At 39.2% G+C, this 922746-nt stretch carries 815 protein-coding genes, 31 tRNA genes, 3 rRNA genes, 4 other RNA genes, 18 pseudogenes and 1 riboswitch (1 of these 872 only partly in view); of the genes and pseudogenes, 459 read left to right on the top strand and 412 right to left on the bottom strand.

Annotation, left to right across the window (positions count from 1 at the left end):
* The first annotated feature begins 73 nt into the window (after window positions 1-73).
* From dnaA to DMP02_RS00020, 4 genes are read left to right on the top strand one after another with little or no spacing between them, the layout of a single operon-like run.
* Window positions 74-1423 (top strand): chromosomal replication initiator protein DnaA, encoded by a 1350-nt coding sequence (dnaA, locus tag DMP02_RS00005; RefSeq protein WP_126322078.1) that lies wholly within the window; start codon window positions 74-76, stop codon window positions 1421-1423.
* A gap of 9 nt (window positions 1424-1432) precedes the next feature.
* Complete coding sequence (gene dnaN / locus DMP02_RS00010; protein WP_126322079.1) at window positions 1433-2581, top strand: DNA polymerase III subunit beta; 1149 nt, start codon at window positions 1433-1435, stop codon at window positions 2579-2581.
* 6 nt (window positions 2582-2587) lie between these two features.
* On the top strand, window positions 2588-3673 hold the full coding sequence (recF, locus tag DMP02_RS00015) for a DNA replication/repair protein RecF (RefSeq protein WP_126322080.1): 1086 nt from the start codon (window positions 2588-2590) through the stop codon (window positions 3671-3673).
* A 9-nt stretch (window positions 3674-3682) separates the two neighbouring features.
* Complete coding sequence (locus DMP02_RS00020; protein WP_126322081.1) at window positions 3683-4000, top strand: DMT family transporter; 318 nt, start codon at window positions 3683-3685, stop codon at window positions 3998-4000.
* Window positions 4001-4039: 39 nt separating this feature from the next.
* On the opposite strand, the gene DMP02_RS00025 is transcribed toward DMP02_RS00020, so the two are convergent.
* Window positions 4040-4318 (bottom strand): putative periplasmic lipoprotein, encoded by a 279-nt coding sequence (locus tag DMP02_RS00025; protein ID WP_126322082.1) that lies wholly within the window; start codon window positions 4316-4318, stop codon window positions 4040-4042.
* A 47-nt stretch (window positions 4319-4365) separates the two neighbouring features.
* A complete protein-coding gene (gene trhO, locus DMP02_RS00030) occupies window positions 4366-5106 on the bottom strand; it encodes an oxygen-dependent tRNA uridine(34) hydroxylase TrhO (RefSeq protein ID WP_126322083.1) in 741 nt (246 codons plus the stop codon).
* Window positions 5107-5311: 205 nt separating this feature from the next.
* Here trhO and DMP02_RS00035 point away from each other — a divergent pair, with 205 nt between their 5' ends.
* Entirely contained in the window at window positions 5312-6685 is a 1374-nt protein-coding gene (locus DMP02_RS00035) for a glycine--tRNA ligase (RefSeq protein ID WP_126322084.1), read from the top strand.
* Window positions 6686-6706: 21 nt separating this feature from the next.
* Here the strand turns inward: DMP02_RS00035 and DMP02_RS00040 are convergent, their stop codons facing one another.
* Window positions 6707-7402, bottom strand: coding sequence for a YggS family pyridoxal phosphate-dependent enzyme (locus DMP02_RS00040; protein WP_126322085.1), 696 nt, complete (start codon window positions 7400-7402; stop codon window positions 6707-6709).
* An 82-nt stretch (window positions 7403-7484) separates the two neighbouring features.
* Here DMP02_RS00040 and acnB point away from each other — a divergent pair, with 82 nt between their 5' ends.
* The 3 genes and pseudogenes from acnB to DMP02_RS00055 all read left to right on the top strand — a co-directional run bounded on the left by acnB (window position 7485) and on the right by DMP02_RS00055 (window position 10781).
* Window positions 7485-10067 carry a bifunctional aconitate hydratase 2/2-methylisocitrate dehydratase gene (gene acnB, locus DMP02_RS00045; RefSeq protein WP_126322086.1) on the top strand — a complete coding sequence of 861 codons (2583 nt, stop codon included), beginning with the start codon at window positions 7485-7487 and terminating at the stop codon, window positions 10065-10067.
* A 46-nt stretch (window positions 10068-10113) separates the two neighbouring features.
* A pseudogene (locus DMP02_RS00050) lies at window positions 10114-10479 on the top strand (fluoride efflux transporter FluC).
* Complete coding sequence (locus DMP02_RS00055) at window positions 10476-10781, top strand: DUF190 domain-containing protein (protein ID WP_172593939.1); 306 nt, start codon at window positions 10476-10478, stop codon at window positions 10779-10781. Before DMP02_RS00050 ends, DMP02_RS00055 begins: the two are co-directional and overlap by 4 nt.
* Before the next feature lie 15 nt (window positions 10782-10796).
* Here the strand turns inward: DMP02_RS00055 and DMP02_RS00060 are convergent, their stop codons facing one another.
* Both DMP02_RS00060 and DMP02_RS00065 read right to left on the bottom strand, forming a co-directional pair.
* Window positions 10797-11516 carry an SDR family NAD(P)-dependent oxidoreductase gene (locus DMP02_RS00060; RefSeq protein WP_197720780.1) on the bottom strand — a complete coding sequence of 240 codons (720 nt, stop codon included), beginning with the start codon at window positions 11514-11516 and terminating at the stop codon, window positions 10797-10799.
* A 121-nt stretch (window positions 11517-11637) separates the two neighbouring features.
* Window positions 11638-12510 (bottom strand): LysR substrate-binding domain-containing protein, encoded by an 873-nt coding sequence (locus DMP02_RS00065; protein WP_126322089.1) that lies wholly within the window; start codon window positions 12508-12510, stop codon window positions 11638-11640.
* Window positions 12511-12797: 287 nt separating this feature from the next.
* Between DMP02_RS00065 and DMP02_RS00070 the strand changes: the two genes are divergently transcribed.
* Window positions 12798-13295: a hypothetical protein gene (locus tag DMP02_RS00070; protein WP_126322090.1), complete on the top strand. Its 498-nt coding sequence runs from the start codon at window positions 12798-12800 to the stop codon at window positions 13293-13295.
* Between the two features lie 133 nt (window positions 13296-13428).
* On the opposite strand, the gene DMP02_RS00075 is transcribed toward DMP02_RS00070, so the two are convergent.
* From DMP02_RS00075 to DMP02_RS00100, 6 genes and pseudogenes are all read right to left on the bottom strand, one after another.
* Window positions 13429-13504: transfer RNA gene (locus DMP02_RS00075), tRNA-Thr, on the bottom strand.
* Between the two features lie 42 nt (window positions 13505-13546).
* Complete coding sequence (locus tag DMP02_RS00080; RefSeq protein WP_126322091.1) at window positions 13547-14536, bottom strand: biotin--[acetyl-CoA-carboxylase] ligase; 990 nt, start codon at window positions 14534-14536, stop codon at window positions 13547-13549.
* A 19-nt stretch (window positions 14537-14555) separates the two neighbouring features.
* Window positions 14556-15371 (bottom strand): annotated as a pseudogene (locus DMP02_RS00085) (Kdo hydroxylase family protein); the annotation flags it as partial.
* A 283-nt stretch (window positions 15372-15654) separates the two neighbouring features.
* Window positions 15655-17163, bottom strand: a complete 1509-nt coding sequence (locus DMP02_RS00090; RefSeq protein ID WP_126322093.1) for a YifB family Mg chelatase-like AAA ATPase — start codon at window positions 17161-17163, stop codon at window positions 15655-15657.
* Window positions 17164-17238: 75 nt separating this feature from the next.
* Entirely contained in the window at window positions 17239-17511 is a 273-nt protein-coding gene (gene ubiK, locus DMP02_RS00095) for a ubiquinone biosynthesis accessory factor UbiK (protein ID WP_126322094.1), read from the bottom strand.
* A 23-nt stretch (window positions 17512-17534) separates the two neighbouring features.
* A complete protein-coding gene (locus tag DMP02_RS00100) occupies window positions 17535-19112 on the bottom strand; it encodes a bifunctional aminoglycoside phosphotransferase/ATP-binding protein (RefSeq protein ID WP_126322095.1) in 1578 nt (525 codons plus the stop codon).
* A gap of 117 nt (window positions 19113-19229) precedes the next feature.
* Here DMP02_RS00100 and cfa point away from each other — a divergent pair, with 117 nt between their 5' ends.
* The 4 genes from cfa (at window position 19230) to DMP02_RS00120 (ending at window position 24902) form a co-directional block, all read left to right on the top strand.
* Entirely contained in the window at window positions 19230-20372 is a 1143-nt protein-coding gene (gene cfa / locus DMP02_RS00105) for a cyclopropane fatty acyl phospholipid synthase (RefSeq protein ID WP_126322096.1), read from the top strand.
* Between the two features lie 181 nt (window positions 20373-20553).
* Window positions 20554-21093: an RNA pyrophosphohydrolase gene (locus DMP02_RS00110; RefSeq protein WP_126322097.1), complete on the top strand. Its 540-nt coding sequence runs from the start codon at window positions 20554-20556 to the stop codon at window positions 21091-21093.
* 178 nt (window positions 21094-21271) lie between these two features.
* On the top strand, window positions 21272-23545 hold the full coding sequence (ptsP, locus tag DMP02_RS00115) for a phosphoenolpyruvate--protein phosphotransferase (protein WP_126322098.1): 2274 nt from the start codon (window positions 21272-21274) through the stop codon (window positions 23543-23545).
* Window positions 23546-23555: 10 nt separating this feature from the next.
* Window positions 23556-24902 carry an FAD-binding oxidoreductase gene (locus DMP02_RS00120; protein ID WP_126322099.1) on the top strand — a complete coding sequence of 449 codons (1347 nt, stop codon included), beginning with the start codon at window positions 23556-23558 and terminating at the stop codon, window positions 24900-24902.
* 74 nt (window positions 24903-24976) lie between these two features.
* On the opposite strand, the gene DMP02_RS00125 is transcribed toward DMP02_RS00120, so the two are convergent.
* From DMP02_RS00125 to recA, 4 genes are all read right to left on the bottom strand, one after another.
* The gene (locus DMP02_RS00125) at window positions 24977-25342 is read right to left on the bottom strand and encodes a hypothetical protein (protein WP_126322100.1); all 366 of its coding nucleotides are present in this window, start codon (window positions 25340-25342) and stop codon (window positions 24977-24979) included.
* Window positions 25343-25400: 58 nt separating this feature from the next.
* Window positions 25401-27476, bottom strand: coding sequence for a M3 family metallopeptidase (locus DMP02_RS00130; RefSeq protein WP_172593940.1), 2076 nt, complete (start codon window positions 27474-27476; stop codon window positions 25401-25403).
* 82 nt (window positions 27477-27558) lie between these two features.
* Window positions 27559-28038 (bottom strand): regulatory protein RecX, encoded by a 480-nt coding sequence (locus DMP02_RS00135; RefSeq protein WP_126322101.1) that lies wholly within the window; start codon window positions 28036-28038, stop codon window positions 27559-27561.
* A 124-nt stretch (window positions 28039-28162) separates the two neighbouring features.
* The gene (gene recA, locus DMP02_RS00140; protein WP_126322102.1) at window positions 28163-29203 is read right to left on the bottom strand and encodes a recombinase RecA; all 1041 of its coding nucleotides are present in this window, start codon (window positions 29201-29203) and stop codon (window positions 28163-28165) included.
* Window positions 29204-29295: 92 nt separating this feature from the next.
* Between recA and hldE the strand changes: the two genes are divergently transcribed.
* From hldE to DMP02_RS00155, 3 genes are all read left to right on the top strand, one after another.
* Window positions 29296-30732 carry a bifunctional D-glycero-beta-D-manno-heptose-7-phosphate kinase/D-glycero-beta-D-manno-heptose 1-phosphate adenylyltransferase HldE gene (gene hldE / locus DMP02_RS00145; protein ID WP_126322103.1) on the top strand — a complete coding sequence of 479 codons (1437 nt, stop codon included), beginning with the start codon at window positions 29296-29298 and terminating at the stop codon, window positions 30730-30732.
* Window positions 30729-31682: an ADP-glyceromanno-heptose 6-epimerase gene (gene rfaD, locus DMP02_RS00150; protein WP_126322104.1), complete on the top strand. Its 954-nt coding sequence runs from the start codon at window positions 30729-30731 to the stop codon at window positions 31680-31682. Before hldE ends, rfaD begins: the two co-directional genes overlap by 4 nt.
* A 71-nt stretch (window positions 31683-31753) precedes the next feature.
* Window positions 31754-32095, top strand: coding sequence for a ComEA family DNA-binding protein (locus DMP02_RS00155; protein ID WP_126322105.1), 342 nt, complete (start codon window positions 31754-31756; stop codon window positions 32093-32095).
* A gap of 59 nt (window positions 32096-32154) precedes the next feature.
* Here DMP02_RS00155 and DMP02_RS00160 read toward each other — a convergent pair whose 3' ends face one another.
* Complete coding sequence (locus DMP02_RS00160) at window positions 32155-33198, bottom strand: class I fructose-bisphosphate aldolase (RefSeq protein ID WP_126322106.1); 1044 nt, start codon at window positions 33196-33198, stop codon at window positions 32155-32157.
* Window positions 33199-33506: 308 nt separating this feature from the next.
* On the opposite strand from DMP02_RS00160, the gene DMP02_RS00165 reads away from it, so the two are divergent.
* The 11 genes from DMP02_RS00165 (at window position 33507) to glmU (ending at window position 44061) form a co-directional block, all read left to right on the top strand.
* Window positions 33507-35402: a hypothetical protein gene (locus DMP02_RS00165; RefSeq protein WP_126322107.1), complete on the top strand. Its 1896-nt coding sequence runs from the start codon at window positions 33507-33509 to the stop codon at window positions 35400-35402.
* A 177-nt stretch (window positions 35403-35579) separates the two neighbouring features.
* Complete coding sequence (locus tag DMP02_RS00170; protein ID WP_126322108.1) at window positions 35580-35969, top strand: ATP synthase subunit I; 390 nt, start codon at window positions 35580-35582, stop codon at window positions 35967-35969.
* Window positions 35966-36766 carry a F0F1 ATP synthase subunit A gene (atpB, locus tag DMP02_RS00175; protein WP_126322109.1) on the top strand — a complete coding sequence of 267 codons (801 nt, stop codon included), beginning with the start codon at window positions 35966-35968 and terminating at the stop codon, window positions 36764-36766. Before DMP02_RS00170 ends, atpB begins: the two co-directional genes overlap by 4 nt.
* Before the next feature lie 34 nt (window positions 36767-36800).
* The gene (atpE, locus tag DMP02_RS00180) at window positions 36801-37103 is read left to right on the top strand and encodes a F0F1 ATP synthase subunit C (protein WP_126323455.1); all 303 of its coding nucleotides are present in this window, start codon (window positions 36801-36803) and stop codon (window positions 37101-37103) included.
* A gap of 27 nt (window positions 37104-37130) precedes the next feature.
* Entirely contained in the window at window positions 37131-37604 is a 474-nt protein-coding gene (locus tag DMP02_RS00185; RefSeq protein ID WP_126322110.1) for a F0F1 ATP synthase subunit B, read from the top strand.
* A 78-nt stretch (window positions 37605-37682) separates the two neighbouring features.
* A complete protein-coding gene (locus tag DMP02_RS00190; protein WP_126322111.1) occupies window positions 37683-38267 on the top strand; it encodes a F0F1 ATP synthase subunit delta in 585 nt (194 codons plus the stop codon).
* A 16-nt stretch (window positions 38268-38283) separates the two neighbouring features.
* Window positions 38284-39828, top strand: a complete 1545-nt coding sequence (gene atpA / locus DMP02_RS00195; protein WP_126322112.1) for a F0F1 ATP synthase subunit alpha — start codon at window positions 38284-38286, stop codon at window positions 39826-39828.
* A gap of 6 nt (window positions 39829-39834) precedes the next feature.
* Window positions 39835-40695 carry a F0F1 ATP synthase subunit gamma gene (atpG, locus tag DMP02_RS00200; protein WP_126322113.1) on the top strand — a complete coding sequence of 287 codons (861 nt, stop codon included), beginning with the start codon at window positions 39835-39837 and terminating at the stop codon, window positions 40693-40695.
* Window positions 40696-40757: 62 nt separating this feature from the next.
* A complete protein-coding gene (atpD, locus tag DMP02_RS00205; protein WP_126322114.1) occupies window positions 40758-42146 on the top strand; it encodes a F0F1 ATP synthase subunit beta in 1389 nt (462 codons plus the stop codon).
* A 13-nt stretch (window positions 42147-42159) separates the two neighbouring features.
* Window positions 42160-42591, top strand: coding sequence for a F0F1 ATP synthase subunit epsilon (locus DMP02_RS00210; protein ID WP_126322115.1), 432 nt, complete (start codon window positions 42160-42162; stop codon window positions 42589-42591).
* 78 nt (window positions 42592-42669) lie between these two features.
* Window positions 42670-44061 (top strand): bifunctional UDP-N-acetylglucosamine diphosphorylase/glucosamine-1-phosphate N-acetyltransferase GlmU, encoded by a 1392-nt coding sequence (gene glmU, locus DMP02_RS00215; RefSeq protein WP_126322116.1) that lies wholly within the window; start codon window positions 42670-42672, stop codon window positions 44059-44061.
* A 34-nt stretch (window positions 44062-44095) separates the two neighbouring features.
* Here the strand turns inward: glmU and DMP02_RS00220 are convergent, their stop codons facing one another.
* The 5 genes from DMP02_RS00220 to DMP02_RS00240 all read right to left on the bottom strand — a co-directional run bounded on the left by DMP02_RS00220 (window position 44096) and on the right by DMP02_RS00240 (window position 46844).
* On the bottom strand, window positions 44096-44488 hold the full coding sequence (locus DMP02_RS00220) for a hypothetical protein (RefSeq protein WP_126322117.1): 393 nt from the start codon (window positions 44486-44488) through the stop codon (window positions 44096-44098).
* Window positions 44489-44572: 84 nt separating this feature from the next.
* Window positions 44573-45340 carry an N-acetylmuramoyl-L-alanine amidase gene (locus DMP02_RS00225; RefSeq protein ID WP_126322118.1) on the bottom strand — a complete coding sequence of 256 codons (768 nt, stop codon included), beginning with the start codon at window positions 45338-45340 and terminating at the stop codon, window positions 44573-44575.
* Between the two features lie 8 nt (window positions 45341-45348).
* Window positions 45349-45804, bottom strand: a complete 456-nt coding sequence (locus tag DMP02_RS00230; RefSeq protein ID WP_126322119.1) for a host attachment protein — start codon at window positions 45802-45804, stop codon at window positions 45349-45351.
* Window positions 45805-45852: 48 nt separating this feature from the next.
* Entirely contained in the window at window positions 45853-46515 is a 663-nt protein-coding gene (gene rpiA / locus DMP02_RS00235) for a ribose-5-phosphate isomerase RpiA (RefSeq protein ID WP_126323456.1), read from the bottom strand.
* Window positions 46516-46634: 119 nt separating this feature from the next.
* A complete protein-coding gene (locus DMP02_RS00240) occupies window positions 46635-46844 on the bottom strand; it encodes a hypothetical protein (protein ID WP_126322120.1) in 210 nt (69 codons plus the stop codon).
* Between the two features lie 798 nt (window positions 46845-47642).
* Between DMP02_RS00240 and DMP02_RS00245 the strand changes: the two genes are divergently transcribed.
* Genes DMP02_RS00245 through murA form a run of 7 tightly spaced genes read left to right on the top strand, consistent with a single transcriptional unit; the run spans window position 47643 to window position 52572 of the window.
* A complete protein-coding gene (locus tag DMP02_RS00245) occupies window positions 47643-48320 on the top strand; it encodes a thiol:disulfide interchange protein DsbA/DsbL (protein ID WP_172593941.1) in 678 nt (225 codons plus the stop codon).
* On the top strand, window positions 48321-49112 hold the full coding sequence (locus DMP02_RS00250) for an ATP-binding cassette domain-containing protein (RefSeq protein WP_126322122.1): 792 nt from the start codon (window positions 48321-48323) through the stop codon (window positions 49110-49112).
* Window positions 49113-49121: 9 nt separating this feature from the next.
* Window positions 49122-49904: a lipid asymmetry maintenance ABC transporter permease subunit MlaE gene (gene mlaE, locus DMP02_RS00255; RefSeq protein WP_269471428.1), complete on the top strand. Its 783-nt coding sequence runs from the start codon at window positions 49122-49124 to the stop codon at window positions 49902-49904.
* Complete coding sequence (gene mlaD, locus DMP02_RS00260; RefSeq protein ID WP_126322124.1) at window positions 49905-50375, top strand: outer membrane lipid asymmetry maintenance protein MlaD; 471 nt, start codon at window positions 49905-49907, stop codon at window positions 50373-50375.
* Window positions 50372-50974: an MlaC/ttg2D family ABC transporter substrate-binding protein gene (locus DMP02_RS00265; RefSeq protein ID WP_126322125.1), complete on the top strand. Its 603-nt coding sequence runs from the start codon at window positions 50372-50374 to the stop codon at window positions 50972-50974. The genes mlaD and DMP02_RS00265 overlap by 4 nt, the downstream gene beginning before the upstream one ends.
* Window positions 50974-51282, top strand: a complete 309-nt coding sequence (locus DMP02_RS00270; RefSeq protein ID WP_126322126.1) for an STAS domain-containing protein — start codon at window positions 50974-50976, stop codon at window positions 51280-51282. Before DMP02_RS00265 ends, DMP02_RS00270 begins: the two co-directional genes overlap by 1 nt.
* A 15-nt stretch (window positions 51283-51297) precedes the next feature.
* A complete protein-coding gene (gene murA, locus DMP02_RS00275) occupies window positions 51298-52572 on the top strand; it encodes a UDP-N-acetylglucosamine 1-carboxyvinyltransferase (protein ID WP_172594005.1) in 1275 nt (424 codons plus the stop codon).
* Window positions 52573-52736: 164 nt separating this feature from the next.
* Here the strand turns inward: murA and DMP02_RS00280 are convergent, their stop codons facing one another.
* Window positions 52737-53471 (bottom strand): CADD family putative folate metabolism protein, encoded by a 735-nt coding sequence (locus tag DMP02_RS00280; protein ID WP_197720782.1) that lies wholly within the window; start codon window positions 53469-53471, stop codon window positions 52737-52739.
* A 286-nt stretch (window positions 53472-53757) separates the two neighbouring features.
* Here DMP02_RS00280 and DMP02_RS00285 point away from each other — a divergent pair, with 286 nt between their 5' ends.
* Complete coding sequence (locus DMP02_RS00285; protein WP_126322128.1) at window positions 53758-54276, top strand: hypothetical protein; 519 nt, start codon at window positions 53758-53760, stop codon at window positions 54274-54276.
* A gap of 68 nt (window positions 54277-54344) precedes the next feature.
* Here the strand turns inward: DMP02_RS00285 and DMP02_RS00290 are convergent, their stop codons facing one another.
* Together DMP02_RS00290 and eda are read right to left on the bottom strand one after the other, a co-directional pair.
* Window positions 54345-56123: a ShlB/FhaC/HecB family hemolysin secretion/activation protein gene (locus tag DMP02_RS00290; RefSeq protein WP_126322129.1), complete on the bottom strand. Its 1779-nt coding sequence runs from the start codon at window positions 56121-56123 to the stop codon at window positions 54345-54347.
* A 90-nt stretch (window positions 56124-56213) separates the two neighbouring features.
* Window positions 56214-56849 carry a bifunctional 4-hydroxy-2-oxoglutarate aldolase/2-dehydro-3-deoxy-phosphogluconate aldolase gene (eda, locus tag DMP02_RS00295; RefSeq protein ID WP_126322130.1) on the bottom strand — a complete coding sequence of 212 codons (636 nt, stop codon included), beginning with the start codon at window positions 56847-56849 and terminating at the stop codon, window positions 56214-56216.
* A gap of 241 nt (window positions 56850-57090) precedes the next feature.
* Here eda and DMP02_RS00300 point away from each other — a divergent pair, with 241 nt between their 5' ends.
* The 6 genes from DMP02_RS00300 (at window position 57091) to manD (ending at window position 63652) form a co-directional block, all read left to right on the top strand.
* Window positions 57091-58029: a sugar kinase gene (locus tag DMP02_RS00300; RefSeq protein WP_126322131.1), complete on the top strand. Its 939-nt coding sequence runs from the start codon at window positions 57091-57093 to the stop codon at window positions 58027-58029.
* Window positions 58022-59074, top strand: a complete 1053-nt coding sequence (locus DMP02_RS00305) for an aldose epimerase family protein (RefSeq protein ID WP_126322132.1) — start codon at window positions 58022-58024, stop codon at window positions 59072-59074. The genes DMP02_RS00300 and DMP02_RS00305 overlap by 8 nt, the downstream gene beginning before the upstream one ends.
* 4 nt (window positions 59075-59078) lie before the next feature.
* Window positions 59079-59951 (top strand): SMP-30/gluconolactonase/LRE family protein, encoded by an 873-nt coding sequence (locus DMP02_RS00310; protein WP_126322133.1) that lies wholly within the window; start codon window positions 59079-59081, stop codon window positions 59949-59951.
* Window positions 59952-60156: 205 nt separating this feature from the next.
* Complete coding sequence (locus DMP02_RS00315; RefSeq protein WP_126322134.1) at window positions 60157-61551, top strand: sugar porter family MFS transporter; 1395 nt, start codon at window positions 60157-60159, stop codon at window positions 61549-61551.
* A 49-nt stretch (window positions 61552-61600) separates the two neighbouring features.
* Entirely contained in the window at window positions 61601-62389 is a 789-nt protein-coding gene (locus DMP02_RS00320; protein WP_126322135.1) for an oxidoreductase, read from the top strand.
* Between the two features lie 54 nt (window positions 62390-62443).
* Window positions 62444-63652: a D-mannonate dehydratase ManD gene (gene manD, locus DMP02_RS00325; protein WP_126322136.1), complete on the top strand. Its 1209-nt coding sequence runs from the start codon at window positions 62444-62446 to the stop codon at window positions 63650-63652.
* Window positions 63653-63697: 45 nt separating this feature from the next.
* Here manD and htpG read toward each other — a convergent pair whose 3' ends face one another.
* The 5 genes from htpG to DMP02_RS00350 form a co-directional block, all read right to left on the bottom strand.
* Window positions 63698-65599, bottom strand: coding sequence for a molecular chaperone HtpG (htpG, locus tag DMP02_RS00330; protein WP_126323458.1), 1902 nt, complete (start codon window positions 65597-65599; stop codon window positions 63698-63700).
* 258 nt (window positions 65600-65857) lie between these two features.
* On the bottom strand, window positions 65858-66391 hold the full coding sequence (locus DMP02_RS00335) for a hypothetical protein (protein WP_126322137.1): 534 nt from the start codon (window positions 66389-66391) through the stop codon (window positions 65858-65860).
* A 31-nt stretch (window positions 66392-66422) separates the two neighbouring features.
* A complete protein-coding gene (locus DMP02_RS00340; protein WP_126322138.1) occupies window positions 66423-67184 on the bottom strand; it encodes a cupin domain-containing protein in 762 nt (253 codons plus the stop codon).
* 26 nt (window positions 67185-67210) lie between these two features.
* On the bottom strand, window positions 67211-67912 hold the full coding sequence (locus tag DMP02_RS00345) for a queuosine precursor transporter (RefSeq protein WP_126322139.1): 702 nt from the start codon (window positions 67910-67912) through the stop codon (window positions 67211-67213).
* A complete protein-coding gene (locus DMP02_RS00350; RefSeq protein WP_126322140.1) occupies window positions 67863-68540 on the bottom strand; it encodes a helix-turn-helix domain-containing protein in 678 nt (225 codons plus the stop codon). Before DMP02_RS00350 ends, DMP02_RS00345 begins: the two co-directional genes overlap by 50 nt.
* A gap of 254 nt (window positions 68541-68794) precedes the next feature.
* On the opposite strand from DMP02_RS00350, the gene DMP02_RS00355 reads away from it, so the two are divergent.
* Entirely contained in the window at window positions 68795-69202 is a 408-nt protein-coding gene (locus tag DMP02_RS00355) for a response regulator (RefSeq protein ID WP_126322141.1), read from the top strand.
* A 244-nt stretch (window positions 69203-69446) separates the two neighbouring features.
* Here DMP02_RS00355 and DMP02_RS07175 read toward each other — a convergent pair whose 3' ends face one another.
* Window positions 69447-69617, bottom strand: coding sequence for a hypothetical protein (locus DMP02_RS07175; RefSeq protein WP_172593942.1), 171 nt, complete (start codon window positions 69615-69617; stop codon window positions 69447-69449).
* A 254-nt stretch (window positions 69618-69871) separates the two neighbouring features.
* Entirely contained in the window at window positions 69872-71080 is a 1209-nt protein-coding gene (locus DMP02_RS00360; RefSeq protein ID WP_126322142.1) for an amino acid permease, read from the bottom strand.
* 430 nt (window positions 71081-71510) lie between these two features.
* Between DMP02_RS00360 and DMP02_RS00365 the strand changes: the two genes are divergently transcribed.
* The 3 genes from DMP02_RS00365 to DMP02_RS00375 are packed head-to-tail and all read left to right on the top strand — an operon-like array spanning window position 71511 to window position 73100.
* Entirely contained in the window at window positions 71511-71903 is a 393-nt protein-coding gene (locus DMP02_RS00365; protein ID WP_126322143.1) for a HesB/IscA family protein, read from the top strand.
* A 12-nt stretch (window positions 71904-71915) separates the two neighbouring features.
* Window positions 71916-72185, top strand: coding sequence for an HPr family phosphocarrier protein (locus DMP02_RS00370; RefSeq protein ID WP_126322144.1), 270 nt, complete (start codon window positions 71916-71918; stop codon window positions 72183-72185).
* A 3-nt stretch (window positions 72186-72188) separates the two neighbouring features.
* A complete protein-coding gene (locus DMP02_RS00375; protein ID WP_126322145.1) occupies window positions 72189-73100 on the top strand; it encodes an N-acetylmuramoyl-L-alanine amidase-like domain-containing protein in 912 nt (303 codons plus the stop codon).
* Between the two features lie 126 nt (window positions 73101-73226).
* Here the strand turns inward: DMP02_RS00375 and pmbA are convergent, their stop codons facing one another.
* Window positions 73227-74588, bottom strand: a complete 1362-nt coding sequence (gene pmbA, locus DMP02_RS00380; protein ID WP_197720783.1) for a metalloprotease PmbA — start codon at window positions 74586-74588, stop codon at window positions 73227-73229.
* Between the two features lie 111 nt (window positions 74589-74699).
* Between pmbA and DMP02_RS00385 the strand changes: the two genes are divergently transcribed.
* The 5 genes from DMP02_RS00385 (at window position 74700) to DMP02_RS00405 (ending at window position 78989) form a co-directional block, all read left to right on the top strand.
* The gene (locus tag DMP02_RS00385; protein WP_126322146.1) at window positions 74700-75125 is read left to right on the top strand and encodes a rhodanese-like domain-containing protein; all 426 of its coding nucleotides are present in this window, start codon (window positions 74700-74702) and stop codon (window positions 75123-75125) included.
* A gap of 23 nt (window positions 75126-75148) precedes the next feature.
* A complete protein-coding gene (grxC, locus tag DMP02_RS00390; RefSeq protein ID WP_126322147.1) occupies window positions 75149-75415 on the top strand; it encodes a glutaredoxin 3 in 267 nt (88 codons plus the stop codon).
* Complete coding sequence (secB, locus tag DMP02_RS00395; protein WP_126322148.1) at window positions 75412-75921, top strand: protein-export chaperone SecB; 510 nt, start codon at window positions 75412-75414, stop codon at window positions 75919-75921. The genes grxC and secB overlap by 4 nt, the downstream gene beginning before the upstream one ends.
* Window positions 75922-75927: 6 nt before the next feature.
* On the top strand, window positions 75928-76611 hold the full coding sequence (gene coaE / locus DMP02_RS00400) for a dephospho-CoA kinase (protein ID WP_126322149.1): 684 nt from the start codon (window positions 75928-75930) through the stop codon (window positions 76609-76611).
* 128 nt (window positions 76612-76739) lie between these two features.
* Complete coding sequence (locus tag DMP02_RS00405; protein ID WP_126322150.1) at window positions 76740-78989, top strand: hypothetical protein; 2250 nt, start codon at window positions 76740-76742, stop codon at window positions 78987-78989.
* 105 nt (window positions 78990-79094) lie between these two features.
* On the opposite strand, the gene DMP02_RS00410 is transcribed toward DMP02_RS00405, so the two are convergent.
* Both DMP02_RS00410 and DMP02_RS00415 read right to left on the bottom strand, forming a co-directional pair.
* Window positions 79095-79922, bottom strand: a complete 828-nt coding sequence (locus tag DMP02_RS00410) for a hypothetical protein (RefSeq protein WP_126322151.1) — start codon at window positions 79920-79922, stop codon at window positions 79095-79097.
* A 351-nt stretch (window positions 79923-80273) separates the two neighbouring features.
* On the bottom strand, window positions 80274-81638 hold the full coding sequence (locus tag DMP02_RS00415; protein ID WP_126322152.1) for a TolC family outer membrane protein: 1365 nt from the start codon (window positions 81636-81638) through the stop codon (window positions 80274-80276).
* Window positions 81639-81730: 92 nt separating this feature from the next.
* On the opposite strand from DMP02_RS00415, the gene DMP02_RS00420 reads away from it, so the two are divergent.
* Both DMP02_RS00420 and parE read left to right on the top strand, forming a co-directional pair.
* Window positions 81731-82354 carry an NUDIX domain-containing protein gene (locus tag DMP02_RS00420; RefSeq protein WP_126322153.1) on the top strand — a complete coding sequence of 208 codons (624 nt, stop codon included), beginning with the start codon at window positions 81731-81733 and terminating at the stop codon, window positions 82352-82354.
* Window positions 82355-82356: 2 nt separating this feature from the next.
* Window positions 82357-84258, top strand: a complete 1902-nt coding sequence (gene parE / locus DMP02_RS00425) for a DNA topoisomerase IV subunit B (protein WP_126322154.1) — start codon at window positions 82357-82359, stop codon at window positions 84256-84258.
* Window positions 84259-84312: 54 nt separating this feature from the next.
* On the opposite strand, the gene DMP02_RS00430 is transcribed toward parE, so the two are convergent.
* Window positions 84313-85179, bottom strand: coding sequence for a hypothetical protein (locus DMP02_RS00430; protein WP_126322155.1), 867 nt, complete (start codon window positions 85177-85179; stop codon window positions 84313-84315).
* Window positions 85180-85411: 232 nt separating this feature from the next.
* On the opposite strand from DMP02_RS00430, the gene DMP02_RS00435 reads away from it, so the two are divergent.
* On the top strand, window positions 85412-86188 hold the full coding sequence (locus tag DMP02_RS00435; RefSeq protein WP_126322156.1) for a hypothetical protein: 777 nt from the start codon (window positions 85412-85414) through the stop codon (window positions 86186-86188).
* Here DMP02_RS00435 and DMP02_RS00440 read toward each other — a convergent pair.
* A complete protein-coding gene (locus DMP02_RS00440; RefSeq protein WP_126322157.1) occupies window positions 86166-86828 on the bottom strand; it encodes a class I SAM-dependent methyltransferase in 663 nt (220 codons plus the stop codon). The two genes, DMP02_RS00435 and DMP02_RS00440, sit on opposite strands and share 23 nt — an antisense overlap.
* A 122-nt stretch (window positions 86829-86950) precedes the next feature.
* Here DMP02_RS00440 and DMP02_RS00445 point away from each other — a divergent pair.
* Window positions 86951-87026, top strand: a tRNA-Glu gene (locus tag DMP02_RS00445).
* A gap of 203 nt (window positions 87027-87229) precedes the next feature.
* On the top strand, window positions 87230-87847 hold the full coding sequence (locus DMP02_RS00450) for a carbonic anhydrase (RefSeq protein WP_126322158.1): 618 nt from the start codon (window positions 87230-87232) through the stop codon (window positions 87845-87847).
* Between the two features lie 26 nt (window positions 87848-87873).
* Here DMP02_RS00450 and DMP02_RS00455 read toward each other — a convergent pair whose 3' ends face one another.
* The 3 genes from DMP02_RS00455 to metG are packed head-to-tail and all read right to left on the bottom strand — an operon-like array spanning window position 87874 to window position 90954.
* Window positions 87874-88608, bottom strand: a complete 735-nt coding sequence (locus DMP02_RS00455) for a class I SAM-dependent methyltransferase (RefSeq protein WP_126322159.1) — start codon at window positions 88606-88608, stop codon at window positions 87874-87876.
* 43 nt (window positions 88609-88651) lie between these two features.
* Window positions 88652-89242, bottom strand: coding sequence for an electron transport complex subunit RsxB (gene rsxB, locus DMP02_RS00460; RefSeq protein ID WP_126322160.1), 591 nt, complete (start codon window positions 89240-89242; stop codon window positions 88652-88654).
* Window positions 89239-90954 carry a methionine--tRNA ligase gene (gene metG / locus DMP02_RS00465; RefSeq protein ID WP_126322161.1) on the bottom strand — a complete coding sequence of 572 codons (1716 nt, stop codon included), beginning with the start codon at window positions 90952-90954 and terminating at the stop codon, window positions 89239-89241. The genes rsxB and metG overlap by 4 nt, the downstream gene beginning before the upstream one ends.
* Window positions 90955-91242: 288 nt before the next feature.
* Here metG and apbC point away from each other — a divergent pair, with 288 nt between their 5' ends.
* Together apbC and dcd are read left to right on the top strand one after the other, a co-directional pair.
* Window positions 91243-92064, top strand: coding sequence for an iron-sulfur cluster carrier protein ApbC (gene apbC, locus DMP02_RS00470; protein ID WP_126322162.1), 822 nt, complete (start codon window positions 91243-91245; stop codon window positions 92062-92064).
* A gap of 74 nt (window positions 92065-92138) precedes the next feature.
* Window positions 92139-92705, top strand: coding sequence for a dCTP deaminase (gene dcd, locus DMP02_RS00475; protein ID WP_126322163.1), 567 nt, complete (start codon window positions 92139-92141; stop codon window positions 92703-92705).
* An 11-nt stretch (window positions 92706-92716) separates the two neighbouring features.
* Here the strand turns inward: dcd and DMP02_RS00480 are convergent, their stop codons facing one another.
* From DMP02_RS00480 to DMP02_RS07420, 11 genes and pseudogenes are all read right to left on the bottom strand, one after another.
* Entirely contained in the window at window positions 92717-94657 is a 1941-nt protein-coding gene (locus tag DMP02_RS00480; RefSeq protein ID WP_126322164.1) for a right-handed parallel beta-helix repeat-containing protein, read from the bottom strand.
* A gap of 152 nt (window positions 94658-94809) precedes the next feature.
* Complete coding sequence (gene rsmA, locus DMP02_RS00485; protein ID WP_126322165.1) at window positions 94810-95601, bottom strand: 16S rRNA (adenine(1518)-N(6)/adenine(1519)-N(6))-dimethyltransferase RsmA; 792 nt, start codon at window positions 95599-95601, stop codon at window positions 94810-94812.
* Between the two features lie 16 nt (window positions 95602-95617).
* Window positions 95618-96766, bottom strand: coding sequence for a dihydrolipoamide acetyltransferase family protein (locus DMP02_RS00490; RefSeq protein ID WP_126322166.1), 1149 nt, complete (start codon window positions 96764-96766; stop codon window positions 95618-95620).
* Window positions 96763-97743 carry an alpha-ketoacid dehydrogenase subunit beta gene (locus DMP02_RS00495; protein WP_126322167.1) on the bottom strand — a complete coding sequence of 327 codons (981 nt, stop codon included), beginning with the start codon at window positions 97741-97743 and terminating at the stop codon, window positions 96763-96765. The genes DMP02_RS00490 and DMP02_RS00495 overlap by 4 nt, the downstream gene beginning before the upstream one ends.
* Complete coding sequence (gene pdhA / locus DMP02_RS00500; RefSeq protein WP_126322168.1) at window positions 97740-98825, bottom strand: pyruvate dehydrogenase (acetyl-transferring) E1 component subunit alpha; 1086 nt, start codon at window positions 98823-98825, stop codon at window positions 97740-97742. Before pdhA ends, DMP02_RS00495 begins: the two co-directional genes overlap by 4 nt.
* Before the next feature lie 5 nt (window positions 98826-98830).
* The gene (locus tag DMP02_RS00505) at window positions 98831-99898 is read right to left on the bottom strand and encodes a Glu/Leu/Phe/Val dehydrogenase family protein (protein WP_126322169.1); all 1068 of its coding nucleotides are present in this window, start codon (window positions 99896-99898) and stop codon (window positions 98831-98833) included.
* Between the two features lie 204 nt (window positions 99899-100102).
* Window positions 100103-101278, bottom strand: coding sequence for a multifunctional CCA addition/repair protein (locus DMP02_RS00510; RefSeq protein ID WP_126322170.1), 1176 nt, complete (start codon window positions 101276-101278; stop codon window positions 100103-100105).
* A 176-nt stretch (window positions 101279-101454) separates the two neighbouring features.
* Window positions 101455-103635, bottom strand: a complete 2181-nt coding sequence (locus DMP02_RS00515; RefSeq protein ID WP_126322171.1) for a hypothetical protein — start codon at window positions 103633-103635, stop codon at window positions 101455-101457.
* A gap of 107 nt (window positions 103636-103742) precedes the next feature.
* Entirely contained in the window at window positions 103743-105665 is a 1923-nt protein-coding gene (locus DMP02_RS00520) for a glycoside hydrolase (RefSeq protein ID WP_126322172.1), read from the bottom strand.
* A gap of 95 nt (window positions 105666-105760) precedes the next feature.
* Window positions 105761-107224, bottom strand: a pseudogene (locus DMP02_RS07285) (FAD-dependent monooxygenase).
* Window positions 107115-107402, bottom strand: coding sequence for an FAD-dependent monooxygenase (locus DMP02_RS07420; RefSeq protein ID WP_126322175.1), 288 nt, complete (start codon window positions 107400-107402; stop codon window positions 107115-107117). The pseudogene DMP02_RS07285 and the gene DMP02_RS07420 overlap by 110 nt, the downstream one beginning before the upstream one ends.
* A 158-nt stretch (window positions 107403-107560) precedes the next feature.
* Here DMP02_RS07420 and asd point away from each other — a divergent pair, with 158 nt between their 5' ends.
* From asd to pssA, 9 genes are all read left to right on the top strand, one after another.
* Window positions 107561-108403 (top strand): archaetidylserine decarboxylase, encoded by an 843-nt coding sequence (gene asd, locus DMP02_RS00540; protein ID WP_126322176.1) that lies wholly within the window; start codon window positions 107561-107563, stop codon window positions 108401-108403.
* 72 nt (window positions 108404-108475) lie between these two features.
* Window positions 108476-108691 (top strand): hypothetical protein, encoded by a 216-nt coding sequence (locus DMP02_RS00545; protein WP_126322177.1) that lies wholly within the window; start codon window positions 108476-108478, stop codon window positions 108689-108691.
* 90 nt (window positions 108692-108781) lie between these two features.
* The gene (locus DMP02_RS00550) at window positions 108782-110113 is read left to right on the top strand and encodes a tetratricopeptide repeat protein (RefSeq protein ID WP_126322178.1); all 1332 of its coding nucleotides are present in this window, start codon (window positions 108782-108784) and stop codon (window positions 110111-110113) included.
* A gap of 188 nt (window positions 110114-110301) precedes the next feature.
* Window positions 110302-110796 carry an acyl-CoA thioesterase gene (locus tag DMP02_RS00555; RefSeq protein ID WP_126322179.1) on the top strand — a complete coding sequence of 165 codons (495 nt, stop codon included), beginning with the start codon at window positions 110302-110304 and terminating at the stop codon, window positions 110794-110796.
* Between the two features lie 217 nt (window positions 110797-111013).
* The gene (gene gloB / locus DMP02_RS00560) at window positions 111014-111790 is read left to right on the top strand and encodes a hydroxyacylglutathione hydrolase (protein WP_126322180.1); all 777 of its coding nucleotides are present in this window, start codon (window positions 111014-111016) and stop codon (window positions 111788-111790) included.
* A gap of 291 nt (window positions 111791-112081) precedes the next feature.
* Window positions 112082-113242: a putative adhesin gene (locus tag DMP02_RS00565; RefSeq protein WP_126322181.1), complete on the top strand. Its 1161-nt coding sequence runs from the start codon at window positions 112082-112084 to the stop codon at window positions 113240-113242.
* A 140-nt stretch (window positions 113243-113382) separates the two neighbouring features.
* Complete coding sequence (locus tag DMP02_RS00570) at window positions 113383-113748, top strand: dihydroneopterin aldolase (RefSeq protein WP_126322182.1); 366 nt, start codon at window positions 113383-113385, stop codon at window positions 113746-113748.
* 96 nt (window positions 113749-113844) lie between these two features.
* Window positions 113845-116433, top strand: coding sequence for a DNA mismatch repair protein MutS (mutS, locus tag DMP02_RS00575; protein WP_126322183.1), 2589 nt, complete (start codon window positions 113845-113847; stop codon window positions 116431-116433).
* Complete coding sequence (pssA, locus tag DMP02_RS00580) at window positions 116430-117287, top strand: CDP-diacylglycerol--serine O-phosphatidyltransferase (protein WP_126322184.1); 858 nt, start codon at window positions 116430-116432, stop codon at window positions 117285-117287. Before mutS ends, pssA begins: the two co-directional genes overlap by 4 nt.
* 81 nt (window positions 117288-117368) lie before the next feature.
* On the opposite strand, the gene trpS is transcribed toward pssA, so the two are convergent.
* Window positions 117369-118466, bottom strand: a complete 1098-nt coding sequence (gene trpS / locus DMP02_RS00585) for a tryptophan--tRNA ligase (RefSeq protein WP_126322185.1) — start codon at window positions 118464-118466, stop codon at window positions 117369-117371.
* Between the two features lie 129 nt (window positions 118467-118595).
* Here trpS and DMP02_RS00590 point away from each other — a divergent pair, with 129 nt between their 5' ends.
* Together DMP02_RS00590 and DMP02_RS00595 are read left to right on the top strand one after the other, a co-directional pair.
* On the top strand, window positions 118596-119540 hold the full coding sequence (locus DMP02_RS00590; protein WP_126322186.1) for a hypothetical protein: 945 nt from the start codon (window positions 118596-118598) through the stop codon (window positions 119538-119540).
* 73 nt (window positions 119541-119613) lie between these two features.
* The gene (locus DMP02_RS00595; RefSeq protein WP_126322187.1) at window positions 119614-121185 is read left to right on the top strand and encodes a phosphoenolpyruvate carboxykinase; all 1572 of its coding nucleotides are present in this window, start codon (window positions 119614-119616) and stop codon (window positions 121183-121185) included.
* 58 nt (window positions 121186-121243) lie between these two features.
* Here the strand turns inward: DMP02_RS00595 and proC are convergent, their stop codons facing one another.
* From proC to DMP02_RS00610, 3 genes are read right to left on the bottom strand one after another with little or no spacing between them, the layout of a single operon-like run.
* Window positions 121244-122101, bottom strand: coding sequence for a pyrroline-5-carboxylate reductase (proC, locus tag DMP02_RS00600; RefSeq protein WP_232019577.1), 858 nt, complete (start codon window positions 122099-122101; stop codon window positions 121244-121246).
* 15 nt (window positions 122102-122116) lie between these two features.
* Window positions 122117-122794, bottom strand: a complete 678-nt coding sequence (gene murU, locus DMP02_RS00605; protein ID WP_126322188.1) for an N-acetylmuramate alpha-1-phosphate uridylyltransferase MurU — start codon at window positions 122792-122794, stop codon at window positions 122117-122119.
* Window positions 122795-122798: 4 nt separating this feature from the next.
* Window positions 122799-123797 (bottom strand): aminoglycoside phosphotransferase family protein, encoded by a 999-nt coding sequence (locus DMP02_RS00610; protein WP_126322189.1) that lies wholly within the window; start codon window positions 123795-123797, stop codon window positions 122799-122801.
* A 207-nt stretch (window positions 123798-124004) separates the two neighbouring features.
* On the opposite strand from DMP02_RS00610, the gene dapA reads away from it, so the two are divergent.
* Entirely contained in the window at window positions 124005-124880 is an 876-nt protein-coding gene (dapA, locus tag DMP02_RS00615; RefSeq protein WP_126322190.1) for a 4-hydroxy-tetrahydrodipicolinate synthase, read from the top strand.
* A gap of 400 nt (window positions 124881-125280) precedes the next feature.
* Window positions 125281-125371 (top strand) — tRNA-Ser (locus DMP02_RS00620).
* Between the two features lie 14 nt (window positions 125372-125385).
* Here the strand turns inward: DMP02_RS00620 and DMP02_RS07290 are convergent.
* Both DMP02_RS07290 and DMP02_RS07295 read right to left on the bottom strand, forming a co-directional pair.
* Entirely contained in the window at window positions 125386-125727 is a 342-nt protein-coding gene (locus tag DMP02_RS07290) for a 2'-5' RNA ligase family protein (protein ID WP_232019648.1), read from the bottom strand.
* Complete coding sequence (locus tag DMP02_RS07295) at window positions 125622-125966, bottom strand: 2'-5' RNA ligase family protein (RefSeq protein WP_232019578.1); 345 nt, start codon at window positions 125964-125966, stop codon at window positions 125622-125624. Before DMP02_RS07295 ends, DMP02_RS07290 begins: the two co-directional genes overlap by 106 nt.
* Before the next feature lie 300 nt (window positions 125967-126266).
* Here DMP02_RS07295 and DMP02_RS00630 point away from each other — a divergent pair, with 300 nt between their 5' ends.
* Both DMP02_RS00630 and cydB read left to right on the top strand, forming a co-directional pair.
* Complete coding sequence (locus tag DMP02_RS00630; protein ID WP_126322191.1) at window positions 126267-127646, top strand: cytochrome ubiquinol oxidase subunit I; 1380 nt, start codon at window positions 126267-126269, stop codon at window positions 127644-127646.
* Window positions 127647-128642 carry a cytochrome d ubiquinol oxidase subunit II gene (gene cydB, locus DMP02_RS00635; RefSeq protein ID WP_126322192.1) on the top strand — a complete coding sequence of 332 codons (996 nt, stop codon included), beginning with the start codon at window positions 127647-127649 and terminating at the stop codon, window positions 128640-128642. It begins immediately after the preceding gene.
* 190 nt (window positions 128643-128832) lie between these two features.
* On the opposite strand, the gene DMP02_RS00640 is transcribed toward cydB, so the two are convergent.
* Window positions 128833-129909, bottom strand: coding sequence for a hypothetical protein (locus tag DMP02_RS00640; RefSeq protein ID WP_126322193.1), 1077 nt, complete (start codon window positions 129907-129909; stop codon window positions 128833-128835).
* Window positions 129910-130124: 215 nt separating this feature from the next.
* Between DMP02_RS00640 and def the strand changes: the two genes are divergently transcribed.
* The 4 genes from def to DMP02_RS00660 are packed head-to-tail and all read left to right on the top strand — an operon-like array spanning window position 130125 to window position 133438.
* Entirely contained in the window at window positions 130125-130634 is a 510-nt protein-coding gene (gene def, locus DMP02_RS00645) for a peptide deformylase (RefSeq protein WP_126322194.1), read from the top strand.
* Window positions 130631-131578: a methionyl-tRNA formyltransferase gene (gene fmt / locus DMP02_RS00650; RefSeq protein WP_126322195.1), complete on the top strand. Its 948-nt coding sequence runs from the start codon at window positions 130631-130633 to the stop codon at window positions 131576-131578. Before def ends, fmt begins: the two co-directional genes overlap by 4 nt.
* On the top strand, window positions 131571-132872 hold the full coding sequence (gene rsmB / locus DMP02_RS00655) for a 16S rRNA (cytosine(967)-C(5))-methyltransferase RsmB (protein WP_126322196.1): 1302 nt from the start codon (window positions 131571-131573) through the stop codon (window positions 132870-132872). The genes fmt and rsmB overlap by 8 nt, the downstream gene beginning before the upstream one ends.
* Before the next feature lie 32 nt (window positions 132873-132904).
* Window positions 132905-133438 (top strand): OmpA family protein, encoded by a 534-nt coding sequence (locus DMP02_RS00660; protein WP_172593945.1) that lies wholly within the window; start codon window positions 132905-132907, stop codon window positions 133436-133438.
* A 91-nt stretch (window positions 133439-133529) separates the two neighbouring features.
* Here the strand turns inward: DMP02_RS00660 and DMP02_RS00665 are convergent, their stop codons facing one another.
* Window positions 133530-134429 (bottom strand): GIN domain-containing protein, encoded by a 900-nt coding sequence (locus DMP02_RS00665; RefSeq protein WP_126322198.1) that lies wholly within the window; start codon window positions 134427-134429, stop codon window positions 133530-133532.
* Window positions 134430-134599: 170 nt separating this feature from the next.
* On the opposite strand from DMP02_RS00665, the gene argS reads away from it, so the two are divergent.
* From argS to DMP02_RS00690, 5 genes are all read left to right on the top strand, one after another.
* Complete coding sequence (gene argS / locus DMP02_RS00670) at window positions 134600-136360, top strand: arginine--tRNA ligase (protein ID WP_126322199.1); 1761 nt, start codon at window positions 134600-134602, stop codon at window positions 136358-136360.
* Entirely contained in the window at window positions 136360-137013 is a 654-nt protein-coding gene (locus tag DMP02_RS00675) for an SPOR domain-containing protein (protein WP_126322200.1), read from the top strand. Before argS ends, DMP02_RS00675 begins: the two co-directional genes overlap by 1 nt.
* A gap of 112 nt (window positions 137014-137125) precedes the next feature.
* Entirely contained in the window at window positions 137126-137683 is a 558-nt protein-coding gene (gene hslV / locus DMP02_RS00680) for an ATP-dependent protease subunit HslV (protein WP_126322201.1), read from the top strand.
* A 186-nt stretch (window positions 137684-137869) separates the two neighbouring features.
* Window positions 137870-139204: an ATP-dependent protease ATPase subunit HslU gene (hslU, locus tag DMP02_RS00685; RefSeq protein WP_126323461.1), complete on the top strand. Its 1335-nt coding sequence runs from the start codon at window positions 137870-137872 to the stop codon at window positions 139202-139204.
* Between the two features lie 3 nt (window positions 139205-139207).
* Complete coding sequence (locus DMP02_RS00690) at window positions 139208-139570, top strand: gamma-butyrobetaine hydroxylase-like domain-containing protein (RefSeq protein WP_126322202.1); 363 nt, start codon at window positions 139208-139210, stop codon at window positions 139568-139570.
* A 29-nt stretch (window positions 139571-139599) separates the two neighbouring features.
* Here DMP02_RS00690 and DMP02_RS00695 read toward each other — a convergent pair whose 3' ends face one another.
* Genes DMP02_RS00695 through rsmI form a run of 3 tightly spaced genes read right to left on the bottom strand, consistent with a single transcriptional unit; the run spans window position 139600 to window position 142010 of the window.
* Complete coding sequence (locus tag DMP02_RS00695) at window positions 139600-139887, bottom strand: hypothetical protein (RefSeq protein ID WP_126322203.1); 288 nt, start codon at window positions 139885-139887, stop codon at window positions 139600-139602.
* 58 nt (window positions 139888-139945) lie between these two features.
* Window positions 139946-141163: a tyrosine--tRNA ligase gene (gene tyrS, locus DMP02_RS00700; RefSeq protein WP_126322204.1), complete on the bottom strand. Its 1218-nt coding sequence runs from the start codon at window positions 141161-141163 to the stop codon at window positions 139946-139948.
* Window positions 141153-142010 (bottom strand): 16S rRNA (cytidine(1402)-2'-O)-methyltransferase, encoded by an 858-nt coding sequence (gene rsmI, locus DMP02_RS00705; protein ID WP_126322205.1) that lies wholly within the window; start codon window positions 142008-142010, stop codon window positions 141153-141155. Before rsmI ends, tyrS begins: the two co-directional genes overlap by 11 nt.
* A gap of 80 nt (window positions 142011-142090) precedes the next feature.
* Between rsmI and DMP02_RS00710 the strand changes: the two genes are divergently transcribed.
* The 3 genes from DMP02_RS00710 (at window position 142091) to DMP02_RS00720 (ending at window position 147661) form a co-directional block, all read left to right on the top strand.
* On the top strand, window positions 142091-143452 hold the full coding sequence (locus DMP02_RS00710) for an amino acid permease (protein ID WP_172593946.1): 1362 nt from the start codon (window positions 142091-142093) through the stop codon (window positions 143450-143452).
* A 9-nt stretch (window positions 143453-143461) separates the two neighbouring features.
* Entirely contained in the window at window positions 143462-146461 is a 3000-nt protein-coding gene (locus DMP02_RS00715) for a mechanosensitive ion channel domain-containing protein (RefSeq protein WP_126322206.1), read from the top strand.
* A gap of 81 nt (window positions 146462-146542) precedes the next feature.
* Complete coding sequence (locus tag DMP02_RS00720) at window positions 146543-147661, top strand: undecaprenyldiphospho-muramoylpentapeptide beta-N-acetylglucosaminyltransferase (protein ID WP_126322207.1); 1119 nt, start codon at window positions 146543-146545, stop codon at window positions 147659-147661.
* Window positions 147662-147678: 17 nt separating this feature from the next.
* Here the strand turns inward: DMP02_RS00720 and DMP02_RS00725 are convergent, their stop codons facing one another.
* From DMP02_RS00725 to DMP02_RS00740, 4 genes are all read right to left on the bottom strand, one after another.
* Window positions 147679-148353: a hypothetical protein gene (locus tag DMP02_RS00725; protein ID WP_126322208.1), complete on the bottom strand. Its 675-nt coding sequence runs from the start codon at window positions 148351-148353 to the stop codon at window positions 147679-147681.
* A 43-nt stretch (window positions 148354-148396) separates the two neighbouring features.
* Entirely contained in the window at window positions 148397-150820 is a 2424-nt protein-coding gene (locus tag DMP02_RS00730) for a translocation/assembly module TamB domain-containing protein (RefSeq protein ID WP_126322209.1), read from the bottom strand.
* Complete coding sequence (locus DMP02_RS00735; protein WP_126322210.1) at window positions 150817-152553, bottom strand: autotransporter assembly complex protein TamA; 1737 nt, start codon at window positions 152551-152553, stop codon at window positions 150817-150819. Before DMP02_RS00735 ends, DMP02_RS00730 begins: the two co-directional genes overlap by 4 nt.
* Window positions 152554-152713: 160 nt before the next feature.
* Window positions 152714-153850: a hypothetical protein gene (locus DMP02_RS00740; RefSeq protein ID WP_126322211.1), complete on the bottom strand. Its 1137-nt coding sequence runs from the start codon at window positions 153848-153850 to the stop codon at window positions 152714-152716.
* 205 nt (window positions 153851-154055) lie between these two features.
* Here DMP02_RS00740 and DMP02_RS00745 point away from each other — a divergent pair, with 205 nt between their 5' ends.
* From DMP02_RS00745 to hemC, 3 genes are all read left to right on the top strand, one after another.
* Entirely contained in the window at window positions 154056-155270 is a 1215-nt protein-coding gene (locus tag DMP02_RS00745) for a D-alanyl-D-alanine carboxypeptidase family protein (protein ID WP_126322212.1), read from the top strand.
* Between the two features lie 205 nt (window positions 155271-155475).
* The gene (locus DMP02_RS00750; protein ID WP_126322213.1) at window positions 155476-156366 is read left to right on the top strand and encodes an acyltransferase; all 891 of its coding nucleotides are present in this window, start codon (window positions 155476-155478) and stop codon (window positions 156364-156366) included.
* A gap of 69 nt (window positions 156367-156435) precedes the next feature.
* On the top strand, window positions 156436-157374 hold the full coding sequence (gene hemC / locus DMP02_RS00755; RefSeq protein ID WP_126322214.1) for a hydroxymethylbilane synthase: 939 nt from the start codon (window positions 156436-156438) through the stop codon (window positions 157372-157374).
* Here hemC and DMP02_RS00760 read toward each other — a convergent pair.
* The 3 genes from DMP02_RS00760 to DMP02_RS00770 all read right to left on the bottom strand — a co-directional run bounded on the left by DMP02_RS00760 (window position 157360) and on the right by DMP02_RS00770 (window position 160865).
* Window positions 157360-159312: a hypothetical protein gene (locus DMP02_RS00760; RefSeq protein WP_126322215.1), complete on the bottom strand. Its 1953-nt coding sequence runs from the start codon at window positions 159310-159312 to the stop codon at window positions 157360-157362. The genes hemC and DMP02_RS00760 overlap by 15 nt on opposite strands.
* Window positions 159313-159574: 262 nt before the next feature.
* Window positions 159575-160216 (bottom strand): endonuclease III, encoded by a 642-nt coding sequence (gene nth / locus DMP02_RS00765; RefSeq protein ID WP_126322216.1) that lies wholly within the window; start codon window positions 160214-160216, stop codon window positions 159575-159577.
* 1 nt (window position 160217) lies between these two features.
* A complete protein-coding gene (locus DMP02_RS00770) occupies window positions 160218-160865 on the bottom strand; it encodes a S24 family peptidase (protein WP_126322217.1) in 648 nt (215 codons plus the stop codon).
* Window positions 160866-161076: 211 nt separating this feature from the next.
* Here DMP02_RS00770 and rpsO point away from each other — a divergent pair, with 211 nt between their 5' ends.
* From rpsO to pyrB, 9 genes are all read left to right on the top strand, one after another.
* A complete protein-coding gene (gene rpsO, locus DMP02_RS00775) occupies window positions 161077-161334 on the top strand; it encodes a 30S ribosomal protein S15 (RefSeq protein ID WP_126322218.1) in 258 nt (85 codons plus the stop codon).
* A gap of 98 nt (window positions 161335-161432) precedes the next feature.
* The gene (gene pnp, locus DMP02_RS00780; RefSeq protein ID WP_197720786.1) at window positions 161433-163568 is read left to right on the top strand and encodes a polyribonucleotide nucleotidyltransferase; all 2136 of its coding nucleotides are present in this window, start codon (window positions 161433-161435) and stop codon (window positions 163566-163568) included.
* 127 nt (window positions 163569-163695) lie between these two features.
* Complete coding sequence (locus DMP02_RS00785) at window positions 163696-164061, top strand: rhodanese-like domain-containing protein (RefSeq protein WP_126323464.1); 366 nt, start codon at window positions 163696-163698, stop codon at window positions 164059-164061.
* 37 nt (window positions 164062-164098) lie between these two features.
* Window positions 164099-164185 (top strand) — tRNA-Leu (locus DMP02_RS00790).
* Between the two features lie 429 nt (window positions 164186-164614).
* Window positions 164615-165769, top strand: coding sequence for a hypothetical protein (locus tag DMP02_RS00795; RefSeq protein WP_126322219.1), 1155 nt, complete (start codon window positions 164615-164617; stop codon window positions 165767-165769).
* 175 nt (window positions 165770-165944) lie between these two features.
* Entirely contained in the window at window positions 165945-167021 is a 1077-nt protein-coding gene (locus tag DMP02_RS00800; RefSeq protein ID WP_126322220.1) for a beta/alpha barrel domain-containing protein, read from the top strand.
* Window positions 167021-168073 (top strand): glutamine-hydrolyzing carbamoyl-phosphate synthase small subunit, encoded by a 1053-nt coding sequence (gene carA, locus DMP02_RS00805; RefSeq protein WP_126322221.1) that lies wholly within the window; start codon window positions 167021-167023, stop codon window positions 168071-168073. Before DMP02_RS00800 ends, carA begins: the two co-directional genes overlap by 1 nt.
* Before the next feature lie 7 nt (window positions 168074-168080).
* The gene (carB, locus tag DMP02_RS00810) at window positions 168081-171272 is read left to right on the top strand and encodes a carbamoyl-phosphate synthase (glutamine-hydrolyzing) large subunit (RefSeq protein ID WP_126322222.1); all 3192 of its coding nucleotides are present in this window, start codon (window positions 168081-168083) and stop codon (window positions 171270-171272) included.
* A gap of 18 nt (window positions 171273-171290) precedes the next feature.
* Complete coding sequence (pyrB, locus tag DMP02_RS00815; RefSeq protein ID WP_126322223.1) at window positions 171291-172214, top strand: aspartate carbamoyltransferase; 924 nt, start codon at window positions 171291-171293, stop codon at window positions 172212-172214.
* 211 nt (window positions 172215-172425) lie between these two features.
* Here pyrB and DMP02_RS00820 read toward each other — a convergent pair whose 3' ends face one another.
* Entirely contained in the window at window positions 172426-174609 is a 2184-nt protein-coding gene (locus DMP02_RS00820; RefSeq protein ID WP_126322224.1) for a hypothetical protein, read from the bottom strand.
* A 416-nt stretch (window positions 174610-175025) separates the two neighbouring features.
* On the opposite strand from DMP02_RS00820, the gene DMP02_RS00825 reads away from it, so the two are divergent.
* Window positions 175026-176252 carry a dihydroorotase gene (locus DMP02_RS00825; protein ID WP_126322225.1) on the top strand — a complete coding sequence of 409 codons (1227 nt, stop codon included), beginning with the start codon at window positions 175026-175028 and terminating at the stop codon, window positions 176250-176252.
* A gap of 117 nt (window positions 176253-176369) precedes the next feature.
* On the opposite strand, the gene DMP02_RS00830 is transcribed toward DMP02_RS00825, so the two are convergent.
* Genes DMP02_RS00830 through DMP02_RS00840 form a run of 3 tightly spaced genes read right to left on the bottom strand, consistent with a single transcriptional unit; the run spans window position 176370 to window position 179043 of the window.
* Complete coding sequence (locus DMP02_RS00830) at window positions 176370-177281, bottom strand: tetratricopeptide repeat protein (protein ID WP_126322226.1); 912 nt, start codon at window positions 177279-177281, stop codon at window positions 176370-176372.
* Complete coding sequence (locus DMP02_RS00835) at window positions 177278-178279, bottom strand: uroporphyrinogen-III C-methyltransferase (protein WP_172593947.1); 1002 nt, start codon at window positions 178277-178279, stop codon at window positions 177278-177280. The genes DMP02_RS00830 and DMP02_RS00835 overlap by 4 nt, the downstream gene beginning before the upstream one ends.
* Window positions 178240-179043, bottom strand: coding sequence for a uroporphyrinogen-III synthase (locus tag DMP02_RS00840; protein WP_126322228.1), 804 nt, complete (start codon window positions 179041-179043; stop codon window positions 178240-178242). Before DMP02_RS00840 ends, DMP02_RS00835 begins: the two co-directional genes overlap by 40 nt.
* Before the next feature lie 110 nt (window positions 179044-179153).
* Here DMP02_RS00840 and DMP02_RS00845 point away from each other — a divergent pair, with 110 nt between their 5' ends.
* Both DMP02_RS00845 and pyk read left to right on the top strand, forming a co-directional pair.
* Window positions 179154-180335, top strand: a complete 1182-nt coding sequence (locus DMP02_RS00845; RefSeq protein WP_126322229.1) for a phosphoglycerate kinase — start codon at window positions 179154-179156, stop codon at window positions 180333-180335.
* 10 nt (window positions 180336-180345) lie between these two features.
* On the top strand, window positions 180346-181776 hold the full coding sequence (gene pyk, locus DMP02_RS00850; protein ID WP_126322230.1) for a pyruvate kinase: 1431 nt from the start codon (window positions 180346-180348) through the stop codon (window positions 181774-181776).
* A 9-nt stretch (window positions 181777-181785) separates the two neighbouring features.
* Here the strand turns inward: pyk and fur are convergent, their stop codons facing one another.
* Window positions 181786-182211, bottom strand: a complete 426-nt coding sequence (gene fur / locus DMP02_RS00855) for a ferric iron uptake transcriptional regulator (protein ID WP_126322231.1) — start codon at window positions 182209-182211, stop codon at window positions 181786-181788.
* Window positions 182212-182299: 88 nt separating this feature from the next.
* On the opposite strand from fur, the gene DMP02_RS00860 reads away from it, so the two are divergent.
* Window positions 182300-182596 carry an outer membrane protein assembly factor BamE gene (locus DMP02_RS00860; RefSeq protein WP_126322232.1) on the top strand — a complete coding sequence of 99 codons (297 nt, stop codon included), beginning with the start codon at window positions 182300-182302 and terminating at the stop codon, window positions 182594-182596.
* A gap of 16 nt (window positions 182597-182612) precedes the next feature.
* Here the strand turns inward: DMP02_RS00860 and DMP02_RS00865 are convergent, their stop codons facing one another.
* Entirely contained in the window at window positions 182613-182900 is a 288-nt protein-coding gene (locus DMP02_RS00865) for an RnfH family protein (protein WP_126322233.1), read from the bottom strand.
* A gap of 9 nt (window positions 182901-182909) precedes the next feature.
* On the bottom strand, window positions 182910-183344 hold the full coding sequence (locus tag DMP02_RS00870; protein WP_126322234.1) for a type II toxin-antitoxin system RatA family toxin: 435 nt from the start codon (window positions 183342-183344) through the stop codon (window positions 182910-182912).
* Between the two features lie 84 nt (window positions 183345-183428).
* Here DMP02_RS00870 and smpB point away from each other — a divergent pair, with 84 nt between their 5' ends.
* The 11 genes from smpB (at window position 183429) to DMP02_RS00925 (ending at window position 193324) form a co-directional block, all read left to right on the top strand.
* The gene (gene smpB, locus DMP02_RS00875; RefSeq protein WP_126322235.1) at window positions 183429-183905 is read left to right on the top strand and encodes an SsrA-binding protein SmpB; all 477 of its coding nucleotides are present in this window, start codon (window positions 183429-183431) and stop codon (window positions 183903-183905) included.
* A gap of 88 nt (window positions 183906-183993) precedes the next feature.
* Window positions 183994-184397: a transfer-messenger RNA gene (ssrA, locus tag DMP02_RS00880) on the top strand.
* Window positions 184398-184541: 144 nt separating this feature from the next.
* The gene (locus DMP02_RS00885) at window positions 184542-185786 is read left to right on the top strand and encodes a tyrosine-type recombinase/integrase (RefSeq protein WP_232019579.1); all 1245 of its coding nucleotides are present in this window, start codon (window positions 184542-184544) and stop codon (window positions 185784-185786) included.
* 101 nt (window positions 185787-185887) lie between these two features.
* Window positions 185888-186772: an aminoglycoside phosphotransferase family protein gene (locus DMP02_RS00890; RefSeq protein ID WP_126322236.1), complete on the top strand. Its 885-nt coding sequence runs from the start codon at window positions 185888-185890 to the stop codon at window positions 186770-186772.
* A 107-nt stretch (window positions 186773-186879) separates the two neighbouring features.
* A complete protein-coding gene (locus tag DMP02_RS00895; protein ID WP_126322237.1) occupies window positions 186880-187467 on the top strand; it encodes an LOG family protein in 588 nt (195 codons plus the stop codon).
* A gap of 44 nt (window positions 187468-187511) precedes the next feature.
* The gene (locus DMP02_RS00900) at window positions 187512-188378 is read left to right on the top strand and encodes a helix-turn-helix transcriptional regulator (protein ID WP_126322238.1); all 867 of its coding nucleotides are present in this window, start codon (window positions 187512-187514) and stop codon (window positions 188376-188378) included.
* Window positions 188365-189624, top strand: coding sequence for an MFS transporter (locus DMP02_RS00905; protein WP_172593948.1), 1260 nt, complete (start codon window positions 188365-188367; stop codon window positions 189622-189624). The genes DMP02_RS00900 and DMP02_RS00905 overlap by 14 nt, the downstream gene beginning before the upstream one ends.
* Before the next feature lie 259 nt (window positions 189625-189883).
* Entirely contained in the window at window positions 189884-190807 is a 924-nt protein-coding gene (locus tag DMP02_RS00910; RefSeq protein WP_145985122.1) for a hypothetical protein, read from the top strand.
* A gap of 30 nt (window positions 190808-190837) precedes the next feature.
* Window positions 190838-191884 carry a sensor histidine kinase gene (locus DMP02_RS00915; RefSeq protein WP_126322241.1) on the top strand — a complete coding sequence of 349 codons (1047 nt, stop codon included), beginning with the start codon at window positions 190838-190840 and terminating at the stop codon, window positions 191882-191884.
* 197 nt (window positions 191885-192081) lie between these two features.
* On the top strand, window positions 192082-192723 hold the full coding sequence (locus DMP02_RS00920; RefSeq protein WP_126322242.1) for a hypothetical protein: 642 nt from the start codon (window positions 192082-192084) through the stop codon (window positions 192721-192723).
* 115 nt (window positions 192724-192838) lie between these two features.
* The gene (locus tag DMP02_RS00925; RefSeq protein ID WP_232019580.1) at window positions 192839-193324 is read left to right on the top strand and encodes a terminase small subunit; all 486 of its coding nucleotides are present in this window, start codon (window positions 192839-192841) and stop codon (window positions 193322-193324) included.
* A 374-nt stretch (window positions 193325-193698) separates the two neighbouring features.
* Here the strand turns inward: DMP02_RS00925 and DMP02_RS00930 are convergent, their stop codons facing one another.
* Entirely contained in the window at window positions 193699-194226 is a 528-nt protein-coding gene (locus DMP02_RS00930; protein WP_126322243.1) for a hypothetical protein, read from the bottom strand.
* Window positions 194227-194758: 532 nt separating this feature from the next.
* Here DMP02_RS00930 and DMP02_RS00935 point away from each other — a divergent pair.
* The 5 genes from DMP02_RS00935 (at window position 194759) to DMP02_RS00955 (ending at window position 197670) form a co-directional block, all read left to right on the top strand.
* The gene (locus DMP02_RS00935) at window positions 194759-194965 is read left to right on the top strand and encodes a hypothetical protein (protein WP_126322244.1); all 207 of its coding nucleotides are present in this window, start codon (window positions 194759-194761) and stop codon (window positions 194963-194965) included.
* A gap of 150 nt (window positions 194966-195115) precedes the next feature.
* Window positions 195116-196039, top strand: a complete 924-nt coding sequence (locus tag DMP02_RS00940; protein WP_126322245.1) for a reverse transcriptase family protein — start codon at window positions 195116-195118, stop codon at window positions 196037-196039.
* A 144-nt stretch (window positions 196040-196183) separates the two neighbouring features.
* Entirely contained in the window at window positions 196184-196426 is a 243-nt protein-coding gene (locus DMP02_RS00945) for a hypothetical protein (protein WP_145985123.1), read from the top strand.
* Between the two features lie 227 nt (window positions 196427-196653).
* Entirely contained in the window at window positions 196654-197172 is a 519-nt protein-coding gene (locus tag DMP02_RS00950; protein WP_126322247.1) for a glycine cleavage system protein R, read from the top strand.
* 36 nt (window positions 197173-197208) lie between these two features.
* Window positions 197209-197670: a peroxiredoxin gene (locus tag DMP02_RS00955; protein WP_126322248.1), complete on the top strand. Its 462-nt coding sequence runs from the start codon at window positions 197209-197211 to the stop codon at window positions 197668-197670.
* Between the two features lie 45 nt (window positions 197671-197715).
* Here the strand turns inward: DMP02_RS00955 and DMP02_RS00960 are convergent, their stop codons facing one another.
* From DMP02_RS00960 to guaB, 3 genes are all read right to left on the bottom strand, one after another.
* On the bottom strand, window positions 197716-198792 hold the full coding sequence (locus DMP02_RS00960; RefSeq protein ID WP_126322249.1) for an AI-2E family transporter: 1077 nt from the start codon (window positions 198790-198792) through the stop codon (window positions 197716-197718).
* Window positions 198793-199052: 260 nt separating this feature from the next.
* Entirely contained in the window at window positions 199053-200615 is a 1563-nt protein-coding gene (guaA, locus tag DMP02_RS00965; protein WP_126322250.1) for a glutamine-hydrolyzing GMP synthase, read from the bottom strand.
* Window positions 200616-200697: 82 nt separating this feature from the next.
* Window positions 200698-202161, bottom strand: a complete 1464-nt coding sequence (guaB, locus tag DMP02_RS00970; RefSeq protein WP_126322251.1) for an IMP dehydrogenase — start codon at window positions 202159-202161, stop codon at window positions 200698-200700.
* Between the two features lie 365 nt (window positions 202162-202526).
* Here guaB and DMP02_RS00975 point away from each other — a divergent pair, with 365 nt between their 5' ends.
* The 8 genes from DMP02_RS00975 (at window position 202527) to der (ending at window position 210636) form a co-directional block, all read left to right on the top strand.
* Window positions 202527-203327 carry a glycerophosphodiester phosphodiesterase gene (locus DMP02_RS00975; RefSeq protein WP_126322252.1) on the top strand — a complete coding sequence of 267 codons (801 nt, stop codon included), beginning with the start codon at window positions 202527-202529 and terminating at the stop codon, window positions 203325-203327.
* Between the two features lie 315 nt (window positions 203328-203642).
* Window positions 203643-204071 (top strand): nucleoside-diphosphate kinase, encoded by a 429-nt coding sequence (gene ndk, locus DMP02_RS00980; protein ID WP_126322253.1) that lies wholly within the window; start codon window positions 203643-203645, stop codon window positions 204069-204071.
* A gap of 3 nt (window positions 204072-204074) precedes the next feature.
* The gene (rlmN, locus tag DMP02_RS00985) at window positions 204075-205190 is read left to right on the top strand and encodes a 23S rRNA (adenine(2503)-C(2))-methyltransferase RlmN (RefSeq protein WP_126322254.1); all 1116 of its coding nucleotides are present in this window, start codon (window positions 204075-204077) and stop codon (window positions 205188-205190) included.
* Window positions 205191-205321: 131 nt separating this feature from the next.
* On the top strand, window positions 205322-206080 hold the full coding sequence (gene pilW / locus DMP02_RS00990; protein ID WP_172593949.1) for a type IV pilus biogenesis/stability protein PilW: 759 nt from the start codon (window positions 205322-205324) through the stop codon (window positions 206078-206080).
* A gap of 2 nt (window positions 206081-206082) precedes the next feature.
* Complete coding sequence (gene hisS, locus DMP02_RS00995) at window positions 206083-207360, top strand: histidine--tRNA ligase (RefSeq protein ID WP_126322256.1); 1278 nt, start codon at window positions 206083-206085, stop codon at window positions 207358-207360.
* Window positions 207357-207992 (top strand): YfgM family protein, encoded by a 636-nt coding sequence (locus tag DMP02_RS01000; RefSeq protein WP_126322257.1) that lies wholly within the window; start codon window positions 207357-207359, stop codon window positions 207990-207992. Before hisS ends, DMP02_RS01000 begins: the two co-directional genes overlap by 4 nt.
* 24 nt (window positions 207993-208016) lie before the next feature.
* Window positions 208017-209174, top strand: a complete 1158-nt coding sequence (gene bamB / locus DMP02_RS01005) for an outer membrane protein assembly factor BamB (protein ID WP_172593950.1) — start codon at window positions 208017-208019, stop codon at window positions 209172-209174.
* A 124-nt stretch (window positions 209175-209298) separates the two neighbouring features.
* Window positions 209299-210636, top strand: a complete 1338-nt coding sequence (der, locus tag DMP02_RS01010) for a ribosome biogenesis GTPase Der (protein ID WP_126323467.1) — start codon at window positions 209299-209301, stop codon at window positions 210634-210636.
* Between the two features lie 22 nt (window positions 210637-210658).
* Here der and DMP02_RS01015 read toward each other — a convergent pair whose 3' ends face one another.
* A complete protein-coding gene (locus tag DMP02_RS01015; RefSeq protein ID WP_126322259.1) occupies window positions 210659-211459 on the bottom strand; it encodes a Dam family site-specific DNA-(adenine-N6)-methyltransferase in 801 nt (266 codons plus the stop codon).
* A gap of 204 nt (window positions 211460-211663) precedes the next feature.
* Between DMP02_RS01015 and DMP02_RS01020 the strand changes: the two genes are divergently transcribed.
* Window positions 211664-213868 carry a hypothetical protein gene (locus tag DMP02_RS01020; RefSeq protein ID WP_126322260.1) on the top strand — a complete coding sequence of 735 codons (2205 nt, stop codon included), beginning with the start codon at window positions 211664-211666 and terminating at the stop codon, window positions 213866-213868.
* Here the strand turns inward: DMP02_RS01020 and DMP02_RS01025 are convergent.
* From DMP02_RS01025 to hisC, 3 genes are all read right to left on the bottom strand, one after another.
* Window positions 213833-214633, bottom strand: coding sequence for a class I SAM-dependent methyltransferase (locus DMP02_RS01025; protein ID WP_126322261.1), 801 nt, complete (start codon window positions 214631-214633; stop codon window positions 213833-213835). The genes DMP02_RS01020 and DMP02_RS01025 overlap by 36 nt on opposite strands.
* The gene (locus DMP02_RS01030) at window positions 214630-215187 is read right to left on the bottom strand and encodes a class I SAM-dependent methyltransferase (RefSeq protein WP_126322262.1); all 558 of its coding nucleotides are present in this window, start codon (window positions 215185-215187) and stop codon (window positions 214630-214632) included. Before DMP02_RS01030 ends, DMP02_RS01025 begins: the two co-directional genes overlap by 4 nt.
* A 159-nt stretch (window positions 215188-215346) precedes the next feature.
* The gene (gene hisC / locus DMP02_RS01035) at window positions 215347-216399 is read right to left on the bottom strand and encodes a histidinol-phosphate transaminase (RefSeq protein ID WP_126322263.1); all 1053 of its coding nucleotides are present in this window, start codon (window positions 216397-216399) and stop codon (window positions 215347-215349) included.
* Window positions 216400-216640: 241 nt separating this feature from the next.
* Between hisC and DMP02_RS01040 the strand changes: the two genes are divergently transcribed.
* Window positions 216641-217432 carry a type III pantothenate kinase gene (locus DMP02_RS01040; protein ID WP_126322264.1) on the top strand — a complete coding sequence of 264 codons (792 nt, stop codon included), beginning with the start codon at window positions 216641-216643 and terminating at the stop codon, window positions 217430-217432.
* 19 nt (window positions 217433-217451) lie between these two features.
* Here DMP02_RS01040 and DMP02_RS01045 read toward each other — a convergent pair whose 3' ends face one another.
* Window positions 217452-218300 (bottom strand): YdcF family protein, encoded by an 849-nt coding sequence (locus DMP02_RS01045; RefSeq protein ID WP_126322265.1) that lies wholly within the window; start codon window positions 218298-218300, stop codon window positions 217452-217454.
* Window positions 218301-218394: 94 nt separating this feature from the next.
* Between DMP02_RS01045 and DMP02_RS01050 the strand changes: the two genes are divergently transcribed.
* The 8 genes and pseudogenes from DMP02_RS01050 (at window position 218395) to DMP02_RS01090 (ending at window position 227153) form a co-directional block, all read left to right on the top strand.
* A complete protein-coding gene (locus DMP02_RS01050; RefSeq protein WP_126322266.1) occupies window positions 218395-220275 on the top strand; it encodes an IucA/IucC family protein in 1881 nt (626 codons plus the stop codon).
* Between the two features lie 3 nt (window positions 220276-220278).
* A complete protein-coding gene (locus DMP02_RS01055; RefSeq protein ID WP_126322267.1) occupies window positions 220279-221460 on the top strand; it encodes an MFS transporter in 1182 nt (393 codons plus the stop codon).
* Between the two features lie 10 nt (window positions 221461-221470).
* The gene (locus DMP02_RS01060) at window positions 221471-221860 is read left to right on the top strand and encodes a GtrA family protein (protein WP_126322268.1); all 390 of its coding nucleotides are present in this window, start codon (window positions 221471-221473) and stop codon (window positions 221858-221860) included.
* Between the two features lie 390 nt (window positions 221861-222250).
* On the top strand, window positions 222251-222949 hold the full coding sequence (locus DMP02_RS01065) for a hypothetical protein (RefSeq protein ID WP_126322269.1): 699 nt from the start codon (window positions 222251-222253) through the stop codon (window positions 222947-222949).
* 280 nt (window positions 222950-223229) lie between these two features.
* Window positions 223230-223997, top strand: a pseudogene (locus DMP02_RS07490) (sensor histidine kinase).
* A 413-nt stretch (window positions 223998-224410) separates the two neighbouring features.
* Window positions 224411-225304 carry a hypothetical protein gene (locus DMP02_RS01080; protein ID WP_126322271.1) on the top strand — a complete coding sequence of 298 codons (894 nt, stop codon included), beginning with the start codon at window positions 224411-224413 and terminating at the stop codon, window positions 225302-225304.
* A gap of 1 nt (window position 225305) precedes the next feature.
* Entirely contained in the window at window positions 225306-226154 is an 849-nt protein-coding gene (locus DMP02_RS01085; protein ID WP_126322272.1) for a hypothetical protein, read from the top strand.
* A 12-nt stretch (window positions 226155-226166) separates the two neighbouring features.
* On the top strand, window positions 226167-227153 hold the full coding sequence (locus DMP02_RS01090) for a tyrosine-type recombinase/integrase (RefSeq protein WP_126322273.1): 987 nt from the start codon (window positions 226167-226169) through the stop codon (window positions 227151-227153).
* Between the two features lie 257 nt (window positions 227154-227410).
* On the opposite strand, the gene DMP02_RS01095 is transcribed toward DMP02_RS01090, so the two are convergent.
* On the bottom strand, window positions 227411-229918 hold the full coding sequence (locus DMP02_RS01095) for a hypothetical protein (RefSeq protein WP_126322274.1): 2508 nt from the start codon (window positions 229916-229918) through the stop codon (window positions 227411-227413).
* Window positions 229908-232892: a hypothetical protein gene (locus DMP02_RS01100; protein ID WP_126322275.1), complete on the bottom strand. Its 2985-nt coding sequence runs from the start codon at window positions 232890-232892 to the stop codon at window positions 229908-229910. The genes DMP02_RS01095 and DMP02_RS01100 overlap by 11 nt, the downstream gene beginning before the upstream one ends.
* Before the next feature lie 326 nt (window positions 232893-233218).
* Between DMP02_RS01100 and DMP02_RS01105 the strand changes: the two genes are divergently transcribed.
* Window positions 233219-234058, top strand: a complete 840-nt coding sequence (locus tag DMP02_RS01105) for a PhzF family phenazine biosynthesis protein (protein ID WP_126322276.1) — start codon at window positions 233219-233221, stop codon at window positions 234056-234058.
* Window positions 234059-234088: 30 nt separating this feature from the next.
* Here DMP02_RS01105 and DMP02_RS07170 read toward each other — a convergent pair whose 3' ends face one another.
* Both DMP02_RS07170 and DMP02_RS01110 read right to left on the bottom strand, forming a co-directional pair.
* Window positions 234089-234325, bottom strand: coding sequence for an RpnC/YadD family protein (locus DMP02_RS07170; protein WP_145985124.1), 237 nt, complete (start codon window positions 234323-234325; stop codon window positions 234089-234091).
* Window positions 234326-234338: 13 nt separating this feature from the next.
* Window positions 234339-234935, bottom strand: a complete 597-nt coding sequence (locus DMP02_RS01110) for a hypothetical protein (RefSeq protein WP_126322277.1) — start codon at window positions 234933-234935, stop codon at window positions 234339-234341.
* Window positions 234936-234993: 58 nt separating this feature from the next.
* On the opposite strand from DMP02_RS01110, the gene DMP02_RS01115 reads away from it, so the two are divergent.
* Window positions 234994-235839, top strand: coding sequence for a tyrosine-type recombinase/integrase (locus DMP02_RS01115; RefSeq protein ID WP_232019582.1), 846 nt, complete (start codon window positions 234994-234996; stop codon window positions 235837-235839).
* Window positions 235840-236216: 377 nt separating this feature from the next.
* On the opposite strand, the gene DMP02_RS01120 is transcribed toward DMP02_RS01115, so the two are convergent.
* From DMP02_RS01120 to DMP02_RS07180, 4 genes are all read right to left on the bottom strand, one after another.
* The gene (locus DMP02_RS01120) at window positions 236217-236735 is read right to left on the bottom strand and encodes a P-loop NTPase family protein (protein WP_126322278.1); all 519 of its coding nucleotides are present in this window, start codon (window positions 236733-236735) and stop codon (window positions 236217-236219) included.
* Window positions 236736-236790: 55 nt separating this feature from the next.
* A complete protein-coding gene (locus DMP02_RS01125; protein WP_126322279.1) occupies window positions 236791-238101 on the bottom strand; it encodes a hypothetical protein in 1311 nt (436 codons plus the stop codon).
* 15 nt (window positions 238102-238116) lie between these two features.
* A complete protein-coding gene (locus DMP02_RS01130) occupies window positions 238117-238374 on the bottom strand; it encodes a hypothetical protein (protein ID WP_126322280.1) in 258 nt (85 codons plus the stop codon).
* 415 nt (window positions 238375-238789) lie between these two features.
* Complete coding sequence (locus DMP02_RS07180) at window positions 238790-238960, bottom strand: hypothetical protein (protein ID WP_172593951.1); 171 nt, start codon at window positions 238958-238960, stop codon at window positions 238790-238792.
* 321 nt (window positions 238961-239281) lie between these two features.
* Here DMP02_RS07180 and DMP02_RS01135 point away from each other — a divergent pair, with 321 nt between their 5' ends.
* Window positions 239282-239488 carry a hypothetical protein gene (locus DMP02_RS01135; RefSeq protein WP_126322281.1) on the top strand — a complete coding sequence of 69 codons (207 nt, stop codon included), beginning with the start codon at window positions 239282-239284 and terminating at the stop codon, window positions 239486-239488.
* The gene (locus DMP02_RS01140; protein ID WP_126322282.1) at window positions 239481-239687 is read left to right on the top strand and encodes a hypothetical protein; all 207 of its coding nucleotides are present in this window, start codon (window positions 239481-239483) and stop codon (window positions 239685-239687) included. The genes DMP02_RS01135 and DMP02_RS01140 overlap by 8 nt, the downstream gene beginning before the upstream one ends.
* A 47-nt stretch (window positions 239688-239734) precedes the next feature.
* Here DMP02_RS01140 and DMP02_RS01145 read toward each other — a convergent pair whose 3' ends face one another.
* From DMP02_RS01145 to DMP02_RS01160, 5 genes and pseudogenes are all read right to left on the bottom strand, one after another.
* Window positions 239735-240133, bottom strand: coding sequence for a hypothetical protein (locus DMP02_RS01145; protein WP_126322283.1), 399 nt, complete (start codon window positions 240131-240133; stop codon window positions 239735-239737).
* 137 nt (window positions 240134-240270) lie between these two features.
* Window positions 240271-240414: pseudogene (locus DMP02_RS07505) on the bottom strand (hypothetical protein); the annotation flags it as partial.
* A gap of 319 nt (window positions 240415-240733) precedes the next feature.
* Window positions 240734-240836: transfer RNA gene (locus DMP02_RS07185), tRNA-OTHER, on the bottom strand.
* 79 nt (window positions 240837-240915) lie between these two features.
* On the bottom strand, window positions 240916-252564 hold the full coding sequence (locus DMP02_RS01155; protein WP_126322284.1) for an RHS repeat-associated core domain-containing protein: 11649 nt from the start codon (window positions 252562-252564) through the stop codon (window positions 240916-240918).
* An 84-nt stretch (window positions 252565-252648) separates the two neighbouring features.
* Window positions 252649-255003, bottom strand: coding sequence for a hypothetical protein (locus DMP02_RS01160; RefSeq protein WP_126322285.1), 2355 nt, complete (start codon window positions 255001-255003; stop codon window positions 252649-252651).
* Window positions 255004-255611: 608 nt separating this feature from the next.
* Here DMP02_RS01160 and DMP02_RS01165 point away from each other — a divergent pair.
* From DMP02_RS01165 to virB11, 15 genes are all read left to right on the top strand, one after another.
* On the top strand, window positions 255612-256256 hold the full coding sequence (locus DMP02_RS01165; protein ID WP_126322286.1) for a hypothetical protein: 645 nt from the start codon (window positions 255612-255614) through the stop codon (window positions 256254-256256).
* Window positions 256240-257931 (top strand): type IV secretion system DNA-binding domain-containing protein, encoded by a 1692-nt coding sequence (locus DMP02_RS01170; protein WP_126322287.1) that lies wholly within the window; start codon window positions 256240-256242, stop codon window positions 257929-257931. Before DMP02_RS01165 ends, DMP02_RS01170 begins: the two co-directional genes overlap by 17 nt.
* A gap of 576 nt (window positions 257932-258507) precedes the next feature.
* Window positions 258508-259242 (top strand): hypothetical protein, encoded by a 735-nt coding sequence (locus DMP02_RS01175; RefSeq protein ID WP_126322288.1) that lies wholly within the window; start codon window positions 258508-258510, stop codon window positions 259240-259242.
* Window positions 259243-259546: 304 nt separating this feature from the next.
* On the top strand, window positions 259547-259870 hold the full coding sequence (locus DMP02_RS01180; RefSeq protein WP_126322289.1) for a TrbC/VirB2 family protein: 324 nt from the start codon (window positions 259547-259549) through the stop codon (window positions 259868-259870).
* Between the two features lie 24 nt (window positions 259871-259894).
* A complete protein-coding gene (locus tag DMP02_RS01185; RefSeq protein ID WP_126322290.1) occupies window positions 259895-260194 on the top strand; it encodes a type IV secretion system protein VirB3 in 300 nt (99 codons plus the stop codon).
* A gap of 18 nt (window positions 260195-260212) precedes the next feature.
* Complete coding sequence (locus DMP02_RS01190) at window positions 260213-262636, top strand: VirB4 family type IV secretion/conjugal transfer ATPase (RefSeq protein ID WP_126322291.1); 2424 nt, start codon at window positions 260213-260215, stop codon at window positions 262634-262636.
* Complete coding sequence (locus DMP02_RS01195) at window positions 262630-263331, top strand: type IV secretion system protein (protein WP_126322292.1); 702 nt, start codon at window positions 262630-262632, stop codon at window positions 263329-263331. The genes DMP02_RS01190 and DMP02_RS01195 overlap by 7 nt, the downstream gene beginning before the upstream one ends.
* Window positions 263332-263362: 31 nt before the next feature.
* Window positions 263363-263494 (top strand): hypothetical protein, encoded by a 132-nt coding sequence (locus DMP02_RS07425; protein ID WP_269471418.1) that lies wholly within the window; start codon window positions 263363-263365, stop codon window positions 263492-263494.
* A gap of 21 nt (window positions 263495-263515) precedes the next feature.
* On the top strand, window positions 263516-263875 hold the full coding sequence (locus DMP02_RS01200) for a hypothetical protein (protein ID WP_126322293.1): 360 nt from the start codon (window positions 263516-263518) through the stop codon (window positions 263873-263875).
* The gene (locus tag DMP02_RS01205) at window positions 263872-264882 is read left to right on the top strand and encodes a type IV secretion system protein (protein WP_126322294.1); all 1011 of its coding nucleotides are present in this window, start codon (window positions 263872-263874) and stop codon (window positions 264880-264882) included. The genes DMP02_RS01200 and DMP02_RS01205 overlap by 4 nt, the downstream gene beginning before the upstream one ends.
* Complete coding sequence (locus DMP02_RS01210) at window positions 264883-265626, top strand: virB8 family protein (RefSeq protein ID WP_126322295.1); 744 nt, start codon at window positions 264883-264885, stop codon at window positions 265624-265626. It begins immediately after the preceding gene.
* Window positions 265619-266071: a TrbG/VirB9 family P-type conjugative transfer protein gene (locus tag DMP02_RS07430; protein WP_172593952.1), complete on the top strand. Its 453-nt coding sequence runs from the start codon at window positions 265619-265621 to the stop codon at window positions 266069-266071. The genes DMP02_RS01210 and DMP02_RS07430 overlap by 8 nt, the downstream gene beginning before the upstream one ends.
* Window positions 266037-266342 (top strand): TrbG/VirB9 family P-type conjugative transfer protein, encoded by a 306-nt coding sequence (locus DMP02_RS07435; RefSeq protein ID WP_126322297.1) that lies wholly within the window; start codon window positions 266037-266039, stop codon window positions 266340-266342. Before DMP02_RS07430 ends, DMP02_RS07435 begins: the two co-directional genes overlap by 35 nt.
* Window positions 266343-266347: 5 nt before the next feature.
* Window positions 266348-267433: a TrbI/VirB10 family protein gene (locus DMP02_RS01225; RefSeq protein WP_126322298.1), complete on the top strand. Its 1086-nt coding sequence runs from the start codon at window positions 266348-266350 to the stop codon at window positions 267431-267433.
* A gap of 6 nt (window positions 267434-267439) precedes the next feature.
* Window positions 267440-268411, top strand: coding sequence for a P-type DNA transfer ATPase VirB11 (gene virB11 / locus DMP02_RS01230; protein ID WP_126322299.1), 972 nt, complete (start codon window positions 267440-267442; stop codon window positions 268409-268411).
* A 22-nt stretch (window positions 268412-268433) separates the two neighbouring features.
* On the opposite strand, the gene DMP02_RS01235 is transcribed toward virB11, so the two are convergent.
* The 8 genes from DMP02_RS01235 to DMP02_RS01270 form a co-directional block, all read right to left on the bottom strand.
* Window positions 268434-269393, bottom strand: a complete 960-nt coding sequence (locus tag DMP02_RS01235; protein ID WP_197720787.1) for an Rpn family recombination-promoting nuclease/putative transposase — start codon at window positions 269391-269393, stop codon at window positions 268434-268436.
* 168 nt (window positions 269394-269561) lie between these two features.
* Window positions 269562-269966 (bottom strand): response regulator, encoded by a 405-nt coding sequence (locus tag DMP02_RS01240; RefSeq protein WP_126322300.1) that lies wholly within the window; start codon window positions 269964-269966, stop codon window positions 269562-269564.
* A gap of 115 nt (window positions 269967-270081) precedes the next feature.
* Complete coding sequence (locus DMP02_RS01245; protein WP_126322301.1) at window positions 270082-270528, bottom strand: helix-turn-helix domain-containing protein; 447 nt, start codon at window positions 270526-270528, stop codon at window positions 270082-270084.
* A 480-nt stretch (window positions 270529-271008) separates the two neighbouring features.
* Window positions 271009-273081 (bottom strand): hypothetical protein, encoded by a 2073-nt coding sequence (locus DMP02_RS01250; RefSeq protein WP_126322302.1) that lies wholly within the window; start codon window positions 273079-273081, stop codon window positions 271009-271011.
* A 17-nt stretch (window positions 273082-273098) separates the two neighbouring features.
* Window positions 273099-273965, bottom strand: a complete 867-nt coding sequence (locus DMP02_RS01255) for a DNA-methyltransferase (protein WP_126322303.1) — start codon at window positions 273963-273965, stop codon at window positions 273099-273101.
* Between the two features lie 13 nt (window positions 273966-273978).
* Window positions 273979-274644 carry a DUF6475 domain-containing protein gene (locus DMP02_RS01260; RefSeq protein WP_126322304.1) on the bottom strand — a complete coding sequence of 222 codons (666 nt, stop codon included), beginning with the start codon at window positions 274642-274644 and terminating at the stop codon, window positions 273979-273981.
* Entirely contained in the window at window positions 274638-275690 is a 1053-nt protein-coding gene (locus DMP02_RS01265; protein ID WP_126322305.1) for a hypothetical protein, read from the bottom strand. Before DMP02_RS01265 ends, DMP02_RS01260 begins: the two co-directional genes overlap by 7 nt.
* A 3-nt stretch (window positions 275691-275693) precedes the next feature.
* Window positions 275694-276611, bottom strand: coding sequence for a YdaS family helix-turn-helix protein (locus DMP02_RS01270; protein ID WP_126322306.1), 918 nt, complete (start codon window positions 276609-276611; stop codon window positions 275694-275696).
* A 198-nt stretch (window positions 276612-276809) separates the two neighbouring features.
* On the opposite strand from DMP02_RS01270, the gene DMP02_RS01275 reads away from it, so the two are divergent.
* Window positions 276810-277148: a hypothetical protein gene (locus DMP02_RS01275; RefSeq protein WP_232019583.1), complete on the top strand. Its 339-nt coding sequence runs from the start codon at window positions 276810-276812 to the stop codon at window positions 277146-277148.
* Window positions 277034-278149 carry a tyrosine-type recombinase/integrase gene (locus DMP02_RS01280; RefSeq protein WP_232019585.1) on the top strand — a complete coding sequence of 372 codons (1116 nt, stop codon included), beginning with the start codon at window positions 277034-277036 and terminating at the stop codon, window positions 278147-278149. Before DMP02_RS01275 ends, DMP02_RS01280 begins: the two co-directional genes overlap by 115 nt.
* A gap of 24 nt (window positions 278150-278173) precedes the next feature.
* Here the strand turns inward: DMP02_RS01280 and DMP02_RS01285 are convergent.
* From DMP02_RS01285 to DMP02_RS01300, 4 genes are all read right to left on the bottom strand, one after another.
* Window positions 278174-278249 (bottom strand) — tRNA-Lys (locus tag DMP02_RS01285).
* Between the two features lie 4 nt (window positions 278250-278253).
* Window positions 278254-278329 (bottom strand) — tRNA-His (locus DMP02_RS01290).
* 20 nt (window positions 278330-278349) lie between these two features.
* Window positions 278350-278426 (bottom strand) — tRNA-Arg (locus DMP02_RS01295).
* Between the two features lie 100 nt (window positions 278427-278526).
* Window positions 278527-278603 (bottom strand) — tRNA-Pro (locus DMP02_RS01300).
* Between the two features lie 245 nt (window positions 278604-278848).
* On the opposite strand from DMP02_RS01300, the gene DMP02_RS01305 reads away from it, so the two are divergent.
* A complete protein-coding gene (locus tag DMP02_RS01305; RefSeq protein WP_232019586.1) occupies window positions 278849-282289 on the top strand; it encodes an acyl-[ACP]--phospholipid O-acyltransferase in 3441 nt (1146 codons plus the stop codon).
* A 15-nt stretch (window positions 282290-282304) separates the two neighbouring features.
* Here the strand turns inward: DMP02_RS01305 and DMP02_RS01310 are convergent, their stop codons facing one another.
* The 7 genes from DMP02_RS01310 to rplM all read right to left on the bottom strand — a co-directional run bounded on the left by DMP02_RS01310 (window position 282305) and on the right by rplM (window position 287576).
* On the bottom strand, window positions 282305-283600 hold the full coding sequence (locus DMP02_RS01310; RefSeq protein WP_126322309.1) for a replication-associated recombination protein A: 1296 nt from the start codon (window positions 283598-283600) through the stop codon (window positions 282305-282307).
* Between the two features lie 59 nt (window positions 283601-283659).
* Entirely contained in the window at window positions 283660-284550 is an 891-nt protein-coding gene (gene rimK, locus DMP02_RS01315; RefSeq protein ID WP_126322310.1) for a 30S ribosomal protein S6--L-glutamate ligase, read from the bottom strand.
* A 9-nt stretch (window positions 284551-284559) separates the two neighbouring features.
* Window positions 284560-284988, bottom strand: coding sequence for an ATP-dependent zinc protease family protein (locus DMP02_RS01320; protein WP_126322311.1), 429 nt, complete (start codon window positions 284986-284988; stop codon window positions 284560-284562).
* 1 nt (window position 284989) lies between these two features.
* Window positions 284990-285385, bottom strand: a complete 396-nt coding sequence (locus DMP02_RS01325; protein WP_197720788.1) for a ClpXP protease specificity-enhancing factor — start codon at window positions 285383-285385, stop codon at window positions 284990-284992.
* 1 nt (window position 285386) lies between these two features.
* On the bottom strand, window positions 285387-286043 hold the full coding sequence (locus DMP02_RS01330) for a glutathione S-transferase N-terminal domain-containing protein (RefSeq protein WP_126322312.1): 657 nt from the start codon (window positions 286041-286043) through the stop codon (window positions 285387-285389).
* Window positions 286044-286685: 642 nt separating this feature from the next.
* Complete coding sequence (gene rpsI / locus DMP02_RS01335) at window positions 286686-287120, bottom strand: 30S ribosomal protein S9 (RefSeq protein WP_126323472.1); 435 nt, start codon at window positions 287118-287120, stop codon at window positions 286686-286688.
* 21 nt (window positions 287121-287141) lie between these two features.
* Window positions 287142-287576 (bottom strand): 50S ribosomal protein L13, encoded by a 435-nt coding sequence (gene rplM / locus DMP02_RS01340; RefSeq protein WP_126322313.1) that lies wholly within the window; start codon window positions 287574-287576, stop codon window positions 287142-287144.
* A gap of 344 nt (window positions 287577-287920) precedes the next feature.
* On the opposite strand from rplM, the gene hemB reads away from it, so the two are divergent.
* The 10 genes from hemB to DMP02_RS01390 all read left to right on the top strand — a co-directional run bounded on the left by hemB (window position 287921) and on the right by DMP02_RS01390 (window position 297390).
* A complete protein-coding gene (gene hemB, locus DMP02_RS01345; RefSeq protein WP_126323473.1) occupies window positions 287921-288922 on the top strand; it encodes a porphobilinogen synthase in 1002 nt (333 codons plus the stop codon).
* A gap of 39 nt (window positions 288923-288961) precedes the next feature.
* Window positions 288962-289046, top strand: a tRNA-Leu gene (locus DMP02_RS01350).
* Window positions 289047-289137: 91 nt separating this feature from the next.
* Window positions 289138-290475, top strand: coding sequence for a trigger factor (gene tig / locus DMP02_RS01355; RefSeq protein ID WP_172593953.1), 1338 nt, complete (start codon window positions 289138-289140; stop codon window positions 290473-290475).
* Between the two features lie 85 nt (window positions 290476-290560).
* The gene (gene clpP, locus DMP02_RS01360; RefSeq protein WP_126322315.1) at window positions 290561-291226 is read left to right on the top strand and encodes an ATP-dependent Clp endopeptidase proteolytic subunit ClpP; all 666 of its coding nucleotides are present in this window, start codon (window positions 290561-290563) and stop codon (window positions 291224-291226) included.
* Between the two features lie 93 nt (window positions 291227-291319).
* Window positions 291320-292651, top strand: coding sequence for an ATP-dependent Clp protease ATP-binding subunit ClpX (clpX, locus tag DMP02_RS01365; RefSeq protein ID WP_126322316.1), 1332 nt, complete (start codon window positions 291320-291322; stop codon window positions 292649-292651).
* Window positions 292652-292816: 165 nt separating this feature from the next.
* The gene (gene lon, locus DMP02_RS01370; RefSeq protein ID WP_126322317.1) at window positions 292817-295282 is read left to right on the top strand and encodes an endopeptidase La; all 2466 of its coding nucleotides are present in this window, start codon (window positions 292817-292819) and stop codon (window positions 295280-295282) included.
* Between the two features lie 126 nt (window positions 295283-295408).
* Window positions 295409-295699 carry an HU family DNA-binding protein gene (locus DMP02_RS01375; protein ID WP_126322318.1) on the top strand — a complete coding sequence of 97 codons (291 nt, stop codon included), beginning with the start codon at window positions 295409-295411 and terminating at the stop codon, window positions 295697-295699.
* Window positions 295700-295741: 42 nt separating this feature from the next.
* A tRNA-Val gene (locus DMP02_RS01380) sits at window positions 295742-295817 on the top strand.
* 9 nt (window positions 295818-295826) lie between these two features.
* A tRNA-Asp gene (locus DMP02_RS01385) sits at window positions 295827-295903 on the top strand.
* 38 nt (window positions 295904-295941) lie between these two features.
* The gene (locus tag DMP02_RS01390; protein ID WP_126322319.1) at window positions 295942-297390 is read left to right on the top strand and encodes a SurA N-terminal domain-containing protein; all 1449 of its coding nucleotides are present in this window, start codon (window positions 295942-295944) and stop codon (window positions 297388-297390) included.
* Here DMP02_RS01390 and DMP02_RS01395 read toward each other — a convergent pair.
* Window positions 297385-299601: a protein kinase domain-containing protein gene (locus tag DMP02_RS01395; protein ID WP_172593954.1), complete on the bottom strand. Its 2217-nt coding sequence runs from the start codon at window positions 299599-299601 to the stop codon at window positions 297385-297387. The two genes, DMP02_RS01390 and DMP02_RS01395, sit on opposite strands and share 6 nt — an antisense overlap.
* A gap of 52 nt (window positions 299602-299653) precedes the next feature.
* Window positions 299654-300349: a 2-C-methyl-D-erythritol 4-phosphate cytidylyltransferase gene (gene ispD, locus DMP02_RS01400; RefSeq protein WP_126322321.1), complete on the bottom strand. Its 696-nt coding sequence runs from the start codon at window positions 300347-300349 to the stop codon at window positions 299654-299656.
* 26 nt (window positions 300350-300375) lie between these two features.
* Between ispD and cysQ the strand changes: the two genes are divergently transcribed.
* A complete protein-coding gene (cysQ, locus tag DMP02_RS01405) occupies window positions 300376-301182 on the top strand; it encodes a 3'(2'),5'-bisphosphate nucleotidase CysQ (RefSeq protein ID WP_126322322.1) in 807 nt (268 codons plus the stop codon).
* Window positions 301183-301317: 135 nt separating this feature from the next.
* Entirely contained in the window at window positions 301318-302331 is a 1014-nt protein-coding gene (locus tag DMP02_RS01410) for a malate dehydrogenase (protein ID WP_126322323.1), read from the top strand.
* A 142-nt stretch (window positions 302332-302473) separates the two neighbouring features.
* Here DMP02_RS01410 and DMP02_RS07510 read toward each other — a convergent pair.
* Window positions 302474-303964 (bottom strand): annotated as a pseudogene (locus DMP02_RS07510) (DNA translocase FtsK); the annotation flags it as partial.
* Between the two features lie 288 nt (window positions 303965-304252).
* Window positions 304253-304735 (bottom strand): annotated as a pseudogene (locus DMP02_RS07515) (DNA translocase FtsK 4TM domain-containing protein); the annotation flags it as partial.
* Between the two features lie 191 nt (window positions 304736-304926).
* Here DMP02_RS07515 and trxB point away from each other — a divergent pair.
* The 4 genes from trxB to DMP02_RS01435 all read left to right on the top strand — a co-directional run bounded on the left by trxB (window position 304927) and on the right by DMP02_RS01435 (window position 307824).
* Window positions 304927-305883 (top strand): thioredoxin-disulfide reductase, encoded by a 957-nt coding sequence (trxB, locus tag DMP02_RS01420; RefSeq protein ID WP_126322324.1) that lies wholly within the window; start codon window positions 304927-304929, stop codon window positions 305881-305883.
* Window positions 305884-305914: 31 nt separating this feature from the next.
* Window positions 305915-306649 (top strand): MlaA family lipoprotein, encoded by a 735-nt coding sequence (locus DMP02_RS01425; RefSeq protein ID WP_126322325.1) that lies wholly within the window; start codon window positions 305915-305917, stop codon window positions 306647-306649.
* Between the two features lie 45 nt (window positions 306650-306694).
* Window positions 306695-307174 (top strand): Dps family protein, encoded by a 480-nt coding sequence (locus DMP02_RS01430; RefSeq protein ID WP_126322326.1) that lies wholly within the window; start codon window positions 306695-306697, stop codon window positions 307172-307174.
* 248 nt (window positions 307175-307422) lie between these two features.
* Entirely contained in the window at window positions 307423-307824 is a 402-nt protein-coding gene (locus tag DMP02_RS01435) for an RNA recognition motif domain-containing protein (protein ID WP_126322327.1), read from the top strand.
* 38 nt (window positions 307825-307862) lie between these two features.
* Here DMP02_RS01435 and DMP02_RS01440 read toward each other — a convergent pair whose 3' ends face one another.
* Window positions 307863-308603, bottom strand: a complete 741-nt coding sequence (locus tag DMP02_RS01440) for a ComF family protein (protein ID WP_126322328.1) — start codon at window positions 308601-308603, stop codon at window positions 307863-307865.
* Window positions 308604-308735: 132 nt separating this feature from the next.
* Between DMP02_RS01440 and glmS the strand changes: the two genes are divergently transcribed.
* Window positions 308736-310571 carry a glutamine--fructose-6-phosphate transaminase (isomerizing) gene (gene glmS, locus DMP02_RS01445; protein ID WP_126322329.1) on the top strand — a complete coding sequence of 612 codons (1836 nt, stop codon included), beginning with the start codon at window positions 308736-308738 and terminating at the stop codon, window positions 310569-310571.
* A gap of 16 nt (window positions 310572-310587) precedes the next feature.
* Here the strand turns inward: glmS and glmM are convergent, their stop codons facing one another.
* From glmM to DMP02_RS01470, 5 genes are all read right to left on the bottom strand, one after another.
* On the bottom strand, window positions 310588-311925 hold the full coding sequence (gene glmM / locus DMP02_RS01450; RefSeq protein ID WP_126322330.1) for a phosphoglucosamine mutase: 1338 nt from the start codon (window positions 311923-311925) through the stop codon (window positions 310588-310590).
* 18 nt (window positions 311926-311943) lie between these two features.
* Complete coding sequence (ftsH, locus tag DMP02_RS01455; RefSeq protein WP_269471419.1) at window positions 311944-313860, bottom strand: ATP-dependent zinc metalloprotease FtsH; 1917 nt, start codon at window positions 313858-313860, stop codon at window positions 311944-311946.
* 268 nt (window positions 313861-314128) lie between these two features.
* Window positions 314129-314770 carry a 23S rRNA (uridine(2552)-2'-O)-methyltransferase RlmE gene (rlmE, locus tag DMP02_RS01460; RefSeq protein WP_126322332.1) on the bottom strand — a complete coding sequence of 214 codons (642 nt, stop codon included), beginning with the start codon at window positions 314768-314770 and terminating at the stop codon, window positions 314129-314131.
* On the bottom strand, window positions 314760-316052 hold the full coding sequence (locus tag DMP02_RS01465; RefSeq protein WP_126322333.1) for an MFS transporter: 1293 nt from the start codon (window positions 316050-316052) through the stop codon (window positions 314760-314762). The genes rlmE and DMP02_RS01465 overlap by 11 nt, the downstream gene beginning before the upstream one ends.
* A gap of 57 nt (window positions 316053-316109) precedes the next feature.
* On the bottom strand, window positions 316110-317447 hold the full coding sequence (locus DMP02_RS01470) for an MFS transporter (RefSeq protein WP_126322334.1): 1338 nt from the start codon (window positions 317445-317447) through the stop codon (window positions 316110-316112).
* 296 nt (window positions 317448-317743) lie between these two features.
* Here DMP02_RS01470 and DMP02_RS01475 point away from each other — a divergent pair.
* Window positions 317744-317829 (top strand) — tRNA-Leu (locus DMP02_RS01475).
* Between the two features lie 3 nt (window positions 317830-317832).
* Here DMP02_RS01475 and ispF read toward each other — a convergent pair.
* A complete protein-coding gene (gene ispF, locus DMP02_RS01480) occupies window positions 317833-318333 on the bottom strand; it encodes a 2-C-methyl-D-erythritol 2,4-cyclodiphosphate synthase (RefSeq protein ID WP_126322335.1) in 501 nt (166 codons plus the stop codon).
* A gap of 204 nt (window positions 318334-318537) precedes the next feature.
* On the opposite strand from ispF, the gene DMP02_RS01485 reads away from it, so the two are divergent.
* The 7 genes from DMP02_RS01485 (at window position 318538) to DMP02_RS01515 (ending at window position 326130) form a co-directional block, all read left to right on the top strand.
* A complete protein-coding gene (locus DMP02_RS01485; RefSeq protein ID WP_126322336.1) occupies window positions 318538-319116 on the top strand; it encodes a YqgE/AlgH family protein in 579 nt (192 codons plus the stop codon).
* A complete protein-coding gene (ruvX, locus tag DMP02_RS01490; RefSeq protein WP_126322337.1) occupies window positions 319113-319535 on the top strand; it encodes a Holliday junction resolvase RuvX in 423 nt (140 codons plus the stop codon). The genes DMP02_RS01485 and ruvX overlap by 4 nt, the downstream gene beginning before the upstream one ends.
* Window positions 319528-321060 carry a murein biosynthesis integral membrane protein MurJ gene (gene murJ / locus DMP02_RS01495; RefSeq protein WP_126322338.1) on the top strand — a complete coding sequence of 511 codons (1533 nt, stop codon included), beginning with the start codon at window positions 319528-319530 and terminating at the stop codon, window positions 321058-321060. Before ruvX ends, murJ begins: the two co-directional genes overlap by 8 nt.
* The gene (gene ribF / locus DMP02_RS01500; protein WP_232019587.1) at window positions 321057-322118 is read left to right on the top strand and encodes a bifunctional riboflavin kinase/FAD synthetase; all 1062 of its coding nucleotides are present in this window, start codon (window positions 321057-321059) and stop codon (window positions 322116-322118) included. Before murJ ends, ribF begins: the two co-directional genes overlap by 4 nt.
* 98 nt (window positions 322119-322216) lie before the next feature.
* Window positions 322217-323065: an outer membrane protein gene (locus DMP02_RS01505; protein WP_126322339.1), complete on the top strand. Its 849-nt coding sequence runs from the start codon at window positions 322217-322219 to the stop codon at window positions 323063-323065.
* Window positions 323066-323316: 251 nt separating this feature from the next.
* Window positions 323317-325344, top strand: coding sequence for an SGNH/GDSL hydrolase family protein (locus DMP02_RS01510; protein ID WP_126322340.1), 2028 nt, complete (start codon window positions 323317-323319; stop codon window positions 325342-325344).
* A 42-nt stretch (window positions 325345-325386) separates the two neighbouring features.
* Window positions 325387-326130, top strand: coding sequence for a ferredoxin--NADP reductase (locus DMP02_RS01515; protein WP_126322341.1), 744 nt, complete (start codon window positions 325387-325389; stop codon window positions 326128-326130).
* Window positions 326131-326165: 35 nt separating this feature from the next.
* On the opposite strand, the gene ribH is transcribed toward DMP02_RS01515, so the two are convergent.
* From ribH to mpl, 4 genes are all read right to left on the bottom strand, one after another.
* The gene (ribH, locus tag DMP02_RS01520; protein WP_126322342.1) at window positions 326166-326654 is read right to left on the bottom strand and encodes a 6,7-dimethyl-8-ribityllumazine synthase; all 489 of its coding nucleotides are present in this window, start codon (window positions 326652-326654) and stop codon (window positions 326166-326168) included.
* Between the two features lie 20 nt (window positions 326655-326674).
* Window positions 326675-327886: a 3,4-dihydroxy-2-butanone-4-phosphate synthase gene (gene ribB, locus DMP02_RS01525; protein ID WP_126322343.1), complete on the bottom strand. Its 1212-nt coding sequence runs from the start codon at window positions 327884-327886 to the stop codon at window positions 326675-326677.
* A gap of 44 nt (window positions 327887-327930) precedes the next feature.
* A complete protein-coding gene (gene ribD, locus DMP02_RS01530; RefSeq protein WP_126322344.1) occupies window positions 327931-329061 on the bottom strand; it encodes a bifunctional diaminohydroxyphosphoribosylaminopyrimidine deaminase/5-amino-6-(5-phosphoribosylamino)uracil reductase RibD in 1131 nt (376 codons plus the stop codon).
* A gap of 62 nt (window positions 329062-329123) precedes the next feature.
* Complete coding sequence (mpl, locus tag DMP02_RS01535; RefSeq protein WP_126322345.1) at window positions 329124-330473, bottom strand: UDP-N-acetylmuramate:L-alanyl-gamma-D-glutamyl-meso-diaminopimelate ligase; 1350 nt, start codon at window positions 330471-330473, stop codon at window positions 329124-329126.
* Window positions 330474-330586: 113 nt separating this feature from the next.
* Here mpl and DMP02_RS01540 point away from each other — a divergent pair, with 113 nt between their 5' ends.
* Together DMP02_RS01540 and DMP02_RS01545 are read left to right on the top strand one after the other, a co-directional pair.
* Window positions 330587-331852 (top strand): 6-phosphofructokinase, encoded by a 1266-nt coding sequence (locus DMP02_RS01540; protein WP_126322346.1) that lies wholly within the window; start codon window positions 330587-330589, stop codon window positions 331850-331852.
* A 134-nt stretch (window positions 331853-331986) separates the two neighbouring features.
* On the top strand, window positions 331987-332658 hold the full coding sequence (locus DMP02_RS01545) for a LexA family protein (RefSeq protein WP_126322347.1): 672 nt from the start codon (window positions 331987-331989) through the stop codon (window positions 332656-332658).
* A gap of 30 nt (window positions 332659-332688) precedes the next feature.
* Here DMP02_RS01545 and DMP02_RS07520 read toward each other — a convergent pair whose 3' ends face one another.
* Window positions 332689-333375 (bottom strand): 4'-phosphopantetheinyl transferase family protein, encoded by a 687-nt coding sequence (locus tag DMP02_RS07520; protein WP_126323476.1) that lies wholly within the window; start codon window positions 333373-333375, stop codon window positions 332689-332691.
* Between the two features lie 149 nt (window positions 333376-333524).
* Here DMP02_RS07520 and DMP02_RS01555 point away from each other — a divergent pair, with 149 nt between their 5' ends.
* The 4 genes and pseudogenes from DMP02_RS01555 to DMP02_RS07310 all read left to right on the top strand — a co-directional run bounded on the left by DMP02_RS01555 (window position 333525) and on the right by DMP02_RS07310 (window position 337189).
* Window positions 333525-335171, top strand: coding sequence for a GspE/PulE family protein (locus tag DMP02_RS01555; protein ID WP_126322348.1), 1647 nt, complete (start codon window positions 333525-333527; stop codon window positions 335169-335171).
* A gap of 14 nt (window positions 335172-335185) precedes the next feature.
* Entirely contained in the window at window positions 335186-336388 is a 1203-nt protein-coding gene (locus tag DMP02_RS01560) for a type II secretion system F family protein (RefSeq protein ID WP_126322349.1), read from the top strand.
* Window positions 336389-336400: 12 nt separating this feature from the next.
* Window positions 336401-336724 (top strand): annotated as a pseudogene (locus DMP02_RS07525) (prepilin peptidase); the annotation flags it as partial.
* Window positions 336725-336751: 27 nt separating this feature from the next.
* Complete coding sequence (locus tag DMP02_RS07310) at window positions 336752-337189, top strand: prepilin peptidase (protein WP_232019588.1); 438 nt, start codon at window positions 336752-336754, stop codon at window positions 337187-337189.
* 93 nt (window positions 337190-337282) lie between these two features.
* Here DMP02_RS07310 and DMP02_RS01570 read toward each other — a convergent pair whose 3' ends face one another.
* Both DMP02_RS01570 and DMP02_RS01575 read right to left on the bottom strand, forming a co-directional pair.
* On the bottom strand, window positions 337283-337588 hold the full coding sequence (locus DMP02_RS01570) for a helix-turn-helix domain-containing protein (RefSeq protein WP_126322351.1): 306 nt from the start codon (window positions 337586-337588) through the stop codon (window positions 337283-337285).
* Window positions 337585-337953, bottom strand: a complete 369-nt coding sequence (locus DMP02_RS01575) for a type II toxin-antitoxin system RelE/ParE family toxin (protein WP_126322352.1) — start codon at window positions 337951-337953, stop codon at window positions 337585-337587. Before DMP02_RS01575 ends, DMP02_RS01570 begins: the two co-directional genes overlap by 4 nt.
* A gap of 330 nt (window positions 337954-338283) precedes the next feature.
* Here DMP02_RS01575 and DMP02_RS01580 point away from each other — a divergent pair, with 330 nt between their 5' ends.
* Window positions 338284-339276, top strand: a complete 993-nt coding sequence (locus tag DMP02_RS01580; protein WP_126322353.1) for an NAD(P)H-dependent glycerol-3-phosphate dehydrogenase — start codon at window positions 338284-338286, stop codon at window positions 339274-339276.
* A 58-nt stretch (window positions 339277-339334) separates the two neighbouring features.
* Here DMP02_RS01580 and DMP02_RS01585 read toward each other — a convergent pair whose 3' ends face one another.
* Window positions 339335-341269, bottom strand: a complete 1935-nt coding sequence (locus tag DMP02_RS01585) for an aconitate hydratase (protein WP_126322354.1) — start codon at window positions 341267-341269, stop codon at window positions 339335-339337.
* 263 nt (window positions 341270-341532) lie between these two features.
* On the opposite strand from DMP02_RS01585, the gene DMP02_RS01590 reads away from it, so the two are divergent.
* Together DMP02_RS01590 and DMP02_RS01595 are read left to right on the top strand one after the other, a co-directional pair.
* Window positions 341533-342051 (top strand): disulfide bond formation protein B, encoded by a 519-nt coding sequence (locus DMP02_RS01590; RefSeq protein WP_126322355.1) that lies wholly within the window; start codon window positions 341533-341535, stop codon window positions 342049-342051.
* Window positions 342052-342115: 64 nt separating this feature from the next.
* On the top strand, window positions 342116-342424 hold the full coding sequence (locus tag DMP02_RS01595; RefSeq protein ID WP_126322356.1) for a hypothetical protein: 309 nt from the start codon (window positions 342116-342118) through the stop codon (window positions 342422-342424).
* Between the two features lie 141 nt (window positions 342425-342565).
* Here DMP02_RS01595 and DMP02_RS01600 read toward each other — a convergent pair whose 3' ends face one another.
* Genes DMP02_RS01600 through DMP02_RS07190 form a run of 5 tightly spaced genes read right to left on the bottom strand, consistent with a single transcriptional unit; the run spans window position 342566 to window position 347461 of the window.
* Window positions 342566-343159 carry a YggT family protein gene (locus DMP02_RS01600; protein ID WP_126322357.1) on the bottom strand — a complete coding sequence of 198 codons (594 nt, stop codon included), beginning with the start codon at window positions 343157-343159 and terminating at the stop codon, window positions 342566-342568.
* Window positions 343143-344078, bottom strand: coding sequence for a S66 peptidase family protein (locus DMP02_RS01605; RefSeq protein ID WP_126322358.1), 936 nt, complete (start codon window positions 344076-344078; stop codon window positions 343143-343145). The genes DMP02_RS01600 and DMP02_RS01605 overlap by 17 nt, the downstream gene beginning before the upstream one ends.
* A gap of 11 nt (window positions 344079-344089) precedes the next feature.
* Window positions 344090-344881 carry an SDR family oxidoreductase gene (locus tag DMP02_RS01610; protein WP_126322359.1) on the bottom strand — a complete coding sequence of 264 codons (792 nt, stop codon included), beginning with the start codon at window positions 344879-344881 and terminating at the stop codon, window positions 344090-344092.
* A gap of 20 nt (window positions 344882-344901) precedes the next feature.
* The gene (gyrB, locus tag DMP02_RS01615) at window positions 344902-347322 is read right to left on the bottom strand and encodes a DNA topoisomerase (ATP-hydrolyzing) subunit B (protein WP_126322360.1); all 2421 of its coding nucleotides are present in this window, start codon (window positions 347320-347322) and stop codon (window positions 344902-344904) included.
* A complete protein-coding gene (locus tag DMP02_RS07190; RefSeq protein WP_172593956.1) occupies window positions 347309-347461 on the bottom strand; it encodes a hypothetical protein in 153 nt (50 codons plus the stop codon). The genes gyrB and DMP02_RS07190 overlap by 14 nt, the downstream gene beginning before the upstream one ends.
* Before the next feature lie 196 nt (window positions 347462-347657).
* On the opposite strand from DMP02_RS07190, the gene alaS reads away from it, so the two are divergent.
* The 5 genes from alaS (at window position 347658) to DMP02_RS01640 (ending at window position 352261) form a co-directional block, all read left to right on the top strand.
* Window positions 347658-350273 carry an alanine--tRNA ligase gene (gene alaS, locus DMP02_RS01620; protein WP_126322361.1) on the top strand — a complete coding sequence of 872 codons (2616 nt, stop codon included), beginning with the start codon at window positions 347658-347660 and terminating at the stop codon, window positions 350271-350273.
* Between the two features lie 30 nt (window positions 350274-350303).
* Window positions 350304-351527, top strand: coding sequence for an aspartate kinase (locus tag DMP02_RS01625; RefSeq protein ID WP_126322362.1), 1224 nt, complete (start codon window positions 350304-350306; stop codon window positions 351525-351527).
* 263 nt (window positions 351528-351790) lie between these two features.
* A complete protein-coding gene (gene csrA, locus DMP02_RS01630) occupies window positions 351791-352021 on the top strand; it encodes a carbon storage regulator CsrA (protein ID WP_126322363.1) in 231 nt (76 codons plus the stop codon).
* A gap of 63 nt (window positions 352022-352084) precedes the next feature.
* A tRNA-Ser gene (locus DMP02_RS01635) sits at window positions 352085-352176 on the top strand.
* 8 nt (window positions 352177-352184) lie between these two features.
* Window positions 352185-352261 (top strand) — tRNA-Arg (locus tag DMP02_RS01640).
* Between the two features lie 687 nt (window positions 352262-352948).
* On the opposite strand, the gene DMP02_RS01645 is transcribed toward DMP02_RS01640, so the two are convergent.
* Window positions 352949-353854 carry a DUF5662 family protein gene (locus tag DMP02_RS01645; protein WP_126322364.1) on the bottom strand — a complete coding sequence of 302 codons (906 nt, stop codon included), beginning with the start codon at window positions 353852-353854 and terminating at the stop codon, window positions 352949-352951.
* A 377-nt stretch (window positions 353855-354231) separates the two neighbouring features.
* On the opposite strand from DMP02_RS01645, the gene DMP02_RS01650 reads away from it, so the two are divergent.
* The 4 genes from DMP02_RS01650 to DMP02_RS01665 all read left to right on the top strand — a co-directional run bounded on the left by DMP02_RS01650 (window position 354232) and on the right by DMP02_RS01665 (window position 355464).
* On the top strand, window positions 354232-354567 hold the full coding sequence (locus DMP02_RS01650) for a hypothetical protein (protein ID WP_126322365.1): 336 nt from the start codon (window positions 354232-354234) through the stop codon (window positions 354565-354567).
* A gap of 42 nt (window positions 354568-354609) precedes the next feature.
* Window positions 354610-354669, top strand: a complete 60-nt coding sequence (locus DMP02_RS07530; protein WP_456297832.1) for a hypothetical protein — start codon at window positions 354610-354612, stop codon at window positions 354667-354669.
* 47 nt (window positions 354670-354716) lie between these two features.
* Complete coding sequence (locus DMP02_RS07440) at window positions 354717-354887, top strand: transposase (protein WP_126322366.1); 171 nt, start codon at window positions 354717-354719, stop codon at window positions 354885-354887.
* 193 nt (window positions 354888-355080) lie between these two features.
* Window positions 355081-355464, top strand: a complete 384-nt coding sequence (locus DMP02_RS01665; RefSeq protein WP_126322367.1) for a hypothetical protein — start codon at window positions 355081-355083, stop codon at window positions 355462-355464.
* Here DMP02_RS01665 and DMP02_RS01670 read toward each other — a convergent pair.
* Together DMP02_RS01670 and DMP02_RS01675 are read right to left on the bottom strand one after the other, a co-directional pair.
* Entirely contained in the window at window positions 355461-356312 is an 852-nt protein-coding gene (locus DMP02_RS01670; RefSeq protein WP_126322368.1) for a hypothetical protein, read from the bottom strand. The genes DMP02_RS01665 and DMP02_RS01670 overlap by 4 nt on opposite strands.
* Before the next feature lie 149 nt (window positions 356313-356461).
* Complete coding sequence (locus DMP02_RS01675; protein WP_126322369.1) at window positions 356462-357031, bottom strand: glycoside hydrolase family 19 protein; 570 nt, start codon at window positions 357029-357031, stop codon at window positions 356462-356464.
* Window positions 357032-357128: 97 nt separating this feature from the next.
* Between DMP02_RS01675 and DMP02_RS01680 the strand changes: the two genes are divergently transcribed.
* Window positions 357129-357887 (top strand): class I SAM-dependent methyltransferase, encoded by a 759-nt coding sequence (locus tag DMP02_RS01680; protein ID WP_126322370.1) that lies wholly within the window; start codon window positions 357129-357131, stop codon window positions 357885-357887.
* A gap of 47 nt (window positions 357888-357934) precedes the next feature.
* Window positions 357935-359080 (top strand): radical SAM family heme chaperone HemW, encoded by a 1146-nt coding sequence (hemW, locus tag DMP02_RS01685; protein ID WP_126322371.1) that lies wholly within the window; start codon window positions 357935-357937, stop codon window positions 359078-359080.
* Between the two features lie 4 nt (window positions 359081-359084).
* Here hemW and trmB read toward each other — a convergent pair whose 3' ends face one another.
* Window positions 359085-359801 (bottom strand): tRNA (guanosine(46)-N7)-methyltransferase TrmB, encoded by a 717-nt coding sequence (trmB, locus tag DMP02_RS01690; protein ID WP_126322372.1) that lies wholly within the window; start codon window positions 359799-359801, stop codon window positions 359085-359087.
* Window positions 359798-360463 carry an isoprenoid biosynthesis glyoxalase ElbB gene (gene elbB, locus DMP02_RS01695; RefSeq protein WP_126322373.1) on the bottom strand — a complete coding sequence of 222 codons (666 nt, stop codon included), beginning with the start codon at window positions 360461-360463 and terminating at the stop codon, window positions 359798-359800. The genes trmB and elbB overlap by 4 nt, the downstream gene beginning before the upstream one ends.
* Window positions 360464-360591: 128 nt before the next feature.
* Here elbB and DMP02_RS01700 point away from each other — a divergent pair, with 128 nt between their 5' ends.
* The 3 genes from DMP02_RS01700 to DMP02_RS01710 all read left to right on the top strand — a co-directional run bounded on the left by DMP02_RS01700 (window position 360592) and on the right by DMP02_RS01710 (window position 364357).
* Complete coding sequence (locus DMP02_RS01700) at window positions 360592-362343, top strand: phospholipid carrier-dependent glycosyltransferase (protein WP_126322374.1); 1752 nt, start codon at window positions 360592-360594, stop codon at window positions 362341-362343.
* Complete coding sequence (locus tag DMP02_RS01705; RefSeq protein ID WP_126322375.1) at window positions 362340-363290, top strand: glycosyltransferase; 951 nt, start codon at window positions 362340-362342, stop codon at window positions 363288-363290. Before DMP02_RS01700 ends, DMP02_RS01705 begins: the two co-directional genes overlap by 4 nt.
* Window positions 363291-363370: 80 nt before the next feature.
* Window positions 363371-364357: a polysaccharide deacetylase family protein gene (locus DMP02_RS01710; protein WP_126322376.1), complete on the top strand. Its 987-nt coding sequence runs from the start codon at window positions 363371-363373 to the stop codon at window positions 364355-364357.
* Here DMP02_RS01710 and DMP02_RS01715 read toward each other — a convergent pair.
* On the bottom strand, window positions 364342-365058 hold the full coding sequence (locus tag DMP02_RS01715) for a GNAT family N-acetyltransferase (protein ID WP_126322377.1): 717 nt from the start codon (window positions 365056-365058) through the stop codon (window positions 364342-364344). The genes DMP02_RS01710 and DMP02_RS01715 overlap by 16 nt on opposite strands.
* Before the next feature lie 55 nt (window positions 365059-365113).
* On the opposite strand from DMP02_RS01715, the gene DMP02_RS01720 reads away from it, so the two are divergent.
* A complete protein-coding gene (locus tag DMP02_RS01720) occupies window positions 365114-366136 on the top strand; it encodes a bifunctional UDP-4-keto-pentose/UDP-xylose synthase (protein ID WP_126322378.1) in 1023 nt (340 codons plus the stop codon).
* On the opposite strand, the gene lpxK is transcribed toward DMP02_RS01720, so the two are convergent.
* From lpxK to DMP02_RS01735, 3 genes are all read right to left on the bottom strand, one after another.
* Window positions 366096-367208, bottom strand: coding sequence for a tetraacyldisaccharide 4'-kinase (gene lpxK / locus DMP02_RS01725; RefSeq protein ID WP_126322379.1), 1113 nt, complete (start codon window positions 367206-367208; stop codon window positions 366096-366098). The two genes, DMP02_RS01720 and lpxK, sit on opposite strands and share 41 nt — an antisense overlap.
* Before the next feature lie 79 nt (window positions 367209-367287).
* Entirely contained in the window at window positions 367288-368148 is an 861-nt protein-coding gene (gene pdxY, locus DMP02_RS01730) for a pyridoxal kinase (RefSeq protein ID WP_126322380.1), read from the bottom strand.
* Window positions 368149-368285: 137 nt separating this feature from the next.
* Window positions 368286-368362: transfer RNA gene (locus DMP02_RS01735), tRNA-Arg, on the bottom strand.
* 337 nt (window positions 368363-368699) lie between these two features.
* On the opposite strand from DMP02_RS01735, the gene DMP02_RS01740 reads away from it, so the two are divergent.
* Complete coding sequence (locus tag DMP02_RS01740) at window positions 368700-369983, top strand: MFS transporter (RefSeq protein WP_126322381.1); 1284 nt, start codon at window positions 368700-368702, stop codon at window positions 369981-369983.
* Between the two features lie 199 nt (window positions 369984-370182).
* Here DMP02_RS01740 and DMP02_RS01745 read toward each other — a convergent pair whose 3' ends face one another.
* Both DMP02_RS01745 and ygfZ read right to left on the bottom strand, forming a co-directional pair.
* Window positions 370183-370587: a hypothetical protein gene (locus DMP02_RS01745; protein WP_126322382.1), complete on the bottom strand. Its 405-nt coding sequence runs from the start codon at window positions 370585-370587 to the stop codon at window positions 370183-370185.
* A 20-nt stretch (window positions 370588-370607) separates the two neighbouring features.
* Window positions 370608-371534: a CAF17-like 4Fe-4S cluster assembly/insertion protein YgfZ gene (gene ygfZ / locus DMP02_RS01750; protein WP_126322383.1), complete on the bottom strand. Its 927-nt coding sequence runs from the start codon at window positions 371532-371534 to the stop codon at window positions 370608-370610.
* A 172-nt stretch (window positions 371535-371706) separates the two neighbouring features.
* Here ygfZ and DMP02_RS01755 point away from each other — a divergent pair, with 172 nt between their 5' ends.
* The 8 genes from DMP02_RS01755 (at window position 371707) to DMP02_RS01790 (ending at window position 385625) form a co-directional block, all read left to right on the top strand.
* Window positions 371707-372234, top strand: a complete 528-nt coding sequence (locus DMP02_RS01755; protein ID WP_126322384.1) for a Csu type fimbrial protein — start codon at window positions 371707-371709, stop codon at window positions 372232-372234.
* 155 nt (window positions 372235-372389) lie between these two features.
* Window positions 372390-372887: a Csu type fimbrial protein gene (locus DMP02_RS01760; RefSeq protein WP_126322385.1), complete on the top strand. Its 498-nt coding sequence runs from the start codon at window positions 372390-372392 to the stop codon at window positions 372885-372887.
* A 226-nt stretch (window positions 372888-373113) separates the two neighbouring features.
* Entirely contained in the window at window positions 373114-373614 is a 501-nt protein-coding gene (locus DMP02_RS01765) for a Csu type fimbrial protein (RefSeq protein ID WP_197720789.1), read from the top strand.
* Between the two features lie 33 nt (window positions 373615-373647).
* Window positions 373648-374361 (top strand): fimbrial biogenesis chaperone, encoded by a 714-nt coding sequence (locus DMP02_RS01770; RefSeq protein ID WP_126322386.1) that lies wholly within the window; start codon window positions 373648-373650, stop codon window positions 374359-374361.
* A complete protein-coding gene (locus DMP02_RS01775; protein WP_126322387.1) occupies window positions 374324-376765 on the top strand; it encodes a fimbria/pilus outer membrane usher protein in 2442 nt (813 codons plus the stop codon). Before DMP02_RS01770 ends, DMP02_RS01775 begins: the two co-directional genes overlap by 38 nt.
* Window positions 376756-377262, top strand: a complete 507-nt coding sequence (locus tag DMP02_RS01780) for a Csu type fimbrial protein (RefSeq protein ID WP_126322388.1) — start codon at window positions 376756-376758, stop codon at window positions 377260-377262. Before DMP02_RS01775 ends, DMP02_RS01780 begins: the two co-directional genes overlap by 10 nt.
* Window positions 377263-377426: 164 nt before the next feature.
* Window positions 377427-377921, top strand: coding sequence for a Csu type fimbrial protein (locus tag DMP02_RS01785; RefSeq protein WP_126322389.1), 495 nt, complete (start codon window positions 377427-377429; stop codon window positions 377919-377921).
* A 366-nt stretch (window positions 377922-378287) separates the two neighbouring features.
* The gene (locus DMP02_RS01790) at window positions 378288-385625 is read left to right on the top strand and encodes a YDG domain-containing protein (protein WP_172593957.1); all 7338 of its coding nucleotides are present in this window, start codon (window positions 378288-378290) and stop codon (window positions 385623-385625) included.
* A gap of 76 nt (window positions 385626-385701) precedes the next feature.
* Here the strand turns inward: DMP02_RS01790 and DMP02_RS07535 are convergent, their stop codons facing one another.
* The 4 genes and pseudogenes from DMP02_RS07535 to rpoD form a co-directional block, all read right to left on the bottom strand.
* Window positions 385702-386001 (bottom strand): transposase, encoded by a 300-nt coding sequence (locus tag DMP02_RS07535; protein ID WP_126322391.1) that lies wholly within the window; start codon window positions 385999-386001, stop codon window positions 385702-385704.
* Between the two features lie 254 nt (window positions 386002-386255).
* Window positions 386256-387971, bottom strand: a pseudogene (locus tag DMP02_RS07320) (ShlB/FhaC/HecB family hemolysin secretion/activation protein).
* Window positions 387972-387997: 26 nt separating this feature from the next.
* A tRNA-Ile gene (locus tag DMP02_RS01810) sits at window positions 387998-388074 on the bottom strand.
* A gap of 223 nt (window positions 388075-388297) precedes the next feature.
* Window positions 388298-390313 carry an RNA polymerase sigma factor RpoD gene (rpoD, locus tag DMP02_RS01815; RefSeq protein WP_126322394.1) on the bottom strand — a complete coding sequence of 672 codons (2016 nt, stop codon included), beginning with the start codon at window positions 390311-390313 and terminating at the stop codon, window positions 388298-388300.
* 104 nt (window positions 390314-390417) lie between these two features.
* Here rpoD and folP point away from each other — a divergent pair, with 104 nt between their 5' ends.
* Window positions 390418-391749 (top strand): dihydropteroate synthase, encoded by a 1332-nt coding sequence (folP, locus tag DMP02_RS01820; protein ID WP_126322395.1) that lies wholly within the window; start codon window positions 390418-390420, stop codon window positions 391747-391749.
* On the opposite strand, the pseudogene gcvPB reads toward folP, so the two are convergent.
* From gcvPB to DMP02_RS01860, 8 genes and pseudogenes are all read right to left on the bottom strand, one after another.
* Window positions 391746-393230: pseudogene (gcvPB, locus tag DMP02_RS01825) on the bottom strand (aminomethyl-transferring glycine dehydrogenase subunit GcvPB). The gene folP and the pseudogene gcvPB sit on opposite strands and share 4 nt — an antisense overlap.
* Window positions 393231-393235: 5 nt before the next feature.
* Window positions 393236-394600 carry an aminomethyl-transferring glycine dehydrogenase subunit GcvPA gene (gene gcvPA, locus DMP02_RS01830; RefSeq protein ID WP_126322396.1) on the bottom strand — a complete coding sequence of 455 codons (1365 nt, stop codon included), beginning with the start codon at window positions 394598-394600 and terminating at the stop codon, window positions 393236-393238.
* A 1-nt stretch (window position 394601) separates the two neighbouring features.
* Complete coding sequence (gcvH, locus tag DMP02_RS01835) at window positions 394602-394997, bottom strand: glycine cleavage system protein GcvH (protein ID WP_126322397.1); 396 nt, start codon at window positions 394995-394997, stop codon at window positions 394602-394604.
* A 32-nt stretch (window positions 394998-395029) separates the two neighbouring features.
* Complete coding sequence (gcvT, locus tag DMP02_RS01840; protein ID WP_126322398.1) at window positions 395030-396115, bottom strand: glycine cleavage system aminomethyltransferase GcvT; 1086 nt, start codon at window positions 396113-396115, stop codon at window positions 395030-395032.
* A gap of 141 nt (window positions 396116-396256) precedes the next feature.
* Window positions 396257-397195, bottom strand: coding sequence for a glycosyltransferase family 2 protein (locus tag DMP02_RS01845; RefSeq protein ID WP_126322399.1), 939 nt, complete (start codon window positions 397193-397195; stop codon window positions 396257-396259).
* 2 nt (window positions 397196-397197) lie between these two features.
* A complete protein-coding gene (locus DMP02_RS01850; RefSeq protein ID WP_126322400.1) occupies window positions 397198-398085 on the bottom strand; it encodes a glycosyltransferase family 2 protein in 888 nt (295 codons plus the stop codon).
* Between the two features lie 2 nt (window positions 398086-398087).
* Complete coding sequence (locus tag DMP02_RS01855) at window positions 398088-398954, bottom strand: ParB/RepB/Spo0J family partition protein (protein WP_126322401.1); 867 nt, start codon at window positions 398952-398954, stop codon at window positions 398088-398090.
* Window positions 398951-399817 carry a ParA family protein gene (locus tag DMP02_RS01860; RefSeq protein WP_126322402.1) on the bottom strand — a complete coding sequence of 289 codons (867 nt, stop codon included), beginning with the start codon at window positions 399815-399817 and terminating at the stop codon, window positions 398951-398953. The genes DMP02_RS01855 and DMP02_RS01860 overlap by 4 nt, the downstream gene beginning before the upstream one ends.
* Window positions 399818-399889: 72 nt before the next feature.
* Here DMP02_RS01860 and DMP02_RS01865 point away from each other — a divergent pair, with 72 nt between their 5' ends.
* The 3 genes from DMP02_RS01865 to DMP02_RS01875 are packed head-to-tail and all read left to right on the top strand — an operon-like array spanning window position 399890 to window position 402429.
* On the top strand, window positions 399890-400861 hold the full coding sequence (locus DMP02_RS01865) for a metal ABC transporter solute-binding protein, Zn/Mn family (protein ID WP_232019589.1): 972 nt from the start codon (window positions 399890-399892) through the stop codon (window positions 400859-400861).
* Window positions 400842-401654 (top strand): metal ABC transporter ATP-binding protein, encoded by an 813-nt coding sequence (locus DMP02_RS01870; protein WP_126322403.1) that lies wholly within the window; start codon window positions 400842-400844, stop codon window positions 401652-401654. The genes DMP02_RS01865 and DMP02_RS01870 overlap by 20 nt, the downstream gene beginning before the upstream one ends.
* Window positions 401611-402429, top strand: a complete 819-nt coding sequence (locus DMP02_RS01875) for a metal ABC transporter permease (protein WP_126322404.1) — start codon at window positions 401611-401613, stop codon at window positions 402427-402429. Before DMP02_RS01870 ends, DMP02_RS01875 begins: the two co-directional genes overlap by 44 nt.
* Before the next feature lie 39 nt (window positions 402430-402468).
* On the opposite strand, the gene DMP02_RS01880 is transcribed toward DMP02_RS01875, so the two are convergent.
* From DMP02_RS01880 to DMP02_RS01890, 3 genes are all read right to left on the bottom strand, one after another.
* Complete coding sequence (locus DMP02_RS01880) at window positions 402469-403098, bottom strand: hypothetical protein (RefSeq protein WP_126322405.1); 630 nt, start codon at window positions 403096-403098, stop codon at window positions 402469-402471.
* A 192-nt stretch (window positions 403099-403290) separates the two neighbouring features.
* Entirely contained in the window at window positions 403291-404382 is a 1092-nt protein-coding gene (locus tag DMP02_RS01885) for a ribonucleotide-diphosphate reductase subunit beta (protein ID WP_126322406.1), read from the bottom strand.
* Between the two features lie 43 nt (window positions 404383-404425).
* The gene (locus DMP02_RS01890; protein WP_126323480.1) at window positions 404426-407248 is read right to left on the bottom strand and encodes a ribonucleoside-diphosphate reductase subunit alpha; all 2823 of its coding nucleotides are present in this window, start codon (window positions 407246-407248) and stop codon (window positions 404426-404428) included.
* Window positions 407249-408006: 758 nt separating this feature from the next.
* Here DMP02_RS01890 and DMP02_RS01895 point away from each other — a divergent pair.
* Entirely contained in the window at window positions 408007-409398 is a 1392-nt protein-coding gene (locus DMP02_RS01895; protein WP_126322407.1) for a phosphomannomutase/phosphoglucomutase, read from the top strand.
* A 150-nt stretch (window positions 409399-409548) separates the two neighbouring features.
* Window positions 409549-410319, top strand: a complete 771-nt coding sequence (locus DMP02_RS01900; RefSeq protein ID WP_126322408.1) for an exodeoxyribonuclease III — start codon at window positions 409549-409551, stop codon at window positions 410317-410319.
* Here the strand turns inward: DMP02_RS01900 and DMP02_RS01905 are convergent.
* Both DMP02_RS01905 and DMP02_RS01910 read right to left on the bottom strand, forming a co-directional pair.
* Complete coding sequence (locus DMP02_RS01905; RefSeq protein ID WP_126322409.1) at window positions 410240-411646, bottom strand: OTU domain-containing protein; 1407 nt, start codon at window positions 411644-411646, stop codon at window positions 410240-410242. The genes DMP02_RS01900 and DMP02_RS01905 overlap by 80 nt on opposite strands.
* A 59-nt stretch (window positions 411647-411705) precedes the next feature.
* Window positions 411706-412211: pseudogene (locus tag DMP02_RS01910) on the bottom strand (CinA family protein).
* Window positions 412212-412333: 122 nt separating this feature from the next.
* On the opposite strand from DMP02_RS01910, the gene infA reads away from it, so the two are divergent.
* On the top strand, window positions 412334-412585 hold the full coding sequence (gene infA, locus DMP02_RS01915; protein WP_126322410.1) for a translation initiation factor IF-1: 252 nt from the start codon (window positions 412334-412336) through the stop codon (window positions 412583-412585).
* Here infA and clpA read toward each other — a convergent pair.
* Both clpA and icd read right to left on the bottom strand, forming a co-directional pair.
* Window positions 412569-414884 (bottom strand): ATP-dependent Clp protease ATP-binding subunit ClpA, encoded by a 2316-nt coding sequence (gene clpA, locus DMP02_RS01920; protein ID WP_126322411.1) that lies wholly within the window; start codon window positions 414882-414884, stop codon window positions 412569-412571. The genes infA and clpA overlap by 17 nt on opposite strands.
* A gap of 266 nt (window positions 414885-415150) precedes the next feature.
* The gene (icd, locus tag DMP02_RS01925; protein WP_126322412.1) at window positions 415151-416437 is read right to left on the bottom strand and encodes an NADP-dependent isocitrate dehydrogenase; all 1287 of its coding nucleotides are present in this window, start codon (window positions 416435-416437) and stop codon (window positions 415151-415153) included.
* 117 nt (window positions 416438-416554) lie between these two features.
* Here icd and DMP02_RS01930 point away from each other — a divergent pair, with 117 nt between their 5' ends.
* From DMP02_RS01930 to DMP02_RS01950, 5 genes are all read left to right on the top strand, one after another.
* On the top strand, window positions 416555-417073 hold the full coding sequence (locus tag DMP02_RS01930; RefSeq protein WP_126322413.1) for a hypothetical protein: 519 nt from the start codon (window positions 416555-416557) through the stop codon (window positions 417071-417073).
* A 67-nt stretch (window positions 417074-417140) separates the two neighbouring features.
* Entirely contained in the window at window positions 417141-417776 is a 636-nt protein-coding gene (locus tag DMP02_RS01935) for a site-2 protease family protein (RefSeq protein ID WP_126322414.1), read from the top strand.
* A gap of 17 nt (window positions 417777-417793) precedes the next feature.
* Window positions 417794-418609 (top strand): segregation and condensation protein A, encoded by an 816-nt coding sequence (locus DMP02_RS01940; RefSeq protein WP_126322415.1) that lies wholly within the window; start codon window positions 417794-417796, stop codon window positions 418607-418609.
* On the top strand, window positions 418606-419358 hold the full coding sequence (locus tag DMP02_RS01945; protein ID WP_126322416.1) for an SDR family NAD(P)-dependent oxidoreductase: 753 nt from the start codon (window positions 418606-418608) through the stop codon (window positions 419356-419358). The genes DMP02_RS01940 and DMP02_RS01945 overlap by 4 nt, the downstream gene beginning before the upstream one ends.
* A gap of 140 nt (window positions 419359-419498) precedes the next feature.
* Complete coding sequence (locus DMP02_RS01950; protein ID WP_126322417.1) at window positions 419499-421049, top strand: protein kinase family protein; 1551 nt, start codon at window positions 419499-419501, stop codon at window positions 421047-421049.
* Here DMP02_RS01950 and DMP02_RS01955 read toward each other — a convergent pair.
* The 5 genes from DMP02_RS01955 to DMP02_RS01975 form a co-directional block, all read right to left on the bottom strand.
* The gene (locus DMP02_RS01955; protein ID WP_126322418.1) at window positions 421046-421867 is read right to left on the bottom strand and encodes a purine-nucleoside phosphorylase; all 822 of its coding nucleotides are present in this window, start codon (window positions 421865-421867) and stop codon (window positions 421046-421048) included. The genes DMP02_RS01950 and DMP02_RS01955 overlap by 4 nt on opposite strands.
* A 6-nt stretch (window positions 421868-421873) precedes the next feature.
* Window positions 421874-422152, bottom strand: a complete 279-nt coding sequence (locus DMP02_RS01960) for an oxidative damage protection protein (protein WP_126322419.1) — start codon at window positions 422150-422152, stop codon at window positions 421874-421876.
* A gap of 84 nt (window positions 422153-422236) precedes the next feature.
* Complete coding sequence (gene mutY / locus DMP02_RS01965; protein WP_126322420.1) at window positions 422237-423346, bottom strand: A/G-specific adenine glycosylase; 1110 nt, start codon at window positions 423344-423346, stop codon at window positions 422237-422239.
* A 44-nt stretch (window positions 423347-423390) separates the two neighbouring features.
* Window positions 423391-425064 (bottom strand): AsmA family protein, encoded by a 1674-nt coding sequence (locus tag DMP02_RS01970; RefSeq protein WP_126322421.1) that lies wholly within the window; start codon window positions 425062-425064, stop codon window positions 423391-423393.
* Between the two features lie 28 nt (window positions 425065-425092).
* On the bottom strand, window positions 425093-425413 hold the full coding sequence (locus DMP02_RS01975; RefSeq protein WP_126322422.1) for an NGG1p interacting factor NIF3: 321 nt from the start codon (window positions 425411-425413) through the stop codon (window positions 425093-425095).
* Between the two features lie 38 nt (window positions 425414-425451).
* Here DMP02_RS01975 and DMP02_RS01980 point away from each other — a divergent pair, with 38 nt between their 5' ends.
* The 4 genes from DMP02_RS01980 (at window position 425452) to DMP02_RS01995 (ending at window position 429505) form a co-directional block, all read left to right on the top strand.
* Window positions 425452-426378 (top strand): 2-oxoadipate dioxygenase/decarboxylase family protein, encoded by a 927-nt coding sequence (locus tag DMP02_RS01980; protein WP_126322423.1) that lies wholly within the window; start codon window positions 425452-425454, stop codon window positions 426376-426378.
* 145 nt (window positions 426379-426523) lie between these two features.
* Window positions 426524-427192 carry a DUF807 family protein gene (locus DMP02_RS01985; RefSeq protein WP_126322424.1) on the top strand — a complete coding sequence of 223 codons (669 nt, stop codon included), beginning with the start codon at window positions 426524-426526 and terminating at the stop codon, window positions 427190-427192.
* Window positions 427193-427509: 317 nt separating this feature from the next.
* Window positions 427510-428085 carry a non-canonical purine NTP pyrophosphatase gene (locus DMP02_RS01990; protein WP_126322425.1) on the top strand — a complete coding sequence of 192 codons (576 nt, stop codon included), beginning with the start codon at window positions 427510-427512 and terminating at the stop codon, window positions 428083-428085.
* Between the two features lie 106 nt (window positions 428086-428191).
* Window positions 428192-429505 carry an MFS transporter gene (locus tag DMP02_RS01995; protein WP_126322426.1) on the top strand — a complete coding sequence of 438 codons (1314 nt, stop codon included), beginning with the start codon at window positions 428192-428194 and terminating at the stop codon, window positions 429503-429505.
* On the opposite strand, the gene miaA is transcribed toward DMP02_RS01995, so the two are convergent.
* From miaA to ettA, 6 genes are all read right to left on the bottom strand, one after another.
* Entirely contained in the window at window positions 429483-430388 is a 906-nt protein-coding gene (gene miaA / locus DMP02_RS02000) for a tRNA (adenosine(37)-N6)-dimethylallyltransferase MiaA (protein WP_331855845.1), read from the bottom strand. The genes DMP02_RS01995 and miaA overlap by 23 nt on opposite strands.
* A gap of 16 nt (window positions 430389-430404) precedes the next feature.
* Window positions 430405-432261, bottom strand: coding sequence for a DNA mismatch repair endonuclease MutL (mutL, locus tag DMP02_RS02005; protein ID WP_126322428.1), 1857 nt, complete (start codon window positions 432259-432261; stop codon window positions 430405-430407).
* Between the two features lie 489 nt (window positions 432262-432750).
* Window positions 432751-432996 carry a hypothetical protein gene (locus tag DMP02_RS02010; protein ID WP_126322429.1) on the bottom strand — a complete coding sequence of 82 codons (246 nt, stop codon included), beginning with the start codon at window positions 432994-432996 and terminating at the stop codon, window positions 432751-432753.
* 90 nt (window positions 432997-433086) lie between these two features.
* On the bottom strand, window positions 433087-434130 hold the full coding sequence (locus DMP02_RS02015; protein ID WP_126322430.1) for a bifunctional glycosyltransferase family 2/GtrA family protein: 1044 nt from the start codon (window positions 434128-434130) through the stop codon (window positions 433087-433089).
* Between the two features lie 193 nt (window positions 434131-434323).
* Window positions 434324-434794 (bottom strand): tRNA (adenosine(37)-N6)-threonylcarbamoyltransferase complex ATPase subunit type 1 TsaE, encoded by a 471-nt coding sequence (tsaE, locus tag DMP02_RS02020; RefSeq protein WP_126322431.1) that lies wholly within the window; start codon window positions 434792-434794, stop codon window positions 434324-434326.
* Between the two features lie 13 nt (window positions 434795-434807).
* Window positions 434808-436487 carry an energy-dependent translational throttle protein EttA gene (ettA, locus tag DMP02_RS02025; protein WP_126322432.1) on the bottom strand — a complete coding sequence of 560 codons (1680 nt, stop codon included), beginning with the start codon at window positions 436485-436487 and terminating at the stop codon, window positions 434808-434810.
* A 212-nt stretch (window positions 436488-436699) separates the two neighbouring features.
* Here ettA and glyA point away from each other — a divergent pair, with 212 nt between their 5' ends.
* From glyA to DMP02_RS02055, 6 genes are all read left to right on the top strand, one after another.
* The gene (gene glyA, locus DMP02_RS02030; protein WP_126322433.1) at window positions 436700-438037 is read left to right on the top strand and encodes a serine hydroxymethyltransferase; all 1338 of its coding nucleotides are present in this window, start codon (window positions 436700-436702) and stop codon (window positions 438035-438037) included.
* 55 nt (window positions 438038-438092) lie between these two features.
* A complete protein-coding gene (gene nrdR, locus DMP02_RS02035) occupies window positions 438093-438593 on the top strand; it encodes a transcriptional regulator NrdR (protein ID WP_126322434.1) in 501 nt (166 codons plus the stop codon).
* A complete protein-coding gene (gene nusB, locus DMP02_RS02040) occupies window positions 438568-439011 on the top strand; it encodes a transcription antitermination factor NusB (RefSeq protein ID WP_126322435.1) in 444 nt (147 codons plus the stop codon). The genes nrdR and nusB overlap by 26 nt, the downstream gene beginning before the upstream one ends.
* Before the next feature lie 4 nt (window positions 439012-439015).
* The gene (gene thiL, locus DMP02_RS02045; RefSeq protein ID WP_126322436.1) at window positions 439016-439984 is read left to right on the top strand and encodes a thiamine-phosphate kinase; all 969 of its coding nucleotides are present in this window, start codon (window positions 439016-439018) and stop codon (window positions 439982-439984) included.
* A gap of 42 nt (window positions 439985-440026) precedes the next feature.
* The gene (locus DMP02_RS02050; protein WP_126322437.1) at window positions 440027-440509 is read left to right on the top strand and encodes a phosphatidylglycerophosphatase A family protein; all 483 of its coding nucleotides are present in this window, start codon (window positions 440027-440029) and stop codon (window positions 440507-440509) included.
* A 357-nt stretch (window positions 440510-440866) separates the two neighbouring features.
* Entirely contained in the window at window positions 440867-441127 is a 261-nt protein-coding gene (locus DMP02_RS02055; protein ID WP_126322438.1) for a hypothetical protein, read from the top strand.
* A 380-nt stretch (window positions 441128-441507) separates the two neighbouring features.
* Here the strand turns inward: DMP02_RS02055 and DMP02_RS02060 are convergent, their stop codons facing one another.
* The 9 genes from DMP02_RS02060 to sohB all read right to left on the bottom strand — a co-directional run bounded on the left by DMP02_RS02060 (window position 441508) and on the right by sohB (window position 450233).
* Window positions 441508-441708: a P-loop NTPase family protein gene (locus tag DMP02_RS02060; protein WP_126322439.1), complete on the bottom strand. Its 201-nt coding sequence runs from the start codon at window positions 441706-441708 to the stop codon at window positions 441508-441510.
* A 127-nt stretch (window positions 441709-441835) separates the two neighbouring features.
* Window positions 441836-442306 carry a 23S rRNA (pseudouridine(1915)-N(3))-methyltransferase RlmH gene (gene rlmH, locus DMP02_RS02065; RefSeq protein WP_126322440.1) on the bottom strand — a complete coding sequence of 157 codons (471 nt, stop codon included), beginning with the start codon at window positions 442304-442306 and terminating at the stop codon, window positions 441836-441838.
* The gene (gene rsfS, locus DMP02_RS02070; RefSeq protein ID WP_126322441.1) at window positions 442306-442647 is read right to left on the bottom strand and encodes a ribosome silencing factor; all 342 of its coding nucleotides are present in this window, start codon (window positions 442645-442647) and stop codon (window positions 442306-442308) included. The genes rlmH and rsfS overlap by 1 nt, the downstream gene beginning before the upstream one ends.
* A gap of 111 nt (window positions 442648-442758) precedes the next feature.
* Entirely contained in the window at window positions 442759-443430 is a 672-nt protein-coding gene (gene nadD / locus DMP02_RS02075) for a nicotinate-nucleotide adenylyltransferase (protein ID WP_172593959.1), read from the bottom strand.
* A gap of 84 nt (window positions 443431-443514) precedes the next feature.
* Window positions 443515-444537, bottom strand: a complete 1023-nt coding sequence (holA, locus tag DMP02_RS02080) for a DNA polymerase III subunit delta (RefSeq protein WP_126322443.1) — start codon at window positions 444535-444537, stop codon at window positions 443515-443517.
* Between the two features lie 6 nt (window positions 444538-444543).
* Complete coding sequence (locus DMP02_RS02085; protein ID WP_172593960.1) at window positions 444544-445074, bottom strand: LPS-assembly lipoprotein LptE; 531 nt, start codon at window positions 445072-445074, stop codon at window positions 444544-444546.
* Window positions 445075-445084: 10 nt separating this feature from the next.
* Window positions 445085-447586, bottom strand: a complete 2502-nt coding sequence (gene leuS / locus DMP02_RS02090; protein ID WP_126323481.1) for a leucine--tRNA ligase — start codon at window positions 447584-447586, stop codon at window positions 445085-445087.
* A gap of 161 nt (window positions 447587-447747) precedes the next feature.
* Entirely contained in the window at window positions 447748-449232 is a 1485-nt protein-coding gene (lnt, locus tag DMP02_RS02095) for an apolipoprotein N-acyltransferase (protein WP_126322445.1), read from the bottom strand.
* An 8-nt stretch (window positions 449233-449240) separates the two neighbouring features.
* Window positions 449241-450233: a protease SohB gene (sohB, locus tag DMP02_RS02100; RefSeq protein WP_126322446.1), complete on the bottom strand. Its 993-nt coding sequence runs from the start codon at window positions 450231-450233 to the stop codon at window positions 449241-449243.
* Window positions 450234-451083: 850 nt separating this feature from the next.
* Here sohB and kdsA point away from each other — a divergent pair.
* Genes kdsA through ftsB form a run of 3 tightly spaced genes read left to right on the top strand, consistent with a single transcriptional unit; the run spans window position 451084 to window position 453540 of the window.
* Complete coding sequence (kdsA, locus tag DMP02_RS02105; protein ID WP_126322447.1) at window positions 451084-451917, top strand: 3-deoxy-8-phosphooctulonate synthase; 834 nt, start codon at window positions 451084-451086, stop codon at window positions 451915-451917.
* A 32-nt stretch (window positions 451918-451949) separates the two neighbouring features.
* Window positions 451950-453251 carry a phosphopyruvate hydratase gene (gene eno, locus DMP02_RS02110; RefSeq protein ID WP_126322448.1) on the top strand — a complete coding sequence of 434 codons (1302 nt, stop codon included), beginning with the start codon at window positions 451950-451952 and terminating at the stop codon, window positions 453249-453251.
* A gap of 4 nt (window positions 453252-453255) precedes the next feature.
* Window positions 453256-453540, top strand: a complete 285-nt coding sequence (gene ftsB, locus DMP02_RS02115) for a cell division protein FtsB (protein WP_126322449.1) — start codon at window positions 453256-453258, stop codon at window positions 453538-453540.
* A 208-nt stretch (window positions 453541-453748) separates the two neighbouring features.
* Here the strand turns inward: ftsB and DMP02_RS02120 are convergent, their stop codons facing one another.
* Window positions 453749-454474, bottom strand: coding sequence for an XRE family transcriptional regulator (locus tag DMP02_RS02120; RefSeq protein WP_126322450.1), 726 nt, complete (start codon window positions 454472-454474; stop codon window positions 453749-453751).
* Window positions 454475-455224: 750 nt separating this feature from the next.
* On the opposite strand from DMP02_RS02120, the gene DMP02_RS02125 reads away from it, so the two are divergent.
* Genes DMP02_RS02125 through DMP02_RS02140 form a run of 4 tightly spaced genes read left to right on the top strand, consistent with a single transcriptional unit; the run spans window position 455225 to window position 458587 of the window.
* Window positions 455225-455668: a helix-turn-helix transcriptional regulator gene (locus DMP02_RS02125; RefSeq protein WP_126322451.1), complete on the top strand. Its 444-nt coding sequence runs from the start codon at window positions 455225-455227 to the stop codon at window positions 455666-455668.
* Window positions 455669-455721: 53 nt separating this feature from the next.
* Window positions 455722-456600: a hypothetical protein gene (locus tag DMP02_RS02130; RefSeq protein ID WP_126322452.1), complete on the top strand. Its 879-nt coding sequence runs from the start codon at window positions 455722-455724 to the stop codon at window positions 456598-456600.
* On the top strand, window positions 456581-457621 hold the full coding sequence (locus DMP02_RS02135; protein ID WP_126322453.1) for a PAS domain-containing sensor histidine kinase: 1041 nt from the start codon (window positions 456581-456583) through the stop codon (window positions 457619-457621). Before DMP02_RS02130 ends, DMP02_RS02135 begins: the two co-directional genes overlap by 20 nt.
* Window positions 457622-457663: 42 nt before the next feature.
* Window positions 457664-458587, top strand: coding sequence for an Rpn family recombination-promoting nuclease/putative transposase (locus tag DMP02_RS02140; protein WP_126322454.1), 924 nt, complete (start codon window positions 457664-457666; stop codon window positions 458585-458587).
* Window positions 458588-458611: 24 nt separating this feature from the next.
* Here the strand turns inward: DMP02_RS02140 and lolD are convergent, their stop codons facing one another.
* The 7 genes from lolD to DMP02_RS02175 all read right to left on the bottom strand — a co-directional run bounded on the left by lolD (window position 458612) and on the right by DMP02_RS02175 (window position 464661).
* Window positions 458612-459307: a lipoprotein-releasing ABC transporter ATP-binding protein LolD gene (lolD, locus tag DMP02_RS02145; RefSeq protein ID WP_126322455.1), complete on the bottom strand. Its 696-nt coding sequence runs from the start codon at window positions 459305-459307 to the stop codon at window positions 458612-458614.
* Window positions 459300-460556, bottom strand: coding sequence for a lipoprotein-releasing ABC transporter permease subunit (locus DMP02_RS02150; protein WP_126322456.1), 1257 nt, complete (start codon window positions 460554-460556; stop codon window positions 459300-459302). The genes lolD and DMP02_RS02150 overlap by 8 nt, the downstream gene beginning before the upstream one ends.
* A 32-nt stretch (window positions 460557-460588) precedes the next feature.
* Entirely contained in the window at window positions 460589-461392 is an 804-nt protein-coding gene (locus DMP02_RS02155) for an enoyl-ACP reductase FabI (protein WP_126322457.1), read from the bottom strand.
* 11 nt (window positions 461393-461403) lie between these two features.
* Complete coding sequence (gene udk, locus DMP02_RS02160; RefSeq protein WP_126322458.1) at window positions 461404-462042, bottom strand: uridine kinase; 639 nt, start codon at window positions 462040-462042, stop codon at window positions 461404-461406.
* Window positions 462043-462271: 229 nt separating this feature from the next.
* Window positions 462272-463006, bottom strand: a complete 735-nt coding sequence (locus DMP02_RS02165; RefSeq protein ID WP_126322459.1) for a hypothetical protein — start codon at window positions 463004-463006, stop codon at window positions 462272-462274.
* A 44-nt stretch (window positions 463007-463050) separates the two neighbouring features.
* The gene (locus DMP02_RS02170; protein WP_126322460.1) at window positions 463051-464388 is read right to left on the bottom strand and encodes a hypothetical protein; all 1338 of its coding nucleotides are present in this window, start codon (window positions 464386-464388) and stop codon (window positions 463051-463053) included.
* Between the two features lie 196 nt (window positions 464389-464584).
* Window positions 464585-464661 (bottom strand) — tRNA-Pro (locus DMP02_RS02175).
* A gap of 163 nt (window positions 464662-464824) precedes the next feature.
* Between DMP02_RS02175 and DMP02_RS02180 the strand changes: the two genes are divergently transcribed.
* Window positions 464825-466594 carry a hypothetical protein gene (locus tag DMP02_RS02180; RefSeq protein ID WP_126322461.1) on the top strand — a complete coding sequence of 590 codons (1770 nt, stop codon included), beginning with the start codon at window positions 464825-464827 and terminating at the stop codon, window positions 466592-466594.
* Between the two features lie 43 nt (window positions 466595-466637).
* On the opposite strand, the gene DMP02_RS02185 is transcribed toward DMP02_RS02180, so the two are convergent.
* The gene (locus tag DMP02_RS02185; protein ID WP_126323482.1) at window positions 466638-467606 is read right to left on the bottom strand and encodes a polyprenyl synthetase family protein; all 969 of its coding nucleotides are present in this window, start codon (window positions 467604-467606) and stop codon (window positions 466638-466640) included.
* 184 nt (window positions 467607-467790) lie between these two features.
* On the opposite strand from DMP02_RS02185, the gene rpsF reads away from it, so the two are divergent.
* From rpsF to dacB, 8 genes are all read left to right on the top strand, one after another.
* On the top strand, window positions 467791-468192 hold the full coding sequence (gene rpsF, locus DMP02_RS02190) for a 30S ribosomal protein S6 (protein WP_126322462.1): 402 nt from the start codon (window positions 467791-467793) through the stop codon (window positions 468190-468192).
* 30 nt (window positions 468193-468222) lie between these two features.
* Complete coding sequence (rpsR, locus tag DMP02_RS02195) at window positions 468223-468462, top strand: 30S ribosomal protein S18 (protein ID WP_126322463.1); 240 nt, start codon at window positions 468223-468225, stop codon at window positions 468460-468462.
* Between the two features lie 19 nt (window positions 468463-468481).
* Window positions 468482-469366, top strand: coding sequence for a hypothetical protein (locus tag DMP02_RS02200; RefSeq protein WP_126322464.1), 885 nt, complete (start codon window positions 468482-468484; stop codon window positions 469364-469366).
* 53 nt (window positions 469367-469419) lie between these two features.
* Window positions 469420-469872 carry a 50S ribosomal protein L9 gene (rplI, locus tag DMP02_RS02205; RefSeq protein ID WP_126322465.1) on the top strand — a complete coding sequence of 151 codons (453 nt, stop codon included), beginning with the start codon at window positions 469420-469422 and terminating at the stop codon, window positions 469870-469872.
* A 144-nt stretch (window positions 469873-470016) separates the two neighbouring features.
* Window positions 470017-471390 (top strand): replicative DNA helicase, encoded by a 1374-nt coding sequence (gene dnaB, locus DMP02_RS02210; RefSeq protein WP_126322466.1) that lies wholly within the window; start codon window positions 470017-470019, stop codon window positions 471388-471390.
* Window positions 471387-472490: an alanine racemase gene (gene alr, locus DMP02_RS02215; RefSeq protein WP_126322467.1), complete on the top strand. Its 1104-nt coding sequence runs from the start codon at window positions 471387-471389 to the stop codon at window positions 472488-472490. Before dnaB ends, alr begins: the two co-directional genes overlap by 4 nt.
* Window positions 472477-472884: an RT0821/Lpp0805 family surface protein gene (locus tag DMP02_RS02220; protein ID WP_126322468.1), complete on the top strand. Its 408-nt coding sequence runs from the start codon at window positions 472477-472479 to the stop codon at window positions 472882-472884. The genes alr and DMP02_RS02220 overlap by 14 nt, the downstream gene beginning before the upstream one ends.
* Window positions 472885-472909: 25 nt before the next feature.
* Window positions 472910-474349 (top strand): D-alanyl-D-alanine carboxypeptidase/D-alanyl-D-alanine endopeptidase, encoded by a 1440-nt coding sequence (dacB, locus tag DMP02_RS02225; RefSeq protein ID WP_172593961.1) that lies wholly within the window; start codon window positions 472910-472912, stop codon window positions 474347-474349.
* 309 nt (window positions 474350-474658) lie between these two features.
* Here dacB and DMP02_RS02230 read toward each other — a convergent pair whose 3' ends face one another.
* Together DMP02_RS02230 and ssrS are read right to left on the bottom strand one after the other, a co-directional pair.
* Window positions 474659-475246, bottom strand: coding sequence for a 5-formyltetrahydrofolate cyclo-ligase (locus tag DMP02_RS02230; protein ID WP_126322470.1), 588 nt, complete (start codon window positions 475244-475246; stop codon window positions 474659-474661).
* A 35-nt stretch (window positions 475247-475281) separates the two neighbouring features.
* Window positions 475282-475456, bottom strand: a non-coding RNA gene (gene ssrS, locus DMP02_RS02235) — 6S RNA.
* 180 nt (window positions 475457-475636) lie between these two features.
* Here ssrS and DMP02_RS02240 point away from each other — a divergent pair.
* From DMP02_RS02240 to DMP02_RS02260, 5 genes are read left to right on the top strand one after another with little or no spacing between them, the layout of a single operon-like run.
* Window positions 475637-476206 carry a UPF0149 family protein gene (locus DMP02_RS02240; protein ID WP_126322471.1) on the top strand — a complete coding sequence of 190 codons (570 nt, stop codon included), beginning with the start codon at window positions 475637-475639 and terminating at the stop codon, window positions 476204-476206.
* A gap of 33 nt (window positions 476207-476239) precedes the next feature.
* Window positions 476240-477538, top strand: coding sequence for an aminopeptidase P N-terminal domain-containing protein (locus DMP02_RS02245; protein ID WP_126322472.1), 1299 nt, complete (start codon window positions 476240-476242; stop codon window positions 477536-477538).
* On the top strand, window positions 477535-478818 hold the full coding sequence (locus DMP02_RS02250) for an FAD-dependent monooxygenase (protein ID WP_126322473.1): 1284 nt from the start codon (window positions 477535-477537) through the stop codon (window positions 478816-478818). Before DMP02_RS02245 ends, DMP02_RS02250 begins: the two co-directional genes overlap by 4 nt.
* On the top strand, window positions 478805-480493 hold the full coding sequence (locus tag DMP02_RS02255; protein ID WP_126322474.1) for an NAD-dependent malic enzyme: 1689 nt from the start codon (window positions 478805-478807) through the stop codon (window positions 480491-480493). The genes DMP02_RS02250 and DMP02_RS02255 overlap by 14 nt, the downstream gene beginning before the upstream one ends.
* The gene (locus tag DMP02_RS02260; RefSeq protein ID WP_126322475.1) at window positions 480465-481709 is read left to right on the top strand and encodes an FAD-dependent monooxygenase; all 1245 of its coding nucleotides are present in this window, start codon (window positions 480465-480467) and stop codon (window positions 481707-481709) included. The genes DMP02_RS02255 and DMP02_RS02260 overlap by 29 nt, the downstream gene beginning before the upstream one ends.
* On the opposite strand, the gene DMP02_RS07195 is transcribed toward DMP02_RS02260, so the two are convergent.
* The gene (locus tag DMP02_RS07195) at window positions 481698-481868 is read right to left on the bottom strand and encodes a hypothetical protein (protein ID WP_172593962.1); all 171 of its coding nucleotides are present in this window, start codon (window positions 481866-481868) and stop codon (window positions 481698-481700) included. The two genes, DMP02_RS02260 and DMP02_RS07195, sit on opposite strands and share 12 nt — an antisense overlap.
* Before the next feature lie 368 nt (window positions 481869-482236).
* Here DMP02_RS07195 and gmhB point away from each other — a divergent pair, with 368 nt between their 5' ends.
* The 4 genes and pseudogenes from gmhB to DMP02_RS02280 all read left to right on the top strand — a co-directional run bounded on the left by gmhB (window position 482237) and on the right by DMP02_RS02280 (window position 485494).
* Window positions 482237-482800, top strand: a complete 564-nt coding sequence (gene gmhB / locus DMP02_RS02265) for a D-glycero-beta-D-manno-heptose 1,7-bisphosphate 7-phosphatase (RefSeq protein WP_126322476.1) — start codon at window positions 482237-482239, stop codon at window positions 482798-482800.
* A complete protein-coding gene (radA, locus tag DMP02_RS02270) occupies window positions 482793-484187 on the top strand; it encodes a DNA repair protein RadA (protein WP_126322477.1) in 1395 nt (464 codons plus the stop codon). The genes gmhB and radA overlap by 8 nt, the downstream gene beginning before the upstream one ends.
* 5 nt (window positions 484188-484192) lie before the next feature.
* Window positions 484193-485061: pseudogene (locus tag DMP02_RS02275) on the top strand (bifunctional methionine sulfoxide reductase B/A protein).
* A gap of 64 nt (window positions 485062-485125) precedes the next feature.
* Window positions 485126-485494, top strand: coding sequence for an Hpt domain-containing protein (locus DMP02_RS02280; protein ID WP_126322478.1), 369 nt, complete (start codon window positions 485126-485128; stop codon window positions 485492-485494).
* Between the two features lie 130 nt (window positions 485495-485624).
* On the opposite strand, the gene DMP02_RS02285 is transcribed toward DMP02_RS02280, so the two are convergent.
* Together DMP02_RS02285 and DMP02_RS02290 are read right to left on the bottom strand one after the other, a co-directional pair.
* Complete coding sequence (locus tag DMP02_RS02285; RefSeq protein ID WP_126322479.1) at window positions 485625-486578, bottom strand: alpha/beta hydrolase; 954 nt, start codon at window positions 486576-486578, stop codon at window positions 485625-485627.
* Entirely contained in the window at window positions 486578-487384 is an 807-nt protein-coding gene (locus tag DMP02_RS02290) for a class I SAM-dependent methyltransferase (RefSeq protein ID WP_126322480.1), read from the bottom strand. The genes DMP02_RS02285 and DMP02_RS02290 overlap by 1 nt, the downstream gene beginning before the upstream one ends.
* An 84-nt stretch (window positions 487385-487468) precedes the next feature.
* Between DMP02_RS02290 and DMP02_RS02295 the strand changes: the two genes are divergently transcribed.
* Together DMP02_RS02295 and DMP02_RS02300 are read left to right on the top strand one after the other, a co-directional pair.
* Window positions 487469-487867, top strand: coding sequence for a cytidine deaminase (locus tag DMP02_RS02295; RefSeq protein ID WP_126322481.1), 399 nt, complete (start codon window positions 487469-487471; stop codon window positions 487865-487867).
* 58 nt (window positions 487868-487925) lie between these two features.
* The gene (locus DMP02_RS02300; RefSeq protein ID WP_126322482.1) at window positions 487926-490001 is read left to right on the top strand and encodes an ATP-binding protein; all 2076 of its coding nucleotides are present in this window, start codon (window positions 487926-487928) and stop codon (window positions 489999-490001) included.
* Window positions 490002-490059: 58 nt separating this feature from the next.
* Here DMP02_RS02300 and DMP02_RS02305 read toward each other — a convergent pair whose 3' ends face one another.
* The 6 genes and pseudogenes from DMP02_RS02305 to fis form a co-directional block, all read right to left on the bottom strand.
* Window positions 490060-490506 (bottom strand): Dabb family protein, encoded by a 447-nt coding sequence (locus tag DMP02_RS02305; RefSeq protein WP_172593963.1) that lies wholly within the window; start codon window positions 490504-490506, stop codon window positions 490060-490062.
* A gap of 328 nt (window positions 490507-490834) precedes the next feature.
* Entirely contained in the window at window positions 490835-491509 is a 675-nt protein-coding gene (locus DMP02_RS02310; RefSeq protein WP_126322484.1) for a hypothetical protein, read from the bottom strand.
* Between the two features lie 154 nt (window positions 491510-491663).
* Window positions 491664-492395 (bottom strand): hypothetical protein, encoded by a 732-nt coding sequence (locus DMP02_RS02315; RefSeq protein WP_126322485.1) that lies wholly within the window; start codon window positions 492393-492395, stop codon window positions 491664-491666.
* A gap of 99 nt (window positions 492396-492494) precedes the next feature.
* Window positions 492495-492571, bottom strand: a tRNA-Met gene (locus DMP02_RS02320).
* Window positions 492572-493081: 510 nt separating this feature from the next.
* Window positions 493082-494947, bottom strand: a pseudogene (locus DMP02_RS02325) (sulfatase-like hydrolase/transferase).
* Between the two features lie 67 nt (window positions 494948-495014).
* Window positions 495015-495329 carry a DNA-binding transcriptional regulator Fis gene (gene fis, locus DMP02_RS02330; RefSeq protein WP_126322487.1) on the bottom strand — a complete coding sequence of 105 codons (315 nt, stop codon included), beginning with the start codon at window positions 495327-495329 and terminating at the stop codon, window positions 495015-495017.
* A gap of 338 nt (window positions 495330-495667) precedes the next feature.
* On the opposite strand from fis, the gene dsbD reads away from it, so the two are divergent.
* Complete coding sequence (dsbD, locus tag DMP02_RS02335) at window positions 495668-497245, top strand: protein-disulfide reductase DsbD (protein ID WP_232019595.1); 1578 nt, start codon at window positions 495668-495670, stop codon at window positions 497243-497245.
* A gap of 122 nt (window positions 497246-497367) precedes the next feature.
* Here the strand turns inward: dsbD and DMP02_RS07330 are convergent, their stop codons facing one another.
* The 4 genes from DMP02_RS07330 to DMP02_RS02350 form a co-directional block, all read right to left on the bottom strand.
* On the bottom strand, window positions 497368-497820 hold the full coding sequence (locus tag DMP02_RS07330) for a DMT family transporter (protein ID WP_232019596.1): 453 nt from the start codon (window positions 497818-497820) through the stop codon (window positions 497368-497370).
* Window positions 497821-497865: 45 nt separating this feature from the next.
* Window positions 497866-498288 (bottom strand): DMT family transporter, encoded by a 423-nt coding sequence (locus tag DMP02_RS07335; protein WP_232019597.1) that lies wholly within the window; start codon window positions 498286-498288, stop codon window positions 497866-497868.
* 4 nt (window positions 498289-498292) lie between these two features.
* Window positions 498293-500551: a DNA topoisomerase IV subunit A gene (gene parC / locus DMP02_RS02345; protein ID WP_126322488.1), complete on the bottom strand. Its 2259-nt coding sequence runs from the start codon at window positions 500549-500551 to the stop codon at window positions 498293-498295.
* A 211-nt stretch (window positions 500552-500762) separates the two neighbouring features.
* Window positions 500763-501356, bottom strand: a complete 594-nt coding sequence (locus tag DMP02_RS02350) for an acyloxyacyl hydrolase (protein WP_172593964.1) — start codon at window positions 501354-501356, stop codon at window positions 500763-500765.
* Between the two features lie 227 nt (window positions 501357-501583).
* Between DMP02_RS02350 and rpmE the strand changes: the two genes are divergently transcribed.
* Together rpmE and DMP02_RS02360 are read left to right on the top strand one after the other, a co-directional pair.
* Window positions 501584-501838 carry a 50S ribosomal protein L31 gene (gene rpmE, locus DMP02_RS02355; RefSeq protein ID WP_126322490.1) on the top strand — a complete coding sequence of 85 codons (255 nt, stop codon included), beginning with the start codon at window positions 501584-501586 and terminating at the stop codon, window positions 501836-501838.
* Between the two features lie 115 nt (window positions 501839-501953).
* The gene (locus DMP02_RS02360) at window positions 501954-503243 is read left to right on the top strand and encodes an MFS transporter (RefSeq protein WP_126322491.1); all 1290 of its coding nucleotides are present in this window, start codon (window positions 501954-501956) and stop codon (window positions 503241-503243) included.
* 90 nt (window positions 503244-503333) lie between these two features.
* Here DMP02_RS02360 and DMP02_RS02365 read toward each other — a convergent pair whose 3' ends face one another.
* On the bottom strand, window positions 503334-504527 hold the full coding sequence (locus DMP02_RS02365) for a pyridoxal phosphate-dependent aminotransferase (protein ID WP_126322492.1): 1194 nt from the start codon (window positions 504525-504527) through the stop codon (window positions 503334-503336).
* A gap of 188 nt (window positions 504528-504715) precedes the next feature.
* Here DMP02_RS02365 and uvrB point away from each other — a divergent pair.
* The 6 genes and pseudogenes from uvrB to rplT all read left to right on the top strand — a co-directional run bounded on the left by uvrB (window position 504716) and on the right by rplT (window position 510389).
* Window positions 504716-506700, top strand: a pseudogene (gene uvrB / locus DMP02_RS02370) (excinuclease ABC subunit UvrB).
* Window positions 506701-507127: 427 nt separating this feature from the next.
* A tRNA-Val gene (locus DMP02_RS02375) sits at window positions 507128-507202 on the top strand.
* A 15-nt stretch (window positions 507203-507217) separates the two neighbouring features.
* Window positions 507218-509173 carry a threonine--tRNA ligase gene (gene thrS / locus DMP02_RS02380; RefSeq protein WP_126322493.1) on the top strand — a complete coding sequence of 652 codons (1956 nt, stop codon included), beginning with the start codon at window positions 507218-507220 and terminating at the stop codon, window positions 509171-509173.
* A gap of 32 nt (window positions 509174-509205) precedes the next feature.
* On the top strand, window positions 509206-509769 hold the full coding sequence (gene infC / locus DMP02_RS02385) for a translation initiation factor IF-3 (RefSeq protein WP_126323483.1): 564 nt from the start codon (window positions 509206-509208) through the stop codon (window positions 509767-509769).
* Between the two features lie 37 nt (window positions 509770-509806).
* Complete coding sequence (gene rpmI, locus DMP02_RS02390; RefSeq protein WP_126322494.1) at window positions 509807-510001, top strand: 50S ribosomal protein L35; 195 nt, start codon at window positions 509807-509809, stop codon at window positions 509999-510001.
* 31 nt (window positions 510002-510032) lie between these two features.
* On the top strand, window positions 510033-510389 hold the full coding sequence (gene rplT, locus DMP02_RS02395; RefSeq protein WP_126322495.1) for a 50S ribosomal protein L20: 357 nt from the start codon (window positions 510033-510035) through the stop codon (window positions 510387-510389).
* A gap of 75 nt (window positions 510390-510464) precedes the next feature.
* On the opposite strand, the gene DMP02_RS02400 is transcribed toward rplT, so the two are convergent.
* The 6 genes from DMP02_RS02400 to DMP02_RS02425 form a co-directional block, all read right to left on the bottom strand.
* Window positions 510465-511184, bottom strand: coding sequence for a hypothetical protein (locus tag DMP02_RS02400; protein WP_126322496.1), 720 nt, complete (start codon window positions 511182-511184; stop codon window positions 510465-510467).
* Between the two features lie 111 nt (window positions 511185-511295).
* Complete coding sequence (gene recR, locus DMP02_RS02405) at window positions 511296-511904, bottom strand: recombination mediator RecR (protein ID WP_126322497.1); 609 nt, start codon at window positions 511902-511904, stop codon at window positions 511296-511298.
* 32 nt (window positions 511905-511936) lie between these two features.
* Window positions 511937-512296, bottom strand: a complete 360-nt coding sequence (locus DMP02_RS02410; RefSeq protein WP_232019600.1) for a YbaB/EbfC family nucleoid-associated protein — start codon at window positions 512294-512296, stop codon at window positions 511937-511939.
* Window positions 512297-512376: 80 nt separating this feature from the next.
* A complete protein-coding gene (gene dnaX / locus DMP02_RS02415) occupies window positions 512377-513954 on the bottom strand; it encodes a DNA polymerase III subunit gamma/tau (RefSeq protein ID WP_126322498.1) in 1578 nt (525 codons plus the stop codon).
* A 28-nt stretch (window positions 513955-513982) separates the two neighbouring features.
* Window positions 513983-514079: signal recognition particle sRNA small type (gene ffs, locus DMP02_RS02420), an RNA gene on the bottom strand.
* 10 nt (window positions 514080-514089) lie between these two features.
* Window positions 514090-514179 (bottom strand) — tRNA-Ser (locus DMP02_RS02425).
* Window positions 514180-514473: 294 nt separating this feature from the next.
* Between DMP02_RS02425 and DMP02_RS02430 the strand changes: the two genes are divergently transcribed.
* Complete coding sequence (locus tag DMP02_RS02430) at window positions 514474-516048, top strand: peptide chain release factor 3 (protein ID WP_126322499.1); 1575 nt, start codon at window positions 514474-514476, stop codon at window positions 516046-516048.
* A gap of 45 nt (window positions 516049-516093) precedes the next feature.
* Entirely contained in the window at window positions 516094-517308 is a 1215-nt protein-coding gene (locus DMP02_RS02435; RefSeq protein ID WP_126322500.1) for a response regulator, read from the top strand.
* On the opposite strand, the gene minC is transcribed toward DMP02_RS02435, so the two are convergent.
* Window positions 517305-518027 (bottom strand): septum site-determining protein MinC, encoded by a 723-nt coding sequence (gene minC / locus DMP02_RS02440; protein ID WP_126322501.1) that lies wholly within the window; start codon window positions 518025-518027, stop codon window positions 517305-517307. The two genes, DMP02_RS02435 and minC, sit on opposite strands and share 4 nt — an antisense overlap.
* A 183-nt stretch (window positions 518028-518210) precedes the next feature.
* Between minC and DMP02_RS02445 the strand changes: the two genes are divergently transcribed.
* Window positions 518211-519872, top strand: coding sequence for an AMP-binding protein (locus DMP02_RS02445; protein WP_126322502.1), 1662 nt, complete (start codon window positions 518211-518213; stop codon window positions 519870-519872).
* A gap of 221 nt (window positions 519873-520093) precedes the next feature.
* Here the strand turns inward: DMP02_RS02445 and DMP02_RS02450 are convergent, their stop codons facing one another.
* The 6 genes from DMP02_RS02450 to DMP02_RS02475 all read right to left on the bottom strand — a co-directional run bounded on the left by DMP02_RS02450 (window position 520094) and on the right by DMP02_RS02475 (window position 529274).
* Entirely contained in the window at window positions 520094-521512 is a 1419-nt protein-coding gene (locus DMP02_RS02450; protein ID WP_126322503.1) for an ATP-binding protein, read from the bottom strand.
* Window positions 521512-522183 carry a response regulator gene (locus DMP02_RS02455; protein WP_126322504.1) on the bottom strand — a complete coding sequence of 224 codons (672 nt, stop codon included), beginning with the start codon at window positions 522181-522183 and terminating at the stop codon, window positions 521512-521514. Before DMP02_RS02455 ends, DMP02_RS02450 begins: the two co-directional genes overlap by 1 nt.
* A 277-nt stretch (window positions 522184-522460) precedes the next feature.
* Entirely contained in the window at window positions 522461-524482 is a 2022-nt protein-coding gene (gene ligA / locus DMP02_RS02460) for an NAD-dependent DNA ligase LigA (protein ID WP_126322505.1), read from the bottom strand.
* Window positions 524475-525137, bottom strand: a complete 663-nt coding sequence (gene zipA, locus DMP02_RS02465) for a cell division protein ZipA (protein ID WP_126322506.1) — start codon at window positions 525135-525137, stop codon at window positions 524475-524477. Before zipA ends, ligA begins: the two co-directional genes overlap by 8 nt.
* Before the next feature lie 159 nt (window positions 525138-525296).
* Window positions 525297-528827 (bottom strand): chromosome segregation protein SMC, encoded by a 3531-nt coding sequence (gene smc, locus DMP02_RS02470; protein ID WP_126322507.1) that lies wholly within the window; start codon window positions 528825-528827, stop codon window positions 525297-525299.
* A gap of 153 nt (window positions 528828-528980) precedes the next feature.
* Window positions 528981-529274 (bottom strand): glycine zipper 2TM domain-containing protein, encoded by a 294-nt coding sequence (locus DMP02_RS02475; protein WP_126322508.1) that lies wholly within the window; start codon window positions 529272-529274, stop codon window positions 528981-528983.
* 160 nt (window positions 529275-529434) lie between these two features.
* Here DMP02_RS02475 and dut point away from each other — a divergent pair, with 160 nt between their 5' ends.
* A complete protein-coding gene (gene dut, locus DMP02_RS02480; RefSeq protein ID WP_126322509.1) occupies window positions 529435-529890 on the top strand; it encodes a dUTP diphosphatase in 456 nt (151 codons plus the stop codon).
* A 37-nt stretch (window positions 529891-529927) separates the two neighbouring features.
* Here the strand turns inward: dut and DMP02_RS02485 are convergent, their stop codons facing one another.
* Window positions 529928-530845 carry a hypothetical protein gene (locus tag DMP02_RS02485; RefSeq protein ID WP_126322510.1) on the bottom strand — a complete coding sequence of 306 codons (918 nt, stop codon included), beginning with the start codon at window positions 530843-530845 and terminating at the stop codon, window positions 529928-529930.
* 255 nt (window positions 530846-531100) lie between these two features.
* Between DMP02_RS02485 and DMP02_RS02490 the strand changes: the two genes are divergently transcribed.
* Window positions 531101-531892, top strand: coding sequence for a hypothetical protein (locus DMP02_RS02490; protein WP_126322511.1), 792 nt, complete (start codon window positions 531101-531103; stop codon window positions 531890-531892).
* On the opposite strand, the gene DMP02_RS02495 is transcribed toward DMP02_RS02490, so the two are convergent.
* The 7 genes from DMP02_RS02495 to gatC form a co-directional block, all read right to left on the bottom strand.
* The gene (locus DMP02_RS02495) at window positions 531873-532856 is read right to left on the bottom strand and encodes an HlyC/CorC family transporter (RefSeq protein WP_232019601.1); all 984 of its coding nucleotides are present in this window, start codon (window positions 532854-532856) and stop codon (window positions 531873-531875) included. The genes DMP02_RS02490 and DMP02_RS02495 overlap by 20 nt on opposite strands.
* The gene (gene ybeY, locus DMP02_RS02500; protein ID WP_126322512.1) at window positions 532837-533310 is read right to left on the bottom strand and encodes an rRNA maturation RNase YbeY; all 474 of its coding nucleotides are present in this window, start codon (window positions 533308-533310) and stop codon (window positions 532837-532839) included. The genes DMP02_RS02495 and ybeY overlap by 20 nt, the downstream gene beginning before the upstream one ends.
* Entirely contained in the window at window positions 533276-534247 is a 972-nt protein-coding gene (locus DMP02_RS02505) for a PhoH family protein (RefSeq protein ID WP_126322513.1), read from the bottom strand. Before DMP02_RS02505 ends, ybeY begins: the two co-directional genes overlap by 35 nt.
* A complete protein-coding gene (miaB, locus tag DMP02_RS02510) occupies window positions 534244-535572 on the bottom strand; it encodes a tRNA (N6-isopentenyl adenosine(37)-C2)-methylthiotransferase MiaB (RefSeq protein WP_126322514.1) in 1329 nt (442 codons plus the stop codon). The genes DMP02_RS02505 and miaB overlap by 4 nt, the downstream gene beginning before the upstream one ends.
* 223 nt (window positions 535573-535795) lie before the next feature.
* The gene (gatB, locus tag DMP02_RS02515) at window positions 535796-537247 is read right to left on the bottom strand and encodes an Asp-tRNA(Asn)/Glu-tRNA(Gln) amidotransferase subunit GatB (protein WP_126323486.1); all 1452 of its coding nucleotides are present in this window, start codon (window positions 537245-537247) and stop codon (window positions 535796-535798) included.
* Between the two features lie 164 nt (window positions 537248-537411).
* On the bottom strand, window positions 537412-538866 hold the full coding sequence (gene gatA, locus DMP02_RS02520) for an Asp-tRNA(Asn)/Glu-tRNA(Gln) amidotransferase subunit GatA (protein WP_126322515.1): 1455 nt from the start codon (window positions 538864-538866) through the stop codon (window positions 537412-537414).
* A gap of 16 nt (window positions 538867-538882) precedes the next feature.
* Entirely contained in the window at window positions 538883-539170 is a 288-nt protein-coding gene (gene gatC / locus DMP02_RS02525) for an Asp-tRNA(Asn)/Glu-tRNA(Gln) amidotransferase subunit GatC (protein ID WP_126322516.1), read from the bottom strand.
* A gap of 131 nt (window positions 539171-539301) precedes the next feature.
* Between gatC and DMP02_RS02530 the strand changes: the two genes are divergently transcribed.
* From DMP02_RS02530 to DMP02_RS02625, 21 genes are all read left to right on the top strand, one after another.
* The gene (locus DMP02_RS02530; RefSeq protein ID WP_126322517.1) at window positions 539302-540342 is read left to right on the top strand and encodes a rod shape-determining protein; all 1041 of its coding nucleotides are present in this window, start codon (window positions 539302-539304) and stop codon (window positions 540340-540342) included.
* An 18-nt stretch (window positions 540343-540360) separates the two neighbouring features.
* Window positions 540361-541224 (top strand): rod shape-determining protein MreC, encoded by an 864-nt coding sequence (mreC, locus tag DMP02_RS02535; protein ID WP_126322518.1) that lies wholly within the window; start codon window positions 540361-540363, stop codon window positions 541222-541224.
* A 130-nt stretch (window positions 541225-541354) separates the two neighbouring features.
* The gene (mreD, locus tag DMP02_RS02540; RefSeq protein ID WP_126322519.1) at window positions 541355-541840 is read left to right on the top strand and encodes a rod shape-determining protein MreD; all 486 of its coding nucleotides are present in this window, start codon (window positions 541355-541357) and stop codon (window positions 541838-541840) included.
* Window positions 541841-542343: 503 nt separating this feature from the next.
* Window positions 542344-542589, top strand: coding sequence for a hypothetical protein (locus DMP02_RS02545; RefSeq protein WP_126322520.1), 246 nt, complete (start codon window positions 542344-542346; stop codon window positions 542587-542589).
* A 1-nt stretch (window position 542590) separates the two neighbouring features.
* Entirely contained in the window at window positions 542591-542797 is a 207-nt protein-coding gene (locus tag DMP02_RS02550) for a hypothetical protein (protein WP_126322521.1), read from the top strand.
* A 155-nt stretch (window positions 542798-542952) separates the two neighbouring features.
* A complete protein-coding gene (locus DMP02_RS02555) occupies window positions 542953-544065 on the top strand; it encodes a glycosyltransferase family 9 protein (RefSeq protein ID WP_126322522.1) in 1113 nt (370 codons plus the stop codon).
* Between the two features lie 78 nt (window positions 544066-544143).
* On the top strand, window positions 544144-544908 hold the full coding sequence (locus DMP02_RS02560) for a glycosyltransferase family 2 protein (protein WP_126322523.1): 765 nt from the start codon (window positions 544144-544146) through the stop codon (window positions 544906-544908).
* 9 nt (window positions 544909-544917) lie between these two features.
* Window positions 544918-546144 carry an O-antigen ligase family protein gene (locus tag DMP02_RS02565; protein WP_126322524.1) on the top strand — a complete coding sequence of 409 codons (1227 nt, stop codon included), beginning with the start codon at window positions 544918-544920 and terminating at the stop codon, window positions 546142-546144.
* Between the two features lie 157 nt (window positions 546145-546301).
* Complete coding sequence (locus tag DMP02_RS02570; protein WP_126322525.1) at window positions 546302-549310, top strand: YhdP family phospholipid transporter; 3009 nt, start codon at window positions 546302-546304, stop codon at window positions 549308-549310.
* 242 nt (window positions 549311-549552) lie between these two features.
* Window positions 549553-551001, top strand: a complete 1449-nt coding sequence (gene tldD, locus DMP02_RS02575) for a metalloprotease TldD (RefSeq protein WP_126322526.1) — start codon at window positions 549553-549555, stop codon at window positions 550999-551001.
* An 81-nt stretch (window positions 551002-551082) separates the two neighbouring features.
* On the top strand, window positions 551083-552816 hold the full coding sequence (msbA, locus tag DMP02_RS02580) for a lipid A export permease/ATP-binding protein MsbA (protein ID WP_126322527.1): 1734 nt from the start codon (window positions 551083-551085) through the stop codon (window positions 552814-552816).
* A gap of 118 nt (window positions 552817-552934) precedes the next feature.
* Window positions 552935-554011: an MraY family glycosyltransferase gene (locus tag DMP02_RS02585; protein ID WP_126322528.1), complete on the top strand. Its 1077-nt coding sequence runs from the start codon at window positions 552935-552937 to the stop codon at window positions 554009-554011.
* A gap of 144 nt (window positions 554012-554155) precedes the next feature.
* Window positions 554156-554398, top strand: a complete 243-nt coding sequence (locus tag DMP02_RS02590) for a hypothetical protein (protein WP_126322529.1) — start codon at window positions 554156-554158, stop codon at window positions 554396-554398.
* Between the two features lie 134 nt (window positions 554399-554532).
* Entirely contained in the window at window positions 554533-555375 is an 843-nt protein-coding gene (gene bufB, locus DMP02_RS02595) for an MNIO family bufferin maturase (protein WP_126322530.1), read from the top strand.
* Complete coding sequence (locus DMP02_RS02600; protein ID WP_126322531.1) at window positions 555359-556135, top strand: HvfC/BufC N-terminal domain-containing protein; 777 nt, start codon at window positions 555359-555361, stop codon at window positions 556133-556135. The genes bufB and DMP02_RS02600 overlap by 17 nt, the downstream gene beginning before the upstream one ends.
* On the top strand, window positions 556135-557787 hold the full coding sequence (locus DMP02_RS02605; protein WP_126322532.1) for a CTP synthase: 1653 nt from the start codon (window positions 556135-556137) through the stop codon (window positions 557785-557787). The genes DMP02_RS02600 and DMP02_RS02605 overlap by 1 nt, the downstream gene beginning before the upstream one ends.
* A gap of 49 nt (window positions 557788-557836) precedes the next feature.
* Window positions 557837-558709, top strand: a complete 873-nt coding sequence (locus DMP02_RS02610; protein ID WP_126322533.1) for an ABC transporter permease — start codon at window positions 557837-557839, stop codon at window positions 558707-558709.
* A gap of 12 nt (window positions 558710-558721) precedes the next feature.
* A complete protein-coding gene (locus DMP02_RS02615) occupies window positions 558722-559471 on the top strand; it encodes an ABC transporter ATP-binding protein (protein WP_126322534.1) in 750 nt (249 codons plus the stop codon).
* A gap of 108 nt (window positions 559472-559579) precedes the next feature.
* Window positions 559580-560359, top strand: coding sequence for a hypothetical protein (locus DMP02_RS02620; RefSeq protein ID WP_126322535.1), 780 nt, complete (start codon window positions 559580-559582; stop codon window positions 560357-560359).
* A 638-nt stretch (window positions 560360-560997) separates the two neighbouring features.
* Window positions 560998-561129, top strand: a complete 132-nt coding sequence (locus DMP02_RS07445) for a hypothetical protein (RefSeq protein ID WP_269471420.1) — start codon at window positions 560998-561000, stop codon at window positions 561127-561129.
* A gap of 240 nt (window positions 561130-561369) precedes the next feature.
* Window positions 561370-562761, top strand: a complete 1392-nt coding sequence (locus DMP02_RS02625; protein ID WP_126322536.1) for a methyltransferase domain-containing protein — start codon at window positions 561370-561372, stop codon at window positions 562759-562761.
* Between the two features lie 19 nt (window positions 562762-562780).
* Here the strand turns inward: DMP02_RS02625 and DMP02_RS02630 are convergent, their stop codons facing one another.
* From DMP02_RS02630 to DMP02_RS02640, 3 genes are read right to left on the bottom strand one after another with little or no spacing between them, the layout of a single operon-like run.
* Window positions 562781-564016 carry a class I SAM-dependent methyltransferase gene (locus tag DMP02_RS02630; RefSeq protein WP_126322537.1) on the bottom strand — a complete coding sequence of 412 codons (1236 nt, stop codon included), beginning with the start codon at window positions 564014-564016 and terminating at the stop codon, window positions 562781-562783.
* A gap of 21 nt (window positions 564017-564037) precedes the next feature.
* Complete coding sequence (locus DMP02_RS02635; protein WP_145985125.1) at window positions 564038-566485, bottom strand: glycosyltransferase; 2448 nt, start codon at window positions 566483-566485, stop codon at window positions 564038-564040.
* An 11-nt stretch (window positions 566486-566496) separates the two neighbouring features.
* Window positions 566497-567471 (bottom strand): GDP-mannose 4,6-dehydratase, encoded by a 975-nt coding sequence (locus tag DMP02_RS02640; protein WP_126322539.1) that lies wholly within the window; start codon window positions 567469-567471, stop codon window positions 566497-566499.
* A 134-nt stretch (window positions 567472-567605) separates the two neighbouring features.
* On the opposite strand from DMP02_RS02640, the gene DMP02_RS02645 reads away from it, so the two are divergent.
* A complete protein-coding gene (locus DMP02_RS02645; protein ID WP_126322540.1) occupies window positions 567606-568748 on the top strand; it encodes a glycosyltransferase family 4 protein in 1143 nt (380 codons plus the stop codon).
* On the opposite strand, the gene DMP02_RS02650 is transcribed toward DMP02_RS02645, so the two are convergent.
* Window positions 568724-570214, bottom strand: a complete 1491-nt coding sequence (locus tag DMP02_RS02650; RefSeq protein WP_172593965.1) for a mannose-1-phosphate guanylyltransferase/mannose-6-phosphate isomerase — start codon at window positions 570212-570214, stop codon at window positions 568724-568726. The two genes, DMP02_RS02645 and DMP02_RS02650, sit on opposite strands and share 25 nt — an antisense overlap.
* Window positions 570215-570470: 256 nt before the next feature.
* Between DMP02_RS02650 and DMP02_RS02655 the strand changes: the two genes are divergently transcribed.
* On the top strand, window positions 570471-571601 hold the full coding sequence (locus DMP02_RS02655) for a glycosyltransferase (protein WP_126322542.1): 1131 nt from the start codon (window positions 570471-570473) through the stop codon (window positions 571599-571601).
* Here the strand turns inward: DMP02_RS02655 and DMP02_RS02660 are convergent.
* The 8 genes from DMP02_RS02660 to polA form a co-directional block, all read right to left on the bottom strand.
* A complete protein-coding gene (locus tag DMP02_RS02660; RefSeq protein WP_126322543.1) occupies window positions 571598-572530 on the bottom strand; it encodes a DUF6492 family protein in 933 nt (310 codons plus the stop codon). The genes DMP02_RS02655 and DMP02_RS02660 overlap by 4 nt on opposite strands.
* Window positions 572531-572595: 65 nt before the next feature.
* A complete protein-coding gene (locus DMP02_RS02665) occupies window positions 572596-573882 on the bottom strand; it encodes an adenylosuccinate synthase (protein WP_126322544.1) in 1287 nt (428 codons plus the stop codon).
* Entirely contained in the window at window positions 573879-574763 is an 885-nt protein-coding gene (gene hflC / locus DMP02_RS02670) for a protease modulator HflC (protein WP_126322545.1), read from the bottom strand. Before hflC ends, DMP02_RS02665 begins: the two co-directional genes overlap by 4 nt.
* Window positions 574760-575938, bottom strand: a complete 1179-nt coding sequence (gene hflK, locus DMP02_RS02675; RefSeq protein ID WP_126322546.1) for an FtsH protease activity modulator HflK — start codon at window positions 575936-575938, stop codon at window positions 574760-574762. Before hflK ends, hflC begins: the two co-directional genes overlap by 4 nt.
* Window positions 575939-576238: 300 nt before the next feature.
* Window positions 576239-577408, bottom strand: coding sequence for a ribosome rescue GTPase HflX (hflX, locus tag DMP02_RS02680; RefSeq protein ID WP_126322547.1), 1170 nt, complete (start codon window positions 577406-577408; stop codon window positions 576239-576241).
* Window positions 577401-577664 (bottom strand): RNA chaperone Hfq, encoded by a 264-nt coding sequence (gene hfq, locus DMP02_RS02685; protein ID WP_126322548.1) that lies wholly within the window; start codon window positions 577662-577664, stop codon window positions 577401-577403. The genes hflX and hfq overlap by 8 nt, the downstream gene beginning before the upstream one ends.
* A gap of 216 nt (window positions 577665-577880) precedes the next feature.
* Window positions 577881-581027, bottom strand: a complete 3147-nt coding sequence (locus DMP02_RS02690) for an ankyrin repeat domain-containing protein (protein ID WP_126322549.1) — start codon at window positions 581025-581027, stop codon at window positions 577881-577883.
* Window positions 581028-581182: 155 nt separating this feature from the next.
* Window positions 581183-583972: a DNA polymerase I gene (gene polA / locus DMP02_RS02695; protein WP_126322550.1), complete on the bottom strand. Its 2790-nt coding sequence runs from the start codon at window positions 583970-583972 to the stop codon at window positions 581183-581185.
* A 121-nt stretch (window positions 583973-584093) separates the two neighbouring features.
* Between polA and DMP02_RS02700 the strand changes: the two genes are divergently transcribed.
* The 6 genes from DMP02_RS02700 (at window position 584094) to erpA (ending at window position 587570) form a co-directional block, all read left to right on the top strand.
* Entirely contained in the window at window positions 584094-585158 is a 1065-nt protein-coding gene (locus DMP02_RS02700) for a GMP reductase (RefSeq protein ID WP_126322551.1), read from the top strand.
* Window positions 585159-585229: 71 nt separating this feature from the next.
* Entirely contained in the window at window positions 585230-585604 is a 375-nt protein-coding gene (locus DMP02_RS02705) for a cytochrome c maturation protein CcmE (protein WP_126322552.1), read from the top strand.
* Between the two features lie 172 nt (window positions 585605-585776).
* Complete coding sequence (locus DMP02_RS02710) at window positions 585777-586313, top strand: hypothetical protein (protein ID WP_126322553.1); 537 nt, start codon at window positions 585777-585779, stop codon at window positions 586311-586313.
* Between the two features lie 97 nt (window positions 586314-586410).
* Entirely contained in the window at window positions 586411-586698 is a 288-nt protein-coding gene (locus tag DMP02_RS02715) for an FAD assembly factor SdhE (protein ID WP_126322554.1), read from the top strand.
* Entirely contained in the window at window positions 586688-587119 is a 432-nt protein-coding gene (locus DMP02_RS02720) for a protein YgfX (protein ID WP_126322555.1), read from the top strand. Before DMP02_RS02715 ends, DMP02_RS02720 begins: the two co-directional genes overlap by 11 nt.
* A gap of 58 nt (window positions 587120-587177) precedes the next feature.
* Window positions 587178-587570: an iron-sulfur cluster insertion protein ErpA gene (gene erpA, locus DMP02_RS02725; protein ID WP_126323487.1), complete on the top strand. Its 393-nt coding sequence runs from the start codon at window positions 587178-587180 to the stop codon at window positions 587568-587570.
* Here the strand turns inward: erpA and DMP02_RS02730 are convergent.
* Entirely contained in the window at window positions 587512-588279 is a 768-nt protein-coding gene (locus tag DMP02_RS02730) for an oxidative stress defense protein (RefSeq protein ID WP_126322556.1), read from the bottom strand. The two genes, erpA and DMP02_RS02730, sit on opposite strands and share 59 nt — an antisense overlap.
* Window positions 588280-588319: 40 nt before the next feature.
* Window positions 588320-589435 carry an anhydro-N-acetylmuramic acid kinase gene (locus tag DMP02_RS02735; RefSeq protein WP_126322557.1) on the bottom strand — a complete coding sequence of 372 codons (1116 nt, stop codon included), beginning with the start codon at window positions 589433-589435 and terminating at the stop codon, window positions 588320-588322.
* 329 nt (window positions 589436-589764) lie between these two features.
* On the opposite strand from DMP02_RS02735, the gene rnpB reads away from it, so the two are divergent.
* The 10 genes from rnpB to fumC all read left to right on the top strand — a co-directional run bounded on the left by rnpB (window position 589765) and on the right by fumC (window position 600367).
* Window positions 589765-590305, top strand: an RNA gene (gene rnpB / locus DMP02_RS02740) — RNase P RNA component class A.
* 287 nt (window positions 590306-590592) lie between these two features.
* A complete protein-coding gene (locus tag DMP02_RS02745) occupies window positions 590593-591282 on the top strand; it encodes a hypothetical protein (protein ID WP_145985126.1) in 690 nt (229 codons plus the stop codon).
* Between the two features lie 36 nt (window positions 591283-591318).
* Window positions 591319-592503, top strand: a complete 1185-nt coding sequence (locus DMP02_RS02750) for a hypothetical protein (RefSeq protein WP_126322559.1) — start codon at window positions 591319-591321, stop codon at window positions 592501-592503.
* Window positions 592504-592838: 335 nt separating this feature from the next.
* A complete protein-coding gene (gene mraZ / locus DMP02_RS02755; RefSeq protein ID WP_126322560.1) occupies window positions 592839-593294 on the top strand; it encodes a division/cell wall cluster transcriptional repressor MraZ in 456 nt (151 codons plus the stop codon).
* Between the two features lie 30 nt (window positions 593295-593324).
* Window positions 593325-594260, top strand: coding sequence for a 16S rRNA (cytosine(1402)-N(4))-methyltransferase RsmH (rsmH, locus tag DMP02_RS02760; protein ID WP_126322561.1), 936 nt, complete (start codon window positions 593325-593327; stop codon window positions 594258-594260).
* Complete coding sequence (gene ftsL, locus DMP02_RS02765; RefSeq protein ID WP_126322562.1) at window positions 594257-594604, top strand: cell division protein FtsL; 348 nt, start codon at window positions 594257-594259, stop codon at window positions 594602-594604. Before rsmH ends, ftsL begins: the two co-directional genes overlap by 4 nt.
* Before the next feature lie 15 nt (window positions 594605-594619).
* Window positions 594620-596368 carry a peptidoglycan D,D-transpeptidase FtsI family protein gene (locus DMP02_RS02770; RefSeq protein ID WP_126322563.1) on the top strand — a complete coding sequence of 583 codons (1749 nt, stop codon included), beginning with the start codon at window positions 594620-594622 and terminating at the stop codon, window positions 596366-596368.
* Window positions 596369-596510: 142 nt separating this feature from the next.
* Window positions 596511-597737 (top strand): hypothetical protein, encoded by a 1227-nt coding sequence (locus tag DMP02_RS02775; RefSeq protein ID WP_126322564.1) that lies wholly within the window; start codon window positions 596511-596513, stop codon window positions 597735-597737.
* Window positions 597738-597866: 129 nt separating this feature from the next.
* Window positions 597867-598847 carry an EF-P beta-lysylation protein EpmB gene (gene epmB / locus DMP02_RS02780; RefSeq protein ID WP_126322565.1) on the top strand — a complete coding sequence of 327 codons (981 nt, stop codon included), beginning with the start codon at window positions 597867-597869 and terminating at the stop codon, window positions 598845-598847.
* Window positions 598848-598984: 137 nt separating this feature from the next.
* Window positions 598985-600367 carry a class II fumarate hydratase gene (gene fumC, locus DMP02_RS02785; protein ID WP_408608710.1) on the top strand — a complete coding sequence of 461 codons (1383 nt, stop codon included), beginning with the start codon at window positions 598985-598987 and terminating at the stop codon, window positions 600365-600367.
* A 9-nt stretch (window positions 600368-600376) separates the two neighbouring features.
* On the opposite strand, the gene DMP02_RS02790 is transcribed toward fumC, so the two are convergent.
* From DMP02_RS02790 to DMP02_RS02805, 4 genes are all read right to left on the bottom strand, one after another.
* Window positions 600377-600727, bottom strand: a complete 351-nt coding sequence (locus DMP02_RS02790; protein ID WP_126322567.1) for a hypothetical protein — start codon at window positions 600725-600727, stop codon at window positions 600377-600379.
* A 41-nt stretch (window positions 600728-600768) separates the two neighbouring features.
* Entirely contained in the window at window positions 600769-601143 is a 375-nt protein-coding gene (locus DMP02_RS02795; protein WP_126322568.1) for a hypothetical protein, read from the bottom strand.
* The gene (locus DMP02_RS02800; RefSeq protein ID WP_126322569.1) at window positions 601118-601333 is read right to left on the bottom strand and encodes a hypothetical protein; all 216 of its coding nucleotides are present in this window, start codon (window positions 601331-601333) and stop codon (window positions 601118-601120) included. Before DMP02_RS02800 ends, DMP02_RS02795 begins: the two co-directional genes overlap by 26 nt.
* Before the next feature lie 62 nt (window positions 601334-601395).
* On the bottom strand, window positions 601396-601608 hold the full coding sequence (locus tag DMP02_RS02805) for a hypothetical protein (RefSeq protein ID WP_126322570.1): 213 nt from the start codon (window positions 601606-601608) through the stop codon (window positions 601396-601398).
* 385 nt (window positions 601609-601993) lie between these two features.
* On the opposite strand from DMP02_RS02805, the gene DMP02_RS02810 reads away from it, so the two are divergent.
* Entirely contained in the window at window positions 601994-603064 is a 1071-nt protein-coding gene (locus tag DMP02_RS02810) for a protein kinase domain-containing protein (RefSeq protein WP_126322571.1), read from the top strand.
* 33 nt (window positions 603065-603097) lie between these two features.
* Here DMP02_RS02810 and dapF read toward each other — a convergent pair whose 3' ends face one another.
* The 3 genes from dapF to lptM all read right to left on the bottom strand — a co-directional run bounded on the left by dapF (window position 603098) and on the right by lptM (window position 605460).
* Window positions 603098-603934: a diaminopimelate epimerase gene (gene dapF, locus DMP02_RS02815; RefSeq protein ID WP_126322572.1), complete on the bottom strand. Its 837-nt coding sequence runs from the start codon at window positions 603932-603934 to the stop codon at window positions 603098-603100.
* A gap of 117 nt (window positions 603935-604051) precedes the next feature.
* A complete protein-coding gene (gene lysA / locus DMP02_RS02820; protein WP_126322573.1) occupies window positions 604052-605317 on the bottom strand; it encodes a diaminopimelate decarboxylase in 1266 nt (421 codons plus the stop codon).
* A 2-nt stretch (window positions 605318-605319) separates the two neighbouring features.
* Window positions 605320-605460, bottom strand: a complete 141-nt coding sequence (gene lptM / locus DMP02_RS02825; RefSeq protein ID WP_126322574.1) for an LPS translocon maturation chaperone LptM — start codon at window positions 605458-605460, stop codon at window positions 605320-605322.
* Between the two features lie 97 nt (window positions 605461-605557).
* Here lptM and DMP02_RS02830 point away from each other — a divergent pair, with 97 nt between their 5' ends.
* From DMP02_RS02830 to DMP02_RS02855, 6 genes are all read left to right on the top strand, one after another.
* Window positions 605558-606232 (top strand): alpha/beta fold hydrolase, encoded by a 675-nt coding sequence (locus tag DMP02_RS02830; RefSeq protein ID WP_126322575.1) that lies wholly within the window; start codon window positions 605558-605560, stop codon window positions 606230-606232.
* A gap of 48 nt (window positions 606233-606280) precedes the next feature.
* Complete coding sequence (gene lepA / locus DMP02_RS02835; protein WP_126323488.1) at window positions 606281-608074, top strand: translation elongation factor 4; 1794 nt, start codon at window positions 606281-606283, stop codon at window positions 608072-608074.
* A 23-nt stretch (window positions 608075-608097) separates the two neighbouring features.
* Window positions 608098-608874, top strand: a complete 777-nt coding sequence (gene lepB / locus DMP02_RS02840; RefSeq protein WP_126322576.1) for a signal peptidase I — start codon at window positions 608098-608100, stop codon at window positions 608872-608874.
* 168 nt (window positions 608875-609042) lie between these two features.
* Window positions 609043-609735, top strand: a complete 693-nt coding sequence (gene rnc, locus DMP02_RS02845) for a ribonuclease III (RefSeq protein WP_126322577.1) — start codon at window positions 609043-609045, stop codon at window positions 609733-609735.
* Between the two features lie 86 nt (window positions 609736-609821).
* Entirely contained in the window at window positions 609822-610742 is a 921-nt protein-coding gene (gene era / locus DMP02_RS02850) for a GTPase Era (protein WP_126322578.1), read from the top strand.
* A 149-nt stretch (window positions 610743-610891) separates the two neighbouring features.
* The gene (locus tag DMP02_RS02855) at window positions 610892-611716 is read left to right on the top strand and encodes a hypothetical protein (RefSeq protein ID WP_126322579.1); all 825 of its coding nucleotides are present in this window, start codon (window positions 610892-610894) and stop codon (window positions 611714-611716) included.
* Between the two features lie 160 nt (window positions 611717-611876).
* Here the strand turns inward: DMP02_RS02855 and DMP02_RS02860 are convergent, their stop codons facing one another.
* Both DMP02_RS02860 and DMP02_RS02865 read right to left on the bottom strand, forming a co-directional pair.
* A complete protein-coding gene (locus DMP02_RS02860) occupies window positions 611877-612323 on the bottom strand; it encodes a DUF721 domain-containing protein (RefSeq protein ID WP_126322580.1) in 447 nt (148 codons plus the stop codon).
* A 2-nt stretch (window positions 612324-612325) separates the two neighbouring features.
* Entirely contained in the window at window positions 612326-614284 is a 1959-nt protein-coding gene (locus DMP02_RS02865; RefSeq protein WP_126322581.1) for an APC family permease, read from the bottom strand.
* A 345-nt stretch (window positions 614285-614629) separates the two neighbouring features.
* On the opposite strand from DMP02_RS02865, the pseudogene gshA reads away from it, so the two are divergent.
* A pseudogene (gshA, locus tag DMP02_RS02870) lies at window positions 614630-615941 on the top strand (glutamate--cysteine ligase).
* Window position 615942: 1 nt separating this feature from the next.
* The gene (gshB, locus tag DMP02_RS02875; protein WP_126322582.1) at window positions 615943-616908 is read left to right on the top strand and encodes a glutathione synthase; all 966 of its coding nucleotides are present in this window, start codon (window positions 615943-615945) and stop codon (window positions 616906-616908) included.
* A 74-nt stretch (window positions 616909-616982) separates the two neighbouring features.
* Here the strand turns inward: gshB and DMP02_RS02880 are convergent, their stop codons facing one another.
* The 7 genes and pseudogenes from DMP02_RS02880 to DMP02_RS02905 all read right to left on the bottom strand — a co-directional run bounded on the left by DMP02_RS02880 (window position 616983) and on the right by DMP02_RS02905 (window position 623198).
* Window positions 616983-617324: an SUF system Fe-S cluster assembly protein gene (locus DMP02_RS02880; RefSeq protein ID WP_126322583.1), complete on the bottom strand. Its 342-nt coding sequence runs from the start codon at window positions 617322-617324 to the stop codon at window positions 616983-616985.
* A 5-nt stretch (window positions 617325-617329) separates the two neighbouring features.
* Entirely contained in the window at window positions 617330-617815 is a 486-nt protein-coding gene (gene sufU, locus DMP02_RS02885; protein WP_408608706.1) for a Fe-S cluster assembly sulfur transfer protein SufU, read from the bottom strand.
* Window positions 617778-619037: a cysteine desulfurase gene (locus DMP02_RS07340; protein ID WP_232019650.1), complete on the bottom strand. Its 1260-nt coding sequence runs from the start codon at window positions 619035-619037 to the stop codon at window positions 617778-617780. Before DMP02_RS07340 ends, sufU begins: the two co-directional genes overlap by 38 nt.
* Window positions 619038-619124: 87 nt before the next feature.
* Window positions 619125-620375 (bottom strand): annotated as a pseudogene (gene sufD / locus DMP02_RS07345) (Fe-S cluster assembly protein SufD); the annotation flags it as partial.
* Between the two features lie 5 nt (window positions 620376-620380).
* Entirely contained in the window at window positions 620381-621136 is a 756-nt protein-coding gene (sufC, locus tag DMP02_RS02895) for a Fe-S cluster assembly ATPase SufC (RefSeq protein ID WP_126322584.1), read from the bottom strand.
* 167 nt (window positions 621137-621303) lie between these two features.
* Window positions 621304-622746 carry a Fe-S cluster assembly protein SufB gene (gene sufB, locus DMP02_RS02900; protein WP_126322585.1) on the bottom strand — a complete coding sequence of 481 codons (1443 nt, stop codon included), beginning with the start codon at window positions 622744-622746 and terminating at the stop codon, window positions 621304-621306.
* Window positions 622743-623198 (bottom strand): SUF system Fe-S cluster assembly regulator, encoded by a 456-nt coding sequence (locus tag DMP02_RS02905; protein ID WP_126322586.1) that lies wholly within the window; start codon window positions 623196-623198, stop codon window positions 622743-622745. Before DMP02_RS02905 ends, sufB begins: the two co-directional genes overlap by 4 nt.
* Window positions 623199-623597: 399 nt before the next feature.
* Here DMP02_RS02905 and DMP02_RS02910 point away from each other — a divergent pair, with 399 nt between their 5' ends.
* Together DMP02_RS02910 and DMP02_RS02915 are read left to right on the top strand one after the other, a co-directional pair.
* A complete protein-coding gene (locus tag DMP02_RS02910; RefSeq protein ID WP_172593967.1) occupies window positions 623598-631805 on the top strand; it encodes a hypothetical protein in 8208 nt (2735 codons plus the stop codon).
* On the top strand, window positions 631781-635350 hold the full coding sequence (locus DMP02_RS02915; RefSeq protein WP_126322588.1) for a hypothetical protein: 3570 nt from the start codon (window positions 631781-631783) through the stop codon (window positions 635348-635350). The genes DMP02_RS02910 and DMP02_RS02915 overlap by 25 nt, the downstream gene beginning before the upstream one ends.
* 271 nt (window positions 635351-635621) lie before the next feature.
* Here the strand turns inward: DMP02_RS02915 and DMP02_RS02920 are convergent, their stop codons facing one another.
* Together DMP02_RS02920 and DMP02_RS02925 are read right to left on the bottom strand one after the other, a co-directional pair.
* Window positions 635622-636245 carry a hypothetical protein gene (locus DMP02_RS02920; RefSeq protein WP_126322589.1) on the bottom strand — a complete coding sequence of 208 codons (624 nt, stop codon included), beginning with the start codon at window positions 636243-636245 and terminating at the stop codon, window positions 635622-635624.
* A 42-nt stretch (window positions 636246-636287) separates the two neighbouring features.
* Window positions 636288-637043: a pteridine reductase gene (locus DMP02_RS02925; RefSeq protein ID WP_126322590.1), complete on the bottom strand. Its 756-nt coding sequence runs from the start codon at window positions 637041-637043 to the stop codon at window positions 636288-636290.
* 25 nt (window positions 637044-637068) lie between these two features.
* Here DMP02_RS02925 and DMP02_RS02930 point away from each other — a divergent pair, with 25 nt between their 5' ends.
* From DMP02_RS02930 to DMP02_RS03015, 17 genes are all read left to right on the top strand, one after another.
* Entirely contained in the window at window positions 637069-638253 is a 1185-nt protein-coding gene (locus DMP02_RS02930) for a class I SAM-dependent methyltransferase (protein WP_126322591.1), read from the top strand.
* Between the two features lie 65 nt (window positions 638254-638318).
* A complete protein-coding gene (locus tag DMP02_RS02935; RefSeq protein ID WP_126322592.1) occupies window positions 638319-638597 on the top strand; it encodes a hypothetical protein in 279 nt (92 codons plus the stop codon).
* Window positions 638598-638604: 7 nt separating this feature from the next.
* The gene (icmQ, locus tag DMP02_RS02940) at window positions 638605-639180 is read left to right on the top strand and encodes a Dot/Icm secretion system protein IcmQ (RefSeq protein ID WP_126322593.1); all 576 of its coding nucleotides are present in this window, start codon (window positions 638605-638607) and stop codon (window positions 639178-639180) included.
* 143 nt (window positions 639181-639323) lie between these two features.
* Window positions 639324-640445, top strand: coding sequence for a type IVB secretion system coupling complex protein DotM/IcmP (icmP, locus tag DMP02_RS02945; RefSeq protein ID WP_126322594.1), 1122 nt, complete (start codon window positions 639324-639326; stop codon window positions 640443-640445).
* Window positions 640445-642805 carry a TraM recognition domain-containing protein gene (locus DMP02_RS02950; RefSeq protein WP_126322595.1) on the top strand — a complete coding sequence of 787 codons (2361 nt, stop codon included), beginning with the start codon at window positions 640445-640447 and terminating at the stop codon, window positions 642803-642805. The genes icmP and DMP02_RS02950 overlap by 1 nt, the downstream gene beginning before the upstream one ends.
* Window positions 642806-642997: 192 nt before the next feature.
* Entirely contained in the window at window positions 642998-643552 is a 555-nt protein-coding gene (locus DMP02_RS02955) for an OmpA family protein (RefSeq protein ID WP_126322596.1), read from the top strand.
* A gap of 393 nt (window positions 643553-643945) precedes the next feature.
* Window positions 643946-644584: a type IVB secretion system apparatus protein IcmL/DotI gene (locus DMP02_RS02965; RefSeq protein WP_126322598.1), complete on the top strand. Its 639-nt coding sequence runs from the start codon at window positions 643946-643948 to the stop codon at window positions 644582-644584.
* Window positions 644585-644657: 73 nt separating this feature from the next.
* Window positions 644658-645578, top strand: coding sequence for a DotH/IcmK family type IV secretion protein (locus tag DMP02_RS02970; RefSeq protein WP_126322599.1), 921 nt, complete (start codon window positions 644658-644660; stop codon window positions 645576-645578).
* 8 nt (window positions 645579-645586) lie between these two features.
* Window positions 645587-648106, top strand: coding sequence for a 5-fold beta-flower protein (locus tag DMP02_RS02975; protein WP_126322600.1), 2520 nt, complete (start codon window positions 645587-645589; stop codon window positions 648104-648106).
* A 34-nt stretch (window positions 648107-648140) separates the two neighbouring features.
* Window positions 648141-648848: a hypothetical protein gene (locus DMP02_RS02980; RefSeq protein WP_126322601.1), complete on the top strand. Its 708-nt coding sequence runs from the start codon at window positions 648141-648143 to the stop codon at window positions 648846-648848.
* A 5-nt stretch (window positions 648849-648853) separates the two neighbouring features.
* Window positions 648854-649468: a hypothetical protein gene (locus DMP02_RS02985; protein WP_126322602.1), complete on the top strand. Its 615-nt coding sequence runs from the start codon at window positions 648854-648856 to the stop codon at window positions 649466-649468.
* A 64-nt stretch (window positions 649469-649532) separates the two neighbouring features.
* Window positions 649533-649949 (top strand): type IV secretion protein IcmD, encoded by a 417-nt coding sequence (locus tag DMP02_RS02990; RefSeq protein ID WP_126322603.1) that lies wholly within the window; start codon window positions 649533-649535, stop codon window positions 649947-649949.
* 204 nt (window positions 649950-650153) lie between these two features.
* Window positions 650154-650570: a type IV secretion protein IcmD gene (locus DMP02_RS02995; protein ID WP_126322604.1), complete on the top strand. Its 417-nt coding sequence runs from the start codon at window positions 650154-650156 to the stop codon at window positions 650568-650570.
* Between the two features lie 10 nt (window positions 650571-650580).
* Window positions 650581-651177, top strand: coding sequence for a type IVB secretion system protein IcmJDotN (icmJ, locus tag DMP02_RS03000; protein ID WP_126322605.1), 597 nt, complete (start codon window positions 650581-650583; stop codon window positions 651175-651177).
* An 11-nt stretch (window positions 651178-651188) separates the two neighbouring features.
* The gene (locus DMP02_RS03005; protein ID WP_126322606.1) at window positions 651189-654209 is read left to right on the top strand and encodes a type IV secretion protein IcmB; all 3021 of its coding nucleotides are present in this window, start codon (window positions 651189-651191) and stop codon (window positions 654207-654209) included.
* Window positions 654210-654445: 236 nt separating this feature from the next.
* A complete protein-coding gene (locus tag DMP02_RS03010) occupies window positions 654446-656365 on the top strand; it encodes a hypothetical protein (RefSeq protein WP_126322607.1) in 1920 nt (639 codons plus the stop codon).
* A 73-nt stretch (window positions 656366-656438) separates the two neighbouring features.
* Window positions 656439-657191, top strand: coding sequence for a hypothetical protein (locus DMP02_RS03015; protein ID WP_126322608.1), 753 nt, complete (start codon window positions 656439-656441; stop codon window positions 657189-657191).
* A 6-nt stretch (window positions 657192-657197) separates the two neighbouring features.
* On the opposite strand, the gene DMP02_RS03020 is transcribed toward DMP02_RS03015, so the two are convergent.
* Both DMP02_RS03020 and DMP02_RS03025 read right to left on the bottom strand, forming a co-directional pair.
* Complete coding sequence (locus tag DMP02_RS03020) at window positions 657198-657470, bottom strand: BolA family protein (RefSeq protein ID WP_126322609.1); 273 nt, start codon at window positions 657468-657470, stop codon at window positions 657198-657200.
* Entirely contained in the window at window positions 657467-658006 is a 540-nt protein-coding gene (locus DMP02_RS03025; protein ID WP_126322610.1) for a septation protein A, read from the bottom strand. The genes DMP02_RS03020 and DMP02_RS03025 overlap by 4 nt, the downstream gene beginning before the upstream one ends.
* Window positions 658007-658078: 72 nt before the next feature.
* Here DMP02_RS03025 and DMP02_RS03030 point away from each other — a divergent pair, with 72 nt between their 5' ends.
* Together DMP02_RS03030 and gltX (DMP02_RS03035) are read left to right on the top strand one after the other, a co-directional pair.
* Window positions 658079-658738, top strand: a complete 660-nt coding sequence (locus tag DMP02_RS03030; protein ID WP_126322611.1) for an L-threonylcarbamoyladenylate synthase — start codon at window positions 658079-658081, stop codon at window positions 658736-658738.
* Window positions 658739-658851: 113 nt separating this feature from the next.
* Window positions 658852-660228, top strand: coding sequence for a glutamate--tRNA ligase (gltX, locus tag DMP02_RS03035; protein WP_126322612.1), 1377 nt, complete (start codon window positions 658852-658854; stop codon window positions 660226-660228).
* 110 nt (window positions 660229-660338) lie between these two features.
* Here gltX (DMP02_RS03035) and DMP02_RS03040 read toward each other — a convergent pair whose 3' ends face one another.
* On the bottom strand, window positions 660339-660644 hold the full coding sequence (locus DMP02_RS03040) for a hypothetical protein (protein WP_126322613.1): 306 nt from the start codon (window positions 660642-660644) through the stop codon (window positions 660339-660341).
* 177 nt (window positions 660645-660821) lie between these two features.
* On the opposite strand from DMP02_RS03040, the gene DMP02_RS07205 reads away from it, so the two are divergent.
* A complete protein-coding gene (locus DMP02_RS07205; RefSeq protein WP_172593968.1) occupies window positions 660822-660998 on the top strand; it encodes a hypothetical protein in 177 nt (58 codons plus the stop codon).
* A 235-nt stretch (window positions 660999-661233) separates the two neighbouring features.
* Here the strand turns inward: DMP02_RS07205 and DMP02_RS03045 are convergent, their stop codons facing one another.
* The 5 genes from DMP02_RS03045 to DMP02_RS03060 all read right to left on the bottom strand — a co-directional run bounded on the left by DMP02_RS03045 (window position 661234) and on the right by DMP02_RS03060 (window position 663391).
* A complete protein-coding gene (locus DMP02_RS03045; RefSeq protein WP_126322614.1) occupies window positions 661234-661692 on the bottom strand; it encodes a hypothetical protein in 459 nt (152 codons plus the stop codon).
* Window positions 661693-661957: 265 nt separating this feature from the next.
* Window positions 661958-662033, bottom strand: a tRNA-Ala gene (locus DMP02_RS03050).
* Window positions 662034-662119: 86 nt separating this feature from the next.
* Window positions 662120-662464, bottom strand: a complete 345-nt coding sequence (locus DMP02_RS07350) for a tyrosine-type recombinase/integrase (RefSeq protein ID WP_232019606.1) — start codon at window positions 662462-662464, stop codon at window positions 662120-662122.
* Between the two features lie 25 nt (window positions 662465-662489).
* A complete protein-coding gene (locus tag DMP02_RS07355) occupies window positions 662490-663056 on the bottom strand; it encodes a site-specific integrase (RefSeq protein ID WP_232019607.1) in 567 nt (188 codons plus the stop codon).
* Between the two features lie 2 nt (window positions 663057-663058).
* Entirely contained in the window at window positions 663059-663391 is a 333-nt protein-coding gene (locus DMP02_RS03060) for a hypothetical protein (protein ID WP_232019608.1), read from the bottom strand.
* 152 nt (window positions 663392-663543) lie between these two features.
* Between DMP02_RS03060 and DMP02_RS03065 the strand changes: the two genes are divergently transcribed.
* The 6 genes from DMP02_RS03065 (at window position 663544) to DMP02_RS03090 (ending at window position 667386) form a co-directional block, all read left to right on the top strand.
* Entirely contained in the window at window positions 663544-664503 is a 960-nt protein-coding gene (locus DMP02_RS03065) for a Cro/CI family transcriptional regulator (protein ID WP_172593969.1), read from the top strand.
* Window positions 664504-664638: 135 nt separating this feature from the next.
* Window positions 664639-664971, top strand: a complete 333-nt coding sequence (locus DMP02_RS03070) for a hypothetical protein (protein WP_126322616.1) — start codon at window positions 664639-664641, stop codon at window positions 664969-664971.
* A 377-nt stretch (window positions 664972-665348) separates the two neighbouring features.
* Window positions 665349-665792 (top strand): hypothetical protein, encoded by a 444-nt coding sequence (locus DMP02_RS03075; protein WP_126322617.1) that lies wholly within the window; start codon window positions 665349-665351, stop codon window positions 665790-665792.
* Window positions 665793-665929: 137 nt separating this feature from the next.
* Window positions 665930-666382 carry a PAS domain-containing protein gene (locus tag DMP02_RS03080; RefSeq protein ID WP_126322618.1) on the top strand — a complete coding sequence of 151 codons (453 nt, stop codon included), beginning with the start codon at window positions 665930-665932 and terminating at the stop codon, window positions 666380-666382.
* A 32-nt stretch (window positions 666383-666414) separates the two neighbouring features.
* Window positions 666415-666516 (top strand): hypothetical protein, encoded by a 102-nt coding sequence (locus DMP02_RS07540; RefSeq protein WP_408608711.1) that lies wholly within the window; start codon window positions 666415-666417, stop codon window positions 666514-666516.
* Window positions 666517-666753: 237 nt separating this feature from the next.
* The gene (locus DMP02_RS03090) at window positions 666754-667386 is read left to right on the top strand and encodes a response regulator transcription factor (protein ID WP_126322619.1); all 633 of its coding nucleotides are present in this window, start codon (window positions 666754-666756) and stop codon (window positions 667384-667386) included.
* Window positions 667387-667514: 128 nt separating this feature from the next.
* Here the strand turns inward: DMP02_RS03090 and DMP02_RS03095 are convergent, their stop codons facing one another.
* A complete protein-coding gene (locus tag DMP02_RS03095) occupies window positions 667515-670094 on the bottom strand; it encodes an amino acid adenylation domain-containing protein (RefSeq protein WP_126322620.1) in 2580 nt (859 codons plus the stop codon).
* Window positions 670095-670117: 23 nt separating this feature from the next.
* Window positions 670118-671086 (bottom strand): GNAT family N-acetyltransferase, encoded by a 969-nt coding sequence (locus DMP02_RS03100; protein WP_172593970.1) that lies wholly within the window; start codon window positions 671084-671086, stop codon window positions 670118-670120.
* Window positions 671087-671328: 242 nt separating this feature from the next.
* Here DMP02_RS03100 and DMP02_RS03105 point away from each other — a divergent pair, with 242 nt between their 5' ends.
* The 5 genes from DMP02_RS03105 to DMP02_RS07210 all read left to right on the top strand — a co-directional run bounded on the left by DMP02_RS03105 (window position 671329) and on the right by DMP02_RS07210 (window position 674552).
* A complete protein-coding gene (locus DMP02_RS03105) occupies window positions 671329-672927 on the top strand; it encodes an ATP-binding response regulator (protein WP_126322622.1) in 1599 nt (532 codons plus the stop codon).
* Window positions 672928-672945: 18 nt separating this feature from the next.
* Window positions 672946-673419, top strand: coding sequence for an Hpt domain-containing protein (locus tag DMP02_RS03110; protein WP_126322623.1), 474 nt, complete (start codon window positions 672946-672948; stop codon window positions 673417-673419).
* 8 nt (window positions 673420-673427) lie between these two features.
* On the top strand, window positions 673428-673898 hold the full coding sequence (locus tag DMP02_RS03115; protein ID WP_126322624.1) for a hypothetical protein: 471 nt from the start codon (window positions 673428-673430) through the stop codon (window positions 673896-673898).
* Between the two features lie 33 nt (window positions 673899-673931).
* Window positions 673932-674210: a hypothetical protein gene (locus DMP02_RS03120; protein ID WP_145985127.1), complete on the top strand. Its 279-nt coding sequence runs from the start codon at window positions 673932-673934 to the stop codon at window positions 674208-674210.
* Between the two features lie 192 nt (window positions 674211-674402).
* Window positions 674403-674552, top strand: coding sequence for a hypothetical protein (locus tag DMP02_RS07210; RefSeq protein WP_172593971.1), 150 nt, complete (start codon window positions 674403-674405; stop codon window positions 674550-674552).
* Window positions 674553-674568: 16 nt separating this feature from the next.
* Here the strand turns inward: DMP02_RS07210 and DMP02_RS03125 are convergent, their stop codons facing one another.
* Window positions 674569-676098 (bottom strand): hypothetical protein, encoded by a 1530-nt coding sequence (locus tag DMP02_RS03125; RefSeq protein WP_126322626.1) that lies wholly within the window; start codon window positions 676096-676098, stop codon window positions 674569-674571.
* 122 nt (window positions 676099-676220) lie between these two features.
* Window positions 676221-678503: an Rne/Rng family ribonuclease gene (locus DMP02_RS03130; protein ID WP_126322627.1), complete on the bottom strand. Its 2283-nt coding sequence runs from the start codon at window positions 678501-678503 to the stop codon at window positions 676221-676223.
* Window positions 678504-679378: 875 nt separating this feature from the next.
* Between DMP02_RS03130 and DMP02_RS03135 the strand changes: the two genes are divergently transcribed.
* From DMP02_RS03135 to DMP02_RS03150, 4 genes are all read left to right on the top strand, one after another.
* Window positions 679379-679726, top strand: coding sequence for a RodZ family helix-turn-helix domain-containing protein (locus tag DMP02_RS03135; RefSeq protein WP_126322628.1), 348 nt, complete (start codon window positions 679379-679381; stop codon window positions 679724-679726).
* Window positions 679727-679935: 209 nt separating this feature from the next.
* Window positions 679936-682503, top strand: a complete 2568-nt coding sequence (gene gyrA, locus DMP02_RS03140) for a DNA gyrase subunit A (protein WP_126322629.1) — start codon at window positions 679936-679938, stop codon at window positions 682501-682503.
* A 266-nt stretch (window positions 682504-682769) separates the two neighbouring features.
* Window positions 682770-683306: an orotate phosphoribosyltransferase gene (locus tag DMP02_RS03145; protein WP_126322630.1), complete on the top strand. Its 537-nt coding sequence runs from the start codon at window positions 682770-682772 to the stop codon at window positions 683304-683306.
* A 128-nt stretch (window positions 683307-683434) separates the two neighbouring features.
* Complete coding sequence (locus DMP02_RS03150) at window positions 683435-683947, top strand: CvpA family protein (protein ID WP_126322631.1); 513 nt, start codon at window positions 683435-683437, stop codon at window positions 683945-683947.
* On the opposite strand, the gene DMP02_RS03155 is transcribed toward DMP02_RS03150, so the two are convergent.
* Window positions 683942-684679 carry a UDP-2,3-diacylglucosamine diphosphatase gene (locus DMP02_RS03155; RefSeq protein WP_126322632.1) on the bottom strand — a complete coding sequence of 246 codons (738 nt, stop codon included), beginning with the start codon at window positions 684677-684679 and terminating at the stop codon, window positions 683942-683944. The two genes, DMP02_RS03150 and DMP02_RS03155, sit on opposite strands and share 6 nt — an antisense overlap.
* 212 nt (window positions 684680-684891) lie before the next feature.
* Between DMP02_RS03155 and gltX (DMP02_RS03160) the strand changes: the two genes are divergently transcribed.
* Both gltX (DMP02_RS03160) and cysS read left to right on the top strand, forming a co-directional pair.
* A complete protein-coding gene (gltX, locus tag DMP02_RS03160) occupies window positions 684892-686286 on the top strand; it encodes a glutamate--tRNA ligase (RefSeq protein WP_172593972.1) in 1395 nt (464 codons plus the stop codon).
* Window positions 686270-687667 (top strand): cysteine--tRNA ligase, encoded by a 1398-nt coding sequence (gene cysS / locus DMP02_RS03165; RefSeq protein WP_126322633.1) that lies wholly within the window; start codon window positions 686270-686272, stop codon window positions 687665-687667. The genes gltX (DMP02_RS03160) and cysS overlap by 17 nt, the downstream gene beginning before the upstream one ends.
* A gap of 47 nt (window positions 687668-687714) precedes the next feature.
* Here cysS and DMP02_RS03170 read toward each other — a convergent pair whose 3' ends face one another.
* Window positions 687715-688146, bottom strand: coding sequence for a hypothetical protein (locus DMP02_RS03170; protein ID WP_126322634.1), 432 nt, complete (start codon window positions 688144-688146; stop codon window positions 687715-687717).
* 421 nt (window positions 688147-688567) lie between these two features.
* Between DMP02_RS03170 and DMP02_RS03175 the strand changes: the two genes are divergently transcribed.
* The gene (locus tag DMP02_RS03175) at window positions 688568-689926 is read left to right on the top strand and encodes a hypothetical protein (protein WP_126322635.1); all 1359 of its coding nucleotides are present in this window, start codon (window positions 688568-688570) and stop codon (window positions 689924-689926) included.
* A 298-nt stretch (window positions 689927-690224) separates the two neighbouring features.
* Here DMP02_RS03175 and DMP02_RS03180 read toward each other — a convergent pair whose 3' ends face one another.
* A complete protein-coding gene (locus DMP02_RS03180; RefSeq protein WP_126322636.1) occupies window positions 690225-691748 on the bottom strand; it encodes an MFS transporter in 1524 nt (507 codons plus the stop codon).
* Between the two features lie 98 nt (window positions 691749-691846).
* Between DMP02_RS03180 and DMP02_RS03185 the strand changes: the two genes are divergently transcribed.
* Both DMP02_RS03185 and DMP02_RS03190 read left to right on the top strand, forming a co-directional pair.
* Window positions 691847-692668, top strand: coding sequence for a L,D-transpeptidase (locus tag DMP02_RS03185; RefSeq protein ID WP_126322637.1), 822 nt, complete (start codon window positions 691847-691849; stop codon window positions 692666-692668).
* Window positions 692669-692802: 134 nt separating this feature from the next.
* Window positions 692803-693354, top strand: coding sequence for a DedA family protein (locus tag DMP02_RS03190; protein ID WP_126322638.1), 552 nt, complete (start codon window positions 692803-692805; stop codon window positions 693352-693354).
* Window positions 693355-693472: 118 nt separating this feature from the next.
* Here DMP02_RS03190 and DMP02_RS03195 read toward each other — a convergent pair whose 3' ends face one another.
* Window positions 693473-696847, bottom strand: coding sequence for a UvrD-helicase domain-containing protein (locus DMP02_RS03195; protein ID WP_172593973.1), 3375 nt, complete (start codon window positions 696845-696847; stop codon window positions 693473-693475).
* Window positions 696831-699467 (bottom strand): PD-(D/E)XK nuclease family protein, encoded by a 2637-nt coding sequence (locus tag DMP02_RS03200; protein ID WP_126322640.1) that lies wholly within the window; start codon window positions 699465-699467, stop codon window positions 696831-696833. Before DMP02_RS03200 ends, DMP02_RS03195 begins: the two co-directional genes overlap by 17 nt.
* A 452-nt stretch (window positions 699468-699919) precedes the next feature.
* On the opposite strand from DMP02_RS03200, the gene DMP02_RS03205 reads away from it, so the two are divergent.
* On the top strand, window positions 699920-700291 hold the full coding sequence (locus DMP02_RS03205) for a DUF4383 domain-containing protein (protein WP_126322641.1): 372 nt from the start codon (window positions 699920-699922) through the stop codon (window positions 700289-700291).
* 91 nt (window positions 700292-700382) lie between these two features.
* Here DMP02_RS03205 and DMP02_RS03210 read toward each other — a convergent pair whose 3' ends face one another.
* From DMP02_RS03210 to thiM, 5 genes are all read right to left on the bottom strand, one after another.
* Entirely contained in the window at window positions 700383-702497 is a 2115-nt protein-coding gene (locus DMP02_RS03210) for an SGNH/GDSL hydrolase family protein (protein ID WP_126322642.1), read from the bottom strand.
* Window positions 702498-702859: 362 nt separating this feature from the next.
* Window positions 702860-703519: a TenA family protein gene (locus DMP02_RS03215; protein WP_126322643.1), complete on the bottom strand. Its 660-nt coding sequence runs from the start codon at window positions 703517-703519 to the stop codon at window positions 702860-702862.
* Window positions 703509-704339 carry a bifunctional hydroxymethylpyrimidine kinase/phosphomethylpyrimidine kinase gene (gene thiD, locus DMP02_RS03220; RefSeq protein ID WP_126322644.1) on the bottom strand — a complete coding sequence of 277 codons (831 nt, stop codon included), beginning with the start codon at window positions 704337-704339 and terminating at the stop codon, window positions 703509-703511. Before thiD ends, DMP02_RS03215 begins: the two co-directional genes overlap by 11 nt.
* On the bottom strand, window positions 704323-704988 hold the full coding sequence (gene thiE, locus DMP02_RS03225) for a thiamine phosphate synthase (protein ID WP_126322645.1): 666 nt from the start codon (window positions 704986-704988) through the stop codon (window positions 704323-704325). Before thiE ends, thiD begins: the two co-directional genes overlap by 17 nt.
* Before the next feature lie 39 nt (window positions 704989-705027).
* Window positions 705028-705882 (bottom strand): hydroxyethylthiazole kinase, encoded by an 855-nt coding sequence (gene thiM, locus DMP02_RS03230; protein ID WP_126322646.1) that lies wholly within the window; start codon window positions 705880-705882, stop codon window positions 705028-705030.
* A riboswitch (TPP riboswitch) is annotated at window positions 705874-705969 on the bottom strand. It overlaps the preceding gene by 9 nt.
* 131 nt (window positions 705970-706100) lie before the next feature.
* Here thiM and DMP02_RS03235 point away from each other — a divergent pair.
* The 3 genes from DMP02_RS03235 (at window position 706101) to rluB (ending at window position 708470) form a co-directional block, all read left to right on the top strand.
* The gene (locus tag DMP02_RS03235) at window positions 706101-707030 is read left to right on the top strand and encodes an Rpn family recombination-promoting nuclease/putative transposase (protein ID WP_126322647.1); all 930 of its coding nucleotides are present in this window, start codon (window positions 706101-706103) and stop codon (window positions 707028-707030) included.
* Between the two features lie 127 nt (window positions 707031-707157).
* Complete coding sequence (scpB, locus tag DMP02_RS03240) at window positions 707158-707709, top strand: SMC-Scp complex subunit ScpB (RefSeq protein ID WP_126322648.1); 552 nt, start codon at window positions 707158-707160, stop codon at window positions 707707-707709.
* Window positions 707710-707729: 20 nt separating this feature from the next.
* Window positions 707730-708470: a 23S rRNA pseudouridine(2605) synthase RluB gene (gene rluB / locus DMP02_RS03245; RefSeq protein WP_126322649.1), complete on the top strand. Its 741-nt coding sequence runs from the start codon at window positions 707730-707732 to the stop codon at window positions 708468-708470.
* A gap of 64 nt (window positions 708471-708534) precedes the next feature.
* On the opposite strand, the gene DMP02_RS03250 is transcribed toward rluB, so the two are convergent.
* Complete coding sequence (locus tag DMP02_RS03250) at window positions 708535-709308, bottom strand: hypothetical protein (RefSeq protein ID WP_126322650.1); 774 nt, start codon at window positions 709306-709308, stop codon at window positions 708535-708537.
* A gap of 148 nt (window positions 709309-709456) precedes the next feature.
* Between DMP02_RS03250 and DMP02_RS03255 the strand changes: the two genes are divergently transcribed.
* The 8 genes from DMP02_RS03255 to odhB all read left to right on the top strand — a co-directional run bounded on the left by DMP02_RS03255 (window position 709457) and on the right by odhB (window position 720441).
* Complete coding sequence (locus DMP02_RS03255) at window positions 709457-710533, top strand: hypothetical protein (protein WP_126322651.1); 1077 nt, start codon at window positions 709457-709459, stop codon at window positions 710531-710533.
* 178 nt (window positions 710534-710711) lie between these two features.
* Window positions 710712-711833: a hypothetical protein gene (locus tag DMP02_RS03260; protein ID WP_126322652.1), complete on the top strand. Its 1122-nt coding sequence runs from the start codon at window positions 710712-710714 to the stop codon at window positions 711831-711833.
* Window positions 711834-712258: 425 nt separating this feature from the next.
* On the top strand, window positions 712259-713098 hold the full coding sequence (gene sdhC / locus DMP02_RS07360; protein ID WP_232019609.1) for a succinate dehydrogenase, cytochrome b556 subunit: 840 nt from the start codon (window positions 712259-712261) through the stop codon (window positions 713096-713098).
* A complete protein-coding gene (sdhD, locus tag DMP02_RS03270) occupies window positions 713092-713448 on the top strand; it encodes a succinate dehydrogenase, hydrophobic membrane anchor protein (RefSeq protein WP_126322653.1) in 357 nt (118 codons plus the stop codon). Before sdhC ends, sdhD begins: the two co-directional genes overlap by 7 nt.
* A gap of 3 nt (window positions 713449-713451) precedes the next feature.
* Window positions 713452-715218 (top strand): succinate dehydrogenase flavoprotein subunit, encoded by a 1767-nt coding sequence (gene sdhA / locus DMP02_RS03275; RefSeq protein WP_126322654.1) that lies wholly within the window; start codon window positions 713452-713454, stop codon window positions 715216-715218.
* Between the two features lie 220 nt (window positions 715219-715438).
* On the top strand, window positions 715439-716137 hold the full coding sequence (locus DMP02_RS03280) for a succinate dehydrogenase iron-sulfur subunit (RefSeq protein ID WP_126322655.1): 699 nt from the start codon (window positions 715439-715441) through the stop codon (window positions 716135-716137).
* 242 nt (window positions 716138-716379) lie between these two features.
* Window positions 716380-719178, top strand: coding sequence for a 2-oxoglutarate dehydrogenase E1 component (locus DMP02_RS03285; RefSeq protein WP_126322656.1), 2799 nt, complete (start codon window positions 716380-716382; stop codon window positions 719176-719178).
* Window positions 719179-719229: 51 nt separating this feature from the next.
* Window positions 719230-720441 (top strand): 2-oxoglutarate dehydrogenase complex dihydrolipoyllysine-residue succinyltransferase, encoded by a 1212-nt coding sequence (gene odhB / locus DMP02_RS03290; protein ID WP_126322657.1) that lies wholly within the window; start codon window positions 719230-719232, stop codon window positions 720439-720441.
* Window positions 720442-720557: 116 nt separating this feature from the next.
* Here the strand turns inward: odhB and DMP02_RS03295 are convergent, their stop codons facing one another.
* Complete coding sequence (locus DMP02_RS03295; protein ID WP_126322658.1) at window positions 720558-721568, bottom strand: ankyrin repeat domain-containing protein; 1011 nt, start codon at window positions 721566-721568, stop codon at window positions 720558-720560.
* A 630-nt stretch (window positions 721569-722198) separates the two neighbouring features.
* Here DMP02_RS03295 and sucC point away from each other — a divergent pair.
* The 3 genes from sucC to DMP02_RS03310 are packed head-to-tail and all read left to right on the top strand — an operon-like array spanning window position 722199 to window position 725238.
* A complete protein-coding gene (gene sucC, locus DMP02_RS03300) occupies window positions 722199-723374 on the top strand; it encodes an ADP-forming succinate--CoA ligase subunit beta (protein ID WP_126322659.1) in 1176 nt (391 codons plus the stop codon).
* A gap of 23 nt (window positions 723375-723397) precedes the next feature.
* Window positions 723398-724267 carry a succinate--CoA ligase subunit alpha gene (gene sucD / locus DMP02_RS03305; RefSeq protein WP_126322660.1) on the top strand — a complete coding sequence of 290 codons (870 nt, stop codon included), beginning with the start codon at window positions 723398-723400 and terminating at the stop codon, window positions 724265-724267.
* Complete coding sequence (locus tag DMP02_RS03310) at window positions 724264-725238, top strand: PLP-dependent cysteine synthase family protein (RefSeq protein ID WP_126322661.1); 975 nt, start codon at window positions 724264-724266, stop codon at window positions 725236-725238. The genes sucD and DMP02_RS03310 overlap by 4 nt, the downstream gene beginning before the upstream one ends.
* 115 nt (window positions 725239-725353) lie before the next feature.
* Here the strand turns inward: DMP02_RS03310 and DMP02_RS03315 are convergent, their stop codons facing one another.
* The 5 genes from DMP02_RS03315 to DMP02_RS03335 all read right to left on the bottom strand — a co-directional run bounded on the left by DMP02_RS03315 (window position 725354) and on the right by DMP02_RS03335 (window position 731446).
* Window positions 725354-727015, bottom strand: a complete 1662-nt coding sequence (locus DMP02_RS03315; protein ID WP_126322662.1) for a hypothetical protein — start codon at window positions 727013-727015, stop codon at window positions 725354-725356.
* A gap of 168 nt (window positions 727016-727183) precedes the next feature.
* On the bottom strand, window positions 727184-728764 hold the full coding sequence (locus tag DMP02_RS03320; RefSeq protein ID WP_126322663.1) for an ABC-F family ATP-binding cassette domain-containing protein: 1581 nt from the start codon (window positions 728762-728764) through the stop codon (window positions 727184-727186).
* Between the two features lie 172 nt (window positions 728765-728936).
* Window positions 728937-730019, bottom strand: a complete 1083-nt coding sequence (ychF, locus tag DMP02_RS03325) for a redox-regulated ATPase YchF (RefSeq protein WP_126322664.1) — start codon at window positions 730017-730019, stop codon at window positions 728937-728939.
* An 11-nt stretch (window positions 730020-730030) separates the two neighbouring features.
* On the bottom strand, window positions 730031-730639 hold the full coding sequence (gene pth, locus DMP02_RS03330) for an aminoacyl-tRNA hydrolase (protein ID WP_126322665.1): 609 nt from the start codon (window positions 730637-730639) through the stop codon (window positions 730031-730033).
* A 126-nt stretch (window positions 730640-730765) separates the two neighbouring features.
* Entirely contained in the window at window positions 730766-731446 is a 681-nt protein-coding gene (locus DMP02_RS03335) for a 50S ribosomal protein L25/general stress protein Ctc (protein WP_126322666.1), read from the bottom strand.
* 360 nt (window positions 731447-731806) lie between these two features.
* Here DMP02_RS03335 and DMP02_RS03340 point away from each other — a divergent pair, with 360 nt between their 5' ends.
* Window positions 731807-732406, top strand: a complete 600-nt coding sequence (locus DMP02_RS03340) for a hypothetical protein (protein WP_126322667.1) — start codon at window positions 731807-731809, stop codon at window positions 732404-732406.
* 34 nt (window positions 732407-732440) lie between these two features.
* Window positions 732441-735887 (top strand): hypothetical protein, encoded by a 3447-nt coding sequence (locus DMP02_RS03345; RefSeq protein ID WP_126322668.1) that lies wholly within the window; start codon window positions 732441-732443, stop codon window positions 735885-735887.
* A gap of 131 nt (window positions 735888-736018) precedes the next feature.
* Here DMP02_RS03345 and DMP02_RS03350 read toward each other — a convergent pair whose 3' ends face one another.
* The 4 genes from DMP02_RS03350 to lolB form a co-directional block, all read right to left on the bottom strand.
* Complete coding sequence (locus tag DMP02_RS03350) at window positions 736019-736969, bottom strand: ribose-phosphate pyrophosphokinase (protein ID WP_232019651.1); 951 nt, start codon at window positions 736967-736969, stop codon at window positions 736019-736021.
* A 74-nt stretch (window positions 736970-737043) separates the two neighbouring features.
* Window positions 737044-737118 (bottom strand) — tRNA-Gln (locus tag DMP02_RS03355).
* A gap of 54 nt (window positions 737119-737172) precedes the next feature.
* Complete coding sequence (ispE, locus tag DMP02_RS03360; RefSeq protein ID WP_126322670.1) at window positions 737173-738051, bottom strand: 4-(cytidine 5'-diphospho)-2-C-methyl-D-erythritol kinase; 879 nt, start codon at window positions 738049-738051, stop codon at window positions 737173-737175.
* 8 nt (window positions 738052-738059) lie between these two features.
* Window positions 738060-738788: a lipoprotein insertase outer membrane protein LolB gene (gene lolB / locus DMP02_RS03365; RefSeq protein ID WP_126322671.1), complete on the bottom strand. Its 729-nt coding sequence runs from the start codon at window positions 738786-738788 to the stop codon at window positions 738060-738062.
* 96 nt (window positions 738789-738884) lie between these two features.
* Here lolB and DMP02_RS03370 point away from each other — a divergent pair, with 96 nt between their 5' ends.
* From DMP02_RS03370 to DMP02_RS03445, 17 genes and pseudogenes are all read left to right on the top strand, one after another.
* Entirely contained in the window at window positions 738885-739754 is an 870-nt protein-coding gene (locus tag DMP02_RS03370) for a 16S rRNA (uracil(1498)-N(3))-methyltransferase (protein WP_126322672.1), read from the top strand.
* A 36-nt stretch (window positions 739755-739790) separates the two neighbouring features.
* Window positions 739791-742040, top strand: coding sequence for a ribonuclease R (gene rnr, locus DMP02_RS03375; protein ID WP_126322673.1), 2250 nt, complete (start codon window positions 739791-739793; stop codon window positions 742038-742040).
* 3 nt (window positions 742041-742043) lie between these two features.
* Window positions 742044-742790 carry a 23S rRNA (guanosine(2251)-2'-O)-methyltransferase RlmB gene (gene rlmB / locus DMP02_RS03380; protein ID WP_126322674.1) on the top strand — a complete coding sequence of 249 codons (747 nt, stop codon included), beginning with the start codon at window positions 742044-742046 and terminating at the stop codon, window positions 742788-742790.
* A 135-nt stretch (window positions 742791-742925) separates the two neighbouring features.
* The gene (locus tag DMP02_RS03385) at window positions 742926-743654 is read left to right on the top strand and encodes a hypothetical protein (RefSeq protein ID WP_126322675.1); all 729 of its coding nucleotides are present in this window, start codon (window positions 742926-742928) and stop codon (window positions 743652-743654) included.
* A gap of 25 nt (window positions 743655-743679) precedes the next feature.
* On the top strand, window positions 743680-744504 hold the full coding sequence (locus DMP02_RS03390; RefSeq protein ID WP_126322676.1) for a hypothetical protein: 825 nt from the start codon (window positions 743680-743682) through the stop codon (window positions 744502-744504).
* A 248-nt stretch (window positions 744505-744752) separates the two neighbouring features.
* A complete protein-coding gene (locus DMP02_RS03395) occupies window positions 744753-745415 on the top strand; it encodes a hypothetical protein (RefSeq protein WP_126322677.1) in 663 nt (220 codons plus the stop codon).
* Window positions 745416-745489: 74 nt separating this feature from the next.
* Window positions 745490-745723, top strand: a complete 234-nt coding sequence (locus DMP02_RS03400) for a hypothetical protein (protein ID WP_126322678.1) — start codon at window positions 745490-745492, stop codon at window positions 745721-745723.
* 119 nt (window positions 745724-745842) lie between these two features.
* Window positions 745843-746310: a tRNA adenosine(34) deaminase TadA gene (gene tadA, locus DMP02_RS03405; RefSeq protein ID WP_269471421.1), complete on the top strand. Its 468-nt coding sequence runs from the start codon at window positions 745843-745845 to the stop codon at window positions 746308-746310.
* Between the two features lie 144 nt (window positions 746311-746454).
* Window positions 746455-746544 (top strand) — tRNA-Ser (locus DMP02_RS03410).
* 32 nt (window positions 746545-746576) lie between these two features.
* The gene (gene uvrY, locus DMP02_RS03415) at window positions 746577-747278 is read left to right on the top strand and encodes a UvrY/SirA/GacA family response regulator transcription factor (protein ID WP_126322679.1); all 702 of its coding nucleotides are present in this window, start codon (window positions 746577-746579) and stop codon (window positions 747276-747278) included.
* 109 nt (window positions 747279-747387) lie between these two features.
* Complete coding sequence (locus DMP02_RS03420) at window positions 747388-747687, top strand: hypothetical protein (RefSeq protein ID WP_126322680.1); 300 nt, start codon at window positions 747388-747390, stop codon at window positions 747685-747687.
* A 117-nt stretch (window positions 747688-747804) separates the two neighbouring features.
* Window positions 747805-748893, top strand: a pseudogene (uvrC, locus tag DMP02_RS07365) (excinuclease ABC subunit UvrC); the annotation flags it as partial.
* A 3-nt stretch (window positions 748894-748896) separates the two neighbouring features.
* Window positions 748897-749631 (top strand): helix-hairpin-helix domain-containing protein, encoded by a 735-nt coding sequence (locus DMP02_RS07370; RefSeq protein WP_232019611.1) that lies wholly within the window; start codon window positions 748897-748899, stop codon window positions 749629-749631.
* A gap of 183 nt (window positions 749632-749814) precedes the next feature.
* Entirely contained in the window at window positions 749815-750363 is a 549-nt protein-coding gene (pgsA, locus tag DMP02_RS03430; protein WP_126322681.1) for a CDP-diacylglycerol--glycerol-3-phosphate 3-phosphatidyltransferase, read from the top strand.
* 64 nt (window positions 750364-750427) lie between these two features.
* A tRNA-Gly gene (locus tag DMP02_RS03435) sits at window positions 750428-750503 on the top strand.
* A gap of 155 nt (window positions 750504-750658) precedes the next feature.
* Window positions 750659-750732 (top strand) — tRNA-Cys (locus tag DMP02_RS03440).
* A gap of 47 nt (window positions 750733-750779) precedes the next feature.
* Window positions 750780-750865, top strand: a tRNA-Leu gene (locus DMP02_RS03445).
* Window positions 750866-750887: 22 nt separating this feature from the next.
* Here DMP02_RS03445 and DMP02_RS03450 read toward each other — a convergent pair.
* Window positions 750888-751040 (bottom strand): Txe/YoeB family addiction module toxin, encoded by a 153-nt coding sequence (locus DMP02_RS03450; protein WP_126323495.1) that lies wholly within the window; start codon window positions 751038-751040, stop codon window positions 750888-750890.
* A gap of 20 nt (window positions 751041-751060) precedes the next feature.
* Between DMP02_RS03450 and fdxA the strand changes: the two genes are divergently transcribed.
* From fdxA to DMP02_RS03505, 11 genes are all read left to right on the top strand, one after another.
* Window positions 751061-751384, top strand: a complete 324-nt coding sequence (fdxA, locus tag DMP02_RS03455; protein WP_126322682.1) for a ferredoxin FdxA — start codon at window positions 751061-751063, stop codon at window positions 751382-751384.
* Window positions 751384-752076 carry a tRNA (adenosine(37)-N6)-threonylcarbamoyltransferase complex dimerization subunit type 1 TsaB gene (gene tsaB, locus DMP02_RS03460; protein WP_126322683.1) on the top strand — a complete coding sequence of 231 codons (693 nt, stop codon included), beginning with the start codon at window positions 751384-751386 and terminating at the stop codon, window positions 752074-752076. The genes fdxA and tsaB overlap by 1 nt, the downstream gene beginning before the upstream one ends.
* Window positions 752077-752192: 116 nt before the next feature.
* Window positions 752193-752381, top strand: coding sequence for a Trm112 family protein (locus DMP02_RS03465; protein ID WP_126323496.1), 189 nt, complete (start codon window positions 752193-752195; stop codon window positions 752379-752381).
* 10 nt (window positions 752382-752391) lie between these two features.
* Window positions 752392-753411, top strand: coding sequence for a phenylalanine--tRNA ligase subunit alpha (gene pheS / locus DMP02_RS03470; RefSeq protein WP_126322684.1), 1020 nt, complete (start codon window positions 752392-752394; stop codon window positions 753409-753411).
* A gap of 1 nt (window position 753412) precedes the next feature.
* Window positions 753413-755800 carry a phenylalanine--tRNA ligase subunit beta gene (gene pheT, locus DMP02_RS03475; protein ID WP_126322685.1) on the top strand — a complete coding sequence of 796 codons (2388 nt, stop codon included), beginning with the start codon at window positions 753413-753415 and terminating at the stop codon, window positions 755798-755800.
* A gap of 128 nt (window positions 755801-755928) precedes the next feature.
* On the top strand, window positions 755929-756228 hold the full coding sequence (locus DMP02_RS03480) for an integration host factor subunit alpha (protein WP_126322686.1): 300 nt from the start codon (window positions 755929-755931) through the stop codon (window positions 756226-756228).
* A 151-nt stretch (window positions 756229-756379) separates the two neighbouring features.
* The gene (locus DMP02_RS03485) at window positions 756380-758122 is read left to right on the top strand and encodes a hypothetical protein (protein WP_126322687.1); all 1743 of its coding nucleotides are present in this window, start codon (window positions 756380-756382) and stop codon (window positions 758120-758122) included.
* A 72-nt stretch (window positions 758123-758194) separates the two neighbouring features.
* Window positions 758195-758271, top strand: a tRNA-Pro gene (locus tag DMP02_RS03490).
* Between the two features lie 590 nt (window positions 758272-758861).
* Window positions 758862-759233 (top strand): RCC1 domain-containing protein, encoded by a 372-nt coding sequence (locus DMP02_RS03495; protein WP_126322688.1) that lies wholly within the window; start codon window positions 758862-758864, stop codon window positions 759231-759233.
* A gap of 27 nt (window positions 759234-759260) precedes the next feature.
* A complete protein-coding gene (locus DMP02_RS03500) occupies window positions 759261-759710 on the top strand; it encodes a universal stress protein (protein ID WP_126322689.1) in 450 nt (149 codons plus the stop codon).
* Between the two features lie 248 nt (window positions 759711-759958).
* Window positions 759959-760183, top strand: a complete 225-nt coding sequence (locus tag DMP02_RS03505; protein ID WP_126322690.1) for a DUF378 domain-containing protein — start codon at window positions 759959-759961, stop codon at window positions 760181-760183.
* A 165-nt stretch (window positions 760184-760348) separates the two neighbouring features.
* Here the strand turns inward: DMP02_RS03505 and DMP02_RS03510 are convergent, their stop codons facing one another.
* Window positions 760349-761548, bottom strand: coding sequence for a DNA recombination protein RmuC (locus DMP02_RS03510; RefSeq protein WP_126322691.1), 1200 nt, complete (start codon window positions 761546-761548; stop codon window positions 760349-760351).
* Between the two features lie 29 nt (window positions 761549-761577).
* On the opposite strand from DMP02_RS03510, the gene DMP02_RS03515 reads away from it, so the two are divergent.
* The 3 genes from DMP02_RS03515 to DMP02_RS03525 all read left to right on the top strand — a co-directional run bounded on the left by DMP02_RS03515 (window position 761578) and on the right by DMP02_RS03525 (window position 775238).
* The gene (locus DMP02_RS03515; RefSeq protein ID WP_126322692.1) at window positions 761578-763425 is read left to right on the top strand and encodes a transglycosylase SLT domain-containing protein; all 1848 of its coding nucleotides are present in this window, start codon (window positions 761578-761580) and stop codon (window positions 763423-763425) included.
* Between the two features lie 148 nt (window positions 763426-763573).
* Window positions 763574-772318, top strand: a complete 8745-nt coding sequence (locus DMP02_RS03520; RefSeq protein WP_126322693.1) for a hypothetical protein — start codon at window positions 763574-763576, stop codon at window positions 772316-772318.
* The gene (locus DMP02_RS03525) at window positions 772296-775238 is read left to right on the top strand and encodes a hypothetical protein (protein ID WP_126322694.1); all 2943 of its coding nucleotides are present in this window, start codon (window positions 772296-772298) and stop codon (window positions 775236-775238) included. Before DMP02_RS03520 ends, DMP02_RS03525 begins: the two co-directional genes overlap by 23 nt.
* 174 nt (window positions 775239-775412) lie before the next feature.
* Here DMP02_RS03525 and DMP02_RS03530 read toward each other — a convergent pair whose 3' ends face one another.
* Both DMP02_RS03530 and ssb read right to left on the bottom strand, forming a co-directional pair.
* Window positions 775413-775742: a BON domain-containing protein gene (locus DMP02_RS03530; RefSeq protein WP_126322695.1), complete on the bottom strand. Its 330-nt coding sequence runs from the start codon at window positions 775740-775742 to the stop codon at window positions 775413-775415.
* Window positions 775743-776137: 395 nt separating this feature from the next.
* Window positions 776138-776608, bottom strand: a complete 471-nt coding sequence (gene ssb, locus DMP02_RS03535; protein ID WP_126322696.1) for a single-stranded DNA-binding protein — start codon at window positions 776606-776608, stop codon at window positions 776138-776140.
* 173 nt (window positions 776609-776781) lie between these two features.
* On the opposite strand from ssb, the gene uvrA reads away from it, so the two are divergent.
* On the top strand, window positions 776782-779661 hold the full coding sequence (gene uvrA, locus DMP02_RS03540; protein WP_126322697.1) for an excinuclease ABC subunit UvrA: 2880 nt from the start codon (window positions 776782-776784) through the stop codon (window positions 779659-779661).
* A 185-nt stretch (window positions 779662-779846) separates the two neighbouring features.
* Here uvrA and DMP02_RS03545 read toward each other — a convergent pair whose 3' ends face one another.
* The 6 genes from DMP02_RS03545 to DMP02_RS03570 form a co-directional block, all read right to left on the bottom strand.
* Window positions 779847-780134, bottom strand: coding sequence for a GIY-YIG nuclease family protein (locus DMP02_RS03545; RefSeq protein WP_126322698.1), 288 nt, complete (start codon window positions 780132-780134; stop codon window positions 779847-779849).
* Between the two features lie 61 nt (window positions 780135-780195).
* The gene (locus tag DMP02_RS03550) at window positions 780196-780873 is read right to left on the bottom strand and encodes an outer membrane beta-barrel protein (protein WP_126322699.1); all 678 of its coding nucleotides are present in this window, start codon (window positions 780871-780873) and stop codon (window positions 780196-780198) included.
* A gap of 286 nt (window positions 780874-781159) precedes the next feature.
* Entirely contained in the window at window positions 781160-781813 is a 654-nt protein-coding gene (locus tag DMP02_RS03555) for an outer membrane beta-barrel protein (protein WP_126322700.1), read from the bottom strand.
* Between the two features lie 377 nt (window positions 781814-782190).
* On the bottom strand, window positions 782191-782934 hold the full coding sequence (locus tag DMP02_RS03560; protein ID WP_126322701.1) for a porin family protein: 744 nt from the start codon (window positions 782932-782934) through the stop codon (window positions 782191-782193).
* A gap of 129 nt (window positions 782935-783063) precedes the next feature.
* Entirely contained in the window at window positions 783064-783717 is a 654-nt protein-coding gene (locus tag DMP02_RS03565; protein WP_126322702.1) for an outer membrane beta-barrel protein, read from the bottom strand.
* A gap of 187 nt (window positions 783718-783904) precedes the next feature.
* Window positions 783905-784498 carry an outer membrane beta-barrel protein gene (locus DMP02_RS03570; protein ID WP_126322703.1) on the bottom strand — a complete coding sequence of 198 codons (594 nt, stop codon included), beginning with the start codon at window positions 784496-784498 and terminating at the stop codon, window positions 783905-783907.
* A gap of 89 nt (window positions 784499-784587) precedes the next feature.
* On the opposite strand from DMP02_RS03570, the gene ubiA reads away from it, so the two are divergent.
* The 17 genes from ubiA to DMP02_RS03655 all read left to right on the top strand — a co-directional run bounded on the left by ubiA (window position 784588) and on the right by DMP02_RS03655 (window position 802317).
* Entirely contained in the window at window positions 784588-785454 is an 867-nt protein-coding gene (gene ubiA, locus DMP02_RS03575; protein WP_126322704.1) for a 4-hydroxybenzoate octaprenyltransferase, read from the top strand.
* Window positions 785451-785942, top strand: coding sequence for a pantetheine-phosphate adenylyltransferase (gene coaD, locus DMP02_RS03580; RefSeq protein ID WP_126322705.1), 492 nt, complete (start codon window positions 785451-785453; stop codon window positions 785940-785942). Before ubiA ends, coaD begins: the two co-directional genes overlap by 4 nt.
* Before the next feature lie 7 nt (window positions 785943-785949).
* Window positions 785950-786201 (top strand): YfhL family 4Fe-4S dicluster ferredoxin, encoded by a 252-nt coding sequence (locus DMP02_RS03585; protein ID WP_126322706.1) that lies wholly within the window; start codon window positions 785950-785952, stop codon window positions 786199-786201.
* 189 nt (window positions 786202-786390) lie between these two features.
* On the top strand, window positions 786391-786567 hold the full coding sequence (rpmF, locus tag DMP02_RS03590) for a 50S ribosomal protein L32 (protein WP_126322707.1): 177 nt from the start codon (window positions 786391-786393) through the stop codon (window positions 786565-786567).
* Window positions 786568-786574: 7 nt separating this feature from the next.
* On the top strand, window positions 786575-787609 hold the full coding sequence (plsX, locus tag DMP02_RS03595; RefSeq protein WP_126322708.1) for a phosphate acyltransferase PlsX: 1035 nt from the start codon (window positions 786575-786577) through the stop codon (window positions 787607-787609).
* Window positions 787606-788556 (top strand): beta-ketoacyl-ACP synthase III, encoded by a 951-nt coding sequence (locus tag DMP02_RS03600; protein WP_126322709.1) that lies wholly within the window; start codon window positions 787606-787608, stop codon window positions 788554-788556. Before plsX ends, DMP02_RS03600 begins: the two co-directional genes overlap by 4 nt.
* A 257-nt stretch (window positions 788557-788813) precedes the next feature.
* On the top strand, window positions 788814-791507 hold the full coding sequence (locus tag DMP02_RS03605) for a pentapeptide repeat-containing protein (protein ID WP_126322710.1): 2694 nt from the start codon (window positions 788814-788816) through the stop codon (window positions 791505-791507).
* Between the two features lie 65 nt (window positions 791508-791572).
* Complete coding sequence (locus tag DMP02_RS03610; protein ID WP_126322711.1) at window positions 791573-793633, top strand: hypothetical protein; 2061 nt, start codon at window positions 791573-791575, stop codon at window positions 793631-793633.
* A 130-nt stretch (window positions 793634-793763) separates the two neighbouring features.
* On the top strand, window positions 793764-794693 hold the full coding sequence (gene fabD / locus DMP02_RS03615; protein ID WP_126322712.1) for an ACP S-malonyltransferase: 930 nt from the start codon (window positions 793764-793766) through the stop codon (window positions 794691-794693).
* A gap of 8 nt (window positions 794694-794701) precedes the next feature.
* Window positions 794702-795442: a 3-oxoacyl-ACP reductase FabG gene (fabG, locus tag DMP02_RS03620; RefSeq protein WP_126322713.1), complete on the top strand. Its 741-nt coding sequence runs from the start codon at window positions 794702-794704 to the stop codon at window positions 795440-795442.
* A gap of 130 nt (window positions 795443-795572) precedes the next feature.
* Complete coding sequence (gene acpP, locus DMP02_RS03625) at window positions 795573-795818, top strand: acyl carrier protein (RefSeq protein WP_126322714.1); 246 nt, start codon at window positions 795573-795575, stop codon at window positions 795816-795818.
* Between the two features lie 42 nt (window positions 795819-795860).
* Entirely contained in the window at window positions 795861-797168 is a 1308-nt protein-coding gene (gene fabF, locus DMP02_RS03630) for a beta-ketoacyl-ACP synthase II (protein ID WP_126322715.1), read from the top strand.
* 18 nt (window positions 797169-797186) lie between these two features.
* Window positions 797187-798293, top strand: coding sequence for an endolytic transglycosylase MltG (gene mltG / locus DMP02_RS03635; RefSeq protein ID WP_126322716.1), 1107 nt, complete (start codon window positions 797187-797189; stop codon window positions 798291-798293).
* Window positions 798294-798312: 19 nt separating this feature from the next.
* A complete protein-coding gene (gene tmk, locus DMP02_RS03640; RefSeq protein ID WP_269471430.1) occupies window positions 798313-798921 on the top strand; it encodes a dTMP kinase in 609 nt (202 codons plus the stop codon).
* A 131-nt stretch (window positions 798922-799052) separates the two neighbouring features.
* Window positions 799053-800045, top strand: coding sequence for a DNA polymerase III subunit delta' (locus DMP02_RS03645; protein ID WP_126322718.1), 993 nt, complete (start codon window positions 799053-799055; stop codon window positions 800043-800045).
* Entirely contained in the window at window positions 800033-800824 is a 792-nt protein-coding gene (locus DMP02_RS03650; RefSeq protein WP_126322719.1) for a TatD family hydrolase, read from the top strand. Before DMP02_RS03645 ends, DMP02_RS03650 begins: the two co-directional genes overlap by 13 nt.
* Window positions 800824-802317 (top strand): adenosine deaminase family protein, encoded by a 1494-nt coding sequence (locus tag DMP02_RS03655; RefSeq protein WP_232019612.1) that lies wholly within the window; start codon window positions 800824-800826, stop codon window positions 802315-802317. The genes DMP02_RS03650 and DMP02_RS03655 overlap by 1 nt, the downstream gene beginning before the upstream one ends.
* Here DMP02_RS03655 and folE read toward each other — a convergent pair.
* The 4 genes from folE to DMP02_RS03675 form a co-directional block, all read right to left on the bottom strand.
* Window positions 802311-802862: a GTP cyclohydrolase I FolE gene (folE, locus tag DMP02_RS03660; protein WP_126322721.1), complete on the bottom strand. Its 552-nt coding sequence runs from the start codon at window positions 802860-802862 to the stop codon at window positions 802311-802313. The two genes, DMP02_RS03655 and folE, sit on opposite strands and share 7 nt — an antisense overlap.
* 67 nt (window positions 802863-802929) lie before the next feature.
* A complete protein-coding gene (locus DMP02_RS03665) occupies window positions 802930-803733 on the bottom strand; it encodes a MetQ/NlpA family ABC transporter substrate-binding protein (protein ID WP_126322722.1) in 804 nt (267 codons plus the stop codon).
* 29 nt (window positions 803734-803762) lie between these two features.
* Window positions 803763-804413 (bottom strand): methionine ABC transporter permease, encoded by a 651-nt coding sequence (locus DMP02_RS03670; protein WP_126322723.1) that lies wholly within the window; start codon window positions 804411-804413, stop codon window positions 803763-803765.
* Entirely contained in the window at window positions 804391-805437 is a 1047-nt protein-coding gene (locus DMP02_RS03675) for a methionine ABC transporter ATP-binding protein (RefSeq protein WP_126322724.1), read from the bottom strand. Before DMP02_RS03675 ends, DMP02_RS03670 begins: the two co-directional genes overlap by 23 nt.
* 281 nt (window positions 805438-805718) lie before the next feature.
* Here DMP02_RS03675 and DMP02_RS03680 point away from each other — a divergent pair, with 281 nt between their 5' ends.
* Window positions 805719-805976: an ankyrin repeat domain-containing protein gene (locus DMP02_RS03680; protein WP_331855841.1), complete on the top strand. Its 258-nt coding sequence runs from the start codon at window positions 805719-805721 to the stop codon at window positions 805974-805976.
* Window positions 805977-806027: 51 nt separating this feature from the next.
* On the opposite strand, the gene DMP02_RS07215 is transcribed toward DMP02_RS03680, so the two are convergent.
* The 3 genes from DMP02_RS07215 to DMP02_RS07560 all read right to left on the bottom strand — a co-directional run bounded on the left by DMP02_RS07215 (window position 806028) and on the right by DMP02_RS07560 (window position 807389).
* A complete protein-coding gene (locus DMP02_RS07215) occupies window positions 806028-806201 on the bottom strand; it encodes a hypothetical protein (protein WP_172593974.1) in 174 nt (57 codons plus the stop codon).
* 68 nt (window positions 806202-806269) lie between these two features.
* A complete protein-coding gene (gene gstA, locus DMP02_RS03685; RefSeq protein ID WP_126322726.1) occupies window positions 806270-806878 on the bottom strand; it encodes a glutathione transferase GstA in 609 nt (202 codons plus the stop codon).
* 211 nt (window positions 806879-807089) lie between these two features.
* The gene (locus DMP02_RS07560; RefSeq protein WP_456297830.1) at window positions 807090-807389 is read right to left on the bottom strand and encodes an NrdR family transcriptional regulator; all 300 of its coding nucleotides are present in this window, start codon (window positions 807387-807389) and stop codon (window positions 807090-807092) included.
* A gap of 113 nt (window positions 807390-807502) precedes the next feature.
* Between DMP02_RS07560 and DMP02_RS03690 the strand changes: the two genes are divergently transcribed.
* Window positions 807503-808147 (top strand): LexA family transcriptional regulator, encoded by a 645-nt coding sequence (locus tag DMP02_RS03690; protein WP_126322727.1) that lies wholly within the window; start codon window positions 807503-807505, stop codon window positions 808145-808147.
* On the opposite strand, the gene DMP02_RS03695 is transcribed toward DMP02_RS03690, so the two are convergent.
* A complete protein-coding gene (locus DMP02_RS03695) occupies window positions 808122-808385 on the bottom strand; it encodes an NrdR family transcriptional regulator (protein ID WP_126322728.1) in 264 nt (87 codons plus the stop codon). The two genes, DMP02_RS03690 and DMP02_RS03695, sit on opposite strands and share 26 nt — an antisense overlap.
* A gap of 704 nt (window positions 808386-809089) precedes the next feature.
* On the opposite strand from DMP02_RS03695, the gene DMP02_RS03700 reads away from it, so the two are divergent.
* Window positions 809090-809470: a response regulator gene (locus DMP02_RS03700; RefSeq protein ID WP_126322729.1), complete on the top strand. Its 381-nt coding sequence runs from the start codon at window positions 809090-809092 to the stop codon at window positions 809468-809470.
* Window positions 809471-809489: 19 nt separating this feature from the next.
* Here DMP02_RS03700 and DMP02_RS03705 read toward each other — a convergent pair whose 3' ends face one another.
* A complete protein-coding gene (locus DMP02_RS03705; protein ID WP_126322730.1) occupies window positions 809490-810218 on the bottom strand; it encodes a helix-turn-helix transcriptional regulator in 729 nt (242 codons plus the stop codon).
* 207 nt (window positions 810219-810425) lie between these two features.
* Between DMP02_RS03705 and DMP02_RS03710 the strand changes: the two genes are divergently transcribed.
* Window positions 810426-810698, top strand: a complete 273-nt coding sequence (locus tag DMP02_RS03710; RefSeq protein ID WP_126322731.1) for an NrdR family transcriptional regulator — start codon at window positions 810426-810428, stop codon at window positions 810696-810698.
* Window positions 810699-810730: 32 nt separating this feature from the next.
* On the opposite strand, the gene lapB is transcribed toward DMP02_RS03710, so the two are convergent.
* From lapB to DMP02_RS03740, 6 genes are all read right to left on the bottom strand, one after another.
* Entirely contained in the window at window positions 810731-811921 is a 1191-nt protein-coding gene (gene lapB / locus DMP02_RS03715) for a lipopolysaccharide assembly protein LapB (protein ID WP_126322732.1), read from the bottom strand.
* Between the two features lies 1 nt (window position 811922).
* Window positions 811923-812216 carry a LapA family protein gene (locus tag DMP02_RS03720; RefSeq protein WP_126322733.1) on the bottom strand — a complete coding sequence of 98 codons (294 nt, stop codon included), beginning with the start codon at window positions 812214-812216 and terminating at the stop codon, window positions 811923-811925.
* Between the two features lie 71 nt (window positions 812217-812287).
* Window positions 812288-813868: a 30S ribosomal protein S1 gene (gene rpsA / locus DMP02_RS03725; RefSeq protein ID WP_126322734.1), complete on the bottom strand. Its 1581-nt coding sequence runs from the start codon at window positions 813866-813868 to the stop codon at window positions 812288-812290.
* Window positions 813869-813969: 101 nt separating this feature from the next.
* Window positions 813970-814653, bottom strand: a complete 684-nt coding sequence (gene cmk / locus DMP02_RS03730) for a (d)CMP kinase (RefSeq protein WP_126322735.1) — start codon at window positions 814651-814653, stop codon at window positions 813970-813972.
* The gene (pyrF, locus tag DMP02_RS03735) at window positions 814644-815426 is read right to left on the bottom strand and encodes an orotidine-5'-phosphate decarboxylase (protein WP_126322736.1); all 783 of its coding nucleotides are present in this window, start codon (window positions 815424-815426) and stop codon (window positions 814644-814646) included. Before pyrF ends, cmk begins: the two co-directional genes overlap by 10 nt.
* Window positions 815427-815432: 6 nt before the next feature.
* Window positions 815433-815873, bottom strand: a complete 441-nt coding sequence (locus tag DMP02_RS03740; RefSeq protein ID WP_126322737.1) for an SPOR domain-containing protein — start codon at window positions 815871-815873, stop codon at window positions 815433-815435.
* Between the two features lie 275 nt (window positions 815874-816148).
* Here DMP02_RS03740 and DMP02_RS03745 point away from each other — a divergent pair, with 275 nt between their 5' ends.
* Entirely contained in the window at window positions 816149-818230 is a 2082-nt protein-coding gene (locus tag DMP02_RS03745; protein ID WP_126322738.1) for a hypothetical protein, read from the top strand.
* Here DMP02_RS03745 and folC read toward each other — a convergent pair.
* On the bottom strand, window positions 818195-819520 hold the full coding sequence (gene folC / locus DMP02_RS03750) for a bifunctional tetrahydrofolate synthase/dihydrofolate synthase (protein WP_126322739.1): 1326 nt from the start codon (window positions 819518-819520) through the stop codon (window positions 818195-818197). The two genes, DMP02_RS03745 and folC, sit on opposite strands and share 36 nt — an antisense overlap.
* Window positions 819521-819643: 123 nt before the next feature.
* A complete protein-coding gene (accD, locus tag DMP02_RS03755) occupies window positions 819644-820531 on the bottom strand; it encodes an acetyl-CoA carboxylase, carboxyltransferase subunit beta (protein WP_126322740.1) in 888 nt (295 codons plus the stop codon).
* Window positions 820532-820851: 320 nt separating this feature from the next.
* Here accD and DMP02_RS03760 point away from each other — a divergent pair, with 320 nt between their 5' ends.
* Window positions 820852-821685 (top strand): papain-like cysteine protease family protein, encoded by an 834-nt coding sequence (locus DMP02_RS03760; protein ID WP_126322741.1) that lies wholly within the window; start codon window positions 820852-820854, stop codon window positions 821683-821685.
* 25 nt (window positions 821686-821710) lie between these two features.
* Here DMP02_RS03760 and DMP02_RS03765 read toward each other — a convergent pair whose 3' ends face one another.
* The 23 genes from DMP02_RS03765 to DMP02_RS03875 form a co-directional block, all read right to left on the bottom strand.
* A complete protein-coding gene (locus DMP02_RS03765) occupies window positions 821711-822799 on the bottom strand; it encodes an ABC transporter substrate-binding protein (protein ID WP_126322742.1) in 1089 nt (362 codons plus the stop codon).
* Complete coding sequence (gene potC, locus DMP02_RS03770; RefSeq protein WP_126322743.1) at window positions 822748-823521, bottom strand: spermidine/putrescine ABC transporter permease PotC; 774 nt, start codon at window positions 823519-823521, stop codon at window positions 822748-822750. Before potC ends, DMP02_RS03765 begins: the two co-directional genes overlap by 52 nt.
* Window positions 823499-824362 (bottom strand): spermidine/putrescine ABC transporter permease PotB, encoded by an 864-nt coding sequence (gene potB / locus DMP02_RS03775; RefSeq protein ID WP_126322744.1) that lies wholly within the window; start codon window positions 824360-824362, stop codon window positions 823499-823501. Before potB ends, potC begins: the two co-directional genes overlap by 23 nt.
* Complete coding sequence (gene potA / locus DMP02_RS03780) at window positions 824352-825449, bottom strand: spermidine/putrescine ABC transporter ATP-binding protein PotA (protein ID WP_126322745.1); 1098 nt, start codon at window positions 825447-825449, stop codon at window positions 824352-824354. Before potA ends, potB begins: the two co-directional genes overlap by 11 nt.
* A gap of 149 nt (window positions 825450-825598) precedes the next feature.
* Window positions 825599-826336 carry a hypothetical protein gene (locus DMP02_RS03785; protein ID WP_126322746.1) on the bottom strand — a complete coding sequence of 246 codons (738 nt, stop codon included), beginning with the start codon at window positions 826334-826336 and terminating at the stop codon, window positions 825599-825601.
* Between the two features lie 83 nt (window positions 826337-826419).
* Window positions 826420-827364 carry a hypothetical protein gene (locus tag DMP02_RS03790; protein WP_126322747.1) on the bottom strand — a complete coding sequence of 315 codons (945 nt, stop codon included), beginning with the start codon at window positions 827362-827364 and terminating at the stop codon, window positions 826420-826422.
* A gap of 289 nt (window positions 827365-827653) precedes the next feature.
* Complete coding sequence (locus DMP02_RS03795) at window positions 827654-828832, bottom strand: anthrax toxin-like adenylyl cyclase domain-containing protein (protein ID WP_126322748.1); 1179 nt, start codon at window positions 828830-828832, stop codon at window positions 827654-827656.
* A 154-nt stretch (window positions 828833-828986) separates the two neighbouring features.
* A complete protein-coding gene (gene truA / locus DMP02_RS03800; RefSeq protein WP_126323497.1) occupies window positions 828987-829763 on the bottom strand; it encodes a tRNA pseudouridine(38-40) synthase TruA in 777 nt (258 codons plus the stop codon).
* 124 nt (window positions 829764-829887) lie between these two features.
* A complete protein-coding gene (gene ybgF / locus DMP02_RS03805; protein ID WP_126322749.1) occupies window positions 829888-830826 on the bottom strand; it encodes a tol-pal system protein YbgF in 939 nt (312 codons plus the stop codon).
* A gap of 48 nt (window positions 830827-830874) precedes the next feature.
* Window positions 830875-831423, bottom strand: coding sequence for a peptidoglycan-associated lipoprotein Pal (gene pal, locus DMP02_RS03810; protein WP_126322750.1), 549 nt, complete (start codon window positions 831421-831423; stop codon window positions 830875-830877).
* Window positions 831424-831446: 23 nt separating this feature from the next.
* Window positions 831447-832745 carry a Tol-Pal system beta propeller repeat protein TolB gene (gene tolB, locus DMP02_RS03815; RefSeq protein ID WP_232019655.1) on the bottom strand — a complete coding sequence of 433 codons (1299 nt, stop codon included), beginning with the start codon at window positions 832743-832745 and terminating at the stop codon, window positions 831447-831449.
* Between the two features lie 15 nt (window positions 832746-832760).
* The gene (locus DMP02_RS03820; protein WP_126322752.1) at window positions 832761-834086 is read right to left on the bottom strand and encodes an MFS transporter; all 1326 of its coding nucleotides are present in this window, start codon (window positions 834084-834086) and stop codon (window positions 832761-832763) included.
* 176 nt (window positions 834087-834262) lie between these two features.
* Window positions 834263-834598: a hypothetical protein gene (locus DMP02_RS03825; RefSeq protein WP_126322753.1), complete on the bottom strand. Its 336-nt coding sequence runs from the start codon at window positions 834596-834598 to the stop codon at window positions 834263-834265.
* Window positions 834571-837087: a pentapeptide repeat-containing protein gene (locus tag DMP02_RS03830; protein ID WP_126322754.1), complete on the bottom strand. Its 2517-nt coding sequence runs from the start codon at window positions 837085-837087 to the stop codon at window positions 834571-834573. Before DMP02_RS03830 ends, DMP02_RS03825 begins: the two co-directional genes overlap by 28 nt.
* 71 nt (window positions 837088-837158) lie before the next feature.
* Window positions 837159-837995, bottom strand: a complete 837-nt coding sequence (tolA, locus tag DMP02_RS03835) for a cell envelope integrity protein TolA (RefSeq protein ID WP_126322755.1) — start codon at window positions 837993-837995, stop codon at window positions 837159-837161.
* A gap of 3 nt (window positions 837996-837998) precedes the next feature.
* A complete protein-coding gene (gene tolR / locus DMP02_RS03840; RefSeq protein WP_126322756.1) occupies window positions 837999-838454 on the bottom strand; it encodes a protein TolR in 456 nt (151 codons plus the stop codon).
* Window positions 838444-839139: a protein TolQ gene (gene tolQ / locus DMP02_RS03845; RefSeq protein WP_126322757.1), complete on the bottom strand. Its 696-nt coding sequence runs from the start codon at window positions 839137-839139 to the stop codon at window positions 838444-838446. Before tolQ ends, tolR begins: the two co-directional genes overlap by 11 nt.
* Window positions 839140-839279: 140 nt before the next feature.
* Entirely contained in the window at window positions 839280-840335 is a 1056-nt protein-coding gene (ruvB, locus tag DMP02_RS03850) for a Holliday junction branch migration DNA helicase RuvB (RefSeq protein ID WP_126322758.1), read from the bottom strand.
* Between the two features lie 199 nt (window positions 840336-840534).
* The gene (locus DMP02_RS03855; protein WP_126322759.1) at window positions 840535-841326 is read right to left on the bottom strand and encodes an ankyrin repeat domain-containing protein; all 792 of its coding nucleotides are present in this window, start codon (window positions 841324-841326) and stop codon (window positions 840535-840537) included.
* Between the two features lie 16 nt (window positions 841327-841342).
* On the bottom strand, window positions 841343-841720 hold the full coding sequence (locus DMP02_RS03860) for an ankyrin repeat domain-containing protein (protein ID WP_126322760.1): 378 nt from the start codon (window positions 841718-841720) through the stop codon (window positions 841343-841345).
* A gap of 140 nt (window positions 841721-841860) precedes the next feature.
* Entirely contained in the window at window positions 841861-842475 is a 615-nt protein-coding gene (gene ruvA, locus DMP02_RS03865; RefSeq protein WP_126322761.1) for a Holliday junction branch migration protein RuvA, read from the bottom strand.
* Window positions 842472-843002, bottom strand: coding sequence for a crossover junction endodeoxyribonuclease RuvC (ruvC, locus tag DMP02_RS03870; RefSeq protein WP_126322762.1), 531 nt, complete (start codon window positions 843000-843002; stop codon window positions 842472-842474). Before ruvC ends, ruvA begins: the two co-directional genes overlap by 4 nt.
* Before the next feature lie 140 nt (window positions 843003-843142).
* Window positions 843143-843859, bottom strand: coding sequence for a YebC/PmpR family DNA-binding transcriptional regulator (locus tag DMP02_RS03875; protein WP_126322763.1), 717 nt, complete (start codon window positions 843857-843859; stop codon window positions 843143-843145).
* 211 nt (window positions 843860-844070) lie between these two features.
* Here DMP02_RS03875 and DMP02_RS03880 point away from each other — a divergent pair, with 211 nt between their 5' ends.
* Window positions 844071-845240, top strand: coding sequence for a hypothetical protein (locus DMP02_RS03880; protein ID WP_126322764.1), 1170 nt, complete (start codon window positions 844071-844073; stop codon window positions 845238-845240).
* A gap of 119 nt (window positions 845241-845359) precedes the next feature.
* Here DMP02_RS03880 and DMP02_RS03885 read toward each other — a convergent pair whose 3' ends face one another.
* The 5 genes from DMP02_RS03885 to DMP02_RS03905 form a co-directional block, all read right to left on the bottom strand.
* A complete protein-coding gene (locus tag DMP02_RS03885; RefSeq protein WP_126322765.1) occupies window positions 845360-846139 on the bottom strand; it encodes a hypothetical protein in 780 nt (259 codons plus the stop codon).
* An 11-nt stretch (window positions 846140-846150) separates the two neighbouring features.
* Window positions 846151-847926, bottom strand: a complete 1776-nt coding sequence (aspS, locus tag DMP02_RS03890) for an aspartate--tRNA ligase (protein ID WP_126322766.1) — start codon at window positions 847924-847926, stop codon at window positions 846151-846153.
* An 18-nt stretch (window positions 847927-847944) separates the two neighbouring features.
* The gene (locus tag DMP02_RS03895; RefSeq protein ID WP_126322767.1) at window positions 847945-848277 is read right to left on the bottom strand and encodes an FmdB family zinc ribbon protein; all 333 of its coding nucleotides are present in this window, start codon (window positions 848275-848277) and stop codon (window positions 847945-847947) included.
* 381 nt (window positions 848278-848658) lie between these two features.
* The gene (locus DMP02_RS03900) at window positions 848659-849666 is read right to left on the bottom strand and encodes an ankyrin repeat domain-containing protein (RefSeq protein WP_126322768.1); all 1008 of its coding nucleotides are present in this window, start codon (window positions 849664-849666) and stop codon (window positions 848659-848661) included.
* Between the two features lie 6 nt (window positions 849667-849672).
* Window positions 849673-850167 carry a hypothetical protein gene (locus DMP02_RS03905; RefSeq protein ID WP_172593975.1) on the bottom strand — a complete coding sequence of 165 codons (495 nt, stop codon included), beginning with the start codon at window positions 850165-850167 and terminating at the stop codon, window positions 849673-849675.
* A gap of 225 nt (window positions 850168-850392) precedes the next feature.
* On the opposite strand from DMP02_RS03905, the gene DMP02_RS03910 reads away from it, so the two are divergent.
* The 6 genes from DMP02_RS03910 (at window position 850393) to DMP02_RS03935 (ending at window position 855342) form a co-directional block, all read left to right on the top strand.
* The gene (locus DMP02_RS03910; RefSeq protein ID WP_126322770.1) at window positions 850393-852123 is read left to right on the top strand and encodes a proline--tRNA ligase; all 1731 of its coding nucleotides are present in this window, start codon (window positions 850393-850395) and stop codon (window positions 852121-852123) included.
* A 1-nt stretch (window position 852124) separates the two neighbouring features.
* Window positions 852125-852598, top strand: coding sequence for an EVE domain-containing protein (locus DMP02_RS03915; RefSeq protein ID WP_126322771.1), 474 nt, complete (start codon window positions 852125-852127; stop codon window positions 852596-852598).
* 88 nt (window positions 852599-852686) lie between these two features.
* Window positions 852687-853352 (top strand): RadC family protein, encoded by a 666-nt coding sequence (gene radC / locus DMP02_RS03920; RefSeq protein ID WP_232019613.1) that lies wholly within the window; start codon window positions 852687-852689, stop codon window positions 853350-853352.
* A 93-nt stretch (window positions 853353-853445) separates the two neighbouring features.
* Window positions 853446-853682 (top strand): 50S ribosomal protein L28, encoded by a 237-nt coding sequence (rpmB, locus tag DMP02_RS03925; protein WP_126322773.1) that lies wholly within the window; start codon window positions 853446-853448, stop codon window positions 853680-853682.
* Window positions 853683-853701: 19 nt separating this feature from the next.
* On the top strand, window positions 853702-853854 hold the full coding sequence (rpmG, locus tag DMP02_RS03930) for a 50S ribosomal protein L33 (protein WP_126322774.1): 153 nt from the start codon (window positions 853702-853704) through the stop codon (window positions 853852-853854).
* Window positions 853855-854004: 150 nt separating this feature from the next.
* Complete coding sequence (locus DMP02_RS03935; protein ID WP_126322775.1) at window positions 854005-855342, top strand: NCS2 family permease; 1338 nt, start codon at window positions 854005-854007, stop codon at window positions 855340-855342.
* Between the two features lie 84 nt (window positions 855343-855426).
* Here the strand turns inward: DMP02_RS03935 and lysS are convergent, their stop codons facing one another.
* The 19 genes from lysS to DMP02_RS04030 all read right to left on the bottom strand — a co-directional run bounded on the left by lysS (window position 855427) and on the right by DMP02_RS04030 (window position 876682).
* Window positions 855427-856932 (bottom strand): lysine--tRNA ligase, encoded by a 1506-nt coding sequence (lysS, locus tag DMP02_RS03940; RefSeq protein WP_126322776.1) that lies wholly within the window; start codon window positions 856930-856932, stop codon window positions 855427-855429.
* Between the two features lie 187 nt (window positions 856933-857119).
* A protein-coding gene (gene prfB / locus DMP02_RS03945) for a peptide chain release factor 2 (protein ID WP_126322777.1) occupies window positions 857120-858218 on the bottom strand; the annotation gives its coding sequence in 2 pieces (ribosomal slippage) (window positions 857120-858142 and window positions 858144-858218; 1098 coding nt in all).
* A 144-nt stretch (window positions 858219-858362) separates the two neighbouring features.
* On the bottom strand, window positions 858363-859547 hold the full coding sequence (locus DMP02_RS03950; protein WP_126322778.1) for a DesA family fatty acid desaturase: 1185 nt from the start codon (window positions 859545-859547) through the stop codon (window positions 858363-858365).
* Window positions 859548-859707: 160 nt separating this feature from the next.
* The gene (locus DMP02_RS03955) at window positions 859708-860280 is read right to left on the bottom strand and encodes a BON domain-containing protein (protein ID WP_126322779.1); all 573 of its coding nucleotides are present in this window, start codon (window positions 860278-860280) and stop codon (window positions 859708-859710) included.
* Between the two features lie 28 nt (window positions 860281-860308).
* Complete coding sequence (gene nuoN, locus DMP02_RS03960; RefSeq protein WP_232019614.1) at window positions 860309-861778, bottom strand: NADH-quinone oxidoreductase subunit NuoN; 1470 nt, start codon at window positions 861776-861778, stop codon at window positions 860309-860311.
* The gene (locus DMP02_RS03965) at window positions 861775-863328 is read right to left on the bottom strand and encodes a complex I subunit 4 family protein (RefSeq protein WP_126322780.1); all 1554 of its coding nucleotides are present in this window, start codon (window positions 863326-863328) and stop codon (window positions 861775-861777) included. Before DMP02_RS03965 ends, nuoN begins: the two co-directional genes overlap by 4 nt.
* A 21-nt stretch (window positions 863329-863349) precedes the next feature.
* Window positions 863350-865290: an NADH-quinone oxidoreductase subunit L gene (nuoL, locus tag DMP02_RS03970; protein WP_126322781.1), complete on the bottom strand. Its 1941-nt coding sequence runs from the start codon at window positions 865288-865290 to the stop codon at window positions 863350-863352.
* 6 nt (window positions 865291-865296) lie between these two features.
* Window positions 865297-865602 (bottom strand): NADH-quinone oxidoreductase subunit NuoK, encoded by a 306-nt coding sequence (gene nuoK / locus DMP02_RS03975; protein ID WP_126322782.1) that lies wholly within the window; start codon window positions 865600-865602, stop codon window positions 865297-865299.
* On the bottom strand, window positions 865599-866195 hold the full coding sequence (locus tag DMP02_RS03980) for an NADH-quinone oxidoreductase subunit J (protein ID WP_126323499.1): 597 nt from the start codon (window positions 866193-866195) through the stop codon (window positions 865599-865601). Before DMP02_RS03980 ends, nuoK begins: the two co-directional genes overlap by 4 nt.
* A 187-nt stretch (window positions 866196-866382) precedes the next feature.
* Window positions 866383-866880, bottom strand: coding sequence for an NADH-quinone oxidoreductase subunit NuoI (gene nuoI / locus DMP02_RS03985; protein ID WP_197720791.1), 498 nt, complete (start codon window positions 866878-866880; stop codon window positions 866383-866385).
* Window positions 866877-867905, bottom strand: a complete 1029-nt coding sequence (nuoH, locus tag DMP02_RS03990; protein WP_126322784.1) for an NADH-quinone oxidoreductase subunit NuoH — start codon at window positions 867903-867905, stop codon at window positions 866877-866879. Before nuoH ends, nuoI begins: the two co-directional genes overlap by 4 nt.
* Window positions 867895-870315 carry an NADH-quinone oxidoreductase subunit NuoG gene (nuoG, locus tag DMP02_RS03995; protein ID WP_126322785.1) on the bottom strand — a complete coding sequence of 807 codons (2421 nt, stop codon included), beginning with the start codon at window positions 870313-870315 and terminating at the stop codon, window positions 867895-867897. The genes nuoH and nuoG overlap by 11 nt, the downstream gene beginning before the upstream one ends.
* A 191-nt stretch (window positions 870316-870506) precedes the next feature.
* Window positions 870507-871805: an NADH-quinone oxidoreductase subunit NuoF gene (gene nuoF / locus DMP02_RS04000; RefSeq protein ID WP_232019616.1), complete on the bottom strand. Its 1299-nt coding sequence runs from the start codon at window positions 871803-871805 to the stop codon at window positions 870507-870509.
* Window positions 871774-872313, bottom strand: a complete 540-nt coding sequence (nuoE, locus tag DMP02_RS04005; RefSeq protein WP_126322787.1) for an NADH-quinone oxidoreductase subunit NuoE — start codon at window positions 872311-872313, stop codon at window positions 871774-871776. Before nuoE ends, nuoF begins: the two co-directional genes overlap by 32 nt.
* An 85-nt stretch (window positions 872314-872398) precedes the next feature.
* Window positions 872399-873652, bottom strand: coding sequence for an NADH-quinone oxidoreductase subunit D (locus DMP02_RS04010; RefSeq protein ID WP_126322788.1), 1254 nt, complete (start codon window positions 873650-873652; stop codon window positions 872399-872401).
* Complete coding sequence (locus DMP02_RS04015; RefSeq protein ID WP_126322789.1) at window positions 873645-874334, bottom strand: NADH-quinone oxidoreductase subunit C; 690 nt, start codon at window positions 874332-874334, stop codon at window positions 873645-873647. Before DMP02_RS04015 ends, DMP02_RS04010 begins: the two co-directional genes overlap by 8 nt.
* A complete protein-coding gene (locus DMP02_RS04020; RefSeq protein WP_197720806.1) occupies window positions 874334-874810 on the bottom strand; it encodes a NuoB/complex I 20 kDa subunit family protein in 477 nt (158 codons plus the stop codon). Before DMP02_RS04020 ends, DMP02_RS04015 begins: the two co-directional genes overlap by 1 nt.
* Window positions 874807-875163 (bottom strand): NADH-quinone oxidoreductase subunit A, encoded by a 357-nt coding sequence (locus tag DMP02_RS04025; RefSeq protein WP_126322791.1) that lies wholly within the window; start codon window positions 875161-875163, stop codon window positions 874807-874809. The genes DMP02_RS04020 and DMP02_RS04025 overlap by 4 nt, the downstream gene beginning before the upstream one ends.
* Window positions 875164-875506: 343 nt before the next feature.
* Complete coding sequence (locus DMP02_RS04030) at window positions 875507-876682, bottom strand: hypothetical protein (RefSeq protein WP_145985128.1); 1176 nt, start codon at window positions 876680-876682, stop codon at window positions 875507-875509.
* A 187-nt stretch (window positions 876683-876869) separates the two neighbouring features.
* Between DMP02_RS04030 and DMP02_RS04035 the strand changes: the two genes are divergently transcribed.
* Window positions 876870-877598 carry a gamma-glutamylcyclotransferase family protein gene (locus DMP02_RS04035; protein WP_126322793.1) on the top strand — a complete coding sequence of 243 codons (729 nt, stop codon included), beginning with the start codon at window positions 876870-876872 and terminating at the stop codon, window positions 877596-877598.
* A gap of 181 nt (window positions 877599-877779) precedes the next feature.
* On the opposite strand, the gene DMP02_RS04040 is transcribed toward DMP02_RS04035, so the two are convergent.
* Window positions 877780-878310 carry a carboxymuconolactone decarboxylase family protein gene (locus DMP02_RS04040; RefSeq protein ID WP_232019617.1) on the bottom strand — a complete coding sequence of 177 codons (531 nt, stop codon included), beginning with the start codon at window positions 878308-878310 and terminating at the stop codon, window positions 877780-877782.
* A gap of 87 nt (window positions 878311-878397) precedes the next feature.
* Complete coding sequence (locus tag DMP02_RS04045) at window positions 878398-878937, bottom strand: peroxiredoxin (protein ID WP_126322794.1); 540 nt, start codon at window positions 878935-878937, stop codon at window positions 878398-878400.
* A gap of 110 nt (window positions 878938-879047) precedes the next feature.
* Here DMP02_RS04045 and DMP02_RS04050 point away from each other — a divergent pair, with 110 nt between their 5' ends.
* Window positions 879048-879932: a LysR substrate-binding domain-containing protein gene (locus DMP02_RS04050; protein WP_126322795.1), complete on the top strand. Its 885-nt coding sequence runs from the start codon at window positions 879048-879050 to the stop codon at window positions 879930-879932.
* A gap of 9 nt (window positions 879933-879941) precedes the next feature.
* Here DMP02_RS04050 and DMP02_RS04055 read toward each other — a convergent pair whose 3' ends face one another.
* Both DMP02_RS04055 and DMP02_RS04060 read right to left on the bottom strand, forming a co-directional pair.
* Window positions 879942-880862 carry a hypothetical protein gene (locus tag DMP02_RS04055; protein ID WP_126322796.1) on the bottom strand — a complete coding sequence of 307 codons (921 nt, stop codon included), beginning with the start codon at window positions 880860-880862 and terminating at the stop codon, window positions 879942-879944.
* A 114-nt stretch (window positions 880863-880976) separates the two neighbouring features.
* Window positions 880977-882101: a D-alanine--D-alanine ligase family protein gene (locus DMP02_RS04060; protein ID WP_232019618.1), complete on the bottom strand. Its 1125-nt coding sequence runs from the start codon at window positions 882099-882101 to the stop codon at window positions 880977-880979.
* A 76-nt stretch (window positions 882102-882177) separates the two neighbouring features.
* Between DMP02_RS04060 and DMP02_RS04065 the strand changes: the two genes are divergently transcribed.
* Window positions 882178-882402: a hypothetical protein gene (locus DMP02_RS04065; RefSeq protein ID WP_126322797.1), complete on the top strand. Its 225-nt coding sequence runs from the start codon at window positions 882178-882180 to the stop codon at window positions 882400-882402.
* A gap of 77 nt (window positions 882403-882479) precedes the next feature.
* Here the strand turns inward: DMP02_RS04065 and DMP02_RS07495 are convergent.
* Window positions 882480-882821 (bottom strand): annotated as a pseudogene (locus DMP02_RS07495) (hypothetical protein); the annotation flags it as partial.
* A gap of 291 nt (window positions 882822-883112) precedes the next feature.
* Here DMP02_RS07495 and DMP02_RS04075 point away from each other — a divergent pair.
* The gene (locus tag DMP02_RS04075) at window positions 883113-883676 is read left to right on the top strand and encodes a hypothetical protein (protein ID WP_126322798.1); all 564 of its coding nucleotides are present in this window, start codon (window positions 883113-883115) and stop codon (window positions 883674-883676) included.
* A 91-nt stretch (window positions 883677-883767) separates the two neighbouring features.
* On the opposite strand, the gene rrf is transcribed toward DMP02_RS04075, so the two are convergent.
* From rrf to DMP02_RS04100, 5 genes are all read right to left on the bottom strand, one after another.
* A 5S ribosomal RNA gene (gene rrf, locus DMP02_RS04080) occupies window positions 883768-883884 on the bottom strand.
* Window positions 883885-884137: 253 nt separating this feature from the next.
* A 23S ribosomal RNA gene (locus DMP02_RS04085) occupies window positions 884138-887417 on the bottom strand.
* Window positions 887418-887924: 507 nt separating this feature from the next.
* Window positions 887925-888001 (bottom strand) — tRNA-Ala (locus DMP02_RS04090).
* Window positions 888002-888015: 14 nt separating this feature from the next.
* A tRNA-Ile gene (locus DMP02_RS04095) sits at window positions 888016-888092 on the bottom strand.
* 140 nt (window positions 888093-888232) lie between these two features.
* Window positions 888233-889874 (bottom strand): 16S ribosomal RNA (locus DMP02_RS04100).
* Together the 16S, 23S and 5S rRNA genes with 2 tRNA genes alongside form the textbook arrangement of a ribosomal RNA operon.
* A gap of 445 nt (window positions 889875-890319) precedes the next feature.
* On the opposite strand from DMP02_RS04100, the gene DMP02_RS04105 reads away from it, so the two are divergent.
* Window positions 890320-891423: a hypothetical protein gene (locus DMP02_RS04105; protein ID WP_126322799.1), complete on the top strand. Its 1104-nt coding sequence runs from the start codon at window positions 890320-890322 to the stop codon at window positions 891421-891423.
* Between the two features lie 57 nt (window positions 891424-891480).
* Here DMP02_RS04105 and rnhB read toward each other — a convergent pair whose 3' ends face one another.
* From rnhB to rpsB, 14 genes are all read right to left on the bottom strand, one after another.
* Complete coding sequence (gene rnhB, locus DMP02_RS04110) at window positions 891481-892071, bottom strand: ribonuclease HII (protein WP_126322800.1); 591 nt, start codon at window positions 892069-892071, stop codon at window positions 891481-891483.
* A gap of 77 nt (window positions 892072-892148) precedes the next feature.
* Complete coding sequence (gene lpxB, locus DMP02_RS04115) at window positions 892149-893342, bottom strand: lipid-A-disaccharide synthase (RefSeq protein WP_126322801.1); 1194 nt, start codon at window positions 893340-893342, stop codon at window positions 892149-892151.
* Window positions 893343-893411: 69 nt separating this feature from the next.
* Window positions 893412-894185, bottom strand: a complete 774-nt coding sequence (lpxA, locus tag DMP02_RS04120; protein ID WP_126322802.1) for an acyl-ACP--UDP-N-acetylglucosamine O-acyltransferase — start codon at window positions 894183-894185, stop codon at window positions 893412-893414.
* A gap of 2 nt (window positions 894186-894187) precedes the next feature.
* Window positions 894188-894637 carry a 3-hydroxyacyl-ACP dehydratase FabZ gene (gene fabZ, locus DMP02_RS04125; protein ID WP_126322803.1) on the bottom strand — a complete coding sequence of 150 codons (450 nt, stop codon included), beginning with the start codon at window positions 894635-894637 and terminating at the stop codon, window positions 894188-894190.
* 211 nt (window positions 894638-894848) lie between these two features.
* Complete coding sequence (gene lpxD, locus DMP02_RS04130) at window positions 894849-895889, bottom strand: UDP-3-O-(3-hydroxymyristoyl)glucosamine N-acyltransferase (protein ID WP_126322804.1); 1041 nt, start codon at window positions 895887-895889, stop codon at window positions 894849-894851.
* A 173-nt stretch (window positions 895890-896062) separates the two neighbouring features.
* On the bottom strand, window positions 896063-896566 hold the full coding sequence (locus DMP02_RS04135) for an OmpH family outer membrane protein (protein ID WP_126322805.1): 504 nt from the start codon (window positions 896564-896566) through the stop codon (window positions 896063-896065).
* A 147-nt stretch (window positions 896567-896713) separates the two neighbouring features.
* Window positions 896714-899056, bottom strand: a complete 2343-nt coding sequence (gene bamA / locus DMP02_RS04140) for an outer membrane protein assembly factor BamA (protein WP_126322806.1) — start codon at window positions 899054-899056, stop codon at window positions 896714-896716.
* A gap of 88 nt (window positions 899057-899144) precedes the next feature.
* On the bottom strand, window positions 899145-900401 hold the full coding sequence (gene ispC, locus DMP02_RS04145) for a 1-deoxy-D-xylulose-5-phosphate reductoisomerase (RefSeq protein ID WP_126322807.1): 1257 nt from the start codon (window positions 900399-900401) through the stop codon (window positions 899145-899147).
* Window positions 900398-901210, bottom strand: coding sequence for a phosphatidate cytidylyltransferase (locus tag DMP02_RS04150; RefSeq protein ID WP_126322808.1), 813 nt, complete (start codon window positions 901208-901210; stop codon window positions 900398-900400). The genes ispC and DMP02_RS04150 overlap by 4 nt, the downstream gene beginning before the upstream one ends.
* Window positions 901203-901958: an isoprenyl transferase gene (locus tag DMP02_RS04155; protein WP_126322809.1), complete on the bottom strand. Its 756-nt coding sequence runs from the start codon at window positions 901956-901958 to the stop codon at window positions 901203-901205. Before DMP02_RS04155 ends, DMP02_RS04150 begins: the two co-directional genes overlap by 8 nt.
* 10 nt (window positions 901959-901968) lie before the next feature.
* Complete coding sequence (gene frr / locus DMP02_RS04160; protein ID WP_126322810.1) at window positions 901969-902529, bottom strand: ribosome recycling factor; 561 nt, start codon at window positions 902527-902529, stop codon at window positions 901969-901971.
* Window positions 902530-902535: 6 nt separating this feature from the next.
* Complete coding sequence (gene pyrH, locus DMP02_RS04165) at window positions 902536-903264, bottom strand: UMP kinase (RefSeq protein WP_126322811.1); 729 nt, start codon at window positions 903262-903264, stop codon at window positions 902536-902538.
* Between the two features lie 240 nt (window positions 903265-903504).
* Window positions 903505-904392, bottom strand: a complete 888-nt coding sequence (tsf, locus tag DMP02_RS04170; protein WP_126322812.1) for a translation elongation factor Ts — start codon at window positions 904390-904392, stop codon at window positions 903505-903507.
* Between the two features lie 4 nt (window positions 904393-904396).
* Window positions 904397-905185: a 30S ribosomal protein S2 gene (rpsB, locus tag DMP02_RS04175; protein ID WP_126322813.1), complete on the bottom strand. Its 789-nt coding sequence runs from the start codon at window positions 905183-905185 to the stop codon at window positions 904397-904399.
* Window positions 905186-905735: 550 nt separating this feature from the next.
* Here rpsB and DMP02_RS04180 point away from each other — a divergent pair.
* From DMP02_RS04180 to DMP02_RS04195, 4 genes are all read left to right on the top strand, one after another.
* Window positions 905736-906551: a TauD/TfdA family dioxygenase gene (locus DMP02_RS04180; protein ID WP_172593976.1), complete on the top strand. Its 816-nt coding sequence runs from the start codon at window positions 905736-905738 to the stop codon at window positions 906549-906551.
* Window positions 906552-906566: 15 nt separating this feature from the next.
* Complete coding sequence (locus DMP02_RS04185; protein ID WP_126322815.1) at window positions 906567-907802, top strand: hypothetical protein; 1236 nt, start codon at window positions 906567-906569, stop codon at window positions 907800-907802.
* Between the two features lie 179 nt (window positions 907803-907981).
* Window positions 907982-908350 (top strand): hypothetical protein, encoded by a 369-nt coding sequence (locus DMP02_RS04190; protein ID WP_126322816.1) that lies wholly within the window; start codon window positions 907982-907984, stop codon window positions 908348-908350.
* A gap of 5 nt (window positions 908351-908355) precedes the next feature.
* Complete coding sequence (locus DMP02_RS04195; protein ID WP_126322817.1) at window positions 908356-909696, top strand: hypothetical protein; 1341 nt, start codon at window positions 908356-908358, stop codon at window positions 909694-909696.
* A 64-nt stretch (window positions 909697-909760) separates the two neighbouring features.
* Here DMP02_RS04195 and DMP02_RS04200 read toward each other — a convergent pair whose 3' ends face one another.
* The gene (locus DMP02_RS04200; RefSeq protein WP_126322818.1) at window positions 909761-910414 is read right to left on the bottom strand and encodes a hypothetical protein; all 654 of its coding nucleotides are present in this window, start codon (window positions 910412-910414) and stop codon (window positions 909761-909763) included.
* Between the two features lie 114 nt (window positions 910415-910528).
* On the opposite strand from DMP02_RS04200, the gene wrbA reads away from it, so the two are divergent.
* On the top strand, window positions 910529-911134 hold the full coding sequence (gene wrbA / locus DMP02_RS04205) for an NAD(P)H:quinone oxidoreductase (RefSeq protein WP_126322819.1): 606 nt from the start codon (window positions 910529-910531) through the stop codon (window positions 911132-911134).
* A gap of 104 nt (window positions 911135-911238) precedes the next feature.
* On the opposite strand, the gene DMP02_RS04210 is transcribed toward wrbA, so the two are convergent.
* The 3 genes from DMP02_RS04210 to DMP02_RS04220 form a co-directional block, all read right to left on the bottom strand.
* Window positions 911239-912144 carry an Rpn family recombination-promoting nuclease/putative transposase gene (locus tag DMP02_RS04210; protein WP_126322820.1) on the bottom strand — a complete coding sequence of 302 codons (906 nt, stop codon included), beginning with the start codon at window positions 912142-912144 and terminating at the stop codon, window positions 911239-911241.
* A 354-nt stretch (window positions 912145-912498) separates the two neighbouring features.
* The gene (gene hda / locus DMP02_RS04215) at window positions 912499-913197 is read right to left on the bottom strand and encodes a DnaA regulatory inactivator Hda (protein WP_126322821.1); all 699 of its coding nucleotides are present in this window, start codon (window positions 913195-913197) and stop codon (window positions 912499-912501) included.
* Window positions 913198-913200: 3 nt separating this feature from the next.
* Entirely contained in the window at window positions 913201-913791 is a 591-nt protein-coding gene (locus DMP02_RS04220) for a CDP-alcohol phosphatidyltransferase family protein (RefSeq protein WP_126322822.1), read from the bottom strand.
* 42 nt (window positions 913792-913833) lie between these two features.
* Here DMP02_RS04220 and DMP02_RS04225 point away from each other — a divergent pair, with 42 nt between their 5' ends.
* Window positions 913834-914130, top strand: a complete 297-nt coding sequence (locus DMP02_RS04225; RefSeq protein ID WP_126322823.1) for an HU family DNA-binding protein — start codon at window positions 913834-913836, stop codon at window positions 914128-914130.
* A gap of 16 nt (window positions 914131-914146) precedes the next feature.
* Here the strand turns inward: DMP02_RS04225 and cgtA are convergent, their stop codons facing one another.
* From cgtA to rplU, 3 genes are read right to left on the bottom strand one after another with little or no spacing between them, the layout of a single operon-like run.
* The gene (gene cgtA / locus DMP02_RS04230) at window positions 914147-915166 is read right to left on the bottom strand and encodes an Obg family GTPase CgtA (RefSeq protein WP_126322824.1); all 1020 of its coding nucleotides are present in this window, start codon (window positions 915164-915166) and stop codon (window positions 914147-914149) included.
* Between the two features lie 42 nt (window positions 915167-915208).
* Entirely contained in the window at window positions 915209-915499 is a 291-nt protein-coding gene (rpmA, locus tag DMP02_RS04235; RefSeq protein WP_126322825.1) for a 50S ribosomal protein L27, read from the bottom strand.
* A 12-nt stretch (window positions 915500-915511) separates the two neighbouring features.
* Complete coding sequence (rplU, locus tag DMP02_RS04240) at window positions 915512-915820, bottom strand: 50S ribosomal protein L21 (RefSeq protein WP_126322826.1); 309 nt, start codon at window positions 915818-915820, stop codon at window positions 915512-915514.
* 254 nt (window positions 915821-916074) lie between these two features.
* Here rplU and DMP02_RS04245 point away from each other — a divergent pair.
* Window positions 916075-916150: transfer RNA gene (locus DMP02_RS04245), tRNA-Asn, on the top strand.
* A gap of 221 nt (window positions 916151-916371) precedes the next feature.
* On the top strand, window positions 916372-917331 hold the full coding sequence (locus DMP02_RS04250) for an Rpn family recombination-promoting nuclease/putative transposase (protein ID WP_126322827.1): 960 nt from the start codon (window positions 916372-916374) through the stop codon (window positions 917329-917331).
* Window positions 917332-917864: 533 nt separating this feature from the next.
* On the opposite strand, the gene DMP02_RS07220 is transcribed toward DMP02_RS04250, so the two are convergent.
* The 6 genes in view from DMP02_RS07220 to DMP02_RS04280 are tightly spaced (at most 35 nt apart) and all read right to left on the bottom strand, a layout consistent with a single transcriptional unit that may run on beyond the window.
* Window positions 917865-918137 (bottom strand): hypothetical protein, encoded by a 273-nt coding sequence (locus DMP02_RS07220; protein ID WP_172593977.1) that lies wholly within the window; start codon window positions 918135-918137, stop codon window positions 917865-917867.
* Window positions 918113-918370 (bottom strand): FAD-dependent oxidoreductase, encoded by a 258-nt coding sequence (locus DMP02_RS04260; RefSeq protein WP_126322829.1) that lies wholly within the window; start codon window positions 918368-918370, stop codon window positions 918113-918115. The genes DMP02_RS07220 and DMP02_RS04260 overlap by 25 nt, the downstream gene beginning before the upstream one ends.
* 26 nt (window positions 918371-918396) lie before the next feature.
* Window positions 918397-919278, bottom strand: coding sequence for an aminoglycoside phosphotransferase family protein (locus DMP02_RS04265; RefSeq protein WP_126322830.1), 882 nt, complete (start codon window positions 919276-919278; stop codon window positions 918397-918399).
* A 35-nt stretch (window positions 919279-919313) separates the two neighbouring features.
* Window positions 919314-920084 carry a 4'-phosphopantetheinyl transferase family protein gene (locus DMP02_RS04270; RefSeq protein WP_126322831.1) on the bottom strand — a complete coding sequence of 257 codons (771 nt, stop codon included), beginning with the start codon at window positions 920082-920084 and terminating at the stop codon, window positions 919314-919316.
* Window positions 920085-920101: 17 nt separating this feature from the next.
* Window positions 920102-922177, bottom strand: coding sequence for an ATP-binding protein (locus DMP02_RS04275; protein WP_126322832.1), 2076 nt, complete (start codon window positions 922175-922177; stop codon window positions 920102-920104).
* A protein-coding gene (locus DMP02_RS04280) for an amino acid adenylation domain-containing protein (RefSeq protein ID WP_126322833.1) crosses the window boundary here: on the bottom strand, window positions 922174-922746 show its 3' portion. It continues 2448 nt past the right edge of the window; only the last 573 of its 3021 coding nucleotides appear in the window; the start codon falls outside the window, past its right edge; it ends in the stop codon at window positions 922174-922176. The genes DMP02_RS04275 and DMP02_RS04280 overlap by 4 nt, the downstream gene beginning before the upstream one ends.

Below are 922746 nucleotides of genomic sequence, written 5' to 3' on the forward strand. Positions count from 1 at the left end.
GGTAGATAAGCGGTTAGAATTATGCTATGAACTTAGGCCGGTTAAACATTTTATTTAATCTAGAGGAATTATTGTGGTAAGTGTTTTAGCAACAGCAACTTTCGTTTGGCAAAAATGTTTGGATCGATTGCAAAACCATATTTCTCTCCAAGATTTTAATACGTGGATTCGTCCATTACAGGCTGAACACAAAGAAGATCAGCTTGTATTATGGGCGCCTAATCAATTTGTATTGCATTGTGTCAATGAGCGTTTTTTGGTGCACATTAAACAAATTTTGACACAATTGGATGATGTTCCTCCCGAAGTGATTTTAAAAGTAGGTAGTCGTGCGAATCAAGGAGCTCCTACATTACGACATACACAAGAAGTAAAAGCACCTGTTAAATCGACCCGATTGTCGGCTACCCATATTAATACCAATTTTACTTTTGTAAATTTTGTTGAAGGAAAATCTAATCAATTAGCGCGTGCTGCAAGTGTGCAAGTCGCTGAAAATCCTGGTGGGGCCTATAACCCATTGTTACTTTATGGGGGCGTAGGTTTAGGCAAAACCCATTTAATGCATGCCATCGGCAATTCTATTCTGCATAAAAACCCAAATGCAAAAGTATTATATTTGCATTCTGAACGTTTTGTCGCCGATATGATTAAAGCGCTGCAAACCAACACTATCAATGATTTTAAAACGTATTATCGTTCTTTAGATGCATTATTGATTGATGATATTCAATTTTTTGCTGGAAAAGATCGGTCACAAGAAGAGTTTTTTCATACGTTTAATACTTTACTCGAGAGCCAGCAACAGATTGTTTTAACTTGTGATCGTTATCCTAAAGAAATGTCCGGAGTAGAAGAAAGATTAAAGTCAAGGTTGGGTTGGGGACTTACCGTTGCTATTGAACCGCCTGACCTTGAAACACGAGTTGCTATTTTAATTAGTAAAGCAGAACAAACAAAAGTTAGTTTACCTCAAGAAGTTGCTTTCTTCATCGGTAAACGTATTCATTCAAATGTAAGAGAATTGGAAGGGGTTTTGAAACGCGTGATTGCCTATGCACAATTTACTGGCTGCCAAATTACTTTAGAATTAGTAAGAGAAGCTATAAAAGATGTGCTTGCTTTGCAGGATAAATTAGTAACGGTAGATAATATTATTAAAACAGTGGCTGAATATTATAAAATTAAAGTATCTGATTTAATTTCTAAACGTCGTACTTCCTCTTTAGCGAGGGCTAGGCAAATTGCAATGGCGCTTGCTAAAGAATTAACAAATCATAGTTTACCTGAATTGGGGCGAGCATTTGGAGGACGTGATCACACGACGGTGCTACATGCGTTCCGAAAAATACAAGAATTAAAGAAAACCAATACGGGTGTCGCTGAGGACTTTATAAATTTATTGCGTACGCTATCAAATTGAGGAAGAAAAATGCAGTTTACAATTAATCGTAAAGCCTTATTAAAACCATTACAACTTGTGACTGCGGTTATTGAACGTCGCCAGACAGTACCTATATTGGCTAATGTCTTCTTAAATTTAAAAGATAAGGCTTTATCTTTATTAGGAACAGATATGGAAGTAGAACTATCAGGACGAATCGTATTAGAAGAAGCCGGTAAAGAAGGTAAGACCACGGCACCAGCACGTAAACTGGTAGATATTTGTAAAAGTTTACCTGAAGAAAGTCTGTTAAAGTTTCAACAAAAAGGCGATAAACTTATTCTACAATGTGGTCGTAGTCGTTTCAATTTAGCGACATTGCCAGCAACTGATTTTCCTATTTCTGAAGAATCCTTTAGTATAAATAATAAACAACTCACCTTCACGCTATCTCAAAAGCGATTACGTTCTCTCATCGAAGCGACTAATTTTGCGATGGCACAACAGGATGTACGTTATTATCTAAACGGGATGTTGTGGGAATTAGGCCAGGGAAGCTTACGTGCAGTAGCAACAGATGGACATCGTTTGGCAACGAGTATTAAAAATTTAATTTCCCATGTTATGGCAGATTCGCAGCAGGATGATAGATCATTAAGTGATAATCAATTTATTATCCCACGAAAAGCGGTTTATGAGCTTTCGCGATTATTGAGTGATGATGAGGAAAATGAGGTCACTATTTTATTAAATAATAATCAATTACGCGTCACTATGCAGGATTATACCTTTACCTCTAAGCTTATTGATGGAAAATTTCCGGGTTATGATCGCGTTATTCCACAAAGCGGTGATAAAACGTTAACCGTTGATCGTGATTTACTGAAATCTTCTTTAATGCGAGTGGGTATTTTATCAAATGATAAGCATAGAAGTATCTGTTTAGAAATGAAAGCCAAAGAATTGCGTATATTTGCTAATAACCTTGATCAGGAAGATGCAGAAGATGTACTTGAAGTTGATTATTCGGGCGAAGCAATTACAGTCGCGTTTAATATTAACTATTTAATAGATGTATTAAATAGTTTGCCAACAGGATTGGTAAGAATGACCTTAACCTCAACAGAAGCAAGTGTAAGATTAGAATCTGTTGAGGAAAGCACAAGTATTTACGTTATTATGCCGATGCGTTTATAAGACCTCATGCAGGTATCTCGTCTAAAAATAAACCAGTTTCGGAATCTTATTGATCTAGATCTGGAGTTCTCCCCCCGGTTTAATTTTATTTATGGGCCTAATGGCAGTGGAAAATCTAGTTTATTAGAAGCTATCCATTTTTTAAGTTTAGGTCGTTCTTTCCGAAGCGCATTAGCAAGTCGCGCTATTCACTATGAGGCAAGTCAATTTAATCTATTTTCTGTCGTTTTAGGAGAAGCATTTACAACTACCCTAGGATTGAAAAAAACACGACAAGGAAAAACTAAAATTAAAATTGGTAATAATACCGAATCTATTGGTGAGCTAGCTAAATTACTTCCTACACAATTTGTTAACCCAAATAGCTATCATTTATTGAGTGGGGGGCCTAAAGCACGGCGTCAATTTATAGATTGGGGAGTGTTTCACGTGGAACCTCATTTTTTTTCAGTATGGCAACAATTCCAACAAACTTTAAAACAACGAAATGCAACATTGCAAAGACAAATGCTAGCGGATCAAATTAAGGTATGGAATTGTAAATTAATAGAGCTTTCTGTTGAAATAACGCGCATGCGAGAAAAATACTTACAACAATTAACGCCATTGATTACAGAGTTAATAAGCGAATTGGTTGATTTGAAAGAATTAAAGATCGATTTTTATCAGGGTTGGGATAAGCAATTTAATTTAGAAGATGTTTTAAATCGCTCTTTTTTTCGTGATTCGAGCCAAGGGTATACTCAGTATGGCCCACAGCGAGCAGATTTATTGATTAAATTACGTGGTAATCCGGTTCATGAGGTATTATCACGCGGAGAGCAAAAGTTATTAGCCTATGCGTTACAGTTAGCGCAAGGATTATTATTAAAAAAAATAACTAATAAATCATGTATTTATTTATTTGATGATTTGTTTGCAGAGCTTGATGCTGTTAAGCAAGGGTATCTTCTTGCATTGTTAAATAGATTAGAATCCCAGGTTTTTGTTACGGTAATCGAGGGAAATTTGATTAAGGTGTTAAATAACAGTGTAAATAGAAAAACATTTCAAGTAGAAAATGGCGAAATCCTAGAAGAATGTCTTGAATAAGGGGGTAATATGAATGCTTGGTTCGTTTTAATTATAGCGGGATTGTTTGAGGTGGGGTTTACAACCTGTATGAAGCTGTCAGAAGGATTTACACAAATATCTTATACCGTAGGGTTTATAATTTTTTCTTGTTTAAGTTTATTTTTTTTAAATAAAGCATTGGTTCAAATCCCATTAGGGACAGCTTATGCTGTCTGGACAGGGATTGGTGCTTTTGGTACCGCTTTAATCGGCATGCTCTTTTTTAAAGATCCTATCAGTTATTTAAGGGTATTTTTCCTAATGTTGTTGATTGGTTCAATTTTAGGATTAAAATTCGTGCGATAGGCTAATAAAAGGCTATTGTTTCACGTGAAACATAACCCTCTAGAAAGGAAAGTCGTAAAATCCATAATTTCGATGATAGGGATAGTAATAGGGGTAGTTATAATATCGATAGTTTCTATAAGAAAGAGCGTTGACTGCTTGTGTAAGAGGAGCCATCTGGGCTTCGGCCACTTTTTGCTTATTATAGCCCGCAATAACCTGACTACGCTGTTGTTGGTTTAGTTGATCCCACTGTTGCTGAGGTATACCAAAGACCAGCGGAGGACCACAAGCGGTTAATAAAAAGGGTGCTATAAGAAGAAAAAGGAATTTTTTCATAGATAAGATTAATCAATTAAACTGATATCTATTATAGCTTATTTATATTAAGGGTTCTTGGTGCTGTCGAAGACTTCTAGAGAAGGAGTCAGTGTTTTTCTGTCATCGAAGACAAAGCAAAGACCATCATAATGGTCGCCACCACATTTTTCAAAATAGTTGAGTATTCCACCTTCAAGTTGATAAACCTCATCAAAACCCGCTTCTAAAAGGAAGGCAGAGGCTTTTTCACAGCGTATTCCTCCGGTACAAAATGTAACCACAGGGGCTTTTTTGACCGTATCGGGTAATTTTTGAACTGCTGTGGGGAAGTCTCTAAAATGTTTAAGTTCTAGATGTAAGCTATTTTCAAAACTTCCAAACTCAACTTCAAAGCTATTCCGTGTATCTAATAAGACGAGATTAGGTCGTTCTTTAAACCAGCTTTTTAGAGTTTCTGGTGCTATGGAAGTGGCGGTACGGATTTCAGGACGGATAGCATCAATGCCAAAAGGGATGATCTCCTTTTTTAATTTAACAAACATTTTCTTAAAAGGCTGGAAGTCAGACAGGCTTTCTTTAAAGGTAAGATTTTTTAAAGCCGGAACGCGATTGAGTTGTTCTTGGAATTCGGTAATGGCCTCCCTTTGCCCCGCCAGGAACAGATTGATACCTTCTTCACTTAATAAAATAGTCCCTTTTAGCCCTAGCTGTTGGGTTTCCTTTTTTAACTTAATTTGCAGTTCTGCAAGCAAATCATGCGACAAACGCACAAATCGGTAGGCTGAAATATTAATAATCGATAACATAATGTCAGAAAATAATCTTAATACCAGAAAATATTGCTTATTTTACACGCTTAGGGGCTATTTTGGACAGTTATTTTATCAAAAGTGTTTGATATAGATTTTTTGTTTTAGAAAAAAGATAGCGCTTAACAGGGGTAGCGAAACCTGCTATAAATTCTCATTAAGTTAATAAATTGGCAATGAATACACATTTCGGAAATTTACTATGGCGGCAAAAAATTTAGAAGAAATCGTTTCTTTATGTAAACGTAAAGGATTTATTTTCCAAAGTGGAGAAATCTATGGTGGGTTACAAGGTGTTTATGATTATGGTCCCTTAGGCGTTGAATTAAAAAATAATTTGAAAGCGGCGTGGTGGAAATCTAATGTGTATGAGCGTGACGATGTTTACGGTTTAGATGCGGCTATTTTGACGCAGAAAAAGATTTTTTTCTATTCAGGTCACGAAAATACCTTTGCAGATTTAATGGTGGACTGTAGAAAGTGTAAGAAACGTTGGCGTTTGGATCATCTTGTTGAAGGAAAATGTGAAAATTGTGGTTCAAAGGATTTAACTGATCCAAGATCCTTTAACATGATGTTTAAAACTAATATAGGACCCGTGGCAGATAAAGATTCGTATGCTTATCTACGTCCGGAAACAGCGCAAGGAATTTTTACTAATTTTAAAAACGTAATGGATTCTATGGCACCTAAATTACCTTTTGGTATTGCTCAAATAGGTAAAGCGTTTCGTAATGAAATAACGCCGCGTAATTTTATTTTTCGGGTACGAGAATTTGAGCAAATGGAAATTGAGTTTTTTGTTAAGCCAGGCGAAGATGAAAAATGGCAAGAATATTGGGTAGAACAACGCTTGGAGTGGTGGAAAGCGCAAGGGTTATCGCCTGAATGTTTAAAATTATTTAAACAACCCCAAGAAGAATTAGCACATTATGCAAAGGCGACTTCAGATATCTTGTATCAATTTCCACATGGTTTTGAAGAGTTAGAAGGGATTGCCAATAGAACCGATTATGATTTGGGATCCCATACACAAGGGCAATCGGATTTAAAAATAAGTGCAAATGTTGCTGCTAATAAAGATAGTGTTGCCAAGTTGAGTGTTCAAGATCCACCAGGACAGTATTTTTTACCTTATGTTATTGAACCTTCTGCCGGTTTAGATAGAGGCGTATTAGCTGTGCTAACAGATGCTTATACAGAAGAAAAATTAGCCGGTAATAAAGAGCGTATTGTTTTAAAAATAAAACCACATCTTTCTCCGGTTAAGGTAGCTATTATTCCCTTAAAACGTAACGAAAGTGCCATTGTAGAAAAAGCACAAGCGATTAAAAAATCCATTCAGTCTTTAGGTTTAGGGCGAATTGCCTATGAAGATACAGGTAATATTGGTAAAAGCTATCGAAGACACGATGAAATTGGAACACCACTTTGTATGACGGTTGACTTTGATACGGTGGGTAAAAGTGATAATACTGCGAATCATGATACTGTCACAGTGCGTGATAGGGATTCTATGCAGCAAACGCGAGTTAATATATCTAGTCTGATAGACTATATAAAAGAACATTTTTAGTCAGAGTTTTCTAGTAAAGATTTAGCGTGATGACGGCCTGCGTCCAAAAATAGCCGTGCCTATTCGGACACAGGTCGATTCTTCTGCAATAGCGGCTACAAAATCATCTGACATTCCCATCGATAAGGTATCTATTTTAAAACCTAATTGTTGTAGTTTTATAAAGGCAAGACGTAACTTTTTAAAACTATTGCGTTGTGCTGAAAATTTAGTTCTTTTTTTAGGGATAGTCATTAAGCCACGTAACTTTAAATAGGGAAGTTTTTCTAAAGATTGTGCAAATGCCGTAAGATCTTCCAAATAGATGCCCGCTTTATTAGGTTCTTGGTCAAGATTAATTTGAATGCAGACATTAAGTGGTTGTAAGTTGACTGCCCTATATTTGTTTAAACGCGCGGCAGTTTTTACGGCACAGAGGCTATGTACCCAGTGAAAATTTTCGGCAATAAGCTTAGTTTTATTGCTTTGAATGCCTCCAAGGAAATGCCATTCTAAATCATTGCCTTGTAATTGCTTTATTTTTTCTACTGCTTCTTGAGCATAATTTTCTCCAAACACGAATTGCCCTGCATCAATGGCTTCTTTAATCGCCTGTATAGGCTGTGATTTGCTAACAGCGATGAGTTTGACCGAGTGGTTAAGACGCTGAAAACGGTGCTCAGCCTCAATTATCTGGGTTTTTACTTGTAAGAGATGCTTATGAATTAGGTTGGGCATAATTAACTCTAGATTTTGGCTTACTTATACTATTTCAAGAGAGTATAATCGGCCTTATTTAAAAGAATAAGTGGGGTTTATTGTGTCTTCTACAACTCAATTTTTAAAGGCTTATGAGCAACATGTACAGCTGCGTGTCAGAGAAGGGATCGCACCATTACCTCTGAGCGCTGAGCAGGTAGTAGAATTAGTTGAGCTCCTTAAAAACCCGCCACAGGATGCTCAAGGCTCTTTTTTAGTTGAATTATTGAGCCAGCGTATAGCCCCTGGGGTTGATCCAGCTGCTTATGTTAAAGCAGCTTTCCTTGCAGCTTTGGCTAAAGGAGAAACAAAATCCCCTTTTATAGACCCTATTCAGGCAGTTGAATTATTGGGGACCATGTTAGGTGGTTATAATGTCCCTATTCTTATCGAATTACTTGATCATCCTAGCTTAGCAGATACGGCAGCGAAACAGCTGTCGCATACCTTATTGATGTTTGACGCCTGCTACGATGTGATAGAAAAAGCCAATGCCGGCAATTTATTTGCTAAGCAGGTTATAGAGGCTTGGGCAACCGCCGCATGGTTTACTTCTAAGGTTGAAGTCTCTCATAAAATAACCGTATCGGTCTTTAAAGTGCCAGGCGAAATTAATACCGATGACCTATCTCTAGCTACTGAAGCTTGGAGCCGGCCTGATATTCCACTACATAGTTTAGAAATGTTGCGTAACCGCATGCCAGAAGCGCTAGAAACAATCAACGATTTAAAATCCAAGGGTTACCCTGTTGCTTTTGTAGGCGACGTTGTGGGAACTGGTTCATCCCGTAAATCAGCGATTAATTCGGTATTATGGCATATGGGAGAACCGATTCCCTTTGTACCTAACAAACATCGTGGCGGTATCATTCTAGGTGGAAAAATTGCCCCAATTTTTCGTACAACCGCTGAAGATTCTGGCGCTTTTCCTATAGAAGTAGATGTTAGTCAATTAAATACGGGCGATGTTATCCAGATTTATCCTTACGAGGGCCGGATAACCGATGAGCAAGGGTTAGAAATAGCACAATTTGAAGTCAACCCCTCGTTACTTGATGCAGTACGTGCCGGCGGCCGAATTCCTTTAATTATTGGACGATCCTTGACAGATAAAGTCTGTGAAGCAATGGGATTGCCTTTTTCGAATGCTTTTTATAGGCCAAAAATTGCCCAAGAAAGTGCAAAAGGATTTACTTTAGCGCAGAAAATGGTGGGTAAAGCCTGTGGTTTAGTTGGTATACGTCCAGGTACTTATTGCGAACCTAAGATATCTGCCGTCGGTTCCCAAGATACAACGGGTCCGATGACGCGCGATGAGCTTAAAGAACTGGCTTGTTTAGGATTTTCAGCCGATTTGGTTATGCAAAGTTTTTGTCATACAGCGGCTTACCCCAAACCGGTTGATATTGAAACACAACATAGCTTACCGGATTTCTTTTCTTCACGTGGTGGTATTGTTTTGCGTCCTGGTGATGGCATTATCCATTCCTGGCTTAACCGGATGTTGTTACCCGATACCGTAGGTACAGGTGGCGATTCACATACGCGTTTTCCAATTGGGATTAGTTTTCCTGGTGGTTCAGGTGTTGTTGCTTTTGCGGCAGCGATGGGTGTGATGCCTTTGACAATGCCAGAATCCGTATTGGTGAGATTTACAGGTCAAATACAACCTGGAATTACTTTACGAGATCTGGTGAATGCTATTCCCTATGTTGCGTTACAACGTGGTTTATTGACGCTAGCAAGTAAAAATAAAGAAAATATATTTTCGGGACGTATCTTAGAGATTGAAGGCCTACCTGATCTCAAAGTTGAACAAGCTTTCGAATTTGCTGATGCATCGGCAGAACGTTCAGCCAACGGGTGCACAGTACGGTTAAACAAAGAACCGGTCATTGAATATTTAAATTCCAATATTTCGTTATTAAAATGGATGATAGCCAATGGTTATCAAGATACACGTAGTTTGCAACGCCGTATTGATGCGATGCAAAATTGGTTGCTTAATCCCATGTTATTAGAACCCGATACTGATGCTGAATATGCAGAAGTGATTGATATCGATCTGAATCAAATTACAGAACCTTTATTAGCTTGTCCTAATGACCCAGATAATATTAAACCCTTATCAGAAGTAGCAAAGACCAAAGTAGATGAAGTTTTCATCGGTTCTTGCATGACAAATATAGGACATTATCGGGCAGCAGGAAGCTTATTAAAAAATGTTGGGGGTCATTTACCTAGTATTTTGTGGATAGCACCACCTACAAAAATGGATGCTCATCAGTTAATGCAAGAGGGCTATTATGCTGTTTATGGTTCAGTAGGTGCCCGAACTGAAATGCCTGGATGTTCATTATGTATGGGTAATCAAGCAAGAGTGCAGGATGGAGCGACAGTGGTTTCAACCTCAACACGAAATTTCCCTAATCGTATGGGCAAAGGTGCTAATGTTTACTTAGCTTCTGCAGAACTTTCTGCCATAACAGCAACCTTAGGTTATCTTCCTAGTGCAGAGGAATATAAAGAAAAAATACAGTTTATAAATACAATGGCCGATGATTTATACCGATACTTAAATTTTGATCAAATGGCAGATTATCAAACTGTTTCCAAGGAAGTTGGTGTATTAGCGGATAAGTAAAGCGTTCAGTAGGAAAACTGAATGCTAGACTGGGAGTTTTAAGGATTTGAATACGATTTTTTTTATATTTATAGGCGCAGGCCTAGGTGGCGTTTTACGTTACGGTATATCAAATGGTGTTTACAGGCTCTTTAAAGCGCAATTTCCTATTGGCACCTTAGTTGTCAATGTAAGTGGTTGCTTTTTAATGGGGTTGTTATTTATTGCTCCTATTAGATCGTTTCGAACAGTTTAGCTCTGAATTAAGGGCGTTATTATTAGTGGGTATACAACCTTTTCTTCTTTCTCAATAGAAACAATTAATTTATTTGAGAATGGTCATTGGCTAAATGCCATGATGAATATTTTTCTTGGCATAGGATTATGCTTAATCGCTACGTGGCTAGGCGTTGTCATGGGAAGAAGTCTATGAAAACAATGGATATTGTTGTGGTGAGAATTTATATAACGGAAGGTTCTCATCTTTTAAATAAAATAGTTGATTACCTGAAATTGGAAGCCCATATTCCGGGGATGAGTGTATTTCGAGCCATTAATGGTTTTGGAGAAACTGAAAATTCTACCGCTTCGCTGGTCGATCTTTCTCTTAGCTTACCGCTTATTATCGAGTTTTTTACCGCTGATAAAGGCAAAGTAGAAAAAATAGTAGAGGATTTGAGTAAATTCGTAAAGCCAGGACATATTATTTTTTGGGATGCGAAAACCACAGGCTAACTGCATCCCAGTAGCTTATATTTTTATATATTTAAAAATCTTTTCTGGAATCAATCGGATTATTAACATAATGATGCGCCATATTTTCGGAATATAAACACTTTCTTTTCCTTTATCTAAGGCCTTGATGATTTTTAAACCCGTTTTTTCTGGGTTAGCAGCTAAGAATATGGGGTAGCTTCCGCCAAATGTCATTTTGGTATCGATTAAACCCAATTTAACCGTGAGTACATGGACTTGATGGGAAGTTAAGGAATTACGTAGACCTTGTAAATAAGTGGTTAATGCCGCTTTGCTTGCGCCATACACATAATTACTTTGACGTCCTCTGTCGCCTGCCACCGAACTGAGTCCAATGATAAATCCTTTTTTTTGTGAGGCTAAGTAATCAGCGCAAATATCTAATATTGAAACAGCACCTGAAAAATTAGCGGCAATAATTTCTGTATGAGGATATTTTTTATCGAGGGAGCCCACCGCCATTAATACGCCATATAGACTACCTATTGTCTCCAATACTTTTTTGAAGAAATCTGGGTGCGAGACAAATGCCGTTATATCAAAATAGGAATAATAAACTTGTGTTTTGAATCGTATTTGTAAATCTTTGGATAGGCACTCTAATTCAAGCAAATTACGGCCTGCTAGGAAAAGTAAGTATCCACGCGCTGCAAAAATTTCAGCGCAGGCTTTAGATATAGAAGAGGATGCACCTAAAATTAAAATAGACTTCATGATGATCAGGATAGCCCTTTAAAAGGGAATAGCTAGCTAAAAACTATAGCAAAAAATCATGAATATAAAAACAATAGCCGAAATATACCCTATTTTTTTCTAACAATAGCGTTCTAAAAAGCTAAGCGCATTTTTTTAGGAATTCGGAAATAATGATGGACTGGTATTTTTCTTTATGAATTAAGATGTGAAATTCACGACTTAGGTTTAAAAAAGGAGTTCTTAGCTCTATTAATTTATTATTTTTTAAGTGCTCCCCTACTACGACTCTAGAGAGGCAGCTAATTCCTAAGCCGGCTTGAGTGGCCTGTTTAAGTGCTTCAGTATCATCTAACTCTAAGAAAGGTCTTATTTTTCCGCCAATAGCCTCTTCGAGTTTTCTGCGGGTTTGGGAGCTTGCTTCTCGAAGCAGCCATCGTGCATTAACGATATCAGATAAAGTAAGTTTCTTTTTTTTACTTAAAGGATTTTTCGGAGAAGCGACAATCACTAGTTCATCTTTTCTCCAGGGGTAGGTATTAACTTTCTCAGAGTAACAATTTGCCTCTATGAGTGCTACATCAATATGGAACGAAAGTAACTTAGATAAAATAACTTCCGTGTTAGCTATTTCTAATTTGATTTGTATGTTTTGATGTTCAACCGTAAATTCAGAAATAAGCTGGGGTAATAAATAGTTACCAATGGTTTTGCTTGCACCTATAACTAATTGACCTGATAAATTATCCTTTTTGTTTTCAGTCATCATATCTTTAAGTTCTTTTATTTGGGATATGATGGTTGTTGCTTTAGGCAATAAAGACCGACCTCTTTCATTTAAAAACAATTGTTTTCCATGTCTATCAAAGATAGAGCCTTCTAATTGTTCTTCAAGTGTTGCAAGTGCCATGCTACAAGCTGATTGCGAGAGAAACATTTTTTTAGCGGCATGACTAACATTTCCAGACTTTGCAATCGCAACAAAAACTTCGAGTTGTTTTAGAGTTATACGCATAATTTTTAAAATTTTTATTATAAAATTAATTTCCTTTAACCCTTTGTTAAGGAATGCTTAATAAAACTATAATACCGGATTAATATTCCTGTGACTATAATTCTTATCAAATATATGCTTATCAGCATAAGAATTAAAAAATATATTTTTTAATATGAATTAATTTTGTTAGATGAAAAAAATGAAAAATTTTTATTATGTAGTTTCAATATGATGGTATTGAAATTTTTTAAGGATTTTTAATGTATCATATCCTTTAATAATAGCAGCAAAGAAGAAGAGTAAAAATGTTTTTTAAAATAATAATAAAATTAATGTTCCTATTAGTGCTTTTAGGTGGGTCGCTAGCTTTAAATGCTGAAACCTTGCCAAAAAATGAATCTTTTGTTTCTCCGGGGAATTTTTCGTCGCCCCGTTATTTCTATACTAAGTGCCGTGACTCCTCTTCATTAATACGTAATTCTGAAGAAATAAATACGGCTAGTCCAGAAATTGTTGGAGGTCTATTTGCTTGTGCAACTTATACAGAGGCTTCTCTTGATTGGTTTTTGTTCTCATTAAGGGGGGTGATTGGTGAAGACGCTTTAGGTTGTTATTACAATACTACCCTAAAGAATTTATCTTCTGATGAATTATTAAGTTCAGTTATTAGTTTTTTAAACTTGAATCAAGTTTCCCTGGATATGCCTGGCGCTTATACTCCACAAATATTTTTTAAAACAATGTTGACGAAATATCCAATGCCTAATGAGTGTAGAAAGAAAGTGACTACAAAAAAGAATTAACCTTCTTCCTTGCTTTAAATAATATACGCTAGCAAGTATCTCGCAGGAACCCCCAGAGGAACCCCAAAGAATTTTTTATAAATTAAAGAGGAAGCGATTTTTAGATAACTTGTTGATTTTAAAGGTATTTCATTGGTGCCGAAACCAGGAGTCGAACCCGGGACCTACTGATTACAAATCAGTTGCTCTACCAGCTGAGCTATTTCGGCATGAACCTGAAAGACCCCGAATTGTAGTCAATTTGAGCGTAATTAGCAATTTTCAGGGCAATAATTATGTAGTATACGAACTTCACCACTGCTAAAACAATGTACTTCTCCATCAATATCAATACAAAGCTGGCCTTGAGAATTAACGCCCCGAGCGATTCCTTCTTGTAACTCTTTTGCGGTTTCTATTCGAATCGGTTTATCTTTTAGGCTGTCGAGCTGATGCCACGATTCTATAAAGGCAGAGAAGCCTTTAATTTGAAACTCAGAAAGTGTAATCAAACAGTTTTTCAGTAGCAGCCCGGCAAGTCGATTTCGCTGAGGGGCTAGTTTTTGAATGGAATGGATATCCGTAATGGTTTGCTTAATGGCCTCGGGGCTCGTAGTGGGATTATAAAGATTAAGCCCAATACCGATTACAATAGAAGAGAATCCAGGTTTTGACGAATTTTTTATTTCAATTAAAACCCCGGCTAATTTTTTGGTATGGTGGACAATATCATTCGGCCATTTAAGTTTGATTTCTTTTAAGCCATATTCTTGCAAGGCATGCACAATGGCAATACCTATGACTAAACTCAAACCTTTTAATTGATCTGGTTTATTGGGTAGCTGATATAGGATAGATAAAGCGATATTCTTTCCAAAGCCGGGTGATAACCAAGATCGATTAAATTGACCTCGTCCCGCCGTTTGCTGTTCCGCAAAAACAGCCATTGTTTTTGAAGTCGCTTTTTTTTCTAGGAGATAGGTATTGGTAGAATTGATCTCGTTTAAAATTTCTAAATGTTTAAGTAATGAATTGGCATGGCCAAGTTCATTGAAAATTAATTTTTCATTGAGTAATTCTAATCCCCCAGGAATACGATAGCCTTTATCTTCAATTTTTTCGAAATGAATACTAGGCTCTAAAAGTTGCTGCAAGGTATCAGGAATAATGCAGCGAGGTAGACCTAAAAAATGGCTGATTTCTTTTTCGGAGTGGAATTTACCATCTGAAAATAAATTTAATGTAGATTTAAGCAACGACATATTTTAGGAAGTAAATACGTTAAATTAGACGATGTCCAATTAGGTTTTCGAGAATATGCAGCGGTGCTGTTTCAGGATTTTTCATCGCAGTAACCGGTAGGTAAAAGGTTTGTTCAAGTATATATTGACCTGATATGGCAGCGTGTGAAACTTGGTCGGTAGAAACAATCCAGCTGCTACCAGGTGGAAAACGCAATTCTGTGTACTCTACCCGCTTTTGGTAGTCGATGTCGAGCTTCATGCGGTCATGGATTTGTAACATGATATGGTCATAATAACTACGAATGCTTTTAGTGATACCCGCCCAATATAAAAATTTAGCGCTGCCAGGTAGTGGTTTTGAAATTTTTGGTAGAAACTGTTGTGCAACAGAAGAAAAAGGTTCGCCGATCCGCCAGACGCGGTGTTCTCCATATGGATTGATATTGCAAAAGAGTCGTAAGATGCGTTTTCCTTGATTAGGGCTGGCTGGAAAGGCATCAACATGTAGGCGACTATCATCCTTACGTGGAGAAGTTTTGCGGTTTTTTATCTGCACTGGGCGATAGCTGGTACGGCCTATATTTAACGTGGTGGCATAATGAGGAAGGAGTGCCTTTATGAAGCAGGTTGCGTGTTGTGAAAAACGCATTAGCATAACTTTTAACTGTAACTGGTGTTTTTGATTGGTTCGTATGCCGCGCAATGTGTCTGTATTTGGGTTAAAGCTAATATTTTTAGTTTTCTTTCCTGTACAGTAAGGAATGAATAGCGGTTGTTCTTCCGGGTGTAATTTAAAGCTGAGCTGTGGGCAGTAAAGAATTTTTCCAGATTCTAAGTCAGTTAAGGCAGTTTTTTGTTCATGTTCTTGAAATTAGTTATTCCAGTCATCTGCCGTATAGATAGCATAATGATCCATATTAAATAATTCCATAGATAAACGACCTTATTATATAGTTTTTATTATTATTATCTAGGCTTGGATTTGCCCTTGCCGTCTGTAACTTAAATTTAAAAGTAATAATTTACACTATAAATTAACTAAAAAATTATTTGATGAAAATAGTGTTTTTTTATTTTAAAAGAGAAATAGAACGTTTCTTCTAAAGGTATTTTTAGGAAAGATTAGCTATTTTTTATTATTTGGAATGAAATAGTGATCTCCTATAGCTTAATGCCTCCATAAGGTGAGGATTTTGTATTTGTTCACAGCCTGTTAAATCAGCAATAGTTCTGGCAATACGTAAAATACGGTGATAGGCACGTGCTGAAAGTTGAAATTCAGCAAAGGCCTTTTCTAGTATTGCTTGATCTTTTTTAGAAAGTTTACAAGCTTTTTCTAAGGCTTTACCCGACAAATTATTATTTAATATCCCTCGATCATAATATTGTTTTTTGCGTGCTTTTTGTACACGAGCCCTAACTGTAGCACTGGTTTCGGAGGGTAATTTTTTTAAGAAATGATTTTTATCGATTAGATCGACTCTCACTTGCATATCGATACGATCCAAAAAGGGTCCAGATAGTTTTCTGTGGTAGCGTTGAATCTGTGTTGTAGAGCACTCACAACGATTTGTTATGCTTCCTAAGTATCCACAAGGACAAGGATTCATTGCAGCAATGAGTTGAAAGTTAGCTGGGAATTCGGCCTGACGAGCGGCACGTGAGATAGTAATAGTCCCTGACTCTAATGGCTCGCGTAAAGACTCCAAAACTTGTTTATTAAATTCGGGTAATTCATCGAGAAATAAAACGCCTTGGTGCGCTAAGGAAATTTCACCTGGCCTAGGTGGGCTGCCGCCACCAACGAGTGCAATACTAGAAGCAGTATGATGGGGTGAACGGAAAGCGGCTGATTTCCAATCACGAAGTTTAAATCCTTTTTCGGAAATAGATCGAACGGTTGCTATTTCCAAGGCTTCTTCATCGCTTAATGGAGGTAACAAACTCATTAAGCGAGTTGCTAACATGGTTTTTCCAGTTCCCGGTGGGCCTATCAGCAATAAACTATGTTTGCCGCTAGCAGCGATTTCAAGTGCGCGTTTTGCATGTAGCTGTCCAAAAACATCTGCTAAATCTGCTTGAATGGCGCTAGTGTTAGCAGTTTCAAATTCACGTTTATAAGGTGATAAAAACTCTTTAGCATGAAGATGTGAACAGATTTGTAAGATATTTTTTGCCGGCAATATCATGGTATGTTGGCTTAAGCTAGCCTCTAATGCATTATCGGCGGGCAATATAATTTTGTGATTTGCTTTATAGGCTTCGAGTGCAAAAGGTAATATAGCTGAAACAGGACGTAATTCACCAGATAAACCTAATTCACCAATAAATTCATAACTTCCCAGTGAGTCGTTTGGAATTTGTTTAGAAGCCGCTAGAATTCCTAATGCAATGGCTAAATCAAAGCGTCCACCTTGTTTGGGGAGATCGGCAGGAGCAAGATTGATGGTAATCCGTCGAATTGGAAATTCAAATCGGGAGTTTAAAATTGCACTGCGTACCCGCTCCCGACTCTCTTTTACTTCTTTTTCAGCTAGGCCAACAATAGATAAACTAGGTAAGCCATTGGAAATATGGGTTTCAACGTTAACAGCCGGGGCTTTAATTCCAGTGCTTGCACGTGTTTGCACGATAGCTAATGACATAGTGCAATTCCTTTTTACTATTATTTTTGACAAATAGGATTTTTGTCGTTGTAAGCCAAGGCTTCGAAAAGGGTACTATTTATTCTTTTTATTTAGCTTTGCTTTTGGAGTATGTTCTTCTAACTGTTCTAATTGTTTTGCTAATGCATTTATTTTAGCACGAGTTTTTGCTAAAACGTTTTTTTGGACATTAAATTCTTCGCGGGTGACTAAGTCGAGTTTCGCCAGCATACTTTGCACGACAGCACGAAAATTTTTATCGAGATCATGTTTGAATTTTTTTGCGCCAGGGGGAAGCTTGTCACTAAATTGCTTTGCTATATCATTTATAAAATTCATATCGAGCATAAAATATTCCTCTTTAAATTTATTTACGATAGTGCATCAAAATGAACGCGCGGACAAATTTTATCTAAAATATTTTTTGATAAAATTTGTTTATCTTTAATTAGGAGTGTATGTTCTTTTTCTAAACTGGTTAGAGGTTCATTATTTTTTTTCTGTTCTATTAAAATAGTCAAATCTGCTTCAGAATCGCTGTTGGGATTGTTTAAACGACGCTTAATTCGTTGTTCTATCTCAGTGTTATTGACTTGGCAATGTAATATATAAAAAGGTATTTGCATTTTTTTTGCCAAAGAGTAAAAGCAAGTTCGTTGCGAATGCTGCAGAAAAGTCGCGTCAACGAGTGTTGTGAAACCGGCTTTAATAATTATTTCTGTTAAATCGCTAAGTTTTTTATAGGTTTCTTTTGTTGCTTCAGCCGTATAAATGCCGCTATTTAAACCAGAGTTAGAGTGGCCATGTAAGGGTATATCAAATAGATTTTTTCGTATAATGTCGGAGTTTATTTGAATGGCGCCACAATGTGTAACACATTCTTTTGCAACGGTTGTTTTTCCAGAGCCAGCAAATCCATGTGTGATAATGAGAGAAGGTTTTACTGGTTGTGTATACGATTCTGCGAGGTTAATAAAATTATAATAATCGTTTTGTATTTCTTTTTTCTCTTCATCACCCAATTTTTCTTGCTTTAAACGAAATAAAGCGATTTTAGCCCGTACTACTGCACGGTAAGTAAGATAATAAGGCAATAAGGCAAGTCCTTCGTAATCTCCTGTATAATGTAGGTAAGTATTAAGTAGTTGATTTGCAAAACCGGGTTGTTTTTTTTCTGTTAAATCCATCATTAAGAACGCCAGATCCGCAATGACATCGGTCCATCTTAAATCCTCATTGAATTCTAAACGATCAAAAAGAATCGGTTTGTTTTTATAAAAAATAATATTTGCCAAGTGGAGATCGCCATGACAGTCACGAATAAAGCCGTGGTCTTTTCTTGACTGTAATGAAGGTTGCAGTTGCTTAAACTGTTGTTCAGACCATATTTCTAAGCGTTTTAATTGATTAATATCGGTAGGATTGGTTAATAAAGGCGCTATTTGTTCGAAATTTTGCTTGCTGGGTGCATGAACCTCTTCGGGTTGCCCAAAGCGGGATTCTTTTGCAGCAATAGGCGTTTTTTGATGAAATTCGGCTATTAACTTGCTGAGTTGGTCAATGATGTTTTCTGTCAAGCCGCCTTGTTTTAATAATGTACTTAATAGGTTTTCTTGTGGAAATTCTAGCATCTTGATGGCATATTCTAAAATAGGGCCTGTGCCATTAATCTGTGGATGATCCAGGGTTCCTGTAATGGGTACAACATTCAGGTAAATTTCTGAAGCAAATTGTTGACCTAATCGTAGTTCTTCTTCACAGAAATGTTTTCGTTTTTCTAATGTAGAGAAATCTAAAAATCCAAAATCAACGGTTTTTTTTATTTTATAAGCATATTTGCCTGTCAAAATAACCCAAGAAACATGCGTTTCGATGAGTCGGGTCTGAGAGACAGGATGCTCATAAAGCGAATTGGAAAGTAGATTTTTTATCAAGACGTTTGTAGGCATAGTTAGATATTAAGTACAGTCATAATAATTACATTAAAGTGAACTATAACGTAACTTGTTATTTGTTGTAAGAGTACTGAAGCTTTTTTAGGCATTTTTTTATAGTAGGTTGTTTTAATGGATTTGCAGCGAGCTAAAAAATGTGTTCAAGAATTGTTACTTGAGGCTGGAATAACAATCAATGGTAAAAATCCATCGGATATTCAGGTCTATAATGAAGCATTTTATAGCCGTATTTTAAAAGATCCCATTCTAGGCTTAGGTGAGACCTACGTTGCTAAATGGTGGGATTGCGAACAGTTAGATCAGTTTTTTTATTACCTTTTAAGAGCAGGCGTGGAAGAGGGAATAAAAAAAAATACATGCTTTTTGCCTTATATTTTAAAAACCAAGCTGCTAGCAATTTTTATGCGTAGCTGGAATTTACAAGCTAAGTCACGCGCTTTTGAAGTGGGTATACGGCATTACGATAAAGGGAACGTATTATACCAAACGATGTTAGATAAATACCTAACATATAGTTGTGGCTATTGGAAAGAGGCTGGCAATTTAGATGAGGCGCAACAAGCTAAACTTGCTTTGACGTGTGAAAAATTACAATTAAGACCAGGAATGCAGGTTTTAGATATTGGCTGTGGGTGGGGTAGTTTTTGTCGATATGCAGCAGAAAATTATCATGTTTCTGTATTAGGCATTACCGTATCAAAGGAACAATACCAATATGCTAAAGATTTTTGTAGCGGGCTTTCTGTAGAAATTCGCTTAGTGGACTATCGATCTATTCAGGGTTCTTTTGATCGTGTTTGTTCTATTGGTATGTTTGAACATGTGGGACCTAAAAATTATCTTAATTATATGCAACTTATTCATCGTTGTTTAAAAAAAGAGGGGTTATTTTTACTACATACGATTGGGAGTAATACATCGCAGTATTTCCCTAATCCATGGATTCATAAGTATATCTTCCCTAATGGGGTTTTACCTTCGATTCAACAAATTGGTAAAGCTAGTGAAGGACTTTTTGTGATGGAGGATTGGCATAATTTTGGCGCTTATTATGATCAGACCTTAATGGCCTGGTATGCTAATTTTTCAGAAAACTGGGATTCTTTACAAAAATATTATGATGCATCCTTTTATCGGTTGTGGAAGTACTATTTGTTGGCTTGTGCAGGTGCTTTTAGAGCACGTGACATTCAGCTTTGGCAGGTTGTGTTTTCTAAGGGCGGTGTCATTAAGGGTTATGATTCTATACGATAAATTAAGGCGCTTGCTTCTTAATCCCCTTAAGTTTTTATTGCCTATCTTCTTTTTGTCTCTTACCCGCTCGTCGATTTATAAACACAAACCAATAAAAGAATGTAAAATGAATTTTATCGCGGTTTACCCCCTATTATTTTTGTGAAACAATGTAAGCCATAATTTAGGTGGAGAGAGCAGTGTGATTGATTCAGAAGGCTTCCGTATAGGTGTGGGGATTATTGTTGCTAATGATTGTGGTCAGGTCCTCTGGGCGCGCCGCATTGGCCAACATGCTTGGCAGTTTCCTCAAGGCGGAATGCAATGTGATGAAACACCTGAACAAGCATTGTTTAGAGAGCTTTATGAAGAGCTAGGACTTGAAGATTCTGATGTGAAATTACTCGGCGGCACTAAAAATTGGTTATATTACTGGTTACCACCCCATTTGCGACGTTCGCATGTTCAACCTTTATGTATTGGACAGAAGCAAAAATGGTTTTTGTTATGTTTAACAGGCGATCCTGAAAAAATTCGCTTTGATGTTACACGTTCGCCCGAGTTTGATCGTTGGCGATGGGCTCCCTATTGGTACCCTATAAGACAAGTTATAACTTTTAAACGCCATGTTTATCGCCGAGCATTAGAAGAGCTATCAAGCTTACTGCCTGTAGGTAGTGTACAGCTAAAAAGGATGAATAAATTAGTGGATAGTTCAACGTTGGTAGAAAAAGTCGAATAAACGTAAACAAGCTATTTAGGTTAGATTTTTAATAGGAAAAATATCTTGCAGCAATGAGATTCTCGGCAGGCATCGCCGAGGACTCAAGTGCGAAGCGTATAGCACTCGAAGAATAGCGCTATTCCTGTTATAACCCCTCTCTTTTAGGTTCAAATCATAATTTGTCAGGTGTTTGCCTATGTTGAAGGTACTTCGTCGTATTGTTCAGGAAGTTAGTAGCGCACAGCGTTTTGAACAAGCCTTACAAATATTAGTGAGTCGAGTTCGGGAGGCGTTGCATACGCAATCCTGTACTGTTTTTTTATTGGATGATAAAAAGATCTATGTTTTGTTAGCAACCGATGGTTTGAATCCTAGTTCTGTCGGGAAAGTTCGTTTGACGTTTGATCAAGGATTGGTCGGGTTAATTGGTAGAACGAGGGAGTTAATCAATATCGATAATGCCCCTGAGCACAGTGATTTTTTTTATGTCCAAGGCCTAGGGGAAGAACGTTATAAGGCATTCTTAGGAGTGCCTATTGTTCATAATCGAGCTTTGTTGGGTGTGCTCGTCGTACAGCAAGAAGAGCAGCGTTGTTTCGATGAAACCGAAGAAGCTTTTTTAGTGACCATGGCAGCGCAACTAGGTGGCGTATTAGCCCATGCAGAAGCGACGGGAGAAATTTCCTTTAAGGAAAATAAAGAACAAGTTCAAGCAGATATTATTTTTCAGGGTATTGCTAGTGCACCTGGTATTTCAGTTGGCCAAGCCGTGGTTGCTTATCCATTTGCTGATTTGGAAGCGGTTCCGCATAAAAAAGTAAAGAACATCTCAGCTGAAGTATCTCAATTAAAAAAAGCTTTTAAATCAGCACGAAATGATATACAGCGTTTAAAAAAACATATGCTGTCTGTTTTGCCCGAGGAAGAACAAGCGTTATTTGATGTTTACCTGATGATTTTAGATAAAGCGAGCTTGGAAAAAGAAGTCATTAAAGTGATTCAAGAAACCCAGCAATGGGCTCAAGCAGCTTTGCAAATAGTGATAGCGTCTCATGTTCTTCAATTTGAGAGAGTTGATGATGATTATTTACGTGAAAGAGCGGCTGACTTGCGTGATCTGGGTCGTCGAATCTTAATGCACTTACAACATGGGCAGCTTACCCCGATTCTTTATCCTGAAAAAACTATTTTAGTCGGAGAAGAAGTTTCTCCTTCTGCCTTAGCGGAGGTCCCTGAAGGTCGATTAGTGGGTATTGTATCTGTAAAAGGCTCTAGCCATTCACATTTATCGATACTTGCACGTTCCTTAGGAATTCCAGCTATCACCGGGGTAGAGAATTTACCCGTTAACCAGTTAGAGGCACAAACCTTGATTGTCGATGGTGCTCAAGGAAAGCTTATCGTGGCACCTTCAGCACCAGTGAAGCAAAGTTTTATTGCGTTAATTGAGCAGCAGCGTGAGTTTTCTGATAGTTTGGAGCCCTTGCGCGATCTTCCTGCTGAAACGTTAGATGGTTATAGCATTTCACTTTGGGTCAATACCGGATTGATGGCGGATGCTAATCTTTCTTTGACGGCCGGTGCAGAAGGGATCGGCTTATACCGTACAGAAATGCCTTTTTTAATCCGTGATTGTTTTCCTGCCGAGGATGAGCAATATGGGTTATACCGTCAATTATTAACGGCATTTTCTCCTCGGCCTGTGGTCATGCGAACCCTCGATATAGGCGGCGATAAGGCATTGCCTTATTTTCCTATTAAAGAAGATAATCCTTTTTTAGGTTGGCGTGGAATACGGGTAACGCTTGATCACCCAGAAATTTTCTTAATACAAATTCGAGCCATGTTACGTGCGAATCGAGGTCTTAATAATCTGCGTATTATGTTACCCATGATTAGCTGTGTTGCAGAGGCCGATCATGCCTTACGTTTAATTAATCAAGCCTATGAAAAAGAATTGAGCGAAGATCCCAATGCGTGCAAACCACCCATTGGGATTATGATAGAAGTACCCTCAGCAATTTATCAGGCGCATGCATTGGCTGAGCGAGTTGAGTTTTTATCAGTGGGTAGCAATGATTTAACCCAGTATATGTTAGCCGTGGATCGTAATAATCCACGAGTGGCGAATCTCTACGATCCTTTTCAGCCATCGGTTCTGCAAGCATTGGTTCAGGTGGTAGAAGCGGCTCACCAAGCACAAAAACCAGTGAGTATTTGTGGAGAAATGGCCAGTGACCCGTTAGCTATCCCATTATTACTCGCGATGGGATTTGATGCGTTGAGTATGAACTCTTTTTCGATTCCCCGAATAAAATCCGTTATTCGTCATATTAGTTTCAGGCAGGCTAAAGTCTTGTTAGCGCAAGTTTTAAAGATGGACAATGCTAAGACAATCAGAGATTATTTGGGCCAGGCATTGGCTAGTTTAAGCCTAAAAACATTGGCGTCAGTCGAAGTTGAGGCATAGAGCCCATTTTATGAACCATTATAATAAATATCAAACGAGTTTTAATCACTATCCACATCAACGCCCTCAGCGCTTATCACGTCCAGAAAGTTATTCTGAATTAGAAACTTGTACTTCGGGTGGTATTGCACGTGGTCTGGGGGGTAGTTATGGTGATGCAGCTTTAAATAAAGATGGTCACGTTATTTTAACCGAGCGCTTAGATCGTTTTCTTGAGTTTGATGAACAACAAGGCGTCCTTTGTGTTGAAGCCGGTGTCAGCCTAAGGAAAATACTCGATCTTATTGTTCCACGTGGCTGGTTTTTGCCGGTGACACCCGGGACAAGTTATGTGACATTAGGCGGTTGTGTTGCAGCCGATGTGCATGGAAAAAATCATCAGCGCGTGGGTTCTATTGGACAACATGTAGTGTCTTTCACGTTGATAACAGCACAAGGCGAGCAGGTGCAATGTTCACCCGAGATTCATTCTGAGTTATTTTGGGCAACGATAGGTGGTATGGGGTTAACCGGTATTATTGGTACCGTGACACTAAAACTTAAGCCTATAGAAAGTGCCTATTTACTGGTGCAACATAAACAGACAAATAACTTACAAGAAACATTTGACGCTCTTTCTCAAGAAAGTTCATCCGATGAATATGAGGTGGCGTGGTTAGACGGCTTAAATTTGCCGTTAGGCCGTAGCATCATTATGCGAGCTAGGCATGCCAATTTAGCTGAATTGCCATCGCAACAACAGCATGCGCCTTTTATTGCACCCCCTCGCAAAACGTATAAACTTCCTTTTTATTTACCGAATGGATTGCTTCATCCAACACTGATAAAAGCCTTTAATAAGTATTATTATCAGCAATTAGCTAAAAAAGAATCGCCTATTTTAATGTCTTATAGCGATTATTTTTATCCGCTGGATAAGATTGTGCATTGGCCACGACTGTACGGTAAGCGTGGATTTCTACAATATCAGTGTGTTATTCCTACAGAATCAGCTTATACCGTGACTAAACAAATATTAGAAACCTTACATGCAGAAAAGCACCCTGTTTATTTAGCGGTTTTAAAACGTTTTGGTAAAGAAAACGCAGCGCCTTTATCTTTCGCTATGCCAGGTTTTACCTTAGCATTAGATCTTCCCATTCTGAATCAAGGTTTATTTGATTGTTTGGATAAACTAGATGCAATGGTTATTGAGGCTGGCGGACGTGTTTATTTAGCGAAAGATGCACGCTTAAACCCCGAGGCGTTTCGTAAAATGTATCCCCGTTATTCAGAGTGGCTAGCCGTGAAGCAGCAGTGGGATCCAGAAAATAAGCTTAGCTCGGGTTTGTCTAGACGATTAGAAATTACAGCTTAATGCTTTATTGAAAATACAATTTGAAATTTTTTTCTGTATGAAGGAGTAAATTCCTTCTAAAGTGTCCATAAACACTACAAATTATGCCTTAATTCCTTAAGTGAGTTTTTCAATTGAGTGATTTCATTTTCAATCTTAGCAATATTACACTTAGTATCGAGTATAAAAAATTGATGTCTATTTAGCATAGATTGATCTTGCTTTAACTGATTTTTATATTGGATTCTTTGTTGAACTACAGTTTGTAGTTTATGGGTAGGATCGTTTTGTGCAAGCTCCTTTTCTTGTAAAACGATAGAATCTAATTTATTTTTACTTTCGTTAACAATTATTTTGGTTTCGTTCAATAAGGCTTTCATTTTTTTTAATACATTTTTTTGTGTATTAAAACATCTTTTTTTATTGTGAAGCTGTATTTTTATTGTCTCATATTTTTTCATAAAACATCCCTATGACCCTTAAGATAATAGCCCATTAGTTTTTATTTTTGATAAGGGGTTATTTAATATCTAAACTTTCCAGGAAAGGCTGAATTTTCGGTGCACGCCCACGGAATTTTTTAAATAATTCTACGGCATCGATTGCACCGCCCTGCTCTAAAATTGTTTCTAAAAACGCTTGTCCTGTTGCTTGATTAAAGATACCATCTTCTAAGAATTTATAAAATGCATCGCAAGATAAAACTTCTGCCCATAAATAACTATAATAGCCGGCTGCGTAACCACCCGCAAAAATATGTGAAAAGCCATGTTGAAATCGATTAAAAGGAATGACGGGAAAGGCATCAATTTGTTGGCGTATCCCATCCAGTAATATTTGAATTTGCGGATATCCTTTTTCAGGTTCAAACTCAGCATGTAAACGAAAATCAAATAAAGCCAGTTCTAACTGGCGCAGCAATTGTAATCCTGCTTGAAAATTTCTAGCAGCACGCATTTGTTGAATTAAATTATCAGAGAGTGGTTCACTGGTTTTATAATGACTACTAATCAAATCTAAAACAGGTTTTTCCCAGGCAAAATATTCTAAAAATTGACTCGGTAATTCCACTGCATCCCATGCGACGCCATTAATGCCAGAAACCCCTTCATAATCAATTAGTGTGAGCATGTGTTGTAAACCATGCCCAAACTCATGGAATAAGGTTAATACTTCTTCATGAGTTAATAAGGCAGTCTGTGTAGAATCAATGGGTGGTGAAAAATTACAGGTTAAAAAAGCAATGGGTGTTTGAATTTTTCCATCGCTTAGCCGGCGGCGCGATTGATAGTCATCCATCCAAGCCCCTTCACGTTTTTCAGGTCGAGCATAGATATCTAAGTAAAATTGACCACGCAATTGTTGTTGTGCGTCAGTAATGGCGAAAAAACGTACACTAGGATCCCAAACATCGACGTTTTTAATTTCTTGTACATGCATACCAAATAAACGATGTATGAGGCCAAAAAGTCCTGTTAAGACTTTTTCCACTGGGAAGTAGCAGCGTAAAGCATCTTCACTAATGCCAAAGTTTTTTTCTCGCAGTTTTTCTCGGTAATATAAGCTATCCCAAGGTTCTAAGGTATCTATTTTGTCGCAAACATAAGCAAATTCACATAAGGTTTTCCGTTCTGCTTTCGCTTTCGCACGAGTTGTCGCAAGAAGCTCTTCTAAAAAATGGATGACCTCTTCAGGATTTTTCGCCATTTTGTTTGAAGCAAGACTTTTTTGTGCATAATTAGCAAATCCAAGCAGTTGACTGAGCTCATGACGCAATTTAAGTATATCTAATAAAACAGGGCCATTATCATATTGAGCATCATTGAACTCAGAGGCGCGCGTAATATAAGCTTTGTATAAAGTTTCACGTAATGCGCGATTATCCGCATGGGTTAATACTGGGAAATACGAAGGATAGTCGAGCGTAAATAAGTAGCCGTCAAGGTCTTTGTCTTTCGCGGCTTTTTCAGCGCTAGCAATCACATAATCAGGAAGGCCTTGTAACTCAGCTTTATCAGTAATCAGTTTAGACCAATTTGCTGTGGCATCTAATAAATTTTCTTCAAATTGATTTGATAGTTGGGAAAGTTGCGCTTGAATATCGCGGTATCTTTTTTGTTCTTTTTCAGGAAGATCAACGCCGCTTAAGTGGAAGTCGCGTAATTCATTATGTAGACACTTTTCTTGTGCGTAATCGAAGTGATAGTTACTATTCGCCAAAGTTTTGATCGTTTGGTAAAGCGCTTTATTTTGACCTAGCTCCGTACTATAAGCGCTAAGCAGCGGCAGGCATTCATTATAGGCCTCGCGTAATTCAGGCGTTTGTTTAACTGCATGTAAATGACTAATGGGCGACCAAAAGCGTTGCAGACAATCATTTAGATCAGCAAGTTGCTCCATTAAGCTCCAATCCAGTGGGGTTATCTCAGTCAATAGACAAGGTAAATCTTCGCGATTTTTTTTTAATATTTTTTTTAAATCTGCAACGATCGTTTCGGGATTTAGCCGGCTAAATTGGGGTAAAGTGTCCGTTATATTCTGTGCATTTGAATTTTCGGCTGTGTTCCCGCTCAACTCCCCATCCTCATGTATCATATATACACTCCGGTGGCTTCGTTTTCGCGGCGCCTTGCCGAAAATCCCATTGCTGTGAGTATAGGTTTGCCATAATAATTAATTAAATTTTATTGGTTGCGATACATTTTTTTATTTGATCCAGTCTAAATCCACGGTATTGCAGATAGTGAATTTGACGATGTTTTTCCTTTAAGTTTTCAGGAGACGAAGAAAATTTTTTTTCTAGCATCTTTGCTATGCAGTCCAGCCAAACCGATTCATTTTGTTGAAGCTGAGCAATAATAGTGTCTTCGTTAACACCTTGTTGACGTAATTCCGCAATGATACGGACAGGGCCATAACCTTGCCGGATGCGATTAGCAATAAAAGCTTCGCAAAAACGTATGTCGTTTAGTAACCCTTCCTGGATTAATTGTTGTAATACAGTTTTAATGATCTCGGCCGAAATCCCTTTTTGTAATAATTTTTTTTGTAACGTTAGTTGCGTATATTCACGCCTACTTAAATAGTTCAATGCAATACTCTTCGCACTAGAATTTTTGGCGGTGTTCCCGCTCAACTCGCCATCCTCATGTATCATATATACACTCCGGTGGCTTCGTTTTCGCGGCGCCTTGCCAAAAATCCCATTGCTGTGAGTATATAGTGCACTTTTCTAATGCGTTCATTAATACAAACGGTATTATTATCCACCATTGTCCAGGTTAATCAGCTATTTCTGCTTCAACCTCAGCCGTTTCCGGTATCGTTGGTACAGGCTTATTGATTAAACGTTCGCGTAATTGAGTTTCTAAGCTTTTATATACTTCAGGACGATCTTTAAGGAACTGTTTTACGTTTTCTTTTCCTTGTCCTATTCGATCACCTTGGAAGCTATACCAAGCGCCCGCTTTATCGATTAATCCATTGGATGTACCTAAATCAATTATTTCTCCGAGCCTACAGATACCTTGGTTATAGAGAATTTCAAATTCCACTTGTCTGAAGGGCGGAGCTACTTTGTTTTTAACAACTTTAACCCGTGTTTCATTACCGATGATTTCGTCACCTTTTTTAATTGAGCCAGTACGGCGTATATCAAGACGTACAGATGCATAGAACTTAAGTGCATTACCGCCGGTGGTTGTTTCTGGATTACCAAACATAACACCGATTTTCATACGAATTTGGTTAATAAAAATAACCAGTGTATTGGAGCGTTTAATATTTCCAGCTAACTTACGTAACGCTTGTGACATTAAGCGCGCTTGTAAGCCCATGTGCGAGTCGCCCATCTCGCCTTCAATTTCAGCGCGTGGCGTTAGTGCAGCAACGGAATCGACAACAATAATATCGACGGCATTTGAGCGGACTAACATATCAACGATTTCTAAGGCTTGTTCGCCGGTATCAGGTTGCGAAACCAAAAGATCCTCTAGATCGACGCCAAGTTTACCTGCGTAAATAGGATCCAGTGCATGTTCGGCATCGACAAATGCGGCAATCCCGCCCTTTTTTTGGCATTCTGCAATGGTTTGTAAAGTGAGTGTTGTTTTACCAGAAGATTCAGGGCCATAGATTTCAATAATACGTCCGCGTGGTAATCCTCCAATGCCTAAAGCAATATCTAAACCTAATGAACCTGTTGATATGGCTTCAACAGGTACTTGAGTCGAATCTCCCAAACGCATCACGGCACCCTCACCATGCTGTTTCTTGATCTGACTTAATGCGATACTAAGGGCTTTTTTTCGGGCTTCAGTCATAGGGGTATACCTTTATGTCAAAAAAGTGGAGCAAAAATAGACTCTATGGCATTATCGCATAAACTAGGTAATAGTCTCTACAGTACATATTAATGAAAATTCAAGTCCCTTCATTTAATTCTATTCGTGCTTTAGTGGTCGGCGATGTCATGCTGGATCGTTATTGGTCAGGTACAACATCGCGAATTTCGCCAGAAGCACCGGTACCGATTGTTCATGTTCAATCTATCGAAGAGCGTCCTGGTGGAGCGGGTAATGTTGCTTTAAATATGGCCGCTTTAGGTGCACAGGTAGATTTAATTAGTTTTTGTGGTGAGGATCAGGCGGGCGATAGTTTAGAAAAAAAACTAAGCGACGCGGGCGTTGATTGTTATTTATGTCGCATGCCTGAATTACCAACAGCATCAAAGTTACGTGTGTTGAGTTTGCATCAGCAGTTGATACGGATCGATTTTGAAGAGCCCAACTATCAGCTTGACTACGCACGATTAAAAAAACTATTTGAGCAACGGCTTGTACATGCCGATGTGGTTATTTTATCAGATTATGCAAAAGGCTGTTTGGCGCATGTGCAAGATTTAATCCAATGCGCGCGTGTAGCTAATAAACCAGTTTTTGTTGATCCTAAGCGCAATGATTTTGAACCCTATCGAGGCGCTACGGCAATAACTCCCAATCGGCTAGAGTTTGAAGCGGTCGTAGGGTCTTGTAAAGGCGAAGAAGCTTTATTGCAAAAAGGTTTAAAGCTTTTAAAGAGTCACGATTTTCAAGCTTTGTTAGTGACGCGTGGCGAAGAAGGGATGACCTTAATTCGGAAAGAGCAACCAGAAATATATTTACCAGCATTTGCTAAGCAAGTCTACGATGTGACCGGTGCAGGCGATACAGTCATTGCTTGTTTTGCTTTAAGTTATGCGGCTACGCAAAAAGATTTAGTGCAAGCAGCACAGTTGGCGAACATCGCGGCAAGCATTGTGGTTGGGAAATTGGGTGCAGCGACGGTTAGCCCCGCAGAATTAAGACGTGCGACTCAAATGCAGCAATTCTCTTTCCATCGAGGTGTTTTGTCAGAGGCGGAGCTTAAGGTCATTGTTGAGGATGCAAAGGCACACGGCGAGCAAATTGTGATGACCGGTGGATGTTTTGATATTTTACATGCAGGTCATGTGGCTTATTTAGAGCAAGCAAAACGTTTAGGCGATCGTTTGATTGTTGCTGTCAATGATGATGCTTCAGTATCACACTTAAAAGGATCGGGACGTCCGGTTAATAACTTAGAAAAACGTATGGCGGTACTTGCGGGATTAAGTGCAGTGGATTGGGTAGTACCTTTTAGTGAGGCAACGCCCGAGCGACTCATTAAATCAATTTTGCCGGATATTTTGGCTAAAGGGGGCGATTATCAACTTAAAGATCTTCCTGAAGCAAAAATAGTAAAAGCTTATGGGGGTCAAGTTAAATTGATCGATATGGTAGAAGGCTGTTCTACTAGCCGTATTATTTCAGCAATTAAAGAAGGTGGCGCATGATTATTGTGACGGGGGGCGCTGGTTTTATTGGTAGTAATTTGGTTAAGCAGTTAAATGTTAATTATCCGGGAATGCCTATTGTTATTGTGGATGATCTTACGCAGGGTATTAAGTTTAAAAACATCAATGATTGCATGGTTGCAGATTATCTAGATCAGCAAAATTTTCTAGAAAAAATAAAACAGAATAAATATTTTCCTAAGTTAAAGGCTATTTTTCATCAAGGTGCTTGTTCTACCACCACTGAATGGAATGGGAAGTACATGATGGAAAATAACTTTGAATATTCAAAAGTATTATTACATTATTGTTTATCTTGGAAGATTCCCTTTATTTATGCTTCAAGTGCCTCTGTTTATGGCATGGGTCATATTTTTAAAGAAGAATTGCAATATGAAAAACCAATTAACGTTTATGCCTATTCTAAATATTTATTTGATCAGTACGTGCGAAATATTTTGCCAGAGGCAAAAAGCCAAATAGCAGGCTTACGTTATTTTAATGTGTATGGGCCGCGTGAAAACCATAAAGGAAATATGGCCAGCGTCGTGTTACATGCAGATCAGCAGCTAAGAGAAACGGGTATTATTAATTTATTTCAAGGAAATGAGGGTTATGACGATGGCGAACAACAACGTGATTTTATCTATGTCGACGATGCGGTGGACATTAATTTATGGTTTTTAAAGTCTAAAAAAAGCGGGATTTATAATGCAGGAACAGGACATAGTGAAAGCTTTAATGCGCTGGCCCAGGCAGTAATTGATTTTCATGGGCGGGGGGAGATTCGCTATATTCCTTTTCCAGTATCCTTGCAGGGATGTTACCAAAGTTTTACGCAAGCTGATCTTTCTAAATTAAAAGCGATAGGGTATGCCGGATCTTTTAAATCGCTTGCTGAGGGCGTAAAAGCGTATCTTTCAACTATTCATAAAAGTATTACCATTTAATTCATTGTTTCATTTTTTGTTTATCTCTAAACTAAAACTTCTAGTCAAAAAATTTATAAAAAGGAGTTTTTATGGGTATTTATCCTTCTTTGCTAACTACTTTATTAGTTTCAGTATTAGGAACACCTGCTTTGGCAAGTCAATCTATTGATACACATGTTCATTCTTTGGCACAACAATCAACTGCGAGTTTATTGGCTCGAAATCATAAAGAGGTTACGGCAAGTGTTAATATTAATACGGCAGATACTAAAACATTGCTTGAATTAAAAGGCGTTGGTTTGAAGCGAGCACAAACTATTATTTCTGATAGAGAACGAAATGGTCCTTTTAAGTCCGTGGATGATTTAATGCGAGTTAAAGGGATTGGTAAAAAAACAGTTGATCAAAATCATAATAAAATAACTGTTTAAATAGCGTTTGATAAATTAGAAGCAGTGGTAAAATGAATCACTGCTTCTAATTTAATTATTTAAACAAAGGCAAGCTCGGCTTCTTTATCTTCAGCTTCCATCGTAGTTTGATAGAGTCCTTTACAAGCAGCCGCATTTAATTTGGCACGTTTATAAAATGCCCGTTGCGCCGCTTTAACATTATGCGCCTTTCCGTTCCAAGTTTTTAGGGCAGGTTCTTGTAAAGCGCGACCATAAGAAAAACTTAAAAGCCAAGGTTGTTTGGCGGTTTTTAATTTATTCATGGCATTTAGATGCGCTGTTGCCTGCTCGGGTGTTTGGCCCCCAGAAAGAAAGTTAATGCTAGGTACATCTGTAGGAACAGTGTGTTGTAGGACTTTTAGTGTTGCATGGGCAACTTCATTGATACTAGAAGGAGGCATGTGCTGATTTCCGGCAATAACCATACTGGGTTTCAGTATCATACATTTCAAAAGAATTTGATGTTTGTGTAGTTCTTCAAAGACGGCATGTAAGGTGGCTTCACTGGCTTCTGCGCAACGTGCAAGGCTATGGTTGCCATCTATTAATAATTCAGGTTCTACAATTGGAACAAAACCATTATCTTGGCAAATATAGGCATAGCGCGCGAGTGCTTGGGCATTTGCCACTATGGCTAAGGAAGAAGGAAGGGTATTGGAAATAGTGAATACCGCCCGCCATTTAGCGAAACAAGCGCCTAAATTTTTATATATCACGAGCCTTTCGGCTAAGCCATCTAGACCTTGTGTTATTTTTTCTTTTGTATTCAGTGGAATAAGTCCTTTATCGACTTTAATTCCAGGCAGGATGCCTTGTTCGTCTAATAGATCAGGAAAAAGAACGCCTTCTCGATTGCGTTGACCTAAGGTTTCTTCATGAAGAATGACGCCATTGATAAAGGCTTCAATTCCGGGGGTTGTAAAAAGCAATTCACGATAACTACGCCGGTTTTCTACGGTAGATTCTACGTGCAGACTAGCAAACCGTTTTCCAATAGTAGTTTGGCTTTCATCGGCAGCTAATATTCCTTTCCCTGATGCGGCAAGTTGTAAGATAATTCCTTCAAGTTCATGGACGGCCATAGTGATTGCTCCTTACATTTTTTGGCGTAGAGTATAGGACAATATAGAGATTTAAGCGGTACTTATATAAAAGACGACCTTATGTATAAGTCATTAAGTGTACCACTATATAGGACAATACCATCAATTTCTAGTGAACCTTATTAAGTCCGGGCTTTGCAAGGCAAAATGGATTATCTGGGATTAAATAGAAGTTTTAATTTTTCGTTAAGCTAAAGCGTATACAATTAAAGTGGATGAAAGGGATTTCCACTTATAAGTATTTTCTAGAGTAACGGGAAAACGAAAATAAAACATAAGGGGCATTTATGCAACTAAAAACTTTCTTAAAGCAACTGCTCGGTAAGATGGGAAAAGATTCACATGCTAAAAATCTCGTGGAAAAACTGTCTGTTATGGGCTTAAAAAAATATATGCTTTTTGAAGGGAACTTTAATAAGGATATTAAGCGGTTGTATTCCTTAGGTCGCTTTCCCTTCCAGCCATCTAGTTGGGAAGATCTCTCTGATGAAAAGTTAGATGAAGAATTATGGGGAAGGCTACATAATCTTCGTTGCTTTTTAGAAGCTTGGGAAGATAGCGGGTTAAGTAGAGATGATAAAAAAAAACGTCATGCGTTTAAATATAAAAAAGATTTAGCCAAACCAATTCGAAAAAAAATTCACGAAGCACTTAACATAGAAGTTATTAATTTAGTCGAAAAAGTCTTGAGCAAAGCAGTTTTAGCAGAAGAATTAAAGGAGGATACTAAAAACAGTGAAAATATTGTGGTGCTTAACAAGCAATTAACTGATATAAAAACTGATATAAAAAGAGCTAATGCGAAAGTAAGCGGAAACCAGTTAATAGAATTGACTTCTAAGTGTCTTGATACATTAAAAACAATTAATCCCGACTTAAAGGTACCTGAGGGTAAAGATATTGAGCAGCGCTTTAAAAAGGCAGCCAACGCGATTACTTCTTTTAAAACACTACAGCAGAAAATTTTAGCTTCGCTAAGTGTTTCTGTGGCGATTATTGCCGCATTAGCCTGTGGGTTTTTTACAGGAGGTGCTATTTACGCATTAATTGGGAGTGCTTTATTACCAGGTGTTGTTATACCGATAGTTGTGATTGTTGGCCTTATTGGTTTTGCAGTTAACGCGCGTTTTTTTTCAAAGTCGCTTCCAGAGTTTTTACTGAAGCTGTTCAACCCTAGTAGAATAACTGAGTTTATAAATGAAGAGGGTGATCTTAAACAATTCTCGAATCTTAAAAAATATGTCTATTTACCACTCGCTGCACTTTTTTCTGTGGCGGTAGGTATTTCTTTCGCTGCTTTTTCTTTGGTGCAGCTCTCTACTATGTTAGTGGCTTTACCGTTTTTAGCGGCAACCGGACCTTTACCGATAATTTTAGCTGTCGTATTAGCCATAACGATGACCATCGTTATGTTTAAGGCCTTTGTGGAAATAGCGCCAAATCTTTCTGCTTCTCGATTATGGCAATCGTTAAGGACAGCTTGGAAGGAAATGTCTTTCTTGAAATTCCTGTCTCATGGTATTACGCTTGCCGTTTGTGGTATAGGAGTATTTGGTTTATTCATGGCCTGTCATATGGGGGTTCCGACGTTAGGAACTATTTTTGGTGGCCCTGCTTCTATTTTTGTCTTTGTGACATCATTTGTAGGTCAATTGCCGTTTAATGTATTGACCGTCAGTACTTTTTGTAAAGTGATGGGCAACTTTTTTCTGGGTATTCCAGCGAACGTCAAAAGCTTGTTTCGCAAGGAGCCGACTCAATTAAGTGAAGCAGCAAAAAAGTCACCACTGCTTAACAAAATAGCGAGTGCCGGTCGCGATATAATTACTGGGGGAGCCATGCTTATTAATGGCGTAGCTAATGGGGCTACTTTGCTGTCAGGTACACCATTGACTTCTAAGTATATTGCGGCAGGTGCTGCTGGCGCGCTTAATTCCATTTCAGGTAACTTAGTCAGCAGCGATAGTGATACACAGGAAAGAAGCCAAGCGGATGAAATAGCTATTCAGAAGCTTAAAGGTTCTCTAGAAAGCCAAGAGAGTGAATCTGAAGCTTCTAAAGCTGATAACGCGCTCCGCGCTTGTTTAGCAGCCGAGCTACCATTCTTTGGTGGTTGCCACTTGCCAGTAGAGCAGCAGAGTATATCGTCGGAGCAGCAGTTAAGCGTAAAGATGGCGGCTTAAGTTTTAGGGGTAATAAGAGACCGCTTATTATCCCCTATCCTTCCATTTTCCCTATGGGTCGGCTTATTAAACACTAGATAGCCCAAATTCTCTTTTTATCTGTCATCTTCTTCTTTTATCATTGCATAAAAAGAGTGTGCTTATTATACTGTGCGGCAATTTGATGAGGGGGGGTGGATGGTCATTAGTAAAATTCAATGCCCTCTTAGCTTAATGCGGCAGATAGGGGTGGCAGGCCTCATAACAGGCAGCATCGCTTTTTTTGTAGCGGGGATTTTACACCGCTGGCAGTTTGGTAGCTCGTTTGTATTAGGCGTTTTCATTTGGGCAGTACCGAGTTGTTATTTTGCTAATAAGTTATTTCGTAATGTAGCTAAAGTTTCTTCAGTATCCTTATTAAGGATATTTTATAAAGCTGAAATAATAAAATTGTTGTTAAGTGGGTTTTTTTTTGTAATGATAATAAAGTTACTATCAGTTAACATAGCTGCGCTTGTCACAGGCTATTTTGCTTCCCAGCTGGTTTTTTGGGTACGCTTAATGATGAAAAACAAGGAAGGCATATGAGTACTCAGTCCTCTGCCGATTACGTTCAACATCACCTTGAACATTTGACTTTTAACCTGAAGACTTTCAGTTTTCACGGGCAAGGTTTTTGGAATTTAAATCTCGATACTTTTTTTTTATCCTTAGTATTGGGAATAGGATTTCTATTTTTATTTCGTTGGGTCGCCGTGTCGGCCCAAGCGGGTATTCCCGGAAAAATACAAAATTTCGTTGAAATTCTCATTGAATTTGTTGATAAAACGGTTAAAGAATCTTTTCAAGGAACGAGCCAATTAATTGCACCATTAGCATTAACGATTTTTGTTTGGGTGTTTTTAATGAATTTTATGGATTTAATCCCCGTTGATTTTTTACCGACAACGCTGTCATTGTTTGGCATCACACATTTCCGATCAGTACCTACAGCGGATCCCAATGCAACGTTTGGTATGTCAATTGCAGTCTTTTGTCTAATCATTTACTATAACCTAAAAATTAAGGGATTTAAGGGACTCGGTAAGGAAATGCTCATCACGCCATTTGGTCCGTATCTTTTTCCTATCAATATTATTTTCCGGTTATTAGAAGAATTTGTACGCCCTATTTCTTTATCATTACGGTTATTTGGAAATTTATTCGCGGGCGAATTAATTTTTATTCTAGTTGCTTTACTGCCGTGGTGGATACAGTGGACGTTTGGTGGCGTATGGTCAATTTTTCATATTTTGATCATTGTTATTCAGGCTTTTATCTTTATGATGTTGACGATCGTTTATTTAAGTATGGCGCATGAGTCTCATGCTGAAGAAGCACATTAATTGTTTATTAATATAAGAGAGGGTATAAAAAATGGTGGAAGTTGCACAAGTTGTTGCTAATGTCCAAGGGCTAACCGCTATCGCGGCAGCTTTATTAGTAGGGTTAGCGGCATTAGGGACTGCGATTGGTTTTGGTATTTTAGGTGGGAAGTTTTTAGAAGGTGTTGCCCGGCAGCCTGAATTAACGCCCATGTTGATGTTACGCATGTTTTTAATGGCAGGGTTAGTCGACGCATTTGCAGCGATTTCTATCGTAATGGGGCTTTACTTAATCTTTGCTAAAAATCCGTTTTTAGCCGAAGTCATGAAACTGGTAGCAAAGCCAGTAGCCGGTTAAACGAGAATAATTTGAGAGACTGTTGTTGTGGAAATTAATATTACATTAGTCGGCCAGTTAATTACATTTGCTGTTTTTGTCTGGTTTACCATGAAGTTTGTGTGGCCACCTCTCTTAAAGGCAATGAAAGAGCGCGAGCAACATATTGCTGAAGGTTTAGCAGCGGCGGAACGAGGTCAGCACGCTTTAGAATTGGCTCAGCAAAAAGTTGATGAGCAGATGCAGCAGGCTAAACAACAGGCGGCTGAAATTATTGAGCAAGCAAGTAGGCGTGCTAATCAAATGGCAGAAGAATCAAAACAACAGATACGTAAAGAAAATGAGCGCCTATTATCCATAGCGCAAGCTGATATTCAGCAAGAGTGGCAAACTGCTCAGGAAAAATTACGTGCAGAAGCCGCTAGTTTGGCGACAACAATGGTTGAAAAGATTTTAAAGCAAGCACTGGATAAACGCGAAGTTCAACAGGCTTTAGTTAAACAATCCTTGGAAGAGATTTAATGAGAGACGAGCTGGGCATACTCACAGCATGGGATTTTTGGCAAGACGCCGCAAAAATGAAGCAGTCGGAGTGTATGCATGATACATGAGGAGGGCGAGTTGAGCGGAAACGCCGCCGAAAATTCAAGTGCGAAGAGTATATCTATTGCAAGACCTTATGCTAAGGCGGCGTTTGACTATGCGGTGGAAGAGAAAGGCTTAGAAAGTTGGTCTGCTTTGCTCAGTCAAGCTACGTTGATTGTAAAAGACAAAGCGATGCAAGTTTTATTAAAAGATCCACGCTTTGATAAGATGGCTGCTTATGAGTGCTTGCTGGCGGCGTGTAAAGGCTGGATGTTTAGCAGCGGAGAGAATTTTTTAAAACTTATCGCACTTCATCAACGTTTATTAGTTCTACCGGAGATTGAACAGCTGTTTGGACATTATATAGCTGAGCGGGCTAACCAAATGACGGTACAGGCGGTTTCTGCGATTCATTTAACGGAGACAGAAGGTTTAGCATTAACGGCAGTTTTAGAAAAACGCTTACAACGAGAAGTTAAATTAGACTACGTTGTTGATGATAGTTTACTCGGCGGACTCGTTGTTCGAGTGGGTGATTTAGTCATCGATAGTTCTGTGCGCAGCAAGCTAGAACGTTTACGTGCGAGATTAGTGAATTAAAATATAGAGGCAAAGTATGCAGCAACTAACCACATCAGAAATTAGCGAATTGATTAAAGCGCGTATACAGAAATTTGATGTCTCTGCCGAAACGCGTACAGAGGGAAGTATTGTCAGTATTTCTGACGGGATTGTACGTATTTATGGCTTAAACGATGTAATGCTGGGTGAAATGATAGAGTTTCCCGACCAATGTTATGGGTTAGCTTTAAATTTAGAGCGAGACTCAGTGGGTGCCGTTGTATTAGGTGATTATGAAGCACTGAGTGAAGGCCAAACCGTCAAATGTACGGGGCGTATTTTAGAAGTTCCTGTTGGAGAAGCGTTACTAGGTCGTGTCGTAAATGCGTTAGGACAAGCCATTGATGGTCGTGGTCCTATCCAAACTGAAATGAGTGCGCCTATCGAGCAGATAGCACCAGGGGTTATTTGGCGTCAAAGCGTTTCACAACCGTTACAGACAGGTATTCTTGCTATCGACAGTATGGTACCTGTTGGGCGTGGTCAACGTGAATTGATTATTGGTGATAGGCAAACAGGTAAAACTGCATTGGCTATTGATGCCATCATCAATCAAAAAGGTACAGGTGTAAAATGTATCTATGTGGCGATAGGTCAAAAAGCTTCTTCGATCGCTGCCGTTGTTAGAAAATTAGAAGAGCATGACGCGTTAAAGCACACCATTATTGTTTCAGCCAGTGCGGCTGATTCTGCCGCTATGCAGTTTATTGCCCCTTATGCTGGTTGTGCGATGGGTGAATATTTTCGTGACCAAGGCCAAGATGCACTCATTATTTACGATGATTTAACCAAGCAAGCGTGGGCATATAGACAGATTTCCTTATTATTGCGTAGACCACCAGGCCGCGAAGCGTATCCCGGAGATATTTTTTATTTACATTCTCGTTTATTGGAGCGTGCTTCACGCGTGAATGCGGAGTTCGTTGAGAAAGCAACGAATGGGCGTGTTAAAGGTCAAACAGGATCATTGACTGCACTACCTATTATTGAAACCCAAGCAGGTGACGTGTCTGCTTTCGTTCCTACTAACGTTATTTCTATTACGGATGGTCAAATTTTTTTAGAAACCGATTTATTTAATTCAGGTATTCGCCCTGCGATTAACGCTGGGTTATCTGTTTCACGTGTAGGCTCTGCAGCACAGACTAAAATTATTAAAAAATTGGGCGGTGGTGTTCGATTGAGCTTAGCTCAATATCGTGAATTAGCCACATTTTCACAATTTATGTCAGATTTAGATGAGGCAACACGCAAACAGCTTGAACGTGGCCAGCGTGTAACAGAAATATTGAAACAAAAACAATATTCACCTTTTAGTGTGGGTGAAATGGCAGTGCTTTTATTTGCAGCCGATCAAGGTTATTTAGATGATGTTGAGTTAACCAAGATTGTTTCCTTTTCAGAAGGATTATTGGCTTATATGCGCGCAGAGAAGGCGGATTGTTTAGCAGAGATCAATAAGAAGGGTGATTATAACCAAAATATTATTGATGCGTTGCAGCAAGCCATTACTTCCTTTAAAACAACACAGACGTGGTAATAACGGATGAGTTTTGCACAAGAAATTCGCGGTAAAATTTCCAGTATTAAAGGTACGCAGAAAATTACTTGTGCCATGGAAATGGTTGCGGCGAGTAAAATGCGCAAGGCACAAGAGCGTATGACGCTTTCTCGCCCTTATGCACATAAAATGTTGGATGTTATTAGCCATATTGCCAGCAGTCATGCGGAATATCAGCACCCTTATTTACAGGTGCGAGAAGTTAAGCGTGCAGGATTTCTCATTATTACAACGGATAAAGGACTTTGTGGAGGCTTAAATTCTAATTTATTAAAAATGGCGTTGCAGCAATTCCAAGCGTGCAAAGAGAAAGGTATTGCTATTGATCTGGCTGTTATTGGTGGAAAAGGGGAAGCCTTTTTTAAGCGGGTCGGTGGAAATATTGTTGCACATGCGGATCATTTAGGGGATGCACCACAGTTACAGGATTTAATTGGGGTTATTAAGGTTCTGTTAGATGCGTATAAACAAGGCGAGCTTGATAGTTTAACGATCATTTATAATGAATTTATTAACACTATGACACAAAAGCCCAAAGCGTTATCGTTGTTACCCATTGTACCGCCTGAAAAATCAAAATTAAATTACCATTGGGATTATCTTTACGAGCCCGATGCAAAGCCTTTACTAGAGTTGATATTAACGCGTTATATTGAATCGCAAGTTTATCAAAGTGTCGTAGAAAATGTAGCTTGTGAACAAGCAGCAAGAATGGTAGCCATGAAAAGTGCTACTGATAATGCAGGTGAACTGATAAATGATCTGCAGTTAGCCTATAATAAGGCCCGCCAAGCCTCTATTACAAAAGAATTGGCGGAGATAGTTGCAGGAAGCGAGGCAGTTTAGCAGACAAATATTCAAGTGCGAATGCGAAGAATATGTCCCATGAATAAACGAAGAGAAGAGTTATGAAGCAAACAGAATCTACCGGAAATATTGTTGAAATTATTGGTGCCGTCGTTGACGTCCAGTTTTCACGTGGACACGTGCCTAACATTTATGATGCATTGATGGTGGATAATGAGGGTTTAATACTCGAAGTTCAACAGCAGTTAGGCGATGGTATTGTTCGTACTATTGCAATGGGTACCAGTGATGGTTTAAAGCGAGGTTTAAAGGTAAGCAATACTGGGGCGCCTATTAGTGTACCTGTGGGTAAACAAACCTTGGGACGTATTATGGACGTTTTAGGTCAGCCTATTGATGAGGCCGGCCCCATTAATGAAGAATTACGTTTACCAATTCATCGTAAGGCGCCTAGTTTTTCGGAACAAGCCGCCAATGAGCAGCTCTTAGAGACGGGTATCAAAGTAATTGATTTACTTTGTCCTTTTGCAAAAGGCGGTAAAGTAGGTTTATTTGGTGGTGCGGGTGTAGGTAAAACTGTCAACATGATGGAACTTATCCGTAATATTGCCATCGAACATAGTGGTTATTCCGTATTTGCCGGTGTTGGTGAGCGTACACGGGAAGGAAATGATTTCTACCACGAAATGAAAGAATCTAACGTTTTAGATAAAGTGTCGTTGGTCTATGGACAGATGAATGAACCTCCTGGTAATCGTTTGCGTGTGGCATTGACTGGTCTAACCGTTGCAGAAAATTTTCGTGATGAGGGTCGTGATGTTTTATTATTTATCGATAATATTTATCGTTATACGCTCGCGGGCGTAGAAGTTTCTGCGTTATTAGGTCGTATGCCTTCAGCCGTAGGTTATCAACCGACATTGGCTGCTGAAATGGGTGCTTTGCAAGAGCGTATTACTTCAACTAAAACAGGCTCTATCACCTCTATCCAAGCGGTATATGTTCCTGCTGACGATTTGACGGATCCTTCTCCAGCAACTACCTTTGCACATTTAGATGCTACCGTTGTATTGTCGCGTCAAATTGCCGAATTAGGGATTTACCCGGCTATCGATCCTCTTGATTCTAATAGCCGTCAGCTGGATCTGTTGATTGTTGGTGAAGAGCATTATACAGTGGCGCGTGCGGTGCAAAAAACCTTACAGCGTTATAAAGAATTAAAGGACATTATTGCTATTTTAGGGATGGATGAGCTATCAGAACAAGATAAGCTTATTGTAATGCGCGCACGTAAAGTACAGCGGTTTTTATCACAACCGTTCTTTGTTGCAGAAATATTTACCGGTTCGCCAGGTAAATATGTCAGCCTTAAAGAAACGATTCGTGGCTTTAAAGCAATATTAAATGGCGAATATGACGATGTGCCAGAACAAGCATTTTATATGGTTGGTGGTATTGACGAAGTAGCGACTAAAGCAAAGGCCTTATAGGGTTTTAAGTATCATGATGAAGAGTATGCAGGTTGACATAGTTAGTGCTGAAACTGAGATTTTTTCAGGTCAAGTTGCTCACTTAGTGGTTAGCGGGTTGCTCGGAGAGTTAGGCATTTATCCAGGCCACACACAACTGGTAACCGCATTAAAGCCAGGATCTGTTCGGCTTGTAAAACCAGATGGAGAGGATGAAGTTCTCTATATTTCGGGTGGCATATTAGAAGTTCAGCCTACGTTAATTACGCTTTTAGCGGATACAGCGGTTCGAGCAGCTGATTTAGATGAGATGGCAGCATTAGAAGCGAAACAGCGTGCGGAGCATGCTTTAAGCGATAAACAAGCCGATATTGATTATGCAAAAGCAACAATAGAACTTGCCCAAGCTGTTGCACAATTGCAAGCAATTGCTAAGTTAAAGCAGAAAGCAACAGGAAAGCGTTAAGCTATGGAACGGAGTTTATCTCCTAGCGCCAATATCGTCTGTTTTTAGGCAGATGGGTGGGGACAAAAAGCTTCAACCATGAAATCAAACAAACTATCACACCCCCAAAAAAAATTTCTTGATGTCATTATTCTTGCCGCAGGTCACGGCAAGCGTATGCATTCTAATCTACCTAAAGTTTTGCATAAACTAGCGGGGAAACCATTACTACAGTACATAGTAGAAACGGTTAGTCAATTAAATCCACATGCTATTCATGTCATATATGGGAATGGCGGAAGCCAAGTGCCTAATTATCTAGCTGATTTAGCGGTTACTTGGGTGAAGCAAAAAGAAATTTTAGGTACGGGTCATGCTGTTGCACAAGCGATACCACAGATTAAAAACGATGAGAATCAAGTACTTATTTTGCTGGGAGATACCCCGCTCATTCATTTGAGTACCTTAAAAAAATTAATTGCTAATACGAAACCGAATGAAATTGGTTTGATTACCTTAACAACGCCGTATCCATTTGGATTAGGTCGTATTTTGCGTAATGCAAAGGGGGAAGTTGCTCAAATCATCGAAGAAAAGGAAGCAACAGCCGTACAAAAAAAAATACAGGAAGTAAATAGTGGTATTTTTTATGTCCCGGTTAAGTTATTAAAACAATGGCTTCCTAATCTTAAAAAAATGAATGCGCAAGGGGAATACTATTTAACGGATATCATTGAAATGGCAGTCAATTCAAAAATTAATGTAGTAACAGTTTCATCCGATATTGAGGGCGAAACGCAAGGCATTAATGATCGAGTGCAGCTTGCTAAACTGGAGCGTCACTACCAGAAAAGCCAAGCAGAAAAGCTCATGCTAAAAGGGCTTACTTTGCACGATCCCAATCGTTTTGATTTACGAGGTAAATTAACTATAGGGAAAGATGTTGTTATCGATATCAATGTTATTTTAGAAGGGGAAAATACCATTGGTGCAAATAGTTATATAGGGCCAAATACAACACTCAAGAATGTCAAAATAGGTGCCGGAGTAGAAATTAAAGGTTATTGCATGATTGAAGATGCGATTATTGAAGATAATTGCATTATTGGTCCTTTTGCGCGCATTCGACCAGGGACTAAATTAAAGAATAATGTTCATATTGGCAATTTTGTTGAGATTAAAAATAGCCAGATTCAATCAGAAACTAAAATTAATCACCTCAGTTATATTGGTGATGCAAAGATTGGAAAAAACGTTAACGTAGGTGCTGGAACCATTACCTGTAATTATGATGGTGTTAAAAAATATCAGACAATCATTGAAGATGAAGTATTTATTGGTTCCAATGCAGCATTAATAGCACCTATTCGCGTAGGGAAGAAAGCAACCATAGGCGCTGGTTCTACCTTAAGTAAAGAGGTACCTGCAGGAAAATTAACGGTTAGCCGTGCAGAGACACGGACTATATCAACTTGGAAACGGCCTAAATAATGGTAATTTAATTGGCTGGTTTATCTTATTGAGTTTAATGATTATTAGGTGCATTTGTTGCAGAAGAATGCATGTTGGCGTTGTTGGTAGTAACTGTAGGATTAGGGATTATTATTTGGGTACGCGAGATAGATCGAACGAGCTGGTTATCTAACGAAGTTATTTTTTCCTGGAGCCTTGTTATATGGCTTTCTAGCTCGGTAATTCTCGAAGTTTTAGCGGCTATTTCTTGTTGTAATGCTAAAGATCGTTGCTGCGAGTTAATATGATCGAGAAGAATACTGCTTAAATCTCGGGTTAGCCCTATTATTTCCCTACGTAAATTACGGTTTTCTTCGAGTGCCCATAACATGTGCTGGCTTAATTGATTAAATTGTTGGATTAATAACTGATTATTATTTGATACTTCCCTGAGTCTGTGAAACATTGTTGAATCCTATGAATGCTGGAGTTTAAAGAATATAGCTGGAATTATTTTTTTTGCCAGAAAAAATGAAGATATCAATGAGTCTTATTTTATCTTAGGAAAGTATTTTTTTAGTAAATTTTCAAGTATTGCAAAGGTTTCAGTGTCTGGATTACCTGAATAATCTCGAGCTCTGAAGTGCATTTGAAAGGCTTGTAAAATGGTACGAGTTTGTTTATCAAGTGTTCCCGTTATTTCAATCGCATATCCATAGGCTTGTAAATTTTTTTGTAAACTTGAAATATCAATCTCATGTGCATGATTATAGCCAAGTTCTTCTTCTTCTTCAAACCATGCGCCAATGCCATTTTCATAGAGAGTTTTCCAGGGAAATAAAGGGCCAGGATCCACTTTTCGCCCCGGTGCTATATCACTATGTCCAATGATACAGCTAGGATGGATCTGATAGCGAGCAATAATAATTTTTGCTAATTCAATCACACTTTCAATTTGATAATCAGTAAAAGGATACCAGAGTCGTTTCCCATTTTTATCGCTATAGCCTAAATTAACAATCTCTATTCCAATAGAAGAATCATTTAAGTTTATTCTTTTCTGCCACGTACTAGCGCCTGCATGCCAAGCGCGTTCTTTTTCATCAACCAGTTGAAAAATTTGTCTTTTTCCGCTTATGCTCTGTTCAGGAATAAGGTAATGTGCACTGACCTGCGTGTTAGGGTCAGTTAATGCTTTTAACGAAGATTTAAGGTCAAGTGCGGTGTAATGTAAAACTAAAGAAAAGATCCGTTGATTGACGTTAGGTGAAGCGTGACTTTTATCAATGACTAAGTTGTTGTTAGTGCAGTTTGACATATCAGCTATTATAATTTATTTGAACGAACAATATCCCACCAGTTTGCTTTTAAATAGTCAATTAACTGTGAGGGATCCGATTCAACAAAATTTTTTTTGATATTTATTAATAAGGTATGCTCAACTTGTTTATCAAGGTTGCTTAACAGAGCGCCGCCTACATGCGGCGGCGCGCATAAAATGAGTTTTTTATATTGATGATTATCAAGCCCTTTTTTTAATAAATCAGCTAAATTTCGGGTAAAGCGTGCTAGCGCTACTTCGTGCGGATCGCTGGGTGCTTCATAGGCTCCTTTGGCAGCGTGCATGGTTTGATAGTGACCAGGCTTATCGGTCAGTAAATCACTGTCTTTTAGATGTGCACTTGGGTTTGTTAAGCTTTCTAAAAGCGTTAGCTGGTGTTCCTTTGGTTCATAAGAATAAATATGACCTAGACTGCTGTTTAAACTAATGATCCAAATCATTCTTACCTCTTTACTATCATTAAAGTATAGCAGTTTCTGTTTATTATCCTACCTTTCTGTTGTTTTAACGCCACTGTCGGTGGCTAGTAATAATGTATCGGCGGGACGTTGCGCAAATAGCCCATTGCAAACAACACCGGGAATGTTATTAAGGAGTCGTTCTAGGCGAATAGGATCAGTAAAGTCCCAATTTTGAGTATCTAAAATAATATTTCCATTATCGGTAAGGAAGTTATCGCGATAAGCAGGAAAGCCTCCTAATTTAACAATTTCTCTCGCAACATAGCTACGCCCCATAGGAATAACTTCAATGGGAAGTGCGCCTTGTCCTAATAATCCAACGTATTTACTTTCATCAGCGATACAAATAAAGTGTTTGCTCGCAGCCGCTATAATTTTTTCGCGAGTTAAAGCACCGCCCCCTCCTTTTATTAGCTGTAGTTGGGGATTGACTTCGTCAGCACCATCGATGTAAAGCGCTAATTCACCAGCGGTATTAAGATTTAGGATAGGAATACCGTGTTGTTTTAAATATTTTTCGGTATTAACAGAGGCTGCAACAACACCTTCAATTTTTGATTTTATAGAGGCTAATGCGGTTATAAAGTGATTGACAGTGGATCCACTGCCTAAACCAATAACTTGGCCCATTTTAATATAGTCTAATGCGGCTTTAGCTGAAGCCTTTTTTAAATCCTCTTGATTTTTCATCATAATAGATAAGCTACCTTACTAAAAATTTAGGCTGAATTAAAAAGCGTCCTTATACTTGTTTTATAATGCATCAAATTCCACCTTTTAAATAGGTGTAAGGAAAAAGAGCAGCGTTGCTAACTATCTATACCGCTTTCTGTACCAACAATATAGCCAATAAGCGCCGCTTCTTCTTGTGAAAAGCCATTTAAAAGCAAGGGGTTATTAAAAATATGACGCGCATTGCTCATAAAATAGAGCCCTTTACCCAGGATATTAATCATCAGTTTGCTTCCTCGATATTGCGCAATAATTTGATAGCGTATTTGATTCGAGATAGTCCACATAATTTATCTCCATAAAAAATGATTAAATAAGAGAAGCCTTAGTGTTGTATTTAAATATCCCTATCGTCTTCTATGAAGAAAATTTCGTATGTCTCCAGAGGATTTTATATTGTTTTTAATTTAATTTTTATTTTACAATTGCTAAAATTTACACACCCTCAGCACTATAGTATTACCTATCAAAGATTATTTCAATGTTCTAAATTTCGCAAAAGGAGATGAATAATCAAAGAGTTAATAAAATTTAATCGAATAGATAAAATAAAGTTAAATCATTTTTGATAAGTAATTTAAGAGAAATAATGAAAAGGATTTGATCATTAAAAAACAATGGACTTGGCGCAGTAGGAAAAACAATAGAATTTACGATGGTTGCCCATAAGTATCGAGTTAGTCAGCTAATTAAAAACAAAAAATTATACTTTCCTCACATGATAATAAATTACAGCCAATTTTTTTGTTTAAAAAGAAAAACTTATTTTTTTCTCATAATATTTAATAGAGTTAAACTTAAATCTAATTTTTAGCTGATGCTTTTATGTGATGTGGTCTAGTTATTTTCCACTAGCGCTAGCGATGTAATAGTGATAGTACATAGGCTTTTTAGTTTATCTCGTAGCTCAGGTATCGCTCAACACCTTGCTTTATTGAGCATATTTTCAACCTATAAGTTGCTTCGTGCCTGTACATTCCTCCTTTGCTACACGCATGTAGTCACTTAACGTTTAACGTTTTTCTATAAGCTATGTTATGCTTGGTCATTTTTATTGCTTTGACGTCTTTATAAAAGAGGGCCGTATGCTTAAGTTGACTATCCGTAGCCTGGCGTTACTGATTTTATCCACCCTATTGATATCTTGTGGGAAGGTCAGTAGTGGTAAGCCAAACTCCCCTACTGATTTTCAAGCAGGGAGAGACTATCAAGTTATTTCTAACTCACAAATTACCCCTATAATAGGTCCTAAAGAAATTATAGAGGTCAAAGAGTTTTTTAATTATGCCTGTCCAGCTTGTTACCATTTTGAACCAATCTTAGAAAAGTGGCTGGCGAAAAAGCCGGCTTATGTGAAGTTTGAACGTATACCCATTATATTTCAGCCTAGTTGGCGCAGTTTAGCGCGTGCTTATTACATAGCCCAGATGTTAGGCGTAGAGAGACAATTGACGCCTGCACTATTTAAAGCTATTCATGTTGATAGGCAGGATTTGTCTGATCCTAAATTACAAGAAGCTTTTTTTATTAAAGAAGGTGTTAAACAACAAGAATTTGAAAGTATGGCGAGCTTTTCGCCGGGTATTGATGCACAGCTATTACGTAGTGATACCTTGATGCAAGAGGATAAAATTGTTGCTGCGCCAACATTAGTGGTGGATAACCGGTATAAAGTTGATCCCAGCCTTGTAGGCGGAGACCCGGCGCGTTTTTTACAAGTGGTTGATTATTTAATTGAGAAAGTGAGAAAAGGGGAAGAGTGATTGGACAATTTAGTCGAGGTTCGACGTTTGTCTTTTGAACGTAACGGACGCACCGTCTTTTCCGATATCAACCTAACTATCCCGCGTGGAAAAATTACTGCGATTATGGGGCCAAGTGGTTGTGGTAAAACAACCCTTTTACGCTTAATAGGCGGTCAGCTTAAGCCCAAGGCCGGAACTGTACAGATTAATGACAGAGTTATTAATAATTTATCGCGTACACAGCTTTATGAGTTACGTCGCAAGATAGGTATTTTATTCCAAAGCGGTGCACTATTTACGAATTTAAACGTTTTTGAAAATATTGCTTTCCCTCTGCGAGAACATACACAGCTACCTGATTTTATGATTCGTGATATTGTGCTGATGAAATTAGAGTCTGTAGGGTTGCGAGGCACAGCTGAACTCATGCCTAGTCAGCTATCAGGTGGTATGGCACGCCGTATTGCATTAGCCCGAGCGATTGCGCTTGATCCAGAACTGATTATGTACGATGAACCGTTTACCGGGTTAGACCCTATTGCGCTTGGGGTCATTATTAAGCTGATTTGTGATTTGAATAGAGCATTATCCATGACGATGATTTTGGTCTCGCATGATGTCCAAGAAGTCATGCGTATTGCGGATTATATTTATTTGATTGCAAGCGGCAAGATTATTGGTCGGGGAACGCCGGAAGAATTAAGTATGAATAAAAACCCTGAGCTTGAACAATTTTTGCAAGGCTTACCCGATGGTGTCGTTCCATTTCATTATCCTGCCGTCGATTATATTCAAGATTTGTTTCATTAAACTATGTGGATAACTAACACATTAAGTGAGTTGGGCCGAATTGGCTTAGGATTATTGATGGGTCTCGGGCGTTCGGGGCTATTTTTTTTGCATGCGCTTTATCGCAGACCACACTTTAGAAAAAATTTTCCCTTGCTGGTAGAACAACTGTATTTTATCGGTGTGCTTTCACTGCTGATTATTATTTTATCGGGATTATTTATTGGTATGGTCGTTGGATTACAGGGCTATAATACTTTAGATAAATTTGGAGCAAGCCAACAATTAGGTCAGCTTGTGGCCTTGAGTGTGGTTCGAGAATTAGGTCCAGTCGTGACGGCATTATTGTTTGCAGGACGTGCAGGTTCAGCGTTGACGGCCGAAATTGGTTTAATGAAGTCAACCGAGCAGTTAGCAAGTATGGAAATGATGGGTGTTGATCCACTGCGACGTATTATTGCTCCTCGTTTTTGGGCAGGTTTTATCTCAATGCCATTGTTAGCCATCATTTTTAGCAGCATTGCCATTTGGGGAGGCTACTTAGTAGGGGTAGTATGGTTAGGTGTCGATGGCGGTACCTTTTGGGGAGCGATGCAAGCTTCGGTTGATTTTTACGATGATATTGTCAACGGGATAATAAAAAGCATTGTTTTTGGGATCGTAGTGACGTGGATTGCTGTCTTTCAAGGCTATGATACAGTGCCGACAGCACAGGGAATTGGGCGTGCTACCACGCGTACGGTTGTTTATTCTTCTTTAGCGGTGCTGGGTTTAGATTTTATATTAACGGCTGTGATGATGGGGGGTTGGTAAGTGCGCGATAGGATAATAGAGGTTTGGGTGGGTTTATTTATGCTGTGCAGTATTATTGCTGTACTTATTTTAGCGCTTAAGGTAAGTGGTTTAAGTAATGCCCTTGCTAGTAATGGCTATACCATTACGGCAGATTTTGATAATATCGGCGGGCTTAAAGTGCGATCACCCGTTACCTTGGCGGGTGTTCGAATTGGTCAAGTTTCCTCCATAAAACTCGATAGTACACAATTTAAAGCAATCGTAACCATGCAACTTGATGCGAAGCAACAACAATTGCCAGCGGATACATCAGCGAGTATTCAAACTCAAGGATTGTTAGGTGCTAATTACATTAGCCTTAAGCCTGGGTTTGATCAAAATTTTTTAAAGAATGGAAGTGTTATTCAAGATACGCATCCTGCGTTAATCCTAGAGGACTTAATTGGGCAACTCGTATTCAGTTTAAAGAACTCAGGGGGAAAACAGTGAAAAAATTTATTTTATTTATGATTGGGTTATTAGTTTGTACAGCGGTATGGGCTATTTCTTCGCCGCTGGATTTGTTGCAAACCACATCCAATCAATTGATTGCGACGTTGCAACAAAACCAAGCTACATTAAAAACAAAGCCACAGCTTGTTTATGGCATTGTTAATCAAATTTTATTGCCACATGTAGACCTAGTCAGTATGTCAGAAAGAGCATTAGGTAGAAACGCATGGATGCAAGCAAGCCCTGCACAAAGACAAGCGTTTACTCAGCAATTTACTACCTTATTGATTCGTACTTATTCAAGTGCGTTAGCACAATATACGGATGAAAAAATAAAGTTTGATCCATTACGGAGCAACTTTAATGCAGCGTCACGTGTGCAAGTTAATAGTAAGATCATTCGTGACTCAGGGCCTGCTATCAATGTCAGTTATCGATTAATGCGAGTAGGCGAGCAATGGAAACTTTACGACTTTAGTGTCGATGGTATTAGTTTAGTGGAGAGTTTTCGCTCTCAGTTTGTGCAAGAACTACAACAAGCGGGCATTGATGGATTGATCAATAAGCTTGCACAGCATAATGCGCAAAATAACTAATGAACAACTCGTCTAATTTGTTTCAAAAGCGTGACGGTGCTTATTGTCTTTCGGGAGAATTAAGTTTTGATACCGTACCCCGGATATGGCAACAAAGTCAGGAGGCGCTAAAAGATAAAGCACAATCAGTTGTTTTTGATTTAGCAGAAGTCACTCAAAGCGATAGTAGTGGCGTTGCTTTGTTGATTGCTTGGACACGGAGTTTTCACCGTCAATCACGGACAATTCATTTTCTTCATTTGCCTAAGCAAATGTTAGCGATAATCCAGCTTGCTGGCCTAAAAAACATCGTACCGATAAAAATTTAAATAGAGAGTTAAATGGTGGATAAACTTATTATTAAGGGAGGGACACCGTTGCAAGGTGAGGTGCGAATTTCTGGGGCGAAGAATGCAACCTTACCTATTTTAGCGGCTTGCTTATTATCAAAAGAACCGATTACTTTATTTAATGTGCCGCATCTGCAAGATGTGACGACTATGGTGGAGCTTCTGAGTGGTATGGGTGCTCAATTCATGATTGGTGAGCGCATGAGTTTAGAAGTGAATGCGCGCGACTTGATCGATTCCTATGCGCCCTATGCGCTGGTTCGAAAAATGCGCGCTTCTATTCTGGTATTAGGAGCATTATTAGCACGTTGTGGTGAAGCAATTGTTTCTTTGCCAGGCGGTTGTGCGATTGGAACTCGGCCCGTTAATCTGCATATCCAAGGATTGCAGGCAATGGGTGTGAAGATGAGTGTTGAAAATGGTTATATCAAGGCTAAAGCAAAGGGACGGCTACAAGGTGCTGTGATTAAACTCGATACAATTACCGTAACAGGAACAGAAAATTTAATGATGGCAGCAACGCTGGCAAAAGGAAAAACCGTTATAAAAAATGCGGCGCGTGAACCAGAAGTTGTTGATTTAGCTAATTTTTTAAATAGCATCGGCGCTAATATTAGCGATGCTGGAACAGATACGATAACCATCGAAGGCGTTCAACAGTTAACAGGCGGTTATTACCGAATTTTACCTGATCGCATTGAGGCTGCTACCTATCTTATTGCAACAGCCTGTACACGAGGGTTTATTCGTTTAAAAGATATAAAAGCGAAACATTTAGAAGCGGTTATTTATACCTTACGAGAAGCGGGTACGGAAATTACCATTGGCGATCATTGGATTGAGTTGGATATGCGTAATAAACGTGCAAAAGCAGTTAATGTTATTACAGCACCCTATCCAGCTTTTCCTACCGATGTTCAAGCGCAAATTATGGCATTGAATATTACGGCAGAAGGAACTGGTACTATTACCGAAACGGTTTTTGAAAATCGCTTTATGCATGCTCAAGAAATGCGTCGTATGGGTGCAGATATCACATTAAAAGGTAATACCGCTGTTTGTAAGGGTGTTGAGAAGTTAACGGGTGCCGAAGTGATGGCTACAGATTTACGTGCTTCTGCGAGTTTGGTTCTTGCCGGATTGACGGCAGAAGGTGAAACGACAGTCAATCGGATCTATCATATTGACCGCGGTTATGAGTGTATAGAAGAAAAATTATCACAATTAGGTGGCAAGATTAAGCGTATCTCTGTCTCAGAAGCACCGTAATAACTTAATTAGTCGGGATTTGCTCCTGCATACCTTTAATCGTCATGGCGAGGCTGGAATAAAATTCCAGCCGTGGCCATCCAGGAAAAAATTAGCCTCTTCACTGGATTGCCGCGCGCTTTGCGCTCGCAATGACGGGCTGACGTGTCTGTTTTTTTAGCGGACTAAGTCACGGGTATTTCGCAATGAATATTTCCAATCGTTTGTGCTTGTATACCACTTAACATATTCCATACCGATTGAGCTATTTTTTTTGCTGCCTTTTCTGCCTTTATTTTTTCTACGAGGGGTAATTCTTGCATGAGTGTTTTAGTGGCTTCAGAGTGTTCCACATCAGCTTCTAAATGTACTCGAAAGAATTTTAATGTGGCTTGGTCATCGATATTATAAAATTGTTTAAGTCCCATAATTTTACTGGCCGCTGTTTGTGGAATTTGGCGTTCATAAGCATATAAAGCACCTAAGCCTTCTGCATAAGAAGAACGCGAAAGCGATAGAAAATCGTCTATGAGTTGTTTAGTTTCTGGTGTAGGTACGCTGTTTTTTACGGTTTCTTCACATAAGCCTAAACCTTTAGAAAATTGTAGCCATAAGGTAGGATGAGGCTCCCCTGTAGAAACGCCTTCTTCGTCATTCAAATTCTCTAATAATACCTGGCGCGCTTGAGGAAGATGGCAGTTACTATGCGTTGCGCTGATATAGCGCGGAAAAGCATCGACATGGTGATAATATTGGCAGGCATAATTTTGTAAATCATTGATTGAAAGTTTTCCTGCTGACCAAGCTTGGTAAAGAGGATGTCTTAACAAATGGGTTTCATTGAGTTGCCTATCGAGCAGTTGCATTGAGTTATCGAGTGAATCAGTATTAAACTGATTATCAGGAATTTGCTTGGTCATAGAGCTATTCTCCTTGTTGGGTTTAGATGAACTTATTGTACAGAAATTCATAGTAAATCTGAAATAACCAAGTGCTTTTTTAAAGCTAAGTTCAGATAACCGGCTATATCACTCGCGCTATTTTAAAAATAGTATTTCAAGTAACGAGCGGTATATAGTAAAAAAATCCTATTAAAGCAAATTGTTAAATATTTAGCAGATTTTTTATATTTGACTCTACCTAATTAAGCTTCTAGGATAAATAGCCTTATTTAGATATTAAATAGATATTTACATGGAGTGAAATATGAAGCTTTTAAATAGTAGTCTTCGTTTCGCGGGGATAGTCGTGGCGATTTTATTACTGACTGCCTGTGGTGGTGGAAGTGGTGGTCCAGGTGGCGTAGGTGGAGCCGGAACTGGTACTACAGGTACAGGAGGAGGGCCAACAACTGCGCCTCCAGGTAGTGGCGGCGGTGGTGGGTTTCCTAATTTGGGCAATATAGCAGGTGTGACACTGACAGGCGATGGTGGCCTTGTATTAAATGCGACCGCGCTGCAAACCCTAGGTTTACAAGCAGGCGTATTAACACCTCAGGAATTAGCAAGATTAAATGTAACATTGCCTAATGCAGGAGTAGGTGTAAGAGCTATAACGAAGCAAGGCCAGCTCATTGCTATTACAGGGCCTCACGGAAAGACTTTTGCAGTTCCAGGTGGACCAAGTACGTTACCAGGAACAGGTATTCGCTTACCAAGCTTGCCTAGCGGCGGCAATGTAGGTGGAACTTTAAAAAATACGTTAGGGAATGTATTAAAGCACTAATTATTTAAAATTGAAGCACGAGTAACCCGCTTATATTGATTCTTATTGAATATAAGCGGGTTACTTTATCAAAGAGGTGTATAACTGAAGTTAAAGAAAAAGCGTAAACTCTTTCCATTTTTTCCGCTTAATACTTCTGCTTGAACAGGGTTGGTTAAAGGTCTGGCAACACTGAGTTCAAGATTGAAATCTTTTGTTAAAAATAATCGTAACCCCGCAGATAATGAAGCATCACTGTATACGCTATTTAAAGCGAAAGCAGGTGCAACATTTTTGTTCCATACTTTGCCAATATCGTAACGTGTAAAATACTGCACGGTACTGAAAGATTCTGGAAATGTATTGTAGCGTATTTCTAATCCTCCCATAATGCCACTATCTCCAATGATTTCAGAAGGATCATAGGCACGTCCAAATGGGATTCCACCATAAGGAATTTTTTCAACAGGGATCAATGGGTTAAAAGCATATTGGCCCATTGAATAAATGAGTATTGAGAACGACTTAGGAAGAATTTGTATGTGGGATGCGTAGTAATAAAGTTTTGTATAGTCAATTGACGGATTATTGGATGCAGGAGGTCCTATTGCAGCGCCGAGCGAATGAAAGCCTTGGCTTATTTCGGCCTCTATTCTATCAAGGTATTTGGGTCTAGTACGTTCGTAAACTGATTGAGCGCGTATAGTTGGAACTCTTACAGTAACATCTTGGGGCCCATTAACCGGCTCATTAAAGCCGGTTGTTTTACTATTATAGTAGCCCAGTGCTAAACGGCCTTCTAGTTTTTCATCCGTTTGTAGAATAAATGGATGATAATAATAGCCAGTGATCTCACCTACTTTGCCGGCCAAACTATCAAAAGTTCCTACTACCCCAGTCGCGGTTGGAGGTCCGAGTACATTGGGTTTTGTTTGTGTATAGTCTGCAGCAACATCTAAGTGATCGCCGTAAACGCCAATAGGTATGACTTCGTATAAATAATAATACTGCAGCACCCGGGGTTCGAAGGGTGCGGTGGCAGCGGTTACGGTAGTTGCATCACCACCTTGTAATAAGGAATACATATTAGCGCTAACAAATAAATTCTGTGAGCCCAAATAGCGGGATTGATTGTTGTTGAGAATAGCGTAAGGAGAAAAGCGTTTTTGTTGGATATTAAAAATAAGGTTTTGTGCGCCTGAATTTTCTGATATGGGGTTGATTTGAAGCGTAGCTTTGACACCCGGTAAGCGATTTAATAATAAAGTGTAATGCTGTAACGTTTTTTGTTGTAAAGGACGGGACTGCTTAATTTTTTCACTGTATGTATTTAGAAAGTTTTCTAAACCATGGATTTTTCCTTGAATGCTTACATTAGTAACATAGGCTTCGATAATGGTTATGGTTACATGTCCTGATTTTAGGTTTTGTATTGGTATATGTGCGCGCGAGAGTATATAGCCATCTCTGAGATATTTTAAGGTAATATCGGATGCAATCTTTTCTAGTTCAGAATAACTTATCCTTTTATTAAGATAAGGCTGATAAAAAGCGTTTAAACTTTCTTGTGAATAAACGCTTGATCCTATAATGCGTACTGAGCGAAGGATAAACGGAGTACGCATACTCGGAGGTATAGGCGTCGTGGAGGCTACAGCTACTGGAGTGGCTTGTGTAACAACCCTAGAGGGTTGCTCTGTGTTGATAGGAACAGTGTTTCTTAATTGCCGCTCTACTTGACCAGGTACTATGGTACTAGGGACTACGGCTGCAAATCCTTTTAGGGGGACTATAAGCAATAGGAAAGGCAAAAAATAGAGTGTAAGTTTAGTGTAATTTCCTTTTCCTTGAATAGATTGCTTATTCATGTGTCCCTTATATCTATAAATAATCAATATGAGGGAAGTCTAGTAGATTTTATTCAATGTTCAATAAAAGTAGTGCTGCGGTATCATTAATTAAAGAATAGTTTGTAATTTTCTTTGTGCTTCTTTTGCATGTAAAGCAATTTCCGTAAAATTTTCTTTTTCAATCAGTGCACGAGGTGCTATCCATGTGCCACCAATACAAGGAACTTGGGGTAATTTCAGATAGTTAATAAAGTTATCAAGATTAATGCCGCCAGTAGGACAGAACTGTAACGAAGGCAATACTTCTGATAGAGCAGACAATGCTTTTATTCCACCCATTATTTCAGCCGGAAAAAATTTAAGCGCCGTTAAGCCTAGCTCATAGGCTAACAGTGCTTCAGAGACGGTGGCAATGCCAGGCAGATAGGCTAATTTCTCTTTTTTTGTTTCAGCAACAAGTTGTTCGCTAAGACCAGGACTGACTGCAAATTGTGCACCGGCGGCTTTAGCTTCAGACAATTGGCGAGGTGTAATAATAGTGCCAGCCCCTAGAATAGCGTCTGGTACGCTATTAGCTATTTGTTTGATAGCCTCTAAAGCACAATCCGTACGCAGTGTAATTTCCAATACCTTGAAGCCATTTTCCACTAAAGTGTTAGCCAAAGGAATTGCATGTTCTATCTTATCAATTACAATAACCGGTATAATGCGACTTTGCTGTAAAATATCAATGAGTGTGAGCACGTTTTCTAGATCCTACTGAGATTATTCTTGATGATACGTCCTCTTTTTTTTCTACGCAAATTTCAGATATACTCTTTTCACTTGAATTTTTGGCGGCGTTCCCGCTCAATTCGCAATCCTCATGTATGCTGAATATATTTCCGGTTGCTTCATTTTCGCGGCGCCTTGCCAAAAATCCCATTGCTTTGAGTATAAACTTTCTAAGTCTTTTTAAAGTCCTTGCTTATTCTGGAACCCTAAAATGAAGCAAATTGCAGTCATTGGTGAAGCGATGCTAGAGCTATCCCATCGTAGCGACACCACGCTAGCCCTATCTTTTGCGGGCGACACCTTGAATTTCGCCATTTATTTACGGCGCTTACTTCCTGCGGAATCTTTTACTATCCATTATGTGACCGCTTTAGGTTGTGATAGCTATAGCGATAGCATGCTAAAAAACTGGCAAGAAGAAGGACTCAATACAGATTTAGTGTGTCGTTTACCGAATAAATTACCTGGACTTTATTTAATCCGTACCGATGAAGAAGGAGAAAGAACTTTTTATTTTTATCGCCAAAATTCTGCGGCACGGGAACTTTTTAAATCCTGTGCCACACTTGATTTAGAAAAAAAATTGCTAAGCATGGATTATTTATATTTAACAGGTATTACTTTGGCTATTCTTGATGAGGCGAGTCGGGAATATTTATGGGCGATATTAGAAAAGGCAAAACAAAAAGGTGTTAAGATAATTTTTGATACCAATTACCGTGCTTCACTTTGGCCTGATGCTGAATCAGCAAGAACAGTCATTGATCGAACTTTAAAATGGGTAGACGTTGCGTTGCCTACTTTTATAGACGAGCAATCTTTATTTGGTGATGTGACGCCGGAAGCCTGCGTACAACGCTTATTAAAAAATAAAATAATAGAAATAATTGTTAAATGTGGTGCTGAACCAGTGTTGATTGCTACTATTGCCACGCAAAAAAGTGTCCCTGCTTGTTCTATAGAAAAAACAGTGGATACAACCGGCGCGGGCGATTCATTTAATGCGGCTTATGTAGCGGCACGTTTGTTAGACATTGAACCCATAAAAGCGGCGCAATGGGGTCATCAATTAGCTAGCATGGTTATCGCTTATCCCGGTGCAATTATTCCACAAGAAGCAATGCCAGATTTACGAGGATATTATGCCTGAAATGTTTTGTCAGCCATCTACTTTTGGCGAGTTACCTGATGGCCAAACGATTACGCAATACACATTGCGTAATCCCAGTGGAATGTCAATCAGCGTTATAAATTATGGTGCTACCCTTATCTCAGTAAAAGTACCAGGATTAAGAGGTACTGTACACGAACTTACTTTAGGGTTTGATCATCTTGAGGAATATTTAAATCATGATTTTTATTTTGGTGCGACCATAGGACGAGTGACTAACCGTATTGCAAATGCGTCTTTTAATTATCAGGGAGAAGAAATCCATTTAACAAAAAATAAAGATTTTGCACACCATTTACATGGTGGCGAAAGAGGTTTTGATAAAGCAATTTGGCAGCCTGAAGTTTCTATTCAGAGTGATAAAGCCAGTGTTGAATTTAAAATAGTAAGTCCAGATGGTGATCAGGGTTATCCAGGAACATTAGAAGTAAAAACAACCTATAGTTTGACATTGGCTAATGAATTAAAAATTTCTTTTGAGGCAAAAACAGATCGGGTAACTCCAGTTGATTTAACTAACCATGCTTATTGGAATTTAGCAGGTGCAGGACAGGGCACCGTGTTAGATCATGTGTTACAGGTTTTTGCCGATCATTATGTAGTGACCGATAAAGATTTACTTCCTACTGGACAAATAGCCGAGGTAAATGATACCCCTTTTGATTTTCGTCAACCACACCATTTAGGGGAACGCTTAGAGGAGATACCGATCGGCGGCTATGATCTTTGTTTTGTGTTGCCGGCAATGATTAACCATCATCCTCGCTTAGTGTCACAGATCAAAGAGCCCATGAGTGGACGTACATTAGAAGTGCAGACGACCCAGCCGGGGTTACAATTTTATACCGGCAATAGCCTTAAGAGTTATCCTATCAGTGGAGGATTGACAACACAGCGATATGGCGCTTTTTGTATGGAAACACAAAACTTTCCGGGAGCCGTTAATTATCCTCAATTCCCCTCGCCTTTTTTATTGCCGGGCGAGCGTTATTATCATGAAACCATCTATCGTTTAATTTGGTAAATCTATGTCAAATCCAGTCGTTGTATGTGAAGAAACCATGTTATTGGGTGAAAGTCCGCTTTGGCATCCCGAACAAAAATGTCTTTATTGGGTCGATATCGTTGCAGCAACCTTGAATCGTTTAAATATCAATAATAAAAGCGTTAAAAAATTTAAAATGCCTAGCCAGATTGGTTCCATTGGCTGGCGTGCTAAAGGAGGATTGATAGCTGCACTCAGTGATCGTTTTGCTTCCATTGATACAGAAACAGGTATGGCACAAACGCTTGCATTACCTTTAAAAAAGCCGCCTCAAGATATGTTTAATGATGGCAAGTGCGATCGGCAGGGTCGTTTTTGGGCGGCGACTAAAGATATTGCTGAAGAGAGCCCCGTGGGCTCGCTCTATTGTTTAGACGTAGAAGGCAAAGCGATGGAGATGGCTAATGGCTTTACCGTTGGTAATGGGATTGCGTGGAATTTAGATAATAGTCGAATGTATATTTGTGATTCTCCAGCGCGTCAAATCTATGAATATGAATTTGATCCTATAAAAGGTCAGTTAGGGGCCTTTCAAGTTTTTGCTCAAATTTCGCCATCAGCAGGTTTTCCTGATGGGCTTACTGTCGACAGTGAGGGTTATATATGGAGCTGCCATTGGGACGGTTGGCAAATTACCCGCTATAAACCCACAGGAGAAATCGATAGCGTTATTCCTATGCCCATTCCTAGGCCTACCAGCTGTTGTTTTGGGGGAGAAGATTTAAAAACGCTTTACGTGACGTCTGCTTCAGTTGGGTTGTCTGCTTCTATTTTGGCAGATGCGCCCCAATCAGGGCAATTGTTTGCATTGGAAATAGGCGTTAAAGGGGTACCTGAACCCGCCTATCTGGGTTGATATACTCTTCGCACTAGAATTTTCGGCTGTGTTCCCGCTCAATTCGCAATCCTCATGTATGCTTATATACACTCCGGTTGTTTCATTTTCGCGGTGCCTTGCTGAAAATCTTATTGCTGTGAGTATAATTTTACCGTGCTTTATTTGCTTTTAGGCAGGTTCGAGGTAAAGTAGCCAGCTATGCTATCTCAGAGAGAATATTTTCATGCTTGAACGATCGAATGCAAACTGGATGGTTTATGCAGTTTCGGTATTTGCCGCATTGGCGGGGTTACTGTTTGGGTACGATACGGGGATAATCTCGGGCGCTATTTTATTTATTAAGAAAGATTTCTCTTTATCTGCCTTCCAGGTAGAGATGATTGTGAGCGCTGTTTTATTAGGTGCTTTAATCGGTTCAGGATTTAGCGGAAGGCTGACTGATTTGTTTGGGCGACGTAAAGTGCTTGTTTTTACAGCCATTACGTTCATTATCGGCTCATTATCCACGGCGCTTGCGCCTAGTGTGCACTGGTTAATTATCGGTCGTATTATATTAGGCGTTGCGATTGGTGTGGGTTCTTTTACTGCGCCTCTTTATATTGCTGAGATAGCACCACAGCGTATTCGTGGCTTGTTAGTTTCTTTGAATCAATTAGCGATCACGATAGGGATCGTTTTTTCATATCTCATTAATTACTATTTTTCTGCACAAGGCCGTTGGCCTTGGATGCTAGGTTTAGGCGTAGTACCGGCGGCGATTTTATTATTAGGCACTTTATTTTTACCGGAAAGCCCACGTTGGATGGTCTTAAAGGGTTGGGAACACAAAGCGCGCACTATTTTACAGCGCATTCGAGGCAGTGAAAATATTCATAAAGAATTTGAAGAAATTCAGCAGACCGTAAAAATGGAGAAAGGGACGCATCGTTTATTGCTTGCAAAATGGGTGCGCCCTATTTTGTTTATTAGTTTAGGTCTCAGTTTTTTCCAACAAGTGACGGGGATTAATACGATTATTTATTACGCGCCCACTATTTTACAAATAGCCGGTTTCAAACAAGCCGGAGGCGCTATTTTAGCGACGCTAGGAATAGGCATTGTCAATGTATTATTTACACTCATTGCGCTTCCTCTCATCGATAAATGGGGACGTCGCCCTTTATTACTTTTAGGTCTCTCAGGTATGTTTTTAAGTTTAGCAATGATGGGCGCTGCATTTTATTTTCCTGAATTTGCTGCATTGCGCTGGGTAGCCGTAGGCAGCATGATTATTTATATCGCAAGCTTTGCAATAAGCTTAGGTCCGATTATGTGGCTTATTATTTCTGAAATTTTCCCTTTAAATATTCGTGGTGTGGGCGCTAGTCTGGCTATTTCTGCGAGCTGGGGATTCAATATGCTCGTGGCATTAACTTTTTTAACGCTCATTGAATTGCTGGGTCCCAGTCATACATTTTGGCTATATGCTTTTTTATGTATATTAGGCGGACTTTTTGTGTACTTTATGGTTCCTGAAACGAAAGGGTGTTCTTTGGAGCATATTGAACAAAATCTGCGTTTAGGTCGGCCTAGTCGTGAATTGGGTATTTCTTTACGCAAATCAATGTTTTTTGAATAAAAATCAGCTTTTTTTTCTTAAAATAAGTTATAAAGGAAAGGAAATGTTAATGTTAAAAAATAAAGTTGTTTTAATTACCGGTTCTACCAATGGAATTGGTGCAGCGACAGCCCGCCGTTGTGTTGAGCAAGGGGCTAAAGTGATGGTGCATGGCCGTCATGAAGATCGTGCAAAAGCGTTAGTTGCAAAATTAGGCAACGATGCAGCGCATTATTTAATTGCTGATTTAGCAGATGAAAATGCTTATGCTAGCTTAGTAAACGCAACAATCGATAAATTTGGTTGTTTGGATGGCCTTGTTAATAACGCAGGTATTTATCCACGCAATAATATTGATGATGCCAGTATAGAGCTTTGTGAGAAAGTAATGCGTATCAACTTTTATGCGCCATTACTTTTGTCTAAAGAAGCCGTCAAGGTTTTTAGAAAACGGGGGAAAGGTGGGGCTATTGTTAATATAGGCTCTATGAATGCGCATTGCGGACAACCGGATCTATTGATTTACTCATCCTCTAAAGGTGCGTTAATGACGATGACGCGTAATTTAGCGGACAGTTTAGGCCCCGATCATGTGCGTGTTAACCAATTAAATGTGGGTTGGACACCAACGGATAATGAAGTGGCTTTGAAAAGACGCGAAGGATTACCCGATAATTGGCAAGAAAAAATACCCAAAGTATACGCACCAAGCGGCCGCCTATTATCACCTGAAAATGTAGCTGCCCATGTTACATTTTGGTTGTCTGATCAATCCGCACCCGTTTCAGGTGTGGTGTACGAAGTTGAACAATATCCCATTATTGGACGTAATCGCTTAAATGATTTGGTGATTACTTAATAGAGTTAGATCCTTTTACTTATTATTTATAAAAATGACTCACTGAGGTAAACGATGAAAATTCAAGAAGCTAAGGTTTTTGTTAGCTGTCCTGACAGAAATTTTGTTACATTAAAAATTACGACTGACGAAGGTGTTTACGGTGTAGGTGACGCGACGTTGAATGGTCGCGAATTAGCGGTAAAGGCTTATTTAGAAGATCTTATTCCTTGTTTGATTGGGCGGGATCCGGCACAAATAGAAGATATTTGGCAGTATTTTTATCGTGGTGCTTATTGGCGTCGAGGCCCCGTTACCATGGCGGCTATTGCAGCCATTGATATGGCTTTATGGGATATTAAAGGCAAGGTGTTAAATACACCTGTTTATAATTTGCTTGGCGGTAAAAGCCGAAAAGGCGTGATGGTTTATGGCCATGCCAATGGGAAAGATATTAATGATACGGTTAAGGAAGTTGGCAAATACATAGAGAAAGGTTATTTAGCGGTTCGTGCACAAACAGGTGTTCCTGGATTAAAAGATTCTTATGGTATTTCCGCTAAAGATAAAATGTATTACGAGCCAGCTACAAAAGGTCTACCTCAGGAATCAGAATGGTCTACCGAAAAATACCTTAACTATGTACCTAAATTGTTTAAAAAATTACGTGAAGAATATGGTGATGAGGTACATTTTCTGCATGATTCACACCATCGTTTAACACCAATTGAAGCAGCGCGTTTAGGAAAGGAATTAGAGCCTTATCATCTGTTTTGGTTAGAAGATACCGTGCCAGCAGAACTACAAGAAGGTTTTCGAATTATCCGTCAACATACCACCACACCTTTAGCGGTGGGTGAAGTATTCAATACCATATGGGATACTCATATTTTGTTTACGGAACAACTGATTGACTATATCCGTATGTCAGTGGTGCATGGTGGTGGGTTAACACACATGAAGAAAATAGCGGCTATGGCTGAAGTTTACCACGTCAAAACAGGTTGCCATGGCCCTACTGACGTTTCTCCAATTACGATGGCGGCTGCTTTACATTTTGGTATTTCAATCAATAATTTTGGTATACAAGAATATATGCGGCATACCGATAAAACGAATGAAGTATTTCCGCATGCTTATACGTTTGATAAAGGCTATCTTTACCCAGGGGATAAACCAGGTTTAGGTGTAGATTTTGATGAAAAATTAGCTGAAAAATACCCCTATGAGCGTGCTTATTTACCCGTTAATCGAAAATTAGATGGTACGCTATTTAATTGGTAAAGCATTCGATGTACTCCCCACGCAAGTGGGGAGTTACAACAATACTTAAGCTAATAAGTCATTAAGTCGTTTTACAAACGCAGCGGGATCCTCGAGATGTCCACCCTCTGCCAGAATGGATTGCTCTAAAAAGAGATGTGTCCATTCAGCAAGTCGCGCATCATCCTGCTCTTCTTTTAGACGTTGAACCAATCGGTGTTGAGGATTCAACTCTAAAATAGGTTTGCTGGCTGGAATAGATTGGCCAGCGGCTTGCAACATGCTGCGCATTTGGTTACTTAATGCATTTTGTTCGTTAACAATACAAGCGGGTGAAATAGTTAAACGTTGAGAAATACGAACTTCTTTTACTTTATCACCAAGAACTTCTTTCATTTGCTCTAATAGTGATTTGAATTCGTCTTCATTTTTTTTCTGCTCTTCTTTATTTTCTTCACCTGTGATGCCCGTGATATCCGCGTCTTTAGCGATGGATTGCAGCGTTTTTCCTTCAAACTCAGTTAAATGTGCGACTAACCACTCATCAATACGGTCATGTAGCAATAAAACCTCAATATTTTTTTGACGAAAAATTTCTAAATGCGGACTGCTGTTAGCAGAGGAATAATTTTCGGCAGTAATATAATAGATTTTGTCTTGTGTAGACGGCATGCGCGCAACGTATTCTTCTAAGCTAACGATTTGCTCAGCATTATTTAAATGGGTTGACGAAAACCGTAACAGTTTGGCAAGCGCATCACGATTATTAAAGTCTTCAGCAAACCCTTCTTTGAGCACATTTCCAAAAGAGTTCCAAAACTGTTTGTATTGTTCCGTTTGATCTTGTGCAAGATTAGCTAATAATTCTAAAATTCGTTTACTAACAACAGAACGTATATTATCAACCAGTTTGTTGCTTTGTAAGATTTCGCGTGAAATATTTAAAGGAAGGTCATTGCTATCGACTATCCCTTTTACAAAGCGTAAATAACGCGGCAGAAATTGTTCTGCGTCATCCATAATAAACACACGTTTAACATAGAGTTTTAAGCCGCGAGGTTTTTCATGGTTCCAGAGATCAAACGGTGCTTGAGAAGGTACGTAGAGCAAAGTGGTATATTCTTGTTTTCCTTCTACCTTATTATGGCTCCAAGCAAGAGGATCTTGAAAGTCATGTGCGACATGTTTATAGAATGCTTTATATTCATCTTCTTTGATTTGATTTTTAGGGAGTGTCCATAATGCTGTAGCATTGTTGACGGTTTCCCAGATGTCCTGTTCTTCGATGCTTTCATTTTTTTGCGCATCGGTTTCTGGTACGGGACGTTCCTTCTTCATATTAATCGGCAGCGTAATATGATCAGAATATTTAAGTATAATGTTGCGTAGTCGCCAATTTTCTAAAAACTCATCTTCGCCTTCACGTAGATGCAATATAATTTCAGTTCCGGGTGTGGTTTTATTGATTGGCTCAATCGTATATTGGCCATCGCCTGTCGATTCCCAGCAAATGGCTTCATCAGCCGGTAAACCAGCCGCACGTGTATTAACCGTTATTTTTTCGGCAACCATAAAAGCTGAATAAAAACCGACCCCAAATTGACCGATGAGTTGTGTATCTTGCGCCTTATTTCCCGTCAAAGAAGCTAAGAATTCTTTTGTACCCGATTTTGCAATAGTGCCTAGGTTGGCAATGACTTCCTCTCTGCTCATTCCTATCCCGTTATCATTCAGTATTAACAGGCGTTTTGCTTTATCGATTTCTATGCTTAGTTTGAGCTGGGCATCTTCTTGTAAGGCAGGGTTTTGCAGTGCTTTAAAGCGGAGTTTATCGACCGCATCGGAGGCATTTGATATTAATTCGCGGATAAAAATCTCTTTATTGCTATAAAGAGAATGGATCATGAGCTGTAATAATTGATTGACTTCTGTTTGGAAGCCCAGTGTTTGTTTTTCTGCAACGGTCATAGGGTAAATACTCTCCATAAAAGCTAGAATATACTCTCCGCACTTGATATTGGCTGTGTTACCGCTTGCTTCGCAACCCTCATGTGGCTGTTCACCTTCGCAGCGTCTTGCCGAAAATCTCATTGCTGTGAGTATAAATGGTTAAATCACCTGGCAAGTAAGGGAAATATGAGGGCAAAAACACAGATTTCAAGCGGGTCATGAGGCCAAAAAGCGAATTTTTGGCTTCAAATAGTGAATATACCATGATTTAGCAGATTATTTCAGGCATGTTAGTTTTTGTACCTCCTTAAGGATAGCCTCAGAGCCGACAGTAAACCCTAGGTCATATGTTTCTTGATAGCTGAGCTTTTCTAAAACTAAAGGATTATTTAAAATTTCAAGCGCAGTAAATTGCTTTTGAATAACGTTAGTAGCTTGAGTAATTTCAATTGTAAAAATGGTTTGTTGGCTAGAATGATCATAATGTTTCGCAATCATTTTATATTGAGCCCGACAAGGAAAAATAATCAGATTATTATTGTTATGAAAATTTTTCTTATTAGAATTACTTAATATTTTTAGTAAATCGTAAGGAGAGAGTCCTTGTAATAATTGATGATCATTAAATAACTCTGCAGCACATAATCTGAAAACTGAATTTTTCCCTACAATTTGCACTATGTAAACAGTATTTTTATTAGCTAATTCCTGGCCTATAATCCGTAAGAAAAAAGGGTGGGAATTAGCTCGCTGTATGGACTTATATTTTAATTTAGTGGTGCTTATACAGTACCTAATAAATTTTAACAACTATCACTCCTCCTGAAACGTAAATTACGCTTTAGTTAGATAAGGGATTTTTAACCGCCACATTATTTTGAGGTGCTCCCTTTTTTTCAGGTGTGTTTAGTGGTGTATCTAGTGAGAAAAACGGTGTATAGGTAATAGATTTTTTCTTCAATTCGTTAAATTCTTTTAATTGAACGTCAGGAATTAATTTTTCTATGGTTATTCTTTTTTCATCGTCTTTTTTATAAAGGAAACTTAATATTTCTAATTGTTCTTTAGTCGGATTGCTGTATAAACTAGGAGTAAATCCAGGGATGCATTCGCAGGTAACCAACGCAAAATTATCTCTGTCTTGAGCCACCGTTAAATTATTCTCTACTCCAAATAAAGTGCTTTTTTTTATTGTTAAGTATGGGTTTTTTGAATTTAAAACAACGTTATTTATTTTATCTTGAGATAGAATAGAAATAATAATGTCACAACCTGCGATCCAGCGCCAATTTTCTGTCGTATCTAATGAGTGCCAACAAGAGGTTTGTTGATCCTTCATTAAATAAAAAATACCCGTGCGATCTATTTCCCCAGTTAAATCCTCTATTTTTAAAAATTCCCTAAAAAACCCTTGTTCACTTGTTATCTTAGAAAGATCAGTTAACTTTAATAATTCAATAATTTTATCGGACAAAAGTCTTTCACCTATAGCAATATTGTTAAGGTATTGAATAAAATTTTCTATAGTTTCTTTTGTACCTGCTTTAGAGTCACCACGATCTAGTATGGATTGCATTTCAGCTATAATATATTTAATTTGCATATTTTCCTCATTAATTATTTATGTAGTTATTTAAACGGATTAAAATTAGTTTTAGTATCATAAACATCCAGTTGTTCTTCTAATTTTAAAAAGCCAGTAATAATAGAAGCAGGCCATACGCCTAACAAGGAATAAAAGACTTCTACTGAATACACAGATAAGACCATATAAGTTAATTTTGACCAATGTATATGTCCAGTAAAACCAAATAAAATAGTGACTAAAACTAAGATGAAACCACCAATGGCCGATGATCCTAAACTCCTAAGCCAAAAATGTCTACCTTTCATCAAAATTTTCCATTTAGAAATAATATAAATATTAATAAAACTGCTACTAACAACGGCTAAAATACCGGCTAATACAAAACGTAAAATAGGGTCAATCACTGCATTATAGGCAAGTTGGTATTGCCAGAAATGTGGTGAAGGCAGATGAATAATTAATTTTATGGAAAGGGCAAAAAATAATTCACAAATTAAGGTTATCCATATGATTTTTTTAGCGGCAATATAACCATAAACCTCAGCGACAATGTCACCGATAATATAGGTTAAAGGGAATATTAGCGGCGCACCGGGTAAAAGTGCTGGACCTAAAGTAATTAGTTTATAGGCTACGACATCAGCGGCTAAGCTGATTGTAATATTAACCATCCCTAAGATAAGAATATAGTAACTAATATTGCTGGGTGTCGTAGGAAGACTCTTCGTCTTTGATATTAACATGCTGTTTATTGTCTTTATAATTCATTCTAATTTGGATGACTACACCTAAGTTTTTATAATTATCGGTAAAAGGAATAATTTCAGAAGCGCAGTCAGACGTTTTTAAATACAGCTTACTTTTAAAAATTAATAGTTGATATAATTGAGGAAGCTGTAATTTTTCTTCGGTAATGATTAAAAAATCACGATTGTTAGGTGTTAAATGAGGATCAACAATTAACAAAGAGCCCGGCAGAAAATTATTCCATTGCTGTTCTTTTATAAGTAATGCATAACTATGCTGGCTTAATGCCATGTCGGTTACTAACAAGGGCGCAAAAGATTGCTTACATTTATCTTTTTGAGGATTTGATGCATTTTCCCATTCTATAATAGGCACAGTAATTTCGTTTTGTAAGCGGCTGTTTTTTTCTAGCGGATCAATACCTATAAGTTGATCTACGCTTATATTAAAATATTGAGCAATAGGAACGAGAGAGGCAACGGTTGGATTATTTTCTTTATTGAGCCGCAATCTTTTCAGCGTAGATAGAGAGACACCCGTATGCTTATGCAGTTGCTGCGTATTTATCCTTTGTTCCTTCATAAGATACTCAAGTATATCATTTAATTTATTTTCAGAAGACAATGGATAAAATCCCCTTAAGCATTTTAATACTATCTTAAATTAATTTTTATAGTTTTTAGTATAAGTTAAACTACCAGCTAAACTTTGTGCATAAAAATTATGCCAGCGATTAAAATTTTAATCAAATTTAATTTTTTGATATAAGCTGCAAATTATTTTCACGTTTAAATATTATTTTTATTAATGATTGCATAGGAGTCCATTTATGAACTATTATAAAAAATAAGATTCGTATTTTTTTAAGGGAGAATGAAATGGAAAATAAAAAAATTTTTTTATTAGTAGAGGATGATCCTATTATTCAACGCGTGCATCGCGCATTCCTGGAGAAAATGGGATTTCAAGTTGAATTAGCAGCAACAGGTGCACAAGCATTAGAAATGTTTAAATCCAGAGCTTATCATCTCATTATTTTAGATGGTGGATTACCTGATATGCAGGGAGTAGAAGTGGGAAGAAAAATTCGAAGCTTAGAAAGAGAAAATAAAACAACAAGGAAACCTATTCTATTATTAAGTGCTTATACTTCTGAACTATTAAAACGCTGGTGTAAAGAGGCCGAAATAGATAGTTTTTTAATTAAGCCCGTTGATTATAAAGATTTGCTTTTTACTTTGGAAAATTATTTTAGTAAAGGTATTTTTAGTGATAGGGCTGCTTAGTTTCTTGGTTACTGAAAGTGAAAATCCCTGAATAAGTATTGCCTTATCAGGGATTCATCGTTATATTACTCTTTGCATCTGGATTTTTTGCTGCGCTGCCACACAACTTGCAATCCTTATGTATGTCGTAGGAATGAAAGGTTGCTTATTTTCGTGGCGCCTTGCCAAAAATCCTATTGTCGAGAGTCTATTTTTGATTGTTATAAATTAATTCTGTTAGTAGAGCGTTGAACCAAGCTTGTTTTTATTTAATATTAACTAAATTAACGAAACCTGTTGAAAACTTTAAAGAAGGATCGCCCTCCTCCTTTTTTTCCGAAGCAGGCTCATGGTTGATGACACAAGCTAATATCCAAGCTACGCCTAACTCAAGCCCTGCTAATCCAACTCCGACTAAAACGCCATCTATTATCATATTCTCGTCCCCCATTAAATTGTTAAAATTTCTTCATTAACCTGTAGGTAAGCAAGCTTTTCTCTTCTAATCTTTTTGAGTTGAAAAGGTTTAAAAAGCGCGGCCCACTAGAAAAAGAAAGAACATAATTATCGTAATTCTTTGTTATTAGACACCTATTAATAGTGGCTTTTTACAATAGAAAGGGGTAGCGGGCTGAGAGGAAAGGGTTGTAAGCAGTTGGATAGGCGAGATGCAATTTAAGGCTTATAGCCTTATAGAGCTGCTTGGATGCCAAAGACTACAAAAAGGAGGCCAATAATCCCGAGAAAAAGTAATAGAGGTTTGCCTCCTTTTAATTTAAACCCCTGGGATAAAGGGGTTTTGCTATAACGCCCACGCCAGGCCATTAAAGTAGGCAATATAATAAAAAGAATAGCGCAGTAGATTCCAGCATAGCTTAATGCCCCGATGAAGGCCCCCGGATAGAATAATACGATCGTTAAAGGCGGTAAAAGTGTGGCTGCATAAACCAGAATGTTTCCTTTTCCTCGTTTTGCAATACGTAAACCATCCGCTAAAAAATCGGATAGACCTAACATGCTGGCAAGAAAGGAGGTGGCAAGGCAAATAGAGGTAAAAATTCGTGCTAATAGTGAAATAAAGCCGTTATTAAGAAAATAGCTAAGTTGGCGAACAAACTCACTCGTAGAATGCCTAGAATGTAACATATCGATGAGTCCATGCTCTCCCCCACGTGGGAGAATGCCCATAATAGTGAGGTCCCAAAATAAATAGCAAACTAATGGAATTAGGCTTCCTATCAAAATAACTTTGCGTAATTTAATAACATCACCGTGAAAGTAAGTTCGCAGGCTGGGGATAATATTTGCAAAGGTAAAAGACGTTATCATGACCGTTGCACCGCCGGTTAAATAAGCAAGGTTGCCCTCTTTGAGTTTGCTAATTGAGATAAAGGGGATAAGAAATAGAACTAAGAGTAGATAAATACTAAATTTGCTGAACATCAAGCCACGATTTACATAATCGACGTAGTGAATACCTTTATAAACGACATAACTTAAAATGCCGGTAAATAATATGATAGCAATCCAACTGGGAATATTTAGGCCCAAGCTCGTTAATAATCCAGTTAGGAAATCGCCCCCGCCTGCCATGTAAGCAGCAAGTACTGAGTAGAACAATAACAAATAGCTGATCCAAGCGATGGTTTCTCCCCATTTTCCCAGCAAAATTCTGGCCATGGTGATAATGTTGGTGTTGGCTGGCAACCATAGATTAACCTCAAGCACTAAAAAGGCGCTTGCTGTCATTACAAACCAACAAATAAACATTAATATCAGAGAGTTAATAAAACCTGTTTCTGCCGTTGCAATGGGGAGTGCTAACATTCCACCACCAACAGCTGTTCCTACGATCAGTAGAACCCCACCAATAAATTTCGTATCAATTTTATTAGACATATCAAAATGGAGATTTAAATTATATTCCTATACCTATTGCACTTTGAATTGCAGAGATGCTTTTTCAAAATACGAACGCTACATCCATTGGATTAAAGTTACCGTATAACAAAGACTTTTGTGATACAAGTATTGCAAATTAAAAAATATATATTTAGCTGAGAATAGTTGAGGAGTGGTAGTGTATTTTCACCAACAAATTATCTACATTCGGTACTTTGTTAGAATAGGCTTTTTCGGATAGATCTTGAAAAAAGTATATAGCCTGGTACCCCTCTTGCTACATGAGCCTAAGTGTCGAAGTTATAGAAGCGCATGCCTAGCGTCAGCTATAAATGTAAGTATTTTAACTACAAAATTGCGATAAAAGTGCGGATAAGCGCCAAGGCTTCTATTTTGTCCCTTAAGGTATTAGTGGTAGTATAAGCGGATGAAAGAGACAATTGTTTCTATTTACGACCCAGCAGAAGTAGAAGGGGGGCTTAGCTTAACCGCGGCTGCTAGCCTTCATATTAAAAAGATGCTTGCTAAGCAATCAGATGAAAAAAGCTTTCGCCTTAGTGTAAAGCAATCAGGTTGTTCAGGCTTTTCTTATGTCGTGGACTATGTAAAAACATTGAACACGAATGATTTACAATTTTCTATCAATGATGATTTAGTAGTGTTTGTTGATCAAGCTAGTTTTCCCTATTTAAAGGGAATCTGTATTGATTATGTGCAAAATGGGCTTAATGGATCTTTAAAATTTATTAATCCCAACCAAACGGCCGCCTGTGGATGTGGTGAAAGTTTTAGTATAGAGAAAGGAAAAATAGAGGGTTAATCTCCTCACTGTATGTTACGTAAAATTATTACAATCAATAACAAGTTGGGATTGCATGCCCGCGCTTCTATGAAGTGGGTAAAGATTGCAAGATGCTTTATTAGCGAAATTACGCTAAAGTGCAATGGCAAACAAGTGGACGGCAAGAGCATTCTAGAAGTAATGGGCTTAACGGCTAGACAAGGAAGCCCTGTGGAAGTCATCGTTAAGGGTGAAGATGAAGCAGCGGCTTTAACAGTTTTAGAAAAGCTTGTCACGGATCGGTTTGGAGAAGAGGGATGATAGGTGCCATATCGATGTTTAATATTTTTTTGCCTTTTTTTAATTTCTTTAAATAGTATCGCCAACGTTCGATTTACTGATCAAACGGCTATTCAGCTCATCAATTTAAATAAAGAAAACTCACTTCAACAGCGGATTGAGCTGCATAGTGCCGCTTTACTGGGCGCTCCTTACCAAGCGGGTGCTTTGGGTGAAGGTTTGGCGGGTGAATATGATCGAAACCCGTTATATCGCTTTGATCGCTTCGATTGCGAGACCTACGTTGATACCGTTATGGCGTTGGCGCTAGCGAAAAATTTTCTTGATTTTAAAAAAAAGATCAATCAAATTCGCTATAAAAAGGCACAAATTGGGTTCTTTCAGCGCAATCATTTTCCTAGCCTAGATTGGATTCCTAACAATAAGAAAAATGGCAGTATACGAGAATTAAGTTATTCTATTGCAGGTCAAAAAACCCGAATGTCTACGGCCTTAATAAATCGTCGTAGTTGGTATCAACACTTAGATATCGATAGAATCCAAATCCCTTATTTATCACCATTAGAAAAAAAAACTTATCTTGACGAGTTGAAAAAACGAGGTAACGCGCTTACTAATAATGAAAAAGCGAGTATTGCTTATATTCCTGTTGCTGATGTATTAAATGATTCCCAGTTAAGAAAAAGAATTCCTACCGCAAGTTTAGTTTTTCTAGTTGGCCATGATAATTATTTAAACTACCGAATAGGAACACCCATGAATGTTCTTCATATGGGTTTTGCTATTTGGGATAAGGGTCAGCTTTATCTGCGTATGGCCTCATCAAGGGCAGAAAGAGTATTAGATGTTCGATTACAAGATTATTTAAAAACCTATTTGGCCTTAGATACATTGAAAGGGATTAGTATTTGGGCTATTGAAGAAACATCTAACTAGAAACCGTCATTGCGATTGCCGCGCTTTGCTCGCAATGACAGGAAGCGCGCGGCAATCTAGAAAATATTTGTAACCTGGATGGCCGCGTTCATTGCATTCGCTTGCCATGACACTTTTTAGTTTTCGTTAAGAAGCCAAGCCGGCTATCATCATATTTTCTAGCAGAATTGAACCTGTCAAAATTGAACTTCTATGGTCGATATCATTGCCTATCCCCACTATATTTTTATACATGTCGCGTAGGTTACCTGCAATCGTAATCTCTTCTACGGGATATTGTATTTTTCCGTGCTCAACCCAAAAGCCAACAGCGCCGCGTGAATAGTCACCCGTGACTAAATTGACGCCTTGGCCCATGAGCTCAGTCACCAATAAACCTCTATCCATCTGTTTGATTAAATCTTCTAAGCTCAATTGACTGGTTTCTAACACAATATTATGTGCGCCGCCTGCATTACCGGTCGTTTGCATACCTAATTTGCGTGCAGAATAACTACTCAGCAAATAACCTTGTAAAACTCCATTAGACACTAAAGTTCTATTGCGGGTGGTGACGCCTTCATCATCAAAGGGAGCGCTACCTAAGCCTTTAAGTAAATGCGGTTGTTCATGAATCGTTATCTTGTCAGAGAATATGGGTTGGCCAAGATGGTTTACTAAAAAAGAGGCTTTGCGATAGAGATTTCCTCCTGAGATAGCAGATAAAAAATTTCCAATTAAACTACTTGCAATCTCAGCATGAAAAATAACCGGTGCTTGGCAAGTGCTTAAGCGAGTTGCATTTAAACGCTTTAGAGTAGCTTCGGCCGCTTTTTTTGCGAGTTTTTCAGTAGGATCCAGTTGGTGTGGATCACGGCTCACCGTATAACTACCATCACGTTGCATACCCTTTTTATCTTTTGCTACCAGACTACAAGAAAGACTGTGTCTAGAGCTAGGATAGCTACCGATGAAATTATTGCTATTAGCATAAAGGTAGAGGCCTTGATGCGTTGATAAAGTAACCCCTTCAGAAAGTGTGATGCGCTTATCGATAGCTAAGGCACTTCTTTCACAGTCCTTACCTAACTCAATAGCATTTTGTGGATCGATTGACCAGGGGTGGTGGAGATCTAAATTAGGTGGAGATTTTGCCAGTAGTTCCGCATCAGGAAGGCCAGAAAAGGGGTCTTCCGTTGTAAATCGTGCAATGTGACAAGCGGCTTCCACCGCATTTTCTATGGCGGCTAAACTAAAGTCAGAACTTGAGGCAGAGCCTTGTCGTTGGTCAAAATAGACATTAATCCCCAGGGATTTATTGCGATTATGTTCAATAGTTTCTACTTCATTCATGCGGACAGTAACCGAAAATCCAACATCATGTGTTATATTCGCTTCAACCTGCGAAGCGCCTTTTTTTTTAGCCATCTGTAAAATTTCGCTGAGCAGCGTTTTATAGTCTGTTTGCTTGCTCACAAAATCAACAGGACGGTCCATTTTATTAGGCATGAATTAATATTCTCTTATGAAAATGAGCAAGCAGTATAGCGAGCAGGTTTAAATTTCGCTAGACTATGTGGCACATATAGTCTTAGCACTTGAATTTAGGTTACACCCAATATGCAACAGTTCATTGAATTTAGTTTACGACACTGGGAGCTGTGGTTGGCCTTTCTAGTGATTTTAGGGTTTTTGCTTACTTTTGAGTTACATATCAAGCTGACGGGGGCATCACCCTTATCGGTGCAGCAAGCTATTTTTTTGATGAATCGAGAAGAAGCTATTTTATTAGATATTCGTGATGCGAATAGTTTCTCAAAAGAACATATTGCAGCCTCGATTAATATCCCTTTTTCCGAATTGGCACAAAAGATTAATCAACTTGATTCATACCGTGAAAGGCCTATTATTATTAACTATAGCCAAGGACAAGCCCATCATCGAGCCGCACGATTGTTAAAAAATGCGGGATTTAGCAAAATTTATCAGCTTAAAGGCGGAATAATGAGTTGGAAAAATGCCGCACTGCCCTTAGCAAAAAAGTAACTCGTGTTACATAGAGAAAATTTATGTCAAAAATTGTGATTTACACCACTGCCGTATGCCCTTATTGCAACAATGCCAAACAATTGTTGGCTCAAAAAAGATTGGATTACACGGAAGTACGCGTTGATACTGACCCAGAGAAAATGAAGAAAATGATTGAATTATCAGGTCGGCGCACCGTGCCGCAGATATTTATTAATGGTAAACCCATTGGCGGATTTGATGATTTATCTGCATTAAATGCCTCTGGTGAATTAGATGATTTATTAAAAGAAGGAAACGCTTCATGACAAACGAACAAACAAATAATGCTCCCCCAACACCAGAATTTACGATTCAACGGGTTTATGTAAAAGATTTATCCTTAGAATGCCCACAATCGCCGCAGGTTTTTCAAGAGGAATGGCAACCCGAGTTAAATTTACAATTCGCAATGAATACCAGTACGGTTGCTGAAACAATTTATGAATTAATTTTACAGATTACAGTCACGGCAACCTCAAAGGAAAAAACATTATTTTTAATAGAAATAAAACAAGCGGGGCTTTTTACTTTAAAAGGTTTTACGGAAGAACAAATTCAGCAAGTACTGAGTATCACTTGCCCTACGATACTCTTTCCTTATGCGCGTGAAGCGGTGTCTGATCTGGTCGGTAGAGCTGGGTTCCCCCCTCTTTATTTAGCACCGGTTAATTTTGAAGCCTTATATATGCAGCAAATGCAAGAACAAGGTGAAAAAGAAGGTGGTGGTACTTCTAAAAAAGCGAATTCGAAAAACTCTATTATTACGCACTAACTTTAAGTGTTTGCCATCGCGTTAACAGGGGGTATTGCCAGTGGCAAATCAACCGTGGCGCGTTGTTTTTCTGATCTAGGGGTAATGGTTATTGATGCGGATCAGATTGCACATGAAATGTTGTGCGACCCTGAGGTTCTTCAGCAAGTTATAGCATATTTTGGTCCTTCTGTTTTAAGCACAGACAAACAGTTACACCGTCCTTCCTTACGCGAGATTATTTTTTCCGATTCAAAAGCACGTGACTTTTTAGAGCAGTTATTGCATCCCTTAATCTATAAGCAAATCCAAGCATCTATTCAAACCGTTAAATCAAATTATTGTCTGGTGGTTATTCCGCTTTTATTTGAGGAAAGGACCACTCGTTTGCTTAAGGAAAAGCCAGTCTCAGGGATAACAGTTGAATTAAATCGGATAATGTTAGTGACCGCCTCCAAAGCGTTACAAATTCAGCGTGCACAACAGCGTGATCAGGTAAAGAAGGAGCAAATTGATGCTATTTTATCTGTACAGAGTTCGGTTAATGAGAGTTTCAATAAAGCAGATGACATTATTTATAACAAAACGACTTTAAGCGATCTGCGCCAATCTACCGCCAGATTTCATCGAATGTATTTAGCGTTTGCCGATGCAAAAAATATTGTTCTTGAACAATCCGCCTTTCTTCGTTATTATCTTGCCCTCAAATAAGAATGATTCTTAATATCATTTAACTAATTTACTAAAGTATCGTTTGAATTTAATTTTTTGTTAAGCAAAGCTAGCTTATTATTCAATATCGATTGCTTTATTTAAACTAAAAGCATGGGCGCCGCCCTATGAAGAAAAAAGATGCCATAAGAATATTGAAAAATATCTCGAGTGTAACCTTAGGCGTTACGCAGGTAATTGTTGACGGCTTATCCAGTGTTAGGCAAATAGGTGATTTTACTTCCGCCTCTTGGGCAAAAGGTGCTTCAGGTACTGCGAGCGTTGTAGAAGGCGAGATTTATAGAAAAAATATTTTTGAGGGCTTAGGTTTATTTAGTTTATTAAGTCAAAAAGGCTTATCAAAATATTTAATTCTACAGGCCTTGGAGACAGAATTAAGTAGGCTTAAAGAATATGAAGAAGCGTTTAAACAAAGACTACACTGTTTTTTTACTGCAGTTAAAAAAGATAGGGAAGATAAAGGGGATGCTGAGGCGTTAGATGAAATTAGGTTACTTGAAAATAGTGTTTTAGAAGAGAAAGAGGTAGATAATTTCTTTTCTTTTTTTGAAACGTTTAAAGAAAAAAGATTCGGGACGAGTAAATTTATTGAATTTTCACTCCCTGAACAGTTTAAACAATTACAAGAAGAGTTTAAACAATTAAAAGAAATAAAAAAACAAAGCACCTGTGCCTTTTTGACTAGCTATAAAGCGAATAAAACCCTATTAGAAACGGCTGAATCTTTAGGTCTAAAAAAGCCTGAAATTGAACAAGCAGAAAAACGTTTAAAAGTTTTACAAAAAATGTTAGTAGAACGTGTTTCTGATCCTAAAAAATGGGTATTTATTCCTGGTGAAGATATTAATCCTGCTTTGCTCACGAAGCTTCAAAAAGAGCTTTCTATAGGTAAAAGGAGATTATGGCCATTGCGTTTGAGTATGCTATTCAGTGCGAGCGCAGGCCTAGCAGTGGGTATTGTTACCTTTTACACATTTCCGGCGGTTCTCACGGGCTTAGGCCTTAGCTTATCCTTGACGGCTTTATCGGCAATCATATGGCCACTTGCGATCCTTGCGGCTATTTCCTATGGAATTTTAATCTATAACACCATGGCGGATTTGATTGTTAATGAAACATTGTCTAAGTGGTGGAGAGCATTAAATGCAGAAATAGGACAAGGGCATCATCCTTTGAAATATGCTTTTCGTGTTGTTACTAAAGCGTTATCGCAACTTTTTATAAAGTTAGCACAATGGTTTAGGGTAAAACCAGAAGAAAATGGGTTTGTTTATAGTTTAAGAATCATATTAAGTTTATTGATGGTAAGTTTTGCTGTGATGGCTGCGCTAACAACCGGTTATACCGCTTTTACCCAGCTACAAAGTTACTTGAGTGTAGTGGTTGGCGTTATTATTGCACTACCTTTAATGATCAGTGATTTAACATTTACTTTAAAAAATTCATTCGAATCCATCGCGTTACTTTCTGGTATTTCGCTGGCTAATTTAACGGATCCTATTAAAGAAGGCTGGAAAAAACTACAAGAACAATTAGCACGGGAAAATTATTTCCAGTTAACACTACATTTGCTTCGTTTACCGTTAGAGCTTTTACTCAGTGTTTTCAAAGCGGCGATATTTTGCTTGCATGTTATTTTTATATCCGTCGCAAGCGATAGACTTTTTAGTTTACCTTGTTGGGTAACGCTTATTTTTACAGCGGGAAGTGAATTTTTAACTGATATTTGCCCTATTTTTGGGAAAAAAGAAGCAGGAGCGGGCCATGATCATGACCATGGTGGAATTATTAGCTGGATAGCGAAAGCTGTTTTTTTTGTGCCTGCAACGATATTAGGACTTTTAAATTATTTATTTAGTCAGTTGAATCGATTATCTTCAAACCCTGAGCATAAATTAGAAGTATTAGGTTGTTGGGCAGCGATACAGCAAGAATGGAATCAATTCGATATTCGGCATTTGCATGAAGAAAAAGACGTTACGCAGGAAAAGACGGATGATATAAGCCAAAAGGCAGAGTTACCTAATCAAATCGTACTGCAGAAAGCGATTAAGATTTGCGATAAACAAATAGATCGTTTAGATCATGGATTTTTTAGCAGTAAACTAGCGAAGGATAAGAAGGAAATTTTTAAAAGTTGTAAAGCAACCTTTATTGAGGCCTGTGAAAAAGGAACAAACGTATCTTCTATAAAAATTGATGTAGATAAAGATGGCATACTTGCTAAGCATCGATTTTTTAATCGAGATAAGCAAACGGAATCAGCGAGGCAACTAGAAAAGATACAATATTGGCTTGCTGGTCGCAGCGCAGCAACCAGTAATCACAATGCTTCTGTATTAATGACAGCTGCTTAAAGGCATTATCTTGCGAGTTTCAGGTGGGTAAATAGAAAAGGTTGCAATGAGTTTTCTTTGTATATAACTCATTGCAACCTTGCTTTTAGCTAGAAGTTTATGACCTTAACGGGATGGGGCTCTACTAAAAGCATCTTTAATATCAGGCCCTGTATTCGCAGGCTCGTCATTACAGCCCGGACTATAGGGTGCGCTAGGGACTGGTGCTTTAAGAGTACCAAGATCGTTAGTAGGTGGTCGGCTTATCTTTTCTTGTTTCCCGGCTGCAAGGACTTTCGTGATTGTGTCACAGTTTTCTTTAGTAGTCACAACAGTTGGTAATGCCTCATTCCTTTTCTTTAAGATATATCTTGATATAACGTGAGATATACCTGTTAATGAAATGGTTGCTACTATAGTGGAAGCTACGAGCGCAGCATTTGTGCTAATGAATTTCACTATAGATGCCGCAGTAGGTGCAAAGGTGCCTATGCCGAAGATAATAGCTGCAGCCACTGCGGCAATTGCTATGGTAGTTACACCAAAAATAAGTAGGCCAGAAACTCTTTTGGAAATATGAGCTATCCATACTAAGAACTTATGATAAGCGTTATATTTATTAGCATGATTTTTTTCAAGCGCTATTAATGTATTTAAAATATCTTTTTTTATAATTTCTACGATTTCTGGTATTTTTTTTTCTTGTCTATCGCTTCTATCAATTTTTTGTATGGAAGGGAATAATTTTTTAAAGTCGTCTTTGTTGGGTAATGTAGACTTAACAGAGCCCCACGTTGAGCTATCACTCTCTGAATAGGTATAAACAAATCCGAGATCGAAGCTACCGTTTCTCTTGCTTAAATTCAATGTATTTTCAATTTTTTCTAAATATCGCTGACCGTCTGGGCAGAGCGCCTTTATATTTTTTATTACACCATTTTGAATTTCTATCATCTGACTATAACCTTTTCTTTTTTGTTATTGTAAACATTAATTTTTAGATCATTTTTTATAAATAATCATAAGCTTGACAGTCTATATCATAAAACTTAAAAAATCATTAAATACGTTTTAGGGCTAATGAAGCTTTCAGGCTAAGCGCATTATAAATCACTGAGAAAACCAAATTTCTCATATTAATTTATGAGTCTATATAGGATAGATGTTGTAATTTTTTAAAAAAATAGGATTTTTATAAAAATTAAAATTTAACAGGGAGTATATTTAAGAAACTCTTAAGAAAAAAGTTGGCTGATAATTTAGCGGGTGGTTTTTGTGGTTATCTCTATGAACTATCAATATATCCTAAGAATTTTTTCGTAGCCATTGATTAATCTGTTGTAAATCGTCTGGCTTTAGAATGCCGGCTTCTTGTTTAAGCAATAAGCTATCCAGTAAATAGGTATATTGGTCACTGGCTGCGTTGCGTTTCGCATCATAAAGATTTTGCTGGGCAAGTAATACATCGACAATGGTACGTGTTCCTGCAGAGAAACTTTCTTGTGTGCTATCTAAAGAGAGTTGGGCTGATTTAATGGCTTGGCGCTCTGCTTTAATTTTGCTGATATCCGCTAATACATCGTTGTACTTTTGTCGTGTTGTGACTATGACTTGTCGGTATTGATTATCCAGGTTAGCACTGGCGGTTTGAAAATCATATTCTGCTTTACGTGTATTGGATGAAACAGCTCCGCCTGAGAAAAGCGGCACATTCAGTTGTAACCCAACAACAGCGCTATTTCTGTTAGTTGTTCCGATGTTGAGGCCATCATCTCTACCATAACTTCCTACTAAGTTAACGCTAGGTAAATGTCCAGAGGCTTTAACTTTAATGTTATCGCGAGCTGCTGCCATTGCATAACGACTTGCCATGAGGTTGAGGTTATAATTGGTTGCGGTGCTGATCCATTGTTCAACATTCGCTGGTTGAGGCGATAATAATGGCAATACCTGCTTAAATGTATTCAAATTAGCATAAGTTTGCCCGGTTATTTGGCGTATGGTTTCTTGGCTATTGCGTAATGCATTTTGCACAGTAATTTCAGCCGCTATGGACTTGTCATAAGCGGCTTTTGCTTCATAAACGGTCGTAAGCGCATCCAGGCCTACACGTACGCGTTCTTGAGCTTGCTCTAATTGTTTGGCATTCGCGGTTTTTTCTGACTGGGCTAAGTGTAAATTATCTTGGGCAAGCAAGACTTGAAAATAAGCGTTGGCAACCCGATAGACAAGTGATTGTGCGGCAGCGCCAAGCGTTGCATCGGCCTGTCTAGCTGTATTGTTAGCTTGTTTGACTGCAAGCCAATCGCCTATATTCAATAAGGGTTGGTTAATAGAAATGCTATAGCCTCGAGATGGAAACTGACTGACCCCCAGCGGGTTTCCAGGCGCAGCTTGGGTAATGTTTTGATAATTAGACGTTAAATTAGCTTGCCCGTTAATAGAGGGTAATAAAGCGGCTACACTCTGAGGAATAGCTTCTCGAGTAGATAGCCGGGTTGATACAGCGGCTTGATAAACCGTATCATTTTTTACAGCAGCCTGATAAATATCGACCAAATCGGTGGCAAAACAAGGCTTTAGAATAGCGAAAAAGAGCGTAAACCCTAACAAGAGTTTAAAAATTAGGGTCGGGGTTTGTTGATAGAGCCTGGCTTGTAGAATACGCATGATTATTTTTATTATTAAATAGGGGGTCTAGACTGTCTAATATTTGTCCAGATGATTTATTATGCCACGTCTAGTGGCCAGGAAATAGTACTATGCAGCCAAATTTTACGAGTAAAGATGTCAAGATATTGGAACAACGACGTGTTTATCAGGGTCACTTTCAGCTTGACTGTCTAAAGCTGCAATATCGTCTATTCAATGGTGGTTGGGGTAAACCTGTCTTTAGGGAGGTCTTTGAGAGGGGGGACGCGGTAGCCGTTTTACTTTTTGATCCACAGCGCGATCAACTGGTTTTGATAGAACAGTTTCGTGTCGGTACGCTGAAAAAAACGAATAATCCCTGGCTTATTGAAATTGTGGCCGGTGTGATGGATGCTGAAGAAAGTGCTGAGCAAGTGGCAAAACGAGAAACCAAAGAAGAAACAGGACTTAGCTTGCATAATTTATTTCCTATTTCTCATCACTGGGTGAGCCCTGGTGGAAGTACGGAGCGAATTTATCTGTTTTGTGCGCAAGTCGATTCGAGTCTAGCGCAAGGGATACATGGTTTGGAAAGTGAAGGCGAAGATATTCGTTTACATCTTGTACCTCTCAAAGAGGCTTATAATTTGGTTAATGAAGGGAAAATTGATAATGCAACGACTATTATTGCGTTACTATGGTTGCAGCAAAATGAACAAAAGGTCAGAAAAGCCTGGTTAACTAACGTGGATTAATTATGAAATCATCTTCTTCCTCAAAACGCTATACCGCTGAAGCCATTGAAGTATTAAGTGGTCTTGATCCTGTTAAGCGACGACCGGGTATGTATACCGATACCTCTAGGCCAAATCATTTAGCGCAAGAAGTGATCGATAATAGTGTGGACGAAGCGGTTGCCGGTTATGCAAAACATATTGAGGTGACTTATTACCCCGATAATTCTTTAGAAGTGAGAGATGATGGTCGAGGAATGCCAGTTGATATTCATCCAGAGGAAAAAGTAACCGGCGTTGAATTAATTTTGACCCGTTTACATGCGGGTGGAAAATTCAATCATAAAAATTATCGTTATTCGGGTGGTTTACATGGTGTTGGTGTTTCTGTTGTGAACGCCCTGTCAAGTCGTTTAGAGGTCATGATTAAACGAGATGGTTTTATTTATCAAATGCAATTTGAGCATGGCAATAAAAAATCACCTTTAAAAAAATTAGGACGTACCAATAAAGCAGAAACGGGAACCACCATACATTTTTGGCCAGATAAGCCTTATTTTGATACCGAAAAATTTTCTGTCAGTCGTTTGAAACATAGTTTACGGGCTAAAGCGGTTTTATGTCCGGGTTTGCACGTTACGTTTAATGATAAACACAGTAATAAAAAAGAAGAATGGTTCTATGAAGAAGGCGTTATCAGCTATTTAAAAGAAAATTTACGTCAATATGATTATGTGCCTAAAGAACCGTTTCATGGGCACTTTGCTGCAGAGAACGAAGAAGTGGATTGGGCGGTGTGCTGGCTGTTAGAAAGTGGTGAAGGCTTGATGGAAAGTTATGTGAATTTAATCCCCACCATTCAAGGTGGAACACATGTCAATGGGTTACGTACTGGCTTATTGGAAGCAATGCGCGAATTTTGTGAGCTACGTGATTTATTACCACGTAATTTAAAGCTAGCACCCGAAGATGTATGGGAAGGCTGCCATTATGTGTTATCCGTTAAATTACTGGAGCCACAATTTTCAGGTCAAACCAAAGAGCGGCTTACTTCACGCGAATCGGCGAGTTTTGTCTCGGGGGTTATAAAAGATGCGTTTAGCCTATGGTTAAATCAGCATGTGACAGAAGGTGAAAGCTTAGCAGAACTGATGATAGCGAATGCGCAAAAGCGGTTGCGTACCAGTAAGCAAGTAGTACGTAAGAAAATACTCAGCGGCGCCGTATTACCTGGAAAGTTAGCCGACTGTACGCAAACTGACTTGAGCCGTACCGAATTATTTTTGGTTGAAGGTGATTCAGCAGGTGGATCAGCAAAACAAGCACGCGATAGGGATTTTCAGGCCATTATGCCGTTACGAGGAAAGATATTAAATAGTTGGGAAGTCGCCAGTAATCAATTGCTGAGTTCACAAGAAATTCATGATATTACCGTTGCCGTGGGAGTTGATCCAGGTTCTGCGGATTTAACCGGCTTGCGTTACGGTAAAATTTGTATTTTAGCCGATGCGGATTCGGATGGGTTACATATTGCTACCTTACTCTGTGGTTTGTTTTTAAAGCATTTTAAACCGTTGACTGTACAAGGGCATGTTTATATTGCGATGCCACCACTCTACCGTATTGATATCGGCAAAGAAGTTTATTACGCCTTAGATGATACAGAAAAACAATCTATTTTAGATCGTTTATCTGTAGAAAAGAAAAAAGGAAAAATTAGTGTGCAACGATTTAAGGGTTTAGGTGAAATGAATCCCTTGCAGTTACGTGAGACGACTATGGCACCTGATACAAGACGTCTTGTTCAATTAACCATAGATGGTGAAAAAGAAACGATTTCTTTAATGGATATGTTACTTGCTAAAAAGCGAGCAGCCGATCGTAAAAACTGGCTAGAGAAAAAAGGTGATCGCGCAATAGTGTAAAAATAATCTGCCTTGGTGCAGTTGGTTGAGCGTCCAAGGCAGAACCATAACTTTTTAACGGTTTAAGGGATTTAATGTATAATAAAATGGGTCGTTCGGTCCCTGGTTATCAACAACATCTTCCCCATTATGTGGGGGCGGATTATTTTGTTTTCGGTTTCCGACGACGAACGTAGGGGCGTGTGTTGTTTGCAGCGGAGCCGGGCCTGTATAAGAAGGACTCTTCGTTGGTGTTATGCTCTGATCCATTGCGCGATCAAGCGAATCGATATTCCCGTTGGTCTGCTTCTCAGCCTCATCTAAGGCATGTTTTGCGTTGCGCTTGCTACTAACAGCTTTCCATGATGTGAGGAAGAGAGTCGACATTATCGCGACTAGGGCGGCACCTACAATGATCGGGTTAGCCATTGCTAGGGTTACTACGGGCATAATGATAGGCATGATGACAGGTAATGAGATATAGCCATTTGTAATTAAAGCGGTTGTAGCGAGTGCAAAGAACGTAGTACCGAATATTCCGATAGTTAACTTTTTTAAGAAATTAGCGAGGGTTCTGCGTCTATTAAAAGTGCTTTGGCATGATTCAAGGTGTTTTTTCTCTTTCGCTTTTATTTTAGTTAAAACCCTATCTTTTATGCGGGTTACTACTTCTGATATTTCCATTTCCTGCCTCTTTTTGGTGCAGACATCTTTTATAGCACGGAATTTTTTTTTGAGTGCCTCTTTTATGTCTTTGAATTTCTCCTTAGCATCTCCCCATTTTTCATCAGCGCGCACATTATATGTATATAAAAACCCAATGTTAAATTGATTAGGCTTGTTATCTAACTTTAAGTCTTCTGTAAGTTCTTTTAAATATTTTTGACTTTCTGGGCTGAGTTTATCTATGTTTTTTATCACGCCATTTTTAATTTCTATCATATTCGATACAACCTTTTTATTATTAGCAGTAAATATTATATTTCAGATTATTTTTTTAAAATAATCATGAGCTCGACAGTCTATATTATAAAACTTAAAAAATCATTAAATCCTGAAGTGTGCGCTAAGTATTTTTCTTTTCGGTGAAGACTCTCAGCAGAATTTTCTTAATACTGCCTTAATAATTATTCAATATATTTATATCTCTTTAATATATAAATTAAATATAAAAATGAATAATCAATTAAAGGGCCAAGATGTTTTATATTGCTTGTTTGGTTTGTTAATTAGACAGCAATCGTATGTTTATCTTGATTATTCGGCAATAGATAAGGAAATAACCCCGAATAGATTCGCTGGCGTATTAGAGAGTTTTCCGGTAAATTCTTTTATAGAAAAAGCTTACGCTAGTGGTAATTTAGTTGCTAAACTTTTAGTTAAAGATTTGTTTAAAAATCAATTAAAAAATTTTAATAAAAGAGTGTCCCTTGATCAAGAACAGTCTATTTTGATTCATAACTTGCCCGCTATTTTAGATTTTTTGGGGTCATTTATTGGGTTAAGCAGTGGCAAGACAGTAAATAAATTATTGGCTTTAGTGGATGAATCAACGCTTAGAGATTTTCTTATTGAGAATCCCGAAGTAGCGAAAGAAATAGTCGCTTTATCAGTAATCAATATGTTTATTCATACCATACTTCCTCTTTGTGCGGAGCTAAAAAATACTTATATTGGAAATCATGCGTTAAATATTTTTAAAGCGTATCTTAAACAGTGGCCCTTGTTTCTTAGATCGTCGCCTTCTTCGCTACAAGCATTTTTTTCTGCACTTAGCGTTAGTATCAGTAAGTCTGTATCGAACGGTTTAACAAAGGTGGTTGATACAGGTTTTGCCTTAGCGGCAAATAGGCCAACTTTTTTTAGAGGGATAGCGCTTGATGGGGCAGAGAAGTTATGCCAGGTAGAGGCGAAAGTGGCGATTAGTGCTAGCGTTTCTGGACCAAGGTAATTCCATCACCTAACGGTAAAAGACTCATGTTCACACGTTCATCCTGATAGATCATGGTATTTAACTGACGGATAGCTTCTGTTTGTTTGTCATGGTTTTTTGGATCGGCAACCCGGCCGCTCCAGAGCACATTATCGATAAGAATGAGGCCGCCTGGGCGGACTAAGGCGAGAGAGCGTTCATAGTAATGGGTGTAGTTGCATTTATCGGCATCGATAAATGCAAAATCAAATGTATTCGAGGCGCCTTGTTCTATTAATTGATCCAGAGTCTGCAACGCGGGTGCTAACCTGAGATCAATTTTTTGCTCAACGCCGGCCGTTATCCAAAAGCGTTTGGCGATAGCGCTGGTTTCAGTGCTGATATCACAAGCTATTATTTGGCCATTATCGGGCAATGCTAAGGCAACGGCGAGTGAGCTATAGCCGGTATAAACACCTATTTCTAAGGTTTTTTTTGCGCCTATCAATTCGATCAGAAGTGCCATAAATTGCCCTTGCTCCGGAGAGATTTGCATCACAGACGAGGATAATTGGGCCGTTTCTTCACGTAAAGATTTCAAAATGGTGGGCTCGTGTAATGAAACTGAGAGCATATAGTTATATAGCGAGGGTGTTAAATTAAGGGTTTTGCTAGACACAGTTATGATTTATTAGTTGCAATTAGAAATGCTATTCTAGCATAGTTCGATAAGAGCATATTTTAATCATTGACATTCCAGTCAAGCGCAGCCAAAATAGCCACCCTTACCAGAAAAGCCAGGTCCCCATCGTCTAGAGGCCTAGGACACCGCCCTTTCACGGCGGTAACAGGGGTTCGAATCCCCTTGGGGACGCCAAATAGGCATGATCTACGTAACAAGTTTCTTATTGTTTACTTTTCTTCTATTAATTTTTTATTCAAGACAATTGCCAATGTGTTGTTAAGAATAATATAAATTGCCGTTGCCTTTAGATTCGTTTTAACGCTATCCTTATTCGGGACCGTTGCTCGTTTCCTAAGAATAATAATCTCTAAATTTAACAAGTTAGGAGAGTAAAGATGGAAAAAGAAAAAACGTTTAAAGATCTTCTTGATGGTTATCGTCTGTTTCGACAGAAATATACAGGCGATAATTCGATCATGAAAAACCTTTCTGCACAGGGTCAAAATCCACAGTTTATGCTGGTGTCCTGTTGCGATTCCCGCGTTGATCCCGCTTTAATACTTCAATGTGATCCAGGTGATCTATTTGTAGTGCGTAATATAGCGAATATTGTACCGCCGTATGAAAAAGATGAGGCATTACATGGAACGAGTGCGGCCTTAGAATTTGGGATACGTCGTTTAAATGTGCGTGATCTTATTTTATTAGGACACAGTCAGTGTGCAGGTATTCGCGTTTTATTACAAAATGGAAATTTGCAACAAAATGATTTTATAACGAAATGGGTTTCGTCTATAAAAATACCTGAAGCTGAATTGCATGAATCAAAAAATCCTGATGAGTATGCAAAATTAGGATTGACCAGTTCTTATGAAAATTGTCTAACTTTTCCTTGGATTAAAGAAAAAGTAGATAAACAGGAATTGGCGATACATCGTTGGTTCTTTGATATTCAAAGCGGGCAAATTTTTACGTACTCTGACAAATATGATATTTATCAGCCGTTAGAGTAATAATTTGCTAGAGAGTGACGATATTGTTATCGGTGGGCGGCAATTAATAGCAACATAGGCCGCTCACGTTCATCCATTAATTCCGGTATTGCCGCGAGCTGTTCTTTACTAGGCCCCCATTCTTCAACATGAGAGAGTGTAAAACCTTGCTGAATTAAAAGATTAAGATAAGTGCCCAGCGTGCGATGTTGTTTTTTAACCGCTTTGCCAAGCCAATTTTTTATGCGTTCACCTTCTTGTTGATAATGATTGACCGGCCATGATTTTTTTCCATCTGTACTTATGATCCAATCAGGATTTTTTTGGATAGGGGCTGTATAAATAGGATGCTCTAAAGAAAAAACAAAATGTCCATCTGGAACAAGTGCGTCATAGATATTTTTTAATAATTCAGAAATATTTTCAATATAGTGAAGTGTCAGAGAGCTGTAGACAAGGTTAAAAGTTGATTGAGGCAAAGCCAATTGTTCCATATCACTTATACGATAATTAATTGAATCAGCGTAGGGCATTGTTTTTGCTTTTTCTATCATTTTTTCAGAAATATCGATTCCTAATACTTGCGCAGCACCTTGCTCTTTAGCATATCGACAAAACCAACCATAGCCACAGCCTAAATCAACAATGTTTAGATTTTTTAATAGAGGGAGTTGTGCACACAATGCAGGCCATTCAGGCGCACCTTCTAATCCACGTTTTGAACGATTTAATTGTGAATACTCCCCAAAAAAATCAGGGTTGTCATAGATATTTTGTGGCATTAATAAACCCTTTTGTAAAATAAACAGATGGTCTGATGCAATTTTAAATGGTTACCTTAACATTTAATTTTTTTGTTTTTGAGCGAGCAATGGCCGCTTCGATATAAGTACGCTGATTAATAATTTCTTCATTTTTCTGCTGTTGAATGGCTTGCATCTTAATGTTTGCTAGCCGTTCTTTTCGCGCATAGAAACGTTGACGTGTTTTTTTAGGCTGATAAGCAGGCGTTGTTAGGGAGATGATATCAATGCAATCCACTGGACAAGGTGCAACACAGAGTCCACAGCCGGTGCATTCTTGCGTTAATACCGTATGCAGTTGTTTGGCGGCACCTAAGATAGCATCAACAGGACAGGCTTGGATGCATTTAGTGCATCCAATACATTCTGTTTCACGAATATAAGCGGTGGCAGGCAATTTTTCTTGTTTTAGCATGCCCTCTAAAAAAGGCGTTGCATCTTTTTTTAAGAGTTCAGCAAGTGCTTTTAATGTTTTAATGCCGCCGGGAGGACAACGATTAATAGCTTCGCCATCGGCTATTGCTTCAGCATAAGGTAGACAGCCGTCGTAATCACATTGGCCGCATTGTGTTTGGGGTAATAAGCCGTCGATCTGTTCTACAAGATTATTCATTCGATTTTTAGATTTTGAGTCGCAGTTAGAGCATCATTTTGTATGGCACGGATGGCTTCTTCTTGAATACGTTGCAATAACGGCGTGAAAGATCGAATAGTATGATCGCAGAGTAACTCTTGACGATTTTCCCAAGTCATTGGCACTATATTAAGAAAGGTTTCTACTTTCTCTGCAGTAACCGGCAGTACAGGTTTTAAATAGGTCATTAAGATTCGAAATAGATTTAATCCTAGACTACAAACCGCATGCGCCCGTTCTATTTGCTCAGGAATTTTTACTAGAGCCCATGGTTTTTCAGCATCAATAATTTGATTGGCTTGATCCGCTAAATCCATAATGGTACGTATTGCACGGCTAAATTCACGATTTTCATAAGCCTGTGCAATTTCATCACCTTTTTCAATAAAATGCGCAACTAATTTTGGCGCATGACAAGACGGCGATAGTTTATAGTCAAAGCGTTTACTGATAAAACTCGCACAACGACTAGCAATATTAACTAATTTTCCAACTAAATCAGCGTTGATTCGCTGGGTGAAATCCTCGAGATTTAGATCAATATCTTCCGCTTTTTTGTTAAGTTTAGCGGCAAAATAATAACGTAGGTATTCAGGATCTAAGTGCTGCCGATAATCCTGCGCGGTGATAAAAGTGCCACGGGATTTCGACATTTTCTGGCCATTGACGGTTAAGTAGCCATGTACAAAAACACCCGATGGCGTACGAAAATCGGCGCTTTTAAGGATAGCAGGCCAAAAAATAGCATGGAAATTAATGATATCCTTTCCTACGAAATGATAGAGCGCTACTTTCTCGTTGTTTGTCCAATACTCATCAAAGTTAAGATCAGGACGGCGTTTACAGAGATTTTTAAAACAAGCCATGTATCCGATGGGTGCATCTATCCAAACATAAAAATATTTATCTTCTGTGCCAGGAATTTTAAAACCAAAATAAGGTGTGTCACGCGAAATATCGAGATCATGTAAACCTTCTTTAAACCATTCTAAAAGTTTATTGCTGACCTCTTCGGCAAGGTGGTGTTCGCTGGTAATCCATGTACGCAGAAAATCGGCATAATTCGAAAGCTGAAAGAAATAATGTTCAGATTCTTTAGCAATTGGTGTGGCGCCGGAGAGTGTAGATTTCGGATCGATAAGATCTAAGGGTGTATAGGTTGAACCACAAGCTTCGCAATTGTCGCCATATTGGTCGGGCGTTTTACAACAAGGGCAGTTTCCTTTTACATAGCGGTCAGGAAGAAACATTTTTGCTTCAGGATCATAGGCCTGATTAATGACTTGAGTACGAATATCACCTTTGGCTTGCATACGCGCATAAATCAATTCTACTAGCGCTTTGTTTTCGGGTGAATGGGTGGTGTAATAATTATCAAAGCTAATATGAAAGGCATCAAGATCGGCCTTATGCTCGCTAGCAATGAGCTTAACTAACTCTTCTGGTTCTATACCGCGTTGTTTAGCGGCCAACATCACGGGTGTGCCGTGGGCATCTTCGCCGGATAAGAAGATACAATTACGCCCTAACATTTTTTGAAAACGTACCCAGATATCAGCTTGAATATGCTCTAATAAATGGCCCAAATGAATGGAGCCATTGGCATAGGGTAATGCCGTGGTAACTAGTATACTCTTCGCACTAGAATCTTCGGCAGTGTTGCCGCTCAATTCGCCATCCTCATGTATCATAAATACATTCCGGTTGCTTCATTTTCGCGGCGCCTTGCCGAAAATCCCATTGCTGTGAGTCTAATTTTTGTTGAGATTGCTGCGTATTTAGCTTTTGCGTATTATTCATTGCCAAAGTGTGCCTTTTTGTTAGGATATACTCTTCGCACTTGAATTTTTAGCTGCGTTGCCGTTCAACTCGCAATCCTCATGTATTCCACATACACTCCGGTTGCTCATCTTCGCGGCGCCTTGCTAAAAATCCAATTGCTGTGAGTATAGTCGTCAAGTCATCATGCTAGGGTTAGAATGTTAAAAATTACAGATAGAGTCAAGCATATTATTGCCATTGCTTCAGGTAAAGGAGGTGTAGGTAAGTCGACGACAGCAGTTAATTTGGCTTTGGCGCTAGCGGCCAAAGACGGGGTACGGGTGGGTCTTTTAGATGCTGATATTTATGGGCCTAATCAACCACAGATGTTAGGGGTAAACGAAAAGCCAACGAGTAAAGACGGAAAGACCCTCGAACCTGTACATGCACATGGCATTCAATCCATGTCAATTGGCTATTTAATCGATATTAATACCCCCATGGTATGGCGTGGGCCTATGGCAACGGGTGCTTTACAACAATTGTTAAATGATACGCATTGGGATAACTTAGATTATTTAATAGTGGATCTTCCTCCGGGCACTGGGGATATTCAATTGAGCTTAACGCAGAAAATTCCCTTAGCCGGTGCGATTATTGTGACAACGCCGCAAGATATTGCTTTACTCGATGTGCGTAAGGCAATTGGAATGTTTAGTAAGGTAAAAGTTCCTCTGTTAGGGGTGGTAGAAAATATGTGTGCGCACGTGTGTAGTCAATGTGGACATGAAGAGCCTATTTTTGGTGAGGGCGGCGGAGAGCGTATTGCCAAGGAATGTGGCGTAAACTTACTCGGTGCTTTACCTCTAGACAGCCGAATTCGTAAGCAAGCTGACTCAGGTAAACCTATTTTTTTGGAAGATACCGAGGGTGCTATTGCTAACATTTACCGAAGTATTGCTGATAAAATTGTACAACAACTCGCGGGGCAACCTAAAGGTCCGACTCGCTTCCCTAAAATTGTTATTGAAAAGAAATAGCTATACTCACAGCAATTGAATTTTCAGCAACACCGCTGAAAATTCAATTGCAACGCGTATACGAGGAAATATTTATGTCTATTAAATCAGATACTTGGATTTGTCGTATGGCAGAAGAAGCAAAAATGATTGAGCCCTTTGAGCCACAACAAATTCGTCGTAATGAGACCGGGCGAATTATTTCTTATGGCGTATCTAGCTATGGTTATGATGTACGCTGTGCAAATGAGTTTCACATCTTTACTAACATTAATTCAGTGATTGTTGATCCAAAATGTTTTCCTGACGCAAGCTTTATTAAAGTTAAAGATGATGTTTGTATTATTCCGCCAAATTCTTTTGCTTTGGCGCATACGGTCGAGTATTTTCGTATCCCGCGAAATATTTTGACTATTTGTTTAGGAAAGTCAACGTACGCACGCTGCGGTATCATTGTCAATGTAACGCCTTTAGAACCTGAATGGGAAGGTCAAGTGACGTTGGAGTTTTCAAATACAACACCGTTGCCAGCAAAGATTTATGCAAACGAAGGTGTTGCACAAATGTTGTTTTTAGAGTCAGATGAAGTCTGCCAAGTTTCTTACCGGGATCGACAAGGAAAATATCAAGGTCAGAAGGGCGTGACTTTGCCTGTGGCGTAACTGTTTTTTACTTAATGCGAGGGGCAATTGAGTATATTCCCATTAATTTTGCAAATAGAATTGTTGATGGTAACGCCTTGATCCAGTGGGACAACTATTTCGGTAGCGGTGCCGCCTCCAGCATTTAATTGGCTATTATTTATGATGATTTGACTGTTTGTTGTAATTAATGCGATTGTGCTTCCCGAGAGGTTACTATTCATGATATCTAGAGTAATATTATTTGCGTTAACGACTGCATGTTCAGATGTTTCTATCCCTCTTAAGTTTGTGGTAGTTACAGGTTTTACGAGGATTTGAGTATTTTCTATAGCCATTGTGCTGCTATTGCTAGCCGTAACGCCTGTTAAGGTACCCCCATCTGAGGAGCCTCCCTGCATTTGTATGACGCTACCTTGTATATTGACAGAAGAATTGCTAGCTGATATCCCTGAAGCAGACGTTCCCGTTCCACCTGTATTTTTTTGAATTGAAATTTGGATTTGTGTATTTTTAATTAAGATCGAATTTCCGTGATTAATACTGATTCCAATAGGATTAGTGTTTCCGTCCAAAGATATTTGGTTGTTGGAAAAGGTACTGTTAGAGGCGTTTTGAATCTCAATTCCAAAATCCCTAGCAAAGATATTATTATTAGTTAGCAACGTATTTTGCCCAGAATCCTGTATCCCCGAAGAAAATCGGTTATTGGCATTACCAATTTGGCTTCCTGTAATTTGGTTATTAGTGCCCTTTGCTACGTTTATTCCTGTGGAATTATTAGGATCACCAACAGCTAATAATATAATATTTTCTATAGTATTATTTCCATTAAGAATAAGTTCTCTCTTAAAAGTAGAACGTGCAGAGCCGGTTGCTGCTTGTGAGTAATCGCTGGTACGTGAATGTATGCTTTGACCTAAATTTAATTCAACCACATTATCGCTCTGCGGAGTACCATAACTACCCCCATTAAAATACATCCTTGTATTGGGTAATAAATTATTCAATGTGTTCACGCCCATTTGGCTAAAATCAGTGGGTCCACAGGGATTTTCATAGGTACAATTGGCTAGAATTAATCCATTGCCGTCATTATTAGGCCCGCCTGTTTGGCTAAAGAAAGCCAGGTTGTTGCGTAGTACTTGTGTGCCTAAAAATTGTTTATTTGTACGTGCGGGTATGAACGACCCTTCTCCGAGTTCAGCTAAATGTCGTGCTACCGGATCGGTTAAGCGTTCTTCTATATCGGGATCGGCACGATGAATTCGTGTACCGCCAAATTCTATCCCTAAACCCACGGCATAGGTACTGTGATGTAACTTGTCATAGGTATAACTACCAATAATTTTTAGATAATTTTCTAACCAATATTCCAAACCGGCCGCACCTCCCCAGATGTTCTCGCTTTGTGGAGGTGTGAAAAAATAACTTCCTAAATAGCCTTTCCACGATGAGTTTGGAAAAAATTGATAGCTAAATTTGACATCTCCACCATCGCCAACAAATTGATCGGCTTGAAAAAGACTCCTTTGTTCCGTGTGTCCTAGAAAATAAGGTGCTCCCGTACTATTTCCCGCATCGTAATGACGATCTCCCATCGGGAAGTATACATTTAGATGGGCATCCCAACGCGATGCCAAGATTTCCACACCAGGGTTTAATACATATAAGCGCGCGTTGTTATCGATACGGCTGTAGCCACCAAATAGGTAACCACCCAAAATTGCGGTTTTGTTTTGAATCCAGCGATAGCCTAGACCTACATCTAATTCACCTTGATTATTACTTGCATAAGAAAGAGAGGGATCCACATAAAGGTTATGAGTACTATCAGCTTTTAAAGGTAGCAGCAGATCGGTTTGAGCCACAGCATGGTTGCTTGCATAGCCATTAGCAGATAAACGAGGTGGTAGCGTAAAGTTAGCATGTGCAATTTCTGTTGTACCGAATAAAATAAGAGTAAGGCACATTAGAAAAAAGCTTCGGATAGGCTGCATTACTTTAGACATACAACAAGCCCTGTTCCTCTAGGTAAAAAAATCCTTTTTTATATAATAGTACTTAATTTTCAATAAAGTAAAATATTATTACGGAATCATCTATTAACAGAGATTTTTTAGGATTATTGCTTAGCGTTCATTAGAAAATTGCTCAATGTCACATAATCTTGCACAGAAAGTTGTTCTGCACGTTGTTTGGGATCGATTTTTAATGATTCAAATTGTTGTACGTTAATTAGCTGTGCCAGATTATTACGTAACATTTTTCGACGATGACTAAAAGCAGCACGTACTATTTCAGCAAATAATAACGGATCATCGGCTTGCCAAGGTGGGGTTTGATAAGGAATAAGACGAATAACTGCAGAGTCAACTTTGGGTGGTGGATTAAAAGCACCGGGTTTGACAATAAATAATTTTTTAACTTGGCAATAGTACTGAATCATAACGCTTAAGCGTCCATAATGTGCATTTCCTGGTTGGGCTACCATGCGTTCAACGACTTCTTTTTGCAGCATAAAGTGCATGTCTTGAATAGCATCCACTTGTTCTAATAAATGAAATAACAGGGGTGTAGAGATATTATAAGGAAGATTTCCAACGATGCGCCATCGTATATTCGGCTCTCCTGCTGAACGCAAATCAAATTTTAAAGCGTCAGCCTGGTAAATAATTAACTCCCCTAGCGGCGCACATTGTTTTTTTAGCAAGGGGATGAGATCTTTATCCAATTCAACCACGATTAATCGATCTAAGAGCGGTAATAATTGCTGTGTTAAGGCCCCCATTCCTGGGCCAATTTCCAGCATAGGATCCATTTTTTTAGGATGAATAGCCGAGATTATTTTTTCAATAATAAAGCTTTCATGTAAAAAATGCTGGCCGAATCGTTTACGTGTTTGAAATGCAGACATAAGCGCTCTTATTTTTTTAAGAAGTTTGTAAATCTCGTATTAGCGCAGATAAAAATCTTGCTGCTTCACCGCCAGTAATCGCACGATGATCCACCGTTAATGATAAGGGAAGCAACTTATGGATGGCTGGTTTTCCTTGCTCTGCAACAACCGCTTCGCTAATACGTCCTACCGCTAAAATAGCCACCATCGGTGGAATAATGAGAGGGCTTGCATAGCGTCCAGCAAAAACACCGACATTGGATAATATAAATGTCGCACCACTCAGATCTTCAGGTGGAATACTGCGATTTTTTACCCTTACTTTAAATTCATCGATTTTTTTACGTAAATCAATAGCACTGCATTGTGCAACATTTTTCAATACAGGTACAAATAAACCTTCGGATGCATCCATGGCAATTCCTAGATTAATGTGTGGGTGTTGACGTAAAGCGAGATGTGTTTCATCAAGCCAAGCATTTAATCGGGGTTCGCGTTGGCAGGCTGCCATGATAGCGCGTATTAAACGTAAGCTAACATCAGTTTTTTCGGGCCACGCATGGATATCAGCATCATCGACTAAGGTTACCGGCACTACGGTTTGATGTGATTTGCTCATCGCCATCGCCATGGCGCGCCGTACCCCACGCAGAGGTTCATAATCTTCTGTAGGTTTTGTGAGGGGTGATGCGGGCGTTGTTATTTTTGTTGCGTTTTCTAAGTCGGTTACCGTAATTTGTCCTGCGGGTCCTGTGCCTATGCAATGCGCAAGATCAACTTGCATTTTTTTTGCTAATGCACGAATAGACGGTGTTGCTTTAATGCCTTGAGCCGTTGCAGTGCCATTAGAGCTAGGTTGAATGCCTGTTGCGAGTTCCTCAACGATTGTGTCACTGGTCTGTAAATTTCCCACCACCGTTGCTTTATCTGTTGATGCGGTATCTTTATTATCACTTTCAATGTCAATCAGTGCAGCGCCGGTCTTAATAATATCACCAGGGTGTCCATATAATTTCACTACTTTGCCATTAAAAGGTACGGGAATATCAACTACTGCTTTGGCCGTTTCCATGGCTACCATCGGTGCATCCATTTTTACGACATCACCTACCTTAATATGCCATTCGTGAATTTCTGCGTCGGGTAAGCCTTCACCTAAATCTGGTAGATAAAATACTGTCATGTAAACTCCAATGTTTGATCAATCACATTGATAATTTTTGTGAGACTTGGCAGATATTGTTTTTCTAATTGCGCGTAAGGTACCGTTACATCGTAACCGGTAACACGTTGTATGGGTGCTTTTAGCGATAAAAAAGCTTTTTCGCTTAATTGCGCAGCGATTTCTGCGCCTACGCCACAAAAACGTGCTGCTTCATGAATAATGACACAGCGCCCGGTTTTTTCTACGGAGGCGAGAAGTGTGTCACAGTCTAATGGTTTAAGTGTGGCTACATCAATCAGATCGGCGCTTAATCCTCTAGTGAGCAAATTATCTGCAGCCATTAAACTTTCATGTAACATAGCGCCCCAGCTTATCAGTGTGATGTCCTTCCCTTCGCGTAACAGAAAGCTTTTGTCTAAAGGAAGCGCTTCTCCAGTATCTGCTACTTTTTGTTTTTGTAGACGATAGAGACGTGTGGGCTCTAAAAAAATGACGGGATCCGGATCGCGAATTGCCGCAAGTAATAAACCATAAGCACGTGCCGGTGAAGAAGGTACAACAACGCGTAACCCTGGCGTATGAGCAAAAAGGGTTTCAGTGCTTTCAGAGTGGTGTTCTGGTGCATGAATACCAGCCCCATAGGGCATGCGGAAAACTAATGGGCAGGATAACCGCCCGCGTGTGCGGTTACGAAAACGTGCGGCATGATTAATAATTTGATCCAGTGCGGGATAACTAAATCCCATAAACTGAAATTCAGCGACCGGCTTTAATCCCTGTGTGGCCATGCCAATTGAAAGTCCGGCGATCATTGATTCGGCTAGCGGTGTATCTAAAACACGATCGGCGCCAAATTTTTCAAATAATCCTTGTGTTGCACGAAATACGCCGCCATTAATACCAATATCTTCGCCTAATAAAACAACCTCTTGATCCGCATTCATTTCATAATTTAGTGCTTGATTAATCGCAGCGATTAGCGTTATTTCTGTCATAGCTCAAGCATCTCATGTAATTTAAATAAGGCGGTTGCTTCAATACGTTGTTCATTTAGATCCGCCGGTAATTGTGCAAAATGATAGTCAAACAGATCGGTAATAGCAGGTTTAGGCAAAGCAAGGTACTTATTAACCGCATTTTCTATAGTGAGATTACATTGTTGTATGAAGTGTTTGTCTTCCTCTTCAGTCCAATAGCTTTGATCGAGGAGATAAGTACGCAAACGTGAGATAGGTTCTTCTTTATAAGCGTGTTGAAGTTCTTCGGATGCTCGGTAACGAGCCGCGTCATCGGCAGTGGTGTGATCACTTAAACGATAGCTTAAGGCTTCAATGACGCTGGACCCTTTTCCTGTGCGTGCTTTTTCGGCCGCTCTTTCTACTGCAAATCTGACAGCAACGACGTCATTGCCATCGACTTGTTCACCTTGAATGCCGGCAGCAATGGCTTTTTGTGCTAAGGTTTGGGCGTGGGTTTGTGCTTTACGCGCCGTCGAAATAGCCCATTGATTATTATTGATCACAAATACCACGGGTAATTGCCAAGCACCGGCAATATTTAACGCTTCATAGAAATCACCTTCGGAAGTGGCGCCATCACCGCAAGTGGTAACAACGACACGTGCTTGTTTGCGAAGCTTAAAAGCGGTTGCAACACCAGCGGCGTGCAGAACTTGTGTCGCGATAGGGACACAAATAGGAAAATCATTAGGACATTCGCTGAAATGATTTCCCCATTCATTTCCTTTCCAGAAGCTAAGAATTTCCTGCATTTTTACGCCACGCATCAGTTGTGCGCCGTAATCTCTATAGAAAGGACATAAAATATCTTCTTTTCTCATACTAGCGCCAATCCCTACAGAAATAGCTTCTTGTCCAAGCGTGGAGGCATACGTATTGAGTTTTCCTGTCCTTTGTAAAGTGACGGCTTTGCTGTCAAAAAGTCGTGTTAGTAACATCGCTTGATAAAGTGGCAACAGCGTTTCTTTTTTAACAAAGGAAGGTAAATCTTGTGTAGGCTTACCGTTGGCATCTAAAAAACAGGTATAATCTATAGAAAAGCTTGCGACTTCGCTCATAATGATTAATCCCCTATAATGGCATGTGCATTAGGTTTAATTAATCGTGCTTCAGCCATGCTATCTGCTACTTCATGAGGGAGTTTATTTTCTTTGTGTGCACGTTGAAATAGTTCTAATAGAGTATCGTAAATTGCTTGTATATGTTGCTCTACAAATTCTTTATTGATGTAATTACGATATTCTGCATAAGCGTAAATCAAACCGCCGGCGTTTATAACGTAATCAGGCGCATATAAAATGCCTTTCTCTTTTAATAGTGAGGCATGGCGTGGCTCGGCTAATTGATTATTTGCAGCACCTGCAACGATAGCTGCTTTTAGCTGGGAGATTGATTCATCATTTAAAATAGCTCCTAAAGCGCAAGGCGAAAAAATGTCGCATTCAACGGCATAAATATCCTCAGATTTAACGATGGTTGCGCCCAGTTCTTTTGCACAGTGTGTTGTTAATTTTTGATCACGATCACAAACCGTTAAACGAACACCTTGTTTATGTAGTCGATTAGCTAGGTTGTAACCCACGTGCCCTAATCCTTGTAGTGCAACATGCAAACCATTTAAAGTATCTTGTTGAAATTTAAATTTTACCGCGGCTTCTATGCCGCGTAATACACCTAAAGCCGTGTAGGGTGCAGGATCTCCTTTATGTTTTGAAGTCGTCACGACATAGGGTGTTTCTAAAGCAATGTTATCCATATCGTTCATAACGACACCGCTATCCATCGCAATAATGTAACGGCCTTTTAAATCGTTAACAAAACGCCCTAATGTTTGAAAATACGCATCTCTATTTTTAAGTTGTTTGGGACGCATCAGTACAGTTTTTCCGCCACCTAGTGGTAGATTTGCCATGGCCGCTTTATAGCTCATGCCTTGCGCTAAGCGCAAAACATCATGAATGGCGAGATCAATAGAGACGTATTCTATACAACGGCAGCCACCGAGTGCAGGGCCTCGTTGAGTAGAATGAATCCCGATGATGGCATAAAGCTCCTTCGTTTGATCAATTTTGAAGTGTAGCTCGCCAAATCCTAAATTTTTTGCATACTGCAGCAGATCATTGCTTAGCATTAGTAAACCCTGATTCCTTCAGAAAGACGATTAATATAAGATACTCTTCGCACTAGAATTTTCGGCTGTGTTCCCGCTCAATTCGCAAACTTTATGTATCATATTTGCGGTGCCTTACCGAAAATCCTATGTTGTGAGTATATTTTTTTTGGTATTTTAATAGTGAGTGCACATTCTAAGAGAGTCTGCGCAGGCATGCAATGATTAACTGGATTGGATGAGGTGGGATAACGCGTCAATGCGTTGTTGGCGTAATTTTTTTCCTAGTATTTGGCCCTCTAAACCTTGTTTGGTTAAAGCGGTCACAGAAATAGATTTAGCAGTAGACAGCGCGGCTAAGATTCTATTTTTTTGTAAATACGGGTTAGAATTCAAGCCAGAGTAGGCATGAAAGTCAGCTTCACAGACTAGTAAAAATTGTTGAAACCGAGCCAGCTGTCGAAAAGCATCCGTTTTTTCTAATAAGCTAAGTAAAGTCTCTGCATCGAGTTCTAATGCACGATGTGCTAGTAAATGGTAACGTGCGACTATTATCGCTAGAGAAGAATAGGCAGTAGATATACGATAGCTTTTACATAAATGTTGAATACTAGAAATGCCAGTGTCATTTAATTCTCGGCCTAAATGGCATAATAGTGCGGCAAATCGTATTTGTGGATCGGAGGTTAATTTAACTGCACAATCAAATGTTGCTAAATTATTTGGTTTTTGTTTATCTGAGGCGCTAATAAAATCAGTGTAGAGCATCTGCAATGTGGGGAATAAAATAGCTAAGGCGCCGCAGTCAAACAATGTTTTAATAAATGCTTGCGGGGTGGGTTTCGTCAATGCGAGGGAAAACTCTTGCCATACGCGTTCAGGTACCAATGCGTTGACTTCACCTGCTTTAACCATGGTTTTCATTAATTGCATCGTTTCTGGCGCCACATGAAAACCTAGGTGTGCGAAGCTAGCCATAAAGCGTGCGACACGTAAGATGCGTACGGGATCTTCAATAAATGCAGGTGAGATATGACGAAAAATTCGTTTGGCAATATCATCTTGTCCATGATAAGGATCAATAATTTCTCCAGTAGTTGTTTGTGCTATGGCATTGATAGTTAAATCTCGTCGCTTAAGGTCAGCTTCAAGCGTGACATCCGGTGCTGCGTAACAGGAAAAGCCCTTATAGCCAGGGCCTATTTTTCGTTCGGTACGCGCTAGTGCATATTCTTCATGAGTTTTTGGGTGCAGAAAGACAGGAAAATCTTTTCCTACCAAGCGAAACCCTTTTGCTAACATTTGCTCCGGGGTTGCACCCACTACCACATAATCGCGTTCTTTGATGGGATGCCCCAATAACTGATCGCGTACAGCGCCACCGACTAAATATGTTTCCAAAGGTTTATCCTTTTATTGATCAACACTGTATTCTTCGCACTAGAATTTTCGGCGGTGTTGCCGCTTGGTTCGCAATCCTCATGTATGTTGTATACACGGCAGCTGCTTTTCTTCGCGGCGTCTTGCCGAAACCCCATTGCTGTGAATACGCTTAAGATTAAAACTAACAAAAAAAGCTAGCGTGTCAAGTTCGGGCGGAGATCGGTCTTATTTATTAATAGGGGTGTTAAAGAAGATGTTGGCAACGTAAAAAATTTACAGTTAGGTCGGCGTTCATTTGAGTTGATTTTTTTTACTGCAAGATCGAGATAAGCGAGTTGCTTTTCTGTAGATACGTCGGTAACTTTTTCAGTGCAGCTCGTGTTAATGACATTGGAGTCTAACTCTTTAAAAATAGCAGTTAAATACGATAATATTTTTCTTCGGTATTCTAATATTTGTAATTTACTGTCTAGATGTTCAGCAAAAAAAAGGAGGTTTCGCTGTCGCGAATTAAGGTGATAGGTGAGAAAATTAGCAGTGCCATGAATAATTATTAATGGGGTAAAAAATAATATGTAGGGAGAGGGTGAGAAAAAATTTTTAAAACCTAAACTGCTTTCAAATGCTATTTGTTCTCCTAGGCTAAATCCATAGAATCCACCCACTGAAAAAGAAAGTAAACGACTCAGAAATTTTTTTATTTTTGCTGAAGAAGAAATAATTGCACGTTGTCTTTTATCTTGATAATTCGATTTATAAATATCATTATACTTTAAATAATCATTAAATAGTAAAAAAAGTTTTTTAGACTCTTGTGGCAATTGATTGCTTTCTCTAAATTGCTTGATTTTTAGTTCTAGAGCTCGAATTTCGTTTCTCAAAAGTTCAAATTTTTGCCACTTTTCTAGCGTTACAGTTTTTAGCTCTCCTTGGTTGTCTATGAAACTGAATTCACAAGGCTCTTTTAAAAGAGTGCGAATGGTTCTTTGGTAAGTGTTTTTACTAGATTGGTATTTAATAACGTGTCGTATAAGAAAAATACACGTTGGAATTAAAATAAATAGACCCACAACCAGTGGAGAACTTATAAGGCTTGCAAGCGTTAATGCGCCGATAAAATTGAAAAAAATAGAGGCCGCCCAAGATATTAAATAGGCGGAAAGCGTAACGCTCATGATTTTTGTCACAAGTGAAGTAATAAATTGAGTTTTTGGAAATACTCGATTTAATTTTTGATAAATCGCAGAACTTTCAAACTCTATGCATGTATCCAACGCTTTGCTGGTTTGTAAAGGTAGGTTTGTATATAAATTTTCTATCTTAATATCTAGATGAAGCAATTGATTTTGAAGTATAGAGAGCTGCTTTTCATATTGTGCTTTATTGAACACTTCTTGTTTAATGTGGCTGAGTATTTTCTCTTTTTTTGGTATTTCTAATACATTAGAAAATGTAGAAATTTTATTTAACGCTGTAAATGAAGTGAAACAAAAAATTATATATCTAATACTAGGTATAGCGATAAATAAAATTAAAGGAAAATTAGGGAATGGAATGGAAAAAATAATTAATAAAAAACTAATCCATCTTAGTAGGGTGGTATAACTATTGGTGGCATTCCAAATAGTATTAATAAATTTAAATAAAGTGTTTTTGTTTAAGGAAGATTCAATTTTTTCCCAGTATGTAGCAGCGCCTGCTAGATTTTTTTGATAATTTTCTGAGCAAATTACAGCTAGCAAATCACTATTAGCAATTTTTTTTTGCAATATTTTTAGTTTTGAAATTTTTAATTGAACTATTCTGCAATCTTCATTGAGTAGTTTTTTAAATTCAGTAATAGCATCTTGGTATTTTAAGTTCTCAAAAATTAATAGTTTATTATCGTAACAACATTTAAAACAGGCTAGCGTGGCTATTTCATAAAGATACTGCCGTGTTTTTTTTAGTTTTGCGTAAGGGATTGATTTTTTAGCTAGTTCACTGTTCAGGAATTGATCGATATAAATGGATAACTTTTCTTCATTCTCTAAAGCGCGTTTCCTTATTATTTTTATAAAGCGTTTATCACGCGCATCAATAACCCAAGGGTTTGTTTTGTCTATAGAGTAAGAATATAAACAGTCATTATATTGCTTAATTAAAGTTTCTTTTGCTTTGTGTGTATCTAAACCATTAAAGTTATAACAGGAAATTTGGTAGTTCCAGCTATTGCGATCACATTGTATATAAGCTTTATAAATATCTTTAAAAAGCGCTACGAGAAATGGTAGTACAGTACCATCATTTAGCTGAGTATTAGAGGCGTTCCTTTTTTTGAGTTCAGGTATTTTTTTTAAATTGTTCCAAACGGATGCAAGATCTTTACTAGGCATCGTACAATGGCTTTTTATTATTAGTTATTACTGTAGAATACCCGTATTGTATATTAAATTAAACTATAAATAAAATTAGATCTTAAGCTTGCGTAGCTAACGGTGATTTATTTTTTATTTGAATAATTGTTCGGACAAAATAGGTGTTGACTACCATCTTCTTTCCATTGTGCTTGAATGCAATCAGGCCTTATTCCTTCAAAAGTTGTTTTTGAAAAGTTTGCGGTTAGTATAAGTCGATTTCCGAGTTGTGTTTGTTGAACTAAGTGATCTGTCGTTAACCATTTAAATTCTGTTAAAGGCTCTAAACCGGTCATCTGATGGAGGGGTGAAAAAAATTGATAGTATTCTACAAAGTAATTTTCATTGTCTTCTAAGGTTTTTTTGTCTAATACCCAAATAGGTGGAACGTTATAAAGATTTTGTAATAAAGCCTTTGTTTTTTTAAGGGTAGGAATTTTTAATTCGTTGAGCTCCCAACGGTCGGTAGAAATGACAGAATCATGAAAAACAGCTTCATAGAGTGGAAGCCGATAACGCGGGTCATAAGCGGCATGCATAAGTTCATACGGCGCCTGATAAGGTTTGAATAAAACAGTAGGTTTTGTATTAGGCCACCAAGCACCAAATTGTTTTTTATCTTTTAGATAAGGCCAAAATGCCTGTGAAAAACTTAGAAACCCACCATTATTATAGGCAATAACCGCGTTAGACCAGGCTAACCCTGTTTCAGAACCGAGTACTAATTTTTTAGTGCTACTGATATAACGCATGCGTTCAACACGATCTTCTAAATCTTGTAACCGTGTCATGGGATGCTGCTTTGAGTAATCTTCATATAATGGTGCAGCGGCATCGCAGTCTAGGAAAAGGCTATTGTCACCTTTGCTTAGCATCGTATCGAGATGCATCGCTATGTTTTTTTCTTTGGATTCTCTTAAGCGTAGGGCTTCGGCACTTAAATAGCAGCCACGGTTTGCAAAGCCAGTTAAGAGGCTGCCATTTTTACTGCGAATACAGGCTTTGGGCCACAAATGATTGGGCCAGTTTGACGTCATGCTATCGGAAGTTTTTGGATTCTGTGCGTTATCAAAACTATCGTAGGGTGCAATTAAATAACCCATATTTTCAGCGGTAACAATATAAGTTTTATCAATATTAAATCCATTTTTAATCGGTGTTGCATCGTAACCGATCCAGAGATGTTTAATGCCTAAGGCATCAAATTTTCGTAACATGTCTATACTTTTTCCATCACCCCAAACCCAGACGTGAAAAGCGCCCAATAGTTTATTAACATTTGCGTTCTCCAGTATTTTTTGCTTCAGTGAAACAAATTTATTTTGTTCTATCAATAAATGGCGATAATCTAACGCAGGGCTAATCGGTGAATTACCAGTAGAATGGATAGATATTTCATAAGCAGGGAAATGATCACGTTTTAAAAACTGATGGGTATTGCTTAAGTAAAGTTGAGCGTTTTTTTGTTTAACATGCGTCTCGGTATTGACATCGTGATCCGCCATGATAGTGCTGATAGTCCCAACGTTGTATTGAATGGCCCAAAATGGCATGCTTAATGATAAATCAGGGTATTTTTTAAACTCTTTAAGCCAAAATAAATTATGATTGGGGATATATAAGCCTTCACCCTCTGGAATAATTAAAGCATTTGCTAGTGGGCTTAAGCCCATGTTTGGCCACTGTAGGCTTTGTTCTTTGTTGGTAGTCAATAAAAACTTCAATCCTTCATCATCTACAGTGACTTTAACTTGCATTTTAAGGTTCGGGTAGTTCCACTGTGCTTCTTTAGAGTTATTTTTTAGTTCAGTTACTTTATCAAAAAGGTAATCATCTTTTGTGAGATCAATTTTTTCTGAGCTATCAATAGGGCTTAGGGAGATGGCTAAGGTTGCAGGGTTAAGGGTAAATAATCCTACTTTACTTTTTAATTCAATGAGTTCATGTGCCCAGCTTTGTGAGTAGATAAAAAAAAGGCTAGAAATGAGTAGCCATGATTTTTTAAACATAGTGAATTACCCAAATTTTTATTAATACGAAGGTTAAAAAAACAGCAGTCAACAAGCAATAGTTATAATCTAGCATAAATAGAGTAATTTACTTGTTATTTCCCAAATAAGCGCTTTAAATAATTATTTGCTGAAATTAAGTCGAGGCCATAGGAGCGGAATCCTATATACCCATCTGGTCTGATGATATAAATGGCGGCTGAAGTAACACCATAACGTTGGAAGAGCACCTCATTGTCTGATGTGGCTTGAAAATGGTGAATTTGTAGCCAATCGGGATGGATATCGGCTAGGGCTTTTAAATTTTCTGAATCAGCGTATGGTGTTTTGTCTCGTTGCAGTAAAAGTAGATTAAAAGGTTTTTCTCGCAACATAGAAAAGAGGTTAGAGGTATTGATGGGTGCATCAGGCGCACGGTAGCCGGCATGTGGGCCTTTCTTAAACGCAATATCGGCATTTTTTGTAATTTCAAATATAAATTTATTAGCATGATAATGAATATTCAATTGTGACATAAACCAAAATAAACGTTGCTCGGCATGTTTTTTTGCAAAAATAAATCTTATAAAAAAAGGTAAAAATAGATTGCGTAGCAGAGAAACTAAATAGTTTTTAGTTGTCATCAAGGAAAAAAAACGATCAGTGGTTTTTAATAAGATTTTCCCTATGCGATGTCTCTCTGTTTCATAGCTCATTAAAAGTTGTGTTGACGTTGTTTTTTTCAAGACTAATGCCAGTTTCCAGGCTAAGTTTGTGGCGTCCTAGATTCCCGTATTCATACCCTGCCCGCCGACAGGGCTGTGAATATGCGCTGCATCGCCAGCTAGAAAAGCACGCTTTTGACAATAAGTTTGTACGCCACGATGGTGTAGATAAAATTGCGATAGCCAAATAGGATTGATGAGCTTAACAGGGGTTTGAGTAATATGATGGGCTGCAATTTCTATTTCATTGATATTTGGAGTCGGTAATTTTCCTGATGAAGAGGGATCAGCGCGTCGTGCCAACATAATGCGGCTGAATGTTTTAGTCAGTGGAATATGCACAAAGATACCCTGTTTTCCTAAAAAAAATAAAAATTTGTCTGAGGAAAAACGCCACTCAATCGTTGCATCCGCTAAAATGAAACTTTGTTTATAGGCAGCACCTTCAAAAGAAAAGTTAAGTGTGTGGCGGACGGCGCTATGTGCTCCATCACATCCTATAATATAAGCACAACCTATTTCTTCTATTTTTCCGCTAAGACAGTTTTTTATTTTTGCAATTACACCGTTTTTATCTTGTGAAAAAGTAATGAACTCTTTTTCTCTTTCAATAAAACTATTTTTTTTCGTTAAAAATTCCGTCAAAATACCCTCAGTTTCGCTTTGTGGAAGAAAATAGATAGATGGAAAAGGCGTGTTTTGTTGAGGAAATTTAGAAAAATTTACGCCAACTTGTTTTTTTCCATTAATAAAAAAAAGCGAACTCCATTCCAGTACGTGCGACTTTAAGGAACTCTGCAGAGATACCCAAATTTTGAAAAATCTCCATGGATTTTGCTTGAATAGCAAAGGCACGCGATTCAAGCGCACGATCTTTTTGCTTATCAATAATGCGGAAGTTAATGCCGAATCGTAGCAGTTGGCATGCCATCATTAAGCCGGTAGGGCCGGCTCCAATAATTAATACATCCGTACTCTTCGCACTAGAATTTTCGGCGGTGTTGCCGCTCAATTCGCCATCCTCATGTATCATAAATACATTCCGGTTGCTTCATTTTCGCGGCGCCTTGCCGAAAATCCCATTGCTGTGAGTATGTCATTTAAATATCCATCAATAAGAAGTAAAATAAGCGCCTTAAGCAGGTCTAAGTGATTAATTATAAAATTACCTATCTAGATAAGGGGTGTCTTTTGCGAACTTTATTCCAGTCTTTTCTTCCTCAACACGGGTTATCCCGATTTGCGGGGTGGGTCGCGCATTGTAAGCAGCCTTGGATAAAAAACAGATTAATTAAAAATTTTATTCGGGATTATCAAGTAGATATGAGTTTGGCTTTAAAAGAAAGCCCTAATGATTATAGCCATTTTAATGAATTTTTCACCCGCGCTTTAAAACCAGAAAAGCGTCCTATTGATTCTGGGTCTGAGATTATTGTTTCCCCTGTTGATGGTTGTGTCAGTCAGTTTGGCGATATACGGGAAGGGCAACTTCTTCAGGCAAAAAAAATTAACTACAGTTTGCAAGCCTTGTTAGGCGGTTCTATGTCCTTGGCTTCACGCTTTCAACAAGGGAAATTTGCTACTTTCTACCTTTCGCCTAAAGACTATCACCGTGTACATAGCCCTTTTGTGGGTACACTGCAAGAAATGATTTATGTGCCAGGACGGCTATTTTCCGTTAATACCGAAACAACGGAGCAGTTATCTCAATTATTTGTTAGAAATGAGCGAGTTATTTGTCTGTTTTCAACGCCCATAGGGCCTATGGCGGTTATTTTGGTCGGCGCTATGTTGGTGGCTAGCATGAGTACTGTATGGGAGGGTGTGATTACGCCGGCAAAGACACGGCAAATTCGTCATTGGCATTATGTTGAAAATACAGTTTCCCTTGCTAAAGGCGAAGAATTAGGTCAATTCCAATTAGGTTCAACGGTTATTGTTTTATTTGCTGCAAATCGTATGCAATGGTCGGATCATCTTGCGTTACAGAGTAAGGTACAGTTTGGTGAAGGTATAGGACGCGTATTATCTTGAGTTTACTGGGTTAATAAATTAGTATTTATACATAAATTTTTGAATTGAAAAATTTTGTTAAAAGGATTTAACATGCCAAATCTTCAGGCGGATAGATTAAAAAAAGATTGTAAAGACCGTGAAAAAGCGGCTATTTTTTATTATGTGGTTGATTTAAAAGTTAATGAACATGAGCAGATAAAAATATTAGAGTTTGGTCGTGGCTTTCAATCAGGAACCTCGGGCTACAATGAATTGTTTGGTTATGGGAGGAATTTACCTGGTTTTTTTTTAAAAGCTAAATTATAAGACAATTTAAAAAAGATAATTAATTCAGTCTATATTAATAGTTTTCCGGGTATTCCATCTAGTAAGGATGATAGTGGATATGTTGGTTTTTTGAATTCTTTAACAGAGAGTAAACACAATGATTTTCGCAAATTAGATTTTTATTCAGGTATTTATGCAGGCACGAGTATAAAAACTGCGCCAGAGCATGTTTTAGCGCTAGATGACGATCCGACTTTACAAACTATCCTCGATGATAAAATTTTAATGCACTTGGCTTTACCAATTCAAGCAAAAGCGTACCGTCCAAAAGCACTTAGTTTTCCCCGGCAATATACATCAACACTCGCACAACAAATTTGCCAAGCGATAAAAAGTGACTATATCGTATTAAAGATAGGTGATTCCCACGAGGGTAAAGGTGTTATTACGATTCAACGTGAGAAGCTAGATGAAATATTACGTTTTTTACTCGCGAGAGATCAAAGTGAGCTGATGTTACGTTTATTGCCTATAGTGGCTAATGATAGATTTTTTAAGCTAAAAAATAGAGACCCTTTGGCATCTAAAGCGTTTTTTTCTGAAAAAATAGAGAGTAAATTAAAAGAGTCCTATGGGATATCTATGCTGTGCTACCAAACATGGTTAAATTCGGATAACCCTTTGTTTTTAGTAGAATCTTATGAGGCTTCTAAGCCCATAAAGAAGGGTAATACTGATTATGATGCAACCATGCGGGTATTATTTCTTATCCTTAAAAACGAAGGTCGTTATTCATTTCAGCCTATAGGTGCTTATTGGAAGTTGCCTGAATTACCGATGGTGAAAAAAACTAAAAAATTATCTTGTAAAGATCATCGCTTAAGCCAAATTTCATCGACGAGTAAGCAAGCTGATCTAAGTTTAGAAGTTGATCCTTCTACCTTGCATAAAGTCTATGCCCACCTTAATTTAATTTTACCGATTATTTTTAAGGCTGTTCAAGAGACTAATTATATTGAACTGATTGCTACACATTTACTTCCTGCGGCGAAGGATAAGCAAGAGTGTGATTTTTTCTATCAGATGAAATTAGCTAATAATGTGGGATCCTTGGGTCGTTATGAAGAAGCCATTTCTATTTTAGAAGTGATACAAAAAAAACAACCTAATCATTATCGTAGTTATCACGAATTAGCCATTATTTATCATTTACAAGAAAACTATGAAAAAGCCATTACATTTTATACAAAAAGTCTGGCGTTAGATCCGACGTTTGCAGCGGCGTATCGTAGACGTGCGCAAAGTTGGTTAGCTTTAACGTGTTACGACAAAGCGCGGCAAGATATTAAGCAGGCGTTAAGCTTAGCACCTAATGATCGACAAACACTGAATGTTGAAACAGAAATCAAACTAAAGATGGCGCCAGAGGCTGTGGCCAGCACTTCTTATCATTTTAATTGAGAAGTAGGGTTATTTGCCGCTGCTTCTATTTAATAAAATAGATATATCTTGTTAAGGGCCAAACTAATCGGGTAATCTCTCCTTAGAAATGAGGCTATTGTTGCTAGGTATGTATATAAAAGTGCTGTCAATGCATCTTGTGGTTATAATAGCCAGAATCTTTAACAAAATTAGAATAGGGGCTACCCATGATAACGCAAGCTGCTAAACCCGTCTCTGTATCGGCGATTCATGATCATACCTATAAAATATTTCCTAATGATCTTAACTCAACGGAGACGGTTTTTGGGGGGTTAATCATGGCAACGCTGGATAGAGTCGCGTCTGTTGTGGCCGAACGTCATAGTGGGAAATCGTGTGTTACTGCATCCGTTGATGCGATGCATTTTTTAAAGCCAGCCAAACGAGGAGATATTTTGATTTTCCAAGCATCTATTAATCGCAGCTGGCAGACTTCGATGGAAGTAGGTGTTCGGGTTTTGGCTGAAGATTACCGTACGGGTGATCGGCGTCATATGGTTTCTGCTTATTTTACTTTTGTGGCTACTGATGAGAATGGGGTTAAAACATCTGTTCCGCAGGTTATCGCAGAAACAGAAGATGAAAAGCGGCGTTACCAAGAAGCGGGCGATCGACGTGACCGTCGGCGACAAGAAGCAGAGGCACGGCGTTCAAGAAAATAAGTATTTTTTAATTAATCTAGCTTACATTTTACTGAAGTATATTCACAGCAATGGGCTTTTTAGCAAGGTGCCGTGAAAATGAAGCAACTGGAGTGTATACATGATACATGAGGATTGCGAATTGAGCGGCAACGCCGCTGAAAGTTCAAGTGCGAAGAGTATAAAGTGGGTTTGGTAGAGATATAGATGCCCTATAAATAAAAAAATTGGAGACAATATGGCTATTCAAGTACAACCTATTTTGGCATTTAAAGATAATTACATTTGGTGTCTGATTAACGATGAGACTAACCATTGTATTATCGTTGATCCAGGTGAGGCAAAACCTGTTTTAGGGTTCCTTAAACGTTCAAATCTTTCGCTAGACGCGTTATTTATTACGCACCATCATTGGGATCATACCAATGGCATAAAAGCGATTTTAAAAGATCATTCGGCGCCTGTATTTGGGCCGGCGAAAGAAAAAATAGCAGGCGTTTCCAATCCAGTAGATGAGGGAGATACGGTTGAATTAAATAATTGGCCCATTACGTTTAAGGTTTTAGCCATCCCTGGCCATACACTGGGCCATATCGCTTATTACGGGGATAATTTACTTTTTTGCGGAGACACGCTATTTTCTGCGGGATGCGGTCGACTGTTTGAAGGGACTGCTGAACAAATGTTGGATTCTTTAAATAAACTTTCGCAATTGCCGGATGAAACACAGATTTATTGTGGTCACGAATATACGCTGAATAATCTGAATTTTGCGCAAATGCTTGAGCCCAACAACGTTCATGTTAAGGAATATTTAGAGCGGGTTCGTGAATTACGCCAAAAAAACTTACCTAGTCTTCCCTGCACATTATCTACGGAGCGATTGGTTAATCCTTTTTTACGTTGCGATAAGACAGAGATTTTATCACGTGTTGAAAGGCACCGGGGGAAGAAATTTGATTTACCGGCTGAAGCATTTGCTTATCTTCGCCAATGGAAAAATAATTATAAATAGGCTTTGTTTTGTGGATCTTGAGCTTGTCGTTCGGGTAATCGGCTCAGGCTCAGGATTCTTATAATATTGTTTGACTTAGTAAATTAGCGGGTTTTTTCTTTGCTTTACCTTCTATAGTGTCAATTTAGCGTTCTTTTCTTGTTTTTTCTTTGCTTTCCTATCTCCCTGAACAAGGCGTAAAGTTTAAAAAACAAATATTATTTGTTAATAATCATTTAATTTTACGTTAAGGATGGTTTAATTTTCTTGTTATAAGCTCCTGTTTTAATTATCTAAAACACTTATAACAAAATGCCTAATAATAACAATAATACTAATTTTACCCGTGTCTCTGATCTTGAGACTTTTTTCTCAGGTAGTAATTGGGTTCTAGAATTCGAAGATTTTGAGGTTTCATCTCAAGATCCAGTTGGTTCCGGTGACGAAGTTGATAAAGGAAACTTTAAAGGACTGTATCGAGAAGTAGAAATAAATGAGGACACGGGGGAAGTATCTCGTCGTGTTATAAGAGCTACTAAGTATGGAAGGAATGGAGATAAAATTCTAGAAATTGATCTTAGAGCAGTACATGTAGGGAAAGAAAAAAATGGGGAGCTGCAGGGAGCCTTTTTATTGACAGATCCAATAAAAAACAAAGTGAATGGAGAAAAGCCGATTGAAGAGCTACTTATATACTCACATGGCAGTATTAGCAACAGGGGGGATGAGGGTGAAATTGTTTTGAAGAAAGGCATGCCTGTTATTTCTTTCCTTGGACCACATGAAGCTATATTGAATATAGAGCTAGGTTGTATTACTCCTTATGCAGAGGTTTCTTTTGAAGGTATTACACTAACCTCTGAGCAGGCAAAGTATGATTTTGAGACTTCGGGCTACCAAGCGATAACGGGCGCACCTATCCGCTACGACGCGAAAACGGGCGCACCTCTCGGAGTTATTCATAATTACGAATTAACGAAATTTGACAGCGACCAATTAACAGGTGACTTAAGGCACGTTCTGGATAAAGTAACTGAGCATATGCAGCTACAGAGAGAGATCGCAAAAACTTGCAGAGAGGATGGGCATGCTTATGAAACTGATCCTTTAAAATTAAAGCCAGGGGTGAGGTTTGTTCCACTTGTAGATACGATTGTGATTCGAGCTAAAGGGGAGATGGATACATCTGACGTAATTAAAATTGCGCAAGAGCGTGGGTATAAAAAGATTATATGTAACTTTTGTCGTTCTCTTGCTCCAGTATCAAAACCACATTGGATTACTAATCTCTTTCTTAAAGCAGGGCCGAATAAACCTGCGCCGGAAGTATATTGTGCTAAAGATACAAAACTATTAGAAAAACCTATATTTTTATCTTGGGCTGAGGTTGCGAAGCTTGAGTATACCAGGATAGAAGCAGCAAAACATGAAGCGGAGCTGCTATCTTCTTTTGCTCCAAGAATGTCGCGTTAACAAAGCGAACAATCAAATAGATTGAAGGCTGGGTGCAATCCAAGGGTGGTAGCTAAGCAATGTTAGCTACCACCCTTTTATTTATACGCATGAGAGCATCTACCTAGTCAAAAATAGCTTGCTTTGTTATCCTGGTGCATATGCATTGTCAATTATTATTAGAAGATATTCGCTTAGACGTTAAATTAGGCCACTCAGAAGAGGAGCGTTCTGCTCTACAGCGGGTTTTAGTACAAGTAACGTTTGGATTTGAAACGATTCCTTTGGTTTGTAGCACCGATAATTTGCATGATACGCTTTGTTATGCCACGCTCGTTGATGAGCTGCAAACATTTTGTGACGATCGATCTTTTAAATTAATTGAAGCGTTGGGTTATCAGCTATATCAATTTATTCAAGAAAAAGTAGTTGCAACACGCCCCGAAAAAATGACAGTTGCTTTACGTGTTATTAAAAATCCGCCTCTTTCTACGCTTGAACAAGCGAGTTTTTCAATTTGCGATTAAATTTTTTATTAAAAATTATGTCAGTATAAAGAAATATCCTAGGAAAAGTTTACAGAGTATAATTAACTTTCCAGATTGGGTACACTATTTAATACTATGAAGCATACAATCGATTTATCGCAACATACGCCCATGATGCGCCAATATCTCAGCATAAAAGCAAATTATGCTGATAAGTTATTATTTTACCGTATGGGGGATTTTTACGAGTTATTTTATGATGATGCGATTAAAGCAGCCGAATTATTAAATATTACCTTAACAAAGCGAGGCCAATCCAATGGTCAAGCTATTCCCATGGCAGGTGTGCCTTTTCATAGCGTGGAAAGCTATTTAGCAAAACTGGTTAAGCAAGGTGAATCGGTTGCTATTTGCGAACAGGTTTCTGATCCAATCTCTGGTAAAGGCCCCATGGAAAGGCGAGTAACACGTATTATTACGCCCGGGACACTCAGTGACGAAGCCTTATTAGAGGCACGACAAACTAATTTTTTATTGGCTTTGTCACATAAAGCTGATCAATTTGGCTTAGCTTATTTAGATATGAGTAGCGGTCAATTTCATATCTTACAAGTTAATAATCAAGAAGCTTTAGTGAGTGAATTGGCACGCCTAAGTCCCATTGAGTTACTGATTGATGAAGCATTTCAATTAGACATCTTGTTAAGCCCTTATAAGACCATACGTCGTAGACCAAGTTGGGAGTTTGACTTAACTGCAGCGACGCATTGTCTTACGCAACAATTTCAAACCCGCGATTTAAGTGGCTTTGATTGCCAGGACTTACCTTTAGCCATTCAGGCTGCAGGTTGTTTGCTCAGTTATGCAAAAGCGACGCAACAAACTAATTTATTTCATCTTCAGCCGCTTCGTGTCTATAGACGTGAAGAAAGCGTTATCTTAGATGCAACAACGCGACGTAATTTAGAATTAACTACCAATTTACAAGGCGGAAAAAGCAATACGCTGATGTCGATTATGGATAAGACGGCTACGCCTATGGGAGGCCGTTTATTACACCGTTGGGTACATAGTCCTTTACTTAACTTTGGATTAATTCAAGCACGTCAAACGGCTATTCAATGTTTATTAAACACACAAGCTTATTTAGGGCTACACAATGTGTTACAAGGCATCGGTGATATCGAACGCATCATTGCTCGGGTTGGCTTAAAATCAGCAAGGCCACGCGACTTAGAACAGTTACGTTCAGCATTGGCTAGTTTGCCTGATATTCACAATAAGCTGGGTTGTTTGCCAGTCATTAAAAATACCTCGGACGATCTCCTTGTTAGTTTACGTAACAATATTAAAATATTCCCGTCGTTATTTTCCTTATTGCAACGAGCTATTGTTGAAAATCCGCCCGTCATGATTCGGGAGGGTGGTGTTATTGCAAAAAATTACCACAGTGAGTTAGATGAATTGCAAACGCTTAGCGAGAATACAGGACAATATCTGGTTGATTTAGAAAAGCGTGAGCGAGAGCAATCGGGTATTAGCACGCTCAAAGTTGGTTTCAATCGTGTCCATGGTTACTACATTGAGATAAGTCGTGGGCAAGCAAAACAAGTGCCAAATCATTATATCCGCCGACAAACCTTAACCAATGCAGAGCGTTTTATTACCCCTGAATTAAAAGAATTTGAAGATAAAGCGCTGAGTGCACGCTCTAAAGCACTCAGTTTGGAAAAAAGACTTTATGAGGAGCTTTTGGATAAACTGCTTGTTTATCTTACTGATTTACAACAAACAGCCAATGCATTAGCACAATTGGACGTCCTCACCTGCCTAGCAGAGCGTGCTGCGACACTTAAATTGGTTTGTCCGCATTTAAGCGCTGATTCAGGTATTCATATCAAAGGAGGGCGTCATCTTGTTATTGAACAAGCGATTGATGTACCCTTCGTGGCAAATGATAATGAGTTAACAGCACAGAAACGTTTATTAATTATTACTGGCCCTAATATGGGCGGTAAGTCGACTTACATGCGGCAAACGGCTTTGATTTGTTTGCTAGCGATGACCGGGAGTTTCGTTCCTGCCGATAGTGTTTTGATAGGTCCTCTTGATCGTATTTTTACGCGAATCGGCGCGGCGGATGATTTGGCCGGAGGGCGTTCTACCTTTATGGTAGAAATGACAGAGACCGCTTCTATTTTGCATAATGCAACGGAACAGAGTTTGGTGATTATGGATGAAATTGGTCGGGGTACGAGTACGTTTGATGGTTTAGCCTTGGCATTTGCTTGTGCAGAGTATTTGGCAAAAGAAATTAAATCCTATACTTTGTTTGCGACGCATTATTTTGAGCTGACAGAGCTTGCTGAAAAAATAGCCGGAATAGCTAATTGCCATTTAACGGCGATGGAGTACCAAGATAAAATAGTATTTTTATATACGGTTAATGAGGGCCCAGCAAATAAAAGCTACGGACTACACGTGGCACAACTCGCGGGTGTTCCTAACCCTGTTATCAAACGTGCAAAGGAAAAACTACTATCATTGGAAAAGCAAGCTCATTTGCTTCAAAAACCATTATTTTCTGTCCCTCCTGTTCCAGAAAAAATAATGGTTTCTCCTGTTCTGGAGTTGTTGGAGCATATTGAGCCCGATCACTTAGCGCCAAAAGAAGCGCTTGAAATACTTTATCGATTAAAATCCTTGCAAGGAATTAATGTATGAACAAAGAAATTTTTGATCCAAATGACGGTTTCTTCGCATTTAATCAAAGCGATCAAGCAATACCTAGGGTTGAAACGGATAAAAATACGGATAATGAAAATGGAGAAGGAAGTAGACAAACTATTTATCGTCGTCGGGGTATTTATTTACTGCCTAATTTATTTACTATTGCGGGCTTGTTTGCAGGTTTTTATGCCATAGTAAGCGCTATGGAAGGTTATTTTAGTAACGCAGCAATTTCTATTTTTATTGCGATGATTATGGATTTTTTTGATGGGCGAGTTGCGCGTTTAACAAATACACAAAGTGCTTTCGGTGCAGAGCTAGATAGTTTATCCGATATGGTTTCTTTCGGTGTTGCGCCGGCATTGGTTGTCTATAGCTGGTCTTTAGAAAGTTTGGGTAAATTAGGTTGGTTGGCGGCCTTTGTATTTGCGGCGGCGGGTGCATTACGTCTGGCGCGTTTCAATACACAAGCATTGGTGATGGATAAGCGTTACTTTCAAGGTCTTCCTATCCCGGCGGCAGCAGGTATTTTGGCGAGCATGGTATGGTTAAGTGTTGACTCTGGCATTCCAGGCGAAGTCGTTGACATGACCGCGGCGGTGTTAGCCATTCTAACGGCTATTTTGATGGTAAGTAATATACGTTACTATTCTTTTAAAGAAATCGACTTGAAAGGCCGCGTTCCTTTCGTCGCTATCTTACTTGTAGTGCTCGCGTTTGTTGGTATTTCGCTGGATCCGCCTAAAATACTTTTTTTGCTGTTTTTTTGTTATGGGATATCCGGACCTATTCTAACATTGTGGGCATTACATAAAAAACGTTCGCAGCGAAAGAAACAACATCATTAAATAAATAATAGTCTGATTTATTGCAGATACTTTTGTTACCCCGGCGAAAGCTGGGACCCAGGATTTGAAGATAGCTTCTAACTAAGGCAGTGAGCTTAATTTAAGCTGACGTTTGAAATAATCTTGTTTCATGGCAGTTTTGGCTTTTATTAAAGTATCTTCAGCCAGTTCATTGGCTTGTTCTGTACCTTGCTGTAAAATTTTCAATACCTCGCCCGGATCGTTTTCATACAAGCGTCGTCGTTCACGCATGGGTTGAGTTAAGGCAACCAATATTTCGACTAATTTTTCTTTGCAAACCTTATCCCCGATTTGTCCTTGACGGTATTGTATCTCAGCTTCCTCAACCCATTTTTTGTCAGGGTTAAACGCTTCATGAAAGATCCATAAAGGATTATTTTCAGTAGAGCCCGGATCAGAGGCACGCAGTCGTTTCGGATCGGTATACATCCCTCTTATTTTTTTAGCGATGCTATCTGCATCATCACTTAGATAGATGGCATTGTTGAGTGACTTGCTCATTTTTGGCAATACGCCATCGCTATTAGGTGCACCTGTGCCTACTAAACGTTTTACACGGCTTAGTTTGGGTTGAATGATAGGAAAAAGGCCGCCTTTTGCCACATAGTCTTTGTCTTCAGTTTGTGGATCGACACCGCAGTAAAGTTGATTAAATCGACGCGCACATTCGCGAGCCATTTCTAAATGAGCGACTTGATCCTCGCCCACAGGAACAAGTTCTGGGCGAAAAGCGAGGACATCCGCTATTTGCCCTACAGGATATAATAAGAAGCCAAAAGGGTAATTATCACCTAAATTTTTATTGCGTATTTCATCTTTGATCGTGGGATTGCGCATGACACGTGGGAAGGACAGCAACATGCTGAAAAACCATGTGAGCTCTGCAATAGCAGGCACTTCAGATTGAATGAAAATACTGCTTTGTTTAGGATCAAAGCCGACCGCGAGATAATCCAATGCAATATCTAATGTATTCTGGCGGATTTCTGTGGGGTGCTCGGCGCGAGTTGTAAATGCATGTACATTAGCAATGATGAAATAACATTCATAGCTTTCTTGTAAAGCAAGACGTGTTTCCAGGGAACCTACCCAATGCCCAAGGTGAAGTTTGCCAGTAGGGGTGTCGCCAGAAAGTAGACGTGGTTTTGGATGGTTCATAGTATTAAGCGATTTAACTACTAAAAAATTTAATCTATTTTCGCGGCTTATACACGATAGTTCAAGTTCTTTTAATGACACATTAAAAAATTATCTGTATAATGATAAATAAAAAAGGATAAATTTATTATGACAACACCTAGTAATAGATTGGCGAAAAAAATAAATATAGTAGATCCGTTAAATGGAGTGTATGGATATTTTAATGATCCTAACTTTTATAATGAATCTAAAGAGGATGGGTCAACATTTAAGGTGGATTTTCCTCGTACCAGTGAGATTGAGCTTATTATTAACGGAGAATCTCAAATTCACCATAAAATATCTGATTCAGAAGTAGATAAAACAAATAACCAAAATGAATTTATAGATCTGTTAATGAAGCAAAGACCTGAGTTAGCACGTGTAATAATGCAAGAGTTAAATCAGTCGGGTGCTCTTTTTACTGCCAGGATCCTGATGGAAGGTTACTTTTTTAGGAGAGCTGCTATAGAGTCAAAAGATAAGCATCATCATTTTATTATTGATGTAGCTAATCAAGATGAAGTTTTTGTAAAAGAAACCATTATTTACAGATCGTTAAGCTTAGAGCCTACAGAGACTGCTCTCAATATAATTGCATCAGGTAATAGTTTAGAGGTTCATGGCTTTTTTTCTGAAGAGGAACAAAAAAAGCTAGAAAGCTATAGGAATTCCCGTAGAGTGCAAAGTAAGCTGAGATCGAAGGATGATGACGGCGCACAAGAGTTAGTGCTTTCTGAGGGGCAACCGCTTTCTTTGACTGTTCAATATGCACTTCGTTACTGTGAGAAAACAGGTACTTATGAGATGAAAGTACCCTCTAAAGACGATATTACTTTAACGGTGCCAACAGAGTTAGCGAAGAGGTTGGTTTTTGATAATAAATGGACTATCGGTGATAAGATTTCCGAGTTTATCTTTAAACTTGTTGATGTATTCAAAAAACTTGTTATTGCTAAGGTAAGCGAGCGTACAGTGACAGAGCAGTCTAGGCCGGATCAGGCTAAACCAAGTGAAGAATCTCAAGCTTCTTCTTTTGCTCAAAGAATGTAATTCACCGCTCAGATTTTTGCAGTTTTTTATGTTAAAATAAACAAATTTTTTGTTTATTTGTGGAGTAAAGCCCATGTCTTCTTCGCTTGATGCCGGCACTTTAGTTTCTGGTAAGTCCTATGTTGATTTAACGGTCGAACAATTAATTAATTTTGCTATTGAACGCAAAGAAGGCGTGATTGCAGCCAATGGCGCTTTGTCGGTTAGCACAGGGGAACGGACGGGACGTTCGCCTAAAGATAAGTTTATTGTCCAAGAAGCAAAGACTGAAAAAGACATTGATTGGGGGCCGGTTAACCAACCCATTGCGGAAGAGCATTTTCATGCGTTATGGCAGCGAGCCGAATCCTATGCGAAAGAAGTTGATTTATTTATTTCTAATCTACAGGTAGGCGCTGATCCAGACTACTACTTGCCGGTAAAAGTAATCACACAATATGCCTGGCACAATTTATTTGCTAGACAATTGTTTATTCGTCCTGAAAATTTTCATGGAAAAGCTAATAAAGCAGAGTGGACTATTCTAAGTCTTCCCGGTCTTAAAACAGATCCTCGGTGCGATGGTGTGCATAGCGATGCAACGTTAATGCTTCATCTTAGTGAACGTAAAGTGTTGTTATGTGGTCATCGATATGCGGGTGAAATTAAAAAGGCCATGTTTTCTGTTTTAAATTATTTGCTACCTGCATCAGATGTTTTACCGATGCATTGTTCTGCAAACGTAGGAAAGCAGGGTGATGTGGCTTTATTTTTTGGTTTATCAGGCACAGGAAAGACCACCTTATCGGCCGATCCTGAACGTTATTTAATTGGTGATGATGAACACGGCTGGAGTGAGAACAGCGTCTTTAATTTTGAAGGTGGTTGCTACGCTAAATGTATTGATTTATCGAAAGAGCGCGAACCCGTTATTTGGAATGCGATACGTCATGGCGCTGTGATGGAAAATGTTGTATTAGATCCTCACACCTTAGAGCCCGATTATAAAGATGCTAGCTTGACACAAAATACGCGGGTTGCTTATCCGCTGGATTTTATTTCTCTCCGTGTTCCGGAAAATCGTGTAGAGCAGTTACCCAGCGCAGTCATTTTTTTAACTTGCGACTTATACGGTGTATTACCACCGGTAGCGCGGTTGAGCCATGAACAAGCTGCCTATTATTTTTTAAGTGGGTATACGGCGCTCGTTGGTAGTACCGAGGTTGGACAAACAGAAGCAATTAAAACAACTTTTAGTACTTGTTTTGGCGCACCGTTTTTTCCACGTCCTGCGAAGGTTTATGCGGAACTACTCATAAAGCGTTTAAAAAACAGCGATGCAAACGTTTATCTTGTGAATACAGGTTGGACAGGTGGTGCATATGGCCAAGGCCGGCGTTTTCCTATTCCGGTAACGCGCGCCATTATTCAAGCTATTTTAAGCGATGAAATGAAAACAGCTGAATATACTACTTTACCAGGTTTTAATTTTGCTATTCCTAAAAATCTGAAAGACATTGATGCTTGCTTATTAGATCCAAGGCAAACCTGGGATGACATAGCGGCTTATGATTACAAGACAAAAGAGTTAATCGCTAAATTTATTGATAACTTTAAGAAGTTTGAAGTCAGTAAAGAAATCCGCGACGCAGGACCGGTTCTATAGAGATAAAATCCTTTGGAGAAATAGTTAAGGGTTAAGCACAAAGTTTTTAAAGTAAGCGCTATTGGTTTTCAAATTCTTCTGCTAGCGCTTCAGCGCGTTGTTTCGCAGCTAGCATGGCCTTTTTGATTAATTCACGGAAGTTAGCTTGCTCTAAAACATTTAAAGCAGCTTGGGTTGTGCCGCCACGTGAAGTGACATTTTGCCTTAATTGCTCTATGGATTCTTTCCCCTCGCTTTCAATTGCCATACGAGCAGCGCCCAGTGCTGTTTTCTGACTTAATAAAGATGCGGTTTCTTTAGATAAACCTAATTCAGTACCCGCATTTTGTAAGGCTTCGATGAGTAAAAAAAAGTAAGCGGGGCCACTGCCTGATAAGGCAGCAACGATATCTATTTCTTCTTCTTGCTTGCACCATACAACGATTCCTACACTGCGGAATAGCGCTTCAGCAGCATCTTTTTGTATGGATGAACAATGACGATTAGGAAATAGCCCGGTCGTGCCGGAGCCTAGCAATGCAGGGGTATTAGGCATGCAGCGAATGATAGAGATACTAGCATCTTGTAGATAGTTATGAATGGTTTTTAAGTTGATGCCTACCGCAAGAGAAATAATCAACGGTTTTTTTTCTCGAATCAGATCGGCCATCTCTGTGGCCACTTCTTTTAGAATCTGTGGCTTTACGGCCAGTACTAGCACATCAGCGGCGTTGGCTACTAAACGGTTATCGGTACTGGTATGAATCTTTAGTTTTTTTAAGTGATCAAGCAATGTTACATTGGTATTGCTTGCCCAAATATTATTTGCATCGTAACCATTATTTAATAAACCTCGGATGAGGCTATTGGCCATATTGCCTGCGCCAATGAAAGCGATGTTCTTCGTACTAGAATTTTCGACTGTGTTGCTATTCAATTCGTAATCCTCATACTATTTATTTTCCTGCTTCAGGTAGCTATCAAGACGTGTTAATTCACTCAATGTTCCAACATTAAACCAGCTACCCCGATAGTGTTCACCGGTTATTTTTTTTTCATTAATGCGTTTATGGAATATATCGGATAGTGGAAAGGTCTGGGGTTTGCAGTCTTTAAAAAGATCAGGATGATAAATACCAAGGTTAGCAAAGGTAAATTTAGGGAATCCGTTCAAATCCAATAATTTATTTGGTAAAAGGTGAAAATCGCCTTTGGGATGAAAATTGGGATTATCGACTAAAATGAGATGTGCTTGAGCTGAACCAAGTTTATGTTGTGATAACTTTTCTAGTGGGTACTCTGTCCAGATATCTGCACTGATGACAAGAAAAGGATCTTCACCTAAAAAAGGCAGTGCTTGGCAAATTCCCCCGCCTGTTTCAAGCGCAGAGGGTTCAAAGGAGTATTCTAGATTTACACCATAATGATGTCCGTTCCCTAAAGCATCTATGATTTGTTTTGCGCGATAAGAAACATTAATCACAATATCTTTTAGGCCCGCGTCGGCTAGCTTTAGTAATTGATGCACAATAAAAGGTTTATTTGCAATCGGAAGTAAGGGTTTGGGTATTTCATCTGTTAAAGGCCGCATGCGCGAGCCTCGACCCGCGGCAAGTATCATGGCTTTCATGTTTTTATGTCTCGCTCAGTTTATTGTGGATATTGGGTAATAAGTGTTTTAATTCAATGAGCTCAGGGTATTTTTCACAGACCTGTTGCAAGTAGCGTAGAAGGCGGTCTGTGCTAGCAAGGTATTGGGGTTTATTATCTCGATAACAAAGGCGTGCAAAAATACCTAACACTTTTAAATGTCGTTGCACGCCTATTAAATCAAACCAGCGAATAAATTCTTCGCTAGAAAGCGAATGCTTGGGTAGTAGCATATCGCGAAAATTTAATGCCCACTTTTCAACGTGGGGTTCTGGCCAATCAATATAAGCGTCTCGTAGTAAAGAAACGGCATCATAAGTAATAGGACCATAGATCGCATCTTGAAAATCTAATATACCTACTTTTTTTTTATCGATTAATAATAAATTACGTGAATGATAATCCCGATGCACACAGACACGAGGTTGTTTAAGAGCGGAAGTAATCAATAATTGAAAAATTTTTTCAAGCGAAGCGCTAAACTGAGCTGTTATGTTCAGTTTTAGGTGCTTGCTTAAAAACCAATCGGGAAATAAGTTTAATTCAGTACGAATAAATTTTTCGTCAAATAAGCCTAAGGGTTGATGATTAGCTAGTTTTGGCTCACAAGCTTGGATTTGGGGAATAACAGCTAGAGCACGTGTGTATAAGCCATCCGCGGTTTCTGTATTTAATAGGTTTAAATACAGATCATTCCCTAGGTCACTTAATAGGATAAGCCCCTGTTCTAGATGATAGTTAAGAATTTCTGGTGCGTTGATGCCCTGGCCAGTGAAGTCTTTAGCAATTGAGATAAATGCGGTTATATCTTCTTTATCGGGAGGCGCAAACATGACAATATGGCTGTTATTATTCATCTGCACTCGAAAGTATTGGCGAAAACTTGCTTCATTGACTAAGGGTTGTAATTCGAAGTCGCGTAGTGAACACGCTGTCTCTAACCAGCTTTTTAGCGTGTTTAATTTGTTCGTAGCAGTAGGCATGAAGTTGACTCTTCTAAACCAGATTTATAGGTTTATTACACGAAGGCTGATTCTTTGTAAATAGTTAGTATATTGATGATATAGTTTACAATGGAACTGACTTGATTATCTACAAGCTTCCCCAGTAGTATATTGTTGGAAGTTTGCTTGACTCTATTTTTGCAGCGGGAAGTATTTTTCTTCGTCTAGAATAAGGTGGAATCGGATATGTTTCATGGCAGTATGGTCGCATTGTTAACGCCTATGCGTGAAAATGGAGATATTGATTATCTCTGTTTACGTCATTTGGTTGATTGGCATGTTGCACAAGGTACAGATGCTATTCTCGTGATGGGAACGACTGGCGAGCCTGCGACACTGAGCGCCGAAGAGAAAGAAAACGTTATTAAAACGGTTGTAGAACAAGTTCATGGCCGTATTCCTGTTATTGCGGGTACTGGGACAAATTCTACGCAAAGTAGTATTGACCAAACGCGAAAGGCTATGGAAATAGGGGTTCAAGCGTGTTTGCTAGTAACGCCTTACTATAATTGTCCCACTCAAGAAGGTCTTTACCAGCATTACCGTTCAATTGCTGAAAAAGTACCTATTCCACAGATTCTTTATAATATCCCAAAGCGCACGGGCGTTGATTTGTTGCCTGAAACGGTTTCTAGGCTTGCGGGTATTGCTAACATTGTGGGGATAAAAGAAGGGCGACCTGCTTGTGCCAAGGCTATTATTGAATATTGCGGTACCAATATTGATATTTATAGTGGTGATGATAATGCCGCATTAGAAATTATACGTTTGGGTGGCAAAGGGGTTGTTTCAGTATTAGCTAATTTACTGCCCAAGGCAGTGCACGAGCTTTGTGAGACCGCAAGAAATGCAGATTGGGACAAGGAGGAAGCATTAGAGCAACAACTTCGGCCTTTTTACGGGGATTTATTTGTGGAAACAAATCCCATTCCAGTTAAATGGTTAGCAGCAGAACATAAACTAATTCCAACCCCGCATCTGCGTTTACCGTTGACGACCTTATCATCGGAGCAGCAAACAAATTTAAAACCGTTGCTAAACCGCCTGACGACTTTTACTTAAATAAAGCACTATGAAGTTATCTTTTTTATTAATGTTAAGTTTTATTATTAGTTTAACTGGCTGTAGCTCGGTCAATAACTATCTCAAGACACGTAAATCTCAATATCTCTATAGCCAGGATTCAGGGCCATTGAAAAAACCAAATAGCTTAAAAATAAAGCAAACTCGGTATATAATCCCTCAGGTAAATGCAGCACAGCCCAGGCAATTGCCTAATTTGTACCCGCCTACAGATTGAGACGTGTCATCAAGGATAGTTTTTGATAAATATATTCACAGCAGTTGGATTTTTGGCAAGGCGCCGCGAAAATGGAGCAACCGGAGTGTATAAAACATACATGAGGATTGCGAATTGAGCGGGAACGCAGCAAAAAATTCAAATGTGAAGAATATACAGATTGGAGAGGTACCGAAGCGGCCATAACGGCGCCGACTCGAAATCGGATGAGGATGCAAATCCTACGTGGGTTCGAATCCCACCCTCTCCGCCAAGATTATTAAATCCCTATACCGTTGCTGTGGCTGTTTGAAATGGAATAGATGCAAGGGATGTGTATATTTGGTTATATTCCGTTTTTTTACTATCAAATAATACAATTTTATCTACTAGCATAGCACTAGCGTTTAATTTAAGTTCTTCTCGTATATTAGAGGTATGGTGGTGAACAATTCGACCTAATGTTAAATGAGGTAGGTAAGGTTTTGTTTCCGGCGAGAACCCTAAACTTCTTGCTACTTCTTCTAAGTAATAGGCCAGCTCAAAAAGCTCCGCAGTAGGAATGATATCAGCCGCAATAGCACGAGGTGCCGTGGGGGACGGGAAGAAACGAATATTATGTAATAGCAGTAAAAAAGGCTTAATTTTTTTATGGCTTTGTGTGTGCCCTCGGCAAGTGCGGCTATAAGAGAAGGTTCGGCGGGACCTAGAAAACGCAAGGTAACATGTAGATTGTCTGGGTGTACCCATCTAACACGATTTCCCCAAGGTTCATGTTTTAACTCATCAATCAGTTTAGATAAAGCGTCGCGCAGCTCTTTGTTTAGTTCAATGGCGAAAAATAAACGTAAAGGATCATGAGTGCTCAAGTGTAGCTTCCTTACTAAAGACTATGACATTTAAGACAGTACAATATTTTAATGGAAAAGGGTAGAGGTTCCTAGCCAATAAAAATTTCTATACTGCAGCTAATTACACAACCATTTATTATACCCTACTACATAATGCTTTCCTTGTCAGATATTGACGATAGGTCTTGTAAACTTAGACTTAAAAAGCGGCTATTGATTAAAATAGTATTTTTCAATGGTCAGATTGATTTTTTGCACATTTGTTTGTATTAAAATAGGTTATAATAAAAAAGTCCTTTTTAGTGTAATTAATTCCCTATGATTATCGATACCACTTTACTGTCCCGTGCACAATTTGGGTTTACGATAGGTTTTCATATCTTGTTCCCTACGCTCAATATTGGTTTAGCGCTCTTTTTGTCGATCATGGAAGGTTTGTGGTTAAAAACCGGCAAACCAGTTTATTTAAAAATTTGCCAATTCTGGACAAAGATATTTGCATTGACCTTTGGTATGGGCGTGGTTTCAGGTATTGTTTTAGCCTATGAGCTAGGAACTAACTTTGGGCCTTTTATCCATATAGCCGGAGGTGTGTTAGGTGCTTTATTTGCTTATGAAGTATTAAGCGCATTTTTTTTAGAAGCCGGCTTTTTAGGCGTTATGTTATTTGGTTGGGATAAAGTGAGTCCTAAGCTGCATTATACAGCGACTTTGTTAGTGATGCTGGGTACTACTATTTCTGCTTTTTGGATTTTAGCAGCTAATTCTTGGATGCAAACACCAGCCGGGTTCCACGTTGAAGCGGGGAAATATGTGGTAGACAATTGGTGGGCGGTTATATTTAACCCTTCAATGTTACCCAGCTTTTTTCATATGTTGATGGCCTCCTATTTGACAACGTGTTTTGCTGTTGCCGGGGTGTCAGCTTGGTATTTATTAAAGCAACAACATATTGAACTAGCGAAAACTTGTTTTTCGTTCGCGTTAGGGGCGGCCATTATTCTTGCGCCAGTACAAATTTTATTAGGTGATATGGTTGGACTAAAAGTTCAAAAATATCAACCACTTAAAACGGCAGCGATAGAAGCAAATTGGCAAACACAAAAAGGCGCACCTTTAATTTTATTTGCTATTCCTGATGTTAAGCACGCTAAAAATCTCTATGAAATTAGTATTCCAAAGCTAGCCAGTCTTATTAATACTCACCACTGGGATGGTACTTTAATCGGCTTAAAGAGTGTGCCTGCTAAAGATAGACCTGTCATAGAATCTACTTTCTGGATGTTCCGTGTCATGGTAGGGATTGGTTTATTATTTTTCTTAGTGGCCTTGATAGCCTTGTGGTTAACCATTCGCGGTCGGCTTTTCCATTATCGAAGTTTTTATCGTTTTTGTGTTGCTATAGCGCCATTAGGATTTTTGAGTACGATTGCAGGTTGGGTAACAACCGAGTCTGGGCGCCAACCTTGGATTGCCTATCATTTAATTCGTACTTCACAGGGCGCGTCTACGGTTCCTATGCACCAAGTTGTTATCTCCTTGATTTTATTGGTTACCGTCTATGGCATCGTGTTCAGTTTTTATTTGTTTTATCTCTTTAAAGTGATACGTAAAGGGCCAGCCCCTTTACCGCATGAGTCAATCACGGATGTTATTACAGAATCTCCCTTTAAATACATGGCGCCTGAGGTTAAATAGATGTTATTAATTTTGACATGGGCAGTGATCATTTCTTTCATTATTATGATGTATGTATTGCTGGATGGTTTTGATTTAGGGATAGGCATTTTATTTCCTTGGATCAAGCACGGGCAGTATCGCGACATTATGATGAGCACTGTGTTACCTGTTTGGGATGGTAATGAAACTTGGCTAGTGTTTGGTGCCGCTGCTTTATATGGGGCTTTTCCTTTAGCCTATAGTGTTTTATTGCCTACGTTATATATACCCATTATGATTTTGTTGGTGTCGTTGATCTTTCGAGGCGTAGCATTTGAATTCCGCTTTAAAGCACAACGTAGTCAATTTGTTTGGGATATTGCTTTTGCAGCCGGTTCTACCGTAGCTGCTTTTATACAAGGTGTTATTTTGGGCACCTTTGTAAAAGGCTATGGTAGCCACTTACCTCTTTCACATGCGGCATATCAATGGTTGACACCCTTTAGTGTTTTTACAGGGCTTGCTGTTGTTTGTGGTTATGCACTGTTAGGTGCAACCTGGTTGATTGTCAAAACCGAGGGCAAATTACAAGACCAACTTTATAAGGCGGCTAAGATTTTGTTAGGTTTAGTTACTTTCTTCTTGGTAGGAGTAAGTTTTTGGACACCTTTTATTGAGCCAAGAGTTGTGAAAATTTGGTTTACAGCGCCTAAATTTTACTATTTGTCCGTGTTGCCACTTTTAACATTAGTTATGGTGCTTTATAACTTCTATTGCCTCTATAACCGTAAAAAAGAAAGGGCACCTTTTGTTCTTACGATGGGATTATTTATTTGTTCTTATATTGGGTTTTGTATTAGTGCATGGCCTTATATTATTCCACATGCGGTTTCCGTTTGGGACGCCGCTGCAGCGCCTTCAACGTTAAAATTTACATTAGTTGGCACCGCAATTTTATTACCTATTTTATTGATATATACGCTTTATTCTTACCATGTTTTCCGTGGTAAGGTAAAAGAATTTATTCACTATTAATTATAATAGATTTCTTTCAAATGAAAAAACGTACTCGAGAGTGGCTCTGGTTCATCGGTTTATATATAGCAGGCGTTGCAACGGTTGCATTAGTATCCACCCTATTGCGTAGTTTGATCCCGCATTAAATATACTCTTCCTCGCGGCGCCTTGTCGAAAACCCCATTGCTGTGAGTATAACCGACGGAAATTAAGCGGCAGGTGCTATTCTAGTGGTTTCACGGTCGATATTTTCGAGTAATAGGCTGCTAGCTTTTTCGGGATCTCTAAACATCATTATTTTTTCTTTATTTACAAAAGGGATCAGCTTGGTAATGAACCACAATAATTTATTTAGGAAAATTTTTGCTCGCGTTGATTCTTCTGGGTGATTCTCTTTATAGTTTTCTATTTGGCGAGAACTATTTGCTCGGAAATCCTGAAAGGCTTTCATCCTTGCGTCTCTTTTCGTTTCTTCTGTGCTTTCTGAGCTATTTATTTTGAGTAAAGTAGAAAAATAAAGGTTTGATTGATGTTTTAACATATCGGTCAGATGCGAAGCCGCAGACTGATCCCGTAAATAAGCAGGAATCTTTTTAATAGTATGAATGATATTTAGGTAAGCTGTAAGCTCAGAGTTTGAGTTTTCTATTAGTTTTTTAGTGATATTATAGGGTGCGAGATCATCTTTTTCATTGCCAAAAATGCTAAAAAAACCAGCTTTTTTCCCTTGGTAGGCATTAATGAAATCATAATAGGCGGATGTTAATTTATTGGAGTCGTCGCCACTGGTGTTTTTAAAATGATTATGGAAACGATTATTGAGACGAGCAAAGATTTCTTCTTTTGAGTTAGTAGGGTTTAATAATCGGACTTTTTCATACAGCTGAGTATACAGTAGAGTAACAAGAGAAAGTTGATCTTCTGAAAAGCGCTTATGGGAGGCCGTGATAGTTTTTTCTATCGCTTCTTTCAGCGTGATATTTGAATTCGTGTCTTGTATCGCTTTAATGCTATTCAGAAACTCATCTAAGCTTAAGCCAAAAATGCCTAGCGTTTCTTTTTTTAAAGTAGTATTTAAATCTTCTAAGGCGCAATTTAACGCGAGGCTTCTCGGAGGAACAAATTCTAATTTAACGTTATTCACATTAGTTTGTAAAAGAGCTGCCGGGATCTTTGCATAAATCTCATCGAGCGGGTGGCGCTGGACTGCTGATAGGTAGATTTTTATATCATCTAAGAGTGTAAGAATGGATTCATTGATCTTAACCGTTTCTTCATCGCTCATATAATTCTACTTATTATTTTTTTATAAAAACCTCCTGGTATTATCAATGGCTTAGCTTAAGGCTCCCTTAAGGGCTGAAATAGAGGGACGAGTTGTACCCGACCATTTGTATTTATTGAGATATGAATCAATAATTGACTAACGGGATTAAAGTCAGGAAAATCATAGCTTAAATCAAGTAATAACAGAGCAACAAAGAATAGCTAGTAGAAATTATGGCCATACGTTCCATTATCCATTTGCCTGACCCTCGTCTGCGTGCACCTACTGAAGCAATCACTCTCTTCGATGCTGCTTTACAGCAGCTCATTGATGATATGTTTGAGACCATGTATGCCGCTAAGGGGATTGGTTTAGCAGCCCCACAAATTGCTATTAATCAAAAGTTAGCAGTTATTGATGTTTCTAATGATAAATCATCTACCTTGTGCTTAATTAACCCCAAGATTGTGGAAAGTCGTGGTGAAGCGCTCATGGAGGAAGGTTGTTTATCCGTTCCTGGTGTTTATGATAAAGCGCCTCGAGCATTGTGGGTGAAACTATCTGCACTTGATAGGCATGGAAAACCGTATGAGCTAGAGGCAGAAGATCTATTAGCGCATTGTATTCAGCATGAAGTAGACCACCTTAATGGAAAATTATTTTTAGATTATTTATCGCCGCTTAAACGCCAATTAGCACGCAAAAAGCTAGAAAAAATAAAAAAACGACAAGGTAACGCTTGAATATCATTTTTGCAGGTACACCTGAATTTGCTTTGCCAAGCTTGCAAGCGTTGCTTGAATTAGGGCATCAGGTAGTTGCTGTATATACGCAACCTGATCGACCAAAAGGCCGCGGACGCCATTTATTAATGAGTCCAATCAAGCAACTCGCCTTAGAAAAAAATCTACCTGTTTGTCAGCCAATAACGCTAAGAAACGTGGATGAGCAGAAAAAGTTAGCGGCATGGAAGGCGGATTTGATGGTGGTTGTTGCCTATGGTCTTATTCTTCCACAGGCCGTGTTAGCTATTCCCCCTCTTGGCTGTATTAATGTCCATGCATCATTATTACCGCGTTGGCGCGGTGCCGCGCCGATTCAGCGTGCTATTTTAGCGGGCGATGAAGAAACGGGCATTAGTATTATGCAAATGGATGAAGGTTTGGACACAGGGCAAGTTTTGCAGGAGGTTTCTTGCAAGATAGAGCAGGCAGATACCAGTCAAACCTTACAAGATCGTTTGGCCAAATTAGGCGCTCAAGCATTAGTGACAAGCCTAAACAATATAGAACAAGGAAATTATCAATTAAAGCCACAAGATAATCATGGAAGCACGTATGCGAAGAAGATAGATAAAGCAGAGGCAGAGATCGATTGGTCTCAAAATGCGGATGTTATCGCGAGAATGATACGTGCCTTCAATCCCAAACCGGTGGCCTATACATTTTTAGGCGCGCTTTTATTGCGGATTTGGTCGGCTAAGGTTTTAGATCAAGCCTCAAATAACCCTCCTGGGACTATTCTACAAGTAGGAGAGCAAGGGATTGATGTCATGACAGGGAGAGGTAGCTTACGTTTATTACAGCTGCAATTACCGGGAGGACGTTGTTTGCCCGCTTCTGCGCTACTCCATTCAAAATCGCATTTATTTAATGTCGGTGCTCTCTTAGGTCAAAAACATGAATAATCCTCGAGCCTTAGCAGCGCAAATAATTGCACGTGTATTAGGGGGCGACTCATTAACCGAAGCCTTTGCAGAAGGTATTCCTAATACGGTTGAATCCCGAGATAGAGGATTTATACAAGAGCTATGTTACGGCGTGATACGTTGGTATGAGCCTTTACGGCAAGTGTGTTCTTATTTATTAAAAAAACCACTGAATGCTAATGACCGAGATATTTATGGGTTATTGTTAATTGGGCTGTATCAGTTTATTTATTTAAAGACAGCGGCGCATGCAGCAGTTCATGAAACAGTACAAGCCGCCAAAGACCTTAAAAAAAATTGGGCAGCAGCGCTTATTAATGGCGTATTACGTTCATTTCAGCGTCAACAAACAGGATTGCTAAAAAAACTGCCTAAAGAAGCGCATTATGCACATCCGCGTTGGCTGATGAAAAAACTACGGCAAGCATGGCCAAAGGACTGGCAAGGCATTATAGAGGCGAATAACCAAGCGCCTCCCATGAGTTTGCGTATTAATCGGTTGAAGATCTCGCGCGATGATTATTTACCAAAACTTCAGGCTAAAGCGCTAGAAGCCACATTAAGTGCGCTAAGCGATGTCGGTATTATTCTGAATGAAACATGCAATGTGTATGGACTGCCCGGTTTTTCAGAGGGGGAAGTCTCTATACAAGATACGGCAGCACAATTAGCCGCTTTTTTGCTAATGCTAGAGCCTAAGCAGAGTGTGTTGGATGCTTGTGCGGCACCCGGAGGAAAATTTGCGCATATCTTAGAGACGCAGCCAGATTTACAGACGGCGGTGGCGCTTGATCAAGATAAAACACGTTTAAGTAAAGTCGAAGAAAATCTTTCACGGTTAAGATTAATGCGTGATGGTGTGAAGTTAGTCTGTATAAAGGCGCAGACGTTTAAAGCCAGCTGGCAAGGCGAACAATTTGATAGAATTTTATTAGATGCCCCTTGTTCAGGGACGGGTGTCATTCGTCGACATCCCGATATCAAGTTATTACGTAGAGAGGAAGATATTGATAAGCTTGCTCAGCAACAACTAGAGCTTTTATTTTCACTTTGGCCTCTCCTTAAGCCAGGTGGGATTTTACTTTATGCCACGTGTTCGGTATTGCCAGAAGAGAACCAGAGCGTATTACAGCGTTTTTTACTACAACAGTCTGATGCGCATGAGCATATGATTGATGAAAAATGGGGGACTGCTTGCGAAGTAGGGCGGCAAATTTTTCCTCAAATTCATGGTACAGATGGCTTTTATTATGCTAGATTACAGAAAAAATGAGATATATATCCCTCGTAAATGAGAATAATGCCATGATAAAAATAAAATCTTCCTGTTTTTGTGGTTTGATGCTACTAAATTTGTTTTTGCTCTCTGCCTGCGCAACAACGTCTACGCAACAAAATGATAGTTTGCATGCGGCTAAAATTGAAAAAAACAAACCATCAGCCAAGAAAAAAAAGCAATTACCCCCTGCGCTTATTCAAGTGATCCAAAGTCCCGATCGTTTGAGGGTGGTTCTCTATAGCGATGTTTGTTTTCAATCCAATGGGCGGTTAACAATGGAATGCTCAAAACAACTGCTTGGCGCGATGAAAACAATGAAACAATATGGCGATGGTGCTATTCAAGTTGTGGGCTATACCGATGATATCTATGATCCACAAACGGCAAATGAGCTTTCACAGCGCCAGGCTGATGCGGTCGTTGCTTTTTTATGGTCTCATGGGATTGGATCACGACGTTTGCAAGCAACAGGATTTGGTAGCCATGACCCTATTGCGAGCAACCGGAGCGTAAAAGCGAGTGCGGCCAATCGCCGTGTTGAGATTACACTCGTTAAATAGCTCATGTCATAGCGAGCGAATGCAATGAGCGTGGCCATCTAGTCGAATGTCCTGGATTGCCGCGCGCTTCGCGCTCGCAATGACGGAAAAGTTAATTACTAAGCACTAAGCCGGCATTTTTAGTGAAAGTATTTAGGAACTCCACCGACTTTGAATAATAAATAGTGCTGTTATCTTGCGCTAACGCACTTAACTTTTGTTTAACCGTAACTTTAGCATGGGCTTGATTTTTGGTTTCAACAAACCCATTTTCTGCTCTGAGTTGTTTTGCAAATAGCTGACTTTTTTCGCTTAGATGAGCATCTAAAGTGTTGGTAACGCCAGCTAGAAAAATCTTTTCTTTGCCAGAGGCATTTATTTTTACATAAGGGCTGTTGACCCAATGAGCCAGGAGAGTTCCATTTCCTGTTAAGTTAATAGCATGTAGTGCCACATTGCCTTCTATTTTAATTTTCCCTGCATTTTCACCCTGTATGGTCAAATCAGTACTATTGATATGGTAGAGTGAAATATTATTTTCTCCATGGGTAACTAGAGATTTTAAGTCTAGTTTATTAGTACATAGTGTAATGCTGCCGTTTCCGCGGCTAATGAGAGATAAAGACCCCGTTAGTCCTTGGCCCACTAAGCGGCCATTACTATTGAACTCAATCTGAGTTAATTGAGCGGGTGTTGTATTAACCTTAATGGTTAGCCGGTCGCCGCGATGCGGTCTATAAGTCCATTTTGTATCTAGATATAACGTATGATTTTTTATTTTCCAAGTTACTGCAGAAACTGTTTTAGGGTCGCCAAAAATCTGTAGCGCAGGAATAGAAGGGTTTGTTTGGCTTGTGTCTATGGTGACATTAACGGGGCCTTGTATCGCTAATGCAGAAAAAGCCGGAACCACCACATTTTTTCTTACCAACGGGGTAGATAACGTTTGGGCCGTAACCGGCATAGAAAAATAGGACAAAATGGGGAGTAGACAATAGATCAAAGGTTTCATAAATAAGCCTCTTTTTATTATTTTGGGGGTATAGTACGCCCCTCTTATAAAATTTTCTAGTTAGTCGGTAATTTAGTTGATGGGGCGCTTTAAGAAAAGGATGCGTACTATTTTTCCTTAAGATTATTGGGGTATACTCTTGAGCTCATACGCCTACCGATTGAATACATATGAAGCCTATTATCCAACAAGAAATCAAAACTGCTTTAGCAGCAGCAGAGGTATCCTCTTTATCTTCTTTGACCATTCAAGTGGATTACGCGAGGGACAAATTACACGGGGATTTTTCAAGTAATATTGCGCTACTTCTCGCTAAATCCTTAAAAAAACAACCATGCCAACTAGCAGAGCAGATAGCCGCGCATATAGATTGTTCTAAAGCTACTTCTATCATAGAGAAGGTTGAAATAGCAGGACCTGGGTTTATTAACTTTTTTTTAAAAAAGACTGCCTGGTATCCGATTATCGATAGAGTTCTAACACAAGCAGAGCATTTCGGTGTTTCAGACATCGGAAAAGACGAACCGTTATTAGTGGAATTTGTTTCGGCAAACCCTACTGGTCCTTTGCATGTAGGGCATGGTCGTGGTGCGGCTTATGGTGATTCACTCGTTAGGCTATTGAAGACAGTGGGCTATCAAGCCCATGCAGAATATTATGTCAATGATGCAGGACGACAAATGGATATTTTGGCAACCAGTGTTTGGTTGCGTTATTTAGAAGCCTGCGAAGAAAAATTTGTATTTCCTAGCAATGCCTATCGAGGTGCTTATATTCATGGAATCGTTGAGCAACTTTTGAAGAAATATGGGAAACAGTTTTATAAACCGGCTTTATCTGTGTTTGCAGATATTCCTGCCGATGAGCCACAGGGTGGCGATAAAGAAGTTTATATTGATGCCTTGATTCTAAAGGCAAAAGCTTTGTTAGGTGCTGATGATTATCAGAAACTATTTGATATGAGTCTAAATGCGATATTAGATGATATTAAAGAAGATTTAACTGGTTTTAGGGTTAATTTTGATAATTGGTTTTCAGAAAATAGTCTGTTTAAAACAGGTGTTGTAGACAAAACAATTGAACGGTTAAAGAAAAACGGTCATACCTATGAAGCATCGGGTGCATTATGGTTTAAATCTACTGTGTTTGGTGATGATAAAGATAGAGTATTGATCCGAGAAAATGGGCAAGCAACTTATTTTGCTGCAGATGCGGCATATAGGCTGTCGATTTTAGAGGATCGCGGGTTTAAAAAGATAGTGAACATATTAGGTTCTGACCATCATGGCTATATAGCAAGAATTCTTGCAGTTATTCAGGCATTAGGTTACCCCGCCGCTAGCTTAACGGCATTATTGGTACAATTTGCCGTCCTCTATCGGGGTGACAAGAAAATACAGATGTCAACGCGTAGCGGCGAGTTTGTTACTTTGCGCGAATTGCGTGAAGAAGTCGGTAGTGATGCAGCACGATTTTTTTATGTGCTGCGTCGTGCAGAACAGCATATGGATTTTGATTTGGACCTCGCAAAAGAACAGTCAAATGCGAATCCTGTTTACTATGTACAGTATGCATATGCGCGTATCTGCAGTGTGATGCGTCAACTCAAAGTGAAACAGTTAAACTGGGATAAAGCTATCGGCACGGACTCACTGGCGCAATTAAAAGAAGAGCAAGAAATTGATTTATTGGTTTTATTGAATCGTTATCCAGAGATGTTAGAGCAAGCGGCGAATAATTATGAACCACATCAAATAGCACATTATTTACGAGACTTAGCACAGGTTTTTCATGCCTATTATAACCAACATGTCTTTTTAGTGGAGGCAGAAGATTTACGAAATGCACGTTTAAATTTAATAGCGGCGACTCAGCAAGTCATAAAAAATGGCTTAGATTTATTGGGTGTAGAGACAATGGAAGTAATGTAATGGCTAAAGATTACGCGAAATATGCAACTTATCAAAAAGTACGTGCAAATCGTAGCCGTTTTTGGGCCGTATTGGGTTTAGTGCTGGTTTTGTTTGCGTTGGCATTAGGGTTATTTTTTTTTAAGGCACACAATAAACAGCAAATAGCCCAACAAGCAGAAGATAAGTTAAAGCAGAAAATATTGGAAGCGCCTGCTCCTAAGCCACCCGAGCCAAAATTCGATTTTTATAATATTTTGCCCCAAGGTAATTTAACCTTATCTTCCCCATCGCCAGAGGCTGTTAGCACTATGACTGAAGAAGCCTCTGTTTCCTCTTCTTTGAAAAAACCGTTAGACGGGTTGCTAAGCACCACACCGGAGCAGGTTGCCATAGCGGAAGCTAAGAAGCAGTTGGATCAGGAGATGAGTCAGATCAGCAATGAGGCATACAGCCTTATATTAGGAAATTTTCAAGATGTTTCTCAGGCAGAACAATATCAGGCCCAAGCGCTTTTAAAGGGATTTCCTGTGCAAAGTAAAGTAGTTAATGTGGATGGTGGTGTAAGCTATCAACTTTTTATGGGCCCTTATACCTTGGCTATTGCTTCGCAACAGCAAAAACACTTAAATGCGGCGGGAATGCAGGCTGCTTTATTAAAGGTTAAACCCTGAAAGGGTAGGACATTTTTAGAAAAGGGTTTTTATGTAGCGTTGGACTTGAAAAGGGGTAGATAAGTCACCATTAATGGGTATTAATATTTCATAAATCTAAAAAGGTAAGCCATTGCAAGCTTTACATGGTACAACAATATTATTAGTTCGACGAAAAGATAAAGTCGTTATCGGTGGTGATGGGCAAGTAACATTAGGTAATGCAATTGTTTTAAAAGGGAATGCTCGAAAAGTTCGAAAATTATTTAACGACCACGTATTAGTTGGATTTGCAGGGGCGACCGCGGATGCGTTTACTCTCTTAGATCTATTTGAAAAAAAGTTACACAAACACCAAGGTAATTTAGAGCGTGCTTCTCTTGAGTTAGCTAAGGATTGGCGCTCGGATCGCGTATTACGTCGATTGGAAGCGATGCTGGCCGTTGCAGATAAAAAGGAATCATTTTTATTAAGCGGTACAGGTGATGTTATTAGGCCTGAACATGATTCTATTGCTATTGGTTCTGGTGGAGCCTATGCTCAATCAGCTGCGTTGGCTTTATTACAAAATACCAAATTAAGTGCGCGTGACATTGTTGAAAGGAGCTTAAAGATTGCTGCTGATATTTGTGTGTTTACTAACCACCAGCGTACGATTGAAGAAATTGATTCTACTTCCACTAAAAAATAAAAAAAGTCTTTTATTATTGATCCAACGATGAAAACTAACCCATTGAATTTATCTGATACATTGACTGAATCGAATGAAACCTCTGAGTTAATGAGGGCGGATGCTGATTTTTCTGAAGAAAGCTCGAATACATCTACACTGCTTTCAGGCGATTCTTTGACTATAGAACATCATGATCTGACTAAAATGGATATGACACCTAATCAGATTGTGCAGGAGCTTAATCGCTATATTATTGGACAAAATGATGCAAAGCGAGCTATTGCGATTGCTTTGCGTAATCGTAAGCGCCGTATGCTGCTGACACCCGAATTGCGTGACGAAGTGACACCTAAAAATATCCTTATGATAGGACCTTCAGGTGTGGGTAAAACTGAAATCGGACGTCGTGCCGCTAAGATAACGGCTTGCCCTTTTTTGAAAGTAGAAGCGACAAAGTTTACAGAAGTTGGGTATATCGGCCGTGATGTAGATTCTATCCCTAGAGATTTAGTCGATTCTGCTTTTAAGCATTTACGTGAAGAAGAAATTACCCGATTACAGCCCCAAGTTTTAGAAGCAGCAGAAAATAAAGTACTTGATTTTTTTGTACCTTCCGTACGGACCACAGATACAGACGTAGGTGAGCTTAAGAAAAAAGAAAAATCGGTTGCACGCCGGGTTTTTCGCCAGAAATTGCGCGAAGGATCTTTGGACGACAAAGAAATAGACATCGAACTTGCTGCGCTTCCTGTGGGTGTGGAAATCATGGGCCCTCCTGGCATGGAAGAAATGACAAGCCAATTACAAAATATGTTGCAAAATATTGGGACTTCGCGCTCAAAAACACGTCGTATGAAGGTAAAGGACGCATTGCCAGCTATACAGAAAGAAGAAGCGGGTAAATTACTGAATGAAGAAGAAATAAAACGTCGAGCGATTGAATGGGTGGAGCAATATGGCATTGTATTCATTGATGAAATCGATAAAGTATGTAGACGCGGTGAAATGAATGGCGCTGATGTCTCACGTGAAGGTGTACAGCGTGATCTATTACCGCTTATAGAAGGTTGTACTGTTTCTACTAAATATGGGATGGTGAGAACCGATCATATTTTATTTATTGCAGCCGGTGCTTTCCATTTAGCCAAGCCATCTGATTTAGTACCTGAATTACAAGGACGGTTACCTATTCGAGTTGAATTAAAAGCATTAACAGCAGAAGATTTCGAACTTATTTTAGCTAAACCTCAAACTTCTTTAATTGCGCAGTACAAAGCGTTGTTGCATACTGAGGAATTGCTATTGAATTTTGAAGCATCGGCTATCAAACGAATTGCTGAAGTTTCCTATGAGGTGAATGAGAAAACTGAAAATATCGGTGCGCGACGTTTATATACAGTAATGGAGCGTTTGCTTGAGGAAATATCTTTTGGGGCAACTGATTATAAGGATAAATCAATCAACATTGATGTTGCGTATGTGAATCAACATTTAGCGGATTTAGCTAACGATGAAGATCGTAGCCATTATATTTTATAAACAATGAACTCTCCTACCCCTATTGATATTAAACTTTTACAAAAAACCAAAGTGGTAGAGATTCAATTTGATAATGGAGAAAAATTCGTTTTACCTTGTGAATACCTACGCGTATTTTCTCCTTCAGCCGACGTTAAAGGCCATGGGCAATCAGAAGGAAAATTAGTCCCAGGAAAAAAAGAGATTAATATTATTAATATAGAACCCGTAGGTCATTATGCAGTGAAATTACTATTTGATGACGGTCATAATACAGGGCTCTATACGTGGGAAACGCTTTATGATTTGGCTGTACACCAGGAGATTTATTGGCAGCGGTATTTACAGCGTTTAGAGGTAGCAAATGAGAAGCGTGAGTCACGCTAGGCTTTTTCAACTATTGAAAAAGCCTTTTCCTAATGAATGAGTTTTATAAGTTTCATACAGGAAAGGATAATTGAAGTTTGGGCAATAGCAGCGCCTAAAACCCAGCGAATAAGTTTTGTTTTTAACTCTGCAACCCTAACATCTATTTTAGCCATTACCTCAGCAAGTTTTGTATCTAAATATTGTGAAGTGATGACTTTGCTGACAACAGCTTCAGAAAGTAATTGAGCATGTGTTTCTGCCTGGGTTTCGGGTACGCCGACTTTTTTTAATCTGTTAGCGTAAGCCAGTGTGTCAAATACTGCTGTTTCCACCATGCATGCTACTCCTTTATTTTACTTATTAATTACCCATAAAAAATAATAACATGTTGAACTACTTTTTGCATGCGAGGTTTTGCAAAATAGTTACTTTAGCGAAGCGTCTTTTACCGACTTGGTAGATATGTGTGGTATTGGCCTGTAGTGTTAATTTCGGGTCTTCGATCTTTACCGAATCTATTTTAACAGCCCCTGCGCTGATCGATCGTAAAGCTTCAGAGGTGCTTGGCGCCAAACCAGCTTGTTTTAATACATTGCTAATAGATAGCGAATCAGCATCAATCGTTAAAGTAATGGTTTTAATATCGGTAGGTATAGCACCTGATTTAAATCGCTGTTCAAATTCTTGGTAGGCTGTTTCAGCAGCAGTTTTGTCGTGGAAGCGCGCTACAATTTCTAGGGCGAGTTCTACTTTAAATTGACGTGGATTTGCACCTTGCTCGGCTTCCTGTTGCATTTGTTGGATATTAGCCATGGATTTCTTGAGGGAAAGCAATTCAAAATAACGCCACATCAGCTTGTCAGAAATCGACATGATTTTTCCAAACATTTCGCCAGCCGGTTCATTAATACCTATATAATTATTGAGTGACTTAGACATTTTTTTTACCCCGTCTAATCCTTCTAAAAGAGGCATCATGATCACAATTTGTGGAGAGAGTTGAAAATGCTTTTGTAATTCTCTTCCCATTAGTAAATTAAATTTTTGATCGTTACCACCCAATTCAATATCGGTTTTTAATACAACCGAGTCATAACCCTGTAATAGCGGGTATAGAAATTCGTGGATAGCAATCGCTTGATGATTATGATAACGCTTATGGAAATCATCACGTTCTAGCATACGAGCAACGGTATAGGTTGAAGCGAGTTTAATCAATTCAGTGACAGAGAGTTTGGATAACCATTCTGAATTGAAACGTAGTTGGGTTTTTGTGCTATCTAATATTTTATTAAATTGTTGCTGATAAGTTTTTGCATTGGCAGCAACTTCTTCCACAGTGAGTGGCGGGCGTGTTGTGCTTTTACCAGAGGGATCGCCAATCAAACCCGTAAAATCACCAATCAAAAAAACTACTTCATGACCTAAATCCTGTAATTGGCGCATTTTATTAATCAGCACGGTATGGCCTAAATGTAAGTCAGGCGCAGTGGGATCAAATCCAGCCTTAATTTGTAAGGGTTTTCCCAGGGCTAATTTCTTCTTTAATTCATCCTCAACAAGTATTTCCGTGGTTCCTCGTTGAATGATTCCAAGTGCGTCAGTTGTCATGGTTTTTACCGGTTAATGCTAATGCCTGCGCATAGAGCTTATTTTTTTTTCCATGGGTTATTTTAGCAGCAAGTGCTGCAGCCTGTTTAATCGGCAGCTCATCTAATAATAGCTTTAAAATTCGTTGTATTTCTAGCTCAGAATGCTGAAGTGATGGTTTGTTTCCTTCTGTCAGAACCACAAATTCGCCACGTTGCTGGTTTTTATCATTATTAAGCCAAATTATTAACTCTTCTAGATTCCCTTCATGGATAGTTTCAAAGGATTTTGTTAGTTCACGGGCTAAGACTACACGGCGTTGCGCCCCAAAAATAGCTAACATATCTTCTATTAGGTTTAGAATTCGATGTGGCGCTTCATAGAAAATAAGCGTTCGTGTTTCATAGCGTAATGCATCTAATTTTTTTTGCCTGGCAATTTTTTTTTCAGGTAAAAAACCTTCAAAGATAAATTGCTCGCAATTTAACCCAGAAGCACTTAAGGCGGTTATTAAGGCACAGGGGCCAGGAATAGGGATAACAGGAATTTTATGTTGCCGAACTTTTTTTACCAAGCGATATCCCGGATCACTAATTAAAGGCGTTCCTGCATCACTGATTAAAGCAATCCTTTGCCCTTTGTTCAATAATTTTTCTAATAATTTTTCGCTGCACTCCGACTCATTGTGTTCGTGTAAAGAAAGTACAGGCGTATCAATGCCAAAATGTACGAGCAACTTATGCGAGTGGCGAGTGTCCTCTGCGGCAATATAGTCAACCGATTTTAGAGTCTCTATCGCGCGCGTGCTCATATCGCCCAGATTGCCGATGGGCGTGGCAACGATATATAAAGCTGGCGTTTTTAGCATAAACCTTTTCGCAATAGAAGATGAGAGGGGTATAATGACACACACTTTATTCTGTGCAAAACCCAGAGGTTAGATAGTATATGGCTGAGCAAGCAAAACAACAAAAATTAGGCTTGTGGATGTTAACAGCCTTAGTGGCTGGAAATATGGTGGGGTCAGGCATTTTCTTATTGCCGGCTTCTTTGGCGGAATACGGGAGTATTAGTTTGCTCTCTTGGATTGTAACGGCTGGCGGCGCTTTGTTAATAGCATTGGTATTTGCTAAGCTAGGTACTGTAATGCCACGGATTGGCGGTCCTTATGCGTATTGTCGCGAGGCATTTGGCGATTTTGTTGGATTTCAAATGGCTTATAATTACTGGATTGCGCTTTGGGTAGGTAATGCAGCAATAGCAGTTGCTCTTACAGGCTATTTAAGCTTCTTTTTCCCCTTTTTGTCTAAAAATGCTGCCTTGTCTTGCTGTGTTAGTATCGGCTTAGTCTGGTTAATGACCTTTATTAATTTATGGGGGGTTCGACATGCCGGTATTTTTCAGCTATTGACGACTATTTTAAAGCTCATCCCCTTGTTGCTTATTGCGTTGGTAGGGATTTTTTATATACATCCTCATTACTTGGCTGATTTTAATTTAACCGGTAAATCTAATTTTACAGCGTTTAGTAGCGCAGCTACATTAACTCTATGGTCTTTTATTGGTTTAGAATCAGCCTCGGTTCCTGCTGGTCACGTAGAAAACCCTACCCGTAATATTCCTAGAGCAACCATTTTAGGCGTATTGATCGCGACAGGTGTCTATATTCTTAGCAGCATTGCTGTAATGGGAAGCATGCCTTTGAGTCAGCTTGCACATTCTAATGCACCTTATGCGGATGCAGCTCGTTTAATGTTTGGACCGATAGGCAGTATTGTGGTTGCTATGGGAGCCGTTATTTCTTGCTTAGGTGCGTTGAATGGTTGGATTTTACTACAAGGTCAAATCCCATTAGCGGCTGCCCAAGACAAGCTGTTCCCACCGATTTTTGCAGAAAGATCGGCGAATGGTACGCCGGTTGTAGGTTTAGTTATCTCCAGTGTCTTGATTACAGTGTTGTTATTAATGACTTTAAGCCATTCTCTGGTTAAGCAGTTTACTATTATCATTTTGTTGGCCACTTTAGCTTCATTAATCCCTTATTTTCTGACGACGATGTCTGAGTTGGTTATTTTTTTGAAATACCCGGCTTTATTTAAAAATGGTAAAAAATTATTAGGGTCGGTCATTATTGCTATTTTGGCTGGTGTTTATTCCTTTTGGGCTATTATTGGATCAGGTGAGCAGACTGTATTTTATGGCACATTATTATTATTGAGTAGTGTTCCTGTGTATGTTTGGATGAAGTGGCGAGCGCCTGTTGATGAGATAAACTTGAATACAGGCGAACAACCTTTACCTTTACCCTGAGGCAATAGTTTGTATAAGCTAATTGTTTTATTAGTTTTTTTATTCGGTGGTTTTAGTACAACTGCTTTTGCTGAGTTACCTAATCAATCACCTTTGTTGACGTCGGCTCAGCAGCAATTAATTGCCGAGCAAACGCGTAGTCGCTTGCTCGCGAAAAAATTACAGGGTTTACAAGATGAACAAAAAAATCTTTATGCACAGCCTATAACTCAAAAATCATTAGATCGACTTGATCTTATGATTACGATGGCGAAGGCAGACTTAGAAAGTATCAATTTAACCCTACAGACTACACAGCAATCCACGGACCTCATTCTAGATTCTATTCGAAATGTGCCTGGAAAATGGCAAAATCTGGATCGAAACGTTCCTGCTACCCAAGCGCAGCAAGCGAACTTACAACAGTATGTGCAGGAACGCCGAGGTTTATTTAAGTTACAACAACAACGAATTAAAACGCTGCAGCAATCACGCGAGATTATTCAGCAAACACTGGCTTTTTTTGAAGAATGGCGGAGTGATTTACAGAGAAAATATCAACTTCAAGAGCAAACGAATAGGGAACAATCCTTAGATGGTTTAGCCGCGCGTTTAGATCAAGAGCAAAAAAAATGGGTCGTACGTTTAAACCAATGGAACGAAGAATTAAAAAAAGCTGAGGCAACAGGGTTTTTGAATAATGCTTCTTACGATCAGATTGAATTTAATATATTTGAAGCGGAAGAAAGAAATAATTTATTAGAAACAGAGCTTAACACCGCGAAAATAGCGAATAAATTACAAGTATTAGAGAACGCTTTTAATCAGAAGCTTCCGTTAAGTACCCTCAGTAATTTACAGCATCAAATTGAAAATATTAACGATCAGACTCAGGTTTCAACCAATTTATTGCAAAAAAAACTTAAGTTTTTACAAAACTATACTCAGTTAGTGGATAAAGATTTAAAGGGAGAAGGGGTTAATTTAGTTCAGGATAAAGCGCAATTAGCGGTTTTAAAGTCAATTTCTACCGGTTATCAAACATTACTCCTTAAAACCAAGCAATTACAAGAACGGGTTAAGACGCAACAAATTTCAGTAGCGCAACAGTTGAAATTACAGCTGGCTAATCGACAGGGGTTACCGGGCTGGAATTTAGGGGCATGGATTGCACTAGGAAAGACCATTGGTCAAATTCCTGCATTAACACTTGAAAAGTTAGCGAGCTTTTATGACCCCATCATGAGCAAGCTTGAATTAGTATCGGGTTGGCAGTGGTTAATTGGGATGATCGGATTTCTGCTGTGGTTTGCTTTATGGTTAAAATTACGTCGTTTTTTAGCGGTAGATAGGGTTCGCTTACAGCAACGTAGCCGCGGTTTTTTTTCGGCACAGACAGTAATAGTTGTGTTACAACTATTACAACGTCATTTAACGGGGATTATGTTGTTAGCCGCGCTAATAGGCTTATTATTTTTATTAAACATTCCTCTTAAATTATTCTTTTTAATTATTAGTGTCAGCGTGGTTTGTTTAGGATTCAGCATCGTTATTCAATTGGCACATATTTTATTATTAGAAAATACAACCGATGAAAGTGGCCATGATGTCAAATTATATTATCGTCTACGCACCACGCTGTTAATTGGCGGGATTATTACCTTAGCGACTATTTTAGTTAATCAATTGCCGGTTAACTATGAAGTACAAGATCTGTTTGGTCGCTTATTTATGTTCTTTCTTCTGGTAGTGGCCTTGGTATTAATGAAAGGTTGGGAAGTGGTCCCTACTTTATTAGAACCTTATATAGAAAATAAACATGCGTATTTAAAACGGATTATACGTTGGCTAAGCTTTTTAATTCCATTCAGTTTATTAACCAATGCGCTGATTGGGTTAGTGGGTTATGTTGAATTAGCGTGGGCTATTGCACATTATCAAGGTTTATTCCTGATAGCACTCACGGCTTATCTGTTACTCAGAGGGCTGTTAGATGAATTGATTCGTTGGGCTTCTGAGCAATGTATTCGTCGTTTTAGGAATGGTTGGTTATGGAGTCAGGCTTTATTGAAGCCGTTCCATCAGATTTTAAAGTTAGCGCTACTGTTATTATCTATCATGGGGTTATTTGAGCTTTATGGTTGGGGAGATAGGGTTCCTATTATCAATACCAATGTGAGTAAATTACTAGGCACCAAATTGTTTGATATTACCAATACGGTAGCGGTAACGGGTTTAACGGTTGTACAGTTGGCGGTTCTTGTGGTTATTTTGATATGGATTGCACATTGGTCACGTGAATTTGCTTATCGTTGGCTGTTTGTGCACACGAAAGATTTAGGATTACGTAATAGTTTATCTATTTTTACACAATACACGCTGATTGCTATTGGTATTACGATTGGTTTAAATATTTTGGGGTTAACGTGGGCCAATATTTCGCTTATTTTTGGGCTTTTTTCTTTAGGTGTCGGTTTAGGGTTACGCGATCTATTTAATAACTTTTTTACCGGTATTTTTTTACTATTAGAGCGACCTGTAAAAGTGGGGGATTGGGTCACCATCGGTAATTACGATGGACAAGTTTCCCATATAGGTGCCCGTTCTATTACCGTAACCACCGATGATCGCCAGGAATTGTTAGTGCCTAATGCAGATATTTTTAGTAAAAACTTTATCAATTGGACACATCGCGATAGCGTTGTACGCGCATTAGTGACAGTGAAATCTAATCGTAATGATAACCCCAATCGGATTAGAGATATTATTTTAGAAGTATTGGCCACGGTACCCAAGATTTTGACTAATCCAAAACCTGAAGTTTATTTCAAAGAAATTGATAAAGTCCTGTTAGAGTTTAAAGTCGAATATTATGTGGATTTAAATCACATTAGCTCACGATCGGGTGTACGTTCTCAGTTTTTATTTAGTCTGTGGGAACGTTTTTCAAGCGAAGGTATTTTGCCACCTGAAGCACCGCATGACGTGCATATTGCAGGAAAAATAGACCTTCAGCCATCGCGCGGATAACATTAAAAAAATGAAAATAATACGCACAGCAATGGGATTTTTGGTAAAGCACCGTGAAAACGAAGCCACCGGAGTGTATGTATGATACATGAGGATGGCGAGTTGAGTGGCAACGCAGACAAAAGTTTAAGTGCAAAGAGTATATTATTTACAGGAGGCGGCTCAGCTGGCCACGTCACGCCGAGTTTCTCTTTAATTCAAATGCTTAAAAATAAAGGGGCTACTATTTTTTATGTGGGTTCAAAGGAAGGTATCGAGCGTTCACTTGTTGCAGCATTAAATATCCCCTATTATGCAGTTACAACGGGGAAATTACGGCGTTATTGGTCTTGGCAAAATTTTTTAACACCTTTTCAGCTTGTTTTTGGTGTTATGCAAAGCTTTTTACTCTGTCGTCGACTTAAGCCTAATATTATTTTTTCTAAAGGCGGTTTTGTTGCTTTGCCTGTTGTCATTGCGGCGTGGTTAAACCGTATTCCTGTCGTCATTCACGAATCGGATTTGACACCTGGATTAGCGAATCGTTTGAGTTTTCCTTTTGCTAAATTTATTTGTGTAACCTTTCCTGTTAGCGCTAAATATTTTAAAAATAAAGATAAGATATTAGTGACGGGTGTGCCTATTCGTGAGTCTTTATATCAGGGCGATCGAAATAAAGGATTAAGATTTTGTGGTTTTAATGAAGAAAAGCCGGTGTTATTAATTATGGCCGGGGGTTTAGGCTCTGTTGATATAAACAACATGGTTCGACGTTTGTTAGTGCCTCTAACCAGCAAATTTCAGGTCATCCATCTTTGTGGTAAAGGGAAGCTAGATGATCATTTTTCAAACATTCCAGATTATAAACAATTTGAATACCTACACGAAGAACTGGCGGATGTTTTAGCCAGTGCAGATTTAGTGATTAGTCGAGCTGGAGCGACTTCTATTTATGAACTTATCGCACTAAAAAAGCCACATATTTTGTTACCACTCTCTAAACAAGCTAGTCGTGGCGATCAAATAAAAAATGCAGATTATTTTGCGCAACAAGGATTAAGTACGGTTTTGTATGCTGAAGCGTTTTCAGATGAGAAATTTTTACGAGCTATTTTTGATTGTTATGCCAATTTAGAAGCGATAAAAAATAAATTAGCTAATTTTAAACATCTTGATAGTAGTCGTTTAATTGTCGATAAATTAGTAGCACTTTCAAAATAAAACCATTTAAGTTAGTTTTATCTAATTTGATAATTGCTATACGTATTATTTTTTAACCTAGCTGTAATATCTATATAGAATTTATTGTAATTTTCTATAAATATACGGAGTGTTTGAGTATAGTATTCAGGTGCATTTTTAAGGTCATTACGTTTTAAATTAAATGCTATAATGGTAGGTTCTAGTTCGCTTATTTGGCCATGAGCAGTATTTATAAATGAGTGTTTATAAATATTTGAAACTTCATTTAATTTTTCTAAGATCGGTAGGTGATCTTTAAAGAATTGAGAAAAACTGTGTGATGGTTCTTGTAATATAGCACCAATTCTGTCAAATTTTAGTTTATTTATTGTTAGGCCTGTAGGATCTGTATATTGTATATAAGTTAATGAAATTAACTCGTCGGCTATTTTTCTTAACCAATACATTAATTCTTCTGTAATTAATTGATGTTCAAGCTCTTCAAATCCAGAAGTGCTAATTCCAGAAAAGCCTTGGCGTGTTTGATAAAAACTGTCAAACAAACTTTTTATTTTTACATTAATCCAATCCACACGCATTATTACGTGTAGATATTTTAAGGAAAGATTACCAAAAGGCGTATTTATTTGGTTAGTATAAAGGTAATTAGAAAGATTTATTCCGTCTCTTGGTTTTTTGCTATTATTAATTTGAGGATAGTGAAAGTTCATGTAAGTTGATTAGACATCTAAAGCTTAATCGGCTTTCACTATTTTAATTTCTTTCTACTTTATAAAGCAAATCAATACCATTCGCAAAGTTACTATTGGTGCTTTGTAATGAGAAATTCTTATTGAGTAAATAATTGATTTGCAGAACACTAATGGGATCAAGTAATTCTAAACTATAAGAAATATTAAGGCGTGGCGAGAAGCTTTTGCCAATAATTAAAGAAGTATTTTGTTGTAGCTTATTGGTATTCGGATTAAAGATTGGATTAGCGCCAATCGTTAATTGATCGATGCCCATTTTTTTCTGTGCTTTGTTGATCATGTGGCCAACACCCGTTTTTTCTCCGCCAGCCTGTGTGGCAGCACCGATCAATAATTGCATACTCGCCGCACTAAGCTGATCACTCGGTTGGCCAGTCACTAAATAAGAAAGCATTTCTAACTGGGAGCTGATGGCGTTGGCAGGGTTGGCATATAGCGTAATTTTAGGATTCTCAAGGTAGCCTTGTAGACGTACACCTACCGTTGCTTGAATAGGCTGTGTTGTTTGTAGCGCAGAGGAAATAAAACTTGAAGAGCCTAACTTTGAACCTGGTGTGCTTGAATTATTTCCAGTGCTAATTTTAGGTAAAATCCATACACTTTTATTAGCTGTAACATCGATGTTAGGATGATCGATAGGGCTATTGGCGAAACTTAGCAAAGAATGTGGCTGTAGTTTTAAGCTCTGGCCATAATAGGTATATTCTCCTTCGGTAAGAGATAGTACACCCGTTGCTAAAATGGGGTGGTCGCTTTCTTGATGAATATCTAAATTTCCGGTGATTTTAGTGCGTAGCCCTTGATAACTAAATTGAATGTCATTTCCCAGTTGTAACTTAATATTATTTTTATAGGTAAATGGCAGTGAAGTAGTCTCTTTTTTATGTGTAACAAAAACTACATCATTGGATAGTTCAATGCCATTAAAACTATTTTCATTTATTTTAATGCTGGCTTTTGGAAAAACGATAAGGCCTGTTGCTTCAATATGCTGTGTATTTGCTTGTATCTGTAGCTCAGGCGAAGCAGTAATTTTATATTCTTTTGTATGGCTAATTTCCAGATTATTTCCTTTTAAATTGATAAGACTAGGAAACTGAGGTTGATTTAGCTGTGTTTTTGATTGTAATGTTAATGTGCCTGTTCCAGAGTCTAATCGTCCAGCTCCTTGCAATACATTTTTATCTGTATGAAATACAAGGTTCATCTTTTTTAAATACAGGCCTAGCAACGGTATTTGTGTGCTTCCATTCTTTAAATTGAGCTCTCCATTGATAGAAGGTGAAAATAGAAGACCAGATAAATTAAGTTGTGTGTTTAGAGAACCTTGTGGGTTTTTTAAGGCTGGGATAAAAGTAGAGAAATAATTTAAATTTTTTAATGTGAGTTGAATATTTGCGTTTATGATTTGTTTTGGATTTATCTCAAGGGCATATTTGTAATGCGGGAGTTGGATATGTGCACTGAGGTGATCGACAACAGTAGGATCTGTAATCAAGGTTGCGGCTAAGCCTTCAGACGACAATTTTGCTGTTATTTGGCTAGAAGGTATATTTAGATTGTGCGTTACGGTATTTTCCTCTTTGCGCACAATCTTAAAGCTAGATAAATTTCCTTGTAGAGAAAAAGGCTGTAAGTTTCCGTTGAGACTAATATGAATAGGGCTTAAAGAAAAGGTATTATTTTTAAGCTGAACGGCTTTTAGTTCTAACAGCCATTTTTTGCTATCCAGGCTATCTAAATCAAATGATCCTTGAACTTGGTTTAATTGCCAATCTAAATAGCTTAGATTGGTTTTTAGAGAGGAAAGGTAAAAATGGGGTGATGAATAATTACCATTTATTTTCCCTTGTAAAAAAAGTTGGCCTTTACTGTCTGAAAGAAGGGCTTCTAACTGTGGAATAGTTAATTGCCAATTAAAGTTCCATTGTTTATGTAACGAGCCATCTAAGCTTAAGGTATTAGCGCCGTAGCGTAAGACGGATTGTTTAATTTCCATCGAATTTATATGAATATGTTTAAAAAATGTGGGTAACTGGAAATCATCTATCGTTGTTTTAGATGCCGCGCTGTCTTTTTGCTGTTCTTGCTCTTTGATAGCGAGTATAAGCTTATTAATAGATAACGAACCTATACTGAATTGTCCATGTAGTAAGGCACTCCAATGCCAATCAAATTGAACAGATGAAATAGTAAGTGTTGTATTCGTATCCTTATAACTTAAATCTTTTATCTCAATAGGGCCTAATAACCGGCCGTTAAGCTCAGTGATTTTTAAAGTCCCGGGTAAGCATTGCTGGGTTAATTGACTGGCTATTTCTAAACCTTTTTGTGTGGTTAAAAATAAATAAGTGATGCTTAAAAAAAGCAACGTTATGCTATAGAGAGCAATCCAACGTAAAGAAGAAATTTTTTTTATTGTCATAATAAATCAACTCCCATGCTGAATTGTAATCGTAGTGGGCGATTAGGCAGATCCAATGCTTTTGCTAGTGTTAACTGCATGGGTCCGAGAGGGGAAATCCATACGATACCGATACCGGTGCCTTTCTGTAAGTTAATCGGAAAGTTATTGACGGCATTACCCATATCAAAAAATGTTGCCCCATAGAAATTATTAACAATTTTATGCTGATATTCAGCACTTCCCACCATTAAGTAACGTCCAGGTCCTAATGCTTGGTAGTCATAGCCGCGGACACTTTGGCTACCTCCAGCGTAAAAAAGCAGCGAAGGAGGAAAGTTAGTAGGATTGGGCGTGATGGTATAACCGAGATCACTACGCAATATCACTCGACTATTTTTATTCCAGCTTAGTATATATTTCGTTTGTAGTTGAGTTTGTAAAAAGCTAGCGCTTGATAATAAATTTTTATCAGCACCTTGCACTCTTAGATTAAGGCGATAACCATGTAAGGCATAGAGAGGATTATCAAATTGACTGCGAGAGAAAGTAATGCCAGGCGTGAGTAAGTGAGCGGTAGCAGAGGGACGATCAATGTAATTGAAGCGTTCAATCTGGTAGTTTAAAAATAAATTACGCTGCCAACCTTTCCATTGATGAGTATTTCCTAGGCCAATTTGTTGTGTTGTTCTATCTACTTGGGGAAGTTGTTTGCGAACGATAGCGAAATTAATAGTATAGTTATCGGTATTAGGTTGCTTTCCAGGAATGATATAAGTTGTTTGTAGACTGTTTTGTATTTTTGATAATTGACTCACAATACTTAACTTATGGCCAAATTGATTGAGATAGCGAGACTCCCAACCTAGTGTTCCTCTTATACCAACATCCGTGCTATACCCTATCCCTGCAGTGTATTGTTGCGAGGGGCGTGGTGTTAATTTAAATAAGATAGGTATCTGTTGGTTTTGTTTTTGAGATGTCAGATCGTTAATAGAAATACGTTGAAAGTAGCCGCTTCGATTGAGGTTATCTTGAAGTTTTAATAGTCGATCAGACGAATAAGGGTCACCGGGTTTAAAAGGGACATAGCGTCTTAACAAGCTATCTTTGAGGATAGTTTGTTCAAAGTTAATGGGGCCAAAATAGTAACGCGGGCCTGTATCCAACACTAAATCAATATTAGCTATATAGGATTGCCGGTTGATTAGAACACGGTGCTGACTGAAGTAAGCTGATAAATAGCCTTCAGCAATGGCAGTACTCAATAATTTTTGTTTTGTTTGTTCATAACATTCACTTAAAAAACTATCGCCTTGATGGATCGGTAGTTGATCCATTAACCTTTTTAAGGCGGCATTATTGGCGCCTTCACCTTGTATAGAGGCTTTTAGTTGAGTGATTTTTAATAGTGGTCCTGGATTAATCGTATAAATAGCCTGCCAGGTTTTATTTTGGTACAGAAGCTTTGAATGGATAGAGGGCTTAAAGTAACCGTAAGGGGCAAGGGCTTGCTGAATTTCAACAGGGGCATGTTGAGCATTCCATGCCTGAATAATATTGGCAGTTAAAGGTGGTGTTAGTGCTTCTAGGCTATGTGCCAAACGCGCCTTAACTAGCGTTGTTAAAGCAGGCTCTAGGCCGTGTATTTGATAAACGGCCAGGGGTGAGGAGGAGTCAGCGCTTCCCTTTAAGGCATAGAGCGCCCCTGAAATCGCAAGTATAGCAATAATGAATTTTCTTTTTTTTATCATATTAGGTTTAATACCTAATATGTGATTGTAAGTAAAGAGGGCTAGCTTATAAAGTGGATGGAATTGTCAGTTTTTACATCCTATGGGGCGACGGCTTAATTTTCCATGAAAAGAGTACCGTTAAACGGTACTCTTCTTTTCACTCATCACAGGTGTGCGCTTAATAGCTATTATTTGGGTGAAGATCCTTAGAGGGAAGCTCACAAGATATATCTTTATAGAGGTTAACAAAAGCTTTGATAGCGTCCACAATATCTCCTACATCGCTCTTAGCACGGAAAAAAGATTGGAAGGCCTCTGCTTGTACATCAGATAAAATTGAGTTTATAGCATTAATAAATTCTGTGTTATTAAGCTTTGGAGAAAACTCTGATAGCTTCTCGAAAATATCCTGTAAAAAGGCTCGTTTAGCTTGCCGTTTTAGTTCTTCTGGCCAAAAAAACTCGCGACGCTTATTGCGACTATGCGCTATTTGAGAGTCGAGGTCTGCTTTTTTATTTTCAATTTCCGTTAAAAGATATGCCCTATCTTCCTCAAAATTATCACCGCTTAATTTTTCAGACCGAAACTTACGATAGTAATATCCAGTTAATTCAGGTATTGCTGATTCAGTTGTATTAGCTAATAAGGGTGTTGTTGAATCGATAAGGGAAAGGGGGCGGGGTATGGTGGGCTGTTTGAAGTGCCTATATACGCCATAGGTAGTTGTTAGCATCAGCATGACTGCCGTACCTATTCCTGCAATCGCTAAAATGGGGGCCGATAGTAAAGGATTAAATATCAGGGTCGTGATAACACCTGTCAGAATAATAATGCCTATTAAGCTTGAAATCCCATTGTTAATCGTATTGTTTTTATAAAGATTTTTAAGCTTTAAGTGCGAAGCTGAGTTTTCGGGTGTTTTCCACCATTGATAGGCATTATAAAGACCTAAACCCGTATGATAAATAATCCCTGAGCTTATTACAGTGAGAAATAAACTATTGACAATAGTCACGCTGAGCCCGGCAAAAACAGCAGTAAAAACTAAGGCCGCTTTTGTAGGAACATAAATTAAGTCAAATGTTTTACCGAGATTTTTATTTTTAGCCTTACCAAAGCTCAATAGAGCAATTAAACTAGCAATTGCATCAGGGGTAATGGCAATAGGGAAGAGAATAGCATGGAGCCCACGCTCAAAAATTATTCGGATCCCCCCAATATTAGAGGTAAAAGTAAAGATAATACTGAAGAATCCTGCTTGAATGGAATGACTAAATAGGCTAATTTTTTCTAAATATTTCTTGCGCACACGCATAGGTAAACTCCTTTTATTTATGAATTTATACTATATATCGGCAGATAATATTATAAAAAGGTATTTTATTAATAAAATACCTTTTTATAATTGTTTTGTGAGTGACTGTAAAAGTGTCTAACTCTTGCAGTATCTTGCGAAGTCATTACAATAACTTCAATCTAGCCAGTTAATTTTTATTAAACTCTTATAAGGCGTCCTTTTTATGTTTAAGATACGTTCTTTCACCCCTCTCATTACGGGCTTAATCCTCACGTTATTTATGCCCATGGTTAAAGCGGATCCAATTATCCCTATTACGGCGCCTGGTACTATCAATACAGCGCCGCAACAACCCACGCTAACGCCTATTCCACCCAACATAAATGCAAAGGCTTATTTATTAATGGATGCGTATAGTGGGAGTATTTTGGCCAGTGGTAATATTGATGAGAGGGTATCGCCTGCTAGTCTAACGAAAATGATGACTTCTTATGTTATCTCGATGGCATTAAAAGAAGGGCGCATTCATCCTGAGGAGTTAGTGACGATTAGTGAAGCGGCTTGGAAAACAGGTGGCTCAAAGATGTTTGTTAAAGTGGGTGATAAAGTGCCTGTTAGTCAATTGATGCAAGGGATTATTGTTGACTCCGGTAATGATGCTTGTGTAGCAATGGCAGAATATGTAGCAGGTAGCCAGGAAGCTTTTGTGAGTCTCATGAATCAAGCGGCAGCTCGGTTAGGAATGAATCATACGCATTTTATGGATGTAGATGGATTACCGGATGCTAATCATTATTCTACTGCACGTGATATGGGTATTTTGGCCCGAGCACTTATTCTAGATTTCCCAGAAGATTATAAATGGTATTCACAAAAATGGTTTTCCTATAATGGGATTAAACAACCTAATCGTAACCGCTTATTGTGGCGTGATGCCAATGTTGATGGTATTAAAACCGGGCATACCAATGAAGCAGGTTTTTGCTTAGCGGCGTCTGGACTGAAAAACAATATGCGTTTAATCACTATCGTGATGGGTGCTCCATCGGATGAAATGCGTGCGCAAGATAGTCAAAAGTTATTGACCTATGGGTTTCGTTTTTTTGAGTCCCAAAAACTTTATAGCGCGAATACGAAATTAGCGACACCGCGCGTTTGGTTTGGTAAGAATTCTCAAGTCAATGTAGGTCTAGCACGAGATTTATACGCTACTTTACCTACAGGGCAAAACAAAACGCCCACCACTAAAATGGTATTTACATCTCATTTAATAGCGCCTATTAAAAAAGGTGATGTAGTTGGTCAAATTAATGTAGTATTCAATGATAAGCCTATTGCAACTGTTCCGCTTGTTGCGCTAGAAAATTTGCCTAAAGGGGGGGTGTGGCGCAGCTTAGTTGATCACACAAGCTTGTGGTTTCACAAAGCAAAAGCATAAGTTTGAGCTATGCTAAAAATATACTCACAGCAATGGGATTTTCGGCAAGGTGCCGTGAAAATGAAGCAACCAGTATGCATGATACATGAGGATTGCGAATTAAGCGCGGGAACACAGCCGAAAATTCAAGTGCGAGGAGTATAGCTAAAGATGTACTTATTAATTGTTATCCTGCGGTCAATCTGCAGGATGATTTAGTGTATTAATGATACTTTTCAATGGGTTAAGGGCAGCTATCGCGGCTATTCTTTACCTTATCAACTTAATTATTCTGTTTGTCCCCTTAGCCATTTTAGGCTTGTTCTGTTATTTATTTCCTCTAAAAATTTGGCAGCGAAAATGTAAATGTTGGATGGAGCATTTGCCCGTTTATTGGATAAAAGGTAATTATCTTATTCAAGAATTAACAACGTCTATAAAATGGGAAGTAAAGGGTTTAGATAAGCTTAGTTATAATGAATGGTATTTGCTTATTTCCAACCATCAATCTTGGGCAGATATATTAGTATTACAGCGGATTTTTAATCAAAAAATTCCGCCCTTAAAATTTTTTCTCAAAAGAGAGCTACTTTGGACATTGCCGTTTGCGAGTTGGGCTTGCTGGCTACTAGGATTTCCTTTCATGCATCGGTACAGCAAGAAGGTATTAGCTAAGCATCCCGAGTTAAAAAATAAAGATGTTGAAGCAACTAAGCGAGCTTGCATAAGGTTTAAGGCTATACCCACAACAGTGGCTAACTTTATTGAAGGGACGCGCTTCAGCGAAAAGAAACGTCAATCACAGCAGTCTCCCTATCAATATTTACTTCGCCCTAAATCAACTGGTATTGGATTTAGTTTGGCAGTTTTAGGCGATTTTTTTCATAAAATTCTCAATGTAACTATCATTTACCCTCCGAAAAAATCCGGGTTATTCCATTTTCTATCCGGGGATATAAAGAAAATAACTGTAGAGATAGAAGCCATACCTATTACGTCGGATTGGATAGGTGATTATCAAAATGATAGGCAATTTCGTGCAAGCTTTCAGAGAAAGCTCAATTACTTGTGGGAACAAAAGGATGAGCTTATTAAAAGGACACAAGCGCGTTATTAGACTTTAACCCCAGTTTGTAATTCACTAACTAGAATCATTGCATCGGTATTTTATTGAGAGAGGTTTGTTGTGACGGCAAGAAAACATTTGCGTATCGCAACTCGAAAAAGTCCTTTGGCTTATTGGCAAGCTAACGCAGTTAAGATGCAATTGGAAAAACATTATCCTTTTATGCGGATTGAGCTATTTCCTCTGGTTACAGAAGGCGATAGGTATTTAGAAACTTCGCTGAATAAACTAGGGGGTAAAGGACTTTTTGTTAAAGAGTTGGAAAAAGCATTGCTTAATGGCGATGCGGATATTGCTGTCCACTCTATGAAAGATGTACCTATGGATCTAGCAAAGGGATTAAAACTGACAGCTATTTGCGAAAGAGAAGATGTGAGAGATGTCTTGATCTCAACATCAGGAGAAAATATAAAACAATTACCGTCAGGATCAAACGTAGGTTCATCGAGTTTAAGGCGTCAATCACAGTTAATGGCTTTGCGGCCTGACCTTACTGTTCAAGTGTTGCGTGGAAATATAGGAACACGTTTAGAAAAATTGGCGGCAGGTGAATATGACGCCATTATCTTAGCGGCAGCAGGTCTGATCCGTTTGCAAAAAACAAGCTGCATTAGCGAATATTTAGAACCCAGTTATTTTTTACCCGCGCCAGGTCAAGGGGCGTTGGGAATAGAGAGTCGTTCAGATGATAATGAATTACTCTCGCTAATGGCCATTTTAAATCATAAATCAACTTATGACTGTGTGTCGGCTGAGCGTGCACTAAGCCGACAGTTAGCAGGTAGTTGTCAAGTTCCTATTGCTGCTTATGCAGAGTGTTTGCCCAATGAGCAATTGCGTTTACAAGGGTTGGTTGCAAAGCCAGATGGAAGTTTGCTCATAAGAGTAGAAAAGCATGGCAGTGTTAATGAAGTTGAAAAGTTAGGTATTACTGCCGCAAGAGAATTGTTAGCTCAAGGCGCAGATAGGATTTTACAAGACTTATCATGGTCTAGCTGATACTTTTTCAGTGGGAGTCGAATCAGTCATTGTTTTATTTTTATCTGAGCTCGATGGGTAAAGTAAACTTATGATCGGCGCCCTAGGTGATTCCCATCGAGCTATACGAGGATTTTTTAGAGTAGGATTACTTTCTTTATCTATATCAGTCATTGCTGCTCGTACAGGCTGTTCGCATGGCTTATCGGGTGTGGGATGTTGTTTATTATTTTTTGCTTCTTGTGGTAAAACACGCCCATTCGTTGCGACAGAAGAAAACTTATTTTCATTGATTTGTTGAGAATAATCTAAGTGTTCCAAAACATTCTCTGCTTGTTTTTCTTTGCTATGAGCCTCGTAAGCATAGTAAGAGCATACGGCAGCAAGCGCAGCAAAAACAACGATACAGGTAATGAAAACAGGTGCACTTAATGTAAGAGACGTCAAAGCGGCTATACTACCCCATATCACAAGGCGAAAAACTAAGCTGCCTATACCTATATGTTTGATAGCTTCCCATACTCGGTTTAACCCTCTTTTAATGCGTGTCCAATAGGGTTCTTCTAGACTAAAGCGACGCAAGAAACGATCATAGGTTTGTAATGATAAATCAGCTACTTTACTATTTGTTTCTTCAAGATGTTTAATTTTAATTGATAACTCTTCAAATTTTTTATTATGGTTTTTAACAGCGTGGATGGCACAATAAATTCCATAGCCTATGCCGGCTAACAGCGTAGCACCGGCTATTACCATGAAAATTGTCCCAAATATTGCTGGTGCGGCAGGGCCTGTTATTGACGTGCCTATGATGAGTCCGGTTATTAATTTAAACAGATCACCAAATAACCAGGTTGCAAAAAATGGATAAAAACAGCCACCTACAAATCCATGTAATGCCGCATGGACCTTGGAAAAACGGGGTTTGTTCAATGTTTTTTGTAAATCGCTGTGTAATTGTGAACCCTTAAAGTCTACTACAGGGAGGGCATTATGTTTTATAAATGCCTGACGTTTGCTGCATTCAATGATTCGTCTTTCGAATAGCGTTTTTTGTTGATTTTTTGTATTGATATCCGAGATGTTTTGAGTAGGTTCACCCATGCTGTATCCGAGTTGCCAGGCGAGACAAGCCATTGCAATCATAAGTGGAGGCAAGGCAATGCCTAGCACAATCGCTACGGGAAATAAATAAAAACCAAAGCCTACTAACCAATAAATAAAACTGGCGGAGCCTACGGCCGCCATAATTTTTTTACCCAAACTAGGGTTTGGTTTAATTGTAATTTCATTTAAGCTATTTTTATGGGCAGAAAACATTTTTTCCGCATAGTTTTTTGTAAGCTCGATGGAATAGCTGTGCGATTTACATTCAAACCTTGCTCCGTCCAACGTATTTTCTTTATTTAAAAAGATAACAACTTTATCAATTATTGCTTGAAAAAGTGTAGCTAGTGTTTCTTTCTTATTTTTTCCGTTTAAAAAATTTTGTAAATACTTAAGTTCTTCTTTTTTTCTACCCCAGCAAAAAAATTGGCGTTTATAACGTACAAATTTAGAAATGTCTGGCGAATAAAAATGGGCGGCAGCTGCTAAAAGTTTATAGTCATATTTACTTTCACCCATTAAAGTGAATATTTCACCCTCTTTTTTAGATTCTAATAAACGTCTAAAATAAAAGAAGTGACTTGTTTTTTCGCGATTTCTGATATCTCGATAAGCAGCGACATAAACGCCGATTGCGGCGCTGACGATTGCACCGCCGGCTATCAATCCGTCCCATGTTGCGGCATAACGGCTTGCGTTGATAGTGTCATATAAATAGAGTGGGTCATTAGAGCCTGCAGCACTACCGGCTATTACGTTTACATTGTGCAAAGGAGTTGCTTGGATTGAGTCAACAGCACTGATGGCTTCAGCACGTGACTTTTGATAAATATTTGCCGTAGAATCAAACATAAAAACCCGTTGGTTTAAAGTTGGTTTTTTAGCGCTTATCCTAAGACAGATTGATTTTAAAGAGTCATATAAAATCTTATCCTACCTATTAAGTATAAATAAATTATATTAAGGAAATCTTAAGGAAGCAGAGGGTGCAAAAGTGCAACCACTGGAAGAGTGCGTGCTAGGAAACGGTTGATAGTTGGAGCGGAAAGCGAAAATTTTTTAGCTTTTAGTATTCTGAACTTATTTTTATAAAAATAACTTAATGAAGACTTAACTATTTTTCATTTTCAAAACGTTTGGGGTATTCACAGAGATCTTGAATAATACATTCTGGGCATTTTGGTTTTCGTGCTAAGCAAGTGTAACGTCCATGTAAAACTAACCAGTGGTGTGCATTTTTCAAATAAGGTTTGGGTATGGTTTTAAGTAGTGTTTTTTCAACAGCGAGTGGTGTTTTTTCTTTAGCAAGGCCAGTTCTATTACATACACGAAAAATATGTGTATCAACAGCAACGGTGGGTTGATCGAATACGGTATTGAGAACGACGTTGGCTGTTTTCCGTCCTACACCAGGAAGCTTTTCTAAAAGCTCACGTTTTTCTGGCACTTTTCCTTTATATTGTTTGAGTAGAATTTCACAAGTGTTAATAATATTTTTTGCTTTGGTATTATATAGCCCAATTGATTTTATATGTTTTTTTAAGCCTTCTAAGCCAAGCGCGGCGATTGCCTCAGGCGTGCTAGCGGCAGCAAACAAGGTTTTAGTAGCGCGATTAACTGATTTATCGGTGGCTTGCGCCGAGAGAATAACCGCTATTAATAACTCAAAAGGAGAGCGGTAAACTAATTCTGTTTGCGGGTGAGGATTTTGTTTATTAAAACGTTGAAAAATAGCAAGACGCTTTTTTGCGTTCATGCTATTTTCTTTTTTTAAAATCCATTCTGGATTGAACCATGACACCTAAAAATTTATGTGGTTTATTTAATAACAAGGTTTTAAAGTCCGTGTTTAGTGGTTTAAGTATGGTGTGTTCACCATCAATTAAAACTTGTTTGAAATTTGGTAAGTCATGACCATCAATATGAATGATACTAAAATCTAAATTATTAGGTTTTAAGTCGGGGTCAATGAGAAGAACGGTTCCTTCTGGGAAGCGAGGCTCCATGGTAGTGTCTCTAACCGCAACCGCATAGGCATGCTGACTTAACTCAATATCTGTAGAAACCGTGGGTAAAGGACCTGATTTTTTGTTTAGATTAGGCCAAGCGAGTATTTGCTCCCAGTCTAACAGAGGGATTTGGCGCCAGCCTTGGGCGTCGGGATTAAAAGTGCCAGGAATACGATCAATGGGTAGGGGCTCATCACCAATTAGCTGGCTGATGGAAATAGCAAAGAAAGTTGCAATAGGGCTTAAGGTTGCGACCTTAGGGTTGTCTGTTTCACCCGAGCATATTCGGTGTACTACAGGTTGGCCAATCCCGGTTCGGCGGGCCAATTCTGATTCATTTATCCCTAATTCAGCCATTAATCCTTTGAGGATAGTGCTCATACTGCGGTTTTTCATATCATTGTTCACTTATTAGTTAGCGGTGATTTTATCTGCTAATTCTTATAATTTCTAGTGCTAAGGACTGGAGAGGCGGTGTGGGGCCATTCTAGCACGAGTGCCTCCTAATAATAGAGCCATTTAGTGGCAAATTAGTGATAAATAAGCCTTGTCAGGGGACAAGATTATGCATAGAATAGCGGGTCATTTATAAGAGGTAAAAGGTTTTATGTTGGCTAAAAGCGAAATAATGGCTAAATATCAGCGTTGTCCTGGCGATACGGGTTCGCCGGAGGTTCAGGTAGCTTTACTATCGGGGGCTATTGAACAACTTAACGGCCATTTCCAAGCACATAAAAAAGATAACCATTCTCGGCAGGGCCTATTAAAGAAAGTGGCTTTACGTCGAAAATTGTTAAAGTACTTAAAGAAAGTTGATCTACAACGCTATATGAGTTTGATCAAGCAACTCGGTTTGCGTGGCTAAGCATTGAGCTACTATTCTTCGATTAATATTCAGTTGAAGATGTTTTATTTTAAATGGGCGGGATTTTTCGCCCATTTGTTATTTTTGAGGGAATGTAAGTGTTAAATCCTATAAAGAAAGAATTCCAATTTGGCGCCCATATGATGAGTATAGAAACGGGTGCGATTGCTCGTCAGGCGACATCGTCCGTTTTAGTGACATTAGAAGGTACAACAGTATTAGTTGCGGTGGTGGGTCGTAAGCAGGCAGGTGAAACAACTGACTTTTTTCCATTGAACGTTCATTACCAGGAAAGGAGCTATGCGGCAGGCCGTGTTCCAGGGGGCTATTTTAAACGAGAAGGACGTCCAACTGAGAAAGAAATTTTAACGTCTAGGCTGATTGACAGACCCATACGGCCTTTATTCCCAGAAGGATTTCACAACGAAGTTCAAGTCGTTGCGACGGTCTTATCATCCAACCCTGAGATTAACGCGGATATTCCTGCGATGATTGGTGCTTCAGCGGCATTAGCCCTTTCAGGTCTACCTTTTAAAGGTCCTATCGGTGCGGCGAGAGTGGGTTATGCTCAGGGCGAATACTTGCTTAATCCTACATTTAAACAGCTTGAAACATCCGATTTAGATTTAGTCGTCGCGGGAACAGAAAATGCTGTATTGATGGTGGAGTCACAAGCTGCTGAACTTTCTGAAGAAATTATGTTAGGTGCTGTGCTCTTTGGGCAGCAACAGATGCAAGTTGCTATTCAAGCGATTAAAGCGCTTGTACAAGAAGCAGGTAAAACCGCATGGGATTGGCAGCCTAGCGCTCGTTTGGATGCTGCATTAGAACAGGCGATGACACAAGCATTTGAGCCATCAATCATTGAAGCGTATCAAATTCCAGAAAAGCTTGATCGTAAAGCCAAGTTGGATGAATTACGTGAAGCCATGACTCAGCGATACTTAGATGAAGAAAAAGGAATTAATGCTAAAGCGATTCAAGGGTTATTTGCTTCTTTAGAAAAAAAGATAGTTCGTCATCGTATTCTAGATGGTTTAGCGCGTATTGATGGTAGAGATAAAACAACCGTACGCCCCATTACTGTCCAGCCAGGGTTATTGCCGCGTACTCACGGTTCTGTGCTGTTTACACGTGGAGAAACACAAGCAATCGTGGTTGCCACGTTAGGTACAGATAGAGATGCACAAATCATAGAGGCTTTAGATGGTGAAGCACGTGAAACCTTCATGCTTCATTATAATTTTCCTCCTTATAGCGTAGGTGAAACAGGGCAAGTCGGAAGTCCTAAACGACGTGAAATTGGACATGGTAATTTGGCGAAACGCGCTTTACGTGCTGTATTGCCTAGCGAAACTGATTTTCCTTATGTATTACGCGTTGTTTCTGAAATCACAGAGTCGAATGGTTCTAGCTCCATGGCAACGGTTTGCGGCGCTAGTATTGCATTAATGGATGCCGCTGTTCCTCTCAAGAAGCATGTTGCGGGTATCGCAATGGGCTTGATAAAAGAAAAAGATCGTTTTGCCGTTTTAACGGATATTTTAGGTGATGAAGATCACTTAGGTGATATGGATTTTAAAGTGGCAGGAACTGCTGATGGTGTGACCGCTTTACAGATGGATATTAAAATCGACGGAATTACTAAAGAAATTTTAGAAATAGCACTGGGACAAGCCAAAGAAGGGCGCTTACACATATTGGGCATTATGGAAAAAGCTTTACCTGGCGCTCGGGTTGAAGTTTCTCCTTATGCACCACGTATTACTACATTAAAGATAAATCCGGATAAAATCCGTGATTTAATTGGTAAAGGTGGCGCGACTATTCGTTCTATTACTGAAGAAACAGGTACCTTAATCGATATTAGCGATGACGGCATTGTTCGGATTTCTACTTCTGACTTAGAAGCTTGTCAAAATGCAATAGAGCGCATTAAAAAGGTAACGGCAGAAGTAGAAGTAGGGGTTATTTATGAAGGTCCTGTTGTCAAACTTACAGACTTTGGTGCGTTTGTTAACGTATTACCAGGTCGTGATGGTCTAGTACATATCTCACAAATTTCTAATGACCGTGTTGAGAACGTGAGTGATGTACTAAAAGAAGGCCAAATCGTTAAAGTAAAAGTTCTTGAGATTGATCGACAAGGACGTATTCGTTTGACCATGAAGGAAAATGAATTAGAGACGGTAAACGAAACTGCAAACGAGACGGAAAACGAAATACAATCGTGATTAGTATACGCACAGCAATGGGATTTTTGGCAAGGCGCCGCGAAAACGAAGCAACCGGAGTGTATGTATGATACATGAGGATTGCAAGTTGAGCGGGAACGCAGACAAACATTCAAGTGCGAAGCGTATGCAGCATACATCAGGGTTTCTTAACCTAGTCGCTGATGCAAAATCTCGAATCACAGAGATAAGCATCAGCGATTTGGCTGATAAATTAATTAAGGTGCCTTTTTATTTGATTGATGTGCGAGAGTTAGATGAATATAAGCAAGGCGCAATACCTAATGCTATTCATCTCAGCAAAGGCACCATCGAACGTGATATTGAAAGGCTGATTCCTGATAATGCAGCGGATATCGTTGTTTATTGTAGTGGTGGTTTTCGCTCTTGCTTAGTGGCCGATAATCTTCAGAAAATGGGTTATCAGCATGTTGCTTCTTTGACAGGCGGAGTTCGTGCTTGGTTGGAAGCGGGTTATCCATTAGCAACTTAATGCTTTAAAGGTTGCTGAAAACCTATTTATTTGTGAAGCCGAGGTGGTGGAACTGGTAGACACGCAAGTTTCAGGTACTTGTGGGGTAAAACCCGTGGAGGTTCGAGTCCTCTTCTCGGCACCATTCTTTCGCTGGGTTAACTTCGATCTTCTCGACTATTTCTTTTTTGTGTTTTAAATATTTTTCTCCAGCTGTCTTATTTGGCCAAGTCCTAATCACTGTGATACTTGTTACGTTATTGTTTTTTTCTTTATGAATCTGTTATTAAATGTTTCCTCTTATGAGGAAGTATATATAAAGAGGTAATTTTTTTGGAGTAAGAAAGCAGTTTTATTATCTAAATTAGTGAATAATCTCATTATTGTTAACCATAAAGGTAAACATCTTAATAATCCCCTCATAATTATTTAATATTTGTTTAGTTTAATCCAGACCGCTCATATCATTTATTTTTTTAATAAAAGATTAATAATAATTTTAGAGCTTTTGTTAGTTAAAAATAGTAATTTTTTGAAAAATTATTATGGAATATAAATAAAAGGTGAAATTTAAGTGAAAAAAGAATTTTTCTTTGATAAAGAAAGTAATGAAATAATAGAAAATTGTATTAGAAGGCATAAGGAAATAAAAAGTGAAATTTATCATAGAAATGAAAGTAAACAATTAAAGAACTCTGTAGAATTAGCGGAAAATATAAGCGATATTAGTATTAATGATATTATTAAGATGCTGATCGCTATAAAATATGATCCTGATTTAAGAACGATGTCTATATCACTATCAAGAAGGAGCCAGTTATTTGATAAGCTAATTTTGATGAAATCGAATGATAAAAATCCTTGGGTTTTGAGAGTTCACATCTATCCAGTAGTAGATATGAGGGAAGGATTTGTTACTAATTTGGGGACTAAAGCAGATAGCGAATCTTTTGTTCACTTCCATAGATGGCAGCTCACTTCAAAGTTTATAACAGGTGGCTTTCTTAATAGTCAATATGAAGTTTTGAAAACAGGGAACCTTGAAACTTCTTTTCAAGAATATGAACTTGTGGCTACAAAGGATGCAGGGGCAGAGGGAAGAAAAGCAGTTTGGCGAGGCGTGGGATATCCTCAAAAAAAGGCAAGTGATATCTATCAGCAAGGTGATCACGTTCATTATCCAATAGAAATACCTCATAGAGTCGATACTTCGGCAGCAGGGTTATTTGGGAAGACGATAACACTTGCACACACCGGAGAAAGTCAAAAAAAGACCTCAACGTTCTATCTCAAAAAAGAAAGTGAGGGTGATGTTGTAGATAACTTATGCTATTCTGAAAAGGAATTTGATAGCGCTGTCGATACGACCATTACAACATTACAGCTTATTTTGTTAAATCAGGAATTAATAAATTTTGGATTTAAACGTTTTGGGCATGCTAATTCTTTGGAAACAGAGCTATTACCCACTATTGCTATGTGTGAGCTAGAAGAAAATTTTAAAGAAAAGGGTGATGACTCCAATTTGATTGCAGATACTATAAATAAGCATACTGATAAAATGGATAAGCATTCACTTAAGAACCTTATTGCTCGTTCGCAAGAGGTGCTCATGAACCAAGGGCTTTTTAAGCGAACCATCGCAGATATCCATAATCCAGAAATGCAAGAAGCGATTGCAAATAGGGGAAATAATCAGGTTCCACGTCACGTACTAGGTCAAATATAAGAAGGGCATTAATTTTGTCCTAATAGATTGGAGAGCGGATGGATTCTTACTTATATACATGGCCTTGAGGCAGGATTGCTTCTTAGGCCATATGGATGGAAGAAAATTAAAATAAGGGCTTGGTATTTTCTGTAAAATCAGGTTAAATAGGCCAAATTATTTCTAGCAAGTTTGCATGAGTAGCGTTTCGTCTCCTCTTTATGACATTCGTAAAACATTTGAAGAAAACTTCAGCGATCCTCCTTTTTCCTTAATAACTCCACCTTCTCGTTCTTGGCCTCCTAAAGCACAGTGGAAGCAATTCTTAGGTTTTTCATTGGCCTCTAACATTGGTGCGGCGGCTTGCGCCGTCACAACCGGCAAAGGTATTGCCTTATTAGCTCGTTTGGGATTTGATGTATTAACCTATAAAACAATTCGACGGCATGCTACGCCTAGTCATCCCTTACCCAATATTGTTTATCTTGCTAAAGAGACAGTACTGAGTGAATGGGATTTAGATAAACCACTTTATACACAAGAAAACCCCCTTCCAGCCGAAAAAATTGCGATTAGCAACTCATTTGGTAATGGTTGTTTAGAACCCGAAATTATTATCCAAGATATAGCTTTTGCAAAAAATAGCTTATCAGAAGGCCAAGTTTTAATAGTATCGGTGTATGGTGAAGGTGAATCTCTAGAAGCAATTGCAACTGAGTTTGCTGAAACAGCGCTGTTTGCGCAGCAAGCGGGTGCGGATATCATCGAACTTAATCTTTCATGTCCTAATTTATTAAAAGCAGGAGAACCTATTTATAAGGATGTAGAGGTGGTGAATAAGATCATTTCCCGTGTTTTAAGCCGTGTGGGTAATCGTTCTGTACTACTGGTGAAAATAGGTTTAGTTTCTGATACTGCTGTGCTGGGTAAAATTTTAGCTGCAATAGCCAAAGCAGGCGCGCGTGGTGTTAGTGCGATTAATTCTATTAGTATGCGTGTGCTTGACCAAACTCAACAACCCGCATTTGGGAAACGAATTTTTAGTGGTGTTTCTGGTTATCCCATTTATGCGCTTGCTTTACAGTTTATTAATAAAATTTCCCAGATTAATAAAGAACAAAAATTAAATTTAGCCATTCTAGGAATGGGGGGTATTACATTGCCAGAACATTTTAATGCGTTTTTCAATGCAGGGGCAGATGTCGCACTTTCAGCAACAGGGATGATGTGGAACCCTTACCTTGCGTCTCAATATCATCAACAAATGCAATAATGAAAACATTAATACCAACACGATTGCTGTTAAAAACAGGTGAAAGTTTTGCAGGATTTTCACCAGATTCGCAAATTAATAATCAAACAGGCGAAGTCATATTTAATACCGGTATGGTCGGTTATGTAGAATCGTTAACCGATCCTTCATACGCTGGACAGATACTTTGTTTTACCTATCCGTTGATAGGAAATTATGGTGTTTCTGCGCCCGGTACTTGGGAATCCGCAAAGATACAGGTGAAAGGCGTTGTGATGTCAGAACTTGCGCCTTTTTACTCCAGTGATTCGGCACAGTGTTCTCTGCTGGCTTGGTTAGAAGAGCAAAAAATTCCCTATATGACAGGTGTTGATACACGTGCATTGACACATTGTTTGCGTGAAAAGGGCGTCATTCCGGGGATAATGACATCTTCTGTTAAAGATCCTAAGGAGTTTATAGAATTTGATACGATTGATTGGGTGAAACAAGTCACTATTAGCGAACCTATTTATTATGGGAAGCACGGTAAAAAGATTATCGTGGTCGATTGTGGTATGAAAGAAAACATACTCCGCTGTTTGCTGCAGTATCCATTACAAATAAAGCGCGTTCCTTATGACTATGATTATAGCCAAGAGGATTATGATGGGGTATTTATTTCAAACGGTCCTGGTGATCCTATTTTATGCCAAAAAACGGTGACTATTTTGCAGAAAGTATTAGCTAAGAAAAAGCCTTGTTTTGGAATCTGTTTGGGCACACAATTGATGGCTTTAGCAGTGGGTGCCAAAACCTATAAATTAGTTTTTGGTCACCGTTCGCAAAATCAGCCCTGTATATATTTACCAACCGAGCGTTGCTATTTAACCTCACAAAACCATGGTTATGCCGTGGATGAGAAAACATTACCTGCCGATTGGAAGATATTATTTCGTAATCTGAATGATCAATCGGTGGCTGGTATTGAACATACAGAACATCCTTTTTTTTCAGTTCAATTTCATCCAGAGGCTGCACCAGGGCCAATGGATACACAATGGTTATTCGAACGCTTTTATCGCACCCTATAAAAAATTTATGAAAAAACAATTTAAAGGCAAAAAGATATTAATTTTAGGTTCGGGCGGTTTACGTATTGGTCAAGCCGGCGAATTTGATTATTCAGGTTCACAGGCGATCAAGGCATTAAAGCAAGAAAATATTAAAACCGTATTGATTAATCCGAATATTGCGACAGTACAGACAGATGCAAGTTTGGCGGATGAGGTTTATTTACAACCGTTAAACTTCAGCACCGTTGAACGGATTATTGCCAAAGAAAAGCCCGATGGCATTTTACTTGGTTTTGGTGGGCAGACGGCTTTAAATTTAGGTTTGCAGTTAGAAGAGAAAGGCGTATTAAAAAAACATAAGGTAACCGTATTGGGTTCATCGGTTGAATCGATTCGCCAAACCGAAGACAGGGATCTTTTTAAACTAGCGCTAAAAAAAATTGAAGTAAAAACACCATTAAGTATCGCGGCAAAAACCGTGCAACAAGCATTGAAGGCAGCCGAGAAGATCGGTTATCCAGTGATGTTGCGTTCGGGTTTTTCTTTGGGAGGCTTAGGTTCTGGAAAAATTCCGAATAAAGAAACCCTAGAGCAGCGTGCACATGAAAGTCTAGTGGCTTCTCCACAGATTTTGATTGAAGAATATTTGTTTGGTTGGAAAGAATTTGAATATGAAATCGTACGCGATAGGCAGGGTAATGGATTAACGATATGCAATATGGAAAATATGGATGCGATGGGCATTCATACCGGAGAAAGTATAGTCGTTGCACCGGCGCAGACATTAAGTAATGCACAACATCAATTTTTACGTAATATCGCTTTAAAGGCAGCCGATTGTTTTAATATTATCGGCGAATGTAATATACAGTTTGCGATTAATCCAGAGAATGGCGATTACCGCGTCATCGAGATGAATGCAAGACTTTCGCGTTCTAGTGCTTTGGCATCTAAAGCAACCGGTTATCCTTTGGCTTTTATTGCCACCAAATTAGCACTTGGATACTGTTTACACGAACTCAAAAATACCGTGACACAAGTGACATGTGCCTATTTTGAACCCGCATTGGATTATATTGTGGTTAAAATTCCACGCTGGGATATTCAAAAATTAAAGGCAGCGGAAAGAACGATTGGTACGGAAATGAAAAGTGTAGGCGAGGTCATGGCGATAGGACGTTCCTTTCCAGAAGCCTTGCAAAAAGCTGTGGGTATGTTAAATATCGGTGCTTCCTGTTTAAGCGATTATTCCGAGATCATTAAACATCCAGAAAAAGAAGTACAAGTTGCAACGGATAGGCGTTTATTTGCGCTTTATCAGTTTTTTTTACAAGGTGGTTCAGTTACCCAGGCGCAAAAATTATCGCAGATTGACCTTTGGTTTTTGGCACATATTCACGCAATAGCGGACTTAGAAAAGCAATTAACACAGACTAATTTAAATCAAAAATTACTGCTCCAATTAAAACAATCTGGATTTTCAGATCAAGCGATTGCACAACTAAAAAATAAATCTGTTAAGCAGATTCGTTCTTTGCGTTTAAAACATAAGATTATTCCTTATGTAAAACAGATTGATACCTTAGCCGGTGAATTTGCGGCACAAACTAATTATTTATATTTAAGCTATCATGCGGTAGAACACGATATAAAGCCGGCTGCTTTGCGGCCTATTGTGGTATTAGGTTCGGGGCCTTATGCTATCGGTTCTTCAGTTGAATTTGATTGGTGCGCGGTTAACACCGTGCAAACTTTACGTCGTTTAAAAGAAACGGCGATTATTATCAACTCAAATCCTGAAACCGTGTCAACTGATTATGATGAATCCGATCGCTTGTATTTCGAACAACTGACCTTTGAGCGCATACAGGATATTGTAGATTTTGAGCAGGCCAAAGGGATTATTGTTTCAGTCGGTGGGCAAATTGCCAATAATTTAGTACTACCTTTAGCCAAGGCGGGTTATCCCTTATTGGGTACCGATTCTAAATCTATCGATCAGGCGGAAAATCGAGAAAAGTTTTCTGCATTATTAAATAAACTGGCGATTGATCAGCCTGCTTGGGAGCGCATTACTAGCTTAAAAAAAGCCAAGGCGTTTGCAGCAGAGGTAGGATACCCCGTATTAATTAGACCTTCTTATATTCTATCCGGTGCAGCAATGAATGTGGTTTATGATCCCGAATCACTGCAACAGCACTTGCAAGCGGCGGCATTAGTTTCTCAAGAACATCCCGTGGTTATTTCTAAGTTTGTTGAAGAGGCAAAAGAATTAGAAATTGATGGTGTAGCACAGCAGGGTGAGATTGTTATTGAAGCGATTTCAGAGCACATTGAAAATGCGGGTGTGCATTCGGGTGATGCGACAGTTGTGTTGCCCCCACAAAAATTGTATTTAGAAACCATACGCCGTACTAAAAAAATTGCGCGACAAATTGTTAAAGCCTTGAATATTACAGGCCCATTCAATATTCAATTTATTGCAAAAAATAATGATATTCAGGTTATAGAATGTAATTTACGTGCTTCACGTTCATTTCCTTTTGTTTCCAAAGTAACCGGGCATAATTTGATTCAAATAGCCACCGAAGTGATGTTGGCTAAACATCAACCACAGCAGTATGAAACCTTAGAATTAGATTATGTTGGTGTGAAAGCAGCACAATTTTCTTATAGTCGTTTAAAAGGTGCTAATCCTGTTGCTCAAGTTGAAATGGCCTCTACCGGTGAAGTGGCTTGTATCGCCGATGATTTAGTCGAAGCATTTTATAAAGCCTGGTTAGCGACCGATCAAACAATCACCGAAAAGAAAATACTGCTGAGTATTGCGGATAATTACAAAGCTAAACTATTGCCTTGGATAAAGCAGTTAGATGAACAAGGCTGGTTGATTTATAGCACGGCAGGAACACACCAGTTTTTAAGTCAGCAAGATATTAAGTCTTCCTTGGTTAATAAAACCAGTGAAGCAAAAAAACCGAATATTAAACATTTGATTGGCCAGCGAAAAGTGGCAGCCATTATTAATATCCCTAGTTCAGCGACGGGGCTACAACGAACGGATGGTTTTGTAATTCGGCGATTAGCGATTGATCACCATATTCCCTTAGTAACCAATGCGCAAATTACCCAAGTTTTTCTACAAGGCTTAGTAACGCTGTGGGACAAAGAGTTGCCGGTGGATTCATGGCAAAGTTTAGTAGGAAAAAATAGTTAATTTAAATTGAGTTAATTTATGTCTAATCTACTTTTTGATACCGATATTATTTCCATGCGCGATCTTAGCTTAGATAAAATTAATGCGGTATTAAAATTAGCAAAACAATTTAAATCTAAGGCGCCTAAGAAATATTTACTGGATAAAATTATTGCACATTGTTTTTTTGAATCATCCACACGTACGCGTTTATCTTTTGAGGCCGCTTCGTTGCGTTTAGGTGCGCAAGTGATTGGTTTTTCCAATGCTGAAAACCTTTCTGTCACAAAAGGTGAAAATTTAAGCGATACCATTAAAACTATTTCTAAATATGCTGATTTGATTGTTCTTCGTCATCCTCAAGCAGGCTCAGCAAGCTTAGCCGCCGAAATAACGGATAAGCCGGTGATTAATGCAGGCGACGGTGCAAATCAACATCCTACACAGGCTTTAGCCGATTTAATGACCATAGAAGAAACACAAGGCAAGCTAGAAGGATTATCTATTGCACTAGTAGGCGATTTAAAATATGGGCGGACTATTCATTCTTTAATACAAGCGTGTGCCTTATTTCATTGTCATTTATTTTTAGTAGCGCCTCCTTTACTTGCATTGCCCGAATCATTTTGTGATGAATTGCATCGTCAAGACATACCTTTTTCTTTACACGCTAATTTAGACGAGGTGATTTCTAAGGTAGATATTATTTATATGACTCGACTGCAACAAGAACGTTTCAATAAGGATGAACATAAATTATTAGAAAATCAATTTGTGTTAAAAGCAGAAAAGCTTAAAAATGCAAAGCCCGGTCTAAAAGTACTGCATCCTTTACCACGAGCAGGTGAAATTGATAAAGCAATTGATAAAACACCGTATGCTGCTTATTTTGAGCAGGTAGAAAACGCTGTTTATATCAGGCAGGCGCTTTTAACGTTAGTATTAAATAAGAATATTAATTAGTTCGTGCTAGGTAATTACTTTGTCATATGCCATTGCTATTTTGTCATTGCGAGCGCGAAGCGCGCGACAATCTATAAATACAGTACTGGATGGCAATGCTCATTTCATTCGCTCGCCATGACGGATACGATAAGTGCTATTTATGCTTATGACTAACGGTGCAGATGACCTAATACCCTGTTACCTAGCCAAGAAGTTGCCCCATTATTGTTCAGACGCGGTGTCTCGGTTGCACATTCGGCGGCTCAACGGGAGATTGATGAGTGTCAAAAGGGCTTATCGTTTTTTCTATATTAGATAAAAGTCGAGCACTCGTTGTTTTAAATACAGAGCTAGATCTAAATATATAACAAAGCAGGCGACTGCTTATATTTCTATGCTGCTCTAGGGTTTTTCTCGAGTTCTGAATTTGCCGTTTTAATTTTTCTAAGGATTCTTCTCTGTTACTATTATTCATAGCGAATAATTCTAATGATGTAGACAGAGTCGAAATCATGCCGGCTTTTTCTAGTGCTAACCCAGAGTTCTTTTGTATTAACAAATCGGCATGTTGCTTCAATTTACGCTGTAATGGTTGAAGAAGCAGCTGGAGATCTTGATTATTTTGTTGAGGTTTTTGAACTTCAGCTTGAGTAGCTTGATCTTTTTTGTCTTTTTGAGTTTGACCTTCAACATCGTCAAGCCTACGTTGCAATTCGGCATTTGCTTGTTTAGCACGCACAGTTTCTTGCTCAGCTTCCTCAAGCTTAGTTTGCAACTCTCTATTCGTTTCTTGCAGCGTTGAAATCTTGCTTTCGGCTGTTTGCTGGGCGTTTACAGCGAGGTTTTTAGCTTCGTTTGTTGCTTCAACATCTGTTTGAGTTTTTGTAAGTTGTTCTTGTAGCGTTTTGACTTTTCCTTCCGCTTCTTGTTGGGCGCTTACAGCGAGGTCTTTAGCTTGGTTTGCGGTCTTAATTTGTTCTTCTAGATTTTCAACTTCTCGGATAAGTTGTTCCTTTTCAGCATTTAGTCCGTCCATTTGCTTCACGACATCAGCCTTTTCGCTTTCCAGCTGTTTAAGGTCTTCTTTTGATTTTTTCAAACGGCTCCAGAGTTCTGCATTGGCCGTAGTTTTCGCCCTAAATGTATTCTGGGTTGTAACTTCTTCTTTTAGAGTTTCGATTTCTTGAGCTGATTCTTTTCGAGCTTCCTTAAGCTCATTTTCTAATTCTTCAATTTTTAGTCCAGCGTTTGTCAGTTGCTCTTGTAACGTTCCGATTTTTATTTCAGCTTCTTGCTGGGCTTGCATCGCATCATCTTTAGCTGTGGTTGCTTGTTTAAGTTTTCCTTCAGTCTCTTGCTGGGCTTGCACAGCAGCGCCTTTATCTGTATTTGCTGTTTGAAGCTGTTCTCTCAATATTCTCTTTTCTTTTTCAGCTGCTGCTTTAGTTACTTCAGCCTCATTTACTTTTTGTGCAGTTTCTTGTTGAGCTCTAGCAAGTTTTCCTTTTAGATTTTCGATTTCTTGATCCGATTTTTTTCGAGCTTCCTCAAGCTTATTTTCTAATTCTTCGATTTTTCGCTCAGCGTTTGTCAGTTGTTCTTGTAATATTCCGATTTTTTTTTCAGCTTCTTGCTGGGCTTGCACAGCATCGTCTTTAGCAGTTTTTTCTGTTTGAAGCTGTCCTTGTAATGTTCTATTTTCTTGTTCAGTTTCTGTTTGAGCTTTTTGAAGCTGCCTTTCCAAGGCTGCGTTTTCTTTTTCAGCTGCTGCTTTAGCATTATTTGCTTCTGTAAGCTCTTTTTTTAGATGATCGATTCTATTTGAATAAAGCTCCAAATCTTTATTTATGGGATTTCTATTATCAAGAGTGATAGTAAAATCATTGGAGCTCTTGGTATTCCTTTGTCTAAAACTAGAGCTTCGAAGGTTATTGAAAGTAGCAGACCTATTGAGTCCTCTTCCTTTATTCGCATTTGCTTCAGGAAGGTCCTTTAAAGTAGCAGAACTCAACGTTCTTTTTCTTCGGACTGGATCAGTAGCACAACGGTTGGCAGAACTAGATGATGTGTCTAAGTCTAAACTATATCCGGCATCATTTAATTTTTTTTCTAATTCTGGAAGTTTATCGTATTTTTCTAGTTGTTTGTTATAGCGCAAACATTCTATATTCGTTTCTATTATATTGAAAATAGAGTCTATTTGTTCAGTGATTTCTGATGAGAGATGAAAAATACAAAATGTCCTGTTAGGTTGATTTTTAAAGAATGAATCTACTTTAAGTTTTATCTTGGAAGACTGGGTCGGTAGCGTTTTCTCCTTGTAAGCTATAATTTGCTTACCTGAAGAAGGATAATTGAATTGTTTTCCGTTTTTTGAAATGAAGTGTATCTTTAAGGGTTCAGGTGCTGGCATAAAAATGAGTCTTTTTATTTTTTTGTTAATTAAATTATTAGAAATTACCCGACGATATGTGCCTCAGGACACATCTCTCACAGAGTTCCCTAGTGCCTCCATGAGGCTTTGCTTTTTTTCTGTAATAGGGATTTTCTGAAAGATTATATAGAAATAAAATTAAGAAATACTTAAGAAAAAAATTAAATATAAATTTTGTTTTTGTATTCAGCGATGAATTTTAATGGCTTGAATAAAGGAGGCTTTATAAAGCGAGAGAAAGGGGTTTCTGCCCATTCCCTAGAGATTATTATTACTAGATATTTTGTGAAATATTAACTGGAGGTTAGATTAGGAGTATTATATTCTTTTGTTAGGATAATCGAGAAGCGTGGTGGCAGCGAGCTGAGGCCTTATTCATAGAAACAAATATATTTATGATCCAAATCAAGCATATCCAAACATTGGATGGAACCCATCGAGATTTAAGCATTGAAAGCCAGCAAGAAATAAGTATAGAGGCAGAAAATTTATTATTGCTGCCAGGGTTAATTGACCCCCATGTGCATTTCAGAACGCCTGGTCTGGAATATAAAGAGGATTGGCGAACTGCCGCGCAAGCGAGCATTAAAGGTGGATATACCACCGTTTTTGATATGCCAAATACGATTCCACCGACGGTGACGCAGCTTGAGCTGCAGAAGAAGAAAGACTTAATTGATAGCCAATTAAAAGACGTAAAAATACCTTTACGTTACCATTTGTTTTTTGGCGCCGATAAACATCATTTAGGCGAGATAAAAAAAGTAAAGGGACAAGTTATCGGTATTAAAGTATTTATGGGTTGTAGTACGGGCGGTTTAGTGATTGATGATGATGAAAGTCTGCATGCCATTTTTAAGCTAGCGGCTGAAGAAGATATGTTAGTGGCCGTGCATGCAGAAGACGAACATCGATTAAAGGAAAATAGCAAAAAAATCGTATTACCTCAGCCTTATGCCATTCATTCACAAATACGTGATGAAAAAGCTGCGAGTATCGCTGTAAAAAAAGCGATTGACTTAGTGCGTTTGTACGGAACGCGGTTATATATTTTACATACCAGTACGCGCCAAGAAATAGATTTAATTGCACAAGCAAAAATGGAAGATCTACCTGTTTTTGCCGAAACAACACCTCACCACTTGTTTTTGAACAGTAATGATTATGATCGTTTGCAAGGTAAAGCGGTTATGAATCCACCCTTGCGAACGACAGCGCATCAAAAGGCCTTATTTCAAGCAATTAGAGAAGGTGTTATAGACACGATTGGCTCCGATCATGCACCACATACCATTGAAGAAAAGGCTCGGCCTTATGGCGCATGTCCTTCAGGCGTTCCAGGGATAGAAACAACATTGCCATTATTGCTAGAAGCGCAGCATGAAGGTCACTTATCATTAGAAAACATAGTGGATTTAACATCGAGGCGTGCACAAGAAATTTTTAAATTAAAACCTTATGCCGATTATGTGTTGGTCGATTTAGCTGCAAGCCGTGTGGTTAATGAAAATGAGCTCAAAACCAAATGCCACTGGTCTCCCTTTGCAGGGCTTAGGCTAAGAGGTTGGCCTGTTTATACAATATTAAATAATCATCTTTATGATTTATACTCTTTGCACTAGAATTTTTGGCGGCGTTCCCGCTCAACTCGCAATCCTCATGTATGTTGTATACACTCCGGTTGCTTCATTTTCGCGGCGCCTTGCCAAAAATCCCATTGCTTTGAGTATAGATTTTATTTAATAGTTAATTTTAGACTCAGCGATACAAACATCCACTCTTATTTTTAAAGCTTTTTTAAAGGCCTGCAATGCTTCTGTCGGTTCTCCTAGTGCCTCAAATAACTCGCCTAACTCTTGATAGCTTTCTGGGTTAGATGGGTTTTGAGTTAAGCCCGCTTCTAAGTAATCTCGTGCTTTGCCCCATAATTGTAGTTGTTTACAGATACGACCTAAACTTAATAAAAGGTCAGGATCATGCGGGTGGCTTTTCAACCATTTTTCGGCATAGGCTAATTGGCGTTCAGGCTGAATGCTTCTAATAAGGCCATAGCTATGCACTAAGGGTGCGAGCCAATGTTTTTTTAAAAGTTTGCGAGTCAATTCCTCTGCTTTTTCAGTTTCCTGATATTGAATAAGACCTTGAATGTAGAAATTAAGAAAAAAGGGAGCTTTTTTCAATCGATGAGGCAATTGTTGCCACTTTTCTTCAAATTTTCCTAAGTTAGTATTGAGCGCTTCCTGTAATAAACCCGCGTAACTATCATGTTCTAACGTTTGGATTTGTTCTTCAGATAGCCAACTTCTTTTTTCTAATTGGGGTAAGGCATTTAAAACAATATTCCAATCGGGAGGTTTTTGATAAAGCGTAGCAAATAACGTTTGATCTTCGATAGAAATTTGTTTTTGCTTCTGTTTGTTTTGTAGCCATGTATGCCAACGCTTCGGCAATAAACCGAAATAATGTATAGTGCGAATTAAAAAATAAACAACAATAAAACTCAGTAAAAAGCCGATTAAAGCTAACCATAAGGGCATTTCTATCGCGAGCTTATGTCTAGTAATAAGCACATATCCAGGGTCTGTGGCTATTTCAACGCCTATCCAAACTGAAAATAATAGGATGATTAAAAATATAAAAAACCGCTTCATAAAGGAGTTTCCTTCGGATCGGTAGGTGCGCTAGCGACTGTTTTAATCAGAGAGTTGATAGCTTCTAAAGTGGGGCTTAAATCCGGTAATGCGGTTTGTAGGTTTATTTCGGCAAGTTGATTGATTTGCTGAATGATCGTTTGAGCCGCCGGAGATTTTTCTACATAATATTGTTGTATAGCTTCTTTAGTTTGTTGCAAGCTGGACTGATAAATTTCTTGCTGATGATGGAGTAAGGCCCACTGCGCTTGCTGTAACAATAATTGTAGATTCTGTTGTAAATATTGCTGCTGTATTTGTGGTAATAGTGGTTCTATTGGTTTATCTAAATGCCGCACAACGATTAACTGTTGAAAATTATGCAGGCTCGTTTGAATAGCATTTACCCATCTTTTTTCTGAAGTAGTTTGGGGTGGCGGATTTACTGTTTCTTTGCTAGTGAGTTCAGTGCTCAGTAAGGGTAATTTTTCTACTTGGGCTTTCAGGCTATTTAATTGTGTCAGTGTATTGCCTAGGTTTAAGTGTGGTAATGCATTTAATTTAGCAATATTTTGGGTTAATAAATTGCGCAGTGTTTCTAGGGAGGCAGGCGAGTTATTAGATTCAGCTAATTGTTTATTCGCTAAATTTAATGCAAATAAAGCACTGTTCGGATCGCGAAGATAAAAAAGATTGTAATTGGCGAGTTGAATAAGCTCTTTAGCTTCGTTTAACCGTATCAGATTAGTATTAGATGTAAAATTTTTCTGAATAATGCCTTGTATTTGGGTTAAGTTCTTTTGATTTTGGGAAAGTTGTCCTTGGGCCAGCGTTAAATTGGCGGTATTAGCATTATTTTTTTTCCAAAAAAAAGCGAAAGTAAGAACAAGGCATAACCAGGTCGCTAATAATAAACCAATAGCGCAGCAAGCGATGATGCAACTCTTTGGCCGTGTAGGCGGAGTAGGTATATCATCATTTAGCTCGGTGGCGGTGATGATTGGCGGTTCTTGCTCCATATCTCTTTCTCCCATCGGGAAAGTGTGTTTAAAATAGCTTCATTGCTTGCATTATCCGATATTAAGGGCGCTTTTACAAAGCCTAGTTTTTCGGCAAACTCCGCGATACGTAGACTAATAACAAGAAGTTGTTTATCAAATAGCACATCATGCCAATCTGCTTGCAACAAATTGACCAAATTTTTAAGACCCGTATTACTTGTACAAATGATGATATCAATCTCGTTTGAGTTGGGGATATTATTTGTAATAAGTCGAGGACATGATCTCTTATAGAGATTTAACGTGTTAACGTTGGCGCTTCTTTTTTCTAATGTGTTAATAAGCGATAGGCAGCCATTTTCCCCTTGGCATATTAAGATCTTTTTTTGTTTTGGGCTTTGTAGTGGGGGAAGTGCGAGCAGGCCTTCGCTATTAAAATCTTTTTCTGGGCGATAATCTACCGATAAGTTAAGTATTTTTAGTGTGGCTTCAGTGCCTGGACCAATAGCCATTATTTTGGTTTTCTTGGGCCAAGAAGGCCAAAAATGATGGATATAACTTGCTGATTGCAGTACGGCATTAGGACTAATAAAAATAACAAAATCGTAATGGTCAATTTTTTTAAATACTTCTGATATAAGCATTGTATTGTCTGTAGGTACAATTTCTATGGTGGGAAAAAAAATGGGGATGCCTGCATGTGCTTGAATGTCGCTAGCGAGTTTTTTAGCTTGATGTTCTGGGCGTGTAATCAGGACTTTTAAACGGTGTAGTGTTTCCATTAGGATTAAACTCTTTTTAATTCGTGTTCTAATCAAGTGTTCAGCTTAGCGACGTGGTCAGCATTTAATAGCATTTTAGGGTAAACTAGTTTTTTTGCTAGGGCTTGCTTATGGTGTTACCTACCTTGAAAGATTTAGATTGTAGCGATAAGCGTGTGCTCATTCGTGAGGACCTGAATGTTCCTATAGAGAATGGCCATATTAGCAGCGATGCGCGTATTAAAGCCGCCTTGCCTACTATCCAGTACGCTCTGGATCAGGGAGCGGCGGTTATTATACTTTCTCACCTAGGTAGGCCGGAAGAAGGGCATATAAGTGCTGAGTTTTCTCTTGCACCTGTTGCAGAGCGCTTGCAAGTCTTACTCGATCGTCCCGTAAAATTTGTTGCTGATTGGCTAGATGGATTTGAGATTGCGCCTGGAGAGGTTGTTCTTTGTGAAAATGTGCGTTTTCAGAAAGGAGAAAAGAAAAATGACCCGGTGCTTGCTAAAAAAATAGCAAAGCTGGGGGATATTTTTGTTATGGATGCTTTTGCGACAGCGCATCGTAGCGAAGCTTCCACAGTGGGGACCGCACAATTTTCTCCTCAAGCGTGTGCAGGCCTATTATTAATGGCCGAAGTAAAAGCATTAACACAGGCTTTAAAAAATCCAGCGCGACCTTTGCTGGCGATTGTAGGCGGTTCTAAGATTTCCAGTAAATTGCATGTACTCTCTTCCTTAATCGACAAAGTGGATAGTTTGATTTTAGGTGGGGGAATTGCAAATACCTTTTTGGCTGCCCAGGGATATAAATTAGGAAAATCATTGGTTGAAAGTGATTTAGTTGAAGAGGCGAAACGCTTAATGCTATTGGCACAGCAAAAGCATGCCGAAATTATCTTGCCAACCGATGTAGTGGTAGCTAAAGAAATGTCGGCTACCGCAAAAACAAAGGTTAAGAAATTAACTGAAATAGAAGATGATGAAATGGTCCTGGATAGTGGTCCGGAGTCTATTAGGCTTTATAATCGCGCCGTTGTATCAGCAGCTACTATTTTATGGAATGGACCTATCGGCGTTTTTGAAATGGCGCCTTTTGAAGGCGGTACACGTGCGTTAAGCTTAGCGATTGCAGATAGTGGGGCTTTCTCTATTGCGGGAGGGGGTGATACCTTGGCTGCTATAGAAAAATATAATATAAGCGATAAAATCTCCTATATTTCTACGGGTGGAGGCGCTTTTCTTGAGTTTGTTGAAGGAAAAACACTTACTGCATTAAAAGTATTAGAAGAACATCAACGTGATTCTTAGAGGTCTAAACATGAATAGATTTAAACGAACAAAAATTGTCGCAACATTGGGTCCAGCAACCGATAAAGAGGGTGTTCTGCCTGCCATGATAGCGGCGGGTTTAGATGTTGTGCGTTTGAATTTTTCACATGGTAAGGCAGAAGATCATATCAAGCGAGCTAACTTAGTGCGTGAATGTGCTAAAGCTGCAGGTCGTGAAATTGCGATTATGGCAGATTTACAGGGTCCCAAGATTCGTATTGCTCGCTTTAAATTAGGTAAAATTTTTTTAAAAGAAGGTGCGCAATTTATTTTAGATGCGAATTTGTCTAAAGAAGCTGGTGATGACAAATCAGTCGGTATTGACTATAAAAATTTACCTAAAGATGTGCAAGGCGGCGATCTGCTATTACTGGATGATGGGCGCTTAGTATTAAAGGTTCATAAGGTTCAACAAAATAAGATTGTTTGTAAAGTAGAAGTAGGTGGCGAATTATCGAATAACAAAGGCATTAATCGTAAAGGAGGTGGACTTTCTGCAGTAGCGCTAACGCCTAAAGATAAAAAAGATTTGAAAACAGCGGTTGAATTAAATGCGGACTATATTGCTATTTCATTTCCACGCAGTGCAGCGGACATGAAAAAGGCACGCAGCTTGTTAAAAGAAGCCAAGGGAAAGGCAGGATTGATTGCAAAAATAGAACGTAGCGATGCGATTCCACTTTTAGATGAAATTATTAGGGCTTCAGATGCGGTTATGGTAGCGCGCGGCGACTTAGGCGTGGAAATTGGTGATGCAGAATTACCAGCGGTGCAAAAACATATTATTCAGCGTGCACGCTCCCTCGATAAAGTGGTTATTACTGCCACGCAAATGATGGAGTCTATGATTCATAATGCGATTCCCACTCGGGCAGAAGTGTTTGATGTTGCCAATGCGGTATTAGATGGAACGGATGCCGTTATGTTGTCAGGAGAAACGGCGACTGGGGATCACCCCGATTTAGTGGTAGCTGCCATGGCGCGAATTTGTTTAGGTGCTGAGCGGCAAGTCAAAACACAGGTATCAAGACACCGTGTGGAATGTCAGTTTCAGCGGCCTGATGAAGCGATTGCAATGGCAGCGATGTATACCGCCAATCACTATAATATTAAGGCTATTATTGCGCTAACAGAGTCTGGTGCTACACCATTATGGATGTCGCGCATTCGCTCAGGGATCCCTATTTACGCGCTTGCACATAGTGTACAAACAACACGCCGATTAGCGCTTTATCGAGGTGTTTACCCTATCTATTTTAATATTGATAAATTAGATAAAAAACGTCTCAATGATTTAGCTATCGCTGCATTAAAAAAGCATGGCACCTTACATAAAGGGGAACGTATTCTTATTACTTATGGAGATGTTTTGAAGACACAAGGTGGGACGAATACACTTAAGATTTTAGAAGTTTCCTAAAAACAAGCGCTATTTATTGATTACCCTTTTAGTACATCTACTACAAATCCCATAAATGATTAGGCTGTGGTCTGTCATTTTGTAACCTCTTTGTTTTGCGACAGCCTCTTGACGTTGCTCAATGATTTTATCGACGAATTCATCTACTTTGCCACATTTTATACAAACCAGATGGTCATGATGAGCGCCTTGGTTAAGCTCAAATACCGAATAGCCTTCCTCAAAATTTTGTTGTTTAACAAGTCCTGCAGTTTCAAACTGTGTTAATACACGATAGACAGTCGCTAGGCCTATGTCTTCGCCTGATTCTAGCAGTGCTTTATAAATATCTTCGGCGCTTAAATGACGTGTTGAAGCTTGTTCAAGCAGTGCGAGGATTTTTAATCGCGGTGCCGTTATTTTTAAGCCGGCTTGGCGTAGTTGTTGATTATCCATTAGATTATCTCTAAACTCCTTAGCTTCTGGGGTTAGTTTGTTTTTTGTGTTTTAGAATAGTGTGTAAGTTTATAATGATGTTATTTTTATGACAAAATGGGCCATTAACTGTTTTTTACTCTTTTTGCTTTCGGGCTGTAGCATTATTTATCGCCCCGATATTCAACAGGGGAACGTCCTGAAGCAGTCTACCATACAGCAATTGAAGCTCGGTATGACAGAGGAACAGGTTCGTTATCTTCTAGGTAGTTGTGTCTTGCAAACACCTTTTGAACCTAATCGCAGTGATTACGTTTACTTTTATCAACCAGGGCATGCGGAATCGACCCAGCGGCATGTGACACTTATTTTTTCAGCGGGCCGATTAGTCAGTATTAAGAAATAACGTCCTCATTAAGAGACTATAACAGCGCTTTTTGTTTTTTAGCGCGGTTGATTCTAGTTTTCTTTGGGTCAATGCTGAGCGCGCGATAGATTTCTACTCTATCTCCGGCTTGCACAAGCGTGTTAAGAGGGCGTAGTTTTCCAAAGATGCCCACCTTATTTTTTGTTAAATCAATTTCAGGAAAATGACTTAGAATGCCTGAGTGTTGTATGGCTTCTTCTATACAGCATGCCGCGGATACAGATAACGGTATAATCAGTTGATTTTTATCACTTGCAAATGCCACTTCAATTTGAATAAACATCTTTAATTATCAACGGGCTCCATAAACTTGTTTTGCCCTGTCAGAAAAGGCTTGAGTCAGTGACTGCGCGATTTTTTCGAAAACAGGTGAAAAAGCAATTGCGAGTAAAGGACTGGTAAATTCAAATTCTAAATTCAAACGAACCTTACAGCCTTTTTTAGTGGGTTCAAATGCCCAAAAACCTTCCAAATGTCGAAAGGGGCCATTGATAAGGCTTATTTCAACCATCTTATCTTTTTGTAAGCGGTTAGAAGTAGTAAATGATTTTGAAAAGCCACCACCACGCAGCGTCAGTTTAGCTTGTATCGTATCTTCATCCTGCTTGATTATTTTACTTTCCGTGCACCACGGAAGAAAATCAGCATAGGCGGCTATATCATTGACGAGCTCATACATCTCTGCCACATTGTAGGGCACTTCTAATGTTTCTTGAATAATTGGCATAATCATTTCATAGACCCTATTTTGTATAGTTGCTACTTTATAGAGTCTGTATAATAAGAGCCTTAAAATGGGCGAGTATATCGTATGAATCCTAAGAAAGCATCGCAATCCAGTACAATTGCGTTAAACAGACGTGCGCGGCATGATTATTTCATTGAACAGTCTTTAGAAGCAGGGCTGGTTTTACAAGGCTGGGAAGTCAAAAGTCTGCGTGATGGTCGTGCACAATTGAGTGAAAGCTATGTCGTCTTAAAAAATGGTGAGGCCTGGCTTTTAGGTTGCCATATTACCCCGTTATCGACGGTTTCTACCCAGCATACCCGGCCTGATCCGACCCGAACCCGTAAATTACTTTTAAATGAGCGTGAACTGAGCAAGTTGGCCGGTAGTATCATGCGCAAAGGCTATACCCTCATTGCTTTAAAAATGTACTGGAAGAAAAATCGGGTCAAGCTAGAGATTGGTTTGGCCCGTGGTAAGCAAGAGCATGATAAGAGAACCAGTTTGAAAGAAAAAGATTGGCAGCGGGAAAAACAGCGTTTAGAACGCTATTCCAGGTAGGAATTTTACCTACATTTTTGATATTTTTTTAGGATTTGGATAAGAAAATAGCAAGCATCTACAAAGGGATAGGTTATAATGCAGATACGGGGGCGATCGGCTTCGACGTTGATTACAAACCCCAAGGTGCATGTCGAGGACGCAACTTTGCCTCGTTAATCATGTTGCAAACTTATAGTTGCAAACGACGACTATATCTCCGCTGAAAACGTTGCTATTGCTGCCTAAACCGCAGTAACCGTGTAACGTTTGCGCCGTCTAAACAACGGCAAGCGCCATGAACTCCATAGGCTTGCATGTGGGGGGAGTGGTCATACTGGCAAGATCGTAGCCAAGTCTGTCTGAGGCGGAAGCTACTAAAACTAAACAGACTCGTTGCTAGACTCCCTGTCAATCGGAGGTTTAGCGACTAAATTTAATGATTGCACTAAACATGTAGTGCCAAGGGCAGCGGATTGGCGGACGTGGGTTCGATTCCCACCGCCTCCACCAAGTTATCATTCTAATACATCCAAAATCATCTAAAACCCCTTGTAAATAAGGGGTTTTTTTATTACTCTTCGTCCAGTGAAATCTTGAGAAAGCCCCCAATATCCCGCTCTAAAGTGGGGCCTAATTGGGGGCTTAATCTGTGGAATGAAGAGTGAGGCCCCCATGGCATTAACAGTGGTAGAAGTGAAGAATGCAAAACCTCGTGAGAAGGCTTATAAAATGGCCGATGAGCGTGGTTTATATCTTTTGATCAACCCAAATGGTTCTAAACTATGGAAGTTAAAGTATCGATTTGCTGGATTTGAAAAGAAATTGTCTTTAGGTGCCTATCCTGAAGTGAGTTTGGCTGCTGCTAGGGATGTACGTGAAGAAGCGCGCAAACAACTCGTTAATAATATCGATCCTGGTATCCTTAAAAATTCTATCAAACGTTCGAAGAAGCTTGTGGCTGAAAACAGCTTTGAGACTATTGCTCGTGAGTGGCACACGAAATTCACTCTCAAGTGGACAAAAGAGCATGGCTCACGAACTTTAATTCGGCTTGAGCAAAATATCTTTCCTTGGATTGGTAGACGACCCATCACTGAAGTGACTGCACCTGAGTTGTTGTCTGCACTGCACCGCGTAGAAAAAAGAGGTGCGATTGAAACCGCTCACCGTATATTACAGATTTGCAGCCAAGTCTTCCGTTATGCTATTGCTACTGGTCGAGCAGAGCGCAATTTATCTGCCGATTTAATCGGTGCATTGGCCCCTGTGAAAAAGAGACATCATGCCAGTATTACTGACCCTGTAGCAGTGGGTAAATTGCTCCGTGTTATTGATGGATACGAGGGTTTTTTTGTAACAAAATGTGCACTACAATTGGCCCCGCTCTTTTTTGTTCGTCCTGGTGAATTACGTCATGCCGAATGGAGTGAATTTGATTTTGCAAAAGCAGAATGGCGCATACCAGCAGAAAAAATGAAAATGCGCGAACAACATATTGTTCCACTGTCTACTCAGGCAATAACCATTCTGCAAGAGCTTAAAGCGCTTACTGGCGACGGCAAGTACCTTTTTCCAAGCATTCGTTCATTAAAACGCCCCATGTCTGAAAACACTGTTTTAGGCGCATTACGCAGACTTGGCTACACGGCAGATGAAATGACAGGCCACGGCTTTAGGTCGTTAGCTTCGACCTTACTCAACGAAAACGGTTGGAATCGTGATGCAATTGAAAGACAGCTTGCACATGCAGAACGCAACAATATTCGTGCAGCATATAACTATGCAGAATATTTGCCAGAGCGAAGAAAAATGATGCAGTGGTGGGCAGATTATTTAGATGAACTAAGAATGCAAAACGAGAGAACCTCACTAAGAGAGTTAGAGATACGGCTTACCTAATTTTTTTGGCAGTAATATTCTGTAGGTACGCCAGGTGATTGCTGATATTGTTCAACGTTGTTATAGTTTTGGTATAAAAAAATAAAGAACCTCCCGAAGCGATGCATCTCCCGAAAGAATTAATCAAAAATATCCTGAGTATCTATGGATCGATAGGTAGAGAGTGGTTAGATAATTTACCTAATCTATTGTCTCATTATGCCAAAAAATGGCATTTGACCGTTAAGGATTGTTTTAATAACGCCAATTTTAATGTGGTTGCCGAAGTAGTTTTAGAGAATGGTCATGCTGCTATTTTGAAATGTGGTGTTCCTAGCAAAGAATTTATTAATGAAGTGGCAGCACTTCGGCATTTTAATGGCGTGGGGTCTGTAAAATTATTGGATGCGGAAGTTGGTGCTGGTATTATGTTATTGGAAAAGCTAGTGCCTGGTACTTTGTTAGAAGAATGCTCTGACGAAACACAAAGTATTATAATAACTAGTGTAGAACTCATGAGGAAATTACATAGACCTTGCCAGGAGACTACTAAATTTCCTAGCTTAGCCAATTGGTTTCAGGGGCTTCAGCGTCTCTATCAATATTTTCAAGGTGGAACAGGGCCTTTTCCGAAATCATTGATTGAACGTGCTAATACGATTAGCCAAGAGTTATTAATATCAATTCAGTCTCCGGTATTGCTGCATGGGGATTTGCATTACGGCAATATTTTATTATCAGATAAATATGGTTGGTTAGTGATTGATCCGAAAGGGGTGATAGGTGAGCGTGAGTATGAAATCCCTTTTCCTCGCCTGAAGGGTGAAATTAACAAAACCCTTATTAAACGCCGATTAGACCAATTCATAGAGATCTCTGGATTTGATAGAAGACGTGTATTGGGTTGGGCTTTTTGCAAAGCCGTATTAGCAGCTTGGTGGTTATTTGAAGATCAGGGCGAAATTTGGCAACCTTTTCTAACATGTGCGGAAATATTAAAACAATGAGTAATCCAGTAAAAATTATTTTTCTATATGGTTGATCCTGTAGATAGGAAAAATGAGTGAAGGTAAAGTTATAATAAGAATTTATAAAAAACTAAGGAGAATTTTTTGTGAAAAGCCTATGTGTATTTCTTGGCGCAACCATTCCTCAAAATCAAAAATTTTTAGAAGCTACATTGGCTCTAGGGAAGGTTTTGGCAGAACGAAAAGTCCAGCTTGTCTACGGTGGGGCAAAAGTTGGGTTAATGGGGCAATTAGCTGATGCTGTTCTAGCGAATGGTGGGAGAGTAGTAGGTGTAATGGCCACTGTGTTGGAAGGAGAAATAACCCATGACGGATTAACGCATTTACACGTAACGAGTAGCTTACAAGAACGAAAGGCGATGATGGCAGATTTATCTGATGGATTTATTGTTATGCCCGGTGGTTTAGGTACTTTTGAAGAGATGTTTGAAGTTTGGAATGCCCGCAAGATTGGAGCAAGCAAAAAACCGCTAGGTCTTCTAAATATTGATGGGTATTTCGATTTTACTTTTGCTCAACTTGAACGAGGTGTTAAAGAGGGATTTGTTAATGCCTCACATTTAGCTTTAATTAAATGTTGTTATGACCCCATAACTTTGCTGGATTTGGTTTTAAATGATAGGGTTGCATTTACAGAAGAGGCAGGCACTGTGCCAAGGATGAACGTTAGCTAGTAGAAAACCTCAAATCTAAAAGGATTCAGAAATCGGAAGACTCTATGAAAGGGATGGACTTACAAAATCATTATGTACTCAAGTCGGCTGATGAAGTTAATCAGATTTGCACGCTGTTGCAGGACATTGGGGTTAGTTATTTCAATTATCTCAAAATTTACAAAGATGGCTCGCGTGAGTTACTGACTAATAATGCTCCCTGGATTGATCATTTTTATCAAAATGCACTCTATTTGACAGCAGGAGTCGTTGATGTTGAGCATCTTCTGCCTAAAGGTTATTTCTTGTGGTCTGAACTTGATTCAGAGGACCCTGTCTATAGTCAAGGAAGGGAGTCATTTAATATCGATAATGGGGTTAGCTTTGTCATTAAGCGTGATGATGTAACCTATCTTTACATTTTTGCATCCACTAAAGATAACGTTCATATTAATAACTACTATGTTAGAAATATCGATCTTTTTAAACGTTTTATTCAACACTTTCAGGACAGAGGTGCTGATTTAATTAAGCAGTCAGCAAAAAATAGAATATTTTTACCTGAACGACAAATTGTAACCCCTAATCGCCTTAAGGATATTGAGGTATCCCTCGAAACTAGAACCGCTTTTTATAAAAAAACAGAGATGGATAAATTCTATCTTTTAAGTGCATCAGATGATTTATATCTTACGCCTAAGCAAGCTGAAGTTTCTGTTTATCTTGTTGCTGGGGTTACCGCTAAGCAATGTGCGCGTCACCTTGGTATTTCGCATCGTACCGTTGAGACATATATCGAAGAAATGAAACAAAAAATTTTCAAAGTTTTAGGTATTAATCTGAGTAAAGATGAGTTGGCAATATTTTTGAAAAAAACAGGAATTCAAGATGTCGTATTTCCCGACAGGTTCAATAAGCATGTTGAAGAATAACCTAGGACTAAAGGGTTGGATTGTTTGTTTTGTTGCGTCTCTTTTCTTTTTATTTGAATTTCTTCAGGTCAATATGTTTAGCTCAATTGATCCTGAAGTGATGAAAGCTTATGCGCTTGAATCAACTCAATTAGGTTTTTTATCATCTATTTATTTTTATTCGACTGTCGTTTTCCTGCTACCTGCAGGCTATCTTTTAGATCGTTTTTCTCCAAAGAGAATCATTTTGGTTACATTGATTTTGAGTATTATCGGAATTGTTGGTTTTGCTCTTTCATATGAATTATGGTTGGCAGCCGTTTGTCGGTGTATTGAGGGGATTGCAAGCGCATTTTGTTTTTTAGGATGCTTTAAGATTTCAACAAATTGGGTTCCAAAGTCCCGATTAGCATTGGCCACCGGATTAATTATGACTATCGCCATGTTAGGAGGGGTGTTAGCGCAAACGCCCTTGATGTTGCTTGTTGAAACATATGGTTGGCGAGATGCACTTTTTATAGATGCTATGGTTGGTGCTATGGTGGGTATTGCTATTTTATCAATCGTGAAAGACTCACCTGCTAATAAGCGAGATACGCCAAGTTTAGTTGAAACGATCAATTATTGGTACGCGTTTAAAAGCGCTGCTTCAAAAGCCAGTAATTGGGCATGCGGTATTTACACGTGTCTTATGAATTTACCTATGATGTTATTAGGAGCCATGTGGGGAAGTTTATTTTTAATGCAAGCCCATTCATTTTCTAGAGCTGATGCAGCTACCATTGTTAGCATGATTTTTATTGGAACTATCGTCGGTGCTCCGATTGCTGGGTGGGCATCTGATTTTTTATGCAAAAGAAAAGTTGTAATGTGGTTCGCAGCATTACTATCCTTGATTTTGACAGTTTTTATTACCTATCAGCCACATTTAAGCAAGAATGCTGAATTACTTGTTTTCTTTTTACTTGGATTTATTTCAAGCGCTCAAATATTGGGATATCCAACGGCCGCTCAGAATGATCGAATAGGAATTCCTGCTATGTCAGCAAGTCTTGTCTCATTTACGACGATGAGTGGATACATTGTGTTTATGCCACTTTTTGGATGGGTAATGAATATTTCTGCACCGCATACTACTATAAATGGTGTAGCAATCAGAGTGCTTTGTGGATTATTAGAATTGGCTTATTCCTGGCTTTTGTCGCGGTTTTCTTTATACGTAACCCTGAGCTTTCTCCTAAGTCTATCTCTCTTCAATACCCCGTAGTCAATACGGGTGCCAAGTTTTAAGTTTAATTTGTACCATTGATATGGATTAAATATTAAGTAATCTTAAAAATACCCCATAAAATTTTGTTTTAAGCAGTTGTTATTTGTCATCAAGAATGATTTTTAAATAAAGTTTAATAGTAAGGAGATAGAAATGTTCAAAAAGGCGATTGAAGAATGTCTTATGAATAAAGAATCTGATTTGAGTGTAGGCCATGAAGCAGCATAGGTTTTATTACATTTTAATGTATATTAGAATGGCATCTTTTTCTATAAATAATAAAAATGATATGCCAGAAGATTATATAAATAAGATAAAATTCCATTCTAAATTACCGGAAGGGTCAGTTTTAATATACGGGGTTAGTAAAGGCAACGATAGACAAACAGGCGATAATTTCCAAGCCCTGGTTGATTGGATCATTGAAAATAAAAGCAAAGTCTTAGAACTTAAGATAGTTTTAAGTGATTTGTTGCATAGATTTTATGTCGGTGAGGAAGAAGCACTATTGTGGGGTAAGAAATGGGAAGAGGATAATGCAGGATCTATTAATAAACTAAATAAAGCAAAAGTTGCTTATCAGTTAATTAATTGGAAAACGGTGATAGAAACCACAGCCTATAAACAAGCGAAGTTAGATGTTAATGACCTTTATGATAAAGATAAGGGGTTTGTAGCAGTTGTTGAAGGGTTAGCTAATAGCCATAAACATAAAGCAGGGTTTACGGCCGCCGTTAACTACTTGCTAGAGGAATCAGCAGCAATTGCCTCATTAGGGCAAGGGGTTTTAACTTATCCTTCTCATGAGCTTAATGGTGCGCTGCATTATACTCTAGGTAAACTAAATTGTGGGCCTATCTATATTGGTCATATGTTGATTCCTCCCAAATTGCGTTATAACCCGAAAAAAAATTTATTTCAATCTATGTTTAAAGCCATGTGTGCGTTAGATCAAGCTGGTCATAAATCAACACAGGCTAAACTAAGTTTTTTTATGCAAGCAATAAAAGCCCATGAAATAGCAAAAAATGACTCTAGCTTATTTTCAGAAGAACTAACCACTCTTCAAGAACGTTGCCTTAATGAGACTTCATCTCATCGTGGCGGTCTTGAAAAAGAAGTGGTTACGTCAAATGACAATAAGTTGACCAATAGCACATTAAAACGATATTCCGTTTAATTTATATTATAAAATAATAAGGAAATTTCCATGCTTAACGCTTCTCCTAACAAATTCATTGATTTGGTTAATTCAACTATTGTCTCTTCAATGCTAGACGCGTTTGGCATTAATTATAGTGCCTTTGATATCAATGGTAATTCCATTGTTCAAAATAAATCAATGCAATCAACTATCTCTAAAGGAGAAGTTATAGCAGAAAAGATTGATCAACCTTCTTGGGAAAATTGTAAAAAAATTATGAGAAGTTTGAAAGGAGAGCTGACTGAAGAAGAATTTAAGGGTAAATACTATTTATCCCTGAAACAACCAATTATTGAAAATAATCAATGTGTGGGAATTGTCATAATAAGCTTTGATGTAACTGAAAAAAAACAAGGTGAAATAGCTGAGAGGGCTAAACAGATCTTTTCGATGAATATGGCGCATGATATACGAACACCTTTTTCAGCTATTGTCGGATTTGCTCAACTTCAGGCAATGGGGGTATTAAAAACACCTGAAGAGGTGCAGAATTATGGAAAGATGGTTAGTGATTCAGGTACCCAGGTATTAGAGATACTAAATGCCGGGTTATGTGCGCTTGATAAAAATGAAATAGATGTTATCAAAAAAGATAAAATAGATTTATATAAATTTGCTATAGAAATGCAGGCGCTTATAACCCCATCTATTTATATGGAAAGATTAGATTTTGAATTAAATGTTGATAAAAATATAGGAGAAATTGTTACTGATAAAATTCGTTTGAAACAAATTTTAACTAATCTTCTATCTAATGCAGTTAAGTTTACCCCTAAAGGTAAAGGTAAGGTTACTTTATCTTTTGAAAAAACAGATAAATTAAAAATAACCGTATCTGATACGGGTATAGGGATCAGCGAGGAAGACCACGCACGTATATTTGACAAATTTGTAAAAATTAAACCTTCTTACGAAAGTCCAGTGTTTACAGGGAGTGGAATGGGCCTGTATCTTACCAAAAAATACGTAGAAGAGCTCAATGGAAAAATCAATTTAATAAGTAGTTTTGGGGAAGGTTCTACCTTTCAACTAGAAATTCCTTCATTATCATAAAAAAATAGAAAAGGATATCTCATCAATTGAATTAATATATCTGATTAATAGATATTTATTATCCGATTAAAGGATATAATAAAAGTTATTATATAACTAGTGTGCTAACTGCTAGCTAAATTGTTATAAATTCTTAAAGAATAAGATATAGAAAACGTAATAAGACCACTAAAAAATAAAAATAAAAGTAAAAATTTATGATAGTAAACCAGCCAGCAGATTTATCCCTTTTGTTAGAAACAAATAAAATTTTTGTCAAAGAATATGAAAATAGTCTACTAATACGGCTAATTAAAAGTGACGTTATGAAAGAAAAACGTATGAGAGAACGACTATTGGATTGCATTCAAGTGTTTTCAGATTATTTTCAAAAAGTAGTCATGCTGCGCTATGCTTTTTGTGATAATCCTAAGTTTCTTTCTATAGCTCAGCAACATTTAAAAGAAGAGTATGGGCATAATGTTTCTCTTCAGCAGGATCGACGTTATCGTCCCTCTGTGTGGGACCCTATTTTAGAGGCAACGAGCAGTTGGTTTGCTTGGAAAATGATGACTTTGGACGCGGAAGAAAAAACTGTTTTAGTGCATCTTGTACTAGAAAGCAGTGCGCAACTTTTTTTTAGGCAAGCACACCAAGTTATGGATAGATATCAAGAAACTCAATATTTTAAAATCCATGATGAGGTTGATGAGCAACATGAAGAAATGGGTATTGCCCTTTTACAAGGTTTAACTTCTGAAAAATATCAACGATTGAAAGAGGTGCAAGCACAAGGGAGGCAAATGCTTAATGTGGCGTGCAAGCAAATCGCTACATTATCAGAAGAAAGATTTATTTAAGAAAAAAGAAGTTTACCTGTTTGGTCTAAATACGTTATTGGCCAAATGCCAGGTTTTGTTTATAACCGGTGTATAATTGTATATAATCTAAACAATTAATGGTCAATAATGACCAATGAAATGGAATTTAATGCCAGTGACTAATGAAACACGGTTGCCCAATGGACTTACCCAACGTCAATTTGCCTTCTATAACCTATTAATAAAGCAAATGGATGAAATGGGGAAAATGGACGCAAAGCAAGCGGCTATAGAAGCGGGCTTTTCCTCAACAAATGCCTCACGGATTGCTACTCGCCTCTTGAAAAAACCAGAGGGCAAAGCCTACCTAAAATCGCTACAAGTAAAATCTATCCATTCTGCTACTGCTACGATGGACTGGGTAATGGAAAAACTAATAAGGGTAGTTTATGCCGGTATTTCTGACAATGGTACAATTAATGGTAAGTTTTTAAAAGATTCTCTGCGTGCACTTTCTGAAATTAATAAAATCAAAGGTTATTATGCGCCAGAGAAGGAATTCTATCTCAATATGACAATGGATGATGTCCAAGAAGCTAGAGCGAGAGAATTGACTATAAAATATACTAGAGAGTATTGATGTCTAATTATTTAATTTCCTCTTGTTAAGAGTGCTGTCATACTCAAAACTCAGCTAAGGTCTAGGAAGTGGGGGTATTTTTGGGGGTATCTTTAAAAAGCCTATTTATTAGTCTTATATGTGACAAGGCGTTGCCTGGGTAATGTGATTCCCACCGCCTTTTAAAAGTTCCAAGTTTTTCTAAAAGCCCTTGTTGAAAGGGCTTTTTTATTTATAGCGCTCCTCATAAAGTTTAAGAAGTATCCCATGGGGGTATAAGTGGAGGTACTAGTATTCTCTCCTGACAAGATACCCCAAATGCCATTAAAGAGGTAGTAATACGCAGTGTTAAGCTTAAGGAAATAGCTTATAAGCTTGCTGAAAATAATTTTGAATCAAATAGGAAGGTCTTTCTTAATATGAATACATTCTAAAACTAGCTGACGGATTGCCCATGCTGCTCCTGATATTGTATCAAAATCATCACTGTGTATAAGGGGCATATCCTTTAATTTAACGCCGCCTTTATCAGCATGATAACGAAATAACTGTGCATCATTGAGAAGATGATATTTGGCAAGTACAGTAAATGTTTTATTAATTTGTTCAGGAATGACATTTTGATAGTTAGGAATATTCTCTTCCCACATTTTTTGAATATTATGACCAACAACATCGTGCCCAGTTACTTCTTTTATTAACGCCTTAACTGCTAACTCTAGCGCATGTCTAAATAAGTAAAAGACAGTAATAAAGTGTTGATTCCAAAATTCAGGCATAGGAGAACCAATAGAGTTATTTCTAGTTATACCATCACATGCCATGCCGCGCACCATGCTAGCGCTATTTAGAAAACAGGATAACAAATCAAAATGATCTTGTAGTTCACCCGTTGATGCAGAAATATTTATAAGTGATTTCATTAATTCTATTCCTAATATAAAAGTAGATGTATGAATTTTTCTTAAACAAAAGAGTAAAGCCAATAAATCTTTAACAACATAAAAGTTATCTTTAGTTAAGTGCTCATCTTGACTAAAGATATAATTTTAATATAGTCTTGTTCTTGGCAGAAAGTATCTTTCTGTGTTCTTTAACAAAATTCTCCTTGGTTAAAAAACCTATTGTTGGTTTTTGTATGTTAAATACAAAATTCTCTTTGGTCGCTGCCTGTTGTTGGCTTTTGTATACTAAATACAAAAGTCGGTCCAGATGAAAGTTTGGATTTAATGGGGGCATATACAAATATACTAATGCTGCTCGACTACTACGCGGTATACCTCGCGGCTTGTAGACTAAAGCGGCTTGGAAAAAAATGCCTCTTACATCAAATCAAAAGCAGATTGATCTGATGATGTGTCAATGTGGACTCGTATGATTTCTGATTTACCCTTTCGGGCTAAGCCGTGTGTTAAAGCAGGCACAATTCCGTGCTTTACTCAAAAGGAGAATATTATGTTTAAGAACGAAGTGATCCAATTTTTAAATTTTTTAAAAAAATCACTTAATAAATCAGAAATCTGTGCTATTAAAAGGACAAATGAACTAATAAAGATAAGGATAGTTAAGCTGTTTAGCAGTAAAACAGCACGTGTATTGCTGATATTACTGGTAATAATAAAACAGCATCCTAAAGGGAATTTTATTTGTTTTATTTTGTAATACCGAGTCCACCTTAGCACAAGCATTTATCTAAAATTTAGACAGAAAAACATAAACATTTTAATTTACGTTATAATGATTACTGCTAAGTTGTTATTAATTATTGGATAGGTTGTATTAACTTAGTCTAATAAATTTAGACAAAAAATCATGTCAATAGTTTTATCATCTTTTTATCCATATAAACCAATTTCGCGCTTAGATTCACTCGCAAAAGTTCTTAGTGTTGATGTTTCAGCATTAGAAAAAATTGCCTCTTTAGCTTCTTCCTACTATCGGGAAAATAAACTCAAGAACAATCGAATTACTTACACAGTGTTATCTCCATTAAAAGAAATTCAAGAAAAAATAAAAAAGAACCTATTAGACAAAGTTGTGTGGGCATATTATCTTCATTCATATATTAAAAAGCGTAATACTAAAACAAACGCTACAGCTCATTTGTTCAAGAAAGCCTTATTCAATAAAGATATTAAAAAATATTTTGATAACTGCAAAGAGAAGCATATTTATAATGTATGGAGTAAATTTTTTAATTTTACAGATAATGTCGCATCAATCCTGACTAAATTAACTATACGGAATGGTGAATTGCCGCAGGGCTCGTGTACGAGTCCTAGTCTATCTAATTTAATTTTTTGGAAGGATGAGCCTAGATTAGTAAGTGAATTTAATAAAATAGGATTGGCTTATACCCGTTACGCTGATGATATTTCAGTTTCTTCAAAAAATAAAAAATTAGACAAAGTTTATATTATTGGAAAAATTTATGGAATGTTCTCTAAGAATGGATTTAAACCCGCTAGAGAAAAACATAAAATTTATAACTCATCAGAAAAAATGGTTGTTAATGGACAAACCGTTAATAGTAAGAATGTAACCCTTGATAAAAAATATATATTAAAAGTGCGTTCGTATATTTATAAACTAGAAAAAAGAATTAATACCTTAACAAAGTCAGAATTTGATATCGATTATCAAAGTATTTTAGGGAAGATAAATTATATAAAACAATATAATAAAAAGGGCTTAGGTTTAGAGAGCAGGTTAAATAAATTATTGGATATTTTTTAGGCCGTTTTGTTTTAATATAAAAACTGAGAAAACAGTTTAACAAGAACCTATTTGATTTATATCTGCTCAATTGACATATATTCCGCCTATATGATCTAATTAATTATCTAAGTTATAAAGAGGGTAACGCTTATGGAAGGAGCGATGCTACGTATTAGTTCTGACCAGCACTTTAAATTAAATAGCCTTGCCGAAGAGGCGCATGTTTCTATTGAAGAAATAGCGAGCAGAGCCATTGACGCGTTTCAGTTAAAGACGATGGAGGAAGAGCAAGAATTAGAGATACTTGCAGAGGCCGTTATTGAATCTAACAAAAAAGCGATAAAATCTTTAAAAGAAGCGCATGAAGCACTACAAGATACATTAGCGCATTTTGCTAGAAATTAGTCAGTGATATTGGCCGCTAAGCTATATCCAGTCCTGAGCGGTCCCTTTAGCCTAGTTCTCCCTAAAATTTACCCATATATTGTAAGCTTTTTACCGGCAAAATAGGGGGTTTTAGCGCCCGTTTACCCAGATAATCTAGCTTAATCGTTTCCTAGCCGAGCCCCTAGTGACAATATCATGAAAAAAGAATAGACTACCGGCTCGTTAGAAAAACATGATTAATACATATGGAAAACCTGGTTGTTGTTGTCCTAGGCCCTAGTGAATCCCCCTCCATTATTGAAGAAATTTTTAGGCTGGTTGCCCATAGCGGCTGCCATATTATGGACGCGCGCGTAAGTACGACAGCTACCCATGTCACCATGACGATACTGATTGGGGGTGCCTGGAATACCATAGCTAAATTTGAGACGGTTATAAAAAAATATGATAACCAGGTCTTAGTGGCACGTACGCAGGCTCGCACTGCTCAGCCGGATAGTTTTCCTTATACTTCCTATATTGTTGCCCCTGATACCTCCGATGCCTTAATTAAGATTACTGAGTTTTTAGCGGAGCAGGAAATAACACTTTATAATATACAAGTAGAATCTTATAAGGCACCTATGACAGAAGCTACGATGCTAGGTATTTCCGTCGCGTTTGGCGTTCCCGCAACACATTTAGTGGCCGATTTTCGTGAACACTTTATTGTGTTTTGTGATGAAAATAATTTTGATGTGGCGATGGAGCCACAGAAGAATTAAAATTCTTTTTATTTAATGTTCAAAAGCGGATTTGAAATGTTAGTAATTAATAAACCTGCACCCGATTTTAGCGTTGCTGCAACTAATGCTAAAGCTATTACTTTAAGCGATTTAATCGGTAAAAATGTTGTTTTATATTTTTATCCTAAAGATTGTACTTCAGGCTGTACTCAAGAAGGCAAGGATTTTACAGAGCATTATAAAAAATTTGCTTCACTTAATACGGTTATTTTAGGTATTTCTCGCGATACGATAAAGCTACATTTGAAGTTTAAATCAGAACAGCAGTTTCCCTTTGAGCTATTGTCTGATACTGATCAAAAAGTTTGCGAGCTTTATGGTGTGCTAAAAGAAAAAATGATGTATGGAAAGAAAACGCGTGGCATAGAGCGCAGCACTTTTTTAATTGATAAAAAAGGCGTGTTACGGCGCGAATGGCGAGGCGTTAAAGTGCCAGGTCATGTGCAAGAAGTGCTGCAAGCCGTAGGCGAACTATAATTATACTTTCGCATTTGGATTTTCAGCTGTATTGCTGAAAATCCACTAGTAATTAAGTTGTTTCGTAGACACTGGTTTTTTATAAGCCACTGCATTTAGAATTGCTTTCATGACACTGGCTAAAGGAATAGCGAAAAACACTCCCCAGAATCCAAGTAGCCCACCAAATATCAATACCGCAATAATAATAGTCACCGGGTGTAGATCAACTGCTTCAGAGAATAAGAAGGGCACGAGTACATTGGCATCTAAGGTGATGATAATGGCATAAATAGCCACAAGATAGGCAAAATGGGCTGACCAGCCCCATTGTAAAGAACCAATAATCAGCACAGGGATGGTGACCATGACCGCACCGATATAAGGAATGATAACAGAAACGCCAACTAAAACACTCAGTAACATTGCGTACTGTAAACCCAGTAATGCAAATGATAAATAAGTCACAATCCAAACGATCAGCATTTCTAAAGCTTTTCCGCGTACATAATTTCCTGTTTGTGCATACGCTTCTCTCCATACCTGTGAAATTAAACGTCGTCTTTCCGGCAGGTATTGAGTGATCCATGCGATAATCTTCTTCTCATCGATTAAGAAAAAGTAAACTAATAAAGGCACTAATACGAAATAAATAGCAAATGCAATGATATTAGGAATATAGACTAACGAAGCAGACAGGATCCATTGTCCAAAATGGGTTAATCCTGATTTAAATTGCAGGATCCAGTCTTGGATTTGTGTGGCTGAAAGATAATCGGGATAACGAGAGGGTAAAAAGAGTAAAATCTCTTGACCACGCGCGGCCATGTTGGGTAATTCTGCTATCAAATTACTTAGCTGGCGAACGAGCAAAGGTAGTAAACCCACAATGCCTAAAACAACGATTCCAATAAAGCTGATATAAACGCTTAAAACAGCGGCGACTTTAGGGAAGCGAAGTTTTTCTAAGGAGCTAATGGGCCATTGTAGTAAATAAGCGATAACGACACTGACGAGTACCGGCGCTAGAATTTTTCCCAGTACGGCAAATACAACGACAATAAAAATTAAAAATAGCCAAAGAATAGCTAATTCTGGATCAAGAATGTAGCGAGATAGCCAGGTTTTAACGAGTTGCAGCATAAACTTATTAACTACGTTGAAGTGGGATTAACTTGGAGTCTATTGAACAGGGGGAAGAAAGTCAAAGATAGCCCTAAGTGCAAACGTATAAAGTTATTCGTCATTGCGGGCGCAAAGCGCGCGGCAATCCAGCTACGCATTCTCCTAAATTGCTTCGTGCCTACGGCACTCGCAATGACAAATGGCGATGCTCATTTCATTCGCTCGCCATGACGGTGGTTTTTTATCACTAACATGACGAAAGATTAAAGACCCTGGTTTTACTCCCATTCAATGGTAGCAGGTGGTTTCCCTGATACGTCATAAACAACGCGGGAGATTCCAGCAACTTCATTGATAATGCGATTAGAAATCGTTTCTAATAAAGCATAGGGAAGATGTGCCCATCGCGCGGTCATAAAATCAATGGTTTCTATGGCACGTATTGCGATAATTGGCGCATATTGTCGCGCATCGCCAATCACACCTACGGATTTAACGGGTAAAAACACGCAGAAAGCTTGGCTTATTTTGTCATAGTGATTGTGTTTTCTGAGTTCTTCTTGAAGAATAACGTCGGCCTTCCGAACTAAATCAATATTTTTTGGGGTTACTTCACCTAAAACACGTATCGCTAAACCAGGGCCTGGAAAAGGATGTTTATAGACCAATTCAGGCGGTAAACCTAATTCTAATCCTAATTGACACACTTCATCTTTGAATAATTCGCGCAAGGGTTCTAATAGTTTAAGCTTAAGTGTATCGGGTAACCCTCCGACATTATGGTGGGATTTAATCGCATGCGCTTTTTGTGTGGTAGTACCAGCCGATTCGATGACATCGGAATAAATGGTGCCTTGTGCTAGCCAGGCGATATCAGGATGTTTAGTGGATTCTGCTTCAAATATTTCTACAAACAGGTTACCAATTGCTTTGCGTTTTTCTTCGGGATCAGTGATCCCCCCTAATGCTTTTAAAAAGCGATCAGAGGCATCTATTTTTACAACTGAGATATTCATATCATCAGCCAGTGCCTGAATAGCAGAATCTTTATCGGTAGTGCGCAATAAACCCGTGTTTACAAACACACAGAGTAGTTGTTTGCCAATGGCTTTATGCAATAGGGCTGCAAGAACAGTAGAGTCCACGCCACCGGATAAGGCTAATAATACTTTTTCTTCGCCTACTTTTTGTTTTATTTCAGCTATTTCATGCTCTAAAATGTTATGCGCAGTCCAACTGGGGCGGCAATCACAGATTTTGTCTACAAATCGTTCTAAGATTTCTTTCCCTTGTTGGGTATGGGTCACTTCGGGATGAAACTGTAAAGCATAAAAATTTCGTTTAGGGTCTGCCATACCCGCGATAGGTGTATTAGGCGTATTGAGTATGATAATAAATTCGGGCGGTACTTGCTCAACGTGATCACCATGGCTCATCCAAACATCAAGGTAAGGGTTACCCTTTTTATCAGTAATCTCTTTTAATAATTCAGTGGGTTCTGTAATTTGAGCATGAGCGTAACCAAATTCACGGTTTGAGCAGGCGACTACTTTTCCACCGAGTTGCTCAGCCATGGTTTGCATCCCATAACAAATACCTAAAACAGGGCAGCCTAGCTCAAAAACTATTTTGGGTGCACGCGGCGTTGACTCTAAAGTAACCGTCTCAGGTCCGCCTGATAAAATAATACCTTTAGGGGCGAATGCTTTAATTTGTGATTCCGGCATATCGTAAGGATGAATTTCACAGTAAACGTGTTGTTCACGAATACGTCGTGCAATAAGTGGGGTGTATTGAGAGCCGAAATCGAGGATAAGAATACGTTCTTGGGGGATGGTCATGGTAATACACTCCGCTTTTTATTTAAAGTAAAAAATAGAATCATGGAAAAAATTTTGGGCTTGTTTTGTTCGATAACAAATTTCAATCTTCTTTGAAATAGTTAGGTGCCTCTTTTGTAATACTGACATTATGGACATGGCTTTCGCGCATTCCCGCGCTAGTTAGTTTTATAAACTGCGCTTGTTTGTGTAGCTCCGCGATATTTTTACTTCCTGTGTATCCCATGCCTGCGCGTACACCTCCTAATAAATGATGAATAACGGTTTGCAGAGAGCCTTTGTAGGGGATTCTACCCTCTATCCCTTCTGGAACCAATTTACTTGATTCGATATTAGCTTGAAAATAACGATCCGAAGAACCTTGTTGCATGGCGCCTAAAGAGCCCATACCTCTATAGGTTTTATAAGGTCGACCTTGATATAACTCTATTTCCCCAGGCGCTTCTTCAGTTCCTGCAAATAAACTACCGATCATAACAACATCAGCACCAGCAGCCAGTGCTTTGCAGAGATCGCCGGAATAACGGATTCCTCCATCGGCAATGATGGAAACCGCTTGGCCTTTTAATGCGGTAGCGACTTGCATAATAGCCGTAATCTGAGGAACGCCAACGCCAGTTACGATACGTGTTGTGCAAATAGAGCCAGGACCTACACCGACTTTGACAGCATCTGCGCCGGCTTTGGCTAAGGCTTCTGCCGCTGGCGCTGTTGCGATATTGCCGGCGATAAGGGGCATTTTAGGGTACTCTTTTTTTAAGAATCGGACTGTTTCAATGACGGTTTGTGAATGCCCATGCGCGGTATCAACACAAAGAATATCAACCCCTGCTTCTATTAGGACACGGGCACGTTCTTTTGTATCAGGACCCACACCTATCGCTGCGCCGACTCGGAGTTGACCTTGTTTATCTTTGCTCGCCAGTGGTTTTTCTTTAGATTTTTGTAGGTCTTTCGCAGTGACGAGTCCGTAGCAATGAAATCCCTCATCAACCAGTAAGATTTTTTCTAAACGATGTTGATGCAATAAGTCGGTAATTTCATCGGCGGATGCTTGCGCTTTTGCGGTGATTAATCGTTCTTTTGGCGTCATGATAGACGATACAGGGAGTTCTAAGTTTTTTTCAAATCGGCTATCGCGATGTGTGACAATTCCAACAAGCTGTTTGTCTTTGGTGACGACGGGGATGCCTGAGATAAAATGAGTCGCCATTAACGTTAATAATTCTCGTATGCTGGCTTCAGGCGCTATAGTGATAGGGTTTCTTACAATTCCACTTTCGAAATTTTTTACTTTCCTAACTTCGCTGGCCTGTATTTCAGGTGGCATGTTTTTGTGTAGGATGCCTAATCCGCCTTCCTGCGCTAAGGCAATCGCAAGTTTTGCTTCTGTTACCGTATCCATAGCAGCCGAAATCAAAGGGCTTTGTAGGCTAATGGTAGAGGTTAGTTGTGTAACAAGTGAGACGTCTTTAGGCAACGCTTCTGAATGATTGGGAAGTAGTAATATGTCGTCAAAGGTTAATCCTTCTGGAATCATTTTCATAAAATAATAGCGAGCATTAAAATTTGCTAAAAGGTACCTTATAGCGCTCTATAAAGTCTAGTGGTGGAAGAATATAGGGGGCTGTGAAAGATAAATATCAGCTAAGTTTATTATTTTTTTTATTTAACTATTTAAGGGTTAGTTTAGCACATGGATGTCTTCAAAAAGGTATTTTTTAAGAGTTTTGTAGTAATACCGCTTCATTAAAGGTCGGTTTTTTTATCTGATAGCGAGATTGTTTTTTTTAATATCCCTCTCAATAAAGCGTAAAAAGTTAGTATTTTTAGAGTTAACATGCTATAAACCAATAACGCGTTGTATATTATATTGATAGATAAATCGATCTATTAGATATAGAGAATTCTATGTTTCCAAATTATCAGGCTAATAGTAAACCGCTGGTTATTGCCCATCGAGGAGGCGCTGGTTTATGGCCTGAAAATACCTTGTTTGCGCTGCAGGAGGCGGCAAAATCAGGGGTTGATTTAAGTGAAATTGATATCCATATGACTCGCGATGGGGTTCTAGTGGCTATTCATGATGCATCAGTGGATCGAACCACGAATGCAAAAGGCCTCGTTCAAGAGCTGACATTGGCGGAGATAAAACGTTTGGACGCAGGGTATCAATGGACAAACGATGGGGGGCATACCTTCCCTTTTAGAGGACAGGGCATCACGATTCCTTCTTTAAATGAAATTTTTACTGCTTTCCCTCGGCAGGTTATTAGTTTAGAGATAAAGCAAACAGACCCACCTATTGTCGCTGCTTTGAGAGAGACGATTAATCGCCATGGTAAATCGAAGCAGGTTTTGGTTTCCGCTTTTGATGCGCGGACGATGAAAGTTTTTCGCAGGCTTTGCCCTAAGATTGCTACTGCAGCGTCTGATCCTGAAATTCATCGTTTTTCAAGGTTGAGCCGAACCTATTTAGAGCGATTTTCTTCAGTCAAGGCTACTGCTTTTGAAGTGCCTGTTGAGGCAGTAACCGCCCGTTTTATAAAGTCAGCACATAAAAAAAACAAGCGTGTTGATGTTTGGACGGTCAATGAAGTTGAAGAAATGGAACGATTATTAGCTTTGGAGGTCGATGGTATTTTAACGGATTACCCTGATCGGCTAATGAATGTGTTACGAACGAATAAACCACCTGAAATCTCCGCTTAAACTCCCTTATTTATCGTCTGTCTTATTGAGCCAAGTTGCTTATTTTTTGATGAGTTTACGCGGCTAAACAGTACTATCGTGCTGCCATTAAGTCTGTATAATACCCTTGAAATTTTCAATTTATATTCACTGTACTTGAAGGGGCGCCGGCCGCCTTGGGTATGAGCGGGTAATACTCACAGCAATTGGATTTTTGGCAAGGCGCCACGAAAATGAAGCAACCGGAGTGTATGCAGCATACATGAGGATTGCGAATTGAGTGGGAACATAGCAAAAAATTCAAGTGCGAAGAGTATGGAACAATAGGGTAGATATATGACAACACAAAGAACACTTTCCATCATTAAGCCCGATGCGGTTAAAAATGATAAGATTGGCGCAATCACCATGCGTTTTGAAGCAGCGGGTTTGCGGGTTATTGCCGCAAAAATGGAAAAATTAACGCTTAAACAAGCGCAAGATTTTTATGCGGTCCACAAAGACAGGCCTTTTTTTAATGATCTGGTTGCTTTTATTTGTTCGGGTCCGGTTATGATTCAAGTTTTAGAAGGCCCTAATGCTATCCTATTAAATCGTTCCCTGATGGGCGCTACCGATCCGAAACAAGCGGCGGCGGGTACCATTCGCGCTGATTTTGCAGAAAGCATCGATAAAAATGCGGTTCATGGTTCCGATAGTATTGAAACAGCTAAACAGGAAATAGCCTTTTTCTTCACAGAAGCACAGTGCTTTAGCCGAGCATAGTTTATGCAGACAATAACTAACCTATTAGATCTTAATCGCGAAGCCATGGGCGTTTTTTTTACCGAATTAGGCGAAAAGCCCTATCGGGCACAGCAAGTGATGCAGTGGATTCATCAGCGCGGCGTGAAAGACATTGATGCGATGAGTAACCTTAGCGTTAGTTTACGTGAACGTTTAAAATCCATTGTGTCAATTGAATTGCCTGAGGTGGTTTTAGACCAAGTATCTGCCGATGGGACACGAAAGTGGTTATTAAGATTAAAAGACAATAACTGTATTGAAACTGTTTTTATTCCTGAAGCGAATCGTGGAACCTTATGTGTTTCTTCTCAAGTAGGTTGTGCGCTGAATTGTAGTTTTTGTTCGACAGCGCAACAAGGGTTTAGTCGTAATTTAACGGTGGCAGAAATTATAGGCCAAGTATGGATTGCGGTACGTTATTTGGCAGGGGAATCCTTACGTCATGATCACAGCGTGAGTAATATTGTGATGATGGGAATGGGTGAGCCATTGTTAAATTTTGAAAACGTTGTCCAGGCAATGGATATGATGATGGATGATTTTGCTTATGGGTTTTCTAAGCGCCGTGTCACGTTAAGTACCTCCGGTATTGTGCCTGCATTGCAAAAATTATCTGAAGTGAGTGAGGTTGCATTGGCTGTTTCCTTACATGCGCCAAATGATGAGCTAAGAAATCAGTTAGTTCCTATTAATAAAAAATATCCTTTAAAGGAATTACTGGCGGTTTGCCGTGATTATTTTAAAGGCGATAGTCGCCGTCGTATTACCATGGAATATGTTATGTTAGATGGAATCAATGATCAGGTAGAACATGCGCGTCAATTAATTAAGATTTTACAGGGGATTCCTGTCAAGGTGAATTTAATTCCGTTTAATCCTTTTCCGAATACACGTTATCGTCGTTCACCGCAGGTAACGATTGATAAATTTAGAGACTACTTACTTAAAGCAGGGATTAATACCATTACTCGAAAAACACGCGGTGAGGATATTGATGCAGCTTGTGGTCAGCTTGTGGGGCGTGTGCAGGATAGAAGTCATCGTAGTCGTCAACATAAAATTATTTCTGCCGTTGTTGCGCTGTCTGCCGTTAGTTAGAATATACTCACAGCCAAAAATCTAAATGCGAAGAGTATAGTTATTACTTTAATTCCAGCTAAGGGTTACTTTGGCGAATATAAAAGGAGAGGGTACTATCGATGTTAAAGAAAATTATTATAATGTGTTTAATGATAAACTTGGCCGCATGTAGTATTTTTTCCCGTTCATCTATTTCTAGCACGGGTCCACAAGCTGCCAATGCTAATGTACAACTTGGCTTAGCTTATTTACAAAGTGGAGATATGCAGCGCGCTAAGCAAAAGCTATTATTAGCTGAACAGCAGTCTCCCGCATCGACAGAAAGCCAAGGTGCAATGGGCTATTTTTTAGAATCGACCGGTAATTTTTCCCAAGCAGAAGCGTATTATCGTAAAGCAGTCACCCTTAATCCGAAGTCGGGGGTTGCACAAAATAACTATGGTGCTTTTTTATGTCGCAGGGGACGTTATGCAGAGTCCGACCAACATTTTTTATTAGCTTTGCAAGACCCCAGTTATCTTAATACGGCCCAAGTTTATGAAAATGCGGGTTTATGTGCGATGCAAATACCGGATATAAACAAAGCGGGCACTTATTTTACACAGGCAATAACACAGGATCCGAAGTGTGCAATGTCTTGGCTAGAATTAGGGAGAATAAGCTATCAGCAAAAAAATTATCCGCAAGCCCAGCAGTATTTGGAGCAATATATGCAATTAATCAAGGACCCAACCCCTAATGCTTTATGGTTAGGTGCTGTTTTAGCGCGTGCTTTAGGCAATGAGGCAGAAGCGGGATACTATACTTTAATGTTACAAACAAGGTTTCCTAACTCCGATGCTTATAAAGCATTAATGAAAACGCCTAAATTTAAAAATAAACAACAAAAGAAACAACTTTATTACTGATTATGCTGAATAAAATGCAGGCAATTCGTGGAATGAATGATATTCTCCCTGAGCAGATTACTGCTTGGCAGAAGCTAGAAGCGGCATTGCGCATGCTAACTAGACAATACGGATATCAAGAAATCCGTTTGCCTATTCTCGAGAAAACAGAGTTGTTTAAGCGCTCTATCGGTGATGTAACTGATATCGTCGAAAAAGAAATGTATACTTTTTTGGACCGTAATAATGAAAGTTTATCCTTGCGGCCTGAAGGGACGGTTGGTTGTGTACGAGCGGGTATAGAACATGGGTTACTCTATAACCAAATTCAGCGTTGGTGGTATTTAGGTCCCATGTTTCGGCATGAGCGGCCTCAAAAAGGCCGTTATCGCCAATTTCATCAGTTTGGTGTGGAAGTATTTGGTTTAGTACAGCCTGACATCGATGCAGAACTTATTTTAATGACGGCACGTTTGTGGGCTGAGTTAGGATTACAAAATCGTTTAAGCTTGCAAATTAATTCTTTAGGCTCCGCCTCAGCTCGGGAAGAATATAAGAAAAATCTGATTGAATATTTCAACCAACACCAAGATCAGCTGGATGAAGTTTCTAAACGTCGTTTGCAGACTAATCCTTTGCGGATTCTTGATAGTAAAAATCCTGAATTACAGGATTTAATTCAGAAAGCGCCACAGCTATTAAACTTTCTCGACGAAGAGTCTGATCAGCATTTTACTGAGTTACAAACCTTACTTAAAGATGCCGAGATTTGTTTTGTGGTTAATCCTCGTTTAGTTCGGGGTTTAGATTACTACAATAAGACCGTATTTGAATGGGTTATGACAGAGGCTCAGGGCGCACAAAATACTGTTTGTGCGGGTGGTCGTTATGATGGTTTAGTTGGGCAACTAGGTGGCCATGCGACACCTGCGATAGGATTTGCGCTGGGTTTAGAGCGCTTAATTGATTTATTACCACCCTTAAACTTATCGGAAGCACAAAGCCCCGATATTTATTTTATTAATACGGGTGCACTTGCAAGACAACAAGGGTTAATTTTGGCAGAGCAGTTACGTAAGGCATTGCCTAATATGAGTTTAGTATTGGATTGTAGCGGCGCAGGAATAAAATCGCAGTTTAAACGTGCCGATAAAAGTCAGGCGCGTTTTGCTTTGATTTTAGGTGATGATGAAGTAAAGTCGGATACCATTGCTTTTAAAGATTTAAAGCAAAAAAAACCACAAGAGACTTTGCAGCAAGCGGAATTAATGCAAAAAATAACCCAGGTACTTAACTCGTGAATGAATTGGCAGAATTAGAACAAGCAGAGCGTATCAAAGGATGGTGCCGAGAATACGGTGTAGGCATTATGCTGGGGATTGTTTTTGCTATTGTTGGCAGTATAGGCTGGCATTATTGGCAGCAGACTCGAGAAAATAATGCGGTTAATGCCGCCATGGTATATGAAAGCTTTGTTGCTTCTATACAAAAAAATAACCTAACGACCGTTGAAGCTATCGCAAAGAGTTTATTGCAGAATTATCCAAAGACACCTTATGCTTCATTGGCTGCTTTACAATTAGCGAAACAAGCAGTTAATCAGAATAATCTGAGCGAGGCTGAGAATAAATTAATATGGGTTATTCAACATGGAAAAAGTGAAAGCTTGCGCGCCGTGGCACGTACTCGCTTAGCACGTGTGTTATTTGCAGAAAATCAAGCAGAACGTGCTTTGAAAATGCTTGATGAATACAATGATAATGTCGCTTACGAGCCACTTATTCTTGAAGAAAAAGGCGATATTTTCCAGCGTTTAGGGAACCTTTCCAGTGCTTTACAAAATTATTTGGCGGCTGAGAAATTATTTTCTGAAAGCGCTATTGACCAACCGCTCTTATCAATGAAAATTAGTAATCTGACCAAATCAAATTAAAGTTTTTCATGAGACATGAACACTATGCCTAAGTTTCGTCATTTAGTTGTATTTCTTTTATTTTTTCTATTGGCTGCTTGTGCGGGTTTAGGTGATGACAATACGCCTCCTCCGGCGGCATTGACTTCTTATCCTTTCCAATTCCAGCCTGTACCCTTGTGGTCAAGGGTAACGGGTGGTGGAATGGATAAAGATTTTTTACGGTTAGGACCCGTCATTCAGGATAGTCAAGTTTTTGTCAGTAATAAATCGGGGCTTGTGACGGCAGTTACATTGAGTAACGGCCATAAATTATGGCAAGCGAATTTAAAACACCCCACCAGCAGTAGTCCAGCTGTTGGTGAAGGCATAGTCGTTCTTGCTAGCATGCAACCACAATTAATTGCTTTAGCGGCAGAAAGTGGTGATTTAATGTGGCGAGCGGCATTACCTAATCAGGTTTTAGCGCCACCCATCATTAATCAGGGCCATGTAATAGTTAAAACAGTGGATGGAAAAGTATTAGCGTTTGCTTTAAAAACTGGGCAGCGGTTATGGGCTTATAATCATGGTGCGCCCACGTTAGTGCTGCGCGCAAGCAGTATGCCAAGGATTATAGGTAATAAGGTATTAATCGGTTTTTCTGATGGAACACTCACCGCATTAAATTTAAATGATGGAAGGCTTTTATGGGAACATACGATTGCCTATCCTCAAGGCGTAACTCAAGCGGATCAACTGGTTGATATTGCAGCCGATCCTCGATTAGACAGCAAAATGATTTATGTGGCCACTTACCAAGGTAAATTAAGTGCAGTTTCCTTACAAACAGGCCAAATACAGTGGCAACGATCTTTCTCAACTTATTCAGGGCTTACTTTAGGAAAAAACTTGTATGTTACGGATAGTGAAGGTGGATTGTGGGCGTTTGATCCTTCAACAGGACATCTGCTTTGGCACAACCGTTTGTTACAGAATAGAGGTTTAACAGCCCCCGTCATCATGGGGAATAATCTGGTGGTAGGCGATAAAGAAGGTTATCTTCACTGGTTTGCACAAGCGGATGGTCGCCCTTTAGCACGCGTTTTAGTTCATGACAGCGCAAGCATTGTAGCAGCACCTCGTGTGGCTTACCCGCTCATTTGTGTTTTAACTCAGCAGGGTGGATTGTCTGTTTGGACAGAATCCGCATTACATATATGATGTACTCACAAACAATGGGATTTTCGGCAAGGCGCTGCGAAAATGAAGCAACTGGAGTGTATACATGATACATGAGGATTGCGAATTGAGCGGGAACGCCGACGAAAATTCAAGTGCGAAGAGTATGACTACTTCGTTACCCAGTATTGTTATAGTAGGCCGCCCCAATGTAGGGAAGTCTAGTTTATTTAATTGTTTAACTAAGACTCGTCAGGCTTTAGTAGCGGATCTTCCTGGTTTAACACGAGATCGCTTATTTGGTCAGGGTGTTGTGGGGTCGCAACCTTATATTGTTGTTGATACCGGCGGATTAAGCTCTGGGAAAAAAGAAGGTATTGATGCCTTAATGGAGCAGCAGACTCAACGCGCCATCAGTGAGGCTGATTATGTACTCTTTGTTGTTGATGGGCGCGCTGGTTTAACTTCATTAGATGAATTATTAGCACAAAAGTTACGACGGCTTAATAAAAATATTACCTTAGTTATTAATAAAGGCGAAAGTTTAAATTCTGGTTTATTACAGAGTGAGTTTGCTTTATTAGGTCTCGGTGCAGCATTTATTATTTCTGCTGCCCATGCGCAAGGTATTGAAGCGTTGATGGAAAAAGTGTTAGCGCATTTTCCTCCTGCTACAAAGTTAGCGGATCAAGATCAAAATGAGCAAGAATCACCAGAGACAACAAGAGTTAAAGTAGCCATTATTGGGAAGCCTAATGTAGGCAAGTCAACGTTACTCAATCGTATTTTGGGTGAAGAACGTGTTGTTGTATTTGATCTGCCAGGAACAACACGCGATAGTACAGCCCATGAATTTAGCTATAGAAATAAATTATATACCTTGATTGATACCGCCGGTATTCGTAGAAAATCGAAAACGGGCGAAGGTGTTGAAAAGTTCTCTGTTATAAAAAGTCTACAAGCTATTGAATCATGTCATGTGGTGTTGATGATAATCGACGCAAGAGAGGGAATCAGTGAACAAGATTTACATCTATTAGGGTTTATTCTTGAAACAGGCAAGGCGTTGATTATTGCAGTTAACAAGTGGGATGGTTTATCTTCGGAAGAACGTGCACAAGTTAAAAAAGAATTAGATCGGCGTTTACAGTTTGTTAGTTTTGCAAAGCTTATTTTTATTTCTGCCCTGCATGGGACAGGCGTTGGTAATTTATTTACTTTAATTCAGCAGGCATATCGTTCGGCCACACACCCATTAACAACATCACGGTTAACTCGTTTATTGGAGGAAGCGGTGAGTACGCACCAACCCCCTTTAAGTCGAGGTCGAGCTGTTAAATTACGTTATGCACATCCAGGCGGCTATAATCCACCTTTTATTCTTATCCATGGACAGCATACGCGCTCTTTGCCTGAATCTTATCGGCGCTATCTTGAAAACTTTTATCGTAAGGCTTTGCGCATAGTCGGGAGTCCGATAAAAATCGAATTTAGAGACAAATAATTTTAGCCTCATCGTCTTTAACTTATTGAAAAATAGCGAGTATCTCTGACGCTTTGGTTCGTTTCGCCCCGTTACTACTGATATTTCGCTGCACAGATAAAGCTATGAATTTAGCGCCTTGATAAATATTTCGAATAAATTCAGTATCATGATTAGAAACAATCACCACAATTCCTCGAGAAGCTAAATTTTTTGCTGTGTTGGCTAAACTGATTTGTTGTGTTTGGCTGAAACCATCGGCGGTATAGTGGGTAAAATTAGCGGTTTTAGATAGGCTTACATAAGGGGGGTCGCAGTAAACAACATCACCCTGCTGAGCTAAAACTAATGTAGTGCTAAAATCAGCATGAATAATTTTAGCATTTTTAGCATGTTGGTAGAAAAACTGCATTTCTTTCTCAGGGAAATAAGGGTTTTTATATTCACTAAACGGGGTATTAAATTGCCCTTGTTGGTTAAATCTAGTCAATCCATTAAAGCAATGTTTATTTAAATAAAGAAATAAGGCTGCTCGAATACGATTATCTTTACTATCATTAAATAAACGGCGCAAACGATAGAATTCTTCTGCATTATTGAAGCAGGGGTTAAAAAATATTCGGCAATAATTGATAAAAGATTGCCCTTCTTGCTGTAAATATAAGTACAGCTGAATGAGGTCATGGTTACTATCCGCTAAAAGATAAGCGGGGTAACATGTGTTAAGAAAAACCGTTGCAGAACCAATAAATGGTTCAATTAAGCGAGCTGCTGTAGGCAAACATCCCTTTATGTGTTCAATTATACGATATTTATTTCCAGCCCATTTCAGAAAAGATTTCATAAAGTAATATTTTAGAAATTTTAGCTGCTAGTATAGATTGAATTGATTTGAGGAGTTAAAGAATTTTTACTAAGTGTCAGTGATCTATCGGTAAAATTTTTGAAAACTTAATATATACTTAAGCCTAAGTTTAAAATCGGCAGGGTTTTATCCCATAGGGTGTTGAGATGGAAGTTAGGTTTTTTTTTCACTGAGGTGCTATTTATGTTTGAAGACCCTTTCTTTATAAAGCGCTGGTCTTATGTGCTTAGTAACCATCCTTCTAAACGGGTTGAACAACCTCCAGGCGCGATAAAACGGGTATTGGGTAGTTATTTTGGTCCGGTTGACCAATTCGTTGCTACACCTTTAGCTAATGCCAATGTACTAGAAAATATTTTTGGTTATAATCTTTTTACGGCTATCAATAACAGCCGCTATGCAGCAGTATGGCATGGTGCTTTGGCGGGAGTCGGGCTTCTAGCACTATTAATAGGTCATATTGCATTAGTTTACCGTACTTTGCGCAACGATGAGAAGAAAAGCCATTTCTTTTATCTTAGACGATTACTTCAAATTGATCCGGTTGATCCTAATCTCGAAATTAAAAAGATGATGGGAGAAGATGGAATTGATTATAAGATATTAATCGCCGCGGCATATTTTTATTCTCCGGATATCTCTTGGTTAGTATGTTGGAAGCGTCGTTTTTTTTGTTGGGGAAAGCGACGCAAAGAATACGATCTTTTAATGAATTATTTAACAAAGGAAGGACTGGAACGTAGAAAAACAAAAAAAGAAATACTGAATAGTATTTTTATACAAACAATAGACGAGTTGGTTAAATATTTAAACAAAAAAACAGCTGCCCCAGATCTACCTAAAAAGTTTCAACGGAAGGATGGCACCTACTTAATCGGTTTTTCCAAAGAATATTCAAAAATATTCTTTTCCGAGGAAATTGATCCTCCTAAGAATTTTAAGAAAAATGTAAGTTTGACCCAATCTATTTTAGATGCAATTGAAGAGGCCAGTTTTTTCTATTGGCTCTGTATGTTTGCTTTTTATTTTGCTCCAACAGTAGGTATGGTTGCCGGTCTATCTTTTCCCCCATTAGCCTTAGCATTCTTGTTTCTTACTATAAGATGTGTTTACGTTACTTATGCGTTTAAAAAAGATTCTATTAATAAACAGATAGGTATGCTAAATAATACAGAGGTAGATTATTTAGAGAAAGTAGCTTTAAAAAGAAAGTATGAAAGCGATGATATTGAATTGGAAAAACAAAATATTTTTGTCAGAGAACAGCTAGCAATGGGTCGTGTTGAACTCAAGTCTTTTAAAAATTCAAAATTACGCAAGGATTTACTAAACGTACTGGGTAATCGCCGTTTTATGAAGGTTGCTGCTATAGTAGAGGCGTTTGTAGGGGGATGTTTTTTACCTTTTTTTGGCATTTGGCTATTTAGTGATTTGTTTAAAGTAGTAGCAGGGCTTGCTATTGGAGGCGCAGTAACAGGTCCTACAGCACCCGCTATTTTTGGCGTAATTTTTATGGTAATAGCCACTGCTACTCTGTTGTGGGGATTGTGTTACGGGGCTAAAAAAGCGATTGCAGCGGGTAAGGCGCAGGATGAGAAATATGAACAATTAGAAAAAGAGGTAAATAAACTAGACACATTTTCCGTGGAAAAAACAATAAAAGTATTAGATCTATCGTTGCATGATTATGATCGTTTTTTTCGACGCTATAGTCTAAAGCAGCCAGCATGGACGTGGGTTAAAAAACTTTTAAACCGATCGTGGGTTGTTATCAGTCGCTTAGGTACAGGCAGTTTAGTTTTTCGTCTCGTCATATGGGGAAGTATAACGTCTTTTGTGAGGGTTCCAGTTGTATGGATTGCACCCATCTCAGTTCCCTTTATCGCTGTTTTTGCAGTCGCTTTTGCAGTGTGGTATTCCCATGTTTATAATGTTGAAAAAAAATGGAAGAAAGCAGAAAATATTACAAATCATTTTTATTTATCAAGGATGGTAGCTGTAAAAGAAATGGCTCATAAAAAGGTATCGCTTGGTAAAAAAGAAGAGTTATGTACTGACTCATTCCTTGTTCCTCAATCACTACCTAGCTCAAAGAGTGAAGAGTGTCTTAATGCGCAGAATATGGATAACATGGGTCTAATAAAACTCCATTCAAATGATTCGGGCAATACATCGCCTGATCGTGCAAAAGCTAAGATAAGTTTTAATAGTCCTAGGGAGGCGGCGGGAGGGGAAGCATCTGATTCTAGGCCATTAAATTTAAATTATCTGCCAATAAGGGGTAGGGCTAGCAGTTTTACAGAAGGTTTTGGTTCTCGAAAGGGTAAAAATGACTTGAGTTCTTCTCCCGATCTAAATCCCCAAGGTATGGTATGTCATCGGAGTTAAATAAATATCAAAACGCAGCTGTTTCCCAAAAATACTGTGTTGTGGTTTTAATGTTGATAAAAAGGGTGCTGATCGTGCTCTTTTTACAATGACACGTTTGCGTGCATGTGTCAAAGCTAAAGGCAATAGTGTTTGTGCATCTGTATCATCCCCCACGATTTGACGAAGAAAGCGCATTTCTTTTTTTACTAAAGCAGATTTATTTGAAGGGGGGTACATGGGATCTAAATAGATGATATCGGGTAGTTTTTCTGTATCTATCTGGTTTAGATATATTTTTGCCTCTGAGTGAATGAGTTGTATATTGCTAGCAGAGTACTTTTTATCATTTAAAGCACGATCTAACCCATCCTGTAATAAAGCGGCGATAATAGGTGAACGTTCTAATAAAGTGACTGAAAACCCCAATTGTGCAAAAATAAAACCATCATTTCCTAATCCTGCCGTGAGATCTAAAATACCCGTTTTTAAATGTGTTTTAGATCCTATTGCTTTGGCAAGTAATTGTTTTTGACCTTTTAGATGCCGTAATCGATAACCTATCGTACCTTTTAAAAAATCAATTTGTAAACTGCCCCAAGCTTTTTGTTCAGTATTTTTTAACATTAACCCTTTTTCAGAGAGTATTAAAATAAAGGCAAAATTTTCTTGTTGAGAACTATCTATATAAGGTAGAAAATATTGCTTTGCTAGTTTTTGTGCCGCGAGCTGTTGTTGAGGTTCAATGGCGGTCACGGCAATAAAGCTTTTTTTAAAGGGAGTCATTGGCGATAAAAAACATCAATACGGGCGGGCGGTAAATTCTGCCATATCCATTGGTTGTGAATAAGTTTTAGATTCGAAGAAGGGGTTAAAGTTTTTCCCCATAGACTATAGGTATATTGTATAAATATACCGCCTTGCTTCAAAGTCTGATTAATCTCTTGGCCTATTTTTTTTATAGTGTCCGATGCTAAGGAGCGTAAGGGTAAGCTTGATACAATGGCTTGCACAGGGCTTGAAGTATGCTTACTAAGTAATTGATGTAAGTGGCCTGCATCACCTTGAATAATATTTAAACCTGGAAAGCGAGCTGCCAGATGTTTAGCTAGTTTAGCTGAACGCTCAATAGCGATAAGTTGATGTTCAGGTTTTTTTTGGTGTAAAAGGGCTGCCGTAATAGCGCCAGTCCCTGCACCTAGTTCAATGATAAGCCCTGGGTTATTTGCAGGAATTTGCTGTGCTAGAGCATTTGCTAGCTTTTTGGAGCTAGGAAAGAGCGCGCCTACGGCGTTGGGATGCGTAATTGCTTCACGTAGAAATAGGGCCAGCCCTGTCATTATTTTTTTCCTTTGTAAATTTTTATCATTTTATTGTGAGTTTAAAGGAAAAAAATAAGCTTAGATACCCTTGTTTCAAACAAAATCAGGTGTTCAGGGTGTACCCCACTACCAGGGAAGCAAGAGAGTGCCTTCCATTGCACGATGATGGCCACGCTTTTAGAGTTCCTGGGGTAGGATTTTATAAAGTGCTTCTAAAAGCCGTTGATTCTGGTCTTTTAAGCCAATAGAGATACGTAAATGATTGGGTAGCTCATAATCATATAAAGGTCTTACGTATATGTCATCACTTACAAGCTGTTTATAAATAGCTAAGCTGTTTTTCTGTAAGTTTACACAAATGAAGTTGGTATGGGAGGGAATCATAGTAAGCGATAGCTTTTTTAGGCCTTGCATGAGCTGTTTGCGACCTTGCTGATTTACTGCAAGGCTTAACTTCATGTGGGCGTGGTCATATAGCGAGGCCTGTGCGGCGGCTAAAGCAATAGAATTAACTGAAAATGGTAAACATAGGCTGTTTAAATGCTTTGCGATTTTGGGATGGCTAATGAGATAGCCCAAGCGTAATCCTGCTAAGCCATAGAATTTAGAGAAGGTTCTGCTAATTATCAAATTGGGGTAGGTAGACAAAAATTTGATTGTGTTGGGATAGTCGGTGTCTTCAACGTATTCAGCATACGCCTCATCGATAACGGCGAATATATGCGAAGGTAGCTGTTCTAGTAAACGGTTTAAATCAAGCGAGCTGATATAAGTTCCTGTAGGATTGTTGGGGTTTACAATAAAAATTATTTTTGTAGTGGGTTCAACAGCCGCTAGAATGTGTTCAGTAGTCGTATATTGGTAAGTATTAGTAGCAATTCTAAGTTGTGTGCCCGTGTGCTGGATAATTTTTTTGATGCCTATAAAGGAATAGTTGGGTAATACCGCAGAATTTTTCGTTGTTAAATAGGTGTTGCTTAGTAATTCTAATAACCCTTCTGAGCCATTCCCAAGTGTGATAAGGTCGGGAGAGATGCTTAAATGTGTGGCTAAACTTATTTTTAAAGCGGATCCATGATTGTCGGGGTAACGGTGGCAGTTTAATAACGCTTGTTGAGCCGCTTTTATTGCTAATGGGCTGGGCCCCAGTGGATTTTCATTGTGATCGAGTCTAATTGGCCCTGCTTGCGTTTTATCGGGGTAAGCTCTTTTTTGCTGAGTGATTGTCATGGTGAGGGTATTTTAAGTATAGTAGGGTACTATTTCTAGTGCTAAGATTATACTTTTCGTACTAAAATTTTGGCTGTGCCCTCGTTCAACTCGCCGTCCTCATGTATGTTGTATACACTGCGGTGGCTTCGTTTGCGTGGCCCCTTGCTAAAAAATCCTTTGCTATGAGTATATTAAACTTCTTCAGAAATCGCTCGGCCTTATTTAACTAACTAGTGGCGAGCGAGTATATAGGTGATTCATGTTGTTATGTTTAGATATAGGCAATACACATATGTTAGGTGGTGTCTTTGAGCAGGGAAGAAAAAAAGATAAACTTATTTTTCGATTTCGATACGCTACCTCTTTACTGGGAAGTGCCGATCAGTTTGGTATTTTTTTGATTAGTATTCTGAAAGTCCATGGCCTTAACCCTGCGAAAATAGCAGCAATTGCTTTATCGTCTGTTGTACCCAATTACGATTATACGCTAAAGCATTGTTTTTCTCAGTATTTTAAAGAAGCGCAATGTTTTCTATTACAGCCAGGGATTAAAACAGGATTGAATATTCGCTGTAAAAATCCGAATGAGGTAGGCGCTGATCGAATTGCCAATGCAATTGGGGCTATTGCAGTTTTTCCTGAGAAGTCTCTTATTGTCGTTGATATGGGAACAGCAACAACATTATGTGCGATTAGAGCAAATCGTGATTATTTAGGTGGCGCTATTTTGCCTGGGATGAGGCTTTGTATGGAGGCTTTAAAAAATAATACGGCTAAGCTTATGGCAGTCAATATAGAGGAGCCTGTCTCTTATATAGGTAAGACCACACGAGAGAGTATACAAAGTGGGCTTTATTATGGGCATCTGGGCGCGCTGAAAGAACTTATTTTAGGGTTTAAAAAAGAAGTTTTTTCTGGGGAAGAAGTAAAAGTGATTGGTACAGGTGGTTTTTCTCAACTTTATGAAGGAAAAGAATTATTTGATATTCTCATTCCAGAGTTAGTTTTGCTGGGTTTAAAAAAAGCCTTTGAATATACTTCCGACCATTAAAAACCGGGAGTCCCATAACTCAACTGTTTTTATTGATAATGGTTTTATTCTCATCCCATCCGAAAAAGTTATAAATATAAAACTGGGCAATGCCAATTATTTCATGCACAGCAAAATCATTTATAGCAAGATTATAGGCTAATGGAAATTTACTGAAAGGAATCGTAATAAAATCTGATGCAACAGGAATGGGATAAATATTAAAATAGGAAAAATATAACAGTGCCCGTCTTAGGGTTAACCCTGAGCTGACGAGTAATATTTGGTTGCTAGGTTGTTGTTCTAATAAAGTACTGATAAATTTAGTATTCTGGAAAGTATTTTTACTATCTGGCTCTAATTGAATATCAGAATCCTTGATACCTAAGTTTATTAATGTCTCTCTATAAGTCGCTGCCTCGGTTTTTCCATTATGTTGTGGATCGCCGCCACTAATTAGGATGTGGCAGTGTGATGAATTGATTTTGCAATTGTGATACAACGTAGCCGCGGTTGTAATGCGTGAAAAGGCCATTAAACTAGGTTTTGTCTCATCTGAACCAACTGGTTTGCTAGTGCCCGCCCCTAAAACGACAATGGTATTACTTTTTTTCCATTTGATAATTTGGGGTTCTTTGTAGATTTGTAGGGATTTTAATAAATAAAAAGGAATAAATCCATTCCCTATTAGTAGAAAAATAAATAAGGTAATTAAGCCGGTTAAGAAATTTAGTTTTTTATAACAGAATACTCCAAACAGGATGGTAAGCAATAAAAGTAGAAAAATAACAATAAAAGTAGAAAAATAAATAGCGTAGACATTAATTTTCTCCCTTAATTGCAAAAGATAAATTAAAGATATATTAATTAGATAAGAAAACAAGTCCATTAATCAATTCTTGACTCAAATGTAAAACCATGAATAATAATGATTACATAGGGATTGGTAGTTTTTATTTTATGATATAAGGTAGGTGGTTGTTATGCAGATGCAAGAAATTGCTTCGCAGCAGGTAAAGTTATTTGAAAAAGAGAAAGTTTATCGAGATAACGATAACTTTTTTTTAAGCGAGGATATGCTAGAGGTTAATAAAAATTCCTTGAGGCAACTTTTATTAGCTTTTTTAAGAGAAAAAATTTTTCCATATCGTTATCAAAATAATAATTTAATTTTTGATTTTTCGCATTCAAATTATTTTTTATATGTGAATAACGTAAAATTATTTTCTTTATTGCGATTTACAAGTTTCGATACCTTGGTGTTGATAAATAAAGAAAATTTTTCAAGACAATTTATTACTGATCCCTTGATGTTGCTTGAGATAGTTAAACTCGAATTGGAGAAAACATTAAATCTGGATCAGTGGAGTAAAGTATACAACGAGATTGCTAACCATTTGCAGAATGCCGTGCTGTCTAATCGGGAAAAACTTAAGCTCAAAGGCGATGTTTTTTCGGAAAAAAATAAAAAAAAACACTATAATACGTTGTCTTATGTTTTTTATCTCTATAAAAATATAAAAAATGCATCACTTAGATTTGAGCAAATAGCTGCATTTAATGGCCATCCTTATCATCCGTGTGCAAAAACCAAACTGGGTTTTTCTATAGAGGATGTTTTTAAGTATTCCCCAGAATTTTCTCCAAAAGTTTGTATTTACTTATCGGCTGTACATAAAAATTACTTACACGTCGAAAAGTCAAAAGAAAAGCCAAATTTTAGACATTGGTTTGCAAAATATTACCCTAATATTTTTGAAGAGTGGCTAACAGAGCTACATAAGCTAGATTTAAATGTAAACGATTATCTACCGTTTCCTGTTCACCCGTGGCAAGCTAAGCATGTCATTCATGATTTATTTGCAGATGATATTCAAGAAAAAATTATTCTTTTATTTAAAAATGTTACGATAAGTATGAGCCCAACTTTATCTTTTCGTACCTTATCGCCCATTGAATATTTGAATGCACCGTATGTTAAATTGTCAGTAGCAGTACAGGCAACCAGTGTTGTTAGAACGATAACAAACGCCTCTACAGAAAATACACCCAAAATTACCTCTATTTTAGAGGAGATTTTAATAAAAGAAAATAATTTTTCTGATAGGTTGTTTATTTTGCCGGAGTATTATGGGCTGCATTTAAAAAATATACATGAAGAAAAATCAAAGAATTTTACGGTGATTTTTCGTGAAAATATCAATAATTATTTACAAGAGAATGAAACTGCTATAGTAGTTGCTACTTTATTTGAAAAAATATCACCTAATAATAGAAGTTTTTTTGTAGAATTAGTGCAAACGGCAGGATGTTTGAACTATGAGGATGCATTGGATTATTTCTATAATTATGTCGATATAGTATTAGGAGGATATCTAGATCTGTACTTGATCTATGGTATTGCTTTAGAAGGGCATCAACAAAATACGTTGGCATTATTTCAAGATGCCTCTATTAAACGGATAATTGCCCGAGATTTTGCAGGAATTAGAGTTCACGGTCCTACCTTAGAAGCAAGGGGATTTAAATATAAGGCTTATCCAGGTTCACCTACTTTAACTGAAAATAAATCTATTGTACGTAATCAATTATTATATACCGCGTATCAAATTCACTTAGGGGAATTAATATTGCTATTAGCTGAATTCTTTTCTTGTGATGAAGCTTGTTTTTGGGACATAGTGAGAAACGTTAGCTGCCAACGTTTTGAACAGTTAAAAGGAAGGCTTGAAAAATCAGTCTGGGACGAAGAATATAATGCAATTTTAAAAGAAAATTGGTCACTGAAAGCGCTATTACGCATGCGTTTAGAAAAAACTAAGCATAGTTTATTTTCTTCGATATCAAATCCTTTATTTGTATAAACAATGGAAATTGAAAAAGATCTCTGGTATTTACAAGTACGGTTGGTTGTTTTTTCCCAATTTATTATTATTTTAGCGTTAGATATGAGTGATCCATATTGGCCGCTTATTTTATCTTCGTTTCATTTATTTAATCCACGTTCATTACAATACTGGAGCGGCGCTATTTATATGGCGCCGTTACTAACAACTATTTTGACCACATTATTATGGACAAAAATTGGAGAATTTATAGGTTATAAAAAAATGATATTGCGTGCTGGATTTGCATTGGCTGCTACGCAATGGGGTTTATTTTTTTTTGCTAATCCCTGGGCTATTTTTACTATTCGATTAATACAAGGGGGATTGGCAGGATTTACTGCGGCGGCACAAGCCTGGTCACTTTCGATAACGCCCACCAATACACATAGTCAAATAGTCGGGCGTTTACAAGCAGCGACAGCGATGGGAAGCATCGTGGGGCCTATATGTGGTGGGATTATTTCACATTATTATGGATACTTATCGATTTTTATTTCTGCGGGTTGCGTTTGTTTATTACTTTCATTCGTTTTAGCTAATTTTCTCAAAGAAAATCCGCTTCAATCGATACGAGCATCCGTATCAAGCCGACAAAAAAGATTTTTTCTTGATGAAGGTAAACAAAACTTATTACTCTTATTAATTTGTAGTACCCAAGCTGCACGTTGGATGTCGGCACCTTTTTTTGCTTTATATGTTGCAGAGCAGTTACATGCGGATAATTTAACCTTGGGGTTTATTTATGCGACGATGGCTTTAACCATGTCTCTAACGACTTCGATCTTAGGACGTATTATCGATAATAAACCAGGTCAGTATGGCGGGATAGGGTTACTGATTGTTGCGCTACTATTAAGCGGTTTAGCCCAGTGGGGCTTTGCTTTTATTAGCAAATCCTATCTTGCTTTTGCGGTGAGTTTATTTTGGGGAATAAGTTTAGGGATTATTTCTCTCTTACTTTTTAGCTTTTTATTAAAAGGTATTGGGGATGAGAGTAGAGCGAAAGCAGTGGGCTTAGGTAATACGGCGTTAAAGTTAGGCAACCTGATTGGCATTATGATGGGTACTCTGATACAAGCAGAAGGACATTTTATGTTAAGCTTTGCGGTTATTGGCGGTGTTTACTTTTTTTTAGCAATTTTAGCAGGATGCTATAAGTAAAGCGGTTTTTATGAAAGCATTATTTTGGCAATTTTCGCGTTTCTTTATTGTAGGTGCATCCTCAGCTTTAGTTCAGTTTTCTATTTTAATAGGATTAGTAGAGCTTTTTTCTGTAAAACCTATCGTTGCTTCTACTCTAGGTTACCTAGGAGGGGCACTGATTAATTATCTTCTTAATCATTACTTTACATTTAAAAGTACCTTGCCGCATCGGCAAGCTGTATTACGTTTCTCAATCAACTCACTTTTTGGTTTATTTGTTAATTTTGTAATGATGGCTTTTCTTTTAAGGCATTACCCTTATGTGTTAAGCCAAGTATTAACGTCGATGGTTGTATTAATTTGGAATTTTCTTATACACCGATATTGGACTTTCCATTCGAAAAAGAAAGTAATATAGCTCCGACTAAGGTTAATTAAATTTTTTGAAATCTAGGTGTATGCAAGCTGGTGAAAAAGCATTTGTTGTTAAGTCGCTTAGCATGGAAACATTCGCATCCATTTTAGATGAAATATTGTATCTCTCAAAAATCAGTCTTTTGATAGAGGCTAAAAATTTAGTTGTTAGAAGAATATACCTGCTCATAGTAAGAATAATTTATTTTTTTCTGAGTTATTATCTTTTTTAAGATGCTGAAAAAGAAGTTAGTAAAGTTCGTGTCTAAATGAGCTAACCACTCCTTCAGTTAGCTATATGCGGTTGATTTTTTTTAAGTCAGGTAATTTTTCTTGCTTTCCACTTACTCGTTTTTGAGTTATTGATCTGATTAATCGACATAATGAAACGGATTTGAAAATAAAAAAAATCAAGGTACTTTTAAGTTGTTTTTTACAAAGACATTATATCGGTACTGAATCTGCTAAAAAGGGAGGTGAAATCTGGAAACGAGAGAATGAAGCCGCTTTAACGTGTTTGGATAAGGGTACAGTCTATGAAATAAGCCATTGGAATGAATGGGTTAATCATCCGGATTATGAAATTACTTATGCAGAGGTCATCTCATTGCATGAAAGCAACGATGCGTTTAAAACGATCATAGGTAATTTGGTCAAGCGGCATGCCCCTAAAGCCGATGAAGCCTCAGCAAAAAACTATCTTTTTGAAGAGTGTACGGTGTTTATTCTTTTAAAGAATGCACATGTTAGTTACCCCAGCAATGAACTCAATGCGGCGGTTGACTTTGTGACCCGCTATTTTAAAACGAATATTCATTACCACGGTTATGCGTTTTACAGTAAAGCGGAAACATCATTGTCCCGTAAAAAAGTACCGGCAGGAAAACCGTCATCCAGTCACGCGGTTTTTTTAGAGGAAGAAAAAGCGATTAAAGAAGAAGTACTGAAATTAGCGAGTAAATTAGAAAGTATCGGTATCGTAGGTAAATCAAAGCAAATTACCTTTTTTAAAAAAGCATTATCAAATACTTCCTTAGAAGGAGTCGCCACTACTAATCAGGAGGAGGTTAAGCATGCATCCCCTCGAAAATAACCTCAATCTGATTAAGTCATCGACTTTACTGGCGTCTATTTTTGATGTTTTAGGACTTAATTATAGCGTGATTGATTCTCAAGGAGATTATATTGTTCAAAATAACGGGTCTGTTTCTAAGATTTCATCGGGCCATATGAACGCCGCGCAGGTAGATCCGATAACTTGGGAAGATTGTAAAAACGTGATGATAAAAAAAGAGCGTACCATTATTGAAGAACAATTCAAAGAAAGGTACTACCTTTCGATTAAACAACCCTTATACGATAATTCACATTGTATGGGTATTTTAATTGTGAGTCTTGATATTACGGATAAGAAAAAAGCAGAGCTAGCCAAGCAAGCGCTATTAGAAAATGCTCGCCATGATATTCGTACACCTTTTTCAGGGATAGTAGGATTTGCTCAACTTGTTCATTCAACAAACGATATTAATAAAATAAAGGAATATACACAAGATTTGGTTTTATCTACTGAAGAGTTTTTGGAGTATCATAATAAATTACTTGAAGCTATCAAGGTGGCTGATAACGCCCATGGTGTATTTCAGAAAAGAAAACTTAATTTGATGGAGGAAATGGTATCCGTTATCGATATAAACAAATTAGCCGCTATGACTAAAGGTATAGAATTAGATTTAATTTACGATAAAAATATTCTTGCTTATCCTTATTTCATCAGTGACCCGATACAAGTACATCGTATCGCATTAGAGTTAGTCACAAATGCTATAAAATTTACTGAAAAAGGAAAAGTAGAATTAAAAGTTAATATAAAAAAGAAAGATTTAAAAAAAAGCATTATAGAAATTTCTGTTAGTGATACAGGGATTGGTATACCTGTGGATAAGTGAGAAGAGATATTCACTCGATTTAATCGACTGTCTCCTTCTTATAAGGGTATTTATAAAGGAGCGGGCCTAGGATTAAGTATCGTGAAACAATTTGTAGATAATCTCAGCGGTGAAATTTTTGTAGAAAGTGAAGAAGGTAAAGGATCAACAATAGGATGTTATATACCGTTTCAAAATCCATTATTAATGGATTAAAAATACTTTTAATTATCTATCTTCCGATAATTGATATTATATTTTTTATTATACTTATTTTTTCATATTGGGAATATTGTTAATGAATGATTCAGAATCAATATATGAATTAATGAAAGCAACAGGTGTCAACTCTGAAGGGGTGACTGCATGTCCGACGTAGGACATATAGCAGCTTAAGTTTAGTGAAGTGATATAAACAAATTTCGAGGAGGGAAGAGCACGACGACCGAAATTTTTCGTGAGCATAACAACATGTTGAAGCGCTATGATACAATTTATATACTAATAGTTACTATCATGTTATGCTCCAAAGTGGTAGTTATTTGTTAATTAATAATAATAATAAAAAGACATGTTATCCAAAAAATTAGTTATTATAACTGTTTTATTGAGCGTGACAGAGTTTGCTCATGCTAACTTCACACTTCCCCCCCCCTCGCTTATCTGTTAATGTGTATGCGAGTAATCATGCGGTAGCTCAAACAGACTTGATGTTGTCTTTGCAGGGAGACAGTACACATAATCTCTATATAAACCCTGTACTTTCTTATGCTACGAACAGCCAAGGTGAGTTAGATGTAGGTTTAGGCTATCGCTGGATTCCAAACAAGGCCGTTATTTATGGAGGCTATCTTTTTGGAGGCTATAGTCGCATCAACAATAATGCGCGTTTATATATTATCAATCCAGGTGTAGAAATTTTAGCCTCTCGTTGGGATACACACTTAAATGTTTATATCCCTGCTGGCGATCGTCATTATATCGTGGGCAGTGATGCTGGCTTACCTTATTTTTCTGGGCATTCGGAACGTGTTAATATTTTTCAAGCCGATCAATATGTTGGTTGTGGGGGTGATATTAAATTTGGTTACCAACTTTTCCCAAACTCATCTTGGAAAGGTTATTTAGGAAGCTATTTTTTTACACCCGCGCAAAGCAATAATATTTGGGGTGGAGCAGTAGGTTTGGAATATTGGTTGGATAGTTATTTGAAGGTTATGGGTAGTTACACCTACGATAAGCTGCATCAGAGTACGTATGCTATCGGGTTAGGATTAGAATTTGGAGGAACTCATCGATACCGCGCTAACCCAACCCTAGAGGAACGCATGACTGACCCGGTGGAACGTCATTTGGCTGAACTTGGACAAGGTTCATTCATCCCAGCTCATACCAATAAACAGTTTTTAGGCGCCCAAGAAATGCCGTGGAACATACCGACACCGACACCGGATCCGATACCGACACCGATACCGGATCCGACACCGATACTGGATCCGATACCGATACCGGATCCGAAATGAAGTGGGTCGTTCCAATATAAGCAAGTCAACGATGTGGGTTTATAAAGGCGGTAATGGATTAGTGCTAGCCAATTGCACCTTTGAAAATCCTTGTGGACCTACCGATCTAACAGATGCCGGTGCTAGTCAATTAAATAATTTGCTTCCTAATACGGTGATGTATTTCAATGGCGGCAATTATAATGCTTTAAATGTTCCGGGTGGAACTAGTCCCGTCACCTTACAAATGGGTCAAAGTATTCACTCGCGTACCGCAGATTACAGTCATCCTGTAAGTGGTACAGAACGTTCCATATTTAACGGCGCCTTTATTCTTCCGGGCAATAATACGCTGGATAGCATTACCCTTTTATCCACCACTGATACAGCTGATGACACCGGTGTGCTCATTAACGGGGGCAATAACAATGTTATCAATAACAGTCAAATTGGTAATACCAGAAATACCTTTACCTTAGGAATAGTAGATAACGGGCAAAATACTATAATTAATAACAGTGATATTTTTTCCTCTAAATATGCTCTTAATATGAACGGTACTTCTAGTAGTGTCTTGAACAGTCGAGTGACTGCTAAAGGACGGAATGCCACTGGGATTTATTTTTACAAAAATAAAACTTCAAATTTTGTAAAGAATACTCAGATCCAGGTAATTGATGGTAGCGGCGTCCCATCAGGCATTTACGCTGACGGTTCCTCTGTAGAGGTACAGGATAGTATTATCCAAGCTAGTGGATCCAGGGTACGTGGAATCGTCTCTAGCTATTCAAGCACTATTTCTATAAAAAATACACAGATCCATCGCAGGGTGACTTCAACAAGAGGAGAAATAAATTATGTCACTCTGTAAACGTAAAATAACATCTGGTGGATCAGACTTTCTCACAATGGAAAGAGAATACAACGATCTACTGGGACTTCAAACAAACTAGCAGCGCAAGAATTACATGATCAGTTAAAAGCTGACTTGTGGCGCCAAGTTAAATTAGGTGAAAAGCCTGAACGTACTTGGCAAGAGGCAGTTGTTAAATGGTTAAAGGTATCAGCACATAAACGAAGCCTTAATCACGATAAATTTAATCTTGCTTGGTTAACTCCGTATTTAAGGAATAAAAAGTTAAGTGAAATTGATAATCAAATGATTGAAGAAATTGCAACTATCCGAGAAAGTCAAGGTGTAGCTTCTGCTACAGTGAATAGACTATTGGCTCTGATTAGATCAATTCTTCAAAAAGCTGAACGCGAATGGAAATGGATTGATAAGGTTCCTGTTGTTTCTATGCGTTATGAGGGAGAAGAGCGTGAACGTTGGTTATCTAAAACAGAGGCCATGAGACTTATCAAAGAATTACCTTCGCACTTAGCTGACTTGGTTACTTTTTCTTTAGCAACTGGATTGAGACAAGCGAATGTTTTAAATCTACGATGGAAAGATGTTGACTTAGATAAACGACATGCAGTTATTCCTGCAAGTCAATCTAAAACAAAAATATCGATAGCTGTTCCTTTAAATGCAGATGCTATTTCTATTCTACGAAAACAACTGTTTAAGCATTCAGAATTTGTTTTTACTTATAAGAATGTTCCGATCAAACAGTGTAATACTAAAGCTTGGAAAAAAGCCTTAAAGCGAGCAGGAATAGAAAATTTTCGTTGGCATGATCTACGTCATACTTGGGCTTCGTGGCATGTACAAAATGGAACTTCATTACAAGAGTTACAACAACTCGGAGGGTGGACTTCATTTAAGATGGTTCTACGCTATGCTCATTTAAATAGTGATCAACTTAAACGAGCAGCAGAAAGGATTGCTGGTACAAATTTGGTACAGGTGCCGTTACAAGGATAGAAGGGATATGGTTAAGTCCTTGATTTTAAAGGAGATTACTGGTGGGCCGTGATGGGGTCGAACCATCGACCAATAGATTAAGAGTTTGGTGCTATAAAACGCGTAACTATATGAAAAAAGATGAATTTTTAAGGTTGTGGTGATAAAAGAAAGTGCCATTTTGAGCCGTATACACCCCTGTAAAATCAATGACTTACGTTTGGGTTTTGACAAAGCTTTTTCGAGCTTTTTGGGCTTTTTTGTGACGCTTAAAAGCCTTATCTATTTGGAAAAGCTGAGTTACTTGATCCTGCTTTCTCTGTATCTTGCGCGGCAGTAGTCGATGCTTGGGATGTAGTTGCGGCGTGAAATAAAATTCCCCGTGATCCAACTATGCTAGGTTGTGGTTGTATCTGTCCTTCTTGTTCTGCTAATAATGCTTTTAGATGTTCTATCTCCGCTTGCACCGCTTCTTTCTCTTTGCGTGCCTCTTGTTCTCGAGCTTGTGCAGCCTCTTTCTCTTTGCGCTCCTCTTGTTCTCGAGCTTGTGCAGCTTCTTTCTCTTTACGTTCAGTTTCTGTCTCTTTGCGTATTTCTTTTGTCTCTTTGCGTATTTCTTTTGTCTCTTTGCGTATTTCTTTTGTCTCTTTGCATATTTCCTCTGTCCTTTTGTTTATTTCTTCTATTTCTTTGCGTGTTCTGCTCCTCTCGACGTGTAATTGCCTAAGCTCACTTAACTTAGATGAGATATCAGGATCATCTTCGAGCATACATCGCACGTATTTAACATCACAATGCATACAATAGAGCACAATGTCTTTCAGTTCATTTAATAATGATTCGGCTTCCTTTTTTGCATCGAGACTTTGTAATTCATTGGGATCTCGTGCTCTGAATTTTCGTAAGGTCTGTTTGGCAGATTTAATATAAGGAATATAGTTCTGTGCCCAATCCTTTAGCATAGGATCATTTCGTTTAGCTTCAGATTCGTGGTCTAAGTGAAACGTCAAGAATAATTTGTTAAGGATTGCTGCAATTTGCTTATCCTGCTGATATACAAATTCTGCAATGCTGCCTGAATGTTCTGTCCTCGCTTCTTGAAAAACAGACCAGCGTTGTTGTATTGGTGGGAAAAAATATAAGCCAACACCTAAACGCTCAACCGCATGCAATAGAACCCAGGCAAGGTTAGGAATAGTGTCTTTCCAGGGCACCGATGCGACGGGGTTTGTCTGATATAACCAGCGCTCTGGCTTTAATAAACTATTGGCTAAATAATAGTGAGAGACACTGACTCCAATTTTTTTTAACCAAATGCTTACGATCATTCGTGTCATTAGATTTAAATCGATGCAAAAATCTTTATGAGCATTTTGAACAAAACGATAAAGCGTTTCTTTTTCAAAAGAAGGAATTTCAGCTAATCCCCGAAATTGCGTATAGTCTTCAGTGCTTGCATAGGCCTTGATCTTGGCCATGAGACGAGGTTCTTGTCGAAAAATCAGCCAATGTAATAAGGATATCGACCCCTTATTAGCAGAGTAATCATGATAAAACCAGTTATTGATGAAATCAACACAGAGTTTATTTAAGGCGGTGTCCAGTAAGCATTCCAAATGTTCTGGTGTTACTTTCTTTCGGCTGAATGTAAAAAATCCCTGTGATTTTAGAGGGTTCGCACGTAAAATCCCTTTTTCAAACGTACTCGGCGGCTCAAATGCAAACGTACTCATAAAGCTTTCAAATAAGGCCAGTGTCGTCGATTGATAGCTCAGTGCATACTTCTCTTTATCCCAGTACTGCGTGATGATTTGTTCATACAATGAAAAATACAACCAACAACGTTCTCGTATCAATTCTGAGGAGTGTGATTCTTTTTTTTGAGCGGCTTGTTTAGCCGATTTTCGTAATTGTTGGCTGATGATGAGTAATGCTGAAGAAGAGGTTTCTACAGTACTTGGTATTGTCGTATACAACAACTTCAGTTTACCAAAAAACTGTTGTATCCATTGCCTTAAACGCTCCATCCAGGAAGGCGATAAATCCAGTTCACAGGTCTCTTCTATCAGTTGTTTTAATTGTTCTAATAACAGATTCGGTAAACGTTCTTTTTCTTTTAGTGGTAAGTTAGATACTCGAGTGATGTAAACATGTAGCATACAAATCATCTGAATATAGGATTGATAGGCACTATTTTCTTCATCAGGGGGTGGACTATCTTGAGTCGTATGACGCAGCCCATTTAAAAATCGTTTAAAACAGAATTTCAGTGCGTGTTGGTGAATCTGAAGCAAAACATAGTCTACTGTGCTGTCGATGGGTTTCTTAGATACGGCCTCACCTACTAATCGGCTCAACTGCTTTAAATAAACCTCTTTAGGCACAATCGTTATCACACGATTGGCATAGTTTGTCCATCGCATTGATGGGCATTCCATTAATTGATCGTGGCAGCATTCTGTAGCGGTTTTTCGATACACATCCATAGCAAGTAACTGTAGCAATAAAGCGGACACCCAATCATTTTGTGAATTCTCATTGGTTGAGTATGGCTGCCCCAGTTTGCTATTGAATTCTTCAGTGAGTAGCTTATATCCCTGTTTAATGGTCTCTGAATTCGCTTTTTTCAGCGCTATTTGCAAGGATTCGATCCACTCGGGTGTCCATATGTTGCTCTTGATCTTAACTATCGAAAAACAATTTGTTACCCAACGATAGAGAAGTGGATTGCGTTGCAACAACTGTTCTGCAGAGTCTGCAACTGAAATATTCGTATTAGGGAGCATAGCTATTCTCAGGTAAAACAGGATTCTCAGGCATCGTATTAGTTGCTTGTGGTGCAGGAAATAGTGTTGCCCGTGATCCTGTTGCGATAGGTTGTGGAGGTACCTGCTTTTTTAGTTCAGCGTATAATGCTTTTAGACGTTCTATTTCTGCTTGTGCCTCTTGTTCTCGAACTTGCGCCGCTTCTTTCTCTTTGCGCTCCTCTTTTTCTCGAGCTTGTGCGGCCTCTTTCTCTTTACGTTCAGTTTCTTTCTCTTCTCGTTCCTTTTCTTTCTCTTCTCGTTCCTTTTCTTTCTCTTCTCGTTCCTTTTCTTTCTCTTTGCGTTCCTCTTGTTCTCGGGCTTGTGCGGCTTCTTTTTCTTTACGTTCGTTTTCTAACTCTTTGAATGTTTCTTTTTTCTCTTCTACTTGTTTCACCGTCGAATTCAGATCTGAAGGTGTTTTAGGCATTTCTTTTGAAAGACCACCCATCTGTCTTTTAATCTCTGCAATAGGACCCTTTATTGCCTTATCCATGATGGCATATAACTGACTTTTATGAGCCCGTTTGGCTGTTGCACATAGGCTATTATAATTCTCGTTCAATTTAGTTATTGCTGTGTTAATAGCCTCTACATGTTCTCCCGATAATACAGCACATAAATCACCCATATAGACTTGCACATGTTCCAGCCGATTTTTTCCAATTTCCTGACCCACTTTAAATAAATTTTTCACTAAGCATTTCAATTGTTCTCCGAACGGTAATTGATTGCGGTACTCTGGATGCACTCTCACTAACGCTAACACATAGTAATCCTGCAATTGCTGAAAAGCAGTTTCTGTTTCTTCCACCGTTTTCGGTGTCACTCCATTCAATGCTTTACTGTTAGTAGCGATAGACAATATTTTCTTAGGGTCTTTGAAAAAAACTTGTATTGAAAGAGTATTTTTAATAGCGGCCTGTGATTCAGGTGTGTTTTCTAACGCTAAGAGGCGATCCGTAGTAAATAAGTGAGAAAATGCAGGCATCGCATTGACTTGACAGATGGTACAAGCGTAAAGCCAAGCTTTCGCTCTAGTTTCATCTTGTTGCTGATCCGGCGTAAAATAATGCATCAGTTTATCGTTTTGGGGAACGTTTTGATAATGGGTTTTCCACTGGCAAATACTATTTGGATCCACACCTTTATAAATCACGTAAGATAAATCATCAATGGTCGGCACTTGTCTAGCCTTATCAATGGGATTGATCGCTTTAGGCTGATACAGATAATGCGCTAAACTACTGTCTAAAGAAGAATCAATATCCTGAATACTGCTCTGGAGTTGCTTAATACGTTCTACTCCATTTTCATGTTCTTGATCTTTTTGTATTGCGATAGCTTGCTCTTTTTCTGGGTTAAATTCTTTTAATTTCTTTGAATATTTGGGTCGACTCTTCACTAGTTCTACTTTTAATTTTTCAAGATCGGTCATGAGCTTAGTGGCTAATTCCTGGATCACAGAAGAAACAACGTTAGGTTTTTCCGATGTATCTGGCTTCATGCGATCTGTTGGTAGAATATCTGTCTTAAACTTTAATGGTAACTGGATCAAGTTATCACTTTTTTCCCAAATAGCACCCCAGTGACTGGTCAGATGTTTTTGAATAAGGATATCGATATTTTCAGCAAGTGATAAATCTTTGAGCTGAGTACGCGCCGATTCTATGCTGCATTGGCTAAAACAACAGGGTGAAACTAAGATCGTTTTAAATAAATCGATTGAATGTTGCTCTTCTCTTTGAGTTTTGAGCCACTCTAATAATTCCCACTCTAGCCGTCCATCGGGATCTTGTTTCCTAGACGGCAACGGCACTCCTTCTTTCGTCAACGTGCTGAGAAACTGTGTGAGTTGCTCGCACTTTTCGATTTGCCAACGCCGTAAAATGTCAGCCATCTCATAGGCCAGCTCATCCACTTCAATTTGTTTCATCAAATGTGTAGGAACAGGTTTACGTAAGAAAATTTTGGCGATGAGTAATTTATCTTTATCGGAGATTTTAGCCTCGTTCATCGCGTGCAGAAAAATACGCTGTCCAACTTCTTCTATTTCTTTCTCGTCAGTCAGTAAGCAAAACCAAGCAGGATCGTCCTCCAATGAGATAGTCTGCATTGTTTTGTGAATTTTTTGAAAAGAGGCAAATAACTTGACGATATCGGCGCAGGTAATCGCAAGTTCTGTATCGTTTTTAAAAATTGCAAGCATTGTTTCTGATGTATTTTTTGGAGAGTCTATGCACTGTGTGATGGCTTGTTGTAATTGTTCAGGAGAATAAATAGAACTTGAGCTTGTTGAAGGTAGCAATGTAGGAATGGCATTAAAGCCTTTCTTAAACTGATTCGCAATTTTTTGTTCCGTTTCTTCTAGCAAATCAAAATAATCCTTCATGGTTTGTAAACGGTTATTATACTGATTAATTACGCCCATCTTATTTCCATCCAAATCAGCAACATATAATAGTTGACGAGGTGGTGGTTTTATCGAAAATGAAAATTTGTCAAATTCGTCTTTAAAGGATATAAACTTACTCTTAAGCTGCAATAAAAGGTTTGAGAATTGGTCGTCACTATTAGATTTCAACGCATTAACGAGTTTTGTTAAGATATCGTGGATATCTGAAAAACAATCTTTTGCTTGCTGTAAATTCTCAACACTACTATTCAGTTTAGCTAGATAAGCTTCCACTTGAGTATTAATGTCATTAATAGCTTGGGTCGTATCGCCAATCGCTTTAAAATCGTAAGGCGTTTCTGCTTTTCGCATGCGTCGCTGGGTTGGATCTTTTTTATCCTGCCATTCCTGATAGCAGTGTTGCATGGCGTGTTTAACAGAACTTCCTCCTTTATAACTGGCTTTGCCCGCTATATGACCAACATGCATAAAATGCAGAATTTCAAGTATCTCCCAGGCGATTTTAACAGTCGTAAATGCTGTTATTTTATCAATAATCATTACTATCTCCTGTAAAGTAATCTTTATTTTTTAATAAAATCGAATAGCGTACTTGATGCTTGAATCTATTTTATAAATAGATAAATTAATTATCCTTAATATATCATTGACTAAACTAACTACTCATATTAACTCAGAATGGATTTATAAATTTTATAAGGATTGCTATAGTAAATAACAATCATTTATTTTGATAAAAATTGATTAAATAAATAATGGATAGGATATATTTTTTTGGGTGGGTTGCCAGGTTGTTTCAATACTTATAGACTCTTGTAAAATCAATAAATTACACATGGGTTTTTCAATTTATTAGTGAATAATGTATGAATATTAAGATTATTAACGTATTTTCTTATAATCATCAGGGCGGAAACCCCTGTGCCATAGTCGATAATGCTATTGCGTTTAGCGAAGAAGCTATGCAAAAGAAGGCAACTGAGTTAAACCTACCTGAAACGGTTTTCATCATCCCTGATAAAAATCAGTACTTTCTACGGTTTTTTGCAACAAAAGGCGAACTTCCTCTGTGCTGTCACGGCACGCTTGGAGCAGTTTTTTACCTATTTAAATCCAATGTTAATCAACGCCCAAATATAAAGACCTATAAAGATAATATTAAAATCGATGTTAAATATGAGAACGATTTGGTCTCCATGTCTATTGCCAATAAGGGAAAAGTATTAAATACCCCTATAGACCTTTCTGTCATCAGTACGATGTTAAATATCGAAAAAGAGTCTCTAGCAAAAGCTTTACCTTGTACCGTCGCTTCTATAGGAAGTCCTAAGTTATTCATCCCGCTTATTAATAGGGCAGCTTTATTCGATATGAAACCCGACTTAGACTTAGTATCTCAATGGTGTAAAGATAATGCTATTAATGGCCTTTATGCTTATTCTAGCGATGTAGAGAACCCTAATTCTGATTACGTAGGGCGTAATTTTAATCCTCTGTTCAGTCACCAAGAAGATATTGCGACGGGCACCGCAGCGGCAGCACTATGCCAAATGCTATGTCGAAGCCGCCGTCAATCAGAAGGTACTTTTACCATAGAGCAGGGCGCTAATTTAGGAAGTCCGAGCAAAATCTATATTTCTATCTCAAAGGACAATATAGAGATAAAGGGTGAGGCTTATTTCTCAGATTCTGAGGCATATATTTGATAGAAATAGGTATTAACTCAGGGGATAAAATTAGGCTTTTTCTAACTCAATTAAATCTAAATCAGGTAACTTTGTTACTTTTTTTACTAGTTCCATAGGCATGCCCTCAGCTAAAAGGTTTTTAGCCACCTCATAAATCCCCTCTTGTTTTAGTTCTTGCGCTAAAGTCATAACATCCTCTCTATAGTTGGGTAAGGCTTCGGCCAAGGCAGAGTAAAACTCCTTAAAATCCTTAGATTCGCCTTCTTGAGTTATATAATACAACAAACTTTTAAACTGTTCATGTGTCAGGAGCTTCTGGGCTATCTGTAAAGCGATATCCTTTATAAATTCTAATGCATCTCTTTGATGGATGTTTTACCAATGCATGATTTCGTAGGGGAACAATTTTAAATCCACTGGTTTTAGCATCGGGTGCTGCTACACCAGCGTTTGTTTTTCCCTGTACATAAATACGATTAGGATAATCGGAGCTGAGAAAGGCATTGACCTCATAATCGTTGCCTTTAAATATTCCCTCTACGGTAAATCCCGATGTTTCTGCTGAACTTGTTTTTGCTTCACCGGCTCGATTTGTTGTTAAAATTAATTGGTTGGTATTAAGATTGGTACTAACAAAGCTAGTAGCCGTACCAAATCGATAATAACCGGCTTTATCATTCCAAAGCCTTTTAGCAACACGTGCATAAGGAATATCCTCTTGCGAATAACTGGTACGTAAATAACGTGTGCCAATACAGAGTAGCTCACCAACACTAGGTTCAGAATAAATAGCTGGATATACCTTTCCAACGTCGCCGTCATAATATATAAAACCTTTTTTAGTATTAACAATAGGTAAATAATCATCGTAGCCATCGGCTCTGGGAACAGGCAAGCTACCTGCTAAACTTTGACTAATAACGTTTGTATCCGTTATTTGCGGATAGTCTTCAATGACGAAATTGCCCGATGTTAAGATAAAATCGGTTAAAGAAACATCGAATACACTGTTTGATGATTTATCCGTAAAGGAAATTGCCGATTTTCTGGGTCAATTTACTAACAAAAGCTCAAATAGATATCGTCGTTTTTTAGCTTTGATTTTTAGATATGCAATAGCCAATGGTTTATGCAAAGAAAACCCTGCGTTACAAACGATTGCTCATAAAGTAAAGTGGAAACGCGAACGCCTAACACTTGGGAGTTATTTTGCAATATATAGTCATCCATTGGCTGAACCTTGGTTTAAAAATGCAATGGAGTTAGGGTTGCATACCTTACAACGGCGAGAAGACTTAGTTAATTTGAAATTTTCTGATATCAAAGAGGGTTATTTGTATGTGATACAAAGTAAAACTGAAAAACATGGAGAGTCTGCGTATCTTAAAATCAAAATTACGCCTATCTTAGAATCAGGGATAGGTCGGTGTCGTGACTTAATAGTGAGCCCCTACATTCTTCACCGTAGGCCAGATAGATGTAGTAAGCAAAATTATAAAGCGGAGAGCAAGCAACACTTTAGTCAGATAACACCCGATTACCTCACTAAAACGTTTGCATACATTCGGGATCAATTACCTGAGTTTAAATCTATTCCTACTGATCAACGTCCATCCTTTCACGAAATTCGATCATTAGGAATTGCTGAATATGAAAAAAATGGAATTGATGCCCAGGCATTAGCGGGACATAAAACCAGAGCGATGACGGATAAATATAAAGAAGGACATGAGCCAAAATGGACAGAAGTAGAAGCAGGATTAAAGCTGACTTGCGTTACTACAGAGAAGCAAGCTTAAGGTATTTTTTTAAATAGTTTTGACAAAATATTGACAAAATTTTGACAAAGGAACTTAAAGAGGCATTTAGAAAGCTTATAAGCATTTGATTTTAAAGGATTTTACTGGTGGGCCGTGATGGGGTCGAACCATCGACCAATAGATTAAGAGGCATACACTTAAAATATAAGTTATTGAAAAAAGAAGATTATTAATGGTGGCGGTCATTACAATTGTCACGCAAAAGCATATAAAAGCACGTTTCAATCCCGCAAAAGTCCCGCAAGGATTTTTAGCTATTTTATTTCAGGCTGATACAATTTTGTTACATGAAAGATAAGTTTATGTGACTGCTTTTTTTATCTAAGTAGAAGAATAATAGGAATAGGTGCGATAAGTTATCGCTGACGTGGTTTAGCAAACATGCTTGGTTTTTGCTCAGTTACTAGAGCGTGAAATTTCGATTTAAAATGTTCAAATCCATTCCTCGTTTTAGCAGATGTGCTAATTACGTTGCTGGCATCATTTTGAACAAGCTTAACATCAGATTTAGTCCCAAGTGATATTTTTTTTATGGATGGAAAGTGAATATCACTGAATCGCTGCCAATAATCAAGATCGTTATTAAAATTTATTGAAGATAAATCAGCCATAATTAATATAAGATCAAATTGACTTGGTTTATTTTTGGCGGACAAATTATATGTATCAGGCGATCGTTCGAGAGTAAAATTAATTTGAAAAATTTCCCCATCAATAGCCTCTTTAACAGAAAATGCCTTAGCTGGGAATGTTAATCTGTGGGAGAAAAGCTTATCTTTATACATGCAGACAAAAGATCTTTTTCCGCAACCATCATTACCGAGCACTAAAACATTTATTTTATATTTATCTTTGCTGTGGAATATTTTAAACATAAAATGTTTACTTTTAAGGATTACAAGACTTCAGACTATCTAGATTATCTTACATTTATCTAGAAATAAATCTAGATATTTCAGGAGGCGTCTCAACTTTTTCTACAATACCTCTTTTTTGCATAGTTACTAATAGGCGCTCGGGCGTTAATAAATGTAATTTTTCTCTCTGGCTGATTGGGTTTTTAATAATCGTTTGTGGGAGACCTTCTACACCTTTTGCTTTTAATTCTTCTATCACTTGGTCATTTAATTCTTGAATTACAGCAATAAGGCTCATTCCTACAAATTCGGAACAGAGCAGTTTAGTTTGTTTTCTCTTATTATTCTCCCAGGCGCCGCGACCAAAAAAATTATCGCGAATATCCTTATTTGAATGGTTAGCAAAGAATGAGTTTTTATGTCCTCCTTGTAACCATATGGTAGCGATTTTAACTTTTGTATTTACACTTCCATTTGCCGTGATATGTATGTGTTCTTCTCTTGCCTGATCATGCAATTTTTTCTCAATAATTTCATGCTTATGTTCAAGCTGCTTTAACCAATCATTACCTAGCTTTTCTTTAAGGATTTTTTGGATTGATGGGCTAATCATCGTTTCTAGTTTAATTTTATATATATCACTGTATAGATAGTTACGGACCGTTAATTTTTCTTCTTTATAAGTTGGATTTATATGAGAAATTTTGTTATTTTTTTTCGAAAAAACGCCTTTGGAAGAATGAGAAAATTTAGTAATAAAAAAATTAATAATTTTTTCAAAGAAGCTATAATGCTTTTGGTAAATTAAAGCTTGGTCAGATGTATTATTAAAAACTACGGATCCTGTAGGCATTTTAAACGATTGATCAAAGGTATCATCTAGATATTGGATTATATTTTTGGCTTTTTGTGTCTGAGAAAAAAGTTTTTCTAATGTTTCATTTCCATTAATTAATCCTAGATGGTTCATTTCTTCTAGATATTTATTTAAATGAGCCAGATCATAAAGAATTCCATATTGTGCTAAAGTTATTCTTTCATCGGATTCTAATTTTACACCCAATTTTCCTTGCTCAAATCGAGTATAAATTGTGTCTAAATCATTGGAAATTTTATTTAGGTGTCGTGTCCGATAGGAAATATCTTTAATAATTCCCATTGTCTTACCACCAATGCCAGTATCGCGTCGGCTATAGGGAGCAATCAAGTCTAACTTTTTATTGGTCTCCATATCTCCTAGAGATTCCACTATTATTGTTTGAATAGCTGAAATGTCTAAGTCTGAATCTTCTGAATTATTTAATTTGCTATCTAATGCTCTAAAAGCCTCAAGCTTTTCTTTAGGTATTTGTGTTTCTTTTTCTAATAGAGTGATATCCCTCATGCTGATGACCTCGATTTAAATAGGCTGTTTTGGAAAATAGCGTTGATCAATTTGATCAGATAAGCAGCCTATGAAGCTAAGCAAATTTTGTTCATAACCGTCACTATTAAGATCTTCTTGAGCTTGAAAAAATATGAAATTCTTAGCTATAAAACTTAAGATATCCTGACTCATAATAGGTGAGGCATTATGAAACTGGCGCTCGGGTAGTGCGATTATAATTTTATCAATGATTTTTTCTAGATTGGTTGTAGAAAGTTTTAAAACAGCCAAGGTTTGGTCTTTTTTCTTTTCAGTTTATTAAATCACAGCTACCTTTAATTAAATTTATTGTCTTTGTCGCATATTCGTGTTTCAATGCAGCCATTGGAACTACCTCTATTTATCCTTCTATTGATAAATAGAATACCTGCTAATCCTTAACCTTCTATTAAGGCCACCTCTATTAATTGAGTTAAAAGAATATTTCGTTGAAGAATTGGAAGAAAACGACTATTTTTATAGATTCTAACTTTTTAATGAGCCCTAGTGACTTAGTTTTTATTGAATTAATAGAGGTGGCCTTAAGAGAGAGATGCCCATATCCTATGAACAATGCTTATTTATATCAAGGAATCAGAGAGGAAGGGGGGTATCGATAGATATAAGTCTAAAAAGATAGTATATAATCTGAATTTTGAATAATAAATTATTTCTTTATATATTCTTTCATCAATTCTTCTAAAACTTGCCTTACTGATTTCCCACTTATAGCCACCTTAGATTTAAAAGCATTTCTTAATTCTTTTGTGGTTTCAAAGTTCATATGAACTATTTTTTTCTGATCTTCTAAAGTGCGTGTAGGTTTTCTGGGGGTCATAATTAAATTTTCTACAAGTAATTGAGATAAGATAGCAATAATATAATATTTAATCAAATAAATTTAATTTATAATTGATTAAATCGTCATTTAATGATAAATTAAATCTGAAGTGCAAAGCGTTCCTCTAGATGTACCACCACCTAGAGGATAAACATAACTAAACAACCTTAAAAAGACTAAGGAGTTAGCCATGACCGCAAACGTCAGTTTAAATCAATCCGTCCATCTACGACAACCAGCAAGCGAGTATCTGTCGCAATGCTATCAAATATCATCCCGTCTAAATGACCTAATCGAAGCGTTAAAGATGCTTCAAAGATGCTTCTAGAATCATTTCAGGTAGGGGTTGAAGCAGCGCATAGTGCCTTGGATGATAATGTTAATCCCTATCCATCTTTCGAAATATTAAGTATTTATCAAAAACAAGCTTCCGAATTACTTAGCGAAGCTTCTGATGATATTGCTCTATACGATGGTTTTGAGTCTTATTCCTCCGCATTAGAAAAGGAGGTAGCTCATGGATAACCTACAACATCTAGCACATGTGGCGCCCTTCACTTCAAGTTATTCTCAAAACACCATTCCTGAATGGAGAAAGAGTCGATGGTGTGTGTCGAAAGAATATGATCGGATGACTATAGATTCTGTAAATAATGGCTATGAGAGCTATGACGATTTACCTGAAAACCTAATCATGTTCAGTCGCGCAAAAATCGCGCAATGATTTTAAAATTTTTTACTCTCAAACAGCGCCTTGTTTACCATTTAGGCTTAGAGAGTTAGAACTTTAATATGCATAATGAGCTCTTTAATTCTAATATTACGATCGTCTAGGATGGCAGCACATCTATCAACTTCCTGTTTATCTATCTGACCATCAGTAATAATGACTAAATTAATTCCAGCTTCATCGGATGGCAAATATTTAACAAAGGTAGAAGGATCAGTACCGTTCTCACCTATCCTGCAATTTATCTTTATTGCCTGCTGTATACTCATCATTCTTGGTGTACGATTATTCCACAAAATACAATGTGCATTTGGGTGCGTGTTTTCCCATGATTTTAATTCGTCTTTGACATATGAATAATAATCTTCATACCCGTAAGTAGAACCCGAAATATCGATTGCAATAAAGAGGGGCTTAGTATCAGGCTTAGTATCAGGCATAGCATTCCTCTATATTGATTGTTTGTTTAGTTATAAATTTTTTACGAAACCGGCTTTGCTACAAAGAATTAAGTATTATTTACAATAACTTTTTTCTATATTATTCAATATGATACATGATTTTTCTAGAAAGAAAATTAATTTTTTTCAGGATAAAAATTTTTGTTTAATTCAATATGTAAATAATTAGTTATTTTCTTTGCTTTCTTAGGATAAATAATTCTTTCACCGTTATGTATCTTATTGATATGCGATTGTGAAATTTTTAAAATACCCGCTGCTTTTTGTTGTGTTCCACATTTACTAAAAAAATCTCAATTATTTATTGCTTCATAAGACGTTTTTAGCACCTATTATTTAGAACGTCTTATTCAGCTTAGCTAAAAAATTTATGACCCTGGTCATAAATTTTCAACATAATCTAAAAGAAAAAATAAATCTTAAATTTGTCTTAAAAAGTCTTTCTTAAAAGGAAGCCTTTTGCGCATTTAGATGGGGATGATCTTATTAAACGAATGGCAGAGAGAATCACAGGTACAAAGTTTGGTACATTTGCCTTTACAAGGCTAGGTAGGTTTATGCTTAAGTCATTGATTTTACTGGTGGGCCGTGATGGAATCGAACCATCGACCAATAGATTAAGAGTCGCCCACTTATAATCTAACTTATTGAAAAATGACCATTATTATAAACCGGACGACCCTTGCAAATGTATAATAATGGTTATGTATGTCATGTTCAGTCGCGCAAAAATCGCGCAATGATTTTAAAATTTTTTACTCTCAAACAGCGCCTTGTTTACCATTTAGGCTTAGAGAGTTATTCATCGCGGATGCCGATATGAACGTAGGCACAGATGGTTGTTGTACCTTAAAGAAGCCTTGCCCTAGCCAAAGAGTGGAGCCGTTGTTTTTATTGTTAAATACGGTATTTTTTTTGTTAGACAACAAAATACTGCCTTCAAAAGGTCTATGACTTGGAATATCAACATTATCTGTTTTTTCTGCTGAACTACTTTCACTACCTTCAGGAGAGATTAATCGTAAACTTTCGACGACTTCGAGTTCTGCTGTTAAGGCCTGCAAATTTTCTGTAAACGCATCTATTTCCCCTAAACTTACCTCAGATTGTTGGCTGAAATATTCAAAATCTTCTTTTCTGTCTTCTAAAATATGCCAAGCCCAACGCAAATCAGTTTCTTCTGTATCCAATATAGTTAGATCAGTTAACCTATTATCTATATTATCTAATGTTTCTTTCCATAATACCTTTTGATCGCCTGTAATAGAGGTAGTTTCGGATATTTCTTTCGATAATTTAGACTTATTACTTTTTTCTGAAAACAAATTTTGTAACCAACCGTATAATTTTTTTCCTTCGTGTAGTACAACTTGTAACAACATTAATTGCTCATTAAGTTGTTCAAAAGGACGCTGTGATATTTCTGGTGTATAAACAATATTGGTTTTCTTACCTTCACAATACACGGAAGGACGACCATTAAATTCAATGGGTCGACAACTTTTCTTAGAATAGCTATCTTCTGCTTTCTCTAATTTAACATAGCTATCTTTGAGAAAAATCATCATCTGCATGTTCTGTGTATAACAGGTAAAGCCTTTTAGATAAGCTTGGCCATGTCTAGCTCCTAGCGTGCACTGGCCCATTTGTCCCGCATTAGCGTTGGTTTCGTTAATTTTAGTCTTAAAGTAGCGCTCTAAATGATGATCTGATTTATTTTCGTATATTGATCTTAATTGCCTACTACGAACAGGTAGACTGTCATATACCCCAGTTTTTTCTAGTGCATTTTTCAGTGCAATTAGGAAATCCCCGGATACTTCGAATCGCTTAGGAAATTTTGTTGTATCAATCTTCGGAACAGCTAAACCACCATATACCCCACTTTTTGCCATCGCCTCTACCAATTTACTTAATGGACGACCAATCACTCCGTACTGATTAGAAGCTTTTGTTATATCAACGTTCCGTACTTCTCCTGCGTTATTATATCCAAATATTTTCCCCTTCAATGCATTTCTCATATCACTTGTCATAATATCGCCAATATTGCCAAGAATCCCTTTAATAAAATTAGTATGTTCAGTAATTTTTTTAGCATGGTGTTCATTCACCGCTGCCAGTACTATTTCTCCTAGCAAATCTCGAGGGATTGCACTACTTCGAATAGTTTGTCCGTTTGCATCAAAAGCAAGTTCGTTAAGTTTACTTATTATTGCCTCTTCATCTGTACTGTAAAGTCCCCTCAGTACTCTTGCTACTTCTAATAATGATTTTGTTTCCCTTAATCGGGACTGTGTCATAAATTCTATTGTTCTTTCAATGTTCTCAAAACCTATATATAGCATTTTATTCTTATCTATTAAGTCTGATTCATATAATCTTTGGTTGGCATTTGATTCTGCTCTAGATCCAATCACCATATCTTTCAGTCCGAAGAATTCAGAACTAACTTTACCTGCTGGAATAACCTTATTTTGTTTCCCTAAGATAAACTTAAACTCCTGAAATTCTCCGATCCAACTATGTGGCCTTAGCTTTCTTCTAATTGAATTTTGTTGATTCAACGGCTGATCTCTATCGTCATGTAGCGTTCGTGTTCCGCAACTAGCATCACTCCGTCGACAACGAAGTGTTCCACTATTACTTTTAATTTTACGAGACTTTCTCCCCATATTGAGTGTATCTATCGACAGAATTCCATTGAGTATCACTTGGTAGCTGGCAAGATTAGTCATATCCAATTCATCCCAAGAACCAGGAAGTTGTAGGTAAGTCACTCCACCTGCTATCCCAATCCCTCCTACAATTCTACCGCTTGCCCGCAGTACCTGTACTAAATTTACTTTATTCATATTTTTTCCAAAAGAATGTAAATCCTTTCCTAAAGTATTTATATTCCCTTTTAGAATTCTCCTCAGTGATTGCATCGCTTTTCTAAAAGTACGCCCATTTCTTGAAATTTTGACTAAATTTCCTTTTAAAAATTGGCTAGACTTTAAGGCACCCGCGGGAAGCATAGCCCCACCTAATCCGCCTCCTAAGATAGCTTCCCAAGTAGCAGGATCCTTCCAATTCCATTCCCAAAAAGCGGCATTACCCTGGTTCGTTAAAACACCACCGCCATAAGCTAAACCTGCTGCAGAAACCGAAGAGCTTCCTATTAATACACCTTTTCCTATACCAGAAAGACCGGTATATACACTTTTCAAACCACCAATTCCGCCTACTACTCCTGATCCTGCTCCAAATCCTTGAAACGCTGCATTCCAAGTATGAGGTCTATTCAATTCCCATTCTGCTGGATTCCAGTTACGATTACTTGCTGCTGTACTAAGATAGGTTCCTCCAGCGCCCAATAAAATGGTGGGTACTACGCCAATAGCACCTGCTGAAGTAACAAACCCTATAGGGACAAAAGCACCAGCTACTCCGCCAATACCTATGCCAGCATAAGTACTTTTATGCTTCCAATCCCAGTCGGCAGGATTCCATCGATTGTTAGCTGTTGCACCTCCAAGATAGGCGCCTGCCGATGCAGTTACTACAGTTGCTCCAATTAATATGATGACTGCAATCGCTAACTCTCCATCGGGATCCACGAGAGAAACAGGCGAATTACCGGCGTATTTATAGGGACTAAAATATTGCTCTTTGGGGTCAATTTGGTAAAAGCGGCCAATACTTGGGTCGTATAAGCGAGCGTGGTAATTATAGAGTCCTGTTTCTTCATCGCATTCTTGCCCCGTGTAACGGTATGTAATATGGGCATCAGGATTATTGCCATAAGAACGCATGAGCTGGCCGTATGGTAAGTAATCATAAGCGGCTTCAACTCGTCCGTCTTTGACAATTAAACGAATCGAACCTTCATGATCGGTAATGACACTGTAGTAAGCATTGTTCCGAATAAAACCTAATAGGCCTCGAGGTCCATAGAGATAGACAGTTATGATTGCCTCAGACGGTTCTTGTTTCTCATAGGTGACTTGGTAGTCGACCAACACTCTGCCTTCTTCATCACGAATATAGTAAATTTCTTTACTGACTTTTCCATCCGCTGATGCTACGCGCTTTAACACGCGTTCTCCTTTGGCATCGTAGGAAAATTTTAGACTACGACCATCAGCTAATAAAATACGTCTTGTACGTTGCGAAGTGGGATCATAATCGATTTGTTGTATTCCGCGATGTATGGCCTTAACTACATTACCCTGCGCATCATGATCCATAGAAAGTAGTTCTTCTGGCTTCGATGTAGTAACTTGATCAATTTTAACAGCGTGAATTTGATTCGTGCCATTTCGGTAATCCAATTCATACCGATCAAACCCTGTATAAAAATGAAGATGGTTACCGTTAGCATCAATGTCATAGGATTCAATATCAAAAGCTGTTTCACCTAAAACATGCGAAAAGTGGCAAAATAAAACACGAATAATATCGGGAATAAAAGCCGTATAATTACGTAAAGCGTCCTTAAAACTGGTTTCTAAGGAATTTAAGGCATAAAACGGTGCATCTTGAAGGTAGTGTTTATTTCGTAGCACATCCCAAATACGCTGCGCGTCAGTTTTAGCTTTTTGAATCTCATCTGGCAAGGCAGCATAGGTTTCTATTCCTTTCCATTTTAAGAAAATAGCTTGAAACTCCTCATAATTAAGTTCACGGCGCTCACTTAAACGGGTCATTAGCAATTTCTTAATCGGAAGCGTATAAGGTGTATATATCTGTGTATATAAATTTTCGATCTCACGCAAATCTTTACGTAATGCTTCTTCTCGGAAAAAGGAGCGATCGGGTTTTCCATAGATAGCACCGAGATCGCTTTGATGTTTATCTTGATTAAGATATTCTGCCCGGTGCAAGGCTTGCCAAATAGCTTTCGATTGGGTGGACGTTAATCCTGAAATTTCTTCGGAAAACGTTGTGGGTTGTAATGGTCCCAACGTTTCTTTTGGATCACCTACAAAATATTTTCCTTTTGTTAATTCTTGATAATTACCATACGCATAGCGATGTCCGTAGACAGGGAAATAACGTTCTGCAAGGGTTTTAGCGATTTGATAACCTATTGCTCCATCACTACAAAACAGAGGGAGGGTATTAAATTCTTTAGGATAGTACAGTTTAATAGGACGTTTCATCCAATCCAAATACTCTTCATTAATGAGAGCCTGAACACAACGCGTTGATATTTCTGGCGTTACCCATTGATCATCTGCAAAAGCTTTATCGTTGATAACAAAGGAACGTGGATCGGCATCCTTGAACCAGCTCGCATTAAAAACGGTTTGCATAACCATACCATCGCCATATCCGGCTTGACCATATCCCCCTTCGGTATAAGTTAAATCTTCAGCCAAAAACGGATCCGTAATTTTTTCAAGAAATCCTGGGGAATTATAGTGATAATGACGAACAAAACGGTGTTGAGAGGAACCAGGCCGGTGCTGTTCGCTGAGAAGTTGACCACTTGCGTGATAATCAAATTTGGCATAGTAAGTAGAGTTATTGTCTGTTCCTAGCGCTACGAGCTGACCTTGCTTATTATATTGATAGGTTAATTTAAAAGGCTTGTCATCGATAGCAATGGGATAGGAAAGTGACTGTAATCGACCTGCCACGTATTGCTTATCAATGAAAGCTAACATGGACAGAATTCCTTTGACTTCTACTTGATGATCCGCATTAAAACGAAATTCCTCAAAAAAGGGTTTTTCTTCGTTAAAGGTTACCAGTTGTTTAATTCGATTACGTAAAATGGGCTCCACATGATTGGCGGTATAATAAAATCGTTGATAATCCTGAGCGTCAGATGGTTCTACTGATGAATCTACATAGTTTAGTAACTCAGATTGATTCTGCGGTAGTTTGAAGTACCCTGTTCGGTGGAGCTGGCCATATTCGTTATAGGCTAAATAAACGACTTTTTCTGTTTGATTGGCACCAAACCCCATAAACCTTAGCTTATCATCGGGTGTATACGTAAATGTTACTGTCCCACTATCTGGCGTTGTTTTACTTAATAAATGGCCATTTTCATGGTAAACATAATGGGTGCCTAACCGTTGCCAATACTTTTCTTGCTCTGACAGGCGTGCTTCTTCTCCTGTTTTCAGAGGTTGCGTTTTAAATCGGCTATGGACTTTTTCGTGATAAAGTGGCGGTAAAATCTTTATTAAACGGTTGTTCTCATCATATTCATAGGTACTTAATTGATGATCATAGCCGGGTACATGTTGATACAAGGCAACCCGATTAGTATTTTTATCAAAAATTTCTACTTGGCGACGGCCATTCGGTTGAATTTCAACGTGTTGTCGATAACCCTGATTCAAAGGAAAAAGGTTGGTTAAAAAAGCAATGTTGGCTTGTTTACTGAATTTTTTCACATAAGGACCACCCACTGAAAAATCGGGACCAGGTAAACCTATCGCTTGTTTTTCATTAAGCAGATTGGGAGCGTAAGTGACACGTTGATAAGCAAATCCACGGTCTTGATGGTTTAAATGATTGACTTCACCAGGGAGATAACCGGTATTCCATACAGAATTAGAATCTGATGGATGATCGTTGGTGACAAAATCGGGGTAATAAGCAAGTAATGATTGGTTGCTCGCACGTGTCAACGACGTGACTTTAGTCGTAATGGCTAGACGACCTAAGGTATCGTACAAAGTTTCAGAAACCAGCGCTGTTTGTGCATCTTTTAAAGTTATCACTTGGGTTTTCTCGCCAAAACGATTGAAATACTCAACCTGTACACTGGGATTATTCATCAGACAAAGATCTTTAATAGCTACGTGGCCTCGTGCTTCTAACATCAAACGGGTCCAAGGCTTTAATGATTGATCGTTACCCGCAGACCAAGCTTGATCAAAAAGTAGAACACCTTCTGACCATACCCATAAACGATTTTTTTCGACGAAGAAAATCCATTCACCTTGTATCGGCAGTCCTTTCATGGATTTGGTATGACAAGATGGACAAAACAAGGTGCTACTCATACCTTGACGGGTTAACTCCACATAACTGCCTTGCCAATGCCAGCGCAAAGAAGCGGATGAAGATAAAAAAGCTATTTCACAGCGAAGCGCAAGGGATGCGCTATCTAATAAGCGCGAATCAGCTGCTATCTGATTCCAATGGTTTGCCTGATGATACAATTGTCCTGGTGCGATTTTCCAGGTTTCTGGTTCATTGACTGTCCAACGACTCCGTAGCGCAAAAGGATCAAATTCTTCGTAAAATCCACTTTCTGGCTGGAAAGTAACACGGCTAGCTTGTGTTTTCTCTATGCCTTCAGGCAGCGGAAAAAGATAACCTGTTTTGCTTTCGGCTGATACAAACTCTAGTTGCCCTTGTTCTTTCAGTGTAGCAATGGGTTGGTGCAATCTGTTATAAAGTGTTCGAGTGACCAGGCCGTTCATCTGAATGACTGCTGTCGGTTGGCTTGTCACTGGATGATACACGGAAACTTCAAAAGCACTATCTAAAGGTGAAAACCGAATATGGTCTAAATCGACACTTATATTCGTTGCAGTTCCGACACGAAGCACTATATTTAAAGGGATATCTATTTTATGAGCAGGAGGAGAATCTGAAACACTAGCAAGTGGTGAAGACACTACCATACTACTACTTTCAGTGATATTGCTTGTCGCAGCTTGCATTGTCATTTCTTGATAAATAGCCTTAATGAAGGGAAGCTCAACAAGTAACTCAAGATAGGACCAATCACCCGACTGAAATTTAACTCGACTCAATACCCCTAAAACTTCTTCTCCCTGGTCAGTGAAGATAACTCCTTTAAGAAAGGGTACCGCTTGATTTAATTCTACAGGTTGACTACAGCGTACCCAACAGGAAGCAAGATAAGTTGTATCTTGACGGCGGGGCTGAAAAATCGCTTCCAGGTAGGTATCATTGCTTTCTTTTTTTCCATCAAGATGTAAATAATTTTCGCCTGTAAAAGAAAAACCTCGTTTAACGATGTTTTCTTTGTTGAACTCCCATCTTTTTACTAGTAAGGTGCTGTTTTGAGCTAATTTACCTATTTGATTCACCTCATAGGATTCAAAACCGTAATAACCTACTTCTTCATCTTCTAATATATAAGGAGAGAAGTCTGCAATAACAAGTCGTTCAGTGTGATCCCATAATTGACTTTTTGAAATATTATTCTGATTTGTAGTTTCATTTAGTGGCGCTATGATTTCTTTGTTATTCTTCTTAGGAACTTGAACTATTTTATCCTGCCCATCAAAAAATGCTTGTTCGTGTGTAATTTCCTTTTTAGTCGTGTCATATCTCCATATCTCTTCACGCCAGCCCGACAACGTTTTATTAGTGCCCGGAATAATAGTCACTTTTTTGGTTTGCACAGAACTATTTTCTGTATTATGGCTAGAATCCACTTCGTAAGAAAAACCTGTATGCCGCTGGGTTATTTGATCATTAAAAACAACTTCACGAATAATTGGTTGTAGCAAATGGGGTAAAAAATGGGTTAGAGGTTGAATCAGTAATGCCTCTGGTTTTCCACCTTTTTGACCCACCCACTCCGATAAAGGTAATTTTTTAAGTGTTATTAATCCATAAGCACTAGCACCCATCAACTGTGCATTGGGTATAGATTGAAAGGATGCATTTTCCCCATTAAAAGTTATCAGACCAATTTCATTAGTATTTACTTGAAAAGTAAGGAAATAAGGATCAACACGTAATAATTTTAACGGATCATGAACCCCTAAATTTCTTATAACTTCACTGTGTAGATGACCGTCCTTATTTTTTTTATACAGTTTAAAAGAAGATTTTTTATCTGTCTGTTTTAAAACGAAATGTTTATTTAGATCAATTGTTACTTCTTCGCTTTTTATTGGAAGATCAACCTTTTCCCATCCAGTTCCTGTTATTCGCAGTAATGTATCATTACCACACACTACACCTTGTGGACTCATGTGAATCTGGTAAAAGGATCCCCAAGCGAATAATAGAGTCCTTTTAAAAAATTCTTTTGATTCATTAGCAGCATTATATTCTTTTAGTTTGTCTTCAACGTGATTTTTATTTGCAGTTTTTGCCCACTCTGCGATTTTCCCCGAAACAAATGTTTTAATTTTTACCTTAAAATGTTCCCCTTCTTCTACGTAACCTAATTGATAGACATCGTCCTTACCTTCATGATTTTGAGTTAATTCTCTAATTTTCTCTCGTTCTAGCTTATCCGTATGGGTTTTTACTATATTGAAGTTTTCGTCTAACAAAAATAAATGAATATGCATTCTCAATTGAGCATTTTCTTTTTTCAATTCCAATGCGCTTAATTGAATAAAATTATGTAACATTTGTAAGCCATTGTATTTCAAGACCGTCAGCAATTGTTCCTGCATGTCTTGTGCTAACTCAAAACGCCCTATCGTTTGGCGATTCATGCTAGCTAAACCAACGAGGTTAGATTTTAACAATTTTGTTTTCCAACAACTTTGGTTATCGAGATAACCCATCCATAAATTTTTATCGTCATAGGTGGCAAAGGACCGCCCATGAATAATAAAACTCTCGATTGGCTGTTGTAATGAATGAGGTATAGGTGCGGATAGTAAACTCTTACGCCACTGTTGTTCCTTTTTATTCCAATCAACTATAGTAACAGTGCCTTGGCCCATTTCTACCACAGCAATAAAACTTTCCCCCGTACGAATAAGTGCGGCCTTATCCCATTCATAATAGGCAGGATCTACCGAAAAATTTCCCTGATAACGATGAAATAAATACACCTCCTGAGTCGCTTGGGTATACAAAAGAAGCACAAAAAAATCTTCGCCTAAGTGTATCTGGTAGTTTTTGTTGATTTCTGGCCTTTTATATAAAGGCTTTTTTGGATGAACCGTAGTTGTAGCCAGAATGTCTGTTGCATCTGAATTGAGTATTTGCAGCACAATTTCTTCTTGACTATCTTCATAAGATACTACGGTATAATTTGATCCTTGATTAACAGCAAGGCTATCTTTTTGGGGACTCACCCAATGTTTTATTTCAGGTGCTTGTGGAACCAAGTTAAGTCCTTGATAATGAAACTGAGCACTCGTGTTTTGTGGTGAAACAACCTCGACCAATAAGAGGTGTTCTAACTGTTTTTTATAACGGAATTGCAGTAACTTCTCATATTGGTTCGATCCGAATTTCTGCTCAATATTTGTCAACAAACGCTGTTCATTACGAATTTCATAGTTAAAACTTAAGTGTTGTTGGTAAGTAGGTGTATCTAATTGATATCCACTGAGATAACGTCGTTGCACACCGGGACAGTGAATAAACCCTTCCTTATCCAATATAGGTTCCACAGTATATTCATCAGTTGTTTTATTTGTATACTCTAAATTCAGTGTTGTCCCTTGTTGGTTAGAAATTTTTTTTAATACGATTGACTCCGTAAACTCCTTCCCATTAGGTACTGTGCGATTAACTGTCTCGTAATGATAATAAAGTGTTTGATTACTACGTTTTGTATGACGTTCTACTAAATACCAAGCTACAGGTACAGGTTCTTGAGAAGCCGCGGCGCGACCTAAACCACGCCAATAGGGCCAAGTTAAACGCCACTGAATAGCAGTAACCTGATTTGCTGCATTCGCTTGACCGTAAATACAATGCATTTCATCAGTATCAATAACCCAACGTTGATTGCGACGTTCATAGTAAATTTTAAGATCAGGCATCTCCGCTGATGCAAAAATCAACTTATCTGAACCTGCCGTATGAGACTCAATGTATCGTAAATACTGTATCCTGCCAGATACCATCAAGGTATAGCGTTGATCTTCTAAGCGAAGACTCCCTTGATCTTCAACGAAAATCATGTCTTGAGTTAAAGCGGTTGACCAACCTACACCCAATAATCCATTTTTGGAGGATGGTATCTGGTTGTTATAAGAAAAAGCCAATTGGATAGTAAGATCACCAGGTAAATCGATATCGACTAACGGTAATGTAAAATGTACCTGACCGTTCGGAATATCAATCGCATTTTCAAATATACGATGCTCCCACTGGTCTGCCCAACGACGGTGAAATATATCTAAATTCGTATGTTTTATTTGATCAGGTATGGTAACGTTAGAACGTATCGGCAACGCAAATTTAGGAACGGATACTTCAAATTCTTCATTGTTTTCATGTATGTCTGTATCATTTTTTTTTTCGCCGGATCCCCTGACCTTAGTTATCTCAAATAGTTGAAGGTTACTCTGGTCTTGGGTTAGTAAAGTAGGCGTTGAGGAGTTGAATGAACAGGACGGCAATATCTTTAAAACCTGTACATATCGCTCAGTTCCTATCAACGAACTACTATCTAAAACAGAGCACCACTCATTCTGTATAGGATCAAAGGTTAAAAAAGTTATTCCTTGTGGTCCGGTTAAAATTAGCTCATTTCGTTGATCGCCATCTAGATCAAACAGTTGTAACGATCTAAAATACTCCGGTTTCCAACCTCTATTTTTAGATAAATTAGCACTGTAAGATAGTAAGGCATAACTGTTATTATTCCGTTGATATTGATAGACAAATAGGCCGCTATCATTCCAAACTACAATATCTTGATAAATTTGATGCGTTAAATCAGTAAACAGCAAGCTATCTTCCTGCGTAGTGTTACCAATCTTTGCAGCGATCGGAGTATTTAAAAAATTATTTAAGCTATAGTCTGGTTTAAATTCGTATAAACTTAAACCTTCACTGTTACGCAATACAATATCATCTTGACCACGACGACGTGTATCCGTAACAAAAAAATCTGTCTCCGGATCGTTCCAAATTGGTTGCTGAATAATTGCTGGGTTTTTTATACCCACAGACCACAGCGGCATACTGTAGTTTCTTTTAACATCCTCCTTGCTTACAACATAAAACTTTACTCCTTCTCGTGAACTGTGGGTTAGCACACCAAGAGAGCTTTTATCTGAATAAAAATGGCCAAATCTAACAGTGTGATTTGCTTGATTCCAATGATGAACATCATGAAAACGTAAATCTTGAGCTACTAATTCAAATTTTTGAGGCAAACTTTTACTAGGGCGATAAAAACTGATGCCTTGTATTGTTCGTAAAATAAGCATAGGCTCGCCCACGCCTAAGACATCGGATACGTAGGCTGGATAAGCTGTACTCGAATAGCTCCTCTCTCGATTGAACAGTGGTTCAGAAACTATTTTATGTAAGGTTTTTTCTTCTTTGTTGTATTCGTAATAAGCTATTTCACGATTTTGACGAATGTAAAAAGGCTGTAACGTACACTTTCTAATATCATCACCTTGAATAATATCTTCAGATGGTCCTGAGAGATTAAAATGAAATGAGCGAATAGAATCTAAACGATTAAGCTGATAGTTAAGTAGTGGCATAGCTAACTTCCTTATTTTTCTATTTCTTTTAAATAGAGTGCAGTAATTATTACTGCACTCTATTTAACTGTATTCTTAAAAAAATTACTTTGAGAGAGTTGTATTCAACTTTCCTTGATAAGGAGCACTTAAGTGAGTATCCCCTACATCTGATAAATTTGAAAACGGCGCATTGCCATCCAACAAAGCTGTTTGAGGTCGCTGAACACCAAAAAATAGCAAGTTACTTCCAAAACTATTTTTTAAAAAAGATAACTCGCTGCTGTTATTAACAGCATTACTATTTACCTCAGTACCTACTAAATTCCTACCCGACACACCTCTTAGTTTATCCTTTTGATCCAGTTTTTCATTAGCGAGCATTGCATTAACAACTGTAAACCTTTCCGATAGATCTCGACGTTTTCTACTACCATATGATCCACAATCTTCAATCTTCCAGCGAGCCTGCAACAAAGGAGTGTTTGGTATCCAAGTAAATACTCGACGCCTATCATCATCATATTTTAAATCATCAGCAGCTGCATAAAGTGTTTCATCATAAAAATCATTCCACAATGCAATTTCTGAACCATCTTTAGAGTCATCTGTTGTTAACAACTCAACTCTCCACTCATTTTTTTGAACTCGATTTCCGTTACGCCACGTAAATATTTGTCGTCTATCATCATCATATTTTAAATCACCAATAGCCGCATATAGATATTGTCCCCGATAATTATTTTTTATCTCAAATGTTTTTCCCTGATCATAAGTTTCAAATTTCCAAACAGCATGGCTTCCCGGATATCCAGAACGCCATGTAAACACTCTCCATCTATCATCATCATATTTAAAATAATTATTGGCTGAATATAAATATTCATTATTTTTCACTGTATTTCTAAGACAAACTTTACGCCATAATAAATGTCTAACAGCTTCTGGCAAACCAGATTTTAGCGAATCATAAATGTTTTTATATTCTTGGCCAATATTAGAATAATTAGGCATATCCATATATTCTTTAATTCGATACCCTACTCGTACCATTTCTGGCGTAAAAAATTGGCCATTTTGTTTCATTCCTTCTATAAGGATTTTGTAACCCACTGCTGACTGCGAAATTAAAGGCAAACGGCTAATAAAGCCCTCTACTTTATTAAAATTACTTAAAGAACTACCATAAGCTTCTCGAATAATATGTTCAAGTTCTTCTTTAAACCAATGTTTATTAGTGTCTAACTCTATAATATGCTGCCATTTAGTATTTGCCTGTTCCGGGCTTCCGTCTCTAATAGCAGCAATGCAATCTTGAATCGCACGTTGCTTATTGGCATCTCGGTCGGCTTCTCTTCGTCTTGCATTTTCTTTATCCTGTTCTGTAAGCTTGCCTTCAATATTGGCTATTTTTTGTAAGAGTGCCGTATTAATTGAATCCAGCTGAGATTGCAATCCTTGTACTTGTTGATTAATAGCGTCTATTTGCACTGAATGTTCCTGATATACATCTCTTTTAATATTATCTAATCGGGCAGTTAAAGTAGCTATTCTGGATTCAGCCTCATTTTTAATACGCAATACATCAGCTAAACTAGCTTCAGAATTAGTTACCCTATCTACTCTGTTTTTCAAATCATTTACATCTTCCTGAAGATAGCTTAAATTAGTCATTATCTGAGCATTCTCATTTGGAGGTTGCGGACCCACACCAGATTGTCTAGGATTCCTTGATTGTTTACTAGAGTTAGCTAACTCTTTTGCGTCCTTTTCATCCGTAATTTTTGGATCATTCAGTGGAAATAGCAAACTTTGTAGTTGTTTGTTGATAACTTCTAATTCCCCTATATATTCTAGCGGTATATTCTCTTTAAGACTGTCTAACCTATCAATCAAGATATGTAGTCTATTTTCAGTATCCACATTAACTTGATAGGAACCAGCTGTCTGATTTAAATTTACACTAAAGTCATTTATATCTTCTTTAAGCCACTTCAATCTATTTATTGCTACATTATTGTTACTATCTTTTCTCTGTGATTCAAAATCTAATTGTCTTAATCTCCTAGATATCTTAAAATTAATCACCTTATCTTTTTCTTGCTTAGTTTCAATATGTACGGAGGATCCTATCCGTTGTTCTATCAGAGCTAAACTCTCGTTAAGATGGGGTTTATCTAAAAGTAGTAAATCAGTTGAATTATTAGTTCTTGAAGAAGCCTGACCCTGAAAATTACCTAAAGCACTACTACTTACAACTTGACCAACTAAACCTAATGTCAGTACTTTCGCTGGATTATTTAAAATAAATTGTGTAGAGCTGTACAAACCATTTAATAAGCCGGAAATAAAACCATTTCGTTTCGGTTGTAACTCTGAAACTTTGTTAACTTTAGAATCTTTACGCTGCTTTTTATCTACATGAGAAGAATTGGAATTATTGGTAATAACATTTGACATATAAGCATCCCTTTATAGTTGGTAAAAATTTTGTTGTATCTAATTTAAAAATACCACTTCGATAAACTTCTAATTTATAGTAATAAAATTTTATAAATTTTTCAATTAATATTAAATGTATAATACGTTTAAATAAAAAAATCAATTTAATTATAGAACTCTCTATTACAAAATAGAGCAAATAAAATTTTAAACTGCGATATCTATTCTGAGTCTAGTAAACTCTAAAGTGCTTTTTGTCTTGATTTACAAGGTCTGCCCGCCCATTCTACGGTGTAGAAACCAGCCATGACCTCACTTTTCCATCGTCTCTTCGTGTCTTGTAAAACTGAGGTCATGGCTGTTGGGCGGGCATGTAAGTAAATCTTGTGTGAGAAGTGAAGAGAGAGAGAGGAGGAGGAGGCGAGAAGAAGAAAATAATAGTGTAAAGAATTGAAGGTGATTAAGAATGGGGTTGTGCTAAAAAAATGGAATAATTACGTTAACCGGATTTGGTTATACTATCCAATAAGTTGAACATGAAAATCCAAATCATCAAATTTATGCTTGCTTATTGGCACGAAATGGAGTCCAATTTTTTATAATAAAAAAATTAGGATTATCCCTTTTTGAAATTAACGTCACGTGATGTGGATATCTTACGATTTATTAATGAATTTGGTTTTTGTGAAATGCCTCAGCTCAATCAACGCTTTGGCTTACGAAAACCTAGAAACTATCAAGTAATTAATAAGTTGATTCGTCATCATTTAGTACAGCATGAACGAATCTTTTATAAGCAGCATGGATTATTTCGCTTAACCGCTGCAGGAGCACGATTTACTCCATTACCTCCGTTGCATCGAGTTCCCTTGGCTAACTATCGGCATGATCTGACGGTATTAACTCTCTATTTAAAGTTTAGGGACCTTTACCCCGATGTGACCTGGATCAGTGAACGAAAACTAAAACATGATAAATATAAGCTCGGTGTAGGCCAGCACGGCCATTTACCTGATGGCGTCTTAGTATTTCCCGACGATAAACAAATTGCTATTGAAGTTGAATTGTCTCACAAAAGTAAGCTTCGTTTAGACGATATTTTAAAGTCCTATGCCAGCCAGTTCTCAATTCAAGAAGTTTGGTATTTTTGTAAGGAATCTATGCAACCGCGATTACAGGAGGCAACCAAAGCGATGTCGTTTGTTAAAATTTACTTACTGAAGCATTTTTTAGAAAAACAACCAACAAATTATCATGTCAGTACAGGATAACAGTTTCTTACAACGTCCACGAGAAGCCATTCAGTGCTTGTTAATTGGCCTCTGTTGTTTATGGCAACTCGGGGTAGGATTACTGGGTCTTTTGTGTTTTCTTGTTTTTATCCGAGGACTTCGTTATTCCGTTTGGCAGATATTTTTAACAGGTATTTCATTGGCGGTTTACAGTTGTTTTTTGATGGAATGGCAAGCGCATTTTACATTGTCTTTCCTTAAGCTCATCGACGATGGCTTTGTTGACCATCTTATGTTTTGGAAAACCTTGTTCACCCAAGGTTTTCCGGTTGCGCTGGGAGTTGCGTATCAGCAAGCCTTTTATTATTTAGTCGGATTTCCGCTACTGTTGGCTAGTGTATTAGGCATGACCGAATGGATTCCTAATTCTACGCATGAATGGGAATTAAAAGCGATTCAACGTGGCAAAGCATTATCTTATCGGAACCCTTGGCATAAACGCTTGACTCGTCAAAATAAAAAAAACGAGGACGGAACCTTATTAGGCATTTCTGCGACGAAGGAAGCGGTTATTATTCCCGACGCTGCCGTGAATCAAATGGCTTTAGTATTAGGCACAACCGGCGGCGGGAAAACGATAACCTTACGCCGTTTTTATCAACGCGCACTACAGAAGACCTATCCACTGATTATCGTCGATGGTAAGCCTACCCAAGAAAATGTGACCTGGCTTCAGAAAAAATCTCAAGACTATCAACGCGCTTTCTATGGATTTAACTGTGGAGATTATCATCACTACGATCCCTTAGCACACGGTGGCTATACAGAACTGAAAGATAAACTAATTAGCCTCAAAGATCACTGGGAAAATGATTATTATCGTTCTATTGCTGAAGATTACTTACAAACCACATTTGAAGTATTACTGACGCTAAAAAAGAACTTTGATTTAAAAACGATTGTTAATTGCTTAGATTTTCAAGAACTCGCTCTCAAAACACGCGCCATTACCGATCAATCACTAAAAAAGCGTGTATCCCGTTTGCAGCGTTATGACACGAAGGACATTACTGGTTTGCAAGCACATTTAAATCTGCTCATTTACTCTGAGCTTGGGATTTTTTTTGAAAAAACGAAAAACACATTTAATCTGGCAGAAGTCATCCAGTCAGGCAGTATTGTGTACTTTGCTTTGCCGGCACTACGTTTCCCCAGTTTTGCTAAAGTTTTAGGCAAATTAATTATTAACGATATTAAGGCTGTTATTGACCGCTTAGAAACCAAACAGCGTATTTTTACTATTTTTGATGAGTTTTCTGTATTTGCAGGTGAGCAGGTCTTAAATCTTGTCAATATGGGACGTGGAAAAGGAATCCATGCTATTTTTGGCACCCAAGGTTTGGCAGACTTAAAACGAGTCGATACTGACTTTGAAAAGCAAGTCTTAAATTGCGTTAATACGTTAATCTGCCATCGGCTTAATGATCATGAAAGTGCAGAGAGCATCGCCTGTTGGGTAGGTACGCAAGATGGATTTGATATTACGGCGCAGATCAGCGAAGACGCCTCAACGGGGATGGGTAGTGTAAAACGTAATAAATCCTTTATTATTCATCCTGACTCAATAAAACAAGATTTACAGCCAGGCGAAGCCTTTTATATCAGTAAAGTAGGAAAATTTTTCTGGCAAAAGGTGAAAGTAACTTACTCGTAAAAATAGCTACAGAATATTTCTGTTACCATTAAAATTCGTACCTTACAAAAAATACAGTTAAATAAGATAGTTTTTTATGTTAACAATGTGAAAAGGTTTGTGATCTTTTTTATTTCAGGCACAGGCGTTGCCTGTGTGTTTCGCGCCTGTTAATTCAGTATTCTTAATAAATTCCGTTCAGTCGCTATCATGCGGCAAACCGCATACAAGGAGGCTAACGCATTAAGGGTTTAGTACCGTTTAATGTTTAGAAGATTCATTTTCTCTTTAGATTAACTGACTGACCATGGTTCGCATGTTTATGTTTTATAAAACTTCTGAGTTTTTGTAATCTTAAACAGTGGTAAGTTGTGCTTGTTTTTTTAATAGAATTTAAATTTATTTTCCTTAATAAATTCTCTAAAAAATACTAATTTAATAACGCACTATTATTGACAAAAACACTATAAATATAGTATATTTAAGGAATAAATTAAAAAATGAGAAAAATAAAACATCTTAAGAAAGCGCTGATAGTCAGGACTACGAATCCTAGCCTACCAGCTAACCACAATCTACTATATCGGAGTAAATTAAATGGCTTCCACTATAATACACCAATCCAATACCCTACAACAATTAGCTTTGAATTGTTTGCCCGGCAGCAGAAAAATTATCCAGTGTTTACACAAATTAGAAAAAAAATTTGAACGTGACTTTCATGGAGAAGATATTCTTTCTGAAATGGAAGAAGATGAAAAATCCGCTTATGAGCTATTTGGTAAAAATATTATACCTCATGAAAATTTTTACTCACTGTACTATGCTCAAGACGACATAATAAAGTGCTTAAGAAAAGTTGCAGACGATATCGAATCCTATAACGCGCTTGAAAAATTCTTAACCCTTTTTGGGGAGCAAGTAGAACTGCAAAAAAATCGATATTCTACTAAAAAAAACCAGAGAACTGGAACCTACGAATTCACCACGCTTAAAAAGTTGACGTTGGATTGTTTACCCGATAACCAAGAAATTATTAAGCGCATCCACGATTTAAAAAAGCAACTTAAGGTTGTTTTATCTAAAATGAGAACAGCTAAAAAATCCGCTTATGCCCTAATAAGTGGAAATGTTATATCGCATCAACCTTTTTACTTACTCTATGTTTGCCAAGACAACATAATAAGGGAGCTAAGACAAGCCGCAAACGATATTGAAGACTGCAATGGATTTAGAAAGTTTTTACATATTTTTTCTGATCAAGCACAACTCGGAAAGGTCCAACGTAATATTAAAAATGATAGAGCAGTATGTCATGACTATTGTGCTTAACAAGCATCCTATGTGACTATTCATAAAATACCCTCCTCCATAAGGGGGAGAGCTAAAAAATTTATAACAGTCATTTAGCTAACTGTTGCTCTTGGGAGGGATAATTCCTCCTGCCGTATGGCAACCCACCCTTTATTAAAACAACAAAAAAATGCTTAATCCTTACTTTTAACGATCAACTTATTAACAAAAAAGGATAAAAAATCAGGAGTGGGTAATAGAGAAAAATGCTTAATTTTAGCTGCATTAAAATAAAAAATACGTTAAAATAAAGCTATTAAAATAAGCTTTTTAGCAAAGACCCATGATGGCTGATCGATTTAAAAAAGGAAATAAAATTTATCAAGTTCTGCTTCGTTCTCCCCTTATTATTTTCCCTTTTATTTTTTCTTCATCTGTATGGGCTTTTGGCGGTGATACGCCGGTCAGTCAAGGACTTAACTATGTGATTGATGCCGTTTATGGCGCAACCGGATTATCGATTGCTACCGTCGCTATTATTGGCATGGGCTTACTCTGTGCAGGCCATTATTTAGAATGGAAACGATTTCTACAAACCTTAGTCGGCATTGCTATTATGTTTGGTGCGGGTGGTGTCGCCAGAGCATTACATCTATTAATTTCTTAGGAACAAATAATAAAAGGAGCTCGCTTGAGCAAAGATTACCAACTTGAAGTCGATCCGTTAGCGTTAGCCTTAACACGGCCACCGCTTTTTATGGGTGTTCCCATGCGTTTGTTTTTTGCAAATCTGGCAATCAACATGATGTTGTGTATTGATTTACACACATTAATAGGGATTCCATTATTTGGCCTAGTTCATCTGATTTTATTTCGCCTAACGATGAAGGATTTACAGTTTTTCCGCGTATGGCTGAAATACCTGACACAAACGCCGCCCGTATTGAATCATTCGTTTTGGGGCGGCACGAATAGTTACCAACTAGAGTAAAAAACGGTGTTAACAAAAATGAAAAAACGAAAAAAGCAAGCGGGATTTAAATGGAACCCCTTTTTAAAAAGGGAAACCAATGCTTCACAACATATTAATATTATAGGCCACTATAACAACGATACCTTGATCGATAAAAACGGTCAGTTAATTCAAATTATTCGATTAGCGGGTATTGACGGTATTACACAAAGCGAGGAAATCTTAGACGCCTATAAAAACCGCCGCAATAGTTTGTTTAAACACTTTTCGTCGGAATACGCTGTTTATTTTTGGACGGTGGGTCGCCAAACCACGGAGTATCCAGGCGGTGAATTTAAACCAGGATTTGCGCAGCAACTAAATGAAAACTATCGCAAAAGAATACAGCAGCAGCCTTTATTCCATCATGAACACTATGCAGGCATCGTCACAAAACCGGCCGAAGGTGTGTTAAATCAAGGGTTTGATTGGATCAAAAAATTAAGCCAGCAAGCAGACCACATCGCACAGCAACGACAACTAGCCAAAACACAGCTTGCCTTGACGGCCATCACACAGAATGTACTGCAAACCTTAGCAGATTATCAACCACAACTACTCAGTCTTTATCAAAAAGGCGAACAGCTTTTTTCAGAGCCACTAGAATTTATAGGCCAATTAATTAACTACGATAAGTATTCTGTACCGCTACTGTTCCAAGATGCTTCAACCTATCTACCGAGAAAGCGGCTGTTTTTTAATCGTCATTCAGGAACCATAGAATGCCGTGCCAGTGATCATAGCAAAAAATTTGCGGCGGTACTCGCTATTAAAGCGTATCCATCCATCACCTACCAAGGTTTATTAGACAGTTTAAATAGCTTACGAGCGGAATATACCTTAACCCAATCGTTTCGGTTCTATGATCGCCATTTAGCTAAAACCCGTTTACGGGATCAGCAACACGATATGCAGCAAACTCAAGAAGAATCCCTACGTCAAACCGAGCAGATCGACGAGGCCTTTGATGATGCGGCTAGTGGCGAAGCGGGTTATGGTCAACACCATTTTACTCTAGTTTGCTATGCCGACAGTCAAAAACAACTTAACCAACAGGTGAGTGAGATCATCGCTTTGTTTTCCGATCGCGACATTGTATGTGTTCGAGAAGACATGGCCTGTGAATGCGGCTTCTGGGCGCAATTACCTGGAAATTTTTCTTATATTGTCAGGGAAGCGGACATCTCTACAAAAAATATGGCCGCATTGGCGAGCTTACATAATTCGCCTATCGGAAAATTTAAGGATAATTTCTGGGGTGATGCGGTGACGGTGTTAGAAACCTTATCGGGCAGTCCTTATTATTTTAATTTTCACGATAAGGATGTCGGTAATTTTATTGTTGTCGGTGCAACCGGCAGTGGTAAAACGGTATTAGTTGGCTTTCTCATTACCCAAAGTATGAAATTCGGTGGCAAACGGGTTATTTTCGATAAAGATCGCGGTTTAGAAATTTTAGTTAGGGCCTTGGGGGGCATCTATGAGGTGTTAAAACCAGGTATAGCAACTGGCTTTAATCCTTGTCAATTAGCGGATACTAAAGAAAACCGCACATTTTTATTACAGCTTTTTAAACAACTTTTAAAATCTTGCCATAAACCATTTGACGAACAAGAAATAAAAACCATTGAAGAGGCGATTACGGGGATGTATCGCTTAAATCCCGAAGAACGCCAATTTTGCCATATTGCGCCATTTTTCGGCGCGAATATTCCAGGTTCGCTGCGTGCACGATTTGAACTGTGGCACAGTGGCCGTGAACAGGCTTGGCTGTTTGACAATACGGGTGATTGTTTTGAACAAGATCACTACAACGCTGACGTTATTGGTTTGGACTTAAGCCATATTCTCAAAGACGAATGCTGCAAAACACCCACGTTAATGTATTTGTTGCATCGCTTTAGTCAGCAGCTCGAAGGCCAGCGTGGCATGATTTTTCTTGATGAAGGCTGGCTTGCCTTACAAGATGAATACTTTAAAAAAATTATCAATGATTTATCGCGTACACCACGTAAGAAAAACAATTTTTTTGGTCTGGCTACACAAGCAGCTTACGATACCTTGTCATCAGCCATTCAAACGCCGATTAATGAAGCGGCCGCCTGCAAAATCTTTTTTCCTAATCCCAGTGCGGATAGAAAAACGTATATTGAGGGCTTTGGTTTAAGCGAACGTGAATTTGAACTTATTAAAACCTTACCGAGTGAAAGTCATTATTTTTTGCTTAATTATGGTCGAGGTAAAGAATCCGTTGTCTTAAGAGCAAATTTACACGGCTTAGACGATGAAATTGCCGTTATTTCAGGACGAAAAGAAACCGTAGCCTTATTGGATAGCATTCGTGCAGAAGTCGGGGATGACCCCAACATCTGGTTACCCATTTTCCAGCAACGAAGAAAAGTGAAGAAAATAGGATGTTAACGACTCAATTGAGCTTGGCTCCTGTGATTAAAATTACTATTCTTAGTTTACTCATCCTTTTACCGCTTCCCAGTGCCGCAGATCCGATTAGTGACCTATTGATGATCGCCGAACAAATTCAAGGCTATCAACAGCAGATTTCCGGCATACAAAATACCATTGCAGGGTTAACGGACCAAATTCAAGCAGCGGTATCGGGTCAGTCTGAATGGGGACGCTGGCAATTTACCGATCATCAATCCTGGGGCGAAAACACCGATCAGTGGCAAGCTATCCTTAATATGACCGGAAAAGGCGGCAATAGCAGTCTATTAGGCCAAACCCTTCATTTTCTGGAGAAGGAATTCCCTGTGGATACACCACTCTATAACCAGGTTAATCCGAATAAATGCGATCAAGCTTACTATGCCTTAAAAGCAAAAACGGCCTTAGCCGCGAGAGCCGCTAGTCAATTGGGTTATGACAAGATTCAAGAACAGATTAACTATGCCAATCAATTACGCCAGCAGATTGGTAGTACAACAACACTGAAACAATCGCTAGATTTACAGAGTCGACTAACTATAGAGAACAATCTGATTCAATTAGAGACACTGCGTCAGTTAGCACTGCTCAATCAACAACACGCGATTGATGCACAAGCGGAAGTCAATGATGCCATACAAACGGCTCGTTTTCTGAGTACGAAATTTTGAAGGCAATACCAAGTAATGGAGGAGTTAACAAATGAGGCAATATCTATCGGCATTATTAGCACTGTTTTTAGTCTTATCGCTAAGCGGCTGTGTAACTAAACCACTGCAAGCCCCTTGTGATGCAAATGCCACGTTTTGTGGCACTAAAACTAAAATTAATTAGTGGTAAATGGAGAAAATATTTATGCGATTATTTTTACCTTTTAAACAATTTATTTTATTTAGCGTCTTATTCACTAGTTTTAGTCTTTTGGCCGCCTGTGGTCATAAAAATCCTTTACTTGATACAAACATGATTCAAGTTATGGATGAAGAGTTTTTCTTACGAGGAGGCAGTTATCCTATTGACGAATGTGCCTATTATTACAGTTATTCTAAACAAAATTATTCGTTAAAAAAGAAATGTAATGAGTGGACACAAGAATATTATCGTCGCTTAATCGATAGACATGTTATTCCCACTACGACTACCGTAGAAGATTTGAGAGACCCTACTTTTTGGAAAAAAATAAAAGCGTTACATTTCCTTGGTAAAGAACAATGAGCACGCTTTCTGTTAATACATTCATAACTGATACCTTAAGTGCTGTCGATCAAACGATTGAAGGTTTTGTTCATAACGTCTATCAACAGTTTCTACAACAGTATGGCTATGCTTTGACGTTGTTATGTACTGTTTATATTCTTGTATTAGGTTATCGTTTTACGTTACATACTTTGAGTGCTGATTTTAACACGCTTAATCGGCATATCCTTGTTTTACTCATGGTTTATGGCCTAATAATAAACTGGTCTTTATACCAGCTTTTTATCTACAATATTTTTACTAATGAACCTAACCACATAGCTCAAATTATTGTTAATGCTTCCAATCATCAGTTTACGACGGATAAAACAATAGCAGAGGCTTTAAACCAAGTTTATGGTATAGGCATGAGTGCGGCCGGAAAATTATTGAGTAGTTTTACTATCCAAAAATTTTTATGCGCTATTCTCGTTATCATTTTTACCTTTTTATGTTCTCTTACCGCCTTAGCACTTTTAATCTACGCTAAACTTGCGATGGCCATTGGTTTGGCCTTAGGTCCTCTTTTTCTACCTTTTATGCTTTGGGAATCCACACGCGGTTGGTTTGTGAGTTGGTTGCAAAAGTTATTTAATTTTTCACTAATCCCGATTATCACCGCAAGTATTTTATCGTTGATGCTTTCGCTGATAAATTTGGTGTTACCGGACCTTAATCAGCAAGCGCTTCAAGGTGCTCCTGATTTTTTTACAGTAGGACTGTTTGGTGGTTTATCGTTAGTAACCGCCTTTTTATTAAAACAAAGTTTATCGATTGCCAGTAGTTTAAGTGGTGGATTGACCTTAAGCGCATTAGGTCAGATAGGCAGTATGGTGAAATCAGCTTTAAATACCACGGGAGTTAATTCAGCCGCGCGTTTAACCGGAAAAGGTCTTAAATCTGCTGGAAGCGCAATGGTAAAAAAAGCGCAAGGTCAAAAACAATCAGCTATTCATTCAGCGGTAGAACAGGGAAAAAATAATTGAATGATGACGACTTTAAAAAATAAGAAAAAAGCCTTAGCAGAAGAAAAGAGCGTGGATCCAGGTAATGCATTTTATCAAGCGGCTTCGGATTGGCGTTATGATCGATATTACAGTAAAACGATTTGGCTGCGTTATTCACTAATAATAAATACGGCACTACTTACCGCATTGTTGCTTACATTAGTTGTGATAGCGTGCTTGATTCCACTCAAACAAAAAGTTCCCTATCTCTATGCGTTTAATCAAGCGACAGGTGAAGTCACCAAACTTGGTGAACTAGAGCCAACACGCTTAACTGCAAATTGGCAAATGACGCGCTATTTTATTATTCATTATGTGATGAATCGTGAAAGCTACGATAGCGATAATTTAGAAATTCCTTACCAACTAGCCTGGGCACAATCGAATGCAATCATTCGTAAACAATACGATGCCGAAGTGAGCAGCAACCTAGCTAATTCACCCTATCAAAAATACGGTAAAGATAAAGCGATTACCGTGCGTGTATTATCAGTTTCCCGTTTAAATGACAATACCGCCGCTATTCGCTTTGAAAAACAATTACGTGATAAAACGGCCAATACACAACAAATTGTCCATCAAGAGGCGATTTTAAAATGGCAATATCAGTCGATGAAAGCCACGCAAACGCAACTGGATAGAAATCCACTCGGATTTACCGTGATCTATTATCAAGTGACGCCAGTTAATTTAAATAATGGGGGACATGATAAGCATGAATAAAAAAATAAGTTTTCTTTTACTGATGGTTATCCTAGTACAAAGTACCTTGACTCAAGCGGCCTTAATTCCCCGAAAGGTTACAGCGGACCGGCATATTAAAGTAGTAACCTACGACCCCAATAATGTGGTCGTTATTCATGGGCACTATGGTTACGAAACCCAAATTGTCTTGGCGCCTACTGAAGAAATACAAACAGTCTCTATCGGTGATAGCTTAGCCTGGCAAGCCGTGCCCGTTAAAAATAATCTGTTCATTAAGCCCGTCACCGAATCAAAAACTAACATGACGGTATTAACCCATGTGAATAGCTACAACTTTCAGCTAGACTCAACGCCTGCAAAAGTTTCACCGACGTATAAATTACGCTTTATCTATCCTACGGGTGGCTATAATCGTAACGAGCAGCCCAATGCAGTGGGTGTTTGCGATCCCACACCAAATTAACTGGAAATATAGTTTTACAGGGGACAAACGCTTAGCACCGCGTGAAGCCTTTGATTGTAATAATCAATTTACGTATTTCCGTTTTAATAACACCTTACCCGCCATTTTTATTGTCGATAAAAATCGCAAAGAAACCTTAGTCAATTACCATAGAAAAGGAAACTACATCGTAGTCAATTCTACGGCACCACAATTTACTTTACGGAGCGGTAGTTATGTTACCAGTGTTTATAACGATGCAATGATTGGTGATTGGCAAAACATTCGGTGAAGATCATGAAAAAGAAAGAAAAAAACAACGAAACGACACCATCATCTACCGAGGGTTTACCTGAAATTGCCGAAGCCCGTTATAAAAGGCCTTTTCTTCTTGTCATTCTGGGTGGGCTATTAGTTTTACTAGCCACACAGTTTTATTTCCATGCTAGAAAAATAAGCAATAAAACGGAATTTTCTGTAGAGGAGGCTTATACTTTACCAAAAACCGAACCAGAACAAGTCAAAGTTTCTCCTATATTAGAAAAACCGGCCGAAAAAAACCTATCCGAGCAACAGATTGCGGTATTACAAGCGAAACAAAAAGAATTGCAACAACGCCTATCCTCACCCATGATGTTATTTAACACAGAAAATAACCATCAAGCTAATGCCCTCGTAGAAAAATCCTCAGAAAAAAACGTGATGACGGATGCTAATACGCAATTTTTACAACAGGCGGGCAAAGTTTCGGATAAAACGGTGCAAGCAAAAAGAATAGGCCCTCTTAATCAACTGATTGCACAAGGTCAGTTGCTCCATGCCACCCTAGAAACGGCCATTAATTCCGATTTGCCAGGTTCTTTACGAGCCATCGTCGACCAACCTGTCTATGCTGAGGATGGCTCGCAGGTATTAATACCACCAGGGAGTCGCTTAATCGGACAATACAAGAGCGGCATGCTACAAGGGCAGTCGCGGGTTTTTGTGGTTTGGACACGTTTAATAACACCCGAGGGTATCAATCTGAATCTAGCCTCACCCGGTGTGGATGCGTTAGGTATGGGAGGGATGTCGGCGGATAGGATTGATCGCCATTTTTGGCAACAGTTTGGTACGGCCGCACTGCTTTCGATATTAGGCGCAGGTACATCGAATGTCGGTGTTGCGGGGGGTAACGCGTCTTATAATGCTTCCCAAGCCTATCGGTTGGCAGTAGCCAATAGTCTCAACCAAACCGCACAGCAAACATTACAACGCGGTATGATTCCACCGACTTTGTGGATTAACCAAGGAAGTCCACTTCAGGTATTTGTTGCACATGATTTGGATTTTAGTGCGGTTCAGCAAGAAACAAATCCTACTCCTAAAACCACTATTTTCTAACTCAACATGTCGACAAAAGCCTTAGAGAAACATCTTGAACCCCTAAAACCCTTTTTGGCAAAAAAGGGTATCACTGAAATTTGTATTAATCAACCCAAAGTGATCTTTGTCGAGAAAAACGGAGTTTTCACACGTCATGAAGTAGAAGCGTTAGAATTCAGTTTTCTTGAAGCACTGGCCAACCTGATTGCCGAATTTAACCATAAGCCGTTTCCCTGCCCGCTTCTTTCCGGCTATTTACCGACCGGAGAACGAATACAATGTATTATGTCGCCAGCCTGTGAAAAAGATAAAATCATTTATTCGATCCGTTGTCATTCCCGTCGTGACATGCGTTTACAGGACTATCAGAAAGCCGGTGTTTTTGATGACTATGCCGCTATAAAAGAAAATATCTATCACAAAACAATAGCTGATCTAAAAACGCTCCATGAGCAAAAAGATATTTTTGGATTTCTAAAACTTGCCATCCAATCAAAGAAAAATCTGATTATCAGTGGCGGAACCGGCACGGGTAAAACGACCTTCTTAAATGCTTGTTTAAAGCTCATTCCCCATACCGAACGGCTGATTACCCTCGAAGATACGCGGGAAGTTAATATTAAACAGCCTAACACAGTTAATTTACTGTTCAATGAAGAGGACGAACAAATTACCGCGTCAAAACTCTTTAAGGCCTGTCTGCGATTACGACCCGATCGCCTCTTTCTTTCTGAACTCCGAGGTAGCGAAGCCTGGTCCTTTCTCCGAGCCGCTAACAGTGGTCATCCAGGCAGTATGAGTACCGTACATGCCGATACGCCTCAAGGCTGTTTTAAGCAATTAGTCTTTATGATGCAGCAGGCCGGCTCAACTTCCAGTGAAGAAAACCTACACACCTACATCAAATCGATCATCCCCATCGTTATCCAGCTAAAGCGTAGCACTAATCCTACCCAGTTTGTCGAGGTGGCAGAGATTTATTTTAATAGCCTTTAAGTCGTCTTAACCTACGAAAAAACTATTCGTTAAAAATATCTGTTAAATTGTTCGCATCTAAAACGGATTCGCCCCATTTCAGAAGCGTATCTGCATCAGCACAGCCCATCTTGTCTAAGTAGCGTTGTGGTACTTGGTGGAATTTACGTTGCAGCAAATGATGGAGAAAAGCATACTCCCCTTTTTGTATTCCCTGCTGTATTCCCTGCTGTATTCCCTGCTGTATTCCCTGCTGTAGGCCTTTTTCAGTGGCATCGTCTATTTGCTGTGCTAGTACTGCCTCATTATCTCGAACACGTTTAAGTTCTTGTTCATAGAGTGCAAGCTCATTCTCAGACCAATAAAATTGGTCCAAAGCCTCATAAGCCCTCTTAATGATCTGATCGCTACCGATGATCTGTTCTAAATCGGCCACCTTCGTGTTGGCTGCATACTTAAAAAAATAACACCATTTTTCTATTAAAGTTTCAAGCTGGGCGATTTCTTTTTTATGGAACTTAGGTAGTTCGATAAAGGTAAACGAGAAGTCCTTTAAATCATGCTCATAACTATCTCTATCCAGTATGATATGATCCGACTTATAGCCTGATTTATTCGGAAATAGTACACAATCGGCTATGGCGATAAAGATGATCTCTCTGAGATCGTGGTATTTCTCTCCTTTGTCAGCCTGTTGCGCATAGGCTTTGGCCGCGTAATATTGGGCGCGCTTCTCAAAGCCTTTCGTAGTTGCAACCTGCATCTCTACTATCAGTTTTGTTCCTTTTTCATCACGACATAAGACATCAACAATACTTTGCTTCTTTGCTGCAATTTCAGGATCCTGAACCGTACTTAGAAACTCTACGGATTGAATCTGTTGACTACCTGTAAAGCCAAGGATATCATTTAAAAAATGAATGAGGATGTCTTTATTCTTCTCCGACCCAAAGATAACTTTGAACGCGATGTCATTCTTAGGGTCTAAAAATTTAGATAGCATAGTCTATTTTTTTCCTTTAAAGTAACCGTGATTTTATCATAGTTAAGCTATTCATAACATCTAGTAACCATAGAGGCCACCTGATAATCCGCAGGAAGGTACTCTATGGGTTTTTCTATGCCATTGCCCTATCCTCTCGATAGGTACAAGGTGCTTTAAGCAAAATTACTATTGCTTTTCGAGCAAATTGTAATCGCCTAAAATAGCACGAAAATCTTCTATTTTCACAGGTTTTGTTAGCACTTGATCAGCACCCAATGTCAAACATTGCAGTTCTTGTTCTTTGCCATGCGCACTAACGACGATAATGGGGATCCGTTTCCTTTTTGCTTCTCTGGCACGAATCATTTCAATCACCATTTCACCTGAGATGTCGGGGAGACCTAGATCGACAAACACCAGATCATAAGTTAATTGGCGAAGCGCATCTTGTCCTTGAGTCACGCAGTCAACGTGGCAACCTAGTCCTTGGAGTAGTTGCAGATGTATGCGTTGAATGAGTGGATTATCTTCGACGACAAGAATTCGGCCCGATCGAGAAGATAGGTTTTCTTTTACAGTACTATGATTCATCTTAAATTCTCCTTAAAAATAATACTATGGAATGAGTTTGCCTTAGTTAGCCGTAAAGTAAATCCCGTAAAAATCTGAAATTTAATCACTGACTTTGTAAGGAAAGCAACGGGTTTTATTGCGTTGCAAGCGATTTATTCTCCCGTATTTTTACGGGGTTTTGTCCGTATTTTTCTGGTGAAATATAACCATAACGAATTCCTTGGACAACCGCTTGGGTCGTGTTTTTACAACCCAGTTTTTTTCTAGTATTACTTAGAAATTCTTCAACCGTTTTTTTTTCGATAGGTAATATCTCGGCAGTTTGAGCGGAACTGCAACCCAAAGCAGCGAATAATAAGCACTCTTGTTCCCGTGGCGCTAATGACTTATCAAAAAGAAGCTCAGCTTTAAAACTAATATTAAATAATAAGGTTTTAATCAGTCGTCGTTGCTTGACTGATGGCGAATGATTGCCGAGTAATCGTAAAATACGGGTGACGATATCCGTCGATTGATTCGCTGAATACTGTGTTATATCTGGATCTTCTGCTGCAGAACCAGTGACTTTTTTTTTAGACATGATAACTCCTGGGGCACAACAATAGCCCTAACTAAATAATGAGAAATAAGATTGGGTTTTGAAAAAAAGCCCAAGAGTTATGTTTGTAAAATACGTACTAAAATCGCTTCAAGCACGCGTTTTATACGGAGTTGTAATGTTGGGGATCGGTAAGATGAAAAAATTATCCGCTTCTTAGAAAATGAAGCCGATTGCCCTAAGGGGGCTCTGTGATTTATGATAGTAACAGCCATGATCAATTCTCCCGAATTGGTTGTGGTTAGCAACGGCAAGGTATGTTCAGTACCTTGTACATGCGGCTGGCGTGGGAATTTCCTGCGCCAGATTTTTTTATGAACGAATCAGTTTTAATGTTAGCGGCCCCCATACGGGGAATGCAAGGACTTCTATGATTTTTTTTATAAAGAATAACAGCGGGTTTTTATGTCATCTAGTCAAGTAGTCATTAACCAGGTCTATTTATAAACTGGATACTCAAGATCACTTAAAAAATCGGGCATGGTTTTTGACAATGTCAGGTGATTGTAGGGGTAGATTAGTACGGTCGGTGTTGTTCATTAATTGTTGAATTTGTGTCTGCACCTGCGTAAATTGTTGTTCTAGGGTTAATAACGCCATGTTATTTATATCAGGAATGCTAGAAGCTGTAGCCTGCCTATCAACAATGCTTTCTTTACTCCTCAATGCAAAATCAGATAGATTATTCCCCTGATAAAGAACTTTTTGAGAAGACGATGGTAAGCTAGCAACAGCCAGCGTAAACTGCTCTATGCGGTATTTAGGATGTTCTAAGACAATTCGTAACCCCTGTCGTAAGGCACTACCATCCAAAGATGTCATTAATTTAGCAAGCGGGGGTCGCTGCATCGTCTGATAACGTTGCATAACACCTTCTCGTAATAAGAGGAGGTCATGAGTCGTATTGAGTAATTTACGTAAATAGTCTATATCTGCCATCCGTGCTTCAGGTATCGTTTGTCCTTGGTCATGATAATATTTTACATAAGCCTCTAACGCGATAGAAACATCTTGTTTAAAGTTTTGCGTTAAGGATGCGGCGCGGTGCCTTTCTCGTGCGATCTCCTCTGCCTTGGCGTGTAGTTGTGTTGACAAATGCTTCAGCAGGAAAGCTAAGCGTGTACAGTGAGCAGCATAAGGCCCTTGTTCGATAAGGTGTTGAATAGTGGTTAGGCTATCCTGTAATGGTTGGCGACAGGTTGCCTGGCTCAGCCACCCCTTGTGGTTTTGCAGGTGGATAAAAAAATGATTTAAGACCTCGCGCAAATCCTCCTGATTTTTTTGAAAATGGTGCATCAACCATTTTTGCCAGGCCTTTTCCCAACGTTTTTGCCGCCACTGCCACCAGCGCAGTGCCGGTTGTTGTTCCAAGGATTGTAGCGATTCTTGCAATAGCTGGTAACGTAGGATGAATGGCTGTAGCGTTACGTGGATAGTAGAAAATGAATTTGGTAATAACGGCGTAAAATCCAACGGCAACAAAAGCTGCGCTAATAGCGCTTGCTGCCTTTCTAAAAAAGCGAAACGTGTTTTATTACTTCTAAATAACCAGGCGGGCTTTCTTACCTTTTTTGGTATGAGGTGAATTAATTTTGTTGGAGCCAATAATCGGTGTACGGATATCGTGATAAGAGTAATATCCTTAGCTGCGCTGAATTCTGCATATTGGTACCAGGCTAATCCATATAGCTGATTTTTATGATGAGGGCTTCCGTATTGTACAATAGCACGGTGTATTTGATTAAATGTAGCGGCATCCAGCGTTCTTTGGTGCTTAGGCAATGTGATAGAGAGGGATAATAACCGTTGGCTTTGTTCTACCAAAGCATAACTGACATCATCACAGGTAACTTGCTTTCGGTGTTCAGCGATTTTTAATCGCAGCAACAGTACCTCAAGCACTTGCTGTTGTAATACCTTAAGATGGTTTAATTTTCTTTCTAAAAATTGACAGTAACTTGCAGCAATAGGCGCAGGCAAGCGTTGTGAAGGCAGCCAGGCCTGTTGTTTTCTCTCCAGTTCTTCGTGAGCTTGTGTAAAATGATACTGATAGTGAACAATAACGTTGAGCAGAAACAAGAGGCCTTGCGCTGAATAATATTGAAAGGGTCGATGCTTCTTCCAATCCTGATAAATTTGCTTCAATTGGAGTTTAGCGCGAAGATTACTTTCTAACTGATTAAAACCTTGTTGCCAAAATATTTCTGTATTAAACAGTGTTTGTAAATGCTCTTCCCAATCGAGTCGTTGTCGAACTAACTCGTCGGTTTTTAATTGCTGGACGATGGTTTTTAACGCCGCTAACGCTTCCGATGTCGACTGATCCTGTGTTTTAGCCAATGTAGCGCGTAAAGCTCGACGCTGCGTCACAAAAGGAGACGCGTGATAAACCGATTCTTGAATCAGTCGGCAACATTGATTTAAAAAATCCAAGGATTTAGGGTGTAAATAAACTAATCCCCACGTCTTATTTAACTTTATTCGCTTTTGATAGACTTGATTAAAATGTGTAATAGTTTCGGTTAAATTAAACATGCTGATTGACCTTCTTTTTATTTTTCTTTGATCAGTTGGCTTAGCCTTCGTTCAGCCACGTGGCAATAGGGAAGCTGGTTATCGATGAGAACGCAGCGTCGTCCAAGAGAAAGTGCCGCTAAGCCTGTGGTACCGCTACCGGCAAAGGGATCAAGTATCAAATCCTGTGGTTTAGAGAGTAAGCGGATAAAGAACTGCGGTAAGGCGACAGGGAAAACAGCCGGATGACCTTGATTGCGATTCTCAGGACATAGATGCAAAACATTAGTCGGCAAGACCTGTTTTTTATGGCGCCAATTGGCAAAATTACACTGAAACCGACTGCCGGTGGCAGAAACGACAATACGTTTTTTTAATCCACTGAAACGTGCTATTCGTTGTTGGGTGGAGGCTGCCATGGGAATTTTTACGGCCTCCTGATCGACATAGGGTTTCTTTACTTTGGCTAAATGAAACACATACTCCCAGGCATCGCGTAAGCGTGTGGGCCAATAGCCTGGCATACTGGTTTTCTTATGCCAGATGTAATCGTCAATGCAATGCCAGCCTAAACCGATGAGTTTTTCGATCGTAGCCCAAACATAATGCTGGCGTACACCTTGAACAATTTTATCTTTCATGTTCAGTACTAAACTGCCCGTCGGTTTTAGCGCACGCCACAGTGCCTCATGAAAGGTAACAAACCAATCGGTATAGTGATGGGGAGCTACGCTGTCGTAATGGGCTTGCCGCGCATCGGCGTACGGTGGCGAAGTCACGATAAGAGCAACTTTTTCAGGAAAAGTGGGTAGCACGTTTCGACAATCCCCATGGAGAATTTGATACGCGGCGCCTTGTGAAACATCAGAATGCAGCAGGTTATTAGAGATCGGCGTGTTGAGCATGTTATTTTTTTCCTTATTTTTCTTTGGTTAGTACGTTATTTTCCTGCTGTTGCGAAAACTTCTGAGTGGCTTGAGAAAGCGAAAGCGGTGTTTGAGAACATTGTGCGTTGCCCTGGGTATAAACGGCCAAAGCGCACTCAGGATTGCCTAGCAAAATAGGCTCGGGCGGCGTGTGTGTATAACCCTGACTCTCATGCTCCTGCTCTAACCGGCCTTTGAGTAAACGTGGATAGCGAGGCAGTGGTTTTCCTTGATAGTCGCAATAGCGGTTCTCAAATGCTTGAGCTAAAAAAGATAGTTCCCTTTCCGATTGTTGACACAAGTAAACCCAGCCGCCCATATCGGTGATCACGCAGTGAATCACCGCATTATCAAACACCACGCTGTCATAACCACCCACGGTGCGGATAGCAGAAAGTACTTGGCTCCAGGCCTTACGTGCCGGCTGATGGTTATCTCCCTGAATTAAAACAATTAAATCCGCCGGTGTGGGCATCCCCCATTTCTGACGAGCAGGATTTTGCAAAGTATTCAACATCGCTTGTTTGACCTGCATAAACGGGTAGGATTCCAAGCATTGCCAATAGCTTTCTAGCAATACACTCGATACCTTGCGGTTAAACGATTCGGTCAATAACGTCAACCATTGCAGAAACTGTTTTTTGTCATCGGCTAGCATAAAATCTCCTGTGCATCAGACAGAGGATGTAGAGTTTCTTCTTTCGCCATCGATTGCTTGAGCCACCGCTCCCCTACGATGAGATTGTGTGCCAGCGTAGGACTCAAACCACGTCTGGCTAAGTCAAGGTGATGTTCAAAGGGAGGCGATTGTTGTCGCTGTTGAGAGGCTGCACGCTGCTCTTTGGCAAGCCACGTGTTGATATGGCGCAGAATCTGTGTTCGGGATTTACGCTCCGTTGGATTTGCCTCATTCCAGGCCTGGATTTGCCGTAGCTCTTGTGCAACATCCACCGCGGGATAGGTTTTTTGCCAATGCGTTATCGAGGTCGGTAAAACCATAAACTGACTGCCATCGCTCAGAGGAATCTGATAAAGCCCTATCGATGTAACCGTCGTTGCTATGGACACAACCTTATCGTCGATCACGTCAAGCAATTGTTTAACAGGGGGATTTTTTAATTCGCTGTTGCTGCTGGGCAAGCCGTCGTCAGACGGCGCGCCACCATCAACATCCTGTTCCTGATCCTCCTCCTGTTTCTGTTCTTTCTTCTGCTCCTGTTCCTGCTCCTGTTCCTGGCTTAGAAGGGACTTTGAAGTCCCTTCGTAGGGCCTTATTAGCCCCTTTGTTTTTTTATCTAAACACAGTGAAATATGATAAGCTTCATAAAACTTATCGAGAAAAGGTAGTTTGGGTAAGGCCTGATAGAGTTCGTTGATACACTTAACGCGATTATCGTTGGGCTTTAAAGCTTGCCCCAATTGTGATAACGCCATATCGTGTACCCAAACGTATTCTGATGCCGCATCATAGGTACAAAACCCGACTTCACAGAGATTCTGAAGCCCCTTTAAAGCCCCTTCTAAGGTGATACCTAGCTCATGGGCTATAAACGGCATGGGTAAATAGTAGATCCCTAGCATCGTGCAATGAGGGTTACTGATTAGGTATAAAGCAATGAGCTGTGTTGCCCCACCAAATTGTTTGATTTGTTTACCTTGTTCATTAATCCAAAAATGGGGTGAAAGTTTGCTATAATCACGCATGGTTTAAATCTCCTTTGAAGGGTTAATAACTATTTTTTGTTTTGCTGTCTGTTTGAGTTGTTGGGTGAGTGCAATGATTTCTTTCTTACTGCCAGCTAAAATTTGTTTCTGTTTGGCATGACAAAGTGAAGTTAGAGCGGCCGCCGTTGATAGGGCTATTTTTCTTTGGTTTAGTTGGTTAATTAATTGGGGACAGCCATACTTTAAAATTTGCTTGCCTTGCTCAAAGCATTTTCGATGGTTATTACCAAAACCTATTAAGTACGCTATTAGAGTGGTGCTTTTTTCTTTTACTTCGGGAAATTTTTCCCAAAGTGCCTCATCAAAATCGGCTTTTTGTTTATTTTTAACGAGGTCAGTCCGTTTTCCTTGGCGATTTCCAATTAACTTTTCCAAAGCAATACCTATGGCTAGTCGCTCACTCATCAGTAGGGTTTGAGCTAAGTCTTTTGGATCATATTTACCGGCTAACAAAGCGGATAAGGAAAATAGCAAGGCAGGAATAGTTTTCTTACCAAGCGCTTGGTAGTGATAAAATAATTCCTCACCAAAAATGATCCGGTTATTTTCATCTAAACCCAAAAAGACGTTTGCATGAGGTAAGTTATATTGTGGCCTGTTATTTTTTAGTGCTTGAATGCGGTGTAGTGATACACAGACTTGGATGCATGAATAAGCTGTTACTGGGCCGATAGAAAACGCGATATGCCGCAACAGTCGTACCTTGTAGCTAGGAACTAATTCCTTCCAGCTCACCGTTCCTTGCGTTAAGCTATCTATACATAACGCGTATTCCAAGGGAATTTGAATGTTCTTATGTAACCAAGCACTGACACTTTCACGCGGTACACCCAGCTTTTCTGAAAACTGTTGCATGGTATCGAATTGCTGGATGGCTTTTAATAAAGCCGTTTCCCACATCACTCTCCTCCTTCTTTTTATTTTTTCCTTATAAAAATCCTAACGTAAAAAAATGGGAATTATTCCCCGCTTTTTTACGGTATTTTTACTTTTAGCGGTTATTAATTGAGGGGAGGAACATCCGACTATTTTTTTATTAAAAAAATTAAAAAAATAATTTAATAAAAAATAAAAATTTAATCATTTTTAATGGAGGAGATGAACATGCAACCACGACTGATTCGATTACGAGATGCACCGAATTATTTGGGTATGGATCGTCATCGGTTTAATGACGAAGTGAGACCGCATTTAACGGTGATTCCGATAGGAGAAATTGGCATTGCGTTCGATCGACTTGATTTAGATGCCTGGGTGGACGATTATAAGCAGTGTAAGGGTCGTCCTCCATTAGAGAGGAAACCATTATGGGAAGAAAAAAAATGCCAGGGCTCGTTAAACGCGGGAACATCTGGCACATTAACAAGAAAGTCAACGGCCGTCGCATTTCAGAAAGCACTGGATCAGGCTCGCTCGAAGAAGCCGAACGCTATTTAGTTCGGCGTCTTGAGCAGATTCGACAAGCGAGTGTCTATGGAATTAGACCAAAGCGGACTTTTAGAGAAGCAGCTACTAAATACTTAGAGGAAAAAGATAAATCAAGTTTGCATGTGGATGCTATTTATCTAAAAAGGCTAGATCAATATATTGGCGATTTACCACTTGATTCTATTCATATGGATAGCTTAAGACATTATATTCAGGAACGCACGCAGCAGGGCGTTAAGAGGCGAACAATCAATTGCGGCTTACAGGTAGTCAGACATATTTTAAACTTGGCTGAATACGAGTGGAAAGATGAATACAACTTAAGTTGGTTACATAAAGCGCCCAAAATAAAACTGCTTCGTGAAACTGACAAAAGAGAACCTTATCCGCTTCAACTTGATGAGCAAGCCAGGCTTTTAAGTGAATTACCTTTGCATTTACAGCACATGGCTTTGTTTGCTGTTAACACAGGCTGTCGTGATCATGAAGTGTGCCATCTGCAATGGAAGTGGGAAATTAAAATTTCTGAAGGCTCTGTTTTTATCATTCCCGCTGCGGATGTTAAAAACCGTGAAAAACGGTTAGTAGTTTTAAACAAAAATGCCTTGCGTGTAATTGAGGAAGTGAGAGGAGAACATTCAGACTATGTATTTACCTTTCGAGGTAAACCTATTACTCGGATGTTAAATTCCGCGTGGAAAAAAGCACGCGCACGGGCTGGCTTACCTCAAGTCAGAGTGCACGATTTAAAACATACTTTTGGTCATCGATTACGGTCGGCTGAAGTGAGTTTTGAAGATAGGCAAGTTTTGTTAGGCCATAAAACGCAGAGTGTAACAACGCATTATTCAGCCGCTGAATTAGGTAATCTGATTCGTGCCGCTAATAAAGTCTGTGAAACAGGGAAACACTTGGTAGTCTTAAGAAAAAGTGGATTAGTCGATACGAGTCGCGCAAAAGTCGCGCAAGGAAATTTGCAGGAAATAAAAACAAGTTTAAGGTTGGTGTAAGTGTTTGATTTTAAAAGACTTTACTGGTGGGCCGTGATGGAATCGAACCATCGACCAATAGATTAAAAGTCTACTGCTCTACCGACTGAGCTAACGGCCCAAAATGGGGTGAACGACGGGGATCGAACCCGCGACAACTGGAATCACAATCCAGGGCTCTACCAACTGAGCTACGTCCACCATTAAACACCTCTATTTGATGGTGCGCCTGGCAGGACTCGAACCTGCTACCCTCGGCTTAGAAGGCCGATGCTCTATCCAGATGAGCTACAGGCGCTTTCTGCTAGGCGATTACACCCTAAAATTAAAGTTAGAGGGCCAAAAGAGGCCGTCCTATTGTTGGGTAATTCAATTTTTAAAGTGGATACCCTAAAATTTGGTCGGGGCAGAGGGATTCGAACCCCCGACCCTCTGCTCCCAAAGCAGATGCGCTACCAGACTGCGCTATACCCCGATATGTATTAACATACAAAAACAGCGGAGGATTCTAACAGTTTATTTTCCATTCAGCTAGCCTATGGATGATACTGTTTTGCAAATTTAGTGAATTTGTAACAATCCTCTTTTTTAAAGTTTTCCTGCCAAGAGAGTGAAAAAGTGAAATTTCCTCATATGCTATACTGAAAAGCTTTAGATAAGATAGATAGGTTTTTCACACGTTTTATTTTTCGTTTGTTTTGACTATAAATAGGGGATTTCATGCCCGCACTGCCACAGTTTTCTTTATTAAAAAGCCAACGTTTTTTGCCTTTGTTTATTATACAATTCTTTGGGGCATTTAACGACAATGTTTTTAAAAATGCATTAATTGTTCTTATTACATATCAATTTGTTTCACAGTCAAAATTGTGGCAGGAATTATCAGTGACTCTGGCGGCAGGGCTGTTTATTTTACCTTTCTTTTTATTTTCAGCACTGGCGGGTCAATTAGCCGATAAATTAAGTAAAAGAAATTTAATTATTATTATTAAATGCTTGGAATTGGCTTTTATGGCCTTAGCTTCGCTCGGGTTTTATTTGCATGCCGTAGGTTTGTTAATGTTAACGCTATTTTTAATGGGCACACACTCTACTTTTTTTGGCCCGATTAAATATGCGATTTTGCCTGATCTTTTACAAAAAAATGAATTACTGGGTGGAAATGCACTTATTGAAGCAAGTACTTTTATAGCCATTTTATTAGGGACTTTATTAGGTGGATTTTTAATTGTTGCTCAAGCAGGTATTACATGGGTTTCAATAATAATGCTTTCTGCATCAGTGATGGGTCTACTTGCGAGTTTTTATGTGCCTACTACGCCTAAAGCTAACCCTCATTTAAAAATTAATCCACGTTTTATTCAAGCTACCTTTGAAATAATTAGGCAAGTCAAAACTGAAAAAAAGGTTTTTTGGGCTATTTTAGCTATTTCGTGGTTTTGGTTGATCGGAGCTACTTTTTTAACACAATTTCCAATTTTTAGTAAAAATTTTCTAAAAGCCAATGCGAGTGTAGTTACTATTTTTCTGGCTATTTTTACCGTAGGGGTTGCATTAGGATCATTGCTTTGTAATCGTTTATTAAAGCAGAAAATAGGTATGCAATGGATTCCTCTCAGTCTTTGGCTGATGAGTTTTTTTATGATCGATTTGTATTTTGCTTCACGTCATTTACCTTTATTAACGAAAGGGTCACACAGCTTGATTGGTCTTCGTGATTTTTTTTATTCGATAAGCCATTGGCGGATTTGCTTGGATTTACTAGGTTTATCCATGAGCGCAGGCGTTTATATTGTTCCACTGTATACGCTTATTCAAATCGATACCGTGATAGGACATCGAGCAAGGAGTATTGCGGCTAATAACATTATTAATTCTCTATTTATTGTGGTAGGGAGTTTAGTGGTTTTATTTTTGTTTAAAATTGATTTAAGCATTATTCAGATTTTTTTATTATTAGGTATTCTTAATTTAGTAATAGCGATGGTTACTATTTTTTTTATACCCGAAGGATTGATTAAACCCGTATTACGCTGGGTACTTAAACATCTTTATGATGTAAAATTAACCGGTTTTGAGCATTATAAGTCTGCAGGGGATAGTGTGGTTATTGTAGCGAATCACACGTCGTTTCTTGACGTAGTATTACTTTATGCTTTTTTACCGGATGATCTTTTATTCGCTATTAATCGATTTACGGCTCGAATTTGGTGGGTTCGTCCCTTTTTATATTTTGCAAAAGTATTTGAACTCGATCCATTAAATCCTTTAGCGATCAAAACATTGATCCATGAAGTAAAAAGGCCAGGTAAATGTGTTATTTTCCCTGAAGGTCGTATTACGACGACGGGTGCTTTGATGAAGCTTTATGAAGGCCCGGGATTAATTGCCGATCATGCAAAAGCCAATCTATTACCTATTCGTTTGCAAGGCGCACAATATACGCATTTTTCTCGACTTCGAGGGAAAGTTCAGATTCGTTGGTTTCCGAAAATCTCTATTACTATCTTGCCGCCTCGAAGATTTGTGGTTGATCCGACGATGAGTAGTCGAAAACGTCGGCAATTGATTGGTGTGCAGCTTTACGAAATTATGGTTGAAATGTTATTTCGTAGCACGGATTACAAAAAAACATTGTTTCAATCTTTTCTGGAAGCAAAGGCTATTCACAAAGGTCCCACTAAAGTGCTGGAAGATATTACACGGGTTCCTCTTAACTATAATCAATTGTTAACGCGCTGTTTTATTTTGGGCTCAGCAATTGATCGTCTAACAGAGTATCAAGAAACAGTAGGGCTATTATTGCCTAATATGATAGGCGCAGTGGTTACTTTCTTTACTTTACAGGCGTATGGGCGTGTACCGGCCTTACTCAATTATTCTGCAGGATCGGCTCAAATAGAAGCGGCATGCCGCGTCGCCAAGATTCGTTGTGTATTAACCTCAAGAAAGTTTATTGAAGCAGCGGATCTATTTAACATCATTCTTGCCTTGAGTGAACAAGCGATTCAAATTGTTTATCTAGAAGATATAAAGGCAGAAATTTCTTGGAAAGATAAATTGCGGGCTGCATTATTGAGCCGTTTTCCGCATTACTATTATCATAGAAAACTTAAAAAAATAACGAATACCAGTGATCCAGCGGTTGTTTTATTTACATCGGGCTCTGAAGGAGAGCCGAAAGGCGTTGTATTAAGCCATGAAAATATTCAGGCTAATATGGCACAAATGACCACGCAAATTGATTTTAATCAGAAAGATATTTTTTTTAGTGCATTGCCTTTATTCCATGCATTTGGATTAACAGCTTGTGTAATTTTGCCAATTTATCATGGTATCAAAACATTTATTTACCCGTCGCCTTTACACTATCGTAAAGTGCCAAATATGATTTATGAATGTAACGCTACCATTACATTTGGAACCGATACTTTTCTTGCCGGGTATGGTCGTTATGCTCACCCCTATGATTTTTATAGTATCCGTTATGTTTTTGCCGGTGCAGAAAAATTGAAAGAAAAAACAAGAAAGTTATGGATGGAAAAGTTTGGTATTCGAATTTTTGAGGGATATGGTGTGACGGAAGCTTCGCCTGTTATTAGCGTGAATACGCCTATGCAAAATAAACCAGGAACAGTGGGGAATTTTTTACCGGGTATTCGCTATGAAATTGAACCAGTGGCTCATATTAAAGATGGGGGTCGTTTATTAGTATCAGGCCCTAATATCATGTTAGGTTACTTGAGTGCTGAACAGCCTGGGGAAATTATGCCACCTAGCCACGGTTGGTACGATACCGGTGATATTGTTGAAGTAGATGGTGATGGTTATCTCAGCATAAAAGATCGTGCTAAACGATTTGCAAAAATTAGCGGAGAGATGGTTTCATTAACGGCTGTAGAAAATGCAATTTATGATTTATGGCCTGATAAACACCATGCAGTGCTTACTATTGCTGACGCAAGGAAAGGTGAGCAATTAATTTTGGTGACGGAGTATAAACTGGCAACGAGAAATGATTTGCTTAAATTTTATCAAGAGAAAGGTTTATCCGAGTTAAATTTACCACGTCGTTTATATTTTATTGATGTGATGCCCTTATTGGGCAGTGGTAAAGTTAGTTATATGGAAGTAAAAAAATGGTTAGAAAATCAGCGTTGACGTAGAAATAATTATTTATGTTTTTTGTGGTTTTTTTAATCTTGCCAATTTTTCAGCTATTTTTAGTTCTAAACCGCGAGGAACAGGAAAATAATATTGTTTATCGGCTAACTCTTCAGGAAAATAGCATTCTCCGTGTACATAGGCATCGGCTTCATTATGTGCATAGTGGTAGTCTTTACCATAATTTAAGTGTCGCATGAGCTTGGTGGGTGCATTACGCAGATGTAATGGGACTTCGAGTGAGCCATGTTCTTTGGCATCTGCCATAGCGGCGTTAAAGGCGGTATAGACAGCATTGCTTTTTGCGGTACAGGCGAGATACACAATCGCTTGTGCTAAAGCAAGCTCACCTTCGGGGCTACCCAAACGTTCTTGAACTTCCCAGGCATCGAGTGCAAGTTGTAACCCACGTGGATCGGCATTGCCAATATCTTCACTTGCCATGCGTACGATACGCCTAGCAATATAGAGTGGATCGCAACCACCATCGAGCATACGCGCTAACCAATAAAGTGCGGCATCGGGATCAGTGCCACGTACTGATTTATGCAAGGCGGAAATTTGGTCATAAAAGAATTCGCCTTGTTTATCAAAGCGGCGTAGGTTTGTTTGTGTAATGAGTTGCAGTGTTTTTTCATCAATAGCATTATTTTCCGCTAAATCAGCAGCAATTTCTAAAAGGTTTAATGCTTGACGAGCATCTCCGTCAGCGATCATTGAGAGCTGTTTTTTTGCGGACTCTGTTATAATTAATGATTGCTTCCCTAAACCAAATTCCTGATTGGTTAAAGCACGATTGATAATATCAATGATGTCTTCTGAGCTTAATTTTTTTAATACATAAACGCGTGTGCGTGATAATAATGCATTATTAAGCTCAAAAGAGGGGTTTTCAGTCGTAGCGCCGATGAGGATGAATAATCCTGATTCTATATAGGGTAATAATGCATCTTGTTGGCTTTTATTAAAGCGATGGATTTCGTCGATGAAAACTAAGGTGTTTTGTGGGTATTCCGCATTAAGTGCAGACTGTGCGCGTTCAGCAATATTTCGAATTTCTTTGACACCCACCAGCAATGCGGAGAGCGACTCAAATCGGGCTTTGGCATGATTCGCCATAATTTTTGCTAAGGTAGTTTTCCCTGTTCCAGGTGGCCCCCATAAAATCATTGAGTGTAATTGTCCCTGTACAAGCGTATAACGCAGTGATTTCCCAGGACCAAGCAAATGGCTTTGACCAAAAAAGTCATCGATACAAGTGGGTCTTAAACGATCGGCAAGTGGCCTAGTAAAATATTGAGTACTCATTCCATTGATTTATACGATGCAAAAACGATGTAGTCAATATAAGTATGAGGCTTCTTCTCTTAAATCAAGCGATGTTTACCGCCTTTTTTCTCAATAAATTTAATAATGATTTCAGCTACATTTTTTTTTGTCGCTTTTTCTATCCCTTCTAAGCCAGGAGAGGAGTTTACTTCCATAATGAGGGGGCCTCTGTTAGAGCGTAACAAATCAACGCCGGCAATATTCAATCCAATAACTTTGGCGGCGTGGATGGCTGCTGTACGTTCTTCTTCAGTTAGTTTAGCGAGGCGTATTGTTCCACCACGATGAATATTGGAGCGGAACTCGCCAATTTTTGCTTGGCGTTCCATGGCCGCAATGACTTTACCGTTAACAACAAAACAGCGAATATCCGCGGCTTTTGCTTCTTTAATATATTCTTGAACCATAATATGCGCTTGCAGATCTAAAAAAGCTTCGATAACACTGGTAGCTGCTTGTTGAGTCTCTGCTAAAACGACACCTATTCCTTGGGTGCCTTCTAAAATTTTGATCACAAGAGGAGGGCCACCAACCATACTGATAAGATCTTGGATATCATCGGGTGAATAAGCAAACCCAGTAATGGGCAAACCTACACCTTTACGGGATAATAATTGCAGTGAACGTAGTTTGTCTTGCGCACGCGTGATAGCAATAGAATCGTTGGCAACGAAAGTCCCCATCATTTCAAATTGCCTTACCAGTGCAGCGCCATAAAAAGTAATGGATGCACCAATGCGGGGAATGATGGCATCAAACTTATCAAGAATTTTGCCTTTATAATGAATAGAAGGGTTTTTGCTAGTTATATTCATGTAACAACGCAAGGTATCAATTATTTTGACATCATGCCCTCGCTTCGTAGCTTCTTCTGCTAAACGACGAGTAGAATAAAGCTGTGAACGACGAGAAAGAATAGCAATTTTCATGATGTTTTTTTATACGATTAAATAAGAGCGGCAAGGATCGACAATAAAACCTTTTAAGGCAGTACGGCCTAATAACATTTTAAAACGCATGCTGTCTCGGCTTGTTAGTGTAATTTCAATAGGCCAACTATGCTTACCGATAACAATCGGTGTTTTAATAACGCAGCGTCGTTCTTTATGACCACCTGAATCAGTTATTTGGCGGATATCAATTAATTCAGCAACACATTTAATCATTTTTTTTGGAGAATGACGTGAGTGGGGGCGAATGATAAAACAAACCTTTTTTTTCTGCGAAGTGCTTTCCAATACTTTTACACTGAAAGCATGTAAGGCAGAAGTACGCGCGCCAGTATCAACCTTTGCTTTGAGATGACGTATACCTAATTCAGGTAAAGATACCCATTCTCGCCAACCGATAGGGGTAGGTGCTTCCATATTATTTGACGATTCTTAGGTCCGGTCGCTTTCCATCTCTTACTCTTGGTGGTGGAGTAGAAGGTGTGCCATCACCTTGCTGGCTGTCTTCTTCTGAAAATACCATGCCTTGGCCATTTTCACGGGCATAGATGGCTAAGACAGCTTTAATAGGTGCATAAACTAACATGGATTGACCACCAAAGCTGGCGTCAAATTGAATGGCTTTAGTATCTATCTTTAGATTTAAAACGGCATCCAATGAAATATTGAGTGTTATTTTACCGTCTTTGACATATTGTGTGGGTACTTCTACATGAGGAAATTCTGCATCAAGTAAAATATAAGGTGTTAACTGACTGTCCGTTATCCAATCATAGAATGCACGCAATAAATAAGAACGGTTTGAAATCATCATGTTAAGTTTTTACTCCAAATTCAACTTCACTTAAAGTGGCCTTAAATGAAGGGCGTGTAAACACGCGTTCTTCGTAAAGTTGAATAGGCCGTTCCAATGCAGAAGGCTTATTCTTTTGTGAGTTTAAAGAACGTAACCGCCATAGTAAGGGTGCCAAACAACAATCGACTAAAGTAAATTCATTGCTCATAAAATACTCTTTGCCTTCAAATACAGGTGAGATGCTATTTAAGCTGTTTTCTAATGTTTCTTGAGCAAGTTTAACTTTCCCTAAATCAGCTACTTTATCATTTTTTAGCGTATTTTCAATCTGTTGCAAGAGCGGATACCAATTTCGTTCTATGCGATAGATCATCTGACGGCTTCTAGCACGTGCTATCGGATAAACAGGTAATAAAGGGGGATGTGGATAACGTTCATCGAGGTATTCAGTAATAATATTGGTTTCATAAAGAACCAACTCTCGATCAATGATGGTAGGGACGCTACCATAAGGATTGTTTTCTAAAAAATTTGATGGGAATTCTGTAGTAGACACATCAAACATCTCTGCAGAAATCATTTTTTCTGCTAACACAATGCGTACCCTATGACTATAGGGATCATCGTGCCTCATATATAAACTCATGGTTGAGCGTTTACCGGCAGGTTGTGCCATAGATAGGTTCTCCATAAATAGACATCGGGTTTATGTATACTCTTCTAATTCAAGTGTGAAGAGTATATTTTTCAGCGAATTTACCTTATAGTCTTCTAAATCTGTTTTTTAATAAACCTAACATAAAAAAAAACAGTAAGAAGCCGCATACTTTAATTCCTAATGATTGGTGACAAGCCTAAATTTGCTCAGTCACATAAGCTAAAAAATCTACTGAATCAGCATTTCTTCTAATGTAAGTGTTTTATAATTTGAATTAGTTAATAGTTGATTATTAGGGGGTGTATTTTTTGTAATATTGCTAAGGACTCAGATTTTTAACTAAATTTTAAAGGTTTCGTGTTATCTGGGTGAAACCTAAGTAGACAATTATACACCTAATCACTCATTCTTGCTCGTATACTCAAAAATTGTGACGCGGTTGGCTAGCAGTGGGATTCGTTATTTTATCGATTTTTTAGATCAGACTGCTAAATGATTATAACGCATAAACAGCAAGGAATGACAGCCTGTGTATATATTCCTATTTAAACCTTCTTAAAATAAATGGAAAATCAATTTAGAACTCACATAAAATACGATATTTTGTATGAGCCCTACTTTTGATGATAGATAATAGGATAGATTCGTAATATCAGAATATTAGCGTTTAGAGTATTGGGTGCCTTTACGGGCTTTATGGCGTCCAATTTTCTTACGTTCAACTTTTCTTGCATCTCGTGTTACTAAACCGGCACGGCGTAATAAACGGCGAAAAGAAGCATCGTTTTCGGAACCATCGATAGAAACATCAGTTGCTTCATCATAAGCCATAAGCGCGCGGCTTATACCATGCCGAACGGCGCCGGCTTGACCGCTACTACCACCACCTGCAACAGTGACATTGATATCGAATTTGCCAAGCTGGTCTACTACTTCTAACGGTTGGCGTACCACCATACGTGCTGTTTCACGGCCAAAGTAATTTTCTAAAGAGCGACCATTGACGTTAATAAGGCCAGTTCCGCCTTTTTTAAGAAATACTCGGGCTGTCGCTGTTTTACGACGACCTGTACCATAATGTTGTTTTAGTGGCATTGCCATAATAATTAACCTATTTTAACTGTCGATTGCGGTTGCAGAAGGATTTTGAGCGCTATGGGGGTGCGATGAACCTGCATAAACCTTAAGCTTGGTAATCATAGCATAACCTAAAGGATTTTTAGGTAACATCCCCTTTACTGCTTTTTCAATAATACGTGCAGGAAAGCTTTGCTGTAACTTATCAAAAGTAATCGTTTTTAAGCCACCTGGATAACCGGTGTAGCGTTCATACTGTTTATCAGTGGTTTTTTTACCTGTAACAGCGACTTTTTCCGCGTTGATAACGACGACATAGTCGCCAGTATCCACATGCGGCGTAAATTCTGCTTTATGTTTACCCCGCAACATATGTGCGATTTGAGTGGCAAGTCGACCTAAGGTTTTACCCGAAGCATCGATAAGGTGCCACTTACGTTCTATCTGGCCGGTTTTGGCCATTAATGTTTTCATGTCTTTTGAAGCTCCAATGCGCTCGTATGACGGTTGAGAATGAGTTCTCTAAGTTCAGAGGGCGCTAATTCTAACAAAAACAATGAGGGTAATACAAGTACATTTCGGTCTTAATACTCTTCGCACTAGAATTTTCGGCGGTGTTGCCGCTCAATTCGCCATCCTCATGTATCATATATACATTCCGGTTGCTTCATTTTCGCGGCGCCTTGCCGAAAATCCCATTGCTGTGAGTATATTTACCCTGAGCCTTGGCTTTTTTAAGGGGGTGCTTGAATATAGAATTTTATCAGGTAAAGTGGCTCTCCAGAGAGAATATAATAATGTGGATAAGATGGGTCATTATGCGTAACTTCCCCTATACGCGCTTACGTCGTCTAAGGCAGAGCGATTTTAGTCGGCGTTTAGTACGCGAAACTCGATTGAGTTGCGATGATTTGATTTGTCCTTTGTTCCTTTTACCCGGTGAAAATAGAAGGCAGGCAATAGACAGCATGCCTGGAATTGAGCGGCTTAGCCTTGATTTGCTGTTGGAAGAGGTCGCTGTTTTACAAAGGTTGAAGATTCCTGCAATTGCCTTATTCCCAGTTATTCCGATCCAAGATAAGACGCTGAATGCGAAACAAGCTTATGACCCCGAGGGCCTCATACCTAAGGCCATTAGGGCGCTAAAGAAAAACTTCCCTGAGATGGGGGTTATTACCGATATTGCCTTGGACCCCTACACTTCTCATGGTCACGACGGTGTGATGAATGAGCAAGGGTATATTTTGAATGATGAGACCATAGCGCTTTTAGTTAAGCAGGCGCTTTGCTATGCAGAAGCGGGCGTTGATGCTGTCGCACCTTCCGATATGATGGATGGTAGAATTGGTAGAGTACGACAGGCCTTAGAGTCAAAAGGCTACACCAATACCCAAATAATTGCCTATTCGGCAAAATACGCTTCACATTTTTATGGTCCTTTTCGTGATGCCGTAGGCTCTGCTGGAAACTTAAAGAACGCTGATAAAATGACCTATCAGATGGATCCGGCGAATGGCGATGAGGCTTTGCATGAAGTAGCCCTTGACCTGGCCGAGGGAGCTGATATTGTCATGGTGAAGCCAGGTATGCCGTATTTGGACGTGGTTTATCGTATTAAACAGCAATTTGCTGTCCCGACCTTTGTTTATCAAGTTAGTGGCGAATATGCGATGCAAAAAGCCGCCATTGCACAAGGTTTTCTTAAGGAATATGAGAGCGTGATGGAGGGCCTTGTAGGGTTCAAACGGGCAGGGGCGGATGCTATTTTGACTTATTTTGCCAAGCAAGTAGCCGGATGGCTTACAAATCCATCAGAGTGATTTTTTTCGTGATAAGATACCTGTATAATTAACGACCTTGCGAATGTGGCGGAATTGGTAGACGCGCTGGATTTAGGTTCCAGTGGGGTAACCCGTGAGAGTTCGAGTCTCTCCTTTCGCACCAGCCTACTGGTGGAATCAATAAGCACAGCTTGATTACAGATTTATCCGTAATCAAGCTGTAAATGTATATAACGATAAGAGTCTTAATTTTTATGAATGACATGCAAGTTTCTGTGGAAAATGTAGGGCGTTTAAACCGACGTTTAAGCGTTATTGTGCCAAGTAATCAACTTGAGCAACATAAAAAAAATCGTCTTGCCGAGTTAGCAAAAAAAACACGTTTGGACGGTTTTCGACCTGGAAAAGTGCCTACGCATGTTGTGGAAAAGCTCTATGGCGACAGCGTGTGGGGCGAAGTTATTCAAGAATCTTTGCGGACAAGCTTATCGGCGGCATTGCAGAAAAATGCTTTAAATCCCGCAGGGCAACCCCATATTGACTCTATAAAGGCAGAGCCTGGAAACGACCTTGAATATACAGCAAGCTTTGAGGTTTACCCTCAGGTTTCAGCCCCTGAATTAAAAAGCGTCAGCTTAGAAAAACTGAAAGTAGATATTAGTGAAGCGGATATTGCAGAAGTTTTAGAAAAAATGCGCCATCAACATGCGGATTGGATTGAAATACAACGCAAGGCACAGCAGGGCGATAAAGTTACTTTTGACCTTATTCTTTCAGATGGTACCGAACCGCGCAAGGATTTAGAGTGGGTGCTTGAAGAAGGCAAAATGCCGGAAGGATTTGCTGGTCTTTTTGGTAGTGCGGCAGGGGACACGTTAAATATTTCATTAGCGGGTGGCGATAAAGAAAAACAAGCAGAAAAAGAAAATTCAGCAACTGTACAGGTTAAAAAAGTTTCTGAACCTAAATTAGCAGAGTTAGATGATGCTTTTGCACAGCGTTTAGGTATTCATGAAGGGGGTATGGAAACGTTGCGTACTCAAATACGCCAGCATATGCAGAATGAACTGGATCGGATTTTGCGTGAAAAATTAAAGACTCAAGTCATTGATAAGCTAATTGAACTTTATGCGATTGAAGAATTACCGCAAGTATTGTTGGACCAAGAATTCCAGCGTTTAGAGGCGGAGTTAAAAGGGCAACAAAAACAGCAAGGGAAAAGCTCAGATGATCCTTTATCAGAAAAAGCTAAGAACGATTTACAGGCTGCGGCTCATCGGCGTGTTACCTTGGGCTTGCTATTTAGTGCAGTGATTGAAACACATCAGTTGCAAGCGGATGAAGCACGCGTTTTACAAGAGGTTGAACGTTTAGCCAGTGCTTTTCAATTTGAACAGTCGATACGGGAACGTTTGTATAAAGATAAAAATATGATGTTGAATATTCGTTCTTCTGTTTTAGAAGAACAAGTCATGGATAAGCTATTAGAAGAAGCAGAATACACTGAGAAAACAGTGAAATATAATGAAATGATGAACCTTTCAACAAAAACACAGGAAGAAAGTACAAAAGCAGGCAGAATAACCACTTAGTTTTAAGCCAATATTTAGCTTGAGGATTTTAAAACGATAGGTTGCGGTTTTGAAAATTTAATTTTTTCTATTTTAGAGAGTAACTATGCATATCACTAATTTTTCTAAGGAAGTATCTAATTCATTGTTAGTTCCGATGGTAGTAGAACAATCGGGTCGTGGTGAGAGAGCGTATGACATTTATTCTCGCTTATTAAAAGATCGCATTATATTTGTTGTAGGTCCTATTGAAGACCATATGGCTAATTTAATTATTGCACAAATGCTTTTTTTAGAGTCTGAAAATCCTGATAAAGATATTTTTCTTTATATCAATTCACCTGGTGGTGTAGTGACTTCGGGTTTGGCGATTTACGATACCATGCAGTTTATTAAGCCGGATGTAAGTACCATGTGTATTGGCCAAGCAGCCAGTGCAGCGGCATTACTTCTCTGTGGCGGGGCGAAAGGTAAACGCCATTGTTTACCCCATGCCCGTATGATGATTCATCAGCCTTTAGGGGGCTATCAGGGTCAGGCAACCGATATTGAAATCCATACGCGAGAAATGCTATTAGTCAGGGAGCGAATCAACCGCATTATGGCTAAACATACAGGGAAAGATACCCAGCAAATTTTACGCGATACTGATCGTGATAACTTTATGGGTGCACAGCAAGCCATTGATTATGGACTGATCGACGCTATGTTGGAAGCAAGAGCGGGAGCGGGTCAGGCTAAAGAAGCCTTAGAGACTTCTTCTATAGAATAATAAAAGGGTGAGTATTTCCATTATGGTATTGGATTTAATATTTTTTTGGGTGTTTGGTTTGAATATGAATAATAGTTTACTGGGGTATAAATTATGACTGGATCAATAAACGATAAAACCTCGGAGCCTTGTTACTGCTCATTTTGTGGCAAGAGCCAAAATGAGGTGTATAAATTAATTACAGGGCCTTCTATTTTTATTTGTAATGAATGTGTAAATCTTTGTAGCGAGATTTTAAAAGAAGAATTCCAAGAGGAAACACCCCGACAAGAAGGGGGAGCTTTGCCTATTCCTAAGCCAGTAGAAATTCATGCCGTGTTTAATGAGTTTGTGATAGGTCAGGAGTTTGCAAAAAAGATATTATCCGTTGCGGCGTATAATCATTACAAACGTTTAGATTTAATTAAAAAAGCTTGCCTTCATCCTTTAAATGTAAAAGATGATACTGAATTAAGCAAAAGTAACGTATTACTGATAGGTCCTACCGGTAGTGGTAAAACTTTGCTTGCTAAGACCTTGGCGCGTTTATTTAACTTACCTTTTGCTATTGCGGATGCAACGACGTTAACCGAAGCAGGTTATGTGGGTAATGATGTTGAAAACATCCTGCAAAAACTACTACAAGCGGCGAATGGAAATGTTGAACGCGCGCAATTGGGAATCGTCTATATCGATGAAATCGATAAAATTAGTCGACGTGCTGAAAGCCCTTCTATTACTCGAGATGTTTCGGGCGAAGGGGTTCAACAAGGGCTGCTGAAATTACTTGAGGGCACGGTTGCTTCTGTTCCTTTACAAGGTGGGCGTAAACATCCCAACCAGGAAACTGTGCAAATCGATACCACCAATATTCTATTTATTTGTGGTGGTACTTTCTCTGGTTTAGAAAAAATTATTCGAGAACGTACCGAGCGAACTGGTATTGGTTTTGCTGCTGATGTACGTAGTAAAGAAGATAAAAGCCGTTCAGCTGCTTTATTTGCTAAGCTTGAATCAGAAGACTTGGTTAAATATGGCATCATCCCTGAGCTAATAGGTCGTTTACCAGTCATTGCGACGCTTGATGAGCTTGATGAAAAGATTCTGATCCAGATTTTAAAAGAACCTAAAAATGCGCTAATTAAGCAGTATCTTAAGTTATTTAAAATGGATAATGCTGAATTGGAATTTCGTGAGGATGCGTTACAAGTCATTGCTCGTAAAGCATTAGAGCGAAAAACAGGCGCGAGAGGGCTACGTTCTATTTTAGAAAATGTATTGCTAGACATTATGTATGAGTTACCTTCTATGCAGAATGTTAGTAAAGTAGTGATTGAAGCTGCTACTATTAATAAAGGTGCTAAACCCTTAGTCATCTACAAAAGAGAAAAAGATAATAATGTAGATAATATAAGTAGTAGGGAAATAGCGGCGGGTAGCGAGTAAATTTTAAAAGCTTAAGGTTTCTGCAAATTCTGGGTGGGGGCTTGTATTTTATAAGAACACCCTTACCTTAGAAGAGGATGGTCGTATTTTAACTTTTAACAATGAACTAAAATCCGTGTCATGTTGTCTGAAAACAACTTACTTGAATTATGGGAATAGCAACTTATGAGCACAGAGACTAAATCCTCAGAAACGCTTCCATTGCTTCCGTTAAGGGATGTTGTTGTTTATTCCCATATGGTCATTCCGCTTTTTGTTGGGCGTAAGCAGTCGATAAAAGCCTTAGAAGCTGCAATGGCCTCTAAATTGGCAGACAAGAAAATTTTGCTGATTGCCCAAAAAAATCCTGCCGAAGATAATCCTAATACCGAAGGCTTTTATGAAGTCGGAACGATAGCGACTATTTTACAGCTGTTAAAGTTGCCGGATGGAACCGTAAAGGTTCTGGTTGAAGGCTTTCAGCGCGGCCATGTCAAAGAATTTATTGATGAAAAGGATTATATCAGCGCAAAAATTGAGGTGGTTGAGATACCGCCTGTTGAACTAAGTCAAGAGATCGAAGTTTTAACACGTACGGTTCTTGCTCAATTTGAGCAATACGTTAAGTTAAATAAAAAAATTCCTTTAGAAATCTTAAGTACTTTATCAAGTATTGATAATCCAGGTCGTTTGACCGATATGATTGCCGCGCATCTCACGCTTAAGATACAAGAGAAGCAAGAAATTCTAGAAATATTCCCATTAAAAGCACGTTTAGAGAAATTACTCGCTTTCCTTGAAAGCGAAATCGATTTATTGCAGATGCAAAAACGAATTCGTGGACGTGTTAAAAAGCAAATGGAGAAAAGTCAGCGTGAATACTATTTGAATGAGCAAGTTAAAGCCATTCAAAAAGAACTGGGTGAATCACAAGGCGTTGGTAATGAATTGGATGACATTGCAAAACGTATAGAGAAGGCAAAAATGCCCAAAGAGGCTAAAGAGAAAGCCTTGGCAGAGTTTAATAAACTCAAATCCATGTCGCCTATGGCAGCCGAGGCAACGGTTAGTCGAAATTATTTAGATTGGGTTTTATCTATTCCTTGGAGTAAACGCAGTAGAGTTCTTTTTGACTTAGATAAAGCACAAAAAATACTGCAAGAAGCGCACTATGGTTTAGATAAGGTCAAAGAGCGTGTTATTGAGTTTTTAGCAGTACATCAGCGTGTTAAGAAATTAAAAGGTCCTATTTTATGCTTAGTTGGTCCGCCTGGTGTGGGTAAAACATCGTTAGGGCAATCGATTGCTAAGGCCATAGGGCGTGAGTTTAACCGTATGTCTTTGGGCGGTGTGCGTGATGAGGCTGAAATTCGCGGACATCGTCGTACGTACATAGGATCCATGCCTGGTCGCATCATGCAAAAGATGGCGAAAGTGGGCGTCAAGAATCCACTCTTTATGTTAGATGAAATTGACAAAATGGCGATGGATTTTCGTGGTGATCCAGCTTCCGCATTACTTGAAGTATTAGACCCGGAACAAAACCATGCCTTTGATGATCATTATTTAGAAGTTAGCTACGATTTATCAGAAGTGTTGTTTATAGCAACGGCTAATACATTAAATATACCGCCGGCGTTATTGGATCGTATGGAAGTGATACGTATTCCAGGTTATACAGAAGATGAAAAGATTAATATTGCTAAACAACATTTGTTGCCTAAACAGCTGAAGCAAAATGGGTTGAAAATCGCGACAAAAAAGAAAGAATTGGTCTTATCAGAAAATGCGCTGAAAGATATTATTCGTTACTACACCCGAGAAGCGGGTGTACGTAGCCTTGAGCGAGAGATCGCAAAAATTTGCCGTAAGGTCGTCACTGAAATAGCGCGTAAACCGAGTTTGAAATCAGTTAAGGTGACGGAGCAGAATCTAGAAAAATATTTGGGTGTCCGGCGTTTTCGTTATGGTTTAGTTGAGGAGCATGATCAAGTAGGCCAAGTCAGTGGTTTAGCTTGGACAGAAGTAGGTGGCGAATTATTGACGATTGAAGCGACGGTTATACCCGGAAAAGGGAAAACTACCTATACAGGTCACTTAGGTGAGGTAATGCAGGAATCAATTCAGGCTGCATTGACCGTTGTACGAAGTCGTGCGGAAGTTTTGGGTATTCCGATTAACTTTTATGAAAAAAACGATATCCATGTTCATGTTCCAGAGGGTGCTACACCTAAAGATGGTCCTAGTGCAGGTATTGGTATGTGTACGGCATTAGTTTCTGCCATTACGAAAAATCCCGTACGTGCTGATGTGGCTATGACAGGGGAAATAACGTTACGTGGTGAAGTATTGCCTATTGGTGGTTTAAAAGAAAAATTACTAGCGGCTCACCGTGGTGGTATCCGAAAAGTTATTATTCCTGAAGAAAACAAGCGCGATCTTAAAGAGATCCCCGCAAATATTCAGGAGGGATTAACCATTTATCCAGTGCGCTGGATAGATCAGGTGCTAGATATTGCCTTACTACATCCAACAAAACCGCTTTCTCGTTCGAAATCTAAACAAAAGCGAAATAAGAAAAATATGTTGCCCGGGAAATTAATGAGCAAAAAAATCCAACAAAAAGATAGTCCTACAACCAATGCTCATTAAATAAGTTGATATTTTCTTGACAGACGATTCTTGCTATTGATATAAACGTTCCACTTAATAATCTAGAGCAAGATGCTGAAAGTAAAGTAAAGGTATGAAGTTTAATTTTTACCGCTGTGAGGGTATATGAACAAATCAGATTTAATTGAAGTTATTGTAGAATCTGCAGGTATTCCAAAAAATATTGCTGGGAAAACATTAGATAAAATTTTACAATCGATTACGCATGCATTAAAAAAAGGCGAAGATGTGGCTTTAATCGGTTTTGGCACTTTTAAAGTAAACGAACGCAAAGCGCGCACAGGTCGTAACCCTAAAACAGGAGAAGTGTTACAGATTCCAGCAAGTAACGTTGCTTCTTTTAAAGTTGGAAAAGGGCTCAAGGATGCAGTGCAAAGTTTAGGACAAAAAGAGTAGTAATCTATTCTAAATCAGTTTAGAATGGCGTCCTTTTTGAGCGGGTGCTTAGCTCAGTTGGTAGAGCATCGCCCTTACAAGGCGAGGGTCGTAGGTTCGATCCCTACAGCACCCACCATCTATTGCAGGAGTGGTAGTTCAGTTGGTTAGAATACCGGCCTGTCACGCCGGGGGTCGCGGGTTCGAGTCCCGTCCACTCCGCCAAGTTTTTTAAAATCTTCTTTTAATACACAACAGGCCATATGCTACAGTCAATTCGTGATCGCACTCATGGTTGGTTAACTTCAGTTGTTATTGGGTTACTCATCATTATGTTTGCATTATGGGGGGTTCACGGTTATTTAGAATTGCAGAATGAAGGTGGCGATAAGGTAGTTGCCAAGGTAGCAGGTCAAAAGCTATCGCAACGCGAGTTTGATGTGGCTTATCAACGGGTTTATCAGCAGGCAAAGGCTCAGTTAGGAACAGAGTCTTTGAATAAGGAATTGGTTAAGCAGTTAAAAAAGCAAACACTTGAACAATGGATGTTGACTCAGGTATTAGCGCATGCCGCTGCTGAAGATCGTTATCGTTTAAGTCCGTCATCCATAGATTCCGTTTTATTACATATGCCACTTTTTCAATCAGCAGGTCGTTTTTCTAGTGCACGCTTTTATGCGGTATTGGATGCGATGGGCTATACAGAACTTGGTTTTTTAAGTGACTTAAAAAAAACATTATTGATTAATCAAGTGCAACAAGGTTTAACAGGTACAGCATTTGTTTTACCAAGCGAAGTTAGCCAGGCAATGGCACTGATTCATCAAAAAAGAGATTTTGCATACATTGTTATCCCTAGTAGTCAATTTTCTGCCGAGCAATTACCTATCTCTGAAGCACAAGCATTGGCTTATTATCAAAAGAATACAAACCATTTTGTTCAGCCTGAACAGGTGAGTATTGATTATATTAAGCTTTCACTTGCAGCCTTAAAAGACGATAAAACATTCGTAGAAAGGCGAGACAAATTAGCTAATTTAAGTTATACCCATCCTGATTCACTACAACAAGCAGCTCAAGCACTTAATTTGCCTATTCAATCCACTCCCCTATTTGGGCAAAAGGGTGGAAACGATGTATTAACAAAAAACCCAAAAATTATTGCAGCGGCATTTAGTCAAGATAGTTTGCAGGGAAACAATAGCCCGGTTATTGATTTAGATGCTGATACAGCCATTGTTTTACGTGTTAAGCAACATAAAGCATCAGCGATTCAAGCCTTTTCTGCAGTGAAAACGCATATCATCGATATGTTAAGGAAACAGCAGGTAATAGAAAAGAATTATACTCTAGGGCAGGGCTTGCTAAAGGAATTAAAAGAAAAAGGTTCGTTCTCTGATTCTGAGAAAAACAAACGGGATTTACATTGGCAGCTGCTTAATCAGGTTGAGCGCAATACAGATAAACCATCAGCTGAGATAGTTAAGGCTGTATTTAATTTGCCTGCTACTAAAAATGAAATAGCCGGTTTTGCTTTGGCAAATGGTGATTATGTGTTGATTAAGTTGCTTGGCGTTCATGAGGGCGATAGTCAACAATATCCTTCTTCCCAGAAGAATATGGCTACTCAAGCGCTAGAGCGTGAATTTGCTCGGCGAGATTACGATTTATACGTGCAAGGTTTAATGCAGAAAGCACATAGCGTGTCATAACCTATTAGACGCAGACGACTCAATGCTTTCTTCTTGTCTTTGTTCTTCAGCTTGAAGAGTGGCGGGCTTAAAAAACTTAGCTGAAGCATTACTGGGTTTCGTTGTTTCAGGATAATGGGATTTGACAACCCAATCATTCATATCCACGAAGTCATAATCACTCGTCGTATCGTCAACCTTTATTGAAATACCATTATTTATTGCCTCTTTTTGTTGTGCGTTCAGTGTACACGGTGTTGGAATAAGGGAGAGACTCATATGTATTATCAAGCTTAAACCTTTTAAAACGCCATAAAATAGATAATTTGTTAGCAACAAACTGTTACGTAAATATTGTAAGACAGCTGAGGTGGGTGCCCATAAAAAGAGTTGATTTTTGATATAATCTGCAGAATTCTTCAATATTTGGATAGGGAGCTCAATCAATAGTTTGAGTGTATTGATCAAAGGGTAGAATAAAAAACCGAGCAGTGTGGTATAGAGCATTTTTTTCCAAGCGGCGTTTTCAATAGGCCAGCCTAAAAAATAGTGTTTAAAGGTGAGCGCTGTAATTTCTTGTTGGTTAAGCCCCGAGAAGAAAGTATCTCGCCAAGCTTGTTGAATAAATGCAAAATAATTTATTTTTAAGGGAATGTCTGAGTTTTTTAGTAATGGAATAGAAAAATTGTTCAAATTGTTTTTTTCAAGGGTCTTAAGCAAAGAGGTGGTATTAACTGGTTTTCCCGCTTGAATCAGCAATACGATATTGGCGATATTAGCAAGCCCGTGGTAACCGCAACTCACGGGATCAAAAAAGGACTGTGTTTCTAAACTGACGTAATTCACATTGGGGATTGCTGAGTTTTCTTTGGAATTAAAAAAACGTTTCGGATCACCGCGTTTGGAATCAAATATGTGAGGGATCGATTTAGTGCCTGGTGCTTTGTAATAGCTAACAATATGCCTTTCTGTTATTCCTTGACCGATGAGAGGAATAACGAGATGGTAATCATCAATATTTTCTAAAATTGAATATGTTTTTAAGGCATTTAAGTAGGTTGAGAGATTGACTGCTTCAATAGGAGAGGCGAAGACGATTATTTTATTTGTTTCATTGATAAAATAACGTAAAGGATTGATTTGCGTTTTTTCAGCATCTAGGTATTGAGGAATATAGCCTGTTTGGCCTTGAAAGTGGCCAGCTAATGCTTTTTCTCCTTGTATGGTATCGAGACGAAAGAGTCCTGGTCTTGGTTCATGAAAGTGAAGCTCACCTATTTTTTGCGTTTCTTGGAAATGTTCATCAAACATTGTTTTCTTATCTAAGTATGTATAGATAGCCGTTAATTCCTTGATGGCATTTTGTAAGAAAAGAGGATTTGAAAAATTAGAGGCGCTCGCATTTTCTATAAGACGAACTAGTGTATTTGGGTATTCCATTACCGTGTTTATTTCACTAAGCGTTCGGTTTATAAGACTGCGGATATCAGAGTTTGGATCCTTCTGATCATGATAAGTTTGTTCATCTATGTTACTTCCATTTTTGTATTTTGAGTATTCAGAGCAGCCGAAATCAATTATATTAATTTTTGGATCAATATTTCCGGGTTCAAAATGTACCATGATGTTGTCTGGCTTAATATCTAGATGAATTATTCCATCGCTATGTAAATTTTTTATCGCTTCTAAGATACGGATTAATAGTAGAAATTTGATTTTTTTCGGTAATTCTTTGATAGTTCCATTTCTTAATAATTCTCCGAGATTTTTTCCAGGTACTTTGTGCATGATAATGTAACGGATTAATTCACTATCTTGAATAGTTGGTTTCATATGTAAGTAAGGAATATGTATTCCAATGAGTGTCTCATCTCTTGTAGGCCAGCCTGGACTATCTAGTATTTTGACAACACGCTGCTTGGTATCTTTTAATATTTCAATATGACCTTGTGTATTGAGTTTTAATGTTGCGGAGATAGGATATACTTGGCCAAAAACGCCATTTCCTAATGAGTCGCGTGTAAACACTTCAAAACGATAGCCTAGTTGTTTTATTTTATTTGGATCTTTTTTAGTAGAATGGCGTTCTCGGCAGAGAATAGTTGAATTCTCTAAGCTAATACACCCCTCATGTTCATCGATGAGGTCAAAGGATAAACCGGACAATGTTTCTCCAGGTTGCATCTGGCTAAAATGTTCTGCAAGAGAAATAGAGTCTGTTATAGTCATCATTTCACTCCTCATAGTATAAGGAGCATTCTGCCTGATTCAGCTTAATGAAAAATTAAGTGTAATAATACTTAAAAAAAACTAAATCATAATTATCTGTAATTTTGATATTATCTGCTCGTCCTTCAATCATTCTCGGATGTTCTCCTAATAACTCAATAGCATTACTTTCATCCGTGATAGTTTGTTGTTTTTCGATGGCAGAGTTTAGTGCTTTAAAAAGCCAATGGTAGCGGAACATTTGTGGTGTTAATGCTTGCCATATTTTTTGTCGATCCAGTGTTTCAAGACAATGTTTGTTCTCAATACGTTTAATAGTATTTTTTGAGGGGGATCCTAACAGACCACCGAGTGGATCATCGCCTATTTCCGTAATAAGCTTATCGATGTCGCTGGGATGCAGAAAGGGGCGGGCTGCATCATGGACAAGTACCCAATCATTTTCCTTAATAAAAGGTTTTAACGCAATTAAGCCATTAAAAACAGAATTAACACGTTCTTTGCCGCCGGTTGTTGTTATTAGTTTAGGATGAGTCAGCTTTATAGAGGGCCAGTTTTTATCATGTTCATTTTCATTGATAACAACCATGCATTTTTCGAATGTTGGATAGTTAAGCAAGGTGTTTAAGGTATATTCAAGAATACACTTACCATTTATTGTTAAATATTGTTTGGGGATATCGTTTTTCATGCGAGTACCGACGCCTGCGGCCGGAACAATGACGAAATAATCGGCCGATGATTGTTTCATAGGAATACCAAATATATACTGATTATATGAACTCTTTACTTTCTAATATTGTTTCTCTCGCTAAACAAGCGGGGAAGCAGATACTTAGCATTTATCATAGTGATTTTACAGTAGAATATAAAGCAGATAAGTCGCCCGTAACAGCGGCTGATATGGCTGCCCATCAAACTATTTACCAAGGGTTAAAACAGATAACCCCCGAAATACCTATTCTTTCAGAGGAATTAACCACAACTGATTTTGCAGAGCGTCGGCACTGGCAGCGATACTGGTTAATTGACCCTCTGGATGGCACTAAAGAATTCCTAGAAAAAAACGGCGAATTTACGATAAATATTGCTTTAATTGAGAATCATGTGCCTACGCTCGGCGTCATTTATGCGCCTGCATTTGATTTTTGCTATTTTGCCGGAGCGGATCAAGGTGCATTTAAACAAATGGCCGAACAAGAGGCCGCATTACTGCAAACTTCATCCTGGAAAAAAGATTCATCCATCATTATTGCGATAAGCCGTCGCCATGGAACAGACTCACTACAGCATTTTTTGGCCCAATTCCCCGCTTTAAATTTGCTGCGTTGTGGGAGCGCTTTAAAATTTTGTTGGTTAGCGGAAGGGTTTGCCGATGTTTATCCGCGTTTTAGTCCTACCAGTGAATGGGATACGGCGGCGGGTCAGTGTATCCTCAAGGAAGCGGGTGGTACCCTTATTGATTCCCAAGGCCAGATATTACGTTATAATACCAAGCCTTCTTTGCGTAATACCGCATTTTTAGCGGTGGGTGATAAGTCGCATGCTTGGGCCAATTATTTCGTTTATACTCTTCGCACTTGAATTTTTGGCTGCGTTGCTGCTCAATTCGCAATCCTCATGTATGTTATATACACTCCGGTTGCTCATTTTCGCGGCGCCTTGCCAAAAACCCCATTGCTTTGAGTATCAAACAACACGACTAAGTTAGGAGCTTGTATGCTAAAAAAATCCATCACGGTCGCAGTGACCGGTGCGGCAGGACAAATTGGTTATGCTTTATTGTTTCGTATTGCTTCAGGGCAGATGTTTGGGCCCGATCAGCCTGTTAAGCTCCATTTATTAGAATTAGAGAAAAGCCTTCCGGCATTGCATGGTATTGCAATGGAATTAGATGATTGCGCTTTTCCATTATTAGAAAAAATTGTTTGTACGCGTCAAATGCATGAAGCGATGCAAGGTGCGAATTGGGCTATTTTGGTCGGATCTATGCCGCGTAGAGACGGTATGGAGCGTGCAGACTTACTGAAAATAAATGGAGGCATTTTTGCACCGCAAGGTAAGGCTATTAATGATTATGCCGCCGATGATGTTAGAACATTCGTAGTGGGTAATCCTTGTAATACGAACTGTTTGATCGCCATGCACCATGCGCCGGATGTGCCTAGAGATCGTTTTTTTGCGATGACGTTGTTAGATGAAAATCGTGCACGATCGCAGCTTGCTAAAAAGGCAGGTGTATCTGTGCAAGAAGTCAGTCAGTTAGCTATTTGGGGTAATCATTCTTCAACACAATACCCTGATTTTTATAATGCGAAAATTAGTGGTAAGCCTGTTATTGAAACTATTTCAGACGAAAACTGGCTACGAAATGATTTTATTTCTTTAGTGCAAAAGCGCGGTGCAGCAGTTATAAAAGCACGTGGTGCATCCTCTGCGGCATCAGCGGCGAATGCAGTGGTCGGAAGTGTTTATCATTTGACACACGAAACGAAACAGGATGATTATTTCTCAATCGCTTTTTGTTCTAAAGGCGAATACGGCATTGATGAGGATTTGATATTTTCTTTTCCTAGCCAGGTGGATGCTAAAGGCCGATTAACAATAGTGGAAAATATTCAACATAATGCGTTTGGAAAAGAAAAGCTACTGTTAACATTAAATGAATTACGTGCCGAAAGAGATGAGATAAAGAAATTAGGATTGATTGAATCTAAGTTGGGTGTTAGTTAAGGGATCGCAAATCGTCATTGCGAGCGCCGTAGGCGCGCGGCAATCTAGAGTATTAGTAAGCTGAATGCTGGATGGCCAGGCTCATTACATTCGCTCGCCATGACGGTGGTTTTTTGTTTTTACTAGAAAGTTTTCTAAGTTTTTATTCATTAAGCCTATCGGGTACTAAAATTTCCCGGTTGCCATTATTCTCCATAGCGCTAACAAGTCCTGCTCTTTCCATATCTTCCATTAAACGAGCGGCGCGGTTATAACCAATTTTCAGTCGTCGTTGTACACTAGAAATAGAAGCGCGTCGTGTTTCTAATACAATTTGTACCGCTTGATCATATAAGGCATCTTTTTCTCCCCCATTACTATCTGCAAACTCTGCATAAGGATCAGATGCTTCAAGCGTTGCTTGCGTTAGATCTAGCATATATTCGGGTGTGCCAGATTGTTTCAGCGCTTTTACCACATCATGGACCTCTTGGTCAGCGACAAAAGCACCATGCACACGAATCGGTACGCCAGTACCTGGCGCTAAATACAACATATCCCCGTGGCCGAGTAATTGATCAGCACCTTGTTGATCGAGAATAGTGCGTGAATCAATTTTTGAAGAAACTTGAAATGCAATACGAGTGGGAATATTTGCTTTGATTAATCCCGTAATGACATCAACCGAAGGTCTTTGTGTGGCTAAGATTAAATGAATACCCGCAGCTCGTGCTTTTTGTGCAATTCTAGCAATTAATTCTTCCACTTTCTTACCTACAACCATCATCATATCGGCAAATTCGTCAATTAAGACAATAATATAAGGAAGTTGCATTAAAGGCTCAGCTTGTCCGCCTTGTTCAGGCGTCCAAAATGGATCGTGGATAGGGCTGCCTTTAACCTGTGCCTCTTGTATCTTTTGGTTATAACCCGCTAAGTTTCGTACACCAAGATTTGCCATTAATTTATACCGACGTTCCATTTCAGCCACACCCCAACGTAAAGCATTAGCAGCTTCTTTCATATCGGTAACAACAGGTGCTAAAAGATGGGGAATGCCTTCATAGATAGCAAGCTCCAACATTTTAGGATCTATCATGATCAATCGGACTTCTTGTGGCGTTGCTTTATATAAAATACTTAATAACATCGCATTTAGACCGACAGATTTTCCAGAGCCCGTCGTACCGGCTACTAATAAATGCGGCATTTTTCCTAGGTCAACAATAACGGGGTGACCCGCAATATCTTTTCCTAGTGCAAGAGAAAGGGGAGAACGGGCTTGTTGGTAGGAATTAGAGGTTAATATTTCACTTAAACGAACGATTTCTCTATGTTTATTAGGAACTTCTAAACCTACCACGGATTTTCCAGGAATAACTTCCACGATTCTAACGCTGACAACAGATAAGGAACGTGCAAGATCTTTGGCAAGACCTGTAATACGACTTACTTTAACACCTGCCGCAAGTTCCATCTCAAAACGTGTGACAACAGGCCCTGGATGTACAGCAACCACATGTACTTGTATGCCGAAATCTTTTAAGCGCAGCTCAACGTCACGTGACAGCCGCTCTAACTCCGCACGTGAGTAACCTTCTTTATTAGAAGCTTCTGCTGGATCCAATAAGCTTAATGAAGGAAGCGCAGCGCTTGTGCTTACCTTTTTACTCGGGGTGATCGTGGCAGGTGGGGAATAAGGCTTAATAGGGATAGAGGGTGAATAGGGAGTAGGATCAGTATCTTGGAAAGGTGAGACTGTTATTGAATTTGCATGTGGTGTTAATGGTTTACTATTAATATTCAGTTTCGGCTTACGAATGCTATCAATAGGCGTTTTTTCTTTTCTGGCTAAACTCTTTTTTAGGTGGTTGCAAAGTCGTTTTATTGTTTCATAGCCTTGTGACAATAACGCGCTGACTTGCTGGCTTATTTTATGCAAGCTATTTAGCCAGGAAAAGCCAGTAGCGAGGGTTGTGCTGGCTAATAATAAGGCCAATAAGAATACCGTACTGCCAACCACATTGAATTGGGCAATAAAATTTTTCGTGACAATTGCACCTAAGAGACCTCCGGGCGTATAACCATGAACGGCATGTGTACTATGAAGACTAGCGAGTCCACAAGCGGCGATAAAAACAACAATAAATCCAAATAACCGTAATGCTAAAAATGCATAGCTTATATCGGTATTAAATTGTCCTTTAAAGCCTTGCCATCCGCTATAAAGTAGCAATACAGGAAATAGGTAAGCTAATGAACCGACGCCAGTAAAAAATAAATGGGCCAATGTGTCACCTAAATGGCCTGCAATATTCATGGATGCCTTACTATGAATACCAGGATGATAAGTCCATAAAGCCAACACTAAGAAAAGCGCCAGGGCGACACTGGCAATTAATAGCCCTTCACGCAAGCGCTGCATGAGACTGAGATGCGAAGCTTCTTCAGATTTGGTTCGTCGTTTCAAGGGTGCTCCTTAATAATACATGCCTCCAGCAAGTGCACAAGAGGTGATGGATACTATTTATAGTATGGAATTGTTATACTTCGCTTGGATATTTTGATTATAACAATATTTTTATTATCTTGGGTTTTGCCCTAAAGTGAATAGGTATGAATAAAGCTCAAAAACATCGTTTAATTATTTTAGGTTCGGGGCCTGCGGGCTATACAGCTGCTATTTATGCGGCGCGTGCTAATTTAAATCCTCTTGTTATTACAGGCATGCAACAAGGCGGTCAATTAATGACCACCACAGATGTTGATAATTGGCCGGGCGATGTAGAAGGCTTGCAAGGGCCTGCACTTATGGAGCGTATGTTAAAGCATGCTGAGCGATTTAAAAGCCAAATGGTATTTGATCAAATTAATACGGTTGATCTCTCCAAAAAGCCTTTTATTTTAAAAGGGGATCAAGCTACTTATCATTGTGATGCTTTGATCATTGCTACGGGTGCTTCAGCTAGATATTTAGGTTTAGATTCAGAAACAGAATTTACGGGCAAAGGTGTTTCAGCGTGTGCTACCTGTGACGGTTTTTTTTATAAAGGTCAAAAAGTAGCAGTTGTTGGTGGCGGTAATACAGCAGTTGAAGAAGCACTCTATATGGCAAATATTGCAGAACATGTGATGCTTATCCATAGGAGAGATTCGTTTCGCTCTGAAAAGATTTTAATTGATAAATTGATGGCTAAAGTAAAAGCGGGAAAGATCACATTAGTTTTAGATAGCGTTGTAGAAGCTATTGTAGGTGATGAACAAGGTGTTAATGGTGTCAAGATAAAAAATGTCAAAACACAAGCGTTAAGCCAATTAGCCGTACATGGTGTTTTTATTGCGATTGGGCATACACCCAATACGGCTTTATTCCAGGATCAATTAAAAATGGAAAAGGGTTATATCCTCGTTAAAGGAGGTAGCCAAGGTGCTGCCACGGCAACAAACATACACGGTGTTTTTGCTGCAGGTGATGTGGCGGATTCTGTTTACCGCCAAGCGGTGACTTCTGCAGGTACGGGCTGTATGGCCGCATTAGATGCAGAAAAATATTTAGACGAGTGCGCTAATTAAAATTATAAATAGGCAAGAGGCGAGTGCATATATGCTTAAACGGTTAGGATTTTGCTTACTATTATTAGTCGCTTTGCCGGCGTTTGCAGAAGATGCAAGTAATGATCCGTATGAAAACTACAATCGCCATGCTTTTAAACTGAATCAGACTTTAGACACTATTTTTTTAAAGCCAGTTGCTACGGTATATAAAACTGTTTTGCCATGGCCGGTAACAAAAGGCATTAGTAATTTTTTTAATAATTTAGGGCAAGTGCCTGCTATTATTAATGACTTATTACAAGCTGATTTTTATACTGCAACGCAAGATACATGGCGGTTATTGATTAATACAACGGTAGGCATAGGTGGATTTGTTGATGTAGCAAGCCACATTAACTTGCCTGCGCACTCCCAGGATTTTGGTTTGACCCTAGCAAAATGGGGTTATCGATCATCTGCTTATTTTGTGGTACCGATTTTAGGCCCGAGTACTGTGCGTGATGCGATTTCATGGCCAGTAAATTACGGTGTTTTTTCCGTCTATCCTTATATCAATGATATATCATGGCGTAATGGGTTAGCAGCCGGAGGCTTTGTTAATACGAGAGCACAACTGTTAGATTTTGACCAAACCATTAAGCAAGTATCCTTTGACCCCTATGTTTTCCAACGTAATGCGTATTTACAGCGAAGAAATTATTTAATTAAGCAGAATAGTCATTTAGTGAATACTTCTGACGATAAGGATGACGATGACGATGATGATGACGCTGATATTGAATAGACTTCTTTTAAGAATTTAGTTTTTTAATTGTTAGGAGGTTCTAATATGAAAGAAACGCTCAATATCGGACTTACTGAGACAAAAAGGAAAAAAACGGCTGATGGGCTAATCAAGTTACTGGCTAATAATTATGTGTTGTATTTAAAAACACATAACTTTCATTGGAATGTAGTAGGCTCTATGTTTCAACCATTGCATAGCTTGTTTGAAGCACAATACATAGACCTTTGGAATGCCGCTGATAAAATCGCTGAACGTATACGTGCACTGGGGTTTTTTGTGCCAGCCAGTTATGAGGATTTTGCCAAGTTGAGTAAGATTAAAGAAGCGGTTGGGACAAAATCCGTAAAAGCCAAGTCAATGATTAGTCAGCTGGTGGGCGACCAAGAAATTATTATTCGTCTCGCACGAGAGTTATTGCCTCAGATAGAAGAAACTGAAGACCAAGTGACGGTCGATTTGCTTTCTGAGCGTATGGAAGTCCATGAGAAGAATGCTTGGATGTTACGTAGCTTTTTGGAGTAGCGAATCACCTAAGCGGGACTTTCGTCTAAATGAGGTTTTTAGCCCCCGGGCTGCTGCTAGGAGGGGTGAAAAAAGCCTTTTTACTTCAGAGGGAGTCGTTCAAAGTTTTATCATCGTGCTATATACCCTAGCGGGCGCTATTGTGTTAGGATGAGGACGTTTAGTTTATCTTTGCCACAGGCTAGTTAGAAACGTGTGAGCGATGCTAGCTTAGAGGTGGCCTTTTTATAGCCTTTTGGAGGTTTTGTGTGAATAAAAGATTGTATGTAGGTGGTTTAAGCTATGGCGTCGATGACGATAGCTTAAGGGAGCTTTTTCAGCCACACGGTGATGTAAAGTTTGTTAAGGTCATTCGGGACTTCCATAGCGGACGTAGTAAAGGCTTTGGTTTTGTTGAGATGAATACGCCGGAAGAGGCAAAAAGTGCCATTGATGCTTTAAATGGTAGCACGCACGAAGGGCGTTCGATTACTGTTTCAGAAGCAAACCCACCTGATTCCAGTGGTGGCGGCAACCGTGGCGGCGCGCGCGCAGGCGGCGGCGGTTCTGGTGGCGGCTATCAACAACGACGTCGTTCAGGCGGCGGCATGGGTGGTTCAGGCGGCGGCAATGGCGGCGGTCATCGTCACCGGGAGCGCGAAGAGTATTAAAAAAGTATTCGTACTTTAATCTCAGAGCTAGAGTAGGTTTAAAAGTTGTCTAAATAAGTGCGTGCACAACACCATACATCTATTCTTTTTACACCTGCATCATATAAAATGCGACTTAGCTCGGTGAGTGTGTGACCTGTGGTCATCACATCATCGAGCAACGCAATATGTTGGTTTAATAGATTTTTTTGTGTTTGTAGTGCAAATGCATTTTTTACGTTAGTACGGCGTTGGTTAGCAGGTAATTCACTTTGTGGCAGCGTATTACGTATGCGCAGGCAGCTTTTATAATCGATAGAAATATTTAATGTTTTATTGATGTATCTCGCAATTTCCATAACTTGATTAAACCCCCTTTGACGAAGACGTTTTTTGTGTAAGGGAACAGGAATAATTAAGTGTGGAAAATGCTCTTTTTGATAGCTTAAACGGATCTGTTTAGCTAATAAATTTCCTAAAATTGTTGCATAGAGTAAGCGTTGTTGGAATTTCAATCCAGTGATGAGGCTTCTTATTGCCCCCCTATAGGAGAAGGGAATGCAGGTTTTATAAAAAGGGAAGGGCTTCTTTAAACAGGTACCACAAATAGTGTTTGTTGCAATATTCAAAGGAGCGGCACAGTGAATACAAACATGGCCAAGCCAAGGTAAGTCTTTTTCACAATCAAGACATAAATCAATTGCTCGTTTTGCTTCTTCACTGCATAAAATGCAAGTAAAGGGAAGAATACTATAGATTAGTTCTTTTTTTGCTATCCTTATCCAAGTATTGATATCCATCTTTAGAGTTTAACTGAAGTCTAATTGCTTAAAAACTAGCTTGAAATCTAAGATTAACTCATAATATTGATAAGTGTCGCATTTAAGCAATGTCTAAAGAGCAACACTCAATTTTAATATAAGAGGTTTACTATGTGTGGGATCGTAGCAGCTACAGCGCAACGTAATGTTGTACCTATCCTTCTAGAAGGTTTAAAACGGCTTGAATATCGAGGCTATGATTCAGCCGGTATTGCGCTGCTTGATTCCCATCATCAACTACAGCGCCGCCGAACCGTAGGTAAAGTAGAGAGCTTAGAAAAAGCAATAACACCCGAAGCATTATCAGGAAAAATCGGTATTGCACATACACGTTGGGCTACCCATGGTAAGCCTAGTGAAGCGAATGCACACCCTCATATGTCAGGCTCCGATATCGCATTGGTCCATAATGGCATTATTGAAAATTACTTATCATTACGCCACGATTTGAAAAAAGCGGGCTATCAGTTTGAATCAGAAACAGATACTGAGATTATTGCGCATTTATTGGATCACCATCTTAAAAAAACCAAGGATTTTTTATCCGCTGTTTTGCAAACGATACAGCGATTAGAAGGTGCTTTTGCGCTGGTTTTTCTCTATAGCCAAGAACCCGATAGTTTGATTGCGGTGCGTAAAGGGAGTCCTTTAGTCGTTGGTTTAAGCAAGGATGAAAATTTTATTGCCTCTGATCACTTAGCCTTACTACCTGTTACCCAGCAATTTGTTTATCTACAGGAAGGGGATATCGCACAGATTTCTTCTGGTAAGGTGGTATTTTTTGACAGCAAAGGTCAGATGGTGCAGCGTTCGCCTTATCGCTCAACCTTACAGCATGATGTGATAGATAAAGGTAAATATCGCCATTTCATGGAAAAGGAGATTTTTGAACAGCCTGAAGCAGCCAGTGCGGCGTTAGAAGGGCGCATTTCTCAAACTCAGGTTTTAGATGGAATTTGTGGTTTTCAGGCAGTTGATAAGCTTACTAGTATTCGTCGAGTACAAATAGTGGCTTGTGGTACCAGTTATCATGCAGGGTTGATAGCAAGGTATTGGCTAGAAAGTTGGGTAGGACTTCCCTGCCAAGTTGAGATTGCAAGTGAGTTTCGTTATCACCCGACCTTAGTTGAACCAGATACTTTATTTATTACCTTGTCACAATCGGGAGAAACGGCAGATACCTTGGAAGCATTGCGACAAGCAAAAACTAAAAACTATGCCGCTACATTAACGATTTGTAATGCACCTGAAAGTGCCATGGTACGTGAGTCTGATTTTGTACTATTGACACGAGCAGGGCCCGAAATTGGTGTTGCTTCTACGAAAGCTTTTACGACACAACTGACGGTTTTGCTTTTGCTAACAGCACTTTTGGGGCGGCATCATGGTTGGGATAAAAAGCGAGAACAAGAGTGGGTTTCACAATTGCGTACATTACCGAAGCTTTTAGAAGAGACTTTGCTCTTAGACAAGCCAATTAAACAACTTGCTAAGTTATTTAGAGATAAATCAAACGCCTTATTTATTGCTCGAGGTATTCATTTTCCAGTGGCTTTAGAGGGGGCGCTTAAGCTAAAAGAAATTTCTTATATCCATGCAGAGGCTTATCCTGCAGGTGAGTTGAAACATGGACCACTTGCTTTAGTGGACAATGATATGCCGGTGATCGCATTGCTACCATCCAATGCTTTAATTGATAAATTGAGATCGACTATTCAAGAAGTGCGTGCGAGGGGTGGACAAGTTATTTTATTTGCACAAGATCCTTTAGAAAGTGAAAAAGCGCAGGGCTGTCAGACGATTGTATTACCAAAAACATCGGATGACATCATTAGTCCGTTAATTTTTACTATCCCATTACAGCTATTAGCTTATCATGTGGCTGTTCTAAAAGGGACAGACGTCGATCAACCGCGCAATCTTGCAAAATCAGTTACTGTGGAATAGTCCATGTTATGAAGGGTCATACCGTTTTAACGATGCTAGCTAATTGTTCCGCAATGTTTTGGACTTGTTGAGCGTCTTCGCCTTCTACCATGATACGAACAACTGATTCTGTTCCTGATGGGCGTAAAAGAACACGCCCTCGAGTTGATAGCTTATTTTCTGCTTCTGCCACAGCTTTTTTTACCGTCGCAGATTCAGCAACCAATAAAGGTTTTTTTACTGAGATATTGATTAATTTTTGTGGAAATTTTTGCATGCCTTTTTTAGCCGCATGAAGTGATTGCTCTGCCGCTTGAAGCGCTACTAATATTTGCAACGCAATAATAATGCCATCACCTGTTTTAATGATGTTTCGGGAGATAAGATGACCTGATGCTTCGCCTCCCAGTTGCCAACCCGTTGCTTGTAAGCGTTCATTAACATAACGGTCACCCACGGGTGCACGAACAAAATCCAGACCTAATTTTTGTAACGCTTGTTCTAAGCCTAGGTTACTCATCGCTGTTCCTACAATGCCGCCTTGAACCGTATTGGTTTGAACACCATGCTGAGCAAGTAGGAAGAGTAGTTCATCACCATCCACTATTTCACCACAATGGTCTACCATCAATACCCGATCACCATCGCCATCAAAAGCAATGCCTATATCTGCTTTTTTTGCTAAGACAGTTTCTTGTAACATGGCTAGGTGAGTAGAGCCGCAATCCATATTAATATTCAATCCATTTGGGGTTACACCTAAAACGGTTATATCAGCACCTAACCCAGAAAATAAGGAAGGTGCGATATGATAGGTAGCACCGTTCGCGCAATCCAAAACAATCTTAAATGAATTGAAGTTAGTATTTTTTGGCAAAGTTGATTTACAAAAGTTAACATAGCGAGATTTTGCATCTTCTATGCGATGTGCTCTACCTAACTTGGCTGGTTCAACAGTCGTTAGAGGGTTATCAAGTTGTGCTTCAATGGCGCATTCAAGAGCATCGGGTAATTTAGTTCCTTCGTGTGAAAAAAATTTTATACCGTTGTCGACATAAGGATTATGTGATGCGCTGATAACAATGCCTGCTTGAGCGCCTAAATCGGCGGTTAAGTAGGCAATGGCAGGGGTTGGCATAGGGCCTAAAAGATATATATCAACTCCAGCGGCAGATAAGCCAGCCTCTAAAGCAGATTCAAACATGTAGCCGGAAATACGCGTATCTTTGCCAATCAGGACCTTATTATTTCCATTTGCTAAAACTCGACCAATTGCCCAGCCAAGTTTTAGGACAAATTCCGGAGTAATAGGATAATCACCCACTTTGCCACGTATGCCGTCGGTTCCAAAGTACTTCCGGACTGGACTTGTCATAGAGAGTTAAACCATTAACTAACTTATAGCGCCATCAACAGCGTCTGGTCCAGGCGCTATTTTTGTATCCGTTTCAGAAGTTTTTGATCGAACTACTTTGGCTTTATTCCCATTATCACTCCAGCCTTTTGGTTCGCGAGGCGGCTTTCCTTCCATAATGTCATCGATTTGAGCCGAATCAATTGTTTCATATTTGATAAGCGCTTCCGCCATCATATGTAATTTATTCACGTTTTCTTGTAAAAGTGCTTTAGCGAGCTTGTAATTGCGATCGATGATAGCTCGGCTTTCTTCGTCAATTAAATGTGCAGTGTCATCCGAGAACTTGTTGTTTTTAGCAATTTGGTGGCCTAAAAAGACTTCGTCGTTATCTTGGTTATAAGTTAATGGGCCAAGACGTTCAGAAAGCCCCCATTTAGTAATCATGTTGCGTGCAATCTCGGTTGCACGTTGAATATCGTTTGAAGCACCAGTAGTGACTTGTTCGGGGCCAAAAATTAATGCTTCAGCGATTCGACCACCAAATAAGCTAGCGATTTGGCTTTCTAAGCGTTGCTTCGTATAGCTATATCGATCTTCTTCAGGGAGAAACATGGTAACACCGAGGGCTTTACCACGAGGAATAATAGTAACTTTATAGACGGGGTCATGTTCAGGGACTAATCGACCTACAATGGCATGGCCAGCCTCATGATAGGCGGTGAGTTGTTTTTCTTTTTCATTCATCACCATGGAACGTCTTTCGGTACCCATCATTACTTTATCTTTAGCCTTTTCTAAATCGCTCATATCAACGGTCGCTTTGTTTTCACGTGCAGCAAATAAAGCGGCTTCATTGACGAGATTAGCTAAATCGGCTCCTGAGAATCCGGGTGTTCCTCGGGCGATAATATCAGGGTTCACATCTTGCCCATAAGGTACTTTTTTAAGATGAACTTTCAAGATTTGTTCTCGACCACGAATATCAGGTAACCCAACGATAACTTGCCTATCGAAACGGCCTGGTCTTAATAAGGCAGGGTCTAAAACGTCAGGGCGATTAGTGGCGGCCATGACGATAACACCTTCATTTCCTTCAAATCCATCCATTTCCACCAGGAGTTGGTTAAGTGTTTGTTCACGCTCATCGTGCCCACCGCCTAGACCAGCACCTCGATGACGACCCACCGCATCGATTTCATCGATAAAAATGATACAAGGCGCTTGTTTTTTAGCCTGCTCAAACATATCGCGTACACGGGAAGCACCGACACCCACAAACATTTCAACAAAGTCTGAGCCTGAAATGGTGAAGAAAGGCACTTTTGCTTCGCCCGCGACAGCGCGCGCTAACAAGGTTTTACCGGTTCCTGGAGGGCCCATCAATAAAACCCCACGAGGTATCTTTCCGCCTAGTTTTTGAAATTTAGCGGGATCTTTTAAAAACTCGACCAGCTCACTGACTTCTTCTTTAGCTTCTTCAGCGCCTGCTACATCAGCAAAGGTGACTTTGACTTGATCTTCACCCAACAATCGAGCACGGCTTCGGCCAAACGATAAGGCCCCTTTTCCGCCTGCGCCACCCATCTGACGCATAAAAAATATCCATACGCCAATTAATAACAGCATTGGGAACCAGTTAATAAAAATACGCATCAAAAAGCTTTCTTGTTGCGGTGGTTCGCCTTTTACATTGACGCCTTTTTTGATCAGCTCAGGCAGTAAATATTGGTCAGTAATAGGCATATAGCTGGTGAATGCTTTGTCACTCAGTAGTTGGCCTTTAATGACCTGATTACTTTGAATAGTGACAGATTGTACATTTCCCTGCTGAACGTTGTGTAAAAATTCAGAATAGGTCAAACGCTCTCCAGCATTATGACGCGGTTCTAGATTGTTAAATACAGAGATGAGGATGACAGCAATGATCAACCAAAGAAATAGATTTTTTAGCATGTCGTTCAAGCTACACTACCTCGTAATTCTAAACAAAGAGGGCATTATATACCGCTCGTACTTCAAGATGCGAATTTTTTACAAAAACAGATGATAAAATTACTTGGAATTTTGCTGTTTTTAGGGCTCTCATTTTTTATAATGCTCTTATATGAGTAAGATAAGGATGTAAATATACTCTTCGCACGTGACATCGGCTGCTGCGTTCTTGCGGCGCCTTGCCGAAAATCCTATTGCTGTGAGTATAAACTTATATTACAGCAATCTGTCAGGAGTTTAGTCCATTATTTTGTAAATGGTAACCTGTGGCGACTAAATAAACTTCCGCTGATGCCCCTCTAGAAGCGGCTGGCTTGCGAATAGAAACGGTTTTAAATAGCTGCCGCACCAATCGTAGATAAGCTTCAAAGCCTTCACCTTGAAAGGCTTTAATAATAAACCCACCTTTTGGCTTTAATACGCGCTGGGCAAAATCCAATGCTAATTCAGCAAGGTACATCGCCCGAGGTTGATCAACAGTTCGCATACCGCTTAAATTGGGGGCCATATCTGAAATTACAAGATCCACCGGTATGGATTGTAGGTGATCTAGCAGTTGTTGTAGAACGTTTTCATCACGAAAATCGCCCTGTATAAAGTCCACCGCCGCTAAAGGGGACATGGATAAAATATCGAGTGCATAGACTTTGCCTTTTTCACCTACTAACTTAGCGGCTAATTGAGACCATCCGCCAGGTGCTGCACCTAGATCGATTACCACCATGCCTGGTTTAATCAGCTTATCTTTTTCTTGTATTTCTAATAGCTTATAGGCCGATCTTGAGCGTAGACCTTCCTGATGCGCGCGTTTTACGTAAGGGTCACTAAAGTGTTGTTTAAGCCAGCGCTGACTACTTTTACTACGGGCCATCGTTGTGTTGAGGTTGGCAATGGGTTTCTAGGATCAAGAACTTCCCAATTAAAAAGGCAAAGAAATAACAAAGTGGTAACACTATAAATGCTTTACGGTAATCTGCAGCATTGTAAAAAGGCATGCCATTGTGCGTCGCACCGTTCCAATACAGATGTAAAAATAAACCAATGATTGGCTGGAATAGCGCACCGCCGGCGACAGTTGCCATATTGTTTATGCCAATGGCTGTGCCAGCTACATTCGCATGATTATTGTCTTTGACGACCCCAAAAGCGAGTGATTGTCCAGAGGCGGCTAATCCAAATAAAAATAAACAGAAATAAAGCCAAAATAAAGGAAGATGGGGAATATAGATAATTGGGATTAGACCAATAATACCAAGACTTGCCGCAAATTTTAAAGGCATGCCCCGTAAACCTACTTTATCTGACCACCAACCTAGAATGGGGCAACCAATCCCTATCGCGAGCCAGATCATAGTACAAGCAGCGGAAGCGGCCTGTGTACTAATGCCATAGGCCGCAACAAGAAAAGGAACTCCCCATAAAGCGGCAAAAGCAGTAATAGGTGCCCATACCATAAAAGAGTAAAGTGCAATAAACCAGGTTTGATTATTACGACCCACTTGCCTTAGACTTTGTATAAAGGTTTTATCTGAGGTTGATTGAAACCTTTTTCCTTTAGATACGACCTCTGGACTATCGCGTACTATAAGCCAAATAAGGGCAGCTAATACCATTCCTATCATAGATAAGGTGATGGTGGTATGCCGCCATCCCCAATGACCTACCGCGATGGCTAAAGGTGTTTCACCCACAATGGCGCCTACACAACTCATTAATTCGACTAACCCTGTTAGAAAAGCGAAGTAACGTGCAGGGAACCAACGAGAAACAAGTACTAAGGTACCTATAAATGAAAAAGCTGAGCCCATGCCCATCATAAAACGACCCGCTGAAGCCATAGCAATACTATGAGTTGTTCCAAAAATTAAAGCACCTACTGCACAGGTAAACGTTGCTGCCGCTATTAAACGTCGTGGCCCAAAACGATCGAATAAAAAACCTGCAGGAAGTTGCATGGGTGTGTAAGCATAATAATAAAAGGCAGCCATCGTGCCCAAACTCACTGCATTGAGCCCTAAATCGTGAATGAGCTCTCGAGTCATTACGCCGGGTGAAATTTGCAGTATGAATTCATACATGTAGAACGAAGACGCAAGGAGACAGATAATAGCTGCAAGTAAAGTAGGCTTTTGTGTAGCTAAAGGTTTTGTCATTAGATTATTATTTTTCTTAAGCCTAGTACTTTAAATCCTAGGCTTTTAAAGGAGTATTTAGAGTGCAGCAGCGGTTTCATTAGGAAACTGTTGTTTGCAATGGGTTTCTCGAAGTAAAAATCGACTGACAACGAGTGCTAAAATATAACATAAAGGTAAAATAATAAGTGCTTTTTGGTAATCGGCTGCGCCATAGAATGGTCTGCCATCCTGTATAGCACCACTCCAATTATAATATAATAAAATACCTATGAGTGGTTGGAATAGCGCGCCGCCAGCTACGACAGCCATATTATTTAAACCAATAGCCGTTCCTACAACGGAGGGGGGGTTATTATCTTTGACGACACCAAACGATAACGTTTGACCGGATGCCCCCAAACCGAAAATAAATAAAGCCGTATATAGCCAGACGATAGGTAGATGAGGGCCATAAATGACAATACTAAGGCTAATAATACCTAATAATGCAGAGAGGCTGAGTGGGATAGAACGAGATTGTATTTTATCTGAAACCCAACCGAATAAAGGACTGCCTATCCCTATCCCTAACCAAATCATAGCGCTTGCTTTTGAAGCTGCTTCCGTCGTAATGCCATAGTTTGCGACTAGAAAAGGAATACCCCATAGCGCTGCAAATGCAGTAATAGGTGCCCATATAGCAAAAGAATACAGTGCAATGAACCAGGTTTGTCGGTTATTACAAACTTGTTTCAAGCGGTTTAGCTCATTTGTTTTAGGGCAGCGTTGAAATTTTTGACGTTGTGAAACGGTTTCAGGGCTATCACGAACAATTGTCCAAATAAGTAATGCTAAAAAAGCACCGATAAGCGATAAAGTAATGATGGTTGAACGCCATCCCCAATGGTTAATGGCAGAGGCTAAAGGAACTTGGCCCGCGATAGCACCTACCGAACTCATTAACTGTACAAGTCCTGTTAGTAAGGCGAAATAGTGTGGGGGAAACCAACGAGAAACAAGAAGTAAAGCACCAATAAATGAAAATGCAGAACCAATTCCCATAAAAAATCGGCCTATTGATGCGGTAAAAACACTGTGTGTTGAGCCGAATAGTAAAGCACCGATGGCGCAGATTAAAACAGCAAGCGTGATCAAGCGTCTAGGTCCAAAACGATCATAGAGTAACCCTGCAGGTAATTGCATTGGGGTATAGGAGTAGTAGTAAAATGCAGCCATGGTTCCTAAACTAGCGGCATTAAGATTTAAGTCAGACATCAATTCGCTTGTCATCACTGCCGGAGAAACTTGTAGGATAAATTCATACATGTAAAACATGGCGGCGAGGGTGCATATAATGGAAGCGAGAAGAAGTTGCTTTTTCCTTGTTAAAGTATAGGGAACACTGTCTGTTAAAACTGCGTCATTGTTGTACATTGTTTACCCCTTAGATCATGTTTCCCCATGACCTTATTGTTGATAGCTTTCTTGAAAAGATCAAGTTAGCGTTATAACAGATGATTTTATATTATTTCAGATTGAGTCCACAGAAAACAATAAGGGATTAAGATTTTGATTGCAAGTTTAGAAATCGATTAGCTTATTAAATTATCTAATCAATTATTGTTTTAATTTTAGACAAACATCAACTGCATTTTTTACATATAACTAAAGAAATCAAGTCTGCATCTGTGATTTAGCGTAGGGTTTGGTTATACTGTGTGCCCTCCCGTGCCGGGATGGCGGAATGGTAGACGCGCCGGATTCAAAATCCGGTGATGGTGACATCGTGTGGGTTCGAGTCCCACTCTCGGTACCAATATTAATTGCTAGCTTGTTTCTGTATCAGTACGATAGCCGTAGCGGCTATTCCTTCTTTGCGCCCAATAAAGCCCAGCTTTTCCGTGGTGGTCGCTTTAATATTGACTTGATTGAGGGTAATGGCCATATCGCTGGCTAGATTGGCTCTTATGGCTTCACGGTATGGACTGAGTTTAGGCGCTTCTGCTAAAACGGTGATGTCGACGTTAGCGATAGAAAAACGGCTTTCTTGTAACATCCTGACAGACTCTTTTAAAAAAATCCGGCTGCTGCAATCTTTCCAGCGGTTCTCTGTATCGGGGAAATGTTGGCCTATATCACCTAAGGCACTAGCGCCTAATAAGGCGTCAACTAAAGCATGAATGACTACATCGCCATCAGAATGGGCGCGCAGACCCGCATGGTAGGGGATAGTGATTCCACCTAAGATGATGTGATCACCACTGGCAAAGGCGTGGACATCAACACCATAACCTATCCGTAAGTTGCTATCGTTAGTCATTTTTAAGGTTTCGCATTTTTAGGTACAAACTGTACTGTTCTAAGCAGCATTTATGCAACTTTTATATGGTTTATACTTGAACATTTAATCAACGTCTATTAAAAATGCTATCGCCGCCGCACACGCATGGGCATAGCCTTAGACTAGGTTTGATTAGAAGTCTAATGCTATGATTACTAATCGGATTTTAAGTTAGAGGCTTTAATGATAGAGACGAGTCATTTTTTAACAAACCATTTTTTGGTGGCAATGCCTAGTTTAACGGATCCTTATTTTAATCGATCCGTGGTATATATTTGTGAACATAATGAAAAAGGCGCTGTTGGAATTATTGTTAATCAGCCATTGCAGTCTTTTAGGGTTAATCTTTCAGAAATATTACAGGCCATTGTAGGGAGTAAATCGGAGTTACCTTCAACAACTGATTTTCCCATACTTTGTGGAGGGCCTATTCACCCCGAGCGTGGTTTTGTGATTCATGCACCAGGTGGTGAGTGGCAATCTAGCCTTAAGATGAATAGCAAAATCTGTGTAACAACTTCTAAAGATATTTTACAAGCCATTGCAAAACAACAAGGGCCCGAGAAATTTATTTTTTCTTTAGGTTATGCGAATTGGGTAGCGGGACAAATAGAGCAGGAAATTATTAATAATTTCTGGTTAACCGTGCCAGCAGATCCAGCTATTTTATTTGATGTCCCTTTTAATAAACGTTGGCTAAAAGCAATTAATAGCTTAGGTATAGAGATTGATAAATTGGTTTATAGCGGTGGCCATGCGTGATTAAAACCGTTTTAGGCTTTGATTTTGGTACTAAATATATCGGTGTAGCAGTAGGCTATACGTCGCCCTTAATGGCGCAGCCATTAACAAGCCTAATTGCACAAAAAGGCGAACCACCTTGGAAAGAAATTGATACCTTAATAAAAACATGGTCTCCTGACGCACTCATTGTAGGAATGCCTTTAAACATGGATGGATCAGAACAGCCCATGACACAATCTGCAGGTCTTTTTTCAGAAAACTTAAAGCAACGATTTCATTTACCCATTTTTGCTGTAGACGAACGGTTGACGACGATTGAGGCGCGCGCGCGTTTATTTTCATCCGGTGGATATAAAGCCCTGCAAAAAAAGGCGATTGATAGTGTTTCAGCCCAATTAATTGTAGAAATGTGGTTAGAAAGCACACGTTATGAGTAAAGCGCTCTTTAAATCAACATCCGTTGTTGCATCGATGACTTTACTCTCGCGGATTTTGGGTTTTGTACGCGACATTATTGCGGCAAGAATGTTTGGGGCGACTGCAGCGGTTGATGCTTTTTATATTGCATTTAAGATCCCTAACTTTATGCGAGGTTTGTTTGCAGAAGGTTCCTTTTCAACGGCTTTTATTCCCACTTTAGCAGAATATAAGCAAACAAAGAGTCAAAAAGAAGTTGAGACCTTTATTGCGCATATTACGGGTGTATTGGGGTTCATTTTATTAGTGGTCAGTATTGCTGGTATTTTAGGTAGCAAAGGCCTAGTAGCACTTTTTGCGCCAGGGTTAGATCCTTATCGTTTTCAGTTAGCCAGTGAGATGTTAAGAGTAACATTTCCTTATTTAATGTTAATTTCTCTCACGGCATTAGTCGGTGCTATCTTAAATTGTTATGGTTTGTTTTGGGTACCTGCTTTTACCCCGGCTTTGTTAAATGTTTGTTTGATTGCCACTGCATTTGGAATAACACATTATTTTAAAGTACCGGTAGAGGCGCAAGCATGGGGTGTGTTATTAGCAGGATTTTTGCAGCTTGGTTTTCAGTTACCTTTTTTAAAACAACTTAATTTATTGCGTAACCCGCTTTTCAACTGGCGTGATCCCGGTGTGCAAAAAGTATTAAAATTAATGTTACCTGCTTTGTTTGGTTCTTCTATTGGGCAGATTAGTTTATTGCTCAATACCATTTTTGCCTCCTTTTTAGTAGCAGGAAGTGTAACGTGGCTTTATTATTCAGATAGATTAGCTTATTTTCCTTTAGGCGTTTTTGGCGTTGCCTTATTAACAGTTATTTTGCCGCATCTTTCGCGTCAACATGCTGCAAAAACACCCGAAGCTTTTTCGAGCACCTTGAACTGGGGGTTGAGATGTAACTTGATAATTGGTATCCCTGCTTCAGTGACGATGCTGATTTTGTCAGGCCCTTTGATTATCAGTTTATTTCATTACGGAAAGTTTACTGACCATGATGTCTTCATGACACAGCGCAGTGTGATAGCTTATTCCGTGGGGCTGCAAGCATTTATGCTGATTAAAGTATTAGCGGCTGCTTTTTATGCGCAACAAAATATTCGTACACCAGTACGTATAGGGATTGCTGCGCTAGTGGTGAATATGCTTTTAAATATTCTGTTAATTATGCCACTTAAACATGCCGGCTTAGCGTTAGCCAGCTCTTTATCCGCTTGGTTGAATGCAGGATTATTGTTGCAAGGACTTAGAACACGCGGTATGTTCCAATGGCAATCGGGGTGGTTGATTTTTATGTTACGCTTGTTATTTGCTAATTGCGTGTTAGCTTTATTTCTTTATTGGACGGCCGCCGCGTTACCTGTATGGTTAAGTTGGCATTGGCAACAACGTTTTTTGCATATTTTATTGCTCGGTGTGATTTCTATTATTATTTATATCAGTTGTTTATGGATAAGCGGCTTGCGTTTTCGTGACTTAAAAGCAATGCCATGACCGAATTGATTTTTGGGCTACATCATTTAAAGGCAAAGCACCTTGCTCGTGTAGACTCACAGCAATTGGATTTTCGGCAAGGCGCCGCGAAAATGAGCAACCGGAGTGTATGTAGAATACATGAGGATTGCGAATTGAGTGGGAACGCCGCCGAAAATTCAAGTGCGAAGAGTATATTAACGATTGGGAACTTCGATGGCGTCCATCAGGGCCATAAAGTGATCATTCGCGCATTACAGCAACAAGCAAAACTGTTGCATTTGCCTAGTTGCGTGATGTTATTCGAACCCCATCCGCAAGAATTTTTTTTGCAAGAAAAAGCGTCGGCACGGTTGATGCGTTTGCGCGAAAAAATAAAAATTCTTAAAGATTTATCGGTTGATAGAATAGTTTGCTTGCGCTTTAACAAGCATTTAGCCGGTATGTCAGCGGAAACATTTGTTAAAGAAATTTTAGTCGCTAAATTAGGTGTTCGTTCTTTAATAGTAGGTGATGACTTTAGATTTGGAAAAGGGCGTCAAGGCGATTTTGCAAGTTTAAAAAAGTTAGGTCGGCAATATGGCTTTGAAGTCCATGCAACACCGACGGTACTGTTTGAGGGCGAACGTATAGGAAGCTCGCGTGTGCGCAACGCCTTAAAAGAAGGCGATTTTTCTTTAGCAAAACAGCTGTTAACACGACCGTTTACATTAAGTGGTCGCGTTATTCAGGGTGATCAACGTGGTCGTTTATTAGGATTTGCTACGGCAAATATTGCCTTGCATCGTTTAGTGTTGCCTGTAAGCGGTGTTTTTATGGTGCGCGTACATGGTTTAGGCGAAAAGCCTTTCAATGCCGTGGCCAATTGTGGAAGACGACCTACCGTTAATGGCCTGAAAGATTTATTAGAAATTCATTTATTAGATTTTAATACAGATATTTATGGTGTTTGTTTAGAAATAGAATTTTTAAAAAAAATTCGAGAGGAGAAAAAGTTTTCGTCGTTAGAAGAATTAAAACAGCAGATTGAGGCAGATGTTAAGTGGGCAAAAGAGGTATTTAAAGCATTGTATGGATAAATGGCGTGCTTGCTATCTGCTTGAAGTGAAGCTATAAAATAAATGGATTTTTAAAAAGTCGGATTTTTTGCAGACGGTTATTAGGGAGGATAGTTTTCGTGAAAAAATATCTTGTAGCCGGATGGTTTATTTCATCGTTGTTGAGCCCCCTGTTTGCGCAAGCTCAATGTTGTTGTGTCGCCAAAAAGCCTTCGCCCAAAATGTACGTGGATCTGGGAATAGGTCAGGCGTTAACGTATCATGTCAAGCCAGCTTTCTCGGGGGCGGCCGTCGATTTTCTTGGTCTGAATAATGTTGCGTTAAGGCCAAGGAATTCAGGAGGGTTGCCACAAAGTTTTAGCGTAGGTGCGGGTTGGTTATGGCCGCAAGTGTATCGCCTGGAGTCGCCTTATTTTCCTTTTGTGAGTATAGGGCTCAGTTATCAGCATACGAATTTGTTTAATACTAAAAAATCAGTAGTTTACTGGTTTGAGGAGGCGCTTCCTGATGGAGAGAAAGCTGCACAGCCATTTGCCGTTGCACCTTATACTTTTTCCCAGGATAGTGTAATGGCCAATCTGAAGCTCGATCTATATAGATGGCGATATGTGATGCCCTATCTGAGCTTAGGTTTGGGAGCCGCTTGGAATCAAGTCAAAGACAAAGCGGTTTTTACTGCAGTGGATGGTGAGCAGGTTCGTGGTCAGATAACAGATGCTAATTCACGGAATACGGCGTTTAGTTACAGTGCTGGCCTTGGGCTTGATTTCCCGGTGACAGAAAAATTTTGGTTGAGTTTGGGTTATGCGTATAGTGGCTTAGGTCGTATGGGTGGAATAAACTCGCTGACAAACTCAGTAGACCCAAACCCAACAAACCCACTTGATATAATACTGAATCACGTATCTAGTTTTGGTCAGGTTAGTACGCAAACCATTTTATTAATGGGGCGTTATGTGTTTGCTTAAAATGATATTTTGTCATTAAGATTGCCGCGCTTCGCTCGCAATGACAGTATAGCCTGGCAATCCAGTGAAACGATTAATTTTTTCCTGGATGGCCACGGCTGAAACGATGTTCCAGCCGTGGCCATGACGGGTTATTTCTATTTTTTTATCTCATAAAACCTTAATATTTATCGTGTTTAATCTTATCTAGGTTTAATCTTATCTAGGTTTAATTTTATCTAAAGAATAACCAAAATAAAAAATGAGCTGTTATGGCTGAAATTTTTCGTGATTTAGCTGCAAAAGCTTCTGCTCCACTTTTTCCTCAGAGACGGGTTGCAAGCACTTATGCGGCTGCGGCGCCTCTTCCTCAGGAAAAAACCGAAGTAAATGGTACCATCAACGTCATCGGTGATAGTTTAAGTGACGCCGGTAAAAAGCATGGCAAATATAAACAAAAAATATTTAGATGGATACCTTATCGTTGGTTTTTGCATCAATCACCTGAAGATCAGTTTACCAATGGTCGTGTGTGGACCTATCCGCTTCAATTAAGAATGCAGCATCAACTGAAAGAAATATCAACTAGAAACCCATTATATAACGTTAATGGTTCTTTCCTTAATTTTAATGCAGAAGGGAAAAATATGGCTGAAGGGGGATCTACAGCCTATAATTATCGGCGTTTTATTAATTTTTTCAGGCGTATTAAAGGATTTATATTAAGCTTTTTTCTTAATAATATCGAAAAACAAAGCTATGATATAAAGAAGGAAGACCAAGGCATTAAACCGGATGATTTAAATCTCGTTTTTGCAGGCGCAAATGATTTTGTAACCGTAGGTTATTGTAATGAAGGCGGAGTCTCTAGGGCTATAAAGGGTATCCAAACATCAATCGATCTATTAACGACGACACAGAAAAAGACAGGTAGTTCAAACTATACAAAAAATGTGGTGGTCTTTACATTGCCGGATTTTAGTAAGACACCCCGATTTCAGGGAAAAACAGAGAAAGAGAGAGCTCAAGCACAAAACATGTGCTTGAAATTCAATGAGGAGTTGAAAGATTTAGCCCAAAGTTATCGATATATTGATTTTAGATTTGGCGATATCTATCAGATTAAAAGTAAGGACAAAATAGATGCTATTTTAGCTAAAATTAAGCGGCAAGGAATAATCGTGCTCGGTAAGGGAAGCCATAGAACGGTTTACTTTGTTGAAAAAGGTAAGTTTGTATTGCAGCCCTCAAAAGCTGAGCCTGTAACAGTTAAGGTGAAGCTGGCTAAAGATCAGCAAAAAATGTTGGGCTTAAAGCAAGGAAAAGTTGAAAGAAATTCAGACAATACAGTGTTTCTAGATGAATGGATTTGTCAGTTAGCTAGTCATGCAAAATTAGATACCGATGTGAAAGTGTTTGATACAGCGGCTGTTTTTAATGAAGTGAATGAAAATCCTGAAATGTATGGATTTACTAGTGGGTGTGCTATTTATTATGGTTTTAATAAATGTGAGGAACCTATTAAAGGTAATGCAGTTGTTTTAACTAAAACGAAAGACAATAATATGGAGGTTTTATTTTTTCAGCAAGGAGAGTTAGTAAGAGACAAAAAAGGAAAAGTTAGGAAAGTAATATTAAATCTGTCTACAGAGTTGCAAAAACAGCTAGACTTGAGTGTGGGAAATCAAGCGGGCGATATGCGCAAAGTGGTAGGCTTAGAGCAGAAGCATAGTGTATGGCATACTCGAATCATTCAGGCGGCAATAAGGGGGTACGAAGGTCACTTTGGAGAAAAAATTAAGTTGGCAGATATTTATACTTCTATTTTATTACAAATAAAGAAAAGCCTGCCTAATCAAAGCCGAATATTTTGGGATGATTTACACCCCACAGCGACAATGCATTTTTTATTAGAGCTTGTGTTTAGTGAGTTTTTTAATAATCACTATCAGCTGCAGTTTCCCAGACAATGGTTGGACGATACGGCGATTCTTCAGCGCAAGGAAGATACAGTGGAATTACCTTTTAAGTCGCATGAGGCACCTGAGAGTTTCACATTCGGAGTTAATAATAAAAAAGCGAAGTTAGCTATATTCAGTCAGCCGAATGTGGTAGCAGCTAGCGCAGTGGTAAAGAAAAATGATAATGGCAAGACCCGGTTGTTATCCGCAGATAAAGGGTATTACCGTGCTTCATGCTTAAAACCCTACTCTCGGTATCATCTACTCAAAGCAGCGACCCCTCCTCGTATAGAAGATAGGGTCGTCGATGAACTTAAAAAGGTACACTTTAGTTGCTAATTCTTTGACGAAACGATGCTAGCTGATTAGACTACGCGGTCTATGACTAAAAAAGAATTTATACTCATTTTGCAGGATAGTCGGCAGATTGCGCCTGCGGTTAAACATTTCACTTTTCATCGAGAGGATGGAGAGGCTTGTAGTTTTATTCCAGGCCAGTTTATTACCTTACATATTCCCACACCGGAAAAGGTTTTACGGCGTAGTTATAGCATTGCGAATAGTACCCATGAAGCGAGTGATAAAATAGAGTTTGCTGCATCGTATGTTCCGGAAGGGACAGCGAGTGATCTTTTATTCACAATGCAAGTGGGTGATAAGGTAACAGCAACCGGTCCTTTTGGTCGTTTGGTGTTGAGAGATGAACAGCCTAATCGCTATATTTTTGTGGCGACAGGGACAGGTATTACACCCTATCGAACCATGTTATCTGAACTGGCGCATCGCTTTAAACAACATCCTTGTTTTAAAGTCGTTTTATTATTTGGTGTACGCAAGCCCGAAGATTTGTTATATCGTGATGAATTTACCCGATTTGCACAAAAAAATCCTTGGTTTGAATTCCGTGCCTACTACAGTCGTATTAAATTAGAACAACGTTTACCTTATGAATATGAAGGCCGCGTGCTCAATGCTTTTAATGAGATTGAGCCTAATCCTAAACAAGACATCGTTTATTTATGCGGTAATCCGAATATGGTAGACGAAGTGTTTTCTCTTTTGATCAATACCCATAGTTTCCCTTCGGAAATGGTCCGACGCGAAAAATATATTTCATCAAATTAAACTAATCTAAAAATACGCTCGTAAAGAGAATATTTTTAGACAGCGATTTCTTCAATTTGATCTAATAGAGATATCATCTCCATAGCGGCATCGACCGCTTCAGCTCCTTTATTAATACGCGCTAAGGCTTGTGCTTCATCATCGGTGGTTAATACGCCAAATATCACCGGGATATTTTCTTCTAACGCTACTTTTTGACAGGCATAACTGACTTGTTGACAGACATAGTCATAATGGCTGGTCTCACCACGAATGACAGCGCCTAAGCAAATGATGGCCAGGTAGTTGCTGTCGGAAAGCGCAAATTGTTGTGCGGCAAGACCGATCTCTATAGCGCCCGGTACTCTAACCACGGTGATTTGTTCTTCGGGAAAATTAAGCGCTTTTAAGCGGGCCAATGCGCTTTCTAGTAACGCATCTGTAATTTCTTCATTAAAGCGACTGACGACAATGGCCAGTTTAAATTCTTGTTCAGGATGGGAAAAGTGCAAAGGTTTTGCAGTGATTTCTTGTATTTTTTTCATAAATAATTGTCCTTTTTATATTATAGATTGAGAAGATGGCCTAACTTGCTTTGTTTGGTTTTTAAGTAGGCTTGATTCGTTTTATTGGGTTGAGCAATTAATGGAATACGTTCTATTACGGTAATTCCTTGTTGTTTTAAATCAGCTATTTTTTGTGGATTGTTAGTGAGCAATTTTACGGTAAGTTGTTTAAGCTGCCGAAGAATTTGTGCGCCTATCCAATAATCACGCTCATCACTACCGAAGCCTAATTTCTGGTTAGCTTCCACGGTATCAAAGCCTTGGTCTTGTAACGCATAGGCTTTAAGTTTATTGAGTAAGCCAATACCGCGTCCTTCTTGGCGAAGGTATAATAATGTTCCGCCTTGTTGACTGATCTGACGCAACGATTCATGTAATTGCCAACCACAATCACAACGCGCAGAGCCAAAAATATCGCCGGTAAAACATTCGGAATGGATACGTACTAGGGTGGATTGATCGGTTTGCTTAGGGTTGTCTTTAATGAGGGCTAAATGGTGATGTTGGTCAAGACAGCTCTCAAATAATTTGATGGTTAAATCACCATAGTCTTCGGTAGGCAGCCCAATGGAAGCAATTTCTTTGACTAGGGACTCTGTTTGTAATCGATAGTCAATCAATTCTCGGATGGATAAGAGGGTGAGTTGATGCTGTTCTGCAAATTTTTGCAAATCAGGGAAGCGAGCCATACTGCCATCAGGATTCATGATTTCACAAATAACGGCAGCGGGTGTTAGGCCGGCTAAGCGCATCAGATCGGTACCACCTTCGGTTTGCCCCATACGCTCTAGAACTCCTCCTTTGCGAGCACGTAAAGGAAAAATATGGCCCGGCATCACAATATTTTTCGCGGTACTTTGAGGGTTGACCGCTACTTTAATGGTATGTGCTCTATCTGCCGCCGAAATCCCTGTCGTAACCCCTTCGGCCGCTTCTATAGAGGCAGTAAAGGCGGTATTGAAAGGGTTAGTCGAGTGTTCCACCATCATAGGAAGCTGTAAACGCTGGATATCAGCCTCCTGCAAGGCGAGACAAATTAAGCCCCGTGCATGTTGCGCCATAAAATTAATTGCTTCAGGCGTCACTTGGTCTGCTGCAAGAATTAAATCGCCTTCATTTTCACGATTTTCATGGTCAAATAGGATAACCATCTTGCCTTGGCGTAAGTCGTCTAAAGCGCGATGGATAGTGGAAAAAGAGGAAGTATTCATACCAGAGCTTATTTTATTAATTATCAATGATTATACCCCTATTCTTAGGGCCAATTGAATATAAAACAACTATCTGGGCCTAAAAGGATAGGAGAGGAGAGTTTTGCCTTGGATAACACCAGGGGATCAGTAAAGGCATTTTGGGCATCCTGCCCTAACCAGCGGGGGGCAACATAAAGAAAAGCGCGTTGTAATAGCTGATTTTGCGCAAAAGATTGAAAACAATGGCCCCCAGCCTCTATCCATAGATCATGCCGTCCCTCTTGCCCAATGTGCTTAAGCACATCATCTAAATTAAGGCCCGTTTGGTTTGTTTTGATGGCAACTAATTGAACATTATCACGATGATATTCAGCTAGTTTTTTACTGCTTAAATCTATTTTGTGAAAAAGCGTAATCTTTTTTGCGGTATTAAAAACATGAGCCGATAAGGGCGTATTTAATTCACTGTCTAAGATATAAAGCGGTTTTGAAGCAGTCGTATTGTTTATTCGTACATTCAATAAGGGATTATCATTGGAAATTGTTTTTGCTGTGCTTAAGATGGCATCAGCACGCTGACGTTGCTGATGCGTAAATCGTTGCGCCGCTTCGCCGGTTAGTTGAATGCGTTGTCCATGCTGTCCGGCCACTTTTCCATCTAAGCTGATAGCTAGCTTTGCAGTGACAAAAGGTTGTTTATGTTTCCACCAAAATTGATAGCTCGCATAAAAATCGTCGATTTCTGGTAAAGATTGTTGAATACAAACAATACCGGCTTGTTGCAATTGTTGATCAGAATGATCACTCACTGCCGGGTTAGGATCTCTAAACGCATAAACCACTTTAGCAATTTTTTTGGCAATCAAGAGCTGAGTGCAAGGAGGTGTTTTCTTTGTAGTATGGCAACAGGGTTGCAAAGTAACATACAATGTGGCACCTTTCGCCGTACAGGCCTCAATTTTATTTAAGGCATTTACTTCAGCATGCGCAGTCCCGCTAGCCGAATGAAAGCCGCTAGCTATAACCTTTTCATCTTTAACAAGTACAGCGCCTACACAGGGATTGGGCGCACAAAAACCACGGCGTAATTGCGCCAATTCAAGTGCTTGTTTGAGATAAGTTGTATCTATACTCTTCGCACTTGAATTTTCGGCTGCGTTGCCGCTCGGTTCGCAATCCTCATGTATTCTCATATACACTCCGATTGCTCATCCTCACGGCGCCTTGCCCACAATCCCATTGCTGTGAGTATAATTTATTCGTGGTGGAATAAAGCATTAACTAGTTTTTCATGTAAGGTATTCGAGCCACGGTTGCTCATGATAACAATGTGATCATGGGGTTTGGCTTCCTTAGCGACACTTTCTACCACTGTTGCTATGGAATCACAAATTTGCATTGGAATAGCGGCATTTTGTTCAACGCACCAGTCCTGATCAGGTTTTATTAACCATACTTTGTCGGCCTCTTTGAAGGAGGGACCTAGGGTTTTGCTATGTACACCCGAGAGCATCGTATGCGTACCACACTGTAAAACCACTAAAATCCGTGCTTTGCCTACACGCTGACGTAACCCAGCGAGTGTAGATGCAATCGCGGTAGGGTGATGGGCAAAATCATCATAAAGCGTTATTTCATTAACTTGTTTATAAATTTCTAAACGGCGCTTAATGCCTTGAAATTGGTTTAATGCTTCAATGGCTTGTTGAGGTTTAATACCAATATGGTTTGCAGCGGCAATCGCATTAAGGGCATTCGCAACGTTATGTTTACCTAATAAATTCCACGTAACTTCGCCTTGCTCTTTGTGGTTGAAAGTCACGCTAAATTGGCTTGCATCAGGTTTTATAAGTTTCGCATGCCAACTTGAACTCGTTCCCGTGTACACAATTGGAGTCCAACAGGCTTGTGATAATACCGTTTGCAGATTTTTATCTTCTTTTGGGCTAATAATGAGGCCTTCGCTGGGAACAGTGCGTAATAAATAGGAGAATTGTAATTTAATGGCATTTAAATCAGGAAAAATATCAGCATGATCAAACTCAAGATTATTTAAAATGAGCGTACGTGGGTGATAATGAATAAATTTGGATCGTTTATCAAAAAAAGCTGTATCGTATTCATCGGCTTCGATAATAAAAAAAGGATGGCTGCCTAATCGTGCAGATGTTTTAAAGTTTTTTGCAATACCACCTATTAAAAACCCAGGGTTTAATCCAGCGGAATCAGCTATCCAACTGAGTAAGCTGGTCACCGTGGTTTTACCGTGCGTACCTGCTACAGCTAAAACATGACGACCTTGTAGCACATTCTCTGCTAACCATTGCGGACCTGAAATATAGGGAGTTCCTTTGTTTAGAACATATTCTACGCAAGGATTGCCGCGTTTCATGCTATTACCCATGATCACAATATCAGGTAGTGGAGAGAATTGATTGAGATCCTCATAACCCTCAAAAATAGAGATACCTTGTTCTTGCAAATGTGTACTCATTGGCGGATAAACGTTGGTATCGGATCCCGTGACGGTAAATCCCTTTTCTTTTGCCAATAGGGCAACGCCTGCCATGAAGGTGCCACAGATACCTAAAATGTGAAGTCGCATGGTTAAGCCTAGAACGAGATCAAGTGTGTTTAAAATTACGATTTCGCAAATTCAAGCACAATGGTTATATTACATATCTTTTAATCTTTTAAGTTAACTGGAGAGTGAGCGAGATGTCAAAGAAAAATGCTTTTTATGCACAGTCAGGTGGGGTTACCGCGGTTATTAATGCGACAGCGTGTGGCCTGATTGAAACGGCTAGGCAACATAAAAGTAAAATAGGCAAAGTATATGCGGGTTGCAATGGAATAATCGGTGCTTTAACAGAAGATTTAATTGATACCAGTAAAGAAAGCAGTAAAGCGATTGCGGGGTTACGCTATACACCGGGCGGAGCATTTGGTTCTTGTCGTTATAAACTAAAGGGTTTAGAGGAAAATCGTGCTGAATATGAGCGTTTACTAGCCGTGTTTGTAGCGCATAATATCGGTTATTTTTTTTATAATGGTGGTGGAGATTCGCAGGACACTGCGTATAAAATTTCTTTATTAAGTAAAGAACGGGCTTATCCTTTAACATGCATTGGTATTCCTAAAACCGTCGATAATGATTTACCATTTACCGATAATTCACCAGGTTTTGGTTCAGTTGCGAAATATATTGCTATTTCTACGCGTGAGGCGGGTTTAGATGTAGCATCTATGTGTGCGACTTCAACCAAAGTGTTTATTATGGAAGTGATGGGGCGTCACACAGGATGGATAGCAGCTGCTAGTGGTTTAGCCGCAGAAAATCAAGGTGAACCACCACATATTATTTTATTTCCTGAAATCGTATTCAATGAAGCTAAATTTTTAGATCGTGTCAATAAAACCGTGAAGCGTTATGGTTATTGCGTCATTGTATTGGCTGAAGGTGTGCGTGATGCAAATAATGAATTTTTAGTCGAATCTAAAAGTACCGATGCTTTTGGTCATAAACAACTCGGTGGTGCAGCACCCACCATTGCCGAATTAATTAAATCTAAATTAGGTTTTAAGTATCATTGGGCATTGCCAGATTATTTACAGCGTTCCGCTCGGCATATTGCCTCTGCAGTGGACGTAAAACAGGCCTATGCCTTGGGCAAAGCCGCTATTGAGTTTGCTATTAAAGGAAAAAATGGTGTGATGCCAATTATTATCAGGAAATCTGGGAAGCGCTATCAGTGGACTATTGGCGAAGCCAAGCTGGTTGATGTGGCAAACCAAGAGAAAAAAATGCCGCGAAATTTTATTAGTGCCGATGGTTTTCACATTACACCCCGCTGCCGAGAATATCTATTACCCTTAATCCAGGGTGAAGATTACCCTGCGTATAAGCACGGCTTGCCTGATTATATGCCGTTAAAAAACCAAAAAATAGCGAAAAAGCTGAAAAAATATTCTGTTAAAGAATAAATTCATTTTTTTTCTTATCTGAAAAGGTAATATACATTACCTTTTATATTACTTTATTTGACATTTATAGGAGGTCAGCCAGGGTATAAGTTTACTTGGCGGGTCATAATAATAACTTTAATAAAAGCTATGGCATGAATGTAAAAGATATTAGACGGAAGAATTTACGGAGATTGGCACGTTCGGTAGGTGGAATTACGGATTTATCGGAACGTTTGGATCGTTCGCAAAGCCAAATAAGCCATTTGATTGGGAATAGCCCAATTAAAAATATTGGAGATAGGTTGGCGAGCCATATTGAAAGTGTATTTAATAAACCCCATGGTTGGTTAGATCATGAACATAGCGTAGAAGAGGAAGAGGGCTTATATAGTGGTTCTAAGAATAATCAGCCTAGCTATCAAGTTCCTCTGTTAAGTGCGCAGGAAGCAAAGGATCGATTTGTACAATTACCTAAACTACCTCTCAAAGCTTACTCGAATTATATAAGCACTAACATTCCGCTGAGTTCTGATGCCTTTGCTATTCGAGTAGAAAACGATTGCATGGAAACAGCTCAAGGTCCTAGTTTTCCAAAGAACTGTATTATCGTTTTAGATACAAACTGTGTTCCACATAGTGGCGCTTTTGTGCTTGCTCGTTTAAAACAGGGCACAGGAGCTACTTTGCTTTTTAGACAATTAGTGGTTGATGGTAATCAACGCTATTTAAAGGCATTGAATCTTCACTATCCTTTAACGGACATGCAAGCGGATGACGCAATCTGTGGTGTTGTGCGTTTTATGTTAATGGAATTTAATAAATAAACAGAGTGTGTTGGTTTGAGGAGGCTGTACTCATGTCATTGAATCATATGTTCTTATTAACAATGATTTGTTTTCGCCTTTTATAGCTAATGCGGCAGCAAAATCAGCTTGTAGCGTTAAAGAAAGGACTGTACATGGGTCCTTATCTTTTGTTATAGCCATTGGTTTTTTGTTGGTCTTATATTCAGACAGAGGGTGCGTTCCTAAACGTTGCCCTAATGCCTTTAATAAAGCTTCATGACGTACCCAAAGCTCGAAAAAAGTATTTAATTTCTCTTCACCCTGTAAACTTTTTAGCTGTTCATAATCTTGTGCCGTGAAAAATCGATAAGCGATTTTATCAAGGTATTTTCTTGGTGTTTTATATTCGATATCAATGCCAATAGGTGTATCCCATGTAAAAGCGAAAGCGACTCTATTGTGTGAATGAGATAGGTTAAATTCTATTTGCTTAAGTGAATGATTAATAAAGACAGGTTTGCCCGATTGAGTATATGAAAAAACTATTTTTTCGGGAGATTGCCCACTATAACCAGATAATAGCTTGCGTAAAATGCCTCTACTTAATACAAAACGTTGACGAAGTGCTAACGCTAGATTTTCTGCACGTATTCTCTCTTCCTCGGATAGCCAAGTTTGGAAAAGCGAGTAGTGTTTGATGTGTTGTTCAAGTGAGGTATGCCAAACATGAACCTGATCATCTAATCCCGTTTCTATGGTGCACCTGTGTTGCTAAAGAAATCTATTAAACCTTAATACTACGCGTACTTGAAAATACGAACAATTAAAAAATCATTCCTAGCTATGTATTGATACATTTAAATTAAATTTGCGTTATACTAGGGGTAGTGAAGGAAATAAAAAAAATGGAAAATCTAGCCAGCCATCATTTCTTTGAATATTTAATAGCAGAAGGAATAGTCACTAACGAGCAGCTTTCGTTTGTTTTAGAAGAAGCGAGGCATCAGCAGGTTTCGTTTATTAGTTGTTTAATGAATGATAAAACGATCGATCCTTCGCGTTTGTTCTCAGGATTATCCCATGTGTTTTGTTTGTCTACGGTTGATTTAGATAGCGTTGACCCGTTGCAATTGCCTGGTGACGTTATTGAAGAAAGATTACTACAAAAGTACCAAGTATTACCTTTATGGCAAGAGAAAGAAAAATTGGGTTTGGCTATAGCGGATCCAACACAACAATTAGCAATCGATGATATTAGCTTTCATACTGGATTAATCATTGAAAAAATTTTGGTAGAACCAGAAAAGTTAAAACAGCTATTAGCAAAGATCACAAAAAAACCGGACTTTCCGCAAAAAATAACCGATGAACCGGATAAAAATGCAGATAGTGAAATAGCAGTTATTCAGACAGTTTCCCAATTATTGCAGTCTGCCATTGAACGTGGCGCATCGGATATACACGTAGAGCCTTACCAAGACCATTTACAGATTCGATTTAGAATAGATGGCTTGTTGTACTTAGCGGCTAAATTTCCTGTTACGTTGATACAACGCATTATTACGCGTTTTAAAATCATGTCGCAACTCGATATTGCGGAGCGACGTATTCCTCAAGATGGGCGTTTTCAGGTAGCGGAGGCTAATCATCGAAATATTGATTGTCGTATTAGTACGTGCCCAACGCTGTATGGAGAAAAGTTAGTCATCAGGATTTTAGATAGTAATAAAATGCTGCTGGCAGTCGATAAACTGGGGATGACGATAAAACAAAAAAACTGTTTTTTGCAAGCATTGCAATGCCCGCACGGCATGGTATTAGTGACAGGCCCTACCGGTAGCGGAAAAACCATTACCCTTTATACCGCCTTAAATATTTTAAATACCTCTCAACTTAATATTTCTTCGGTAGAGAATCCTATAGAAATAGTGTTACCTGGAATTAATCAGGTCAATACCAATCCAAAAATTGGTTTAGATTTTGCAAAGGTATTAAGAGCATTTTTACGCCAAGACCCCGATATCATGATGGTAGGCGAAATGAGAGATCAAGAAACAGCAGAAATTGGAATTAAAGCTGCACAAACAGGCCATTTAGTGTTATCCAGCTTGCATACCAATAGTGCGGTAGAAAGTTTAGTGCGTTTGCTTAATATGGGGATTCCTGCTTATAACGTTGCTTCTTCATTAAATTTGATTATTGCGCAACGTCTAGCACGACGTTTATGTGCGCGCTGTAAAATAAAAGATAATTTACCCGAAAATGTTTTATTAGCGCTGGGCTTAAGTCATGCAGAAATAAAATCGAATCTGCTTTTTGCTGCACAAGGATGTAGTGAATGTACGGATGGTTATCGTGGACGTACAGGCATTTTTGAGATGTTACTGATCACCGATGAAATAAAAAGTTTAATTTTAAACAATTGTGACGCTCAGGAAATTGCACAGCATGCACAGATTAAAGGGATGCAAACCCTTTATGCCTCAGCACTTGAAAAACTTAAACAAGGCGAAATTAGTTTACTAGAAATGAAGCGGATTATTAAAGATTAGCTTAAAAATTTTTTATGTTTAATATCACTAAAATATATGTATGGGATGGCCTAACACAATCAGGGAAAGCGTGTAAGGGCAAAACCTTAGTATCGGACACTCAATTGTTACGAATAAAACTAAGACAGGAAGGCATTATTCTGAAAGCTAGCAAATGCAGATATAATGTCGTTATTAGCAAAGGTATTAAGGCAAAAGAGCTATTTATTTTTACACGCCAAGTGGCACGCTTACTCCAAGCGGGTCTTCCATTAGTGCAAATATTTGAGTTATTAGAGAATAATACAAATAATCTGCTGCTTAAGGAATTTATTAATCAGTTAAGTCTCTATATAAAAAATGGTTATTCTCTTACAGAAGCCCTGCAAAAAAATCGCCCTTATTTTAGTGAATTCCATTGTAGCTTGATTGCTCTGGGAGAAAGGACATCTCATTTAGAGCTTATGTTATCGCGAATTGCTGAGCATATGCAAAAAAACTTAAAGATAAAAGCTGCGTTAATCAATGTGCTTATTTATCCTTGTATGGTGATAGGCGTTGCTAGTTTTGTTTTTTTAGCCTTATTAATTGGTGTTGTTCCACAATTTGAACAAATTTTTACCGAAGTAGGCGCACAATTACCTTTTCTAACGCGCATGGTGATTTATTTATCCCAATTTATAGGATCAATCGCTGTGGTTACCGCATTATTTTTTTTAATAGTGACAGTCTTATTTATTTTTTTTCAGAAAAATTATCTTATCGTCGCAATTAAGCGCGATCAATTTTTAGTAAAAATACCGGTGGTTAAAAAAATTTTATCCGAAGTAATAACGGCTCGTTTAAGTAGAGCCTTAGCCACCGCATTACTTTCTGGATTGCCCTTACTCGATGCGTTACAAGCTATTGCTGGCATGACAAAAAATTATGTTTATAAAAACGCTATTTTATCAAGCTGCAAATTGATACAAAATGGTGAAAGCTTTTACCAAGCATTATTTCGGCAAAATATTTTAGCGCCTGAAGTATTACAGCTTATTAAATTAGGCGAAGTTTCAGCAAGCTTAGCTGAGATATTGAATAACGTCGCGGATATGTATGAGGAAAAAATTGACTATTTTGTTAGTAATTTGTCGAAACTTGCAGAACCTTTATTAATTATTATTTTAGGCATAATGATAGGCGGCTTAATGATAGCCATGTATTTGCCAATTTTTAAACTGGGGAGTGTTATTTAAATGGATTGGATTATGTGGGCGAGTATTGGATGTTTTAACTTATTAATCGGTGGTTTTCTTACGGTGTTAGTATACCGATTGCCTTTAATGTTACATCTTCAATGGCAAAGGGAGGAGTCAGTTTTCGTTATGGATAGAAATAAATTAGCGACGCCTTTTAATTTTATATTACCTTCTTCACACTGTCCTGAATGTAAACGGGCATTAAATTTTTTTTATAGATTACCCTTGTGTGCCTATCTGTTTTTAAAAGGGAAATGTGCTTATTGTAGGAAGAAAATTCATCTCCGTTATCCCCTAATTGAAATGCTTACTTTAATATGTTCTATCGTTGTGGCGTATCGATTTAGTTGGAGTATACAAATGTTCAGGGCGCTCGTTTTGACATGGGGGCTTATTGCACTGAGTGGAATCGATTTTGAGCATGGGTTATTGCCTGATATTTTAGTGTTGCCTTTGTTGTGGTTAGGCCTTAGTTTAAATGTATTCCATGTGTTTGTTCCGCCCGGCGCAGCTATTTTAGGTGCCAGTGTGGCTTATCTTAGTTTGTGGATAGTGGCAAAGAGTTACCAATATCTCACTAAAAGAGAAGGGATGGGGCAGGGTGATTTTAAGTGTTTTGCCTTACTGGGTGCTTGGTTGGGAATTCATGCGCTGATTAAGATTTTGTTAATGGCTTCACTTTTAGGGTCGTTGGTCGGTTTTGTTTTATTAATGAAGCAAAAAAACAGTAACTTTCAAAAAGCGATACCCTTTGGTCCATTTTTAGCTATTGCTGGCTGGGTTGCCCTATTGGTTTAAAACCTTTATTTTTTATTTGGTTTTACGTTGGTATGCGTCCCGCATGCGGCTTGTGGGATTACTCTTGTGATTTTGAATTAGCGCGTTGTACGTCTATGCTAAAGCGCCTAAACCTTTTTTTTCTACTATATTGAGTAGCTTTAATGAAGTGCCTTTGGGATGCTTTTCTCCAGTTTCCCATTTCTTAATAGTGGAGGGTGTTATATTTAGAAAAGCAGCAAAAACAGGCTGGCTTACCTTTTCACGTAATCTAAGTCGTTTTATCTGATGAGGACTTAATTCATGTACTGGCGTTAAACACAGGCGATCAAATGTACGCATTGTTTCAGTTTCTAGCAAGCCAGCATCATATAAACCTTTTGCTGATTCATGAACCGTTTTAAGTATGGATTTTTTCATAATAAAACCTCGATAAGTTCTCCCATTTCTATTGCTCGATTAATTTGTTTTTCATTATAAGAAAAGTAAACTTTTGCTAATGCTTTCAAGGCATGTTCTTCTCTAAGTGTTATATTTGAGCGTTCATTTTTTGCAAACCCATAGATGAAGAAAGCACTATTATTTAACTTGAAGGCGACTATTGTTCGTGCACCACTGCTTTTACCGCGATTACCAAGGATTATTCTTTTCTTGAAGAGGCTACCACCCAAATTGGCTTCATAAAGCCCATCACCTATTTCCTGAATAGCCTTTTTTAAGCTAAGGTCGGTCAATTTTTGTTCTTTTACCCACCGAGAAAATGCCTTATTTTTAAAAATTCGCATAATAGCTTTTCTTTTTATTATAAATATACCACTTTGTGGTCCACTTTGAAAGTGGCTTTATCTAAAATTACTAGTGAATAGTATGCTTATTGAGAAAGATACCACATGAGCTAGGGTTTGCTATGGGCTTAGCCTTATTTGGGGTTATGGAGCTGGGAAAGGTACGGCCTTGCTTTTTATTTGACGTTGTTTCTTCATATCATAATGTGTAAAGATATAAAGATATAAAGATATAAAGATATAAAGATATAAAGATATAAAGATATAAAGATATAAAGATATAAAGATATAAAGATATAAAAACGACTATAAATAATCGGGAAGTAACAGATGTTAGAATCAGTAAATTCTTTTTCTCCTATCGCCGTATTAGGTGCCGGTGCGTGGGGAACCGCATTAGCTCTTCACTTAGCGCGTAATGGCCAAGCCGTTAAATTATGGGCGTATGAAAAAGAACAAGTCGAGCAAATCAACACGACACGTTATAACACGCGCTATTTGCCTGACGAGGAACTTCCGTCATCTATCGTTTGTTCCCATGATTATGAAACGGTTCTTGCGGATGTAAGGGATGTTTTAATCGTTGTTCCTAGTACGGCTTTTCGAGCAACCTTATTGGCTATCAAGCCGTTGTTAAAATCAAATCAGCGTGTGCTATGGGCAACAAAAGGTTTGGATGAAGATAAACATCAGTTGTTGCATGAAGTGGCCAGTGAAATATTGGGTGACGTTGATATGGCGGTTCTTTCGGGTCCTAGTTTTGCTAAAGAAGTGGCGATGGGGTTACCCACTGCAGTTACTATTGCTTCAAACCAACAGGCGTTTGCTAATGATCTACAGCAGCGATTCAGGAGCGACAAATTTCATGTAGAGTTAACAAAAGATATTATAGGTGTTGAGCTAGGCGGGGCGGTAAAAAATATATTGGCTATTGCGGTAGGGATGACTGAAGGTTTGGGTTTTGGTGCGAATGCAAAAGCCGCTTTGATGACAAAAGGTTTATCAGAAATGATTGCTTTGGGTAGTAAATTAGGCGCGGAACAAGAAACCTTTTTGGGTTTGTCTGGCTTAGGTGATTTAATATTAACCTGCACCGATAATCAATCACGCAATCGCCGTTTAGGTTTGGCTTTGGGACAAGGCAAAAGCTTGCAACAAGTACAAAAAGAAATTGGTACCACCGAAGGAACCATTACCGCTAAAAATGTTTTTTATTTACTGGAAAAATACAAAGTTAAGCTACCCATTTGTGAATCCGTTTATCGTGTTTTATACGAACAAAAAGAGCCACAATTTCTTTTCGATACGTTTTTTAGTCAATAAATAACGCATTAACCGTCATTGCGAGCGCGAAGCGCGCGGCAATCTAGTGAAATAGCGTTTATTTTTGTTTTACCCAATTAATAAGACCCCCAGTGAGTAATACCTCTAGTTCACGAGGGCTTAAGCTATGGCGCAGGGTATAGATTTTATTCTTGGTTTTATTGTTTACTTTAACGGCTTGTGTTTTTTGAATCGTCTGCTGCACGTTAGCTAGTTCTAAAATATCATTTTGTTCTATATCGTCGTAATCGGCGGGATTTTCAAAAACAAGCGGTAAAATTCCAAAGTTAATAAGGTTTTGTCGATGAATGCGTGCAAAGCTTTTTGTCATCACCGCTTGTACACCTAAATAACGTGGTGCAATCGCAGCATGTTCTCGGCTTGAACCCTGACCATAATTATCACCGCCTACAATAATGGATCCGGTTTTTTGATATTTCAATGCACGTTTTGGGTAGTCAGGATCAATTTGATCAAATACAAATTGGCTAATACCTGGAATATTGCTACGAAAAGGTAATATTTTAGCGCCGGCCGGTAAAATTGTATCAGTAGAGATATCATCGCCTAGTTTAATTAAAACAGGACCTTCAATGGTTTGTGGTAAAACACTAAATTCAGGTAAGGGTTGAATATTGGGACCTTTCACTAATTTCGTGGAGGCATTAATGTCTTTGGGTGCCAGCAGCATGTGGGTGTTAAGAATGATTTGCGCAGGCTCTTTAAAACGTATGATTGCTTTTCTACCTAAGGTGCTTGGATCAGTAATCACACCGGTGAGTGCCGAAGCAGCGGCTGTTTCTGGACTGCAAAGATAAACTTGATCCTCTTTTGTACCTGATCGCCCAGGAAAATTTCTTGGTACGGTTCGTAAACTAATTTTTCCGGTGGCGGGTGCTTGGCCCATGCCAATACAACCATTGCAACCGGCTTGATGAATGCGACCGCCCGCATGAATTAGTTTTTCTAAGATGCCTAGTTTTACCATGTTTTCTAAAATTTGTCGGGAAGTCGGATTAATGTCCAAGGAAACACCAGGAAACACTTGTTTTCCCGCTATAATTTCTGCGGCAATAGCAAAATCACGTAAGCCAGGATTGGCCGATGATCCAATCATCGCTTGATAAATAGGCCGTCCCGCGACATCCTTAACAGGCACTACTTTCCCTGGACTAGATGGCAATGCAATCATCGGTACTAATTTAGATAAATTAATTTCTTCGTGTTCATCGTAGCTTGCGTTCGAATCGGCGATGATTTCTTGCCAATCATCTTCACGTTGTTGTGCTTGAAGAAACTCACGTGTTATTTCATCAGATGGAAATACAGACGTAGTGGCACCTAATTCAGCGCCCATATTAGCGATGACATGTCTATCCATCGCAGATAAATATTGTAGTCCTGGACCATAATATTCAATAATTTTTCCTATGCCACCGTCTACATCATGTCGTCGCAAAAATTCCAAGATAATATCTTTGGCGCTCACCCAAGCGGGTAATTCTCCGGTTAATTTTACGCCCCAAACTTTAGGCATCGTGACATGAAAAGGCTGCCCTGCAATAGCCATGGCTACTTCAAGGCCACCGGCACCGATTGCTAGCATTCCCATAGAGCCGGCAGCACAGGTGTGGCTATCTGATCCCAGTAGTGTTTTTCCTGGTTTACCAAAACGCTCCATGTGTACAGGATGACTGACGCCATTACCGGGCCCGCTATAATGCAAACCAAATTTTTTACAGGCACTGAGTAAAAATAAATGGTCATCAGCATTTTTAAAGTCAGTTTGTAATAGATTGTGATCAATATACTGCACTGAGACTTCGGCTTTAGTGCGATCTAATTGCATGGCTTCGCATTCCAGCATCACCATCGTTCCTGTGGCATCTTGGCATAAGGTTTGATCAATCTTAAGGCCAATTTCATTACCAGGGATCATTTCGCCTTCGACTTTATGTGCGCTAATCAGTTTCTGAGTCACATTTTGAGCCATAATATTTTCCTAATGAAAACAAATTTAATATAGCTTTTATCCTTGCAGTTACAAAGAGTGATTGTCCTAGCTTTCGCAGGTACAGCGGTTCTCATGCAGGCCGATATTTAAATAATCGATTGAATAGCTGTATTAAACCCTATATTGACTGATTAGAAAATCTTATGCAAGAAGGTTTAAAAAGACGTATGGATAAGACTTAAGTGGAAAATAAAGCAATCTATAGTAAACTAAATTATTAAACTTAATGTCAGGGTTTCATTATGAATTTACCCGTTACGCGCTGGACGGACTTAATCGTTTTTTTTATATGTGTTTTATTTTTGGGGGTAGCCAGCTATTTACAATATAGAGTAGGGCTTATTCCTTGTCCATTATGTATCATTCAGCGTTTTTTAATAACGCTTTTAGGGTTGTTATTTTTAATGGGGGCATTGTTTAATTTTTCAGCAATTACCCGTTGCTGCTTACATACACTTACTTTTCTATTGTCTGTTTTGGGTGCCGTGGTGGCGAGCCGACAGCTGTGGCTAGAACATTTTCCTTCAGACCAATTATCCAGCTGCCAAGCGGCACTTGCACAATATAGCAGTTCTTTCTATTTTCAAAAAATAATTGATTTATTTTTCCAGGGGTCCAGTAATTGTGGGAGTGGTAGTTGGCGTTTTTTAAATTTAAGTATGCCCATGTGGACATTGCTATTTTTTGTGTTTTTAGCCGCCGTTTCTTTGCGACAAGTTTATATTAACCGTCGTACGCATAAACAAAAATTATTTTTTTAAGCATTTGCACTGACTGTCTAGCAAGTGAGCAATAAAACGAGTTTGTTTAAGGAGTGGTTTTTATATGAAAATTCGTACGCTATTAATCATCTTATTATTGATAATTCCTAGCATAGCATCAGCTGCATCAGGACATCTTATTGGGGGTATTCGCAGAGCATTGCCACCCGAGTATTTGCGTGTACCCCAATGGCAAAAATGTGCAGGAAGCATCCCATGTGGTAGCGCACAATTCGTGTGTTTGCCGAAATTAAAACCCGCATTTTGTCCCTATCTCTCTTGGCGACTATTAAAGAGCAAACATCTGATACCGGATTGTACCGAAGGCTGTCAAGGTCTTGGCTCTGTTAAAACAACAAAGCCATGTAAATAGGTAAATTAAAACAAACGCACCAGTCCCGTGTCATTGCGAGCGCGAAGCGCGCGGCAATCTAGTGAAAAGATTAGAGTTTTTTGGATGGCCACGGCTGTCACTTCGTTCCAGCCTCGCCATGACGGCTAAAAAATTGGATAACTAATTACCCAGACTTCCCAATGCTAAGCTTGCACCGATTTGCGCCAGTGGTTGTACTAAAAGAATCGTTAATAATTTTAAACCAATAATCAGAACTAGTGGCGAAAAATCAAAACCTGAAAAGTTGGGTAAAATACCTCGAATAGGTCTTATTAAAGGTTCACTGATACGTACTAATATTTCAATTAAAGGACCCTGCGCTAAGGGACTGATCCAACTTAAAATAGCTAAAGCTAAAATAGAATAGAAGAAAATATTAATCAGTTGGTTTAAAAGTTCTGCAAATGCAATAATAAGTAAACCGCCTAAATGGGGTGTCGTATTAACTTGCAGCCAGACAAGAAAAGCAATTTTAATGGCTTCTAAACCTAATAAAAGCACAATCGCGGCTAAATCCACACCATAAAGACGAGGAATAATCCGACAAATGGGTTTGAGTGGCGGGTTGGTGAGCTTAGCGATTAATACAAACAGTGGATTACGAGGATCAGTATGTACCCATTGTAATACAACACGTAAAAGCAAAATAAAAATATATAAATCAAAAAGGGATTGAATAAGGAATAGACCCGCATGATTAAAGGGGTTTAGCATGATTGTTTAACCTAATTGTTATAATGAGTTGTTTCTTATCTAAGTTTAATTCAGTATTAGCGCCTAAAGGTAAACTACGGTTTGTTTTTCCGTGGCCAATGCCAGGAATATGCAATACAGGAACAGGTTGTTCATTTGCAAAACGTGCTAGTACAGATTGTATCAGCGTTGAATCCTTGTTCTCCTGAGGTGCAATGAAATCACCAAATAAAATAGCTTTTACGTTTTGTAAGATTCCAGAATGTTGCAAGTGTTGCAACATTCTATCAACGCGATAGGCTGATTCATTAACTTCTTCTAAAAATAAGATTTTATTTTTTGTGTCGATTTGCCAAGGTGTACCAAGACTGGTTTGTATGAGTGTTAGTGTACCACCTGTTATCGGTGCTTTAATCGGTATAGCATGTTTTGTATTGAGTGGAACCAGTGAGAATGCTAGTTGGTTTAATTCTCCAAAAATAAGTTTTTTAAACTCCTGAATACTGGTCGCATCAATGCGATCATGCGCTACTTGATTAGCAGAAGGTCCATGCAGTGTTTGCCAATGCCATTGTTGTTGAAGGAATAAATGCAGTGTAGTGATATCACTAAAACCAATAAATAATTTGTTGGCTTTAGGTGCTTTCAGTTTAAGTAACTCAGGAATTAAGCGTGTACAGCCATAACCGCCACGTACACACCAAACAGCGCTGGATTCCGCATTGAATAAGGCTTCTTGTAATTGTTTAAAACGATTTTCATCCGTATTGGCACAAAGCAAATCCTCACCTAATAGCTCGGGTGAAATACGAGGTGTGAGTTGCCAATTTTTTAATAAGGTTTTTATCTGTATCAGTGATTCAGGGGCACAACCACCCGCCGGTGCAATGATATCAACGGTCGCGCCGGGTGTTAAAAGTTTATAAGCTAAAGATTGCATGGTTTAGTCGACTAAAAAGGAAATCGGCTTTCTCCACCATCAACAGTGATGGTTGATCCAGTTATAAAGTTAGCGCCGGCTGAACTAAGAAATACAATCGGTGCAGCAATTTCTTCCGGCTTACCCATCCTACCTAATGGAATAACGGATTCTCTTTTTGCTATAACTTCTTCTGTGCTCAACTTTGCATTTTTTGCCATCGTTTCTAAAATGTGGTTCGTCTGCTCAGTACGGGTCCAACCGGTTAATATGCTATTAACTAGAATATTATCTTTGGCTAGTTCATCGGCTTGTGTTTTTGATAATGCAACGACAGCAGAGCGAATTGAATTAGATAACCCTAAATTTGCAATGGGATTACGAACAGAGGAAGAACAAAGATGAATAATCCGACCCCATTTTTGTTCTTTCATGCTAGGGATGACCGCACGTGATAAACGCACGGCGCTCATTAAGGTTAGCTCAAAGGCTTCTTGCCATTTTTTATCGTCTAGATCAACGAAAGCACCTTTGGGTGGTCCGCCTATATTGGTAATACAAACATGTATTGTTTTAAACTGTTTAAGAACAGATTCAACCCAGTTTTGAATAGTTTCTGCCTGCGTGAGGTCAACGGCAGTTGCTGAAATTTCTGCCTTGGTTTCATCATGAATTTTTTTTGCGGCTTTCTCGATGGTTTCTTTATCTCGCGCACAAATAACAACGCGTGCACCTTCGCGAGCAAACGCTAAGGCAGTTGCATAACCAATGCCTTGACTTGCTCCAGCGATTAAAATGACTTTATTCTTGAGTTCTAAATTCATAGTTTAATCTCGAGTAGTGTCTAAATATCTAAATTGTTAGCATCAATTGCGTTTTGTTGGATGAAATCACGGCGCGGTTCAACTTGATCGCCCATTAACGTGGTAAAAATTTGATCCGCTGTAATAGCATCTTCAATGGCAACACGTAGTAGTCGACGTGTGTTCGGATCCATGGTTGTTTCCCATAACTGGCTTGGATTCATTTCTCCTAAACCTTTATAACGTTGTATGCCTTGACCTCGTCTTGCTTCAGTGAGTAACCATTCATAGACTTCTTTAAAGTGACTAACGGATTGTTTCTTTTCACCGCGTTGAACATAAGCGCCAGAACCAATCAAGCCGTTAAGCTGACTCGCCATCGTCAATAAGCATTGATATTCGGAAGATTCAAAAAATTCATATGAAAATTTGTAGTTTGTGGCGACACCATGCGAGCTACTGGTGATACAAGGTAAAAATACATGTCGTTCTGTATTTTCATAAACGGTGATCTGGTATTGAACCGCTTCATTATTGGTTGTTTGCTGCAGTCGAGTTTCCCATTGCTTGGCCCAATCCGATACAAGCTGTGAATCTTTGAGTTGTTCAGTGGATAAAGCAGGCAGATCAAGCAATCTTTGTAGCGCATCGCTGGGATAACGTCGCGATAAATGCTGCACAACCGTTTGTGCTTTACGATAATCGGTGACTAATTTTTCTAAGCCCATGCTTTGTATAGGCAATCCATCAGCGTGTGGATATAAAGCCGCATCATGTAATGCAGTTTGTATCAGATAATTCTGCAAGGCCGCGTCATCTTTTAAATATTGTTCCTGTTTACCTTTCTTGATTTTATATAAAGGCGGTTGGGCAATATAAATATTTCCACGCTGCAATAGTTCAGGCATTTGCCTATAAAAAAGTGTTAATAATAAAGTACGTATATGAGAACCATCGACATCCGCGTCGGTCATAATGATGATACGGTGATAGCGTAATTTGTCAGGGTTATAATCATCTTTTCCGATGCCACATCCAAGCGCGGTTATTAAAGTGCCTACTTCTTCAGAAGATAACATTTTATCAAAACGTGCTTTTTCTACGTTTAAAATTTTACCTTTAAGTGGCAAAATAGCTTGATAGCGACGATTTCGTCCTTGTTTAGCGGAGCCACCGGCAGAATCCCCTTCGACGATAAATAATTCACAAAGTGCCGGGTCGGTTTCTTGGCAATCAGCCAATTTTCCTGGTAAGTCAGCAATATCTAAGGCTGTTTTTCTACGTGTCATTTCACGTGCTTTACGGGCGGCCTCACGCGCACGTGCGGCATCGATTATTTTCGCGACAATGGCTTTGGCATCTTGTGGTGTTTCTAATAAGAACTCCTCAAGTTTTTCAGACATTAAGGTTTCAACAACCCCTTTGACTTCAGAAGAAACTAATTTGTCTTTGGTTTGTGAGGAAAACTTGGGGTCAGGTACTTTAACCGATAGAACAGCCGTGAGCCCTTCACGTGTGTCATCACCACTGGTGGTAATTTTTAATTTTTTACTTGTTGCTTCGCGATCGATATACGTATTCAGCGTACGCGTTAATGCAGAGCGAAAACCGGCAAGATGGGTACCACCATCACGTTGAGAAATATTATTGGTAAAACATAGAATATTTTCTTGGAAGCTATCATTCCACTGTAATGCCACTTCTACCGTTATGTCGTCACGTTCAGCGCTAAAGTAAAATGGCTGTTTGTGGACCAGGGTTTTATTTTGATTCAGGTATTCAACGAATGCTTTTATACCACCTACATATTTAAGTTCTATACCTTCGTTGTTACGTTCATCGTTGATATTAATGGCAACGCCAGAATTTAGGAATGAGAGCTCACGTAAGCGTTTGAGTAGAATGTCATAGTGAAATTCATTATTGTGTTGAAAGATGGCTTTGCTTGGATAAAAGCGGATTTCAGTGCCTCTTTCTTGCGTTTCACCCGTAATAGCCAGCGGTGCGGTGGGCTCGCCTAACAAATAAGTTTGTTCATAAACTTTATTATTGCGGCGTATCGTCAATTTCAATTTTTCTGATAAGGCATTTACCACCGAGACGCCCACACCATGCAAACCACCCGATACTTTATAGGAATTGCTGTCAAATTTACCACCCGCATGTAAAACGGTCATGATGACTTCAGCTGCCGATCGGCCTTCTTCCGAGTGAATGTCGACAGGGATACCTCGTCCGTTATCTTTGACGGTCACGGAATCATCACTGTGGAGGGTGACATCGATTTGGGTACAGTAACCGGCCAAGGATTCATCGATGGAGTTATCAACTACCTCAAAAACCATGTGATGCAGACCCGTGCCATCATCCGTATCGCCGATATACATCCCGGGTCGTTTCCGGACCGCATCGAGGCCTTTCAGGACTTTAATACTGGAAGAATCATAGTTAGGTTTTGGCATGCTTGATCCCGCCCGCTAGGGTTAAATTTTCCGCATTAGCGTCTAACCCGGATTCTATCGGGTTATTTAAGGTAGAGACGTTTTCAAACTCTGTGCTAGACAAGGTATTTCCCCCAGAAATCTGATTTTTAATCGACATACGTGATAGGTTAAAAACGGAAAATTATACCATAAATTACCTTAATTTGACCGTTTTTATTTGAAAGGGCGGCTTAAGCTAGGCGGCTGCTTTTAGCCTCAGAGAGCGATTTTTTACAAAATGCCCCACTCGTTAATTTATTGACAGGAAAATCACTTGCCGCGATACTCTTGGCTTTTGTTTTGACGAGCCTGATATGAATAGCAATGCGCTGCGCGAACTCTTCCTTAATTATTTTGCAGGGCAAGGCCATACGGTAGTTCCTTCTGCCTCATTGGTTCCAGCGCATGACCCCAGCCTCTTGTTCACTAATGCGGGTATGGTGCCTTTTAAAGACGTTTTTTTAGGCCTTGAAAAAAGGGCATATTCTCGCGCTGCGAGTAGCCAGCGCTGTATGCGAGCAGGCGGTAAGCATAATGACCTTGAAAACGTGGGCTATACCGCAAGGCACCATACTTTCTTTGAGATGTTGGGGAACTTTAGTTTTGGTGATTATTTTAAACGTGAAGCTATCCAGTATAGCTGGAAGTTTCTGACAGAAGTTTTAAAGCTTCCACCTGAGAAGCTATGGATTACTGTTTTTGAGGAAGATGACGAGGCGGCGGCTATTTGGCTGAATGAGATAAAAACCGACCCCTCACGTTTTTCCCGTTGTGGCAGCAACGATAACTTCTGGTCAATGGGTGATACCGGTCCTTGTGGACCTTGCTCTGAGATTTTTTATGACCATGGTCCGAGTATTGCGGGCGGTCCCCCAGGCTCTCCTACAGCGGATGGCGATCGCTATGTGGAAATTTGGAACCTGGTCTTTATGCAATTTCAACGTGCGGCCGATGGTGCATTAAGTCCACTCCCTAAGCTTTCTGTGGACACCGGTATGGGTTTAGAGCGTTTAGCTGCCGTGATGCAAGGCGTGACCAATAATTATGATACAGACTTATTTCAGCCGCTCATTAAGGCGGTAGCCGAGGAAGCGGGTATCACTGATTTCGCAAATACATCACTACGTGTGATAGCGGATCACATTCGTTCTTGTGCTTTCCTCATTTCTGATGGGGTTTTGCCTGGAAACGAAGGCCGTTCTTATGTTTTGCGTAGAATTATGCGTCGTGCTATTCGACATGGACATAAGATAGGCTTAGATAAGCCTTTCTTTTATCGTCTGGTTAAACCCTTGGCGGAACAGATGAGCCAGGCTTACCCTGAATTAGAGCGAAAACGGCGATCGATTGAAAAAATCATCGTACAAGAAGAGCAGCAGTTTGCGCGGACTTTAACGCATGGCATGAAATTATTTGAACAAGAAGTCGCTAAACTGAAAGGTAAGAAACAGTTGCCAGGTGATGTTCTTTTCCGCTTGTATGATACCTATGGATTTCCAGTCGATTTAACAGCGGATGTCGCTAGGGAGCGCGGTTTAACGATCGATATGCCCGGTTTTGAATTTGAAATGCAACGGCAACGTAATCAATCAAAAGCAAGCAGTCAATTTGCGACAACACCTACCTTTTCATTAAGCGGAAATTTACCAACTGAATTTACCGGTTATAAAAAGCTATCGCAAACTAAAGTCGCTATTGTGGAATTGCTAAAAGGCAATGAATTAGTGGAATCCTTATCGGAAGGGGATGAAGGGTATATTGTATTGCAAAAGACACCTTTTTATGCGGAAAGTGGCGGTCAAGTAGGTGACGTAGGACAACTTGCCGCTGAAAGCGCTGAGTTTTTAGTAACGAACACCATAAAAAAGGGAGACGTTGTTTTACATTCCGGGCGATTAACAAAAGGTTCTTTAAAGAAGGGCGATAAAATCAACGCAACCGTTGATATGGCTAAACGCCGAGCGATTACTTTAAACCATTCCGCAACACATTTACTTCATGCGGCATTACGGCAAATTTTGGGTGAGCATGTGGTACAAAAAGGGTCATTAGTAGAAGCCGAGCGTCTACGCTTTGATTTTTCTCATACAAAACCAATTAGTTCAGAAACTTTAAAAGAAGTTGAAGACCTAGTGAATCAGCAAATTCGTGCTAATTTTCCCGTACAAACAGAGGTGATGTCACCTGAAGATGCAAAACGTGGCGGCGCGATGGCGATTTTTGGTGAAAAATATGGCGATTCAGTGCGTGTATTGACGATGGGTGATTTTTCAAAAGAATTATGTGGTGGAACCCACGTTTCGCGTACCGGGGATATCGGGTTATTTAAAATTATGGCTGAAACAGGTGTTGCTGCCGGTATACGCCGACTTCAAGCGGTGACGGGTCAAGCCGCTTTAAATTGGATTGCCTCTTTAGAAGAACAAACCAGACAATTAGCTAAACTTTTCAAAGCCTCTAGCGATAATTTAGTCGAAAAAGCACAAAATAAGATTCAGTCTAAGCAATCTCTGCAAAAGCAGATCGAAGAATTACAGCGTTCTGTGGTGGGCATGATGGGTGATGAATTAGTTTCTCAGGCAATAGAAATACGTGGTATTCAATTATTAATGAGTGAAATCAATGGTGTTGATACAACAGGATTACGCTATTTATTGGATCAGCTTAAAAATAAATTAAACCGCGCAGTGATTATTTTGGCGAGTACGGATCAAGGGCGTACACAGTTCCTCATCAGTGTGACTAAAGAACTCACCGATCAAATTAAAGCCAATGAATTAGCCAATGAACTGGCGAAATTGATAGGTGGAAAAGGGGGAGGTCGAGCGGATTTTGCACAGGCGGGTGGTGAGATGAGTGAAGGTTTGGAAATGGCTTTCAAAAGTGCAAAAAATTGGGTTGAGGCACACCTAAATGGCAACTATGCTTAGAATTGAATAAATACTTTATAGATAGATTCAATGGCTTTAATTGTACAAAAATTTGGTGGCAGCTCAGTTGGTAATATCGATAAAATCCAACACGTTGCCAATAAAATTATCGAGACACGGGCGCAAGGTCACTCATTGGCTGTCGTGGTTTCAGCAATGGAAGGAGAGACTAATCGACTTATTTCACTAGCTAAAACCTTGAATGATCAGCCGGATGCAAGAGAATATGATTTATTATTGGCGACCGGTGAGCAGGCTGCAACGGCGTTACTCGCGATGGCTTTGTTGGGACGAGGCTGCCCAGCACGCTCCTATAATGGTTTTCACGTCCCCATCTATACGGATAATCATCATAAAAAGGCGCGCATTTTAAATATAGACGAAAGTGTATTACGAGATGATATTGCGGCAGGTAGAGTGCCTATCATTGCCGGTTTTCAGGGAATTTCTGCGGAAGGCAATATGACCACCTTAGGTCGAGGCGGATCCGATACGACAGCAGCCGCTTTAGCGGCGATTCTAAAAGCGGATGAATGTCAGATTTATACGGATGTGGATGGTATTTATACAGCAGACCCGCATATTGTTTCACAAGCAAAACTCTTAGATAAGATTGGCTTTAATGAGATGACAGAGTTTGCACGGGCGGGTGCAAAAGTGGTGCAACATCGTGCTGTAGAATTAGCGAGTCAATACCGTGTTCCACTACGTGTGTTATCTAGTTTTCGTAAAGGTATGGGTACCTTAATTCAGCTCAATGAAGAAGGTGTTGCCGTTGAAAAAGCGACAGTGACTGGCGTAACAGCAAGTCGTCAGGAAGCTAAGATGACTGTACAAGGGTTGTCTTGTGAAAAAGAAGCATTAACGCAGTTTTTTTCCTTGTTGAATGATGTGCGTATAGAAATTGATATGCTCACACAGCAACTGACGTCCGATGTGCGTATGGATATCACGTTTACTCTAGCCAGGGCAGACTATCAGCAAGCAGAACACGTACTGCAAACCTTAGTTAAAGACGGATATGCACAAGCCGTGATAGGCAATCGAAAAGTAGCGAAGCTCTCGATTGTGGGGGCCGGATTACATTCACATCCAGGGATTATGCATACCCTATTTCATGCCTTAGGTGCTGAAGGGATCTCTATCATGTTAGCGTTGTCTTCCGCATTAAGAGTTTCTCTGATAGTGGATGAATCTCAGGTAGTTCGTGGAATACAAGTATTGCACCATGCGTTTAATTTAGGAAAAGAATAGCCTTTTTATCGGAATAGAGTAGTTTAATTTTCTGAAAATCAAAAAAATGACGGTATTTTAAAGCAGTTTAATTAGGATGTAGGCTTACTTTTTAAAAAAATCGGTGTTTTTTGTACTTTATTAAGTTTTCCTTAAGCTTTGGTTAGTAAACTGGCTAAGTGAATATCTATATGTAGGTAGGATGCCTCTTTTGTTAACTAAGAAACGGATTAGGTAATACATATAGGTCAATTAAATGAGTCAACTAAAGGAGAATCATAAAGATGCTTATTTTGACACGGCGTATCGGAGAAACACTTATCATTGGTGATGATGTAACAGTTACTGTACTGGGCATTAAAGGCCATCAAGTAAGACTAGGGATTAATGCACCTAAAGAAGTTTCTGTTCATCGCGAAGAAATCTATCAACGTATTCAACAAGAAAAACAAAAATCCGATGGAAACGTTCTTGAAGACGATTTAGACGATTTAGACGAAGAAGATAAACACTAAAAAAAATAGACAGAACTATTTTATAAAATAGTTGGTAGTGCTATACTCGCCACCCTCAATCTAGGAGAGATAGCCGAGAGGCTGAAGGCGCTCCCCTGCTAAGGGAGTATGGGCTTTAAACCCCATCGAGGGTTCGAATCCCTCTCTCTCCGCCAGGTAAAAAGCGCCCGTAGCTCAGCTGGATAGAGTAGTAGACTACGAATCTATTGGTCGGGAGTTCGAATCTCTCCGGGCGCACCAAGTTATCTGAATTATTAAAATTCATTTTATTTCATAATGAATTACCGCGTAGTTACCCCAAATAAATCCTTTCGTTAGTTTATTTCCAAAAAATTTAAGCCTTTTTCTGAAGCTTGTCTATTCGAGGACGGAGAGCTATTAAGTTTAGTTTAATCTTTACCCCTACAATCAGGCTATTAACCAATAAATTAGATAATAATAGGCCATGTATATTCATAATATAGAGCAATTAAATGTGTTTAATCAAAATGAAAGTGGGGGGTCTTAGGTCGAGATGGTTGTGGAATAAACACCTTTAAGAATGTGATTCTATCCCTACTATTAACTCAGGGTAGTATTAACAAGCAACAATTTGCCAGCCTTTCAAATAATAAAGATTTGGTATACGACGTCTATGATTCCGTCAAGGAAATAATCGCAAAAAGAGACAACCATGGTGTGATCATGACAGAAGGTAGTGAAATTGCTGAAATAGATGTATCAATGCCAAAATTGTTTGAAATGTTTGGTATGGCTAAAGTGGGTCAAATAGATTTATCTAAGTAACCTGAGCTCGATATAAAAGTTGTTTAAGTAATTGAAAAAGAGAAGGATGCAAGCTAGAGTTGCCATCAAAATTCAACTAAAAATTTTGTAAGGAGCCAAACATCTGCTTACACCCATCGTAGAAATTTTCTGTGAGCACGCCTATCTTACTATGCCTATCGCAAGCTCTTCAACGTTTTCACAATGCTCTCCTTGTCCCGTCCTCTGATTTGTAGCCATAGATTTAATATTTTTCTTAAAGAATGAATTCTCAATAAGGTGGTTATTAGCCCCGGTTAAATCTTTATGTTCAATATGACTAGCAGTGGAATTATTTTCTTCGTTTTTCAATGATGGAACACTTTCATTTTTATGTGCTAATTGAAGCATTTTAATAAGTTTAAATATTTTTTCTTTTTTATCGGGTGGAAACGGCCATCTTTTGTCTAGGCCAACATTATTATTAAAAAATTGTACAGGATTAGTATTAAACTCTTGACTCATTGCGAACCAGTCAGAAACCATTTCTACCAGATCGGCATCCGACATATTTTTTAATCTTTCTTGAATGATACTTTTATCAGTTTCTAGCTGCCCATCTTTTTTTATAAAATAATATTCAGGATGATGTTTATTAAATCCCCAGTGATGTTGGATAGCACAATCTATTCCTTCTTTTTTAACACTATCAAGGCAAACACCATATTCTTCTTTATCTTTACAGTTTATATACACATACCATTCAGCTTCAGGATGTACTAGCTTACTGACATCATGACTTTTCGCACGCTCAATTAATTTTTCTTTAAATTTTTCAAACCCATCTTTCGATAAATTGAACAATGTTTTTAAATCTGCTTGCTCTAATAGCAATTCTACATTTTTAACAACACGTTTTGTATGTTTTTCTGTCCTATCGTAGGAGTATTCGGCCATTTCTCTCGTAAATATGTCTGTATAGTTAAAAGAATTTAAATACATTTCTCGTGTTGGACGAGCGATTTCATAATTACTACGGATATTTTCTTGACTAATAGGTTGATTAAGAAAACTTTGTTTGTTAAACATAAAATTACCTCATTTTTATAACATTTAAATTTTTAATTTATTAGGTAACAAAGTTATTATTTAATAATATTATTGATTTCTTTACTTTTTATGTGCTAAAAGTCACTATCTATTTTTTAGGGTACTATGGATTAAAAAAAACCTCAAGCTCGTTGATTATTAGGATGATTGCATCTATATAGATGCAGCCCTGACTGACTGTCTTAGCCATATTAAGTTTAATTGACTAAATGCCTCCGCTTTCCAACCTACTAATTAATATAATCTGAGTTCTATATTAAGAGTTGTTTAATTAATTAAAATAATTGAAAAAGAGAAGGATGCAAGCTAGAGTTGCCATCAAAATTCAACTAAAAATTTTGTAAGCAGACAAACACATGCTTGCTTCCATCGTAGAAATTTTCTGTGAGATTGATGATTATTGTAAGGAGTTTTTTCAAGGAATAAATCAGAAATTTCTGCCTAACCCAGCTAGACAAAGAAAGAAGCCGGGTCGATTATGTTTAAGTGAGATTATGACGATAACTATTTTGTTTCATCTAAGCCATTACCGAAAGTTCAAATCATTTTATTTAGAAAGTGTAGGACCTTATTTACACACGTATTTTTCAAGTTTAGTCAGTTATAATCGATTTGTGGAACTGCAACAAAGCGTGATAGTGCCTTTAGCTTCTTACTTACTTTCAAAGCATGGTGAGGAAACAGGACTGTAGTATGTCGATTCATCCCCATTAAAAATCTGCCATAATCGACGTATTTATAAACATAAAGTATTTAAAGGCATTACAGAACGTGGAAGACATTCGATGGGTTGATTTTTTGGTTTTAAATTTCATGGTTCTATTAATCATCAAGGGGGTTAATGAAGGTTTGTTTTACCAAAGAGAATGTGGATGATCGTAAAGTATTAAATATTTTATTTAAAAATTTACAAGGGTTAGCGGTGGCTGATAGAGGCTATATTTCTAAGGAAAAACAAGAAACATTAGCTAAAAAAGGACTACGTTTTATTACTAAAGTTAGAAAAATATGAAAGAAAAAACATTATTTAGCAACACTGTATGCCTTTATTGCCTCTAAAGCAGCAATTTTAGGGGATACAACTAATAACTTGTTTATTACGGAATGTCTAGTTATCGTTGCGTATAATAATTTAGTTAGCATTCAGGAATGCTTTTGAAAAGGGTCGTTTTTCTGATGAAAAGGTAAAAGAATTAAATATTCTTTTGTCTGAAATAGAAAAGATAAAGATTAATACTGAAGAAAAAATAAAAAATTCCCCTGACAATATATTTGCACATTATTTAAATGTAGTTATAAGCTATAGCTACGCAAAAGCGGTAGAAATCTTGTATCAGATAAAAGCAAGCTTTTTTGATAAGCCAGAGAAAACAGCTTTATTTGAATTGCAAAAATCTTATTTGAAGTCAACTGCTTGTAAACTTGACAGTATTAAAAAGATTCAAGAATTTACTGAGGGCGTTGGCAAGCCTTATGCGTCTGGCATTCAATTCAGTCTAGGACGTCCATTATTGAGAAAATTACCTTCAGACAATTTACCATTATTAATGGAGCATGTCACTGAATTAGTAAATAAATATAAATTTTAACGTTTATTAACAGTGCGGTAAAAATGATTTTTAATGGCGAGCTGCGGTAGTTTATTGATCGATTTAGGAAACGTATGAAATCTAGGAGAAGTTGAGTTTGAACATTCGGTAAATGGTTTGTTTAAATGATGGCTTAGTGAATATTTAATATTATATAAAATAGAATAAAATGTTCCGTAATTAAAAGATTGACCTGCTTGTGTCTTTTTATTGAGTAGTACTTGGCAATGCTCATTAAAATTTTTTTTACTCATAGGTTGCTCTGTATTTTTAATCAGGAGTTGATAAATATAAGTTGGCGGTACAGTAAATAATTCCGATTCTATCATCATAAGATCAAAAATATTCGTATAAATAAACCACTCTATATCGTCAATAGTCACTGAGCGAGTTAAGGTAATTTTTAAGTAATTTAATTCTTGAAAATTTTGTTCAAAAAAACCTCTTTGCATGTTTTCATATTTTTCACCAAATTCAGCAATTTCTTTTAAATCTTGTTTTAAGCTAGCTAATAGTTTAAGTACGCTAAGTTTCTCATGAAGAACCATTTTTTCTTCATGAGAATAGCTTATTTCTGTGGGCATATCTAAAAGCGCTTCAATTATTTTGCAGTCTACTATTTTGTTAATAATTGTTTTAAATACGTTTGGATCTATATGGAGATCAAAGGTGTTATAAACTTGATTTAGTTTTGCTGTTTGAGTAGATTTTGGAACAGAATAGGGGATTAAACCTGAATTAAGTAATGCGACCAATTTTTTATGTTCTTCACTTAATAACACTCGGTTTGGGTGATTACTTGATTGAATTACTTTTAATAAATAAAAGAGTTTTTTTGTTATTATCATATTTAATTAATATAAAGTGGCAAAAATCATTATACTTTAAATTATAAGATTGTATTATGAAAGATAGCTTGTCAAGCTAAGGAAGTTGTTTAGTTAATTTTTTGAGTTTAATATTTTTTAGTGCATGTATTCATTTTTATGAATAAATATTAAACCATATTTTGTTTAAGTGTTTGTAAAACAGTTTGATAGGATTTGCTGCGTTTATCTGCATCGTGATCGCCGCCTTCAATATGCTTAGTAATAGCCCGCATATCATCTTTATCGGCTAGAGCATTTAGATTATTTTGCTTCCAGAATTCGCAGGCAATTTGACAGGCAACGGCTGGCTTGGATGCTTTATCGGGATCATTAAGGATATCTATACCGACTAATTCACTATAATGCTTATAATTTGCGCGGCCGGTTAATTGAAATATGCCTCTGCCACGGTATTTGTAACCATCACCTGCTTCGGTATTGCCTAATTGTTTGCCTAATGGTGTATGAGGCTCATACTTATCGAAATAGCTTTTATCGCCTTGCTCAGTAAAAAATTTAAACCCGCCGGTTTCATGTGATGCTTGTGCGAGAAAAGCAGCAATTCGTTTTTCATTAGTGATATCATACTTTGGAAAAAGTGTATAAAAACTCTGCAAAACCTCTTCGCTATGTTCAGGTGCTTTTATTAAAGGGTTGAGTGCCGTTTTTAAGTTATCCTTGCTTATATTCATTGACATAAAATAGCCTTTTAAATCATTAGCTTGGTAAAGATAGCCATTAAATAGATATAATTCAATTATATTGATGAGAATGAAGGTATTTAAATTTTAAACGATGACTAAACCTACTGAACGTTTTACAGAAACGGTACAAGATTACGTGAAATATAGACCTTCCTATCCTAAGGCGGTGTTAGATACGCTGATTGATGAGTGCGGACTCAATAAAGACAAGGTGATCGCTGATATAGGCTCAGGGACAGGATTATTAGCGCAATTATTCCTAGATAATGGGAATACGGTTTATGGCGTGGAGCCTAATCAAGCCATGCGCGAGGCAGGCGAAGCCTATTTACAGCGATATACACATTTTTACAGTAGGGCCGGTAGTGCTGAAGCGACGGGCTTAGCGGATAAAAGCATTGATTTTATAACCGTGGGTACAGCTTTTCATTGGTTTGATCCTGAAAAAACTAAACAGGAATTTCAGCGTATTGCAAAATCTAATGCGTGGGTACTTTTAGTTTGGAATGTAAGAAGCACTGAAAAATCCGCACTAGTTAGCGATTATGAGGGTTTGATACGCCAATATGGTAAAGACTATAGTACTTCAAACGCTAAAAAAATGGATAAAGTCGCTATGGATAGATTTTTTAAACCTCAATCAATAAGAACGGCTTCTTTTGAGAATACACAACAGTTTGATTGGCAGGGTTTTAAAGGTAGGTTGTTATCGACTTCTTATAGCTTACGAGCGGGTGATTTAGGCTACGAAGCGATGTTAGCAGGGTTAAAAACGATTTTTGCGCGTTATCAAAAAGGGGGTATAGTCACGTTTTTATATGATACCAAACTATACTATTCTCCTATTTAAGTTAAAATAACGTGTAAAAATACTAAAAAATCGAGCTAATTTCCTTTATGTTGAAGACGCCCCCGCTATCGCTTTATATCCACTTTCCGTGGTGCATACGTAAATGTCCTTACTGTGACTTTAATTCACATACCTTGCGGGCTGAATTGCCAGAAATGGCTTATATAGACGCTTTAATTGAAGATTTAGACCAGCAACTACCTAAAGTGCAAGATCCTCCACTGGTCAGTATTTTTATGGGCGGAGGAACCCCCAGTTTGTTTTCACCCAGTGCTATTAACTATTTGTTAGATGCAATAAGAAAACGTTTAGATTTTTCTACGGACATTGAAATAACCTTAGAAGCTAATCCAGGAACGGTAGAATACCAACGTTTTGCTGGTTATTGTGCGGCAGGTGTTAATCGACTTTCTATTGGTATCCAAAGTTTTCAAGACCATCAATTAAAAGCATTAGGGCGTATTCACAATGGAAACGAAGCGAGTAACGCTGTTATGGCGGCTAAAGCGGCGGGTTTTAGCAATATTAATTTAGACTTAATGCATGGATTGCCTGGTCAGAGTTTAAAAGAAGGTTTAGGCGATCTAAGTAGAGCGTTGGAACTCGATCCTAGCCATATTTCATGGTATCAATTGACTATAGAGCCAAATACTGAATTTGCGGTAAGGCCACCCACCTTACCTATTGATGATGCGATTTGGGAATTACAAGTACAAGCTAAAACGCATTTGACAAAAAACGCGTATAAACAATATGAAATTTCTGCTTATAGCCGAGAATCGTATATCTGCAAGCACAATCAGAATTATTGGGAATTTGGTGATTACTTAGGCATTGGAGCGGGTGCACACAGCAAATTAAGCGATGCTGAAAACCAAACCATTACGCGTGCCTGGAAGCATAAAAACCCTAAAGATTATTTGGGAAGAAAGAATAATTTTTTAGCGGAAGAAAAACTTATTGCACAAGAAGAGTTAGCCTTTGAATTTATGCTAAATGCGTTGCGGCTTCATTATCCTATTTCTATCGCATTATTTGAGCAACGTACGGGACTTTCTTTTTCTACACTAACAGGGCCATTGTTTGAAGCAGAAAAATTAGAACTATTGAAAGTGACTAAAACAGACATTCTTCTGAGTGATAGAGGAAAGCGTTTTTACAACGACCTGGTGACTTTATTTTTGCCGCGTTAAATTTTTATTCTGTAGAATAAAAGACTAAATCCCAGATTTGATGACCTAATTGTTGACCGCGTTTTTCAAATTTAGTCAGTGCTCGTTGGGATAATCGCGGTGAGAATTGATTTTTTCCCGCGCGATTTTTTAGACCGAATGTGTTTTCTAAAACAACCAGCATATGTTCTGCATAATCTTGCCAATCCGTAGCCAGTTGCAATTCACCGCCTACTTTTAGTTTTTTTTGCAGTAATTGAGCCGATTGTAGTTGAATGAGTCGACGCTTGTGATGTCTTCTTTTTGGCCAGGGATCAGGAAAGAAAATTTGGATGGCATGCAAACTTTTATCTGCAATACAGTTATCTAGGATTTCTATCGCATCCGCTGGGCATATTTTTAGGTTATGTAGTTTGAGTGCTTCAATACCTAGCAGCACCGCCGCAATGCCTGGGCGATGGACTTCTATGCCTAGAAAGTTTTGTTCAGGATAGCGTTGTGCCTGTTCAAGTAAATGGTGCCCCATGCCGAAACCAATTTCTAAGGTAGTGGGTGCTACGCGCTGAAAAGCGTGTTCTAGGTTTAATAATTCTTTCTTTGTAGCGAGACCATACTCACTTAAAAGAGTGCTTAAGGCACGTTTTCGCTCGTTGCTTAAGCTGGCTTGCCGATGTACAAAACTCCGTATAGGTTTGAATGAAGGCGGGCTATTTGTTTTTAATAGCGGGTTTATCGGATTCATCGTGCGAGTAGGTGTAAAAGTTCTTTAACTAAACATTCAATACCGGTAGCTACTTCGTTGATTGAGCGTGTCAACATATAAGCAGGGGTGCTGACCACTTTATGCTTTTCATCCACAACACAATCAGTTGTGGTACAGCTTATGTGCTCAACTCCCATTTTTGTTAAAATGGCAGCGGTTTCTTTGTCCTCGCCAATCGTTAATTTTATGCCAGGTGGATAAAGCTTTGCTGCTAAAACAGGCGCAATACAAATAAAGCCGGCTGGTTTTTTGGCCTCGATCATTGCTTTAGAGAATTTTAATACATCTGCTTGAACGGAATAGTCTTCTTTATTAAGGCCAAAGCTACATAAATTGAGTGCAGCGCCAAAGCCGCCGGGAAATATAACGGCCGCATAATCAGCCGGGTTCACTGTAGCAATATCTTTAATTTTGCACCGTGCTATACGGGCAGATTCCTCTAATACATTACGCTGCGCGTGGGTTGAGTTTTCTTTAGTTAGCATGTTGCTAACCTGCGTTTGAGGGATATTGGGTGCCAAACATTGGTAGTGGATACCTGCTCGGTCTAAGGCCAATAGGGTTAAGGTGGCTTCGTGGATTTCGCTTCCATCTAAAGCCCCACAGCCAGATAAAATGACTGCAATTGTTTGTTCTTGCATTGCTTTTCCCTTTCAGAAACGTTATAAATTTGACCTATTATACGCACTGCGCTTGAAGATGCGAACCTGGCAATGCAAGTGTCTTTTAGCGTTACTTTCTAAACCCCTTTTAAAATAGGGATATATCAATGTCAATGCTTCAACAACAATGTAAGCGGGGAACTTGGTGCTTTGATTTATTAGCGCTAACCGCTTTTATTGTTTTGTTATTTGGGTTGTTTTTGGGATCTAGGCCGTTGAGTACGCCGGATGAAGCACGTTATTCGGAGATTTCAAGGGAGATGTTGGTATTGCATGATTTTGTTACCCCGCATCTCAACGGTGTTAAATATTTCGAAAAACCGCCGCTGTTTTATTGGATACAAGCGGCGTCTATTAAATTATTTCATCCTGAACTGGGCCAACAGAGCCGTTCACAGTCTATTACTAAGCTAGATAAACCTTGGTCTATCAAATCCATTAATGAATGGATCGTGCGGCTGCCTAATGCCTTAATTGCCTTGTTAGGTTGTTTGTTGCTTTATGCCGCAGGACGACAGCTTTTTGATCGTCAGACGGGCTTAATCAGTGCGGTGATTTTAGCCACTAGTTTTTTATATTTTACATTAGCGCGTATGGTAACGCTGGATATGAGTTTATCCGTGTTTCTATCCGGTAGCTTGCTGGCTTTTTTAGTGGCAGCCAATACGCCTCCTGGTTGTAAGCGACGCTATATATTCTATTTGGCATATAGTTTTGCTGCTTTAGCGGTGTTAACCAAAGGGTTAATTGGTATTGTGTTTCCAGTGATGATCGTAGGAAGTTGGATTTTGTTGACGCAGCAATGGCGTTTACTAAAGCAGATGTTTCTGCCTACTGGAATCTTATTATTTTTACTGATCGTTTTGCCTTGGCATATTCTGGTACAGCTAAAAAATCCTGAATTTTTTCAATTTTATTTTGTTGATCAGCAATTTTTACGCTATTCAACCCTGATTGCACAGCGATACCAGCCCGCTTGGTTTTTTGTGCCTATTTTTTTGGCAGGCTTTTTACCCTGGGTTGTTTTTTTGTTCCAAGCCATCGTGGCCTATTTTCCTAAAACATGGCAGCAAATCGCAGAGAAGCGTCAGCACCTATTTTTACTGCTATGGATAAGCATTATTTTTATTTTCTTTTCTCTTTCGCACTCAAAATTAATTCCCTATATTTTACCTATTTTTCCGGCAGTAGCATTGTTAACAGCGCGTTATTTAGCGACACATGCTTATCAAGCCAGTGCTAAGTGGGGTATTATTTTATTGCCTTGCATTTGGATTACGTTGGGTCTGCTCGGTACATTATGGTTATGGCATCATCCGGTTGTCGATTTACCCAAGCCGGGTATCCCTTTTTTAGTCGCGGGCTATAGTGTTTTTCTGTTAGCTAGTTTATTGGCTGCATTTATTTATATAAGGCATCGCGTAAAAATAGCGTTTATTTTATTGACGCTAGGCAGTGCGATTAGTTTTATTATTTTTTCAACCGGTATTCCTTACGTCGATACGCGTTCAATTAAACCTTTAGTGCAGATATTAAAACCTTTATTACACGCTCAAGATAAAATAGTTGCCTTTGGTAATTATTATCAAGATTTGCCTTTTTATCTAAACCAGCAAGTGATGACGGTTAATGTGGAGGGTGAGCTCGGTTTTGGCATGCAACACCAAAATACCAGCGCGTGGATGCTGAAAGAAGATAAGTTTTGGCCATTATGGGAGAGCGATCAGCGCGTTTTTATGCTGGTAGATCAGGCACTCTATCAATTTTTTAAGAAAAACAAAAAATCGATTTATTTCGTTACTGCAACACCACAAGATGTTTTATTAACTAATCATCCTATACTGAAGGATAAACAATGACATTGCCCTATTTAAGTATCGTTATCCCTGTTTACAATGAATCAGACAATTTAGAGCAGCTCTATCAACGTTTAATAAGTAGTTTGGACAAGCAGGGTAAATCTTATGAAATTCTGTTTATCAATGATGGCAGCAAAGATAGTTCTTATGAACTGTTAAATGAATTACAACAACGACGACCAGAACAAATTCGTATCATTCATTTTAATGGTAATTTTGGCCAGCATATGGCAGTCATGGCTGGTTTTGAGCGAGTGCGAGGTGAAGTAGTCATTACATTGGATGCGGATCTGCAAAATCCACCCGAAGAAATTCCTGCATTGGTTCAAGCAATAGAAAAAGGGCATGATTATGTAGGCGGTGTTCGACAAAAGCGTCAAGATTCCTTTTTTCGCCGCTACGCATCCAAGCTCAATAATTGGTTGCGCTATAAAATGACAAAGATTCGCTTAACCGATCAAGGTTGTATGTTAAGAGCCTATAGTCGACCACTGATTGATCGCATGGTAGCCAGTAAAGAAACCTCGCTTTTTATTCCGGCACAAGCGTATAGCCTTTCGAATAGTCCCACCGAAATTGCTGTAGCACATGATGCGCGTGAGGCGGGCGAATCTAAATATAATTTATATCGTTTATTACGACTTAACTTTGATCTGATGACGGGGTTTTCTTTATTACCCTTACAGGTTTTTACCATGATAGGGATTTTGATTTCGGGTTTAAGTGGTTTGTTCGTTATGTATATGTTTTTACGCCGTTTGTTTATTGGTCCTGAGGCCGAAGGTGTTTTTACACTGTTTGCTATCTTATTCTTTTTAATGGGTATTTGTTTGATGGGTTTAGGTATTATGGGCGAATATATTGGCCGTATTTATCAGGAAGTGCGACAGCGTCCGCGTTATGTGATTAAAGAAATTGTTGAAAGCCCGTTAAAGGATAAACAATAAAATGTCATACTCTAGAATATACTCACAGCAATGGGATTTTCGGCAAGGCGCCGCGAAAATGAAGCAACCGGAGTGTATATATGATACATGAGGATGGCGAATTGAGCGGCAACACAGCCGAAAATTCTAGTGCGAAGAGTATTGCTATTAAGATTGATGTGGATACAGAGAGAGGAACTCGAATCGGTGTGCCTAATCTTATCCAATTATTTAAACAGTTGAATATTCCGGCTACTTTTTTATTTTCTTTGGGGCCAGATAATACCGGGCGAGCGATTAAACGGATCTTTCGTCCCGGGTTTCTTAAAAAAGTGTCGCGTAGTAATGTGGTCGGTGTTTATGGGTTTCGCACACTACTGAATGGCGTGCTATGGCCAGGACCGCATATCGGCCGACATTGTGAAGATATCATGCGTCAGACTGAAAAAGCAGGTCATGAAGTTGGCATTCATTGCTATGACCATATTCGTTGGCAGGATAATTTACATGCTTGGGCTAAAGAAGGAGTTTTTAAAGAGTTTAAAAAGGCCTGTGACGAATTTCAGCGAATATTTTTGCGTGCGCCTTTAACAGCAGGTGCGGCGGGTTGGCAGGCGAGTGCGTATAGTTTAGCGGCTTATGATGCGGCGAATTTATATTATGCCAGTGACGCACGTGGTATTTATCCTTGCTTTCCAAAGGTAGGCGCAACAGTGTTTAAAACACTGCAGATTCCAACTAATTTACCAACCTTAGATGAGTTACTGGGTCGCACAGAGTTTCCGTTAGCGTCGCTGGATGAGTATTATCTTGGTTTGTTGCGTGATGATGTAGTTAATGTTTTAACCATTCATGCCGAAATAGAGGGCATGGCTTATCTGAGTTTTTTTACCGAGTTTCTAAAGAAAGCTCAGCGGCAGGGGATAGGTTTTCAAACATTGCAAACGGTGGCGCAACGTTGTTTAGAGAACCGGGACAGGATTCCGGTTTGTGAATTAATACAAGGCACTGTGGATGGTCGTTCAGGCACATTGGCCGTTTTAGAAAATGAAAAGAGTATCATTCCAGATGCTCATAACCAAAAATGATAAAAATATTCTTCTTTTTCTAATTGATAACCACAGCTTTCATATAAACGACACGCTTTAGGGTTGGTTTTTTGTGTTAGCACTTGGCTAATGAAGTAATTGTGTTCAAGACACCAATGTTGTGCCGCTTGTACTAAACGTTTTCCTAAACCTTGTCCCTGATAAGCAGGCATAACACCGACTAAGCTTAAATCACCACGACCTTGTTTTTCATCAATGACTACCATGCCGGCAATGGAGGCTTGTTTTTTTATAACTAATACCGCTTTAGCCACCATTTTTCGGCAAGCATTGTTTATCCACGCTGTATAGAGTTTGCTGACTTGTTCGGTACTTAGCTTAGGGTCGTGAGCAAAGCGAGAAAATTGGCTGATTTCTAGAGCAATGGTTTCCAATTCTGCATTTGCTGTAGGTGTGAGATAAGTTTCCACCTCTTTATAGTCAGGCAAAGGGGGTAGCGCCATTAAATCTAAGCAATAAGTGAGTTTTTCATCGGCTAAAAAGCCTCCGCAGTCTTGGGCAGCTTGTTGCGATAGCGTATCTGTACTGTGTATTAACCAATAGACCAGTTTTACACCTTGGGTTTTTAGTGTTTGCAACTGTGTTGCAAGCTGTTGTGCATCCAGGGGCGATGTTAGGATTTTAGCAACCGATAAACCCAGGATATGGCTATCCCAGTCAAGGAGTTGAGTGTTGTGCATAAATTAAGTAGAGTAGGCCAACGTCACACTAGGCCTAGCATTAAAGTAGTAAAATATGAGTTTAAAAGTATTAATTCTCGGTATCAATGGATTTATTGGCAGTAGCTTGCTGGAGCAGGCATTGGCGACTAAAAACGATTGGCACTTTATTGGTTTAGACCTTGCCGACAATAAAATTACTGATTTTTTGGATAATCCACGTTTGCAGTTTAAGCGTGGTGATATCAATCAAGACACCAGCTGGATAGAGCAACAGATTCAGGTGTGTGACGTTGTTTTGCCACTGGTGGCCATCGCAACGCCAGCGACCTATGTTAACAATCCTTTAGCGGTGTTTGAGTTAGATTTTGAAGCTAATTTGCGCATCATTCGACTTTGTGTCAAACATAAAAAACGCGTTGTTTTTCCTTCTACTTCCGAAGTATATGGTATGTGTACGGATGAAGAATTTGACGAACAAACGAGTAATTTTGTATTAGGGCCTATTAACAAACCACGCTGGATTTACTCATGTAGTAAGCAAATGCTGGATAGAGTCATTCATGCTTATGGGTTGCAGAATAAATTATCTTATACTTTATTCCGACCGTTTAATTGGATGGGAGCAAAGCTGGATGATCCACATAATCCAAAACCCGGTAGTTCACGCGTAGTGAGTCAGTTTATGGGTAATATTTTACGTGGTGAAGCCATTCAATTAGTGAATGGAGGGCAACAACGACGTACTTTTATTGATATAGAAGATGGTATTGAAGCGTTAATCAAGATTATTGCGAATGAAAATGAAGCGGCTTCACAACGTATCTTTAATATTGGTAATCCAAAGAATGATATTTCGATTCGAGAATTAGCCGAATTATTAATTGAACAAGTCAAAAACTATCCAAAATATGCGGATGCAGCCAAGAACACACAATTACAAACGGTAGCAGCGGATAATTATTATGGAAAAGGTTACCAAGATGTAGACCGTCGGGTTCCATCGATTAAAAATGCCCAAAATTATTTAGGCTGGCAGCCAAAAATCGATATTAAGGCTAGCGTGAAGAAGATTTTGGATTATTATTTATCTGAGTAATACGATTCAGTAAGCTATTAAAAAATGCTTCGTCTAATGTGGCCTTTGCTTTTAAGCACCAAAGTCGAGCATCCACTAATCCCCTACACTTAACCGCATCTTTTTCTGTCATTAAGATGATGGCATCTTTGCCATAATTAAGATCGCGCGGTTTGAAAAAGTGATGATCAGGAAAAGGGTGTTCAATAATTGTTAAACCTAATGCGCGTAAATTATTAAAAAATTGTTCTGGGTTACCGATGCCGGCAACCGCATGGAGTTGTTTTCCATGAAAATAATCAGGGTTCTGTTTATTTTCAGGGTGAATAAGCTGGTAAAAATATTCAGGCACTAATAACATGCCGAATTCATTAGGACCCGCTATACTTTTCGCACTTGAATTTTCAGCTGTGTTGCCGTTCAACTCGCCATCCTCATGTATTAGTATACCCTCCGGTGGTTTCGTTCTCGCGGCGCCTTGCCGAAAATCCAATTGCTGTGAGTATGCTTCTTTTATGATAATGAAATCAACCGTCTTTAATCGCGAAATAGGTTCACGTAAGGGTCCTGCAGGTAGACAAAAGCCATTACCAAAGCGGCGTTGTCCATCAATGACCGCAATTTCAATATTTCGGCCTAAGGCTAAATGTTGCAATCCATCATCACTTACAACAATATTACAATTCTTTTTTCCGAGTAATGTATTCACGCCGCGACTACGATTGGGATCAATGACAGTAGGGCAACCAGTATTGCGTACTATCAGCAAAGGTTCATCACCTACTTCACGTGGATTACTCTGTGTATGCACTTGGTAGGGATAATGTTTTGCCTTTCCACCATAACCGCGACTAATAACCCCGGGACGCCAGCCTTTTTTTTGTAAAAATTGAACGACTTCAATAACGAGCGGTGTTTTTCCTGTACCACCTACCGTGAGATTACCAATGACAATAATGGGTACTGGAAATTTGTTTATTTTTTTTATATGAAATTGATAGAGCTTATGCCGAAAAAAAACAAATGTGCGATACAGTAGAGAGAAAGGCCATAATAAATAGGCAATATAATTTTTATTCCATAATGCTAACATGATTTTCTAATATAACGGGAAAAAACCAGGTAGGACGTCCGTAAGTAAAAGCGGTGATGTCTCATTTAAAACTTCCTTATTATTTGAGTGGTTCTAGTGTAATCGTGTTAGGGGATGGATCGCAATAGTTATTAATAATTTTTAATTCGTGTTGTTTTGCACTGATAGTATCTGAAATTATCTTATGTGTAGTATTCAAGGCGCGCTCGAATGCCTGTAGGGGATCTTTAGTTAATAAAAAATGCCCTAGATAGAGTGCAGAGAAAAGATCGCCCGATCCATTAAGCGGATGACTTAATTTTAATTTGGGGGTGATGGCCAAGCATTGCTGAGCATTTTTAACGGAAAGAAAATCGGAGTATTTTTCTAACTCCGGCTGTTTTTTTAGTTGTAAACGGGTGATAACAACGATCTTAACGCCTTTATTATGAAAAAAAGAACAGGCTTGTTGTAATTGCTCAAGGGTGCTGATTTCTTGTTCGTATAGAATTTCTGCTTCGAAGTGATTGGGTGTGATAATGTCGGCAACCTCTAAACATTTTTCACGAAAAAAAGCGGGAATGTCTTCTTTTACAAAACAACCTTTTCCACCGGGATCGCCCATGACCGGATCACAGAGATAAATTAGCTTGGGATTAACTTGTTTAAAACGTTGCACGGTTTCAATAATGACTTCGCCGATGGCTTTATCACCTATATAGCCAGACAGTACTGCATCGCATTGCCTGGCAAGATCTAACGATTCTAAGCCTTTGACGAGGCAGTGAATATGCTCAGGTGGAAATATATCGCCTTGCCAACTCCCGTAGCCGGTATGGTTAGAAAACTGCACGGTATTAATAGGCCAGACATCAAAGCCAAGGGATTGTAATGGGAAAGTCGCTGCCTTATTGCCGACATAGCCATAACTGACATGTGATTGTATCGATAAAATATTCATGGGTAAAAATCTAAAAAAGTACCCTCATGGCGAGCGAATATCATGAGCGTGGCCATCTAGTTTAAGATATTTTTTAGATTGCCGCGCGCTACGCGCTTGCAATGACGAAGTGCCTGTGTTACTCATTTCTCAACTTTTGGTGCCCCAGGCCGGATTTGAACCGGCGACCTGTCCCTTAGGAGGGGACCGCGCTATCCAACTGTGCCACCGGGGCTTATATATACTCACAGCAATGTGATTTTCGGCAAGGCGCCGTTAAAGTGAGCAACCGCAGTGTATACATGATACATGAGGATTGCGAACCGAGCGGCAAAACAGCCGAAAATTCAAGTGCGAAGAGTAGTAAGTCTAAAAGGGCGGTATTATACCGTCCGTTCACCCAGATGCGAATTTTTTTAAAGAGGATTCATCTTAAATTTTAAGGTGTCTATATTGTATTATTTTCGGTGTGCGAAATTGACAAGGAAATGTCATAATGGCGAAAAATTGTCCTCCTCGCCGGATAACTTACCCGTTTAAATTTAATTAGCTTTTTAAGGTTTAGTCTTTGTATGTCTGTTTCAAATAAGCATTTCACTAATCATCGTTTTTATCCGTGGCTGGTTATTGCATTAGCATCCTCATTTTTATTTTATAAATATATTCTCCAAGTCTCACCTAGCATTATGACCGATGAGCTGATGCATGAATTTCACATTGAAGGGGTTGGTTTAGGCAACTTGGCGGCTAGTTTTTTCTATTCTTTTTTGATTGCACAGCTTTTTGTGGGTATGTTATTAGATAGGTATAGTCCACGACTATTAACGACGGTAGCCTTATTGCTTTGTGCTTTAGGTGCTTATGGTTTTTCTCAGGCAGATAGTTTGGCCTTTGCTACATGGGCACGTACTTTAATGGGTGTAGGTGCTGCTTTTGCGACCGTTAGCTATATGAAAATGACCAGCTTATGGTTTAAGCCCAGTCAATTTGCTTTCGTAGGCGGGTTGTTGGCGTCGGCGGCGATGTTAGGTGCGGTGGCTGGACAATTACCACTATCTTTAATGGTTAATGGGGTAGGTTGGCGAAGTAGCTTAGGGCTATGTGCTGTTTTAGGAGTTGTTTTAGCTGTTTTATTTTATGTCATCGTGTGCGATAAACCCCAAGCACAAAACCGATCAGTGGCTGTTAATATAGCAGCCCCTCCATTTTCTTTGCGTGATGTGTGGGCGGTTTTAAGTAATAAACAGAATTGGTTAATCACGCTGTATAGTGGGTTAGCTTTTTCGCCGATTGATGCGTTTGCAGGTCTTTGGTGTATTCCTTTTCTAAAAGAAGGTTATCAATTAACACATACCCATGCTGCTTTTTTTGTATCATTTATTTTTTTGGGGTTAGCGTTAGGTAGTCCCTTATTAGGATTATTATCGGATCGTTTAGGTCGGCGGCGAAATGTGATGCTAGGAAGTGGCTGCGTTGCCTTAGTCACCATTACAGGGGTTATTTATGCAACACATTTACCACTTTGGTTATTAGGTAGTTTATTGTTTTTATTTGGTTTTAGTACCGGTGCTTTTATGTTGGGTTTTGCGCTTGGGAGAGAGCTTAATAAAATCACGGTTGCAGCGACGATCATTGCTTTAATTAATACCGGGGATATCGTTTTTAGTGCCGTGACAGAACCGTTGATTGGGAAGTTACTGGATAGTGGTTGGAGTGGAAAAATAATAGGGCATATCCATTATTTTTCAGTGCTCGAATATCGTCGAGCACTGATGCTATTACCTGTTTATATTTTGTTGTCTATCATTTTATTATTTTTTATTCGTGAATCGAATACACGGCAAAAAACCGTTTAGATATACCGCTTGTACTTGAAAATTCGAACATTTTGAATTCACAGCGAGCGGTATACCCGATCACATGACAGGCGAAAGCGAAGCTTCCTCCTGTCATTCAAGGGGAGAATCGCGATTCTCCCCTTGAAAATCCCCATCGCGAAAAGAAAGTACTTGAAGTTGCGTGTTCTCAACTTCAAGTGCAAAGCGTATAGTTTTTTTAAGGCTTAGCAGTGTTTAATTGTGCAATAACCTTTTCTTTATAATCCGCTTGCATGATAGGTAAATTACGATAGTCCTCTAAGGCCTTGGTGCAAGGGATAGTTTGCGTTTTTTGTTCGTTTGCTTGTGCTTCATTCATTATTTGTTGATAAACAAGCATAGCACCGGCTTTATCAGCGGGATTAGAGGTGAGTGCGCTGATTGCCTCAGCGATTCTTTGGCTGAAATTTGTGACATTTTGACCACACGCTTGGGTAACACCGGCAATACTGCCCGCTTGGCGTGCAAATTCAATAGCGTTATTTTGTATATTGCTCGTTTGAGGAGGTGTAGAGTCAGCGGCCCATGCTGAGCTGCTCAGCCCTAGTACCAGCAGTAAATTGAGGCTTATTTTTTTTATCATTGAATAGCTCATCATTTTTATTATTCCTGCAGAATAATCGGTAATTCTAAAAGCTGTAAGGCAGGGCCTTGAGAGCTTTCTAGGTGGATAGTATGTGAAATGGCTTGGCTTTGCAAACAAACTAAGGCTTGATAACCGTCTTTTTCTGTATTAGCACTCATTATTAAAGTGCCTTGACGAACACCTTGCTCATTTTGTATGGCTGTACCTGGAGGAAATTGATGATTAGCTTGAAAAGCTACCCGATAAAGACGGCTTTTTGACTGTCCTAAATAGTGGGTTCTAGCAATAATTTCCTGTCCAATATAACAGCCTTTATTAAAGCTAACGCCACCGATAGCGGGATAATTCAGCTGATGCGGTGTAAATTGTGCTATCGTTTCCGGATAAATGCTTGGTATACCCGCGATAATATCCCGTAAATACCAGTCACTCAGAGGCAATTCTTCTACCGTGTGGATGAAAAAAGCTGATTTTTCATCCGGTGTTAATAAGATAAAACGTGGCGTAGAACCGGGTATAGCTAAACAGATAAGGGATGCGGAAGCGCTTAAGCTATTCGTTTGTTCAGGGAATAAAGTGTGCTGTCTGAGTAGTTCAGCGCTGGAATCGCCTATTAACCCTATTATTTTCCAGTGTTGAGTGACATCAGTCAGATTAACGGCGGAAAAAACAGCATATTTTTTTAAGCACTGTAATAGATGCGAAAGCATAGTGCGTGGTAATAAGAAATAATAGGCATCTTGATAAAAAAATAAACGAAGAGTCGCCTGAATGCGTCCTTTTGCATCACAATGGGCACCTAAGCGGGTTTGATTTTCATCAACTTCTTCTACGTTGCAAGTCAGTTGGCCTTGCAAAAACAGCTTAGCCTTTTTACCGCTTACCTGAATAATGCCGAAGTCTGTAAGATCGATTTTGCCATTTTTTGTCGTTGTTTTGACCATCCTTATTACAGCCCTTATTCGTTAAATCAGTGATTATTCACTAGAATAAATTAATGGAATTATAAAATATGATGCAAGTTTATATAAGGGACCTAAGTACCTTAATACAGTCAAAAAATCTAGATACGCAGAGCAAAATTATAACATTTTAGGTCTTTTCTAGGGGGGGGGTATGCTTTATTTAGTCAGAATTTGGGCCGGTCTATTTTTAATCTTTATTTGGCAAAATGCATTAAGTGGTACAGTCGCAGGAGCGTTGGCCGTGACTGCGAAGGTTGGGGGGGATGACAAATGTGTTATAAATGGGGTAACAAACCTGATTTTCCCTAGTTATAACTCGTTTAATCCTAAGCCGGATGATGCCTCCGGATCGATGACAGTTACCTGCACCGCTAATCTAGCTTATGAAGTAGGCATGGGTCGAGGCGATGGTGCCGAGGTAAAAAAAGGTCAGCATAGAACGTGTATAAAAAATGATAGGGGGGAAGAGCTTTTAAATGGAGGAGACAGCCTCGAGTATAATCTTTTTTCCGATCCGAACCATAAAAGCGATTGGGGCAGTGAGTCAGGGGAAAATACTATGCATCGTATAGGTACAGGATTGGCACAAATTATCAATATTTACGGGGAAATTCCTATACACCAGCCAGTAGAAGCAGGAAGTTATACTGACTGGGTGACTATTTTTGTTGCTTTTTAAGTCGTAGTTTGTGTAGTTAATGATTAAATAATAAATTTAATAAAGAATAGATAGATCATTAATCTTGATAAGAGATATAAAGCGTCCTACTATAGTTTAAGAATATCATAAAGGATATTTCATAGCCTTTAGATTATTTGGTAAGGATATCAATTATGTTCAAAGCACGGAATGTTCTATTCGGGTTAGTACTTTTATTTATTTCTCAGTTTTCATTTGCCGGAATGGTGCCAGGAACGTTATCAATCACGGCAAATGTTGCGGCAGCTTGCTCTGTTGGCGTTGCAAACTTACTTCCTTTTGGTACTTATACGGCGGGTGTAGACCTTGATGTAAATGGTTTGTTGCAAGTCACTTGTACGGCTACATCAAACTATAACATTGCGCTTGATGCAGGTTCAGGTGTAGGTGCAACAATACCGACACGTATATTGACTAATCCATCACCAGCAGGAACACTACAATATACTATTTACACCGATCCGACGCGTACCACGGTTTGGGGAAATGGTACGACGGGTTCTACAGTAGCTGGGGTAGGTACTGGTGCAGCACAATCAGTCACTGTTCCAGGTCGAATTTTCGCCTCACAAACGGGAACCGTATCTCCCGGTAACTATACGGATACCGTGAATATAACGGTTAATTTTTAGTGCTTAGCTGCGTTTAACTTCAAATTGATCTATTAAGCATACTTTCTGCTCTTTCTTGCTTTGATAATTTAAAAAATTGTATAAATGCTTTGCTTGGGCATTATTTCATAATATGGATTGATTATATTAAAATATTAAATATATAAATTATCTTGATTGGCTTGAAGTGCTGGCATACTATACATAGTTCAATCTTATATTGACTTTTAATAAGGAAGTTATAGCAATGTTATTTAGAGTAAAGATTTTACTTATTTTATTTACTTTGTTTATGAGCCAGCTTACTTGGGCGGCTACGGCAACGGGAACTTTACCGGTGAGTGCGACGGTAATTGCTGCCTGTTTAGTAGGAACCGTAACACCCGTTGCGTTTGGTAATTACGATCCAACCAGTACTACGGATAATATTGCCGGACAAGGTGTTATACCAGTAACTTGTACCAATGGTACTTCTTATACTATCGGGCTTAATGCCGGAACATTTACGGGTGCAACCGTCACCACCCGTAGGATGACGGGTACTTCGGCTGCAGGGCTTGCTTATGGTCTTTTCCAAAATACGGGCCGTACCACCAATTGGGGAAATACACCCGGTACGGATACCCCGGCTGCTGTTGTGGCAACAGGTACCTCTCAATCGGTTAACGTTTACGGTAAAATTACGGCATTACAGGCTGTTGCGGCAGGTAGTTATTCCGATTCGGTAACCATCACTGTAAACTTTTAATAGATTAATACGCAATAATAAGGCTATTTAAGCATGGATGTAGGGTACCGGTTGGGTTTACTGTTGTTGGGGTTTTTATTAACCTCACCTGTTTTCGCGAATGTTTATGGTGTCACACCCGTACAGCTTTTCTTATCTTCAAAACAAATGATCGGTGTTGTCAGCGTTACTAATGAGAGTGAGGAAAGTGGTTTATTACAATTAAGCTTAGTTGATTGGAAGCAAAATCAAGGTAAGGATATCTATAAAAAATCCCATGATATTTTAATGACTCCACCTTTGTTTAAGCTGCCTCCACATAAAACACAAGTGATTCGTTTTGCCTTAAAACATCCGGTTTTTAATGCCTCACAACAGACTTATCGCTTACATATTAAAGAGCTAGAACAACCTAGACAGAAGAAATTAGGCCAAACACTTTATTTTCTGATGGATATTTCCTTGCCATTGTTTGTGCAGCCCCAGCATGTTCTCGAACAATTTGTGTGGTCGACACAACGTTTAAATCCAAAGCACATCAAATTGAAATTATACAACGATGGCAATGTCACTTTGTTTGTCAAGGAATGGCAGTTATTGTCTAAAGAACCGCAAGCCGTTATGCCTCAAAAAAAATCAACTTTCGCCTATGTTTTACCTCACCAGTCACATAGCTGGATAGTAGCGGTTAATTCCAATACTAAATATACGGATATTAAGTCAAATATTAATGGACAAAGCAAAAAATCGGTTCTACATCGACTTTAAATATTCATTAGTTGCTTGCTTTATTGTTTTTTGTTTATTAAATAGCATTGTTACCGAAGCCAAGCAGGAAACGGGATTTTTAGAGAAACCACCAACAACGGAAAAAGAGAAATTTTACTTAATTCCTTTGTTGCTTGAAATAAAACTAAATGAATCTTTATTGCCAGATGTGACACAGGCTTATAAAGACCGCTTAGGCCATGTTTGGATTGATAGAAGTGCGTTTTGTCGCTGGCACATGCATTTACCCCACCATAGACCTTTTTTATATGAAGGACAGAAGCTTTATCAACTAAATTGGTATCCAGGATTAACATACCAGCTCGATCAGTATGCCATGCAGTTATCATTACAGGTACCCGCCTCATTATTTACCGCCCAAACCTTTGATCCGCTCAGTAAACGCTTAGGTGCGCTACGCCCTAAAGAGCCCGGTGCTTTCTTAAATTATGATATGGTTGGTTTGAAAAATAATAGTCCAGAGATTAATCAAACGAATCTTTCCGCATTAATGGGCTTGGGTTTATTTAACCGTTTAGGAGTGGGAACAGCCGATGTATTAGCCTATAACAAATATGCTAACGACATCACTCTTTTGACGAGTCAATCCAATAAGCTGGTACGTTTAAATACGACTTGGACATTAGATGAGCCAGAAAAAATAGCGAGTTGGCGGTTCGGAGATGCGATAACCGGATCCACCTATTGGAGTGGGGCAGTGCGTTTTGCAGGTATTCAATACGCTACTAATTTTAATACACAGCCCAATTTAGTGACATTTCCTTTGCCTGGTTATGAAGGCGAAGCAGCTATACCTAGCACGGTGGATGTCTTTGTTAATAGTGTTTTGAATCAACAACAAATCGTTAATAACGGACCTTATATTTTTAACAATATACCGGTTATTTCTGGAGCAGGTACGGTAAACATTGTGACCCAAGATCTTTTGGGTCGTAGCCAAGTAGTTAGTTTCCCTTATTATGCTAGCCCTTTATTGTTAAAACCTAATTTAGTTAACTTCTCTTATGAAGCAGGTTTTGCACGGGATAATTACGGCGTTGATAGTAATGATTACGGACGTTTTTTAGGCGTAGCAACTTATCAACGGGGTATTACTGATCATCTGACTTTAGGTGGTCACGCCGAAGTGTTATTTGATCAACAAACACTCGGTTTTTCAGCGGATTATTTATTAAATCAATATGGGGTAGCATCGTTAGCAGTTTCAGGGGGACATAATTCTTTAGGTGAGGGAGGATTATTAGCTTTAGGTTTTGTGCATCAAGGGGCACAATTTAGTTATGATTTTAACACCAGCTTAACCACTTTAAATTATTTACAGCTAGGTGACCAACCCAATACATCGCCGCCTAGTGTGATTAATCAATTATTTTTTGGTTATAGTTTGACAGACTATGGATCGCTGAGTACCAGCTATACCATGATTAATAGTCGAAATTTTAATACTGCGAATGGATTTTCTAATACACCGACAGCGCGTTTAGTAACAGCCAGCTATAGTCATAACTTATTTAAAAATATTTCATTGACGGTTGGTTTTGTGGGTGATTTACGTAATTCACAAACTAATCAGGCTTTTATTACGCTGGTTTTTGCACCTGATATTAATCATGCAATTAGTAATTCTAGTAATTGGCAAAATCATCAATTTCAAGATGTCTTGCAGTTTAGCAAACCCGTACCTTTGGGTACAGGTTATGGTTATAACTTGTTTGCTAGTAATAATAGCAGTCGGTATGCAGGCGCGGATATTACCCTGCAAAATGAAGTAGGTGCCTACACAGCCCGTCTAGGACAAGGTCGCGGATTAGCTAGCTACGAATTAGATGCGAGTGGCAGTGTTATTTATTTTGCCGGTAATGGTTTCTTAGCGCGCAAATTAAAGAATAGTTTCGCATTAGTACAAGTGCCTGAATTCCCTGGCGTCGATGTATTTTATGAAAATCAACTCATGGGGCATACCGATAAATCGGGTAATTTATTAATAACACAGTTATTGACTTATCAGGAAAATAAAATAGCAATAGAGCCAACTACCTTACCTTTAGATACACAAATAGGCATGACAACCCAAACGGCAATCCCCTATTATTCGAGTGGTGTTTTAGTAAAATTTCCAGTCAAGCATATACAAGGTGTGGTGATGCACTTGTTAGCACCTAACGGTCAACCCGTACCTGTTGGTGCAGAGCTTGTACTAAACACAGACCATGCTTGTATGACTTACCCGGTAGGTTATGAGGGTGAAGTTTATATTCCTGATATTAGTGATTCCACACTGGTTGGTTCAGCGCATTGGGATCAACATGTCTACTATTTTTCGGTCAATCTACCTAAGACGGACGATCCGATTATTGAGTTGGGAGAAGTGCCATGTTACTAAAAAAAATTAATGGGGTAGGGTGGCGTTATTTTATTTGTGTGCTTGTTTATTGTTTTTATAGTCAAGCAGCTTATGCCGCCTGCTCAGGATTGGGTTGTTCTTGTTCAGTTGGAACGACGGGGGTGGCTTTTGGTACTTATAATCCAACCTTAGGAACAGCCGATACAGCAAATGGTAACGTAGCGGTAACCTGTTCGGCATTAGTTCTATTTACGGCATCGTATGTTATTAGCTTGGGTAAAGGCGCAAGCGCTACCTATTCACCTCGTTTTATGAATTTGTTGGGCGTGCACTTAAATTATAATTTATATACAACAGCGGGATTTACTTCCATTTGGGGTGATGCTACCGGAGGATCGGTCACTGTCAGCGACTCTTATACAGCTATTGCATTATCGCAGACAAGAAATTATACAGTCTTTGGCCGAATTCCTGCTTTACAGACTGTTGGTGCAGGAACCTATATCGACAGTGTCACTGTTACCGTTACTTATTAAATTGCTATAAAATCCTATCGATAAAACCTGACTGGATAATAAGGCATCCATCTATTAGGCTTAAGATAGGAAGCGGCAACGCAGATAAAAATTCAAGTTGAAGCGTATAAAAGGGATTAATTTCTTGCCAGGATGTTTATCCATTGGACAGAAGGGGGTTAATCGTGGGTTTTTTCTTTAAGTGGATTGCTTTATTATTTTTTTTATTGCTCAGTATCAGTCCAGCGTTTGCAGTAATAAATACATCATCGATGATGATCGGTGTAGATGTAGTTAGCGATTGTACTATTAGTGCGACGCCGTTGATTTTTGGTTTGTATAATCCGAATGCGTGCACGTCTACCGAATCAACCGCACGTCTGAGAGTGCTTTGTACTTTAAATACACCTTATCATGTAGCCCTTGATCAGGGTGCCGGGAGTGCGGCGACAACAAGATTACGTAGCATGTCAGGACCAGAGAATTCATCGATTCGATATACCTTATCGCAAAATCCAACGCATACGATTAATTGGGGTAATATTATTGGTGTAGATACCAAGCTCAGAATAGGAAATGGGTTACAACAAATTCTGGTGGTGTATGGACAAATACCGCCTAAACAAAATGTGGGTATCGGTTCATATAGGGATATTGTAAACGTGAATATTATTTTCTAGATAGAATTTATTTTTCTTAGTTAATCGCCGCCATGAGGTTATTATTTGCGAATGGCTGTATATAGATATAATATAGACCTAATGGGTTGCCTAATAATTTCAAATCAAGTTATTTTCCCATTATTCTCTTAAAAATCCAAAAATATAGCGGATAGACAATACGGTTTATCTAGGAATGGTACAAGATTTTCTTTGTCTGCCGATCGTTAATGTTGCTAACGCCATCATTAGGCCATATTTATGCATTTTATCTGTTGTGTCGCCAGGGATAGTGTCGCCAAAATGTGGGTAATCATATCTAAAACTATACGAACCACGCGCGTGTTTCTCAAACAGCTAATCCTATTATTTATTCTTAGCAACGCTATGATGAATGCCCAATCCGCTCCCATCGGTGCTCAGGTGACCGCAGGGACTGGAAGTATTAGCCAGTCTGGCAATACCACCACCATTAATCAGCAGAGCCAGAATTTGTCGTTGAATTGGAATCAATTCGATATTGCGCCAAAAGAAACAGTTAACTTTGCTCAGCCGGGCCGTAATGCTATTGCTGTAAATCGGGTGTTAGGTAGCAATCAAGCAAGCCAGATCCAAGGTCATTTGAATGCCAATGGACAGGTGTGGCTGATTAATCCGAATGGGGTGGTATTCGGGAAAAATTCAACCGTGAATGTCGGGGGATTGCTGGCTTCAACCCTAGATATAGCGGATAGCGAACTCAATAAATCTCAGCGCCAATTCAGTGGTTCTGGCACTGGCAGCATAATCAATAAAGGTAATATCCAGGCAGCAAAGGGAGGTTATGTAGCGATGATTGCTAATATAGTCAGCAATCAAGGCCGTATTACTACCCCTCAAGGAACAACGGCGTTGGCAGCAGGTAGTCAGGTCACGGTGACGTTTGCAGAAAATCAGCTGACGGGAATTCGAATAGACAAAAGTACCTTGAATAACCTAGTAGAAAATAAGCAAATTATTCGGGCCAATGGTGGTACGGTTATTATGACAGCAGGCGCGCATGACAGCCTGTTAAGCAGTGCCGTGAACAACGGTGGGATAGTAGAAGCTCAGACAGTAAGTAAGCATAAAGGCGAAATTATCCTGCTAGGTGGAATGGATGCAGGAACCACGACAGTCAGTGGAACGCTGGATGCTACTGCACCACATAGCGGCAAAGGAGGAAGTATAGAAACTTCAGCAGCCCACGTGAAGATTGCTCCTGAGGTCAAAATTACCACTCAATCCAGTGAGGGTGCGGCCGGTACTTGGACGATTGATCCGCAGGACTATACTATTGCGGCCAGTGGCGGCGACATTACCGGCTCCCAAGTTAGTGCTTTGCTGGCCAGCAACAATATCATTATATCTTCTGCCCAGGGACAGACGGCAGGAACAGGAAACCTAAACGTTAACAATGCTATTACCTGGAGTAACACCAATTCTCTGACGCTGAATGCCGTTCGAAATGTTAACTTTAACAGTGGTGGTACGATAACCAATACGGCAGGCGGAACGCTGAATGTTCGTGCAGATTCAGGTGCTACCGGTACAGGTACTATCGTTATGGGAGGAGGAAGTATCAACATTAGTGGTGCGGGCGGTGCCATTAACTTCTACTATAACCCTGCTACGTTTGGGACCCCATCGACGTTTACAAACGTGACTGCCGGAGCAGGAACCACTTTTACACCTTATATGCTGATTAATACCCCTGCTAATCTAGCTGCAATTGCAACGGCACCCAATAATACCCGAAATTATGCATTGGGAACGAATCTTAATTTGAGCTCGATAGCGAACTTCACTCCCATTACTTTCAGCGGTAAGTTTGATGGTTTGAATAATACGATTAGCAATTTGACTATTACGGGAAGTAACATCAGTGTCGGTTTATTCAATACGCTTAGTGCGGCGGCGATCGTTAAGAATTTGACTTTAAGTAATGTCAACGTTTCAGGACAAGCCTATGTGGGTTCCCTAGCTGGAACTAACAATGGTACTGTCAGCAATATCACGGTTTCTGGAAGTGTTAAAGGAAATGCTGCCTTCGTCGGTGGTGTATTTGGTATTGCCTTGCCAGGTTCCTCAGGAAATTGTATTACTAGTAGTGTCAATGTATCTGCCACAGGCATTAATGATATAAGTGACTATGTTGGGGGATTTTCTGGATCTATTACGGGTGGGACTTATACCAACAATACCGTGACAGGTTCCGTGACAACAGGTGCCCATAATCGTTATATCGGTGGTTTTGCTGGTTATAATAATGCCACAATCAAAAATTCCTCATACACGGGTACCATGATTACGCCCTATGATGGTATTCTCGGTGGTTTTATTGGTTTTACTGATCCTGCCTCAGTTGTTCAAGGGGTTTACTCAACAGCGACTCTTAATGCTGGGGATTACGGTTATGACAGTAATGGTGGTTTAATCGGGGTTAATAACGGTACTATTGATAGCTCTTATGCGACCGGTAATCTCACTTTTGGGCAAAGCTGGAATGTTGGTGGGCTGGTTGGTCTCAATGCTAATAATATCAGCAACTCTTATGCAACAGGTAACGTCAGCATTACGCCAGGACCTGTTCCGGTAGGGAATGGGCTCCAGACATTTATTCAGAATTATGGGGGATTGGTAGGGCAAAACATTGGTGGTGCATTGAGTAATGTCTATGCAACAGGTAATTTAATCGCAACAGGTACGGTGGCTAATTCTGGAACTCGTTCTGTAGGTGGTTTAGTAGGTTATATGCCAGGCGGTTCTATTAGTCGGGCCTATGCCACCGGTAAGGTAACGGCTGTAGCTTCAAGCAATGCGTTTGGTGGTTTACTCGGATATTATGCGGCAGGGGCAATTACAAATGTGTATGCTTCAGGCAACGTTTCGGTTACCGCAGTTCCGGGGGTAGCGATTCCTCCTTCTGCTATTGGTGGATTAATTGGATTCCTTGGAAGCGGGACTCTAAGCAATGGTTACTCAATTGGTAGCGTGAATGGTTCAGTGGGAGCAACTAATATTGGTGGGCTAATAGGTCAATTTAGTGGTGCTGTCACGGGTAGATCATTTTGGGATACGATAACTAGCGGACGGGCTACTTCCGCAGGCGGTGCTAATGTTGTAGGGATGACTACTGCTAATATGCAGACCCAGGCTAATTTCACCTCGGCTACTGCCGCCAATGGTAATGTTAATCCAAACTGGAATTTTAGTAGTGTCTGGGCGATGGGTACCGGCAGTTATTTATACCCGGTTTTCAGCCCACCCAATGCACCAGTGGTAACACCAGGGGCCAATTGCCCTCCAGGAACAGTATCTTATTATCCTCTAACCCTACCTAACCTAAGTGCCAGCAATAAAGTGTATGATGGCACTACGCTGGCTACGGTAACAGGAACCTTGTCAGGGATCCTTCCAGGAGATACTGTTTCTGTCTCCTCACTGAGCGGCACCTTCAACAATAAAAATGTGGGAACTTCAAAGCCAGTGACCGTCACCCAGCCGGGCTTGTCTGGTGCTAATGCCAGTAAATATCTGCTAGTACAGGTTTCTTTGAATAATATCACAGCGAATATAACCCCGCGTCCGCTTACCCTAACGGCGACAGCGCAGAGCAAGGTATATAATGGAACCACCGCTACAACGACCACCACATTAACGCCGATGGGTGTTATTACGGGCGATATAGTGAGTTTCAGCCCTACGGGCACCACCGCTACGTTTGACACGAAGAATGTGGGTAATAATAAAGCGGTGACGGTGAGTAATATTGTGGGTAGCGGTGCAGACATAAATAATTATTCTTATTTACCTATTACCACTACAACTGCCAATATTACGAAACTTGCGCTGACATTAAACGCGGCGGCGAATAACAAGGTTTATAATGGAACAACTACCGCAACGATAAGCACATTGACGCCGGTGGGTGTTATCACGGGTGATATAGTGAGTTTTAGCCCTACGGGAACCACCGCTACGTTTGACACAAAGAATGTGGGTAATAATAAACCGGTGACGGTAAGTAATATTGTGGGTAGTGGTGCGGACATAAATAATTATTCTTATCAACCTACTGTTATGACAGCAGCGGATATTACGCCCCTTCCAATTACATTGAATGCAGTGGCCAATAATAAAGTTTATGATGGAACAATTACTGCAACGATAAGCACATTAACGCCGGTGGGTGTTATCACGGGCGATATGGTGATTTTTAGCCCTACGGGAGTCACCGCTAAGTTTGACACGAAGGATGTAGGTAATGGTAAATCGGTGATGGTGAGCAATATTGTGGGTAGCGGTGCAGATATAAATAATTATTCTTATTTACCTACTACCACTACAACCGCCGATATTACGAAACGTGCACTTACATTGAGTGCGGCAGCTGATAGCAAGGTTTACGATGGAACGACTACCACAACGGTAACAGCATTAACGCCGGTGAATGCTATCTCAGGGGATACGATTAATTTTAATCCGGCTACAGCGACTGCTACGTTTGATACGAAGAATGTAGGTAATAATAAAGTGGTGACGGTGAGCAACATTATTGCCAGTGGTGCGGATGCTGGAAACTATTCCTTTGCGTCGACAACCACCACGCAGGCGAATATTACGCAACGTGCGCTGACATTGAACGTGGTGGCCAATAATAAGGTGTATGATGGAACGACTACTGCAACAATAAGTACATTAACGCCAGTAGGTGTTGTCACGGGCGATATGGTCAATTTCAGTCCTACGGGAACCACCGCTACGTTTGATACGAAGAATGTAGGTAATAATAAAGCGGTGACGGTGAGTAACATTACTGCAAGCGGTGCAGATGCTGGAAACTATTCCTTTGCGTCGACAACCACCACGCAGGCGGATATTACGCAACGTGCGCTGACATTGGACGCGGTGGTCAATAGTAAGGTTTATGATGGAACGACTACCGCAATGATAAACACATTAACCCCGGCGGGTGTTATTACGGGCGATATAGTGAGTTTCAACCCTACAGGAACCACTGCTACGTTTGATACAAAGAATGTGGGTAATAATAAACCGGTGACGGTGAGTAACATTACTGCAAGCGGTGCAGATGCTGGAAACTATTCCTTTCCGTCGACAATCAATACGCAAGGGAATATTACGCAACGTGCACTTAGCTTGAGCGCGGTGGTGGATAACAAGGTTTATGATGGGACGACTACCGCAATCTTAGTCTCCATAACGCCCGATAATTTGATATCAGGGGATACGGTTAATTTCAATCCTGCTGCAGCGACCGCTACATTTAACACGAAAAATGTGGGTAGGGATAAACCTGTGACGGTGAGCAATATTATAGGCAGCGGTGTGGACATAAATAATTATTCTTATATGTCTAGTATTACGACAACCGCAAACATTACGCAACGTGCACTTACATTGAGCGCGGTGGCGGATAACAAGGTTTATGATGGAACGACTACCGCAATCATAAACGCTATAACGCCCAATGATGTTATAACGGGTGATACAGTTAATTTCAGTCCTATTGGCACGATCGCTACATTTGACACGAAAAATGTAGGTAATAATAAAGCGGTGACGGTGAGTAACATTACTGCAAGCGGTGCAGATGCTGGAAACTATTCCTTTCCGTCGACAGCCACCGCGCAGGCGGATATTACGCAACGTGCGCTGACATTGAACGCGGTGGCCAATGACAAGGTTTATAATGGAACGACTACCGCAATCTTAGCGGCCATAACGCCCAATAATGTGATATCAGGTGATGTAATTAATTTCAATCCGGCTACAGCGACTGCTACGTTTGATACGAAGAATGTAGGTAATAATAAAGCGGTGACGGTGAGCAACATTACCGCAAGTGGTGCAGATGCTGGAAACTATTCCTTTCCGTCGACAACCACCGCGCAGGCGGATATTACGCAACGTGCGCTGACATTGAACGCGGTGGCCAATAATAAGGTGTATGATGGAACCACTACCGCAACGATAAGCACATTATCGCCTATAGGTGTTGTTACGGGTGATATAGTGAATTTCAACCCTACGGGAACCACCGCTACGTTTGATACGAAAAATGTAGGTAATAATAAAGCGGTGACGGTGAGTAACATTACTGCAAGCGGTGCAGATGCTGGAAACTATTCCTTTGCGTCGACAACCACCACGCAGGCGGATATTACGCAACGTGCGCTGACATTGAACGTGGTGGCCAATGACAAGGTTTATAATGGGACGACTACCGCAATCTTAGCGGCCATAACGCCCAATAATGTGATATCGGGTGATGTAATTAATTTCAATCCGGCTACAGCGACTGCTACGTTTGATACGAAGAATGTAGGTAATAATAAAGCGGTGACGGTGAGCAACATTACCGCAAGCGGTGCAGATGCTGGAAACTATTCCTTTCCGTCGACAACCACCACACAGGCGGATATTACGCAACGTGCGCTGACATTGAACGTGGTGGCCAATAATAAGGTGTATGATGGAACGACTACCGCAACAATAAGTACATTAACACCAGTAGGTGTTGTCACGGGTGATATGGTCAATTTCAGTCCTACGGGAACCACCGCTACGTTTGATACGAAGAATGTGGGTAATGGTAAACCAGTGACGGTAAGCAATATTGTAGGTAGCGGTACAGATATAAATAATTATTCTTATCTGTCCACAAACAATACAACGGCTAATATTACGAAACTTCCGCTTACATTGAACGCCGTGGTTGATAATAAGGTTTACAATGGAACGACTACTGCCACAGTAAGCGCATTAATCCCAAGTAATGATGTTATCATGGGCGATGTGATTAATTTTAGTCCTATTGGAACGACGGCTTTATTTAACAATAAAAATGCAGGTTTCAATAAACCAGTAACGGTGAGTAACATTACTGCAAGCGGTGCGGATGCTGGAAACTATTCTTATCCGTCTACAATTAGCACTATCGCAAATATTAATAAACGAAGTATCGATGTAACCGCCGTGGCTAACAATAAGCAATATGATAAAAATGCGACAGCTACAGCGAGTATTAGCAGCAATGACATATTATCCGGTGATAATGTTACTTATAGCTATACCAGTGCCACCTTTGAGAGTGATGATGTGGGGAATGGGAAGCGGGTTGACGTTAACAATATTCAGGTTTCTGGTCCAAATGGAGGAAACTACGTGGTTAACAACCCGAATGTTTACAGCTTTGCTGATATTACTCAACGTCCATTTTCAGTGAAAGTTATAGGTTTCAGCAAACGGTACGACGGTACAACGGTGGCCACTGTACAATTGACTAGCACTAGCGCTGAACCCGGTGACGCCATAGGGATTAGCTATTCACAGGCGGTATTTGTAAACCCAGGCCCTGGTCGAAATATTCCAATCGCAATTGAGAACGTTAACATAGGTGGATCTGAGTCAACCAATTATACAATGTTGGGTGGATCCACGCTTTATACCACCGCTGATATTTACCCTCTTTTTCCACCACCTGAGCCTGAACCTGAACTTATGATTCAACCCTATCTTAATGCGCAACGAAACGTTGCGGCAGTGTTAGATAAACCGTTAACGGGATATTTGTATCGATCCTATGACAAACCTCTTACTGGCAATTTATTTAGAACATATGAAGGTCTGAATCTCTCCGTGATGCGGAATGCTATCAATGTACCAGTCAGCCAGAGGTAATATTTATATAAATAGAGATTAGCAATTAATATAAAGTGCAGCAAATTAAGTGAAGTTATATTTTATAGCCTTTACCCTATAGATTCAGACGAATATAAGAGAGCCAATTCGGTAACGCTGTCGATTTTCTCTTTGATCGAGCTGTGGTCTTATTTTTAATGGGGAACCATAGATGTTCAATGGAATTAAGATCGGGTGAGTAAGGTGCTAAGAAGATTAATTCGCATGCTTTTAAATGAACTAAGGCCTTTGCTCTTACTGATTTATGAAAAGCTGCATTATATGCAATAATAGTGTTCCCTAGAGATATTTTGGGTAACGAACACTGTTCAAGATAGGTTTCAAAAAGAAGGGAATCACAATAGCCATCAAACATAATCTTTAATTTTATGGTTATGCCTATTTTGATAGTCCGCCTTTGTTTTCACGTTTCCACTGGATTCTTTGAGTGTTAGGCAATCATAAGTAGTCGAAAGGTCCTGAACCATGAGTTTCATAGTGCTTCACAACCCCCGTACGTAAATCATAACTATATGGCGATGGCATAGCTTTCCTTTTTATTTTTTCCACACTCTACAAAATACAATACTTTTTTGTATAATGTATCTACCTTTATAGTAAAGGTGATAGTTAAAAACTTTTTCCAAACTGGACCCATATTTGATTATTATTCACTAAGGGTATTATATTAGGCGGCGGTGTTGGGCCAATGCGGTGAGCAAAACGAGCATGTAATCCCCAACCTTTCCAGCTTATATCAAGCCCCACACCCGTACTGTAAAGATTAAATAAATTAGGTTCATTTATAAAATTATCTTTATAAAGCTGTATACGACCCGCATCAATAAAGATCATGGGTCTCCAGATACCAGGAATATCCATATCCAGTATGTGTCGAAGCTCGGCGGTTGCGGTGTAGCCTTGTGCGCCACTGATTGCACCCACGTCATAAGCACGAACGACAAATGGACCACCTAATGTAAATTGTTCTGATGAATCGAGATTTTTACTCGCCCACTGACCATCAGCATCCAAAAACAGAGAAGTGTTGCGAGTAAATTGTTGTTCTCGGGAAAGATGGATATTTAATTTAGTAAAACTACCAGCCGTTTTAGTAGTAAGTGAGTTGATTTCACTTTCCAGTGTACTATTATAAGTTATATTTCCCTGAGTAAGCGCTAAATAAGCATTCGTTATACCATGGACGTCACGAAATTCCGCTGTGTTTTCTAGTCTGGCGCTATTCGAGTGGCGTGCTCTATAGATATCAACTGTTTTCAGATCATCATGCAGATTTTTGTAAACATATCTAAGCGTACTACAGAGATTAACATTAACTTGCCGAATCCAATCATAAGAGAACCACAAATCACCAACATTTAGGCTGCCTTGTGCTTGTAATGGATCTAAGTTGTCTCTTAACCGATAAGTCATACCATAGTAGTTTGTTCCCATGTTAAACCCGGGATATAGAGGGAAATCGTAGTCAAAGTGACCCTACATGAGATCTCGGCCAGAGCTGACGCCTTCTATAACCATATGGTCGCCTTGACCCGTTGGATTATTAAATTGTAAAGAAGCATTATACCGTGTTCTCCCAGTATAGGGACTGCCATAGTTATCTATTCCTATAAATCCATTCATGAGGTCAGTCGGCTTAATGAAAACCTGTAAATCTGAACTACCCACCGTCTTACCAGGGCCCAGGGTGCTACTCGTCACAATACCAGGTAGATCATCAAGTAATAGTAAACTGCGATTTAGCTTGGATCCTTCTATGAAGTCGTTGGTTTTCAGAGCACTAAGCATCAGATTGGCTCGATAGGAAGAGAGTCGACTGGTATTTTTTATTCGAATAGTGCCGTAACGGGCTTCTAGAACGTTAAATTGAACGATACCGTTTTGGATATTTTGAGCTGGAATATAAGCGCGTGAAAATTGATAACCATGTTGCTGATAATAATGGGAAATACGGGCAGCAAGGGCATTGAGCTGGTTAAGGTTTAAAGTTTTGCCTTCTCCATCGGCTACTAAAGCATGTAGGGTGGGGGTATTAAATAAAGTATTTCCGCAAATTTTAATTTGTCGAACATATAAAGTCGCCTTATTGGTACTTAGTATGGGTTGAAGCGGCTCGATGTATAATCCAGTATTACTTGGGAAACTTTGTGTATGTTCACTCGGCGCTTGAGGTAAAAGTTGTGAACCTTGTGGTGCTCGAGGAATGTTAGCTGCTTGGACATAAGGCGCTATAAGAAGTCCACAACAAGCGGCAAGTTTAATAAGTATTAAGCTAAATTTAGAATGCTGTTTAGGGTGTGTTCCTTTCATAAATTTGATTGCCATCCTTAGTAATCAATCATCGATTTTACTGGTGGGCCCACTAGGACTTGAACCTAGGACCAACGGATTATGAGTCCGCTGCTCTAACCAACTGAGCTATGGGCCCTTACTACAATAACTTCGTTCGAATCTACACTGCTCCTTCCTGCGCTACGCAATCCTGCTCGCTTGGAAGCCGGCCCTACGCTTCCTGCTTCGGGCGTTCGCGGGGAAAAGCGTTGCTTTTTCTGATCCTGCTCACTTAACCAGGCGATGGGCTGTTAATAAAAAGGAGCCTAAATTGTAATCAATTTAAGTCCTTTTAGCAATTTGCTATTTAACTTTAATAATTACTGTTCTTGTGGAAGAAAACTACGTAAGGGTTCTGCACGTGTAGGGTGACGCAGTTTACGCAATGCTTTCGCTTCAATTTGTCGAATACGTTCGCGTGTTACGTCGAATTGTTTACCTACTTCTTCTAAAGTATGATCGGTGTTCATATCGATACCAAAACGCATACGTAATACTTTTGCTTCACGAGGGGTGAGTGTGGCAAGTACTTCATTTACATTTTCGCGCAGGCCTTCAATCGTTGCTGCGTCAATGGGTGATAGTGCCGTTGTATCTTCAATAAAGTCGCCTAAATGTGAATCGCCATCATCATCACCAATCGGTGTTTCCATGGAAATAGGTTCTTTAGCAATTTTAAGAATTTTACGGATCTTATCTTCAGGTAGTTCCATTTTTTTACTGAGTTCTTCTGGAGAAGGTTCTTTGCCCGTGGCCTGAAGTATTTGACGTGCAATACGATTGAGTTTATTGATGGTTTCAATCATATGTACCGGAATACGAATGGTACGCGCTTGATCAGCAATGGAACGTGTAATGGCTTGTCGTATCCACCAAGTGGCATAGGTTGAGAATTTATAACCGCGTCGGTATTCAAATTTATCAACTGCTTTCATTAAACCAATGTTACCTTCTTGTATTAAATCAAGAAATTGTAAGCCGCGATTAGTATATTTTTTTGCAATCGAAATAACTAAACGAAGATTAGCTTCAACCATTTCTTTTTTGGCACGTCGTGCTTTTGCTTCGCCTGCCGACATTTGACGATTGATCTCTTTGATTTCCCCGATCGACATGTCAACCGATTTTTCTAAATCTTTTAGTTTATCTTGCGCAGAAACAATCGACGGTTGTAATTTTTTTAATGCTGGGGCATAGCTTTGTTTAGAGAGAATATGTTTTTTAAGCCATTTCTCACTCGTTTCATTTTTTGGGAAAGAATCAATAAAAATTTGTCGAGGCATTTTAGCCCCATTAATACATAAGCGCATGATATTACGTTCTTGGGTTCGAATCTCTTCTAAGAGAGAACGCATTTTTCGAGTTAATTTATCGAGTTGGCGTGGAATAAGTTTAAATTTAGTAAAAGCATCAGAAACTAATAATGCTTGCTTTAAACTTTTTTTATCATGACGCCCATATTTTTTTTGAGCAGTTAAAAAGGCTTGATAAAGTGATTGTAATTCAGCAAAGCGCGCATGAGCGAGCTCTGGATCAGGCCCTCCATCGAGTTCACTAAATCCTTCATCGTCAGCGGTTGCAGTTTTGGATTTTGAATCGTCACTGTCATCGTCAGATTCGTTGTCTTCTTTTTTTATGGATGAAGCAAATTTACTTCCTCCTTTGCCACCCCTATCATCATCTTCTTCTTCACCCATTCCTTCATCGTCACTGATGGTTTCATCTTCTTTAGTCGCAATTTCCAATGGGATAGAGAGTTCCTCCAGATCAAGGAAGCCACTGATAATATCGTTTAAACGAATCTCTTGGCGTTCATAACGCGCGTAATCATCCAGCACATAGGCAATATTTTCTGGGTATTGTGCAAGTGCAACCAGGATAGCCTGAAGACCTTCTTCAATGCGTTTTGCAAGTTTGATTTCGCCTTCTCGGGTCAATAATTCAACCGTACCCATTTCACGCATATACATACGAACCGGATCGGTGGTACGGCCTAGTTCAGCGCCTATATTTCCTAAAGTAGAGGTATTATCTGAGCTGGATTCTTCATCAGAAAGATTGGTCGGTATTAGTTGGGTTTCTATATCGGGTGGAACTTCACAGACTGAAATGTTCAGTTCATTCAGCATGGAGATGATTTCTTCAAGCTGCGATTGATCATGTTCAGGTTCGGAAGCGCTGCTTCCAAGGTGATGGGTGCTATTTCCCCCCGCTTCACCGTCAGAGTCATTCTCTTCAACGAGACAGTCGTTTATCTCCGCATAGGTCACAAAGCCTAATTTTCTGCCATGGGCTATTAGTTTTCGTAAACGGGTTTGTTGTTGTTCGAAATCCATAACGCTGCTTGACCTCTTAGAGAAAGTAATGCTTTTATTATACCTTATCAGAGAAAGCTATAAACCTTTCACTAAAAAAAGGCAAGCCCATACCCCAAAAAAATATGTTGATACTCGGATTAGGTAGTAATTTAATCGATAGTGTAAATAATTTACGCCGTGCAGTACAGTTATTGCAAAAATCGCATGCGGTAACCGTGGTGAAAATTTCACCTGTTTATAGTTCATCGGCGCTCTTGCCAGCTTATGCGCCACTGGCCTGGGATAAGCCTTACTTAAACCTAGCACTTCGCTGTCAATCGTCTTTAACGCCCACCGAGCTCTTAGCCGCCGTTAAACAGGTTGAAAAGCAGTTAGGCCGCCAGGAAAGCCAGCGCTGGGCACCTCGGATTATCGATATTGATATTTTAGCTTGGGGGGATTATCAGACTAATCAAGCGATGTTGCAGATACCGCATCCTGAATTAGAAAAAAGACCTTTTGCTTTATGGCCTTTGCTTGATCTTCTTCCAGAATGGCAGCACCCACAACGCGACTTGTCGGATTTACTCGGGCGATGGGGTTCACGATTTTCAGGTCAAGCACCATTTAATACCAGACAATTGCCTCATCGTTTATTAGGGACTCAGTTAGTAGGAATTTTGAACGTTACACCGGATTCTTTTTCCGATGGAGGCCAATTTCTTGAGCTGCCTGAGGCGCTTGCCCAAGCGGAAAAATTGGTTTTAGAGGGTGCTGAGATCCTGGATATAGGCGCAGAATCGACCCGTCCTGGAGCAAAACCTGTTTCACCCGAAGATGAATGGTGTCGGCTTGCGCCTATTTTAAGTGTATTAAAGGATAGTTCAGTACGTTGGCCTATAAAACCGAAGTTAAGTATTGATACGCGCCATTATCAGGTTGCTGAAAAAGCCTTGGAATTAGGGATTGATTGGATTAACGACGTCAGTGGTTTTGCTGATAGTAGAATGGGTGAGCTGGCGGTAAAAAATGCGGTAAAGTGTGTGGTGATGCATAATTTAGGGGTTCCGGCCGATAAAAATAAGGTGTTGTCCTCTGACCCGAATATTTGTCAGCAAATTTTTGAATGGGCTAAACAGCGATTTAAACAGTTAATTGCAGCCGGTGTTGCACCCGAACAGCTTATTTTTGATATTGGTATTGGCTTTGGAAAAACAGCCCAGCAATCGGCATCTTTGTTAAAAAATATAAATTATTTTCGTGGTCTTGATTGTCAGTTATTAGTGGGGCATTCGCGGAAATCCTTTTTAAATTTAGTGACCGATAAGTTAGGTGTAGAAAGGGATATTGAAACAGCACTTTTATCTTATCAATTAGCTGCCCATCACGTTGATTATTTACGAGTACATAATGTTGAGCTCAATGCGAGGGCAGTCAATATGGCAGCACAATGGATGAAAGAATCAATTATTTAACCAATTATTTCCTCTAATGCATTGGTTTGCTTCCAAGTTAGATTTAATTCTTTTGCAGCTTTAACATCATCTAAGCGTTGTACCGGTAAATGATGTGGTGCATTCTGCAGCATAGCTGGATTTTCTTTTGCTTCACACAGTATTTTTTCCATCGCCGCAACAAACGCATCTAATTCTTGTTTTGATTCTGTTTCAGTCGGTTCAATCAACAAACATTCTGGAACGAGTAAAGGAAAATAAGTCGTTGGCGCATGAAAACCAAAGTCGAGTAAACGCTTGCCTATGTCCATGGCAGAGATATGGTATTCTTTCTGCAACTTTCTTAAGGTTAGAATAAATTCGTGGCTAGCGCGCCGTTGTGAAAACGCGGCAATATAACCAATGGTTTTAAGTCGAGTCAGTAAATAATTAGCATTTAGTGTGGCGAACTTTGAAACACGTGTTAATCCATTACAACCCAGTAAACGCGCATAGATATAAGCACGTAGCAGGATTCCAGCATTACCCATAAAAGTAGATAACCGACCGATGCTTTGTGGTCTATCGTTTAAATTTAACCAGCGATATTGTTTATTTTCATAAGCAACCGTAGGAATAGGTAAAAAGGGTAATAGCCGTTCTCCAACCGCAACCGGACCCGCACCCGGTCCGCCACCTCCATGGGGTGTGGCAAATGTTTTATGTAAATTCAGGTGCATCACATCAAATCCCATATCGCCAGGTCGGACTTTACCTAAAATGGCATTGAGATTGGCACCATCATAGTAAAGTAAGCCACCGGCCTCATGAATGGTTTTAGCAATTTCTTCAATTTGTCTTTCGAATATGCCTAAGGTGGAGGGATTGGTTAGCATAATTCCCGCTGTTTTAGGACCCACTGCCGCTTTTAATGCCGCTAAATCCACGTCGCCCGTTTCTTTGTTAGTCGGAATTTCACGTACGCTATAACCGCACATCACCGCAGAAGCGGGATTCGTACCGTGTGCGGCATCAGGAACAAGAAATTCGGTACGTTCTATATCAGCGCGCGATTCGTGATAGGCCTTAATCATGGCAACGCCTGCAAATTCACCTTGCGCGCCGGCCATTGGCGATAAAGAAACACCGCGCATACCGGTTACTTCTTTTAAAATTTCTTGAAACTCATACAAACAGTGTAGAGTGCCCTGACAATTTTCGGCGGGTGTTAAAGGGTGCTGGTTTAAAAACGCTGGTAAGGAGGCTAAGCGGTGTACGCCACGTGGATTATATTTCATGGTGCATCAACCCAATGGATAAAAATGGGTATCAATAGAAAAGTTTTTTTGCGATAAGCGCGTGAAATGACGTACGACTTGTAGTTCCGAAACTTGTGGCAGTAAGGGTTCTGTTTTGCGTAATAAACCTTCAGGAATAGATGAAAAAAAATCGCTGGCATTATCGTTGGCCGGGATTTGTGCTTTGGCAATACGACCCGATTGGCTAAGTTCAAAAATAAGCATAATTTTTATGAGTGTGAAGTTAATAGGTGCAAAAGCTGTTGCTGATAAAAATCAAGTTCAGCTTGGTTTTTTGTTTCAGTGACACAGACTAATAAAGTATTTCCTAATTCAGGATAGAGTGCAGACAAATCGAATCCACCTTGTATGCCAATTTTTGCCAAATCATTTAATAGGGTATTAACAGGTTTTGATAAACGAATGACAAATTCATGGAAAAAGGGTGAATGAAAAACCAATTCGACGCCAGCAATTTGTGTTAATTGTTTAGCTAGTTTTTGTGCATTGTGATGCGCGGTTTGCGCTACTGTTTTTAAGCCCCTAGCGCCTAATAAGCTCATATAAATGGTTGCTGCGGTAACCAGCAATCCTTGATTAGTGCAGATGTTAGAGGTGGCTTTTGCACGACGGATATGTTGTTCGCGTGCTTGTAAGGTCAGTGTAAATCCGGTCTTGCCCGTTTTGTCTACGGTACGTCCAACAATTCGACCTGGCATTTGTCTGACCCATTCTTTTTTACAGCACATAAAGCCAAAGTAGGGTCCTCCACCTGCCAGCGGTATGCCAAGCGGTTGACCTTCGCCACATACAATGTCAGCGCCTTTTTGTCCCCATTGTCCTGGTTCTTTGATTAATCCTAACGCGATAGGGTTTGTTACAGCAATAACAAGGCTATTATTTTCATGTGCCCAATCGGTTAATTGATCGACGGCTTCAAATGAGCCAAAAAAATTAGGATGTTGAATGACTAAGGCACAGATATCTTGCTGATTCCACGGTTCTAGGGCGGTTAAGGGTGTATTACCGTGATCACCGTAAGAAATTTCAATGAGTTCAATTTTTTGTTGTGTGACGATGGATTGTATCGTTTGACGATAAAAGGGGTGCAAGGTTTTAGTAATTAAAATGCGTGCTGATTTGCTTTGTTTATTAGCTCGAACCGCCATTAAAATAGCTTCGGCAAGTGCAGAAGCGCCGTCATAGAGTGATGCATTGGAATAATCCATGCCCGTCAAGCTGGTCATCATCGTTTGATATTCATAGATGAGTTGCAAGGTTCCTTGGCTTGCTTCTGCTTGATAGGGTGTATACGCCGTCATGAATTCGCCACGACTGGTCAGATCCCAAACCGCCGCAGGAATATGATGTTCATAAGCACCGGCACCGATAAAACAAAGCCCTTTTTTGTTTTCTTGGGCGCGTTCTTGTAGAAGACGCGCTGTTTCCATTTCATTTAATCCGGTAGGAATATGTTTGAGTTCAGTATTTTTTAGGTGTGTAGGAATTTCATCAAAAAGATCATCCGTGCTATGCACGCCGATAGTGGCTAGCATTTCTTGTACTTCGACGTCGGTATGAGGAATAAATGGCATATTAGTGCGTCTCAACAGAAATTTGTTCTTGGTAATTTTTTGCGCTTAAAAGCTTTTCTAATTCACTAGAGTCAGAAAATTTAATGCGAAATAACCAACCTTCACCATAAGGATCAGAATTAACCAAACCAGGGGTATCACTTAAGCGAGGATTTACTTCAATGATCTCACCGGAAAGTGGCGAATAAACATCGGCAGCGGCTTTTACTGATTCTAACACACAGATTTCTTCACCTTCTTTTGTTTGTTTCGCGAGGGCAGGTAATTCAACAAAGACAATGTCACCTAATAAGTCTTGTGCGTGATCGCTAATGCCAACACGGGCAATAATACTTTTGTCTTCTAACTGAATCCATTCGTGCGTGGCAGTATATTTCAAGTGTTCAGGTGTTTTCATAAATTTAAAGTCTCATTTATCAGTGAATTTTTTTATTCAAAGGCTTTTTTTCCTTTGCGTATAAAAGGCGGTTTAATAATTTTTGCCCGGTAGTTTTTATCACGGATCGTCACCTGGCAATAGTCACCACTCTCCAGCGGTAGTCGTGCCAGTGCAATAGAGCAGGCTAAGCTCGGTGAAAAGCTAGCACTGGTAATGTGCCCTTTATCGCCTTTTTCTGTGGTTAATATGCAATCTTTACGTAATATAGCGCGTTCTTCTAACACTAAACCAACTAATTCAGGTTGCAGTTGATCGCGTTGTTGTGTGAGTGCTTCGCGCCCTATAAAGTCACGATCGCTTGGCTCCCAGCCAATCGTCCAGGCTAGATTAGATTCGAGAGGTGTCGTACTGATATCCATATCAGAGCCATGCAGATTAAATCCCGCTTCTAAGCGCAAGGTATCACGTGCTCCGAGTCCACAGGCTGGAATATCTAACTCCAATAAACGTTGCCAAAAAGTTTCTGCTTCATGGTGTGGAAGCATCACTTCAAAACCATCTTCGCCAGTATAACCGGTTCTAGCCACACACCAGTTGTTTTGTTCTACGCAATGAAAAGGTTTTAGGTTTTCAATCAGTGTTTGTTGTGTTGCATTAAAAGCGGGTAAGGATTTTTGTCTGGCGTTCGGACCTTGAATAGCTAGGATGGAAAGGTCGTGTCGTTCCTCAATCAGCAGATCACTAAAGCGTTCGGCTTGTTTATTGAACCAATGAAGATCTTGCTCACGATTCCCTGCATTCACTACGATACGATAACGTTGCTCCGATAATTGATAAACGATTAAATCATCGAGAATGCCGGCTTCATCATTTAATAGGCAACTATAGAGCGCTTTGCCAGGCTTAAGTTTTTGTGGATTGTTGGCTAGTAAATAGCTGAGATACGCTAAGCTATTCTTACCTAAAATATCGATGGCCAACATATGGGAAACATCGAATAGTCCACTATCTTGCCGGACTGCATGGTGCTCTTGTATTTGTGAGCGATAATGCAGAGGCATCTCCCAACCTGCAAAATCGACAAGCTTGGCGCCAGCCATTTGGTGTTGTGTATAAAGGGCTGTTCTTTTTCCCATGGTCATTCCATTATTTTAATGTCATTGGTCCCGATTATAACGCGATTAAGTCGACGTTAGTATACTTCTTGAAACTCGGTCATTGCGAGCGCGAAGCGTGCGGCAATCCAGAAAGTATCGTAACCTGGATGGCCACGCTTACTACGTAAGCTCGCCATGACGTAATTTTTTTATTAATTTTACGAAACGAGATTTTAATAGTTTGAATTCATAGCGACGGAATACGTCCCATATTTTAGGATAATACCAACATTTTTTGATAATACTGCGAACCAGTTTTCTTGCTAAGTGCTTTTCTCCGATACGATAGTATTGTCCAGTCAGACTGGTGTAGTAATATAGCCAGAGTGCAGATTGTTGGCTTAGGAATTTATCATTCGTATATAAGAAATATTGCATCGCATTAATGACAGCAGGGATATCGATTGAACGGCTTAAACTAGTTTGTTGATGAATATGCACATTCAGTAAAACTTTTGGAATAGATGCATAAGCTACGCTCGCTTCTAGCATACGCAGCACCAGATCTAAATCCTCCGCAAAACTCATTTCGGGATTAAAGACACCGGCGCGCTTAAAGCAAAGACGATGATAGACGAGTCCAACATAATCCATCTTAGTAATGAAGAGTAAGTTTTTTTCTTGATTTAAATGCCATAGCTTGGTTTTTATAGCATGTTTCTCGCTTTTTAATTTATTTGAGGTAAATACATTAGCAATACCAACCCGAATAAAACCAATAAAAGGTTGTTGTTTCTTTTCGAAAAAATAAAAGATTTCCCGTAAAAACTCAGGCAAATATTCATCATCATCGTCTAAAAAACAGATATATTCTCCTTTAGCGAGTGCGATACCGGTGTTTCTCGCCATAGAGACACCTTGATTATGTGTTTGTCGAATAGTCGTTATTCTGCTGTCGGTAAATTCGGCGACAACCTGCGGTGTATTATCTGTTGAGCAGTCATCAATAATAATCAGTTCAAAATTTGTAAAGCTTTGTGCTAAGACACTGCGTATAGCACGGGGTAAAAACTGACTACGGTTATAGGTGGTTAAGATAATAGAGAATAAAGGTTGCATCGTTAGGTCTTTAATAAGTTGGATTTTAACGATTTGAGTTCCAGTCTAAGCGATAACTCCCAGATTCTAGGATAGTACCAACATTTTTTAATGATCAGGCAAACTAATTTCCTCGCTTGTTGCTTTTTGCCCACACGATAATAGTCGCTGACTAGATTCGTATGCCAACGTAACCACAGGGGTAAGTTTTGATTTAGAAATGCGGCATGAGCAACTAAAAGATATTCCGAGTTCGCTATTCTATCAGCCAGTGTGATTGAACGGCTTAAACTAGGCTGTTCATGTATATGTATTTTGATTAAAACCTTGGGAATTGCTGCATAATCTAAACCGGTAGCTAGCATGCGGTAAACAATATCCATATCTTCTCTAAGATGTAGTGTTGGATTAAATAATCCCACACGTTCAAAACAGGTATGGTGGATAGTGATTCCAGAGAAAAGAATCTCTAAGAGAAACAATAGGTTTTTCTTGTTATCTAAATTAAAAAGTTCCGTTTGGATTGTTTTTTCTTCATGGATTTTGGCTATTCCTGTCCAAATCAAACCGATAAAAGCCTGGCTTTTCTTTTTTAAAAATTGACTGACTTCTTGTAAAAACGTCGGTAAATATTCATCATCATCATCTAAAAAACACAAATATTCGCCTTTGGCTTGTTTTATGCCGGTATTTCTAGCCGTAGAAACGCCCTGGTTATGATCTTGTTGAATATAAGTCATTCTATTGTCGGTGAATTCGTAGACCACTTGTCGTGTATTATCGGTCGAATGATCATCGACAATGATCAGCTCAAAATTGCTAAAGCTTTGTTGTAGAACACTGCGTAGGGCGCGTGGCAAGAGTTGACTACGGTTATACGTAGTCAGGATGATAGAAAATAAAGGAACCATTATTAATTGATGTGGGCGAGAATCCCATCGAGTTCTTCTAGGCTGTTATAGTGAATAATCAGTTGCCCTTTACCTTGTAAGCCTTGCTTAAAGAATACTTTGGCGCCTAATTTATCCGATAGATTGCGTTCTAATAACGCGACATCAGCATTTATTTTGAGTGGGATCTCGTGAGTTTGCTCCAGGAAGGATCCATTTTGTACCCATCGTTCAGTTTCACGCACCGAGAGTTTATTTTTGACTACTTTTTCAGCCGCTTGCGTTTGCAGTGCCGGATCTAAGCTCAATAAGGCTCGAGCATGACCCATTTCAAGCTGCCCTTGTTGCAATAATAGTTTGACCGCAGGCGCTAAACTTAATAAACGTAGTAAATTAGTGATAGCGGTACGCGAACGGCCTAGTGTTTCCGCAACCTGTTGGTGTGTCATGCTAAATTCGTTAATCAGCCGTTGTATGCCTTCTGCTTCTTCCAATGGATTTAAATCTTGGCGTTGAATATTTTCGATTAAAGAGATGGCTAGCGCCGTCTCATCAGAAATCGTTTTAATTAAAACCGGTACTTCAGTGAGTTGTGCGAGTTGCGCGGCACGCCAACGACGTTCGCCCGCGATGATTTCATAACGATCTTTTTCAATAGCACGTATGACAATCGGGTTAATAATGCCTTGTGTACGAATCGAATTAGAAAGTTCTTCCAATGCCTCTTTTGCAAATTCCCGTCGTGGTTGATAACGTCCCGCTTGCAGCTTTTCGATGGCTAAGTAACGTAATTCTTCTTTTGCCACGGTGCTGGTTTGCACTAAATCGTCAAATGGCTGACTGCTTAATAGCATGTCCAGATTTCGGCCTAAACGTGATTTTTTCATCATACTACCTGTTCAACAGACGGAGATTTTTCGTGCTTGGAACGTTTTTTTAATAGCGTATTGGGGGTCGTTAAAGGTGCTGATTCTACGAAAGTGCTTGCATCCTGTCCATCACGCACTAAGATTTCTTTGGCTAAGCTGATATAGGCTTGGCTGCCGCTGGAATGAGGATCGTAGAGCAAAGCCGGTTGACCATGGCTAGGGGCTTCGGCCAAGCGGATATTGCGCGGAATAGTGGTTGTGTACAATTTATCTTTAAAGTGTATGAATAATTCTTCGGCCACTTGTTTGGCTAAGCTATTACGGCTATCAAATAAGGTACGTAATATGCCATGAATTTGTAAAGCGGGATTGACGGTGGTGCGTATGCTTTGTAGTGTATTCATTAAACTGCTGAGACCTTCTAATGCAAAATATTCGCACTGTACGGGTATGATCACAGAATTGGCAGCAACTAAGGCATTGACGGTCAATATGTTTAATGAGGGCGGGCAGTCTAATAGAATATAATCGTAAGATGCGATTAAAGGGGCAAGTATTTTTTTAAGTGTATATTCGCGTTGTTCTTTTTGTAATAACTGAATTTCAGTCTGTGTGAGATCGCCCGAACCAGGAATGAGGGTGTAATGCGCCGGTGTTTCTATCAGACTTTCTTCGACGGGGACTTCATCCAGAAGTACCTGCGCAATGTTAGCGGTGGTCGCTTCTTTTTGAAAAAGGCTGCCGGTCGTTGCATTGGCTTGTGGATCCAAATCGATTAATAGGGTTTTTTGTTTTAGTAAGGCCATGGACGCAGCCAAGTTGATACAACTTGTGGTTTTACCTACGCCGCCTTTTTGATTCACAATAGCAATAATTTTGCCCATAAGGTCTCATCACTCAGTCTTGACATGTTTGGTATAGTATAACGATTCGTTAGAGTTCTGCATAACCAAGTCATGAAGCTTTTAACACACCGTCTATTATTTTTGTTATTGCGAGCGCGGCAAGCGCGCGGCAATCCGGAGATTTGCCCTGGATGGCCACGCTTACTTCGTAAGCTCGCCATGACAGCTATTTTGTTTTTGTTAGGGATTCTCTTCTATCAAAGCAGTATAGCGGCGCCTATTCATATTGTTGCCGCAGAAAATTTTTATGCGTCAGTGGCTAAAGAAATAGGTGGATCCTATGTTTCTGTAGAAAGTATCATGAGCCAACCCGATCAAGATCCACACTTATTTAATGTCACGCCCCGTATTGCTAAAAGTTTGGGCCGGGCTGATCTCGTTGTGTTCAATGGCTTAGGTTATGATGCGTGGATGCAGGGTTTATTAAGTGTTGCCGCCGTTGCAGTGCAGGCCAAAATTTGCGTTGGACAATTAGTGAATAAAAAAGAAGGAGACAACCCCCATATTTGGTACGATCCGGCGACAATGCCTCTGTATGCAAAAGCACTGCTTGATTTTTTAGTTCAAAAAGATCCGGTACACCAAGTGGCTTATCAAGCGAATTACCAAGCCTTTATTAAACGCTATCAACGATTAAGCGATTTAATTCAGCAGCTAAAATCACAATCGCAACAGGTTAAGGTGATTGCGACAGAGCCGGTGTTTGGTTATATGGCCAACGCCTTAGGTTTTGATATGCAAGGCATGGCTTTTCAAACGAGTATGATGAACGGTGTTGATCCGAGTCCGCAACAGGTGTTGGAGTTTCAAAATGCCCTACAAACTCGTCGTGTTAAGGTTTTATTCTATAATAAGCAAGTCAGCAGTCCTTTAATTCAACAATTATTAAAGGTTGCAAAGAGAAATGCTATTCCTGTCATTGGTATAACCGAGACACAGCCGGCGAATACCACGTATAGTGGTTGGATGTCGGATCAATTACATCAATTGGCTAAGGCGCTACATGAACACGCTAGCATTTAAACAACTCGGTCTTGCCTATGGAAAGCGTTCTATTTTTAGTGATTTCACCGCAACGATTAAGCAGGGTGAATTTATTGCTATTTTGGGCGCAAACGGGGCAGGGAAGAGTACCTTGCTACGTTCAATATTGGGTTTAGTGCCTATCAAGCAAGGACAGATATCTGTTTTTCAGCAACCGGTTCAGAAGGGTTCGGCGTTGATTGGCTATATGCCACAAGTAAGACAGAATTTAGTCAATCGTTCTTTGAGTGCAAAGACATGGTTAGCCGCTAATTTGAATGGATTTAAATGGGGTTTGCCGATTTTAAGTCAACAGCAAAAACACGAATTATCTCGTGTTGTTCACTTAGTGCAGGCAGAAAAACTCATGCATCGATCCTATGCGCTTTTATCCGGTGGAGAGCGCCAACGATTATTATTAGCACAGGCGTTGCTGAATAAGCCTAAAATTTTACTACTTGATGAACCCTTAATGAATCTTGATCCTTATTATCAAGAAAATTTAGTGGCCTTAATTAACACCATTCGTGTGGAATTGGGTATCACGGTATTATTTACCTCGCACGATATTAATCCGCTCTTAAATTGTGTTGATAGGGTACTTTATTTGGCTAAAGGGAAAGCGGCTATTGGTTTAGTAAATGAAATTATAACCAGCGAAAAGCTAAGTGAACTTTACGATAAAGAAATCCATGTGATTCGCTATGAACAACAACTTTTTGTGATAAATAAAGATACAGGATACCATCATGTCAGTCACTGCAGGCCCGATCTTGATCATTTCTCTGTTTGAATATGATTTTCTGCGTAATGCACTCTTAGCGGGCACAGTAGCCGCTATTCTTGCCGGTGTGGTGGGTTATTTTATGGTTATCCGCCGGCTTGCCTTTGCCGGTCATGCCTTGGGACACATTGGTTTTGCGGGTGCAACCGGTGCTGGTTTGCTGGGCTTAAGTCCGTTAACAGGGCAATTGTTATTAACGGTATTAGCAGCAGTAGGGATGGGCGGTCTAGGTCACCGGATTGCTAAAAGCGATGTGGCTATCGGTATTATTTTAGCGTTTGCATTAGGATTAGGGGTTTTATTTTTACACTTCTATATGAATTATGCCGCGCAGGCAATGACGATTTTATTTGGGAATCTATTGGGTGTTTCAGCACATTTAATAAAAATAATGGCTTGTTGTTGTATGGTGAGTTTGATTGCATTGAGTGTGATGGCAAGACCCTTGTTGTTTTCAAGTTTGGAACCTGAGTTAGCCGAAGCAAAAGGCGTATCGCTGTCATGCATTTCTATTTTGTTTATGATCATTGCAGCCATTGCAGTGACGATAGCAAGTCAAGTGGTGGGGATACTGCTTGTATTTACTTTATTGATAGGTCCTGCTGCTGCCGCTTTGAATTGGACACATGGATTTGCCAGTGGTTTATTGCTAACCGTTTTTTTAGGTATTTTAAGTGTATGGTTGGGTATTGTTTTAGCCTTTATAAGCGATTGGCCGATTCCTTTTTGGATTAGTACGCTAACAGCCGTTATTTATTTTTTAAGTGTTATAAAGAAAAGTTGAAATAAGGGAAAAGTTATAAAAACTTTTCCCTTGGGTGGATTAGGGTCTAAAAGTAGGCCGATTGGCGTTTTCTTCCTGTGCTTCAGGAGCATTTTGTGGCGTAATGTCGGTAATTTTTATTTTACCTTCATCTGCTAGAGAATTTATTATTTTATTAAACTTGTTGAATTGTTCCAGATTGTCGAGGGATAGCACCATGACCGTTAAAGGAAAAGGTTTATTAGCAAGTAAAGGTTTAAGCTCCTCAGGCAGTTCTTCTGCATTCTTATATGTCTTTGTTTGGGGATCTTTTCCAGTGATTTCTCGATAAGCATTCACTAACTTACTCAATGTGTCCTGTTGTTGAGCTTTATCGCCGTTTAATTCTAAGAGCATGGGGCAATTATTATCGTCGTCAACTATTATAGAGGAGTAGATTTTTTCAGGATTTCGCTCACTTTCGAAGGAGATCTTCCAATCTCTTTCATCAAATGTAGTAAGCTTAGTGATTAAACTATCTATCTCGCATAAGTCACCTTCTTCCTTGGTCAGTTGTTTTTGATTCAAGAGCTCTTGTTTCACTGCTTCAAGTCTCATTTCTTCAAGCTCACGTACATCTTTTTTTAACAAAAAAGCTAATTTTTCAATTTCTTTTGGGCTTAACATTTCTTTACTCGTTTCTGTTGGCATGATATTTTTTTTCTCCAATCAGCAAAATTAATTAGTATGAAAATTATACCAGATAAAGATTAAAAGGTTAAGAGATCGTACTGCATCCGCAGTATACTTACTATTTCTTAACTATGTTTGTGATTCGCGATTGAATACTCGTCCTAAGCAGCCTTTAGGACGAGTATAATGATGGGCTGACATATTTCTAGATTAATCCCAATTTAAGCTTCCACCGGTTTGATATTCGGTGACGCGTGTTTCAAAGAAATTCTTTTCTTTTTTAAGATCAATAATTTCACTCATCCATGGTAGTGGATTAGTAATGCCAGGATATTGTTCAGGTAAACCAATCTGCGCTAAGCGCCGATTACCGATAAATCGTAAATAATCCCACATCATGTTGGCATTTAATCCAAGAATGCCGCGCGGCATGGTATCTAAAGCGTATTGGTATTCGAGTTCTACACCTTCTTTAACCAGATTAATAACATATTGTTTAAATTCAGGGGTCCATAGATGTGGATTTTCCAGTTTAATTTGGTTAATGACGTCGATACCAAAATTAAGGTGCATGGATTCATCACGTAAAATGTATTGGAACTGTTCCGCAGTACCCGTCATTTTATTACGCCGTCCCATGCTTAGGATTTGTGAAAAACCGACATAGAAAAAAATGCCTTCAAAGACAACGTAAAAAGCAATCAGATCACGAAGTAAACGTTGATCGTTTTCAGGTGTGCCGGTACGGAAATGTGGATCGCCTAGACTTTGTGTAAATGGTAAGGCCCATTCTGCTTTTTTGGCAACGGTGGGTAGTTCACGATACATGTTAAAGAGGCGTGCTTCATCCATGCCCAAGCTTTCAATCACATATTGATAAGCATGTGTATGTAGGGCTTCTTCAAAAGCTTGACGTAGTAAATATTGACGACATTCTGGGTTAGTAATATGGCGGTAAACAGCTAAAACAAGATTATTGGCAACTAAAGAATCAGCGGTTGAAAAAAAACCGAGACTTCGCTCAATGATCATCCGTTCATCTTCTGTCAGACTATTGGGTGAGCGCCATAAAGCGATATCTGCCGACATATTAATTTCTTGTGGCATCCAATGGTTAGCACAAGCGGCTAAATATTTTTCCCAAGCCCATTTATATTTAAAGGGGACAAGTTGGTTAAGATCGGCACGACAGTTGATGATTTTTTTATCATCAACTTGTATGCGTGCGGCACCCATTTCAATGGTTTCTAAGCCAGTGAAACCAGCTGTTTCACTGCTCGTTGAAAGGATAGGATTCGTCATTCACAATTCTCCAAAATTAAAAAAGCCGTGTTGTTTATAATAATTATTGACATGATTCGCAGTCCGGATCGAGTATCGAGCAACTAGGCCCAGATAGGGGTTCAGCAAGTGATTGCACCGCATTTAAATGTCCTCTTTCTAATGTTGCTTTCTCCATATGGGTCGCGCCTAATGTGCGCAAGTAATAGCTGGTTTTTAATCCTTTGAGCCAGATTAATTTATATAATTCATCGAGTTTCTTCCCAGATGGTTCGGCCATGTACAGATTTAAGGATTGGCTTTGATCAATCCATTTTTGTCGTCTAGAGCCTGCTTCAACTAACCAATGTACGGGCACTTCGAATGCAGTCGCATAAAGTTGTTTTAATGTATCGGGAATACGGTCAATTTTTTGTAAGCTACCATCGTAGTATTTGATGTCATTCAGCATCACTGCATCCCAAAGCCCAAGTGATTTTAAGTCTTTAATTAAATAAGGATTAATAACAGTAAACTCACCCGACATATTCGATTTCACGAAGATGTTTTGGTATGTTGGTTCTATGGATTGAGAAACACCACAGATGTTTGAAATAGTGGCTGTTGGGGCGATCGCCATACAATTTGAATTGCGCATTCCGTTTTGCATGACTTTTTGTCGTAAAGGTGCCCAATCTAAGGTGCTTGTTTGATTTTGATTAAACCATTCACCACGGGTTTCTTGTAAGCGTGTTATGGAATCTATGGGTAAGATACCCTGACTCCATAATGAACCAGGAAAACTTTCATAGCTGCCGCGTTCTTTTGCTAAATCACTGGAGGCTTCAATGGCATAGTAGCTGATCATTTCCATGGAGTAATCTGCGAATGCAATGGCTTTTTCTGAAGCATAAGGTACGCGCAATTGGTAAAGCGCATCTTGAAACCCCATGAGACCTAAGCCAATAGGGCGATGTTTTAAATTGGAGCGCCGCGCTTGAGGTACCGTGTAATAATTGATATCGATAACATTATCCAGCATACGAATCGCCGTGCGAATGGTTGCACGTAATTTGTTTTGATCGAGCTCACCGGCGTCGTTGAGATGTTGCGGTAGGTTGATGCTACCTAAATTACAGACAGCGATTTCATCCACAGAGGTATTGAGTGTAATTTCAGTACATAAATTGGAACTATGAATGATTCCCACATGTTGTTGTGGTGAGCGTAGATTACAGGGATCTTTGAACGTAATCCAAGGATGGCCTGTTTCAAATAATAAGCTTAGCATTTTACGCCATAAATTAATCGCGGATAACTTTTTAAAGTTTTTGATTTCACCGCGTGCAGCCTTGGCTTCATAGGCTGCATATCTCTCTTCAAAGGCTAAGCCATACAGATCATGTAGATCAGGAGTTTCATCCGGTGAAAATAATGTCCAATCTTCTTCTTGCATAACTCGTTTCATGAATAAATCAGGCACCCAATTTGCGGTATTCATATCATGTGTGCGGCGTCTGTCGTCACCGGTGTTTTTTCTTAATTCTAAAAACTCTTCTACATCTAAGTGCCAGGTTTCTAAATAAGCACATACGGCGCCTTTACGTTTTCCACCTTGATTAACCGCAACAGCCGATGCATTAGCGACATTTAAGAAAGGTACAACACCTAAGGATTTTCCATTGGTGCCTTTGATACGTGCACCCATCGCTCTAACAGACGTCCAATCGTTACCTAGACCGCCGGCAAATTTTGAGAGTAAGGCATTATCTTTTATGGCGCTATAGATTTGATCCAGATCGTCTGCGACGGTGGTTAAAAAGCAACTGGAGAGTTGTGGGCGTAAGGTGCCTGAATTGAATAGTGTCGGTGTAGAGGCCATATAATCGAAAGAAGAAAGTAATTTGTAAAACTCAATGGCACGTTCTTCTTTGTTGGTTTCTTTGATGGCCAAACCCATGGCAACGCGCATAAAAAATGCTTGGGGTAATTCAAAGCGGATCTCATTGGCATGTAAAAAGTAACGATCGTAGAGAGTTTGCAAGCCTAGATAGGTAAATTGCTCATCGCGTTGAGGGAGTAGTGCAGCGGTCAGTTTTTGTATATCATAGGTTTTTAGCTCAGGGTCTAATAATTCAAGTGCAATACCTTGTTCAAGATAATGTTGGAAGTAATGACGGTATAAGTCGTGTAGTGTGTCGGAGCCAATCTTTCTTTCTATACCCAGAAAACTTAAGGCCTCCGCATAAAGTGTTCGTAATAAGAATCGTGCCGTTGCATAGGTGTAGTTGGGATCTTGTTCTACTAATGAGCGCGCGCTCATGATCAGGGCTTTATCAATCTCAGCCAAAGGCATACCGTCGTATAAATTACGCAAGGTTTCTTGCAAAATCAGACCCGGATTGAGTTCTGTTAAACCGTGACACGTTTCTATAATGAGCTTGCTAAGCTGTTCCATGTTTAAGGGGCGTTTGCTTCCATCGCTTAATGTAATTTGCAATTGAATGTCAGGCTGAGAAGCGGTGTGTTCACGCATTTTTCGGCGCTCTTCGCGATAAAGAACGTAAGCTCTAGCGACTTGATGTGCTTCGGCGCGCATTAAAACGAGTTCTACTTGATCTTGTATGGTTTCAATAGGCAGTGTGCCGCCTTGTGGTAATCGTCCTTGTAGTATCTGAGTGATTTGCCCGGTCAGTTGCGTGACACGCTCATGAATACGGCTTGACGTAGCGGCTTGTCCACCTTCTACCGCAAGAAACGCCTTGCTAATGGCAACTCTGATTTTATTAGGATCATAGCTAACTGGTTTTCCATTACGTTTGATAACTTGTAAACCGTTTACGGGTATGCGCTCGGGTTCTTTATCGATACAAGGTGTTATCGATTCATTTAAATCGTTTACGAGCATGTGCTCCGGTTTTTTATCGATACAGGGTGTTATCGATTTATTTGCATTAGGCAAAATAGTAGAAGTCATTGAGGCTCCTTATTACTAAGGGTAAATAGTTTGCTAATGATTCAATAGACCGCTTGCCTAACCTACTTAATAAGCCTGATTTCATCGTTAAATGATACGTTACGGTGCTTATTTACGCAGGTAAACTCTGGTCCTCGCTTGCCTTGCACTCAAGCCTATTATTTGCTTAGGCAAGCGGTCTATTCACTTTACGCAGCCACCTAAGGTGTGTCGTCATTTAGCACGACGATGGTCACAAAGCGAGCGTTTTATGTGTTTCGTCACTCATATACTTTAAATATGCTTCGTTACGATACTTGTAAACACTCGTTTTCTGCCTCATCCTCCCGTAAATGATGATACACCTTTAAACTGACAGGGTTGATGAGACTCGTCGACTCTGTCAGTTTTTGTATGTCCTAAGTAAGGTGAATTAATTAGAGTAACACAATATCATGTGGTATCTGTCTTGTGCAACCACTATATGCAGTGAAAAAGTTTTTAATAAGCTGTGAATAAGCTGGGAGAATCATGTTAGTATATTGCCCCTTATTGTAATGGCGTTTCATTATAAATTTTTTTTGATTGTGTGAATGAATAGAAGTTTAATTTTCAAAAATAAAATAAGCGATTGGATTGAATTAAGTAAATAACGTTGAGCTTAAGGTTAATTGTTCGGAAATATCGGAAGTAATAGGGGTAAAATTGTTATGTCAGTCGTGCCATTAAAAAATATTTCAGAAAGTATTTTTCGTGCTTATGATATTCGGGGTATTGTGGATGAAGCTATAACACCCGAGGTTATTTTACTATTGGGTAGAGCCATTGGAAGTGCAGCACAAGAACAAGGTGAAAAAACTATTATTACTGCACGTGACGGGCGTTTGTCTGGACCTGTTTTAATTAAAGCACTTCACCAGGGATTACGAGAAAGTGGATGCAATGTTATCCATATTGGCCAAGTACCTAGTCCGGTACTTTATTTTGCGACCCGTACGTTAAGTACACATTCGGGCGTGATGTTAACGGCTAGCCATAATCCTGCAAATTATAATGGTCTAAAAATTGTTTTAGCAGGGAAAAGTTTGTCTGAAGAAACCATTGCGGCACTTTATACAAGAATTCAAAACGGATCCTTTAAGTCAGGCAGTGGTGGATATAAAGAGATTAGTATTCTTGAAGATTATATGAATCGCATTGTTGGCGATATTAAGCTAAAGCGATCGTTACGCGTGGTGGTCGATTGTGGAAGTGGTATTGCCGGCGTGGTCGCACCTGAATTACTGCGTCGATTGGGTTGCGAAGTGATTGAGTTGTTTTGTGAAGTGGATGGACGTTTTCCTCATCATCATCCTGATCCCAGTGTGCCAGAAAATTTGACTGATTTAATCCAAGCGGTTGCGCAGCATAAGGCTGATTTGGGTTTGGCATTGGATGGTGATGGCGATAGATTAGGTGTTGTTACCAATAAAGGCGAAATTATTTGGCCAGATAGGCAATTAATGCTGTATGCCAGTGATGTTTTATCACGTAATCCCGGTGCACTGATTATTTATGATATTAAATCAACACGAAATTTAGTCGATGTCATTAAACAACAGGGTGGGCGCTCTTTAATGTGGAAGACGGGCCATTCTATTGTTAAAGCTAAATTAGAAGAAAGCGGTGCTTTATTAGCAGGTGAGATGAGTGGGCATATCTTTTTTAAAGAGCGTTGGTATGGGTTTGATGATGGTCTTTATACAGCTGCGCGTTTATTGGAGATTATAGCGAAAGGGAATCAAAGCAGTAGTGAAGTATTTGTGGCACTGCCTAATAGCATCAATACACCGGAATTAAAATTAGCGATTACTGAAGATAAAAAATTTGCGTTTATGCAAGCGTTTCAAAAAGAAGTTGAATTTCCTAATGCGTCAATGAGTAAAATTGATGGTGTACGTGCCGAATTTAGTGATGGTTGGGGTTTAGTCAGGGCTTCCAATACCAGCCCTTATTTAATACTTCGATTCGAAGCGGATAGCAAAGAAGCATTGCAGCGTATTCAAGCGTTGTTTGCAGAGGCTTTATTAGCGCGCGATCCCACGTTTAAATTACCTTTTTAATCTTAGAAAATGTTTTAAATTGTGCTAGGATGAGCCAAAAATCGCTGTTTATTGAGTATCGTAACGCAGCATACATAAAGTATGTGAGTAACGAAACGCAGATAAACAGATGATTTTCGGCCAGCATCGTGCAATTAAAGACATTTTCTCATGCGTGTTATTACTTTAAATTTAAATGGTATTCGTTCTGCCGCAAAAAAAGGATTTTTTGATTGGATGCAAACACAAAAAGCAGATGTGATTTGTTTACAAGAAACAAGAGCGCAAGAACATCAAGCCAGAGAAGCTGTTCAGCTACCGGGTTACTATGCTTATTTTTTTGATGCAGAAAAAAAAGGCTATAGCGGTGTTGCGATTTATAGCCGTAAGAAACCTGATAAAGTAATAACAGGCTTAGGTTGGGACTTAGCGGATAAAGAAGGGCGATATATTCAACTCGATTTTCCTCATTTAAGTGTCGCATCACTGTATATGCCCTCAGGTACCAGCGGAGAGATTCGCCAAGCGATGAAATTTCAGTTTCTGAGTGCATATGAAAAAATTTTAAAAAAACAAAGAAAACAAAAGCGTGAATATATTATCTGTGGGGATTGGAATATTGCACATAAGACGATTGATTTAAAGAATTGGCGTGCGAATCAAAAACATTCTGGTTTTTTACCTGAAGAACGTGCGTGGCTTGATCAGGTGTTGGGTCCCTTGGGTTATGTGGATGCTTTTCGTGAGTTAAATCAATTACCTGATCAATATACGTGGTGGTCAAATCGTGGACGTGCTTGGGAAAAAAATGTCGGATGGCGCATCGATTATCAAATCGTGAGTCCTGGGTTGAAAAATAAGATTAAGACTGTACAGATATACAAGGAGCAACGCTTCTCAGATCATGCGCCGTTACAGATTGATTATGATCTGCCATATTAGGCTTATTGGTTGGAATAGGAGTCATGTGTGTTTTTAAGGTAGCATGGTTTCTTGATAGGAAATCAACAATTTCAGCGTTTTGTAGAATAGCTGCCATAGCATCTTCCTCAGAATTATCCATAATTAATGGAGTTTTTAACAGTGATTTTTCAAAATCACGTAAGCGTAATTTATTTAACTGTTTATCCAATTGATCGCTAGTACCGCATTTTTCACGCCATGAATTGATGATTTGGGTACTATCTTGTGCTACCGTTTTTGCTTGTTCCTTTGCCTTTTTAAGCTCTTCGGTTTGATTAGGTGCGGCGTTAAAAATATCTTTGAGTGTTACAAGGAAATCAAAAACTTGCTTTAACCTGCTAGCAAGGCTATCTAAAGTAGTTTTAGCAAAAGCAAATGGTTTTTGTTTATCGCTTTTTACTGTTTGCATTAGCTCACCATTTAAATGCAGTAATTCTCTAGAAGTACGTCGAGTTCTTTCTGATGGATTTTTTTTGTCTTTTATATCAAATGATTTTTGTTTATCGTTTTTTACTGGGGGTGTTAATTTTTTATTTGAATGCAATAATTCTCGAGCAATACGTGGTTGTTTAGTTATAGAAGGTAAAATAGTGGTTAATCCAAGTTTTTTCTTACTGGAAATCAGCCAGTGCCAATGTCCATTCTCAAACAGTAATGTAACAACAGGCATTTTTTTTAACGGGGGAGTTTTCTCTGGTAAACTTTGTGCTAGAGATTCATGATGGTAATATTGGTCTGTATTAGGGTTTTTGCTTATTAATTTAAGTTGAACACCAAAATGTTTTGCTAGAGGGCTGAGGATTTCTTGGCCTATCCATTCACCAGTTTTAAAGAGTTGTATATCCTCTTTAAATAAATTTTCTTGTATGCCTAGTTGCCTTGCACAAATTTCTTTATAGCTTTTAACACCTATATACCTTAGTCCTTGACCCAAGATTAAGTTAATAGCAGCAAGATCTTCACGAGTTAGTAGATGTTCAATCAAGGAATTTTTGAATTTAGAAAAAGTTAGATTGGATTGACAGATAAGTCGTATGAATTTATAAAGTTGTGTTTCTAGTTCATGTTTAAATTCGGATATATTATTTGATGCTAAATATAAAAATGCTACAACAATGTTTCTAAATTCATCAAATTTTTCTTTTTCTAAGATTAATTCATTGCTAATGGTGCTATCAATAAGACCACAGGCAAAGGCATATAAGCCACAATTACCATCACCAAAGGGAGAAATTGGCCAATAAGTTTCTCCTTTATAGTTGAAAGGCTGAGTTTTTTTATAATGATGGGTGTCAGCAAAAGCCATAGAGGAATATCACCAAAATAGTAATAATAAATAAAATGTAGCAGTCATTTTTGCGGGATTCAAGTTTTCAAATTTTTTTGAATAAAAATGATTAATTTTTTTAACGAAAATTCTACCGCAGCGTAGCGTATGATTAATCGATCGCCCTCAAAATGTTGCTCGCAACTTTCACTCATAGCGTTTTTGTAGGCCCAAGCGAAGCATACGCTACCCACTGGATTTTTTTTGTTCCGCCATCAGGGCCTGCGATCCCTGTAATAGCTAAGCTGATATCAGCCGGGCTTTTTTTTAAAACACCTTTAGCCATTTCTTCGGCCGTTTCTTGACTGACAGCGCCGTAATGATTCAGTATTTTTTCTGAGACGCCGAGTAACTCTTGCTTGGATAGATTGGAGTAGCTAATAAAACCACGCTCAAACCATGCCGAAGAACCGGGTATGGCAGTAATGGTTTGTGCAAGTTGACCGCCGGTACAGGATTCAGCGGTTGCCAACTTAAGATGGTGTTGCTTGAGAAGCTTGCCCAATTGTTCAGACAAGGCATGCACTTGGGAAGTAGGGGGCATGGGGATCTCCTTATATAGATAACAGGTAGGAAGATGAACAATGAAAATTTTATTGTAAGTCAGCTTCTTTTACGGCAACATAGCGGCTTGCTTGTTGCTTATAGAATTATTTTAGGTTAATTATGGCTAAAGAAGATCAAATTGTGATGGAAGGTACGGTGATTGAGACCTTACCCAATACCTTGTTTCGAGTACAATTGGAAAATGGACATGTTATAAATGCCCATATTTCAGGGCGTATGCGTAAAAGTTATATCCGAGTTTTAACGGGAGATAAGGTCAAGGTAGAGATGACACCTTATGACCTTAGCAAAGGGCGTATTATATTTCGAGGCAAAGGGTCTGATATGGATAAATCTAAGCCTGTCCAATAGGTGCTTGGGATAATTGTTGTGGTGGTAGAGCCACCGCTATTACGCCTTTTTCATGAATGATCAATTGTAAATCATCATTTGAACTGGTTAAGATGAGTTGCCCACCGTGAACTAAACGACCAAACAGTAATTCATCAGCAATCGGTTTTTTAATTTTTTCTTGTATTAAGCGTGCCATGGGCCGTGCGCCCATTGCTTTATCATAACCATTTTTGGCAAGCCAGATTCGTGCGGCTTTGTCTACGCATAGGCGTACATGTTTTTTTTCTAGCTGTGCTTCTAATTCTGATAAGTATTTATCAACTACCTGGGAGACGATTTCAGGACTTAGATAATTAAAATAGATGGTCGCATCTAAACGATTACGAAACTCAGGGGAGAATACACGTTTTATTGCCTCTGGATTTTCGCCCGCTTGGCTTGATTCGGCAGCAAATCCAATGGTTTGTCGACTCCAGTGTTCAGCACCCGCATTACTTGTCATGACTAATACCACGTGACTGAAATCTGTTTTTCTGCCATTCGTGTCTGTTAAGCTGCCGTGATCCATGACTTGTAATAATAAGTTAAAAATATCGGGATGCGCTTTTTCAATTTCATCTAATAATAAAACAGCATGCGGATGTTTAGTCACGGCTTCGGTTAATAATCCACCTTGGTCGTAACCCACATAACCAGGAGGTGCACCGATTAAGCGAGAGACACTATGTCGTTCCATATATTCTGACATATCAAAGCGGAGTAATTCTATACCCATCAGTTCGGCTAATTGACGCGTGATCTCGGTTTTACCAACACCTGTAGGACCGGCAAATAGAAAGGACGCGATGGTTTTGTTGGTTTCTCTTAAACCCGAGCGTGTCAATTTCATGGCAGCACAGAGATTTTCTATCGCCAATGATTGACCAAAGACACGATGCTTTAATTTTTCCTCTAAGTGGCGTAAGCGATTTTTATCAGAAGCTGATACATTTCGCGTAGGGATACGAACCATTTTGGCTACAATGGCTTCAATTTCATGAATGCCAATAAAAGGTTTCTTTTTATGTGCAGGTCGTAAAGCTTGATAAGCACCTGCTTCGTCTACGATATCAATCGCTTTGTCGGGTAAGAAACGATCAGGTAAGTAACGTGCAGCAAGTTCTACGCTGGCACGTAAGGCATTCATACGGTATTTAACTTGATGGTGAGCTTCTAGTCGTTCACGTAAACCACGTAAAATAGCGAGCGTTTCTTCTACATTAGGTTCTGGCACATCTATTTTTTGGAATCGTCTTGCTAAAGCGCGATCTTTCTCAAAAATGCTGCGGTATTCTTGATAAGTGGTTGCCCCGATACATTTTAGTTCGCCGGTTGTTAGCAAAGGTTTAATTAAATTAGAAGCATCCATGACACCACCGGATGCGGCACCAGCACCAATGACGACATGAATTTCATCAATGAATAATACGGATTGGGGTTCTTGTTTCAGTTGTGCAAGCAACGCTTTAAATCGTTTTTCAAAGTCACCGCGATATTTAGTGCCCGCTAATAAACTACCTAAATCAAGTGAATAAATAGTACTATGTGCAAGCACCGCAGGGACTTCTTTTTTAACAATGGCTTGAGCAAGTCCTTCAACAATCGCTGTTTTACCTACTCCTGCCTCGCCTACTAATAAAGGATTGTTTTTTCGTCGTCGGCAAAGAATTTGAATAACGCGTGCTAATTCCTCTTTTCGGCCAATAAGCGGATCAATTTTTCCCTGTCGTGCTTTACTGTTGAGATTAATAGCATAGAGCTCTAATGGACTGTTTCCAGGTCCCTCGATAGTGACTTCTTCTTCAGTTACAAACTGGCTTAGTTTAGCATCCGTGTTTTCTTGCAATTTAGGAAGGCCTTGCGAGATATAATTAGATAAATCGGATCGGGTTACGTTTTCACGGCGTAAGAAGTAAATCGCTTGACTATCTTGTTCGCCAAAGATAGCAGCGAGTATGTTAACACCGTTTACTTCTGTTTTTCCGCTGGATTGAACTTGAAAAATGGCGCGCTGTAATACACGTTGAAAACCTAGCGTAGGTTGTATATCTAGATTAGCATCGGTAGCAGGAAATAAAGGCGTTGTCGCCGCAATAAAATTATTTAATTCATTTTTAAGCCGATTTAAATTAGCGCCACACGCTTTAAGTGCCGCGGTAGCAGATGGCTCTTCTAATAGTGCGAGTAATAGGTGTTCAACGGTCAAATATTCATAACGCTTTTCGCGCGCTTGCTTAAATATAGAATTTAAGCTCATTTCAAGTTCTTTGCTAAACATGGTGCCCTCCTTCTCTCAAACAGGTAAAAAGATCCGTGTTTTCTCGTATAGAAACGATTTCCACTGTTATTTATCAGTTAGGTAGTCCATGTTAAAAAAATAATATTCCCTTTGTTTTTAGCCTAGCCGAAATTTAGGGATTTGCGAGTTTTGCTGTTTTAAAATAGAGCAGTTTTGTAAACCCCATCACGGGGCTATTAGGAAGGCACTTTTGAAGAGACGGATAGGCCTCTTCAAAAGTGTAATGGGCATTTTAATGTTTATACTTAGCTAAGGCTAGCAAACGAATGCTTAGAAGACATATGTTTGATCATAGATTGACCAAAAACAGAACAGCTAACTTCTTGAGCATCTTTCATGAGACGTGCAAAGTCATACGTCACCGTTTTCGCTTGAATAGCACCTTCCATGCCCGTAATAATTAAATCAGCGGCTTCGTTCCATCCTATATGTCGTAGCATCATTTCAGCGGAAAGGATAAGTGAGCCTGGATTGACTTTATTTTGACCGGCATATTTAGGGGCCGTGCCGTGGGTTGCTTCAAACATCGCTACTTTATCGCTGAGATTGGCACCTGGGGCAATGCCGATGCCACCTACTTGTGCGGCTAAGGCATCCGAGATGTAGTCACCATTGAGGTTAAGTGTAGCAATGACGCTATATTCATCAGGACGTAATAAGATTTGTTGTAAAAAAGCATCAGCAATAAAGTCTTTGATGATAATATTTTGACCCGTTAGTGGGTTTTTTAAGCGCATCCAAGGTCCGCCATCCAAGAGTTCGGCAGCAAACTGTTCTTTGGCCACGGCATAACCCCAGTCTTTAAAGGCACCCTCAGTAAATTTCATAATATTACCTTTATGTACCAAGCACACAGAGGGTAGATTATGCTGAATAGCGTATTGAATGGCGCGTTTTACTAAACGTTGTGTACCTTCTCTAGAGACTGGCTTAACACCAATGCCACAGTGTTCAGGGAAACGAATTTTTTTTACATTCATTTCGTTTCGTAAAAATTGAATGATTTTCTTAGCCTCTGGGCTATCGGCTTCCCATTCTATGCCCGCATAAATGTCTTCAGAGTTTTCACGAAAAATAACCATGTTGTTTTTTTCAGGTTCGCGCATGGGGCTAGGAACGCCCTTAAAGTAACGAACCGGACGTAGACAAACATACAGGTCGAGCTGTTGACGTAAAGCAACATTGAGAGAGCGAATACCGCCGCCTACCGGGGTTGTTAGGGGGCCTTTAATCGAGACAACATATTCTTGAAGCGCGCTTAATGTTTCTTCGGGCAGCCAACTATCTTTTCCATAAACGCGAGTGGATTTTTCTCCGGCATAAACTTCCATCCATGCAATGCGACGTTCATCGCCATAGGCTTTTTCTACGGCAGCATCGACCACGTTTTTCATGACAGGGGTAATATCAATGCCGATTCCGTCGCCCTCAATAAAAGGAATGATGGGTTGGTCAGGGACATTAAGGGAAAAATCGGAATTAACGCTAATTTTTTCTCCCTGATTCGGGATTTTAATGTGTTGGTATGCCATGGAGAATGCTCGGTTAGTTGTTGAAATAAGAGTCAATAATAAATCTTGCGTGTTATTTTACAGGATTTTGTGGAAGGGGGCGAGTTTAGATATTGAAGTAGAAGATCACGGCTATCCATGTTTAAGGAAATATTAATATTTAAAACCTATACTTCGAGCAAGAAGTATCAAATAAATCCAATAATAAAAATGCTAACTAACAATCGTTCTAAGCAGCTAGAAATTTTATCAACTAAGCTAGATGCTTGTGATTTAAAGCAACTTGAAGAAGATTCACCTATTATACAAAATGAACAAATCAATGATTTTATGCTTAACTTGAAGGAACCAAAGGGCTTAGTGATACTTTTAACTGCCTTTTCCGGAAGGCGTGGCTTACAAGAAAAGTTAATACTAATTTTGGATGAAAAAAAGTTACTTACAGGGCTTGTTAAAGGCCATAAAGGACAGATTATAGAGTTGTTAGAGGATCCCATTATTCAGGAAATAGTCGAAAAAAAAACCCAAGGCGGCGTATTTCGCACAAGGATTTTTTGTGATTTTCTTACGTCTTTACGGTCTAGTCCTTATAACCGTTTGATAGATAATGATTCACACGCTTCTAGCCTACAAACCCCTTCAAAAGGTTTTATGTAAATATTTTGTTTTAATTTAAAGTTTCCCCTTATTCTCGTATATACTTTAAGTTTTCGAGTGCAAAATAATGGGTGATTTTTCTTTAGGGCAAAAAATAATTCTTTGGGTTATCCCACTCATTTTTGCTATTACGGTGCATGAAACGGCACATGGTTGGATTGCCTCTAAATGTGGTGATCCTACCGCAAAACTATTAGGCCGTTTGACATTAAACCCCATCAAACACATTGATCCTATCGGTACCATTGTTGTACCTGCTATTCTTTTCTTTTTAGGTGGTTTTATTTTTGGCTGGGCTAAGCCAGTTCCTATCACCTGGCGAAATTTAAAGAACCCTCGCCGTGATATGGCCCTCGTTGCGGCGGCAGGCCCCTTAGCTAACTTAGGCATGGCTTTTCTTTGGGTAGCGGTGGCTAAACTAGGCATAGGCTTGCATAGTGCCCCCTTTGCTTATATGGGCCAAATTGGTATATCGATCAATTTGGTATTAATGCTTTTGAATTTAATTCCTATTCCTCCGCTGGATGGAAGTCGGGTGGTGGCCAGTTTATTATCTCCGGCAATGGCCTATCGTTTTAACCAACTTGAAGTGTATGGTTTTTTGATTTTGGTATTATTATTGGCCAGTGGGCTGCTAGCACGGCTATTAGGTCCTATTCTTCAAGGGTTATTATCGGTTTTTTTTAGGATTTTTGGTCTTTAAGCATTACACTAGTCCTCATGACAGAAGATACTCCCTCTACGACAGCGGTTTCGGCGCCGGTGGCGACCGTTCGAGGGCAACCCTTTGTCCAGCTCCCAAGCGATCTCTATATTCCTCCTCAGGCATTAGAGATATTGTTAGAGACCTTTAGTGGGCCTTTAGATCTGTTGCTTTATCTCATCAAGAAGCAGAATTTTGATATTTTGGATATCCCTGTCGCCGAAGTGACGCGGCAGTATATGCACTATATAGAGCTGATGCAGGTGTTAGAGATTGAGCTTGCAACCGAATATTTGGTCATGGCCGCGGTATTAACTGAGATTAAATCTCGTTTATTATTGCCTAAGCCAGTGTTGCCACAATCGGCTGACGAAGCTGATCCACGCGCTGAATTGATTCGCCGTTTACAAGAGTATGAGCAGATAAAACAAGCGGCGTATGAGCTTGATCAATTACCTAGACAGGGTCGTGATATTTTTTTAGCGATGGCGCAAGCAGAATTAGGCGCGCTTCCCCGCTGCGATGATGAGACTCGGCCTCCGCTTGATTTAGAGGATTTAGTTGCGGCGCTACAGTCCGTTTTGACACGCGCCGCATTAACGACGCACCATGCGATTGCCCAAGAACCTTTGTCGATTCGAGAGCGGATGTCACAGATTCTGCATAGACTTTCTACCGAAAATCGTGTTGAATTTACGGGTTTTTTTACCCCAAATGAAGGGCGTATGGGCGTTGTTGTGACCTTTATAGCGCTTTTAGAATTATGGCGCCAAGCCTTGATTGAGCTGATACAAACAAAACCGTATGCGGAGATTGAAGTAAGAACACGATGAGATTTCAAGATAAAACAATAATAATAACGGGTGGTTCTTCGGGAATAGGTGCAGCAACAGCGCAGCTATTTAGTCAAGAAGGTGCGACCGTGTATGTGCTCGATAAGAAAAATTTAGATTATCCGCGTAGTGAAAACATCGTGTATTTTGCCTGTGATGTTTCTAATCTGCAGCAGGTTAAACGTGCAATTGAAACTATCCAGGATAAATCGCCACAGATCGACTTTCTTTTTTGCAATGCCGGCGTTCATTTATTTGCAACGATTGAAGAAAGTAGTGTAGAAGCAATGAATCACGTCATCACCAGCAATTTATTTGGCACGATTTATTGTTTGCAGCAGGTATTACCTATTATGCGCAAACAAAAATTTGGTTCTATTGTTTTAATGGCTTCTGATCAGGCTTTTATTGCCAAAGAGCAGTGTGCTATTTATGGCGCAAGCAAAGCAGCTATTGCACAATTAGCTAAAAGCACAGCATTGGATTACGCCACTTATGGTATACGCGTTAATTGCGTTTGCCCGGGAACGATTGATACGCCCATGTATCAACGTGTGATTCAACAGTTCCAGGAAAAGACTCAGTTATCTGAACAGCGCATTAAAGCCGATGTGGCACAGCGATTACCTTTAAAACGTGTTGGAAGGCCCGAAGAGGTAGCGGATGTGGTGGGCTTTTTATGCAGTGATACGGCTTCGTTTATGACAGGTGCTTTAGTCAATATTGATGGTGGTTATACGATTCAATAGATAATGATTTTACAGTGTTTTCTTATTTTTATTATCTAATCGAGCGTACAACGACTGGTTTTAGGCTACTTTATCCTTAATATTAGTTTAATGTACATAATATATGCTTGTTTTTAGTGAACTAAAAACAAGCATATATTATGTCGTCCATCTATTTTCTTAACCCACAGGTTGATCCAAAGACTCCAGGAAGTGATTTGTTGCTAATAGAGCTTCTTAAAAGCATGAAGCCCGGAGATCTTTTTAAAAAAGACACCATATTTTCGGTTATATTTCAAGGCAAACCCTATCAGGTTGCTTTGACGCGTGAAATTCTTTGTCGAAAACGTCAAGATAAACAAGGATTACGTTATGAAGTCATCGATAATACGCCTAAAGGGCGGGGTGCTTTTGGTCAAGTGTCTCCTACTACAACGCTGATAGTCCATAATGATCATATTGAAAGAAAATATAAGCGCATTATTAAGAGAGAAATAATGCGCGAGAATAAAGTTGATACTTTTGAGCAAGAAGCTGTAATAGGCCAGAAAGTGCCTTATCTGCATATGAAGCCTGTGGTGAATAGTAGCCAAATAGATAAGGGAGTGGTTTCTGAACAGTTCCTCATTATGCGTCACTTGCCGGGGAAGACGCTTAACGAACTATTAAAAGATAAAAGTATTAGTCGCTTAGAGCAATTTGAAAAATTAGAGCTTTCTTTAGCGATTTTGCGTACATTTAAAAAAGAACTGTACGATAAAGGATTGATTCATAGTGATATTAAGCCTGATAATATTATGGTGCATTTTTCATCAAAAGGTTTCATGCCAGATATTTATCTTATCGATTTTGGTTTTTCTAGAACAGAGCCTGGTAAGAATAGGGGATTTAACCGCGCTTATGGTGCGCCTGAATCAATAGTTAGAGGTGGATATAGTGGCAAAGAAAGTGATACTTTTTCTATAGGGAAAATAATTCGGAAAATATGGGAGGCAGACGCGCAGAAAGTTGACTACGGAGTGATTGATGAAGTTGTAAAAGGAATGCTTGTGCCGAATGCTAGGCAGCGTACCCCCTTAACAACGGCACTCAATAAAATGGAAGTCATTTATTGTTTGACTAAGGCTAATGAAAAGCAGGCGCAACTTATATCTATCGTGTCTTCTAATAAAATGTTTACGCAGGTATTAAAATCAGCTGTTGAGAGTAACTCTGTAAATAATACGTTAATTGCTTATTTAGAATCTATTAATGTGGGAGAACTAAAGGAAAAAGTTCCCTGTATGGAGGTATTAATACGTGATTTGAAACAGTCAGGGACAGAAGAAAAAACGCAAGATGCCCATTTAATTAATTTAAAGCACTCTCTTCGAGAAGCTATTTGTTTTTATATACAAAAAACCTATACGCAGAGTAATATTAAAAATAAGGATAGGATCGCTTCGACAAGAAGGATTCAGGATATTAATTGTTTACTCGATTGCTTAGAGGGAGCCACAAGTAGCGCAGATTTAAGTAAACAAATACTAGATTGGGAACAATCGTTGGAAAGGGGGTTACTAGGTAGAAGTACATTAGGTTCATTGGTCCATCAAGCCGTCATAAAAAATATACCTAAAGCAAAGACTGCTCCGTTTTCGTTTTTTAGATGTTCCAACTTAGTTCAAATAAATGAACCATTGAGCCATGTTCCTGCTCGTTTTAGGCCTTAGTTTGTTAATTGCTCAATAGCACTTTCTAGCAATCGTCCCAAATCATGACTCGCTTTTTCAGCAAAATGTAATGTTCCTTCATGCGTGATAGATTCTTCGCTAAGTCCCGAGGCGAGATTCGTTACCACAGAAATAACTGCCACTTTTAAGCCACAGTGTCGAGCAACAATGACTTCAGGGACAGTCGACATACCAACCACATCGGCGCCTAAAATTCGGAAGGCACGGATTTCGGCTGGTGTTTCAAAGCTAGGCCCTAAAACGCTGAAATAAACGCCTTCTGGTAAGGAAATATTTAGCTGTTCTGCCGTTTGCTGCAAGCTATGACGAAGCTTTTTATCATAGGCATCATCCATGGGAAAGAAACGTGGGCCAAACTCATCATCATTAATGCCAACCAGCGGATTCATGGGATGAAAATTAATATGATCAGCGATTAATACCAGTTGACCCGGCTGAAAATCTTTTCGTAAGGATCCGGTTGCATTGGTCATTAATACCGTTTCACAGCCTAAGCATTTTAAAATTCTAATGAAAAGCTGAAAGTCTTTTTCTTGCATCCCTTCATAGGCATGGACACGACCCTGGCAGCAGATAACAGGCACTTTATTCAAATAGCCTAATAGGAGCTGTCCCGGATGACCTTCAACGCGACTGATGGGGAAATTAGGGAGTGAGTGATAAGGAATACTAATAACATCCTGTAGTTTGTCCGCAAGATTAGCGGAACCAGAACCTAAAATAATGGCTATTTTAGGTTTGAAGTCAGGGCGCTTGTTTAAAATAAGTTGGCTGAGTACTTGAGGGGAGTTTTTCATCACATTTTATTGTGTTATAGGCGGCGTAAAACCTGCAGGTGTTTTAATTTCGCCTTCGGCAAATAAAAATTTCCCCATTTCTTTTTTTAAGAATTCTCTTGCTTGGGGTTCTAGGGTGCTGAGACGATACTCATTAATGAGCATGGTTTGATGATTAATCCATTGTTGCCACGCCGGTTTACTAATCGATTGATAGATACGTTGGCCTAATTCACCCGGATAAGGTGGATAATCAAGGCCTTCTGCCTGTGTTTGTAGTTTAATACAATAAATAGTTCTGCTCATAAGTATATTCTTCGCACTTGAATTTTCGGCTGTGTTGCCACTCAACTCGCAATTCTCATGTATTCCAACATACACTCCGGTTGCTTATTTTCGCGGCGCCTTGCCGAAAATCCCATTGCTGTGAGTATATGTCGAGTTATTTAACTGTTGAATAAGTTTTTTTATAGGGGCTGCTAAGCCCTTTTTCTGTAATTGTTGAACGTTATACCAGACTATACGATCAGATTCCATCAATGGCGGGTGCCATTTATTTACCTGCATTACTACCGCTTGTATATCAAGGTGAAAATGGCTAAAGGTATGTCTCATTTGCATGGCTTGGCGCACTTTTTCTGTTTCACAATAGTAGTGTTTTTTTGAGAAGTTTTTCGCATCTGCGTCGGAAGGACATTCAGGCAGGCTCCATAATCCTCCCCAAATCCCAGTGGGTGGACGTTTTTCCAGCAAAATTTCCTGTTGTTGATTCACTAAAATCAACATTTGTATGGAACGAATAGGTAATTTTTTACTGGGTTTAGGTGATGGGAAATGTGCCGGATTTCCTGTGTTATAAGCTAAACAATGCGTTTGCAAGGGACACTGATCACATTTGGGCTGAGTTCGTGTACAGATTAATGCACCCAGATCCATCATCGCTTGTGTATAGGCGGCCGTTTGTTGTATAGGTGTGTAGCGTTCTGCTAATTCCCATAATTTTTTATTAACAGCACTTAAACCGGGCCAACCCGCTATGGCATGAAAGCGGGTTAATACGCGTTTTACATTGCCATCTAAAATAGCGGCGGCCTGATCAAAACCGAGTGAAAGAATAGCCCCTGCAGTGGAGCGCCCAATACCTGGTAAAGTTTGTAGTTGTATTAAATTTTGCGGAAATTTACCCGCATATTTTTGTTCAAGCATTTGTGCGCAGCGAAGCAGGTTACGTGCACGTGCGTAATAACCAAGCCCAGCCCATAGGTTTAATACTTCATCAAGCTGAGCGGCTGCCAGTGAGGATAAATTAGGAAATTGTTTAATGAAACGCTGAAAGTAGGGAGTAACCGTGGTAACTTGCGTTTGTTGCAGCATTATCTCCGATAACCAAACATGATACGGCGATTTTTTTTGTTGCCAGGGTAAATTTTTTCGCCCATGCTTATTAAACCAGTTAAGAACGTGTTGTTGGAAATGTTTAGGTAGAAGCGGGTGTGTCATTTTTGGATCCCCTGCTTTCGCAGGGGACGACGGCGGCTGGATGATTAGTGAAATATTTTGCTTAAATCAAGTTTATTCAATTGTTCTTGTAGTTTACCTTTGAATTTTTCCTTAAATATATTAATGCTTAATTTATCGAGAATAGGGGTGATGTGAAGCTGGTTAAATGGTCCGCTAATCCTAATCGGAATGGCAATACCTTCGGGACTGCCATCACTGAGAACAGGCTGCGCATTTAATTCATAGTTCATCTGTTGTTGCGGTAAGTTAAGGGATCCCTGCCCACTAATGCGTAGTCGGCCACTACTAATATTGAGATCATTATTAGTTATAATGCCTTTATCAATACTAAAGGTGCCTGTAAATTTGTCGAAGGGTGTATCTGGGCTGTCTGCGGTTGGGCTGGGCTGATGTTTGAGTAACGCCCTACCTAAAGCAACCCAATAAGAAACATTAATGCCTTTGATGGATCCATTATCTACACTAAATTGACCTTTCCCATGTAGGTTTTTTGTCAGGCTATCTGCATCGCTTCCATTGGTAAAAAATTTACCAGAAAGATTGGCTAAGCCAACTAATTGTATTTGACTTTTGCTAGCAAATTCCTGAAATAGAGATTGAATATTGATTTGGTTTAACTGACTCTGCATGACAAGTTGAGGCGTTGCTGTACGCAGATCAAGTGTCAGGTTACCTTGGTAATTACCATGGTAAAGATCACCTGTTATTGGGTTAAGTGACAATATATTATTTTTGAATTGAAAGGGAGACTGAAGTCGTTGGATAGTGAATTGACCTGCTTTGAGTTGATAGCTCGCGATTACACCCGATAGCAATGGATTCTTAAATAAGTTTTGTCCTTGGATATGGCCGACAAATTTATTCTGATCAACCGTAAGGGTAAATTTATCCGCAGCAAAGGTTTGATTATTTAAATTAATCATTGCATCTGCTTGCAGTGAAATCGGTAATACACCGTTAGGATAAGCAGGGTTTTTTAATAACGTATTAAGATTTAATTTATTTAAGGTAATTTCTTTGCCATCCGCATTTAAGGTGATATTTGTATTGAGTTTTATATTGGCTTTCAATGCGGGTGCATTCGTATTTAAATTAAATTGTACTGCGAAAGCAGAGCTTTTATTCAGTGTTAAATTAGCGCTTTTCAATTGTAATTGCGCTATCTCATAGCGTTTATTTTTTTGTTTATCATCAAAAAGCACATGGCCATTTTGAATATCTAAACCGGCTACGACAACGCCGAGTGGTTTTAAATTGTCAGGTAGTGTTTCAGTTGATGAAGGTGACGAAGCCGGTGTATGAGGACCTTGCCAGTTCGTTTGACCGGTTGCATTTTTCACTAGATAAAGCGTAAGGCCATTAATTTGTAGTTTACCGACCTCTAATTGTTTATGTAGTAAAGGTAGTAAACGGACTTGTAGATCTAATTTTTGGATGACGGCAAAAGGTTTATCGCCAAAACCAGGCGTGTTACTGAGCGTTGCATTATTTAACTGTAGTCCAAGCCAGGGGAAAAGTGACCACTCAATATTACCGCCTAATTGGAGTTGGCATCCTGTGTATTTGCTAACAGCCTGACTGATTTGTGGTTTTAAATCATTTGGGTTAACAAAAACAACTAAGCCAATGATAGCAACGAGGGCTAGTAAAACACAGCTACCAATCAGCGTTAGTAAAACACGCAATATTTTAGACATGCAGATAATTTCCTCATAAAACTAGAGACTAATCTATGTTATTATTTTCTAAATGAACGACAGTGTAAGCTGGTTCCTCATAAGGATGAGTTTGCTTTAAAGCTTTAATAACTGGTTTGATAACGGCTTTATCACAAATCATTTCTAACAAATATTCCTCAACCCTTTCAAGATTTCCTTTTTGGCCTAGGGCAGGATTACTCTGTGCCAAGGGACGAAATTGCCCTTGTCCTAATACTTGCCAAGCACAATGATCATAATTTCCAAATCGACCCGCACCCTGATCAAACATCGCTTGTTTGACTTTTTCAAGCGAATCACTTGGAATATAAACGGCTATTTTATACATAAGCAATATACAGCAATCTTGTTTACACGAGTAATGATATGTTAAATCAAGCAAAAAAACTAATTATACAGCAGTTATGGCGCAACTATGCAGTTGATTTATGGCCTGTATCACGTATTCAAACGGCTTTAAAAGCGCAATATAATGAAGTGATGCGATGGGATCATTTTGCATTGATTGATCTGCCTGGGCCTTATACCGGTATAGGGCCATTGTCGAATTTATTTAAGCAGTTAGAGTATGAAGTTCGTGGTCGTGATTATTTAGCGGAAAAACAAAATGACTTCATGTGGTTGAGTGAACAATGTATTGAAACACAGCCAGCAGAAAATGCGTTACCCCAAGTGGTGGTGGCTGATTTTCGCCGTGAAGCTTTAGTGCCTGAAGTGCGAAAAATTATAGATGCCTATGCATGTCAATCCAAACCATTGGATATTGAATACTTAAGCCGTCTAAAAAAACGCTTACTTTCCCAGGATGAAACAGCCGTCTATGAATTACTTAATTTTGTTACTCACTATTTGCGAGGACGTGATTGGCCATTACCCACCGTAAAGGAATTTACAACGGTAAAAAATAATAATGAATTATTGGCTTGGGTGTTGGTGATGGGGCGTCAGGTTAACCATTTTGGCTGGGCTATCCATCTATCTAAAAAATTTAAATCTTTGAGTCTGTTTAATCAGTTTGTTAGTCAAACACTGGGTATTGGTTTAAACGCAAACGGTGGACTGATTAAAGGGCAGATTGAAAAAGGGATTGAGCAGAGTTCTAGCGCAGCGATAGTAAAATCAATCCAGTTAGCGGATGGGGCTGTTGATTTATCAGATCGATTTATTGAATTTGTTTGGCGCTATCCTATCATTCCAATGAATGAAAAGCCGTGCTTCGCTAAAGATTATTTTAGCGGGTTTATTGCTAATCAGGCCGATAGTGTCGTGGAGTCGCTTTACTTAAACCGCTAGGCCGTTTATCGACGGTTGAATTTGAACAACAGTTTTACCTACGGTTTGCTTCTTCGTGTCTAAAAAAACCTTGCAAGATCATTCCTTTATCGTAACGAGACGCTTCTCTTAAACAAGACACGCGTTTATAAAGCTTTGCCGCGAAATGCCTGAGGAATTCATTAAACTACTAGATATATCAGGCGCATATCTTGCAATTTTAAAACTGAATCAGCTGTTTTATTCTACCAACCATAAAAATAACAATTTCATAAAGTTTATCTACAACAATTTTTTAAGAATTTTTAATTTTATTGAGGAGAAAATCACGTTAGACGCCGGATTAACGTTCGCGGGAACAGGTGCCATAGGTGCCATGAATGTCAGCAGTTATTTTGGTAATAAAATGGCGATTCAAGCCGTCAACGTAAATAAGATTGCCATTGGCCAGTACTCGGTTACTTTTTTTAGTGCTCGCGACCTCAAACCGACGCAACCACCCGTGGTAAACATTAACGCGCAAGATAATACAGGAACCCGCTTTATCTCTCAGTTGCTACAGCCCGTACAATTTACATTTAACCCCAACGCGAAAGATTTTAAATGGCAACTCCAACTACAAATTGTGTGTCAGAAAATCAATCCTTCCCTCAATGTGTTGATTCTAGGCAATTATCCTGTTTTAGTCGCCGCCGATCCTCAATTGCTCATGGTTTCAGTAGCACAGATGTATTACCCCTCTAACCTTAGTGAAAGGCAAGTAGCAGGATACCGTGCCCTTATTACTGCCAAGAGGAACGAGCAGTATCGTCCAGATAGGGACAGGTATTTATAGTGCAGAGAGGGGCGAGAATTATTCGGGAGAGCGAAATAGGGGAAACCCCATCACTATTTGACCCCAAACCTGGGATGGGATCGCTTTATGAATCTTATAAACTGGAAACCCTCCCTTTATAGCGCGAATTCGGGATAAGGAGATAGAAGGAGGGGTAACCCTCCCTTATTTTATAAAAATTTGACGCGAAGCTCTTGGGATATTTCAGCTTGTGCATGAGGCCTCTATCATTTTATGTATTGTAAGGGCTGAGATTTACTTGTGATAAATAATATGCTTGAATCCCTGCTCTACTTTAAAATGCCGAAAAGTTTTTCATGAAAAATGAAATTTATTATGTAACGGGTAATGCCGGAAAATTTGAAGAAGTCTCCGAATTTTTTCAAAAAAAATGTCCTGAATTAACGATTAAACAGTATGCGCTGGACATCGATGAAATACAAAGCTTAGATCAAAAAGCCGTAGTGCGTGATAAAGTTAAAAAAGCCTATGCTGCTTTGAATAAACCTTTACTGTTAGATGATGGCGGCATTTTTTTTGAAGCGTACCACCAATTTCCAGGCACCTTGTCGAAATTTGTTTTTCAAGGATTGGGGTTTAAGGGCTTGTTTAAATTGGTTGAAGAAGATAATCGAGCCGCTTTTATTCTGCAGTTAGCGTATACCGATGGCAAGCAAATACAGTTATTTGAAGGCAGTTGTAAAGGTACGGTTGTGATACCTGAGGATTTATCGAGCCATCCGCAGCTGCCATTTACCGCTATTTTTAAACCGAATGGATCGGATAAAACCTTAGCTGAATTGCGTTATACCCCAGATTTTTTTCATTACTCTTTTCGTCAACAAGCGTTAAAGAAATTTGTTGAATGGTATATCGTGAAAGACACTGTTTAATTGATGAAAACCAGTATGACCCATCAAAAAAATTATACAAGTTTATACTCACAGCAATGGGATTTTTGGCAAGGCGCCGCGAAAATGAAGCAACCGGAGTGTATATATGATACATGAGGATTGCGAATTGAGCGGGAACGCCGCCAAAAATTCAAGTGCGAAGAGTATACAGAAACGAGTCATTTTATCCGCGTCTATAGGTACCGTTTTAGAATGGTATGACTTTGCCATCTATGCCTTTTTAGCCGCTGTTTTCGCAAAGCTTTTTTTTCAAAATTTAGCGCCGACGGTGGCGTTGATGTTCAGCTATGGTGTTTTTGCTATCGGTTATATTGCGCGTCCAATAGGTGCCATGCTATTTGGCCATTTAGGCGATACACAGGGAAGACAAAAGAGTTTAAGTATTACGCTGTTATTAATGGCAGCCGCGACCTTTGGAATAGGGTTATTACCTAGCTATGAAACGGTCGGCATAGTCGCGCCTATTTTGTTGGTTATATTACGTTTGTTGCAAGGTATTGCTATTGGCGGTGAGTCCTTTGGTTCCGTTTGTTTTACCATTGAATCGATTCCACCTAAAAGAACTGGTTTTTATTCGGCTTTAGTGTGGTCTAGTTCTTCCACCGGCATGTTATTGGCCTCGGTGGTTGTGTTTATTACCTTTGTGTTATTTAAAGGAAATTCGCTTTATACTTTTGGTTGGCGATTGCCATTTTTATTGGCGGCACTGGGCGGTGTTATCGGTAGCTATGTTCGTTATAAAACCAGCGAAACACCCGTTTTCCAGTGTTTAGTACGTGATAGCTTAGTCGCCAAATTTCCGCTGAAGACTATTTTTCTCTCACATAAATCCTTAGTGGCGCAGTTATTTGGATTATATCTACTATCGGCATTAATTACGTATATCGCTTTTATTTTTATGCCGGTGTATTTTTCAGATGTGTTAGGTCACTCTAGAGTGAGTGCCAATACAGTGAATACGGTTATGTTGGTCAGCGTGGTTGTTTTATTTGTTTTTTCTGGTTTCTTATCTGACAAAATAGGGCGAAAACCTATTATGTTAACAGCTGCTTGTGGGTTTGCGATTCTATCGTACCCACTTTATTGCTTTATTTCCCACGGAAACATCGTAGAATTAATTATTGCACAATCAGTATTTACATTGCTGTCCGCGGGATTTCAAGGTCCACTGATGGCGCTGACGATCGATTTAATACCGGTTAATATTCGTTATAGCTTAGGTTCATTGAGTTATAATTTAGCCTATTCTATTTTTGGTGGAACCGTTCCTCTCGTCGCTATGTTTTTAATAACAAAAACACACAATGTGGCAATGCCGGGCTTGTATTTAGCCGCTGGCGCTGCGGTGGCTATTTTGAGTTTGCTATTTAGCAAAGTTAATTTGCCGAATTCTGTATAAGCGCTACCAATTTATTATTAATATCTTTGTCTTCAGAGTTAAGAGAATGAAGATTTTTCCAGGAGCGCAGCCAGGTCATTTGTCGTTTGGCGAGTTGTCGTGTCGCAATAATGGCACGTTCTTGCATCGCCGCATAAGCAAGGTTTCCTTCTAAGTAATGCCATATTTGTCTATAACCTACTGTGCGAATGGAAGGTAAATCGGCATTTAAATCACCGCGCTTAAATAATTTTTCTACTTCTTCTACAAAACCTTGTTGTAACATATCCTGAAATCGTTCTGCTATCAGACGATGATGATGGCTTCTGTCAGGGGGGATAAGCGCAATATTAAGAAATTGATAGGGAAGTGGTGCAAGTGATTGTGTTGATTGTATTTCAGTTAATGTTCGGCCGGTGATTGCGGCTACTTCTAGTGCACGTAATAGCCGTTGTGGATCATTAGGATGGATACGTTGTGCCGCGATGGGATCAATGCGCTGTAATTCAGCATGTAGTTTTTGTGGGCCTTGTTTTTCTAATGCTTGCTGCAATTGTTGACGTATTTCTGGGTTGGCTTTTGGTAAAGACGCAATACCTTGTTGTAATACATGAAAATACAACATAGTTCCACCCACTAAGAGTGGGATACGTTTTTTTTCTAAAATATCTTCGATGGCGTCTAAAGCATCTTCGCGAAACTCGCCAGCTGAATAGCTTTGACTGGGATCACGTATATCAATAAGACGATGTGGCGCTTTTTTAAGTATTTCAGGTGTTGGTTTTGCTGTCCCAATATCCATTTCCCTATAGATCATGGCTGAATCGACGCTAATAATTTCAGCCGGAAATTGCTGTGTGAATTCTATGGCGAGGTTCGTTTTGCCTGAAGCTGTAGGGCCCATCAAGCAAATAACAAGTTTAGCGTCCACGTAAAAATAACCGATCGATTTCAGAAAGAGATAATTGTTTCCATGTTGGTCTGCCATGATTGCATTGGTTACTGCGTGCCGTTTTTTCCATATCACGTAACAGTTGATTCATTTCAGATAAGTTCATGTTGCGGTTAGCACGTACCGCACTATGGCAGGCGATGCTGGATAAAAGCTCGTTAATTTTTTCTGAAAATCGTTGACTGTTTTCATTTTCATGCAAGTCACTTAAGACGTCGTGTATGAATTGTTGACTATCGATATGCGCCAACAAAGAAGGGATTTTACGAACGATAATAGTTTCTGCTGCTAAATTTTCTATTTCGAAGCCAAATTGGGTAAATAAAGCGAGGTATTCTTGCAAGATTTCAGCTTCTTTGCTGGAAAGATGCAGACTAATAGGCAGCAGTAGTGCTTGCGAGTTGACCACTGTGTTTTCTATCGCCTGTTTAAGTCGTTCATAGAGAATGCGTTCATGTGCGGCATGGATATCAACGATAATCAAACCCTCTGTATTCTGCGCTAGAATATAAATGCCGTGTAATTGCGCGAGAGCAAAGCCTAATGGAGGGGCTTTTTCAAACTGTTCTATCTGTTCAGTGGCTTGAATGGGCGTATTGCTGATTGGGGTTGTGGCAAAGCAATGCTCGGGCTCTTCTTTTATTACACTGGGAGTAATCGTTAGTACATTTGACGAAAAGCTAGGTGATAATTCTGTATGTAATGGGAAGATAGTTTGTTGGTTGATATTATTATATGAGTTTATATGTTTAAACATGCTTTCGTTGCGGGGCTGATCAGTGGTTTGTTGTACACTGTCAGTGCTTAATTCAGCAGAAACAGGGCTTGTAGCGGCTAGACTTTTTTGCAAGCAATGTTTCACGAAATCGTAGACAGCACGGTTTTCGCGGAAACGCACTTCATATTTTGCAGGATGCGCATTGACGTCGACGAATTGCGGTTCAATTTCAAGAAATAAAACAAAGGCGGCGTGTCGACCTTGATATAAAACATCTTGATAGGCTTGTTTAATAGCATGATTGATTAATCTATCTTTGACAATACGATTATTGACATAAAAATATTGCAGATCAGTTTGACTGCGTGAAAAGGTAGGCAGAGAAATCCAGCCCCATAAACGCAAGGTGGCGTTTTCCATATCCATATAAATCGCATTTTCAATAAACGTGCGACTGCATAGGGCAGCGATACGTTCTTCTTGTAAGCTTTGAGAGGTGGCAGGGCGTAGTTGGTGTATAAGCCGTTTATTATGCTGCAGTGTAAATCCCATTGAAAAATGGCTCAATGACAGCCGTTTAACCAACTCTTCAATATGTGAAAACTCAGTTTGTTCTTTGCGTAAAAATTTTCTTCTCGCGGGGGTATTAAAAAAAAGCTCATGAACGTCAACCGTCGTTCCTTGCGGATGAGAAACCGGTATTAGTTTAGGTTTATTTTGATAATCAGCCGTAACCTGCCAGCCTTGCTGACTGGTGTTGGTAGAGGAGCTCAAGTAAAGCCGAGAAACGGAACTGATGCTGGCTAGGGCTTCACCACGAAAGCCTAAGGTTTTTATCTGCATTAAGTCGTCTAAATCACGTATTTTACTGGTCGCATGGCGGTCTAAGGCTAAAATAAGGTCATCTTTATGGATGCCAGATCCATCATCACGAATACGGATGCGCTGAATGCCGCCTTTCTCGACATCAATATCAATTTGTTTAGCGTTTGCATCTAGACTGTTTTCAACCAATTCTTTAATGATAGATGCAGGGCGTTCAATGACTTCACCAGCGGCAATCTGATTGGCGAGTTGGGGCGAAAGGCGTGCAATGCGAGTTGACATAGTGATTATAAATTAATCAAAAAACGAGATCTTAGCAGATCTTATAGCCGATACCTATGCTATTTCTAGTTTTATAGATCTTAAAAGCGGGTAACAAAGTTATTTGTTGTATCTTGGTTGAATGCGCGTTGTGTTAATAAGTGTGAATGGCCTGTGAGGTGTAAAAAAACAGAGTGCTTATTTAATTGTGCCATTGCGTTTTTTTTGCTTCTTTTGCTAGGGGATAATCAGAATAATTCTTTCCCCAGTTTTTTCGGAACAAATCGCCTTCTAAGCCTTCTTTATAAAAGGCATGCCTATTGTTTGAGGTAGATGAAGGTCATATTCAAAAGCGTTCGAGGCGGTGTTAAAAATAGGTTGTAAGATGGATTTTTTGCTCGATTCTTTATTTGAAAAAATAAGTTGATAGATTTCGATTTCCGAAAGTACAGGGGTTGATCCGTATTTTCTGACTAGTTTTATGCACGAATTACCACCAGGCGAAACAAGTTATTCCTGTTGGACGGACGCATGTGCACCGGGTGTGATGGGTTTTTCAGATATTAAAACATAATGATTAGAAAGAATGGTTTTATTTGTAAAACGAATGGAGGAAACAGGAGGTTCAAAATCTTTTTTAACACGACATAATTCTAATTCTTTGCTTGGAGAGATAACAGATTGCGTTGTCGATGTGGGTAGTTCTATTTTTGTTAAATCAAGTCTTAATGCTGGTATTTTTTTCTTGTTACGCACTATTACACCGTCGCGTTATGATAATAATATTATTAATGCGTGGCTATTATATCTTTTTTTTCACAGCTTCAATTAAATAAATAATCTTTATTAATTCGTTTTGTTGAAAATAAATAAACGCTGAATGCTAAAAGATAAAATGAATAAAGCAATTTCTGCAATTATTTTACTGCTATAAACATTAATGCCAAAACTATGGATAAATGTAATTAAACTATAAGCAATTAAGCCTAAAAAGCTAGCTAAACAGGCATATTTAATAGCAGCAGGTAATAGTTTATTTTGACTTTTAAACGCTAAATGATGGTTCAGTTTAAAGTTAAAAGTAGCTGATAAAATTCGCCCTAATAATACCGCAAGAAATATATTTTTTTTTATCCAGTAAATAAAAGAAAATACGATAAAGTCAATCGCTGCTGAAAGCAATGATATAGCGGCAAAGCGTATGAAGACAAAATAGATCTTGATCGAATCGAGCAATGGATTGAAATGAGAGGCACTATTGCTATCAAGATAGACAGTGCTAATGGGTGTTTGCTGAATAGAGATTTGCTTTTCTTTAGCAGCCAGTAACATTTCTAGTTCAAAATCATAGCCTGAGGTTTTGGAATGAAGTAGTGCTTTCATGAGTTTACGCGGTATAGCGCGTAAACCAGTTTGTGTATCTTGCAGAGGTATGTTAGTGAATAGGCGTAAAACGAATTTAGTTATTTTATTCCCAAACCGACTGCGCCAAGGTGTGGACGCATCATTAAATTGTCTTACACCTAAATAAAGGCTAGAAGGGTTTTGCATGAAAACATCAGCGATATGTAAAATATCTCTGGGTAGATGTTGCCCATCGGCATCAGCGGTAACAATACCCGATGCAGTAGAAGCGCTGGTTTCTAACCAATGTTTAAATCCGGTTTTAAGTGCTTGACCTTTTCCTTGGTTTTCACGATGTCTTAATAATTCAATATTAAACTCACTCAGTTTAGAGAAAATGTGTGATTTTTTAATATCTGATCCATCGTCAACCACAATAATCCGTTGCGTTGGCCGAAGTTTGCGTAAGGTTTTTACAAGTTGTATTAACTTTTTATTCGGCTGGTAAGCTGGAATAAGAAGAGTAGGATAAAGGTCCGTTAGCATAAGTGGAGATTATATCGTATCCCTGTTTGAATTTGCGAGTATACTCTTCATACTTGAATTTTTTGCTGCGTTGTCGCTTAACTCGCCATCCTCATGTATTATTTATACACTCCGGCGGCTTTGTTTTGTGCTCCGCCTTACCAAAAATCCAATTGCTGTGAGTATATTACAGCGCTAAAGAAGGATGATCGGGTTAATGTTCCGAAGTCTCCATCTTTTTTAAAATCTGTTCCCCTAGTGGCGTTTGGGGTAAAAGCCTTGCTATTCGTTGAGAGTCTAAGAGTGAAAGAGTCAACAGAATATCAGCCGGTGGTAAAAATGACTGTGCACGTTCAGGCCATTCTATTAACCAAATCGCTAGTTGATCAAATTCATCATACAAACCCATTTCAAGTATTTCTCTAGCCGTTTGTAAACGGTAGAGATCCAAGTGGAAGATAAGTTGTTTTGCCAATTCATAGCTTTCGATCAAGGTGTAGGTAGGGCTTTTTACGGCTGCGTGGTGGCCTAAAGCGCGTAGAAAAAAACGTGTAAATGTTGTTTTTCCTGCGCCAAGTTCACCTTTTAGAAAAATGATAAGGCGTTTATTTTTCGGGCAATGCGCTGCTAGTTTTTCTGCAAGTTGCTGGGTTTCCTGCTCATGATTAATCAAATACTCTGACATAGGCGCTGTTGCCTTAATGTTCTAATTTTCTATATTTAATCCTTTTCTCAGACTGATTGCCTTCCGTGCCGAGTCGTTTCAAGCGATCCGCTTCATAATCTGTATAGTTGCCAGTAAAGTAAGTAACAGTGCTATCATCTTCAAAGGCAAGAATATGGGTAGCTATTTTATCTAAAAACCAACGATCGTGAGAAATAACCAGGGCGCATCCAGGAAAGCTTAACAATGCTTCTTCTAAGGCACGTAGGGTTTCTACGTCAAGATCATTGGTAGGTTCATCCAGCAATAGGACATTGCAGCCGGTGCGTAATAGCTTAGCTAAATGGACTCTGTTTCGTTCACCGCCGGAGAGGTGTTTTACTAGTTTTTGTTGTTCGGTGCCTTTAAAATTAAATCGTCCTACATAGGCGCGTGAGGGCATCTGGAATTGATTGATGGTCATAATATCTTGGCCATCTGAGATTTCTTGCCAAACCGTCTGATCGGGATTTAATGCGTCGCGACTTTGATCGATATAGGCGAGCTGCACCGTTTCGCCTTGGCGAATACGGCCGCTATCGGCTTGTTCTTGCTGCATAATGAGTTTAAATAAAGTCGACTTACCTGCGCCATTAGGACCAATAATTCCTACAATGGCACCTTTAGGCACCTGAAAGCTAAGGTTGTTAATTAATAAACGACCATTAAAACCTTTAGAAAGTTGTTCAAACTCTAATACTAAATCGCCTAAGCGAGGCCCAGGTGGAATATAAAGTGATTGAGTTTCGGCGCGTTTTTGAAATTCTTGTGAGCTTAATTCTTCATAGCGCGCTAAACGAGCCTTACTTTTAGCTTGGCGTCCTTTTGCATTACTACGAACCCATTCTAATTCTGTTTTTAATGCTTTTTCGTGTGCAGATTGTTGCTTTTCTTCTTGTGCTAAGCGTTTTTGTTTTTGCTCTAACCAAGCAGAATAATTACCTTGATAAGGTATACCTTGACCACGATCCAGTTCTAGAATCCAGCCAGCGACATTGTCGAGGAAATAGCGATCATGGGTGACGGCGACGACGGTTCCTGGATAATCATGTAAATAACGTTCTAGCCAAGCGACACTTTCGGCATCTAAATGGTTAGTGGGCTCATCGAGTAACAACATATCGGGATTAGATAATAGGAGACGACACAGTGCGACACGTCGTCGTTCTCCGCCCGAAAGCTGGGTGACGTCGGCATCCCAAGGCGGTAGACGTAATGCATCGGCAGCAATTGAGAGTTTTCTTTCGAGTTCCCAAGCCCCTTGCGCATCAATTTTTGTTTGTAATTCACCTTGTTCTTCAAATAACTTATTCATTTCTGTTTCACTGAGTGGCTCAGCAAATTTCATGCTAATTTCATTAAAACGATCCAACAGCTTTTTGCTATCGGCAATGGCTTCTTCAACATTGCCACGAACATCTTTATCTGGATTTAATTGAGGTTCTTGTGGAAGATAGCCAACTTTAATGCCAGGCAGTACGCGTGCTTCACCAATAAAGTCTTTATCGACGCCAGCCATAATACGCAGTAAGGATGATTTTCCTGAGCCATTGAGACCTAAAACACCGATTTTTGCGCCAGGTAAAAACGAAAGCCAAATATCCTTTAGAATTTCACGTTTAGGGGGGACAATTTTCCCTACGGCTTGCATGGTGTAAATGTATTGTTGTGACATGTCTTGAATTTTTGCTTATTGAAAGAGCAAGAATGGTAGCAATAATCGGCTCATCTAGCCAGAGTTTTCAGCGATAGGGAGCGGGCTTGTTAACCCACTTTAAACCATTATATTGAGGCGGATAAACAACTGATTCGTAATGGCATCACCAGTGGTATACTGGTGATGTTTACATAATAATTTTTCCCTTAGCGTATTAAGGATTCGATAAAATGGTTTATTCAACGCAAGAAACGATTGCTGATTTTGATAAGGATCTTTGGCAAGCGATGCAGCATGAGGCGGGGCGTCAAGAAGATCATCTAGAATTAATTGCTTCTGAAAATTATACCAGCCCCTGTGTATTACAAGCGCAAGGTTCTGTCTTAACGAATAAATATGCCGAGGGTTATCCAGGTAAACGTTACTATGGTGGCTGTGAGTATGTCGATGTGGTTGAGCAATTAGCGATTGATCGCGTGAAAAAATTGTTTAAAGCCGATTATGCCAATGTACAACCGCATTCAGGTTCGCAGGCCAATGCAGCGGCTTTTATGGCCTTATTGGAGCCGGGGGATCGCCTATTAGGTATGAGTTTAGCGGATGGTGGTCATTTGACGCATGGTTCGACGGTTAGTTTTTCAGGAAAAATCTATCAAGCGACAGCATATGGGGTTGATTCAAAAACACAGCTCATTGACTATGATGAAGTCGAAAAACTCGCCAAGGAGCACAAACCTAAATTAATTATTGCAGGTTTTTCGGCGTATTCGCGAGTGGTCGATTGGCAACGATTCCGTGATATAGCGGATGAGGTTGGCGCCTATTTCATGGTTGATATGGCGCATGTGGCGGGGTTGATTGCGGCGGGCCTTTATCCTTCACCTGTCCCAATAGCTGATGTCGTGACTTCTACTACGCATAAAACGTTACGAGGTCCGCGTGGCGGCTTGATTTTAGCTAAAGCCAATCCAGAAATAGAAAAAAAGCTGAATTCCGCTGTGTTTCCTGGCCTTCAAGGAGGCCCGTTAATGCATGTGATTGCTGGAAAAGCGGTGGCTTTCGAAGAAGCCTTACAAGCTGATTTTAAGGACTATCAAAAACAAGTCATGCTCAACGCTAAAGCAATGGCTGAAACAATGGCTGAGAAAGGCTATAAAATTGTTTCAGGCGGAACAGATAATCATCTTTTTCTAGTGGATTTAACGGATAAAAATATCACGGGTAAAGCGGCAGAAAATGTATTGGAAGCGGCTTATATGACCATAAATAAGAACGCTGTGCCGAATGATCCACGTTCTCCTTTTGTAACCAGTGGTATACGGCTTGGAACACCCGCCTTAACAACTCGGGGCATGAAAGAACAGGAAATGCAGCAGGTAGCGGCTTGGGTTTGTATGGTTTTAGACCGTTTAAAGGACTCTGCTGAGCTTGAAAGTGATGCGCAAAATCAATTGATAGGGTCATTGAAAGAGTCGGTTGAGATTAAGAAAATCAAACAAGAAGTAATAGCACTATGTCGTCGGTTTCCAGTATACTCGCGCATGGAATCAGCTAATTTTGTTGCATAACTAGTCCTACCTACCCATGTAGGATACTTGGATATTTGATTGCTTAGGATTGACTATGAATTGCCCCTTTTGTGATAAAGGCGATACGAAGGTTATTGACTCGCGATTGAGTAGTGATGGTCAGCAAGTTCGGCGTCGGCGTGAATGCCCGTGTTGTAGTGAGCGTTTTAGTAGCTTTGAGTCCGCTGAATTGGGTTTGCCGCGTGTTATAAAGCGGGATAATACACGCAGTGCATTTGATCAGGAAAAATTGCGTGCAGGTATGTTAAAGGCGTTAGAAAAACGTCCTATTAGCAGCGAACAAGTAGAAGCAGTGATTCTGCGTTTAGTCAAAAAATTGCGTTCATCTGGCGAGCGTGAAATTTCTTCGCGACAGTTGGGTGAATGGGTGATGGAAGAACTTTGTGATCTTGATCCCGTGGCTTATGTTAGGTTTGCTTCGGTGTATCGTAGTTTTCAGGATATACAAGCCTTTAATCAAACGATTGAGCAGTTAAAAAACGATCTTTCACTTAATAAAAAACAAGCTAATGATGTCGAAACCGAAAAAAAATAAGTTTAAAGCAAGAAAACGTGCTAGACGTTTTGCTATGCAAGCTATTTATCAATGGCAATTGACTCAGCATACTTTTTCAGAGATCGAAAAACAGTTTTTAGCACAGGAAGAAATGATCAGTGTTGATACGGCTTATTTTTGCGATCTGGTGCGAGGTATTATTGAAAATCATTCATCCTTAGATCAGCAATTGCAAGTTTTTTTAGATAGACCCTTAAAAGCATTAGATTTAGTAGAGTGCGCTATTCTTAGATTAGCCGCTTTTGAACTTTGTCATCAACCTGAACTGCCTTATAAAGTGGTATTAGACGAGGCAATAGAATTGGCTAAATCTTTTGGTGCGACTGATGGACATAAATATGTCAATGGAATTTTACATCAAGTAGCACAGAAAGTGCGTCCATTAGAATTTTCGTAACAGAATGCTTTCTATTAGCGAATTCGATTTAATTCAACGCTTCTTTAATCAAGAAAAAAATAATCGTGCCGATGTGATACACGGAATAGGTGACGATGCCGCTGTATTACAGCCGCCGGTAGGTCAACAATTAGTAGTGACTACAGATACTTTAGTGGCCGGCCAACATTTTCCAGAAAATACATCCCCCTTTGATATCGGTTATAAATCATTAGCAGTGAACTTAAGTGATTTAGCGGCTATGGGAGCAGAACCGGTTTGGATCTTACTGGTTTTGAGCTTGCCTATGGTGGATAAAGCCTGGCTAAGTGAATTTACCCAAGGATTTTTTTCTTTAATGCATCGTTTTCAATGCCAGCTCGTTGGCGGTGATCTAACGCGTGGCCCTTTAAGTATTACCGTTCAAGCATTAGGATTGATTCCGAATGGCAAAGCGTTGCTGCGCTCCGGTGCGCAAACGGGTGATCGTATTTATGTGACAGGAACATTAGGTGATGCAGGTTTAGCTTTAGCAGATTTACAGAATAAAATTAATGTACTGACACTAGCACAACGTAGTGTTGTGTTAACACATTTGAACCGTCCTGATCCGCGTGTTGCTATAGGATTAGCACTACGAGATATCGCGAATAGCGCTATCGATATATCCGATGGTTTGGCCGCTGATTTGGGGCATATTTTAGCCGCAAGTCATGTGGGTGCAGTTGTTGATATAACGAAACTGCCTATTTCAGATGCATTGCTTGCATTGCCGCTTGAAAAAGCACAGCAATTAGCATTAAGTGCAGGCGATGATTATGAATTATGTTTTACGGTTCCAGAAGCACATGAAAGTGCTTTAAAACAAGCCTTGGAAAAAATCGCTTGTCCTTATACAGCCATTGGTTTTATTACCAAAGAAAGTGGGTTGTTATTACAAGACGAAAATGGAAAATCTTTTCAATTAGAAAAACAAGGCTTTCTACACTTTTAAATCAGATTGTTTATCTTAAAAAGTTTATTAAGAGGAAAAGCTATGCAAAAAGCGCTAGTGAAAAAGGTATTTAGTAATCCTATTTATTTTATTGCTTTTGGCTTTGGGTCAGGATTATCGCCTTTTGCGCCAGGGACTTGCGGAACCTTAGCGGCAATCCCGCTTTACTATTTTATGCAGTCGCTTTCTTTAGTTAATTATAGCCTGATTTTATTGCTTGCTATCTTAATTGGGATTTGGGTTTGTGATGTTACCGAACGTGATATGGGGATTCATGATTACTCGGGTATCGTTTGGGATGAGGTATGTGGATTTGGCCTTACGATGTGGGCAGCGCCTAAAGGATGGTTATGGATTGCCATTGGTTTTTTCTTGTTTCGTTTATTTGATATTGTAAAGCCTTGGCCTATCGCTTGGATGGATCGAAAATTACCCAGAGGTTTTGGTGTCATGGTCGATGATTTAATGGCGGCGGTCTATGCTTGGATAGCCTTGCACGGTATTTCCTATTTTTTCTTTTATTAAACTTCTTGCATAACACAACTAAATTTCAAAAATATAAATGCGGGCAATTAAATTAAATGGGAGTCAAAAGCGTTTCCTTCGGGTTCCATACTTGTTAGCAATGATTCTAAATCATTTGAGGATAGAGATTACATTCTCATTAAAAACTCACTTTCTGGTATGCACTTAGGAAAAATCTATATTTAAGTACAGTTCGCAATTTTATTACTCACCATCCAAAATTCTGTTCTGTTCTCAATGCGTAAGTCCTATTTATAATAATAGTAATTTTAATAAAAGTAAGTTGTAAAATAAAATAATTAATTTTTTTTCTATATGTTTCCATAAATTAAAGATTTTTATAAAAAAGAGGATAGTATGCTAAGTATTTTGGATCCGGCTATTTTTTATGATGACAATAAATGGAGAGTTAAGATCGACCCAAAATATCTAAATAGTATTCCCTATGGTGGCGCTCGAACTTTTTTTGAAAATTATCCTTCAAAAAGGCTGCCTGAATATTTAAAAGAAGATCGGCAAGGCCAGCTGTTTGATGAGTTTAATCGTTGTCCAGACGAATTTTATAAGAGTGAGCGTTTTAATCTGAAAAAATTTAAATTTACTGACGAAGTTTACTGAAGCTAGCACACCTACTTTAAAAAAAGTGTTAGAAAAATCTAAACTCAAAGAACTCAATGAGCTTATAGAGGGTGAACTAAAGAGGCGACAAAATAGGGTTTCTTTGCGTTCCGAAAATGAAACCAGAAGCTCAACCACTTCAGGTACCGTCTTGGTTTTTTGAGTTAGCGTCGGAAAAGGCGTCTGAGATAAGAAGCGAAAAAACTGTTAAGATTAAATTTCAATAAGCAACCTTGTAAGAGAACGATTTTTTAATAATATTAAATCGTTTCACTTTAATCCAGGTGGTACTTATCCACCACAATAAACGCGACTAATTTATTGTGGTGCAAGTTTTAGTTTTGGTGATTAAAATCTATGCTAATGTGTTGGCTAGATTCTCAATCATAATAAATCGCATCAAGCTGTTTTACATCTTGCAATTTTTTATTATGTGAAATAAACAATACGCGATTTGCAATTTTATTGATAAAATATCGATCATGACTGACAAAGAGCAGGGTGCCAGTATAGTTTCGTAACGCAGTCGCCAATGCATCGCTAGCTTCGGTATCGAGGTGATTGGTAGGTTCAAATATCAATACGTTCGGCGATTTCAGGACAAGCTTGGCTAGTCAGGATTAGTTTTTCCCTGGATGGCGACGGCCTTGGCTGTGTTTCGGCCTCCCTATATGACGGGGTTTCTATATTTTTGTAGTGTGCAGAGGTTTATTCACGGTGATAAGGATGATTGTTCAGTATACTCCAGGCGCGGTAGAGCTGTTCGAGCATAATAATTCGTACCAGCGGATGAGGGAGGGTTAAGGGAGAAAGTGACCAACGATGACTAGCCTTATTTAAGCAATCTGAACCTAGGCCATCTGGGCCACCGATTAAGAAGCTTACATCTTCGCTGTCTGATTGCCATTGTTGTAATGTTTCTGCGAGTTGCTTGGTATTCCATAGTTTCCCTCTTTCATCCAGCGCAATGATTTTCGAATGCTTAGGAATAGCGGCGAATATTTTTTTTTCTTCTTCTACTATCAATGAAGGAATATGACTCGTTTTGCCGCGTTTGCTGGGTGGAATGCTGATTAATTCAAACTTATATTCAATGGGTAAGCGTTTTTGATAATTTTCAAAACCTTCACTTACCCACTCCGGCATGCGGGTTCCAACAGCAATTAAACGCAGTTTCATTAAATGGGGTTGCCCCAGAGCTTTTCTAGATTATAGAATTCACGAACATTAGGTAACATAATATGAACGATCGCATCGACTAAATCGATTAATACCCATTCACCTTGTTGTGCACCTTCCACGCCGAGGATAGTAATTCCTTTTTGTTTAGCGGCTGTTACAACATATTCCGCTAAAGTTTTAACATGACGGTCAGAATTACCCGTACAAATAATCATGAGATCGGTAATGCTGGTAACGTCGCTGACATCCAGTACCGTGATATCTTTTGCTTTATGATCTTCCAGCAAAGCAATGATATCTTTTTGGATGATAGATTTATTTGATGATGTGTGTGTCATAGATTTACTCATAGCAATAAAATTTTTGGCAAGGCGCCGCGAAAATGAAGCCACCGAAATGTATACAAGATACATGAGGATGGCGAGTTGAGCGGGAACGCTGCCAAAAATTCAAGTGCGAAGAGTATATAGCTTTTGTTCCAGAATGTAATCAAGCACGGAGCTAGGTAATAAGCCAGTGGGCATTGAACCCTGTGCTATTGCTGCTCGAATGGCTGTCGATGAAATAGCTAACGGTTTTACAGTAGCCATGAATAAAAGTCCAGCTGGCTGCTGTAATAATAAAGCGGGATCATGGGTTTGATGCTTTTTTATCAGATCTTGGATAGTGTCATTATACGTGGCAGTACAGCCAATTCTCGGCACGATCACCAGATGTGCGCTTTGAATCAAGGCGGTCCATTCATGCCAATGGTTTAAATGCGCTAAATTATCACGGCCTAAAATAAGTGCTAAAGGATTTTCTTTAAACTCTTTACGTAAAGACCGGAGAGTGTCTATCGTATAAGAAGGTGTGCTGCGTTTTATTTCGCGTTCATCGATTATAAAATGTGGATAAGATACTAGTGCACGCTGTAGCATAGTGAGTCTTTGTTGTTCATTAGCAATGGCTTTTTTGCCAAGTAGAGGATTTTTACAAGGGATAAAACGGATTTCTTGACAATGCAATTGTTGTTGCAGCGCTTGTGCAATGTGTAAATGACCGCAATGGATAGGATCAAATGTTCCACCTAAGATGCCTATACTCTTGGCACTTGAATTTTTGTCTGTGTTCCCGCTCAATTCGCCATCCTCATGTATGTTGTATACACTGCGGTTGCTTCATTTTTGCGGCGCCTTGACAAAAATCCTATTGCTGTAAGTATATCACAAGGGTTTTATGCCTGCTAATTGAAGGCTTAGTTGTTGTAATGCATGCCAGATATTGCCTGAGATAACACCTTTTATAATGCGATCGCTTTGGGTAGCAAGTTTTAATAGTGTATACCAGTGGGTAAGAGAGTGACGCTGTAAAGCTTGCTGAAATAAAGGTTGGCGTTTTTCCCAGATATGATGCGTTTGAAAAAGTGTTCTTAAATTTTGTCCTTTGGCTAATTGAAAGGCTAACGAGGCTAATTGTCGACATTCTCGGCTGAGTGACCATAAGATTAATAAAGGTTCAACCCCTTCTTCTCTGAGCCGATTTAAAATTCGCAAGCAACGTTTCGCTTCACCTTGTAGTGCTGCATCTGTCAGTTTAAAAGGATCGAAACGTGCATTATCCGAAAGCGCTTGCATCATCGCTTCCGGTGTAATGATGTGCTGAGTGTCTGATGCAAAATATAAGCTGAGTTTTTCAATTTCTTGTGCGCTAGCTAATAAATTTCCTTCTGTGGCTGAAATAAGATACTGAATTGCTTCTTTTTCTGCTTTTAAGCCTAAGCTGGCTAAACGTTCTGTGATCCATCGTGAGAGTTGGGCCTGTTCCATCGGCCATAGCGCCATAAAAACACCGACACTATCAATACTTTTAAACCAAGTGGTTTGCAGTAAGCGGCGATCTAATTTTCCTGTAATAACCAGTAAAAGCTTATTGGCGGGTGGATCGCTTGCATAGGTTTTAAGCGTTTGTGCCGCCGATTCAGAAACACCTTGTAAAAGATGTAACTCTAAAATTTGTTTTTCTGAAAATAAGCCATAATTGTTAGCATGGGTGAGTAGTGTGTGCCAATTAAAACCAGATTCGGCATAGAATACTTCACGCTCAGAAAAACCTTGTTTTTTTGCGCTGTTTCGGATGCTATCACAGGCCATTTGTACGAGCAGAAGTTCTTCGCCACTGACAAAATAAATCGGTGCTAATGGCTTCTTCTCTAATAGCGTGTTCAATTGTTCATAGCGCAATTGCATGAGATATTACCTGGAAGGCATTTGACAGAATTTTCTATACAGTGCGGGGGAGGATAATCGTGTTATCAGTTGTTGAATAGCATCACGCTGCATATCCTCTTGTAAATCATTTTGTGTATTGAGATCGCCACTCAATTGGTTTGAAGTAATTGAGAAATTACGTGTAACAAGAATATGTTGTGGCAGCAATAAAATATGGTGTTGTCTATCCGTTAGCTGAAAGATGACGGTATAGGAAAGAAGATAAGTCGTTGTTTGGCCTGCATTGCCTAAACTGGTAATCGTTCGGTTAAAGTTCTGTGACAGAATTTGTAATGTCACAGGCGCCGGCGGCGATACACGCGTATCAATCCCTAAGCTATTTAATGTTTGGCGTAATGCTTTATTAAAATTGCTGTAAGGTGAGCTCGATTGCAAATAAAGCGTGTGAAAGGGGATTGTTTGGCCTTCTCTATAACCACGTAATTGAAAACCACAGCTATTTAATGTCAATAGAATGATAAGCAGGCAAAAAAAATGATAAAGACGAATATTCATAAAAACAGACTTATATAACGATATTAACAAGCTTTTTAGGAACAACAATAATTTTTTTAATCGCTTGGTTTTCAGTATAGCGTTTAATATGAGGATTATTGAGGACGGCCGTTTTAATCGTTTCCTCATCAGAATGAGTTGCTAAGGATAAACGCGCGCGTAGTTTACCATTAATTTGTACCACCCATTCTATTTCTTCCATCGTCAAGGCATCCGCGGCTACCTTGGGCCAGGTTGCTTTTATAATTAAGCCTTTAAACTGCAGTGCTTGCCATAGAGTATGGGTAATATGCGGTACGATGGGTGCAAGCAAGCGCAATAGAATACTTAAGCCTTCTTGTAGCAGTTGTTTTAGACTCTGGTGAGAAGTTTCAGAGGGAGAATGCAGTGATTGCCCAGCAGCTTGTAATAGATTTAATAGTTTCATACAGCCAGCAATGACGGTATTGAATTGTTGTCGTTCGTAATCATGTTTGGCAAGTTGAAGAATTTCATAGATTTGTCGTCGTAAATTCCGCTCTTCAATCGGTGTACGTGCCCAATCAATAGGATGAACGAGGTTTGTTTCACAGGCTTCATTCAGTTCATGTAGCCAAGTATGTGTGTAAACAAAGGCCCAAAGTCGTTTTAAAAAACGATAAGCACCCTCCACGCCAGCATCGGACCATTCTAATGATTGTTCAGGCGGGGCTGCAAACAAACTAAAAAGGCGTAAGGTGTCACTGCCGTATTTTTTTATTAATGCTTCCGGATCAACCGTGTTTCCTTTTGATTTAGACATTTTGGCGCCGTCTTTAAGAACCATGCCTTGTGTCAATAAGCGTGTGAAGGGCTCGTTGGAATTAAGTAATTCAATGTCGCGTAATGCTTTATGAAAGAAACGTGCATATAAAAGATGTAAGACAGCATGTTCAATGCCCCCCACATAGTGGTCAACAGGTGTCCAATATTTAGCCCTGTCATCTAACATCGCTTTATCTTGAGTAGGGCAAGCAAAGCGTGCGTAATACCAAGAAGATTCTACAAAGGTATCAAAGGTATCTGTTTCTCGGGTTGCAGCTTGTTTACATTGTGGACAGGTCGTTTGGTAAAACTCGGGCATTGCCTTTAAGGGAGAACCAACACCGCTTAACTGAACTGACTCAGGCAAGATGACGGGTAGATCTTTTTCAGGAACAGGCACAGCACCACAGTCATTACAGTAGATAATGGGAATCGGTGTGCCCCAATAGCGTTGGCGTGAGATACCCCAGTCACGTAATCGATAGTGTGTTTTAGGGGTTGCTAACTCATGTTTTATTAATAATTCAGAAATAGCCGTGGATGCTTTTTCTGAAGTTAAACCAGTGAAGGGTCCTGAATTGATTAATTGGCCTGATGTAACCAAGGGTCCTTGATGATAATCATGTGGTTTTTTATTCAGAGATTCTATGACGGGAAGAATAGGTAGTTGGTATTTTATGGCAAACTCAAAATCCCTTTCATCATGGGCAGGAACACCCATGATGGCGCCACATCCATAATCTGTTTTTACAAAGTTAGCAATCCAAATAGGTAATGCTTCGCGTGTCATAGGGTGGAGTGCTGTGATGCCACTGGCGATACCTTGTTTTTCTAAGGTAGCGCTGGCCGCTTCTGAAACAGGTACATGTTGATACGAATCAATAAATTTTTGTACTTGTGGGTTGTGTTCCGCAGCGTAGCGTGCAAGTGGGTGTTGTGGTGAAATAGCTAAAAAAGAAGCGCCAAATAACGTATCAGGCCGTGTAGTGAAAATTTCAATTGATGTTAATTGTGGATCATTAATCAAAAATTGAATAGCTAAACCCGGTGATCGGCCTATCCAATGGCGTTGCATCGCTTTGACTTCTTCAGGCCATCCTTCTAAGGATTCAAGACTATTTAAAAGTTCATCCGCATAAGCAGTAATCTTTAAAAACCATTGTGGAATTTCTTTACGTTCAATTAATGCGCCCGAGCGCCAGCCGCGACCATTAATAACCTGTTCATTCGCTAAAACGGTTTGGTCTACCGGATCCCAATTGACCACTGAATTTTTTTTATAGACGAGCGCTTTTTTAAGGAGCTGAATAAAAAACCATTGTTCCCAACGATAATAATCTGGCTTACAGGTGGTAATTTCACGGCTCCAATCGAAGCTAAGTCCGAGTTGCTTAAATTGAGTACGCATGTGATCAATATTGCGATAGGTCCAATCCGCTGGTGCGACACCGTGTTTAAGTGCAGCATTTTCTGCAGGTAAACCAAATGCGTCCCAGCCAATAGGGTGCAGAACATTTTTACCGAGCATGCGTTGATAGCGCGCAATGACATCGCCTAATACATAATTTCGTACATGGCCAACGTGTAAGGTACCACTGGGGTAGGGAAACATAGAAAGACAATAAAATTTTTCTTTATTGAGATCTTCTATGACTTTAAAACATTCATGTTCGTGCCAAAATTTTTGTACTTCAGCTTCTATCACGTTAGCTTGATATTCTTCTTGCATCATTCGCTAGTTACCTTGTTATTTCCTGTTTTCATTCGCGACGGCTTCGTAGATATTACTCACAGCAATTGGATTTTCGACTAGGCACCACAAAGATGAGCAACCTTCATTCCTGTGGAGTATATGAGGATTGCGAACTGAGTGGTCGCACAGTCGAAAATTCAAGTACGAAGAGTGTAAGCGTAACATAAGATGATTAATCCTACTAAAAACATAATACTCGGGCCATCGCCGAACTTGACCCAAGGTGTTGTGCCTGACAACGCATAAACAGTGCCCGTTAATGTACTGGTTTTGAACGATGGAAGTTGTGCTTGAATATTTCCTTGGGGCGTAACGATCGCCGTCATGCCGGTATTACTTAAAAATAGCAGATAACGACCCGTAGCCAAGGCTTGAAACTGGCCAATTTGTAGATGTTGAGCCAAGGCAAATGAATGGCCAAACCAGGCATCATCATTAATGGTGAGTAATAATTGTGCCTTAGGAAGGGCTTCTCGGACAAGGCTAGGGTAGGCAATTTCATAGCAAATAAAGGTGCCAAGATTGACGTCTGCTACTTTAAATGTAGTTTGGTTTGGTGGTCCAGGCGAAAAGCTAGACATAGGGATGTCCAATAAATTCAATAGGCCTTGAGCCCAGGCGATCCACCACGGTAAATATTCTCCAAAGATCACCAGGCGTTGCTTGTAATACTGCGCATGGTCTACACCCACTGCCAGCATACCATTGTAGTATTGAAATCCCTCTTGAATAGGAATACCTGTAATGAGGGTTACGCCGTGTTGTTTTGCTTCTTTATCAAGCTGATTTAGAAAGGGACGAGCATTGTGTTGCAAGATGGGGATAGCGGCTTCTGGCCAAATAATAAGACGACTATGCCAATGAGCTTGGGTTAATTGATTATATTTATCTAACGAAGTTTGAGTATATTGTGGGTCCCATTTTATTTCTTGTGGGATGTTAGCCTGAATAAGGCTGACCTGTATAGGTTGACCGACTACTCGTGTCCAATGAATAAAGTTTAATCCATAACCCACGATCCAAAGTACAATCAATAGGAGTAAGGGCAATAAGCGTTTTTTTTCTTTCTCGATTATTATACTTACTAACAAGGCTGAACTAAGTGTGACTAAAAAAGTAACGCCGAGCCCTCCTATCAGTGGTGCATAGCCAGCCAATGGCGAATTGATTTGGCTGGTGCTCAATAATAGCCATGGGAATCCTGTCAATATCCAACTCCGAACCCATTCATTTAAGGTCCAAAGACTAGGGAAAATCAAATAGCGTTTGATTCTATTGTTATCAGGAAAAAAGCGATTTAGAAAATAACCTTGTAATCCTGTGAATAGTGCCAAGATAAAAATGAATAGTCCGGTGATAAACAATGATAATAAAATCGACGTATTACCAAATACGTGAATACTGATGAAAACCCAAGAGACACCGACAGAAAAAAAACCAATACCAAAAAATAAACCAATAAAAAAACTGCGTCGGGGTGTGCAGTTTAACCACAGTAATAATAATAAACCGGGGCAAATGATGGCCAAGGGATACAGTGCAAGCGGTGCAAAGGCCAGTGCTAACAGCCCTCCAATGATGAGCGCGAGTCCTTCCTTAAAATAAGGTTTAATTGAATTCATAAAGAAATTTATTTAAACCAATCTAAATGGCTCGTCATATGTGTTAGCTTTTCGCTCAATTTATCGGCGACTGATTTTTTCATGAGGAATTTTAACTCATAAATATCAGCATGGTTGCTGCAAGCTTGATTCATTAAATAATCATCGCTGGTGATGAGTTCATCGACTAATTTTAGTTCAAGCGCATCCTTGGCAAGCCAATGAGCACCCGTGGCGACTTGGGTTATGTTAACTTGTTTTCTATTGGCTTCGATAAACTGTTTAAATAAACGATGAATTTCTTCAAGATCCTCTTTAGTTTTTTCACGTGCTTTTTCAGTATTTTCACCAAACATAGTTAAGGTACGTTTGTATTCGCCGGCGGTTAGTAATTCAAAATCAATATCTCTTTTTTTTAAGAAGCGGTGGAAGTTCGGTAATTGCGCAACAACGCCAATAGAACCAATAATAGCAAAAGGGGCGGCTAGAATTTTATCTGCAACGCAGGCCATTAAATAGCCGCCACTCGCAGCAATTTTATCGATAGAGATGGTTAGAGGAATTCGTTTGTTTTTTAAGCGTTGTAATTGTGAGGCAGCTAAACCGTAGGGAGAAACCATGCCGCCACCGCTTTCTAATTTCAATACGACTTCATCTTGTGGCGTAGCGACTTGGAGAATAGCCGTGATTTCTTCGCGTAATCCGCAGACAGCGGAGCCTTTAATGTCACCTTGGAAGTTTAAAACAAAAATATGCTTGTTTGCTTGTTTGCTTTGTTTTTTGAGTTTGATTTTTTTTTCTTTTGTTATCTTCTTTTTTGCAGATTTAGTTAGAATTTCTGCATTGAGTACATCAGCGAACTCTTGGTACTTAGTATTGAGTTTGTTAATACAGAGTTTAAGCCGTGCTTGTTCTTTTGCCTTGCGTGCAATGGCAAATAGGCCAGCGGCAAGTATTAAAATAGCGAGTACCAGCGTGCTGAGTTTTAATAAAAATTCACTATATTGCAGAAGGAATGACATGTGACACTTCCAAAGGGTATGAGAATAAATGAAGAGATTATCTAATGAAATGTGGGGTTTGTCATGTTATTCTGCAATTTTGTATTCATAGACGCTAGTGAGATGGGGCACTTGGAAGCTTAGTATTACTTTCCAAGTGCTATGAAACGATGCATTACGGATGTATTAATTGGTTCTCATGATAGGGAGCGCTCGACTGTGAGGTATTTGATCGGTTGATTTTTTGGGTTGCAAAAAAGCTAAAATGAGAAAAGGCTGATGCATAGTAAAGGAGATACTTAGATTCTTTTCCGCTAATGTTTTTCTGCTTATATCGGGGAGTGAGGTAAAAAATAAAAGATTATTTTGCGTTGTAGGCGCATCAATTTTCTTTATTCTCTTATGCGATATTTTCTTTCTTAAATTTTTTGGCTTGATTTTTCTTATTTTATTTATTGTTCTTCTGTTACTTGAAAGTGAGTGTGTTTTTTTTTATGTTTTTCCTTAGATATAGTGGTTTCTTTTTCTGATAGATTCATTTTTACTGCCTTATTTTTCTGTTTTAATTTTTATTAGCTTTAATAAATATTTTGCGAATATTGATTAATAATGTTCATGCTTTAAAAACGAAGCGTTAAAGTGTTACTGAACAGCGCTATCATCACATAGTGGGATTAAGGAAAGCTTAGGTACTAGCACTTAATGAGAAAGGCGTGATGCTTTTCTTCAAAGTTTCAGCCAGCTAGGAAAGTAAAAAAGTTTTGTGTCGCTTTGTATTGGTGATGCGCCGTCAACGCTGGATCTTATAGGTATAGGAACAAACCCAAATTAACTGTAAACTAGGGGTTTTATAGCTAATGATGATTATTTTATGAAGTTGCTTGATTTTGAGATAGGCTTAGATAAACCCTTATTTTTGATAGCAGGTCCCTGCGTCATTGAAAGTGAACAATTAGCGATGGATACGGCAGGGCAACTCAAGGAAATAACCCAACGATTGAAAATACCTTTTATCTATAAATCTTCGTTTGATAAGGCTAATCGTTCTTCCAGTGAGAGTTTTCGGGGATTAGGCATAGAAGAGGGATTGCGTATTTTAGAAAAGGTAAAGAAAGCATTACAACTTCCTATCCTCACCGATGTTCATGAGGATACGCCTTTAAGCGAAGTGGCCAGTGTGGTTGATGTGATGCAAACGCCAGCATTTTTATGTAGACAAACTAATTTTATTCAAAATGTGGCAAAACAAGGGTTAGCTATCAATATCAAAAAGGGTCAATTTCTTTCCCCATGGGAAATGTCTAACGTCGTGAAAAAGGCGCGTGAGGTTAGCGAAGGCGTCATCATGGTTTGTGAAAGAGGCGTTTCTTTTGGGTATAACAACCTTGTTTCAGATATGCGCTCACTTGCTGTCATGCGAGAAACAGCTTGCCCAGTCGTATTTGATGCAACACATTCTGTGCAGTTGCCTGGAAAAGAAGGTGGGCGAAGTGGTGGTCAACGGGAGTTTATACCCGTTTTAGCGCGTGCCGCGGTTGCAGTCGGTATTGCCGGACTCTTTATGGAAACCCATCCTAATCCTGAAAAAGCATTAAGTGATGGGCCTAATGCGTGGCCTTTAGGTAAAATGGAAGCACTATTGGAAACACTAAAAGAATTAGATCAACTTGTTAAGAAAACGATGTTGATAGAAACAACTTTATAATCCGTTAAATTATTACTTGGCTTTTATAAAATATGTCAAAAATTAAATCTATCACTGCGTATGAAATTTTAGATTCACGCGGAAACCCAACCATTGAAACTGAATTAGTTTTAGTTTCAGGCGAAAAGGTAAGTGCTTGTGTTCCTTCGGGTGCTTCCACGGGCTCCTTAGAAGCGTTGGAGCTAAGGGATAATGATTCAAACCGTTATCAGCGAAAAGGTGTTTTAAAAGCAGTTCATCATGTTAATAGCATTATTCAAAAAAGGTTGATAGGAAAAGAGGTTGATGATCAGGAGAACTTAGATAAAGAAATGATAGCTTTAGATGGTTCGCCGAATAAAGAAAATCTAGGTGCTAATGCGATTCTATCGGTTTCCTTAGCGATTGCTAAAGCAGCGGCTTTAAATCGAGGTCAAGAATTATATGAATATTTAGCTAGCTTGGCTGCTCACCCATCGAGTGAAAAGTTTATTATGCCTGTTCCGATGATGAATATTATTAATGGGGGAGCGCATGCGGATAATAATCTTGATATTCAAGAGTTTATGGTCTTGCCTATAGGTGCTTCTTCTTTTAGCGAAGCGCTACGTGCCGGTGTAGAAATTTTTCAGGCCTTAAAAACATCGCTTAAGAAAAAAGGTTTTAATACCAATGTGGGGGACGAAGGCGGTTTTGCGCCTGATTTGCGATCACATAGTGAAGCGATTGACTGTATTTTAGAAGCGATTGTGCAAGCGGGTTATACAGCAGGTAAAGATATTTATTTAGGTTTGGATGCGGCCAGTACGGAATTTTATAAAGAAGGAAAGTATTGTTTAGAGAATAAAAAATTAAATCAAGAAGAATGGATTGCTTATTTAGAAAATTTAGCTAAACAATATCCTATCATTAGCATTGAAGATGGCATGGCCGAAGCAGATGAAGCTGGTTGGGTAGCATTGACACAACGATTAGGCAAAAAGGTACAGCTGGTCGGTGATGATTTATTTGTAACAAACCCCACTTTATTTGCGCAAGGGATTCATAAGAGATTGGCGAATGCTATTTTGATTAAATTTAACCAAATTGGAACCTTAAGTGAGACATTGCAGGCTATTGCGCTTGCAAAAAAAGCTAACTATGCGGCTATTATTTCTCACCGTTCGGGTGAGACTGAAGATACGACGATTGCAGATTTAGCAGTGGGTACCGGTGTGGGTCAGATTAAAACAGGATCAGCGTGTCGCACCGATCGTGTGGCTAAATATAATCGTTTATTACGTATTGAAGCTAGTTTGAAAGAAAAATCGATTTATGCTGGAGCTTCGACTTTTTCCCGATTTTTAAATGGCTAAAACCATGAAACCTTTTATCATTATTCTAACCGTACTTTTTTTAGTGTTGCAATATAAATTATGGTTTGAAAAAGACGGCTTTTGGCGAGTGCAGCGGCTTAAGCAAGAGATTGCAAAGCAAACGCAAGAAAATTTGCAGCTAAGTCAACGTAACGAAACCTTAGTGGCAGAAATTAAGGATCTTAAAGTAGGTAAAGCCGCATTAGAGGCGCATGCACGTAATGATTTAAATATGGTAAAGCCAAATGAATTATTTTATCTTATTGTCGACAAGGATAAAAAAAAGTAGCGTTATCTACCAGAGTCTACACGCGAAAAATATTGTTGACAGAAGAGATAAGAGGAATGGATCCTGGCTTTCGCCAGGATGACGCGGAATAATTAGAAGGATAAATGGCAGAGGCTATTCTCTCAAGGTCGTCGTCCTGCGGCTTGACCGCAGGATCCATAATAAGAAAGGAGAAAATTATCAAACATTTGCTATGGTGAAAGCCTATTTAAAACTTGCTGGGCTTCCAAATCCGAATGATCGGTGCTAGGGCATTGATTTTGATATTTCTTAAGGGCGGAAATTCTAAAGAAGCTTCAGGATTAATAACATAGAGATCAAAACTATTCGTCGCTTGACCAATTCTAACCCGTCTTACTTCCAATGTGTTTTTTTCGGTTTCAACAATACAGTCTATACCATTTGCAAGCTCCATATTTTTCCCAGTCAATTTTTTCCCGGCGACTATATCGCCTTTGCAATAAAGAGGCAGCATGCTCTCATTGTTAATGAGATAAGCAAGATTATCAGGATGAATGCTTTGAAATAAATTAAGTTCTTCTTTGATTCTTCCAGATAGGTAGCCAGAATCCTCTTCACGGATTATTTGCGGTGAAGTTTCAATCGAAGGGTAATTAATTTTAGAAAGTTTACTGGGGTCAGTAATTTTAGGCTGTGTGCCTAAACCCGATAAGAGCCATATCGTTGAACATTCAATACCTTCTTCGCGCAAGGCTTTAATAACTTTTTTCGCGCCTCGTTCTGTAATGCTGCTATAACCTTGTTCCCAATAATTAATGGTCGTTAATCCTAGGTTACATAGTTGTGCAAATTCCTTCATTGAAAGACGTGTCATTTTACGTAAAAACCTAAGACGACGCGCCCGTTCTTGAATTTCTAAAGGGATTTCAATTTTATTTTTTTCTTTGTTATGTGTATTAATTTTCTTATCCATGGCATTACCAAATTTGACAATACATATCCGCTTAGATAAAATTTAATCTGTTTTAAAGACAGATAAGATTAAATGAAGGCCAACGCTGCTGGTTGGATGAAGTATTACTTTAAGCATGGTGTTTATCTTTAATTTAAATGGATTGAAGGAAACCTCTAAAAACTGTTAAGCAAAAATGGTGTTTATTACCTATTAATTTTTTGTTTTTTTAGAGTGGTAATAATTTTCTTTTATTCATACAGGTAACTGGAAAGTTAAGCACTATTATAACGAATAGGCCCCTCAAAGAAATAGTGTATAACTATTTGATAAAAAAGGGTATTTATTCATTGTGCTTTACCCAAGATAAGGTCTTTTTTTATGGGCTTGCAAACCCATAGGACTAAGCGTTTTTTTTAAATCTTCATCGATAGCTTGACAATAATAAAAAGAGGAAATTTTATGCTACCGACTCACTCTGAAAATCCCGATGTGTTCGCTTATCTCAACAGCTAAACAGAGTGGGAGTAGAATAAGATGTCTGTATCCAGCTCATATGAAGGGTCTGAGCAAAACAAATTAGTTTCTGAAAAATTTAGCAGTTATCTGCTGTTAGATTTCTGCGCAAGTTATCTGGAATTACATCTAAGCTTTTATCTCTTTAGAATACCTTTATCTAAACAAAACAAGGACATGAGATGCTTTCTAATCTCTTATTTGTAGCATGTATCCAATGCACTGTTAATTGCTATCAACTATACAGGGATTGATATGGTTATTAGCAAAAGAGAAAAAGATGCGGTATGGAACAATGTTTTTGTACGGGAAGGAGATTACTATAGTTCTTTAGCGGAATTATCTTTATTAAATAAGGACATTCGAAATCCTTCTTTTTTGCAGCTTAGAATAGAAACATTGTTTTTAGCACATAAATATCCAAAGAGTTCTATTTTTTTAACTAAGTTTTCAGAACAAGAACTTGGTTGTCTGCTTTTAGCAGCTTGGGGATTTGAAATAGGAGAAACAGCAGAAATACTTGGACTTAAGGAGGATAGTATCAATAAGTGTCGGGCAAATATTTCTAAAAAATTAGGGACTAGGAATATTCCTCACTCGGTTTTTATAGCAACCCAGGCAGGAATTTTAACGTTTGATAACGTTGATTTTATTCTTCAACCTAAAAATAAAACCACTCAACACATTAAAAAAATATAAAGATTAACCAGGGTTATATAAACAGTAACTATAATAATAGGAGATAGGATGCTATGTTACCAATCATAAAATTAAGAGGCCATTTACATACTTCATCTGGGAAATATGCTTCAGCAGTAAGCATCATTAGTCTTGATCAAAGTCATCAACAAGGTATTGAATTTGAAGCATTTTGTTTGGCCATCAATGAGCAACATGAAAAAGGAAATATTTCTAAGTTGACGATTATCGAAACAGGTTATTTGAAAAGGCATTATTTAAGGCTTGATAAAAATTATTGTATAACGAGCGAGGCAGATGCAGCGGCCATTCAATTGGGGAAAAATTGGGTAAAAGAGCAACTATCCTCCTTGCATTTATTAAAGATGCCAGTTGAAATTCTTTCCTGGCAAGAGATTATTGATTCGGATTTTTTATCAAAAGTTAAAAATGATTCTATCTCAGATAATATTTTTATCGGTCATATTAAGACGCTAGCTGAAAAATATGCTGAAAAACTTGAAGTTAAATATAATCCAAATGGATTGGCAAGTATGAAGGAAGCTTGTTTAAAAGCAGCTCGAGCTTATTTAGTAGAAGAATCAAGCATTATTGCCGGGTTAAAACGTCGTGGGTTTGATTTCCAGCTTTATCCTGGAAATAGGAATGCTGCATTACGTTATATTGCTAAAAAATATTTTAGTGGTACTCAATCTATTCCTTGGATAAGGTATGACATCAAATATCCGTCTTTAGAGCTTAAGGAAAAAAAATTAAATCCCTCTGCCAGTCTATTTTTTGAAAAAGCTGATGCTTCGACTCAAGAAACAAAAAATAAAATTGTAGAATTACTTTCTTCATTACTTAATGAAGAAAAGTTTTATTTTCTTACAGAACAATTAAATAAATTAGAACAAAGTGCAAGGATAGCCAATGAAAGAGATATTAAATGAGAATTTATTAGAGTTATATGAGCCTATCATCAAGAATTACATTTATAAAGAACTGCCCATAAACATTTTTGTTTCAAACAAAGACGGATATATTGTATGGGGAAATAGTCGAGTAATAGGTACATTAAACGAAACAAAAGAAACATTTATGGGAAAACATCTTTCGACGTGGGGAGATGAAAATTGGAATAACTGTAAAAAAGTGATTGAAACAGGTCATGAATATACAGAAGAAGAAATAGGACTTGATAACCACATCTATTTAACCACTAGAAAACCAATTCCAGTTGAAAATGGATGTGATATTGCTGGGGTCATAGGGCTTTCTCTTGATATTACTGATAGAAAACAAGCTGAAATGACTAAATGTGAATTTTTGATGAACATGGGTCATGAACTACGGACGCCATTCTGTGGGATTATCACGGTATTGGAATTACTTTATGGAAAAGAAGAAGATTTAAAGAAGAAGAGTTTGCTAGAAATGAGTTTGTATTCTAGTAAACGCTTACTGAAATTTATGAATGATATTCAAGAAGTATCACGGCTAGGTCATCTACCATTGGATGAAGAACTCTGTAATATGAAAGAAATGCTAGCAAATATCATATTATTTTTAATGCCTACGACAGAGATGAAAAAATTAGAAATTGAAGCTTCTTGTACGGGCAAAGAAACCATGATTAATCGCTACCGAATTGAGAAAATTTTACTGAATTTAATGGGAAATGCAGTTAAGTTTACAGAGCAGGGGACTATTACTGTTTCCATAAAAATCTCGTCTATGTTGACTATTGTTGTCAGCGATACAGGCATAGGAATTGATAAAAAACATCATGAGAAAATATTTGAAAATTTTTTTAAAGTCGTTGCGTCCTATAAAAAAGACGAGTATGCAGGTATTGGAAAAGGACTTTACTTAGTTAAAAGGTATACTGAAGAATTGCAAGGTAGTATTAGTGTTCAAAGTGCATTAGGCAAGGGTTCTGTTTTTACGGTAATGATTCCTACTAGGAGATGACTCCCTAAATTTGTGCCGAAAGAAGAATAAGGGTAAATAAGAATGTCAGTGACCATTCATCAGCCGCATGACAAATTAGCGAAATATTCACTCACAGATAAAAAAATTGCCATTGATTTTCTTAAAAAGAATCTACCTGCTAAAATTTATGCACGAATTGATATTGTAACATTAGAACTGACGGATAAAAGTTTTATTACATCTCAATTTAAATCGTTCCATGCTGATATTATTTATCGGTGCCAAATGGGTGGGAAAGAAGGGTTTATTTTCTTTTTGATAGAGGCTGAATCCAGTGCTAAAGATGAACTCATCGCCTTTAGAAAGCTTCAATACATTATAGGGGCTATGGATCAACACCTTCGGCAAGGACATAAAAAATTACCTATTATATTACCCATCTGTGTATATAACGGCTCAACTTCTCCTTATCCTTATTCTTGTGATGTATATGATTGTTTTAATAATCCTGAGTTTGCCAGAGAGATAGCTTTCAAGCCATTTATCTTGATTGATTTAACTATCTTATCGGATGAGGAGATCGCACAGCATGGCTTAGCGGCTCTTATGGAGATGTTACTCAAACATAGCCATGCAAAAAACTTTGTAGCCCGACTGAAGAAAAGTCTAGGGCTCATTAAAGATAACCTTAGCCAATTCGATAAAGGATACCGAGAGTTTGTGATAAAATATATCCTCAATGAGACACGGGATGAGGCGCCAGATGCGCTTAAACAACTTATTGATACACTGAATATTATTTTCCCTAAGGAGAAAAACCTTATTATGACATTTGCACAACAACTTCAGCAGCAAGGCTTGCAACAGGGCTTGCAACAAGGTGAATACCGTATACAGATTGCTATAGCTAAAAAGCTTATAGTCCAAGGCAAGTCAGTTCAATATGTTCAGGACCTAACGGGTCTGTCAGAAAATGAAGTGATGAATTTAGTCAATAGGCATTAAAACCAAAGCAAAATCAATTTTAGTTTAAATAGAGATTAATTGCCCATCGTTCATCTGTAAGATACGATCCATGCGACTCGCGAGCTTTCGGTCGTGCGTTACAATAATAAGACTTGTGTTAGAAGCTTCATTTAATTCGAGTAGTGTTTGATAAACTTGTTCTGCGGTATGGCTATCCAGATTACCAGTAGGCTCATCCGCTAAAATACATAGCGGATCGTTGACCAAAGCTCTTACAATAGCTGTGCGTTGACGTTCTCCACCCGAAAGCTCGCCTAATTTATGCTGCTGCCGTGCCAATAGCCCCACTTTTTTTAGCAAAGCTAAGGCTTTCTTTTCTGCTACTAGCGGATTAACATCGGCTAATAATAAAGGGATGCAGGTATTTTCTAATACCGTAAACTCAGGTAGTAAATGATGAAATTGATAAATAAATCCTAGATAACGATTTCTTAAATGGCTGCGTTTTACTTCGCTCAGAGTAGCAAGATCATGTCCGGCTAGAGAAACTTGACCGCTGCTAACTTGATCAAGGCCGCCAAGTAGGTGAAGTAGTGTACTTTTTCCTGATCCGGAGGGACCCACGATAGCAATGCGCTCACGCGCTTGAACTGAAAAGTTAATCGATTTTAATACTTCTACATACAGCGAACCATCGTGAAATGTTTTTGTTAGATTGGTGCAAGCGAGAAGGGGCTTGTCTGTATTGAGATTACTCATAACGTAAAGCCTCGGCCGGTGCTGTTTTAGAGGCCTTTAATGCAGGATAAATCGTGGCTAATAAACTCATGCCTAAAGCGGCAAGGCAAATATGTAATATATCGGAACCTTCTATTTTAGAAGGTAGTTTATCGACAAAGAAATAAACATTAGAAGCCAGAATTTCAGTATGAAAAACAGAATGTTCTAAAAAGCTAACAATATCACTGGCATAAAAAGCAAGCAGTGTGCCGGCGATGAGTCCTATTAAGGTGCCTACTAAACCAATAATACAACCCTGAACCATAAAAATACCTAGAATGGTACGCGGTGTTGCGCCTAGTGTGCGTAAGATAGCGATATCGGATTGTTTATCCGTCACGACCATCATTAAAGAAGAAACCAGATTGAAAGCTGAAATAGCGATTAATAAGAGTAAAATGAAAAACATCATCTTTTTTTCTAAACCAATCGCATACATCAAGCTACCATAGGTGTTTGTCCAATCGTTGATTTGATAAGAAGGGGGCAATTGTTTGGAAAGCGCCAGTGAAACTTGGGGTGCAGCATACAGATCATCTAGTTTAAGTCGCAACCCGGTCACACCTTGGCCTAATTGAAAAAGGGTTTGTGCATCTTGCAGTGCAATATAAGCCATATTACTTTCAAAACCAAAGCTGCGTCCTACGCGAAAAATACCGCTAACCGTAAATGTTTTAAAACGCGGCATGATACCGGCTGGCGTTAAAGCAACACGCGGCGTGATAACATTCACTTTATCGCCAATATCCATGCCGAGTTGTGTCGCCAGTTCTTCACCTAGCACAATATTGTAATGGCCTGGCAACAAATTAAAATTACCCTCTACTATTTTGCTGGGTATTTCCGAAACTTGTTTTTCTTGCTCAGGATTGACGCCAGTGAGCAGAATAGGATGAGGTTGTCCAAGGTTAACCAACATGCCTTGTCCTTCCACAAAAGGGGCTGCTGCTTTTACATGTGTTTGTTTTAATGCGAACTGTTTTAATGCACTGGTATCAGAAAGTGCTTGACCATTCGTAGCACTAATAGCCACTTGTGTTGCCATGCTAAAAATACGGCTACGAATTTCTTCATCAAAGCCATTCATTACCGATAAGACCGTGATCAGTACCGTAACACCTAAAGCAATCCCTATCATTGAGGTTAATGAAATAAATGAAATAAAATGGTTGCGTCGTTTAGCGCGGGTGTAACGCAAACCAATATATAAAGCGATAGGACGGAACACGTGGTAGACCTAAGTAATAAGGATTAAAAACATTAAGCCGGCGTATTTTCACCCATGGAAACAATCGCATGAAAGCCGCCGTCAACATGAACCACTTCACCAGTAATACCAGACGCTAAGTCAGAACAGAGGAACGCAGCGGTATTCCCGACTTGTTCTATGGTTGTATTTTGGCGTAATGGTGTAACAGCTTCATTATAGTTAAGGATTTTTTTAAATTCTGCAATACCCGAAGCGGCCAATGTGCGAATAGGTCCGGCTGAAACAGCATTGACGCGAATCTTTTTAGGGCCCAAGCTGTTAGCTAAGTAACGGACATTTGCCTCTAAGCTCGCTTTGGCTAAGCCCATAATATTATAATTTTGCAGTGCTTTTTCTGCACCCAGATAACTGAGTGTTAAAATAGCGCCACCCTGGGGCCTATCTTTCATGAGTGGAAATGCCGCTTTGGCTAAACCCACTAAGCTGTAACTACTAATATCATGCGCAATTCTGAAGCCTTCACGATTAGTATGTTCTAAATAATCACCTTTAAGTTGATCCGCTGGTGCATAGGCTACGGAGTGGACTAAGATATCTAATCCATCCCAATGTTTGCCTAATGCCTTAATAAGATTTTCAATTTCCTCATCGCTGCTTACATCACAGGGGAATACCAGTTCGGAATTAAAATCATTTTTTGCCATTTTGCTAACGCGTTCTTTTAGTCTTTCGCCTTGGTAAGCAAATGCTAAGCTCGCGCCTTCACGATACATCGCTTTAGCGATGCCATAGGCAATCGATCGATCGCTGGCTAATCCAACGATTAAAGCACGTTTATTATCAAGTAAGCCCATGAGATTTCTCCTTAATTTTTTTCACTAAAATCAATTAATAATTCACGTATTTTTGCTTTGATCATGTCAATAGCAATTCTATTTTCGCCGCCGCGCGGGATAATGATATCAGCATAATGTTTAGAAGGCTCGATGAATTGTGAATACATAGGCCGAACAGTGGCTTGATATTGGGCTAATACCGACTCCATTTCTCTTCCCCTCTCAATGACATCACGTTTAATACGCCGAATTAAGCATATATCTAAAGGGGTATCCATATAAATACGGATATCCATACGTTCTCGCAGTGCAAGCTCAGCGAAGAGCAAGATGCCTTCTAAAACGATAATGGAATGGGGGCCCACGCAGCGAGTTTGTTGTTCACGAATATGCAGGGTATGGTTATAGATAGGAATTTCAACAGATTTTCCAGCTTGTAATTGCTTTAAATGATTAATTAATAGGGCATGATCAAATGCATCGGGGTGGTCATAATTAACCTGAGCACGTTCTTCAGGAGTAAGGGCGCTGTTATTCTTATAATAGGAGTCTTCAGCAATAACGGCTACTTGTTCCGAGCCTAACTCTTTTACAATGGTGTGGGCCAATAAGCTTTTTCCTGAGGCCGAAGCACCGGCGATGCCAATGATGATACAGCGCTGTGTCATAGAAATAATAGTTCCTAAAATTGACTTGTAAGTTAACAGGTTTTTTTTAAAGGTAAATTAGTAGCTTATTATTCTATTTATTCTATTGATAATAACTTACATGAGAATTTCAAATGACTATCTTTCCAAAACCCAATCTTCAGTTAGTTTATGTGTCTGATATCGAACCTTCGGCAGTGATAGGGCGTATTTTTTAAAGACACATGAGAATAATTTGAACCGTTAGTCCTTAACTCCTGAGGGAAGCATGTAAATTATTAGCTTGAGCATCAGGACTTGAATTAAAATTAACACGCCGATCTTTATGATGCATTAATTCAAAGTAGTTTTCTAATACCCACTTAAATTCTTTTTTTGTAGGCTCATCTGCTATTTTAAGCAAGTGTTCATTGACAAGATCATCCATTTTTGCTTTTAATAAGCCAATATGTTTACGTTGAGACATGGTGAGTGGGTTTTTCATAAACAAAAAACACCTATCAATAAGAGCATGTCTTCTAAAATAGTGAGTTTCGCTTATTTTCTTGTAGCAAAGTTCAAGAAGCGTCAGTTTATCAGCTAAGGAATCTAGATTATTACAGGCGTTTTCAACTTTGGCTTTTGTTAACTGACTACCCTGGTGGATACTTTTAAACTCCGCTTCTAACTGTGTAAATTCACAGTAAACTTTTTCTTTGTTTGTAGTAAATTTGGAATTAAGATAGCTATGTAGTACGGCTCGGAAGGCTGTATTTCCCTCAATTAATATTTTGTCATTGAATTTAAGTACTGTTTTACCTTTGAGTTCTTTATGATTACTTTTCTCGAATTTTAAATCATTCGTTAATGTATCACCTATAGCATCAATGAGTTTAGTTGTTTTTTGATAAGTTGTTTTTGAAAGATCACAGAAAATGCGGTACTTAAGGCTAAATAACTTAGCATTGTCAGGCGCATTGCCTACTACCTTAATGAAGGCTCGCATTTGTTGAATAGCACTGTCATAAGGATAGTCTAAAGAATCAATATCTATTTATAAAGGTTGTTCCATTTTGCAGGTTCATTGACCATATCTCGAATAATAGCTATTCCTTCATCGCTTAAATTAGAAGCATCGTAGCCATTAAATAACAGAGGAAGTCCGGTGTGACTCAGATCTTTATTAAAAAGTATTTTTGAGAAATAGTTTGCTCCTTTTTTGGGGTTAAGTTTTATACTTTTTTTTCTTAAACCATGAAACTCACGATCCGTTAAAATCCATTGTAGACGCGACGATCTTACTTTAGTAAAAGCAGAGATGATTTCCTTCATATGGTTAAATGCCATGTGAAATTCAGGCGAAATCGTATTATGTAATTGTGCATGAAAAATATCATGCTTTGTTACAGCAGGCATGGTACTGAGAGAATAATTATGAATGTCTTGTAGGGTTGGGTTAACCCCACTTTTATTTATGCTAATCGCAGTCGGACGATAATTATTGATGACGCCTTCTTTAATGGAGCCAGGGCTTATTACACCTATTTTGGTGCGATTTGCGGCAGCACCATGCACGCCATTTAATGCAATTTGCCTCGCTTCAGTAGCGCCAAAAGATAAATGTAAGTCATATATACGACCCTCATAATTTGTTCGTTCCCAACACCCTGCATTTGCCAAGGCATTTCCAAGCTGATTAGCACCTTCTACTGAGACACTATTAGGATCACATTCCGAAATATAAAAAATTTGCTCTGATTTTGGAGCCGCCTGGATAAGCAGGCGAAATCGCTGTAAATGCCAATCCTCAAATTTAGTAAAGGTATTTTTTTTAAGCATTGGAATAAGCATTTGCTCGGCATCTTTAGTAAATTTGCCCTGGCTATCCAGAATAGGAAATGTTTTTACAATAGGATAATTTTTTGAGAACTGATCTCTAGCGAGTAAGGTACTGAATTGCTGACGGCTTATTTTATTTTGTTTGAATAACCACAATGCATAAAAAACATGGCTCTCATTCTTAAATAGATCGTCTTTATAATTCCCCTGGAGAATAGCTTCTTCCAGCTGCTTAAAGTCAGGTTCATTGAGTTTAATATTATAAGGAACTCTGACGGTATAGCCATTTAAAAAATCATCGAAGTCGTCTGAATGGGACGTTCTTTCAGTCGTGCCAGAATAATAAGCCATTTTAGCTTCGTCATTCCAAGAAAAGCGTTTATCTTTGGCCTTTTTATTTTCCCTAGGGATAAACTCGCGTTGATTAGGATCAAATTCCACGTTAGCATCTTTGGGAACTTCTGCGGAATAGAAACGGTTAAAAAAAATCTCCCAAGTGTTTAGAGCATCTTTTTGCTCATTAATTTCCAGCAGCCCGTTATGTACCATAGAAATACTCCAACTATAGAGTTATGGTACTAGACATAACTTAAGTAAATATTAAAGAGTTAGGGTTGTTTTTTTTAGTATATGAGTGGTTTTAAAAGCCATTATTATTGTATTCCCTACATTCAGATTGAGTGGTGTAATGAACAGCAGTCTGTTATAGGGAGGAAGAACTAACGGTATTTCTTGCTGAACGTTGTGGTCGGGATGAGAGGATTCGAACCTCCGGCCCCTGGCTCCCGAAGTCAGTACTCTACCAAGCTGAGCTACATCCCGATTAAAGTGAGGAATTTTATCAGTGTTACTTGCATTCGGCTAGCTGTTTCATTGCTTTACTTATTTAGATATATATGTCCTGTTTGTATTTGTATAGAGCGAAGTGATGTAGGAAAATAAAAGCAATGCAACGGAAAGATGATAGCAGCAAGGAAGTTATATTATGTTCAATCTGGCCAATGTTATTACGTCATTCAATCAAATCTATCAAAAAAAAGTAAAGTTAAATAAAAATTGGGGGTTATTTTATTTACAGCCAGAAATTTTAACTATTTTAAATAGTAATGCCCAGCTCCTTCAAGAAGCTGTTAATTATGAACCACCTTTTGCTATAAATCGTAAAGAGCAGTTCAAAACCTCAGCTGAAAAAAAATCTCAATCAGAGCAGGTAAATATAGCTTCTTTGCGCGATGGTATTCAAAAAATGAATCTTGATCGGGTTATTTCCCAGCGATTAAGTTGGGAGGGTCGTTTCTTGGCAAGGCTAAATAATGATCAGGTTTGGTTGGGTATTGAGGAGCAAATCACTCAAAAAAATGAATCGATTAAACAATATTTTCGTCAAGTTCGTCAAAATTGGAATATTCATAAACCTTTTCAATATCACTCGAGTGAGGGTTTATTATTTTTACTTGATACTATTATTAAATATCAGGATATTTTTTCCCTGGCTTATAAAGAGTTACAACAGAACCAACAAACATGGTTCCCTTTTTCTCGTCTTCCTTCTTTTATCGCTGAAGCGTATGAAGCATTTTTAAAAAAAGAATTAGAAAAATTTGATTCATTAAGTAAAGAGGTTCTTGCTGCTTTATTATTACGTTTAAAAACAGTAGAGCAACAAGGACTAGTGACGTGTGATGATGTGAGTTACACCTTAGCATTACAGAGTGAGTGGTTAGGCTTAATTAAGTTTAAATTACCCGAATACAGAACGGTTCTAGATGTAAATACCTTTAATGATATGCAGCGTGCTATCGAAAAACACGGTGATGAATCTCATAAAAGCCAACTTTATCAATTAGCCTGGTATCAATCTAAAATCGTTGGTAATACCAATGAGTTTACTACTATTACGATGTCGGGTAGCCGGTTGTTAACCCTCTATGATTTGCTGGCTTTTATGTCAAAAAAGAAGAAAAAATGGTTTTGGTTTTCTTGGGGTAATAATACGGTATTCCAATTTTTAGAAAAACAACAAGCTTTGTTGACCCAACTTTTTTTAGAACCTGTTCATGATACGATCATATTGAACCCGATATACAAGAGTTATCCAGAGCTACTCACATTAAGTACGCAGTATCAATTATTACAGCAATCGCTTTTTTCTCTTAAGAAGCAACCTACTTATTGGTGGCAGTGGGAGAAAAAATTTTGGAAAAAAGCTTGGCAAGATTGGTTAGGCCAACAAATTGATAACAAGCGAGTTAGTTTGCTTAATAAACTTAATGAGACTTTTAAGGAAGTTAAAAAATATAATTTTGAGCTTCGAAATGTTAAATTTCGCGAACAAGTACAGGTGATATTAAAAACGATACAAGCATTAAGGAGCGAGGGTATTGCTAAATGTGGGAATGAATCATTAATAAATATGTTGCAATATATAAATGAAAAGTCTAGTGATAAAAAAGAAGCGTGTATTGGTCAAACACATGGATCTACTAAAGCGTCGCCTCAACCAAGCCCACATACTCCGAATAAGAATGCTCAGGTATTACCAATGATGTCGGGTGGAAATCAGCAAGACTTGTATACAACGGAAAGTAATTTTAATTTGCAGCTTGTTAATAGTGGTAAAAACAGCTATAGGAGGAAAATGACAGGATTATGGAAAACTAAATTTTCAGCAGGAGATAATGAGCCGATTTCTACTAAACAAGAACCGGAAATAAATAAGTCTGCAGGGTTAGCGCGGGCTTATGCATTATTATGAATAAATTTATAGTAGTTTAGGCGCACTAACGATTAAAAATCGTTTAATGTGTTCGTGTTGTCGCAAATTCAGCCAGTGTGGCAAGTGCTTGCTTATAGATAGAGTCCGGAATGACTTCCAAGCTGGCGATGGCTTTTGCTGCATGTTCTTTTGCACGTTGATAAGTGTAGTCAATAGCACCAGTGGATTTAATGATGCGGATAATATCTTTTAAATATTTTCGCTTACCTTGCGAAATCGCTTCATGAATTAACTGGGTTTGGTTTTTATCGGCGTGTTGTAAGGCATAAATTAAAGGTAAAGTTGTTTTTCCTTCTGCCAGATCATCACCTTTGGCTTTACCAATACGTGTGGCTGAGCCTACGTAATCCAAGGTATCGTCGATTAATTGGAAAGCGATGCCTAGCTGTAATCCGTAGTTGAGCATGGCAGTAATTTCCGCTTCATTACGTTCAGCTAAGATGGCGGGTTGTTCTGCGGCGATGGAAAATAGGATGCCTGTTTTTCCGGCGACTATTTTTAAATATTGAGTTTCATCGAGGTCAGGATTATGGCAATTAATTAATTGCCATATTTCTGACTGGGAAAGTGTGTTAGTAGCATCGGCCAGTGATTGTAGTGCGCGTAGATTGTTGACTTTCACCATCAGCTGGAAGGCTCGGGAATAAAGAAAATCACCTACTAAAATACTGGCTGAATTGCCCCATAACGTATTAGCTGTTTTTTTTCCACGGCGTAGTTCTGAGGCATCAATAACATCATCATGCAACAAAGTAGCCGTATGGATGAGTTCCAAGGTGGCAGCCAATTGTACGTGGGCGTCGCCTTGGTAGCCAGAGGCACCGGCACTCAGAAGTGTGATTAAGGGGCGCAAGCGTTTTCCGCCGCTGTGAATGAGATGTGTGGCCAATTGGGGGATCAAGGGGATTTCAGAGTGTAGGCATTGTGCGATTAGGCTATCAACCCTAGCAAAATCGGCTGCAACCAATGACTGAATAGGCGTTAAATCCATAAGGCTCATATTAGCGAGTAAATTTGAAAGCCGAATGCTAGGCGGGGTAGCCGGGGCTGTCAAGCCGCTTGGGTTTTATTGCATCTTAATGAAGTCGACCGTATAATGCCGGCTCCAAGGGAATTCCCCTTAAAGACTCGCCTCACCACCTTGATATGGGAGGCTAATTAACCGAGAGACTATTATGCGTCATTATGAAATTGTACTTTTAATCCATCCTGATCAAAGCGATCAAGTATCTGCTATGGTACAGCGATATACCACCATTGTTAAAAACAGCGGCGGGCAGGTTCACCGCCTGGAAGATTGGGGCCGCAGACAGCTAGCTTACCCTATTAATAAGCTTCTAAAAGCTCACTATATATTAATGAATATTGAGTGTGGGCAAGAGGCTATGACAGAACTTACAGAAAACTTTCGTTTTAACGATGCGGTTTTACGACAACTAATTATTCAGCAAGATCGGGCTATTAAAGAAGCCTCTCCCTTGGCCAAGGCTAAAGAAGCACCAGGTCAAGAAAACAGACGAGAATATGCACGAAATTCAGTTGAGGTAAGTGCCTTAGCGGACGAGCATAGAGATTAAGCACTATTTTTTTAATTTTCAGAGGTTTTTATGAGTAATTACACCAATAGACGTCGCAAATACTGCCGTTTTTCTGCGGAAGGTATGACAGAAATAGATTATAAAGATATTAATCTTTTAAAGAATTATATTACTGAGACGGCCAATATTGTTCCTAGTCGTATTACGGGTACTAAAGCACGTTTTCAGCGTAAACTAACCCAAGCGATTAAACGAGCACGTTTTTTAGCCTTATTGCCTTACTGCGATAAACATCAATATTTGGTTTAAACTTTTTTGAGAGGCTAAAATGGCGGGGTTTTTACATCGCTGTGCCAGCTATGTTATGCGGGGCCGCCAACAGGCTATTATAATAGCTCTGTTATTTACCATGCTGCCTTTATTAGGCTGGATAAGCAATGTCATCATCGCTTTAGTGACTTTACGTAAGGGCGTAAAAGAAGGGGCAATTGTATTACTATGGGTCATATTGCCTGTCGTCGTGATAGCGGCTTTGGCTAACCCTTGGATTGCTTTATATAACATTGTAGGAGGCAGTTTATTTGGCTTCCTATTGGCAGTCATTTTACGCCAAACACAAAGTTGGCAGAAAGTGTTAGAAGCAGGGATGTTGCTGGGATTACTGGCTGTTTTAGTGGTCCATTTAATAAGGCCTGATATCAATGCCGTTTGGTTAGCGCAGTTAGGGCATTACGCCGTACTGTTAAAAAATCAGTTGAATTTTTCGGTGAATACCGAACAACTGCAGTTTTTTACGAAGTTTGCGACGGGTTTTCAGGTTGCATTCCTATGGTTAGGGGTATTAATTAATTTAATGCTTGCACGTGGTTTGCAGTCGATGTTATATAATCCCGGCAGGCTTTCTCCTGAGCTTGAAGCGGTGCGTTTAAGCAAATGGGATGGTCTTGTTTTAGTGCTTATTGTTATTGCAAGTTTACAAAAGATTGCAGTGGCGCAGGATGCGCTGCCCGTTGTGTTGCTAACTTTCCTTTTAGCGGGCTTGAGTGTATTACACGCTGTTATACGCCTAAGGAATGGCTTTTTTAAAGGTTGGTTTTTAGTATTTTATAGTTTGTTGGTTGTTTTTTTTCCTTATATAGCTGCTTTATTAGTCTTAGTTGCATTAGCAGATAGTTATTTGGATTTTCGTCATCGTGTATTGCCTAAGCATTAAGTTCAAGTGCGACGAGTATATACACTGGAAATGTGGTTTTTAGAGGTACTGTCATGGCTCAAGTTATTTTATTAGAAAAAGTCTATTCTTTAGGTGATCTGGGAGAGCAGGGTTCTGTTCGTAATGGTTACGCTAGAAATTATTTAATTCCTTATGGTAAGGCTGTTCCTGCCAACAAAGAGACGATTGCTCAATTTGAAGCTAAGCGTGCGGAATTAGAGAAATTGGCTCAAGAAAAATTAGCGGTTGCACAAGCCCGCGCTGATGCCTTATCGCAGTTAGTATTAAATATTCCTGTGAAGGCGGCTGAAGAAGGACGTTTATATGGTTCTGTCGGTCTACAAGAGATCGTCAATGCGGCAACTGAAGCGGGTTGTCCGCTAGAAAAAAGCGAAATCCGTTTACCCGAAGGGGCTTTACGTCAATTGGGTGAGCATGATGTGACGGTGCAGTTACACAGTGATGTCGTAGTAACGCTTAAAGTTAATATCGTTGCTGAAGCTTAATACTTTTGATTCCCCATCCTCGTGATAACTATAGTTAGGGTCACGGGTGACGCGTAAGGCGGGTCTCCTATGTTGCATTTTAGCAATGCAGGGTGCCGAAAGGGGCAGGACCCGGAGACATTGAGTATAGTTATAATCTAGGCGATGCTTGCGATGCAAAACACTGATCACCTGAAGTTGCCTCCTCACTCACTAGAAGCTGAGCAATCCGTTCTAGGTGGTTTAATGCTTGATAACCAAGCATGGGATCGAGTTGCTGAACGATTGCAAGAAAAAGATTTTTACCTCCTTGCCCATAGAATTCTATTTCGCACGATAGTGGATTTTGCCAATCATGCAAAACCATTTGATGTGGTGACTCTAACCGATGCTTTAAAGAGTACGAATCAATTAGCCGAAATAGGTGGTGAGCTTTACTTATATGAATTAGCGCGCAATACACCGAGTGCTGCTAATATCAGTGCCTATGCGGATATTGTGCGAGAACGTTCTGTACTACGCCAATTAATTGGTATCGCGACAGAAATTACTGAAAATGCTTATTTGCCAGATGGTCGATCCATTACTGAATTAGTGGATGAGGCCGAACGAAAAGTTTTCCAAATCAGTGATCAAGGCGCACGCGGTAGTGGTCCACAACGCATTGGTGATTTCCTGGCTAGAGCGGTTGATCGTATCGATATCCTCTTCCATTCTGATCAAGCAATTACTGGACTTTCAACGGCCTATAAAGATTTAGATGAAATGACTTCTGGATTACAGCCCAGCGATCTGGTTATTGTGGCAGGTCGTCCTTCGATGGGAAAAACGACCTTTGCCATGAATATGGCTGAGCATGCAGCGATTCAGGGAAGTAAACCGGTTCTTATTTTTAGTATGGAAATGCCAGGCCAAGCCTTAGCCATGCGTATGATGTCCTCACTAGGACGTATTGATCAACATAAAATTCGTACCGGTAAGCTCAGTGATGAAGATTGGCCACGCATGACATCGGCTGTGAGTATGCTTTCGGAAGCAAAAATGTTTATTGACGATACCCCTGCACTGAGTCCAGGTGAGGTGCGTGCACGTGCTAGACGTGTTGCAAAAGAGCAAGGTGCATTAGGATTAATTGTGATCGATTATTTACAATTGATGCAAGTTCCTGGCTCAAAAGAAAATCGTACCACTGAAATATCAGAAATTTCTCGTTCGCTTAAAGCCTTAGCAAAAGAACTGGATGTGCCTATTATTGCCTTATCACAATTAAATCGTAGTTTGGAGCAACGTGCCGATAAGCGACCGGTTATGTCAGATTTACGTGATTCAGGTGCAATAGAGCAAGATGCCGATGTAATTATTTTTATTTATCGTGATGAAGTTTATAACGAAGGGAGTCCAGATAAGGGTAGTGCAGAAATTATTATAGCTAAACAGCGTAATGGCCCAACAGGTAAAGTACGATTAACCTTCTTAGGTAAATATACACGTTTCGAAAATTTTTCTCCGCAACGTTACCATGCTGAGAACTATGCATGAGCCGGCCGGTTGCAGTAGAGCTTGATTTAGCGGCATTGCAGCATAATGTTAAGCGGATTCGTGAACTAGCGCCGCAATCAAAAATATTGGCCATGGTTAAGGCCAACGCGTATGGGCATGGATTAATTCCTATTGCGCGTGCTTTAGATTCGTCTGTGGAAGGATTCGGTGTTTCCTGTTCCGAAGAGGCGCTCTATTTACGTAAAGCAGGCATAAAACAACGTATTGTTTTAATGGAAGGTTTGTTTTCAGCCGCTGAATTACCGCTCTTAGATCAGTATCAACTCGATACCGTTATTCATGATCGACGACAACTTGATTTGCTAACGCAGCAAAAATTGCCAAAGCCGGTGAATGTTTGGATAAAGATAAATACCGGAATGAACCGATTAGGTCTTGCTATACAGGATTTTCCCGAAGTGTTGCAACGCTGCCAGGCTTGTGCTTGGATTGAAGTGATTTGTGTGATGACACACTTTTCCTCAGCAGATGATCCTTCAGAAACAACTACCTTGCAGCAAATAGAGCAATTTGAGCAAATAACAAGTGATGTAAAGATTGCCAAAAGTTTAGCTAACTCAGCTGCTATTTTATCTTATCCTCGTTCTCATAGTGAATGGATACGTCCTGGTTTGATGTTGTATGGCGTCTCACCTTTTTCTAATAAATCAGGACTGCAACATGACTTAAAACCCGTTATGAATCTAACCTCAGAAATCATTGCGGTTAATCAATTACAACCGGGTGATCATGTGGGTTATGGCGGAACGTGGATAGCACCTGATAATAGGCGAATTGGTGTGGTTGCTATCGGTTATGGTGATGGTTATCCGCATGGTGCAGCAGCAGGTACACCGGTGTTAGTGAACGGGCAATTAGCTAAACTCGTGGGTCAAGTCTCAATGGACATGTTAAGCATTGATTTGAGTACACAACCCGAAGCAAAGCAAGGTGATCCGGTTTGTTTATGGGGCGCAGGATTGCCTATTGAACAAGTCGCCAATAGCACATCAACATTTCGTTATGAGTTATTATGTGGTATTAATCGAGGGCAATTAGTCCGGATGCGCATTGAGGAAAAAAACGATGCAAAAAAATAGGATTAACCATTTTCTAATAGTCTTGTTTGTGATCATGTTAAGCGCATGTTCAAGTGTCCCTGAAGAGCCACACAGCGAAGTGAATATTTCAACCAGTGATACCGATATTTTTGTAGCCCCTTCCATCAGCCGTTCTATGGGAAGCAGTGATCGTTTAAAGTTACAATCTTTGGTGGCCACGGCACAACCACAACAATGGACGAAATGGGTGAGTAGTGCGACAGGCGCTCGATTTGAATTTACTAGTTTAAGCATCTACGTTAATGCACAAGGCCAAGGTTGTAGAAATTATAAAATGGCAATGAGACACGGGTTTTTAGTACATCATACTTTTAACTATACGGCTTGCCGTGATGGGCAAGGTGCTTGGCAGGTTCTAAAATCCAAATCTTAAAATTAATTCATAAAAAAATATTCACGTGAAATACGCCATTAGTTTACTTCTTTTACTTTTTTCCTTTAGTCTATGCGCTGAAGATAAATCCTTTGCGCCGCAAACATCTGAATTGTTTGTTGATTTAACCCATCCTAAAGTCCTCTATGCTAACCATGCGTCGTTAGCGTTAATTCCGGCATCAGTGACTAAACTTTTTGTAGCCGCTAGCGCATTGAAACACTGGGGTAGTTACCATACATTTGCTAGCGAAATTTATCAACGAGGCCAATGGAAACAGGGTGTTCTAATAGGGGATTTGGTTTTTTATGGACAAGGTGATCCGGCATTCACGAACGAAAAAATGTGGCAATTGGTTAACAATCTGCAGCAGTTGGGGTTAAAGAAAATTACCGGTAACCTCATTGTAAATACCTCTTATTTAGGAAATATAACGGTTAGCGCATCGGATAGGATTGCGGCAAAAAGCTATTCTAAAGTGTCTTATGATTCTTTACCTTCTTCAGCAGGAAGCAACTTTTCAACCGTGGGTGTTGCCATTATGCCAGGTGAAAAAGCGGGTGATTTAGCGCAAATAAAAATCTTACCTTATCAATTACAGAATGTACGCCTTGATGGAAACGTGATGACAGCGTCTGGAGCAAATAATACACTTCAATTACATCGTTTGAGTCAAGCGGGCAAAGAAATTCTTACGCTTTCAGGAACAATAGGTCTAAAGAGTGTGCCTGTTATCCTTTATCGTTCAGTCGGAAACCCTAATATACTGACAGGCGCTTTATTAAAAGCTTTCTTAAAGCAAGCAGGTATTTTTCTGGACGGAAAAATTATTATCGAGACTACGCCTCTGAAGAAAACAGATAAACAATTGGCACAGGTTCAGAGTGATTCACTGATTCATTGTTTACAAGATATGCTGCGTTATAGTAATAACTATATTGCTGATGTATTAACCTTAGATTTAGAGAGAGAAAACCACACGTCCCTTTCGTCTATGAAGTTGAGCGAAGCAGCAAAGATATTGCTTGCTACTTATAGGCGTGTGCTGCATCAATCAAGTTTTAGCCAACAGACAGAGCTTGATCCTATTTTTGCGAGTGGTAGTGGTTTAACACCGTCGAACCGAATATCAGCGAGCAACCTGATTACGTTATTAGCAGGAATGTATCACGATCAACGCGATTTTTCTCTTTTTTACGGTAGTTTAGTGGTGCCAGGACAACAAACCCATTGGCATAATCTATCGACTATCAATCATCCTTGGATGAATCAAGTCAGTTTAAAAACCGGTTATATTACTGTTCCGAAAATTGTTCATTCTTTAGCGGGTTATTTTAGAATGAAGAATGGTGATATCGGTGCATTTGCTGTGCTATTTAATTTTCCTCCTGAAGCGCAAAATGACGAGGGGCAATTATTTAATGGTTTAATAAAACATTTGGATAGTGTGTTCCAACGTATCTAAACTTCTACACAAAATCATGTCCAGCCTTTAAGATCAGTGAATTGTTTGGAGGGTGAAGAACGAAAAAATTTAGATTGTAAAAATTATATGGAAAACACTATTTGTTTTTTTTATGCCCCTTCACAAAAGCAACTATCAACAACGCTATCACAAAATAATATCCAACCGCTTGATTTATCCATGCCATAAAGCGAACGTTGGCTTAGAAAATTTATGTAGGTTTAAAGGAAAGCAAACAGGTATGGTTAGTTGCATTTTTTGTATTGCAATAAAATGCATAACAAATGCTTTTCTATATCAATTTTAATTTTATAAATTAGTATTCACATAAAAATTTTCTTCGGTAGCTACCGCATTAAGCGGCACATCCCATGCTGAGGATTCAAAAGATTCCACTTTTTGCCACTCATAAGCGAGTCCAATGAGGTAGGGCTTAGCGGGTCTTATGTCATTTAATAAAAAACTAAAACTTCTATCATAAAAACCGCCTCCCATACCTAAGCGTTCGCTGTTATTGGTGAAGCCAAGTAGTGGAACCAATACAATATCTAAATCACAAGGTTGGATAATGGATTCAGGTAATAGAGGGGGTTCAGGAATATTAAACTGATTTTTTATTAACAGCATATGTTTTTTATAAAGGCTAAACATGAGTTGTTTTTTTTGTAAGACCGGTAAATAGCAATTTTTATCATTCTCCCATGCTGTTTTAATAATTAATTCAGGATCAACTTCCTGATTGATAGCGATATAAGCAGCGACGTGCTGACTTTTTTGAAAACGAGGATCTTGAATAAGCCGTTGTGTAATTTCTTGGGAGGCTACTGTTTGATCATGAAGCGAGAGTTTTGCACGATATTCGCGTAATTTTTTTCTGAGAGCAGATCGAGCATCCATAAAACACGATGGCGGATAGAGGAAATAAAGGAGAAGAGGTATCTGATTCGCCGGGGTTTCCTGATCCTAAGATGCAGGTGGGATTAGGTATATCCACTTTAGGCTTCTTGCAATGATTAAAGTAAAGCAAGCGTGCTCACCGCGTATAAAGAACCCATCCCGTTACGGTTAAGTATCGATCGAAAAACAATCGGACAGAATCAGATACCAGACCATTATAATACATTTTATTAAAATGGTCTTCTAAGCAAATAGTTGCTTTAGCCCGTCATGCGATGGGGGCATACCGCTTGCTGCTAAATTAAAAAATACTTCTTCGAGTATGAGCGGTATATTAACGTAAGCTAGAATGGTAAAATAACGTTATATGTATTTTTTATAGAGAATCCTATGCAATTTCAGGCCCAACCTCCTGCTTTTGATGATTTCTACCGTTTGTTGAGCCAAGCCGAAGTAGTGACCTCCCCAGCAGAAATCCATGGTATGTTATGTGGTTTTGTCTGTGTAGGCCCGAAGCTTAATGGCGGTTTTTGGATCGATATTTTATTAAAACGCTTAGGTGTTAGACCCCGGCAAGGTGCTGTCGTGGGGTTATATGATGCGGCTTGTAGGCAACTGAGCGGGCTACAATCTTTTAAACTGTTACTCCCTGATGAGCAACATGAGTTAGAAAAGCGGGCGGAGGCATTAAGCCTTTGGTGTGAAGGTTTTTTATATGGCTTAGGCCTTCTGGGGGGGGGCTCTTTCGACGAGGAGACATCAGATACGGTATATGAAGCGCTTTATTGTATTGCGGAAATTGCAAAGCTCGATGTCAGTCAATTAGAGATAACAGAGCTGGATAAGCTAGCCTATGAAGAAGCCATTGAGTTTATTACCCAGGCAATCCCTCTTATTTATGAAGAAGTGACACATTGTCCGATGAAAGGAAACGCCGGCGGTTCGATGTATCTTCATTAGTTATACGCTGCATTTATACTTTCGGTCCTCACTATGTTTAATTTTTCTGAGTTGAAGAAAAGACGGCGTCAGTTAATGGCAGCCATCGATAAGGATGTCGTCATTATTCTGATATCGGCACCCGAATCGCTACGTAATGGCGATGTGCATTATCCCTATCGCCAAGATAGCGATTTTTATTATTTAACCGCTTTTCCTGAGTCTAATGCAGTCGCCCTATTATTACCAGATTCTAAAGATGGAAAGTTCATCTTATTTAGCCGTCCCTATGATGTGATCGAATCTATTTGGAATGGCCAGTCTATTGGTCAGGAAAACGCTAAGAAAATTTATGGTGCGGATGAAGCGTATGCGATTGATCAACTCGAGGCACGATTACCTGACTTTTTAACGACGAAGGTACGCTGTTACTATCTAGGTAGCCAAAACCAGGTGCTCATTAAGCGTCTTAATGAGGTGCTGGGTAGAGCAAGCCAATTAGCTTGCCAAGAAGGTTTGGTAGAGATAACACAGGCGGTACATGAATTACGGCTTAGAAAGAGTCCTTACGAATTAGATTGCCTACGAAAAGCGGCTAGGATCTCTGCGCAAGCGCATATTAAAGCCATGCAAGCATGCCGTCCTGGTCGTTATGAATACCAAATAGAAGCAGAATTACTTTATGAGTTTTATCAAAACGGGAGTCGGGCGGTAGCCTACCCCAATATTGTGGCGAGTGGCAGCAATGCATGTATTCTTCATTACACGGATAACAGCGCGCTTTTGAAATCGGGTGATTTACTCTTGATTGATGCTGGTTGTGAATACCAATCGTATGCCTCTGATATTACACGCTCTTTTCCCGTCAACGGACGATTTAGCCCAGAGCAGAAAATCATCTATGAAATTGTACTAAAAGCACAGCAAGCACTGATCGCCGCTATAAAGCCGGGCGTCCTGTGGGACAGCTTGCAAGCCCGTTGTGTGCGTATTATCACAGAAGGGCTATTGGATTTAGGTTTGTTAAAAGGTGAACCCGAATCACTGATTGAAAATAAGAGCTACAAAAAATTTTATATGCATGGCTGTAGCCATTGGCTAGGCTTAGATGTACATGATGTAGGATGTTATAAGCTGAATAAAAAATGGCGTCCCTTAGAAGCTAATATGGTGTTTACGGTAGAACCTGGCATTTATATTGCTGCACAAACGGAAGGTGTGGATGAAAAATGGTGGAATATCGGTGTGCGGATTGAAGATGATGTGTGTGTTATGAAGGATGGTTGTGAAGTGTTGTCGCAGGACGCACCAAAAAAAATCAGTGACATTGAATCGTTGATGAACTCATCATGAAACAAGATCACGATAAGCGAGACTACGACATTCTTATTATGGGTGCAGGCATGGTGGGAACAAGTCTGGCTTTAGCTCTATCCCATTTACCATTACGGATCGCCATTATCGAAAAGACCTCTTTTAATCTAGATATTACGCCTAATTTAGACAGTAAACCCATTGCTTTAAACTATGCCAGCAGTCGTATTTTAAAGAATTTAATACCTTGGACTGACCTATCAGCGTATGCCAACCCCATTGAACAGGTGCATATTTCAGAAGCAGGCTGTTTTGCGGCGGCGAGAATTAAAGCCAAAGCAATGGGTGTTTCTGCCTTAGGTTATGTGATTCCAGCAAGCTTATTAGGATGTGCTTTCACAAAAGCATTGATCCCGCTGACTGAAGGTTCGAAGCCACTTCGTTTAGATCTATTTAATCCAGCACAGTGTCAGGCTTTGCTAAAGAACGAACAGGTTTGGGAAGCGCACATAACGACAGAAACAGGCGAGTTACAAACGATTTCAGCACGTTTGGTCGTAGCCGCCGATGGTTCCGATTCTATCGTACGGCAATTATTAGGTATTAAGGTACAAGCTCAAAGTAAAGGGCAAATGGCCTTGGTGACAACGCTTAAATTAGCACGCCATCATCATCATACCGCCTATCAACGGTTTACCTCACAAGGCGTGATGGCTGCTTTGCCGTTGTTAGGCAATCAAGTAGGGTTCGTTTGCACAGCTCCACAGCATCAGATTGAAGAGCGGCAGTCGTTGAGCAAATCCGAGTTTTTAGCGTGGGTACAATCGCTTTTTGCTTATCGCTTAGGACAGTTTTTAGAGAGTGGGTCGCTGCGTAGTTACCCTATAAAAAGTTTTATCGCAGAACCACAAGCGCAAGCAGGCTTAATTTTATTAGGCAATGCGGCGCATACTTTATCACCTATTGCTGCACAAGGACTTAATTTGGCCCTACAAGATATGGCAGAATTAGCGGATAGGATTGCTAAGGCTTTTGTTGCACAAAAAGATTTAGCGGATTCCTCTATTAGCCAGGCTTATTTGGCGGCACGGTTGCCGGCACAAAAACAATTAATAGGATTGACTGAAAATTTAGGCCGCTTATTCCAAGAAAAGTTTAGACCGTTGACTTTAATCCGTAATAGCGGTTTATTAGCATTTGATTTAGTTTCGCCACTTAAACAAAATATATCACGACGTCTAATGGGAACACACGGTCGGCTTTCTCCCTTAGTCCGTGGTATTGCACCTCAACAAGAAGAAGAACATGTCAAGATTTAAGCAGGTTATTAAAGAAGGTAAAATCCTTTATATAGAAACGAATGCCTTAGGGCAAAGTTTACTAACTACCCCAAAGTTAAATAAGGGGAGTGCCTTTAGTGAACAAGAACGTCAGCAATTTCATTTGCTTGGTAAATTACCGTACCGCATTGAAACTTTAGACGAGCAAGTGCTACGTATTTATCAGCAATTCTTAAGAAAGGGTAATGATATACAGAAGCATGTCTATTTGCGTAGTTTGCACGACACGAATGAAACGCTTTTTTATAAATTAGTTATCCAGAATTTAAAAGAAATGCTACCTATTATTTATACACCAACCGTTGGTAAAGCCGTTGAACAGTTTAGCCATGCCTTTCGACGTCCACGTGGTTTATATGTTGCTTACCCCGATCGCGATCGTATTGATGAAATCATTGAAAATCGTTTAAATCCTGAAGTCGATATTATTGTTATAACGGATGGAGAAGGTGTTTTAGGTATTGGCGATCAGGGTATAGGCGGTATGGATATCTGTATTGCAAAATTAATGGTGTATGTGATTTGTGGTGGTGCAAATCCACATCGTTTGTTACCTATTCAAATCGATGTAGGAACAAACAATGAAAAATTACTGAATGATCCGATGTACTTGGGCTGGCGCCATAAGCGTTTAGTCGGCAAAGAATATGATGACATGATCGAACGTACGGTAGCAGCGATTCAACGCAAACTGCCACATGTTTATTTACATTGGGAAGATTTTGGTCGTGAGAATGCACGACGTAACTTACAGCGTTATCAAGAGCATTTCTGTACCTTTAATGATGATATGCAAGGTACGGGTGCTGTTACCTTAGCCGCCTTATTAACGGCAATTAAACAGACAAAACTACCTTTAACAGAACAGCGTATTGTTATATTAGGCGCCGGTACCGCGGGTACAGGTATTGCTGATCAACTTTGTGCGGGTATGATGCGCGCCGGTTTGACTCGAGAAGAAGCGCTTGCTCGTTTTTGGTTAGTGGACAAGCAAGGCTTATTGACTGAACAAAGCGCGGATCTGACTGAGTTTCAAAAACCTTATGCACGTCATTCAGTAAGAGCAATGAATTTGGAGACAGTTGTCAGAGAAATAAAGCCAACCGTTCTCATTGGTTGCTCGAGTCAAGCAGGTGCATTTAATGAAGTGATTGTGAAAGCGATGGCGTCAGGCGTTCATCGGCCGATTATTTTTCCCTTATCTAACCCAACCGAAAAAGCAGAAGCCACGCCATTAGATTTACTACATTGGACCGAAGGTCGTGCATTGATTGCAACCGGTAGTCCGTTTGGTAGCGTTGAATTTCAAGGAAAAACATTTTGTATTTCACAGTGTAACAACGCATTGATTTATCCAGGAATAGGTTTAGGTATCGTGATTGCAAAAGCAGCACGATTAAGTGACGCTATGCTTTGGGAGGCTTGTAAAGCCTTAAGTTATTATGCCATCAATACAGAAAGTTTTAATGCCGCGTTATTACCTGATTTTGATCAAATTCATGCCATCAGTCAGCGTATTGCCTTAGCAGTGGCGGAGCAAGCACGAAAAGAAGGCTTATCTTCGGTAAGCGATATGGTTGATTTTACACAAGCGATTGAAAATCAATTTTGGTTACCAAAATATTATGATTATCGATATTCCTCAAGATTATGATGTCGTTATTGTAGGAGCAGGCACGGCCGGGCTTACTTTGGCGTGTGGTTTAATCAATCAGGGTTTGCGATTGGCCATCATTGATAAGGATAGCGAATCAAAAGCGCCTGCCATTCGACTAGCTAGTGTACCCGCCTACGAACGGGGCGATCGGGTGAGTGCTATCACGCAGGGCTCACAGCAAATTCTTGAAAACTACCAGGTTTGGCAAAGACTGGCTAAAACCACACTTTCACCTTTTGAGTGTATGGAAGTATGGGAAGAAGGATCAGCATCACAACTTATTTTTGATGCGGCTGAAACAGGGCAGCCATGCTTGGGTACCATTCTCTATAATCAAGTATTACAAACGGCGTTGCTTACACAAGCCAAAACCGCGAGTGAGGTGGACTGGTTTTTTTCTGAATCATTAAGCGCGATTCAACGTGGACCATCATCGATTTTATTATCATTAGCCTCAGGGCAATCCATCACGACTCAACTGCTGGTAGGTGCCGATGGTGCTCAGTCTTGTGTTCGTCAATTAGCGGGGATCGCACACAGTGAACGTGATTATCAGCAAGAAGCGCTGGTCGCAACCGTACGAACTGTATTAGCGCATGAAAAAACAGCGAGACAAATTTTTTTGCCTACTGGGCCGCTTGCTTTTCTGCCGCTAGCAGATTCCAATTTGTCCTCTATTGTTTGGTCAACCACGCCAGAAGAAGCTAAAAGACTAAAAGCACTTTCTGAAATTGATTTTAATTCAGCCTTAGCGCATGCGTTTGAGCAACGTTTAGGGGCCGTTGAATGGAGTAGTGCGCGTTTGAATTTTGCACTCAAAACACAACACTGTGAGCAGTATATAAAGTCTGGTATTGCCTTGATAGGTGATGCGGCACATACCATTCATCCGCTAGCAGGACAAGGCGCTAATTTAGGTATTGCTGATGCGTATTGTTTAGCAAACACTATTTTAGCTGCTCATCAAAAACAACGCGCTTTAGGTGCTTTATATAGCTTACGTCGCTATGAAAGAGAGCGTCGTTTTTATCATCGTGTGATGGGTGCCGGAATCGATCTGATTAAGCAGACCTTTGCGACAAAAAGTTCTTTTTTAGTGAATACACGTCAGGTTGGATTAAGCTTTATAGAAAAGACCCCGTGGCTAAAAAATTATTTCATGCGTTTTGCCATGGGCATTCCTCGCGCCGAGACTACAAAATTAATGCTTTAGGGTAGAAGGGGATTGAGTTTCTGTATGGATAGCATTTTCAAGTTGATTTAAATTTGTGTTGAGTTTTTCAAAATCATCTTTTAAGTTCTTTATTTGCTCATCAGAAAGCATTAGTTTATCTTGGTGTTTTTTAAAGAAAGGGAATGAAGAGACTGACATACTTTTAAGCCGTTTTGATGGTATGTTTAATATCCTTAAGATTCTTCACAATGCTTCCAAGGCGTGTGATAACCAAGCTCATTTGATTATCCTCAGTGAAGGATGGATTTAACAATTGGGGTTTTATATCTCCGATTAACCTATCAATACGGGTCACTAAGCGACGAGAAGACGTCAAGGTAGGCCTTGTGATAAAGGTCCCAATTTCTTCTTGTAGTATTCTTCCGCGCTCTAATAGCAGGGTCAATTCTTCGGGGTTAAACATAAAATAGTTTATAAGCAGTCTGTAGCGTTAAGTTGAAAGTATAATGATAAAACATTAAGAGAGCCTTAAAATAGTCTCTATTTTTCATCGGAGTTGTAAGATAATGGCTAGGGAATTGAAGTTTATTATTCTAGACCGGGATGGTGTGATTAACGAAGAATCCGCTGAATATATTAAATCATCTGCTGAATGGAGGCCTATTCCCGGTAGTTTAGAGGCTATTTCCTTGTTGAGCCAGGCGGGTTATACCATTGTGGTGGCTACCAATCAATCGGGTGTGGGCCGAGGTTACTATACGGAGGAGGACTTGGCGGAAATACATCAAAAAATGATAGCTTGCGCCAAAGCACAGGGGGGGGTGATTGATAAGGTTTTTTATTGCCCTCACCGTTCGGATGAGCACTGTTCTTGCCGTAAACCAGCCAGTGGTTTATTTGAGCAGATTGCAGCCGCTTATAAAATAGATTTAAGCGGCGTGGTCTCCATTGGCGATTCTCTGCGTGATATTCAAGCGGCTGAAAAGCTCGCTTGTAAACCCATCTTAGTATTAACCGGAAATGGTGAAGAAACCTTAAAAAATAACCCGGAGCTCCATGGTAAAATTCCTGTTTTCCCTAATTTATTAACGGCTGCACAAACGCTGTTAAAGGAACGTGAAAATGTCTAAGTCGAAGCGGGTCTATAGTTGCCAATCCTGTGGTGGCCAATTTTTACAATGGTCAGGCCAATGTGGCGAATGTCAGGCATGGAATAGTTTGTTAGAAGAGACACGCATTACCACTTCACCAGCCAACGTTTCACCTCGTTTAAGCGGCTATACAGCGACCAATGATCAAAAAATAAGATCGTTAGACTCTATTCAGCTTGATGAGGTTAAACGTTTTTCGTCGACTATTAAAGAATTAGATAGAGTATTAGGTGGCGGTATTGTACCGGGTTCCGTGATATTGATGGGAGGCGATCCCGGGATTGGAAAATCCACTTTATTATTACAAAGTTTGTGCCAATTAAGTCAGCAGCAGGCTGTTTTGTATATTACGGGTGAAGAATCACTGCAACAAGTGGCCTTGCGTGCAAGACGTTTAGATTTACCCCAAGAAAAATTACGGCTATTAACAGAAACACGTATAGAAAGTATTTTAGCGCACGCACTGAAAGAAAAACCGCAAGTGTTGGTCGTTGATTCTATTCAAACCATGTATACCGAATTATTGCAATCTTCGCCGGGTTCAGTCGGACAAGTCAGAGAAAGTGCCATGCAGTTAACACGCTTAGCAAAACAAGCGGGTATTGCTTTATTTTTAGTGGGACATGTGACTAAAGATGGCGTGCTGGCAGGTCCTCGTGTTTTAGAGCATATGGTAGACACCGTCTTATATTTTGAGGGTGAAACCGATAGTCGTCATCGTTTAATTCGTTCTGTTAAAAATCGTTTTGGTGCTGTTAATGAATTGGGTGTTTTCGTGATGACCGAAAAAGGTTTGCGTGAAGTAAACAACCCGTCTGCCATGCTTTTGTCGCGATCCGATGATTGTGTGCCTGGCAGTTTAGTGACAGCCACTTGGCAAGGGAGTCGTCCGTTACTGGTAGAAGTTCAAGCCTTAGTGGATACTAGTCATTTAGGCAATCCACGTCGAGTCACCGTGGGTTTAGATAATAATCGTTTAGCCATGTTATTAGCCGTGTTGCATCGTCACGCGGGTGTAGCGACCTATGATCAAGATGTTTTTATTAATGTGGTGGGTGGTGTACGTTTGTTAGAAACTAGTGCAGATTTACCCATTTTATTAGCTGCTTTGTCAAGTTTGCGCAATAAAGCTATTCCGCACGATTGGATTGCTTTTGGTGAAGTCGGTTTATCGGGTGAAATTCGCCCAGTGCCTAATGGACAAGAACGTTTACGCGATGCGGCTAAACACGGTTTTAAATCGGCGATTGTTCCCAAAGCGAATATCAGCAAGCAAACGATTGCAGGGATGACTATTTTTCCTGTTTCGCAATTATCCGAGGCGATAGAAATAGCAAAGCAAGCAACTGAAGTGCTAAGTGTTTAAACGCTATGAAAAAACTGACGCCTGAAGAGAAAAAAGTTATTTTATCAAAAGCCACTGAACGTCCGTTTACAGGGGAATATGATCATTTTAATGAAGAAGGTACTTATTCCTGTAAACAATGTGGAAAATTATTATATCGTTCGGCTGATAAATTTGATTCGGGGAGTGGTTGGCCTAGTTTTGATGATGAAATACCAGGCGCCATTAAACGAGTCGAAGAAGCAGATGGCCGTACAGAAATTATTTGTGCCCATTGTGGTGCACATCTTGGGCATATCTTTCTGGGTGAAAGATTGACGGCTAAAAATGCTAGGCATTGTGTTAATTCAATCTCATTAGCGTTTATTCCCGAAAATGAATTAAAAAAAAGCACTGAGCAAAATTCAGAGAATAAGATGGAGACAGCTATTTTTGCGGGCGGTTGTTTTTGGGGCGTTGAGTATCAAATGAAGCATTTACCCGGTATTATTTCAGTGCAATCGGGATATATGGCGGTACTACCTCTAATCCCAGTTATGAAGAAGTCTGCCGTCATCAAACGGGTCATGCCGAAGCGGTTAAAATTATTTTTGATCCGTCTAAAGTATCTTATGAAATCTTAGCGAAGCGATTCTTTGAAATTCATGATCCACAGCAAGTCAATGGTCAAGGCCCGGATATTGGTGATCAATATCGTTCTGAGATTTTTTATACGACACCGGAGCAAAAAGAAATTGCTTTAAAGCTTATTAAGCTTTTGCAAGAAAAAGGCTATAAAATTGCTACTCAGGTAACGTCTGCTAGCACTTTTTGGCCAGCAGAAGATCAGCATCAGAATTATTATGCAAAGAATAGAAAAAAACCTTATTGTCATACTTATAAAAAAATTTTTTAATAGGTTGTAGTATTTTTATACTAAAAAACACAAAGTCTTTATTCCACGTCAACAGGGATTTCAAATGACACCTTCTACTTTACAAGATTTCGTACTCATAGATATTGATAAAGCTATACACTTAATGGGTGATAAAGAGTTTATTAAGGAAATTTTTCAATTATTTACGGATAATCTCACGGCATATTTAGCGATACTAAAACAACATTATCAAGCTAGAAATTGGTCAGCTATTCAAGCGATAGCTTATAAATGGAGAGTTGAGGCAAGTTATTGTGGCGCCAACCGATTAGGAAAAGTCTGCCAACAATTAGAAACATTGTTGCAAAGAAGATTATTTGAAGAAGCTGAAATGTACTATCAATCGTTGCTGGAGGCGGCAGTAGCAACCAAAGAGGCCGCAAAAAATGCGATCACGGCGCTAATTAATTAGAAATAGCGCTATGAAAGAAAAAGTTCTACAAGGTATAGAAACTAAACGATTGCTTGGTTCAATACCTCACCTTAACGATTTCGATAAATATTGATTCGTGTCTAAATGAGCTAACCGCTTCTGCAGTTAGCTATATGTGGTTGCTTTTTTTTAAGTCAGGTGATTTTTCTTGCTTTTCACTTATTCGTTTTTGAGTTATTGATCTTGGTATAGAAAATAAATTAAAGCTCATACGCAATTGAGTTGCCATTGTTTCTATAACTCGAATATTATGCCAAAAAAAAGAATGATTTTCTTTTTTAAATACAGACATATGTGTCCATACATGAGCTTTTGCTAATTTATTTCTATAACCTTCACTATCACTTCTAAAACGATCAAATTCTCCACATAAAAAGTAAGTAGGTGGTAAATTGGTCAAATCATTTGACCAATAAGGGGATATTAGAGGGCTTTTAGGGTTAGAAGCACCTTGTTGTAAATAGAGCGTTATAAACCATTGTGCTAGTGATAAAGGAAAACTATCTTTTTTTTCAAAATTTGAATATTTTTTTAGGTTGCGAGATAAATCTGTTATAGGAGAAATTAATAGTTGTAAAGATATTGGGAGTTTATCTGTTTTTGCTTGAATAGCTGCTAGTGCAGCAAAATTTCCACCAGAGCTATATCCTGAAATAGCTATTTTTTCAGGATCAATTTTTAATTGTTCTGAGTTTTTAATAATAGATTTAATGCTAGCATAGACGTCATTAAATCCAATTGGGCATGGATACTCTGGAGCCAATCTATGGTCAAGATCAATAACTTGACAACTAGATTTTTCGGCTAGATGGCTACAAGTTATATAAGCATAATACCGTGCGTCTGCATTATAACCCGTGCCTCGAATATGTAATACTGTAGGATAGAGCTTATTGCTCGCTAAGCGAAAAGGTCTGTAAATAAAAGCTGTAAGTCTATTGTTATTTTCTAATGAAAAAAAAAGTGGCGAAATTATTACATTTTTAGCCGCGATCCTTTTTTCTTTTTGTTGTAAACTTAAAATGAATTTACGATGTTCACTAATAGTGTAGTTCAAAGGCATTAAAATTTCTTATATTTATTTTTTATGTTTGCAGTTATTATATAATAATCAAGTAATCCTTTTTCGTTAGCAATTTTCCAATTCATGTCCCAAATGCTGGGATCATTTTGTTTTACCCAAGTATCATATCCCAACCAGACATATTGACTAATATTTTCTAATTTTATATTTTGAAATGAATATTTTTCTAATAAATTTAAAACTTCAGGTAATGCAGCTATTTCTCCATCACTACTATCCGATAGGAGCGCAGGCCTTGGTATGAGAGTGAGTAACTCTTCAAAACAGCTTTTATTTTTAGCAAACAGTGTAGAAATAACGAGTTTACCGTTAGGTGATAAAACCCTGTAGAATTCAGGAATAGCATGCCGAGCATTAAAGTGCTGAAATGCTTCTATAGTATAAATTTTATTGATACTTGAATCTGGCATTGGAATAGATTCAGCAGCACCTTGTAAAAACTGTAATTTCCCTAATTTAACTAGAGAGGAGTGCTTTTTTTGTGAATGTTCTGTATGAGCCGCTAAATAATCTAATCCAGTTATAAATTTTATAGAATGAGATGAAGATAGTAGAGCGCACCCCCCACCGTGGCCAGAACCTATTTCTAAAATTTTATCTTGAGCATTTAATGATAATCGTTGAAAAACTTGATGATAAAGATTTTTATTTGCCTCAACGACATCGTATTCAGATATAACAGTTGGAACATTTTTCCAGTAACCAAAGTTAATAAAGTCACCTTTAAATAAGGTAGCTAAATCATTTCCAGAATAAAGTTCTATAAGGTTTTTTGGATTATACATATTAAAATTAAATATTATTATTTAAATATAAATAGTAATACAAGAATGTTTAAATAGCGACCCCTATTTTTAACAAGGCTTAAGATGAAAAAATATATACATGAAATGGTTTTATTGGCTAAAGAAGCAGCGCTTAATGCTTATGTGCCTTTTTGTAAATTTAATATTGGAGCGTGCATAAGAACCATCGAAGGCAAATTATTTAATGGTTGTAATTGGGAAAATGCTGCTACACCGCTTAGTCAATGTGCTGAAACTTCGGCACTTAGTGCCATGCTAACGGCAGGTTATAAAAATATATCTGATATTGTTTTAGTTACCCCTAAGTTAGTTTGTATGCCTTGTGGTGCCTGTAGGCAGCGTTTAATCCAGTTTTCTGACTCAGAAACCAATTTTTACTCTTATAATATGGACAATGAGCAATTGAAAGCTATAAAGTTGAATGAGCTTTTACCCGATAAATTTACTTGGGAGCTTTCTTAATATAGACTTTTAGCGTAAATATACTGGGCATTTTTATAAGGGAGTGGATAAAAAAATAATGCAAAACCTCAATAAATCGGAATTACTTAATATTATTGAAAACCAACAACTGGAAATAAAAAAACTTAAAAATAAATATAAAAAAGAAATTTACACATTAAATTTTATTTTAAAGAATTTACCAGGAAGTGTTTATTGGAAAAATAAAGAAGGCGTTTATTTGGGGCAGAATAGTTATGCAAAAAAACTTATGCATAAACTTGGATTTAGTGAGGTTGTTTTTGGAAAAACAGATTATGATCTATTTACTAAAGTAGTGGCAGATAACTTTAGAGAAACAGATTTAGCTGTGTTATCGGGAAAGAATTTAACAATGGAGGAAGTAGTTACTTTGCCTAGTGGCAAAAAAAGAATTTTTTTATCCTCAAAAATTCCATTACCAGATAGGTCTAAAAATATAGTGGGTATTTTAGGCATATCAATCGACATTACTAAGAGAAAACAGGCTGAAGATGCTTTGAAGTTAGCTAAAGAGAAAGCAGAAACCGCGAATCAAGCCAAGACCGAATTTCTCGAAAACATGCGCCATGATATTCGGACGCCCATAAGCGGTATTGTTGGTAATGCGCATCTAATTCAAATGCAACCCGATATTCCAAAGAAAGTTACTAAATTTGTTGATGATCTGGTGCAATCGAGCGACGCTTTATTGGAGTTTTTGGATAGAATTTTGGAAAGTATTAAGGCGGAAAGTGGTGAAATTCCCGTTTTGGAACATAAATTTGAGTTAAAAGAAGCATTAAAACAAATTGTACGTCTCAATAAATCGCAAGCATTGGTAAAAGGCTTAGAATTAAATTTAGTCTATGATCAGACGATTCCAAGTTATTTGATGGGCGATTCTGTCCGTATACAAAAGATTATACTGGAGTTATTGACTAACGCCTTAAAATATAGTGATAAAGGTCAAATTACAGTCAGCGCACGTTTAATGAAAGATAAAAAACGTGAAGCCATTGTTGAATTACGTGTCAGTGATACAGGCATGGGTATTCCTAAAGATAAACATGCTGAGGTTTATAAACGCTTTACTCGCTTGATGCCTTCTTATCAGGGTATTCCAGGTACGGGCTTAGGACTTTCAACGGTTAAACAATTTATCGAAGACTTACATGGTGAAATTCATATTGAGAGTGATCTAGGAAAGGGTACGACATTTATTTGTTTGATTCCTTTGCAAAAACCATTATTAATGGATGACGCCAATGTAGCCGAGTTAAAAGGAAACGTTGTTTTACCAAAAATAAGCGTGGTTACTAAACCTTTAACTTCTGAAGCGGCTATTTCTGCTAATGGAAATGGAAGTTGTGTTTTAATTGTTGAAGATACTGAAGTAGCGGTAAGGGTGGCACAAAACGTGCTATCAGCGCTGGGCTGTCGGACAGAGGTTGCTCCCGATGGGAAAACAGCTTTAGAAAAAATAGAAAAAAATCATTATGATCTTGTTTTAATGGATATGGGGTTGCCTGATGGAGATGGTTGTGACGTAACACGACGTATTCGATTACAGAAAAAGCAACCGAATCCCTCAGTGCCGATTATTGGCTTAACAGCACATGTTGAAGATGCAAAAAAACAGCTTTGCCTTGAAACTGGAATGAATGCTGTATTTAATAAACCGCTGACACTGAAAAAAGCCGCTGAGATATTAGCTTTTACTTCACATCAACAGCCACAACAAATAGCTATACATAATGAACCCGCTGAGCCTGTAAAGGCTACTCCTATTCAGGATCTTCCTATTTTAGATATTAAAAAAGCGATTGAAACTTTAGGTAAGAAAGAAACTGTTAAAGATTGTTTAGATTTACTGGCAAGTGAACTGAGTAAAGAGTTGGAAGAGATCAAACAGTATCATAATAATAGTGATTGGCCAGCGATTAGAAACCTAGCGCATAAATGGAAGGGTGGGGCAGGCTACTGTGGCGCGAGTCGCTTAGAACAAGTTTGCAAAGAAATAGGATCGGCATTAAAAGCAGAATCGCCTGAAAAGTTTGAAATACTTTATCAAACGTTACTTCAAGTTGCAGAGGAAACTAAAGAAGCGGCTATGAAAGCTCTTATTGTTGAGTAGATCTAAACTGATACATCATTTCATAGAAATGATGCTAGCGCGGTTTTCTGCCAGGTTATTATTTTTTATAGATAACCCCTTCATCTAATGGACAGGGATCATTAGCTGTGTGGGTTACTGTCGCAGATTTGAAAAATTGACTTCTATGTATATCGAGGAATTTTTTGTGTTTAAGATAATCAAACGCAATAATCGATTGTTTCCCATTTTTGAGTAACGGTATAATAAATTCAGCCGCTTTAATATGTGTGTCGTGTGTTAAGTAATGATCTCTGGCAACGCAGTCTGTAAATGCCATTTCAAAAATATAATTTTTGTCCAAAGACAAATCAGCACATTTTCCATACTGAAATGAAGAAATACCGCATAAGGTATCAAATAAATTTTTTAGAAGAGAAAACGCTTCAGTGATCACTAAGTCGCTGCAATTTTCTTTAAATGGTAAAAAAACTATGTGATTGGTTTGTAATTTATCGATTGGAAGAGGTTTAGAGAGTTGTAACAACGTCTTACACTGTATTGAAAAAATTGAATTTTTTTCGTTAAGATAAGGGCTGAGGATCTGTAAAAGATTTTTATATTCTTCTTCTACTGCTATTTTAAATGTTTCTACGTCACCTTGTAAGGTGGATTTAATAATATAATTATAATTTTGATTAAGATTCTCGTGGCTATTATAAAAGCCAGATTCTATGCGGTAGATACAGTTTTTTTACGACTTTATTTTTTAAAAACATATCAAAACCAGACATGGCTATTTGAGGACATTTTTTTAATGAAAAAAGCTTTATAAAATTGTGATGCATGATTTATATTTTCCTTTTTAATTTAGGTTATTTTTGTTGGCCCATATCCAGTTTATTTTTACTGCTAGGAATATTGTCGAAGTTAATCGGATGTCCAAAACGTACACGAAAAATGAGATATTCTTTACCTAATGGTGTGATAGTATAAGAAGAAACATTTTCGGCTATTAAGTTGAGTGCTAATAAAACATTCAAAAATTGAGTAAAGGCATAGCTATTATTTTTAGATTTTTTTTGCCATTTTTTAAAAAATGGTAAAAGCTTAGTTTGTTCTATAGGTATGGTTTGGTCATTTAAATAAGACAGGAGTCCTATTTGTTCTTCAGAGACTTGTTTATCTATAAGGAGCATGAACAGATTGAGTCGGGTATTGGCTAATAAACGAATTAATACGTCAGTCTGATCATCTGGACTTAGTTTAGCTTCAATCAAGCGTTTTATTAAAAACGTTTCATCTCTTGATATCACGGGACTTTGAAAGGCCATTTCAAGATCACGTTTATACATTTGATTAATTGGCGATAATTGATTATTAGTCGAGAAGTCTATATCAAGATCTTTAAATTTTATGTTGGTGTTGTTGCTTTTGTTAATAGTATCTTGAATAGAAGCAAATATTCCTTTAATAGGCCCAGCAAAGATGAAAACGAGAGAAAAAGCTAGGCCTGCACGCACTAAAGTGGAATAAAATCTTGAGTCCATACAATCCTTGTGTTCCTTTACACATTATTTTTATTAATCTTAATTTATTGAGCTTAATAAAAATATGCTTTTTGGCTGAACAATGTATAGATAATATCTTATCTTTTTCTTAGAATCAAAAAAAGGTTATGTTTTATTAAAGAGCAGCAGGCAATTAGGAACTTTTCGAATTAGTTATTTTTAATGCAGTATTAATGTAATCAGCGAGTAATTGATATTCTTGTGGAATAATTATATAGTATTTAAAATCATTTGAGATACCGGCATCATAATCCTTATCTGCATAACAGCTAGCGGGATAATGCCTAGTTTTTTGTGTAACTCTCTCTAAAAGAATACCCATATTTTTGAGTTTCAAAGCCCATATTCCTGGCCACTCGCTTAAGGGTGGGGCTGTAAGATCATTTTCGAAAGATTCTCCATAAGATTCTTCATGTAAAAGTATCTCTAGATCATCATTTTCCTTCTTTATCTTTTTATAATAAAATTCCAAGAAGCTAATAAGCTCATTATCACTTAAATTTTCTGCGGCTAAAATTATTCTATCTTCCGTTTCATTTGACTGTTTTTTTTCTAAAATCAACTTAGCTGTTATAATAGCGATTATTATCGGGCCGATATTTTTTGAGGCGCTTAAAACAACTTTACGATAAGCTTCAAAAAGGATTTCGGATTTGTTTTCATCTTCAAAAAACTCTTCTATCATATTTTTCAGCTTTGTTGGATCTTTAAAATCTGTATTTTTTTCTATTTCAGCTATAAATGTTTGAAGAAATTTTCTAGCTCTGTACTGCGACCACTTTTCAACGACATTAGAGATAAACTTATTTTCTAATATGTTTAAAGCCTTTTTAGCGACATAAGAAAGTATTATCTCTGTTGTCATAAAAAATTAAATTTTAGATATTGTTGGAGGGAGGAAGTTTGACCCAAATGTAAAGGGATAGGGAGTTTCAACTAAGCTTTTAAATTAAAACGATTTTTATGGTAGCTATGGGTGGGCTCGAACCACCGACCCCAGCATTATGAATGCTGTGCTCTAACCAACTGAGCTACATAGCCAAAACTTTTTAACCTCGAACTATTCTGCCTGTGCTCCTTCCTGCGCTACGCAATCCTGCTCCGCTTGGAAGCCGGCCCTGCGCTCCTGCTTCGGGCGTTCGCAAGGAAAAAGCGTTGCTTTTTCTATTCTTGCTCACCCAACTGAGCTACATAGCCAAAACTTTTTAACCTCGAACTATTCTGCCCTTCCTGCGCTACGCAATCCTGCTTCGCTTGGAAGCCGGCCCTGCGCTCCTGCTCCGGGCGTTCGCAAGGAAAAAGCGTTGCTTTTTCTATTCTTGCTCACCCAACTGAGCTACATAGCCAAAACTTTTAAACTTCGAATTACTCTGTCTGTGCTCCTTCCTGCGCTACGCAATCCTGCTTCGCTTGGAAGCCGGCCCTGCGCTCCTGCTCCGGGCGTTCGCAAGGAAAAAGCGTTGCTTTTTCTTTTGCTACATGGCCAAACAGTCGCCTATTGTGCTAAAGGAGGGCTCAGCCTGTCAAGCTAAAACCTGTAAATAGTGAATTTTATTGGGCAGTATAATATCGTTTTGTTTGCGATAGGGCGCTTAATATAGTTTCCATGGGTAATTTAGCATCAGTTAGTATTTTTGCATGCATATCCTGAACTTGAAAATAACCTGAAGGATAAATGTTAATAATATGCTTATCTTTGATAATGCCTAAGTTAGTATAGCTATGTAGGAGTAAATAAGGACGCTTTTTCTTGTCAAATAATGATTGGCCAATACTGTAGTCATCCTTCGGGTTTTGACATCCAAAAAGTCGCTTTAAAAAAGTGGGAACGATATCGTAATGGGTGGTGCGATGTTTTATAACAGCCGGTTTTTGGCCTGGCCAGTGTATGATTAAAGGCGTTTGTGTTTGATAGTGCGTGAAGTTGCTCGCATGTCCCTAGTAACCTAGATGGTTATCATTAAATTCATTTCCGTGGTCACCGGTGATGACAACAATCGTATTATCGAGCAAATGTTGTTTTTTAAGTAATGCTAAGTCTTGTCCTACCAATTCGTCAATATAATACAAGGCATTTTTATAACGGTTAAACGTAGGTGTTGGATCGGTATGGTTGGTGTAGGTCAGGCGATCACAGACCCCAATACTCGGTTGAAATGGATTGTCTGGGCTATTGCCATAGCAGAAGCTATGCGCAGCATCATAGAAGAGAAAGCTGAAAAAAGGTGATGAAGTGTGACTAACAAACTGTTTAAATTCGCTGGTAATACGTTTGTCTCTATCCGGAGGCAAATCACCTGGCGTTGTGGTTTGCAGGTTTTTTATCTTGCTAAAAACATTTTGATTAAAGGCCGGTGCGAGTAAGGTTGCACTGGCAAAAACGCCGGTATGGTAACCCTCATCTAAAAGTTTATTGATGAATACGGGGCTTTTATGTTCGTTAATCGTGGCGGTCCAATACGAAGCGGGTAGGCTATAAAATAGCGAGAAAATACCTGGTTGTGTGCCATTGCCGCCACTAAAATGCCGTTGAAACTGCCAGCTTTCTTGCGCAAAACGATAAATATTCGGGGTATTAACCGCATTCATCATATCGAATCGCCAGGTATCAATAAGAATAAAGACGATATTCAGCGGCTTTTGGGTCGTTTTATAGATTAAAGGGTGGAGGGGATAATGTAATTTTGCATTAGTATGATTAATTTCCACAAAATCCTGTCGATATAGACTTTCTAGCGCGGGTAATCTATTTCCAGGTAAAAATTTAGCAAGAACCTCATAGTAAAGTGGAATGGTATAGGCTTGTTGATTCAACGATAAGGAGCCTGAAACAGGCACAATCAAGGCTAACATATAATAGGAAAATAAGAGGCATCCTATTAAAGAAAGCGGATACTTCGAACGAAAGGGCTTTGTGCTACATTTTTTCCATATCAATAGGGCTAAGCCTATTTCTAAACCGAGTAGAAGAAGGGATAGTAATCCAGTCGCAAGCCATTCTAGCCAAGATAGGTCAAAGACTTCAGTGGCTTGGCCGCTAGTGACTAAATTCCATAGAATTCCATTTAAATGAAAACGGTATTGGCTAAATACAAAGGTATCTAGGCAAAGTAGCCACGCAATTAAAAACCCACTGATCAATGCGCTGGTGAAAATAAGGTATTTTTTAGGGTATATAAATGCGAGTAGGGTCGGTAAAGCAGCGGCTAAGATGGCAAATAGGCCTAATTGACCGAAATAGGCGCTCAGTAAAAATAGCCAGGCAATAAATTGATTAACGACGGTAGATGTAGATAGATGAAAAGGAAGGATGACGGCGAAATAGTGTAGTCCTATCACCCAAAATAAAATGGCATTACCGACAAAAAACCAGAATATCCAGTTTAAATAAGCTTTCTTGACAGCCGAAGAAGACATTGTTTTTTATTTTTATTATTGTTTTTTATAAGAAAGAAGCTGAATCTAATTAGATATTCATGGTTTGTTATGCAAGATCATATTGTTTTAATTTTTTGCGCAGCGTACCTCGGCTAATCCCAAGCAATTTTGCTGCTCTGGTTTGGTTGCCTCGGGTTTGTTGTAACACAATTTCTAGTAACGGGTATTCAACCTCACTTAAAACGAGTCCATAAAGATCCAGTTTAGGTGGTGTAGAAGACAAGTTATTTTCAGTCGTTAAATGTGAAAAATAATTTTCTAATGCCCGTTTCACGTAAGTTTTTAAGGGTTGTTGAGCGGTATCTGTGCTAGGACTAGCTTGAATGGATAGAACGGGTAGTTGATCAATTGCATTTTGCATATACAGTATCCTTTGAATCTTGACTAGGTCAGAGGAGTTCCCATGATATAGTAGGGGCGATGCGGGGACAAGCGTATTATAGCAATCATTTTAATTTTTTTAGGGATAATGTGAAGAAGCTTGAGCATTAAGCCCAAGATTTTAAAGGTTTAGTGCTAGAGCACTTAGAAACTAGGATTGGTTTTTTATAAAATCACTCTGTTTTTCATGACTATTTTATTGGTTAGCTAGAAAAATCTTCTGAAAAGGACTATCTATTTAAGGGGAATAAATCCGGTTTGAGGCTTTCAGGATTCAACGGGTTTTCTAGGTTATTGCTTATCTAAAGAGGACGTATTTTGTTATTTTTTTCTAAATTCATTAAAATTTTCGTATTAGGGTCACTATTAGGCGGGGTATTCACTACCAGCTATGCAGACGAACCTCTACCGGTGGAACAGGTTTTTCAAGTAACAACCAAGCAACTCGATGCCCAAACAATGTCAGTTCACTGGGCTATAAAGCCGGGTTACTATCTTTATCGTGAAAAAATGCATTTTGAGAGTGATCAACCTATAAAATCTGTGGTTTTACCGCCGGGTATTCCTAAACACAATAAATTTCTCAATAACTATCAAGTCTATCAAAGTGGAACGACCGTTTTATTAAAGTTTATTCATCCTTTAAAAAATACCTTAAAGCTTAGCATCCATTATCAGGGCTGCGCAGCGGCTGGTTTTTGCTATCCGCCGGTTACTCGCCAATTGACTTTATCTTTGCAGAAGGGAGTAGGTACGAGTCAATCGACAGCAAAAGGCGAGCAAGGCAAAGCAATGCGTTTATTGGCTAGCCATAATATTGGCTTAATTTTATTAGGTTTTTTTGGTTTTGGTTTATTGTTATCACTAACCCCTTGTGTTCTTCCCCTGATCCCGGTGTTATCCGCCATTATTTTAGGCCAGAAGCAACAATTAACGACGCTAAAAGCTTTTAGTTTATCGTTAACCTATGTGCTCGCAATGGCGTTAACGTATGCGCTGGCAGGTGTTTTTGCTGGGTTAGCCGGTAGTTATTTGCAATCGTTTTTACAAAGTCCGTGGGTGATTATTTTTGTCAGTTTAGTGTTTGTATTCCTGGCTTTTTCTTTATTTGGTTTTTATGACTTACAGCTTCCGGCCAGTTGGCAGGAAAAACTAAATAATTTAACCAATCGTCAACAGGGAGGAAATTATTGGGGTGTTGCCTTGATGGGTTGTTTATCCACGTTGGTTATTTCGCCTTGTATCACAGCGCCGTTGGTCGGTGTATTAACGTATATTGGGAATACCGGTAACGCGGTGTTAGGTGGTTTTGCGTTGTTTATTTTAGGTTTGGGTTCGGGTGTGCCCTTGTTAATTATTGGTACCTCCGCAGGGAAATGGTTACCTAAATCGGGTCCTTGGATGAATGGGGTGAAAATAGTCTTGGGGATAATGATGTTAGTTATGGCTGGCTGGTTATTATTACGCATTGTTCCGCAAAATTTACAGCCTTTTAATGGGTTTAAATCACAGCAAGCTGCGGTTAATGGTAATTTTCAGGCGATTAAAGGTATTCCGGATCTCAATCGAGCGCTGATTAAAGCGAAACAAGAAAATAAACCAGTATTATTAGATTTTTATGCGAACTGGTGTATATCGTGCAAAGAAATGGAGCATGCGGTATTTCCTGAATCGCAGGTGAAATCGTTGTTATCTCGTTTTATCGTATTACGTGCTGATGTCACGGCAAATGATGCTATTGATAAAGCATTAGAGAAAAAATTTAATGTGATTGCGCCACCGACGTTTTTATTTTTTACGCCGGATGGTAGAGAATTAAATGAGCAAAGGATAGTGGGCCAATTAGGTCATCAAGCGTTTGCCAAGCATTTGCAGCAGGTTTTATCCTCTAAATAGAGGTAGCATTATCGTCATGGCGAGCGAATGAAATGAGTGTGGCCATCCAGGTTAAGATTGCCGCGCGCCTACGGCGCTCGCAATGACGGAAATGATAGCTATTTAATGCAGTTCGCTTAGATTCAAGGCGTTGGTTGAAGGCGTCTGTTTTTGGGTAGTTGTATTAAAATGACGCCTAATAAGATCGTAATAATGCCTAAACCTTCTGTCCATTGTGGGCGATTGTGGAAGAAAATAAAATCCCACAGTATCGCCATAATAGGGACTATATACATGACTGCACTGGCTCGAACGGCATCCCATTCTCGAATCAGATGGTAGTAAATAATCCAGGCTAAGGCGGTAGAAAATAAACCCATATAAATGCTGGCTACCCAGAGTAAAGGCGTATGCAGTAGCAAGATTTTGCTAGGTAAACTTTCAAAGCAAAGCGAAGCCAGTATTAAAAAAATTAAGCTGGCCCAATGTTGATGATAGATATTGGCATAAAAAGCTAATTTGATCTTGCCAGATAACATACGTTGATTGAGTAAATTTCCTATCGCATAGCTAATCGCCATCAACAGTACAGACATTGTGCCTAATAAATAGGTATGTGTATTGTTAAAGTGCAGCATAGGCTAAAAGATAATACAAATACCTAATAAACCAGTGGATAAACCGATGCCTTTCAAGGGTGAAAAGTTTCTTGTTCTAGGCGAAGTGAGGCTAAATAATAATGTCCAGATAGGAACGGTTCCATTTAATATGCCGGCTAAACCGGATGAAATGTGTTGTTCGCCCCAGAATAGAAAGAAAAATGGAATCCCCTGTGAGAAAAGGCCCATAATCCAAATGCGCCAACGGATGGAAAACGGCACGGCTACCTTTTTCCTCAAACAACATAACATAATGGTCAGGAAAAATAAGGCCAATCCAACGCGTAACGCGGCTCCAAAAAAGGGCGGAACGGTATTGACCACTTCTTTAATAGCAACAAATGAACCACCCCAAAACGAGGCGAGTAAGAAAAACCAAAGATAATTAATGTGTTTATTTAACATAAAATCAACGGGTAGGAACGGCTAGCTGATCAAGCTTTTGTAACCCACGTGGTAGTTTGTGACCGCGTTGTCCACGTTTTCCTCGGTAATGGGCTAAGTCCGACGCTTTTAAGGTAACTTGTCGTTTTCCTGCAATGATATCCAGCGAACTATTTTTGCTAGGTAATACAGCGATATCGATGACAAACTCTTCACGCTGTTCTAATTTTTCCGTGGGTATTTGTATTATTTTATTTCCTTTACCTCGAGGCAAAATCGGTAACTCCTTGGCAGCAATTATTAATAAATAACCGCTGTTTGTTACAATGGCAAGATAATTATCTTCAAGATTATCTATCCATCGTGGTTGTAGTACCTGACTTTGTGTCGCTAATTTTAATAAATTTTTGCCATTACGATTTTTAGAATAAAGCTCACTGATTTGGGTGATAAATCCGTAACCGGCATCGGATGCGACTAAAATAGATTGTTCAGGGTTGCCGGTGATCATGGCTTGGAAGTTAGCACCAGGAGCAGGGTTAAAGCGACTGGTTAGCGGTTCACCACTACTACGTGCAGAGGGAAGGGTATGAATAGGGGTTGAATAGCTGCGTCCCGTTGAATCGATAAAGACAACCAGTTGATTGTTACGGCCTGGAATAGCCATTTTAAATGAGTCGCCGGCTTTGAAGTTTAGGCCGTTGACATCAAAGTCGTGACCTTTGGCGGCACGTATCCAGCCGCGTGTAGAAAGAATAACAGTGACGGGGTCGGAAGGGATAATTTCTGTTTTTTGAATCGCTTGCGCGGCGTTGCGTTGCACAAGCTTTGAGCGGCGTTCATCGCCATACAGTTTTGCATCTTTTTGTAATTCATCACGAATAAGACGTTTTAATTTTGCGTTAGAAGCAAGGATTTTTTCTAATTCATCACGTTCAGCAGTCAGGTTTTTTTGTTCGGTGCGTAGCTTAATTTCTTCAAGCTTAGCCAATTGACGTAAACGTATTTCTAAAATGGCATCGGCTTGTACATCACTTAATTTAAAGCGTTTAATTAATTGTGCTTTGGGATCATCATGTTGTCGAATAATTTTAATGACTTCATCGATGTGAAGGTAAACGATCAGAAAACCTTCCAATAAATGCAGTCGATTTAAAATTTTCTCTAAACGAAATTCTAAACGTTTACGAACCGTTTGTTGTCTATACTCTAGCCATTCTTTTAAAATAGTTAACAGATTTTTGACGTGTGGACGCCCATCAAGGCCGATCATGTTGAGATTAATGCGGTAGCTACGTTCTAAATCGGTACTTACAAATAAATGGCCCATTAAGGCTTCGGTGTCTACACGATTTGAGCGTGGCGTAATCACCAGGCGGGTGGGGTTTTCATGATCCGATTCATCACGTAAATCTTCAATGAGCGAAAGCTTTTTTTCACGTATTTGTTCGGCAATTTGTTCAATAATTTTTGCACCGGATACTTGATAAGGTAAAGCGGTAATAATGAGTTGACCGTTTTCTTCTTTATAAACAGCACGTGCACGTACCGCGCCTTGACCTTGTTGGTAAATTTTACGAATTTCATCGGCGGGGGTGATAATTTCAGCCGCGCTTGGAAAATCAGGTCCTTGAATATGATCAAACAGATCGTTAAGTGTTGTTTTGGGATCATCGAGTAAACGAATACAGGCGCTGACGATTTCTCTAAGATTATGCGGAGGAATATCGGTTGCCATACCTACCGCAATACCCGCTGCACCATTTAAAAGAATATTGGGCAAGCGGGCTGGTAAAAGATGCGGTTCTTCTAAGGTAGCATCAAAATTAGGAACCCAATCGACAGTACCATCCGCGAGTTCTGAGAGTAAGGCTTGTGCATATTGGGTGAGGCGTGATTCGGTATAACGCATTGCGGCGAAGGATTTAGGATCATCTTGTGAGCCCCAATTTCCTTGACCATCGACGAGTGGGTAACGATAGGAAAAAGGTTGTGCCATTAATACCATAGCTTCGTAACAGGCGACATCACCATGTGGGTGAAATTTACCCAGTACATCACCCACTGTGCGCGCTGATTTTTTATATTTTGCTACAGCGGTTAACCCTAATTCTGACATGGCGTAAACAATACGACGTTGTACCGGTTTTAAACCATCACCGATATGCGGTAATGCCCGATCAAGAATGACGTACATGGAATAATCAAGATACGCTTTTTCAGTAAAAACACGTAACGGTTGATGCTCAGTAGTAGATAATTCAGTGGTTTTTGTCTTGGCCATGGCTAAGCCCCTTTAGCAAGGATAGATCCCATCCAACTTGTAAGTGTGTGCAGTATAAGATGCTTAATAGATTTTACAACACTTGGCTTTTTGAAGTTATTGAAAAAAGCTCGTCATTGCGAGCGCATAGTGCGTGGCAATCCAGTAATATAGTTTAAATTTTTTCCTGGATGGCTGCGGCCTTTCGGCCTCGCCATGACGTTGTCTTCTATTAATTAAATTCATACCCCAAACTAAATAAATGTTTTACGTCGATGCCTTGATTGGGCGGTAGTAGATGCGCATTAGAGTAGTGTACGTAGTGGTAGCTCAATGACCAGGCATGGGTTGCTTTCCAGCGCAACCCTATGCCGAGTAAATCCTGGAAGGCGAATTGACCGCCTAAATCTCGATGTCCAAAGTGATTATTGGATAGTAGGCTAGCGCCTATCCCCAGCTCTAAATAGGGTTGGGCGTATAGAAAGTAAAATTTTTGCGTTTGTAATCGGATGACAGGTGAGATAGCCGCAATAGAAATATGCTGTGGCTGGTTCGCTAGCGGCGGGTTGTTTGTCCAACGAGCAAGGCTCAAATCCCAGTAGCCTGTTAAATTGAGGGCTGATTTAGGAAACCCTACAAAGGGCCAAAAATCTTGTAGCGCTATTCTATAGCCTTCTAAATGGTCAGGTTTTCCTGTCCCATAAGAAAGGCTTAATCCAGGCTGGAAGGCAAAAGCTTTCTTAGGCCAAAAGCAAACAAAAATAAGGGCGATAATTAGGCTGGAAAGACGGAGTTCTTTATTTGTGTACAAGCTTGTTTTTAGCAAAATAGACCTATCCTTTTGTCTCAATGAGTTTCATCTCACAGGCGCTGCCAAGGGCTACCGTTCCATGGTCTTTTTGTCCAAAAAAGGCTTACTTTTTAGTGCTTTAACCACTTTTATATCTGAATTTATCTCCGATGAAAAGTCTTTTTTCGTAAGCAAAATTTTGTTTTGCAGTTCCTTCTGTTATAATGCCGCCCTAATTTGTTTTCAAGGGATATAAAAATTATATGCAGCAAGATATCCATCCAGGTTATGAAGTGGTTACGGTGACGTGTAGCTGTGGCAATAGCTTTAAAACTCGCTCTACCTTAGGCGATGCAAATCTTTCTATAGAAGTTTGTGCGAAATGCCATCCTTTTTATACGGGTAAGCAAAAGATTGTTGACTCCAGTGGGCGTATTGATAAATATAAACAGAAGTACGGAAATCGTTCCTCTAAAGCGCCTTCTGCTAAGTCCAGCGATACTGCAGAAGTTGCTTAATCTCTTATCATTTCATTGAATCGGCTTGCTTCTGAATTAGGTACTTACATTAAGTGCTTAATTTAGGGACAAAGCTAGCCTAATTTACTAATTATTATAACGGTGGGGTAGATTTATGCCGAAAAAGCCTATTAGCTTGTTTCCCTGGTTAGTATGTGGTTTAGGAGCCCTTTTCTACTGTTATGAATATTTTTTGCGAATCTTACCGAGTGTTATGACGGAAGATTTGCTAAAAATGTTTAGTATCGGTGGGGTTGCCTTTGGTAACTTAGTGGCCTTCTACTATTACGCTTATACGCCAATGCAATTGCCGGTTGGTATTATGATGGACCGATTCGGTCCGCGTAAATTATTGGTATTTGCATCCTTAGTCTGTGCCTTAGGCACTTATTTATTTGCTCACCATTTTTTGCCTACGGCACAAGTCGGTCGTTTTTTAGTCGGATTTGGTTCGGCGTTTGCCTTTGTAGGTGTTCTAAAACTCGCTTCCCTTTGGTTTCCCCCTTCGCGTTTTGCTTTTATTGCCGGTATGGCTACCTCGCTCGGTATGGTTGGGGCTATGATTGGTGATATTACCTTATCAAAGCTGGTCGTTTCTATAGGCTCTAATACCACACTCTATCTTGCTGCTGTTGTCGGTGTGGGTTTAACCATCGTTATGTGGCTGGTGATTCCAGAAACGAAAGCGGTTAAAACAGCGGCGGCGTCTGCATCATCTAAATTAAGCTACCGGGAATTTTTTCAGGCGGTTTTTAAGCTATGTAAAAATCCTCAAATGTGGTTGATTGGTATCATAGGAAGCCTTTTATATTTATCACTTTCTGGTTTTGCAGAGGTTTGGGGTATTCCTTATTTAATACGTGTGTATGGTTTATCAAATGTTTCGGCAGCAACGGCTATTTCCTTTGTATTTCTAGGCTGGGCGATTGGAAGTCCGCTGGTGGGTTGGATTTCAGATAAAATGGGTAATCGACGTTACCCGATTATTCTAGGTGCTTTATTAGGTGCGGTATTATTTTCATTGATTATTTATTTCCCTAGTATGTCAACCCATTCCCCTAGTATGTCAACCCATTCCCTGAAAGTGTTACTTTTTACGTTTGGTGTTTGTAGTTCGACACAGATTATCGTTTTTCCTATTGCAAGAGAACTTAACGTAGCCGCTTTAGCAGGAACGGCGATTGCTGTGATTAACTCTTTAGTCATGTTAGGCGGCGCATTATCACAACCGTTGATAGGAAAAGCGTTGGATGTTTTAACCGGCGTGCATGTCAAAGGCAATTTAATGGCATTTTCAACAACAAGCTTTCAACATGCGCTGAGTATTATTCCTATTGCATTTCTTGCTGCAGCAGCACTGACATTTCTTGTCAAAGAAACGCGCGGTACGATCGTTAAACAATAAAAGATATTACAAAAACTCGTCATTGCGATTGCCACGCGCATAGCTGTCATTGCGAGCGAAGCGCGGCAATCGCAATGACACAAGTAGGTTTTATTTGAAGTCTTTCAATGCTTCTCTTAATTTAGCTAATGCATTTTTTAGATTAATATCATCGGTAGCAAAAGAAAGCCGTAAATGTCCTGGCGCGCCAAAAGCTGAGCCCGGGACAGTAGCGATATCCGCTTTGTTAAGCAAATAATCCGCGAGTTTATAGTCAGAACTAAATGCTTTTCCTTCACCGATAAAGTGACGGAAGGAAGGGAAGCAATAAAACGCACCCATCGCCGCTAAGCAGTTTACGCCAGGAATAGCATTAAGCCCTTCAGAAAAAAACTGATGTCTTTGCTGATAAATCCTGTTCATTTCGCGTACGCAATCTTGATTGCTTGTTAATGCAGCTTTTGCAGCTACTTGAGCAATGGAGTTAGGATTGGAAGTGCTTTGAGATTGTATATTGGTCATGGCCTGGATGATTTCTTTAGCGGCAGCGGCATAACCGATGCGCCAACCCGTCATTGCATAAGCTTTTGAACAACCATTTAATACAATGGTTCGCTCATAGAGTTCAGGACATACATTGACTATATTCTCAAATGCTTGCTTTCCCCAATAGATATGTTCATAGATATCATCCGTTAGAATAAAAACCTGTGGGTTTTTTAATAAGACGGCTGCTAGTTCGCTAAGTTCCTCACGCGTATAGACCATACCGCTTGGATTTGAGGGGCTGTTGATAATCAATAGACGCGTTTGCGGCGTGATGGCTTTTGTAAGTTGCTCCGCGTTAATTTTTAAATGCTGTTCTATAGTGGTGGATATAAAAACAGGTTTTGCTTCGGCCATCAGTGCCATATCAGGATAAGAAACCCAATAAGGCGCGGGAATAATAACCTCATCACCTGGATTTAATAGGGCTTGCATGAGGTTGTAAATACACTGTTTAGCGCCGCTAGAAACAATAATTTGATTCGCGACATAGCTTAATTGATTTTCATGCTTAAATTTATCAATAATCGCTTGTTTTAGGCTGGCGATGCCATCGACGGCAGTGTACTTAGTACAACCTTGATCAAGCGCCTGATGCGCGGCTTGTTTAATCAATTCAGGTGTATCGAAGTCAGGTTCACCCACTGTGAGGTTGATAATAGGTCTTCCCGAGGCCTTTAGACGATTAGCTGCTGCTGAAAGACTTAAAGTAGGCGAGGGTTTTATCTGCGCAACACGGCGCGAAAGCATTATTTTCATAGAATGAGCTAGCTGAGTTTAAAATAAAGAGTTAATTATTCATTTAATGGCGCTATTATCGGCGAGAGATTAATAATAAAGCAAGTTTGGCTTTTTCAGGCTAGATAGGTTATATACCCATTCGACCTTAGATAGCCTAGATTTAGTGCGCTATGATTCAGTTTCTCGTTTGATTAAGAGCAAGTCCTATGTCAAAACCCTTTGAATTAGTTTCAGATTTTAAACCTGCCGGCGATCAACCGCAGGCCATTAAAGGGTTGCTACAGGGTTTAGATGCGGGTTTAGCTCATCAGACATTACTCGGTGTTACCGGTTCGGGTAAAACCTTTAGTATTGCGCATGTGATACAAAAAATACAAAGACCCGCCATTATTTTAGCGCCTAATAAAACATTAGCGGCACAATTATATGGTGAAATGCGTGCTTTCTTTCCTAATAATGCGGTGGAATATTTTGTTTCGTATTACGATTATTATCAGCCAGAAGCGTATGTGCCTACAACGGATACGTTTATAGAAAAAGATGCGGCCATCAATGAGCATATTGAACAGATGCGTTTGTCGGCGACTAAATCTTTATTAGAGCGTCGCGATGTCATTATTGTGGCGACGGTTTCCGCTATCTACGGTTTAGGTGATCCAAATACATATATCAACATGATGTTGCATGTTCGCCGCAGCGATAAAGTCGATCAACGCTTTATCTTGCGACGTTTGGCTGAATTACAATATACCCGCAATGATACGGATTTTCGTCGTGCTAATTATCGTGTGCGTGGTGATGTTATCGATATCTATCCGGCAGAGTCCGCTGAAGAAGCCGTACGTATTGAATTATTCAATGATGAAATTGAAAACTTAAGTTATTTTGATCCGTTAACGGGTGAATTATTAAGGCGAGTGCCGCGTTTGACCATCTATCCCAAAACGCATTATGTGACGCCACGGGAACGTATTCTACAAGCCATAGAGTTTATTAAAGTAGAACTAAAAGAACGCTTAGCTCAACTTAAGCTGGCTAATAAATTGGTGGAATATCAACGTTTAGAGCAGCGTACCCGATTTGATATTGAGATGTTATTGGAATTGGGTTATTGCAATGGTATTGAAAACTATTCACGTTATTTATCCGCGCGTGATCCGGGTCAACCGCCGCCTACCTTGCTGGATTATTTACCTCGCGATGGTTTGATGGTGGTGGATGAATCCCATGTCACTATACCGCAGTTGGGCGCTATGTATAAAGGTGATCGTTCCCGTAAAGAAACCTTAGTAGAATATGGATTTCGTTTACCTTCCGCCTTGGATAATCGACCGTTACAATTTCAAGAGTTTACAGATTTCGCGTTGCAGACGATTTATGTTTCCGCAACACCGGGTTCTTACGAATTAGAACATTCAGGTGCGGTGGTTGAACAAGTGGTGAGACCCACCGGTTTAATTGATCCGGCGATTGAAGTGCGTCCTGTTGCCACGCAAGTAGATGATTTGCTTTCTGAAATTCATCAACGTGTGGCGTTAAAAGAGCGTGTTTTAGTCACCACACTGACCAAGCGTTTAGCCGAAGACTTAACTGAATACCTTGCTGAACATGATGTAAAAGTACGCTATCTACATTCGGATATTGATACGGTGGAACGGGTAGAAATCATTCGTGATTTGCGTTTAGGTAAATTTGATGTATTGGTGGGGATAATTTACTGCGTGAAGGCTTAGATATGCCAGAGGTTTCTTTGGTTGCTATTTTAGATGCAGATAAAGAAGGTTTTTTACGCTCAGAACGTTCACTCATACAGACCATTGGTCGTGCTATTCTTTACGCCGATAAAATGACCGGTTCGATGGAGCGGGCAATAGGAGAAACCGATAGGCGTCGTGAAAAGCAACAAGCCTATAATAAAAAGCACCATATTACGCCCAAAGGGATTGCTAAAGCGGTGCATGATATTTTAGAAGGCGCGCGATCCGATGTGTCAACTAACAAACAAGATCTTCTCAAAGTGGCTGAAGAGCAAGCCTACTATGCCGCTTTACCACCAGAAGAGTTAGTAAAAAAAATTAAACAATTAGAGCGCGAAATGTTGCAACACGCCAAAAATATGCAATTTGAAGATGCCGCGAAAGTAAGAGATCAATTAAAACTTTTAAAAGAAAAAATAATAGGGATTGATTAATGTGAGTAAAGGAGTAGGTTGCTGTACTTAGTGAGTTAAGTAAAAAAGATTCACTTTTCTCTTTTGTTGTTCAATCACCTATTCGACCTAGTTAGATAAGCTACAGTATTTATTACCTACCTACTCTTCATTAGAAACTAGCCGAATTACCACGTCTGATGCCTAATTTAAAAAGTGTTGCATCGCGAAAACAACAATGCTATTTTCTCCTCCTTTACAAACCCCAATTAATACAAATTAATCGTGCGTTTTATATTCTTTATATGGCATGTAAAATAATGGCACGAGGGGTGGCGCCTGGGTACGCTTTCTTTTGTGACGTAAGACATCAAAAAAAGCGTATCCGGGTGACAGGACCCCGAGTGGTTATAGAGCAAGGTTACTGTTGTGATCCTTGTAAAAGAATAAATGCACGATTAATGACGATAGGCACGTAGCTCAGTGGTAGAGCACCACCTTGACATGGTGGTGGTCGGTGGTTCGATCCCACTCGTGCCTACCAAAAATTTTATATGTTATGCCCCTTATTACCTTACTCGATTCAAAACAGCTGACTTTTCCTGAGCCTATTACAGCTTATCAAGTCGCTACTGAAATCAGTCCTGGTTTAGCAAGAAATGCTATAGCCGCGGCCGTCGATGGACGGCTTGTTGATCTTTCTTATGTGATCGAATCCGATGTGGCATTGCGCATCCTCACTGAACGCGATACCGAATCACTCGAGGTTATTCGGCATTCTACTGCCCATTTGCTAGCCCATGCGGTCAAACAATTATTTCCTCAAGCACAAGTCACGATTGGACCCGTCATCGAAAATGGGTTTTATTATGATTTTGCGTTTGAGCGTCCTTTTACACCTGATGATCTTAAGCAAATAGAAAAGCGCATGCAGGAATTAGTCAAGCAAGCGTTGCCGGTGAAGCGTTTTACGCTTTCTAGAACAGAAGCCATTGAACGGTTTCGCAAGATGGGAGAGGAATATAAAGCCAAAATCATTGAAGCTATTTTTGAAGGCGAAGTATTGTCGCTTTATCAAGAAGGCGATTTTGTTGATCTTTGCCGTGGTCCCCATGTACCCAATACCAGTAAATTAAAGGTTTTTAAATTAACGCGTGTAGCCGGTGCTTATTGGCGTGGTGATGCTAAAAATGAGATGTTGCAGCGGATTTACGGCACCGCTTGGTTCACCAAGGATGATTTAAATGCCTATCTACAAGGCATTGAAGAAGCCGAAAAGCGCGATCATCGTAAATTGGGTAAACAATTAGAATTGTTTCATATCCAAGAAGAAGCACCGGGCATGATCTTTTGGCACCCTAAAGGCTGGGGTATTTATCAAATCATCGAGCAGTATATTCGAAAACGCTTAGAAAAATGTGGTTACCAGGAAATACGCACGCCACAATTACTGGCCCGTCAGCTATGGGAACGTTCAGGCCATTGGGATAAATTTTTTAAAGAAATGTTTACTACCCATGCTTCTGAGAATACCGAATTTGCAATCAAGCCTATGAACTGTCCGGGTCATATTCAGGTTTTTAACCAAGGCTTGAAAAGCTATAGGGATTTACCCTTACGCTTCTCTGAGTTTGGTTGTTGTCACCGTAATGAGCCATCGGGTGCATTGCATGGCTTAATGAGAGTGCGTGGTTTTGTGCAAGATGATGCACATATCTTTTGCACCGAAGAACAAATTCAATCGGAAGTCGCGGCATTTATAGACTTACTTTATGATGTGTATGCGGATTTTGGGTTTAATGAAATCTTGCTAAAATTAGCGACTCGCCCTGAAGTACGTGTCGGTAGCGATGAAAGCTGGGATAAGGCAGAGCAAGCGCTAGCCCAGGCCTTGAATGATAAGGCGCTAAAATGGGAATATTCAGTCGGCGAAGGGGCTTTTTATGGGCCTAAAATAGAATTTTCTTTAAAGGACTGTCTGGGACGTATTTGGCAATGCGGGACGATTCAGGTTGATTTCTCTATGCCGGGTCGCTTAGGCGCTGAATATACGACAGAACAAGGGGAGCGTAAGACGCCAGTTATGCTACACAGGGCTATTTTAGGCTCTTTTGAGCGATTTATAGCGATTCTTATCGAACACTATGCCGGACATTTTCCGGTTTGGTTAGCGCCTATACAAGCCGTTGTTATGACGATTACGGATAAACAAAATGATTATGCCAAGGCGGTGGCTCAAGAATTAGAGTCTCTAGGGCTTAGAATAAAGTTAGACTTGAGAAATGAGAAGATCGGCTATAAAATCCGCGAGCATAGTTTGCAGAAAGTCCCCTACCAACTGATTATAGGCGATCAAGAAGTACAGGCAAAACAGGTTAATGTACGTAGACAGGGGGGGGGTAATTTAGGTAGTATGTCCTCCCCTCAGCCTCTTTCTATGTCCGTTCGCGAGTTCGAACAGATAGTGAAGAGAGAAGGGCTTGTACAACGTAGTAGAATTGATGCGGAGAAATAATTATTAGCAACGAAAAAGTGATTCAGCAGCCAGTGAGGCCAAGGCCAGGGGGCGCGTATCAACCTAGAACAGGTAGTAGCAATACAAAGAAAGTAAGAGTGAATGGGGAAATTCGAGTTCCTCAAGTCAGGTTAATAGGTCCTGAGCGTGAACAATTAGGCGTTCTTTCTTTAACGGAAGCATTACGTCAAGCCCAACAAGCCGGTCTTGATTTAGTAGAGATTGCGCCAACGGCGGCACCACCTGTTTGTCGTATTATGGATTATGGTAAATATCTCTTTGAGCTTAATAAACAGAAAGCAGCGCAAAAGAAGAAACAAAAAAGGATTCAGTTAAAAGAAGTTAAATTTCGACCCGTGACAGAAGAAGGGGATTATCAGGTCAAGCTACGCAACCTGATCCGTTTCCTAGAACAGGGCGACAAAGCTAAAATTACCGTGCGGTTTCGGGGTCGAGAAATTGCACACGTCCATTTGGGTACTAAGCTGATTGAACGCTTAGAAAAGGATCTCGCTGCTTATGCTGCGATTGACGATAGACCTAAGATGGAAGGGAAGCAAATGGTTTTAGTAGTTAGCCCTAAAAAAACGAAGTAACAAATATTTAATAAATAAGTAATGCGGAGAGATTATTATGCCAAAGTTAAAAACCCATCGAGGGGCTGCTAAGCGCTTTAAGCCAACAGCTAAAGGTTATAAATGTGCTCAATCACATCATAACCATATCCTGACTAAGAAAGATACCAAGCGCAAACGAAACTTGCGTCAAACAAATTTAGTTCACCCAAGTGACGTACGTTCTGTTGATCGTATGCTGCAAGGTTCTTAAAATAATTAGAGGTTGATAGAGGTTTAATACCATGGCAAGAGTAAAACGAGGGGTCACTGCTAGAGCCCGACATAAGAAAATTTTAAAAGCAGCAAAAGGTTATAAAGGCGCGCGTAGTCGCGTTATACGGGCTGCAAAACAAGCGGTAACAAAAGCAGGTCAATATGCTTACCGTGATAGAAAGCAGAAAAAACGTGATTTCCGTGCATTATGGATCGTGCGTATTAATGCGGGTGCGCGTGAAAATGGTTTATCCTATAGCCGTTTAATTGCAGGTTTAGCTAAAGCAGAGATTGCAGTTGATCGTAAAGTATTAGCTGATTTAGCCGTAACTGACAAAGCAACCTTTGCTCAGTTGGTAGAAAAAGCAAAACAAGCGTTAATTTAAGGCATTATCTTTTCAATTCCGATAGCCCCACTCTGGAAAGTTTGGCTATCGGATCTATCTTATATCTATCCAAATTTAAAGACGGAAATAGCTTTTTTTTGCAGGCGCTGCTTCTTGGCTTTTTTCTAGGTCGATTTTTTCTAAACACTCGCCTAACAGTGTATTTTTTAAAGCAGCATAGATTTTGTTTTGCTGGGAGGCAGATAGTGACGTTAAAATAGCATGTAAATTTTCTGCTGTTTTTGATGTTACATCGTGTAAAGTTTTTATTTTGTCTAGGATGATGGCGTGGTCTAGCGTTTCAGCGCAGTAATAAGGTTTTTGAACCTTTTCCAACTCGAGCAAGCTGTTCTTTATTTGTAAGAGATTTTCAGATGATTGTTGTAATGAATGTATATTTTTAATTTGCGAAAAATAATCCGTACATAAATTAGGTATATCGAGTGAATAAGATAAACTATTTATTAGATTCAAGAGAAAAGGGTTACCATTAATATACAGGCCTTTCTTAACGTGCAAACACGTGGGCATGTTTTCTTTTTTGCTATCGTCATAACAGACTGGAATTATTTTTTTATACTTGCTAATAATCGTATTGTCGAGAAAGGGTATATCTACATTAGGTCCCTTGGGACATATTACAAATAGGGTATCGTTTTCTTCTAATTCCTCGACAAAATAGTCGGAATATTTAAAATTTTTTATTGGGCCTTTAAAACCGACTACTTTTATTAGTTCTTCAAGTTTTTCTCTTTGTAATTTAACATCTTCATTAGATAGTATAATAACTTTCATGTTTCTCTTTCCTTTTTTATTAAACAAAATCTAATATAGTATATATTTATTATGTCTATATGTATATATTTTTTGATTTGAAAGGGATTATTAATCTACAATTGCTTAATTTTAAGAATTTTCTGCAATTGTGATCCGTGAGTGAAGTGATCGAATGATAGTATTGCCATCTATAAATTCAAGCTCACTACCTAAGGGAACACCGTGTGCGATGCGACTTGTTTTAATGTGGTGTTGTTTAAGCAATTCAGCAAGATAATGCGCCGTGGCTTCTCCTTCTACCGTAGGATTTGTCGCTAGAATAACTTCTCTGGGAGGATGCGTATGGATACGCTGAATGAAGTGTTTAATGCCGATTTCTTCAGGCCCAATCCCATCTAAAGGGGATAAGCGCCCCATAAGCACAAAATAATAACCATTATAGCTAGCGGTTTGCTCAATGGCCATGACATCAATCGGGGTTTCAACCACACAAAGCAGATCACTATCTCGATTGGGATTTGCGCAAAGCGTACAAATCTGTGTTTCGCTTAAACTACGGCATTGCTCACAGTGGCCAATTTTTTGAATCGCTTGCTCTATGGTTTTTGCTAGCGCCAAACCTTCGGGCCTTGCTCTTTCTAGCAAATGGAAGGCCATGCGTTGAGCAGATTTAGGGCCAATGCCCGGCAAACAACGCAAATGTGTCATCAGCTGTGTGATCAGAGGACTGAAGGCCATGCAAACGTTCCCTCATTTATACAATAGAGTATTTAGCTTTCTATTGCACTATCGGTAAATTTAGTTTGAATTTGCGCGGTCAAATCGGTTAATTTTTGTCGCGAAGCTTTTTCAATTTTTTGCAGTGCATTATTAAATGCGCCGATTGTCAATTCTTCTATAATCTTTTTAGTTTCTTCTAATAAAATAGGATCAAGAATTGCTTTTAGTAAACTAGGATCAAGCCACATAGATTTGGCAGTGTGTCGGCCATCCATGTCAATCTTAACTAAACCACCACCCGTTTCACCGGTGACGACTATTTTTGCTAACTCTTCCTGAGCCGATTGCATTTTCGATTGCATATCTTGTGCTTGTTTTAAAAGGTTATTGAGATCAACTTTCATATTCATCGTTATTTTCCTCTATTATTTAAGAATATTAATTTTTCGGGATCCCACACTTTCGCGCAGGATGACGATCGGAACCCGCCTTAGTTTTCATCTAAAAACTGTATCGACTCAGGCTGTAGTTTAGCATCAAATGTTTTGATAATCGCTTGTAGCGTCGGATCTTCTTGTAAGTTTTTTGTGGTTTCCTCGAGTCGTTGTGCTTTTTGCTGTTGTTCGTAACGTGCAGGCGTTAAAAGATTATCACCTCCTAGGCTGATCGTTAAGCCGATGGGCTGAGCAAAGTGTTTAGAAAGCGCCTGTGCTAATCTTTCTTCCTGCTTGGGCGTGTGTAATGCGGTTTGTTTTGGATCCAGTAATAATTTAACTTGATTGTTGGCATATTTTTGTAGAACACATTGACAGGCAAAGGTGTAGCTTAAGCCGGTTAAATTTAATTGTTTAACCAGTGTAATCCAGTCTAGTGCCGATTTTTGTTGTGTTTTATCGAGTTTATTATTTTCGATTGATGGTCGATCTTTTGCAAGAGAAACCACGGCAGGCGCTAACGATTTTGTTACAGGCGATTGATTTTTTTCAGCTGGTTTGATGGGGTTGAAGGCTAGCATTCTTAATAACATCATTTCAAAACCCAAGCGAGGCGTAGGTGCAAGCGATAAGTCACGCCGACTTAGTAAAGCGATTTGATAGTAAAGCTGTGTATCTTCAGCAGAAAGTTGTTGTGCTAGCGGCTGAATACACTCATTTTCTTTAGTCATGCTAGCAGGGAGTACCTGAATAAGTGCCATCTGATGTAAATGCGTTAAAAGTGCATCAATCACTTGTAAAAAATCGGCGGCTTGTGCATTGAGTTTTTCTACGATGGTCCAGAGTTTAACCGCATCCTGTAAGATAAGTGCTTCAAGTAATTCGGTTATGTCAGTAGTGGCTACACTTCCCAATAAGGTTTTTATATCTTGTTCGGTAATCGTTTGCTTGGCATAAGCGATAGCTTGATCTAATAAGCTGAGGCTATCACGTAGGCTTCCTCGGGAGGCCTGAGCAAGAATCTGTAATGCATTCAATTCATAAGGGACTTGCTCATTTTTTAAAATCGTTTCTAAGTGCTGGCTAATTTGCTCCACAGACAGTGCTTTTAAATGAAATTGTAGGCAACGCGAAAGAATAGTGGCAGGCAGGCGCTGTGGATCGGTCGTTGCTAATAGAAAAACTACATGCGGTGGCGGTTCTTCGAGTGTTTTTAGTAAGGCATTAAAACTGTGGGAAGACAGCATATGCACTTCATCGATCAGATAAACTTTGTAACGTCCTTGGCTAGGCGCATAGTGAATGTCGGCAAGTAGGTCACGTGTATCTTCTACTTTGGTACGTGAAGCCGCATCGACCTCAAGCAGATCGGTAAATCGATTGGCATTGATTGCTTGGCAGGCTGAACATTGATCGCAGGGCTCAGCCGTTATTTTTGTGGCACAGTTTAAGCATTTGGCAAGCAGTCTTGCTAAGCTGGTTTTCCCCACGCCACGAGTTCCTGTAAAAAGATAAGCGTGGTGAATGCGTTGGCTATCAAGGGCGTTTTTTAGGATACGACAAGTGGATTCTTGGCCCACCAGTTGAGTAAAAGAACGAGGTCGATATTTTCTAGCAAGGACTTGGTAACTCATACTTTACAATCACCTTGAGTGGCGGCGGTTATACCAGCCTTACTTCGGCACCCGCACCCACAACTACCGCTGCTTCCTTCCGGATCTGACGGGGTTCGTTGCTTCGCGCTGCGAAGGGACCCATATAACCACCATTGGCGGAGAGGGCGGGATTCGAACCCGCGGTAGGGGTTAACCTACACACACTTTCCAGGCGTGCTCCTTAAGCCGCTCGGACACCTCTCCCATAAGAAAGGCGCCCAGGTTAAACTAGAATAAAGATTTTATCAAATATAGATTTTAAATCGTCATGGCGAGCGAATGAAATGAGCGTGGCCATCCAGTCGGCATATTTTTTTAGTACCAAGCATTTTTTTATGCTTATTAAATATGGCCTAGATTGCCGCGCGCCTGCGGCGTTAGCAATGACGAATAAAATTTTTTTACGATTAAATTTTAAACACTTTTATAGAGAGTCGTGTAGAATTATACCATCCTTATTTTATATATCACCCATCCATTTTATAGGCTAGAGCCCGAATGTTAGAACCTGAAATACAAGCTAGACGGACATTTGCCATTATTTCGCATCCGGATGCGGGTAAAACCACGCTCACGGAAAAGCTTTTGTTGTGGGGAGGGGTAATTCAGTTAGCGGGTACGGTGAAGGCACGTAAAGCGGCCCATCACGCTACGTCTGATTGGATGGCACTGGAAAAAGAGCGTGGTATTTCGGTCACCACATCGGTGATGCAGTTTCCTTATCAGGGTTGTATTTTTAATCTGTTAGATACGCCAGGACATGCTGATTTCTCAGAGGATACCTATCGTACCTTAACCGCCGTTGATTCTGCTTTGATGGTGATTGATGCCGCTAAAGGTGTTGAGCCGCGAACGCAAAAATTGCTTGAGATATGTCGTTTACGCCAGATACCTATTTTAACTTTTATTAATAAAATGGATAGAGAAGCGCGACTGCCTATAGAACTATTAGATGATATTGAATCTACATTGGGAATCAGTTGTGCACCGATGACCTGGCCTATCGGTATGGGGAAACAATTTAAGGGTATTTATCATATACCCGAGGACAAGATTTATTTTTATGCATCTTCCAGTAATTTAAAAAGAAAAGAAGGTGAATGTTTCTCTGGGTTAGATGATCCTATCGTGAAAGAGCGCATTGGATTTTTATATCAAGAATTACAAGATGAATTAGCCCTGGTGCGGGGCGTATGTCCTGTATTTAATGAACAAGCTTATAGAGATGGTAAATTAACACCGGTATTTTTTGGTTCAGCTATTAATAATTTTGGTATACAAGAATTACTGGCTGCTTTTGTTAAGTTTGCGCCTTTTCCTCAGTCCAGGCAGGCGGATACACGTTTAGTCAAACCCGAAGAACCAAGTTTTAGTGGGTTTGTATTTAAGATTCAGGCGAATATGGATCCGGCACATCGAGATAGAATTGCCTTTTTGCGTTTATGTTCTGGAAAATATACTCCGGGAATGAAGTTATACCACGTACGTACACAGCGCGAATTAATGGTTAATAATGCGCTTACCTTTATGGCAGGTGATCGTAGTCGTGCCGATGAAGCCTGGCCAGGCGATATCATTGGGTTGCACAATCATGGTACCATCCGAATTGGCGATAGCTTTACCGCGGGTGAAACCTTGAAATTTATAGGTATTCCTTCTTTCTCGCCTGAATTATTCCAACGTGTACGTTTAAAAGATCCACTGAAATCAAAAGCTTTGCTAAAAGGTTTAGTGCAATTATCAGAAGAAGGTGCAATACAAATTTTTCGTCCGCTGGCGAGCAGCGATTTAATTTTAGGTGCGATTGGTGTTTTACAATTTGATGTCGTTGCATACCGCTTAAAATATGAATATAAAGTGGAATGTGCTTATGAACCGATCAATGTTGTAACCGCACGTTGGGTTAGTTGTCATGATGCGAAACGATTAGAAGAATTCAAAACCAAGGCATTGATGCATCTGGCTGTCGATAGTAAAGAAAATCTAGCTTATTTAGCGCCAAGTAATGTCAATTTAAATTTGACGATAGAGCGTTGGCCAGAGATTCACTTTTCTAAGCTTATGGAAGTTTAATTATCGGGGAATAGTGATTCAGCAGTTGATGAGAAGGAAACAATAATGCAAAAAGATAAAGGTTTGTTGTCCTCGGCCATTAAAATTGCACGAGAGGCAATAAAAGCTGAGCGAGCTAAATCCGAATTGATTGCTAATTTAAGCTATGAATTACGTACCGCGCTGACTAGCATCATGGGTACAGCACAACTTTTAACAATGGATTGCTTATTACCTACCCAGCAGCAATATGTCACGGATATTCTTAATGTCAGCGATGCTATTTTACCATTAGTTAATAGGCTGTTAAATCTTTCTGAACAAGAAACGCAGCAAATGAGGCAGAGTGCGCGTCCTTTTAACTTAAAAACTTTATTAGAAAAAGTGATTAAGCAATTATTATTCCAAGCGAAGAGTAAAGGGTTGCAGGTTTTGCTGGACTATCCTAGCCATGTTCCTGTTAATGTCATCGGTGCGCCGGATTTGATCTATCAGATGGTGATACATTTAAGTCATTATTTGATGAAAAATATGCAACATGGTTCGATTGTAATACAAGTAAATTGCGAACAAAGTCAGGATGAGCAAGAGCCAGATCAGTTTAAATTGAGTATTAAAGATGGTGGGCAAGGGATACAAAAACAAGATTTAATCCGATTAAAGGCGTGCTTAGATCAGTTTGACCCCAGTTATATACGTGACTATAGAGGTATCGATTTGGGCATGTCAATTACACTAACGTATATCAAGTTGCTCAATGTCACTTTAGAAATAGCAAGTGAAGCAGAGAAAGGTGGTTTCTTTGTTTGTAACATACCGTTGCGGCGAATTATAAATAGCCTGGATGAAAAAATAGAGGTACAGCCTAAAAGCCTATCATTGGGGACGAGTGAATTACGCATTTTATTGATCGAAGATAATAATCTTATTCAACGAGTTTATAGGGCTGTATTAGAATCAATAGAGGGTTGTTCTGTAGATAGTGCTATGAATGCACAGATGGCGTTGGAATATTATATGCAATACTCGTATGATTTGATCTTTATGGATATTTGCTTGCCAGATAGTTCTGGTATAGAACTGACACAAATTATTCGGCAGCAGGAAGCAAAAGGAGAACGAATACCTATTATTGCTATCACAGCACATGGTGATGCAAAAGATAAAACAAGATTTCTTGCGGCAGGTATGGATGAAGTAGTGATTAAACCGATTAGTCTAGAAGCAATCATGTCTATCCTGGAAAGATGGACATCCCTAACAACCTTATCTTTAGCTTAATTCAAGGTTTTTATTTGTAGACGCTCTTGATGTAGCGAAATATGTACGCCGTCTTTGGCTAAAGCTTGGGTTTGTTCCAAGTCATGTAAATCTTCGCTTAGCCAATAATGACCTGCGATAGCGACTAATTCGGCTTCTAAGTGTTTGCAAAAAATGTGTGTATTTTGATTGCCAGTGACACCTGCTAACGCACGACCTTTTAACCGGCCATAAATATGAATGTTTCCATCCGCTAATAACTCTGCACCCGGGCTGACTGAAGCAAGTACAATTAAATCAGCGTTTTTAGCATAAATTTGTTGGCCTGAACGTACCGGTTGAGTAATCAGTTTGGCGGTAGCTGTAGGGGCAGATGAAGGCTTCGGCGTTGTATCGGTATTTTCTAATTTGACATTAGGTAAAATAGTCAGACCTGCTTGAATGGCTAATGTTTGTTGTTCCGCATTACCACCTCGAATGCCAACTGGAATAACACCCGAACGACGCAAACAACTGATGATGCCAGGGAAATCAATGGTTTGTTCAGCATTATTTTTTAACGCTGAGAAATCGAGAATAACAGGGAGCTGTTGGAAAAAATGCGGTGTTTGTTCAATTAAAGATTTTAATTGTTGTTGTATAAACAAAGGATCCGCATTAAATAAATGCAAGGTCGTCAAGGTAAACAGACTTGCTTTTAATTTAAAGCTTTCTTTGGATGCCCCCATTAAACTGTTCATGAAATGTTCACCTGTGGTTTGCTAATATACTTTTTGCACTTGAATTTTCGATTGTCTCGTGGCATTTGCTGAAAATCCCACTGCTGTAAGTATACATTCAGAGTAAGAGATAGATAAGTATTATATACTAAAAAGAGGACAGTGATTTTGCTTAACTTGCGTTAACCGCCAATGGACTAAATAATGGAAAAGATTTGGTTAAATCGTTATCAGCAACAAGTACCTTCTGAAATTGATCCTGATATTTATCCTTCACTTAATGCCTTATTTACCGATTCATGTCAAAAATTTAAAAACTTACCGGCATTGAATTTTTTTAATACGTCTATTAGCTATCAAAAATGGGCCATGTTAAGCGAGCAGTTGGCAGCGTATTTACAAAAACAATTAAATTTAAAAAAAGGTGGGAGGGTGGCGTTGATGCTGCCTAATTGCCCGCAGTATATGGTTTGTGTTTTTGCGGTGCTACAAGCTGGGTTGACGGTTGTTAATGTCAATCCACTGTATACCCCTTCAGAATTGATTCAACAAATTAAACATTCACAAGCAGAAACTATTGTTATTCTCGAAAATTTTTTACCCAAACTATCGCAAGGCTTAAAAGAGACGCATGTCAAACATGTGATTAGTAGTGAGTTAGGCGATCTATTGCCTTGGTGGCGTTCATGGGTTATTAGTTGGTTTGTGCGACGAACCATAAAAAATAGTCCAAAAGCAAAGAGTCATTTTCCAACGATTAAATTTTCGCGATGTTTAAAAGAAGCTAATAACTTGCATTACCAGCCACCTTCACTGCAAAACCAGGATATTGCGTTTTTACAATATACAGGCGGCACAACAGGTACACCAAAAGCCGCTATGTTAACGCATCGTAATATGCTCGCGAATATTGAACAATTAACCGCATGGGTAAGGCCTATTTTAAAAGAAGGTTCAGAAACAATGATTACAGCATTACCGCTGTATCATATTTTTTCATTAATGGTGAATGGTTTAATGGGTTTACGTTTAGGCGCGACGAATGTACTCATTCCTGATGCAAGAAATATCCGACAATTAATAAGTGTATTAGGAAAGCAGCATTTTAGTGTATTGCTGGGGGTGAATACCTTATTTAGGGCACTTTTAAAGAAACCTGCTTTTTCACAATTAGATTTTAGTTCCTTAAAAATTGCATTAGGTGGTGGTGCGCCACTACAGGATGTTGTAAAAAAACGTTGGAAAGAAGTCACTGGGAAATTATTACTGGAAGGTTATGGTTTGACAGAAGCATCACCTGTGGTTTGTGCACCGCCCTGGGATTTGGTTACGGCAGGTAATCATGTGGGTTTGCCTTTACCTTCTACGGATATTCGTTTGTGCGATACACAAGAACGGGAAGTACCTTTAGGAGAAGTAGGGGAATTATGTGTTAAAGGTCCTCAAGTAATGAAGGCATATTGGACAGCCGGTGTAGAAGAGACTATTCCTATTTTTGATAGTGAAGGGTGGTTGTTAACTGGCGATTTAGCCAGGCTAGATCAACAAGGCTTCGTTTTTATCGTGGGTCGTAAGAAAGAGTTAATTCTGGTTTCGGGTTTTAACGTTTATCCGGGAGAAATAGAAGAGGTTATTCAAAAAAATTCTAAGGTCAGTGAAGCAGCTGTTCTGGGTATTCCTTCTGAAAGCACAGGCGAGGCCGTTAAAGCATTCGTAGTACGCAGGGATAATACGTTAACGGTAGAAGAGTTATTAAGTTATTGTCGTCAATACCTTAGCGCTTATAAGGTGCCTACACAAATTTCTTTTCTTGATTATCTTCCAAAATCATCATTGGGTAAGATATTAAAAAAACAATTAAAATAAAAGTTTTACTGGATTGCCGCGCTCCGCACCTATCTTCACAGAAAGTATGTCATCGTATCAGTTATTTCTGTTACTCAATATTTTAAGATAGGTGCCGGGCTCGCAATGACGAAATTAAAAGAACCTCCGTCATGGCGAGCGAATGAAATGAGCGTGGCCATCTAGGTTACTGTATTTTCTAGAGTGCCGCAGGCATGCGGCACTCGCCATGGCGAAAGTATTTAATTTTTATCCCTCGGGAATCGCACTTCTACTTTAAGTCCTGTTTCTGTTGCAGGTTGATCTAAGTGAATGGAACCATGATGGAGTTTGGCAATTTGCTCTACAATCGCAAGACCCAAGCCGCTACCCTGTGCATTGTTGCCTAATACGCGGAAAAAACGTTCAAATACACGTGAGCGTAATTTTTCAGGAATTCCTGGACCATTGTCTATCACATGTAGATGTATGGCATGAGGGAGATTCAAAATAACGACTTTGACCATACCGCCGTGTGGTGTATAGCGTATCGCATTATCAACCAGATTGCGGATGAGAACATGTAAGCCAGTCGCGTTCCCTAATAATTTGTATTCAGAATCTGTCGCAACCAGCTCAATTTCAATTTGTTTTAAAATCGCTTGAGGCGCTAATTGTGCAACAGCTTCAGCCGCTATACGTGCTAGGTTAATCTGAGTGAAGTGCTCAGGCATGATGGTTTCAGGGCTTAAACGGCATAGGGTGAGTAATTGCTGTATGACATGCGTGCAACGATCAACGCCAGCAATCACCTGTTTTAAATGCGTATAGCATTCTTGTGGATCGGCTGCTTTAAGGGCGAGTTGCGCTTGGGTTTTCAGTGCGGCGAGTGGCGTGTGCAGTTCATGCGCTGCATCCGCGGCAAAGCGTTGTTCGCGCTCAAAGGCTTGTTGCAGACGTGAAAAAAGTTTATTGAGTTCATCGGCTAAAGGACTAATCTCTATAGGTATTTCATTGAGATTAACCGGTTCAAGATGATCCGCAGCACGTTCAGCAAGCTCTTTAGCAAAAAAGCGAATACTTTTTAAACTACTGCCAATAATAAGCCAGATAAAAAGTCCAGATAAGGGATAAACGAGTAATGTGAGATAAGCATCATCGATGAGCATGTGGCGAATCAAGGTATAACGCGACGTATGTTTTTCCCCAATTGCAAGGATTAAACCTTGTTGATGATCATAAATAGTAAAGGTGCGCCATTTATTTCCAGCAATGATTTTATTGCTAAGTCCAGGTTTTCCAATTAAAGGAATAGTAGGGGCTTGAGGTGAATTGAGTAGTAGTTTGCCATCACTATCCCATAATTGAAATTTATAACGATTATTTTCTTTGATGATTTCATCTAGTTTAAACTTATCTTCTTCAATAAGCGCTTTTTTCAGGGAAGGATGCGCGTTTAATTGCGATTGAATAGCTTGAAGTTTAGCAGGTATTGCTAAGTCTGGCGTATGCATAATCGTCTTGATTAACGAACCCGTCTCTACTAATGAACTATCTAAAGTTTCATTGATGGCTTGGTTATCAATATAATAATTACCGAGTGCGGTAATGATAATCATAGCGATGACAGTCGTAACCAGATTAAATAATAAAAATCGCCTAATGGATAGGATGGTGTACATTAATTATTTTCCTTTTCCGCCATATAACCTACGCCACGAATAGTACGTATAAAATTAATGCCCGCTAATTTTTTTCGTATATTATGTACATGCACTTCAAGTGTATTACTGTCGATTTCATCGTCCCAGCCATACAGACATTGATTGAGTGAGTCGCGAGAAATGACATGGCCTGCATTTTCTAATAATTTTTGTAGTAAGCTAAATTCTCGGCGAGAGAGGTTGATGGCTTGTCCTTTGGCTGTGACAGAGAATGAGCTGGGATCGAGTTGAATATCGCGGTACGTTAAAACAGATACGGCTCGATTACTGGAAAAACGGCGTTGCAAAGCACGGATTCTTGCCGATAATTCATCAAGATCAAAAGGCTTGGTTAAGTAATCATCTGCACCACCGTCTAGGCCTTTTATTCTATCTTCCACCGCATGGCGAGCAGTTAGGATCAGAACAGGCGTGGTTATTCCGGCTGCGCGCATTTCACTTAAAACGGATAAGCCTGCTAAACCCGGTAGATTTAAGTCGAGTAAGATAACATCAAAGCTTTCTGCCTTAATAAAGCTTAGGGCTGTTTTTCCATCCTTTAGCCAATCGACTGTATAACCATAGTGTTTGAGCCCTTTATAAATGCCATCCCCTAAGGACTCATCATCTTCAACTAAAAGAATGCGCATGCTTTCCTCTTTTTATTATTATTTCTAGTACAATGCTTTTGTAGTGTAGACTGGCCAAAAATGTTTAAAAAATCGGTTGATCCTGGGGTTTATACCTTCTGGATTTGACGAAAATTACATAAAGACTAAAAATACTTACATAAGCTTGATAAATTACCACGATATTTCCATATAAAAATAGGTATAAATCCCTATTTTTGAAAGAGGTCTAATAAACTGTATAAGCCATTAAATGTCAATACGGTTTCTGTGAAAAAGCTAAGTCAGTGGCCTAGCCTTAAAGGCTTCTTAATAAGGTTTGAAGCTCTGCTTCTGTTAAACAAGTAACCCCTAATTTTTTAGCCTGACTGAATTTTGAGCCGGGATCCTTGCCTACGACCACATAATTTGTTTTTTTGCTGACACTACTACTGACTTTTGCGCCTTGTTCTTGAAGTTGATGGGTGGCTTCTTCACGGCTTAAATCATTTAAACTGCCGGTTAAGACAAAGGTTTTTCCTGCCAGTGGTGTTTGTTTTTTATTTAAGGTGGGTTTGGGCCAATGGATACCCGCCGCCAAGAGACGTTGAATGATTTCTTTATTGTGTGTTTGGGTGAAGAATTTCTTGATATGCGTCGCAACGATGGGGCCAATATCAGAAATGGATTGAAGATACGTTTCATCCGTCTGCATTAAGGGTTGGAGTTGTTGAAAGTGTTGAGCGAGATTTAAAGCCGTAGAAATACCGACATCACGTATGCCTAGGGCATATAGAAAACGGGAAAAACTCGTATTTTTACTGGCTGCAATGGCACGACAGAGCTTGGCCGCTGATTTTTCGCCCAAGCGTTCTAAACCAGCTAATTGAATGGTGGTGAGAGTATATACATCGGCTACATCCTTAATCAGCGATTTTTCTACAAGTTGATCAACGATTTTATTACCCAGACCTTCGATATTCATGGCTTTGCGTGAAGCAAAATGCTTAATAGCTTCTTTAAGTTGTGCAGGGCAATATAAACCACCATTACAGCGTGCTACGGATTCAGAGGCTAATTTAGTAACTTCTGAACCACAGGCGGGGCAGTTTTTGGGTAGCTGTATCCGGTGTGTGTGTTGGGGACGTTTTTCTTTAATAACACGAACGACCTCTGGAATGACATCCCCAGCACGGCGTACAACAATGGTATCGCCTACGCGTATATCTTTGCGATTCACTTCATCGATATTGTGTAATGTGGCGTTACTCACGGTCGCACCGCCGACAAAGACCGGTTCTAAGCGTGCGACAGGAGTTAGGGCACCCGTACGCCCTACTTGAAACTCAATCGCTAAAACGCGGCTTAATTCTTCTTGTGCGGGGAATTTATGTGCCAGTGCCCAACGGGGTGCTCGGGATATAAATCCCAAGCGTTGCTGTAATGCCAATGCATTGACTTTATAAACGACACCATCAATTTCATAGGGCAGTTGGGGCCGTTGTGCACCCATTTTGTGGTAGTAGTCTAAACAAGCTTCGATGCCTTGTGCACGTTGCGTTTGTGGGCAGCAAGGCAGGCCCCATTGTTCGAATTGTTGTAAAATAGCAGTATGTTTATCGGCTAATTGACCTTTTTTAACGGCACCGACACTGTGAGTAAAAAAAGCTAAGGCACGTTGTGCGGTTATTTTCGGATCCAATTGACGTAGGCTGCCTGCTGCCGCGTTACGCGGATTAACAAAGGTTTTTTCACCGGCTTGTTGTAATTTTTGATTGAGTTGCTGAAAAGCTTTTTTAGGCATATAAACTTCGCCACGTACTTCCAAGGTATCGGGATAATCCGATCCGCGTAATTGTAATGGGATACTTAAAATAGTTCGGCTATTTAAGGTGATATCTTCACCGATATTTCCATCACCACGTGTGGCTGCACGGATTAATTTTCCATGTTGATACGTTAAACTAACCGCGATGCCATCCAGTTTAGGTTCACATGCATATTCAATTGCTTTGTCACACCCCAGTCTATCCTGAATGCGTTTATTAAAAGCTAAAACTTCTTGATCAGAAAAAGCATTGTCCAGTGAAAGCATGGGCATTGCATGCTCAATTTGATTAAAACTGGTTAAAGGTGTTGCGCCTATGCGTTGGGTGGGTGAATCTTGTGTAATAAGTTCGGGATGTTGTTTCTCGAGTGTTTGTAATTCGCGAAAAAGTTTATCAAAGGAGACATCGCTGATCTGTGGATCATCGAGGATATGGTAACGGTAATTATGTTCATTGATTTTTTTTTTAAGTGCGGTGATTTTTTTTATAAGCGCGGGTGATGGTTTAGGCATAACTATAGAGTTTTGAACGATAATGCGTTAATACGTAATCAGTGAGTGGTTGACGTTGTCCGTCACACAGCTGGCCACCTAAATCTTGAATAAGTAGTTGTGCCGTCTCTAGCATTAATTCAAAGTTAGCCAGCGCATTTTTATCTTTAAGTGACATAAATAAACATAATCCCGGGGCTAGGATCTCAGCAATGTGTGTCAGATCAAACGTACCCGGCTCAACCGCCGAAGCCAGACTAAATAAGCGCGCGCTTTTTTCATTTTGATCTTCATAGTAATGGAAGATGTTCATAGCACCATAGTAAAATCCAGCGCTACTCAGTGTTTGTACTAATTCATAGCCTGCATAAGGTCTTTCTTCGGCGGCGAGTAAATGCAGAATGATAAGCGATTCTGTTCCATTTGCACTAGTTTCTTTTATATTGATTTCACTCATGGATTTATCAAGTATGGACGCTTCTTCCTCTTCTCTACTTGAATAATGTGGTATTGTTTTATAGAGGTTTTTAGAAGGCATTGTTGATAGTATTTTATCGTCGTCTTCGTCTTCTTTTTTGCTACGGAAATCGCCATATTGCCAAATAACAAGAATTAACCCGAGAAACCCAAGAAAAACAATACCGGGTAGAATGATTAGTAAATAATCGATATCCATATTCTACATTCTCCAAAAGATCTCAGTTTCGTCATTGCGATTGCCACGCACTACGCGCTCGCAATGACGGAAGACGCGCGGCAATCTAAAATATCGTAACCTGGATGGCCACGCTCATTGCATTCGCTCGCCATGACGCTGTTTTTTTAAATTCTAGGCTTAAGCAGATGCAATGGCTATCGCTTTTTCAATATCTACCGTGACTAAGCGCGATACGCCGGGTTCATGCATCGTAACGCCGGCTAAATGTTGTGCCATTTCAATAGCGACTTTATTATGGCTAATAAAGATAAATTGTACATCGGTAGCCATTTCTTTTACCAATTTACAAAATCTAAGCACATTGGTGTCATCGAGCGGCGCATCTACTTCATCCAACATACAAAAAGGTGCTGGATTAAGTTGGAAAAATGAAAATACTAAAGCGGTTGCAGTCAGTGCTTTTTCTCCACCCGATAATAATTGGATGCTGCTATTACGCTTTCCAGGTGGTTGAGCCATGATGCAAATGCCGCTACTCAATAAATCAGGATCTTGAAGTTGTAGTGATGCTTCGCCACCAGAAAATAAACGCGGAAATAAGTCTTTAAAGTTCTGGTTAATTTTATCAAATGTTTCTTTAAACCGACTGCGTGTTTCCTTGTCCATTTTTTGGATCGCGGTTTTTAAGGTTTCTAAGGCTTGCTCTAGATCCTGGTGTTGTGCATCTAAATAGATTTTTCGTTCTGAAACCGATTGGTGTTCTTCTAAGGCGGCTAGATTAACCGCACCAATTTGTTCAATACGCTGTGTTATTTCGCTAAGCTGTGTCTCATAGCTTGAAATATCGGCTTCATCCGGTAATTCTTTTAGCAGTGTTTCTACTTCATAGGCTTGTTCGTGTAGCTGTTCTTCCAGTGTTTTAGCACGTACGCGTAGTTCTTGGCACTGCAGACGTCGCTGTTCTAGATCATCACGATCCAGACTAAGATCTGTCTCTAAAGTTTGTGTCTGTTGTTCCTTGTGCTTCAAACGTTGCTCAATGTCTTGAAGGGTTGCTTGGCTTTGTTTGAGCTTATTTGCCAGTGTATAGCGTTGATCGTTTAGAGAATCCAGTTGCTGTTTTATCGCGTGTAAAGGACTTTCTGCGCCTGCTAGCGTTTGTTGCAGATGAGAAACCCGTTCTTTTAGCTGTGTTTGTTGCTGCTGTAAGCGTGCAATCGTTTCTTCTAGGGTTTTAAATTGATGTTCTGCCGTTTGTTTACGTAGTTCGAGTTGATGGCGTTGGCTTTCATCTGCTTTGGCTTTTTGTGTCGCATCGCTTAATTTTTTTTGTAGTTGGGTTTTGTTTTCAAGTAAAGCTTCACGTTGTGGCTGTACTTCATCAAGCTGTGCTTGTGTGCTTATTTGCTCCTGTCTGATTTGCTGCCATTTTATTTCCATTTTATCGCATTGGGCTTTATTTTCTTGCAGTTCTTGCTGAATGCGTTGTAGGCGTTGTTTTGCCTGCGACAACCGAGCTTCTTTGATTTGATGGCGTGCTTTTAAATCCGCGTGACCGGACAGCAATTCACTTAATTGTTTTTGTTTTTCTATTAATTTTTCTTCTAGCGCTTTAAGCTGTTTTTGTTTAGTCGTGTAATCAGCTTGTTGTGTATCAATTTGTGTTTGGATAGCGTGCTGTTCTTTTTGTAAGGTGTTTATTTCACGCTCACGTTGTAGGAGTCCTGTCTGGACCGTGTTGTTGTTACTTAAACTAAGCCAATGATTACCTAAGCAAACACCCTCACGGGTAATAATCGATTCATAGCCTTTTAATTGTTTGCTGTGCGTCAGTGCTTCCGATAGTGTTTCTGCGACATAAACGCCGGCTAATAAGTTATCAAGTGGCCAAGGCGCGGTTAATTTTGTACTTAGTCGCGGCAGAGGTAGTTGTGATTCAAATTGCAATGAGGTGTGTTCACACGGCGTAGATTTTGCCATTAAGCTAACCGAGCTATCAGGCAGTGATTGATTAAAAAAGTCATCTAAGGAATCGCGATCGGTGAGACAAACCGCTTGTATATGCTGATTTAACGCGACTTCTACGGCACGTTCCCAGCCGGTTTCAACTTGCACTAATTGTGCAAGACGAGGATGTTCACTTAAGTTATGTTTTTTTAGCCAGCCCAGCAATGATTCTTCGCGTTGTCCCAACGCTTCTTGTTGCAATGCCATTAAAGAAGCGGTATGTCCCTGGTTTTTTTGCAGTTGGCTTTTACAATGATCTAATTCTTTAGCTAATTGCTGCAACGCCATGCGTTGTGCATTAATTTGTTGGGCGGTTTGTGTTTGCTCTAATTGAGCGCTGGCTTGTTTTTGCTGGGATTCTGTTAATGCGACCGTGAGATCGGCCATATCGTTATCGTTGCCTAGAATTTGATTCTGTTCCATTTGTTCTTGTTCTAATCGCTCAATGCGTTTTTTTAACATTGCCGATTGCTGTTGATAGTGTTGATGCTGCGTTTGTGCGACACGATTTTGCTGGGTTAATTGGGCAGCATGTGCTTGAAATTCTTCCCATTGTAACTGGCAATTTTTTAAGTCCAATTCGCTTTGTTTTAAGGCAGTTTGACTTTGTTCGGTGGTTTCTTGAGTGCTAGCCCATTCTTCATGTAAAATTGCTATCTCTTGATTCAAGCGGTTTTGTAGCGCTTGGTTTTCTTGAGATTGTTGCTCTAAGAAAATATTTTTTTGGCGAAGCTCACTTTCTTCCTGCTGATTTTGTTTAAATTGAGCGGTTTGGCTACGTAGTTTTTCTTCTAAACGCGTTATTTCATTGCCTAATTCATAATAACGGTTTTGCAACGTATCACAACCTGTTCTTATTATATTTTGCTGATCGCGATCATGGCTTAACTCTTTTAGCAGCGTTTGTTGTTGACCCTGTGTTTCATTAAGCTGTGCTTCGGTTTCAGCAATAGTGATTAACTGAGATTGCAATTGATTATTCAGTGTTCGATAGCGTAATGCTTGAAGATGGGCTTTGAGTAAGCGTTCTTCTTCTTTAAAGTTTTTATAACGTTCCGCCGCATTGGCTTGGCGTTGTAAATGTTTAGCTTGTTTAGCGAGTTCTTCTCTTAGATCATTTAATCGATTTAGATTTTCTTGCGTATGTTCTAGCCGGTTTTCCGTTTCGCGGCGTCGTTCTTTATATTTAGAAATTCCCGCCGCTTCTTCTATATAGGCACGTAATTCATCGGGCTTTGCTTCTACTACCCGCGAAATCATACCTTGTTCGATGATGGCATAGCTTCTGGGACCTAGGCCAGTACCTAGAAAGATATCCCGTATATCGCGACGTCTACAACGTGATCCATTGAGATAGTAGATGGATTGGCCTTCACGGGTGATTTCACGTCGTATAGAAATTTGTGCATAACTACTATATTGGCCACCTAGGCCGCCATCGGAGTTATCAAAGTTGAGCTCAATGGCGGCTTGGCCCAGGGGTTTACGTGTGGTACAGCCATTGAAGATGACATCGTCTAGAGATTGACCGCGTAGTTGTTTCGCAGAGCTTTCACCCATAACCCAGCGAATGGCATCGATAATATTCGATTTTCCACAGCCATTGGGTCCTACAATTGCTGTTAGATTGCTAGGAAAGGCGAGGGTAGTTGGGTCAACAAACGACTTGAATCCCGCTAATTTGATACTTTCTAAACGCATAGTAAGCCAAATAGTGATTTTAAGCTTCGAAGTATAGCATTTTCAGTAAATTCAGCGATATGGTTGTCAAGAGGAGGGGGAAGGGAATGGAGTGATATCGTTCAGACATACGCTGAGATAGCGTATGCCTGAACTACATCGAATCCTTTTAGATTATCTAACAGGATAATATCTACCATCTTGACCGCGATAGTAACGTACTTGTTGTTGGCTGTTGTTTCCTGTGCCGCGACCTAATGAGCTACCTGCAACAGCACCAATACCTGCACCAGCGATGGTAGCAACGGTTCGACCTGTACCGCCACCGATAGCGTTACCTAAAAGACCACCTACTGCAGCACCACCTAATCCACCGGCAACAGCGCGTTGGTCAGGAGACATACTGTCACAAGCTGTTAACCCAACGAGGGCAACGCCGATCAATAGAAAAGAATTGAATTTTTTCATGATTTATTCTCCACGAAGAAAAAATGACTGTATTGCTATTCACTGTCTATATAAGAAAAGTATAGTAGGGGTAGGGGTATTTGCCAGATAAAGCGTATATACCGCTTGTAAATGTGTATAATCTGGCAGGCAAAACGAGGGTCTAAAAGAAGGAAACTGCATGAAAAATATACAGCTTAAAATTCTGGATGCGCGCTTAGGACAAGATTTTCCGCTACCTGCGTATGCCACGGATGGGTCGGCAGGCCTTGATTTACGAGCCTGCCTGGCCGCAACAGTTCAATTATTGCCCAATCAGGTAGAATTGATTCCTACTGGATTAGCTATGCATATTGCACAGCCAGATATGGCTGCGGTTATTTTGCCACGCTCAGGGTTAGGGCATAAAAATGGCATTGTATTAGGTAATTTGATCGGCCTAATCGATTCGGACTATCAGGGTGAGTTAAAGATTTCTTGCTGGAATCGAGGTAAAGATAGCTTTGCTATTCAACCCGGGGATCGCATTGCCCAGCTGGTCTTTGTTCCTATCGTAAGAACGCAGTTTGATGTAGTCCCTGAGTTTATTGAAAGTGAGCGTGGGCAAGGCGGATTTGGGCATTCAGGGGTACAATAAAGAGAAGCATACAAATATTTGTATGCTTCGTTTTGATTTATGGACATTGGTTTGTTTGGCGTTTTGTAGCTTGTTTAATAGGTAAACGTTTAGATTTTTTGCATTTAAAGAAACCACAATCCCTATTAGTTTGCACTATATCTTTAACTAATCGTTTTTTCCGGGTTACAGGTGGTTGTTTCGGAGGGATGTCAGATTTATTTTCTATCGTATTTAATTCTTTTTCTTTTTTTAATAAAGGGTTCATAGAAAGAAGGACATTATAGGTTTTAAATGATTCATAAATAGTGGCGCCTATATTATCAAGTGTATTTAATATTTTTTCATCACATAATATACGCATGTCGACATTAGATAAGCATTCTCTTTCCGCTTTTAAATACCTAAGGCTTGTTTCATAGGCGTTTAGTACACTTAAGCAAGTTGGGTAAAACTCCTCTGGATTTGGATCGGTTGGATTTAGCGCCATACTATTCCAATCTAAAGTGGCTAAGTGATTAAAAGCTTCGGCAAGGATATTAAATATCAAGGGTTGTATATGATCTTCAGGTATTTGATAGATTGCTAGTCGTATTTTATTGGTTTGAATATAGTGGTTATGTTTGATGAGCTCCTTTATTAACTGGATTAGGGAATTTTTTTCTTTGTCAAAAAAAGGATTATTTTTATCCTGCTTATGGGCATAGGGTTTGTTAGCCAGTATTTTTTTTAATTTAACAAAATTTTCTATACAAGTAATTCTTTCGTTTAATATAATTTTTAATTCTTTATTTTCTTTGTATAAATTAATGTTTTGCTTTATATTTTTTATGTAGGTATCTAATAGTGGTTTGATTATTTTTTTATTATATATTTCTTCGGGTGTTCTGGTTAAAATGATTTCTTCCGTGGGTAATACGACATTATTCCAATTTTTAGCTATTTTTTTTGTAAGATAATTTTTGTTTTTATGCATATTTTTTATGTAAGATGATTTAAGTTTTTTAATTTACAGTCGATTTTTTCTACGTGGAGCGGAAAAATTATGATAACACAGTGCAGTTAATATTTTTTTAAAGCTCAGGTAGTAACGTTAATATTGCCAACGAGAAATAGCGGTATAATTTTTTAAAATTTGTTTGGTATTGTTGGAATAAAAACAGTCTTAAGGCTTACTTAAGGATTTGTCAGTACGATGGATAATACCCATTTTTGACAGATAAAATTGATAATGGTTCATCAAAGTTTAGATAGTTATTTGTCGTCTCCATCAGGCGAGGAAGACGTAAATAACAGAATGCTAGCCGCGGAAGAAGCAATCGCAAGGTTTGAGCAAGAACATAGCAGAGCGATGTATCAGGCATTTGTAGAGAGAGTGCCAGTTGAGCATCAATTGACGAATGAAACGTTCGACAAACACTCTTTTTGTGAGGAAGAAGAGGATGCTTTGCCAGAACCACCTTATCTTGCTTTCAAAATAGCATTCGTAGAGGCGCGTTATGATTTAAAGTGTGCAGAGCAGACCTTAAAATCTTTAAGGGATAGCTATCGTAAAGAAAAAAGTCTTGAGTTGGCGGCCAATGCGAAGGGCAAAGGTGATGAGGCTTATAAGCGATTTGTTGGGTATAGAGAAAAGGAATTCTATCCAGCGCTTCAATATTATAAGGACGCTCGAAAAGCCTATTTTAAAGCTTTTATAGCTAGACAATTTAATTGGTTAAAGCATTTTGTGCATACCATTAAAGAAATCTGCGTACGGTTTATTATAAAACCTATAAAAAACAGCTGGAAATCTTTTAACAGGCCGGTATATTTTGTATCTGAGGTTTCATATGATAGAGAAACCGCTTGTATTGTAGAAGAAAAGCAGAATGATAAACAAGAACAGCTTTTTAAAACGCTGCATTCTACCTTAGAAAAAATGCAGAACGGCGTAGAAAACAAAAAAGAAACCACAGAAGAGGCAAAACCAGTGCCTGAAATTGAAATCGTTGCTGACGGTATTAGGTATCGACAGCGTTAGTGACTTGCAATAAACGGATTTGACGATTATCAGCACGCAATACTTTAAAATGTAAAGGTGCTAGCGTAATGCTAGCCCCACGTTTGGGTAGGTAACCAAAACGGTTAGCGATAAACCCACCAATGGTATCGAATTGCTCGGTGGTAAAATCAGAAGAAAAATAGTGATTAAAGGCTTCAATAGGCATGAGTGCTTTGACTAAAAATTGATGTTCGGTTTGTTTTTGAACAAAAACTTCTTCATTATCGTCATATTCATCTTCTATTTCGCCCACAATTTCTTCGAGCACATCTTCAATGGTGACGAGTCCTGAAACGGCGCCATATTCGTCTACCACAATCGCCATGTGATAGTGCTTATGTTGAAATTCTTCGAGTAAGCTATCTAAGCGTTTACTTTCGGGTATAAACACTGCAGGACGTATGATATCGCGAATATTAAAGTTATCTTGATGTGCACTCTGGGCACTTGAATCTTCGGCTGTGTTGCCGCTCAACTTGCCATCCTCATGTATTTTAATACCCTCCGGTGGCTTCGTTTTCGCGGCGCCTTGCCGAAAATCCAATTGCTGTGAGTGCACTAGAGGATTATATTTAAGTAAATCTTTTGCAAGTAATAACCCAATGACTTCTTTATTACTGTTGCCAATCACTGGGAAACGAGAGTGGCCTGAATCTATCACAATCGGTAAAAGTTCAGGTAGGGAGGTGGTATCTGAGATAACGGTTATTTTAGCGCGTGGAATCATGATGTCGCGTACGTGACGATCCGATATTTGTAATACACCTTCTATCATTTTTAGCGCTTGTGCATCCAGTAGTTTACGTTGTTTGGAGGTGCGTAGCTGCTGGACTAATTGTTCCCTATTTCGAGGTCCACGGGATAATAGTTGATTAAACCGCTTTAACAAAGACTGACGATTTTTTTTTCTTTGTCGTTTATCGTCAGAGATAGGGGTTTGCATAGCCTAGTTCCTGTAATAATTGAATTTCAAGGGTTTCCATTTTAGTGGCATCTTTTTCATTCTCATGATCGTAACCGATTAAATGTAGACAGCCATGAATCACTAAATGTGCCCAATGCGCTAGACGCGTTTTTTTCTGCTGTTTGGCTTCTTGATTAACAAGACCTGCATAAATCACTAAATCGCCTAATAAGGGTGAATAAACCTCAGGTGGTGGTTCAAAAGGAAAAGATAATATATTAGTCGGTCCTTTTTTATGACGAAAAGCTTCATTGAGATCCGTACTTTCTTTTCTATCCACTAATCGAATGGTAATTTCTGATAAGCGTGTGCGATTAATCAATGCTTTATTGACCCAACGCTGAAAATAATAGCGATTAGGAATAAAAGATCGGCGCGTCATATCTTGTATAGCGATTTTAATCTGCTTTTTTTTGATTTTCGTATTGGGCATAAGCATGTAATATGGCTTGTACAAGAGAATGTCTGACAATGTCGGGCGAATCAAACTCAGTAAAGCTAATACCCTTGATACCTTGTAAAATAGCTAATGAGTGGCCTAGGCCGGATTTTACACCGCGTGGTAAATCAGTTTGTGTAATGTCGCCATTAATGACGACTTTAGAGTTAAAGCCTATACGTGTTAAAAACATTTTCATTTGTTCTTTTGTTGTATTTTGTGCTTCATCTAAGATAATAAAAGCATCATTGAGTGTACGGCCTCGCATATAAGCTAATGCAACGACTTCAATAATATGTTGTTCTACGCATTGCAGTACTTGTTCAAATCCTAACATCTCATTGAGTGCATCATAGAGAGGCCGGAAATAAGGATCAAGTTTTTGTGAAAAATCGCCAGGTAAAAAGCCTAATTTTTCGCCTGCTTCTACAGCGGGTCGTACCAGAATAATACGACTGACTTTTTCTTTTTCTAAGGCGGCAACGGCTAAGTAAGTTTTTCCTGTTCCGGCGGGTCCTAATCCGAAACTAATATCATGGCTTAAAATATTTTTTAGATAGCGTGCTTGATTAGGGCTGCACGATTTAATTATTCCGCGTCTTGTTTGTATGCTGACCTCAGCCGTTGAATTTGTTTCTTGGGGTGCAGAGCTGCCTGTTTGTAGGGTTTGCAAGGCTAAGTGAATATTATTAGGCGTTAACGTGGTTTTACCCTGTGTTTCTTCATACAGATGATGTAAAACTTTAGCAGCTACTTCAACAGATGGCATAGGCCCATTAATTTGAAAGTCGTGACCACGATTGTAAATACTAACATTTAGCTGCTGTTCAATTTGACGTAAGTGCTGGTCAAAAGGTCCACAAAGATTTGCTAAGCGATGATTATCTTCGGGGCTAAGTTGAAAACTGTAAGGCTCTGGTTGAGTATTCAAGCGATTACTAATTCTCCGCGTAAAGAGTTTTTCAAGACCTCCGTAATCGTGACCGGAACAATGTGTCCTATTAAGCGTGTATTACCCTTAAAGTTCACGACACGGTTATTTTCTGTACGTCCTTGTAGGACATCGTCGTTTTTCTTAGAAGGTCCATCTACCAGTATTTGTTCTACCTTGCCAAGCATTTTTTCACTAATAGCCCTTCCTTGAAATACTAGGAGATTTTGCAGAATCTGTAAACGTTGCTTCTTGATTTCTGGGGGTACATTATCAGGGAGCTCGGCAGCGGGTGTGCCTGGGCGACGGCTATAAATGAAACTGAAGGAGTGATCAATACCCACTGATTCAACTAAATTGAGCGTGGCTCTAAAATCATCTTCTGTTTCTCCGGGGAAGCCAATGATAAAGTCGGAAGAAATACTAATATCAGGTCGTACTTTGCGTAATTTGCGCATTTTGGACTTAAATTCTAATGCGGTATAGCCTCGTTTCATAGCCGCTAAAATGCGATCTGAGCCACTTTGTACCGGTAGGTGTAAATGGTTGGCTAGCTTAGGGATATCGGCATAGGCTTGAATTAATCGCTCAGAAAAGGCTAATGGATGTGAGGTAGTAAATCGAATACGATTAATACCGTCCAAAGCGGCTATATAGCGGATCAGATCCGCCAAATCAGCCAGTCCACCTTCATGACGTGGACCTTGGTAATCATTCACATTTTGACCTAATAAAGTAATTTCACGTACACCTTGTTCGCTTAGTGCCACGACTTCTGCCAAAACATCGTCTAAAGGACGGCTAATTTCTTCACCGCGTGTGTAGGGAACCACGCAAAAACTACAATATTTATTACAGCCTTCCATGATAGAGACAAAAGCGCGCACGCCTTCTGCACGCGGCGCTGGTAAGTGGTCAAATTTTTCGATTTCCGGAAAAGATATATCCACGATAGGGCGTTTTTGCTCTAAAACATGGTTAATCAGTTGGGGTAGGCGGTGTAGTGTTTGTGGGCCAAACACGATATCTACGTACGGTGCGCGTTGACGAATGCCTGCACCTTCTTGACTCGCGACACAGCCACCCACACCGATAATTACGTGTGGATGACGGTTTTTTATTTTACGAAATTGACCGACTTGAGAAAATACTTTTTCTTCCGCTTTTTCACGAATAGAACAGCTGTTTAACAACAGCACATCGGCTTCACTGGGATCTTTGGTCAGTGTTAAACCATGAGAATGATGCAACAGGTTGGCCATACTGTCAGAATCATATTCATTCATCTGGCAGCCGTGGGTTTCTATGTAGAGTTTTTTTAACATAATTTTTTTAATAATGTATTACAAAGTCGTTATTGTTACCACAGCGTTGTCGTCCCGCGGCCGCCGTCCTCTGGCTTGACCAGGGGCTTGACCGCTTGCCCAAGGACGTCGTCCCGCGGCTTGACCGCGGGATCCAGTTGTAAGTTATGTTTCTTTGTAAAGTTTTGTGCAAATATTTTTTCTCTCATGGATCCTGGCGTTCGCCAGGGCGACGGAAAATGGTCTATTGATCGAGCTTTTGTTTAAGTAGTGCATTAAGTTGTTGCGGATTTAATTTCCCGCCCGATGCTTTCATTACTTGGCCGACGAAGAAGCCATACAGCTTATCTCGGCCAGCACGATAATCGCTAAGTTGTTGCGGATGTGCAGCTAACACTTCATCGATAATTTTAGCAATCGCTGTTTGATCGGTGACTTGGCGTAATCCTTGTTCTTGAATAATATCGTCAGTTGTTTTTTTGCTTTCCCATAACATCGGAAAAATGTCTTTCGCAATTTTGCTGGAAATAGTGTTATCCGCAATACGTTTTAATAAGCCAGCTAATCGCTCTGCTGATAAAGGAGACTCGCTAATGTTTAAGTTATCCTTGTTTAATGCGGCAGAAAGTTCACCCATAACCCAATTAGCGGCTAGTTTCGCAGGAAGGCTTTGTTGCGCGACACGTTCAAAGTAATCGGCTAATTCACGGCTACTGGTGAGTAAGCTGGCATCATAGGCGCTGAGTTCATAGGCTTCTTGAAAGCGTTGGGTTTTTTTATGCGGTAATTCAGGTAATTTTTGACGCAGGGCGTCTATAAAATCAGTGCTTAATACCACGGGACATAAATCGGGATCAGCAAAATAGCGATAGTCGTTCGCATTTTCTTTACTACGCATGGTGCGTGTTTCTTGCTTATCAGAGTCATATAGACGCGTTTCTTGTTGTATAGCGCCGCCATTTTCTAACACCTGAATTTGTCTGTCGATTTCATATTGAATGGCTTTTTCAACAAAACGAAATGAATTCAAATTCTTAATTTCTACACGTGTGCCTAAGGGGCCATTTTCTCTGCGTACCGAGACATTAGCATCGCAACGAAAGGAACCTTCTTGTAAATTCCCATCACAAATTTCTAAATAGCGTACCAAGGTGTGCAATGTTTTGAGATAGGCAACGGCTTCTTTGGGTGACGCTAAATCGGGTTCTGAAACGATTTCTAATAAAGGCACGCCAGCACGATTAAGATCGATGCCGCTCAGGTCTTCTAACCCTTCGTGTATAGATTTACCCGCATCTTCTTCTAAATGTGCACGGGTAATACGAACCAATTTATGTTCACCATTCTCTAACTCAATCGTTAATTGCCCGTTTCCTACAATAGGATGTTCGTGTTGGCTAATTTGATAGCCTTTAGGCAAGTCAGGATAAAAATAATTTTTTCGCGCAAAAACGGAATAGGAAGGAATATCGGCTTCAATACTTAAGCCAAATTTAACCGCCATATTAACCGCTTCCGCATTGAGTACGGGAAGTACGCCGGGTAAGGCTAAATCAATAGGGCAGGCCTGTGTATTGGGATCCGAACCATAGGCGGTGGCAGCGCCTGAAAAAAGTTTCGATTGAGTGGCTAATTGTGCATGCACTTCCAGCCCGATAGTGGGTATCCATGCCCCCGCATTTTTTTTCTCAGCCATACTCTTCGCACTTGAATTTTCGGCTGTGTTCCCGCTCGGTTCGCAATCCTCATGTATGTTATATACACGGCGGTTGCTCTCCTTCGCGGCGCCTTGCCGAAAATCCCATTGCTGTGAGTATGTTTTCAAGGATTCTAGGCTATTTTTATAGTCAGCGGAAGTCATTATTTAAAATTCTCCGGTAGTTCTTTGTGCCAATCAGTGATTTGTTGGTAACGATGCGCAACATTGAGTAGTTTTGCTTCTGTAAAAGCGGGGCTAATCAGCTGCATGCCCACCGGAAGCCCATCGTTAAAACCGGCTGGAATGGATACAGCGGGTAAACCGGCCAGATTAACGGCAATGGTGTAGATGTCAGAAAGATACATGCTGACAGGATCTTTGGTTTTTTCACCTAATTTAAAGGCGGTGCTGGGCGTGGTAGGCCCGATTAAAATATCTACTTGTTTAAAGGCTTGTGCAAAGTCTTGAATCATCAGTGCGCGGATTTTTTGTGCTTTTATATAGTAAGCATCGTAGTAACCAGCCGATAAAACATACGTGCCCATTAAAATACGTCGTTTTACTTCATCGCCAAAACCTTCGGCACGTGTTCGCTCATATAAATCGCGCAGATCTTTGGGGTTATTGCAACGGTAACCGTAACGTATGCCATCGTAACGCGCTAAATTGGAAGAGCATTCAGCGGAAGCAATGATGTAATAAAGCGGAATAACAAGATGACAGTTTGGTAAACTGACGGCATGGATGCTTGCACCTAAACTTTCGTAGTGTTTAATGGCCTTTTTTATACAGGCCGCTATTTTGGGGTCCAGATCAGCAGAAAAATATTCTTTAGGTAAGCCAATTTTTAAACCTTCTAAAGAATCGTTCAGTGACTGCGTATAATCGGGCACCGGTTCGTCCATGCTAGTGGAATCTTTTTTGTCAAAACCTGCCATCACATTCATTAATAAGGCAGCATCTTCAGCTGTTTGTGTCATCGGGCCGGCTTGATCAAGACTAGATGCAAAAGCGATAAGACCATAACGCGAGACACGCCCGTAAGTGGGTTTTAAGCCCGTAAGATTGCAAAGAGCAGCCGGTTGTCGAATAGAGCCACCCGTGTCGGTGCCCGTTGCAGCGGGTGTGAGTCTAGCCGCGACAGCCGCACTCGATCCGCCAGAGGAACCACCCGGCACACGCGCAAGATCCCAGGGATTTTTTACACTACCATAAAAACTGGTTTCATTGGATGAGCCCATCGCGAATTCATCCATGTTAGTTTTTCCGAGTAAAACAGTGCCTGCTTGCTTGAAGGCAGTGACTAAGCTGGCATCATAAGGCGCAATGAAATTATCGAGCATTTGAGAGGCACAGCTTGTTTTAATACCATCCGTACAGAAAATATCTTTGTGTGCAATGGGAATGCCCGTTAAGGGGCCTGCGGTGCCTTTACTATAGCGTTCATCAGCATGATCTGCTTGTTGTAAGGCTTGCTCAGCCGTGACAGTAATAAAACTGTTTAACGCTGGATCATATTGTTTAATACGGGCAAGAAAATGCTCGGTAAGCTCTCTACTCGATATTTTTTTATTTTTCAGAGCAATCGATAACTCAGTGAGTGTCGCTGTATGCATGTGATTAATCTCGTCGTTATTCTATAACTGGGGGTACGCAATAAAGGCCTGATTGAACTTGTTCGGTGAGCTGCTGTAAGCGATCCCGTTGGTTAGTTTCAGTGACTTCATCACTGCGTAAACATTGCGGTACGTCAAAGCAATGTGCAACAGCTTGAATCGATTCGGTTGCAACCGTTTCCATTTGGTTGGCTAACTTAAGAATTCCTTGTAGATTTTCCAAGTAATGGGCGGCTTCTTCTGCATTAATTTTCAAGCTGGCTAATTTAGCTACTTTATTTACATCATCGAGTGTTATCGTCATTTTAATTAAGTTGCTATAAAAAAGTGCATATTATACTCCCATACTTGCATAAAATCTCCCCTATTTGCTAAAGTGCTACAGCGCACACTATATTGTGTAGTTAGACGCTTCTAGAGATAGGTACCCACTTTATGTTAAGCAAATTCCGCGGATTATTTTCTAAAGACATTTCCATTGATCTAGGTACAGCAAATTCCTTGATTTATGTGCGTGGCGAGGGGATTGTGCTGAATGAGCCTTCCGTCGTTGCGATTCGAATGGAGGAGGGTAATCAACGCTCTGTACTGGCGGTGGGTTGGGAAGCTAAACGCATGTTAGGCCGTACGCCAGGCAATATTAATGCTATTCGCCCGTTAAAAGACGGGGTTATTGCCGATTTCTTCGTGACAGAGAAGATGCTTCAGCATTTTATTCATAAAGTGCACCAAAATCGTTTTTTACGTCCTGCTCCCCGTATTTTGATTTGTGTTCCTTGTGGTTCAACACAAGTAGAGCGGCGAGCCATCCGGGAGTCAGCCTTAGGGGCGGGTGCAAGGGAAGTGTATTTAATTGAAGAGCCAATGGCCGCGGCTATCGGCGCTGGAATGCCCGTAGATGAAGCACGTGGTTCTTTGGTAGTTGATATCGGTGGGGGAACAACAGAAGTCGCCGTGATTTCTTTAGGCGGCGTGGTGTACGCGCAATCGGTACGCATTGGCGGCGATCGATTTGATGAAGCGATTGTTAATTATGTGCGACGTACGTACGGTAGTTTAATTGGTGAACCCACAGCAGAAAGAATTAAACACGAAATTGGTACCGCTTTTGCATTACCTGAACTACGCGAAATGGAAATACGCGGACGAAATATTTCAGAAGGTGTTCCTAGGGCGTTTGTGTTGACGAGCAATGAAATTTTAGAGGCATTACAAGAACCACTCTCCAATATTATCGGTGCGATTCGTACCGGCTTAGAACAGACACCGCCCGAGTTAGCGGCTGATATTTCCGAACGTGGCATGGTATTAACGGGAGGAGGTGCTTTACTACGAAACCTCGATCGCTTAATTACTGAAGAAACAGGCATGCCAGTTGTTGTTGCTGAAGATCCTTTAACCTGTGTTGCGCGGGGTGGTGGGCGTGCACTAGAAATTATTGATGAAATGGGCGGTGGCTTTTTAGTCAAAGACTAATAGGAATTTGCCATTAAGCTGTTATTTAATCAAGGAAGAACCCCATTATGGTTACGTTTGGGGTTCTTTATTGTTTTATCGATATTATTACTGTTATTAGATTATCACCATTATCTTCCTTCGCTGCGTCGTGTATTAAATAATGCCGCCGCCCCTCTACAATATGTCATTGATGCGCCGCTGCGCTTCTTGAATAAAGTGGATCAAAGTGTCACCACGCAAAGCGTATTACGCACAGATAATATAAAATTACAGTCACAACAATTATTTCTTGAAGCAAAATTACAACGCTTTGATGCTTTAGAAAGTGAAAATAGGCAATTAAATCAATTATTATCCGCCTCTGAGCATCTCAAAAAACAACGCATCGAATTAGCGCGATTATTGTTAGTGAATGCGGATCCATTATTGAATGAAGTGCTGCTCGATAAAGGACAAAACGATGGTGTTTACATAGGGCAACCGGTGATTGATGCCGATGGTATTATGGGCCAAGTGATTAGTGTGGATTTATTAACCAGTCGTGTATTGTTACTAACCGATTTTCGCAGTGCTATTCCTGTGCAAGATGTACGTAGCGATGCCAGGGGTATTTTAGTCGGTAGAGGACGCTTAGCTAAATTAACACTGAGAGATACGCCAGGTACGGTGGATATCAAAGTGAATGATCTTTTAGTGACCTCCGGTTTAGGTGGGCATTATCCACCGGGTTATCCTGTCGGTCTGGTGAGTTCGGTTAATATGAATGTGGCTGCACAATTTGCCAGTATACAAGTGACGCCGAGCGCACAATTAAATCGTAATAGACCGGTGTTGTTGATTTGGCCTGATAAATCCTCAGGTACTGCCACAAAAGTAGTTTCGCCACATTCCAAAAAATAGCTATACTCTTAACAATTGAATTATTGGCTGTTTTGCCACTCAACTCGCAATCCTCATGTATCATGTATACACTTCGGTTGCTCATTTTCGCGGCGCCGTGCCAAAAATCCAATTGCAGTGAGTATATTTTATGAAACCGCTTTACTTCTCTACGTATCTGCTGCTTATTTTGAGTTTTGTTTTTGCAGTCATGTTAAATATTGTTCCTTTAACACCAACACTAGCATTAATTTATCCCTTATGGTTACCGCTGATTTTAATTTATTGGGTCATGGTTTTACCTGAACATATTCATTTGACCTTAGCTTGGAGTTTGGGGTTAATTATTGATGTACTACATGGCAGTTATTTGGGCGAACACAGTCTTGCATTATGCGTCATTACCTTTTTGGCTTATCGTTTTCACTTGCAATTTCGTATGTTCCCTCTCATGCAACAAATGCTATTTGTTTTTATGTTATTGCTTATTTATGTCGGCTTGCTTGCTTGGATTCAATCGCTTCTTAAGGTAACGATTCAACTTCGTTGGCTATGGGTTTCTTTAATTGTCAGTGCATTTATGTGGCCAGTTTTACAAAAACTATTAAGAATAAACCCCATCGATATGCGGTATTAAAGACTAACTATTCATTTCTTTCTTGTATCCTTTAAAGCACATTTCTTTAAAAATTTTATTTAACAATGCGGTGTGTAACTGTTGTATAAGTTGTGAGGAAACTCTTGAAAACTTGTGAATAATGCAATCTTTTGCTAAAGTGGTTATACGTGTTTGTATAAAACAATGTAAGTAAAATCACACTCACAATATATAGTTATCATAAAAAAAATAAACACTACATTTAGTGGTTGGCACTAGTGTAAGTTCAAATTTATGCATTGAAACCTTTCTAAAATATAAATTAGCCGAGTACAGAAAGGAACTGATTACTTAGTTAAGCGTCATATCTGATTCTTGAAAATAAAAAAATATACATAAACAAGTAACAGGGATTGTGTTGTTAAAACTAAAACAACTCTCTAAGCCAGATAATTATAATTGCAGATCATGGAACACGTTAGGCAGATCTGAAAATGGCAATTTTATACACAATCTGAAGAAAATGGTTCCAAGGGGGTATTATGTTTGGTAAAGAAAGTAATAAGCGAAGTCACTCTACGCATTCGGGAAGTGCAACATTTAAGCAGCGTATTGCACCTAAAATAGCCGCGCATATTCAAGAACCGATTGTTGTACGCATTACAGGGGAAGATACCTGCTTAAATGCATGGCTAATCGAAAACTTAAGAACTATTTCTCCACTTCATATCACATTGTCAGCTAGAGGTGCACAGAGGCCTGGCAAATGCTACCGAAAAAGGGCGTAATATGAGTAAAGTAACGATTACACTGAAAGATGGTACAAGTTTTGAACATGATTTTGCTTGTAACCATCCGTATGCGGAAATGTTTCAAATTATTCGTGAGATTATTGGAATAGATTCGCGTGTTAAATGGTTTAAAGATTTAAAAGACGAATTTTATAATATACAATGTTTTGGCGATGTGCGAGTAGATATCTCAAAAGATAAATAGTTTCATTGTTTTCATTTTTTCCACAAATGCTTAAAGCTATTATCGTCATTGCGAGTGCAAAGCACGCGGCAATCCAGTAACAAAAGTTTAAATGTTGCCTGGATGGCCACAGCCGGAACAAAGTTCCGGCCTCGCCATGATGTGTGTTTATTTGTATGAACAAGATTTTGTCAGGAAGACTTCTCATTATTTGCACGCGCCGAATTGGCGATGTGTTGTTGGTAACGCCTTTAATTCGAACATTTAAGCGTCATTGGCCCGATGCGCAAATTGATGTATTAGTATTCCAGGGTACAGAATCTATTTTGGCTAATAATAAGGATATACACACGATTATTTCTATAGAAGAACGTCCCTGTTTTTCTTCTTATTGTCGTTTAATAAAAAAGATTTTCCGTGCTTATGACCTTTCAATTTCTACCTTACCGAATGATAAATCAACACTATATGCTTTTTTTGCCGCGCGTTATCGCGTGGGTATGCTCAGTGATGATAAAAGCCGATGGTGGAAATCACGTTTGCTTTCTAAGGCAGTCAAATTTGATAATTTATCAACCCATACGGTAGTGATGAATTTACGTTTAGCAGAAGTTCTGCAATTAACGCCTTTTCCTGAGATAGTGTTAGCTTGGAATGCAAAAGATGTCGCGCAGGTTGCAAACTATGTTGACATAGCCGATAAAAAAATGGCTGTGTTGCATGTTATGCCTAAATTTTCTTATAAAGAATGGGTACAGCAAGGGTGGTTACAGCTAGCGAATTGTTTACAGATGCATGGTTATACCGTGATTTTTAGCGGAGATAATAGCCAACAAGAAAAAAAAATAGTCAGCGAGATACTTGCACACCTAAAAGCTAATGCTATTAATTTGGTGGGGTGTCTAAGCTTAAGTCAGTTGGCATTTTTACTGCAGCATAGTCAACTTTATATTGGTCCTGATACCGTCGTGACGCATATGGCAGCGGCTTTAGGTATACCGACGATAGCCTTATTTGGGCCCACTAATCCGGTGAAATGGGGGCCATGGCCAAAAGCATGGAATTCACTGAGCAATCCGTTTGTTTATAAAGGATCTCAACAAAAAAATAATGTGTATTTAATTCAAGGTGAGGGTGGTTCCTGTGTGCCTTGTTTTCAAGAAGGGTGTGAGCGGCATATAAAAAGTCGAAGTCGTTGTTTAGAAAATTTAACGGCACACCAAGTCATTGCTGTTATTCAACAGCTAACAGATACGGTGCGGGAGCCTGTCGAAGTTTACTTACCGTAAAAATTTTATAAAAAACGCTGGGTTTTGGTGTAACTCTGGTGTATTCTTTTTTTCATCTTTACCTAGCATTTTTTACTAATGCAATTAAGCGTCATTATTATTAGCAAAAACGCGTCTAATGATATTCGTTTTTGTCTGGAGTCTGTTAAGTGGGCCGATGAAATTATCGTATTGGATTCAGGCAGTACAGATAATACACGGGAAATTTGTTCAGAATATACCTCAAACGTTTTCTCCGTTGATTGGCCTGGATTTGGGGTGCAAAAAAATCGTGCCTTGGCCAAAGCACAAGGAAAGTGGGTTTTATCGATTGATTCGGATGAAGTATTGAGTGAGGCGTTAACCGTTGAAATAAAACAGATTATTTCTAACTCAAACATTTGTCAGGATGCCTATAGTATAAAACGAGTTTCCTATTTTTGTGGAAAAAAAATTCATTATGGTGATTGGGGCAACGATAGAGTCGTGCGTTTATTTAAAAACCATGTAAAGATTCAATTTAATCCCGTGCCGGTTCATGAAAAAGTCGTCAATTATCATTATCTAGGCTATCTGAAACATTTTATTTTTCACCAGACCACTAAAAGCATCAGCCAAATGCTGGTTAAGTTAGATAATTATTCAACCTCCGGTGCGCAGCTTGCGTACCAACGTGGTAAAAAATCCAGCATGCTTAAGGCATGCTTGCATGGTTTATGGTGTTTTATACGTGGTTATATCATACGCCTAGGTTTTCTGGATGGGCGAGAAGGATTTATATTGGCTGTTTCCAATGCCATGGGCGTTTTTTATCGTTATGTAAAAATAATTTATTTATATCAAGCACAATCTAAAGAATTATAGGAAATATTCATGTCTGCTAGTACCATTGCTACTAAGATATCGGGTCTTAAGAATAGTTTTAAACATTTAAGTCAAATTTTTGTAATTATTGCTGCTTTTGCTTTACCGTTGTCAACGGCGGTACTGGAAGTTTTTTTTATCGCCAGCGTTATGTGTTGTATTCTTGCAGGGGATTGGAAAAAGCACGCTGAGGTATTACGTACTAATCGTATGGCGTTGATGTTTCTTGTTTTTTTTGCTTTATTTATAGTGTGTATTAGCTATAGCGTTGCCTCATGGTCAGAAGAGCTATATATCTTAAGTAAATATAGTAAATTTCTTTTAGGATTCTTTTTATTTTCAGTTTTTAGCGATGAAAAAACACGTTACTATGCGTTTTTTTCTTTTCTATGCGCGGCAACCCTAACTTTATTACTTTCTTATCTTAAGTTTTTTGGTTGGGATATTTTGCATCGCTTTAGTGGTGATTCAGGGGTTTTTAAAGATCATATATTTACCGGATTTTTGTTAGCTTTTACCAGTTACGCCTATGCTTTACTCGCATTTTCAAATAAAAAATGGCGTTTAGTTTTTACGGTGTTATTTTTACTCGCATCATTCAACGTATTATTTATTAATCTAGGCCGATCAGGGTATGTTGTTTTTTTCAGTTTGCTTTTATTGTTAAGCTGGCAGAAGTTTTCCTGGAAGGGATTTAGTGTAGCTGTATTGCTGTCTATTTTTTTATTAGGCGGTACATTGTTGTTGCCATCAAATTTTAAAGATCGTTTTTTTACCGTACACAAAGAAATTCAACAATATGATAAAGGAAAAGAGGACACCTCAACCGGTCTGCGTTTAAGCTTTTATAAAAACAGTTTGCAGTTATTCTTCAAACACCCTTGGATAGGCACAGGCACAGGCAGTTTTGCTAAGGCCTATGCTTCAGTCGCTAAAGAGAATGAATGGCTAACAAAAAATCCGCATAATGAATATTTGAATATCGCTGTTCAATTTGGGTTATTAGGTCTCATCGTGTTATTAGCTTTGTTTATATCGCATTGGCAGCAAAGTTTTAGGTTGCCTTGGGTTGCAAAAAATTTTGCGCAAGCGGTAGTCGTCTCTATAGCAGTAGGTTGTTTATTTAATTCCTGGTTGCTGGATGTAACTCAGGGAACTTTCTATGTGTTATTTACGGCATTGTTATTTAGTCGTGCTTCTGATAACTGTTTAGAATTTGAGCAGGGAATAGGCTAAAAGGTCTAATTTTAATAAGATTACTCGCTTAATAAGGTATTTTTAAAAAATACCTTATCTGTGTTAGATTGAGTATTCGGTTTTTCCTCAACATTTTCTACACTAGCGTTGAGACTAGATTCCATAGTTAAAGCGTCATCATTTTATTGTGGTTCGCATGAAACATTTGTTTTTTTCACTCTCTCGTTTCGCGGTAGTTTTTTTAAGCAGTAGTTTGGTTTTTTTTGCGCTGCTTGTTGTTACGGGTCGACTTTTAACGCCTTTTTTAAATCATCAAACACAAGCCATCGAGCAGTTTACGGCTGATTTATTGCATAAACCGGTACAGGTCAAACAATTCTCAGTAATTTGGCGGGGGTTGCTGCCTATTTTACAGGGCGAAGACGTGATTATTTGGAATGATTCACGTACACAGCCCCTATTGCAGGTAAAACAATTAGATGTGGGTATTAATCTTGTAAAAACACTTTTAACAGGCAGTATTAAATTAGGTGAAGTGAGGGGTTTAGGCGCTGAGCTAGCGATTCATCAAACAAAAGATAATCAATTCATCGTAAATGGATTTAATACCGCCTTGGCTCAACCTGAGAAGGATCAACCTAATAGCATTAATGCGCTTTTAGGATGGTTATTAGAGCCACAATTAAGTTTGCAAAATATAAAATTAAGCTATTATCCGGTATCGGGTGAAAAATGGCCTGAGATGCAATTGAGTGCGGCGATAGAAAATAAGAATAATCATCATTATTTAAGCGCACAATTACAATTTATAGGAACAGCACAACCAGAAAATTTAACACTAATTGCTGATATGACGGGATCAGTAGAACCATCGCTAAATAATCTAAAAGGTCAGTTTTATCTGGAAGGACATTCTGTTTTGCTCGATAGATGGATCGCTTTAGTCACAAAAAAATATACGCTTCAACAAGGCGTGGCTAATTTCAAGCTTTGGTCAGATTGGCAGCAAGCGCATTTTACTAAAATACAGGCTTTAGTCGCGCATACTGAAAACAGCGTTATACAGATTGCCAAGGAACCGCCGCTTACTTTAATGCCTTTTTCTGCCAATATAGAATGGCAGTCAGCATCCGATAACAGCTGGGCTGTTAATGCCATTGTAAGAAACTTCGGTTTTTTAGCGTGGAAAAAAATACCAGGCGTTAAAGGATTAAATGCGTATGCTCACGTCACGCCGAATTCGGGAAATTTTACTGCACATTCAAGAAATTTAGATGTAGATTTTAAAAAGTTATTCAAAGCGCCTATTCACCTGGATGATTTATACAGTGAGTTAAATTGGCAACGCAAAACGGATGCTACCTTAATAAAAGTAACAAAATTTTCTGCTGTTAATGCCGATGCGTCGGCGAATGGGCAAATGGGTTTATTAATACCAGCGAACAATGCAACGCCCATCATTAATTTGTTAGCACATGTTAAAACCAAGCGACCTTCTCAAATTGGCTCTTATTTACTACTACCGTTTGTAGGGCATGAATTAGTGCAATGGTTAGATAGCGCTATTATAAAAGGTAAAGGCGATGGTAGTGTCATACTACAAGGATCCCTTTCTGAGTTTCCCTTTGACAAAAATGACGGTACTTTTTTAATTGATACACAGATTCATAATGCCGAATTGCATTATGAATCAGATTGGCCAAATTTGCAGAATATCAATGGTGAACTGGTTTTTTCAGGACGTCAAATGCAGATGGTGGTGGATTCTGCAGAAATTTTTGGTGTCGATTTAAAAGATATTCGCGCAAATATCCCATTGATTAAAACGCATGTGCAAGCCATGTTGCATATTGCAACAGACACCATTAATACGCAATTAGAAAAAGGCTTGGATTTTCTGCAAGCAACACCCTTGGCAAAAGAGCTGGGTGGCTTATCGAGCTTAGAGTTGACAGGACCTTTAAAGCTGGCGTTGCAGCTAACTGTTCCATTGGAATCAGGAAAAGAAAAATTAAAAGTAGCGGGTACGGGCATAACACAAAACGCCAAAGCTAATATTCCTTCACATAATATTCAAATTGATGATTTAAAAGGCCAATTTTCTGTGTCTGAAACGAGTGTGCAAGCGCAAAATTTAATGGGCGTACTCTGGAATAAACCGATTAACATCGGTATTCGATCGGTGCCTAAAACGCAGTTAGTCATTAACTACGATGGTATTGATACGGTATTGAGTCCGGAAGGGCAAGGTTGGCGATTTTCCGTTAATAATAAACTAGCTAAGGGCAGCATCTTAATTCCTAATAATAAAGAGCAGGCTATAGAAGCTAACTTTGATTCGCTGGTTTTAAATTCAGAGTCATCTGCACAGAGTGAGTGGAGTTTTAAACAAATTCCAGCGATTAACTTGATTGCTAAGGATGTTCGTTATAATAAAATGGATTTTGGCAAAGTGCAGTTAAAATTACGTCCCGTTTTAGCAGGTATTGCCATTAGAGGATTACAAGCAGGCAATGCGAGTTATCATCTAATAGCGAATGGTGTTTGGCATAGACAAGAAAACAAAAAAACCGAATTCATCGGACAGTTAGATAGTCCTGATTTAAGCAGTTTTTTACGTAGTTGGGGGTTACCCGCTAGCCTTACAGCCGAGCAAGCGCATATTCGATTCAATTTGCAATGGTCCGGTGCACCCTATGAGATCAATCTTGCGAAACTACAGGGTAGTTTTTCTTTTAATGCGGCAAATGGCCAGATCGTCGATATTGGATCCAGTGCAGAAGCTAAGCTCGGTTTTGGTCGATTACTAACTTTTTTAAGTTTACAAAGTTTAGGTAAACGTTTGCAGTTAGATTTTAGTGATTTGCAGGCAAAGGGTTTTGATTTTACGAGTATGCAGGGACACTTTAATTTAAGGGCTGGGAATGCGATTACACGTGATCTCACCATCGAAGGGCCTGTTGCAGCGATTAGTATTATGGGTCGTGTTGGATTGCAGGCCAAAGATTATGACCTAAGGATTAAGGTATTGCCGCATTTTACATCCAGTTTACCTGTTATCGTCGGTTTAGCCGGTGGCCCTATTGCAGGAGCTATTACGTGGGTTGCTAATGCAGTATTAGGTTCTACCGTGCAGAAAATTGCTGAGACAAGTTATCATATAACGGGATCGTGGGCTAAACCAAACATTCAAAAAAATACTTAATTTTATAGCATTGACACTTCATCGTCATTGCGAGCGCCATAGGCGCGCGGCAATCTAGGAATTAAATAGACTGGATGGCCACGCTCATTTTATTCGCTCGCCATGACGAGTTATATTTTACTTAATTTAAAATTTAATAATGAGTGTTAATAACATTTTAAAAAATAGCATATATGTTGTTTTAAAGTTAGCTTTTATGCGTATGAATTGCATCCTATCGCTGGCTACGATAGGATGTAATGATGACCAAAAATAATCTTATACTTGCCCGCCAAGTTTTATTAGAGCCAGCGGGTCTTACTGAAAATCAACTACAAACCGTTCTAAGTCAGCTACTCAGTCCAGCAGTGGACATGGCCGATCTCTATTTTCAAGCGACGCAATCAGAGAGTTGGGTACTAGAAGATCGAATCATTAAAAATGGTAGCTTTAATATTGAACGGGGCGTGGGTGTGCGCGCGATTAGCGGTGAAAAAACCGGCTTCGCTTATTCAGATGATATCATCTTACCGGCATTACAGTCAGCTGCTAAAATGGCAGCAAGTATTGCGGGAAGGGGGCAGCATGGGCATATGAATGCTTGGCAGAAGAAACCCTTAGTCAATCCCTTATACCAACCTATTGACCCCATTTTATCCTTGAATGAGCGTGAAAAATTAGACCTATTGCGACAAGTGGATGAAGCGGCACGGGCGATGGATCCGCGGGTACAACAAGTTAATGTGAGCTTAGTGGGTGAACAAGAGACCATACTTGTATTCAATAGCGATGGCTCGATGTCAGCGGATATTCGGCCTTTAGTTCGTTTAAATGTCAGTGTGATTGCTGAAGAAAAAGGTCAACGCGAACAAGGATTTGCCGGTGGCGGAGGGCGAACCGATTATCATTATTTTATGCGCGATAATATTGCTATTGATTTAGCTAAAGAAGCGGTTCGACAAGCCATTTTAAATTTAGAAGCGGTGCCAGCGCCCGCTGGTACGATGCCGGTGGTATTAGGACCGGGGTGGCCGGGTGTTCTATTGCACGAAGCGGTAGGTCATGGTTTAGAAGGTGATTTCAATCGAAAAGGAAGTTCTGCGTTTACAGGTCGGGTTGGCCAGCGCGTTGCTTCACCGGGTTGTACCGTGGTAGATGATGGCACATTACCGAACCGACGTGGCTCGCTCACGATTGATGATGAAGGAACGCCTACTCAGCGAACGATACTGATTGAAAAAGGTATTTTGAAAGGCTACATGCAAGATAAACTCAATGCTCGCTTGATGGGAACGCAATCTACCGGTAATGGACGTCGAGAATCCTATGCCTGTCTTCCTATGCCTAGAATGACCAATACTTATATGTTACCGGGTCCTTATGCACCGGAAGAGATTATTGCTTCTGTTGATAAAGGTCTGTATGCCGTGAATTTTTCCGGAGGGCAGGTTGATATTACCTCAGGTAAATTTGTATTTTCGGCTTGCGAAGCTTATTTGATTGAGAATGGTCGAATAACGCGTCCTGTTAAAGGGGCCACCTTAATTGGCAATGGACCAGAAGTGTTAAATCAGGTTTCTATGATAGGCAATGATCTAAAACTTGATAGTGGCATTGGTAGTTGTGGAAAAGAGGGGCAAAGTGTTCCTGTTGGCGTGGGACAACCTACTTTGAAGATAGATAGTTTAACCGTAGGTGGTACCGCAACTTAACGTTAGCTTCATAGCACTTGAATTTTCGACAACACAGACGAAAGTTCAAGTGCGAAGAGTCTAGAAAACTATTTCAACACTATGACAAAATCCATCTCTCATCTTTATACATACCGTCGTTTATTGGGTTATCTACAACGTAACTGGGGATGGTTTCTATTAGGGATAATAGGCACTGTTTTTTTAGCCGGTACCGACGCAGGTCTGATTTGGTTCTTAAAACCTTTATTAAATAAAGGTTTTGTTGATAAAGATATGCATTTTATACGTTATTTGCCGATCATTTTAGTGGTTGCGTTTATTGTACGCGGGCTTGCTAATTTTTCTTCAGGTTATTGCTTAGCGCGGGTTGCTAGAAGTACCGTCATGCATATTCGGCAAGAAGTTTTAGCAAAACTGTTACGTTTGCCGGCTACTTTTTATGATAATACAACGTCCGGCCAATTACTTTCGACGATTATTTATAATGTTGAGCAAATAGCCAATGCAAGCACCAATTCATTAATTACCTTAGTGCAAGAAAGTGCATTCATTATTGGTTTAGTCATTATTATGTTAACGGCAAGTTGGCAATTGAGTTTGCTTTTTTTTGTTGCGGTGCCTACGATGATTTGGATTGCGCGTTATTCGAGTCGCCGTATGCGTACCTTAAATAAAGCGGTACAAGATTCCATGAGTGAGTTAACGCAAGTTGCTGAAGAAGTTATCGATGGCTATAAAGTAATTCGCACCTTTGGTGGGGAAAATTATGAAACCACAAAATTTAATAGTTTATTAGGACGAAACCGCTTTCGTGAATTAAAAGTGGTGGTAACGAGTTCCTTAGCTAGTTCAGCGGTGCAGCTTATTGCAGGAGGAATTGTGGTGATTACAATTTATCTTGCAACCTCACATTTGACGCATATTACAGCGGGGGGATTTGCCTCCATGGTGACGGCGATGTTGCTTTTATTAAAGCCTATGCGCAATTTAGCGGCGGTTAATAACGTTATTCAACGTGGTGTGTCAGCAGCGAGTAGTATTTTTGCTTTACTCGATGAAAAGCCAGAACGTGATGAAGGAACGCATACCTTATCGACAGTAAAAGGTGCGTTAGAATTTCGGGATGTTAATTTTTCTTATTTGCAAAACCAGGTTGTTTTAGCAGGGATTAGTTTTAAAGTTAATCCAGGTGAAACGATTGCCATCGTAGGGCGTTCTGGTAGCGGGAAATCTACCTTAGTTAATTTATTACCACGTTTTTATGATCACTACACTGGAAAAATTCTGCTGGATGGTATTGATATTCGTGAATTAAAACTCAGTGATTTACGTACCCAATTTGCTTTTGTTTCTCAGCACGTCACCTTATTTAATGATACTATTGCGCATAATATTGCTTATGGTCAATTAAGTAGTGTGAGTGAATCTATGATTAGACGTGCTGCAACAGCAGCGCATGCCATGGAATTTATTCAGCAATTGCCTGAAGGGTTGAGCACTTTAATCGGTGAAAATGGTGTGCTACTATCTGGCGGTCAACGGCAACGGATTGCAATTGCACGTGCGTTACTTAAAAATGCACCCTTTCTAATTTTAGATGAAGCGACTTCTGCTTTAGATACCGAAGCAGAACGACATATACAAGCAGCATTAGAAGAGCTCATGCACAATCGTACGACTTTAGTGATTGCACACCGACTTTCTACCGTAGAAAAAGCTAGTAAAATTTTAGTGTTGGATGCGGGGTGCATCGTTGAAACCGGTACACATCAAGAATTACTCGCAAGAAATGGTTATTATGCCAAGCTTTATAGTATGCAGTTTGCAGTTTAGTAGACTTCTTGTGAGAGTACTTTCTGAGAGTGTCTGCATCAAAAATGCATTTAATTAATAATGCATTTAATTAATCATGAAAGTGTTATAAATTATAAAGTACAAAGGATTGCTAGTCGTGTTTCATTTATTCTCAGCAACTATCGCCTTTTTCACCACAGTATTCTGCATTTTTTTACTTAAGCCTTTAGCGCTACGCCTTGGTTTGATTGATGTGCCAAATGATCGAAAACAGCATCAACATCATACGCCATTAATAGGCGGTTTAGCGATGTTTATAGGCTTTTTGGTAGCACTATTAACCTTGCCGATTTCTTTGCAGCACTATCGCAGTTTTATTGCGGGATCCGCCTTGTTGGTGTTTGTTGGGCTGCTAGATGATTTTCATGAGCTTTCACCCAGAAGCCGCTTTTTAGCACAAATTTTTGCATTATTACTGATGTTTTTTTGGGGTGGGATCAAGTTAACACATTTAGGTGATTTAATTTTTTATAAACCCATCGGTTTAGGCATTTATAGTCTTCCAGTGACGCTTATAGCCGGTTTGGGCATTATCAATGCGATTAATATGACGGATGGTGTTGATGGTTTGGCGGGGACATTGGTACTAACCGAATTAACCTTATTAATAGTTTGCACTGTCATAAAGGGGCAGTTTTTATCGCTGTCTATTTTATTATTAATTGCGGCAACGGTTTTAGCTTTTTTAATGTTTAATTTTCGATTACCGCGTCGTTTGCATGCGCAAGTTTTTATGGGTGATGCAGGGAGTATGTTTTTAGGCTTTGCTTTAGTTTGGTTTTTAATTGAACTTTCGCAATCCGGATCGCAAGCCGTCAGGCCGGTTACGATGTTATGGATTACGGGTTTGCCTTTATTTGATACAACGGCGGTTATGCTTTATAGAGCGAGCAAAAAGCAATCAATTTTTTCTTCTGATAGACAACATTTACACCATTTGTTAGTCGAATTAAATATGACATCTGCGCAAATAAGTATCAGCTTAGGTGCCAGCAATTTAGCATTAGGGCTGCTTGGTGTATTGGCTGATCATTACCAATGGGCAGAAGGAGTAGTGTTTATTGGATTTATCATTCTTTTTGTATTGTATTTTATAAGTCTATTTTATTTGCGATATAAGCTTTCTCAAAAGAAAAATAGTGTAGTTTTTGCGCGTTTATTGAGTGAAAATTAAAAAATACTTGCATTCTTTTGCAATTATGTATAAAAACTAAGTTGTTACTAGATGTTGCAGCGTGCGCTTCTAGCACGATGGATTTTAGTAACAGAAAAATTTTTCTTAATCCATTTTTATTACAGGGGATAGATGATCATGATCATGAAAAAGACTGGTCTCGTTATTGCTGCCGCTGCTGCTGCTATGATTCTTTCTGGTTGTGCTACAGGCGCACGTAATATACCTGAAAATTCGCCAATTTGTGAAACACCTTGTGCAGCACCCTGCAACACATGTAAATGTATGAGCAGTTGTAAATCCGCCTGCCCAACCAAAAAACATAAAAGACATAAAAAACACCGCCGTTGCAGTGCAGAAAATACACAAACACAAATGAGTGCATAAAAATTAATTTATAGTTTGTTTATGGCTTTCCATTAACAAACAGTGTGTGTACAATAAAGCCGCGTACAAACTACGCGGCTTTTTTTATGTCATTCGATGGGAATAAAAACTTTTTAGTAGGTTAAATTGTTAAGATGGATGAAGTTTTTCTTGGCTTCGGTCTTGGTTTACGCGCACCCCATTACTCCACTATTCTAGAAAGCCGTCCTAAAGTGGATTGGTTTGAAGCGATTACCGAAGATTATTTAGTGCCAGGTGGTCGACCACTTTACTACCTTAATCGTATACGTGAACACTATCCATTGGTTATGCATGGCGTGTCGCTGTCTATAGGCAGTGGTGACGGTATTAATTTTGAGTACTTAAAAAAAGTAAAAGCATTGGCGGCTTCTATACAACCGGCTTGGATATCCGATCATTTGTGTTGGACAGGTATTCAAGGGCTCAATATGCATGATCTTTTGCCGCTTCCCTATACTGAAGAAAGCTTAAATCATGTCGTAAATAAAATTAAAAAAGTACAGGACTTTTTAGGAAGGCAAATATTATTAGAAAATGTATCGAGCTATATTGAATATCAAGCATCGATGATGAAAGAGTGGGATTTTTTAGCCGCTATCGCAGAACAAGCGGATTGTTTTATTTTATTAGATATTAATAATATTTATGTTAGTTCGATTAATCACCAATTTAATCCTTTAGATTATTTAAATGCGATTCCAGCGCATCGTGTGCGCCAATTTCATTTAGCGGGTCATAAAAACTGCGGAACTCATATTATCGATACGCATGATGCGCCTATTATTGATTCCGTTTGGTCACTGTATGCGGCGGCTGTGCGTCGATTTGCTAAGGTGTCTACGATGATCGAACGTGATGATAATATTCCCGCCTTATCCGAATTATTAACCGAGTTGCAGCAAGCCAGACAAATCGCCGAAACCGTATGGAAAGAAGAAGATGTCTTCATTAGTTAGTCTACAAGAGGCGTTGCAGCGCCATTTGCTTGAGGATGATGAACAGATTGCCAATGAGTTAGTGTCGCCACGACAAGGCGGCCTGGTTGAGCGTTTGGCGGTCTATGCGGATGGCTATCGTTGGCGGCTTATCGATGCGCTACAGAAAGAGTACGCACTCTTGCATCACTACTTAGGTGATGATGCTTTTACGGAGCTAGCAGATACCTATATTGATGAAAATCCATCGCGTTTTTACTCTATTAGTGATTTTACTAAGCAGCTTCCCGAGTTTTTGCTTAAGTATCGACCACAGCAGGGTTATTTGAGTGAATTAGCTCAAATTATTAGCGCTTTAAGTCTGAGTTTAGAGGCAGCCGATGTGCCATTTTTAGACCAAGCGGCCTTGGCTAAAATACCTGTACAAAATTGGCCTTCACTGTGTTTTAAATTTCATCCCTCACTGCACTATTTCTCATTTCAGTGGAATACGTTTGCACTCTGGAAAGCACTGGTGAAAAAAACAGCGTATCCTACGCTGATAAGGCAAAATTCGTATTGCATTGTTTGGCGCAAGGAATTACAGTCTTATGCTAATAGTTTGGCAGAATCAGAGGCGGCCGTTTTTGCCGCCTTCTCTGCAGGTGCTTGTTTTGAAGAGGTATGTGAGCGCGTTTGTGCGCGTGGTTTAGTGGGCGAGACTGAAGCCGCTGCCTTACTGGCGAATTGTTTAACACGATGGCTCAATGATCATTTGATTTCGGAGGTTTATATCCCTTAATGACAACACGGTATATTTTTATCACAGGTGGCGTGGTCTCTTCTTTAGGGAAGGGTATTGCGGCGGCGTCTTTAGGGGCTATTTTAGAATCGAGGGGTCTTAAAGTTAGCCTACTTAAACTGGATCCTTATTTAAATCTTGATCCGGGGACGATGAGTCCTTATCAGCATGGCGAGGTGTTTGTCACTGAAGACGGGGCTGAGACCGATCTCGATCTGGGTCATTACGAGCGTTTTGTGCGCGCTAAAATGACGCGAAATAATAATTTTACCGCGGGTCAAATTTATGCGCGTGTGCTGCGTAAAGAGCGCCGTGGTGACTATTTAGGGGGCACGGTACAGGTCATACCGCATGTTACGGATGAAATAAAGCAGGCCATTGTTAAGGGTGCGGACGATGCAGATATTGCGTTAGTTGAGATTGGTGGAACGGTCGGTGATATGGAATCACTGCCATTTTTAGAAGCGATACGTCAATTGCGTATTGAGTTGGGAAATCAGCAAACCTTATTTATTCATTTAACCTGGGTGCCTTATATAGGCACAGCCGGTGAAATTAAAACCAAGCCTACTCAACACTCGACTAAAGAACTCGGTTCGTTTGGTATACAAGCGGATATGTTGATTTGTCGTTCAGAAAAAGAACTGCCAGAACATGCACGGGAAAAAATTGCTTTATATACTAATGTAGGAGCGGGTGTTATTTCATTACCGGATGTGGATAACATTTATCGCGTACCTCTACTATTGCATGAGCAAGGATTGGACGAAATGGTGCTGAAGCGATTTGGCCTAAATTATCCGCCAGCCGATCTAAAGGCATGGGAAGAAGTCGTTGCGGCCCAAAAAAATCCTACTGCCGAAGTGAAAGTAGGTATGGTTGGCAAGTATATGGGCTTAGCAGATTCTTATAAATCCTTAAGTGAAGCCTTAATTCATGCGGGTATTAAAACACACACCTATGTGAATATTGTGTATATCGATGCAGAAGCTTTAGAGCAACACGGTACTAAATTATTAGAACCTTTAGACGCTATTTTGGTTCCAGGAGGATTCGGTAAGCGCGGCATTGATGGGAAAATCATGGCAGCACAATACGCACGTGAAAATAACGTACCTTATCTTGGAATTTGCTTGGGCATGCAAACCGCACTGATAGAATTTGCGCGTCATGTGGGGCTAAAAGCTGCACACAGTACGGAGTTTGATGATCAAACGCCTTATCCGGTGGTTGCTTTAGTAACTGAGTGGGTGACACCAGAAGGACGGCGTGAAAAACGTGACAAAGACTCTGATTTGGGTGGTACCATGCGCTTAGGTGGACAAACCTGTTGCTTGGTAGAAGGGAGTAAAGCCAGAACTTTATATGGAAAGGACAGTGTTATTGAGCGTCATAGACATCGTTATGAAGTAAATGATCAATTGTTACCTAAATTAGAAGAAAATGGTTTAATTGTTTCGGGTCGTTCAGCGGATGGCAATTTAGTAGAAATGATTGAACTAAAAGATCATTCCTGGTTTATTGGTTGTCAGTTTCATCCTGAATTTACTTCAAATCCGCGTGATGGACATCCGTTATTTGTTAGTTTTGTTGAAGCTGCACGGTCGCAACATGCTCAAACATTGCATGCAGATAAAGTTATTTCAACTTAGCAATTTAGTAATATAAATTCTATTTATAAATAGGGTGGACAGATAATAAATGGATGGTATAAACGAAGAGGTATTTCTAGAAAACACGCTGTTGCAAAATAATGACAACGTTGCTCCGGTAATACCGTTTAATTCAAAATATCGTCTCGCGCTAGCTGATATTTGTGATGGATTAAAGCAGTGGCGTATTTGGTTGTTACTTGCCTGGCAAGAGGTTAAGCTTCGCTATCGTCGTTCAACTTTAGGTCCTTTTTGGATCACGCTCAGTATGGCCATTACGATCTATACCATGGGATTGTTATATGGGCACTTGTTTAAAATGGATTTATCTCAATATTACCCTTTTTTGGCCTGCGGTATTTTAGGCTGGGGTCTTATTTCATCTTTACTGACAGAAAGTACCAATATATTTGTTGAGTCAGAGCAGTTTATTAAGCAAATAAAGCAACCTTATTCCCTGTTTATTTTTAAAAATGTAACGCGATCATTCATTATTTTTTTGCATCACATCATTATCCTTGTTCCTATCTTCATTTTCTTTAATGTTAAAATTAATGTTTATTCCCTATTTTTTTTATTCAGCTTAACCGTCATTTGGCTCAATGCAGTGACTTATGGTGTGATGTTAGCTATCTTAGGCACCCGTTTTAGGGATATTGTGCAATTAGTGAATAGCTTGATACAAGTCATCTTTTTTTTGACACCTATTATTTGGTTGCCAAGTGTATTACCCGATCGGTATCAGTATATTATTCAACTCAATCCTTTCGCACAATTTATGGAATTATTGCGGAACCCTCTATTAGGTAGCCTTCCTTCACACTATACGCTCTTTTTCACGCTATTTATAACCTTACTCGGTTTAAGTGCAGCGTTTATGCTCTTTGCGCGTTGCCGCGCTAGAATTGCTTATTGGCTATAAAAAGGATAAAAAATGGCCGTTATACAATTAGATTCCGTCTCAGTTAACTTTCCCATCTATAATCTCAATACACGTTCTTTAAAAAAGAAATTTTTGCGTCTAAGTACAGGCGGTTTTTTAAATACAGAAGAAAAAGTTGTTGTAGTCAAAGCCTTAGATAAGGTGACATTTAAATTGAACCATGGCGATCGTGTAGGCCTTATCGGTCATAATGGTGCCGGAAAAAGTACTTTATTACGCGTATTAGCCGGCATTTATGAACCAATCCAAGGTCGTTTCCGTTCTGAAGGAAAAGTTTCATCCTTATTAAATATCATGCTAGGTATTAATCATGAATCTAGTGGTTATGAAAATATCATGGTCAGGGGATTATTATTAGGCCTGACACGCAAAGAAATTCGCATTAAATTAAATGAAATTGCTGAGTTTACCGAGTTAGGCGATTATTTATTTGCACCTGTGCGCACTTATTCGGCAGGCATGCAATTACGCTTAGCGTTTGCCGTTGCTACCTGTATTAAACCCGATATTTTACTCATGGATGAAATGATCGAGGTCGGTGATGCTAATTTTGTAAAAAAGGCGCAGCAGCGTTTGGGAGAGTTTATTAATAAGTCAAGTATATTAGTCTTAGCTTCCCACTCAAATGAAACGATTAAAAGACTTTGTAATAAGGTGGTTTTATTAGAAAAAGGATGTGTTAAATATTTCGGGCCAGTGGAAGAGGGGTTTGAGAAATATAATCAACCTAAGCCATTTTAGGCTTTCAAGTTCGATCAGCATAGAAACGGATAAAATCAAGTTTTTATAAGGTTCCTGGTAGAAAAGTAATCTTTCAACGATGTCCAAGGTTAAATGGAGTTAGTATAGATGTTGAATAAGAAAATCTGGTTTTCTGTCATAGAAATTTTGGTTTTATTATTTATTCTTTTTTGTGTTTCATCATCCTATTTAAGTCAAGAAGCAATAGGCCTGCATTATAATGCTGATATGCTTTATCTTCCCATTGTATTTCAGGATTTATTTCATAATGGTGGCCATTATGTGGATTGGAGCTTAGCGCCAATACCGTATTTTTTCCCTGATTGGATTATTTTTTTTATCGCTTTTATCTTTACTAAGCAGGTATATTTTCAACTACTGGTAGTCGCTTGTCTAAATATATTATTACTTTATTTGTCTATAAGATTAATTTACCAGGCACTTTTTTCTAGTAATAAGGCAGCGCTGTTTGCTTTAATGTCTATTAGTATTTTTACCTTTCTTTCTATCAAATATATCCAGCCTTTCGAGGCGGTTCTTTTACCCAATATTCATGTTGGTGGTTTTACGGTAGGTCTTTTTTATATTTGGATTCAGATTAAATTACTGGCTAAAAAACAAATAAGTCAGTGTAGCACCTGGCTTTTTTTTGCAGTGCTTATTTGTTTTGCTACTGGTATGTCTGATTTACTGTATATTCTTCAATTTACCGTGCCGGTTTTTTTTGGTGTATTGCTTTTTGCTCTTAAAAAGAAAAGTAAATTATCAGCAAGTATTTCTATTCGCTTTATTACCACTCCTGTTTTCTCTGTTAGGAGAGTGGTTGATAAAGTACATCGTGCATCGATCCACTTTGTGGAATTACTTACTAGGGTTTCCTTCCATTAATAAGTTTTCTTTACTATCAATAAAAGAAGATTTTTCCTTATTTATAGTACATTTTTTAAGAACCGTATCGCCTTTTATTTGCTTAGTTTTTTGATTTTTTATGTAAGTATTTTTATTGTTTCCTTGTGTTATTTTGTTTATGTATATTTGATTATTGAAACACAGAGTTTTTTTATATCAATAGTATAAAATTGCTTATATATAGCGCTTGTATTTAAAAATGGGAAAAATAATGAAGGGTGGTATACCCGCTTACATGGCGGGCGAAAGCCACGCTTTTGCTCTACCATTCAGGGATAGAATCGCGATTCTCCCCTTGATAATCCCTATCTAAACCACACTTAGGTCAAATTTTTGATAAAGCAGTGTAAGCCTATGCTTAAGAAGTATTTAGCAATCAATTAATGGTTGATCGAATACGAGTACTGTATGAGAAAATTTTAAATTAAGACTAAGATAAGCGTTATACAAATTTATCAAATGGTTAAACGTTGATTTTTGTACCTGCAGCACATACAATACGACTATTTTTTATCGTGATGAATAGGGAAGATACCTAAGGAAAGTCCCATAATTTATTTATGCTTCCAAATTATTAATTGAGCTTCGATTAGTAATTTACTTTCCGAATAAAGTAGGTGTGCAATAAAGTTGCTGAGTTTACCGAGTTAGGCGATTATTTACTTACATCGATTCGTATTTATTTAGCACTCTTAGCTATTGCTATCTGTATAAAACCAGATACCGTATTTGATGGACGAAATGATTGAAGTAGGTTAACTACTTTTTAAAAAGGATCAAGATCATTTGTATAAACTTATTCAACAATCAAGAATTTTAGTTTCATATCTAAATGAAACAGTAAAAAATTTTCAATAAAGTAATTTTATTGAAAAAAAAATATTGTTAAATAGTTTAAACCTAAAAAATATATAATTTTATAGAAATTATATAAGTAAAAATGCATAAATAATTTGAAAATTTTTATCCATATAAAATAAAGGAATGAAATGTTAAAGTTAATTAAAAGATTTTTTAACCATTTTCCGCGTTTAATACATTTAAAGTTATTATTAACTAATAAATGGGAAATAGCTAAGAATGTTTTCATGATATACAAGCTTTTAAAAAAGATTGAATATTATCAACCATTATATAATTTTAATATTTTTTCTAAAAAAAATCCGCAGCGTAAGTGTATTGATCGAGCTGATACTATTTATAAGGAGATAGTATCGTGGGGAAATAATTCACGCATTTTAGATATTGGTTGTAGTTTAGGGTATTTTTCTTTCTTTTTTGCAGAAAGAAATTTTTTAGTTAATGGAGTGGATTATCATTCTGATAATATTAAGCTGTGTAATAGCTTAAAATGTTTTAACTCAAAAAACGCCACTTTTTCAACAGAAAATTTTTCTGAGTCTTATATTAATAATTTAAACTGTATGCAGTATGATATAGCATTTATTTTCAGTGTGCTGCACCATATTATACATGAGAAAGGATTGTATTATGTTAAGAATTTAATAAATAAATTGCTAGATAAGATCCCGGTATTATTCGTAGAACTTGCTGTTTCAAGAGAAGAAGTTTCTACTGTTTGGATAAATAGTTTACCTGAAAATGAGTTAGCAATTTTCGATTTAGAAAGAGTTGATATTACGCTTATGGGTTATTTTCCTACCCATCTATCTTCTGTTTTACGGCGGTTATATATGGTAAAGAATAAAGTAATTTCTTTAGGAGGTATAGCGTGTAACTTTGTTGGTTTTCGAACATTAGCTTATGAAAAAGCACCTAATTTATGTAGAAAGTATTATGATTGTGGCGATATATTCGTCAAACAATATTTATTAGATAATGATATTAATAATTTAGAAAATATTATAAGAGAAATAGGTGTTTATAATAGTTTACCAAAGAATTCATATATTCCTACGCTAATAAATCATAAAATAAATCATAAAACGGTTGAAATGTTTTTTTTAAAATATCCAGGATATCCTCTTTTTGATTGGTTTATTAAAGGAAAGAAAGTTTTAAATCATGAAATTTTTAAATCGCTTATCGAGTCATTATCATTTTTATTAGACCAAGGCCTATATCATAATGATATTCGTCTATGGAATATTTTATTTGATGGAAAGAAATCTTATTTGATTGATCTTAGTGAAGCTAATTCTTATGAAGTAGAAAGCACTAAAATTTCTTTACAGTGGATAATAAAAGAAATGCATTATTTTACCTGCTATCGAATGCTATATCCTATCTGTGAGGCTCCAAAATTTGATATAAGCATTCTTTCAGATGAATTCAAATTCTTTTACCAACTTTTATCTAGCTCGAGAGATCTTCGTGTTATTTTTGATAATATATTAAATTATGATTGCATTAATGTTTAACTTTTAACATTAATATTATTTACATGACTTCAATATTTGGAAATGGAAAAATAAATTTTCCACCTTTAGATAAATATTCTTGTTCTCTTCGAATAATTTCTGTTTTAAAGTGCCAAGGAAGAACAAGAAAATAGTCTGGATTCATTGCCTTAGCTTCAGCTTCTGAAATAATAGGAATATGCGTTCCTGGCGTTAAGCGACCAAATTTTTCATCATTGACTTCAGCAATAGCTGGAATTTCATTGGTAGTTAGACCGCAAAACTGAAGTAAAACATTACCTTTTGTAGAGGCACCATAACCTAAAATTCGTTTTCCATCGCTAACTAAAAGTTGTATAAAGTTTTTTAATTCATTTCTATGAGCATAAGCGCGCTCTTTAAAAAGTTGATAAGGTTTTACTGTTGATAGTTCCATTAATTCTTCTTGTCTTAAAAGCCAGTTTATTACAGAATAATTAGGTTTAATAGGATTACTAACTTTAGTTGCTATAATAGAAAAACTGCCTCCATTAATGTCATTCATAGTAACATCGACTAGTTTTAAATTAGCTGACTTTAAAATATCGTTAATTACGGCTAAAGAATAATACTCTAAATGCTCATGACAGATAGTATCGTAACTATTTAACCTAAGCATTGCAGGCATATAGCTTTGTTCAAGATGCCAAATACCATTATCATCTAGAATTGATTCAATTTCTTTGGCAAATTGAATTGGGCTTTCGAGATCATAAAACATTGCAATTGAAGTGATTATAGTAGCAAGCTGAGATGTCACTGAAAAATAAGATTCTGCATTAAAAAAATTTGCTACTAATTTGATATCTTTTGAGTAAAAAGAATGAAATTTTTCTCCTGTTGGATCAATACCAATGCGTTCAATATTCGGTGTTGAATAAGCATGTAATAAAGTGCAATCATTGCTTCCAATATCTAAAACAGTATTATCAGCATCTAACTTCACAAATTTTTCTAAATAATGAACTTTACGAGTTAAGTGTTCTATCATTGATCGATTAAGGCTTGAACGATAACCATAATTACTTCCATACATATCTGTAGGTTTACATGAATGATTTAATTGTAAAAGTCCACTACTAGGAGACCATACTAATTCTAAAGGTGCAACAGCTATATCTTCTGTTTTGGTTGCTGGAAAAATACCTGTTAAGGCTTGATTTCCTAAGTTTAATACGCTAATTAAATTTTTATCACCTGAAATCCTACAAGCATCAATTGATTTGTATGTTTCCAATTTTATTCTCCAGAAATAATTTTATGTTAAACAAGCTTTCATAAAGCCACTTGAAAATTTTTCATAAGAAAAATATTTTTTGATATATTCTTTCGCTATTTTTTGATTACTTAAAACTTTTTCTCTATTATCCATTGTATAAAGCACTGCTTCAGAAAATTTTTTACAGTTACCAATATCAATTAATTGTAATGAGTTAGAAATTTCTCCTAATTCTTGTGTAATTTGCGGAATACGTGCCGCTATAATTGGTGTTTCAAGATATAATGCTTCAGTAATTTGCGTAGGAAAATTTCCTTCATTTTCAGAAGTAAATAGAAGCGCTGCTGCTTTTTTATATACATGCGATAACATATGATCTGGTAATTGAGGTAAATGAATGATATAGCGGTTTGAAGTAACTGATTTAAGCGGAGTTGTTAGTACCCCATAAATACATTTTTTTTCCCCTTTTTCTCTTAAGTAATTATTAATTAAGAATACTGTTTGTGTGAAATCACTTAAACGTTTAGAAGGTCTATCACGTGTTGGATAAAAAACAAATAGAGAGGGTAATTCTATATTATTATCAAGTAAAAATTTTTTTTTAGCGTGTTCTTTTTCTTTATTGAGATAAGGGAGTGGAAATACATGAATTTTTTCCTTTTTTACCTGTAGATAGGTATTTGGAAGATAATTTTTAGTTACTTGAGAGTTAGTAAAAATAGTTTTAGCCTTTTTAGCTATTATTTTTCCAATTATTTTATATACCCAGCGATCTCCCATTTCTCTGTAGTTTGGATAAAAATGCGGTAAATAATCAGGTAAATATAAATAAATATTTTTTTTACTAAATATATATTCAGGAAATAAAAAATAATGTGGTATTATAATTTTTTTGATAGAAGTATCATGATTTAATTTATATACATACGGTAGGGAATATATATATTCAAATATTTTCCTTATAGTAATGATAATGCCGACGGTGATTTTAAATAATTTGAGATAATTTCTATTATCTATTGTCTTACTAATTTTATTTTCTAATTTTTCTAAAAATGGAAGTTTATTTTCAATGATGAGTATCTTTATATTTGATATGTTTTTTACGTGCTCAGAAATAAACCCATGTATTTTTCCAAAGGAATCTCGAGCACTGGTGATGATTATGTTATGATTTTTATTGGCTAATTCTTCTGTTAAGAGTCGTGTGACACGTGCAATCCCTTCTGAACAATGATAGCTTTGGTTTGTCTTATGAATAAAGGGTCCAAATTTATGAAAGGGTATTAATATAGATTTGTCATTAGGTTGAGTAGATTTTAATTTTATAAAATTATTCTTTTTTGGTTTATAAATGATACTTTTTAAGGAATTGTCTTTTTTAGTTAATGCTGTTTCTATGGCCTTGTCAAAAATAGGCCAAACATAGCTAGGATCATAGAGCATTCTAACGCTTTCCTGGCTGGCTATGATTTCCTGTATTAGAATGTTATCACCTTTTTGTATCTGCTTAGCTAATTTAGCAAGTTGATTGATATCTTTAGCTTCGCCAGGCGTTGATGTGTTAAAAGAGTTTGCTAATAAAGATCCTTTTAAAAAAATAACAGGGCCACCTAATGTCATAAATTCAATAGGAGGTAAATAGCAAACGCTAGGATCGGAATAATGATATATGAAACCTCGTAATCTTATGAAATGGTTTAACTGTTCATTTCGATTCAATGTCCCCATAACCTGTGGATCAGAAACAGGTATAATTTGAATACCAAATACTTTATAATTAGGATCGGAAAAGTGACGTTTTATCTGTTGGTAATGTTGATGATAATAAAGGTTGTCAAGCGCTCTAGGACACATCATTCCCATCGTATTTAATTCAGTCTTGAATCTCCAGGTGTCTTTTTTTTCTATAATATCATCTGCTAAACAATAGGGGATACTTTGAGGGGATAGCTGTTGTAACCAATGATCTTCAGGTAAAAGAGCTACATTACTATGAGGATATAACCAAAAATCTTCATGTTCTGATATGAGATCAATAATGTGATTGTTGATCATATATTGTGATAGGTTATAGTTTTGCCCATAAATTCGATAGATCACTTTCCCATGATATACGTCGAGTATATTTTTTAACCAATCCGGATTAATAGTAACGATAACAGTTCCAAAATATTCGTTAAGAATTTCTGCAGCTTGTTTTGGTATAGAAGTATAGAAGAAATTAGTGTTAGAAAGGATAGAAATTGCTTCTTTGGGAAGGGAGCTAGGAGCCTGCTTCCAGTCCATAGCAGCTGATTGGTCTATAGTCGTGCTTAAATAAGGTGGATTAAATACTTCATAGCCTAATATCCTAAGCCGATTGAGCTCAGTTTTTATAAGTAATTTGTGTGCACCTAACCAGAATATACGTTTGTTCTTTAAATTAACCATATTTAAGGAAGTTTTTCCAATGAGATCTAAACGAGGGGTATCTATGTACATATAAGTTAGATTTAATTAGTAACTAATACGCGTTTCATATCAGCATCTACCATCATAGTAATTAATGTTTCCAGCGTCGTTTCTGCTTGCCAATTTAGTTTGGTTTTTGCTTTTTGGGGATCTCCTAAAAGGATATCTACTTCGGCAGGCCGTATTAATTTTTGATCAGTATTTATATACTCCTTATAATCTAAGCCAACATGGTTAAAAGCTAATTGGCATAATTGTTCTACGGTTGTACTGCGTCCGGTTGCGATAACATAATCATCGGGTTGGTTTTGTTGTAACATTAGCCACATTGCCTCAACATAATCGCCTGCAAAACCCCAATCACGTTTTGCGGATATGTTTCCTAAAGAAAGTTTTTTTAGCTTTTTTTGTTTAATACATGCAACGGCGTGGCTTATTTTACGAGTGACAAATTCTAAACCTCTTAAAGGTGATTCATGATTAAAAAGGATTCCATTGGAAGCGTGCATTCCAAAACTTTCACGATAATTAACAGTAATCCAGTAACCATAGACTTTGGCTACTGCATAAGGACTGCGAGGATAAAAAGGTGTTTTTTCGTTTTGCGTTTGCTCTTGAATTAGGCCAAATATTTCACTACTTGAAGCTTGATAAAATTTAGCTTTAGAGTTTGTTAAGCGTATAGCTTCTAACAGATTAGTAACACCCAATGCAGTAACCTGGCCTGTTAAACTGGGTTGTTCCCATGAAGTGCCTACAAAGCTTTGCGCTGCCAGATTATAGACTTCATCTGCTTCCGATAATTCCATAGCACGCACTAAGGAAGAGGGGTCTATCATATCACCATTAATTAATTCAACTTGGTCTAAAAGGCCTAATTCACGCAACCGCCATTGACTGTCGCTGGTACGTCGGGCGACCAGCCCATAAACCTTATATTTTTTTTGTAGCAAAAGTTTTGCAAGGTAAGCGCCATCTTGACCCGTTATTCCCGTAATTAATGCTCTTTTTGTCATCCTAGAACCCATTACTCAATATAGGATTTAACAATATAGCAAATTTTTTATAGGAGCTCTAGTAAGAAGTAATATATTATGGTTGTTCTTTAGAATTGAAGTATTTAAAAAACCATTAATTTTTGAAGGATCGTATGTCAATCAAAGTGTTTTTAACGCGTTATGGATTAAAACCTCCACTAACAGGCATTGGTTGGTATGCTTCGAATTTGATGCAAGGATTATTAGCACATCATACTATTAAGTCATTAATGCTAGTGCCTTCTATCGATAGAGTTAATAGAAAAGAAAAAAAAATTTTTTTTGGAATAAAAAAGTTAGTTCAATGCTCTTCTATCGCTTATAGAAGCTTATATCATTATCAAAATATTGTTTTTCATGGTAAATCCCATTCTTTTGAACAACAAGGATTTCTTTATCATGAACCAAGCTGTATTTTGAGACCTTATTCTGGTGTTAAAATTTGTACAGTACATGATCTCTCTTATATCCATTATTCTGAATATCATCCACGAGGAAGGGTCAAGTTTTTATTTCGATATTTACCTAAAAGTGTTGATATGGCAGATCATATTATCACAGGATCTGATTTTGTTCGCAAAGAATTAATAGATTATTTCAAGATACCTACGGAGAAAATAACTACGGTTCATCATGGCGTATCTTTTGCTTTTAGACCACGCCAAATGAATGAAGTTGATAAGGTACTGAATCATTATGGCTTATTAGGGAAAACATATATTTTAAGTGTAGGAACTTTAGAGCCTAGAAAAAATTTAGAACGGTTACTTAATGCATTTACTCAACTGCCAGAAGCGCAGCGTAAACGATATCCTTTGGTTTTAGTCGGGTTAAGCGGTTGGCGAGTACATAAGTTGGAGAAGCTTATTAAGCAATTAATGAAAAAGGGAGTACTTTATTGTTTAGGTTATGTACGTAGTGAGGATTTACCTTATTTATATTCAGGTGCTTATGGCTTTGTTTATTTATCATTGTATGAGGGGTTTGGGTTACCTCTATTAGAAGCATTAGCTAGTGGTATTCCTACCTTATGTTCTGCCACATCCAGTATGCCGGAAGTAGTGGGGTACGCTGCATTATTAGTTAACCCTTTTGATATTGATTTAATCAAAGAGAAATTAACTCAACTGTTAACAGATAATTGTCTCCGTAAAAAGCTGAAGAAAGCAGGTCCCTTACAGGCCGCTAAATTTTCGTGGGGAAACTGTGTTGATAATACAGTTAAGGTTTATCAAAAAGTATTAGCCGTTTCTTGATGCGCAGTATCTTGTCTATGATAATCATCTTCTAGTCGGATAATATCATCTTCACCTAAATACGATCCAATTTGTGTTTCAATGATAACGAGGGATTTATTTGTTAAATTTTTTAACCGATGCTTATGGCCAGTTTGGATAAATGTCGATTCTTTTTCCTTTAATGTAAGTTTATCTAAATTATTTTCCACAGTAGCAACACCTTCTATTACAACCCAGTGTTCACAACGATGCTGGTGTATTTGTAAAGATAAGCTGCTGTTAGGGTTTACAACGATTCGTTTTATTTTATAGTTTTTTTCTTCATTTAGGACTGTAAAATGTCCCCAGGGTCGATAGACTGTATGATAATGTTGATAGGAATCTTGTTTGTTTTCTTTTAGTTCCGTAACAATTTGTTTAATCATTTGTGTATCTTCCTGATTAGAAATCAGTAAAGCATCACATGTATCGATAACGATTAAATTATTTAAACCTAACCCAACAATCAAACGATTTTTTTGTTGATTTTTATTATAGATAGTCGTATTTTTGCTATTTTTTAAAATAACTTTACCAACAGTACAATTATTATTTTTATCAGCGTTTAAAAGTTTTTGAAATGTATTCCATGTGCCTACATCAGACCAACGAAAACTAGCGGGTATTACGGCTATATTTTTTATTTTTTCTGATATAGCATAGTCGATTGAAAGTGTTTCTAATTTTTTAAAACTATCAGTATCTAAATATACTTTTTCTACTAAACCTTTTTTTAAAAAAATATTTTTTTTAGTAATATCCCAGCAAACTAAAGCTTTGTCATAAAGTGTTGGGTTATATTTTTTTATAGATGAAACTAATGTCGTTATAGAAAAGCAATAAATTCCAGAATTCCACAAGTAATTCTTTTCCTCTAGAAATTTTTTTGCAACTTGTATTGATGGTTTTTCATAAAAATTTTCTACGTGGTAACCTTGAGAGTTAGCATAGCAATTCGCATAGTGAATATACCCGTAACCTATTTCTGGTTTATCTGGAGTAATGCCAAAAGTTACGACGAGTCCTTGTTTTGCTAATTCTGTAGCTTGTTGTACGCAGCAATGAAATTGAGTTTCATTGTCAATGGTATGATCGGCAGGTAATATTAATAGGATGGCTTCAGGGGAAATGATTTTTTGAATAAAAAAAGCACTAAAAAGAATAGCGGGTGCTGTATCTTTTGAAACCGGTTCAAGTAAGAAACGAAATTGTACTTTTTTTTCAAGGTTTAGCTGAGAAAGTTCTTGTCTACTTTGTTCATAATAGGCAGTATTAGTGGTTGTTATAATTTGCGTTACATCAGGTAGATTAGCTGCACGTTTAAAGGTTGCCTGTAATAGGGAAGTTGAGTCACCGAATTGCATAAAAGGCTTAGGACACGCTTCACGAGAGATAGGCCATAGCCGACTACCGTTTCCGCCAGATAATATAATAGGAACTAGCATTTCCATCATCCTTAAATTAACTTGGTGTAGTTTCGAGCCAAATATTATCTTAATACAAAATAATTAATAAGCCATAAATGAATCTAATGACATAACCTATTGATAAAGGTTATGTTTGTATCAAGCAGGAATATTGGAACATATAGCGGTGAGTATATCAATACTTTGTTATCTCTTTTGTTAAATTATCGATTTAATGGATAAAGTATATTACCCTTCATGATTTATTATTAAATTGCATTAGGATTTTAGTTTTATGGAACGAATTTTACACATTGGAAAATTTTCTCAGGGAAAAGTTGGGGGTATTGAAACGGCATTAGATAACTTAATAAATGGGCTAAGCCCTTTTTTCCAATTATTTAAAGTAGTATCTAATAACCATTTTAAATTAGAAACGATAAAAAAGCCTCAGCATTTGGAAGTAAATGTTCCTTCGATGGGTTTATTAGCGAATACTCCCATTTGTCCGACGATGGCCTATCATGTAAAAAAAATGCATAAACGGTTTAACTTCTCTATCGTTCATCTGCATTTACCGAATCCCATGGCGCATTTTTCATCCGAGTTTTTACCCGCATCGGTAAAACGAATTGTGAGTTGGCATAGTGATATCGTTAAACAAAAGCATTTACTGCCCTTTTATCAGCCTTGGGTAGGCAGATTATTAGAAAAAAGCGCGGCTGTTATTGTTGCCACGCATGATTTGGCTGAAAAATCATCACAACTTGCTATAGCTAGAAAAAAGGGTATTCTTCATGTTATTCCTTATGGGATAGATATTAACTCTTTTAATGCAGAAGATAGTCGAATTGCAGTTGACATGCTTCGCAAGAAGTTTAAGGGTAAATTCATTATTTTTTCTTTAGGTCGACATGTCGCATATAAGGGATTTTGCTATTTAATTGAAGCAATGAGTTATATGCAGGACGATTGTATTTTGCTGTTAGGTGGCGAAGGGCCTTTAACGATGCAATTGAAAAAACAAGTTAAAGGCTTAGGATTAACACAGCGTATTCACTTTTTAGGTCAATTACCAACTAGAAAATTAACAACTTATTTTCATGCTTGTCATGTATTTTGCATGTCTTCTATAGAAAAAAATGAAGCATTTGGCCTTGTTCAATTAGAGGCTATGGCTTGCACTAAACCAGTGGTTAGTTGTGACTTGGGAAATGATGATATGGTTAATCAAGATGGTATTACGGGGCTGGTTGTACCACCTAAATCACCTGTTTTTTTAGCAAATGCTTTAACTAAACTTTATCAAGAGCCCGTCTTACGTCGCCAATTGGGAGAAGCGGCTTATTCTTATGTAAAAGAAAAATATACATATGGAAGAATGGTTAATACAGTCCAAGCGCTATATGAGGATGTATTGCGCTAGAATTCGAATATTTTTCGAATGAATTGACCAATGATTTTTTTGGAAAAGTTGTGTTTTACAGGTATTTTTATTACTTCCCGTCCCAACATTGATGCTATATTTTTCATATACTTATAATAAGAATGTTCAGTTGGATATTCAGGGTATCGTTGGCACATACTCCACATAGCATCGGATTTAAATTGATTAAATATGTGATCATCATGGACATCATACCATCCTAAAAGATTATTATATGTTGCTGTTGGTGTGATCTTTTCAAAAAGATTAAAAGTATTTGCCATTCCATAAAAATCATAATCAGAAAAGGCGAGATCACTTTTGTTAAATAGGGTATGTAGATTCAGTTCTAAATCAGTTTCTTTTGTTAATCTAGACCATAAATGTGCTAAGTTTTTTGTAGAAAAAATTTGTACGCCAGAAATATGGCGTTGATAATTATCAGAATTAGCATATGTCATAATTTCTTTACATTCGGGTAAACCTGCTAATAGATAAGCTGCGCCTCGATACATTTTATAGTCCCAGTCTGGTTTGCGTTGCGAGCTAATCCAATGTAAATACCTTGGTTTTCTATCGGGCTCAAAGAATCGTGATTCATCCCAATTAGAAAATGGAAAGAATTCACTATCTAAAATAAAAACTAAATCTTCTTTAATATAACGATCAATAGATAGGCGTAAAAATTGTTGTTTATACCAGCCAGAATTTCGATATTTTTCATTCCATGAAATAGCGGGAAACCGATCTTTTAGATTAATATCATTCTCATCAATATATTCTGCGCCTAAGGCAGTAAATTTTTTTTTATCATGCGGTGCTAGGTTGCCAGCAATAATGATTTTATTTTTGTTTAATGCCTTAAGTGTTTTAACGCAAATTAATGCGGGTATAATATGGTGTTTTCCTATTGTAATGAAATAAATCATATTGACTCTCCATATTGAAGGAAGCCATTAAAAAGCAAAAATAGTTTTTTAATGAATTATATAGACTAAAATATTTTATTTAATACAATCGTTTCCTCCCTATCCGCCCCTGTAGAGATGATGCTAATAGGAACACCGGTTAATTCCTCAATACGCCGTAAATACTTTTGTGCATTAGCCGGTAATTTCGAGAATTCTTTAATCGGTGTGGTGGATGTTTTCCAACCCGAATGTTCTTCATAAATGGGAACACAGCGCGCTAAATCTTCGGGATTGAGTGGTAAATCATTGAGCTGCTTGCCGTCTAATTGATAAGCAGTACAAATTTTAATGGTTTCCATTTCATCTAATACATCTAATTTTGTTAGACATAAGCTAGAAATACTATTGAGCTGTACCGCCCTACGTAATAAGACGCTGTCTAACCAACCACAACGACGCGGACGTTTGGTGACACTACCGTATTCATGGCCACGATCGCGTAAGGTCTGTCCATCTTCATCGAGCAATTCAGTTGGAAATACACCATTACCCACGCGTGTGCTATAGGCTTTACTAATACCTAATACCGCGTCGAAATGACGTATGCCTAAGCCACTGCCTGTTGCAGCGGCACCGGCAATGGTATTTGAGGAGGTGACAAAAGGGTAAGTGCCTTGATCGATATCTAAAAAGGTTCCTTGTGCACCTTCAAACAACAATGGTTTTTTTTCTTGTTGGTATTTTGCTAAAAGAGCGGGTATGTCGGTAATTAAAGGGGTTAATTTTTTGGCCATCTCTAGCAATGCAGCTAAGGTTTGATCGTAATCAATGGTAGGGATTTTATAATAATGTTGTAGCAGAAAGTTATGATAATCCAACAAGATTTTTAATTTTTCAGCCAACTGTTTAGGATTAAAAAAGTCACTCATACGTAAACCACGTCGTGCCACCTTATCTTCATAAGCAGGCCCTATGCCGCGTTTGGTGGTACCAATGGCATTTTTTGAGTCGCTTTCACGCGCTTCATCGAGTGCAATATGCGAAGCTAAGATGAGTGGACAACTAGCACTAATGCGTAACCGTTGGCTTGCAGGAATACCTTTTTCTTCTAGCTCATTCATTTCTTTGAGTAGGGCTTCCGGTGAAATAACCACACCATTACCAATTAAACATTCTACGCCAGCATGCAAAATGCCGGAGGGAATTAAGCGCAAAATAGTTTTTTTGCCTTGAATGACGAGCGTGTGGCCCGCATTATGCCCGCCTTGAAATCGTACTACCGCTTTAACCTGAGGGGTTAATAAGTCAACAATCTTGCCTTTGCCTTCATCGCCCCATTGGCAGCCAACAATAATAAGGGTTTTTGTCATGATTTAAGTCTCAGTTTTTCTTTGTCGTTAAAAAAGCTAGCTTTTGTATTTAATACGAGAAAGTTATTGTTAGTGGATGATTGTGTAAAGCCTTTTTTATAGGCTTCTAAATTAAGATAAAAAGTCGCGAATTGAGGGTTTTGCTGATAAGCCGCGGTATAGATTTTTGCAGCCTCTGCATCGCCTTGGCCGCGAATCAACGCCGCTTCTTCGGTGGCTTTTGCCAGTTCTAAAGCTGCTTCATTATCGGCTTTTAGACGAATGTTTTCGGCATTGGCTTTACCCATCGCACGTTGTTCTAGTGCGATTTGTGCTTGTTCTAAACGTCTTTTTTCTAATAGTGTGTTGTTAGCTTCAGTAGGGAAGTCGATTGATTTAAACCCGATGTCAACCAGAGAAATACCCAGTGTTTTGAGTTGCTGGTTCGCTTGCGCCTGTATGACTTCGGTCGAAGCATTTGGGCTGCTAATCATGGTATTTAGCGTGTTACGCGCACATTCATTTTGTAATAGCGTATTAATGATTTGTGTTAAGCGTTGTTGCGTTTGTTGGCTATCATTATGTGTTTGTTGGTAATATAAAACAGGATCAATAATTTTCCATTTTGTATAATAATCGATAAGCAATGGATGCCCATCGGCGGTTAAAAGGTTGGATTTTGTAAAAGAGATGCTGCGTATACGCAGGTCAATTTGTTCAGGCCGCACAAAAAAAGGCAGTGTGAAGTGTAAACCCGGTTCTGCTTGCGAGATTGCTGTGTTGCCTTTTTCTAATAGCGCCGTATGGCCTTCCGCGACGGTATAAATACTCTGGTAACTTAGAAATAAAGTTGCTATTAAAAAGCCTAGAATAAGTATAGTTTTATTTTTAGTCAGGCTCATTCATAACCTCCGGTTATATTATAACTACTGGGCACCTTATCATTTTTTGCGGGCGTTGCCATGCTAAGTACCGTGTTTGGTTTTGTTGCAGCCGTTGTTTGAGTAGAAGCCATGGTGGTCGGTGCTACTCCACTTTGCTTTGTCATATTATCTACATTTAAAGAAAGTGAGGTATTGCTGGGAATATCGAGCAGCATTTTATGACTATTTGCCATCATAGCTTGCATGGCATCTAAATAAAGCCGTTTACGTGTCAAGAGTGGCGATGCTTCATACGCAGGTAGTAGCGCTAAGAAACGTGCTGTTTCTGCTTTTGCTTTTAAGATCACTTCTTGCTGATAATTTTTTGCATTGGCGATTAAATTTTTTGCTTCGCCTTGCGTTTTGGGTTCTAATTGCAGGGCGTACGTTTTAGCTTGATTTTCAAGCTGCTCTTTTTCGGCTTGTGCTTGCGTCACTTCTTCGAATGATGCTTTTAATTCTTCGGGCGCTTGAATCGTTTGGATTTCAAGATTACTGACGGTTAAGCCTGTCGCGTATTGAGCCAGCAATGCATCAACTTTGCTTTGCAGCGTTTGTTGGAGCGAGAAAAGATTCGCGGTTAAAAGCTGGGCTAAAGAAAATTGGCTTAAGGTTTGATGGGTAGCATTCGCTATCGCGTCTTGTAAACTTTGCAAGGATTGCGTATCAGCAAAGAGATATTGGCGTGCATTGTCTACAGCATAGCGTGCTTTTATGACTAAAGAGACCTTGTTTTCATCGCGGGTTAATAAATTAGTTTCGTAAGAAAAGGCAACGTTTTTTTCTGAAATAATATAACGTGTTTCAAGCGGTCTAAAAATCCAATGGTGTCCTTGCGAAAGTGTGGCATGATATTTCCCAAAACGGGTAATTACCGCTTGTTCAGAAGGTGCTACGCTGAAAAAACCGGAAAATAGCCAGCTTAAGAAAAGCGCACTAAAAATCAATCCTAAAATTTTAATGTTGAATTGAGCTGGTAAAAAGGTTTTTGTAAAAGCACGGGTATTCTTATTGAGTGCTTTTAGTTTAAAGAATGCAGCAATTTTTTTGCGTAAGTCACGTAAAAAAGCTTCTAGGTCCGGCGGGGTCTGTTTGGGTCGACCGGTCCACGGATCTTTATTATTACTCGAATTACCCGGTTCATTCCAGGGCATAAGTGGCTCCAGTTGTTTTTAATAAGTTATGGCTCCAAGTAGCCTTGAAGTTGCTAATACCCTCGTCATCCTCGGCGAAAGCCGAGGATCCAGAAAATAAGGTTTATTTTATTATGGACCCTGACTTTCGTCAGGGCGACGCCCATTGTAATTTAATTTGATGGTAAAAGTTACTAGGCATTTTAGGCATGCTAGGTAGTTAGCGCAACTATTAATTCTAAAATGGGCTTTATCATGAAATATAAGAACACGTCATGGCGAGGCCAGAACTAAGTTCTGGCCGTGGCCATCCGGGAAAAGTTAGACTATGTCACTGGATTGCCGCGCGCTACGCGCTCGCAATGACGAACTGAATGATTGGTTAGAAGTTGGGGTTTGTTTCGCAAGTAGCAGCTCGTACAGCGCTTGCTGTAATAAGCTAATGCCTTCGCCCGTACTCGCCGATATCCAAACTTTGCTGGGTAATCCCGTACTATCGCGTTCTAAATGGGGTGTCGTGTCGTTTAGCAAATCAATTTTATTGTAAACGAGTAGTTGTGGAATTTGCTTGGCCTGAATTTTTTCCAGTACATGCTGAACTTCTTTATTGCGTTCTAGCTTATCGGTGCTGGTGGCATCAATAACGTGTATCAACAGGTTAGCTTCTTGTGTTTCTTCTAAGGTTGCGCTGAAAGCTTCGATTAAGTCATGTGGAAGCTGGCGAATAAAACCAACCGTATCCGCCAAAATGGCAGGGGTGCCATTGTATAGGCGTAAGCGACGTATGCTTGGATCTAACGTTGCAAAAGGTTGATTAGCGGCGAGAACCGTGGCGCCGGTTAATGCATTAAACAGTGTTGATTTACCTGTATTGGTATAGCCTATCAAAGAAATATGGCTTAACTGCGATTTCCGTCTAGCACGTTGGCTTTGCGCGCGTTGTTTTTGTACTTTGGCTAAACGTTTTTTGATGGTTTTAATTTGTTGCCGAATAAGACGTTTATCCGATTCTAGCTGTGTTTCCCCAGGGCCGCGTAAACCAATGCCACCGCGTTGTCGTTCTAAGTGAGTCCAGCCACGAATGAGTCGCGTTGACATATGCTGTAGCTGAGCCAATTTGACTTGCAATTTTCCTTCAAAAGTACGTGCACGTTGAGCGAAGATATCGAGAATCAAACCAATACGCCCTACGACACGACACTGTAATTGTTGTTCTAAATTGCGTTCTTGTGCAGGGGATAAGTCATGGTTGAAGATGACTAATTTTGCGTGATGAGCGGTTAATGCGGCGTGCACTTCATCTACCTTTCCAAGTCCTATAAAGTACTTTGCGAAAGGTGTTCGTTGTCTCCCTAAAATTAAATGCATTGGTTTTGCGCCCGCCGCTAGAGCTAGCTCATGAAATTCTTCAACAATTTCCTTACTTTCGGTTTGTTCAAAGTGAATATGTACTAATATCGCTAGCTCACCGCTCTGCGGACGTTCAAACATTAATGCTTTCTAATTCCTCATCTTTTTCAGTTTTTGTAGGACAAATAGCTAAACTCACATTTCGTGCAGGCACGACAGTTGAAATAGCATGTTTGTAGACCATCTGGCTTACTGAGTTTTTTAATAACACCACAAATTGATCGAAAGACTCTACTAAGCCCTGCAGTTTGATTCCATTCACAAGATAAATTGAAACGGGGAATTTATCTGTACGCAGCGCGTTTAGAAAAGGATCTTGTAGTTGCCCTTTAGACATAATTAGCTTCTCCATGCAAATTTTAAATATAAATATAATCTCAAAAAGCCTTGGTCTTAAATTTATTTAGCTTATAACCAAGCCTTGTAAGTTTAGCATGGGAAATGGATAGGGCATAGTATTAAAGCGAGATAGAAGATAATATTACCTAATTGGGATAAAAAGATGAGCAGTGAAAACCATCCCCTTAGGGGATGGTTTATCCTTAATTGCGGGTTACAACCGCATTGCGTATAGACCGTTATCTGCTTGAGTATCTGCATCTGCTTGATTACCTTTTGAGGAATTTCCAAGAGTGCCGGATTGGGTTTTGTTGTTAAACAACGTAAGTCCTTGGTTTATTCCTAATGAGACGATTGTCTTTGGTTGTGCATCAGAAGGATGAGGTTCCTGTTCTTCATCTGGTGTTACTGGATTAGAAGCGATTACAACAGAGCTGTTGCTTATTATTTGAGCTTGGTTTTCTTGGATTTCCTGCATGACTTCTTGTGCAGAAAAGCCTTCGTCATTGCGTCGTTGTAGAAATTGAGGATCGTTTGCCTCTATAAATTGGTGTAGTGAGTCAAACAGGGATTGATTTCCAGAGTATGCCGCAAGATGTAGGACAGTATCGCCTTGTTTTGAAAGGTGATACATAAGGTCAGGGACTGGTTTTTGGCCAAAAAATAGTTTTAAACGATAGGTGAAGTGACGGGTGTATTCCGCTTGTGCCTGATTTAATTGTTTAGCCAAGCGTTCATTTCCATTGAGGATAGCCAAATGAAATGGCGAATAACCCTGACTGTTAAAGCTAAATAGGTCCTGCGAGCTATGTTTAACTAAATAAGCCACCATATTATGCTTTTTATGTTCGACTGCTGTGTGAAGTGGTGTGTTGTTTTGTTGATCCGGGGCGGATATCTTAGCGCCATAAGAAAGCAGTAACTTAGTTATTGCTAAGCGGTTATGGGCTACCGCTAAATGTAAAGCGTCGTTAAGATGGATATCAGTTAACTTGTGATTTTTTAATAAATTTTTGAGGGTATCAATACGATTGTATTTTATCTCTAATGCCAGTAGCTTTGAATAATCATTCATATAAGGTTTAGCGTCGTTCTTCAGTAGTAGTTCTACCATATCAGGATTTTCATTTTGGATCGCTACACACAGTTGATTAGCGCCGTCTTCCGCAGAACTATAAAGATGGGCTTTTTTATTTAGCAATTGTTTAACCATTTCGAGCCGATTATTTTTTATCGCCAGCGTTAGCGGGATTTCTCCCTTCTTATTTTTGACTAATAAATCAGTTTTACCACAATATTTAAGTAATTTAGGAACGATCTGAGGATTATTCTTATGGATTGCTAAATGAAGTGGTGTATTCCCTTCTTGATCCTGAGTGGATATGTTAGCGCCGTGATAAATGAGTAGTTCAGCTATCGGCGAGCGATTAAGGGTTGCCGCTAACCGCAAAGCATGGTTAAGGTTATCTTTAGATAAAAGAATCTTGGCGGAGAATAAACCTTCGAGGATATCCTTACGATTGTTTTCTACCACTAATGTCATTAACGCTTTGTGATCTTCATCATTAGGTTTGGCATTGTATTCCAGCAATAGCGCTACCATATCGATGTTTTTATTTTGTATGGCTAAATGCAGTTGGTTAGCACCCTCTGCAAAAGAACTGCGGTAATGGACATTTTTATTGAGCAATTGTTTAACCATCTCGAGCCGATTATTTTTTACTGCCAGTGTTAGCGGGGTGTTTCCCTTCTTATTTTTGACTAATAATTTGGCACCATACTGAAATAGCAGGTTAACTATATCCGCATGATTGTTTTTTGCCGCTAAATGCAATGCGGTATTACCATGGCTATCTTCGAACGCAGGATTAGCAGAGTTTTCTAGTAATTCCTTCACTATCTTAGTGTGTCCATTTTTTGCAGCGAGATGTAATGCGGTAGCATAACCATGCTTAGGATCTTGATAATTGATTACGTCGAGAATACGGTCTTTATCTTTAATTGAGGCTTCATTTATCTGTCTAGTTCTCTCTCTTAGAAGGTATTTAGTGGGTGTTAGAAGCCCTTTTTCAGCGGCAAGATGCAGCGAAAGCGAGTTAAAGGTGTTTGTTTGCATTTGAGTCGCTGAGTTACTTGTAGCTACCTCTTTTTGCAGTTGTATAAATAGAGGTAATTGTGCTATAGCTTTGTCGCTAAATTGGATGTCCGGATATAGATTTAGATATATATTTCTAATCGCTTTATCATCTAGCTTAGCACCATTTTTGATGAGTATTTGTGCCATCTCGGTACGCTTATAAGCGATAGCTATTAAAAGGGAATTAGTCGTTGGATTGATACCTGCTTTTAATACTTCTTGAAATAAGTTTCTATTGTTCTTTTTAATTGATTCATAAAGTAATTTTTGACTGTTTATGCTAAGCTCATGCGTTGTTTTTTTTGTGTCAGAGTTCGCTTTTACATGCTCGGATCCGCTATCTGAGCTATAACCACTTTCTTTATCCTCAGTAGCCCTGTTTAAGTTAAGATCGTTCTCATCATCTAGAGGTATTTCGTATAGAGGTATTTCGTAGAGGTTATTTTCGTAGATGTGATTCTCGTCTTCACTATTATAATCGAACTCGTTGGCTAACTCATCCTCTACTACAGACTCAATTACAGACGCCATGTCATCGTCACTGAATGCCTGGTTCGTATCGTCAATTTCAGGTCTATTTTGTGAAGATTGAGCAAGTAGTGAAGTTTTTTCTTGATTGTTTCTTTCTATTTTTTCATTGATCATATTAATGTGTTTTTCACGCAAATGATTAATAGTCTGTTCATCTAAAATCCCGTCGTCGTTTTCAGGATCGAAAGCTATTCTGTTTGCTATTTCTATAAAAATAGGTCCACAACTGTGACCATCTGTTTGGAAAGTCTGCTGATTTATTCCGATCTCAACATCGGGAATGATTGTTTGAAAGAATTTTTTTATTTTTCCAGTGATTGGCGTTTTACCGTAGGGGTCAAAAATAGCTAGTTTTCTATCGTTTTTATAGTAAACACCAAGGATCCAATGAGTTCCACCATTAACACCGATGTTAGTGGTAGCATTGATAGGGAAGATAATAGTTGGACTAGCGGTGGAGTTTAAGACACCTCCGATTATATTTTTCTGTATTTTGTTATCTGTAGTAGTAAAGGGAATAGCGGATGCAATTTGCACTTCCGATCCACTGTTTAACAGCTTAAGAAGATTAGCAATATCATCACTATCATACCAAGTGGTGTCACTGCTCTTTATATGTTGTTTTGTTATTTCTAGCTTAGTATTCTCTTCGTCTATTTGTTTAAGTCGAGCGCTTAGTGGTGAGGTAGACATAGTTAATTTTTCCCGATGGGTAGTTTAGTCAATTAAATTAATAGATTTTTTGCTAAGTTTGTTTTTTGCAGAAAGTCTGATGGGCTGAGAGGATAAAGCGGGAAACTTAAAGAAATATGAAATAAAAATTAAATTTTACTAATTTTTGATTATTTTTATGGAGATTCAGCCCAATTATGGCCTGTATGAATATCCACGATGAGAGGAACACGGAGTTTTACCACATTAACCATATGTTCTTCGAGTAATTGCTTGGCTTTAGCTTGGCAGCTGATCGCCGCTTCAACGACCAGTTCGTCGTGGACTTGCATGATCATACGTGCATCTATACCTTGCGATAAAAAGGCATGATCCACATCGATCATGGCTTTTTTGATAATGTCTGCCGCACTGCCTTGTAGTGGTGCATTAATGGCAGCACGTTCACTGGCCTTGCGTTGCAATGGATCGCTGGCGTTAATTCGCGGTAAGTTTAAGCGCCTTCCTAATAGGGTCGTGACATAACCTTGTTGTTTGGCTTGTTGCCGCGTACGTTCCATATAATTTTTTACACCAGGGTAGCGCATAAAATAACGATCAATGTATTGTTTGGCTTCTTCACGTCCAATACCGAGTTGTCGTGCTAAACCAAAAGCAGACATACCATAAACAAGGCCAAAATTAACGGCTTTTGCGCTACGACGTTGTTCGGAGGTGACTTTTTCCAGCGGAATTTTGAGTACTTCGGCGGCCGTGGCTTGGTGAATATCCAGTCCTTGTGCAAATGCATCTAGCAGGCCTTTATCTTGTGAAAAATGTGCAATGATGCGTAGTTCAATTTGTGAATAGTCAGCGGAAATGATACGGTAACCGGGTGCCGCAATAAAAGCCTGGCGAATTTTCCGCCCTTCTTCGGTGCGTGCCGGGATATTTTGCAGATTGGGGTCAGAGGATGAAAGACGTCCTGTGGAAACGGCCGCTTGGTGATACGAGGTATGCACTCGTCCCGTTTTTGGATTAATTTGTAGTGGTAGTTTGTCGGTATAGGTCGATTTTAATTTACTTAGGCTGCGGTGTTTTAGAATAACGTTAGCCAAGGGGTATTCTAATGCTAAGCTTTGCAGAACACTTTCAGAAGTGGATGCTTGTCCAGTCGGTGTTTTTTCTACGATAGGTAACCCTTGTTCGATAAATAAAATAGTTTGTAGTTGTTTGGGTGAGCTTAAGTTAAAGGTTTTTCCTGCTAAGTCATAGGCTTTTTTTTCTAGGATTAAAAGACGTTTTGCTAGCGAAACACTTTGTTTTTTTAGTAATGCTGCATCGATTAAAACACCATAGCGTTCTATACGTGATAAGACAGAAACCAGTGGCATTTCAAGTGTGGTTAAGACGGTGGCTAAGGGCGGTGTTTGGGTTAATTGCGGCCAGAGTGTTTGGTGTAATTGCAAGGCAATATCGCTATCTTCGGCGGCATACTCGCCAGCGGTGGTGAGATCGATTTGGTTAAAGGTTTTTTGTTTGGCACCTTTACCGGCAATATCAACGAAATGAATGGTTTTATAATCCAGATATTTTAAGGCCGCATTATCTAAACTGTGTTGATTGCTGGCACTATCGAGTAAGTAAGATTCTAGCATGGTATCAAAAGCAAGCCCTTGCAACTGTATACCGTAGTTTGCCAATACGCTCATATCATATTTTAGATTATGACCTATTTTTAATTGTTTAGGATTTTCCAAAAGCGGTTTTAGTTTTTTTAGTACCAAATTCCTATCCAGTTGTTTAGGTGCATCCAGATAATCATGTGCAAGTGGAATGTAGACGGCTTTTCCTGGCTTAATTGCAAATGACAAACCGACTAATTCTGCATTCATGGCATCTAAGCTGGTTGTTTCCGTATCCAATGCCCATTCTGAGGCGGTTTCTAATTGTTTAATCCAATGATCCAGGCTGGGTTCATCTAGGATAATGGGATAGTTTTTTTTAGGTATATTCTTCGCACTAGAATTTTCAGCTGTGTTGCCGCTCAATTCGCAATTCCGCGGCACTTGCTGAAAATCCCATTGCTGTGAGTCTGTATTTTTTGTCGCGGTATTTTCTTCTTCAATCGGTGGGGTGGTTTTTTCTAATTCTTTTATCCATCCTTTAAATTCAAGTTGTTTATACCAGCGCATTAATTCTGCAGTATCCGCGGCTTTAGGACGTAAATCTTCTATGTCTACATTGAGTTCAATATCTTTTTTAATAGTGACCAATTGACGAGACAGTGGGAGTTGATCCAGGTGCGCACGAAGATTTTCACCGACTTTACCGCTAATGTCAGCGGCATTTTTTATGAGAGTGGCTAAATCACCATACTGATTAAGCCATTTAGCGGCGGTTTTGGGTCCTACATTAGGAATGCCGGGTACGTTGTCCACCGCGTCACCGACTAAACTGAGATAATCGGTTATTTGTTCGGGTGTTACGCCAAATTTTTTTATGACGCCTTCACGATCGAGGACGGTATTCGTCATGGTGTTGACTAAGGTAATATGCGGATTAACCAATTGTGCAAAATCTTTATCACCGGTAGAAATTAAGACCGGTAAATGCTGTTGTATGGCTTTTTCCGCTAAACTGGCGATGACGTCATCGGCTTCTACGCCCTCTAGGATTAATCGAGGTAGCCCCAGGCTATCAACAATGGCATAGAGAGGTTCTATTTGTTGTTGTAATTCTTCAGGCATCGTCGCACGGTTGGCTTTATAGGCGGTATAGAGGTCTTCACGGAAGGTTTTGCCTTTTGCATCGAATACGATCCCAATATGATCCGGTTGATAGTCTTTGATCAGTTTGCGTAGCATGTTAATGACGCCATAAATAGCCCCAGTGGGTTCACCTTTTGTATTATTTAAAGGGGGTAGAGCGTGATAGGCGCGATAGAGATAAGAAGTGCCATCAACCAGAATAAGCGGTTTTTTCATCAGTGAAGTTAGCCAGTGTTTAACCGTTCTCAGTATGATAACATACGCCGCACTTACTCACATGGCTGAGCATAAATACCGTGGATAGTGCGAAGTTAGGGTTAATTTATGAGGTTATTCTATGCGTATTGAGCAAGAAATAAGATTAGACTTTAAAGATGTATTAATTCGTCCTAAGCGAAGCACGTTGCAGACCCGTGCCGATGTTGATCTCACTCGAGAATATACTTTTAAGCACTCGCAGTTTTCTTGGAAAGGAATGCCTATTATTGCATCCAATATGGATCATACCGGCACCTTTGCTATGGCTGAGAGTTTAGCCAAGCATAAGTTACTGACGGCGATTGATAAATTTGCTGACTTAAAAGAATGGAAGCAGTTTCATGCAAAACATCCCAAATTACATAAGTATTGTTTTGCAACCACGGGTATTAAACCAGAAGACGCAGCATTCCTCGATAAAATTCTGAAAGCCGTTCCAACCCCTTTTATTTGTATTGATGTAGCAAATGGTTATACGCAGCGCTTTGTGGATTGTATTCGTACTTTACGCGAAAAATATCCTACAAAGACCTTGATTGCGGGTAATGTGGTGACGGCTGAAATGGCCGAAGAATTAGTTTTAGCCGGTGCCGATATTATTAAAGTGGGGATAGGCCCTGGTTCTGTTTGTACCACGCGTTTAAAAACCGGGGTGGGTTATCCGCAGTTATCCGCTATTATTGAATGTGCGGATGCGGTGCATGGTTTGGGTGGGCATTTATGTGCCGACGGAGGCTGTGTTTCACCTGGCGACGTAGCGAAAGCATTTTCGGCAGGGGCTGATTTTGTTATGTTAGGCGGTATGTTTGCCGGCCATGAAGAGTGCTCAGGCGAAAAGATACAGGAAGACGGTAAATGGTTTATGCGCTTTTATGGCATGAGCTCGAGTGAGGCGATGTATAAACATCATGGCCGAATGAATGCTTACCGTGCCAGCGAAGGTCGCTCCGTGAATGTTCCGTATCGAGGAAAGGTTGAAAATACTGTGCTCGATATTTTAGGCGGACTACGTTCTACCTGTACTTATGTCGGTGCACAGCGCTTAAAAGAACTTTCAAAACGTACCACTTTTTTACGTGTCACCCAGCAATTGAATGAGGTTTTTGCTGCGCTACAGGTTAATGAGGTAGTTAACGATAATTAACCGGCGAGGCTATTATTCTGCTTTGGCATTAAAAAGTCAGGGCAGAGTTCCAGCTAAAAAGGACAAAGGCAATGGATGCAGTCCGAAGACAACGTCTCTACTTTAGTATACTCGCACTGGCTATATTGGCGGTGATCGGGGCGTTATTCTTCTATCCACTCAAACAAAATTTTAATTTATTTTATACGCCCAGCCAGATTGCAAAAGGTCTTGTTGCGGCGGGTCAGTCTTTTCATTTAGGCGGACAAGTAAAAAAAGGTACGATTAAGCAAAACAGCAATAATTTACAAGTCGCTTTTGTTGTCAGCGATCCTCAGCATAATGTATTAGTTGAGTATGAAGGTGTATTACCTGATTCCTTCCGTGAGGGACAATCGGTGGTGATAGACGGTTGTTTGGACGAGGTAGGCATTATGCAGGCGAAGCGGGTGCTGATAAAGCGTTAGCGTAGGTAGTCGTTTCTTTGCAGTAAGTGAGTAGTGGAAATGAATAGGAAAGAATCACCGTCATTGCGAGTGCCGTAGGCACGAAGCAATCTAGGAGAATGCATTGCTGGATTGCCGCGCGCTACGCGCTCGCAATGACGAGCAAGTCATTTAAAAATATAGGGATATTATTATGACAGGGTTAAAAATAATCGCCGCTATTGTATCGATTATAATCGCTAGTTTGGCCTATATTTTGTTAACGCGATATTTTCCGAGTGAAGAAGTGTTTTTTATGGGTTCAGGGCCATTGGTGCGTGCATTGGCTGTGGATATGAAAGTAAAAAGTAATAAGGAGTTCCCTACCTTTTTACCGGAAAACTCGGGTTTTTTGGTGATACACCCTAGTAAATCGCCCGAGGATCACCGAGATGATGTGCTCGAAACGCGTCGTATTTTGGCTTTAGTGGCTAAAACAAATAACAATGTGGTTCAAGAGGCTGATCCGCTTTACACCGAGTTAGAAATATTGTTTTTAAAACATACTTTAGTCGGTGTACGTGCCAGCTATATAACCTTGGCGAATGCGGGCATAAAATCAATTACTTTTAATTCAGATTATTTATCGCAGTTTGCTGAGTTGTATCAAGATAAACTGCCTCATGCTGCTGGTTATGTCATGATGGCAGATGGTAGCCAACGTTTGATTCATGATATTCTAGTGAAATGAAGCAACTAGATATGCTCCCTGAGCAAGCAGAAAATAGACTCACAGTAATGGGATGTTCGGCAAGGCGCCGCGAAAATGAAGCAACCTTCGTTCCTACATGATAAATGAGGATTGTAAATTGAATAGCAACGCCGCCGAAAGTTCCAGTGCGAAGAGTTTAAATCGTTTACGTTGGCAATGTCGTAGGGGCATGCTCGAACTCGATCTTTTACTTTTGCCCTTTGTTGAGAAACATTATGCGGGCTTAAGTGCGTCTGATCAGGAATTGTTTGAGGAATTGCTCAGCTACCAAGACCAAGATCTTTATCAGGTATTAATTAAGAATAAATCCGTTGAAGATCCGCAGCTCGGTCGTTTGGTAGAGGCGATTAGCCATGGCGGTTAAATTTTTCCGTCTAAAACCATCCTATTATTTAGCTATTTTATTATTGATTATTCACGGTGGTGCGATTGCTTGTTTATGGGTGGTACCTTGGCCTTGGTGGACTAAATTATTGTTAGTGTTAGCCGCTTTAGTCAGTTTTATGACGCTTTTTCGTCAGCATGTTTTATTGAATAACCCACGTTCCATTATCGAATTTTGGCAGCAAAAAGGGGGACATTGGCAATTAAAGGATAATTTGGCTGAGATAAAAACCGCAAAGCTAGCGGATAATAGTATTTGTACGCGCTATTTTGTTTTACTAAATTTTAACTGTTTTAACAAACAGCAACCGGTATCTCATGTCAGTGTATTAGTATTATCGGATAGCTTGAATGAGCACGATTTTCGGTGTTTGAGGCGACAATTGCAGCGTATATCCTAGGGTATATGGTAAATTCGTGTATAATTGTTACGCCTATTCAACTATTCATCTTAAAATTATGAGCGAAGCACTACAACAGCAAGTCACCCCTCAGGTAGAACCCGCCGCGCAAGTGGTGACGATAACCGAAAATGCAGTAAATAAGGTATGGGAGCTAATACAGGAAGAAGACAATTTAGCGCTGAAGCTTCGAGTTTTTATTACAGGAGGCGGGTGCTCTGGGTTTCAATATGGTTTTACCTTTGATGAAGTGCAGAATGAAGATGATACGGTAGTGAGTAAACAGGCTGTAGGCAGTGGAACCGTGCAACTCTTGATTGACCCGATGAGTTTGCAATACCTAATGGGCGCAGAAATTGATTATAAATCCGATTTAAGCGGAGAACAGTTTATTATCCGCAACCCAAATGCGAAGACCACCTGTGGCTGTGGTTCATCATTTGCTGCTTAGGATTCTCTAACTCAAATACGACATCCACTTGGTCATCAAAATGGATGGTTTCTTGCTCATAAGTTTTGGCTGAATTGGCTTCCGAGCTTTTATACATAAGAACAATATGCCTGGCTTGATCATTGGCCACACTATAGCGAATGCTATAAATGGGCCCTCGTTTGACTTTAAAGCCTTCTGCTAATGAATCCGCTACAGAAATGGCATTTTCAATGGCTTTTTGGCGTGCCTGCTGACGGTAAATGCTAGGATTTGCTACACCAAACTTTATAGCGTTGATTTCATTTAACCCCAACTTCAATGCTCCGTCTAATAGCGGATTAAGTTTATCTATCTGGCGTACGGTTACTTGAACCTGACGTACGGCGCGGTAGCCTTTTAGCACGGCTTGGCCCGTTTTCGGATAATCGTATTCTGGTTGAGTATTTAAATTTGCCGCATTAATGTCTTTTTTTTCAATATCGTTTTGACGTAGGAAGTCAAAATATTGGGCGACACGGAGATCAACCTGTTTTTTAGCCTCAGCGGCATTGTTAGCCGATACGCTGACTTCAATAGAAATAGTTGCCATGTTGGGGGTTGCTTCAACACTGGAGGTACCAGAAGTAACGATATGTGGCCCTTCAGGTAGTTCACCCGCCTTAGCGGGTAGCGTCAGAGGCAATATGCCTAGTGCTATGGTGGCCAAAATCAAGGTCTTCAACTTCATATTGACTCCTAAATAACAAAGTTATTTTTTCTGCAAAATATTACGCTTTTAAGTAGATTCCGCCTAGAACGGTGGGGTTTCTCGCGCCGGTGACTTCAGGCAGGTTACTGGTTTTTCCTTCTAAGGTTTGTTTGGCAAACCATGCAAATGCCATCGCTTCTATCCATTCTGCTGGAAACTGTAGATCATCGCAGGGATATATTTGGTGTTTTGGACAGTGATTTTCTAGACGCTTTTTTAAATAGGTATTTTTGCTGCCGCCACCACAGAGTAAGATCGATCCTTGTTCGCTATCAAGCTGTTGGATTGCTATGCCAATGCTGGCTGCGGTTAGTTCACATAAGGTAGCTTGAACGGTGGCAGGCGGCAACGATTTTCTGCCTTGAATGAGTTGGGATTTTAGCCAGTTCAGATTAAAGTAATCATGCCCGGTGCTTTTTGGAGGTGCTAAATGAAAATAGGGATCCGATAAAAACTGTTGTAGCAGTTTATCGTCAAAAGAAGCGCTCGCAGCCCAATTTCCGTCTTCGTCGAACCATTGACGTTGGTGTTCATAGATCCATTTGTCCAGTAATAAGTTAGCGGGACCGGTATCAAAACCAATAATAGGGCTTTTAGTATTAGCGGGTAGATAGGTGATGTTTGCAATACCACCGAGATTAAGCACAATGCGGTCTTCTTTTTCAGAGCGAAACATAAAATTGTGAAAGGCGGGTGTTAAGGGCGCGCCTTGTCCACCCGCTGCTATATCGCGACGTCTGAAGTCAGCAATCGTCGTAATACCGGTTTTTTCAGCAATAATGTTCGGGTCGCCGATTTGTATGGAGAAAGGATAATTCGATTGGGGATAATGAAAAACGGTTTGTCCATGGCTGCCAATGGCGAGAATATCCTTTTTAGAAAAGGATGTTTTTGCCAATAATGTTTTTGTGGCGTCCGCAAACACATGTGCCATTTTCACATCGAGTTCAGCAAGCTGGGTGATTTTGGGCGAGTCAGTTGCGCACAATTGATTTAACGCGCCTCTTAATTCGGGCGATAAATGCGTTTTATGTGTAGCGATGAGCTTAGGGGTGCCGTCCGAAAAATCCACTAAAGCGGTGTCCACGGCATCCATGCTGGTCCCCGACATGAGGCCGATATAGAGTTTTTTCATAAGTCCACTAAATATCTCAGTGTCATGGCGAGCGAATGAAATGAGCGTGGCCATCCATCATAAAGCTATTCCCTGGATTGCCGCGTGCTTCGTACTCGCAATGACGCTTTTATTTTAAAATTTAATTTGGTCTAGTTTATTGCAATTACCCTTAAAAAAATAGTACTCTGGGGGTGAAAGTTAGCTAGACAGTCGCTGTGATCTAAGACTTCCTCAAAACTTTTGTATTTTGTTTGATTTCTAGGCGGATTGGCTTTGAGAAGCGGAGTGTACACGTTAGTACATGAGCATCGGAAAAGACAATCCAACAACGAAATCAAGCAAAAGACGATGGTTTTCAGGAAGTCTTATTGCAGAGGAAAGTCCGGGCTCCTTCGGGCAAAGTGCCAGGTAATTCCTGGGAGGTGTAAGCCTACGGAAAGTGCCACAGAAAATATACCGCCTAATATACTTACAGCAATGGGATTTTTGGCAAGTGCCGCGGAATTGTGAATTGAGCGGGAAAGCTGCCAAAAATTCAAGTGCGAAGCGTATGGGGTAAGGGTGAAAAGGTGTGGTAAAAGCGCACCGCATCATTGGTAACAGTGATGGCAGGGCAAACCCCACTTGGAGCAAGACCAAATAGGAACCTATACTATACGCCTTGGATTTCAAGGAGCTGGTGAGGCGCTGCTGAAGTCGAGCAGCGGAGCATACTAAACCGTATGTGAGCAGTGAGACGAACCAGCAACAAAGCCAGAACTTGAAAGGAGAGGTGTATATAGCGTGGCCCACGTTGGGTTCGGGTAGGTCGCTTGAGATATAGGGTGACGTATATCCTAGATGAATGACTGTCCACGACAGAACCCGGCTTATCGGCTGACTTTCATTTTTAGAATTTATCCTCTAATAATAAGGAAGATAGGGTAAGGGCCACAACATTGTTTATATGTCTAGGGCCATTTTCAAATTAAACATTCCTTAACCTTATTTTTCTCTTCATATCAAATATAACAAAGCTTTATTAAGAATCCTTTTATATTAATTTTTTTAATAATTAATTTGTACAATACTGACTTTGATTTTTTTCATGGAAAAGGGAGTATGAATTGTAAATATATCACCGCACGTAAAAAGATCTCGGACACCTTATTTTTATTAACATCAGGATTATTAATATGGATATTATTCTTAAGTATTTTATCGCGAGCATTAGATATTTTTTAATGATTACATTATCTAGTATTGTGCTGTTACCTAATGTTATTTTTGCTCAAACGATGAATAAAAATGACACATATGGTTTTTCTATGTGCCATCCATGGTTTGTGACAGGCGAGTTAGGTTATTCAAATTATTTAGATATGTATTTTAGCGATGGACAAACACCTGTAGGTCGGTTTTCTTTCGGTCGGGAATTAGGCCAAGCAGGTATTTTAAATTTTGGATTAGAGGTCGGTATTCAAAATGGAAATACTATGCGGTTTCGGGTAGATATAGCACATACTGAAGATTTTGGGTATGTTTTTGATGTTTCAGCGAAGCCAGTTATGGATTTATTATTAACAGTAAAAACTAACACTTTTAGTGATCAAGTGCCCGTGTTTGCACTATTTAAAGTAGGGCCTGCTTATCAACGCTGGATTATCACGGATCGTGATACTATTGATGATAGAACAAAAGTTTCACTGGAGGTGCAAGCGGGTTTGGGCTATTGGGTTAATAATCGCACTAATATTTCTTTATCTTACCAAAGAATTTTTGGATCTCATCCTAATTTCTATGTTAAAGCTGATGCAGAAACAGCTTATATTAGCCAAATTCCTACTCAATATGCGGTGCTTCTTGGTATTAGTGTCCAATTTTAGGGTTGTATATTTTTATATTAAATAAGGAATAATAATATGAATAAAGAAGGACAACAAAATCAACGTGATTACCCGTCTGGTTTTTTATCTCAACTGAGACGATTTTTGGGGTACTCGAGAGAAAATTCGCCTAGATTTAGTAATAGAAATCCTCTTCAAAGATCAGAAGTATTAAATGAATTGAAGAAACATGCGGGTATATTTGATCAGAGGTTGGCAGAGGTTAATAGTGGCGAACGTGTGACGTTAGGCAATGAAGTAAGTTTATGGGGAGAGATCACTAGTATTTTAAATAAAGGCGGTAGAAATCCCCTTCAAAGAACAGCCGTATTGGAAGCCTTGAAGAAATTTGGAGATATGTTTGATCGGAAATTAGCTGTTAAGAATAGTGGTAATTTACCAGCATTAGAGAAAAAGATCGCGGCGTTGGAAAATCAGCGTGCTGATTTAACAACGAAGAATACTCAATTAGAAATACAAAATAAGCTTGAAAAGCAAGCGAAAGAAGTTGCCGAAAAACAAGCAATAGAAGCAATGGCGGCAAAGGAGAAAGCGGAAACACAAGCGACAGAAGCGATGACTGCAAAGGAAAAAGCAGAAAACCGATCGGCGGCTGATAAAGCGGTGAAAGAAGCTGCCGAAAAACAAACAATAGAAGCAATAGCGGTAAAGGAAAAAGCAGAAAACCAATCGGCGGCTGATAAAGCGGCGAAAGAAGTAGCAGAAACAAAAATGGCAGAAGCAACAGTGGCGAAAGCAGTTGCTGAAAAACAAGCAATAGAAGCAATGGCGGCGAAGGAAAAAGCAGAAAACCAATCAGCAGCCGATAAAGTCACTAAGGAAGTGGCAGAAATTCAGGTGAAAGAATTGAATGGAAAATTGCTGACCGAGATGAAAAGGAAGGATAGTCTGGTGGAATTGATCAAGAAGCAAGTGGATCCAGCAGCAGATAAAGCAAGGAGTAAAATAATTGAAGATTATTCCTTGTCTAAAGACTGTCTTCACGAGTTTGCAACTACAGTAGAAGACGAAAAAGAGTATCTGACTCTAATGGGTTATAAGATTATTTCCACAGGGACGGTAAAACCTAAATGGGCTCAGCATGTACTGGGAAATTTTAAAGAAGTCTCAGACAAGCTTCTCAATACATTGCAGTCCGATAACACTAGCCATCAGGAAGTCAGAGAAGAGCTCGAGAAATTACTCAAGGGAGGCCTGTAGGTGGCGTCACTGGAGTTGGCCATGATTTCGATAAGATAGGACAACCCCAGTTCTTTTAGAATAGTGTTGTCCTTCTTGTAATACGGTGCTAAGTCGACACTGACTCCTTCCGTTGATATGACTGTCTTGCTCGGTATAGTATCGAGATATTGTTCTGATAATGACCAACGTTGCCTTTTTACATGGCTTATCTTTTAAATCCTTATTTTGGCCAAGTTAGTTTCAAGAAGAATTTATATACCGTTATCCAAGTTCTTGACAACCGGTGTTCCTACTTCCTATAGTGTAATAAGGTGACAAAAAGTGGAAAAATGTGGCAAAAAGTGGGTTAAATTATGTTTCGGGGTATAAATTCTGTGGTGCTCGATGCGAAAGGCCGGGTTAAGTTACCGGCACGCCATCGACGATTATTGCCTACCGATAAAGCTCTCGAAGTAGTGGTCACCATTGATACAGAATCTCCTTGCCTCTTACTTTATCCCATTCAAGAATGGGAGCTGATAGAGGAAAAGTTACAGGCTTTGCCGAGCTTCAACCCGGCAGCTAGACGTATTCAGCGTTTATTAATTGGACATGCGACGGATCTTGAGTTAGATACGAACGGACGGATTTTACTGCCGGCTCTTTTAAGAGATTATGCCCATATAGACAAGGACATTAGAGTGATCGGACAGGGCAGAAAATTAGAGTTGTGGAGCGCGAAGGAGTGGGATGAGTACCGCGCGCGATGGATTGTGGAGGCGATAAAGCCAGGGGATTTACCCGATGAGTTACAGTCATTAGCGTTATAACCACTCATGTTTGATAGTGTGAATTTTTAAATGCAGATAAAAGAAGAACATCAACCGGTCTTACTTGAGGAAGTGATAGAACATTTAGCGATTAAGCCAGATGGAATCTATATAGACGCGACCTTTGGGCGCGGCGGGCATACACGGGAAATATTAAAGCATTTAGGGGGAAAAGGGCGTTTATTCGTTATTGATAAAGATCCAGCAGCAGTGGCTTATGCGAAGCAACACTGGGGGCAGGATCCACGTTTACAGATTTGTGCAGGTTCCTTTTCGAAGATTGGGGAAATAGCAAAAGCCAATAGGATAGTCGGTCAAGTCGATGGGCTTTTATTAGATTTGGGTGTCTCTTCGCCCCAATTAGATCAGGCCGAAAGGGGATTTAGTTTTTTGCGGGATGGGCCATTGGATATGCGTATGGATCCGAATCATGGGATCAGCGCTGCACAATGGCTGGCTTGTGCAAGAGAAAAAGAAATAGCGCAAGTATTAAAGGACTATGGTGAAGAACGGTATGCAAAGCGTATTGCGAAGGCTATAGACGCAGCGCGTCAACAAACACCAATAACGACAACGGTTCAGTTGGCAGAGATTGTAAAGCGAGCTCATCCTCGCTGGGAACGGCATAAACATCCGGCTACGCAAACTTTTCAAGCAATACGGATTTGGATCAATAAGGAATTGGAAGATTTACAAACGTGCTTAGAGCAAAGCTTAGATATTCTTAGCATAGGCGGACGTTTGGTGGTTATTAGTTTTCATTCCTTAGAAGACCGAATCGTTAAACGTTTTATTCGTAAGCATTCAAGTGAACCGGCTGAATTAAAACGCTTAGCTATCATACCTACCGAATGGAGACCACGGCTTAAAAGCCTCGGTCGCGGAATTAAATCAGATGCGCAGGCGATCGCAAAGAATCCACGATCACGTAGCGCGGTGTTAAGAATTGGGGAGAAATTATTATGAATGTGGCGGCACGTGCACTTGCCCAAAGTCCTTTGACCTGGGAACAAGGACAACGCTGGCGGTGGAGAATTTCTTTACAGATGATGGGCATTATTTTGTTAATGCTGGCTGTATTATCCTCGGCATTGTCAGTGATTTATGTTAAAGCTTCACAGCGTAATTTGTATAGTGAATTGCAATCGAGCCAACAAGAACGCGATCACTTGCAAACAGAATGGAGTCAGTTATTACTGGAAGAAAATACCTGGGCTGCACCGCTACGTATACAGGCATTGGCACAGCAAGAGCTGGGAATGCAACTTCCGCACACCAAGGCAACCGTATTATTAACACAGCCTACTTAGGATTGATGCGATTTCATGGGAGTGCGAAACTTACATTCAGCGAGGCGTACTTCATCAAATAATCGTTGGCGTTTAGGGGTTGTTGTCTTGATATTGCTGATCATTGCCTTCGGTTTGATTGCTAGGCTGATTGATCTCACTATTATTAACCGGCAATTTTTGCGTAAGCAAGGTAATGCAAGAACGGTTCGAAATTTAGTGATTCCTGCGCATCGTGGCATGATTCTAGATCGTCACGGTGAACCTTTAGCCATTAGTACCCCGGTTAACGCCGTTTGGATTTATCCTGCTTCCTTTAGTCCTAATTTTACTCAACTACACTCATTGAGTCAGTTATTACAAATCCCTGCACAAACGATTCGAGAACAAGCACGGCGTGCGCAAGATAAAGAATTTTTATATTTAAAACGCGGACTTAATCCGAGCTTAGCTAAGCAAATTAAATTACTTAAAATCCCCGGTGTTTTTTTACAAGATGAATATCATCGTTACTATCCAGAAGGGCCTGTGATGGCACATGTGGTTGGATTGACGAATGTGGATGATAAAGGTCAAGAAGGTTTAGAGCTTGCTTACAATAATTGGTTAGAAGGTCGTTCGGGTTTAAAAAAAGTCATTAAAGATAGGTTAGGGCGTGTTATTGCGGATGTACGTTCTATACGGGCACCTCAGCCAGGACATGATTTACAACTGAGTATTGATAAACGAATTCAATATATTGCTTATAGAGAGCTTAATACGGGGGTTGAGAAGTATCAGGCTGACTCGGGTTCGGTCGTGGTTTTAGATGTAAAAACCGGCGAAATTTTAGCCATGGTTAATTCGCCTTCCTATAACCCGAATGATCGCATCACGAGTCAAGATGGTCGTTATCGTAATCGGGCACTCACGGATTTATTTGAACCAGGTTCGACGATTAAAAGCTTTAGTATGGCCAGTGTATTAGCTAGCGGGAAATTTACCCCCAGTAGTCAAGTGGATACTTCGCCGGGATGGATGATCGTCGCTGGTAAACGCATCATGGATGAACATAATAATGGCGTGATGGATTTGACAAAAATATTGCAGATTTCAAGCAATATGGGTATGTCAAAATTGGTTTTATCGCTGCCTGCGGATAACCTTTGGCGTTTGTTACACGAGGTTGGTTTTGGTCAGCTCAGTCAAAGCGGGTTTCCAGGTGAGCGAACCGGTAGTTTGCCGAATTTTAGGGTATGGAACCCTTTTGTTTTAGCGACTTTGTCATTTGGTTATGGTCTTTCAGTAACCGCACTACAATTAGCACAGGCTTATGCCGTATTAGCCAACGGGGGGATTAAAGTTCCGGTTACTTTCCTTAAAATTCAAGGACAACCACCCGTAGGACAGCGTGTTATAGCGGCTAATATTAGTCGAGAAGTATTAGATATGTTGGAAACGGTGTTAACGAAAGGTGGTACGGCGCCGTTGGCACGTGTACCGGGTTATCGTGTCACCGGAAAGACGGGTACTGTGCGTATAGTAGGTGCGCAAGGGTATGAAAAACATCGTCATAATAGTATTTTTATTGGTATAGCGCCGGCAAGTCATCCACGTTTAGTGGTGGCGGTCGTGTTACATGATCCCAAAGGGAATGCCTATTACGGTGGTTATACGGCAGGACCTATTTTTTCTCATGTGATGTGTAACGCCTTGCACTTACTCAACATTGCACCTGATGATTTAGCCAGCTTAAATCAAACGCCCGAAAAAGTGGTGTTGCCACCAAAAGGGATGGTTGATTAATCCATTCCTGTGATCATTCATTGTTAAGTATGGGCTACTCGAGTAGATGATTTATTATTATCTTAATTGTTTAGCTTGATTAGGATAGTCATGGTTCTAGCGGTGATAACGAGTATAATCCTATGCGAAATAGGGAGGATGTATGATTCGTTTTTTTAATAAATTTCTCGGGGCATTACTACGTTTACTTGTTTTTACACCATTTTTTATGTTGGCAATGGTATGTGTGCCGTTGCTTTTCTTAGATAGATTGCTACAACGCCGTCCTATGGATGCGTTTTTAGAGTTAATGAGGTTGCCACTTAAAATATTATTTTTACTCGTGATGGGGTTACAAACGTTTTCCAATGGTTGGGCGATGGGTTTAGCGGCGCTTGTGAGCACGTTGACGGTACGCATAAAGAATTTTTTTCATTATGAAATCTGGACTAATGCTGACTTTTTCCTTTCAACTGACCTTCTCTCCGAAGAGATTATTAATCATTATGAAGGACCACTGTTTGGTTATTTAATACGAAAAATTATCGCATTATCTCTTCCCTACGAATTTTTCAAAAGTTATGAATCCTTTCACGAAAGCCCACATAATTCTGATTCAACACGCGACATAAATGCGGTCTATACTGCGCTTAGGGATAGCTATGAAAATAGATTATGGCAGCAAGCTAACAATGTAGAGCAAAAGATTAATGAATTTTTACAAATGAGGATAAAAAATGCGGTAACGCCAGAAGAAATAAAATTTGCTAAGGCGGCAGAGAATTGTTATAGACAGTTTAAAGAAAATTTTAGCGGTAATTATTTAACGGTTGCTTTGGATGTAGCGAGTGCGCCTAGACCACTATGGACTTTATATCTGGTATGGATGGCTCTGGAAGAAGAAGCCACTGAAGAGCAATCGGTACAACTGAAAGAATGCCTTGCTTCTTTCATGACTCACATACAAAGGGGTGTTTACCGCAGCCATAATCCGACTGACACAGAAATATATATTGAAGATCAGCCTGAATGTTCTACTAGTGCAGTAGCCATTTTACTGGAAGTGCTCAAGTCATTGCCGAACTCTAGATATAAATTAGCCTCTCCCAAAATAGACGGTGTACAACGTCTACGAGAATTAATTCATTTAAAGCTTAATGATAATTATAACGTTAGAAATCATTTATTTGTACCTCTAGGCTCTATTGCGCCACCTATCGCTGAGGGGAGTTTCAAGAAGCTAGAGAAAAGGGCCCTATCACACTATGCGCGTTTTCTGGTACAAACACCGCAAGGAAATCGTCTGCTCAATAGCGCTGCCAATTTAAATGATGAAGATATTCAAGCAACGGTTGATGCAACACTCGATGAATGGAGGCCTAGACCTTGAGTTGCAGAATAATGGGCTATTGATAAACAGACCTGCATTGGTCATGATGCGAACCTAAAAATAAAAAATCAGTTAAGCCGAGGGAGTTGCTTAGCTTTAGAGTCCTTAAAAACGCATCATTATCAACTTATGCAACAAAATTGGCAGTCCGCCCTTAAAGACGTTATTACCAGTCCAGCAGAATTGCTAGACGTATTAGGCTTAAATTCCAGCTTATTAAGCGCTGCAGAGCGGAGTGCGAAATTATTTCCTTTGCGTGTGCCTAGGGGTTTTGTTTCACGTATGCAGAAAGGGAATCCGGATGATCCCTTGCTAAGACAAATCCTGCCTTTAGTGGAAGAGGAAACTATAGTGCCGGGTTTTAGTCCGGATCCATTGAATGAAACATCGACGAATCCTATTCCCGGGTTATTGCATAAATATAACGGTAGAGTATTAATTCTAGTAGCCGGTGCTTGTGCGATTAATTGTCGCTATTGTTTTAGACGTCATTTTCCTTATCAGGAGAATATTTCAGGCGGAAAAAGCTGGGCGGCTATTTTGGATTATATCGCCGCTGATCCCAGTATTTATGAAGTTATTTTTAGTGGCGGTGATCCGTTATTAGCCAATGATAAATATTTAGAAAAATGCATACATGATTTGGCAGCGATTGCGCATTTAAAAACCTTACGTATCCATTCACGTCTGCCGATTGTATTACCTCAGCGAATAACAGCGGATTTCGCAACTATTCTGACCGCCACACATTTGCAAGCCATCATGGTGATTCATTGTAATCATGCGAATGAATTGGATGATTCAGTGGCTATAGCAATTGATTACTTACGACAAAAAAAGATCGTTGTGCTCAATCAATCGGTTTTATTACGCGGGGTAAATGATTCGGTGCAAACCTTGATTGAATTGAGCCAACGATTATTTGCGCTTGGTGTTTTACCTTATTATTTGAATTTATTAGATAAAGTCCAAGGCGCGGCTCATTTTGAAGTGAATGAAAAACACGCTAAATCTTTAGTGAAGGGTATGCGAGAAAAATTATCCGGCTATTTAGTACCTCGTTTAGTAAAAGAGCAAGCAGGTGCAGCCTTTAAATTACCCTTATTTTAATAACTATGGACCCTGGCTTTCGCCAGGGTGATGATCCTTGGGTAGTTATTTAAAGTGACGAGCAAATAGCATACAATAGCGCTGAAAAATGTTAGCTGGTCCACGTTAATAGGTGTTTTATGTCAACAACTCCAGGAATGCGACGTGAAAAAGATAGTATGGGTTTTATCGAAGTCCCTGCCGATCATTATTGGGGCGCGCAAACACAGCGTAGTTTGCATCATTTTGCCATTGGCAATGATAAAATGCCGTTGGCGGTTATTCATGCGTTTGGCATTCTGAAAGAAGCGACCGCTAAAGCGAATAATGCCTTAAAGTTATTGTCTGACGAAAAAGCTAAATTAATCATACAAGCGGCGCAAGAAGTGAAATCGGGTCAGCATGATAGCGAATTTCCGCTACATGTGTGGCAAACCGGGAGTGGTACGCAAAGTAACATGAATGTGAATGAAGTTATCGCTAATCGTGCGATTGAGTTAGCCGGTGGTAAGCGTGGCAGTAAAGATCCTATTCATCCCAATGACGATGTCAATAAATCACAATCATCCAATGATACCTTTCCTACGGCGATGTATATCGCAGCGGCACTAGCGGTAGTAAAAAAATTATCGCCCGCGTTAATAGCGTTGCATGAGGGATTGATAGAAAAAGCTAAAGAATTTAAGGACATCATTAAAATAGGTCGTACGCATTTGCAAGATGCGGTGCCTTTAACCTTAGGCCAAGAATTTTCAGCGTATGTGGATCAATTAGAGGTCGCAAGACAAGCCATTGAGCTTTCATTGCCGGGACTTTATTCCTTAGCGATTGGTGGCACAGCCGTGGGTACCGGACTTAATACCCATCCAAAATTTGCCGAACTTACGGTAGAGCATATTGTTAAAGAAACCGGATTACCGTTTATTTCGGCCAAGAATAAATTTGCCGCGTTAGCGTCTCACGATGCTTTAGTATTTGCGAGCGGCGCATTAAAAACCTTGGCGTGCGCGTTAATGAAAATAGCAAATGATATTCGTTGGTTAGGTTCAGGACCACGTTGTGGTTTAGGTGAGTTAATTTTGCCGGAAAATGAACCCGGTTCTTCGATCATGCCGGGCAAAGTGAATCCTACCCAATGCGAAGCAATGACTATGGTTTGCGTGCAAGTGATGGGGAACGATGCAACGATTACCGTGGCCGGTAGCCAAGGAAACTTCGAGTTAAACGTGTTTAAACCGCTCATGATTCATAATTTCTTGCATTCGATTGATTTATTAAGTGACGCTTGCCGTTTATTTAATCAGCATTGCGTTAAGGGATTAAAGGCGAATGAAGCGAGAATTAAAAGCTTTTTAGATAATTCCTTAATGTTGGTGACCGCATTAAACCCCGTTATCGGCTATGACAAAGCGGCTAAGATTGCCAAGAAAGCATTAGCAGAGGGCACTAGTTTACGCGAAGCGTGTGTAACATTAGGTTATTTAAGCGCAGAGAAGTTTGATGAGGTGGTAGACCCTAAAAAAATGTTAGGGCCTGCTTAAAGGATAGATTTATGGCTTAGCGATGCTTCTTACTCTATCACACGTTGTAAGATTAGTTGGTAAGGTTTCTATGCGGTTTTCTGCATTGGTTACTAGTTCATAACTAATAACACGATTTTCTGATATTACTTCTAATATCCTTTTTAATATTGACCTAATAAACTCAGGCAAAGGAAAGAGGCTATCGGCAATAGACAAAGTCTCATCCACATTAAAGAGTTTACTGACAAAAGAGTAAGGTCTATGCATACACAAGATTTTTTTGTTTTTTTCAACAACACGTTTAACCGCATCTAGGGTTTTGCTTAATGGTTCTTTGGCTTGGCTATGAGCTTGGTATGTCTGAACAATCTCCATCAATGCGATTGCTTTATTTTTAGCGAGCTGAGAAGATTCTTGCGCTAACGTTTCACTGTAGAGGCTTTAATTTTAGATATTGATTCAATAAATTGATTTAATTCTTCATCTCTATGAATTTTTTTATTAATTATTAAGCTGGCTTTTGGAATTTTCGCTAGCACACTAGGACATTCATTAAGATAAAGAATAGTATGTAGTGATGCTAACGCAGAGTTAGTTAGCTCGTTGATTTTTTTATTACGATGTATGGCTGCCTTTATTTGAGGAGAAAGATCGGTAAATCGATCATCAATCGAGAATAAAGTGGTATTGTTTTCAAGTGCATTCGCAATTTCGATTAATGTATCGTTGGTTATTATTTTAGTATTAAATCTAATTGAGGTTAATGTGCTATTTTTTTTTAAGCATTTTAGCAACAGCTTGTGCGCCCGAACTATTAATTCGAGTGGCCTTAGAAAGGTAATGAAGATTAAGATCGATAGAAATTAAACTATTATTCTTTTCCAGCACTTCCATAATAGCGATAATCGATTGATTAATCTCCTTTTGATCTTTATAAAGGCCACCCAGTTTAAAAGAAATTAATTTAGTATTTTCTTTTAGCATTGTACTAAATGCTTTAACTATAGCATCGGTTGGCGAAGGAAAACTATTAAATTTAAGGGTAGTTAACGCGTTATTTTTTTAAAAGCTGCAGTAATCAAGCTAATAAGATGGGTATTATCAAAATCGTTAGAGGAAGGGGGAAATTGAATATAAAGATCAAGGTTAGTTAAAGCGGAATTATTTTTGAGCGCTTCAGAGAACGTTTCAATAACACTAAAATTATAATCCGTACTTTCCGTGAAGCGTAGTTCCATCTCTTTTAGTAGGGGAAACATCACGTATCTCTGCCATTGGTATACCCTCTTCTTATTTTATGACAAGTTAAGTCAATATCATATCACATTGTGAATTCCATACCATTACACGGGTAAATCCCCATAATTTTCAGAACTTTTAATATTTTTCACTGTTTTCGTGCATAAATATTAACTATCCAGGGAAATTTAGCTATGTTTTCTCGGTATTTTCAAACAAAAGTGAAAAAATCATTATTAAACCCAGTTAGGCTTTGAATTCTGATTCAGGCCTTATCCCTTATATATAAAGGGGTTATAGCCCGATTGCCCTGAGTTAACTATTAAGCGACCTTTTTGTATTTAATTTTTATTTAATAAATAGTCTTTATAATCAATTTTTTTGATATAAAATAAGAATAAAATAATGCCCTCAATAGATTCTGCTGTACTGGCTAAACGTTTAGTCTCCATGCAGCCTGGTAATACACTATCCGGCCTTACATTGGATATCACCGATGAGACAGGGAATCGTATTACTTTAGAAAATGCATCAATCCTTTGCAGAGAACGCCATTCTACTAAAAAAGATCCAAACAAAATAAAACGACTTGGTTATCGTTTTGAAGTCTTTACTCATGAGTGTTTGGGGCGTGGTGATTTTGGTCAAATTCATCCTATCAGTGCAACCCTTAAGCTCAATGAACAAGGTCGTATCGAGATAATAAAAAGCGCTAAACAACGTGTCCTCAAAATCTTATTTAATCCAACAAGGTTCGAACCGGATGAAACCGACATCGGCGTAAATATTCCTTACTTGCATATGAAGCCGTCTATTAAAAAAAGACGTTATATTGTTATGCGAAAAATACCTGGAAAAACACTTGATAAACTATTATATAGTCCTGATATAGAAAATTTACCTGAAAAAACTAAGCTTTTACTTCTAATTGGTTTATTGGAAACGTTACAAAACTTACACAAGCAAAATATATTTCATAATGACCTCAAGCTCGATAACATTATCGTGAATTTTGAAGCAGGTCTTTTACCAAAGCTTTATATCATCGACTTTGGTGCTGCTATACAGCTAGGTCATAAAGACTATCAAGCTTCAGCAGCTGATATAAATGACATCATAAAAATTTTTCATGAAACAGCCAGGGCTTTGAAAATTGATAATCTTGAGCTAAACCAGCTTATGGATAATATGATCGCTTGCTTATCCCCCCATCTTGTATTACAAAATACAATTGATAAATTAAGGGCTATTTATTCAAGCTTATTAGAATCCAACAAAGTAACGATAATCACCATAGAAGAAACAAACAAACCAGAGAAAACAGAAAATAAACTCACCATGGATCCCAATAATCTCTCAGGAATAGTTTATTCAAGCGTACAATTTTTCAAGAAAATGATTAGCTATTCTCTAGAGAATAGCTGCTCCTCAGAGACTAATTCACATAATAAGAATTACCTCGGCGGTTTGGTATAAATGTGCGCAACTAAAATAAGTAATGCTTATCTTTTAAGAACAATCAATTTCGCCTTCAGAAATCGCTGCGCCTTTACCCGTTAATAGTACCGATGCGCCATTGCCTGGCCAGTTCACTTGAAGTTGGCCGCCGGGCAAATGCACATCTACTTTCTTTTTAAGCCGGTTTAGCAAACGACCCGCAATAACAGCCGCGCACGCGCCGCTGCCACACGCCTGTGTTTCGCCTACACCCCGTTCGTAAACACGTAAATCAATGCGTTTTGGATTGATTATTTTCATAAATTCCACATTAATCCCTTGTGGAAAATAAGGATGTGGCGATTGATTGAGGTAATCACCGAGTTCTGCGACAGGTGCTGTTTCTAAATTATCAACTTGTAGTACACAATGTGGGTTTCCTAAGGAGAGAATACAACCATCAAAAGATCCAAACGGTGTTTCAAGTGTATGAATAGGACCTCTGGAAAAACCAGTAAAGGGAATTTTTTCAGGCGTGAAAATAGGTGTACCCAGATTGGCGGTGATTTGATGATCGTTAGCTAATTGTAACTCTATAAAACTGGTTCGGGTGGCAAGACGAATATGGTTTTCTTTTGATAAGTTTTCGCTAGCTAGAAATTGTGCTACACACAGTGCGCCATTGCCGCATTGTCCTACTTCGCTGCCATTGGCATTAAAAATACGATAATAAAAGTGTGCTTCTTTGTGGCGAGATTTTTCTATCAGCAATAATTGGTCGAACCCCATATCGCTACGTGTCGCCCATTCGCGTATTAATTTGGTATTGGGTTTAAAGGTTTGATTGACACCATCGATAACAATAAAATGATTGTTAAGTAAATGCATTTTTTTAAATGTGATTTTCATGGCGTTAATTTAACAGTTTTAAAAAAAATCGTTATTGCGATTGCCACGCACTGCGCGCTCGCAATGACGGAAGACGCGCGGCAATCTAGTTACATATTCTCCTGGATTGCTTCGTGCCTACGGCACTCGCAATGACGGGTAGACATGCTCATTAGCCCATAGTTGTTCTATCGTTTCACGCGCACGAATCAAGCTGATTTTAGTGTTATCAACCAGCACTTCGGCGCTTCTAGGTCTAGAATTATAATTGGAACTCATAGAAAAACCATAGGCACCACTATCAAGAATCGCTAGATAATCACCGGGTTTAATACGCAATAATTTATCTTTGCCTAAAAAATCACTGCTTTCACAGATGGGGCCTACGACATCATAAATAGTTTCATTTAACTCAGGGTGTAAGTCTACTTCTTTAATCGTCTGTTGTGCTTGATAGAGCGCGGGGCGTAGCAGATCATTCATTCCCGCATCCACAATCGCAAAGTGTTTATCTGCATGGCGTTTTAGGTATTCAACGCGTGTGACGAGAATACCGGCTTTAGCGACTAAAGCGCGTCCTGGTTCTATTACTAAACGCAAATGACACTTGCTTTGTGTTAGCGTTTCTAACATGGCTTTGCAATAATCTTGTGGTGTGGGAACGGTTTCCTGGTTATAAGAAATACCCAGGCCGCCACCGATATTAATGGTTTGCAAGTTAATGTGCTGTTCTTTTAACTGTTCAACTAGGATTAAAAGGCGCGTGATCGCCTGTAAAAAAGGTTGCAGAGTGTTTAATTGTGAACCTAAATGACAAGCAATGCCCTGAATTTTTAAATGTTTTGATTGTGCGGCTAATGAATAGAGAGCGAGTGCATTGTGTTCGCTGATGCCAAATTTGTTGTCTTTGGTGCCCGTTGTAATATAGGGATGGGTATTGGCATTAATATCCGGATTAATGCGTAACGCGATAGGTGCGATACGGTTTAATACTTTTGCTTGAGTTTCGATGCGTAATAATTCCTCATGTGATTCTACATTAAAGCAGCCAATATCTGCTTCCAAGGCCTGTGTAATTTCGTCAATGCTTTTACCGACACCGGAAAAAACACTTTTTTTAGCGTCACCACCGGCTTTGAGAACACGCGCCAACTCTCCACCCGAAACAATATCAAAACCAGCGCCTTGTTTTGCTAAGAGGGATAAAATACTCAGGTTAGAATTGGCTTTAACCGCATAGCAGATTTGATGCGGATAAGGCATGAGTGATTCAGAAAAAGCTTGCCATTGTTTGATTAATTCAGTCTTGGAATAAATATAACAGGGCGTGCCATATTGTTGTACAATCTGCGCGATTGGAATATTTTCTAATTGTAAATGCTGGTTGATATAGCGTAAGGACATTGTTAAAGCACAGTTTTAGAAGGATGACGTGGCACATAAACCGGTGGTTTTTGATCGGGTAAATAGAGCGGACCCATTTGACCGCAAGCGGTCAAAGAAAGAACAATTAAAAAAGTGACAAGCTTTAAACTATTTTTTTGCATAGCAAATTTCCATGGTTTTGGGTATGGGAAACTGTGAAATTCCTAGTATATACTCATATATAAAGTGAGAGACTTTTATTTTAAGAGGTTTAAGAAGATGGAAAATACTAACTCATTATCTTATGAAGAAGTCAATCCGCTATCAAAGCCCTCAGCTAGTATTATTTGCTTGCATGGGTTGGGTGCGGATGGGCATGATTCTGCTGCTATGGCTAAAGCGGTTGCAATTGGAACCGGCGTTCGTTTTGTATTTCCGCATGCGCCAGTGCGACCTATCACCTTGAATGGGGGAGCACCGATGCGGGCCTGGTATGATATCCATGGCTTAACCTTTGATTCAACGGAAGATGAGGAAGGAATTCGAGCAGCGGCTAAAAGTCTTTTTGAGCTGGTAGAAAAAGAAATCCAGCGCGGCATCCCTGCTAAGCGTATTGTGTTGGCTGGATTCTCTCAGGGTGGGGCGATGGCTTTATATACAGCATTACGTTATCCCCATGCCTTAGCGGGCGTGCTAGCGTTATCGACTTATTTACCCTTACATCGCTTTTTAGCAGAAGAAGCCAGTCCTGCGAACAAAACAACACCTATCTTTATGGCGCATGGTGATGCAGATGAGGTTGTCCTTCCAGCTTTAGGTGAGTTTTCCTATAACTGCTTGAAGGAGCTCGCTTATCCGGTGCAATTTAATCGTTATTCTTCTATGGGTCATAGTATCTCTCCCGAAGAGCTGAGGGATATTACACAGTGGTTGCAAAAGCATTTACAAAAATAAGTTAAAAAACGTTATACTCCGCCTCATTAACAACAGGCGGCACTTTTGATGCAACGAATTCGTAATTTTTCTATTATCGCGCATATAGACCATGGAAAATCTACCTTATCGGATAGGTTAATCCAGGTCTGTGGTGGTTTAAGTGAGCGGGAAATGTCCGCGCAGGTCTTAGATTCTATGGAGTTAGAACGAGAACGCGGGATTACTATCAAAGCACAAAGTGTGACGCTTTCCTATCAGGCTAAGGATGGTCAAAATTACCAGTTAAACTTTATTGATACACCTGGCCACGTTGATTTCTCTTATGAAGTATCGCGCTCACTAGCAGCCTGTGAAGGGGCATTGCTGGTCGTGGATGCGGCGCAAGGTGTGGAAGCACAGACGGTTGCGGTATGTTATACCGCGCTTGAGCAGGGTTTAGAAGTGCTGCCGGTGTTGAATAAAATCGATTTACCGCAGGCAGATGCCGATCGTGTCATCCACGAAATTGAAGATATCATTGGTATTCCAGCATCCGATGCAGTCAGAGTGAGCGCAAAAACAGGATTCGGTGTTGATGAATTACTAGAGCGATTAATTCAGGTCATACCCCCACCCGAAGGCGATCCAACAGCACCTTTGCAAGCATTGATTATTGATTCTTGGTTTGATGCGTATTTAGGCGTGGTATCGCTGGTGCGTATAAAAAATGGTTGTTTGAAGGTCGGTGAAAAAATTCAGGTGATGTCGACTGGGCGTTCTTATATCGTTGATAAGTTAGGCATTTTTACACCCAAGCGTCAGGAACAAACACAGCTTAGTGCAGGTGAAGTGGGCTTTATTATAGCGGGCGTCAAAGATATTCATGGTGCGCCAGTAGGCGATACCCTGACGCATACCGCCAAACCAGCTACGCATGCATTACCGGGATTTAAACGCGTTCATCCACAAGTGTTTGCGGGTTTATTTCCAGTGAATGCTGAAGATTTTAGTGAGTTTCGCGAAGCATTGGAAAAACTGAGTTTAAATGACTCTTCGCTCTTTTATGAACCAGAAACTTCAGAAGCCTTGGGTTTTGGGTTTCGTTGTGGCTTTCTTGGCTTGCTGCATATGGAGATTGTGCAAGAGCGTCTAGAGCGTGAATATGATTTGGATTTAATTACTACAGCACCTACAGTGGTTTATGAAGTGATTAATACGCGTGGTGAAACCTTACGCATTGATAATCCAACCGATTTACCCGCGGCTAATCTGATTCAAACCATGCGCGAGCCGATTGTGCTAGCTAATATATTAGTGCCACAAACCTATCTAGGCGCCGTGATAACGCTTTGTAATGAACGGCGAGGAACACAAACTAAATTACATTATACAGGCAATCAAGTATCGGTCTCTTATGAGCTACCGATGAGTGAAGTCGTACTCGATTTTTTTGACCGTTTAAAATCTTTAAGTCGCGGCTATGCGTCACTGGATTATCACTTTATTCGCTTCCAAGAAGCGGACTTAGTGAAGCTGGACATTCTAATTAATGGTGATAAAGTCGATGCTCTAGCGCTCGTGGTGCATCGAAGCCAAGTTCAGTATCGTGGTCGTCAATTAGTCGAGCGGCTTCGAGAGCTTATTCCGCGACAGATGTTTGATGTGGCGTTACAGGCGGCGATTGGTGGCCATATTATTGCCAGAGAATCTGTTAAAGCGTTGCGTAAAAATGTCTTAGCCAAATGTTATGGTGGTGACGTATCGCGTAAGAAAAAATTACTGGAGAAGCAAAAAGCCGGTAAAAAACGTATGAAGAAAGTAGGGCGGGTGGATATTCCGCAACAGGCTTTTTTAGCGGTTTTACAACGCGATAAAAAATAATCAACAACCCAAAGAGTTTTATTATGAATTTTGAGCTTTTATTAAGTGCCGTGGTAATAATAAGCGGTGTGATATTTTTACTGGATGTATTAATCTGGGCGCCACGACGCAAACGCAGAAATATTGCCCACCCTTCTAAGCTCATTGAATACTCACGTTCTTTTTTTCCGGTGTTGTTATTGGTATTACTCTTGCGTTCTTTTTTAGCAGAACCTTTTCGTATTCCTTCGGGTTCAGAAAAACCCGATTTACTCATTGGTGATTTTATTGTCGCTAACAAGTTTGCTTACGGCATACGTTTACCCGTATTGCGCCATAAAGTGATTGCAGTAGGTGAACCTAAGCGTGGCGATGTGGTGGTATTTTTATGGCCGCGTGATACATCGATCTACTATATTAAGCGTGTTATCGGTTTGCCGGGTGATGTCATTAGCTATAAAAATAAAATTTTAACTATCAATGGTTGCCCCGCATCGCAAACCTTATTAGGTAAAGCTAGCGATCATGATCACAAAGGTGAGCTAAGGTGGCCAGTATTACTGAATGAAGAAAATTTATTAGGTATAAAACATCCTATTTATCTTCGTCCCGATCAACCCGCGGATGATTTTTCCGTAAAAGTGCCTGCAGGCAATTACTTTATGATGGGCGATAATCGAGATAATAGTTATGATAGTCGTTATTGGGGATTTGTTCCTGAAAAAGATTTAGTGGGTAAAGCGATGTGGATATTTCTTAGCTGGGACAGCGAACATAATAGGATGAGGTGGCAGCGTATCGGTTCACGTATCAGCGCCTAACCTTCGTCTTTTGTTTTATTTCTGTGTTGGGCGCGCTTTTTGAATGCTCATGTACTCGCATGTACACTCCGCTTCTCAAAGCTTGCCCGCCTTGAACTAAAACAAAATACTTGGTTATGCGGTTTTTATGAAGCTGTTGGCAACAATGTTTTTATTGTTAGAGAGGTTATGGTGAGATCAGAAGTAGCCACGCTATGTAAACACTTAGGATATCAATTTAAAAATCCTGAATTATTGGAAGACGCATTGAGCCATCGTAGTTTTCGCGGTAATAAAAATAACGAGCGTCTAGAATATTTAGGGGATGCGGCACTTAATTTTGTGATTGCGGCGGCTTTATTTAGGCAAAATATTCGTGCACGGGAAGGCGAATTAAGTCGTTTACGTGCGAATCTGGTTCGTGGGGAAACATTAACGGATTTAGCAAAAGAATTTGAATTAGGAAAATATTTACGCTTAGGGGCAGGTGAATTAAAAACCGGTGGCGCGCAACGTAAATCCATTTTAGCCGATGGTATGGAAGCTGTCGTGGGTGCTATTTATTTGGATGGTGGGTTTGCAGCATGTGAAACCTGTATTCTGCGTTGGTATGAAACACGCTTAGAAAATGTAGAATCATTACCTGATTTAAAAGATCCTAAAACCCGCTTACAAGAATATCTACAGGCGCGTAAGCTGCCTTTACCTCTTTATACCGTGTTAATGTTAGAAGGGCCTGCACATCAACAGATATTTAAAGTGGAGTGCCAAGTCAATGGATTGCCAAATAAAGCGATAGGCATAGACAGTAGTCGTCGACGTGCAGAACAAAAAGCGGCGGAAAAAATTTTAGCGGAATTAGAATCCGCTTCTGAACTTTAAAAAAATTATGAAAAATAATCTAAAGATACTCACAGTAATGGGATTTTCGGCAAGGCGCCGCGAGAATGAAGCCACGGAGTGTATACATGATACATGAGGATGGCGAATTGAGTGGGAACACCGCCGAAAATTCTAGTGCGAAGAGTAAAACGCGTTGCGGTACCATTGCGATCATCGGGCGACCTAACGTCGGTAAATCTACGTTACTGAATAAAATTTTAGGTGAAAAACTTAGTATCACCTCTGCAAAACCTCAGACCACGCGTCAGCAAATTTTAGGCGTGAAAACACAGCAAAATACACAATGGATCTATCTTGATACGCCTGGATTGCATCAACAAACCGAACACCGTTTAAGTCGAACCATGGTTCGCGAAGCGATTAATTCCTTAGCAAAAGTCGATGTGATTGGATTTGTGATAGAGGCGGGTCGATGGACTGCTGAAGATGATGCTATTTTGCAACGATTGAAACAGCAAGAACATCCGGTTATTTTGATTGTTAATAAAGTCGACAAGATTAAAGATAAAGCGCGTTTATTGCCTTTTTTAAAGTCTTGTTATGAAAAAATGTCATTTTTAGCGGTTATTCCACTGTCTGCGCAAAAGGATGATAACGTAACAGCCTTGGAAAAAACTATTGCCGAGCAATTGCCTTTCGCTGAATTTGTTTATCCGGCGGATCAATATACCGATCGTAATCAACGTTTTTTAGCGGCTGAATTTATTCGTGAAAAATTGATGCGTTCTTTATATAAAGAACTTCCTTATTGGCTTACGGTTGTTATTGAAGAATTTAACGAAGAAAAAAAACTTATCAAAATCAGTGCGGTTGTTTTGACTGAGCGTCCTGGTCAAAAAGCGATTATTATCGGAAAAAAAGGTGAGTTATTAAAAAAAGTCGGTACAGAAGCGCGTTTAGATATGGAACAATGTTTCGGTAAAAAAGTATATTTGAATTTGTGGGTTAAAGTAAAAGCCGGTTGGGCAGAAGAAAATAATGATTAGATTGTTGCTCAAAATAATGACTTCACTATAATTTATTTTTTTATTATTTGATCATGTTGTGATATATTTTTTAAGTATAATGAGGAAAAATAAAATATAAATTTACAGGCTTAAAACAGGATTTTTTCTCCTTTAAATAAGATAAGCTTATGCCATCAAAAATAGTGACTTTACCCAAATCCTATAGAAAATATCTTGGTTATTATTATGACCGGGTAATTTTGAGTAATAGAGGTAAGCATGCCGTTGTCCGTTCTTTTGTGGTACTTCCGGGTATACAAATTAAGAAAGTTAGTCCGGGTATAAAAAAAGTAAAAGTAATTCTAAAAGTTTCTATTTATTCAATGGCATTGCCAATTTATTCTCAATCGGATCAAGGTAAAGCAACCTTACTAAGCGCTTTACATGCTTTGCAATCGATTTCTCGTATTTCTCTTACGGATGAAAATAACGCTGAAGCTAAGTGTATGGCTGAAGCGATTGCTAAATCGCTTAGCGATTATTTACGATTTGATGATGAAAAGTATTTTTATAAGTTTTATATCCTGAATACCATGGCCTGGATGCTATCAGGGTCGCCTGTAGCTATTGCATTATTGGCTAGTTTCTCTATTTCCTTTGTGTCTGCACTTTACTTAATGATGCTAGTACCTGTAGTCGCTGCGTGTTTCGGTTTAGTGACAGGTTATATTTCTAATCAGGTATCCGCCTCTAGACGGCTTAAAATGACATATGAAAAATTAATCGCAGCCATTGACAGGGTGAACAAACATGACAGGGTGAGGAAACAGAAATTAGACGTTATTGAAGAAGTGTCGTCGGTTTCTAGTCTAGAGTTACCTAATAACACTGATCAATTAAAATTTTCTCAATTTAAGCAAGGTGTATTCTGCACCGCCTTTCAGCTTAAGCCTTCTGAGGGTAGTATTACTGAAGCTGAGGCAAAAATTTCTCTACGTGGTGTAGCCACGTAAAATATTATTTTAAGCGTATTTTATTTTTTAATAAATGAATGAAATTGAAAACAATAATTCATTATTGTATATAAATATTATGTTGATTTATTGGTATTTCTGTTACGCTGAATAAGCTTGAGTAAACGTATATTTTTTCGCTTAGAAATTGATTTATCGATTAATTATTTTCTGATAATCGAATTAAGGCTTCTTGTAATTGCTTCATTCTAATCGTTAGCGCCGTATTTTTCAGTAGCTGTGCACTATGATCAGATAAAACCAGCGCAAACCGGTTACGTGGAGAAACTGTTTGGGAATGCGGTTGAATATACCATTCAATGTGTTTTAAGCTATTCAGCGCGGTGTGTTTGACTAATTTTTTGCTTAGATCAGGAATGAGATAACGTAAACGTGTTACCCAAGCGGCATTATCCACTTCTATCACTAAACAACCTTCGCGGAAGTTAGCAATGCGACTATGCTGCGCTAAATCAGGCCAGCTTTTTTGCCATATATCGTTCAGTTGATTGAGCTGTAGCACTTTTTTTTGTATAAAGCCCAAGATACTTTGCGAATCTTGCTGATTTAGAATCGTATCAAGTGTTTTTTCAGGAATGGGTTTCATGCTTAATCTATTTTCATCGGTAAAATAACCAGCTGTGCGCCGAGTAAATGTAAACGACGCTGTAAGGTAACAGCGGTTTCATTATGTAAAAAACGCGTAATCCAATTATCTTTTGAAAAAATTAATTTACTCGCAAAAAAGATAGAGTTGGGAAATTCTTTCATAATTTTTTTAGATAATAGGGTTAATTTTTCGGTTGGATCCGTGCCAAAAGCAACCAGACCTTTCGCAGCTAAGCCTTGTTGCTGGCAATAATTGACAAAATAATCGAGCATTTTGTTAGATGATTCTTGCATGGCGGTTAATTCTTTTTTAGCGCTGAAACTTTCTACATCGACAATACCTACATTGAGAAAAATAAAATTTTTAAAATGTTCTGGGAATGATCGTAATATCCATAATAAATTATGTAAACCAATGCCGCGATGTTTTCCGACCATAATGACGGCAGTGGCTTCAGAAGGTTGTAGGGGTGTGACCACCTGCAGTGTTTTAAGTGGCGCACTGGTCATGAGCAAATCAATTTCATGCAGTTTTTTATTAACATGCGTGTAATGTTTTTTTATCAGTAAACACACGCCAATCACAAGACTGGTAATGACCACCGTTACCCAACCGCCAAAGGTGAATTTAGAAATCAGGGTGACGATTAGGATGCTGACGGTGACAAAAAAAGCAAACGCCGAAAAGAATAAACGCCCCAACCAACGCGGAGACGCTGCACTGCGCTGTGTTACCCAATAGACGCATAATCCTAATAGAGACAGCGAAAAGGTTAGAAACACATTCATACTATAAAGGATGACCAACCACGAAACACGCCCACCGCTTAACCAGAGAATGAGTAAGGCGGCAAGACCAAACACAATAACACCGTTTTGTGTGACTAAACGACTGGAAAGATGACGAAAACGATTCGGTAGCCAACTATCAACCGACATATTTGCTAAAACACTGGGCCCGGCTAAAAACCCGGTGTTAGCACCGACTAATAAAAGACCGGCTTCTAATAATAAAGTGATCATCAGCAGGATGTGACCCAGACTGGAATCGCCTAATATTTTATGAAAAACAACCGCATTTAAGGTTTGTCCGTAGACAGGCTGAGCATGCCACAGCAGATAAAGCAGGATAATTCCACCGGCGGTGAAGCTTAAGGAAAGTGCCATATACAGCATGGTCCACTTTCCTGTTTGTACGCGGGGCTCCGCTAATCGATTAACATTGTTTGAAACGGCTTCAATCCCGGTATAGGTTCCGCTTCCTAATGAATACGCGCGTAATAATAAAGCAATGACAAATAGCCAGCCGGCTTGATGCGATAAATTCAAGGTATTGTTAACGGTATCGGAAACGACGGCAGGCAAACCGCTTTTATGCGAAACAACGCCATAAATAATTAAAAAGAAGTGTGTAATGACAAAGCCTAAAAAAATCGGCATCAAGACTTTAATAGATTCTTTCATGCCACGTAGATTCAGCGTAATCAGTAAAAAAATAATGGCGGCTTCAGTTAATAATTTATAATCTAAAACGGCGGAAGGAAGTAAGCTGAACAAGGCATCGGTGCCACTGGCAACGGAGATAGTGATGGTCAATACGTAGTCAACGATAAGTGCTGCACCTGAAACCAATCCCGCATGTGGACCTAACAATTGTGTGGCTACTTTATAGCCACCGCCACCGCTGGGAAATAGTGCAATGACTTGATTGTAGGCCAAAGCAATAATAAAGACGGTTAGGATGGTTGCAATCGCAATATAAAGGGCTAAGGATCCATAATGGGGGCCTAAGGCAATAAACGCTTCTTCAGGACCGTAACAAGAAGAGGAGAGACCGTCCGCACCTAAGCCTACCCAGGCCAAAAAAGCGACGAGTGCAATATGCCGTTGCGCATCTGGGTTTAAGGGGTTACGAGGTTTCCCAAGTAAAAAACGAGTCAATCGTTGGAAAAGTGTCATTCTAGTGAAGACAATAAGAGGTTGAGACTACTATAGCGCTTTCGCTTTTCTTTTTGAAGCCTGAGCGGATTTAATATAATGTATACAGCAACAGCATCTAGGGCTTTTTATGATGCTTAGCTAGGATATGAGCTAGAAAAATTCACTATTACATTATTATACTCACAGCAAGGGGATTTTCGGCAAGTTGCCACAAAAATAAGTATCTGCAGTGTATATGGAATACAATAAGGTTACAAATTGAAACAACCGCCGTGTATATAACATACATGCGGATTGCGAACTGAGCGGGAACGCAGTCGAAAATTCAAGTGCGAAGAGTATATTTGACCTAAGGGGACATGAATGAATCAACCATCGAATAAGAGTGACGACATTCCCTGTTTGGCTTCGCATTGTTTAGATCCGCTACACTTGCTAGAAAAACAGTTATTAAGTTCGCAGTCAGCGATAGAAGCGTGGTTGCGTGATCAATGGCGTAAAACACCACCACCATTTTATTCTTCGGTGGATCTGCGTAATGCAGGGTTTAAATTAGCACCGGTCGATACGAATCTATTTCCTGCGGGATTTAATAACTTAAAAGAAGATTTTATTCCTTTAGCGGTTCAAGCGGCTCAGGAAACCTTAGATCGATTACTACCTGGATGTTTACGACTATTAATTATCCCTGAAAACCATACCCGAAATCAGTATTATTTTAAAAATCTGGTTGCTTTGCATGACATATTAATTCAAGCGGGTTTTGAAGTGCGAATCGGTTCTTTATTAGAAGATATTGGAGAAGAAAAGAAAATTTCATTAGCCTCAGGTCGGACTCTCTTACTTGAAAAAATAAAAAGAGTAGATGATCAAATCAGCGTGAATGATTTTTTACCTTGTTTACTGCTATTAAATAATGATTTAGCCAGTGGTGTCCCTGAAATTCTAAAAGGGTGTTAAGCAAAAAATATTTCCTGCCAGTGAATTAGGTTGGCATAGGCGTTTAAAATCGCAACACTTTAAAGCGTATGAACAGGTATGCGAAGAGTTATCGCAGTTAATTCAGTTAGATCCTTGGTTGATTAGTCCCTTTTTTACGCGTTGTGAAGGTGTGGATTTTATGAAACGCGAAGGTGAAGACTGTATGCTAGAACAAAGCCAACAGTTATTAACTAAAATTCAAAAAAAATACGATGAATATCATATTAAAGAAAAACCGTATGTCGTCATTAAAGCAGATTCAGGAACGTATGGAATGGGCGTGTTATCCATTCATGATCCGGCTGAAATTCAAAATTTAAATCGAAAAAAACGCAGTGATATGATGGTGGCAAAAGGTAATCGCCCTATCGAGAAAGTGATTATACAAGAAGGGGTTTATACCTTTGAAACCTGGAATGATGCGGTGGCTGAGCCTGTCGTTTATATGCTCGGACAATACGTCATCGGTGGTTTTTATCGTGTGCACACGGGTCGTGGCGTCAGTGATAATCTGAATTCGCCGGGAATGCAATTTGAACCACTACCTTTTGTGAAAGCTTGTAATATCCCCGAAGTTACGACCAGTCAAAAAGGCAAATGCGCCAATCGTTTTTACGTCTATGGTGTGATAGCCCGTTTGGCTGCATTGGCGGCGGCACGTGAACAAGCGGCTGTTTTGCAAGCAAGGAATTAAAATGACGAAAAAGTTTGCATTGGGTGTGATTATGGATCCTATTTCACACATCAACCCTAAAAAAGATACCACGTTTGCGATGTTATTAGAGGCACAGCAGCGAGAATGGCCTATTTTTTATATGGAGCAAAGCGATCTTTTTCTTCAGCAAGATAAAGTCTGTGCCAGAATGCGTCGTTTAGTGGTAAAGGATTCGGCTAAAAATTACTTTGAATTTGGCAAAGAAACCGTACAGGGTTTAGATCAACTGGCTGTGATTTTGATGCGAAAAGATCCGCCGGTAGATATGCAATATATCTATACCACACAACTGTTAGATAAAGCCGAACAGCAGGGTGTGTTAGTGGTGAATAAACCACAAAGTTTGCGTGATTTTAATGAGAAATTATTTATTAGCCATTTTCCGCAATGCTGTACACCGAGCTTAGTGACACATCATGTTGCGGCGGTTAAACAGTTTTTAGCAGAACATAAAGATATTATTATTAAACCATTGGATGGTATGGGTGGTTATTCTATTTTTCGATTACGGGAAAATGATCCTAATATTAATGTAAGCTTAGAAATCTTAACCGCAAATAATCAGCGTTATACGCTGGCGCAGCGTTATATTCCAGAAATTACGCAAGGAGATAAACGGATTTTAATGATCAATGGCGAGCCCGTACCTTATGCTTTAGCACGCATCGCCGCAGAGGGTGAAACACGTGCTAATTTAGCTGTCGGCGGCAAGGGTATAGGGATTGAATTAAGCGAACGTGATCGTTGGATTTGTCAGCAAGTGGGACCTACGTTAAGAGAAAAAGGCTTGTATTTTGTAGGTTTAGATGTGATCGGTGATTATTTAACCGAAATTAATATTACCAGTCCTACCGGCATTCGTGAGTTAGATGAACAGTTTAAGTTAAATATAGCCGGCTTGCTGATGGATAGTATTAGTGGCTCATTGTCATTGCGAGCGCCATAGGCGCGCGGCAATCCAGCTACATATATTCCCCTGGATTGTTTCATGCCTGCGGCACTCGCAATGACGATAGATTTTTATAACATACCCAACTGTAATTTCGCGGCTTCAGTCATATTGTCTGATGTCCAGGGTGGATCCCAAACTAACTCAACAACCGCTTCACTCACGCCGGGTACATGACTAACCACGTTTTCTACATTACCGGGAAATGTTTGTGCCACCGGACAGCCTGGCGTGGTTAAGGTCATTTCAATCTTTACCGATCCTTGAGTATCGATCACTACATTATAAATTAAACCTAAATCGTAGATATTAACCGGGATTTCTGGGTCGTAGATACCCTGAAGTGCTGCAATAATATCCAGTTTTAACTGTGCAATGTTTTTTTCTGATAGGGGATATTTTGCTAAGTTCATGCTGTTTAGTTTTCCGTAGAAACGGTTTTTTTTTGTTGCTGCAATCCGGCGTGTAAAGTATGCCAGGCTAAGGTGGCACATTTGACTCGAGCTGGATAGGCTTTAACACCGGAGAAAATCGTTAGTTTGTTAAAATCGTCAATGGGATTCGTTTGTTCTTTTTCATGGGTTAATAATTCATGAAAATTTTGAAAAAATAATTGTGCTTCTTGTTCTGTTTTTCCTTTTAGTGTTTCTGACATTAACGAAGCCGATGCCATGGAAATAGCACAACCTGAACCAGTAAAACTAATATCTTTAATGGTATTATTTTCAACGTTTAAATAAACCGTTAAACGATCACCGCAAAGCTGATTAAATCCCTCGGCTTGCCGATTTGCATTTGCTAAGACGTGGCAATTACGTGGATGGCGTCCATGATCGAGGATCATTTCTTGATATAATTCACGTAACTCAGACATGGCTAATAACCGATGTTGTGTTTGGTGCATTAAAAATGCTTTGTGCGATTTTTAAGCCTTGTATTAATTTATCAATTTCTTCTTTGGTATTATAGAAAGCTAAGGAAGCACGCACGGTAGAATCGACATTAAAGCGCTGTAATAAAGGCATCGTGCAATGTTGTCCGGCTCTAACGGCAACACCGACTTCGGAATTTAAAATGTCACTGAGATCATGTCCATGAATGCGCTGGCCTTGATTATCGTGAATAACGAAATTTAAAATAGCGGTTTTTTCTTGTGCGGTACCAATCAAGCGTATACCTGGCAGTTGTGTTAATTGCTCGGTAGCATACGTGAGTAATGCTTGTTCATACGCTTGTGCCGCTGAGAAATCGAGTTGATTCAGATAATCAATCGCTGCACCTAAACCGATGACACCGGCAATATGCGGTGTGCCGGCTTCAAATTTATAAGGAGGTTCGCGATAATTGCTTTTTTCTAAGCTGACTTTGGTGATCATGCTACCGCCGCCTTGATAGGGAGGCATCGCTTCTAATAAATGTTGTTTTCCATACAGCACACCGATACCGGTAGGGGCAAACATTTTGTGTCCTGAGAAGCAATAAAAATCACAATCTAAGGCTTGTACATCCACTTTTTGGTGTGCAACGGCTTGTGCGCCGTCAATTAATACCGGTGTGTTATTCGCATGCGCTAAATCAATAATTTTTTTGATAGGATTGATCGTGCCTAAGGTATTTGAAATGTGACAAAGCGCCACTAATTTTGTTTTGTTGCTGAGTAACTTTTTATATTCTTCTAAAATTAATTCACCGGCATCATTAATAGGAATTACTTTAAGCTGTGCGCCGGTTTCTTGGCATAATAATTGCCAAGGGACGATATTTGCATGGTGTTCCATATGCGTGATGATAATTTCATCGCCGGCCTTTATTTGTTGGCGGCCATAGGTTTGGGCTACCAAGTTAATTGCTTCGGTGGTGCCACGTACAAGGATAATTTCAGAAAAATATTTCGCGTTAATAAATTGTTGAACTTTTTCGCGACTTTTTTCAAACACATCGGTGGCTTGTTCGCTTAAATGATGTATACCTCGATGCACATTACTGTATTCTTGGCGGTAAAAATCGCGCATTCGTTCTATAACGCAATGCGGTTTTTGCATACTGGCGGCACTATCCAGATAAACGAGGGGCTTGCCCTGAATTTTTTCTTGAAAAATAGGGAAGTCTTGTCTTATTTTTTGCACATCAAACGGTTTTTTATGTTGGCTCTCTAATAAGTCGCTTAGTGAACGCGACAATAAAGCGTGTGACCTTAATAAGGGCATCTGTTGAATAATGTCTTGAATAAAGGCTTTAATTAAAAGCTGACGTGCTTCACTGGCATTTACACCACGTGCACGCAGATAAAAAAGCGCATTTTCATCGAGCTGACCTATGCTGGCACCGTGTGTGCATTGAATATCATCGACAAAAATCTCTAGTTGAGGTTTTGTATTCACTTCAGCATCGCGTGAAAGCAGTAAGTTTTTGTTAAGTTGCTCAGCTGTGCTTTTTATAGCCTGTGGTCGAACAATCACTTTACCATTAAATGCCGCGCTTGATTTATCGGCCACAATACCTTTATAAAATTCTTTGCTGCTTGTATAAGGGCTAATATGATCGATGACGGTGTGATGTGCGATATGTTGCTTTGCTGTAGCCTGGTAAAGGCCTTTTAAGTGGCATTGTGCATGCGCTTGGCAAAGTTTAACCTGTGTATCGCTGCGCACTAAACCGCCTTTTAAGGCGATAGAATAAGAGAAAAATTGGCTGTTGGCTTGTTGTGTTACACATAGGTTGCCGATATGCGTGCTTGTTTCACTTTCTTCAATGAGTTTGTAATGTTCAATATGGCTTTGTGTCGATAAAATGCATTCGGTGACAGTATTTGAAAAATAAGTGTTAGCATTTTCTTGTAGTGATATATATTTTTCGATAATTACCGCGCGGCTGTTTTCTTCGGCAATGATCAGATTACGGATGGGGATAAATTGCTGTTCACCACTGTTAATGAATATTAATTCAATAGAAGAAGTTAACGCTGTATTAGCCGGTAAATAAATGTAAGCGCCATCCTGAATAAATGCGGTATTTAAATGAATAAAGCTGTTTGTTTGTTCCAGCGATGCTCGGCAGTAATTAACTAAACGCTCAGGATTATTTTTAATCTGTGTTGTTAAATCACTGATGATGAACTGATCGGGTAGTGCACTGATGGTCGATAATGATTGAGAAAAATGACCATTCAGAAACACTAAGCGATACGCGCTTGAAGTTTCCTCAAGCACGGTTGATAGTGCTTCATTATCGTTGTATGGGTTTATTGAAAAAGGTGTTTGTAAAAAGGACGTGAGTGGCGTGTATTTCCAATCAGCGTGTTTTCGGGTAGGAAAACCTAAGTTTGAAAAATGTGCTAGCGCTGTTTTTTGCAGCGATGTTAGCGATTCATGCGTATAACCCGGTAGTCTTTTTTCTGCACGTTGATATTCGTTGAGATAGTGTGCGATGGCAGAAGCGTTAGGATTAAGTGCAGTTGTTAACATTGTTTTTAAGCCACCGATTCTTCTTGTAGGATCGTAGAATAACCGTCTTTTTCCAAGGTTTGCGCTAAGGTAAAATCACCTGATCGAATGATTTTTCCTCCCGCAAGAATATGTACATAATCGGGCTTTATATAATCGAGTAAGCGCTGATAATGCGTAATCAATATCATGGCTCTCTCGGGTGAGCGCAGACGATTAACACCATTAGAAACTATTTTTAAGGCATCGATATCAAGACCAGAATCGGTTTCATCTAGAACGGCTAGCTTAGGTTCTAACAGCGCCATTTGCAGAATTTCATTGCGCTTTTTTTCACCGCCAGAAAAACCTTCATTGACGGATCGATAAAGAAAGTCTTGATCCATTTCAACTAATTTTAATTTTTCTTTGACCAGTGCTAAGAAATCCATTGCATCCAGCTCTGTTTCGCCGCGTGCTTTGCGAATCGCATTTAAAGAGGCTTTAAGTAAATAAACGTTACTCACACCAGGAATTTCTACCGGGTATTGAAACGCTAAAAATAAACCGGCTTGAGCGCGTTGTTCGGGTGATAATTTCGACAGGTCTTGATCTAAATAACGGATGCTACCTTGAGTGAGTGTATAACTTCCGCGTCCAGCCAACACGTTGGCTAAGGTGCTTTTACCGGAACCGTTAGGTCCCATAATCGCATGTACTTCGCCGGGTTTTATGTCCAGATTAATACCACGTAAAATGGTTTTGTTATCGATTTCTGCGTGACAGTTTTGAATTTTTAACATATTTTTTTAAAAGTTGAATTTACTTATAATTTGTCTGTATTGAGTACTCACAGCAATGGGACGTTTGGCAAGGCGCCGCGAAAACGAGCAACCGGAGTGTATATAACATACATGAGGATTGCGAGTTGAGTGGCAACGCCGCCAAACGTTCAAGTGCGAAGAGTACATTAACCAATGCTACCTTCCAGGCTTACGCCCAATAATTTTTGTGCCTCTACGGCAAACTCCATCGGTAGCTCTTTGAAGACCGCCTTACAGAAACCATTGACAATAAGCGATAAGGCATCTTCCGTGGCTATACCACGCTGCTGACAATAAAAGAGCTGGTCGTCACTAATTTTTGAGGCAGATGCTTCGTGTTCTACTTGTGCGGTTTGGTTTTTGGTTTCAATCGAGGGGAAAGTATGTGCTGTACAACGATCACCAATTAATAAGGAATCGCATTGGGTGTAATTACGGCTATTTTCAGCGCTGGGTGCAATCCTAACCAAGCCGCGATAGGTATTTTGTCCGTTACCAGCGCTAATACCTTTAGATAAAATGGTACTTTTAGTGTTTTTACCAATATGGATCATTTTGGTTCCGGTATCTGCTTGCTGTTTATGGTTGGCAACGGCAACAGAATAAAATTCACCGGTGGAATGATCGCCTTGTAAAATAACACTCGGGTATTTCCAAGTAATCGCAGAACCAGTTTCAACTTGTGTCCAAGAAATTTTTGAATTAACACCACGACAATGGCCGCGTTTAGTCACGAAGTTGTAGATGCCACCTTTTCCTTCTTTGTCACCGGGATACCAGTTTTGCACGGTGGAATATTTAATGGTTGCATTATCGAGTGCGACTAATTCTACTACTGCGGCATGCAATTGATTTTCATCGCGTTGTGGCGCGGTACAGCCTTCTAAATAGCTGACGGTACTGCCTTCATCGGCAATGATCAGTGTTCTTTCAAATTGACCAGTATTTGCGGCATTAATCCGAAAATACGTGGAAAGTTCCATTGGGCAACGTACCCCTTTGGGAATATAGCAAAATGAACCGTCGGTAAATACCGCTGAATTTAAACAAGCAAAAAAATTATCTTGCGCGGGAACGACAGTACCTAAGTATTTTTTAACGAGTTCGGGATATTCTTGTACTGCTTCTGAAAAGGAACAGAATAAAATACCCATACCACGCAGTTTTTCTTTAAAGGTGGTGGCCACAGAAATGCTGTCAAAGACGGCATCGACAGCGACACCGGCTAAAAATTCTTGTTCTTTTAGCGGAATACCTAATTTGTTATAGGTGCGCAGTAGTTCGGGATCAACCTCATCTAGGCTTTTTAGCTGTTTTTTTACTTTAGGTGCCGAATAATAGCTTATCGCTTGATAATCGATAGCTGGATAATGCATATAATCCGCCCAATGGGGCTCAGATAAGGTGAGCCAATGACGGTAAGCTTTTAAGCGCCATTCCAGCAGAAATTCAGGTTCATTTTTTTTAGCAGAAATCGTGCGTATCACCGATTCGCTGAGCCCGCAGGGTAGCGTATCGGACTCAATGTCACTGACAAATCCATGTTGATAGTCCTGTTGGAGTAATTTATCTAAAGCGGCATCTGTCATGAAGCATTCTCTAGTTGAGCTAAAGGTTGTTTTAATAGCGATTTTAATCGCAGGGGCTCTATCAGATCGGCCACGCTGATATGAAATAAGGTACCCTGAATAAAGGCGCTGATATTACGCCAATTATCGCGAATCATACACTGTTTTTCTACGCCACACGGCCGATTTGAATGGCTGCATGCCGTTAAAGCAATTTGACCTTCTAAGGCCTGGATGATTTTTCCGAGTGGAATGTCTTGCGGGGGTAGCGCCAGTTGATAGCCACCCTGAATACCACGATGGGCCAGCAATAGCTGGTGCCTAGCCAAACGTTTTAATAGCTTGCTGGTGGTGGCTAAGGAAACACCGGTTTTTTCGGCGATATTTCTTGCATTACTGGGTTGTCCCGGGTGCTTGGCCAAATAGGCCATCGTTACCATGGCATAATCCGTTAGTTTGCTGAGTCGTAACATAGGCAAAGAACAATCGCCCTCTTAATAAGGGGGGCTTTAAATATTTAATTGGGACCATTTTAGTCCTATTTATAGACAAAAACAAGCCTTATTCGTTCAAGGGCTCATTGCTATTTAGTTAAGGCTAAGTATCCATTGTTAAGCAAAAATTATGTGGGTGTTTACTTTTTATTTACACATTTTTCAATATTATCAGTCTAGCTTAAAGTCTTGATGAGGTATGAATTTTTTATTATTTATGTTGTTTTTTTATTAATATCCATATGCAAAATTATGTATGCCAATGAAAATTAATAATTCCTTAAGTTATATTTGTTTTAATGTTAGGTGACTATAAAAAATATTATAATAATAAGGTTTTATATGCTTGAATGTGACGTGAAGAAAGTAACTTCAATTATGCTTAATGATATTCGTGCATTGTTGGAGAACAGCTGGATTTTATACTATGACGATGAAATTAAAACAAGACTACAAAAAAAACTAGATGATAAACTCGCTCAAGCAAAAAGAGAAGCGAGAGAAAGGAGAGAGAAGGTTAATGAAGATGTACTCAAGCTTGACATATATCGCCTTTCGAAAGATGCTTTTTATAAAACACTTATTTCCGAATATAAAAGTAAATTTGAGCGTGAAATCTGGAGCGCAGGGGCTAATGTAAAAAAAAGTTTCGAGGATAGGATTAATATACTTGATTTAACTAAGGTATTAGCACAACTTCACCAAAGACATGCGTGGCTTAAGAAGCATAAATTTATAAGTGAATGTTTCCTTAGAGATTTTCTAAACAGAGAATTAATAGATAATGTTAAAAAACCGTTTTGTTTTACTAAACCTTGTACGGATCCACGTAAATGTTGGGGAGGAACCATTGAGTGGTATGATATAAGTAAGGACCGGCTTAGAAAAACCATCGAAGGTTATCCTTTTTCCAGAGATCATGCCCTATTTTCATATGTCTATTCTTCACAGGCTCACTCTGCTTTTTCTTTGCTTTCTTCGCTTTCTTCGGTGTCAGCATCAACATACACGCCTGATCGTGCCGTTGTAATACACTTTTTAAGTCGCAATGGATTACACGTCGAGTCTAAAGACGGTATCGATACACCCAATTATGCGCCTTATCATATTGACGAATTTGAGCATTTTTGCGGATCACAATGGAAGTCTTTCCAAACTTTATTTGTTAATATTCGTACGGAAGATAAGCCATTATGGATTCTTTTAAATAAAAAAAACCAGCAATGGATCGCCTATACGAATCAAGATATTAAAATAGAAAAAAACGTAGAGGATATTTTTAAAAAATATCATATTCGAACAGAGTTAGTAGATACTGCGCAAAATACACAACTTAATGATATGGAAATGACTGCAGAAGAGGCTTGGCATGCGGTTTTATTTGGTCGAATTTTTCCAGCTTGTAAAAAGCAGGCCGATGTAAAAACCTACCGCTATAATGTTCCTGTGTTTAGCTTGTGCGAATGGGCACAAATTCAATTTAGGAATGATTCTAAGCACAGAAAGCAAACTAAAAAGGCCTTTTTGCATCGTAAACCATTCACAAATTTTAGTGTTAATGAATTGATTCGGCATGACGAAGAAAAAGCCATTCCTACGCTATTAAGCGATTTTTCTCCTTTAGAAGATGTGTCGGTAGACAAAGTATTAGACAAATTTGATAAGCGTTTATTTGTACTCGACAATAATGAAAAAGCATTAACACTTGCTAAGCCTGGCTTTGAAACAATTGATCTGATTGCTGCCTTGCAAATTGTTTATCATGCCAAACTAGCGCGGCTAGCTTTTCCTACTATAGCGAGTAAAGATCCTACTATAGCGAGTAAAAATGCTCGGGTAGCAGAATTATTTAACTACGATCCGTATTTGCGAGAAATTTTTCCGATCGATAATTCTACGCATGACTTAGATACTTGCTATACCTACCCCTTACATTGTGCGGCGCGCAATCGATTTTTAGCGGCATTCGCCGCGGAGTACCTTCAAACTGCCAATGAGGATCTAGCAAAACGTAAAACGCTTTGGAAGATGACTGGTTTGAAAATGATTCACTTCTTTAAAGAGCAGGGTACTACGCTAGATTTGGATTTAATTAACACCATCACTCAGTTTAATAAAGATTGGCGCGGTACTTTCTGCAGTGAAAGCCATAAAAATAAATTAGATACACATAACTCAGCCTGGGCTTTTATACAAATGGCTCAAATGGGTAGAGAAGGCTTAGATAGCTTTTTTACAGCTTTGGAAAATAACTATGCGGCTATTTGGAATAGTACTGAACAAGAACCTGCGCCAAATCTTAGTTGTACCTTTGATTTAGCCGGAAGTTTAAGTGATAAACCTGTTGAATATATTGTTCATCTATCAGAAAAAATTAGACAGTTTGACCAACTAGGAAAAGGTTGCGGCCCTTTATTTGATAGCTTGGCATTGATTATGCCGGATGATTTATCGGAGATAAATCAACATGCATTTGGCGGGTTAATTACTGTTTTAAATAGGCGCAATGGAATATTTGCGAATGATCGCAGCGAAGTGCTTTTATATAATTTAGATATTAAAGATATAAATAGCAAAAATATTTTATTATTACTGCAGAAAAAGGCCGCTGAGGATTTAGCAGTTTTAATTCGTATACCCGCTTGGGACAGAGAGGCTTATGAAGATAAAAACGCTTGTGCCGTAAAAGCACTGTATCGTGAGGTTCAAAATAAGATTCTGGATAATCAAATAAAACGTCGTCAAGCGTCTTTAGAAAAGAATACTCAGTCTATTTATGCCGCTGCGGACGGTCAATTAAATGCAGAAGTCATTATTGCGGATCAAGATGCTAAAAAAGAACAGCCGTTTGATGGTGACGATATTTTATATCCACTCTCTGCACAAACGCCAGGCATTCAGCAACAGTTGCAGCAAGAAGTAACACAAGAATTTCAACAGGAACAAGAGCAGGAACAAGAGCAGGAACAGGAACAAGAGCAAGAACAGGAAATTACTCAGTTTTTTGGCGATGAAAGAAGTCTTATTAGTCGTGACAATATCGACTTAGAATGCGAGTCAATGTGGGAAGTGCTAGCCGCAGATATTAAAAATGCATCGGGTTGGACTCAAGGTGATTTAGCGCAGTTGTTTTCTCTGTGGGTAGGTAGTGAAAAAAATGCAGCGCAGGTGATTGAGAAAATTCAACCACAGGCCGTACAAAAAATAATGCAGAATGCGCCTCAGTTTCGCTTGGGTTTCTCCAAAGATAATCTTCCGGCCGGTTTTTATTTAAGCTATTCAAGAAATAAAGGCTTAATTTTATGTTTTGATGAAAAACGTGAAAAACAAGATCTCAGAGCACGCGCAGCTTTAGTTTTAAAAAAACGTAATCCATTTACGGTACAACTTCACCCAGCACGCTTGGAAAGTGAATTTAAAGGGGATTTTCGTCAGTTTAGAAAGACATTTAATGCAACATTATCCGATCCATTATCCGATCATGAGGCTTTAACGGTATGGAAATATCTAGTGCTAGAAGATAAGGATTCACTACGGATTAATAATGCTAGGGCCGTGCTAACTAAAAGGTTAACCGGCGATGCACTACGCGACGAAAATATTGCTACTAGCATACAATATTTTGATCTTAACCCTTCTGTTAAATCTATAACGGCGGGTGATTTTAAAGATTGCTTGGAAATAGTAAAAAAATGGGTCATAAATAAATATCCATCTATTTCTAGTGCATTAATTAACGATTTATTTGCCGCAGAGAGTGCTATCACTTTGACTGAGTCGAATCTCAAGGCATTTGGTCAGCTGTTTAATTTTTATGATATAGAAAATCAAGGACGAGACAATCAAGGGACACAACATTTCTTATTTCTTGCAAATCAAATCTATAAAAAATTTGGCGCTGATCATTTTGCCGTATGGAAAAAGCGATTTTTAGATAGTTCGCTAAATTGGTCAGAGTTATTGGATAAAGCAGAGATCGATGCTTATGCGCTCAGCATGGTTACTTTAAAAGATAAACCAGACTATCAAGTGCTATGGTGGAAATTAGTTGATGCGCATGGTGCAGCAACCGGTCAGATGCATTATGCAGATTTATGGTATGCCTTTCAAAAAGTACTGGACTTAGTTGAATCAAAGCAGCTTATTATTAATAAAGTTGCATTTTTCCAGTGTTTAGAGGGTAATGAGAATTTTCAGGCACAGGTATTCCTTGATAGGCTTTATCGTGTATTAAAAAGAGTCGATACTGAAGCGGCAGGCTATCAAATTCAGCAGGATATTTTAAATCATATAGCTCAGATAGATTGGCGCCATAATGGTTTTTATTATGCAAATCAATACGACGATTACCCTTACTGGCATGCACAGACAAAATTAACTGGATTTACTGCATCCTCTGCTGATAGTGATGAAAAAAGCTATGCTGTTAAATGGGATGGCGCAATTTCAGCTGATTTTATCGAGTTGCAAGCATTGCGTTATGCGAGTCAACGCATTCGGCTTGATTTTGCTGATTTTAATCGCTTTAGAGAAAACCTTTCCGCAGGCCTAGCTGAAATTGAAGGTGAAGAAAAACCATATCTTATAACGCGTATGTATCTGGCTTGTATTGCTTTAGGCGTTGATCGTGCAGAAGATCATTCCGCAACGGAAATATCCAGCTATTTTACCGCTTTGAAAAGTTGTGATATTGGAATTTTGCGGTGGATCAATCAGCAACTGGTTTTAGATGCTAATTTATTGACGGGCACCCTAAAAATCCGTTTTAGTGACATCGCGTTTTTGGCTAAGACCTTGTTAGAAAATCGTTCTTTGCCAAGCTTGAAAAAGTTATCTTCGGATGAATCCATTGTTTTTATTAATAACTGTGGACGTGCGATTCAATGCTATGGCGATGATAATAAAGATCAATTTGTTAAACTTATCCAGCTTGTATCGCAGAAAAAAGAATTAGCGCCGTTGCTAAACTACTATCCTTGGTTATTGAATGACATCGACCAAGGAAAGCAACCCTTTAAAGTAGTAAGAACAGATTCAAGGCAGCGAGATCAAGTGCTATTGCTTGAAAAACAACTACAGTCCATTGATTTTTCTACATCGCGTTATTTGCCTGAATATACAGAGCTTAAAAGTGCTTATGAATCTATCTCAAAGGCGAGCGATCCTGCGCGTGAAAGAAGACAAATAATAGAACAATGGGTGCAAAAAGGTTGTACTGTTGGCTATCAGGATGCTGATTTTAGACCACTTAACACGCAAGAATGTCAGGAAACTAAGAAATATGTAGAGAAAAACTTTTTTGAGGGGTTTAAAGCGCAAAATTTATCATTACTGAATAAATTAATGTCGCGCCTTGCGGTTAAGTCAGATCTAGACTGCCAGGAACAGATGAAAAACTTAGCTAAGTTTTTTATTCGCTTGGATAAAAAAATCCATTACAACGAAGTAGGGCAATTAATTGGCTGTTTATTAGAAAAAGTAAAGACATCTAATCCTAAGCTTTATTATTCGGTGCCACAATTAATAAGCTGGTTAAATTGCTTAATAGATAAAAATACCATCTCACAGCAGCATTATCCGGTAGATTTACTGAATACGGTACTGAACGAGGCTATTAAAAACCCTCATGCCAGTCTAATCAATGCGAGTTTAAATAAGCTTAAGGCCGTTGCTGAGATAAAGCAGCAAAAAGCGATTGATCGCGTGATGAGAAACGCACTACCTAGTTCATGTAAATCCACTTTAATTAAATTAATTTTACAAAACGGTATTGATAGCGCTCATATTGAGGAAGCAGAGCAGGTTTTATTGCATCTGCATGCAGCTAAGGCGAGTACGCATTGGTTAAGTAGCAGCAGTCAGCTGATTGAGGCAATGGCAGTAGAAAAATCATTTTGCTCGGAAGTGCTTGCTAGGGTTAGCAAAACGGCTGATCAAGTATTTCCTGATTTAGAGGGCGAATCTAATGACATTTTAACTTCATTATGGGCAGAAAGTCAGACTGCATTAATTCAATGGGTACAGAAAGGGTTAATAGATGCCACTGGCTTAAACCGTGTTTTTACAATCAGTGATACGGTAAAACAACCATACCTACAAATGATTTTAACGCAGGCGGTTAGCGATATAGATTTATCAAATAATAATAGAGACGTTATAAATCTCAAACTGGCGCTGACGAGCTTGCCTGTAGGCGAATTAAAAGCGCTTGCAGTCTATTATGCTGCCCCCCCTTATCCTGCTGTTAGCTTGCTTAAACGCTTAATGACTGAAAAGAAACTGCATTCGGCAGAAGAAATCATTCATCATTATGAATCCGTAGAGCAAGCAAGAAAAGCCGATGGAAGTTCTAAGCGGCATTACAGTCTTAGTTTGGAAGATAAAGAAAGTTTAGATCGGGTGTTGCAAGGGATAAAGCGTAAAGGACAAACGCAGCTGAGCAATAACGAACAAAAAAAATTGCTTAATCTTTTTTATTACACTAATAGCTATGCTGAAGCGGAACAATTGCATCTCAAGCCAATGCAAGATTTACAAAAAATTCTGCAGCAAAACTTGCTAGGATTAAAAGCAGCGTTTTCTGCTGAGAGCAAGCATCAGAGCTCAGCGCGTTTATTGGCCTGTATGCGGGAAATTTTACTGCGTAAATCGGGCAAATGGGCAAATCACACACAAATGCTGGATTTAATTTATGCAGCACTTTATAACGATGAAAGTTTGCTGCATCAAGTTCGTACCGGACAAGGGAAAAGCATTATCACGGTGATGCGTGCTAGCTATTTGGCGTTAACCGGTTTTGTAGTGGATGTATTCAGTGCTAAAGAAAGTCTATCAAAACGCGATCATGAAGAGTTTGCGCCGGTATTGGATGCGATGGGTATTCAACATGCCTATATTGCCGAAAGTTCTGCAGCAGAGGCTTATAAAGTAGCTTCTTCTTTAGAGAATATGGGTACAGTAGGTGCTATCAATTATGCGACTATCGGTAATTTTAGCTTGTTTCAATCCAGGCATATCTGGCAAGGCGAGCAGGCAATTAATCTTTATACCAATAATCGTGTTGCCTTTTTAGATGAATGTGACCATGTTTTAAAGGACGAGAAAACACAGTTTAATTATTCAGATAGCCGAGACAGTGATGCGGTTTATAATTTAGATGAATGGGTTTATAGAGCGGCTTACGATTTTTATTTGCAAAATAAACAGGACTTTGAATCTGATCCGCGTATCTCACGTGATAAACATCTGAAGCCGTTATGTCGCTATTTGCAAGAATGTCTTAAACAAGCGCCTAAACAATCTACTTTTTTTCAGAAATATATTATTCCAGCTTTGGATAATAATGCTGAAGCGCTTGAAAAACGTGATCAAAAATTAAAGCAATTGCTGACGGCTGCACATACGGCGGATGGTTTAAAAGAAGGTGTTCATTTCTGTAAAAGGCCTGAATTAAAAACATTGGCTGGCAATACGGTTGTTCATACGCGTTTTGCTAAAGTAGTGATTGATAATCAAATTAGACAAGGTTCTACCTATAGTGATTTAGTGCAGCAATTTTTACATGTACGCTTAAATAAAGAAGCGACAGTTGCTGGCGAAACGCCGAATTATTTTGTTGAACCTTGTACAGAAATTGCTTTATCGGAAAATGCGCCTTATTTACTGAAAAAATATTACTGTAAATTAGAAGGTTGTACCGGTACAGCAGGGAATCAGCATGATCTAGAGACTTATGAAGCGGTTTATGGGATTAAGCATGTCGTAAAACCACCGAGTCACGAGGAAATAAGAACAGAATTTTTACCGAGTGAGTTTTGTGAGTCTGAACAGGCGCAAATCGAGAGCTTAGTAGCTAAGATTATTCGCCATAATGATCAACCGATATTAATTACCTGTGAAGATGATATTGCCCTTAAACGTATTGCTACAAAAATAAATGCGCAATTGAAATTAGTGCAGCCTGATTATAATGCTAGCGCTATTGTCGTCGATACGAATGATAGTGGTAAAACAGAAAGTCAGATTGTGCCAGATGCTGGGCGTAAGGCTGCAGTAACGATTAGTTCACGTTTAGGGCGCGGCACCGATATAAAACCAGAATCAGAAAAAGTTCTGATGGTATTACGCACCTATGCAACCAGCCCACGTGTCACCAAGCAGGAATATGGACGCCAAGGACGTAATGGTGCGCGAGGAACGTGTCAAGATATTTTTGATATTTCGACCATACACAAGCAATACAGTGGATTTTCTAATTCTCCACATTATAAAAAAAGACTCGAAGAGATTAGGCAGGAACAGTCTACCCATTTAGATGAAAAGATAAATAAACATAATAATAAGGACTCTGAAAAATTTGCTTGGTTATCTAACGCAAGCAGTCGTGAAAACTATATTAAAGTGCGTTCGGTGGTGCAATTAAGCGCTGAAATTAAGCAACAACAAGAGGATTTTTTACGTCGCAAAGAGTTTATGATTGCATCAATGACGGGTAATGTTAAGCAGGTATTGCATCAATATATCGGTAAAGCAATTCCTCAGCATGCAGAATTGAGTGATGCTTGGCTAGACAGTCGAAAAAAATAGAAGCTATTTGGAATGCACGTCTTACTGGAAAATCAGGTGATAGTGACGAAGTCTATCAAGAATTTTTCGACAAAGCGGCGAAGGAGTGGGAAATATTTTGTGCGCGGTATATGGATCTGGATTGCTTTTTATTATTGGATTTTATACCTAAAGCTAGCACAGCGCTTAGAACTGATTCATTAGCAGAGAAAGCAGAAAAACAAGCCACAGCAGATTTAAATTTCTGGAAAGAAAAGCTTGATAAAAAAAGTTTATCGGCAGGAGATAAAGAGAGACTACAGAGTTTACGTAAAGACCTGCGAAAAAAGTTAGTTGTTTATCATCCAGATAAAACAGATAAAAATAGTGATTATCCCGAGCTTATAAAGGTACTTACAAGTTTAAATACCTTAATTAATAATTGTTTAGCTGCGATTACTTTTACTGAAGTGCCAGCCGATCAACCTGCTGAGCTATCCAATGTAATGGAAACGCATTCATCAAAAGGCGCTATTATTCCGTATAGCCCATTGCCAGGGCAAAATACAGCACATGAAGCGGATAGAGAGACCGTCATTAATTTTTACCAGCAATGGTTAGTCGGTGTAGAGAAATACCTGCTTAGAGAAAATGCTGAGCTTGTAGCAGCGTTTTATACAGACCTAGATAAGCTTTACAGGCAATTATACGCTGCGAGTATAGACTCATCTAATAATACAGCAGTACTTCAACAAGAAAAGAACCGTATTGTGTTATTTGCCGGGTTAACAGAAATAGTGCAAAACGCTTCGGCATACCGTGTTTCTTGTAGTGCATGGACAGCGTTAGTTGAAGTATTAAGCGCCGCAGGCGATGAGCATGTTGCTAACTATGTCAAATTTGCGCAGTGTTTTTTCAGTCAACCATGGCTTACTAAAAAACCATATAGCGAGTTAAGTGCAGAGGATATAGCGAAAAATGATGCTCTGCTTAAACTAATGATGAATATTATTAAAACAGCGTATGTTGCACCTGATTTTTTACAGTTTACTGAGCGCTTTACACAGGCCGTGTATAGTTATTTTTGGAATCATTTTAGCAATATAAAATATATTGAAGAGGTATTTGCAAGGGATCCAAACGTCACAAAATTATTAATGTGTCACACGAATAAAGCTGATATTGCTGATATTCTTAATCTACTGAGCAACCTGGATGGTGACTCAGAGGTTCGGGTAGTACAGTTATTAAGCTACCTTGAGGAAAATGCAGCAGCGTTAGAGAAGACACCTCATGTGATCATGCCTTTGTTTAGTATATGTTTGGCGCCAAACCAAGAGGGATTGAGTTATCTACCTGCGCCGGATTGTTTGTCTGAAGTATCGGCTGTGGGGCAGGGAGATTTCTGGTATTTTTTAAGCCGGCGTTTAGCAATAAGCCAAGCTGACTGTGAAGAATTAATTCGATTATTAAACAGCCAGACAAAAGATTCGGCGTTTTTGGAAAAAAGCTTTAGACCGTTGGTAAATTTACCGGCGCATGTTCCCTTAAGCTATATTAATGAACATCTGAAATTTGTGCAGGGTAGAAACGCTTCCAAATATTGTGAAAATAGCATAATAGCGGTTAAAGAGGCAGGTGATGCCTTAAATAGTTTTTTATCTCAACAAGGGATAATACCGCCAGCGGTAGAGTATACAATAGTGGTAGCTCCGGATAAAAAAGCGCTTTATAACGCTTATTTAAATTGTTTTGAAAGTATGTCGCCAAAGCAAAATCATATGTTTTTTAGCTTGCTAGCAAAATATTCAAATATTCCACATGAAATACAGTTAATTTTGGCTGAAAATTTTGCTAATAAAAAAATAAATTGCTTAGCATTGCTTGAAAATAGCTTTCTTTTATTTAACGACATACGTGAATTATCTCAAGCTAATCAAACCAAATTACGCGATATTTTTTTAGAGATTTTAAATGCGGATCCTGAGGAAATTGAGCCATGCCTGAAGCAGATGCGCGCGTTTGTTTCGTGCATCAAAAATGCTAAGGTAGTGAATAGCGATATACTAGGCCATTTACTCAAGCAGTGGGAAAAGTTAAGTCATGATCCGCAATGCTATTCAACTGTTTTAGAAATTTTGAAGCAAATTGATAGCTATATACAAAAATATCCTAGTGCAAAAGCGTTTATGCTTGAATACGTGGATAGTATTACTGGTCGAAATGTATCTGAACTTGGCTATGATTTGCAATTATTGAAAGTAAGCAATGATGCTAAAGTGAATAGCGGTATACTAGGCTATTTGCTCAAGCAGTGGAAAGATTTAAGTCAGGATCCGCAATGGTATTCAACTGTTTTAAAAATTTTGGAGCAAATTGATAGTTATACACAAAAATATCCTACTGAAAAGGAGTATATGCTTAGTTACTTGGATAGCATAGCTAATCGAAGTAGGCATAGACTTGAAGGTGATTTGGCTTTCTTTAAAGACAGCAATGCGCTCAAAGACAAAAAAATTCCAGAAAAGGCTATCGTAACGCTACGTGAAGACTATTTTAAAATAAATACGCCTAGCATTGAGGCGCTGCCACAGGCTTTTGCCGTGCTTTGTGAGGCAAATCAATTAGCTAATAATAAAAATTACGCAGATTATTTCTCTGATTTTTCTACCAAGAATCAAGGAAAAAGACAGCAAATTATGCAGTATTTGCACCATGGGCTGCTTAATTTAGGTGATTCATTTAGTGATAAATGTTGGCGATATTATCTGGATCTCATGAAGAAACAACTTGGCTCTATTCCAGATAAAATAAGCAAAGACTACCAGGCTCGGTTGTCAGTGACGCATTGTTTTCAACGCTTAATGAGTGTAACAAGAGAGCTTGCTACGCTGGCTAGATCGCCGTTTGCGGCGGCCGATAACAGTGTTGATAATGCGCCTACGAATGCAGAGTTTTTAACGCAACGTCAACAGTATATCGCTAGCCAACGCGCTCGTTATTCCAGTTTTTGGTTTACTAATAAGTTGCGCAAAGAGCAAGCAAATAACTTCTTTGACGCACTTGAAAGTTTAGACAGTGAGGATTCTGCTGATTCAATAGACCGTGTTTATTTATTTAGTTTTAAGCAGATATTGCAAACACAACGAGATATTTTGCAAAGCGATAGCGATGTCTATAAAAACAAATCAAAAATACATAATAAAAAAGGTTATAGTCGTCTTTATGATATAACAGTACAGATGTTTTTGCGTACGGCACACGATTGTTTGAAAAATGATCAGGTCAGTTTAGATACGAAAAATAACTTAAATGACTTATTACAAGAACAATTAGCATTCCAAATTAAAATATTGCATGAGCGTTTGTCTGAGCATGCTAAATTAAAAGCATTAGCAGAAAAAATGCCTATCGCAGATGAATGGCTTCCGGGCTCAGTAGAGTTAAAGGCTTTAAAACATTTCATTAAGGATCAATATGATAATGTTCCTAAGCACTTACGCTATTTACTTGAGAATATTAATAATTTAACGCAGCTAAAGGATGATGTGCCGTTGCAGCGTACCTTGCACAGAGGTCATGCTTAGTAAGCCAACGAGCCGTGATAAGCGGGTTTGTGAGAGGAGGCCGAAGCAAGGTGTGCATTTGGCTTCCCCTTTGGGTGATGCGTTAAATTTGCTCATATTTGCATTATGTTTGATTAAAGCTACACTTTACTAAAGCTCCGCTGGATTGCGCTTGAAGTTTGATCCTAAAAGGTTGGGGATTGTCTTGACGCATGGTGTGCAAGTCTACCTCGAGTAGGAAGCCTAAAGTGCATCACATATCGCCATTATAGCTTAGTCGCTTTCAAGTAGATTAAGACACCAGCGGAACTTTTACTTTATTTGTTTTATCCTCGGTATTATCTGCGGGGGAGCCAATTTCTTTTTCAATAGTATCTAATTCAGCCATCAAATTATCTATTAGCTTTTTACTTGTGACACGCTTCGTCAGATCCATTCTAAGTATTGTCCCAAAGAAGAAACCACTACCCCATTTGCTTCTATATTCTGATAGTTTATCCTGGCTCTCTATAATGGATCTTCGGATATTAGTGATAGCTTGGAGGAGAGCGTCTTTATTCAGATTGGGTGTTTGAAGCGTTGAAAGAAGCGTTGAAAACTGTATTCCAATATTAGAAAGCAGCCCCGCTTTCTGCGCTGCAATGGTACTTTTTTCTTGAGCCAAGCGCCGAACTTGATTACGCAGAGGTTCTTCTAATAGTGTTTTTATTTTTACTGAGAGATAATTGGGTAGCGGGATAACATTAGCGTCGCGGATTTTCGGTATGGTAGGTACATTAACGGTTTCTGGCAGTGGTTCTTCTTTAAGTAATTCATTAAATTTCTTCACATTAGCCTTAGCTTTTTTTAGCTCTTCTGCATATTCTGCATCGAATTTATCATTATAAATAACATCAGGCTGTTTTTCTTTAGGCATGAAACCCTCTCTTTTTTATTGTTAGTGTTAAGTAAACAAAGCTTAATAATCGAGTGATAAGCCCCCATCGATAGCAATAATTTGGCCGGTAATATAGTTAGCGTGCTGGATCAGAAAGGTAACGGCATCGGCAATATCATCCGGAGTTCCAGCACGTTTTAGTGCGGTGCGGCCAACGATTTTTTCACGTAATGTTGGATTAAATTCAGTTTCATCGTCTGGCCAAAGTGCAATACCGGGGGCAACGCCATTTACTCTGACGGAAGGTCCTAACTCTTTGGCTAAGCATTTGGTGAGCATCACCAGGCCAGCCTTTGCGACACAATAAACTGGATATTTTCTCAGAGGACGTTGGGCTTGGATATCAACTAAATTAATAATACAGCCTTTTTGCTTTTTTAAGTGAGGTAGGGCAGCTTGGGATAAAAAAAGTGGGGCTTTTAAATTGCTTCCTAATAAGTCATCCCAGCTCTTTTCAGTAATTTCACCGAAGAGTGTGGGGTAAAAGCTAGAGGCATTATTGATCAGAACATCTAATTTTCCCCATTGTTCAATGACTTTTTTGACTAAATCAGGATAAGCGGCCGTATTTTGTAGTTCAGCTTGTAAGGTAATAGCGGTATCATGCTGTTGTTGATTGAGTTCTTGTGCCAGTGCTTCAGCTTCAGTGGCTGAGCGGCGATAATGGATGGCCACGCGCATGCCTTGGCGATGACAATGCCGAGCAATCGTTGCGCCTACGCGCTTTCCAGCGCCGGTGATTAGGACGACTTTAGAATCTGTATTAGAATTATGCATCTTAAATTTTACCTGTATCACGAGAATGACGACAAAAACACTTAGCTGTTTGCCATCTCTTAATTCCACGCATCAAGCGCAAAGCGAAGCGCTGCGTCAATTAATCATCCATGCGATTCAGCAGGATAAAACCCAATCAATCAGTTTTGCGCGCTTTATGGAACTAGCATTGTATGAACCGCAATTGGGTTATTATACCGCGAGTTTAAATAAATTGGGTGAGCAGGGTGATTTTGTCACGGCACCGGAAATTTCGCCGTTATTTGCCCAATGTCTAGGACAGCAATGTCAGGAAGTACTTGGGCAGTTAGGTGGTGGTGATATTTTAGAGATTGGTGCAGGAACCGGTAAGATGGCACAAGATCTTTTATTATTCTTAGAAAAAAAGGGTGCTTTACCCATACAATATAAAATTTTAGAAATTAGTCCGGATTTGAAACAGCGCCAACAGCATAAGCTAAAATCGCAAATTCCACATTTATTTCCTTTGATTGAATGGCTAGATGATTGGCCTGATAGGCCGTTAACGGGAGTTATTATTGCGAATGAAGTGGTAGATGCCTTGCCCGTGCATAAATTTTTATGGACCGAAAATAGCATTCAAGAAATGCGTGTGGTACATACCGAAAATAATTTTACTTGGCATTATGCACCGCTTGCATCAGTGCAGCAGACCAGCCGTTTAGCGCAGCTAAAATTAAATTATTTTAATGAAACCGTTCGATATGAGTCTGAAGTTTGTTTGGGCTTATCGGATTGGATGAGGAAGCTGAGTGCCGCTTTACAGCGAGGGTTGATATTGATTATTGATTATGGGTTTCCAGCGCATGAGTACTATCATCCAGACCGCCGTTTAGGTACATCAATGTGCTATTATCAGCATCGTGGACATAGCAATCCTTTTGTCTTGGTTGGGTTGCAGGACCTAACAGCCTCCGTTGATTTTAGTTTGCTGGCCCGTTATGCCGTGGAAACAGGCTTGGACTTGGCTGGATTTACATCACAGGCGGCTTTTTTGATTAATAGTGGTTTGTTACAACATATGGAAGAGTGTTATAATATAATCGCAGCAGTCGATCTTAATCGACAAGTGCATTGTTTAACTTCGCCGAATGAAATGGGTGAGTTAATTAAGGTAATAGGGTTAACTCGTGGGTATCAGACAACGTTACAAGGCTTTCTGCAGTATGACAAGCGGGCTCGTTTGTAAGTTTATTTTGATACATAATAGTAATATGTTTAGCTTTTTATATAATAAAAATAAGGGAAAAGTTTATGGTGAATAGAACAATGTTCTCTGCTGAAAAGGGGAAAGCCCTGGTGAGAGGAAAGGCCTCAGTTATCGATAAAGTTAAAAAAGTGACTGAGGGCATTAAAGATTTGCGCAGTTCTATCATGCGGTTAATTAAGGTCCTTCTTTTAGATAAATCGGGGTCTAAAACACCGGTTATTGATGCTTTAAAAAAGGGGGCTAACAATCTAAACGAGATGGAAAACAGTCTTGAGTCAACTGTCTCGCCACTTAATAGCACCGGCATTAAGTACAATAAATAGGTTTTATATGCCTTATTCAGAACAAGAAATAGAGATTGCTAGAGAAGTAAAAAAAATATTAGACAAAGGTATTCAAGAAGGTCCCTGGCAAGCTAATTTATTTCTAAAAGGTATAAAAAAAAAATTAGAAGAATTACACAGTCAATTTGAAGCAGATATTGGTCTAGATCACTTGAAGCGAGACGCCAGTAGCGGCAATAGCTCGTTGACTCGACCGCTGCATAATACCACTGAAATTTACATTTCTCTTTACCAATCACAGGGTAGTAATATACAAAAGTGGCAGGAAGTGATTGGTTCGCTCGTGCATTATTCCATGGGTCGGCCTATCTATAAGAATGAGGATGATGTCCGAGCAGCTATACAATTAACGGATAGGAATCCTAATAATGCCTATGTGGTGCTGAAGGTGAATGCTGATACTATCTTAGCTGATTCAGCAGAACAGCCAAGGGTAGATCGAGAGGGGCGTAAACTTATTATGTTGAAGGAAGGTAGCATTACACTGCATAATATTGTCCGTCTAGTGCATCCTTCGGGTCATTATAAACTAGTCGGGAATTTTTTAGTTAAGCAGGCCTGAGCCTTGTCCTGGCGAACGCCAGGATCCATGTAGAAATAGAAAATTATATGTTAAAGAATGGTTTTTTTATGGATCCCGCTGTCAATCTTCTGGTAGAAACCAGAGGACGACGAATTGATTTTATAATAGAATAATAATTATTGATGCCACCTTCTCCCGGTCCACAACAGCAATCAGGCGATAATTCACTTGCACCTTTATGGATTATCATTGCCCTTTTTGTGCTGGGCTGGTTATTGTGGGCATTTTTTCATACACAAATTGTAGGCTTCTCGTTGCTTATTAAATCGTGGGAAGCGCGTCTAATTGCTTTTTTTCTTCCTAGTGTTGCCTATCTTCCTGCTGAAATAAAGCATTTATCGCCTGCGGCAGTCGCATTTTCACAGTTACTTGATATTAGCCGAACCGTTGGAGAGTACTTACGTTATCCGGTTATTGCCGTGCTGGTTGTATTAGCATGTATTATTTACTTTAGCCATATCAATATAAACTTTAAAAAAGTTTATACCATGAAATCATTAACTGAGGCGGAAAGGCAGAATTGGCCGCAAATTACGCCGGTGGTTAAGCTTAATTTGGTTAAAGAGGATATTGATAAAGGTGCCTGGGCAATGGCTTTAACCCCGATGCAGTTTGCTAAGAAATATCAACTGCTCCGCGAAGAAAAAACAGTATTGACCATGACGGCGTCAGCACCGCGTCAGCAAACCACCGTGCAGATACGTCGCGATGTAGCGCACCATGCGTTTACCTTGCAATTAGGGGATTATTGGCAAGGTGTAGAGCGTTTAAAACCTTCAACTAAAGCGCTGCTAGCGATTTTTGCGGCACGGGCTAATCATGATCGTGATGGTGCACTTAAGTTGTTATTACAAATAGCTGAATCAACCAAAACAGGGCGGCTTAATTTTTCCGGTGTTAATGCTTTATGGGAAAAACATAAGCATAATAAAGCGGTTAACCGAGTGATGCATAGCCATGCCTATGTGTTAACTGTGATGGCTTCGATGTTAGAATTAGCAAGAAAAGACGGTGTATTAGCATCTGCTGATTTTCTATGGTTAAAACCCACGGATAGGGCGTTATGGTTTATGTTGAATTCAGTGGGGCGACAAACCGTTTGTTCTGAAGTAGCTGGACCTTTTGCGCATTGGAATGTTGAGCGTGCGATGGGCAGACGGTTACTGGCGCCGATGGTCGATGAAGCGGTTAATGGTTTGGATGCTGCTATTAAAGATATTTTATATATACCGGATTCCGAATAATGGTTGCTGTTGCACGTGGTTTAGAACAAAAACATGAACAAGATCCCCGTCGATTACTACGGGATACACGTACGTTGGAGCAGCGTTTTGTTGATTTTTTTAAAAATCCACAAGCCGTCACTATCTTATTAGTCGGATTTGCTTCAGGTTCTTTTTTTATTCCCGCCGTTGCCGATATTGCTTTATTACTCGGTGTTCTTTCTTTTTGGTACGCCTATACACGCAAAACCTCATTACCATTTCGTATGCCGCAGCGTGCGAAGCAACTGGATAATAATGACTTAATGCCAAGTAGTAATAAACCACGTAAAGCACGTGGTATTTGCTTGTTTGGTAATGAAATTTCTACAGGCGAAGAGCTTTGGTTTAGCAACGATGATATGCGTACCCATTGCTTGATTTTTGGATCGACCGGTAGTGGTAAAACAGAAGCCTTAGTCTCATTGGCTTTTAATGCGCTGGTACAAGGCAGTGGTTTTATCTACGTGGATGGAAAAGGCGATAATAGCTTATACGCTAAAATATTTTCTATGGCGCGTTCGATGGGACGTGAAGATGATATTTTGGTTGTGAACTTTATGACAGGTGCACGGGATATCGTTGGGCCACAAGAAAAACGCTTGTCAAATACTATGAATCCCTTTGCGAATGGTTCATCGAGTATGTTATCGCAGCTCGTGGTGAGCTTGATGGACGGCAGCAGCAAGACGCCCGATGGTGATATGTGGAAAGGGCGTGCGATAGTCTTCGTTGAGGCATTAATGAAGCTATTGGTTTATATGCGCGATCAAGGCGCTATTTTATTAGATGTGCATGTGGTACGGAATTATTTTGAATTAACCCGCGTAGAAAACATTGTGATAGATAAGGTGTTTCCACGTGATGGTCAAGAGCCATTGAGTTTAAATGATGTGCCTGACTTGGTCTTGGAGCCGATTACCAACTATCTCATCAACTTACCGGGTTATGATAAATCCAAAAAAGGTAAACAAGTTTCTCAAGTTTTAGAACAGCATGGTTTTATTACCATGCAGTTAACCCGTGTGTTTGGATCACTCGCCGATACCTACGGACATATTTTACGGACTAATTTAGCGGAAGTTGATTTAAAAGACGTGGTATTGAATCGGCGAATCTTATTAGTTTTATTACCCGCGTTTGAAAAATCACCGGATGAATTATCTAATTTGGGTAAGATTATTATTGCGTCGCTTAAGGCGATGTTAGCGGCGGGTTTAGGCGAAGAAGTAGAGGGTGATTATAGCGATATTATCGAACGTAAGCCCACCAATGCATTGACGCCTTATTTATGCGTATTAGACGAATACGGTTACTATGCTGTGCCTGGATTTGCCGTGGTTCCTGCGCAGGCACGATCCTTAGGTTTTTCTATTGTTTTTGCCGGTCAAGATTTACCTGCTTTTCAAAAAGCTTCGAAAGAAGAAGCGGCCTCTATCGGCGCAAACTGTAATATAAAATTGTGTATGAAATTAGAGGACCCCTTAGAAACTTGGGATTTCTTCTCGAAAAGTGCAGGCGAGGCTTGGGTAACCAAGGTGGATGCTTTCCAAACGCGCGCTGAAAGTCTTTTGAATAATTATGCCGATACACGCAGTGCTTCCAGTGAAAAACGTGCGCGTATTGATCTATTAGATCTGAAAGAACAACGTGAAGGTGAAGCGCATATTTTATTTAAGTCAAAAATTATTCGTGCACGTTTATTTTATGCGAACCCGCTGCCCGTGAAACGGATGCGATTAAATCAGTTTTTAAAAGTGGGCTTGCCTACGCATCGTGTCATGATCGATCTACAACAACGATTGATTAACTTTAAAAAAGTGATAGATAAAGACACATTTTCACTGGATAAATTAGATGAGTCTTCTATTATTGCTGATTTAGCGGATACTTTAAGCGGGCAAAGTGATTTAAAACCAATTGATGCGGCATTATCTGCCTTATTAGCGATCCATAAAACGGAAGAAGAACAGGATGAAGTGTTCAGCGCTGAAGAGGAAATTTTAGGCGTCGGTGAATTAAATATATTTAGTAAGCTGAATATTTCAGCTAAATTACAAAGCGTATTATTGGCGGATAATATCGATCAATTTGCCGCACCTTTTTTAAATCGTAGTACTACACAAGGACAAATAGCGGTTATAGAAAAAATATCGGGTAAATTTGAAAAGCATGCGTTCAGTATTGCGGCAGAAATTGTAAAAGATATGTCAGTAGCGACGCATTACCCACCGAAGGTAGCGACTGTTTTTTCTGCCGAGGACATCAAGAAAGCAACCGAAGAGCTAGTTGAAAGTATTAAGAGGGGACGGGAAGAGACCCAGAAGGAAAAAGGAAACTGATTTGCCGCGTTTTACGCTGCAATGATAAAAAAATCACCACCGTCATGGCGAGCGAATGAAATGAGCGTGGCCATCCAGGCTCTGTACTTTCTGGATTGCCGCGTGCCTGCGGCGCTCGCAATGACGATGAATAGAGGGGCTTCGTAATGACGATGCCCCTAATAAATAACTATAACGATAAGTGTTTAAGCTATGAAATCATGCTATTTTTTTGTTTTAAGTGTTTTATTGCTGAGTGGCTGTGCAAGTCAGCGTCCTAGCGATATGCCTATGCCAATTGTGCCGGGTTCTGCCGTGTATCAGCAGCAAAATCAAATTGATAATTTGAAAAAAGGCGGGGTACAAGTGATTCAACTTGGGGATGAATTGCGTTTAGTGCTTCCTACTAAGCGATTTTTTAGTAAAAACACGTATGTTTTAAAACCAGCATCATCGCCTAGTTTGGATCAGATAGTGGTTTTTCTTAATCAGAGAAAAAACTTTGGTATTAATGTCTTAGCCTATACGCCCTCGTTAGAGGTTGCAGATGACTTTAAACCAAATACCAGTTTAGAACAGCAGCAGGCACAAGCGATTGTGGATTACCTTTTGCAACGTGGTTTAAATACCCGGCTGATTACCGCAACGGCTTGGACAGGTGTCAGCGATAAGCAAAAACAAGGGTCGGGCTGCTTTAGTGATGATGCACCCGGTGTTTTTTCAGTAGAAATAAGGGCTCGTTTATTACAACCGGAACAGAGTCAGTAGCCTTTTAGTCTTGGAAAATAGGCGAAAATATATAAAATGTTTGTGAATAATTAAATAATATATTTAAATGTAGCTTTTTCTAATAACTATGGTTATAGTTCGCTCAAATAAATCCTGTAGTAGGTGTAGAGGGGTAAGGTGGGCAGCCGAATTGAGTTAGTGAGGTCTCGAAAAGGTTTTTATCGAGATAATTATAATCGAGTTTGTATCGGACTTTTGGTAGCGTTAGTTACTATTTTACTGCTCAGCGCTTTAGTTATTTATCTAGCTGTTTTCCGTCCTGTTTCGGACATTTACGCTACTTCTATGGATGGGCAAATAACTCGCTTGGTCTCTCTGGATTTGCCTGTACAAGCGAGTGCTTAATAAGAATAAATTGTAAGAGAGATGATAATGAAAGAAGATGCACTCCAAGTCGTTAAATTACGCAATGACTTCTATCGCGATAATTATCGGAAGGTTGTAGCGGCATTACTAATCAGTTTCTTCATTGTGCTGACTTTAGCCGGGGCGTTATTTTATATCGTCACGCATCCGCCTGCACCACGCTATTTTGCTACGAGCAATGATGGTCGCCTGGTTCCTTTAATCCCCTTTGATCGTCCTAACCTGAATAATTCTACTGTATTAGAGTGGGCTAACACAGCGGCTACTGCTGCATATAGTTATAACTTTGTTAATTATCGAGAGGCACTACAACGAGCAGCGGATTATTTTACCCAGGAAGGTAGACAGATGTTTTTCAATGCCGTAAAAAGCTCCAATAATTTGCAGGCGGTGATTGCTAAAAAGCTCATTGTTTCTGCTGTAGCAACGGGTGTACCTGTTGTACTCGAACAGGGTGTTATGTTGGGTCGTTATACGTGGAAAGTACAAATCCCTATGTTAATTACATTTCAAAGTGCTAGCCAATTTTCACAGCAATCAGTTACTGTGACGATGCTTATTGTGCGTGTTTCGCCTTTAGCATCACCCCGTGGTATTGGTATTGCGCAATTCATTGTATCAGGAGGCGGCGGTATTACCGGTTAGTCACACCATGTATAGACTCCTTTTAAAATCGCACCATAGACTTAATTTTATTCACCGATACATTTGCTGTGTCATGGGAATACTATTAATAGGATCGTTTAGCACCACGGCAGAAGCAGCTGGTAATAATGCGGCAGCACCTACACAAGCATCAGCTTCGGCGGGAAATAGTGCGGCTGCGAATAATAATTCAAATGCGAGTGATGATGGTTCTGTGTCAGTGGACGCCTTGAATAAAGCAGCGTTTGGCTCGATGACACAAACCATGTTGCCGATGACACCGGAGCAGATCCAACGCTTAAGAGCGTTGTTTAATCAAACACAGGCGGCTGCAGCCGCAACACCAGGTACGCCACCGCGACCCACTATATCTTCGCAGTACGTTAAATTAGAACCCGGTGCAACACCGATAGTGGTTCGTTTAGCGCAAGGTTATGTGACAACAGTCGCATTTGTAGATTCTACAGGACAGCCTTGGCCCGTTGATAATTATGATATCGGTAATCCTCAGTCATTTAATATTCAGTGGGATAAAAAAAGCAATTTATTGATGATACAAGCCACAGCTTTGTATAGCGTAGGTAATCTTGCGGTGCAGCTGCAAGGCTTATCCACACCGGTTATGGTGACATTAATTTCTGGTCAAAAGGCCGTTGATTATCGTATTGATCTACGTGTTCCAGGTAATGGTCCAAATGCTAAAGCCTTGTTAGGGCGAGCATTGCCAGATAGTGCGGATCCGACCTTATTAAATATTTTAGAAGGTGTTGCCCCACAGGGGAGCACTATATTAAAGGTTTCAGGCGCTCCTGCACAAGCGTGGTATAGCGGTAATCACTTGTATCTGCGTACACGTTTGACATTAATTTCTCCGGCATGGATTGCAACCATGTCCAGTCCTGATGGTATGAAAGCGTATGAAATGCCTAAAACATCACTTATTTTAGGTTTTCAAGATGGTCAATCAATACAATTAAAAGTTGAAGGGTTTTAAGGATTCCTATGAATCTTAAATTACAAAATATTACACATGTATTTAAGAATGTGAGAACACGTAGCATTATTATTGTTACGGTCTTAATTCTTTTGTTTGGTTTTTTATTAGGTTTTAAACACTTAATCAATCGAACAGCGCCGGCAGCAGATTCTTCAGTTCAATTAAAAGATGCGCCAAGCGATATACAGTCTGTTCCGGGTGGTCTTCAGCAATCACCATCGGCGGATTATCAACGCCTTCAGCAGCAACAAAATTTACAACAAGCAGCGCTTGCAGAAAAAACCGGTGCCAGTGTTATTCCTACCTTATTGGATAGCTCTGAATTTAATAGTCAGTCACAGAATCAATTGGGTGGCTGTACCTCGTGTTGTAAACCTTGCGCCTGTTGTGAAAATAACGCTTCTTCAGCGAATAAAGCATTCAATGCTTCAGGCGCTTCGCTATTACAACCCAGCGATCTACGATCCGGTACCTTAATTTACGATACACAAGGTAAGGCGATTGGTCGTTTAGGACCAGACGGTAAAGTACGTAACCAAAATGGAGAAATTATCGGTCAAGTAGGGCCAGATGGTTTAGTACGTGCGACAGATGGTAGTGTGATTGGAAGTGCTGCTGTTCCTGCATCAGGTGATCCTGTTTACGATGCAACAGGTCATTTAATCGGTCATGTCGGTGCCGATGGTAAAGTTCGTGATCTTAAAGGCGCAGTGATTGGTACAGTTTCGGCTGATGGAATAGTACGTGATCTTAAAGGCGCGGTGATTGGAAAAGCAGTCAACGCTAAATTAACAAATTCTGGCCTGGGTGCCGCTGTTTATGATGCACAAGGTCGTATGCTAGGAACAGTGGGCAGCGATGGCAAAGTACGTGATGCAAAAGGCAATGTGATTGGTAGCGTAGGTGCAGATGGTATTGTGCGTGATGCCGATGGAAAAGTGATTGGTAAAACGGGTGTGAGTAGTGTGGGCGCACCGATTTATGATGCACAAGGTCGTTTACTGGGTACGGTCGGAGCCGATGGCAAAGTACGTGATGCAAAAGGTAATGTGATTGGCAGCGTAGGTGCAGACGGTACTGTGCGTGATGCGGACGGAAAAATTATTGCTAAAACCGGTGTTAGTAACGTAGGTGCACCAGTTTATGATGCACAAGGCCGTTTACTTGGAACAGTGGGTTCTGATGGCAAGGTACGCGATGCAAAAGGTAATGTCATTGGTCAAGTCAATGCAGACGGTGTTGTGCAGGATGCTAATGGCAAATCAATAGGACGTGCTTATCTAGGTGGTATGACTAAACGTACTTCTAGTATGGTTCCTGGCGCGCCTGTTTATGATCGTGACGGTAAAATAATAGGAACTGTCGGATCGGATGGTCGTGTACGTGATGAACATGGCAAGGTTCTAGGTACCTTAAGTCGTGATGGAACGCTACGTGATCAAAATCAACAGCTCATAGGAAAAGTAGGCGCTACTGCACCCGGTACACCGGTTTATGATAAACAAGGTCGATTAGTCGGAACGGTGGGTAGTGATGGCATTGTAAGAGATAGCCAAGGACGAGTCATTGCCAGCATGGGTGCTGATGGTATTGCGCGTGATGCACAAGCTAATCCTTTAGGCAGTACGACGCCGCCCACTTCATCGGCGCTTGCTAGCAATGATCCGACAAATCCAAATGCTGCTTTAAATCAATCGTCTTCAGTGAGTTTGCTGCCGAGCACATCCGATGCTACCAATCCAGCTTTGCAAGCTATTCTCGATAGGCAAGCGCAACAAATCTCAGCGCAAAAAGCAGAACAATTACAACAACAAATACAGTCGTCCATGTCAACACAGGCGAATCAATTGTTTGTCGCATGGGGTTCACCTACGCAGCAGTATGTGGCAGGTACGCCTTCGGCAGATAGAAATCTAAGCCTAGGCAGCGCTGGAACTTCTGCAACAACGTTAACAGCGGGCGGCGCGCCCCCCGCTGTTAACGCAGGAACGATTATGTATGCGGTGCTATTAACCGCAGTGAATAGTGATGAGCCTGGTCCTGTGTTGGCAGAAATTGTGCAAGGTAAATTTAAAGGCGCACGTTTAATTGGTACCTTAAGCAATCAGAAAAAGAAAGTATTACTTTCCTTTAATACGATGACCATGCCTAAATTGTCCCAGAGTATCCCTATTAATACCGTTGCGATTGATGACAATACGGCGCGTACCGCTTTATCAAGTTACACCGATAACCATTATTGGCTGCGTTACGGTACTTTATTTGCTTCCGCGTTTATTCAAGGTTATGGACAGTCCTTTTTAGCGTCAAATGCAAACTATTCAGGTGCCATTGTGATTAACCCTGATAATAAAGCGCCTGATTTAAAGCCTAGGGATAGAATTTTTGTTGGTTTAGGTCAAGTGGGTGTGCAGTATGCCGCCGCTTTAGGCAGTATTTTTAATACGCCACCGACCGTACATGTTTATTCAGGTACAGCGATGGGTATATTGTTTCTTTCAGATTTACCGGCGTTGCCGCAATAAATTTATTTTTTACAACGTTTTATAGTACGAGGCTATGATGGATAAAAAAACTTATAATGTGAATGAAGAAGAGTACCAATTCCAAGAACCTGAGACAGCGGCTCATTTTTCTGCAACGAGTGCTGCGCCAGAAACACCGAGTATTTTTGAGCGCATCAATCGCCAGAATATTATTGCTGGATTTATTTTTATCCTTTTAATATTTGGTACCTATAAATTACTCAGTGGGCTTTTTCATGGTGTTAAGCAACCTGCGGTTGAAAAGATTAAACCGGTTGCCAAACTAGATGCCAGCAAGCAGGGTATGGTGGTTAACGTTGATAGTACGACCACTCGTTTGGATCATTTAGCACAAGGGCAATTGGACGTTCAGTCGTCAATTCAATCATTGGATTCAGAATTATCGAGTATTCAAACAACACTCGCTAATTTAACCACCCAGCTTGCGCAAGTTAATGATGAAGTTCAAAGCCTACATGCGGGTCAAGAAACATTAATTAAAAGCCAAATAAAACCTGTAAAAAAGGCCGTGGCCGAAAAAGAAATACCAAAACCTATTTATTACGTTCGTGCGATTATCCCGGGTCGCGTGTGGTTAACTACACAAGAAGGTACGACGCTTACCTTAGGTGTGGGTGATAAATTAGCGGGTTATGGTGTTCTTGATTCGATTAATGCGGATCAAGGTGTTGTTACCTTTAGTTCAGGTGCTGTGATTGGCTATAGTCCTGATGATAGATAAATGCCATGTTAGCTATAAAGTTTGAATCGTTTAAAAATTTAAGTCGTTTTTTGTTACCTTTGCTGGCCTGTTTGCTACTGAGTGGATGCTCTAATACGAGATTTCCAAAAGTAGAAAACATGTTAGTGAGCATGACGAATGAGTTTCCGAACATCTACCGTTTGATCACAGCGGCAGCTTACCTGATGGGTATTGCCTTTATTTTTAGGGGTGTTTATCAGCTGAAGGTGTACGGTGATCTTCGTACTATGATGTCGGTGCAAACCAATTTCAAAGCGACTATGATGGTGTTTTTCGCTGGCGCAGCGCTTTTGTATACACCCACGGCGCTTAAAAGCATGTTATTGTCGACCTTTGCGACGACCACAGTGGTTGATCCGATGAGCTATCAGCCAGCTAAAGGACTATGGAGTCCGTTGGTATCGCAAGCAGTTTTGCGCTTTATACAATTAATAGGTACTATTTCGTTTATACGTGGTTGGGTTTACCTCACGCATACATCAAACCCTAACGGCCGTAGTAGTTTTGGAAAAGCCGTGACACATATCATTGCAGGCTTATTGGCCATTAATATTGAAGGGACACGGGAGATGCTGCAAGCGAGCTTTGGCATTTCTTAAGGTTTTTTATGGTTTTTTATGTTGGTAATCCTATTATTATTTAGTTGTTCGGAGAGATATAAGAATGAAAAATAAATACCTTGCATCAAAACTAGTGCGTCGCTTTATGAGTTGGCAAGCAAAGCTAGCGCTATTTACCGTTCCTTTTCTTTATACGGCATTGGCTCAAGCAGATGACCAGAAGAATTTAGGTGCAATCGCAACCACATTAACAGGTTCTTTTGCTGGAGTGGCTAAATTGATTACCGCGGGTGCTTATATGGCGGGTATTGGTTTTGCAATGGCATCGATGCTTAAATTCAAAGCACATAAAGACAATCCTACACAAATTCCTATTGGAACACCGATTGCATTATTGTTTATTGGTGCCGCATTAATATTTTTACCCAATATCTTTGGTATTGCTGGTCAAACGATTTTTGGTGGAACGAGTGGCGCGGGTGGTATTTACGGTGTGACCGGTTTGGCCGGAGGTGCCTAACACACGATGCTTCGTACTTGAGTTTTTGGCTATGTTGCCGAAAACTCAAGTATTGAAAGTATAGAGCGGGTAATCCCCGCCTCTATTTTAGTGAAATAAATGGATTTGTTTTGTTAAAATAGAGGCGGGATACTCGTTTTTAAAAACTACGTCACGGATGTGATATAAAAAAGTATTGAGGTTATCCATATTATCATGAATGACATGAATGAAAAGAAAAATGATCGTCAGGGAAGGTTTTTTAGAATACAACACAGCTTATTCGCTTTTATTGTTGCGTTGACGACAGGAAGCTATGCGGCTATTAGCCATGCAGAAGGGGTAAAAACCTTAGGTGATATGGCGTTAACGATCACACAGTCATTTTATGGTTTATCCAAGTTAATTACCGCTGGTGCTTATATGGCAGGTATAGGCTTTGTGATGGCTTCGATGCTAAAGTTTAAAGCGCACAAAGATAATCCTACGCAAATTCCTATTGGTACGCCGATTGCGTTGTTATTTGTGGGTTCCTCACTGATGTTTTTACCGCAGATATTTGCGATTGCAGGTCAAACCGTCTTTGGCGATACCAGTGGCGCTGCAGGTATTTATGGTACAACCGGGTTAATAGGTAATTAAAAACAAAAACGTGTTTACCCTTAAATTAAATGTAAACCCTGAGGGCTGGCGATTTTTTATGCGCCGCAAGCTTGATCTGCGCTTTACTGAGTTTAGTAAAAAAATCTTGGCGCGTGATGAATTTTGTTGTCAATTTTGTGGTTTAGAATCTAGACAACATCACGAAATTATTAATTTGGATCACAATTATTTTAATAATAAAGCCTCAAACTTAGTGACAGCCTGTGTTTTCTGTACACAGTGTGTTTTTCTGGAATCCGTAGGCGTGGGCGGACAGGGTGGTGGGGTATTAATTTATTTACCTGAAATAGAACAAAATTATCTGAATGGGTTGTGTCATCTTTTATTTAAAGCCATGAATAATAATACCGAATACAAAGAATCTGCTCAAAATGCGTATCGCCACCTTAAATTACGTTCACAAATTATAGAAGCCGAGTGGGGTGAAAATATGCAGGATCCCGCGCTGTTTGGACAGTTATTAATTGAATCGGGTTATAAAGCCTCATTATTTGAAAAGGAACTTTTTACCTCTATTCGCTTACTGCCTTCACGTGCAGGGGTTAAAAGCGAATCTGGCTTGAATGCTTCTTCTTTGATAACTTGAGGTAGAAAGCAATGGCTAGCCTATTTAATTCTTTTCTAGATGGTATCGATACCTTCCTTGCTTGGTTAAGTACGTCGCTGAAACAAACCACGGAGTCTTATTGTGACCTAGAAACAGCCGATAGCCCTACGGTTATCGTCGCACATGATGGTTCTTTAATTTCCTTAATTAAAATTTCAGGTGTGACGCAGTTAATTGGTAACAGTGAATTTGAGCGTTTACACGAAGGTTTAACGCTGAGCTTGCAGACGGCTTTATCGCGTGCGGGACATGCGTTACAAGTTTTATTTCATTATGACCGAGATGTTGTTACTGATTTAATTAACGATACCCTAGCGCCGGGTCAGCAAACCAGTGAACGTTTAGGTTTAAATCTAAGTGATTTATTTAAAGAACGCGTTTCTTTTTTATCTAAACATTGTGCTTATGAAAGCGTTTATTTTGTTTTATGGACACGTCCTTTAAGTTTGACTACCGAGCAATATCAGCGCTCAACAAAAGACAAACTAAAATTTATTCGCGATAAGAAAGTACCGCCTTTTCAGATCACGCAAAATGCGATTGCAGCTATTCCTGATTTACGTGATACCCATGATGCCTTTGTTCGTTCCGTTATTCATGATTTATCAACCTTGAATATTGCTGCCAGTCTTTTAGAAGTCCATGATGCGGTGCATGCAATTCGATCAGTGGCGGATCCTATTTTTACGGATAAAAATTGGCGCCCTGCCTTACCTGGTGATAAGATATTACCTAAAGAATATGATCGATCGCGCAATACGATTTCGGATGTACTGTGGCCTTCGTTGGCTCGACAAGTATTGCCTAGAGATGCTGAAAACCTCGATTTAAGAACCGTGCGCCTAGGCGATCAAATTTATTCTTGTATTTTTATTGATTTATTACCCAAAGAAATAAAATCGTTTAATGCTTTATTACAAAGGACTTTAGCGGCGCGAATTCCTTGGCGGATTTCATTTTTTATTGAAAGTGATGGCTTACGTACCATCAAATTAAAATCTGTTTTAGCCTCAGTCTTAAGCTTTTCATCGGCACAAAACCGATTGCTTAGTGATGCGAATAATTTATTGCAATATATTGCAATAAATACCGATGATGCGGTGGTTCGATTACGCGTTGCGGCGTGTACCTGGGCGCCGGAAGGTCAGCTTCCTTTACTTCGAACACGTGCGGCTGAGCTTGCTAAGGCGATAGAAGGTTGGGGTTCTTGTGATGTGTCTGAAGTATCCGGTGATCCGTTTGGAGGCTTAGCCTCAACCCTATTAGGCATGTCGGCACAGAGTGTCGCAACGCCAACGATTGTGCCTTTTTCGCAAGTCGTTTACATGCTACCAATTACACGGCCTGCATCTCCTTGGAAAACTGGTGCGCAGTTATTTAGAAGTCCAGATGGTAAACCATGGCCGTTTCAACCAGGTTCAAGTGAGCAGACGACTTGGATTGATCTCATTTATGCAAGACCCGGTTCAGGTAAATCGGTGCTTTCAAATACCTTAAATTTAGCACTGTGCTTAGCCGGCGGGTTACAACGTTTACCGCGCATTGCCATTATTGATATCGGTCCTTCTAGTAGCGGATTAATTTCATTATTGCGCGAAGCCTTACCCTTAGAAAATCGCCATTGGGTGGCTTATCATCGTTTACGCATGACGGTGGATTATTCAATTAACCCATTTGATACCCAGTTAGGTTGTCGTTATCCAACACCGCAAGAGCGAAGTTTTTTAGTTAACTTTTTAACGCTATTAACTACACCGCTGGGTGCAACCAAGCCTTACGATGCGATTTCAGATATGGCCGGTTTGGTGATTGATGAGCTCTATAAAAATCTTTCTGACGATGAAAAACCCTGTCCGTATACGGCGGGGATTGAGCCTTTAGTCGATGGTATTTTAGAAGAAATGGGTTTTATTCCCGATCAATTGACGACGTGGTGGGAAGTAACGGATGCCTTATTTATATCGGGCTTTCCGCATGAGGCAATGTTGGCGCAACGTTATGCCATGCCTTTATTAGCGGATGCCGCCTCTATTTGTCGTACACCCACTATCGAAGATTTATATGGAAAAATTACCGCACCTACTGGTGAAACTTTAATTAATGCCTTTGCGCGCATGATTTCCAGTGCTATTCGAGAATATCCTATTTTATCACGCGTCACGCGTTTTGATTTAGGTGAAGCACGCATTGTGTCATTAGATTTAGATGAAGTGGCAAAGAGTGGCGGTGATGCGGCGGATCGACAAACCGCGGTGATGTATATGTTAGCGCGCTATACATTAGCGCGACATTATTATTTAAGTGAAGATAATCTGAGTGATATTTCCAGTCAGTACCGTGATTATCACAAACAACGTATTGCTGAATTAAGAGAAGATCCTAAGCGTATTGTATTTGATGAATTCCATCGTACTTCAAAAGCGAAAGCGGTGCGTGATCAAGTCGTAGTGGATATGCGTGAAGGACGTAAATGGAATATTCAAATTGCCTTGTTATCACAATCATTAGATGATTTTGATGAAGTCATGGTCGAGTTTGCAACTTCCATTTATATTATGGATGCAGGCCCTGCACAATCGGTGGAAAAGTCAGCTAAAATATTTGGTTTATCGCCTACTGCAACCATTGCTTTGCGTACACGTGTGCATGGGCCGCGAGAAGGCGGCGCTACTTTCTTAGCACAATTTGCAACCAAAGAAGGAATGAACACCCAATTATTAACCTTAACCTTAGGCCCTATCGAATTATGGGCGTTTAGTACCACCGTAGAAGATGCTAATTTACGTAATAGACTTTACCACCAGTTAGGGCCAGTTGAGACACGTCGCGTATTAGCGCGCTTATTCCCCAATGGAACTATCAAAAAATTAGTTGAAAAACGCTTAGCTAATTTGAAAGAAGAACAAGGACTGATTACCGAAGATTCGCGTTTAGGCTTAGTCGACCAGATTGCTGAAGAAATTATCGATGCCTATACCAAAAATCCGCAGCTACAATCCTTGCCCATTTAAGGTGTCACCACCGTCATTGCGAGTACCGTAGGTGCGAAGGCAATCTAGAAGACATGCAACTGGATTGCCACGCGCTTTCGCGCTCGCAATGACAAAGCTTTAATTTTTATTTAATATAAGTATTATACATTCATTAATTAATCAACTTAGGTGATTAAGCATAATGGGTATAAAAAATAATAATGTAGGTCCTAGTGAAGATTTAAGAATCGCAGCAGCACTAGAGGAAGCGATGAGTGATACTGAATCATTTACTTCCATGTCTAGATCCAGAATCAGAGGATGAAGAGGACGCTACACTGACCCCTTTCGAAATAATACAGCCAACAATAGCAGCGCGTGATAGCGGGGATATTCATACTCAGCTTGAGCGTGATATTCAAATGCTTAGCCAAGCTATTGTTCGGTATGGCCAGTCAGAATCCGATAAAATAAAAGCCCACACCCTTTTAAAAAGTATCTTATTACTTTATTTTGGAAATATAAGTTATAGAGATAAACAGGATAAACAATTTCATCCTTGGCATGAATTAAAGGGTTTTTCTAAGCTAAAAACCTTTCCCATTGCCGCTGCGTTGCTTCACGGTAGCAGGGTTTTAATTGAGCTTTCTTCTGATATCAGTGAAGAACTTATTAAATGGTTTGTTCCTGATGATACGAGTTGGCGTTATTTAGCAACTCATGGAATTACTGAAGTTGCTGCACAGCAACGAGAAGGGGAAACAGACTTATCAGCACAAATGCCTAATAAGCATTTAGCAGAAAAGAAAGTCAACCCGGTCGATGAGGCAATGCGTGTACTGGCTAAAAACATAACTAATGGAATAACAACACTATATAACTATTTTTTCTCTTTCTTAGGATCCGAAACAAAAGCCAGTGATTCTTATGAAGGACATTATGGTATTAATATCGCCTTAGGCGGTGCAGAAAATGAAAATCAACACTCAAAAAATAAAATTCAACCTAATGGTGAACACGGTCACTTATATTTTCATTATGTTAAGCCTAAGGAAGAAAGACATGGTGGTTTATTATTAGGAATAGAACAATCGGCTCCAGGCAAACCCGATCAATACGGTGGTTCTCATGGTCTAGATGGGGCGCCAAAGAATGTTAGTGCTTCGGGTGGCGATTTTTTTTGCAAAGCAGGTGCCTTAGAAAACTTACCGATAGATAATTATTACGACAGCCTTTGGAATTTTATTTCTAATCAAAATTTCAGTGTAATCCAAGAATCTTACAACACAATATGTATTTTATTGGATTTATTATCGCTTGATCCTAGCACTAAAGATGAAGGGATTAATTTTATTAAGGAAATTGTTTCTTCATCAGGACAAGGGAGTAAAGCAAGCATGGATGATTTATGCAATAAATATTTTGTAAAGACCAACCTGTATAAATCATTGCAACAAGACTTTAATGCTAAATTAAGTATATTTAATAAAAAAAATAAATTATCAAATAAAAAGCTTCAAGCCGATTTTAATGATCGATTACAATTACACACACAGTCATTTACAGAAAGAACTAAATGTTTAATGGGAGCAATGCAACGATTAACTGAAGAAAATAAATCGCTGCAACAACAGTTAGCACAGTATCAATTAGCTGAAAATCAAAGAGAGGAACACGTTGCTAGGGAAGATAAAGTAGCGGTAATAAAAAATTTGCAAGCATTAACCAGTATGTTTATGAAAAACGTGACCAATAATATGGGGCGATTTGCTAAAAACTCTAAAAAGGCGGCTATTTTTACTCAGTTAATCAATAAGCTTGATGGAAAAAATGCCAATGAATTGAGCGAAAACGACCTTTTCTGGATGCTAAAGAATTTTATTGGGGTAGCGATAATGAATCGTTATGATAAAAAGGGAGGGCAAACTCATTCAGGCAAGGCGTGTTTGAATTTATTGAATGATCCTAACTATAAGCCGTTAAAAACTCTTTTATTTTCTCAATCATCTCAAATCGACGATTTACAGTATCAGCATTTACTTAGCTTATTCAACGCTACCGAACAACCGTCGTTATTAACTTCCGCACGCCATCGGCAATCACTGTATAATGCCTTTGGTCTTACTAGAAACAACAAGAATATCTTGAGTGCACAACTGGATTTGGCCATGAGAGAATTTCTCTATAAGCCTTAAATTCGCGTTTTAATATTAGGTTAATATTAGTCTGATACGCTATCAAATAACGTTATTTATTTTGTTTGCTAGTATGGCTAAGATCAAAGTCCATCTTTTAAATTTTCATGGCCCGTTTAATTCCCATATTGAGATTGTATTAGAAAATTTATCGAATAAAAATCGGCTTTTTTACAATCTTAACCGTTGGAAGATGCCGTCCAATAAATGGGAAAAATGGCCTAAAGAATATATAACAAAGGCCAGCTCAGTATACAGTTTTGATATAACTGCTGATCCCCGTGATATTACTGAAAGTTGGATAAACTACTGGCTTGATACTGAAGAGAATGCCTCTGTTTTAGGCGATAACTGTGCTGTGGCAACCCAGTGGTTTCTGAGCAAATTTGCTGGCATTCCTCAGCCAGATTCATCTAATTTTAGTTTAAATTATCTTGGTTTTGGGGTTGTGTGGCCCAGTTTTATTCCCTGTTTTGTCACCCTTCCGGGCCGTATACTATCCAATGCTAAATTTCATGTAGAAGCTAAAAATAACCCTGAAATGACTGTGAAATATAACCGATTATTGGAATCTACCTATAAGGCACTGGCTGTATTGGCTTTTGCCGTTTCTTCAACCTTGGCCGTTGCAGCTGTATTGCCATTAGCAATAGCCGTGTTAACGATAGCGGTTACTGCGGCTGGTATGGTTGTAGCTGCTTCCAAGGCCTATCATTTTTTTAAAGAGAAGAGCTCGCCGAAGGAAATCGTTTCAGATAACTATTTTGACGACATAGATAATTTTCTATCAAATAGCAATGCTAGAACGCCTATGCGAGCGGGCTAATAAGGCTTATTGATTGGGTATTATTTCAATGCGTAAGGCATGGATTTCTGTGCCTACCGTATTTCCCAGTGCGGCGTAAACCAGGCGGTGGCATTCTATCAGCGGCTTAGTTTGAAAAAGCGGTGAGCTAATGCGAACCGTAAAATGCCCAGCGCCTTCTTCAGAATGGCCAATATGCTGAGCGCCATCATCAATGATTTCTAAATAGGTGGGTGCCAAGGCTTGCGAAAGTTTAGTTCGCAGCGAGGAGATACGATCGTCTGTTTTAGTTGTTTTCATGTTTTTTCATCGGTTTGAATATAACGGCTCAGATAAATAGCTTGCAGCAGAATAAATAAAAAAGTGATGCCTAAGAAACCAAATAATTTGAAATTGACCCAGGTGTTGGTATCAAACGAATAAGCAACCCATAAATTAATGCAGCCCATCAAGGTGAAAAAAATAAACCAGTTTCTATTCAAGGACGACCATACCGTGTTGGGCAAGGTAATATTGGTTTCTAAGAGATGCTGTATGAGTGGTTTTTTGCCAATGTAGTGCGAAATCAGGGCAATAAAAGCTAAGAGCCAATAAAGTACAGTGGGTTTCCACTTGATAAATAGTTCATTATGGAAAAGTAAGGTACTACCACCAAATAAGAGGATGAGGATAAGACTAATAAGTTGTATACTAGGCAGCGATCGGTGTTTGACCCAGTAACTGATGACTTGGACAAGGCTGATTAAAATAGCGGCTGCGGTGGCAACATAAATGCCATAGAATTTATAAACCACAAAGAAGGCAGCAATCGGTAAAAAATCAAAAAGTAAGCGCATGTGGTCGAAATGGTGGGCTAAATTAGCCTTTAGTATATAACAGTGCTCCGTGTTTAGGAAAGAGTGGTAGCTGTGAGTCAGTTTTTTAAAATCCATCCCGATAACCCACAACTTCATTTGATTCGTCAAGCGGCGAGCTTGCTGATAAAAGGGGGGCTGATTGTTTACCCTACCGATTCTGCCTATGCCTTAGGCTGTAAAATGCGTAATAAGGACGGTATTCAACGATTGCGACAAATTCGTGAATTAGATGATAGGCATTCTTTAACCCTATTATGCCGGAATCTTTCCGAACTAGCGAAGTATGCGCAGCTTGAAAATCCTATTTTCCGTTTGTTAAAAGCCACTACACCAGGTCCTTATACCTTCTTATTGCCGGCTACTCAGGAAGTCTCTAAAACCATCATGAATACCAAGCGCAAAACAGTGGGGGTACGTATTCCTAATAATAAAATTGTGCATGCACTGTTAGAGATGATCGATCAGCCGCTGGTCAGTAGCAGTTTGATTTTGCCCGGTGCCGATTTGCCTTTATTAGAGCCTGAAGCCATGCGTGATATGCTAGGCGAGCGGGTTGATTTAATTATTGATGGTGGACCCTGTGGTTTAGAGCCAAGTACCGTGGTTGATTTAGTGGATAGCCTGCCAAGAATTGTTCGTAAGGGTAGGGGTGATATTCGTCCCTTTGTTGAATCCACTTCGCCCTTGGATTTTTGTCGGCGTTTTTGCTAACCTTTCCATCCTCATATATTTTGTAGGAACGAAGGTTGCTCGATTTTCACGGCGCCTTGCCAAAAATCCAATGACTGTGAGTATAAAAATAGTAAGAGAAAGTAGAGAAAGTTATGAAAGTTCGTACACGTTTCGCACCCAGTCCTACCGGTTATTTACATATTGGTGGTGTCAGAACAGCCTTATATAGCTGGTTATATGCAAAAAAAAAAAATGGAGAATTTATATTACGTATAGAAGATACGGATTTAGAGCGTTCAACACCCGAAGCAGTTGATATTATTTTAGAAGGATTACACTGGTTAGGTTTAAGCTGGGATGAAGGTCCTTTTTATCAAAGCCAACGTTTAGCACGTTATCAAGCGGTATTAAATCAATTACTCAGCGAAGATAAAGCCTATCGTTGCTATTGCTCTAAAGAACGGCTGAGTGCGTTGCGTGAAGAACAGCTCCAGCAGCAAAAAAAACCACGCTACGATGGTCATTGTAGAGACCGTAAAACCGTGATCGCTAATCAACCGTTTGTGATTCGTTTTCGTAACCCATTAGAAGGCGAAGTCGTGGTAGCGGATCAGGTGCATGGCGATGTGAGGTTTCAAAACCAAGAGCTGGATGATTTAATTATTGCGCGAAGCGATGGTTCACCCACCTATAATTTTACCGTGGTAGTAGACGATTGGGATATGCAGATTACCCATGTTATTCGTGGTGACGATCATCTGAATAATACGCCGCGACAAATTAATTTATTGCTGGCACTCGGCGCACATTTACCCATCTATGCGCATGTGCCCATGATCTTAGGCCCGGATGGAAAAAAACTCAGCAAGCGGCAAGGTGCGGCGAACGTATTGGAATATCGAGAAGAAGGTTATTTAGCAGATGCCTTATTAAATTATTTAGTCCGATTAGGTTGGTCACACGGCGATCAAGAAATTTTTTCGCGCGAAGAAATAATCAACTTTTTTGATATAGCGGATTTAAATAAGTCGCCGGCGGCGATTAATCCGGATAAATTAAGTTGGCTCAACCAACATTATTTAAAAACCGATGATCCTAAACAAATAACCCAGTTATTGGAAAAAGAAATGCAGCAATTAGGGATTAATACACAAGGCAAAGATTCACCTGATTTACAGGATGTGGTGATGTTGCAGCGTGAGCGTGTTAAAACGCTACGCGAAATGGCGGAAAAAAGTCGGTTTTTTTATGAAGCGGATTTTTCTGTGCCGCAAACATTTCCTGCGGATATTTTATCGGCATTAAAGGCGCTCCAAGCTCAGTTTATACAACTTAATGATTGGACGAATGAATCATTACATCATGCATTGGTTGAAACCGCAGCGCAGTTTTCATTAAAATTAGGTAAATTAGCGCCCGCTTTGCGCCTGGTGGTAACGGGGACTTCTGTATCCCCGCCTATTAATGTAACTTTGCACTTGCTAGGTAAAAAAGAAGTATTAGCGCGTATGGAAAAAGCCTTGGTTTAAGTAAAGCGGAGGGTTTTACCCTCTTCTTTATTTTCAGGGGTTTCGACTTTTAATGTGGTTGCCGAGGATGGCGCGTGTGCTCCAAACAGTAAAAGCCGTTGTTCTACCGATTAATAGAATTGCTCTAATTTTTCTTCACAGGCTTTAAGTTTTTCTTGCAATTCTTTTTCTGCTTCTTTTAATTCCACTTCCATACTTTTTGGACAGTGAGGACAATCTTTCTCGCTGACTTTACCATTCACCGGAGTTTTTACGAGCCTGACAGATTGGTGAGGTGAAATTGCGTCAAGCAAGGTTGGATTTGCTTCCATGTAATCCGTAATTACTTTTAATTGCTGAGAGGTTACCGGTGTATTGTCTGAAATAAAATGACCCGTACGCAAAAAATGTGCAAAGCTTTGTTTGAATCCTACCATTGTGATTTTTATTCCTTAATTATTTTATAAACAGAAGGCGAATTACGCTGGGTTCAGCATATCTTAGACGATAGAAAAAAAGAGTATCAATCTTTACAACAAAAACCCTAAGTGAGCTTAGACGATGTGACGGCTATGACAGAAAATTTAAAAGCCTTGTAAGCAGAGTTTGAACTGATGATGGATACTGCTTTGAACACTAACAGTGGGGATAAGCAAAGTGATGTACAAAGTATGCAAAAGGAAAGCGTCTCTGAAGATTCAAGCCCTTGGTCTATAAATACAGCGTTATTATCTTATGCTGCTAAGCAAGAAATTGGATTTAAAGCGGGTATTAGACAAAGGTTTTTTTAAAGCGATATCTCAAGCTACTCCTATATATTTACCCGTAAATGCGATGAATAGCACGATGATGAATGCGACATCGATTCAACAGCAATTTACCGAGGTAGATAATAGGGTTGTTTTGTTGTGAGAGACAAAAAGAGAGCGTATTAAGCGCTCTCTTTTTTATCATTCAATAGTATGGAATATATTTTTTCAAAATAATAGCTACTTTATACGGCAATTTTAAAAAGACGCTTTTTCTTCATTCATTCTTTAACGTAAATTTACAATTATTTGTACTAACGTTATTTTCACAACTATATAGACCGGGTCCATAAAAATTCTTCCAGTATTTCTTATTAAATTTAGTTACATCTACAGCATCCGCATCTATATCGCGTAACTTTAAATTAAAATAATTATGATCATAAAATATATACGTACAAGTTAATGAGGATTTTTTTATATCTTTAGTCTTTTCTTGATAAAAAGCACCCTTAAAACTTTCTAAAGAACCAAAATAAAATAGAATTTTATTTTTAGAGTTTATATTTTTATTCATGAAGTTTGTTCCCTTGTTCGTGGATCCCCCATTTAAATAAACTTCAAATTTTTCAATTGCTGAATGAACTTTTTCGGGAGAGGGGCAGGTAGTGGCAAAACCAGGTGAAATAATAAATAAAAAAAATAAACTGCTTATAAATAAACTAGAACATTTCATTTTTAACTCCGAATATTTATATGTTTATGGTTATTAAAAGTAGAGCATAATTGATGCGAAGAATTTTATCTATTACAAGATGTTGAGCTAATAAAGCAATGTTATTAATATTACTTAAATTTTCGCTTTTATTTTTAATTTCTATAAGGACTTTGTATGGCACGAGGTGTTGACAAGGTTATCTTAATTTGTACTGAAGGCCGTCTCCAAGTCGCGTAAGGGATTTTTTAAAAGATTGGAAATTGGTGTAGGTGTTTGAATTAATTGGTGGAGCTAAGCGGGATCGAACCGCTGACCTCTTACATGCCATGCAAGCGCTCTACCAGCTGAGCTATAGCCCCGAAGCCCGTCATTCTAAGGGGTCAGGTCAAATACTGTCAACTCTATAAAGCCCTTGCGCGACTTTTGCGCGACTCAGTTTTCTTTTTTAATGACTGAGCCTCCTTCTCAGTACCATTGAATGCTTTCCTATTTCACATACTTTATTCGCTGCTCGAATTAGATTACCTAATGTTGCCGCCGAATAATGAGTAGTGACACTTTTAGTTTTATGCCCTAGTAAAATTTGCCTATCTTCAAAGCTCACTTCCGCTGAGCGTAGTCGATGTCCAAATGTGTGCTTGAGGTCATGAACCCTGACTTGGGATAATTTTGCTCTGATTCGTGCTTTTTTCCAGGCTGAATTTAATATCCGTGTTATTGGTTTTCCTTTAAAAGCAAAAACATATTCTGGGTGATTTCCTCGCACCGACTCAATTACGTTCAAAGCCATTCTATTTAAGACAACTAGCCTTTCTTCACGGTTTTTTTACTTCTTCTGCAGGAATCATAAAAACGGATCCTTCGGGTATTTTAATTTCCCATTTCCATTTAAGATGACAGATTTCATGACTACGGCAGCCCGTATTAACTGCAAAAATGGCCATTTGTTTTAAATGTTGAGGTAACTCGTTAAATAAGCGGGTTTCCTCATCTACTTGAAGTGGATAGGGTTCTCGCTTATCTTTTTCTTTGAGCAACTTTATTTTAGGTGCAATTTGTAACCAAGTTAGATTATTTTCATCTTTCCAATCATCCGCAGCCAACCTCAAGATACGACGTACAATCTGTAGCGCATAGTTGATAGTCCTTGTTTTCGCACCAGATTTTTCACGTTCTTTAATAAATTCTTTGAGACTGTTCATATGGATAGATTCGATAGGTAGATGTCCAATATATTCATCTAACATTTTTATATAAATAGCATCCGTGCTTAAACTTACTTTATCCGCATTGCTTCGCAAATACTCAATAGTTGCCTCACGGAAAGTCCGCTTTGGTCTTATTCCATAAATACTAGCTTGTCGAATTTGCTCTAAGCGCATTACTAAGAAACATTCGGCTTCTTTGAGAGTGCTTGCTCCAGTACTTTCTGAAATTCGGCGTCCGTTGACTTTCTTGTTAATGTGCCAAATGTTCCCACGTTTAACGAGCCCAGGCATTTTTTTTCTTCCCATTGTGGTCTCCCCTTTAATGGAGGACGACCCTTACACTGCTTATAATCGTCCACCCATGCATCTAAATCAAGTCGATCAAAAGCAATACCTATCTCTCCGATTGGCACTACCATTAAATAAGGTCTCACTTCTTCATTAAACCGATGGCGATCCATTCCCAAATAATTTGGTGCATCACGTAATCGAATTAGTCGCGGTTGCATTCTTAATCCCCTTATTAATTTTTTATTTAAACCAGGTTTATTTTTATCGCTCCATCTTTATCAGGTTATCGAATTTACCTACGACATATGTCGTAGGTAATTTATATAAAATGCTTTTACATAAAAATAATGATAAGGAGCGGATATCAATAATGCTCATCAATTCATTAAGAAAAGTAATTGCTCACTTCGGTTCAACAACAAAGGTTGCGGAAGCTTTAGGAATTCCACAACAAAGTGTTAGTGATTGGTATCGTGGTCGTAGTGAAATACTTCTGAAATTCGCATTACATTTAGTTTGGATGATGCGTGGGGAAGTGGATTGGAAGGATTTGGTCTCTTTTAAAATTGCTTATCGTTTAAAAAATCTCTGCTTATCACTTAAAGAAGTGGGGTTTTATCCTTGTGAATTAATTCATGTATTGACTAGTCGTATTCATGTATCCGCCAACTTAAAACCTTTAAAAAATAAAGAGAATTTTTTAAAGATAAATAGACCACCCTGCATTAATGAAGATTATACACTTATATTCGGTCACAAAAGTTTTTTTATTTACCAAGAAAAAAATAAAAAAACAATCCCTTGCTGGAAGTTTTCTCTGCAAAATTTGGCTGAAGGGAATTATATAACTGAAGATTTAGTAAAGACTTTTTTAATAAGCGAACGTGCAGCAATAGGGATTGCATTAGAAAAATATATTGGAAATCGTCAAGGGCAAAGAACTGATTTATTTGAAATTAAACAAGATGAATATTTTAAACAAAAACTCCGTCTCAATTTAGACAAAGTTAGAGGAAGGAAGATGTTTTTATTTCAAACTCACTTGGATTTAGCTCCAAAATTCAGTACAGGCAAGTTAAAAAAATTCTTCAATAATGATTACGCTATTTATTTAAGTTTAAATTTGCCGTCTACATATCCTTGTATTAACTCATGTAAAGCTTCTTTCATTTCTTTATCATCGCGAGCTGCTTGTAACTTCAAAGCTTTTCTTAAAGATATTGGCGTATCGAAACAAAGTCTAACTATTTCATCTTTAGCATTACTACTTTTAAAGGCTTGCTTCTTCATAAATGATTATCCGGAGAGGTCTAAAAAAAGAGCATTATAACTAACATTTAAAGTATTGACGATGCGAGCTATATTGCTCGTGTGAGTTACGAAAAAGTATCAAGCGTCCCCCAAGGTGAATCAGACCTTGAGGACAAACACAACCAACAACCTTAATCTTGCTAAGGAGCTAGTTATGACCGCAAACGTCAGTTTAAATCAATTAGTCCATCTGAAACAACCTGCCTGTGATTATCTATTTCAAATCAAATGTTTAATTCGGCAATTACAAGAGCTTAGGGATGAAGCGACTAATCTCTTATTTCATGCTCAAGTAAAGTCTAAATCTAGCGATAAATTATCAAAAAATGGCGACATCGCTCTAATAGATATTAAGGATCTGTATAAACTTTACTCTAAAGGGTTGATTAGAATAGAAGCAATCGTGATCGAGTTAATCCGTCGTAAAAGGAAACTAAACCAACTTTATAAAGATTATTTCAGTCTATTGCTAGAAGAGAGGGATTAAATAATAACACCCCTCAACTTAAGTTGAGGGGCATATTTAAATCCAAACCCGCCAACCCCGTTAGGGGTGACAGCGACAATGCGCTAACACTGCTGCTGTCTGGCACTTATCTCAACAACTAACCGTAATTAGGAGTCGAGCATCATGCTTGTACCAAGCTTATATCGATCATCTTATCGAATCAAATTTAATATCACATATGTGAGCATAAAAATTTATCTATTTTTAAAGTTTTTTCAGATCACATCTGTGAATATTTTAAATAATCCTATTTTGATTAAAATAAATCCAACACTAAAGAAAAAAGCGCAGAGAATCGCGCTTACCGTGTTAACAACATTAACACTTACCAATGATCAACTGTTCAGGAGTTGAGAATGGCTAATAGCACAACAAAACGAAAGAAAGCTAAATTCAAGTTAGCCGCGATAGAAGAGTCTTATTATGAGGCGGCAGCCTACGTTATGCTGCTTACCGAAGGTGTCCATAATCCAACTGCTGAAGATATTTTAAAGGCTAGAAATTATCTTTCAAATATATATTTAGGTCTGTCAATTCTTTTAGCGCCTGCCATATCAGAGAAGGATATCCGATTGCTCTATGATGCAGCTTGTGGAATAGAAACAAAAGCCTCTGCACGATCATTAAATAGTAATTCAGCGAATCTTCGGCAAAAAAGGTCGTATTTATTTAAAACGCTAAATGTAAAGAATGCCGATCATGCTGTTTATAGATTAACTCATATGGGTTATTTTCCTCCAAAACAGTTATTTATTCGATCTATTAATTTAGAGGAAACGGATGATACCTATTCTAAGTAAAAACTATGTTTCCATAAAAAATAACAGGATAAATATTTATGCCACAAGCCAGATTTAAAGACTTGATCCGATTCGCTGTGAAGACAAGCAACCTAACTTTATAAAAACTATTATTCTAATATCAATCAGGAGGGGTTATGACCAAGGATATCGGTAAAGATGGCGGGGGGTTGCAAGAAGTAAAAAAAGATGATTTTTTAAACAGGATGCCAAATCATAACTATTTTGCTAAAGACCTTAATCTTAGATACATAGCCTCAGAGTGTAGTGATTCAACCGCCATGTATGCTGGCGTTGATTCTCCTAAACAACTACAAGGAAAATCTGATTATGATTTAATTTGGGCTCCCTCAGCAGAGTCGTTTATTTTAACTGATAGGCAGGCATTGTCTAATCAACCACAAATTAACCATAAAGAAACAGTGCTAGTCCAAAATGGATTTCATGATTTCTTAATAACAAAAGTAAAAATGTATAACCGTAAAGAAGAGGTGATTGGAATTGTGGGGCTTAATATTTGTGTAGATAATTTTACTATTTCTGAAAGAAAAGGGAAATTAGATATTGAGCAAATCATAATCAAAATTTAACACGAAGACAAACTCAAGTATTTATAGGGGTAATAAAAGGGCATAGTGCATTAGAAATAGCCTATACTTTAAAGCTTAGGCTTAGAACAATAACAACGATTATAACGGAACTATATACTTCAATGTACAAGTAGAGCTAAAATAGTATTAGTCGCTGTTAAGAATGGTTGGCATTTTTTAATAAGCGATAACCTAATTTATAAGAAAATTTAATTGATTTATCTTTGAATTATTTTTTTAAATAATTTTATTAATGATGATAATCCACACTATATATTATATCAATAAAATAATAATAGCGCTATATAACGGTGTTTTTTATGTTTTATACGTTTCATAATCCTTTTTCTAGTAAATTTTAGTCAAAGGACATGAAAGTGGAGCAACAAGAACAACAAGAAATAATAGAAAATCACCAAATAATAAAAGAAGCCTTAGTGGTAGAAGACGATAATATTTGCGAGTATTTACTGTGTAATTATTTATCAAATCTAGACTATCGGGTTGAAGTAGCTAACAAAGCTAGCGCCGCCATTCAGCTTATACAGAGTAAACCATATACGCTAATTATAACTGATTTGGGCTTACCCGATCAGTCGGGTGAAGCGGTTATACAGGCGGCGCGTATGTGTGAACTTAACCAAGCAACACCGTTGATTGTTTGTAGCGCGCATGGTGATTTACAAGCGAAAAAATATTTAGACTTAGGTGCGGATAAAGTTTTAGTTAAACCTATTTTGGAAAAAAATCTTGTAGAGGTTATGGAAAAATGTTTTTTAGTTCCAGGATACCAAAGAAAATTTTATTACCAATTTAAAATTTTGTTAAAACAGTTAAAAGAACTTATAGAAGGGAAAGAGCAGTTATTTTTTTCAGAGCTTGAGATAGACGATTTCATCCAATCTTTGCGGCATATTACACAAAAGTCAACTCAAATTAGGGATGAGTATCAGCAATGGGCAAAAAAACTAGGTTCTAAAGAGATGATTAGTTTCAGTTTTTAGCACTGTGGTAACGAGACAATAATATAAACACAGGGAAAGTTAAAATTTTACTGAACTTTCCCTATACAAATTATTTTTTTATGAATCATTCTCATGATTAACAATCAACCTTTAGTAAGGATGAGATTTTATTTCATGGCATCAAAATAGCCATCCATTAGATTAGCTAAAGTTTCAACATGTGGCTTTTGAAACATGGTTTCATGATTGCCTGGTACTAAATAAGAGTTTATTTTGTTATCGCAGAAATTCTCCCAATGATTCATCGGCGCATCCATTGGCCTAAAGATAGGTAAAATTTCACTTGATTTAAAAAGTGCCATAGGGCATGTAATTCGTTTTACCTGATATTTCCATAATAGTCCCAGTCGTTGCGATTGAATACTCAATAATTTTTTAGGCTGTGTTAATTGTAGTTTTTTTAACTCTGTTTCCAACATCTGATGTTGCCTTTCCATTGATTTTTTAAAATACTGAACATCATTTAAGGTGGTAGGATAGACACCCCATCCATCTAAACTAACAATTGCCGTAACTTCTTCCCCTGCTTGATGGAGTATATGGGCTATCTCTACTGCAATGGTTGTGCCAAAAGAGGCACCGCCTATTAGATATTTTCCATTAGGTTGTATTTGTTTTATTTGTTCTAAATAGAAGCTTGCGATTTCTTCAATGCTTTCAAAAACTGGCTTTTCTAGCTCGATACTAGGGTCTTGAAAAGCATAGATGGGACGGTCTTTTTTTAATAATTTAGCTAATGAATAATACCAGAAAATAGTTCCGCCTATAGGGTGGATTAAGAAAAGAGGTGGTTGGTTACCCTGTGGTTGTAAAGTAATAAGGGAACTAGAAGAAGGTTTAGTCTTGGGATTCTTGTTACATAAGGACTGAATAAGATGGGCTTGTTGTTTTAAACTTGGGTAGGTAAAAATATCTTTTATTGAGAGCTCGACCCCTAATTGTTCTTTTATTTTAGATAGTAGCTTCAGAGCAAGCAGTGAGCTGCCTCCGCACTCGAAAAAATTATCTTCGAGATTTACCAGCGCTGTTCCTAAAGTCTCTTGCCAGAGGATAAGTAATTGCTTTTCTTCTTTAGTAGAAATAGCTACATTAATAACGTTTAAATCACTATTAAAATCTGGTTCAGGGAGTGACGATGTATCAACTTTACCATTAAGTGTCAGTGGTATTTCGGTAATCTTAATATAAGCTTTTGGCAGCATATAATGCGGGAATATGTTTTGCAAAGCCAACTTGATTGGTGTGATGTCTAATTTCTGGTTTTCTTTAGGAACGAGATAACAGATGAGGTTATCATAACCATGAGTATCTGTTTTTTTAGTAACAATTGCCTCAGAAATAGAAGGTTGCTTTAGGATAACGGATATTAATTCATTAGGTTCAATCCTTACCCCATTAATTTTTAATTGCTCATTATTGCGCCCTAAATATTCCAAATCCCCTTGAGCTAACCAACGTACAATGTCACCCGTTTTATACATTTTCGGGTACTTTATTGGTTCAAATGGGTTGTCGATAAACCTTTCTTGAGTTAGCTGATCGCGATTATGGTACCCTAAAGAGAGGCTGTCACTAGCAATGTAAAGCTCACCTTCTTCACCTACATCAACAAGGTCATTATCAGTATTTATAACGTATAGACTCGTATTATAAATAGGTTTGCCAATAATATTAGTGGTTAAATCAAATTCAGTATCGGTTACAGTATAGGATGTGATATCAATCGTAGCTTCCGTCGGGCCATAAAGATTATGTAATGGGCAGTGTAAACGCTCAAAAAAAAGTTTTTTTGTTGTCGTGGGTAGACTCTCTCCCCCACAAAATACATGACGTAATGAATGACAACTAGCGAACTGTTCTAATTTAAGTAACTCTTTCAAGAAACTAGGCACTACTTGCAGTGTGGTTACTTTATTTTGGATTAGGGTTTTAACCAATAAATTAGGATCAATATTAGATCCAAAAGGAGCGATAATTAATTCACAACCTACATAAAAAGGTAAAAATATTTCCCATACAGAGGGGTCAAAGGATAAAGGGGTTTTTAGTAAGATTTTATCTTTAGATGTAAGCTGAAATTTATGTTGCATCCATGACATATGATTATTGATGGCTCTATGGTGAATTTTAACGCCATTAGGTACCCCTGTACTGCCTGATGTATAAATAATATAAGCTAGTTCATTAGGATCGTTAATTGAAATAAAGTGATTTGCTTGTGTATTAATTTCTTCCATGCTTTCGTCAATGATGATGTGTTTAACCGGCGTATTTTTAAAATTTGCTACCAGTGCTGATTGGGTTAGTAAATAGGCAACAGAGCAGTCCTTGAGCATGAAATTTAGACGGTTAATGGGATAATTAATATCAAGAGGAATATAGCAATTTCCTGTTTTGAGGATAGCTAGGATGCTGATAATCATCTCTAAGCTTGGCATAAAATGGATTGCGACTTTTTGACCTTTGCTGAGTCCTTTTTTTATTAGATAATTGGCTAGTTGATTAACTTTGCAATTTAATTGGTAGTAGCTCAGAAATTGATGATTAAAACGTACAGCCACAGCATGTGGTGTGGTTTTAACATGGGTTTCGAGGAGTTCATTGACTGAGGTATTTTGCTTGTAAGGAAAACTGCTACCTTGGCCAAGCTGCATAAGGCAAGTGTTATTTTTTTTATTTTGTTGCATTGTAAAAAATAGGTGATATTAAGTTAACCAATTTCAAGAGAGCAAATGGCATAGTTTTTATGTTTATTTTCAAGCAAAGACGGCGGTACATCACCTTTAAACATAGCAACCGTGTCCGCTTCAGGAACTCGATTTAAATTAAAATGCTGAGTAAAGGATTCAATATAAGGGTTATGAGAAGGTGCATCGAGAAATACAGTGGAATTATTTACAGCACCGAGTAAGACTCGGAATAATTTTTGTGCATTCTCTATATGGTCGGCGTACAGAGGGCCGACTCTAAACCCCTCTATACAAGGGCGAATAATTCCAAGGCCTGTTACTTTCCCGCTATCGTCCGTTGATGCAAACCCCGCCACATGTTGGCATTGCATGAATTCGGTTAATAATTTCTTTCTTGATACGGAAAAGATGCTTTGGTCATATTCAATAATAGATTCAGAAGAAACCGTATTGAGATTTTTTATCCCTTCGTTTATCGCATCTTTATTAGCAACACTATTTTCTGTAGAAGTTTTTTGCCAGCGCTGAATATGAAAGCTTTCTTTGAATCCAGAGCGTGCATAGCGTGGTATTTGTGGGGGAACAGCATGTAAGTAAGCCGTGGCGTCAGGATTTTTTTCTAAAACTCTCATTGCATATTGCCATATTTCTGCTCCATATCCTTTGTTACGATATTCTTTTTTTACAATAAAGGGTCCAATAGTAAATAACTGAGAACTATATCTAATTATTGATATGGCACCGACAGGCTGGCCATTTTCCAGGAGAAGAAAATGGCCTTTAGGATCAAGTTTGTGGTAAAAGGAGGCATCATACTTTCCAATATTCCATTTTTCTTCTTTGCACCAACCCATTACCATTTCTAAATCTTTCTCTGTCATATATCTCATGGATAATTCAACCACAGGAGGATTATTTTGTTTCAAATCAACCTTAGAACGTGATCTGAGATTATAAGTAGATGAATTTTTCGTATATGCAACAAACATTATTTTTTGCCTTAAAATTATTATTATTTTCAAAAATAATAACATATTTTTTTGAAATAAATTACGCCTTTTATGGTGAGTCTAAGATCAATTTCTCATGATATCTTAGCCCCTGTACCATAAGGGGCTTGCATCATAAAGGGAGAAATACTAGCATGGCCTTCGTCCTTTATTAGCAGAGGGTTTCAGGCTTGCCTTGTTGAAAAAGGATAATTCCTAGCCTGTCAATTTGGATATAGACAATGACGAAAAAGAAAAAAATTTTCACCAATGAAAACAATATTCTTTCACTGGATTCAAAGTTAGATACCCCAGAAAAAATCCACCATTATTATCAAAAAATAATTGGCTGCATGCCCAACAATGTTTATTGGCTTGATCGCAATTGTATTACACAAGGCTGTAATAATAATATTTTGAAATTATTAGGTTTAAAAACACTCGATGAATTTATTGGGATCACTTATAAAAAAATGGGCGAATTGGCAGGTTGGACAGAAGGCCAAGCGGAATCCTTTGAACGGGATGATAGAGAAGTGATGGAAACAGGAGTGCCAAAATTAAATATTGAAGAGCCACCTTTATATGATGAGAAAGGTAATCCAATTTACTATATGTCTAGTCGAGAACCGATCTTTGATGATAAAGGTAAAGAGGTTATAGGGGTTATTGGAATTTCTGTAGATATAACTCAAAAGAAAAAGGATGCTCAAGCACTTATTTTAGCCAAAGAAAAAGCAGAAATAGCTAGTCAAGCCAAAACAGAATTTCTGGAAAACATGCGTCATGACATCCGGACACCCATAAGCGGTATTGTTGGTAATGCACATCTGATTCAAATGGAATCAGATATTCCAAAGAAAGTGACTAAATATGTTGATGAGCTTGTGCAATCGAGCGATGCCTTATTGGAATTTTTGGATAAAATTTTGGAAAATATTAAGGCGGAAACAGGCGAAATTCCCGTTTTGAAACATAAATTTGACTTAAAAGAAGCGTTAGATCAAATTGTACGTCTAAATAAATCGCAAGCCTTGGTAAAAGGCTTAGAATTAAATTTAGACTATGATCAGACAATTCCGACCTATTTGCTTGGCGATTCTGTCCGTATACAAAAGATTATATTAGAGTTACTGACTAATGCCTTAAAATACACCGCTAAAGGTTCGATTAACATCAGCGCGCGTTTAATAGAAGATAAAAAACGTGAAGCCATTGTTGAATTACGTGTCAGTGATACAGGCATGGGTATTCCTAAAGATAAACATGGTGAGGTTTATAAACGCTTTACTCGCTTGATGCCTTCTTATCAGGGTATTCCAGGTACGGGCTTAGGACTTTCAACGGTTAAACAATTTATCGAAGACTTACATGGTGAAATTCATATTGAGAGTGATCTAGGAAAGGGTACGACATTTATTTGTTTGATTCCTTTGCAAAAACCATTATTAATGGATAAATCCAATGTAGAAGAGTTAAAAGGGAACGTTGTTTTACCGAAAATAAGCGTGGCTAGCGTGGTTAATGAACTTTTAACTCCTGCAGCAGCTATTTCTTCTCATAGAAATCGCGTTTTAATTGTTGAAGACAATACGATAGCAGCCAATGTAGCACACAATATGCTATCAAAACTTGATTGCCAGACAGATGTTGCTCCTGATGGAAAAACAGCTTTAGAAAAAATAGAAAAAAATCATTATGATCTTGTTTTAATGGATATGGGATTGCCCGATGGAGACGGTTGTGACGTAACACAACGTATTCGATTAAAGAAAAAGCAACCCAACCCTTCAGTGCCGATTATTGGGTTAACAGCACATGTTGAAGCTGAAAAGAAGTAGCTTTGCCTTGAAAATGGAATGAATGCGGTATTCAATAAACCACTAACACTGAAAAAAGCCTCTGAGATATTAGCTTTTATTTCACATCAACAGTCACAAACAGCTATTCATAATGAACCCGCTGAGTCTGTAAAATCTGCTCCTATTCAGGATCTTCCTATTTTAGATATTAAAAAAGCGATTGAAACTTTAGGTAAGAAAGAAACTGTTAAAGATTGTTTAGATTTACTGGCAAGTGAGCTGAGTAAAGAGTTAGAAGAGATTAAACAGTACCATAAGAATAGTGATTGGCCAGCGATTAAAAACCTAGCGCATAAATGGAAGGGTGGAGCAAGTTATTGTGGAGCGAGTCGCTTGGAACAAGTTTGCCAAGATATAGGAACGGCATTACGAGCAGAATCGTCTGAAAAGCCCGAAATGCTTTATCAAACGTTACTCCAAGTCGCAGAGGCTACTAAAGAGGCAGTAAAAAAGGGAATTGATTCTCAATAATCAACTCTATGAAGAGGGATGAATTTCTATGGAAAAAGCCACCTCGGCAGTTATGTATTTCTCGTTCAGAAATACATGTTTGGAAGGTGTGTTTAAGCTCCGCTTTCGAGAAACATAAAGAACGATTAGCTTTTCTTTATTTACAATCATCGTGGATTAGCGAACGAAAATTAAAACATGAAAAGTATAAATTAGGCGTGGGCAAAGAAGGCCATTTACCAGATGGGATATTAGTGTTTGCCGATGGAAAACAGGCTGCTATTGAAGTAGAGCTTTCCTCTAAAAGCAGACAACGTTTAGACGACATATTAAAAACTTATGCGACCCAATTTACCCTACAAGAAGTTTGGTATTTTTGTCACGAATCGATGGTGCCTCGATTAAAAGAAGAGGCAAAAGCCATGCCCTTTGTCAAAATTCATGCACTAAAACCATTTTTAGAAAAACAACTAACTCACATGCATGCCCTTACAGGATAGCGTTTTTTTAGAACGACCACGAGAGACTATTCAATGTGTGTTAATTGTACTTTGTTGTCTATGGCAAAGCATAGTCGCTTTGTTGGGTTTGGTACTGTTTATTATCTTAATCCGAGTATTTCGTTATTCCGTTTGGTCGATATTTTTAGTAGATATAGTGAACGAAAACGCAAGAAAGCACTTAAAGGAGAAAAAGATGGGCATGGGTTTTTTACATCTAATCTTACTTCTGCTCCAGCTGGGACAGCAGCGTGTACTACAGAGGATGAGGTTCATGGTTCCGTTAGGGCGGGGCGTCTTCATTTAAGTTGACAAAATGATCGGATTGTTTGAGAGAGTTGAAGTTTTTGGATCAGCAAGCATTAGGTCAACAAGCTAATACAAGTTTATTCTTGTGAAGGTAAGAAAGAACTTGTATTGCTACATTTAGAAATCTAGGGACAACACCAGTTGCATTTATTGACTAAATGTTTATGAATAATTTAGTCAAAGGAGCTTATAGGGATGCCTCTCATTAAAGGTAAAAAAGCAGCCACTAAAAAAGGCTTTGCAGAGAATATTAAACGCGAAATTAAAGCGGGTAAACCGCAAAAGCAGGCGATCGCTATTGCTTATGCCCAGGCAAGACAAGCTAAGAAAAAATCAAAGAAGTAAATTTTTTATTGCTTATCTAATTAATTAAATGTTTTTTTAATAGGGGTAAATTTTCTTGGCTATCATTCGCCGTATTGATGCTATCAGAAAAATTGATTGTTTTTCTCTTTTTTGCCCCTGTAGGTGAGCTATCTTCGGCTATAGCATGGCTTCTATTTCTAGATGTACAGGTTATATTTTCTAAATGCTTGAGATGATGGATCAGTGAATTGATAGAAAAAGTAGTTAGAGTTCTTTTTGCTGAATTAAGGCTTAACATTTTATCTCTAGTATCGCAGAGCATTTTATAAACTATCTGACGATTTAAGTACGAAGGACAGGTGAGACAGACGGCGATTTCATTTTTTAATGGCTCAATGAGCGCGTTGACATTTGGATTAGATAGATTCTGGATGTGCTCCAGTTGATGGTAAAGATTTTTAATCGGTAGATAGTTTTTTATAGATCGGGTAAAGATAATGTCTAAAACATCAATATGACTTGTATGCTTAGTTTTATCCAATAGATTGGATTTACCCATCGTATTGAAGGTCTTTAAATAGAGTGTGTAATCAATTATATCCTGTTCTGCTTTTATACTGGTTCTATACTCTAAAAAATCGGGCATTTGAGCCGCGATATTTTCAAGTTTTTTTATTTGTTTAATAATGTCAATCGCTAAGCTTTGCGCTTTTTTTGGATCCGGACTATAGACCGCCGTGAAAGAATAGATAAGATCGTGAGGTAACAAGCAAATAAGTGTGATGGTTTTGTATAGTTCCTGTTTGAAGCGCGGTGGAGCTTTTTTCGGTGGGTGTAGCGCAGTACTTGGGTTTTCTTGAGTACTCTTTCCCTTTTTCCACATCGTTAAATCAACCCAATTGAAAGGTCTATAGGTACATAGTCCGGGTAGGGATTCGATATCGGCGTGTGTAAAATTTATTTTTTTAATATTAAATAATGCAAAATGGTTTTCTTTAAGATGAGCAAAGCATAAGCCGCCATCAATTTTTACAATATTACCTTTTGCGTCGATAGCAATATTATTATTATTTAAATCAGCTTCTCTAAGAAGTAATGCAATAAGCAACACTGTCGAAAAGCCTCTCATAGAGCCATCTTCAATGGCATTATAAAGATTAGGATTGGATAAAAAAGAGGAATCAAAGCCTTCTACTTCTTTTGATAGCACGCAATAGCGATCAGGGCCTTGGCGTGTTTCTTTTGCCCAACGTGTTTTAGGTGAGGCGGGGTAGAGTAGACGAAAAAATTCTTGAGCAACCGTTTCTTCTATCGCTTCAGATTCCGCTCTTTTTAATATTTCTGTCGTAGGATTTCTAGTGGGAGGTAGGATTTCTTTAAGAACCCAGCTGCTTTTGATTTTTGAGTGTTTAATTTTTTTTACAAAATGCGTAGCATGCGAAGAGAATAAGGTATTTTTTTGGTTATTTTTTATAAAATTATTTAGATTTTTATAATGCGGCATTGCTGATTTTATCGTCCATTTTTTTAGATGATAAATGTTAGCACTTTTTAAATAATAATTTAAATTAGAATGGCTAATCATCTTGCCATTGCCACGCTTCCGCTCGCAATGACAGCGAAGTGCGTGGCAAACCAGTGGCATATTTTTCTAGATTGCTTCACACCTGCGGTGTTCGCAATGACGGTAATTTCTTAGAAGATTAGCTATTTATGTTTATCAGAAGATTGATCTTCAAACGCATAGTTACGGTGGCGTAATTTAGGTTCTCCGCCATAACGTCGCGGATTTCGTCTATGTGATCGCAGCGCGGTATTAACAGGCGTTTTATTTTCTGTTTTTTCACCTGTAGTAGGATTCACTGGTTTTGGATGGGTAGCTATAGCCTGTGTTTGTGTGGGTACTACTTGAGGAACAGCAGCAATATTTGGTTTTTCTACTGCTTCAATCGGCTTTCTAGGCGCCGATGGCGATGGCGTGGTCAGCTGTTGTTTTGTTACGGTTTGAGTTTCCTCAATAGGAAGCATGCGGCGCTCAGGTGAGTTTTTTTTAGGTTGAGCATTTCTTTCGTTTCTTTCTATAGCAGAAAGCTTGGTTTGTGTTTGCTGTTCATATCGCGTGGATGGATTGGCTGTTGGGTAACGATTACCTTGTCCACGTTCTCTTCTAGGACGATTTCGGTTGTTATTATTATTTCTATTTGTTTTTCCGTAACGTCGTTCCTGATGTGGCCTTGTTGTATGATGTTCTGCTTTTTTAGCGGGCTGAGCGGTAACCACTGGTGCGGTTTTTTTAGGCTTAGTTAAATCGCCGAGCATGGAAAGTAGACGACTTAATAGACCCAATTGCGTTTTAGATTTGTTTTTGTTGTGAGGTAGAACAATCGATTTTACAGCGGGTACTTCAGGCTGACGAGTAGCCGGTGAAGCATACGGCATCGAAACATCAGTACGTGTCCTATTTTCTAGTAACTCGTAACTGGTTGAATGACTGCTGTCGCTGTCTTTATCGCCTGTATTTTTGGTTAATGTATTGATTTTGTATTGAGGCGATTGCCAATAAGGATTAGGAATAAGAAGCAACGTGATTTGATAACGTTGTTCGATTTGATTGATGGCAGCTCGTTTCTCATTGATGAGATAGGTAGCCATATCAACCGGCAATTCTACTCGTACTTGTTGTGTTGATTTCTTTAAGGCTTCTTTTTCAATTAAGCGAATCAGCGATAAGGCTAATGACTCAACGCTTCGTACAGTCCCTTGTCCGCTACAATGCGAACAAAGTGTTTCATTTGCTTTGCCTAAGGAGTGACGTAAACGTTGGCGAGACATTTCTAATAATCCAAACGCTGAAATACGTCCTATCTGAATACGTGCGCGATCTTTTTTAGTGGCTTCACGCAAACAGTTTTCAACTTTGCGTTTGTTATCTTCAGAATTCATATCGATGAAATCGATAACAATTAATCCGCCTAAATCACGTACACGTAATTGATGCGCAATTTCTTTAGCGGCTTCTAAATTAGTTTTGATGGCGGTTTCTTCGATATCGCCATTTTTGGTAGAACGACCAGAGTTAATATCGATAGCGACTAACGCTTCAGCGCGATCAATCACAATAGTGCCGCCAGAAGCTAAACGTATTTCACGTTGAAAGGCCGATTCAGCCGCTTCTTCTATATTAAACTGTAGAAAAAGTGGTGTTGGATTTTGATAAAGTGTAATACGCGATAAAAAGTCAGGGCGGATTTGCTCGATGTATTGTCTTATTTTTTCATAGATTTTTTTGTCATCGATAATGATTTCATCAATATCACGTCGCAGATAATCACGTATAGAACGGGTAATCAGATCGCCTTCTTGAAAAATTAAAAAAGGCGCCGAACGCTCATGAAATGCATTTTGTATGGCTTCCCATTGTTTAAGCAATAAACCAAAATCATTTTGTAGTTCGGTTAGATCGCGTCCTACACCGGCTGTGCGTAGAATGAGTCCCATTTCATCAGGAACAGCCAATTGACTTAATAAGTCCTGCATAGTGCGTCGTTCTTCACCTTCGATACGACGAGAAATACCGCCGGCACCCGGATTATTCGGCATCAATACTAAGTAGCTACCAGGTAATGTGATGTAGGTTGTCAAGGCAGCGCCTTTATTACCACGCTCCTCTTTTTCTATTTGTACCATCATTTCCTGACCTACTTTCAGCGAACTTTTAATCGCTTGATCATTATTTTTTGATTTAAAGTAGGAGGGGGCAATTTCTTTGAAGGGGAGAAAACCATGGCGATCAGCGCCATAGTCGATGAAGGCAGCCTCTAAGCTGGGCTCAATACGACTAATTTTTCCTTTGTAGATATTGGATTTTTTTTGCTCTTGGCCAGTATATTCAATATCTAAGTCGGAAAGTTTATTTTCTTCTAACAAGGCCACTCGGATTTCTCCTGCTTGAGTGGCATTAATTAATATTCGATTTTTTTCACTACGCATCGTTGAATCCTATAGGGATAAAAGGTTCAACTAAGCTTGTATTCTTTGTCAACGTGCGAATATACAATTAAAACAAATTAAAACTAAAACGAGTGCAGTTTGAAATAATGGCCGCTTAACCCACATAGATTTACAGTGGGTTAACGTTATTCTTTGCATTTGCATAAGTTATTTTGTCTTTTATCGACGGGTAGCATCGGTTTTAAAATTCTGTTTTCAACACGTTATCAGTTTGTCTCTAATGTGTTCTCAACGCTTAGGTTTTGCTGAACGATACAATCTATTGTATAAGGTCAATACCGTTATCGTGTGCTTTAAAAAGCAGGGGTATCAACCATGTTCTAAAAAAACCGCAGCGGAGAATAGTGACTACAAACTTAGAAGCCAAATCAATTCTTTAATAATTTTGGGGTTTTTTATGGGTGTCCCCCCACCTAAATTTCAATAAAAAACTAAAGCCTTTTGCTTTAGTTTAGGCTTACAAAGCGTTGATTTTTATCGTTCGCTTTGCCTCTCTTAATTAAGTAAGCCCACAGCGGGTAGTCCCATATTGGCTTACAAAAAACTAAATCTAGGGGCATTATAACAGTATTTAGTAGCTTAGCAACCAGCTTAAAGGGGTCTAAACGAGGCGCACTGCAGGGTTTGGGTGTAGCAAAAGGGGAGATTTTGTTTTACTGAAAATTTTGCTATGCTTACTCTGGCCTCACTATGAGGTTTTAGGGTTTTGTCAGGGGGTGGTTTTATATCAGTCCTGAGACTTAAGCCTTTTTCCGAGTCCTGTCATGAGTATGACATCGTTTGGAAAGAGGGTCGTCTACTGACAAGCTTTTTCTTAACGCTATTATGCACTACTTAGATGGGGAATTTTGCTTATGTATAAGAAGTTATGGGTTTCAATGCTGTTGACAGTAGCCTTAGCCGGTTGTGGTCACCAGTCTTCTGATAAGCAAGGCGATCAAATGGATACAGCATTGCCTATCCAAGACCAAATAACGAATCCAGCGCCGGTTAATGGGACTGTACCCGTTAACCCAACAACGGCGGAGCCAACACAAACACCCCCTTCTGCGACAACGGATACAACGCAGCCAGCGGCTGGTGTAACAACGCCAGCAACACCAGTGATGCCAGCAACACCAGCGACTGACAAGGATGCTGCCGCTGCTGCCGCTAAATCCGCTGCAGATGCTGCCGCTGCTGCTGCTAAAGCTGCTCAATAAGCCATCACGCTAAGAAGACAGCGGGGCTCGCTGTTTGGGAGATAAAAAGAGGTTGGAGCGTTGCTTTGGCCTCTTTATTGCTAGCGTTTATACCCCTTGCTTTCATCCTGAATAACGCCTTTTTTCTTTGTTTTTCGATGAAGATTAAGCTGCCGATTGCCCCCTATTTATGGTAATATTCAGCTTATTTTGTGTATGAATGGGTTTTTATGACTGAGTCAGTAGTAGCCAACGAAATTATTCCTGTCACGATTGAAAAAGAGCTTAAGCAGTCTTATCTGTCTTATGCGATGAGCGTTATCGTTGGTCGTGCCTTACCTGACGTTCGTGATGGCTTAAAGCCTGTTCACCGACGTATTTTATTTGCCATGAGCGAGCTGGGGAATGATTGGAATAAGCCCTATAAAAAATCAGCGCGTGTGGTAGGGGATGTGATTGGTAAGTATCATCCACATGGTGATGGGGCGGTCTATGATGCGATTGTACGTATGGCGCAAATTTTTTCGCTGTGCTCAGTCTTGATCGATGGGCAAGGTAACTTTGGTTCCATAGACGGCGATTCTGCTGCGGCGATGCGATATACCGAAATTCGTATGTCAAAGCTAGCGCATGCCTTACTCGCGGATTTAGACAAAGACACGGTTGATTTTGCACCGAACTATGATGGAACCGAGCAGATTCCCGTCGTATTACCTACTCGTATACCTAATTTATTGGTGAATGGTTCTTCTGGTATCGCGGTAGGGATGGCGACGAATATTCCGCCGCATAATCTGGGTGAGGTCATTGATGCATGTTTGGCAATGATCGGTGACCCTGAGTTGAGCATTGACCATTTAATCAACTTGATAAAAGGGCCGGATTTCCCAACGGCAGGCTTAATTTATGGCAGAAAAGGCATTGTAGAGGCCTATCATACTGGAAGAGGGCGCGTATTTGTTAGAGCCAGAACGCAGTTTGAACTGGATGAAAAAACTAATAAGCAGCGCATTATTGTGACCGAGCTTCCTTTTCAGGTTAATAAAGCCAAATTAGTAGAAAAAATTGCTGAATTAGTCAAAGAAAAGCGCATCGAAGGCATTACCGCGTTACGTGATGAGTCTGATAAAGACGGTATGCGCGTAGTGATTGAGGTACGACGCGGTGAAAATGCTGATGTACTGTTGAATAATCTATTTTCGCAAACACAATTACAAGTGACATTTGGTATTAATATGGTGGCCTTAGTCGATGGCAGACCGGCACTACTCAATCTGAAGCAATTCATCGAAGCATTTTTATCCCATCGTCGCGAGGTCGTCACACGACGCACGTTGTTTGATTTACGTAAGGCGCGTGAACGTGCCCATATCTTAGAAGGATTAGGGATTGCTTTAGCGAATATTGATCCTATGATCGCATTAATCAAAGCCGCTAAAGATCCTAGTTCAGCCAAACAACAACTCTTGCAGCAAGATTGGCAATTAGGCGTGGTCGCAGAGATGCTGCGCAAAGTACCTGTATCCGAAGGTAAACGACTAACTGAAAAAGAACTTAGTCTGTATGGTCTTATCTCAGAAACTCAACGTTACCGCTTATCACCCGAACAAGCACAAGCTATTTTAGATTTGCGTTTACACCGTTTAACAGGATTAGAACAAGATAAAATCTTGAATGAATACCGTGAACAGTTAACACTGATCAATGATCTATTAGAAATTCTTAATAACCCCGATCGTTTGCGTCAGGTGGTGCGTGAAGAGTTATGTGCGGTCAGAGAAGAGTTTTTAGATGCACGTCGTACTGAAATTGTCACGGTGGATGCAGAAATTAATGAAGAAGATTTAATCCCATCTGAAGATGTCGTTGTGACACTATCACACGATGGTTATATCAAACGTCAAGCATTAGATGTGTATCAAGCACAACGGCGTGGTGGCAGAGGAAAATCTTCCGGTGATGTCAAAGAAGAAGATTTTATAGAGCATCTATTGATTGCGAATACACATGCTACTTTATTGTGTTTCTCAAGTTTGGGTAAAGTGCATTGGCTTAAAGTGTATAAATTACCGGAAGGAAGTCGAGCCGCGAAAGGAAGGCCCATTGTTAACCTATTAAGTTTGAATACGGATGAACGTATTCATGCGGTATTGGCGGTGCATCATTTTGATCCTGAGCAAGCTATTTTTATGGCGACCGCGAATGGGACCGTCAAGAAAACTAGTTTGATTGATTTTTCACGGCCACGAAATGACGGTATTATTGCGATTGATTTGCGCGAAGGTGATCGTCTAGTAGGTGTTGCATTAACGGATGGGCATCAAGATGTCTTATTGTTTACCGATGCAGGGAAAGTGATTCGTTTTAATGAAAGTAAAGTACGCGCGATGGGACGTACGGCATGTGGAGTTAGAGGCGTTAAATTACAAGAGGGACAACGCGTTATCTCATTGATTATTGCTAAACCCGATGGGCAGATATTAACGGCAACAAGCCAGGGCTATGGCAAACGTACGCCAATAGACGATCATCGTTTGACGGGTCGCGGTGGTAGTGGTGTGGTGGCACTTAAAATAACCGAACGCAATGGTAATGTCGTAGCGGCTGTTCAGGTATTTCCTGAAGATGAAGTTATGCTAATCACCAATAAAGCGACTTTAGTACGTACGCGTGTAGAAGAAATTCGTAGTGCGGGACGACACTCGCAAGGCGTGCGTTTGATTCGGTTAAATCAAGGCGAGACATTGGTCGGTTTGGAACGAATAGAAGAAGAAATTCTTGATGAAACAATAGGGTAATTACTTACTCGTCATTGCGAGCGCGGAGCGCGCGGCAATCCAGAAATACCTTAACTGGATGGCCACGCTCATTACATTCGCTCGCCATGACGATGATTTTTTTTATGAATAAAAAACAAGAATTCCTTGACATTACGACATAGAAAAACTCGTCGCCCTGGCGAACGCCAGGGTCCAAGGGAAGCTAGAATTTACTATTAATCTTTGTAAAAATACTTTGTTTTTCTGGATCCCGCGGTCAGGCCGCGGGACGACGATATAGGAATATGATGAATAAAAAACAAGAACTCCTCCGAGCATTAACAGAGATTAATACCATTAAATTTGGTGAATTTACACTGCGTAGTGGTAAAACTTCTCCTGTTTATATTGATTTACGTCCTATTATTGCCTATCCCAAATTGTTGCGCGAGCTATCTTGTGCACTATGGGATAGAGTAAAAAATCTGCAAACCACATTGTTATGTGGTGTTCCCTATACGGCTTTACCGATAGCCACTTGTATTTCTTTAGATCAAGATTTACCGATGGTAATTTGTCGTAAAGAAGCAAAAGAATATGGCACAAAAAAACAAGTCGAAGGTATTTTTAAAAAAGGTCAAAATTGTTTAGTCATAGAAGATGTGGTGACGACGGGTGGTAGTGTTATTAAGACTATTGATGTGTTACAGCAACAAGGTTTGCAAGTGACCGATGTGGTGGTATTAGTGGATAGACAAGAAGGTGGAAGAGAAGCTTTAGAAGCAAAGGGTTATCGTTTGCATTCGGTTTTTACCTTGGATGATCTGTATCAAGGCTCATAATGACGAAATGATGACTTAAGCTGGTGAAAACCCATTTAAATGATAAAATAAAAATATCAGGAGAGAACAATGAGCAAAGCAGTCACATTAATTCATAAATATTTTCTTTGACAAACTGGATTTTTAACATGTCTACGTTCAATTGGATCGACTATACAATTATCGCCATTATTGCACTGTCGGTGTTAATTAGCGTGATGCGCGGATTTGTTCGCGAGATTGTTTCTTTAGTGATATGGGTTGCGGCCATTATCGTCAGCTTTATCTTTTATCAATATATCGCTGGATTGTTAGTGAATGTGATTCATTCCGATTCAGTAAGATTGGTAGTTAGCTTTGTTGGCTTATTCTTAGCCACATTAATATTAGGTATGCTGATTAATTATCTAATTGGTCAATTAGTTTCCAATACAGGATTAAGTGGAACCGATAGAATATTAGGTATTATCTTTGGTGTAGCGCGTGGTATTTTAGTGGTTGTTTTATTGATGATGCTTGCAGGGTTAACACCTTTTTCTAAAGAACAATCCTGGAATGAGTCGGTCTTGATTCCACATTTTGAACCCATAGAGAATGGGCTAAAATCCTTGTTACCTGACTCGGTAAATGCGCATTTAGAATTAAATAAAGAACGCTTATGAGAAATAAATTAATCCACAGTCTCTATGGGGCAAAACAATCAGCGCATTACCTTGAGTAGTGCTCCAATCACTTAATACAAAGCGCTTTATACGCTTAGCATTTGAATTTTCGGTTGTGTTTTGGAGTAGTTGGATACAAGGCTGATGGGTGTGTCCGTGGATGATCCATTGTGCTGAAGACTTTTTCACTTCTCTAAATACTTCATTCATCACTACATCGTATTTTGCATCATGGCTAGGTATACCGGTGTGCTCTTTTCCACGTAAGTAACGGGCAATTTTCTGGCGTAGAAGCAGCGGTAATTGTGAAAACAGAGATTGTAAAAAACGCGTACGTGCCAGGCGTCGGAAAGCCATATAGCTTTTATCCAGCGTACATAAACTATCGCCGTGTGTCAGTAGCGTCGGTATGCCGTAAAGTGTTATTAAGGTGGGATCAGTCAGTAATTGGCATCCCGCTTTCTTGATAAAACGCTGCCCCATTAAAAAATCACGATTACCCGGCATAAAATAAGTTTTGACACCACTCGCCGTGAGCTCTGCAAGCGAGGAGGCGATTTGCTGATTAAAGGGGGATTCATCATCATCACCAATCCAACTTTCAAACAGGTCACCCAAAATATAGAGTGCTTCGGCTTTTCTTGCTTGATATTGTAAAAAATACAGAAATAAACGTGTCAATGCGGGTTGATTGGCACTTAAATGTAAATCCGATATAAATAAAGTCGACATAGGGTTTAATGATAGCGCAATTTCGTGTTATTTTTATTTAAAATTATAGGGACCTTGTCATAGCCACGGCCGAAATCTCATTTCGGCCGTGGCTATCCAGGAGAAAACTAACCGTTTCACTGGATTGCCACGCGCGTAGCTGTCATTGCGAGCGGCAGCGTGGCAATCGCAATGACGAAAAAATTTATTCCGCTTTTGCTTAAAAAGAATTTATGATGAAAACCCGCTTTGCTCCAAGTCCCACCGGCTATATCCATTTGGGAAATGCTCGGACCGCCTTATTTAGCTTTTTATTAGCTAAATCCCAAGCCGGCCATTTTTTGTTACGTATAGAGGATAGTGATGCCACGCGTTCCCTACAATCATTATCAGAACAAGTACAAGTCGATTTATTATGGCTAGGCTTGCCTTGGGAAGAAGGGCCGGGCAAAGAAAGTAAACAAGGTCCTTATTTTCAATCCGAGCGTCAATCGATTTACGCACATTATTATCAAGTCTTAGAAAAGGCAGGGCGTGCCTATCCGTGTTTTTGCAGCGAACAAGAATTAACCTTGATGCGTAAGCGTCAATTATCACAAGGTAAACCGCCACGCTATACCGGCATTTGTCGCCATTTAACGGCCAGTCAAATTGCTGAAAAAGAAGCGCAAGGCCAGAAAGCCAGCTTACGTTTTCAGGTTCCGGCTTCTCAAATGATTCGTTTTAATGATTTAGTTAAAGGTGAACAAGCGTTTGCCAGTGATGATATTGGTGACTTTGTGATCCAGCGCAGTGATGGTTCAGCGGCTTTCTTTTTTTGTAATGCCCTTGATGATGCATTAATGGAAGTAACCCACGTACTGCGCGGCGAAGATCATCTGACCAATACACCGCGGCAAATTATGCTATTACAGGCATTAGCGTTAGCAGTGCCAACTTATGGGCACATGTCGTTAATTGTGGGAGAAGATGGTGCACCTTTATCGAAGCGTCACGGTAGTTTTAGTATTAAGGCCTTGCGTGAATTAGGCTATTTTCCAGAAGCCTTACAAAACTATTTAGCGCGATTAGGCCATACTTATGCTGATCCTGATTTTATGGACATGCGAACGCTGAGTAAAAATTTTTCAGTTGAACGATTAGGTAAATCACCGGCACGTTATGATCAGATTCAATTACACTATTGGCAGAAGCAAGCGGTATTGCAGAGTAGTGATGATCAGTTTGCTGATTGGATGGGTGAAGAAGTAAAAAAACTTGTTCCAGCGGCATTCATGCCCGAATTTATGACATTAATGCGTGCCAATGTTGCATTTCCAGATGAAGCATTGCAATGGGCAAAGACATTGTTTGTGGAGCTAGTACGCACTGATCAAGCCAACGATTTTTTAAAAAATGTACCGTCGGTATTTTGGGAGTCAGCTTTTACCTTATTAGAACAGCCACTTGAATTTAAAGGCTTAGTTAAAGGACTTCAGGATAGTTTAAAAATAAAAGGTAAAAGTTTATTTGCGCCGCTACGTATGGCTTTAACGGGACGCTTAGATGGTCCGGAAATGGAAAAACTTTATAACTTAATTGGCATTGAAAAAATACGTCAGAGAATCCTTTATGCTAAAAATTTATAACACGCTCACCCAAAAAAAAGAAAGCTTTAAACCGTTGCACGATAAAAAAGTCGGGCTGTATGTATGTGGTATGACGGTTTACGATTTATGCCACATTGGCCATGCGCGTGTGTTAGTTGCCTTTGATGTGGTGGTACGTTATTTACAGAGTCAAGGCTATCAGGTGAATTACGTGCGTAATATTACGGATATTGACGATAAAATTATTAAGCGCGCCCAAGAAAATAATGAAAGTTTAAGTGACTTAACCGGACGTATGATCGATGCCATGCATCAGGATTTTTCGCAATTAAATATTTTATCGCCTACGCATGAGCCTAAAGCCACTGAGGCGATTGCGCCGATGATCGATATAATTCAAACATTGATGGAAAAGGGCATTGCCTATCAATCGGATAACGGTGATATTTTTTATGCCGTTGATAAATTCAAAACCTACGGTGAATTGGCGCACCAAGATCTAGAAAAATTACGCCGTGGTTCTCGGGTTGCGGTTGAGCTTACGAAAAAAGATGCCTTAGATTTTGTATTATGGAAACAAGCTAAACCCAATGAACCGAGTTGGGATTCGCCGTGGGGAAAAGGGCGGCCGGGTTGGCATATTGAATGTTCTGCGATGTCCATGGCAGCATTAGGAAAACACTTTGATATTCACGGTGGTGGTTTAGATTTAGTTTTTCCGCATCATCAAAATGAAATTGCACAATCCGAAGGTGCAACCGATAAAAAATTTGTCAATACCTGGATGCATGTGGGTTTTGTACAAATTAATCGACAAAAAATGTCTAAGTCCTTAGGTAATTTTTTTACCGTGCGTGATGTGTTGGCAGAATACCCGGCTGAAGTGGTGCGTTATTTTTTAGTGGCGAGTCATTATCGTAGTCCTATTCATTACTCACAGGAAAATTTGCAAGCCGCACAATCCGCATTACAACGTTTTTATGGCACTTTGCGTGGTCTTAATTTAAATATTGCGTTGCAAGATTCTGATTTCGCGGCTGATATCAGAGATTATCAAAATAAATTTAAAGCCGCGATGGACGATGACTTTAATACACCCGAGGCATTAGCGGTGTTATTTGATGTTGCACGTGAGATCAATCGAATTCGTGAGAGCGATTCAAAACAAGCTTTAGCGTTAGCCACATTTTTAAAACAACAAGCGGGTATATTGGGTATTCTGCAACAAAATCCGGAACAATTTTTAAAAGCCGGCGTTCAAGCAGATCAATCACAAACGATCGAAACATTGATTGCGGCACGAAACAAAGCGCGTGCTGAAAAAAATTGGGCTGAAGCGGATAAAATTCGCGATGAGTTAGCTAACTTGGGCGTTTCGATCAGTGATAACGCTTCCGGAACCGATTGGCATCGGATGTGATCGCAACAAGTAAATAAGCATCCTTGCTTTTAATCTAGGCTATGGTTTTACATTTTTGGCTGAGGAAGCCCAATCATCGGTGCCTCTGTTTGTGGCTCAGGAATAGGGGTTAAACTCTTCTGCAAGGTTTCAATCTGAGAAAATAGAGCAGAACGAGTGCTTGTTAGGGTTTGTGCCGGCTCATTGATAAGCTGTCTTCCTGTGAACGGAGCGAATAAAATAATGAGTTTTCTTAGCAGCGTTTTTATTGTTTCATAAATTTTGCTTAGCCGCGTGGGTAAATGCTCAGTTCTAACGAGTTGATCCATTTTTTTGATAGTTTCTTTTAACTGATCAAGCAATGCCAAATTATCAGGGGATGTTAAAGAATTAGGTGATACTAAATAATGATGAGGTTTTATATAATCAAACAATTCTATATTCGTCTTTTGCTCCTCTGGATTTTGTAATTGCTGATTCAGGGCTGAGATTATGAGCATTATGTTATAAAAATGATTATAAATTTCCTTTTGATTATTATTAACCTCTCTTTTTTCCTCTATTTTTTTATTGGTTTGATACATATATTCATTTAACAGCAGAACGAGGTTCTGTATTAAATCCTGTTTTTTGCGCGGGGTTATTTCTTCGTTTTACTGGATTGCCGCGCGCTTCGCGCTCGCAATGACGAAAAATTTTAGTTGCCGGCTAAAATAAAAATTAGCTGTTATTTCAAACGTTTAAACGCAAGTACTGCATTTTTTGTACGGTGCAGAGTTTTGTAGTCGTTGCTTATTATTATTTAATTTTTCCTTAAGTAAAAGTTTGTAATCTAGTTATGTAGAAAAACATAATATAGTTAAGAGGAGAATTTTTAAGTTTATCAGCGACAAAATAATTTTAGTTTAATGAGGAGATTTTATGACGACTTCAATTTTAGCAGAAAATACCGTAACAAAAAAAATGGAATCTAATGTTGTTAATCATTTTTCCGAAAATACAACCAATCTTTTTACGGGTTTAGATGAACTTTTAAAACAACTTAGCGATGAAATTGCTAAACATGAACCTATTTACGATGTGTCGAGGGACTTAAAATCACCTGAACCTATTTACGATGTGCCCAAAGCCACAAACTCATATTATCCTATGGCGACACTCTCGACTTACGATTACCCTCAATCTACAGAATCACATGCTGATGTTTCTAACTCATTAGCAAATAGGCCTTTGCCGCCATTACCTGTTGAGCCATCTGGGGTTAGCGAATCCATCTATGAAGATCTTTCTTCATTTAAACCAGCTAAAGATGCTGTGAAAAGCAAAACATCGCTACATCAAGCAAAAATTTATTTATTAAAATCGCTACGTCGTTGTTTGCATGCCTTAAACAAAATTTTTTCCACCATTCAATCTAATCAATCGAATGATTATATGCAAACACTACAGGATGCTATTAATACCGATCCGGTTCTGGATCAGAAAATAAGGCTCGATTTAGCTGAATTTAAATATGCAACACTTGGATCACCTGAAAGCTTAGAGGATCTTATACGGCATTTAGAAAATATTATTTTTGTCTTAGAGGGAAAAATAAGGGCTTCCATAAGAGTTTCTCAGTCCTATCAGTATGGCGATACGTTGAGCGATAAACTGAAACAGCCTATAGAAATGGCTAAATTGGATTTAGATCAAGCGAAGGCACGTTTAGCAGAGGTTAAGGGATTAGAAGCAGAGTTAGCATTGACAAACACGGCGTCAACGCAAGCGCCCGTGAGTTTTGCCGCCATTCGCTCTCATCAATCGAATGATTATATGCAAACGCTACAGGATGCTATTAATACCGATCCGGTTCTGGATCAGAAAATAAGGCTCAATTTAGCTGAATTTAAATATGCAACACTTGGATCGCCTGAAAGCTTAGAGGATCTTATACGGCATTTAGAAAATGTTATTTTTGTCTTAGAGGGAAAAATAAGGGCTTCCATAAGAGTTTCTCAGTCCTATCAGTATGGCGATATGTTGAGCGATAAACTGAAACAGCCTATAGAAATGGCTAAATTGGATTTAGATCAAACGAAGGCACGTTTAGCAGAGGTTAAGGGATTAGAAGCAGAGTTAGCATTGACAAACACGGCGTCAACGCAAGCGCCCGTGAGTACAGTAAATAATCGATTTACTCTTTTTGGAAAAACAACCCCTACTACTAATACAATGGTAGAGAATGCTCTGTATGATAGTATGGATACTATAAAAGGCATGACGAGGAGTGCCGGCTAGTTTATAAAAATTATTAACAAGGAGAGATAATAAGGTTAAAAAATAAAAGAGTTGGTTTCTTTAGAAGAAGTTCTACTGAAACGATTGAGTTGATTGAATTAAATACTTATCCCGCCTTGGAAAAGAATTCCCTCTTAAAAAAGGGGATTCTCTCTGTTTTAAGCCAACTGTATTATTTAGATAAAATAAATAGAGATGCATTGTCTCACTGAAGCTATACCATTACGCAGATATTCACAGCACTAGAGTTTTCGGCTGTGGTGTCGAAAATCCCATTGCTGTGAATATAATAACGTTTTTATTCGCTTAATTTTCCGCGCGGCACTTTTAATATCAGTAATAAGCAAATGAAGGCAAATGCCGCCGCTAGAAACATCGTTGTACTAAACGCATAGGTATACGCCTTCAGTGCAGCCGTTTTAAGCAATGCTACTGATTGAGCGGATAAATGACTGATGGCTTTCATGGCTAAAGTTGATTTCACCAGTAAGCCGTCGATTAAATTTTCTGGCATATGTGCGAGTGATCCGGGTGCGTGCTGAACAAAAGAAGTGAGCTTCCAGGTATTTAAACTGGCTAAAAAGCTTCCTAATACAGCCAAACCAATCGAACCACCAAATTGTCGGGCGCAATTAAGAATAGCACCCGCAATGCCACGTTGTTGTGCGCTAACGGTACTCATCACTGTCGTCATCGATCCCGAAAGCATTAATGGCATGCCTATACCATACGTGAGTAAGCCCGGACACAGCCAACTATAGCGCTGGTAATGGCTGAAAAGACCTATCCAAATAAGACTTAAAATAACCAGTAAACAACCCCAGAACATGGGTAAGGTAGGGCCGTATTTATCACGTAAATAACCACCAATAGGGGCCATGAAAATAATAGGTACCATCGAAGGTAAAAGGAGTAAACCGGCAGCTAGGGGTGAATATTGCAGCACACTTTGTAGAAAAATAGCCCAAAATACGAACACGATACCAACCGCTTGTATGATGACCATCACGGTGGTGACAATAGAAAAAGTAGGATTTTTGAATAATTTAAGTTCTACTAAGGGATGTGCGAATCGACGTTCCCAAAAAATAAATGCAATAAGACCCAGTATGCTGAGAGAAAATAAAGCCAGGATCATCGGTGAAGTCCAGCCCCAATGGGGCCCTTCCATAAAGCTTAGTACGAAACCACTGATGAAAGCCATGGAGAGCAAGACGCCTAAGTAATCAAGAACTAGTTTTTCGGTAGGCTCCCAGCGTGGAACAGCAGAAGCCGATAAAACAATACTAATGATGGCGATAGGAAAGTTGATCCAAAAAACGGCACGCCAACCAAACCATTGTGTGAGGGCACCGCCTAGCAAAGGGCCTAAAGCCAAAAAGATAGCCGCTAAGGCGACATAAATACCCATCGCTTTACCGCGTTCTTTTTCAGGAAAGGCGTTGATGACTAGGGCGTTGGTTGAAGGCATCATAAAAGCACCACCCAGTCCTTGTAGGGCACGCGCAGTGATAATCCAAGCACCTGATTGAGCCAGTGCGCATAATATGGAGGCACTAATGAAAACAATGACGCCAAATAAAAAAGCGCGTTTATGGCCTAGAGTATCGCCTATTTTCCCACCCAATAGGATTAATGCGCTTAAGGCTAATAAATAGGCGTTAATAACCCATTGTAGAAGGTTATTGCTCAAATTTAGGTCGCGTTGAATCGCTGGAAGTGCCACGGCAAGCGCTGTTTGGTCAATGAAGACCAAGGCTAGTGCACTGGACATGGCCAGTAGGATCCACCATTTGCGGTTAGTATCAGAGAAATTAAACATTGTTTTGCTTCTTTAGGCCTTAAAATAGACTATATTTTAATTAAGAGTAACGCCTTATTTTAAGAGCACCCCCTCTAAACAGGTGGGAAGGAGCAGTTATGCGTATACTCATACGATTTGTAGCATTATTTGCATTGCTTGCCGTTTTTCTAGTGATGAACGGTGATAGCTTTGCAGCACGCGGATGGTTACTCCAGTCATTATGTGATGATCCACGTCTTTATTGTATCGCGGTACAAAAAGGGGAAACCTGGCAAAGCTTATTTCCTGATCCAGCTAGGCGAGACCTGGTGATGCGTATTAACCGCATGAACACACGGATATGGCCTGGGATGAAGATCGCAATACCGAGAGATCCCTATAGCGCGGATAGTATGCAGTATACACCATTTTCACCTTACAGAGTTCCCACTGGAAAGAAAATGATCATTTATTCGCCCTCATTAAATGCGTGGGCGGCTTATGGACCTGCCGGTAATATTATTCGCTGGGGACCGGCATCCAGTGGGCAAAATTGGTGCCCTGATTTAGGACGGCCTTGTCATACACCCAGTGGTAATTTTAAGGTCTATGAAAAACGGGGGCCTGCTTGCGCATCCACTAAATTTCCACAGCCAGATGGTGGCGCGCCCATGCCTTATTGTATGTTCTTTAAAGGTGGTTTTGCGATGCATGGTTCAAGTGGGGTGCCAGGATACAATGCGAGTCACGGTTGTGTCAGAATGTTTGTGGAAGATGCACAATGGCTTAATTTAGATTTCGCTGATATTGGTACTCAAGTTATTATTTTGCCTTATCCATTAAATCGTTATGCTGAATTAAGTGAAGAAGATGATGCGGAAGACGATATGGATAATGGGGAAGATATTAATTTATTGGGCCAAATGGATTTAGTAGAAACCGAATCAGAACCTACCTAAATGTTATTTTTTAGTGGGTTTTTGTTATTAGGTACGACCCTGTGGTTTAATCCGCCGGGTCGTCATCTGGTTTGTATTAAAACTATGATACGAAAAATTTATTTTATCAAAAACAAAAAGAAGAGGGTAGGGCATTGCAATCATTTTTAAATCAATTTATACCTTGGATTCAGCATTACGGTAGTGTAGCGGTTTTTTTGTGGTTAGCGCTGGGTATTATTGCTTTACCTATTCCAGAAGAATCCTTGTTATTGTTTATTGGATTTTTAATGGCAAAAGACAAATTGCCTATCGTTTCTACCGTCATTGCGGCTTATGCAGGCACATGCTCTGGAATAACCGGTAGTTATGGATTGGGAATATTCACTAGCCGTTATATTGTTAGGGGTTGGGGACGCTATATTGGTTTGACGGAAAAGCGCTTTCAACGCGCACATAATTGGTTTGAACGATTCGGTAAATGGGCACTGTGTATCGGTTATTTTATTCCTGGAGTTCGGCATTTAACGGGGTATGTAGCGGGTGCATTAAAGCTTTGTTATAAACATTTCGCGATTTTTGCTTATTGCGGCGGTATTGCTTGGGCTAGTTTATTTATGTCTTTAGGTTATTTTTTCTATAAGCCTATCAATGCATTTATTGGCGCGTTACACGCGCATACGGTTTCGCTATTGCAGTTGTTTTAAGGAATATTTATCGTCATTGCGAGCGCCGTAGGCGCGCGGCAATCTAGGGGAAAAGAGAATTCTTTATTGGATTGCTTCGTGCCTACGGCACTCGCAATGATGGATGGCCACGCTCATTTCATTCGCTCGCCATGACGGCGATTGTGTTGGAAGAAGGTAGATACTCCCACGCCTGCCATAGCGTATCAAGTGGAAAATAGAGGCCTAATCGAATTTTATAATTTTCTTTCAACGCGGACATCTGTGTAAAAGCCGCTGCATAGCCTTCGAGCTGTTTTTTATGTTGTTGCATCGCGGTATTTAAAAAAATCTCAGGGTTATCGCCGGTATAGGCGGTTGTTTTATAATCAATGATCCAGCGTACGCCGGCCTCAACAAAGGTGCGATCCATAATAAGCTGTCGCAGATGGTTGTTTTGTGCAACATTTAAAGCGAATTCTGAATGCGCAGCTTGGTGTTGCTGACTTAAAATCCACCGTCCGCGTGGATCCTGGATTATCTTTTTTAATGCTTGTGTTAATTTGCTTAAGGCTTCATCTAATTGTGATGGAATGATGCCGGCTTGTTCTAATAGTCGTATAAAACGGGTATTTTCTTGGGTAAAATCTATTTTATCCCAGTATTCTAAACCGTCTTGGCTGATTTGATATAAAAGACGATGAATAACTGTACCGGTTGCTTTCGCTAAATTAGGTTGCCATTGGTAAGAAAAGGGTTTGTGTGCAACCTTAGCGGCTATTTTGGGGGTAAAAATAGGGTTCTGCCAATCAGCAACTAATCGTTTGACTCGACGTGAAGCAGATAATTCATTTGTTGCTACGGCATCAGTATCTAAGGAAAAAAAATCATCGCGATGAATTATCGTTGCCTGCCATAAAGAGTGCAGTAAAGTATCAGTGGGCACCTTTAGTTCTTCTTTTGAGTCTTCTTTCACTACGCCGAGCAATGATAAGGATTTTTTTGCACGTGTACTGGCGACATAAAGTAAACGTGCTAATTCGTAGCGGGTTTTTTGCTTTTCTGTGCGAGAAAGATAGTTATAAATAAGGTCTTCTTTTTCACTTTTTGCTTTTATGGGCGCTAATAAGCAATCTTTTTTTGTTTTAGTAACATGACGTTCTTGATATAACATTAATTTTGCATTATCGCTGCTGCTTTTACGATGTAGGCAGGGCAAAATAATATGATCATACTCTAGGCCTTTGGCTTTATGTATGGTCATAACGGCAATAGGGTTAGAAAGTGTTTTATTATTTTCTATAACTATGTCAGCGAGTTCTTTTTCTAATTTAAAAGTATCGAATTCATCAGCTTCGGCTAACACTTTTTTTTCTAGGTGATCTAAATAGCTTTGAATATGCGTGATTTCTTCAGGATGATTGAGTGTGGTGGCTCCTCCTAAGCGGAGCCAGGCATTTTTAATCCAGCTTGTTAGCGTGAAGTTATCTTGTTCAGCAAAACAGTGTTGTAAAATAGGCACAATACGACGGCAACGTTGTTTGCTTTCTTCACGTAAATCCATTTTTTCAAAATCCTTAAGTTGTTGCCAAATCGTGTGGTAGGACGATGTATCTGCAGAGAAATGCGTAATGCTATGCAGATCCCTTAAATCTAAACCACAAAAAGGCGAACGTAATAGCGCTAACCAGCTGATTCTATCGCCTAGATGTAATAAAGCGCGTGTTAATGCCACCATATCTTGTACAGCAGAATGTTGACCCAGGCTTTCAATTTCTACCGCGTGATAAGAAAGTCTGGCGGCTTGTAGGGCAGGTAATAAATCTTTTAGATGCGTACGCGCTCTCACTAAAATAGCAATAGAATCGTGTGGATTTTTTTGGCGGATTTCTTGAATGATAGCAATGATTTTATTTGCCTCGCGTAGCGAATCCTCTTCATTCATCCAATACATGCCAACGGCTTTTTCAGTATTTTGTGTTTGAAAAGCAATCGCTGGTGCAAATGTAATAGCACCTTGATTAATATTTTCTTTTTTGGGTAATAGTTGGCTAAAACAAGCGTTAATCCAGCTGATAATAGCGGGATCGGATCGGAAATTGACAGCGAGTGTTAAGCTTTGCAATGGTATATTGCCAATACCGTCTTGTTTTGCTTGTAAAAATAGACCCACTTCCGCTTTACGGAAACGATAAATCGATTGCATCGGATCGCCGACCAGAAAAAGTGTTTTTTCTTCATTCGCTTGCCAGCCGGCAATGAGTTTTTCAATTAGCTGAAATTGTGTGAGCGAGGTATCTTGAAATTCATCGATTAACAGATGTTCAATTTGATAATCCAGGCTAAATGCTAAATCGCTGGGATTTTCTTCATCACCTAAAGCGGCTAATGCGCACAGTAGAATTTCGGTATGATCGACTTTTTTAGCCTGCTGAAAAACTACCTGTAAATGCGCGACTAATAGGGGTAATACATCAAATAAGGCGGTGATTATTTCCCATTGTGCATCGGTGTAGTGCAACGGCGGTGCGCGTCTAAACGCAATTAAAGCTTCATGTAGGTCCGCTTGGTTTTTTAATTGTTCGATGAGGCTCTCTACTCTTTGTTTTATCGCAGTATAATATGCTTTCTTTTGCTTGTCTTTTTCGCCAGATGCGGCAGGGAAGCCTTGTTTTTTTGTTACTTCGTTACGCCATTCATTATCATCCTTTAACAATAAAAAGCATGCTTGTTGCCAATAGTAACGGTTAGCTATTTTTTCTAATGGCTTTTCTACACGTTGCTGTAGAGAAAAATTTAATAACTCAGTGAGTTCTTGTCGTAAATCGCTAGAAATAAGTGAATTAAGTTGAGCGATAAGTGTTTGATTAATTTTTTGTAAGGTTTTTTCTAAGGATTCGCGTAAGTGCGTAGGATCTTGAGTAAAATAGCTTAGCCATTGTTCACGACTGGCTAATAATTCACTTAATGATGCTTCTAGGGAAGAAAAATCATTGTCACCATGTTTGATGAGTTTCAATAAGCTATTTTGCCAAGGAGAGTTTATTTCTAAATTTGAAATGAGCTCTTGAGCCGCTAAACGGTAGAGAAATTCAGGCTTATCGACAGGGCTGAGTTGTGCGTCGAGTTTAGACAGCAAAGGCATCTGACACGTTAAGCGTTGGCAAAAGCTATCAATGGTTTGAATGCGTAAACGATTGGGATTCGCTAGCAGATTCCAATTCATGATTTTGTCATGCGCGATGACGTTTCTAGCCAATTGCCAACGTGCCGCCTCTTTTGTAGAAGTAGGGCAAGGCTGCTCTGCCTTTTCTAAAGCATCCAGTATTCGCATGCGCATTTCATGTGCCGCTTTACGCGTAAACGTAATGGCAATAATCGCTTCGGGAAAACGCACACGGCTGAGTAATATTAAATAACGACGTACTAATAATTCAGTTTTCCCTGATCCGGCCGGCGCTTGTACAATAAATGATTGCTGTGGATCAAGCGCTTGTAACCGTGCTTCTGCATCGTGCTCAATTAGATTTTTCATAATGATTAATACGACAAAGCAGTTGTAAGTGGCAATGTTCGCAGGTGGTTTCTTTTTTAGGATCGACTGTTGCAACACCATTTTGAAATTGAAGTGCTAAATTTTCTAATCTGGTTTTCCAAAAGTTAAGTAGTTCTGGCCAGGTGCTTGGTATGTTCTTATCTTTTGCTGTACCTATCACGTGGCAAAGTCCGGTTTCTTTTTCACTATAACCTTGTGACTCAATGCTATGACTGCTAATACGAATGACAGCACATCCGCTTACATTAGGAAGTGATAAACAATACAGGGGTAATTGCGGTTCATCTAATCGTTCTTCAGACCAACCTAATGATGGTTTTGATTCGCCGGTTTTATAATCAATAATCAGTTGGCTGCCATCGCTAAGCGTATCAATTCTGTCGATGCGTAGACTTAACACCAAATTAGCAAAGGTAACATGTTGTTTTTGTTCGTGTATAACCTGCGTAAAAGGTAATCGATTTTTATCCAACTCGATGAGTTTCATCAGACGTTGTTGTAAACGTTCTCGTTCAATCGCTATAAAATGTGGGCTAAACGTGAGGGGGCGTTTTTTGCTAAATTCTGCAATAGCCGTATCAATGGCTTGATTCATGAATACTTGTAAGCTGTGTGCAGGTTGTTTTAATAAGCTGGCTTGATCGCTTAGGTTATTCCAAAATAGTTCTATCACACGGTGTAACAAGCTGCCGCGATCGCTTTTACTCAGACCGAGCGAAGGTAAATCATAGAATTGAGTTTTTAAGCGAAATTTTGCAAAGGCTTGAAAAGGGCAAGCGGCTTGAGATTTAAAAAGCTGATTGCTAACCGTGCTCAATTCATCCGCTAAAAGTGTCGGCGCTGTTTCGTCTAGATAATATTCCCAATCACGTGTGTTCCAGATAGACTGCACACTATTTTGGTAATCTGGAAGTTCTAAATCGCTGGCTTCAATACTCGGCATATGACGGATGAGTGCACTGGGACGTAATGCTTGCTCATCCTGTTGTATGCTATGGCTAAGCATAATGCTATCGGCACTGTTCAATAAACGTTGGGTGACCAGCGAGGAAAAATAAAACTCCCGTTCGTTGCATGCATGTGGTGTTGCGTTGTCACGTTGCACTGCATAAGGGATAAAAGGATTGGGGTGCGCAGATGCAGGCCATGCTTGTTCGTCTAAGCCCATGATCCATAGGCTATCAACACATAATCCCGCTGTATCTAATAATCCTAGTACATGAATAGGCGTGTCATACGCTGTTTTAGCTTGGAACAGTAATTCATTCGCCAATTGAGTCAGTTGTTGCAAAGCCGCTTCTTGGTTTATTTCACCTAAGATAAAATCTAAACTACTTAATTCATTCAATAATTCAGACCAACGTTCGATTAATTGGTCGTCTTCACTGAGTAGCTGGCATTGGCCGGGCCAACAAAAGGCTTGAAGTTTTTTTACAAAATGCTTTGTCCACTGGCTAGGAAGTTGTTGAATAGGCTGCGTATCAATGAGTGGAATAAGCTGGCTAATCAATTGGTTTAATTGCGTACAGTGCTGTTGTTGACTCAATAAAGCAAGTTGTTTTAGTGCGAGTGTATTTTCGGCATGGCGGCGCAAGTAAATACTCAGTTGTGCACGTGGTGATTTTTCGTCGTCAGCATAGCCAATGTAAGGCGATTGAATGAGTTTGCTTATTTTGCTTAAGGGTTGGCTTGCTTGGGTTTGTATAATCGCTAAGGCGCTTTGAATGAGGGTAAACTCACTCAGTTTTCTGCCCGCCGCGATGTTAAAAGGTAATCGCTCAGCACAAGCAGGGTTTAGTTGAGTAAATATTTCAGTGAAGCTCTCTAATACTTGGGTGCGAATGGCTAATAATTGAGGAACAGCGCAAATAATCGTTTTTTTGCCCGCTTGCCACTGTTGATAAGCCCATCGTGCCATCGTTTGTAATTCAGTTGCAGTATTTTCTACGGCTAAACGGCGTACCCACGTTTTGGAAGACGAAGCGACAAAATATGAAACCTGACTGCCTAATTGCTCAAGCTGTTGTAATAACTTTTTAGTTTGTGGATTAATCTCATCAAATCCAATTAAAAAAATACGTGAGGGCGGTGTTAGGTTTTTATTTTTAAAACACGCCATGAGTAGCGTGCTAGCACGTGCGAGGTCTATGCAAGCATATTCTGTAGAAAGCGCGACAAAACGTTCGCTCCAGGTTTTAAAGGCAGTTGTTTCATGGCTTGCTTGAAGCGGTGTGATGTTGCCGTCAAGTTGCCATAGCATGTTGATTTGCCAGGCTTGTTGCGCTGTCTTTGCAATGTGATCAGGATTTAAAAAATGTGTGTCTGATTGGTTAATAATAGATTGCCAAAGCATGCGTTCTTGATGTGTTGTTAACAAACGGTAAGGAAAACCCGTGGCTTGAATGAGTTGAGTTTCCCATTGTAGTGTTAGCCATGTTTCTAATTTAAAAATACGTAATGATGGCCAAACCTGTTTGTGTTGTGCTTGTTGGTAAGCGGCATAAGCTTTATGTAAAAAGCGAATTAAGCGTTGGTTAGGTGTGAGCAGTAGATCATCCTGTTTGAGGATTTTGAAGAGTTTATTATAAATTTCCATCATTTTTCTCTTGACAAGAGCGGCTTATCTTTGAATGCATCACAGACTTTTGCACAAGTGATGTTAATTTAATTTATTTTTCACCAATATAACAGACCTTGGATTAATTCTAAGCTTGACTTAATATAACTATTTGAAAAATGTAATGTTTTTTATTTTGTATAAAGCTTGTACAAACTGTAATGATGACTTATAAATCAAGCTTTTCAGGCCGCTACCCAAATACTGTCCACAGAGTTATTCACAGAATCTGTGAGTAATTTTTGTGAGACCACTTATAGTCTGCTTTTTAGACAATAAACACTCAAAAAAATGATTTGATTATTTCTCTGTGTTTATTATACTAGTGGCTGGTAGGAAGCCGGCTTTACTATGTTTAAAGCACTGGGCGCTACACTATTTATTTTTAATCACTACAATAACCTCATTCAAATTAGCTAGGGATTCTCAAACTGATGTTAAGAGGTGTTGCCTTCATTTTTGCGTTGGTTTTTATTGCACTGGGGATTCTTGGATTTATTCCCTTGTTGATGTATAACCAGTTGCTCTTCAATGTGTTTGAAGTGAGTTCAATTCATAATATTTGTTATATTCTCACAGGTCTTATCGGTTTATCGGCCAGTGCATCGCCACTCTACGCCCGCTTATATTTTAAAATATTTGGTGTCTTTTATGGGCTGCTAGCCATTTTGGGCTTTGCCTTAAATGGTAATCTATGGTTTCTGCATGTTAATCTGGCGGATAGTTTTTTTTATCTGATCGTGGCGGTGATTGACATTTACTTTGGTTTTACTAGTAAGATAGAAGCCGGCTATCAGTCGAGTTGATCTTTCAAAGCTGCTCCCTCTCTCAGCATTAAGAGAGAGAGTCCATAAGACCGTTTTCTAAAGATGGCCCACAGTCGTCGGCAATCCTTTGTTATTCCCTGCAGGTAGGGTGGATGCTAGAAGTAGGTGGTGTTTCTTTTTGTTGAGGAGTATGAAAAAACGCTGATGAAGGTGAACGTAGGATGTTGAGTGATCCTGGTGCTTCATGAGAACCCATTTTTATACCTTTACTTCGGGGAGTGATGCCCATATCATCTGAAAATTGTTTGTCGGGCTGTATCTCATAGTTTTCGTTTATAAATCTAAACAATGCACTCCCTAATGAAAAGTGGATCTGACCTTTAGGATGAAAAAGGTCTTTACAAAATAATTCTTTTTTGTCAGTGAAATCGATAGGATGTTTATATTCCGCTTTAAAAGCAGGAATAATCCTAGCAAACAGCTGGACAATACTTGCCCCATGTCTATAGGGACCTCTTATTTTGCTAACGTCATTATTTTTTTCTTGCTCATTATTTTTTTTCTTTTCTATTCGTTTATTTAATTCGTCGAGTTCAGCGTTGTTCAATAGGTTTTTTTTGATAGTGTTTCCTGACATAACAGGTTTTCCATCGATAAACAAACAAGCTTCCAGTGAGTCATGTCCTTGCTTATCCTTGACGGGTATTATTAATAACGCATTGCCTGTTATTTCAACTTTAGCTTTTTCTAGATTATTACTATAGTAAACAGAGCATTCCCTAGTATCATATTTTTGACGATCTTCAACAGACTTGATAAGTCTACTAATAAGGCTTTTAGTATTTTTACCATGTTTTTTATGATCTTTTAGTTGGATAAAAATATGGTTTTTTTCTTCCTCAATGAGTTTATTTAATTCGTTGCATTCAGACTTACTGAATGGGATTTTTATTATCTTGTTTTCTGACATAACCGGCTTTCCATCGATAAACAAACAAGCTTCCAGTGAGTCATGGCCTTGGTTATCCTTGCAGGGTATGGCTAATAATGCATTTCCTTGTAGTTTACCTTCAAGTGTTTCTAGATTATTGCTATAGTAAATAGGACAATTCGTAAGGCTATATTTTTCAGGATTTTCAAGAATGTCTGTAAAAACCTTATCAGTATCAAATATTTTTACATCGACATTCAGTTTAGCGTCCCGCATTAAATCCTTCATCCATTCTATAAATTCGGGTTCTGAGGGTCTTTCTACTATTTTTAAGCCAAGCGGATTTTGTTGTTCTTGATTGATTACCCTTGATTTGGCTTGGTCTATTATATTTGGGTATTTTTTTGGTAATTTTACCGGCACAGTGCGCATTTCCCCTTTGGGATTCTGGACAAATTTTCCATCTTGAATGAATAAAGCCTGTAGGTTTGTATTTTGGCCAATAAATAGGATAGCTTGTTTTATTTTATACTGCTTTAAAAAAGCATCTGAATCGTCTAAAGTTTCAAGATGAAAAATAGGGCTAGTGCTAAAATCAATATACGTATATTCGGCCGTCAATTTTTTTAATCCTTCATTATAGGATTGGACTGCTTGTTTTAGTGGTTCGGTTATTTTCGTAGATGCGTTTTCATACCACGGAGTCAAAGTAGGATTGGGTAGGCCTAGCAAAAGAATATGGTGTAAAGAATTTTTGCCTGTGGAGAGAGTACTTACGGTGTTTTCTACGGCGTTTAATGCACTGGATACACCTTCATTACCTGTACGACACACTGTAGCAAAATCATTATTACCTGCAAAGATAATGCATAAATCATTGGGGCTAATACCATAGGGCATATTTTTCAAGGCGCGAACTTGTTTTTTTAGGTAACCAAAATTGAATAATTTACTTTTCAATGTGGCGTTAATGCCCACTCGAAATAAGTTACTCCATTTTTGGCTGTTACTGGCGGTTGAACCACCTTCCGCCAAAGTTCTATCGACGGCGTGTCCTTCCGGAGCAAAGTAATGACTATGCAATGGAGATTCACTATATGCGTTTCTTAATAAATATTCTATCCTTTCCCCTAATGTATAAACGTAAGTGAAGCTATCAGTAAACATGTTATTCGGGTGTTTTTCTAGAAGTATACCGAATTTATAAGGCCCAAACAGCGTTTGATTATATTTACCTTGGCCATTGCCCGTATCACTCAGACTATCGCCAAGCGTATAAATTTTTCCGTTGAAAGTAGAGATTGAATTGGCCATGATAATTTATTATTTTTGTAGGAAGGTTAAAGTGCATATATATTAAATTAATAAAATTAATGATTTGTTAAAATAAAATTAAATTAAGCTTAAGAGCCAGGGCAAACGCATTTAGAGAATTTGCCGTGAAATGAGAAGTTTTAATAAAGAGTGAAAAGAATGAGGTATAAAGTTAGAAGAAATAATGAAAGTATCTGTGATGCTAGCGATTGTATTAGGTAAAAAAAACGGTGCTTTATACTATAAAAACATTTAGCTGATAGGTAGCTAAGTCAGTTGCTTTATAATAACGTTTACCACGACACGCTGGGGCTACTAAACACTGGCAAGTTGTTGTATTAGTGAGGGGCTTATTCTGTTATTTATCCAGTAATAACTTCTTTCTCGTTGGCATATGCACCTTGCCAAAAACAGTATTCTAATTGTGTGGCGCGCTGGAATGCCGCCAGCATATTGCTTTTAGTATGAGCAGAAGCGGTTTCGCCTAATTCATTGAGCGTGTTAATAGCTAAATCAACAGAGGTATTAAACTCAGGACTCGCATAAAGATCAATCCAGTCTTGATAGGGGTTATTGAGTATTTTTTTGGCTAATGCTCGTTGTCCCACCTGTTGATACACCCAAAAACAAGGTAACAGACTGGCAACGGCTTCTTCAACCGGCGCGCTGTGTGCCATTTTCAAGAGATAATCCGTATACATACCGCAAAAGGAACTTTTTTCCAAATTTAAATGCGGTGTAACGGCATATTTTTTCAAAGTAACAAGATGCAACTCACGTTCAGTCTGTAATGCATCTTTGGCAAACTGTAGGAAAAATTCAGTTTGATGTGGCTGGGATAATTTGCGCGCGGTTAATGCCAACGCCTTTGAATAATCGGCAAGATATAAAGCATCTTGAATCAGATAGAAAGTAAACTTTGCGAGTGGCAGTGTGCCATCTGCCAGTTGCTGATTAAAAGGTAGTTCATAAATTTTAGGCATCAGTGCTGCGACACTGTTACGCATTTCATTAAATAGCATGATTGACCTTTTTTAAATAATAAAAGTGATGCACGGGTCCGCTACCTTTACCAATCTTAAGGTTTTTGCCTGCAGCAATGGCTTGCTGTAAATAGGCTTTTGCCTTACGAATGGAATCATGGAGTGTATAGCCTTGTGCAAGATACGAGGCGATGGCAGAAGAAAGTGTACAGCCGGTGCCATGCGTATGTGGCGTATCAATACGTGGGCTATCAAAACAAATAACTTTAGCTTGACCAGGATTATAAAAAATATCCGGTGAATCGCTACTGGTTAAATGTCCACCTTTCAGTAGTACCGATGTTTGATGTGTTTCAGCTAAGTTGATAGCCGCTGCTTCCATTTCTTTTCGATTGCTTATTTTTTTATTCAGTAAAATTTCTGCTTCAGGAATATTGGGTGTAATCAGTGTGACTAAAGGAAATAAACGCATTAATGTGTTGATAGTATTGGGTTTTAAAAGTACATCACCACTTTGTGTTGTCATGACGGGATCTAATACTATCAAAGGCGGCTGATATTTTTTTAAGTTTTGTGTCACTAATTCAATAATGTCTTGCTTATACAGCATGCCGAGTTTAACCGCGGCAAATTGTAGATCCGTAAATACAGCATCCATTTGCTGTTGTATAAAGGCAAGCGGAATTTCTTGAATCGCTCGAACGCGTTGTGTGTTTTGTGCGACTAAAACCGTGATCACAGAAGCGGCATAACTACCGGTGGCTGAAATCGCTTTGATATCGGCTTGTATGCCGGCACCACCCGAGGGGTCGGTACCTGCAATGCTGAGAACACTGGGCAGATTAAGATTGTTTAGCATAAGAAGGTGTCCGTGAAATAAGTTGTGACAAGTGTTGTGTCGCTTGCTTAGGCGAATGAGCAGAGAAAACGGCAGCGGTTAAGGCAATACCTGCAACGCGCATGGTTAAAATAGGATGAATATTATCGGCATTAATACCGCCTATCGCCACAATGGGTTTAGGTAATAGGGTCGTGATTGTTTTTAGGCTTTCAATGCCAATAGGCGGGCTTGCATCGGTTTTTGTGGTGGTTACAAAAATAGGACCTACGCCAAAATAATCACAATCAAAGGATTGGCAGCGTTCGGCTTGCTGAATATTCTGTATAGAAACACCAATGATTTTTTTGTAACCGAGTTGTTGCCGAGCCCACGCATAGGTTTGATCCTGTTGGCCAATATGCACGCCATCGGCATCGATGGCTTTGGCTACGGCAATATGATCATTAATGATCAAAGGGATATTTCTAGGTTTTAATAAAAGCTGCAGTTGTTTTGCAACGGATAAAATAGTTTCTAAAGGTTGGTTTTTCATGCGTAATTGTACGCAGGTCACGCCCTGATCCAGTACTTTTTGCAGTGTATTGAGCTGTGTATGATCGACGATCAAGTAAAGCGAATAATCAATCATACTCTTAGCATTTGAATTTTCGGCGGCGTTGCTATTCAATTTTTAATCCTCATTTATCATGCAGGAACGAAGGTTGCTTCATTTTCGCGGCGCCTTGCCGAAATCCAACTGCTGTGAGTATGCGTTAAGCGCTGATCGGGCAATAAACGGTTCTAAGTCAGTTTGTTTAAGGGTGTATAAATTATCTAATAGCCGCATATAAAAACTGCCGGGCCCCGTCGCTTGCTGTTCGCTGAGTTCACCCAACAAGCCAAATAAGGCAACCGCATGCATAGCAGCCAACAATGGATTTGAATTGACGGATAAAAAAGCCGCGATGATAGCGGTGAGTGTGCATCCCATACCAACCACTTTAGTTAAGAGTGGGCTGCCATACTTTAGCATGATGGTTTGATCTTGATGCACAATGAGATCGGTTTTTCCGCTCACGACCACGGTGCATTGATATTTTTTTGCAATTAACTGCGCCGCGCTGAGTGCTTCATGAGAAGCCTGTGTAGAATCCACGCCCTTGGTTTTAATCTGTTTATTTTCTAATGCCATGATTTCGGAGGCATTACCCCGAATTAGCGTGACGCCTTGTGCTAAGATTTTTTTCGCGGTTTCAGTTCTATATTGGCTTGCACCGGCACCGACGGGATCAAAAATGATGGGGATACCTGAATTTAACGCGGCTTTTTGTGCAGCAGCCATCGCATCAATCCAGTGTTTATCCAGTGTGCCCATATTGAGGACTAAGGCTTGAGACAGCTGAACAATCTCAGACATTTCTGCTTCGGCATGCGCCATAATAGGCGAAGCGCCGAGGGCTAACAGCATGTTAGCGGTGATCGGCATGACGACTAAGTTCGTTATATTATGTATAACGGGATTGCTTTGTCGAATTTGATTTAAGTCACGAAATAACGTGTTTAAACAGAGTTTTATTGTCATTGTACAACTTCCTACGCAGGTATTAGCCCGATCAGGTCAGAGGGTATTTTTCTCAGCCCATTTTAAAGAGCACCCCTGTTGATAGAGTCTATATTAAACACCAGTTATAGCCTTTTGTACAAGTGCCAATGGGAGGTATAAATATCCCCTATCTATTCGTTTCTTGATAAATTAAGATTAGTCTCTTAAGTTAATGATAGAGTAAGGATAATAAAAAAATGACTGTGGCTATCTATCATCCTCACGACAAGTTTTTTAAACGGAATCTAAAGGAAAAAAAGGTAGCAATAGATTTTTTAAAAGTCTATCTGCCACAAGCTATTTATAACGCTATCAACCTGGATACGCTTCAACTCACTGAAAAAAGCTTTATCGTCCCGGAACTTCGAGAAATTCACAGTGATATCATTTATAAATGTGAGATTAAGCAAAAATCAGGCTATCTATTTTTCTTAATAGAGCATGAATCCACGGCCAACGATAAATTAATGGCCTTTCGTTTATTACACTATAGTGTTTCTCTTAGCGCAGAGCATCTGCGACAAGGCAATAAAAAATTACCTATTATTCTGCCCTTATGTATTTATCACGGCGAAGTATCACCGTATCCGCATTCGATCGACCTATATGATAACTTTGAAGACCCAGAATTTGCTCGCCAAGTCGCTTTTAAACCTTTCAAACTCATAGACCTTACTGTTCTTTCAGATGAAGAGATTAGCCAACATGGTTTGGTATCCTTAATGGAAATGCTATTTAAGCATCATCGAGCTAAAAATTTCTTATCGATTATGCGGGAACTTCTTAAAACAAATCTCGTTCAAAATATAGTCAAACAGCTCGATATTTCTTATCTGAGTGATATGTTAAACTATGTATTAATAACAACCCGGGATGACACAGAAGCAAAGGCAGATAAGCTATTAATTAATGAGTTAATAGCAGCGTTTCCCCAACGAAAAGAGGTTATCATGACATTTGCAGAACAAATTGAACAAAGAGGATTGCAGAAAGGTATGCAGAAAGGTATGCAGAAAGGCCGATATGGGGTTGCTAAAAACCTTTTAGCCACGGGTATGCCTATAGAGTTAATAAGACAAGTAACTGAATTACCCGATTTAGATTTAACAGAACTAGAGAAAATCTAAGAAAGATTAATATTCCTAACATGATAGCGCTATGGCTTGCTTACAAGGGTTCAGATAACTGCTATAGTTATTATTATGGAAATTACCCAGCTTAAAACTATTCTGGAAGCGGCTATTCTAGCCGCCGGTGAGCTTAGAGCGTTTGGCCAGCTTATTTTCAGAAGCGCAGCCTGTGCCAACGCCGCTGTTAAAACAGGCATTGGCCGTACTCGAAGAAGATTACCTTGAGCGGGGCATTCGATTGCAGCGGGTGGCCAATGGTTATATTTTTCATACACCGTCTGAATTGGGTGAGTGGATAAAAGGACTTTGGCCTGAAAAACGACCCCGTTATACCCGTGCTTTTTTAGAGACGCTGGCGATTATTGCGTATAAACAGCCGGTAACTCGCGGTGATATTGAAGCCATTCGTGGTGTGGCGGTGAGCCCCAATATTATTAAAGTGTTACTGGATCAGGAATGGATAGTCTCAGTAGGGCAACGCGAAGTGCCTGGTCGACCTAATCTTTATGTCACGACTAAACAATTTTTAGATCATTTTAATTTAAAGGCATTAGCTGAGTTGCCTGTGCTCGCGGCTATTAATGAGACCCTAACGCCTATAAATACGGATGAGCAGGAAATCAAACCAATAATGCAGCCACCACTCGAATCTGGCGCTATAATGCCTGCCAATTAACCTCATTTTATTCCTACGCTATGACAGAAAAACTACAAAAAGTATTGGCCAATCTAGGTTTGGGTTCGCGTCGCGAGATAGAGCGTTGGATTCAACAGGGTCGAGTGAGTATTGGTAGCGACGTTGCAAAACTCGGCGACCGTATTGATCGCCGCGCCAGCGTTTTTATAGATGGTAAGCCGATTAAACTAGCGCCTTCAACACCACTGAAACGACGTGTATTAATTTATTATAAGCCTGAAGGTGAAGTGTGTACGCGTACCGATCCCGAAAATAGACCCACGGTATTTTCACGTTTACCACCACTTCGTGGCGAACGTTGGATTATGATCGGTCGTTTAGATATCAATACATTAGGATTATTAATTTTTACCAATGATGGTGAATTAGCGCATCGTTTATCGCATCCTTCGTATGAAATAGAAAGAGAATATGCAGTACGCGTATTAGGTGAAGTCGATGCTAATATTCTTAAGCGCTTGAAAAAAGGTGTGCAGTTAGAAGACGGTATGGCAGCATTTACACGCATTGAAGAGCGGGGTGGCGAAAGAGCCAATCGTTGGTATCATGTGGTACTGAAAGAAGGACGCAACCGAGAAGTGAGGCGCCTGTGGGAATCACAGGGTATTCAAGTCAGTCGTTTAATGCGTATTCGATTTGCGGATCTTCAGTTACCCACCGATCTAAGACGCGGTCAATGGCGTGAGTTAAAGCCAGAGGAAATCAAGCATTTAGCGCGTTTAGTCAATTTAAGCGAGTAGTTTAGTATGAGGGGCAATATTTCTATTACCCCTCATTGTATTGATACACATAATCGCCACTCAGTTAGTGGCGGTAAATCCCCAGAGAGCTTTCTGGTTGTTTATTTTTTTCTTCTTCTTCTTCATTAATCGAAGCTAATCGATTAACAAAAGGGCGTTTATCAGAAAATGAACGAACTAATACAGTAGGTTCTGTTTTACGAGGCATGACAGTCGTGGGCGAGATAAGATGGAAAAACGTTCCTTGCGTAGGATCAGCTTGCAATGCGCTGGGTAAAGCCGAATCAATTTCATCAGCACCCAGAACCTTTGTTGTGAATGTTTTAGCGAACTCTATGGTGGGTTTATTCTTTTCGATTGCTTTTTTATAAAGTAGAGGAATGCCTGGTAATATAATAGCGCTAGCAGCAGCAGCGGCTATAAGGCTATAGGGAAGTGGTATAACAAGCATACAGAGTGTTATGGCGCCTACTGTGGTAAAAGCGGTGAGGCCTAGGGTAAACAAACCTGCTAAAAAGTCTTTGATAAAAGCGATTCGATGGGTTTTTATGGTTTTATTATTTTCAATTTGGATAGCAACCGCCATTTTTTGATCATTTATTTTAGATTCCTTTTCCTTTGCTAAAAAATCTTGTATTTTTTTATTCCGTAAACCTTCTTTGAAGATATGTCTATAGACAGTTAGATTGCGGTTTTTATCCTCTATAATAAAGTAACATATTCCAGCGACGATATTTAAATTCATACTTATTGTGGAAAGCTCCTGTACCAATTCAGCTGGATTTATTTGAGCGGCATCATGGGTTTGCGATGCTTGAATTTTTTGCTCTAGGTCCATTTTCATTTTTAAATAGAGTTTATAAAATTCTTTTCCAACCGCCGTGGACTGCTCATTTTTCTGATAAACAATTAAAAAGTCATTTTTTCCAATAGGAATGCTTTCCTTTTGCTTCTTCAGATATAAAAATAATAAATAAGAGTGCTATATGTTTGAAGCAAGCCGCTCGTCACTGCTCGTGGCAACCAAGCTGCTCAGTGAAAATTTTACCGAGGAAGAACGTCGCTTTGCTGGAAATATTGCGTTTAAATTAAGAGGACGTATTTCTGCACGCCGAGAAATAGCCGGCAGTGGTGGGGATGAGCTGGGCATGAATGCAAATCCTAAGTTAAAGATAGGCGTTTCAATTGGCTCGACAGTTATAAATAAAGTGATTCCTACGGCATTAAAATGGATATTGCCTGGTATCGCAGGGGCAGCCATGTTCATTGCGGGTGCTTCTATTGGTGTTGCTTCTGTGGTGGTAGGGGTTATAGGGCTGATTGTTTTTGGCGTGACTTATTTATTAGAGACTCGATCTAAAAATAAAATTAAAGGCAGGGCAGATATCTATAAAGATTATTTTCCAAAGGATGATAACACCGTTAAGCTTCTTGCACAGTTGGTAACGCTTTCTATGCATAAGGAATTGCAAGTGAGTGCATTGCAGCAAGCAGCGCAAAAGTATACGCCGTGGCAGCGTATCAAGCATGGGTTGCAATATATCGTGAGGGTAATAACGGCAAAGAAAACGGCGCCAACAAAAGAGCAGGAACGAATAAGAACGCTGGTAAAAAGTGAATTTGGCAAACTATGGGATATTTTTAAGAACTTTACGCGCAATCCAAACGACTATACTTCTTTTCAGAAAAACGCATTAGCGAAAGAAATAATGGGCTTATTTGAGCGTCATTTTGACTTGGGCGATCCGAATGATAGGAGTGAAATTGTTAACGATCGAGATATTAATAGATTATGGATACATGTGTTTGCACGTTATTTAAAAGAGCAAAAACTAGAAGTACGTGCATTAACCATGCGTGGCTTGAAATCTAAATTAAATACGCTTGCTGTGCCACAACCTACGGCTAATGTTGTATCGCCATTGCAAGAAGCTAATGATACAACCTTATCTTTTAAAGCCAGACGTGCTTCCTTGCCGTCATTTTTTTCTCCGAAACCAGCGGCCTTGGTGGTTGCTCCTTCAGTGCCAGAACCGAGCTTGGTTCTTAGCACGCGCTTATAAAATAGCCAGAACCAACTATCAAACTAAACAGGGCTTTTTGTTTTATCAAACGACCCTTTTTATATTTTATATTTTATATATAAAATATAAAATAAAATTCTAATTGTTAATATAATATTAATATTACTTATATAAGATACGCATAAATATTCTAATTAATAATAATAAAAGGTGATTTATGCCCGTCGCAAATAAGCTGTCATTGCTCGATGCAGTCAAATTAATAAGTAGCGATTTTAAAGACAGCGAGCGTAGGTTTGCTGGATATCTATTTAATCATCTAAAGTGTCGCATTGATGAACGTAGAAAAGCGGCGCTAAGGGGTAATTCTAGTTCAGCTGTAGGGGGTAAAATTAAGCTTGCGATAGCGGTGATTAGAACTGTGGTATCTACTTTTGTAGGGTTTGGAGTAGCAATACCGGTTTCTGCGATTGCTACTCCGGCAATTGGTATGTTAGCCGGTGTTGTCGCTTCTTTAGGAACAGAAGTTTTAGGTCGTGGAGTTAATAAAGGGTTAAAAATTACGCCCAAAAGAAGAATTGAACGGAATGCGAAAATATATAATGAATATTTTCCAGAAGAGAATAGCGGTCTAATTAAGTTGTTTTCACAGTTAGTGTCGTTTTCTATGCTGGGTAATTTTCAAGCTATATTCTTATCTCAAATAGAACCTACTCCTACTCAGTTTATGAGCAAAAAAATGGATAAGGCTATAGATAAAGTGGCTCGAGCGAGAAAAGTATCTAGACAAGGCGTAAAAGACGAAATAGAAGCATTGGCAAGCAAAGAATTTACCGTAATATGGACTATTTTTAAGGAATTTACGCGTGATAGGGAAGCATATTCTTCTTTTAATGAAATGCCAGAATATAAAAAAATAACTGATTTATTTATGAAGTATTGTGATTTAGGTGATGCTCAGGATAAGAGTAGTATTGTTAGTGATTTTGAGGTTCATACTTTATGGATAAACGTATTTGCGCGTTATTTAGAAGGAAAAGAACCAGAAGTACGTGAGGAGATACTTATTAGGTTGAATAATGCATTTAGTGCTAATGCTTATAATAGTATGCTCAATGCGGCTAGGCATCAAAGCACTATGGATGTGGGGCAATCTACGGTTTCTTTAACTAGCCAACATTCTTCATCTTCTGGTATAGGCTCGGGCGATTCACTTGCTTCACAGGCTGGAATCATTTATGCGCCGCGATTTTTTGCTCCGCAAGCAGTGGCAGAAGAGCGCTTAGCGGCTAATAATCCGGAACCAGAACAGCACTTAGGCCCTGGTATACGTTTGTAAAAAAATGATCAAATGAGAGGGCGGTTTGTTTTATCAAGCCGCCCTTTCTTTCTTTCCGATTCGACACCAATATTTTTTAAATAGTTAAATGACGATGCTGGTAAATGAAATGAGAGGATGGTTTATTTTACCAAACCGCTCTTTTTTTATGTGCGATTTACCCACCGCTTTATTATTTATATTTATTATATAAAAATATAAATAATATTATATTTATTAATATAACTTTAAGTTTCCTTATTTTTTTTCAGTGCTTGTTGTGTTGACGGTGGCACATAGAGGTTACGTAGAGGCAAAAGCAGAGTCAAAAATAAGTTTTAGAAAAATTTTAGACAAAATAACAGGAAAAAAGAATATGAGATGGACGAAATGGTTCGTTATTTTTCTGAAAAAGCACAATAAATTATGGAAAAAAACAAGTGATTATGGAACAAAGGCAAGAAATTACCGAAACACGACAAGAAGTTATGGAAGAAATGCACGAAATAATTTTATTAAGACAAAAGGAGATTATTGAAAAAAAAGAAACCGGCTCAGAAGCGCTCGAGATTTTTCATAAACAATTAAACACTTTGCAAGCAAGGCATGCGGAACTCAAAGAAAAATTAGAACAGTTGAAGGGACAGCAAAAGACCGCGGAAGAGGGGGTAAAGAATTTAAATCATTTAAATGTAAAGCTAAACGATTTATTAAAGCCAGTAGAAAGTGTAGCACAGGTTCAGCCGATACTTTATTTAAAGCATCGGCACCTAACGTTGGAAAAGCGTCTCATCCACCAGAGTTTTTTGTTCAGAAGCATAAAGATACAAAGCCATCATTTGTATTTGAATACGCTTTGCGCGTATAATCCCCCCGTTTTTCGACTTAAACTTTATTCATTTAAGGCTGATTCTGTGGCTAAACGACCGGTTAATCTCAATTTATTGACTCTGCGCTTTCCTATAACCGCGATTGCTTCTATTTTGCACCGCGTTTCAGGTTTTATCTTATTTTTATTTATTCCTGTCTTCCTAGGGTTCATAGCCGTTTCACTGCGAAGTCCGGAAGGTTTTTTTCTTGCTCACAATGTCTTGACGCATCCACTGGCTAAACTGATGATCTTAGCAATTTTTTTTGCGCTTTTTTATCATATGCTGGCGGGTATTCGACATCTCATCATGGATACAGGTCTGGGTGAAACCCTAAGCACGGCACGTTTTACGGCGGGCCTCGTCATGTGTTTAGCCATTGTCTTGACAACACTGATGGGAATTTATTTATGCTAAAAAAATTAACCAATGTGACTAGTCTAAGTGGTAATGGGTTGCGCGATTGGTTAATACAGCGCGTTACATCGGTAGTGATGCTAATTTATATCGTTTTCCTCTTAGTCTTTTTTGTGGTGCATTCATCACTCAGTTATGAACAATGGCATGGATTGTTTAGCCATAGCGCAATGCGTTTGTTTAGCACGCTCTTTTTATTAAGTTTACTGTGGCATGCTTGGATAGGCATGTGGACGATTGTTACGGATTATATCAAGCCGTTTGCTTTACGCTTGAGTGTACAAATACTAATAATTATTGGGCTATTACTCTGTTTTATTTGGGGTTTAGCTATTTTTTGGGGTAATTAATTTATGGCAATACCCACTTATACCTTTGATGCAGTGATTGTTGGTGCCGGCGGTGCCGGTATGCGTGCCGCCTTACAATTAGCGAACTCGGGTCAAAAGGTGGCGCTGATTTCTAAGGTGTTTCCTACACGTTCGCATACCGTTTCTGCGCAAGGTGGAATTACCTGTGCCTTAGGCAACGCCCACGAGGATGATTGGCGTTGGCATATGTACGATACAGTAAAAGGTTCTGATTATTTAGGTGATCAGGATTCTATCGAATATATGTGTAAAACGGGTCCAGAGGCGGTATATGAGCTGGAACACATGGGCTTACCGTTCTCACGTATGGATTCAGGTAAGATTTATCAACGTCCTTTTGGTGGCCAATCTAAGCATTTTGGTGGTGATCAAGCCGCTCGTACCTGTGCGGCGGCGGATAGGACAGGTCATGCCTTATTACATACACTGTATCAACAAAATGTAAAAGCAAAAACCCATTTTTTTAATGAATGGTATGCGATTGATTTAGTTAAAACGGCGAAAGGACAGGTGGCGGGTTTAACTGCTTTATGTATTGAAACCGGTGAAGTCGTTTTCTTTCATAGCCGGGCGACGATCTTAGCCACTGGCGGCGCGGGACGTATTTTTCAATCCACTACCAACGCTTTGATAAACACCGGTGATGGGATTGGTATGGCGTTGCGTGCGGGCTTTGCGGTACAGGACATGGAAATGTGGCAATTTCATCCGACGGGTATTGCGGGTGCCGGCGTGTTAGTGACCGAAGGCTGTCGAGGTGAAGGCGGTTATTTGATAAATAAAAATGGCGAACGTTTCATGGAACGTTATGCACCGCATGCTAAAGATTTAGCCTCTAGGGATGTGGTAGCGCGGGCGATGGCCTTAGAATTGCGTGCAGGCAATGGCTTTGATCCGCACGGTACAGATTATGTGAAATTAAAATTAGACCATTTAGGTGCCGATCTGATTAAGAAGCGTTTACCCGGCATACGCGAATTAGCCATTACCTTTGCCCATTTTGATCCGATTACCACACCGATTCCCGTCGTACCGACTTGCCATTATATGATGGGCGGACTACCTACTAATGTGCATGCTCAAGTGCTAACGCTAAACTCACAGGGCCATGATCAAGTCGTTGAAGGCTTGTATGCAGCGGGTGAATGCGCATGCGTCTCTGTGCATGGTGCTAATCGATTAGGTGGTAACTCGCTACTCGATCTCGTGGTATTTGGTCGTTCTGCCGGATTACATGTAGAACAGTCATTACAAAAAGATTTACCTTTACTGTCGGTAAACCCAGACGATTTAGAAGCGGGATTAACCCGACTGAATCGTTGGAACAACACCGATAAAGGTGAAAGTGTGGTTGAGATTCGTCAAGCGATGCAAAAGAGTATGCAGAACGATTTTGGTGTATTTCGAACCGAAAATTACATGCAAGAAGGCTTAGCAAAACTGACTGAACTCAGAGAACGTTTACAACATGCGGCATTAACGGATCGTAGCCAAGTGTTCAATACGGCAAGAGTGGAAGCGCTTGAATTAGATAATTTAATGGAAGTGGCGTATGCCTCGGCTGTTTCAGCGTTAACGCGCCAAGAAAGTCGTGGTGCACACAGTCGCGAAGATTATCCAAAGCGAGACGATAAAAATTGGCTGAAACATTTACTGTATTTTTCTAAGGATGCTCAGGTCGCTTATAGAGCAGTGAATATGAAACCTGAAAGTATGGCGCCGATGGAATTAAAAGAGAGAGTTTATTAAGAAAATACTTTGTACAAGGCAAAAATTATAGTAAAAGCCCGTCATAGCGAGGCGGGAACCTCAGTTCCCGACGTGGCTATCCAGGAAAAGTTGATTTATGTCACTGGATTGCCGCGTGCTGCGCACTCGCAATGACAAAAAGTTTTACATGGCATGTTATTGTCCGTACTGAGAGAAAATATTTATTTCTACCACTTAATTTTGTGAAGGTTTGTTAAACATGCAATTTTCTATTTACCGTTACGATCCCGATAAAGATAAAAAACCGTATATGCAAGACTATACGCTGGCATTAGAAGCGGGTCAGGATATGATGTTGCTGGATGCTTTAGAAGCATTGAAAGCACAAGATCAAACGCTTTCTTTTCGTCGTTCTTGCCGTGAAGGGGTCTGTGGATCAGACGGTATGAATATTAATGGAAAAAATGGCTTAGCCTGTGTGACACAACTTTCAAGCTTGAAGTCGCCTATCGTATTAAGGCCTTTACCTGGATTGCCGGTCATTCGTGACTTAGTGGTGGATATGGAGCCTTTTTATCGTCAATATGAAAAAGCACAACCTTATTTAATTAATGATAAAGAACCACCGGCTAAAGAGCGTTTACAGTCCCCTGAAGAGCGAGAACAATTGGATGGTCTGTATGAATGTATTTTGTGTGCCTGCTGTACCAGTGCCTGTCCTTCTTATTGGTGGAATCCCGATAAATTTTTAGGACCGGCGGCATTATTATGGCTGTGTCGATTTTTAGTTGATAATCGTGATGAAGCCAAAGAGCAGCGCCTGGCGGAACTGAATGATTTATTTAGTTTATTCCGTTGCCGTACTATTATGAATTGCACGACGGTCTGCCCTAAAGGTTTAAACCCGGCTAAAGCGATTGCTCATGTCAGAACCATGCTGTTAAAAGAAGAAACCTAAAGTGCTCCAAAGCTAAGCCCCGTCGGCAGAGAAATCGTCATGGCGAGCGAATGCAATGAGCGTGGCCATCCAGTCAATATGTTTTTTAGCATCGAATAGTCTTTGTGCTTGTATAATAATGATACTTTGGATTGCCGCGCACCTTCGGTGCTCGCAATGACGGGCGATGAAATTATTAGGTTGCATTTTGGGCAGAAGAATAAGAAAATCCTTTCACTGCAAGTAGGGGTAAAATTCAACTAATGACCGAGCAAGTAAAATCCGCATTTCAAACCTTGCGTACAGATTCTTATCTATTTAGTGGTAATGGTGCTTATCTAGAGGCACTTTATGAACAATATTTACATGATCCTAATCAGCTAAGTAGAGAATGGCAGACCTATTTCAATCAGGTTGTCGATAAGCAAAAGGACGTTTCCCACGCTGATATTCGGGCTTATTTTTCCGAATTAGCTAAAAATCCTGCACCTTTAACCGTGCATGGGAGCCCGGAAGATGCCTTATTATCCAAGGTACATAATCTGATTGATGCCTATAGGCGCTATGGTCACTATCAAGCCAATCTCGATCCCTTAAGGCTAGCGCCAAAGCGAGAGATAGTTGATTTAAGTCTGGAAAATCATGCTTTAACCCCAGCCGATTTATCACAAAACGTTCATTTGGGCGGTTTATTAGGCTTGCAAACGGTTACGGTGCAAACCGTGATTGATATTCTAAAAGAGATTTACTGTTCTTATATTGGTTTTGAAACGCAGCATATTGCCGATGCCGGGCAGCGCGCGTGGTTACAAGCGCGTATTGAATCGGTAGAAGGGCAAGCGAGTTTTTCCAACGACGTGAAAAAAACCATTTTAAAAGGCCTTATACGTGCAGAAGGGTTGGAAAAATATTTAGGCAATAAATTCGTTGCACAAAAACGTTTTTCATTGGAAGGCGGGGATAGTTTAATTCCTTTACTTGATGAATTAGTCGCTAGAGCGAGCACACAAGCGGTGCAAGAGATTGTAATTGGTATGGCGCACCGAGGTCGCTTGAATGTGTTGATTAATGTGCTTGGGAAATTGCCGAGTAAATTATTTGAAGAATTTGAAGGGAAATTGACACAGGAAAATCGATCCGGGGATGTGAAATATCATAAAGGTTTTGCCACCGATGTTAAAACCGATCACGGTGCATTACATATTGCGATGGCATTTAACCCTTCACATTTAGAAATAGTGAATCCTGTGGTTGAAGGTTCGGTACGATCACGCCAAGAACGTCGTAGTGACAACATCGGTCAGCAAGTATTACCGGTATTAATCCATGGTGATGCGGCTTTTTCAGGTCAAGGGGTGGTGATGGAAACCCTAGAGCTTTCGCAAACAGCGGGTTATGGCACTGGCGGTACCTTACATATTGTAATTAATAACCAAATTGGTTTTACCACCGATCCACAAAATGCGCGTTCGAGTTGGTATTGTACCGATCCGGCTAAAATGATTGACGCACCTATTTTTCATGTGAATGGTGATGATCCTGAATCCGTGTTATTTACGCTGCAATTAGCATTTGATTTCAGACAAACCTTTAAAAAAGATGTGGTGATTGATTTGGTTTGTTATAGGCGTCATGGTCATAATGAAGCGGATGAACCCGCTGCAACACAGCCATTGATTTACCAAACCATTAAGCAATTACCCACGGTACGCACGCAATATGCCGAGCAATTAATCGCGCAAAATGTCATTAGCAAAGAAGAGTTAAGCCAATGGATGGATGCTTATAGAAACCAATTAGATAAAGGCGAACCGGTTGTCAGCCGATTATCAGTGGATGAACATGAAAATCCTTACCGCATTGATTGGCGTCCGTATCGTTACCACGATTGGCGAGAGGCTGAAGACACTGGCATTGCGTTACAACGCTTAAAAGACATGGCGACCTCCTTGGAAACCTTGCCGCCAGGGTTAACCTTACAACCGCAGGTCGCTAAAATCATCGATGACCGACGCAAAATGACTGCAGGCCAATTAGCGTTAAATTGGGGTTACGCGGAGATCTTGGCTTATGCAACGTTGTTGCAAGAAGATTATGGCGTTCGATTGTCGGGGCAAGATTGCGGTCGTGGTACCTTCTTCCATCGGCATGCGGTTTTGCATGATTTTAAGACCAATCAAATTTATGTGCCTTTGTCACAGCTAGCCAAGCATGAAAAAGCGTTCACCGTGATCGATTCAACCCTATCCGAAGTGGCGGTAATGGGTTTTGAATATGGGTACGCTATTTCTAATCCGAATAGCTTAGTGATTTGGGAAGCGCAATACGGTGATTTTGTGAATGGGGCGCAGGTAGTGATAGACCAGTTTTTAAGTTCCTCTGAACAAAAGTGGGGCAGATTGTGTGGTTTAGTTCTATTATTACCGCATGGTTACGAAGGCGCAGGACCGGAACATACCTCGGCACGATTAGAACGGTTTTTACAGCTGTGTGCACAAGATAATATGCAAGTGTGTGTACCAACCACACCGGCGCAAATTTTCCATTTATTACGACGACAAATGTGTAGGCCGTATCGCAAACCGCTGATTGTCATGTCGCCTAAAAGCTTGTTACGCCATAAATTAGCGATATCGTCCTTAGAAGATTTAGCCAAAGGACGTTTTCAAAACGTGATTGCGGATGAACGCGCGCTTAAAAAAGTAAAACGCGTTATTTTATGTAGTGGAAAAGTCTACTATGATCTGCTTGAACAATGTCAGGCACAAAAAATAGATAATATTGCACTGATTCGACTAGAGCAGTTATATCCTTTCCCCAAAGAAGAATTAATCGCTGCCTTAAAGCCTTATGAAAAAGTAAAAGATATTATTTGGTGCCAAGAAGAACCTAAAAACCAAGGGGCTTGGTATGCTAGTCAACATCATTTTATTGACTGCTTAGCTAAGAATCAAAGCTTACATTATGTAGGCCGAGCGGCTTCCGCAGCACCGGCGGTAGGTTCACCCATTGTGCATGTACAAGAACAACAAGCGCTGATTAAAGAAGCGTTAACATGCTAGAACGTCGTTTATTGAAGCTTTCATTAATTATAAAGTGAGGAATCCAATTGTATGAGTATTGAAATAAAGGTTCCCATGTTACCGGAGTCGGTGGCTGATGCGACAATCGTCACGTGGCATAAAAAAGCTGGTGATGTGGTTAAGAGAGATGAAAATATTGTCGATTTGGAAACCGATAAAGTTGTTTTAGAGGTACCTGCTCCTGACAACGGTGTATTAGGTGAAATTCTAAAAAAAGAAGGGACTGTGGTCAAAGCCGGTGAAATTTTAGCCACTCTAACCAAGGATGCCAGTATGAAAACTGAAAAAACGGCTGCTTCAGCAGCGGCAGAAGAAGCAGCGCCTGCTAAAAAAACGGCACCGTCAGAAACTGAAAACCCAGCCGCGGGTCCCGCAGCACGCCGAACGGCTGCTGAACAAGGAATCCCATTAGAAGGGATTCAGGGTAGTGGAAAGTCGGGTCGTGTCACGCGTGAAGATGTATTAGGGAAAACGCCATCACCAGCGGCCATGCCTACCAGTCAGCCAGCTACGATGCCGAGTATGGTGGCACAACAAGGTGATCGCATTGAAAAACGCGTGCATATGACACGTTTACGTGCCATTATTGCGAAGCGTTTAGTTGAGGTTCAACATACCGCAGCGATTTTAACGACCTTTAATGAAGTTAATTTGCATAAAGTGATGGAACTTCGTGCCAAATATAAAGAAAGCTTTGAAAAAAGACATGGCACGCGTTTAGGATTTATGTCATTTTTTACCAAAGCGGTGATTGAAGCGCTTAAACGTTATCCGGCTGTGAATGCCTCTATCGATGGTAATGATGTGGTTTATCACAATTACTTTGATATCGGTATTGCGGTATCGACCGAGCGCGGCTTAGTGGTTCCAATTATACGCGATGCAGATAAATTAGGTTTTGCCGAAATTGAAAAAAGCATTGCGAATTATGGGCGCAAAGCCAAAGAAAATCAGATCGCGATTGAAGATATGACTGGCGGTACGTTTACAATTACTAATGGTGGTGTTTTTGGATCATTGTTGAACATGCCTATTATCAATCCGCCACAAAGTGCTATTTTGGGAATGAATACCATTCAAGAGCGGCCTATTGCAGAAAACGGCCAGATTGTTATTCGTCCCATGATGTATATTGCATTGTCGTATGATCACCGTATCATCGATGGCAAAGAATCAGTCGGCTTTTTAAAGACTATTAAAGAACTGTTGGAAGATCCGGCGCGTTTGCTGATTGATGTTTAAAACAATAGTAGAAGAGAGGGTATCGTTGATTTAAATGATACCCTTATTAAAAAAAACCGAAGCTGTGTTCTTCGGTTTTTTTATTCTGTTGGATTTGTCGTATTATTTGAAAATAGTTATCTACGCAGAGAATGCGTGTTTCTATTGTCAGCTATGTTCTGATATATAGGTTCGGCTTTTGAGGTGCCAGTTGGCCTACTTTTAGTTGTGAGCATCGATTCAAACGCTTGCTGTGTTAATGTTATTATTTGTAGGGCTGTAAGTCCTTGCGTATTTTTTCTTTCTACCATTTCAGGCTTAGATTCGTTTAACACGTAACAGTATAATTGATAATTTCCACTTTTTGCCGCAAGGTGTAGCGCAGTATCACCATTAGGTGTCGTTTTACTCATCGTATCGGGTTTAGCTTTTTTAGAAAAAAAGGATGGTTTGATCCAATCAAATATTTTTGATTCATGTTTCTTGATTGATTTTAATAATTGTTTACTTAGATCAAGGTTGCCACGAGAAATTGCTTCATGGAGGGGTAAATTACCCTTGTTATTAACGATTAATTGAGTCTTTGGAGCTTGTTCGAGTAAAAAGTTAACCGTCTCTTTTTGAGCATATCTAATTGCTGTGTGGAGTGGTGTATTTCCCTTTTCATCTTTATAAGAAAGATCAGCGCGTTTAAGTAGGAGCTTAATCATCTCGGTTCTGCCATGTTTTGCAGCTAAGTGCAAAGAACGATTTAAATTTTCTTGCTTAAATACGCCATAACGATGATCTAATAATTTCTTAAACATACCAATATGATTTCCTTCTATCAGTAACCTTAAGATATTTATTTGATCCTTTTCTTGGGGTTTAGCACCATTTTTAAGTAATAATTTTAAGGTTTTTTTGTCAGTATATCCATTTTCTAGGGCAAATATTAGGCCAGAATCTAAATCTTTTTGGGTTAAATTGCCTTTTTTCAAAGTGTATTTTAAGGTAGAGTAAATACCCAGTTTGATATCGCTCTGTAGCCTTAATAAAGCTGTTGTTTTGCTTTTCTCGTTACTGTAAATATTTTTAAAGCTAGAGTTATTGCTGCTGTAGCCTGAGTCCGTCGTTTTAGTCTGCTGTTGATATTTTATTGTAGGCATAATTTTGTTACCTTAATTTTTTATCTATCTTATATATTATAAAATTACTTTCTTAACAAAAAATTAAATATATTTTCTGTGAAACGGCAATTCAGGGGGAATCGGGCTATAAACCCGTTATATATAAGGGATAAGGCCTGAATCAGAATTCAAAAACTAACTAAATTTAATAGTGATTTTTTTGCTTTTGTTTGAAAATACCGAGAAAACATAGCGCGATTGCCATGAACGGTAATTTAAAAAAAATAACACTAGAAAAATAGTTATTTTTTTTACATCATTTAAAACACGATTCTTGTTTAAAGAGAGACGCTTCACGTTACGATAAAGCGTCTCTGTAATGGCAGAAGGATAGGGCCATTGCAAGCGTAGCGAAGCAATCCAGGAAACATCATAGCAAAGCGTGTTCTAATCCAGTTAAAGAACCAGATTTTTCTTCGATGGCCACGATTGGAACCTCGTTACCGCCTCGCCAGGACAGACCTTGTTGCATCCTCCAACAAGATTCGTATTTAAAGCATGAAGGCGGATTCTAACCTATAATGGCTATCTTTTTTGCCATATCAGCTACAAATGAGTATGATATGGCCTCTTGTACCTGAAGATAACAACGGGAGAATAATTAATACCATGAACCTACATGAATATCAGGGTAAACAACTCTTTAGTCAGTATCATTTGCCCGTCCCTCCCGGAAAGGTAGCGGCAACGGTTGAAGAAGCCTTGGCCGCGGCGGAATCGCTAGGTGGTAGTGCATGGATGGTAAAAGCACAGGTTCATGCCGGCGGGCGTGGTAAAGCGGGTGGTGTTAAGTATGTCACCAGCAAAGAAGCGGTAGCAGCAGAAACCAAGCGCTTACTAGGATCGCGTTTAGTCACATTTCAAACCGATGCGAATGGTCAACCGGTTAATCAGGTTTTAATTGCTAAACCCTGTGATATTAAACATGAATTTTATTTAGGTGCGGTATTAGATCGCAGTACGCGTCGTGTGGTGATCATGGCGAGCACAGAAGGTGGCGTAGAAATTGAAAAGGTAGCGGAAGAAACGCCGGAAAAAATATTAAAAATTAGCATGGATCCTTTATTAGGTATTTTACCTTATCAGGCGCGTGAGATTGGTTTTAAATTACAACTCAATGCGGCACAACTCAAAGCATTTACGCAACTATTAATTCAATTAGGCAAAATATTTGTTGAGCGTGATTTAAGCTTAGTCGAAATTAACCCCTTGATTATTGATAGCAACGATCATGTTATTTGTTTAGATGCTAAAGTCGTTGTTGATGATAATGCTTTATTTAGACAGCCTGAATTACGCGATATGCGTGATGCGAGCCAAGAAGACGAACGTGAAAACCGTGCGCATCAATGGGAATTAAACTACATTGCGCTGGATGGTGATATCGGCTGTATGGTTAACGGCGCAGGGCTTGCAATGGCGACCATGGATTTAATTAAATTGCATGGTGGTAATCCAGCTAACTTTCTTGATGTAGGCGGTGGTGCGACACAAGAGCGTGTGACAGAAGCCTTTAAAATTATTTTATCGGATGAAAAAGTAAAAGGTATTCTGGTAAATATCTTTGGTGGCATTGTACGTTGCGACATGATTGCCGATGGTATTATTGGTGCGGTGCAAGAGGTGGGTATTAAATTACCGGTTGTAGTGCGTTTAGAAGGAAATAATGCTGAATTAGGCGCTAAAAAATTATCCGATAGCGGTTTAAATATTATTGCCGCTAAAAGTTTAACAGATGCCGCACAGCAAATTGTGGCTGCCGTAAAAACATTGGCTACCGCATAATACTTCACTAAAAGGTTAAAAAAATGAGTATATTAGTCGATAAAAATACGAAAGTAATCTGTCAGGGGTTTACCGGAAAACAAGGTACATTTCATTCCGAACAAGCCATTAAATACGGAACACGCATGGTGGGCGGTGTTACGCCTGGTAAAGGCGGCACACAACATTTAGGTTTGCCGGTGTTTAATACCGTTGCGGATGCTGTAGCGAAAACCGGTGCCGATGCGAGTGTAATTTATGTGCCCGCGGCTTTTTGTAAAGATTCTATTATTGAAGCGGCCGATGCCGGTATTCAGTTAATTGTTTGTATCACCGAAGGTATTCCTGCGCTGGATATGTTAGCGGTTAAAGTGTATTTAGAAAATAATACGTCTGCGCGTTTAATCGGACCTAATTGCCCCGGTATTATTACCCCCGGTGCTTGTAAGATCGGTATTATGCCTGGATTTATTCATAAACCGGGTCGTGTGGGTATTGTGTCGCGCTCAGGTACGTTAACGTATGAGGCAGTAAAACAAACCACTGATTTAGGCCTTGGACAAAGCACCTGTGTTGGAATTGGTGGTGATCCTATTCCTGGTATGAATTTTGTCGATGTATTACGTTTATTTCAAGACGATCCACAAACAGAAGCGATTGTCATGGTCGGTGAAATTGGTGGAACTGCCGAAGAAGAAGCGGCTGAGTTTATTAAATCCTATGTAACAAAACCTGTTGTTTCTTATATTGCAGGTGTTACGGCACCAGCTGGAAAACGCATGGGACATGCGGGTGCTATTATTTCGGGTGGAAAAGGAACTGCGGCTGAAAAGTTTAAAGCATTAGAAGCAGCCGGTGTTCATACCGTCAAATCACCTGCCGATATGGGGGAAGCAGTTGCTAAGTTTCTATGAGCTTTAAAACAATTCTACAATCTATAGGAAATACACCGCTTGTTAAGCTAGATAATATTTCACCAAATAAACTCGCCACTATCTTAGTTAAATGCGAGTTTATGAATCCGAGTGGTAGTATTAAAGATCGCATTGTTTCTTATATTATTAATGATGCAGAGCAGCGCGGTTTATTAAAACCGGGTGGAACCATTGTAGAAAATACATCCGGTAATACGGGTGCAGCGATTGCGATGATAGCAGCGATTAAAGGCTATAAAGTTATTTTGACCATGCCTGATAAGGTCAGTCAAGAAAAACAAAATGCTCTAAAAGCGTACGGTGCAGAAATCGTCGTTACACCGACTTCGGCCGCACCGGATTCGCCCGATCATTATGTCAATGTGGCTAAACGTCTAGCGAAAGAAACAGCGAATAGTTTTAGTATTAATCAGTACGATAATCCAAAAAATCCTGAAGCGCATTATCATACGACGGGTCCTGAAATTTGGCAGCAAGTGCAAGGACAATGTGATATTTTGATTGCCAGTGGCAGTACCGGCGGTACTATTTCAGGCGTAGGACGCTTTCTTAAAGAAAAAAATCCAAATATTAAAGTGATCATGCCGGATCCTAAAGGTTCTATTTATTATGATTATTTTAAAACTGGAAAAGTGCCGGAATCAGGTAATTGTAGTTATTTTGTAGAAGGGGTCGGTGAAGATCATTTAGCGAAAGCGATGAATTTTTCTGTATTGGATGATGTTATTCCTTTTGTCGATAAAGATGCTTTTTCAGTCGCACGGCGTTTAGCCAAAGAAGAGGGACTTTTGGTGGGTGGCTCTGCGGGCGCCAATGTTTGGGCCGCTTTAAAAGTAGCTGAAAAAGTGGATAAGCCCACCACCATCGTCACGATTTTACCTGATGGCGGCGTTAAATATCTCAGTAAAGTTTATAATAATGACTGGATGAAAGCACACGGACTTATATAAACGTCATTTAGTCGTCATGGCGAGGCTGGAACATCGTTCCAGCCTCGCCATCCAGGAAAAAACTATCTTTTGCTCTGGATGGCCACGCGCATACGCGCTCGCCATGACGAAAGAATTAAGGTAATTGAAACGCATCGGAATAAAATTCTTTCGTTTCTTTCATCTCCGCTATAACCGTATCAGTTACTCTTTTATCATTACCGTCAAAAAAACCAATACCTTTTTTTTGTAATTGTTCCATCATGCTTTCGGCTTCTTTCTCGCCAAAGAGTTCTTCCATTCGTTGACGAGATACATGAGAGATACTGCCATTACGGATACCCTTTCTAAAACTTTCTTTTTCTTCTTCTTTTATCATTTCGTCAGATTGTTGTTTTCTCTGTTCTTCTTTTACAACCTGTCTAAATTTTTTTAGCGACGGCGTTTCTAAATAGCTATAAAGCTGTTTAAAAAAATCCAAGCTGGTTTTTTCTTTAATTTTAAATTCTTCTGGTATTTTTTCTAATATTTTTTCAAGCAGTTGTATTTGATCCCCGTAGATAGAATCTCCAGTTAAAAATTCGCGCCATAATATGTGTAAATTTAATTTTTCAGGTGCATGTTCTATTTTTCCTATTATTGTTTTACTGATATAAGTTTGAATCGATTTGAGGCTATTTTCTATTACGGTAACTTGTATTTGAGTTGAGAATATTTCTAAGTCAGTGTCTTTAAGGCAAAAATCGGTATATTTTTTTGCTAGAGCATTGAGGTTAATCGTCTTTTTTATCACATAAAAAATGGCAAGGGTTTGAAATAGATTGAGAGGGTATTTTTCTAAATTCTTTTCAATGAGAATGAAGGTTGAGATATCTAACTCTTTTTTATCTAACGGGCTAAAGTGTTTAATAATAAGTTTATTAATAAATTCAAAGGCTTGTTGTTCAGTCAGAAAATTAAAAATATCCCCAATTAAAGATTCATTATGATGGTTAGTTTGAATTAATGAATCTTTAAAAAGCGTCGTTTTTTCGCTATTAAAAAAATGAAATAAATTTTCATTTAATGATGAAATAGCATCGTTTTCGTTTTTTAAAAGGATTGAGTCCAGATTATTATCTGGATTATCATTGAGATTTTTTTTCCATTTCACGATAAAATTTAAGAAATTATTCTTTAAATCTGAATATAAAATTTTTAAAAACTGCATAGCAAATATAGATTCTAAGCTAATAATTTGTTCTATATCTTTTAATTTATCTACAATGAAATCGTAAGGGATTGATACGAAAAATATTAATTTAGCGTTTGAGTTAAATCTATGATTTAGTTTTTCACAGTATTTGATATGTTTTTCATAATATGATTTTTCTTTTTTTGATCCAAGAAAAGATTTACTTAAACCGGTTATATAGTCATGGAAAATCGATTCAGGTAGTCGATTTAAAAATTTATCAAGTAGGGCGTCACTTATTTTTGAATCAAATCTGTTAATGAATGCTTCTAGCGATAAATCGCTAATTAAATTTTGCTGATAAAAAATAGTACTGTCTATTATTTTATCGATCAGCGCATTTAAGGTATTATCGGGGTCAAGTTGGGAATAGTTATCTAAAATAACGAATAGATCGTAAAGGGTATTAAGATTAAATGGGGTATTCGGTTCGTATTTTTTTTTATTAATAAACTCACGTAGTTTAAAATAAAGTGGTGGCGGCTTTTTAAAAAAAGGTAAATAATAACGAAATAATAATGCCCAGCGTGGTGGTATTAGTCTATCAAAATATCTTAAGTCCATGATAATTACTTCTATAATTTAGTTCCTTTAGACTAATCTACCAAAGTTATATAAAGAATAGAAGTAATCTATAAGAAGCAGTTTATTTTCCTTTGAACCTCCGTTGTATTATTAGAAAGCTTATCTACTTTGTTGCATGACCCAGTATATTATTTTAATCGGCTTTGTCTAGTTGAAGGTGATATTATCTAAACGCTTCACATCTTGTAATTTCTTATGATGCGAAATAAATAATATTCGATTCGCTATTTTATTAATAAAATGTCTATCGTGGCTAACGAATAGCAGCGTACCCGAATAATTTCTTAAGGCATTTGCCAGGGAATCGTTGGCTTCAATATCAAGGTGATTGGTCGGTTCATCCAATACCAGTACATTGGGCGATTCGAGAATCAGTTTAGCGAGCAGTAGGCGTGCGGCCTCGCCACCACTTAAGGCTAAAATATCTTTTTGTACCTCGTCTTTAGTAAATAATACCTGCGCTAATACTTTGCGTATCGTCTGCTCACTGGCTACATTGACTTGGTTGGTTAACCATTCTAAGACGCTCGCTTTTTTATTCAATAAATCATGATGATCTTGTGAGAAATAGCTGATTTGTGTTTCATATCCCCATTCAAAATCACCGTGATCGGCGGGGATTTTTCCTAGCAATAGTTTGATTAAGGTTGATTTACCAATACCGTTTTCACCGACAATCGCAACTTTTTCGCCACGCTTAATTTCAAAACTTAAGTCTTGAAATAATTTTTTGTTTTTAAAGTCTTTAGCTAAATGCCTAACCTTTAACACCTGCTTTCCGGAGGGACGGAGTGGGTTGAAGTTAAAATGGGGTGTGAGGCGTGAGGATTTTTTTATATCTGGAATCTCTATTTTTTCAATCATTTTTAAGCGTGATTGTGCTTGTTTCGCACGCGAGCTAGAGGCGCGGAATTTATCAACAAAGCGTTGCATTTCGGCCACCTTAAGTTCCGCATGTTGTTTTTCATGCAGTTTTTGTTCTTCGATTAATTTTTTTTCAGCCAGGAATTTTTCATAATTCCCACTGTATTGACGTATTTCACCGTAATCCACATCCAGTATGTTATCGGCTAGCCGATCAATAAAAGCGACATCATGTGAGATAAATAATAGCAAGCCTTGAAATTCATTTTTCAGATATTGTTCTAGCCATTGAATTGATATGACGTCAAGATGATTAGTAGGTTCATCTAACAGCAGGATATCCGGTTCCTGAAATAAGGCTTGTGCTAATAACACACGCAGTTTAAATCCACCCGATAAGGTGCTAAGTGGTTTTTTATGATACTCAGGCTGAATACCAAGACCGGTTAATAGCTTTTCAGCTAAACCTTCCGCCGTATAACCATTCAAATGTGCAATGGTTTCTTCTAATTTGCTAAATCGATTAACGTTTTTTTCATCCCACTGATTAGCCGCCAGTAATTTTTCTTTTTCTTGCATGGCTTCCCAGAGGGCGGGTTTTCCTTGCAGAACAATATCTGTAATGATGGTATTTTCATAGCGAAACTGATCTTGTTTTAACCATCCTACGGAAGCAGATTTAGGAATAGAAAGGCTACCAGCAATGGGTTCTTCCGTTCCCATGAGTAGTTTTAGAAAAGTAGATTTGCCCGCTCCATTTGCGCCGACTAAGGCATAACGTTTTTGATTGGAGAGAATAAGCGTGACATCATAAAATAATAGCTTTTCACCATAAGCCATGCTCAGTTGATTAATCGTTATCATACAACCTCGTCATTGCGAGCGCCGTCTAGGCGTGAAGCAATCCAGTTAGGTAATTTCTTCATATAAATCTATAAATCTATCTAATTTGGGTTTATTGTTTTATTGCCTGGATTGCCGCGCGCCTGCGGCGCTCGCAATGACGGTAGAAAGTTTTGCTGCGCGCGCAATGACCTCATACGTTGAATAAGAAATGAATGACATCACCATCTTGAACAAGGTAGGTCTTACCTTCTAAACGCCATTTTCCCGCTTCTTTAGCGCCTTGTTCGCCTTTATATTGAATGAAATCGGCATAGCTAATAATTTCAGCGCGAATAAAACCTTTTTCAAAATCGGTATGGATGCAGCCTGCTGCTTGCGGTGCGGTTGCACCTTTTGTGATAGTCCAGGCGCGCACTTCTTTGACGCCCGCGGTAAAATAGGTTTGCAGACCTAAGAGATCGTAACCTGCTCGAATCAGTCTATCGAGCCCGGTTTCTTTTAAACCCAGTTCAGTCAAAAATTCTTTTTTTTCTTCTTCGCTTAAATCAATACAGTCTTCTTCCAATTTAGCACACAGCGGCACAACGCTGGCCTGTTCTTTTTGTGCAAAGTCTTGTAACTGTGCTAACAGTGGATTATTGCTAAAACCATCTTCATCCACGTTCGCAATATAAAGTGTCGCTTTTGCGGTAAGGAATTGATAGGGGCGCAACAGCAATTTTTCTTCGGGGCTTAATGACATTAGACGAAGTAGCTGTCCTTCATTCAGCGCTGGAATAATGCGTTCGAGCAAGCTTTTGGTTTGGCTAGCCAATTTATCGCTGGATTTCTTTAAACGTAAAATGGCTTTTTCAGCGGTCTCTAAATCGGCTAAGGCAAGCTCGGTATTGATGGTTTGAATATCGGCAATCGGATCTACTTTTCCGGCGACGTGAATGATATCGGTATGTTCAAAGCAACGTACTACATGCGCAATCGCTTCTACTTCACGAATATGTGAAAGAAATTTATTACCGAGTCCTTCGCCTTTTGCCGCACCAGCGACTAAACCGGCAATATCCACAAATTCCATACTAGTGGGTATGACTTTTTGTGGTTTAACGATGCTGGCTAATTCAGCTAAACGTGCATCAGGAACAGGCACAATACCGACATTCGGTTCGATGGTACAGAAAGGGTAGTTAGCGGCTGCAATACCCGCTTTAGTGAGCGCATTAAAAAGCGTCGATTTTCCGACATTAGGAAGACCGACAATACCGCATTTAAATCCCATAAAATTTTCCGCTATTTTTCTTCTTGAATGGTATGCAACGCTTGTATAGCGCGTTGTTGTTCGCCACTGGCAAAGGTGGGTAACAGGGTTAATATCTCAGCGATGACGGCATCTATTTTTTGCCGGTCAGCGACAGAGGGGGAGTTTAACACGTAATCATGTACACGATCACGGTGTCCTGGGTGGCCAATACCTAAGCGTAGACGCCAAAAATCCTTGCTGCCTAATTGGGCGACAATGTCTTTTAAACCATTATGTCCACCTTCGCCGCCGCCCTGTTTGAATCGGGCACAACCTGGCGCTAAGTCCAGGTCATCGTGTACCACTAAAATGGCTTCAGGTGGAATATGATAAAAATGGGCTAAGGCCCTGACAGCGCGACCTGAATGGTTCATATAGGTCGTAGGAATCAATAAACAGCACTTCACATCACCGAATGCCATTTTGGCGACCAAGCCTTGGAATTTAGTTTCTGCTTTTAAAGATGAATTGCTTTGCTTAAGCAAGGCTTCGACCAGCCAAGCTCCGGCATTATGCCGGCTTTTTGCGTATTCCTGGCCAGGATTTGCTAAGCCGACAATCAGCCGAATTTCGAAACGGGGTAATTTGCTCGACGGCATTGTTAAGCACCTGGGTTTGATCCTCATTTACCTTGAATAGACCTCGTCCTTGCCAGTCGTTCGCCACGAACTCAAGCAAATTCCTGTGTTTCGAACGAAGTCTAGTATCGTGAAGCTAAAGGATAATTATTTTTTATCCTTCTCAGCTTGATTTTCTTCAGGTGCAGCTTCTTTAACGTTGATTGCAGGTACTTCAGCGGATTCAGGCGCTGCCGTAGACTCTTCTTCTACAGCACGTTGGAGCTGAATATTAACCACCGGCCGGTCATCGTCATGGGTTAATGCGATTAACTCTACCCCTTCCGGTAAGGGAAGTTGTGATAAATGAATTGCCTCATCAAGACCTAACTTTGAAACGTCAACGTTTATAAATTCAGGCAATGCATCCGGTAAACAGCGCACTTCGACGCTGTTCAGTAATCGAGCCATCACGCCACCGCCATTTTTGATGCCCGGTGCAGTCTCTTCACCCTCAAAATGTAGGGGAACTGAAATGGTGATTTTTTCTTTTGCGGTGACCCGTAATAAGTCCAAATGGACGATACGTGGCTTAAAAGGATGACGTTGCAGGTCTTTTAAGACCGCTTTTTGCTTTTGGCCATCGAGGTCGATAGTCAGAATATGCGAATAAAAGGCCTCATTTTCCAGTGAACGCAGCAATTGGTTGTGGTCAAAGGATAGGGGCATAGGGGGTTCTCCGGCACCATAAAGGATGGCGGGAACGCGGTTCTCAAGGTGGCGTAGACGGCGGCTCGCACCCGTCCCAAAAGCCTCTCGAGTTTTTGCAGAGAGTTCAAATGTAGTCATGGTTAATTCCTCAAAAAATAACAAACCCATCCCGCGACCAGGATAGGGGAGAGTAGTTTACGGGGGTTTTGCTAAAAATACCAGCGATAACAGCCTTTTTAGACCAGGAATATATCGGCATGCCGTTGTATTTTATGGTGGGTTGAGTGTTGATTTATACCATTGGAAGTCGGGGTATAAAAATTATTTTTACGACAGAAGTTTTGCGAATTTTTGTGCAAAGTTTAAGGTTACTCGGCAAGTATCCAGCGTTCTGTTTACCTACTTAAATTAGTATTAATAATAACAACTTAATTTTTATTTTAAGATCGGTTAAGATTAAATTTACTTTCTTTTAACTGTATGGAAATCAGGAATTTTATGGCTGTAGAAAAAAAATCAAATGAATCTGTTCTTGACATTTTAAATTTAGAATATTTTAAGGTAGTGGAAAAGAATGAAACTGATCGTGAAGAAGAGTTAGAAAAAATCCGCCAAGCGCTTTCAGATTCAGAGTTTAGCGAAGATTTCACGAATAAAATATTTAAATTATACGCTGAAAAACCTAAACTAGCCTACGCTATTAAATTTGTAAAAAAATTAAAGCAAGGCGATCAATTTTCAGAAGATGAAATTTTAAACATTATTCCTGTTTTTTTTACTATAAACCTTCGTAATATTAAAGCTTTTGAGACTTGGATTTTAAGCACAGAAGCGAAAGACAAAGACAAAGACAAAGCGTTGTTTGTTGTGCAACAATTAATTGATAAAAAGCTCATAGAAAAGGTTAGTTTTGAACAAATATCATCTCTGATGCAGAAAGCTAACTATGATGTAATGATAAAGGCTTATTTAGATTTTATTCAAATAACCGTGGCTTATCCGAAAATAACTTCTTCCTCTAACAGGCCTAATCAAGCTAACTCCCGCACAATTACTGAAAAATCGAATTATGAAACGCTAAAGGAAAACTCTATTTAACGAAGTAGGTGATCCTGTTAAGCGGGTAGCTACTTTGAAAGATTTATTACAACAGGGATATTCTGAAACTTTGTCTGCAGAGGGATATAATCTTAAGCTAATCAATCAAATCTTGTTAGGACTAGGAGAAAATACGGATGAATCAACCCTTAAAGGTTATATACAGTCTATTCAAACTGATAACCAACAAGCAAAGTTTAACGAATTCCTTAACCTATCTGAAACTTTAAGTAGAAATAATAGTGACAGATTAGTTAGATGCATAGATAGCTTAAAAAGTTTAAGTTTTTCACAGGAGGAGATTTTAGGGTTATTTAAGTTTGTTTTTGCCACTAGGACTGGTAGATTAGATCTTAATGGATCTATGTCTAAAATCGAAGTATTGACTGATCTATTGGGGTTAGGAGTTAAAGATAAAGCAAGTAAGCTAAAGAATATACAATCAATTCATGCCGCCGGGTTATTAATATTTGACTTCGATCCTAGTAAGGTTCAGCAGGCATTAGACGTTATGTATGCGGCCACGCAGTGGAATAAGGACATAACGGATAAAAAACTGGATCAAAAAATGGATCAAAAAACATTAATAGCTATTTGTAAACACGCGATAGAGTTCGCAGATTCTAAGGCCGTATTGCAGACGCTGCTGGTTATAGAGGCAGTTGGTATCAATACCCAACTTTTTAAACAGGAATTACAACCCTATTTGTCAACCTTTCCTGCAGAGATAGCGCAGCTCATCGCCACTTTAACCAAAGCATATGATGGCACCATTAAAAAAGAGTTATTGCTTGAATGTTTGCTTGTTGCTAAAGAAAAATACGAGGAGGATAAAAAAATCGGTTTAGAATTAGACACTATTGTTTATAGTAGTTTATGGAAAGAAAAATATAAAGCTTTCTCCGAGGAGAATAAACGGCTTATTGAGTCTTATACCGTTAAATTAAAGGGTCTTGCCTATACTGATACTTTCCTTTTTTCACTTTTAGATAACGAGATGCAGTCTGATGCCTACCTGAAGCGATTAGAACTGGCTTCTGCAGTGGTTAATAAGTGTAGTGATAAAGCAGCTGCTCTACAGTCTATCCAAGCGCTAAAGGAGAAATCAGGCGATCGGGTTGATGAAATAATGCGTGTTATTATGACATCAGTTAAAGTGGATGAGGCCTTAGAAGTTGCGGCCTTAAGTAGTACAGAGTTACTCGCTGAAGATAAACAATCGCTGCTTTCGTTAATTTTAAAAGCTAGGCAACCTAAAGAAGCGAAATCTATCTTTGAAATATTAAACAAGCATCACTTAGTCGCATCGACTGATTTATTTAAGGCTATTTTAAAGCAAGATGAAACTGAAGGTAAACCGACAGTGGATCGCATAGACTCTTTTTTCAATCAAAAATCAGAGCTCCCTAAGCCGATAAACACAGAAGTATCAGACCTCATCTTATTATCGGCTGACATAGCGAATGCATCGCAGCAGGTTTCAGCACTACAGGAGCTAGATCAACGATTTTCTAATTCTAAAAGCCTCGTATTAGATATGCTAAGCAAGCAGAGTGCGGATAGTGAGCTAGCACTTGAAGAAATACAAAAATTTAAGGAGATGGCAGGTGACGGAGAAATAAGTGCTATCTTAGCTGAAAAAAATCCTCTAGAGCGAATCAAGGCATTCCTAGAGCTCTCTACCTTAAATGAAGAACTCAAAGGGCAATACCTTGATTTGGTTCTTAATGCACATCAGCCTGATGCAGCGGCAAAAATCGTAACCGATTTAGCGGCACGGGAAGCTATAAAAGAAGAGGGCGCATTAAAATGTATTGGCCTCATTCTAGATAAAAAACAGGCGACTGAAAGAGAACAAACCAAGTTAGCCTTTATAAAGCTTAAGTGCTATCCCATTACATATGAATTGATTGACTGTGCGCTTAACTTGTCTGAATCAGCGCTCGAAGAGGTTCTGCAAGTTGCGCTAGAACTTTTTGTGCCAGAACCTTGTAGCGATAAGCCAATAAGCGCGGGGATGTTTGAGAAAATGTTAAGCACTGAGTCTGCGATTCAGTTTAAAAATAAGCTAATGCAGCTAAAGGAAAAGAATTTATTAGATTTTGTTTCTATGCATGCGCTTTATCACAACTTAGATTGGAACAAGGGTAAAAATGAGTTTCTAGCGGAGATAGAGTCGTTACAAAAATTGCAATCAAGTGTTGCTGCAAGCTTATTTGCGTGTATTTGTACTTCTGCTAGACCGATTGACGCGGCAAACATTTTAATTAAATTAAATCAGCAGGGATTGATAAAAAAAAGCTTCTGGACTAGAGCTATCAATGCGAATGATTTAAAGGTTTTTGAGTATATCACAGCCGGAAAAACAGCGGATGAAATGGATAATCGATCCACTAATTTTCAATCTGTTCGTCAAAAGTATTTATTGGATTTTAGTAATTCCTCTCATTCTTTAAATCTTGCTTGGGCTTTAACGTCGGAGAATGGCAAAAATAGATTAAATGGTTTAATAGAAAACTTGGATGCGAATAAGATAATAAGGAAGAGTTTCTGGACCGGTAAGATTAAAGATCAACATCAAACTGCGATTAGAGCTATTTTATCCGGTAAGGATGATTCTGCTATAACCACTCGAGCAAGGAATCTTGAAGCTATTGTGAATGCAAAATTATTTGATTTGATTTATAAAGCGGATTTATTAGATTTTATTTTGTATGCGCCTCAAGCGGATGCAAAGGCACATATTGCGTTTCTGGTTGATTTAAGGGAAAAAGGTATTTTAAAAATGAGTTATGGTAAAGGAAAATCAGCCTGGGTTGTTAATCTTAAAACGGCTTTATTACAAAAAGATAAACAAGCTATTTATTCATTGCTTGCGAGTAAAGGTTTGATTCATGATCATGCTTTGGTTAGAGCTATTTTAGATTCACCCGTTGTTGTACTTAAGGAAGCTAAGCTAGAGCAATTGCTAAAGTTAGGTTTGCTAAAAAAAAATTGGCGGACAGGAAAATTAAAAGCCAGTTCTTATCAGTTTATTACAGCGCTCTTACAATCTAAAACTGAAGAGGAAAGACAGCTAGCGATTTCTACTTATAAAATTAAAGGGACACTAAGCAGTATTGAGCAAGCAGAGCTTACTAATTTATATCCAAAAGCAACACTAACGTCGCCAGTACTGCAGGGATTAGCAATATCACCACCACCGCCGCCGCTACCACTACCAATCAGCCGAGCAGCATTGCTATCGTCGCCATTGCCGGCCACGGTTCCACCAACATCGCCAATGAATGGAGCAGCTCCACCACCACTGCCAATAAGTGAATTATTATCGTCAAAGCGCTTATTCAATGCAGGCACTCCTAATAATAAACAGCAAGCTACACCTAAGCCAAGCAGGGAAGCTCTTAATGCGGAGATAATATCGAAGGGAGGTCTAAATGGGTTAAAGAACAGAGGGGTAGGGGGTGTTAACCTTTCATAACTAAGCGATAAAAATATTAACCGTGCTTGGTTAAAGGTTGCGCTTCGCGATGAGTGCAACCTTTTTATGGTGTGATGAGCATAAAAAAGGCCCGCTTAAGCAGGCCTTTTTATTAAGTTCATTTATGTTTGTTAATCAACAAACATTGAGCTGACAGATTCTTCGCTATTAATACGACAGATGGTTTTTGCCAACATACCACTTAAGCTAAGCTGGCGAATTTTTTGGCATTGGCTAGCTTGCTCATGCAGAGGAATGGTATCGGTTACTACCAGTTCATTAATACAAGAGGCTTCCAAATTCTTGATAGCATCCCCGGATAGAACTGGATGGGTACAATAAGCGATGATATTTTTAGCGCCATTTTCTTTGAGTGATTGTGCCGCTAAACACAAAGTGCCGCCGGTATCGACGATATCATCGACTAAGAGGCAGTTCCTATCTTTTACATCCCCTATCACATGCATCACTTCGGTTTTATTAGGGCCTATGCGCCGTTTATCAATGATGGCGATATCCGCATCATTGAGTCGTTTTGCAATGGCTCTGGCGCGAATAACACCACCTACATCGGGCGAAACCACAATCAGTGGATCCTTTTCTTTATAGAGTGTGGTGTTTTGAATATCTTTTAAAATTTCAGGTGTGGCATAGACATTATCAACCGGGATATCAAAAAAACCTTGGATTTGATCGGCATGTAAATCGACGGTTAATACGCGACTGATACCCACTGCGGTCATCATATCGGCCACCACACGTGCGGTGATTGGTACACGAGAGGAACGAATCCGCCGGTCTTGGCGGCCATAGCCAAAGTAAGGGACAACCGCTGTAATGCGTTTTGCAGAAGCGCGACGCAAGGCATCGGCGATGATCACTAATTCCATCAAGTTGTTATTAACAGGAGGGCAGGTAGGCTGTATGACAAAGACATCTTGACCACGCACATTTTCTAAAATTTCTACAATGATTTCGCCGTCACTAAAATGCCCAACAGTCGCCTTGCCTAATTCCATGTCCAGTTGTTTAACTACTTTTTCAGCAAGTGGCCGGTTGGCATTGCCCGTAAAAATCATCATTTCAGACACAGCAAGACCCTCATAATATTAAGTATAATAGTGGGATAAATAGAATAAAGCATCATTAAAAAAATTGGCTGGGATGCTAGGATTCGAACCTAGGAATGCCGAGATCAAAACCCGGTGCCTTACCACTTGGCGACATCCCAATTTTTTAGTATACAAACTGTGCCATGCGCTTGATTTCATAGAATTCAAGTCCATTACTGCGTTTGTAAAGCGTCTAGTTTTCTATGCAAAGGCGATATGCTTAATCCTTTGCTAATAAAACTTCGATAACGCGATTTTATTTTTTCTTGCAACAGCTCTGCCTGTATTTTTGTATCTAATGCCGTAAAAATACATGAACCCGTTCCGGATAAATGTGCAGGCGCGAAATGATTTAAATAATCTAACGCTTCCGCTATCACTGGATAGTCTTGCCTGACAATCGGTTCAAAGTCGTTACCTGTTTTTAAGTGTTCGCTTAAAAACGTTTGTATTCTGATGGCTGTCGTGTTGTATGTCAATCGGGGATCTAAAAAAAGTTTTGCCGTGGTAATAGCTTGTGGTGGAATCAATACCAGATACCAGGCTTCTGGCAGGGTAATTGCTTGTAGTTTTTCACCAATCCCTTCAGCCCAGCTGGTATGGCCTTTAATAAAGACCGGGACATCAGCGCCCAATGTAACACCTAATTTGAGTAACTCATCCAGCGAAAGATTCAATTGCCAAAGATAATTTAAAGCCAGTAAGGTGGTGGCTGCATTTGAGCTTCCCCCACCTAAACCGCCACCAATGGGAATACGTTTTTCTATATGTATATCCATGCCAGTATCGATTTTGTTTTTAGTTTGTTGTAGTAGCCTGGCGGCTTTAATGGCTAAATTGTCATCTTCTGGAATAACAGAAGGGGAGTCTGGCTCGAGTGCAGAAAAACACGTACAGGTAATTTGTTGATCAGAACGCGGGGTGAACGTTAATTCATCACCATAGTCCAATAATTGGAAAATGGTTTGCAAGTCGTGATAACCATCGTTGCGACGCCCAACAATATGCAAAAAAAGATTGAGTTTTGCGGGCGATGGCCAGTAGGTTTTCATTAAAGTGATTAATTAATGTCCCAATGCGTGATTAAAATGCGTATTTTCCACTGCGGATTAGACAGCACAATTTGATCGGGAATATCCATACTCTTCGCACTTGAATTTTCGGCTGTGTTGCCGCTCAATTCGCACTCCTCATGTATGCCATATACACTGCGGTTGCTCATTTTTGCGGCGCCTTGCCGAAAATTCCATTGCTGTGAGTATGATTTTCCTATATTGGTATAATGTAAGTATTCGATTCGCCAACCGGATTGGCGTAATTTGAGTAGGCGATTGTAGGCATCTAGGCAGATGGTATAACGTAATTGAGGAGCAGGTAGGCCGCGTAACCAATAATATAATTGTGAAACGGGCAGATGTAACCCTGTTTGTTGCGCTAATAAACTTTCGGCGTTGTCTGCGCTAATGACTTGATTGCGTGTAAATAAAGTGACTTGTTGTGGATTTCCGGAGAGTAGAATACTTTGAATACCAAAAGGGCCAAATAACCGTAGTTGATAATTGCGTTGAATTTGTTGCCAATTAAATGAAGCGTTGGCGCCTGAGCCTTTGTTTGCATGAATAGCAATATTGCCATTGGCTTGCCAGCTTTGTAAGGTATTGAGCTGGGCTTTACGTTGAGCCCAAGGCAGATAATGATTAACCGGCTTATTTCTCGTGATTGGCGCTTGCAGAAAACTTGCGCAACCACTGAGAAAAAACGTTAAGATAAGCGCTATAATCTTTATCATAAAAAATTGCAACCGGATTGCCGCCCACTTCCTGTCATTGCGAGCGGAGCGCGGCAATCTCAAGGAAGAACTTTAAATTTAAGGCTTAAGCATTCTATGCGTCTTGCACGTATCTATCAACAGCAACCCTTAAACAGTGGTAAAATAATCCACTTATCAAAAGAAGCGGCGCATCATTTGGTGCGTGTACTGCGTTTAGACGTCGGTGCTGAGTTTATTTTATTTAATGGTGAAGGGGGCGAGTTTAAAGCCCACATTACTTCTGTGCAGAAAAATAGTGTTTCTGCACAAATAGGCATATTTAATCCCGTTGATAATGAATCTTCGTTACAGATTATTTTGGCACAGACAATCGTTAAGCCTGAAAAAATGGATTATGTGTTGCAAAAGTCTGTAGAATTGGGCGTGACGCACATTGTTCCTTTAATAACGGAACGTTGTTTGTTGCCGAAGCTATCACCGGAGCGTTGGGAAAAACGTTTAGCGCATTGGCAAGCCATTCTGATTAATGCCTGTGAGCAGTCAGGAAGAACCAAAATACCCACGGTTAGCCGGGCTGTTGCATTTAAAACGGCGCTACAACAGATAAAAGCTGACATTCGGGTCATTTTAGCACCCAATGCAACACAAACATTTTCTCAATTATACTCACAGCAATGGGATTTTCAGCAAGGCGCCGCGAAAGAGAGCAACCGCAGTGTATACACGATACATGAGGATTGCGAACTGAGCGGGAACACCGCTGAAAATTTAAGTGCGAAGAGTATGGTTAAATCGTGTTATTGTGCGGCAGTGCTAGTGGGTCCTGAAGGAGGATGGTCGGAAAGCGAAATGAAGAGTGCTCTCGCTGCCGATTATTTGCCTATACAATTAGGTCCACGCATTTTACGAACTGAAACCGCTGGCTTAGTTGCTTTGACTTTGCTTCAAGCGGCTTATGGCGACATCTCGCTAAATTTAGTCTAGGATAAAAATACATTGATAAAGAGAATTGTGAGATTTATGGGTAAAAAAGCTAAACCCCTACGCGTGGATCCGTTTGCGAAGCGCGAAGCAGAAAAGTACAGTAATCCCATTCCCAGTCGGGAATATATCTTAGATTATCTCCAACAATGTGGCCATCTTGTTAAGCGTGAGGAATTGTTTCAAGCCTTAGGTTTAAAAAAGGACGATCCTGAACAGGAGGAAGCCTTACGTCGCCGGTTACGTGCGATGGAACGAGATGGGCAAATCGTGTTAACGCGTCGTGATGGTTATGGGTTGCCCGATAAAATGAATTTGCTACGCGGGCGCATCATTGGTCATAAAGATGGCTTTGGTTTCCTGGTTCCCGATGATGGTAGTGATGATTTATACCTGAGTGCACGGCAAATGCAGTGTGTTTTTCATGGTGATCGTGTCTTAGCCCGTGTTGCGGGTACGGATAAGAGAAATCGTCGCGAAGGCATTATTGCGGAAGTGTTAGAACGAAACACACCCTCACTTGTGGGCCGCTTTTTTTCTGAAAAAGGGGTTGATTTTGTTGTCCCTTCCAATACCCGCATTGCACAAGATATTTTACTGAGCCCAGAAGAACAAGTAAAAGCGAAAGAAGGCCAAATTGTTGTGGTTGAAATTGTCAGTTATCCGAGTTTTCGTAAGCAAGCGATCGGCCGTATTACGGAAATATTGGGTGATCACATGGCGCCCGGTCTGGAAATCGAGGTAGCAATTCGTAATTATAATATTCCGCATACCTGGCCCGATGCCGTACAAGCTGAAATGCAGCAGTTTGAAGAAGGTTTTTTACCGACTGACGAGAAGGATCGCAGAGATTTACAATCACTGCCTTTTGTGACGATTGATGGTGCTGATGCCCGAGATTTTGATGACGCGGTTTATTGTGAGCGGCAAAAAAAACAATGGCGTTTAGTGGTTGCGATTGCCGATGTGAGTCATTACGTTAATCCCAGTAGTGAATTAGATAAAGAAGCGCAGGCGCGAGGTAATTCGGTTTATTTTCCGAATACCGTCGTTCCAATGCTACCCGAAGTGCTTTCGAATGAACTTTGTTCTTTAAAGCCTAAGGTTAATCGTTTATGTATGGTTTGCGATATGTTGATTTCACCAAAGGGTGAGCTCAAACGTTTTGAATTTTATCCCGCCGTTATTCATTCACGCGCACGACTGATTTATAACGACGTAGCGGCATGGTTAGACAATAAAAAATGTCCGCCAGCTTATAAAGCCGTATTACCACATTTACATGATCTGTATGCTTTATATCAGTTGTTAAGAGAAAGTCGTGAAAAGCGCGGTGCTATTGATTTCGAAACCACCGAAACACGTGTTATTTTTGGTCCAAATCGTAAAATAAAACAGATTGTTCCTACAGAACGTACCGTGGCACATCGTATCATTGAAGAATGCATGTTACTGGCCAACGTTTCAGCGGCACATTTTTTGCTAAAAGCGAAAGTTCCTGCCTTATTTCGAGTTCATGCGGCACCTGCTGCAGAAAAGTTAGCAGATTTAAAAGCATTTTTAGCTGAATTGGGGTTGCGTTTACCCGGTGGAAAGGTGCCGAAACCGGAGGATTATTCGGTCTTTTTAAAATCCATTGCACAGAGGCCAGATGCTCATCTGATTCAAACCGTGTTGTTACGCTCTTTAAGCCAAGCTGTTTATAGCCCGGATAATATTGGCCATTTTGGTCTTGCTTTTGATGCTTATGCACATTTTACTTCGCCGATCCGTCGTTATCCGGATTTAGTTATTCACCGTGCGATTCGACACGTGTTAGCTAAACGCAAACCGAAAAAGTTTATGTATGATTTAGCCAGCATTAGTCGCTTAGGCGAGCATTGCTCGACCACTGAACGGCGCGCAGATGAAGCGACCAGAGAAGTATTAGATTGGCTCAAATGTGAATTTATGCGCGATAGGGTAGGTGAAACGTTTGAGGGCTTGATTACCAATGTGACAGGTTTTGGTTTATTTGTAGAGCTTAAAAATATCTATGTAGAAGGTCTAGTGCATGTAACCGCCTTGCATAATGATTATTATCAATTTGATGCAAAAAAACACCGTTTATTCGGTGAGCGTAGTGGTATTACGTATCGTTTAGGCGATAGTGTGCGGGTTAAAGTAGGGCGTGTAGATTTGGATCAGCGCAAAATTGATTTTGAGTTAGCGGAAGAAGAACAAACAAAACGTGTTAAAACTACGTTCAAAAAAAAGAAAAAAAAGAAAAAATATTTTGATAAAAAATAAACTATGCTGAAAAAAGAATTTATTTTTGGTTTTCATGCCGTAGAAGCGATTTTGCAACAGTCGCCAGAAAGGGTATTGCAGCTTTATCGCCAAGAAGGGCGAGAAGATAAACGTTTAGAATCTATTATTAGCTTAGCAGAAAGACAGCATATTCCTTTACAAATCGTATCCAGAGCTACTTTGGATAAATGGACAGCAGCAGAACGTCATCAAGGTATTTTAGTCGAAATAAAATCGTTTCCGGTGAAAGAAGAAAAAGATTTATTCCAGTTCATTGATGGCTTAGAAAAAGCGCCTTTTTTATTATTATTAGACGAGATTCAAGATCCACATAATTTAGGTGCTTGCCTACGTTCGGCGAATGCGGCGGGTGTGGATGCGGTTGTTATTACACAGGATAGATCTGTGGGTTTGACGCCTACGGTACGAAAAATTGCGGTGGGTGCTGCTGAAACAACGCCCGTATTCACCGTGATTAATCTGGCGAATACTTTACGTAAATTAAAAAGCCAAGGTATATGGATTTATGGTTTAGATGGCGCTGCCAAGAAACCCCTTTATGATATGGATTTAAAAGGCCCTATAGGTCTAGTATTAGGCGCAGAAGATAAAGGGTTAAGACGTCTTAGCAAAGAACTCTGTGATGGCTTATTGGCGATCCCCATGCAAGGTTCGGTCGAAAGTTTGAATGTTTCTGTCGCTGCGGGTATTTGTTTGTTCGAAGTGCTGCGACAACGGCGTGTAAATTAATTAGCGCCGTTAATCCATCATTCCGTTCTATAATTCTATTTAAAAAAATTTTGTAATAAAAATAATTGATTTTTTATTGATTAATTAGTTTGGTATGATGAATAAGGGGGTTATTAACACTTAGGAAGGTAATTTATGGTTATAAATAAAGGCGCTTATATATTTTCTACACAGCATGGCGATCGATTGAAACGTGTGCTATGCGATCGATCTGTTGCATTTAATTTTCATTCATTTGAAAGTTATCGCCTATTAGAAACAACAGGGGTAAAAGAAACAGGTAAGTTAACAGAAGTAACCTTCTATAAGGACTTGTTACCTAGGCATTGTAAGTTAGAACTTGTAGAGGGTGCTTTAGCGAGTTTAGAAATGTTTCCTAATAATGCTCAATTATTAACAACATTTGTAGATTATATAGAGAATAGCTTTTCTGAACATGCAGGCTATTCTTTTATAAACGGTGTAACATGGGGGCTACTCGTGACCTGTATAGTTGTTGATGTACCCCTTGCTTTATCTATTGCTGTTTGTGCGTTTGTGATCAGTAATATTTTGTATGACGATTATTGGGGAAAAAAGCTGGGTATATGGGTAGGAGAACTAAGAGAAGGTTCTGACAGAAAGCCGGTTAATCTCGAAGAACTTGAAGCCAATCTTATCGCACTTGTCGGCAATTGCACAACAGCAGAAAACATCGGCGAAGCAGCGTATAGGGAACCATTAGCGACTATTAATCCTAGTGCTCCTTCGTATTCTTTTTTTCATCATTACCCTAGTCTAGCAACAGAGTATCAAGAATTAGACAATAATAAGCATGATAACGTCAGGGATTATCCTAGAGAATCATTATGTAGAGGTTATTAATTTTAATTAAAAATAAAGGAGTTATATGCCTATAAATGATAAGAGAGAATATATATTTGCAGAGCGTTATAAAGAACAATTAATATTCGTTCTAAGGGATTCATTTGCATTTAATATCAACTCATTTGATAAATCTTGGACCGTAAAAGAAAAAACGGGTGAAGCGGGAACACTAACCGTAAGAAAAGTAAGGGTAACGACGGCTGAATCGCTATTACCCAGGCATTGTAATCCAGAATTAGTTGAACAAGCTTTAGCTTATTTAGAAGCTAATTTAGAAAAGCATTCACTAACAAACAGCGTTTTATTATCACTTGAAAATGAAAACTATAAATTATTAGCAATATTAGGAAAATACACAAGAAATGATCGCTTTGATTTGATGGGATATAAGATAGCAGTGGGAACAATGTTTGCAATGATGTCCATAATGCTTATCTGCGTTATGCTTATGGCTATTGTTTTGTCTTTTCCAATTTTCCCACTCGGTACGATTGTTTATTTCGGTGCTCTTTTTACTGCAGCTGTTTCTTGTGCTTTGGGAATAGTGATGGCAAATACCGAGGGCGTTTTAGGAGTAAAATTTGGAAGATGGATTGGCGATCTTATAAAGGGTAAAAACCGAGAACCTAGCAATTTACAAGATCTTGATGAAACGCTTAATCAATTTATTAATGAACAAGCAAAAGCACTACAGCATGAAGAAAAAGTAGAGCCAGTGACTTATACTAAGATTTACCCTCCACTATTTACTAGTAATAATTCTGATTTAACGATTCAAGATGCAGCAACTAATACAAACGATGATAGTTTCCAGCAAGTACCAGGAAATAGGTTTAGTATGAAATAAAGATTTGTAATAAAAATTATTTTTTTCTTATATGTTGAAAAACAAACTGCTCTTGCAAAAGGTGGCTTATGCCTATCAGAGGAAAGGGGAAAGTATATCAATTTAGTAAGTGTTATGAAAAGCGATTTAAATCTGCACTACAGAATCGATCGCTTGCAATCTATTTCTGGTCAGATAACAATTTCAAACTAATTATCAGAGAAAGAACTAAACTAGGGACCATAAAGACCATCAGAATAAACAAAAGGATGAGAATTCTTTTTTACAAAGCCCTATTACCCAGACATTGTGACGTCAAATTAGTTGAGCAAGCCTTAGATCTTTTACAAAAATATCCCGAAGAGAGTGAGTTATTAAACAATATAGGAAAATATATAAAAAATGACCTATTTGAATATATAGGCTATTGGGGAGTATTAATAGGAACAATCGGGTCTTGTTGTTCTGTTGGTATTACCTGCATTGTCATTATTGTTTATCCTCTTATTCTTCACTCTTATTTAGGCGTTTTCAGTATTTGTATTATCGCGACCACTACTACTTTTTTTATCTTGGATGCGTTTTATGATAATGCGTTAGGGCTGAAGTTTGGCAGATGGATAGGCGATCGGATAGAAGGCACTCAGCAAAAACCCATTCATTTAAAGGAATTTGCCGAGAAACTGAGGACGCGTATTTACGGTGATGAAATAGAAGAAGCGATTGAAGAAGCCACCGCTGAAGAAATACTCATGCCACTGGATGAAAACAGTCTCGTAGAATCTCAAAAATATAGATTGGCTCGTCAACGTTTAGACTACTTTTGGTCAACTGGCTCAATAATGCCAAATACACAGCTAAATGCCTTACACGAGTGTCAGAGAACTATTTATCAGTATAGCGGGTCTTGTTCATTAGATAGCCGCCCCTAACATTTAGCCTAAACTCAGACTATGATAGTATGACCTTGCTTTTTGCCACTTCTTAAATTGAAAGGAGAGAATGTATGTGCCGTCGATTTTTCCCAGCCATTATTATTATTATCGCTATTATAATGGCCTTTGCAGCCAGTGTGGCTAAACCAGACTCGGTTGATTATATCGTCATGACCTCGCGTTTTTTTGATATTATGTTGCCTGTTTTGGCGGTAGGTGCATTGATTAAGTACCTATGTTGCCATCGCGGCAAGGGCTGTAAGTGTCCTTGTGAACATTGTAAACAATGTGGGTGCAAAGATTAATCACATTTGAGGGTGCGTCCCGCCATCACTATCTCTTGGTTGTGTCCTTTGGTCAAGCCAAAGGACACAACGGCCAAAGGATCGCCAGGGTATGATCGCGGGATATCTAGTAAAATAAAGTGAATAACGATACGCATTATATGCAGCGGGCATTAGCCTGTGCTGAGGAAGCAAAAAAACAACAAGAAGTACCGGTAGGCGCTATTTTAGTGGTCAACGACCATGTCATTGCTAGTGCTTATAATCAAACCATTGCCCAATGCGATCCGACTGCCCACGCAGAAATTCTGGCGCTACGACAAGCCGCAAAATTAATACAAAATCATCGCTTACTAGATGCAACGCTCTACGTTACATTAGAACCTTGTCCCATGTGTGTAGGTGCTATGATTCAAGCTAGAATTAAGCGTCTTGTTTTTGCGGCGCCTGATGAGCGACTGGGTGCTTTAGGTAGTCTATTTAATATTTTACAAACAAAAGGAATCAATCATCATTTTTCGGTCACTGAAGGTCCTTTAGCGCACGAGTCGGCCCAATTATTGAAAGGTTTTTTTTTACAACGTAGGCAGAAGAAAAGTAAAGAGTAAACACGACGCATTTTCATATGCAAGTGGAGATTAAGTTTCAGACTTTCGCTCATTTTCTTATAGTCTACATCTTACTAAGCTTTATGTTAATATAGTACTTGCGATTAAATTTACGGGTGAGTAAATTTAATTTTGCTCTTTAAAGGAGGGGTGGCTGAGCGGTTGAAAGCACCGGTCTTGAAAACCGGCAAGGGGGTAACCCCTTCCAGGGTTCGAATCCCTGCCCCTCCGCCAAAAATGCAATAGACAAGAGGAGTAGTCATGCCATGATTAACGTTGTTATCGTTGATGATCATGCATTAATGCGTTTGGGCATGAAGCGCTTGTTAGAGGACGTTCGTGACATCAAAGTCATTGGTGAAGCGGAAAGTGGTGAAACAGCGATTGATTTAGTAAAGGCGACTAAACCCGACGTTGTTTTAATGGATCTTAAAATGCCAGGAATAAGCGGTTTAGATGCAACACGCCGATTGATACGTATCAATCCAAAACTTAAGATTATTGTGGTAACGGTTTGTATTGAAGAACCTTACCCTGAACAATTAGTTCGTGCCGGTGCCTTAGGTTACATTACAAAAGACGTCACAACAGAAGAATTAATTACTGCCATTCGAAGAGTTGTCTCAGGTAAGCCTTATATCGCACCCGAGATTGCGCAAAGTATGGCTTTGCGTCAAGTATCGAATGCGGCAAAGTCTCCTTTTGCACAGCTCTCTGAGAGAGAACTGCAAGTGATGTATATGGTCACGCAGGGCATAAAGGTTCGCTCTATTGCGAAACGGCTTTGTTTAAGCCCTAAAACAGTTAATACCTATCGTTATCGTTTGTTTGAAAAGTTAGGGGTTGATAACGACGTCAAGCTGACGCATTTAGCTAATCGATACAGCATAACGAATGGGGAAGGAGAGGGAGATGAGGCTCCTCTAGGGGAGAACGAGGATAAATCCTCTATGGAAGGAAACCACTAGCTAAAAAAGTCTGCTATTTCGCATAACTTGCCATTATGGACTATGATAATTTTACCTAGTATTGAAAAATACCTAGGCGATTGTTTTCTTGATAAGGAGGTTTTTTTGTATGCATGTATTAAGACAAATTACTTTGTTAATGGTGCTTGCTTTTTCAGTAAGTCCAGCTTTTGCCTTTAACAATGACGCCTCTTGTTGTGACCAACTGCGCAAAGAAGTACAAGTTCTTAGAGAGCAACAAGCTAGAATGACTAGCGAGTTTAAAACTCAGGAAGTGAGTGAGCAAAAGAATTTTCTAAGCGTTGGCGGTATGATAGGAGGATTAATTAAAGTCCTTTCTAATCAATTTCCTAATATGAAGGGTCCTTTGGATGCAATTAAGAATATCGCTGATGCGTTAGGAAAGTAAAAAAATAGAACCTATCTATAACACTTGAATTTACGGGCGTGTAAATTCAAGTGTTTTTTATAACAGAAATTATTAAAAAAACGTTGCTTTTATGACTAGAAAAAGGTTGGCTTTTTTGTGTTGGTACATCACAGCGATCTAAAAAAGCGTCTTCCCTTTCTAAGCACGGGCGCCGGTGTTTATTTGCTGTTAAATGATAAGCAAGAAGTGCTTTATGTGGGCAAGGCGCGCAATTTAAAAAAAAGAGTCAGCAGCTATTTTCGAGGCAAGCAGACAAGTCGTCTCACTTCCTTAATGCGGCAAGTGACAGCACTTGAAACAACAACGACTGAAACTGAAAATCAAGCCCTTTTACTTGAAAGTAATCTGATTAAACAACTTAAACCGCGTTACAATATTCTATTACGCGATGATAAAAGTTATCCTTATATTATTCTCAGTGCCCATCAAAGTTACCCACGTTTAGGTTTTTATCGTGGTGCTAGAGTAAAAAAATACCGTTATTTTGGTCCTTATCCGAGTACCATGGCGGTTAGAGAAACTTTAAATCTACTGCAAAAATTATTTAGAATCCGATCCTGTAGCGATAGTTTTTTCCGTAATTGTTCGCGGCCCTGTTTGCAATATCAAATTAAACGTTGTACCGCGCCTTGTGTTGGGCTTATCACGTCAGAAGATTATAAACAAGATGTGCAACGTACCGTTTTATTTTTGGAAGGAAAAAGTCAAACGGTTATTGAAGATCTTGTAGCTCAAATGGAAGCATTCTCCAATCAATTTGATTATGAATCAGCGGCACGCTTGCGTGATCAAATTGTGGCATTGCGAGAGATTCAACAAACACAAGTTATCAGTACCGGCTATGGCGACCTAGATATTTTTTCTTTAGTGTATAGCGCAAGCATTTACGTGCTTTATGTGATGCAAGTTCGTCGTGGTCGCTTATTAGGCGGCAAAGCGTATTTCCCGAGGGTACCGGCTAATATGACTGATGCTGAAGTGTTATCGTCTTTTATGGCACAGTTTTATTTACAGACAGAAGGGAGGCATACGATTCCTGCAGAAATCGTGGTGCCAAAAAAAATCTAAGATCAAGACTGGTTAATTGAAACATTAGTTGAACGTGCTCGGCATAAAGTCAAAATTTCAGACAAGGTAAGCGGCGAGCGGCGACGTTGGCTGGCCTTAGCGACAGAAAATGCCCAACATGTGTTGGGTGCTCAGGTACATGATAAACAAGTTTTTTATCAGCAACTTGAAAATCTTCAATTGGTTTTATCGTTGGACAGCTTGCCACAGCGCTTAGAATGTTTTGACGTCAGCCATAGTCAGGGTGAGGCAACGGTTGCATCATGTGTGGTATTTGACCAGCAAGGTCCTAGAAAAATGGATTATCGTCGATTTAATATCGAAGGGATTACGCCTGGTGATGATTATGCAGCGCTTAACCAAGCGTTAACACGACGCTATAAGAACTTAAAACAACATGAAGAAAAGTTACCCGATATCTTATTAATTGATGGTGGAAAAGGCCAACTCAAACAGGCCGCGTTAGTACTCGAAGAATTACAGATTTCCGGTATCTTACTCTTAGGTGTTGCCAAAGGTCCTGGGCGTAAATCCGGTTTAGAAACCTTGTTATTAGCTAAAGGAGACACGTTGATTAAACTAACACCCGATTCGCTCGCTTTACATGCCATACTGCAAATTCGCGATGAAGCACATCGTTTTGCCATCACAGGCCATCGGGGTCGGCGTGCGAAGAAGCGCAATACGTCTCCTTTAGAAAATATCCCGGGTATAGGATCGCTGCGTAGACGAGAATTATTGCGTCAATTTGGGGGATTACAAGCACTACAATCAGCTAGTGCTGAAGATATTGCCAAGATACCCGGTATCAGTAAAACATTGGCCCAACGTATTTATTTTGCTTTAAAAGACTGAGTGAACCCGTTAAACTCCCTTTTTGCATTTATTTATACTTACAGCAATAGGGTTTTTGGCAAGGCGGAGCGCAAAACGAAGCCACCTTCATTCCTACATGATACATGAGGATGGCGAGTTGAGCGGGGACGCTGCCAAAAATTCAAGTGCGAAGAGTATAGCCAATTAGGGTAATTTTACTCCATGGGCATTCCTAACTTACTTACTTTTCTGCGTATTATATTAATACCGGTTTTTGTTTTATTATTTTATCTTCCTTTTCGTGGTAGTCATGTATTAGCAGCAATGATTTTTACCTTTGCGGCAATGACCGATTGGTTAGATGGTTATCTTGCGCGTAGTCTTGATCAAGTATCCAAATTAGGTACCTTTCTTGATCCGGTAGCTGATAAATTAATTGTGGTCACGGCACTCGTTTTATTAGTGGGCGATCATGCCTTACCCTATTTAGCTATTCCAGCGGTCGTGATTATAGGAAGAGAAATTATGGTTTCTGCGTTACGTGAGTGGATGGCAGAAATTGGTAAACGTGTCAGTATTAAAGTTTCAACACTCGGAAAAATTAAAACCGCCGTGCAAATGTCGGCAGTGATTTCATTATTACTTTATAAACCAGGCGGGTGGAAAGCCTTTGCAACATTGGGTTATATATTACTTTATCTTGCTGCATTCTTTACTTTATGGAGTATGTGTATTTATTTAAAAGCGGCATGGCGTGATTTATCTGCTTGACAGTATTCTGGATGCAGTTACAATATCAGCCGCCAAGTTCAACGCAATTGCGAAGAATATATTTGCGGGAATAGCTCAGTTGGTAGAGCGCAACCTTGCCAAGGTTGAGGTCGCGAGTTCGAGCCTCGTTTCCCGCTCCAATAAATGATTTTTATAGCCTAAAGATACTCACAGCAATGGGATTTTCGGCAAGGCGCCGCGAAAATGAAGCCACCGGAGTGTATAGATGATACATGAGGATGGCGAGTTGAGCGGGAACACAGCTGAAAATTCAAGTGCGAAGAGTAGAGGTTTCGGCTAGGTGGCAGAGTGGTCATGCAGCGGCCTGCAAAGCCGTGGACGTCGGTTCGATTCCGGCCCTAGCCTCCAGTATACTCATGCGAAGAATATATGAATTTCTGTTTTAGCTAGTCATTGCCCGGGTGGCGAAATGGTAGACGCAAGGGACTTAAAATCCCTCGGGGGCAACTCCGTGCCGGTTCGAGTCCGGCCCCGGGCACCAGCCTTAATATATGGGTTATTTGTTAATAATGATATCGACACTTTGCTATATATATGTCGTTAGCCATTATCTTATAAACCAGTCTATGTTCTTGCGTAATACGGCGATTCCAATAACCTTTTAGTGCATGTTTTAAAGGCTCCGGTTCCAGTATAAATTCCGGTAAATTTACGATAACGTCTCAAAGGAAAACCAATGACATTTCTTGTGACTGAAAAATGTATTCGTTGTAAATATACAGACTGTGTGGAAGTTTGCCCCGTGGATTGTTTTTACGAGGGGCCTAACATGTTAGTGATTCATCCTGAAGAATGCATAGACTGCGGTCTTTGTGAACCTGAATGCCCGGTTAATGCGATTTTTGCAGAAGACGATTTACCTGAAAAATATAAAAGTTTTTTGTTGCTCAATGATCGACTTGCCAAAAAATGGCCTAATATAATTACTCGTAAAGACGCGCCAGCGGATGCCGATGACTGGAAAGAGCAGGAAGATAAATTACAATATCTAGAAGAATAATGTCTCTTAAAATCTTAAGCCTAGAAGCTAGCACTGAAGCCTGTTCAGCGGCTCTACTGCATCAAGATGTGATACAGGAGTGTTATCAATTAGCGCCACGCCAGCATACCCATTTAATTTTACCCATGCTGGAATCCTTGCTAGCAGAAGCTACGCTAAAGCTGTGTGATTTGGATGCGATTGCTTTCTCTCGCGGCCCAGGTAGTTTTACCGGTAACCGTATTAGTGCAAGTATTGTTCAAGCCATTGCCTTTGCGATGGATATTCCGGTAGTTTCTATCTCGAGTCTGCAATGCTTGGCGCAGGGGGCTTATCGTGAACTCCACGCAACGCAGGTATTAGCCGCCATGGATGCTCGCATGAATGAAATCTATTGGGCAAGCTATCGCTTAGGCGATGAGGGCATTATGCTTGAATATGACCCTGAGCAACTTTCTGATCCGAAGCAATTTCCAGGGACGGCTTTATCTGATTTCATCGGTGTAGGAAGTGGTTGGGATCATTATGCTGAGCTATTAGAACCACAATTTAAGGAAAATCAGTTGCAGCAATGTTATCCAGGGCGCTATCCTAGAGCCTATGATGTTGCGTTACTTGCCGCACATGCCTATAAAGAAGGCCAGGTGGTTTCCGCAGAACAGGCGGTGCCTGTCTATTTAAGAGAAAAAGTCGCCTCGCCGAAGTGTTCTTAGCGTGGCCATCCGTCATTGCGAGTGTCGTAGGCACGAAGCAATCTAGGAGATACATAGCTGGATTGCCGCGCGTTACGCGCTCGCAATGACACTCATTATTATAAACTGGAGTCATGATGGATAAATATTTATTGAGTATCTTAGTCTGTCCTTTGTGCAAAGGCAGTCTGGTTTATGATAAATTGGCACAAGAATTAATCTGTCGATTCGATCGTTTGGCTTATCCTATTCGTGATGAAATTCCTATCATGTTAGAGACAGAAGCCAGAAAAATATCTTTAGAAGAATACGATCGTTTAAGCTAACGGTATGACTATGACACCTGATTTAAAAATTATACTCGATCAAGCAGAACAGACGATTGAGAACACACGTCGCCTGTCGGATTTAGAACAGCTGCGATCCAGCTTACTGGGTAAAAAAAGTGTACTCAATGATTATTTGAAAAATTTAGCGCAATTACCCGCTGAAGACAGACCTAAGCAAGGACAAGCCGTTAACCTGGCTAAACAACAGATAGAGGCCTTGTTGAGAACGCGATCCGCGTCATTAAAAGAAGCCGATATTGCCGCACGCTTAAAAAGCGAAACGATTGATATTAGTTTAGCAGGAAGGGGTCAGTCTATTGGAAGTTTGCATCCGGTAACGCGAACGCGTGAACGCATCGAACAGTTTTTTACTCAAGTGGGCTTTAGTGTTGCGGAAGGTCCAGAAATTGAAGATGATTATCATAATTTTGAAGCCTTAAATATTCCGGCTAATCATCCTGCGCGTGCGCTGCATGATACCTTTTATTTTCCTAATGGCTTGTTACTGCGTACGCATACGTCGCCGGTGCAAATACGTGCGATGAAGAACGCTAAAATGCCGCTTAAAATCATTGCGCCTGGTCGTGTGTATCGTTGTGATTCCGATGTGACGCATACACCCATGTTTCATCAACTTGAAGGCTTGCTGATTGATGAATCGGCTAACTTTTCTGAGTTAAAAGGATTATTAAGCGAATTTTTACGACATTTTTTTGAGAAAAAAGATTTAAAAACCCGTTTTCGAGCGGCATATTTTCCTTTTACCGAACCTTCGGCTGAAGTCGATATTCAATGTGTTTTATGTTTAGGAAAAGGGTGCCGTGTTTGCAGCCATGCGGGTTGGTTAGAAATTTTAGGTTGTGGCATGGTGCATCCTAATGTATTAGAAAAAGCCGGTTTATCGGCTGATAAATACCAGGGTTACGCATTTGGATTGGGAATCGATAGGTTGGCGATGTTACGTTACCGTATCCCCGACTTACGCTTAATGTTTGAAAATGATTTGCGATTTTTAGAGCAATTTTAATATGAAATTGAGTGAACAGTGGTTACGTGAATGGGTGAATCCTAAGCTAGATGTGCATGCGCTGGCTGAACAATTGACCTTAGCCGGATTAGAAGTGGAATCCGTTGATCCGGTTGCAGGGCAATTTAATCAGGTGGTCGTAGGGCATATCAAAGGCGTTGAGCCGCATCCGGATCCAAAAGTATCCCGTTTACAGATTTGTCAGGTCGATGTGGGTAGCAGTGATTTGCTTACTATTGTCTGTGGTGCGCCTAATGCGCGCGCAGGATTAAAAGTAGCTGTGGCATGTGTGGGCGCCACTTTACCGAATGATATGCGCATAAAAGAAGCAAAATTACGCGGTGTCGTTTCTCAAGGCATGTTATGTTCGCAATCCGAATTAGGTCTTACTAAGGAATCAGAAGGTATTTTAGAACTTCCTTTAGATGCACCGATTGGAAAAGATTTACGTGATTATCTGCAATTAGATGATCATGCGATCGATGTTCATCTAACGCCTAATCGGGGTGATTGTTTGAGCGTGAAAGGATTAGCGCGTGATTTAGCGGCGTTAACAGGAAGTCCTCTGCTTGCGCATGCTATACCAAATAGTACCCCTGATATTACCGATCAATTACCCATCACGATTAAATCGGCTGAAGATTGTTCTCGTTATTGTGCACGGATTATTCGTGGTATTAACCCACACGCGCAAACACCGATTTGGATGGTAGAGCGTTTACGTCGATCGGGTTTTCGAGCGATTTATCCGGTGGTTGATGTTACCAATTATGTATTACTCGAACTAGGACAACCGCTGCATGCCTTTGATTTGTCACGCTTAGACTCAGAAATAATCGTTCGTCGTGCTAAAAAAGATGAAAAACTAGTTTTATTAGATGGAAAAGAAGTTTCGTTAGATAAAGAGACTTTAGTGATTGCAGATAAAACCCAAGCTCAAGCGATTGCGGGTGTGATGGGTGGTCTTGATTCATCAGTTTCTACCCAAACAACCGATGTTCTTTTGGAAAGTGCTTTTTTTAATCCGACTGTGTTGGCTGGGCGTGCCCGACATTATGGTTTAAACAGCGAATCCGCTTACCGTTTTGAACGGGGCGTGGATCCTGATTTGGCCTCACAAGCGATTGAACGTGCGACACAACTACTCCTTGAAATAGTGGGTGGAAAAAGTGGTCCGGTGCTTGAAAGTCAATCAGTATTGGCAAAACAAACCGCTATTACCCTGAGTCAAACACGTGTAAAAAAATTACTAGGTATTACTTTAACTGAAGCAGATATTGAAGGTATTTTACAGCGTTTAGGCATGGTTTTTAGCAAACACACGCATGAAGAAAACAGTTGGCAAGTAACGCCACCTAGCTGGCGTTTTGACATACATAAAGAAGCGGATTTAATCGAAGAATTAGCCCGTGTACACGGTTATCCTAATATTCCTGAAACATTGCCTTGTGCCACATTACATTTTAAGGGGAATACGGAGAGCAAATTACCCTTAAACCGAGTGCGTCAACTGTTAGTGGATCGTGATTATCACGAAGCAATCACGTATAGCTTTACATCACCGCAACTACAACACAGTATTGATCCACAACAAACACCTTTTACCTTAGTCAATCCTATTTCCAGTGAACTGTCTGTGATGCGAAGCAGTTTATGGCCGGGTTTATTAAATGCGGCGCGCTATAACCAAAAACGTCAACAATCGCGTGTGCGTTTATTTGAGACGGGGCTTTGTTTTCAAACAGTTCAGGAAGCGCTATCACAAAATCCACTGTTAGCCGGGATTGCGATGGGTGATAGTGCAGCAGAGCAGTGGGGATTAGTAAAAAAACCCATCGATTTTTTTAGCGTAAAGTCTGATATTGAAGCCTTATTGCGTTTAACGGGGCAGCTTATCGATACACACTTTATTCCGACCTCACATCCTGCATTACATCCTGGTCAATCGGCAGAGTTAATACAAGGCGAAAAGGTACTTGGTTATTTTGGCGCGTTGCATCCTAAATTGTTAATGGAATTAGATTTGATAGGCCCGGTTTATTTATTTGAACTTTCATTGAGCAAGATGACGCAAAGCACATTACCTTGTTTTGAGCCTTTTTCTAAATTTCCGCTGGTACGTAGAGATATTTCTTTTTGGATAGAAGAAACTTTTTCCGCACAAGCTATTTTAGAGCAGGTAAAAAAAGACGCTGGCGATTGGCTGAATGATACTTATTTATTTGATGTTTATCATGATAAGGAAAAAGAACAAGGCAAGCGCAGTCTTGCGTTGGCTTTATTATGGCAACACCCTTCTAGGACCTTAGTCGATACAGAAGTTGATGATTTACTTAAAAAAGTCATTCAGGGCCTGCAACAACGTTTTACTATTCAATTAAGGGAATAGTATACTCTTAGCATTTGACATCGGCAGCGTTTCCGATCGATTCGCACTCCTCATATAGGTTATATACCTGGTGGTTGCTTCGTTTTCGCGGCGCTTTGCCCAAAATCCAACTGCAGTGAGTATAAATAATGAACAAAGTCTTAACCAAGGCAGATTTAGTTTCCTGCTTAAGGCAACAAGACCCTAATTTAAGTGGTACTTTAGCTACGCAATTAACTGATGCTTTTTTTGGAGAAATTATTGATGCGCTTGAAAAAGGCGACGATGTAAAGCTTTCAGGATTAGGCAGTTTCCGCCTTCGAAACAAAAAAGCACGTCCAGGACGGAATCCAAAGACCGGTGTTAATACCATTATTTCATCACGTAATGTGGTACTCTTTCAAGCGAGTCAGAAATTAAAAGCAACACTAAAAAATAAATCGTCTTAACTCGTTTACGCCCACATTTTTTTGTACATTTAATATTTAGTATTATTAGATAATGTATAGATACTTTCTTTTAAATGATCTTATTGGGTAAAATATAAGTCTATCCTTAAGGATGCAGTCAAATTTTATAGTTTATAAAAGGAAATAAATTATGCCTAGATTTACCCTGATTGAAGTGGATAATTTTCCTATTTATGAATATATCATTGAGATGGTTGCTCTTCCTTTTTATTTACGAAGAGGTGCTTATACACATCGAGAAGAGATTGATTTTGCAACTGAAGCAGAGATAAATGAGGCGATAGCAGACCGGCAATTGCCAGAAACCACTACTACTCCAATGGTTGTTGAATACGAAAATATGGGTGATAACAGAAGGCTAATTTATAGCCTTACTGTAAAAAGTCATTTTCTTTTACCTTTTGATATTCGTTATACAAACTCTCTGAATGGAATCCTTTTATTCGTGGATACTGATCAGGCGGGTAGAATGTATAGCAGCATGTTACCACCAGAAATGCTGGTGGTGGTATTGCGTGCTAGAGCGAATAGATTTGAGGAACAGCAGCTTGAAATTCAAAATGTATTGCGAGAACTTAATGCATTGGAAGGCCAACAACGTGTAGCTCAACTGCCTGAAACGCCTCCAACGGTTAACATTAATTCGGCGCAGAATACGCATACGGCATCTGTGCATCAATCAGTGACTAAGGCGATTGTAAATTTACAAATACGCTATCAGGATGTACTAGATGAAAAAAATAGCATCGATCAACTAAAAGCAATGCTGGCAAGACTTAAGCCTAACGCTTTGCATCTAGACTCTATCATTATTAAGGGGGCAAAGCAGTCTATTAATACCTTGGCTCGAATAGCCCATGAGGTAGAAGGAAGTTCTGGCTTAACAGTGCATCATATTGTTGCACTCATTTGGACCGCAATAAACGATAAGGATGAGGAAGTCCTTTTAGTGGGAAAAGAAGAAGCTTTAAAACGACTTATCCACAATCTATTTGAAATTCAACGTGGCTATAACCTAGATGAGCAGGGGAATGACGATGGTGAATCGGCTAGGCCCATTTGTTTTGGTGGCACTATTAATATGCTAGTTGATACCTTAAATACTATCCATTCCGATGTACAAATAATCTATGCGACAACCTCATCGGCGTCATTAAAACTGTTTGCTCTGGTTAGAGAGCATGCCGTCGGATTTATTAAAAGTAGCGCTAAAAAAATCATATTGTTTGAACAAATGAAGCGTAATAAAGGGGTTGATGGTTATCCTATCCCTGAATTTGTTTTGGTGGGCATTAAAGAGAGAGTTAAGAAAATTTTTGAAGAGGAATTTAAAAGCTACCTAAAAATCCAGGATCTGAATGAGATTTTTTCCAGTTATGGTTGTGTTAATCTGACAGAAAATGACTTTAATGCCATTAAACTCTCGATATATACAGAATGTGAAGAAAAAATTGCCCTATTTAGAAGGCATATTAATAATCATCTAAGCGAGTCCTTAAAAACTTCTGACGTACCACAGAGAAATAAACAAGAAATTGAAAGGTTAAATAACGCACTCAATGATATGCTAGATGGGCTTATCGATGTTATTAAGAAAAAAGACGAGCTTGATAAAGATTATTATAGGCTGTTTAAAAAAGAGTTTAAGCGACTATTGAATGAGAATATGCTATTTTCTTCTTCAACCTTGGAAATATTCCGTCATCAAATTTTAATGTTCCTCAATAGACTGATAGAGATTTTAACTGGAAAAAAAATAGCTTCTATTTCATCTGGAACCATGCTGTTTAAGCAAAAACGCGAGATACAGCTTAGCTTAAAAGATAATTTTGAATACGCTATCAATCATCTGCCAATGGCCTGTAGCCCCTAATTAGGGCTAGCACCGCTAACCTTCAAACAGCCTTGCGAGTTTTCTTTATGGGCATTACAATGGCTGCCTTTTCGGGGCGTAGCGCAGCCTGGTAGCGCACCTGCATGGGGTGTAGGTGGTCGCTGGTTCAAATCCAGTCGCCCCGACCACGAAAATCAACGTCTTAGTGTGCTCTCCCTCAACCTCAGCGCGGTACAAAAAATAACCATTTCTCTGTTCTTAAGGCTCTATGTGTTATCGAGTTAATTTATTTTTCCATAAATAGTGTTTATTTCGTCCATTTTATAAGAAAAATTGATTTAAATTGTTCATAAGTTACTCAAAGCATGATATAAGATTTTATCGGGCAAGAGGGATGTAAAGCCGTATTCGCTATAGAAGGCGGTTAAGAGCACGCGTTTATCATCTGAAAAAGCTATTATATTAGCGACAGTTGCATCACAGGCAAGGTTTATTGAAAAACAGGGCTATCATTATAAATGGAAGAAACCACCGACAATTGATCAATCAACGTTAGCTGCATTTAATAATGAATCTATACAGCTATTTTGGAAAAGTTTTATTGAAAAAAAGGACATTGTGACGATTGATAAGCATTTTAAAAGGATTGATGCCGATACCCTACACAATGTTGTTAAGTGAAAATAAAACACTCTGGATTATGGGAAGTAATGCGGATAAACAGCTTGCATTCGAAAAGGATGCTCCAGAACAGCTGGGATTATAAAAAGTTTCTCATATGGAGGATGTTAAGCAGATCGTCGCAACGGATTTTACAACCGCCATTTTAGAAGGAGAAAGTGTCATTCATTGTTTTGGTATTCCAACATTAAAACCTCGTTGCTTGCTGAATAATAAGCTAAGCTTGTTACCGGATTGGGTGACGATAGCTGAAAATCTGAATGTGGTTGATATCTCAGTTGGTCAAAGGCATGCATTACTTCTCACCGCTGAAGGCGAGGTCTATGGTCTGGGTTCTAACGAGTATGGTTTATTAGGACTAGGCGACATAACTATCTGTGGTGCTAGGTTATTCATGCACTATAAAGCCCGTGTTCGTGCGAACATTTACTGCTATAGTAAAGCAAGAGGAACGGTTACCTTATCTTAGTCTATTGGCAAAGCAGGAGATAAAAAAATGGCCATTTATCAACATATCTTAGTCGCAATCGATCTGCACCCCACCTGTGATGAAATTATATTAAAGCGTGCACATGAACTAGCAACCATGAACAATGCGACCTTATCAGCTATTCATGCGGTCGAACATATTAATGCCTATGGCGTTGCGCAAGCCTATCCAGCCGTCATGGATCTAGAGGGTGAAATGTGTGCGGAAGCAAGAAAACAATTGGCTGAATTATCTAGTAAGTTTTCTATTCCTGCCGATCGACAATATGTTGAAGTAGGTTCACCCAAGGTCGTTATTTTAGATAAGCTAAAAAAGTTGAAGTCAGATTTAATTATTATTGGTAGTCATGGGCGTCATGGTATTGGCATATTGTTTGGCTCTACGGCTAGTGCAGTTATTCATCATCTGACGTGTGATGCCCTAGTTATCAAAATACCTGACCATAAAATAACATAACGTCATTGCGAGCGCAGCGCGGCAATCTAGCTATGTATTCTCCTAGATTGCTTCGTGCCTATGGCACTCGCAATGACGGATGGTCCGCTCACTCGCGTTCGCTCGCCATGACGGTGATGTATATTTGTTTATCTACGATTTTTGAGCTACAGTAAGAGGGTATTATTGCAGTAGTATGCAAAAAATAAGACATTTGTAGTGAGATAGGCGTGTTAATACGTGTTACTTGATTAAATAAAGGAGTATTTATGTTCAAGAATCCGAGTGTTTTAGATTGGGTTGCACTAGTTATCTTATTTATTGGTGGTTTAAACTGGGGCTTAGTCGGTTTGTTCCACTTTGATTTAGTCACTGGTATTTTCGGCGATTACAGTCCCATCGCAAGAATCCTGTATATTATTATCGGCCTTTGCGCTATTTATGTGTTAGTTCGTGCGCTAAGCTGCTGTAAAAAAGGGATTTCAGTACCTTAAGTTTTCGTCATGGCGAGCGAACACGAGTAAGCGCGGGCCATCCGTCATTGCGAGTGCCATAGGCACGAAGCAATCTAGGAGAATGCGTAGCTGGATTGCCGCGCGCTTCGCGCTCGCAATGACACTAAATTTTTACGGCACTCGCAATGACGAGTAGCTAGCTCATTATTCCAAAGCATTCGGTGTTAATTCCACTTTTTCTATTTTTTCAAAACGTGAACTGATCTTATCCGCTGATGTTTTAGCTTCTTGAATATCAGTATGTGCTTGTTGAATATGTTTGGATAGATTATCCATACGTACTCTAAATCGAGAAAAATCTTTGCTTAATACCGTTAGATGTTCTTGAATCAAATGTACCTGTTCACGCGTTGCGGCATCTTTTAATACCGCACGGGCGGTGGTTAAAATAGCCATCATGGTGGTTGGGGACACTAACCAGACGCGTTGACGATGCGCCTCTTCCACTAAATCATAATAATTAGCATGAATTTCAGAGAAAATGGCTTCCGCTGGAATAAACAGCAAAGCACCTTCAGAGGTTTCGCCAGGGATAATATATTTACTTGAAACTGCTTGTATATGATGGCGTATATCGATACGAAATTGTGTGGCCGCTGCTTTTTGTTCACTTTTTGGTAAATCATGATCGGTTAATTTGCGAAAACCTTCTAAGGGGAATTTCGCATCAATAGCTATACTACCGGTGGGAGGAGGAAGCAGTAACAGACAATCTACCCGTTTTCCATTACTGAGGGTGTGTTGCAAACTAAAATGGGCAGGTGGCAGCACATTTTTAATCAGCGCATTTAATTGTACCTCACCAAAAACACCTCTAGAACGCTTATCTGCTAGAATTTGCTGTAAATTAATCACGTTGTTAGAAAGTTCAGTGATTCTTTTTTGTGCTTCATCAATCAGGGCAAGCCGTTTTATGACATCGCTAAAGGTTGCCGTGGTTTGTGCAAATCGATCAAATAAACGTTTTTCCACCTGCCCGCTGATCAGGTGTAATTTTTCTTGTGTATTTTCAGTTAATTTATCCATACGTTGGCTAATGGATTGCAAGCCTTGTTGTATGCTGTCTTGCAACAGTTTTAAATTACCGAGCTGATGCTGATCAAATTGTTGTCTGTACAGATTTAATTCGCGAAGCAATTGCTCTTTTGATTCGGCAGCATGGCGTTGATCGTTAACCCGTGAATCACCGAGCTGATTGAGTAAACGATTAATATCCAACCAACGGCTTTCCATTTGTACTAACTTTTCATGTTGGCGCTCTAATTTATAAAAATGAAATAGCGCAAACCCTATCAAGCTGGCAAGCAATCCTAAAGTGATATATATAAAGTTAATGGCGATCATTTTTTCCTACTCTATAAATAAGCAATCAGATGATTAAAAAATATCTGAGTCGCTTGTTATTAATGCTACTATTCTGTTCAAACGTGGCTTATACGGATGACAGCAATTCACAACGACAATTATTTTGGCAAGCACGACAGCTTTTATTAGCTAAGCATTACCGGCAATTTGAACAATTAAGTGATCAGTTAAAAGATTATCCCTTATATCCTTATTTATCCTACATCAAAATAAAACAGCAACTAGCTTATCAGAATGTCGCTGAAATAGACGACTTTTTGGAAACCTATAAAGACACACCGTTGGCCGATAAACTACGTATGGAGTGTTTAACGCAAACGGTCAAACGAAGAGATTGGCTACACTTTATACATTATTATCGTCCCATTTATGCGCCTACCTTGCAATGTTATTACCTGAATGCCTTATTAGCGACCAATCAAAAACAAGCGGCCTATAAAGCGATACCCGAATTATGGTTAACATTGAATTCGCCACCTTATATCTGCCACCACGTATTCTCACATTGGGAGCAGTCAGGTGAGTTGACGCATGAACTAATTTGGAAAAAATTAGAGCAAGCGATTCAGCGGAATAATGTGCCTGTTATTCAGCATTTAGGGCAACGGCTAGCGGCGGATGAAAGGCAACAGCTTAAATTATGGTATCGGGTACATAATCATCCGTTGCTGGTGGAACAAAGCGAACAATTTGACAGCGATGATCCCATTGATAGAAAGATTTTACTAGACGGCATAGGCCGCTTAGCGGCAAAAGATCCCAGTGAATTGGTTGAAACATGGCCGCTTTTGACAAAAATGTATCCGTTTAATGAAGCAGAAAAGCAAAGCTTGCTCAGTAGCTTATCTATTTCACTGGCAAGGCATGCTGACTTAGATGCAGGCACATGGTTAAAACAAGTTAAGCCCACCTATGCAGATTCAGTGCTACGTGAATGGCGGGTACGTAATGAGTTATTAAATGGAAATTGGAAGCAAGCACTGTATTGGATTGATCATTTAACACGCCGTGAGCAAAAGCTTCCGTGTTGGCGTTATTGGCGGGCGAGGGCATTAGCAGAAACCCAGCAAGCCCAGGCGGCCACCGCTATTTATAAAAGCTTAGCCGCTGAAGTAGATTATTACGGTGTATTAGCCAGCCAACGGCTAAAGCAACGCTATTCTCCAGTGACACGCCGGGTATTAGGCAACCCCTCTGCATTGCAACAAAACGAGGCCATACAACGTGCAAAAGAGCTTCATGCGCTGGGCTTTACAGGCGATGCGCGTCGTGAATGGTTATGGGCCCTGCCGTCTTTGTCTATTCCCCAACGCCAAGCGGCTGCACAATTAGCAAAGCAATGGGAGTGGTACGATTTAGCCATCATTGGTGCTGCCAAGGCTAAGATACAGAACGATGTTCGATTACGTTTTCCGATGGCTTATCGTACCCCGGTATTAGCCACCGCAAGAAATTTACATTTAAATGCGGCTTGGATTTGGGCCATTATGCGCCAAGAGAGTGCCTTTATGTGGAATGCAAAATCAAGTGCGGGAGCATTAGGGTTGATGCAAATTATGCCCGCAACCGGGAAAATGTTAACGAAAAATCTTAATTTAACCTCGAGCAATTTATTAGATCCTAAGCAGAATATTCGTTTAGGTGGCTTTTATTTAAAACATTTATTAAAAACATTTGATGGTAGTCTCGTATTGGCGACAGCGGCGTATAATGTAGGGCCTACGCGCATTAAAAATTATCAAACACTGTATCAACGTTTGCCACGGGATGTTTGGGTAGAAATTTTACCTTGGAAAGAAACGCGTGATTATATTAAAAGCGTTAGTTTAGCCCGAAACTTATATGGCCAAACCTAAGTAATAAATTTTTCTGCTACTTGCCAGGTAAATAACCGCAGTCATGCGGTAAATTTAAAGAAAAGCATTGAAAATCTGATCGCCTTAAGGAATATTTAATTTATTTCATCTATTATTTATCACCTAATAATAATAGGATAGCTCTGATATGGCGTTGGACAATAAAGATAAACTTAGCGCATCGCTGTTTAATAGACTTAAGCGCGATGCTGATCTCAATCGTTTACTATTTGATCAAAACAAAACATTAGAGGAGTTTTTAACCCTCTTTCCGTTTAAGAGTCATTATTCTTATCCTACGAATAATGAGAGATCATACCTAAAGTATACTAAAGAAACAAAAAATAATGGCACTGTTTTTGAGACATTGTTCCAACCTATTGCCAATTTAGGATTGTGGCACAATCCGACTACCTCGAAATTTTATTTTCTTGCTGACTGTTATAATGACGGCGAAAAAGGCGAGTTAGTACAAAGAATCGTCTGGGAACGTATAAATAAAACCATCGATTTTTTACTCTACTTTGACATCAAAAATAACGACTACCTTGTAGAAAGTTCTTATAGACAAGAAAAGAAAAATTGGCTTTATTTTGTTAATTCTTATCCTTTTCTTGATTATAAAGGGATGGATATATGGTATATCTTAAATGAGTATGAAGAGGAAAATGAGCCTAAAAATTTAATAGCATTGTTATCGGAGCAAGCCGAATGGCTTTTACATTCAGAAAATAAGTTCTTATTGGAAGAGTTATTGCACAAACTATTAAGCCATTACATAAGTTATTTTTTTAAACTTAGTCTTGATGAAGAGATTCCATCAAGCGCAGCAAAGTATCTAAAACGTTTTATAAGGCATCAGGAGAAGGCGTATTCTTTAAATCTAAAGGACATTAATAATCAAATAAGGCATATTATCGGTGGCTTTGGTGAAGCGCTATTAAACAACGGTCACTTTGAACGCAATAAATCCTCTTTGCAAAAAAATATCGATAAGAACAGTTTTCCAGATGTTGGTTCAGGCTATACCCTTAAACAAGAAGATTTATACGTTTATTTACAGTCCAAATTCTTTTCAGACAATCAGGCTAAGAATACGTTATTTAAAAAGCTTAATTACATTAAGGCTGATGATGGGTATGATTATATACCGGAATGCTGTTCCAAATTAAGGTTAACCCATTACACCGAACTGAGCACGCTTTCCAAAGAAATCTTCGATTATGTGACTGTATTAATTGTTAATTTTGGTACGGAAGAGAATCCAAAATGGACTTGTCTGAAAAAAAATGCAAAAGGAAAGTGGATTATTTATTTGCCAAAAAATTATCAGAGAGATCAAATTGCAATCGCTGCAATTCCTTATGTTAAAAAACAGACCTATTCGATAAGCATTCAACCAGAGAATTGGAGCGAATGGAATACTACATTGCTTAGCACCATTATTCCTTCCTTATATAACAATGAAGAAAGTAAAATTGAAAAACGCATCCAAAGTTCTACGCTTGAAGAGCGTTTTAGTGCTGTTACTGAAATATTTTCTTCTACTGATAAAAAACAACCCATACACCAAGCCTTAGTTTTATCCGGTCGTTATTCAGGGCATTCTGTAAATGATCTTGCTGGAAATCCAGATTTAATCAAGGAAAATCCATTTTTAAGTTTACCGGGTTATATTAATTTTAACGATCAGGTATTACACAGCAATAGATATATCTCAAGCGTTAATAAGGCACTCATCTTATCTCCCTCCAATGGGAAAGAACTCATTGCAGGTTTATATAAAAATGAACAACCTAAGGTCATTATTAAATTAACGGGTCAGTTTAATCTTTCAAAGGAAGAATATGAGTTATTGATTAAATTGCTTGATCATGATGCCTATATTTTAAAGATTGAGTTTAATATTGCAAAAGACTTTAAAGAGAGCGCGTCTGAATTTATTAATCCATTGATTAAACATGCAAAAATCTGTGTTGCTAGAAATCACTATCTTAGCCTTCAGTTTGAAAAAAATTTCTTTTTACCCAGCTACTATAATAGCTTAAAAAATTCCGAGTGTATGTGGCGTGATATTGGTGACTCTATTATCAAGTATTTAGATGCCAATCGAAAAAACTTTGCGGATAAAAAATTTGTTGAATCTTATTTACAAGCTAGATCAAACTTGTGTATTCAACCAAAATATTGGCCTCTTTTGGGTAAGCCTGGACTAGACACATTTTTCGAGCAACTAAGTGAATTTTCTGTCGAGGGTAAACTATTGTATGGCTTTTTTGACCTTGAAAGTGAAGTAGAGCCTTTATATACCCAAATTTTTTACATAAAACTCAAAGCGTTTTATGAAAATAGGCTGCAAAAAAATGATGAAAAACATTTAGCTGTTTTTGAGAAACTTGCCGTTGTCCTTCCTCAAAAATCGTTAGATGTGCCTAGTATTGCTGAACTGCTGTGTCTATTGGATCAGTATGACAATCAAGCGCCTTTATTGAAACAGTGTCTAGTATTACAGGCGTTTAAGGTCGATTCGAAGGAGCATATTCATTTATTAAGCGTATTAAAAAATAAAGTTCAACAGAATAATATTAAAGTTCAAATTGCTATTCCTGCTTTAGATCATCAATATTTTACCGATACCGACAAAGCATCTGTCGTTGCTCAGTATAGAGATTTACAAAATCAAATACAGTTTAACTGCCAACAAGATGATGCCCGCCAAGCCGTCATAGAAAAGGCTAAAAAAATCTTAACGCACGATAGAGTAGTACCTCAATCTTTAGCACCCCAATCGGATGGAAAATTAATCGGCGACAAGCAATGGTTATTCAATGAAGCGCCTGCATTGTGTTTTCAACAACAGCAACAGCAACAGCAACAGCAACAGCAACAGCAGCAACAACAGCAGCAACAAGCTTCAAAGTTGGACGCTTATTTAAATGACGAATCACAGCTATTGACGCGTGATAATATCAGATCCTATTTATCTAAACATTCAAACTATCTTTCAGCCGATCAAAAACAAGCTTTTGAGCAGCAATTTGCAAGTGATGGGCTTCGATTATTCAATGCCGTGGTAGGTAGCACGAAAGAAGCAAAAGGATTGATTGGTGGCATAGAAAAAAAAGCCATGGATGTTATCTTATTACATTCGCGTTCATTTCAAATGGGCCTATCGATGCATTATCCGCCTGCAGGATTTTATTTTTGTAAAGGAAAAACTGATCGCATCATTTTATGTTATAGCGAACAAAGGAAAGTTTCCGATCTAGAAAAACAATTATCTGCGGAAAATGTGATTGCCTATAGAGTGAGTTTAGAGAATAAAATGCCGGCCGAAGTCATGCTAGGCGATTACCGTTTGTTTAAAAACATTGCGAGTGAAAAAGGCAGCCCCTTGAAGCTATGTTTTGATTTAGCAACCCCATCTTATGATAATTCAAGCAATTTGCTTATTACTGCATTTAGTAAGTTACGTAGAACTAGCCAGATAACCCCTCATTTATTTAACAATAGATCTTTACCTGTTGCTATCGCACAAATGAGTTACTATGCCGTGAATGGATCGTTGTTCTCGGAAAATGATTTTGCCGAAACAAGCCGCAAGCAACTTAAGGTGTTTTTGACAAATAAGGATGAATTTAACGAATTATTTATTGAATTATGTTTTGCTGAAAATTTCCTGACAGAAACTAACTTAAAGGCTTTAGGACAGCTTTATTATCATTATGGTGATAAAGCGATAGTTCAATTTTTTAAATTAGCCGAATTTATCTATCTGCATTTTGATCAGGACCATTTTAAACAGTGGAAAATTAGTTTTGTTGATCCAGTCGTTAATTTTTCTGAACTATTAGATCTTGCTCAAATTGACGCGGTGTATGATTGTGTGACAACCTTTGAAAATAGCAGCAATCAACCCTATCGTGCCTTATTCTGGGAACTAGCGAAAAAAAATACCGATTCTGTAGGGTATCATCGGTTTTCTAAATCCTGGAGTAGCTTTAAATGCTTCATGGATTATCTAAAAGATAGGTCGTTAGAAGTAAAAGAAGATGCGATAGCCGCGCTGATGCTTAATGAAAAGCCATTTCAGTTATCCTTGTTTATAGAGCGGGTTATCTATGCACTGGATAAAATAGAACACAGTGGCAAAGATGTGCGCGCGAAGCAGCAAAACCTTCTTAAAAATTTGGCTAATTTTTCTTGGTGTTCCGGTGATCTGATTTATGCTATTGATGAAGGTTTGTCTTATTTTGACCCGGATTTGGAATTAAAAGATTTTAAAGCGTCAGAAAATAAAATTTCTTATCGTGTCTCGATGAGTCCAAGCAGCGATAAGCAAAATTGGATGCTGAGAGGGTTACGCTTTGCTGCATTCCTGCCCGATATTACCCGGGATCAATTTAAACAATATAAGACTCTCTTACACGAGATTAATTCTTTAACGATTCGAGATGATAATAAAGAAAGTTTAACGACACTACTTTTTATTACCACCTGTAGCGGATGTGATTCAATTGCCGATTTAAAGTGCGGTTTGTTTAGTCAATACGCAGAAATGGATAGTTCATTTTTTAGTTTTATAGCTGATTTTAATAAAAAATTTGTTTGGGAGGCTGAAGCTCCATTCGGCACGGAACCCTGTCAATTACACCTAGAAGACGTCAGTATTGTTTATGATTTCTTCAAGGAAAATCAGTTGTTAACTGCGTTTAAAAATAAAAGTCATCATTTTATTAATGCGGCTGGAAAGTTGTTACAGTTTAGCAAAGAAAAGCATTTAAAAGAGAACAGCTTTCTTCAAAGATTGAATAGCTACGATCATAATTTAACTGATAATAAATATTATCTTTCTAGCCTGGCTTATTTTATTTCTCACGGTCAGGGAAATACAGAAACAAGCGTATTTTATGATTTAATTGAAAGTACTTATGCCGCTAGTCCTAAGCACATCCAGCAAATAGATTTTTTATTTAAACAACTTAATACGATTGATTTTAATCAGAAATTTCCGACTATAGCGGAAATTGAAACCGTTTTAACGCAGATTAAAGATGCGGCAGATGAACAAGCGGTGAAAAATATTAGACGCGACTTTATTAAACAACAGATTAAGGCAGGCTGTGTTATTCCCTTGCAAGATGCGAATTATCGCCAGTTGTCAGATAAAGAACAAAGCCAAGCTTTACAACGCTTAAAATTATCAGCCTTGTACTATGATGAAAATCAAAGCTCGCTAAAGGATTTATTTACGCATATCGCAGTCCCTTCAAATAAAAATGCGAATATCAATTTGTTGCTAAATGAGTTAGGACAGATTTTGTCGCAATTGGATACGCATCCTGATTTTAATCAGCTTATTCAGGTCATTGCTTTGCTTAATAAGCAAGCCGAAAATAAAAATTATTATTCTTTGGCAGCGTTGAATTCCTTATTATCCGCTTTATTACCTACACCGAATGGATTCGTGCAGCTTTATGCTATAAGCACATTAGATGTTATTTTAAGTGAATTAAAAAAACAACAGGATAAGCAGGGCTTAATTAGCCGTGATCTAAGCTTATTATCTGACACCATGCCGAGTGATTTACTCAGCGTTATTAAACGATTAGAGGCGCGATCCTTTACGCCAAAACAAAGCGTTAAGTTAATCCAATTTTTCTTAAAAACCAAGAAAAATAATTTATTAGATTACGGTAAATGCTTAGATGTTTTAAAAGAAGTTAAAAACAGTGAAGTTATTCTTGATGGTTTTTTGGATTTATTTTTACGTATTTCGGAAGAAATTGAAAGTAATGAAGATAAAGATACACAAGAAGAAGCTATTAAATACCTGAATACGTTATGGATTTTAGATTTAGCCGGAGATGAAAAAAAACAAGCGATCGTTATTCAGCTCATAACACTTAGTCTAAGCACTAACTCAGCAAGCACTTTTTTGGCTAAGCTCTCAGAGAATTGTAAAAAAATCCCAGCCTATAAGCAATTATATGAACTAGACGAAAATATCTTATTGATATTGCTTCAAGCCATTAAACAATCGAAATTACTGAGCGAGGATTCGTTCCCGGATTGTGGTGAACTGATTGGTTTATTAAGCGCATTATCTGACGAGGAACTTGGAAAGTTGGCCGCATATTATACCTCAGCAGTACCCGTGCCTGATCTTGATTTTTATAGACATTATAAACAGCAGCATAATGATACTTCTGATAATGCAACAAATATTACTCAGATGTTGAATTATTTTGAATGTTGCTATCAAAAGATAGATAAACGTGATTATAGTGTGACGGATGAGGATAAAAATAATTTAAAACGCATTTTATCGCAACTGAAGTTTAAGGGTGGTGAATCGCTAGCCTTTGACGAACAACAAACGCTGATCAGCCTCTTATATTTTATTAACAGCTATAGTCAAGCAGAAGGGTTAGCGACATTAACAACTACTGATCTGGTCATTAAACTGCATGGCTTAGCGGAGGATTTACGTGCAGGCAATCAGGATATGTTTGATAAGATGGCGCTGGTTGCCATCCTACGTGAAATTTTATTACGCAAAACCGGTAAGTGGGCGACGCAGACACAATTATTAGCCTTGATTCAGGGGCTTATGACTCACGATCAAAGCTTGATCCTTCAGGTAGCACCTGGCCAAGGAAAAAGTATGCTTACCGCGCTTTATACCGCATTTTTAGCGTTAGAAGGTCATGAGATAGATATTTTTAGTGCTAAAACCGAGCTTTCTTTGCGTGATTACAAGGAATTCTTACCGCTCTTTAAGACCATGGGAATCCCTTGTGGTTATATTGATCAAGCTTCTGCTGAAGAGGATTATAAATTGGCAGCTAACGGCTTAGGCGCGGTTAATTTTACCACGCCCAGTGGATTGAGCTTATTTTATGCACGCTTTGTGCTACTTGAAAAAAATATATTTTCAGAAAAAAATAACCGCATTGCTTTTATCGATGAAGCAGATTTCATCTTTTTTCAAGAATCTAAGGTTCAATATAATTATGCGCCAGGCGAAACAGCTATTTTTGATCCGAATGCTTGGGTTTATAAGGTTGTTTTCGATTTTTACGTCAAAAATAAAGCTAAGTTTACGGCACATATTCAAACAGACGACTTAAACCCGTTGCTTGAGGCGATTAAAGCCCATTGTTTTTTAGCGTCTAAAAACTCTGACTTTGTCGCACATTATGCTATTCAACAACCCAATCAAGCGACGGCAGAAATCTTAGCTACATTAATTAAAGCAGCCCATGCGGCAAGCCGGTTAGTTGAAAATAAAGATTATTCTATTATCGAAGAACAACGTTTAATTCAAGAGCAGTTGATGACGGTACGTATAGCGTGCCCTTTAATTGAAAGTCAGCTTCAGTTAGGATCAAGCTATGGAAACTATGTACAGCAATTTTTACATATTGCCTTGAATAAACGCGAATCTGATCAAGGCAGAACCCCTAATTTTTTAATTAATCCGCTTTCCTCAATTGCGCTATCACTCAATGTACGATCGTTTCTAGCTAATTATTATCAAACTTGTATAGGCTTGACAGGAACCGCTGGCGGTCGCGAAAAACGCAGGCTGTTAGAAAAAGAGGGTTTTCAAACACTTAAAATACCGCGGCATACTGAAAATCAGGTTAAGGCATTAGATCCTATTTTTGCTTTGTCATTCAAACATCAGGTTAAATCTATTTGTGATACGTTGATTAACTACCATCAACAGCCTATTTTAGTCAGCTGTCGTGATGATAAAGCGGTACTAGCGCTGCATAAAGCAATTGAGGCGGAGCTAAAAAAACTAGCGTCGGAAAAAAAAGATCATGTAGCACACGAAATCCTTAACTCTTTAATTTGTGATACCAACATCAGCGGTAAATCTGAATCAGAAATATTAAAAGAAGCGGGGAAAGCGGGTAGCGTCACACTCAGTGCTCGAATGGGTCGTGGTACCGATATTAAACCTTATTCGCCGGAGGGGGTTAAGGTTGATTTAGGGGTTATACGAAGTTATTTACCGGGTGAAAATGATAGTGACAGAGAGACTTTGAAACAAGAAATTGGGCGTGTAAATCGTGGTTACGAGGAAAAAAAGATAGCCGCTTTTTATATAGACATTTATGATCAATCCGAAATTAAACGCAGGATTACTTCTGCAGAAGAAAGTGAGCCCAAGCTATGGGAATTAGCCAAAGCCTATACAAGATATAAAATAAGCAAGCGAAACTTAAAAGCAGGTAAAACGCTAACTGCTATTTCAGAATTTGAGTCGGAAACTCTAGTTGAATTTGAGTCGGCGCTAGCAAGGATAAATAATCCGCTGAGCAATGCAAAAAACCAAACCTTATCCACCTTATCGCTTTTATTTTCAATTTTTGTCTTAACGGGAAAAATTACTCTTACCGATACCGATGAAAAGAATAACGAAAAATGGATTGGCTTCTTGAAGCAAGTGAATCAAAGTTATGCTGATTTTCTTTCGCAGAACGAAGGCACTGCAATCAATCAATTTAATCGGTTTATTGATGATTTAAAATCAAAAACCAGTGATTTATTTAAGTCATTAGGTATGATTGCTTGGCAAGGAGAGGCTAAAACTATTGATGATGCGCTCAACGCACTTAAGTTAAAAGAAATCGATTTAGAAGACGCTTTAATTGAAGAATGGCAAGTACCAGAATCTAGAGTAGAGCAATCCCAAAAAGAAGATAATCCCGTAGAAGGATTACTCGGCTTTTTACCCGATTACACCAAAAAGATTAATGAATATTTTTTTTCTAAACATACTAAAGAAGCTTGTAATTTAAAAAATAGTTTTCTTCCGCAAGGCGATAAAACTTTGGTAGCGTTTTTATCGCAGTATGGATTTTTTAATAAAAAATAACATTTATTCAAAGGAAGCATTTCAGACGATCGATTCTGCGCTGAATGAATTATTTAATTCAAACGCTACATTATTAGTACCATTAGATAAGATTCAGATCTTATTAGACATTTTAGTTAAAAATGATGTTCCCAGCCGTTTAACGGGTTTTATTCAGCTATTATCTATTTTTCATCAGCATGTTATTTTTACCGGTAAGCACCCTACAGTAGCGCATTTGAGCTATTTCTCAATAGTATCCGAAATGCTCGCTGATTTAATGAGCTATACGCAGACTGAGAAAAACCAAGAGGATTGTGCTAAATTTTTAAGTACATTATTAGACGCGCTTCATGCTGGTTCGCTTGATCTTAAACGCTTAACGGCTATTAAAAAATATATTACCGGCAATCCATTAGCTTGTGATCTACTCATCATCTTTTCAGAAAAATTAAACAATAATAAATTTAACTATGTATATGATTTAATTTTAAAAATTAATAATCTTTCATCCGTAAACGATCTAGAGGATAGACTCGATAGCTTTGTAACCATTATTCTAAGCAATCAATCTACATTGCTTCACAAGCCTGAATTTATAGGGTTTATTACCTCGCTTTTCTTTGCTGATGGGCTCACGGTTAATGCGAGCGTTTCCGAGAAAGCCGAACTATGTAATATTTTATTTGAAGTGTTAGATTTGGATCTAGCAACGCCCGAGCAGATTAAAGCCGGTTTTTACACTCACGATTCGGCGCTTAGAACAATACCTGAAATAAAAAGTTACTTAAGGGAGGTTTTAAAATGGTCGCAAGAGGCTAAGGTTTATTTAGAAAAAGCATCCTTAAATAAGAAGGATGGCATAGGCCAATCTATTTTACAGTGCTCGCAGCAAGATAATTCTGAGCAACATAACGATAAAAATTTATATTTTTATCACTCACTCAATGACAAAAAATGTCACAATGTCGTGCCAAATCTTATTTTAAAGCTAGGCAAGGATTATTTTACTCAAGCAGCTATAGATGATAAAAAACTATCTGAAAGCCTACACTTGGCGGGGTGTTTATCGAAGCGATTAAATTATATAGACGCTAAGACGGCTAAATTTATTGAGTGTTACAGACAGGATGAATCCGCCTTAGGTCTTAGTAAAAAAATAAAAGCTTTCCATGAAGATAAAAATGAAAAAACACTTTTTACTTCACTGGAGAAGGCTGAATCTAAAAAAGAGCGGATGCTATGCGCCTTATTATTAAATTCTGGATTATTAAAAAATCGGGATGAGCAAGATGAGAATAAAACCGCATGGTTGGAGGAGATTAGCCAAGTTTATGCTAGCTTAATCACAGCAGCGCTTAAATCAATCCGTAAAAAAGAATTAAAAGTTCAAACGCTGTTAAAAGAGCTTCAGCATATCAATGAGAATAAAAACACTTTTTTCTCCAATCCTGCTTGTCTTTCAAGCGAGAGTACCGATTTAAAACCCGCACTATTAAAAAACATATTAGCGAATATTATTCAAAATATGACTGAATTTGTCGATTCGGATCAAAATGAGCTTTCTAATCAAATAATTCAGCATTTAAAAGGGTTAAGCGATACGATTAACGATTCGGAGATCATAAAGATTTTTAACGCACTTAAGTCGAATAAACCTTGGCATGATAAGCTGAGTGATCTAGACGATAACCTGAAACCTTTGCTTGAAATGAGTGAACTTTATAAAAAATTTGAGAGGTTAAAACAGCTATCTACTTTTTTCAAAAATCAAAACCAAGCAAAGATAAAAAAATTCTTGAAATCAGTCACAGCGCAGAATTGTCAACACTTGCATGAGTCTATACTGCTAAAATTAGCCGAAGAATATTGTGCTGCTTCTATATCGGACAAGGCGTTAACATACTGTCTCAAACTAGCAGCTCACTTTGGTTCTTATTTAAACCCACAAAATCCTGAAGCGGTGGTTAATTTTTTAACGGAAAATAGCAACCGCCAAGAAAATAAAGATCGACATGATAAACTTATTGCGATTGCAAATACTTTGAAAGTGAATTGGGTAAAATGGTTTAGCAAGGTTAGCTTGTGCTGGGAACAGCGTGTCTTATTCATGAGCTTATTAACTAATGATGTCATTGCTGGCGCTAATGAGACTGATTTATACACCGCGGCTTGGGAAAAATATTCTCAGTTAGCTGAACAAACAATACATTCAGGCGAGTGTCGATTTAGCGATACGCTCAACCTATTAAGTGAGCTCAGTTATGTCGTTGCACCAGAAAAAGAGACCCGACCTGTAAAAGAAGATCAAACACTAAGCCATGATTTTGATCAGTGTAAAATAAAGTGGTTAAAAGATCTTAATCAATATGGTGGATTTTTTTCGACAACTGATCCCACGCGTAATGCACAAAAGAAAAAACTGTGTCAGACCATTCAATCGATTCAAGCTGAACAAGCAATGCCTTATCTGGAAATATTGAAGGCGGTTGAAGCCTTACAGCTCGATATTTTGCAGAGTGACCAATATTCAAATAGAAATAAGCAGAAGGGATTTAGCCGCTTACTTGATTTAAGCATGGGTATTAAGCTAGATGTGATAAAAAAAATAATGCAAAGCAACGATTCATTCCAGATTACAGAGGCCTTCGCGCTGGTTAACAAAGGGTTTAAAGAGAGTGAGGCACTATTAAGTCGTCGTCTAGCGAATGAGGGTAGTAGCTTATTACTGAATTTGATAAAAAGCTGGTTCCTTAAAATAAAAGCACTCTTTTCTTCTGATCTTGGTACCCAAGTAAGGGAGTTACCTAAACCGGATAACTACCAAAAATGGCCGAAACAGCTCAATTATTTTATGGAATACTGGAAGAGGAATGATGGTTTTATTTATGAAGAACGAACAAGAGATTACGAACTTTATTCTATAAGCAGGTCTTGTTAAAAAGAACCGCCGTCATTGCGAGTGCCGTAGGCACGAAGCAATCTAGAAAAAGTAATATGTAACTGGATTGCCGCGCGCTTCGCGCTCGCAATGACGAGTCCTTGCCTAAGGACGTCGTCCCCGGCTTAATGGACTGCTCTCCAAGGACGGCGGCCGCGGGACGACGTCAATTTCTTACTTTGGCATTTTTTTCACGATTAAGGCATTGGTTACGTTCGTCACACCTTCAACTTGTTTAGCTAGCTTGGTTGCTTGCAGTTTTTCAGCGTCTGTATCTACAAATCCCGTTAGCTTGACTTGGCCTTTATAGCTCATAACAGAGATAGCTAAACTTTTAAGATCGGGATCAGCCAATAACTTTGATTTAACTTTCAGTGTGATGACACTGTTATCAACATATTGACCCGTGGATTCTTGTGGTAGTATTTTATGATTACCCATAGCCATTGGACCAACGATAGGTAATGCGATTAAGCTTAAAATAATAAATAATTTTGCTTTCATAATAATGAATACTCCTATTTAAAAATAGAAACCTTAGCTTTTGACTATTTTTTTACGGCTTTGTATTAAAATAGATGACTAAATAACCAAATAAGTAGTAATACGGCAATAGGGATGCCCAATAACCAAGCAATTAAATATTTCATCGTTTTTATCTCGTATTGATGATCTTCTAGAGAAAAAAGCCTCTCTATCAAAAGAGTAGTCAAGTCATTCAATAAATCAAGTTTAAGGGCAGATAGGCGGCTCTGCCGTCATTGCGAGGCCATAGTGCGTGGCATGCTGACTGGATGGCCACGCTCATTACATTCGCTCGCCATGACGAATTGACCAAGGATTGCTGAAAAAAGAAAGTTTAGTCGATCTTTTTTTATACAATCGTAGTCGTACCCCTATTAAAAAGGAATATCATCATCAGCAAATTCGGTCGCCAACTCGGCTGACTTGTTCATTTCACGTGCAGGTTGCGTTGCTGAGAAATTATTACTCTGTTGGGTAAACGCGGGTGCGTCTGATGCTTGAGCGCCGCGACTATCAAGCATTTGTAATTCATTTGCCACAATTTCAGTGGTGTACCGATCTTGACCTGTTGTTTTATCTTGCCATTTTCGGGTTTGTAGACGGCCTTCAATATAGACCTTAGAACCTTTTCTCAGATACTCACCAACAATTTCAGCCAGTCGCTGAAAAAGAACCACGCGATGCCACTCGGTGCGATCATGTTGTTCACCGGTTTGTTTGTCTTTCCAGGTTTCACTGGTTGCAATATTAATGGTTGCTACGGCAGCACCACTTGGCATATGGCGAACTTCAGGATCCGCACCTAGGTTACCTATCAAAATTACTTTATTAATGCCTCTAGCCATTAGGATACTCCGACAAAAGCGATACTAAATATAAATTCTAAATCTTGTGAGTAAAAAAAGAAAGCTAAAACTAGGGTTTTATAAGAGGTTTCTTTTCGCAATGTTCAGGGTTATAGTGCAGAGTTTGTTAGATCGTTAACCTGGGTTTATTCTAAAATTTAACGTAGAACGCTATGGATACTATTCAAATTCGCGGTGCACGTACGCATAATCTAAAAAATATCGATTTAGACATACCCCGCGGACAACTCGTTGTCATGACGGGCTTATCTGGTTCGGGTAAATCGTCTTTAGCGTTTGATACGCTCTATGCGGAAGGACAACGTCGCTATGTGGAGTCTTTATCCTCCTATGCACGTCAGTTTCTCTCGATGATGGAAAAGCCCGATGTGGATCACATTGAAGGGCTTTCTCCAGCCATTGCTATCGATCAAAAATCGACATCGCATAATCCACGTTCTACGGTGGGAACAGTCACCGAAATCTATGATTACTTACGTGTTTTATTTGCCAGAGTAGGGCAGCCGCATTGCCCGATTCACGGTACTAGCTTAGCGGCGCAAAGTGTTAGCCAAATGGTAGATACCTTGATGGTGTTACCAAATGAGACGGGGCTTTCGATCTTAGCGCCATTGGTGCGCGGGCGTAAAGGCGAATACAAACAATTGTTTGATCACTTGCGTAGCCAAGGTTATTTGCGCGTACGTATTGATGGAAAATTACAAGAATTAGATCAGCTTTCTTCTTTAAATGCTAAACAAAAACATACGATTGAAGTAGTAGTGGATAGAGGCATTAAAATAAAACCTGAAAATCGATTGCGCTTAAGTGAATCCTTGGCAACCGCCGCTTCACTCAGTGAAGGTTTAGTCATGGTAGTGGTACAACCGGATGCCACTAATAAAAAACCACAGGAATTAGTTTTTTCAGAACGATTTGCTTGTACAGAATGTGGTTATAGTATCAGCGAACTAGAGCCACGTTTATTTTCATTTAATAATCCAGCCGGAGCTTGTCCACAATGTGATGGTATTGGCTATGAACACATTTTTGATTCGGAAAAAATACTGTCGCACCCTGAAAAAAGCTTAGCTAAAGGCGCGATACAGGGCTGGAACGCGCAGAATCCGTATTATTTTTCGCTGTTAACCGCGTTAGCCAAGCATTACGACTTTTCTCTGGATAAACCATTCGATAAGTTGCCAAAAAATATTCAAAAGATGATTTTAAACGGCAGCGGCGAAGAGGAAATTAATTTCCAATACCGTACTGAAAAAGGACATACCTATAGCAAAAAGAAAGCATTTGAAGGCGTGATACCGATGATACAACGTCGCTATCAGGAAACGGAATCACAAATGGTCAGAGACGAACTTGCGCGTTATTTAGTATTAAACCCTTGCTCAGCATGCGGTGGTACACGTTTAAAAGAAGCTGCGCGTAACGTGTTTGTCGCTGATAAATCCATTGCACAATGGGCGGCATTACCGATTGATCAACTGCGAACACGTTTTGAAAAATTAAACTTATCTGGACAACGTGCTGAAATTGCCAAAGGTTTAAAAAAAGAAATCATTGATCGTTTAAAATTTTTAATTGATGTGGGCTTAAATTATTTATCATTAGACCGTAGTGCCGATACCTTATCAGGCGGTGAATCGCAACGAATTCGACTGGCGAGTCAAATTGGTTCGGGTTTAGTGGGTGTGATGTATATTTTGGATGAACCTTCGATTGGCTTACACCAACGAGATAATGAACGATTGCTCAATACCTTATTACATTTACGCAATTTAGGTAATACAGTTATCGTGGTAGAACACGATGAAGAAGCTATACGCCATGCCGATTATGTGGTGGATATGGGTCCTGGTGCCGGTGTACATGGCGGACAGGTTATTGCACAAGGCTCACCCGCTGCCATTATGCGCAATCCAGATTCCTTAACTGGAAAATATCTTTCTGGTGAACGTCATATCGATGCACCTAAAAAACGTCATAAACCCAATCAAAAACACTTACTGAAATTGATAGGGGCTTCCGGTAATAATTTAAAGAATATCGATATTACTATTCCTTTGGGTTTGATGACTTGTATTACTGGCGTTTCGGGTTCAGGTAAATCCACCTTAATTAATGACACACTTTATCCCATTACCGCGAGAGCATTGAATAATGCCACGCTGATTCAGCCTGCGCCTTATACTGAAATCACTGGCTTAGAACAACTGGATAAATTGATTGATATTGATCAAAGCCCTATTGGACGTACTCCTCGTTCTAATCCGGCTACGTATATTGGTCTGTTTACACCGATACGCGAGTTATTTGCAGCCACGCCAGAATCGCGCTCACGCGGCTATAAACCCGGGCGGTTTAGCTTTAATGTCAAAGGCGGGCGTTGCGAAGCCTGTGAAGGAGACGGTGTACTGAAGGTTGAGATGCATTTTTTGGCGGATATTTATGTACAGTGTGATGTCTGTAAGGGTAAACGTTATAATCGAGAAACCTTAGAGATCCAGTATAAGGGTAAAAATATCCATGAAATTTTAGAAATGACTGTAGAAGATGCGGCGATTTTCTTTAAGCCTGTTCCTGTACTGGCTAGAAAGCTACAAATGCTGATGGAAGTCGGTCTTTCTTATATCCGTCTCGGCCAAAGTGCACCGACACTCTCCGGCGGTGAAGCGCAACGCATTAAACTAGCGAAAGAACTCAGTAAACGCGATACGGGCCAAACGCTTTATATTCTTGATGAGCCCACAACAGGTCTACATTTTTACGATATCGAACAATTGTTAAAGGTTTTATATCGTTTACGCGATCACGGTAATACGGTAGTGATTATCGAACATAATCTGGATGTCATTAAAACGGCGGATTGGATTATCGATTTAGGTCCCGAAGGCGGAAATAAGGGCGGGGAAGTTGTTTGCGAAGGAACACCAGAGCAAGTGGCTAAAAATCCGGCTTCTTATACTGGGAAATTTTTAAAACCCTTGCTGGGAAAACAAAGCGGCTTGTCAGCCGAAAAAAATGGCCGTCATGGTTAAAAACAGCTAAAGTAACATTCCTCAAATTTTACTAATTTTTTTCTTAGCTGATTTAGCTTAATTCTACATATAAATCAACTAGACGGCCACGCTCATTTCATTTGCTCGCCATGACGACTGCGTCATTTGCGAATTGTCAAGAAGTTTTTATCGTCATTGCGAGCGCGCAGCGCGTGGCAATCTAGTTAGATAATTTCTGCATATAAATCTATCCAATTTGGGTTGATATTTTCTATCAACTGCAGTTTCTTTTTTCTAGAACCCGCCTTAATTTGTTTTTCTCTCAGGATAGCTGATTCCATTGTTTCATGTAATTCATAAAATACTAATAATTTACAGTTATATTTTTTAGTGAACCCATCAATGATCCCTTCTTTATGCTCATAAATTCTTTTAACCAATAGGGATGTTACCCCGGTGTAAAGGGTTCCATGCTTTTTATTGGTTATGATATAAACAGCAGATTGTTTCATCCTATTATTTTATTGCCTGGATTGCTTCGTGCCTATGGCACTCGCAATGACGACCGATTAACTAACCAACGTTATAACCTACACCTACACCAACAAAATCGATATTACCCGGACGGTTTTTCCCTAGCGGTTGTATATGCATCCAGGAAGCGTCAACCGAAATATTAGGCGTAATATCATAGCTCGCACCCAAAGCCGCTTCGGGCGCCCATGTATGTTTGGCAATAGGGCTAGGTAATTCCGATGTCTGAGCAGAACCATTCTTTAAATTTACAATTTTTTTATTGATATTGATGCAGCTTGTTACATAAGCCACGCCTAATTTAGCGTATAAATTAAATTTATCAAAAATCGGAACAATACGCTTGCCGGTTAAGTCAATGACATCTTGTTTTAATGCGGCAGAGAGTGAAAAGTTAACTGGAACATCCTGCATATAAGCCTTAATCGTACTATGTAGTTCTTTTTTTCTTAATGGCAGATAACCCATTTCAAGTGCAAAATGTTGATTGAATTGGTAACCGATGGCGAAGCGACCCGTTAGGCTATTATTCGATAGATTGGGAGAATCCAGGGTAAATTTATCTTGAATAGCCCCCAGATCGGTTTTACTCGCCATATGCGTATTTGCATTACCCAGCTGAACGGTGAAGTACATGCCAGGCACTATAGCATTAGCAGCTATAACATTCAGTGCATAAACACCGAGTACGGTGGTTATGATAATCTTCTTAAGCATTTTTATTATTCTCCGCTTTTAAGTAACATCTTAGGGCTGCCTAAACGCGCTATCAATAGCACTTAATAGAATCTATTATCTAAAAAACTCATTAATGTGCTAGAAAATACTGTCAACTGGATGGCCACGCTCATTACATTCGCTCGCCATGACGATGACCGTGTCATTGCGAGTACCGTAGGCACGCGGCAATCCAGACAAAGGAGATATTTTTAAATAAAAAAAGCCCGGATGAACCAGGCTTCTTCGATCTTAGAACTAACATCAGAGGAGTAGACTAATCCGATTAACCGAAGTGGTAACCTAAACCAACCGCAACAAAATCAATGTTACCGGGACGGTTTTTACCAACAGTTTGGATATGTGTCCAAGACGTATCAAGCGATACATTTGGAGTAATGTCATAGCTCACACCAACGGCAGCTTCAGGCGCTAATTTGTGATCAGCAACCTGGAATATACTATTAATATTTCCATTAGCATTAGGATGGTAGACTTTTGCATAGGTGCCTGTTGTTATCACATAAGCTAGACCTAATTTTCCATAGGCATTAACACGATCTGAAATGGGAAGAATACCTTTTCCTGCCACATCAATAACAGATTGTGTCAGCGATTGATTTTGCCAAAAATAGCGATCCGTGAAGTATCTTTTTCCAGTATTTAAATTAAGATAACCTAATTCAACAGCAAAGTTTTGGTTGAGTTGGTAACCCACTGCTAAACGACCTGCCAAACCATTGTTTGATAAGTTGTTTGAGCTTTGGTCTGTTATTGACATACCAGCGATGGTATCGCCGAATTCTGTTCTAGCACTCATATGAGTATTTGCATAACCCAATTGACCAGTCACATAAGGACCAGGAACAGCCGCATTGGCAGCTATCGCGCTAAGTGCAGACACACCTAATACGGCGGTTGTGATTACTTTTTTGAACATTTTTATTATTCTCCTAAGAGCTTAACTAGTTAAACGAGCGACCATTTAATCGCCTGTTTAATAACTTGTCAAGTTGTGTCAAGCGCTAATAACTTATATCAAATTAATCTATGAGTGATTATTAATGTAAGTAAAAGTGCGGGTAATTCTTAAAGAATCCTTAAACTAACGATAAAAATAACTGTTTTAATGAAATCTTAATCTTATAAATTGAATAAAAAGTGTTCAATAAAGCATCGCCGTCATGGCGAGCGAATGAAATGAGCGTGGCCATCCAGTCATTGTATTTTCCTAGATTGCCGCGTGCCTACGGCATTCGCAATGACATTAAAATAAAAAACCCCTTGTGCAAGGGGTTTTTTTAACACGATAACGAACTAACCGAATGTGTATCCAACACCTACCGCTAGAAAGTTAATGTTATCCGGACGGTTGTTACCTACAGGGTGAATGTGTGTGAATGAAGTATCAACGTTAATATTGGATGTCACGTCATAGCTCATACCAACAGCCACTTCAGGTGCCCATTTGTGTTTAGCAATACCTGCTTGATCATTAAAATTACCCGTGGTTTGATTTGTATCTGCTTGTAAACGGGTTGTTAAGTAAGCAACACCGGCTTTACCATAAACATTAACATTATGCGTTACAGGTAGGATGCCTTTTGCAGCAACATCTAGCGCGTATTGGTTACTAGAAAAAGAGCCTTTGTCATCAACCACAGTTTTACCATCTTGTAATTGTAATAAACCTGCTTCAACTGCAATGTTTGGGGTTATTTTATAACCCAGTGCCAAACGACCCGCAATACCATTGTTATCAAGAAACCCTCGCTCTAGCTTAGATTTCATACCGGTATCAGCGTAACCAATTTGACCTGTTACATATACACCGGCTGGTACTTGGCTGGTACGTGGTACAGAAATGGTTTCAAACTGAGCGTTGCTGTTTTTTGCTTCTACAACAACAGGCTTCGCTTTGTGTTTTGCAGGCGCTACTTTGGCAAGTTTTTTGTCCTGTTTTGCGTTTTGAGCGGTATCTGAAAGCGCTGCTGCATTAGCGTTCACAAGTGCTAAAGCGGAAACACTGAATAAACTAATAGTTATAATTTTCTTAAACATTGTTATTATTTTCTCCTGAAGAGATTTTCTTATTAGAAGCTCTATTTAATCGTCTGATGGTTGTATTGTCAATTTTTACAGCCAGTTAATTAGGCGAATCAGTTCATTATAAACAAAAATGCATCTGGTTTAGCCAAAATAATAAGCAACACCCAGTGCATAAAAATCACTACTCGGTGCATGATTGCCACCACCTATCTTTTGAATACGATTCCAAGAAAGCTCAATCGGTACATTAGGTTTTAATGCATAACTAATTCCTAAACCAAAAGTAGGTTCTAGTGTATTAGCGTAACTATTAGTAGTTGAGGTATAGGATCCCTTCGTACTTGCATAACCTTGGGAATTAGCTTTGACATAAGCGACACCTAATTTTCCGTATGCACTCAGCTCAGTGGTCAGTGGTAATATCGCTTTTCCGGTTAAATCAAATGCTCTTTCTTGAGTGGATGCCGTTGCCAGATAATTTGCACCGTTAGTTGCAGTAATATCGCTGTTGCTAAAACGACGATAACCAACTTCAACCGCTAAATTTTGATTTAGCTGATAACCAAAACTAAGTCTATAAGCGATCGCCCAATTATTTAAATCAGGCAAAGCAACCGGCGAAGCACCGTTGTTCACAGTCACCAGATTGCCGGTATTAATATGTGTATTACCGTATCCCAATTGTGCGCCAGCATAAAATCCAGCCATCTCTGCGCGTGCCGCTGGCGTAATACTAAAGGCAGCAATACTCATGAATAAAGTAGCCGTAGAAATTTTTTTTATCTTTTTTGTCATAGAGGGACTCCTAACGTTTAGAATTATAAATATCAACTCTGTGTGAAAAATAGTGTAACACCGTCATAGCGAGGCTGAAACTTTGTTTCGGCCGTGGCTATCTAGTAAAAGCTAACTTTTCATTGGATTGCCGAGCCCGTCACCTTTAACAAGGTGACGGGCTCGCAATGACTAAAAAATTTGTACGCTAACCAAAATAATAGGCAACGCCCACCGAATAAAAATCAGCGCTAGGGGTTGCATTATTTCCACCCACACTTTGAAAACGTGTCCATGCTAAATCAATTAATATATTCGGTGTAATGTCATAACTGAGACCTAAACCAAAAGCAGGATCCCAATCATCCGAATAACCTAAATAAGATTTTCCATTGACGATGGATGAGCCATTTGCTTTAACATAGGCTAAACCCATTTTTGCATAAATATTAAAATTATTAGAGAGGGGCAATAGCGGTTTTGCCATAAAATCAAGCGCATTCTCACTGAGCGATATAGTTTGACCTGAAACACCGCCTACACCTGAAAAATCTACATCAGAAAACCGGGTATAACCGATTTCCAATGCTAGATTTTGGTTGAATTGATAACCACCAGCAACACGACCGGTAAACACGACTTTACTATCAATAGAAAGTGCTGCCGCATCGGACGCTTCAGCATGCGTATTACCCGAGCCGATTTGACCTAAAATATAAAACCCAGGAATAGTGGCATTTGCTAACACCGGAAAGCTGCTAAAAAAAACAAATAAGCTCTTTAGCCAAATTTTTTTACACATCAAGCGCTCCTTGCTAATATATTGCAACGTTATACTCTGAGTATATCCATGCAGTCGATTTTCTTCTTGCTTATTATACGATACCTTTCATGAAGCAGCTAACCCGTCGTTTACGACCCTATGCACATTTATTGCGACTCCATCAGCCTATCGGTGGTTTTTTGCTGCTATGGCCTACCTTATGGGCCTTATGTTTGGCAGGCGAGGGGCATCCGTCTTGGAAGCTGGTTTTTTTATTTAGCTTAGGTACTTTTTTGACACGCGGATTGGGTTGCGTGGCTAGCGATATTGCGGATAGGCACTTTGATGGTTTGGTGGCACGGACTAAAAAGAGACCGCTAGTCACTGGCGAAGTAGGGCTTAAAGAAGCATTTGCCCTGTTATTATTGAGCTGTATTTTGGCACTTGGTGTGGTACTGCAACTTAATGCACTCACCATCAAGCTTTCTATTATTGGCCTTGCGTTGGCCCTTATTTATCCTTATGCCAAACGTGTGACTTATTGGCCACAAGGGGTATTAGGGTTGGCTTTCTCATGGGGAATTCCGATGGCGTTTGCCGCGCAAATGAATCAGGTTCCTGCCATTGCTTGGTTACTATTTATAACGGCCGTTTTATGGCCATTAGCCTATGATACGATGTATGCCATGGTGGACAGGGAAGACGATAGACACATAGGCGTAAAATCAACGGCACTGTTGTTAGGCCGGCATGATCGTCTATTTATCGCAGCCATCCAGACTAGTTTTATGGCTTTGTTGATTTTATTAGGGTTTTTGCTCAAACTGCAGGCAAGTTATTATTTATTTTTAAGCCTCGCGGCGAGTTTGTTTGTTTATCAACATTATTTAATCAAGGATAGAAACCCTGAACGTTGCTTTAGAGCTTTCCTTAATAATAGTTGGGTAGGCGCCTTACTGCTTTTAGGGTTTGTTTTAGGAATGCATCCTCTATGAATAAGACGGTTATTTACCCCGGTACATTTGATCCGCTCACGAATGGGCACTTTGATCTCGCGCAGCGGGCATCGCGTTTATTTGAGCGGGTTATTGTGGCGGTGGCTAAAAACCCAAGTAAGACCCCGTTATTTGATCTCAATAAACGCATCGAATTAGCGAAGGAAGCGTTAAAAGGCTTGAGCAATGTGGAAGTCACCGGTTTTGAAGGCTTACTGATCGATTGTGCACGACAACATCAAGCCCATGTTATTTTGCGCGGATTACGTGCCGTTTCAGATTTTGAATACGAGTTTCAATTAGCAAGCATGAATCGTAATATGATGCCTGAGCTAGAAACCTTGTTTTTAACGCCGGCCGAGCAGCACTCCTTTATTTCAGCGAACCTGGTCAGAGAAATTGCCAAACTGGGGGGCAATGTGACACAGTTTGTGCCGGCTATCGTGGCACAAGCCTTAACCAAGTTAAATCATAATATGAAAAAATAACGAGACTATGTCATTACTAATTACTGATGACTGCATTAATTGTGACGTCTGTGAGCCTGAATGTCCGAACGAGGCTATTTCACAAGGCGAGCTCATCTATGAAATCAACCCCAACCAGTGTACCGAATGCGTCGGTCATTTTGATGCGCCTCAATGCGTCCAAGTCTGCCCCGTCGCGTGTATCCTCATCGACACTAAAAACCCCGAATCCCCCGAACAGCTGTTAAAAAAATATCAAAAACTTACCTCGGACGCTTAGTAACACAGGTCTTGCGCGAAGGGTGGCATCCAGGTGCGCTTTCTTTTGAGGCATAAGCCATCAAAAAAAGCGTACCTGGGTGACAGGACCCTGAGCATAAACCCAGCAAGAAGTAAGAAATAAGGTTGTTTTTTTACAGCGTAAACCTCATAATACGCCCCTTTCAATGTTGTTTATCGAGGGCCTTCTATGGCAGTCCAGAAATCACGCAAATCTCGTTCTAAAAGAGGCATGCGACGTGCGCATGATGCTTTAACATCGCCTTCCTTGGCTATTGATGCCACCAGTGGCGAAACCCATTTACGTCATCACGTCAGTAAAGATGGCTATTATCGTGGAAAAAAGGTCATAGCCGCTAAGGAATAATCCCTTAATGACCCTCTATACCATCGCAATTGATGCCATGGGAGGCGATCATGGGCCTTCTGTGACCGTACCTGCGGCCATCATGGCTCTCGAGGATGATGCGAATTTAAGCATCATCCTCGTAGGCGATCCGGCGGTTTTAAATCGGCAGCTTCGACTTAAAAAAGTGGCTGTTCCCGAGCGTCTAAAAATACATCCTGCTTCACAAACCGTGGCGATGGACGAACCACCGGCTTTAGCATTACGCGGAAAAAAAGACTCATCGATGCGAGTAGCGATTGATCTCGTCAAAGACGGTCAGGCGCAGGCCTGTGTCAGTGCAGGAAATACCGGTGCGCTTATGGCAACGGCCCGTTTTGTACTAAAAACCTTACCAGGTATTGATAGACCCGCCATCTCTGCCATGCTTCCCACCATGAAAGAACACACTAAAGTGCGTGTGCTTGATTTAGGGGCGAATGTCGATTCACAGCCCGAAGCGCTTTTTCAATTTGCAGTGATGGGGTCGGTATTAAGTTCAGAAGTGGATAATATTGATCGTCCGCGTGTGGCTTTACTGAATATTGGTTCCGAGGAAATAAAAGGTAATGAGCAGGTAAAAAAGGCCGCTGAAATATTAAAAGCGAGCAGCCTCCATTATATTGGCTATGTGGAAGGCGACGCAATTTATCAAGACGTTGCTGATGTTATCGTCTGTGATGGCTTTGTAGGAAACGTTGCTTTAAAAGTAACGGAAGGCGTTGCCAAACTAGTCGGTCACTATACTAAATTAGCGTTTAATCGGAATTGGTTTTCAAAACTTTCTGGTTTAGCCGCATTACATGTTTTAAAAGGATTACGTAAACGAATGGATCCCGCACATTACAATGGTGCTAGCTTAGTCGGCTTAAAAAGTACTGTAATTAAAAGTCACGGTAGCGCCAATGATCTCGCCTTTAAAAATGCAATTAATGAAGCCGTTTTAGAAGTTAAAAAGAATATTCCTGAACGTATTCAAGAACAAGTGATTGGACTATTAAAAGAATCTGATAGTACTCTATGAAATACTCTAGAATTGCTGGTACAGGCGCGTACTTACCTAAAAACAGTGTAAGTAACGCCGATCTCATTAAACGGGGTATTGATACCACTGATGAATGGATAGTCTCTCGCACCGGAATTCGCGCACGGCATTTGGCAGACGCGTCGGATACCACCTCAACCATGGCCACTGCGGCTGCTAAAAAAGCATTAGAGGCCGCAGGTTGTTCTGCAAAAGAAATACAATTAATTATTGTTGCAACCAGCACACCCGATAAATATTTTCCTAGTACCGCTTGTTTAGTGCAATCCGCGTTAGGTGTTGATGGTTGTCCTGCATTTGATGTCGTTGCGGCATGCGCCGGTTTTAATTATGCGTTAAGTGTTGCCGATCAATTTATCCGTAACGGTCAAATCAATTCAGCCTTAGTGATTGGTAGCGAGACTATGTCTAGCATCATTAACTGGGAAGATCGCTCAACCTGTATTTTATTTGGTGATGGCGCGGGTGCTGTTGTGTTACAAGCAAGTGATACGCCTGGTATTATTTCTACCCATCTCCATGCCGCCGGCTCCTATAAGGATCTACTTTTTTTAGGTACAGGTTTACGTGAAGAAAAAGCCCATTTAGTCATGCAGGGAAACCCGGTATTTAGAATTGCTGTGAAGAAATTAAGTGAAATTTTAGATGAAACCTTGCAAGCAAATGGCATTCAAGCCTCAGCGATTGATTGGTTAATACCCCATCAAGCTAATTTGCGTATTATTACAGCGATGGCCGATAAGCTTAAGTTATCTATGGATAAAGTCGTTATTACAGTGGATCAACATGGCAATACTTCGGCCGCGTCTGTACCCTTAGCGCTGGATACCGCGGTACGGGAGGGTCGAATACAGCGCGGACAGTTATTACTCATGGAAAGCTTTGGCGCAGGACTCGCTTGGGGATCGGCATTAGTACGCTTTTAATGCTGGAGGAGATTCACTTATCTCAAGCATGACGTAAACTTGCGGGTCGTATGGATCGCCTAGTCTACCTCCTTAAATAAAAAAATTTTCTATAATTTACGATACAACGCTATCAAGAAAAACCAAAGTAAGATTACGCCACACTGACATGTTGTTTGCTAGAAAATATCAATATATCGGATATATTGATATTACTTGGCAACATTTTTGCTGCAGTCCTATATTATACTCCATTAAATAAAAAGGACTTATTTATTATGATGGCAAGGGATCCTGCTTTAACAGAAAATTTTTTTTCACTATCTTCTATTAATAATGACAAATACGAAAATATACAAGCAACCATAAACTTATTAATAAAAGAGAAATTATATTCTTATTTACCTAACGTAGAACCTATTTACGCTTACAATTTAGCTTTACTTAAAGAAGAGGCTAAATTACAAAATGAGCTTAGCGTTACTATCGGCAAAATTAAACAATGGGCAGATGAGCAATCCCTACCTGATACAGTAAGCTTAGTAGCTTTTAAAGAAAAATTAGCTATGCCTAGTGATGCCATCGTTATCATGTATGGCGCTGGTAAAAAAAATCTAGAAACTGTCGCCGTATTGATCACAGAAACAGCCATTAATTTGGAACAGCGAAAACAGATTGTGATTAATATGCTTGCTGATAAAGAACTGACAAAATGTATTACCGGATGTTATTCGCGTATTTCCTCTGCCGCCGAACAATTAATAGAAAGTTTTGAAGGTCCTCATCAAACCCGCTCTTGGGTTCAGTCCTACATTAATACCGAAGCACGTCAATTAGCCGCTAAAACTGCTTTTCCGATGCCAGTTACTTATCAAGCGTTGGTATGTAAAGCTAGCGGCTGTTCCGAAGAAAGCAATATGCTACATGCCAATAATTATTTGCTAATGAAAGCAAAAGAACGTGGCTTACCTGTCACCGTAGCACGTGATACGGGTGCTATAGCATTTGATACAACCATTAACACGAACGATAAAGCTATTATTAACACTTATATTAGCTATTTAGAAAAAACTTTGAATGCAAATAATTTAGTTACCTCTATTAGTGAAAAATTACATAGAGACATCCAATATCTGCTTTCTCGAGATTTGAATTACGCCGATAAAATAAATATGATCATAAATAAATTAAATTTATTAGGTGAAGATAATTTTTATCCCGGTGAAATTCTTAGCGAGGATGGCCATTTAAAAAGTCCCGACTATATAAAAATAACCGTAACAGAACGTTTAAGCAAAAAAGAACCTTTAACCATAACCCATCATTTACCCAATATGGGTTTATTAGAAAAAGCAGAAATACATACCATACTTAGTCCAGAAGATGGAAAAACACTCAAATTCCATCGTTTTCCTAGCTTAGCACTTAGCTGGTTTCAAAAAGATGATGAAAGGAAACCCTTTCTTCCGTTCATAAAAGAAAATGGCCTTTCTCATTTTATGGCTTGGGAACCTCTGCAACAGCAACCTGATGGAGATGATTCTATATTGGTTCTACACAATTTTCTTATCAAAAGTACTAAAGATTTATTACTTATTATTGACCATCTGCCCAAGGAAAAATCTTTTTTAAACTGGATATCACTTAAACAGATAGTATCGTTCGTCAAACAGGACGCTACGCCCGAACAGTTCGTCGATATATTTAAAAATATTTTGTTCATTCCTAATAGAAGCCAAGCCAATAAATTTCTACGCGAATGCGGTAACGTATTTGTTCATAACATGCTCCGAGATGGGATCTTTCAGTCAAGTGTTGATATCGCATTTCCTCAATTATCTTTTACATATACGGCTAAAGATTATAGCGTTAATGTCAAACAAACGGTTCTAAAGTTAACAAAAGAATTACTTCAATTGATCACTATAAGTAATTTTAGAAATTTTAATGGATTTGTTTTTTACAAAATAGAGTATCTTGATTACCTAAACCAAATTTCTTTCAATCATGCTGATTTAAAACAGGCACAGTTCTTTCAACCGATTAATAATTGCAAATTTGATTTCGCTGATCTACGCGGAACAAAATTTCATCATAATTTAAATACTTTGTCACTACAAACCGATCTTAGAGAAGTAACGTTTCCCATAACCAATGCTGAAGTAACCGCACTGAATTTACGTGGAGCCCAATTATCCACGACTTCTTTTGCACAGCTCAGGAACTTAGACATCACAGATTTTTCTAGCACTGACTTAAGGGAAGTAAATTTCCAACACGCTACAATTAAAAGCCGTTTACAATATCTTAATTTTAACGAAGCCAACTTAGAATCGGTCGATTTAAACAACCTGAATTTACAAAGCACATGGTTCATTAAAACCAACTTAGCCAAAGCCAATTTAGTCCGCACTGAGCTTAGTTTTGATAACAAATTTGATCAGCAAACTAACTTAGCACATAGTCAACTTACTTTATCAACCTTATATTCACTATATCAAAAACTAGGTATTAAACACTTTGATCACTGTACGATAGTAATTGACGACGTTAGTATGGCAATCGATTTACGCTTTGAAAAAGCGAGCTTGCAAGGCGCAACGTTTATTGGCAAAAAATTAAAAGGGATTTTTATTGAATCCGATCTCACTGATACAACATTTAGTCCATCTACTAGCGCTACCTCTGATCAAATCCAAACATCTACCTTGCGTTTAGAAGCTAAGTTTAAAAACTCTCTTCTTAACAAAGCAAAGTTTAATCATGTGCGTTTTTTAAGGGATAATCATTTTTCTGATTCCTCAGTACAAGCTATTGTTTTTAATGCTGTTGAAATGAGTGCCAGTTTATTGTTTTACTTTTATGAACAAGGGCACCGTAATTTTCAAGGTATACACGAGTTAAAAGAAGGAATACTCTCTAATAAATTACCCCCTTTACCCCCTTTACCCCCTTTTCCTATTATCCAATAAGGTGCGGTCGTTCTCGCCGTTCACTGGATACCCGTTGTACGACCCATTTTCTATTTCAACATCCGATGAAAAAAACTCCACCTTTTACATCGCTGGAGGATATTAAACAATTTGCACAATCATTGGGGGAAAAATCATTTGTGCTAGAAACACTTACGCTTCGTATAAAACCGATCTTTTCCTTAGAAAATACCGATGAACTGAATATCCATTGGGGTTATCAGCCACAAGATATCGATTATACTAAATTACTTAAATTTATAGAGCAGGCTAGACAAGCCTCTACTCGTCCTACATTAAAACTACAATCTTATATTTACCAACCTGTTATTGATACGAAGGCACTTCAAGAATTTACTCAAAGTTTAGAGTTCCTGGGATTTAGAGAGGTTAGAGTAGACTATTTTAACTCACAAAAACAAGCTTTAATCATGAAGATTGAAGCGGGTTTATTTTTTATTACATCAAGGCAACAAATCGCAGCAACCACGCTTCACACCGATTTAGAAAATAAGAAAAGTCTATTTATGCCTACTCCTATACCTAAAGAAACCCATCAAGCCCGCTTAAATCGTATTACAACACGGGTAAAAATAAAATTAAAAACGTTTTTTCGTGCTGCTGGTCAGCAAGGCGCACACTATCAAATAGGTGCGGCCATCATGCATATATTACATCAGTGGTATATTAACCGGGCGCCTGAAGCGAAAGATATTAATGAAGCAACTAAAGCAGATTTAAAGTTGTTAGCTCAGCGTATCGCCATAGAAGTCGGTAAGCAACGATCGGCCACTAACCGTCAAATAGAACTGGCTGAAAGACTAGCAAGCCAATGTATTGACCGTGGCGAATGTTCAAATGAAGAGCTGGTCATTAGCGATGTGATTGATAGCCTATACCAAATGAGACCCGACCTAGTGATAGGCAACGAATATTTATTCAAAAAAACAAAAGAACTTTTTATAGAACTTTTTATAGAAATTGGTTCTTTTTTTACAAACCAGTTCGATAACATTAAGCAATGGTTTAGGGGGGGTAATAGTAAATTACAAAAAAGAGCCATCGTTGATTGGTCCGAATCGCCTCTTTTAATGAAGTTTGTCAAAAAGATTGAAAGTGGGTTTTATATGTTAGACATGGAACTACAACAAGACGATTCTTTCTCTGATGAAGAACTGGTAGGGGTTCTGTCTAACCTTTGGCTAAACCTAGCTACACAGGTTGTAAATAATACTACGACAGCTGAATCGCTTTTAGCTTTACTGAAAAATACTACCTATATTGAGCAAACTTTAAATCTACAACTAAATACATCACTTTTGAACAAATCTAAGTCACTTCCACCACCGATCCCACTACCACTAATCGAAAAAAAGGAAAACGAAAACTCAGAGGACTTAAGTTTAGCAGCCTCAACTCTTAATACAACATCAAATTCCGAGCGTATGCCACGTCAAAAACGCGCTATCCCTTTAAATAACCCTTTTATCTCAGACAAAATATGGGACCAAAGTGAAGCGTATCTCAATAAGCACACTAAACAACAGTTAAAACCGCATACTATTCATCGATCTAAACCTGCACCGCAGTTTTTAACTGCTAAACAACCAAAACCAAAGCCTAAACAAAGCGAAAAGCAACTATTAACACTGCATACGAAGCAAAAAAGAAAACACAAAACTCAAAATAACAATACGTCACACCTACTCAAATCCGTATCTATAAAACAACCCACGTTGGCTAAACTTAATTATCTACCGAGGAAACAAACACGGCCTGTCAATATTACCCCGCATTCGGTTAAAACCAGTCTAGCTAACAACGTACCGAATTTATTTCACAGAAAAGAAATCGCGAAACACTCAGGAAAGTACCTCGGTATAGAAGCCTCCAGCACTAAAAATACATATTCTCACTACCAGAATGCCACTCACACGAGTCCCGGTACTTCACGCGTAACGGCTAGCAGCGATCCCATCAGCACACTGTTTTTTTTGGACACTGCTGTACGTTATTGGACCCGAAATCCTCATCGTCCTATGGTTAAAGAATCTGCCGCTAGCATAAACAAAGGTGTTGAAAAACAAATACAGCACATTATGCAAAGAAAATTTAAAAAACCTTAGTTAAAAAGTATAGACAATATTTCCATTAAAAAAGCCTATTCTGAGGAAAATCAATTTCCCCCTTAAAGTACACGGCAGCGCTATGGTACACTTGAAGCGCTCGTTTCACTGATTTAAGCACAATGAACCTATGTCTAAAAAAATTGCTTTCCTTTTTCCGGGTCAAGGCTCACAAGCTGTTGGCATGTTATCCGAACTCGCTTCTCATTATCCCTTAATCGAAGAAACGTTTGCTGAGGCTTCGCAAGCATTAGAGTGTGATCTTTGGCAATTAAGCCAGCAAGGCCCAGCCGAACAACTCAACCAAACTCAAATCACGCAGCCAGCTTTGTTAGCGGCCAGCGTTGCACTGTGGCGACTTTGGAAAAAAGAGGGCGGAAAACTTCCGTTATTAATGGCAGGCCATAGCCTGGGTGAATATTCTGCCTTGGTTTGTGCCGGGGCACTCGAATTTCCTACAGCAATACGATTGGTCGCTGAACGAGGACGCCTAATGCAAGAGGCGGTTCCTAGCGGCGTGGGTGCCATGGCAGCCATCGTTGGTTTAGAAGACAGCGCACTACAAGAGCTGTGTGCATCAGTAGCGCAAGATCAGGTATTATCGCCGGCAAATTACAATTCCATTGGACAAACCGTTGTTGCAGGGAATAGTGAAGCGGTGGATCGATTAGTAGAAAAAGCCAAGCAAGCCGGTGCTAAATTAGCCAAACGTATTCCAGTCAGTGTACCTTCGCATTGTGCATTAATGAAACCTGCGGCAGAACGTTTAGCGGATTACTTAAATACGGTTTCTTTTTTAGCACCTCAATTTCCTGTTATTAATAATGTAGATGTCAAAGCAGAGGAAACACCCGAAGCGATTAAAGACGCATTAGTAAGACAGTTATTTAGCCCCGTACGTTGGGTGGAAATTATACAATATTTAGAAAAACAAGGTATTGAACAACTCATAGAATGCGGATCGGGTAAAGTATTGGCTGGTTTAAATAAACGTATTACGGATATTCCCACCTTATCAATACAAAACCCTGACCTATTTAAAAATGCTTTAGTCGCGTAAGGATTTTTATGTTATTAGAAAACAAAGTTGCATTAGTCACCGGCGCTAGTCGAGGTATCGGCGCTGCCATTGCCTTAGCATTTGCAAAACAAGGCGCCCACGTCGCTGGAACAGCAACCACTGCCGAAGGTGCAGAAAATATTTCCAAGCAATTCAAAGAATTAGGTTTAAATGGCCAAGGGTTTGTCTTAAATATTACTGATCTTTCATCGATAGAAAATTTATTTACCGAACTCAAAGCCTTTGGCGCTGTTGAAATTGTGGTTAATAATGCGGGCATTACGCGTGATAATCTTTTGTTACGCATGAAAGATGATGAGTGGAATGCCGTGATAGAAACCAATTTAAATGCCGTTTTTCATTTAACGCAACAGTGTTTGAAATCCATGGTCAAAGCGCGCTATGGTCGTATTATTACGATTTCATCGATCGTGGGCACCACGGGGAATCCTGGCCAAGCCAACTATGCAGCCGCTAAGGCAGGCATCATTGGCTTTACCAAAGCCTTAGCCCAAGAAGTGGCGACGCGCAACATCACCGCTAATGTAGTAGCACCCGGTTTCATAGAAACTGATATGACAGCCAAGCTCAATGAGGAGCAAAGAAAACAACTATTGCAGAAAATTCCATCGGGCCGTTTAGGCAAACCAAATGATATTGCACAAGCCTGTGTCTTTTTAGCATCCGCTTGGGCAGATTATATTACTGGCCAAACACTACATGTGAATGGCGGAATGGCGATGGTTTAAACGGGCTTTTCAAAAAAAATTTCCAAACAAATTCAATAGCGTCAGTTCAATTTAATGACGCTACTTGCGTTCCAGCAAGAATTGAATAAACTAAGCGACAGGTTTTTTACTAAATAGAGAGGAGATACGAGTGAGTACAATTGAAGAACGTGTGAAAAAGGTTGTTGTTGAACAACTAGATATCAAACCAGAAGAAGCCACCTTGGAAGCTTCCTTTGTTGATGATTTAGGCGCCGATTCTTTAGATACCGTTGAGCTCGTGATGGCACTAGAAGAAGAATTTGATACCGAGATCCCCGACGAAGATGCAGAAAAAATCCGTACTATTCAACAAGCCGTTGATTATGTAAAAGCACATGGAAAATCATCAGACTAAGGATCCGTTTAAACTTAATATGACAGCGGGGGCAGACAAACGGTGAAAAAAAAACGACGTATTGTAATAACCGGCCTTGGTATGGTGACCCCGTTGGGTCTCTCGACTAAAGAAACCTGGGAAGCCATTCTTGCTGGCAAAAGTGGAATAGCACCTATTGATTTCTCAGCGCCGGACTCACTCTTTAAATCGTTTGAGCCGGATAAATTCCCCTGTCAGTTTTCTGCAAGTGTAAAAGGTTTTGAGGGATCAAACTATATCGATAAAAAAGATCTAAAAAAAATGGACTTGTTTATTCAATATGGTTTAGCCGCTGCGGTTGAAGCCATTACGGATTCAAAACTCGAAATTACTGAAAAAAATGCCGACAGAATTGGTGTCGCGGTTGGATCGGGTATTGGCGGCTTACCTTTTATTGAGGAAAACCATAGCAAACTCGAAAAAGGGGGGCCCCGAAAAATATCACCCTTTTTTATACCGGGTGCGATCACCAATATGGTGGCCGGCCAAATCTCCATTCGTTATGGCATGAAAGGGCCTAATATTGCAGTTGTCACCGCCTGTACCACCGGTACACATAATATCGGTTTGGGCGCGCGTACCATCCTCTATGGTGATGCAGATGTCATGATAGTAGGTGGATCAGAAATGGCAACTACGCCGCTAGGTTTAGGTGGGTTTTCGGCCTGCCGCGCCTTATCGACACGTAATCAAGATCCACAAGCCGCCAGTCGACCTTGGGATAAAGCCAGAGATGGATTTGTATTAGGCGATGGTGCCGGTATTTTAGTATTAGAAGAGTATGAACGGGCTAAACAACGTAATGCCCCGATTTATGCTGAATTAGTCGGGTTTGGTATGAGCTCTGATGCGTACCACATGACAAGCCCTGCACCGGAGGGGCAAGGCGCTATGGCCGCTATGTTAAATACCCTACACGATGCCAATATCGATAAAACAAAAGTGGGTTATATCAATGCACATGCGACTTCTACACCCTTAGGTGACGAACTAGAACTACGCGCTATCCGTCGCGTGTTTGGCGAGCATACAAAAAATTTAGCTATTAGCTCTACCAAATCAATGACTGGTCACCTGTTAGGTGCAGCGGGAGCGGTTGAAGCTATTTTTACTATTTTAGCGCTGCGCGATCAAAAAGCGCCACCCACGATTAACTTGGATAACCCAGGTAATCCGCCTAATCCAGACAATCCCAATAGCAACGATGATGATTACAGTGGTCTAAATTTTGTACCGAATAAATACCAAGAATTAAAAATGGAATATGCCTTATCCAATTCATTTGGATTTGGTGGAACCAATGCCTCATTGCTTTTTTTGCGCTTATAAGGGACCTCTTTTTTAAGCATGTCTAAAAAACTGACATTGATTGCTCTCATTGTTTTTTTTCTATCGATTTTCTTAACGTATTTTGCCGTACAATACCATCGGTTTTTGATAACACCCTTATCAAAAACTGAAGTCATCCATTATGTGCTGAAGCCCGGATCATCAATGCATCGTTTGGTAGATGATTTGCAAGCACAAGGGTTTATTCAACATCCGCGTTTTTTTTATTTTCTAGCTTATTCAAAAGGTGCAACGAATAAATTAAAAACAGGTGAATATTTATTTGATCCCGGCACAACACCTGATCAGCTGGTGGATCAAATGCTGTCAGGCCGCGTTATTTTACATCGTTTTACCATTGTAGAAGGCTGGACTTTTCAACAGCTGCTCACCGCCTTACAAGCATTGCCTTATGTAAAACATACTCTCAGTCAAATCTCATCCGAACAAGTGTTAGCTAACCTTGGTTTACCGCCTGAAAACCCAGAAGGTTTGTTCTTTCCTGCTACCTACTATTTTAGCTTAGGTGCGAAAGATACAGACTTATTAAAATGGTCTTACCTACTTTTAGAAAAGAAGCTAAACCAAGAATGGCTTAAACGAGCCAGCGATTTACCTTATAAAACATCTTATGAAGCACTGATTGCCGCTTCATTAGTTGAAAAAGAAACTGCTATTCCTAAAGAACGGCCGATGATTTCAGGTGTCATTGCGCGTCGTCTAGAAAAGGGGATTCCTTTACAAATTGATTCCAGTATTATTTATGGTTTAGGCAGGCACTATACTGGAAAAATAACGCTGGATGATTTGCGAAAAGATACGCTTTATAATACCTATACTCGAAAAGGCTTACCGCCTACACCGATTGCAATGCCAAGCTTGAGTTCTATTCAGGCCACACTACACCCTGACGGCACTCAAAACCTTTATTTTGTGGCCAAAGGTGATGGTAGTCATCAATTTTCGAGCAATTTAGCTGAACACAACCGAGCCGTACAAATTTATCAATTAGATAGGCGTTACCCCATTATTGGTAAAAAAACTAAAGGTTGCCAATCACTATGGTATTTAAGCAAGCAGATGAAATCACTTTTTTGTCAATTAAATGAGGTAAATTCCCATTAATACGTCACATGCGCGCTTTATTACCCTAGAAGGTATTGAAGGCGTTGGAAAATCAACACAGTTAAAATTTATCAGTGACTATCTAAAACAAAAAAATATTCCTCTGACCGTAACACGTGAGCCCGGCGGTACACCGCTGGCAGAAGCCATTCGAGAATTAGTACTAACATTTGATTCATCTAAAGAAACGGTCACACCTGAAACCGAATTATTACTTTTTTTTGCCGCACGTGCGCAACACATTCACACCGTGATTGAACCAGCGCTAGCGCGGGGTGATTGGGTTATCTGTGATCGTTTCATTGAAACCAGTTATGCCTATCAAGGTGGGGGGCGGGGCATCGATTTAGCGTTTATTCAGGATTTACAAAAATGGGTGCAAAAAGATTTAAAAGTTGATTGCGTGCTCTTATTGGATGCGCCCGTTGATCTGGCATTAAAACGAACGCTACGCCGAAAAAAAATTGATCGCATCGAATCTGAAACCGCTGATTTTTTTAATCGTGCCCGTGATACTTATCTTGCACGTGCAAAACAAGCCCAAAATAACTACCATATCATCGACGCTAGCCTTTCATTAAAAGAAGTACAAAAACAAATTCAATCAATATTAGATAGGCTCTTATAAAAGTCATGGCGAGCGAATGAAATGAGCGTGGCCATCCAGTTTACTGTATTATCCTGGATTGCCGCGCGCCTACGGCGCTCGCAATGACGATGAATTTTATATTTGGTATTCGCCAACCAGGAAGTTAGACCATGCCGTCAAACCCATTACAAAATAGCTTACTACCCTGGCAACAGCAGCAATGGACCGATCTCTATCAACTACATAGTACGAATCGCCTACCGCATGCCTTACTTTTTACTGGACAATCGGGTTTGGGAAAATATGCACTGGCTATACAATTTGCAAAAAGCTTGTTATGTAAAGCCACAACAACCCCAGTACATGCTTGCTATACGTGTAAAAGTTGTTTATTAGTCGCTGCGCAAACACATCCCGATCTGACTTGCATCGTTCCAGAAAGTGCAGCTAAGTCGATTAAAATTGAACAAATACGTCATATTATTCAGCATTCAAACCAAACCACGCAATCGGCTTATAAAATAATTATCATTAACCCAGCTGAAAGTTTATTAGTGGGTGCCAGCAATGCCTTATTAAAAAACTTAGAAGAACCCACGGATCGCACCTTATTTATTTTGATTAGTGATAAACCAGGATTACTGTTGCCCACTATCCGTAGCCGCTGTCAATTTATTCGTTTTACACCACCTGCCTTATCCTTAGCAAAAAGTTGGATAAGCCAGCAACTAGCGGATGAAACGGATGATACTATCGATAGTCTCTACCATTTAGCGAATGGCGGTCCTTTAAAAGCACTAGAATATGCCGAAACAGGCACACATAAGTTATATGCCGACTTACTCCTTGCGCTCACGCAGCTATATAAAAAAGAAATTGATCCTATAAAACTGACTGAAAATTACTCAAAAACAGACTTATCTATGCTATTACACTGCTTAATGAAAATCGTTAGTGATCTTATTAAGTGTCATTTTATATCTGAAGATCACACTATCCCATTACGTTCATTGGCACATAGACTCGATCCTACTTTTCTTCTCAATTTTTTTGATCAATTAATCGAGTTACAACAACATACAAAAGTAGCTTTAAATCAAGCATTGCTGTTAGAAGATTTATTTTGTCATTGGTCCTTGCAAGGTGAAATATGTACCCCTTAGTTGATTCGCATTGTCATCTTGATCGACTGGATTTAAATTATTTTCAAAAAGATCTACATCAGTTGTTAGCATCTGCCAGAGAGCAGGGTGTTATTCATTTTCTCTGTGTTGGTATTGATTTGGAAAACTTTCCTCCGGTTCTGTCTATTGCCGAGCAATTTTCCGATGTGTCTGCTTCAGTCGGCATTCATCCCACCGAAGACCTTGCCGAAGAACCATCACTGGAGCAATTAATTGCGCTGGCTAAACACCCCAAGGTGGTTGCTATCGGTGAAACCGGTTTAGATTATTATCGTGATACGACTAAAAAATCAAAACAACAAACACGATTTAGACAACATATACAAACGGCGTTAGCCGTTAATAAACCGTTGATCGTACATACACGTCATGCCCGAGAAGATACGATAGCGATCTTAAAAGAAGAGGGTGCTGATAAAGTGGGTGGCGTATTACACTGTTTTACCGAAGATTTAGCCATGGCAAACGCCGCGATTGAAATAGGATTTTACATTTCTTTTTCCGGCATTCTAACTTTTAAAAATGCTAAAGAATTACAAGCGATTGCCCAGCAACTTCCACTCGAACGAATTCTGATTGAAACGGATTCCCCTTATTTAGCACCAGCCCCTTTTCGTGGTAAACCCTGTCAACCGGCTTATGTACACTATGTTGCTGAAAAATTAGCTGAACTTCGTCAATTACCCTTAGCAGACATTGCACAACAAACAACCACTAACTTTTTTAAATTATTCCACGACGCACAACCTAAGCCCTAATGATGCAAAAATTTCTTTTGACTACGATCCTTATTCTTAGTACTACAGCAAATGCGCATAGCGTCTCAGAACAAGCTACTGAAAAATATTTCGCCACGATTAAAAATAATCCTAAACAACGGGATATTTTTTTAAAAACAATGCCTAAAGGAGGGGATTTACATAATCACCTGGGTGGCGCAAGCCTAGCAGAAAACATGATTCGTTATGCTAAAAACGATCACCTGTGTATTAACAAGCAAACCTTGTCAGTTCAGGAACAAGTCGCTTGTTGTCCCACTTATCGCTTAAAAAACCTCATTCACACTCCTCGTTTATATAACGCAACGATTGATGCATGGTCGATGCGAAATTTTTATGCGGGCAAAGAGTCAGGTCATGATCATTTTTTTGCAACATTTGATAAATATGCCCCTATTTTAACCAAGCACCGTCATGAAATGACGGCAGAAGTCGTTAAAAATGCATGTGAACAAAACGCGCTTTATTTAGAACTCATGATAACGCCCGATAATAATGCCTCCGGCCTGCTAGGCAAGCAAGTAGGGTGGAACCCTAATTTAAGGCTATTGAGAAAAAAACTTTTAAATCACGGTTTAAGTACGATTGTAACCCACATGTCAAAACAACTCGATGGCGATGACAAAATAAGTGTGTGCCCTGATTTTAAACTACGTTATCTTTATCAAGTATTACGTGAACAGCCGCCCGCACAAGTCTTTGCACAATTATTAGCAGGGTTTGAGCTAGCAAGCAGAAACACGCGCGTACTTGGCATTAATATCGTTCAGCCTGAAGATGGGAAAATTGCTATGCGAGATTATACGTTGCATATGCACATGATTGCCTTCTTACATAATTTATATCCTAAAGTACCTATCAGTTTGCATGCAGGCGAGTTAAACGCTAACTTAGTTCCTGTCAGTGGATTACGATTTCATATTCGTCAAGCCGTAGAAATAGCACATGCAAACCGTATTGGTCACGGCGTTGATATTCAACAAGAAACGCATTCCGTCGCATTACTCAAAGAAATGGCAAGAAAACACATTTTAGTAGAAATTAATTTAAGTAGTAATGAGGCTATATTAGGCATTAAAGGCAAATCGCATCCCATATTATTATATAGGCGCTATAACGTACCGGTGGCATTATCGACCGATGATCCGGGTGTACTCCGAACCAATCTGACTGAACAATATAAAAAAGCTATTTTGAGCTACGATTTTTCTTATTTCACAATAAAGAATTTAGTACGTAACAGCATTAGCTATAGTTTCTTGCCGGGTAAATCATTATGGAAAGATAATCAATATCACCAAATGATACCGGCTTGCCAAACGCCGTCCCGCTGGCCGTCGCCTTCTGGCTTGACCAGAGGGTTGATCGCGGGATCCATCCAGTGCCAATATTTTCTAAAGGCCAACGAAAAAGCACAATTACAATGGACATTAGAAAACGAATTTTCAAGCTTTGAAAAACAATTTCAATGATGTGTGCTATTCAATAAACTCAAAAATTCAGCGCGTATTTTCATATCATCACGAAAAACACCTAACATAACCGATGTTTTAAGCGAAGCAGTTTGTTTTTCTACGCCGCGCATCATCATACAAAGATGTTTTGCCTCAATAACAATAGCAACACCTTTTGCATTAAGTAGACTCATCAATGAATCGGCTATTTGGCAGGTTAAATTCTCTTGTATTTGTAAACGTCGCGCATAAAAATCGACAATTCGTGGAATTTTTGAAAGGCCAATAATTTTGCCATTTGGTATATAAGCAATATGACAGTGACCCATGAAAGGTAACAGATGATGCTCACATAAAGAATATAATTCGATATCTTTAACCAGAATCATTTCAGCTATGCTAGAGCTGAAAAAAGCACCGTTCATCAGTGTTTCAAGTGATTGTTGAGTTCCACTGGTTAAATAACGCAGCGACTTTTCAACCCGTTCTGGGGTTTTTTTTAAACCTTCTCGCTCTGGATCTTCTCCTAATAATTTTAGAATCTCTGTGATATGTGTTTGCATATTTTTATGTTCTCGTCATTGCGATTGCCGCGCTTCGCTCGCAATGACAGCGAAGACGCGTGGCAATCTACCAGGCAGGAATGGCTTGACCATGAAATAGTTGTTGCGCAGCGGCTAATACTTCCGGCGAGTGCAAGGCTTTTACCAGTACTTGTAGTTTTGGATTGTCTTTATCCTTTTCTTTTGACACTAACAAGTTAGCGTACGCTGAATTTTTATTTTCGGAAAACAATGCATCTTGTTGAGGATAAAGGTTTGCGAGTACCGCATAATTGGTATTAATGACTGCCGCATCTACATCAGGCAATGAACGGGTTAATTGCGCGGCATCTAACTCTTTAATCTGTAAATTTTTAGGATTAGCCATAATATCCCGTGGCGTAGCAAGATTTTTTGCATTTGGATTTAACTTTAGCAGTCCAGCTTGCTGGAGTAATGAGAGCGCACGCGCTTCATTACTTGGATCATTCGGAATAGCGACAATAGCATTTTGTTTGATTTTGTCTAAAGCCTGTATTTTTTTAGAATAAATACCCATCGGATAAATAAAAAGCTTCGCGATAGGGATTAAGTGATAATGCTGCTGTTTATTTTCCTCATCTAAAAAAATTTGATGTTGAAACATATTGGCATCTAAACTACCTTCACTTAATGCCCTATTTGGCAGTGAGTAATCTGAAAACTCAATAATTTTTAGGTGCAAATCCGATTGTTTTAATAAAACTGATTTAGCCACTTGCATTAATTGGGTTTCAGGACCACTGATAGTCCCTACACGAATTTGCTCGGCATCACTTTTTGAATAGCATCCACTCAGACTGCAGACAAAACAACTGAATACAAAGAATAGACTTAAAAATTTTTTTAGCATGGTTGAATAAATCTCTTTCTATACTATCTCTAGTGGGAAACCCGTTTGACCCATCGATCGCCCACATATTGTATACCTTGTACGAAAGCTATCAAAATCACAATGGTAGCTAGCATAACGCCCATATCAAATCGTTGATACCCATATCGTATCGCGAGATCGCCTAAGCCACCACCTCCTACTGCACCCGCCATCGCTGAATAAGCTACTAAATTAATTAAGGTAATCGTTAAACTATTGATAATGCCAGGCCTCGCTTCAGCCAGTAAAATAGCTTGTATCAGCTGGAAAGAGGAGGCCCCCATGGCTTGACCAGCCTCTATCAGGCCTGGAGATAGCTCATTAAGGCTATTCTCAACCATGCGCGCAAAAAAAGGGATTGCCGCTAAGCTTAAGGGGACAATCGCCGCATTGGTTCCAATCGAGGTTCCTACTAGTAATCGAGTCAATGGAATGATGGCCACCATTAAAATAATAAATGGAATAGAACGGGTAATATTAATGAGCATCGCTAAACATCGATTAAGTAGTGGATGCGGTAATAGCTTATTAGGACGCGTGACAAAAAGTAACACACCTAAAGGCAACCCCAGGATAAAAGCGAGGGAGCCCGAAAGCAAAACCATATACAGGGTTTCTGCTGTTGCATTCATTAATTCAAACAATAGATCCATCGACATAACCCATCACCTCAACCTGAAGACCTTTAGCAATTAAATAATCGATACCTTGTTGTAACGGTGCTTGATCACCCATCACTTCGGCCACCATAATACCCAAAGTGACGTCTTTTAAAAGCTCAATATTGGCTTGTAAAATATTAAGGTGTATGCCTATTTTACGCATTAAATGTGCAATTAAGGGTTCGGCTGCTGCGCGACCGTGAAATAAAATGCGTAATACCGCGTGGCTATTTTTTTTTCTAGTGGGTTTAAGACGCATTTGTAATAAAGGCGGAAGCTCCTGTTTTAGCGAATGATACACAAATTTTTTCGCTAAAGCGCTTGAGGGCTGCGTAAAAAAACTAACAATATCAGCAACCTCTACCAAGTGACCTCGATCCAACAAGGCGACGCGATCACACAGTGTTTTTATGACTTCCACTTCATGCGTAATGAGAAAGATAGTCAATCCAAGACGCTGATTAATCTCTTGTAGCAACTGAAGAATATTTTTAGTTGTTTCAGGATCCAGCGCAGAAGTAGCCTCGTCACAAAGTAATATTTTAGGTTGATATGCCAGTGCTCGGGCGATCGCAACACGTTGTTTTTGACCGCCGCTGAGCTCGGCTGGATAACAAAGTTGTTTATCACTTAACCCGGTTAAAGCCAATAAAGAACTTACTTTATCATCTATTTCATTTTTTGCTGTATGAGCAAACCGTAGAGGCAACGCAACATTTTCATAAACTGTCTTGGAAGAAAGTAGATTAAAATTCTGAAAGATCATAGCTATTTGGCGCCTGACACAGCGTAATTGTTTTGGTTTTAAAGCGGTAATCTCCCGATTTTCTATCCATACTTGGCCGCGCGTAGGCTTCTCCAAGAGGTTAATACAGCGGAGGAGGGTGCTTTTTCCAGCGCCGCTTTGTCCCACGATACCAAAAATTTCCCCTTGCTTAATCTCAAGATTAATTTTATGTAATACATGCAAGGGTTTAACTTGCGTACCATATGTTTTTTCAATATCTACCAGTTTTAACATGACGACACAATATTAATTTTTAACCTCATTCATAGAACCAAGATTTTATTCTTTAGATTATAAAAAAGCGAGTTGTAACGTCGATTGATAAAAATTATCCATTTTATAATTAATTTATGCTTTGAGTAATTGAAGTTGTTTGTTAGAATGTTGTGCTTAATTTAATTCAACAAATAATACAGGAGATAGATTATGCTTAATACGATAATTCACAGAGACACGCAGAATCCTAATGGTAATACGGCTTTACATTTAGCTGCAATGAATAGCCATCTAAATAAATGAATAGCCATCTAAATATAGTTAAAACCCTAATAAAATCAGGGGCTAATGTGAATATAAAAAATAATGAGGGACAGAAAGCATCTGATATTGCTAAGCCTGAAAGTAAACGCTTGCTTCTAAGCCCAGAATTAAGTCTGGCAGCAGGTCCTATATTTTTTAACCGTGCTCCCACCAACAGAGGTGATAATGCAGCAACAGAGAATGATGTTGATGCAACGGCTACGCCGGTTACCAACCATTATTCAGCGAAATAGAACTCATCACTACCCAAACTTCCGACTTCCGATAAGTTTTCTTATCGGAAGTTAGAAAGTAATTTTTTTTTCAGTTAATTTTTCCATAATACTCTTAATACCTGTTAGCCTATCAACTGCTTCTAATATATTTTCTAAAATTCTCCGAATTCCTCTATATTTTTCTAAAATTGGACGAGAATTTTTGATTACATCAAGCACTTTCTCTTGGTATTCTTTAGACAAAGTGTCAGCTTTTACTTGAAGTTCTTCTAATTTGCTTTCTATTTCAGGATATATACGGCTTGGTTCTATTATTTTTTAAGGCCTTCTTCAATAAGCGCTGCATCCACAGCGGGACGCATCGCAACGCGGTCAAAATAAGCGCCTAAATATTTTTTTTGGTGAATATCAAACTTCATAGCAACTGCCCAACGCAAAATAGTAAACAAATACGCATCTGCTACACTGAAGTGATCGTTTTGTAGGTACTGATTTTCTTTTAATGCAGTATCGAGGTAATTGAATTGCTTATCCAGATTTTCGCGCACGATTATCTTATATTCCTCTGGTGTTTTTGGGTTAAACAAGGGACTAAAACCCTTATGCAGCTCTGTCGAGATGTAACTAAGCCATTCAATGGTATGGTAGCGTAATAAACTATCAAGCGGTGGAATCAAGTTGCAGCTTGGTAGCTGGTCCGCTAAATATTGCACGATTGCCACCCCTTCAGTCAGTAAACTACCATCATCCAATAAAAGTGCAGGCACTTTGCCTTTTGGGTTGATGGTCAGATAGTTTGTACCTAATTCAGTTTTCTTTTGCGCTAAATCGACTTTCTCTAAGGTGAAATCTAGTCCTATTTCACGTAATACAATATGGGGGGATAACGAACAAGCACCCGGACTATAAAATAGTTTCATTGTGAGCTCCTTACATTCATTCTATAATAGCAGCCTTTAATAAGATAATAAAAACTTTCGTCTAACTTGAATTTACTAAAAATCAAGCTAAAACTATACACAATTGCCCGCCCTACTTCGGCTGTTGTAGTTTGATTCGATAAATTCGCCGAACAAGAAAATAAATGGCTTTGGCGTAGCCAATGGAAAGTGATGTAAAAAATATTATCTTTTAATAGAACCTTTTGTCCGGATTTATTAATTTTATAGTCTTTTCTAATAAATTCATTTGCTTAATAATCGCTTTATACAATGCTATAAACGATGGATTTGATGAGAAATCCACAGCTATACTCTTATAAGATTCATCGATTATTTCACACGTGGTTGAACGTTTTCTACATTTAGGGCAACAACGTCTACGCATTACTTTAGAGAAATTTTCTTTTCCTCTGGAATCCAAGACAATTGTTTTCAAATAGCCGCAATAAAAACATTTCATGATTGATTCCCCTGAAGCGGCATACAACATCCTTTTTTATTTTAGATAAATATGACAAATGTGGTTATATTCTTATCTCTCTATAGGTTATCAATATAAAAAATACAGCAATATGCTGTTATATGTCAAGGAGATAAATTAAAATGAAAAAAAGCTATACAGAAACGAAAGGCTATCGACTTCGTTTAGCACGAAAGGCAAAAGGTTTGACACAAATCCAATTAGCAAAAGAAGTAAAAACTACACAACAAACCATTCATGATTATGAAAAAAACAAACGAGGCAGTTATGCTGATACTAACTTATTGGTTAATATTTCTAATACGTGCTCAGTCACAGTTGACTGGATATTGACGGGAAAATCAATGAAAAATAATCAATTAACTATTCCCATTTTACCTTCCCCTAAAAGTTTTTTAGCTTGGTTTCAACAAAATATATCCGATTTTTATAAGCATAAACAAAAAGTTGGTTTTTATTTAGAAGATAATTCAATGGTATCAGAAAAAATAAATAGTGATAGCTTTAAACCAAGAGATATCATCATTATTTCGCCAAATAAATGCCCTGCTCCGAACGATTATGTCATTGCTATCACGGCCTCTAAAGAATCACCTATTTTATTTCGACAGCTTTTATTTCGAAAAAATAACTACCTGCTTAAGCCACTTAATAGTAAGTATGCCTCTATTCTATTTGAGCCACCCATTAAAATAATTGCTGTCATGATTGAACAACGTAAACTATTTCGTAATAAAAATATTATCCCCTATTTGCAAGGTCCATAGATTGTCCTAATACAACCAATAGCCTAAGGATTTCCTTATAGGTTTCATCTGGGGTTAAATTTCTCTTCAGTAACTTGTTAATCAAATGACTATTAGCATCATCCTTTTGAATCTCTTCACAGGTTGTCCAAACTTGACTACAGTGATAACATCGCCGGCGACGTTTAACAACACTGCCACTGGCTTTTTCTCTGGAATCTGATACTTGTATTTTTCTATAACAGGTAGGACATTTCATATATTCCCTTATATTTATTGTCTTGTTATAAAAAATTACCAAAAAAACATAAGCGTTTAAATAAAAATCAATATAAGGTATTCTTTTGCTTTATATACCAATATTTTGAGTGATCTTGCCACGTTCCTTAGATATATAAAATACTGATTAGTTAGATTAGATTGAACTACACATTTTTTATTGATTATGTTGTACAATTCTTTTAGATTCAACAAAAATCCATATTGTGATTTATCAATCTCGCTATAGTTTTTCATTAAATTACCCGTAGTGTTAACGCTAACAATCGTTTCGACTATTATTTAGTTGTGCTGCTAAAGATCTGATCTGATTTATTAATTCAATATTATTTTTTTTACAAAGCGATAAATCATTACTTAATTTATCAATAGGTACGTGTTCTACTTTTTCTTCATTCTGCTTTAGATCATCAATTTCTTTTTGCTTTAATATGTGACCACGTATCTTTTTTCATTTAAGCACCTCCTTATTAAATTTATAAAAAAACCATTAATAGCATAGCAAAATACATAGATAGGCATTTACTATAATGTAGTAAATCAGGCTAGGAATAAAAATGTATTGGTACACACATTTATGTAAGTATTTTCCCTAGACAAAACGTCATAGACATTTTAACTATTTTTTTTCATTTAAATTCCTTTAAAAAAAGCGTTAATTAACGATAAATATAAGGTAATAATATGAACATCTTAATTGTAGAAGATAATCGGATTCTACAAAAAGTATTAAGTATTTTTTTTAATCGATACCTAAACATAAAACCCTTGATAAAAGAAAATGGTCAAATTGCTTTAGATTTTATTAAACAGAATAAAAATAAAAAAATTGATTTGATTTTTACCGATTTGAGAATGCCAGAGATGGATGGTATAGAATTTTGCAAGGAACTTAGAAAAACCGATAAACTAACACCTATTATCCTTATGACAGCGCAATACGAAAAATTCCTAGCGCTTGAATATGAGGGTGTAAATGAAATTCTAATGAAGCCATTTAAACTTGATTTCCTCGCTAATATTATCTCTAGGTATGGTAATCCAATAGACTACCCTATACCATAAGATAGTCTATTGTCGAAATTTAATCTACAAATAGAGATTCAGGGACCGTACACATGAATCCTATAGAAATGGATTTTTCTAATAGTTGTTCTTTAGTCGTCACGCCTAGTTTTAATTTTACTTTTTCAAGATAGGATCTAACGGTACTAGGTATAATGGGTCTACCGGGCCTAGATAATCGTCTGGAAATTCCGATGGAATTAATACCATGGTTATACCAAAATAGAACTTCTTGCTCTCTTTTAGTCAGCCCTTCAAACCCTTGATTATCTTGTACTCTATATTGGAATTGTTTTCTTTTTAGCCCATTATTTTCCATTAAAATAAGCCGTCCTACATCTAAGAATGCGTTTTCAGTGATATCTATAAAATTATTTATGATACCTAATACTTCATTAGATTTTTTATCTATCAAAGGTTTTTGATGTCCAAGTAAAATTTTCCATCCTGTATCAAAATTTGCATATGAAATAACTTTAACAATATTTCTAGTATCGCTAGCGTACTTTTCATCCTTTTCCCATATGTCATGCACTTTATGGGCCTCTGATTTCAATTCGCTATAAGTTGTATCAAACATTTGATCTTCGTTTTCATAACCTGAAATTTCTACTCCTACTTTCGATACCCGAATAAATTTACCTTCCTCCACATCTCTTATAGAATTAATTCCAGGTATATCGTTAATAGGAAATTTTTCGGCATAGGCTATTAACTTTTTCTTTTTTTCTTCTTTTGTTAATTTCATAAAAATCACTCCTAATTTTCAGAATTTACTAGTATACCATTTAATATTTAATAAAGTCTTAATAATTGTTTAATTTATAAACAATATCCTCATGCGCTCTAAATATTGGCACCTAAAGTAATAGCGCGCCTTCATATTGATTTTTATTTAAACGCTTATGCTTTTTTGATAATTTTTTATAACAAGACAATAAATATAAGGGAATATATGAAATGTCCTATCTGTTATAGAAAAATACAAGTATCAGATTCTAGAGAAAAAGAAAATGGCCGTGTCGTTAAACGTCGCCGGCGATGTTATCACTGTAGTCAAGCTTGGACAACCTGTGAAGAAATTCAAAAGGATTCGAATACGCATTCGATCGACCATCTAGCGACTAAAAATGCCACCCCAGCCGAAATCTATAAGGAAATCCTTAGATTGTTGACCGCGTTAGGGCAATCGATGGGCCTAGCCATGGATAGATTTATTCCGAAATAGCTTAGGTTTAACTCAGAAATATTTATCTTTGCTTATAATCTATCTGGCTTAATCGTACTCCAATTACGACAAGCCGGACAAAACCAGTCTAAAAATTTACTATTAAATCCACAACGTAGACAACGATAAATAGGTTTGTTTTGTAATAGCTTAGCCATCAGTGTCTTTAGAATAGCTAAGTTATTTATCTGCTTATCTTTATGTATTTTTTCTTCACTGGAAAAATGCTCTTCGCCTAAGTGTAAATCAATTAAATGATATAAACCCTGTAAGGAAGGACTACTTTCTAATTGCTGAACAAGAAACTGCTGTGCTTTTTCTCTATTTTTTTCTTGGATCAATTTTACAATAGCCAGACAAATAGATATTTTTGAGTATTCAGATAATGTTGTATATAAATAATTAAGCCAATCCACTTCACCTGATTCACGTTTTAGATAACACTGACTCAAAGGCGATAGTGTTTCGGTAATATAGTCTGGATCTTGCTTTTTAATGCTTTGGTATATCTGAATGGCCTTTTCCCATTTTCCTGCTTTGATAGCTATTTCACCTTTCATTAGCGTAGCACGTACACAACTTGGATCATACTTCAGCGCTTGCTCTAGAAATATGATCGCTTCTTTTGGTGAGGGTTTATTCTTCACTGTGCCGAGTGCCAACTCACAATAGTAATGGGCAATATTTTTAATAATGCGTGGTTCCCATTTAGAGATTTTTTTAGCATTTTTTATGGCGACTTCCCAACGTTTTTGTTGTTGGTAAATTTCTAACAAATAACGTAATGCGACGCGGGTATATTCATTATCCTCTTCATTCGTTGCGACCTCAAAAAATAAACGCTCTGCCCTATCTAATAATCCACCATAATAATAATCTTGGCCTAATGCTAATAATGCCTGTATTTTTTGTGATTTAGGTAATTGGGGTCTGGCAATCAAGTTTTGATGCAACCGAATAGCACGATCGATTTCACCTCGGCGCCTAAACAAAACACCCAGTGCCAAGTGTGTCTCAACGGTTTCGGTATCAACTTCTAGGATTTTAATAAAGGTATCAACCGCTTTATCGGCTTGCTCATTTAATAAATAGTTTAAGCCCAATAAATATTCACGATTGAAGTCATTTTTTTTATTGGAGGTAGAGTGAGAAAAATGGTAATAAGCCGCATACCAGCCTGAAGCCGCCGCAAAAGGAAGTAATAAAAATAATAGTTCCAGCATACTAGTGAGGATGATCTTTAAGAGGCAAAGCACGCAGATTAATTAGCTCTTCCTCAACTAATTTTAAGCGGTGTCGTAAGCGTCGATTCGCATATTTTAATTTCACATAGATACTAAAAGCGGTTAGCAACCCTAATAAACCACCTAGAATAAAACTTAATATGGCTAATAAGGAAAGCGGTAATTGTGCTGTTCCTAGATAATAATTAATACTGACCGGCGCTGCATTAAGACCGGCAAACGTAAGGGCGAAAAGAACTAATAAAATGAGGAACAAATAAGTTAGGATGCGCATAAAACTAATACCCTTCCTATCTAACAATTACCCCACGTTTTAACGTGGGGTATGCAATTGCTATAAGTCTATTAAATAGATGATTTTTCTTCTAATGGAGATAAAGAAAGAGAAAGGATATGATTTTTACGATCAATATCTAAAATCCTAGCTTCAATTTCTTGTCCGACTTCAAAGGTTTTACCCTCTTCGCCTAACTCTGAGGTTTTAATTTCAGCTTCTACATTATTTCCTAAATCAACTTTAATGACATCAGTTTCAATGGCTCGTACTTTCCCTTTTACCCATTGATCTTTCACATAGTTATCAAAGGGATGAGCAGAAAGTGAGGCATTTTCATTCTCTAATTGTTTAATTCCGAGTGAAATACGCTCACGCTCGGGATCAATCGATAAAATAACGGTTTCGAGCTCATCACCTTTTTTATATTTTCGTACCGCTTCTTCACCCGATAGGTTCCAAGCAATATCCGAAAGATGAACTAATCCGTCGATGCCGCCTGATAAACCGATGAAAAGTCCAAAATCGGTAATCGATTTAATTTTGCCGGTAATGTGCTCACCTTTTACATGCGTATTGGCAAAATCTTCCCATGGATTTAATTGACATTGTTTAATCCCTAAAGAAATACGACATCGATCCAGATCGATATCTAAAACAACGACCTCAATTTCCATACCTACTTGCACTATCTTGTTCGGATTAATATTTTTGTTGGTCCAATCCATTTCAGAGACGTGGACTAAGCCTTCTACGCCTTCTTCAATTTCTACGAAGCAACCATAATCAGTGACATTGGTTACTTTTCCTTTTAAGCGTGTGCCAACAGGGTAACGCTTAATGAGGTCTAACCAAGGATCACCGGCTAATTGTTTTAATCCTAATGAAACACGTCCTCGTTCTTTTTCAATCTTCAGAACAATAACTTCAATTTCATCGCCTATGGTTAACACTTCACTTGGGTGTTTAACACGCTTCCAAGAAATATCAGTGACGTGAAGTAAACCATCGATGCCGCCTAAATCAATGAAAGCACCATAATCAGCTAAGTTCTTCACAATACCTTTGATAACTTGGCCTTCTTCTAACTCTGTTAATAATTGTTCGCGACCGGCTTGCCCTTCTGATTCAAGAACAGCACGACGTGATAAAACGATATTATTACGCTTCGGATCAAGTTTAATGACTTTAAATTCAAGTTCTTTATTTTCAATAATACTGGAATCTCGAACAGGTCGAACATCAACCAAGGATCCTGGTAAGAAAGCACGGACATTGCCTAATTCTACGGTAAAACCACCCTTCACTTTGCCCGTTACAAAACCTTTTATAATAGAGCCTGCATCATGTGCTTTTTGTAGTGAAGTCCACATTTCAGCACGTTTTGCTTTTTCACGCGATAAACGTGTTTCACCAAAACCATCTTCTAAAGATTCAATGCTAACATCAACTTGGTCGCCTACCTGAACTTCTAATTCGCCCGCTTCGTTATAGAATTGTTCTATAGGAATTAGACCTTCTGATTTTAAATTAGCATTCACAACAACACGGTCTTTTTCAATTCGAACTACCGTACCGCTGATGATCATTCCTGTATGAAAAACTCGATCTGAGAAACTTTCCTCAAGTAATTGCTTAAAACTCTCTGTCATATCGTTATATCACTTGTTCTTTTTTAGAGAACCATTGTAAAAATAGCGCAAAAAAATGCGCAGTTAATATTCAGTCATTATTGCAAAATAATGACCCCCATTTATCCCACTTGCAGTTTATCTAGGATACGCTGCAGCACGTCCTGAACACTTAAATGCGTGGTATCGATCATAAAGGCATCTTTGGCAGCTTTTAAAGGCGCGGTAGAACGCTGTTTATCCTGATTATCACGTTGGTCAAGCTCTGTCCGTACTGCGTCAAGGCTAACACGCTTCCCCCTCGCCTTCAACTGTAAATAGCGTCGTTTTGCACGTTCTTCTGGGCTAGCGAAAAGGAAGATTTTGAGCACAGCATCGGGGAAAACGACAGTTCCCATATCTCGGCCATCAGCGACCAAACCGGGGGCCTTTCTAAAGGCTCGCTGGTAATCGAGTAAGGCTTCCCGAACCTTAGGGTAAGCACCTAGTCTGGAGGCCAAACGTCCAGACTCCTCGGTTCGTATATCCTCGGTAATATCACGCTCTTCCCAGAGAATTTTAAGCTTATTATCGGTAGGGTTGCTAATAAAGCGCAGTGTTAATTGATTGACTAAAGGAAGTAACGACACCTCTTCTAAGGGAGTAGCAGTCGCTACTGCTATAAAGGCAAAAGCACGGTAAATAGCGCCGCTATCTAAAAAATGCCAACCTAGTTTTTCAGCTAATTGGCTACTGACTGTGCCTTTTCCAGACCCACCGGGGCCGTCAATAGTAATAACGGGGGCTGAGGTACTCTCTAACAACATGATAAATAGGCTTCCCAGGCAGCTTCTCGGTATCGCCTCGCTTCAAGCAACGGGTCGCTGGCCTGATAAATACCCCGCCCCACAATGATAATATCGGTTCCATTTTCCAGAATAGCCTGCTCAGGTAAGATATAGCGCTGACCTAAGCTGTCATCCACCTGATGCCATTGTACGCCCGGCGTCATATGGATGAGTCCAGGATTCTGAGTTAACTGTCTTTGCGCAATAAAGCCCATCACAAAATCAGTGTAATCTTCAGCCATTTTGACACTGGCTTGGGTATAGCTACCCCTAGCAAGCGAACCTACAGAACTCATTTCTGCTAGCAGTAATAACCCACGCTGCTTAAAGCTGCCCACTTCTTGTAGCCCTTGAATAATCCCAGGCCCGGGAACCGTATGCGCATTACTAATATCAGCCCACTCAACAATTTTATAGAGTCCCCCTGCATATTGCTGTTTCACCGTATGGCCAATATCGGCAAATTTTCTATCCTCAAAGATCAAAAAAGTATGCTTTTGTGCCAAGACTTTGAGCGCTATCAAAAAATTGGCATCAAAATCACTAAGAATATCGATATGTGTTTTTAATAAACAAATTTCTGAACCGACACGATCAACCAAATTTAATAGTTTTTCACTGTCAGTTATATCGGCTGATAAACAAAGATTAGATTGTTTACTCGCTATAATTTCACACAAACGTTTTGCCGTTTTATTAACACAATAGTTAAGGCGATCGGTATAAGGTAGTTTTTTAATTTTTTTTAACATGGGCGATTAGAAGAGTAAAGGATCAAAGGCAGTCATCATGGGCTTAAGTTGCATTTCCTTATTTAATTGATCGGCTAAGGTTTTTAGTTTTGCCGACTTAATTTCAGGCCCAACAAAAATACGCAGCGCAGGACCCGTAGAAAGGATCACTTGGCGCATATACGCCTTAAAACCCTTCTGGCGTAAAGATTGCATCAGCGCATTGGCCGCTAAGTTTTCCTGCAACTTGAAATCAGCTACTTGCAATACCCAAGCCTGAGCAGGGGATATAAATGCTTGATTTGAGCCTGGATTAAATTGCTCTTGGGTAGGGGAAAAAGGCCAATGCGGCATCGTTAAGGATCTAAATTCCACCGGCATCTTTTTGTAAAGGGGAGGTATAGAAATAATAAGTACCGCCGTCACGACAACCGCCGCAATGACCCTACTGTTTCTTAATTGCGCCACCTCTTTCCCCTAAAATTTATTCTATAGGATTATAACCCATTCATTCAGCCTAACAACCTCATTATTGCGAAGCACTAGAAAATTCATCGTCATTGCGAGCGCGTAGCGCGTGGCAATCTAATAAAAAGGAAAGTCTTTCCTAGATGGCCGCGCTCATTTCATTCGCTCGCCATGACGGGGGGATCTTTTTTAATTGTATTGCAATAAATATAGTTTCTTTATATTATTGTAAAGAAAATAATAGGAATTTATTTTTATAATAAAAGGGAACTTTAGTGTTAGATACCCTCTTAAAAACTACAAAATTAACCGCGCATGCCTTTCAACCGAAACCAAAAGATCTCGATATTCTCAAAAACAGTGAAAAGTTTTGGCAAGAAGAATATCAAACCCTCGATGCCATAAAGGGTTTCAATAGTTTCTATCTTGAGCTTCGTCAAAAACACGCTGAAATCAATCAGCTATTTGATAAATTAATAGAAACTATAAAAAACTCTATAGAACCTAACCAACTATCAGAAGAAAGCATAAAAGCACTTCAAGAACTAAGAGAAAAATATTGGCATCCATTTTTTAAACGTTACCAAGAAAAAATAAAAAAGCAATTAGAAATTATTACTTATTTCTTGATAGTTAATAATGACTTTGATAAAAAAATGCTAGTCTTTTCGTATCTATCAGAAACGAATGTTTGCCCAGAAGGCTGCTATTCTAAATTACAACAAATTCTTGATGACTTAAACAATAAAATCAGTCTATCGAGTTGGTTAACTGATTTACGCAAAGCGATCATTCATCGTTATTATAGTTGCTACTACAATAACCAATCGGTACATAGTTTTAACGCTATTTTAATTTATACTCAAAAAATAGGCTTAAATGTACTGGATGACGATACAACCTACCATGATTTTAAAGAAGACCAGTACGTCCAACCTTTATCAGAGAATAAAAAAAAGGAGTTTATAGATTTTTTCTGTTCTCAATATAATGTACGAACCATTATTGAATACGTTACCGAACAACTACAATTACAAACTAAGCAATCCCTAGCGCCATTCCAAAAGGAAGTCTCTCCTTTTGGCTTAGTTATTCCTACTAATATTACCTTTTCTACTATTAATGATAAGCTAATACACTTACCCATCAAATCTTATAGCCTATTTAATACTATTGATGAAGATGACGGCTACTTTCAACTTAAACCACCCCTAGAGCTAAGAACAGAAGTCATCGTTTATTTATTAAATAAAAATATTTTAGAAAAAAAAACAAAAACATTTAAATTTAATGAAGAAAATTGGGTGTTTAATATCATAATGGGTGATAATTACGGTGATTATGGCTTTATTTCGAGTTATGTCGAATTATATTATGAAGAAAAATATCTTTTATCTACTTTTGAAGAAAAAAAACTATATCAATATGTTTCCTTAGAACAGTTTCATGCAAACAAAGCATTTTTTCGATTAGGTCAAAATGCTTTTAATTATTTTTATAAAAAAAAGGCTAATTTTAGCAATTGCTACTTAATAGATATAGATTTTCAAGCGTTAGGTGCCGATTTTATCTCCGAGCTTTACGACACTAACGATGATGATGCCTCTTTTATTCGCGCTAAATTAACTTATAAACAATTGCTGTGTTTTTATAACGCAAAAAAATATCATACTTTAAATAATAGTTATCTCGTCACTATAACGAACGCTCAGCAATTTTTTAAAATCATAACGGAAATTATTGGACCCGATAAAAAAGAACAAGCTTCCTTTTTAGAGCGTCATACCGCTATTTTAACTACCAACAAACTATATCGAGAAATTTTACAAAATTTACAAGATGAAATAATAAAAAAAGAACAAGATTTAATCGAAGCCATCAAAAAAATAAATTTTCTTGATGGAAATATTTTACTTTTATTATCTACAGAAACGCCTCTATTTATTATCAGCTTTACACTTATCGGCCTATGGGAATTTTATTATCTACCCTTAATCTATTTTTGCACCAGCTTAATATTTGCGATTATTTTAGTGCCTATTTTCTTTATTATGCTAGAGGAATTAAAAGATAATCTAGATCCTCTTAATTATAAAAATAAATTAGACGCATTAAGAAAAGAAGAAACGGAACTTTTAGCTTTAGATGAAAAAATGATTGAATTTAGTAATGAACAGGAAAAAATTGAACTAACGACCAAAGAAAACGATGAAAATAACGCGATGATGCCTACTATAGCTTATTCGTCTAACCCAACCAGTATCAGCACCCATTTATTAAAAGACCAGAGAGAATCAAGCCCAGATAGGGGTGAGAGCTTATTACTCAATAACACCCTTCTCCGTAGCACTATCTAATGCAGCAAACACTAAACTAACGGTATGAAATGAACCAAAAACAAGCACACGATCGCCTTTACTGGCCACTTTGCATACCTCTTGTACTGCAATATCAGGCGAAGAAAATATTCGTGCTGAATCTTTAGCATTTAATGCTCTCAAGTGCTGATTTAACTGTTCTGCTGTAGCCCCTCTAGAAACCTCTAAACCAGCCAAATAAAACTGATCAATCTGTGCCGTCAATGGCGCTAAAGTATTCCTGATATCTTTATCTACTAACATACCAACAACCGCGTGGGTCTTTCCAGCACAAGGTTCTTGCGTCAATCTTTTGGCTAAACATCTTCCTCCAGCAGGATTATGTGCAACATCAAGAATAAATTGCAGATCGCCGTGTTCAATCATTTGAAAACGACCTGGAATAAAAACCTGTTTTAATCCTTCTTTTATGGCCTCTAATCTAATAGAAAATTGATGGCTAAGTAATTCAATGGTTTGCAAAACAGTCGCTGCATTCTGTAAGTCAATTTTTGGCAAGGGTAAATCCGTTAAGCTTTGTTGTTGACTCTGCCATGACCAGGAGTAAAGCTGTTTTTTATAGTCAAATTGCTGTCCTTGCCTATATAAAAAAACATTTTCTAACCTAGCATGCTCATAAACCGATACGGGAAGTGAAAAGTCACCAACAACACAAGGCTTATTCGGACGCATAATACCGGCTTTTTCTTTAGCAATCAGTTCTCGTGTATCACCTAGCCATTCCATATGATCTAAGTCTACCATGCTAATCACAGAAATATCAGCATCCACACAATTAACTGCATCCAAGCGGCCTCCAAGACCCACCTCTAAAATAATGGCATCCAATTGTGCTTGTTTAAATAATAACAACGCCGCTAACGTTCCAAATTCAAAATACGTTAAGGAAACCTCAGCACACGCTTCGGCAATGCAGTTGAATGCCTCACATAATTCCCTATCGCTAACCGGCTTTCCAGCTATTTGTATGCGTTCATTGTAGTCAAGTAAATGAGGTGAGGTATAGGTTCCTACGCGATATCCCGCTGCCGCTAAAATCGCTTGGGTTAATGCAACACAAGAACCTTTTCCATTCGTTCCAGCCACCGTAATAACAGGGCAATCAAAACCCAAGACACCAAGACGCTCCGCCACTATTTTAATGCGCTCTAAACCTAAATCGATGGCTATAGGATGGAAGGTTTCTAAATAGCTTAGCCAATCCTCTTTACTCTTCGCACTAGAATTTTCAGCAGCGTTCCCGCTCAATTCATAATCCTCATGTATCATGTATACACTCCGGTTGCTTCAATTCATGACTTTATTGTATTCCATATGCACTGCAGGTACTTATTTTTGCGGCAACCTGCCGAAAATCCTATTGCTGTGAGTATGAGGTGTGGAGAAAGAAGGCTACTCATTATCTGTATCAAGCGCAGAAATTGAGTAGTGGTTATTATTCTCTTGTAGCAATTTATTTAACAATGTCGCTATTTTGGTTTTCAATTTGCGTCTATCCACTATCATGTCGATAGCACCATGCTGCAGTAAAAACTCACTGCTCTGAAATCCTTCTGGCAATACCTGACGAACTGTTTGCTCAATCACGCGAGGACCTGCAAACCCAATCAATGCTTTAGGCTCTGCAATAATAATATCGCCCAACATCGCAAAACTAGCCGATACCCCACCCATCGTGGGATCAGTCAATATGGATATAAAAGGCAAGCCAACTTGTTTAAGTTTTCCTAATACTGCACTGGTTTTCGCCATTTGCATCAATGAAAAAAAACCTTCTTGCATTCGGGCACCGCCACTGGCAGCCACACAAATAAAAGGCAGATTCAACTTTATCGCCGTTTCCACCCCACGAATAAAACGAGCACCCACCACTGAGCCCATCGAACCACCCATAAAATCAAACTCAAAGGCGGCGGCAATTAATGGGATTCCATTTAACTGGCCTTGCATCACCACCAGCGCTTCTTTCTCACCGGTTTTTTTTATCGCTGTCTTCAAACGGTCCTTATAAGATTTTTCATCTTTAAATCGAAGCCTATCCACTGCTTCAATCTCACCACCTATTTCTTCGCCTGTTTCGTCGAGAAGTTGCTGTAAACGCTGCCTGGCTTTAATACGATGGTGATGAGTACAGGTAGGACAAACGGCTAAGTTACGTTCAAATTCTGCCCGATATAAAGTGGCTTGGCACGCTTTACACTTAATCCATAGTTCGGGCCCATCGGTTGTCTTTGTAACAACCGTGCGGATTCCCGTAATTACTTTTTTTAACCAACTCATACTGTCTATATTCCTAAAAAAAATAAACTTTTTACCTAATTATTCTCTTAGTGGGGGACCAAAGAACCACTATCATTGCACGAGCCGTGAGGAGAAGCAATCCAGTAAAAACCGAGTTTTTCCCTAGATAGCACAAGGCGGAAATGAATTTCTGGCTTCTCCATGCTGAGATATTTTAGTTTTATCTTCTACAGAAAATCACTTTCAGCAAAGCACCTATTTAATATTTCTTTAATTTTCCCAAAGTAAACTGATTATATACTGCTCATAATGGGTGGTATATACGCTCTAAAAATATCTATCACAATAAAAAAACAAAAATGAAACATTTTAATTGGCTGGTAAAGCTCATTTTCTATAAACATCAAGAAAAAAAGGCCACGGTAACAAACACTCAGGGTGACTCACAAAGCGTTTTTTACCCGGTAAGTTATCTAAGCCAGCAACATGCCAATTTATGTACAGATGCCAGCGAAAATATGCTATACTATTTTATAGGAAATCCCATAGCAACCATGAATATCAATTCACGAGGCACCTTTCAAGGAAGAGAACCCGACAACGACGGCTTTGAATTAAGTAATATAGCTATTACTGAGATTAAACAAAACCTGAAAGATAATGGCCCTTTTATATTAGCATTACCCTTAAAATATGGTGTTCTACATTCGGTTGTCGTAATAGGCTTTTCTAATAATCAATTGATCTATCATGATCCATTAACTGGGCCAAACAGAATAATGTCTATCGATGAGTTAACACAATTGAATGGCGATAAAAAAATAGAGATAGCACAACCAAAATTTTTTAATGGAAAACACTTCAAAAAGCAGTCATCTACCTTTGAGCAAGGCCAAGTAATTACTTTACCAAAAAAATATGCGTATTTTTTTAGCCCTGAAAAAATGAGTTATGAAGCCAGACAATGTCAAGCCATTATAGATTTTCTAACTGATTATGCAAAAAATTCCTTATGGAATATTCGTAAAAAACATAAAAACCAAGTTAAAAAATTCTTAATGGAAAATAACAAAATAAAAAGTCTTTCCGCACTTTTAGTCAATTTAAAAACGTTAGAAAATCCAGCTAAATCGACGAAAAAAGATCTTTATGCGCGTTTACAAACAATAAAACTTATATTTGGAAGAAGATAAGAATAAAAAGCATTCCTTGAGCAAATTAACCGCCTATTTTCAACAACTCCCAATATTTTTGATAAATACTTTCGGCATCCCCCACATCTGCTTGCACCACACTACGCTTTAAGATCGACTGAGCGGGGTAAATCATGGGATTGCTCAAAATTGATTTTGGCATCAATTTAACAGCCCCCTCATTCGGCGACGCATAGCCCGTTGCTAAACTAATTTTCTTGGCGATATCAGGACGTAAAATAAAATTTATAAAACGATAGGCATTATTCAGGTGTGTTGCGCCGATAGGAATGGCCATACTATCAATAGAAATAACAAAACCGTCCTTGGGGTAAACAAACCGAATCGCCGGGTTTTCTTGAGCGGCTTGATAAATATCACCATTCCAACCCATACCCAAAGTCAAATCTTCATCAATAAACAATGACTTTACCCCATCCGCATTGAATAATCGAACATTCGGCATCAGCTGCCTGAGTTTTAAATAAGCCTGGCGAATGTGCTCGGGATTGCCGTCATTCGGAGAATAGCCTAAGACCAGTAAAGCAACCGAAAATACCTCATGCATATCATCTAACAAAAGTAATTGTTTACGATACTCGGGCTTCCAAAAATCAGCCCAATTTTGAATCCCAGCAAGCGCATGATAGTGCGTATTCACGGCAATGCCAGTGACACTCCAAAAATAAGGAATACTATAGCGATTATCAGGATCATACGCTTTGTTTAATAATGCTGGGTTTAGATACTTAAAATTACTCAGCTTGGCTTTATCTAAAGGCTGCAGCATCCCTTGTTTGCGCATACGATCAACAAAATAGGTCGAAGGCACGACAATATCATAACCTGAAGTAGGATTTGCCTTGAGTTTAGCATACATCGTTTCATTACTATCATAGGTCGCATAATTAACTTTAATGCCAGTTTCTTGAGTAAATTCTTTTAAAACATCACTGGAAATATAACTTGACCAGTTGTACACATTGACGACATTATCTTGCGCGAAGGTAGCACTATTAAAAAACAAGCTAATAAAGCAGCAGAAATAGACTATTAGCACTCTCATCCTACTTCCTTCTTGCGTAAAACCAGTTGAAATACCACGACGATACATAAAGTAATGGCAAACATCACAGAACAAAGTGCATTTAATTCCGGTTTTAAGCCAATACGTACTAAAGAATAAATATAAAGGGGCAAAATTTGAAAGTCGGGACCCGTTACAAAGAAACTGATAATCACATCATCCAGCGATAAAGTAAAACTCAAAAGCCATCCCGCCAAAATAGCTGGCCATAACATAGGAATAATAATGCGGCGGAAGCTCATAAAATCACTGGCACCTAAGTCCCGCGCTGCTTCAAAAATATTTTTATCTAAACCGGTTAAACGGCTGTAAACCGTCACCGCGACGAAAGGGATACAAAAAGTAATATGTGAAATTAATAAGGACCAAAATCCTAACTGCATTTTAATAAGAAAAAATAAAATAAGTAAGGAAATTCCCATGACGATATCTGGCGAAACAATTAATACAAACATCAACCCATGTAGCAGTTTTTTTCCAAAAAAAAGATAACGATAAAGACACGTCGCGGCCAAGGTGCCTATACACGTCGCCAATGTCGCCGCTAACACACTCACTTCTAAGGAATGCAATGCAACCACGGCTAAATCGTTATCATCGCCTAATTGTTTATACCAATCTAGGGTAAATCCATGCCATAAAGAAGAATAAGTCGAATTATTAAATGAGTAAACAATCAAAATAATAATAGGAAAATAAAAAAAGCAGTAAATAGCGGTTAAATAGCTAAATTTCGCTAATCGATTCATGCTGTTGCCCTATTTTATCTGCGCGTCTATAAATCAACAAAAGGAGTCCCATACTTAAGGTTAATACCATGCTAACCGCTGACCCTAGTGGCCAATTATGTGCAGATAAGAACTCATTTTGAATAAGATTCCCCACTAACAATGATTTTGCCCCACCTAAAATGTCAGGAATATAAAACATACTCATCGCCGGCAAAAAGACTAAAACAATTCCACCCACAATGCCGGATAAGGTTAAGGGCAAAATAACTCGAGCAAAAATAGTGATGGTATTAGCACCTAGATCACGCGCTGCATCAATAAAACGGATATCTAATTTTTCTATATTGGCATACAGCGGTAAAATCATAAAAGGCAAGAGACTATAGACCAAGCCGATAATGACCGCGCTGGGTGTATATAAAATAGAAAGCGGTTTATGAATAATACCCAGCGATAGTAAAACCGTATTTAATAAACCTTTTGCTTTTAAAATAGAAATAATCGCATAAGTTCGAATTAATGAACTCGTCCAAAAAGGAATAATCACTAAAAATAATAATAGACTTTTATACTTAGATTGCATTCGCGCTAAAAGATAAGCAAAAGGATAACCTAGACATAAGCAAATCAGCGTACATAACCCCGCAATACAAAAAGAGTGCCAAAATACTTTAAAATAAATGGGATTAATTAATGCGCGATAATTTTCTAAGGTAAATTGCCAACGCACCAAATGCACGGGATCGTTTTCTAAACAGCTGGTGATTAAAACCAACAGAATGGGTAATAAGGCAAATAGCGATAACCATAGCCAAATCGTCGCAATATTTGTCCATTTAAATAAACGATCAGCCTTCATCTGGTAAAATAACCTCCCATCCTGGAATCCAATGCACCCATACTGATTCACCGCTATGGAAATCTAATTTCTCATCGTCTTCATTGAAAAACTGTGTTGCTGCCAATAGGGTTTTACTTTCTAGGCGAACCATTAAGTCCACCGTTGAGCCTTTATAAATTACTTGTTCTACGACGCCAGGAAACATTTGCGAGGTATCAGTAACTTCCGACGGTGACCAAACCTCTAAATCTTCAGGACGAACCAAGGTATAGACTTTTTGATCCGGCGTAAAATGACGGCGATTTTTTAAGGTAAACTGTTTTCCTTCAATAATGACATGCATAACATGTTCATCTACAGAAACAACTTGAGTTTCAAAAATATTCACTTCACCGATAAAACGTGCAACGCGCAAGCTATGCGGCTCTTCATACACCTCGCGTGGTGTTCCAATCTGCTCAATGCGTCCCTCGTGCATCACAACCACACGATCGGACATCGATAAAGCTTCTTCTTGATCATGCGTTACAAAGATAAACGTAATTCCCAATTGCGTTTGTAATTGTTTTAATTCAAGTTGTAGCGTTTTACGCAGGCGATAGTCTAAAGAGCTTAAAGGTTCATCCAGTAAAAGAATAGAGGGGTTATTCACCACAGCTCGCGCAATGGCAACACGTTGCTGTTGTCCACCACTTAATTGATACGGCTTGCGTTCACTTAAATGCTCCAATTTGACCATTTTAAGCGCATCTGCAACTTGCTGCTTAATCGTCGCTTTTGTCACGCCGCCCTTGCACCGCAAACCAAACGCGATATTGTCAAACACATTGAGATGTGGAAATAATGCATAGCTCTGAAAAACCGTGTTGACGTGCCGTTGTTGCGGTGGCAAACCCTTCACATTTTTCCCATTAATACGAATAATTCCACCATCCGGCTCTTCAAAACCAGATATCAAACGCAGTAACGTGGTTTTTCCACACCCGCTTGGACCTAGCAAGGTCAAAAATTCACCGTGTTTCACTTCAAAGTGAATATCTTTCAAGATTTCTTGATCATGAAATTTTTTGTAAACGCCCTCGAGCTTAAGCACATTCCCATTCATTAAATAGGCAACCTCATGTCAGGGTGGAATGGTAAAATCGAGAGCGATTATGCAATGTGTAGCTGGCTATGTCTACTTTTTGTATTTAGGCAAATGCTTGCCCATGCGCTTTCTTTACAAATCAACTATTCAAGTGATTGATAAAAATTTTACCGGGGACGAAGGGCTTGATAAATTGCAGGCGCTGGTTCGTTTTCTAAGGTGTTTACGATCGGCTTAACTCTACGATTAGCAAATTCTTCGGTGGCTTCAGACTGCCCATACAAAACCGCCGATGCAGCCGCTTGTATTTGCTTATCCATTTTTGTCGCTTCAGTTTTTTGTTTTTGAATACCTGCAGGTGCTTTCCACATCGCTAAAATAGCAGCATATTCAGGTTGCTTATTAATATACTGCAGACAATCCAACACGTTGCTTTCTAATTCTTGTGGCATTCCTATAAATAAGGATGGCATGTTATCTACATAAGCGAGGTCTTTTTCTGTGCTACCTTCCTTTAACTTCCCAGTATTGGTATCGATAAGAATCCTATACATAAATTGCTTATAGCTTGGCTCAATAATGAGGTCGGAGCCCTTCTCTCTCAAGTAATAGTGATCTGGATTAGGGCTCACTTTTTCAAAAGAAGTGATAGCGGGAGAAATATTCTCTTGCAAATACGTTAACACGGCATCGCAAGCTTCTCCGCAAAAACCATGCCGGTAAACCTCGGTGATATCCTTCTCAAGTTTTGGCATACTATAGCCTGGATCTTCCATTAAATCACGCATTAACGCTTCAGTTCCCTGATTATTTAATACCGCTTTTTTGGTGACCGCCTGGTCCAATTTATATTGAATTTCTTTTATTTTAGCGAGAAAAGCATGGCATTTAATGATTACCACCATATTATCTATGGGCAATGATATCTATTTTTTATTAATATAATATTAAATGATATTTATAAAATAGATTATAGGCGGGGGTTGCTCTAGTGAGAAGGCAAGCTAAGCGGTCTATTTCCTATCGTTAATGAAGAAAGATGCTCTTTAATCTGATTAATATCAGATGTTGGTAATTTTATTAATACATTTAACCCAAAACTAAATTCAGTACCCTGAATAACTAACTGAGCATTATTTTTTGTCTGTTCATACAATGTATCAATTTTATTGATACTATCTTTAGCGGCTAGCAAATATAATTGCTGTGAATCACTTAAATTTACATTTTCTTCTTCTGTTAAGCTAACTTTTTTTGCTAAAAATTGTAATTCAATGGCTTTTGAATAGGCGTAATGATAAACAAATTTTAAGTAGTGAAAAAATACATTATTAGTATCGTTCGATGCCCATAAATTGATGGTTTCCGCTAATTTTTCAAGTCGATGGTGTAAATACAATCTAGTTTCATCAAGTTGAGGCAGGGGAGCGATTTTTCCCTCTACACTATCTGTTAACTCATTTAACTGATTAAATATTTTTATTAGGGCATACTCGATAACAAAAGGGTTATTCGTCGTATCGCCAAAACTTTCTTTATTAATATACAAGAAGTTCTGCCAATCTTGTAATGTCATATCAGGAACAAACTCTTTATCACAGAGTAGAGTATAATATTGTAAAAGCTGGCAGGCATAGCGCACGAAGGCCACCGTATTGCTATCACCCGCTAATCGTTTTATTAGCTGAGAAAAATCTAATTTTGCTCTAGCCAGCGGCTCCTCACTTTCGATTCGAGTCTTTAAGATTTTATTACCTAAATTTATTATTAAAGCCGATATTAAAGATAGCTTAGCTTTAGAAATACTCGCAATTTCTTCGGTGTTATATCCAGAAACTCTAATAGCCGTTAATAGCGCAGTCAGCTCAGAAAGCGTCTTGTTCTTATCTATACCCTCTTGTGGCTTTAATTTATATGAGAATAATCCGAGCATGGGAAACCTTATTGATATTAGCGAAAATAAATTAACATACCTTGGCATCTATAGCTTATAACACATAGGTTTAGATAACTGTTTAATCGCTTTACACTCAGAGCTGTCGTCCTGCGGCCGCTGTTATCTGGCCATCTTCCTTTGGATTGACCAAAGGATTGACCGCTACTCAAGGACGTCGTCCCGTGGCTTGACCCCGGGATCCATAAAAACTAGCCTATGGACCCTGGCTTTCGCCAGGGCGACGACCCTGTGTCGTTAGCTTTATAGTAAAAGCTATAGGTAAAAATTAAAATGCTTTCATTCTAAACGCTGCGTTTTCCTCCGCGTGATAAGGAGAGTCTTGTAAGCGATGATAAAAATCAGCTAATTCTTTTTGATCACTGACCATAGCTGGCTGTGTTTGCCCTGGCGAATAAACCCGTATAGGGAAATCAGGTCCGGGTGTATAAGGATTTGCTGTCTCCGTACCATGCCATACTAATGCTTCTCCTGTATAGCCAGCTTTTTTGAGAGTCTTATTAAGTTGCTCAACAATTTTAAGTTCAGGAATAGATATATTTCCTTTAGCTGGATCCATAGTCGTTGCTCCATCGCTTCTACGCATTGAATCTACACATTGTTGCCAACGCTGCGTAACGGATTGGCTTGCCCCTGCTTTGATCTGAGCATGAATAACCATTGGTCTATTAACAACCGATTGATTTTTATGCGTGTAAATACCGAATAAATCATAATCCGCTGTTACAGCTGCTTTTATCCCTGCTCCGCCTGGGTTAGCCAACGCCATCAGAGGCTTATTATCGTACCAAACTTCCCAAAAATTGAGATCTTCTTGATTTTGTTTAAGCACAAAACAGTGAGCGTCACCATCATAAATAGATTCTATACGCTTAATTTTAATATCATTTTGTTCCAATTCTTCTTTAATAGAGATAAATCCCTGGGTCTCTAGCATGTTAACGCGACCAGTCGTCACATTTAATTGAACGAGCTCACATCCAGAAGCCAAGGACTTTTGGATACGCTTTGCCTGTTCTTTAGCATCTTTTTTACCACCTTTGCCAAATAAAGGCTCTTGCATAATAAATCCAGCTGTTATGCCTGCGCTACTAGATTTTGCTTTAAGGAAAAGTGTTTTAGTATCATACCCTTCCTCAATCAGTTGGAATGCCATAGGATTAACCGGGCGTACGGCAACAATAACCTTGTTATCATCAACAGTACGTTGTATCCCTTGCTCAAAAGGTAACGGTTGAAAATTCGCACTGCCACCATCTAAACTATCATATCCCCTATCATACCTTTCATAACCTTCATCAATTTGCAATGCCTGCGGTTTAACTGCACGGATGGCAATAATAAGCCCGGTTTCATCGACAAATTTCTGAATAATCTCTTCATACGTTAAATATTTAAAAGGCTCATTGGTATCATTACAATTAAAAAAAGTTAATTTTTTCGACATTTTTTACCCCAGATCTTAAAAAAGGAGTGAGTGTAAAAAAGTATCCTTAAACAAATATGACTAAAAAATTAAGGGAAAATGAATTAATAAATACTTAATCTGAAAAAAAAATCGATTAATTCAGCTTAAATTCAGATGATTTTGAATAGAAAAATTAAATTAAATGAATCGTAGGCGCAGGAATAGAGAACGTCTCAGGATAAAAAACGTGGGAGAGGTATAAGCCATTAGGATGCGCGGTTACCGCTGCTTTTGTCCGATCTTTTGCTAATAACACGGTTTCAGCCCAAACAGGTTCTCGTTGGCCCGAACCTATCAGCATTAATACACCCACAATATTTCGCACCATATGATGTAAAAAAGCATTGGCTTGTATATCAATGAGAATTAAATTGGATTGTGCTCGGCTTATTTTAAGATGTTGTACCTGTCTATGACTGCTTTTAGATTGACAACTCATGGCACGAAATGAGCTGAAATCATGCTCACCGATTAAATAATTAGCCGCAGCTTGCATCGAGGTTTCATTCAAAGGGTAATAACAGTGGGTAGTTTGTTGATTCCATAGCGCACTGGCTAATGGCTGATTATAAATAAGATAACGATAGCGACGTGCGATAGCTGAAAATCGGGCATGGAATTCATCTGGCACTTCGCGTACCCAATCAATGCGGATATCGGCTGGAAGATGGCTATTAATGCCTAAAACCCACGCTCTATCATTTCGTATAGCAACAGTATCAAAATGCGCTACCTGCCCTAATGCATGCACACCTTTATCGGTACGCCCGGCACAGGTCAGTGCAATAGGATGATCGGCTACTGTTGCAATCGCTGCTTCTACGGTCGATTGAACGGTTTGCAATCCTGCTTGTGTTTGCCATCCATGATAGTGAGTACCTTGATAGGAAATACCGAGTGCAATTCTCATTAAAACCATCGTCTTTTGATTAACTTCGTTGTTGGACGTCGCCCCGGCGAAAGCCGGGGTCCAGAACATACTTTAATTTGGATTCCGCGGTCAAGCCGCGGAACGACAACTTTGGGGAGATAGTCTACACTTTACTCTTAGCCACTATATTCGCATTAGCGGCCGAAATCATGGCTTGAAACTGCTGCAACCTCGCTTGTGCGGCTTGAGCCGCTTTAGAGTCTGGATAGCGTTGAATTATTTTTTTAAAGGTATCCATTGCTGTGGATTTTTCGCCTTTAGCAAAATAAGCTAAACCTAATTGTAAAAGTGCATCTGGAATGCGAGCATCTTGTGGATAGGCCGCGGTAAAATGATTAAATCGGCCGATTGATTGTTCAGGCTGCCCTTGTAATAAATACAGTTGGCCTAAAAAATAATTGGCATTAGGAAGATTAATATCCGCAGGGTATTTCTTGATAAAATCCTCAAATCCCTGAATAGCTAGCGGGTATTGTTTATTTTTTAGCAGTTGAAAAGCCGCTTGATAAGCACGTTCGCCCACGGCGGTTGCTGCCCCAGGAATCGGATTAACTGACGTTTTAACTGCCGCAGCCGGCGCTGAAAGATTTGTGTGAGTGGCGTTAGCTACTGGTGATGAACTTGGGTTTACAGTGGATCCCGCAGAAACAGGAGCGGTTCTAGAGGTTAATCGTTTATCTATATCTTGATATTGGCTTCGAATTTGATCTTCTAATAATTTTATACGATGTTGCTGTTCTTCTAGTTTACCTTGTAGCACTTGTACCTTTTGTGTCAAATCATCCACTTGTACTAGTAATGGATTTAGATTAGCAATTTGTTGTTCTTGAATGGAAAGGCGCTGTCCTAGTGAAAACGAGGACTTATTGTTGGCTGCAGAGTTAGCTGCATTCTCTGTATCCTTTGGCACAGGAGAAGATGCCGTCGATGAGGGCGCAGAATCATCACCATCATCATAGGCATCAACAACAGGCGCTATGGCGTAAGCGCCTATACTAATACAAAAACCTAATAACAAAATACTAGCTCTAATAAATTTCATTGATTAAGTTCCTAACTAATTTAAGCGGCTTGAACACGCCGCATTGAGTTACTCTTTGTCCATAATAACAGGCGCTTGGTATTGTAAATTGGCGCGGCGGTTTTTTGAATAATCCGCTTCGGAGTGGCCAAACGCAACCGGTTTTTCTGCACCATAGCTCACGAGGCTAATTTGATTCTTATTTACACGATTCGATTGCAAAAAATTTGCAACGCTCAATGCGCGTCGTTGACCTAAAGCAATATTATATTCACGACTACCACGCTCATCGGTATTACCCGCTATTAAGATTTTAGCTTGTGGATGCCTAATTAGGTAATGTGCCTGTATTCTTAGTGAAGGAATAGCATTGCTTTGAATAGCACTACTATCAAATTCGAAATAATACGTTTGATTTCCTACTTTAAGAGGGTTGGTATTAGCTTCATCTGCATAAAAACTACTCACATCTCCGGCTCCGCCGATCATAGCTTTATCTGAGTTTTGCCCCGCATTCAGGTTCCCTTCTCCCAACTCATCTTTCCCTGTTGAACAAGCCGCCAAAATAAAAAAGCTTGCACTGATTGCACTTATTTTTAGGATTTTTTTAATTAACATTGATTTTCTCCATTAAGATTTTGTTATGACATAAAAGGTGACCATGTCGGATCTTGCACATCACCTTGTGGCGTTGGTAAACGTAAATTTATTCGACCATCCACGGATACCATACCTAATATACTGCGGTTTCCCGGCTTTGATTCATAGAGCAGCATTTGACCATTTGGCGCAAAACTAGGTGAGGCATCGTAACCAGAATGCGTCAATACTTGTAAGGTATTATCATCGTTTAAATCTTGTACCGCTATATTATACGATCCTTGTTCCTGATTGAGTACCACTATCGTTTTTCCATCATTAGCAAACGAAGCACGTGCATTATAGTTTCCATCATAAGTAACACGACGAACGTTACCCGAACGAAGATTAAGTTGATAAATCTGTGGACCACCCCCTCTATCCGAGGTAAATAACAAGGATCGTCCATCTTTAGAAAAACTAGGTTCAGTGTCGATAGAAAGACCAAATGTCACTTGTCGTAATGTTTTATTGGCTAAATTCATTAAATAGATTTTTGGTACCGCCGAATCTTTTGATAAGGCTAATGCAAGCGTTTTATCATCCGGTGACCAGGCTGGCGCACCATTAATACCCGAATAACTGCTCACTAATTCACGCTCGCCGGTATTGACCTGTTGTATATAGACGCGTGGTAATACTTTTTCAAATGAAACATAAGCCAGGCGTCGGCCATCACATGACCAGGCTGGCGACATAATGGGCTGTTTAGAAATGAGTAAAGGTTTAGCGTTATAACCATCCATATCGGCTACTTGTAAACTGTAGCGCCGATTGTGGCTATTTTTATCGGTAACTAAGATATAAGCGATACGTGTTGAAAAAATACCTTTAAGACCTATTAATTTTTCATAGATAAGATCACTGATATGATGTGATAAACGGCGCAATTGTGCTTCATTGGCGGTAAACTCCTGTTGAATCAAGGCTTGGCTTTGTCCTTGAGCAACGTTAACGAGAGAAAACCGGACTCGATATTGCCCTTTACTGATCATCTGAATCTGTCCTACCACCACATCGTCAAACTTTTTATTACGCCAATAAGACGCAGAAACTTGGCTTAAGGTATAAGGTAAACTGCCGCTTTGTGGTGTAGCGACTTTAAATTGGCCGCTGTTACTTAAATCATTTTTTATAATCGCGCTAACATCGTTGTTTTCAGCTAAATTGTCTGATCCTGAAAAAGGCACTATCGCAATAGGTAGTTGATTAGAAACCCCTTGCGTCAATTCTAAATTAAGTGCGGCACGTGCGGGTGAAACCCATAAGTTGATTAGCAGTAAAATAATAATGTGTTGAATTCTCACATCAATCCTCTAATATTTTTGTTGGCAATGTGTCTCTTTAATACCGAAAGCAACCAATACGGCTAGTAAAAGACTGCTTAATAAGACGAGTAATGCCCAGTGAAAATCAGTAGTAGAATAAACAGGTAATCCATTCTCGATTAATCCACTCCAGTTTTTCTGTAATAACCATCCAATTAACGGCTGAAATCCTGCACCGATTAATACTGAAGCCATATTAGAAAAAGCCACTGAGGTACCCGATACCGCATGTGAATTAATTTCAGCCGCGACGGCATAGGCCGTTGCAACCCCGGTATTGGCTAAGCCATACAGAAATAATAAGCTAAATAAAAGCGGTAACGGTAAATGTGCTACCATTAATACCACGCTCGCAATCAAAAAGCTTAAACAGGCCGAGAGTATCAAAATTATTTTTCGACGTTTTATTCGATCAGAAATCCACCCGGTTAAAGGTCCGCCGATTGCCCAGCCAATAAAGATCAATCCAATTGCCATAGCGGCTATTTCATTACTTAAGTGGTAAGCCTGACGAAAAAATTTAACGCCCCATAGTTCAGCTAATGCTGCCGTGGGCGCATAAAGAAGGCCCGCAAATAAAGCATTCCACCAGCTTTGTGGATTCTTTAAAACCTCAATTAAGCCTGACCAGGGGGAATGCAATAAGTTTTTTTTAGTGGGTGTAATGGTATGAGAAGTTGGTCGATCGCGTACCACGATGGCAATAACAATAGCTAATACCAGCATAATGCTCGCAATTAAAAACAAAGTAATGCGCCAGCCAAAATGAGCCACTAAATAAGCCATCGGCATTTGTCCGATAGCGGCCCCTAACATCCCTATTGCCTGTGTTAAACCCGCCAGCAAACCAAATTGATGCGCCGGAAACCAGACTGACGCGACTTTTAGTGCGCTGACAAAAGCAAAAGCTGCACCAAAGCCCATCATTAAACGTGCAAGGGCTGCCACATGTATATGAGTACTAAAAGAAAAAATAAAACAACCCGCGGCACAAACTAAAATCATGCTGGTTAATAACCAACGCAAACTAAAGCGATCGATTAATATCCCTACCGGTATTTGCATACCCACATAAGCATAATAAAAAAAAGCCGATAAACTCCCTAAGGCTAATGCTTGTACTTTAAAATCTCGCATCAGCGAATCGATCATAACGCCCGGCGCCACCCGGGCAAAATATTCTATAAAAAAAGCGCCCGCCGCTAGCCCCCAAATTAACCAAGGATAGGAAGGCGATTGCAAACACTTTGCTATGCGCTTCGCACTAGAATTTTCGGCTATGTTCCTGCTCAATGCGCCATCCTCATGTATCATATATACACTCCGGTTGCTTCATTTTCGTGGCGCCTTGCCGAAAATCCCATTGCTGTGAATCTATTAAGACGAGATTGGACATTTTATAATCATATCATTTTTAAACACAAAAATATCCGTATACTCATTGATAAGCAATATATTAAAGAGAGACTAAATTTTTGTCTATCGATTTGTCAAGAATGAAAACAACGCTGTGGTACATGTATCGATGGTGATGCATGGCTATTAGAATAGCTTTCTGATAGCTTGCCTCTCAATAACCCTTTTGGCAGAAATCGCTGCTGCTTTGATTTTAATTTCTGGAATGTTATACCTAGTAGCTCACTTTTCAAGAATATTGTTTCTAAATATTTTCTTTCTAAAAGTTTTCGTTCTAACGAAGTTTGCTCTAAGCCGTTTAAGAAGTCTTCTTCTATGTTTTCTAATGCATCGAGCTTCCATTCTAATATCTCGACTTCCCTTTCTTTTCTTGCTGCATGTTTTACTCTATAGGATTTTTGTCTAAACAAGGAAAATTACGTTTCTTACAACAGAAGAAATGTGGACTATTATTAGAAGAGTTCATTACCCTAGAGAAAAATTTTAGCGAGTCTCGTGGAAAAGTTAATTCACTGCGCCAGTTACTCGCCAAGCGAACCTTAGAAAAATTGCTTATCCCTTGTTTACATAAGAGATATAGCTGCGAAGCAGATAAAGTAATGTTCGTTATAATAGACTTTGTTAGTTGTACAGATACTAACTCTGACGTTGAAAAATCAACCTCACTTAAATGCGCCCTATTAAAATCTATACCCAACATTTCACTGCTATCAAAACTAACTCCATTTAATTGCGTACCCTCAAAGAGAGTATCGATCAATTCACCTCTCCTCAAGTGAACATATGATAGTTTAGCTTCCTTTAAATAAGCGGATATGATCTCAGTATTAACAAAATTGACATGCTTTAAATTAGCCGCATTAAAAACAACTCGAATTAAACTGGAATTCAGAATATCTGTATCTTTTACATTCGCTCCTATCGCGTTAACAGCCGATAGATAAGCTCTCTCAAATGTACACTTTGAAAACTTAGCATAACTAAAATTAGTATCTGATATGCGAGTATCGATAAATATCACCCCTTGTAAATTTGCATGCAGAAAAAGACAGTTTGAAATAGCTTCATAAAATTCGACATTCGATAAGATAGTGTTTGAGAAATCTATATTGTCTAAATAGCTGGCTCTTTCTACCGTGTCGTAACGTATATCTCTTTTTTTAAACCGAATACCACTAAAATCCCGAAAACCAGCCTTTATTATCCTACGGATAAACCAGTTAATCATGGATAAAACTTTATTATGATTGAGGTCTTCTACCTGCTGGAGAATATCATCCAATATCGAATAAACCAGTTTAGAATAATGACTTATAAAAAACTCTTTGCCTTGGCTTGATAAACCCGTGAATAGCGTATAAAAATCAATGAAGCTTATAGATTCATCTAATTTATCGACTAGAATTGAAGGTATATCAAAGCCAATAATAGCTAGTTTTTCTAGTATGTTTAAATGAAGAGATTCAGGTAAGTATTTAAAAAATAAAATAAGATCTTGTATGTTCTGCAGAAGATCATTTAAATTTTTAGGATCAGAAAAAATATGGCTGTTTAACCACTCAACCCCCTCTTCGGTTGTAAGAACATCAAGAAGGGCTTCGCGCCTATCCTCTCTCTTCACCCAACTTAAAGCAATATTATTGGGATAAATTCTAAATAATGTTATATTTAAGGTTGGATTTACTGGCGCTTGATAGGCACCTAAAATAACCTTAAACCAATCAAGCAAAGGATTATTTGATTTTATAGGAGTAAACTCTAACCACTTGCTATCTAGCAAACGCTCGGCAATGGTAATCATAAAATCATCTACTGTTTTTAAGCCCCCCTCTTCAGTGAAAATTTCAGCCCAACTAAATTCAGCATCGTTACCTAATTTGATTAATTGACTCTCTATAAAAGTTTGTAGTGCCTGATAATCACCTAAATAAGTCGAACAGGACTCATAAAGTCGATAACTCATGAATCTAACTAAATTAGTTGCATTGAACCGCCGTTCAAACTCATGAAAATATTGAACGTAAAGGCTATCTTCTTGCCCAGGTTTCTTAAATTTGCTGAACTCAAGCGTATAAATAAACTCATCAACATAAGGATCATTAGGCAGATCTAAAAAATAGAGCCTTAAATCAAATTTAAGCCGTTCACAGAGATAATTTACCGCATGGATTTCGTAATTTGCGATTGAACGGCCTGTATAGGCACAAAGAACTGCACTGTAAGATCGGGAATCGTGCAAGCTATTGCTTAGCGCTACTTCTCTGGCCATTATCACTATAAATGATTTTATTAAATCAATCGGTAAAAAATGGTCATTGCTTCTTAATTTTTCTGCTGCATCAGAGAGATTTGTCAAACAAGCCGCTACACAACGATTAAAGTTATTTTCATCTAATAGTAAAACAATCACTTCTTTTCGAAATTCTAAGCTAATGCTTTCGTCTCTTATTAAAGCAGCAATGATTTCAAGGTTTTTTTTACCTTCGCTATAAAGGTAAGTTCTATACCAAGAAAATGCCTCGCCTTGTAAGCGATGTAAAAAATTTGTTAGTACGGAACTCGCTGTAGACTGGCTGGCATCTTGCTGCCATTTGAATACAATTTTTTTTTCTAGGGCCCAGTCATTAATGTAGTCAATACATATTTTTAATTCTGTGATTAAAATATTAAATTCTTCTGAATGAATAAAATGATCTATCGCTTCAGGATCATTCAACCGCTCGTTATAATAAATAGGTGAACGCTGATCATAACCATAAACATTTTTAATTCTTACATCGATATCAATACAATGCGCGTTATTCTCAGGATAATCGTTAAATGACAGCAATTTCTTTGATAGTAAGTGGTTTGGAAAGGAAAAAGGCTCAGCATGTTCCTTAGGTAATTTGCGAACCATAATAATGATTCTCCTTGAAATAGATACATAAGGATACCAAGAAATGAGGCGTGATAAAAAGAGTTAAATAGCTAAGAAATTAAACCTTCTGGTCTTACAGTGAGATTAATTTGCCTAAAGCTATTAAACAAACCACTCTCTTTAGGAACAGGTAATGGTGATGCTTTATAAATAGCCGTCTGTACCGAACGATCTAAAACAGCGTTACCACTACCTTTTATAATCACCACTTCTAATACCATACCACCGGGCGCAAGTTGTACCACTAATCTGGTTTCTAAGTGCTTATCCACATCAGGGGGAATAATCCATTGCTGTGCAATAGATTGCAAAATTAAATGTCTATATTTTGTAGTCGCTGCTGCATTACGCGTTGCCATTTGGTTTTTCTGTAGGGTACTACTGACTTCTTGTTGTAATAACTGCTGTACATTTTTTTGTGCTATTTGTAGAGATTTAAGCGATAAAGGATGGTTAGCATTTTTTTCTTTTTTTACTAACTTATGTTGTGTTAATGGAGTGGCTGTTTTTTCTGGCGTAGTTATCGTTGTTTTTAAGCGGGGTTTAAGCTGCGCTGGCGTTGGATTGACTTGCTTTTTAACTATTTTTTTCTCTTTAACCGCTAACGTTAGAGGACTTTTTTCGATTAGTGCAGGCTTTATAAGCACAGGCGCTGTTTTAACAGGTATTTTAATTTTTTCTTCGGCAGCAGGAACAGGCGGCGACAATGGAATAGTCTCCATCGCTGTCGCATGAATAATCGCTAAAGGCACTGCAGCACTCAACAATAAGGGCTTAGGACAACGCAGTGTTAAAAATAAAGCTGAAAACAATACAATATGGAATAAGGTGGCAAGTAATAAAGTAAAACGATAATCTTCTTTACAATTGACAGAATAAGATTTCATAGCTCAAGCAGCCAATTTATGAGGGGACTCCGTTATTAATCCAATATTAATAGCACCCGCCTTCTGTAATAAAACCATGGCGCCTACCACTTTCCCATAGTTGACGTTCCTATCTCCCTTAACAAAAACTTGACGCACTTGATTTTTTTGCTGAGCTAATTCTAATTGTTGCCTGACTTCTTGGCTAAGTTGTACCTCATCAAGCGCTACTTCAGGATGCACGCTGGTATTTAAATAAAAATGACCTTCACCATCGACTGAAACAATGATAGGTTCTTGTGATTGTGAGATTGTCTGAGCTTGTGCTTTGGGCAAATTAACTTTGATGCCCTGAGACAATAAAGGCGTTGTTACCATAAAAATAACCAGCAATACCAACATGACATCAATATAGGGGACCACATTAATCTCTGAGAGTGGACCTTTATGGCGTTGATGCCGAGATTTATTATGAAACATGATGACTACCATGAATCTGTCTATGGAGAATATTTGAGAACTCTTCTTGGAAAGTATGGTACTGATGGAGTAAATGCTGAATTTGACTGGCATAGCGGTTATAAAAAATAACCGCTGGAATCGCCACAAATAAACCCATGGCTGTCGCAATTAAGGCTTCAGAAATACCGGGTGCAACCATGGCAATTGTTGACGCTTGTTGCGAAGCCGATAACGCTTGAAAGGAGGTCATAATCCCCCATACCGTTCCAAATAATCCGATATAAGGGCTGGTAGAACCTAAGGTTGCTAAAAAATCGAGATGCTTTTCTAAGCGTTGGTGTTGCTGCGCGTAAGCAATACGCATGGCACGCTGAACTCCTTCCATAATGATGACCGGTTTATCGCCTACTTGTTTGTGTAAGCGCACAAATTCACGAAAGCCCGCATGAAAGATATGTGCCAAGCCTTCGTGTTCATCGGCGACGCGACTTAACTCAGTATAAAGTTTACTCAAGTCCAAACCTGACCAAAATTTTTCTTCAAATTCAGCCAGCACCGTTTTTGTGCGTCGTAGAAAAAAACCCCGATGTAGAATAATTGACCATGATAAAATTGATGCTAAAAGCAGCAATAGCATCACCAATTTTACAACAAAGCTTGCTTGTAAAAAGTAACTCCAGAAAGTTGGATCAGCGATTGGCATTCATATCCCCTTTATTTATGCATCAATTATTATAATAACAGCAACCATCGTCATGGCGAGCGAACGTTAGTGAGCGTGGCCAGCCAACACTTTTTTCTTGGATTGCCGCGCGCTTACAGCGCTCGCAATGACGTCGTATCTCACTTAATCTTATCAGAAAAATCAAAAAGAGGTTGTTTATCGGCATTCAGATGCGCAGGAAAAGAAAGACCGAAGTGCAAATAGGTCTGTTTAGTAGCAATGCGACCCCGTGATGTACGCATCATAAAGCCTTGTTGAATTAAATACGGTTCAATCACTTCTTCGATCGTATCGCGCTCCTCACCAATAGCTGCCGCTAAACTATCTAAACCAACCGGACCACCATCGAATTTTTCGATAAGACTGAGTAATAATTTACGATCCTGTTGATCAAAACCTTGCCGATCAACCTCCAACAAATCTAATGCTTGGGCCGCCAGTGACCCATCAATATGCCCATCGGCTTTCACTTCTGCAAAATCCCTAACCCGTCGCAATAAACGGTTAGCAATACGCGGCGTACCCCTAGCACGCTTAGCAATTTCCATCGCACCGCTGGGATCAATTTTTACGTTCAAAATACGAGCAGAACGGATCACAATACGACTTAAATCTTCCACATTATAAAATTCAAGTCGCTGCACAATACCAAAACGATCACGCAACGGAGAGGTCAATAACCCCGCACGCGTTGTCGCGCCAATTAAAGTAAATGGTGGTAAATCTAATTTAATAGAGCGCGCCGCCGGACCCTCGCCTATCATGATATCTAATTGGTAGTCTTCTAAGGCGGGATATAATATTTCTTCAATAACCGGACTTAAACGATGTATTTCATCAATAAATAAAACTTCTCGGCCTTCTAGGTGTGTCAGCAATGCTGCTAAATCGCCCGCCTTTTCTAAAATAGGACCCGAGGTTTGTTTCAGCGATACGTTCATTTCATTGGCAATAATATGTGCCAAGGTTGTTTTCCCCAATCCCGGCGGCCCCACGATGAGTACATGATCCAGTGCTTCATTGCGTGCGCGTGCGGCCTGAATAAAAAGGCTCATTTGCTCAGAAACAGAAGACTGTCCTAAATAATCAGCCAGCGTTAACGGACGTATACGTGGCATCAGCTTATCGTCTTCAGATAATTTTTTAGCACTAATCAGTCGATCAGATAACAACATAGCGTCAAGGTATATTAAGAATAACTATGCTTAGTATATACCCATTTCGCTTAAAGAGTTGGTATCTCCAATTCAAATGACTTCTTTATTGCGTTATTAAATAGTAGCGCCTCTTCTAAAGCTTGCCGCTTCAGCATATAGAAATTTTCACTCTGCTGTATAGGCATTTAGGCTTCAACAGGATGGATTAAATCGTCGATTAAGCGGGTTTGAAGGTCTTATCTTGGCTTTCTTCAGAGGTACTCGATAAAGACCTGTCACTTAGGCTTTCCGCGGTAGATAATTTGAACTTTTTACTTGCCATACCTAATGGCGAAGCTTCACGTTTTCTCATATGTTTTTTCAAAGTTTTTATTTCGTTTAAAAAATTAGGAAAGCGTTTTAAAGTGTCATCATTAATGGACGCTAATACTTTTGTATTGCTAAAAATCTTGTAGCATATTAAAGCATCATAAAGAGAATACTTGCTATCGCCTATCTTTTCATCTTTTATTAATTGTAATTCTTGCTGAAGGCTATCCCATTCATTTGCTAGATAGTCCTCCAAAGAAGAAACAGACTGAAGCAGAGCTTTAGGCTTTAATAATCGTGGATTTTCTAATAAAATAATCTTAAAAATTTTAACAATTTCATCTATAGAAGCAGCACTACGTTTTGACAATTTAACTTTTATAAGCTCATCTATTAAAGGATAAAAACCAGTTTTTGCCGCATATTGCAGTGCTGTCATCCCATTTTCATCCTCTATTAAATAGTCCGCCCCATGAACTAAGAGCATTTTATTAGCTATTTCACTTTTATAGTACAAAACATTAAGATGGAGAAGAGTACAGCCTTTTTTATCGGGTATATTAATATTAGCGCCTACCTCGATGAGCCTCTTTAATAAATCATTATCTTCTGTGTCGTTTTCTAATACATTATGGATGACGGCATCACCCCGTTCACTAAGGGTATCAACCACCGCATCAGCGCCTGCATCTAAAAGCATATCGACTATTTCAATATCACCCGTGCAATACAGGTAATTGAAGCACAGTGTGTCCGGTATCAGTAACTACTTTAACATCAGCGGCATTTTCTAAAAAAAGCTTAACTAATCCCGTAAAAAAACTAGTGCTCGCTTCATGAAGCGGCGTTATACCGGATTTGTCTTTTAGATTAACGTCTGCCCCATATTTTAATAATAAGTCAGCCAAAATTTCTCGATTGGATATATTTTCACAAAACTCCCCTTTTGAAAGATAATGCAATGCAGATTTTCCATTGTCATCTAGTAGCCAGTTTGCAACATCATTATGTTGGTATTTTTTTAAAAACTCCTCAATCGTCGCAGCATTTCCTTCAATAATAGATTTTTTAAATTTTTTAATCTCTTCTTCCATTTATACTTCTCCATAATATTTATGATCGGAATAATTATACGTGTTTTTATAAAAAAATCATGCTGTAAACATTAATATTACTTTTTAGGTAAGGATTAAACGGTAGATAATAAATGGAAATAGTAGGTTTAACGCTTAGCTTAGTGCGTATCCATATTTTTTAATGCGCTACGAATCAACATTTCAACCGATGAATGATCCGCTTTAATTTTTAATACGGCACGATTGGCTTCTTGAGGTTTATAACCTAAGGCAATCAACGCAGAAATAGCGTCTTGTTGATACTGACGCGACATATCTGTTTTATCACCCATCGTCGCAATAGACTTCTGTGATTCATTATTAACCAGCGCACTTAATCGATCACGCATTTCAATCACTAAACGTTCGGCGGTTTTTCTGCCAATCCCAGGCACACGTTGTAACGTCGCAATATCTTGCTGTTCTACACACGCAATTAATTCAGACGATTCAATTTTAGATAAAATACCTAAGGCTACTTTAGGACCCACATTGTTTACTTTTAAAAGCTGGGAAAATAAAGCACGTTCTTGTGCATCACTAAAGCCATATAAATAATGCCCGTCTTCACGAACGATAAATTGCGTATAAAGCATCACTTCTTGACCCAATTCCGGTAACTGGTAAAAAGTATGCATCGACGCTTGTACTTCATACGTAAATGCATTCGCCATTTCTAATAGCAAAAAAGGCGGTTGTTTTTCAATTAACTTGCCACGTAATCGATTAATCATCGTAACCTTCCTCGTCTAAATCGTTTCTGTAATCCCATTTCTTGCGCAAGTGCTGTTTGTAGCGGTTTTGATTGTGCATGACAGACGGCAATGGCAAGCGCATCCGCCGCATCCGCTTGAGGAGAATCGCTTAAATTAAGCAACAAGCGCACCATGTGTTGTACTTGCTGTTTATTCGCCGCACCATAGCCTACAACGGATTGTTTAACTTGTCGCGCCGAATATTCACTGACAGAAAGCTCGGATACCGCCGCAGCAACAATGGCAGCCCCTCGGGCTTGACCTAATTTAAGTGCGGCATTGGGATTGATGTGAAAAAAAACTTGTTCAATGGCAACATCGGTCGGTTTATATTCGTTTAATATAATTTGTAAACCATCGAATATTTTCTTTAAACGTTCTGAGAAAGGGTTATTTCCTAACTTGATACAACCACTATCAAGATAAGTGAGTTTGGATTCGGTACTTTGGATAACCCCATACCCGGTAATACAAGAACCCGGATCGATACCCAAAATAATCGCCATAATAAATTTGCCATTGTTATCATTGCGAGCGCGAAGCACGCGGCAATCCAGCTAGGGATACCTAGATTGCTTCGTGCCTACGGCACTCGCAATGACGGATGGCCACGCTCATTACATTCGCTCGCCATGACGGTTTCTGATTATTCCTGATTAGAATAAACCATTTGTACGTCGTCTAAATCTTCTAACATCGATGTTAAACGTTCCATTTTCTCCGCATCGTCGCCCGACAATGCCACATGCGTTGCCGCCAACCAAGTGACTTCACTATTAACCGGCATTAATTTTTTTTCTTCAAATAATGCTTTTAATTGTGGCAGCAATGTTTCTGAGCTAAACACATCAATACTTTTATCGGGATACGTCACCACGTCGTCCGCGCCCGCCTCTAATGCTAGCTCTAAAATCTTTTCTTCTTCAGCACCCGGCTCAAACGTAATAACGCCTTTTTTATTAAATAAATAAGCAACAGAACCGCTAGTACCCAAATTACCACCGCATTTTGTAAACGCGTGTCGTACTTCAGCAACGGTTCGATTTCGATTATCCGTTAATACATCCACGAGAACGGCCACACCTTTTGGCCCGTATCCTTCATAACGTATTTCTTCCATTTGCGCGCCTTCTAAGCCACCGGCACCTTTTTTAGTCGCACGCTCAATCGTATCCTTGCTCATATTCGCCGATAAGGCTTTATCGACAGCTAAACGTAAACGAGGATTTTTACTCAGCTCCCCGCCACCCATTCGCGCCGCGACCGTAATTTCACGAATCAATTTGGTAAATAATTTACCGCGCTTAGCATCTTGTGCATTTTTTCGATGCTGAATATTTGCCCATTTACTGTGTCCAGCCATACCACTTCTCTTTGTTTACGGATATTAATTTTAGCTTAAATACACATGCCCCTATCATAACTCAGTCGTTCAGGCTATAGCAAAAAACTATTTGCGGAAAGATTTTTTATTTATATAATAGTTCGTGTATTAAGCGAAACATCTATACATGTTAACCGCGTAGTGATAATTATAAAAAATCTATGATACAAAGCAGAATAGGGACTTATCCATGCGAAAAAGAAGAATTAGTGAAGTAAGTAAATCTCCATGTGATGCCTACATTCATCCATATTATAACGAAGTGAACCATGGCCGTAATAAACTTAAAATAAAAGCTTACAATGTCCGTGAATTGCAGGCTATTCCTTTAGTTGCATTAGAAAGCAAATTGTATGAGGAAGAAGATTTTGTTATACGCCCCATAACAAATGGTAGAGAAACAGTACTAGTGAAAGCAGGAAAACTTTTAATCGAATATTGCCCGGGAGGAAAAGAATCTTTTGCGCTGAAAATAATGTTGATTGATAGAAAAAATAGGCAACTACGTTATTTTTTAAATATAGAGAGACCACGAGGATTTAGGGGATTGCCCTTTGAACGTATAATACCTATACACTTATCTTCATTTTATAGCTCGCGCACAGTAGGCGTCAAAAACCCCCTACTTATTAAGGAAGAATTTTTCCTAGCTTACGAGCTAAATTTGCTACTAGAAAAGCTTATGTTAGGTGAAGATCTTAGCCAACAAGATAAGATGGAAGCAAGAGTACTCCAGCGCAGGCTGTTTTCGGGGCTTACCCAAGAACAAGAAAATACGGATGGAGTGTTGCGCCGTGCTGAAGAACGAGAAGAGCGAACAGAACAAGAACGATACGAACAAATTATAGATAATATTGAGGAACAAAACCGAAACCAAAGAATAAAAGCTGCGGTTCCAGATAAACGTGATTTCGATTACTTTCATGCTCATCCTGAAACTAAACCCATTAGCCTTTTCGAAATCTCTGCTAAGCTTCTCTGTATTGCATATGCAGAATTAAGTCTTTCTGTAAAAGAAGTCCGCGATGTTTTGTGTGAGTATCTAGAAGCAACGGGTAAAAAAGCAACTTATTTTAATCAAGCATCTATTAAGGACACCATTCTTAAAACCCCTATGGACCAGGGTCGAGTAACGATTTTCGGGTTTATTGGTGAAGCATACACTTTATTTGATGAGGCCATCAAGATGCTAGGGTGTTCTGCCGATCACTCTGAAACAGACTCCTGTTCAAGCCAGCAAAAATTACCGTCTACTGCTTCTTTCTTTCCCCAAACGAGTTCAAGTACTGATCGAACAGAAGCAACAATGAGACAAAAAGATTATTGTGAAAACAATATGGCGTCGAGAAATCAACCGTAAAAAGGAGGCCGTCTTTCCAGGATGAATGTGGATGGTGGTGCTCCTGAGACACCGGACGTAAATCGCCTTGGCTCATAAAAAAGCCGAAACAACCCTGTTTCGGCTTTTTTCAATCCTACTTAATCAATCGAATCCGTACAAAAAATTCGTTGATACTGGATTGCCGACACTAACGACATAAAAGGCAATAACCAAATCAAACCAACCCCTAATGTTACAAGACCTATGCCTAAAAATAAAAAACTAGTCGCTAACAATAAAGCTATATTTTTAAACACATGCTGGTTAATTGACTTAAAAGCAACCGTAAAACTTTCTTTAAGCGACATTTTTTTATCTAAAATCAATAACATGCTCATCGTAATAAGCATGGCGATATAGGTAAATAAAATAATAAATACAATAAATTGTATTCCCATGCCAAGAGCAAAGGCATTTTCTAAACCGGGCGCATTAAACTTGTTTAAAATCAGTTTCCCACTCGAAACTAAAAGAAAATTCAATAAATAAAAACTCACCGCAATGATCGTTAACGGTTTCCAGGCTTTACGGAATTCAAAAACCATCGTTGAAGTAATAGATTGACGACGAAGATGTTGTAACGCTAAAAAAACCAGCGACATACTTAATAATAAACGTAATACTTCAAAAAAACCGCCAGCAATAAACCCACCTATCGCCCCTGCCTTATACAAGTGCAACACCGAGCAAACCGCCAAGAAAAATTGAAATAACACATAAATACCCACTAGGGTAAGAAAAAGTAAGGCAAACCCACCCCAAAAAGATTTTTTCATGCCTTTTATTCGATGCCAGGCTTCAGAAAAAATAGCACGGATAGGAATGGAATACTGACCTGTTGTTGCTTTGACTAAATTAGGTGGTAACGATTGTGACATAAGCAAACCCTCTATTTTTTTCGAACTTGAATCGATAATTCATTCAATTGTGCAAGACTCACCGCACTGGGCGCTTCTGTTAAAGGACAGCGGGCCGCCTGCGTTTTCGGAAATAAAATCACATCGCGAATAGAAGATGCACCGGTCATTAACATGACTAAGCGATCCAAACCAAACGCAATACCGCCATGAGGAGGACAACCGTATTTTAGCGCCTCCAATAAAAATCCAAATTTGTCTTTTTGTTCTTGTTCGCTAATCGCTAATAAATCAAAAACAGCGGCTTGTACATGAGAATCATGGATACGAATGGATCCCCCTCCAATCTCACAGCCATTAAGTACCATATCATAAGCACGAGAAAGACAGGTGGCACTTTTCGCTTGTAGTTCATCCACATCAGCTACTTGAGGCGCTGTAAAAGGATGGTGCAATGCTTGTAAACGCTGTTCTTTTTCGTCGAATTCAAATAAAGGAAAATCGACGACCCATAACGGCGCAAAACCGGCTTTCACTAATTTAAAATCATGTCCGCATTTAACACGCAACGCACCTAATGAATCACTCACGATTTTGGATTTGCCAGCACCAAAGAAAATAATATCGCCGGTTTGAGCATCAACTCTTTCTAAAATAGCCGTCACCACCGCTTCAGGAATAAATTTAAGTATCGGTGATTGCAGCCCTTCCAAGCCTTTATTCCGATCAATTACTTTAATATACGCCAAGCCTTTGGCGCCAAAAATACTCACGTACTGCGTGTATTCGTCAATCGTTTTTCTCGTTAAATCAACAGCATTCGGAATACGCAGTGCAACAACCCGACCTTGTGGATCTGCAGCGGGATCAGCAAAAACCTTAAATTCAATCCCTTGAACTAAATCAGCGATATCAATTAATTCTAAAGAAATACGTAAATCAGGTTTATCACTACCATAACGTTGCATCGCTTCCTGATAGCTCATGCGCGGAAAAGGATGCGGCAATGAAACCTGTAGAATTTCTTTAAACAACGAAGAAATGAGATTTTCAGTTAAATCCTGAATGGTTTTCTCATCACAAAACGAGAGTTCCATATCAAGCTGGGTAAATTCAGGTTGCCGATCCGCTCTCAAGTCTTCATCACGAAAACAACGCACAACTTGATAATAACGATCAAATCCCGACATCATCAATAATTGTTTAAATAATTGTGGGGATTGAGGTAAAGCATAAAATGAACCGGGATGAACGCGGCTAGGCACTAAATAATCACGCGCGCCTTCCGGTGTGGCTTTGGTTAAAATAGGTGTTTCCAATTCTAAGAAGTTTTTTTCTTCCAAAAAGCGACGAATAAAGCTAACCACTTTGGTACGTAAAATAAACCGTGCTTGCATATCCGGCCGGCGTAAGTCCAGATAACGATACTTCAGCGCCACCTCTTCACTCACTGGAGTATAACTATCGATAGCAAAAGGCAATGCCAATGAAGTATTTAAAATAGTTAGCTTTGCCACCTGAAGCTCTACTTTACCGGATTTCAGCTGCTTATTTTCCGTACCCACAGGACGCAAGCTGACCTGACCTTCCACCGCAATCACATATTCATTACGTAAGCTTTCAGCTTGTTTAAAAAGTTCAGTTTGTTCAGGGTTAAAGACCAATTGTAAAAGTCCGCTACGGTCACGTAAATCAACAAAAATAATACCGCCGTGGTCACGCCTATAGTGAACCCACCCCCGTACTTGAACGGTTTTTTGCAGGAGTTCCTCGCCTAATTGGCTACAATAATGTGTTCTTTGCGTCATAATTTTTAACTCTTGTAACTATTCATCGGTTTTATCCGATTTTTTTATAGGTGATTTTTCAGTTTTTTTAGATTCCGTCGCCAACGCTTTGTTAGGCGCTTCTTCTGCAATCTTTTTCTTGGTTGAAGTAGCCTCTTTATTTCCCTGGCTTTCTGTATTCGGCTTCGCTTGGTTTTTAAAATCAGTCACATACCAACCACTGCCCTTTAAATGGAAGGCCGGCGCAGAAATGAGTTTTTTAAGCGTTGGCTCTCCGCACACCGGGCAATGAATCAATGCCTCCTCTTTAAAGGTCTGAATGGTATCAAAATGGTGGCCACAAGCAGTACATTGATACTCGTAAATAGGCATAGTGGTTCCTTAACTCCTCTCTTTATAATTAGTTAGTATAGTCGCATTGTACTCGAAGCGGCGGATACCGCCTCTCAAATATCCATCCCGCTTCATATATACGCTTCGCACTTGAATTTTCGGTGCTGTCTTGGAAAATCCCCCATTACTGTGAGTATATGAGCGTATAAACAAAAAACGGAAATAACGCCTAATTCTTTAGGCTGCCATCAGCTGGCGGGTATTTTAATCGAGTGCGTAATATTCCGCCAGCTTTGTATATACCGCTTAAAAATCTCCATCGCGATAAGAAAGCACTTGAAAATGCTTCTCGCATTTTCAAGTGTAATGGGTATATATAGGGCAGAGGGAAAGACATATTGGGCTGCCTTTGGGGTCTACTTAAGCCACTAACAAACATTTAATAGCGTGGTCTAAGGCCATCACTTTTTTATAACTGCTGACACGATTTTTCAAAATAGGCTGTTTAAAAAAATACAGGAGGATACCCTGCGGCCAATGCCGGTGTTGCGATAAAATGGCTTCTTCTTGCTGAATAACGCGCCGAACATGCGCTAGCTGTGCCCCTGAGAAAAATGTTCCATTAGCTTTACAGGCTTGAACAATGTTCATCAAAGCAAGCGATTTCTTTTTAGCAAGATCACGTCCAATCCATTTTTTATTTAAACACTGGCTATATTTTTCTATTTCCGTCACGCATTGCTGCACGCCAGAATCAGACAAGGCTTCCTTACTAATAAGGCTGTTTTTCTGCCTAGAAAAATTGATTCCTTTATCTATCAAGGCTTTAAGGATATCTTCATAATCAATTTTATTCTGCTCTGACAAAGAAATTGATACAGCCAGTGTAAATGCCGTCTCGCCATTTTTTGTTTCAATATTAGGATTCGCCCCTTTATCCAACAAAAGCTGAACCCTATAAAAATCACCACTTTTTACAGCATGATGAAGTAAAGTAGCCCCATCCACTGCTTGCGTATTGACATCTACCAACTCTTCTTCTAACAAAACCTCAACACTTTCCCAATCACCTATTTCTGCCATAAAAAAGGGCATAGCGGCGCTAAGCTTTAACCCTGATCCTTGGTTATAGAGGTAATAAAAGCTGGTTTCTAGAAGAAATTCATGACTATGCTGAAACCCCATATCTTGTTTTATTTTGTGTGCTATATCAGCAAACTTATCTTTAGCAAAAGAAGCAGAAAGCGTAGAGTCACCACAATTTTCAATGAACCAACAAGCCTGATCCGCATGGTATATCAATATTAAGGGGTAAGCGCTGGTATTCAAATTCAAATGCGGCATTAAATGGATAGCCAAGCGATCCCTTTCGGAACAATTTTGCAATTTTTTAAGATAGGCTTCCAGCGCATTATCATCGTAAAGCACAATAAATCAATCAATTTTCTTAATGCCGTCTTCTGTTTTAATGAGCTGATGTTGTGCAGTAATTTCAGTGTTAGAATTTTCTGAAATATTAACCGCATCCCCATAGGGTAAATAACGTGATGGTTGAGCTTCTTTACTTTGCGCTGCCACAGACGCCAAGAAAGAAAATATATCTTGGCAAGCCTTTGAATAAACTTTATAAAGGGTAATTTCTGCGGCAGGCTCCCCTAGCAAAATGACGGCGTAATCGTACAATAAATTAAATCGATGCCGACCGCCTTCATTTTCAATATGTTCTGCTTCACTCGCAAGCTTCGTGCATCCATTAAGTGCTTGAAGCAACGTTTGAAACTGCTCAAGAAACGCTTTGTTACTGATAGTCCTTATGCGTTCCTTATACCGTAAAAAAGCCTCATCACCTAAAAGAAAGGCCTCTAAAGCCTGTTTAGCTAAGCTATAAGCAATCCCATGCTCATTATAGCTAAGCCTCAAAAAATTCATCAACTCAATCATGATAACGGGAACACCCCTGAGAGCTTAAAATAGAAGGTATCGATCATAACCAAAAAAACTTAAAGCAAAATTAATACGCCTCGTATAAATAAAGTTAGCAAAAAATAAAATCTATTTTTTTATCATGATTGGATTTACAATAAGGACCATTATTTTGATAACCATACCCTAATATAAGACCGTACCTATCTCATCAACCTAGGCGAATCAACTATGCGCTGTAGCCAGCTCTACTTTCCTACTCTCAAAGAAACGCCTGCAGATGCAGAAGTCATCAGCCATCAACTGATGTTGCGAGCCGGCATGATCCGAAAATTAGCCTCCGGTATTTACACCTGGTTACCATTAGGATTGCGTGTTGTGCGTAAAGTTGAAGCTATTGTTCGCCAAGAAATGAATCGCATTGGCGCACAAGAAATCCTCATGCCTAACCTACAACCTGCTGAACTATGGGAAGAGTCCCAACGTTGGCAAGCGTATGGACCTGAATTGTTACGTATTACGGATCGCCATAAGCGTCTTTTTTGTTTTGGACCCACCCATGAAGAAGTTATCACCGCCTTGCTACGCCATGAAGTACGTAGCTATAAACAATTACCGCTAACTTTTTACCAAATTCAAACCAAATTTCGTGATGAAATACGGCCTCGTTTTGGCGTGATGCGTGCCAGAGAATTTCTCATGAAAGATGCTTATTCTTTTCACCGCGATAAAGACTCCTTAACCAAAACTTACCAAGCCATGTACGAAGCTTACACACGAATTTTCACTTCCTTAGGATTAAAATTCCGTGCCGTATTAGCCGATACCGGCAATATCGGCGGCAGCCAATCTCAGGAATTTCAGGTATTAGCCGCAACAGGTGAAGATAAAATATTTTATAGTGACAGCAGTGACTATGCCGCTAATGCCGAATTAGCGACCAGCTTGGTTTCTTTAGACCAACGTCCGGCACCCTCGGCCAAGATGGAAAAAGTAGAAACACCCGGACAAAAAACCATTGCTGCACTCAGTGATTATCTTAAGGTTGAAGCGAAAGACTGTATAAAATTATTGATTGTCAAAGGTAAAGAACAACCTTTAATTGCATTGGTACTACGCGGCGATCATGAACTAAACCCCACTAAATTAGCCAAGCTACCTGAGATTTTATATCCCCTACAATTGGCTGAAGAAACTGAAATTAAGCAATTAGTCGGTGCACCTGTGGGTTATATAGGCCCTATCGGTTTATCTATTCCGTTAATCGTCGATCAATCCGCAGCTGTGATGGCTAATTTTATTTGTGGCGCAAATGAAAAAGATATGCATTTTAAACATGTTAATTGGCAACGAGATTGTCCGCTGCCTAAAGTAGCTGATTTACGTGAAGTCGTCGTAGGTGATTTAAGTCCAGATGGAAAAGGACATTTAAAAATGGATCGGGGTATTGAGGTAGGACATATTTTCCAACTTGGTAACAAATATAGTCTTGCTATGAATGCCCGCACCACACTTGAAGATGGTACATCGAAACACTTAGAAATGGGTTGCTATGGTATAGGCGTATCGCGAATCGTTGGTGCGGCGATTGAACAAAACCATGATGATCGCGGTATTCTCTGGCCCATCAATATGGCACCTTTCCAAGTTTCTATTATTCCTATTGGCTATCACCGCTCCGAATCCGTTAAACAATGCGCTGATTTACTCTATAAACAATTGAGCGAACAACACATTGAAGTCTTGTTAGATGATCGCAATGAAAGACCTGGCGCATTATTTGCCGATATGGATTTAATAGGTATTCCGCATCGATTAGTGATTAAAGAAAGCGAGTTACAAAATGGTTTAATTAAATATAAAAACCGAAAAGAAGAGGCCGAAAAAGCGATTCCAATGGATGAGATTTCAGCTTTTCTACAACAAGCCTTAAAAGAACATACTCACAATAGAAGCGTATAAAATGGCTCATTACTGGTTAATGAAATCCGAACCTACTAGTTTTAGCATTGATGATCTTGAAAAAAGGCCTCAACAAATAGAACCGTGGGATGGTGTGCGCAACTACCAGGCACGTAATTTTTTACAAGCCATGCAAGTCAACGATCTGGCTTTTTTTTATCATTCCAGTTGTCCAAACCCTGGCATCGTCGGCATTATAAAAATAGTAAAACCAGCTTATACCGATAAAACGGCCTTTGATCCATCTCATCATCATTATGATCCCAAAAGCAAAGCTGACAAACCACAGTGGGTTTGCGTGGATGTAAAATTTACCGAAAAATTTACGGCAACACTTCGCTTAGACACCTTAAAAAAACAACCGTCTCTCACATCGATGTGTTTGCTACAAAAAGGTAATCGCCTTTCTGTAATGCCTATTACGACAGAAGAATGGAACACAATCATACAGCTTGTGTCAGCGCAGTGCCGTTGAAAAAACTATTAAAACCATCGATAATTATCTGGATACTGGCGTTCGCTAGGACGACGCCCTTAAATTAAGGAAAAAAACGATGTCTATCATGGATTGGCCCCAGACAGAACGTCCCCGTGAAAAATTATTAGCTCAAGGAGCCGCGGCATTATCCGATGCTGAACTATTGGCGGTATTACTTCGTACCGGTGCCCGAGGAAAAACAGCCCTTGATATTAGCCGCGATTTAATCAGTCGATTTGGAACTTTACGCCAAGTGATTGCTGCCAGCCTGGATGAATTCTCAACAACCCTCGGTTTGGGTTTCGCCAAGTATGTCCAAATACAGGCGGCAAAAGAGCTAGCAACTCGCTGCCTCAGGGAAAATATAGAGCGTACCGATGCCATGAATAACCCCCAAGATGTACAACGTTATTTGAGCTCGAAACTTCGCTCCTACCCCTATGAAGTCTTTAGCTGTCTATTTCTAGATAATCGGCACCGCTTTATAACGTTCAAAGAACTTTTTCATGGCAGCATCAATGAGGCCGCTGTCTATCCTCGTGAGCTGGTCCGGCAGGTCTACCAAACCAATGCCGCCGCAGTCATCTTAGCCCACAACCATCCCTCTGGAATAGCCGAGCCTAGCGAAGCCGACAAGCGAATTACCCAAGAAATAAAGTCCATCTTGTCAGCCATTGATGTACGTTTGCTGGATCATATCATTATCGGTGAGGGGCAAATAACCTCCTTTGCCAGACTAGGTTTGCTGTAAAGATTTTGACAGTTTGGTGTATTTTTGGTATAAAACCCTCCTAATTTCGTGTATGTTCAGTTAATAAATTTTATACATCTATTGGAGGCTAATGTGGCCAGGGTCTGTCAAATAACGGGTAAAAACCCCATGGTGGGACATAATGTCTCGCACTCAAATCGAAAAACCAAGCGCCGTTTCTTACCCAACCTGCAAACACATCGTCTCTGGATGGCTGCTGAAAAACGTTTTGTAAAGTTACGGGTGAGCGCCCATGGCTTGCGTATTATCGAAAAGAAAGGCATTGAAAAAATCGTTTCTGAGCTACGTGCTCGCGGCGAAAAAATTTAAGTAATACGGAGCAATTATTATGCGTGATAAAGTAAAATTAAAATCAACGGCCAGTGCTTATTATTATACGACCGATAAAAATAAGAAGACAAAGCCCGAAAAGTTAAAGTTTAGAAAGTATGATCCCATCACACGTAAACATGAACTTTTCGAAGAAGCTAAAATCAAGTAATTGCGAGTGTTGACGCTGCAATCCGTCACACACTGCTCTACTACAACGCACGCTTTATGCGGGCTTTTGTTTTTATTTTATAGATTTATACCTTGCCATCTCTGTTCATATCATAATATCTCTGTTCATATCATAATAGAGGAAAGCACCATGATAAAGCAGAAAAACCTATTTGAACTATTTTTCAAGATCAGTGAACGCGGTAGTAATATCCGACAAGAGCTCGTCGCAGGACTCACCACCTTTCTAGCGATGATTTATTCCGTGATTGTGATACCGGGCATGCTGAAACAAGCTGGGTTTTCACCCGAAACCGCCTTTGTTGCAACCTGCTTGGTAGCTGGATTTGGTTCTCTGCTGATGGGGTTGTGGGCTAATTTACCGCTAGCTATTGGCTGTGCTGTTTCCCTCACTGCATTTACCACCTTTAGTATTGTGTTAACGCAACATATTAGTATTCCGGTCGCGTTAGGCGCTGTATTTCTGATGGGGATATTATTTACCCTTATTTCTATTACCGGTATTCGTGCTTGGATTTTGCGTAATTTACCCATGGGCGTCGCGCGCGGTACAGGGATTGGTATTGGCTTATTTTTATTATTAATTGCGGCTAACAACGTCGGTTTAGTCATTAAAAATCCGCTACAAGGCTTGCCTATCACATTAGGTGCCTTTACCTCATTTCCAGCGATCATGTCATTACTGGGACTCGCGGTCATCTTTGGGCTTGAAAAAAGACGTTTCCCTGGTGGGATTTTATTAGTCATCATTGCTATTTCGCTCATTGGCTTAATTTTCGATCCGCATGTTAAATATCAGGGGCTCTTTGCACTACCTCATCTTCACGATACAAAAGGTCACTCGCTATTCTTCAATTTGGACATTATGGGTGCCCTGCATCCTGCCATACTACCTAGTGTCTTAGCCCTGGTCATGACCGCCATATTCGATGCTACGGGGACCATTCGTGCCGTTGCCAGCCAAGCTAACTTACTACGCGAAGACAATCAGATTCACAATGAAGCTAAAGCTTTAACCTCAGATTCCATCAGCAGTATTTTCGCCAGTCTAGTCGGTGCATCACCCGCCGCTGTTTATATTGAATCGGCCGCTGGAACAGCCACCGGTGGAAAAACAGGTTTGACCGCTACCGTGGTAGGTGTCTTATTTCTATTAACCTTATTTATTTCACCACTATCCTATTTAGTACCTGCCTATGCGACAGCACCTGCATTAATGTATGTTGGATTATTGATGTTAAGTAATGTTTCTCAACTTAATTTTACTGATTTTATAGATGCAGTATCTGGATTGTTATGTGCGGTCTTTATCGTATTAACCTGTAATATTGTGACAGGCATTATGCTTGGCTTTAGTGCTTTAGTGATACGGCGAATATGTACCGGTGAATGGCGCAAACTAAATGTAGGCACCGTCCTGATTGCCATTGCATTAGTTATATTCTATGCCGGCGGTTGGGCGCTTTAATTGGCTGTTTTTCTTTTTCACGGTGAGAAAGAGGCTTCATCCATGCATCGTTTCAATACAATATCTATTTGGAAACAGTTATCCTCATTCATTTTCCGGACGCATTAATGGAAATAAAATTACATCGCGAATGGATAATGAATCGGTAAACAACATGGCTAAACGATCGATACCAATGCCCTCCCCGGCGGTAGGCGGTAACCCATATTCCAAGGCGATGATATAATCTTTATCATAAGTCATCGCTTCATGATCACCTTTTTCTTTCGCTAAACTTTGTTCTTTAAAACGTGCCGCTTGATCCTCCGGATCATTTAATTCGGAAAAGCCATTCGCTAACTCACGGCCAGCAATATACAATTCAAATCGATCGGCTATCTCAGGGTTTTTATCACAGCGCCGCGCGAGTGGTGACACAGCAATCGGATATTCCGTAATAAAAGTAGGCTCTAGTAAATTTTGCTCGACGGTTTCTTCAAAGATTGCAAATTGTAATTTCCCAATCGAATCACTGGCAATAATGTCTGCATTGATTTTAAGCTTTTCTGCTATTTTTTTTAAAGAAGAAAGTTCTGTAAAATCCTTCATACTATAGTGTGTATTAAATTCAAGAATAGCATCTAACACGCTCAGCCGTCTAAACGGTTTCGCTAAATCATAGGTTTTTTCTTGATAGCTTAATAATGGACTGCCTAAAATATCTTCCGCTAATTGACGTAACATCGCCTCTGTTAAATCCATCAGATCATGGTAATCCGCATAAGCTTGATAAAATTCAAGCATGGTAAATTCTGGATTATGTCGCGTTGAAAGTCCTTCATTACGGAAATTACGATTAATTTCATAAACCTTTTCAATACCACCTACGACCAAACGCTTTAAATGTAATTCAGGCGCAACACGCAGAAATAATTCCATATCTAAGGCATTGTGATGCGTAGTAAAGGGTCTAGCCAACGCACCGCCTGGCAAGAGATGCATCATCGGCGTTTCAACTTCGATATAACCTTCTTTATTTAAAAATTGACGAATCCCCTGAATTAATTGCGAACGAATTTGAAAGGTTTTTCGTGTTTCTTCATTGCTAATTAAATCTAAATAACGTTGTCTATAACGCTGCTCTTTGTCTGAATCAGATAAGCCATGAAATTTATCCGGCAATGGCCTTAAGGATTTGCAAAGTAAAGTTAATTTTTCTACGTTAATAGATAATTGATTGGTTTTTGTTTTGAATAAAATACCTTCTATACCAATAATATCGCCTAAATCTAATTTTTTAGTCATTTCCCATAATTCGGGAGATAATTTCTTTTTATCCAGATACACTTGGATTTTTCCCGACATATCTTGAATATCTAAAAATGAAGAACGATGCCGTATCAGTCTTCCAGCAATCGTGACCGATTTATTTTTCTGTAGCAGTGATTCTGCTGCTTCTTGATCATATTGCGCTAATAAATCAGCAGCTAAACTATCGCGACGAAAATCATTCGGATACGCATGACCTGTATCACGCCATTCACCTAGCTTTGCTCTACGCTGCGCAAATAAATCATCACTACTTGTATTCGTTAAAATTTCTTGTTTCATTTTTTCAGTTTTTCCAAATTAATATTATATAGCTTTTAGCATAAAGATACCTACACAGAATCGTCGCCCTGGCGAAAGCCAGGGTCCATAGGCTAGTTTTTATGGATCATGCGGTCAAGGCTGCAGGACGACGGATCTGCACATAACGTAAAGCAATAAAAGGGTTGTCTAAACCTATGTGTTTAAGCTATAAACCGGCTTTTAAACTCGCTATCAAAAACAAATTAATATTGCCATTTAAAACTGACTGCGTATTTCCTGTTTCAACGCCGGTACGAAGATCCTTCACACGTGCATCATCTAATACATAACTACGTATTTGGCTTCCCCAACCAATATCCCGTTTCAGCGATTCTTGTGACTGTTTTTCCTCGGCACGTTTTCTCTGCTCTAATTCGTATAATTTAGCACGTAATTGCTTCATCGCCTGATCACGGTTTTTATGCTGTGAACGATCGCTTTGCGATTGTACAACCACCCCACTGGGAATATGCGTGATGCGCACCGCCGAATCCGTACGATTCACGTGCTGCCCCCCCGCACCACTGGCTCTATAGGTATCGATACGTAAATCCGCTGGATTGATTTGAATATCAATGGTGTCATCCACTTCAGGCGAAATAAAAACCGCTGCAAAAGAGGTATGACGACGTTTATTCGCATCAAACGGCGAAAGACGCACTAAACGATGTACGCCTGTTTCGGTACGTAACCAACCGTAAGCATATTCGCCTTCAAATCTAACCGTCGCACTTTTTATTCCCGCGACTTCCCCGGGTGATACTTCCATCAAATCCACTTTAAATTTATGCTGTTCACCCCAACGCAGATACATACGCAATAACATTTCTGCCCAATCTTGCGCCTCAGTACCACCTGAGCCTGATTGTATTTCTAAATACGCTGAATAGCTATCTAAGGGGCGTGGAAACATTCGCCGGAACTCTAATTTTTCTAGCCTAGATTCAACTTCTTTCAAATCTTGAGTGATAGACGCCAACAGATCAGGATCTTCTTCGCTGATGGCTAATTCAAGCAAGCCGCTTACATCAACTAAGGATTGCTCTAAATACTGAAAAGTATCCACCAATTGCTGCAGCTGAGCACGTTCCTTACCTAAAATTTGTGCCTTTTCGGGATTATTCCAAACAGTGGGATTTTGTAATTCCTGTTCTAACTCTTGGAGTTGTTCAAGCTTGGTAGGATAGTCAAAGGTACCTCCGTAATTCGACACTTCGACTTTCTAAGTCTTTAATTTTTTGAGTAATAGGGGCTGTTTCAAACATACTAATCTCGTCATTGCGAGCGCCGTAGGCGCGCGGCAATCCAGTTATGTCATTTCTTTATATAAATCTGTCCAATTCTGTCTAGATTGCCACACTTCACTGTCATTGCGAGAGGACGCATGGCAATCACAATGACGAATGATACTAACTTAATTTTTTCTGAGTCGAAATCCCGGCTAAATTTGCAGCAAACTTCTTAAGCACACAAATACCCGTCGCTTCTGCTTGTTTACACCATTCTTGTAACGCTTCTAATAGTTCGCGCTGTGTAGCCGTAGTACGACACCAAATATCTTGCAACTTAATCCGGTATTGATAAACCAAAGCCAACATATCATGTTTTTTAATGATATCAGCAAGTTGCTGTTTACGTTCATCGTTTAATAACGATTCGGTACGAATAAGTGAAGTCTTAGCACGTTTCAATAAGGCTTTACTCATCGTAGTATTCGCTTTTTCTGTTTCTTCTTCTAAAACAGGTAAAAGCACTTCTTTACTATAGCGCGCCATCACTTGAAAACGATTAGTGATCAACGCTGCTAAGGTATCTAAATCAACCTGGCGTTTACCAGGTGTTTCTTTAAGTTGCGGAGAAACGCGTTTAACTTTAGCCAGCTTTAACGCCTGAAATAAACGAATATAAACCCAACCTAAATCGAACTCCCAAGGCTTAACGGATAATTTAGCCGAGGTAGGAAAGGTGTGATGATTATTATGCAGCTCTTCTCCACCAATAAAAGCACCAAGAGGAAGAAGATTACGTGCCGCATCAGGACATTCAAAGTTACGATAACCCCAGTAATGACCTATACCATTCACAACACCGGCGGCAAATAAAGGAATCCATAGCATTTGTAAGGCCCAAATCGTCACACCAGGAATACCAAATAAAACCACGTCGATAACAAACATGCTGACGATACCCATCACACTATGTTTGCTGTAAACATTGCGTTCCATCCAATCATCTGGGGTACCTTGACCATAGCGTTCCATGGTATCCATATTTTTTGATTCTTCGCGATAAAGCTCAGCACCTTCAAAAAATACTTTTTTAATCCCTTTGATTTGCGGACTATGTGGGTCTTCCTCTGTTTCACACTTAGCATGGTGCTTACGGTGAATAGCAACCCATTCTTTGGTTTCCATACCCGTGGTTAACCACAACCAAAAACGGAAAAAATGACTCAACGCTGGATGTAAATCCAGTGAACGATGGGCTTGGGAACGATGTAGATACACCGTCACACCAATAATCGTAATATGCGTTAGTATTAACAAGGCTATTACATAGCCCCAAAATGATAAATTCAATAACCCGAATAACATACGCTAACCTCTTTATAAGCCGGATTTAGCCTTTCTACGGCTAACCCAAAATTTTTTATTTAAATTTTTATTAACCGTCATGGCAAGCTTACGTAGTAAGCGCGGCCATCCAGTCATAATCTCTAGATTGCCACGCGCGCTGCGTGCTCGCAATGACGATTCATTCTTCTTTATATTCTATTAGCTTAACAACCTGCTTAACACCGGCTGACTTTCTGGCAATTAATGCCGCCAGATCAGCTTGCTTGGGAGTAGAGACACCTAGAATGTATACCACACCATTCTCAGTCACTATCTTAAAATGATTCGACTTTAACTCTCTATTCGCAAACATTTTCATTTTAACAGTCGAGGTAATACCCACATCTTTGGTACGTTGCAAGGCGGTTGTAGGAATACCGACAGTAATTTTATTAAACACCCGTTTAACACCCGGTATTGATTTTGCATACTCTTCTGCTTTAGCCCGTAATTCCTCGTCATAGGCTTGACCCGTTAACAACACCACTTGGTTATAGCTCACCGAGGAGATGTGGGTTTCTGATGACAACGTTGCATCATTAGCCAATTTCTTATTCGACTTATAATTGATTTCCTCATCGCTTTTAATCACACCAATCGGGCGCGGATCCGTGACCAAGCCCCCGGTTGCGGCACTACCCGCTACAAAAGCACCGGCCACACAGCCTTGCAAGGCCAGTGATAGGGTCAAAATAAGAAAAATCTTTTTCATTAAGCTTTCTAACCTCTAAATAACCGTCTTAAAAAACGGGATGAGTAATCGTCATAAATGACGCTTTTGTCAGCCATATCAATTGGCTGGGAAATAAGCCAAAAACGAGTAATAGTATAGCATTAATACTGAGCGCAAGGTAGGTATCTTGTGCGATTTGCAGGGGGAGCAAGGTGGGCTCTGGCTCCTCAAAATACATGACTTTTACCACATAAAGGTAGTAATAGGACCCAATAATAGCAAAAATGATAGCCAATGTGGCTAACCACAGCTGATGAGCCTCTATGAGGGCTTGCAATATACCCATCTTGGCAAAAAAGCCGGCGGTAGGCGGAATACCGGCCATAGAAAACATAATAATCAGCATCAAAAAGGCTAGCCATGGGCTACGGGCATTTAAGCCTCGCAAATCGTTCACATTTTCAACCTCATGGCCCGATTTACTGACGACAATTAGAATACCAAAGGCTGCTACGGCCATTAATCCATACATGAGCACATAAAATAAACTCATGGCATAGCCAAACGCCGTACCTGCCACTAAGCCTAATAAGGTATAGCCAATATGCGCGATCGCCGAATAGGCCAACATCCGTTTGAGATTGGTTTGCACAATAGCAACCAGATTGCCTAGGCCAAACGAGAAAAATGCAATAATCGCCAATAGCGGTTGCCAATGGTCATGCAGCATAGGCAATGCATCGACCAGTAGCCGTATCGCCATCGCCAAACCAGCTACTTTAGGCGCCGCACCCACAAAGAGTGTGACGGCCGTCGGTGCACCTTGATACACATCAGGCACCCATAATTGAAAAGGAACCGCCCCTAATTTAAAGGCAATCCCCGCCACAATGAAGATAAGCCCTATCGCTAAAATAATGGGTGATTGTGTACTATGCAGTAAGGCTTGATTAATGTCGGGAATAATAAGCGAATGGGTGGCACCATAAATCAGCGAAAGACCATATAAAAATAAACCGGCCGCTAATGCGCCTAAGATAAAATATTTCATCGCGGCTTCTGCGCTATTCGAACAACCGCGTTGCAAAGCAACTAAGGCATAAAGCGGGAAGGATAAAAGTTCTAAACCTAAATAAAGTGTTAACAAACTATTCGCTGAGGTTAAAATCAGCATGCCTAGAATAGAAAATAAACCCAACAAATAGAATTCACCCGGGTTAATGGGTTTTTTCTTAATCGAATCATGCACATAAATAAAAGAAAAAATGCTAAGAATCAACAAGCTGAATTTAATCACATACGCGACGGAATCCCAGATAAAATGTTGATTAAAAATAACTTGTGACGGTATGGTATGCGCACGAAAAACTAAAAATAAAGTCAGCAGTAAAGTTAACTGTGTGGCCATATATGTCACGTCGCCCTGCTTTTGTTTAACAAAAAGCTCTATGAGCAAAACGATACAAATCATTGCTAATAAAGCAATTTCAGGCAATGCAGGAAAGTTTAAGAGTGTTGTAAGTGTTAGCATCATCATAATTTAGTTTGCAAACTCAACTGCAAAATTGAGTCTATAGAAGTATGCATCATGGTTAATAAGGGCGATGGATAGACTCCAATAAAAATAATGGCGAACGCTAATAAAATAAAAACTACTTTTTCAAAGCCCTGAATATCCGTGCCGGTCTCTATTAAAGGATTCGTCACTTCGCCTAAAAATACCCGCTTATACATATATAATGTATAAGCAGCACTGAGAATCAAGGTCGTTGCAGCAACCACCGTAATCCAAAAACTGGCCTGCATCGCGCTCATAATAATCATAAACTCGCCTACAAAGCCGGACGTACCCGGAAGCCCCACATTCGACATCGCGAACAATAGAAAAAAGGCGGTTAATAACGGCATACGAAATGCTAAGCCACCGTAATCTTTAATCTGCCGGCTATGGAAACGATGCGCTAACATACCCACTGCTAAAAACATGGCGCCTGAACTAAAGGCATGTGAAATCATCTGCACCATCGCACCTTCTAAACTCATATAAGCCATCGAGGTGTTTTGGCTATGTTTCATGATGACAAACACCATAAAACAACCCAATACTACAAAACCCATATGCGCAATCGAGGAATAAGCAATTAAACGCTTCATATCAACTTGCGCTAAAGCAACCATGCCGATGTAAACAATGGCAATTAATGCCTGCACAATCATCACCATATCAAGATAATGACTGGCATCAGGAACAATCGGTAAACTAAAACGCAGAAAACCATAACCACCGAGCTTTAACATTAATGCCGCCAATACCACAGAACCGCCCGCTGGCGCTTCGGTATGTGCATCAGGAAGCCAAGTATGCAATGGCCACATCGGAATTTTGACGGCAAATGCAATTAAGAACGCAAGAAAAATCCATATTTGTTCGCTCATCGTCAATTTAAGCGGATAAAAACCAGCAATATAAAAATCATGTGTAGGATTTTTAAAGCCTAAATAAAGTAAGGCGATCAACATCAAGGCTGATCCCAAAAAGGTATATAAGAAAAACTTAATCGAGGCATAAGAACGATTGGCACTTCCCCACACACCAATACTCAGATACATCGGTATCAGCATCGCTTCCCAAAACACATAAAATAAAATCGAATCAGTTGCGGCAAAGGTACCCACCATCATGGATTGCATGATTAAAAAAGCCGCCATGTATTGCGCTACACGCAATTCAATACTGCGCCAAGCGGCTAGCACCACCAGCAAGGTCGTAAAAACAGTTAGTAAAATCAGCGGTAAGGAAATGCCATCCACGCCTAAGGCATAATTAACGTTAAAAGCGGTAATCCACGGTACATTTTCTTGAAATTGCATACTACTCAATGCCGGATTAAATCCTAGATAAAGCGGTATACATAAACCAATGGAAATCAATGAGGTAATTAAAGCCACCACGCGCGCACGATTAGGATAGGTATCGCCCTTCACTGCTACCACACTGACCGCACCCAGAATAGGTAACCAAATCAGCAAACTTAATAAATGGTGTTGGAATAAACTATGAAAATGTTCGATTAAAGTTGTAAACATGTTTACACGGTTAAAATGAATTTATAATGCAAAAATTAATAAAAATATCACGATGCCTGCGATCATCACCCAGCTATATTGATAAAGATAACCCGATTGTAAGTGCCGCAATACACTAGATAGCCAACTAATACGTCTCCCTGCTCCATTCACTAGATAATGATCTAATAAATTGGCATCCCCTCTAAAAAATAATTTAGCTAAACGGCGCCCACCATCTGCAAACACGGTTTGGTTAAACTCATCAAATCCATATTTACGCACCAGCAGTTGATAAAGCCATACAAAACGTTTTTTAAGCTTATCGGGTAAAGTAGGGATACGACTATAACATAGCCATGCGATGGCAATACCGACTAAGGCAAACAGCAGCGCTAAATGATCAATCAGAAATGCTTTCATGGCAAACGGTTCTAATGGAATAATCTGTTTATGTTCAGGCAATACAAACAAGATAGAACTTAAAAATCCATGTGCCTTTAAAAACGGACCCGCTAATAGATAACCGGCTAGCAGTGAAGGGATTGCTAAGGCAATCAACGCAATTTTCACCACGCCCGGCGACTCATGAATATGTTTTCGTTGTTCTGCGCTAAAACGCTCGTTGGTATGAAAAACCATGAAAAAAGCACGAAACGTATAAAGTGCCGTTACAAAAGCACCGATTAACACACAATAATAAGCATACGGTGCAGCGGATAAATGTGACAAATGTACCGCCTCAATGATGGCGTCTTTTGAATAATAACCTGCAAAAGGTGGGACGGCGGTTAAAGCCAATGCACCGATTAAAAAAGTGCTGTAGGTAATGGGCATAAACTTGCGTAAACCACCCATTTTTCGCATATCTTGTTCGTGGTGCATCGCAAGAATGACGGAACCGGCAGCCAAAAATAATAAAGCTTTAAAGAAAGCATGTGTCACTAAATGAAAAATACCGGCAGCATAAGCAGAAGCACCTAAGGCGACCATCATGTAACCTAACTGTGACAACGTGGAGTAAGCAATCACGCGCTTAATGTCATTTTGTACGATCGCAATCAAACCCATAAATAAAGCGGTTGAAGCGCCTAACACTAAAATAACATTCAACACGGTGGTGGAATATTCATATAACGGCGAAAGGCGTGCGACCAAGTAAACCCCGGCGGTTACCATGGTGGCCGCATGGATTAAGGCTGAAATGGGTGTTGGACCTTCCATGGACTCAGGTAACCACACATGTAAAGGCATCTGCGCCGATTTACCCATCGCGCCAATAAATAATAAGAAACAAATTAAGCTAGTGACCGAACATTGTGTACCCGGAAAAATACTTAAGGTAGCGTGTTGTATGGCCGGTACTGCATGAAACACGGCCAGATAATCTAAACGTCCAAAATAATTAAACAGTAATGCAATACCGAGTAAAAATCCAAAATCACCGATTCGATTCACTAGAAACGCTTTAAAACTACCGGCATTAGCGGATTCTTTCTTAAACCAAAATCCAATTAACAAATAAGAAACTAAACCAACCGCTTCCCAACCAAAATAAAGTTGCAAAAAGTTATTCGCACTCACCAGCATTAACATCGCAAAGGTAAACGCCGACATATAGCTAAAAAAGCGCTTATAACCCGGATCACCGGCCATATAGGCAATACTATAAATATGCACCAGCAAAGAAACAAAGGTTACAATCAGGAACATCACGCCGGTTAAAGGATCGACGAGAAAACCGATATCAAAACGAAACCGACCGGTTAAACCCCAAATATAGAGGTTATGATCCTGAACACCGATATGCTGTACAAACAAAAGATAAGCAAAGTAAAGCGATATGGCAAATGCGACGGCAACACCCGCGATAGTCACGGTATGCGCGACCTGGTTACTAATCCTTTTACCGCCTAAACCCGCAATCAACGCACCAAACAGGGGAAATAAAACCAGTAGAACATTTAATAATTGAACATTCATACGGCACTAACCCTTTAAACGATTTAAGACATCGATTTCAATACTATGCCGGCTACGGAATAAAACAATTAAAATCGCTAAACCGATAGCCGCTTCCACCGCGGCAACTGCCAAAATAAAAAATACAAAAATCTGACCCGCTAAATCCTGAAAATAATGCGAAAAGGCAACAAAATTAATATTAACTGCTAAGAGTAATAACTCCACACACATCAATAAAATGAGTACGTTTTTGCGGTTAATCACCAGACCCAATAAACCTAAGCTAAAAATAATAGCGCCCAGTATTAAATAATAATTCAGTGGAATCATCTTTTTTTATTTGGCTCCATTTTAATAATACGCACCCTATGCGCCGCTTTTACGTTGAACTGCTTTTCAGGCGGTATGGTTTTATTAAAGCGTTTTTCTTTAGTACTTAATGCAATACTGGCAATAATAGCCACTAATAATAAAACACCGACGATTTCAAAGGGATAAGCATATTCTGTATACAAAATATTGCCTAATGCCTGCGTATTACTCACCTCAGCGGCTTGAGAAATTAAGGTATGCGCTGTCACAACAGGGAACAAGGCGTAAATAAGAATCGCCAGTAATACCGCGACGGTAATCACCGCATACGGAAGGTAGCTAACAAAACCACGTTGTTTTTCAGTGGCATCAATGTTTAACATCATGATGACAAATAAAAACAAGGTCATGACCGCGCCCACATAGACTAAAATTAACACTAAGCCTAAAAACTCCGCTTCTAATAAAATCCATAAAGCCGCCGCCGCAAAAAAAGCTAACACTAAAAATAAAGCCGATCGTACCGGATTACGTGCAATCACGGTCATGAATGCCGCCGCAATTAATAGCGCCGCAAATAAAAAGAAAGCACATTGTTGAATCGGAATTATCATCTCTTTCGTCCGTCGTCCTGCGGCTTGACCGCAGGACCTATCATTGTTAAATAAATATTTTTACAAAACTCATCAAATACTCTTTTTCCTCGTCTGGATCCCGCGGTCAAGCCGCGGGACGACGTCCTTGGGTAAGTATTCAATCCTTTGGTCAAACCAGAGGACAGCGGCCGGGACGATGCGTTTAACGATAAGGTGCATCTTCTTTTCGCTCCTCAGCTATCTGCTTCTCATAACGATCGCCAATCGCTAATAGTTTTTCCTTGGTCATAATCTGTTCGCCACGATTTTCAAAGTGATAATGCGGAATATTGGTTTCCACAATCGCATCTACCGGGCAAGATTCTTCACAAAACCCACAATAAATACACTTAAACAAGTCAATTTCATACAGTGATGTTCGACGTGAACCATCGTCACGTGGTTTCGCTTCAATCGTAATCGCTAACGCAGGACACACCGCTTCACACAATTTGCAAGCAATACAACGCTCTTCACCATTCGGATAACGACGTAAGGCATGCAAACCACGAAACCTAACCGAACGTGGCGTTTCTTCTTCCGGAAACTGGATAGTCACTTTTTTCTTAAAAAAGTGTCGGCCGGTTACGCTTAAGCCTTTAAAAAGTTCCCACAGTGTATAGGCTTTGATAAGTTGTAACGTTCTTTTCAGCATATTCATGAGCTAAACCAAGGCGCGAGTTTAAATTGTACTGCAAATGCAACCACTGTTATCCAAAGCAAGGTAACAGGAATTAAAATCTTCCAGCCTAAACGCATTAATTGATCGTAGCGATAGCGTGGAAAGGTGGCACGTGACCAAATGAAGAGCCACAAAAAAACCGCCATTTTTAAAAACAACCAGATGATACCAGGAACCCATAAAAATGTTTTATCTAAAACAGGAATTCCTTGAAACGGTGATAACCAACCCCCTAAAAAAAGTAAGGATGCAATCGCCGCAATTAAAATCATATTCATATATTCGGCGAGAAAGAATAATGCAAACGCAATGCCTGAATATTCCACGTGAAAACCTGCCACGATTTCTGATTCACCTTCGGCTAAATCAAAAGGTGCACGATTCGTTTCTGCAATACCGGAAATCCAATAGGTAATAAACAAAGGTAACAACGGTAACCAAAACCAATGCCAAAGCCCGCCGTCTTGTTTTATCACGATATCATGCAAATTCATGCTACCGGCGGCTAATAACACACCCACAAACGCGAATCCCATCGCAATTTCATATGAAATCGTTTGTGCAGCGGCACGTAATGCACCGAGTAAGGCATATTTTGAATTGGTGGCCCAACCGGCAATCAGAATACCGTAAACACCTAATGAGGTGATGGCAAAAAGATACAGTACACCGGCATTAATTTGCGTTAAGGCTAAACCTTCGCTAAATGGGATCACCGCCCAAGCGGCTAACGCCGGCGCAATCGTTACAATCGGCGCGATAATAAATAAATAACGATTAGAAGCAGACGGAACAATAATTTCTTTAGTAATTAACTTAACCACGTCGGCAATGGGTTGCAAAATTCCCAGTGGCCCTACCCGATTAGGTCCAATTCGAGCCTGAATGTAACCAATACCTTTACGTTCTGCTAAGGTTAGATACGCTACCGTCAATAGTAACGGGATCGTAATAATAACGATCTTAATAATGATCCAAAGTAATAAAAGTAAATCATTCAGCATAGATTTCAACCGCTACAAAAGATTCACCCAAGCTTGCTGTCTCGTCACAACCCGCGGGAATCCACACACAGTCATTAGGAAGACGTTCATCAATTAGCACCGCTAAACTTGCCTGCCCGGTGCCTTGTTTAACCTGTACCATTTGACCTTCTTTAAGCTGTAATACCTTGGCTAACTGTGTGTTCATCGCCACGCCCACGCGATCATTACCGGCAGCGGCTTGTAGTGCGGGTGAACGACGCACTAAACTATCTACACGATACAATGGCCATTCGGTAATTCGTGTAATACTCTTCGCACTTGAATTTTTTGCTGCGTTCCCGCTCAATTCGCAATCCTCATGTATATTAATACACTCCGGTTGCTTCATTTTCGCGGCGCCTTGCCAAAAATCCAATTGCTGTGAGTATCCCTTCGAGGAAAACTGTTCTTTTAAAGCCGGGCGCAATTCAGCGCGAATAAAATCATGCGTGGCCTGATTAAAATCCGCTAACCCGGCTAAGTTACCTAGTGTTTGCAAAATTTCCCAAGCCGGTTTTGCTTGACCTAAAGGTGGTATAGCCGGCGCAAAATCTTGCCATTCGCCCGCCACATTCACAAAACTACCACTCATTTCTGCAAAGCTGGTCATCGGTAAGATGATATGTGCATGCTCTAGTAAATAGTTTGATTTATAAGGCGATAACGCAACCACCCAATCGGCTTGTCGTAATGCTTTGACGGCCTGATTCGGATTAGCGCAATCTAAAGAGGGTTCAATGTTGAGGAGTAAATAGGCTTTTAATGCTGAATTAAACATTTCATGCGCGGATAACCCCGGCTTAGCCACCGCAACACCGCCAGGTAATCGATGCGGCACGGCGCCCGCCAACCAAGCACCGGCACTATTCGCACCTTCTGTCATCACCACACAACGTACTGTATCACTATGTTCAGCAATCCATTCACAAAGTTGTGTAATTGTCGCCGCTTGTGGATGATTTTGCGCAATTGCACCTAAAATAATGACAGATCTTTTAGATTTTAGTTTTTCAGCTAATTTCTTTTGCGCTGAAGTGATCGGAATATCCGCCCATGGTGCAGGCACTGCATCACTATTTAAGGCTTTTGCAATACCGGCCAAAACAAACGGCAATTCTTGCGGCGGAATAATAATTTTTTCATTTAATTGAAAAGGAAATTCAATATCTAAACAATTAATGCTGGCTATTTTAGTGCCCGCTAATTGGGCTTTGCGTAATCGATTTGATGCTAAGGGTTGTTCACGTCGAATATTCGATCCAACTAATAAAATAAATTCTTGTTGTTCGAGTTCCGCTAAATTTATTCCTGGCGGAAAAAGTGCGATCTGATCTTGATGGCGACTATCCGTTTGATGTAAACGGTGATCAATATTTTGCGATCCAAAACCGCGCCATAGTTTCTGTAACAGATAAAGCTCTTCCGTAGTGCTGCTCGGCGACGCTAACGCACCCAATGCGGCCGCCCCATCTTTTTCTAAGACCGCTTGAAATCCGTGTATTACTTTTTCTAAAGCTGTTTCCCAATCCAGGATAAACCATTGTCCATCCTCTTTAATATACGGTTTAGTAAGACGATCCGCAGTATGAATACCTAAATAACTATAACGATCTCTATCTGAAGCCCAAGTTTCATTAATATTTTCATTTTCTCGTGGCACCGCACGCATGACTTCTTCTCGGCGCGTATGCAAATAAATGTTTGAACCTAAACAATCATGCGGTGCAATAGACGGTGACTGTTGTAATTCCCACGCACGCGCACTAAAACGAAATGGCTTTGAGGTTAATGCACCGACCGGACACAGATCGATAATATTACCCGACAATTCAGATTCTACGCTGTGTTCGATATAAGTACCGATCTGAAGATTTTCACCCCGATTCAGCGTGCCTAATTCTTTAAGTCCTGCAATTTCCTGACCAAAACGCACACAACGCGTACACTGAATACAACGCGTCATTTCTGTTGAAATTAAACTACCTAAATTATCGTCTTTTACCGAACGTTTACCTTCCGTAAAACGTGAGACAGCTTGTCCATAACCTAAGGATAAATCTTGTAATTCACACTCACCGCCCTGATCGCAAATAGGACAATCGAGCGGATGATTAATTAGCAAAAATTCCATCACCGAACGCTGTGCTTCTTTGGCCTTAGAAGATTCGGTAAACACTTTCATACCGGCTGTCACAGGCGTTGCACACGCGGGTAACGGTTTTCCGGATTTTTCGACTTCCACTAAACACATACGGCAGTTCGCCGCAATGGATAATTTTTTATGGTAACAAAAACGTGGAATATAAATACCAACTTGATCAGCAGCTTCAATAATCGTAGTGTTTTGTTCTACTTGTAGGGGTCGACCATCTATTTCAATATCTATCATTGTCTTATTTCTTCACTAAAATGGATTGTAGTCCCGCGACTTGAGCAACAGAAGGGAACCCAATATTGTTTTAGATTCGTCGTCCCGCGGCTCGACCGCGGGATCCAGTTAAGTAAATTAAGCTTTTTTTCAAAATTTTGTGTAAACATTTATTTTCATCCTGGATCCTGGCATTCGCCAGGATGACGTTCTCAGTGTGGATCTCCCACCGGACAACGTTTATGTTCAATATGTTCAATAAATTCACTTCTAAAGTGTTTAATAAAACTTTGTACAGGCATAGCGGCGGCATCACCTAAGGCACAAATAGTATGACCCATAATTTTTCCAGCGACACTTTCTAATAATTCTAAATCTTGTAAACGCCCTTCCCCGTGCTCAATACGATGCAATACACGCCACATCCAACCCGTTCCCTCTCTACAAGGCGTACATTGGCCGCAGGATTCTTCTTTATAAAAATGTGCAATACGCGTTAAAATTTTTACCATGCACGTGCTCTCATCCATAATAATCACAGCCCCGGAACCTAACATAGAACCGGCTTTAGCAATGGAGTCATAATCCATATTGGTATTCAACATGATATCGCCGGGCAACACGGGCATCGAAGATCCCCCCGGAATAACGGCTTTTAATTGTTTACCGTCTTTCATGCCGCCCGCTAAGGCTAATAACTCGGTAAAAGGCATGCCTAAAGGCACTTCATAGTTGCCAGGTTTATTAACGTGTCCACTCACACTAAAGAGTTTGCAACCACCATTATTCGGTAGTCCTAAATCCAAAAACCATTGACCGCCTTTTTGTAATATCACAGGCACTGAGGCTAATGTTTCAGTATTGTTAATTGTGGTGGGTCGACCGTATAAACCATAATTGGCAGGAAAAGGTGGCTTGAAACGTGGAAAACCTTTTTTTCCTTCTAAAGATTCCATTAACGCCGTTTCTTCACCGCAGATATAAGCACCGGCACCCAGGTGATTATAAAGTTCAAAATCAAAACCCGAATTTAAAATATTTTTACCTAAATAACCGGCTGCTTCAGCTTCTTGCAATGCCGCTTCGCAACGATCAAACGGTTCATAATATTCGCCACGGATATAATTGTAGCCGACGGTAGCACCCATCACATAACCCGCAATAATCATCCCTTCAATCAATTGGTGCGGATTGTAACGCATGATATCTCTATCTTTGCAGGTACCGGGTTCACCTTCATCCGAATTACATAAAACATATTTTTGGCCAGGCGCTGTGCGTGAAATAAAACTCCACTTCAAACCGGTTGGAAAGCCCGCGCCACCTCGACCACGCAAACAAGAAGTTTTTAACTCTGCAATAATCTGTTCAGGTGGTGTTTTCTCACGTAATATTTTTTCTAGCGCCTCATAGCCGCCGACCGATCGATAGCTGGCTAAGCTCCAAGGCTGATCAAGATGTAAGGTACGAAAACAAATGTCATTGGCCATCACAGCTATCCAAGATTTCATCTATTTTTTTTGGCGTTAAATCTTCGTAATAACGCTGCCCAATATGAACCACCGGCGCGTTTGCACACGCCCCTAAGCATTCCACTTCCTTCAAAGTAAATTGCCCATCCGCTGTCGTTTCGCCAAAATTAATCTGTAAACGATCTTTTAAGTGTTTAACAATCTTATCGCAACCGCGCAGCATACAAGAAACGTTCGTGCAAACGCCAATCTTATGCCGACCAACGGGTTTAAGCTCATACATGGAATAAAAAGTAGCGACTTCATACGCTGTCACACGTGACATATGTAAATAATCTGCCACCGCGTCAATCAATTCTCTGGATAAATAACCCTGATTAGCATCCTGCACTAAGGTTAAAGCCGGTAATACCGCGGATTGTCGTCGTTCCGGCGGAAATTTTTTTGTCCATTTATTAATGTCTGCTTTTACACTTTCTGACAAAATACTCTTCGCACTTGAATTTTCGTCAGCGTTCCCGCTCAACTCGCCATCCTCATGTATCATATATACACTCCGGTGGCTTCGTTTTCGCGGCGCCTTGCCGAAAATTCCATTGCTGTGAGTATCCCTTGTTTCATTGTCGTGTTATTCATCGATCGATTTCACCAAATACAATATCGAGACTCGAAAGTATCGCGACTAGGTCGGCTATCATATGTCCTGATGTCATTTCATTCAAGGCCGCTAAGTGCGGAAAACCGGCGGCACGTATTTTAACGCGATACGGTTTATTCGCACCATCGGACACCATATAAACACCAAATTCACCTTTGGGATGCTCAATAGCTGCATACGCTTCGCCGGGAGGCACGCAATAACCTTCGCTAAATAATTTAAAGTGATGGATCAGTGATTCCATATCCCCTTTCATATCCACACGAGGCGGCGGCGCGATTTTATGATCATCGATCATTACCGATCCAGGATTCTGTGCTAACCAATCTACACATTGTTTAATCAGACGCGTTGATTGACGGATTTCTTCGACTCGAACCAGATAACGATCATAACAATCGCCGTTAAGGCCAATCGGAATATCAAAATCGAGTTCGTCATACACTTCATACGGTTGTTTTTTGCGTAGATCCCAGGCCACACCCGATCCACGTAAAATAGGACCGGTACAACCTAATTGCATCGCTCTTTCCGGCGTCAGTACACCAATGCCTACCGTACGCTGTTTCCAGATTCGGTTATCCGTTAATAAGGTTTCATAATCATCGATTAATTTAGGAAAGCGAGAAACGAAATCGGCAATAAAATCTAATAAGCTACCATCCCGATTCGCATTCAGGGTGCGGGTTTCTTTTTCGTTATGCCATTGTGAGGGCTTATATTGCGGCATCTTATTCGGCAAATCCCTATAAACGCCGCCCGGGCGATAATACGTCGCGTGCATACGCGAACCAGAAACTGCTTCATAGCAATCAATTAAATCTTCACGTTCACGAAAACAATATAAAAAAACCGTCATGGCACCTATATCTAAGGCATGCGCACCCAACCACAGTAAATGATTAAGCAACCGAGTAATCTCATCAAACATGACGCGAATGTATTGCGCACGCTTCGGTGGCGTCACACCAAGCATTTTTTCAATCGCTAGCACATACGCATGCTCATTACACATCATGGATACGTAGTCTAAACGATCCATATAACCGATATTTTGATTATAGGGTTTGCTTTCGGCAAGCTTTTCGGTTGCACGGTGCAATAAACCAATATGCGCATCGGCGGATTGTATGACTTCACCGTCCAGTTCTAATATCAAACGCAACACACCATGGGCAGCCGGATGTTGCGGACCAAAGTTGAGGGTGTAATTACGTATCTCAGGCATTATTCGATTTCTCAGAAGAGGCAGAAGGTAATTCGTTCGGTGGCTTACGGATGGTCTTTGCAACTAAGGTACGTGGCGTAATCGTCACTGGCTGATAAATAACACGCCCTTGATTCGCATCATAGCGAACTTCCACATGACCACTTAAAGGAAAATCTTTGCGGAAAGGATGACCCACAAAACCATAATCGGTTAATAACCGCCGTAGATCCGGATGGCCTTCAAATACCACCCCATATAAATCAAATGCTTCGCGTTCAAACCAGTTAGCCGCCGACCAAATATCATTCACCGAAGGTACATAAGGTGGTTCGCCTTCCGCAAACACGCGCAGACGCAAACGATGGTTATGGGTTATAGACAGTAAATGCAACACCACACCAAAACGAGGTTTATTCCAATGCAGCGGATGTTCCTGACCACTGTTATCAACCCCGCGCTCAAAGCCCGTGAAGGTAGAACGCTCTGTTCGCCATTCACTGATGCCATAATCCTTATAGTCAACCACACAAAGATCCACTAGCAATTCAAATTTAAAATCCGCTTCATCTCTTAAAGCGACGCAAACCTCAAGTAGTTTTTTTCTCGCTACCTCTAAGGTTATTTCATTCAGTTTAACGCTTAAACCCTGCTCGGGAAAATGATTCTGAAGCGATTGAATTAACACATTGTTTTCAGACATTAGTTACGCTCAATAAAACGGGTTTTTTTAATTTTATTTTGTAACTGTATCACACCATAGACTAAAGCTTCTGCCGTGGGAGGACAACCTGGTACATAAATATCAACAGGGACAATGCGATCACAGCCGCGAACCACAGAATAAGAATAATGGTAATAGCCGCCGCCATTTGCACAAGAGCCCATGGAAATAACCCAACGCGGTTCGGCCATTTGATCGTAGACTTTACGAAGCGCTGGCGCCATTTTATTGCATAACGTCCCCGCCACAATCATCACGTCCGATTGCCGAGGACTGGGTCTAAATACCGCCCCAAAACGATCTAGATCGTAACGCGATGCCGCTGAATGCATCATTTCTACGGCACAGCATGCCAAACCAAACGACATAGGCCATAAAGATCCACTGCGTGCCCAAGCTAATAACTTGTCTAAAGACGTCGTTACAAACCCTTGTTGTTGTAATAAAGGATCTATTCCCACTCTAAAGCCCCTTTTTTCCACTCATAAACAAAACCAATAAATAAAAGACCAATAAAAATTCCCATGGCGGCCAAACCCGGCGTACCAATATGTCGTAAGGATACAGCCCAAGGAAATAAAAATGCGGTTTCTAAATCAAAAATGATAAAGAGAATCGCCACTAAATAATAACGTATATCGAAAGGCAAGCGTGCATCGTTAACGCCGGGAAATCCGCATTCATATGGAGACAATTTCGCTTCGTCAGGCCGACTAGGCGCAACCAATCGGCCAATGGATAACGCCGCAACGCCGACGAATAAGCCAAAGGCAATAAAAACAAGAATGGGAAAATAAAGCTGCAACATGATATTTTAGCAATCCCGAATAATTTGCCGGCTAGTATACAACTTTCAAGGATTAAAATACTATACTTATCATTAAAAAATGCGCCGAGCATTGATGGCTCGTCTTAATGTTTGGCTACCTTCCTTTCATGTAATGGACATTAAACCTCATCGCCTGTATATGCATTCACTTTGTTGCAGTTCATACGTGTGTGCCGTGGAGAATAACTTAACACTACGATGGAATTTATCATGACCCTTAGTGATGGATTCATAGAGAACATCAAACAATAAGCCCAATCGACCTTGCTTCAAAGCAGGATGTTTTTCTTTTAATCTTAATAAGGAAGTCCTGGAGCAAGCATTAGATTCTAACATCGCTTTTAGCGTTAACGCAGCTTGTTCTTTCTTTTCTTAGCGAAAACTCATCTAAGTATTTCTTTAGCGCAAGCGTAGCGATAGCAGCATTCCAACCTATTCTATCTTTTGTCCCGGCTAGCACAAACAGCTGTTTCAGCCTATCTAAATCGAGCTGTGTGATACATTCGTCTATGAAGGTTAATAAAAAGCCTGTCGGGTCCGGCTGTGTTTTGCTTGGTATCGCTATCAATGAAATGACGTTAACGCACCCCAAAAGTTTTTGGAAAAGCATTTTCTGAATCGTCTCCCGACCCATTAATTCACTATGTTTAGCTATAAAATCCAGTAGAGACTCTAGTATTGAGATATCTGTCTTAGAATACACTACCTGTAACAGTAGATTCAGGCCTTGGTTATTTTTTTCCAAGAACATATCTCCGAATGTCTTTTGATCAACCCGACTCAAATCTAATTTAAATAGTTGATCAATTATTTTATTTACCTGGATAGTATGATCAGCACTCCTACTGCTCTCATCCGTTTGGCTTAAAAGTCTCTTTAACTTGCCGATCGTGGAAAAAATTAATTTTTTGTTTGATTTTAAGATTTCCCAAGATTCAGGATGATTAACTTCAATTTCTTCTAATATACAATAGCCCTCCCTCTGAAAAAAATCAGCTGCTATATACTTATCTACCTCAGAAAAACTAAAATCCTCTTTTGAACAAAGCTGTCTTGCCCGAACAAAATCTAATAGATTACGTACTTCCGGCTTTTTAGCAAAATACCCCTCCCTGGATAAAGTCTCAAAAAAACATTTTCTAATAGATTGCCAATCAACATCCCTAATAACACCCTTCTCGTCATCTATAATAAAACAATCTTTAAAATCAATTTCTCCTACATAACGTTCCGTGATCGCTTTTATTTTTTCATATATTTGATGGACATATCCCTCGTCACTCTCATTAGGCCCTGTATAATCTAGACCAAATATCCCACGTAATTGATCAGCTAATAAATAAGGTAAATTGAAAGGGGTATATTCTGTTGCAAATTTTTCCTTTAAGGCTGCAACAATATCGCTATCCTTTAATGATCCCACATAAATATCGTCAGCAAAATTTGCTTTAATGCCAAGTCCTTCACGCTCGGCACATTTCGTCAAAGAATCGAACATAATATAAAAAATTTATTAACAAATAGTTAAACCATACTTAACAAAATATTAAATTATGAAGTGATTTTTATAGGTATCTCGCGAAATAACCCGCGGAAAATATAGAAATTAACCGCTGACTCTTTAAAAATTTAGAGAATTCTTTAGAATAAACACACTTGTATCAACTATTACAGGCAACCAAACAATGCAGATTACACGTCTAAGTGCTTCGCTACTTTTAATGCTAGTAGTCATTATAAACGCCTATGCGAATAGCACGGATTGTATTTGCCACCCCACGCCACGGAATCAACTTCCTCAATATATCATTGGCTATGGTTCTCTGATGGAAACCGCCTCCAAGAATAAAACTGACCACACCAGCGGTGAAAATAGACCGGTAATGATTGATCATTACCAACGCGGTTGGTTTGCAAAAGGATTATCCGTAGGATTAAGTACGACGTATCTCGGTATTATTAAACAGCCAGACGCACACTTTAACGGCACCATCTTTCGTTTAGCAATACCGAATACAATACAAAACTATGATCAACGAGAAAAATATTACTGCCGGGTCTCGGTGCCAACCGCCTTTATTCACCCATTAGATCACCACCCTTTACCAAGCGGTCAGTTCTGGATTTATGAAACAAAGCCTGAATTTATAGCCGAACCGTCAGAAAAATATCCGATCATAAAATCCTATGTCGATATTTTCTTATCCGGTTGTTTAGAAATAGAAAAAAAGTTTCACTTAAATGATTTTACCACAGAATGTATTAAAACCACGACGGATTGGTCACCGCATTGGGTGAATGATAGGATTTATCCTAGACGCCCTTTTGTTTTTGAGCCAAATTCCGCGAGCATTGATGCACTTTTATCAGAAATACAACCCGAAGCGTTCCATCAAATAAAAATTGAACCTTAATTGGCATAAAAAAATAGCGCGAAGCAATCCGGGTAATTAGCTAGATTGCTTCGCGCTAATCGCACTCGCAATGACAAAAACCACCGTCATGGCGAGCGAATGAAATGAGCGTGGCCATCCAGCTTACTGCACTTTCTAGATTGCCGCGTGCTTTCAGGACTCGCAATGACGAGATTATTTTTTAATATTCAGCAATTTCTAAACCAGCAGCCATTGCATTTAATACTGCTGCAATACGTATGCTGGATTGAATAGCCAATTTACTGACACCGGCTTTGAGTAATTGCTGTGTGTGCGCTTCTATACACATACCGCAACCATTAATCGCTGATACCGCTAAACAACTTAATTCAAAATCAAGTTTATCAATACCAGGATTGCCGATTACATTCATGCGTAAACGCGCTGGCATACTAGCAAATGATTTATCATTCACTAAATGAACAAATCGATAATAAATATTATTCATCGCCATAATCGTTGCGGCTGATTTAGCGGCCTCGATTTCGGCTTCTGAGAGATAGCTCACTTCAGCAAGCACCGATTTAATCAATGTTGGATTTTTAATCGCATAAGCAGAAGCGAGCGCAATACCGCCGAGTTGGCTTTTATTTAAATCCGTACCTTCATCCGTAAAAGTTGTGGCGATATTTAATTTAATATCTTTTGCACTGTCTAATAGCTTATTTTTTACTTCTTCAAAATTCATCATGTTGTCTCCCAATCATTTGATTCGTTGCACCGATTAAAGGGCTGAGAACACAAGCTAACGCTCGTGTTCTCAGCCCTTTGCATCACTTTAGGCTATATGGATGGTTTCTTCGCCTTTCTGCCAATTACAAGGACAAAGTTCATCTGTTTGCAGCGCATCTAATACACGCAATACTTCTTTAGGGTTACGGCCTACGTTAAGATCCGTCACCATCACAAATCGGATAATGCCTTTTGGATCAACAATAAAGGTCGCACGCTGAGCCACACCTTCATTCTTATCTAGAATGCCTAACCCTTCTGCTAATTCGCGTTTAATATCCGCTAACATAGGAAAAGGTAAATCCTTTAATTCTTCTTTTTGTTGCCGCCAAGCTAAATGCACAAACTCAGAGTCTGTACTCACACCTAATAAAACCGCATCACGATCAGCAAAATCTGTATTTAACTGGCCAAATGCCGTAATTTCAGTGGGGCAAACAAAGGTAAAGTCTTTAGGCCAAAAGAAAAATACCTGCCATTTACCTTGGTGTGTTTTATGGCTAATATCTGTAAAAGCATCCGCCATATTTGACGATACTACTGCCTTCATAGCAAATTCTGGAAACTTTTCACCGACTGTTAACATATTGTTATTCTCCTAAATTCATTAAATGAGGGCCTAAAGTACCCAAAACCACTTGATAAGTATAATATATTGTTATTATAATATCGATAATATTAATTTATGGTAAGGCTATGAATTTACGAGATTTACGCTATTTGGTCGCTTTAAGCGAGTATCGCCATTTCGGCAAGGCCGCTGAGGCCTGTTTTGTCAGTCAGCCGGCACTCAGCATGCAAATCAAAAAACTGGAAGCTGAGCTAGGCGTCAAATTATTAGAAAGGAGTAATAAATCCGTCTTTTTAACCCCTATAGGAATAGCCATTACCGAAAAGTCACAGCATATCCTAGAACAAGCAGATGCCATCTATGCACTGGCAAAATCAGCAGAAGATCCTTATGGCGGTGAGTTAAAAATCGGCATTATTCCGACACTGGCACCCTATTTGCTACCGCTGCTGATGCCTGCTTTAGCTAGCCAATTTCCTAGAATTCGTTTTTATCTAGTAGAAGAACAAACCGCATTACTGATTCCAAAATTAACAGCAGGAACGCTCGATGCGGCTTTTTTGGCTCTTCCTGTTATAGAACCCGGTTTCACTCACTCTGTGTTATTTGAAGAAGAATTTTTACTCGCTGTACCGACTAAACATCCTTTAAGTCGTCAAAAAACGGTAAAGCAGCATGATCTAGATCAACAACATGTATTATTACTTGAAGAAGGACATTGTATGCGCGGACAAACGCTTGATATTTGTCACAAAATAAATGCCAGCGAAATGCAAAATTTCCGTGCTACTAGCCTAGAAACATTGCGTCACATGGTAGCCAGTGGCAATGGTATCACGCTCATGCCGAAATTAGCACAACAAGCAAATGATAATATTGTTTATATCCCGTTTAATTCCCCAAAACCATTCAGAACCATCGGCCTTTACTGGCGAGTTTCTAGCACCAGAAAACTTTTACTACAAGAAGTATCAACCTATATTAAAAAAGTAATCTCCGAGCATTTCTAGCTATTATTTTTAAGCCCTATAAGTAGGAATATCTTCTATATTCTGGTTAGTATCATTAGCAGGTTGCTCGCTAATCACACGCTTATGAAACGACCCATATCCTCCTAAAGAGGAGGGTTTTTTCATATTCTCTAATTTGCTAATAGACTTAATATGTAGCCTTACCACTGCTTTTACAAATTCCATGCATGCCTGTTTATCATCGCCTTTTCTAGAATACTTTAGAATTGTTTTAATGTTTTGCAATTCTGCTAGCAACTCATCTGAAGGCTTTAGCAATTCATTTACATTTCCTTGCTCATTAGGGAAACAAAGAATTTTTTTATTCACATAAGAAAATACAGCGGTCGCAACAGCGCCACAAAAGACAGCTAAAACACTACTCAATCCAACGGCAGAGATAGTAGGTAAAAAAAACCATGCCAATCCCGTTACGCCAATAAAAACAATTAAGCTTGCCATAATCTTAGCCACTTTAACGACACTCGGCTCTTCGTTTTTTAGTATGCCACCGATATTTTTATAGATAAGCACACCTATCCCAAAAATCCCTACTAAAGCGCACAAAAATTCCCAACTAACAAGGGATACCTCTAATGCCCCTGGATCAGCCGCGCAACAAAAAAAACAACAATCACTCTCTCCAAAACCACCTAAACCAGCTAACACACTGGATGTGATAATAAATGGATCAGATACTGAAACTTGAAAGTTATTTTGTTCAATATAACCCCGTAGAGCTTTGTTGGTAGCCAGTAAATAATGTAACCCATTACAAAGCTCTTCATGCGTAAACTTACCGCCTTCTTCTTGATCCAAATCCTCTATATCGATATTAATCGTAACAATTATATCAGTTCTGGTTTGCTGACTAACGCCTTTAAAGTTTTTAGGATCATATAGAGTCTTTAGGTCTTCTGCAGATAACATAATAAACTCCTTAACCTTATTATAGGTAGCATCGGCATATTAACAGATACGCACAAAGCTTAAGGTAATACATTATTCGGCATTTACCATAATAGTTATTATAAGGTTTAAAGTTTATAATGATTGGCTTTGTTTCAAATGCGATAAACGCGCATGCCGTGCCAGCGCTAGTTCAATGAGATGTGTTAAAAGTTGCTGATAAGAAAGACCGGATGCTTCCCATAATTTGGGATACATACTAATTTTAGTAAAACCAGGAATGGTATTAATTTCATTTAAATAAACGTTTTGCGTCGCTTCTTCTATAAAGAAGTCTACTCGCGCCATACCTTGGCACGCCAAACTGCTAAAAACCTTTGCTGCTAATTTTTTTATCTTCTCAGATTGCCTTTCCTGTAGAACAGCAGGAATAATCAACTCCGCACCTTTATCATCGAGATATTTGGCTTCGTAGGAATAAAATTCATGCTGAGGATTAATTTCACCTAAAACACTGACTAAAGGTTGTTCACCAAACGATAAATTTTCTAAAACAGCTACCTCAATTTCACGTACTACTAAGGCTTGTTCAACTAAAATTTTAGTATCAAATTCCGCCGCTAGATTAACCGCCGCCAGCAAATCAGCGGCCTTTTTCACTTTAGTAATCCCTAAACTTGAGCCCGCATTCACTGGCTTAACAAACAAGGGATAATCTAGCTCTTTTTCAATCCTTTTTTGCAGCGCAGTTTGGCTTATTTTCCATTCGCCGGTATTAAATGTAACAAACGGAACAACAGGAATTTTATCAGCTTGTGCTAAACGTTTAGCAATCACTTTATCCATACCGATGGCAGATCCCAATACATTCGCGCCTACATAAGGAAGACCTAAGATTTCCAATAAGCCTTGCATCGTTCCATCTTCACCAAAAGAACCGTGCAACACAGGAAAAACCACATCAAAAAAAGATTCTGTTTGATTAATAATCGCCTCTGGCACAAAAAGTTCTTTTGATACACTTGTTTTTACAGGGGCAGATTCATCTAAAGGAAATTGTTTCAGATCATTCACTAACCAATGTCCCTGCTTATCAATAGAAACAGGAATGACTTCAAATTTATTTTTATCTAAATTTTTTATAACAGCCGCAGCGGACTGTAAAGAAACTTCATGCTCAGCGGATCGGCCACCATAAAGAACAGCGACTTTGATTTTTTTAACGGGTAAAACCATAAAATAAAAAGCTTGTTTAATCATCAACACTGTTTCAGTGTATCGTCTTATTATATACTGCCCCTCCTGACTTAGGTATAGAAACAAGGAGAAAATACGCATGCCAAAGAACAACAATCAAGAACAGATACCGCTTATAGAGCAACCAGAGCAAATATCGTCCTATCATTCAATTAATTCGAGTAGTGCAACTACCTCTCGTAAGAATCATTACAGTGATAACTCGTGCAATGCTAGCAGTCATTTTTTTATACAACAATTTAAAAAAGACTTTCCGTTAAATGACTTTAGTGGTTCAAATAGTTTAAATACGTTTAAGTTTTAATCCAATCGAGCGCGCCATGACAAGAATAATTCTATAAAGCACCGTGAATAGAAAGAAAAAGTTAAAAAACCCGCTTGTTAGCGGGTTTTAGGTATAAGAAACCTAGCAATTATTAAAAGAAATATAAGAAATAAAGGGAATATCATCGGCAAATGCCAAACGTTTCGCGATGACCTTTTATCCATACCAATGGCAGAGCCCAGCACATTTGCCCCTACATAGGGACAATCGAGAATTTCTAATAATCCTTGAATTGTGCCATCTTCTCCAAAGAAACCGTGCAGAACAGGAGACACCAGATCACAAAAAGATTTTTTCTGATTAGCAAGTTCTCCAAGAGCAGAAAGTATTTTGGACTGACTTGCCGCAACAGGAACTGATTCAGTTACCGTTAATTGTGTAAGATCATTCAGAAACCAATGGCCTTGCTTAGCTTATCAATAGCACCCAGAACAACTTCAAATTTGTTTCTATCTAAATTCTTTATAACTGATGCGGCAGATTTCTATGATATCTCATGTTCGCCAGAACGTCCGCCGTATAGTACACACACTTTACATTTTTCAGCAGACATACAAACTACTTAGTTAAACGCACATTTTGGCATAATTTGTATAAAAAAACAAAAAGTTGATTTTCTTTCCAAAAAATTTTAAAAAATTCTACAATTCAAATTCCATTTCCATTTTTAAACTAACAAGGAAAATCTTATGGAACAACTTTTAAATTTATTTGAGGAAACCATGGAGTTATGGCAAGAAACTTTAACAACCAAGGAAGAAGATAGAAAAGAAGAATTAAAAGAGGTGTTTTTTGAGAAAAAAATCACATTAAGTAAAGACGTTATTAATACTGCAATTGAAAACTTTCAAGTTAAATTCGAGAAATTATGCACGGCGGAGGATAATCTAAACAATGGTACAATTACAGACCCACTCTCTAAAGCAAAAGCAATGCTCTACTTAGATAACATCGCAGAAGAAAAAAGCGAGATAGAAGAGCAATTAGAAAAACTACATCAATTAGAGAATGAAGAAACACCAGCGTTTGATAAATTTGATATAGAGGTTGAAAATAATGAAATAGATGCACTTCTAGACGATGCTATTGATTTATATGAAGAATCTGCTACTCCAAACTTCAATGACGAAAACTTCGAGTTTCTAAAGTACGAGCCTTCCCAAAAACTTGTTAAAAAATATTTTGATGAGCACTTAATGCCTGGGGCCAAATCGATAGAACAATTGCAAAGAATCTTTGGTAAGAAAAAATAAAAAACGTATTATAAAACAGTTTTGATGAAGAACTTGTCATAAGAAAAAAGTTAAAAAAAACCCGCTTGTTAGCGGGTTTTTAGATTAAGAAGCCTGGCAATGCCCTACTTTCCCATGGGGGAAACCCCAAAGTATCATTGGCGCAGAGTAGTTTCACTTCTGAGTTCGGAATGGGATCAGGTGGGACCTACTCGCTAAGGTCGCCAGGCAATCGTTAATTCCCGTCATGGCGAGCTCACGTGAGTGAGCGTGGCCATCTCCAGCATGTACTTTATTGAGTAATCTAATTACCCTGTCTACTAGATTGCCACGCGCTTAAAGCGCTCGCAATGACGAAAATAATTCTTTTTTGTGTATCAAAACAAATAATCTGTAAAAAGTTTTTTATCGTATCGCTTGTTTGTGGTATGCCTACATTCAACAACCAACTTAGTTTTCTTAAAAGTAACCAGTTGGATTCTCAAATCAAGCCTCACGGTTAATTAGTATGGGTTAGCTCAATACATTACTGCACTTACACATCCCACCTATCGACGTTGTCGTCTACAACAAACCTTTAGGAGAATTAAATTCTCGGGAGATCTTATCTTGAGGGGGGCTTCCCGCTTAGATGCTTTCAGCGGTTATCCCGTCGGTACGTAGCTACCCGGCTATGCTTCTGGCGAAACAACCGGACCACCAGCGGTACCTCCACGCCGGTCCTCTCGTACTAGGCGTAGCTCCTCTCAAATCTCCAGCGCCCACGGCAGATAGGGACCGAACTGTCTCACGACGTTCTGAACCCAGCTCGCGTACCACTTTAAATGGCGAACAGCCATACCCTTGGGACCTGCTTCAGCCCCAGGATGTGATGAGCCGACATCGAGGTGCCAAACACCGCCGTCGATATGAACTCTTGGGCGGTATCAGCCTGTTATCCCCGGCGTACCTTTTATTCGTTAAGCGATGGCCCTTCCATTCGGAACCACCGGATCACTATGACTTGCTTTCGCACCTGCTCGACGTGTTTGTCTCGCAGTCAAGCACCCTTGTGCCATTACACGCAATGCGCGATGTCCGACCGCGCTGAGGGTACCTTCGTGCTCCTCCGTTACTCTTTAGGAGGAGACCGCCCCAGTCAAACTACCCACCATACACGGTCCCCACGCTCGATTAGAACGCTAGGTTAGAACTCCGACTTTCACAGGGTGGTATTTCACCTTCCGACTCCACGCATTCTAGCGAACGCGCTTCAAAGTCTCCCACCTAGGCTACACAGTCAAATTCAAAGTTCAGTGTAAAGCTGTAGTAAAGGTGCACGGGGTCTTTCCGTCTTGCCGCGGGTACGCTGCATCTTCACAGCGATTTCAATTTCACTGAGTCTTGGGTGGAGACAGTGTGGCTGTCGTTACGCCATTCGTGCAGGTCGGAACTTACCCGACAAGGAATTTCGCAATATTAGGACCGTTATAGTTACGGCCGCCGTTTACCGGGGCTTCGATCCGCAGCTTCACCTGCGCTGACATGGCTCTTAAGGTTTCTCTTCGAGTTATTATTCTCTCTACTTTGTTCTTAAAAGCCATCTCAGCGCAAGTTAACCACTTCAATTAACCTTCCGGCACCGGGCAGGCGTCACACCCTATACTTCCTCTTTCGAGTTCGCAGAGTGCTGTGTTTTTGATAAACAGTCGCAACCACCAGTTTCTTTCAACCTCCTTCAGCTTATGGAGTAAATCCACTCACCAAAAAAGGTGCACCTTCTCCCGAAGTTACGGTGCCAATTTGCCTAGTTCCTTCACCCAAGTTGTCTCATCGCCTTAGTATTTTCTACCTGTCCACCTGTGTCGGTTTGCGGTACGGTTCTAACAGACCTGAAGTTTAGAGAGTTTTCCTGGAAGCAGGGCATCAGTGACTTCTCTTTTATCCGAAGATAATCGATCGTCATCGCGTCTCAAGATTAACGAAACTCCGGATTTTCCTAGAATTTCTCTCTACTCGCTTAAACCGGAACTACCAGTCTCCGGCCCACTTAGCCTTCTTCGTCCTCCCATCACAGTCTGTCAAAGTACAGGAATATTAACCTGTTTCCCATCGACTACGCGTTTCCGCCTCGCCTTAGGGGCCGACTCACCCTGCGTCGATTACCGTTGCGCAGGAATCCTGGGACTTTCGGCGTGCGGGGTTTTCACCCGCATTATCGTTACTCATGTCAGCATTCGCACTTCGGATACCTCCAGCAACCTTTACAAGTCACCTTCGACGGCTTACCGAACGCTCCTCTACCACGTAACCAATCCGTAGATTAGTTACATTCACTGCTTCAGTATTAGGTTTGAGCCCCGTTCATTCTTCCGCGCAGACCGATTCGACCAGTGAGCTATTACGCTTTCTTTAAAGGATGGCTGCTTCTAAGCCAACCTCCTGGCTGTTTAAACCTTTCCACTACGTTTCACACTTAACCTAATTTTGGGACTTTAGCAGGTGATCTGGGTTGTTTCCCTTTTCACGACGGACGTTAGCACCCGCCGTGTGTCTCCCGTGCAACATGACTCAGGTATTCGAAGTTTGCATCGGCTCAGTAAGTCGGGATGACCCCCTTACCGAAACAGTGCTCTACCCCCTGGTCACTAACACGAGGCGCTACCTCAATAGCTTTCGAGGAGAACCAGCTATCTCCGAGCTTGTTTAGCCTTTCACTCCTAGCCACACCTCATCCCCATCTTTTGCAACAGATGTGGGTTCGGGCCTCCACTTCGTGTTACCGAAGCTTCACCCTGGACATGGCTAGCTCGCTCGGTTTCGGGTCGACTCCTAGCGACTCAACGCCCTTTTAAGACTCGGTTTCCCTTCGCCTACCCTATTCGGTTAAGCTTGCCACTAAAAGTCACTCGCTGACCCATTATACAAAAGGTACGCAGTCATCCCGCACTTAAATCACTTTAAACTCTCTTTGATTCGTTCAAACAAGAAACTTTTCGCTCTACCATCTTGTTTCAAATGATATTCACGTTTTCTTGCTGCTGATAACGTTAAATAAGCTTCATAATAAACAATTTTCCATTGTCTATTTTTTGTAGACTTATTTTTACCTGTATTGTGTGATACCAAACGATTTTTTAGATCGCTCGTACACCCAAGATAGTAATTGTCTTTATCAGCTAGATTTTGCAATACATAAACATAATGCATTATCTTTCTCAAAGTGATTTAAGTGCGGGACTCCTACTGCTTGTACGCAGACGGTTTCAGGTTCTATTTCACTCCCCTCACCGGGGTTCTTTTCGCCTTTCCCTCACGGTACTGGTTCACTATCGGTCAGTCGAGAGTATTTAGCCTTGGAGGATGGTCCCCCCATCTTCAGACAGGATTTCTCGTGCCCCGCCCTACTTGTTTTCACGCTTAGTACCATAAACAAATTTTCACTGACGGGGCTATCACCCTCTATGGCCACTCTTTCCAGAGTGTTTGGTTAACTTGTCTACTATCTCGTGAAGGCTATTCCACGTTCGCTCGCCGCTACTTGCAGAATCTCATTTGATTTCTTTTCCTCGAGGTACTTAGATGTTTCAGTTCCCTCGGTTCGCTTTATTAACCTATGTATTCAGTTAATAATGACCTATATAAAATAGATCGGGTTTCCCCATTCAGATATCTCCGGATCAAAGTTTGTTTGCCAACTCCCCGAAGCTTTTCGCAGGCTTCCACGTCTTTCATCGCCTTCGACTGCCAAGGCATCCACCTTCTGCGCTTATTCACTTGATTTGAGAACCCAACTCGTTACTTTTATACTAATCGGCGTCTTTTATTCTATTTCTTCGTTGGACTCGCATTTCCGGTGCTCATGTACCACAAGTACACTCCACTCCTCAATACTCATCCGCCTTAAACTAGAACAATATACTTGATTAGTACTTTATAATTGAATTGAATTCCTCTCGTTCTGGTTCTTTATTTTCGCTGAATGCAACATACCCGAAATTATTTATAAAAATAATTTCATTTACTTGACACTCATAGCACTTCATTAATTTTTCTTTTTCTTGCGAAGTTAAATCATTAATTCCGTTCTATAAGCAATTTTTTTTGGAAGATAATTAGTAAGAATTTTACTTCTCTTTTCATTACCTTCGCGCCTTCTTACAGATTCTTGTCTTGTTAATGAACGCTACTATTAATGCCTAAGACATTAATTTGATTCCAACCTTCCGTAGTTTTATTGTTTTTCTTCCCTGTTACTCTTTTATTCTTTTTCGGGACTGTACCTTTTCATGGTGGAGCCAGTCGGATTCGAACCGACCACCCCCTGCGTGCAAAGCAGGTGCTCTAGCCAAATGAGCTATGGCCCCATGTCTTCCACTCGTGGTGGGTCTGGGTGGACTTGAACCACCGACCCCACGCTTATCAAGCGTGTGCTCTAACCAGCTGAGCTACAGACCCGTAAACTTTTTCACTCCGGTCTACTTCATCGTCATTGCGAGCGCGAAGCGCGCGGCAATCTAGGACGATTTTTCTTCCAACAGTTAAGCAATGTGTGTGAGCGCTTGGGCGCTTAGGGTTTTTGTTTTCTTATTTTATAATAAGGAGGTGATCCAGCCGCAGGTTCCCCTACGGCTACCTTGTTACGACTTCACCCCAGTCATGAATCCTACCGTGGTCGGCGATCCCCTTTCGGTTAATCTACCGCCTTCTGGTAAAACCCACTCCCATGGTGTGACGGGCGGTGTGTACAAGGCCCGAGAACGTATTCACCGCGACTTGCTGATTCGCGATTACTAGCGATTCCAACTTCATGGAGTCGAGTTGCAGACTCCAATCCGGACTACGAAACGTTTTACAGGATTGGCTCCCCCTCGCGGGTTGGCTTCCTTCTGTACGCTCCATTGTAGCACGTGTGTAGCCCTACCCATAAAGGCCATGATGACTTGACGTGGTCCCCACCTTCCTCCGGTTTATCACCGGCAGTCTCCTTTAAGTTCCCAGCTTTACCTGTTGGCAATAAAGGATAAGGGTTGCGCTCGTTACGGGACTTAACCCAACATCTCACGACACGAGCTGACGACAGCCATGCAGCACCTGTCTCTTAGTTCCTTTCGGCACTCGAGCATCTCTGCTCAATACTAAGGATGTCAAGGGTAGGTAAGGTTCTTCGGGTTGCATCGAATTAAACCACATGCTCCACCGCTTGTGCGGGCCCCCGTCAATTTCTTTGAGTTTTAACCTTGCGGCCGTACTCCCCAGGCGGAGAACTTAACGCGTTAGCTTCGCTACGTCGCGCAGAACCGAAGTCCCACGCCTCACAGCCAGTTCTCATCGTTTACCGCGTGGACTACCAGGGTATCTAATCCTGTTTGCTCCCCACGCCTTCGCGCCTCAGTGTCAGTTAAGAGCCAGGTTGTCGCCTTCGCCACTGATGTTCTTTCCGATATCTACGCATTTCACCGCTACACCGGAAATTCCACAACCCTCTCTCTCACTCTAGTCAACCCGTTTTCGACGCCATTCCCAGGTTAAGCCCGGGGATTTCACATCAAACCTAGTCAACCACCTACACGCCCTTTACGCCCAGTCATTCTGATTAACGCTTGCACCCTCTGTATTACCGCGGCTGCTGGCACAGAGTTAGCCGGTGCTTATTCTGTGGGTACCGTCACAGTAATCGAATATTCCTCGATTACCTTTCTTTCCCACCTAAAGTGCTTTACAACCCGAAGGCCTTCTTCACACACGCGGTATCGCTGGATCAGGGTTTCCCCCATTGTCCAAGATTCCCCACTGCTGCCTCCCGTAGGAGTCTGGGCCGTGTCTCAGTCCCAGTGTGGCTGGTCATCCTCTCAGACCAGCTACGGATCGTCGCCTTGGTAGGCCTTTACCCCACCAACTAGCTAATCCGACGTAGGCTCAACCTAGAGCGCAAGGCCCCGAAGGGTCCCCTGCTTTGATTTCTCAATATTATGCGGTATTAGCACGCGTTTCCGCGTGTTATCCCACTCTCCAGGACAGATTCCTACCTATTACTCACCCGTCCGCCACTCGCCATCATCCCGCACTTAACTTAGATTCTTATACCCCTCTCTCATTTTCAGTTTTTCACACAAACGTGAAAAATACCAAAATAATTCAGGCAATCTGAGTTAAGTGCGGGACATGCTGCCGTTCGACTTGCATGTGTTAGGCATACCGCCAGCGTTCAATCTGAGCCAGAATCAAACTCTTCACTTCTTTGTTTAATTCCGCTCACTCAATTCTATGATCTCTCATTCAAATCAAGCGCTCGGTTTGTGAATACTTATAACTATCGGCTTTTACACCAACAGCCCTCGCATCCACTCTCGACCAAGCGCCCACACACTTTGCTTACTGCTTACTTTGTTAATGACCATCCCAAAAAAAGAGGCCTCTTTAGCCTCTCTTTCTCTCTCAGGCGTAACACCCAAGAGCCGCGCATTCTACTCTTAACTTAAACATTGTCAAGTGTGTAAAAACACTTTGTATCTATTTACGCGTCGTTATGTAATTGTACCACACATATTATTAAATAATTAATTTTTTAATAATAAAACAACGTAAAATAAATTCGCCACACATTTTATTACATTAATCTTTGCCTATTTATTTTATAAATGTAAGATGCAGTCCTAAATAATAAAAATAACAAGGATTAACTATGTACCTTGAACAAGCTTATACACTACTTCAAACATATCTCGAAAATATCGACAACTATCAATTTAAGCTCAACACTATCGATGAAAAAACATCGTTTGTACAGATAGGAAACTATATTGAGGAAGAATTAGAAAAACTAGCGCAAAAGACCCTAGCATCTGATATTAATAGCCTGCATGAACAGCTTGAATATATCATTTATTTGAGCAAATTATTTTATTATTATGCTAACAGCATAAATGCTTTATCTTACTTTGATAAATACCTTAATCAAGACAAATACATACAACGATTAAAAAAAATATCAGAGTTAACCCAAAAAAAACAAAGGTTACTCAACTATGGGTTACAGATATTTATTAAAGGTCTTTCTCAAGAAGATAAAGCGGTTGAAGATCTAATAGAGAATGAAATAAAATATTTAGAGACTATTTGTGACTCGCAACTATCAAGCGAAGCGGAAGAAGCCAATCAATCCTACCTAAAAATTGATATAAAAAAAATCAAATCGCAAAGCACGGAAGATAGTAAGCAATTGCAAGCGACGCTTGACAGGTATAAAGATCGATGCAGAAAAGGAAATCAATATGAAACACCCTATGGGCTAACAAAGAACACGACTATGCTAGAGTTAGAAAATGACACCTTTGCAGAGCAAGAAAAAAATAGCCCTTCTGATAGTGGAAATTGTTCAGATGATGATAGCGATAGTAATAAAAGTTTTTATTATAGTGCTAGTGAAGGGTTAGGGCTAGATATAGACCAAGAGACGCCGAGTGAACCCACTGTCTACACAGAAGCACAGGACAAACTAACTCATCATGCAGAAAATCAAGAACAAAGCCCATCAAATAAAAACAATCTATTGACTAGACTTTTGGGTTTGCTAATAAGAATCTGGCAACATATAAAGCATATCTTTACACTTTTGGAGAAAAATGATGAGTTAAATAATACTAATATCGTTAACCCTTCTCATCCTATACCTCAACAAAACACTTTTGGGGAAAATATACCGCCTATTGCGACAGAGACAAAAAAAACCGGAGCCAACCCTCAGCCGCCGCATTACAAGCGTGCCGCAAACTTTATTTGCAGATAAAAACCCCACAGCAACGAGTGAGCAAACAAATGCTAGAACAGCTGAGTGGGTTATCAGTCATTTACCAAGATTTAGCAAGCTAAAAAACTGAGCAACGGGTGCAAATGAACGTCGGTGAATAGGCAGCGGGCCTCGCTCTTTTAAAGCCTGTAGATGTTGTGCCGTACCATAACCTTTATGTTTCGCAAAACCATAGTCTGGATATACCGTATCCAGACTACACATTTCTGCATCTCTATAAACTTTAGCTAAAATAGAAGCAGCACTAATTTCAGCTATTTTTTGATCGCCTTTAATAATGGCTTGACTTGGACAATTGAGTTTAGGACAACGGTTGCCATCCACTAAAACAAGACTCGGCAATACGGTTAACGCCAATACAGCGCGCTGCATGGCTAATAAACTGGCTTGAAGGATATTGATACGATCAATTTCTTCGACTTCTGCACGCCCAATAGACCAAGCACTGGCATATTCTTTAATTTTACTGACTAAATACTCACGTCGTTTAGCCGTTAATAATTTTGAATCAGCTAATCCTTCAATCTTATGCTTAGGATCTAAAATAACAGCGCCGGCAATCACAGGACCTGCCAAAGGGCCGCGCCCTACTTCATCCACACCGGCAATAAGATCTTCCACGGCTATTTTCCTAACGACTCGCTATCATTGCCACACGACTAAGTGCTTGCAATGACAACCAGCACGGCAATCACAATGATGGATTAATCCGATAAAAGCTTAAGCAACGCATCGACTGCTTTTTCACTGGCGTGACAATGCAATTGATGATGCAATATTAAAAATTCTTTTTGCAGTGTACTCACGACTGTGGAATTATTCAAATAATAAAATAATGCCTCCGCCAATTTTTCGGGTGTTGCATTTTCTTGAATAAATTCAGGAACTAACGTTTTATTAGCCAATAAATTAGGCAATGCAATGTGATCCACGTTAATTAAACATTTTGCCATCCAATAGGACAACGCACTCATGCGATAAGCAACGACCATCGGTTTTTTAAGTAGCATCGCTTCTAAGGTGGCTGTACCGGATGCCAATAAAATAACATCTGCTGATGCCATTACCTGACGCGACTGTCCTTGTATCAGTGTGATCGGCAGTTGGGGTGCTATCGCTAATTTAAGCGCTGTAAACTGGGCCGCTCTTTCTTGATTCACCATCGCTGCCACAAAAACTAGCGCTGGATTTTCAGCATAGCAACGTTGTGTGGTTTCAAGAAATAGTCGACCTAGATAATCAATTTCATTACGTCGACTTCCCGGTAATAATGCAATAATGGATGCAGACTCAGGCAACCCTAAATGTTTTCTAGCCTGTAAAACATCGGTTTCTAACGCAATACTATCGGCAAAAGGATGTCCCACACATTCCACCGGAATATTATTTTCTTGATAAAATCGTTTTTCGAAAGGAAAGAGGGTCAACATTAAATCAACCGCCTTAGCAATTTTTTTAAGTCGCCATCGCCGCCAAGCCCATACACTGGGGCTAACATAGTGTATGGTTTTTATACCGTGTTGTTTCAATTTTTTTTCTACGCCCAAATTAAATTCAGGTGCATCAACACCGATAAAAACATCGGGCGAATTCACAATAAAGTGCTGAATTAATTGGCGACGTAAACCTAATATCTGAGGAAGCTGCTTAAGAATCTCACCCAAGCCCATCACAGATAGGGTTTCCATGGGAAACAAAGAACGACACCCTTGTTTCTGCATTTCAGGACCGGCAATGCCTTCTGCGACAAAGGCAATTCCTTTAATTTTTAATTGCTTGAGTAAATCAGCTGCTAATAAGTCACCGGATAGCTCTCCGGCGACGATACCAATCCGTATACTCTTCACACTTGAATTTTCGGCTGTGTTCCCGCTCAACTCGCCATCCTTCTGTATCATATAGGAACGAAGGTGGCTTCATTTTCGCGGCGCCTTGCCGGAAATCCCAATGCTGTGAGCAGCAAGCGATCAGCGAATGATGCCACGATCAGAATTTTTAAGTGCGCTGGCCATTTGTTTTACGTGAGGATAATCCGCGATTGAAGATTCTAATTCTTCTAATGCTTGTTGCACGGTTAGATTTTTACGGAAAATAAATTTATACGCCGCACGTAAGGCATTAATGGTTTCATCACTAAATCCATTGCGCCTTAAACCTTCTTTATTAAGGCCACAAACCCGAGCATCATGTCCTCCTTCTACTAAAACATAAGGCAACACATTTTGTCTTACCATACTCCCTGCCGCAATGAAGCTGTATTCACCCACCTTACAAAATTGATGTACCGCACTATACGCGCCTAAAATAGCGTAATTGCCTACCCTCACATGCCCCGCTAATGCGACATTATTTACAAAAATAGTATGATCACCTATCAAACAGTCATGGGCAATATGTGATCCCACCATGAAAAGATTATGATCACCTATTTTAGTTAAACCTTTATCTTGTGTAGTGCCTCGATTAATTGTGCAGTATTCACGAATAACATTATGATCACCAATTTCAAGATAGGTTTTTTCGCCTTGATATTTTTTATCTTGTGGATCGTCCCCTATGGATGCAAATGGATAAATTTTATTTGCAATACCAATACGTGTAGGGCCTTTTAAGACAACGTGAGAGCCAATGATCGTTCCCTCGCCTATTTCAACGTCAGGACCAATAATAGTCCAAGGACCAACTGACACGTCTTCCCCTAGCTTTGCTGCTGGATCAACCTTAGCTTGCGGATCGATCATAATTAGGACCTTCTCCCAGCACCCATTAGTTCCGCTTTACAAGCTAGCTCTCCATCTACCTTGGCTTTAACTTTACACTTCCAAATATCACCTTTAACTTTTAATACCTTGGCTTCAATACGTAATTGATCCCCAGGCACCACCGGACGCTTAAAACGTGCATTATCAATACCGGCAAAAAGATAAAGAAAACCTTCCTTATTACGCTCTTTATTCGCATGCAACGCAAGTATGCCTGTTGCCTGCGCCATGGCTTCTAAAATAAGCACACCAGGCATAATAGGCTTGCCAGGAAAATGACCTAAAAAATAAGGTTCATTCACGGTGACATTTTTAATGGCAATAATCGACTTGCCGGCCTCTATCGCAATAACTTTATCAATCATTAAGATAGGGTAACGTTGTGGCAAATAAGTTAATATTTCTTGTATATCCATCGTACTTTCACTCATAATTCTTACCTAGTTTAATAGACTGCTTAAAAAGTCTATTCTTTTTTTTAATTGATATATCAAAGTCGTCGTCCTTTGGCTTGACCAAAGGGTCGGCCGTGGGATCCAGAAAATTAAGATATTTTTACCAAGACTGATAATAAAATCTATTCCTTCTGGATCCCCCGCTTTCGCGGGGGATGACGAGGTTGTTTTTAGAATAAAACTAATTTCATTCTATTTTCTTAGTTTCCTTAGCAAAAAAACCTTCAATTTTTTTTAAACGTTTGACGATTTTATCAAGCTGACGAAATCGAGCACTATTTTTTTGCCATTCTCTTTGTGGCTGTACCGATTGCGTTGAGGAGTAAATCCCCGGCGTATGTATGGAATGAACGACACTGGACATGCCGGTAATCATGACATTATCCGCTATCTCAATATGTCCATTGATACAAACGCCTCCACCAATCATACAATTTTTGCCGATATGTGTACTACCAGCAATACCTGTACAACCCGCAATCGCTGTATTTTCACCAATGTGTACATTGTGACCGATTTGAATTTGATTATCTAGTTTAACGCCTTTAGCAATCACGGTATCTTCTAAAGCGCCTCTATCAATACTGACATTAGCGCCTATTTCTACATCGTCCCCAATAATGACTTTACCTAATTGAGGAATTTTTACCCAAGCGTCTTTTTCTTTGGCTAAGCCAAAACCATCACTACCCAACACACTGCCACTATGAATAATCACGCGTTTGCCGATCACAGTATCGGCATATAATGTCACATTCGGTTCTAAGCGACTATTCGCCGCAATGGAAATACCTTCACCGAGTTGACAGCCCGGCGCAATCACAACGCCCTCAGCGATAGAAGTATGATTGCCAATCACACAAAATGCAGCAATCGACGCACTGGGATGTATCTGACACTGTTCGCCAATAATCGCTGTAGAGTGAATACCGGCTTGTGACTGTCTTGGCTTTTCAAAAAGCTTAGCGATTTTTGCAAAGGCAAGATAAGGATCCACTGTGATCAAACTATCGCAAGGCGAATCAGCCGCATATTCTGCACGCAGAATAACTGCCGAAGCCTGTGTATGAGAAAGATATTTTAGATAACGTTTATTATCTAAAAATGAAATCTGACCCGGCTTTGCATTTTGCAACGTCATGATCCCACTAATAACGCAATTGGGATCACCTTTTAAATCAGCATTGATTAAACGCGCTATTTCTTCTAGTCGATGGGAACGCTGCATAGTTCTATGCTTTATACTCTTCACACTTGAACATTTGGCGGCGTTCCCACTCGACTCACAATCCTCATGTATGTTTTATACACTGCGGTTGCTTCGTTTTCGCGGCGCCTTACCAAATATTCCATTGCTATGAGTATATTAAAAGTCAATTTGAAGGTGATTTATCTTTTTTACTAAGCTTTTCTTAAAGCGTCTAAAACCTGTTGGGTGATATCTAAATCACTTTTCGCATATAAGGTACTACCTTTTTGCACGACCAAGTCAAAACCACTTTGTGACGCTAATCTACTGACTACGCTGTCTAATTGCTGGCTAAAACTGTGTAAGGAATCACTTTGTTGTTTAGAAAGATCTTTTTGAAAGGAAGCCACCATGCTTTGCACATTATTACGATCCGTCATAATTTTCTTTTCTAGATTAGCACGCTCATCTACCTTCATGACCGCTGCGTTTTTTTCTAAATTTTGCGTTTCGCTTTGTAAGTTATGCTGCGCTTGAACGATTTGATCTTGTCGCCCTTTAAATTGCTTAGTTAAACTGTCATTAATTTTAGCTATCTGTGGCGCTTTTTGCAGTACCGCTTGCATATCAACAACGGCTAACTTCACATCAGCCTGGGCATTAGCCGCTATCAATGTGAACAATGATGCAAGAGATAATAAACAGACCTTCTTCATTATCAGCTCCTTAAATTAAGCTTACTCTTCGCATTTGAACTTTTGGCTGCGTTCCCGCTCAATTCGCAATCCTCATGTATTTATATACACTCCGGTTGCTTCATTTTCGCGGCGCCTTACCAAAAACCCAACTGCTATGAGTATATATTAAAAACCAGTTCCAATGTTGAACTGGAAGACTTGGGTTTGATCGCCTGACTTTGGATTGATTGCCTTAGCCACACTAAAACTTAATGTTACATTAAAAACAGGTACTCGCCAATCTACATCAAGACCGGCTGAATAGCGTACAGGGCCTGAGGCGGTCCCGCCACGCGGATTATTTGGCTGAGTAACCCCTAAGGTGGAATAAATGTTACCTGCATCGACAAAGACGCTCGTTCTCAGCTTCTCCGAGACAGTCGCCGGCATAGGAAAAATAAGCGCCATACTGCCTACGGCCATGACATTACCCCCTAAAGGATAACCATTACTATCTCTAGGCCCTAAGGAACTCACCTCATAACCTCGGACTTGGCCATCGACGCCTATCCCCCCGGCATAGTAATTAGCAAAGAAAGGTAATCCGGTTGTAGAAGCAAATCCATTTCCATAGCCCAAGTTTAAACGACTTTGAAGTATAAAATCATGCCCTAATGGCAGGTAATCTACTCCAGTATAATTGGCTTTATAATAATCTAATGGTTTACCACCCACGGGTAAAGCCAATTGCGCACTGGCACTTTGGTAAAGTCCCTTCTCCGGAAAAACGAGTCGATCTAAACTATTCCGCGTCCAGCCTATACTCAGTAAAAGCTGATTAAATTGTGTACCATGCTGCGTAACAAAGTTTTGTACTTCTGTTGATAATTGACTAAACGGCGGCAAATTGAGTTGTAACTTTTGCAACCCGCCTGAAAGCTGCAAGGTATCGCCTTTAGCATCGAAAGGAATACTATAATGCAGATCACCACCATAGGTATTGGTACTATACGTCGTGGTATTCAGATTACTCGGTGTAGAACGCTGGAAGAAAAGATCAAAACCGCGTTGCACACCGTCTAAGGTGTAATAGGGGTTATTATAACTGACACTATAGATCGTTGCCGCACGCGTATTATTAAAATTAAGACCTAAGGTATTACCTGTTCCAAACACATTGTTTTGATTTAAAGAAGCCCCTATCACGGGACCATTGGTACCATAACCTAAACTAAATAAGGCTTGCGCCGCATGAGCTTCGTTAATATTTAAATCTAAATCAACTTGATCCGAATATCCTGGAATAGGCATGGTATTAACTTGTGGCTCGCCCTCTAAAAAACCACTCAGGCTCAGCTGTCTTATAGACTCTTTCATATCGCTGCCTGAGAATAAACCACCCTCTTGTTGTCGTAACAAGCGACGAAGGACTTCGTCTTGTGTTTTTAAGTTACCTGAAATATTGATGTGCCGTACATAAACCTGATTACCGGGATCAACATAAAAGGTGAGGAAAACAGTTTTATTTTTCTCATCGACATCGGGCAAGGTGTTAACCGTAGAAAAAATATAACCAAAATCGCCTAATGCTTTTTTAATACCTTCTTCTGCATCCACTACCTTTTGCCTGGAAAATGCATCACCGGTTTTGATTCGCCGCAGCACCGATTGCAATTTACCTTGATCTAATAAAACACGTCCTGCCAATTCATAACCACGAAATTTATACAGCGGACCTTCAGTGACATGAATAATAATATAAGCCGTTTTTCTATCCGGCGTTAAAGTAACCTGAGTAGAATCGGCCTTAAACTTAAGGTAACCGCGATCAAGATAATAGGATTGTAATGCTTGCAGTGACGCGGATAATTTAGTTTGATTGTATTGATCGGAGTTAGTCAAAAAAGACCAGAAATGTGTAGACGATACAGGCAATGCAGATAGTAATTTTTTTTCACTAAAAACACGGTTACCAATAATAGAAATACCGCCTATTTGTACGGTAAGTCCTTCTGATATCTCAATCCGAATGGCAACACGATTATTGGCCTGTGGAAGAATAACCGGGGTAACACGTGCAGAATATTTACCCATCATATCGTATTGCGAGCGAAGCTGGGAAACCAGTCGACTTAAAACCGATCTATCCAACAACCGCCCTTGAACCAAACCTATTTTTTTGAGTATTTCATCGAGCTTATCTTTGGGTATTTCTTTATTGCCGGTAACGGTGACTTCACCAATCGTCGCCCTTTCGACCACATTAATAATTAAGGTACTGCCTTGTTCTTGCAAACTCACATTACTAAAAAAACCAGTCGCGTACAGCGCATCGATGATCTGCGACGATTGCTCAGGGTTAAATGTTTGCCCGGTACTCACGGGTAAATAACTCAACACAGTATCTCGGCTTATTCCATGCAATCCTCTAATATCAATACGATTTAGAAAAAAAGCCTGTGCCTGTAATGGCAATAAGCTCGCCATCAAAGCAATCGTTGCTAAACAAAATCTAAATAAACGGTACATGTGAGTTATTTTTTAAATAAAGTTATAAAGTAGCTGAGTGGGTACCCATCATAGCAGTATCTGACAAAGATTCCATATACTCTTCGCACTAGAATTTTCGGCTGTGTTCCCGCTCAGTTCGCAATTTCGCGGCACTTGCCGAAAATTCCATTGCTGTGAGTACATTTTTCTGTGCTTTCTCCACCATTTCTAAGGCCACCGCGCGCGCGAAACTGTCATCTTCTACGATCGCTTCTACACTGACAACCGGACATGAATGGATCTTTTCCAGTACTTGCTGATTCAGTGAGGCAATCTCGGTAAATCTAATTTTACCTTCTAAAAAAGCCTGTACCATGATTTCATTAGCCGCATTAAGAATGGTGGTAGCCGTACCACCTATTTTAAGCGCTTGCATGGCTAAACCTAAACAAGGATAACGCGCTTCTTCAATCGGTTTAAAATCAAGTTGCGCTACCTTTAATAAATCCAAATGCGTTGCAGAATTCTCTAATCGTTCAGGCCAAGCTAAGGCATAAGAAATAGGGATACGCATATCAGGACTACTCAATTGGGCCAGCATGGAACCATCGCGGTATTCGACCAGCGAATGGATAATACTCTGTGGATGTAACACCACGTCTATTTGATCGGGCGATAATCCAAATAAAAAATGCGCTTCTATCACTTCAAAACCTTTGTTCATCAACGTGGCTGAATCGATATTAATTTTTTGCCCCATCACCCAATTAGGATGTTGGCACGCCTCTAGCGGTGTGGTGTCTTTAAGCTGCGCCAGCGGTTTATTTCGTAATGCGCCACCTGAAGCGGTTAAAATAATCTTAGACACTTCTTTAGGCGGTATACCCGGCTCAAAACGTCCATACAAACATTGGAAAATAGCATTATGTTCGCTATCGATAGGCAATAGCGTAACTTGTGCACGTTTCGCTTCTTCTATGAATAAAGGGCCCGCCATCACCAGCGCTTCTTTATTCGCTAACAATATCTGTTTTTTTGCTTTTATCGCTGCCAATGTCGGTAATAATCCCGCGGCGCCTACAATAGCCGCCATAACAGTGTCCACCTCAGAAAGACTCGCCACATCGGCCAATGCTTTAGCACCAAACAACACTTCAGTGTTTAAGGATCTTTCTCGTAAACGTTGCTGTAAATTGTCCGCTAACTTTTCGGTACTCACCACCGCATAAGCTGGTTTATAGTGAATACATTGCTTAAAAAGTAATTCAATATTATGGTGCGCCGTTAATGCAATAACTTTAAAACGATCCGGATATTGACCAATAATATCTAAAGTATTAACACCGATTGAGCCTGTTGAACCCAGAATAGTTAAGGCCTTCATAAAGCTAAACCCAGTAATAATAAAGATCCCGCGAAGACAGGTGCTGCTGCCAATAAACTATCAATACGATCTAAAATACCACCATGGCCTGGTAACAAATGACCGCTGTCTTTTAACCCTTCTAAGCGCTTTAACTGGCTTTCAAACAAATCTCCTGCAATGGAAGCTAAACCCGTGGCAACAATAATTAAAAATATTTCCCCTAGCGAAGGCTTAACACCTTTGAAAAGGGTTTGAATCAGCAAGCCTGCTAAAAAAGTAACCAGTAATCCAATAATCATGCCTTCCCAGGTCTTTTTAGGGCTCAGCGTAGGTGCCAATAAATGTTGCCCCCAGAGACGACCACTCGCATAGGCGGTGGTATCGCTGAGCCAAATGATCAGCAACATAAACAACAAGTAAGGAGGTATTAAATGAAGCGCCTGAAGTGACACCCAACATAAGCTCATAATTAACCAGCCTAAACCCGCTCTAATAATGACCGGTATCGTCGGTAACACAGGCCTTCTTCGCGCCCAGACTAAATAAATAGAGAGAAACACCCAAAAAATCAACCCAAAAATGATAATCCCGCGCCATGGGTTAAGTCCTGGAAAAAACATCAATAGCAGCAGAATCATAGCCTGTAAACCCACGTATAAAACGCGTTTTTTAATGTCTATTAAACCACTTAGACGCGACCATTCCCATGAACCCAGCAGCATAATGACTGCGGTTATGGCCATAAAAGAAAGCGAGGATAAGTAAAAGATACCCCCTATCACCAAAGGAATTAAGATGAATGCCGTTAAAATTCTAAGTTTAAGCATTGCGTTCCGAAAGTTGTTCGCTGGTATAACCAAAACGTCGTTCCCGCTGCGAATAAAACAGGAAGGCTTTGTGCAATTCTTCTTCATTAAAGTCAGGCCATAACGTCTCTGTAAAATAGAGTTCGGTATAAGCCAACTGCCATAAAAGGAAATTGCTAATACGATATTCGCCACTGGTGCGAATTAATAAGTCAGGAGGGGGCAAATCAGACAAATTTAAATAACGTGCAAATAAATCCTGAGTAATGTCTTCCGATTGTAGCATACCGATCTTAACTTGCTGTGCCAGGGCTTGTGCTGCCTGAATAATATCCCATTGGCCACTATAATCGACCGCAATAACCAGCTTTAAGCCGGTATTTTTTGCGGTCAGTTGTTGAGATTTTTCTATCCATTCGCATAAAGGTTCTTTAAAGCGTTTCAAACTACCTACTACCCTCAACTGTACATTATTCTGATTGAGTTTTTCTATTTCACCTTTTAAGGTATTAAGAAAAAGGGTCATCAAATGATTCACTTCTTGGGGTGGCCGCTGCCAATTTTCACTACTGAAAGCAAACAAGGTAAGTGCTTCTACGCCGCTTTCACCGCACGTCTTAACAATCTTACGAACAACTTTTAATCCTTCTTGGTGACCTAACATACGGGGCAAATGCCGTTTCTTAGCCCAACGACCATTTCCATCCATAATAATAGCGAGATGGCGAGGATGTTTCGCAGCAGTAGTGGCGGAAAGCGTTTGCGTCATAAAAATGGCACTATACCTGCATCAGTTCTTTTTCTTTTAGGTCGGCTACTTTTTCTACGTCTGTAATCGCACGATCGGTTAATTTCTGAATCATGTCTTGCGCACGACGCTCTTCATCTTCCGTAATTAACTTTTTCTTTATCAACTCTTTAAACTGATTGTTGGCATCCCGACGATGATTACGAATAGATACACAGGCGGCTTCGGCTTCTTTTTTAACCAACTTGCTCATTTCTCGACGACGGTCTTCAGTCAGCGCTGCCAATGGCACACGCATCACATTACCCGCCGTCACAGGATTTAAACCCAAATCTGATTTTCTAATGGCTTTTTCGATGACTGCCATCAATGATTTGTCCCACGGTGTCACCAACAACGTTCTCGCATCAGCAACCGTGATACTCGCCACATGATTTAAAGGAACTTCTTTATCAAATTGAGGAACACGCAGTTGCTCTAATAAACTAGGGTGCGCCCTACCGGTGCGTAATTTAGCAAGATTGAGTTCTAAAGCCTCAATGGCTTTTTGCATGCCTTGTTCGGCAGCTAATTTAACTGAATCGATACTCATATTTTTTTACTCCCCTTTACTAACCAAGGTACCTTTCTTTTTACCTTGAATAATGTCACGCAAGGTGTTTTTAGATTGAATATTAAACACGTGAATAGGTAAATTATAATCGCGACATTGAGAAAAAGCGGCTAAATCCATAATGCCTAACTCTTCCTCTAGTACTTTTTGATAGCTGATATGTGAATACAAGGTTGCATTCTTATCTTTCTTCGGATCAGCAGAAAATATTCCGTCCACATGCGTTGCCTTCAATAACACATCTGCATTGATTTCTATACCACGTAAACTGGCGGCGGAATCCGTACTCACTAAGGGATTACCGGTTCCTCCGGCAAAAATAACGATATAGCCTTTTTCTAAATAACGCTTTGCTTTATGTCGTTCAAAGAGTGTGGCTAAACTTCCCGTGGAAATAGCAGACATAATTTTTGCCACTTTGCCACGTTGTTCAAATGAATCCCTTAAAGCCAGTGCATTGATAAAAGTAGCCAGCATGCCCATTTGATCACCCGTAATACGATCAATACCTATTTGCTCTAAAGCCGCACCTCGAAAAAGGTTTCCACCACCAATAACAATACCAATTTGAACACCTAAATTGGCAACTTCAATAATTTCATCAACAATGGCATGGAGAATAGTAGGATCAAGGGCTTGAGAAGTCTTTCCATTCAGTGCTTCTCCACTGAGTTTAAGCAAAATGCGACGATACTTAAGTGGGTGTGACGTCATAGAATTAACACGCTGTTTTAACTAAGAGTTGGATGATAACCTTTTCTCCACTTCCCTGTCATCCTCGGGCAAGCCGAGGATACAAAATAAGGTCTATTATATTTTCAAGTTTCTGAACTCACAGCCATGGGGTGTTTAGCAAGGCGCCGCGAAAACGAAGCCACCGCAGTGTATACAACCATACATGAGGATGGCGGCGTTGAGCGGGAACGCCGCCAAACATTCCAGGGCGAAGAGTTCCTAAGAGGCTTTGACTTGAGCCATAACAGCTTCAGCAAAATCTTCTTTAGGCTTTTCTATGCCTTCACCTACGGCAAAACGAACAAAACCAACCACTTTGGCCTGTGATCGATCCAGCAATGTTTTCACATTCACCGTTTCATCTTTAATAAAGAGCTGCCCCAGCAACGTCACTTCATTAAGAAACTTGTCAATTCGACCAGCAATCATTTTATCAATAACCGCTTGTGGTTTACCGCTAGCCTGTGCTTGTGCTGTAAAAATTTCTCGTTCTTTTTCAATGACAGCACTAGAAACATCATCGGCCGAAACCACTAAAGGACTATTAGCAATAATATGCAAGGCTAAATCTTTTGCTAACTGCTCATTGCCACCTTGTAATTGCACAATAGTGCCCAGGCGTCCCGTATGAACATAGAAACCTATGACGCTACCTGCCTTTGCTTCAACAAACGCTAAACGTCTAATCTGAATATTTTCGCCTATCTTAGCAATCAAATCCTGGCGGGTTTTTTCTACTGTCTCGCCCGTTGTAGGTAAAGAAGCGGTTAAAAGTGCTTCCACAGAGCCTATATGCTTATCTAGCGCTAATTGGGTTACCGTCTCAGCAAACTGCTTAAAGTTTTCATCTCGGGCAACAAAATCCGTCTCACAATTAACTTCTAAAATAATAGAACGTTCTGCATTCGATTTAATAAGAATTAAACCTTCCGCTGCAATACGACCTGATTTTTTCTCAGCCTGAATTTGGCCTGATTTACGCATCGCTTCTGCCGCGGCATCTAAGTTACCCTCGGCAGCTGTTAATGCCTTTTTACAATCCATCATACCTGCCCCAGTCCGGGCACGTAATTCTTGCACGAGCGCAGCCGTTATTGGTGTTGCCATGTTCTTATTCTCCTTTCTTATCGGCCGCTGTCTCAGCAACCTTTTCTTCGCTATCCACTACTTCAGCTTTTGCAGCCTCTTTCGCAGGAATATCCGAGGCATTATCTGCTTTTGATCGTGCTTCTAAAATCGCATCGGCCACCATCTGAGTATAAAGCTCGATAGCACGTGCCGCATCGTCATTACCAGGAATAATGTAATCAATCCCTTCTGGTGAATGGTTAGTATCCACGACACTAATAACCGGTATCTTCAGCTTTTGCGCTTCAGCAATAGCAATATCTTCGTAACCTCTATCAATCACGAATAAGGCATCGGGCAAACCGCTCATATCCTTAATACCACCCAAACCTCGCTCTAATTTATCCATTTGGCGTTGTAAATTGAGGGCTTCTTTCTTGGTTAATTTAAGAAAGCTACCATCTAAGCTTTGTGCTTCTAACTCTTTCAGCCGTCTAACGGACTGACGAATCGTACGGTAGTTTGTTAAAAGCCCACCTAACCAACGATGGTTAACATAGGGCATACCACAGCGTTTCGCTTCAGCTTTCACTAAATCTTGCGCGGCCCGTTTTGTTCCTACAAATAAAATCTTACTACCCGGTCTTGCAGCGATTTTAGATACGTAATTGAGGGCTTCAGTAATATAATCACGAGTTTTTTCTAAATCGACGATACTGATTCCGTTTCTAACGCCATAGATATAAGGCGCCATTTTAGGCTCACGGAAACAGGTGCGGTGACCAAAATGCACACCGGCTTCAAATAATTGTCTTAATGTTGCTGTTGACACAGTTCTTACTCTCCAAAATCGCAAAGCTTACTTCTCGTCATGACGAGCGTTGAAAATGCTTTGCTGGGTTAAACCTCCACCTATCAATACCTGAAGACTATCCGTATGAATCAAAAGCCTAGGCTTTTGGCATAGCGGCTATAGCCACCCTCACGTATCTTAATAAATAGGTGTGTGAATTAGCACTTTTATACTCTTCGCATTAGAATTTTCGGCTGTGTTCCCGCTCAGTTCGCAATCCTCATGTATGCTGTATACACTGCGGTTGCTCTCCTTCGCGGCGCCTTGCCGAAAACCCCATTGCTGTGAGTACATCAAGCGCGATGTCTTATACCATAGAGCCCCCCCCAGAAACAACTCAAGCGCCCGTGGAAACACCCCATTCCCGCCATCAAATCATGATCGAACAAATTATAAAATGTAAGTATAATACTGACTAATCAACTAAAAAAGGGGGCTTAAGGTTCAATAAAGCTTATTCTTATAAGATAGTATTATCTTATGTCGACCATTCGTATTGATGCATAAAAATAATAACGACTCCATTTACATGAAAAATAATATAAAAAACCCATTGGATGTCCCTGTTAATTTAGACCAACTTGCTTGCTACTGTAGCCCGCTTCAATTATCAAATGCCTGCTATGAAAGCCTCGCTACAAAAAATACAGCGGCCATTCCTTATGCTCGTTATCAATCTAAGCTAAAAGAATTTGGTGTGCTGATTATTTCTCTGGCCTATGCTGATGAAGGCCAAACCTTGCAACGCATTGCTGAAAATATCGGTATACCGCACAAACACAATGACAGTGAGTCGTTTGTTTGGGATATTAAAGTAGCCGCAGAAAGCCCTACTAGCGATTATCTGGCTCGTTCCCATCAGAGCCATGAGTTTTATTTACATACCGATTGCTCATATGAGGAAAAAGTACCTGATTATTTTGGCTTATATGTCTTAAACCCAGATCAATTTAACGGTGGTAAAAATCTAATCGTAGACCAGCAGGATTTAATACCCTGTTTATCTAAAGAAAATTTATCACTATTACAAAACCACCCCGTGACCATTAGAGTGCCCCAAGAATTTTATAAAGGTATCTCATCTATAACAGCGCCGATTATTGACAAGGATTTAAATCTGCGTTACCGGCGTGAAATCATCGATCTAGAAAAATTAACCCCCGCACAAAAAATAGCAATCCATGAATTTGAAAGTTTGGCCTATTCAGTGCAACATGCGCGTCATTTATCATTAGCAAAAAATCAAATCCTTCTATTGCATAATAAAAGGTATCTGCATGGAAGAACGCTGATAAAAAATAAAAAAAGACATTTAAAACGTATTCGCTTTTTTGAAAAATCCTGATAACAAAGAAAATTAATGCAAAAAAACGTTATATACCCCTTCAAACAACTTTTTCCCTACGCTTTACCCCATTATTTGCAATTTGCAAAAGATAAAAATAATTTGATTCAGCGATTAAATAAAAAGGTATTCCCACACATCGATTTTAAACAATACGACTTTAACCCTTACCCCTTGCTGCTCAGTCACTCATTAATTGCTCAGATAGAAGAGGCACATTCCTTATTAACAAAAGCCGTTACTCAAATCGTCACGCATTATTTTAAAGATCCCAAACTACAAAGCATCCTATCACTGCCAGATAAAACACTTAATTTATTAGCTTCATGCCAACATAAACCTTATCAACTCGGCGCTATTCGCCCGGATTTCCTTTTCGATCACGATTATCATATAAAAATATGCGAAATAAACGCGAGATTTCCGAGTAATATGTTTATTTTTACCGAGCATTTATATGAAGAAATGTTCCAGCAATATAACCTTCCCTCTTTTAATCTGAGTAAGCCATCGATCAACAGCACTAGCACGATACAAAGCTTTTTTGATCCAAAAAAGTCCATTCATATTCTTATTGGTAAAGAAAAAAGCACTGAAATTTATTTATTAAAAAATAAATTATTATCTACTCTTTCACATCCCAAGCTTCTTGCGCTTTCTACGCAAGAAAACCAGCAATTTATACTGAATTTACAACAAGAAGAATTATTGGCGCTAGACCCGCAACAATTCACTCAAATAACCGCTAGCACTTATTTTAATGATATAAGAACCGTATTTATAGCGCACGATAAACGATTATTTGCCATATTATGCAATCAAGATATTATGTCAAAATATATGACGGCAGACGAATTTAAGCGCTTATCCCACTATATAATACCGACTTATTTAATCGAGGAAAAAATCAAGCGTGATCTTAGCGCTAATACAGACGCCTGGGTTTTAAAAAAATTTACCGGTGGTAAAGGCAAAGGCATGACGATTGGCAAAGCAACGCCGCCATCGCTATTTAAAAAAATACTGCAAACTGCCGCTTTAGACACGATTGCTCAACCTTTTATTGAACAACCGTTGTTTAATCTTATTAATTATCATACTGATACAAAAAATAGCCATGCTAGCCTCTATTTAGTGGGCTCAATACTCAGCTTTAATAATCAATTATTAGGTCCTGGATTATTTAGAGCATCCGTTAAAACCGTCATCAATGCGGCAAGCGGCGCTACGTTTTTTACCCCGCTTTATTAAAAAAACAAATAAAAACCCTCTGCTTTTTTAAAGCCTCTATAACGAATAAAAAATCAATTTTCTACTATTTTTCGCTCCTTACAGTGTTTTAAAGCAAATTTCAATGATACCGTTAATAATACATTAATGTTTTTAATGTAAGTTCCAATTATCAAAAAAAAAAATATACAGGTATTTTCATGGCTGTACTAACAAAAATAGGCTCAAAAAACACCAGAGAAGCAGTAAGATTGATTAACGCTAGCTGCCGTTTAATGGCTGGAGAAGAAGAACATGATCCCGTTACCGCAGTAATAAAACTCACACCGCAGGATCTAGAACAGCTCATTAATAAAATAATGCGCACACTTCCCGCTCGCCAGTTCGATAACGCCACGCCGTTGCTACGCCAGGATATCTTAAGCTTTATAGCGAAGAATTTCATATTTTTTGCAGCACAAGAAGATATCCATAGTGCTCATTCTCAATATCATTTAATTAACTTTATAGCCTGTTTATCCGATCAAATTGACACGCGCTATTACCCAAATTTATTTAAATCGGAATAATTATCATGTGGAATATCACTACATTATCCGAAAAAACACAAATCCCTACAGAAAAGCTTGAGATATTGAGAACATTAACCGAATGCCTATCGTACATTGAGTTGCAGTATAAGCACCTACCAATTTCAGATGCACAGTTAAAGGATATACAAACGCTATTAGCCGAGTGCTTAGGTGATATGGATATGAACACAAAAATAGACTCACTCACCAACCAATCTCCAAATGACACAGGTATTTCATCTAACACGATTGCATTTATTAAAACGTTTACTTATCGAACACGACACTTAAGTAAAATTGCCAACGATTTGGATACAATTTTTGAACGCTTTCAGCAAGCTAAATCAGGTAAGCTGTTAAAGGCACATGAAAAAATAACCTTAGAACAATACGGAATCCTTTATGACCTTGCTCATTTAAACCCATACGTAAAATTAATGGACGCGGTAAAATTAATTTTTGATAACGAAACATTAGAACAACTCCTTTGTATAACAAACAACGCTCAGACAATAATTGGGCATTTAGACGATACATTTGCTCAATCTTTTAAAATGCCTATAGGCTCAGTTGTATTTAACAACACCTCTGCTAGGGCTTTGATCCACCAAACCCATCTCAATTTTTTTGACAAACTTACTGCGTTTGTTACTAAATTTGACCATGTTTCCAAAGGCATTTTATCTTCTGAAGGAATCAACAAAATTTCGCACATAATTCCAACTTATAAGGAAGAAGAATTAACTTTGCATGAGTATCTATACAGTGATATTTATAAAATTAAATTAGAAAAAATGATCGCTCCATCAAGCCAAAAAATTCTAAAAGAAAAACTAGGGGATAACTGGCTAAAACAGCTTGAAGATGCCTACTCAATCATTGAAGGAAAACTGCACGATAAGGCTAGCGCACAGTATCTACATTTTACAGCCAATATGAATAACCGCAAAGCGATTGAAATCGCTACGACATGGTTACAAGGAGGACATAAAAATTTATTTTTTCGCGACCATTCAAACGAGGATTTCCGTGATCATTTTTTCAATCACTTTTTCTCGGATAGCTCAAATAAACCAGAAACCCGGATTCTCTGTTCTCAATTTGTAGGAATAAGTCTGATAGCAGCAGTTCAAGAATTAAACCTACAAATCAACGAGGCATTAACAAAGAAAGGCGTTACAGAACTACCCAAAAATATTATTAAAAGCCCAATCAGTAAGCGAGAAAAATTATATCTGTTAACGCCCGAGCGTTTATTAGATGCAATGAAAAAAAGAGGTGTGCTAGAAAAAGTTCCGATGCCTGCTGAAGTATCTAAATTTATCGCTAAAAATGTGATATGATTCTGATAACAATGAGTATTATCCGGTCTAATAAACTTTTCTTTATAAAAGTCAATCAGTTGTTCTATTGCTCAATCCATTTTTTATTTTGGAAATCATATTTAAAAATCGCCTGTCCATCACTGGGACAACAATTAGGATCATGAGGTCTATAACGCGGGAATGAAAGATAGAGAGAACCATCTGTCACGGTATAGCGATCGTGACCTTGATAACCTTTTACCGTTGGTGAAAGCGGTGTAATTTTTGTACGAACATAAAGGTCTGCATGCTTAATACTGGGAACATATACATTTAATTTTCCGTAACTTCCACTTCCTACATTTTGTAGCCAGAGAACAACAGAAGGCTGTTGGCTTTTATTGAGCGGCTCAAACCACATTTGCCGTAACCAACCCTCCCGCTGCACCGTAAAGTAAGATACTTTTCTTCCAGGTGTTTTGATTATCAAATGGTAAGTTCCAATGCTACAATCTTCTGATTGATCGATAGTTGCACGTGCTTCGTAGTGATGCTTATGAATAGTTAAATCCAAACCACCACAACGGGCAAAAGCTACATTAGCTAAAAAAACGCTTATAAAGCTCACTAGCACAGATAAAAGTAGTAAGTAATATTTTTCGCAACTTTCCATGAGTAGGGCCTTATTTTTAAAAGCCTCAATGCGTTCTTCAAGCAAATACTGTGCTGGCTTCAGTTCTGTTTCATCTTGTGTCATTGATCATACCTAGTTTAGCATATCATTAAGATAGGAAATGTTAAGTTCGCATCCTGTGAACAAATTTGAGAAAATGAATGGGGTTAATCTATCAGCGTGTGAGGAGTTAAATTGATGCCTTATGTACTCATTCTTTACTATAGCCGTTATGGTGCTGTTGCCAAAATGGCGCAACAGATTGCACGCGGTATCGGAGAAGTCACCGGTATAGAAGCACGGATTCGTACGGTTCCTGAAGTGTCTACGGTTTGCGAGACCACCTCCCCTGACATTCCTAGCGAAGGACCGCCTTATGCCAGCGTTGAAGATGTAAGCGACTGTAGTGGATTAATCTTAGGCAGTCCGACGCGTTTCGGAAATATGGCTGCTCCCTTAAAACATTTTGTTGATCATCTGAGTAGGCTATGGTTTTCAGGTACGCTAGTTAACAAACCGGCTGGTTTTTTCTCTTCTACCTCTAGCTTGCACGGTGGACAAGAAACAACCTTGATCAGCATGATGTTGCCACTGCTGCATTTAGGCATGCTCGTGGTTGGCGTACCTTATACAGAAGCTGATTTATCCACCACGCAAACCGGCGGAACGCCGTACGGCCCTACACACATGGCCGGAAAAGATAGCAAAAATCCCCTTAGTGATGAGGAAAAACGGCTTTGCAAAGCGCTGGGAAAAAGAGTTGCTACCATTGCTAAATGCATGAATGGATTGCCGCGCACGTAGCCGTCATTGCGAGCGGAGCGTGGCAATCGCAATGACGATGATAATAAACTAAAGCGCTAAAATCGTTTTGACTAAAGGAATCGTTAATTTCTGTTTATAGAAAATTAGGCTTTCTCAGACTCGGTTAAATCTAAATGAGGCAGTTTAGTTAATTTTCTTACCTGCTCTATAGGCATACCCGCTGCTAAAAGATCCTTAGCCACTTCATAACGACCCTCTTTGCGACCCTGACGTAACCCTTGTTGTAACCCTTGCTGTTTTAGTTGTTGTGCTGCATTCATAACATCCTCTCGGTAGTCTTCAATAGTTAACAGGACTGCAATAACCTTTTGGACACTGGAAGTCTCTCCCTGTGAAAGCATATAATACACCAAGGCGTTAAACAATTCATGGGCAAGCTGAATCTGGCTAGCCTGCATTAATCTGACTAGGGCGCTAGCAATACCCTCTAAGTCTCTAGTAAAAATATGCTTTTGTACAAGCTCTAAGGATCCTAATACCTTGTGCTCAGTCAATTTCTCATCCGAAACTTGGCTAATATCTACCAATAGCGGTGAATTGAAAAAATAGTTTTTAGCAAATTCCACATCTTCAAAGCAATCGATGAGTGCTAAACTAAAAGGATAAGGTTGCTTTTTCCCATGATAAAAAAGCATTGGAATCACAGCCGGTAACTTTTTATGTCCTTGATCGAGATGCTGCTTCATAATCGCTAACTTATAACGTAGCATACGGAAAGGCATCAGTTCATCTGGCGTGCTTTGGTGTTCGACATTAATGTAAACATAACCTGTGATCCCGTCTATTTTAAGGGAATATAAAATATCAGAATGGTGTTGACGAAGATCTTCCTCAACAAAAGAACCCAACTCAATTTTTAACGTCGAAAAATCACATTTTTTCTGCAGCGCTTTAGGAAAGTAGGCATTTATAAATTCCTTAACAACCTCAATATCAGTAAAAAATTTTTTAAAGATGCGGTCATGCGGATTATAAATTTTAATCGTCACTTCTTATCCTTTTTTCAGCAAACGGGTATATATAGCTTATAACATATAGGTTTAGATAACTGTTTGATCGCTTTACACTCAGAGCTGTCGTCCTGCGGCCGCTGTCATCTAGCCATCGTCCTTTGGCTTGACCAAAGAATTGACCGCTACTCAAGGACGTCGTCCCGCGGCTTGACCAAAGAATTGACCACTACTCAAGGACGTCGTCCCGCGGCTTGACCCCGGGATCCATAAAAACTAGCCTATGGACCCTGGCTTTCGCCAGGGCGACGACCCTGTGTCGTTAGCTTTATAGTAAAAGCTATACAATAGCTTTTCCATGTTAAAATAATGGTAAAAGAAAAATTCCTTACACTAAAGCGCTAAAATCGTTTTGACTAAAGGAATCGTTAATTTGCGCTTTAAACTTAAGGTTGCGCTATCTAATTGCTCCAGCGCTGCAAAAAGTTTATTGGATTGACGAGGAAGTCGTAACAATAAAAATTGACCGACTTCGTCAGAAAACTCTAAACCTCTTAACCGTGCACGCTGTTGCAAGGCTAATAATCTTTCACTGTCATTTAATTCGCGTACTTGTAACAAAACACCACTCGCTAAACGAGAGACTAAATCTTGTAATGAAAAACCTAAACCTTTAGGAATACTTTTTGCGGCCACTAACAAATAGTGCATGTGTTCCTGTAAACGATTATAAAAATGGAATAGTGCTTCTTGCCAAAGCCTATCGTCAACAATACTCTCCAGTTCATCCACACAAACCATATCAACCATTTCTAAACCATGAAAAATTTCTGGGCTACACTTTTTTTTCAGCGCCCCCAATGGCAAATAAGCCACCGAAAAACCCTGTTTTTGTGCCGCATGACAACACGCATGCAGTAAATGTGTACTACCCGCCCCCGGATTTCCCCATATATAAATATAAGGCTCTCCCATTTTTAAAGAAAAGTTATGCAAACACTGCAATAAAACGGAATTATTGGCACTGGTATAAAAATTTTCAAAGGTGTTCGCATCGGGAGGCTGAATAGGCAGAATGAGTTGTGTTGTCATATCTTATGATAACTCTCGCTTTGGATTTTTTGCACCCACTTTCAAATAAAAAACCGCATGTCGGGCCCAAACCCACGTATATTGTACAAAGCTCAGTAATGTCGTGACAAATACCGCCGCAACCAAATGCTGAATAATGCGATCAGAGAAAGCAAAAAAAGCTAACCTAATAATTAATAAGGTGACTAATACCAACTGCAAAAAAGTATTTAACTTACTAATCCAAACCGGTTTATAGTCTAAAGGGCCTACCCAATAGCGATAAATAAGCGCACCACCCATAATCCAAATATCACGCCCTATGACTAGCGCCGTTAACCAGAGTGGAATTTGATTGAGATAAGCCAGAACAATAAAACTCCCCATGAGTAATAATTTATCGGCCAATGGATCCAATAAAGCACCTAAGTGGGTTGTCCAACCAAAGAAACGCGCCAGTAACCCATCTAAGCCATCACTTAGACCCGCGATTAAAAATAAATAGAACGCAAAAGGATAACTCTTCTTAAGTAAAGCCCATAAAATAGGCGCTATCAGTATAAAACGAATACAGGTAATTAAATTTGGTAAATAACGTAGTTGTATTCGGATCATTTTTTTGGCTTAATCAGACTTATCATAGGATCAATTATAGCCATGCTTAAACCAGAACTCATTAACCAACTCATAAAAAAATTCCCTCAGCTATCGACTTCAGTCGTCAAACGAAGTGTTAAACAATTAGTCAAAACGCTAGAAAAAGCGTTGCAACAAAGTCGTCGCATAGAAATCCGTGGTTTTGGAAGCTTTTCTTCCCATTATAATGCAGCCCGCTCTGCCTTTAATCCTAAAACAGGCCAACATTTCTTAGCGCCTGAAAAATATCGATTTCATTTTAAAATGGGAAAAAATCTAAAGCAGCGTATTAATCAACCTACACCTATTGACCAATAAATAGCCAACAATGACATTATACCGCTGAATCAGCTTGTTCCAAAAAGTCCATCAGAGCATAACATAATGCCTTAGTCCCTACACGTTGCAAGGCTGAAATTTCAAACAGCGGCCTATCCGAAGCAAGTTTATTCTTTAAGCGTTGATACGCTTCTTCTAATTCAGGTGTAGCGAGTAAATCGATTTTATTCAACACAAACCATCGCGGCTTAGCAGCTAACTCAGGACTATATTTTTCAAGCTCTTCTTCAATCGTGGCAATATTAATCAGCGGATCACTGCCATCCGCCGGACAAACGTCAACCACATGCAGAAGTAAGCGCGTACGTTCCAAATGTTTAAGAAAACGAATCCCTAGACCAGCACCCTCTGCAGCACCGGTAATGAGACCCGGGATATCCGCGATAACAAAGCTGCGTGCATATTCTAAGCGCACCACACCTAAATGCGGCTGCAGCGTCGTAAAAGGATAATCGGCGACTTTGGGCGTAGCGGCAGATACGCCGCGAATTAAGCTCGATTTTCCGGCGTTGGGCAAGCCAACCAGGCCTACATCTGCCAATAACTTAAGCGAAAGCTTTAAACGGCGGGTTTCTCCGACTTGGCCGGGTGTAAATTGGCGGGGACTACGGTTGGTGCTACTCTTAAAACGTGCATTACCTAAGCCGTGCCAGCCTCCCTGAGCGACCCGCTGTTCCTGATCTGGCATCGTCAAATCACCAATAAACTCTTCCGTATCTGCATCAAATATCTGCGTTCCTACCGGCACCTCAAGGATCAAATCTTCGCCTTTTTTCCCGGCACAATCACTCCCTTTGCCATTTTCACCCCGCTTTGCCTTATAAAGACGGTTATAATGGAAATCAATCAAGGTGTTCAGATTAGCACTGGCCTTCAAATAGACACTGCCACCGTCACCGCCATCGCCGCCATTAGGCCCGCCTAGAGGAATAAATTTTTCCCGACGAAAGCTGACGCAACCCGCGCCACCTTTCCCTGCTTCTACCAGGATTTCTACTTCATCAAGAAATTTCATAAAAAAACCCCGTCAAGCGGGGTCATTAAGTGAGTCTAAGGTTTAGCTTGCTTGCGCTTGCTCTTGAGCGCCGGTCGCCATTGGCATAACCGAGACATACTGTCTTAGCTTAGGTCCTTTGCGTACAAACTTAACCGCACCTTCGATTAAAGCGAATATCGTGTGATCTTTACCGATTCCGACGTTAATACCCGCATGATAATGTGTGCCGCGCTGACGGATAATGATATTACCTGCCTTCACAAACTCACCACCAAAATGCTTGACGCCTAGACGTTTAGAGTGGGAATCGCGACCATTTCGGGTACTACCCCCTGCTTTTTTGTGTGCCATTAGGACAAACCCCTATAAAATTTCTGTAATTTTAACTGCAGTATAATGCTGCCTATGCCCCATCTGCTTGCGATGATGCTTACGGCGGCGAAACTTAATAATTTTAATCTTATCATGGCGGCCATGTTCAACCACGGATGCCTTAACAGTTGTATCAGCCAAGTAGGGTGTGCCCACCTTTAAATCAGCCGCTTCACCCGCTAATAATAAGACAGGAAACTCAACGGTTTCACCTACCTCAGCGGACAATTTCTCAAGCTTTATCAGCTCGCCTGGTGCTACTTTATATTGCTTTCCACCTGTGGAAATAACTGCGTACATATCTTAGAATCTCCAAAAACACGCGAAGACTTCTTTCCAAACGGGGCCAAACCCAGTTTTGAAAGAAGTCTACTAACAAATGGTCTAAAACCGTCGGCATTCTAAGCGATTCTGAGCTCTGTAGCAAGAACCTAAGGACACCTTTATAATAGTATCTATCACCAGCCAATTCACTACCTGTTTTTCTGATAGGGACTTGACCGCTCGCATGGCATCCGATTACTATAAGCGACCTTTTATTGGTAATTAATTATTCCCCGATAGCTCAGTCGGTAGAGCAAATGACTGTTAATCATTGGGTCGCTGGTTCGAGTCCAGCTCGGGGAGCCAGAAAAAGAAGCTAAAATCAAAGACTTACACCAATTTCCAGCACTACCCCTACCTACCTCTAAAATTGCCGTGCGGGACTTTTGCGGGAGCTACCACTTTATCTTTATCAAAGATAAAAGATGCTTTGTAAGCATTTTACCTAACCAATTTCGCGTATATCTTCTTAAATTTTTTTTCGCTAAGATCGTTTTTTATTTAAGCCATAACAAGGAAAAGAAGAAGTGACGATTACCATCCACCACCCTCACGACAAATTTTTCAAGCGAAATCTAAAGGAAAAAAAGATAGCAATAGACTTCTTAAAAGCCTATCTACCGCAAACTATTTATAAATCTATAGACATTCATACGCTTCAGCTCACTGAAAAAAGCTTTATTGTCCCAGAGCTTAAAGAGATCCACAGCGACATCATTTATAAATGTGAAATTAATCAAACATCAGGCTACCTATTTTTCCTAGTAGAACATGAGTCAACGGCTAAAGATGAATTAATGGCCTTTCGTTTATTACACTATATTGTCTCTCTCAGCTATGAACATCTTCAACAAGGAAACAAAAAACTACCTATTATTTTACCGTTATGCATTTACCATGGTGAAGTGTCACCCTATCCACATTCGACCGACCTTTACGATAACTTTGCAGACCCAGAATTTGCCAGAAAAGTAGCTTTTAAGCCTTTTAAGCTCATAGACCTCACTGTCCTATCAGATGATGAAATTAGCCAGCATGGACTTGCTGCCCTTATGGAAATGCTATTTAAGCACCAACGAGATAAAAACTTCTTGTCTATTATGAGAAAAATGCTACAAAGCCATCTTGTACAAAATGTAATCAAACAGCTGAACATTTCCTATCTTAATGATATGTTAAACTACGTATTATCAACGACCCAGGACGAAACAGAGCCAAAGGCAGCTAAGCGTTTAATTGAAGAACTCATTAAGGCTTTTCCTGAAGAATCAGCGAGGCACACTATTATGACTTTTGCAGAACAATTAAAAGAAGATTACAAACAAGAATTTATGAGCACTCTAGCTCAACAACTAAAACAACAGGGTGAATACAATAGGGCTCTAGATATTGCTAAAAGCCTTTTAGCTGAAGGCATGCCTATAGCGTTAGTAAAAAAAGTAACTAAGCTATCTGACTTAGATTTTATTGAGCTAGAAAAAGCGTAACCTGCTAAATCTAAAAAAATAACAAGGAAGTTATGCATTTTTCAATAATTCCAAAAACACCGAAGAGTGCAAAATAAAAAATTTGATCAATTCCAATCAAAAACAATGGATAAAACAAAATTAATAGCCGCTTTGGAAAGCAACTCATTAGATAAGCTTACTTCCTTGCTTTTCTGCATCTCAAGCAGCAAAAAATTTGATTTAATACAACCATGAAATTCTTAGTCACTATCCGTCGAAAGCCCTAGTAGCTCCCTGTATTTTTTTTCTATTTTCCTAAAATATGACCTATCTGATATTCTTTCCTAGCAATTCGCCTGATATAGATAAAACCCTGTTTTTAGATAATTTATGGAGCGGCTTTTATCACCATACGATGGAATTTGAATTTTGGAATAAATATCGGGATCACAATTTAGAACCTATACAGATTCTAGACTACTAGAATGCTAAATTAAGCTGCTCTAACATCATCGTGATTCATCAGATTTTTTCTTTTATAGAATTTTCCACGGTCATCACACCCATATATTTTATAATTTGACCTCTTTCCCCGCGATCAAATCATCTGCAATTTGATTTAGCTCTTCATAAAATTTTTTCAGCATATAGGGTCGATAGATAGTAGGGTCTATAAGAGGATTATACACAAGCATCGAAAAGGGAAATCCTGGTATTTTTGCTTGGTTGGTAGGCGGATCACTAAGATTAACTAATGTTTTGAGAGGTTCTGTTGCCCAAACACTGTTTATAAAATCTTCCTCCCCTTTAAAATAAAGGATCACTGGAATTTTTTTACACCACAAGAAGGTCCCAACTCTATTAATTCATTAAATTTACTTAAACTTTCTAAACAATATTTTTGTAACTTCGGTTTAGAATCGTCAGGCGTATACCAGGTTGCCACCGCCGCATCCGAATTTGTTTCCAGTGGTTCATCTTTAGTAAACACGGTAACTGAGAAGCCTTCCTGCAAAAGACGAACTGCATTGGTTATTCCAATGATGCCAGCACCCACCACTGCAATTTTATTTTTCAAAAAAACTCCTTGTTATATTTTATCCTTCATATTTTCAATGCGTCAGCACACCTTAGAAAAGGTTGCCAAATTTCACCCTGATCTTCAAATGACCACCATGCCGCTAACACTGCTTTGCAAAAAGCCCAACCCCATACACGCGTTCTATCAAACCCAGATATCTCTATGAATTGGTCTAATCGGCGCTTAATAACGCTTTCATTAATTTCACCTTTCAGGCGAGGAAAAGGAATTTCATACTCACGCTCACCTATGACCCCTTTAGGATCAATCGCTACCCACCCATACTCATCTGATAATAAAATATTAGCGTAATGCAAATCACCATGTAGCAGTACGGTAGACCCCATCGACATCAATAACTCTTGGCTAATTGCACTCGCACGTTCGATCAATAATTTAGGAAAAGGCCCTGTTCCACCTTGAAAATATTGATAGAGACGTTGAAAACCTTGAAACCAATTGGCTAAGCTAGGAAATTGAGTAGTCTCTTGGCAGGGTCTATGTAATTTCTGTATAAGCTCTACACTGGCTATTACACGTTGTGTTTCATCAGGAATCTCTTCTAACAAAGTACCAGGCACCAGCCTTTCCAATAACATAATACCGGCACCCGCTTCTGCATCCAGTAACTTTACAGACCCTATGCCATTAAAATGCTGAAGTGCGGCTACTTCATTCATAAACTCTTTGCTAGGAACACCACATTTTAAGATAGCATAATGTCCATTATCCAAAATCACTTCAGCTACAACATTAAAGCTCGCGTTATTGAAACAATCTTTAACGGTCAACTGCCATTTTTTGGCATAGTGAGACAATAAGTAGGGTAAATTATTTAACCACTCTCTACCTATTGGTCCATAGATACTCAGAATATTTTTGACTAATTCTTTGGGAAGCTGCATTGCATTATTATAATGGTTTTCTTATTAACCTTTTATTAATTCGTACGAGTTAAATTTTTAATACCATTAACCGTATAACCTATTAAATGCTTCGGATAATGAGTACTCACAACAGCAGCCGTATAAGATTTACCAACATCCACAGGAAATAGCTTCCAGGGCAAATTCTCTTTCTTGTTCAGTGTCAACGTTTCTAACCAATCATCCGTAGGTAACTCGTTCATATCAACGGATATCTTGGTAAGGAAATCTGTTAACCCATCTCCTTTCGCTTTTAAATAAGCTTCCTTCCTAGTCAAACAACGAAAAAAAGCCTCTTTTTTTTCCTGTTGGCTTACTAATTTTGAAAAATAAGACCTTTCTAAAGGCGAAAAAATAAATTCTCTTAAATTCTCTATGCAGATATTATCTGTATGGTACTCTACATCAATACCAATAGGATCTTCTACGGTTACTCCTAATAAAATAATCTGATTTGAGTGTGAAATATTAAATTGTAAATTAGGCCAATTTTTCTGAGACGAAATCGCTGGTTTTCCATACTTTCCTAGCGTAAATATCAACTTTTCTGGGTGTTCCTTTAAATAACTGGCAAGAACCCAACGTTTCAGGAAATGTGTTACTCCATAGCGGAAACGATCTTTTGCAAACTTAAATGAACTTAAACGTTTTTGTTCATCTTCTGAAAGAATGTCTAGCTGGAATTTTTCTTTATTAACAGCCCTTAAGTCAATTTTCCAAACATGACATTCTTCACGAGAAATACGTAATGGGATTGGCGGCTTCTTCCATAAAAATTTATTCAATTTAACGCCCCTTTTATCTAGGAAATCGCTTTTTTAGCCTCCTCTTGGGTTTCTTCTACAACTTGAAGTAACGTTTGATAAAGTATTTCGGGCTTTTCAGACGATTCTGCTTTTAAAGCCTTTCCTATTTCTTGGCAAATTTCTTTGCAAACTTGTTCTAAGCGACTCGCACCACAATAACTGGCTCCACCCTTCCATTTATGAGCCACCTTTCCTATACCCTGCCAATCCTTGTCCTGATGATGTTGTGTTAGCTCCGCTATTTCTTTTGCCAAACTACTTTCTAGTAATTCCAACAACTCATGAAGCGTTTTTTCACTACCCAGTAGTTTTAACGCCCTCTCTTTATCTAAAAGAGGCAATGATTGTAAATCATTATTATCAGGAGATTCATCATGATTTTCTTTTAAAATAGGCGCTTGTGAATGAGATAGAAATGCATTTAATATTCCAGAGGCTTTCTCAGGAGTTAAGGGTTTGGTGTACATCGCATTCATTCCATTTGCAAGGCAACGCTTCTTCTTTTCTTCTTCTACGTGTGCGGTTAATCCAATAATAGGCACCGTCGGATTACTCTGCCATTGTTTTAAACGAATACGACGCGTCACATCACAACCATCTCCATCCGGTAGACCAATATCCATTAAAATAAGTCTATAATGATTCTTCTCTATAAGAGTCAATGCCGTTTTCCCATCCGGCGCAATATCAACTTGGCAATTAAGCGCTAACAGAGCACCCTTCGCGACTTTTGCTGCCATTGGATTATCTTCCACCACTAATATATGACTTCCTGTCGTCACAGGCATTGCTTGTAACTCGAGCATTTCTGCCGGTTTTTCAGTGACTACATGATGAATATCGTTTGCAAACGATGGAGTCTCATCTGACTTACTGTCGTCGGCGGTTGATAATGATTCTTGCAAAGGAATCAAACAAATAAACGTTGTGCCCTTTCCTACGTCACTATCAATGCGAATTTCACCGTTTAAATCATCAATATATTGTTTAACCACTGAAAGACCTAGACCCGTTCCAGGATAAATACCCTGATAGGAAGGGGTTAAGCGAGTAAAGCGGGTATAAACCTCTTGATGTTTATCGCGGGGAATACCTATACCGGTATCACTGACACGTAATTCAACAATTACCTCACGCTTTTCATTTTTCATTAAATGTGCACTGACTTTAATTTCGCCTTTACTCGTATACTTTAACGCATTAGTTACCAGCTCCAGCGCAATAGCTTGTATACGTACGGGATCACCCAACAAATACGAGGGGATGGTTTTATCATAATCAAAATGGAAATTGAGGTGTTTTACCTTAGCTTGTGGCTTGTTTAAGCGTATGATCCGCTCTAACTCTTTATGCAAGTCAAATCTTTTCTTTAAGAGCGGAATTTCTCCCGTTGCTACCTTTAGACTCGCTAATATTTTATTTAAGAACTCAAATAAAGCATCGCTGGATTGAATCAGGTCTGTAGCATATTCTTCTACTTTTTTTGGATTATTTGAGTGTATTTGAATCAAATGCGCACTACCCACCATGCCCGATAAAGGCGTTCGGATGTCATGGCGCATGTTTTCTATAAATTCGGTTTTGGCTTGATTGGCTACTTCTGCTTTTTTTAAGGCAATCTCAAGTTTTGACTGAGTCTTTTTAAGTTCTGTAATATCGAGTGATACCCCGATAATCCCAATAGCCTTGCCATTTTTATCAAAATCGGGCGTTTTACGGGTTAACATAGGTATTCTTTTACCATTAACCAGAGGATACTCTTCAAGCTCCAAGGGTTCTTCACTATCTATTACCTTTTGGTCAGTCCTATGTATTTCATCGGCATACTCTCTCCAAGGCATATCAAAATCAGTTTTATTTATAATTTCACTATAACTTTTCAAGTTCGCCATTTTTAAAACAAAGTCGTTACAGTTTAAATAAGCCCCTTTATCATCTTTATAGTAAACACTACCTGGTATCTTTTTCAGCATATTTTTTAGCCTATAATTCTCTTCCTTCAGCTCATTAATAAGCTTAGTTTGTTGAGTTAGGGTATTATTCACGGTTTCAGACTCCGACTTTTTTCTCATAAGGTATTACCTAGTTTTGAATCAATAAGCAAAGAAAGCTGCGCAATAGTAGAGGCATTCAGTAAAATATCTTGGATAGAGATAGTAACATCAAAATTAATATAGATTTCCCCTATAAGCTGGACAGCTAATAATGAAGTACCACCCAGCTCCATAAAATTATCATGGATTCCTAGTGTGGGAATATTAAGTATTTTTTTCCAAATTTCCAATAGCTTTTTTTGAATAGGCGTGGTTGCTAATTCAATATCTTTTCGAAAAGGTTTATCAAATATTTTTGTCAAACTTTTACGATCGATTTTTCCATTTGCATTGATAGGAAATTGTTGCATAACGGCAAAGTAGCTAGGCACCATATACCAGGGTAAATAGGCTTTAAGAAATACTTTAATATTCGAAATTAAAACTTTATTTATACGTGATAAAAGTGGTAAGTTAGCATAACTACTTAATGATTTATTTGTTTTATTTTCATCATAAAAAATAGGCAAGTAGTCTTTACACGATTTGCTAATAATGACATCAAAAAGCTCAACTGGATTCTTACTAGACCACTTTGCTGTGATGAA

The organism is Candidatus Rickettsiella viridis (assembly GCF_003966755.1).
Taxonomy (GTDB): Bacteria; Pseudomonadota; Gammaproteobacteria; order Diplorickettsiales; family Diplorickettsiaceae; genus Rickettsiella_B; species Rickettsiella_B viridis.

Bases quoted from the DNA above. Each gene is read 5' to 3' on its own strand.
- DMP02_RS03310 (WP_126322661.1), top strand. From the start codon at position 724,264: ATGAGCTTTAAAACAATTCTACAATCTATAGGAAATACACCGCTTGTT.
- dapA (WP_126322190.1), top strand. From the start codon at position 124,005: ATGTTTCATGGCAGTATGGTCGCATTGTTAACGCCTATGCGTGAAAAT.
- polA (WP_126322550.1), bottom strand. From the start codon at position 583,972: ATGAAAAAACCGCTTATTCTGGTTGATGGCACTTCTTATCTCTATCGC.
- DMP02_RS00835 (WP_172593947.1), bottom strand. From the start codon at position 178,279: ATGGAGCAAGAACCGCCAATCATCACCGCCACCGAGCTAAATGATGAT.
- DMP02_RS02250 (WP_126322473.1), top strand. From the start codon at position 477,535: ATGAAACAAGATCACGATAAGCGAGACTACGACATTCTTATTATGGGT.
- DMP02_RS04265 (WP_126322830.1), bottom strand. From the start codon at position 919,278: ATGCAGCTTCCCAAAGAATTAGTCAAAAATATTCTGAGTATCTATGGA.
- DMP02_RS00830 (WP_126322226.1), bottom strand. From the start codon at position 177,281: ATGAAGCGGTTTTTTATATTTTTAATCATCCTATTATTTTCAGTTTGG.
- DMP02_RS01515 (WP_126322341.1), top strand. From the start codon at position 325,387: ATGACTAAAAAAGAATTTATACTCATTTTGCAGGATAGTCGGCAGATT.
- DMP02_RS01045 (WP_126322265.1), bottom strand. From the start codon at position 218,300: ATGGACTTGTTTTCTTATCTAATTAATATATCTTTAATTTATCTTTTG.
- DMP02_RS01540 (WP_126322346.1), top strand. From the start codon at position 330,587: ATGTCAAAGAAAAATGCTTTTTATGCACAGTCAGGTGGGGTTACCGCG.
- DMP02_RS00565 (WP_126322181.1), top strand. From the start codon at position 112,082: ATGCCTAATAATAACAATAATACTAATTTTACCCGTGTCTCTGATCTT.
- DMP02_RS02135 (WP_126322453.1), top strand. From the start codon at position 456,581: ATGAAAGAGATATTAAATGAGAATTTATTAGAGTTATATGAGCCTATC.
- DMP02_RS07560 (WP_456297830.1), bottom strand. From the start codon at position 807,389: ATGTTGTATGCCGCTTCAGGGGAATCAATCATGAAATGTTTTTATTGC.
- DMP02_RS00160 (WP_126322106.1), bottom strand. From the start codon at position 33,198: ATGGCCGTCCATGAACTTGAAGGAATTATCTTACAACTTGCCGCATCA.
- argS (WP_126322199.1), top strand. From the start codon at position 134,600: ATGAAGCCTATTATCCAACAAGAAATCAAAACTGCTTTAGCAGCAGCA.
- DMP02_RS03115 (WP_126322624.1), top strand. From the start codon at position 673,428: ATGAAGAGGGATGAATTTCTATGGAAAAAGCCACCTCGGCAGTTATGT.
- DMP02_RS00135 (WP_126322101.1), bottom strand. From the start codon at position 28,038: ATGATACATGAGGATGGCGAGTTGAGCGGGAACACCGCCAAAAATTCT.
- DMP02_RS01895 (WP_126322407.1), top strand. From the start codon at position 408,007: ATGTCAGTCGTGCCATTAAAAAATATTTCAGAAAGTATTTTTCGTGCT.
- DMP02_RS03045 (WP_126322614.1), bottom strand. From the start codon at position 661,692: ATGAAATGTTCTAGTTTATTTATAAGCAGTTTATTTTTTTTATTTATT.
- DMP02_RS03065 (WP_172593969.1), top strand. From the start codon at position 663,544: ATGCTCATCAATTCATTAAGAAAAGTAATTGCTCACTTCGGTTCAACA.
- DMP02_RS01200 (WP_126322293.1), top strand. From the start codon at position 263,516: ATGCGATTATTTTTACCTTTTAAACAATTTATTTTATTTAGCGTCTTA.
- hfq (WP_126322548.1), bottom strand. From the start codon at position 577,664: ATGTCTAAAGGGCAACTACAAGATCCTTTTCTAAACGCGCTGCGTACA.
- DMP02_RS03200 (WP_126322640.1), bottom strand. From the start codon at position 699,467: ATGATGGAAATTTATAATAAACTCTTCAAAATCCTCAAACAGGATGAT.
- DMP02_RS02615 (WP_126322534.1), top strand. From the start codon at position 558,722: ATGGCCGTTATACAATTAGATTCCGTCTCAGTTAACTTTCCCATCTAT.
- DMP02_RS03955 (WP_126322779.1), bottom strand. From the start codon at position 860,280: ATGAAAAAGATTTTTCTTATTTTGACCCTATCACTGGCCTTGCAAGGC.
- sufU (WP_408608706.1), bottom strand. From the start codon at position 617,815: ATGCACCAAACACAACATCGGTTATTAGCCATGTCTGAGTTACGTGAA.
- lysS (WP_126322776.1), bottom strand. From the start codon at position 856,932: ATGAAACAAGAAATTTTAACGAATACAAGTAGTGATGATTTATTTGCG.
- DMP02_RS00730 (WP_126322209.1), bottom strand. From the start codon at position 150,820: ATGACAATAAAAAAAATTTCTTCTTTACGTTGGATTGCTCTCTATAGC.
- ybeY (WP_126322512.1), bottom strand. From the start codon at position 533,310: ATGCCCAATACGAAAATCAAAAAAAAGCAGATTAAAATCGCTATACAA.
- DMP02_RS00355 (WP_126322141.1), top strand. From the start codon at position 68,795: ATGGAAAATAAAAAAATTTTTTTATTAGTAGAGGATGATCCTATTATT.
- DMP02_RS07535 (WP_126322391.1), bottom strand. From the start codon at position 386,001: ATGTTTGATGGCTATTGTGATTCCCTTCTTTTTGAAACCTATCTTGAA.
- DMP02_RS01310 (WP_126322309.1), bottom strand. From the start codon at position 283,600: ATGAGTACTCAATATTTTACTAGGCCACTTGCCGATCGTTTAAGACCC.
- DMP02_RS02280 (WP_126322478.1), top strand. From the start codon at position 485,126: ATGACACCTTCTACTTTACAAGATTTCGTACTCATAGATATTGATAAA.
- DMP02_RS01120 (WP_126322278.1), bottom strand. From the start codon at position 236,735: ATGTTTAAAATATTCCACAGCAAAGATAAATATAAAATAAATGTTTTA.
- DMP02_RS00450 (WP_126322158.1), top strand. From the start codon at position 87,230: ATGGAAAAAGAAAAAACGTTTAAAGATCTTCTTGATGGTTATCGTCTG.
- DMP02_RS01265 (WP_126322305.1), bottom strand. From the start codon at position 275,690: ATGCGTGATTATAGCAAACTTTCACCCCATTTTTGGATTAATGAACAA.
- DMP02_RS02665 (WP_126322544.1), bottom strand. From the start codon at position 573,882: ATGACAAAAACCCTTATTATTGTTGGCTGCCAATGGGGCGATGAAGGC.
- DMP02_RS07175 (WP_172593942.1), bottom strand. From the start codon at position 69,617: ATGATAATAGATGGCGTTTTAGTCGGAGTTGGATTAGCAGGGCTTGAG.
- rluB (WP_126322649.1), top strand. From the start codon at position 707,730: ATGACAGAAAAACTACAAAAAGTATTGGCCAATCTAGGTTTGGGTTCG.
- DMP02_RS02430 (WP_126322499.1), top strand. From the start codon at position 514,474: ATGTTAGAACCTGAAATACAAGCTAGACGGACATTTGCCATTATTTCG.
- plsX (WP_126322708.1), top strand. From the start codon at position 786,575: ATGACCCTCTATACCATCGCAATTGATGCCATGGGAGGCGATCATGGG.
- DMP02_RS03095 (WP_126322620.1), bottom strand. From the start codon at position 670,094: ATGCAACAAAATAAAAAAAATAACACTTGCCTTATGCAGCTTGGCCAA.
- atpB (WP_126322109.1), top strand. From the start codon at position 35,966: ATGAGTACTCAGTCCTCTGCCGATTACGTTCAACATCACCTTGAACAT.
- DMP02_RS00675 (WP_126322200.1), top strand. From the start codon at position 136,360: ATGGCTAAAGATTACGCGAAATATGCAACTTATCAAAAAGTACGTGCA.
- gmhB (WP_126322476.1), top strand. From the start codon at position 482,237: ATGGCTAGGGAATTGAAGTTTATTATTCTAGACCGGGATGGTGTGATT.
- DMP02_RS01930 (WP_126322413.1), top strand. From the start codon at position 416,555: ATGTTTAAGGAAATATTAATATTTAAAACCTATACTTCGAGCAAGAAG.
- DMP02_RS01105 (WP_126322276.1), top strand. From the start codon at position 233,219: ATGAATATTAAGATTATTAACGTATTTTCTTATAATCATCAGGGCGGA.
- DMP02_RS03295 (WP_126322658.1), bottom strand. From the start codon at position 721,568: ATGCCTACAATAAAATATCAACAGCAGACTAAAACGACGGACTCAGGC.
- msbA (WP_126322527.1), top strand. From the start codon at position 551,083: ATGACAAAATCCATCTCTCATCTTTATACATACCGTCGTTTATTGGGT.
- truA (WP_126323497.1), bottom strand. From the start codon at position 829,763: ATGAGAATTGCACTCGGTATTTCCTATCAAGGTACTCACTATCATGGA.
- DMP02_RS02260 (WP_126322475.1), top strand. From the start codon at position 480,465: ATGATTATCGATATTCCTCAAGATTATGATGTCGTTATTGTAGGAGCA.
- dapF (WP_126322572.1), bottom strand. From the start codon at position 603,934: ATGAAAATCACATTTAAAAAAATGCATTTACTTAACAATCATTTTATT.
- miaB (WP_126322514.1), bottom strand. From the start codon at position 535,572: ATGTTAAAAAAACTCTACATAGAAACCCACGGCTGCCAGATGAATGAA.
- DMP02_RS02570 (WP_126322525.1), top strand. From the start codon at position 546,302: ATGAAACATTTGTTTTTTTCACTCTCTCGTTTCGCGGTAGTTTTTTTA.
- DMP02_RS01255 (WP_126322303.1), bottom strand. From the start codon at position 273,965: ATGCTCAACACGCCGATCTCTAATAACCTGCTGCATTCTGATGTTTCA.
- DMP02_RS04030 (WP_145985128.1), bottom strand. From the start codon at position 876,682: ATGTTCGATTCTTTGACGAAATGTGCCGAGCGTGAAGGACTTGGCATT.
- DMP02_RS01305 (WP_232019586.1), top strand. From the start codon at position 278,849: ATGCCCGCACTGCCACAGTTTTCTTTATTAAAAAGCCAACGTTTTTTG.
- pgsA (WP_126322681.1), top strand. From the start codon at position 749,815: ATGGGCATTCCTAACTTACTTACTTTTCTGCGTATTATATTAATACCG.
- DMP02_RS01650 (WP_126322365.1), top strand. From the start codon at position 354,232: ATGCTTGCTTCCATCGTAGAAATTTTCTGTGAGATTGATGATTATTGT.
- DMP02_RS02920 (WP_126322589.1), bottom strand. From the start codon at position 636,245: ATGCCTAAAGAAAAACAGCCTGATGTTATTTATAATGATAAATTCGAT.
- cysQ (WP_126322322.1), top strand. From the start codon at position 300,376: ATGAACTCTTTACTTTCTAATATTGTTTCTCTCGCTAAACAAGCGGGG.
- DMP02_RS03005 (WP_126322606.1), top strand. From the start codon at position 651,189: ATGGCTAGCCTATTTAATTCTTTTCTAGATGGTATCGATACCTTCCTT.
- DMP02_RS03545 (WP_126322698.1), bottom strand. From the start codon at position 780,134: ATGAAACAATCTGCTGTTTATATCATAACCAATAAAAAGCATGGAACC.
- mraZ (WP_126322560.1), top strand. From the start codon at position 592,839: ATGTTTCGGGGTATAAATTCTGTGGTGCTCGATGCGAAAGGCCGGGTT.
- recF (WP_126322080.1), top strand. From the start codon at position 2,588: ATGCAGGTATCTCGTCTAAAAATAAACCAGTTTCGGAATCTTATTGAT.
- DMP02_RS01020 (WP_126322260.1), top strand. From the start codon at position 211,664: ATGTTTGAAGACCCTTTCTTTATAAAGCGCTGGTCTTATGTGCTTAGT.
- DMP02_RS04275 (WP_126322832.1), bottom strand. From the start codon at position 922,177: ATGAGAAAAAAGTCGGAGTCTGAAACCGTGAATAATACCCTAACTCAA.
- DMP02_RS03025 (WP_126322610.1), bottom strand. From the start codon at position 658,006: ATGCGCTTACTTTTTGATTTTTTACCGATTGCTGCCTTCTTTGTGGTT.
- radA (WP_126322477.1), top strand. From the start codon at position 482,793: ATGTCTAAGTCGAAGCGGGTCTATAGTTGCCAATCCTGTGGTGGCCAA.
- htpG (WP_126323458.1), bottom strand. From the start codon at position 65,599: ATGACCGTTGCAGAAAAACAAACACTGGGCTTCCAAACAGAAGTCAAT.
- DMP02_RS00955 (WP_126322248.1), top strand. From the start codon at position 197,209: ATGTTAGTAATTAATAAACCTGCACCCGATTTTAGCGTTGCTGCAACT.
- DMP02_RS02600 (WP_126322531.1), top strand. From the start codon at position 555,359: ATGTCTTCATTAGTTAGTCTACAAGAGGCGTTGCAGCGCCATTTGCTT.
- lon (WP_126322317.1), top strand. From the start codon at position 292,817: ATGAGCACAGAGACTAAATCCTCAGAAACGCTTCCATTGCTTCCGTTA.
- DMP02_RS01765 (WP_197720789.1), top strand. From the start codon at position 373,114: ATGTTATTTAGAGTAAAGATTTTACTTATTTTATTTACTTTGTTTATG.
- kdsA (WP_126322447.1), top strand. From the start codon at position 451,084: ATGAAGTTGCTTGATTTTGAGATAGGCTTAGATAAACCCTTATTTTTG.
- DMP02_RS01145 (WP_126322283.1), bottom strand. From the start codon at position 240,133: ATGCCTGATACTAAGCCTGATACTAAGCCCCTCTTTATTGCAATCGAT.
- gshB (WP_126322582.1), top strand. From the start codon at position 615,943: ATGACGAAAAAGTTTGCATTGGGTGTGATTATGGATCCTATTTCACAC.
- DMP02_RS03885 (WP_126322765.1), bottom strand. From the start codon at position 846,139: ATGTCACAATCGTTACCACCTAATTTAGTCAAAGCAACAACAGGTCAG.
- DMP02_RS02290 (WP_126322480.1), bottom strand. From the start codon at position 487,384: ATGTATAATCCAAAAAACCTTATAGAACTTTATTCTGGAAATGATTTA.
- DMP02_RS00960 (WP_126322249.1), bottom strand. From the start codon at position 198,792: ATGCTGCAACTCGTTAAAACCTGGCTATCTCGCTACATTCTTGATCCA.
- DMP02_RS02610 (WP_126322533.1), top strand. From the start codon at position 557,837: ATGGATGGTATAAACGAAGAGGTATTTCTAGAAAACACGCTGTTGCAA.
- rplM (WP_126322313.1), bottom strand. From the start codon at position 287,576: ATGAAAACATTAATGGCCAAAACCGGCCAGATAGAACGTAAGTGGCAC.
- DMP02_RS02700 (WP_126322551.1), top strand. From the start codon at position 584,094: ATGCGTATTGAGCAAGAAATAAGATTAGACTTTAAAGATGTATTAATT.
- rsmH (WP_126322561.1), top strand. From the start codon at position 593,325: ATGCAGATAAAAGAAGAACATCAACCGGTCTTACTTGAGGAAGTGATA.
- DMP02_RS02455 (WP_126322504.1), bottom strand. From the start codon at position 522,183: ATGCGCATTCTTTTAGTTGAAGATGATGAGTCCTTAGGGGATGGCATT.
- clpA (WP_126322411.1), bottom strand. From the start codon at position 414,884: ATGTTTAGCAAAGAACTTGAAATGAGCTTAAATTCTATATTTAAGCAA.
- DMP02_RS02970 (WP_126322599.1), top strand. From the start codon at position 644,658: ATGGGAATACTATTAATAGGATCGTTTAGCACCACGGCAGAAGCAGCT.
- DMP02_RS03950 (WP_126322778.1), bottom strand. From the start codon at position 859,547: ATGTTATTCGGGTTATTGAATTTATCATTTTGGGGCTATGTAATAGCC.
- DMP02_RS03090 (WP_126322619.1), top strand. From the start codon at position 666,754: ATGAAAGTGGAGCAACAAGAACAACAAGAAATAATAGAAAATCACCAA.
- recR (WP_126322497.1), bottom strand. From the start codon at position 511,904: ATGGCCTTCAGTCCTCTGATCACACAGCTGATGACACATTTGCGTTGT.
- atpD (WP_126322114.1), top strand. From the start codon at position 40,758: ATGAAGCAAACAGAATCTACCGGAAATATTGTTGAAATTATTGGTGCC.
- gstA (WP_126322726.1), bottom strand. From the start codon at position 806,878: ATGAAACTATTTTATAGTCCGGGTGCTTGTTCGTTATCCCCCCATATT.
- DMP02_RS03515 (WP_126322692.1), top strand. From the start codon at position 761,578: ATGATTAAAAAATATCTGAGTCGCTTGTTATTAATGCTACTATTCTGT.
- DMP02_RS02855 (WP_126322579.1), top strand. From the start codon at position 610,892: ATGCCATCAAAAATAGTGACTTTACCCAAATCCTATAGAAAATATCTT.
- folC (WP_126322739.1), bottom strand. From the start codon at position 819,520: ATGATACATGAGGATTATGAATTGAGCGGGAACGCTGCTGAAAATTCT.
- DMP02_RS00515 (WP_126322171.1), bottom strand. From the start codon at position 103,635: ATGCCTAGTAAAGATCTTGCATCCGTTTGGAACAATTTAAAAAAAATA.
- DMP02_RS02085 (WP_172593960.1), bottom strand. From the start codon at position 445,074: ATGAATATTCGTCTTTATCATTTTTTTTGCCTGCTTATCATTCTATTG.
- DMP02_RS02295 (WP_126322481.1), top strand. From the start codon at position 487,469: ATGAAAAAATATATACATGAAATGGTTTTATTGGCTAAAGAAGCAGCG.
- DMP02_RS01990 (WP_126322425.1), top strand. From the start codon at position 427,510: ATGAAAAATGAAATTTATTATGTAACGGGTAATGCCGGAAAATTTGAA.
- DMP02_RS00225 (WP_126322118.1), bottom strand. From the start codon at position 45,340: ATGTCAAACTGCACTAACAACAACTTAGTCATTGATAAAAGTCACGCT.
- DMP02_RS03905 (WP_172593975.1), bottom strand. From the start codon at position 850,167: ATGAATTTTTTGAGGCTTAGCTATAATGAGCATGGGATTGCTTATAGC.
- dcd (WP_126322163.1), top strand. From the start codon at position 92,139: ATGTCTATTAAATCAGATACTTGGATTTGTCGTATGGCAGAAGAAGCA.
- nuoF (WP_232019616.1), bottom strand. From the start codon at position 871,805: ATGAAATCTTGGATAGCTGTGATGGCCAATGACATTTGTTTTCGTACC.
- DMP02_RS01465 (WP_126322333.1), bottom strand. From the start codon at position 316,052: ATGACAAAACCTTTAGCTACACAAAAGCCTACTTTACTTGCAGCTATT.
- DMP02_RS03145 (WP_126322630.1), top strand. From the start codon at position 682,770: ATGATGAATAAAAAACAAGAACTCCTCCGAGCATTAACAGAGATTAAT.
- DMP02_RS07430 (WP_172593952.1), top strand. From the start codon at position 265,619: ATGAATAAAAAAATAAGTTTTCTTTTACTGATGGTTATCCTAGTACAA.
- DMP02_RS00890 (WP_126322236.1), top strand. From the start codon at position 185,888: ATGCATCTCCCGAAAGAATTAATCAAAAATATCCTGAGTATCTATGGA.
- DMP02_RS03100 (WP_172593970.1), bottom strand. From the start codon at position 671,086: ATGTTTGTTGCATATACGAAAAATTCATCTACTTATAATCTCAGATCA.
- DMP02_RS02450 (WP_126322503.1), bottom strand. From the start codon at position 521,512: ATGTACACCATCCTATCCATTAGGCGATTTTTATTATTTAATCTGGTT.
- DMP02_RS00070 (WP_126322090.1), top strand. From the start codon at position 12,798: ATGTTTTTTAAAATAATAATAAAATTAATGTTCCTATTAGTGCTTTTA.
- DMP02_RS02830 (WP_126322575.1), top strand. From the start codon at position 605,558: ATGGAAAATACTAACTCATTATCTTATGAAGAAGTCAATCCGCTATCA.
- tolA (WP_126322755.1), bottom strand. From the start codon at position 837,995: ATGAAATCTTATTCTGTCAATTGTAAAGAAGATTATCGTTTTACTTTA.
- tolQ (WP_126322757.1), bottom strand. From the start codon at position 839,139: ATGCCAATCGCTGATCCAACTTTCTGGAGTTACTTTTTACAAGCAAGC.
- DMP02_RS01995 (WP_126322426.1), top strand. From the start codon at position 428,192: ATGATACATGAGGATTGCGAATTGAGCGGGAACGCCGCCAAAAATTCA.
- DMP02_RS01585 (WP_126322354.1), bottom strand. From the start codon at position 341,269: ATGGCTCAAAATGTGACTCAGAAACTGATTAGCGCACATAAAGTCGAA.
- DMP02_RS00065 (WP_126322089.1), bottom strand. From the start codon at position 12,510: ATGCGTATAACTCTAAAACAACTCGAAGTTTTTGTTGCGATTGCAAAG.
- DMP02_RS01680 (WP_126322370.1), top strand. From the start codon at position 357,129: ATGACTAAACCTACTGAACGTTTTACAGAAACGGTACAAGATTACGTG.
- pheT (WP_126322685.1), top strand. From the start codon at position 753,413: ATGAAATTGAGTGAACAGTGGTTACGTGAATGGGTGAATCCTAAGCTA.
- DMP02_RS01600 (WP_126322357.1), bottom strand. From the start codon at position 343,159: ATGCTAAACCCCTTTAATCATGCGGGTCTATTCCTTATTCAATCCCTT.
- DMP02_RS03965 (WP_126322780.1), bottom strand. From the start codon at position 863,328: ATGTTTACAACTTTAATCGAACATTTTCATAGTTTATTCCAACACCAT.
- udk (WP_126322458.1), bottom strand. From the start codon at position 462,042: ATGACACAGCGCTGTATCATCATTGGCATCGCCGGTGCTTCGGCCTCA.
- bufB (WP_126322530.1), top strand. From the start codon at position 554,533: ATGGATGAAGTTTTTCTTGGCTTCGGTCTTGGTTTACGCGCACCCCAT.
- DMP02_RS00210 (WP_126322115.1), top strand. From the start codon at position 42,160: ATGATGAAGAGTATGCAGGTTGACATAGTTAGTGCTGAAACTGAGATT.
- DMP02_RS00860 (WP_126322232.1), top strand. From the start codon at position 182,300: ATGACAAAATGGGCCATTAACTGTTTTTTACTCTTTTTGCTTTCGGGC.
- DMP02_RS00745 (WP_126322212.1), top strand. From the start codon at position 154,056: ATGTTTAAGATACGTTCTTTCACCCCTCTCATTACGGGCTTAATCCTC.
- DMP02_RS00735 (WP_126322210.1), bottom strand. From the start codon at position 152,553: ATGATAAAAAAAAGAAAATTCATTATTGCTATACTTGCGATTTCAGGG.
- hflK (WP_126322546.1), bottom strand. From the start codon at position 575,938: ATGCCCTGGAATGAACCGGGTAATTCGAGTAATAATAAAGATCCGTGG.
- DMP02_RS03210 (WP_126322642.1), bottom strand. From the start codon at position 702,497: ATGGCCAATTCAATCTCTACTTTCAACGGAAAAATTTATACGCTTGGC.
- DMP02_RS01375 (WP_126322318.1), top strand. From the start codon at position 295,409: ATGAACAAATCAGATTTAATTGAAGTTATTGTAGAATCTGCAGGTATT.
- DMP02_RS00290 (WP_126322129.1), bottom strand. From the start codon at position 56,123: ATGAATAAGCAATCTATTCAAGGAAAAGGAAATTACACTAAACTTACA.
- gyrA (WP_126322629.1), top strand. From the start codon at position 679,936: ATGACTGAGTCAGTAGTAGCCAACGAAATTATTCCTGTCACGATTGAA.
- DMP02_RS02635 (WP_145985125.1), bottom strand. From the start codon at position 566,485: ATGTACATAGATACCCCTCGTTTAGATCTCATTGGAAAAACTTCCTTA.
- DMP02_RS02800 (WP_126322569.1), bottom strand. From the start codon at position 601,333: ATGCTAAAAGAAAATACTAAATTAATTTCTTTTAAACTGGGTGGCCTT.
- DMP02_RS01270 (WP_126322306.1), bottom strand. From the start codon at position 276,611: ATGTGGGAAACGGCTTTATTAAAAGCCATCCAGCAATTCGATACCATG.
- DMP02_RS00845 (WP_126322229.1), top strand. From the start codon at position 179,154: ATGGTGTTACCTACCTTGAAAGATTTAGATTGTAGCGATAAGCGTGTG.
- nuoL (WP_126322781.1), bottom strand. From the start codon at position 865,290: ATGAATGTTCAATTATTAAATGTTCTACTGGTTTTATTTCCCCTGTTT.
- DMP02_RS01845 (WP_126322399.1), bottom strand. From the start codon at position 397,195: ATGCAACCTTTATTCTCTATTATCTTAACCACCTATAACCGTAGTCAG.
- lolD (WP_126322455.1), bottom strand. From the start codon at position 459,307: ATGAGTAATCTCAATACAGACAAGCCCCTTCTCGCTTGCACCAATCTA.
- DMP02_RS01610 (WP_126322359.1), bottom strand. From the start codon at position 344,881: ATGAATTTAGAACTCAAGAATAAAGTCATTTTAATCGCTGGAGCAAGT.
- hda (WP_126322821.1), bottom strand. From the start codon at position 913,197: ATGACAACACAACTCATTCTGCCTATTCAGCCTCCCGATGCGAACACC.
- DMP02_RS02810 (WP_126322571.1), top strand. From the start codon at position 601,994: ATGCCCTCAATAGATTCTGCTGTACTGGCTAAACGTTTAGTCTCCATG.
- apbC (WP_126322162.1), top strand. From the start codon at position 91,243: ATGTTAAAAATTACAGATAGAGTCAAGCATATTATTGCCATTGCTTCA.
- hemB (WP_126323473.1), top strand. From the start codon at position 287,921: ATGCGTAACTTCCCCTATACGCGCTTACGTCGTCTAAGGCAGAGCGAT.
- DMP02_RS07180 (WP_172593951.1), bottom strand. From the start codon at position 238,960: ATGACCCCCAGAAAACCTACACGCACTTTAGAAGATCAGAAAAAAATA.
- sucC (WP_126322659.1), top strand. From the start codon at position 722,199: ATGAACCTACATGAATATCAGGGTAAACAACTCTTTAGTCAGTATCAT.
- trpS (WP_126322185.1), bottom strand. From the start codon at position 118,466: ATGAACCATCCAAAACCACGTCTACTTTCTGGCGACACCCCTACTGGC.
- hldE (WP_126322103.1), top strand. From the start codon at position 29,296: ATGAAAATTCAAGTCCCTTCATTTAATTCTATTCGTGCTTTAGTGGTC.
- DMP02_RS00760 (WP_126322215.1), bottom strand. From the start codon at position 159,312: ATGTTTGATTCTACGGCAAATATTTATCAAAAGTCACGTGCTGAAGCC.
- ruvB (WP_126322758.1), bottom strand. From the start codon at position 840,335: ATGTTGTTATCTGATCGACTGATTAGTGCTAAAAAATTATCTGAAGAC.
- gatA (WP_126322515.1), bottom strand. From the start codon at position 538,866: ATGCATACAGCGACACTCACTGAGTTATCGATTGCTCTGAAAAATAAA.
- DMP02_RS03875 (WP_126322763.1), bottom strand. From the start codon at position 843,859: ATGGCTGGACACAGTAAATGGGCAAATATTCAGCATCGAAAAAATGCA.
- carB (WP_126322222.1), top strand. From the start codon at position 168,081: ATGAAAAAACAATTTAAAGGCAAAAAGATATTAATTTTAGGTTCGGGC.
- DMP02_RS02935 (WP_126322592.1), top strand. From the start codon at position 638,319: ATGGTGAATAGAACAATGTTCTCTGCTGAAAAGGGGAAAGCCCTGGTG.
- def (WP_126322194.1), top strand. From the start codon at position 130,125: ATGGCCATACGTTCCATTATCCATTTGCCTGACCCTCGTCTGCGTGCA.
- DMP02_RS01210 (WP_126322295.1), top strand. From the start codon at position 264,883: ATGATGACGACTTTAAAAAATAAGAAAAAAGCCTTAGCAGAAGAAAAG.
- DMP02_RS02745 (WP_145985126.1), top strand. From the start codon at position 590,593: ATGGATATTATTCTTAAGTATTTTATCGCGAGCATTAGATATTTTTTA.
- DMP02_RS07195 (WP_172593962.1), bottom strand. From the start codon at position 481,868: ATGTCAGTCTCTTCATTCCCTTTCTTTAAAAAACACCAAGATAAACTA.
- dnaN (WP_126322079.1), top strand. From the start codon at position 1,433: ATGCAGTTTACAATTAATCGTAAAGCCTTATTAAAACCATTACAACTT.
- pyrF (WP_126322736.1), bottom strand. From the start codon at position 815,426: ATGTTAAAAAAAATTAAAAAACTACCTTATACCGATCGCCTTAACTAT.
- DMP02_RS00315 (WP_126322134.1), top strand. From the start codon at position 60,157: ATGCTTGAACGATCGAATGCAAACTGGATGGTTTATGCAGTTTCGGTA.
- lpxA (WP_126322802.1), bottom strand. From the start codon at position 894,185: ATGATCGATCCGCAAGCTAAGGTTGATCCAGCAGCAAAGCTAGGGGAA.
- gloB (WP_126322180.1), top strand. From the start codon at position 111,014: ATGGCTATTCAAGTACAACCTATTTTGGCATTTAAAGATAATTACATT.
- DMP02_RS01055 (WP_126322267.1), top strand. From the start codon at position 220,279: ATGGAAATTGAAAAAGATCTCTGGTATTTACAAGTACGGTTGGTTGTT.
- DMP02_RS02015 (WP_126322430.1), bottom strand. From the start codon at position 434,130: ATGCTAACGGACCTTTATCCTACTCTTCTTATTCCAGCTTACCAGCCG.
- rplI (WP_126322465.1), top strand. From the start codon at position 469,420: ATGGCTCAAGTTATTTTATTAGAAAAAGTCTATTCTTTAGGTGATCTG.
- nuoH (WP_126322784.1), bottom strand. From the start codon at position 867,905: ATGCTGAATGATTTACTTTTATTACTTTGGATCATTATTAAGATCGTT.
- DMP02_RS04200 (WP_126322818.1), bottom strand. From the start codon at position 910,414: ATGACACAAGATGAAACAGAACTGAAGCCAGCACAGTATTTGCTTGAA.
- holA (WP_126322443.1), bottom strand. From the start codon at position 444,537: ATGCAATTGCGCTATGAACAATTGAACACGCTATTAGAGAAGAAGCCA.
- DMP02_RS03130 (WP_126322627.1), bottom strand. From the start codon at position 678,503: ATGCGTAGTGAAAAAAATCGAATATTAATTAATGCCACTCAAGCAGGA.
- DMP02_RS04150 (WP_126322808.1), bottom strand. From the start codon at position 901,210: ATGCTTAAACTTAGAATTTTAACGGCATTCATCTTAATTCCTTTGGTG.
- DMP02_RS02445 (WP_126322502.1), top strand. From the start codon at position 518,211: ATGGAAAAGATTTGGTTAAATCGTTATCAGCAACAAGTACCTTCTGAA.
- DMP02_RS03790 (WP_126322747.1), bottom strand. From the start codon at position 827,364: ATGCTCGGATTATTCTCATATAAATTAAAGCCACAAGAGGGTATAGAT.
- zipA (WP_126322506.1), bottom strand. From the start codon at position 525,137: ATGGATATCGATTATTTACTAATCATTCTACCCGGTATTGTTTTTCTT.
- DMP02_RS03675 (WP_126322724.1), bottom strand. From the start codon at position 805,437: ATGTTAAAACTGGTAGATATTGAAAAAACATATGGTACGCAAGTTAAA.
- DMP02_RS03480 (WP_126322686.1), top strand. From the start codon at position 755,929: ATGAACAAAGTCTTAACCAAGGCAGATTTAGTTTCCTGCTTAAGGCAA.
- DMP02_RS01575 (WP_126322352.1), bottom strand. From the start codon at position 337,953: ATGCGAATTTTTAAAAATAAGGCATTTTCTCGGTGGGTAAAAGAACAA.
- thiD (WP_126322644.1), bottom strand. From the start codon at position 704,339: ATGCTAAACAATCTTAATCTGCCCAGTGTTCTCAGCATTGCAGGTACC.
- DMP02_RS03895 (WP_126322767.1), bottom strand. From the start codon at position 848,277: ATGCCTATTTACGAGTATCAATGTACTGCTTGTGGCCACCATTTTGAT.
- DMP02_RS00720 (WP_126322207.1), top strand. From the start codon at position 146,543: ATGATACATGAGGATGGCGAGTTGAGTGGCAACGCAGACAAAAGTTTA.
- DMP02_RS02955 (WP_126322596.1), top strand. From the start codon at position 642,998: ATGAAATCATGCTATTTTTTTGTTTTAAGTGTTTTATTGCTGAGTGGC.
- DMP02_RS02130 (WP_126322452.1), top strand. From the start codon at position 455,722: ATGTTACCAATCATAAAATTAAGAGGCCATTTACATACTTCATCTGGG.
- DMP02_RS00865 (WP_126322233.1), bottom strand. From the start codon at position 182,900: ATGTTTATTCAAATTGAAGTGGCATTTGCAAGTGATAAAAATCAACTG.
- DMP02_RS07420 (WP_126322175.1), bottom strand. From the start codon at position 107,402: ATGATACATGAGGATGGCGAATTGAGCGGCAACACCGCCGAAAATTCT.
- DMP02_RS00345 (WP_126322139.1), bottom strand. From the start codon at position 67,912: ATGTTAATATCAAAGACGAAGAGTCTTCCTACGACACCCAGCAATATT.
- DMP02_RS03605 (WP_126322710.1), top strand. From the start codon at position 788,814: ATGATGGCAAGGGATCCTGCTTTAACAGAAAATTTTTTTTCACTATCT.
- tig (WP_172593953.1), top strand. From the start codon at position 289,138: ATGAATGACATGCAAGTTTCTGTGGAAAATGTAGGGCGTTTAAACCGA.
- DMP02_RS02560 (WP_126322523.1), top strand. From the start codon at position 544,144: ATGCAATTAAGCGTCATTATTATTAGCAAAAACGCGTCTAATGATATT.
- DMP02_RS04055 (WP_126322796.1), bottom strand. From the start codon at position 880,862: ATGTTATCTGCAGAAGACCTAAAGACTCTATATGATCCTAAAAACTTT.
- DMP02_RS02170 (WP_126322460.1), bottom strand. From the start codon at position 464,388: ATGGTACATAACGGGCTGCTGGAAATTAATGAGCAAAAAGATGCTCTA.
- DMP02_RS00740 (WP_126322211.1), bottom strand. From the start codon at position 153,850: ATGCGTGTGCGCAAGAAATATTTAGAAAAAATTAGCCTATTTAGTCAT.
- DMP02_RS00595 (WP_126322187.1), top strand. From the start codon at position 119,614: ATGTCTTCTTCGCTTGATGCCGGCACTTTAGTTTCTGGTAAGTCCTAT.
- DMP02_RS03670 (WP_126322723.1), bottom strand. From the start codon at position 804,413: ATGTCGATGGATCTATTGTTTGAATTAATGAATGCAACAGCAGAAACC.
- DMP02_RS00435 (WP_126322156.1), top strand. From the start codon at position 85,412: ATGAATAATCAATTAAAGGGCCAAGATGTTTTATATTGCTTGTTTGGT.
- DMP02_RS01890 (WP_126323480.1), bottom strand. From the start codon at position 407,248: ATGCTCGTAAACGATTTAAATGAATCGATAACACCTTGTATCGATAAA.
- DMP02_RS02120 (WP_126322450.1), bottom strand. From the start codon at position 454,474: ATGGATAAGAAAATTAATACACATAACAAAGAAAAAAATAAAATTGAA.
- DMP02_RS01570 (WP_126322351.1), bottom strand. From the start codon at position 337,588: ATGAAAAAATCCATACTTAAAACGGTTCATGAATCAGCAAAAGGTTTA.
- DMP02_RS03665 (WP_126322722.1), bottom strand. From the start codon at position 803,733: ATGCTAAAAAAATTTTTAAGTCTATTCTTTGTATTCAGTTGTTTTGTC.
- pheS (WP_126322684.1), top strand. From the start codon at position 752,392: ATGACACCTGATTTAAAAATTATACTCGATCAAGCAGAACAGACGATT.
- DMP02_RS07355 (WP_232019607.1), bottom strand. From the start codon at position 663,056: ATGCGCTTAGAGCAAATTCGACAAGCTAGTATTTATGGAATAAGACCA.
- cfa (WP_126322096.1), top strand. From the start codon at position 19,230: ATGGATTTGCAGCGAGCTAAAAAATGTGTTCAAGAATTGTTACTTGAG.
- DMP02_RS00165 (WP_126322107.1), top strand. From the start codon at position 33,507: ATGCAACTAAAAACTTTCTTAAAGCAACTGCTCGGTAAGATGGGAAAA.
- ribH (WP_126322342.1), bottom strand. From the start codon at position 326,654: ATGAAAAAAATACAAGAAATCACTGCAAAACCTTTGCACTTTTCCCAT.
- hflX (WP_126322547.1), bottom strand. From the start codon at position 577,408: ATGTTTGAACGTCCGCAGAGCGGTGAGCTAGCGATATTAGTACATATT.
- DMP02_RS02555 (WP_126322522.1), top strand. From the start codon at position 542,953: ATGAACAAGATTTTGTCAGGAAGACTTCTCATTATTTGCACGCGCCGA.
- DMP02_RS00820 (WP_126322224.1), bottom strand. From the start codon at position 174,609: ATGCCAGCACCTGAACCCTTAAAGATACACTTCATTTCAAAAAACGGA.
- DMP02_RS00130 (WP_172593940.1), bottom strand. From the start codon at position 27,476: ATGATACATGAGGATGGGGAGTTGAGCGGGAACACAGCCGAAAATTCA.
- DMP02_RS02990 (WP_126322603.1), top strand. From the start codon at position 649,533: ATGAAAAATAAATACCTTGCATCAAAACTAGTGCGTCGCTTTATGAGT.
- DMP02_RS01410 (WP_126322323.1), top strand. From the start codon at position 301,318: ATGCTAAAAAAATCCATCACGGTCGCAGTGACCGGTGCGGCAGGACAA.
- DMP02_RS03565 (WP_126322702.1), bottom strand. From the start codon at position 783,717: ATGACAAAAAAGATAAAAAAAATTTCTACGGCTACTTTATTCATGAGT.
- ftsB (WP_126322449.1), top strand. From the start codon at position 453,256: ATGAAACCTTTTATCATTATTCTAACCGTACTTTTTTTAGTGTTGCAA.
- trmB (WP_126322372.1), bottom strand. From the start codon at position 359,801: ATGAATCCGATAAACCCGCTATTAAAAACAAATAGCCCGCCTTCATTC.
- DMP02_RS02730 (WP_126322556.1), bottom strand. From the start codon at position 588,279: ATGAAGTTGAAGACCTTGATTTTGGCCACCATAGCACTAGGCATATTG.
- lnt (WP_126322445.1), bottom strand. From the start codon at position 449,232: ATGAATTCAATTAAACCTTATTTTAAGGAAGGACTCGCGCTCATCATT.
- wrbA (WP_126322819.1), top strand. From the start codon at position 910,529: ATGCCTTATGTACTCATTCTTTACTATAGCCGTTATGGTGCTGTTGCC.
- DMP02_RS02805 (WP_126322570.1), bottom strand. From the start codon at position 601,608: ATGTTTCCCCTACTAAAAGAGATGGAACTACGCTTCACGGAAAGTACG.
- DMP02_RS03915 (WP_126322771.1), top strand. From the start codon at position 852,125: ATGGCTCATTACTGGTTAATGAAATCCGAACCTACTAGTTTTAGCATT.
- DMP02_RS00120 (WP_126322099.1), top strand. From the start codon at position 23,556: ATGAACCATTATAATAAATATCAAACGAGTTTTAATCACTATCCACAT.
- DMP02_RS01260 (WP_126322304.1), bottom strand. From the start codon at position 274,644: ATGCTAGCCGATGACAAAAAACAGTTTCTGCAATGGTTGACGTTATTG.
- DMP02_RS02905 (WP_126322586.1), bottom strand. From the start codon at position 623,198: ATGTTACGACTCAGCAAACTAACGGATTATGCCATGGTAACGATGGCC.
- lpxD (WP_126322804.1), bottom strand. From the start codon at position 895,889: ATGCAGCGTTCCCATCGACTAGAAGAAATAGCGCGTTTAATCAATGCT.
- potA (WP_126322745.1), bottom strand. From the start codon at position 825,449: ATGAATGGGAATGTGCTTAAGCTCGAGGGCGTTTACAAAAAATTTCAT.
- DMP02_RS03600 (WP_126322709.1), top strand. From the start codon at position 787,606: ATGAAATACTCTAGAATTGCTGGTACAGGCGCGTACTTACCTAAAAAC.
- ychF (WP_126322664.1), bottom strand. From the start codon at position 730,019: ATGGGATTTAAATGCGGTATTGTCGGTCTTCCTAATGTCGGAAAATCG.
- DMP02_RS01560 (WP_126322349.1), top strand. From the start codon at position 335,186: ATGTTTAATATCACTAAAATATATGTATGGGATGGCCTAACACAATCA.
- DMP02_RS03255 (WP_126322651.1), top strand. From the start codon at position 709,457: ATGTTTGAAGCAAGCCGCTCGTCACTGCTCGTGGCAACCAAGCTGCTC.
- pmbA (WP_197720783.1), bottom strand. From the start codon at position 74,588: ATGCCTAATAAAATGGACCGTCCTGTTGATTTTGTGAGCAAGCAAACA.
- DMP02_RS00285 (WP_126322128.1), top strand. From the start codon at position 53,758: ATGAAGCTTTTAAATAGTAGTCTTCGTTTCGCGGGGATAGTCGTGGCG.
- DMP02_RS02605 (WP_126322532.1), top strand. From the start codon at position 556,135: ATGACAACACGGTATATTTTTATCACAGGTGGCGTGGTCTCTTCTTTA.
- DMP02_RS04050 (WP_126322795.1), top strand. From the start codon at position 879,048: ATGAATTTACGAGATTTACGCTATTTGGTCGCTTTAAGCGAGTATCGC.
- DMP02_RS03135 (WP_126322628.1), top strand. From the start codon at position 679,379: ATGTATAAGAAGTTATGGGTTTCAATGCTGTTGACAGTAGCCTTAGCC.
- hisC (WP_126322263.1), bottom strand. From the start codon at position 216,399: ATGACAATCACTCAGCAAAAAAGAGCTTACCCCGATAAAACGCAAGCA.
- DMP02_RS02690 (WP_126322549.1), bottom strand. From the start codon at position 581,027: ATGTCTACCTCACCACTAAGCGCTCGACTTAAACAAATAGACGAAGAG.
- DMP02_RS03250 (WP_126322650.1), bottom strand. From the start codon at position 709,308: ATGGACCTAGAGCAAAAAATTCAAGCATCGCAAACCCATGATGCCGCT.
- DMP02_RS00870 (WP_126322234.1), bottom strand. From the start codon at position 183,344: ATGCCAATTATTCAAGAAACATTAGAAGTGCCCTACAATGTGGCAGAG.
- DMP02_RS01900 (WP_126322408.1), top strand. From the start codon at position 409,549: ATGCGTGTTATTACTTTAAATTTAAATGGTATTCGTTCTGCCGCAAAA.
- fumC (WP_408608710.1), top strand. From the start codon at position 598,985: ATGCGACGTGAAAAAGATAGTATGGGTTTTATCGAAGTCCCTGCCGAT.
- DMP02_RS02860 (WP_126322580.1), bottom strand. From the start codon at position 612,323: ATGAAACCCATTCCTGAAAAAACACTTGATACGATTCTAAATCAGCAA.
- infA (WP_126322410.1), top strand. From the start codon at position 412,334: ATGGCTAAAGAAGATCAAATTGTGATGGAAGGTACGGTGATTGAGACC.
- pdxY (WP_126322380.1), bottom strand. From the start codon at position 368,148: ATGAATATTTTATCGATACAATCACATGTCAGTTATGGCTATGTCGGC.
- gcvPA (WP_126322396.1), bottom strand. From the start codon at position 394,600: ATGCCATTTATTCCTCATACCGACGTCGAAGTACAAGAAATGCTAGCC.
- era (WP_126322578.1), top strand. From the start codon at position 609,822: ATGATACATGAGGATGGCGAATTGAGTGGGAACACCGCCGAAAATTCT.
- DMP02_RS02645 (WP_126322540.1), top strand. From the start codon at position 567,606: ATGTCAATCAAAGTGTTTTTAACGCGTTATGGATTAAAACCTCCACTA.
- DMP02_RS07310 (WP_232019588.1), top strand. From the start codon at position 336,752: ATGTTCAGGGCGCTCGTTTTGACATGGGGGCTTATTGCACTGAGTGGA.
- DMP02_RS03860 (WP_126322760.1), bottom strand. From the start codon at position 841,720: ATGGAAGAAGAGATTAAAAAATTTAAAAAATCTATTATTGAAGGAAAT.
- gatC (WP_126322516.1), bottom strand. From the start codon at position 539,170: ATGACGATAACACTCGATGATGTAAATAAAGTAGCTAAATTAGCCAGC.
- trhO (WP_126322083.1), bottom strand. From the start codon at position 5,106: ATGTTATCGATTATTAATATTTCAGCCTACCGATTTGTGCGTTTGTCG.
- DMP02_RS03525 (WP_126322694.1), top strand. From the start codon at position 772,296: ATGGATTTTTTAATAAAAAATAACATTTATTCAAAGGAAGCATTTCAG.
- smc (WP_126322507.1), bottom strand. From the start codon at position 528,827: ATGCGTTTAGAAAGTATCAAATTAGCGGGATTCAAGTCGTTTGTTGAC.
- DMP02_RS02770 (WP_126322563.1), top strand. From the start codon at position 594,620: ATGGGAGTGCGAAACTTACATTCAGCGAGGCGTACTTCATCAAATAAT.
- DMP02_RS00905 (WP_172593948.1), top strand. From the start codon at position 188,365: ATGTTGAAGAATAACCTAGGACTAAAGGGTTGGATTGTTTGTTTTGTT.
- DMP02_RS07335 (WP_232019597.1), bottom strand. From the start codon at position 498,288: ATGTTAAATAAACACATTAATTATCTTTGGTTTTTCTTACTCGCCTCG.
- DMP02_RS02410 (WP_232019600.1), bottom strand. From the start codon at position 512,296: ATGAATATGAAAGTTGATCTCAATAACCTTTTAAAACAAGCACAAGAT.
- DMP02_RS01470 (WP_126322334.1), bottom strand. From the start codon at position 317,447: ATGTACAACAATGACGCAGTTTTAACAGACAGTGTTCCCTATACTTTA.
- nuoN (WP_232019614.1), bottom strand. From the start codon at position 861,778: ATGATGATGCTAACACTTACAACACTCTTAAACTTTCCTGCATTGCCT.
- DMP02_RS01885 (WP_126322406.1), bottom strand. From the start codon at position 404,382: ATGACGAATCCTATCCTTTCAACGAGCAGTGAAACAGCTGGTTTCACT.
- pssA (WP_126322184.1), top strand. From the start codon at position 116,430: ATGAACAAAGAAATTTTTGATCCAAATGACGGTTTCTTCGCATTTAAT.
- DMP02_RS01275 (WP_232019583.1), top strand. From the start codon at position 276,810: ATGAACATGCAACCACGACTGATTCGATTACGAGATGCACCGAATTAT.
- ribF (WP_232019587.1), top strand. From the start codon at position 321,057: ATGACCGAATTGATTTTTGGGCTACATCATTTAAAGGCAAAGCACCTT.
- DMP02_RS04065 (WP_126322797.1), top strand. From the start codon at position 882,178: ATGCCAAAGAACAACAATCAAGAACAGATACCGCTTATAGAGCAACCA.
- DMP02_RS01940 (WP_126322415.1), top strand. From the start codon at position 417,794: ATGACAGAAGATACTCCCTCTACGACAGCGGTTTCGGCGCCGGTGGCG.
- fabD (WP_126322712.1), top strand. From the start codon at position 793,764: ATGTCTAAAAAAATTGCTTTCCTTTTTCCGGGTCAAGGCTCACAAGCT.
- DMP02_RS00490 (WP_126322166.1), bottom strand. From the start codon at position 96,766: ATGACAGTATTTTATCTACCAGATTTAGGTGAAGGCTTACCCGACGCA.
- fabZ (WP_126322803.1), bottom strand. From the start codon at position 894,637: ATGAGTGAAAGTACGATGGATATACAAGAAATATTAACTTATTTGCCA.
- csrA (WP_126322363.1), top strand. From the start codon at position 351,791: ATGCTTATTTTGACACGGCGTATCGGAGAAACACTTATCATTGGTGAT.
- DMP02_RS02490 (WP_126322511.1), top strand. From the start codon at position 531,101: ATGGTTCATCAAAGTTTAGATAGTTATTTGTCGTCTCCATCAGGCGAG.
- DMP02_RS01280 (WP_232019585.1), top strand. From the start codon at position 277,034: ATGCCAGGGCTCGTTAAACGCGGGAACATCTGGCACATTAACAAGAAA.
- DMP02_RS00415 (WP_126322152.1), bottom strand. From the start codon at position 81,638: ATGCGTATTCTACAAGCCAGGCTCTATCAACAAACCCCGACCCTAATT.
- DMP02_RS01325 (WP_197720788.1), bottom strand. From the start codon at position 285,385: ATGATGATTTCAAACCGTTCTTATTTATTGCGTGCATTCTATGATTGG.
- DMP02_RS02055 (WP_126322438.1), top strand. From the start codon at position 440,867: ATGCTAAGTATTTTGGATCCGGCTATTTTTTATGATGACAATAAATGG.
- DMP02_RS02930 (WP_126322591.1), top strand. From the start codon at position 637,069: ATGACGACAAAAACACTTAGCTGTTTGCCATCTCTTAATTCCACGCAT.
- DMP02_RS00920 (WP_126322242.1), top strand. From the start codon at position 192,082: ATGATAGTAAACCAGCCAGCAGATTTATCCCTTTTGTTAGAAACAAAT.
- gcvH (WP_126322397.1), bottom strand. From the start codon at position 394,997: ATGAAAACACCTGAACACTTGAAATATACTGCCACGCACGAATGGATT.
- DMP02_RS02620 (WP_126322535.1), top strand. From the start codon at position 559,580: ATGTTGAATAAGAAAATCTGGTTTTCTGTCATAGAAATTTTGGTTTTA.
- DMP02_RS03320 (WP_126322663.1), bottom strand. From the start codon at position 728,764: ATGATAACGATTAATCAACTGAGCATGGCTTATGGTGAAAAGCTATTA.
- DMP02_RS00570 (WP_126322182.1), top strand. From the start codon at position 113,383: ATGCATTGTCAATTATTATTAGAAGATATTCGCTTAGACGTTAAATTA.
- DMP02_RS01330 (WP_126322312.1), bottom strand. From the start codon at position 286,043: ATGGCACAACCTGCCGGTAAACGCTCAACCATGAGTTTATATATGAGG.
- DMP02_RS01095 (WP_126322274.1), bottom strand. From the start codon at position 229,918: ATGCTCCCTAATACGAATATTTCAGTTGCAGACTCTGCAGAACAGTTG.
- DMP02_RS01180 (WP_126322289.1), top strand. From the start codon at position 259,547: ATGATGGCTGATCGATTTAAAAAAGGAAATAAAATTTATCAAGTTCTG.
- DMP02_RS02200 (WP_126322464.1), top strand. From the start codon at position 468,482: ATGGCGGGGTTTTTACATCGCTGTGCCAGCTATGTTATGCGGGGCCGC.
- rpsO (WP_126322218.1), top strand. From the start codon at position 161,077: ATGTTGGCTAAAAGCGAAATAATGGCTAAATATCAGCGTTGTCCTGGC.
- DMP02_RS03550 (WP_126322699.1), bottom strand. From the start codon at position 780,873: ATGCTTAAGAAGATTATCATAACCACCGTACTCGGTGTTTATGCACTG.
- DMP02_RS03560 (WP_126322701.1), bottom strand. From the start codon at position 782,934: ATGTTTAAGAAAATTATAACTATTAGTTTATTCAGTGTTTCCGCTTTA.
- pth (WP_126322665.1), bottom strand. From the start codon at position 730,639: ATGCCGTCGAGCAAATTACCCCGTTTCGAAATTCGGCTGATTGTCGGC.
- cmk (WP_126322735.1), bottom strand. From the start codon at position 814,653: ATGTTGTTAGAGAGTACCTCAGCCCCCGTTATTACTATTGACGGCCCC.
- DMP02_RS01905 (WP_126322409.1), bottom strand. From the start codon at position 411,646: ATGGCTTTTGCTGACACCCATCATTATAAAAAAACTCAGCCTTTCAAC.
- DMP02_RS02245 (WP_126322472.1), top strand. From the start codon at position 476,240: ATGTTTAATTTTTCTGAGTTGAAGAAAAGACGGCGTCAGTTAATGGCA.
- bamA (WP_126322806.1), bottom strand. From the start codon at position 899,056: ATGTACCGTTTATTTAGATTTTGTTTAGCAACGATTGCTTTGATGGCG.
- DMP02_RS02545 (WP_126322520.1), top strand. From the start codon at position 542,344: ATGTTTGGTAAAGAAAGTAATAAGCGAAGTCACTCTACGCATTCGGGA.
- DMP02_RS04045 (WP_126322794.1), bottom strand. From the start codon at position 878,937: ATGTTAACAGTCGGTGAAAAGTTTCCAGAATTTGCTATGAAGGCAGTA.
- DMP02_RS02650 (WP_172593965.1), bottom strand. From the start codon at position 570,214: ATGCTAGTTCCTATTATATTATCTGGCGGAAACGGTAGTCGGCTATGG.
- uvrA (WP_126322697.1), top strand. From the start codon at position 776,782: ATGGATACTATTCAAATTCGCGGTGCACGTACGCATAATCTAAAAAAT.
- DMP02_RS03520 (WP_126322693.1), top strand. From the start codon at position 763,574: ATGGCGTTGGACAATAAAGATAAACTTAGCGCATCGCTGTTTAATAGA.
- atpG (WP_126322113.1), top strand. From the start codon at position 39,835: ATGAGTTTTGCACAAGAAATTCGCGGTAAAATTTCCAGTATTAAAGGT.
- DMP02_RS00455 (WP_126322159.1), bottom strand. From the start codon at position 88,608: ATGCCACAAAATATCTATGACAACCCTGATTTTTTTGGGGAGTATTCA.
- DMP02_RS07440 (WP_126322366.1), top strand. From the start codon at position 354,717: ATGAAGGTTTGTTTTACCAAAGAGAATGTGGATGATCGTAAAGTATTA.
- DMP02_RS01935 (WP_126322414.1), top strand. From the start codon at position 417,141: ATGGGTGATTTTTCTTTAGGGCAAAAAATAATTCTTTGGGTTATCCCA.
- DMP02_RS01175 (WP_126322288.1), top strand. From the start codon at position 258,508: ATGGCTTCCACTATAATACACCAATCCAATACCCTACAACAATTAGCT.
- DMP02_RS02735 (WP_126322557.1), bottom strand. From the start codon at position 589,435: ATGAAAAAACTCTATATCGGCCTCATGTCGGGGACCAGCATGGATGCC.
- DMP02_RS03260 (WP_126322652.1), top strand. From the start codon at position 710,712: ATGCCCGTCGCAAATAAGCTGTCATTGCTCGATGCAGTCAAATTAATA.
- mltG (WP_126322716.1), top strand. From the start codon at position 797,187: ATGTCTAAAAAACTGACATTGATTGCTCTCATTGTTTTTTTTCTATCG.
- eno (WP_126322448.1), top strand. From the start codon at position 451,950: ATGTCAAAAATTAAATCTATCACTGCGTATGAAATTTTAGATTCACGC.
- DMP02_RS02435 (WP_126322500.1), top strand. From the start codon at position 516,094: ATGCAAAAAGATAAAGGTTTGTTGTCCTCGGCCATTAAAATTGCACGA.
- rsmA (WP_126322165.1), bottom strand. From the start codon at position 95,601: ATGTCTGCATTTCAAACACGTAAACGATTCGGCCAGCATTTTTTACAT.
- mutS (WP_126322183.1), top strand. From the start codon at position 113,845: ATGAAGCATACAATCGATTTATCGCAACATACGCCCATGATGCGCCAA.
- DMP02_RS00750 (WP_126322213.1), top strand. From the start codon at position 155,476: ATGATACTTTTCAATGGGTTAAGGGCAGCTATCGCGGCTATTCTTTAC.
- DMP02_RS03075 (WP_126322617.1), top strand. From the start codon at position 665,349: ATGGCTAATAGCACAACAAAACGAAAGAAAGCTAAATTCAAGTTAGCC.
- DMP02_RS02400 (WP_126322496.1), bottom strand. From the start codon at position 511,184: ATGAAAGTTATTATACTATCTAATGAAGATGTTAAATTACAAAGAGAA.
- rlmN (WP_126322254.1), top strand. From the start codon at position 204,075: ATGCAGACAATAACTAACCTATTAGATCTTAATCGCGAAGCCATGGGC.
- gltX (WP_172593972.1), top strand. From the start codon at position 684,892: ATGATGAAAACCCGCTTTGCTCCAAGTCCCACCGGCTATATCCATTTG.
- pyrH (WP_126322811.1), bottom strand. From the start codon at position 903,264: ATGACGTCACACCCACTTAAGTATCGTCGCATTTTGCTTAAACTCAGT.
- murU (WP_126322188.1), bottom strand. From the start codon at position 122,794: ATGAAAGCCATGATACTTGCCGCGGGTCGAGGCTCGCGCATGCGGCCT.
- DMP02_RS02705 (WP_126322552.1), top strand. From the start codon at position 585,230: ATGGATGCAGTCCGAAGACAACGTCTCTACTTTAGTATACTCGCACTG.
- bamB (WP_172593950.1), top strand. From the start codon at position 208,017: ATGCCTAAGTTTCGTCATTTAGTTGTATTTCTTTTATTTTTTCTATTG.
- DMP02_RS07205 (WP_172593968.1), top strand. From the start codon at position 660,822: ATGATGGATACTGCTTTGAACACTAACAGTGGGGATAAGCAAAGTGAT.
- DMP02_RS03150 (WP_126322631.1), top strand. From the start codon at position 683,435: ATGTCTACGTTCAATTGGATCGACTATACAATTATCGCCATTATTGCA.
- DMP02_RS00340 (WP_126322138.1), bottom strand. From the start codon at position 67,184: ATGCAAATTAAATATATTATAGCTGAAATGCAATCCATACTAGATCGT.
- DMP02_RS03650 (WP_126322719.1), top strand. From the start codon at position 800,033: ATGTACCCCTTAGTTGATTCGCATTGTCATCTTGATCGACTGGATTTA.
- DMP02_RS03855 (WP_126322759.1), bottom strand. From the start codon at position 841,326: ATGCTTTTAGATGCAGGCGCTGATGCGGTGGTTGATACCCTTAGTGAA.
- DMP02_RS00495 (WP_126322167.1), bottom strand. From the start codon at position 97,743: ATGACAGAAATAACGCTAATCGCTGCGATTAATCAAGCACTAAATTAT.
- ligA (WP_126322505.1), bottom strand. From the start codon at position 524,482: ATGCCTAAACCATCACCCGCGCTTATAAAAAAAATCACCGCACTTAAA.
- rpsF (WP_126322462.1), top strand. From the start codon at position 467,791: ATGCGTCATTATGAAATTGTACTTTTAATCCATCCTGATCAAAGCGAT.
- DMP02_RS02655 (WP_126322542.1), top strand. From the start codon at position 570,471: ATGGAACGAATTTTACACATTGGAAAATTTTCTCAGGGAAAAGTTGGG.
- ftsH (WP_269471419.1), bottom strand. From the start codon at position 313,860: ATGCTAAAAAATCTATTTCTTTGGTTGATCATTGCTGTCATCCTCATC.
- DMP02_RS03555 (WP_126322700.1), bottom strand. From the start codon at position 781,813: ATGTTCAAAAAAGTAATCACAACCGCCGTATTAGGTGTGTCTGCACTT.
- DMP02_RS03530 (WP_126322695.1), bottom strand. From the start codon at position 775,742: ATGAAAGCAAAATTATTTATTATTTTAAGCTTAATCGCATTACCTATC.
- rsfS (WP_126322441.1), bottom strand. From the start codon at position 442,647: ATGACACACACATCATCAAATAAATCTATCATCCAAAAAGATATCATT.
- rplT (WP_126322495.1), top strand. From the start codon at position 510,033: ATGGCAAGAGTAAAACGAGGGGTCACTGCTAGAGCCCGACATAAGAAA.
- DMP02_RS01170 (WP_126322287.1), top strand. From the start codon at position 256,240: ATGTCAGTACAGGATAACAGTTTCTTACAACGTCCACGAGAAGCCATT.
- DMP02_RS02300 (WP_126322482.1), top strand. From the start codon at position 487,926: ATGCAAAACCTCAATAAATCGGAATTACTTAATATTATTGAAAACCAA.
- DMP02_RS00840 (WP_126322228.1), bottom strand. From the start codon at position 179,043: ATGGAAACACTACACCGTTTAAAAGTCCTGATTACACGCCCAGAACAT.
- DMP02_RS02530 (WP_126322517.1), top strand. From the start codon at position 539,302: ATGTTAAGCAAATTCCGCGGATTATTTTCTAAAGACATTTCCATTGAT.
- DMP02_RS02240 (WP_126322471.1), top strand. From the start codon at position 475,637: ATGCAATTTCAGGCCCAACCTCCTGCTTTTGATGATTTCTACCGTTTG.
- DMP02_RS03420 (WP_126322680.1), top strand. From the start codon at position 747,388: ATGCATGTATTAAGACAAATTACTTTGTTAATGGTGCTTGCTTTTTCA.
- ispD (WP_126322321.1), bottom strand. From the start codon at position 300,349: ATGAAACAATCATCGGCCGATTATTTCGTCATTGTTCCGGCCGCAGGC.
- DMP02_RS02995 (WP_126322604.1), top strand. From the start codon at position 650,154: ATGAATGAAAAGAAAAATGATCGTCAGGGAAGGTTTTTTAGAATACAA.
- nuoI (WP_197720791.1), bottom strand. From the start codon at position 866,880: ATGAATATGCTGAAAAGAACGTTACAACTTATCAAAGCCTATACACTG.
- DMP02_RS01235 (WP_197720787.1), bottom strand. From the start codon at position 269,393: ATGCTATCTAAATTTTTAGACCCTAAGAATGACATCGCGTTCAAAGTT.
- DMP02_RS02550 (WP_126322521.1), top strand. From the start codon at position 542,591: ATGAGTAAAGTAACGATTACACTGAAAGATGGTACAAGTTTTGAACAT.
- rpsA (WP_126322734.1), bottom strand. From the start codon at position 813,868: ATGACAGAGAGTTTTAAGCAATTACTTGAGGAAAGTTTCTCAGATCGA.
- DMP02_RS03880 (WP_126322764.1), top strand. From the start codon at position 844,071: ATGCGAAAAAGAAGAATTAGTGAAGTAAGTAAATCTCCATGTGATGCC.
- rsmI (WP_126322205.1), bottom strand. From the start codon at position 142,010: ATGCTAAAAACGCCAGCTTTATATATCGTTGCCACGCCCATCGGCAAT.
- DMP02_RS03500 (WP_126322689.1), top strand. From the start codon at position 759,261: ATGGCCATTTATCAACATATCTTAGTCGCAATCGATCTGCACCCCACC.
- DMP02_RS04185 (WP_126322815.1), top strand. From the start codon at position 906,567: ATGCAAAAAAACGTTATATACCCCTTCAAACAACTTTTTCCCTACGCT.
- DMP02_RS00245 (WP_172593941.1), top strand. From the start codon at position 47,643: ATGCTTAAGTTGACTATCCGTAGCCTGGCGTTACTGATTTTATCCACC.
- tldD (WP_126322526.1), top strand. From the start codon at position 549,553: ATGACCAAAAATAATCTTATACTTGCCCGCCAAGTTTTATTAGAGCCA.
- DMP02_RS03280 (WP_126322655.1), top strand. From the start codon at position 715,439: ATGCAATTTTCTATTTACCGTTACGATCCCGATAAAGATAAAAAACCG.
- DMP02_RS03585 (WP_126322706.1), top strand. From the start codon at position 785,950: ATGTCATTACTAATTACTGATGACTGCATTAATTGTGACGTCTGTGAG.
- DMP02_RS04180 (WP_172593976.1), top strand. From the start codon at position 905,736: ATGAAAAATAATATAAAAAACCCATTGGATGTCCCTGTTAATTTAGAC.
- sdhD (WP_126322653.1), top strand. From the start codon at position 713,092: ATGCTAAAAAAATTAACCAATGTGACTAGTCTAAGTGGTAATGGGTTG.
- DMP02_RS01875 (WP_126322404.1), top strand. From the start codon at position 401,611: ATGTCAGTCACTGCAGGCCCGATCTTGATCATTTCTCTGTTTGAATAT.
- thiM (WP_126322646.1), bottom strand. From the start codon at position 705,882: ATGACAATAAAACTCTGTTTAAACACGTTATTTCGTGACTTAAATCAA.
- DMP02_RS03645 (WP_126322718.1), top strand. From the start codon at position 799,053: ATGCCGTCAAACCCATTACAAAATAGCTTACTACCCTGGCAACAGCAG.
- DMP02_RS00480 (WP_126322164.1), bottom strand. From the start codon at position 94,657: ATGTGCCTTACTCTTATTTTATTCGGTACAACAGAAATTGCACATGCT.
- DMP02_RS04015 (WP_126322789.1), bottom strand. From the start codon at position 874,334: ATGTCTGAAAACAATGTGTTAATTCAATCGCTTCAGAATCATTTTCCC.
- DMP02_RS00555 (WP_126322179.1), top strand. From the start codon at position 110,302: ATGATAACGCAAGCTGCTAAACCCGTCTCTGTATCGGCGATTCATGAT.
- DMP02_RS01590 (WP_126322355.1), top strand. From the start codon at position 341,533: ATGAATTTACCCGTTACGCGCTGGACGGACTTAATCGTTTTTTTTATA.
- DMP02_RS03215 (WP_126322643.1), bottom strand. From the start codon at position 703,519: ATGCTATTTAATGAAATGCGTAACAGTGTCGCAGCACTGATGCCTAAA.
- DMP02_RS01755 (WP_126322384.1), top strand. From the start codon at position 371,707: ATGCTTTATTTAGTCAGAATTTGGGCCGGTCTATTTTTAATCTTTATT.
- DMP02_RS01780 (WP_126322388.1), top strand. From the start codon at position 376,756: ATGTTACTAAAAAAAATTAATGGGGTAGGGTGGCGTTATTTTATTTGT.
- DMP02_RS02975 (WP_126322600.1), top strand. From the start codon at position 645,587: ATGAATCTTAAATTACAAAATATTACACATGTATTTAAGAATGTGAGA.
- DMP02_RS02165 (WP_126322459.1), bottom strand. From the start codon at position 463,006: ATGCGAGCCTTCATTAAGGTAGTAGGCAATGCGCCTGACAATGCTAAG.
- DMP02_RS01160 (WP_126322285.1), bottom strand. From the start codon at position 255,003: ATGTCAAATGTTATTACCAATAATTCCAATTCTTCTCATGTAGATAAA.
- DMP02_RS00080 (WP_126322091.1), bottom strand. From the start codon at position 14,536: ATGTCGTTGCTTAAATCTACATTAAATTTATTTTCAGATGGTAAATTC.
- grxC (WP_126322147.1), top strand. From the start codon at position 75,149: ATGTCAAAAATTGTGATTTACACCACTGCCGTATGCCCTTATTGCAAC.
- DMP02_RS03400 (WP_126322678.1), top strand. From the start codon at position 745,490: ATGTGCCGTCGATTTTTCCCAGCCATTATTATTATTATCGCTATTATA.
- DMP02_RS01595 (WP_126322356.1), top strand. From the start codon at position 342,116: ATGAAAATTCGTACGCTATTAATCATCTTATTATTGATAATTCCTAGC.
- nuoK (WP_126322782.1), bottom strand. From the start codon at position 865,602: ATGATTCCACTGAATTATTATTTAATACTGGGCGCTATTATTTTTAGC.
- mpl (WP_126322345.1), bottom strand. From the start codon at position 330,473: ATGCGACTTCACATTTTAGGTATCTGTGGCACCTTCATGGCAGGCGTT.
- glyA (WP_126322433.1), top strand. From the start codon at position 436,700: ATGGTTTATTCAACGCAAGAAACGATTGCTGATTTTGATAAGGATCTT.
- DMP02_RS02910 (WP_172593967.1), top strand. From the start codon at position 623,598: ATGCTTAATGATATTCGTGCATTGTTGGAGAACAGCTGGATTTTATAC.
- DMP02_RS04010 (WP_126322788.1), bottom strand. From the start codon at position 873,652: ATGCCTGAGATACGTAATTACACCCTCAACTTTGGTCCGCAACATCCG.
- coaD (WP_126322705.1), top strand. From the start codon at position 785,451: ATGAATAAGACGGTTATTTACCCCGGTACATTTGATCCGCTCACGAAT.
- miaA (WP_331855845.1), bottom strand. From the start codon at position 430,388: ATGGGCCCTACAGCTTCAGGCAAAACGAACCTCGCCATAGAATTCACA.
- DMP02_RS01860 (WP_126322402.1), bottom strand. From the start codon at position 399,817: ATGGGCAAAATTATTGCTATTGTGAATCAAAAAGGCGGCGTAGGTAAA.
- DMP02_RS00155 (WP_126322105.1), top strand. From the start codon at position 31,754: ATGGGTATTTATCCTTCTTTGCTAACTACTTTATTAGTTTCAGTATTA.
- DMP02_RS01240 (WP_126322300.1), bottom strand. From the start codon at position 269,966: ATGAATCATAGTACTGTAAAAGAAAACCTATCTTCTCGATCGGGCCGA.
- DMP02_RS03185 (WP_126322637.1), top strand. From the start codon at position 691,847: ATGCGTATACTCATACGATTTGTAGCATTATTTGCATTGCTTGCCGTT.
- hisS (WP_126322256.1), top strand. From the start codon at position 206,083: ATGCTGAATAAAATGCAGGCAATTCGTGGAATGAATGATATTCTCCCT.
- sufC (WP_126322584.1), bottom strand. From the start codon at position 621,136: ATGTTAAAAATTCAAAACTGTCACGCAGAAATCGATAACAAAACCATT.
- lapB (WP_126322732.1), bottom strand. From the start codon at position 811,921: ATGCTGGAACTATTATTTTTATTACTTCCTTTTGCGGCGGCTTCAGGC.
- minC (WP_126322501.1), bottom strand. From the start codon at position 518,027: ATGAACAGTTTAATGGGGGCATCCAAAGAAAGCTTTAAATTAAAAGCA.
- pdhA (WP_126322168.1), bottom strand. From the start codon at position 98,825: ATGAGCGAAGTCGCAAGCTTTTCTATAGATTATACCTGTTTTTTAGAT.
- rplU (WP_126322826.1), bottom strand. From the start codon at position 915,820: ATGTACGCAGTTATTTCCACAGGTGGAAAGCAATATAAAGTAGCACCA.
- lepB (WP_126322576.1), top strand. From the start codon at position 608,098: ATGAATTTTGAGCTTTTATTAAGTGCCGTGGTAATAATAAGCGGTGTG.
- accD (WP_126322740.1), bottom strand. From the start codon at position 820,531: ATGAGTTGGTTAAAAAAAGTAATTACGGGAATCCGCACGGTTGTTACA.
- DMP02_RS03020 (WP_126322609.1), bottom strand. From the start codon at position 657,470: ATGAAAACAACTAAAACAGACGATCGTATCTCCTCGCTGCGAACTAAA.
- DMP02_RS01545 (WP_126322347.1), top strand. From the start codon at position 331,987: ATGAATGTAAAAGATATTAGACGGAAGAATTTACGGAGATTGGCACGT.
- DMP02_RS02565 (WP_126322524.1), top strand. From the start codon at position 544,918: ATGTCTGCTAGTACCATTGCTACTAAGATATCGGGTCTTAAGAATAGT.
- metG (WP_126322161.1), bottom strand. From the start codon at position 90,954: ATGATACATGAGGATGGCGAATTGAGCGGCAACACTGCCGAAGATTCT.
- DMP02_RS00950 (WP_126322247.1), top strand. From the start codon at position 196,654: ATGGAAAACCTGGTTGTTGTTGTCCTAGGCCCTAGTGAATCCCCCTCC.
- ubiA (WP_126322704.1), top strand. From the start codon at position 784,588: ATGAAGCAGCTAACCCGTCGTTTACGACCCTATGCACATTTATTGCGA.
- DMP02_RS04155 (WP_126322809.1), bottom strand. From the start codon at position 901,958: ATGACGCAAACGCTTTCCGCCACTACTGCTGCGAAACATCCTCGCCAT.
- DMP02_RS00270 (WP_126322126.1), top strand. From the start codon at position 50,974: ATGAACAACTCGTCTAATTTGTTTCAAAAGCGTGACGGTGCTTATTGT.
- virB11 (WP_126322299.1), top strand. From the start codon at position 267,440: ATGTCGACAAAAGCCTTAGAGAAACATCTTGAACCCCTAAAACCCTTT.
- fis (WP_126322487.1), bottom strand. From the start codon at position 495,329: ATGCAAAATGCAATTGATCAACTACCCGTTCTATCCATTCAAGCTAGT.
- DMP02_RS02710 (WP_126322553.1), top strand. From the start codon at position 585,777: ATGACAGGGTTAAAAATAATCGCCGCTATTGTATCGATTATAATCGCT.
- DMP02_RS03340 (WP_126322667.1), top strand. From the start codon at position 731,807: ATGGCTGTAGAAAAAAAATCAAATGAATCTGTTCTTGACATTTTAAAT.
- ndk (WP_126322253.1), top strand. From the start codon at position 203,643: ATGACAACACAAAGAACACTTTCCATCATTAAGCCCGATGCGGTTAAA.
- DMP02_RS00430 (WP_126322155.1), bottom strand. From the start codon at position 85,179: ATGATAGAAATTAAAAATGGCGTGATAAAAAACATAGATAAACTCAGC.
- DMP02_RS02140 (WP_126322454.1), top strand. From the start codon at position 457,664: ATGTCAGTGACCATTCATCAGCCGCATGACAAATTAGCGAAATATTCA.
- DMP02_RS03510 (WP_126322691.1), bottom strand. From the start codon at position 761,548: ATGATCGCCATTAACTTTATATATATCACTTTAGGATTGCTTGCCAGC.
- potB (WP_126322744.1), bottom strand. From the start codon at position 824,362: ATGAAGGCTGATCGTTTATTTAAATGGACAAATATTGCGACGATTTGG.
- DMP02_RS02985 (WP_126322602.1), top strand. From the start codon at position 648,854: ATGTTAGCTATAAAGTTTGAATCGTTTAAAAATTTAAGTCGTTTTTTG.
- DMP02_RS00710 (WP_172593946.1), top strand. From the start codon at position 142,091: ATGGCTGAGCAAGCAAAACAACAAAAATTAGGCTTGTGGATGTTAACA.
- DMP02_RS02715 (WP_126322554.1), top strand. From the start codon at position 586,411: ATGATAAATGAGGATTGTAAATTGAATAGCAACGCCGCCGAAAGTTCC.
- DMP02_RS01030 (WP_126322262.1), bottom strand. From the start codon at position 215,187: ATGACAGGGCTGGCCCTATTTCTACGTGAAGCAATTACGCATCCCAAC.
- DMP02_RS03155 (WP_126322632.1), bottom strand. From the start codon at position 684,679: ATGTCGACTTTATTTATATCGGATTTACATTTAAGTGCCAATCAACCC.
- mutY (WP_126322420.1), bottom strand. From the start codon at position 423,346: ATGACACACCCGCTTCTACCTAAACATTTCCAACAACACGTTCTTAAC.
- DMP02_RS03335 (WP_126322666.1), bottom strand. From the start codon at position 731,446: ATGACTACATTTGAACTCTCTGCAAAAACTCGAGAGGCTTTTGGGACG.
- DMP02_RS02185 (WP_126323482.1), bottom strand. From the start codon at position 467,606: ATGGATTTAACGCCTATTCAGTCATTGGTTGCAGCCGATTTTGCTAGG.
- DMP02_RS01975 (WP_126322422.1), bottom strand. From the start codon at position 425,413: ATGTATAAAATAGCCGTTTATATTCCAAGTGATTCGCTTGAAAAAGTC.
- DMP02_RS00935 (WP_126322244.1), top strand. From the start codon at position 194,759: ATGTTTAAGAACGAAGTGATCCAATTTTTAAATTTTTTAAAAAAATCA.
- epmB (WP_126322565.1), top strand. From the start codon at position 597,867: ATGCAACAAAATTGGCAGTCCGCCCTTAAAGACGTTATTACCAGTCCA.
- DMP02_RS01580 (WP_126322353.1), top strand. From the start codon at position 338,284: ATGTTAGAATCAGTAAATTCTTTTTCTCCTATCGCCGTATTAGGTGCC.
- DMP02_RS00610 (WP_126322189.1), bottom strand. From the start codon at position 123,797: ATGCCTACTGCTACGAACAAATTAAACACGCTAAAAAGCTGGTTAGAG.
- dut (WP_126322509.1), top strand. From the start codon at position 529,435: ATGAAAAATATACAGCTTAAAATTCTGGATGCGCGCTTAGGACAAGAT.
- DMP02_RS00220 (WP_126322117.1), bottom strand. From the start codon at position 44,488: ATGTTTCACAGACTCAGGGAAGTATCAAATAATAATCAGTTATTAATC.
- thiL (WP_126322436.1), top strand. From the start codon at position 439,016: ATGCTTTCTATTAGCGAATTCGATTTAATTCAACGCTTCTTTAATCAA.
- cgtA (WP_126322824.1), bottom strand. From the start codon at position 915,166: ATGAAATTTCTTGATGAAGTAGAAATCCTGGTAGAAGCAGGGAAAGGT.
- DMP02_RS00630 (WP_126322191.1), top strand. From the start codon at position 126,267: ATGATTATCGATACCACTTTACTGTCCCGTGCACAATTTGGGTTTACG.
- DMP02_RS04195 (WP_126322817.1), top strand. From the start codon at position 908,356: ATGTGGAATATCACTACATTATCCGAAAAAACACAAATCCCTACAGAA.
- DMP02_RS01485 (WP_126322336.1), top strand. From the start codon at position 318,538: ATGATAGAGACGAGTCATTTTTTAACAAACCATTTTTTGGTGGCAATG.
- DMP02_RS00410 (WP_126322151.1), bottom strand. From the start codon at position 79,922: ATGATAGAAATTCAAAATGGTGTAATAAAAAATATAAAGGCGCTCTGC.
- DMP02_RS02315 (WP_126322485.1), bottom strand. From the start codon at position 492,395: ATGACAACAGAGATAATACTTTCTTATGTCGCTAAAAAGGCTTTAAAC.
- DMP02_RS00300 (WP_126322131.1), top strand. From the start codon at position 57,091: ATGAAGCAAATTGCAGTCATTGGTGAAGCGATGCTAGAGCTATCCCAT.
- icmP (WP_126322594.1), top strand. From the start codon at position 639,324: ATGCCACCTTCTCCCGGTCCACAACAGCAATCAGGCGATAATTCACTT.
- DMP02_RS00640 (WP_126322193.1), bottom strand. From the start codon at position 129,909: ATGAGCGATGAAGAAACGGTTAAGATCAATGAATCCATTCTTACACTC.
- DMP02_RS02365 (WP_126322492.1), bottom strand. From the start codon at position 504,527: ATGAAAATAATGCTTTCGCGCCGTGTTGCGCAGATAAAACCCTCGCCT.
- DMP02_RS00695 (WP_126322203.1), bottom strand. From the start codon at position 139,887: ATGGTGGAAACAGCAGTATTTGACACACTGGCTTACGCTAACAGATTA.
- DMP02_RS00725 (WP_126322208.1), bottom strand. From the start codon at position 148,353: ATGAACTTTCACTATCCTCAAATTAATAATAGCAAAAAACCAAGAGAC.
- DMP02_RS01245 (WP_126322301.1), bottom strand. From the start codon at position 270,528: ATGTCTAAAAAAAAAGTCACTGGTTCTGCAGCAGAAGATCCAGATATA.
- DMP02_RS03235 (WP_126322647.1), top strand. From the start codon at position 706,101: ATGACTGTGGCTATCTATCATCCTCACGACAAGTTTTTTAAACGGAAT.
- rfaD (WP_126322104.1), top strand. From the start codon at position 30,729: ATGATTATTGTGACGGGGGGCGCTGGTTTTATTGGTAGTAATTTGGTT.
- nth (WP_126322216.1), bottom strand. From the start codon at position 160,216: ATGAACGCAAAAAAGCGTCTTGCTATTTTTCAACGTTTTAATAAACAA.
- DMP02_RS00230 (WP_126322119.1), bottom strand. From the start codon at position 45,804: ATGATTTGGATCATTAGTTTAAACAGCAGTCTAGGTCATATTTATTCT.
- DMP02_RS03110 (WP_126322623.1), top strand. From the start codon at position 672,946: ATGAATGCGGTATTCAATAAACCACTAACACTGAAAAAAGCCTCTGAG.
- DMP02_RS01850 (WP_126322400.1), bottom strand. From the start codon at position 398,085: ATGGTTCCTTTATTTTCTATCATCCTGACTACGTATAACCGTAGTCAA.
- DMP02_RS02310 (WP_126322484.1), bottom strand. From the start codon at position 491,509: ATGGACTCAAGATTTTATTCCACTTTAGTGCGTGCAGGCCTAGCTTTT.
- DMP02_RS03370 (WP_126322672.1), top strand. From the start codon at position 738,885: ATGCGTCTTGCACGTATCTATCAACAGCAACCCTTAAACAGTGGTAAA.
- DMP02_RS00690 (WP_126322202.1), top strand. From the start codon at position 139,208: ATGAACTCTCCTACCCCTATTGATATTAAACTTTTACAAAAAACCAAA.
- DMP02_RS00320 (WP_126322135.1), top strand. From the start codon at position 61,601: ATGTTAAAAAATAAAGTTGTTTTAATTACCGGTTCTACCAATGGAATT.
- tsf (WP_126322812.1), bottom strand. From the start codon at position 904,392: ATGGCAACACCAATAACGGCTGCGCTCGTGCAAGAATTACGTGCCCGG.
- DMP02_RS00305 (WP_126322132.1), top strand. From the start codon at position 58,022: ATGCCTGAAATGTTTTGTCAGCCATCTACTTTTGGCGAGTTACCTGAT.
- odhB (WP_126322657.1), top strand. From the start codon at position 719,230: ATGAGTATTGAAATAAAGGTTCCCATGTTACCGGAGTCGGTGGCTGAT.
- glmS (WP_126322329.1), top strand. From the start codon at position 308,736: ATGTGTGGGATCGTAGCAGCTACAGCGCAACGTAATGTTGTACCTATC.
- DMP02_RS00505 (WP_126322169.1), bottom strand. From the start codon at position 99,898: ATGCTAAGCAATGATCTGCTGCAGTATGCAAAAAATTTAGGATTTGGC.
- DMP02_RS02590 (WP_126322529.1), top strand. From the start codon at position 554,156: ATGAAAAAGACTGGTCTCGTTATTGCTGCCGCTGCTGCTGCTATGATT.
- DMP02_RS02050 (WP_126322437.1), top strand. From the start codon at position 440,027: ATGCAAAAAGCGCTAGTGAAAAAGGTATTTAGTAATCCTATTTATTTT.
- tyrS (WP_126322204.1), bottom strand. From the start codon at position 141,163: ATGACAACTGACGCACTTGGAATCATTCAACGAGGAACCACGGAAATA.
- DMP02_RS01320 (WP_126322311.1), bottom strand. From the start codon at position 284,988: ATGGAAGCACCTACCCCTATCGGTTGGCGAGAATGGGTATCTTTACCT.
- aspS (WP_126322766.1), bottom strand. From the start codon at position 847,926: ATGACGCAAAGAACACATTATTGTAGCCAATTAGGCGAGGAACTCCTG.
- guaA (WP_126322250.1), bottom strand. From the start codon at position 200,615: ATGACCATCCCCCAAGAACGTATTCTTATCCTCGATTTCGGCTCTCAA.
- DMP02_RS04035 (WP_126322793.1), top strand. From the start codon at position 876,870: ATGCAGATTACACGTCTAAGTGCTTCGCTACTTTTAATGCTAGTAGTC.
- rlmE (WP_126322332.1), bottom strand. From the start codon at position 314,770: ATGGCCCGTAGTAAAAGTAGTCAGCGCTGGCTTAAACAACACTTTAGT.
- DMP02_RS00590 (WP_126322186.1), top strand. From the start codon at position 118,596: ATGACAACACCTAGTAATAGATTGGCGAAAAAAATAAATATAGTAGAT.
- DMP02_RS01100 (WP_126322275.1), bottom strand. From the start codon at position 232,892: ATGATTATTGATAAAATAACAGCATTTACGACTGTTAAAATCGCCTGG.
- sdhA (WP_126322654.1), top strand. From the start codon at position 713,452: ATGGCAATACCCACTTATACCTTTGATGCAGTGATTGTTGGTGCCGGC.
- nuoE (WP_126322787.1), bottom strand. From the start codon at position 872,313: ATGATACATGAGGATGGCGAGTTGAGCGGGAACGCTGACGAAAATTCA.
- ribB (WP_126322343.1), bottom strand. From the start codon at position 327,886: ATGAATACTTCCTCTTTTTCCACTATCCATCGCGCTTTAGACGACTTA.
- DMP02_RS02750 (WP_126322559.1), top strand. From the start codon at position 591,319: ATGAATAAAGAAGGACAACAAAATCAACGTGATTACCCGTCTGGTTTT.
- nusB (WP_126322435.1), top strand. From the start codon at position 438,568: ATGATGTCGAAACCGAAAAAAAATAAGTTTAAAGCAAGAAAACGTGCT.
- DMP02_RS03285 (WP_126322656.1), top strand. From the start codon at position 716,380: ATGACCGAGCAAGTAAAATCCGCATTTCAAACCTTGCGTACAGATTCT.
- mutL (WP_126322428.1), bottom strand. From the start codon at position 432,261: ATGTCAACTCGCATTGCACGCCTTTCGCCCCAACTCGCCAATCAGATT.
- atpA (WP_126322112.1), top strand. From the start codon at position 38,284: ATGCAGCAACTAACCACATCAGAAATTAGCGAATTGATTAAAGCGCGT.
- secB (WP_126322148.1), top strand. From the start codon at position 75,412: ATGACAAACGAACAAACAAATAATGCTCCCCCAACACCAGAATTTACG.
- DMP02_RS03765 (WP_126322742.1), bottom strand. From the start codon at position 822,799: ATGTATCGTCGTGGTATTTCAACTGGTTTTACGCAAGAAGGAAGTAGG.
- DMP02_RS01115 (WP_232019582.1), top strand. From the start codon at position 234,994: ATGACGAAATTGCCCGATGTTAAGATAAAATCGGTTAAAGAAACATCG.
- pyrB (WP_126322223.1), top strand. From the start codon at position 171,291: ATGTCTAATCTACTTTTTGATACCGATATTATTTCCATGCGCGATCTT.
- DMP02_RS00025 (WP_126322082.1), bottom strand. From the start codon at position 4,318: ATGAAAAAATTCCTTTTTCTTCTTATAGCACCCTTTTTATTAACCGCT.
- ispE (WP_126322670.1), bottom strand. From the start codon at position 738,051: ATGAAAACCTACTGGCCATCGCCCGCAAAACTCAATCTTTTTTTGCAT.
- icmQ (WP_126322593.1), top strand. From the start codon at position 638,605: ATGCCTTATTCAGAACAAGAAATAGAGATTGCTAGAGAAGTAAAAAAA.
- DMP02_RS00370 (WP_126322144.1), top strand. From the start codon at position 71,916: ATGTTACGTAAAATTATTACAATCAATAACAAGTTGGGATTGCATGCC.
- DMP02_RS00520 (WP_126322172.1), bottom strand. From the start codon at position 105,665: ATGTTTAAAAAATCATGGCTACTCATTTCTAGCCTTTTTTTTATCTAC.
- DMP02_RS01980 (WP_126322423.1), top strand. From the start codon at position 425,452: ATGTTAAATCAAGCAAAAAAACTAATTATACAGCAGTTATGGCGCAAC.
- tsaE (WP_126322431.1), bottom strand. From the start codon at position 434,794: ATGTCAGAGTATTTGATTAATCATGAGCAGGAAACCCAGCAACTTGCA.
- DMP02_RS01870 (WP_126322403.1), top strand. From the start codon at position 400,842: ATGAACACGCTAGCATTTAAACAACTCGGTCTTGCCTATGGAAAGCGT.
- ubiK (WP_126322094.1), bottom strand. From the start codon at position 17,511: ATGCTCGATATGAATTTTATAAATGATATAGCAAAGCAATTTAGTGAC.
- DMP02_RS02255 (WP_126322474.1), top strand. From the start codon at position 478,805: ATGTCAAGATTTAAGCAGGTTATTAAAGAAGGTAAAATCCTTTATATA.
- ettA (WP_126322432.1), bottom strand. From the start codon at position 436,487: ATGTCACAACAATACATTTACACCATGCAAGCCGTAGGGAAAATTGTC.
- DMP02_RS01970 (WP_126322421.1), bottom strand. From the start codon at position 425,064: ATGTCTAAAATATTGCGTGTTTTACTAACGCTGATTGGTAGCTGTGTT.
- DMP02_RS03495 (WP_126322688.1), top strand. From the start codon at position 758,862: ATGGAGGATGTTAAGCAGATCGTCGCAACGGATTTTACAACCGCCATT.
- rpiA (WP_126323456.1), bottom strand. From the start codon at position 46,515: ATGAAAAATCAAGAGGATTTAAAAAAGGCTTCAGCTAAAGCCGCATTA.
- DMP02_RS00945 (WP_145985123.1), top strand. From the start codon at position 196,184: ATGCTACGTATTAGTTCTGACCAGCACTTTAAATTAAATAGCCTTGCC.
- DMP02_RS03040 (WP_126322613.1), bottom strand. From the start codon at position 660,644: ATGGTAGGATTCAAACAAAGCTTTGCACATTTTTTGCGTACGGGTCAT.
- rpmI (WP_126322494.1), top strand. From the start codon at position 509,807: ATGCCAAAGTTAAAAACCCATCGAGGGGCTGCTAAGCGCTTTAAGCCA.
- gcvT (WP_126322398.1), bottom strand. From the start codon at position 396,115: ATGGGAAAAAGAACAGCCCTTTATACACAACACCAAATGGCTGGCGCC.
- DMP02_RS03125 (WP_126322626.1), bottom strand. From the start codon at position 676,098: ATGATTAGCCATTCTAATTTAAATTATTATTTAAAAAGTGCTAACATT.
- hemW (WP_126322371.1), top strand. From the start codon at position 357,935: ATGTTGAAGACGCCCCCGCTATCGCTTTATATCCACTTTCCGTGGTGC.
- gatB (WP_126323486.1), bottom strand. From the start codon at position 537,247: ATGGCTGAGAAAAAAAATGCGGGGGCATGGATACCCACTATCGGGCTG.
- dnaB (WP_126322466.1), top strand. From the start codon at position 470,017: ATGCTTGCGATGCAAAACACTGATCACCTGAAGTTGCCTCCTCACTCA.
- DMP02_RS01190 (WP_126322291.1), top strand. From the start codon at position 260,213: ATGAAAAAACGAAAAAAGCAAGCGGGATTTAAATGGAACCCCTTTTTA.
- mreD (WP_126322519.1), top strand. From the start codon at position 541,355: ATGAAACCGCTTTACTTCTCTACGTATCTGCTGCTTATTTTGAGTTTT.
- DMP02_RS03700 (WP_126322729.1), top strand. From the start codon at position 809,090: ATGAACATCTTAATTGTAGAAGATAATCGGATTCTACAAAAAGTATTA.
- DMP02_RS02485 (WP_126322510.1), bottom strand. From the start codon at position 530,845: ATGCATAAAAACAAAAATTATCTTACAAAAAAAATAGCTAAAAATTGG.
- DMP02_RS03655 (WP_232019612.1), top strand. From the start codon at position 800,824: ATGATGCAAAAATTTCTTTTGACTACGATCCTTATTCTTAGTACTACA.
- DMP02_RS02965 (WP_126322598.1), top strand. From the start codon at position 643,946: ATGAAAGAAGATGCACTCCAAGTCGTTAAATTACGCAATGACTTCTAT.
- folP (WP_126322395.1), top strand. From the start codon at position 390,418: ATGTTGATACTCGGATTAGGTAGTAATTTAATCGATAGTGTAAATAAT.
- lpxK (WP_126322379.1), bottom strand. From the start codon at position 367,208: ATGTTAGCATTATGGAATAAAAATTATATTGCCTATTTATTATGGCCT.
- DMP02_RS02285 (WP_126322479.1), bottom strand. From the start codon at position 486,578: ATGCCTTTGAACTACACTATTAGTGAACATCGTAAATTCATTTTAAGT.
- tsaB (WP_126322683.1), top strand. From the start codon at position 751,384: ATGTCTCTTAAAATCTTAAGCCTAGAAGCTAGCACTGAAGCCTGTTCA.
- DMP02_RS01720 (WP_126322378.1), top strand. From the start codon at position 365,114: ATGAGTTTAAAAGTATTAATTCTCGGTATCAATGGATTTATTGGCAGT.
- thrS (WP_126322493.1), top strand. From the start codon at position 507,218: ATGCCCCTTATTACCTTACTCGATTCAAAACAGCTGACTTTTCCTGAG.
- DMP02_RS00040 (WP_126322085.1), bottom strand. From the start codon at position 7,402: ATGCCCAACCTAATTCATAAGCATCTCTTACAAGTAAAAACCCAGATA.
- DMP02_RS02775 (WP_126322564.1), top strand. From the start codon at position 596,511: ATGATTCGTTTTTTTAATAAATTTCTCGGGGCATTACTACGTTTACTT.
- DMP02_RS01140 (WP_126322282.1), top strand. From the start codon at position 239,481: ATGGATAACCTACAACATCTAGCACATGTGGCGCCCTTCACTTCAAGT.
- ybgF (WP_126322749.1), bottom strand. From the start codon at position 830,826: ATGAAATTTATTAGAGCTAGTATTTTGTTATTAGGTTTTTGTATTAGT.
- DMP02_RS02360 (WP_126322491.1), top strand. From the start codon at position 501,954: ATGCCGAAAAAGCCTATTAGCTTGTTTCCCTGGTTAGTATGTGGTTTA.
- rpsI (WP_126323472.1), bottom strand. From the start codon at position 287,120: ATGCCACTAAAACAACATTATGGTACAGGTCGTCGTAAAACAGCGACA.
- DMP02_RS03180 (WP_126322636.1), bottom strand. From the start codon at position 691,748: ATGTTTAATTTCTCTGATACTAACCGCAAATGGTGGATCCTACTGGCC.
- DMP02_RS01555 (WP_126322348.1), top strand. From the start codon at position 333,525: ATGGAAAATCTAGCCAGCCATCATTTCTTTGAATATTTAATAGCAGAA.
- DMP02_RS00280 (WP_197720782.1), bottom strand. From the start codon at position 53,471: ATGACCAAGCAAATTCCTGATAATCAGTTTAATACTGATTCACTCGAT.
- DMP02_RS00360 (WP_126322142.1), bottom strand. From the start codon at position 71,080: ATGTCTAATAAAATTGATACGAAATTTATTGGTGGGGTTCTACTGATC.
- DMP02_RS01715 (WP_126322377.1), bottom strand. From the start codon at position 365,058: ATGCACAACACTCAACTCCTTGACTGGGATAGCCATATCCTGGGTTTA.
- DMP02_RS02865 (WP_126322581.1), bottom strand. From the start codon at position 614,284: ATGACACTTTTCCAACGATTGACTCGTTTTTTACTTGGGAAACCTCGT.
- DMP02_RS03710 (WP_126322731.1), top strand. From the start codon at position 810,426: ATGAAATGTCCTATCTGTTATAGAAAAATACAAGTATCAGATTCTAGA.
- DMP02_RS02880 (WP_126322583.1), bottom strand. From the start codon at position 617,324: ATGAACTTAGCAAAATATCCCCTATCAGAAAAAAACATTGCACAGTTA.
- DMP02_RS01985 (WP_126322424.1), top strand. From the start codon at position 426,524: ATGCCTGAGGAATTCATTAAACTACTAGATATATCAGGCGCATATCTT.
- DMP02_RS02720 (WP_126322555.1), top strand. From the start codon at position 586,688: ATGGCGGTTAAATTTTTCCGTCTAAAACCATCCTATTATTTAGCTATT.
- DMP02_RS01760 (WP_126322385.1), top strand. From the start codon at position 372,390: ATGTTCAAAGCACGGAATGTTCTATTCGGGTTAGTACTTTTATTTATT.
- cydB (WP_126322192.1), top strand. From the start codon at position 127,647: ATGTTATTAATTTTGACATGGGCAGTGATCATTTCTTTCATTATTATG.
- rpmF (WP_126322707.1), top strand. From the start codon at position 786,391: ATGGCAGTCCAGAAATCACGCAAATCTCGTTCTAAAAGAGGCATGCGA.
- ruvA (WP_126322761.1), bottom strand. From the start codon at position 842,475: ATGATTAATCGATTACGTGGCAAGTTAATTGAAAAACAACCGCCTTTT.
- DMP02_RS00910 (WP_145985122.1), top strand. From the start codon at position 189,884: ATGGCATCTTTTTCTATAAATAATAAAAATGATATGCCAGAAGATTAT.
- DMP02_RS01775 (WP_126322387.1), top strand. From the start codon at position 374,324: ATGGACAAAGCAAAAAATCGGTTCTACATCGACTTTAAATATTCATTA.
- DMP02_RS00020 (WP_126322081.1), top strand. From the start codon at position 3,683: ATGAATGCTTGGTTCGTTTTAATTATAGCGGGATTGTTTGAGGTGGGG.
- DMP02_RS03760 (WP_126322741.1), top strand. From the start codon at position 820,852: ATGAAACATTTTAATTGGCTGGTAAAGCTCATTTTCTATAAACATCAA.
- DMP02_RS02925 (WP_126322590.1), bottom strand. From the start codon at position 637,043: ATGCATAATTCTAATACAGATTCTAAAGTCGTCCTAATCACCGGCGCT.
- fdxA (WP_126322682.1), top strand. From the start codon at position 751,061: ATGACATTTCTTGTGACTGAAAAATGTATTCGTTGTAAATATACAGAC.
- ptsP (WP_126322098.1), top strand. From the start codon at position 21,272: ATGTTGAAGGTACTTCGTCGTATTGTTCAGGAAGTTAGTAGCGCACAG.
- ispC (WP_126322807.1), bottom strand. From the start codon at position 900,401: ATGAAGGCCTTAACTATTCTGGGTTCAACAGGCTCAATCGGTGTTAAT.
- DMP02_RS00660 (WP_172593945.1), top strand. From the start codon at position 132,905: ATGATAAAAATAAAATCTTCCTGTTTTTGTGGTTTGATGCTACTAAAT.
- DMP02_RS03015 (WP_126322608.1), top strand. From the start codon at position 656,439: ATGGCTAAGATCAAAGTCCATCTTTTAAATTTTCATGGCCCGTTTAAT.
- clpX (WP_126322316.1), top strand. From the start codon at position 291,320: ATGACTGGATCAATAAACGATAAAACCTCGGAGCCTTGTTACTGCTCA.
- radC (WP_232019613.1), top strand. From the start codon at position 852,687: ATGGATTGGCCCCAGACAGAACGTCCCCGTGAAAAATTATTAGCTCAA.
- alr (WP_126322467.1), top strand. From the start codon at position 471,387: ATGAGCCGGCCGGTTGCAGTAGAGCTTGATTTAGCGGCATTGCAGCAT.
- rsxB (WP_126322160.1), bottom strand. From the start codon at position 89,242: ATGAATAATCTTGTAGAACAGATCGACGGCTTATTACCCCAAACACAA.
- DMP02_RS00240 (WP_126322120.1), bottom strand. From the start codon at position 46,844: ATGTGGACTATCTCGAATCAAATACGCTATCAAATTATTGCGCAATAT.
- lptM (WP_126322574.1), bottom strand. From the start codon at position 605,460: ATGCAAAAAAATAGTTTAAAGCTTGTCACTTTTTTAATTGTTCTTTCT.
- DMP02_RS03505 (WP_126322690.1), top strand. From the start codon at position 759,959: ATGTTCAAGAATCCGAGTGTTTTAGATTGGGTTGCACTAGTTATCTTA.
- folE (WP_126322721.1), bottom strand. From the start codon at position 802,862: ATGCAAACACATATCACAGAGATTCTAAAATTATTAGGAGAAGATCCA.
- DMP02_RS00940 (WP_126322245.1), top strand. From the start codon at position 195,116: ATGTCAATAGTTTTATCATCTTTTTATCCATATAAACCAATTTCGCGC.
- DMP02_RS07350 (WP_232019606.1), bottom strand. From the start codon at position 662,464: ATGGCTTTGAACGTAATTGAGTCGGTGCGAGGAAATCACCCAGAATAT.
- uvrY (WP_126322679.1), top strand. From the start codon at position 746,577: ATGATTAACGTTGTTATCGTTGATGATCATGCATTAATGCGTTTGGGC.
- DMP02_RS03390 (WP_126322676.1), top strand. From the start codon at position 743,680: ATGCCTATAAATGATAAGAGAGAATATATATTTGCAGAGCGTTATAAA.
- DMP02_RS03105 (WP_126322622.1), top strand. From the start codon at position 671,329: ATGACGAAAAAGAAAAAAATTTTCACCAATGAAAACAATATTCTTTCA.
- DMP02_RS01195 (WP_126322292.1), top strand. From the start codon at position 262,630: ATGTTAACGACTCAATTGAGCTTGGCTCCTGTGATTAAAATTACTATT.
- DMP02_RS03570 (WP_126322703.1), bottom strand. From the start codon at position 784,498: ATGTGTAAAAAAATTTGGCTAAAGAGCTTATTTGTTTTTTTTAGCAGC.
- DMP02_RS01390 (WP_126322319.1), top strand. From the start codon at position 295,942: ATGCTACAGTCAATTCGTGATCGCACTCATGGTTGGTTAACTTCAGTT.
- ribD (WP_126322344.1), bottom strand. From the start codon at position 329,061: ATGAGAATACATGAGGATTGCGAACCGAGCGGCAACGCAGCCGAAAAT.
- DMP02_RS01050 (WP_126322266.1), top strand. From the start codon at position 218,395: ATGCAGATGCAAGAAATTGCTTCGCAGCAGGTAAAGTTATTTGAAAAA.
- DMP02_RS01865 (WP_232019589.1), top strand. From the start codon at position 399,890: ATGAAGCTTTTAACACACCGTCTATTATTTTTGTTATTGCGAGCGCGG.
- DMP02_RS00060 (WP_197720780.1), bottom strand. From the start codon at position 11,516: ATGAAGTCTATTTTAATTTTAGGTGCATCCTCTTCTATATCTAAAGCC.
- recA (WP_126322102.1), bottom strand. From the start codon at position 29,203: ATGACTGAAGCCCGAAAAAAAGCCCTTAGTATCGCATTAAGTCAGATC.
- DMP02_RS01675 (WP_126322369.1), bottom strand. From the start codon at position 357,031: ATGTCAATGAATATAAGCAAGGATAACTTAAAAACGGCACTCAACCCT.
- DMP02_RS00825 (WP_126322225.1), top strand. From the start codon at position 175,026: ATGATCCAAATCAAGCATATCCAAACATTGGATGGAACCCATCGAGAT.
- lolB (WP_126322671.1), bottom strand. From the start codon at position 738,788: ATGATAAAGATTATAGCGCTTATCTTAACGTTTTTTCTCAGTGGTTGC.
- DMP02_RS03385 (WP_126322675.1), top strand. From the start codon at position 742,926: ATGGTTATAAATAAAGGCGCTTATATATTTTCTACACAGCATGGCGAT.
- glmU (WP_126322116.1), top strand. From the start codon at position 42,670: ATGAAATCAAACAAACTATCACACCCCCAAAAAAAATTTCTTGATGTC.
- DMP02_RS03695 (WP_126322728.1), bottom strand. From the start codon at position 808,385: ATGAAATGTCCTACCTGTTATAGAAAAATACAAGTATCAGATTCCAGA.
- DMP02_RS03680 (WP_331855841.1), top strand. From the start codon at position 805,719: ATGAATAGCCATCTAAATATAGTTAAAACCCTAATAAAATCAGGGGCT.
- DMP02_RS00785 (WP_126323464.1), top strand. From the start codon at position 163,696: ATGCAGCATACATCAGGGTTTCTTAACCTAGTCGCTGATGCAAAATCT.
- DMP02_RS03175 (WP_126322635.1), top strand. From the start codon at position 688,568: ATGACGACTTCAATTTTAGCAGAAAATACCGTAACAAAAAAAATGGAA.
- nrdR (WP_126322434.1), top strand. From the start codon at position 438,093: ATGAATTGCCCCTTTTGTGATAAAGGCGATACGAAGGTTATTGACTCG.
- sdhC (WP_232019609.1), top strand. From the start codon at position 712,259: ATGGAACAAAGGCAAGAAATTACCGAAACACGACAAGAAGTTATGGAA.
- DMP02_RS01770 (WP_126322386.1), top strand. From the start codon at position 373,648: ATGGATGTAGGGTACCGGTTGGGTTTACTGTTGTTGGGGTTTTTATTA.
- DMP02_RS02980 (WP_126322601.1), top strand. From the start codon at position 648,141: ATGATGGATAAAAAAACTTATAATGTGAATGAAGAAGAGTACCAATTC.
- DMP02_RS04225 (WP_126322823.1), top strand. From the start codon at position 913,834: ATGCTTAAACCAGAACTCATTAACCAACTCATAAAAAAATTCCCTCAG.
- DMP02_RS01250 (WP_126322302.1), bottom strand. From the start codon at position 273,081: ATGTTTAATTTAACCGAAACTATTACACATTTTAATCAAGTCTATCAA.
- DMP02_RS00035 (WP_126322084.1), top strand. From the start codon at position 5,312: ATGGCGGCAAAAAATTTAGAAGAAATCGTTTCTTTATGTAAACGTAAA.
- elbB (WP_126322373.1), bottom strand. From the start codon at position 360,463: ATGCAAGAACAAACAATTGCAGTCATTTTATCTGGCTGTGGGGCTTTA.
- DMP02_RS01790 (WP_172593957.1), top strand. From the start codon at position 378,288: ATGATGAATGCCCAATCCGCTCCCATCGGTGCTCAGGTGACCGCAGGG.
- ygfZ (WP_126322383.1), bottom strand. From the start codon at position 371,534: ATGGTCAAAACAACGACAAAAAATGGCAAAATCGATCTTACAGACTTC.
- der (WP_126323467.1), top strand. From the start codon at position 209,299: ATGACTACTTCGTTACCCAGTATTGTTATAGTAGGCCGCCCCAATGTA.
- cysS (WP_126322633.1), top strand. From the start codon at position 686,270: ATGCTAAAAATTTATAACACGCTCACCCAAAAAAAAGAAAGCTTTAAA.
- ruvC (WP_126322762.1), bottom strand. From the start codon at position 843,002: ATGGCGATTATTTTGGGTATCGATCCGGGTTCTTGTATTACCGGGTAT.
- rsmB (WP_126322196.1), top strand. From the start codon at position 131,571: ATGAATAATCCTCGAGCCTTAGCAGCGCAAATAATTGCACGTGTATTA.
- DMP02_RS03315 (WP_126322662.1), bottom strand. From the start codon at position 727,015: ATGGACTTAAGATATTTTGATAGACTAATACCACCACGCTGGGCATTA.
- DMP02_RS03080 (WP_126322618.1), top strand. From the start codon at position 665,930: ATGACCAAGGATATCGGTAAAGATGGCGGGGGGTTGCAAGAAGTAAAA.
- DMP02_RS01625 (WP_126322362.1), top strand. From the start codon at position 350,304: ATGGCTTTAATTGTACAAAAATTTGGTGGCAGCTCAGTTGGTAATATC.
- manD (WP_126322136.1), top strand. From the start codon at position 62,444: ATGAAAATTCAAGAAGCTAAGGTTTTTGTTAGCTGTCCTGACAGAAAT.
- DMP02_RS03610 (WP_126322711.1), top strand. From the start codon at position 791,573: ATGAAAAAAACTCCACCTTTTACATCGCTGGAGGATATTAAACAATTT.
- DMP02_RS03465 (WP_126323496.1), top strand. From the start codon at position 752,193: ATGGATAAATATTTATTGAGTATCTTAGTCTGTCCTTTGTGCAAAGGC.
- DMP02_RS03395 (WP_126322677.1), top strand. From the start codon at position 744,753: ATGAGAATTCTTTTTTACAAAGCCCTATTACCCAGACATTGTGACGTC.
- DMP02_RS03485 (WP_126322687.1), top strand. From the start codon at position 756,380: ATGCCTAGATTTACCCTGATTGAAGTGGATAATTTTCCTATTTATGAA.
- rpmG (WP_126322774.1), top strand. From the start codon at position 853,702: ATGCGTGATAAAGTAAAATTAAAATCAACGGCCAGTGCTTATTATTAT.
- smpB (WP_126322235.1), top strand. From the start codon at position 183,429: ATGAATCCTAAGAAAGCATCGCAATCCAGTACAATTGCGTTAAACAGA.
- carA (WP_126322221.1), top strand. From the start codon at position 167,021: ATGAAAACATTAATACCAACACGATTGCTGTTAAAAACAGGTGAAAGT.
- DMP02_RS02475 (WP_126322508.1), bottom strand. From the start codon at position 529,274: ATGAAAAAATTCAATTCTTTTCTATTGATCGGCGTTGCCCTCGTTGGG.
- DMP02_RS03195 (WP_172593973.1), bottom strand. From the start codon at position 696,847: ATGAAAAATCTAATTGAGCACGATGCAGAAGCACGGTTACAAGCGCTT.
- DMP02_RS01510 (WP_126322340.1), top strand. From the start codon at position 323,317: ATGGCTGAAATTTTTCGTGATTTAGCTGCAAAAGCTTCTGCTCCACTT.
- DMP02_RS01040 (WP_126322264.1), top strand. From the start codon at position 216,641: ATGTTGTTATGTTTAGATATAGGCAATACACATATGTTAGGTGGTGTC.
- tolR (WP_126322756.1), bottom strand. From the start codon at position 838,454: ATGTTTCATAATAAATCTCGGCATCAACGCCATAAAGGTCCACTCTCA.
- gyrB (WP_126322360.1), bottom strand. From the start codon at position 347,322: ATGCCAAAACCTAACTATGATTCTTCCAGTATTAAAGTCCTGAAAGGC.
- DMP02_RS01945 (WP_126322416.1), top strand. From the start codon at position 418,606: ATGAGATTTCAAGATAAAACAATAATAATAACGGGTGGTTCTTCGGGA.
- DMP02_RS04105 (WP_126322799.1), top strand. From the start codon at position 890,320: ATGTACCTTGAACAAGCTTATACACTACTTCAAACATATCTCGAAAAT.
- nuoG (WP_126322785.1), bottom strand. From the start codon at position 870,315: ATGATAGATATTGAAATAGATGGTCGACCCCTACAAGTAGAACAAAAC.
- DMP02_RS00365 (WP_126322143.1), top strand. From the start codon at position 71,511: ATGAAAGAGACAATTGTTTCTATTTACGACCCAGCAGAAGTAGAAGGG.
- DMP02_RS03070 (WP_126322616.1), top strand. From the start codon at position 664,639: ATGACCGCAAACGTCAGTTTAAATCAATTAGTCCATCTGAAACAACCT.
- rpmA (WP_126322825.1), bottom strand. From the start codon at position 915,499: ATGGCACACAAAAAAGCAGGGGGTAGTACCCGAAATGGTCGCGATTCC.
- lysA (WP_126322573.1), bottom strand. From the start codon at position 605,317: ATGTCCTTACGCTATATCAACCAGCATTTACAATTAGAAAATATTCCA.
- DMP02_RS03205 (WP_126322641.1), top strand. From the start codon at position 699,920: ATGTTAAGAGGTGTTGCCTTCATTTTTGCGTTGGTTTTTATTGCACTG.
- DMP02_RS04060 (WP_232019618.1), bottom strand. From the start codon at position 882,101: ATGATTAAACAAGCTTTTTATTTTATGGTTTTACCCGTTAAAAAAATC.
- hflC (WP_126322545.1), bottom strand. From the start codon at position 574,763: ATGAGCCTGACTAAAAATAAAACTATACTTATTCTAGGCTTTTTAATA.
- fur (WP_126322231.1), bottom strand. From the start codon at position 182,211: ATGGATAATCAACAACTACGCCAAGCCGGCTTAAAAATAACGGCACCG.
- rnr (WP_126322673.1), top strand. From the start codon at position 739,791: ATGGGTAAAAAAGCTAAACCCCTACGCGTGGATCCGTTTGCGAAGCGC.
- DMP02_RS02230 (WP_126322470.1), bottom strand. From the start codon at position 475,246: ATGGATGCTCGATCTGCTCTCAGAAAAAAATTACGCGAATATCGTGCA.
- DMP02_RS02125 (WP_126322451.1), top strand. From the start codon at position 455,225: ATGGTTATTAGCAAAAGAGAAAAAGATGCGGTATGGAACAATGTTTTT.
- DMP02_RS02495 (WP_232019601.1), bottom strand. From the start codon at position 532,856: ATGCAAACCCCTATCTCTGACGATAAACGACAAAGAAAAAAAAATCGT.
- parE (WP_126322154.1), top strand. From the start codon at position 82,357: ATGAAATCATCTTCTTCCTCAAAACGCTATACCGCTGAAGCCATTGAA.
- DMP02_RS00930 (WP_126322243.1), bottom strand. From the start codon at position 194,226: ATGAAATCACTTATAAATATTTCTGCATCAACGGGTGAACTACAAGAT.
- DMP02_RS03720 (WP_126322733.1), bottom strand. From the start codon at position 812,216: ATGCGCATCCTAACTTATTTGTTCCTCATTTTATTAGTTCTTTTCGCC.
- sohB (WP_126322446.1), bottom strand. From the start codon at position 450,233: ATGTCATTCCTTCTGCAATATAGTGAATTTTTATTAAAACTCAGCACG.
- DMP02_RS01955 (WP_126322418.1), bottom strand. From the start codon at position 421,867: ATGAAAAACTCCCCTCAAGTACTCAGCCAACTTATTTTAAACAAGCGC.
- DMP02_RS00310 (WP_126322133.1), top strand. From the start codon at position 59,079: ATGTCAAATCCAGTCGTTGTATGTGAAGAAACCATGTTATTGGGTGAA.
- DMP02_RS04190 (WP_126322816.1), top strand. From the start codon at position 907,982: ATGGCTGTACTAACAAAAATAGGCTCAAAAAACACCAGAGAAGCAGTA.
- DMP02_RS03820 (WP_126322752.1), bottom strand. From the start codon at position 834,086: ATGATACATGAGGATGGCGCATTGAGCAGGAACATAGCCGAAAATTCT.
- DMP02_RS00925 (WP_232019580.1), top strand. From the start codon at position 192,839: ATGAAATGGAATTTAATGCCAGTGACTAATGAAACACGGTTGCCCAAT.
- sucD (WP_126322660.1), top strand. From the start codon at position 723,398: ATGAGTATATTAGTCGATAAAAATACGAAAGTAATCTGTCAGGGGTTT.
- DMP02_RS02625 (WP_126322536.1), top strand. From the start codon at position 561,370: ATGTTAAAGTTAATTAAAAGATTTTTTAACCATTTTCCGCGTTTAATA.
- rlmH (WP_126322440.1), bottom strand. From the start codon at position 442,306: ATGAAACTGCGTTTAATTGCTGTTGGAACCCGCATGCCGGAGTGGGTA.
- DMP02_RS03060 (WP_232019608.1), bottom strand. From the start codon at position 663,391: ATGCAACCGCGACTAATTCGATTACGTGATGCACCAAATTATTTGGGA.
- DMP02_RS07330 (WP_232019596.1), bottom strand. From the start codon at position 497,820: ATGTCTGTACTGTTGATGGCGATTAGCTATGCGATAGGAAATTTACTC.
- DMP02_RS04220 (WP_126322822.1), bottom strand. From the start codon at position 913,791: ATGATCCGAATACAACTACGTTATTTACCAAATTTAATTACCTGTATT.
- alaS (WP_126322361.1), top strand. From the start codon at position 347,658: ATGAATAGCAATGCGCTGCGCGAACTCTTCCTTAATTATTTTGCAGGG.
- DMP02_RS04075 (WP_126322798.1), top strand. From the start codon at position 883,113: ATGGAACAACTTTTAAATTTATTTGAGGAAACCATGGAGTTATGGCAA.
- lepA (WP_126323488.1), top strand. From the start codon at position 606,281: ATGCAACGAATTCGTAATTTTTCTATTATCGCGCATATAGACCATGGA.
- DMP02_RS03795 (WP_126322748.1), bottom strand. From the start codon at position 828,832: ATGTCGAAAAAATTAACTTTTTTTAATTGTAATGATACCAATGAGCCT.
- rlmB (WP_126322674.1), top strand. From the start codon at position 742,044: ATGCTGAAAAAAGAATTTATTTTTGGTTTTCATGCCGTAGAAGCGATT.
- potC (WP_126322743.1), bottom strand. From the start codon at position 823,521: ATGAATCGATTAGCGAAATTTAGCTATTTAACCGCTATTTACTGCTTT.
- DMP02_RS02180 (WP_126322461.1), top strand. From the start codon at position 464,825: ATGTTCAATCTGGCCAATGTTATTACGTCATTCAATCAAATCTATCAA.
- DMP02_RS03910 (WP_126322770.1), top strand. From the start codon at position 850,393: ATGCGCTGTAGCCAGCTCTACTTTCCTACTCTCAAAGAAACGCCTGCA.
- erpA (WP_126323487.1), top strand. From the start codon at position 587,178: ATGAGCGAAGCACTACAACAGCAAGTCACCCCTCAGGTAGAACCCGCC.
- DMP02_RS01745 (WP_126322382.1), bottom strand. From the start codon at position 370,587: ATGATAAAAAAAATAAGCCTCAATTTACTGCTGGTACTAGGGCTGAGC.
- sufB (WP_126322585.1), bottom strand. From the start codon at position 622,746: ATGACAGATGCCGCTTTAGATAAATTACTCCAACAGGACTATCAACAT.
- pyk (WP_126322230.1), top strand. From the start codon at position 180,346: ATGAATAGATTTAAACGAACAAAAATTGTCGCAACATTGGGTCCAGCA.
- DMP02_RS01025 (WP_126322261.1), bottom strand. From the start codon at position 214,633: ATGACTCCCTTTAAAAAAAGCTTTATTGCCGTGACCGCCATTGAACCT.
- DMP02_RS02220 (WP_126322468.1), top strand. From the start codon at position 472,477: ATGCAAAAAAATAGGATTAACCATTTTCTAATAGTCTTGTTTGTGATC.
- DMP02_RS01705 (WP_126322375.1), top strand. From the start codon at position 362,340: ATGACATTGCCCTATTTAAGTATCGTTATCCCTGTTTACAATGAATCA.
- DMP02_RS01395 (WP_172593954.1), bottom strand. From the start codon at position 299,601: ATGATGACTATAACAGACTCTATTTCTCTTGCAGAACATTTTAGCCAG.
- DMP02_RS02950 (WP_126322595.1), top strand. From the start codon at position 640,445: ATGGTTGCTGTTGCACGTGGTTTAGAACAAAAACATGAACAAGATCCC.
- pal (WP_126322750.1), bottom strand. From the start codon at position 831,423: ATGTTAATTAAAAAAATCCTAAAAATAAGTGCAATCAGTGCAAGCTTT.
- trxB (WP_126322324.1), top strand. From the start codon at position 304,927: ATGAATAAAGCTCAAAAACATCGTTTAATTATTTTAGGTTCGGGGCCT.
- clpP (WP_126322315.1), top strand. From the start codon at position 290,561: ATGCATATCACTAATTTTTCTAAGGAAGTATCTAATTCATTGTTAGTT.
- DMP02_RS01740 (WP_126322381.1), top strand. From the start codon at position 368,700: ATGTCTGTTTCAAATAAGCATTTCACTAATCATCGTTTTTATCCGTGG.
- DMP02_RS01080 (WP_126322271.1), top strand. From the start codon at position 224,411: ATGCTAACTTCACACTTCCCCCCCCCTCGCTTATCTGTTAATGTGTAT.
- DMP02_RS00100 (WP_126322095.1), bottom strand. From the start codon at position 19,112: ATGCCTACAAACGTCTTGATAAAAAATCTACTTTCCAATTCGCTTTAT.
- rnc (WP_126322577.1), top strand. From the start codon at position 609,043: ATGGTGAGATCAGAAGTAGCCACGCTATGTAAACACTTAGGATATCAA.
- guaB (WP_126322251.1), bottom strand. From the start codon at position 202,161: ATGAAAATGATTCCAGAAGGATTAACCTTTGACGACATATTACTACTT.
- DMP02_RS00915 (WP_126322241.1), top strand. From the start codon at position 190,838: ATGCTTAACGCTTCTCCTAACAAATTCATTGATTTGGTTAATTCAACT.
- DMP02_RS00975 (WP_126322252.1), top strand. From the start codon at position 202,527: ATGTTTCCAAATTATCAGGCTAATAGTAAACCGCTGGTTATTGCCCAT.
- DMP02_RS03935 (WP_126322775.1), top strand. From the start codon at position 854,005: ATGATAAAGCAGAAAAACCTATTTGAACTATTTTTCAAGATCAGTGAA.
- glmM (WP_126322330.1), bottom strand. From the start codon at position 311,925: ATGACAAGTCCAGTCCGGAAGTACTTTGGAACCGACGGCATACGTGGC.
- ftsL (WP_126322562.1), top strand. From the start codon at position 594,257: ATGAATGTGGCGGCACGTGCACTTGCCCAAAGTCCTTTGACCTGGGAA.
- DMP02_RS07190 (WP_172593956.1), bottom strand. From the start codon at position 347,461: ATGTCGATTAAAAATCAGATTTCTGGGGGAAATACCTTGTCTAGCACA.
- DMP02_RS00545 (WP_126322177.1), top strand. From the start codon at position 108,476: ATGCCAAATCTTCAGGCGGATAGATTAAAAAAAGATTGTAAAGACCGT.
- DMP02_RS01700 (WP_126322374.1), top strand. From the start codon at position 360,592: ATGTCAATGCTTCAACAACAATGTAAGCGGGGAACTTGGTGCTTTGAT.
- DMP02_RS03690 (WP_126322727.1), top strand. From the start codon at position 807,503: ATGAAAAAAAGCTATACAGAAACGAAAGGCTATCGACTTCGTTTAGCA.
- DMP02_RS00885 (WP_232019579.1), top strand. From the start codon at position 184,542: ATGAAGAGTGAGGCCCCCATGGCATTAACAGTGGTAGAAGTGAAGAAT.
- DMP02_RS00420 (WP_126322153.1), top strand. From the start codon at position 81,731: ATGCAGCCAAATTTTACGAGTAAAGATGTCAAGATATTGGAACAACGA.
- DMP02_RS00770 (WP_126322217.1), bottom strand. From the start codon at position 160,865: ATGAAAAACCGCAGTATGAGCACTATCCTCAAAGGATTAATGGCTGAA.
- parC (WP_126322488.1), bottom strand. From the start codon at position 500,551: ATGGCCAAGACAAAAACCACTGAATTATCTACTACTGAGCATCAACCG.
- DMP02_RS01645 (WP_126322364.1), bottom strand. From the start codon at position 353,854: ATGTTTAACAAACAAAGTTTTCTTAATCAACCTATTAGTCAAGAAAAT.
- rpmE (WP_126322490.1), top strand. From the start codon at position 501,584: ATGCAGCAAGATATCCATCCAGGTTATGAAGTGGTTACGGTGACGTGT.
- icd (WP_126322412.1), bottom strand. From the start codon at position 416,437: ATGGCATACCAACACATTAAAATCCCGAATCAGGGAGAAAAAATTAGC.
- ssb (WP_126322696.1), bottom strand. From the start codon at position 776,608: ATGGCTAGAGGCATTAATAAAGTAATTTTGATAGGTAACCTAGGTGCG.
- DMP02_RS04135 (WP_126322805.1), bottom strand. From the start codon at position 896,566: ATGAAGAAGGTCTGTTTATTATCTCTTGCATCATTGTTCACATTGATA.
- pilW (WP_172593949.1), top strand. From the start codon at position 205,322: ATGATAAACTTGGCCGCATGTAGTATTTTTTCCCGTTCATCTATTTCT.
- ispF (WP_126322335.1), bottom strand. From the start codon at position 318,333: ATGACTAACGATAGCAACTTACGGATAGGTTATGGTGTTGATGTCCAC.
- rpsR (WP_126322463.1), top strand. From the start codon at position 468,223: ATGAGTAATTACACCAATAGACGTCGCAAATACTGCCGTTTTTCTGCG.
- DMP02_RS03705 (WP_126322730.1), bottom strand. From the start codon at position 810,218: ATGAAATTAACAAAAGAAGAAAAAAAGAAAAAGTTAATAGCCTATGCC.
- DMP02_RS00125 (WP_126322100.1), bottom strand. From the start codon at position 25,342: ATGAAAAAATATGAGACAATAAAAATACAGCTTCACAATAAAAAAAGA.
- DMP02_RS03830 (WP_126322754.1), bottom strand. From the start codon at position 837,087: ATGGTTCGCAAATTACCTAAGGAACATGCTGAGCCTTTTTCCTTTCCA.
- gltX (WP_126322612.1), top strand. From the start codon at position 658,852: ATGAAAGTTCGTACACGTTTCGCACCCAGTCCTACCGGTTATTTACAT.
- DMP02_RS04025 (WP_126322791.1), bottom strand. From the start codon at position 875,163: ATGTTGCAGCTTTATTTTCCCATTCTTGTTTTTATTGCCTTTGGCTTA.
- DMP02_RS00170 (WP_126322108.1), top strand. From the start codon at position 35,580: ATGGTCATTAGTAAAATTCAATGCCCTCTTAGCTTAATGCGGCAGATA.
- DMP02_RS02155 (WP_126322457.1), bottom strand. From the start codon at position 461,392: ATGGGCTTACTTGATAATAAACGTGCTTTAATCGTTGGATTAGCCAGC.
- DMP02_RS01605 (WP_126322358.1), bottom strand. From the start codon at position 344,078: ATGCAATCTTTAGCTTATAAACTTTTAACACCCGGCGCGACCGTTGAT.
- DMP02_RS01015 (WP_126322259.1), bottom strand. From the start codon at position 211,459: ATGAAATCTTTTCTGAAATGGGCTGGAAATAAATATCGTATAATTGAA.
- murJ (WP_126322338.1), top strand. From the start codon at position 319,528: ATGAGTAAAGCGCTCTTTAAATCAACATCCGTTGTTGCATCGATGACT.
- DMP02_RS01135 (WP_126322281.1), top strand. From the start codon at position 239,282: ATGCTTCTAGAATCATTTCAGGTAGGGGTTGAAGCAGCGCATAGTGCC.
- DMP02_RS04040 (WP_232019617.1), bottom strand. From the start codon at position 878,310: ATGATGAATTTTGAAGAAGTAAAAAATAAGCTATTAGACAGTGCAAAA.
- DMP02_RS01950 (WP_126322417.1), top strand. From the start codon at position 419,499: ATGTCGTCCATCTATTTTCTTAACCCACAGGTTGATCCAAAGACTCCA.
- frr (WP_126322810.1), bottom strand. From the start codon at position 902,529: ATGAGTATCGATTCAGTTAAATTAGCTGCCGAACAAGGCATGCAAAAA.
- DMP02_RS01440 (WP_126322328.1), bottom strand. From the start codon at position 308,603: ATGGATATCAATACTTGGATAAGGATAGCAAAAAAAGAACTAATCTAT.
- DMP02_RS01710 (WP_126322376.1), top strand. From the start codon at position 363,371: ATGATACATGAGGATGGCGAATTGAGCGGCAACACAGCCGAAAATTCT.
- fabG (WP_126322713.1), top strand. From the start codon at position 794,702: ATGTTATTAGAAAACAAAGTTGCATTAGTCACCGGCGCTAGTCGAGGT.
- lpxB (WP_126322801.1), bottom strand. From the start codon at position 893,342: ATGATACAGAAGGATGGCGAGTTGAGCGGGAACACAGCCGAAAATTCA.
- DMP02_RS07425 (WP_269471418.1), top strand. From the start codon at position 263,363: ATGAGGCAATATCTATCGGCATTATTAGCACTGTTTTTAGTCTTATCG.
- DMP02_RS03785 (WP_126322746.1), bottom strand. From the start codon at position 826,336: ATGGTGGTAATCATTAAATGCCATGCTTTTCTCGCTAAAATAAAAGAA.
- DMP02_RS01670 (WP_126322368.1), bottom strand. From the start codon at position 356,312: ATGATAATAACAAAAAAACTCTTTTATTTATTAAAAGTAATTCAATCA.
- rpoD (WP_126322394.1), bottom strand. From the start codon at position 390,313: ATGGATTTCGAACAACAACAAACCCGTTTACGAAAACTAATAGCCCAT.
- DMP02_RS01155 (WP_126322284.1), bottom strand. From the start codon at position 252,564: ATGCCACTACTTAACTATCAGCTTAATCGTTTAGATTCTATTCGCTCA.
- DMP02_RS00900 (WP_126322238.1), top strand. From the start codon at position 187,512: ATGAAAGGGATGGACTTACAAAATCATTATGTACTCAAGTCGGCTGAT.
- leuS (WP_126323481.1), bottom strand. From the start codon at position 447,586: ATGCAAGAAGAATATCAAGCTAACGTGATAGAAGCTGAAGTACAAAAA.
- rimK (WP_126322310.1), bottom strand. From the start codon at position 284,550: ATGAAAATTGCTATTCTTTCTCGTCGTTCACAGCTTTATTCTACTCGT.
- DMP02_RS07435 (WP_126322297.1), top strand. From the start codon at position 266,037: ATGCAGTGGGTGTTTGCGATCCCACACCAAATTAACTGGAAATATAGT.
- dnaX (WP_126322498.1), bottom strand. From the start codon at position 513,954: ATGAGTTACCAAGTCCTTGCTAGAAAATATCGACCTCGTTCTTTTACT.
- hslU (WP_126323461.1), top strand. From the start codon at position 137,870: ATGGATATGACACCTAATCAGATTGTGCAGGAGCTTAATCGCTATATT.
- DMP02_RS01430 (WP_126322326.1), top strand. From the start codon at position 306,695: ATGAAAGAAACGCTCAATATCGGACTTACTGAGACAAAAAGGAAAAAA.
- DMP02_RS00385 (WP_126322146.1), top strand. From the start codon at position 74,700: ATGCAACAGTTCATTGAATTTAGTTTACGACACTGGGAGCTGTGGTTG.
- DMP02_RS01225 (WP_126322298.1), top strand. From the start codon at position 266,348: ATGAAAAAGAAAGAAAAAAACAACGAAACGACACCATCATCTACCGAG.
- DMP02_RS01960 (WP_126322419.1), bottom strand. From the start codon at position 422,152: ATGAGCAGAACTATTTATTGTATTAAACTACAAACACAGGCAGAAGGC.
- DMP02_RS03350 (WP_232019651.1), bottom strand. From the start codon at position 736,969: ATGATGATTTTTACGGGCAATGCCAACCGGCCACTTGCTGAAAAAGTA.
- DMP02_RS01125 (WP_126322279.1), bottom strand. From the start codon at position 238,101: ATGAGGGATATCACTCTATTAGAAAAAGAAACACAAATACCTAAAGAA.
- DMP02_RS03120 (WP_145985127.1), top strand. From the start codon at position 673,932: ATGTGTGTTAATTGTACTTTGTTGTCTATGGCAAAGCATAGTCGCTTT.
- DMP02_RS01425 (WP_126322325.1), top strand. From the start codon at position 305,915: ATGCTTAAACGGTTAGGATTTTGCTTACTATTATTAGTCGCTTTGCCG.
- DMP02_RS02640 (WP_126322539.1), bottom strand. From the start codon at position 567,471: ATGACAAAAAGAGCATTAATTACGGGAATAACGGGTCAAGATGGCGCT.
- DMP02_RS00090 (WP_126322093.1), bottom strand. From the start codon at position 17,163: ATGTCATTAGCTATCGTGCAAACACGTGCAAGCACTGGAATTAAAGCC.
- DMP02_RS01880 (WP_126322405.1), bottom strand. From the start codon at position 403,098: ATGCCAACAGAAACGAGTAAAGAAATGTTAAGCCCAAAAGAAATTGAA.
- DMP02_RS02660 (WP_126322543.1), bottom strand. From the start codon at position 572,530: ATGATTTATTTCATTACAATAGGAAAACACCATATTATACCCGCATTA.
- DMP02_RS00190 (WP_126322111.1), top strand. From the start codon at position 37,683: ATGATACATGAGGAGGGCGAGTTGAGCGGAAACGCCGCCGAAAATTCA.
- DMP02_RS00800 (WP_126322220.1), top strand. From the start codon at position 165,945: ATGAGTAGCGTTTCGTCTCCTCTTTATGACATTCGTAAAACATTTGAA.
- DMP02_RS01060 (WP_126322268.1), top strand. From the start codon at position 221,471: ATGAAAGCATTATTTTGGCAATTTTCGCGTTTCTTTATTGTAGGTGCA.
- DMP02_RS01855 (WP_126322401.1), bottom strand. From the start codon at position 398,954: ATGATGAAAAAATCACGTTTAGGCCGAAATCTGGACATGCTATTAAGC.
- DMP02_RS01205 (WP_126322294.1), top strand. From the start codon at position 263,872: ATGAGCACGCTTTCTGTTAATACATTCATAACTGATACCTTAAGTGCT.
- DMP02_RS00665 (WP_126322198.1), bottom strand. From the start codon at position 134,429: ATGAAACCTTTGATCTATTGTCTACTCCCCATTTTGTCCTATTTTTCT.
- DMP02_RS00055 (WP_172593939.1), top strand. From the start codon at position 10,476: ATGAAAACAATGGATATTGTTGTGGTGAGAATTTATATAACGGAAGGT.
- DMP02_RS07210 (WP_172593971.1), top strand. From the start codon at position 674,403: ATGCCTCTCATTAAAGGTAAAAAAGCAGCCACTAAAAAAGGCTTTGCA.
- DMP02_RS03170 (WP_126322634.1), bottom strand. From the start codon at position 688,146: ATGCTCATAATCTCAGCCCTGAATCAGCAATTACAAAATCCAGAGGAG.
- DMP02_RS00405 (WP_126322150.1), top strand. From the start codon at position 76,740: ATGAAGAAAAAAGATGCCATAAGAATATTGAAAAATATCTCGAGTGTA.